The organism is Oxalobacteraceae bacterium OTU3CAMAD1 (assembly GCA_024123915.1).
Classification (GTDB): domain Bacteria; phylum Pseudomonadota; class Gammaproteobacteria; order Burkholderiales; family Burkholderiaceae_D; genus Rugamonas.
Window position 1 is genome coordinate 1,037,000 of record CP099650.1, and the last position, 922,746, is coordinate 1,959,745.

At 63.1% G+C, this 922,746-nt stretch carries 762 protein-coding genes, 11 tRNA genes, 6 rRNA genes, 1 other RNA gene, 11 pseudogenes and 1 riboswitch; of the genes and pseudogenes, 424 read left to right on the top strand and 367 right to left on the bottom strand.

Going from position 1 to position 922,746, the window contains the following annotated elements:
* Nucleotides 1-2: 2 nt before the first annotated feature.
* The 6 genes from lptC to NHH88_04430 all read left to right on the top strand — a co-directional run bounded on the left by lptC (nt 3) and on the right by NHH88_04430 (nt 5,224).
* The gene (gene lptC, locus NHH88_04405) at nt 3-596 is read left to right on the top strand and encodes an LPS export ABC transporter periplasmic protein LptC (GenBank protein ID USX15046.1); all 594 of its coding nucleotides are present in this window, start codon (nt 3-5) and stop codon (nt 594-596) included.
* A 23-nt stretch (nt 597-619) separates the two neighbouring features.
* Entirely contained in the window at nt 620-1,198 is a 579-nt protein-coding gene (gene lptA / locus NHH88_04410; protein USX15047.1) for a lipopolysaccharide transport periplasmic protein LptA, read from the top strand.
* Nucleotides 1,199-1,200: 2 nt separating this feature from the next.
* Complete coding sequence (gene lptB, locus NHH88_04415; GenBank protein ID USX15048.1) at nt 1,201-1,953, top strand: LPS export ABC transporter ATP-binding protein; 753 nt, start codon at nt 1,201-1,203, stop codon at nt 1,951-1,953.
* Between the two features lie 9 nt (nt 1,954-1,962).
* Complete coding sequence (locus NHH88_04420; GenBank protein USX15049.1) at nt 1,963-3,444, top strand: RNA polymerase factor sigma-54; 1,482 nt, start codon at nt 1,963-1,965, stop codon at nt 3,442-3,444.
* 75 nt (nt 3,445-3,519) lie between these two features.
* Nucleotides 3,520-3,879 (top strand): ribosome-associated translation inhibitor RaiA, encoded by a 360-nt coding sequence (gene raiA, locus NHH88_04425; protein USX15050.1) that lies wholly within the window; start codon nt 3,520-3,522, stop codon nt 3,877-3,879.
* Nucleotides 3,880-4,138: 259 nt separating this feature from the next.
* Nucleotides 4,139-5,224, top strand: coding sequence for an enoyl-CoA hydratase/isomerase family protein (locus NHH88_04430; GenBank protein USX15051.1), 1,086 nt, complete (start codon nt 4,139-4,141; stop codon nt 5,222-5,224).
* On the opposite strand, the gene NHH88_04435 is transcribed toward NHH88_04430, so the two are convergent.
* From NHH88_04435 to ilvA, 6 genes are all read right to left on the bottom strand, one after another.
* Nucleotides 5,135-6,328 carry a chemotaxis response regulator protein-glutamate methylesterase gene (locus NHH88_04435; GenBank protein USX15052.1) on the bottom strand — a complete coding sequence of 398 codons (1,194 nt, stop codon included), beginning with the start codon at nt 6,326-6,328 and terminating at the stop codon, nt 5,135-5,137. The genes NHH88_04430 and NHH88_04435 overlap by 90 nt on opposite strands.
* Before the next feature lie 176 nt (nt 6,329-6,504).
* Nucleotides 6,505-7,365, bottom strand: coding sequence for an RNase adapter RapZ (rapZ, locus tag NHH88_04440; protein ID USX15053.1), 861 nt, complete (start codon nt 7,363-7,365; stop codon nt 6,505-6,507).
* 7 nt (nt 7,366-7,372) lie between these two features.
* Complete coding sequence (hprK, locus tag NHH88_04445; GenBank protein USX15054.1) at nt 7,373-8,308, bottom strand: HPr(Ser) kinase/phosphatase; 936 nt, start codon at nt 8,306-8,308, stop codon at nt 7,373-7,375.
* Nucleotides 8,309-8,413: 105 nt separating this feature from the next.
* Nucleotides 8,414-8,896, bottom strand: coding sequence for a PTS sugar transporter subunit IIA (locus tag NHH88_04450; GenBank protein ID USX15055.1), 483 nt, complete (start codon nt 8,894-8,896; stop codon nt 8,414-8,416).
* Between the two features lie 306 nt (nt 8,897-9,202).
* The gene (gene queF, locus NHH88_04455; GenBank protein ID USX15056.1) at nt 9,203-10,036 is read right to left on the bottom strand and encodes an NADPH-dependent 7-cyano-7-deazaguanine reductase QueF; all 834 of its coding nucleotides are present in this window, start codon (nt 10,034-10,036) and stop codon (nt 9,203-9,205) included.
* A gap of 190 nt (nt 10,037-10,226) precedes the next feature.
* Nucleotides 10,227-11,762, bottom strand: coding sequence for a threonine ammonia-lyase, biosynthetic (ilvA, locus tag NHH88_04460; GenBank protein ID USX15057.1), 1,536 nt, complete (start codon nt 11,760-11,762; stop codon nt 10,227-10,229).
* 291 nt (nt 11,763-12,053) lie between these two features.
* On the opposite strand from ilvA, the gene NHH88_04465 reads away from it, so the two are divergent.
* The 4 genes from NHH88_04465 to NHH88_04480 all read left to right on the top strand — a co-directional run bounded on the left by NHH88_04465 (nt 12,054) and on the right by NHH88_04480 (nt 17,670).
* Nucleotides 12,054-12,545: a DedA family protein gene (locus NHH88_04465; protein USX15058.1), complete on the top strand. Its 492-nt coding sequence runs from the start codon at nt 12,054-12,056 to the stop codon at nt 12,543-12,545.
* Between the two features lie 225 nt (nt 12,546-12,770).
* The gene (locus NHH88_04470; protein USX15059.1) at nt 12,771-16,784 is read left to right on the top strand and encodes an FAD/FMN-binding oxidoreductase; all 4,014 of its coding nucleotides are present in this window, start codon (nt 12,771-12,773) and stop codon (nt 16,782-16,784) included.
* The gene (locus NHH88_04475; protein ID USX15060.1) at nt 16,784-17,224 is read left to right on the top strand and encodes an HIT family protein; all 441 of its coding nucleotides are present in this window, start codon (nt 16,784-16,786) and stop codon (nt 17,222-17,224) included. Before NHH88_04470 ends, NHH88_04475 begins: the two co-directional genes overlap by 1 nt.
* Before the next feature lie 20 nt (nt 17,225-17,244).
* Nucleotides 17,245-17,670 carry a DUF971 domain-containing protein gene (locus NHH88_04480; GenBank protein ID USX15061.1) on the top strand — a complete coding sequence of 142 codons (426 nt, stop codon included), beginning with the start codon at nt 17,245-17,247 and terminating at the stop codon, nt 17,668-17,670.
* 124 nt (nt 17,671-17,794) lie between these two features.
* On the opposite strand, the gene NHH88_04485 is transcribed toward NHH88_04480, so the two are convergent.
* Both NHH88_04485 and NHH88_04490 read right to left on the bottom strand, forming a co-directional pair.
* Nucleotides 17,795-18,724, bottom strand: a complete 930-nt coding sequence (locus NHH88_04485) for a sulfonate ABC transporter substrate-binding protein (protein USX15062.1) — start codon at nt 18,722-18,724, stop codon at nt 17,795-17,797.
* Between the two features lie 9 nt (nt 18,725-18,733).
* On the bottom strand, nt 18,734-19,789 hold the full coding sequence (locus NHH88_04490) for a LacI family DNA-binding transcriptional regulator (GenBank protein USX15063.1): 1,056 nt from the start codon (nt 19,787-19,789) through the stop codon (nt 18,734-18,736).
* Between the two features lie 210 nt (nt 19,790-19,999).
* Here NHH88_04490 and NHH88_04495 point away from each other — a divergent pair, with 210 nt between their 5' ends.
* The 3 genes from NHH88_04495 to NHH88_04505 all read left to right on the top strand — a co-directional run bounded on the left by NHH88_04495 (nt 20,000) and on the right by NHH88_04505 (nt 24,966).
* Nucleotides 20,000-22,246, top strand: coding sequence for a TonB-dependent receptor (locus tag NHH88_04495; protein USX15064.1), 2,247 nt, complete (start codon nt 20,000-20,002; stop codon nt 22,244-22,246).
* Nucleotides 22,246-23,553 carry an LLM class flavin-dependent oxidoreductase gene (locus tag NHH88_04500; GenBank protein ID USX15065.1) on the top strand — a complete coding sequence of 436 codons (1,308 nt, stop codon included), beginning with the start codon at nt 22,246-22,248 and terminating at the stop codon, nt 23,551-23,553. Before NHH88_04495 ends, NHH88_04500 begins: the two co-directional genes overlap by 1 nt.
* Nucleotides 23,554-23,703: 150 nt before the next feature.
* Nucleotides 23,704-24,966 (top strand): dienelactone hydrolase, encoded by a 1,263-nt coding sequence (locus NHH88_04505; GenBank protein ID USX15066.1) that lies wholly within the window; start codon nt 23,704-23,706, stop codon nt 24,964-24,966.
* Between the two features lie 12 nt (nt 24,967-24,978).
* On the opposite strand, the gene NHH88_04510 is transcribed toward NHH88_04505, so the two are convergent.
* On the bottom strand, nt 24,979-25,356 hold the full coding sequence (locus tag NHH88_04510; protein ID USX15067.1) for a lysozyme inhibitor LprI family protein: 378 nt from the start codon (nt 25,354-25,356) through the stop codon (nt 24,979-24,981).
* 103 nt (nt 25,357-25,459) lie between these two features.
* Here NHH88_04510 and ubiE point away from each other — a divergent pair, with 103 nt between their 5' ends.
* From ubiE to NHH88_04535, 5 genes are all read left to right on the top strand, one after another.
* Nucleotides 25,460-26,194 (top strand): bifunctional demethylmenaquinone methyltransferase/2-methoxy-6-polyprenyl-1,4-benzoquinol methylase UbiE, encoded by a 735-nt coding sequence (gene ubiE / locus NHH88_04515; GenBank protein USX15068.1) that lies wholly within the window; start codon nt 25,460-25,462, stop codon nt 26,192-26,194.
* Between the two features lie 17 nt (nt 26,195-26,211).
* Complete coding sequence (locus tag NHH88_04520) at nt 26,212-27,180, top strand: Tim44-like domain-containing protein (protein USX15069.1); 969 nt, start codon at nt 26,212-26,214, stop codon at nt 27,178-27,180.
* 101 nt (nt 27,181-27,281) lie between these two features.
* A complete protein-coding gene (locus tag NHH88_04525) occupies nt 27,282-27,905 on the top strand; it encodes an SCP2 sterol-binding domain-containing protein (protein USX15070.1) in 624 nt (207 codons plus the stop codon).
* Nucleotides 27,902-29,470 (top strand): ubiquinone biosynthesis regulatory protein kinase UbiB, encoded by a 1,569-nt coding sequence (ubiB, locus tag NHH88_04530; GenBank protein USX15071.1) that lies wholly within the window; start codon nt 27,902-27,904, stop codon nt 29,468-29,470. Before NHH88_04525 ends, ubiB begins: the two co-directional genes overlap by 4 nt.
* 2 nt (nt 29,471-29,472) lie before the next feature.
* Nucleotides 29,473-30,075 carry a TPMT family class I SAM-dependent methyltransferase gene (locus NHH88_04535; GenBank protein ID USX15072.1) on the top strand — a complete coding sequence of 201 codons (603 nt, stop codon included), beginning with the start codon at nt 29,473-29,475 and terminating at the stop codon, nt 30,073-30,075.
* A 136-nt stretch (nt 30,076-30,211) separates the two neighbouring features.
* Here NHH88_04535 and NHH88_04540 read toward each other — a convergent pair whose 3' ends face one another.
* The gene (locus NHH88_04540) at nt 30,212-30,412 is read right to left on the bottom strand and encodes a hypothetical protein (GenBank protein ID USX15073.1); all 201 of its coding nucleotides are present in this window, start codon (nt 30,410-30,412) and stop codon (nt 30,212-30,214) included.
* 253 nt (nt 30,413-30,665) lie between these two features.
* On the opposite strand from NHH88_04540, the gene NHH88_04545 reads away from it, so the two are divergent.
* The 17 genes from NHH88_04545 (at nt 30,666) to NHH88_04625 (ending at nt 47,893) form a co-directional block, all read left to right on the top strand.
* A complete protein-coding gene (locus tag NHH88_04545) occupies nt 30,666-30,971 on the top strand; it encodes a zinc ribbon domain-containing protein (protein USX15074.1) in 306 nt (101 codons plus the stop codon).
* Nucleotides 30,972-31,040: 69 nt separating this feature from the next.
* Entirely contained in the window at nt 31,041-31,661 is a 621-nt protein-coding gene (locus tag NHH88_04550; GenBank protein USX15075.1) for a DUF502 domain-containing protein, read from the top strand.
* Nucleotides 31,662-31,740: 79 nt separating this feature from the next.
* On the top strand, nt 31,741-33,540 hold the full coding sequence (aspS, locus tag NHH88_04555; protein USX17266.1) for an aspartate--tRNA ligase: 1,800 nt from the start codon (nt 31,741-31,743) through the stop codon (nt 33,538-33,540).
* A gap of 65 nt (nt 33,541-33,605) precedes the next feature.
* Complete coding sequence (gene nudB / locus NHH88_04560; protein ID USX15076.1) at nt 33,606-34,067, top strand: dihydroneopterin triphosphate diphosphatase; 462 nt, start codon at nt 33,606-33,608, stop codon at nt 34,065-34,067.
* A gap of 85 nt (nt 34,068-34,152) precedes the next feature.
* On the top strand, nt 34,153-34,380 hold the full coding sequence (locus NHH88_04565) for a DUF4160 domain-containing protein (GenBank protein USX15077.1): 228 nt from the start codon (nt 34,153-34,155) through the stop codon (nt 34,378-34,380).
* A complete protein-coding gene (locus tag NHH88_04570) occupies nt 34,358-34,636 on the top strand; it encodes a DUF2442 domain-containing protein (protein ID USX15078.1) in 279 nt (92 codons plus the stop codon). The genes NHH88_04565 and NHH88_04570 overlap by 23 nt, the downstream gene beginning before the upstream one ends.
* Nucleotides 34,637-34,703: 67 nt before the next feature.
* A complete protein-coding gene (locus tag NHH88_04575; protein ID USX15079.1) occupies nt 34,704-35,531 on the top strand; it encodes an endonuclease/exonuclease/phosphatase family protein in 828 nt (275 codons plus the stop codon).
* Between the two features lie 8 nt (nt 35,532-35,539).
* Nucleotides 35,540-36,703 (top strand): cardiolipin synthase ClsB, encoded by a 1,164-nt coding sequence (gene clsB / locus NHH88_04580; protein USX15080.1) that lies wholly within the window; start codon nt 35,540-35,542, stop codon nt 36,701-36,703.
* Nucleotides 36,700-37,083 (top strand): S4 domain-containing protein, encoded by a 384-nt coding sequence (locus tag NHH88_04585; protein USX15081.1) that lies wholly within the window; start codon nt 36,700-36,702, stop codon nt 37,081-37,083. Before clsB ends, NHH88_04585 begins: the two co-directional genes overlap by 4 nt.
* 301 nt (nt 37,084-37,384) lie before the next feature.
* Nucleotides 37,385-37,987, top strand: coding sequence for a TetR/AcrR family transcriptional regulator (locus NHH88_04590; GenBank protein ID USX15082.1), 603 nt, complete (start codon nt 37,385-37,387; stop codon nt 37,985-37,987).
* Nucleotides 37,988-38,089: 102 nt separating this feature from the next.
* Nucleotides 38,090-39,880: an acyl-CoA dehydrogenase C-terminal domain-containing protein gene (locus tag NHH88_04595; GenBank protein USX15083.1), complete on the top strand. Its 1,791-nt coding sequence runs from the start codon at nt 38,090-38,092 to the stop codon at nt 39,878-39,880.
* Nucleotides 39,881-39,896: 16 nt separating this feature from the next.
* Nucleotides 39,897-42,296, top strand: a complete 2,400-nt coding sequence (locus NHH88_04600) for a 3-hydroxyacyl-CoA dehydrogenase/enoyl-CoA hydratase family protein (GenBank protein USX15084.1) — start codon at nt 39,897-39,899, stop codon at nt 42,294-42,296.
* 36 nt (nt 42,297-42,332) lie between these two features.
* Nucleotides 42,333-43,529, top strand: a complete 1,197-nt coding sequence (locus tag NHH88_04605; protein USX15085.1) for an acetyl-CoA C-acyltransferase — start codon at nt 42,333-42,335, stop codon at nt 43,527-43,529.
* 124 nt (nt 43,530-43,653) lie between these two features.
* The gene (locus NHH88_04610) at nt 43,654-44,427 is read left to right on the top strand and encodes an enoyl-CoA hydratase (GenBank protein ID USX15086.1); all 774 of its coding nucleotides are present in this window, start codon (nt 43,654-43,656) and stop codon (nt 44,425-44,427) included.
* A gap of 111 nt (nt 44,428-44,538) precedes the next feature.
* Nucleotides 44,539-46,146, top strand: coding sequence for an alkaline phosphatase D family protein (locus NHH88_04615; protein ID USX15087.1), 1,608 nt, complete (start codon nt 44,539-44,541; stop codon nt 46,144-46,146).
* A 470-nt stretch (nt 46,147-46,616) separates the two neighbouring features.
* Nucleotides 46,617-47,327: a hypothetical protein gene (locus NHH88_04620; protein USX15088.1), complete on the top strand. Its 711-nt coding sequence runs from the start codon at nt 46,617-46,619 to the stop codon at nt 47,325-47,327.
* The gene (locus NHH88_04625) at nt 47,324-47,893 is read left to right on the top strand and encodes a hypothetical protein (GenBank protein USX15089.1); all 570 of its coding nucleotides are present in this window, start codon (nt 47,324-47,326) and stop codon (nt 47,891-47,893) included. The genes NHH88_04620 and NHH88_04625 overlap by 4 nt, the downstream gene beginning before the upstream one ends.
* 112 nt (nt 47,894-48,005) lie before the next feature.
* Here the strand turns inward: NHH88_04625 and NHH88_04630 are convergent, their stop codons facing one another.
* Nucleotides 48,006-49,178, bottom strand: a complete 1,173-nt coding sequence (locus tag NHH88_04630; protein USX15090.1) for a phosphoribosyltransferase — start codon at nt 49,176-49,178, stop codon at nt 48,006-48,008.
* 281 nt (nt 49,179-49,459) lie between these two features.
* Between NHH88_04630 and NHH88_04635 the strand changes: the two genes are divergently transcribed.
* The 4 genes from NHH88_04635 (at nt 49,460) to NHH88_04650 (ending at nt 57,226) form a co-directional block, all read left to right on the top strand.
* The gene (locus NHH88_04635; GenBank protein USX15091.1) at nt 49,460-52,816 is read left to right on the top strand and encodes a transglutaminase family protein; all 3,357 of its coding nucleotides are present in this window, start codon (nt 49,460-49,462) and stop codon (nt 52,814-52,816) included.
* A 44-nt stretch (nt 52,817-52,860) separates the two neighbouring features.
* Nucleotides 52,861-55,596 carry a circularly permuted type 2 ATP-grasp protein gene (locus NHH88_04640; protein ID USX15092.1) on the top strand — a complete coding sequence of 912 codons (2,736 nt, stop codon included), beginning with the start codon at nt 52,861-52,863 and terminating at the stop codon, nt 55,594-55,596.
* Nucleotides 55,593-56,570 (top strand): transglutaminase family protein, encoded by a 978-nt coding sequence (locus NHH88_04645; protein USX15093.1) that lies wholly within the window; start codon nt 55,593-55,595, stop codon nt 56,568-56,570. Before NHH88_04640 ends, NHH88_04645 begins: the two co-directional genes overlap by 4 nt.
* 146 nt (nt 56,571-56,716) lie before the next feature.
* The gene (locus NHH88_04650; GenBank protein ID USX15094.1) at nt 56,717-57,226 is read left to right on the top strand and encodes a DUF3885 domain-containing protein; all 510 of its coding nucleotides are present in this window, start codon (nt 56,717-56,719) and stop codon (nt 57,224-57,226) included.
* Nucleotides 57,227-57,332: 106 nt separating this feature from the next.
* Here the strand turns inward: NHH88_04650 and NHH88_04655 are convergent, their stop codons facing one another.
* Nucleotides 57,333-57,956, bottom strand: a complete 624-nt coding sequence (locus NHH88_04655) for a hypothetical protein (protein USX15095.1) — start codon at nt 57,954-57,956, stop codon at nt 57,333-57,335.
* Between the two features lie 193 nt (nt 57,957-58,149).
* Between NHH88_04655 and NHH88_04660 the strand changes: the two genes are divergently transcribed.
* Nucleotides 58,150-58,479, top strand: coding sequence for a hypothetical protein (locus tag NHH88_04660; GenBank protein USX15096.1), 330 nt, complete (start codon nt 58,150-58,152; stop codon nt 58,477-58,479).
* A gap of 316 nt (nt 58,480-58,795) precedes the next feature.
* Nucleotides 58,796-59,932, top strand: coding sequence for a putative zinc-binding peptidase (locus tag NHH88_04665; GenBank protein ID USX17267.1), 1,137 nt, complete (start codon nt 58,796-58,798; stop codon nt 59,930-59,932).
* 19 nt (nt 59,933-59,951) lie between these two features.
* Here the strand turns inward: NHH88_04665 and NHH88_04670 are convergent, their stop codons facing one another.
* The 3 genes from NHH88_04670 to NHH88_04680 form a co-directional block, all read right to left on the bottom strand.
* Nucleotides 59,952-60,659, bottom strand: a complete 708-nt coding sequence (locus NHH88_04670) for a transporter substrate-binding domain-containing protein (GenBank protein ID USX15097.1) — start codon at nt 60,657-60,659, stop codon at nt 59,952-59,954.
* Nucleotides 60,660-60,889: 230 nt separating this feature from the next.
* Nucleotides 60,890-63,067 (bottom strand): TonB-dependent siderophore receptor, encoded by a 2,178-nt coding sequence (locus NHH88_04675; GenBank protein USX15098.1) that lies wholly within the window; start codon nt 63,065-63,067, stop codon nt 60,890-60,892.
* Between the two features lie 105 nt (nt 63,068-63,172).
* A complete protein-coding gene (locus tag NHH88_04680) occupies nt 63,173-64,537 on the bottom strand; it encodes a S41 family peptidase (GenBank protein ID USX15099.1) in 1,365 nt (454 codons plus the stop codon).
* A 201-nt stretch (nt 64,538-64,738) separates the two neighbouring features.
* Between NHH88_04680 and NHH88_04685 the strand changes: the two genes are divergently transcribed.
* Nucleotides 64,739-65,845: a catalase family protein gene (locus NHH88_04685; protein ID USX15100.1), complete on the top strand. Its 1,107-nt coding sequence runs from the start codon at nt 64,739-64,741 to the stop codon at nt 65,843-65,845.
* Between the two features lie 157 nt (nt 65,846-66,002).
* On the opposite strand, the gene NHH88_04690 is transcribed toward NHH88_04685, so the two are convergent.
* The gene (locus tag NHH88_04690) at nt 66,003-68,996 is read right to left on the bottom strand and encodes a TonB-dependent receptor (protein USX15101.1); all 2,994 of its coding nucleotides are present in this window, start codon (nt 68,994-68,996) and stop codon (nt 66,003-66,005) included.
* A gap of 261 nt (nt 68,997-69,257) precedes the next feature.
* On the opposite strand from NHH88_04690, the gene NHH88_04695 reads away from it, so the two are divergent.
* Together NHH88_04695 and NHH88_04700 are read left to right on the top strand one after the other, a co-directional pair.
* Nucleotides 69,258-71,273 carry a hybrid sensor histidine kinase/response regulator gene (locus NHH88_04695; GenBank protein USX15102.1) on the top strand — a complete coding sequence of 672 codons (2,016 nt, stop codon included), beginning with the start codon at nt 69,258-69,260 and terminating at the stop codon, nt 71,271-71,273.
* A 164-nt stretch (nt 71,274-71,437) separates the two neighbouring features.
* Nucleotides 71,438-71,731, top strand: a pseudogene (locus NHH88_04700) (peptidase M48 family protein).
* A 349-nt stretch (nt 71,732-72,080) separates the two neighbouring features.
* Here the strand turns inward: NHH88_04700 and NHH88_04705 are convergent.
* Nucleotides 72,081-72,206: pseudogene (locus NHH88_04705) on the bottom strand (polymer-forming cytoskeletal protein).
* Nucleotides 72,207-72,244: 38 nt separating this feature from the next.
* Between NHH88_04705 and NHH88_04710 the strand changes: the two are divergent.
* The 3 genes from NHH88_04710 to NHH88_04720 all read left to right on the top strand — a co-directional run bounded on the left by NHH88_04710 (nt 72,245) and on the right by NHH88_04720 (nt 74,838).
* Nucleotides 72,245-72,550: a pilin gene (locus NHH88_04710; protein ID USX17268.1), complete on the top strand. Its 306-nt coding sequence runs from the start codon at nt 72,245-72,247 to the stop codon at nt 72,548-72,550.
* A 71-nt stretch (nt 72,551-72,621) separates the two neighbouring features.
* The gene (pnuC, locus tag NHH88_04715) at nt 72,622-73,212 is read left to right on the top strand and encodes a nicotinamide riboside transporter PnuC (GenBank protein ID USX15103.1); all 591 of its coding nucleotides are present in this window, start codon (nt 72,622-72,624) and stop codon (nt 73,210-73,212) included.
* Nucleotides 73,213-73,290: 78 nt separating this feature from the next.
* A complete protein-coding gene (locus NHH88_04720) occupies nt 73,291-74,838 on the top strand; it encodes a methyl-accepting chemotaxis protein (GenBank protein ID USX15104.1) in 1,548 nt (515 codons plus the stop codon).
* Between the two features lie 36 nt (nt 74,839-74,874).
* On the opposite strand, the gene NHH88_04725 is transcribed toward NHH88_04720, so the two are convergent.
* On the bottom strand, nt 74,875-75,711 hold the full coding sequence (locus tag NHH88_04725; protein ID USX15105.1) for a response regulator: 837 nt from the start codon (nt 75,709-75,711) through the stop codon (nt 74,875-74,877).
* Nucleotides 75,712-75,934: 223 nt separating this feature from the next.
* Between NHH88_04725 and NHH88_04730 the strand changes: the two genes are divergently transcribed.
* From NHH88_04730 to NHH88_04745, 4 genes are read left to right on the top strand one after another with little or no spacing between them, the layout of a single operon-like run.
* Nucleotides 75,935-76,465 (top strand): spore coat U domain-containing protein, encoded by a 531-nt coding sequence (locus NHH88_04730; protein ID USX15106.1) that lies wholly within the window; start codon nt 75,935-75,937, stop codon nt 76,463-76,465.
* A gap of 3 nt (nt 76,466-76,468) precedes the next feature.
* Nucleotides 76,469-77,203: a molecular chaperone gene (locus NHH88_04735; protein USX15107.1), complete on the top strand. Its 735-nt coding sequence runs from the start codon at nt 76,469-76,471 to the stop codon at nt 77,201-77,203.
* Between the two features lie 11 nt (nt 77,204-77,214).
* Nucleotides 77,215-79,521: a fimbria/pilus outer membrane usher protein gene (locus tag NHH88_04740; protein ID USX15108.1), complete on the top strand. Its 2,307-nt coding sequence runs from the start codon at nt 77,215-77,217 to the stop codon at nt 79,519-79,521.
* Entirely contained in the window at nt 79,518-80,555 is a 1,038-nt protein-coding gene (locus tag NHH88_04745; protein USX15109.1) for a spore coat U domain-containing protein, read from the top strand. Before NHH88_04740 ends, NHH88_04745 begins: the two co-directional genes overlap by 4 nt.
* A gap of 40 nt (nt 80,556-80,595) precedes the next feature.
* Here NHH88_04745 and NHH88_04750 read toward each other — a convergent pair whose 3' ends face one another.
* The gene (locus tag NHH88_04750; GenBank protein ID USX15110.1) at nt 80,596-80,949 is read right to left on the bottom strand and encodes a hypothetical protein; all 354 of its coding nucleotides are present in this window, start codon (nt 80,947-80,949) and stop codon (nt 80,596-80,598) included.
* 379 nt (nt 80,950-81,328) lie between these two features.
* On the opposite strand from NHH88_04750, the gene NHH88_04755 reads away from it, so the two are divergent.
* The 3 genes from NHH88_04755 to NHH88_04765 all read left to right on the top strand — a co-directional run bounded on the left by NHH88_04755 (nt 81,329) and on the right by NHH88_04765 (nt 85,521).
* Nucleotides 81,329-81,823: a helix-turn-helix transcriptional regulator gene (locus tag NHH88_04755; protein ID USX15111.1), complete on the top strand. Its 495-nt coding sequence runs from the start codon at nt 81,329-81,331 to the stop codon at nt 81,821-81,823.
* 143 nt (nt 81,824-81,966) lie between these two features.
* Nucleotides 81,967-82,497: a DUF4142 domain-containing protein gene (locus tag NHH88_04760; GenBank protein ID USX15112.1), complete on the top strand. Its 531-nt coding sequence runs from the start codon at nt 81,967-81,969 to the stop codon at nt 82,495-82,497.
* A 153-nt stretch (nt 82,498-82,650) separates the two neighbouring features.
* Nucleotides 82,651-85,521, top strand: coding sequence for a diguanylate cyclase (locus tag NHH88_04765; GenBank protein ID USX15113.1), 2,871 nt, complete (start codon nt 82,651-82,653; stop codon nt 85,519-85,521).
* Nucleotides 85,522-85,531: 10 nt separating this feature from the next.
* Here the strand turns inward: NHH88_04765 and NHH88_04770 are convergent, their stop codons facing one another.
* A complete protein-coding gene (locus NHH88_04770; GenBank protein USX15114.1) occupies nt 85,532-85,996 on the bottom strand; it encodes an OsmC family protein in 465 nt (154 codons plus the stop codon).
* Between the two features lie 109 nt (nt 85,997-86,105).
* On the opposite strand from NHH88_04770, the gene NHH88_04775 reads away from it, so the two are divergent.
* The 5 genes from NHH88_04775 (at nt 86,106) to NHH88_04795 (ending at nt 91,269) form a co-directional block, all read left to right on the top strand.
* The gene (locus NHH88_04775) at nt 86,106-86,666 is read left to right on the top strand and encodes a DNA-3-methyladenine glycosylase I (protein ID USX15115.1); all 561 of its coding nucleotides are present in this window, start codon (nt 86,106-86,108) and stop codon (nt 86,664-86,666) included.
* On the top strand, nt 86,639-88,378 hold the full coding sequence (mnmC, locus tag NHH88_04780; protein USX15116.1) for an FAD-dependent 5-carboxymethylaminomethyl-2-thiouridine(34) oxidoreductase MnmC: 1,740 nt from the start codon (nt 86,639-86,641) through the stop codon (nt 88,376-88,378). The genes NHH88_04775 and mnmC overlap by 28 nt, the downstream gene beginning before the upstream one ends.
* 123 nt (nt 88,379-88,501) lie before the next feature.
* Nucleotides 88,502-89,251, top strand: a complete 750-nt coding sequence (locus tag NHH88_04785; GenBank protein ID USX15117.1) for a HAMP domain-containing histidine kinase — start codon at nt 88,502-88,504, stop codon at nt 89,249-89,251.
* Nucleotides 89,248-90,945, top strand: coding sequence for a response regulator (locus NHH88_04790; protein USX15118.1), 1,698 nt, complete (start codon nt 89,248-89,250; stop codon nt 90,943-90,945). The genes NHH88_04785 and NHH88_04790 overlap by 4 nt, the downstream gene beginning before the upstream one ends.
* A 108-nt stretch (nt 90,946-91,053) precedes the next feature.
* Complete coding sequence (locus NHH88_04795) at nt 91,054-91,269, top strand: hypothetical protein (protein USX15119.1); 216 nt, start codon at nt 91,054-91,056, stop codon at nt 91,267-91,269.
* A 35-nt stretch (nt 91,270-91,304) separates the two neighbouring features.
* Here NHH88_04795 and NHH88_04800 read toward each other — a convergent pair whose 3' ends face one another.
* Nucleotides 91,305-92,075 (bottom strand): hypothetical protein, encoded by a 771-nt coding sequence (locus tag NHH88_04800; protein USX15120.1) that lies wholly within the window; start codon nt 92,073-92,075, stop codon nt 91,305-91,307.
* 172 nt (nt 92,076-92,247) lie between these two features.
* Between NHH88_04800 and NHH88_04805 the strand changes: the two genes are divergently transcribed.
* The 5 genes from NHH88_04805 (at nt 92,248) to NHH88_04825 (ending at nt 99,371) form a co-directional block, all read left to right on the top strand.
* Nucleotides 92,248-93,438 (top strand): DUF3108 domain-containing protein, encoded by a 1,191-nt coding sequence (locus NHH88_04805; protein ID USX15121.1) that lies wholly within the window; start codon nt 92,248-92,250, stop codon nt 93,436-93,438.
* 1 nt (nt 93,439) lies between these two features.
* On the top strand, nt 93,440-94,213 hold the full coding sequence (locus NHH88_04810) for a DUF3108 domain-containing protein (protein USX15122.1): 774 nt from the start codon (nt 93,440-93,442) through the stop codon (nt 94,211-94,213).
* 138 nt (nt 94,214-94,351) lie between these two features.
* Entirely contained in the window at nt 94,352-95,728 is a 1,377-nt protein-coding gene (locus NHH88_04815) for a hypothetical protein (protein USX15123.1), read from the top strand.
* Nucleotides 95,721-96,536: a hypothetical protein gene (locus tag NHH88_04820; GenBank protein ID USX15124.1), complete on the top strand. Its 816-nt coding sequence runs from the start codon at nt 95,721-95,723 to the stop codon at nt 96,534-96,536. The genes NHH88_04815 and NHH88_04820 overlap by 8 nt, the downstream gene beginning before the upstream one ends.
* Before the next feature lie 3 nt (nt 96,537-96,539).
* The gene (locus NHH88_04825) at nt 96,540-99,371 is read left to right on the top strand and encodes a chromosome segregation protein SMC (GenBank protein USX15125.1); all 2,832 of its coding nucleotides are present in this window, start codon (nt 96,540-96,542) and stop codon (nt 99,369-99,371) included.
* Here NHH88_04825 and NHH88_04830 read toward each other — a convergent pair.
* The 4 genes from NHH88_04830 to NHH88_04845 form a co-directional block, all read right to left on the bottom strand.
* Nucleotides 99,368-99,910 (bottom strand): hypothetical protein, encoded by a 543-nt coding sequence (locus NHH88_04830; protein ID USX15126.1) that lies wholly within the window; start codon nt 99,908-99,910, stop codon nt 99,368-99,370. The genes NHH88_04825 and NHH88_04830 overlap by 4 nt on opposite strands.
* Before the next feature lie 101 nt (nt 99,911-100,011).
* A complete protein-coding gene (locus NHH88_04835) occupies nt 100,012-100,254 on the bottom strand; it encodes a helix-turn-helix transcriptional regulator (GenBank protein USX15127.1) in 243 nt (80 codons plus the stop codon).
* Nucleotides 100,254-100,775 (bottom strand): DUF2975 domain-containing protein, encoded by a 522-nt coding sequence (locus NHH88_04840; protein ID USX15128.1) that lies wholly within the window; start codon nt 100,773-100,775, stop codon nt 100,254-100,256. Before NHH88_04840 ends, NHH88_04835 begins: the two co-directional genes overlap by 1 nt.
* 85 nt (nt 100,776-100,860) lie before the next feature.
* Nucleotides 100,861-101,394: a hypothetical protein gene (locus tag NHH88_04845; protein USX15129.1), complete on the bottom strand. Its 534-nt coding sequence runs from the start codon at nt 101,392-101,394 to the stop codon at nt 100,861-100,863.
* A 244-nt stretch (nt 101,395-101,638) separates the two neighbouring features.
* On the opposite strand from NHH88_04845, the gene NHH88_04850 reads away from it, so the two are divergent.
* Nucleotides 101,639-104,098 carry a prolyl oligopeptidase family serine peptidase gene (locus NHH88_04850; GenBank protein ID USX15130.1) on the top strand — a complete coding sequence of 820 codons (2,460 nt, stop codon included), beginning with the start codon at nt 101,639-101,641 and terminating at the stop codon, nt 104,096-104,098.
* Between the two features lie 305 nt (nt 104,099-104,403).
* On the opposite strand, the gene NHH88_04855 is transcribed toward NHH88_04850, so the two are convergent.
* Both NHH88_04855 and NHH88_04860 read right to left on the bottom strand, forming a co-directional pair.
* Nucleotides 104,404-108,987: a translocation/assembly module TamB domain-containing protein gene (locus NHH88_04855; GenBank protein USX15131.1), complete on the bottom strand. Its 4,584-nt coding sequence runs from the start codon at nt 108,985-108,987 to the stop codon at nt 104,404-104,406.
* Entirely contained in the window at nt 108,987-110,927 is a 1,941-nt protein-coding gene (locus NHH88_04860; GenBank protein USX15132.1) for an autotransporter assembly complex protein TamA, read from the bottom strand. Before NHH88_04860 ends, NHH88_04855 begins: the two co-directional genes overlap by 1 nt.
* 219 nt (nt 110,928-111,146) lie before the next feature.
* Between NHH88_04860 and queC the strand changes: the two genes are divergently transcribed.
* A complete protein-coding gene (gene queC, locus NHH88_04865; GenBank protein USX15133.1) occupies nt 111,147-111,854 on the top strand; it encodes a 7-cyano-7-deazaguanine synthase QueC in 708 nt (235 codons plus the stop codon).
* An 18-nt stretch (nt 111,855-111,872) separates the two neighbouring features.
* Here queC and NHH88_04870 read toward each other — a convergent pair whose 3' ends face one another.
* Nucleotides 111,873-112,160, bottom strand: a complete 288-nt coding sequence (locus tag NHH88_04870) for a DUF1330 domain-containing protein (protein USX15134.1) — start codon at nt 112,158-112,160, stop codon at nt 111,873-111,875.
* A 277-nt stretch (nt 112,161-112,437) separates the two neighbouring features.
* On the opposite strand from NHH88_04870, the gene NHH88_04875 reads away from it, so the two are divergent.
* A complete protein-coding gene (locus NHH88_04875) occupies nt 112,438-115,485 on the top strand; it encodes a CHASE domain-containing protein (protein ID USX15135.1) in 3,048 nt (1,015 codons plus the stop codon).
* Nucleotides 115,486-115,632: 147 nt separating this feature from the next.
* On the opposite strand, the gene NHH88_04880 is transcribed toward NHH88_04875, so the two are convergent.
* Entirely contained in the window at nt 115,633-116,043 is a 411-nt protein-coding gene (locus NHH88_04880) for a hypothetical protein (protein USX15136.1), read from the bottom strand.
* A 700-nt stretch (nt 116,044-116,743) separates the two neighbouring features.
* Here NHH88_04880 and NHH88_04885 point away from each other — a divergent pair.
* The 5 genes from NHH88_04885 (at nt 116,744) to NHH88_04905 (ending at nt 121,505) form a co-directional block, all read left to right on the top strand.
* On the top strand, nt 116,744-117,244 hold the full coding sequence (locus tag NHH88_04885; GenBank protein ID USX15137.1) for a hypothetical protein: 501 nt from the start codon (nt 116,744-116,746) through the stop codon (nt 117,242-117,244).
* 109 nt (nt 117,245-117,353) lie between these two features.
* On the top strand, nt 117,354-119,297 hold the full coding sequence (locus tag NHH88_04890) for a GAF domain-containing protein (GenBank protein ID USX15138.1): 1,944 nt from the start codon (nt 117,354-117,356) through the stop codon (nt 119,295-119,297).
* 10 nt (nt 119,298-119,307) lie between these two features.
* A complete protein-coding gene (locus tag NHH88_04895; protein USX15139.1) occupies nt 119,308-119,802 on the top strand; it encodes a nuclear transport factor 2 family protein in 495 nt (164 codons plus the stop codon).
* Nucleotides 119,803-119,913: 111 nt separating this feature from the next.
* A complete protein-coding gene (locus tag NHH88_04900; GenBank protein ID USX15140.1) occupies nt 119,914-121,104 on the top strand; it encodes a cytochrome P450 in 1,191 nt (396 codons plus the stop codon).
* Nucleotides 121,101-121,505, top strand: a complete 405-nt coding sequence (locus NHH88_04905; protein USX15141.1) for an antibiotic biosynthesis monooxygenase — start codon at nt 121,101-121,103, stop codon at nt 121,503-121,505. Before NHH88_04900 ends, NHH88_04905 begins: the two co-directional genes overlap by 4 nt.
* On the opposite strand, the gene NHH88_04910 is transcribed toward NHH88_04905, so the two are convergent.
* From NHH88_04910 to NHH88_04925, 4 genes are all read right to left on the bottom strand, one after another.
* Nucleotides 121,502-122,596, bottom strand: a complete 1,095-nt coding sequence (locus NHH88_04910; GenBank protein USX15142.1) for a S41 family peptidase — start codon at nt 122,594-122,596, stop codon at nt 121,502-121,504. The two genes, NHH88_04905 and NHH88_04910, sit on opposite strands and share 4 nt — an antisense overlap.
* 18 nt (nt 122,597-122,614) lie before the next feature.
* Nucleotides 122,615-123,367 carry a LytTR family DNA-binding domain-containing protein gene (locus NHH88_04915; GenBank protein USX15143.1) on the bottom strand — a complete coding sequence of 251 codons (753 nt, stop codon included), beginning with the start codon at nt 123,365-123,367 and terminating at the stop codon, nt 122,615-122,617.
* Nucleotides 123,364-124,224 carry a histidine kinase gene (locus tag NHH88_04920; GenBank protein ID USX15144.1) on the bottom strand — a complete coding sequence of 287 codons (861 nt, stop codon included), beginning with the start codon at nt 124,222-124,224 and terminating at the stop codon, nt 123,364-123,366. Before NHH88_04920 ends, NHH88_04915 begins: the two co-directional genes overlap by 4 nt.
* Nucleotides 124,225-124,587: 363 nt before the next feature.
* On the bottom strand, nt 124,588-126,057 hold the full coding sequence (locus tag NHH88_04925) for a S41 family peptidase (GenBank protein USX15145.1): 1,470 nt from the start codon (nt 126,055-126,057) through the stop codon (nt 124,588-124,590).
* 174 nt (nt 126,058-126,231) lie between these two features.
* On the opposite strand from NHH88_04925, the gene NHH88_04930 reads away from it, so the two are divergent.
* The gene (locus tag NHH88_04930; protein USX15146.1) at nt 126,232-126,642 is read left to right on the top strand and encodes a RusA family crossover junction endodeoxyribonuclease; all 411 of its coding nucleotides are present in this window, start codon (nt 126,232-126,234) and stop codon (nt 126,640-126,642) included.
* On the top strand, nt 126,639-127,328 hold the full coding sequence (locus NHH88_04935) for a hypothetical protein (protein USX15147.1): 690 nt from the start codon (nt 126,639-126,641) through the stop codon (nt 127,326-127,328). The genes NHH88_04930 and NHH88_04935 overlap by 4 nt, the downstream gene beginning before the upstream one ends.
* A 21-nt stretch (nt 127,329-127,349) precedes the next feature.
* On the opposite strand, the gene NHH88_04940 is transcribed toward NHH88_04935, so the two are convergent.
* From NHH88_04940 to NHH88_04960, 5 genes are all read right to left on the bottom strand, one after another.
* Complete coding sequence (locus NHH88_04940; protein USX15148.1) at nt 127,350-127,805, bottom strand: nuclear transport factor 2 family protein; 456 nt, start codon at nt 127,803-127,805, stop codon at nt 127,350-127,352.
* Nucleotides 127,802-128,722: an S-adenosyl-l-methionine hydroxide adenosyltransferase family protein gene (locus tag NHH88_04945; GenBank protein ID USX15149.1), complete on the bottom strand. Its 921-nt coding sequence runs from the start codon at nt 128,720-128,722 to the stop codon at nt 127,802-127,804. Before NHH88_04945 ends, NHH88_04940 begins: the two co-directional genes overlap by 4 nt.
* A 24-nt stretch (nt 128,723-128,746) precedes the next feature.
* On the bottom strand, nt 128,747-131,221 hold the full coding sequence (locus tag NHH88_04950) for a TonB-dependent receptor (protein ID USX15150.1): 2,475 nt from the start codon (nt 131,219-131,221) through the stop codon (nt 128,747-128,749).
* 179 nt (nt 131,222-131,400) lie between these two features.
* Nucleotides 131,401-132,906, bottom strand: coding sequence for a DUF3369 domain-containing protein (locus NHH88_04955; GenBank protein USX15151.1), 1,506 nt, complete (start codon nt 132,904-132,906; stop codon nt 131,401-131,403).
* Between the two features lie 330 nt (nt 132,907-133,236).
* Complete coding sequence (locus tag NHH88_04960; protein USX15152.1) at nt 133,237-135,153, bottom strand: PhoX family protein; 1,917 nt, start codon at nt 135,151-135,153, stop codon at nt 133,237-133,239.
* Nucleotides 135,154-135,419: 266 nt separating this feature from the next.
* Between NHH88_04960 and NHH88_04965 the strand changes: the two genes are divergently transcribed.
* On the top strand, nt 135,420-135,914 hold the full coding sequence (locus NHH88_04965) for a DUF3016 domain-containing protein (protein ID USX15153.1): 495 nt from the start codon (nt 135,420-135,422) through the stop codon (nt 135,912-135,914).
* A 52-nt stretch (nt 135,915-135,966) separates the two neighbouring features.
* On the opposite strand, the gene NHH88_04970 is transcribed toward NHH88_04965, so the two are convergent.
* The 4 genes from NHH88_04970 to NHH88_04985 form a co-directional block, all read right to left on the bottom strand.
* Nucleotides 135,967-136,410 carry a thioesterase family protein gene (locus NHH88_04970; protein ID USX15154.1) on the bottom strand — a complete coding sequence of 148 codons (444 nt, stop codon included), beginning with the start codon at nt 136,408-136,410 and terminating at the stop codon, nt 135,967-135,969.
* Between the two features lie 8 nt (nt 136,411-136,418).
* Nucleotides 136,419-137,120 (bottom strand): dienelactone hydrolase family protein, encoded by a 702-nt coding sequence (locus NHH88_04975; protein ID USX15155.1) that lies wholly within the window; start codon nt 137,118-137,120, stop codon nt 136,419-136,421.
* An 85-nt stretch (nt 137,121-137,205) separates the two neighbouring features.
* Nucleotides 137,206-140,598, bottom strand: a complete 3,393-nt coding sequence (locus NHH88_04980; GenBank protein ID USX15156.1) for a polymer-forming cytoskeletal protein — start codon at nt 140,596-140,598, stop codon at nt 137,206-137,208.
* Nucleotides 140,599-140,725: 127 nt separating this feature from the next.
* Entirely contained in the window at nt 140,726-142,348 is a 1,623-nt protein-coding gene (locus NHH88_04985) for a M28 family peptidase (GenBank protein ID USX15157.1), read from the bottom strand.
* Nucleotides 142,349-142,649: 301 nt separating this feature from the next.
* Between NHH88_04985 and NHH88_04990 the strand changes: the two genes are divergently transcribed.
* Both NHH88_04990 and NHH88_04995 read left to right on the top strand, forming a co-directional pair.
* Nucleotides 142,650-142,928, top strand: a complete 279-nt coding sequence (locus NHH88_04990; protein USX15158.1) for a hypothetical protein — start codon at nt 142,650-142,652, stop codon at nt 142,926-142,928.
* A 64-nt stretch (nt 142,929-142,992) separates the two neighbouring features.
* Nucleotides 142,993-143,280: a hypothetical protein gene (locus NHH88_04995; GenBank protein ID USX15159.1), complete on the top strand. Its 288-nt coding sequence runs from the start codon at nt 142,993-142,995 to the stop codon at nt 143,278-143,280.
* 119 nt (nt 143,281-143,399) lie between these two features.
* On the opposite strand, the gene NHH88_05000 is transcribed toward NHH88_04995, so the two are convergent.
* Nucleotides 143,400-144,422 carry an alpha/beta hydrolase gene (locus NHH88_05000; protein ID USX15160.1) on the bottom strand — a complete coding sequence of 341 codons (1,023 nt, stop codon included), beginning with the start codon at nt 144,420-144,422 and terminating at the stop codon, nt 143,400-143,402.
* Nucleotides 144,423-144,632: 210 nt separating this feature from the next.
* On the opposite strand from NHH88_05000, the gene NHH88_05005 reads away from it, so the two are divergent.
* From NHH88_05005 to NHH88_05035, 7 genes are all read left to right on the top strand, one after another.
* Nucleotides 144,633-146,903: a DEAD/DEAH box helicase gene (locus NHH88_05005; GenBank protein USX15161.1), complete on the top strand. Its 2,271-nt coding sequence runs from the start codon at nt 144,633-144,635 to the stop codon at nt 146,901-146,903.
* Between the two features lie 447 nt (nt 146,904-147,350).
* Nucleotides 147,351-149,237, top strand: coding sequence for a Mu transposase C-terminal domain-containing protein (locus NHH88_05010; protein USX15162.1), 1,887 nt, complete (start codon nt 147,351-147,353; stop codon nt 149,235-149,237).
* A 378-nt stretch (nt 149,238-149,615) separates the two neighbouring features.
* Nucleotides 149,616-151,223, top strand: a complete 1,608-nt coding sequence (locus tag NHH88_05015; protein USX15163.1) for a flavin monoamine oxidase family protein — start codon at nt 149,616-149,618, stop codon at nt 151,221-151,223.
* Nucleotides 151,220-151,639, top strand: a complete 420-nt coding sequence (locus tag NHH88_05020; GenBank protein ID USX15164.1) for a cytochrome c — start codon at nt 151,220-151,222, stop codon at nt 151,637-151,639. The genes NHH88_05015 and NHH88_05020 overlap by 4 nt, the downstream gene beginning before the upstream one ends.
* A 34-nt stretch (nt 151,640-151,673) precedes the next feature.
* The gene (locus NHH88_05025; GenBank protein USX15165.1) at nt 151,674-152,234 is read left to right on the top strand and encodes a RidA family protein; all 561 of its coding nucleotides are present in this window, start codon (nt 151,674-151,676) and stop codon (nt 152,232-152,234) included.
* 72 nt (nt 152,235-152,306) lie between these two features.
* Nucleotides 152,307-154,778, top strand: coding sequence for a TonB-dependent receptor (locus NHH88_05030; protein ID USX15166.1), 2,472 nt, complete (start codon nt 152,307-152,309; stop codon nt 154,776-154,778).
* 134 nt (nt 154,779-154,912) lie between these two features.
* Nucleotides 154,913-155,830, top strand: a complete 918-nt coding sequence (locus NHH88_05035; GenBank protein ID USX15167.1) for an alpha/beta hydrolase — start codon at nt 154,913-154,915, stop codon at nt 155,828-155,830.
* A gap of 12 nt (nt 155,831-155,842) precedes the next feature.
* Here the strand turns inward: NHH88_05035 and NHH88_05040 are convergent, their stop codons facing one another.
* Nucleotides 155,843-156,217, bottom strand: a complete 375-nt coding sequence (locus tag NHH88_05040; GenBank protein USX15168.1) for a nucleotide pyrophosphohydrolase — start codon at nt 156,215-156,217, stop codon at nt 155,843-155,845.
* 130 nt (nt 156,218-156,347) lie between these two features.
* Between NHH88_05040 and NHH88_05045 the strand changes: the two genes are divergently transcribed.
* Entirely contained in the window at nt 156,348-157,238 is an 891-nt protein-coding gene (locus tag NHH88_05045; GenBank protein USX15169.1) for a DUF2807 domain-containing protein, read from the top strand.
* A 14-nt stretch (nt 157,239-157,252) separates the two neighbouring features.
* On the opposite strand, the gene NHH88_05050 is transcribed toward NHH88_05045, so the two are convergent.
* From NHH88_05050 to NHH88_05060, 3 genes are all read right to left on the bottom strand, one after another.
* Nucleotides 157,253-159,133 (bottom strand): EAL domain-containing protein, encoded by a 1,881-nt coding sequence (locus tag NHH88_05050; GenBank protein ID USX15170.1) that lies wholly within the window; start codon nt 159,131-159,133, stop codon nt 157,253-157,255.
* Between the two features lie 102 nt (nt 159,134-159,235).
* The gene (locus NHH88_05055) at nt 159,236-159,892 is read right to left on the bottom strand and encodes a DUF2807 domain-containing protein (protein ID USX15171.1); all 657 of its coding nucleotides are present in this window, start codon (nt 159,890-159,892) and stop codon (nt 159,236-159,238) included.
* A gap of 125 nt (nt 159,893-160,017) precedes the next feature.
* The gene (locus tag NHH88_05060; protein ID USX15172.1) at nt 160,018-160,953 is read right to left on the bottom strand and encodes a LysR family transcriptional regulator; all 936 of its coding nucleotides are present in this window, start codon (nt 160,951-160,953) and stop codon (nt 160,018-160,020) included.
* A 128-nt stretch (nt 160,954-161,081) separates the two neighbouring features.
* On the opposite strand from NHH88_05060, the gene NHH88_05065 reads away from it, so the two are divergent.
* Entirely contained in the window at nt 161,082-161,822 is a 741-nt protein-coding gene (locus NHH88_05065; GenBank protein USX17269.1) for a substrate-binding domain-containing protein, read from the top strand.
* Nucleotides 161,823-161,843: 21 nt separating this feature from the next.
* Complete coding sequence (locus tag NHH88_05070; protein USX15173.1) at nt 161,844-163,157, top strand: MFS transporter; 1,314 nt, start codon at nt 161,844-161,846, stop codon at nt 163,155-163,157.
* A gap of 22 nt (nt 163,158-163,179) precedes the next feature.
* Here the strand turns inward: NHH88_05070 and NHH88_05075 are convergent, their stop codons facing one another.
* The 7 genes from NHH88_05075 to NHH88_05105 all read right to left on the bottom strand — a co-directional run bounded on the left by NHH88_05075 (nt 163,180) and on the right by NHH88_05105 (nt 174,326).
* Nucleotides 163,180-165,750 carry a chemotaxis protein CheW gene (locus NHH88_05075; GenBank protein USX15174.1) on the bottom strand — a complete coding sequence of 857 codons (2,571 nt, stop codon included), beginning with the start codon at nt 165,748-165,750 and terminating at the stop codon, nt 163,180-163,182.
* A 110-nt stretch (nt 165,751-165,860) separates the two neighbouring features.
* On the bottom strand, nt 165,861-166,151 hold the full coding sequence (locus tag NHH88_05080) for a PsiF family protein (protein ID USX15175.1): 291 nt from the start codon (nt 166,149-166,151) through the stop codon (nt 165,861-165,863).
* Nucleotides 166,152-166,279: 128 nt separating this feature from the next.
* Complete coding sequence (locus NHH88_05085) at nt 166,280-167,815, bottom strand: tryptophan 7-halogenase (protein ID USX15176.1); 1,536 nt, start codon at nt 167,813-167,815, stop codon at nt 166,280-166,282.
* A gap of 12 nt (nt 167,816-167,827) precedes the next feature.
* A complete protein-coding gene (locus NHH88_05090) occupies nt 167,828-168,844 on the bottom strand; it encodes a cupin-like domain-containing protein (protein ID USX15177.1) in 1,017 nt (338 codons plus the stop codon).
* Entirely contained in the window at nt 168,837-169,547 is a 711-nt protein-coding gene (locus NHH88_05095; GenBank protein USX15178.1) for a SapC family protein, read from the bottom strand. Before NHH88_05095 ends, NHH88_05090 begins: the two co-directional genes overlap by 8 nt.
* A 19-nt stretch (nt 169,548-169,566) precedes the next feature.
* Complete coding sequence (locus NHH88_05100; GenBank protein USX15179.1) at nt 169,567-171,114, bottom strand: tryptophan 7-halogenase; 1,548 nt, start codon at nt 171,112-171,114, stop codon at nt 169,567-169,569.
* Nucleotides 171,115-171,311: 197 nt separating this feature from the next.
* Entirely contained in the window at nt 171,312-174,326 is a 3,015-nt protein-coding gene (locus NHH88_05105) for a TonB-dependent receptor (protein USX15180.1), read from the bottom strand.
* 245 nt (nt 174,327-174,571) lie between these two features.
* Between NHH88_05105 and NHH88_05110 the strand changes: the two genes are divergently transcribed.
* From NHH88_05110 to NHH88_05120, 3 genes are all read left to right on the top strand, one after another.
* Complete coding sequence (locus tag NHH88_05110; protein ID USX15181.1) at nt 174,572-175,396, top strand: polysaccharide deacetylase family protein; 825 nt, start codon at nt 174,572-174,574, stop codon at nt 175,394-175,396.
* A gap of 7 nt (nt 175,397-175,403) precedes the next feature.
* Nucleotides 175,404-176,414, top strand: coding sequence for a LacI family DNA-binding transcriptional regulator (locus tag NHH88_05115; protein ID USX15182.1), 1,011 nt, complete (start codon nt 175,404-175,406; stop codon nt 176,412-176,414).
* 387 nt (nt 176,415-176,801) lie between these two features.
* Nucleotides 176,802-178,022, top strand: coding sequence for an IS110 family transposase (locus tag NHH88_05120; protein USX15183.1), 1,221 nt, complete (start codon nt 176,802-176,804; stop codon nt 178,020-178,022).
* A gap of 97 nt (nt 178,023-178,119) precedes the next feature.
* Here NHH88_05120 and NHH88_05125 read toward each other — a convergent pair whose 3' ends face one another.
* Together NHH88_05125 and NHH88_05130 are read right to left on the bottom strand one after the other, a co-directional pair.
* Nucleotides 178,120-178,725 carry a hypothetical protein gene (locus NHH88_05125; protein ID USX15184.1) on the bottom strand — a complete coding sequence of 202 codons (606 nt, stop codon included), beginning with the start codon at nt 178,723-178,725 and terminating at the stop codon, nt 178,120-178,122.
* 100 nt (nt 178,726-178,825) lie between these two features.
* Complete coding sequence (locus NHH88_05130; protein USX15185.1) at nt 178,826-180,148, bottom strand: S8 family serine peptidase; 1,323 nt, start codon at nt 180,146-180,148, stop codon at nt 178,826-178,828.
* A gap of 118 nt (nt 180,149-180,266) precedes the next feature.
* Between NHH88_05130 and NHH88_05135 the strand changes: the two genes are divergently transcribed.
* Nucleotides 180,267-180,770 (top strand): RNA polymerase sigma factor, encoded by a 504-nt coding sequence (locus NHH88_05135; protein USX15186.1) that lies wholly within the window; start codon nt 180,267-180,269, stop codon nt 180,768-180,770.
* Nucleotides 180,767-181,552: a hypothetical protein gene (locus NHH88_05140; protein USX15187.1), complete on the top strand. Its 786-nt coding sequence runs from the start codon at nt 180,767-180,769 to the stop codon at nt 181,550-181,552. The genes NHH88_05135 and NHH88_05140 overlap by 4 nt, the downstream gene beginning before the upstream one ends.
* 22 nt (nt 181,553-181,574) lie before the next feature.
* Here the strand turns inward: NHH88_05140 and NHH88_05145 are convergent, their stop codons facing one another.
* Genes NHH88_05145 through NHH88_05155 form a run of 3 tightly spaced genes read right to left on the bottom strand, consistent with a single transcriptional unit; the run spans nt 181,575 to nt 183,564 of the window.
* On the bottom strand, nt 181,575-182,003 hold the full coding sequence (locus NHH88_05145) for a DUF2177 family protein (protein USX15188.1): 429 nt from the start codon (nt 182,001-182,003) through the stop codon (nt 181,575-181,577).
* A gap of 28 nt (nt 182,004-182,031) precedes the next feature.
* Nucleotides 182,032-182,709 (bottom strand): type 1 glutamine amidotransferase domain-containing protein, encoded by a 678-nt coding sequence (locus NHH88_05150; protein ID USX15189.1) that lies wholly within the window; start codon nt 182,707-182,709, stop codon nt 182,032-182,034.
* A gap of 18 nt (nt 182,710-182,727) precedes the next feature.
* Nucleotides 182,728-183,564 carry a metal-dependent hydrolase gene (locus tag NHH88_05155; GenBank protein USX15190.1) on the bottom strand — a complete coding sequence of 279 codons (837 nt, stop codon included), beginning with the start codon at nt 183,562-183,564 and terminating at the stop codon, nt 182,728-182,730.
* A gap of 114 nt (nt 183,565-183,678) precedes the next feature.
* Here NHH88_05155 and NHH88_05160 point away from each other — a divergent pair, with 114 nt between their 5' ends.
* On the top strand, nt 183,679-184,254 hold the full coding sequence (locus NHH88_05160; protein USX15191.1) for a histidine phosphatase family protein: 576 nt from the start codon (nt 183,679-183,681) through the stop codon (nt 184,252-184,254).
* 54 nt (nt 184,255-184,308) lie between these two features.
* Here NHH88_05160 and NHH88_05165 read toward each other — a convergent pair whose 3' ends face one another.
* The 3 genes from NHH88_05165 to NHH88_05175 are packed head-to-tail and all read right to left on the bottom strand — an operon-like array spanning nt 184,309 to nt 186,102.
* Nucleotides 184,309-184,731 (bottom strand): TerB family tellurite resistance protein, encoded by a 423-nt coding sequence (locus NHH88_05165; GenBank protein ID USX15192.1) that lies wholly within the window; start codon nt 184,729-184,731, stop codon nt 184,309-184,311.
* A gap of 24 nt (nt 184,732-184,755) precedes the next feature.
* Complete coding sequence (locus NHH88_05170) at nt 184,756-185,712, bottom strand: TerC family protein (GenBank protein USX15193.1); 957 nt, start codon at nt 185,710-185,712, stop codon at nt 184,756-184,758.
* 24 nt (nt 185,713-185,736) lie between these two features.
* Nucleotides 185,737-186,102, bottom strand: a complete 366-nt coding sequence (locus tag NHH88_05175) for an HPF/RaiA family ribosome-associated protein (GenBank protein USX15194.1) — start codon at nt 186,100-186,102, stop codon at nt 185,737-185,739.
* A 116-nt stretch (nt 186,103-186,218) separates the two neighbouring features.
* On the opposite strand from NHH88_05175, the gene nhaR reads away from it, so the two are divergent.
* A complete protein-coding gene (gene nhaR, locus NHH88_05180; GenBank protein ID USX15195.1) occupies nt 186,219-187,118 on the top strand; it encodes a transcriptional activator NhaR in 900 nt (299 codons plus the stop codon).
* An 88-nt stretch (nt 187,119-187,206) separates the two neighbouring features.
* Complete coding sequence (locus tag NHH88_05185; protein USX15196.1) at nt 187,207-188,532, top strand: OmpA family protein; 1,326 nt, start codon at nt 187,207-187,209, stop codon at nt 188,530-188,532.
* Between the two features lie 58 nt (nt 188,533-188,590).
* Here NHH88_05185 and NHH88_05190 read toward each other — a convergent pair whose 3' ends face one another.
* The 4 genes from NHH88_05190 to NHH88_05205 all read right to left on the bottom strand — a co-directional run bounded on the left by NHH88_05190 (nt 188,591) and on the right by NHH88_05205 (nt 191,039).
* Nucleotides 188,591-189,046, bottom strand: coding sequence for a fasciclin domain-containing protein (locus NHH88_05190; GenBank protein ID USX15197.1), 456 nt, complete (start codon nt 189,044-189,046; stop codon nt 188,591-188,593).
* 137 nt (nt 189,047-189,183) lie between these two features.
* A complete protein-coding gene (locus tag NHH88_05195; GenBank protein USX15198.1) occupies nt 189,184-189,654 on the bottom strand; it encodes a nuclear transport factor 2 family protein in 471 nt (156 codons plus the stop codon).
* 154 nt (nt 189,655-189,808) lie between these two features.
* Entirely contained in the window at nt 189,809-190,453 is a 645-nt protein-coding gene (locus NHH88_05200; protein USX15199.1) for an NADPH-dependent F420 reductase, read from the bottom strand.
* Nucleotides 190,454-190,592: 139 nt separating this feature from the next.
* On the bottom strand, nt 190,593-191,039 hold the full coding sequence (locus NHH88_05205; GenBank protein ID USX15200.1) for an Rrf2 family transcriptional regulator: 447 nt from the start codon (nt 191,037-191,039) through the stop codon (nt 190,593-190,595).
* Nucleotides 191,040-191,153: 114 nt separating this feature from the next.
* Between NHH88_05205 and NHH88_05210 the strand changes: the two genes are divergently transcribed.
* The 3 genes from NHH88_05210 to NHH88_05220 all read left to right on the top strand — a co-directional run bounded on the left by NHH88_05210 (nt 191,154) and on the right by NHH88_05220 (nt 193,465).
* On the top strand, nt 191,154-191,342 hold the full coding sequence (locus NHH88_05210) for a hypothetical protein (protein ID USX15201.1): 189 nt from the start codon (nt 191,154-191,156) through the stop codon (nt 191,340-191,342).
* A gap of 91 nt (nt 191,343-191,433) precedes the next feature.
* Nucleotides 191,434-192,099, top strand: coding sequence for a response regulator transcription factor (locus tag NHH88_05215; protein ID USX15202.1), 666 nt, complete (start codon nt 191,434-191,436; stop codon nt 192,097-192,099).
* Nucleotides 192,089-193,465, top strand: coding sequence for an ATP-binding protein (locus tag NHH88_05220; protein ID USX15203.1), 1,377 nt, complete (start codon nt 192,089-192,091; stop codon nt 193,463-193,465). Before NHH88_05215 ends, NHH88_05220 begins: the two co-directional genes overlap by 11 nt.
* Before the next feature lie 38 nt (nt 193,466-193,503).
* Here the strand turns inward: NHH88_05220 and NHH88_05225 are convergent, their stop codons facing one another.
* On the bottom strand, nt 193,504-193,968 hold the full coding sequence (locus tag NHH88_05225; protein USX15204.1) for a hypothetical protein: 465 nt from the start codon (nt 193,966-193,968) through the stop codon (nt 193,504-193,506).
* 202 nt (nt 193,969-194,170) lie between these two features.
* Here NHH88_05225 and NHH88_05230 point away from each other — a divergent pair, with 202 nt between their 5' ends.
* From NHH88_05230 to NHH88_05255, 6 genes are all read left to right on the top strand, one after another.
* Nucleotides 194,171-194,575 (top strand): NirD/YgiW/YdeI family stress tolerance protein, encoded by a 405-nt coding sequence (locus NHH88_05230; protein ID USX15205.1) that lies wholly within the window; start codon nt 194,171-194,173, stop codon nt 194,573-194,575.
* Between the two features lie 108 nt (nt 194,576-194,683).
* On the top strand, nt 194,684-195,376 hold the full coding sequence (locus tag NHH88_05235; protein USX15206.1) for a DNA-binding protein: 693 nt from the start codon (nt 194,684-194,686) through the stop codon (nt 195,374-195,376).
* Between the two features lie 413 nt (nt 195,377-195,789).
* Entirely contained in the window at nt 195,790-198,672 is a 2,883-nt protein-coding gene (locus NHH88_05240; GenBank protein ID USX15207.1) for a TonB-dependent receptor, read from the top strand.
* A 197-nt stretch (nt 198,673-198,869) separates the two neighbouring features.
* Nucleotides 198,870-200,408: a carboxylesterase family protein gene (locus tag NHH88_05245; protein ID USX15208.1), complete on the top strand. Its 1,539-nt coding sequence runs from the start codon at nt 198,870-198,872 to the stop codon at nt 200,406-200,408.
* A gap of 119 nt (nt 200,409-200,527) precedes the next feature.
* A complete protein-coding gene (locus tag NHH88_05250) occupies nt 200,528-201,478 on the top strand; it encodes an AraC family transcriptional regulator (protein USX15209.1) in 951 nt (316 codons plus the stop codon).
* Between the two features lie 156 nt (nt 201,479-201,634).
* The gene (locus tag NHH88_05255; GenBank protein USX15210.1) at nt 201,635-203,353 is read left to right on the top strand and encodes a methyl-accepting chemotaxis protein; all 1,719 of its coding nucleotides are present in this window, start codon (nt 201,635-201,637) and stop codon (nt 203,351-203,353) included.
* A gap of 59 nt (nt 203,354-203,412) precedes the next feature.
* On the opposite strand, the gene NHH88_05260 is transcribed toward NHH88_05255, so the two are convergent.
* Both NHH88_05260 and NHH88_05265 read right to left on the bottom strand, forming a co-directional pair.
* Nucleotides 203,413-203,991, bottom strand: a complete 579-nt coding sequence (locus NHH88_05260) for a porin family protein (protein USX15211.1) — start codon at nt 203,989-203,991, stop codon at nt 203,413-203,415.
* A 186-nt stretch (nt 203,992-204,177) separates the two neighbouring features.
* Entirely contained in the window at nt 204,178-204,678 is a 501-nt protein-coding gene (locus NHH88_05265) for a type VI secretion system amidase effector protein Tae4 (GenBank protein ID USX15212.1), read from the bottom strand.
* Between the two features lie 232 nt (nt 204,679-204,910).
* On the opposite strand from NHH88_05265, the pseudogene NHH88_05270 reads away from it, so the two are divergent.
* Nucleotides 204,911-205,405, top strand: a pseudogene (locus NHH88_05270) (MCP four helix bundle domain-containing protein).
* A 171-nt stretch (nt 205,406-205,576) separates the two neighbouring features.
* Nucleotides 205,577-206,530 (top strand): annotated as a pseudogene (locus NHH88_05275) (methyl-accepting chemotaxis protein).
* Nucleotides 206,531-206,618: 88 nt separating this feature from the next.
* Here the strand turns inward: NHH88_05275 and NHH88_05280 are convergent.
* Nucleotides 206,619-208,199, bottom strand: coding sequence for an isocitrate lyase (locus tag NHH88_05280; protein ID USX15213.1), 1,581 nt, complete (start codon nt 208,197-208,199; stop codon nt 206,619-206,621).
* A gap of 487 nt (nt 208,200-208,686) precedes the next feature.
* Between NHH88_05280 and NHH88_05285 the strand changes: the two genes are divergently transcribed.
* Complete coding sequence (locus NHH88_05285) at nt 208,687-210,204, top strand: family 43 glycosylhydrolase (GenBank protein USX15214.1); 1,518 nt, start codon at nt 208,687-208,689, stop codon at nt 210,202-210,204.
* A gap of 195 nt (nt 210,205-210,399) precedes the next feature.
* Here the strand turns inward: NHH88_05285 and NHH88_05290 are convergent, their stop codons facing one another.
* The gene (locus tag NHH88_05290) at nt 210,400-212,091 is read right to left on the bottom strand and encodes a hypothetical protein (GenBank protein USX15215.1); all 1,692 of its coding nucleotides are present in this window, start codon (nt 212,089-212,091) and stop codon (nt 210,400-210,402) included.
* Nucleotides 212,092-212,278: 187 nt separating this feature from the next.
* On the opposite strand from NHH88_05290, the gene NHH88_05295 reads away from it, so the two are divergent.
* Entirely contained in the window at nt 212,279-213,118 is an 840-nt protein-coding gene (locus tag NHH88_05295) for a class I SAM-dependent methyltransferase (protein USX15216.1), read from the top strand.
* Between the two features lie 6 nt (nt 213,119-213,124).
* On the opposite strand, the gene NHH88_05300 is transcribed toward NHH88_05295, so the two are convergent.
* Entirely contained in the window at nt 213,125-213,799 is a 675-nt protein-coding gene (locus tag NHH88_05300; GenBank protein USX15217.1) for a pyridoxamine 5'-phosphate oxidase family protein, read from the bottom strand.
* A gap of 92 nt (nt 213,800-213,891) precedes the next feature.
* Here NHH88_05300 and NHH88_05305 point away from each other — a divergent pair, with 92 nt between their 5' ends.
* Nucleotides 213,892-214,668, top strand: coding sequence for a helix-turn-helix transcriptional regulator (locus tag NHH88_05305; protein USX15218.1), 777 nt, complete (start codon nt 213,892-213,894; stop codon nt 214,666-214,668).
* Between the two features lie 57 nt (nt 214,669-214,725).
* Here NHH88_05305 and NHH88_05310 read toward each other — a convergent pair whose 3' ends face one another.
* Nucleotides 214,726-215,754 carry an SDR family oxidoreductase gene (locus NHH88_05310; GenBank protein ID USX15219.1) on the bottom strand — a complete coding sequence of 343 codons (1,029 nt, stop codon included), beginning with the start codon at nt 215,752-215,754 and terminating at the stop codon, nt 214,726-214,728.
* Between the two features lie 111 nt (nt 215,755-215,865).
* On the opposite strand from NHH88_05310, the gene NHH88_05315 reads away from it, so the two are divergent.
* Nucleotides 215,866-216,501 carry a TetR/AcrR family transcriptional regulator gene (locus tag NHH88_05315; GenBank protein ID USX15220.1) on the top strand — a complete coding sequence of 212 codons (636 nt, stop codon included), beginning with the start codon at nt 215,866-215,868 and terminating at the stop codon, nt 216,499-216,501.
* A gap of 34 nt (nt 216,502-216,535) precedes the next feature.
* On the opposite strand, the gene NHH88_05320 is transcribed toward NHH88_05315, so the two are convergent.
* Nucleotides 216,536-217,042, bottom strand: coding sequence for a host attachment protein (locus NHH88_05320; protein USX15221.1), 507 nt, complete (start codon nt 217,040-217,042; stop codon nt 216,536-216,538).
* Nucleotides 217,043-217,148: 106 nt separating this feature from the next.
* Nucleotides 217,149-217,919 (bottom strand): ParA family protein, encoded by a 771-nt coding sequence (locus NHH88_05325; protein ID USX15222.1) that lies wholly within the window; start codon nt 217,917-217,919, stop codon nt 217,149-217,151.
* Between the two features lie 137 nt (nt 217,920-218,056).
* On the opposite strand from NHH88_05325, the gene NHH88_05330 reads away from it, so the two are divergent.
* On the top strand, nt 218,057-219,190 hold the full coding sequence (locus tag NHH88_05330; protein ID USX15223.1) for a branched-chain amino acid ABC transporter substrate-binding protein: 1,134 nt from the start codon (nt 218,057-218,059) through the stop codon (nt 219,188-219,190).
* Nucleotides 219,191-219,248: 58 nt separating this feature from the next.
* On the opposite strand, the gene NHH88_05335 is transcribed toward NHH88_05330, so the two are convergent.
* Nucleotides 219,249-219,713, bottom strand: coding sequence for a DUF2846 domain-containing protein (locus NHH88_05335; GenBank protein USX15224.1), 465 nt, complete (start codon nt 219,711-219,713; stop codon nt 219,249-219,251).
* Between the two features lie 212 nt (nt 219,714-219,925).
* Between NHH88_05335 and NHH88_05340 the strand changes: the two genes are divergently transcribed.
* The 3 genes from NHH88_05340 to NHH88_05350 all read left to right on the top strand — a co-directional run bounded on the left by NHH88_05340 (nt 219,926) and on the right by NHH88_05350 (nt 222,421).
* Nucleotides 219,926-220,801, top strand: a complete 876-nt coding sequence (locus NHH88_05340; protein ID USX15225.1) for a bile acid:sodium symporter family protein — start codon at nt 219,926-219,928, stop codon at nt 220,799-220,801.
* Between the two features lie 70 nt (nt 220,802-220,871).
* Nucleotides 220,872-221,228, top strand: a complete 357-nt coding sequence (locus NHH88_05345; GenBank protein ID USX15226.1) for a type II toxin-antitoxin system CcdA family antitoxin — start codon at nt 220,872-220,874, stop codon at nt 221,226-221,228.
* Between the two features lie 293 nt (nt 221,229-221,521).
* Nucleotides 221,522-222,421: a LysR family transcriptional regulator gene (locus NHH88_05350; GenBank protein ID USX15227.1), complete on the top strand. Its 900-nt coding sequence runs from the start codon at nt 221,522-221,524 to the stop codon at nt 222,419-222,421.
* An 82-nt stretch (nt 222,422-222,503) separates the two neighbouring features.
* Here the strand turns inward: NHH88_05350 and NHH88_05355 are convergent, their stop codons facing one another.
* The 3 genes from NHH88_05355 to NHH88_05365 form a co-directional block, all read right to left on the bottom strand.
* Nucleotides 222,504-223,229, bottom strand: coding sequence for a hypothetical protein (locus NHH88_05355; GenBank protein USX15228.1), 726 nt, complete (start codon nt 223,227-223,229; stop codon nt 222,504-222,506).
* Between the two features lie 62 nt (nt 223,230-223,291).
* Nucleotides 223,292-223,367 (bottom strand) — tRNA-Phe (locus NHH88_05360).
* Nucleotides 223,333-225,594 carry a sugar nucleotide-binding protein gene (locus tag NHH88_05365; GenBank protein ID USX15229.1) on the bottom strand — a complete coding sequence of 754 codons (2,262 nt, stop codon included), beginning with the start codon at nt 225,592-225,594 and terminating at the stop codon, nt 223,333-223,335. The genes NHH88_05360 and NHH88_05365 overlap by 35 nt, the downstream gene beginning before the upstream one ends.
* Before the next feature lie 157 nt (nt 225,595-225,751).
* On the opposite strand from NHH88_05365, the gene NHH88_05370 reads away from it, so the two are divergent.
* Entirely contained in the window at nt 225,752-227,155 is a 1,404-nt protein-coding gene (locus NHH88_05370; GenBank protein USX15230.1) for a M20/M25/M40 family metallo-hydrolase, read from the top strand.
* A gap of 104 nt (nt 227,156-227,259) precedes the next feature.
* Here NHH88_05370 and NHH88_05375 read toward each other — a convergent pair whose 3' ends face one another.
* Complete coding sequence (locus tag NHH88_05375) at nt 227,260-228,252, bottom strand: DUF3616 domain-containing protein (protein USX15231.1); 993 nt, start codon at nt 228,250-228,252, stop codon at nt 227,260-227,262.
* 133 nt (nt 228,253-228,385) lie between these two features.
* On the opposite strand from NHH88_05375, the gene NHH88_05380 reads away from it, so the two are divergent.
* Nucleotides 228,386-228,922, top strand: coding sequence for a DUF2058 domain-containing protein (locus tag NHH88_05380; GenBank protein USX15232.1), 537 nt, complete (start codon nt 228,386-228,388; stop codon nt 228,920-228,922).
* A gap of 46 nt (nt 228,923-228,968) precedes the next feature.
* Here the strand turns inward: NHH88_05380 and NHH88_05385 are convergent, their stop codons facing one another.
* The 6 genes from NHH88_05385 to NHH88_05410 form a co-directional block, all read right to left on the bottom strand.
* Nucleotides 228,969-230,303 carry an alpha-amylase family glycosyl hydrolase gene (locus NHH88_05385; protein ID USX15233.1) on the bottom strand — a complete coding sequence of 445 codons (1,335 nt, stop codon included), beginning with the start codon at nt 230,301-230,303 and terminating at the stop codon, nt 228,969-228,971.
* Nucleotides 230,304-230,305: 2 nt separating this feature from the next.
* Nucleotides 230,306-232,591: a S9 family peptidase gene (locus NHH88_05390; GenBank protein USX17270.1), complete on the bottom strand. Its 2,286-nt coding sequence runs from the start codon at nt 232,589-232,591 to the stop codon at nt 230,306-230,308.
* A 191-nt stretch (nt 232,592-232,782) separates the two neighbouring features.
* Entirely contained in the window at nt 232,783-234,141 is a 1,359-nt protein-coding gene (locus tag NHH88_05395) for an MFS transporter (protein USX15234.1), read from the bottom strand.
* Nucleotides 234,142-234,441: 300 nt separating this feature from the next.
* Entirely contained in the window at nt 234,442-235,032 is a 591-nt protein-coding gene (locus NHH88_05400) for a hypothetical protein (GenBank protein USX15235.1), read from the bottom strand.
* A gap of 382 nt (nt 235,033-235,414) precedes the next feature.
* Entirely contained in the window at nt 235,415-236,125 is a 711-nt protein-coding gene (locus NHH88_05405; protein USX15236.1) for an SDR family oxidoreductase, read from the bottom strand.
* 83 nt (nt 236,126-236,208) lie between these two features.
* A complete protein-coding gene (locus tag NHH88_05410) occupies nt 236,209-236,787 on the bottom strand; it encodes a TetR/AcrR family transcriptional regulator (protein USX15237.1) in 579 nt (192 codons plus the stop codon).
* Between the two features lie 130 nt (nt 236,788-236,917).
* On the opposite strand from NHH88_05410, the gene NHH88_05415 reads away from it, so the two are divergent.
* The 5 genes from NHH88_05415 to NHH88_05435 all read left to right on the top strand — a co-directional run bounded on the left by NHH88_05415 (nt 236,918) and on the right by NHH88_05435 (nt 247,081).
* A complete protein-coding gene (locus NHH88_05415) occupies nt 236,918-237,706 on the top strand; it encodes a transporter substrate-binding domain-containing protein (protein ID USX15238.1) in 789 nt (262 codons plus the stop codon).
* Nucleotides 237,707-237,838: 132 nt separating this feature from the next.
* Nucleotides 237,839-239,896, top strand: a complete 2,058-nt coding sequence (locus NHH88_05420; protein ID USX15239.1) for a S9 family peptidase — start codon at nt 237,839-237,841, stop codon at nt 239,894-239,896.
* Nucleotides 239,897-240,037: 141 nt separating this feature from the next.
* Nucleotides 240,038-242,686, top strand: coding sequence for an aminopeptidase N (gene pepN / locus NHH88_05425; GenBank protein ID USX15240.1), 2,649 nt, complete (start codon nt 240,038-240,040; stop codon nt 242,684-242,686).
* A 425-nt stretch (nt 242,687-243,111) separates the two neighbouring features.
* On the top strand, nt 243,112-243,906 hold the full coding sequence (locus NHH88_05430; GenBank protein USX15241.1) for an NF038120 family PEP-CTERM protein: 795 nt from the start codon (nt 243,112-243,114) through the stop codon (nt 243,904-243,906).
* A 16-nt stretch (nt 243,907-243,922) separates the two neighbouring features.
* Nucleotides 243,923-247,081, top strand: a complete 3,159-nt coding sequence (locus NHH88_05435; GenBank protein USX15242.1) for a S8 family serine peptidase — start codon at nt 243,923-243,925, stop codon at nt 247,079-247,081.
* A 109-nt stretch (nt 247,082-247,190) separates the two neighbouring features.
* Here the strand turns inward: NHH88_05435 and NHH88_05440 are convergent, their stop codons facing one another.
* From NHH88_05440 to NHH88_05450, 3 genes are all read right to left on the bottom strand, one after another.
* Nucleotides 247,191-247,646, bottom strand: a complete 456-nt coding sequence (locus NHH88_05440) for a hypothetical protein (GenBank protein ID USX15243.1) — start codon at nt 247,644-247,646, stop codon at nt 247,191-247,193.
* Between the two features lie 26 nt (nt 247,647-247,672).
* Nucleotides 247,673-248,698, bottom strand: a complete 1,026-nt coding sequence (locus NHH88_05445; protein ID USX15244.1) for a hypothetical protein — start codon at nt 248,696-248,698, stop codon at nt 247,673-247,675.
* Between the two features lie 61 nt (nt 248,699-248,759).
* Nucleotides 248,760-249,920, bottom strand: a complete 1,161-nt coding sequence (locus tag NHH88_05450) for a TIGR04552 family protein (protein ID USX15245.1) — start codon at nt 249,918-249,920, stop codon at nt 248,760-248,762.
* A 178-nt stretch (nt 249,921-250,098) separates the two neighbouring features.
* Here NHH88_05450 and NHH88_05455 point away from each other — a divergent pair, with 178 nt between their 5' ends.
* The 3 genes from NHH88_05455 to NHH88_05465 all read left to right on the top strand — a co-directional run bounded on the left by NHH88_05455 (nt 250,099) and on the right by NHH88_05465 (nt 254,411).
* Nucleotides 250,099-251,049 carry a glycosyltransferase gene (locus NHH88_05455; GenBank protein ID USX15246.1) on the top strand — a complete coding sequence of 317 codons (951 nt, stop codon included), beginning with the start codon at nt 250,099-250,101 and terminating at the stop codon, nt 251,047-251,049.
* Nucleotides 251,046-252,893 (top strand): hypothetical protein, encoded by a 1,848-nt coding sequence (locus NHH88_05460; GenBank protein ID USX15247.1) that lies wholly within the window; start codon nt 251,046-251,048, stop codon nt 252,891-252,893. Before NHH88_05455 ends, NHH88_05460 begins: the two co-directional genes overlap by 4 nt.
* A 108-nt stretch (nt 252,894-253,001) precedes the next feature.
* On the top strand, nt 253,002-254,411 hold the full coding sequence (locus tag NHH88_05465; protein ID USX15248.1) for a GntP family permease: 1,410 nt from the start codon (nt 253,002-253,004) through the stop codon (nt 254,409-254,411).
* Here the strand turns inward: NHH88_05465 and NHH88_05470 are convergent.
* Nucleotides 254,353-255,177, bottom strand: coding sequence for an endonuclease (locus NHH88_05470; GenBank protein ID USX15249.1), 825 nt, complete (start codon nt 255,175-255,177; stop codon nt 254,353-254,355). The genes NHH88_05465 and NHH88_05470 overlap by 59 nt on opposite strands.
* Nucleotides 255,178-255,375: 198 nt before the next feature.
* On the opposite strand from NHH88_05470, the gene NHH88_05475 reads away from it, so the two are divergent.
* Together NHH88_05475 and NHH88_05480 are read left to right on the top strand one after the other, a co-directional pair.
* Entirely contained in the window at nt 255,376-257,034 is a 1,659-nt protein-coding gene (locus NHH88_05475; protein ID USX15250.1) for a M28 family metallopeptidase, read from the top strand.
* A 94-nt stretch (nt 257,035-257,128) separates the two neighbouring features.
* Entirely contained in the window at nt 257,129-259,921 is a 2,793-nt protein-coding gene (locus NHH88_05480; GenBank protein ID USX15251.1) for an insulinase family protein, read from the top strand.
* Nucleotides 259,922-260,075: 154 nt separating this feature from the next.
* On the opposite strand, the gene rnk is transcribed toward NHH88_05480, so the two are convergent.
* The 8 genes from rnk to NHH88_05520 all read right to left on the bottom strand — a co-directional run bounded on the left by rnk (nt 260,076) and on the right by NHH88_05520 (nt 266,397).
* A complete protein-coding gene (gene rnk, locus NHH88_05485) occupies nt 260,076-260,483 on the bottom strand; it encodes a nucleoside diphosphate kinase regulator (protein ID USX15252.1) in 408 nt (135 codons plus the stop codon).
* 329 nt (nt 260,484-260,812) lie between these two features.
* Nucleotides 260,813-261,712: a UV DNA damage repair endonuclease UvsE gene (uvsE, locus tag NHH88_05490; protein USX15253.1), complete on the bottom strand. Its 900-nt coding sequence runs from the start codon at nt 261,710-261,712 to the stop codon at nt 260,813-260,815.
* Between the two features lie 74 nt (nt 261,713-261,786).
* Nucleotides 261,787-263,817 carry a S9 family peptidase gene (locus tag NHH88_05495; GenBank protein ID USX15254.1) on the bottom strand — a complete coding sequence of 677 codons (2,031 nt, stop codon included), beginning with the start codon at nt 263,815-263,817 and terminating at the stop codon, nt 261,787-261,789.
* A 148-nt stretch (nt 263,818-263,965) separates the two neighbouring features.
* Nucleotides 263,966-264,073, bottom strand: coding sequence for a DUF2384 domain-containing protein (locus NHH88_05500; protein ID USX17271.1), 108 nt, complete (start codon nt 264,071-264,073; stop codon nt 263,966-263,968).
* A 131-nt stretch (nt 264,074-264,204) separates the two neighbouring features.
* On the bottom strand, nt 264,205-264,621 hold the full coding sequence (locus NHH88_05505; GenBank protein USX15255.1) for a YidB family protein: 417 nt from the start codon (nt 264,619-264,621) through the stop codon (nt 264,205-264,207).
* A gap of 84 nt (nt 264,622-264,705) precedes the next feature.
* A complete protein-coding gene (locus NHH88_05510; protein ID USX15256.1) occupies nt 264,706-265,260 on the bottom strand; it encodes a hypothetical protein in 555 nt (184 codons plus the stop codon).
* The gene (locus tag NHH88_05515) at nt 265,257-265,859 is read right to left on the bottom strand and encodes a paar repeat-containing protein (GenBank protein USX15257.1); all 603 of its coding nucleotides are present in this window, start codon (nt 265,857-265,859) and stop codon (nt 265,257-265,259) included. The genes NHH88_05510 and NHH88_05515 overlap by 4 nt, the downstream gene beginning before the upstream one ends.
* Before the next feature lie 7 nt (nt 265,860-265,866).
* Complete coding sequence (locus NHH88_05520; protein ID USX15258.1) at nt 265,867-266,397, bottom strand: PAAR domain-containing protein; 531 nt, start codon at nt 266,395-266,397, stop codon at nt 265,867-265,869.
* Nucleotides 266,398-266,777: 380 nt separating this feature from the next.
* On the opposite strand from NHH88_05520, the gene NHH88_05525 reads away from it, so the two are divergent.
* On the top strand, nt 266,778-267,197 hold the full coding sequence (locus NHH88_05525) for a hypothetical protein (protein ID USX15259.1): 420 nt from the start codon (nt 266,778-266,780) through the stop codon (nt 267,195-267,197).
* 51 nt (nt 267,198-267,248) lie between these two features.
* On the opposite strand, the gene NHH88_05530 is transcribed toward NHH88_05525, so the two are convergent.
* Nucleotides 267,249-267,324 (bottom strand) — tRNA-Phe (locus tag NHH88_05530).
* 77 nt (nt 267,325-267,401) lie between these two features.
* Here NHH88_05530 and NHH88_05535 point away from each other — a divergent pair.
* From NHH88_05535 to NHH88_05565, 7 genes are all read left to right on the top strand, one after another.
* Nucleotides 267,402-268,631 carry an FAD-dependent monooxygenase gene (locus NHH88_05535; GenBank protein USX15260.1) on the top strand — a complete coding sequence of 410 codons (1,230 nt, stop codon included), beginning with the start codon at nt 267,402-267,404 and terminating at the stop codon, nt 268,629-268,631.
* A gap of 48 nt (nt 268,632-268,679) precedes the next feature.
* The gene (locus NHH88_05540) at nt 268,680-269,408 is read left to right on the top strand and encodes a DsbC family protein (protein ID USX15261.1); all 729 of its coding nucleotides are present in this window, start codon (nt 268,680-268,682) and stop codon (nt 269,406-269,408) included.
* 79 nt (nt 269,409-269,487) lie between these two features.
* Entirely contained in the window at nt 269,488-269,946 is a 459-nt protein-coding gene (locus tag NHH88_05545; protein USX15262.1) for a (2Fe-2S)-binding protein, read from the top strand.
* 11 nt (nt 269,947-269,957) lie between these two features.
* Nucleotides 269,958-272,216: a xanthine dehydrogenase family protein molybdopterin-binding subunit gene (locus tag NHH88_05550; protein ID USX15263.1), complete on the top strand. Its 2,259-nt coding sequence runs from the start codon at nt 269,958-269,960 to the stop codon at nt 272,214-272,216.
* A gap of 5 nt (nt 272,217-272,221) precedes the next feature.
* Nucleotides 272,222-272,806 (top strand): nucleotidyltransferase family protein, encoded by a 585-nt coding sequence (locus NHH88_05555; protein USX15264.1) that lies wholly within the window; start codon nt 272,222-272,224, stop codon nt 272,804-272,806.
* Nucleotides 272,807-272,833: 27 nt separating this feature from the next.
* Nucleotides 272,834-274,663: a PDZ domain-containing protein gene (locus tag NHH88_05560; protein ID USX15265.1), complete on the top strand. Its 1,830-nt coding sequence runs from the start codon at nt 272,834-272,836 to the stop codon at nt 274,661-274,663.
* Between the two features lie 239 nt (nt 274,664-274,902).
* Complete coding sequence (locus tag NHH88_05565) at nt 274,903-276,111, top strand: GGDEF domain-containing protein (protein USX15266.1); 1,209 nt, start codon at nt 274,903-274,905, stop codon at nt 276,109-276,111.
* Between the two features lie 7 nt (nt 276,112-276,118).
* On the opposite strand, the gene trpC is transcribed toward NHH88_05565, so the two are convergent.
* The 7 genes from trpC to rpe all read right to left on the bottom strand — a co-directional run bounded on the left by trpC (nt 276,119) and on the right by rpe (nt 282,387).
* Nucleotides 276,119-276,919, bottom strand: a complete 801-nt coding sequence (trpC, locus tag NHH88_05570) for an indole-3-glycerol phosphate synthase TrpC (GenBank protein ID USX15267.1) — start codon at nt 276,917-276,919, stop codon at nt 276,119-276,121.
* 7 nt (nt 276,920-276,926) lie between these two features.
* Nucleotides 276,927-277,592 (bottom strand): LysE family translocator, encoded by a 666-nt coding sequence (locus NHH88_05575; protein USX15268.1) that lies wholly within the window; start codon nt 277,590-277,592, stop codon nt 276,927-276,929.
* A 12-nt stretch (nt 277,593-277,604) separates the two neighbouring features.
* Entirely contained in the window at nt 277,605-278,642 is a 1,038-nt protein-coding gene (gene trpD / locus NHH88_05580) for an anthranilate phosphoribosyltransferase (GenBank protein ID USX15269.1), read from the bottom strand.
* A gap of 120 nt (nt 278,643-278,762) precedes the next feature.
* Nucleotides 278,763-279,326 (bottom strand): aminodeoxychorismate/anthranilate synthase component II, encoded by a 564-nt coding sequence (locus NHH88_05585; protein ID USX15270.1) that lies wholly within the window; start codon nt 279,324-279,326, stop codon nt 278,763-278,765.
* 1 nt (nt 279,327) lies between these two features.
* Nucleotides 279,328-280,824 carry an anthranilate synthase component I gene (gene trpE / locus NHH88_05590; protein ID USX15271.1) on the bottom strand — a complete coding sequence of 499 codons (1,497 nt, stop codon included), beginning with the start codon at nt 280,822-280,824 and terminating at the stop codon, nt 279,328-279,330.
* 212 nt (nt 280,825-281,036) lie between these two features.
* Nucleotides 281,037-281,720: a phosphoglycolate phosphatase gene (locus tag NHH88_05595; GenBank protein USX15272.1), complete on the bottom strand. Its 684-nt coding sequence runs from the start codon at nt 281,718-281,720 to the stop codon at nt 281,037-281,039.
* A 1-nt stretch (nt 281,721) separates the two neighbouring features.
* Nucleotides 281,722-282,387, bottom strand: coding sequence for a ribulose-phosphate 3-epimerase (gene rpe / locus NHH88_05600; protein USX15273.1), 666 nt, complete (start codon nt 282,385-282,387; stop codon nt 281,722-281,724).
* A 174-nt stretch (nt 282,388-282,561) separates the two neighbouring features.
* Between rpe and apaG the strand changes: the two genes are divergently transcribed.
* The gene (gene apaG / locus NHH88_05605; protein ID USX15274.1) at nt 282,562-282,936 is read left to right on the top strand and encodes a Co2+/Mg2+ efflux protein ApaG; all 375 of its coding nucleotides are present in this window, start codon (nt 282,562-282,564) and stop codon (nt 282,934-282,936) included.
* Between the two features lie 175 nt (nt 282,937-283,111).
* Nucleotides 283,112-284,335: a murein transglycosylase A gene (locus tag NHH88_05610; GenBank protein USX15275.1), complete on the top strand. Its 1,224-nt coding sequence runs from the start codon at nt 283,112-283,114 to the stop codon at nt 284,333-284,335.
* Between the two features lie 9 nt (nt 284,336-284,344).
* On the opposite strand, the gene NHH88_05615 is transcribed toward NHH88_05610, so the two are convergent.
* Nucleotides 284,345-284,782, bottom strand: coding sequence for a universal stress protein (locus tag NHH88_05615; protein USX15276.1), 438 nt, complete (start codon nt 284,780-284,782; stop codon nt 284,345-284,347).
* A gap of 92 nt (nt 284,783-284,874) precedes the next feature.
* On the bottom strand, nt 284,875-286,191 hold the full coding sequence (locus tag NHH88_05620; protein USX15277.1) for an MFS transporter: 1,317 nt from the start codon (nt 286,189-286,191) through the stop codon (nt 284,875-284,877).
* A 72-nt stretch (nt 286,192-286,263) separates the two neighbouring features.
* Here NHH88_05620 and NHH88_05625 point away from each other — a divergent pair, with 72 nt between their 5' ends.
* The 15 genes from NHH88_05625 to NHH88_05695 all read left to right on the top strand — a co-directional run bounded on the left by NHH88_05625 (nt 286,264) and on the right by NHH88_05695 (nt 305,241).
* Nucleotides 286,264-287,040: an enoyl-CoA hydratase gene (locus tag NHH88_05625; GenBank protein ID USX15278.1), complete on the top strand. Its 777-nt coding sequence runs from the start codon at nt 286,264-286,266 to the stop codon at nt 287,038-287,040.
* Between the two features lie 20 nt (nt 287,041-287,060).
* Nucleotides 287,061-287,750: a response regulator transcription factor gene (locus tag NHH88_05630; GenBank protein ID USX15279.1), complete on the top strand. Its 690-nt coding sequence runs from the start codon at nt 287,061-287,063 to the stop codon at nt 287,748-287,750.
* Complete coding sequence (locus NHH88_05635; GenBank protein ID USX15280.1) at nt 287,737-288,963, top strand: ATP-binding protein; 1,227 nt, start codon at nt 287,737-287,739, stop codon at nt 288,961-288,963. The genes NHH88_05630 and NHH88_05635 overlap by 14 nt, the downstream gene beginning before the upstream one ends.
* 85 nt (nt 288,964-289,048) lie before the next feature.
* Nucleotides 289,049-290,761, top strand: coding sequence for a phosphoethanolamine--lipid A transferase (locus NHH88_05640; GenBank protein USX15281.1), 1,713 nt, complete (start codon nt 289,049-289,051; stop codon nt 290,759-290,761).
* Complete coding sequence (locus NHH88_05645) at nt 290,733-291,461, top strand: phosphatase PAP2 family protein (GenBank protein ID USX15282.1); 729 nt, start codon at nt 290,733-290,735, stop codon at nt 291,459-291,461. The genes NHH88_05640 and NHH88_05645 overlap by 29 nt, the downstream gene beginning before the upstream one ends.
* Nucleotides 291,462-291,519: 58 nt before the next feature.
* Nucleotides 291,520-292,992, top strand: a complete 1,473-nt coding sequence (locus NHH88_05650; GenBank protein ID USX15283.1) for a DUF2868 domain-containing protein — start codon at nt 291,520-291,522, stop codon at nt 292,990-292,992.
* On the top strand, nt 292,989-294,467 hold the full coding sequence (locus tag NHH88_05655; GenBank protein USX15284.1) for a GTPase domain-containing protein: 1,479 nt from the start codon (nt 292,989-292,991) through the stop codon (nt 294,465-294,467). Before NHH88_05650 ends, NHH88_05655 begins: the two co-directional genes overlap by 4 nt.
* A gap of 403 nt (nt 294,468-294,870) precedes the next feature.
* Nucleotides 294,871-296,401 (top strand): 16S ribosomal RNA (locus NHH88_05660).
* A gap of 80 nt (nt 296,402-296,481) precedes the next feature.
* A tRNA-Ile gene (locus NHH88_05665) sits at nt 296,482-296,558 on the top strand.
* A 24-nt stretch (nt 296,559-296,582) separates the two neighbouring features.
* Nucleotides 296,583-296,658, top strand: a tRNA-Ala gene (locus tag NHH88_05670).
* Between the two features lie 229 nt (nt 296,659-296,887).
* Nucleotides 296,888-299,760 (top strand): 23S ribosomal RNA (locus NHH88_05675).
* 133 nt (nt 299,761-299,893) lie between these two features.
* Nucleotides 299,894-300,006: ribosomal RNA gene (rrf, locus tag NHH88_05680) — 5S ribosomal RNA — on the top strand.
* Together the 16S, 23S and 5S rRNA genes with 2 tRNA genes alongside form the textbook arrangement of a ribosomal RNA operon.
* Before the next feature lie 124 nt (nt 300,007-300,130).
* Entirely contained in the window at nt 300,131-302,155 is a 2,025-nt protein-coding gene (locus NHH88_05685) for an esterase-like activity of phytase family protein (GenBank protein USX15285.1), read from the top strand.
* 60 nt (nt 302,156-302,215) lie between these two features.
* Entirely contained in the window at nt 302,216-304,261 is a 2,046-nt protein-coding gene (locus NHH88_05690; GenBank protein ID USX15286.1) for a PEPxxWA-CTERM sorting domain-containing protein, read from the top strand.
* A 68-nt stretch (nt 304,262-304,329) separates the two neighbouring features.
* The gene (locus NHH88_05695) at nt 304,330-305,241 is read left to right on the top strand and encodes a phytanoyl-CoA dioxygenase family protein (GenBank protein USX15287.1); all 912 of its coding nucleotides are present in this window, start codon (nt 304,330-304,332) and stop codon (nt 305,239-305,241) included.
* Here NHH88_05695 and NHH88_05700 read toward each other — a convergent pair.
* From NHH88_05700 to NHH88_05755, 12 genes are all read right to left on the bottom strand, one after another.
* Nucleotides 305,225-306,637: a DHA2 family efflux MFS transporter permease subunit gene (locus tag NHH88_05700; protein ID USX15288.1), complete on the bottom strand. Its 1,413-nt coding sequence runs from the start codon at nt 306,635-306,637 to the stop codon at nt 305,225-305,227. The two genes, NHH88_05695 and NHH88_05700, sit on opposite strands and share 17 nt — an antisense overlap.
* 36 nt (nt 306,638-306,673) lie before the next feature.
* Complete coding sequence (bluB, locus tag NHH88_05705; GenBank protein ID USX15289.1) at nt 306,674-307,357, bottom strand: 5,6-dimethylbenzimidazole synthase; 684 nt, start codon at nt 307,355-307,357, stop codon at nt 306,674-306,676.
* A complete protein-coding gene (locus tag NHH88_05710; protein ID USX17272.1) occupies nt 307,354-308,787 on the bottom strand; it encodes a cobyric acid synthase in 1,434 nt (477 codons plus the stop codon). The genes bluB and NHH88_05710 overlap by 4 nt, the downstream gene beginning before the upstream one ends.
* Nucleotides 308,788-308,812: 25 nt before the next feature.
* Nucleotides 308,813-309,685, bottom strand: coding sequence for a cobalamin-binding protein (locus NHH88_05715; GenBank protein ID USX17273.1), 873 nt, complete (start codon nt 309,683-309,685; stop codon nt 308,813-308,815).
* 29 nt (nt 309,686-309,714) lie between these two features.
* Nucleotides 309,715-310,695, bottom strand: a complete 981-nt coding sequence (cobD, locus tag NHH88_05720) for a threonine-phosphate decarboxylase CobD (protein ID USX15290.1) — start codon at nt 310,693-310,695, stop codon at nt 309,715-309,717.
* Complete coding sequence (gene cbiB / locus NHH88_05725; GenBank protein USX15291.1) at nt 310,688-311,653, bottom strand: adenosylcobinamide-phosphate synthase CbiB; 966 nt, start codon at nt 311,651-311,653, stop codon at nt 310,688-310,690. Before cbiB ends, cobD begins: the two co-directional genes overlap by 8 nt.
* A 2-nt stretch (nt 311,654-311,655) precedes the next feature.
* Nucleotides 311,656-312,204 carry a bifunctional adenosylcobinamide kinase/adenosylcobinamide-phosphate guanylyltransferase gene (gene cobU, locus NHH88_05730; protein USX15292.1) on the bottom strand — a complete coding sequence of 183 codons (549 nt, stop codon included), beginning with the start codon at nt 312,202-312,204 and terminating at the stop codon, nt 311,656-311,658.
* Entirely contained in the window at nt 312,201-313,499 is a 1,299-nt protein-coding gene (locus tag NHH88_05735; protein USX15293.1) for a cobyrinate a,c-diamide synthase, read from the bottom strand. The genes cobU and NHH88_05735 overlap by 4 nt, the downstream gene beginning before the upstream one ends.
* Nucleotides 313,499-314,146: a cob(I)yrinic acid a,c-diamide adenosyltransferase gene (gene cobO / locus NHH88_05740; GenBank protein ID USX15294.1), complete on the bottom strand. Its 648-nt coding sequence runs from the start codon at nt 314,144-314,146 to the stop codon at nt 313,499-313,501. The genes NHH88_05735 and cobO overlap by 1 nt, the downstream gene beginning before the upstream one ends.
* A complete protein-coding gene (locus tag NHH88_05745; GenBank protein ID USX15295.1) occupies nt 314,143-314,916 on the bottom strand; it encodes an ABC transporter ATP-binding protein in 774 nt (257 codons plus the stop codon). The genes cobO and NHH88_05745 overlap by 4 nt, the downstream gene beginning before the upstream one ends.
* Before the next feature lies 1 nt (nt 314,917).
* Nucleotides 314,918-315,940 carry an iron ABC transporter permease gene (locus tag NHH88_05750; protein USX15296.1) on the bottom strand — a complete coding sequence of 341 codons (1,023 nt, stop codon included), beginning with the start codon at nt 315,938-315,940 and terminating at the stop codon, nt 314,918-314,920.
* Nucleotides 315,941-316,041: 101 nt separating this feature from the next.
* Complete coding sequence (locus NHH88_05755) at nt 316,042-317,925, bottom strand: TonB-dependent receptor (protein USX15297.1); 1,884 nt, start codon at nt 317,923-317,925, stop codon at nt 316,042-316,044.
* Between the two features lie 96 nt (nt 317,926-318,021).
* A riboswitch (cobalamin riboswitch) is annotated at nt 318,022-318,241 on the bottom strand.
* 115 nt (nt 318,242-318,356) lie between these two features.
* Between NHH88_05755 and NHH88_05760 the strand changes: the two genes are divergently transcribed.
* Nucleotides 318,357-319,115 (top strand): DUF6445 family protein, encoded by a 759-nt coding sequence (locus tag NHH88_05760; protein USX15298.1) that lies wholly within the window; start codon nt 318,357-318,359, stop codon nt 319,113-319,115.
* 13 nt (nt 319,116-319,128) lie between these two features.
* On the opposite strand, the gene NHH88_05765 is transcribed toward NHH88_05760, so the two are convergent.
* Genes NHH88_05765 through cobT form a run of 3 tightly spaced genes read right to left on the bottom strand, consistent with a single transcriptional unit; the run spans nt 319,129 to nt 321,512 of the window.
* Nucleotides 319,129-319,671 carry a histidine phosphatase family protein gene (locus tag NHH88_05765; protein USX15299.1) on the bottom strand — a complete coding sequence of 181 codons (543 nt, stop codon included), beginning with the start codon at nt 319,669-319,671 and terminating at the stop codon, nt 319,129-319,131.
* Nucleotides 319,672-319,674: 3 nt separating this feature from the next.
* Complete coding sequence (locus NHH88_05770; GenBank protein ID USX15300.1) at nt 319,675-320,463, bottom strand: adenosylcobinamide-GDP ribazoletransferase; 789 nt, start codon at nt 320,461-320,463, stop codon at nt 319,675-319,677.
* 11 nt (nt 320,464-320,474) lie between these two features.
* The gene (cobT, locus tag NHH88_05775) at nt 320,475-321,512 is read right to left on the bottom strand and encodes a nicotinate-nucleotide--dimethylbenzimidazole phosphoribosyltransferase (protein ID USX15301.1); all 1,038 of its coding nucleotides are present in this window, start codon (nt 321,510-321,512) and stop codon (nt 320,475-320,477) included.
* A 425-nt stretch (nt 321,513-321,937) separates the two neighbouring features.
* Here cobT and NHH88_05780 point away from each other — a divergent pair.
* The 5 genes from NHH88_05780 (at nt 321,938) to rrf (NHH88_05800) (ending at nt 327,086) form a co-directional block, all read left to right on the top strand.
* Nucleotides 321,938-323,468 (top strand): 16S ribosomal RNA (locus NHH88_05780).
* A gap of 80 nt (nt 323,469-323,548) precedes the next feature.
* A tRNA-Ile gene (locus tag NHH88_05785) sits at nt 323,549-323,625 on the top strand.
* Between the two features lie 24 nt (nt 323,626-323,649).
* A tRNA-Ala gene (locus NHH88_05790) sits at nt 323,650-323,725 on the top strand.
* 229 nt (nt 323,726-323,954) lie between these two features.
* Nucleotides 323,955-326,827, top strand: a 23S ribosomal RNA gene (locus tag NHH88_05795).
* 146 nt (nt 326,828-326,973) lie between these two features.
* Nucleotides 326,974-327,086, top strand: a 5S ribosomal RNA gene (rrf, locus tag NHH88_05800).
* A 65-nt stretch (nt 327,087-327,151) separates the two neighbouring features.
* Here the strand turns inward: rrf (NHH88_05800) and NHH88_05805 are convergent.
* Nucleotides 327,152-328,261 carry an alpha/beta hydrolase gene (locus NHH88_05805; GenBank protein USX15302.1) on the bottom strand — a complete coding sequence of 370 codons (1,110 nt, stop codon included), beginning with the start codon at nt 328,259-328,261 and terminating at the stop codon, nt 327,152-327,154.
* Nucleotides 328,262-328,416: 155 nt separating this feature from the next.
* Here NHH88_05805 and NHH88_05810 point away from each other — a divergent pair, with 155 nt between their 5' ends.
* On the top strand, nt 328,417-332,328 hold the full coding sequence (locus tag NHH88_05810) for an ATP-binding protein (protein USX15303.1): 3,912 nt from the start codon (nt 328,417-328,419) through the stop codon (nt 332,326-332,328).
* Between the two features lie 167 nt (nt 332,329-332,495).
* Here the strand turns inward: NHH88_05810 and NHH88_05815 are convergent, their stop codons facing one another.
* The 3 genes from NHH88_05815 to NHH88_05825 form a co-directional block, all read right to left on the bottom strand.
* Nucleotides 332,496-332,837: a DUF1840 domain-containing protein gene (locus NHH88_05815; protein ID USX15304.1), complete on the bottom strand. Its 342-nt coding sequence runs from the start codon at nt 332,835-332,837 to the stop codon at nt 332,496-332,498.
* Between the two features lie 177 nt (nt 332,838-333,014).
* A complete protein-coding gene (locus NHH88_05820; GenBank protein USX15305.1) occupies nt 333,015-333,521 on the bottom strand; it encodes a hypothetical protein in 507 nt (168 codons plus the stop codon).
* Entirely contained in the window at nt 333,518-335,263 is a 1,746-nt protein-coding gene (locus NHH88_05825; protein ID USX15306.1) for a M1 family metallopeptidase, read from the bottom strand. The genes NHH88_05820 and NHH88_05825 overlap by 4 nt, the downstream gene beginning before the upstream one ends.
* A 185-nt stretch (nt 335,264-335,448) precedes the next feature.
* On the opposite strand from NHH88_05825, the pseudogene NHH88_05830 reads away from it, so the two are divergent.
* Nucleotides 335,449-336,171, top strand: a pseudogene (locus NHH88_05830) (MCP four helix bundle domain-containing protein).
* A 36-nt stretch (nt 336,172-336,207) separates the two neighbouring features.
* Nucleotides 336,208-337,044 (top strand): annotated as a pseudogene (locus NHH88_05835) (methyl-accepting chemotaxis protein).
* A 121-nt stretch (nt 337,045-337,165) separates the two neighbouring features.
* Here the strand turns inward: NHH88_05835 and NHH88_05840 are convergent.
* From NHH88_05840 to NHH88_05865, 6 genes are all read right to left on the bottom strand, one after another.
* Nucleotides 337,166-339,013, bottom strand: coding sequence for a glycoside hydrolase family 28 protein (locus NHH88_05840; GenBank protein USX15307.1), 1,848 nt, complete (start codon nt 339,011-339,013; stop codon nt 337,166-337,168).
* A 13-nt stretch (nt 339,014-339,026) separates the two neighbouring features.
* Complete coding sequence (locus tag NHH88_05845) at nt 339,027-340,844, bottom strand: glycoside hydrolase family 28 protein (protein ID USX15308.1); 1,818 nt, start codon at nt 340,842-340,844, stop codon at nt 339,027-339,029.
* A 14-nt stretch (nt 340,845-340,858) separates the two neighbouring features.
* Nucleotides 340,859-342,517: a glycoside hydrolase 43 family protein gene (locus NHH88_05850; GenBank protein USX15309.1), complete on the bottom strand. Its 1,659-nt coding sequence runs from the start codon at nt 342,515-342,517 to the stop codon at nt 340,859-340,861.
* Nucleotides 342,518-342,527: 10 nt separating this feature from the next.
* A complete protein-coding gene (locus tag NHH88_05855; protein ID USX15310.1) occupies nt 342,528-345,338 on the bottom strand; it encodes a TonB-dependent receptor in 2,811 nt (936 codons plus the stop codon).
* A 182-nt stretch (nt 345,339-345,520) separates the two neighbouring features.
* Complete coding sequence (locus NHH88_05860; protein ID USX15311.1) at nt 345,521-346,975, bottom strand: pectinesterase family protein; 1,455 nt, start codon at nt 346,973-346,975, stop codon at nt 345,521-345,523.
* A 38-nt stretch (nt 346,976-347,013) separates the two neighbouring features.
* Nucleotides 347,014-348,312, bottom strand: a complete 1,299-nt coding sequence (locus tag NHH88_05865) for a glycoside hydrolase family 28 protein (protein USX15312.1) — start codon at nt 348,310-348,312, stop codon at nt 347,014-347,016.
* Between the two features lie 468 nt (nt 348,313-348,780).
* Between NHH88_05865 and NHH88_05870 the strand changes: the two genes are divergently transcribed.
* The 3 genes from NHH88_05870 (at nt 348,781) to NHH88_05880 (ending at nt 353,967) form a co-directional block, all read left to right on the top strand.
* Nucleotides 348,781-351,057 (top strand): hypothetical protein, encoded by a 2,277-nt coding sequence (locus tag NHH88_05870; protein USX15313.1) that lies wholly within the window; start codon nt 348,781-348,783, stop codon nt 351,055-351,057.
* Between the two features lie 131 nt (nt 351,058-351,188).
* Nucleotides 351,189-352,895: a phospholipase D-like domain-containing protein gene (locus NHH88_05875; GenBank protein USX15314.1), complete on the top strand. Its 1,707-nt coding sequence runs from the start codon at nt 351,189-351,191 to the stop codon at nt 352,893-352,895.
* Nucleotides 352,896-352,995: 100 nt separating this feature from the next.
* Nucleotides 352,996-353,967 (top strand): hypothetical protein, encoded by a 972-nt coding sequence (locus tag NHH88_05880; GenBank protein USX15315.1) that lies wholly within the window; start codon nt 352,996-352,998, stop codon nt 353,965-353,967.
* Nucleotides 353,968-353,998: 31 nt separating this feature from the next.
* Here the strand turns inward: NHH88_05880 and NHH88_05885 are convergent, their stop codons facing one another.
* A complete protein-coding gene (locus tag NHH88_05885) occupies nt 353,999-354,352 on the bottom strand; it encodes a hypothetical protein (protein ID USX15316.1) in 354 nt (117 codons plus the stop codon).
* A 1,340-nt stretch (nt 354,353-355,692) separates the two neighbouring features.
* Here NHH88_05885 and NHH88_05890 point away from each other — a divergent pair.
* From NHH88_05890 to NHH88_05905, 4 genes are all read left to right on the top strand, one after another.
* Nucleotides 355,693-357,216 carry a hypothetical protein gene (locus tag NHH88_05890; GenBank protein ID USX15317.1) on the top strand — a complete coding sequence of 508 codons (1,524 nt, stop codon included), beginning with the start codon at nt 355,693-355,695 and terminating at the stop codon, nt 357,214-357,216.
* Nucleotides 357,216-357,779 (top strand): hypothetical protein, encoded by a 564-nt coding sequence (locus NHH88_05895; protein ID USX15318.1) that lies wholly within the window; start codon nt 357,216-357,218, stop codon nt 357,777-357,779. Before NHH88_05890 ends, NHH88_05895 begins: the two co-directional genes overlap by 1 nt.
* 90 nt (nt 357,780-357,869) lie before the next feature.
* Nucleotides 357,870-358,250, top strand: a complete 381-nt coding sequence (locus NHH88_05900) for a hypothetical protein (protein USX15319.1) — start codon at nt 357,870-357,872, stop codon at nt 358,248-358,250.
* Between the two features lie 203 nt (nt 358,251-358,453).
* Nucleotides 358,454-359,500: a hypothetical protein gene (locus NHH88_05905; GenBank protein USX15320.1), complete on the top strand. Its 1,047-nt coding sequence runs from the start codon at nt 358,454-358,456 to the stop codon at nt 359,498-359,500.
* 659 nt (nt 359,501-360,159) lie between these two features.
* On the opposite strand, the gene NHH88_05910 is transcribed toward NHH88_05905, so the two are convergent.
* Complete coding sequence (locus tag NHH88_05910) at nt 360,160-360,342, bottom strand: ATP-binding protein (protein ID USX15321.1); 183 nt, start codon at nt 360,340-360,342, stop codon at nt 360,160-360,162.
* Between the two features lie 623 nt (nt 360,343-360,965).
* Between NHH88_05910 and NHH88_05915 the strand changes: the two genes are divergently transcribed.
* Nucleotides 360,966-361,604, top strand: coding sequence for a hypothetical protein (locus NHH88_05915; protein USX15322.1), 639 nt, complete (start codon nt 360,966-360,968; stop codon nt 361,602-361,604).
* Nucleotides 361,559-362,374, top strand: a complete 816-nt coding sequence (locus NHH88_05920) for a hypothetical protein (GenBank protein ID USX15323.1) — start codon at nt 361,559-361,561, stop codon at nt 362,372-362,374. The genes NHH88_05915 and NHH88_05920 overlap by 46 nt, the downstream gene beginning before the upstream one ends.
* Before the next feature lie 1,062 nt (nt 362,375-363,436).
* Here the strand turns inward: NHH88_05920 and NHH88_05925 are convergent.
* The 3 genes from NHH88_05925 to NHH88_05935 all read right to left on the bottom strand — a co-directional run bounded on the left by NHH88_05925 (nt 363,437) and on the right by NHH88_05935 (nt 365,985).
* The gene (locus NHH88_05925) at nt 363,437-363,775 is read right to left on the bottom strand and encodes a hypothetical protein (GenBank protein ID USX15324.1); all 339 of its coding nucleotides are present in this window, start codon (nt 363,773-363,775) and stop codon (nt 363,437-363,439) included.
* A gap of 143 nt (nt 363,776-363,918) precedes the next feature.
* The gene (locus tag NHH88_05930; GenBank protein ID USX15325.1) at nt 363,919-364,317 is read right to left on the bottom strand and encodes a hypothetical protein; all 399 of its coding nucleotides are present in this window, start codon (nt 364,315-364,317) and stop codon (nt 363,919-363,921) included.
* A gap of 123 nt (nt 364,318-364,440) precedes the next feature.
* The gene (locus NHH88_05935; GenBank protein USX15326.1) at nt 364,441-365,985 is read right to left on the bottom strand and encodes a recombinase family protein; all 1,545 of its coding nucleotides are present in this window, start codon (nt 365,983-365,985) and stop codon (nt 364,441-364,443) included.
* Between NHH88_05935 and NHH88_05940 the strand changes: the two genes are divergently transcribed.
* The 3 genes from NHH88_05940 (at nt 365,975) to NHH88_05950 (ending at nt 369,458) form a co-directional block, all read left to right on the top strand.
* A complete protein-coding gene (locus NHH88_05940; GenBank protein ID USX15327.1) occupies nt 365,975-366,205 on the top strand; it encodes a hypothetical protein in 231 nt (76 codons plus the stop codon). The genes NHH88_05935 and NHH88_05940 overlap by 11 nt on opposite strands.
* 487 nt (nt 366,206-366,692) lie before the next feature.
* Nucleotides 366,693-368,090, top strand: coding sequence for a restriction endonuclease (locus NHH88_05945; protein USX15328.1), 1,398 nt, complete (start codon nt 366,693-366,695; stop codon nt 368,088-368,090).
* An 828-nt stretch (nt 368,091-368,918) separates the two neighbouring features.
* Complete coding sequence (locus tag NHH88_05950) at nt 368,919-369,458, top strand: hypothetical protein (protein USX15329.1); 540 nt, start codon at nt 368,919-368,921, stop codon at nt 369,456-369,458.
* A gap of 34 nt (nt 369,459-369,492) precedes the next feature.
* On the opposite strand, the gene NHH88_05955 is transcribed toward NHH88_05950, so the two are convergent.
* Nucleotides 369,493-369,642, bottom strand: coding sequence for a hypothetical protein (locus NHH88_05955; GenBank protein ID USX15330.1), 150 nt, complete (start codon nt 369,640-369,642; stop codon nt 369,493-369,495).
* 1,074 nt (nt 369,643-370,716) lie between these two features.
* Here NHH88_05955 and NHH88_05960 point away from each other — a divergent pair.
* Nucleotides 370,717-371,037, top strand: a complete 321-nt coding sequence (locus NHH88_05960; GenBank protein ID USX15331.1) for a hypothetical protein — start codon at nt 370,717-370,719, stop codon at nt 371,035-371,037.
* Nucleotides 371,038-371,074: 37 nt separating this feature from the next.
* On the top strand, nt 371,075-373,561 hold the full coding sequence (locus tag NHH88_05965; protein USX15332.1) for a hypothetical protein: 2,487 nt from the start codon (nt 371,075-371,077) through the stop codon (nt 373,559-373,561).
* Nucleotides 373,562-373,894: 333 nt separating this feature from the next.
* Here the strand turns inward: NHH88_05965 and NHH88_05970 are convergent, their stop codons facing one another.
* Nucleotides 373,895-374,071 (bottom strand): hypothetical protein, encoded by a 177-nt coding sequence (locus NHH88_05970; GenBank protein ID USX15333.1) that lies wholly within the window; start codon nt 374,069-374,071, stop codon nt 373,895-373,897.
* A gap of 2,054 nt (nt 374,072-376,125) precedes the next feature.
* On the opposite strand from NHH88_05970, the gene NHH88_05975 reads away from it, so the two are divergent.
* The 4 genes from NHH88_05975 to NHH88_05990 are packed head-to-tail and all read left to right on the top strand — an operon-like array spanning nt 376,126 to nt 381,929.
* Nucleotides 376,126-377,715 (top strand): hypothetical protein, encoded by a 1,590-nt coding sequence (locus tag NHH88_05975; protein USX15334.1) that lies wholly within the window; start codon nt 376,126-376,128, stop codon nt 377,713-377,715.
* Entirely contained in the window at nt 377,712-379,895 is a 2,184-nt protein-coding gene (locus tag NHH88_05980; GenBank protein USX15335.1) for a hypothetical protein, read from the top strand. Before NHH88_05975 ends, NHH88_05980 begins: the two co-directional genes overlap by 4 nt.
* Nucleotides 379,879-380,481 carry a hypothetical protein gene (locus NHH88_05985; GenBank protein ID USX15336.1) on the top strand — a complete coding sequence of 201 codons (603 nt, stop codon included), beginning with the start codon at nt 379,879-379,881 and terminating at the stop codon, nt 380,479-380,481. Before NHH88_05980 ends, NHH88_05985 begins: the two co-directional genes overlap by 17 nt.
* Before the next feature lie 2 nt (nt 380,482-380,483).
* The gene (locus NHH88_05990) at nt 380,484-381,929 is read left to right on the top strand and encodes a hypothetical protein (protein ID USX15337.1); all 1,446 of its coding nucleotides are present in this window, start codon (nt 380,484-380,486) and stop codon (nt 381,927-381,929) included.
* 277 nt (nt 381,930-382,206) lie between these two features.
* Here NHH88_05990 and NHH88_05995 read toward each other — a convergent pair whose 3' ends face one another.
* The 5 genes and pseudogenes from NHH88_05995 to NHH88_06015 form a co-directional block, all read right to left on the bottom strand.
* Nucleotides 382,207-383,367: a hypothetical protein gene (locus NHH88_05995; protein ID USX15338.1), complete on the bottom strand. Its 1,161-nt coding sequence runs from the start codon at nt 383,365-383,367 to the stop codon at nt 382,207-382,209.
* A complete protein-coding gene (locus tag NHH88_06000) occupies nt 383,367-383,813 on the bottom strand; it encodes a hypothetical protein (GenBank protein USX15339.1) in 447 nt (148 codons plus the stop codon). The genes NHH88_05995 and NHH88_06000 overlap by 1 nt, the downstream gene beginning before the upstream one ends.
* On the bottom strand, nt 383,810-386,647 hold the full coding sequence (locus tag NHH88_06005) for a hypothetical protein (protein USX15340.1): 2,838 nt from the start codon (nt 386,645-386,647) through the stop codon (nt 383,810-383,812). The genes NHH88_06000 and NHH88_06005 overlap by 4 nt, the downstream gene beginning before the upstream one ends.
* Nucleotides 386,648-387,016: 369 nt before the next feature.
* Nucleotides 387,017-388,069 (bottom strand): annotated as a pseudogene (locus NHH88_06010) (YifB family Mg chelatase-like AAA ATPase).
* A gap of 216 nt (nt 388,070-388,285) precedes the next feature.
* On the bottom strand, nt 388,286-389,077 hold the full coding sequence (locus tag NHH88_06015) for a hypothetical protein (GenBank protein ID USX15341.1): 792 nt from the start codon (nt 389,075-389,077) through the stop codon (nt 388,286-388,288).
* Nucleotides 389,078-389,553: 476 nt separating this feature from the next.
* Between NHH88_06015 and NHH88_06020 the strand changes: the two genes are divergently transcribed.
* The 3 genes from NHH88_06020 (at nt 389,554) to NHH88_06030 (ending at nt 397,011) form a co-directional block, all read left to right on the top strand.
* Entirely contained in the window at nt 389,554-392,514 is a 2,961-nt protein-coding gene (locus NHH88_06020; GenBank protein USX15342.1) for a TonB-dependent receptor, read from the top strand.
* An 89-nt stretch (nt 392,515-392,603) separates the two neighbouring features.
* Nucleotides 392,604-395,756, top strand: coding sequence for a DUF4981 domain-containing protein (locus NHH88_06025; protein ID USX15343.1), 3,153 nt, complete (start codon nt 392,604-392,606; stop codon nt 395,754-395,756).
* A 202-nt stretch (nt 395,757-395,958) separates the two neighbouring features.
* Complete coding sequence (locus NHH88_06030) at nt 395,959-397,011, top strand: LacI family DNA-binding transcriptional regulator (GenBank protein USX15344.1); 1,053 nt, start codon at nt 395,959-395,961, stop codon at nt 397,009-397,011.
* 80 nt (nt 397,012-397,091) lie between these two features.
* Here NHH88_06030 and NHH88_06035 read toward each other — a convergent pair whose 3' ends face one another.
* Nucleotides 397,092-397,490 carry an SWIB/MDM2 domain-containing protein gene (locus tag NHH88_06035; protein USX15345.1) on the bottom strand — a complete coding sequence of 133 codons (399 nt, stop codon included), beginning with the start codon at nt 397,488-397,490 and terminating at the stop codon, nt 397,092-397,094.
* A gap of 212 nt (nt 397,491-397,702) precedes the next feature.
* A complete protein-coding gene (gene ffh, locus NHH88_06040; protein USX15346.1) occupies nt 397,703-399,070 on the bottom strand; it encodes a signal recognition particle protein in 1,368 nt (455 codons plus the stop codon).
* A gap of 205 nt (nt 399,071-399,275) precedes the next feature.
* On the opposite strand from ffh, the gene NHH88_06045 reads away from it, so the two are divergent.
* The 12 genes from NHH88_06045 (at nt 399,276) to NHH88_06100 (ending at nt 413,568) form a co-directional block, all read left to right on the top strand.
* A complete protein-coding gene (locus NHH88_06045) occupies nt 399,276-400,328 on the top strand; it encodes a YjgN family protein (GenBank protein ID USX15347.1) in 1,053 nt (350 codons plus the stop codon).
* 8 nt (nt 400,329-400,336) lie between these two features.
* The gene (locus NHH88_06050) at nt 400,337-401,362 is read left to right on the top strand and encodes a M48 family metallopeptidase (protein ID USX15348.1); all 1,026 of its coding nucleotides are present in this window, start codon (nt 400,337-400,339) and stop codon (nt 401,360-401,362) included.
* Between the two features lie 205 nt (nt 401,363-401,567).
* Nucleotides 401,568-402,530 carry an ABC transporter substrate-binding protein gene (locus NHH88_06055; GenBank protein USX17274.1) on the top strand — a complete coding sequence of 321 codons (963 nt, stop codon included), beginning with the start codon at nt 401,568-401,570 and terminating at the stop codon, nt 402,528-402,530.
* Entirely contained in the window at nt 402,531-403,361 is an 831-nt protein-coding gene (locus tag NHH88_06060) for an ABC transporter permease (protein ID USX15349.1), read from the top strand.
* Nucleotides 403,361-404,158, top strand: coding sequence for an ABC transporter ATP-binding protein (locus NHH88_06065; GenBank protein USX15350.1), 798 nt, complete (start codon nt 403,361-403,363; stop codon nt 404,156-404,158). The genes NHH88_06060 and NHH88_06065 overlap by 1 nt, the downstream gene beginning before the upstream one ends.
* Before the next feature lie 22 nt (nt 404,159-404,180).
* On the top strand, nt 404,181-404,984 hold the full coding sequence (gene ccsA, locus NHH88_06070; GenBank protein ID USX15351.1) for a cytochrome c biogenesis protein CcsA: 804 nt from the start codon (nt 404,181-404,183) through the stop codon (nt 404,982-404,984).
* Nucleotides 404,981-405,313 carry a hypothetical protein gene (locus tag NHH88_06075; protein USX15352.1) on the top strand — a complete coding sequence of 111 codons (333 nt, stop codon included), beginning with the start codon at nt 404,981-404,983 and terminating at the stop codon, nt 405,311-405,313. The genes ccsA and NHH88_06075 overlap by 4 nt, the downstream gene beginning before the upstream one ends.
* 9 nt (nt 405,314-405,322) lie before the next feature.
* On the top strand, nt 405,323-407,020 hold the full coding sequence (locus NHH88_06080; protein ID USX15353.1) for an ATP-binding protein: 1,698 nt from the start codon (nt 405,323-405,325) through the stop codon (nt 407,018-407,020).
* Nucleotides 407,021-407,034: 14 nt separating this feature from the next.
* Nucleotides 407,035-408,501 carry a sigma-54 dependent transcriptional regulator gene (locus NHH88_06085; protein ID USX15354.1) on the top strand — a complete coding sequence of 489 codons (1,467 nt, stop codon included), beginning with the start codon at nt 407,035-407,037 and terminating at the stop codon, nt 408,499-408,501.
* Nucleotides 408,498-409,127, top strand: coding sequence for a 1,6-anhydro-N-acetylmuramyl-L-alanine amidase AmpD (gene ampD / locus NHH88_06090; GenBank protein ID USX15355.1), 630 nt, complete (start codon nt 408,498-408,500; stop codon nt 409,125-409,127). Before NHH88_06085 ends, ampD begins: the two co-directional genes overlap by 4 nt.
* A 274-nt stretch (nt 409,128-409,401) precedes the next feature.
* Nucleotides 409,402-412,344 (top strand): ribonucleoside-diphosphate reductase subunit alpha, encoded by a 2,943-nt coding sequence (locus NHH88_06095; GenBank protein USX15356.1) that lies wholly within the window; start codon nt 409,402-409,404, stop codon nt 412,342-412,344.
* A gap of 96 nt (nt 412,345-412,440) precedes the next feature.
* The gene (locus NHH88_06100; protein ID USX15357.1) at nt 412,441-413,568 is read left to right on the top strand and encodes a ribonucleotide-diphosphate reductase subunit beta; all 1,128 of its coding nucleotides are present in this window, start codon (nt 412,441-412,443) and stop codon (nt 413,566-413,568) included.
* 52 nt (nt 413,569-413,620) lie between these two features.
* Here NHH88_06100 and NHH88_06105 read toward each other — a convergent pair whose 3' ends face one another.
* Nucleotides 413,621-415,105, bottom strand: coding sequence for an FAD-dependent oxidoreductase (locus tag NHH88_06105; GenBank protein USX15358.1), 1,485 nt, complete (start codon nt 415,103-415,105; stop codon nt 413,621-413,623).
* Between the two features lie 81 nt (nt 415,106-415,186).
* Here NHH88_06105 and NHH88_06110 point away from each other — a divergent pair, with 81 nt between their 5' ends.
* The 3 genes from NHH88_06110 to NHH88_06120 all read left to right on the top strand — a co-directional run bounded on the left by NHH88_06110 (nt 415,187) and on the right by NHH88_06120 (nt 418,243).
* On the top strand, nt 415,187-415,669 hold the full coding sequence (locus NHH88_06110) for a MarR family transcriptional regulator (GenBank protein ID USX15359.1): 483 nt from the start codon (nt 415,187-415,189) through the stop codon (nt 415,667-415,669).
* Nucleotides 415,670-416,617: 948 nt separating this feature from the next.
* Complete coding sequence (locus NHH88_06115) at nt 416,618-417,634, top strand: hypothetical protein (GenBank protein ID USX15360.1); 1,017 nt, start codon at nt 416,618-416,620, stop codon at nt 417,632-417,634.
* Between the two features lie 93 nt (nt 417,635-417,727).
* Nucleotides 417,728-418,243, top strand: coding sequence for a YggT family protein (locus NHH88_06120; protein USX17275.1), 516 nt, complete (start codon nt 417,728-417,730; stop codon nt 418,241-418,243).
* Between the two features lie 196 nt (nt 418,244-418,439).
* On the opposite strand, the gene NHH88_06125 is transcribed toward NHH88_06120, so the two are convergent.
* From NHH88_06125 to NHH88_06160, 8 genes are all read right to left on the bottom strand, one after another.
* Nucleotides 418,440-419,378 (bottom strand): carbohydrate kinase family protein, encoded by a 939-nt coding sequence (locus NHH88_06125; GenBank protein ID USX15361.1) that lies wholly within the window; start codon nt 419,376-419,378, stop codon nt 418,440-418,442.
* A gap of 11 nt (nt 419,379-419,389) precedes the next feature.
* On the bottom strand, nt 419,390-420,883 hold the full coding sequence (locus tag NHH88_06130; protein ID USX15362.1) for a DUF3426 domain-containing protein: 1,494 nt from the start codon (nt 420,881-420,883) through the stop codon (nt 419,390-419,392).
* A gap of 8 nt (nt 420,884-420,891) precedes the next feature.
* Nucleotides 420,892-421,824, bottom strand: coding sequence for a 50S ribosomal protein L11 methyltransferase (prmA, locus tag NHH88_06135; protein USX15363.1), 933 nt, complete (start codon nt 421,822-421,824; stop codon nt 420,892-420,894).
* On the bottom strand, nt 421,824-423,200 hold the full coding sequence (accC, locus tag NHH88_06140; protein ID USX15364.1) for an acetyl-CoA carboxylase biotin carboxylase subunit: 1,377 nt from the start codon (nt 423,198-423,200) through the stop codon (nt 421,824-421,826). Before accC ends, prmA begins: the two co-directional genes overlap by 1 nt.
* Before the next feature lie 112 nt (nt 423,201-423,312).
* Nucleotides 423,313-423,780: an acetyl-CoA carboxylase biotin carboxyl carrier protein gene (gene accB / locus NHH88_06145; protein ID USX15365.1), complete on the bottom strand. Its 468-nt coding sequence runs from the start codon at nt 423,778-423,780 to the stop codon at nt 423,313-423,315.
* A gap of 97 nt (nt 423,781-423,877) precedes the next feature.
* Nucleotides 423,878-424,270, bottom strand: coding sequence for a type II 3-dehydroquinate dehydratase (gene aroQ, locus NHH88_06150; protein ID USX17276.1), 393 nt, complete (start codon nt 424,268-424,270; stop codon nt 423,878-423,880).
* Nucleotides 424,271-424,403: 133 nt separating this feature from the next.
* Complete coding sequence (locus NHH88_06155; GenBank protein ID USX15366.1) at nt 424,404-424,949, bottom strand: TlpA family protein disulfide reductase; 546 nt, start codon at nt 424,947-424,949, stop codon at nt 424,404-424,406.
* Nucleotides 424,942-425,589 (bottom strand): hypothetical protein, encoded by a 648-nt coding sequence (locus tag NHH88_06160; protein USX15367.1) that lies wholly within the window; start codon nt 425,587-425,589, stop codon nt 424,942-424,944. The genes NHH88_06155 and NHH88_06160 overlap by 8 nt, the downstream gene beginning before the upstream one ends.
* Nucleotides 425,590-425,713: 124 nt before the next feature.
* Here NHH88_06160 and mpl point away from each other — a divergent pair, with 124 nt between their 5' ends.
* From mpl to corA, 10 genes are all read left to right on the top strand, one after another.
* Complete coding sequence (gene mpl / locus NHH88_06165) at nt 425,714-427,045, top strand: UDP-N-acetylmuramate:L-alanyl-gamma-D-glutamyl-meso-diaminopimelate ligase (protein ID USX17277.1); 1,332 nt, start codon at nt 425,714-425,716, stop codon at nt 427,043-427,045.
* Nucleotides 427,042-427,620, top strand: coding sequence for an esterase (locus NHH88_06170; protein ID USX15368.1), 579 nt, complete (start codon nt 427,042-427,044; stop codon nt 427,618-427,620). The genes mpl and NHH88_06170 overlap by 4 nt, the downstream gene beginning before the upstream one ends.
* 68 nt (nt 427,621-427,688) lie before the next feature.
* Complete coding sequence (locus NHH88_06175; protein ID USX15369.1) at nt 427,689-428,237, top strand: chorismate lyase; 549 nt, start codon at nt 427,689-427,691, stop codon at nt 428,235-428,237.
* A 20-nt stretch (nt 428,238-428,257) separates the two neighbouring features.
* Entirely contained in the window at nt 428,258-430,312 is a 2,055-nt protein-coding gene (locus tag NHH88_06180) for an RNB domain-containing ribonuclease (GenBank protein USX15370.1), read from the top strand.
* Nucleotides 430,309-431,019, top strand: coding sequence for a DUF6445 family protein (locus NHH88_06185; protein ID USX15371.1), 711 nt, complete (start codon nt 430,309-430,311; stop codon nt 431,017-431,019). The genes NHH88_06180 and NHH88_06185 overlap by 4 nt, the downstream gene beginning before the upstream one ends.
* Nucleotides 431,020-431,095: 76 nt before the next feature.
* A complete protein-coding gene (locus NHH88_06190) occupies nt 431,096-431,983 on the top strand; it encodes a TonB family protein (GenBank protein USX15372.1) in 888 nt (295 codons plus the stop codon).
* Nucleotides 431,984-431,985: 2 nt separating this feature from the next.
* A complete protein-coding gene (gene aroE / locus NHH88_06195) occupies nt 431,986-432,804 on the top strand; it encodes a shikimate dehydrogenase (protein ID USX17278.1) in 819 nt (272 codons plus the stop codon).
* Nucleotides 432,801-433,511: a monofunctional biosynthetic peptidoglycan transglycosylase gene (gene mtgA, locus NHH88_06200; GenBank protein ID USX15373.1), complete on the top strand. Its 711-nt coding sequence runs from the start codon at nt 432,801-432,803 to the stop codon at nt 433,509-433,511. Before aroE ends, mtgA begins: the two co-directional genes overlap by 4 nt.
* A 154-nt stretch (nt 433,512-433,665) precedes the next feature.
* On the top strand, nt 433,666-434,046 hold the full coding sequence (locus tag NHH88_06205; protein ID USX15374.1) for a DUF4124 domain-containing protein: 381 nt from the start codon (nt 433,666-433,668) through the stop codon (nt 434,044-434,046).
* An 81-nt stretch (nt 434,047-434,127) separates the two neighbouring features.
* The gene (gene corA, locus NHH88_06210) at nt 434,128-435,093 is read left to right on the top strand and encodes a magnesium/cobalt transporter CorA (GenBank protein ID USX15375.1); all 966 of its coding nucleotides are present in this window, start codon (nt 434,128-434,130) and stop codon (nt 435,091-435,093) included.
* Between the two features lie 75 nt (nt 435,094-435,168).
* Here the strand turns inward: corA and NHH88_06215 are convergent, their stop codons facing one another.
* Complete coding sequence (locus NHH88_06215) at nt 435,169-436,803, bottom strand: methyl-accepting chemotaxis protein (protein USX15376.1); 1,635 nt, start codon at nt 436,801-436,803, stop codon at nt 435,169-435,171.
* A 209-nt stretch (nt 436,804-437,012) separates the two neighbouring features.
* Nucleotides 437,013-437,753 (bottom strand): GAF domain-containing protein, encoded by a 741-nt coding sequence (locus NHH88_06220; GenBank protein USX15377.1) that lies wholly within the window; start codon nt 437,751-437,753, stop codon nt 437,013-437,015.
* Between the two features lie 288 nt (nt 437,754-438,041).
* Between NHH88_06220 and NHH88_06225 the strand changes: the two genes are divergently transcribed.
* A complete protein-coding gene (locus NHH88_06225; GenBank protein ID USX15378.1) occupies nt 438,042-439,772 on the top strand; it encodes an ABC transporter permease subunit in 1,731 nt (576 codons plus the stop codon).
* A 24-nt stretch (nt 439,773-439,796) separates the two neighbouring features.
* The gene (locus NHH88_06230) at nt 439,797-441,080 is read left to right on the top strand and encodes a nitrate/sulfonate/bicarbonate ABC transporter ATP-binding protein (GenBank protein ID USX15379.1); all 1,284 of its coding nucleotides are present in this window, start codon (nt 439,797-439,799) and stop codon (nt 441,078-441,080) included.
* 85 nt (nt 441,081-441,165) lie between these two features.
* On the opposite strand, the gene hemL is transcribed toward NHH88_06230, so the two are convergent.
* A complete protein-coding gene (hemL, locus tag NHH88_06235) occupies nt 441,166-442,458 on the bottom strand; it encodes a glutamate-1-semialdehyde 2,1-aminomutase (GenBank protein USX15380.1) in 1,293 nt (430 codons plus the stop codon).
* 43 nt (nt 442,459-442,501) lie between these two features.
* Nucleotides 442,502-443,353: a hydroxymethylpyrimidine/phosphomethylpyrimidine kinase gene (locus NHH88_06240; GenBank protein ID USX15381.1), complete on the bottom strand. Its 852-nt coding sequence runs from the start codon at nt 443,351-443,353 to the stop codon at nt 442,502-442,504.
* Between the two features lie 96 nt (nt 443,354-443,449).
* Here NHH88_06240 and NHH88_06245 point away from each other — a divergent pair, with 96 nt between their 5' ends.
* The 6 genes from NHH88_06245 (at nt 443,450) to NHH88_06270 (ending at nt 453,142) form a co-directional block, all read left to right on the top strand.
* Nucleotides 443,450-443,602 carry a rubredoxin gene (locus NHH88_06245; GenBank protein ID USX17279.1) on the top strand — a complete coding sequence of 51 codons (153 nt, stop codon included), beginning with the start codon at nt 443,450-443,452 and terminating at the stop codon, nt 443,600-443,602.
* Between the two features lie 109 nt (nt 443,603-443,711).
* Nucleotides 443,712-444,134 carry a response regulator gene (locus NHH88_06250; protein ID USX15382.1) on the top strand — a complete coding sequence of 141 codons (423 nt, stop codon included), beginning with the start codon at nt 443,712-443,714 and terminating at the stop codon, nt 444,132-444,134.
* Nucleotides 444,135-444,153: 19 nt separating this feature from the next.
* Nucleotides 444,154-444,519: a response regulator gene (locus NHH88_06255; protein USX15383.1), complete on the top strand. Its 366-nt coding sequence runs from the start codon at nt 444,154-444,156 to the stop codon at nt 444,517-444,519.
* A 3-nt stretch (nt 444,520-444,522) separates the two neighbouring features.
* On the top strand, nt 444,523-445,098 hold the full coding sequence (locus NHH88_06260) for a chemotaxis protein CheW (protein ID USX15384.1): 576 nt from the start codon (nt 444,523-444,525) through the stop codon (nt 445,096-445,098).
* Between the two features lie 86 nt (nt 445,099-445,184).
* On the top strand, nt 445,185-447,500 hold the full coding sequence (locus NHH88_06265; GenBank protein USX15385.1) for a methyl-accepting chemotaxis protein: 2,316 nt from the start codon (nt 445,185-445,187) through the stop codon (nt 447,498-447,500).
* 38 nt (nt 447,501-447,538) lie between these two features.
* Nucleotides 447,539-453,142, top strand: a complete 5,604-nt coding sequence (locus tag NHH88_06270) for an Hpt domain-containing protein (GenBank protein ID USX15386.1) — start codon at nt 447,539-447,541, stop codon at nt 453,140-453,142.
* Nucleotides 453,143-453,325: 183 nt separating this feature from the next.
* Here NHH88_06270 and NHH88_06275 read toward each other — a convergent pair whose 3' ends face one another.
* Nucleotides 453,326-454,771: a DNA photolyase family protein gene (locus tag NHH88_06275; protein ID USX15387.1), complete on the bottom strand. Its 1,446-nt coding sequence runs from the start codon at nt 454,769-454,771 to the stop codon at nt 453,326-453,328.
* Nucleotides 454,772-455,043: 272 nt separating this feature from the next.
* Between NHH88_06275 and NHH88_06280 the strand changes: the two genes are divergently transcribed.
* The 6 genes from NHH88_06280 to NHH88_06305 all read left to right on the top strand — a co-directional run bounded on the left by NHH88_06280 (nt 455,044) and on the right by NHH88_06305 (nt 459,658).
* Complete coding sequence (locus NHH88_06280) at nt 455,044-455,649, top strand: YqgE/AlgH family protein (GenBank protein ID USX15388.1); 606 nt, start codon at nt 455,044-455,046, stop codon at nt 455,647-455,649.
* Between the two features lie 69 nt (nt 455,650-455,718).
* Nucleotides 455,719-456,048, top strand: coding sequence for a Holliday junction resolvase RuvX (gene ruvX / locus NHH88_06285; protein ID USX17280.1), 330 nt, complete (start codon nt 455,719-455,721; stop codon nt 456,046-456,048).
* A 9-nt stretch (nt 456,049-456,057) separates the two neighbouring features.
* Entirely contained in the window at nt 456,058-456,573 is a 516-nt protein-coding gene (gene pyrR, locus NHH88_06290; protein USX15389.1) for a bifunctional pyr operon transcriptional regulator/uracil phosphoribosyltransferase PyrR, read from the top strand.
* 21 nt (nt 456,574-456,594) lie between these two features.
* Entirely contained in the window at nt 456,595-457,560 is a 966-nt protein-coding gene (locus NHH88_06295) for an aspartate carbamoyltransferase catalytic subunit (protein USX15390.1), read from the top strand.
* Between the two features lie 8 nt (nt 457,561-457,568).
* Nucleotides 457,569-458,894 (top strand): dihydroorotase, encoded by a 1,326-nt coding sequence (locus NHH88_06300; protein USX15391.1) that lies wholly within the window; start codon nt 457,569-457,571, stop codon nt 458,892-458,894.
* Nucleotides 458,895-458,902: 8 nt separating this feature from the next.
* The gene (locus NHH88_06305) at nt 458,903-459,658 is read left to right on the top strand and encodes a 1-acyl-sn-glycerol-3-phosphate acyltransferase (protein USX15392.1); all 756 of its coding nucleotides are present in this window, start codon (nt 458,903-458,905) and stop codon (nt 459,656-459,658) included.
* 61 nt (nt 459,659-459,719) lie between these two features.
* Here the strand turns inward: NHH88_06305 and NHH88_06310 are convergent, their stop codons facing one another.
* A complete protein-coding gene (locus NHH88_06310; GenBank protein ID USX15393.1) occupies nt 459,720-460,592 on the bottom strand; it encodes a symmetrical bis(5'-nucleosyl)-tetraphosphatase in 873 nt (290 codons plus the stop codon).
* Nucleotides 460,593-460,732: 140 nt separating this feature from the next.
* Between NHH88_06310 and rfbB the strand changes: the two genes are divergently transcribed.
* The 9 genes from rfbB to waaA all read left to right on the top strand — a co-directional run bounded on the left by rfbB (nt 460,733) and on the right by waaA (nt 469,837).
* Nucleotides 460,733-461,806 (top strand): dTDP-glucose 4,6-dehydratase, encoded by a 1,074-nt coding sequence (gene rfbB, locus NHH88_06315; protein ID USX15394.1) that lies wholly within the window; start codon nt 460,733-460,735, stop codon nt 461,804-461,806.
* The gene (rfbA, locus tag NHH88_06320; GenBank protein ID USX15395.1) at nt 461,806-462,720 is read left to right on the top strand and encodes a glucose-1-phosphate thymidylyltransferase RfbA; all 915 of its coding nucleotides are present in this window, start codon (nt 461,806-461,808) and stop codon (nt 462,718-462,720) included. The genes rfbB and rfbA overlap by 1 nt, the downstream gene beginning before the upstream one ends.
* The gene (gene rfbC / locus NHH88_06325; protein USX15396.1) at nt 462,717-463,262 is read left to right on the top strand and encodes a dTDP-4-dehydrorhamnose 3,5-epimerase; all 546 of its coding nucleotides are present in this window, start codon (nt 462,717-462,719) and stop codon (nt 463,260-463,262) included. Before rfbA ends, rfbC begins: the two co-directional genes overlap by 4 nt.
* Complete coding sequence (rfbD, locus tag NHH88_06330) at nt 463,259-464,116, top strand: dTDP-4-dehydrorhamnose reductase (protein USX15397.1); 858 nt, start codon at nt 463,259-463,261, stop codon at nt 464,114-464,116. The genes rfbC and rfbD overlap by 4 nt, the downstream gene beginning before the upstream one ends.
* A 335-nt stretch (nt 464,117-464,451) precedes the next feature.
* Nucleotides 464,452-465,546, top strand: coding sequence for a glycosyltransferase (locus tag NHH88_06335; GenBank protein USX15398.1), 1,095 nt, complete (start codon nt 464,452-464,454; stop codon nt 465,544-465,546).
* A 66-nt stretch (nt 465,547-465,612) separates the two neighbouring features.
* Nucleotides 465,613-465,939 carry an H-NS histone family protein gene (locus NHH88_06340; protein USX15399.1) on the top strand — a complete coding sequence of 109 codons (327 nt, stop codon included), beginning with the start codon at nt 465,613-465,615 and terminating at the stop codon, nt 465,937-465,939.
* Between the two features lie 179 nt (nt 465,940-466,118).
* Entirely contained in the window at nt 466,119-467,501 is a 1,383-nt protein-coding gene (locus NHH88_06345; GenBank protein ID USX15400.1) for a phosphomannomutase/phosphoglucomutase, read from the top strand.
* Between the two features lie 3 nt (nt 467,502-467,504).
* The gene (gene waaC, locus NHH88_06350; GenBank protein USX15401.1) at nt 467,505-468,530 is read left to right on the top strand and encodes a lipopolysaccharide heptosyltransferase I; all 1,026 of its coding nucleotides are present in this window, start codon (nt 467,505-467,507) and stop codon (nt 468,528-468,530) included.
* Nucleotides 468,531-468,535: 5 nt separating this feature from the next.
* Entirely contained in the window at nt 468,536-469,837 is a 1,302-nt protein-coding gene (gene waaA / locus NHH88_06355; GenBank protein ID USX15402.1) for a lipid IV(A) 3-deoxy-D-manno-octulosonic acid transferase, read from the top strand.
* 22 nt (nt 469,838-469,859) lie between these two features.
* On the opposite strand, the gene NHH88_06360 is transcribed toward waaA, so the two are convergent.
* From NHH88_06360 to NHH88_06410, 11 genes are all read right to left on the bottom strand, one after another.
* The gene (locus NHH88_06360; protein USX15403.1) at nt 469,860-470,039 is read right to left on the bottom strand and encodes a hypothetical protein; all 180 of its coding nucleotides are present in this window, start codon (nt 470,037-470,039) and stop codon (nt 469,860-469,862) included.
* Between the two features lie 251 nt (nt 470,040-470,290).
* Nucleotides 470,291-471,340 (bottom strand): patatin-like phospholipase family protein, encoded by a 1,050-nt coding sequence (locus NHH88_06365; GenBank protein USX15404.1) that lies wholly within the window; start codon nt 471,338-471,340, stop codon nt 470,291-470,293.
* 213 nt (nt 471,341-471,553) lie between these two features.
* Nucleotides 471,554-472,546: a M48 family metallopeptidase gene (locus NHH88_06370; protein ID USX15405.1), complete on the bottom strand. Its 993-nt coding sequence runs from the start codon at nt 472,544-472,546 to the stop codon at nt 471,554-471,556.
* 14 nt (nt 472,547-472,560) lie between these two features.
* A complete protein-coding gene (locus tag NHH88_06375) occupies nt 472,561-473,301 on the bottom strand; it encodes a 1-acyl-sn-glycerol-3-phosphate acyltransferase (protein USX15406.1) in 741 nt (246 codons plus the stop codon).
* A gap of 19 nt (nt 473,302-473,320) precedes the next feature.
* Nucleotides 473,321-473,902 carry a D-glycero-beta-D-manno-heptose 1,7-bisphosphate 7-phosphatase gene (gene gmhB / locus NHH88_06380; GenBank protein USX15407.1) on the bottom strand — a complete coding sequence of 194 codons (582 nt, stop codon included), beginning with the start codon at nt 473,900-473,902 and terminating at the stop codon, nt 473,321-473,323.
* Nucleotides 473,903-476,011: a glycine--tRNA ligase subunit beta gene (glyS, locus tag NHH88_06385; protein ID USX15408.1), complete on the bottom strand. Its 2,109-nt coding sequence runs from the start codon at nt 476,009-476,011 to the stop codon at nt 473,903-473,905.
* 5 nt (nt 476,012-476,016) lie between these two features.
* A complete protein-coding gene (glyQ, locus tag NHH88_06390; GenBank protein ID USX15409.1) occupies nt 476,017-476,937 on the bottom strand; it encodes a glycine--tRNA ligase subunit alpha in 921 nt (306 codons plus the stop codon).
* Nucleotides 476,938-477,036: 99 nt separating this feature from the next.
* Complete coding sequence (lnt, locus tag NHH88_06395; protein USX15410.1) at nt 477,037-478,608, bottom strand: apolipoprotein N-acyltransferase; 1,572 nt, start codon at nt 478,606-478,608, stop codon at nt 477,037-477,039.
* Nucleotides 478,608-479,498: a CBS domain-containing protein gene (locus NHH88_06400; protein USX15411.1), complete on the bottom strand. Its 891-nt coding sequence runs from the start codon at nt 479,496-479,498 to the stop codon at nt 478,608-478,610. The genes lnt and NHH88_06400 overlap by 1 nt, the downstream gene beginning before the upstream one ends.
* A gap of 103 nt (nt 479,499-479,601) precedes the next feature.
* Nucleotides 479,602-480,078: an rRNA maturation RNase YbeY gene (gene ybeY / locus NHH88_06405; GenBank protein ID USX15412.1), complete on the bottom strand. Its 477-nt coding sequence runs from the start codon at nt 480,076-480,078 to the stop codon at nt 479,602-479,604.
* Nucleotides 480,062-481,159, bottom strand: a complete 1,098-nt coding sequence (locus NHH88_06410) for a PhoH family protein (protein USX15413.1) — start codon at nt 481,157-481,159, stop codon at nt 480,062-480,064. The genes ybeY and NHH88_06410 overlap by 17 nt, the downstream gene beginning before the upstream one ends.
* A gap of 533 nt (nt 481,160-481,692) precedes the next feature.
* Between NHH88_06410 and NHH88_06415 the strand changes: the two genes are divergently transcribed.
* Entirely contained in the window at nt 481,693-482,025 is a 333-nt protein-coding gene (locus NHH88_06415; GenBank protein USX15414.1) for a hypothetical protein, read from the top strand.
* Nucleotides 482,026-482,146: 121 nt separating this feature from the next.
* Here the strand turns inward: NHH88_06415 and NHH88_06420 are convergent, their stop codons facing one another.
* Together NHH88_06420 and NHH88_06425 are read right to left on the bottom strand one after the other, a co-directional pair.
* A complete protein-coding gene (locus NHH88_06420) occupies nt 482,147-482,992 on the bottom strand; it encodes an HDOD domain-containing protein (protein ID USX15415.1) in 846 nt (281 codons plus the stop codon).
* Nucleotides 482,985-483,350 carry a hypothetical protein gene (locus NHH88_06425; GenBank protein ID USX15416.1) on the bottom strand — a complete coding sequence of 122 codons (366 nt, stop codon included), beginning with the start codon at nt 483,348-483,350 and terminating at the stop codon, nt 482,985-482,987. Before NHH88_06425 ends, NHH88_06420 begins: the two co-directional genes overlap by 8 nt.
* A 208-nt stretch (nt 483,351-483,558) precedes the next feature.
* Here NHH88_06425 and NHH88_06430 point away from each other — a divergent pair, with 208 nt between their 5' ends.
* The 3 genes from NHH88_06430 to NHH88_06440 are packed head-to-tail and all read left to right on the top strand — an operon-like array spanning nt 483,559 to nt 485,775.
* On the top strand, nt 483,559-485,139 hold the full coding sequence (locus tag NHH88_06430) for a HAMP domain-containing histidine kinase (GenBank protein USX15417.1): 1,581 nt from the start codon (nt 483,559-483,561) through the stop codon (nt 485,137-485,139).
* A gap of 13 nt (nt 485,140-485,152) precedes the next feature.
* Nucleotides 485,153-485,554, top strand: a complete 402-nt coding sequence (locus NHH88_06435; GenBank protein ID USX15418.1) for a DUF3224 domain-containing protein — start codon at nt 485,153-485,155, stop codon at nt 485,552-485,554.
* A 53-nt stretch (nt 485,555-485,607) separates the two neighbouring features.
* The gene (locus NHH88_06440; protein USX15419.1) at nt 485,608-485,775 is read left to right on the top strand and encodes a hypothetical protein; all 168 of its coding nucleotides are present in this window, start codon (nt 485,608-485,610) and stop codon (nt 485,773-485,775) included.
* Between the two features lie 58 nt (nt 485,776-485,833).
* On the opposite strand, the gene NHH88_06445 is transcribed toward NHH88_06440, so the two are convergent.
* The gene (locus NHH88_06445; protein ID USX15420.1) at nt 485,834-486,184 is read right to left on the bottom strand and encodes a PEP-CTERM sorting domain-containing protein; all 351 of its coding nucleotides are present in this window, start codon (nt 486,182-486,184) and stop codon (nt 485,834-485,836) included.
* Nucleotides 486,185-486,472: 288 nt separating this feature from the next.
* Here NHH88_06445 and NHH88_06450 point away from each other — a divergent pair, with 288 nt between their 5' ends.
* The 5 genes from NHH88_06450 to NHH88_06470 all read left to right on the top strand — a co-directional run bounded on the left by NHH88_06450 (nt 486,473) and on the right by NHH88_06470 (nt 491,711).
* A complete protein-coding gene (locus NHH88_06450) occupies nt 486,473-487,300 on the top strand; it encodes a ChaN family lipoprotein (GenBank protein USX15421.1) in 828 nt (275 codons plus the stop codon).
* Nucleotides 487,301-487,311: 11 nt separating this feature from the next.
* A complete protein-coding gene (locus NHH88_06455; GenBank protein ID USX15422.1) occupies nt 487,312-487,632 on the top strand; it encodes a thioredoxin family protein in 321 nt (106 codons plus the stop codon).
* A gap of 90 nt (nt 487,633-487,722) precedes the next feature.
* On the top strand, nt 487,723-489,021 hold the full coding sequence (locus NHH88_06460) for an MHS family MFS transporter (GenBank protein USX15423.1): 1,299 nt from the start codon (nt 487,723-487,725) through the stop codon (nt 489,019-489,021).
* 184 nt (nt 489,022-489,205) lie between these two features.
* A complete protein-coding gene (locus tag NHH88_06465; protein ID USX15424.1) occupies nt 489,206-490,609 on the top strand; it encodes an MFS transporter in 1,404 nt (467 codons plus the stop codon).
* Nucleotides 490,610-490,718: 109 nt separating this feature from the next.
* Entirely contained in the window at nt 490,719-491,711 is a 993-nt protein-coding gene (locus NHH88_06470; GenBank protein USX15425.1) for a LacI family transcriptional regulator, read from the top strand.
* A 5-nt stretch (nt 491,712-491,716) separates the two neighbouring features.
* On the opposite strand, the gene NHH88_06475 is transcribed toward NHH88_06470, so the two are convergent.
* From NHH88_06475 to NHH88_06490, 4 genes are read right to left on the bottom strand one after another with little or no spacing between them, the layout of a single operon-like run.
* A complete protein-coding gene (locus NHH88_06475) occupies nt 491,717-492,985 on the bottom strand; it encodes an FAD-dependent oxidoreductase (GenBank protein ID USX15426.1) in 1,269 nt (422 codons plus the stop codon).
* Nucleotides 492,982-493,296 (bottom strand): (2Fe-2S)-binding protein, encoded by a 315-nt coding sequence (locus NHH88_06480; GenBank protein ID USX15427.1) that lies wholly within the window; start codon nt 493,294-493,296, stop codon nt 492,982-492,984. Before NHH88_06480 ends, NHH88_06475 begins: the two co-directional genes overlap by 4 nt.
* Nucleotides 493,289-494,407 carry an FAD-binding oxidoreductase gene (locus NHH88_06485; GenBank protein USX15428.1) on the bottom strand — a complete coding sequence of 373 codons (1,119 nt, stop codon included), beginning with the start codon at nt 494,405-494,407 and terminating at the stop codon, nt 493,289-493,291. The genes NHH88_06480 and NHH88_06485 overlap by 8 nt, the downstream gene beginning before the upstream one ends.
* Nucleotides 494,392-495,324 carry a 4-hydroxyproline epimerase gene (locus NHH88_06490; GenBank protein USX15429.1) on the bottom strand — a complete coding sequence of 311 codons (933 nt, stop codon included), beginning with the start codon at nt 495,322-495,324 and terminating at the stop codon, nt 494,392-494,394. Before NHH88_06490 ends, NHH88_06485 begins: the two co-directional genes overlap by 16 nt.
* Nucleotides 495,325-495,447: 123 nt before the next feature.
* On the opposite strand from NHH88_06490, the gene NHH88_06495 reads away from it, so the two are divergent.
* Nucleotides 495,448-496,260, top strand: a complete 813-nt coding sequence (locus tag NHH88_06495; GenBank protein ID USX15430.1) for an AraC family transcriptional regulator — start codon at nt 495,448-495,450, stop codon at nt 496,258-496,260.
* Here NHH88_06495 and NHH88_06500 read toward each other — a convergent pair.
* The 5 genes from NHH88_06500 to NHH88_06520 all read right to left on the bottom strand — a co-directional run bounded on the left by NHH88_06500 (nt 496,253) and on the right by NHH88_06520 (nt 505,598).
* Nucleotides 496,253-497,740: a diguanylate cyclase gene (locus tag NHH88_06500; GenBank protein ID USX15431.1), complete on the bottom strand. Its 1,488-nt coding sequence runs from the start codon at nt 497,738-497,740 to the stop codon at nt 496,253-496,255. The genes NHH88_06495 and NHH88_06500 overlap by 8 nt on opposite strands.
* A gap of 171 nt (nt 497,741-497,911) precedes the next feature.
* A complete protein-coding gene (locus tag NHH88_06505) occupies nt 497,912-500,266 on the bottom strand; it encodes a beta-galactosidase (protein ID USX15432.1) in 2,355 nt (784 codons plus the stop codon).
* A gap of 4 nt (nt 500,267-500,270) precedes the next feature.
* Nucleotides 500,271-501,557 carry a DUF2264 domain-containing protein gene (locus NHH88_06510; GenBank protein ID USX15433.1) on the bottom strand — a complete coding sequence of 429 codons (1,287 nt, stop codon included), beginning with the start codon at nt 501,555-501,557 and terminating at the stop codon, nt 500,271-500,273.
* A gap of 13 nt (nt 501,558-501,570) precedes the next feature.
* Nucleotides 501,571-502,707, bottom strand: coding sequence for a glycoside hydrolase family 88 protein (locus NHH88_06515; protein ID USX15434.1), 1,137 nt, complete (start codon nt 502,705-502,707; stop codon nt 501,571-501,573).
* Between the two features lie 17 nt (nt 502,708-502,724).
* Nucleotides 502,725-505,598, bottom strand: a complete 2,874-nt coding sequence (locus NHH88_06520) for a TonB-dependent receptor (protein USX15435.1) — start codon at nt 505,596-505,598, stop codon at nt 502,725-502,727.
* 465 nt (nt 505,599-506,063) lie between these two features.
* Between NHH88_06520 and NHH88_06525 the strand changes: the two genes are divergently transcribed.
* The 4 genes from NHH88_06525 to NHH88_06540 all read left to right on the top strand — a co-directional run bounded on the left by NHH88_06525 (nt 506,064) and on the right by NHH88_06540 (nt 510,571).
* Nucleotides 506,064-508,394 (top strand): glycoside hydrolase family 31 protein, encoded by a 2,331-nt coding sequence (locus NHH88_06525; GenBank protein ID USX15436.1) that lies wholly within the window; start codon nt 506,064-506,066, stop codon nt 508,392-508,394.
* Nucleotides 508,395-508,673: 279 nt separating this feature from the next.
* Nucleotides 508,674-509,750 (top strand): poly(3-hydroxybutyrate) depolymerase, encoded by a 1,077-nt coding sequence (locus NHH88_06530; protein USX15437.1) that lies wholly within the window; start codon nt 508,674-508,676, stop codon nt 509,748-509,750.
* An 18-nt stretch (nt 509,751-509,768) separates the two neighbouring features.
* Complete coding sequence (locus tag NHH88_06535) at nt 509,769-510,257, top strand: hypothetical protein (protein USX15438.1); 489 nt, start codon at nt 509,769-509,771, stop codon at nt 510,255-510,257.
* Nucleotides 510,258-510,364: 107 nt separating this feature from the next.
* Entirely contained in the window at nt 510,365-510,571 is a 207-nt protein-coding gene (locus tag NHH88_06540; GenBank protein ID USX15439.1) for a hypothetical protein, read from the top strand.
* 86 nt (nt 510,572-510,657) lie between these two features.
* On the opposite strand, the gene NHH88_06545 is transcribed toward NHH88_06540, so the two are convergent.
* From NHH88_06545 to NHH88_06555, 3 genes are all read right to left on the bottom strand, one after another.
* Nucleotides 510,658-511,065: a PIN domain-containing protein gene (locus NHH88_06545; GenBank protein ID USX15440.1), complete on the bottom strand. Its 408-nt coding sequence runs from the start codon at nt 511,063-511,065 to the stop codon at nt 510,658-510,660.
* Nucleotides 511,059-511,460, bottom strand: a complete 402-nt coding sequence (locus NHH88_06550) for a hypothetical protein (protein USX15441.1) — start codon at nt 511,458-511,460, stop codon at nt 511,059-511,061. Before NHH88_06550 ends, NHH88_06545 begins: the two co-directional genes overlap by 7 nt.
* Nucleotides 511,461-511,582: 122 nt before the next feature.
* A tRNA-Met gene (locus NHH88_06555) sits at nt 511,583-511,659 on the bottom strand.
* A gap of 158 nt (nt 511,660-511,817) precedes the next feature.
* Between NHH88_06555 and NHH88_06560 the strand changes: the two genes are divergently transcribed.
* Nucleotides 511,818-512,222 (top strand): VOC family protein, encoded by a 405-nt coding sequence (locus NHH88_06560; protein ID USX15442.1) that lies wholly within the window; start codon nt 511,818-511,820, stop codon nt 512,220-512,222.
* A 13-nt stretch (nt 512,223-512,235) separates the two neighbouring features.
* Here NHH88_06560 and miaA read toward each other — a convergent pair whose 3' ends face one another.
* From miaA to NHH88_06575, 3 genes are read right to left on the bottom strand one after another with little or no spacing between them, the layout of a single operon-like run.
* Entirely contained in the window at nt 512,236-513,192 is a 957-nt protein-coding gene (gene miaA, locus NHH88_06565; protein ID USX15443.1) for a tRNA (adenosine(37)-N6)-dimethylallyltransferase MiaA, read from the bottom strand.
* 1 nt (nt 513,193) lies between these two features.
* Nucleotides 513,194-515,203 carry a DNA mismatch repair endonuclease MutL gene (gene mutL, locus NHH88_06570; GenBank protein ID USX15444.1) on the bottom strand — a complete coding sequence of 670 codons (2,010 nt, stop codon included), beginning with the start codon at nt 515,201-515,203 and terminating at the stop codon, nt 513,194-513,196.
* An 8-nt stretch (nt 515,204-515,211) separates the two neighbouring features.
* Entirely contained in the window at nt 515,212-516,135 is a 924-nt protein-coding gene (locus NHH88_06575; protein USX15445.1) for a peptidylprolyl isomerase, read from the bottom strand.
* Between the two features lie 136 nt (nt 516,136-516,271).
* Here NHH88_06575 and NHH88_06580 point away from each other — a divergent pair, with 136 nt between their 5' ends.
* Entirely contained in the window at nt 516,272-516,916 is a 645-nt protein-coding gene (locus NHH88_06580; GenBank protein USX15446.1) for a VTT domain-containing protein, read from the top strand.
* A gap of 169 nt (nt 516,917-517,085) precedes the next feature.
* Nucleotides 517,086-518,141 (top strand): carbonic anhydrase family protein, encoded by a 1,056-nt coding sequence (locus tag NHH88_06585; protein USX15447.1) that lies wholly within the window; start codon nt 517,086-517,088, stop codon nt 518,139-518,141.
* Nucleotide 518,142: 1 nt separating this feature from the next.
* Here the strand turns inward: NHH88_06585 and NHH88_06590 are convergent, their stop codons facing one another.
* The 3 genes from NHH88_06590 to tsaE are packed head-to-tail and all read right to left on the bottom strand — an operon-like array spanning nt 518,143 to nt 520,964.
* Complete coding sequence (locus NHH88_06590) at nt 518,143-518,985, bottom strand: D-hexose-6-phosphate mutarotase (GenBank protein ID USX15448.1); 843 nt, start codon at nt 518,983-518,985, stop codon at nt 518,143-518,145.
* A gap of 45 nt (nt 518,986-519,030) precedes the next feature.
* Complete coding sequence (locus tag NHH88_06595; GenBank protein ID USX15449.1) at nt 519,031-520,515, bottom strand: N-acetylmuramoyl-L-alanine amidase; 1,485 nt, start codon at nt 520,513-520,515, stop codon at nt 519,031-519,033.
* Nucleotides 520,479-520,964, bottom strand: a complete 486-nt coding sequence (gene tsaE, locus NHH88_06600; GenBank protein ID USX17281.1) for a tRNA (adenosine(37)-N6)-threonylcarbamoyltransferase complex ATPase subunit type 1 TsaE — start codon at nt 520,962-520,964, stop codon at nt 520,479-520,481. Before tsaE ends, NHH88_06595 begins: the two co-directional genes overlap by 37 nt.
* 81 nt (nt 520,965-521,045) lie before the next feature.
* Between tsaE and queG the strand changes: the two genes are divergently transcribed.
* Entirely contained in the window at nt 521,046-522,191 is a 1,146-nt protein-coding gene (queG, locus tag NHH88_06605) for a tRNA epoxyqueuosine(34) reductase QueG (GenBank protein ID USX15450.1), read from the top strand.
* Nucleotides 522,192-522,258: 67 nt separating this feature from the next.
* Nucleotides 522,259-524,016 carry a DUF885 domain-containing protein gene (locus NHH88_06610; GenBank protein ID USX15451.1) on the top strand — a complete coding sequence of 586 codons (1,758 nt, stop codon included), beginning with the start codon at nt 522,259-522,261 and terminating at the stop codon, nt 524,014-524,016.
* A gap of 174 nt (nt 524,017-524,190) precedes the next feature.
* Here NHH88_06610 and NHH88_06615 read toward each other — a convergent pair whose 3' ends face one another.
* Nucleotides 524,191-524,778 (bottom strand): response regulator, encoded by a 588-nt coding sequence (locus tag NHH88_06615; protein USX15452.1) that lies wholly within the window; start codon nt 524,776-524,778, stop codon nt 524,191-524,193.
* A 4-nt stretch (nt 524,779-524,782) separates the two neighbouring features.
* Nucleotides 524,783-526,810, bottom strand: coding sequence for a PAS domain S-box protein (locus tag NHH88_06620; GenBank protein ID USX15453.1), 2,028 nt, complete (start codon nt 526,808-526,810; stop codon nt 524,783-524,785).
* 128 nt (nt 526,811-526,938) lie between these two features.
* Here NHH88_06620 and NHH88_06625 point away from each other — a divergent pair, with 128 nt between their 5' ends.
* The 3 genes from NHH88_06625 (at nt 526,939) to NHH88_06635 (ending at nt 529,859) form a co-directional block, all read left to right on the top strand.
* Nucleotides 526,939-527,925 carry a TRAP transporter substrate-binding protein gene (locus tag NHH88_06625; protein ID USX15454.1) on the top strand — a complete coding sequence of 329 codons (987 nt, stop codon included), beginning with the start codon at nt 526,939-526,941 and terminating at the stop codon, nt 527,923-527,925.
* Nucleotides 527,926-528,012: 87 nt separating this feature from the next.
* Nucleotides 528,013-528,582 carry a TRAP transporter small permease gene (locus NHH88_06630; protein ID USX15455.1) on the top strand — a complete coding sequence of 190 codons (570 nt, stop codon included), beginning with the start codon at nt 528,013-528,015 and terminating at the stop codon, nt 528,580-528,582.
* On the top strand, nt 528,579-529,859 hold the full coding sequence (locus tag NHH88_06635; GenBank protein ID USX15456.1) for a TRAP transporter large permease subunit: 1,281 nt from the start codon (nt 528,579-528,581) through the stop codon (nt 529,857-529,859). The genes NHH88_06630 and NHH88_06635 overlap by 4 nt, the downstream gene beginning before the upstream one ends.
* Nucleotides 529,860-530,127: 268 nt before the next feature.
* Here the strand turns inward: NHH88_06635 and NHH88_06640 are convergent, their stop codons facing one another.
* Nucleotides 530,128-530,361: a hypothetical protein gene (locus tag NHH88_06640; protein USX15457.1), complete on the bottom strand. Its 234-nt coding sequence runs from the start codon at nt 530,359-530,361 to the stop codon at nt 530,128-530,130.
* 28 nt (nt 530,362-530,389) lie between these two features.
* Here NHH88_06640 and NHH88_06645 point away from each other — a divergent pair, with 28 nt between their 5' ends.
* The 3 genes from NHH88_06645 (at nt 530,390) to NHH88_06655 (ending at nt 531,976) form a co-directional block, all read left to right on the top strand.
* On the top strand, nt 530,390-530,845 hold the full coding sequence (locus tag NHH88_06645) for a methylated-DNA--[protein]-cysteine S-methyltransferase (GenBank protein ID USX15458.1): 456 nt from the start codon (nt 530,390-530,392) through the stop codon (nt 530,843-530,845).
* A complete protein-coding gene (xerD, locus tag NHH88_06650) occupies nt 530,821-531,726 on the top strand; it encodes a site-specific tyrosine recombinase XerD (protein USX15459.1) in 906 nt (301 codons plus the stop codon). The genes NHH88_06645 and xerD overlap by 25 nt, the downstream gene beginning before the upstream one ends.
* Nucleotides 531,727-531,796: 70 nt before the next feature.
* Nucleotides 531,797-531,976 carry a hypothetical protein gene (locus NHH88_06655; GenBank protein USX15460.1) on the top strand — a complete coding sequence of 60 codons (180 nt, stop codon included), beginning with the start codon at nt 531,797-531,799 and terminating at the stop codon, nt 531,974-531,976.
* 125 nt (nt 531,977-532,101) lie between these two features.
* Here NHH88_06655 and NHH88_06660 read toward each other — a convergent pair whose 3' ends face one another.
* Together NHH88_06660 and NHH88_06665 are read right to left on the bottom strand one after the other, a co-directional pair.
* Nucleotides 532,102-535,227, bottom strand: a complete 3,126-nt coding sequence (locus NHH88_06660; GenBank protein USX15461.1) for an efflux RND transporter permease subunit — start codon at nt 535,225-535,227, stop codon at nt 532,102-532,104.
* A 2-nt stretch (nt 535,228-535,229) separates the two neighbouring features.
* Complete coding sequence (locus NHH88_06665) at nt 535,230-536,456, bottom strand: efflux RND transporter periplasmic adaptor subunit (GenBank protein ID USX15462.1); 1,227 nt, start codon at nt 536,454-536,456, stop codon at nt 535,230-535,232.
* A gap of 243 nt (nt 536,457-536,699) precedes the next feature.
* Here NHH88_06665 and NHH88_06670 point away from each other — a divergent pair.
* The 3 genes and pseudogenes from NHH88_06670 (at nt 536,700) to NHH88_06680 (ending at nt 538,418) form a co-directional block, all read left to right on the top strand.
* Nucleotides 536,700-536,981: pseudogene (locus NHH88_06670) on the top strand (PAS domain-containing protein).
* 90 nt (nt 536,982-537,071) lie between these two features.
* Nucleotides 537,072-537,542, top strand: a pseudogene (locus NHH88_06675) (GGDEF domain-containing protein).
* Nucleotides 537,543-537,617: 75 nt separating this feature from the next.
* Nucleotides 537,618-538,418 carry an EAL domain-containing protein gene (locus NHH88_06680; GenBank protein ID USX17282.1) on the top strand — a complete coding sequence of 267 codons (801 nt, stop codon included), beginning with the start codon at nt 537,618-537,620 and terminating at the stop codon, nt 538,416-538,418.
* A 162-nt stretch (nt 538,419-538,580) separates the two neighbouring features.
* Here the strand turns inward: NHH88_06680 and NHH88_06685 are convergent, their stop codons facing one another.
* Entirely contained in the window at nt 538,581-539,588 is a 1,008-nt protein-coding gene (locus tag NHH88_06685; protein ID USX15463.1) for an endonuclease/exonuclease/phosphatase family protein, read from the bottom strand.
* A gap of 48 nt (nt 539,589-539,636) precedes the next feature.
* Between NHH88_06685 and NHH88_06690 the strand changes: the two genes are divergently transcribed.
* The 8 genes from NHH88_06690 (at nt 539,637) to NHH88_06725 (ending at nt 545,634) form a co-directional block, all read left to right on the top strand.
* On the top strand, nt 539,637-540,128 hold the full coding sequence (locus NHH88_06690; GenBank protein USX15464.1) for an aminoacyl-tRNA deacylase: 492 nt from the start codon (nt 539,637-539,639) through the stop codon (nt 540,126-540,128).
* Between the two features lie 204 nt (nt 540,129-540,332).
* Entirely contained in the window at nt 540,333-540,959 is a 627-nt protein-coding gene (plsY, locus tag NHH88_06695; protein ID USX15465.1) for a glycerol-3-phosphate 1-O-acyltransferase PlsY, read from the top strand.
* Between the two features lie 78 nt (nt 540,960-541,037).
* Nucleotides 541,038-541,691: a DsbA family oxidoreductase gene (locus NHH88_06700; GenBank protein ID USX15466.1), complete on the top strand. Its 654-nt coding sequence runs from the start codon at nt 541,038-541,040 to the stop codon at nt 541,689-541,691.
* A 108-nt stretch (nt 541,692-541,799) separates the two neighbouring features.
* Nucleotides 541,800-542,861 carry a sensor domain-containing diguanylate cyclase gene (locus NHH88_06705; GenBank protein ID USX15467.1) on the top strand — a complete coding sequence of 354 codons (1,062 nt, stop codon included), beginning with the start codon at nt 541,800-541,802 and terminating at the stop codon, nt 542,859-542,861.
* Nucleotides 542,862-542,874: 13 nt separating this feature from the next.
* Complete coding sequence (locus NHH88_06710; GenBank protein ID USX15468.1) at nt 542,875-543,165, top strand: DUF427 domain-containing protein; 291 nt, start codon at nt 542,875-542,877, stop codon at nt 543,163-543,165.
* Nucleotides 543,166-543,168: 3 nt separating this feature from the next.
* A complete protein-coding gene (locus NHH88_06715) occupies nt 543,169-543,900 on the top strand; it encodes an AAA family ATPase (GenBank protein ID USX15469.1) in 732 nt (243 codons plus the stop codon).
* A 4-nt stretch (nt 543,901-543,904) separates the two neighbouring features.
* On the top strand, nt 543,905-545,140 hold the full coding sequence (locus NHH88_06720; protein ID USX15470.1) for a metal-dependent hydrolase: 1,236 nt from the start codon (nt 543,905-543,907) through the stop codon (nt 545,138-545,140).
* A gap of 311 nt (nt 545,141-545,451) precedes the next feature.
* Complete coding sequence (locus NHH88_06725; GenBank protein USX15471.1) at nt 545,452-545,634, top strand: hypothetical protein; 183 nt, start codon at nt 545,452-545,454, stop codon at nt 545,632-545,634.
* 16 nt (nt 545,635-545,650) lie between these two features.
* Here the strand turns inward: NHH88_06725 and tsaD are convergent, their stop codons facing one another.
* Entirely contained in the window at nt 545,651-546,691 is a 1,041-nt protein-coding gene (gene tsaD, locus NHH88_06730; protein ID USX15472.1) for a tRNA (adenosine(37)-N6)-threonylcarbamoyltransferase complex transferase subunit TsaD, read from the bottom strand.
* Between the two features lie 211 nt (nt 546,692-546,902).
* On the opposite strand from tsaD, the gene NHH88_06735 reads away from it, so the two are divergent.
* Nucleotides 546,903-547,217: a hypothetical protein gene (locus tag NHH88_06735; GenBank protein ID USX15473.1), complete on the top strand. Its 315-nt coding sequence runs from the start codon at nt 546,903-546,905 to the stop codon at nt 547,215-547,217.
* A 163-nt stretch (nt 547,218-547,380) separates the two neighbouring features.
* On the opposite strand, the gene NHH88_06740 is transcribed toward NHH88_06735, so the two are convergent.
* Entirely contained in the window at nt 547,381-548,439 is a 1,059-nt protein-coding gene (locus NHH88_06740) for a 3-deoxy-7-phosphoheptulonate synthase (GenBank protein USX15474.1), read from the bottom strand.
* A 112-nt stretch (nt 548,440-548,551) separates the two neighbouring features.
* Here NHH88_06740 and ybiB point away from each other — a divergent pair, with 112 nt between their 5' ends.
* From ybiB to NHH88_06780, 8 genes are all read left to right on the top strand, one after another.
* Complete coding sequence (gene ybiB / locus NHH88_06745) at nt 548,552-549,541, top strand: DNA-binding protein YbiB (GenBank protein ID USX15475.1); 990 nt, start codon at nt 548,552-548,554, stop codon at nt 549,539-549,541.
* Nucleotides 549,542-549,609: 68 nt separating this feature from the next.
* The gene (locus NHH88_06750; protein USX15476.1) at nt 549,610-550,815 is read left to right on the top strand and encodes an NAD(P)/FAD-dependent oxidoreductase; all 1,206 of its coding nucleotides are present in this window, start codon (nt 549,610-549,612) and stop codon (nt 550,813-550,815) included.
* Between the two features lie 205 nt (nt 550,816-551,020).
* Nucleotides 551,021-551,233: a 30S ribosomal protein S21 gene (gene rpsU / locus NHH88_06755; GenBank protein USX15477.1), complete on the top strand. Its 213-nt coding sequence runs from the start codon at nt 551,021-551,023 to the stop codon at nt 551,231-551,233.
* A 131-nt stretch (nt 551,234-551,364) separates the two neighbouring features.
* Nucleotides 551,365-551,814: a GatB/YqeY domain-containing protein gene (locus tag NHH88_06760; GenBank protein USX15478.1), complete on the top strand. Its 450-nt coding sequence runs from the start codon at nt 551,365-551,367 to the stop codon at nt 551,812-551,814.
* A 142-nt stretch (nt 551,815-551,956) separates the two neighbouring features.
* Nucleotides 551,957-553,753 (top strand): DNA primase, encoded by a 1,797-nt coding sequence (gene dnaG / locus NHH88_06765; GenBank protein ID USX15479.1) that lies wholly within the window; start codon nt 551,957-551,959, stop codon nt 553,751-553,753.
* Between the two features lie 561 nt (nt 553,754-554,314).
* Complete coding sequence (gene rpoD / locus NHH88_06770) at nt 554,315-556,513, top strand: RNA polymerase sigma factor RpoD (protein ID USX15480.1); 2,199 nt, start codon at nt 554,315-554,317, stop codon at nt 556,511-556,513.
* A 103-nt stretch (nt 556,514-556,616) separates the two neighbouring features.
* A tRNA-Ile gene (locus NHH88_06775) sits at nt 556,617-556,695 on the top strand.
* Nucleotides 556,696-556,876: 181 nt separating this feature from the next.
* On the top strand, nt 556,877-557,152 hold the full coding sequence (locus NHH88_06780) for a hypothetical protein (protein USX15481.1): 276 nt from the start codon (nt 556,877-556,879) through the stop codon (nt 557,150-557,152).
* Here the strand turns inward: NHH88_06780 and NHH88_06785 are convergent.
* Entirely contained in the window at nt 557,136-557,615 is a 480-nt protein-coding gene (locus tag NHH88_06785) for a DUF3016 domain-containing protein (GenBank protein USX15482.1), read from the bottom strand. The genes NHH88_06780 and NHH88_06785 overlap by 17 nt on opposite strands.
* Before the next feature lie 151 nt (nt 557,616-557,766).
* Here NHH88_06785 and NHH88_06790 point away from each other — a divergent pair, with 151 nt between their 5' ends.
* Both NHH88_06790 and NHH88_06795 read left to right on the top strand, forming a co-directional pair.
* Entirely contained in the window at nt 557,767-558,393 is a 627-nt protein-coding gene (locus tag NHH88_06790) for a LysE family transporter (protein ID USX15483.1), read from the top strand.
* Nucleotides 558,394-558,509: 116 nt separating this feature from the next.
* Nucleotides 558,510-559,613, top strand: coding sequence for a Gfo/Idh/MocA family oxidoreductase (locus NHH88_06795; protein USX15484.1), 1,104 nt, complete (start codon nt 558,510-558,512; stop codon nt 559,611-559,613).
* 1 nt (nt 559,614) lies between these two features.
* Here NHH88_06795 and NHH88_06800 read toward each other — a convergent pair whose 3' ends face one another.
* Nucleotides 559,615-560,271: a hypothetical protein gene (locus tag NHH88_06800; GenBank protein USX15485.1), complete on the bottom strand. Its 657-nt coding sequence runs from the start codon at nt 560,269-560,271 to the stop codon at nt 559,615-559,617.
* Between the two features lie 198 nt (nt 560,272-560,469).
* Between NHH88_06800 and NHH88_06805 the strand changes: the two genes are divergently transcribed.
* Nucleotides 560,470-561,957 (top strand): tryptophan 7-halogenase, encoded by a 1,488-nt coding sequence (locus NHH88_06805; protein USX15486.1) that lies wholly within the window; start codon nt 560,470-560,472, stop codon nt 561,955-561,957.
* Nucleotides 561,958-561,970: 13 nt separating this feature from the next.
* Here NHH88_06805 and NHH88_06810 read toward each other — a convergent pair whose 3' ends face one another.
* Nucleotides 561,971-562,864 carry a helix-turn-helix domain-containing GNAT family N-acetyltransferase gene (locus NHH88_06810; protein USX15487.1) on the bottom strand — a complete coding sequence of 298 codons (894 nt, stop codon included), beginning with the start codon at nt 562,862-562,864 and terminating at the stop codon, nt 561,971-561,973.
* A gap of 133 nt (nt 562,865-562,997) precedes the next feature.
* Here NHH88_06810 and NHH88_06815 point away from each other — a divergent pair, with 133 nt between their 5' ends.
* Together NHH88_06815 and NHH88_06820 are read left to right on the top strand one after the other, a co-directional pair.
* Nucleotides 562,998-563,360: a DUF5710 domain-containing protein gene (locus tag NHH88_06815; GenBank protein USX15488.1), complete on the top strand. Its 363-nt coding sequence runs from the start codon at nt 562,998-563,000 to the stop codon at nt 563,358-563,360.
* A gap of 79 nt (nt 563,361-563,439) precedes the next feature.
* Nucleotides 563,440-564,564, top strand: a complete 1,125-nt coding sequence (locus NHH88_06820) for a histone methylation protein DOT1-like protein (GenBank protein ID USX15489.1) — start codon at nt 563,440-563,442, stop codon at nt 564,562-564,564.
* Here NHH88_06820 and NHH88_06825 read toward each other — a convergent pair.
* Nucleotides 564,561-565,463, bottom strand: coding sequence for a LysR family transcriptional regulator ArgP (locus NHH88_06825; GenBank protein USX15490.1), 903 nt, complete (start codon nt 565,461-565,463; stop codon nt 564,561-564,563). The genes NHH88_06820 and NHH88_06825 overlap by 4 nt on opposite strands.
* Nucleotides 565,464-565,551: 88 nt before the next feature.
* Between NHH88_06825 and NHH88_06830 the strand changes: the two genes are divergently transcribed.
* The gene (locus NHH88_06830; protein ID USX15491.1) at nt 565,552-566,157 is read left to right on the top strand and encodes a LysE/ArgO family amino acid transporter; all 606 of its coding nucleotides are present in this window, start codon (nt 565,552-565,554) and stop codon (nt 566,155-566,157) included.
* A 211-nt stretch (nt 566,158-566,368) separates the two neighbouring features.
* Complete coding sequence (locus tag NHH88_06835; GenBank protein ID USX15492.1) at nt 566,369-568,660, top strand: EAL domain-containing protein; 2,292 nt, start codon at nt 566,369-566,371, stop codon at nt 568,658-568,660.
* On the opposite strand, the gene NHH88_06840 is transcribed toward NHH88_06835, so the two are convergent.
* The gene (locus NHH88_06840; protein ID USX15493.1) at nt 568,646-569,020 is read right to left on the bottom strand and encodes a hypothetical protein; all 375 of its coding nucleotides are present in this window, start codon (nt 569,018-569,020) and stop codon (nt 568,646-568,648) included. The genes NHH88_06835 and NHH88_06840 overlap by 15 nt on opposite strands.
* A 161-nt stretch (nt 569,021-569,181) precedes the next feature.
* Here NHH88_06840 and NHH88_06845 point away from each other — a divergent pair, with 161 nt between their 5' ends.
* Together NHH88_06845 and NHH88_06850 are read left to right on the top strand one after the other, a co-directional pair.
* Nucleotides 569,182-571,434, top strand: a complete 2,253-nt coding sequence (locus NHH88_06845) for a TonB-dependent receptor (protein ID USX15494.1) — start codon at nt 569,182-569,184, stop codon at nt 571,432-571,434.
* A 184-nt stretch (nt 571,435-571,618) separates the two neighbouring features.
* Nucleotides 571,619-573,316, top strand: a complete 1,698-nt coding sequence (locus tag NHH88_06850) for a methyl-accepting chemotaxis protein (protein USX15495.1) — start codon at nt 571,619-571,621, stop codon at nt 573,314-573,316.
* A gap of 122 nt (nt 573,317-573,438) precedes the next feature.
* Here NHH88_06850 and NHH88_06855 read toward each other — a convergent pair whose 3' ends face one another.
* The gene (locus NHH88_06855; protein ID USX17283.1) at nt 573,439-573,624 is read right to left on the bottom strand and encodes an oxidoreductase-like domain-containing protein; all 186 of its coding nucleotides are present in this window, start codon (nt 573,622-573,624) and stop codon (nt 573,439-573,441) included.
* Entirely contained in the window at nt 573,624-576,719 is a 3,096-nt protein-coding gene (locus NHH88_06860; protein ID USX15496.1) for a diguanylate cyclase, read from the bottom strand. Before NHH88_06860 ends, NHH88_06855 begins: the two co-directional genes overlap by 1 nt.
* 384 nt (nt 576,720-577,103) lie before the next feature.
* Here NHH88_06860 and NHH88_06865 point away from each other — a divergent pair, with 384 nt between their 5' ends.
* Complete coding sequence (locus tag NHH88_06865) at nt 577,104-578,696, top strand: DEAD/DEAH box helicase (GenBank protein ID USX15497.1); 1,593 nt, start codon at nt 577,104-577,106, stop codon at nt 578,694-578,696.
* Between the two features lie 62 nt (nt 578,697-578,758).
* On the opposite strand, the gene NHH88_06870 is transcribed toward NHH88_06865, so the two are convergent.
* The 3 genes from NHH88_06870 to NHH88_06880 all read right to left on the bottom strand — a co-directional run bounded on the left by NHH88_06870 (nt 578,759) and on the right by NHH88_06880 (nt 582,545).
* On the bottom strand, nt 578,759-579,919 hold the full coding sequence (locus NHH88_06870; GenBank protein ID USX15498.1) for an acyltransferase: 1,161 nt from the start codon (nt 579,917-579,919) through the stop codon (nt 578,759-578,761).
* A 108-nt stretch (nt 579,920-580,027) separates the two neighbouring features.
* Nucleotides 580,028-580,885 (bottom strand): methyltransferase domain-containing protein, encoded by an 858-nt coding sequence (locus NHH88_06875; GenBank protein USX15499.1) that lies wholly within the window; start codon nt 580,883-580,885, stop codon nt 580,028-580,030.
* Nucleotides 580,886-581,021: 136 nt separating this feature from the next.
* On the bottom strand, nt 581,022-582,545 hold the full coding sequence (locus NHH88_06880) for a hypothetical protein (GenBank protein ID USX15500.1): 1,524 nt from the start codon (nt 582,543-582,545) through the stop codon (nt 581,022-581,024).
* A gap of 137 nt (nt 582,546-582,682) precedes the next feature.
* On the opposite strand from NHH88_06880, the gene NHH88_06885 reads away from it, so the two are divergent.
* The gene (locus NHH88_06885) at nt 582,683-584,725 is read left to right on the top strand and encodes an acyltransferase (GenBank protein ID USX15501.1); all 2,043 of its coding nucleotides are present in this window, start codon (nt 582,683-582,685) and stop codon (nt 584,723-584,725) included.
* Between the two features lie 100 nt (nt 584,726-584,825).
* Here the strand turns inward: NHH88_06885 and NHH88_06890 are convergent, their stop codons facing one another.
* The 13 genes from NHH88_06890 to NHH88_06950 form a co-directional block, all read right to left on the bottom strand.
* Nucleotides 584,826-586,919 (bottom strand): glycosyltransferase family 39 protein, encoded by a 2,094-nt coding sequence (locus NHH88_06890; protein ID USX15502.1) that lies wholly within the window; start codon nt 586,917-586,919, stop codon nt 584,826-584,828.
* Between the two features lie 20 nt (nt 586,920-586,939).
* On the bottom strand, nt 586,940-589,084 hold the full coding sequence (locus NHH88_06895) for a hypothetical protein (GenBank protein USX15503.1): 2,145 nt from the start codon (nt 589,082-589,084) through the stop codon (nt 586,940-586,942).
* Nucleotides 589,085-589,167: 83 nt separating this feature from the next.
* Nucleotides 589,168-589,581, bottom strand: coding sequence for a GtrA family protein (locus NHH88_06900; GenBank protein ID USX15504.1), 414 nt, complete (start codon nt 589,579-589,581; stop codon nt 589,168-589,170).
* The gene (locus NHH88_06905; protein ID USX15505.1) at nt 589,574-590,575 is read right to left on the bottom strand and encodes a glycosyltransferase family 2 protein; all 1,002 of its coding nucleotides are present in this window, start codon (nt 590,573-590,575) and stop codon (nt 589,574-589,576) included. The genes NHH88_06900 and NHH88_06905 overlap by 8 nt, the downstream gene beginning before the upstream one ends.
* 18 nt (nt 590,576-590,593) lie before the next feature.
* Complete coding sequence (locus NHH88_06910) at nt 590,594-590,935, bottom strand: SMR family transporter (protein USX15506.1); 342 nt, start codon at nt 590,933-590,935, stop codon at nt 590,594-590,596.
* A gap of 47 nt (nt 590,936-590,982) precedes the next feature.
* On the bottom strand, nt 590,983-592,476 hold the full coding sequence (locus NHH88_06915) for a UbiA family prenyltransferase (GenBank protein ID USX15507.1): 1,494 nt from the start codon (nt 592,474-592,476) through the stop codon (nt 590,983-590,985).
* Between the two features lie 3 nt (nt 592,477-592,479).
* Nucleotides 592,480-596,826, bottom strand: a complete 4,347-nt coding sequence (locus NHH88_06920) for a glycosyltransferase (GenBank protein USX15508.1) — start codon at nt 596,824-596,826, stop codon at nt 592,480-592,482.
* Between the two features lie 2 nt (nt 596,827-596,828).
* Nucleotides 596,829-598,163, bottom strand: coding sequence for an FkbM family methyltransferase (locus NHH88_06925; GenBank protein USX15509.1), 1,335 nt, complete (start codon nt 598,161-598,163; stop codon nt 596,829-596,831).
* Nucleotides 598,160-599,389 carry an ABC transporter ATP-binding protein gene (locus NHH88_06930; GenBank protein USX15510.1) on the bottom strand — a complete coding sequence of 410 codons (1,230 nt, stop codon included), beginning with the start codon at nt 599,387-599,389 and terminating at the stop codon, nt 598,160-598,162. The genes NHH88_06925 and NHH88_06930 overlap by 4 nt, the downstream gene beginning before the upstream one ends.
* Nucleotides 599,389-600,174: an ABC transporter permease gene (locus tag NHH88_06935; GenBank protein USX17284.1), complete on the bottom strand. Its 786-nt coding sequence runs from the start codon at nt 600,172-600,174 to the stop codon at nt 599,389-599,391. The genes NHH88_06930 and NHH88_06935 overlap by 1 nt, the downstream gene beginning before the upstream one ends.
* Nucleotides 600,175-600,345: 171 nt before the next feature.
* Complete coding sequence (locus NHH88_06940; GenBank protein USX15511.1) at nt 600,346-601,080, bottom strand: Crp/Fnr family transcriptional regulator; 735 nt, start codon at nt 601,078-601,080, stop codon at nt 600,346-600,348.
* An 87-nt stretch (nt 601,081-601,167) separates the two neighbouring features.
* Entirely contained in the window at nt 601,168-602,496 is a 1,329-nt protein-coding gene (locus tag NHH88_06945) for a tetratricopeptide repeat protein (GenBank protein ID USX15512.1), read from the bottom strand.
* Nucleotides 602,493-604,364: an adenylate/guanylate cyclase domain-containing protein gene (locus tag NHH88_06950; GenBank protein ID USX15513.1), complete on the bottom strand. Its 1,872-nt coding sequence runs from the start codon at nt 604,362-604,364 to the stop codon at nt 602,493-602,495. The genes NHH88_06945 and NHH88_06950 overlap by 4 nt, the downstream gene beginning before the upstream one ends.
* 214 nt (nt 604,365-604,578) lie before the next feature.
* On the opposite strand from NHH88_06950, the gene NHH88_06955 reads away from it, so the two are divergent.
* The 5 genes from NHH88_06955 to NHH88_06975 all read left to right on the top strand — a co-directional run bounded on the left by NHH88_06955 (nt 604,579) and on the right by NHH88_06975 (nt 613,102).
* Nucleotides 604,579-605,949, top strand: a complete 1,371-nt coding sequence (locus NHH88_06955) for a FecR family protein (protein ID USX15514.1) — start codon at nt 604,579-604,581, stop codon at nt 605,947-605,949.
* A gap of 394 nt (nt 605,950-606,343) precedes the next feature.
* A complete protein-coding gene (locus NHH88_06960; GenBank protein USX15515.1) occupies nt 606,344-608,287 on the top strand; it encodes a DUF4214 domain-containing protein in 1,944 nt (647 codons plus the stop codon).
* Between the two features lie 294 nt (nt 608,288-608,581).
* The gene (locus NHH88_06965; GenBank protein ID USX15516.1) at nt 608,582-610,414 is read left to right on the top strand and encodes a type I secretion system permease/ATPase; all 1,833 of its coding nucleotides are present in this window, start codon (nt 608,582-608,584) and stop codon (nt 610,412-610,414) included.
* Entirely contained in the window at nt 610,415-611,776 is a 1,362-nt protein-coding gene (locus tag NHH88_06970; GenBank protein USX15517.1) for an HlyD family type I secretion periplasmic adaptor subunit, read from the top strand. It begins immediately after the preceding gene.
* A gap of 3 nt (nt 611,777-611,779) precedes the next feature.
* Nucleotides 611,780-613,102 (top strand): TolC family outer membrane protein, encoded by a 1,323-nt coding sequence (locus NHH88_06975; protein ID USX15518.1) that lies wholly within the window; start codon nt 611,780-611,782, stop codon nt 613,100-613,102.
* A 106-nt stretch (nt 613,103-613,208) separates the two neighbouring features.
* Here NHH88_06975 and NHH88_06980 read toward each other — a convergent pair whose 3' ends face one another.
* Nucleotides 613,209-614,108, bottom strand: coding sequence for a sulfurtransferase (locus NHH88_06980; GenBank protein ID USX15519.1), 900 nt, complete (start codon nt 614,106-614,108; stop codon nt 613,209-613,211).
* Nucleotides 614,109-614,230: 122 nt separating this feature from the next.
* Here NHH88_06980 and NHH88_06985 point away from each other — a divergent pair, with 122 nt between their 5' ends.
* Together NHH88_06985 and dnaE are read left to right on the top strand one after the other, a co-directional pair.
* On the top strand, nt 614,231-614,467 hold the full coding sequence (locus NHH88_06985; GenBank protein USX15520.1) for a ParD-like family protein: 237 nt from the start codon (nt 614,231-614,233) through the stop codon (nt 614,465-614,467).
* Between the two features lie 195 nt (nt 614,468-614,662).
* Nucleotides 614,663-618,214: a DNA polymerase III subunit alpha gene (gene dnaE, locus NHH88_06990; protein ID USX15521.1), complete on the top strand. Its 3,552-nt coding sequence runs from the start codon at nt 614,663-614,665 to the stop codon at nt 618,212-618,214.
* Between the two features lie 84 nt (nt 618,215-618,298).
* Here the strand turns inward: dnaE and NHH88_06995 are convergent, their stop codons facing one another.
* The 3 genes from NHH88_06995 to NHH88_07005 all read right to left on the bottom strand — a co-directional run bounded on the left by NHH88_06995 (nt 618,299) and on the right by NHH88_07005 (nt 621,563).
* Nucleotides 618,299-618,532, bottom strand: a complete 234-nt coding sequence (locus NHH88_06995; GenBank protein USX15522.1) for a DUF6139 family protein — start codon at nt 618,530-618,532, stop codon at nt 618,299-618,301.
* A gap of 64 nt (nt 618,533-618,596) precedes the next feature.
* Nucleotides 618,597-620,642, bottom strand: a complete 2,046-nt coding sequence (locus tag NHH88_07000) for a glycosyltransferase family 9 protein (protein USX15523.1) — start codon at nt 620,640-620,642, stop codon at nt 618,597-618,599.
* A 63-nt stretch (nt 620,643-620,705) separates the two neighbouring features.
* Nucleotides 620,706-621,563, bottom strand: coding sequence for a glycosyltransferase family 2 protein (locus NHH88_07005; protein USX15524.1), 858 nt, complete (start codon nt 621,561-621,563; stop codon nt 620,706-620,708).
* 242 nt (nt 621,564-621,805) lie between these two features.
* Between NHH88_07005 and NHH88_07010 the strand changes: the two genes are divergently transcribed.
* Together NHH88_07010 and waaF are read left to right on the top strand one after the other, a co-directional pair.
* Nucleotides 621,806-622,852: an O-antigen ligase family protein gene (locus NHH88_07010; protein USX15525.1), complete on the top strand. Its 1,047-nt coding sequence runs from the start codon at nt 621,806-621,808 to the stop codon at nt 622,850-622,852.
* Nucleotides 622,849-623,895: a lipopolysaccharide heptosyltransferase II gene (gene waaF / locus NHH88_07015; protein ID USX15526.1), complete on the top strand. Its 1,047-nt coding sequence runs from the start codon at nt 622,849-622,851 to the stop codon at nt 623,893-623,895. The genes NHH88_07010 and waaF overlap by 4 nt, the downstream gene beginning before the upstream one ends.
* A gap of 95 nt (nt 623,896-623,990) precedes the next feature.
* Here waaF and NHH88_07020 read toward each other — a convergent pair whose 3' ends face one another.
* The 15 genes from NHH88_07020 to NHH88_07090 form a co-directional block, all read right to left on the bottom strand.
* Nucleotides 623,991-625,826 (bottom strand): Ig-like domain-containing protein, encoded by a 1,836-nt coding sequence (locus NHH88_07020; protein USX17285.1) that lies wholly within the window; start codon nt 625,824-625,826, stop codon nt 623,991-623,993.
* Between the two features lie 431 nt (nt 625,827-626,257).
* Nucleotides 626,258-627,337, bottom strand: a complete 1,080-nt coding sequence (locus NHH88_07025; protein USX15527.1) for a tetratricopeptide repeat protein — start codon at nt 627,335-627,337, stop codon at nt 626,258-626,260.
* Nucleotides 627,337-628,272, bottom strand: coding sequence for a type II secretion system F family protein (locus NHH88_07030; GenBank protein ID USX15528.1), 936 nt, complete (start codon nt 628,270-628,272; stop codon nt 627,337-627,339). The genes NHH88_07025 and NHH88_07030 overlap by 1 nt, the downstream gene beginning before the upstream one ends.
* 9 nt (nt 628,273-628,281) lie before the next feature.
* Nucleotides 628,282-629,256 carry a type II secretion system F family protein gene (locus NHH88_07035; protein ID USX15529.1) on the bottom strand — a complete coding sequence of 325 codons (975 nt, stop codon included), beginning with the start codon at nt 629,254-629,256 and terminating at the stop codon, nt 628,282-628,284.
* 8 nt (nt 629,257-629,264) lie between these two features.
* Nucleotides 629,265-630,617, bottom strand: coding sequence for a CpaF family protein (locus NHH88_07040; GenBank protein ID USX15530.1), 1,353 nt, complete (start codon nt 630,615-630,617; stop codon nt 629,265-629,267).
* Between the two features lie 31 nt (nt 630,618-630,648).
* Nucleotides 630,649-631,821: an AAA family ATPase gene (locus NHH88_07045; GenBank protein USX15531.1), complete on the bottom strand. Its 1,173-nt coding sequence runs from the start codon at nt 631,819-631,821 to the stop codon at nt 630,649-630,651.
* Nucleotides 631,822-631,855: 34 nt separating this feature from the next.
* Entirely contained in the window at nt 631,856-632,152 is a 297-nt protein-coding gene (locus NHH88_07050; protein USX15532.1) for a hypothetical protein, read from the bottom strand.
* An 8-nt stretch (nt 632,153-632,160) separates the two neighbouring features.
* Nucleotides 632,161-633,714, bottom strand: a complete 1,554-nt coding sequence (locus tag NHH88_07055) for a type II and III secretion system protein family protein (GenBank protein ID USX17286.1) — start codon at nt 633,712-633,714, stop codon at nt 632,161-632,163.
* Nucleotides 633,715-633,746: 32 nt separating this feature from the next.
* Nucleotides 633,747-634,607 (bottom strand): Flp pilus assembly protein CpaB, encoded by an 861-nt coding sequence (gene cpaB / locus NHH88_07060; protein ID USX15533.1) that lies wholly within the window; start codon nt 634,605-634,607, stop codon nt 633,747-633,749.
* 54 nt (nt 634,608-634,661) lie between these two features.
* Nucleotides 634,662-636,056, bottom strand: a complete 1,395-nt coding sequence (locus tag NHH88_07065; GenBank protein ID USX15534.1) for an ATP-binding protein — start codon at nt 636,054-636,056, stop codon at nt 634,662-634,664.
* Between the two features lie 107 nt (nt 636,057-636,163).
* On the bottom strand, nt 636,164-636,739 hold the full coding sequence (locus tag NHH88_07070; protein USX15535.1) for an A24 family peptidase: 576 nt from the start codon (nt 636,737-636,739) through the stop codon (nt 636,164-636,166).
* 108 nt (nt 636,740-636,847) lie between these two features.
* Entirely contained in the window at nt 636,848-637,024 is a 177-nt protein-coding gene (locus NHH88_07075; protein ID USX15536.1) for a Flp family type IVb pilin, read from the bottom strand.
* 71 nt (nt 637,025-637,095) lie between these two features.
* Nucleotides 637,096-637,239, bottom strand: coding sequence for a hypothetical protein (locus NHH88_07080; GenBank protein ID USX15537.1), 144 nt, complete (start codon nt 637,237-637,239; stop codon nt 637,096-637,098).
* Nucleotides 637,240-637,447: 208 nt separating this feature from the next.
* The gene (locus NHH88_07085) at nt 637,448-638,122 is read right to left on the bottom strand and encodes a response regulator transcription factor (GenBank protein USX15538.1); all 675 of its coding nucleotides are present in this window, start codon (nt 638,120-638,122) and stop codon (nt 637,448-637,450) included.
* A 14-nt stretch (nt 638,123-638,136) separates the two neighbouring features.
* Nucleotides 638,137-639,810 (bottom strand): histidine kinase, encoded by a 1,674-nt coding sequence (locus NHH88_07090; protein ID USX15539.1) that lies wholly within the window; start codon nt 639,808-639,810, stop codon nt 638,137-638,139.
* 380 nt (nt 639,811-640,190) lie between these two features.
* Between NHH88_07090 and NHH88_07095 the strand changes: the two genes are divergently transcribed.
* The 3 genes from NHH88_07095 to NHH88_07105 are packed head-to-tail and all read left to right on the top strand — an operon-like array spanning nt 640,191 to nt 642,690.
* Nucleotides 640,191-640,670: a pilus assembly protein gene (locus NHH88_07095; GenBank protein ID USX15540.1), complete on the top strand. Its 480-nt coding sequence runs from the start codon at nt 640,191-640,193 to the stop codon at nt 640,668-640,670.
* Nucleotides 640,671-640,702: 32 nt separating this feature from the next.
* Entirely contained in the window at nt 640,703-641,314 is a 612-nt protein-coding gene (locus tag NHH88_07100; protein USX15541.1) for a pilus assembly protein, read from the top strand.
* Nucleotides 641,314-642,690, top strand: a complete 1,377-nt coding sequence (locus NHH88_07105; GenBank protein ID USX15542.1) for a VWA domain-containing protein — start codon at nt 641,314-641,316, stop codon at nt 642,688-642,690. Before NHH88_07100 ends, NHH88_07105 begins: the two co-directional genes overlap by 1 nt.
* Nucleotides 642,691-642,694: 4 nt before the next feature.
* Here the strand turns inward: NHH88_07105 and NHH88_07110 are convergent, their stop codons facing one another.
* From NHH88_07110 to NHH88_07120, 3 genes are all read right to left on the bottom strand, one after another.
* Nucleotides 642,695-643,429, bottom strand: a complete 735-nt coding sequence (locus NHH88_07110; GenBank protein ID USX15543.1) for a thioesterase — start codon at nt 643,427-643,429, stop codon at nt 642,695-642,697.
* A 17-nt stretch (nt 643,430-643,446) separates the two neighbouring features.
* The gene (locus NHH88_07115) at nt 643,447-644,112 is read right to left on the bottom strand and encodes a DUF3108 domain-containing protein (GenBank protein USX15544.1); all 666 of its coding nucleotides are present in this window, start codon (nt 644,110-644,112) and stop codon (nt 643,447-643,449) included.
* Between the two features lie 66 nt (nt 644,113-644,178).
* Nucleotides 644,179-645,096 carry a LysR family transcriptional regulator gene (locus tag NHH88_07120; GenBank protein USX15545.1) on the bottom strand — a complete coding sequence of 306 codons (918 nt, stop codon included), beginning with the start codon at nt 645,094-645,096 and terminating at the stop codon, nt 644,179-644,181.
* A gap of 120 nt (nt 645,097-645,216) precedes the next feature.
* Between NHH88_07120 and NHH88_07125 the strand changes: the two genes are divergently transcribed.
* Entirely contained in the window at nt 645,217-645,612 is a 396-nt protein-coding gene (locus NHH88_07125) for a RidA family protein (GenBank protein ID USX15546.1), read from the top strand.
* A 29-nt stretch (nt 645,613-645,641) separates the two neighbouring features.
* On the opposite strand, the gene NHH88_07130 is transcribed toward NHH88_07125, so the two are convergent.
* On the bottom strand, nt 645,642-645,929 hold the full coding sequence (locus NHH88_07130) for a hypothetical protein (GenBank protein USX15547.1): 288 nt from the start codon (nt 645,927-645,929) through the stop codon (nt 645,642-645,644).
* Between the two features lie 51 nt (nt 645,930-645,980).
* Nucleotides 645,981-646,772 carry a transporter substrate-binding domain-containing protein gene (locus tag NHH88_07135; GenBank protein USX15548.1) on the bottom strand — a complete coding sequence of 264 codons (792 nt, stop codon included), beginning with the start codon at nt 646,770-646,772 and terminating at the stop codon, nt 645,981-645,983.
* Nucleotides 646,773-647,042: 270 nt separating this feature from the next.
* Between NHH88_07135 and NHH88_07140 the strand changes: the two genes are divergently transcribed.
* Together NHH88_07140 and NHH88_07145 are read left to right on the top strand one after the other, a co-directional pair.
* Nucleotides 647,043-649,220, top strand: coding sequence for a phospholipase C, phosphocholine-specific (locus NHH88_07140; protein USX15549.1), 2,178 nt, complete (start codon nt 647,043-647,045; stop codon nt 649,218-649,220).
* A 19-nt stretch (nt 649,221-649,239) separates the two neighbouring features.
* Nucleotides 649,240-649,920 carry a PEP-CTERM sorting domain-containing protein gene (locus NHH88_07145; GenBank protein USX15550.1) on the top strand — a complete coding sequence of 227 codons (681 nt, stop codon included), beginning with the start codon at nt 649,240-649,242 and terminating at the stop codon, nt 649,918-649,920.
* A gap of 61 nt (nt 649,921-649,981) precedes the next feature.
* On the opposite strand, the gene NHH88_07150 is transcribed toward NHH88_07145, so the two are convergent.
* Entirely contained in the window at nt 649,982-650,809 is an 828-nt protein-coding gene (locus NHH88_07150; GenBank protein USX15551.1) for a DUF1080 domain-containing protein, read from the bottom strand.
* A 213-nt stretch (nt 650,810-651,022) separates the two neighbouring features.
* On the opposite strand from NHH88_07150, the gene NHH88_07155 reads away from it, so the two are divergent.
* Nucleotides 651,023-652,327 (top strand): tyrosine-type recombinase/integrase, encoded by a 1,305-nt coding sequence (locus tag NHH88_07155; protein ID USX15552.1) that lies wholly within the window; start codon nt 651,023-651,025, stop codon nt 652,325-652,327.
* A 523-nt stretch (nt 652,328-652,850) separates the two neighbouring features.
* The gene (locus tag NHH88_07160; protein USX15553.1) at nt 652,851-653,261 is read left to right on the top strand and encodes a hypothetical protein; all 411 of its coding nucleotides are present in this window, start codon (nt 652,851-652,853) and stop codon (nt 653,259-653,261) included.
* Nucleotides 653,262-653,282: 21 nt separating this feature from the next.
* On the opposite strand, the gene NHH88_07165 is transcribed toward NHH88_07160, so the two are convergent.
* On the bottom strand, nt 653,283-653,561 hold the full coding sequence (locus tag NHH88_07165; GenBank protein ID USX15554.1) for a helix-turn-helix domain-containing protein: 279 nt from the start codon (nt 653,559-653,561) through the stop codon (nt 653,283-653,285).
* Nucleotides 653,562-653,658: 97 nt separating this feature from the next.
* Here NHH88_07165 and NHH88_07170 point away from each other — a divergent pair, with 97 nt between their 5' ends.
* The 5 genes from NHH88_07170 (at nt 653,659) to NHH88_07190 (ending at nt 657,769) form a co-directional block, all read left to right on the top strand.
* On the top strand, nt 653,659-654,795 hold the full coding sequence (locus NHH88_07170; protein ID USX15555.1) for a hypothetical protein: 1,137 nt from the start codon (nt 653,659-653,661) through the stop codon (nt 654,793-654,795).
* 255 nt (nt 654,796-655,050) lie between these two features.
* The gene (locus NHH88_07175; GenBank protein USX15556.1) at nt 655,051-655,698 is read left to right on the top strand and encodes a hypothetical protein; all 648 of its coding nucleotides are present in this window, start codon (nt 655,051-655,053) and stop codon (nt 655,696-655,698) included.
* Nucleotides 655,699-655,954: 256 nt separating this feature from the next.
* A complete protein-coding gene (locus tag NHH88_07180; GenBank protein USX15557.1) occupies nt 655,955-656,290 on the top strand; it encodes a hypothetical protein in 336 nt (111 codons plus the stop codon).
* Between the two features lie 2 nt (nt 656,291-656,292).
* Nucleotides 656,293-656,700, top strand: coding sequence for a hypothetical protein (locus tag NHH88_07185; protein ID USX15558.1), 408 nt, complete (start codon nt 656,293-656,295; stop codon nt 656,698-656,700).
* A 91-nt stretch (nt 656,701-656,791) separates the two neighbouring features.
* Entirely contained in the window at nt 656,792-657,769 is a 978-nt protein-coding gene (locus tag NHH88_07190) for a site-specific integrase (protein ID USX15559.1), read from the top strand.
* Nucleotides 657,770-657,861: 92 nt separating this feature from the next.
* On the opposite strand, the gene NHH88_07195 is transcribed toward NHH88_07190, so the two are convergent.
* The 21 genes from NHH88_07195 to NHH88_07295 all read right to left on the bottom strand — a co-directional run bounded on the left by NHH88_07195 (nt 657,862) and on the right by NHH88_07295 (nt 686,537).
* Complete coding sequence (locus NHH88_07195) at nt 657,862-658,758, bottom strand: GIY-YIG nuclease family protein (GenBank protein ID USX15560.1); 897 nt, start codon at nt 658,756-658,758, stop codon at nt 657,862-657,864.
* A 10-nt stretch (nt 658,759-658,768) separates the two neighbouring features.
* Nucleotides 658,769-661,504 carry a DEAD/DEAH box helicase family protein gene (locus NHH88_07200; GenBank protein USX15561.1) on the bottom strand — a complete coding sequence of 912 codons (2,736 nt, stop codon included), beginning with the start codon at nt 661,502-661,504 and terminating at the stop codon, nt 658,769-658,771.
* Nucleotides 661,501-663,195: a site-specific DNA-methyltransferase gene (locus NHH88_07205; GenBank protein ID USX15562.1), complete on the bottom strand. Its 1,695-nt coding sequence runs from the start codon at nt 663,193-663,195 to the stop codon at nt 661,501-661,503. Before NHH88_07205 ends, NHH88_07200 begins: the two co-directional genes overlap by 4 nt.
* Before the next feature lie 9 nt (nt 663,196-663,204).
* Nucleotides 663,205-664,980 carry an AIPR family protein gene (locus NHH88_07210; GenBank protein ID USX15563.1) on the bottom strand — a complete coding sequence of 592 codons (1,776 nt, stop codon included), beginning with the start codon at nt 664,978-664,980 and terminating at the stop codon, nt 663,205-663,207.
* Between the two features lie 23 nt (nt 664,981-665,003).
* Nucleotides 665,004-667,796 carry an SNF2-related protein gene (locus tag NHH88_07215; GenBank protein USX17287.1) on the bottom strand — a complete coding sequence of 931 codons (2,793 nt, stop codon included), beginning with the start codon at nt 667,794-667,796 and terminating at the stop codon, nt 665,004-665,006.
* A gap of 503 nt (nt 667,797-668,299) precedes the next feature.
* Nucleotides 668,300-669,280, bottom strand: a complete 981-nt coding sequence (locus tag NHH88_07220) for a DUF4268 domain-containing protein (protein USX15564.1) — start codon at nt 669,278-669,280, stop codon at nt 668,300-668,302.
* Between the two features lie 73 nt (nt 669,281-669,353).
* The gene (locus NHH88_07225; GenBank protein USX15565.1) at nt 669,354-671,255 is read right to left on the bottom strand and encodes an AAA family ATPase; all 1,902 of its coding nucleotides are present in this window, start codon (nt 671,253-671,255) and stop codon (nt 669,354-669,356) included.
* Nucleotides 671,252-673,588: an ATP-dependent endonuclease gene (locus NHH88_07230; GenBank protein USX15566.1), complete on the bottom strand. Its 2,337-nt coding sequence runs from the start codon at nt 673,586-673,588 to the stop codon at nt 671,252-671,254. Before NHH88_07230 ends, NHH88_07225 begins: the two co-directional genes overlap by 4 nt.
* A gap of 714 nt (nt 673,589-674,302) precedes the next feature.
* Nucleotides 674,303-675,331, bottom strand: a complete 1,029-nt coding sequence (locus tag NHH88_07235; protein USX15567.1) for a hypothetical protein — start codon at nt 675,329-675,331, stop codon at nt 674,303-674,305.
* A gap of 111 nt (nt 675,332-675,442) precedes the next feature.
* The gene (locus NHH88_07240) at nt 675,443-676,615 is read right to left on the bottom strand and encodes a hypothetical protein (GenBank protein USX15568.1); all 1,173 of its coding nucleotides are present in this window, start codon (nt 676,613-676,615) and stop codon (nt 675,443-675,445) included.
* Between the two features lie 221 nt (nt 676,616-676,836).
* Entirely contained in the window at nt 676,837-677,859 is a 1,023-nt protein-coding gene (locus NHH88_07245; GenBank protein USX15569.1) for a trp operon repressor, read from the bottom strand.
* Complete coding sequence (locus NHH88_07250) at nt 677,856-678,242, bottom strand: AlpA family phage regulatory protein (protein USX15570.1); 387 nt, start codon at nt 678,240-678,242, stop codon at nt 677,856-677,858. The genes NHH88_07245 and NHH88_07250 overlap by 4 nt, the downstream gene beginning before the upstream one ends.
* A 158-nt stretch (nt 678,243-678,400) precedes the next feature.
* On the bottom strand, nt 678,401-679,378 hold the full coding sequence (locus NHH88_07255) for a hypothetical protein (protein USX15571.1): 978 nt from the start codon (nt 679,376-679,378) through the stop codon (nt 678,401-678,403).
* Nucleotides 679,379-679,523: 145 nt separating this feature from the next.
* On the bottom strand, nt 679,524-680,990 hold the full coding sequence (rng, locus tag NHH88_07260; protein USX15572.1) for a ribonuclease G: 1,467 nt from the start codon (nt 680,988-680,990) through the stop codon (nt 679,524-679,526).
* A gap of 142 nt (nt 680,991-681,132) precedes the next feature.
* The gene (locus NHH88_07265; protein USX15573.1) at nt 681,133-681,753 is read right to left on the bottom strand and encodes a Maf family nucleotide pyrophosphatase; all 621 of its coding nucleotides are present in this window, start codon (nt 681,751-681,753) and stop codon (nt 681,133-681,135) included.
* Between the two features lie 11 nt (nt 681,754-681,764).
* Nucleotides 681,765-682,235 (bottom strand): 23S rRNA (pseudouridine(1915)-N(3))-methyltransferase RlmH, encoded by a 471-nt coding sequence (gene rlmH, locus NHH88_07270; protein ID USX15574.1) that lies wholly within the window; start codon nt 682,233-682,235, stop codon nt 681,765-681,767.
* Nucleotides 682,236-682,241: 6 nt separating this feature from the next.
* On the bottom strand, nt 682,242-682,934 hold the full coding sequence (rsfS, locus tag NHH88_07275) for a ribosome silencing factor (GenBank protein ID USX15575.1): 693 nt from the start codon (nt 682,932-682,934) through the stop codon (nt 682,242-682,244).
* A complete protein-coding gene (locus NHH88_07280) occupies nt 682,935-683,594 on the bottom strand; it encodes a nicotinate-nucleotide adenylyltransferase (protein ID USX15576.1) in 660 nt (219 codons plus the stop codon). It lies immediately after the preceding gene.
* 8 nt (nt 683,595-683,602) lie between these two features.
* Nucleotides 683,603-684,517 (bottom strand): oxygen-dependent coproporphyrinogen oxidase, encoded by a 915-nt coding sequence (hemF, locus tag NHH88_07285; GenBank protein USX15577.1) that lies wholly within the window; start codon nt 684,515-684,517, stop codon nt 683,603-683,605.
* A 19-nt stretch (nt 684,518-684,536) separates the two neighbouring features.
* Nucleotides 684,537-685,805, bottom strand: coding sequence for a phosphoribosylamine--glycine ligase (gene purD / locus NHH88_07290; protein ID USX15578.1), 1,269 nt, complete (start codon nt 685,803-685,805; stop codon nt 684,537-684,539).
* A 6-nt stretch (nt 685,806-685,811) separates the two neighbouring features.
* Nucleotides 685,812-686,537, bottom strand: coding sequence for a YebC/PmpR family DNA-binding transcriptional regulator (locus NHH88_07295; GenBank protein USX15579.1), 726 nt, complete (start codon nt 686,535-686,537; stop codon nt 685,812-685,814).
* A 233-nt stretch (nt 686,538-686,770) separates the two neighbouring features.
* Here NHH88_07295 and NHH88_07300 point away from each other — a divergent pair, with 233 nt between their 5' ends.
* Genes NHH88_07300 through NHH88_07315 form a run of 4 tightly spaced genes read left to right on the top strand, consistent with a single transcriptional unit; the run spans nt 686,771 to nt 689,611 of the window.
* Complete coding sequence (locus NHH88_07300; protein USX15580.1) at nt 686,771-687,685, top strand: DMT family transporter; 915 nt, start codon at nt 686,771-686,773, stop codon at nt 687,683-687,685.
* A gap of 31 nt (nt 687,686-687,716) precedes the next feature.
* A complete protein-coding gene (locus NHH88_07305) occupies nt 687,717-688,103 on the top strand; it encodes a methylglyoxal synthase (GenBank protein ID USX15581.1) in 387 nt (128 codons plus the stop codon).
* Nucleotides 688,104-688,142: 39 nt separating this feature from the next.
* A complete protein-coding gene (locus NHH88_07310) occupies nt 688,143-689,117 on the top strand; it encodes a quinone oxidoreductase (GenBank protein USX15582.1) in 975 nt (324 codons plus the stop codon).
* Nucleotides 689,114-689,611, top strand: a complete 498-nt coding sequence (locus tag NHH88_07315; protein ID USX15583.1) for a DUF6328 family protein — start codon at nt 689,114-689,116, stop codon at nt 689,609-689,611. Before NHH88_07310 ends, NHH88_07315 begins: the two co-directional genes overlap by 4 nt.
* Before the next feature lie 94 nt (nt 689,612-689,705).
* On the opposite strand, the gene NHH88_07320 is transcribed toward NHH88_07315, so the two are convergent.
* On the bottom strand, nt 689,706-692,486 hold the full coding sequence (locus tag NHH88_07320) for a response regulator (GenBank protein ID USX15584.1): 2,781 nt from the start codon (nt 692,484-692,486) through the stop codon (nt 689,706-689,708).
* 233 nt (nt 692,487-692,719) lie between these two features.
* Here NHH88_07320 and NHH88_07325 point away from each other — a divergent pair, with 233 nt between their 5' ends.
* The gene (locus NHH88_07325) at nt 692,720-692,899 is read left to right on the top strand and encodes a CsbD family protein (GenBank protein ID USX15585.1); all 180 of its coding nucleotides are present in this window, start codon (nt 692,720-692,722) and stop codon (nt 692,897-692,899) included.
* Between the two features lie 142 nt (nt 692,900-693,041).
* Here NHH88_07325 and NHH88_07330 read toward each other — a convergent pair whose 3' ends face one another.
* Nucleotides 693,042-693,734 (bottom strand): DUF4136 domain-containing protein, encoded by a 693-nt coding sequence (locus tag NHH88_07330; GenBank protein ID USX15586.1) that lies wholly within the window; start codon nt 693,732-693,734, stop codon nt 693,042-693,044.
* Nucleotides 693,735-693,964: 230 nt separating this feature from the next.
* Between NHH88_07330 and pepN (NHH88_07335) the strand changes: the two genes are divergently transcribed.
* The 3 genes from pepN (NHH88_07335) to NHH88_07345 all read left to right on the top strand — a co-directional run bounded on the left by pepN (NHH88_07335) (nt 693,965) and on the right by NHH88_07345 (nt 697,867).
* Nucleotides 693,965-696,631 carry an aminopeptidase N gene (gene pepN, locus NHH88_07335; protein USX15587.1) on the top strand — a complete coding sequence of 889 codons (2,667 nt, stop codon included), beginning with the start codon at nt 693,965-693,967 and terminating at the stop codon, nt 696,629-696,631.
* A gap of 41 nt (nt 696,632-696,672) precedes the next feature.
* On the top strand, nt 696,673-697,674 hold the full coding sequence (locus NHH88_07340) for a class 1 fructose-bisphosphatase (protein USX15588.1): 1,002 nt from the start codon (nt 696,673-696,675) through the stop codon (nt 697,672-697,674).
* A 117-nt stretch (nt 697,675-697,791) separates the two neighbouring features.
* Nucleotides 697,792-697,867: transfer RNA gene (locus NHH88_07345), tRNA-Thr, on the top strand.
* 290 nt (nt 697,868-698,157) lie between these two features.
* On the opposite strand, the gene NHH88_07350 is transcribed toward NHH88_07345, so the two are convergent.
* A complete protein-coding gene (locus NHH88_07350) occupies nt 698,158-698,358 on the bottom strand; it encodes a hypothetical protein (protein ID USX15589.1) in 201 nt (66 codons plus the stop codon).
* 177 nt (nt 698,359-698,535) lie between these two features.
* Here NHH88_07350 and NHH88_07355 point away from each other — a divergent pair, with 177 nt between their 5' ends.
* Together NHH88_07355 and NHH88_07360 are read left to right on the top strand one after the other, a co-directional pair.
* Nucleotides 698,536-698,946 (top strand): BPSL0067 family protein, encoded by a 411-nt coding sequence (locus NHH88_07355; protein ID USX15590.1) that lies wholly within the window; start codon nt 698,536-698,538, stop codon nt 698,944-698,946.
* Nucleotides 698,918-699,355: a hypothetical protein gene (locus NHH88_07360; GenBank protein USX15591.1), complete on the top strand. Its 438-nt coding sequence runs from the start codon at nt 698,918-698,920 to the stop codon at nt 699,353-699,355. Before NHH88_07355 ends, NHH88_07360 begins: the two co-directional genes overlap by 29 nt.
* Before the next feature lie 69 nt (nt 699,356-699,424).
* Here the strand turns inward: NHH88_07360 and NHH88_07365 are convergent, their stop codons facing one another.
* The 5 genes and pseudogenes from NHH88_07365 to NHH88_07385 form a co-directional block, all read right to left on the bottom strand.
* The gene (locus tag NHH88_07365; protein ID USX17288.1) at nt 699,425-699,736 is read right to left on the bottom strand and encodes a DUF1311 domain-containing protein; all 312 of its coding nucleotides are present in this window, start codon (nt 699,734-699,736) and stop codon (nt 699,425-699,427) included.
* A gap of 189 nt (nt 699,737-699,925) precedes the next feature.
* Nucleotides 699,926-700,453: pseudogene (locus tag NHH88_07370) on the bottom strand (hypothetical protein).
* Nucleotides 700,454-700,465: 12 nt separating this feature from the next.
* Nucleotides 700,466-701,224 carry a DUF899 domain-containing protein gene (locus NHH88_07375; protein USX15592.1) on the bottom strand — a complete coding sequence of 253 codons (759 nt, stop codon included), beginning with the start codon at nt 701,222-701,224 and terminating at the stop codon, nt 700,466-700,468.
* 22 nt (nt 701,225-701,246) lie between these two features.
* On the bottom strand, nt 701,247-701,918 hold the full coding sequence (locus tag NHH88_07380) for a hypothetical protein (GenBank protein ID USX15593.1): 672 nt from the start codon (nt 701,916-701,918) through the stop codon (nt 701,247-701,249).
* Nucleotides 701,919-701,964: 46 nt separating this feature from the next.
* Complete coding sequence (locus NHH88_07385) at nt 701,965-703,185, bottom strand: helix-turn-helix domain-containing protein (GenBank protein USX15594.1); 1,221 nt, start codon at nt 703,183-703,185, stop codon at nt 701,965-701,967.
* 103 nt (nt 703,186-703,288) lie between these two features.
* On the opposite strand from NHH88_07385, the gene NHH88_07390 reads away from it, so the two are divergent.
* Nucleotides 703,289-703,681 (top strand): VOC family protein, encoded by a 393-nt coding sequence (locus NHH88_07390; protein ID USX15595.1) that lies wholly within the window; start codon nt 703,289-703,291, stop codon nt 703,679-703,681.
* 726 nt (nt 703,682-704,407) lie between these two features.
* Here the strand turns inward: NHH88_07390 and NHH88_07395 are convergent.
* A complete protein-coding gene (locus NHH88_07395) occupies nt 704,408-705,052 on the bottom strand; it encodes a hypothetical protein (protein ID USX15596.1) in 645 nt (214 codons plus the stop codon).
* A gap of 207 nt (nt 705,053-705,259) precedes the next feature.
* On the opposite strand from NHH88_07395, the gene NHH88_07400 reads away from it, so the two are divergent.
* A complete protein-coding gene (locus NHH88_07400; protein USX15597.1) occupies nt 705,260-705,949 on the top strand; it encodes a hypothetical protein in 690 nt (229 codons plus the stop codon).
* 180 nt (nt 705,950-706,129) lie between these two features.
* Here NHH88_07400 and NHH88_07405 read toward each other — a convergent pair whose 3' ends face one another.
* Both NHH88_07405 and NHH88_07410 read right to left on the bottom strand, forming a co-directional pair.
* A complete protein-coding gene (locus NHH88_07405) occupies nt 706,130-706,318 on the bottom strand; it encodes a hypothetical protein (protein ID USX15598.1) in 189 nt (62 codons plus the stop codon).
* Nucleotides 706,319-706,411: 93 nt separating this feature from the next.
* Nucleotides 706,412-706,822, bottom strand: a complete 411-nt coding sequence (locus NHH88_07410; protein USX15599.1) for a response regulator — start codon at nt 706,820-706,822, stop codon at nt 706,412-706,414.
* Between the two features lie 250 nt (nt 706,823-707,072).
* Between NHH88_07410 and msrA the strand changes: the two genes are divergently transcribed.
* The 9 genes and pseudogenes from msrA (at nt 707,073) to NHH88_07455 (ending at nt 715,256) form a co-directional block, all read left to right on the top strand.
* On the top strand, nt 707,073-707,576 hold the full coding sequence (gene msrA / locus NHH88_07415; GenBank protein ID USX15600.1) for a peptide-methionine (S)-S-oxide reductase MsrA: 504 nt from the start codon (nt 707,073-707,075) through the stop codon (nt 707,574-707,576).
* A gap of 138 nt (nt 707,577-707,714) precedes the next feature.
* Nucleotides 707,715-708,110: a DUF1842 domain-containing protein gene (locus NHH88_07420; GenBank protein USX15601.1), complete on the top strand. Its 396-nt coding sequence runs from the start codon at nt 707,715-707,717 to the stop codon at nt 708,108-708,110.
* Between the two features lie 466 nt (nt 708,111-708,576).
* Nucleotides 708,577-708,675 (top strand): annotated as a pseudogene (locus NHH88_07425) (carbohydrate-binding protein).
* A complete protein-coding gene (locus NHH88_07430) occupies nt 708,670-710,112 on the top strand; it encodes a glycoside hydrolase family 18 protein (GenBank protein ID USX17289.1) in 1,443 nt (480 codons plus the stop codon). Before NHH88_07425 ends, NHH88_07430 begins: the two are co-directional and overlap by 6 nt.
* A gap of 3 nt (nt 710,113-710,115) precedes the next feature.
* The gene (locus tag NHH88_07435; protein USX15602.1) at nt 710,116-711,132 is read left to right on the top strand and encodes a cupin-like domain-containing protein; all 1,017 of its coding nucleotides are present in this window, start codon (nt 710,116-710,118) and stop codon (nt 711,130-711,132) included.
* Between the two features lie 60 nt (nt 711,133-711,192).
* The gene (locus NHH88_07440) at nt 711,193-711,942 is read left to right on the top strand and encodes a DUF1275 domain-containing protein (protein USX15603.1); all 750 of its coding nucleotides are present in this window, start codon (nt 711,193-711,195) and stop codon (nt 711,940-711,942) included.
* 7 nt (nt 711,943-711,949) lie between these two features.
* A complete protein-coding gene (locus tag NHH88_07445) occupies nt 711,950-712,435 on the top strand; it encodes a GNAT family N-acetyltransferase (protein USX15604.1) in 486 nt (161 codons plus the stop codon).
* A 115-nt stretch (nt 712,436-712,550) separates the two neighbouring features.
* Nucleotides 712,551-714,791, top strand: coding sequence for an ATP-binding protein (locus NHH88_07450; GenBank protein ID USX15605.1), 2,241 nt, complete (start codon nt 712,551-712,553; stop codon nt 714,789-714,791).
* Between the two features lie 9 nt (nt 714,792-714,800).
* Entirely contained in the window at nt 714,801-715,256 is a 456-nt protein-coding gene (locus tag NHH88_07455) for a response regulator (GenBank protein ID USX15606.1), read from the top strand.
* A gap of 14 nt (nt 715,257-715,270) precedes the next feature.
* Here the strand turns inward: NHH88_07455 and NHH88_07460 are convergent, their stop codons facing one another.
* Nucleotides 715,271-716,890, bottom strand: a complete 1,620-nt coding sequence (locus tag NHH88_07460) for a response regulator (GenBank protein ID USX15607.1) — start codon at nt 716,888-716,890, stop codon at nt 715,271-715,273.
* A 139-nt stretch (nt 716,891-717,029) separates the two neighbouring features.
* On the opposite strand from NHH88_07460, the gene NHH88_07465 reads away from it, so the two are divergent.
* Complete coding sequence (locus tag NHH88_07465; GenBank protein USX17290.1) at nt 717,030-717,617, top strand: biliverdin-producing heme oxygenase; 588 nt, start codon at nt 717,030-717,032, stop codon at nt 717,615-717,617.
* Nucleotides 717,618-717,624: 7 nt separating this feature from the next.
* Here NHH88_07465 and NHH88_07470 read toward each other — a convergent pair whose 3' ends face one another.
* Nucleotides 717,625-718,758, bottom strand: a complete 1,134-nt coding sequence (locus NHH88_07470; GenBank protein USX15608.1) for a branched-chain amino acid ABC transporter substrate-binding protein — start codon at nt 718,756-718,758, stop codon at nt 717,625-717,627.
* A gap of 251 nt (nt 718,759-719,009) precedes the next feature.
* Nucleotides 719,010-720,857, bottom strand: coding sequence for a hypothetical protein (locus tag NHH88_07475; protein ID USX15609.1), 1,848 nt, complete (start codon nt 720,855-720,857; stop codon nt 719,010-719,012).
* 205 nt (nt 720,858-721,062) lie between these two features.
* Between NHH88_07475 and NHH88_07480 the strand changes: the two genes are divergently transcribed.
* The 6 genes from NHH88_07480 to NHH88_07505 all read left to right on the top strand — a co-directional run bounded on the left by NHH88_07480 (nt 721,063) and on the right by NHH88_07505 (nt 728,888).
* On the top strand, nt 721,063-721,470 hold the full coding sequence (locus NHH88_07480; GenBank protein USX15610.1) for a hypothetical protein: 408 nt from the start codon (nt 721,063-721,065) through the stop codon (nt 721,468-721,470).
* Nucleotides 721,471-721,545: 75 nt separating this feature from the next.
* Nucleotides 721,546-723,966, top strand: a complete 2,421-nt coding sequence (locus NHH88_07485) for a catalase (protein USX15611.1) — start codon at nt 721,546-721,548, stop codon at nt 723,964-723,966.
* A 325-nt stretch (nt 723,967-724,291) separates the two neighbouring features.
* On the top strand, nt 724,292-725,872 hold the full coding sequence (locus NHH88_07490) for an MFS transporter (protein USX15612.1): 1,581 nt from the start codon (nt 724,292-724,294) through the stop codon (nt 725,870-725,872).
* 5 nt (nt 725,873-725,877) lie between these two features.
* Nucleotides 725,878-727,050 carry an HlyD family secretion protein gene (locus tag NHH88_07495; GenBank protein USX15613.1) on the top strand — a complete coding sequence of 391 codons (1,173 nt, stop codon included), beginning with the start codon at nt 725,878-725,880 and terminating at the stop codon, nt 727,048-727,050.
* Nucleotides 727,047-728,471: an efflux transporter outer membrane subunit gene (locus tag NHH88_07500; GenBank protein USX15614.1), complete on the top strand. Its 1,425-nt coding sequence runs from the start codon at nt 727,047-727,049 to the stop codon at nt 728,469-728,471. The genes NHH88_07495 and NHH88_07500 overlap by 4 nt, the downstream gene beginning before the upstream one ends.
* Nucleotides 728,472-728,492: 21 nt before the next feature.
* The gene (locus tag NHH88_07505) at nt 728,493-728,888 is read left to right on the top strand and encodes a lysozyme inhibitor LprI family protein (protein ID USX15615.1); all 396 of its coding nucleotides are present in this window, start codon (nt 728,493-728,495) and stop codon (nt 728,886-728,888) included.
* Between the two features lie 156 nt (nt 728,889-729,044).
* On the opposite strand, the gene NHH88_07510 is transcribed toward NHH88_07505, so the two are convergent.
* The 8 genes from NHH88_07510 to NHH88_07545 form a co-directional block, all read right to left on the bottom strand.
* On the bottom strand, nt 729,045-729,503 hold the full coding sequence (locus NHH88_07510) for a GyrI-like domain-containing protein (GenBank protein USX15616.1): 459 nt from the start codon (nt 729,501-729,503) through the stop codon (nt 729,045-729,047).
* An 18-nt stretch (nt 729,504-729,521) separates the two neighbouring features.
* On the bottom strand, nt 729,522-732,650 hold the full coding sequence (locus NHH88_07515; protein USX15617.1) for an efflux RND transporter permease subunit: 3,129 nt from the start codon (nt 732,648-732,650) through the stop codon (nt 729,522-729,524).
* A 9-nt stretch (nt 732,651-732,659) separates the two neighbouring features.
* A complete protein-coding gene (locus NHH88_07520) occupies nt 732,660-733,838 on the bottom strand; it encodes an efflux RND transporter periplasmic adaptor subunit (GenBank protein USX15618.1) in 1,179 nt (392 codons plus the stop codon).
* A 21-nt stretch (nt 733,839-733,859) separates the two neighbouring features.
* The gene (locus tag NHH88_07525; protein ID USX15619.1) at nt 733,860-735,341 is read right to left on the bottom strand and encodes an efflux transporter outer membrane subunit; all 1,482 of its coding nucleotides are present in this window, start codon (nt 735,339-735,341) and stop codon (nt 733,860-733,862) included.
* On the bottom strand, nt 735,338-736,051 hold the full coding sequence (locus NHH88_07530; protein USX15620.1) for a CerR family C-terminal domain-containing protein: 714 nt from the start codon (nt 736,049-736,051) through the stop codon (nt 735,338-735,340). Before NHH88_07530 ends, NHH88_07525 begins: the two co-directional genes overlap by 4 nt.
* 275 nt (nt 736,052-736,326) lie before the next feature.
* Nucleotides 736,327-737,679, bottom strand: a complete 1,353-nt coding sequence (locus NHH88_07535; GenBank protein USX15621.1) for a response regulator — start codon at nt 737,677-737,679, stop codon at nt 736,327-736,329.
* Nucleotides 737,680-737,727: 48 nt separating this feature from the next.
* On the bottom strand, nt 737,728-738,492 hold the full coding sequence (locus tag NHH88_07540) for a 2OG-Fe dioxygenase family protein (protein ID USX15622.1): 765 nt from the start codon (nt 738,490-738,492) through the stop codon (nt 737,728-737,730).
* A gap of 3 nt (nt 738,493-738,495) precedes the next feature.
* Nucleotides 738,496-738,966 carry a MarR family transcriptional regulator gene (locus NHH88_07545; GenBank protein ID USX15623.1) on the bottom strand — a complete coding sequence of 157 codons (471 nt, stop codon included), beginning with the start codon at nt 738,964-738,966 and terminating at the stop codon, nt 738,496-738,498.
* Between the two features lie 172 nt (nt 738,967-739,138).
* Here NHH88_07545 and NHH88_07550 point away from each other — a divergent pair, with 172 nt between their 5' ends.
* Both NHH88_07550 and NHH88_07555 read left to right on the top strand, forming a co-directional pair.
* Entirely contained in the window at nt 739,139-740,266 is a 1,128-nt protein-coding gene (locus tag NHH88_07550; protein ID USX15624.1) for a response regulator, read from the top strand.
* Between the two features lie 54 nt (nt 740,267-740,320).
* Entirely contained in the window at nt 740,321-742,183 is a 1,863-nt protein-coding gene (locus NHH88_07555; protein USX15625.1) for a CHASE domain-containing protein, read from the top strand.
* Nucleotides 742,184-742,205: 22 nt separating this feature from the next.
* Here NHH88_07555 and NHH88_07560 read toward each other — a convergent pair whose 3' ends face one another.
* A complete protein-coding gene (locus tag NHH88_07560) occupies nt 742,206-743,018 on the bottom strand; it encodes a sugar phosphate isomerase/epimerase (protein ID USX15626.1) in 813 nt (270 codons plus the stop codon).
* Complete coding sequence (locus NHH88_07565; protein USX15627.1) at nt 743,015-743,851, bottom strand: phytanoyl-CoA dioxygenase family protein; 837 nt, start codon at nt 743,849-743,851, stop codon at nt 743,015-743,017. The genes NHH88_07560 and NHH88_07565 overlap by 4 nt, the downstream gene beginning before the upstream one ends.
* A 107-nt stretch (nt 743,852-743,958) precedes the next feature.
* Here NHH88_07565 and NHH88_07570 point away from each other — a divergent pair, with 107 nt between their 5' ends.
* Entirely contained in the window at nt 743,959-744,894 is a 936-nt protein-coding gene (locus tag NHH88_07570) for a LysR family transcriptional regulator (GenBank protein USX15628.1), read from the top strand.
* A 94-nt stretch (nt 744,895-744,988) separates the two neighbouring features.
* Here the strand turns inward: NHH88_07570 and NHH88_07575 are convergent, their stop codons facing one another.
* Together NHH88_07575 and NHH88_07580 are read right to left on the bottom strand one after the other, a co-directional pair.
* A complete protein-coding gene (locus NHH88_07575) occupies nt 744,989-746,698 on the bottom strand; it encodes an Ig-like domain-containing protein (GenBank protein ID USX15629.1) in 1,710 nt (569 codons plus the stop codon).
* A 92-nt stretch (nt 746,699-746,790) separates the two neighbouring features.
* Entirely contained in the window at nt 746,791-747,846 is a 1,056-nt protein-coding gene (locus tag NHH88_07580; protein USX15630.1) for a hypothetical protein, read from the bottom strand.
* A 168-nt stretch (nt 747,847-748,014) separates the two neighbouring features.
* Between NHH88_07580 and NHH88_07585 the strand changes: the two genes are divergently transcribed.
* Both NHH88_07585 and NHH88_07590 read left to right on the top strand, forming a co-directional pair.
* On the top strand, nt 748,015-748,461 hold the full coding sequence (locus NHH88_07585) for a hypothetical protein (GenBank protein ID USX17291.1): 447 nt from the start codon (nt 748,015-748,017) through the stop codon (nt 748,459-748,461).
* Between the two features lie 93 nt (nt 748,462-748,554).
* On the top strand, nt 748,555-748,983 hold the full coding sequence (locus tag NHH88_07590; GenBank protein USX15631.1) for an apolipophorin: 429 nt from the start codon (nt 748,555-748,557) through the stop codon (nt 748,981-748,983).
* An 18-nt stretch (nt 748,984-749,001) separates the two neighbouring features.
* On the opposite strand, the gene NHH88_07595 is transcribed toward NHH88_07590, so the two are convergent.
* The 4 genes from NHH88_07595 to NHH88_07610 form a co-directional block, all read right to left on the bottom strand.
* Nucleotides 749,002-751,095 (bottom strand): diguanylate cyclase, encoded by a 2,094-nt coding sequence (locus NHH88_07595; protein USX15632.1) that lies wholly within the window; start codon nt 751,093-751,095, stop codon nt 749,002-749,004.
* Nucleotides 751,096-751,255: 160 nt separating this feature from the next.
* Nucleotides 751,256-753,067, bottom strand: a complete 1,812-nt coding sequence (locus NHH88_07600) for an ATP-binding cassette domain-containing protein (GenBank protein USX15633.1) — start codon at nt 753,065-753,067, stop codon at nt 751,256-751,258.
* Entirely contained in the window at nt 753,057-754,811 is a 1,755-nt protein-coding gene (locus NHH88_07605) for an ABC transporter transmembrane domain-containing protein (GenBank protein USX15634.1), read from the bottom strand. Before NHH88_07605 ends, NHH88_07600 begins: the two co-directional genes overlap by 11 nt.
* Nucleotides 754,812-754,937: 126 nt before the next feature.
* Nucleotides 754,938-755,798: a phasin family protein gene (locus NHH88_07610; GenBank protein ID USX15635.1), complete on the bottom strand. Its 861-nt coding sequence runs from the start codon at nt 755,796-755,798 to the stop codon at nt 754,938-754,940.
* A 269-nt stretch (nt 755,799-756,067) separates the two neighbouring features.
* Here NHH88_07610 and NHH88_07615 point away from each other — a divergent pair, with 269 nt between their 5' ends.
* The 7 genes from NHH88_07615 to NHH88_07645 all read left to right on the top strand — a co-directional run bounded on the left by NHH88_07615 (nt 756,068) and on the right by NHH88_07645 (nt 763,493).
* Nucleotides 756,068-757,342 carry an amidohydrolase family protein gene (locus NHH88_07615; GenBank protein USX15636.1) on the top strand — a complete coding sequence of 425 codons (1,275 nt, stop codon included), beginning with the start codon at nt 756,068-756,070 and terminating at the stop codon, nt 757,340-757,342.
* 66 nt (nt 757,343-757,408) lie between these two features.
* Complete coding sequence (locus NHH88_07620; GenBank protein ID USX15637.1) at nt 757,409-757,930, top strand: GNAT family N-acetyltransferase; 522 nt, start codon at nt 757,409-757,411, stop codon at nt 757,928-757,930.
* A 3-nt stretch (nt 757,931-757,933) separates the two neighbouring features.
* Entirely contained in the window at nt 757,934-758,458 is a 525-nt protein-coding gene (locus NHH88_07625; GenBank protein USX15638.1) for a GNAT family N-acetyltransferase, read from the top strand.
* A gap of 103 nt (nt 758,459-758,561) precedes the next feature.
* Complete coding sequence (locus tag NHH88_07630; GenBank protein ID USX15639.1) at nt 758,562-760,199, top strand: methyl-accepting chemotaxis protein; 1,638 nt, start codon at nt 758,562-758,564, stop codon at nt 760,197-760,199.
* 115 nt (nt 760,200-760,314) lie between these two features.
* Nucleotides 760,315-761,817, top strand: a complete 1,503-nt coding sequence (locus NHH88_07635) for an EAL domain-containing protein (GenBank protein ID USX15640.1) — start codon at nt 760,315-760,317, stop codon at nt 761,815-761,817.
* A gap of 239 nt (nt 761,818-762,056) precedes the next feature.
* Nucleotides 762,057-762,971, top strand: coding sequence for a hypothetical protein (locus NHH88_07640; protein USX15641.1), 915 nt, complete (start codon nt 762,057-762,059; stop codon nt 762,969-762,971).
* A gap of 24 nt (nt 762,972-762,995) precedes the next feature.
* Nucleotides 762,996-763,493: a DUF3919 family protein gene (locus NHH88_07645; protein USX15642.1), complete on the top strand. Its 498-nt coding sequence runs from the start codon at nt 762,996-762,998 to the stop codon at nt 763,491-763,493.
* Nucleotides 763,494-763,528: 35 nt separating this feature from the next.
* Here the strand turns inward: NHH88_07645 and NHH88_07650 are convergent, their stop codons facing one another.
* Complete coding sequence (locus NHH88_07650) at nt 763,529-766,873, bottom strand: alpha/beta hydrolase-fold protein (GenBank protein ID USX15643.1); 3,345 nt, start codon at nt 766,871-766,873, stop codon at nt 763,529-763,531.
* A 577-nt stretch (nt 766,874-767,450) separates the two neighbouring features.
* Between NHH88_07650 and NHH88_07655 the strand changes: the two genes are divergently transcribed.
* Nucleotides 767,451-770,192, top strand: a complete 2,742-nt coding sequence (locus tag NHH88_07655; protein ID USX15644.1) for a TonB-dependent receptor — start codon at nt 767,451-767,453, stop codon at nt 770,190-770,192.
* Between the two features lie 257 nt (nt 770,193-770,449).
* On the opposite strand, the gene NHH88_07660 is transcribed toward NHH88_07655, so the two are convergent.
* The gene (locus tag NHH88_07660) at nt 770,450-772,279 is read right to left on the bottom strand and encodes a M2 family metallopeptidase (protein USX15645.1); all 1,830 of its coding nucleotides are present in this window, start codon (nt 772,277-772,279) and stop codon (nt 770,450-770,452) included.
* A gap of 64 nt (nt 772,280-772,343) precedes the next feature.
* Nucleotides 772,344-774,773, bottom strand: coding sequence for a DUF5110 domain-containing protein (locus tag NHH88_07665; protein USX15646.1), 2,430 nt, complete (start codon nt 774,771-774,773; stop codon nt 772,344-772,346).
* A gap of 204 nt (nt 774,774-774,977) precedes the next feature.
* Here NHH88_07665 and NHH88_07670 point away from each other — a divergent pair, with 204 nt between their 5' ends.
* The 3 genes from NHH88_07670 to NHH88_07680 all read left to right on the top strand — a co-directional run bounded on the left by NHH88_07670 (nt 774,978) and on the right by NHH88_07680 (nt 779,830).
* Nucleotides 774,978-776,303, top strand: a complete 1,326-nt coding sequence (locus NHH88_07670) for an MFS transporter (protein ID USX15647.1) — start codon at nt 774,978-774,980, stop codon at nt 776,301-776,303.
* 158 nt (nt 776,304-776,461) lie between these two features.
* Nucleotides 776,462-778,093, top strand: coding sequence for an alpha-D-glucose phosphate-specific phosphoglucomutase (locus tag NHH88_07675; protein USX15648.1), 1,632 nt, complete (start codon nt 776,462-776,464; stop codon nt 778,091-778,093).
* Between the two features lie 57 nt (nt 778,094-778,150).
* On the top strand, nt 778,151-779,830 hold the full coding sequence (locus tag NHH88_07680) for an alpha-amylase family glycosyl hydrolase (GenBank protein ID USX15649.1): 1,680 nt from the start codon (nt 778,151-778,153) through the stop codon (nt 779,828-779,830).
* Nucleotides 779,831-779,997: 167 nt separating this feature from the next.
* Here NHH88_07680 and NHH88_07685 read toward each other — a convergent pair whose 3' ends face one another.
* From NHH88_07685 to pulA, 5 genes are all read right to left on the bottom strand, one after another.
* Nucleotides 779,998-781,872: an EAL domain-containing protein gene (locus tag NHH88_07685; GenBank protein ID USX15650.1), complete on the bottom strand. Its 1,875-nt coding sequence runs from the start codon at nt 781,870-781,872 to the stop codon at nt 779,998-780,000.
* Between the two features lie 285 nt (nt 781,873-782,157).
* Nucleotides 782,158-784,467, bottom strand: a complete 2,310-nt coding sequence (locus NHH88_07690) for a GH92 family glycosyl hydrolase (protein USX15651.1) — start codon at nt 784,465-784,467, stop codon at nt 782,158-782,160.
* A 121-nt stretch (nt 784,468-784,588) separates the two neighbouring features.
* A complete protein-coding gene (locus tag NHH88_07695; GenBank protein ID USX15652.1) occupies nt 784,589-784,957 on the bottom strand; it encodes a DUF3325 domain-containing protein in 369 nt (122 codons plus the stop codon).
* Nucleotides 784,954-786,849, bottom strand: a complete 1,896-nt coding sequence (locus tag NHH88_07700; protein ID USX15653.1) for a PepSY domain-containing protein — start codon at nt 786,847-786,849, stop codon at nt 784,954-784,956. Before NHH88_07700 ends, NHH88_07695 begins: the two co-directional genes overlap by 4 nt.
* Before the next feature lie 264 nt (nt 786,850-787,113).
* Nucleotides 787,114-789,831, bottom strand: a complete 2,718-nt coding sequence (gene pulA / locus NHH88_07705; protein ID USX15654.1) for a pullulanase-type alpha-1,6-glucosidase — start codon at nt 789,829-789,831, stop codon at nt 787,114-787,116.
* A gap of 293 nt (nt 789,832-790,124) precedes the next feature.
* On the opposite strand from pulA, the gene cysC (NHH88_07710) reads away from it, so the two are divergent.
* Together cysC (NHH88_07710) and NHH88_07715 are read left to right on the top strand one after the other, a co-directional pair.
* Nucleotides 790,125-790,682, top strand: a complete 558-nt coding sequence (gene cysC / locus NHH88_07710; protein ID USX15655.1) for an adenylyl-sulfate kinase — start codon at nt 790,125-790,127, stop codon at nt 790,680-790,682.
* A complete protein-coding gene (locus tag NHH88_07715) occupies nt 790,672-791,556 on the top strand; it encodes a sulfotransferase (protein ID USX15656.1) in 885 nt (294 codons plus the stop codon). Before cysC (NHH88_07710) ends, NHH88_07715 begins: the two co-directional genes overlap by 11 nt.
* Here NHH88_07715 and NHH88_07720 read toward each other — a convergent pair.
* Nucleotides 791,522-791,917, bottom strand: coding sequence for a hypothetical protein (locus NHH88_07720; GenBank protein ID USX15657.1), 396 nt, complete (start codon nt 791,915-791,917; stop codon nt 791,522-791,524). The genes NHH88_07715 and NHH88_07720 overlap by 35 nt on opposite strands.
* Before the next feature lie 109 nt (nt 791,918-792,026).
* A complete protein-coding gene (locus NHH88_07725) occupies nt 792,027-793,577 on the bottom strand; it encodes an oligopeptide:H+ symporter (protein USX17292.1) in 1,551 nt (516 codons plus the stop codon).
* 241 nt (nt 793,578-793,818) lie between these two features.
* Here NHH88_07725 and NHH88_07730 point away from each other — a divergent pair, with 241 nt between their 5' ends.
* From NHH88_07730 to NHH88_07745, 4 genes are all read left to right on the top strand, one after another.
* Entirely contained in the window at nt 793,819-795,459 is a 1,641-nt protein-coding gene (locus NHH88_07730) for an alpha-glucosidase family protein (protein USX15658.1), read from the top strand.
* Between the two features lie 152 nt (nt 795,460-795,611).
* Nucleotides 795,612-797,486, top strand: coding sequence for a glucokinase (locus NHH88_07735; protein ID USX15659.1), 1,875 nt, complete (start codon nt 795,612-795,614; stop codon nt 797,484-797,486).
* A gap of 153 nt (nt 797,487-797,639) precedes the next feature.
* Complete coding sequence (locus tag NHH88_07740; GenBank protein ID USX15660.1) at nt 797,640-798,167, top strand: PadR family transcriptional regulator; 528 nt, start codon at nt 797,640-797,642, stop codon at nt 798,165-798,167.
* Complete coding sequence (locus NHH88_07745; GenBank protein ID USX15661.1) at nt 798,164-799,432, top strand: MFS transporter; 1,269 nt, start codon at nt 798,164-798,166, stop codon at nt 799,430-799,432. Before NHH88_07740 ends, NHH88_07745 begins: the two co-directional genes overlap by 4 nt.
* Nucleotides 799,433-799,435: 3 nt before the next feature.
* Here the strand turns inward: NHH88_07745 and NHH88_07750 are convergent, their stop codons facing one another.
* Complete coding sequence (locus NHH88_07750; GenBank protein USX15662.1) at nt 799,436-800,005, bottom strand: hypothetical protein; 570 nt, start codon at nt 800,003-800,005, stop codon at nt 799,436-799,438.
* Between the two features lie 81 nt (nt 800,006-800,086).
* The gene (locus tag NHH88_07755) at nt 800,087-800,887 is read right to left on the bottom strand and encodes a class I SAM-dependent methyltransferase (protein USX15663.1); all 801 of its coding nucleotides are present in this window, start codon (nt 800,885-800,887) and stop codon (nt 800,087-800,089) included.
* Between the two features lie 275 nt (nt 800,888-801,162).
* On the opposite strand from NHH88_07755, the gene NHH88_07760 reads away from it, so the two are divergent.
* The 4 genes from NHH88_07760 to NHH88_07775 all read left to right on the top strand — a co-directional run bounded on the left by NHH88_07760 (nt 801,163) and on the right by NHH88_07775 (nt 804,748).
* Entirely contained in the window at nt 801,163-802,071 is a 909-nt protein-coding gene (locus NHH88_07760; protein ID USX15664.1) for a 2-dehydro-3-deoxygalactonokinase, read from the top strand.
* Nucleotides 802,072-802,073: 2 nt separating this feature from the next.
* Nucleotides 802,074-802,694, top strand: coding sequence for a 2-dehydro-3-deoxy-6-phosphogalactonate aldolase (locus tag NHH88_07765; protein USX15665.1), 621 nt, complete (start codon nt 802,074-802,076; stop codon nt 802,692-802,694).
* A gap of 27 nt (nt 802,695-802,721) precedes the next feature.
* Nucleotides 802,722-803,606: an SMP-30/gluconolactonase/LRE family protein gene (locus tag NHH88_07770; GenBank protein ID USX15666.1), complete on the top strand. Its 885-nt coding sequence runs from the start codon at nt 802,722-802,724 to the stop codon at nt 803,604-803,606.
* A 152-nt stretch (nt 803,607-803,758) separates the two neighbouring features.
* On the top strand, nt 803,759-804,748 hold the full coding sequence (locus NHH88_07775) for an arabinogalactan endo-1,4-beta-galactosidase (GenBank protein USX15667.1): 990 nt from the start codon (nt 803,759-803,761) through the stop codon (nt 804,746-804,748).
* Nucleotides 804,749-804,766: 18 nt separating this feature from the next.
* Here NHH88_07775 and NHH88_07780 read toward each other — a convergent pair whose 3' ends face one another.
* Nucleotides 804,767-805,201, bottom strand: coding sequence for a VOC family protein (locus tag NHH88_07780; protein ID USX15668.1), 435 nt, complete (start codon nt 805,199-805,201; stop codon nt 804,767-804,769).
* Between the two features lie 142 nt (nt 805,202-805,343).
* Here NHH88_07780 and NHH88_07785 point away from each other — a divergent pair, with 142 nt between their 5' ends.
* The 3 genes from NHH88_07785 to NHH88_07795 all read left to right on the top strand — a co-directional run bounded on the left by NHH88_07785 (nt 805,344) and on the right by NHH88_07795 (nt 806,739).
* Nucleotides 805,344-805,769, top strand: coding sequence for a hypothetical protein (locus NHH88_07785; protein USX15669.1), 426 nt, complete (start codon nt 805,344-805,346; stop codon nt 805,767-805,769).
* 118 nt (nt 805,770-805,887) lie between these two features.
* Complete coding sequence (locus NHH88_07790; protein ID USX15670.1) at nt 805,888-806,373, top strand: hypothetical protein; 486 nt, start codon at nt 805,888-805,890, stop codon at nt 806,371-806,373.
* A 12-nt stretch (nt 806,374-806,385) separates the two neighbouring features.
* On the top strand, nt 806,386-806,739 hold the full coding sequence (locus tag NHH88_07795; GenBank protein ID USX15671.1) for a hypothetical protein: 354 nt from the start codon (nt 806,386-806,388) through the stop codon (nt 806,737-806,739).
* Nucleotides 806,740-806,751: 12 nt separating this feature from the next.
* On the opposite strand, the gene NHH88_07800 is transcribed toward NHH88_07795, so the two are convergent.
* The 3 genes from NHH88_07800 to groES all read right to left on the bottom strand — a co-directional run bounded on the left by NHH88_07800 (nt 806,752) and on the right by groES (nt 809,367).
* Nucleotides 806,752-807,243 (bottom strand): hypothetical protein, encoded by a 492-nt coding sequence (locus NHH88_07800; GenBank protein ID USX15672.1) that lies wholly within the window; start codon nt 807,241-807,243, stop codon nt 806,752-806,754.
* A gap of 134 nt (nt 807,244-807,377) precedes the next feature.
* Complete coding sequence (gene groL / locus NHH88_07805; protein ID USX15673.1) at nt 807,378-809,027, bottom strand: chaperonin GroEL; 1,650 nt, start codon at nt 809,025-809,027, stop codon at nt 807,378-807,380.
* Nucleotides 809,028-809,076: 49 nt separating this feature from the next.
* Nucleotides 809,077-809,367: a co-chaperone GroES gene (gene groES / locus NHH88_07810; protein ID USX15674.1), complete on the bottom strand. Its 291-nt coding sequence runs from the start codon at nt 809,365-809,367 to the stop codon at nt 809,077-809,079.
* Between the two features lie 197 nt (nt 809,368-809,564).
* Here groES and NHH88_07815 point away from each other — a divergent pair, with 197 nt between their 5' ends.
* Together NHH88_07815 and NHH88_07820 are read left to right on the top strand one after the other, a co-directional pair.
* A complete protein-coding gene (locus NHH88_07815; protein USX15675.1) occupies nt 809,565-810,347 on the top strand; it encodes a helix-turn-helix domain-containing protein in 783 nt (260 codons plus the stop codon).
* Nucleotides 810,348-810,412: 65 nt separating this feature from the next.
* Nucleotides 810,413-811,882, top strand: coding sequence for an FAD-dependent monooxygenase (locus NHH88_07820; GenBank protein USX15676.1), 1,470 nt, complete (start codon nt 810,413-810,415; stop codon nt 811,880-811,882).
* 148 nt (nt 811,883-812,030) lie between these two features.
* On the opposite strand, the gene NHH88_07825 is transcribed toward NHH88_07820, so the two are convergent.
* The 6 genes from NHH88_07825 to dgoD form a co-directional block, all read right to left on the bottom strand.
* Nucleotides 812,031-812,648, bottom strand: a complete 618-nt coding sequence (locus NHH88_07825) for a helix-turn-helix domain-containing protein (protein USX15677.1) — start codon at nt 812,646-812,648, stop codon at nt 812,031-812,033.
* A 126-nt stretch (nt 812,649-812,774) separates the two neighbouring features.
* Nucleotides 812,775-813,548, bottom strand: a complete 774-nt coding sequence (locus tag NHH88_07830; protein USX15678.1) for an SDR family oxidoreductase — start codon at nt 813,546-813,548, stop codon at nt 812,775-812,777.
* Nucleotides 813,549-813,799: 251 nt separating this feature from the next.
* Nucleotides 813,800-814,783 (bottom strand): L-arabinose ABC transporter permease AraH, encoded by a 984-nt coding sequence (gene araH, locus NHH88_07835; protein ID USX15679.1) that lies wholly within the window; start codon nt 814,781-814,783, stop codon nt 813,800-813,802.
* Entirely contained in the window at nt 814,780-816,333 is a 1,554-nt protein-coding gene (gene araG, locus NHH88_07840) for an L-arabinose ABC transporter ATP-binding protein AraG (protein USX15680.1), read from the bottom strand. Before araG ends, araH begins: the two co-directional genes overlap by 4 nt.
* Before the next feature lie 3 nt (nt 816,334-816,336).
* Complete coding sequence (locus NHH88_07845) at nt 816,337-817,326, bottom strand: arabinose ABC transporter substrate-binding protein (GenBank protein ID USX15681.1); 990 nt, start codon at nt 817,324-817,326, stop codon at nt 816,337-816,339.
* A 185-nt stretch (nt 817,327-817,511) separates the two neighbouring features.
* On the bottom strand, nt 817,512-818,660 hold the full coding sequence (dgoD, locus tag NHH88_07850; protein ID USX15682.1) for a galactonate dehydratase: 1,149 nt from the start codon (nt 818,658-818,660) through the stop codon (nt 817,512-817,514).
* Between the two features lie 219 nt (nt 818,661-818,879).
* Between dgoD and NHH88_07855 the strand changes: the two genes are divergently transcribed.
* The 8 genes from NHH88_07855 (at nt 818,880) to NHH88_07890 (ending at nt 828,191) form a co-directional block, all read left to right on the top strand.
* The gene (locus NHH88_07855; protein USX15683.1) at nt 818,880-819,836 is read left to right on the top strand and encodes an SMP-30/gluconolactonase/LRE family protein; all 957 of its coding nucleotides are present in this window, start codon (nt 818,880-818,882) and stop codon (nt 819,834-819,836) included.
* 49 nt (nt 819,837-819,885) lie between these two features.
* Nucleotides 819,886-820,848: a LysR substrate-binding domain-containing protein gene (locus NHH88_07860; protein USX15684.1), complete on the top strand. Its 963-nt coding sequence runs from the start codon at nt 819,886-819,888 to the stop codon at nt 820,846-820,848.
* A 189-nt stretch (nt 820,849-821,037) separates the two neighbouring features.
* The gene (locus NHH88_07865) at nt 821,038-823,671 is read left to right on the top strand and encodes a TonB-dependent receptor (protein USX15685.1); all 2,634 of its coding nucleotides are present in this window, start codon (nt 821,038-821,040) and stop codon (nt 823,669-823,671) included.
* Between the two features lie 151 nt (nt 823,672-823,822).
* Nucleotides 823,823-826,699: a DUF4982 domain-containing protein gene (locus NHH88_07870; protein USX15686.1), complete on the top strand. Its 2,877-nt coding sequence runs from the start codon at nt 823,823-823,825 to the stop codon at nt 826,697-826,699.
* Between the two features lie 144 nt (nt 826,700-826,843).
* Complete coding sequence (locus NHH88_07875) at nt 826,844-827,134, top strand: hypothetical protein (GenBank protein ID USX15687.1); 291 nt, start codon at nt 826,844-826,846, stop codon at nt 827,132-827,134.
* Nucleotides 827,131-827,442 carry a cell division protein ZapA gene (locus NHH88_07880; GenBank protein USX15688.1) on the top strand — a complete coding sequence of 104 codons (312 nt, stop codon included), beginning with the start codon at nt 827,131-827,133 and terminating at the stop codon, nt 827,440-827,442. Before NHH88_07875 ends, NHH88_07880 begins: the two co-directional genes overlap by 4 nt.
* A gap of 46 nt (nt 827,443-827,488) precedes the next feature.
* Nucleotides 827,489-827,669, top strand: a non-coding RNA gene (gene ssrS / locus NHH88_07885) — 6S RNA.
* A gap of 63 nt (nt 827,670-827,732) precedes the next feature.
* Nucleotides 827,733-828,191: an EVE domain-containing protein gene (locus NHH88_07890; protein ID USX15689.1), complete on the top strand. Its 459-nt coding sequence runs from the start codon at nt 827,733-827,735 to the stop codon at nt 828,189-828,191.
* Between the two features lie 88 nt (nt 828,192-828,279).
* On the opposite strand, the gene lgt is transcribed toward NHH88_07890, so the two are convergent.
* A complete protein-coding gene (gene lgt, locus NHH88_07895) occupies nt 828,280-829,140 on the bottom strand; it encodes a prolipoprotein diacylglyceryl transferase (GenBank protein ID USX15690.1) in 861 nt (286 codons plus the stop codon).
* A complete protein-coding gene (locus NHH88_07900; GenBank protein USX15691.1) occupies nt 829,134-830,042 on the bottom strand; it encodes a LysR family transcriptional regulator in 909 nt (302 codons plus the stop codon). Before NHH88_07900 ends, lgt begins: the two co-directional genes overlap by 7 nt.
* A gap of 145 nt (nt 830,043-830,187) precedes the next feature.
* Here NHH88_07900 and ilvD point away from each other — a divergent pair, with 145 nt between their 5' ends.
* Nucleotides 830,188-832,050 carry a dihydroxy-acid dehydratase gene (gene ilvD / locus NHH88_07905; protein USX15692.1) on the top strand — a complete coding sequence of 621 codons (1,863 nt, stop codon included), beginning with the start codon at nt 830,188-830,190 and terminating at the stop codon, nt 832,048-832,050.
* Nucleotides 832,051-832,218: 168 nt separating this feature from the next.
* Here the strand turns inward: ilvD and NHH88_07910 are convergent, their stop codons facing one another.
* The 5 genes from NHH88_07910 to NHH88_07930 all read right to left on the bottom strand — a co-directional run bounded on the left by NHH88_07910 (nt 832,219) and on the right by NHH88_07930 (nt 837,189).
* Complete coding sequence (locus tag NHH88_07910; protein USX15693.1) at nt 832,219-833,352, bottom strand: sulfotransferase; 1,134 nt, start codon at nt 833,350-833,352, stop codon at nt 832,219-832,221.
* Nucleotides 833,327-834,322 carry a hypothetical protein gene (locus NHH88_07915; GenBank protein USX15694.1) on the bottom strand — a complete coding sequence of 332 codons (996 nt, stop codon included), beginning with the start codon at nt 834,320-834,322 and terminating at the stop codon, nt 833,327-833,329. The genes NHH88_07910 and NHH88_07915 overlap by 26 nt, the downstream gene beginning before the upstream one ends.
* Nucleotides 834,322-834,954 carry an adenylyl-sulfate kinase gene (cysC, locus tag NHH88_07920; GenBank protein USX15695.1) on the bottom strand — a complete coding sequence of 211 codons (633 nt, stop codon included), beginning with the start codon at nt 834,952-834,954 and terminating at the stop codon, nt 834,322-834,324. Before cysC (NHH88_07920) ends, NHH88_07915 begins: the two co-directional genes overlap by 1 nt.
* A 21-nt stretch (nt 834,955-834,975) precedes the next feature.
* Nucleotides 834,976-836,688: a methyl-accepting chemotaxis protein gene (locus tag NHH88_07925; GenBank protein ID USX15696.1), complete on the bottom strand. Its 1,713-nt coding sequence runs from the start codon at nt 836,686-836,688 to the stop codon at nt 834,976-834,978.
* Between the two features lie 276 nt (nt 836,689-836,964).
* Nucleotides 836,965-837,189 carry a TIGR04438 family Trp-rich protein gene (locus NHH88_07930; GenBank protein ID USX15697.1) on the bottom strand — a complete coding sequence of 75 codons (225 nt, stop codon included), beginning with the start codon at nt 837,187-837,189 and terminating at the stop codon, nt 836,965-836,967.
* A 200-nt stretch (nt 837,190-837,389) separates the two neighbouring features.
* On the opposite strand from NHH88_07930, the gene NHH88_07935 reads away from it, so the two are divergent.
* On the top strand, nt 837,390-837,683 hold the full coding sequence (locus NHH88_07935; GenBank protein ID USX17293.1) for a c-type cytochrome: 294 nt from the start codon (nt 837,390-837,392) through the stop codon (nt 837,681-837,683).
* Between the two features lie 65 nt (nt 837,684-837,748).
* On the opposite strand, the gene NHH88_07940 is transcribed toward NHH88_07935, so the two are convergent.
* From NHH88_07940 to folD, 5 genes are all read right to left on the bottom strand, one after another.
* Complete coding sequence (locus NHH88_07940; protein USX15698.1) at nt 837,749-838,891, bottom strand: branched-chain amino acid ABC transporter substrate-binding protein; 1,143 nt, start codon at nt 838,889-838,891, stop codon at nt 837,749-837,751.
* A gap of 255 nt (nt 838,892-839,146) precedes the next feature.
* Complete coding sequence (locus NHH88_07945) at nt 839,147-839,557, bottom strand: hypothetical protein (GenBank protein ID USX15699.1); 411 nt, start codon at nt 839,555-839,557, stop codon at nt 839,147-839,149.
* Nucleotides 839,554-839,979, bottom strand: coding sequence for a DNA polymerase III subunit chi (locus NHH88_07950; protein USX17294.1), 426 nt, complete (start codon nt 839,977-839,979; stop codon nt 839,554-839,556). Before NHH88_07950 ends, NHH88_07945 begins: the two co-directional genes overlap by 4 nt.
* A 189-nt stretch (nt 839,980-840,168) precedes the next feature.
* A complete protein-coding gene (locus tag NHH88_07955) occupies nt 840,169-842,247 on the bottom strand; it encodes a M3 family metallopeptidase (GenBank protein USX15700.1) in 2,079 nt (692 codons plus the stop codon).
* A gap of 121 nt (nt 842,248-842,368) precedes the next feature.
* Entirely contained in the window at nt 842,369-843,214 is an 846-nt protein-coding gene (gene folD / locus NHH88_07960; GenBank protein ID USX15701.1) for a bifunctional methylenetetrahydrofolate dehydrogenase/methenyltetrahydrofolate cyclohydrolase FolD, read from the bottom strand.
* A 268-nt stretch (nt 843,215-843,482) separates the two neighbouring features.
* On the opposite strand from folD, the gene aceE reads away from it, so the two are divergent.
* Genes aceE through NHH88_07980 form a run of 4 tightly spaced genes read left to right on the top strand, consistent with a single transcriptional unit; the run spans nt 843,483 to nt 850,108 of the window.
* On the top strand, nt 843,483-846,173 hold the full coding sequence (gene aceE, locus NHH88_07965; GenBank protein ID USX15702.1) for a pyruvate dehydrogenase (acetyl-transferring), homodimeric type: 2,691 nt from the start codon (nt 843,483-843,485) through the stop codon (nt 846,171-846,173).
* Between the two features lie 21 nt (nt 846,174-846,194).
* A complete protein-coding gene (gene aceF / locus NHH88_07970) occupies nt 846,195-847,862 on the top strand; it encodes a dihydrolipoyllysine-residue acetyltransferase (protein USX15703.1) in 1,668 nt (555 codons plus the stop codon).
* A gap of 9 nt (nt 847,863-847,871) precedes the next feature.
* The gene (gene lpdA, locus NHH88_07975; GenBank protein ID USX15704.1) at nt 847,872-849,662 is read left to right on the top strand and encodes a dihydrolipoyl dehydrogenase; all 1,791 of its coding nucleotides are present in this window, start codon (nt 847,872-847,874) and stop codon (nt 849,660-849,662) included.
* A 59-nt stretch (nt 849,663-849,721) separates the two neighbouring features.
* Nucleotides 849,722-850,108, top strand: a complete 387-nt coding sequence (locus NHH88_07980) for a hypothetical protein (GenBank protein USX15705.1) — start codon at nt 849,722-849,724, stop codon at nt 850,106-850,108.
* 278 nt (nt 850,109-850,386) lie between these two features.
* Here the strand turns inward: NHH88_07980 and NHH88_07985 are convergent, their stop codons facing one another.
* A complete protein-coding gene (locus NHH88_07985) occupies nt 850,387-850,815 on the bottom strand; it encodes a PACE efflux transporter (protein ID USX15706.1) in 429 nt (142 codons plus the stop codon).
* A 92-nt stretch (nt 850,816-850,907) separates the two neighbouring features.
* On the opposite strand from NHH88_07985, the gene NHH88_07990 reads away from it, so the two are divergent.
* A complete protein-coding gene (locus NHH88_07990; GenBank protein USX15707.1) occupies nt 850,908-851,819 on the top strand; it encodes a LysR family transcriptional regulator in 912 nt (303 codons plus the stop codon).
* A 120-nt stretch (nt 851,820-851,939) separates the two neighbouring features.
* Here NHH88_07990 and NHH88_07995 read toward each other — a convergent pair whose 3' ends face one another.
* Nucleotides 851,940-853,247, bottom strand: coding sequence for a M20/M25/M40 family metallo-hydrolase (locus NHH88_07995; GenBank protein ID USX15708.1), 1,308 nt, complete (start codon nt 853,245-853,247; stop codon nt 851,940-851,942).
* Nucleotides 853,248-853,378: 131 nt separating this feature from the next.
* On the opposite strand from NHH88_07995, the gene NHH88_08000 reads away from it, so the two are divergent.
* Nucleotides 853,379-854,038: a thiol:disulfide interchange protein DsbA/DsbL gene (locus NHH88_08000; protein USX15709.1), complete on the top strand. Its 660-nt coding sequence runs from the start codon at nt 853,379-853,381 to the stop codon at nt 854,036-854,038.
* A 2-nt stretch (nt 854,039-854,040) separates the two neighbouring features.
* Entirely contained in the window at nt 854,041-854,367 is a 327-nt protein-coding gene (locus NHH88_08005) for a TfoX/Sxy family protein (GenBank protein USX15710.1), read from the top strand.
* 159 nt (nt 854,368-854,526) lie between these two features.
* On the opposite strand, the gene NHH88_08010 is transcribed toward NHH88_08005, so the two are convergent.
* Together NHH88_08010 and NHH88_08015 are read right to left on the bottom strand one after the other, a co-directional pair.
* Nucleotides 854,527-854,709 carry a hypothetical protein gene (locus NHH88_08010; protein ID USX15711.1) on the bottom strand — a complete coding sequence of 61 codons (183 nt, stop codon included), beginning with the start codon at nt 854,707-854,709 and terminating at the stop codon, nt 854,527-854,529.
* A 54-nt stretch (nt 854,710-854,763) separates the two neighbouring features.
* Nucleotides 854,764-855,477, bottom strand: a complete 714-nt coding sequence (locus NHH88_08015; protein USX15712.1) for a TetR/AcrR family transcriptional regulator — start codon at nt 855,475-855,477, stop codon at nt 854,764-854,766.
* Between the two features lie 130 nt (nt 855,478-855,607).
* Here NHH88_08015 and NHH88_08020 point away from each other — a divergent pair, with 130 nt between their 5' ends.
* The 3 genes from NHH88_08020 to NHH88_08030 are packed head-to-tail and all read left to right on the top strand — an operon-like array spanning nt 855,608 to nt 859,930.
* Entirely contained in the window at nt 855,608-856,795 is a 1,188-nt protein-coding gene (locus tag NHH88_08020; protein ID USX15713.1) for an HlyD family secretion protein, read from the top strand.
* 11 nt (nt 856,796-856,806) lie between these two features.
* Nucleotides 856,807-858,432, top strand: a complete 1,626-nt coding sequence (locus tag NHH88_08025; protein USX15714.1) for a DHA2 family efflux MFS transporter permease subunit — start codon at nt 856,807-856,809, stop codon at nt 858,430-858,432.
* Nucleotides 858,433-858,475: 43 nt separating this feature from the next.
* Nucleotides 858,476-859,930, top strand: coding sequence for an efflux transporter outer membrane subunit (locus NHH88_08030; GenBank protein ID USX15715.1), 1,455 nt, complete (start codon nt 858,476-858,478; stop codon nt 859,928-859,930).
* A 117-nt stretch (nt 859,931-860,047) separates the two neighbouring features.
* Here NHH88_08030 and NHH88_08035 read toward each other — a convergent pair whose 3' ends face one another.
* Nucleotides 860,048-860,983 (bottom strand): LysR family transcriptional regulator, encoded by a 936-nt coding sequence (locus NHH88_08035; GenBank protein USX15716.1) that lies wholly within the window; start codon nt 860,981-860,983, stop codon nt 860,048-860,050.
* 101 nt (nt 860,984-861,084) lie between these two features.
* Here NHH88_08035 and NHH88_08040 point away from each other — a divergent pair, with 101 nt between their 5' ends.
* The 8 genes from NHH88_08040 to NHH88_08075 all read left to right on the top strand — a co-directional run bounded on the left by NHH88_08040 (nt 861,085) and on the right by NHH88_08075 (nt 870,748).
* Nucleotides 861,085-861,684: a short chain dehydrogenase gene (locus tag NHH88_08040; GenBank protein ID USX15717.1), complete on the top strand. Its 600-nt coding sequence runs from the start codon at nt 861,085-861,087 to the stop codon at nt 861,682-861,684.
* A 10-nt stretch (nt 861,685-861,694) separates the two neighbouring features.
* Entirely contained in the window at nt 861,695-862,294 is a 600-nt protein-coding gene (locus NHH88_08045) for a short chain dehydrogenase (GenBank protein ID USX15718.1), read from the top strand.
* Between the two features lie 45 nt (nt 862,295-862,339).
* Nucleotides 862,340-864,040: a hypothetical protein gene (locus tag NHH88_08050; protein USX15719.1), complete on the top strand. Its 1,701-nt coding sequence runs from the start codon at nt 862,340-862,342 to the stop codon at nt 864,038-864,040.
* Nucleotides 864,041-864,204: 164 nt separating this feature from the next.
* Nucleotides 864,205-864,951, top strand: coding sequence for a hypothetical protein (locus tag NHH88_08055; GenBank protein ID USX15720.1), 747 nt, complete (start codon nt 864,205-864,207; stop codon nt 864,949-864,951).
* Between the two features lie 134 nt (nt 864,952-865,085).
* On the top strand, nt 865,086-865,796 hold the full coding sequence (locus tag NHH88_08060; GenBank protein USX15721.1) for a BON domain-containing protein: 711 nt from the start codon (nt 865,086-865,088) through the stop codon (nt 865,794-865,796).
* A 144-nt stretch (nt 865,797-865,940) separates the two neighbouring features.
* Entirely contained in the window at nt 865,941-867,227 is a 1,287-nt protein-coding gene (locus tag NHH88_08065) for an MFS transporter (protein USX15722.1), read from the top strand.
* A 152-nt stretch (nt 867,228-867,379) separates the two neighbouring features.
* Nucleotides 867,380-868,471: a trypsin-like serine protease gene (locus NHH88_08070; GenBank protein ID USX15723.1), complete on the top strand. Its 1,092-nt coding sequence runs from the start codon at nt 867,380-867,382 to the stop codon at nt 868,469-868,471.
* Between the two features lie 117 nt (nt 868,472-868,588).
* Entirely contained in the window at nt 868,589-870,748 is a 2,160-nt protein-coding gene (locus tag NHH88_08075; GenBank protein USX15724.1) for a metallophosphoesterase, read from the top strand.
* A gap of 86 nt (nt 870,749-870,834) precedes the next feature.
* On the opposite strand, the gene NHH88_08080 is transcribed toward NHH88_08075, so the two are convergent.
* The 3 genes from NHH88_08080 to NHH88_08090 form a co-directional block, all read right to left on the bottom strand.
* Complete coding sequence (locus NHH88_08080; GenBank protein ID USX15725.1) at nt 870,835-872,943, bottom strand: S9 family peptidase; 2,109 nt, start codon at nt 872,941-872,943, stop codon at nt 870,835-870,837.
* A 98-nt stretch (nt 872,944-873,041) separates the two neighbouring features.
* Entirely contained in the window at nt 873,042-873,827 is a 786-nt protein-coding gene (locus tag NHH88_08085; protein USX15726.1) for an ABC transporter substrate-binding protein, read from the bottom strand.
* Nucleotides 873,828-873,938: 111 nt separating this feature from the next.
* The gene (locus NHH88_08090) at nt 873,939-874,697 is read right to left on the bottom strand and encodes an MGMT family protein (GenBank protein ID USX15727.1); all 759 of its coding nucleotides are present in this window, start codon (nt 874,695-874,697) and stop codon (nt 873,939-873,941) included.
* A 157-nt stretch (nt 874,698-874,854) separates the two neighbouring features.
* Between NHH88_08090 and NHH88_08095 the strand changes: the two genes are divergently transcribed.
* The 4 genes from NHH88_08095 to NHH88_08110 all read left to right on the top strand — a co-directional run bounded on the left by NHH88_08095 (nt 874,855) and on the right by NHH88_08110 (nt 879,443).
* Nucleotides 874,855-876,402, top strand: coding sequence for an MBOAT family protein (locus NHH88_08095; GenBank protein ID USX15728.1), 1,548 nt, complete (start codon nt 874,855-874,857; stop codon nt 876,400-876,402).
* A gap of 9 nt (nt 876,403-876,411) precedes the next feature.
* Nucleotides 876,412-877,662 carry a hypothetical protein gene (locus NHH88_08100; protein ID USX15729.1) on the top strand — a complete coding sequence of 417 codons (1,251 nt, stop codon included), beginning with the start codon at nt 876,412-876,414 and terminating at the stop codon, nt 877,660-877,662.
* Nucleotides 877,663-877,843: 181 nt separating this feature from the next.
* Entirely contained in the window at nt 877,844-878,665 is an 822-nt protein-coding gene (locus tag NHH88_08105; protein USX15730.1) for a dienelactone hydrolase family protein, read from the top strand.
* A gap of 67 nt (nt 878,666-878,732) precedes the next feature.
* Nucleotides 878,733-879,443 (top strand): hypothetical protein, encoded by a 711-nt coding sequence (locus NHH88_08110; GenBank protein ID USX15731.1) that lies wholly within the window; start codon nt 878,733-878,735, stop codon nt 879,441-879,443.
* A 19-nt stretch (nt 879,444-879,462) separates the two neighbouring features.
* On the opposite strand, the gene NHH88_08115 is transcribed toward NHH88_08110, so the two are convergent.
* Entirely contained in the window at nt 879,463-880,473 is a 1,011-nt protein-coding gene (locus NHH88_08115; GenBank protein ID USX15732.1) for an AraC family transcriptional regulator, read from the bottom strand.
* A 308-nt stretch (nt 880,474-880,781) separates the two neighbouring features.
* On the opposite strand from NHH88_08115, the gene NHH88_08120 reads away from it, so the two are divergent.
* The gene (locus tag NHH88_08120; protein ID USX15733.1) at nt 880,782-882,242 is read left to right on the top strand and encodes a hypothetical protein; all 1,461 of its coding nucleotides are present in this window, start codon (nt 880,782-880,784) and stop codon (nt 882,240-882,242) included.
* 193 nt (nt 882,243-882,435) lie between these two features.
* Here the strand turns inward: NHH88_08120 and NHH88_08125 are convergent.
* The 4 genes from NHH88_08125 to NHH88_08140 form a co-directional block, all read right to left on the bottom strand.
* Nucleotides 882,436-882,511 (bottom strand) — tRNA-Lys (locus NHH88_08125).
* Nucleotides 882,512-882,567: 56 nt separating this feature from the next.
* Complete coding sequence (locus NHH88_08130; GenBank protein USX15734.1) at nt 882,568-884,379, bottom strand: GspE/PulE family protein; 1,812 nt, start codon at nt 884,377-884,379, stop codon at nt 882,568-882,570.
* Nucleotides 884,380-884,563: 184 nt separating this feature from the next.
* Entirely contained in the window at nt 884,564-885,352 is a 789-nt protein-coding gene (locus NHH88_08135; protein ID USX15735.1) for a spermidine synthase, read from the bottom strand.
* A gap of 128 nt (nt 885,353-885,480) precedes the next feature.
* The gene (locus NHH88_08140; GenBank protein ID USX15736.1) at nt 885,481-885,996 is read right to left on the bottom strand and encodes a glycine zipper 2TM domain-containing protein; all 516 of its coding nucleotides are present in this window, start codon (nt 885,994-885,996) and stop codon (nt 885,481-885,483) included.
* Between the two features lie 460 nt (nt 885,997-886,456).
* Between NHH88_08140 and NHH88_08145 the strand changes: the two genes are divergently transcribed.
* From NHH88_08145 to NHH88_08165, 5 genes are all read left to right on the top strand, one after another.
* On the top strand, nt 886,457-886,843 hold the full coding sequence (locus tag NHH88_08145) for a barstar family protein (GenBank protein ID USX17295.1): 387 nt from the start codon (nt 886,457-886,459) through the stop codon (nt 886,841-886,843).
* A 113-nt stretch (nt 886,844-886,956) separates the two neighbouring features.
* On the top strand, nt 886,957-887,580 hold the full coding sequence (gene purN, locus NHH88_08150) for a phosphoribosylglycinamide formyltransferase (protein USX15737.1): 624 nt from the start codon (nt 886,957-886,959) through the stop codon (nt 887,578-887,580).
* Between the two features lie 17 nt (nt 887,581-887,597).
* A complete protein-coding gene (locus tag NHH88_08155; protein ID USX15738.1) occupies nt 887,598-888,908 on the top strand; it encodes an RsmB/NOP family class I SAM-dependent RNA methyltransferase in 1,311 nt (436 codons plus the stop codon).
* 123 nt (nt 888,909-889,031) lie between these two features.
* Entirely contained in the window at nt 889,032-890,411 is a 1,380-nt protein-coding gene (locus tag NHH88_08160; GenBank protein USX15739.1) for a mechanosensitive ion channel, read from the top strand.
* Between the two features lie 112 nt (nt 890,412-890,523).
* The gene (locus NHH88_08165) at nt 890,524-891,726 is read left to right on the top strand and encodes a fatty acid desaturase (GenBank protein USX15740.1); all 1,203 of its coding nucleotides are present in this window, start codon (nt 890,524-890,526) and stop codon (nt 891,724-891,726) included.
* Nucleotides 891,727-891,937: 211 nt separating this feature from the next.
* Here NHH88_08165 and rpmG read toward each other — a convergent pair whose 3' ends face one another.
* The 5 genes from rpmG to NHH88_08190 all read right to left on the bottom strand — a co-directional run bounded on the left by rpmG (nt 891,938) and on the right by NHH88_08190 (nt 893,856).
* Nucleotides 891,938-892,105 carry a 50S ribosomal protein L33 gene (gene rpmG, locus NHH88_08170; GenBank protein USX15741.1) on the bottom strand — a complete coding sequence of 56 codons (168 nt, stop codon included), beginning with the start codon at nt 892,103-892,105 and terminating at the stop codon, nt 891,938-891,940.
* Between the two features lie 12 nt (nt 892,106-892,117).
* Entirely contained in the window at nt 892,118-892,354 is a 237-nt protein-coding gene (gene rpmB / locus NHH88_08175; protein USX15742.1) for a 50S ribosomal protein L28, read from the bottom strand.
* 182 nt (nt 892,355-892,536) lie between these two features.
* Nucleotides 892,537-893,211 (bottom strand): DNA repair protein RadC, encoded by a 675-nt coding sequence (gene radC, locus NHH88_08180; protein ID USX15743.1) that lies wholly within the window; start codon nt 893,209-893,211, stop codon nt 892,537-892,539.
* An 89-nt stretch (nt 893,212-893,300) separates the two neighbouring features.
* Complete coding sequence (locus tag NHH88_08185) at nt 893,301-893,576, bottom strand: type II toxin-antitoxin system RelE/ParE family toxin (protein ID USX15744.1); 276 nt, start codon at nt 893,574-893,576, stop codon at nt 893,301-893,303.
* Nucleotides 893,551-893,856, bottom strand: a complete 306-nt coding sequence (locus NHH88_08190) for a type II toxin-antitoxin system prevent-host-death family antitoxin (GenBank protein ID USX15745.1) — start codon at nt 893,854-893,856, stop codon at nt 893,551-893,553. Before NHH88_08190 ends, NHH88_08185 begins: the two co-directional genes overlap by 26 nt.
* Before the next feature lie 148 nt (nt 893,857-894,004).
* On the opposite strand from NHH88_08190, the gene NHH88_08195 reads away from it, so the two are divergent.
* From NHH88_08195 to NHH88_08220, 6 genes are all read left to right on the top strand, one after another.
* Nucleotides 894,005-894,457: an FKBP-type peptidyl-prolyl cis-trans isomerase gene (locus NHH88_08195; protein ID USX15746.1), complete on the top strand. Its 453-nt coding sequence runs from the start codon at nt 894,005-894,007 to the stop codon at nt 894,455-894,457.
* Between the two features lie 7 nt (nt 894,458-894,464).
* The gene (ispH, locus tag NHH88_08200) at nt 894,465-895,427 is read left to right on the top strand and encodes a 4-hydroxy-3-methylbut-2-enyl diphosphate reductase (GenBank protein ID USX15747.1); all 963 of its coding nucleotides are present in this window, start codon (nt 894,465-894,467) and stop codon (nt 895,425-895,427) included.
* 281 nt (nt 895,428-895,708) lie between these two features.
* Nucleotides 895,709-896,638 (top strand): branched-chain amino acid ABC transporter permease, encoded by a 930-nt coding sequence (locus tag NHH88_08205; GenBank protein USX15748.1) that lies wholly within the window; start codon nt 895,709-895,711, stop codon nt 896,636-896,638.
* 12 nt (nt 896,639-896,650) lie between these two features.
* Nucleotides 896,651-897,868: an ABC transporter ATP-binding protein gene (locus NHH88_08210; GenBank protein USX15749.1), complete on the top strand. Its 1,218-nt coding sequence runs from the start codon at nt 896,651-896,653 to the stop codon at nt 897,866-897,868.
* A gap of 11 nt (nt 897,869-897,879) precedes the next feature.
* Nucleotides 897,880-898,650: an ABC transporter ATP-binding protein gene (locus NHH88_08215; GenBank protein USX15750.1), complete on the top strand. Its 771-nt coding sequence runs from the start codon at nt 897,880-897,882 to the stop codon at nt 898,648-898,650.
* Complete coding sequence (locus tag NHH88_08220; GenBank protein ID USX15751.1) at nt 898,650-899,372, top strand: ABC transporter ATP-binding protein; 723 nt, start codon at nt 898,650-898,652, stop codon at nt 899,370-899,372. Before NHH88_08215 ends, NHH88_08220 begins: the two co-directional genes overlap by 1 nt.
* Nucleotides 899,373-899,603: 231 nt before the next feature.
* Here the strand turns inward: NHH88_08220 and NHH88_08225 are convergent, their stop codons facing one another.
* A complete protein-coding gene (locus NHH88_08225; protein ID USX15752.1) occupies nt 899,604-900,164 on the bottom strand; it encodes a phasin family protein in 561 nt (186 codons plus the stop codon).
* 349 nt (nt 900,165-900,513) lie between these two features.
* Between NHH88_08225 and NHH88_08230 the strand changes: the two genes are divergently transcribed.
* From NHH88_08230 to pbpG, 3 genes are all read left to right on the top strand, one after another.
* Entirely contained in the window at nt 900,514-901,449 is a 936-nt protein-coding gene (locus NHH88_08230) for a DMT family transporter (GenBank protein USX15753.1), read from the top strand.
* Between the two features lie 9 nt (nt 901,450-901,458).
* A complete protein-coding gene (locus NHH88_08235; protein ID USX15754.1) occupies nt 901,459-902,160 on the top strand; it encodes a nitroreductase in 702 nt (233 codons plus the stop codon).
* A 145-nt stretch (nt 902,161-902,305) separates the two neighbouring features.
* Nucleotides 902,306-903,382 (top strand): D-alanyl-D-alanine endopeptidase, encoded by a 1,077-nt coding sequence (gene pbpG / locus NHH88_08240; GenBank protein ID USX15755.1) that lies wholly within the window; start codon nt 902,306-902,308, stop codon nt 903,380-903,382.
* Here the strand turns inward: pbpG and NHH88_08245 are convergent.
* The gene (locus tag NHH88_08245) at nt 903,364-904,143 is read right to left on the bottom strand and encodes an IclR family transcriptional regulator (protein ID USX15756.1); all 780 of its coding nucleotides are present in this window, start codon (nt 904,141-904,143) and stop codon (nt 903,364-903,366) included. The genes pbpG and NHH88_08245 overlap by 19 nt on opposite strands.
* A gap of 104 nt (nt 904,144-904,247) precedes the next feature.
* Between NHH88_08245 and NHH88_08250 the strand changes: the two genes are divergently transcribed.
* The 9 genes from NHH88_08250 to NHH88_08290 all read left to right on the top strand — a co-directional run bounded on the left by NHH88_08250 (nt 904,248) and on the right by NHH88_08290 (nt 911,739).
* Nucleotides 904,248-904,631, top strand: a complete 384-nt coding sequence (locus NHH88_08250) for a diacylglycerol kinase (GenBank protein USX17296.1) — start codon at nt 904,248-904,250, stop codon at nt 904,629-904,631.
* A 97-nt stretch (nt 904,632-904,728) separates the two neighbouring features.
* The gene (locus NHH88_08255) at nt 904,729-905,730 is read left to right on the top strand and encodes a sulfate ABC transporter substrate-binding protein (protein ID USX15757.1); all 1,002 of its coding nucleotides are present in this window, start codon (nt 904,729-904,731) and stop codon (nt 905,728-905,730) included.
* Nucleotides 905,731-905,735: 5 nt separating this feature from the next.
* Nucleotides 905,736-906,314 (top strand): alpha/beta hydrolase, encoded by a 579-nt coding sequence (locus tag NHH88_08260; protein ID USX15758.1) that lies wholly within the window; start codon nt 905,736-905,738, stop codon nt 906,312-906,314.
* A 39-nt stretch (nt 906,315-906,353) separates the two neighbouring features.
* Nucleotides 906,354-906,992, top strand: a complete 639-nt coding sequence (locus NHH88_08265; protein ID USX15759.1) for a peroxiredoxin — start codon at nt 906,354-906,356, stop codon at nt 906,990-906,992.
* A gap of 91 nt (nt 906,993-907,083) precedes the next feature.
* Nucleotides 907,084-907,857 (top strand): sulfite exporter TauE/SafE family protein, encoded by a 774-nt coding sequence (locus NHH88_08270; GenBank protein ID USX15760.1) that lies wholly within the window; start codon nt 907,084-907,086, stop codon nt 907,855-907,857.
* A gap of 113 nt (nt 907,858-907,970) precedes the next feature.
* Complete coding sequence (gene cysT, locus NHH88_08275) at nt 907,971-908,843, top strand: sulfate ABC transporter permease subunit CysT (protein ID USX15761.1); 873 nt, start codon at nt 907,971-907,973, stop codon at nt 908,841-908,843.
* Nucleotide 908,844: 1 nt separating this feature from the next.
* Nucleotides 908,845-909,738 (top strand): sulfate ABC transporter permease subunit CysW, encoded by an 894-nt coding sequence (gene cysW, locus NHH88_08280; GenBank protein USX15762.1) that lies wholly within the window; start codon nt 908,845-908,847, stop codon nt 909,736-909,738.
* A gap of 1 nt (nt 909,739) precedes the next feature.
* On the top strand, nt 909,740-910,810 hold the full coding sequence (locus NHH88_08285; GenBank protein ID USX15763.1) for a sulfate ABC transporter ATP-binding protein: 1,071 nt from the start codon (nt 909,740-909,742) through the stop codon (nt 910,808-910,810).
* Nucleotides 910,807-911,739, top strand: coding sequence for a CysB family HTH-type transcriptional regulator (locus NHH88_08290; protein ID USX15764.1), 933 nt, complete (start codon nt 910,807-910,809; stop codon nt 911,737-911,739). Before NHH88_08285 ends, NHH88_08290 begins: the two co-directional genes overlap by 4 nt.
* A gap of 194 nt (nt 911,740-911,933) precedes the next feature.
* Here the strand turns inward: NHH88_08290 and NHH88_08295 are convergent, their stop codons facing one another.
* The 6 genes from NHH88_08295 to NHH88_08320 form a co-directional block, all read right to left on the bottom strand.
* A complete protein-coding gene (locus NHH88_08295; GenBank protein ID USX15765.1) occupies nt 911,934-914,291 on the bottom strand; it encodes a TonB-dependent receptor in 2,358 nt (785 codons plus the stop codon).
* 132 nt (nt 914,292-914,423) lie between these two features.
* Complete coding sequence (locus NHH88_08300; GenBank protein USX15766.1) at nt 914,424-915,470, bottom strand: aldo/keto reductase; 1,047 nt, start codon at nt 915,468-915,470, stop codon at nt 914,424-914,426.
* A 13-nt stretch (nt 915,471-915,483) separates the two neighbouring features.
* Nucleotides 915,484-916,524 (bottom strand): quinone-dependent dihydroorotate dehydrogenase, encoded by a 1,041-nt coding sequence (locus NHH88_08305; GenBank protein ID USX15767.1) that lies wholly within the window; start codon nt 916,522-916,524, stop codon nt 915,484-915,486.
* A gap of 33 nt (nt 916,525-916,557) precedes the next feature.
* Nucleotides 916,558-917,286, bottom strand: coding sequence for an arginyltransferase (locus NHH88_08310; protein USX15768.1), 729 nt, complete (start codon nt 917,284-917,286; stop codon nt 916,558-916,560).
* A 73-nt stretch (nt 917,287-917,359) separates the two neighbouring features.
* Nucleotides 917,360-918,088, bottom strand: coding sequence for a leucyl/phenylalanyl-tRNA--protein transferase (gene aat, locus NHH88_08315; GenBank protein USX15769.1), 729 nt, complete (start codon nt 918,086-918,088; stop codon nt 917,360-917,362).
* The gene (locus NHH88_08320; protein ID USX15770.1) at nt 918,085-918,672 is read right to left on the bottom strand and encodes an NUDIX hydrolase; all 588 of its coding nucleotides are present in this window, start codon (nt 918,670-918,672) and stop codon (nt 918,085-918,087) included. Before NHH88_08320 ends, aat begins: the two co-directional genes overlap by 4 nt.
* A 174-nt stretch (nt 918,673-918,846) precedes the next feature.
* Between NHH88_08320 and NHH88_08325 the strand changes: the two genes are divergently transcribed.
* A tRNA-Met gene (locus tag NHH88_08325) sits at nt 918,847-918,923 on the top strand.
* 65 nt (nt 918,924-918,988) lie between these two features.
* Here NHH88_08325 and NHH88_08330 read toward each other — a convergent pair.
* Both NHH88_08330 and NHH88_08335 read right to left on the bottom strand, forming a co-directional pair.
* A complete protein-coding gene (locus tag NHH88_08330; GenBank protein USX15771.1) occupies nt 918,989-919,447 on the bottom strand; it encodes a hypothetical protein in 459 nt (152 codons plus the stop codon).
* A gap of 16 nt (nt 919,448-919,463) precedes the next feature.
* Entirely contained in the window at nt 919,464-919,985 is a 522-nt protein-coding gene (locus NHH88_08335) for a lysozyme (protein ID USX15772.1), read from the bottom strand.
* Between the two features lie 163 nt (nt 919,986-920,148).
* Here NHH88_08335 and NHH88_08340 point away from each other — a divergent pair, with 163 nt between their 5' ends.
* Entirely contained in the window at nt 920,149-920,640 is a 492-nt protein-coding gene (locus tag NHH88_08340) for a type VI secretion system tube protein Hcp (GenBank protein ID USX15773.1), read from the top strand.
* 20 nt (nt 920,641-920,660) lie between these two features.
* On the opposite strand, the gene NHH88_08345 is transcribed toward NHH88_08340, so the two are convergent.
* From NHH88_08345 to NHH88_08355, 3 genes are all read right to left on the bottom strand, one after another.
* Nucleotides 920,661-921,101, bottom strand: coding sequence for a DUF29 domain-containing protein (locus NHH88_08345; protein ID USX15774.1), 441 nt, complete (start codon nt 921,099-921,101; stop codon nt 920,661-920,663).
* 13 nt (nt 921,102-921,114) lie between these two features.
* Nucleotides 921,115-921,555, bottom strand: coding sequence for a DUF29 domain-containing protein (locus NHH88_08350; GenBank protein USX15775.1), 441 nt, complete (start codon nt 921,553-921,555; stop codon nt 921,115-921,117).
* A gap of 69 nt (nt 921,556-921,624) precedes the next feature.
* Nucleotides 921,625-922,671, bottom strand: coding sequence for a MerR family transcriptional regulator (locus tag NHH88_08355; GenBank protein USX15776.1), 1,047 nt, complete (start codon nt 922,669-922,671; stop codon nt 921,625-921,627).
* Between the last annotated feature and the right edge of the window lie 75 nt (nt 922,672-922,746).

Genomic DNA, 922,746 nt, shown 5'->3' on the forward strand with positions numbered 1-922,746 from the left:
TCATGCGTAAAAGAACAGCACATCGCTGGCAGCTGACGCTGACCATGATCATCGGCGTGTTTGTCGCCGTCGGCAGCTTTTGGCTGGTGCAGGTGGTCAACCAGTCCGGCCAGGAGCAGCAGGCCGACCAGTTCCTCAACGAACCGGACTACATCATCGACCGCTTCAGCCTGGTGCGCATGACCAAGGAGGGCAAGCCGGCCTACATCATCTCCGGCGACAAGCTGACCCACCGGCCGATCGACGACTCGTCCGACATCGACAAGCCGTTCCTGAACAGCCTGTCGGGCCAGCAGCCGCCGATGACGATCCACGCCGACACCGCGCGGGTCGACCAGAACAACACGCGGGTCACGCTCAACGGCAATGTCGACGTGGTGCGGCCGGCTTCGCCGAAGGCCGAGGCGATGCGCCTGCAGACCAGCACGCTGACGGTGTTCCCGGACGAAGAGCGGATGGAAACCAAGGCGCCGGTGCAGATGAAGCTGGGCAGCACGACCTCCAGCGGCACCGGCATGAAAACCAATAACGCCACGCGCCAGTTGCAACTGGGCGGGCGCGGAACGATCACGATGCCGCCGAAGGCGCCACGTTAAAAACAGATATGAAGGACACGACGATGAAAAAACTGATACTGTCGGCCGCCTTGCTGCTGGCCGCCCTGGGCGCGGCCCATGCCGAAAAAGCCGACTCCAACAAGCCGACCGAGATTTCCTTCGACAACCTCGACGCCGACGACGTCAAGCAGATCAAGACCTTCACCGGCAACGTCGTGCTGACGCGCGGCACTTTGCTGATGAAGTCGCCCAAGGCGGTGGTCACCGAAGATCCGGAAGGCTACTCCTTCGTGGTGCTGACGGCCGGCGGCGGCACGCAGGCGACATTCCGCCAAAAGCTCGACGGCGCCGGCGACCAGTGGGTCGAGGGTCGCGCCGACCGCATCGAGTACGACAGCAAGACCGAGCTGGTCAAGCTGTTCTCGAAGGCGCAGATCAAGAAGCTGGAAGGCAGCAAGACCGCCAGCCAGGTCGACGGCGAGTTCATCTCGTATGACAGCCGGCGCGAATTCTTCGCCGTGAAGAACACCCCGACCGGCGAAAGCAAGCCGGGCGCCGGCCGCAGCACGATGGTGATCCAGCCGTCGGTCAAGCAGGCGCCAGCGCCGGCACCCGCGACCAACCCAGCGGCGGGGAAATAAGCATGGAGCCAACATGCGGTAGCACCCTGATCGTGCGCGGCCTGCAAAAGACCTACGGCAAGCGCCAGGTCGTGCATGACGTCTCGCTGCAAGTCGAATGCGGCGAAGTGGTCGGCCTGCTCGGCCCCAACGGCGCCGGCAAGACCACTTCGTTCTATATGATCGTCGGCCTGGTGCCGTCGGACGCCGGCACCATCGACATCAGCGGCGTCGACATCTCCTCGCTGCCGATCCACCGCCGCGCTTCGCTCGGCCTGTCCTACCTGCCACAGGAGGCTTCGGTGTTCCGCAAGCTGACCGTGGAAGAGAATATCCGCGCCGTCCTCGAAATCCAGAAAGTGGACGGCAAGCCTTTATCCAAGGCTGCCATCGATGAACGGCTCAATACCCTGCTGGCCGATCTGCAAATCGAAAAGCTGCGCGAAAACCAGGCGCTGTCGCTGTCCGGCGGCGAACGCCGCCGCGTGGAGATCGCCCGCGCGCTGGCCACCAACCCGCGCTTCGTGCTGCTGGACGAACCTTTCGCCGGGGTCGACCCGATTGCCGTCATTGAGATCCAGCGCATCGTGCGCTTCCTCAAGGAACGCAATATCGGCGTCCTCATTACCGATCACAATGTGCGCGAGACGCTGGGCATCTGCGACCGCGCATATATCATCAACCAGGGCTCGGTTCTGGCTTCAGGCCGGCCGGACGACATCATCGCCGACGAGTCGGTCCGCCGCGTGTACCTGGGTGAACACTTCAGAATGTAATCGCGCCCCATGAAACAGTCATTGCAACTGCGCACGTCGCAGCACCTCGCGCTGACACCCCAGCTGCAGCAGTCGATCCGTCTGCTGCAGCTGTCCACGCTGGAGCTGCACCAGGAGCTCGAGCAGCTACTCACCGACAATCCCTTGCTCGAGCGCCTGGACGACCCGCTCGACCGTTCGCTGCGGCTGCTGTCCGACGGCGCCATCAGCCAGCAGGCGCCGTCCGGCGAGGCCCCGCCCGAAGGCCCGCCGAACCAGCAGGACGCGCCGGCCCCCGCCGACGCCGACAACTACGACGGCCCGGCCGCCGATACCGAAAGTACCAGCAGCGAGGCCGATGTCGACTGGAGCGACGCCGGCCGCAGCAAGGCGCCCGACGACGAGGACGCGCGTCCGCAACTGGAGGCGAACCACTGCACCCTGCGCGAGCACCTGATGGAGCAGATGCGCGTGACCGTGCTGGAGATGCGCGACCGCGCGCTGGTCGAGCTGATCATCGACGCGCTCGACGAGAACGGCTACCTGGAGGAGCCGCTGGAAGAGATCCACGCGCGCCTGCCGGAGGAACTGGAAGTCGACATCGACGAACTGCGCACCGCCTTGTCGATGCTGCAAAGTTTCGATCCGATGGGCGTGGGCGCGCGCAACGCCTCCGAATGCCTGGCGCTGCAGATCAAGCGCCTGCCCGGCATCGCGCTGGTGACGCGGCGCATGGCGCTGACCATCGTCGAGAACCATTTGACCTGGTTCGCCCAGCGCGATTTCAACAAGCTGAAAAAGGCGCTGGTGTGCGACGACGAGGATCTGCGCGAGGCGCAGGCCGTCATCCGCCTCTGCAATCCGCATCCGGGCTCGGCCTTCGCGTCGGACGTGTCGGACTACGTGGTGCCGGACGTGATCGTCAAGAAGTCGCGCACCGGCTGGCAGGTCAGCCTCAACAACGACGTCATGCCGCGCCTGCGGGTCAACGCCATGTACGCCAACCTGCTCAAGCAGGGCAAGGGCGAGGGCGCGATGGGCGCCCAGCTGCAGGAAGCCAAGTGGCTGATCAAGAATATGCGCCAGCGCTTCGACACCATCCTGCGCGTGGCGCAAGCGATAGTAGAAAGACAAAAGAACTTTTTCTCGCACGGCGCCGTTGCCATGCGCCCCCTTGTGCTTCGCGAAATTGCTGATACACTGGGTTTACACGAGAGCACTATTTCTCGGGTGACGACTCAAAAGTACATGCTGACGCCGCACGGCATGTTTGAGTTGAAATATTTCTTTGGTAGCCACGTCGCCACCGAAGCGGGCGGTGAAGCAAGTTCGACGGCGATACGGGCACTCATTGTGCAATTGACAGGAGCTGAAGACCCTAAAAATCCTTTATCCGACAGTAAGATTGCGGACATGCTGGGAGAACAAGGCATGGTGATTGCGCGACGGACTGTTGCCAAATATCGCGAAGCGTTGAAAATCCCTCCCGTCAGTCTCCGCAAGTCTTTGTAGTTACTTGGTCACTGTGCGCCCGGCCGCAATGGGCGCGGCACTGACCGTAAGCGACATTTATCTTTAGGAGCGTGTATGAATCTGACCATCAGTGGACATCATCTCGAAGTGACCGCGGCCATCCGCGAATACGTACAGAACAAACTGGAACGTGTCACTCGTCACTTCGATCAAGTTATTGATATTGCTGTCATCCTGACTGTAGATAACCTTAAAGAGAAATCCAAGCGCCAAAAGGCTGAAATCAATCTGCGTCTGTCGGGTAAAACCGTGTACGTGGAAAGCCTGTCCCAAGACCTGTACGCCGCGATCGACACCCTGGTCGACAAGCTTGACCGGCAGGTCATGAAATACAAATCCAAAGTTCAGCAGCACGGCCACGATGCGATCAAGCATCTCCCGGATAGCTACGAACCCGCTGCCGCCGCCCTATAACAACGGCCTCCGGCACCATCCAACAAAGGGCGCAAGGGCGCCCTTTTTTGTGCCCGCGTTTTTGTCCGCTTCCGTGTCCGCTTCCGTGTCCGCTTCCGATTCGATGAAAATAATTTATCCCGTTTCGGCGGTAGAATAGGCGCTTAACCCGCACGGCCAGGCGGGGTCGTACCCGACGGGTACGACCCCTAAGCGGTACGGCGAGCGTCCCGCTGCAAGCATGCGGGTTTGATAGATTTTCACGTAAGGCGGCGGCATCATGAGCGAATTGGTCCACACCAGCATCGTCAACGGCACCGGCTTCATCACACTGGACCGGCCCAAGGCGTTGAACTCGCTGTCCCTGGAGATGCTGCGCGCCATCACGACGGCGCTGCTGGCGTGGCGCGACGATTCCGCCGTCGCCGCCGTCGTTATCCGCTCCAGCAGCGGTAAGGCCTTCTGCGCCGGCGGCGATATCCGTTTCTTCTACGAGGCCGGGCGCGCCACGCCGCAGGCCGGCAGCGCGCTGCTCGAGGATTTCTTCACCGAGGAGTACTCCCTCAACCACCTGGTCCACAGCTATCCGAAGCCGTACATCGCGCTGATGGACGGCGTGGTCATGGGCGGCGGCATGGGCATCGCGCAGAGCGGCCCGGACAGCCGGGTGCGCATCGTCACCGAGCGCACGAAGATGGCGATGCCGGAGGTGAACATCGGCCTGTTCCCGGATGTGGGCGGCAGCTATTTCCTGTCGCGCGCGCCGGGCGGGCTGGGGCGCTATCTGGGCGTGACCGGCGTGACGATAGGCGCGGCCGACGCGCTGTATGCCGGCCTGTCCGACCACTATGTGCCGGCGGACGCACTGGAGCTGCTGCATGCGATCCTGGAATCGACCCCGGGCGCGGAACTGGTCGAGGCGATCGCGGCCTTCGCGGAGCCGTTCACGGGCGCGGTCGGGCCGGGCAGGCTGGAGGCCGAGCGCGCGGCCATCGACCGCCACTTCGGCGCCGGCTCGGTGGCGGCCATCGTCGCCTCGCTGCAGGCGGACGCGAGTCCGTTCGCCAGCGGAACGATGGCGACGATGGCGAGCCGCTCGCCGTCGATGATGTGCGTGACGCACGAGCTGATACGGCGCGGCGCGGCGCTGGATATGGCCGGCTGCCTGCGCATGGAGCGCGCGCTGGTGCGCCGCGTCTTCGAGAACGGCGAGGTGATCGAAGGCGTGCGCGCGCTTGTCATCGACAAGGACAACGCGCCGCAATGGCGCCCGCCGTCAATCGCGGAGGTCGGCGAGGAGCAGGTGGCGCGCTGGTTCGCGCCGGTCTGGCCCGAGCACGCCCACCCGCTGCGCCACCTGGCCTAGCCGGCCCTCCGCCTGGATTGCCGCCGCGATCCCGCCCAGCGGCAGCACGGCGCACGCGGCGTCCATCCTGACAGCTTGCTTGGGCATGCCGTACACCACGCAGCTGGCCTCGTCCTGGGCGATGGTGTGGGCGCCGGCGTCGCGCATCGCGCGCAGGCCGCGCGCGCCGTCGTCGCCCATGCCGGTCATGATCACCCCCAGCGCGTTGGGGCCGGCGCACCGCGCGAGCGAGCCGAACAGGACATCGACCGCCGGCCGGTGGCGGTTGACGTGCGGGTCTTCCGTGATCTCGACGAAGTATCCGGTGCCGCTGCGCTGTACTCGCATGTGCCGCCCGCCCGGGGCGATCAGGGCCGTGCCCGGCAGGACGCGGTCGCCGTGCCGCGCCTCGCGCACCGCGATCCGGCATACGCGGTCGAGGCCACGGGCGAAGCCGTCGGTGAATTTTTCCGGCATGTGCTGGACGATGACGATGCCGGGACAGCTCACCGGCAGGGCGGAGAGCACCAGTTCCAGCGCGCGGGTGCCGCCAAGGGAGGCGCCGAGGGCCACGATCGTGTCGGTGGCGGCCGCGTGGCGGACGACGGGCGGGGCGGATGGCGTGGCGGCATTGGAGCGGGATATAGGCCCGCTTGCCCGCGCCAGGCCGGCGGCGGCGGCGGGGGCGGCGCGCGCGGCAGCCTTGACGACACGCAGCAGATCCAGGGCCCTGGCGAACGAGACCTGCTCGAGCCCGGGCCGGGGCTTGGCGACCACGGCGACCGCGCCGGCCGCCAATGCCATCCGCGTGGTCTCGATGCCGCGCTCGGTGAGCGTGGAACAGATCACCACCGGCGTCGGCCGCTCGCGCATCAAGCGCCGCAGGAAGCCCATGCCGTCCATGCGCGGCATCTCCACGTCCAGCAGGATTACGTCCGGCCAGTCGCCGGCCATGGCGTCCATCGCGTGAAGCGGATCGCCGGCGGCGCCGATGACGGCGACGGCGGGGTCGCCGGCCAGCAGCGCCGCGAGGGTCCGGCGCACCGGCGCCGAATCGTCGACGATCATCACCTTGATCGCGGGGCGGTCAGGCGTCGGGCTTGCGGAGGAGTGGCGGCCTGACATTTTGTCTTTTAGGAATTAGTGTTGCGATGTTGAAATCATCGCAGCACTCTTCCTCCGCGCCCATAGGGCGGGGACGGTTCTTCCGTCGGGAAGATGGAAGTTGCCTGGTAGGGAATTCCTTACGCACGGCCCGGGGAAGGCCGCCGGCCATGCGTGGCAGGTGCCAGGTTAATGGGTTATTGCTCGCGGTGGCGCAGGACCACGCGTTCGTTGGGGTGGAAATAGGCGGCCAGTTTTTCGGCCATGTAGACCGAGCGGTGCTGGCCGCCGGTGCAGCCCAGCGCCACCGTCAGGTAGCTGCGGTTGTCGGTCTTGAAGAACGGCAGCCACTTTTCAACAAACGCACGGATATCGCCCATCATCTCGATGGCGCTGGGCTGGGCGTCGAGAAAATCGATCACCGGCGCGTCGCGGCCCGTCAGCGGGCGCAACGTCAGGTCGTAATACGGGTTCGGCAGGGCGCGCACATCGAACACGAAATCGGCGTCCATCGGCACGCCCAGCTTGAAGGCGAACGATTCGAAGAACAAGGTCAGCGGCGCGCCCTCGCTGGCGACCAGGTCCTTGACCCAGGCGCGCAGTTTGTTGGCGCTTAGTTCCGACGTATCGACCACGTGGCCCAACTGCTCGATGGCCGACAGCCGCTCGCGCTCCTCCATAATGCATTCGATCAAGGTGCGGCGCGCGGCCGGATTCTGGCCCGGACGCAACTCGTGCGACAGCGGATGGCTGCGGCGCGTCTCCGAGAAGCGCGCCACCAGCGAGTGCGTGTTCGCGGTCAGGAACATGACCTTGACGTCGTGTCCCTCTTCGCGCAGGCGCTTGACGTCGGCCGGCAGCGAAGCGAGCGATTCGGCGCTGCGGGCGTCGACGGCCACCGCCAGCGCCTGCAAGCCTTCCTCGGCCAGGGTCGCGACCAGGTTCGACAGCAATGCCGGCGGCAGGTTGTCGACACAGTAGTGGCCGGTGTCTTCCAGCACGTTCAGGGCCACCGATTTGCCGGAGCCGGATATACCTGTGATGAGGACGATACGCATGATGGCTTTAATCTCCGCTCATGGCTTGTCTCTGACGCTCCATGAACTCTTGTAAGGTGTCGATGCCGCGCAATTGCAGTATCGTGTTGCGGACGGCGGCTTCCAGCAGCACCGCGATGTTGCGGCCGGCCGCCACCGGGATGACGACCTTGCGGATCGGCAGGCCCAGCACGTCCTCGGTCGGGAACTGGAACGGCAGCCGCTCCACTTCCTCTTCCGCCGCGCCACGGCGCACCAGGTGCACGATCAGCTTCAGGCGCATCTTGCGGCGCACCGCCGTCTCGCCGAAGATCGCCTTGATGTCCAGCAAGCCCAGCCCGCGCACTTCCAGCAGATTCTGCAGCAGGGCCGGGCAGCGGCCCTCGATCATGTTGGGCGCGATGCGCGAAAACTCGACCGCGTCGTCGGCCACCAGGCCGTGCGAGCGCGAAATCAGTTCCAGGCCCAGCTCGCTCTTGCCCAGGCCCGAGTCGCCGGTGATCAGCACGCCCACGCCCAGCACGTCCATGAAGACGCCGTGCATGATGATGCGTTGCGCCAGCTTCTTGGAAAGATACACGCGCAGGAAGTCGATCACCTGTGCGGCAGGTAACGGAGTGGAGAACAGCGGGATGTTTTTTTCGTCGCAGATGGCCAGGATGTCGGGCGGCGTTTCCAGACCCTGGGCGATGATCAGCGCCGGCGGGCCGCCAGCGATCAGCTCGCCAATGACGTGGGCGCGCGTGAGCGCCTTCAAGCGCTGGTAGTAATTGATTTCCTGGTGCCCGAAGACCTGGATGCGGCCCGGGTGGATGGTGTTCAGGTGGCCGACCTGGTCGGCGGCGGAGGCGACGTCGCCGGAGATGAGGCGCTCGCCGCCGGGAAAGCCGGCGAACCAGCCGAGCTGCAAACTCTCGCGATTGTCGTCGTAAAGCCTTTGTATCGTCAGCGGCGTTTGCAGCATGGGTCGTCTTATCTCGAGGTTGAACGGGGGCTACGCCCTAGTTTAACCTATTGTCCGGCACCTCATGCTTGCAAGCCACTTATCAGCCGCTTGGCGACGCGCTTTTTAGCCGGCCGCCTGCAGGCTCGGCATCCAGTTGATGATGCGCGAGTGCACCGATTTCGGGTCCGGGTCGGTGGAGAGCGCGGTGCGGAAGGCGTCGTCGGAGAACATCTCGGCGATCTCCGACAGGATTTCCAGGTGCTGCTGGGTGACGTGGTCCGGGATCAACAGGAAGAACAGCAGGTTGACCGGCTTGCCGTCGGGCGACTCGAACGGAATCGGCTCGGCCAGGCGGACGAACGCCGCCAGCGGCGACTTCAGGCTCTTCATGCCCTTGATGCGGCCGTGCGGCACGGCCACGCCATGACCGAGCCCGGTGGAACCGAGGCGCTCGCGCGCGAACAGGTTGTCCGAGACGGTGGAGCGGGCGATACCGCAATTGTTTTCGAAGATCAGACCAGCTTGCTCGAATGCCCGCTTCTTGCTGGAGACTTCCAGGTCAAGCAGCACATTGTCGAGTGAGAGTATTTTGCTCAGGTTATTCATAAGACGATAAGAATGTTACGACGCACAAGGCGTGCCGCCGAATTATAGGCTTGTTTGTGCGCCATGTAACATGAATTCGCTCGCGCCGGCGTTGCTTTGGTGTCAGGCGGCCGGCGCGTTGGGCCGCCACGGGCGTTATTGAAAATGCACGACAGAAAGCATTTGCTATTTATGCGCAATAAAGCGTGAAAACGCCGGTTTTTCGCCGCAAAGCGACGGGCTTTTCCGATTTTTCGCGTTTTTCAACAGATGGGCTCGTTTCTTGTGAAAATCGCACCATGGCTCACATCATACGCCTGATTTTTGCTATTGACGTGCGCCGCGCAGGTTCGGCGGTTTCTGCGCCGTGCTGAAATTGCTGCGCCATGGATTGATGTCGAGCCCGCCCCGGCGGGTGTAGCGCGCGTACACCGCCAGTTGCTGCGGCGCGCACTGGCGCAGGATGTCGACGAAGATGCGTTCCACGCATTGCTCGTGGAATTCGTTGTGCTCGCGGAAACCGATCAGGTATTTCAATAAACCTTCCTGGTCGATTTGCGGGCCTGCATAATGGATTTGCACGCTGGCCCAGTCGGGCTGGCCGGTGACCAGGCAGTTCGACTTGAGCAGGTGGGACACCAGTTTTTCCTCGACCGGTTCCTCGTCGTGCGCGGCCTTGAGGATTTCCGGCGACGGGCTGTAGTTGTCGACCTCGATGTCGAGGCGGTCCAGCAGCAGGCCGTCGAGTTCGCCCATCGAAATCATGCCGAATTCCTCCGGCTGGGTGATGGTGATGTGGACGTTGGCACCGGCCGCCTCGGTCAGGTCCTGCTGCAGCAGCGACTTGAGCGCCACCACGTTTTCCAGGCGGGTCTGGTTGAACGAGTTCAGGTAGAGCTTGAACGATTTCGATTCGATGATGTTGGGCGAATCGGCCGGGAAGGTCACGCGGGCGATCGCCACCTGCGGTTTGCCGCGCTGGTTGAGCCAGGAGATCTCGTAGGCGTTCCAGATGTCGACGCCGAAGAAGGGCAGGGTGCCGGCCAGGCCCAGCTCGTCGCGCTTGCCCTGGCGCGGGATGGGGAACAGCAGCTCCGGCGCGTAATCGGTGCGGTAGGCGGAGGTTTTTCCCAGCGGGGACAGGTCGACGGAGTTGGTCATGGCGGTGTGCGAAACGGTAAAGGTGAAATGGTAGCCTAATTTCACCGTACCATGTCGCGGCCCGCTCCTGATCACGTAGGGCGGATTAGGCGGGACGCCGTAATCGGCCAATGCGTGCGCCGTCGAAACGCATGCATGGCGGATTACGCTTCGCTAATCCGCCCTACGTGGTTCAGAAGGCGCTGACGCCCTAGCCCAGGAACAGCTTGTAGACCGGATTGGCGCTCTCGTCCCAATAGCGGTAGCCGAGCGTGGTGAGGAACTGCGCGAAGGCCCCCATCTCCTCGGACGGCACCTGCAAACCGATCAGGATGCGGCCGACGTCGCCGCCCTGGCTGCGGTAATGGCACAGCGAGATGTTCCAGTTCGGCGCCATGCTGTCGAGGAAGCGCATCAGCGCGCCCGGGCGCTCCGGAAACTCGAAGCGGTACAGCAGCTCGTCCTTGGCCAGCCCGCTCTTGCCGCCGACCAGGTGGCGGATGTGGGCCTTGGCCAGCTCGTCGTGGGTCAGGTCCAACGTCTTGAAATCGTGCTCCTCGAACTTGCGCGCCAGCGCGCCGGACTCGCCGCGGTCGGCGATCTGCACGCCGACGAACACGTGCGCCTCGTCCTTGTCGCTGATGCGGTAGTTGAACTCGGTCACATTGCGCGGCCCCACCAGCGAGCAGAAGCGCTTGAAGCTGCCGCGCTGCTCCGGCAAGGTGACGGCAAACACCGCCTCGCGCGCCTCGCCCAGTTCGGCGCGCTCGGCGACGAAGCGCAGGCGGTCGAAATTCATGTTGGCGCCGCAGGCGATGGTGATCAGGGTCTCGTTCCTGATCGGGTCCTTGGTCATGGCCGCGCGCTCGATATAGGCCTTGGCGCCGGCGATGGCCAGCGCGCCGGCCGGCTCCAGGATGCTGCGGGTGTCGGTGAACACATCCTTGATGGCGGCGCTGATGGCGTCGGTGTCGACGATGATGATGTCGTCGACCAGTTCGCGCGCGATGCGGAAGGTTTCCTCGCCGACCAGGCGCACGGCGGTGCCGTCGGAGAACAGGCCGACGTCGGCCAGGGTGACGCGCTCTCCCGCCTTGATGCTGCGCGCCATGGCGTCCGAATCGATGGTCTGCACGCCGATGATCTTGATGTCCGGACGGATCGCCTTGACGTACGAGGCCACGCCGGCGATCAGGCCGCCGCCGCCGATGGCCACGAAGATGGCGTGGATCGGACCGGAATGCTGGCGCAGGATTTCCATGCCGATGGTGCCCTGGCCGGCGATGACGTCCGGATCGTCGAACGGATGGACGAAAGTCAGCTTCTGTTCCTGCTCCAGGGTCAGCGCGTGGTTGTAGGCGTCGGTATAGGACTCGCCGTGCAGCACCACCTCGACGTCGGCGCCGCCGCGCGCCTTGACGGCGTCGATCTTCACTTGCGGGGTGGTGGTCGGCATGACGATCAGCGCGCGGCAGCCCAGCTTGGCCGCCGACAGCGCCACGCCCTGGGCGTGGTTACCGGCCGAGGCGCAGATGACGCCGCGCTTGCGCTGGGCGTCGCTCAGGTGGGCCATCTTGTTGTAGGCGCCGCGAATCTTGAAGCTGAACACGCTCTGCATGTCCTCGCGCTTGAAATAAATTCGGTTCTCGTAGCGCTGCGACAGGGTCGGCGCGAGTTCCAGCGGGGTTTCATCAGCGACGTCATAGACGCGCGCGGTCAGGATTTTCTTCAGATAGTCGATAGTCATGGTCTGCAAACAGTGATTCCAGAGGGCCGGAGCCAAAAAAACCTCGGGGGTCAGGTCCGACATTCGGACACGAGCTGTGCCGTAGCCGCAGTTACGGCACAGCTCGTGTCCGAATGTCGGACCTGACCCCGCTGGGGGATTTGGTTCCGCAGTTGTTCGATGCTAACTATCCGGCGGGTGACCGGGTCGGGCAGGGGCGCGGGTCGTGGCCGGTGGGCCAGGACCGAACTGTTCAATCGTGCGGTGTGCGGATCATTATAATGGACACCTTTCGTCCCGCTAAAGAAACCGATGATCGAATCTGCAATCGCCTGGCTGCTCAATGTGCTCGCGGCGCCGGAAGTGGGCCTGACATCGGTCTTCATCATCAGTTTCGTCTCCGCCACCCTGGTGCCGCTGGGCTCGGAACCGGCGGTGTTCGCGGTGATCAAGGCCAATCCCGAGCTGTTCTGGAGCGCCATCGGCGTGGCCACCGTCGGCAACACCCTCGGCGGCGCCGTCGATTACTGGATCGGCTACCAGGCCAAGACCACCTTCGCCAAGGAGCGCAAGAGCCGCTGGTTCCATTGGCTGGAGCGCTATGGCGCCAAGACCATGCTGCTGGCCTGGCTCCCCGGCATCGGCGATCCGCTGTGCACCTTGGGCGGCTGGCTCAAACTGCCTTTCTGGCCCAGCCTGGCCTACATGGCCGTCGGTAAACTGCTGCGCTACCTGACCATGACCACGTTGCTGTTGTATGTGCCGGACGGCGTCTGGCACCGGATCGGGCAAATGCTGGGCTAATCTGGTGCAATGGATCGTATTGCGGGATGCGCAGGATTCGGAATTTCGTTCAGTTTTCAGGCGTAAAGTTGAATTTTATCGCCGGTAAACGAGCTCAACCGCAAATTTATAGCGCATGGCGATGAACCCGAGAACCCCACTGCCATCTAAGGCTGTTCCGACATGGTGCGTCGCAATACGCTAGAATGACCCTCCCGGGTTCCAGTTTACAAGTCCAATCGCATAATGAATGCCCCTGCACAAATCCAAGCTTTGCTGGCGGAAACGCCCCACGGACCGGAGACCCAGCGTCTCCGTGAAATTCCTTACAACTACACGTCGTTTTCCGATCGCGAGATCGTCATCCGGCTGCTGGGCGAGGAATCGTGGAGCTTGCTCGATGCCTTGCGCGGCGCCCGCCAGACCGGCCGCTCGGCCCGCATGCTGTACGAGGTGCTCGGCGATATCTGGGCCGTCCGCCGCAATCCGTACCTGCAGGACGACCTGCTCGACAACCCGAAGCGCCGCCAGGAGCTGATCAACGCGCTGCACCACCGCCTGGCCGAGGTCGACAAGCGCCGCCTGACCATCGACGACGACGGCAGCGAATCGGACGCGTCCAAGCAGCGCAGCGTCAACGTCATCAAGCTGCTGCGCGCGGCCGGCAAGGCCGTGGCCGACTTCGGCGAGGAATTCAAGCAGGTCTACGACCTGCGCAAGCGCACCAACAAGGTGCTGGGCCGCTACACCGACAAGCACAACATCTGCTTCGACGGCATGAAGCGCATCTCGCACGTGACCGACGCCACCGACTGGCGCGTCGAGTATCCGTTCGTCGTGCTCACGCCCGACAGCGAAGAGGAAATGGCCGGCCTGGTCAAGGGTTGTATCGAGCTGGGTCTGACCATCATCCCGCGCGGCGGCGGCACCGGCTACACCGGCGGCGCCATTCCGCTGACGCCGATGTCGGCCGTCATCAACACCGAGAAGCTGCTCAACATGGGCCCGGTCGAGATGAAGGTGCTGCCCGGCCTGGACAAGGAATACGCCACCATCTACACCGGCGCCGGCGTGATCACCAACAAGGTGTCCGAGGCGGCCGAGAAGGCCGGCTTCGTGTTCGCGGTCGATCCGACCTCGGCTCACGCCTCCTGCATCGGCGGCAACATCGCCATGAACGCGGGCGGCAAGAAGGCCGTGCTGTGGGGCACCGCGCTCGACAACCTGGCCTCGTGGCGCATGGTCGACCCGAACGGCGACTGGCTCGAAGTCACGCGCCTGGACCACAACCTGTCGAAGATCCACGATACGCCATTGGCCCGCTTCAAGCTCGAGTGGACCCATCCGACCGCGCGCGGCGAAGCCAAGGGCGCGCCGTTCAAGACCGAGATCCTGGAGATCGCCGGCCGCACCTTCCGCAAGGAAGGCCTGGGTAAGGACGTGACCGACAAGTTCCTGTCCGGCCTGCCGGGCATCCAGAAGGAGGGTACCGACGGCCTGATCACGTCCGGCCGCTGGATCCTGCACAAGATGCCGAAGTTCGCCCGCACCGTCTGCCTGGAGTTCTTCGGCCAGGCGCGCGACGCGATCCCGTCCATCGTTGAAATCAAGGATTACCTCGACGGCCTGCCGGCCAAGGGCGAGCAGTTCGCGACCCTGCGCCTGGCCGGCCTGGAGCACCTGGACGAGCGCTACCTGCGCGCGGTCGGTTACGCCACCAAATCGAAGCGCGGCGTGCTGCCGAAGATGGCGCTGTTCGGGGACATCGTCGGCGACGACGAAAACGCCGTGGCCATGGCCGCGTCGGAAGTGGTGCGCATCGCCAACACCCGCGTGGGCGAGGGCTTTGTCGCCGTCAGCCCGGAGGCGCGCAAGAAGTTCTGGCTCGACCGCGCCCGTACGGCCGCCATCGCCAAGCACACCAACGCCTTCAAGATCAATGAAGACGTCGTGATCCCATTGAACCGCATGGGCGAGTACACCGACGGCATCGAGCGCATCAACATCGAGCTGTCGATCCAGAACAAGCTGCAACTCGTCGACGAGCTGCGCGACTTCTTCGCCGCCGGCAATCTGCCGATCGGCAAGAGCGACGACGCCGACGACGGCGTGGGCGACGCTGAAATGCTGGGCGACCGCGTGCAGCAGGCCGAAGCCCTGCTGTCGCAAGTGCGCGACCGCTGGACCTTCCTGTTGGCCGAGCTCGACAAGCCGCTGAGCACGGTCACCGGCGAGCTCGCCGCGCTGGGCCTGGAGCGCCTGCTGGCCGTGTTCGACGAGCGCCTCAAAACCCAACCGGACGCGACCTTGTTCGACATCGTCCAGGACCGCACCATCCGCGTGACGTGGAAGCAGGAAATCCGCGCCCAGCTGCGCCAGATCTTCAGCGGCGCGGCCTACAAGCTGATCCTCGACGAGGCGACCGCGATCCACAAGCGCGTGCTGCGCGGCCGCGTGTTCGTGGCGCTGCACATGCACGCCGGCGACGGCAACGTCCACACCAACCTGCCGGTCAACTCCGACCACTATGAGATGCTGCAACTGGCGCATTCGGCCGTCGCCCGCATCATGGTGCTGGCCCGTTCGCTCAACGGCGTCATCTCGGGCGAGCACGGCATCGGCATCACCAAGCTGGAGTTCCTGACCGAGGAAGAAATCGGCCCGTTCCGCGACTACAAGCTGCGCGTCGATCCGGAAGGCCGCTTCAACAAGGGCAAGCTGCTGAACCTGCCGGGCATGGAGGCGGACCTGTCCAATGCCTACACGCCGTCGTTCGGCCTGATGGGCCACGAATCGCTGATCATGCAGCAAAGCGATATCGGCGAGATCGCCAACAGCATCAAGGACTGCCTGCGTTGCGGCAAGTGCAAGCCGGTGTGCTCGACCCACGTGCCGCGCGCCAACCTGCTGTACTCGCCGCGCGACAAGATTTTGGCGACGTCGTCGCTGATCGAGGCCTTCCTGTACGAGGAACAAACCCGTCGCGGCATCTCGATCAAGCATTGGGAAGAGTTCGAGGACGTGGCGGACCATTGCACCGTTTGCCACAAATGCGTCACGCCATGCCCGGTCAACATCGACTTCGGCGACGTGTCGATGAACATGCGTAATTTGCTGCGCAAGATGGACAAGAAATCGTTCAATCCGGGCAAATCGGCGGCGATGTTCTTCCTCAACGCCACCGATCCGGCCACCATCAACGCCACCCGCGCGGCGATGGTCGGGATCGGCTACAAGGCGCAGCGCCTGGGGAACGACTTGCTGAAGAAATTCGCCAAGAAGCAGACCAAGGCGCCGCCGCCGACCGTCGGCAAGCCGCCGGTGCGCGAGCAGGTGATTCACTTCATCAACAAGAAAATGCCGGGCGGGTTGCCGAAGAAGACCGCGCGCGCCTTGCTCGACATCGAGGACGACAAGGTCATCCCGATCATCCGCAATCCGAAGAAGACCACGGCCGATACCGAGGCGGTGTTCTACTTCCCGGGCTGCGGCTCGGAGCGGCTGTTCTCGCAGGTCGGCCTGGCCACCCAGGCGATGCTGTGGGAAGTGGGCGTGCAGACCGTGCTGCCGCCGGGCTACCTGTGCTGCGGTTATCCGCAGCGCGGCTCGGGCGAGTACGACAAGGCCGAGAAAATGATGACCGATAACCGCGTGCTGTTCCATCGCATGGCCAACACGCTCAATTACCTGGATATCAAGACGGTGCTGGTGTCGTGCGGCACGTGCTACGACCAGCTGGCGACCTACGAGTTCGACAAGATCTTCCCGGGCTGCCGCATCATGGACATCCACGAGTATCTGCTGGAGAAACAGGTGCGACTGGAAGGCGTGACCGGCACGCGCTATATGTACCACGAGCCGTGCCACACGCCGATGAAGTTGCAGGAGGCGACCAAGACCGTCAACGGCCTGATCGCCACCCACGACAACGTCAAGATCGAGAAGAACGACCGTTGCTGCGGCGACTCTGGCACGCTGATGATCGCGCGTCCGGACATCTCGACGCAGGTGCGCTTCCGCAAGGAAGAGGAAGTCATCAAGGGCGCCGACAAGCTGCGCGCGGACGGCTTCGAGGGCGAGGTCAAGATCCTGACCAGCTGCCCGGCCTGCCTGGGCGGCGTCTCGCGCTACGGCGAGGACGCCGGCACGACGGCCGACTACATCGTCGTCGAGATCGCCAAGCATCTGCTGGGCGAGAACTGGATGGCCGACTACGTCAAGCGCGCCAACGACGGCGGCATCGAGCGGGTGCTGGTGTGATGGCGGGTTTTGTTGATACCTGCGATCTGTGCCGTCTGCTGGCGGCGCCCGCCGAGGGCGTCGTCATCTGGAGCGATCACCAGTTGTCGGTGATCGCCGTCGAGGATGCCGAGTATCCAGGCTTCACGCGCGTGGTGTGGAACGCGCACGTCAAGGAAATGACGGATCTCAGCGCAGCCGAGCGCGGCCATGTGATGGAGGTCGTGTTCGCTGTGGAGGCGGCGCAGCGCGCCGTGATGGCGCCGGAGAAGATCAACCTGGCCAGCTTCGGTAACATGACGCCGCACGTGCACTGGCATGTGATTCCGCGTTACCTGGACGATGCGCATTTTCCCAACTCGAGTTTTTCCACGGCCGCGCGGTCCGGCGCGCCGGAGGTGTTGGCCGCGCGCCGCGCGCTGGTGCCGGCGCTGCACGCCGCGATTATCGAACGTTTGTAAGCCTGATTGAAAGTTCACCTATGACCAAGAATCCGACCGCCATCACCGTCCACAACAAGTCCAAGGTGCTCGACATCGCCTTCGACGACGGCGCCTCGTTCACGATTCCGTTCGAGCTGATGCGCGTGTACTCGCCGTCGGCCGAGGTCATGGGCCACGGCCCCGGCCAGGAAGTGCTGCAAGTCGGCAAGCGCGAAGTAGGCATCGCCGCGATGGACCCGGTCGGCAACTACGCGGTGCAGCCGACGTTTACGGACGGGCACAACACGGGACTGTTCACGTGGGATTACCTGTACAAGCTTGGCAACGAGAAGGACAAGCTGTGGCAGGATTATATGGACCGCCTGCATGCTTCGGGACTCGAAGGCGACAGCGGCCGCGATCCCGCCAATACCCCGACGCCGGCGCCGCACGTGCACGGCCCATCCTGTGGCCACAAACACTAGCGTCACGTGGAGACACGTAGGGCGGATTAGCGAAGCGTAATCGGCCATGCATGCTCCGCCGGGGGCTCAACGATGGCCGATTACGGCGTTCCGCCTAATCCGCCCTACGTGTCTCCGTCAAATTTTACCTGCCGCCGTTCGGTTGCCACGGCCAGACGCTTCCTCCCACATTGATCGCCTTCGGTATCAACTTCTGCTGATAGAACACGTCCGCCACGCGCTGCTGGTTGGCGGCGATGGCGGCGCTGACCGGCACCGCGCCGTAGCGCGTGCGGCGCTGCCAAGTCTCCACGATATCCACGGGCAGGCCCATTTGCGGCGCCAGCATAGCGCTCACTTCCTTGGTGTGCGCGTTGGCCCACTGGCCGGTCAGCGCCACCTGTTCCAATAGCGCCGACAGCACCTTCGGCGCCTGCGTCGCGAACTTGCGCGACGCCAGATAGAACCCATTCGCCTGCGGCAGCCCGGTATAGTCGCTCAGTACCCGCACCTGATACGACTTCTGCGCCGACGCGAAGTACGGGTCCCACACCACCCACGCATCGATGCCGCCGCTGACGAAGGCGGCCCGCGCATCCGATGGCGACAGGTACACCGGCCTGATATCGCTGAGTTTCAAGCCCGCCTTCTGCAACGCTGACGCCAGCAGGAAGTGTGACCCCGATCCCTTCTGGAACGCGACCTTCTTTCCCTTCAAATCCGCCACCGTGCGCGCCGTCGATTCCTTCGGCACGAAGATCGCCTCGCTGTTGACCGGCGCCGGCTCCGCCGCGACGTACAGCAGGTCGATCCCGGCCGCCTGCCCGAACACCGGCGGCGGTGCGCCCGTGCTGCCGAAATCGATGCTGCCGGCGTTGAGCGCCTCCAGCATCTGCGGGCCGGCCGGGAATTCGATCCACTTGATCTGCTGGCCGGCGAAGGCATTCTCCAGCGTTCCCTGATTCTTCAATATGCCCAACAAGCCGCTACTTTTCTGGAAGCCGATGGTGATGGCCGGTGCGCTGTGCGCCAGCAGGGGGAGGGCCAGCAGCAAGCTGGCGACGATGTTCTTCATGGTTTTCCTTTATGCGCTTTCGCGCTCGATAAGTTCGCAGGCCAGCAGGTTAAGGCGCGAGTCCTGGCCGGACGCCGGCAGCACGCCCAATTGTTCGAGGATGCGCAGCGCGGCGATCTCGCCGATCTCGCGTCCCGGCGGCCGGATGGTGGTCAAACTGGGAAGCAGCAGCGGCGAGAACGGATAGTCGCCAAAGCCGACGATGGCGCACTGCTTGGGTATCTCCAGCCCCGCGCGTTGCCCCGCCAGCAAAGCGCCAGCCGCCAGATTGTCGTTGGCGAAGATGACCGCCTCGGCGTGCTGGCCGCTACGCTTTGCAGGCTTGAGCGCCAGCGCCTCGATGGCCTGTTTGCCGGCGTCGAACGGCGCCTCGGCTGTTGGTACGTAGATGTTCGGTTGCAGTCCATGCTCGCGCATCACGGCCGTGTAGCCGTCGCTGCGGTCCACGGCACTGAGGTCGCCCGCCAGGCTGTTTTGCACGAAGGCGATGCGGCGGTAGCCTTTGCCGTACAGATAGCGCGCCGCCTGCTCGCCGACGGCGTGATTGGAGTAGCCGACCTGTATCGGCTTGCGGCGCGGTTCGTAGTCCCACGTTTCGACCACCGGGATGCCGGCGCTGGAGATCAGCTTCTCCGTCGCGCGGTTGTGAAAGCGTCCCGTCACCACCAGTGCAGCCGGCTTCCATCCGAGGAAGGCGCGAACCGCTTTCTCCTCCTGCTTGGCGGAGAAATAGCTTGACGCCAGCAGCAGCTGATAGCCATGGCGACTCAGCGTATCGCTGAAACTCTGGATCGTGCTGGCGAAGATCGGCCCCGAGATATTGGGAATCACCATACCGATGATGCGGCTGTGCGACGACGCCAGGCTGCCCGCCATCAGATTGGGCACATAGCCCAACTGCTTGACGGCGGCCGCGATGCGCGCGCTGCGCGTGGCCGCGACGCGGCCCGGCTCCGTGAAGTAGCGCGACACGGTAATCGAGCCGACTTCCGCCAGCCGCGCCACGTCGTGGATAGTGGCGCGGCCGGAGCCACGGCGTTTGCGTGTGCTTTCCGGTTCGCTCATTTGCTTGGTCCGCGTATATTTAGAAAAGACATATCGATGAGTTTTTTAATTCTTTGACTTCAAATCGGCCCGCACCGACACTAAAAAAAGGGTATCGGTACCATTCAAAGTCTAGCAAACGTCAGCCGGGGAACTAAGTTGGTTCTTCGATGATGAAAGTGGATTTTCCGCATATGGCGCAAAGGGCGCTTTCAAATCAAGGGATCGGCAATGAAGAACAATAGTAAAAAAATCGGTGCGCTGACGTTGGGCGCTTTGCTTGTCAGCTCCGCATGGGCGGGCGGGGTGGACGCGGATGCGCTGGCGGCGAGCGCGCCCATCCTGGACCGCACCGACAGCGCCGCCGTTCCCAGCGTGACGGTTAGCGCGACCCGTCGCAACGCGTCGCTGCAATCGGTGCCGGTGGCCGTGTCGGTGTTGAACGGAGACGATCTGGCGCAGGCCAACCGCACCAGCATCGACACCATCGTCCAGGAAGTGCCGAGCGTAACGTTCCGTCAGCAGGGCGGTAACAAGGATTCGACGATCTTCGTGCGCGGTATCGGTACCATCTCGACCTCCCCCGGCGTGGAACCCACTGTGTCGACTGTGATCGACGGTGTGGTGTATGCGCGCCCAGGGCAGGCGACGCTGGATTTGCTGGACATCGAACACATCGAAATTCTGCGCGGCCCGCAAGGCACCTTGTTCGGCAAGAATGCGTCGTCCGGCGTGCTCAATGTGATCGGTCGCAAGCCCTCGGAGCAGACCAGCGGCTTTGTCGACGCTTCCTGGTACGAGGGCAATGAGAAGCGCGTACGCGCCGGCCTGTCGGGAACGATCCAGCCGGGCGTGGTCACCGCCGCCGTCACCGCGCTGTATGCGGACTACGACGGCAATGTCGACAACGTGCATGCCGGCGGCGGCAAGGTCAATGGTTACGACCGCAAAGGCGTGCGTGCCCGCGTCGACATCACGCCGAACAAGGATCTGGATATCAGCCTGATCGCCGACTATCTGCGTTCGAACGCGTCGCCGTCCTTCGTGGCCTATAAATCCACCAGCGCGCCGTTCTCGCAGGCGATCGCGCCGGTGGTGGCATCGACCGAAAACCGCAGCATCAACACGGATATCCCAAGCGACATCCGCGACACCAACAAGGGCCTGTCCGCGCAGGTGGATTGGCGCAACGGCGGCTACACGCTGACGTCGATCACGGCGGTGCGAGACTGGGACAACCAGCAGAACACCAGCACCTCGGCCATCGGCAACGCGGCGGAGGCGGCGCGCATTACGGCGGCCTATCCGGCCACGCGCGATATCGGCACCGTCGACTTCCGCCAGGTGTCGCAGGAACTTCGACTGGCTTCGCCGAAGGACCAATTCCTCGAATACGTCGTCGGTGCCTTCTACCTGCATGGCAAGGACCGCGAAACGTATCAGCGCATCGTCACCACCACCACGGCGCCCAATTCCGGCCGCGCCGACTACGGCGTAGAGAACGACAGCTACTCGCTGTTCGGCGAGAGCACGCTCAATCTGACGCCGGAATGGCGCGCCATCGCCGGCGCGCGCTGGACCAAGGATGCACTGTCCTACGACCATGTGCGTACGTCGACATCGACGGCGGCGTTCCCCGGCGTGCAGCCGGGCGTCAGCAACAGCGGGTCCACCAGCGAAGACGGCTACTCCGGGCGTCTCGGCCTGCAGTACCAGCTGTCGCGCGACGTGAACGCTTACGCGACCTACTCGCGCGGCTACAAGGGACCGGCTTACAACGTCTTCTTCAACATGCTTGGCCGCGACACCTTGGCGCTCAAGCCCGAGACATCCGATTCGTTCGAACTGGGACTGAAGGCGAGCGCCTTCGACCGCCGCCTGACCGCTAACGTCGCCGTCTTCAACACCAAGTACTCGAACTACCAGGCCAACTTCTTCGACACCGTCGCAGGCACCGTGATCACTCGACTGATCAACGCCGGCGATGTCTCGACCAAGGGCGTCGAGTTGGATGTCAACGCGCGGCCGACCCGCCAGCTGACGTTGACCGCCTCGCTGGCCTACACCGACGCGAGCATCGACAGCTTCAACTGCCCGCCGGCCGCCACTGCGTCGTGCAACCTGAATGGCCAGCCATTGCCGTTCTCGCCGAAGTGGAAGTCCTTCACCCGCGCCAACTACGCGCTGCCGCTGCAAAACGGCTTGATCGTCGACTTCTCGGCCGACTATACGTATCAGGCCAAGACGCAGTTCGACCTGTTCCAGTCGCCGGACGCGATTCAGGGCGCGTATGGCGTCATCAACGCCGGCATCGCCTTGTCGTCGACGCCGGGCGGCTGGCGCGTCGCGCTGGTGGGTAAAAACCTCGCCAACAAATCCTACGCCACCAATCTGGTCACCTCGACCGGTTACGTCACGCGCGCGGTGCCACGCGACGACGAGCGTTACTTCGGCATCACCGCGCGCAAGGAGTTCTGATGACGCGCGCACCAAGTAAGCAGCTTAGTATCGCCGCCTTCATGATGCGTCACGGGCACCACGTGGCCGCGTGGCGGCATCCGCAAACGGACCTGGAGTCGAATCCCTTCAAGGTATTCCGGCAGCAGGTGCAAAGTGCGGAACGGGCCTGCCTGGACGCGGTGTTCTTCGCCGACAGCCTGGCGCTGACCGGCGGCATGCCGGCGCTGGAGCCGTTGACGTTGTTGTCGGCGCTGGCCGCGTCGACCGAAAAGATCGGTTTGATCGGCACCGCCACCACGACCTACAACGAACCGTACACGGTGGCGCGCCAATTCGCGTCGCTCGATCAGATATCGGAGGGCAGGGCGGGCTGGAACCTGGTGACGTCCGATAATGCGGCGGAGGCGGCCAATTTCGGCCGCGACCAGCATGTGGCGCACGCGGCGCGTTATGAGCGCGCGCGAGAATTTCATCAGGTTGTCACGGGATTGTGGGATAGTTGGGAAGATGGGGCGCTTATTAACGACAAGGATGGCGGCCGGTTGATCGATCCGGCCAGGCTGCGCAAGCTGAATCATCGTGGTCCGCATTTCGCCGTCGCCGGGCCGCTGAACGTGTCGCGCAGCCCGCAGGGACGGCCGGTGGTGGTGCAGGCCGGCGGCTCGGAGGCGGGGCGTGAGCTGGCCGCCGCCACGGCGGAGGTGGTGTTCACGGCGCAGCCGTCGCTGGCGAAGGCGCAGGATTTTTACCGCGACATGAAGCGGCGGCTGGTGGCGCATGGCCGCGCGCCGGAGTCGCTGAAAGTGATGCCCGGCTTGTTCGCGGTGGTGGGGCGCTCTCAGGGCGAGGCAGACGACAAGTTCGGTGAGTTGCAGCGTTTGATCGAGCCGAAGGCCGGCCTGGCGCTGTTGGGCCGCATGATCGGTAACTTCGATTTGTCGGAATATCCGCTGGACGGTCCGTTGCCGGAGCTACCGCAGACGCAGGACGGCCAGCGCAGCCGCCAGCAGTTGTTGATCGATCTGGCCCAAGGCGAGAATTTGACGATACGCCAGCTGTACGAGCGTATTGCCGGCGGGCGCGGGCACTTCACGGTCGTCGGCACGGCGCAGACGGTGGCCGATCAGATGCAGGCGTGGTTCGAGCAGGAGGCGGCCGACGGTTTCAATTTCATGGCGCCGGCGCTGCCGGGCGGATTGGACGATTTTCTGTCGCTGGTGGTGCCGGAATTGCAGCGGCGCGGCTTGTTCCGCACCGAGTACCGTGGCACGACGTTGCGGGAGCATTTGGGGCTCGATGCCTCAAATAATCTGGGTAACACGTAGGGCGGATTAGGCGGAACGCCGTAATCGGCCATGCATGCGCAATCGGCGGCGCATGCATGGCCGATTACGCTTCGCTAATCCGCCCTACGTGTCTCCGTGTTTAAGTTCTGTTCAGAATAGGATGCGAATATGAAGGCAGTTAGCAGAATAATGATCGCGGCGATAGCCGTATCGGCATTGGTCGCCCCACTGCACGCGCAAGAGTACTTCGGCGACTTCCGTCCCGACGCGCCGGAGCTGGCCGCGCGCGGGTCGTTGCCGGTCGGCGTGCGCACCTTGGTCGCCGAGCATGCGGACCAGCTGGACGTGCTCCGTTACAGCGACGCCAATTCGAATCCGCGCTACACCCGCAAGCTCACCTTGGAAGTCTGGTATCCCGCCACCCTGGCGGCCGGACAAAAGGAGCATACGGTTTATAACGATGTTCTCGGTTCCGGCCCCAACGATCCCGCCCGCCCCAACACGCCGTTCCAGTTCAACGGCCGCGCGGCGCGCGACGCGGCGCCGGTCGCCGGACGCTATCCGCTGGTGATCGTCTCGCACGGTTATCCCGGTTCGCGCCTGCAAATGAGCTACCTGACCGAGAACCTGGCGTCGAAGGGCTACGTCGTGGTGGCGATCGACCATCCCGAATCGACGCGCGCGGACAAGGCCGGCTTCGCCAGCACCTTGCTAAACCGCCGCCTGGACGACCTGTTTGTGCTCGACAGCGTGGCTGCCTGGGCCAAGCCGGGCAGCGGCCACTTCCTCGCCGGCGTAACCGACGCCGGCAACACGGCATTGATCGGCTACTCGATGGGCGCCTATGGCGCGCTGAACACCGTCGGCGCGGGCGTGAGTGCGGCCGCTGCCGCGTTTGTCCCAGGCGGCAAGCTGGCCGTGAACCAGCAGGGCAACGCGGACTACGAAGCGCGCCGCGACGGCCGCATCAGGGCGGTGGTGGCGTTCGCGCCATGGGGCGGCGCGCACAAGGTGTGGGATGCCGAAGGGCTGGCCGGCGTGCGCACGCCGACCTTGTTCATCAGCGGCGACCAGGACGACGTGGCCGGCTACAAGGATGGCGTGGTGCGCATCTTCGAGGGCGCCGTCAATGCGGACCGCTACCTGCTGACCTACCAGGGCGGCCGCCACAACTCGGCGCCGAATCCGCCTTCACCGGCGATGTGGTCCAGCTTTGACGATTTCATGTCCTATTCCGAGCCGGTGTGGGATAGCCGCCGCATCAACAACATCAACCAGCATTTCGTGACGGCCTTCCTCGGCATCCACCTCAAGGCGCAGCCGTTGCAAGCGTATCTGGAGTTGCCGCCGCTGACCGCCGACGGCACCATCAAGCCCGATCCGGGCCTGTGGAAGGGCTTCCGCAAGCGCGCCGCGCTCGGACTGGAGTGGCGCCACCTGCCCGCGCGCTAGACGCGGAAGCGTTTAGTCCTTCAGCTTGCTGTTCTGGCAGCCGGCGCTGGCGCACTCGCGCACGCGGTCCTGCAGGAACTGGGCGCGCTTGATGGTGGTGTTGGTCGCGCAGTCGAGATTGACATAGAAGCCGGTCGATTCGCGCTTCGAGCAACTGCTGTTGCGGCTTTGAATCCAAGCCAATTGGCCGGTCTTCAGCGATTTCTTGCCATCGGCGTCCAGCTTGGCGCTCAGGGCCTGGTAATTGGTGTTGAGCTCCTTGTCGGCCTCCTGATAGACCTTGTTCAGGCAATACAGGCCGTCGAAATCGTTCTTCGGCACGTCGCACGCCGAATTGGCGAACGCGGCGCCGGAGGCGCAAAACAGCAATGTTGCGATGATTTTTTTCATTTTGAGAATCTCGGTTGAAAGGGTTGTCGATTCTGACATGGTTCCGCAGCGCCCTCAAGACAGGCAGCTTGTATAATGCAGGCAAACTAACAGGCCTGCCACCATGACAAATACCACTCATTTCGGTTACAAAACCGTCGCGGAAGACGACAAAGTCCGCGAAGTTGCGAAGGTTTTCCATTCCGTCGCCGCCAAGTACGACATCATGAACGACGTCATGTCGGGTGGCCTGCACCGTCTGTGGAAGACGTTCACCATCGCCCACGCGGCCGTGCGCCCCGGTTTCAAGTGCCTCGACATCGCCGGCGGCACGGGCGACCTGGCCAAGGTGTTCGCCAAGCAGGCCGGCCCGACCGGCGAGGTCTGGCTGACCGACATCAACGAGTCGATGTTGCGCGTTGGCCGCGACCGCCTCTTGAATCGCGGCCTGTTGACCCCCACCTTGTTGTGTGACGCCGAGAAATTGCCCTTCCCGGACAACTATTTCGACCGCGTCAGCGTCGCTTTTGGGCTGCGCAACATGACCCACAAGGATCAGGCGCTGGCGGAAATGCGCCGCGTATTGAAGCCCGGCGGCAAGCTGCTGGTGCTGGAGTTTTCCAAGGTGGCGACGCCTTTGCAAAAACCGTACGATATTTACTCGTTCAAGGTGCTGCCTTGGATGGGCCAAAAGATCGCCGGCGACGCCGAAAGCTATCGCTACCTGGCCGAGTCGATCCGCATGCACCCGGATCAGGACACGCTCAAAACCATGATGGAAGATGCGGGTCTGGAACGGGTAACGTATTACAACTTGACGGCAGGTGTGGCCGCTTTACACACTGGTATCAAACTGTAAATACTGTAGGAATGACCATGAACATGAAAAAACTGATGATCAGCGCGGTTGTCGCGCTGTCCGCCTTCACGATGCTGGCCGAGGCGACCGCGCGTCCCGCCGGCGGCAACCGTTCGATCGGCCGCCAGTCGCAAAACGTCAACCGCATGCCGCCGGCCGCCGCGCCGACCCCGGCACCGCGCCAGGCCGCCCCCGCGCCGGCGCCAAACGCACAAAATGCGCCTAACGCCATGCCGGCGAAGCGCCCAAGCATGTGGAAAGGTATCCTCGGCGGCGCGCTGCTGGGCCTGGGCCTGGGCGCCCTGTTCTCGCACCTTGGTATCGGCGGTGCGATGGCCAGCATCCTGAGCACGATGTTGATGCTGGCGTTGCTGGCCGGCGCCGCATACTTCATTTTCCGCATGTTCCGCCGCAAGTCGCAGCCGACCGTGGCGCCGGCGGCAGGTGGCAATTTCGGCGGCAACTTCAACGGCAACAACAACGCCTACGATAACAGCTACAACAAGGCCTACGCGCCGCAAGCCGGCGGCACGCCGGAAATCGGTTCGCGCCTGCCTGAACAGCAATACCAGCCGGCGCAAGCCGCGCCGGTGCCGCACACCCCTTGGGGCGTGCCGGGCGACTTCGACGCCGTGTCGTTCCTGCGCGTTGCCAAGAGCAACTTCATCCGCCTGCAAGCGGCCTGGGACAAGGGTGACACCGCCGACATCCGCGAGTTCACCACGCCTGAAGTGTTTGCTGAAATGAAAATGCAAATCAACGAGCGCGGCGCGCAGAAGGACTACACCGACGTCGTCAGCATCGACGCCGAGCTGCTGGGCATCGAGACGACCGAGACCGAGTACCTGGCCAGCGTCAAGTTCACCGGCATGATCAAGCCCGCGCCGGACGCGCTGGCCGAGCCGTTCAACGAGGTGTGGAACCTGACCAAGCCGGTCTCCGGCGCTTCGGGCTGGTTGCTTGCTGGTATTCAACAGTTGGCGTAATCACCGGGAAATCCCGGCGAACTGGTAAGATCAAGACCGCCCGCTTTCCGGGCGGTTTTGTTTTTCTGGCGTAAAGAACTTGTTTGAGCGACGACCTACCGATGATCCCACCGAATTTCAGTCACTTGTCCGCCCTGTTATCCGCCGCCGCGCCGGCCAGCGCGGCCATCAACCATTTGCTGGCGCAGGAACCGTGGGCGCGCCAGCAGTTGCTGCGCCACGCGGGCAAGGTCGCCTGCATCGACGCCGGCACCGTCGCGCTGCGCCTGCGCGTGACGGCCGACGGTATGTTCGAACCCGCACCGGCGGATGAGCCGGCCCGGGTTACCATCAAGGTCAAATTGTCGGATCTGCCGCTGATCGCGCAAAACCGCGAACGCGCGTTTTCGTATGTACGCATCGAGGGCGATGCCGATTTCGCCAACGCCATCTCCAACCTGAGCACGTCGCTGCGCTGGGAAGCGGAGGCCGACCTGGAAAAAGTCGTCGGCCCGGTGGCGGCGGTGCGCATGGTGTCGGGCGCCAAGGCCGCGTTCGAGGCGGTCAAGGCGGGCCACCAGAAGCTGGCCGAGAACGTCGCCGAGTTCCTGCTCGACGAAAAACAGGTGCTGATACGCCCGCAGGCGGTGGAGGAATTCTCGGCCGACGTGGTGCGCCTGCGCGATGACGTGGAACGGGCCGCCAAGCGCCTGGCCAAACTGGAACAGAAATTGGGAACCCAATGATTTTGAAATTTTTACGCCTGCTGAAGATCCTGCGGGTCGCCATTCGTTACGGTCTCGACGAAATCGCCATCTCCGGCCTCAAAGTGCCGCGCACCGCCAAACTCATCGACACGGTCATTTTCTGGCGCGACATCTCCGCCCCGCGCGGCGTGCGCCTGCGCATGGCGCTGGAGGACCTGGGGCCGATCTTCGTCAAGTTCGGCCAGGTGCTGTCGACCCGCAGCGACCTGATACCGGCCGATCTGGTGATCGAGCTGTCGCGCCTGCAGGACCGGGTGCCGCCGTTCGATTCCGACCTGGCCATCGCGCAGATCCGCAAATCGCTGGGCGCCCATCCGGACCAGCTGTTCGCCTCGTTCGAGCGCGTCCCGGTGGCGTCGGCGTCGATCGCGCAGGTGCACTTCGCCACCTTGAAGGATGGCAAACAGGTGGCGGTCAAGGTGCTGCGCCCGGGCATGAAGAAGTCCATCGACGAGGACGTGGCGCTGATGCACATCGCCGCCGAGTGGGTCGGCCGCGTGTGGGCCGACAGCAAGCGGCTGAAGCCGAAGGAAGTCGTCGCCGAGTTCGACAAATACCTGCATGACGAGCTGGACCTGATGCGCGAGGCGGCCAACGCCAGCCAGCTGCGCCGCAACTTCGCCGACTCCAAGCTGTTGATGGTGCCGGAAATGTACTGGGACTATTGTTCCAACAGCGTGATCGTCATGGAGCGCATGCACGGCCTGCCGGTGTCGCAGATCGACAAGCTGGAAGCGGCCGGCGTGGACCTGAAAAAACTGTCCAGCGACGGCGTCGAGATTTTCTTCACGCAAGTGTTCCGTGACGGCTTTTTCCACGCCGATATGCACCCGGGGAATATCCTGGTGTCGATCGAGCCGGAAACCTTGGGCCGCTACATCGCGCTCGACTTCGGCATCGTCGGCACGCTCAACGACTACGACAAGGATTACCTGTCGCAGAACTTCCTGGCCTTCTTCCGCCGCGACTACAAGCGTGTGGCTGAAGCGCACATCGAATCGGGCTGGGCGCCGAAGGAAACCCGCGTCGACGAGCTCGAATCGGCCGTGCGCGCCTGTTGCGAGCCGATCTTCGACCGTCCGCTGAAGGATATTTCCTTCGGTCAGATCTTGCTGCGGCTGTTCCAGACCTCGCGCCGCTTCAATGTCGAAGTGCAGCCGCAACTGGTGCTGCTGCAAAAGACGCTGCTCAACATCGAAGGCCTGGGCCGCCAGCTCGACCCGGACCTGGACCTGTGGAAGACCGCCAAGCCGTATCTGGAAAACTGGATGGCCGAGCAGGTCGGCTGGCAGGGCCTGTTGCAGCGCTTGAAGGCCGAGGCGCCGCGCTACACGCAGATCCTGCCGCAACTGCCGCGCCTGGTGCACCGGGCGCTGGAGCAGCAGGGCGAAAAACCCGCCGACAACGGCGAGCTGATCAAAGTCTTGATCCACGAACAGCAGCGCACCAACCGCCTGCTCAGCCTGGTGATTTATGTTGGCGGCGCGTTCGGGCTGGGCGTGGCCGGCTTCCAGCTGTATTTGCGCTGGCACCACCTGCTCTGATCATGGCCGACTTCCAGCAACGCGATCCGATGTCGCCGGCGTTCTGGGATGAACGCTTTGAGCGCAACTTCATGCCGTGGGATCGCGGCGGCGTGCCGCTGGCGCTGCGCGACCTTGTCGCCGCCAACGCGCCGATGGTCACCTTGATACCGGGTTGCGGCTCGGCCTATGAACTGGCGCTGTTGGCCGGGGCGGGGTGGGATGCAACGGCCATCGACTTTTCGCCGCAGGCGGTGCAGGCCGGTAAGCTTGCCGCTGGCGGGCATGCGGATCGTGTGGTCGAGGCGGATTTCTTCGCCTGGCAGCCCGCGCTGCCGTTGCAGCTGATTTACGAGCGCGCCTTCCTGTGCGCCATGCCGCGCGCGATGTGGCCCAAAGTGGCGACGCGCTGGGCGGAGCTATTGCCCGTCGGGGCGCTGCTGGCCGGCTACTTCTTCTTCGACGATGCGCTCAAGGGGCCGCCGTTCGGCATCGCCCGCGAGCAGCTGGAAGCGTTGTTGCAGCAAGATTTCGAATGCATCGCAGACCAGGCCGTCAGCGATTCCATCCCCGTATTCGAAGGCAAGGAGCGCTGGATGATCTGGCGCCGACGGCCACATGGCTAAAAAAGCTATGGAGACACGTAGGGCGGATTAGCGAAGCGTAGTCCGCCATGCATGCTCCGCCGGCGGCTCAAAGATGGCGGATTACGGCGTTCCGCCTAATCCGCCCTACGTGTTTTAGATGAATTTGCCGGTGTCGTCAGGCATCCGCGCGACGGGGCGTCGACGGTCTGGCCAGACGCGGCTTGGCCAAGCCCAGCACAACGAGCAACGCCATGCTGGCGACAACGGTGCGGCGATGAATGGGTTGTTCCGGCGATTCGGCGACAAACTTGCTTTGCGCGAAAGCGGGTGTGAACAGCGTGGTGGCCAGCAGGCCGGCGAACAGATACTTCTTCATTAATAATTCCCAATCATGGAGGTCGGTTTTCGGTGCGTCGGCAGTGCGGACAGCGTCGAGGCGGCGATTCGGGGATTGGGAAATCAGCGCTAGAGCCCGCTATTAAATCACGCTTATTAAAATTTTACGAGCGGATTTTGCCAAGGCAATCGATAGCATTCCGCCCGTCGCCGGGCTTAACCACAGGAAACAGGCTAGCGAACGGTAAAAAGCTTTATAATTCAGGGTTTTGATGATTTTTGCGGAGTAATAGATGCCGATCTACGCTTACCGCTGCGAGGCATGTGGTTTTGCCAAGGATGTCTTGCAGAAGATTTCCGACCCGCAGCTGACTGTTTGCCTGTCGTGCGGCAAGGAGTCGTTTAAGAAACAATTAACCGCCGCTGGCTTCCAGCTGAAGGGTACCGGCTGGTACGCGACCGATTTCCGTGGCGGCACGCCGCCGGCGACGGGCGTATCCACCGGTCCGGTGGATGGTGCGGCCAAGGCCGACGCGCCCAAGGCGGACGCGGCTGCAAGCACGCCCGCCAAGCCGGCGAGCGGCACGGGAACGGCCTGAACGACGGCAGCGGCCCGGCCGCTGCCAACCTTCATTCCACCCACATGAGCACCCATATAAGAGTCTTCGATGCGTAAATATTTCATTACCGGTCTGCTGATCCTGGTGCCGCTGGCGATTACCGCCTGGGTGCTGAGCCTGGTCATCAACACGATGGACCAGTCGCTGCTGTTCGTGCCGGAGCGCTGGCAGCCGCATACGCTGATCGGCTTCGACATCCCCGGCCTGGGCACGCTGCTGACGATCGTGATCGTGTTCCTGACCGGCTTGCTGACCAATAACCTGGTCGGCAACTACGTGGTGCGCATGTGGGAAAAGCTGCTCAAGCGCATTCCGCTGGTGAACTCGCTCTATTCGAGCGTCAAGCAAGTGTCGGACACCCTGTTCTCGTCGTCCGGCAACGCCTTCCGCAAGGCCGTGCTGATTCCGTATCCGCACCAGAACTCGTACACCATCGCCTTCCTGACCGGCACGCCCGGCGGCGACGTCAAGAACCATCTGGTCGGAGACTATGTCAGCGTCTATGTGCCGACCACGCCGAATCCGACGTCGGGCTTTTTCCTGATGCTGGCGCGCAAGGATGTGGTCGAACTCGACATGACGGTCGACGCGGCCCTGAAGTACATCGTCTCGATGGGCGTGGTGGCGCCGGATAGCGTGCCCCAAGCCATCGAAGTCGTTAGCAAGTAAAAACAGCATCACCCAAGAACACGCATCACACCGAATTCACGAGCAATCTAACCTGAACCGAGAAATAAACATGTCCTCAATGCGTACTCACTACTGCGGCCTCACCACTGAAGCGCTGCTTGGCCAAACCGTCAGCCTGTGCGGCTGGGTACATCGTCGCCGCGACCACGGCGGCGTGATCTTCATCGACCTGCGCGACCGCGAAGGCCTGGTGCAGATCGTTTGCAATCCGGAACAGGCCGAGGTCTTCAAGGCCGCCGAAGCCGTGCGTAACGAGTTCTGCCTGCGCGTGACCGGCGTGGTCAAGGATCGCCTGGCCGGCACCGTCAACACCAACCTGAAGTCGGGCAAGATCGAAGTCGTGTGCTCGCAACTGGAAGTGCTGAACCCTTCCGTTGCCGTGCCGTTCCAGCTGGACGACGACAACCTGTCCGAAACCACCCGCCTGACCCACCGCGTGCTGGACCTGCGCCGTCCGCAGATGCAGAACAACCTGCGCCTGCGCTACAAGGTGACGATGGAAGTGCGCAAGTACCTGGACAACCTGGGCTTCATCGATATCGAAACGCCGATGCTGACCAAGTCGACCCCGGAAGGCGCACGCGACTACCTGGTGCCGTCGCGCGTCAACGCCGGCAGCTTCTTCGCGCTGCCGCAGTCGCCGCAGCTGTTCAAGCAGTTGCTGATGGTCGCCAACTTCGACCGTTACTACCAGATCACCAAGTGCTTCCGCGACGAAGACTTGCGCGCCGACCGCCAGCCTGAATTCACCCAGATCGACTGCGAAACCTCGTTCCTGACCGAACAGGAAATCCGCGACCTGTTCGAGGAAATGATCCGCATCGTCTTCAAGAACACGATGGACGTCGACCTGCCGAACCCGTTCCCGGTGATGGACTTCTCCGAAGCCATGGGCAAATACGGTTCGGACAAACCGGACATGCGCGTCAAGCTGTCGTTCACCGACCTGACCGAAGTGATGAAGGACGTCGACTTCAAGGTCTTCTCGGGCGCCGCCAACATGCCTAACGGCCGCGTGGTCGGCCTGCGCGTGCCGAAGGGCGCCGAAATGCCGCGTTCGGAAATCGATGCCTACACGCAGTTCGTCGCCATCTACGGCGCGCGCGGCCTGGCGTACATCAAGGTCAACGAGAAGGCCAAGGGCCGCGACGGCCTGCAATCGCCGATCGTCAAGAACCTGCACGACGCCGCCCTGGCCAAAGTGATCGAAATGACCGGCGCCGAAGACGGCGACCTGATCTTCTTCGGCGCCGACAAGGCCAAGGTCGTCAACGACGCCATCGGCGCGCTGCGCGTGAAGATCGGTCACAGCGAATTCGGCAAGAACGCCGGCCTGTTCGACGACGTCTGGTCGCCGCTGTGGGTGGTGGACTTCCCGATGTTCGAACACGACGAAGAGAACGATCGCTGGACCGCGACCCACCATCCGTTCACCGCGCCAAAAGACGGCCACGAAGACATGCTGGAAACCAATCCGGGCGCCTGCATCGCCAAGGCCTACGACATGGTCCTGAACGGTTGGGAACTGGGTGGCGGTTCGATCCGTATCCACCGCGAGGAAGTGCAGTCGAAAGTGTTCCGCGCGTTGAAGATCGACGCCGACGAAGCGCGCCTGAAGTTCGGCTTCCTGCTCGACGCGCTGCAGTACGGCGCGCCGCCGCACGGTGGCCTGGCCTTCGGCCTGGATCGTATCGTGACCTTGATGACCAAGTCCGATTCGATCCGCGACGTGATCGCCTTCCCGAAAACCCAGCGCGCGCAGGATCTGCTGACCCAGGCGCCGTCGGAAGTGGACGAGAAGCAGTTGAAGGAACTGCACATCCGTCTGCGCGCCGTCGAGCCGAAAGTCGTAAGCTAATTAGTCTGGCATAATGAAAAGGCGCCAACGTTCACACGTGGCGCCTTTTCTTTTGTCTGAAGCTTATGCCATACAAGATACCCGAATCCGTGCTGGTAGTAATCCACACCGCCGACCTGCAAGTGCTGCTGATCGAACGCGCCGACAAGCCCGGCTACTGGCAATCGGTGACCGGTTCGCTCGACGCCGTCGATGAGCCCTTGCTGCAGACGGCCGCGCGCGAACTGTTCGAGGAAACCGGCATCGTCGCCGACGGCGAGCGCATCGTGCTGCGCGACTGGCACTTGTCCAACATCTACACCATCTACCCGGTCTGGCGCCACCGCTACGCGCCGGGTGTGACGGAAAACACCGAGCATGTGTTCAGCGTGGAAGTGCCGCGCGATATCGCCATCACGCTTAGCCCGCGCGAGCATCTGAACCACGCGTGGATGCCGAATCTGGAAGCGGCCGATAAGTGTTTTTCTTTCTCCAATGCGGAAGCGATTCTGCAACTGCCCCAGCAGCTTCTGAAGCAACTTAGCTAGATTGTGCCGCATCAAATAGCGGCAGACTGTGCCGCGCATACTTTGGAATTCGGAGCAAGTTCCGGGGGATGTTGTGGCGACGCTGTTGCGGCTTAGAGGTTACCGTTTTTATTTTCACAGCCAGGTCACGGGCGAGCCGCCGCACCTGCATGTGGACAAGGACCGCAAGTCCGCCAAGCTCTGGATCGAGAGCACGACGGTGGTGCGCAACGTAGGCTTCAGTCCGCTTGAACTGCGCGAGATCACCCGCATCATCATCGAGTACCGGCTCGATTTTCTGAGGATCTGGAATGACTACTTCGAAGACGCCTGACGAGCGTATCAAGACCGTGGTGTTCGAGGAACAGTCGCTGGTGATCGGACTGATGGATGGGCGGCGCATCAGCACGCCGTTGGCATGGTATCCACGTTTGGCAGGCGCCAGCTCCGTGCAGCTGGACGAATGGGAAATCGTCGGCGCCGGCGACGCGCTGCACTGGGCGCAGTTCGACGAAGACCTCAGCGTGACCGGTATGCTGCGCGGTTTTGCCGCGAACGACAAGGGGGGTGATGAGGACGACTCGGACTGAGTGCTGCGAATCGATATGTGCGTAGGCGAACACACATGGAGGCGCACTCGGGGTTAGAATGTTCTGTATGAAAATCCGAGTCGCCACCTACAATATTCACAAGGGAGTGTCCTCCATCCGCGCCGAGCCGCGTGTGTTGGCGCTAAAACAGGCGATTGGCCTGTTCAATGCCGATGTGGTTTTTTTGCAAGAGGTACAAGGCAAGCATGACCTCAAGGCCGCCAAGTACGGCGCCGAACAATTGGGCCAGAAGCATTGGCCCGCTGCGGCGCAGCATGAATATTTCGCGGGCGAGTCGCGCCACCTGCATGCCGCCTACGGCATGAACGCGGTCTACGATCATGGCCACCACGGCAACGCGCTGCTGAGCGCTTTCCCCATCGCCAACATGGCCAACCACGACGTCTCCGACCACGCCTACGAACAGCGCGGCATCCTGCATTGCGTGCTGAATACCGAGCACGGCCTGGTGCATTGCTACGTGGTCCACCTGGGTCTGTTCGAGGCGGGCCGCCGCCGGCAGACGCAGGCGCTGATCTCGGCCGTGCGCGAATCGGCGCCGGACGGCGAACCGGTCATCATCGCTGGCGATTTCAACGACTGGCGCAACACCCTCAGCGGCGAGCTGCGCAACGCGCTGGGCGTGGTCGAGGCCTTTGACGAGCTCGGCACGAACGCGTCGCTGGACGGCATCATGCGCACCCTGCGCCGCAAGGCCAGCATGAAGGCCACCATCAGCCCGGCGCGCACTTTCCCGGCGGCGCTGCCGTTTTTCCGGCTCGACCGCATCTATGTGCGCGGCTTCAAGGTGGAATCAGCCGAGGTCATGCATGGCAGCCTGTGGGCCAAGCTGTCCGACCACGCGCCCATCGTGGCGTCGTTGTCGCTGGGGTAGGGGACGCCATGGGCTCCGTCAAACTGCTTGCCGATAACGAAGTCACGCTGCTGTACACCGGCACCGAGTATTTCCCCGCGCTGATAGGCGCGATCGACGCGGCGCAGTACGAAGTCTATTTCGAGACCTACATTTTTGCCGACGACGAGACCGGCGGGAAAGTCTTGGGCGCATTGTCCGCCGCCGCCCAACGCGGCGTCGACGTGCGCATGATCACCGACTGGTGGGGCACCGGCCGCCGCAAAATCAACTACATGCACGAGAAGCTGGAGGCCGCAGGCGTCCACCACCGCGTCTTCAATCCGTGGTTCAAGCGCGGCATCACCCGTACCCACCGCAAGATCTGTGTGGTCGACCGCGAGGTGGCGCTGGTCGGCGGCATCAACATCAACGACGACATGTTCTGCGACTACAACCACGCGATCAGCCTGTCGGCGCCGCGCTGGGACTTCGCGGTGCAGGTGCGCGGCCCGCTGGTGGCGTCCATCCATCTGGAAGCGCAGACCCAGTGGCAACGCCTGGGCAAGATGGGCCTGATGAAGCGTATCAGCCTGTACCGCGACGCGCGCAAGGTCAATAAGGTCGCCGCCGCCAATATGGTGCACGCCGGCTTCGTGGTGCGCGACAACCTGCGCAACCGCAGGACGATACAGCGCGCCTACCTGCAGGCGCTAGGGCGCGCGCGCAAGAGCGTGATGCTGGCCAATCCGTATTTCGCGCCGGGTCGTAAATTCCGCCACGCGCTGGCCGCCGCCGCCGAGCGCGGCGTCGAGGTGGTGCTGCTGATCGGCGTGGGCGAGATCTGGCTGCAGGACGCCGTGGCGCACTCGTTCTACCCGAAGCTGCTTGCGGCCGGCGTCAAAGTGGTGGAATATCACAAAACCCAGTTGCACGCCAAGGTGGCCGTCATCGACGACGACTGGGCGACCGTGGGTTCGAGCAATGTGGACGGCTTGAGCCTGTTTTTGAATCAGGAAGCGAACGTGATCATCAAGGATGCGGCCTTCGCGCAGAACCTGCGCAAGCACATCGAGGCGGCCGTCGCCGACGGCGTGGTCATCAGTTATGCCGACTTCGAGCACGTCGGGCGCTTCCGCCGCATCGGTTACGAGATCGCGTTCGTGTTTTACCGGACCGTGATGCGGTTGTTCTCCGTGGGGAAATACGCTTGAGCGATAGTGTCAGACTGGATAAATGGCTGTGGGCGGCGCGCTTTTTCAAGACGCGCTCGCTGGCCACGGACGCGGTGGACGCGGGCAAGGTCAAGGTCAACGGCGACAAGGTCAAGCCGGCGCGCACCGTGCGCATCGGCGACAAGCTGGACATCGACAACGGCTCGGACCGCTGGGAGATCGATGTGATGAACCTGTCCGACGTGCGGCAGGCGGCGCCGATCGCCCGCAATTTGTATGAAGAAACCGACGAGAGCGTCGAGCGGCGCGCCAACGTGGCCGAGAACCGCAAGATGTTCCGCGAGCCCAGCGCCGATTTCAAAGGCCGTCCCACCAAGCGCGACCGTCGGCAGATGGGCAAGTTCGGCGGCGCCGAATAGGTTTTGTCGTTGCGTACCGCCGGCGTTTAACCCGCCACCGAAAGAGGGGTCGTACCCGTTCGGGTACGACCCTGCGACGGATCGCCGTGCGGGTTTGACGCGCGCATCCCGTTCACTTCATTGCTGCGCCGCAGCAATAGACCCCCACCTCTAAATGTACTGTTTGACTTTTATCCCCCAGTGGATAATAGTACGAGCGTTCGCAATTTTTTCACACGGAGTAAACGAAGTGGAGCAAAATGTTCTTTTCTCCATGTAACTACACCTTGGGATGCAAGTTATTAATACCTCAACTAAATTTATGCGCAAGGGCGAGCTGACTCGCGCGGCGATCCTGGATGTGGCGCTGGACCTGGCCAGCCGGGACGGCCTCGAAGGCCTGACCATTGGATTGCTCGCGGATAAGATGAACATGAGCAAATCCGGTGTGTTCGCGCACTTCGGATCGCGTGAAGATTTGCAGTTGGAAGTGCTGAAGCTGTATCACCACCGTTTTGAGCAGGAAGTGTTTTTCCCCAGCGTTAAGGAACCGCGCGGTTTGCAGCGTCTCCGCTCGATGTTCGCGCGCTGGGTCAAGCGTGTCAGTGTGGAAGTGGCCTCGGGCTGCATCTACATCAGCGGCGCCGTCGAGTACGACGACCGCCCGGGTCCGATCCGCGAGGAGTTGATGGCGATGGTCGGGGCCTGGCAGGGCGCGTTGCTGCGCTGCGTGAAACAGGCCATCGACTGCGGCGACCTGCAAGCGGACACCGATCCGCAGCAGCTGGTCTACGAGATGTACGGCCTGATCCTGGCCCTGCACCACGATGCGCGTTTCCTGCGTATTCCGGGCAGCCTGGAGCGCGCCGGCGTCGGCTTCGAACGCTTGATCGTTTCCTACCGTAATGCAGAAGTACCTCATTAAGTAAGCCGCTAAGCAAGTCACTAAACAAGTCACTAAGCAAGTCACTAAGCAAGTCACTAAGCAACTCATTAAACCAATTAAGTAGTCATCAGGAGAATAAACATGGGTCAATACGTCGCGCCAATCCGGGATATGCAATTCGTGCTGCACGAGCTGCTCAATGTGCAAGAAGAACTGAAGGCACTGCCGGACTACGCCGAAATCGATGCCGACATCATCAACCAGGTGCTGGAAGAAGGTGGCAAGTTCACGTCGGAAGTGCTGTTCCCGCTGAACCATTCGGGCGACCGCGAAGGCTGCAAGCTGGACGTGGCGACCAACTCCGTGACGACGCCTAAGGGCTTCAAGGAAGCGTACAAGCAATACGTCGACGGCGGCTGGGCCGCGCTGGCGTGCGATCCTGAATACGGCGGCCAAGGCCTGCCGGTGCTGCTGAACAACTCGTTCTACGAAATGCTGAACTCGGCCAACCAGGCCTGGACCATGTACCCGGGCCTGTCGCACGGCGCCTACGAGTGCCTGAAGGAACACGGCACCGACGAACAAAAGAAAACCTACCTGCCGAAGCTGGTCTCGGGCGAATGGACCGGGACCATGTGCCTGACCGAGCCGCACTGCGGCACCGACCTGGGCATGCTGCGCTCGAAGGCGCTGCCGCAGGCCGACGGCTCGTGGCTGATCACCGGCAACAAGATCTTCATCTCGGCCGGCGAGCACGACATGGCTGAAAACATCCTGCACCTGGTGCTGGCCCGCGTGCCGGACGCGCCGGAAGGCTCGAAAGGCATCTCGCTGTTCCTGGTGCCGAAGTTCCTGCCGAAGGAAGACGGCTCGGTCGGCGAACGCAATCCGATCACCTGCGGCGCCATCGAAGAAAAAATGGGCATTCACGGCAACTCGACCTGCCAGATGAACCTGGACGGCGCCAAGGGCTGGATCATCGGCCAGCCGAACAAGGGCCTCAACGCCATGTTCGTGTTCATGAACGCGGCCCGCCTGGGCGTCGGCATGCAGTCGCTGGGCCTGACCGAAGTGGCGTACCAGAACGCCCTGATCTACGCCAAGGACCGCATCCAGATGCGCTCGCTGTCGGGTGTGAAGGCACCGGACAAGCCAGCCGATCCGATCATCGTGCACCCGGACGTGCGCCGCATGCTGCTGACCGCCAAGGCCTACGCCGAAGGCGCGCGCGCCTTCACGTCGTACGTCGCGCTGCAGATCGACCGCGAACTGCACCACCCGGACGAAGAAGTGCGCAAGGAAGCGGCCGACGAAGTCGCGCTGCTGACCCCGATCGTCAAGGCCTTCATCACCGACAACGGCTGGATCGCCACCTCGGAAGCGATGCAAGTGTTCGGCGGCCACGGCTACATCTCCGAGTGGGGCATGGAGCAGTACGTGCGCGACGCCCGCATCAACCTGATCTACGAAGGCACCAACACCATCCAGTCGCTCGACCTGCTGGGTCGTAAGATTCTGGGCGACAACGGCGCCAAGCTGCGCAAGTTCGGCGAGAAGATCAAGGCGTTTGTCGAAGACAACGGCACCGACGAGGCGATGAGCGAATTCATCACCCCGCTGGGCGACCTGGGCGACAAAGTCACCAAGCTGACCATGGAAATCGGCATGAAAGCCTTCCAGAATCCGGACGAAGTCGGCGCCGCCTGCGTACCGTACCTGCGTGTTGTCGGCCATATGGTATACAGCTATTTCTTCGCGCAGATGGCGAAGATCGCGCTGGCGAAGGAAGACAGCGGCGACAATTTCTACAAGGCCAAGCTGGCGACCGCGCGCTTCTACTTCGCCCGCCTGCAGCCTGAAACCGCAACCTTGATCCGCCAGGCACGTTCGGGCTCCGCCAACCTGATGGCACTCGACGCCGACCTGTTCTAAGACTAGAGGAAACGACATGACCAATTTCATCGTTAAAAAAGTAGCCGTGCTGGGCGCCGGCGTGATGGGCGCGCAAATCGCCGCCCACTGCGTCAACGCCAAAGTACCCGTCGTCCTGTTCGACCTGCCGGCCAAGGAAGGCCCGAAGAACGGCATCGTTCTGAAAGCCATCGAGAACCTGAAGAAGCTGTCGCCGGCGCCGCTGGGCAACAAGGACCACGCCGCGCTGATCGAAGTGGCCAACTACGAGGACGACCTGGCCAAGCTGGCCGAGTGCGACCTGATCATCGAAGCGATCGCCGAGCGCATGGACTGGAAGCACGACCTGTACAAGAAGGTCGCCCCGCACATCGGCGCCAACGCCATCTTCGCCTCGAACACCTCGGGCCTGTCGATCACCAAGCTGTCCGAAGGCTTCGACGCCGACTTGAAATCGCGCTACTGCGGCGTGCACTTCTTCAACCCGCCGCGTTACATGCACTTGGTCGAGATCATCCCGACCGAAGCGACCAAGCCGGAAATCGCCGACCAGCTGGAAGGCTTCCTGACCACCACGCTGGGCAAGGGCGTTGTGCGCGCAAAAGATACACCTAACTTCATCGCCAACCGCGTCGGCGTGTTCGGCATCCTGGCGATCGTGCACGAAGCCGAAAAGTTCGGCCTGTCCGTCGACGTGGTCGACGACCTGACCGGCGCCAAGCTGGGCCGCGCCAAATCGGGCACCTTCCGCACCGCCGACGTCGTCGGTCTGGACACGATGGGCCATGTGATCAAAACAATGCAGGACAACCTGCCGAACGACCCCTTCGCCGCCGTCTACAAGACGCCGGAAGTACTGGCGAAACTGGTTGAAAAAGGCGCCCTGGGCCAAAAGTCCGGCGCCGGTTTCTATAAAAAGGTCGGCAAGGACATCCAGCGTCTGGATTTCGCCACCGGTGAATACGTCGCCGGCGGCGGCAAGGCCGCCGACATCATCGCCCGCATCCTGAAGGAAAAAGATCCGGTCAAGAAAATGAAAGCGCTGCGCGAATCGACCAATCCACAGGGCCAGTTCCTGTGGGCGATCTTCCGCGACGCCTTCCACTACATCGCCGTGCACCTCGACACCGTGGCCGACAACGCGCGCGACATCGACTTCGCCATGCGCTGGGGCTTCGGCTGGACCACCGGTCCGTTCGAAACGTGGCAGGCGGCCGGCTGGACGCAAGTCGCCCAGTGGGTCAAGGAAGACATCGACGCCGGCCAGGCACTGTGCAGCGCACCGCTGCCGGCCTGGGTGTTCGAAGGCCCGGTCGCTGAAAAGGGCGGCGTGCACACGCCGGAAGGTTCGTACTCGGCCGTGTCGAAATCGTTCGTGCCACGCTCGACCCTGTCGGTCTACGACCGCCAGGTGTTCCGCGCGCCGGTGTTCGGCAGCGGCGAGATCGACGGCAAGAAAGCCGGCACCACCGTGCATGAAGACGACGACGTGCGCCTGTGGCACACCGGCGACGACGTGCTGATCATCTCGCTTAAGACCAAGATGCACGTGATCAGCCCTGGTGTTATCGCCGGCTATCGCAAGGCGTTGGCTGAAGCCGAGAAGAACTTCAAGGGCCTGGTCATCTGGAACTCGGACGCAGCCGAAGGCGGCGCGTTCTCGGCCGGCGCTGACCTGCAATCGGCGTTGCCTGCGTTTATGCAGGGCGGCGCCAAGGCGGTCGACCCGATCATCAGCGAGCTGCAAAACACGTTCATGGCGATGAAATACTCGAACGTGCCGGTGGTGGCCGCTGTGGCCGGGCTGGCGCTGGGCGGCGGCTGCGAAATGGCGCTGCACGCGTCCAAGCGCGTGGCCTCGATCGAGTCGTACATCGGTCTGGTCGAAGTGGGCGTCGGCCTGATCCCTGCCGGCGGCGGCCTGAAGGAAGCGGCACTGCGCGCCTTCAAGGAAGCCAAGGGCAACGACATCCTGCAATTCCTGAAAACCGGTTTCACCAACGCGGCCACGGCCAATGTATCGAAGTCGGCGCTCGAAGCGCAGGCGATGGGTTACCTGAAGGAAGACGACGTCATCGTCTTCAACCCGTACGAGTTGCTGCACGTTGCGAAAGTTGAAGCGCGCGCCATGTTCGACAAGGGTTATCGTCCGCCGCTGAAGACGCCGATCCAGGTCACCGGCCGCTACGGCTGGGGCACCATCAAGGCGCAACTGGTCAACATGCGCGACGGCGGCTTCATCTCCGCGCACGACTTCAAGCTGGGCGACATGATCGCCGAGATCGTCTCGGGCGGCGACATCGACCAGGGTTCGTTCGTCAGCGAGCAGTGGATTCTGGACATGGAGCGTAAAGCCTTCCTGGAACTGCTGAACCATCCGAAGACGCAAGAGCGGATCATGGGCATGATGCAAACCGGTAAGCCGGTCCGCAACTAACTGTTGCACGATCCGACACTGAACAGGAAGAACATAATGAGCAAACAAATTCAAGACGCATACATCGTCTCCGCCACCCGCACCCCGATCGGCAAGGCGCCGCGCGGCATGTTCAACAAGACCCGCCCGGACGACCTGCTGGTGCGCGTGCTGCAATCGGCGCTGGCCCAGGCGCCAGGGCTGGACCCGGCGCTGATCACCGACGCCATCATCGGCTGCTCGTTCCCGGAAGCGGAGCAGGGCTTCAACATCGCCCGTCAAGCGGTGCTGCTGGCCGGCCTGCCGAAGACCGTCGGCGGCGTCACCATCAACCGTTATTGTGCATCGGGCATCACGGCGCTGGCCATGGCCGCCGACCGCATCCGCGTCGGTGAAGCGGACGCCATGATCGCCGGCGGCGTCGAATCGATGTCGATGGTGCCGATGATGGGCCACCACCCATCGATGAACCTGAACATGTTCACCGACGAAAACGTCGGCATGGCTTACGGCATGGGTCTGACCGCCGAAAAAGTAGCGACGCAGTGGAAAGTGTCGCGCGAGGCGCAGGACGCGTTCGCCGTCGAATCACACCGCCGCGCCATCGCCGCGCAGCAAGCCGGTTTCTTCAAGGACGAGACCACGCCGGTCGAGATCATCACCCGCACGCCTGATTTGGCAACCGGCGAGATCAAGGTCAAGACCCGCACCGTCGACACCGACGAAGGCGCCCGCGCCGACTCGACGATGGAATCGCTGGCCAAGCTGAAGCCTGTCTTCGCCGCCAAGGGTTCGGTCACGGCCGCCAACAGCTCGCAGATGTCCGACGGCGCCGGCGCGCTGCTGGTCGTGTCGGAGAAATTCCTGCGCGAGCACAACCTGACGCCGCTGGCCAAGTTCTCGTCGTTCGCCGTCAAGGGCGTGCCGCCGGAAATCATGGGCATCGGTCCGAAGTTCGCGATTCCGGACGCCTGCAAGGCCGCCGGCATCACCCAGGACCAGTTGGACTGGATCGAGCTGAACGAAGCGTTCGCCGCCCAAGCGCTGGCCGTTATCGGCGACCTGGGCCTCGACCCGGCGAAAGTGAACCCGATGGGCGGCGCGATCGCCCTGGGCCACCCGCTGGGCGCGACCGGCGCCATCCGCGCCGCGACGGTGGTGCACGCGCTGCGCCGTAACAATCTGAAGTACGGCATGGTGACGATGTGCGTCGGCGCCGGCATGGGCGCGGCAGGCATCATCGAGCGCGTTTAACCCGGCAAGCCCTTAGCGATACGCAAGCATCCCAGCTAAGGGGTCGTACCCCAAGGGGTACGACCCCGGTTGGCAGTGCGGGTTAAAAAAGGGCGCTACGGCGCCCTACTTATTTGGAGACAAAATGGACATCCTGAGCAGCAAGGAAAACGGCATCCTCACCCTGGAATTCAACCGTCCGGAACGCAAGAACGCGATCACCGCCGCGATGTACCAGACCATGGCCGACGCCATCAACGAAGCGGAGCAAGACACCGCCGTGCGCGCCATCCTGATCGTCGGCAAGCCGGAGATCTTCACCGCCGGCAACGACCTGGAAGACTTCATGAAGACCGCGCCATCGACCGGCGCCATCGAAGACCGTTCGGTGTACAAGTTCATGATGGCACTAAGCGGCACGACCAAGCCGGTGGTCGCCGCCGTGGCCGGCGCCGCCGTCGGCATCGGCACCACCTTGCTGATGCATTGCGACCTGGTCTACGCCGCCGACACGGCCAAGTTCTCGATGCCGTTCTCGCAGCTGGGCCTGTGCCCGGAGTTCGCCTCCAGCGTGCTGCTGACGCAAATCGCCGGCTATCCGCGCGCCGCCGAAAAGTTGATGCTGGGCGAAGCATTCCTCGCTCAAGAGGCATTGGAAATGGGGCTGGTGTCGCGCGTGCTGCCGGCCGCAGAGTTGCTGGCGTTCGCGCAAGGACAGGCGGCCAAGCTGGTGGCGTTGCCGGCCAGCTCGATCCGCGCCACCAAGCAACTGATGAAGGCCAGCCGCAACGCGCTGGTCAGCGAAACCATCACCGCCGAGAACAAGCTGTTCAGCGCGATGCTGACGGCGCCGGAGGCCAAGGAGGCGTTCACGGCGTTCTTCCAGAAGCGCAAGCCGGATTTCAGCCAGTTCGCATGATTTCATGTGGCGGGTTGCCGGAACGCTCTTACCTCGCGTTCCGTTGACGATTTCATCGTCATGTCATATTAAAAACCTAAGCTTGTCCGCTCTTAAATGATCGGAGCAAGCATGACTTCATCGATTTCGCGTCGCAGTTTCCTGGCCCAGGGTGGGGCATTGGTGGGCAGTTCAGCCTTGGGCGGCCCGCTGTTGCTCGGGGGCTGCGGCGGCAGCACCACCCCTATCGCCATCGGTGTCAGTGAGAACGAACGGCCCAAGATGCCGTCGGGAATACAGTTCGGCGACATTACGGATAACCGGGCGATCATCTGGAGCAGGAGCGACCGCAACGCGCAGATGATTGTCGAATACGATACCAGCGACCGTTTCAGCAACGCCAGCCGCATCGTCGGCCCCACTGCCAGCGACGCCACCGATTTCACGACCCGTGTCGACCTGGGCGGCTTGCCCGCCGACCAAACGGTGTTCGTGCGCGTGCGCTATGTGGACCCCAATAATTCCAAAATCGAAAGCGAAACTATTTCGGGTCAATTCCGGACCACGCCCTCTGCCGATGGCGCCAAGGCCGTGCGTTTTCACTGGAGCGGCGACCAGTGCGGCCAGGGCTGGGGCATCAACACCGAGTTTGGCGGCATGAAAATCTACGAAGCGATGCGTTTGCGCGACCCGGATTTTTTCATCCACAACGGCGACACGATTTATGCCGACGGCCCGATCCTGGCCCAGGTAACGGCGGAGAACGGCCAGGTCTGGCGTAATCTGGTCACGGAAGAAGTCAGCAAGGTGGCGGAAACGCTGAAGGAATTCCGTGGCCGCCATGCCTACAATATGATGGACGCGAACTTTCGCAAGTTCGCCGCCCAGGTGCCGCAGGTCTGGCAATGGGACGATCACGAAGTGACCAATAACTACAGCGCCGCCAAAGATTTATCGGCCGATGCGCGTTACACCGAAAAAAGCATTGCAACCCTCACCACCCGTGGCCGTCGCGCCTTCCTCGAATATGCGCCCATGCGGTATTACAAGCAAAGCGAACCGCAGCGCATTTATCGCACCATCTCGCACGGCCCGCTGCTGGACGTGTTCGTCGTGGACATGCGCACCTACCGTGGCCCGAACAGCACCAACCTGCAAACGGCGGAAGACGCCAGTTCGGCATTCCTGGGCCGTGATCAGGTGGAGTGGCTGATCGCCGGCCTGAAGGCCTCGACCGCGACCTGGAAAGTCATCTCCGCCGACATGCCCATCGGCCTGAACGTCGGCGACGGCAAGAACGCGCAAGGTGAAGCTTTATGGGAAGCACTCGCCAATGGCAACGACGGCGTTCCACTCGGCCGCGAACTCGAAATGGCCCGCCTGCTCAGTAGTATCAAGGCAGTCCCCAACGTGGTCTGGATCACCACCGACGTCCACTATTGCGCCGCCCACTATTACGATCCCGCCCAAGCCCGGTTTACCAACTTTTCCCCATTCTGGGAATTCGTCGCCGGCCCGATGAATGCCGGCACCTTCGGCCCGGGCGTGCTCGACAAAACCTTCGGTCCCACTGCGGTATTCTCGAAAAGCCCGCTGATCCAGAACTCCTCGCCGTTTGCCGGCTACCAGTTCTTTGGTGAAGTTAATATCGACCCGCAGACCAAGGCGATGAAGGTCGAGCTGTTCAACCTCGACGGCGTCTCGCAGTTTGCACAGACGCTGCCGGCGGCGGGTGTTTAAAGCGTAGAGGGGTTGCGGGCAGGCCGGCTGCGGGCGTCGGACTATGGTGTGGTCTGGTGCCTGTCAGGGAAGCCATCGGACTTGACAAGGTCACGCGTGAACGGCTTGCCGGCTACTTGGACAGCGAGGACCAGCATCTCGGCTGTCCTCCGTTGGCATCTTCTTCAGAATCATTAAGGACCGGGGTTTCCAGCATGTGCCAAAGCACCACATCGGTCAGACACTGAGGGTCAGGTTAGACATTCGGAAAAATCGGGGAATAGTGCAACTCTTGAGCTTACGCTTGCGCACAAGGCATTTGATGACGGTCATCGGCAGCGCCTCGGGTAGCGATACAATCTCGCCGAGAGCAAGCTGTGTGGCGTAATGCTAGCGTCGCCGCAAGGGAACGGGACGTTCAGCGGCATGTGAGAGGCGCCTGCCGATCTCAGCAAGTCCAATTGAAATTTAGTTCAGCAGGGGAGCCCGACGTGGATATTTACGAGAACATTATCATCGGAAATTTCCTCTATGGCGCGGGTATTGCTATGGGACGAAGCGCCCATGCGGAGGGCGTGCCATTGTCAGTGAATCTACTGCAGCAAACCCCGTTGGATCATGGTGCTGCGGATGTACTTGTCCGTGGATCGCGTGTTATGCGGCTACTCGAGTTCAAGCGGTTCAGGAGCAATAACATCAAAGAGGCAAGCAAACTCTTACACCTCAAACGCGCGCTGAGTGTTCCGGTTATCGACCATCTCGAAGAGTTGTCTCGCGAAGTGCACTGGTATCTGGAGTCGGAATCGAGCTCAAGCGTGCTGAATTTGCGTATCGTCCCCTATCTGGATTTCACCAACCGAGCGCTGCCGGGACCAAGTCTGCAGCAATTCATCGACGAGATGGTCGCTGAGGCGATCAGCGTTGGGCAAGATAAGTCGGAACTGTATTCCGAATATCTCGATGTGGTCGCGAAATGCCAGGGGGCTCCCAAGGGCGGATCCGGTGCGTTGATCGTTTCGGTGGACGGCGGGGGACGTCTTAATTACGCCGTTGTCGAGAACTTGCGCGAGCTTGGCTTGTCGCTCTCCAGATATCATCAACTTAATCAGGACCGTCAGATCTCGTTGCAGCCTCAGCAAGAACTTCAGAAACATAATGTCAGAGGCCGAGAGAGCCCTGAACGTGGAGGCCACAGCCTATGAGTACCGACAAGCATCACGAAATAATTGGCGCGCTCCTTGAGGCCGCGACAAGGGATCAAATCGGAATCCAGCGTGCCATTGAAGGCATGAAGGTTGCCACCACTGCGCAACATACCGCAGCGCATGAACTTCCGGGAAAAATTGCTAAGTCGGTCAGTGACGCTATTGAACCAGCTGTTGATATTGCTGCGAATAGGGTTGTGAAGCGTTTCATCGAGGCGAATCGCGATGCCGACCGTGCCGCTTTGGCTTATCAACAGGCCGCTAAGTTTAGTATGGTCCGGATAGTGGGAGCGGCGCTTGGCTTAGTTTGTGTTGGTGCGGCGGCGATAGTCGCAGTCGCCTGGATGACGGCACCTACCTCGGCTGAAATTCAAGCTTTACGAGACGAGCGGGCGCAGCTTCAGCGAGAGATCGCCGTGCTCGAAGAGCGAGGCGCTAGAACCGATTTCACTCGGTGCAAACTTCCTCCTAACGAACGTCAGACGCGCTTATGTGCGAGGTTGGATCCTGCGTTTGAAAAAGACACTTGGGAAGGTGGCTATCGAATTCTCAAGAATAAGTAGTGCGATATGCTCAGCGGACGGGGCTGAGATTCTTGAAATCGGGTATGGTCGGCCCAACTGACTTGGGTTACTTATACTTCCCTGTCGTGGTCGCCATTGTTCTGGTCGACCGTCAAAAGGTCAGGGCCGTCGGCGGCCAATGCCCCGCTTCGCAGCGCTGTTTGAACCACTTTTTCATTCCCGCATCATCCAACGCGTATTCGCCCTTCGCGGATTTCCAGATGAGTGACGGTGTCTGCATCCGCAATGATTCGATCGCGTTTTGCGCTTTTTGGGCGGTGATCTTCTCTCCGGTTTTCTCGCGATAAAACACGAGCGCGTCCGCATCGTAGGGGCGGAACCGGTCGCCTTGTTCAAGCATGCGCCATAGCACCGCTTGCTCAAGCGGACGCAGTGCCAGGTACGCGGATTCCATTGCGCGCTCGTCGTCGGCCCGTTGCACATCCGCCATCTCAAGCACTTGCTGCTCGAATCCCCGTTCCGGCGGATGGAGGGGATTGAGGATCTGGCCCAGCGTTCTTACGAATGGTTGTGGTCTGTGCGCGAGTCGTTGAAACGCCTCCCACAACTGCGGAATGTCGATCGGCGCGAGTTGCTGGTAGGTGCGGGTAATCATGTCCGCGACATGCCCGATGAAGTCGACGCCCAACTGGGGCATCAAAGAGATGGCCGAACCGAAAAAGGGTGCGGCGTTTGTGTTGAGAAGCCGCAGTAGTTTATCCCGGTCAGAGCCCGACATGATGAGCAGCAGGTTCGCCGCATCTGGCGTGTTAAGTTGATCGCGAGCCGATTTCAGCGCCGTCATCGCGCTCTCGCCCTGCACGCTGGTCAGCGCATGTTGCGCCTCGTCGATGATCAGGGCAACCGCTTTTCCCGACGTTTCGCGTAGCGCGCGTACCGCCTCGGCCAGCGTCAGACCGTCAGTCTTGCCGATTTTTGCCGGATCCGCTTTCAGCCAGTTGCCCAGACCGACGTGCTCGATTCCCGCCGCTTTCGCTGTTTTTGCGACGATGCCCAAGTGTTTCCCAAGCTCCTTGCCTATGGCTTCTGCGATCAGCGCCCCCGGGTCTCGATTTTTATCACTCCAGAGATCGACGTACACCACCACGCGGCCGGTGTTTTCCAGGGCAGGCTGAAGCTCATTTCGAAGGAACGTGGATTTGCCCGTCCGGCGCGGCGCGGCGAGGAAGAGGCCATTGGCGGCATCGCTGAACAAGTTCCCACCAGTCAAGTCGCGCACGAGGGCATCGGTCAGTGCAGGCCTCGCAAAGTAGAAAGGATTCATGTTTATCCCCCTTTATCCTGACTTCAATAACGTTATCACAAACGCGATAAAGGTCAATAAAGGCCTGTTTCATGTCGGGTGCCGGGATTTCAGGCGTTTTCAGCTACTATGACTAACCTTACGCAAGTGAACTCCTTGCCAACATCTCCCGGACCGATCCGCTGAACGCCTGCGCTGCGGGTACGGATCCTGCTTTATCAGCAAGACAACAGAATATCCCCGGCGCCTCGGCAGTGTTGCTGCCTTCGTCCCGTGCAATACTTACCGAAAGGCACTACCGAATGGCCATCCGCGTCGCCCTGCACCATAAAACCAGCTACAAATTCGACCGTTTGGTCACGCTTTCGCCGCATGAAGTGCGCTTGCGCCCGGCGCCGCACGCGCGCACGCCGATCCTGTCGTATTCGCTGAGCATCACCCCGGCACAGCACTTCCTCAACTGGCAGCAAGATCCATACGGCAACTACATCGGCCGCGCGGTGTTCCCGGAGGCCACCAAGGAACTCGACTTCACGGTCGACCTGATCGCCGACATGACGGTCATCAACCCGTTCGACTTCTTCCTTGAGGATTACGCCCAGCACTTCCCGTTCGCCTATCCGGAAGCGCTCAAGCTTGAATTGGCCGGCTATCTGCACTTCGAGGAAGATCCCGAGGTGGCCGAGTGGATCGCCATGGCGCGCCGCGACATCCTGAAAAAAGACTTGATGACGAACGACTTCCTGGTCGCCATCAATCAGCGCCTGCAGGGCGACATCGGCTATCTGGTGCGCATGGAGCCGGGCGTGCAAACCCCGGCCGAAACGCTGGAAAAACGCTCCGGTTCCTGCCGCGACAGCGGCTGGCTGCTGGTGCAGATCCTGCGCGGCATGGGGCTGGCGGCGCGATTCGTGTCCGGCTACCTGATTCAATTGAAGGCCGACCAGCAGGCACTCGACGGTCCAAGCGGCACCGAAGTCGACTTCACCGACCTGCACGCGTGGGCCGAGGTCTATATCCCTGGCGCCGGCTGGATCGGCCTCGACCCGACCTCCGGCATGCTGGCCGGCGAGGGTCACATTCCGCTCGCTTGCACCGCGATCCCGTCGTCGGCCGCGCCGGTGAGCGGCTTCACCGACGTCGCCGAGGTCGAATTCCATCACGTGATGACCGTGACGCGCATCCACGAAGACCCGCGCGTGACCAAGCCCTACGCCGACGCCGACTGGCACAAGATCGACGCCCTCGGCCAGCAAGTCGACCACGACCTGCAAGCGATGGACGTGCGCCTGACCCAGGGCGGCGAGCCGACCTTCGTGTCGATCGACGACATGGACGGCGCCGAATGGAACACCCTCGCGCACGGCGACAAGAAGCGCGAACTGGCCGGCGAATTGATGCTGCGCCTGAAAAACCACTTCGCCCCCGGCGGCATGCTGCACTACGGCCAGGGCAAATGGTATCCGGGCGAACCGCTGCCGCGCTGGGCGCTCAACATTTTCTGGCGCACCGACGGCCAGCCGATCTGGCGCAACAAGGCGCTGTTCTCCGACGAGAAGAAGGCCGACGGCTACGGCGCCGAACACGCCAAGCGCTTCACCGAGGCGCTGGTCAGCACCCTCGGCCTGCCGTCCAACAGCCCGATCCCGGCCTACGAGGACGTGCTGGTGCAAGCCCGCCGCGAGGAGGGCCTGCCGGTCAACCTCGATCCGCTGAAGGCCGACCTGAAGGCGCCGGAAGAACGCCGCCGTCTCGCGCGCCTGCTGGAAAACGGCCTGGGCGAAGTGGCCGGCTACGTGCTGCCGCTCAAACCCGAGGAACTGACCGACGACGCCAAGGCGCGCCTGTCGATCGCCTTGCCGACCACTTGGCGCACGTCGGCCTGGCCGCTCAAGCGCGAGCACCTGTATTTGATCGAGGGCGAATCGCCGCTCGGCCTGCGCCTACCGCTCAACGCGCTGCCATGGGTCCAGCCGGAGGACGAGGAGCCTGAATTCGACCGCGATCCGTTCGAACCGCGCGGCCCGCTGGCGCCTGCGGCCAAGGGCGATGGCGTGCCTTCCCACGCGGAGATCGACCTGGCCGCCCGCAAATCGGCCGCCAAGAAAGTCGATCCGGCCCCGGCGCCGCGCGAAGTGATCCACACCGCGCTGTGCGTCGAGGTGCGCGGCGGCCGCCTGCATGTGTTCATGCCCCCGCTCAAACGCATCGAAGACTACCTGGCGCTGGTGACGGCCATCGAAACCACCGCCGCCCACCTGAACATGAAGCTGTGGCTCGAAGGCTACCAGCCGCCGCGCGACCCGAGGGTCAAGCTGCTGAGCGTGACCCCGGACCCCGGCGTCATCGAAGTGAACGTGCAGCCGGCGGGCAGCTGGAAAGAGCTGGTCCACAACATGACCACCTTGTATGAGGAGGCGCGCAAGACCCGCCTCGGCACCGAAAAATTCATGAACGACGGCCGCCACACCGGCACCGGCGGCGGCAACCACGCCACCCTGGGCGGCGCTACGGTCGCCGACAGCCCGATGCTGCGCCGTCCGGACCTGCTCAAAAGCCTGATCACCTACTGGCAAAACCACCCGGCGCTGTCGTACCTGTTCTCCGGCACCTTCATCGGTCCGACCAGCCAGGCGCCGCGCGTGGACGAGGCACGCGACGATAATCTGTACGAACTGGCGATCGCCTTCCAGCAGATGGACAAGGTGCTGCCGACCCTGCACGAGGGCGACAAACCGTGGATGGTCGACCGCCTGCTGCGCAATCTGCTGGTCGATTTGACCGGCAATACGCACCGCTCCGAGTTCTCGATCGATAAGCTGTATTCCCCCGACGGGCCGACCGGCCGTCTCGGTCTGGTAGAATTCCGTGCTTTCGAGATGCCGCCGCACGAGCGTATGAGTCTTTTGCAGATGCTCTTGCTGCGGGCCCTGGTGGCGCGTTTCTGGCGCCAGCCCTACCAAGCCAAGTTGGTCCACTGGGGCACGGCGCTGCACGACCGCTGGATGCTGCCGCACTTCGTGGCGCAGGATATCCGCGATGTTGCGCGCGATTTGCGCGCCGCCGGCTACCAGTTCGAGGAGCACTGGTTCGATCCGTTCATCGAATTCCGCTTCCCGCGCTTCGGCACCGTGGTGTACGAGGGCGTGGAGATGGAGCTGCGTCAGGCGATCGAGCCATGGAACGTCCTGGGCGAGGAAATGACCGGCGGCGGCACCGCACGCTACGTCGATTCGTCGGTCGAGCGCATGCAGCTGCTGGTGCGCGGCCTGACGGACGGGCGCCACGTGGTCGCCTGCAACGGCCGCATGCTGCCGCTGCATCCTACCGGCGTGCCGGGAGAATATGTGGCCGGCGTGCGCTTCCGCGCGTGGAGCCCGTGGTCGGCGCTGCACCCGAGCATCAAGGTGCAGGCGCCGCTGGTGTTCGACCTGGTCGACACCTGGAGCGGGCGCGCCATTGGCGGCTGCACCTACCACGTGGTGCACCCGGGCGGGCGCAGCGAGGACAGTTCGCCGATCAACGCCAACGCCGCCGAGGCGCGCCGCTTCGCCCGTTTCTGGGCGCACGGCCACACGCCGGGGCAGATGTATGTGTACAAGGAAGCACTGAATCCGAGCCTGCCGATGACGCTCGATTTGCGCTGGCAGCCCGATTGAGCGCACTATAGAAGAAAAACTAGAAGAAAAACCGATCGACCGCGATGCCTAAGCAACTACTATCCAAATATCTGGCTGCATCGGATAGTTTCGACGAAATGCTGGACGCCTCGAAAGAGCCGCGTCCGCATTGGCGCGCCATGTTGGACGGACTGCGCGCCGAAACGCCCGATTTGATGCGCCAGCGCCTCGAAACGGTGCAGCGCGAGGTGCGCCAGAACGGCGTCACCTACACCGTCTACGGCGACACCAAGGGCACGCACCGGCCGTGGGACCTGAACCTGCTGCCGCTGATCCTGCCGCGCCAGGAGTGGGAGGGCATCGAGGCGGCCGTGATCCAACGCGCCACCCTGCTGAACCGCGTGCTGGGCGACGTCTACGGCCCGCAGAACATGCTGAAGGAAGGTTTGCTGCCGCCGGCGCTGATCCACGGCCACGCCGGCTTCCTGCGCGCCGCCTACGGCATGCGCCACCCGGACGACATCGCCCTGCATTTCTACGCGGTCGATCTGGCGCGCGCGCCCAACGGCCGCTGGTGGGCCACCGCCGACCGCACGCAGTCGCCTTCGGGCGCCGGCTACGCACTGGAGAACCGCTCCATCGTCGGGCGCAGTTTCCCGTCGCTGCTGCGCGACATGAAGGTGCGCCCGCTCGAAGGTTTTTTCGGCACCATGCGCGACAGCCTGGCGCATTGGGGCCGCCGCTGCGCCGCCAACGGCGACGCCCATCCGCTGCGCGCCGGCGAGGCGCCGCTGATCGTACTGCTCACGCCCGGCCCCTACAACGAAACCTATTACGAACAAGCCTACCTGTCGCGCTACCTCGGCCTGCCGCTGGTGGAGGCGGGCGACCTGACGGTACGCGGCGGCATCGTGTTCATGAAGACCCTGTCCGGACTGCGGCGGGTGCACGTGATCATGCGCCGCGTCGACGACGACTTCTGCGACCCGCTGGAACTGCGCTCGGACTCCGCGCTGGGCGTGGCCGGCCTGACCGAGGCGGCGCGGCGCGGCAACGTCCTGGTCACCAACAGCCTGGGCTCGAACCTGCTCGAATCGGGCGCCTTGCTCGGCTTCCTGCCGGCGCTCAGCGAACGCCTGCTCGGCCAGCCGCTGCGCATGCCGTCGGTGGCCACCTGGTGGTGCGGCGAGCCGGCCGCGCTGGAGGAAGCGATCGAAAAGCTGGACCAGCTGGTGATCATGCCGGCCTTCCCGCAGCTCCGCCAGGCGCCGGTGTATGGACGCGACCTGAAGGACGCCGCCCGCGCCGCCCTGATCGCCCAGATGCGGGCCAACCCGAACAACTACGTCGCGCACGAGCTGGTGCGGCTGTCGCAAGGGCCGGTGTACCAGCCGGAGACCGGGCGCCTGAGCGCGCACTCGATCGGCCTGCGCGTGTTCGCCTGCGCCACGCCGGACGGCTACGTCGTCATGCCGGGCGGGCTGACCCGGGTGGCCACCGGGCCGGACGCGCGCGTCATCACCATGCAGCACGGCGGTGGCAGCAAGGATACGTGGGTGCAGGCCAGTTCGCAGGCGCGCCACCAGCAACCCGTCCCGCGCAGCATGACAGCGCAGGACCTGGTGCGCGACGACACCCAGCTGTCGAGCCGCATGGCGGAGAACCTATTCTGGCTGGGCCGCCACACGGAGCGCTGCGACGACATCGCGCGTTTGCTGCGGGTGGCGCTCAATATCGTTTTCAACGTGCGGGCCGGCTATCCGGGCGCCGAATGGCCCACCGTCGAATCGCTGTGTGCCTGGTTCCAGCTGACGCCCATGCCTGAACCGGAGCCCGCGCAGCGACAGAGCCAGCAGAGCCAGAGCGCGGATCAGCAAACCCAAAGCCAGGACCAGCAGACCCAGACCCAAAGTCAGGATCAAGGCCAAAGTCAGAGCCAGGGGCAAAGCCAAAGCCAAAGCCAAAGCCAAAGCCAAAGCCAAAGCCAAAGCCAAAGCCAGGGTGGGGCGCCGGAACCCGAGCCCGAGCCGGCGCCGGCCCGCATCGCGCACGACGCCCAGATCGAAGCGGCGCTGCTGCTGGCGGTGGTCTCGCCGGACGTGCCGGGACTGGCGCGCCAGCAGCAACAGCTCTACAACACCGCCAGCCAGTTGCGCGAGCGGCTGTCGGTCGACAACTGGCGCGCGCTGAACCGGCTGGTCGAACGCGCCGGCGGCGCCACGCTGCCGTCGCAATCGGAGGCGATGACGATCCTTGACGACGCCGCCGCATCTTTGATGACCCTGACCGGTTTCGGCCTGGACGGCATGACGCGCGACATGGGCTGGCGCTTCCTGTCGCTGGGGCGGCGCCTGGAGCGCCTGCAATTCCAGAGCATGGTGCTGCGGGCGGCGCTGGGCATGGACCCGGAGGGCAACCTGGACTGGGTGTTGGAGCTTTCCGACAGCATCGTCACCTACCGTGCGCGTTATCGCGCCCAGCCCGAGTGGCTGCCGGTGCTCGACCTGCTGATCCTCGACGACAGCAATCCGCGCTCGATCAGCCATCAACTGCATGGCGTGCTTGAAGGCTTGCGAAAGATCGCCAAGGTGTACGGTCCGTGCGGCGAGCATAATCTCGCCCCGTTGGAGACCGAACTGCTGTCGCTGTCGCCGGAGGCTGACCTGTACGGCGGCAATCCACGGTTGGTCGACCTGCTGGCGCGCGTGCAGAATGCCAGCGAGGTCATGGCCGAGCAGATCGGCCTGCAGTTCTTCAGCTACACGGGCAGCCTGCATAACAAGTTCGAAACGCCGTGCGCGCGGGGGTACGCGCGATGACGCAATCCCAAACCCAGCAAACTGCCAGCCCGCTGCCGAACACCGCCAGCGATACGCCGCCGCCCGGGCAATCCGCGCCGACCGCCTGCGCGCGCTACCTGGTGGTGCACCAGACCCGCTACAGCTATCAAAGCGCGGTGTCGCTGTCGCAGCAGTATCTGCACATGACGCCGCGTTCGTTCGACTATCAGCGCACCGAGTCGCACCGGATCGTGACCGACCCGCCGGCCGAGGACATCACCGACGGCGCCGATTACTTCGGCAACCTGACGCGCCATTTCAGCGTCACCGCGCCGCACAGCGCGCTGCTGGTGCATGTTGAATCGACCTTGGCGCTGTACCCGCGCCGCACCCTGGACCAGATCGCCGACAGCGCGCCGTGGGAACTGGTGCGCGACCTGATGCTGACCGACCGCAGCGACGCCACGCTGGAGGCATGCCAATACCTGTACGCGTCGCCGCATGTGACCTTGAGCGCGGAGCTGGCCGACTACGCGCGCGACAGCTTCAGCGCCGGCCGGCCGCTGCTCGACGCCGCGCTCGACCTGACGCAACGGATTTTCGACGACTTCGACTTCGACAGCACCGCCACCGACATCTCGACGCCGCTCGAGCAGGTGCTGAGCGGACGGCGCGGCGTGTGCCAGGACTTCGCGCAACTGATGATCGGCGGCCTGCGCGGCCTGGGCCTGCCGGCGCGCTACATGAGCGGTTATCTGCTGACGCACCCGCCGGAAGGGCAGCCGCGCATGATCGGCGCCGACGCCTCGCACGCCTGGGTATCGGTGTACGACCCGGCGCTGGGCTGGATCGACTTCGACCCGACCAACCGCTGCCTGGTGCAGCACGAGCACATCGTCACCGGCTGGGGGCGCGACTTCAGCGACGTCACGCCGATGCGCGGCATCGTGCTGGGCGGCGGCGAGCAGGCGTTGCAAGTCAATGTCACGGTGACGCCGTTGGAACTTGGCTGATTCGCCGAATTAGATAGGTCACGCAGAAACCCTACATGAGTCTCCAAAGAAAAATCCAGACGATCGTCTAGCGGCCCTATCGATTCGCATTGTTTTATAACTTCCCCCGAGGGCTGCGGTTTAAGTTGTCGGAAGGAGGCAGTCCCTTGGATCAAGCGTTAACCGCCCTGCGTAAAGCAACCGCAATTTGCAATGACGTTTTTGACCGTGAAGAAAACATACTCGTCCACTTACAGGCGTTTGCTTCGACATCTCGCTTCGGGTTGCGTCAGCTGTTACGTGATTTACAGGTTGCAGGAATTATTGTCCCTGAGAGACGAGAGTTCTGGCTGGAAGGGGCAGATCCAGTCGAAGAGCCTGAAGATGGCGAGGGGAATTGCTGGGTCAACTGTGCTTTTGAAGTAGCAGTTTCCAAACTACAGAATCTGCTCTGGTGTGCCGTTGCTACCGACTTCGGTTCGTCATTGGCGCCGAATCCGCGCTGTCGGGTATATTTGCTTAACTTGAATAGAGAAATAGTCGTTCATCCCTACGATGACAGAGGGATGGACGTGATTAGTTTGCACACATCAGCGTTGGCGGAATTGTATGAACGGCACATCGGTCTGTTGCTCGATTACGATATGGAAGCCATGCAGCAGACCTTTGGTCGCTAATAGCATCCATTCCAAGCGCTGCGCTGCGTCGTCGTCGGTGGAGAGCGGGGCAATCAATGAAGTTCGGTTAAGTCAGATTGCCCCCATGCTGGCGAATTTGACGACGTCAGTTCGCCGCCAGCGGGTGTCCGTTCTCTTCATGCCAGCTTTGCAGACCAATTCGCTCAAGGCGATAAAGTGGGTCGGGCGCCGGGAGCAGCAGCGCCGGCTTTGGCTTGGCGCCGAACAGTCTGGCGATAAACCCCGGCTGTGTCGGCTCGCCCACAGTCATCCGTCCAAGCGGCTCGTGCAACCATGCGAGTTGCCCTTCGATGGCGGAATCAAGGTCCATGATTTCATTCATGAGTTTGTTAATCTGCGTTTTATACGGTTCGTCCGAATTGAATACGTCCAGCGGATCGAGCAGGAAAAACCTCGCGTCATGTTGCGGTCTGTTCAGGAACGCGATGGTATCGTCGATGAGCGGCTGCGCGTGCGGCAGTTCGATACGCCTCAGGAATGCAAGCAGGCGTGAAACCCCGGCCTGGCGATCTCCCATCACGTGAAAGCACTTTCGAGGCCCGCGCTGGGGGGCCGTGATCGCTTTCGGGTCGCCCGACAGGAGGAGCTTAAATGCGAAGGCCACGGCGTGGCGTGAAGTGGCAATGTGGCGCATAGACGGGGGGCGTTGCGTATTCCCTCCGCGCCATGGTTCGACATCGCTGATGAACAGATAACTGAAGTCCGCCATAATGTGCAGTCATATAAGCCCGGAAGCAAATGATAAACCATCCAGCCGTTAGGGGGGCAACGGGCCCCGAATCGCCCGACGTGTTATAAAAGAAGAGAATTGTTTTCGTCCTTATCCTTTAAACTTGGCGCTAAATCCGGGCAATGGTTGCTTTGGATCGCCGGTCGTAAAACCAAATGCATGTAGGAGATAAATGAGCTATTTTAATTGGGTCAATTTACAGTACATGGGTGATGTCGAACTTGATTTTAAGGTGCTGGAAAGCGCTTTAAAGTCTTATCTTGATGAGAACGGCATTCATCAAAACGCACTAAAAGATCTCGCCACGCTTCTTGAGGACCATGCTGCAACGTTCACGTTATACACGTCAATGATCGAAGAAATGCTTCTTCTCGCTTCGAGATCGCAGCCGGATGCAGTGTTCGGTGTGCAAGGCCGGGGGGAAGAGCTGCGGGACGTTTGGCTAAGGGAATATGGCGGGGGCGAGATCACGTTTTCCCAAGGCCCATTCCATTATGATTGACGACATTCATACGTTCCACTTCCGGGCGATAAAACGCGCGTGATCGAATGATCTTGTGTGGATGTACTTGGACGCACCCTTCGTCCGCGAAGTTTCTCATTGCAGAGCATCTCGCTGTCGACCAAAGTGCCAGCGCAGTCGAAGAACTGGCAGCCAAAGGGGAATACCTTCATAAGGTGAAATGAGTCGCGGACCAACGATCAATGGTAAAGCAAATGGCGCAATGCGCGCTGCCTAACTGAGCGCTAGCCGGTACATGGGTATGATGCTGGCAAGCGTGCCTTTCGGCGTCGCACCAACCTACCTTCCAAACCAGATGAAAACCTTCCACTGCGACAAGTGCGCCCAACAAGTCTTCTTCGAAAACACGCTGTGCTTCAATTGCGACAGCATGCTCGGCTACCAGCCGGAGCAACGCGTCGTCAGCAGCTTCGAGGCGGCGGAGGACGGCACGTGGCGCAGCCTGAACAAGAATGACGCCGGACGCCTCTACAAGCAATGCAGCAACTACGTCAACCATCAGGTCTGCAATTGGATGCTTGACGCCGACGATCCGAACGAACTGTGCGCCTCGTGTCAGCTGACCGTCGTCATTCCTACCCTGAGCACCGATAAGAACCACCTGTTTTGGCAGCGTTTGGAATCGGCCAAGCGCCGCTTGCTGTATTCGCTGTATTCGTTGCACCTGACCCCGGTCTCCAAGGAGGAGGACGAGGAAACCGGCCTGGCCTTCCAGTTCCTGGAGGATGGCCCGGGCGACGACGAGAAGGTGATGACCGGCCACGACAACGGCTTGATCACCCTCAACATTGCCGAGGCCGATCCGGCCCAGCGCGAGCGCACCCGCGAGCAGATGCACGAACACTACCGCACCCTGCTGGGCCATTTCCGCCACGAGAGCGGACATTACTACTTTGATCGCCTGATCGCCGACAGCGAGTGGATCGACGGCTACCGCGACCTGTTCGGCGACGAGCGCCAGGATTACAGCGAGAGCCTGAAGAAACACTATGAGAACGGCGCGCCGGCCGACTGGGAACAGCACTACATCAGCACCTACGCCAGCTCCCACCCGTGGGAAGACTGGGCCGAGACCTGGGCGCACTATCTGCACATGATCGATACGCTGGAGACGGCGCACGCGTGCGGCCTGTCGCTCAAGCCGCGTAAAAAGGAAGAGCCGGAGATGGTGATCACGGCGCCGCCGCTGAAGATCGATTCCTTCGACGAAATCATCTCGGACTGGTTCGCGCTGACCTATGTGCTCAACAGCTTGAACCGCAGCGTCGGCACGCCGGACTCGTATCCGTTCAAGCTGCCAACACCGGTGCAGGAAAAACTGCATTTCATCCACAAGGTGGTGTTGGAGCAGGTAGGGAAGAAGAAAGCCAGGCCGGCGCCGAAGGCCATCGTCACGCAAGATAAAAAAGCGCCGGCGGCGGCAACCGCCTGACGAGCGGGCCACCACCGCCTCATGGTTTGGCCGGTGGCACGCCCGGAGTCTGCAGCATGTCGCGCCAGTAGTCGCGCTCGATCCTGGTCAAATCCACGTCCCGCGCGGCCTGGTCGAACGCCCGCTGCTGCTGCAAACCCTGCGCCGTATGCTGGAAACACACGTGCACGGTGCGCGTGGTGAACAGGTGGTCGACGGTTTCAACGCGGTCGCGCTCGGCTTGCGTGTAGCGGTCGGCCGTCAGCAGGTAGCGCAGCATGCGTTTTTCGATGACGATGGCGACGAAGCGGCGCGCCAGCAGCTTGCGCACATTGATCTCGTCGCTGATGGCCGGTTCGACCGCCAGCACCCCGGACCGGGCGAGCCCGTCGAACTGTTCGCCGTAGGAGTAGCCGCCGACGGTGCCGATGCGCACCGCGTGCAGGTCCTTCAACGCGCCGGCCTTTACCGGCTTGTCCTTCAGGTAGGCCAACACCGTCTGCCGGCTGCCGACGGCGCTGGAGAAATAGCAGATATTTTCCCGGTCAGGATTGCGTACCATCGCCACCGCGCCGGCGTAGTCCGGGTCGTGCAGGCCGATTTCCATCGCGCGCTTCCACGGAAAATAGTCGATCTGCGCGGCGTAGCCCATGCGGGCGGCCACCGCGCCGACCAGCGTGCCCGTCAGCCCGTTGCCCGGCAGCGCGCGACTGAAAAACGGCGGCCATTCCTCTGTCGCGAAGCGCATGACGGGCGGCTCGGCGGCGAGCGCCGGCATACTTAGCAACAAACCTATGCAAAATTTCAATAGCCGTAACAGCTTCAAGCAGCCCCCAATCCCGCCGCGGTGGCGGCGATCGTGTCGACTATGCTCCCACAGTTTTTAGGCAGCCGCAAAATTTTGTTGCCGGAAGAGGATTTCCTCCGGAGACGCCGCATGCATCGTGCAAGCGATGGCTGGGCAGGCGGCGTTGCGGATTAGAACACGTAGCGCAGCGTTCCCGAGACGTTGCGCGGCGCGCCGTACAGCAGGTTCTGGAACACGTCGAGCTGGTTGCTGTAGTACTTCTTGTCGAAGGCGTTGTTCAGATTGACCTGCAGCGCCAGTTGCGGGCTGATCTCGTAGCGCGCCATCAGGCTGGCGATCGCGTACGCCGGCTGCTCGACCTCGAAGCTGGCGCCCGAGCGCGGATCGGTCAAGGTCGTGTAGCTGCGGTCCTCCCAGTTGACGCCGCCCCCTACGCTGAGCTTGCTCCAATCGCCGGGCAGGCGGTACTTGGTGTACAACTTGAGCATCCGGTGCGGATGAACCGTGTTGACCTTCTTGCCGTCGGCGTCCTCGGCGCGGAACTGGGTCCAGCCGATGCTGGCGCTCCAGCCGCGCGCCAGTTCGCCGCTCAGTTCGATCTCGTAGCCGGTGGTCTTGGCGCCGTCGATGGCGTTGTAGGCCTGCACGCGCGTGCCGGGTACCAGTTGGCCGGCGTCGGCGACGGCGAAGTTGTCCTGCTTGACGCGGAATACGGCGAAGCTGGCGTTGAGCTTGCCATTGAGCAGTTCGCTCTTGGCGCCAGCCTCCAGGCTTTTGCCCAGCAGCGGGTCCAGATAGTTGCCGCGACGGTCGCGCGCGTCCTGCGGGTCGAAGATGTCGGTGTAGCTGGCGTACAACGACGTGTGGGCGCTGACGTCGGCCACCGCGCCCAAGTAGGGCGTGACCACGCCGCGATGGCGCAGGGTGTAGGCCTCGGCCGTCCAGGCGGCCTGGTCGCCGTCGCGCCGCCAGTTGGTGACGCGGGCGCCGGCGATCAGCTTGAACTTGTCGGCCAGTTTCAGCCGCGCCGCGCCATAGGCGCTTGTCTCTTTCTGATTGAAGTTCGAGCCGGTGTAGTAGGCGCCCCACTCGGGTTCCGGATAGTCGCCGGTCCAGGCGCGGAAGTCGCCGATCTCCGGCTGGATGCTGGCGTCGCTGATCATCCACAGTTCGTTGCGCTTGGCGCGCAGCACGCCGAACGTCAGTTCATGCTCGCGCCCCAGCAGGGAGAACGGGCCGCTGGCGCGCAGCGCGTAGTCGGTTTGCTTGTCGCGTCCGCCGTAGCCGACCACCCACGGTTGCAGGCCGAGGCCGGTGTTGCGGTCGACCAGGCCGTCCATCCAGTTCAGGCGCTGGTCGCCGTCGTTCTCGCGCCGGGTCGCCACCGCGTTCAGTTTCCACTGGTTGGACAGGGTGTGTTCGAGCGAGACGAAGCCGGTGCGCTGTTGCGTGTCCCACCTATTCCACTTGGCGGCGGCGGTGGTCGAGCGGGCCCAGTCGGTGCGGGTGCCGTCGGTGTAGAAGAACGGCAGGCCGGCCCACTGGTTGCCGCGCCGCTTGTCGCGCTGCTCGCTGAAGCCGGCGCTGAGCCTGGTGCTGGCGCCGAGGTCGGCGTCGATGACTCCATAGACGGTGCGCTTGCGGGTGTTCTCGAGGCGGATGAAGGAATCCTTGCGCTCGGCGTTGACGACCACACGGCCGCGCACCGAACCGTCGGCGGTGAGCGGCGCGGTCAGGTCGAGTTCGGCCTCGGCCTGGTCCCAGGAGCCCAGGCCGGCGCTGGCGCTGCCGGTGAAGGTCTTGCTGTCGGCGTGCTTGCGCACCAGGTTGATCGAGGCCGACGGGCTACCGGTGCCGTTGAGCAGGCCGGTGGCGCCGCGCACGATCTCGACATGGTCGTAGATGGCCAGGTCGCCCTTGGTCTGGCCGGAGCTGGTGCCACCCATCGGCGTGCCGTCGATCTGCAGCGATTTGATCTCGAAGCCGCGCGCGAAGAAGTAGCCGCGCACGCTGTCGATTTCCTTGGCCGATACGCCGGTGGCGTTGTTGGCGATGTCGAACACGGTCTGCAGCGCCTGGTCGTCCATGCGCTCGCGGGTGATCACGCTGACCGATTGCGGGGTGTCGCGGATCGACAGATCGAGGCCGGTGGCGGTGCTGCTCGAGCGCGCCGTGTACGAGCCGTCGGCAGCGCTGCCGGTGACCGTGACGGTGGGGAGGGTGGGGGACGGCGCGTCGGCGCGCTCTTCGGCGCGTGCCGCGCCCGATAGCACCAGGCCCGCCAAGGCGAGCTGCAGTGCCAGGGGGAGGGGAGCGCGGCGGCGCCCGGCGGTCGGGGGGATGCTCATGGATTTCTTCTCGGCTGGGAGCGGCGGAATGCCGCTGTCAGCTTGGTGACGAACGGCGGGCCGATTTGTTTAGCCCCCCCCCGCGTCGGCGGCGACAGTTCTCCTTTAACGGCTCGCCCTGTCCAGCACGGCGTTGACCAGTTGCCGGCTGTCGTATGGACTGTCCGGCAGCAGCAGATCGGGCCGCACCAGCATCGGGGTGTCGGCGCCGGAGGGACGCTGGAAGATCAGGCGCGGCACGCTGAATCCCAGCCCGCTGGCGGGCAGCACGAAGTTCTGCGTGCCGCCGCTTTGCCGCGCGCGCGCCGAACCCGGCGCACCGGCCACCCTGGCGAAGCCGAAATCCTGCACCACGTTGCTGAACAGGATGGCCGACGAATAGGTGTTGCGTCCCACCAGCACGTAGGTGGCGCCGCCGAAACGCAGCGGGTCGTCGGCTTGCGGCGGCAGCCATTTTTCGATCGTGCCGTCGATCACGTCGCCCAGCTTTTCGGTGGCGCTCTCGCGGCCCTTGATCACCTTCTTCTTGTACGTCGACGCCCAGCGGTACGGCTTGTCGGCGATGTAGCGCAGAATGCCGTCCATCCACATGTCGTCGTTGCCGCCGCCGTTGGCGCGCACGTCGATCAGCAGCGTCTTGACCTTTACGTCGCGCAATTGAGTGAAGGCGCGCTCGGTGAAATCGGTGAACTGCTTTTTGTCCGGCCAGTAAAAGGTGTTAATGGTCATCAGCGCGGCGCCGCCGGGCAGCAGCTCGACACGGAATTGCCGGTCGAATTGCGATCGTCCGTCCAGGTAGGCAGGCAATTTGCCGGCGGCCTTGGCGCGCAGTGTCCGGCCATCGGCGGTCAGCAAATCGAAACCGGCAGCGTCGCCGTACATCTTCCAGTACAAGAAGGGCCAGCGGGTCGACAGCAGGTCGGCGCGGAAGGCGGGCGTGTCCCCATGGCAGCGTTCCAGCAGCTCGGCGACGAGGCGCCGCGCCGGCACGCCGTCGATCTGCTCGATGCGCACGCCGGCCAGCGGCGAGGCGCCGCCGCCCAGTTCGGCGCGGATGGTCAGGCCGCCTTGTGTGTCCACCACAACTTCATAGGGGAAGAATCCGCCGCCGCCCGCGATGAAGGCCTCGCTCTGGCCGCCGGCGTCGGGTTGCGTCACGACCATATGGGCGTCGGCGAACACGGGGTTGAGCGTGGCCATCAGCCGCCAGGCCTGGTCGCGCGTCATCGGTTGGTCCAGCTGGGCATCGATGCGCCGGTAGGTTTGCCGCAACTGTTCGGCGTCGACCGAGAATCCGGGATAGGGGTGGGTGCTGGCGATGGTGTCCTGGACGAACCGCAGGTCGGCCCGTAATTGTTCCGGCGTGAAGACGGGCGCCGTTTGCGCACGGGCGCAGTGTGCGGCCAGCAGCGCGACGGCGGCGATCAGGGCCAGCAGGGCCGGCGGGGCGAAACGGGAAGCGGGCGTCATTGTTATCCGTGGGTGAACATCATGGGATGACTGTAGTGCTTGCGGGGAGCGTTGACCAGCGGCGGGCGACGAACCGACGGTTTAACGGAATGGAATGCGTTATTGCCGCCGTGGCACAGTTTTGAGTGTGTCACGCCACAGACATCGGAGGCCGATGGCGGCATCATCGGCGGGTCAGCCAACTAGCCCGCAGGACGCAAAATGGATTTTCCCACCCGCCATCTGAACCAACCGTTGCCCTACGATCCCTCCTACGAAATCGAGGAAGAGGACGAGGCCAAGACCATCGCCGGCCTGCAGGATGCCATGCGCAGCGTTGCCGACACCGTCCACAAGGACAGCGGCCACGCCCCGCGCGGGGTGCACGCCAAGAGCCACGGCTTGCTGCGCGGCCAGTTACGGGTGCTGGACCGCATTCCGCCGGATTATTCCCAAGGCTTGTTCGCCACCGCCGGCCAGTATCCGGTGGTGATGCGGCTCTCGACCACGCCCGGCGACCTGCTGGACGACAAGGTGTCCACGCCGCGCGGCATGGCGATCAAGATCGTCGGCGTGCCCGGCGAGCGCTTGCCGGACGGCGAGGGCGACACCACCCAGGACTTCGTCATGGTCAACGGGCCGGTGTTCCTGTCGCCGACGGCCAAGCAGTTCTTGAACAGTGCCAAGCTGCTGGCAGCGACCACCGACAAGGTGCCGGCGTTGAAGAAGGCGTTTTCGGCGGCGCTGCAGGGCGCGGAAAAGGCGATCGAGGCGGTCGGCGGCGAGAGCGTTGCGCTCAAGGGCCTCGGCGGCCATCCGCAAACCCACATCCTCGGGGAGACCTTTTACACGCAGGTGCCGGTGCTGTTCGGGCGCTACATGGCCAAGCTGTCGCTGGTGCCGGTGTCGCCCGAGCTGGTGGCGTTGAAGGACCAGCCGGTCGACCTGGACAACAAGCCCAACGGCCTGCGCGGCGCGGTGGTCGATTTCATGACCGAGCACGCGGCCGAGTGGGAGTTGCGGGTGCAGCTATGCACCGACCTCGAGACGATGCCGATCGAGGATGCGACGGTCGAGTGGACCAGCCCGTGGGTAGCGGTGGCGCGCATCAGCGCCGCGCCGCAGGCGGGATGGACGCATGGGCTGTCGGTGCTGGTGGACGACGGCATGCAGTTTAATCCGTGGCATTGCGTCGCCGCGCATCGTCCGCTCGGTTCCATCATGCGCGTGCGGCGCGCCGTGTACGCGGCGTCGGCGCGTTTCCGCGCCGAGCGCAACGGCACGCCGATCGCCGAGCCGGTGAATTTGGATCACTGGCGGGAGCATTGATCGACGCCTTCGACGGCGCATAGATGGCGGATTACGGCGTTCCGCCTAATCCGCCCTACGTGTTTCCGAGGTCATTCGTCGTGTGCGTCCACGGGAGACACGTAGGGCGGATTAGCGTAGCGTAATCCGCCATGCACGCGCCGTCGACGGCCGGCGATCAATACTTGTAATTCAACCCCACCACAAACGTGCGGCCCGAATGCACGTACAACAAGGTGTCGTTGCGCTGGCTGTCACGCCCGTAACGCAGCGGCGTATCGTTCAGGTTCTGCCCCTCCAGACTGACGCGCAACTGCGGCGTGATGTTGTACGACATGCTGAAGTCGATATTGGTCGACCCATCGACAATGGTGAAGTCGTGCCCCTGCACGTCGCCCAGCACGCTGAGCAGATACGACGAACGATGCGCCGCCGACACCCTTGCGCTGAACTTCTTGTCCTCGTAGAACAACGTCAGGTTGTGCGCCTTCGGCGACAGGCCGGTGAAGTTGGCGCGCCGCGTCAGCAGCTCGTTGGCGGCCGTGTTCGGATTGTCCACCCGCGTGATGTAGGTGATCTTCGAGTCGACATGCGTATAGTTGGCCAGCAGGCCGAAATTGGCCCAGATCCCCGGCAGGAAGCTGAACGGCGCCTGCAGGTTGAACTCGTACCCCGTCAGCGGACCGCCCGGCGTGTTGACCTGGCGGTTGACCACCACGGTGGTGTTGGGCAGGGTGGCGCAGGCCGGCGTGCCGCCGGTGATGCTGCAGCCGCCGCCCAGCAGGATCGATTCCGGCAAGCCCAGCGACGAGAACACCGCCCGCTCCGACACGCCTTGGATGAAGGTGCCGATGTCCTTGTGGAAGGCGCCCACCGACACCATCGCGTTCTTGGCGTAGTACCACTCGGCTTGCACATCGTAGGTCTTGGCGCGGATCGGCGCCAGGTTGGGGTTGCCGATGGTGACCGTCTGCACCTGCGTGCTCAGCGTGGTCGACGGCGCCAGGTCGGTGTACTCCGGACGCGCCAGCGTTTTGCCGGCCGAGAAGCGCAGCATCACGTCGTGCGGCAAGGTCGCCGAGATATTGAGCGCAGGCAGGTTGTCGCGGTAGCTGTTTTTAAAGCGCGCCGGCTCCAGCACGCCGTTGGCGTTGAGCATGGCGAAGCTGTTGACCTCCGTGCGGGCGTGGCGCACGCCGACATTGCCGCGCAGCGGAATCGAGAACAGGTCGTACTTGAAGTCGGCCGCCAGGAACAGCGCCTTGATCGATTCGTCGACGCCCCGGTTGGCCTGGTTAAGGTAGTTGTAGCTCGAACCCGGCACCTCGGTGCAATGGCACTCGATGTTGTAGACCTTGAGGAATTTGTCGAGGTCGACGGCGGCCCACGAGTTCGGCACGCCGCCGGCGCCCAGGCCCTTGCCGAAGCCGCTGATCTGGCGCGTGATGTCGCCCATGCCCACGCCGGCCGGCAAGGTCAAACCGTTGCCGCCCGAGCCGATCTCGACATTGGTCCAGGTGTTGTCGCGCTTGGAGAAGCCGGTGCGCAAGGTCAGGTTGTCGTTGAGCTCGTAGCTGGCGTTGACCTGGTTGGTCTTGAGCGTGTTGCGGGTGTGCAGGTAGCGGCCGACGAACTGGCCGTGGAAGGTGCCGTCCGCCTCCTGCGGCGCGAAGCTGAAGCTGTTCGGGTTGGTGACGTCGATGCCGAAGTTCATCGTCGGCACGTTGCGGTTGTTGCGGAAGTCGAAGGAGTAGCCGTTGGCGTTGGGCGAGTCGAACTGCACCGTCGTGCGTTGCGGCTCGTCCAGGTCCGAGCGCGACTGGCCGGTCAGGAAGTCGATCTTCAGGCGGTCGGTGACATCGTGGCGGCCCGACAACACGTGCTGTCGGAACAGGGTCGAGTACACGTCGAGCAGGCCTTCGCTGCGGATGTCGACCGCGTTGAACTTGCCGTAGTCCCAGCTGCCGGCGTCGTTGAAGTGGGTTTCCAGGATCGACGTCTGCGGCTTGCCGTTCGATTGCCCGAGGCTGCGGCCGAACGAGATGGCCGAGATGTAGTTGTCGTAGCGCTTGTTGTTGAACTTGCCGCCCAGCAGATCGAGATTGAGCTCGGTGCTGGCGTTCGGGCGCCATTGCAGCGAGCCGGTTACCCCGGAGCGCTCGTACTGCGTCATCGAGCGGCGGTAGCGCGGAATGCGCGGCGCGAACGCGCCCGAGCCGGCCAGCGGGTTGGCGACGGTGCCGCCGTAGTTGTCGGTGCGCGACATGACGTCGTTGTAGGCGGCCAGGTTGGACGTGCGCGGCACGCCGAAGCCGCAGTTGGCCGCGTCGATGCCCTTGACGGCATTGTTGGCCGGGTTCTGCGGGGCGTAGCCGGCCGGCGCGCAAAAGCCGCCGTCGTTGCTTGCGCTGAGCAGCTCGACCGCCTCGTAGCCTTCCTCCTGCACGGTGCGCTTCGAGTACGCGGCCGAGATCAGCGCGCCAAACTGGCCGTACGGGGTCTTCCACCGGTCCGACAGCAGCGCCGTCACGCGCGGACTGTATTTTTTCGACAGCGAATTGTGCATTTCCTGCGCGCCCAGGCTGAAGGTGCGGCCCTTGAAGTCGAACGGGCGCGCGGTGCGCAGGTCGACGGTGGCGCCGAGCGAGCCTTCCTCGACGCTGGCCTCGGAGGTCTTGCGCACCTCCAGGCTATTGAACAGCTCGGAGGCGAACACGGAGAAGTCGAAGCCGCGCCCACGGTTGGTGCTGCCGTTGATGTCGGAGGCGCCGGTGGCCGTCACGCCCTCGATGCCGTTGATGCGCACCCGCGTGAAGCCGGCGTTGAGGCCGCGCACGGTGATCTGCTTGCCCTCGCCGCCGTCGCCGCGCGTGAGCGACACGCCCGGCACCCGCTGCAGGGATTCGGCCAGGTTGGCGTCGGGGAACTTGGCGATGTCCTCGGCCTTGATGACGTCGATGATGCCGTCGCTGGCGCGCTTGGTGTTCAGCGCACTGTTGAGGCTGGCGCGGAAGCCGGTCACGACTACGACTGAGTCGGCAGGCTGTGCGGCTGCGGCTGCGGTTTCGGTTGTCGCGGCGGTTTGCGCCTGCGAGGGTGTGGCCATCGTGGCCAACACGCCGATGACGGCGAGCACCGATGGTTTGAGCGGACTTGCGTTCCGGTTCTTCATGCGTATCCTTTTGGTTTTTTTTGTTGCCGTGTGGATGTCTCTCCCTGCTTGGGAAAATCGATCATATGCGACTTCAACGCGCGAAAAATCGGCGGCGCGGAAACGATCAGTGAGTTGATTCATTAAGGGATTTTGGCGGTGTTGGCGTTGCTTGCTAACTACAATGCGCGCCGCCGGGCCAGCTCCAGCGCGGGGCGCGCCTATTGTGCGCCGCCGTACACTGCTCTTGTTACACTTTGGCTTTCGGCACATAAAGTCATCATGGCGGCCCACTCCGTTACAACCCTGTCCTTCCCTGCCGTCGGCGAACGGTCGTACCGCTTCATCGGCGACGGCACGCCGATGCGCGACATGGTGCGTGACTTTCCGTGGCAAAACACGGCGCTGGGCGCCATCGCCGATTGGTCCGCCGCGCTGCGCACCAGCGTCGGCATCGTCATGCATTCGGTGCATCCGATGTTCCTGTGGTGGGGCGACGAGCTGACCCAGGTCTACAACGACGCCTACGTGCCGTGCTTCGGCGAGGGCAAGCACCCGGCCGCGCTCGGTCAGGGTGGACGCGCATGCTGGGCCGAGATCTGGCCCATCATCGGGCCGCAAATCGACGAGGTGCGCGCCGGCGGCGAACCGCGCTGGTATGCCGACAACCTGGTGCCGATCTGGCGCAACGGCCGCATTGAGGATGTTTACTGGAGCTACACTTACACGCCGGTGTTCGGCGGGGACGACCGCATCGCCGGCGTACTGGTGGTGTGCACCGAGACCACCACCCAGGTGCTGGCCGAGCGCCGCCGCCACGCGCTCGACCTGCTGGCGCGCCGGCTGCTGGCCTGCCACGGCGAGGCCGATGTGCGCGCCGGCATCGCGCTGAGCGTCGGCGACGATCCGGGCGACCTGCTGTCGGTGGACCTGCTGCGCCGGCCGGGCGCGGACGCCGCCAATGGCGCCGACCTTGCCGTCGGCGACCCCGCCGTCGTCGTCATCCGTGGCGCCGACCTGCAACTGTGCGACGAGCTGGCGCTGGCGTTCCGCATCTCGCCGCGGCTGCCGCTGGACGCCGCGTTCCGCCAGTTCCTGGAACAGTACACCGCCACCGTATGCGCCACCCTGAGCCGCCTCGACAGCGACCGCGCGCTGGCGCAGGCGATGGCCGAGAGCGAGCGCCTCAACGCCGACCTGAACGCGTCGGCGCGCACCAAGGACGAATTCCTGGCCATGCTGGGCCACGAACTGCGCAACCCGCTGGCGCCCATCGTCACCGCGCTCAAGCTGATGAAGCTGCGCGGTGGCGAGCACAGCGAGACCATCCACGAGCAGGAGGTGATCCAGCGCCAGGTCGACCATCTGGTGCGGCTGGTGGACGACCTGCTCGACGTCTCGCGCATCGCCAGCGGCAAGGTCGAGCTGCGCAAGGAGACGGTGGCGCTGCCGGACGTGCTCAACAAGGCGATCGAAATGGCCAGCCCGCTGCTCGAGCAGAAGCAGCACCGGTTGCTGGTCGACGTGGCGCCGGTGCGCTGGCACGGCGACCCGGCGCGGCTGGCGCAGGTGGTGTCCAACCTGCTGAGCAACGCGGCGCGCTACACGCCGGCCGGTGGCCATGTGACCCTGGCCACCCGGGTCCAGGAGCGCGCGCTGACGATCCAGGTGACCGACGACGGTTCGGGCATCTCGCCCACCCTGTTGCCGCACATCTTCGACTTGTTCGTGCAGGGCAACCGCCTGGTCGACCGCGCCAAGGGCGGGCTGGGCATCGGGCTGGCGCTGGTGCGCAATCTGGTGCAGATGCATGGCGGCGAGGTGGCCGCCTATAGCGCCGGCGAAGGGCGCGGCAGCACCTTCACGCTCACCTTGCCCGAATCGGTGGTGGAGGAGGCCGAGCCGGGTAACGGGGCGGCGTCCGCCGCCGCGCCGGCGCAGGGCGGCGGCACCCGCGTGCTGGTGGTCGACGACAACCAGGACGCCGCCGATTCGCTGGCCGACCTGCTCGGCGCGCTCGGCTACAGCGCCAGCGTGGCCTACGATCCGGCCCACGCCATCGCCGAGGCCGCCAAGGCGATGCCGCAGGTCGCCATTCTCGACATCGGCCTGCCCGGCATGGACGGCTTCGAGCTGGCCGCCCATCTGCGCCGCCTGCCGCGCGGCGACGGCTTGAAACTGATCGCGCTGTCCGGCTACGGCCAGGAAAACGACAAGCACCGCAGCCGCGAGGCCGGTTTCGCGGCCCATCTCGTCAAGCCGATCAATATCGCTGAACTGCAGACAACGTTATCATAAAGAGTTGTATTTTTCTTAAATAAACCGCTAGAATAGCTCCCGGGAAACTTTGCGAGGCCGGGAGCCGTATGGAATTGGTTTACAAGAACGAAAAAGCGCTGTTCGGCATCATGCTGGCCGTCTCGCTGGCCGTTTGGACCGGCCTGCTGGCGGCGACCATGGGCATGGCGCTGGTGTATTTACTGCTGTTCTTCATTACCTACTGCTTCGCGCAATCGGCGCTGGTGTCCTGGCTCAAGGGGACCGGCGTGCGCATCACCGCCGAGCAATTCCCCGACCTGCGCGAGCGCATCGACGCCTGCTGCCGGCGCCTCGGCCTGGAACAGGCGCCGGAGGCGTATCTGCTGCAAATGGGCGGCAGCTTCAACGCCTTCGCCACGCGCTTTCTCGGCAATAACTTCATCGTGCTGTATTCGGATGTCGTCGACGCGCTGGAGGAGCGCCCGGACGCGATCAACTTCTACATCGGCCACGAGATCGGCCACCTCAAACGCCAGCACCTGCGCTGGTCGGCGCTGCTGGCGCCGGCTTCGTTCGTTCCGCTGCTGGGCGCGGCCTACGCCCGCGCGCGCGAGTACACGTGCGACCGCCACGGCTTCCACGCCTGTGACGACCTCGACAGCGCGCAGGTGGGCCTGTCGGCGCTGGCGGCCGGCGGCAAGCGCTGGCGCCAGCTCAGCACGGCCGGCTATGCCGCGCAGGCGCAGCAGTCGTCCGGCTTCTGGATGTCGTTCCACGAGCTGGTCGGCGACTATCCGTGGTTGGTCAAGCGCATGGCGGTGATGCGCGGGCTGGCCGGCGGCAGCGAGGTCGAGCAGCCCGGCCGCCACGGCCTGGCCTATCTGATGGCGCTGTTCGTGCCGCGCCTGGGCGTCGGCGGCGCCGGTTCGCTGCTGGCGGTGCTGGCATTGATCGGCGTGCTGGCGGCGGTGGCCATTCCCGCCTACCAGGACTACACGACGCGCGCGCGCATGGCGCAGGTGGTCGGCGTCGGCCAGGACGCGACGGCGGCGGTGGAGCGCTATTTCTACGCCCATGGCAGCGCTCCGGCCACCCTGGAGCAGGCCGGCTACGCGATGGCCGATCCGAACCACGTGGTGCAGAACATCACGGTCGATGCCGCCAACGGCGCGGTGCACGTGTTCCCGGCCGACCTGAACTATCGCGGCAAGGCTATTGCGTTCACGCCGAGCCTGGACGAGAATAAGCGCGTGGCCTGGCGCTGCGGCAGCGACGGCATCCCGGCCCGGCTGCTGCCGGCCGACTGCCGCGAGTAGCCGGCCGACCTTCGCTGCCGGCCCTCCGAACTTCGGCGCCAGCCAGGCGCCACCCACCGAAGGACGCCGTTTTGACCACACCGCTGGAAGTCGCCGCCAATGCCGTCATGGCGCTGTCCATCGTGCTCGCCGGACGCAACAATGTGCATTCGTGGTGGCTGGGCGTGATCGGCTGTTCGATGTTCGCCGCGCTGTTCTACACCTCCAAACTCTACGCCGACGTCGCCCTGCAAGGCTTCTTCATCGTCACCTGCCTGATCGGCTGGCGCCAATGGATGGTTGGGGGCAGCGGCGGCGGCGGGGCGCTGCCGATTTCCAGGGCGCGGCCGTTGCTGGTGGGCTCGATGGCGGTGGCCGGCCTGGCGGCCACCGCCGCCTACGGCTTGATGCTGCAAGTGTATACCGACGCCTACGCGCCATTCATCGATTCGGCCGTGCTGATGTTCAGCATCATCGCGCAGTTGCTGTTGATGGGGCGGCGCTTGCAGACCTGGCCGTTCTGGCTGCTGGTCAACACCGTCTCCGTTCCGCTGTACGCCAGCCGCGGCTTGTACCTGACGGCCGCGCTGTACGCTGCCTATTGGCTCAATGCGCTGGCGTCGTGGTTCTTCTGGCGCCGGCAGATGCGCGGCCAAGAGGCAAAGCTACAACTCGGCGCCTAGAAAACACGACAAAAAATCGACATTGTCCTGGGCACGCTCTATCATTCATTTCCAAGTGGAAAAAATATGGAGCATAAAATGCAATGGTTCTATGATCTCAAGATAGGCAAGAAGTTAATCCTGGCGTTCGCGGTGGTGATCGCGCTGACCTGCTTCCTCGGCCTGTTCTCGATCAACCAGCTGGTCAAGGTCAACCAGGCATCGACCGACATCGCCACCAACTGGATGCCGGCGGTGCGCTACCTGGGCCAGATGCAGACGTCGATGTCGCGCTACCGCATCTCCGAATCGACTCACATCCTGCTGTCCGAGGAGGCCGACATGGCGGCCACCGAAAAATCGATGGCGACCCGCCTCGAGACCCTGGGCAAGCAGCAGGCCTCGTACGCGCCGCTGGTGTCGGAGCCGGACGAGATCCGCATCTACGCCGAGTTCCAGAAAACCATGGAAGCCTACCTGGCCGAAAGCAAAAAGCTGATGGCGCTGTCGCGCGCCGGCCAGAAAGAGGAGGCGCGGGTGCTGTTCCGTGGCGCCTCCAACAAGGTGTTCCGCCAGATTAACGAACAGCTCGACGCGCTGGCCAAGATCAACGACGACGGCAGCGCCGCGTCCGACACGTCGGCCGAGCAGACGTTCTCGCTGGCGCGCAAGCTGATCCTGGGCGCGCTGGCGGCGCTGATCGTCATCAGTCTGTTGCTGGCGACGACGGTGTCGCGCGCCGTCGCCGCGCCGCTGCAGGAGGCGGTGGTGATCGCCCGCCGCGTGGCCGAGGGCGACTTGACCGGCCACATCGCCAGCACCAGCAAGGACGAGACGGGACAATTGATGTTGTCGCTCAAAGCCATGAACGACAGCCTGCTGCGGGTGGTGGGCGAAGTGCGCGGCGGCACCGACACCATCGCCACCGCGTCGGCGGAGATCGCCAGCGGCAACCTCGACCTGTCGAGCCGCACCGAGGAGCAGGCCAGTTCGCTGGAGGAGACCGCCTCGGCGATGGAGGAGCTGACCTCGACCGTCAAGCAGAACGCCGACAACGCCCGCCAGGCCAACCAGCTGGCGCAATCGGCGTCCGGCACGGCCACCGACGGCGGCCAGGTGGTGGGCGAGGTGATCGCCACGATGGAGGCGATCAGCGCGGCCTCGCGCAAGATCGTTGACATCATCAGCGTGATCGACGGCATCGCCTTCCAAACCAACATCCTGGCGCTCAACGCCGCCGTCGAGGCGGCGCGCGCCGGCGAGCAGGGGCGCGGCTTCGCCGTGGTCGCCAGCGAGGTGCGCAACCTGGCCCAGCGCAGCGCGGCGGCGGCCAAGGAGATCAAGCAGTTGATCGACGATTCGGTGACCCAGGTCGACAGCGGCACGGCGCTGGTGCAGCGCGCCGGCACGACGATGGCCGAGGTGGTCTCAAGCGTGCGCCGCGTCAGCGACGTGGTGGCCGAGATCTCGGCCGCCAGCCACGAGCAGAGCACCGGCATCGAGGAAGTCAACCGCGCCATCACGCAGATGGACGAGGTGACGCAGCAAAACGCCGCGCTGGTCGAGGAGGCGGCCGCCGCCGCCGGTTCGTTGCAGGAGCAGGCCGCCAACCTGGCGGCGGTGGTCAGCGTGTTCCGGCTGCGCTAAGCCCGCCGGGCACGCTCCGGACAACGCCGCACGCCGTCAGGCCTGCGGCGTTTTTCTTTGCTGGTGGTGGTTGGAGCTGCGGAAGGCGCTCGGCGTGATGCCGGTGCGCTCGCGGAAGGCGGTGGCGAAATTGCCCGCATTGTTAAATCCGATCAAGAGCGCGATGTCCTGTACATCCATGTCCGTTTCGCGCAGCAATTCCTCGCCGCGCTTGATGCGGGCTTCGCGGATGAAGGCGAACACCGTCATGCCGGTTTGCTCGCGGAAGATTTGCGACAACTTTTCCCGGTAGGTGCCGACGCTGCGGGCGATCTCCGCCAGCCCCGGCAAAGTGGCCAGGTTGTCGGCGATCAGGCGTTTGACGGCGGCCACGATGACCGCGTCCGGATCGCTGTCGGCGCCGCTCGAGGCGGCGCCGCCACTGCCGCCATGATCGGCCTCGGGGTCGTTGGAGGCCTGCAAGCCGCGGTCGCTGACCCGGCGCGCCAGGTTCAGGTGGACCTGGATGCGGGCGGCCAGCTCGCCCGGCGAAAACGGCTTGGAGACATAGTCGACGCCACCGATCGACAGGCCCATGATGCGCTCCTCGTCGGCGTCGGCGCCGCTCAGGAAAATCACCGGGATGTCCTGCGTCACAGGGTTGGCTTTGAGCAACCTGCACGCGGTGTAGCCGTCCATATTGGGCATGCGCACGTCGAGCAGGATCAGGTCCGGCTGATTAGCCAGCGCCAGCTGGTAGCCCTGCAGGCCGTTGAAGGCCACCGACACCTTGTACGGCAGCTCGCTGAGGAGATCGACCAGCACGCGCTGCTCGAACGCGGAGTCGTCCACGATGAGTATTTTGCGCTGCGTACTGTCACTGGCCGTCGGCATGGTTCACCTTGCTTGGTTGATAAATTCTTCACGCCCTGTTGCGTATTATGCCTATCTTTTAAAAATTTTTAATAGTTTTCTACGCTCCCAAAACCGTAGTCACTTGCAGCAAAAGCAGGGTTTTTTTAGATCATCAATAATTGGTTCAAGTGTTGAGCGATGGCAATTGTCCTGAACAACGCCTCTCGGCACCGTCGCTCAATTGTTAATTATGGGGGTAGAAATGAAAAACAGGCGCACATCCCGCCTTGCGGCGGCCACCGTTGCGGTGTCGGCCATGCTGGCCGCCACGTTGCCCGGCGCCGACGCGGCCGTCTATGTCAACGGCAGCAAGACCAACACCTTCGACGTCACCTTGAAAATCGTTGCCGACTGCACCATCGCGGCCAATCCGCTCGACTTCGGCCAGTCACAGGGCGTGCTGGCGACGGCGGTGTCGATCAACACCACGCTCAGCGTCACCTGCACCAATACCACGCTGTACAACGTCGGCTTGAACGCCGGCACCGGCACCGGCTCGACGGTGGCGGCGCGCGTGCTCAGCGGTACCGGCGCCAACACCGGCACCGTCGCCTTCAACCTGTACCAGACCGCCGGCGCCACCAACTGGGGCAACACGCAGGGCACTGACACGCTGTCGGGCACCGGCACCGGCAACTCGCAAACCTTGACCGTATACGGCGTCGTGCCGGCCCAGGCCACGCCGCAGCCGGACACGTACAAGTCGACCATCACCGCCACGGTGTACTTCTAAACGATGAAAAGACCGGCGCGGTTCCTGTGCTGGGTGTTGTATGGCGTCCTCGCGATGCCGGGGGTACAGGCGGGCGCGGCCAACCTGCAGATTTCCCCGGTGATGATAGTTTTGCGTGCCGGCCAGGGGGCCACGGGCATCTCGATGCAAAACCTGGGGGAGACCCCGGTGTATGGCCAGGTCAGGGTGTACCAGTGGGAGCAGAACGAGGGCGACGACGTCCTGACGCCGACACAGGAAGTGGTGGCGAGTCCGCCAATACTGCAGATCGGGCCCAAAAGCAGCCAGGTCATTCGTCTTGTACGACGTAGCCAGCAACTCCCGAGCAACGAGTTGACCTACCGGATTTTGATTGACGAGATTCCGCGCGAGGACGGCGGCCCGGCGGCCGGCGTCGACATCCGCCTGCGGTATTCGGTGCCGATGTTCGTGCTGCCGGCCGACGAGCGCGCCGTGCCGGTATTGGCGTGGTCGGTGTACAAAAAAGAGGGCAGCTGGATGCTGCGCGTGCGCAATACCGGCAACCAGCGCGCGCAGATCGGCGCGCTCGAACTGCGCAACGCCGCCGGCGAGCAGTTCGTCATCGCCGCCGGCCTGTTCGGCTACGTGCTGGCCGGACGCCAGCGCGAGTGGCGCTTGCCGACGCCGGCCGAGAACGACCTGAGCGGGACGCTGGCGGTCAGCGCCAATATTAATTCGCGGCCCGCGCGCGCCAGCACGGCGAGCCGGCTGGAATAGGGCCGGGGCCCATGTGGGGGCGGCTGATCTGCCTGTCGGTGCTGTCCTGCGCGGCGGCGATGGCGGCCGTGGTGGCAAACGGGCAAACGCCGCCGGCGGTGGCCGAAGACGAGCTTTTTTTGGAGGTAGAGTTGAACGGTGAACAGACCGGTTTGATCCAGCGCTACACCCGGGGTACAACCTCGGGGTTGCGCAGCAGCGTGCGCAATTTGCGCGAGCTCGAGCTGGACCCGGAACGTTTTGGCGTGGCGGGGCGGGAGGAGTTCGACCTCGACGACATCGCCGGCCTGAGCTACACCTACGACGCGGCGCGCCAGGCCATCGCGCTGCGCGTGGCCGACGCCCTGCGCGCGCCGGTGGCGCTGTCGGTGCGCACCGTGCGCCAGGCCGGCGCGGCCACGGTCACGCCGGGCGCGGTGCTCACCTATGACGCCTTCAGCCGCCTCGGCCGCGACCGCAGCCTGTCGCTGGCCCATGAGCTGCGCTACTTCAACGACAGAGGCGTGCTCAGCAGCACTGGCACGTACAACCACAGCGGCGACCTGCGCCAATACATCCGCTTCGACACCTCGTGGGTGCATGCCGACCCGGACACCCTGGCGGTGTGGCAGGTGGGCGACCTGATCTCGTCGTCGCTGCCGTGGAGCCGTTCGCTGCGCATGGGCGGCATGCAATGGCGCAAGAGCTTCGACCTGCGGCCGGACCTGCTGACCTTCCCGGTCGCCACGTTGGCCGGCTCGGCGGTGGTGCCCAGCGCCGTCAGCCTGTATGTCAACGGCGTGCGCCAGGTCGAGACGGCCGTGCCGTCGGGGCCGTTCGTGATCAACCAGGTCGCCGGCATCAACGGCGCCGGCCAAGCCACGCTGGTCACGCGCGATACGGCCGGGCGCGCCGTCTCGACCACGGTGCCGCTGTATGTCGATACGCGCCTGCTGGCCGCCGGCCTGAGCGACTACTCGGTCGAAGTCGGCGTGCTGCGGCGCGACTACGCCAGAAGGTCTTTCGGCTACGCCCGCACGCCGGCTGTCAGCGGTTCGCTGCGGCACGGCCTGAGCGACAGCCTGACCCTGGAGGCGCACGGCGAGGCCGGCCGCAGTGTCGTCAACGGCGGGCTCGGCGCCATGCTGCGGCTCGGCCAGGCCGGCGTGGTGCGCGGTTCCATCGCCGGCAGCGGCGGCCGTGGCGCCGGCGCCCAGGCCGGCGTGGGCTACCAATATTTGAGCGGACGCTTCAGCATCGACGCCGAAACCCTGCGCGCCAGCGCCGGCTACAGCGACCTGGCCACCGCCGACAGCGGCGCCGGCGCGCGCGCCAACGACCGGATCAATGTGAACCTGGCCTTGTTCCCTGGCCACAGCGTCGGCGCCAGCCTGGTCGCCCTGCGCGCGCCGCTGGTGCCGCCGGCGCGGGTGGCCGCGCTGTCGTACTCGGCCACCCTGGGCGCCGGCCTGTTCCTGAGCGTGAGCGCCTTCCGCGACACCCGCGACGCCCAGACGCGCGGCGTGTTCTTCAGCCTGAGCGCCTCGTTCGGCGACCGTATCGCCGTCAACGCCAGCCGGGGCCGCCAGAACGGCGTGCGCAGCACCGTGCTGACCGCCGGCCGCGCGGCCGATTACGACGGCGGCTTCGGCTGGGGCGTGCAATCGATCGGCAACAACGGCGCGGCGCTGCGCCAGGCCCAGCTCAATTATCTGGGCGGCTACGGCCAGGTCGGCGCGCTGGTGCAGCAAACCGGCGACAACCGCAACACCTCGCTCAACGCCGCCGGCTCGCTGGTGCTGATGGACGGCAGCGTGCACGCGGCGCGCCAGGTCGGCGCCGGCTTCGCGCTGGTGTCGACCGACGGTGTCGGCGGCGTGCCGGTGCTGCAGGAAAACCGGCCGCTGGGACGCACCGGCGCCGACGGCTATCTGCTGGTGCCCAACCTGAATCCTTACCTGGTCAACCAGATCGGCATCGACACCAGCGCGCTGCCGCTGCACGCGCGGGTGGCCAACACCAGCCGTAGCGTGGTGCCGGCGCGCATGTCCGGCATGCTGGCGCGCTTCCCTGTCGAGACCTATGCGGCCGCCAGCGTGATCCTGCACGGCGCCGATGGAAAGCCGCTGGCGGCCGGCGCCGAGGTGTTGCATGTCGAGAGCGGCGCCACCACGCTGGTCGGTTTCGACGGCGTCGCCTTCATCGACAACCTGGCCCCGCTCAACCACCTGCGCCTGCGCGCCGGCGGCGTCGATTGCATCGTCGAGTTTCCCTATGTTGCGGTCAAGGGCAACGCCTTGCCGGCCATCGGCCCCTTCATTTGCCGGGGCGTGCAATGACGGGCGCCGTGGCCGCCCTGCTGCGCCGCCTGCCCGTGGCGGCGCCGCGCACGCTGGCGCCGGCTTTACTGCTGACCTTGCTCGGCGGGCACGCGCGCGCCGACAGTTGCGCGATCACGCCGCAGAACTTCGTGTTCCCCAGCGTCAGCTCGATTTCCAGCGTGGACGTGTATGCGTCGGCCAGCTTCAAGGTCACCTGCACCTGGACCAATTTCCTCGGCAACCTGTTGACGCCGAACGTGACGGTCTGCCTGTACCTCGGCGCCGGCACCAATTCCTCGGCCACGGTGACCAGCACGCGGCAGATCGGCAACGGCGCGCTGCGCGCCAACTACAACATCTATACCGACGCCACCTACACGCCGGCCAAGGTGTGGGGTGGCTGGGTGGGCACCAACACGCCGACGCCGATCATCTTTTCGATGACCAAGGGCGGCGGCGTCGGCTCGCTGGAACAGAACATCAGCCTGTTCGGCAAGCTGTCGGCCGACGCCACCCTGTCCGGCCTGACGCTCGGGCCGGACGACCTGACCTTCACGTCGGACTTCGGCGCCGGCAGCGGGCTGATGCAGTACGTCTTTTTCCTGACGGGCACCCCGGCCTGCGCGCTCGGGCCGACCATGCCGATCGCGTTCCGGGTCAGCGCCGCCGTCATCAACGATTGCAACATCAATGTCGGCAACCTGGTCTTCCCGAACAGCAAATTGCTGACGAGCGCGGTGCGCACGACGTCGAGCATGTCGGTGGTGTGCAGCAAGAACACGGCTTACCGCGTGGCCCTGTCGGGCGGTGCCAACGGCACCTCGACCGCCCGCAGGATGCGCAAAGTGGCGGGCGCGGAGCTGGTGGCATATCAGATCTCGACCACACTGGACGGCAGCAGCTGGGGCGACGGCAGCGGCGGTACGGTAATTATTTCGGGGACGGGCAACGGCGGCGCGCAGACGCAGACTTTATATGGCTTGGTGCCCGCGCAGGGTACGCCATCGCCGGGGGATTACAAGGATACGGTGACGGCCACGGTGTCGTTTTGAGCCGGGCCGGGCTGGCGCGCGCGGGTGGCGGCCGGTGGCATCAGAAGTAGACGACCCAGTTCTGCGCGCCCGATTCGGTGCGGATGGGCGCGGCGGGGCGGTCAGTGGTGGTATTGGCGGTATTGGCGGGGGCGGGCTGGTCGCCACGCGTGAGCAGGTAAGGGGTTTTCAGTTCGCAGACGACCGCCGGTGCGGGGGCGGTCGTGGCGGGCATGGCGGCGCGGGCGGTGGCGCGGGGCTGGCTGGTCGCGCTCTGCACGGTGCAAGCCTCCTTGACCACGAAGCTCACCTGCATGCCGCTGGTGGCGGCCTTGTTGCCCGCGACGGCGGACAGCGGCGAGCCGAAGAGGACGGCGGCAAGTGCGAGGGTCAGCGGGGCGGCAAGGATTTTCATGACGATCAATTCGAAAGGCAGTGGTTAGTAAGTTGCATCCATAGAACGAATTTTACCGTGAATCAACATTCTATCCAATGTTCACATTTCACGCTGAAATTCACTTCACGAAACGGTGGAATTTGGAGAGTTTTGAGGGTCGTTTTTTGGCCTATTTTGGTCACTGAAAAAGGGCTGAAAAATATTGTTTTTCACAGGGAAAGTACTTAAACCGCAGGGCAAAAAAGGGAGGCAAAATTGACACTAGAAAAATCACACATAGTCACAGGGGTTTGCTCGCATAAAAGTCACACATTGTTACGGCAGCCATGCAAGTAAGTCGCATCGCACGCCACGTTTTCAACCAATTTTCCTGTTCACCTGAACCAAGGAGTTACACATGAAACATACCGATTTCGGCCGCATGCCTTGCCCTATCGCCCGCAGCCTGGGTAAAGTTGGCGAATGGTGGAGCATTTTGATCCTGCGCGACGCCTTCTACGGCCTGTCGCGCTTCGACGAATTTGAAAAGAGCCTGAAGATCGCCCCCAACATGCTGACCCGCCGGCTGGCCGGGCTGGTCGAGGGCGGCCTGATGGAGCGGCGCCAGTACAGCGCCCGTCCACCGCGCTATGAATACCTGCTGACCAAGGCCGGCCGCGACTTCAAGCCTGTGCTGCTGGCGTTCATCGCCTGGGGCAACGACCATCTGGCACCGGAAGGCGCCAGCCTGCTGGTGGTGAGCCGCGAAACCGGCAAACCGGCCGATCAGGTGCTGGTCGACGCCAACAGCGGCCTGGCCATCAACGACGAAGACTATATGTTCGCACCGGGGCCCGCCGCCAGCGACACCATGCGGACCCGTTTGATCGAGATCAGCAAGCACGCTTCCTGAGCGTTGTCTCAGCTACACAAGAAGGCGCCGCTTGCGGCGCTTTTTTTCGTTCCGGCCACCCTCTTGCATAGCCGTAAGGTGCGTCCGGCATTGTCCAGGCTTTGTAAAATTAATTCCTCGTCATTCTTTTGGGAGAACCCATCATGAACAACAAGATCAGGATCGCGGTCGCCGCGTGTCTGGGCCTGCTGGCCGCCGGCGCGGCCATTGCCCAAAATCTGAGCAAGGGCGACCAGCGTATCCTCACCAGCCTGGCTCAGGCCAATGTCAACGAGGTTGCCGCCGGCAATATCGCGCTGCAAAAAGCCACCTCGCCGGAGGTCAAGTCCTTCGCCCAGAAGATGGTCGACGACCACACCAAGGGCTTGCAGGAGGTGCAGCAAGTGGCGCAGGCCAAGAACGTGACCCTGCCCACCGAGCCTGATGCCAAGCACAAGAAGATGGCCGACCGGCTCAACGCGCTCAGCGGCGAGCAGTTCGACAAGACCTATATCGCCAACGCCGGCGTCAACGACCACAAGGCCGCCCACAAACTGGTCACCGACGCCCAGCAAAAGGCCAAGGACCCGGACATCAAGGCCTTGGCGGCCAAGCTGGAGCCAACCATCACCCAGCACATGAAGTCCGTGCCGCAGATGGCGGCGGGCAAAACCGACGCGCCCAAAATACAGTAAAATTGCTTCGAGGAACTGAATTTGCTTTGCATTCAGGCACTTGGAGCGGGGCTGCGAGGGCTCCTGAAAACTGTGGAATAATGCGGTAACAGCGTTTAAATGCGTTCGGGCAACTACGCCCGGCACACAGTCAAAGGACGTCACTTGGTGGACATGTTTGCCCTCGATGAGGAGCTGGCGCGGTGGGAGGCGGTGTTGCCGGAGATTTCCGGCACGGCGCGCTTGCCGTTGCTGGTGGCGCTCGCCTGGCATTTGCGCCAGCGCGCGCCGGCACGTGCTCGTGCCCTGTCCGCCGATATCGTTCCCCTGACGGGCGCGTTGCCACCGGCCGACGCGCTGGTGGTGCGCGGCCGCCTGCTGCTGATCGCCGCCGAATCGGAATGGCTCAACGGCCAGCTCGACACCGCCCAGTACCAGGCGGAGCAGGCGCTGTCGCTGTTCGAGCAGGCCGCCGCCCTCACTCCCGATGCGTCCGTCGCGCCGGCGCTGGCCCGCGCCGATGCGTGCTGGGTGCTGGGCTGGATATCGAACGACCGGGGCGACAGCGCGGCCGGCGACCGCTGGCTGGCCCAGGCCGGCGCGGCCGCCCGCGCCGGCGGCGATCCGGTGCGCGTGGACGTGATCGACGCCGCCGCCGGCATTTGCGCCGCCTTCGGCGACTGGCAGGCCGCGCAGCGGCAATGGGGCGGCCGTTTCGACGCCGATCCGGGCGGCCTGCCGCCCATCGCCGCCGGCTGGGTCAGCGACTACTTCGGCACCTGCGCCTTCCAGCGCAGCGAGTACGGTCGCGCCATCGGCCACCTGATGCTCAGCTTCGAGATGGCGCTGGTGAGCGGCCAGGTGCGCCGCGCCATCATCATCGCCACGAATATCGGCAATGGCTTCACCAGTCTCAACGCGCACGAGGCGGCGCTGGAATGGATGCAGCGCGGGCTCGACCTGGCGCGTCCGGCCGGCTGGCCGTTGTCGATCGGCATGTGCCTGATGCAGACCGCCGAAACCTTGCGCCAGCTGGGCCAGCGCGAGGCCGCCCAAGCCCTGCTGCGCGAGGCGCTGGCCGTGCTGGCGCCGCTGTCCGGTTCGCGCGCCTACGCGGTGGCGCTGGAATACCAGGGCGACCTGGCGCTCGACCTGGGCAACCACGCGGCCGCGCTCGACAGTTTCACGCGGCTGGCCGCGCGCGGCGACGCGCTGGCGCAAAACGATTTCCAGAGCAGCGCGCGGCGCGGCCAGGCGCATGCGCTGTCGCACCTGGACCGTCCGGACGAGGCGCTGGCCGCCGTGCGCGGCGCGCTGGCGCTGGCGCGCGAGCACGGCGACGCCCTGGGCCAGATCGCCGCCCTCAACGTGCTGGCCGATATCCACGCCCACCACGCGCTGCCCGAGCCGGATCTGATGATGGCGCCCAACCCGGTGCTGCACTACCTGCTGCTGGCGCTGGAGATCGCCGCGACCATCGACGGCTACACGGTGCCCGGCGCGCTGCTCGACGCCACCGCGCGCGAATACGCCGCCATCGGCGACCACGCGCGCGCCTACGCGATCGCGCTGCAGGCCGGCGCCGCGCGCGACCAGACCCACAGCCAGCAGGCCACCAACCGCGCCATCGCCATGCAGGTGCAGTACCAGACCGAGCGCGCGCAGACCGAGGCCGAGCACCATCGCCAGCTGGCGGCGGCCGAGGCGCAGCGCGCCGAGGTGCTGCAGCAAACCAGCGCCACCTTGGCGCACCTGAGCGCGGTCGGCCAGGAAATCACCGCCCACCTGGACGCGGCGGCGGTGTTCCGCGCGCTGGACCGCCACGTGCACGGCCTGCTCGACGCCACGCATTTCTCGATTTTCCTGCTGGAGCCGAACGGCGTGTGGCTGTCGTGCGCTTTCGGCGTCGAGGCCGGCAATCCGCTGCCGGAGGTGCGCTATTCGCTGGCGGACCCGCGCGCCAATACCTCGCGCTGCGTGCGCGAGCGGCGCGAGATCCTGATCGAACTGGGCGAGGCGGATGTGACGCCGAACCTGATCCCGGGCACGCTGCCGACCCTGACGTTGTTGTTCGCGCCGCTGCGCGTGGGCGAGCGCGTGCTGGGCGCGATGACGGTGCAGTCGCTGCACGCCAACGCCTACGGCGAGCGCGAGCGGCTGATCTTCCGCACCCTGTGCGCGTACGGCGCCATCGCGCTCGACAATGCCAGCGCCTACCGCCAGGTGGCGGCGACCCTGAAGACCTTGAGCGCCACCCAGGAGCAACTGGTGGAAAAAAACCTGGAGCTCGAACGCGCCTACCAGGCGCTCGAGGAGGTCAGCCTGACCGACCAGTTGACCGGCCTGCGCAACCGCCGCTTCTTCCTGCGCAATGTCGACGCCGATGTGGCGATGAGTTTGCGCGGCTACGACGGCGGCCAGCAGCGCGGCCACCAGATGACCGAATGGGAACAGCACGCGGCCAACGACCTGGTGTTCTTCATGGTCGATATCGACCACTTCAAGGAAGTCAACGACCGCTACGGCCACGCCGCCGGCGACGCCATCCTGGTGCAGATGACCGAGCGCCTGCGCGAAGTGTTCCGCGAATCGGACTATGTGATCCGCTGGGGCGGCGAGGAGTTCCTGGTGCTGGCGCGCGCCACCCACCGCGACGACGCGCGCGTGGTGGCCGAGCGCATGCGCCGTGTCGTCGCCGAGCGCGAGTTCGTGCTGCCGGACGGCGTGCGGCTGTCGAAGACCTGCTCGATCGGCTTTGCCTGCTTCCCCTTCCTGCCGGCGCAACCGCGCCTGCTGTCGTGGTCGCAAGTGGTGGAGCTGGCCGACCAGGGCCTGTACATCGCCAAGCGTTCCGGCCGCAACGCCTGGGCGGCGCTGTACGGCACCGAGCGCGCCCGTGCCGACGGCCTGTTCACGCGATTGATGCATCAAGTCGACGAGGCGCTGTCCGCAGGCGAGGTGCGGCTGGTCAGCAACCTGGAAGGACCGCTGTCGCTGGGCGGCGAGCGGCGCCGCGTCGGCCTGTCGAGCGACCTGGAAACCTGATCCGGTTCGATCAGGCGGCCGGCGGCTCGACCACTACCTCGAAGTTAAGCGAATTGGCGATGTAGCACTTTTCGTGCGCCTCGTGGTGGATGGCGTGCAGCTCATCTTCGCCCGGCGGCGCGGTGCCGGCGAACACGATGGCCGGGCGCAGCGCAATGCGCGTCATCGCCATTTTCCCCTGGGCGTTCTTGCCGAGCGTGCCGATCGCGTGGTCGGTGTAGCTGTCGACCGTGTGCCCCCGTTTGGCGGCGATCGACAGGAAGAACAGCATGTGGCAGCTCGACGCTGCGGCCACCAGCGCCTCCTCGGGGTCGACAGCGGCGGCGTCGGACATCGGCAGCGGCACCGACAGCGGCGACGACGACGCCGGCACGACGGCGCCGCCGTCGAAGCGCCAGGTGTGCGCGCGGCTGTAGCGCTGTCCGAGAAAATCCTGTCCGTCGCGTTTCCATTCCAGTGTTGCCTCGAATTGCATGCAAAGCTCCTGTCGCCATGGTCGATGAAGACCCCCATTCTAACCCGCTCGCCCGCGATGCCTTCCGGTTGCTATACTTCCCCTCCCGACGACCTTCGATCTCGATGCGATGACCAAAATCCGCTGCGGCTGGGCCAACCCTGTCAATCCCCTTTACCTGCACTACCACGACACGGAATGGGGCGTGCCTTGCCATGACGAGACGCGCCTGTTCGAGATGCTCAATCTGGAGGGCGCGCAGGCGGGCCTGAGCTGGGAGACCATCCTCAATAAACGCGAGACCTACCGCGCCGCCTTCGACCAGTGGGACGCGGAGAAGATCGCCGCCTACGACGCCGACAAGGTGGCGGCGCTGCTGGCCGATCCCGGCATCGTGCGCAACAAGCTGAAGGTGGCGGCGGCGATCACCAACGCGCAGGCGTACCTGCGCTTGCGCGCCGGCGGCGGCAGCCTCGATCAACTGCTGTGGGCTTATGTGGGCGGCAAGCCCATCGTGTCCGGCGACGGCCCGCGCGCCAGCAAGACGGAGCTGTCGGACCGCATCTCCAAGGACCTGGCCAAGCTGGGATTCAAGTTCGTCGGCTCCACCATCGTCTACGCCTACATGCAGGGCATCGGCATGGTCGACGATCATGATCCCGCGTGCTTCTGCAGGAAGCGGCGCAAGTGACGACGGCGAACGCACCACGGCGCGTCGTCCTCGATACGGACTTCGCCGATGGCGCGCGCTTCCTGGCCGCATGGGCGCGGGCCGCTACGCCGGGGGGCGCAACGCTGCACTATCTGGCCGTCACGCCGCAGCTGCAGGACGCCGCGCGCATTGCCGATGCGCGGCTGCGCGCCAACTGGCCGCTGAACCTGCCGGGCTTCCACCGCATCGTGCTCGATGACGGCCGCGTCACGCTCGATCTGCTGGTCGGCGCGCTCGACGCCGTGCTGCCGCAAATCGAAGCACGGGTCGACGAATTCCAGGTTTCCCCTTGCGAGCCGGCTTTTATCTCCAGCTTCGCGCGCGGCCTGGCAAAGCTGGCCGCGCCGGGAGCGGCGCTACACGCGCACGCGCCGGACGAGCCGCTGGTGTGGGCGCTAACGGCGGCCGGTTTCGCCTGTCACGCCGTCGCCGACTCGCGCGATGTCGGCGCGGTCTATCGAAGCCGCAAGCCGCAGCCCCCCGCACCGCCGCAACCGGAGCGGCGCGCGATCGTCATCGGCGCCGGCCTGGCAGGGTCCTCGGCGTGCCATCGCCTGTGCGCCAAAGGTTGGGAAGTCACGCTGATCGAACGGCACGCGCTGCCGGCACAGGAAGCATCGGGCAACCTGGCCGGCATCTTCATGCCGCTGCTGTCGAAGGACGACAATATCCCGACCCGCTTGAGCCGCGCCGCCTATCTGTTCGCGCTGCGCGAGTGGCGGCGACTCGGCGGGATAGGCAAGGCCTTCGACGGCGCCGATTGCGGCGTGCTGCAACTGGCGCGCGACGCCGCGCATGCGAAGGTGCAGCAAGACGTTCTGGCGGCGTGGGACTATCCGCCGGCGTATGCGCGCTGGCTGGCGGCCGAAGACGCCGGCCGCGTGCTGGACGGCGAGACGCCGCACGGCGGTTGGTTGTTCGAGCAGGGCGGCTGGGCGCGTCCGGCGTCGCTGTGCGAAGCCATGTTGAACGCTTGCGGCGAACGCTTGCGCCGCGTGTTCCACACGCAGGCGCTGGCGTTGCGCAGGATCGACGGCGAGTGGCACGTGATCGGCGCGGACGGCGTGTCGATTGCTCAGGCGCCCACGCTGATCCTGGCCAACGGCACCGGCGCCGCCGACATCGCGCAGGCGTCGCTGCTGCCGTTGTCGGCGCTGCGCGGCCAGGTCACCCACCTGGCGCTCGACGCACCCGGTTCGCAGGGCGCGCCCCGGCTGCCGCTGGTGGTCTGCCGCGAGGCGTATGTGACGCCGGCCGCCAACGGCATCGTCTGCGCCGGCGCGACTTACGACAACGATGACGATCCGTTCCTGCGCACCAGCAGCCAACTGGAAAATCTCACCCGGCTGGCGGAGATCGTCCCGGGCGGGGCGGTGGCGGCGCTGGCGGCGAGCGCGCCGCTGGCCGGGCGGGTCGGATTCCGCTGCGCCGCGCCGGACCGCCTGCCGCTGTGCGGCGCCTTGCCCGACCACGGCGCCGCCGGGCGCCTGGAGCGCCTGCGTGACGTGCCGCGCCATCCCGGCCTGTATGGACTGCTCGGCTACGCCTCGCGCGGCTTGATCTGGGCGCCGTTGATGGCCGAGTTGCTGGTCAGTCAACTGGAGAACGGGCCGCCTCCGCTGGAGGCGAGCCTGGTGGCCGCGCTCGATCCGGGCCGCTTCCTGCTCAAGGAACGCCGTCGCAGCCAGTGATCCCGCCGCCACACCGGCGTTGCGTTGGCGCAAATTTCCTGCGCACACAAGCCATCCCGGCGTTGGCTTGGCTATATCCCGCAGGATATAATCACCCTTTGAACCGGGCGCGAGCACCGCACAATGGACGAAGACCAAGCGCAGCACTACGAGGGATCGCCAGAGTTGTTGATGTTCCTGGCGTCGACGGTGCACGACATGAAGAACTCGATCAGCGTCCTCAGCGGCACGCTGGAGAACCTGATCGCCGCCTCTGCCCCGGCCTCCGCGCCGCCTCCTTCCGCCGTCGCGGATCAGCCCCAATACGGGCAGCTGGGCCAGATGCTGTACCAGACCCGCCGCCTCAACGACAACCTGATCCAGTTGCTAGCGTTGTACAAGGAGGTGGGCAAACCCGGTTATCCGTTCGATCCCGCCGCCCACCGCGTCAGCGAGTTGGTCGACCAGGTCAAGGGCCAGGCGCGCATCCTGCTGCAATCGCGCGGCGTCACGCTCGATGTCGATTTTCCGGCGGACGCCATCTGGACCTTCGACGAGGACCTGATCATCGGTGTGCTGGTCCACGCCATCAACAACGCCATCCGCTACACGCGCGACCGCATCCGTCTGGCCGTCAAAATCGATGGCGACTACCTGGAGCTGCGCGTGGAGGACAACGGCGACGGCTTCCCGCCGGCGATCCTGGAGACCGGCGCCGAAGCCATGAAGTCCGGCGGCAGCAAGGTCAACTTCCTCAGCAACAGCAGCGGCCTCGGTCTGTACTTTTCCAGCGAAGTGGCGAAGATGCACAAGCATCGCCAGCGCCATGGCGGCATCGCCCTGGAAAACGGCGGCGCGCTTGGCGGCGGCTGCTTCGTCCTGCGGCTTCCATGAACGCGGAAACCCCAACCAGCGGCGACATCGATTGGGCCGAGAAGCGCTATCTGCTGGTCGACGATTTTGTCGGCATCCGCCAGTTGCTGCGCGAATCGCTGCGCAACCTCGGCGCCAAGCATATCGACCAGGCGGCCAGCGGCGGCGAGGCGATCGTGCTCCTGTCGAAGACGCGCTATGACGTCGTCATGTGCGACTACAACCTCGGCGACGGCAAGAACGGCCAGCAGGTGCTGGAGGAGGCGCGCCTGCGCAACCTGATGCTGCCCAGCAGCGTGTGGCTGATGGTCTCGGCCGAGAAAAGCGTGGAGTCGGTGATGGGCGCGGCCGAGCACCAACCGGACGCCTACATCATCAAGCCGATCACCGAGGGCGTTTTGTTGACGCGCCTGAACCGCGTGTGGAACAAGAAGCAGATCTTCCGCGAGATCGACCAGGCTTTCGCCGACAAGGACTACCTGCGCGCGGCGCGCCTGTGCGAGGAACAGATCGCGCTCTATCCACTGCACGAGATCGACCTGCAGCGGATGAAGGCCACCTTGCTGCTCAAAAGCGGCGTGCCGGAACAGGCGCGCGCCGTGTACGAGAAGGTGCTCGAGGAGCGCGACTACAACTGGGCGCGCTGCGGCCTGGGGAAGATCCGCATGAGCGCCGGCGAGCTGGAAGCGGCGCAGCAGATGTTCCAGGCGGTGATCGCCGACAACCGCTTTTACATCGACGCCTTCGACCAGCTGGCGCTGACGTACCAGCAGCAGGGCAAGCACGAGGAAGCCTTCGGCGTGCTGGAAAAAGCCGCCAAGCTGTCGCCCAATTCGGTGCCGCGCCAGCGCGCGTTCGGCCAGACGGCGCTCAAGCTGGGAAATATCCCGGTGGCGGAAAAAGCCTTCCGCAAATGCATAGAGATGGGCGAGTACTCGGTGGCCAAGACGGTCGACGCGTATTTCGGCCTGGCGCGCGTGTGCGGCCAGAAGAACGACACCAAGGAAGCGATACGGTTGCTGAACGCGGCGGTCCATCAATTCGGCGGCGACCAGGTCACCTTGCGCGCCAAGATCACCGAGGGCCTGGTCTACCACGAGAGCGGCGACTATCGTCGCGCGCGCAAATCCGGCGACGAACTGGAGGCGATGCTGGCCGACGACACCAAGCAGCGCCCGGACAGCACCACCTGCCTCGATATGGCGACGTTGCTGTTCGCCGTCGGCGTCAAGGACGCGCCGGTGACCTTGCTGTGCTACGTGGCGCGCAACAACCATGACAACGCGCCGCTGCTCGAGGATGTGCAGAAGATCTTCGACAAGGCGCGCATGGGCGACGAGGGCATCGAGTTGATCAAGGCCTCGCGCCAGGAGGCGGCCGACATGATGAACAAGGGCGTGCTGCTGTGGAAGACCGGTAAGTTGATCGAGGCGGTCGAATGGATGCGCGTGGCGCGCAAGGCGCTGCCGCACAATATGCGCATTCTGTTTAATTCGGCGCAGATCCTGATCTCGCAACTGCACCAAACTGGCTATGTGCGCGAGCTGGCGGAGGAGGCGATCGGGGTGTTGATGCATGTTGACGCGATCGCCCCGGGCCAGTTGCGGTTCGCGCAGCTGATGGAGCAGCTGGCGATGCTGGCGCCGGTGTCCGGCGTCGTGGCGGCGGCAGCGGCGAGCGAGTACGAGGCCGCCAACGGCGCGGTTCCCGACTGATGCCGGTGACGGATGGGCGCAACACCCAACTTGTTTATGGGTCACCTAATGATTACACTGAATCGCGGCGCAGCCCTGTCTGCGCCTTGAAATAAAGGGCAAAACAATATGCGTGATATCGCAAAAGAAGTGTATACGAAGATGAAAGTGGGCAGCGTGGCCTGGATACGGCCGGTCGCAGCCAAGGGAGATACCCTCGACAGTTTTCAGTCCGCCCACGACAGCGCCAAGCTGCTCGAGGAAGAGGGCTTGATCGATATCGAAAAAGTGCAGCGCCAGGAAGACGGCATGATCGACGCCATCCGCATCCAGCGCCTGGCCTGAGGCCGGGCGCCGAACGCGGGCTCGCCGTGGTCTGATTAAGGTTTTTCGGCGCCGGGCTTGCCGGCCTTCGGCGATGCGGTTTTGGCCGGTGCCTTTTTCGGGGCCGGCTTGACGGCAGCAGGGTCGGCGGCCGGTGCGGCGCTGGCGGTTTTCGTGGTGCTGGCGCCAGCGTCCGCAGCGGCGGGCTTGCCGGCGGCCGTGGCGGCGGTGGCGAATTTGACCGCCGTATCGGTGGCGCGCGCGGCGGCATCGGCCATCATCGACTCGGACGCCATCGCCGTCGATACGGCCTGCTTGAATTGATCCTGCAGCAGATTCCACCACACGGCCGGATTGGGCATCTGGGCGGCGGCGTCCGGGACCGGCTTGGACGGCGGCGCGGCGTCCGGCGCCTTGGGCGCGGCTTGCTGCGCCGTAGCGGGAGCGGGAGCCGATGCCGGGGCGGCCGATGGCGCCGGCGGCCATGACGGCGTGCTGGCGGGCGCCTTGTCGGCCTCGCGGGCGTGGTGGAAGAAGGCCGACGCGTACGGGTTGGCGTCGAAGATCGACTTGTCGTTGGCGCCCGTGTTGACGGCGGCGGCCAGGCTGGCGCCGACGGATTTGAGCGTGGCGATGGTCCCGCGCTGCACTTCGAGCGCCTGGATGCTACCGCGCAGCATGCTCATATTGAGGTTCAACCAGGCCTCGACGGCCTTCAGATCGTTGATCTTCTTATCCAGTTCCTCGACCGACAGCGTCGGCGCCGTCAAACCGGGCACGCTCATGCTGCCCCACAGGTTTTTGACAAAATCTAAAGTATCCGTCATCACTCCGGCGCCTGGGATGTGCGGCATCTGCGTATTGGCCATAACTGTCTCCTGTGGTTTTAGCATTCAGCGTAGCAGATATCCGGGCCGCATTCAAAAAGATTTTGACAACATTTCCATCGGCGCGAGGCGGCGAAGCGATGGCTTTGTCCGAACACGTTAAACTAGCGGCATGACGATTGTTTCCTACCTCTTTCAACGCCGACGCCTGCTGGTCGTATGCGCGGCCACCCTGGCACTGCATTTCGCGGCGATCGACTGGGCGGGCAATCACCTCGGCTCCTCCGCGCCGCGTACTTCGCCCCATCCACCGTCGGTGATGACGGCGCAATTGCGACTGACCTTGCCCAAGCGCGTCGAGAGCGCGCCGCTGGTCGACGTCAAGCCGCTCACGCCGCAGGATGCGCCGCGTCCCCGCGTCAAGCGCGCGCCGCCGCCCAGGGCACTGCCGCCACCGCCGGAATCGGCGCCGGCCAACGACGCGCTGACCGCCATCGCCGCCACTCCGGTGCTGGCCGACGCTCCTTCGACCGAAAGCGGCGGTGACGGCGCGCCGGCCGGCGGCAAGGATGGGAAGGCCCAGGCCGGGGCGGCGCAGGCGCAAACCGGCACGCCGCCGGCACCCGCCGAGGCGCCGACGCCGGCGCCGGCCGTGCCGGCCGAGGCCGCGCCGCAGGGCGGGCGGCGTTACAAAGTGCATCTGCCGCCGTCGGCCAAGTTCGACATGGCGGTGGCGCGGGTGGACGCCGACGGCACCAAATGGACGGGCTCCGCGTCGATGACGTGGCATACTGACGGCAGCCGTTACGACGCCTCGCTCGAAGCCGGCGTCAGCCTGTTGGTGACGCGCGTCAACTTGTTGGTGCTGCGCAGCGAAGGCGTCATCGACGACTACGGCATCGCCCCCGTCAGGGTCACCGAAAAGCGCACGCGCAGGGCGGAGACCGCGACCCACTTCAACCGCGACCAGGGCACGATCACGTTCTCGGCGTCCGAGCGCAGCTATCCGCTGCTGACCGGCGCGCAGGACAAGGCGACGGTGCCGTTCCAACTGGGCGGCATCGGCCGCGCCGACGTCAACCAGCTAGGCGGCGACATCGACCTGCAGGTGGGCGACGAGAAGGAGGCGACGATCTTCCGCTTCCAGCTGGTCGGCGAGGAAGAATTGAACACCAAGATGGGCAAGCTGGTCACCTGGCACCTGACGCGCCCGCCCAAGCCGGGCACGTATTCGTCGCGGCTGGACATATGGCTGGCGCCGGGCATGAACTGGTACCCGGTCCAGATGCGCAACACTGAAGCGAGCGGCGCGCTGACCACGCAGACCGTCTCCAATATTACGATGACAGACCCCGGAAAATAACATGCAAAAAACCCTAACCATTCGCCTGCTGGGCGCCGCCGTGCTGCTGGCATTGTCCGCCGGCGCCATGAGCGCCCGCGCGGCCGGCGACGCCCCCGGCGCCCATCCGAGCGCCAAGCGGGCGCACAGCGAACCGCCGTCGGCGGACCTGAACTACAACATCACGGCCAAACAGCACGGGCTGACGATCAACGGCACGGCGGTCGTGCAATGGCGCGTCGGCGACGGCAAGTACTCGCTGGCGGTGGAAAGCCGCGCCGCCATCTTCGGCAAGATCCTCGAAACGCGCAGCGAAGGGCTGATCGACGACTACGGCCTGGCGCCGGTAGCGTTCTATGAAAAGCGCTTCCGCAAGGAGGCCAACACCACCAGCTTCAAGCGCGACACCAAGACCATCAGCTTCAGCGTCGGCGACGAGACCTACCCGATCAAGGGCGGCGAGCAGGATCGCGCCAGCATCCAGTGGCAGATCGCCTCGCAGGCGCGGGCCGCGCCGGACAAGTTCAAGCCGGGCAGCGAGTGGGCTTACTTTGTCGCCGGCCGCCGCAATGCCGAGCAGTGGAGCTTCAAGGTCGCCAACGTCGAGCCGGTGCAGACCGGCGGCGGCGAGGTCAGCGCCGTCCACCTGGTGCGCCAGCCGCTCGACGACGACAAGGGCTCGCAGGTCGACCTGTGGCTGGCGCCGTCGATGGACTGGTACCCGGTGCGGGTGGTGTTCAAGGACGCCGACGGCGACTTCGTCGACCAGACCCTGGATAAAGTTGCCAAGAAATAATTATGTGTGTGGCCCCGTGTGCCCGGGGCCGTATACAAATGGCGGACCCGACCCCGCCCGCCTGCTATACTGACGCCCCCGCGATGATGATGCTTTGTTGCACGATTTGCAATCGCGTTGCGACCAGAATGGCAGAGAATGATTGAACCTATAACAAGTGAGTCCGCGTCCGATCCGGCGCTGGACCAGCAAGACACGCAAAACAGCCTCCAGGCGCACTTCAAGCCGAACATCTCGGCCGACGAAATCGAGCAGGTCTACCACCTGAAACGCGCGCAGCCGCTGCTGCAGGTGTTTACGGCGCTGTTCCATGGCGGTTTCGACGGCGTGCTGGTGCGCCTGCTGGTGCTGCGTGAGCTGGCCTCCGACACCGCGTCGGCCAGCTTCAGCCGCGCCGACATCAACACCCGCCTGGCCTATCTGCTCCCCGAGAGCCTGGAGACGGTGCTGATGCGCCTGCGTACCAACCAGCTGCTGGCCTGGGACGCGCAGCACGCCGTCTACCGCGTCACGCCGATGGCGCGCAACGTGCTGTCGGCGATCGACGCGCTGCTGGCCATGGGCAAGGAAGAAGATCCGGCCGACATGGGCTACCTGCTGTCGCAGGTGGCCGGCGCCCAGGTGATGGGCGGCGTCACCGTCGACCAGCTGCAGCATTTGCTGGGCCGCCTGGTCGAACTGACCGAGGAATTCTCCGACGCCATCGCCTCCGGCTCCGAGTTCCGCCTGCGCGCCTCGCAGGCCAAGTGGCACATGGCCTGCGACTGGGTCGAGAAGGGCTCCGAGATCCTGCGCGCCATCCTGTCCGACGAAAACGCCGACAGCGCCACCCACCGCGCGGCGCAGGCCATCGGCCGCGCGCAATCGGCGCTGCTCAACATGCAGGGCATGTTCTCGCGCGCCCTGAACCAGATCGAGCGCCAGCGCGTTCACCTGGGCCAGTCCGGCCTGTCGACCACCGACATCAAGCGCTGGCTGCTGCTGCACGAAGACCTGGCCTCGCTGGCCGAAGGCGCCATCGACCAGCCGGTCGTGCCGCTGTTTATCACCCCGGCCGAAATGATCGACGTCGCCGAGACCGAGCTGCTGGCCGACCGCGCCGTTAGCGCCGTTTCCGGCGGCCTGCCGTCCGGCGAGGACGCGCCGACCACCATCAGCGACGGCCCGGCGATGCAGCAGGAGCTCGACGAATGGCTCTCGCGCCTGTCCGACTTCGCCACCCTGGCCAAGTTGCCGGCGCCCGCCGCCGGCGAGCCCGCGCCATCGATCCCGGTGCAGGATTCGCTGCTGCCGGCGACCTTCGCCGTGGCGTCCTACCGCGCCTCGCTGCTGCCGCTGCTGGGCGACGCCGACGAAGCGCGCCTGCAGGGCGCCACCGGCGACCTGGCACGCCTGCCGGTCACCTTCAACCCCTGCGACGAAATGGTGCAGCTGCCCGATTTGCACGTGGCGGCGATGTCCCTGGCCTCCCTCTCACTTTCTTTGAAACCGGAAGGCGACAAGTCCGATGAATGACGATTCCCAAATCCTGATCGCGCGCCTGCTGACGCATCAACACCTGCGCCGCGACGACAAACTGGTCAAGCGCGTGCTGTCGGACGAGTTGTTCCGCGCCGAAGTGGACGCGCGCCTGCTGGCGACCGGCCTCAAACTGCTCGACAACGTCTACGCCGACCACGTGACCCTGGCGCTGCACCGTGCCATCGAACCGAAGATCTTCGGCGCGCGCGACGTCTGGCAAAACAATAACTTCGGCCTGTCGCGCGATGGCGTGGCCCTGCTGGTCGTGCTGTGGGCGCAGATCATCCTGCCCAAGCGCGAACGCCAGGAGACCCACCAGCACGCGGACGACGAACAGAACGACATGTTCGGCATCGAGAAGCCGCTGCCCCGCGCCGAGGACACCTCGATCGGCATCGCCTACAAGGCGCTGCTGGCCGACTTCGGCGACAAGTTGGGCAAGAAGACCCGCCTCGATATGAACCTCGGCATCCTCGCCAAGTTGGGTTTCATCGAGCGTCGCGGCGACGTCATCGTCGAAGGCCCGCTGCTGGACCTGATGATGGACACCGACCAGCTGAAGGAGCGCATCATCAACGGTGCGCTGGCCGACGTCTTTAAACGCTCGCCGGCACAGGTCATTCCGGTGCCCCGCCGCACGCCGCCGATCGCCGTCGACGACGACGAACCGGCAGCGGAGCAGGCGGCCGAAGAAGTTGAAGACGACATCGTGCCGGCGTTCGACATCCCGGCCGACAGCCTGCCCGACGCTTCGCCTTCCGACGCGCCAGCCGACGACACCGACCTGCCCACCAAGGACTAAACCATGTTTCACATCAAATCGTTAGAACTGGTCCACTGGGATTACTGGCAGCGCATCAAGAACATCCCGCTGGACGCCAAGATCATCACCATCGCCGGCCAGAACGGCTCCGGCAAGACCACCTTGCTCGACGCGCTGCGCACCTTGTTCGGCCTCGATTGCTCGATGGGCCGCACCTACAAGCACTACGCGCGCCACAGCGGCCAGCAGACCGCCTGGCTGCGCGCCGTGGTCGACAACAAGAACGTCGGCAAGCAGCTGTCGAACCGTCCGTTCCGCAGCTCCGGCTTTTTCAGCGACGACGAAGTCACGCTGTTCTGCCAGATCCAGAAGAACGGCGGCGACTGGAAGCGCCAGTACCTTATGCGTCCCGGTAACGTGCAGATCGAAGACATCGGCGAAGCCGGCAACGACTGGCTCGGCGTCGAGAACTACCGCAAGCGCCTGGCCAACGCCGGCCTGTCGCCGGCGATGGCCAAAGTGCTGGCGCTCGAGCAGGGCGAAACCGACAAGCTGTGCGAATACGCGCCGCGCCAGTTGCTCGACCTGGTGTTCCAGGTCTTCGGCGACAAGGAAGTGCTGGACGCGTACGACGAAGCCAAGCGCCACCAGCGCGACACCGAAGTCGAACTGAAACGCTTCGAAACCGAACTGGAAGCTTCCAAGACCAACCTGGAAGGCCTGCGCCTGCGCGTGGCCAATTACCACCAGTGGGAAGACCTGAACAAGGAACGCCGCAACCTGCAGGAAGAAGTGCTGCCCACGCTGGAATACCACGAGGCGCGCGAAAAGCACGGCAACGTGAGCCGCCAGCTGCGCGAGGCGCGCAAGCCGCTGATGCAGGCAGACCAGCAGATCACCGACAAGCGCAACCAGCTGGCCGCGCAGGCGAAAGCCCTGACCGACGCGCAGCAGCACGAGACGGTGCTGGAGCAGGAATCGACGTCGCTGCAAACGCGCCTGACGCACATCAACGGCAAACTGAAACCGCTCGACAGCCTGCTGGAACAGAAGGTGCGCCTGCAAAAGCTGGCCGCCGATTCCGGCGCCGATTTGGCCGAAGTGGCGCAGCAGCTGCAGGAAAAGGAAATCGAGCTGGCGCGCCAGCGCAACGCGCGCGACGCCATCGCGTCGAAGATCGCCGGCGAGCTGTCGACCATCTCGGCGTTGCAGGGCAAGACCGCGATGCCGGAGCCGGAAGCCCAGCGCACCATGCGCCGCGCGCTGAACGACGCCGGCATCGGCCACGCCATGCTGTCCGACATCGTCGAGGTGACGGATGCGCGCTGGCAGGGCGCGATCGAGGGCGTCCTTGGCGGCTATGCCTCGGTGGTGCTGCTGGATAAATCCAGCGACGCCTCGGCGGCCTACCGCCTGGCGGAGAAAGAACGCTATCGCCACTTCATCGTGCCGGACCTGGTCAATGCGCCGACCGTCAAGGACGACAGCCTGATGTCGGTGGTGAAGTTCTCGGCCAAGGTTCCGGCCTGGCTGGTGGAACAGCTGTCGCGCATCACGCGCGTGGACACCGTCGATGCCGGTGCCAAGTTGGGCAACCACGAAGAGTGGATCACGCCTGACGCCTACCACCGCGAACGCCGCGGCGGCCGCTCGCTGTTCGTGGAAGTCTCGCGCTACCGCTTCGGTTCCGCCGGCCGCACGCAGCGTATGGAAGCGATCCAACGATCGCTGCCGGCGCTGGAGGCGCAGGAGGATGCGCTGACGTTGATCGTCTCGAAGCTGGCGTCGGAAATCAGCGCGCTGAAAACCCGCCTGGCCGGCGTCGACGCCGCCAAGGAACTGGCCGCGCGCCAGGACGAATTCGACGAGGCCGCGCGCAACGCCGTGCCGTTGAAGGAAGAACGCACCGAAGTCGGCACACGCCTGGGCGAGCTGCAAAACCTGATCAAGAACGCCGTCGTCACGCGCACCCGCGCCGACACGACGTGGCAGAACGCGCGCTTCGCCCTGTCGGAAGCGGAAGCCGGCATGCGCCTCAACAACAAGCGTCAGATCGAGCAGCGCGCCGATCACGCGCGCGCCTTGCTGGCGTTGCGCAAGTCGTGGCGCCATCTGCCGAAAAGCTGGCGCCGTCCGGAACGCCGCCTGCGCCTGGTCAAAGACCACCAGAATGCGCACCAGGTCAACCTGCGCATCCACAGCCTGGAGGCCAGCCTGGCGCGCAGCGACTGGGAACTGGATGCGACGGTCATCGACCAGTACCAGCGCCTGAACGACCAGCTCAGCGGCCGCCAGTCCGAGACCGAGGAGCGCCGCTACCAGAACAACCGCGCCATCGAGGCCACCGGCAACGCCCGGGGCGCCTACATGGAGCGGCTGCGCTACACCATCAAGACCTACTCCAAGAACATCAAGGAGCTGGGCGAGCTGGCGGGCATCGAGGTGCACTCCGATCCGGTGCGCCTGGAGAACGACGACGTGCAGCTGGCGCAGGCCGGCCTGCACGTGCGCTTCAAGTTCGACGGCAAGGGCATCATCGGCATGAACGACGGCGAAGCGTCCGGCGGCCAGCAGGTGATGAAATCGCTGGTGCTGCTGATTGGTTTGCTGAAGTCGGAAGACGGCTCCGGCGGCTTCGTGTTCATCGACGAACCGTTCGCCCACCTGGATATCCGTAACATCCAGCTGGTCGGTGAGTTCCTGAAGAATACCGACGCCCAGTACCTGATGACGACCCCGCTGACGCACAACACGGACGTCTACGATCCTTCCGAACTGACGCTCATCACGAGTAAAAAGAAGAAGGATACTGAGTGGGCGCAGCCGATCTTCGTGCTGCAGCGCCGGACCGACGGCGCCGCCAAGGTGGCTTAAGTGGTCGTAATGCCCAACAGCTGATCGAGCTGGCGGGCGAGGGCGGCGGCGGTTTCGCTGCCGCGCGCCTTCTGCACCGCCTCGATATAGGGGTGGCGCAGTTCGCGCAGCTCGGCCACGCTGCTGGCTTTTTCCACCTTCAACTGCAAGGTGAAGCCGCGCAGGCCGATGGTGTTCTTGATGGTCTTGTTGTAGAAATCATAAATCGACTGGAACTGCGCGATCTGCGCCGTTTGCGCAAACTGCTGGGCCTGCGACTGCGCCGCCGGTGCCGGTTCGGCCAATGACAATTCGGCCAGCGCGGGTTCTTCGGCCAGCGCCACGTAGCTGGTCGCCACCACGATGTAGCCATGCTCCAGCAATTCCGCCAGCGCGCTCGCGCCCAGGCCCAGCCCCGCGACGTTGCGCAGCAGTTCTTCCTCCGTGCGCCGGCCATCGATCAGGACCAGCAAGGTGCGCAGACGCGGCGCAAGCTGATACTTGCGCGTGGCGATCTCCTCCTTGCCCTTGGCGGTCTTGTCGTAGATGGACGTGTTCATAGCTATGCGAATTATTGCTGTGCGGATACTTCAGGATATCACCCTTTGCATCCCGCCCCGCAGCATAACGATAGCACTGTCGTTTAAAAGGCGTGGCATTTTTATACGCTTTCATCGCCGTCATCACCGGCCGCGCCATCGTCCGGCGTCCACTCGAGGATGTCGCCGGGCTGGCATTCGAGCCGTTCGCAGATCTTCTCCAGCGTGGCGAAACGGATGCCCTTGACCTTGCCCGACTTGAGCAGCGACAGGTTCTGTTCCGTGATGCCGACATAGGCCGCCAGCTCGCGCGATTTGATCTTGCGCCGCGCCAGCATCAGGTCGAGATTGATCAGTATCGCCATCAGATGAAGCTTTCGTTTTCCTCCGCCAGACGGCGGCCTTCCTGCATCAGCCGCGTGATCAGGTAGAACAGAGCGCACACCAGCATCATCATCAGCTGCTCGGAATTGAACTTCATCACAACCTCGCATTGGCCGCTTTGCATCGCGCATAAGGCCAGCGCGCGGACCGGCAGTTCGAGGATGGACAGGCCGGTCGCCAGCAAGGTGGCGCCGGCGAACATGCGCAGGTGGCCGATGGACTCGGCGGTGAACAGGTCGAGCCGGTGGAAATTGAGCAGCAGGCGGTCCAGGCGCCACAATCCATACGTGAGCACCACGAGCGCGGGCAGCCCGACCGCCGCGCCGACCGCCCGCTGCGCCGGCGTCATCGCCAGCTTGGCGGCGGTGCTGATGCCGGTGTCGGTCAGCTGTACGGCAATCGCGCCCAGGGCTGATTCGAAATCCGTCCACGCCAGCACGAACATCACCGCTTGCACGCCTATGCACGCCCACAGCAGGGCCCGGGCAAAACCTGTCTTCATCATCGCCTCCGTTAAAAATTATCGTTTTACAGCAAATAATTGCTGCTGCATAGTTAATTTTTGCCGCGATGAGACGATTGCGTGCCTATTTGATATCGAAGATGTCGATCGGGCGTGGCAGCGGCTTCTGGCTTTTATGCCAACGCACCAGCAGCAGGCTGTAGGTGGCGTAGTAGCCGGCCAGCAGGCCGACCAGCACCGCCGTGATGGGGTTGCCCAGGAAGTCCGGGTCCAGCGGCAGGCCGTCGTGCATGTGCAGGTACGCTTCGAACAGGCGGAAGATCAGGCGGCTGACGAACAGCATCGTCACCAGCAGCGGAATGCGGCGGTCCGGCGTGTAGAAGAAGCCGTCCGGCTTGTTCTCCAGGCGCGTCAGGCGCAGGTTGCGGTAGCCGAGCAGCACGCCGACGACGGCGCCGGCGACCAGCGCGCCGAGGGCGATCCACTTGCCGATCAGCAGGCCCAACATTACTAGAAGCACCACGGACATCGCGCTCGCCATCGCGTAATGGCGCCACAGTTCGGACTTGGTGCGCACCATCATTTTTTTCAGCCGGGAGTAAATACGCCACACCGCCAGTGGTACCAGCAGTAGCAACGTCAGCGTCGTCATTTCCATAATCTATCCAACCGCGTGATTCGAAGAACTGCGATTGTACGCGAGAGCGGGAAGGGAGAGCAGAGCAGGTCCCAGCGCAGCGCCGCACTTCAATCTTCTGTGCGGCGTTGCAGCATGACGTTACAGATTGTCACGACTGATTGTCACCACATTGCTGCGCGCATTGACATTCGCGTTGAGCATAAGCACACTGAACTACAGCAATACCGCAGCAGCCCCGCGATTCTGGACCGAAAGGACATCCATGAACAAACAGATTCCCATGCTGCCCCTGAATTTAGGTTTGATGGCCGCCTCGCCGCAGGCCGGCGCGCAGGAAGGCGGCTACCGTTTGCCGCCAGCCGCCCTGCAGGCCATCGTCGATGCGCCGCGCGCCCCGGCGCTCAGTCTCAGTCCCCAACGCGACCTCGCCGCCGTGGTTCAAACACCGCCCTTGCCGGGCATCGCCGAAGTGGCGCAGCCTGAGCTCAAACTGGCCGGCCTGCGCATCAATCCGCGCACATGCTCGTCCTCGCGCTTCTCGTTCGGCACCGATCTGGCGCTGCTCGATATCGCCACGCAGAAGGAAACCCGCATCCGCGGCCTGCCGCGCGGCCTGCGCCTGTCGGACCTGGCCTGGTCGCCGGACCAGCGCTACCTGGCCTTCACGCACATGGCCTTCAAGGGCGAGCGCGGCGCGGTCGAACTGTGGCTGGTCGATATCGCCGCCCGCAAGGCCGGCCGGCTGTCGGCGCAGCCGCTGTCGGCGGTGCTCACGCGCGGCTTCAACTGGCTGCCCGACAGCAGCGGCCTGCTGGTGCACTGGCGTCCCACCGGCATGGGCAAGGCGCCGCAATCGACCGGCATTCCGTCCGGTCCGATCCAGCAGGACAGCGAGGCCGATGGCGCCATGCGCCAGCTGCGCACCTATCAGGACTTGCTCAAGAACGAGGACGACGCCCGCCTGTTCGAGCACTATGTCACGGTGCAGATGGTGCTGCTCGACCTGCACGGCAAGGGACGCATGATCGGCGCGCCCGGCCAGTATTCGCGCACCTCGATCGCGCCGGGCGGCGAGTATCTGCTCACGCAGAGCATCACGCGGCCATACTCGTACATCGTGCCGGCCAACAGCTTCGGCGAGCGTGTCGATGTGCGCAACCTCGATGGCGAATTGCTGCACACGGTGGCCACCCTGCCGCTGGAGGAGGGCCTGCCGCCGGGGAACGACGCCGTGTCCGATGGCGTGCGCCACGTGTCGTGGCGGGCCGACGCGCCCGCGTCGCTGGTGTGGGCCGAGGCGCAGGACGGCGGCGATCCGGCGCGTGCGGTGGTCGACGGCATCCGCGACCTGGTGTACCTGCATGCGGCGCCGTTCGCCGAACCGCCCAAGGTGCTGGCGCGGCTGACGATGCGCTACGCCGGCATCGCCTGGGGCAGGGAGGATGTCGCGCTGATCAACGAGCGCTGGCACAAGGCGCGCGACTACAAGCAGTGGATGATCGCGCCCGGCCATTTGTCGACACCGCCGGAACTGATTTACGCCGGCTCCTACGAGGACCGCTACAGCAGTCCCGGCTCGCCGGTCATGCGCGCCGACGCCACCGGTTTTCCGCGTCTGCTGATCGGGCCTGGCACCACCATCCTGCTAGATGGCGCCGGGGCCACGCCGGAAGGCGACCGGCCCTTCATCGACCGCCTAAGCCTGACGACCAAGCAGAAAACGCGGTTGTTCCAGAGCGAGGCGCCGTACTTCGAAAACGTGGCGGCGGTGCTCAACGACGACGGCACCTTGTTGATGACGACGCGCGAGTCGCCTACCGAGCGACCCAATTACTATCTGCGCGACCTGACCAAGCCGGCCGACAAGCAGCTGCGCGCGCTGACCGACTATCCGCATCCGACGCCGCAGTTGAAGGATGTGCGCAAGGAGCAGATCCGCTATCCGCGCAACGACGGCGTCGAGCTGACGGCCACCCTGATGCTGCCGCCGGGTTATGAGCAGGAGCGCGACGGCCCGCTGCCGCTGCTGATGTGGGCCTACCCGCAGGAGTTCAAGTCGGCCGGCGCGGCCAGCCAGACCACCGGTTCGCCATACCGTTTCAATTCGGTCAGTTACTGGGGGCCGGCGGCGTTCCTGGCGATGGGGTATGCGGTGCTGGACAATCCGTCGTTCCCGATCATCGGCAGCGGCGAGGAGGAGCCCAACGACACCTATCTGCCGCAGCTGGTGGCGGACGCGCAGGCAGCGGTGGACGAGGTGGTGCGGCGCGGCGTGGCCGACCGCCATCGCATCGCCATCGGCGGGCATTCGTATGGGGCCTTCATGACCGGTAACCTGCTGGCGCATACGCGCTTGTTCCGGGCCGGGATTGCGCGCAGCGGCGCTTACAACCGCACCTTGACGCCATTCGGCTTCCAGTCGGAGGAGCGGCCGTTCTGGCAGGCGCCGGACGTGTACCAGGCGATGTCGCCGTTTAATAACGCCGACAAGATCAAGGATGCGATGCTGTTGATCCACGGCGAGGAGGACAGCAATTCCGGCACCTTCCCATTACAGAGCGAGCGCATGTTCCAGGCGATCAAAGGACTGGGCGGGACGGCGCGGCTGGTGATGCTGCCTAAGGAGTCGCACGCCTATCGGGCGCGCGAATCGATCCTGCATATGCTGTATGAGACCAACGCCTGGCTGGATAAGTACGTGCGCCAGGCGAAACCGGTGTAATCGGCGGGCGTCGTAGAATGGACGCCCGCCCTTTTATCTGGAGTGAAGATCATGGAATTCGTCACCTCACACCGCGCCCCCGATCCGTTGCCGGACGATGACACGGCGCCGCCGTCACCGCCCCATGTGCCGCACCCGGTGCCGCAGGACGACCCGGTGCCGGACCACAATCCCAGCTGACGCAACGGGCATCATGTTATGCCGGAAATCACGTAGGGCGGATTAGCGCAGCGTAATCGGCCATGTGTGAGCCGCCGATGGCGCATACATGGCCGATTACGGCGTTCCGCCTAATCCGCCCTACGTTAATCGAACGCCCAGGTGTACAACACGTCCAAGGCGTTATTGGTCCCGGTCTGGAACTGTAAGGTGATGCGCGGATTGAGCTTGTAGCGCAGCTTGACCAGACTGGTGGCCGTCCCCGCGCCCTGCTCGAAACTGAGGTAGGCGCGCGACGAGATGCGTTTGCCGATGGTGACCACGGTGTTCTGCAACCCGGTCGCCGCGCCGGCCGACGATGTGCCCGACGCCTGTCCCACACCCAGTTCGTCCAATCCGAGCTTGCCCGCCAGTTTGCCCGTGCCGCCACCGCCGCTGCCGCCGAACAGCGCGCCGGCGGCGGTGCTGAGCAGCGCCATGTCGTTGCCGGCCGTGTTCTCGATGCCGTGGCCCAGCACCAGCCATGACAGCTTGTCGCTGTCCGGCACCGTCGGCGTTGATACCAGCTTGGCCGCCGGCGCCAGCGCCGTGCCGCGCACCTCCACGCCCGCTTCCACATTGCTCTCGCTGAGCTGCTCGCCCTCCGGCCGGCGGCGCACCGCCAGGATGTTCAGGCCCGGATTGTCGTAGGCGCCGGTGAAGTTGATCACGCCACGCTCGATCGCCAGCTTTTGGCCGTACGCGGCATAGGTGCCGTCGACCACGCGGATGCTGCCGTTGACCCGTGGCGGTCGGCGGTCGGCGATGCGGATGCGCACCGCGCCCGCCAGCCGCGCGTCCAGCCCTTTGCCTTGCAGCTTGAACGAGTCGCCAAGATCGGCTTCGACGTCGACATTGAGCGGCATGCCTTGCGCGGGCTTGGTCTGCGGCGCGCTCTTGCCGACGATGACCACGTCGTTGCTGATGGTCGGTCCGCCTTCGCCGGCCAGCTCGATGTTGGCGCGGTCGGCGCGGAATTTGCCGTCAAGCTGGAAGCGTTTGGCGTCGCGCGTCAGCGAGCTTTGGCCGCTGACGACCAGGATGCGGTCCGGCCGCGAAAGGATCTCCAGCTTGTCGGCGGTGAGCTTGAGCGCCATCGTCGCCTCGTTGCCGGCGTAACGTATCCAGCCGTCGGCCAGCGCGCGGCCCTCGGCGCCGTCAAAGCTGAGCTTTTGCAGTTGCAGCTGGTCGCCCGCCAGGCGCGCCTGCAGCACGCCGTTGCGCAGCTTGATGCCTTCGTCGGGCAGGTTGACCACCAGCTTGTCGCCGTTGATGTCGCCGTTCAGTTGCGGCGCGCCCAGGGTGCCGCTGCCGGAAATGGCCAGCTTCAGGGTGCCGTCGATTTCCAGTCCCGGCTGGCCGGCCAGCGGCGCGAGCCAGGCCAGCGAACCCATATTGGCGTTGCCCTCCAGCGTGAACGGGCTGGCGTCGGCCAGCCGGCCTTCGCGCAGCTGCGCGCTGCCATCGATGCGGGCCTGGCCCACACGGGTGCCGTCCACATCGAGTTGGGTGCGCAGGGTGCCGTTGTTGACGTCGACGCGCGCATCGAGCTTGGTCAGCCCCAGCGCCTGCGACAGGTCGGCGCCGATGATGGTCAGGTCACCCTGTTCGCGGAACACGTGGAACGAGCCGCCCAGTACCGGGGCGCTGTTCTTGGTGCCTGCTTGCAGATTGAGGCCCCAATCGGCGCCGATGGTCAGGTTGCCGCGCACGTTCTCGCGCCATGCATCGGACAGCTGGCCCAGGTAGTTGACCGGCACGGCGTTCGCCTGGCCCTTGCTGCGCCAGGCGCCGCCGTTTTTCTCGACGCTGTCGATGCGGATCGCGCCGTCGCGGATCTTGATGGTGGCGTTGGTCAGCGAGATTTTCTCGGGACGCGACAAACCTGCGACGCCGCTGCCATCCGGCGCCACCAGGCGCAGTGGTGCCGGCGCGACGAGGTTGAGTGCGAAGCGGCCCTTGTTTTGCAGCGAGTCGATGGTGCCGGTCCAGGCGTCGTCGGCCCAGGCGCCCTTGACCCGCAGCGAGGCGTCGAAGCGCGGATTGCTGGCGCTGACCTCGATCGTGTGGCCGCTGCGGGAGCCGCTGGTTTGCAGTCGCGCCTTGTCGATCTTGATCGATGGCGATTCGTAGAGCGTGATTTCGATGTCGCTCACCAGCGGCACGTCGGCCATGGGGTCTCTATTGCCTTCGCGGTTGGCCGCGCGGCGGGCGCCGGTGGACGCGGGCGCGGAGGCCGCCATCGCCACCGTGTTACCCAAGGTCGCGCTGCCACGGATGGCGGCGATCTGCTGCTGGCCCGGCAGGCGCAGGGCGCTGGCGTCGAGCGTGAGCGAGATCGCCGGACGGGCGCTGGTGCCCGACAGGGTGCCGTTGGCGCGCAGCGCGCCGCCGAACGGCGGTCCGAGCGCGGCCAGTTGCGGCGCTTCGAGCTTCCACTCCAGCTTATCGAGCGCGCTGCCGAAACTGCCCTTGGCCAGCAAGCGGTTGGTCGCCAGGCGCAGGTCGATGTCGGCGTCGCGGATTTCGTCTTTGCGGGCCGTCAGTTTGGCGTAGCCGGACAGCGGCGCGCTGGCCAGCGTGGACTGTTGCAAGGTCAGGTTCAGCCCCGCGCGCCAGTCGTCCGACAGTTGCGCGTCGGCGGTGAAGGTGGCGTTAATGGCGCCGCTCTGTGCCGTGCCGAAGGCGGCCGGGTTGAGGCGCTGCACGGTGCCGGTCATTTTGACTTCGGGGATTTTCTTCGCGCCGGCCAGCGCCACGTTGCCGCTGGCGTGGATCAGGCTATCGGGCGCGGGGCGCTTGGCAGAAGCCAGTCCCAGTCCCTTGGCGTCGGCCTCGAAACTGCTGCGCGGCGCCTGCATGGTGCCGGTGACGACGCCGCTGGCCTGAATGGCGCCCAGCAGGTCGCTGCTGACGGCCGACAGCTGGCGGGCGTCGACCTTCCACCGCAACTGCTCGCCCGGCGCGCCAAAGCTGCCGGTGATCTCGGCGTTATTCTGCGCCATCGTCACCTTGGCGTTGACGCCGCTGATATGTTTGGCGTCGGCGTTGAGTTTGCCGTTGCCGGTCAGCGGTTGCCCGAGTAGTTTGCTCGGCTTGATCTGGAAGTCGGCCGCCACCTGCCATGCCGGCGCGATGGCGCCGCTGGCGTTGACGTCGGCGTTCAGGTCGGCGACCGGGAGGCCGGCGCCCAGCGCGGATGGATCGAAATGGTCGGCGCGCAGCTTGGCGCTGAACGCTTGCTTATCCTTCAGGCTCAATTGGCCGGTGGCGCTGATCGTGCCTTTTTTCGCTTGCAGGCGCGCTTGTTGCAGTTGCAGCAGTGCGTCGGCCAGGGTGGCCTGCACGTCCAGCTTCAGGCCGGCCTGCGCCAGGTTGGCGTTCAGGGTTTGCTTGGTCGGCGTGCTGGAAAGCGCGATGTCGCCAGCCACCGTCGTCTTGTTGGCGCTGGTGTGCAGGTGGCTCAGATCGAGGCGGTCGGTGTGCAGCTTGAAGTTGGCGACATCGATGCCCGCGTCCGGCCCCTTGCGCTGGACGTCGCCGCCTCCGGTGAAGTGGCCGGCCGCGCCCAGGTCGAGCAGCACGTTTTCCAGCAGCGAGGCGGTCAGGGTGCCGCCCAGGCGGCCGCTGAAGATTTGCAGCGGCAGCGCCTCGCGGTCGATCGGGCCTGCCTTGTCCTGGTTCACCAGCGCGAACTGGCCGGACAGCTTCTGGTCCGGCGTGATGGCCGCCGTCACCTTGAGGTTGAACTTCGCCGGCGGCAGGCCGGCCTCGAAGCCGGCCGGATTGACGTCGCGCGCGGTCAGGTCGATGGCGCGCAGGATGATCGGGTCGAACGGTGCGAGCGACAGCGTGGCGTCGCCGCTGGCCGGTCCGGCTTCGCCCTGCGCCTTGAGGTTGAGCAGCGCCAGGCTGCCGGCGGCGGTCACGTTCAATTGGGCGGGGATGGCCGCGGTGGCGCTGTCGGCGGCAGCGATGGAATGGGCGGCAGGGGCGGAGGTGGTCCCGGCGGACGGCTTGGCGGCGGGGACGATGGTCTGGGTCAGCGACGCCTTGCCCTGCAGCGCGAACGGCTTGTCGGCGGCGATGGTCAGGTCGGCCTTTGCGTTGCCGAACGGCGTCTTGGCCGATGCCTCCTGAAGGTGCCAGCTGGTCTTGTCGCCATACAGCTCGAAGCGCACGTTTTCGATGACGTTGGTGCCGGTCTCGCTGACCAGGGTCAGTTTGTCGAGGCGGGCGTCGGAAAGACTGAGGCGGAACGGCGCTGCCAAGGATTCGGGCATCTTGGCCGGCTCGGACGGTCCCAGGCTCTGCACCGTCAGCGCGGCGACATGCAGTTCGCTGATGGCCAGGCCTTCGGAGAAGTACTGCAACGGCGACCAGTTGATGTCGATGCTCTGCGCGGTGATGACGCTGTCCTTGCCGCGATAGGCCAGCTTACCGATGTGCATGCGGTGGTACAGCGATCCGCTGACGTCGGTGACGGCGATGCTGCCGCCGCTGGCCTTGGAGACGCGCGCGACCAGCTGCTGCAAGGTCGATTCGCGGCCCAGCAGCCAGAAGGCGCCGGCCAGCAGCACGACCAGCACCGCCAGTGAAATCAGGACGCGGCGCGGCCAGCGGCGCGGGCGGGGGGAAGCGACAGCGGAATCGGGACCGCCCGGCTGCTCGGTGTTGTTATGGTCGGCCATCAGAAGGTGAATCCCAGCGAGAAGTGCAAACGATATTTTTGAACCGCGTGTCCGTACGCGACATCGACGTTGATCGGACCCACAGGACTTTTCCAGCGCGCGCCGATGCCATAGCCGGACTTGGGATGCAGGGCGCTGAAGCTGTCGCCGGCGTTACCGGCGTCGTAGAACACCGCCGCGCCGTACTGCGGCTTGAACCAGTACTGGTATTCGGCGCTGGCGGTGGCCAGATAGCGCCCGCCGACGGTGGCGTCGCCCTGTTTGACGCCCAGTTCCTGGTAGGCGTAGCCGCGCACCGACTGGTCGCCGCCGGCGCGGAACAGGTACACGGCCGGCACGCCGACCTTGCTGCGCGAACCGAGCGCGCCGACTTCCGCGCGCAGGATGATGTTGGAGGTGGTGTTCAACGGCAGGTAGTAGATGCCGCGCGTGTAGGCGCGCACGAAGGCCTCGTCGGTCAGGATCGGCAGCAGCGCGCCGCCCACCTGGGCGTTGAGCGCGTAGCCCTTGGTCGGCATCAGCAGGTTGTCGACCTTGCGCCAGGTGGTGGCGTACGTCAGCGGCAAGCTTTTGCTGGTCACCGATTCCTGGCCCTGCACGGTCTTGGTCTCGGACAGCAGCTCGAGCGAGATGCTGCGTTCGAGCAGCGGCGTGCCCCACGCGCGCTTGGCGGCGACGCTGGTCACGGCGGTGACTTCGCCCTCGATGTCGCTGCGTTCGTAGGAAGCGCCGATGCTATGGTTGTAGCCATCAGACGTGACGGGGAAGTAGAAGTCGCCGCGCGCGGTCTGGCGCTTGGTTTCCAGGGTCAGCGCGCTTTTCAGGCGCAGGCCGAAGATAGCCAGGTCGTCATAGGTCAGCGACGCGCGGTTGCCGGTGTTGGTACTGTAACCGAGACCGGCGCTGACGTTCTTGCGCTTGTTCTCGGTCACGCGCACCAGCAGCGGCAGCGGCGCCATCGACGCCGCGTTGTCCGAGCGGGGCATAGGAACGGCTGCTGCTGCGGCGGCGGCGGGGTCGGCGCCCGGCGGCGGGGCGGTCGCGGCGGCGGCCTCCAGCTGCTCGTTGAGGATCGCGCTCATGTCGGCGCTTACTTCCACGCTGCTGAAATAGCCGGTGTCCTGCAGGCGCGATTGGTACGACTGCAGCGCCGCCTCGCTGTAATAGTCGCCCGGATCGATCGGGTTCAAATTGGTGATCACCGATTCCGGGTAGCGCTTCAAACCTTCGATGCGCAGTTCGCCGAAGCGCAGTTCGGGGCCGCTGTCGAGCACCACCCGCAGATTGGCCTGGCGGCTTTCCGGATCGATGGTGGCCTGGCTCTCCAGCAGCTGGGCGCGCGGATAGCGGGTCTGCACCACCTGGCGCAGCAGGGCACGCTTGGAGGCTTCCCAGTCGTCCTGGCGGAAGATTTCACCGCGTTTCAGCGCCCAGGTCCCCCTCAGCGCGTCGGGGTTGAACTGGTTGCTGGCGCGCTGTTCCGGGTTGGGCGGGAAACCTTGCAGAACGATCTCGACCTCGCCCACGCGCACCGGCTCGCCTGCGGCGACCGTGACCTGCACCACCAGCGGCGTCGCATCACGGTCGAGTTTGACGCTGACCTCGGGCGAGTAATAGCCGGCGGTGGCGACCAGGGTGCGGATCTGTTCCGGCGTCGTGCGTACCAGTCTGAACAGCTGCTCGCGGGTCATGCGGGCATTGCCGCGAAAACGCATCAGATCGAGGTTTTTCTCCAGCAGCTCTTCGAGCTCATCGGGCGCGTCGATGTTGACCGTGTACTTGATGCCGGTCGAGACCAGCGGGGCGGGGGAGGCTGGTTTCGCCTCCGGTTGCGGTGCGGCCTGGACCTCCGCCGGAGCGGCGGCGGGTGCCGGCGCTTGATCGGACGTTTGGTCCGTGGATTGCCCGGTGGTTTGTCCAAAAACGGGGCCGGCAGTCATCACGGCGCCCGTCGCGAAGGCCAGTAACAGTGTAAATGCTGCGTGGCGGCAAGATACTTTTGGCGCGAGTTGTGCCAAAATTCGTGATCTTGCCGATTTTTTTGCTGGCGATGCCGGTAACATGAGACTCCATCAGGGTGTGCGCTATGCGCCATGTTACCGGATTGCCCTTAAAGATGGCGTACATATAACATCGTGTCACCCCTGAAAGAAAATGTCATGTTGCCTACCGATTCCGCTCTGGTGCTTTTTAGCGGTGGACAAGATTCCACCACCTGCCTGGCCTGGGCGTTGAAACATTACGCCCGCGTCGAAACCATCGGTTTCGACTATGGCCAGCGGCACGCCGTGGAGCTCACCGTCCGTCCCGACGTCATCGCGCGCCTGCGCGCCCAGAACCCCGAGTGGGACGCCAAACTGGGCGAAGACCACATGATCGACCTGTCGCTGATCTCCAGGATTTCGCAGACGGCGATGACCCACGATATCGCCATCGAAACCCAAGCCAACGGCCTGCCCAACACCTTCGTCCCGGGCCGCAACCTGCTGTTCATGACGGTGGCCGCCACCGTGGCCTACCGGCGCGGCCTGACGGTGCTGGTCGGCGGCATGTGCGAGACCGATTTCTCCGGCTATCCCGACTGCCGCGACGACACCATGAAGGCGCTGCAGGTGGCGCTCAACCTCGGCATGGACACCCGCATCAAGCTGGAGACGCCGCTGATGTGGCGCGACAAGCGCCAGACCTGGGAGCTGGCGCAAGAGCTGGGCGGCCAGTCGCTGGTCGACCTGATCCGCGACGGCACCCACACCTGCTACCTCGGCGAGCGCGGCGCGCTGCACGACTGGGGCTACGGCTGCGGCACCTGCCCGGCGTGCGAGCTGCGCGCGCGCGGGTATCGGCAGTTCGCCGGCGCCGAAGGGTAAAACCGGCCCGCTTTGGGGTTACACCCCGTTCACCAGCGCCAAATCGAAATTGGCGCCGCTGCTGCGCAGCTTCCTGAGCGGGATGTGCTCGGGGTCGTCGTTCCAGTCCTTGGCATGCTGCTCGGAAGGGAACTCGATCAGCACCGCGATGCCGGGAAACACCGGCTGGCCCTCCAAGGTCTGTGTCGGCGCCTTGGCCAATATCTTGCCGCCGTGTTTTTGGATCAGCGCCGGCATCCGGGTGCCATATTCCTGTTGCCAGTCCGTGTTGTGCAGCGTTAAAGAACCGATCGCGTATGCAGCCATGGTGGTACTCCTCAGTGCCTGGTCGACAAACCCGCGCCGGCCCCGTGGCCGCCGCGCTTGTCGCGCCATCATTATTGAGTGAAAACCATCTTGGTATAAACGATTTTATGGTTTTTTCACCACTAAACACGTGTTATGAATCGGCACAGCGCTTTGATTGTCATTTTGGGCTGGACCCTGTTAGGATAAGGACGAGTTCGTTAGCGGATGCAACTTAGCCAGGGACATATCCTTGATGTCGTACTTATACCAGTTGCAGGTCACGGGTTAACCGGACATGGCCGATATCCAGGCACAGCTGCGCCGGGTGGTGCAGGCCCTGTTGTCGCAGCGCGTGCTGCCGGCGCTGGTGCTGGCCGGCAGCCTCGGGGTCACCGCCGTGCTGTGGCACGGCGCGCGCGCCGATGCCGAGCAGGAGGCCCAGGCCGACTTCGACGGCCGCGTGCGCGAACTGGTCAACCAGCTCGACCAGCGCATGCAAACCTATGTGCAGGTGCTGTACGGCGTCCAGGGACTGTTCTACAGCTCGCTCGACGTCGACCGCGCCGAATTCCACACCTATCTGGCTGGGCAGGAGCTGGGCGGCCATTTCCCCGGCGTGCAGGCGATCGGCTACATCCGCCTGATCGGCGCCGACCAGCGCGAGGCGCACGAGGCGCTCGTGCGCCGCATCGACTACCCGCACTACCGCCTGGTCCCGCCGGGCGCGCGCCCGTGGTACGCGCCCACCGTGTACATGGAACCTTTCAATGAAAGCAACCGCCGCGCGATCGGCTTCGACTCCGCTTCCGATCCGGTGCGCCGCGCCGCGCTGGAGCAGGCGCGCGATTCCGGTCTGCCGGCGATGACCGGCCGCGTCGGCCTGGTGCAGGACCACGGCAAGCCGCCGCAGGCCGGCTTTCTGATCATGCTGCCCTTGTATAGCGCCGGCCAGCCGGTGCGCAGCTGGAGCGAGCGCCGCGCCGCCATCAAGGGCTGGGTGTTCGCGCCGTTCCGGGTCGGCGATCTGATGGCCGGGCTGGGCAACGCCCGCACCGCCGCGCTGGACGTGGAAATCTACGACGGCGACCGCGTGACGCCGGAGGCGCGCATGTACGACAGCGCGCCGGCCGCCAGCGCCACCTTGCGCTCGAGCGTGCAGCAGATGGCCATCGCCGGCCATCGCTGGACCTTGCGCATCTCGCTGCTGCCGGGGAAGTCGGCGCGCGTGGACCGGGCGACGAGAATCGCCGGCTTCGGCGTGCCGATCGGCGCCCTGGCCGCGTGGGTCGCGTGGATGCTGACGCGGGCGCGGGTGCGCGCGCACCGGGCGTTGGCCCGCAGCCGCATCCTGGCCGGGGAGCTCAAGGACGGCCAGGCGGCGCTGATGGTGCTGGCCGACAGCGCCCAGAGCAGCCAGGCGATGTTGCGCAGCATTCTGGATTCGACCATCGACGGGATCCTGGTCGACAACCTGAAGGGCTCGGTGCTCAATTCGAACCGGCGCTTCCGCGAACTGTGGAACGTGCCCGAATGCCTCGACTGGCAAAGCGACGGCGCCGTGCTGATGCAGCACATGCGCGAGCAGCTGTATCATCCGGACGGCGGCCTGCGGCTCGACGACGCGCAGCAAATGCTGCTGCCGGGCGTGCAGCGCGGCCTGCCGGTGGAGGCACAGCACGAGCTGCTGCGCCTGAAGGACGGGCGGGTGATCGAACAGCACACGCGCGGCCTGCGGCTGGGCAGCGAGCCGGCGCGCATCTGGTCGTTCCGCGACATCACCGAGCGCACCCACACCGAGCGGCGCGAAAAAACCCGGCGCCACGTGCTCGAACTGCTGGCCACCGGCGCGCCGCTGCACACCATCCTCGAGAGCGTGGTCAAGGGCGTCGAGACCGACAACGAGGACTTGATGTGCTGCGTGCTGCTGCTCGACGAGCCGGGCGAGCACCTGCTGGTGACCGCCGCGCCGAGCCTGCCGGCCTTCTTCATCGCCGCCGTGCACGGCATGTCGGTGCACGCGCTGCACAGCGCCTGCGGCGAGTCGGTGCGCACGCGCGGGCGCGTGATCATCGAGGATATCCGCAACGCGCCGTCGTGGATGGAGCACCGCGACCTGGCCGTGCAGGCGCGGCTCGGGTCGTGCTGGTCCGATCCGATCTTCGGCGCCGGCGGCAACGTGCTGGGCAGCTTCGCCGTGTTCCACCCGGAGGCGCGCCTGCCCAGCATCGCCAACATCGCGCTGATCGAACAGGCCGCGCGGCTGGCCGGCATCGCCGTCGAGCAGGCACAGGCGGCCGAGGCGGTGCGCGCCGGCGAGGCGCGCTTCCGCAGCCTGTACGACCACGCGCCGGTGGCGCTGTGGGAGCAGGACTGGTCGGCCGTGCGCGCCGCGCTGGCCGAGCTGGCGCAGTGTGGCGTCGATGACATGGAGCGCTACCTGAGCGCCAATCCGAGCCAGGTGCGGCGGCTGGCGTCGCTGGTGCGCATCCTCGACGTCAACGCCTCGGCGCTGCGGCAGATCGGCGTCGAGCCGTGCCGCAAGGACATGTCGCTGATCACCCTGGCGCAGAACTTCGACGCCGAGGCCATGCCCGGCTTCGCGCGCGCGGTGACGGCGCTGGTGCGCGGCGAGCGCTTCTTCTCGTGCGAGGGCAGCTTCGAGCGGCTCGACGGCGTCACCCGCCTCAACGAGCTGACCTTGCTGGTGATGCCGGGCCACACGGACAGCCTGGACTTCGTCATCGTCTCGACCTTGGACACCACCGAAAAGCGCCGTATGCACGACGAGCTGCGGGTGCTGGCGACCACCGATTTCCTGACCGGACTGCCGAACCGGCGCGAGTTCATGAACCGGCTGGCCGAGGAGCAGGAGCGGCTGCAGCGCGACATCGGCGCCTGCACGGCGGTGCTGTTGCTGGATCTGGACCACTTCAAGCGCATCAACGATGAGTACGGCCACGCGGCCGGGGACGCCGTGCTGCGCCAGTTGAGCGAGTTGATGCGGCAGGATCAGCGCAAGATCGATATGCGCGGGCGCATCGGCGGCGAGGAGTTCGCGATCCTGCTGCCGGGGGCGACGCTGGGCAAGGCGGCGGTGTTCGCGGACCGCCTGCGCCAGCGCATCGCCGATACGCCGATGTGCCTGGGCGATGGCTTGCAGTTGACGGTGACGGTCAGCATCGGGATCGCGGTCATGGGCGGCAAGCAGCCGGGCGGGGATGCGGCCTTGGTGCGGGCCGATCAGGCGTTGTACACGGCCAAGCGTGGCGGGCGTAACCGGGTGGTGCTGATCGATGTCGAGGCGGATCGGCCGGGAGTTCAGGTCCCGGCCGCTTCCGGTTGAAAGGGGTAAAGCGGAGCTGCAAAGTCACTGGGCAACGGTGTTACGTAGGGCGGATTAGCGTAGCGTAATCGGCCATATATGAGCCGCCGACGGAGCGTGGCGGATTACGGCGTGCCGCCTAATCCGCCCTACGTGTCTCCGTGTGACTCAGACCGCGTGTTCCATCGTGGCGCGCAGGCGCTGCTTGCGGGAGCGGCTGGTGAAGTACCAGTACAGGCCGATCGGGATCAGCAGCGGCAGCAGCAGGGGCGAGATCGCCGCCGCCAGAAGCACGCCCGCCAGCACCAGCGCGCTGACCATGACGATGCCGACCCCGGCGAACACCAGGCCGACGAACACCGCCGCGCAGGTCATCGCCAGCGCCGCGATCAGCAGGCCGCCGGCGCCCAGCACGATGCCGAGCAAGGCGCCGAACGGACCGCCCACTTCATCGCCATCGAGGTTGACGGTCATGCCGTCGCCGAAGACCGCCTGGCACACCGACACCGCCAGCAGCAGGACGAAGAGGCCGAGTACGATTTTTTTGGTTTTGCTGGTTTTGCCGAGTTTGCTGTCCATGATCGATCCCTTGGTTGTTTGTTGTTCGTTTGCCGTTTTGCTTTGGCATGGTCGAACTGTATCGGCGCGCGCCTTTGCCGGCCATCGGATTGCGACAGACCGGCGGATTTGCGGGATGGAATGACGCCGGGTGGCGACGAGCGGAATGGGTGAGCGATGTGCAGCCGAGGTGGAAACCGCTGGTACTCGGGAACAAAACACTGATTGTTCCTTGATTTAAAGATATCCCCGCCTATACTGATAACCTGACTTGCGCAGGGAGGGTTTTACCATGGCATGGCTTGCAATAAGCGAGGGTCAATCGCTACCTTCGATACTCAATCGGACCACGCGCCAACGCAGCGCACGGCAACGCTCCGGCGGAGGCCCGAAAGGTCCGCCATCGGCACCGCCGACCATACCGCCTATCATCATCACACCGTTCAGCTATCACAAGCCCGATCCGGCGATCGATCCGCGCGTCACGCCGCCCAAGCCGCCGATCGCGCCGCCGCACCGGCCTTGCATGTCTTGCATGGCCGTTTGCTGAACCGTTTCTGACGTCATCGACCGCGCGACCAGCGTCCGGCGCCGCCCCGTTCGAGGGCGGCGCCGGCATGTCGACGCGGCAGATCGCTCATCGATATCGAGTTGCTATTGTTGTTCGGGTGCTGTCCGCTTATGATTCCACCCCGACCCCAATTCAACACGAGCCCCAAGCATGAGCAACGACTACCCAGACGATTTCGACGAACAGCCCGACGACGCCCCGATCCAGGAGGCGCGCGTGTGGCAAGGCAATGGCTGGACCGCGCGCGTGATCAAGAACGACGACGACGAGGGCTGGGCCGTGGCGATGATCAAGGACGGCGAGCCGGAGCCGGCGCTGGTCGGTCCCTGGACCATGGGCCGCGACAAGAAAAACCCCAAGCCGCTCGACGTCAACGCCTTCAACACACTGGTCAAGACCGCCAACGAGGTGATCCGCCGCCACGAGCAGCAATTGCACGCCCAGCTGCACAAGAACGTGTTCGTCAGCACCGACGACGGCCAGGTCAAGGTCGCGCTCGACATCGTGCCGGACGAGGACGACGCCTACGCCACCCTGACCGCGTTCGACCCCTACGGCGAGCAGATCGCCCAGGTGCGCGTGCCGCCGACTTTCAAGTTGAGCGTGACGAGCGCGGAGGCGTGGATCGAAAAAGGCTACAAAAAGCCCTGATCGCCCATAAACGACGGCCAGAGCGTTGCTTTCTGCGACAAGCGCTGGCCTCTTGGCGCATTGACCTGATAGTATTTCCTATGTGCATCAATCCCACTTAGGAAATTCGATGGAAAGTCGTCTTACCCGTCTCGAAGCCGTTCAGACAATGTTGCTCGAAATCGGACAGAAATCGAGCACCTGCACCGATATCAGCGAGTTCTTGCAATCCGTGCACGCGGCGCTGGGCCGCATCATGTACGCGGCCAACTTCTTCGTCGCGCTGAGCGACCACGACGGACCGGCCAACCAGGTGCGCTTCGTCTATTACGTCGACGAGGTCGACGAGCCGCCCGATCCCGGCGAGTTGAGCGAACTGGTGGCCGGCAAGTCGCCCACGGCGGCGGTGATCCTCAGCGGCAAGCCGCTGGTCATGACGGCGGCCGAACACGTCGCCAGGCTCGAGGCCGACGCCGGCTTCGGCATCGGCACCATCGCCGAGCACTGGATGGGCTGCCCGCTGCTGGACCAGAACCACCAGGTGCTGGGCGCGATCGTGATTCAAAGCTACGACAAGCAACACACCTTCAGCCAGGAGGACCAGGCGCTGTTCTCCTTGATCGCCAACCACGTCTCGAGCGCGCTGCGCGGCCTGCAAAGCATGGACCGGCTGGAACGCGCGGTGCAGGAGCGCACCGCGCTGCTGGCGCACGAGGTGGCCGAGCGGCGCCGCGCCGAGAGCATCCAGCGCGCGCTGTACGAGCTGGCCAACCTGTCGGCGACGACCACCGGCGGCAATGCGCTCAACACGCGGCTGCATGAAATCATCAGCGAGCTGGTGCCGGCGCAGAACTTCCTGATCGCGATCTATCATCCGGACACCGAGGAAGTCAGCATTCCGTATTTTGTCGATGAAAAGGACGACCAGGCGCCGGTCAAGCGCTTCGATTTCGGCATCGGCATGTCGTCGTATATTTTGCGGTGCAAGCAGGCGGCGCTGCTCGACAAGGCCGGCCTGAACGCGCTGGTGGCCGCCGGCGAGATCGCCCGGCCGCTGGGCAACGTCGAGATCGCCAGCTGGATGGGCGCGCCAATGCTGCTGGGCGACCAGGCCTATGGCGTGATCATCGTGCAGAGCTACGACGCCGCCGTCACCTACAGCCAGGGCGACCTGGACATCCTGGCCTTCATGGCCAGCCACGTCGCGGTGGCGATCGCGCGCATGCAGGCCGAGCGCGAGATTCGCCGCGCCAAGGACGCGCTCGAAGAGCAGAACGCGGCGCTGGAGAGCGCGCTGACGTCGCTCAAGGACGCGCAAGGCGAGCTGGTAAGGCAGGAGAAGCTGGCCTCGCTAGGGCGCCTGGTGGCCGGCGTGGCGCACGAGATCAACACCCCGCTGGGCATCTGCGTGACGGCCACCAGCCATCTGGTGGAGGAGCTCAAGCTCACGCGCGAGGACATGGCGGCGGGCGTGCTCGACGAGGACGGCCTGAACCAGTTCTTCGACATCATCGACCAGTCGCTGCGCATCATGACGACCAACACGCAGCGGGCGGCGGCGCTGGTGCGCAGCTTCAAGCAGGTGGCGGTGGACCAGTCGTCCGACGATATCCGCAGCTTCAACCTGCGCAAGTATCTCGACGAGGTGCTGCTGTCGCTGCAGCCCAAGCTCAAGGGCAAGCCGATCGCCATCGAGATCGATTGCGAGGAGCGCATCGAGATGGCCAGCTTCCCCGGCGCGGTGTCGCAGATCGTCACCAACATGGTGATGAACTCGCTGGTGCACGGCTACGAGGAGGGGCAGTCGGGCAAGATCAAAATCACCGGCAAGCTCGATGGCGATTTCGTCGTCTTCGAATACAGCGACGACGGCGTCGGCATGGACACGGGCACCCTGGCACAGTTGTTCGATCCGTTCTTCACCACCAAGCGCGGCTCGGGCGGCAGCGGCCTGGGCGCGCATATCCTGTTCAACCTGGTGACGGGCGCGCTGGGCGGCACCGTCAAAGTGGCCAGCGCGCCGGGCATGGGCTTGCACTACAAGCTGCGCTTCCCCAAGATCAAACGCAAATAAGGAGCCGGAAATGATGGGTTTACGTTCGATTCTTTTGGCATCGATATTCTTTGCGGCGCAGGCGCATGCCGTGGCCGCCGAGCCGAAACCGGCCGACGCGGAGGCGGCCGTCCGGCAAGCCGACGACGCTTACTGGGCCGCCTACAACCGCGCCGACCCGGTCGCCATGAACGCGTTCCTGGCCGACGATGTCGAGTTCTACCATGACCGTGGCGGCAGCTTGATCGGCAAGAAACTGCTGGCGGCCGCCAACAACGGCATGGCCACCAGCGAACACAAACTGCGCCGCGAAGTGATTCCCGGCACCGTGAAATTTTTCCCGATGCGCAAGGACGACGTCGTCTACGGCTATCTGTCGACCGGCGAACACCAGTTCATCGTCCTGCCCAAGGACAAGCCGGAGTTCCTGGCCGGCCGCGCGCTATTCACGCAACTGTGGGTATTGCAGGGTAAGGAGTGGAAAGTCTCGCGCATCTTCAGCTACGAGCACGCGGACGCCAAATAACGTAGCACGGTGGCGACGATTCGGCGCGGAGCGAAGTGTCCGCCGCCGGCAATCCCTAAGATGGGCGTTCCAGGGCGGCATTCGCGCTGCCCTCGTTATCAGAAAACGCCCATGCACCCCTCCAACGCCGTTGCCGCCGCCAGTCATTCCGATCCCTATCCTTATTACCGCCAATTGCTGGCGGGTCCTCCGCTGTATTTCGACGCCGGGTTGCGACTGTGGATCGCCAGCAGGGCCGAAGTCATCCAAGAGGTATTCGACAATCCGCATTGTCTGGTGCGGCCTGCCGCCGAGCCTGTTCCCCGGGCCATCGTCGGTTGCGACGCGCGGGCCATCTTCGCAAGTTTGATACGCATGAACGACGGCGCCGCGCATGCCGGCCCCAAGCGCGCCATTGGACAGGCGCTGGCCGGGGTGGACCTTGCCGTCGTTACCGAGAAAACCCGCCGTTTGGCGGCCCTGCTGGAGGAGCGGCATGTTCCCGCCGATGGCGCCGCCCTCACGCGCTGGCTGTTCGACCTGCCCACCTGTGTCGTGGCCGATCTGCTCGGCGTTGGCCATGCGGAACTGGCGCCGGTGGCGCGGTGGGTGGCGGAGTTCGTGCGCTGTTTGTCGCCGTTGTCGACGCCGGAACAACTGGCCGGGGCGGAGACCGCCGCGCGGTCGTTGAATCGACGCTTCGCCGAGCTGGTGCGATCGGGTTCGGCGGTGCCGGGCACACTGCTGGGCGAGGTATGCCGGCACGCTGCCGAGATCGGCTGGGATGAGCGGGAGGCGATTATCGCCAATCTTGTTGGTCTGTTGTCGCAAACCCATGAAGCTACCGCCGGGCTGATCGGGAATTGTGTCGTGGTTTTGCTTAGTCAGCCCGGATTGGAGCGGCGCCTGCGCGCCGAGCCGGGACTGGCGGCGGCGGTGGTGCGGGAGGTGGCGCGTTTCGATCCTCCGGTGCAAAACACGCGGCGGTTCGTGGCGCAGGCGACCAGCGTGGCGGGCGTGACCTTACAGCCGGGTGACGTTGTCTTGCTGTCGTTGGCCGCCGCCGGACGCGATGAGCGAGTACATGCGCAGCCGGATGTGTTTATGCTGGAGCGGGAGAGTCGCCCATTGCCTGGCTTCGGACATGGGCGTCATGCTTGTCCGGGGCAGAGTTTGGCCTTGGCTATCGCTACGGCGGCCCTTCAATATTTGTTGGCGCGGCCGGTAGCGCTCGGGCCGGCGGGATTTGGCTGGGACTATCGGCCGTCGGCCAATGCGCGCTTGCCGGAGTTTTTTAATGCAGGTTCGGAGGGGTGGTCATGATTGCCGTCATTTTTGAGGTTGTGCCGCATAGCCACGCGCGGCAGCAGTATCTGGCGCTGGCGGCGGATCTGGCGCCGCTGCTGGCCGGGATCGATGGCTTTGTGTCCATTGAACGCTTTCAGAGTTTGAGCCAGCCCGACAAGATTCTGTCGTTGTCGTTCTGGCGGGATGAGGAGTCGGTGCGGCTGTGGCGCAATACCGAGGAGCATCGCGCCGCGCAATCGCAGGGCAGGGCGGGGGTGTTTGCCGACTATCGGCTGCGCATCGCGGGCGTGATACGTGATTATGGGTTGGTGGAGCGCGCGCAGGCCCCGCTGGATAGTCGTGCTGCGCACAAAGAAAAAATCGCCTCGGAAACCGTCGTTCACGACGGCTCGAAGATGGCAAGGCCGATCGATTAACGCTTGCCCGCGAGGGTATAGACCGGCTTCTCGGTTTCTCCCTTCTCCACCATGACGAGAAGGCGTTGCAGTTCCGTTCGCTCGTCGCCCTCCTTTGCGGATGCCACCAGGTTGCGCAGGATGGCGATATGCGCCGCCTGCAGCGCTTGCGCTGCGGGCACGGCGACGTCCGGTTTCACGCCGACACGCTCCCAGTTGGTTTTAGTGACGAAATTGATCATGCGCGACGTCGGGATCGAGACCGCGATGTCGTATCCCAAGCTGTACCAGGTCATGGGATTGGAAGCGCCGATGGTGGTTTCGCCGACCAGGGTGCCACGCTTGAGCACCTGGAAGTTATAGGCGAAGTCCTCGGCGGCGGAACCCGTCCGGGCCGAGGTCAGCACATATACCGGCTTGTCGTAACGCGGCGAGAACGTCGGCACCGTCCAGATCTGCTGCGTCGTGTCGGTCGGGCGATCGTAGATATCGATCAGGTGGTGCGGTTGGCCCGCCGGGAGGAAGTGACTCATCAGATACGCCACGCTGGCCGAGTGGCCGCCGCCGTTGCGGCGCAGGTCGACGATCAGCGCATCCGTGCCCGCTAAAAGCGACATCGCCGCCGCGTAAGCCGCGCCGACCGATTCCACGCCGGCAAAGCGGCGCAACTCGATGTAACCGACGTTGCCGGGAAGGCGTTCGATCTTCTCGATGTCATAGCCGCGCCGCGCGGCCGCGTTACGCCATTCGTCTAGCTTGGCGCGGCTTGGAGGCTCCTCGGTAGCGCTGGGCTCACTGAAGCCCTCGTAACGCCCGACAATGAAATGCAGGTCGCCGCTCAATTCGCGCAAGTCCTTCTTCAGCGCCGCGCTGAACGCCGTTGCGCCGGCGGCGGCCGCATAGCCTCCTTCGGCATTTTTCCTGATGATCGCACTGCCGATCTGTTCGGCCCGCGTTGGATCGATGTAATTCGCGTTCATTTTCGCCGCCAGCGTTTGCACGATCGCGGCGCGATCGGACGCGCTCAACGCGGTGTCCTGCGCGGCCAAGGCGGACAACGACCACAGCGCGCCCAAGACGACCGCTGAAACAAGCTTCTTGCTACCTAACATACATTTCTCCAGGATGGACTACGAATCGTTTTTTGCGTTGAGGTATTGCAGCGCCTCCGTCAACGCCGGCATGTAGGAGCGGCTGGCGCGCAGCACACTGCCGTCGCGCAGGCGCAGCATGGCGTCGCGGTTGGTCAGCGAACGCAGTTCGGCGATCATGTCGAGCCGTACGATGGACGAGCGGTGCACGCGGTGGAACTGACGCGGATCGAGCTGCATGGCCAGGTTCTGCAGGCGTTCCCGCACCAGCCAGGTCTTGCCGTTCGCATGCAGGCAGGCATAATCGCCGTCGGCCTCGATGCGCTCGACGTCGGCCACCGGCACCAGCACCGTGCGCGATCCCACACGCACGCTGAAGCTGCAAATTGCCGTTGCCGCCGGTGCTGCGGCGCGACTTTGGCGGCGGTAGGGGAAGGCCTGCTGCGCGCGCTCCAGGGCTTCGTCGAAGCGCTCGTCATCGACCGGCTTGAGCAGGTAATCGAGGACGGCCAGTTCGAACGCTTGCAGGGCGAAGCCTTCGTAGGCGGTGAGCAGGATCGTCATCGGCCGCTGCGCCGGCGGCAGTGCGGCCAGCACGTCGAGTCCGCTCTTGCCCGGCATCTCGACGTCGACGAACGCCAGGTCGGGCTTCAGTGCCACAATCCCTTGGTAAGCGCTGTCGCCGTCAGCGAATTCTCCCACCAGCTCAAAGGCGCCGCGCTGCGCCAGCCTGACCTTGACCGCCAGCCTGGCCAGCGGTTCGTCGTCGACGATCACCACCCTGATGTTCACGCCGCCGCCTCGATGCCGCGCAGCGGCATGGAAATCCGCACATGGAAGCGGCCGTCCGGACGCCAGCCTGCATCCACCGCTTGCTCGGCGCCGTATAGGTGGCGCAGACGTTCCCGGACGTTGGCCAGGCCGATGCTGCTCCCCTTTTGCGCCGACGGCTGGCCGTCGTTCTGCACGCCGATGAGCAGGCGCGTGCCGACGCGCTCGACCAGAATATCGAGCTGGCCGGGCACGGCCAGCGGCGCGATGCCGTGGCGGATCGCATTCTCGACCAGCGGCTGCAGCATGAGGTAAGGCACGACGCTGTCCAGAAGGTCGGGGCCGCTTTTCATCGTCAGGCGCAGGCGCTCGCCGAGTCGCGCTTTTTCGATGGAGAGGTAGGCGTCGAGCAGGGCCAGTTCATCGGCCAGCGTATGCTCGTGGCTGCCATCATGGGCCAGCGTGGCGCGCAGGAAGTCGGCCAGGCACGCGAGCATGCGGTTGGCCTCCCGGTTGGACTGGGCCGACACCAGCGCCGAGATCGCGTTAAGCGAGTTGAACAGGAAGTGCGGATTGACCTGCAGGCGCAGCGCGCGCAACTCGGCGTCGCGGGCCGCGCTTTGCGCCTGGGCCAGATGCAGCCGGACCTGTTGCAGCGACAAGTAATAGGCCGCCACCGCATGGACCGCGCAGAACGCGATCAGCGCCAGCCAGCAGCTATCCAGGCCCCGTGCCAGATATTTCCATTGGTAGCCCGTCTCCCGTCCGATCGCGATCCCAAAGCTTTGTCCCAGAAAGGCGTTCGTCATTGCCATGGCATAGGTGGTCGCCAGCAATATCGATCCCATGCGCAGCCAGGACCAATCGCGACGCCACATGGCCCGCTGAAGCAGCGTCAGCGGAATAAGCCATAGCAGGCAGGCGACCAGGAACAGCGTACGAAAGGCTACGATATAGTGGTCACTGACGGCGGGTAGGCCTAGTATGACCATGCAGGCTGATACCGGCAGTGCGGCCAGCATGGGAACGAGCAAAGGGGTTTCGACTTTCACGCGAGGTTTCCAAAAATGCAATTTCGCAATTGTAGCGTTTCAATCACCCAACGAATAGAAAGCAATACACGCATGGAAGGCCCGGAAGTAGGAAGCCTTGACCTTAGGTGATGGCCTGGCGTCGGTCGAGTCAAATGCGGCGACCCGTGCATAGATTGCGGCGAGTCGGTCGGCGATTGGGGGCGTGGGTTAGTTCGTTTTGCTGGACTTCATGCGCGTCAGTGTGGCGTTCACCCATGTCATCAGCTTGTCGTCGTCGGCCATGTTGCCGTCGTAGCGTATCGTTGGTGCGAACGGTTCGCGCGTGGCCTGGAAGGCGGTGTAGATCGCCGACGGCACGAAGATTGCACCTTGTCCGCTGGGCAGCTCGTACCGGCCGATTTCGCCATACGGCGAGTAGCCGATCGTCGGTTCGCCCAGCAGCACCGTGTCGGACATGGACGAGATCTGCTGCACGAAATTCATGCAGGAGCTGAAGCAGCCGCGATCGATGATAGCGGCCACGCGCGGGCCGCCCGGCCGCCGGCGGACCTTGGCGGCGAGGGCTGTGGCGTCCTCCTTGCTGGTGTCGTCGACCCGCGCCATTGGTTCGCCTCTGGCGAGCGACGCCTCCAGTTTCAAGATGGCCTCTTCAAATGCAGCTTTCGAGGCGGCGAATTCCTTCTTGCTGGCAAATTGCCGATATTGGTCGATCGTGGCCTGGTCGGCGATCAGCGATTTGACGTAGGAGGCGGTGTTGCCCAGTTGCTCGCCGTATGCCTCGCCGTACAGCGCCTGCAAGGCGCGGTTGCCCCAGCTGGAGTCGCCGCCGCCGTTGCCGCGCAGGTCGAAGACGATCCAGCCGGTGGGCTTGAGCGCTGCCAGTTGTGGATACAGTGCGGTGTAGGCATCACCGGAAATGGCGCCGTTGAAGGTCGGCATGCCGACCCATTGCTTGTCGGCCGCCAGGCGGTACAGACCGACAGGCCGCGCTTTGGCCTTGTAGCTCTTGCGCACCGCGTCGATGCGCGCGTCGCCGATGCCGTTGGCCACCGCGCGCAGCGGCAACTCGTATTGGTGGGTGGAGCCGTCGGCTTGTTCTACCGCGCATTGCTTAGGCGTCCAGCCGAGGCCGGTGTCGAACATCGCCACGCGCGCCAGTTCGCTGGGCGTGGTCGCGTACTCGAGGCTGTGGTTGCTGAAGGGCGCGACATTGCTTTTGAGGTAGGTGCCGATCCAGACGTTGTCGCAGCTTTGCACGATGGCGCCGCGCGGCGGCAGCGCTTGCGGCCAGTTCGGCTCCGACCAGACGACGCGGAATTTGCCGTCGACGTGATCGAGCACGATGCCGGTCCAGGCTTTGGTCGTCAGATCGAGCCGGATGCCGGTATGCGGATCGCCGAAGCCGGCGATGAAGCGCACCAGCGCGCGCTTGTAGTCCTGCTCGGTTTTGGCGGCGGCCGCTTCCAGCATGCCGCTGCGCGCGCCGGCCTCCAGCGGCGCTGTGACGTCGATCTGGCCGCTGATGCTGCCCGCATGGCTGCTGCGTACCTTGTCGATGGCGAATTTCATGTCGGCCCGGGCGATGGCATTCCAGTCGGTGGCGCCGAAGCACGGCGCCGCGAACGCGGCGAACGCCAGGGGGAGGAGGCTGAGCTGGTGCTTCTTATGGACGGTCATGAATAGTGGCATCGAAAAATTTGAGTTGACAGGATAGTAACCTATGTCCAGCCGTTCGGTGCCAAGTGGGCTGTTCTGGGTGGGGCGCGATTCGCTTTGATGTGCATCAGTCGCGCTGTGTCTGGCGATGACAGACTATCAGTCCTGCCCAAGCGACCCAGTAAGGTAAGCAGCATGCCGCTCATCGTGGACTTTGTTTTGCCCAGCCGTCCGTTTTCATACCAGACGAAAGATGCGTCGCATCGAAGGGGGTGGAACGACTATATCTATGGCCGTGCGAGGCTTGCACGGCCGGCGCGCCCGTTGGTAAATTATCCGCTAAAATTCACCATGGTTTATCTGTACGAAGGTGCGCGGCCCGGCGACATCAATAATTTCGTCAAACCCGTGCAGGATGCGTTACGCGCCTTAATCTATGCCGACGATTCCATGATACGGGACGTATCGGCTCATATGCGGGTTGTCGATGTAAATGGCGCGAAGGATGGTTTGCCAGCTAAGTTGGCACATGCTATCGATACGGGACAAGTCTGTGTTTATGTGGCGATTTCCGACTCGCGCGAACTTGCCGAGGAGGTGAGATGAAAACTGTTCAAGAACTTCAAGCGTTGCGAGATCTTGCCGAGGAATATCAGCGGCTTGGCTACACCGTCGTAATCGAGCCGTCAGCAACTTTGATTCCGCCGTTCCTCGGTACCTACAAACCTGAGCTCCTGGCCACAAAAGATGATGAGCATATGCTCTTCGACGTAAAGTTGGAAGGTGCAAGGGACGTTGCAGAATTCTGGCGGATGGTAGCCGAGGTCAAACGACACGCCGGTTGGAAATTGACGGGCATCACCGTGCCGAACTTGGACCTGGAAGTGAATACCTCCGGCGTGTTAAGCGATCTCGACGTTGAAGGGCTGCGCCAACAGTTGCGCGAGATCGATCTGTTGTCTCGTGATCCCAAACTCCGTTCGGTTATTCTGCCCAAGCTCTGGGTGGTCTACATCGCCGCCTTAAGGTTGCTAGCGATTCAGGAAGGGTTTGATCGGGATGGTGACGCTGACTATAGCCGTCTGGTCCGAGCGCAAAGCAACGGTTTGATTTCCAACGCGGAATGTGAGGAAGGTCGCGCGTTGATGATCCTTCGCAATAGAGTTGTGACTGGCAGCGACGCGGTGGTCGCGCCCGAAGATTGTCTACAGCTACGTCAGATGATTCAGCGGGTGATCGATCAAATCGCGCCGGTCGAGGCGTCAGAGACCGTGCAACACGCCGAGGCTTGACGCCGCCGCATTACCCGGCGATCAGCCGTCAGCCGGGCTCGACCACACCTTCATCGTTTGCACCGCCAGCAGCTTGCACTGGCCGCCGACGTTGATGTAAGTACGCATGAACTGGTAGCGGTTGCTGCGCCAGGTCTTGCCGTCCGCGTTCCATTGCTCGACCGTGCTCAGGCCGCGCAGCACGACCGTGTCGCCGCCGACGTGGGCGTGGACGTCGCTGGTGGTACGCGACTTGTGCACGACGGCCGGTTTCTTCGAGCGCTCCAGTACCACCGCCTTGCCTTCGGTCTGCGACGCCAGGTTGTGCACCCAGACGTAGTCGTCCGCCAGCCACTGGTCGAGGAAGGCGACGTCGCCGACGCGCAGCGCTTCCTCGTACTGCCGGTCGCGCTCGATCAGCTCGGCGGTCGGCAGGCAGGGCGCGGCCGCCGCGCTCAACGACAGCGCCCAGGCCAGCGCCGGCAGGACCGTTTTCATTTCGACGGCACTTTGGTGATTTCCACTTCCCAGTCCACGCCCGATTCGATCTTGTGCTTGGCGGCGTAGTTGCCCTGGCTAATGGCGATGGCAACGTCCAGCAGGCTGTTGAGGTAGACCAGCGGCTTGCCCTTGGCGACGCCGCCGAAGGTGCGCTCGAACGGCGCGATCACCTTGTCGATCTGTTTGCCGTTGTGCAGGATGCGCACCTGCACTTGCTCATGCACGCCGACCTTCAATTCGTCGAACAGCGATTTCGGGATGTTGGTCCAGACGTTGCCGTATTTGACGTCGAGCACCGGGATGATGCCGCGAATGGTGTTGCCCTTGCGGACGGCCTTCTGGTACGGGATCTTGACCACCGATTCGCTCGGCAGCACCGGGCCGACCTGCTCGTAGGTGATGGCGCCCGAGGCCAGGCGCGCGCCGACGAAGGCGTAGACGTCGCGGCCGTGGAAGGTGTACGACTCGGCCGAGCCGGCCAGGCGGTTGACCTTTTCGTCGATCTCGCGCAGTTCGGCCACGCCGTCGCGCTCGGCGATCAGGGTGAACAGGCCGTTGTCGGGGCCGACGAAGTAGCGGCCTTCCTTGGTCTTCAACACCACCGACTTGCGGGCGGTGCCGACGCCGGGATCGATCACCGAAACGAACACGCTGCCCTTGGGCCAGTAGTTGGCGGTCTGGTACAGGCGGTAGGCGCCGAGCCAGATGTCGTAGTCGGGGATGTTGTGGGTCAGGTCGGACACCTGCAGGGTCGGGTCGACGCCGTAGGCAACGCCGTGCATCGCCGAGACGGCGCCGTCGGAGGTGCCGAAGTCGGTCATCAGCACCAGCGCGTTCTTGGCATCCGCCGCGTAGGCTTGCGCCGTGAGTAAAGCGCCGAGGCAGGCGGTGGCGAGCAGTTTGGAGAGCTTCATGTTTTTCCTGATTTAATTTTGAGCTTAGAAAGTGTAGCGCAGGCGGCCGTAGAAATAGGCGCCGTTGAGACCGATCGGATTAATAAAATTGTACGGCAGCGCGCCGCCATAGGTGGCGTTGTTGGTCTGGCGCACACGCTGCGGGTAGCGGTCGAGGATGTTGTCGCCGCCGACGGCCACCGTCAGCTGCTTGGTCAGCTTGTATTGCGCCTCCAGGTCCAGGGTCCAGACGGCGCCGAAGCGCTGGGCGTTGACGCCGTCGATGACTTCGGCGTCCTGGTCGTAGGAGAAGTCCTTGAGCGGGCCGAAACGCGTGGCCTTGGCTTGCAGGCTCCATTGCGCCGCCTGCCAGTCGGCGCTCAGCACCAGCTTGTTCTTGGGCGAGGCGTTGCGGATGCGGAACAGGCTCATGTCGGTCAACAAGGTCAGGTCCGGGTCGATCTGCGACAGCGCGGCGGAGCTTTGACGGGCCTTGTCGATGCGCGTCTTGTTCAGGTTGAGCGCCGCGTTCAGGTCGAGCTTGCCGCCCGCGAACGGCAGGTCGTGGTTGACGACCGCGTCGAAGCCGGTGGTGGTGGTGTCGAGCAGGTTGGCCAGGTAGGCCACCGACTGGATGTCGGTGCGGCCGATGCCGGCCAGGTAGGCGGTGGCGGCGTCGCTTTGCAGGTCGCTGGTGCGGGTGATGCGGTCGCGGATCTTGATGCGGTAGGCGTCCAGCGTGACACTGGTGTTGCGCCGTGGACGCCAGGCGGCGCCGATCGACAGGTTGGTGGACTTCTCCGGCTTGAGCGCCTCGGCGCCGAAGGCGCGCGCCAGCGGATCGCTGGCCGGCAGCAGCGAGGCTGTTTGCAGCGCGCTGCCGTCCTCGTTGAAGTTCAAGGTCGAGAAGCGGAAGCCGGTCTGCACCAGCGCCGGCGCGCGGAAGCTGTTCGACAGCGAGCCGCGCAGCAGGAAGCCGTCGCTCAGTTTGTAGCGCGCCGACAGCTTGCCGGTGCTGGCGGTGCCGAAGTCGCTGTAGTCCGAGTAGCGGGCGGCCGCGCCCAGCAGCAGGCGGCTGGTGATGTCGCTTTCGATGTCGGCGTAGACCGAGCGGATCGAGCGGCTGCCGTCGAACGCGTCCTGCGGGCGCAGGCCCGGGCCGGCTTGTGCGCCCGGCGGCGCGAAAGGCACTGTGCCGGCGGCGTACGAGGCCGGGTCGCCCGGCGAGCTTTGATAGCTCTCGCGCATGTACTCGACGCCCAGCGCCAGGTTGACCGGCGCGCCGATGCCCAGGTCCAGTTCGCGCGTGACGTCGGCGTTGACGGCGTTTTGCTTGAAGTCGAAGGTCGCCAGGTGGAAGCTGGTCGGGCTGGCCTCGCCCAGCGAGGCGTTGACCGAGTTGGACAGGTCGTAGTCGAACTTGTTGCCGCCGTGGCGGGCGCTCAGGTCCCAGTTCCAGGCGCCGCTGGCCAGGCGCAGGCCGGCGACGACGCTGGTGTCGGTCATGTCGCCGTTGGTGCTGGGACGGTAGCCGTTGGGGTAGATCGCCGGCACGTTGGACGGGTCGCCCGGATAGCGGAAGTAGGCGCTGCCGTCGGACTTGCGCTTGTTGACGGTGGCGAACGAATAGGCGTCGACGCCGGCGCCCAGCGGCACCAGCGCGTTGTAGAACAGGTAGTGGTTTTTCTGCTGCGAGTCACCGGATTTGAACACCACCTGGCCGTCGAGCGCCAGGTCTTGCGGCGTCGAGTTCCACGAGGTCCAGCCGGCGTCGCTGCGGCCGGCGCGGTTGGTCGGGTTGCGGTCGCGCGTTTCGGCGCCGAAGCGCACGAAGCCGGCGTCGCCGACGGGCACGCCGTAGTCGGCGCTGACGATCTTGGTCTGGCCGTCGGTCTTGGTGTCGTTGGTCGGTTTGAAGTCGGTGTGGTTGGCGCCGTAGCTGACCGAGGCCGAGCCGCCGCTGCGGGCTTTCTTCAGCACGATGTTGATGACGCCGGCGACGGCGTCGCTGCCGTACTGGGCGCCGGCGCCGTCGCGCAGGATTTCGATGTGGTCGATGGCGGCGGGCGGAATGGCGTTGACGTCGACCGGCACGGTGCCGGCGAAGCTGCTTTCGGTGTCGAGCACGGCGCTGGCGTGGCGGCGTTTGCCGTTGATCAGCACCAGCACCTGGTCGGGGGCGAGGCCGCGCAGCTGGATGCCACGCACGGAGTCGGAGGCGCCGCTCGATTCGATGCGCGGGAAGTTGATCGACGGCGACAGGTTTTGCAGGGCCGCGCCAAGGTCGCCGCTGGCGAGGGCGTTCTCCACCTCGCGCTGGCCGAAGCGGTCGATCGGGACGGCGCTGTCGAACACGGTGCGGTTGCGGGCGCGCGAGCCGACCACGGTGACCTGGTCGATGGCGGCGGTTTCGCCGGTGGTCGTTTGCTGCGCCTGGGCGGCGGGCAGCGACGACAGCAACAGCGCGCAGGCGATGACGCTGCGGCGCAGGGGCAATTGGGGGAGGGTGTGGCGCGGCATGACGGATTCCTTGCTTGGTCTGGACCAGTATCTTACGAGCAAGGAATTCCTTCTAACAACAACCGATTGCAAATATGCTTATGTTGAAACCCGCACGGCCATGCGGGGTCGTACCCCGTACGGGGTACGACCCCTAAGCGGTGACGCATGCGTATCGCCAAAAGCGGGCGGGGTTGGGTTTAGTCGGGGAAGCGTTCGTTGATGGCGACGGCTTTGTCGATGTTTTGCACCAGCAGGTCGACATACACCGGGTCGAGGTGCTGGCCGGCCACCTCGCGCAGGTGCTCGACCACCTTGTCGATCGGCCAGGCGTCCTTGTAGCAGCGCTTGTGCATCAGCGCGTCGAAGACGTCGGCGACGGCGACGATGCGCGCGTACAGGTGGATGTCGTGTCCCTTGAGGCCCTGCGGATAGCCGCTGCCGTCGAATTTCTCGTGGTGCTGGTGGGCGATGACCGCCGCCGCCTTGAGGATCGGACGCTGCGAGCCGTCCAGGATCGACAGGCCGACCGTCGGGTGCTGCTTCATGATTTCCCATTCGGCCGCGTCGAGCTTGCCCGGCTTGAGCAGCACCGCGTCCGGCGTGGCGATCTTGCCGATGTCGTGCATCGGCGCGGCGTGGCGCAGCACGGCCGTCTCGTCCTCCGGCATGCCGGCGGCGGTGGCCAGCAGGTGGCACACCTCGGCCATGCGGCGCACGTGGTTGCCGGCCTCGTTGGAGCGCGATTCGACGACGTCGCCCAGGCGCAGGATCAGTTCGGCCTGGGTGTCGGTGATCTCCTGCGTCAGCAGGATGTTGTCGAAGGCGATGGCGACGCCGGAGCAGAACACCTCCAGCAGTTTGGTGTCGATCTCGGAGATTTCCTCCACACCCTTGAGGATCAGCAGCGAGGCTTTGCCGCTGTTGTTGGGGAAGTAACCGATATACGTGTCGCCCTCGACGCGCGAGATCTTGTTGCTTTTGGCCTCGTCGAGCTGGGCCAGCACCTCGGCGCTGAGCAGGGTGCCCTCGTCGTCGCCGATCTGGGCCAGCACCTCATATTCCTGTTCGCCGCCGAAGGCGGTGGCGCCCCGCAGGCGCAGCAGCATGCTGTGTTCGAGGCGCAACAACGCGACCACTTGCTGCAGCAGGCCGTTGGCAAAGTCCTTGAGGTTGCGTTGCTGGAAGATGTGGGCCGAGGCGGCGATCACCCGTTCCAGGCCTTCGCGGTAGTTGGCTTGCGAGCGGCGGGCTTCCTCGACCTTCATGATGTCGCGGTAGGCGCGCAACGCGGCGAAGGTGGTGGTGAACAGCTTCGTGCGGTCGAGCTCGGTTTTTTCTTTGTAGTCGTTGATGTCGTAGTTGACGATCACCCGTTCCTCGGGCGCCTGGCCGGGCTGGCCGGTGCGCAGCACGATGCGGGTGAACTGGTTGTCGAGGTCCTGGCGCATCCAGCGCGCCACTTCAAGGCCGCTGTCCTCCTTTTCCATCACCACGTCGAGGAACACCAGCGCGATGTCGGTTTCGCGCGACAGCACTTCCTTGGCTTCGGCGCCGCTGTAGGCGTGTACGAAGCTCAGCGCGCGGCCGTCGAGGCGGAAGCGGCTCAAGGTCAGCTTGGTGATGTCGTGGATGTCCGGTTCGTCATCGACCAACAGAACTTTCCACGGTGCTAACTTGGGCGAAGCAGATGACAAAAAGGACATAGGGGAACGTTCCGCTAAATGACGTATGGATTAATTTTCGATTGTAGTCGTGTCCAACGCCATTAACAACAAGCAATAAAATTTCCTGTTGCTTTGCACAACACTATGGGGCCGGACGGGTGTGGTGTTAGTTTTACGTAACACTACGTATGAGCTAAACAATACTTTGAATCGGGCAATATTGCTATCCCGAAGTGAAATATTTTGATGGGGAGGGAGAGTTGGACCCGCGTGCGTTGCCAAGACGCTTGCGTCGCCACAATGGGGTCGTACCCGTTGGGTACGACGGGGACGCCGAGTCCCCGCCTGGCCGTGCGGGTCGGGCGGCGATCAGCCCAGGGTCGGCAAACCGGTCAGGTAACCGACCGCCGCGCCGAAACGGTCGCGGTAATTGGCGCGGATCAGCGGGTCCAACGTGGCCTGCACCTTGCCGTGCAGCGCCGCTTCCCAGTCGCCCGGGTGCTGGAAGTTGCTCATGATATAGGCGAAACCGTTGATGTCGTCCACCGCGTGCAAGCCGGTCGACTCCGCCCCCGACGGCGCCGACAACAGCCGCGTCAAGGCCTTGGTGTCGACGTTGTACGCCCACAGGAAGTTGTTGACGTGCAGGCCGCTGTCCTCGCCGATGAACAAGGTGCGCAGCTTTTCCGAGAACTTGATGTTGTCCGGGTTGGCGATCTTGTCCGGATCTGCCAGGTTGCCCAGCGCGTCGGCGGACGGCAAATCCTCTCCCACCAGCATGGCGGCCATGTCGACCGGCACCCAGGCGCTGTCGATGGCGGCGCCGGTGTCGTCGACCTGGCCGGCCTTGAGATTGAGCGCGTAGACCGCGCCGGCGTTCGGCCCTTTGACCGCGATGCCGCCCGAGCCGTTTTTCATCGCGGCCTGGATGTAGCTCATCGCGCTGTAGGCGATCTTGTCCTTGACGTTGACGGTGGTGCCCTCCAGCTTGGTGAAGCCCAGGCTGCCGCCCTTGAAGGCGGCGTAGCGGTGGGTCTCGAGGAAGGCGGCCGCCTTGTCCATGCCGGGCGCGAGCTTGATCCAGTTGGTCTTGCCGCTGTACGGGATTTTTGTATAGCCGGCGTCGGCCGGGTCGGTGGTTTTGACGGTGAGGATGTCGGCCGCCTTGAGCCTGTCGGCCAGCGCCTTGATCTCGGCGCTGGTGGCATGGCCCAGCTTGATCCATTGGAGGTCGGCCGAGCCGCCGTTGTCGGCGGTTTTCTGCAGCCACTTGGCGACGTACAGGGTGCCGCTCGACAGGTCGCGCGCGCGGTCGGCGACGAACATGAACAGGCCGCCGTTGGTGGCGTCGTCGCCCATCAGCGCGGTGCGCTCGTCGGGCATGACCTGCACCAGCTCGTGCGAGATGCGGCCCATGCAGTAGTGCTTCTTGACGCTGCCCGTGCCGTCCGGATTGACGGTGACCTCCGGCATGTGGCCGTAGTGGTAGGGATTGGCCTTGCCGGCGTCGCCGTACAGGTTGGCGCTGAAGCTGGCGAACTGGCCGTTGCCGACGATGGCGGCGGCGTCCGGCTCGTATTCCTCGCTCGACAGGTGGGTGTTCCACGGCGAGCGGCTGGCGCCGCAGGTGATCCACAGGCCGTGGACGCCGCTGGTGTCGACGTTGTGGTATTTCACCAGGGTCAGCGCGCCGGTGCGCTGGTCCTGGTCGAGGGTCAGCACCGCGATAGGCGACGGCAGCATGCCGTACATTGTCTCGCCCTTGACGTTGCGGGTCGTGTATTCGAACTGGACGACGGCGAACACGGTGTTGCCCTTGACGCCGGCAACGGTCGGCGCGTCGAGCTTGAGCAGCGAGGTGCCGTCCGGGCAGTCGGAGAAGAAGTGGCGCCGGCCGGCGTCGCTGTTGTCGAGGATGGGCCGGTTGTGGATGTCGTAGTAGCCGCCGGCCAGCACGGTGCCGCCATTGCCGTCGGCGACCATGGCGCCGGTGATGAAGAAGGGCTGGTAGGCCAGCTTGTAGGTTTGCGTCTTGCCGTCCGCGTAGGTCGCGCTGAGCGAGGAGGCGACCGTGGTGGCGGCCATCCGGGCCGGGTCGGCCAGGGTGGGCGCGGCCATGCCGGTGAAGGTGACCGACATCAGCTTGGGCGCGGCGGTGGCCGTCCCGTTGGCCGCGCAGGCGGTCAGCAGGGTGGCGGCCAGGCTGCCGGTGGCCAGCGGCAGCAGCGGCGCGCCGGCCAGCAGTTGCACCAGGCGGCGGCGGGATGGGTCAGGGGACGCGGTCATAGTAATCCTGTTTCTATTGGGGGCCGTTCCATGCGCCGGCGGCGGCGCGGCGGCATGCGAGGCGGCGGCGTTGCCTCGACGGCGGCCATCTTAGCGGCCGCTTGTGACAGGGGCGTGACAGGGGCGTGACCGGCAAGTCACGGGCATGTTGCGCCGAAAGACGGCATTGGTAACAAATCGATTCAGGCCGGGCGGGGGCGCGTAAAAAGGACTATATTATTTAGCATTGGAAGTATCCCGCATGAACCCCGTGAAGGAGTAGCAAAATGCGCCTGATGACCAAACCCTTGCTGGCCGCCGCCGTAGCGCTGCTGGCCAGCGGCGCCGCGTGGGCGGACGTGAGCGTCACCTTCGTCAAGCCGGAGGAATTTATCGACATGCCGCGCAGCCCGATCGAGCGCGAGCGCCTGCAAAAGGATTTCGCCCAGTATTTCGCCTCGCTCAACAAGCAATTGCCGGCCGGCCAGAACCTCAAGATCGAGGTGCTCGACATCGACCTGGCCGGACAGCTGTGGCCGCGCCGCAGCGGCGGCGAGGATATCCGCATCATGCGGGGCGGCGCCGACTGGCCGCGCATGCACCTGCGCTACACGCTGGAGGAGAACGGCCAGGTGCTGCGCAGCGGCGACGACGAGCTGTCGAACATGATGTACCAGCAGCGCATGAGCCGCCATTCGGACAGCGACCCGCTGCGCTACGAGAAGCAGATGATCGACGAGTGGTTCGGCAAGACCATCGTGCCGAAGGTGGCCAGCCGCTGATCGGCTGAACCACGGCTGAACCGCGGCCGATCCACAGCCGAACCACCGCCCGTCAGCCCGGTTGGGCGGCCTTGGGGAAGTGGGCCAGGAAAGCCTTCGGCATCGTCGCGACCTGGCCGCTCTGGAAGTTGAAGAACACGAAGCCGTACTTGGCCATGGCGATCAGCTTGCCGTCGGCCGGACGTGTGACGCGGAAGATCAGGTCGCCGCCGTAGCGGTTGAAGTCCATCACCCCCACCTCGAACAACAGCAGGTCGCGCGCGTGCGCCTCGGCCTTGAACATCGTCGCCAGGTCGGTGACGATGGTGCCCAGGCCGTCGGCGTCGATCTCCGGCGCGCCGTAGTGCGCCAGGAACAGCGCGCGCGCCTCGGACAGCATCGAGACCATCGAATCGTTGCCCAGGTGGTTGGCGGCGTTGATGTCGGTGCTGCGCACCGTCATCCGGGTCTCGAAATAATACTGGTCGTCGGGGAAGTCCAGGGTCAGGCGTGCCATGGCGCCCCTTACAGTTGTTCGCCGAGGAACACCAGCGTGTGGCCGTGCGCCTGGGCGGCGGCGCGCTGCTGGTAGCTGTCGCGGTGGTTGCAGTTAAAGCCGTGTTCGGCGCCCTCGTAGACGTGGATCTCGACCTGGTCGTTGCTGTCGAAGCGCTCGGCGATGCTTTTGACGGCCTCGGCCGGGATGTGGCTGTCGGCGCCGCCGAAGTGCATCAGCATGGGCGCGGTGATCTGGTCGGCGCGTTCGAGCGAATTCTGGATGCCGCCGCCGTAGTAGCACACGCCGGCGTCGACCAGGCCGTTGGCCAGGGTGTGGTAGGACAGCTTGCCGCCGAAGCAAAAGCCCATCGAGGCGACCTTCTGGGCGCCGACGGCGTCGAGCGCGCGCAGCACCTTGACGGTGGCGGCGATGTCGGCCTGGGCCTTGTCGACGTCGGTGGCGTTCATCAGTTCGACGGCGCGCTTCCAGCCGTCGCCGTCGTAGGCCAGTTCGATGTGGGCGCCCTCGCGCCAGAACAGGTCCGGCGCCAGCACAACGTAGCCGTCTGCGGCGTACTGGTCGGCGACGTTGCGGATGTGCTGGTTGACGCCGAAGATTTCCTGCAGCAACACGATGCCGGGTCCCTTGCCGGAGCGCGGCAGTGAGAGGTAGGCTTCAAACTTGCCGTCGGCGGTGGCGACGTCGATCCACTTCGAATTGGTTTCCATGGCGTTCCTTGTAGGGGCAGAAAGCGGCCATCGTACCTTGTTTCGCGCGCGCTTGCAGCGCGCGTCCGGCCGTAGCGGGTTGCCTCTAGTACACCTCGCGCCGGTAGACCACCGGGCCGGAACGGTAGATGCCGAAGGTGGCGCGGCCGACGCTGCTGGGAAGGTAGTAGATCAGCGATCCCAGCGAGACGTCCGCGGAGCCGATCGCCGTCGGCGCCGGCACCGGCGGCGCCACGCGGAAGGTGCCCTTGCCGTTCTTGAGTTCGAGTGTGGCCGGCGCGGCGGCCTTCATCGCCGGGCAGCGGCCGACCATGCCCGCGAGGCAATTGTCGAATTTGATGGCGCTGCCGATCGCCATGCTGGCAACCTGCACCTGCGGATTGAACACGTAGCCGACCGGCATGTAGTACTGGGCGGTGGCGTCGACCGGCACGGTGCCGGTGGGAGAGCCGTAGGTGTTGGCGATCAGCAGGCGGCCACTTACCACGGTCAGCGGCGCCTCGGTCGAGACGATCTGGGGGGCGGGGAGCGGCGGCGAGGGGCGTTTGGAGCTGACGCCGTCGGCGTCCACGGCGCGAATATACGTCGTCACCGGTAATACGTCCTTGGTACTGAAGATGAAGCGGGGCATGTTGTCGACCGGCGCGGTCAGTTTGCCGACACCCTTGTCAAAAAAGAAATTGGAGGCGATGGCGCCGGGCAGCTCGCCGTTGGCCTTGATCCATTCGAGCTGGCCGCCCGGTGTGGCGTCGATACCGCCGGCCTTCGTCAGCGCCGACAGCGCCACCGCGCCGGCGTAGGCGCCGGTGTGGTTGAGCGTGAGCGCCTTTGGCGTCGCGCCGTTGTAGGCCAGCACCTTGACGAAGAACGGCTGGCCGGAATGGACGAAGCTGGTCGTGGCGGGGCCGCAGGGGCGGGTGGCGTCGCTCAGGCCGGCGCAGCTCATGCTGCGGCCTTCGGCCGGGATGGCCGGCAAGGCGGGGGACGCGGCGACCTCCGCGTTGGTCATCAGCACGGTGTCGAAATGGTCGGGGACGAAGCGGGTCACGTTCTGCGCGCCGCCGGTTTTGAAGGCCGGATCGACATGTCCCATGTAATAGCCGGTGGGGTTGAACAAGGTCACGCCCAGCTTGATCGCGCCGGTGTCGCTGAAGCTCCACAGGCCGCCCGCGGCGGCGTCCTCACTGGCGTACACGCCGCCGCTGACGGGCTTGAACTTGCCGGCTGTGATGGCGCCGTATTGGCGCGCGGGGTCCGGGTCGCCCTTGCCGTCCAGATTGTTGATGCCGGAGGTGATCGTGATGCCCTCGGCCGCGGTCTCCTTGCCGAAGTTGGTGGTCACCCTCGGCGGCGTTTCGGCGTTGACGGCGCTGATCTTGACGGTAAAGCCCTCGCTGGCCCGGGCGAACACGGCGCCGGCCGCCAGATTGTTGGTGCTGACCTTGGTGACCGTGCCGACCGCCTCGATCAGGAAGGCCTTGGGCGCGGCGATGAAGCTGTCGCTGCCGATGGCGTTGAAGCCGGCGCCGCCGCCGGTGTAGCTGGCCTTGAGGTTGACCTTGCCCACCTCGGCGTACTGCAGCGGCGCGACGGCGACGCCGTCCTTGTCGAACGTAAGCGGCACGGCGACGGCGGCCTTGCGGCAGTCGAGGCTGGAATTGCCGACCTTGACGTTGACGTCGGCGGCCTTGTCGGCGACCGGGCTGTCGAACTCGCAAGACAGGTCGATGTTGACCGTCTGGCTGGCCACCAGCGGCACGCAGTTCTGGTTTTGCGCGGTGGCCTTGAGCGCCTGGATGGTGACGGTGGCGCCGCTGGCCATCGACACGTGGTCGCTGGCGACGAGCTGCAGGCCGGTGGTGCCGAAATTCATGTCGCACTGGCGATTCGGGTCGCTCGTGCTGGTGTTGACGCAGGTATGGGCGTTGAGCGCGCCGGTGGCCGACAAGGTGGCGGTGCCGGCCTTGGTCTGCTCGACGGTGGCGCTGGTGGTCTCGCCGCCGCTGAAGTTGAACGACTTGCCGCCGGGCTGCAGGGTGACGGTGGCGGTGCCGTTGTAGTGGGGGAGGGTGCAGGCGGTGTTGGCGCAGGCGGTGACGGTGACCGGCTGCGGCTGGCACGTCAGGGCGTTGCCGGGTTGGGTGATGCGGAAATGGTGCACGCCCGACGGCGGCGGGGCGGCGCCGCAGACGGGCTGGTAGTTGGGATCGGCCTTGGTGACGCAGCTGCACTTGACGGCGCCGGGGCCGGTGCAGGTGATGGTCTTGCTGACGGTGGCGCCCCAGTCGAGGAAGATGGCGTTGACGGCGACGTTGCCGTTGAGATTGTCGCCCGAGGCGTGGGTGGTGACGTTGCGCGCGACGATGTCGCCGTTGACGGTGGCGCCCGAGCCGATGTCGATGTCGCCCTTCATCGTGACGTTGCCGTTGACGACGACGTTGGACGCGGCGATCGTCAGGGTGGTGCCGGTGATATTGCCGTTGACGGTGTTGCCGCTGCTGATGGTGAGCGAGGTGCTGGCGTTGATGTCGCCCTTGATGGTGACGCCGGAGGCGTTGAGCTCGACCTTGGGCGAGTCGATCTTGCCTGTGACGCTGCCGCCGCTGCCGACCACCAGCGAGGTGGTGGCGGTGATGTTGCCAGTGACGACCGCGTTGGCGGCGCTGAGTTCGACCGTGGCGGCGTTGATGTCGCCGACCAGCGTGCCGCCCGAGGCCAGGGTGAAGGACGAGGCGACGATGTTGCCGGTGATGCTGGAGCCGGAGCCGGTGGTGACGGCGCCGCTGCGCCCGCCGTTGACGCCGGCGATGCCGGTGATGCCGCCCTTGATGATGTTGTTCGAGCCCAGGCTGACGGTGCCGCTGGCGGTGATGCCGCCGTCGATCCGCAGGCTGGGGCCGGCCGTCACCGTCGCCGCCGACAGCGTGCCGGTGATGGTGGTGCTCGAGCCTAGGTCGGCCTGGCCGCTGACGGTGACGTCGCCGTTGATGCGGGTCGACGGCCCGCCGGTGGCGATGGCGACGGCGACGACGTCGGCGCTCACGGTCTGGTCGTTCGAGCCGAGGCGGAAGGTGCCGCCGGTGGACAGGGTGCCGCCGGCCACCTGCGTGTTATTGGTCTGCAGGCCGCGCAGATCGAGGTCGCCGCTGGCGCGCAGCACGGCGCTGCCGCTCATCTTGAGCACCTGGAAATAGGTGAAGGAGACGGCGCTGGAGACCTGCACCGTGTAGCCGTTGCCGATGGTGATGTCGTTGGCCTGCGACAAGGTGGGGCAGGTGTAGGTGTTGCCCGCGCGCGTGCAGCCGGCCACGTTGCCGCCGTTGAAGTGGTCCTGGGCGGCGTGGGCCGGGCCGGCCGGCAGCCACAGCAGGAAGATCAATAGCGGGGCCAACAGCGGCGCCATGGCGGCGGCGGCGCCAGCGCGCCGGAGCGCGGGCGTCGTGAGTAAAACGACAAGCCTGAAGAAATTGAAAGTCATACGCCACCCGAACATGCCTGTCAGCATTATAGGCCGTTTCGGGTGTTGCTCTGTGGCATATATCAGACGCCGGCCGGGTGGATCGGCCTGCTGGCCGGCGTCGTGGCGCGCCCTCGTTAGCGCATGGTTAACGCTTGACCTTGCCGAACGCGTCGCCGGCCTTCCAGGTCTGCATGGCCGGGGCGTTGGCCACCGCGTAGCCCAGGTTGAGCGTGAATTGCGCCTGCTGCACCATGCCCGACAAATCCCACTCTGGGCGGTACTCGTCGGTGACCTGGTGGTAGTCCTTCTTGAAAGCGACCAGTTTGGCGCGCGACGGCTCGAGGTCCTTGACGAAGGTGAAGTGGCCGTCGCCGGAGAACACCGCCGAGCCGACGTTGAAGGCCGGCACGCCGGCCTTGGCGAAATTGAAATGGTCGGCGCGGAAGAAGGCGCCCGACAGGTCGGGGATGGCCGGCGCCAGGGTCAGGCCCATCTTTTTGGCGACGGCGCCGGCAGCATCGTACAGGCTGCTGCGTTCGGCGCCGGCGACGCCGATGTCGCTGGTCTTGCCGACGAAATTCATGCTGTCGAGGTTGAGGTCGGCGGTGGTCTTGTCGAGCGGCCAGGCCGGGTTTTGCACGTAGGCGGCGCTGCCCAGCAGGCCCTGCTCCTCGGCAGCCGGCCACAGGAAGATCTGCGTGCGCTTGGCCGGATGCTTGACCGCCTCGGCGGCCATCACCAGCAGCGCGGCGGTGCCGGACGCGTTGTCGATGGCGCCGTTGTAGGTGTGGTCGGTCTTGTCGTCGCGGCGCACGCCCTCGTCCATGCCCATGTGGTCCCAGTGGGCCGAGTAGATCACCGCCTGTTCCTTCAGTTTGGCGTCGGTGCCGGGCACGATGCCGGCCACGTTGAACTGTTCGATCTGGCGCACGGCGCTGCGCACCTCGGCGTGGACCTTGATTTTCAGGTCGACCGGCGTGAAGTCGCGCCGTTCGGCCTTGGCGCGCAGGTCGTCCAGATCGAAGCCGGCGGCGGCGAACAGCGCGCGCGCGGTGTCCTCCTGCAGCCAGCCTTCGACCGGGTTGCCCTTGCCGGCCAGGTGGAAGCGCTCGTGGCTAAAGCCGTTGGCCGGCACGCTCCATGGGTAGGAAGCCGACGGCGTGGTGTGGATCAGCAGCGCGCCGGCCGCGCCGCGCCGCACCGCCTCTTCGAACTTGTACAGCCAGCGGCCGTAGTAGGTGTAGGCCTTGCCGGCGAAGCGGTTGGGCTCCTCGGCCGTCGGCTGCGGGTCGTTGACCATCATGACGAGGATCTTGCCCTTCATGTCGACGCCCTTGTAGTCGTCCCAGTTCTCTTCCGGCGCGCTGGCGCCGTAGCCGACGAACACCAGCGGCGCGTCGACGGTGACGTCCTGTTTGCCGCTCATGGTGCCGAAGACGATCTCGGTGCCGGTCTTGGGGGCGATGGTCTTGCCGCCGGCGTCGAAGCGCACCAGGCTCCCGGGCAGCAGCTTGGTGCCCTCGATCTTGACGGACTGCCGGTAGCCGCCGCCGGCCAGCGGTTTGAGGCCTATGATGGCGGCCTGCGTCTCCAGATAGCGCACCGTCAGGTCGCCGCCGCGCTGGCCGGTGCCGCGCCCTTCGAACAGGTCGTCGGCCAGGAAGGACAGGTGGGCGCGCAGCGGCGCCTCGGCGATGACGGGCGGTTGGGTTTGGGCTTGGGCCTGAAAGGCGATACCGGCGGCTAGCGCTAACACTGTAAGACGCATGTTGACTCCATAGATGTCTGAATCACGTAGGGCGGATTAGCGCGCAGCGCGTAATCCGCCATGCATGCGTTTCGACGGCGCGTGCATTGGCGGATTACGGCGTTCCACCTAATCCGCCCTACGTGGAAATAAGGTTTTTTGCGGACGCGGGCCATCTTACTGGATTTTCGACCGTTTGTAAGCGAGTGTAAGAGTCGGTAAGAGGTTGTAAGGGCGGTCAACTCATCGGTCGTGCGGCCCGTTTTCTGCTCATGCGACACGGGATGGTCCCGCTGCCCAAACCAGAAAAAGGAAACACATCATGACCAAAATTATCGCTTCCCTGATCGCCGGCCTGTTCGCCACCGCAGCATTCGCCCAAACGCCAGCCGCCGCGCCAGCCACGCCTGAGACCAAACCAGCCGTCGCCGCCGAAGCGAAGACCACGACCAAGACCGAAGTGAAGAGCGAAGTCAAAACCGACAAGCACGGCGCCCACAAGGTCAAGACGGTCAAGGAAACCAAAGAATCCAAAGTCGCAGCCCCCGCCACCGAGACGGTGACGAAGGTTGAAACGAAAGAAGTAGCAGTGAAGAAGTAAAAAAAAGGGTCAGTTTTACTAAAATAATTTAAATAATTTATACCGTTTTAAAAGGACTTATATCATGAAGAAGATTATCGCTACCTTGGCCGTCACCTTGTTCGCCGGCGCTGCTTTCGCCCAGGCCCCTGCAACGCCGGCAACCCCGGCGACGCCGGCGGCACCTGCAACGGCAACCGCCGCGACGCCGGCCGCACCAGCGGCGCCGCATGAGCACACCGCCGCGAAGAAAACGCATCACAAGAAGGCCAAGGCTGAAAAAGAAGCCAAGCCTGCAGCTGCGGAGCCGGCGACACCAGCAACCCCGGCAACTCCGGCAACCCCGGCAACCCCGGCAACGCCAGCCAAGTAATCAAGTCGTAGGCTTCACCAGCTAGCGCATGACGTGCCGCCCCGGACCTTTGGCCTGGGCGGCGCAAGAAAAAAGAGAGACGGGATACGCCCCGCCTCTCTTTTTTTCGTGGGTGGTTCTTAACGGTTCAACTCTTCGAGCAGGGCGCGGTGGAACGCGGCCGGATCTTCCATTTGCGGCGCGTGGCCCATGCCCTTGAATTCGACCAGATGGCCGTTCGGGATTTGCTTGACCGCCTGCTTGCCCAATACCTCGTACTTGCCGATTTTGGCCTTGACGGCCGGCGGCGCGATGTCGCTGCCGATGGCGGTGGTGTCGGCGTCGCCGATGATCAGCGATGTCGGCACCTTCAGCAGCGGAAATTCGTAGACCACCGGCTGCGTGTAGATCATGTCGTAGATCAGCGCCGAGTTCCAGGCCACGATCTTCTTGCCCGGTCCCGCGTTCATCCCGGCCAGCATATCGACCCAGCGCTCGTACTCCGGCTTCCAGCGGCCGACGTAGTAGGTCGATTTCTCGTAGGCGCGCACGCTGTCGGCCGTCATCTTCAATTCGCGCTCGTACCACTGGTCGACGCTGCGCGCCGGCACGCCCAGCGCCTTCCAGTCTTCCAGCCCGATCGGATTGACCATCACCAGCCGCGACACCGCCTCCGGATACATCAGCGCATAGCGCGTGGCCAGCATGCCGCCGGTCGAGTGGCCGATGATGGCGGCCTGTTTGACGCCGATGCTCTTTAGCAGCGCCTCGGTGTTGGCGGCCAGCTGCTGGAAGGTGTATTGATAGTGTTCCGGCTTGGTCGAGGCGCAGAATCCGATCTGGTCGGGCGCCACCACGCGGTAGCCGGCCGCGCTCAGGGCGGTGATGGTCTGCTCCCAGGTCGCGCCGCAGAAGTTCTTGCCGTGCAAGAGGACCGCCGTCTTGCCGTTGGCCTTGGCCGTGGGCGCCACGTCCATGTACGCCATTTGCAGCTCTTTGCCTTGCGAAGTGAAAGCGTAGTACTGCAGCTTGTGCGGATAGGCGAAGCCTTCGAGCTGCGGCCCGTAGGTGGCGGCGAGGGCCGGGGCGCAGACGGCGGCGGTGGCGGCGGTGGCGGCAAAAGCGGCGGCGGCCAGGGTAGGGACGAAGCGGGTGGACGGCATGGCATTCTCCAGGGTCGGGGGAGCGGTCAATATAGGGTCGGCACGATAGGACGGCAATCGGGAACGCGGGTATTACCCTTAATTTGCCCTTAATTTGCCTCGAAAGCACCCCGTTTCACGCAAAAAAAGGCTGAAACCGGCGAGACAGAGTAAACTACGCCCAAATTTCTTTCGCAATTAGGCGATTCGAACATACTTGTGAGTGACGCCATGTCTGACACCCCAACCTCCCCCATCACCCTTTTCACCGATCTGAATCTGAGCGCGCCGCTGATCAAGGCCCTCAAGGACGTCGGCTACGAGTCGCCTTCGCCGATCCAGGCCGCCACCATTCCTTCGCTGCTCGATAACCTCGACGTGCTGGGCCAGGCGCAGACCGGCACCGGCAAGACCGCCGCCTTCGCGCTGCCGATCCTGTCGCGCATCGACATCAAGCAAACCACGCCGCAGGCGCTGGTGCTGGCGCCGACCCGCGAGCTGGCGATCCAGGTGGCCGAGGCCTTCCAGACCTATGCCGCGCACATCCCCGGCTTCCACGTGCTGCCGATCTACGGCGGCCAAAGCTACGGTCCGCAGCTGTCGGCGCTGCGCCGCGGCGTGCACGTCGTCGTCGGCACCCCGGGCCGCGTCATCGATCACCTGGACAAGGGTTCGCTCGACCTGTCGAAGCTGAAAACGCTGGTGCTCGACGAGGCCGACGAGATGCTGCGCATGGGCTTTATCGACGACGTCGAGCGCATCCTGCAGGAGACGCCCGACAGCCGCCAGACCGCGCTGTTCTCGGCGACGATGCCATCGGCGATCCGCCGCATCGCCAACACCTATCTGCGCAGCCCCAAGGAAATCACCGTCGCCGCCAAGACCGGCACCGCCGAAAACATCCGCCAGCGCTATTGGCTGGTGTCGGGCATGCACAAGCTCGACGCGCTGACCCGCATCCTGGAAGCTGAAAACTTCGACGGCATGATCATCTTCTCGCGCACCAAGCTCGGTACCGAGGAACTGGCCAGCAAGCTGCAGGCGCGCGGCTTCTCGGCCGCCGCCATCAACGGCGACGTCCAGCAGCAGCAGCGCGAGCGCACGATCCAGCAGCTCAAGGACGGCAAGATCGACATCCTGGTCGCCACCGACGTCGCCGCGCGCGGCCTGGACGTCGAGCGCATCAGCCACGTGGTCAACTACGACGTGCCGCACGATCCGGAAAGCTACACCCACCGCATCGGCCGCACCGGCCGCGCCGGCCGCAGCGGCGAGGCGATCCTGTTCATCACGCCGCGCGAGAAGAACCTGCTCAAATCGATCGAGCGCGCCACGCGCCAGCCGATCGGCATGCTCGAGCTGCCGACCATCCAGGCGGTCAACGACGTGCGCATCGCCAAATTCAAGTCGCAGATCAGCGAAACCCTGGCCCAGGGCGAGCTGGAACAGTTCCAGTCGCTGATCGAGGACTTCGAGCGCGAACAGAACATCCCGGCGATCGAGATCGCCGCCGCGCTGGCCAAGATGGCGCGCGGCGACGTGCCGCTGCTGCTCGATAAGAAGCAGCAGACCGCCGCCGCCACCTGGGACGAGCGGCCGGGCCGCCAGGTCGGCTTCGAGCGCCATGACCGTGGCGACCGTCCCGATCGCGGCGACCGTGGTGACCGGTTCGAGCGTGGCGACCGCGCCGAGCGTCCCGACCGCAGCGACAAATTCCCGAAAAAGGAGCGCGTGGTGCGCGCCGCCGATCCGGGCATGCAGACCTTCCGCATCGAAGTCGGTTACCAGCACGGCGTCAAGCCGGGTAACATCGTCGGCGCCATCGCCAACGAGGGCGGCATCGACTCCAAGCATATCGGCCGCATCGAGATCTACGACGACTACAGCGTGCTCGATATGCCCGACAACCTGACCGGCGACGTGCTCGATCACCTGGCCGGCATCAAGGTCGCCGGCCAGCAGCTGCGCATCGGCCGCGATAACGGCGACGCCGCCCCTGCGGCATCGGCGCCAGCTTCGGCCCCGGCTCCGGCCCGTCCGGCGCCGGCCAAAGCCGCCGCCCCGGCCAGGGCGCCCGCCGCCGACAAGCCGGTCGCCGACAAGCCGGCCGCCTCGCCGCTGGCGCGCGCCGCCCGCGTCGACGCCGCTGAACTGGACGACGCCGCGCCGAAGAAGAAAAAGGAAAAGCCGGGCAAGGTCACCCTGCCGATGAGCGCCTTCCGCATCGAAGTGGGCAGCAACAACGCCGCCACCCCGTCCAACATCGTCGGCGCCATCGCCAACGAGGCCGGACTGGAAGCCAAGCACATCGGCCGCATCGAGATCTTCGACACCTACAGCATGGTTGAGTTGCCTGACGGCATGCCAGACGAGTTGTTCAAGCACCTCGGCAAGGTCTGGGTCGGCGGCGCGCAGCTGAAAATCAGTCATGCGGACCGTATGCCGCCGGAATCGGGCAAGTCCACGCCGCCGAAGAAAAAACCGGCCGGCAAGAAATACTAAGGCGGCGCGGGTAGCATACCCGCCGCTTGTGTCACATCCAAACGGGGCCGCGAGGCCCCGTTTTCCGTTGGCGCAGGCCGTCCATGTTGTTGCACGGACAAGGTGCGCGCATCTGTTGCGTTGCACCAAAACAAAGCTTGACTTGGCGCAAAGATATCTTTTCCCATACCCCATATGAACGACTCTCATAGGAGAAGCTGCTTGACGGCAAGGCTGGCCCGCTTATTGCATATGTGATAGCACATCCCTATAAAAGGCGTGCCGGCCGAGGCGCCTCAACCTGGAGACAAGTCGTTTAGATCGGAGCATTGAGATGACATCATTCAGGAAGCTGTGGAACACCTTTGTCGATTCGCTCAAGCCGCAGATTCTGCGCGAGCATAATCAGGCCGGCCCGTACGCGATCATCGTCGATAGCCGGCCATTCACCGTCTCGAAGGGGCGCTAATGCTACTGCGGAACGACCTGCTGCACTATACGCATCCGTCTCCGCGCACCGTCCGCATCTTGTGGATCGCTCCCGAGCAGAGCCACGCCTATGTCTTCGACGTGGCGGCCCGCTCGGCCGATGTAGAACTTGTCCAACTGTCGGTGCTGCACGCCGACATCCGGGCCGGCCGCGCCAGCGTGCTGCCGGCCGACCCTTATTTAATGGTCGTCAGCCAGGACCTGCTGCCGCCCAAACACCTGCAACTGCGCGCGCGCGCCTGGGAGATCATCGAGCCGCTGGTGGCGCTGGAGCCGGGCATCTACGAGGCCCGCCAGCGCGGCCAGCTGATCGCCCGCGCCACCGGCGCCCACGGCGTCTCGCACCCGACCATCTACCGCTACCTGCGCCGCTACTGGCAGCGCGGCCAGACCCCCAACGCGCTGCTGCCCGATTACTGCAACTCGGGCGGCAAGGGCAAGGTGCGCCAGGCCTCGGCCGGCGTCAAGCGCGGACGCCCGCGCAAGAACGGCGCCGACGCCGGCCCCGGGCTGAACGCCGACGAGGAGATCCGCCGCACCTTCCGCGTCGCCATCGCGCGCTACGCGGCGGGCCACGCCAAGTTCTCGCGCCTGGGCGCCTATGAACAGATGCTCGACGAATTCTTCGTCGAGCGCCGCATCGACGAGGAATCGGGCCGCGTGCTGACCACGCCGGCCGGCCGCAGCGCCGTGCTGCCGACCTTCGGCCAGTTCAACTACTGGCTCGACCACGACGACGACCGTCCGCCCGAGGTGGCGCGCCGCGGCGACGGCGCCGCCGCGTTCTGGCCGCCCGCAGCCACCGCTCCCGTGTCCAACGCGCCCGCCGCCGTGATCGGCCAGCCGGCCGCGCTAACGCCGCAGGCGCTGCCGCCCGGCCGCCCCGGCGCCGGCTTCTATCTCGACGCCGTCTGCGCCGAGGTGCGGCTGGTCTCGCGCGCCGACCGCCGGCAATCGATCGGCCGCCCGCGCATCTACCTGGCGATCGATTCGTTCAGCCGCCTGGTCACCGGCGTCTACATCGGCCTGGGGCCGGCCAGCTGGCCGCAGGCGATGCTGGCGCTGGCCAACTGCGGCGCCGACAAGCAGCGCTACAGCCAGCAGTTCGGCCGCCGCATCGAGGCGGCGCAGTGGCCGTGCCGCCACCTGCCCGAAACCCTGTTCGCCAACGCCGCGTTGACGGCCGGCCTGGAGCGCGGCGAAGGCGGCATGGCCCCGGCCCTGCTCAACAACTTCAACCTGCGCTGCGTCGCCGTCGACGACGGCCCGGGCGACTGGAAGGCGGTGCTGGAAAAGCGTTTCCGCCTGCTCGCGCCGGACGACGAGGGCGCGCCGTGCCGGCTCGACGGCGTGCTCGATCTGGAGCAGTTCACCCGCATCGTCATCGACTGCGTCCTCTATTACAACAACCGCCACCCGCTGCGCCACGCCGGCAACGCCACCCCGCGCCAGTTGTGGGACTGGGGCGTGGCCCATCGCGGCGGCAGCCTCAAAACCTATCCCGAGCACCTGATCCGCTGCAGCCTGATGCCTGTGGCGGCGGCGCAGGTCGGCGCCGACGGCATCCGCCTGTTCGAAAGTACTTACACCTGCGCGCGCGCCATCAACGAGCGCTGGTTCGACCGCGCGCGCTTGCGCGGACACTGGAGCGTCAAGGTCGCCTACGATCCGTCCAACCTGGACATGATCTACCTGCTCGATCCGGCCGCGCCGATGCAGTTCCACGCCTGCCACCTGGACGACGCCTGCGGCGCCCAGCGCCACCTGTCGGCCGAGGAAATCGCCCGCCTGCCACGCGGGGCGGCGTCCGCGCCGGTGCTGCCTGCGCGCAGCGGCGCGCCGGCCCTGGTCAGCTTCGCGGGCTGATTTCCCGCGCGGTCCCCGCCGGCGCGGTCCAGCGTCGTGCATCCTTCAATTTCCCTTTTCGGTGCCTGCCACTTGCTGGTGCGCGGCGCCGCCGCCGGCCCGCCTTGTCCGCGCGCGCACGCCGCGCCGCGCCGCGAATAAAGTCCGTTTCGCGCAAATAAAGTTTGTCGCCAACAGCGATTTTCAGCGTGCTTCCGGAGTGCTGTCGGCGTCCATGTAAAAACATTGTTCGATGAAGGGAGACCTTATGCCATAAGGCTTTCCGGCGCTGCGAAGCATGTTTGTTTTGGTTGTTTAGCGTGGCACGAGCCTTGCTAGATTGGAACTATGGGTAAGCAAGTCACCCAAGTTATTTCAGGCAGACTGGTGAGGAAACCGATGGAAAGCAAAACAGTAAAACCGTTTAAACCGTTTAGTTCATTTACCCGTAGGGACTTTCTGTACCGGGCCGCCGCCGTCGGCGGCACCGGCCTGCTGTTAAACACCATGAACGCCTGGGGCATGGGCATCGGCTCGACGTCCTCGGCGCCGCCGGTCCTCAGCGGCAGCGGCAAGGGCAAGAAGGTGGTGATCCTCGGCGCCGGCCTGGCCGGACTGACCGCCGCCTACGAGTTGGGCAAGCTCGGTTACCAGTGCCAGATACTCGAGGCGCGCGCGTTCGCCGGCGGCCGTTGCCAGACCGCCCGCAAGGGCTTCAGTCTGACCGAGTTGGGCGGCGACAAACAGACCTGCGCCTTCGACGAGGGCCAATACATCAACCACGGCCCGTGGCGCATCCCGCTGCACCACCAGTCGACCCTGCATTACACGCGCCTGTTCGAGGTGCCGCTGGAGGTGATGGTCAACGAGAACGACCACTCCTATGTGTACTCCGAAAACGCCGGCCCCTTCGCCGGCAAGCGCATGCGCATCAAGGAGATCAAGGCCGACATGCGCGGCCACGTCGACGAGATGCTGGCCAAGTCGATCAAGAACAACCAGCTCGACGCCGAGCTGACCGCCGACGACAAGCGCCTGCTGCTGGACTACCTGGCGCACGAGGGCCAACTGGCCGGCGCCGACCTGAAATACAAGGGACGCACCGGACGCGGTTTCGCCGTCTATCCGGGCGCCGGCACGGAGCCGGGTCCGGGCAAGCAGTCCGACCCGCTGGGCTTCAAAGACCTGCTGGCGTCCAAGCTGGGCAACGTCTACAGCGCCGTGCAGGACTTCCCGATGCAGGCGACCATGTTCCAGCCGGTCGGCGGCATGGACGCGATCCCGAAGGCGTTTGAAAAGCGCGTCGGCAAAACCATCCGCTACCGCGCCGAGGTGCAGACCATCCGCCAGAACGACAAGGGCGTGACCATCGCCTTCAAGGACACGGCCACCGGCAAGGCCTCCAGCGTGACGGCCGACTACTGCCTGTGCACCATCCCGCTGTCGGTGCTGCGCCAGATCGACACCGATTTCTCCGACACGTTCAAGAAGGCCGTCGCCACGGTGGCCTACGCGCCGGTCGGCAAGATCGGCCTGCAGATGAAGCGCCGCTTCTGGGAGGAGGACGACCATATCTACGGCGGCCACGTGCTCACCGACATCAAGGGCATCAACACCATCTCGATGCCGTCGTACGGCTGGCAGAAGAAGAAGGGCGTGCTGCTCGGCTATTACCAGTACCAGACGGCCGCCATCGAGGTCAGCGCGCTGACGCCCACCGAGCGCGCCGAATTTGCCGTCGCCGCCGGCCAGAAAATCTTCCCGCAGTACCGCGACGAATACGAGAACGCGTTCTCGGTGGCGTGGCACCGCGTGCAGTACAACCTGGGCGGCTGGGCCGAGTGGACCGAGAAGACCCGCGCCGCCGCCTATCCGACCCTGCTCGAGGGCGAGGGCAGGATCATGCTCGCCGGCGAGCACCTGAGCTACCTGACCGGCTGGCAGGCCGGCGCCATCGAATCGGCCTGGCAGCAGATCGCCAAGATCCATGCGAGGGCCAGCGCATGAGGGACACCTTACTGAAGGCCGCGATGGTGATCGTGGCGGCATTCGCGGCCGCCGCCAGCGCGCCGTCGGGGGCGCAGACCACTGCGCCGGACGGCAAGGCGCTGTTCCTGAAAAACTGCGCGGCCTGCCACCAGGCCAGCGGCAAGGGAATACCCGGCGCATTCCCGCCACTGGCCGGCAGCAAGTTCGTCACCGGCGACCACGCGGAGGTGGCCACGGTGCTGCTCAAGGGCCGTGGCGGCATGCCGGACTTCAGCGAGACCATCAGCGACGCCGACATGGCCGCCATCCTGACCTACGTGCGCGCCAGCTGGGGTAACAAGGCCGACGCGCTGACCGAGGCCGAGGTGCTCAAGCTGCGCGATGCGCTGGGCGTGGCCCAATTCGGCAGCGCCGAAATGTCGAACAAACACTGATTACCGCTATATACAACCCAAGGAAGACGAGACCATGACCAAAGCATCTAGCAACGCATTGACCAAATCCTTCGCCGCATTGTTGATCCCCGCCGCCATCGGCCTGCTGTCGGCATCGCCGGCGATGGCCGCCGCCAAGGCCAAGGTGGAGAAGGTGGAGGAAAAGGCCGACATCGTCCGCCACAAGATTCCAAACTCCGACTTCCCGATCGCGCTCGCGGTGACGATCCCGCCGACGGCCACCATCCACTTCATCAGCGGCCAGGTGCCGGCGGTGATCGACAAGACCGCCGCGCCGGATTCGCTGGCCGCCTTCGGCGACACCAAGGCGCAGACCGAGACGGTGCTCAAGAAGATCAAGGAGATCCTCGAGGGCATGAAGCTGGAGATGTCCGACGTCGTCAAGATGCAGGTGTTCCTGGTCGGCGATCCGGCCAAGGGCGGCAAGGGCGACACCAAGGGCTTCATGGAAGCCTACACCCAATACTTCGGCGGCGCCCAGCCCAACCTGCCGGCGCGCGCCGTGGTGCAGGTGGCCGGCTTGAGCAACCCGGGCTGGCTGGTCGAGATCGAGGTGGTCGCCGCCAAAAAATAAGCGGCATCGGAATGAGGTTCGGGTTCGGGTTCAGGTCTTACTTTTCTAATTATTCAACTGGGGATTTAAAATATGCATAAGGCCACACTCAAGATCGGCGTCGCAGCCGTGTTGTCCACCCTGGCGATCGGCGCCGCATATGCGGCCAATCCGGCCGATGCCGCCGTCGACGCCGCCGTCGACGCCGCTGCCGCGCCGGCCGATGCCGCGTCGGCCGGTTCGGTGATCGTCACCGGCACCCGCTCGAGCGGCATGAAGGCCGAGAACAGCGCCTCGCCGATCCAGGTGCTCGACTCGGCCTCGCTGATGCGCACCGGCCAGCCGGACCTGATCCAGGCGCTGGCGCAGAACCTGCCGTCGTTCACCGCGCAAGCCTTCGGCGGCGACACCGCCAACCTGACCCTGTCGGCCCGCCTGCGCGGCCTGAGCCCGAACAACACGCTGGTGCTGATCAACGGCAAACGCCGCCACGGCACCGCCAACCTGGCCGTGCTGGGCGGCCCTTACCAGGGCGGCGCGGCGGCCGACCTGAACTTCATCCCGGTGTCGGCCATCGACCATATCGAGGTGCTGCAGGACGGCGCGGCCGCCCAATACGGCTCCGACGCCATCGCCGGCGTGATCAACATCATCCTCAAATCGAACGACCATGGCGGCACCGCCTCGGCCACCGGCGGCGGCTACTGGGACGGCGGCGGCAAGACCGTCGGCGGCTCGGCCAACATCGGCTTCGAACCGTTCAAGGACGCCTTCCTGAGCGTGACGGCCGAATCCAAATACCACGACTACAGCGACCGTGGCGGCATCGACCCGCGCCTGCTCGACGCCGGCAACATCGCCGCCGCGCCGGGCATGACGTCGATCCCCGGCTACCCGTACCTGAACAAGATCCAGGGCGACGCCCAGTACCACCTGCAGGTGTTGGCGGCCAACTTTGGCTGGGACGTGACCAAGGACGTCCAGATTTACAGCATCGCCACCTACGGCGAGAAGGTCGCGCGCGCCTACGAGAACTATCGTCTGCCGACCCGCATTCCGAAGATGTACCCGCAGGGCTTCTCGCCGAAAGAGAAGATCAACCAGAAGGACTTCGGCTGGACCGGCGGCGTCAAGGGCAAGCTGGCCGAGTGGAACCTGGACCTGAGCACCACCTACGGGCGTGACAAGTCCGAGATCGGCGTCGAGGACTCGGCCAATGCCTCGCTGTTCGCCGACACCGGCTTCTCGCCGACGACGTTCAAGGCCGGCGCCTTCATCGCCAGCCAGCTCACCACCACGCTCGAGTCGAGCCGCGAATTCGACGTCGGCTGGAGCAAGCCGCTCACCTTCGCCGCCGGCGTCGAGCACCGCATCGACAAGTACGAGATCCAGGCCGGCGATCCGGCGTCGCGCTACAAGGAAGGCTCGCAGTCGTATCCGGGCTTCTCGCTGACCGACGCGGGCAGCCACCGCCGCACCAACAAGGCCGCCTACATCAACTTCGCCGGCAATCCGATCAAGGACCTGACGGTCGACTTGGCTGGGCGCTACGAGCACTTCTCCGACTTCGGCGCGGCCCGCGTCGGCAAGCTGACCTCGCGCTACGAACTGACGCCGACGGCGGCCGTGCGCGGCACGTTCAGCAACGGCTTCCGCGCGCCGACCCTGGCCGAATCGTACTACTCGGCCACCAACGTCGGCCCGACCAGCGCCTTCGTGCAGCTGGCGCCCAATTCGCCGGGCGCGCGCCTGGTCGGCGTCGACGGCCTCAAACCGGAAGCGTCCACCAACCTCAGTCTGGGCATGGTGCTCAACCCGGCCAGCAATTTGAATATCACGTTCGATGTCTACCAGATCAAGATCCGGGACCGCATCGTCGGTTCGGGCGCCTTGTACGGTTCCGGCGGCGCGGTCAACTCGCCGGCCGTCACGGCGGCGATCCTGGCCAACGGCAACGTGCTCGATAGCACCGTCAGCCAGACCGGCATCAACATCTTCTCGAACGCGGTCAACACCCGCAGCCGGGGGCTGGAGTTCGTCACCACCCTGAACGAGAACTACGGCGCATACGGCCGCGTGGACTGGTCGATCGCGGCCAACTACAACAAGGTCGAAGTCACCAAGATCAACCAGGCGCCGACGCAGCTGCTGCCGCAAACCTTGCTCGACAAGACCGCCATCTCGAACCTGGAGACGGCCTCGCCGAAGATGCGCGTGAACCTGGGCGCGCTGTGGAAGATCGGCGACTGGACCATCAACCTGCGCGAGGCGATCTACGGCAAGTCGAACGACTACGGCAGCGAGGACGGCTCGGTCTATCACAAGACCGAGATCAAGGCCAAGGCGATCACCGATCTGGAGGTGGGATACAAGGTCAATCCGGCGTGGTCGGTGGCGGTGGGCGCCAATAATCTGTTCAACACCTACCCGAACGGCGTCAATCCGGCGCTGCTGGCCGACCAGCGCGCCGCGCTGGACAACGCGGCGGTGACGGTGCTGCCGTCGTTCTCGCCGTTCGGTATCAACGGTGGTTACTACTACGTGCGGGCCAACTATAAGTGGTAAGCCGTTGACGCGGTAACCCGCACCCCCGCCAGAGGGGTCGTACCCCAAGGGGTACGACCCCGGTGGTGCGCGTCGTGCGGGTTTAGCTTTCGCATGTTGGTGTAGCATGGCGGCTTCACACCACGGAGCGTCGCATGTTGAAAATGATGGGCAGAACCCTGCTGGCCGCAGCCATCGCCGGTAACGCGGGCGGCGCGGCCGCCGCGCCGATGACCTTACAGCACTACCTGGCCCTGAACGGTCCCGCCCCCAGCCTGCACGTGGCATACGGCGCCGCGCCGTCCCAGTTCGCCGAACTGTTTGCGCCGACCGGCGACGGCCCGTTCCCGGTCGCGGTGGTCATCCATGGCGGCTGCTGGACAAAGGAATTCGGCGGCATCACGCAAATGCGCAATATCGCCGGCGACCTGCTGCGCCAGGGCGTGGCGGTGTGGAACGTCGAATACCGCCGCTTCGACGAGGAGGGCGGAGGCTACCCGGGCATGTACCACGACGTCGCCACCGCGATGGACCGCCTGCGCGCGCTGGCCCCAGCCCACCGGCTCGACCTGTCGCGCATCGTGCTGGTCGGGCACTCGGCCGGCGGCCACCTGGCCCAATGGGCCGGCTCGCGCGCGCGCCTGCCGCGCACCAGCCCCCTGTACGTGGCCGATCCGTTGCCGGTGCCGACCGTGATCAGCCTGGGCGGACTGGCCGACCTGCGCAACGAGGCGGCCCTGATCAAGACCAGCTGCGAGCGCGACACCGCGCAACTGGCCGGCACGCCGAGCGCCGAGCGGCCCGACGTCTTCGCCGACACCTCGCCGGCCGAGATGCTGCCGTCCGGCGTGCGCACGGTGCTGATCCACGGCGAATTCGACACCGTCTCGCCGATCAGGGCCGGCCACGATTACGCGCGCCGCGCCATCGCCGCCGGCGACGCGGCGGAAGTGGTCGTGCTGCCGGGTGGGAGCCATTACGACGAGGTGGCGGCGACATCGCCGTCGTGGTCCATCGTCTCGGCGCAGATCCGCAAGGCGCTGGGCATCGGCGAGCAGCCGGCGGCGCGCTAGGGCGGCGGCCAGTTAGTATTCGGTGGATTTGCGGGCGTCGCCGCGCACCCGGTCGGCCGGGTACTTGGCCGCGTTGAGGGCCATTTTCTCCAGCGCCGCCGCGCGCAGGTCGACGCCGGTCTTGTCGGCCAGCTGGACCAGGTACAGCAGCACGTCGGCCAGCTCGTGGCGGATGCCGGCGCGTTTGGCGTCATCGAGTTCGGCGTCGGCGCCGGTGTGCAGCCACTGGAAATGCTCGGCCAGCTCCGCCACCTCGACCGAGAGCGCCATCGCCAGGTTTTTCGGGGTGTGGAACTGTTCCCAGTCGCGCTCACGGGCGAAGGCGCGCGTCCGCTCGCGCAGTTCGGTCAGGGTGTCGGAGGAAGGGGAGGAGGGTTTGGTATCCATGGCCGCAATGGTAGCACCATCCGTTTTTGCGCTTCATTCCCCGTTTTCGACGGTTTGTCGCATGCCGAGGGCGGGGAGCGGAGCCGCTGGCTATAGTGACAACACTATATAACTCCACGGATAACCGATCATGCGCCGCTCCGCCATCGCCTTCGCCACCATCGCCGCCTTCTCCACCCTGGCCACCATCGCCGGCTGCGCCGTCATCGTCATCCCGGAAGACGGCAACATGCAGTACAAGACCTCCTTCGGCGGCAACGCGGTCGAGGGCAACGGCCAGGGCGCCGTCGAACGGCGCGACGCCCTCGTCGCCGCCAATGTCGACGGCATCGACATCAACGGCCCTTTGCAGGTCGAGGTGCGCGTCGGCGAGGCGGCCTCGCTGCGGGTCGAAGGCGACAGCAACCTGCTGCCGCTGCTGCGCACCGACGCCAGCGGCGGCACCCTGCGCGTCTGGGTCGAGGGCAGCGTGCGCGCCTCCAATCCGCTGCGGGTCGTCTACACCACCACGCAACTGCGCCGCATCCAATCGAACGGTTCCGGGCGCCTGTCGGTCACCGGGCTGAATGGCGGCACCTTGAACCTGAGCCAGAACGGTTCGCGCGCGGTGCAGTTGGCCGGCAATGTGAGCCGGCTGGAGGCGCGGTTGAACGGTTCGGGCAGTGTCGATGCGAACGGCCTGCAAAGCGGCTCCACCGTGGCCAGCTTGAACGGCTCCGGGCGGCTCAACCTGGGCAACCTGCAGGGCGAGATGCTCAACCTGGACCTGCACGGCTCCGGCGGCGTCAACGCCAGCGGCAGCGTGCGCAGCATGATCGTGCGCCTGTACGGCTCCGGCAGCGCAGACCTGGCCGGCCTGGCCAGCCAGAGCGCGGAACTGAGCGCGCACGGCTCGGGCAGCATCTCGGCCGCCGTCAGCCAATCGCTGGTGGCCGACGCCAACGGTTCCGGAAGGGTCACCGTGTACGGCAACCCGGCGCAGCGCAGCGTCAGCGGCAAGCGCGTGAGCGTGTTGCAGTAAAAGACGCGCGCGATTTACGCGGCGGCGGCATTGTTGGTCAATTGTTCGATCATCGCCGCCAGCGGCATCGGCCGCCCGTACAGATAACCCTGTAAACACGGGCAGCCATGGCCGATCAGGAAATCGGCCTGCGCCCGTGTCTCCACGCCTTCGGCCACCACGTGCAGCCCCAGATGGCCGGCCATCGCCAGGATCGATTGCACCAGCGCCGCGCTGCTGCCGTCGTCCGGCGCGTCGATGATGAAGCTGCGGTCTATCTTGAGCTCATACAGCGGCATTTTTTTCAGGTAGGCCAGGCTGGAATAGCCGGTGCCGAAATCGTCGATCGAAAAGCGCAGTCCCAGCGCCGCCAGTTGATGCATGCGCGCGACGGTGTCATCCAGCTTATCGATCAACAGCCCTTCCGTCACCTCCAGTATCAGTCGCTCGGCGGGCGCCCCGGTCTCGGCCAGGGTGCGCTGCACCAGCGCGACGAAATCCGGTTGGCGGAACTGGCTGGGACTGACGTTGACCGACAGCGGTATCGACACGCCGGCGCGCTCCAGCAGCAGCACCGCCTCGCAGGCCTGGCGCAGCGCCCAGGCGCCCAGCGCCAGGATCAGTCCCGACTCCTCGGCCACCGGGATGAAGACGGACGGCGGCACCATCGCGCCGCCGGCCAGCGGCCAGCGCATCAGCAGCTCGCCGCCGATGGCGCGGCCGTCGCGGTCGACCTGCGGCTGCACGTGCATGCGCAGGTCGCCCCCGGCCAGCGCGGCGGCCAGGTCGCGCTCCATCGACAGGCGGTGTTCGACCGCGGTCTGCATCGCCATCTCGAAGAAGGCGATGCCGTTGCGGCCCTCGGCCTTGGCGCGGTACATCGCCGTATCGGCCTCGCGCAGCAGGTCGTGCGCGTTCTGTTCCTGCCCGCCGTTGAGGGATTTGGGCAGCATCGTCACGCCGATGCTGGCGGTCGACGTGTATCGCTGGCCCTCGATCTCGAACTCCTCGCCGATGGTGACGCGGACCTTTTCGGCCACCGTGCGCGCGGCGTGGGTGGCGCTCTCAAGGTCATCGGCCAGGTGCGCCAGCACCACGACGAATTCGTCGCCGCCGATGCGCGCCACGGTGTCGGCCTTGCGCACCAACTGGCTCAGGCGACCGGCCGCCTTGCACAGCAGCGCGTCGCCGATGGCGTGACCGCGCGCGTCGTTGATGGTTTTGAAGCGATCGAGATCGACGAACATCACCGCGCTGAAGGTGGCGCTGCGCGCGGAGCTGGCCAGCAGCGTGTCGATGCGGTCCATCAGCAGACGGCGGTTGGGCAGGCCGGTGAGCACGTCGAAGAAGGCCAGCCGCTCCAGCGAATCGGCGCCGGCGCGCAGTTCGTCGAACGAGCGCGCCAGTTGCTGCAGCAGCACCGCGCACGACAGCGTCAGCACCGCCGCGATGAACATGAAATTGATCGAGATGATGGCCGACTTGAGGAAGGCGTGGTCGGGCATGCCCTCGATCTCCACCTTGGCGTTCTCCTCGTAACCGAGCACCATCACCGCCAGTCCGGCCAGCAGCAGCATCCACAGCGCCGGGCGCAGTCCGAGCAGCAGCGCGGCGAGCACCGGGATGGCCAACAGGTAGATCTGGCTGACCGGTCCGATCTTGAGCAGCAGGCCGACGCCGACCACGAAGGCGACGGCCAGGAAGTTATACACCCGGATGTTGTAGGCCACCTCGCGCAGCAGCAGGACGGCGCCGATCCACGACAGCGCGATGACGTCGACGACGACGATGGACCACATGCCCTCGCTGGCGGCGAGCAGCATGCTGGGGACGGCCGTGGCCAGTCCAAGCAGGAACACGATCAGCAGCAGCCTGGCGAAAATCCGCGCGCGCCAGTGCGCTATGTCGTTCGGCACGGCCACGTTTCCCCCGGTGCGTTGCGTTGATGGCGACCCTGTTATTGTTCTTCTGATAGTACCCGCAATCGCCACCCGTGTCACCGGGCCGGCCGGCCCGGTTTAGTCCCTGGAGTTGACGCTGCCGATGCCCGACACCGACTTGTTGACCGTTTTCGGCTTGCCGTAGTAGTTCAGGGAGCCCATGCCCTTGGCCACGGCGTTGAGCAGGTCGCTGGCGTAGACGCTGACGCTGCCCACGCCTTCGAAGTTGACATCGACCCGTTCCGCGTGCAGCGCCTTGGTGTCGACCTGGCCCACACCCTTGGCGTTCAGGCGCAGGTATTTGACCTTGCCGCTGGCGACCAGTTGGCCGGCACCCAGGTAGCCGATGTCCAGGCGGTCGGTATTGACCTTGCTGATGATGGTTTCGCCGGCGCCTTCGACCTTCACCCGGCTCAGGGTCGGCACGGTGATGACGATGCGCGGATTGCCGTTGGAGCCCTCGTAGCTCTTATCGGGCATGGAGATCTGCAGTTCGTTGTCGACCACCGTTGTCTTGAGGTCGGCGACGAACTTGTCGTCGCCGCGCACCACCACCGACTGCGTCTTGCCCGCTTCGACCGTCATCGCAAACGCGCCCTTGGCGTTGACGGCGATGAACGGCGGCAGCGCGCGGGTCGATTCCGCCGCCAGCGCCGGGGCGCTCACCGCGTACAAGGTGGAGGTCAGGGCGCCGAGGAGGGCGGTGGTCAGGACGGCGGAAGCGGTGCGGCGCATGGTGAATCCTTGATGGTTTGTTCAATGGTTACTTATTTTGATAACGTTGATTTTACTGAACTTCGCCACCGTGGCCGACAACTTTGCGACGAACTGCAAAAAAGTGGCGATGTGTTGCGCTGCGGCTACGTTTTGCCCTGGCTGGCCGCCGCCCGGCCGCCGGCGGGGCGCTTCGACAGCGATTGCTTGAGCAGTTCCACCAGCCGCTGGGCGCCCGGCGACAGCACATGGCCGCCGCGCCGGATGACGCCCAGGGTGCGGTTCAAGTCCTGGTTTTTCAGCGGCACGGCGCGCAGGCCGTCGCCGTCGCGCATCGCCAGTCGCGGCACCACGGCCACGCCCAGACCCGCCTTGACCATCTCCAGCAACGTCGACACGTGCTGCACTTCGATGAAGCCGGGCACGCGCTGGTCGGCCGGGCGCCGCGCGCGGTCCAGCAGCAGGCGGTTGCCGCTGGTCTGCGCCACCGTCATGTAGGGATGGCCGCCGATGTCGTCCCAGTCCACCGCGCGCTTGCGCGCCAGCGGATGGTCGGGCGGGCAGGCCAGCACGAAGCGCTCCTGCAATATGGGCTCGAAGACGATACCCGGCTCCTGGGCGCCGAGGAAGTTGACGCCGAAATCGCAGCCGCCGCGCACCACGTGGCTAAGCACCTCGGCCGAACCCTCGTCGATCACGCGGATGCGGATCTTCGGGAATTCGGCGTGGAAGCGCCGCAGCACCGGCGGCAGCATGTGGTGCGCCACCGACGGCACGCAGGCCACCGCCACCTCGCCGTAGTGGCGCAGCGAGATGCCGCTGATATTGTGCAGCGACGCCTCGACGCCGTTGAGGATCTCTACCGCCTTGTCGAAAAACTCGCGTCCCACCAGGGTCAGGCTCACGCGCCGCGTGGTGCGCTCGAACAGCCGTGCGTCGAGCGCCTGTTCCAGCTTGGCGACGCGGCGCGACAGCGCCGGCTGCGACAGGTTGAGCGATTGCGCCGCCGCCCGGAAGCCGCCTTGTTCGACCACCGCCACCATCGCCTGCAGGTCGGACAAGTCGAATCGCAGCTGGTTCATGATTGATGCCTCAGAGTGATCAATGGATAGGAAATGAACATTTTACTTTATCAATCGCGCTTCCGATAATGAGCGCAAATCCTTAAAAGAATGGAGACGGCACCGTGTTCACCCGCTTTTTATCGGCCCTGCTACTGGGCTGCGCGCTGTTCTCCGGCGCGGCCGGCGCCGAGCAGCTCGACGTCATGAATTCCGGCGGTTTCACCGCCGCCTACAAAGCGTTACAAAAAAAATTCGAAGCCGCCTCCGGCCACACGCTCAATACCGCATGGGGCCCGTCGATGGGCAAGTCCCCGCAGGCGATCCCCAACCGCCTGGCGAGCGGCGAGCCAGCCGATGTCGTCATCATGGTGGCCTACGCGCTGGACGACTTGATCGAGCAGGGCGTGGTCGACCCGGCCAGCCGCACCGAGCTGGCCGATTCGCGCATCGGCATGGTGGTGCGCGCCGGCGCGCAGCTGCCCGATATCTCCACGCCGGAAAAACTCAAACAGGTGATGCTCGCGGCGCGCTCGATCGGCTACTCCGACAGCGCCAGCGGCGTTTATATCGAACGTGAGCTGTTCGACAAGCTCGGTATCGTCAAGCAAGTCAAATCCAAAGCGCGTATGATCGAGAAGACACCGGTGGCCGCCCTGGTGGCCAGCGGCGAGATCGAGATCGGCTTCCAGCAGGTCAGCGAACTGCTGCCCGTTCCCGGCGTCGTGCTGGCCGGACGCCTGCCCGAATCGCTGCAAAAGGTCACCGTGTTTGCCGCCGGCGTTCCGGTCAAGGCGCGCCATCCCGGCGGGGGCCGGGAGCTGATCGCCTATCTGGCTTCCGCCGCCGCCCGTGACGAGGTCCGCGCCAGCGGACTCGATCCAAAGTAACCGCACCGCATCGAGGACCACATGACATCCACCGCTTTAGAAAAAAACGCGCAATCCCGTCCCGGCACCGTTTTCCGCGTCGTCAGCGGAAATTTCATGGAGATGTTCGACTTCTTCCTGTTCGGGTTCTACGCCACCGCCATCGCCAACGCCTTCTTCCCGGCCGGCGACGAGCTGGCGTCGTTGATGATGACCTTCATGACCTTCGGTGCCGGCTTCCTGATGCGGCCACTGGGCGCCATCTTCCTCGGCGCCTATGTCGACCGCGTCGGCCGCCGCAAGGGCTTGATCGTCACCCTGGCGTTGATGGCGATGGGCACCTTGCTGATCGCGTTGGTGCCGGGCTACGCCACCATCGGTTATGCGGCGCCGCTGCTGGTACTCACAGGCCGCCTGCTGCAGGGCTTCTCGGCCGGCGTGGAACTGGGCGGCGTGTCCGTTTACCTGGCCGAGATGGCGACGCCGGGTCGCAAGGGCTTCTTCGTCAGCTGGCAGTCGGCCAGCCAGCAGGTCGCCGTGGTGGCCGCCGCCGCGCTGGGCTACGGCTTGAACAAGTGGCTGACACCAGCCCAGGTGGGCGAGTGGGGCTGGCGCATTCCGTTCTTCGTCGGCTGCATGATCGTGCCCGTGTTGTTCGCGATCCGCCGCTCGTTGCAGGAAACCGAGGAGTTCAAGGCCCGCAAGCACCGCCCCGAGGTCAAGGAGATCTTCCGCTCGATGATGAACAACTGGGCGCTGGTCATTTCCGGCATGATGCTGGTGGCGATGACCACCGTGTCGTTCTACCTGATCACCGTCTACACGCCGACCTTCGGCAAGAGCGTGCTGCACCTGACCACCAGCGCGGCGTTGATCGTCACCCTGTGCGTCGGAGTGTCCAACTTCATTTGGCTGCCGGTGATGGGCGCCTTGTCGGACCGCGTCGGCCGCCGTCCGCTGTTGCTGTGCTTCTCGGCGCTGGCGATATTGACCGCGTATCCGGCGCTGCACTGGCTGGTGAATTCCCCAAGCTTCGCCCACATGCTGGAAGTGGAACTGTGGCTGTCCTTCCTGTACGCCAGCTACAACGGCGCCATGGTGGTGGCGCTGACCGAGGTGATGCCGGTCGAAGTACGCACGGTCGGCTTCTCGCTGGCCTACAGCCTGGCGACGGCGGTGTTCGGCGGCTTCACGCCGGCGATCGCCACGGGCTTGATCGAATACACCGGCGACAAGAGCGCGCCGGGTTGGTGGATGACGTTCGCCGCCGCCTGCGGCCTGTGCGCGACGTTGATCCTGTACCGTCGCCAGCGCCTGCAGGGCGCCGACGCCCCGGCCCGAAGCATGGCCGCGTAAAAAGAGGCAGCGCCTGCCGCCGTCAGGTGCGCAGGCGCGCGAACAGGCGCTCGATATCGATCTCCTGTATCAGCAGATTGCCCTGGTTGGCCTTGATCAGGCGCGGCGCCAAGGTCGACTCGCCAGCCCCCAGCGGCAACTCGGTCATGTCGGCGGCGTCGAACTGCTGCACCGAATGCAGATCGTCGACCAGCAGGCCGATGGTGCTGTCGCCAAGGTGCACCAGCATCACCTGGCTGTTGTCGGTGACGACACCGGCTTTGCCGGTCGCCAGCAACGCCAGATCGAACACCCACACAAAATGTTTTTGACCGCCGGCCAGCGGCACGTCCAGCATGCCGAGGCGCGCCGGGTTGTTGCCCGCCGCCTTATTCACTTTGGCGAAGGGTACGGCTTCCTGTATCCGCGCCGCCTTCAGCGCCATCAAGGTGCGCCCGACATGGAAGATGGCGAAGTCCGGGCCGGTGTCGCTGCGGCGCTCGATCCGCGCGGGCGGTACAGGCATCGCCGATTTGTCGCGCACGGGGCCGAACGACTCGATCAGCACCGACAGCACCGGTTGCTCGATGTCCGCATTCGGGCCGGCACGGAACTCGCGATATCCCGAGGCGCGCGTGCACGCGGCGATCACATATTGGCCGCCATGCAGCATGATCCGCGCGACGCTGGCGCCGTCGCCGTTCTCGGCCGCCGCCAGCAGGCCGGCGTCCAGCGCCAGGGTATCGCCGGGCGCGCAGGCCGGGTCGGTGGACGACAGGATGCGGCGTTCCGGCGTGATGAAGAAGGCGTGCATGTTCCGGCGTCCGGCGACGCCGCTATGCAGCATGTTGAGCAGCTCGGGACGCGAATCGAACACGATGCCGATGCCGCCGACCACCGTGGACGTCTGCTCCGGGTGGCGGATCGCCGCGTGATAAATGAAGGTTGGCTCTCCGCCGTACAAGGCCGATGGCGCGAACGGCTCGGCATAGTGATCAAGTTCGCTGCGCAGCGCGCAAACGCGGCCCAGGGTGGCGCCATCGATATGGGTGCCGATGCTGGTTGGGACGTCTTGGCTTTCGCCGGTGCTGGCGACGATGCGGCCGGCGCGATCGTAGACGAACAGGCGCGCGTAGACGGTGTACAGGCTGTTGATGTAGGCGAGGACTTCGCTCATCGCGGTGGTTTGTTCCGCCGACGGATAGGCCAGGCCGCGCCGCAGTTGCGGCGTCAGCGCCCACCAGCGGCAATCGTTGGCGCGTTCGTACAGATTGCGGTCCAACATATCGACCAATAGCCGCGAGGTCAGTTCGGCCTCGCTGATGCTGGCGGTGAGCACGGTCTGGTACAGGTCCTGGATCGAGCGGGAAAAGATCGCGTCGCTGCGGCCTCCCGTCTCGGTGATCTGATCGAGCACGGTATTGAGCCTGTTGACGTTGCCGCCGTGTTGTCCGTGGCTGTCCACCAGATCGTTGGCGGCGCTGGTGACCTTGCCGTTCCAGACGATGCGTTCGATCGTGCGGGTGGTGCGCGTCACCGCAGTCATTAAATCATGGAGGGTTGGGCTGAAGGCCTGCGCGTGCGACAGCAGGCCTTCGATCAACTCCGGATCGACGCCGCCCAGCGCATCGGCGCCAGTGTTTCGGAAGGCCAGATCGACGGGCATCATCAACTGTCCTTTCCAGCCGGACGGGCCGGGATAGCCCTGGTAGCCGTCGGAGCGGAAGGTGCGCACCAGGTATTCGCGGCCGCCGAACATCAGCAGGTGGGGCAGGCCGTCGACGTTGGTCGGCACCTTGACGCCGGCCGGTATCCACAGCGGATCGGCGCTGCTGATGACGCGGTCTTGCGCGTCGAGCAGCAGCATGTTGGCGCGCTGCGACGGATCGCGGTAGGACGCGAAGATGGCATCCATCTCCTGGTCGAAATTGAAGCACAGGCACAGCACGCCGGCCGGCTCGCCGCTGTCCGGGTGCGACATGCGGTGCGAATACACCAGCGCGCGCGCTTTGCCGGGCCGCAGGTCGGTGGCGCGGAAGGTCTCCACATAGCCGGAAGCGGCCAGCGTTTCGGCCAGCAGCGGATCGCGGCTGTGGGTTACCGGGGTGGCGGGATCGGCCTGCACCAGCACGCGCCCGTCCAGGTCCAGCAGCACGATCTCGTCGTAGACGGTGTATTTGTCGCGGTAGTCGGACAGGCGCTGGCGGGCCGCTTCGAGGCCGCCGTCACCCTCATCATCGTCATCGATGCCGGCGACGAAGCGGCACAGATCGACGTCGGTGGCCAGGAATCCGACATCGGCGGTGCGTTCGAACAGGTTGCGGACCAGGATATCGATCGCGTAGCGCGCCTGGGTACCCAGGTCGGCCAGCACGTGGCGCACCTTTTCCTGCACCAGATTGGCGATCAGCGCCCGTTCCAGCTGCGCGAAACCGGTGCGCGTGGCCACCATCGCCGGCAGCAGCAAGCGCGCCTCGGCCGGGCAGTTCATCTTGGCCGACGACTCGATCAGCTGCCACATTTGATTCAGCTCGCGCAGCGACAGCTCGCAGCGGGCGACGTCCGGCATATAGGGCAAAAAGGTGTCGGAGCTGGCGGCGGGTGGCGTTTTCATATCTTGGGTTCGACACAAAAAAAGTATTTCCGCAGCAATTTTTATGCCAGATAGGCAAGAGTAAGCACAAAAAAAACGCCATCCGGTGTGGATGGCGTTTGATATGACTATCAGGCCTTGTTACTGAGGCATGTTTTCATGAATGCCTTGCGCTCGTCGCCTTTTTTCCCGGTGGCGTCGGCATTACATTTTTTCATCTTGTCTTGCTGCGTGAGCTTTGCTTCCGGCGCTGCGGGCTTGGCGCTCAGGCATTCCTTCATGAATGCCTTGCGCTCATCGCCTTTTTTTCCGGTCGCATCGGCGTTACAGGTTTTCATCTTGCTTTGCTGGGCTGTCGGCTCGGCGGCAAACACCGCGCCGCTCAGCGACAGGATCAGGCTGGCAACGAACAGTTTTTTCATCATGGTTTCCTCTGCGGTCGAAATGCGAATGGTCGGGCCCGTGGCCACATGAGGACTATAACTGAAGTTGCTGGCGCCAGGACAGTTTCCTGGCGCCAGTCAGATTACGGCTCGGTAATCTCCAGCTTTTAGGCGGCTTTGGGCGATTCGGCGCGGCCGCAGTAGCGTTGGACGTAGGCCTGGTGCGTCGGCAACTGCACCACCGTGCGGTCGACCTGGGATTTGATGTTGCCGAGGAATTGCTTGAGCTCTTCGTCGCCCATCAGGTCCGCCGTTTGATGGTGCGACCGGGGCATGATGCCCTGGCCTAGCATCACCTGGATCCACGAGTTTTCGGCGAACAGTTCGTTCGGGACTCGGAATACGCGGCCCGTTTCGCGGAACAGGTCGAGACGGTGCTTGAGCGAGTTCGGAATGCTCATCTCGCGGCAGTCGATCCAGAACTGCGAGTCGGTGCGGTTGTTGACGTGGTAGTGCAGGATGATGAAGTCGCGAATGTGCTCGATCTCGTGGTTGCACTGGGCGTTGTATTCGGCGATGTCGGTTTCGCGCACGCCGTCCGACGGGAACATCTGCATCAACCGCACCACGCTGCGCTGGATCAGGTGGATGCTGGTCGATTCGATCGGTTCGAGGAAGCCGCTCGATAAGCCGATGGCGACCACGTTGCCTTTCCAGGTTTGCTTGCGCTGGCACGGCTTGAACTTGATCACGCGCGGTTCAATCAAGGTGCGGCCTTCGACGTTGGCCAGCAGCTGCTTGCGCGCCGTGTCGTCGTCCAGGTAGCGGCTCGAATAGACAATGCCGTTGCCGACGCGGTGCTGCAGCGGGATGCGCCACTGCCAGCCCGCCTGGTGCGCCATGGAGCGCGTCAGCGGAATGGCGTCGTCGACCGACTCGGTTTGCACGGCGATGGCGCGGTCGCAGAACAGCCATTGCGACCAGTCCTCCATCGGTTCCTCCATCGCGTCGCCGATCAGCAGCCCGCGGAAGCCGGTGCAGTCGATGAACAAGTCGCCTTCGATCTCCTGACCCGATTCGAGCACAATGGAGCGCACGTCGCCACGCCTTTCGCCTTCCTCATGTTTGGTGTAGCGGACGATCTTGCCCTCGATGCGCTGCACGCCGCGCGGTTCGCTCAGGCGGCGCAGGTATTTGGCGTAGCGGCTCGCGTCCAGGTGGTAGGCGTAGTTCATGCCGTTGTTGGGCAGGTGCGCGAAGCGGTGCTCCAGCGAGGCTTTGAGTTCCAGGCAGTAGTCGCCGTAGTCGCTGGCCAGCCCGCGCTCGACACCCTTGTGCCAGAAGTGCTGGAAGCCCGCAGTCCAGTGGTCCACGCCGGTGAAGCCGAAGGAGTGGATGTAGTTCTCCTTGACGTTGCGCCATTCCTCGAAGGAGATGCCCAGCTTGAAGGTGGCCTGGGTCTCGGCCATGAATTCCTGCTCGTTGATCTCGAGCAGGTTGTGGAAGTTCATCAGCGTCGGGATGGTGGCCTCGCCCACGCCGACCGTGCCGATTTCATCGGACTCGATCAGTTTGATGTCGAGGCGCTTGCCCAGCACCTTGGCGATGCCGGCGGCGACCATCCAGCCGGCGGTGCCGCCGCCGCAGATGACGACGCGGCGCACCGCTTGTCGATTGTTCGACTCTTTGTTTTGGTCTTGCATTTGCCGGTCTCCTTAGCGGTTCAGCTTTTTTAGTATTTGGGCGCGCAACGCGCGCGCGCCGTCTGCCGTCAGCGGCGCCAGCACGTGGCGGGCCGCTTCGGGAATGTGTTCTGCCGTTTCTTCGTCGGCTTCGAATATGTAGTGGCGGAAGACTTCCTGCCACGCCTTGCGTTGTTCCGGCGGCAGCCCGCGCATCGTCAGGAAGGCCGTCATCAGGGCGTTGGTCGGCGTGTCCATGAATTCCGGCGTGCGCTGCCACCAGTAGTTGACCAGCACATTGAAGGCGTCCAGCGCTTCGATGTGGTGCCACCACATGCTGGGGATGAAGATCGCGTCGCCCGGTCCGAGCACCGCGCTTTGCGCATGCTCCAGCGCCTCGGCGTAGCGCGGGAATTTGCCGAAGTCCGGCTTCAGCATGTCCACCAGGCTGATGGCCTGGCCGGCCGGCGTGAAGTCGAGCGGGCCGATATACAGGTTCTTCAACTGCTCCGGCGGGAACAGCATGAAGCGCCGGTGCCCCGCCGCCACCACCGCCAGGTTATCCGGCACGTCGTAGTGCGCGGCGATGCGGGTGCGGTTGCCGATCCAGATGCTCATCAAGGCGTCGCGGCCACCCAGATCGAGGTCGTTGTGTTCGCGGAAGCCGGGCAGGCAGGTCTCGACGCTGGTCGAGCCCACGTACACGGTCGGCGGCCGTTCCATGTCGCGCTTGACGCGGATTTCATCGAGCACGCCGGTCAGCTTGGCGTGCACCGGGTAGAAATTGAAGCCGCTCATATCCTCGTTGTAGAAGAAGCGGCCCTCGGCCTCCGGTGGGCCCAGCATCGCGCCGACGGTGGCGCCGGTGGCGGCGTCGCCGTAGAAACGGCGAAGGTAGGCGTCGCCCTGGTCGTGCGATTCGCGCGCCGCCCGCACCATCGGCCAGCCGGCGGCGACGCCGCGCAGCACGATGGGCTGCGTGGCGGTCAGGATGTCGTCGGTCAGCTCTTTCGGGCCGATGCCGGCGATCTCGCGTATCGCTTTAGGCATGGAGCGCGTTCTTGCGGTCGATCAGCGCGCGGAAGTTCGACAGCGATGCGAGCACCATGTAGATGGCGTGCAGGTGGCCGCCCGCGTGCAGCTTGGCGATGACGTCTCCGCTCAAGCCGGCCAGGCGGTCCTCGTTGATCGTGTAGAAGCCGGCCAGGCGGTTTTGCGAACCGTCGTCCAGGCCCACATCGAGCACGAAGCTTTCCAGCAGTTCGTGCTCCACCAGGGTGGCCAGGAACAGCGGCATGTCCTGCATGCCGTTGTGGATCGCCGCCAGCAGCGAGTTGACGCGCTCCAGGTAATCGGTGGTGCCGCCGTGTGGCTTGAAGACTTCCTCGCCCTCACTGTCGCTGACGCGCGGGTTCTCGATATCGATGTGTATCGACATGTCCTGGCCATCGGGGCCGCCCATGCCGATCAGGAAGGGCTGGCGCTCGACCAGCATCGGGATGTAGACCGCGTCCCAGCGGTCGCCCTGCAGGAACAGGTTCTCGCCCTCCTGGAAGCCGAGCAGCGCGATCGGCTCGAAGCCCGCGCCGTCGGTGGTCTGACGGAAGACGATCGGGTAGCACGCCTGGATGTTGCGGAATTCGGCGGGGAAGGTGGGCGCCGCCATCTGCGCGTCGCCGAAGCGCGCGCCGCGCCGGGTGATCACGCGCAGGTTTTTGTGTTCGACGTTGTTGAGTAATACTGGTTTGGGCATGACTTGTCTCGAATGATAATTATGTGCGGAGGCCGTGGCGTTTGATGTGCTCTATCAGCTCGCGGTTGGTGGGAAGTGCGTCCAGCATCTTCTGTGTCAGGTTGGCCGCTTCGCGGAAATAGCCGTCGGCCATCGCCGCTTCGTGCGGATGTTGCTTGGTGAATTCGGTGCTGCCACCCATGCCGTACAAGATGTACTGGTAGCTGGCCGACGGGAACACTTCCTCGATGCGGTTGAAGTCGCTGCGCGACGGCGCGCGGTGGCGCCACAAGGTCAGCAGCTCGCCCAGCCGCTCCGGCACACGTTCGGCTTCCGTGTTATCGCGCCAGTAGGCGCTGTCGCGGCGCTTGCTCAGCACGTAGTGCAGCTTGAGGAAATCGATCACCCGCTCCCAGCGGTAGGTGAAGTGTTCGTTGAAGCGTTTGGCGACGATGTCCATCTCCGCGCGCGTGGCCGGCATGTCGTCGCTGACCATGGCGGCCGACATTTCCACCAGCGCCAGGGCAGACGCCTCCAGCGGTTCGATGAAGCCGGCCGACAGGCCGATGGCGACGCAGTTGCGATGCCAGAATTTGGCGCGGTAGCCGGGGTCGAAGGTCAGCTTGCGCGGCGACGGGATGTCCGCCGGGCCGCAGGTGGCCGCGATATAGGCGCGCAATTCCGCTTCGGCCTGGTCGTCGCCGATGTGCGCGCCCGAGTAGACGTGGCCGACGCCGCGCCGGGTCGGCAGGCCGATGTCCCAGATCCAGCCGGCGCTTTGCGCGGTCGACGAGGTTTGCGAGGAGATCGGATAATTGTCGGCGGGGTAGGGGATTTGCACCGCCAGCGCCGAGTCGTTGTACAGCACGTGCTTTTGCGAGATGAACTCGATGTCGTAGTGCTTGCCCAGCAGCAGCGATTGCATGCCGGTGCAGTCGATGAACAGGTCGCCTTCAAGGGCGCCATGGCGCTGCGTTTGCAAGGAGGCGATGTCGCCGTTGGCAGCGGAATGGATGCTGGTCACGTGGTCCGGCACGTAGCGCACGCCCAGGTTTTCCAGGCAGTGCTTGCGCAGGAACAGGCCGAACTTGCCGGCGTCCAGGTGGTAGCCGTAATTGGCGACGGCGGCGAATTCCGGCGTGGCGGCCTGCTTGGGCGCCTTGCCGCGCGCACACAGGTGCGGCTGGTAGCTGACCAGGTCGGCGAACGGTACATCGGGATGCTGGGCCAGCCAGTGTTCCGGCATGTTCGCTTCGCCGTAGCCTTGCGGCAACACGAACGGGTGGAAGTAATAGTCGTCGTCGGCGCCGGTGCACCAGCGGTTGAAGCGCGAGCCCTGCTTGAACGAGGCGTCGCATTCGCGGAAAAAGTCGGATTCGGACACGCCGATGCGGCGCAAGGTGTCGCGCATGCTCGGCCAGGTGCCTTCGCCGACGCCGATCGGTGCGACGTCGGGCGATTCGATCAGGGTGACCTGCAGCCCCGAAGGGGAGGTCGCGCGGTGTTCGGCCGCGATCAGGCCGGCGGTCAGCCAACCGGCCGAGCCACCTCCCACTATCACTATCCGGCGGATCAAGTCATTGGCCATTGGAACGTCCCAGATCATTGCAGAAAGTATAACCGACAAGGCCGCTGACGGGCAGCGGCCTTTTCCTTCCAAGGTTGTAATTACACTACATCATAGGCAAACCCGCACCCCCATGCGGGGTCGTACCCAACCGGGTACGACCCCTAAGCGGCGGCGCTGGCGTATCGCTGAGGCATGCGGGGTGGAAGGTGCGGTACTTAGAACTTGTAGCGGGCTCCCAGCATGTAGCGTGGCCCGGCCTGGGTGACCGATTCCACCGCCTGTTTGGTGCGCCCGTGCACCCGCTGGATCGAGTTGCCGGCGTTGATCACCTCGAATTGCAGGCTGATGTTTTTGTTGTAGTTATAGCCAACACTCAGGTCGATCTGGCCGTACGACTCGGTGTACTGCGGGTTCGGTCCGTAGGAGTCGAAGGTCGACGACAGGAACTCGCCGCGCCAGTTGTAGGCCAGGCGCGCGGTCCACTTGTCGTTTTCGAAAATGCCGACGACGTTGGACGAGTTGCTCAGCCCCACCAGCGCGAACTGTTCGCCCAGCCTGGCGTTGTCGTACTTCAGCCCCGAATTCACATAGGTGTAGTTGGTCGAGATGCCGAAGCCGCTGCTGCCGAACATGTGCTGCAGGTTCACCTCGATGCCGTCCAGGCTGGCCTTCTTCTGGTTGGCGAAGGAGTTGATCTTGAAGTTGGCGATCGGATCGCTCGGCTGGCCGACGATGGTGCCGGTGGCGTTGCCGGTGCCGGCGTCGTCCGGTCCGCGCGTCACGCCGGGGGCGGTCGGGTGGTTGCGGAAGATGTAGTTGCGGATGCAGGTGGTGTCGGCCGTCGCGCAACCGTTGGCCAGCGCCTGGTTCCACAGCGCGCCGCCGACCGGCGTATGCAGGTTGAACGGCGTGGCGTTGAAGGTCGACTGGCCGGCGTAGTTGGTCAAGTCCTTGCGGAAGTAGCCCAGCGAGAAGAAGTTCTGCTGGCCGTAGTACCACTCGTAGGACAGGTCCAGGTTCTTCGACTTGACCGGTTTCAGCGCCGGATTGCCCTGGTTGCCGGTGCCGCCGTCGACCCGCGCCAATGAGTTGAGGGTGGTGCCGCCCTGGATCTGGTCGTAGCGCGGGCGGCCGATGCTGTGGCCGTAGCTCAGGCGCAGCTTCTGGGTCGGCGTCAGCTCGATGTCGGAGTCCAGGCTCGGCAGGATGTTGTGGTACTTGCCGGTCAGGGTGGTGAAGGTCGGCGCGCCGAAGGCGACCGGCAATTCGTTCTGCGACACCCAGCTGATGCTGGTGGCGGCCGGCACCAGCGCGGTCGAGACCACGTCGGTCTTCTCGTAGCGCACGCCGAGCGCGGTGCGGATCGGCATCGGCGTGTCCCAGTCGGTGTTGAACTGGATGTAGGCCGACTTCGATTTTTCCTCGACGCGCGAGTCGTTGTCGAAGGTGGTCTTCGGCAGGTACAGCGCCGGCAGGCCGGAGGCGGTGGCCGCCAACTGGCGCACCTGGGCGAAGTTGAAGGTGTAGAACTGGTTGAACAGCGCCGGATTGTCGCTGCCGTCGATCTTGTCGAAGTACTGGCGGATCGTGTCCTTGTGCCAGACGCTGCTCGGATAGTCGGCCGGCTTGGTGGCGCCGCCCCAGGTGTCGCGCTGGTTGTTGGAGAAGGCCGAGCGGTTGTCGACCTTGGTGGCGCCGGCGCCGAATTTCAGTTCGGAGGCGTCGAACACTTTCCACGCGCCCTTGACCTGGGTCTGCTCGACCTCGCCGCGCATGTACGAATTGGTGAAGTTCGAGCCGGTGACCTGCTGGCCGGCCTTGGCGAAGTCCACGCCTTCCATGCTCAGCACCGGGAAGTCCTGGCTGAAGTCGGCCGTGGTGGTGCCGCGGCTGAAGCTGGCCGTGCCGAGCGTGTTGCTCGAACCGAAGGGGCTGTCGGCGCCGGAGGTGGCCGACGAGCGGTGCGCGTCGAGCTCGAGGCGCAGGTCGGTGGTCGGCTTCCAGACGGCGTTGAAGCCGAGCGATTTGTTTTGCGTCCTGGTGGCGAAGTCGGCGCCGCCCATGGCCACGTCCGAGGTGCCGATGGACGGATCGTTGGCGTTGCGCGGAATGATCTCGGTGTAGCTCAGCGGGCTCGACACCGGACCCTTGGTCCACGAGCTGGCCGACGGGCCGAAGTTGAACCAGGCGCTGATGTCGTTGCGCTTGGTCTGTATCTTGTTTTCCGAGTAGGTGTAGTCCAAGGTCGTGACCAGTTCCTTGACCGGCTTGAATTGCAGCGTCAATTGGCCGTTGGTGCGCTGGCGTTTGACGCCGTTGAAGTTGTAGTTCAGGTTCTGCGGCACCATGTAGACGTCGTTGGGGCCGGGACGGTTGGTGATGTTCTCCGAGCCGGCGGCGCCCGGTTGCGGGATCGAACCCCAGCTGTTCTCGTCGCCGCGCACCGGGCCGTGCCAGCCGCTGGAGACGGCGGCCGAGTTGTAGCCGAGGTTGCGTTCCTGGTAGCTGCCGGTGATCGCGATGCCGAACTTGCCGTCGGCGAAGGTATTGCTGTAGATGCCGGACAGCTCGGGCGTGGTCGAGTTGCTGGCCTTGACGTCGGCCGGCAGGTTGTCGTTCGAGGTGTCGTAGACGCCCTTGACGCCGAAGCTGGCATGCAGGCCGGGGCGGTCGAGCGGGCGCGCCGTCATCACGTTGACGGTGGCGCCGATGCCGCCGGTCGGGGTGTCGGCGCGGCTGGTTTTATACACTTGCAGCTGCGAGATCGCCTCCGACGCCAGGTTGGCGAAGTCGAAGGCGCGCCCGTTCAGGTCGCCCAGGTTGGAGGTCGGCATCTGGCGGCCGTTGAGCAGCACCATGTTGAAGTCGGGGCCGACGCCGCGCACGGTGATCTTCGAGCCTTCGCCGATTGAGCGGTCGATCGAGACCCCGGAGATGCGCTGCAGCGACTCGGCCAGGTTGGTGTCGGGGAACTTGCCGATGTCCTCGGCGACGATGCCGTCGACCACGCCGTCGGAATTGCGCTTCAGGTTCATCGACGAGATCAGCGCCTGGCGCATGCCCGTCACCACCACGCTTTGCACCACCGGCGCCTCGCCGGCCATCTCGACCGGCGCCGCCTGGACGGCCGCCTGGGTTTGCGCGAAGGCCGGCAGGGCCGTGGCTGTGGCCATGAACGCGCCGGCCACGGCCAGGGTCATGAGTTTTTGTCGTGTCTTTGGATAATGCATGTTGTCTCCTCTGTTTTTATAAACCGCTCTCGCGTTGCCCTGCTGCCTACCATCGCCAACCTTCGCCACGATTCCAACCAATATTCCAACAATCTTGGAAAGGTTTCCATTCGATGCTGGCAAATATAGCATCGTTCGTTTTTTAAAGTCAATTTGGTATCGCGGGTAAACGCCGGAGGTTTTCGTTGACAGGGCAAATCAAGGCGTGCACCATATGGGAACGTTTCCAAAATGAGACACTTTGCATGACGATACGGATATTTTCAGCGTTGGCGGCGGCGCTTTTGCTGGCCCAGCCGGCGGCGCAGGCGCAGGGAGCTGCGGAGGCGGCATTCCGCTGGCCCCACGGCGCCCGCGCCGCCGTCAGCCTGTCCTACGACGACTCGCTCGACTCGCAGCTCGACACCGCCTTGCCGACTTTGGACAAGTATGGCCTGAAGGCCAGCTTCTACCTGGAGTTGTCCGCCGGGTCGGTCGGGCGGCGCATGGCGGCGTGGCGGGCTGCGGCGGCACGTGGCCACGAGCTGGGCAACCACAGCCTGTTCCACCAGTGCTCGGGCAAGGCGCCCGGGCATGAGTGGGTACGGCCGGAGCGCGATCTCGACACCATGAGCGTGGCGCAGATGGCCGCGCAAGTCCTGGTGGGCAATACGATGCTGGCCGCCATCGACGGCCGGCGCGAGCGCACCTACACGGTGCCCTGCGGCGATACCATGGCGCTCGCCCCGGGAGGCCGCGCCAGCTACCTGCCGGCCATCGCAGGCGAGTTCGTCGCCATGAAGACCACCGGCGGGCAGGCGGTGACGCCGTCGATGGGCGGCCTCGATCCGTACGCGGTGACGGTGCTGGCGCCGGAGGGTTTGAGCGGCAAGGAGTTGATCGCGCTGGTGCGCGAGGCGGCCGAGCGGGGGACGATGGTCAACTTCACCTTCCACGGCATCGGCGGCGACTATCTGGTGACCACGGCCGAGGCGCACGAGGAGTTGGTGCGCTACCTGGCCGAGAACCGGAAGACCTATTGGACCGACACCTTCCTGAACATCATGACTTACGTAAAAAAGAAAAAGTGACGAAGCCGTGGCCACCATCAAAGACGTAGCCCGGCTCGCCGGCGTGGGACTGGGGACCGCTTCGCGGGTGGTCAGCGGCAAGGGGTCGGTATCGCCGGCGACCGTGGCCAAGGTGCGGGCGGCGATCGAGGAGCTCGGCTTCCGGCCGTCGCACGCGGCGCGCTCGCTGCTGTCGGGCAGCAGCCGCATGATCGGCGTCTACATCCCCGTGCTGAGCGGGACGTTCTACACGCCCATCCTGCAGATCATCGACACCGAGTTGCGCACGGCCGGGCTGCACATGGTGGTGGCGTTCGGCGTCGGCCTGGGCGGCGCGCGCCAGCAGGCGATCGAAGGCATCGAGTTCCTCATCGAGCGCGGTTGCGACGGCTTGATCCTGATGACCAATGTGCTGCTGGAGGAGGACATCGCCGCGCTCGGCGCCAAGCAGCATCAGGTGGTGCTGCTCAATCATTATTTCGACAGCATCGCCGGGCAGTGTTTCACGGTCGACCATCAGCTGGGCGGCAAGATGGCGGCGCGCACCTTGCTCGAGCATGGGCATCGCCGGATCGCCGTGGTGTCCGGGCCGTCGAGCTTGCCGGATAACGTGGTGCGTATCGACGCTTTCATGTACGAGCTGGCGGCCCATGGCATCGACACCGGCAAGGTGTGGCTGGTCGAGCGCGATTTTTCGCCGGCCGGCGGGTGGTCGGCGGCCAAGGAGCTGATGGAGTCGGGCCATGCCTGCACGGCGATGTTCTGCGCCAATGACGAGATGGCGGTCGGAGCGCTGTCGTATTTCCAGGAGGCGGGCATTCATGTGCCGAGCGAGCTGTCGGTGATCGGGTATGACGATACGCCGAGCGCGGAGTTCTCGGCGCCGCGCCTGACGACGGTACACATGCCGTGGCGCGAGATGACGCAGAACGGGATCAATGCGCTGCTGAACGGTTGTTATGATTTGGAGCGGCCGGTGACGCATCAGTATCCGGTGACGATGACTTTGCGGGCTTCGCTGGCGAAGGCGGGCGGCTAGTCAGTGTTGTGGGAGGGATGCGTTTTCTGGAGACACGTAGGGCGGATTAGGCGGAACGCCGTAATCGGCCATCGATGAGCCGACGACGGCGCATGCATGGCCGATTACGCTTCGCTAATCCGCCCTAACGGGCATGTCGTGGGTCGTCGCCCCGGATGATGAAAGAAGGCAAAATCTTGGGTGGAAGGCAGCGCAACGAGATCGAGAAATTTCGCGGCGGCCTAGCGGACCCCGACCCTAACGTGATCGGTCGAACTGACTCGTACCCCGGATTGCCTCCCCGAGAGCGCATGTTAAGCAGGCCGTTGGCAACGTACCGCCTTCAGGCAAATTCAGTTCGGCAAGCGCCGCCTTCCATTTTTCAGTCTATCTCAATGGAAGGAAAAAATGGAGCTTGTCCCTATCTATAAGCGTGTTATTGGGCTGGACGTGCATCAAGCCCAGATCACGGCATGCGCCGTCATCGAGGAAACGGACGGGAATACACGCGTTGAATTTCGACAGTTCGGCACCTTTAAAAAGGACCGGCGCGCACTGGCCGAATGGGCCGTCTCACTGCAACCGGAACTGGTGGTCATGGAGAGCACCGGTATCTACTGGAAAAGCCCATTCGCGGCACTGGAGGTAGCCGGACTGCTGCCGCTGGTGGTCAATTCCAAGCATGTGAAAAACGTTCCTGGACGCAAAACCGATATTGGCGATGCGCAATGGCTGGCGATCCTGGCCCGTGCTGGGTTGCTGCGCAATTCGTTTGTGCCTCCGGCGCAATTGCGGGAACTGCGGCTCATTTCGCGGCAACGGCAAAAGCTGGTCGGCCTGCTCGCTTCGGAGAAGAATCGGCTGCACAAGGTGCTCACCGACGGCGGCATACGGCTGGGCGTGGTTGTCAGCGATGTGCATGGGCAATCGGCACGCGCCATGGTCAAAGCCCTGATCGACAACCGGCCGACACAAGACGTGCTGAGCCACGCCAGCCGCCGGCTTAAAGCCAGCCGCGAAGAATTGTTCGACGCATTGCAGGGCGAACTGACTGACAGCCACCGCTTCGTGCTGGCCGAATTGATGGCGCACATCGAGGAAACGGAGGCGCGCATCGCGCGCTTCGACAAGCGATTGCTCGCCGGCCTTACGCTACACCAGCATCAATTGGCGCTGCTGCAAACCATTCCAGGCGTTGACCTGATCGGCGCCGCCATGCTGCTGGTGGAAATCGGCACCGATATGGATGCCTTCGGCAGCGCCGAACGACTCGCCTCGTGGACCGGACTTTGTCCGGGCAATAACGAATCAGCAGGCAAGCGCAAATCGGGAAAAATCCGGCGCGGCAACCCTTACGTCCGCCGCTTGTTCTGTGAGTTCGCCCAGGCCGCCAGTCGCAGCACTTCCGTCTTCAAACTCAAGTTTCAGGCCCTGGTGATCCGGCGCGGACACAAACGGTCCATCATCGCCATCGCGCACAAAATGCTGCGCACCATCTTCGTCATGCTCAAACGGAACGAGTACTACCGGGATAGTTCCGTCGACTACGAAGCGCTATCGGTAAAACGCAACATGCCCCGCTGGATCAAGGCCATGGCGAAGTTCGGGATGACGCCCGCTTCTCTCTGACTTGATCCAGCAGCCAAACAACAATGGTCTTCAGCGGCCAGGTATTGTCACGTCTTCAACACCAGTTCTTTCATGTTACGTGTCTCCGCGAGGGAGCTTAATTCGTCGATGATTCATTGGCCGCCGTTGCCGAACCGTTGGAGGACCCGCTCGTGGAACCGCTGGCGCTCACCGTTGGCTTGGCCGCCATGGCCGCAGCGCCGCTATTCCCGGCGCCTTCGGCTGCAGCCTGGCGGCCGCCGTTGACGGCGCCCGAGACATTCGCCGCGCTCGACTGCGCGTAGCCACGGGTATTCTCCGCCTGCGTCCCGGCCGCGTCGCGCAACGGGCTGGCAGCGCCGCGTGCGCCTTGCACGGCGCTGCTGGCGATCATGCCGGCGCCACCACTGTCCGCGCCGAACGCGCCTTGCGCGCCGCCGCTGGCGTTGCCGCCGCCCTGGCTGGCCGTATTGCTGGCTTTGTTGGCGTTGGCGGTCTCCCCGGCGCCGGCGCCATTGCGCGTCTGCCGCAACTGGTCTGCGTTGATCGTCCCGGCCGCCGAGCGCGTGAACGAACCCATGCCGCTCATTTGTCCGCCTATGCTGCCGGCGCCTCCGACCATGCCGCCCACGCCTCCGCGCCCCAGCAATTGCGCATGCGCCGAGCAGGCGACGCCGATGGACAGGACGATGATCAGTTGTTTTGCGATGGTGACGTTTTTCATGATGTTCTCCTTGTTGGCGCCACGGACTATCCGCAGCTTTCATAAGGAAAACGCCCGGGCTCGGCCGTTTAATCCATCGCGATGAAAATATTTTTGAAAATTATCGGAATGCCGACGGATCGGTGCGAAACGCCGCGCCCACCACGCCGTAGCCGGTTTCGTTGCTGATGGTGCCGGCGGCGACGCCGGACGCGGTTTTCGCGACGGCGGCAAGGGCCTGCCTGGCCGTGTCCGCGCCCGGCCGATCCAGCGCGCCGGCCAGCAGGGCGGCGACGATGGGCGACGCGAACGATGTGCCGCGCACGGTCCGGTAGGGCGGGGCGCCGACGGCGGCGCTCACCATTTGATTGCCGGGCGCGGCGAACATCACCTGCGGCCCGCGCGCGGCCTCGGGCAGCGGCCGGCCTTTGGCATCGACGCCGCTCACGCCGACCACGCCCGGATAACTGGCCGGATACAGCGGCGGCGCGGCGGGACCGTCGTTGCCGACCGCCGCCACCAGCAGATGGCCGCGCTGCACCAGGCGCCTGACGACCTGCTCGAGTATCCGGTTGGGCGGTCCGACCAGGCTGATGTTGATCACCGCGATCTGTTCCCTGGCCAGCCAGGCCAGCGCGCCGGCGATCCGCGACGCCGAGCCGCCCGTGGCGCTGTCGCAATAGATGTCGGCCGCGTACAGGGTGGCGTCCGGCGCCACGCCCGTGAACCGGGGTGAATGCCCGATCATCAGCGCGGCCACCGCCGTGCCGTGCGGATTGGGATGGCTGGCGCCGTCGCAGCCCCAGGTGACGATGGCGGCGTCGCGAAACACCTCGTGTTCGCGGGCCACGCCGCCGTCGACGAGGCCGACACGGACGGCGCCGGGCGTGCCGGCCGTCCCCGCGTTCCGGTCTTTTCGTTGCTGGGCCTGGGCCTGGGCTTGGGGTTCCGGCGCGCCGGCGCTGCCCGTATAGATATGATTGAAGTCGTAGACGCCGTCGGGATCGGCCGCGCGCAGACGTTCCAGCATGGCGGCCGTGTCGGCGCCATCGGGTACGCGCAGCACGGTGACGGCGTCTTCGCCGCCATCATCGACGACGATCAAGCCGGCCGACCGGGCCGCCGCGATGCCGGCCGGGCTGGGCGACCAGGCCAGGATTTCGCGGCGCACCACCGGTTCGCCGCGCGGGTCGGCCTCCAGCGCGTCGCGGTGGCGCTGGAGCAGGTCGCCGATCTGGTTCAGGCGCAGCGCCCGCAGATCGACGATGTCGGCGCGCTGCAGCAGGCGCCGGCCCGGTTCGCGCAGCACGTTGCCGTCGAGGCCGTCCTGCAGCGGCACTTGCGGCAATTGCGGCAGCTGCACCTGCGGCAGGCGCAGCTGCGCTGCGGCGGCGCCGGCGGCCAGGGAACACGCCAGCGCGACAAGCAGTCGCAGCCGTCGCACTTTAAGTAGCGATCTGTTTAGCATAATGGACGGATGATAGTATAAGCATAGCGCTTCTAATGAATAAACGAACGGGACAGGGATTAAAATCCCTGCCCCCGACGTTTACCTGGTATCCATGACCGCAAACGCCACCATCAACAACGATATCGCCGCCCTGCTGCCGCGCTTGCGCCGGTTCGCCCGCACCATCGTCTACAACCGCGAGGACGCGGACGACCTGGTGCAGATCGCCGTCGAGCGGGCGCTGGCGCGCAGCGCGCAGTGGCAGCCGGAAACGCGCCTGGACAGCTGGATCTTCAGGATCATGAAAAACGCCTGGATCGACGAGGTGCGCTCGCGCATCCGGCGCGACAACCTGTTCGCGCCGGAAGAGGCGGGCGAGCACGTCGGCGACCAGGCGGCCGAAGCGCAGCAGCAACGGATGGCGATCGAGAAGGCGGTCGGCATGCTGTCCGAGGAGCACCGCATGGTGGTGGCGCTGGTGCTGGTCGACGGCATGCCGTACAAAGAGGCTTCCGAGGTGCTGGAGATTCCGATGGGCACCCTGACCAGCCGGCTGGTGCGTGCCCGCACGGCATTGCAGGAAATATTATCCGATCAAAAGAGGACCGCGACATGAGCTTTTCCGACGAAACCCTGATGGCCTACGCCGATGGCGAGCTGGCCGAGCCGGCGCTCGGCGAGGTCGAACGCGCGGTGCGCATCGATCCGGCCGTCGCCGCGAGGGTGGCGCAGCACCGGGCGCTGCGGGCCGATGTGTTTGCCGCCTTCGCCCCCGTCGCCGACGAGCCGGTTCCGCCCAGGCTGGTGGCGGCGGCCTTGCCGGGCAAGGTGGCCGATCTGAGCGCGGTGCGCGCCGCCCGCGCCGGTGGGGCACATCACGCGGCGTCGTCGGCGTCCCACGCGGCCGAGCACGGGGAGCGCGGTCGCTGGTCGTGGCGGGAGTGGGGCGGCGTGGCCGCCTCGCTGGCGGTCGGGGTGCTGGTCGGGAGCCTGGTGCTGGGCGGCGGCGCGCGCGAAGGGGCGGGCGGGACGGCCATCGCCGTGGCCGGGGCCGACGGCGCGCTGGTGGCGCGTGGGCCGCTGTCGAATGCGCTGTCGCAGCAGTTGGCCGAGACGCGCGGCGGGGCGGTCGATATCGGCGTCAGCTTCGCGGCCAAGGATGGCGCGCTGTGCCGCAGCTTTACGATGCGCCAGTCTGCCGGCCTTGCCTGCCGCAGCGGCGAGCAATGGAAGCTGGTGATGATGACCGAGGCGATAAAGGAAGAGGCGGGCGGGTATCGTCAGGCCGGCAGCGCGATGCCGCCGGCGGTGCTGGAGGCGATCGACGCCCGCATCGGCGGCACGACCCTGGATGCGCAAGGCGAGCAGGCGGCCAAGCTGCGCGGCTGGAAGCGGTGATCCGCCCGTTTCGTTTCGCGGATCAGCCGAAGCGGTTGGCGGCCGCGTAGCCGGCAACGGCAGCCGCAGCCGACAACAGGCCGCCCCAGACGATATCGATCAAGGTCAGTCCGAGCGGCCAGGCTTTCAGGACGGAGTAGTTGGTCAGGTCGTAGGTGCCGTAGGCGACCAGGCCGAGCAGGCCACCGAGCATGGCGGCGGTTTGCCAGCTGTCGGCGCGCAGCGCCGGGGCAACCGCGAAGACGACCACGCCGACGGCGAACAGCAGGTAGAAGGCGGCGGCCGACGCCAGTCGGGGCTGGGCCAGCAGCAGGTCTCCGACGGCCTCTTTGTAGGCCGGCCCCATGTAGAACGTCAGCCACAGCGCATCGATCGCCAGCAGTGCCAACAGCGCGGCGCCGTAGCCGAACGCCCATTGCTGCGCGCCGAGGGAAGTGACGGTGTTGTCCATGGGGCGGGTCCTTATTTAATTTTAACGGTTACTTCAGCAGTTTAAGCAATTCTTCGGCGGCGACTTCAGACGACGCCGGATTTTGCCCCGTGACCAGCAGGCCGTCGGTGACCGCGTACGGCTGCCAGTCGCCCAGCTTGGAATACATGCCGCCCCGCTCGCGCAGCATGTCCTCGACCAGGAACGGCACCACCTTGGTCAGGCCGACCGCCTCTTCCTCGGTGTTGGTGAAGCCGGTCACCTTCTTGCTGTTGACCAGCGGCTTGCCGTCCGGGCCGTTCACGTGGCGCAGCACGCCCGGCGCGTGGCAGACGGCGGCGACCGGCTTGCCGGCCGCGATCATCGCTTCGATCAGCGCGATCGAGTCGCGGTCCTCGGCCAGGTCCCACAGCGGACCATGCCCGCCCGGATAGAAGACGGCGTCGAAATCGGCCGCCGACACATCGGACAATTTGCCGGTATTGGCCAGGGCCGCTTGCGCCTCCGGATCGGACTTGAAGCGTTTGGTCGCTTCGGTCTGCGCGTCGGCCTCGTCGCTTTTCGGATCGAGCGGCGGCTGGCCGCCCTTCGGCGACACCACGGTCAGGTTCGCGCCAGCTTCCTTGAGCTTGTAGTACGGCGCGGCGAATTCCTCCAGCCAGAAGCCGGTTTTCTTGCCGGTGTCGCCGAGTTGGTCGTGCGAGGTCAGTACCATAAGAATGTTCATGTGTGTCCTTTGTGTGGATTAGAAGTCCAGCTTGTCGCCGGGATTGATGGCCATGACCTTGATCTTGCTGTGGCCCAGCGCCGCGCTGTATTCGGCCGGCGTGCCTTTGAGCTGTGGCGTGGTGCCGTAGTGCATGGGGATGACGTAGCGCGGGTGCAGCCATTCGCGCGTCGCCATCGCGGCGTCCTTGGGGCTCATGACGAAGTGGCCGCCGATCGGCATCAGCGCCAGGTCCGGCTTGTAGTAGTCGCCGATGAATTTCATGTCGCCGAACAGGCCGGTGTCGCCCATGTGATAAATCTTGAAGCCGTTTTCCAGCTCGATGATGTAGCCGACCGGTTCGCCGCCGACGTGCACTTCGTCCTTGCCGGTGGCCGGATTCTTCCAGCCCAACTCCGAGCTGTGCTCGGCGTGGACGGCGGTGATCTTGATGTCCGGGCCGAGCGGGGTGACGGTGCCGCTCTTGCCGAAGCGTACCGCCTGCGTGGCCGGCAGGATGTCCAGTGCCACCACCGATTGCATCAGTCCCGCCGGGCCGTAGACGGGCACGTTGTTCAACTTCGCCAGCGCCGGGGCGTCGGCGAAGTGGTCGTTGTGCCCGTGCGTGACCAGGATCAGGTCGACCTTGCCCAGGGCTTCCAGATTTTTATAGGCAGGCGGCGTCTTCGGATTGGAGGTCAGCCATGGATCGACGACGATGACCTTGCCGCCCGGCGTGGTGATCTTGAATGTTGCTTGTCCCAGCCACTGCACTTCTGTCCTGTTGCTCTTGCTGTCCTGGGCCGAGGCGGCGAAGGTGGTGGCGAACAGCAAGGTTGCCGCGATGGCGCGCAAGGTCTTCGGTGTGCCTGACATGGAGTGCTCCTTGAGTGGCTGGGTTGAACGTTGAGCATACGCCACATGCGAAGAGCGCGTCACACGGTCGAGCTGTGCCGCATACTGTCAACATTAGCTTATACAGGAGGCGCCATGTTGCGTCGTTCATTTATGGGAATGCTGGCGCTGCTGGGCGCAAGCCCCGCCGGTGCTGGCGATACGGATAGTGAAGGTCTTTGGCGCCGCTTGCGCGAAGGCGGCCATGTGGTGTTGATACGCCACGCGGCGACCGTTCCGGGTGTCGGCGACCCGGAAAATTTTAAGCTCGGAGCGTGCGCTACCCAACGCAATTTGTCGGATGGCGGACGGGAGGATGCGCGCCGCATCGGCGCGGCCTTCCGCGAGCGCGCGGTGCCGGTGTCGCAGGTTCTGTCGAGCCGGTGGTGCCGTTGCATCGATACGGCGCGGCTGGCGTTCGGCCGGGTGCGGCCGGAGACGATGGTCGATTCGATGTTCAACGATGACGACGCGGCGCGCCAGGGCAAAGTGCGCGCGCTGCGGGCCTATCTGTCCACGCACAAGGAGCCGGGCAACCTGGTGCTGGTGACCCACGACATCAACATCCGCGTGCTGGTCGGCGAGAGTCTGGCGCAGGGCGAGATGGTGGTGGCGCTGGCGCAGCCGGACGGCACGCTGAAATCCGTTGGCGTGCTGCCGCTCCCAAAATGAGAAAAGCCGCCACCGCGTTTCGGCGGTGGCGGCTCCTTGGTCTGTCAATTCAGCTTAGCGGACCGCCAGCTGCCTGACTTCCTCCTTGACGAAGTGCGACTCCGCCGACCAGATGACGCAAGCACGGGAGAGCAGCTTGGCCTCGGCGTCGGCCAGCACGCCGTCGGCGTCGGCGATGTTCCACATGGCGCGCAGCAGCTGGCGGCGCAGCGCCGGGTCGTGGATCTCGCCGAGCAGGGCGTCGATGGTCGCCTCGTCCAGCACCACGTGCTCGTGCTTGACAGAGGTGCTCAGCATGTCCTTGCACAGGTCGTCGACCAGGTCGTGGAAGTTGTCGATATCGATATCGATGTACTCCAGCAGCCGCGAACGTTGCAGGGCCTGCAGCTCGGACGGCGCCATGTTGCCGTCCACCACCATGCACAGGGCCACGAGTCGGCCAGCGGCGCTGGGGCTATCGGTTTCGTAATGTCGCATTGCGTTACTCCTTCTTGATTTAACTTATTTCTTACGCGTCACATACAAGCTGGCGACGACGCTACCAGCGATCAGCAAGGCCACCACCGACAGCGAGATGTGGACCGGGATATGTATCCACGGCAGCAACAGCATCTTCAAGCCGATGAAGCACAGCACCAGCGCGAGGCCATATTTGAGCAGGTGGAACCGGTCTGCGATATCGGCCAGCAGGAAGTACAGCGCCCGCAAACCAAGAATCGCGAACATGTTCGACGTGAACACGATGAACGGGTCCGACGTGATCGCGAAGATGGCCGGGATCGAATCGACCGCGAACACCAGGTCGGTCACCTCGATCAGGATCAGCACCAGGAACAGCGTGGTCACAAAGAACTTGCCATCTTTCTTCACGAAGAATTTCTCGCCGTGATCGCCTTCCGACACCGGCAAATGGCGCCGGGCGAACTTCAGCGCCGGGTTGTTCTTGACATCCGGCTCGTCGTCGACCGCCCGGATCATCTGGACGCCGGTGTACAGCAGGAACGCGCCGAACAGGTACAGCACCCAGCTGAATTCCTTCACCACCCACGCGCCGGCCAAAATCATCACCGCGCGCATGACGATCGCGCCCAGCACACCGTAGATCAGCACGCGCCGCTGGTACTCGGCCTTGACCTGGAACGCCGTGAAGATCAGCAGGAAGACGAAGACGTTGTCGACCGACAGGGCCTTCTCGATCAGGTAGCCGGACAGAAACTCCAGCGATTTTTGTTCCGCGATCTCCGGGCCGACGGTGCCGTTCAAATACCACCACAGGCCGCCGTTAAACGCCAACGCCAGGCTGAACCAGCCCAGCGACCATGCGCCCGCCTCGCGCAGCGTGACCTTGTGTGCCTTGTTGCCGCCGAAGACCCACAGGTCGACAGCCAGCATCAGCAGCACAAAGGCCACGAAGCCCGCCCACATGGGGGCGGTGGCGATGTTCTCGATTCCAGTCATATACCGCTCTCCGCTTGAGTTACGTTATCGCTCGTCTTTGCCGTCGGACGCTTCGTCCGCCGGCGCCAGGGTGGCCACTTTGTCGTGGGTGAATTCGCGGCTGCGGGACAGTTGGCGCGCCAGCGCGCGGTCGGCGCGTTCGGCGGCGCGGTCGATCGCGGCGTACATGTCTTCCTCGGTGTCCTCGATGACGACGGTCTTGCCGTTGTCGAGGCTGATCTGAATCTTGCAGCGCTTGTCGCGGCCGCCGCGCGGACCGTTGATGTCCGACAGCCACACGGCCAGGCGGCGGGTCAGCGCCCAGCCCAGCGACGTTTCCAGGCGACGATACACGTAGGCGCGCAGGCTTTCGGTAAGGACCGGGCCGTTCGATTGGATTGCGATGTTCATGATCAGTTCCTTTCTTGGTGGATGACAAGACTCATGATAGGGGCGCTCAATCATTCGTACAATTCGAATATACTTGGTTAATTCATCGATTAAACCGATGTGTTGAAGGATTGATAATGGCCACTCTGAACTACAAACACCTGCGTTACTTCTGGATGGTCGCCCGCAGCGGCAGCATCGCCAAGGCCGCAGAACAGCTGCATCTGACGCCGCAATCAATCTCCGGCCAGCTCACCGAATTTGCCGACACACTGGGCGTGGAGCTGTTCCGGCGGGTCGGGCGGCGCCTGGAGTTGACCGAGACCGGCAACCGCGTGCTGCGCCACGCCGAGGACATCTTCAGCGCCGGCGATGCCTTGCTGGAAGTCGTTAAGGACCAGTCCGCTACACAAGCTACCACGTTCCGGGTGGGGGTTTCCGATTCGGTGTCCAAGGCGGTGGCGTGCCGGCTGGTGGCGCCGGCGCTGTCGCTGGCCGAGCCGACCCGGCTGATCTGCAGGGAAGGGCGGCTGGCGGCGTTGCTGGCGGACATGGCCGTCCACAAACTCGACCTGATCATCACCGACCGCGCCATGCCCAGCCACCTGAGCGTGCGCGGCTACAACCACTTGCTGGGCGAGAGCGAGCTTGGCGTGTTCGGGGCGCCGACCCTGGTGGAGACGTTGAACGGGGCGTTTCCGGAATGTCTGAATAACGCGCCGCTGCTGTTGCCGGGAGAGGATTTCGCCGTGCACGCCAGGCTGATGCAGTGGCTGCACACGCACGTGCCGCGTTTGCACGTGATCGGCGAGTTCGACGACAGCGCCATGATCAAGGCCTTCGGGCAATCTGGGGCCGGGCTGTTCTTCGCGCCGGCGGCGATCGCCGACACCATCTGCTCGCAATATGGCGTGGTGATGGTCGGCACCATTCCTTCGCTGCGCGAACAGGTCTACGCGATCACGACCGAACGGCGCATCAGCCATCCGGCCACGCAGGCGATTCGGCAGGCGGCGCTGGAGACGTTGTCGGCTTGATATTGCGCAATAAATGCACAAGTAGCATAGATGCACCAAGGCAATGTTATAGTATTGATATTTTACTTTTGCATTGGCTTGCGCAACCATGAAAACGTCACCCCTATTGCATGTAGTCCGTCTTGCGCGGCGGATGAATGCTGCCGCTGAGGCGAATGACAAACAGAAATCTCTAGTCGTCGAGATAGTCGACGAACTCAGATTTTTTTTTGAGGTTGGGTATAAAGTTGTTTTGCTAGCGGGGATATTGCCCACAGTCGGCTACCTGATCGTTTCAATTAAGTTCTATCCGACTGGACTGACTATTGGTGACAGCTTCTTTTTTCTCATGGTTGGCCTCGCATTCGGTGTGGTTTATCTGTTTTTCTTGTTGTATTTCGCTGTACTTGCGCTAGTTCTGGAGAGCGTGTTTTCGGCCCCATCCACTTTCGAGAAATGGTTTTTTCGGATATTAGTCTTCGGCATATTTTTGGCCATAGGTGTCACCCTTTTCATCTTCCGCGATACAGAGTCAGCATCCGCGATCGCTTCGGGGTTAATTGGGTTCAGTGTGTCGGGTATTTGTTTTGTCATACTTAAGCGGCGCCTGAGGGCGCCTGCTACTGTTTTGTCGTCATCGGCCTCTCCGCCAATCTTGTCGCCTGCGTCACAGAAAGCTGTGAATATTGGGTTAGGGGGTATGGTCTTGTTTGCGCCAGTGCTGATAGCCTCAGTTTTTTTGCAGCGCATGAACGAGAATATGACAATGAAAAACGTAGGAATGCGCGCTACTAACATCACGCTCAAGCTGAGTGAAGAAAACTACAACATCCTCACCAGTGCCGCAAGCGGGCAATATCTTGCCGCGCTGGGCTGCACCACGTCTTCAGGCGCGCCTGAACGCGTGGTCCACGGTGTTAATTTGCTGTGGCACGGTATTGGCGAACGTAGCCTCGTCGAGATACCAGCCGGTGAAGGCAAGCCATTGGTGGTCGAATTGAAGCGTGATGGGGTTTTCTTCTTTCGCAACTACAGCGGAGTGGTCACTCGTTGCATTGAAATGAGCAGCGACATTTTCTTCAAGTCCGGATCTTCGGAACTAGCCGAAGACGACAGCGGTGACTTGGATGAAATGATGAAAGTGATCCATAAGAACAGTGCCAGCATTGAAGAAATCCAAGTGGTCGGACATGCGGATGCCTTTGGCTACAAGGGCGGAGCAAAACTCAATAACGAACTCGCACTGGCAAGGGCCGTGAAGACTCGGGATCAGATCGTCGAGCGGGCGTGCTTCAAAAATGTGAAGGCGGAAGGGCACGGTGCGAGGGAACCCAAAACGCTGTGCAAGGACTGGCCAGTGAAGGAAACGCTCTCCGAGTGTCTGGCGGTGAATCGCCGGGTCGAGATACGCATGAAGTTCAAGCCAGCCAAATAAAGCGGCCGGATCCCGCGCATGCGGGACCCGGCCGACGGCTGCGGAAACTGAGCGGAGCTTACTTAGGCATTACCACCGTGTCGATGACGTGGATCACGCCGTTGTCGGCGGCGATGTCGGTCTTGGTGACGTGGGCCTTGTCCACCATTACCTTGCCGTCTTTGGCGGTCACGGTCAGCGACTCACCTTGCACGGTCTTGACCTTGCCCGGCTTGACGTCGGCGGCCATCACTTTGCCTGGCACCACGTGGTAGGTCAGGACCTTGGTCAGTGCGGCTTTGTCCTTCAGCAGGGCGTCGAGCTTGGCCTTTGGAATCTTCGCGAAGGCTTCGTCGGTGGGCGCGAAGACGGTGAACGGACCCGGGCCTTTGAGCGTGTCGACCAGGCCAGCCGCCTGGACGGCCGTGACCAGCGTGTTGAACGAACCGGCCGATTTGGCGGTATCGACGATGTCCGCTGCGCTTGCTGCGCCGAAAGCCATGGTGAACGCTGCTGCCATCAAGATCTTCTTCATGTAAATCTCCTTTGAGTGAACCGTTTATGGAACGGCATGTGCGTAATTTATAGGCCAACATGATAGTTGTCCTCTAATTGTCGTACTGTGTGACCATACTCACGGTTCAATATCGGTTCACTCATGGTTGGAGACGGTCAATGCCCGTAGCTCAGCACGCGCAGCAGCTTCCATGCGCCGGCTTCTTTTTCCCAGACCATCGAGAAGCGATACACGCCGCAGCCTTCCTGCGTGCCCGGCGCGTCCGACGAGCAGAAGCGGTGGCTGCCGATGTGCATCGCCCGTCCCGGCCCGGCCGGAAAAACCTCGGCCGTGTCGTTCATCGCCTCGCGGCGCAGCGTGCCGGGTTCCTTGAATTTGTTTTCGAAGATGCGGATGTTGTCGGCGTAGCCCGTCAAGCCGGTGCGGTCGTGATAGAACTCCAGCCGGGAGCTGAAGCCTGTTTTCATTGTCGCGATATCGCGCTGGTTGATGGCGCCGAACAGGCGGGCGTCCGCCGCCAGGATCTCGGCGCGCAGGTCGGGCTGTTCGGCGGCCAGAACAGGCGAGGCCGGAACGGCGGCAAGCATCGCGGTAAGCACATAAGCGGTGGCGGTCGGTAATTTCATCGGAGCTCCCCTGAGTTGAATAATGGGGACAGCGTACGCTGTTGCCATCGGTTCGGCGATGCCGATCCGATGAACGGTCGATCCTGTAGGACCGATGGTCGCCAGGCGGATTGATCGCGGCCGGCATCGGACGAGGATGCCGGCCGCGTCGCCCTTAGACCTTGGCGAAGTTACTCATCGCCAGGGCGCCGAACGGCAGCTGAATCAGCGGGCCGCCAACGTCGAGCGAGCCCAGGTCGACCGGGAAGTAGCCGATGGTGTCGAGCAGTTTGCGCACTTCGGCTTTGGCGGCGGCATCGTCGCCGGCGTAGAACATGGTGCGCTGGCCGCCGGCCACCTCTGGCTGGGGGATCACGTTGGCGTCGACGTGGTTGAAGGCCTTGACCACGCGCGCGCCCGGCACCAGCTTGGTGAAGATGGCGCTGGCGTGCTGGTCGCCCAGGTCGATCGCCTTGATGCCGTAGGCGGCCAGCGGATTGTTCGGGTCGTTGCGGTCGGGGGAGTCGGGGGCGAGGAACAGCACTGGATTGGTGGCGTCGATGACGATGCGGTTGTTCCAGGCCGGCAGGTTTTTGACCAGGGTTTCGAGCGCTTCCCAAGGCACGGCGACGATCACGATATCCGCGCTGGCGGCCTGTTCGATGGTGCCCGCGGTGATGTTCGAGCCGAGTTCGGCCGTCAACTTGGCCAGCGATGCCGGGCCGGATTTGTTGGCGATGGTTGCCGAGATGCCTTTGGCGGCGAATGCGCGAGCGACGTTGGAGCCCAGGGCGCCAGAACCAATGATACCGATATTCATATTAACTCCAAAAAGAAACGGGGCGGATTGTTCCGGACCTCAGCGCCCCTTAGGCTGCGGTCCTTGCCTTGCCGGTGCTGGCTTGGCGGTTAAGGTATTTATGTAACTGACACAGTCACATTTAAGGTCAAAAAAAACGCTACCAGACCAGCGGGATCGTAAATTTTCCCAATCTTGCGGTCTCCGCCGCGATATCCGCGATGGTGACTTTCGCTAATTCGTTCTCCAGGGCCGACTGCGCCTTGTCCAGGGTGGGCCGGATGGCTTCCTGGATGTTGCTGCCGACGATGCAATCCTTGAACGGGGAGACACGGTGCAGCGTGAAAATATCCGTATCCTCCACCGCCCGGTACACGTCCAGCAGCCGGATCTGGTCGCTGGGCTTGGCCAGGATGGCGCCGCCGCCGGCGCCCAGTTGCGATGTCGTCAGACCCGCCTCGCTCAGCAGGGACAGCAGTCGGCGGATCACCACCGGGCCGGTCGCCGCCGAGTGGGCGATATCCTCCGAACGCACCGGCTTTCCATCCATAACGACGATGGAGACGAGGGCGTGAACGGCAACGACAAAGCGTGAACTGGTTGGCATGATTTTCTAAGAAACTGTGTTACAGCCACTATTACACACTGCGTGGGGCGTGTCAACACGGTTTTTTCAAACTTTGGACTAGAATTGAATCGTGAAACAGTTCGGGAGATGAATATGAGAAGCGACGAGGCGCAGGCAGCGGCCATGTTGACGCTTCTCGCGTTGGGCAGGCGCGAAATCGAGCGCAAGCAATTCCGAGACATCGAGGACGTCTTTGCAGAACTCGATCAGTTGACGGTGGCTGAGCACGAGGAACGCGGGGGCGGTTCTTTAGTAGCGGGGCGTTCGTCAAATGGCACATAGTCTTTCCTTAAGATTCATTTCATCATGCCGCGCCAAACTCGGCTGCGTTTTTCCGCCATACTGGCGGCAATTTCCCGCTCGAGTCCCCCTTATGCGCATTCTGTTAGTCGAAGACGACACCTCCCTAGGCGAAACCATCCTCGCGTGGTTGCGGCTCGACCAGCACGCGGTCGATTGGGTGCAACGCGGCGATTCGGCCCAGACCGCGCTGATGACCCACCGCTACGATTGCGTCCTGCTCGACCGTGGCTTGCCTGGCCTGTCCGGCGACGCCTTGCTGGCCGAGCTGCGCGCCACCGGCAACGCCGTGCCGGTCATCCTGATCACCGCATTCAACGCGCTGGCCGACCGGGTCGAGGGACTGGACCTGGGAGCCGACGATTACCTGGTTAAACCGTTTGAGTTGGAAGAAATGTCGGCGCGCATCCGGGCGGCGGTGCGGCGCGGCGCCGACCAGGTGAGCAATGACTTGGCGCACGGCGACATCACGCTCAATCTCGAAACCAAGCAGGCCAGCCTGGGCGGCCAGCCGGTGGCGCTGACCGCGCGCGAATACCACGTGCTGTACGCGCTGCTGCTGCGCAAGAACAGCATCGTCACCCGCGCCCAGATCGAGGAAACCCTGTACGGCTGGGGCGATGAGGTGGAAAGCAACGCCATCGAGGTGTACATCCACAACCTGCGCAAAAAGCTGGGCGCGGACAGCATCGTTACCGTGCGCGGCCTCGGCTACCGGCTGAAAAACAATGACGACTAAACCGGCCGACGCCCACCGCGCGCCGTGGTCGCTTCGGCGGCGCCTGCTGGCGGTGATTGTGGCCGCCAGCACCGTGCTGTGGCTGGCCAGCCTCGGCATCGTGACCGTGATCGCCTGGCACGAGACCAACGAGGTGTTCGACGACGCGCTGGAGGAATCTGGCTACATGATCATGGCCGCGACCACCGAATGGAACGAGCGCGGCCTGCTGGCGTCGGCGCGGCCCGGCGGCGCGAACGGCCGCAAGGTCGACATGCAATACCAGATCGTGGTCGACGGCCGGGTGATCCAGCGCACCAGCGGCGCGCCGGTGCGGCCGTTTGTCACTGGCTTCGACGACAGCCACGGCTTCGCCGATCCCGAGATCGACGAGCGCCGCTGGCGCGTGTTCGTGGTGCGCGACGACGCGCGCCGCTTCGAGGTGCAGGTCGGCCAAAAACACAAGAAACGCTTCGATATCCTGGAGGAGCTGGCCGAGTCGCTGTGGCTGCCGGTGCTGGGGTTTCTGGCGCTGCTGGCGCTGGTGTGCTGGGCGTTGACCGGGCGCGTGCTCAAGCCTTTGCACCGCACCGCGTCGGCCATCGCCGCCAAGACGCCCGATGATCTGGCGCTGGTGCCGACCGCCGGGCAGCCGCGCGAGCTGTTGCCGATCGTGCTGGCGCTGAACGGCGTGCTGGGCCGCCTCGACGCCGCGCTGCAAGCCGAGCGCCGCTTTACCGCCGACGCCGCGCACGAACTGCGCACGCCGCTGGCCGGGCTGCACATGCACGTGCAACTGCTGCAACGGCAGCATCCGGATCTGGCCGCGTCGTTCCAAAAGCTGCGCCAGGATATCGCGCGCATGACCGGGCTGGTCGACAGCCTGCTGGCGTTGGCGCGGCTGGACCCGCTGGCGCGCGAGCAATTGGTGCGCCAGCCGGTGGCGCTGGCGCCGCTGTTGGAGCGGCTGGTTGCGGCGCATGCGGGCGAGGCCGAGCAGCGCGGCATCACGCTGACCGCGCGCTGCGATCTGGACCACGTGGACGCCAATCCGCAGATGCTGGAGATCATGCTGCGCAACCTGATCGACAACGCGCTGCGCTATTGCCCGGCCGGCAGCCGGGTGGAGATCGCGGCGGACCGCATCGCCGGCAGCGGCCGCATCGTCGTCCGTGACGACGGCCCCGGCGTCGATGATGCCAGCCGGCAGCGGCTGACGGAGCGGTTCTTCCGCGTGTTGGGGCAGGGGCAGGGTGGCAGCGGGCTCGGTCTGTCGATCGTCAAACGCATCGCCGACCTGCACGGGATCGATATCGTGTTCGGCACAGGCCTTGACGGCAGGGGCCTAGGCGTCACGCTGAACCTGCCGCCCGATCCTGGCCACTAACGATTCACGAATGCTGAACGGCTGTTCTGTAGGTGGTTTTAGCGGGGGGCTTGGCCGGAGTCGCGGACCAGATGGCACGACATTGTGTCGGGAGTAGCGGCCTTGTAGCCAGCGCTCTTATCGCGCAGGTAACTTTGCTCGCTGCCATATCCCGTGACGTTCCAACCGATGTCTTGATCGGGGCCGCCGTCATGCGTGAGCGAAATGATCTGGTAGCGGCAGGCAGGCGTGCTCCGGGTGAAGCGCCAGGTGATGCGCAAATGCCCGTCGCCGTCTATTTGTTCCGCCAACTCATAAGGCAGCGCTTGGCACTGACTGAATGAGGTCAGCCACGATATGGTCTGGGTACGCACTGCGAGCATGCCATAGCACGCCCGACCGGTACCCACGAAACGACCGGTGAATGGCGCTTCGCCGGCCTGTGCAGTCAGTACTACCGCCATGCATAAAGCAAGCGTGTGCCGGATCTTGGGGCGTAACGAGGCTTTTTGTGTCGTCGTCATAGTGAACCTTTTGTATCGAAACCTGATTGGCGCGACGCGGTTGGCACCGTTTGATCGCGTAGCTCTTTGAGCGTAAACCCCAATCGCTGTCCGCGATTTAAGATTCTTTAAGATCGGGTTAATGTCCAATCGGTGTAATGCGTCTGTGCCTGCAATGAACAGCAGGTCCCGATAACGACTCACCACCACAAAGGACAACACCATGAAACGCATACTCAAAATCTCCTGCATCACCGCTCTGCTGGCCGGTTCGGCCTTCGCCGTCGCCCAGACCGGCGGTTACGCCGGACCGTCCACCAACGCCGCGCCGGCCGGCTACTCGGGGCCGTCGACCGTGCCGCTGATGACCGCCAAGGATTTGCTGGCCAAGGGCAAGGACGACCAGTACGTCAAGCTCAAGGGCAAGCTGGTCAACCACAAGGGCGGCGAGGAATACGAGTTCGCCGACCAGAGCGGCAAGATGACGGTCGAGATCGACGCCAAGCGCTTCCCGGACAACGCCAAGATCGACCAGAACACCTTGGTGGAGCTGACCGGCGAATTCGACAAGGAAACCCTGGGCGAGTCGACCCTCGACGTCAAGCAAATCAAGGTTGTGACCAACTAAGCAAGCTGTGTGCGCGGCGTGCACGGTCGCCGGAATATTCTTGCCGTCGCGTAACAATATCTGTATCTTGTGGGGAGAGTATTTGTTAAATTTCCACTGGAGCATGCAATGTCACGTCAAGAAGTCACAGCCGAACAGGTCGCCTCGGCGGCCGATGGGATACAGCGCGACGGCCAGCGGGTGACGATCGAGGCGGTGTGCGCGGTGCTCGACGGCGCCTCCGTCAACGCCGTGCACAAGCATCTGACGGCGTGGCGCGTGCGCCATGCCAAGCCGGCCGAGGCGCCCAAGCTGGATATCCCCGAGCCGATCGCCATCGCGCTGGGCAAGTGGGCGCAGCAGTTGGCCGAGGAGGCCGGCGTCGGCGCGCGCGACGCGCTGGCGCAGTCCGAGGAGGACATGCAGGCGCTGCTCAAGTCCGGCGGGCAGTTCGAGGCCGAGCGCGAGGAACTGCTGGCGCAGGTGGCCAGCCTGACGGTCGCGCGCGACGAGGCGCTGGCCACCGTGGCAGAGCGTGGCGAGGAGATCGACCAGTTGCAGGCCGAGCTGCGCAACGCGCGCCATATCGCCACCGACGCGCTGGTGGGCAAGGCGAAGGACCAGTTGGCCATCGAGGGCAAGGATAGCCAGCTGGTCGATCTGCGCGCGCAGATCGAGCGCAACGTGGCGGCGGCGGCCGCCTTGTCCGACGCGCGGCTCAACGCCGAGATGGAATTGGTCGGGGCCGTCACGGCGCGGGACAATTTCGCGGCGGAGATCAAGGAGTTGCGCGCGCGGCTGGCGTCGCGGCGGGCGGAATAAGGTCGCGCCAGCCGCAAACCGGCCCCGGCGGCTTTGCCGGGGCCGCCTCGCTTTCACCCCCGAAATCGTCCCGGTGCGGCTTTCACGCAACGTTTTGCCCCATGGCCGGCAGTTTTTTTCATGTCGCCCGACACGTGGCGAGCTCTTCCCTTGGCAATCGCCGCGGCGGCCGGCAAGCGGCGCCGTATCGGCCCCTTTTCCCGCCCCCACGCCCGGTGCGCGCCATTATCGGCCGTGCGCGCCCGCGACCAAAATAATGACTTCCAGCATGTTGTCATAACATTTTCGGTATCGGAACAAGGAAAAATTTGATTGGTTTGCTCTTGGTTCGCTCCTTAAGATTAGTTTCGCAGCACAAGGAAAAGTGCTTGCGCACCAAATCATTTACAAAAATTATAATTACGGAGACAAACATGAGCGTACCTGGCACCGGGAACCACGCGGCACCCCAATACCATCTGAAAATCAAGCTGTCGGTCGCCGTCCTGGCCGGCGCCGGCATCCTGAGCAGCGCCTCGGTGTGGGCGCAAGCTCCCGCTGAAAAAACCGAGCCGCCGATCGACACCGTGGTCGTCACCGGTGTCAAGGCATCGCTGATCAAGAGCCTCGCGATCAAGCGCACCAACGACCAGGTCGTGGAATCGATCGTTGCCGAAGACATCGGCAAGCTGCCCGATAACAACGTCGTCGAAGCGCTGCAGCGCGTGACGGGGATCCAGGTCACCAACCGCGCCGGCGGCGAAGTCGGCGCCTTGTCGATCCGTGGCCTGCCCGACGTCCAAACCACCTGGAACGGGCGCACGATTTTTACCGCGTCCGGCACGCAGGTCGCACTGCAGGACATTCCCTCGACCCTGGTGCGCCAGATCGACGTCTACAAGACGCGCGACGCCAGCCAGTTGGAGACCGGTATTGCCGGCCAGGTCGACGTCAAGTCGCTGCGGCCGTTCGATTTCAAGGGGCCGAAAGTGTCGGTGCTGGCGCGTGAAACCTATCTCGATCCCGCGAAAACGTACAATCCCCAAGCCAGCGCCATGTTCAGCAACCGCTGGGAAACCGGCATCGGCGAAGTCGGCGCCCTGGTCAATCTGTCTGCGAGCCGGACGAAGTACCGCAACGAAAGCGTGACGCCGGGTGCGATGGTGCCGTTTGTCAGCCCCAACGCCGCAGAAGTCCCGGCCGGTTACACGCCCTTGCAGCGCATCACCGACACCAGCATCTGGACGCCCGGCACCCGTACCGGCTTGCCGACGGCGGCCGGTTCAACGCTCGATTTCAACGGCAAAGCGCATCCTTACTACCTGGCGCGCGACGCCGTTTTCCAAAGCGACCTGCAGGGCAAGCGCGAGCGTCCCGCCGCCAATCTCGCGTTGCAGTGGAAGCCGAACAGCAGTTCGGTCTACACCTTCGAATCGATGTACAGCGGTTATCGCGACAAGGCCTTCAACCAGTTGCTGTTCAGCTTTGCCGACTGGTGGGGCGATCTCGGCAGCAACCCTGCGGGGACGATTACGACGTTCCCGGGAACGAACATCATCAAGAGCCGCAATGTCGGTAGCGTCTATGCCTTCAACAGCGGCGACTACACCACTTCGGCGACCGATTCCCGCGTGTATGCCCTGAACGGCAAGTGGGATATCGGCGACAAACTGAGGCTGGACGGCGATCTGTCGTACCAATCCAGCAGCTTTCACTCGGAATTCACCGCCACCCGGATCGATCGCGTCGCACCTTCGATCAACGTCGACTTCAATGCCGGCGGCGGCAACACGGCGTTCGGTTTCAATAACAACAATGCCGACCTGACCGACCCGACCAAGTGGAATGTCGCGCAGTTCTACGACAACGCCAACCGCAACAAGGGCAGCGCCGCCACGGCCAATCTGTCGGGCGTCTACGATGCCGACTGGGGTCCGCTGCAGACGATCCAGTTCGGCGCGCGCTTGGACGACCGCAAGGCGTCGGAGGCCAACCGGAACCAATCGGGCACCCTGAACCGCAACCTCGCCTCGCTCGGTCCGGAGTATTCCTCCACCAACTCGGGCTTCGGCACGGACATCTCAAACGTCCCGCGCGCATGGGTGGAGCCCAACGCCTACTACATCCGCGACCATATCGACGACTGGCGCAAGATGTTCAACTCGACCGATCCGAACTTCCTGACGACGGACCAGCTGCGCTTGCAGAAGACGTTCAAGGTCGACGAAAAGACGAGCAACCTGTTCCTGATGGGGAATACCCAAAACGAGCTGTTCGGCAATCGCCTGCGCGGCAATTTCGGCGTGCGCTACGTCAAGGTCGATACCGACATGACCTTCTATAAGGTCGATGCCACCACCAAGGCGGTCACGCCATCCACTGCCAGCAAGTCGACCAGCAAATTCCTGCCCAGCGCGACCTTGATTTACGATGCAGCCAAGGACGTCGTGCTGCGCGGTAACTATGGTCAAACCCTGCGCCGCCCGAACTTCGGTAGTTTGAATCCTGTCCTGCAACTCGGTGACGACGTGACCCGGGTGGGTTATGGCAATGGCAGCGGCGGCAATCCGGACCTGGAACCGACGCGCTCCAAGAACCTGGATCTGACGGCCGAGTGGTATTTCCAGAAGGACAGCGCACTCTACGGTACTGCGTTCAAGCGCAAGATCGAGGGTCTGGTCGTCGACTTGCGCCGCAGGGTGCACGTCGATCCGGCGAACGACCCGTTCCGCAACTCGACCTCGGGCGGCGACCATACGAACGGCTATGACTACGTCATCAACTCGCCGGTCAACGCTTCCGACGGCACGATCAAAGGCGTTGAGCTCGGGCTGGTCTACTTCCCGAAATGGCTGCCTAGCGTGCTCGACGGCTTGGGGGTCCAGGGCAGCTTTACGAAACTGTCGTCGTCGCAGAACGTGCCCGAGGTCAATGATGCCGGCGACGTCGTCGCCCAGCTCGAGACACCGTTCTTTGGCGTGTCCAACCGGTCCTACAATGCCACTTTGGCCTACGAAAAGGGCCCGGTCAGCGCGCGCTTGTCCTATGTGTGGCGCTCCGGCTTCCTGTCCACCAACGAAGCCGCGCAGTTTGCCAATCCGCTCGGTATCTGGCGTCGTCCGGAAAAGAGCGTGGACATGCAAGTGTCCTACAAGATCAACGACAACATGTCGGTCGATATCAGTGGCGTCAACCTGACCAACGAAATGCAGCAGCAGTACTACCACTTTGGCAATGCGGGCACCCCGCAGACGACCAATTTCGGTACGCTCCAGATCGGCCGTTCGGTCGCGGTTGGCTTGCGCTGGAAGATGTAAGCGTCAAGATGTAGTTGTAAGTTGTATTAATCGCCGCAAGGGGGCGATTTCATTTGCGCGTCGCGGGCTTCGGTCCCCGACGCGTTTTTTTTTGCGGCAAAGCCGTTGGTGAATTTCGAAAACGTGGCTGCGCAAATTCACACTATTGCCAAGGAATAAAGGGAGTAGGATTCCGACCATAATCGGAGAACATAAGAATGAGACATTTACGTGCGGCCGCCCTGGTCGCGTTGCACCTCGGGGGCCTGACGGCCGGCGCGGCCCATGCGGCCCAGGCGACCGCCGCCGTCAAGGTGACCGGCGGCGAGATTGCCGGCACGCGCGCCGGCGCGATGCGCAGCTACCTGGGCGTGCCGTTCGCCGCGCCGCCGGTCGGTGCGCTGCGCTGGCGGGCGCCGCAGGCCGTGTTGCCGTGGCAGGGCGTCAAGCAGGCCAACAGCTTTTCCGCCGCGTGCGCGCAGACCGCCGTGTGGGTGACGAATCCGAAAAGCGAGGACTGCCTTTACCTCAACATCTGGGCGCCCGAGAAAGCCGCCAAGCTGCCGGTGATCGTCTGGATCCACGGCGGCGGCTACTACGGCGGCACCGCCGCGCAGGGCGGCTTCGACGGCGGCAACCTGGCCGCGCACGGCGCCATCGTCGTCACCATCAACTACCGCCTCGGCATCTTCGGCTTTTTCGCCCACCCGGAACTGTCGGCCGAGTCGCCGGACCGCGCCTCCGGCAACCAGGGCTTGCTGGACCAGATCGCGGCACTGCGCTGGGTCAAGAGCAACATCGCGGCCTTCGGCGGCGATCCGCAGCGCGTGGCGATCGCCGGCGAATCGGCCGGCGGCACGTCGGTCGGGGCGATGGTGGTGTCGCCGCTGGCGAAGGGGCTGTTCCAGCGCGCCATCGCCGAGAGCGGCTATGCGGCCGTGCCGCGCGACGCCGACGATACCACCCAGGTCGACCGCCGGCGCGCCGAGGCGCAGGGCCTCGCGTTCGCGCAAGGGCTGGGCGCGCGCGATCTGGCGCGGCTGCGCGCGATGAGCGTCGAGGATTTGCACAAACCTGCCTGGTCGCCGCGCGCGATCGTCGACGGGCATGTGCTGCGCGAAGACTTGACCACCACCTACCGCCATCGCCGGCACAACGACGTGCCGCTGCTGGTGGGCTGGAACGCCGAGGAGGGCAAGGACCTGGCGCCGGAGATCCTGGGCACCGGCGATTTCACGGCGGCCCGGCACCGCGAGCTGGTGACGAAGCTGCTCGGCCACGCGCCGTCCGACGCGTTGATGGCGCGCTATCCCGGCGCCACCGATGCGCAGGCCAAGGCCTCCATCGACCAGCTCACCACCGACTGGTGGGGCTGGGGCAGCCTGTACTGGGCCAGCCTGCAGGCGAAGCATGGCCGCGCCAAATCGTACGCCTACTTCTTCGCGCACCAGCCGGCCGAGCCATCGACGCTTTGCGGCTATGGCTGCGGCGCCGGGCATGGCGCCGAGATCCCGTACGTGTTCGACAATCTCGACAAGGATGGACGCGCGTGGACCCGGTCGGACCGCCAACTGGCCGCGCGGCTGGCGCGGACCTGGGTCAATTTCGCCGCCACGGGCAGCCCGGAGGGGAAGGGTTTGCCGGCCTGGCCCGCCTACGATGGCACCAACGCGTCGGTGCTGCGCATCGGCGGCGCGGCCGACGTGAAACGCCATCCGCTGCCGGACCTGTCCGTGTTTCCGCCGATGGCCAAGTAGCGCCGAAGGTAGTCCGATCCTGCCTGACTATTGCCCAATCCTGTCGACGGAAGATAATTTGCTGGCGAAGTCGGCACGGGGGAGGCTAGACTGGGCGGATGGGATTTTCGGGAGCGCCAGTGAAAGCATTCGAGTTGGGGAACGGTCGGGCCGGTGAGCACACCTTGCCTGTGCGGGCGCGCATCGCGGCCGATTGCGACCGCCTGGACTGGCGGGGGCCGGCCTTTGAGACCGGCATTCCGGGACTGACCTTGTACCGGGTCAGCGAGCCGACGCCGCCGTTTTCCAGCATCTACGAGCCCAGCTTGTCCTTGATCATTCGTGGCCGCAAGCGCGTGACCGTCGGCGCGGCGATCCTCGACTATGGCGAGTCGAACTTCCTGCTGACCGCGATCGATCTGCCGACCACGGTGCAGATACTGGAGGCCAGCGAGGCCGAACCTTATTACGCGGCCTTGTTGCGGCTCGACCTGGAACGCTTGCGCGGCATCATCGTGCAACACGATGTACCGGCCGCCGCACCGCCGGGGGCGATGGGCATGGCGGTGGGCACGGCGAGCGCCGAGCTGTTCGACGCGCTGGCGCGCTTGATCGCGTTGATGGACGCGCCGCAGGACATTCCCTTTCTCGCCGCGCACATCCATGAGGAGATCCTGTACCGACTGCTCAGCGGGGAACAGGGCGACTATCTGCGGCGCATCGCGCTGTCCGGCTCGCAGACCAACCGGGTGGCGAAGGCGATCGCCTGGCTCAAGCAGAACTATATGGCGCCGCTGCGCGTCGAGCAGCTGGCCGAGATCGCCAGAATGGGCGTGTCGACCTTGCACCATCACTTCCGCGCCATGACTGCGATGAGCCCGCTGCAGTATCAAAAGCACTTGCGCCTGCATCACGCGCGGGAGTTGATGCTCAGCGAGGCGGCCGACGCGGCGACCGCCGCCTTCCGCGTGGGCTATGAAAGCCCCACCCAGTTCAACCGCGAATACCGCCGCATGTTCGGCGCGCCGCCGATGCGGCACATCAAGGCCATCCAGCAGCTCGGCGCCGACCAACGCGAGCCGGCGCGGTAACGTTGTATTTTCGAACCAAAACGGTGCGAAATTTTACAAATTTACAGAGGTTTTAACCTTTAGCCATCGGAAACGCACCAAATTGGACATAGTATCTTGCTGTAGCGAAATGCCAGTCTTCGCTGACCACGTCCATAATTTCCGCAAGGGTGACTCATGAAAATCTCTAATCTCAACATCGGCAAGCGGCTCGCGCTGGCCTTCGGCGCCATCTGTTTGATGCTGGTGGTGGTGACGGCGCTCAGCGTGACAATGATAGGCAAGGTCAATGAAAGCACCCATTTTATCGCCAACGATCGCATGCCCAAAATTGAAACGGCCAACGCGCTCAATCGCAACATCAGCGACATCGCCATCGCCTTGCGCAACATGATGCTGACGGAGGAGGCGGCCGACCGCCAACGCCAGGCCGAGCTGATCGCCGGCCTGCGCCAGGACTCGCAAAAGAACCTGGAGCAGCTGGACCGCACCTTGCAGATTCCGCAGGCGCGCACCCTGCTTGCTTCGATGCTCGAGTCCAATGCCAAGTACGTCAAGGGCCAGGAGGATTTGCTCAAGTTGATCGCCGACAATAGATCGGAAGCGTCGCGCGCCTACCTGTCCAACGAGCTCAGGCCGGTGCTGGGCGCGTACAAGAAGGCGATCGCCGAACAGATCGCCCTGCAGACGCAGGCTGCCAACCATGCGGCGACCGATGCGCAGGCGGCCTATGTCAGCACGCGCAACATCATGATCGGCCTGAGCGCGGCGATCCTGGCGTTGGCGGGCTTGCTCGGCTATGTGATCACCGTCTCGATCACGCGTCCGGTGGCGCAGGCGCTGCGCGTGGCCAACACCGTCGCCGCCGGCGACCTCACCAGCCGGATCGAGGTCGACCGGGGCGATGAGTTGGGCCAGCTGCTAAAGGCGCTCAAGGCCATGAACGACAGCCTGGTCGACACCGTGAGCACGGTGCGCAGCGGCACGGAAACCATCGCGTCCGCGTCGGCCCAGGTCGCCGCCGGTAGCCAGGACCTGTCGTCGCGCACCGAGCAGCAGGCCAGCTCGCTCGAGGAGACCGCCTCGTCGATGGAGGAGTTGACCTCGACCGTCAAGCAGAACGCCGACAACGCGCGCCAGGCCAATGCCCTGGCCGAGGCGGCATCGACCGTGGCCCGGCGTGGCGGCGACGTCATCGGCCAGGTGGTCGACACCATGGGCGAGATCGATAATTCGTCGAGCAAGATCTCTGACATCATCGGCGTCATCGACGGCATTGCTTTCCAGACCAATATCCTGGCGTTGAACGCCGCCGTGGAGGCCGCCCGCGCGGGCGAGCAGGGGCGCGGTTTCGCGGTCGTGGCCACCGAGGTGCGCAACCTGGCGCAGCGCTCGGCCGGCGCGGCCAAGGAGATCAAGGCGCTGATCGACGATTCGAGCCTGAAGGTCAGCGCCGGCAGCGCGCTGGTGCGCCAGGCCGGCGGCACCATGACCGAGCTGGTGGAGAGCGTGCGGCGCGTCACCGACATCATGGCCGAGATCACTTCGGCCAGCGCCGAGCAGACCTCCGGCATCGAGCAGATCAACCAGGCGATCGTGCAGATGGACGACGTGACCCAGCAAAACGCCGCCTTGGTGGAGGAGGCCGCCGCCGCGTCGGAAGCCATGCAGGATCAGGCGGCACGGCTGGCGGATGTGGTCAGCGTGTTCAAGCTGGCGGCCAGCGCGGCGCGGCCGGCGGTCCCGGCCCCCGCCGGCGCGCCAGTGCTCCGGGCGGCGCAGGCGCGCAAGGTCGCCGCGCCGGCGCCGCGCAGGGCCGCCCGCACCGTCGAGCCGGCCAAGAAGATCGCCGCGCCGTCCACGGCCGGCAAGAACGATGAGTGGGAAGAGTTTTAAACGGGTGGGCGCGGGATGGCTGGCATGCCGCGCCGGGCGATACGGACTGAGAAGTAGTCTTAGAAGTAGTAGTTCGCCGAGATGCCGACGTGGTTGGCTTTGACGTCTTCGTAGCCGTCGGCCTTGAATGTTTCCTTCACAAAGCGCAGCTTGGTGCCGAAGCTCGGGGTCCAGAAGTATTCCGCTTCCAGTACGCCGCTGACGGTGTTGTCGAACTTGGTTTCGATGCCGGCGGCGACGCCGCTGCTGCTCAGTTTAGCGCCGCTGATATAGCGCAGGCCGCCGCCGACGCGCCAGGCGTCGCTCGGGTGGTAGTAGCCCAGCACTTCGATCGGGAAACGCTTGAACCTGATGCTGCCGTTTTTGGCGTTGGTGTCGTCGACGTGGAAATTGACCGTGCCCTGCAGCGAGAACGCCTGGCTCAGACGGTAGGTGGCGCCGGCCGTGAAGTACACGCCGCCGCCGGCCTTGATGTTGTCCGATTTGCCGTTGGTGTAATGCGCGGTGGCGAGGTCGTCGCCGCCGCCGCTCACGCCCAGGCCGGCGAGGAAATGCAGCGGTGGGGAGGCGGGGCCTTGGGCCTGGGCGGCGCCCATCGTTGCGAACAGGGTCGTCAGGGCGAATGCGATTTTTTTCATGAGATACCAGTTTTAGAGGAAGAGGTGCGCCTGAGGCGGGGGCGTGGCCGCCAGCCTGGCGCTTATTTTGATTGCGACACGTCCCGGTGCCTTGTGAGCCCGGGAGGCGTAGTCGGCGCACTGAAGTGGGTGCGCCGGCATTATATCAAAAGAAACTAAAATTGATAACTGGAAATTATCGTCCTCTTACTGAAGGCTCCAGAAATTGGCGCGGTCCGTGCGGTATTTCGCCCCTGGTTCGTTGAAATAGCAGTTGTCGTAGCAGACGCCGCCGTCATAGAGGGTGGCGTGTCCCTGCGCGTCCGTCCATCCGGACACCTCGAACAGGATCAGGCCTCGCCGGCCGGCCAGGATGCCGCCGCCGGAGGCCGGCTGGTCGACGACCTCGGGTTTGCCCCATTGCCGCGTCAGGAAAGCGATCAGGTCGCGCACGCGGAAAAAGTACTGCCGCTTGTCCGCCCCGGACACGGTCTTGCCCCGGATGGCCGGCAGCACCATGCCCGCCTCGCCCAAGATGTAACTCATGCGCACGGCGCAGGTGTTTTCCCAGCGCTGGCCGGGATTGGGGTTGTTGATGTTCTTCGCCACATAGCCGCCGATCACCTCCGCCACTTTGGCGGCGGAATTGTCGCGGTCGTAAATCCGTTGCGAAGCTGCCCATGCGGCGCTGAAAGAGGGGCGGGCCATGGTGTCATCCTTGTCGAAGGTGGATCGGTGGGTTGCCGCGTGCCGCGCGGGCGCGCCGCGCTGGGCTGCCAGGCCATTTTACCCACGACGCCGTCGCGGTAGGGATTTCCTGATCAAGGTTCAGGCGATCCCGATATTTTTCAAAGCGGCATTCCCGTAACATCATTGTTACTTGCTTTGCATAAACATCCGCCCCGGCCCGCCGCGTTCCCCACCTATTCAGAAAGAAGACATGAAATTCGCCAACCTCAAGATCGGAACCCGGCTCGCGGGCGCTTTCGCGGCGCTGTTGCTGCTGTTACTCGTTGTGGCGTATATCGGATGGTCTTCGCTGGCCGGCACCAAGCGGAATATCGATGTCATCATCAATGAAAATATTCAAAAGGTTGACGCCGCCACCGACATTCAGCGCGAACTGAACATGTGTGCGCGCGCGGTGCGTAATTACATCCTGTTTACCGACGGCGAGAGTAAAAAGCAGATGCTGGGCCGCTTGAACCAGGCCGGCCAAAACATGGCGGAACCGGTCGAGCGCCTGCAGCGGCTGGTGAGCATGGACAAGGGGCAGCAACTCGCGGCCGAGATCGTCCGCAGCCGCGCCGCCGTGATCCCGCTGTTCCATAACGTGGTCGCGCTGGTCGATGCCGGAAAAACCGAGGAGGCGGTGCAGTTCCTGAAGACGGCGGTGCAAAATCCGCAGGACCGGCTGTTCGCGGCCGTCGCCGAGATGATCGCGCTGCAGGAGCGGTTCACCGGCGAGGCGAAGGAGTTGATGAACCAGCAGTACGATTTTGCCGTGCGGGCGTTGCTGGCCGCGGCCATCGTGGCGATCGCCGCCGGCGCCGTCTTGGCTTGGTCGATCACCCGCTCGATCACCGTGCCCATCGGGCGCGCGGTCGATGTGGCGCGCACCGTCGCCGCCGGCGATTTGACCAGCGTCATCGAGGTCGGGGCGCAGGACGAGACCGGGCAGTTGCTCGACGCGCTCAGGACCATGAACGCCAACCTGGTCAATATCGTCACCGAGGTGCGCACCGGCACCGACACCATCGCCACCGCGTCGGCCCAGATCAGCAGCGGCAATCTCGACCTGTCCTCGCGCACCGAGGAACAAGCCAGTTCGCTGGAGGAAACGGCCTCGTCCATGGAGGAATTGACGTCCACGGTCAACCAGAACGCCGACAACGCGCGGCAGGCCAACCAGTTGGCGGCGTCGGCCTCCGAGGTGGCGACCGAGGGCGGCGCCGTGATGGCGCAGGTGGTGGACACGATGGGCTCCATCCACGGCTCGGCCAGCAAGATCGTCGACATCATCGCCGTCATCGACGGCATCGCCTTCCAGACCAATATCCTGGCGCTGAACGCGGCGGTCGAGGCGGCCCGCGCCGGCGAGCAGGGCAGAGGCTTCGCCGTGGTCGCCACCGAGGTGCGCAACCTGGCCCAGCGCTCGACCTTGGCCGCCAAGGAAATCAAGGCCTTGATCGGCGACTCGGTGGAAAAGGTCGAGCTGGGCACGAGGCTGGTCGACAAGGCCGGCACGACCATGAAAGCCATCGTCGCGAGCATCCGCAGCGTCACCGACATCATGGGCGAGATCACCGCCGCCAGCCAGGAGCAGGCCGCCGGCATCGAACAGATCAACCAGGCCATCACGCAGATGGACGACGTCACCCAGCAAAACGCATCGCTGGTGGAAGAGGCCGCCGCGGCGTCGCAGTCGTTGCAGGACCAGGCCGGCAGTCTGTCGAGGGCGGTCAGCGTGTTCAAGACCGGCGCGGCGCGGATGGAGGGCGCGCCGTCGTGGACGGCCCCGGCGGCCAAAGCGCCGGCGCCGGCATTACGCTACGCATAAAAAACGCAAAAAAAACGCCAACCCGGCGAGGGTTGGCGTTTCGCCGCCGGCGTGTGCTGCGCGCCGGCCTTTACACGTGAACCGGATCTCAGAACTGGTTCATGGTGTTGTCCTTGCCGGCCGCCTTCAGCGCGGCCTCGCCGCTGAAGTAATCCTTGTGGTCGTCGCCGATGTCCGAGCCGGACATGTTCTGGTGCTTGACGCAGGCGATGCCCTGGCGGATTTCCTTGCGCTGCACGCCGGCCACGTAACCGAGCATGCCTTGCTCGCCGAAGTATTCCTTGGCCAGGTTGTCGGTCGACAGCGCGGCGGTGTGGTAGGTCGGCAACGTGATCAGGTGGTGGAAGATACCAGCTTCGCGGGCCGCGTCGGCCTGGAAGGTGCGGATCTTTTCGTCGGCCGTGATGGCCAGTTCGCTCTGGTCGTATTCCACGCTCATCAGCTTGCTGCGCTCGTAGGACGACACGTCCTTGCCCGCTTCCTTCATCGCGTCGTACACCTGCTGGCGGAAGTTCAGGGTCCAGTTGAACGATGGGCTGTTGTTGTAGACCAGCTTGGCGTTCGGGATCACCTTGCGGATTTCGCTGACCATGCCGCCGATCTGCGAGATGTGTGGTTTTTCGGTTTCGATCCACAGCAGGTCGGCGCCGTTCTGCAGCGAGGTGATGCAGTCGAGCACGCAACGCGCCTCGCCGGTGCCGGCGCGGAACTGGAACAGGTTGCTCGGCAGGCGCTTAGGACGCAGCAGCTTGCCGTCGCGCTTGATGATGACGTCGCCGTTGCCCAGCGCGTCGGCCGACACTTCCTCGCAATCGAGGAAGGCGTTGTACTGGTCGCCCAGGTCGCCCGGCTTGGCGGTGACGGCGATCTGCTTGGTCAGGCCGGCGCCCAGCGAGTCGGTGCGGGCGACGATGACGCCGTCGTCCACGCCCAGCTCGAGGAAGGCGTAGCGGATGGCGCGGATCTTGGCCAGGAAGTCCTCGTGCGGCACGGTGACCTTGCCGTCCTGGTGGCCGCATTGCTTCTCGTCGGAGACCTGGTTTTCGATCTGGATGCAGCAGGCGCCCGCCTCGATGAATTGCTTGGCCAGCAGATAGGTCGCCTCGGCGTTGCCGAAGCCGGCGTCGATGTCGGCGATGATTGGCACCACGTGGGTGATATGGTTGTCGATCTTGTCCTGGATGGCGGCCTTGGCCGGGCCTTCGGCGGCGTCCAGTTCACGGAACAGACCGCCCAATTCGCGGGCGTCGGCCTGGCGCAGGAAGGTGTAGAGCTCCTTGATCAGCGCGGTGACGGCGGTTTTCTCGTGCATCGACTGGTCCGGCAGCGGGCCGAACTCGGAGCGCAGCGCGGCCACCATCCAGCCCGACAGGTAGAGGTAGCGGCGGTCGGTGCTGTTGAAGTGCTTCTTGATCGAGATCATCTTCTGCTGACCGATGAAGCCGTGCCAGCAACCCAGCGACTGGGTGTACTTGGACGAGTCGGCGTCGTAGGCGGCCATGTCGGCGCGCATGATCTTGGCGGTGTACTTGGCGATGTCCAGGCCGGTCTTGAACTTGTTCTGCGCGCGCATGCGGGCGGCCGACTCCGGATTGATGGCGTTCCAGGCGCTGCCTTGTTGTTCTTTTAAACCTGCAACTGCCTTGATGTCGTCTTGGTATTGGGACATGTGTATCTCCTGAGAAAAAAAGCGCGTTTGGGGAAATCGTCGAGTTCCGCTGGGTTTTCAATCGCGAACTCCATGACTAAATAGTAGGGCATTTTGGTGCGTTGCATCAAGGTCTTATATAAGACATAGGACATAAATTAATCCGTTTAATTTCAATGACTTGGTTTGTAAATTTTGGCATGTGAAACAAACTTTCAAAAAATGATATGGCTGGGTCCGCCCAAATTGCGGCGCGATCCCGCGATATGAAACGAGGTTTCAGCTGTTGAGTGAAAAGGGGTTGCCGGGCGCAACACCTCGTTGGTTTTCATACCGAAACCCGTATCGGCGCCGTTGAAAATGTGATTGGAGGGATAGTCGGGCGGCCAGTAGCATGGGCTGGCAATAATAAAAAATCGACATGCGCGGTTCGGAGCCGGGGTCCTCCCGATGAGAACGGTTTCATGCATTGCTCCGGACTACCTGATGACATCCTTTGGAGACAATAATGAAACGCATATTTTTATGGCTGACCCTGCTCGCCGGTTTGGTCGGCTCGGCATTTTCCGCGCACGCCGCGATCACGATCAACACCAGCGTGCAATACAAGATCAAGAACGCCGCCAGCGGCCTGGTCCTGGGCATCGACGGCGCCAGCCAGGCCGCCGGCGCCAAGGTGGTCCAGTGGGCCGACAACGGCACCACCGACCACCTGTGGCATTTCATGCCGATGGGGAACGGCGAGTACAACATCGAGAACATGTTGACGCACCAGGTGCTGGGCGTGTCGAGCGCCTCCACCGCGGACGGCGCGCAAATCATCCAGTGGGCCGACAGCGGCACGCGCGACCACCTGTGGACCGTCACCCAGGCCGCCAGCGGCAACTTCCTGATCCAGAACGTCAACAGCGGCAAGTATCTCGAGGTGTTCCAGGCCAGTAACCTGAACACCGCCACCATCGACCAGTGGGGCTTGACCGGCTGCGCCTGCCAGGAATGGCAGCTGGTGAACACGCAGGTGCGCCCGTATCCGTTGCCGCGCGCCGTCAGCGGCAACGGCCGCTTCGTCCACGATCCCTACATGCTGAGGGATGCGGGCGGGACCTACTGGCTCTATGGCAGCCACCAGACCTTGGCCACTTCGACCGACCTCAACACCTTCACCTCGTACACCAACTGCACCACCGCGCAGAAGGGCGGCTATGCGACTTGCCCGTCGATCGGGCCGGATTTCCCGTCCTGGAGCGGCCTGCAGACGCCGAAGGGCTGGAACAACGGCGCCAACACCGACATCTGGGCGCCGAGCCTGATGGTGGTGAACGGCACGTATTATCAGTATTACTCGATTCCGTATCTGCCGAGCACGGAAGCCAAGGCGCTGATCGGCGTCGCCACCAGTTCCGCGCCGCAAGGACCATGGACCGACAAGGGCGTCGTCACCAGATCGTGGACCAGCAACGACACGCCGCCGGCCGGTTTCAAGAAGACCACCGACAACGCGATCGATCCGGCGCCGTTCCGCGACGCCAGCGGCAACTGGTGGATGACGTGGGGCTCGTGGACCGACGGCCTGCATCTGATGCAACTCAATCCGGCCACCGGCCTGCAGTCGACCACCAACACCACCGTCTATACGATCGCGCGGCGCGGGTCGCCGACGTCTGCCGTCGAAGGGCCGTTCATCTATTACTACAACGGCTATTACTACTTCTTCGCGCCGATCAACCCCTGCTGCAGGGCCGACTCGCTGTACCGCACGATCGTGGGCCGCTCGACCAGCGTGACCGGACCGTATGTCGATCGCGGCGGTGTGCCGCTGACCTCGGGCGGGGGCACGATTCTGCTCAGCACCCACGGCAATGTGATCGGTCCCGGCGGCGGCAGCGTGTTCACCGATGCGGGCAACAACAACCGGCCGACCTTCGTTTATCACTATTACGATGGCAATAACGGCGGCGCGGCGACCTTGGGTATCAATCCGCTCGGCTTCACTGCGGATGGGTGGCCGTTCGTGATCGCGAACTAGGTCGCCGGTTTCGTGTGGACGCATGCGCCGTCGGCGGCGCATGCATGGCGGATTACGGCGTGCGTAGGCATTCGTCTAAATCACGTAGGGCGGATTAGCGAAGCGTAATCGGCCAATGCATGCGCCGTCAACGACGCACGCATGGCCGATTACGGCGTACCGCCTAATCCGCCCTACGTGGTTCCGTGGAAGATGTCACTTGTAACTGAGGATGACCAGGGATACGGCCTGGCGCGGCAGTTGCATCTTTACCAGGGCGCTACCGTTTTGCGTTTTTACCGTCGACGTGGCGCCTACTTGCGCCAGTTCGCTGGCTTTCTGGAGCTCGGCGATTTGCGCCGGTGTCGGATTGGCCGGCTTGCCCATGCGCTTCCATGCGGTGTAGGAATTGCTGGTGTCGTTGTCGACGCGGAAATGGCGCAGCCGCACCTGCTTGGCGGGAATGCCGGCGATGCGCAGTTCCACCGGCGAGCCGGCGTCGATGACGTCGTCGTCGTGGTAGTTCCACACCATCACCGCGATGCTGTTTTTGTCCCGGGTCGCCAGCGCGTTGATGTCGGTGCGCGGGCCGCGCACGCCGTCGGCCATGATGCGCGCCGCGTCGTAGGCCCGGTCGCCGCCGACCGCCACCCGCTCGCCCTTCATCATGCCGAACATGCGGAACACATTCAGCACCGGCTTGTTGACGCCGTTGGTGGCGAGGTCGCGGAAACCGGCGAACCAGGGCTGGTCTTCGAACTCGAACGACCAGTTGACGGCGCCGATCAGATTGACGCCGCGCCTGGCCGCCAGATCGAACTCGCGCGCGATCGAGGCCGCCGTATAGCTCGAATACAGGGTGCCGTTGCGGTAGGCGTTTTCCGGATTGGTCTGCATGCCGCAGGCGGCGCAGCCTTCGGGATCGGATTCGCCGATGATCACTGGAACGCCTTTGAGCTCGGGATATTTCTCCACCAGCGCGAAGCCCTCGTCGAGGCGCTTGAAATGCATGTTCATGCCCATGCGCACCATGCCGTCGACCAGCTTGGGCGAGCCCTTGGCGTGGAAGGCGACGAAGTCCAGCGGCGAGCCGGTCTTGCCGGTCGCGTAGTTCTTGCCGCGCAGGGCGTGCTCCAGGAAATCGTCCATGAAGCGTCCCGCGCCGGCCGTGTGCGGTCCGCCCATGCGCGCCGTCGGCAGCGCGCGCTTGACGGCGTCGGCGGCGTAGTCGTACATCTTGAAGTATTCGAGCTTGGTGTCCGGCGCGATCAGGTAGTGCCCGTCCGGCTCGTTCCACACTTCCCAGTACCAGCTCTCCACTTCCTTCTGCCCGTAGCGCGCCACGCTGTGCTTGACCCATTGGTAGATCAGCTCGGACCACTTGTCGTAGTCGTTGGGCGGCGTGGCCCAGCCGGTCATGATTTCCTCATAGCGCGTGCCCGGCTTCCACTGGTGCTGATAAGGGTGCGGACGCTGCGACAGCGCCTGCGGCATGAAGCCGATCTGCGCCAGCGGCTTCATGCCGCGCTCGATATAGGTATCGAAGATCTGGTCGACGATGGTCCAGTTGTAGACCGGCTTGCCGTCCTTGTCCTCGCTGTACATATCGGTGGAACCCCACTTGAGCGCGTAACTGCCGTCGCCCGAGGTCATCAGGTTGTGGGCGCGCACATACACCGGGACCGGGCTCAGCGCGGCGATATCGCTGAGCAGCTTCTTGCCGTTGGGCGCGGTGGTGTAGTTGGGTTCGTCGTAGCCGAACCAGGCCCAGATCGGCGTCATCGGCCCCTGGACCTTGGCCGCGTCGACGGTCAGCTTGACCGGGGCCGGGGTGGACGGGGAAAGCGTGGCGGCAACGCACAGCTGCGCGCCGGCCGCGAGGCTCAGGGCGGTAAGTAGTCTCTTCATATTATTCTCTCGTCGGAACGGGGTTGTTGGGCGACGGTAGGCCGATCCGGCGCGCCGGTCCAATGAAATTTCCACCAGCTGACATATCGAATCGGATATCGGCGCGGCGGAATTTGGCATTGTGTCGGCGCGCACGGAACGCGCCCGGCCGCCCCGTGTCAAACAGGATTTACGCAGGGAGGCCACGATGAGCGCATCCAATTCCACCACCACGCCGGACCTCGCCGCCGTCAAGCAGCGGCAGCAGGCGACCTGGGCCAGCGGCGATTTCGCCGTGGTCGGCGTCACGCTGCAGATCGTCGGCGAGTCGCTGGCCGAGGCGGTCGATCTGCGCGCCGGCGAAAAGGTGATTGACATCGCCGCCGGCAACGGCAACGCCACCCTGGCGGCGGCGCGCCGCTTCGCCAGGGTGACGTCCACCGATTATGTGCCGGCCTTGCTGGAGAAGGGGCGGGTGCGCGCCGCCGCCGAGGGGCTGGAGGTCGAGTTCCGCGAGGCCGACGCCGAAGACCTGCCGTTCGCCGATGGCGCGTTCGATGTCGCGCTGTCGACGTTCGGCGCCATGTTCGCCCCCGACCATGCGCGCACCGCCGGCGAGATGCTGCGCGTGGTGCGCGGCGGCGGCCGCATCGGGCTGGCCAACTGGACGCCGGCCGGCGTCATCGGCCAGCTCTTCAAGGTGGTCGGCGCGCATGTGCCGCCGCCGGCCGGCGTGCAGTCGCCGCTGCTGTGGGGGACGGAGGCGCACCTGCGCGACTTGTTCGGCGACCAGGCCGAACGCATCGACATCGCGTCCAGGAGGTTCAACTTCCGCTACGCTTCCCCGCAGCATTGGTTGCAGGTCTTCCGCGACTACTACGGCCCGACGTACAAGGCCTTCGCCGCGCTCGACCCGCCAGGCCGGCAGGCGCTCGAACGCGATCTGCTCGACCTGCTGGAGCGGGTGAACATCGCCGGGCCGTCGTCGCTGGTCGCGCCGGCCGAGTATCTGGAGGTGGTCATCACCAGGAAGGGCGCGGCGAGCTAAGTACGGCTAGTACAGATCGTGCCGTACCGAATGATCGTAGTGCTGGTTGATCTGTTCGATCTGCGCGTCGTCCATAGTCGCTTGGGCATGATCGCGTTTGCCGAGCGCGGCGATTATCTTGCCAATACTCGGCAATGCGGCGGGAGCAAGCTGCGAATCGGCGCGCCATAGTTTCGCGCGGTTGACGGCCTTGCCGCAGTGGAGCAGCACTTGATCGATGCGGACCACGGTCGCGGTCTTCGGCAGGCGCTCGCCTTCGGACAGCCGCGCCAGCAATGCCGGATCTGTCGACAGCTCCCCCCTGCCGTTTATGCGCATAAAAATCTCCAGTCCCGGGAAGATGAACAACATGCCGAGGCGGCCGTCCTGTTGGAGGTTGCGCAGCGACTCGATGCGGTTGTTGCCCGGCCAATCGGCGAAGGCCACCGTGTGCGCATCGAGCGCATGCACGAATCCGGCGGGCCCGCCGCGCGGCGACGCGTCCAGCCCTTGTTCGCTGCCCGTGGCCAGGCAAAAGAACGTCGCCGCGTTCAGATACTCCAGGTGGAAATCGACCAGGTGGTCCAGTACCGCTTTCTGGATCATCTCCGAGGGCGGGGCGTACAGGGCCTCGAGGTCGACGGTCGCGTGGTTGATGGCTGTCTTGTCTGTGGTTTCTGGTAAATCGCCGGCTGTGCTCATGGTCTGGCTCCCTGGTTACTCAAGGCTCCAGATTAAAACGATTTTAGTGGCGGCTGTACACCATTGGTGCCATTCAATGTCAAAATGCGGCCATGCCCAAGATATCCATCAATCGCCATGCCAGCAATTCCTCGGAAGGCCCGGTGCTGTTCGTCGCCGAGGGGAGCCAGGAGGAAGAACTGGTCACCGAGGCGCACCGGCATTCCCGGGGCCAGTTGTTCGCGTCGATGCAGGGGCTGTTGTCCGTCGGAGTGGAGACCGGTGTCTGGATCGTGCCGGCGATCCACGCGGTGTGGCTGCCGCCGCATCATCTCCACTCGGGGCGGTCGCATGGGCCGTTTCACGGCTGGAGCGCGTACATCGCGGAGGAAGCGTGTCATGATTTACCCCGGCAACCTTGCACGATCCGCACCTCGGGCCTGCTGAGGGAAGCGGTGCTGCGCGCTAGCACTTGGCCGGAAGGGGCGTGGAGCGAGCAAAAGCGGCGCATCGCGGAAGTCATCCTCGACGAGATCAGGACCCTGCCGGTCGAGCCCTTCGGCCTGCCGCTGCCCACGGATGCGCGGCTACAAAAAATCGCCCAGGCACTGATCAAGGACCCGGCCGACGATCGCGACCTGGACAGCTGGGCCGCTTGGGCGGCCATCGGCGCGCGCACCTTGAGCCGGCGTTTCGTCGCCGAGACCGGATTTAATTTTACCGCCTGGCGGCAGCGGGCCAGATTGATGCGGTCGCTGGAGATGCTTGCCGAGGGTATGCCGGTGCAGGCTGTCGCCTTCGACCTGGGCTATTCCAGCGCGAGCGCCTTCATCAGCGTGTTCAAGCGGACCTTCGGCCAAACGCCCACTGCTTACGGGCGCGGACGCTGACACTCGCCGTTTTTAGTGTCGGTATCTATAGGACAGCGGCGGTCGGCCGCGCCCGCGTCAGCACCAGCCGTTGTTGCGATACCAATTCACGGTGTCGGCGACGGTTTGTTCAAGCGGCCTGAACTTCAGTGCCAGTTCGCGCTCGCTCTTGCTGTGGTTGAAATGGGTGCGCCCGGCTTCCTTGACCATCAGCCGCACGGTGGCCATGCTGAGCAGGACGGGCCGGCCGCTGATCCGTGCGTACATTTCCTGCACCGCCGCCAGCGCGTACAACAGCGGCAAAGGCAAGGCGCGCGTAGGCGTTTTGACGTTGGCGATCTTGCCCAGCAACGGCACCAGTTGGCGCATCGTCATGTGGCGTCCCGCCGCCAGATAGCGCTCTCCGCGCTGCCCTTGCAGCGCCGCCGCGAGATGCGCCTGCGCCACGTCGCGCGCGTCGACCACCGAAAAACTGCCGGGCACCAGACCCGGCAATTTACCGCGCACGACGTCGTTGACGAATTGTCCGGAGGAGGTCGGGCCGATGTCGGCCGGCCCCCACATCCAGCCGGGCAGCACGAGGCTGGCATGCATGTCCGGGTGGCGCGTCAGGAAACGCAGCACGGCGTGATCGGCCAGGATCTTGCTGCGGTAATAATCGTCGGCGTCGCCCAGCGCGCGCAGGCAGGTTTCGTCGATGGGTGCGCCCGGCTCGCCATTGAGCACGCCGATCGACGAGGTCTGGACGAAACGCCGGACGCCGGCGGCATAGGCCTGTTCGATCAGCGCTTCGGTGCCATCGACATTGATGCGTTTGAGTTCCTGCCAGTGGCTGCCGCCCTTGTAGTTGTCCCGAAAGAAGGCCGCTGTGTGAAACACGACGTCGCATCCTTGCAGCTTGGCGGCGAAGGCGGGCACATCGGCCATGTCGCCCACCACCAGCTCGACTCCCGCCAGCTCCGCGAATTGTTGCCGGCCCTTGTCGAACGAACGCACCAGCGCCTTGACGGCGACGCCGCGCCAGACCAGTTCGCGTACCAGGTTGTTGCCGAGCAGTCCGGTGGCGCCGGTGACGAAGGCGGTTTTCAGTGTGGGGCTATTTTTCATGTCGAATAGATTTCAAAGTTCAGTTGAAATCTAGTTTGACGGATGGAAATCCAGATGTCAATTGATATCTGGATTTTGCGCTATCTGGAGTTCGTGTGATATCGTGCCGCCATGACTGAATCGACACCGAGAAAGCGGTTGAGCCGCGAGGAAAGCCAGGCACAGACCCGCGCGCGTCTGATCGAGACCGCGCGCCAGCTGTTTGTCGAGCGCGGCTATGGCGGAACCTCGATCCGCGATATCGCCGATGGCGCCGGCTACTCGCAGGGCGCGTTCTACTCGAACTTCGCCAGCAAGGAGGACGTGCTGTTGGAATTGCTGAAAGGGCATATGGAGGCCGAGGGCGCGCAGCTTTCCGCAGTCATGGAAAGCGACGGGCGCGCGCCCGAACAGCTATTCGCGGAGCTGGAATCGTGGGCGGCCACCCTCAACCGCGACGCCAGCTGGTCCATGCTGTCGATCGAATTGCAGCTGCACGCCAACCGCAGCCCGACGTTCGCGGCCAAGTACCAGACGGTGTGGGATGCGCACCGGGCCAGGCTCGGCGGCGTGGTCGGCAAGCTGTTCGCGACCCTGGGACGCACGCCGCCGGCCGAACCGGAGGAGCTGGCCGCCGCCTTCATGGCGCTGGCGCACGGGCTGGCGCTACAGGCCGGGGGAACCCGGCCCGATCCGGCGGGACGGTTGATCCTGATGTTTCTGCGCGGGTTGATCGATAGCGCGGAAGAGCGCGGCGCGGCGCGTTAGCGGTCGCCGTCCGTACGGTCGCCATCGCGGCGGCTTATCCCGTGTCGGCCTGCCGTGCTTGCAGCTGCTCGCGCAGCTGGTGCGCGCTCGAATGGGTGTAATCCTTGTGGAATTCGTTCTTAATCAGCGCCTTGACGTGCGGATCCATAAATGACCGCAGCGCGCCGAGGAACTGCGGTGAGGCGGAGACGACCAGTTGGTCGAAGCGCCCTTCCTGATGCCCTTTCAACAGGTAGTTGGAAATATCCTTGGCAAATTGCTCGGCCTCCTGCTCGGCGGGTGTGTGCGCCGGCTGGTAGGCCTTGTTGGGGGCGCCGACCTTGCCGTTGTGCGCGAATCCGACACCCTGGGTCCCTCCGATGTTGTGGCCGCTGTTGGTCGCGGCGGTCGGGCCGATTTTGTCCGACTCCGTCTCCAGCACGCGCAGACGCACGGCCGGATTGATCATGTCTTCGATTTCCTGTAATGGCTTGGCCGGGTCGGACTCGGCGAACAACCTTGCCCTGCCCGCATTGGCGGCGAGAATCCATGTGGTTTGCATGCTGGCTCCTTTCAATAATATCTATCGTCAGTTGATGCGTGGCGCTGCGAAACCAGTATAGACGCGGCTAAAAAATGGTGGCGCTCGTCCCGCGCGCGGACGCGGCTCAGGCGGACCGCAACTCGCCGTACAGCGCCAGGTACTCCTGGCTGAGCTTGTGGTTGCGGTCGAGGTGGATCATGGGCAGGTTGCGCTCGTGCGATTCGCGGATGCGGATCGAGCTCGACAGCTTGTTGTCGAATACCGGCAAGCCTTCCTCCTTCAGCTGTTCGACCATGCGCTGCGGCAGCAATGCCCGGGGTTGAAATTGGTTGACCACGATGCCCTCGATGTCCAGGTCGGCGTTGTGGTCGGCCTTGATCTCCTTGATGTTATTGATCAGCGTGTACAGGGCCTGGCGTGAGAAATCGTCGCAGTCGAACGGGATCAGGCAGCTGTCGGCGGCGATCAGGGCGGACTGGCTGAAGAAGTTGTAGGCGGGCGGCGTGTCGACAAAGATTTCGTCGTACTCCTTGCCCAGTTCGCGCAGCAGATCGCGCAGCTTGTAGATCTTGTTGCGTGATTCCAGCTTCGATTGCAGGTCGCCCAGTTCGGGGTGGGCCACGATCACCGACAGGTTGTCGAACGGCGTCGGGTGGACATAATGGCCCGGCGGCTGGGCGAACTGGCTGAAGCTGAGCACTTGTTCGAAGTAGGCGCCCAAGGTCGGCGACACGTCGCGCGCCGCAGCGCCCAGCACGTAGCGGCTGGAATTGCATTGCGGGTCGATATCGATCAGTAGCGTCCGCTTTCCCTGGCTGGCCGCGATGGCCGCGAGGTTCACCGCGATCGTCGACTTGCCCACACCACCTTTTTGATTGAAGATCACCCGTTTCATAGCTCGCCCGTATAGTGATGGAAATGTCATCATTCTAGAGCAAAGACCAAGCCGGGGAATAACTTCGGTCGGACACGATGGGCCTGATGGTTGCCGGGTTGCTAGAATGCGTGCTTCACTCATCCTCTGGAGCCGCAATGACGCGCATTCTTTCCCTTATGCTTGCCGGCCTGTGGAGCTGCGCCGTCATGGCGCAGGATGTGGTCAAGATCGGCGTGGCGGGGCCGCTGTCTGGCGAGATCGCGCATCTGGGCAAGGCGATGGAAAATGGCGTGGCGCTGGCAATCGAGGATTTGAACGCCCGTGGCGTCACCATCGGCGGCCGCAAGGCGGTCTTCGTCATGCAAAGCGAGGATGACGCGGCCGATCCGAAACAGGGTACGGCCGTGGCGCAGAAACTGGTCGACGCTGGCGTGAAGGCGGTCGTCGGCCACGCCAACTCCGGCACCACCGTGCCCGCCTCGCGCATCTACAACGCCGCCGGCGTCGTGCAGATCTCGCCTTCCGCCACCACCCCCGCGTACACCCGGCAGAAATTCGCCGGCGCGTTTCGCGTGGTGGCCAACGACAACATGCTGGGACGCTCGCTGGGCCGCTACGCGGTCAACGAACTGGGCGCGCGCCGGATTGCCGTCATCGACGACCGCTCCGCCTACGGACAGGGCGTGGCGGACGAGTTCATCAAAAGCGCCGAGGCTAGTGTGCCGGGTCTGAAAATCATCGGCCGCGAATTCACCACCGCCAAGGCCAGCGATTTCAGCGCCATTCTGACCCGCATCCGCGCCAGGAAACCGGATCTGGTGTTCTTCGGCGGCATGGACGCCACCGCCGGGGGCGTGTTGCGCCAGATGAAGGCGCTCGGCATGTCACTGCCTTTCATGGGCGGTGATGGCATCTGCACCGAAGCGCTGCCCACGCTCGCAGGCGGGAACTTGCGCGACGACGCCGTCTACTGCGCCGAGGCCGGCGGCATCGATGCCGCGCACGAAAAAGCCGTGGCCGATTTCGTGGCCCGCTTTCACGCGCGCTTCCGCAGCGATATCCAGACCTATGCCCCGCACGCCTACGACGCCACGATGACGGTGGCGGCGGCCATGAGGCAAGCCGGCTCGACGGACCCGGTCAAGTTCCTGCCGGTGCTGCGCCAGATCCAGTATCCCGGCCTGACCGGCACCATTCGCTTCGATGCCAACGGCGATATACGGGATGGCGCGCTGACCGTTTCCACCTACCGCGCCGGCAAAAAAACCAAGCTGGTCGTGCTTCGGTAGTCGAGCGCGCAGTGCGCGCCCGACGAGGGTGGCGCAGTGTAAAGGCTCACACCGCCTGTTACTTGGCACCGCTGCAATTGCCGGCTTTAGCCATTTCAAGCTTCGCAACGTCGGTCTTGCCTTGCTGCTCAGGAATCAGTTCAACGCCCGCGCCGCCGACGAAAGCGCCCATCTTGATGTATTGACGGACGAAGTAGTTTTTGCCGGAATCGACGTTCAGCACCAGGTCGTTCGGCGAGAATTCGGATTCGGTGGACACCTTGATGCTCTTACCGCCTGCTACCTCGGTGTAGAAGAACACGTCCGGCGCGCTTTCGCCGAGGCACTTGCCATCGACCCAGATATCCTTCTTCAGTACTTTTCCGACAAAGCTGTTGCGGTAGACGTAGAGACCGGCATTGTTCGCGCTGGGCGGGTTGAACTGTTTTGCTTTGGCGGATTCTTCTTTCGGCGCCATGTTCACCGAAGCACATCCGGTGACGAGGAACGATGCGGCGATAACGAGGAATGGAACGATTTTCATTGTTGAGTTACCCAAGTGATGGTGAATATGTAGGCGACTCGAAATCGAGCGCCGGTTTCTAGTGGAGTTGCCCCTCTTTGAGGGCTTATCTATTTTACAGTAATTTTCCTCTCAGGAAACTAAAATTGCCTGTAATAATACTGAGATTGCAACACTAAAACGCAGTATGATGTCGCTCCGTTATCGTCATTCAACCTTTACTGGAGAAACGCGTGCAAGGAGATCTGTTCTCATCGTTGCTGCTGCCGCTATCGCTGGCTCTCATCATGTTTTCGCTGGGACTGGGCCTGACACCCGCCGACTTCGGCCGCATCGTGCGCCAGCCGCGCGCCCTGCTGGTCGGGGTGGTCTGCCATTTCATCCTGCTGCCGCTGGTCTGCTTCGCCATGATCAAGGTCAGCGGCATGGCCGGCGTGTTCGCGGTCGGGTTCATGATCCTCGCGGCAAGTCCGACCGGCACCACCTCCAATCTGCTAACCTACCTGGCGCGCGGCGACGTGGCCCTGGCGCTGAGCTTCACCGCCGTCGCGAGCGTGTTGACCATCTTCACCTTGCCGCTGATCGTGGCGTTCGCGCTGGACCACTTCGCCGGGTCGGCGCAGACGGTGCGCGCGCCGGCGGGGATGATGATGGCGCAAATCTTCATCATGCTGGGCCTGCCGGTGGCGATCGGCATGTTCGTGCGCCATCAATGGACGGCGCGAGCCTTGCGCATCGAGCCGGTCGCGACCAGGATCGCCACGGTGCTGTTCATCATCATCGTGCTGGGCGCGGTGTCGAAGAACTGGGCGGCGCTGCGCGACAACTTCGGCACCCTGGCGCCGTTCGCCATTTCGCTGAACTTGCTGATGCTGGCGATCGGTTTCGGCGTGGCCCGGCTCGCGCGCCTGTCGCGACAGCAGTCGGTCACGCTCGGCATCGAGACGTCGGTCCAGAACGCGACCTTGGCCATGGTGATCGCCAGCACCGTCCTGAAGCAGGACCAGATGGCGGTGCCCGGCGCGCTGTACGGCGTGCTGATGTATGCGGGCGGTTTGCTGTTCGCCTGGCTGATGCGGCGCCAGGCGCTGAAGGCGACGGCCCAATAGGGCGTGGACGCGCAGGCATGACCCTCGCCAGGTTCATGTGGCATCATGACATGAACATTTGGAGACCTATATGTTGAAGGAAGTCGGCGCCAGCGGCCTGATATCGTTGGGCAAGAAATACGCGGGAAGGACGTTTGACGTCATCGCCCATCCAGGGGGGCGATTGGAACTGATTCCGGTTCCCGTAGAGGCGTCTGTTTCCCCCGTATCGTCACAAATCGTGCAGTCGCCGGATGGATGGGTGCCGCCAGGCGGGTATGATGACTGCACTCGTTGGACGCTGGATAATCGCGAAGCGCTGGAACAATATGCGCGTCGGGTCGAGGAAGAGGGAACCGCTGCCGAGCAACTACAGCGATTTTTGAATGCATCCGATCACGATGGCGATGACCATGGCAAGTTGGATATTTATATCAATCCTAGTTAAGACTGGGGACTGGCTCCCGCGAATCGCTTCCTTCCTGGCGCGCATCACACCGCTAACGCAGCGTCACCCAACGCGGCGCACGGCGACCTGACCTGTGCTGGTCCAGCAGCTCGGCCGGATCGCTCTGTGACGGGCCGAGAACCCGGCGGAGCCACTTGGCGATACGTTTTGCGATCTTCATCTTCATCTCCCCGGTCTAAAAGCTGTCAATAAGTTAATGGTAGAATCATTCTCCGCCGGTAACAATTGGCCTGCGCGTGCATAGACTAGTTCCTGGGAATCACTAATAATCGATGAAACTGCTTCCTGAAATGGTGGTATTCGCCAAGGTGGTCGACCACAGCGGCTTTGCCGCCGCCGGGCGCCAATTGGGCATGACCGCGTCGGCGGTGAGCCGCTCCGTGGGCCGGTTGGAAGAGCACCTGGGGCAACGCCTGCTCAACCGCACCACGCGCTCGCTGTCCTTGACCGAAATGGGGGCCGAGGTGTATGCCGATTGCGCCCGCATCGCCAGCGCCGCGCGTGACGTCGAAGCGCAGGCGGGACGCTACGCCACCCATCCGACGGGAACCTTGCGCATCAGCGCCCCGACGGTGTATGGCGATATCTGGCTGGCCCGCCAGTTGCCCGCCTTTTTGAGCCGGTGGCCGGACGTCAAGGTGGAAATTGAATTGACCGATCGGGTGGTCGATCTGGCCGAGGAGGGCGTCGACCTGGGCATTCGGGTGGCGATCCCGGCCACCCTGGCGCCGGGCGTGGTGGCGCGGCCGATTTGCCAGGTGGCCTACGTGATCGTTGCGTCGCCATCGTATTTGACAGCGCACGGCACGCCCGGCGAACCGGCGCACCTGTCACAGCATCGGTGTATTCAACTCGGTTTCGGCGCGCAGCGCAATCAACTCGGCATGGCGCGTGGCGATGAAGCGCTGACGGTGGTGATCGACGGGCCGGTCAAGGTCAAGAGCAGCATGGCCCGGCTCTCCCTGGTCGAGGGCGGTGCCGGCATCGGCATCCTTCCCGACTTCATCGCCGCCCCGGCCATTGGGTCCGGCGCCCTGGTGCGCCTGTTCTCCGACTGGCGCCTGACCGGCACCTATGCCGACCGCACGGTGAACGCGGTCTATTCGCCCACCCGTCACTTGCCCCAAAAGGTGCGCGCGCTGATCGATCATCTGGTCGAGCAGAACCCGTGACGGCTGCGCCGTGCTCACGCCCGCCGTTTTCGGCCGCATCTCGCGCAAGCCGCTTACTTAGCTTGCGGTATGTCTGAACTTGCTATGGCTGGTACTCTTCGCGGATTTTCTCGTAGGCGCCGCTGGCGTCCTCAAACCGTTTACCGTTCCAGACGAAAACAATAGTTCGCTCCGGTCCCTCGCCCGCCGTGACACGATAGATAAAGGCGGATTGTCCATCCTGCGTGGCCGGCTCGATACGGGCATCCAGCTTTTGTGCTGGAGGGCCGTTGCCTTCCTCTCGATCGCGCCGCGTGATCACACTCATCAGTTCCTGCAGACGGTCGCCATCGATTCGGTACACGGTATAGGTATCCAACAACCCTTCGCCGCGACTGAGGTATGCACTGCCCTCGCAGACGATCTGCTCGCGGTCATCGCCGGGAATTAGTTTGACGAGCTTGAAGTGATCGTTGGGGCTGAACGTGGTGTTCTCCAATTTTCCGGTCTGGTCGTCGAGCGTTCCCAGCAAATTGACCGGCTGGCCGTCATCCATGCTGACTTCCACGTTGCGATAGCTGTCGTTACCATTGACGCTGACACGAAGGAGAAAATCGCGTCCCCTCAGCGTCTGTATATAAGTCGTTTCTACTTCGTCTGCCCTCTCGGCTGACGGCTTGGCCGGAGCCTGGGCCGCAGCGGCCGGCTGTGGCGCCGGTAACGCGGTCGCCGGCGGCGGGTCGATTTTCTCGTGTCGGAGGACCATGGCGGCAACCAGCAGGGCGACGATGGCAAGCGCGACGCCAATGAGCTTTTTACGCGAGGGCATAGGCTATCCGGGAGTTGTAAAAACAAAAACGCCACCCGAAGGTGGCGTTTCTGTTGAATTCTTGGTGGCCCGGGGCGGAATCGAACCACCGACACAAGGATTTTCAATCCTCTGCTCTACCAACTGAGCTACCAGGCCAAGGCGCGCTATTGTAGCAGTCCTGTCTGGATTCGCCAAGTCCCCCCTCCAGCGCCGCCAGATAGCGCCCCAGCGCGTCGTCCAGCGGCGGCATCAGCTGGCCCCGTTCGCTGCCCAGCGCGCTGAAAACGGGGTGGGCGGCGCCCATGTCCAGCGTGGTGGCCGGACGCGCCAGCAGCCGGGCCGTCGGCACCCCGGCCAGGTCTGCCGCGCGCCGCGCCAGCTCCGCCCAGCTCAGCGCGCTGCCGCTGCTCAGGTGCCAGATGCCGGCCTCGCCGTCGATCAGCAGGTCGAGGCAGGTGTCGACCAGGTCCGGCACGTACGTCGGCGAGACGATCAGGTCGCTCGCGGCGGTGAACGGCTGGCCGGCCGCCAACGTCCTCAGCGCCCGCGTGACGAAATTGTGCTTGTCCCACGGTCCGAAGAAGGCGCTGGTGCGCACCATCAGCGCGCGCGGGTGGACCGCCAGCACGCGCTGCTCGGCCTCGGCCTTGCTCTGGCCGTAGACGTTGAGCGGGGCCACCGGGTCGCTTTCCAGATACGGGCCGCCCTTGCTGCCGTCGAATACCAGGTCGCTGGAAAAGCTCAGCAGCTCGATCGCGTGGCGGGCGCAGGCGGTCGCCAGGACCACCGGCCCCTGGGCGTTTTCGCGCAGGCAGCGTTCGGCGTCCTGCTCGGCCCGCTGCACGCGGACATAGCCGCCGGCGTTGACGATGGCCCACGGCCGGTAGCGGCGGATGGCGGCGTCCACCGAGGCGGGGTCGGCGATGTCCATTTCCTGCCGCGTCAGCACGTGGCAGGCCAGGTGGCGCTCGGCGCACAGGCGGGCGAAGGCGCCGCCCAGGGTGCCGCTGGCGCCGCTGATCAGGATGGGCCGCCCCGGCTCGGCGGGCGCGACGATCTCGGGCACCAGCGCCGGCCCGAACGGCATCGGCGGACACACCAGGCGCTGCGGCCGGCGCCACCACCCCAGCCCTTGCAGTACCGGGCTCGACGGTGTGCGGCCGGTCGCCAGCTCGCGCATCAGGGTGGCCAGCGCGGTCGGCCTCGGCTCGGGACCGCGCAGGTCGTAGGGGCCGTTTTCGTAATAGCCCTTGCGCTCGGTGACCAGGCAGTTCCAGTCGAACGAGCCGAGCAGCGACCATACGGTGACGGCGCGCATGTCGACGCCGTCCCGCCGCACTTGCTGCGCGGCCTGCCAGATTTCCAGCAGCCAGCGCAGCTGGTCTTCGCGGTTGGCGTCGATGTGGGCCTCGGTGACGGCCAGCGGCAGGCCGTAGCGGTCCCAGGCCTCTTGCAGCAGCGGGCCGATGCCGGGGCGCGGGGTGGCCAGCGCACGGGCGGCGACCACGTCGGCGTAGCCGTCCGGGCCGACGTCCTGAGGCGGGTAGTGCTCGGCCCGATGGTCGAGCCAGCGCTCGCTGGTGATGTAGTAATTGATGCCGATGACGTCCGGCGGGCACTGGTTGTCGCGGAACCACTGCAGCTCGTCGGCGGAGGCGCCGCTGTCGCGCAGATAGCGCCACAGCGCGTGGTCCGGCCCGACCATGCCGCACAGCAGGTCCCACGGCAGCCAGCGGCGGTCGTTGTAGAACTGCGCCTGCGCCGCCATCTCCGGCGTGCTGTAGGTTTTGCCGAGGTCGTCCGTCTGGATCAGCCGGGCGCGCGGGTTGACGGCGCGGATCGCCTGCATGGCCAGCACCGTGCCCTTGCACTGGTTGAGCAGCGCGCGCACGAAGGCGCGGTCGCTGCGTTCGTGCGGATACCACAGCCCGTACAGCGCGCAAAAGCGCGCGGTGGTGCACGGTTCGTTGACGGGCGTGTAGTGTTCCAGCCACGGATAGCGGCGGGCGACGGCGCCGGCGTAGGCGGCCAGCTTGTCGGGGAAGGCCGGATCGAGCAGGCTGGTGTCGCGCGGGCCGCTGCCGTGGTGGACCAGGCCGGCGATGGGGGCGATGCCGAGACTGCGCAAGGCCGGCAGGCGCTCGTCCGGCCACGACCAGTCGGCCTTGTCGAGGCCGTCCGGCGCGACCAGTTCCCACAGCACGGGGTAGCGCAGCGCGGTGATGCCGAGCGATGCGAAGCGGTCCATATCGCTGATCCGGTCGGCGTGGCCGTTCTGGTCCATCTGGCTGAAGAAGTCGTCGCGCACCCGGTTGACGGTGGCCTCCAGGCCTCCCCAGAGCTCCAGGGGCGCGGACCGATGCACGTCGTTGTTCGTAGTCATAGCGTGGAAGGGTAGTCGAACTTACAACAAGTATGGACAAGAAAATCGCACCCCGGCGCAGCCTTGACTATCGGATACTTTCCTTGACACCAATAATGTCGCGGTATAAATTTGATCGCTGTGCTATCTATTTTGCAATCCACTGGACGGGAGCGGTATGAGACGAGCGGCATGGATGTTGGCGGCGGGTTTGACGGTGGCGGGCGCGGCCCATGGCGCGGCGTTGACGCCGGTGCAAAAGCAACTGCGCGAGATTTATCAGGAGCTGGTCGAGACCAACACCACCGACTCGGTCGGCTCGTGCACGGTGGCCGTGACGAAGATGGCCAAGCGCCTCAAGGCGGCCGGCTACAAGGACACCGACCTGCGTATCGTAGTGCCGCCGGGCGGGCCGGCCAAGGGCAACCTGGTGGCGCGCCTGAAGGGCGACGGCAGCGCCAAGCCGCTGCTGTTGCTGGCCCACGTCGACGTGGTAGAGGCAAAGCGCGAGGACTGGACCCGCGATCCGTTCAAGCTAATTGAGGAGGACGGGACGTTCTACGCGCGTGGCGCCTCGGACGACAAGGCGATGGCGGCGGCTTTCGTCGCCAACATGATCCGCTATAAAAAGGAAAAGCCGGCCCTCAAGCGCGACCTGGTGATGGCGCTGACCTGCGACGAGGAAAAGGTGCCGAGCAAATTCGACGGCGTCGAATACCTGCTCAAGCACCACCGCCCACTGATCGACGCCGAGCTGGCGCTCAACGAGGGCGGCGGCGGCATGCTGGACAAGGACGGCAAGCCGGTCCGCCACGGCATCCAGGCCGGCGAGAAGGTCTATCAGAGCTTTCAGCTGGAGGTGACCAATCCGGGCGGCCACAGCTCGGCGCCGTATCGCGACAACGCCATCTACCACCTGGCCGACGGCTTGTCGCGCCTGGGCCAATTCTCGTTCCCGTTCAAGCTGTCCGACGTCACGCGCGCTTATTACGAGCGCATGTCGACCATCGAGAAGGGGCAAGTTGCCGCCGACATGAAGGCGATCCTCGGCGATACGCCGGACCAGGCGGCGCTGGAGCGCTTGTACGAGGTACATCCGAGCCACAACTCCACCGTGCGCACCACTTGCGTGGCGACCAAGGTCGACGCCGGACACGCCGACAACGCCTTGCCGCAGCGCGCCCGCGCCACCGTCAATTGCCGCATCCTGCCGGGCGAACCGATCGACGAGGTACAGTCGACCTTGCAGCGCGTGCTGGCCGACGACCAGATCAAGATCACCCGCATCGGCGAGGGCGTGACCAGCCCGATGCCGCCGCTGACGCCGGCCCTGATGAAGGCAGTGGAGGAGATCAGCAACGCCATGTGGCCTGGTGTGCCGGTGGTGCCGACGATGGCGACGGGCGGCACCGACGGCCGCTTCCTCAACAACGCCGGCATTTGGACCTATGGCATCAGCGGCATGTTCCACGGGCCCGAAGGCTCGGGCGCGCATGGCCTCAATGAACATATCCGCGTGAAGTCGCTTTACGACGGCCAGGAGTACCTGTACCGCCTGGCCAGGCGGCTGGCCACGGAGTAGGGTGTCGGCCCGTTAACCCGCACTGCCAGGCGGGGTCGGACCCTGCGGGTCCGACCCCTAAGTGGTACGGCATGCGTATAGGGGACCGCATGCGGGTTCAGGGCTTAAAGAGTGACGGTGACGCTGCGGAATTTGCGCTGCTCTGGCGGCGCTTCCTTGCACGGCACGCCGCCGGTTTTTTCGTCGCCGTCGTCGCTCAACAGCTGGAACGATTTGCCGTCGGCCAGCGAGAACAGGCCTTCCGGACGCAGGCCTTTGCCGATGCTGGTCGCCAGCGCGGTCGGCACCTCGTTGCTCGACGGCGACCACTTGTATAGCTTGAAGACGCCTTCGGAATCCTGCGGCCCGGCGACGATCAGGAACGCCTTCAGCTTGTCGGCGTAGTCGATGCTGCGGATGCCCAGGCCGTCGAGCGGCAGTTCCATCGGTGGTCCGAACACCGGCGCCTTGGCCGCCGCACCGATCGCCAGCACCTCGTTTGGATTTTTCAAGGTCAGCACCAGCGCCTTGCCGTTAACCACGGGGCTGCGCAGGCCGATCAGCAGGTGGCCCTCGGGCGTGGCCGCCAGGCCTTCGATATTCAGCCCGCCTTCATCCTCGGGCGAGATTTGCGCCGCCTCGTGCAGCCGGTATTTCTGGAACGGCGGGTACTCGGCGATGGCGTCGAGCAGGCCGGTGAAGGGTGTGCCGGCGATCGTCAGGGTCAGGTCGTCGCCCTTGCCGCCGATGTCGGTGGCGAAGAGCTGGCGCCGTTCCGGCCGCGCGCGCGCCTTCTTGTTGGCGCCGTGCGAGGCGATCCAGTAGATGCGGCGGCCGATCAGGGCCGCACCCTCGATGTCGGCCTCGCGCAGCTTTTCGCCGGTGATGCGCAGCTGGTCCGACAGGTCGAAGGTTTGCACCGGCGCGCCCGATCGGTCGCTGCGGTAGATGCGCAGGATATTGTCCTCGTCGTTGGCGACGACGAAATGTTCGTCGTCGACGGCGATGCCGGCCGAGGCATCGCACATGCCGTAGTGCTCCAGCGGCGCCTTGGCCGACGCCCCGGGCAGGGCCAGCAGGCCGGCAAGCGCGAAGGCGACTTTTTTGGGGTTGACCATCTTATTCTCCTGAATGTCGGTATTGGGCCGGTGGCGAAAAGGTCGGTGGCCGCGCCATATTTGCTATGCTAGCGTCTTTCCGCGTTCCGGTGCCGCAGCGCTGGCGGCGGAGCCTATTTACGGAGTAGCCGATATGGTCTCGTTACAAGAGCAGTTTTTGAAAGCCGGCCTGGTCGACAAGACCAAGGTCAAACTGGCCAACCAGGAAAAGAGCAAGCAAAAGAAGGTGGAGCGCCGCACCGGCGAGCAGACCGTCGATGAAGCGCGCATCGCCGCGCTGGAAGTGCAGCGCAAGAACGCCGAGCGCGCGCGCGAAGCGAACGCCCAGCGCGACGCCGCCGCCAACCAGAAGGCCATCGTCGCGCAGATCGCGCAGATGGTGCGGCAGAACCGCCAGGACAAGGGCAAGGGCGACATCCCGTACAACTTCACGCATGGCACCAAGATCGAACGGATCTTCGTCTCGCCGGCGGTGCGCGAGCACCTGGTCGCGGGCCGGCTGGTGATCGTGGTGATGAACGGTGTGGTGGAATTGGTGCCGCGCGTGATCGCCGACAAGATCGCCGAGCGCGACGCCTCGCTGGTGGTACGGGTGAACAAATCCAGCACCCAGGTCGACGAGGACGACCCATACGCCGCGTTCCAGATCCCCGACGATTTGATGTGGTAAAAAAGAAGCCGCCAGTTTGACTTGGCGGCTTTGCTTTGTTTCCGATTTACTCCGAGACGATGATGCGCCAGCGCCAGGGCTTGATGACGGCCTGGCCTTCGTCGCCGGCCAGCTTGTACTTCTGCAGCACGCCGGTCGGATTGACGATGACCCGCACAGTATTCTTGCCCTGCTGGCGGCGGAACGCGAACAGCTGGTCGTTGATCACGTCGAGCACCTGCATCGTGCCGCCGGCCTTGCCGTTCCATAGCGCCGGATTCTGCTTCTTCAGCTGATTCAGGCCGGCGTAGAAGCCTTCCAGCTCGATCGTCTTCCAGTCGATGGCGTCCTTCTCGAAGAATGCCAGCTTCTTCTCCAGCTTCGCTTCCTGGCCGTTGTACACCAGCGGTACGCCGGGCAGGGTGTAGCTCAGCACCGCCATCGCGCCGGCTGCGGGGCCGTACAAATCCTTGTCCGCGCCTTGCCACGAGTTGATGTCGTGGTTGCTGGTGAACTGCAATCGGTAGGCGTCGCGCGCGTAGCTTTTCGCCGGGTTGGCGACATACGCTTTGAGCTCGGCGGCGCCGGCCTGGCCCTTGCCGATCTTCTGCATGATGCCGTTCAGCTGCCAGTCGTAGCTGGCGTCGAACGCGCGCCCGTGCAGCGCCGGGTCGTCCGCCTCCGCCAGCATGAACACCGGTTTGATCTTGTCCAGTTTCGCGCGCGCCTGCTCCCAGAACTCGGCCGGTACCATGCCGGCGGCGTCGGCGCGGAAGCCGTCGACGCCCGCTTCGCGCACCCAGAACGCCATCGCGTCCGTCATGGCCGTCCACAGCGCCTTGTTGCCGTAGTCCAGGCCGACGACGTCCGCCCATTCCTCGGTGGCGCCGCTGTCGTTCTTGAAGCTGACGGCGTGGATCTCGCCCTTGTCGTTCTTCTTGTACCAGTCCGCGTGCTCAGTGGTCCAAGGATGGTCCCACGCGGTGTGGTTGCCCACCCAGTCCAGGATCACGTGCATGCCCAGGCCGTGCGCCTGTTTGACCATGCGCCGCAGGTCGTCCATGCTGCCGAACTCCGGGCTGACGGCCTGGTAGTCCTTCACCGCGTAGTAGCTTCCCAGCGCGCCCTTGCGGTTCTTTTCGCCGATCGGGTGGATCGGCATCAGCCAGATCACGTCCACGCCCATTTGCCTGAGGCGCGGCAGCGTGGCGGCGAAGGCGTTCAACGTGCCTTCCTTGCTGTACTGGCGAAGATTGACTTCGTAGATGTTCGCACTCCGCGTCCACGCCGGATGCTTGACGGTGGCGGCGGACGGTGCGATTTTCTGCGCGCTCGCGTGCAGCGGTGCCCCGAGGGTGCAAACCAGCGCTGCCAGCGGCAGCAAGGTGGCAAGTCGTTTCAATGTCACTCCTTTTTGAGCGTGCGTTCAAACAGCTGATAGATGCGGCGGTATTGGTCGTACCAGCTTTCGGCATGCACGTAGGCGTGGCGCTCCAGCGGGTAGGAAGCCAGTTCCCAGTTGTCCTTCTTCAGTTCGATGAAGCGCTGCGCCATGCGCACCGAGTCCTGGTAAAAGACGTTATCGTCGATCATGCCATGCGCGATCAGGATGTGGCCTTTGAGCTTGTCGGCGTATTCGATCGGCGACGACACCTTGTACGCTTCCGGGTCCAGCTCCGGCGTGTTGAGGATGTTGGCGGTGTACTCGTGGTTGTAGGTGGTCCAGTCGGTGACGGGACGCAGCGCGGCGCCGGCCTTGAACTGGTCGGGCGCCCGCAGCAGCGCCATGAAGGTCATGAACCCGCCGTAGCTGCCGCCGTAGATGCCGACATTCTTCGCGTCGCCCTGGTGGTTGGCCACCATCCAGTTCAAGCCGTCGATGTAGTCCTCAAGCTCCGGATGGCCCATCTGGCGGTAGATCGCGGTGCGCCAGTTGCGGCCGTAGCCGAGCGATGCGCGGTAGTCCATGTCCAGCACGATGTAGCCCTTTTCCACCAGCAGGTTGTGGAACATCTGCTCGCGGAAGTAGACCGGGAAGCGCTGGGTGACATTTTGCAGATAGCCGGCGCCGTGCACGAACATCACGACCGGATATTTTTTGCCCGGTTCCAGGGTGGCCGGACGATACAGCTTGGCCCATACCGGATCGGCGCCGTGGGTCGACGGCACCGCGACGATTTGCGGCGTGATCCACTCGCGCGCCTTGTAGTCGGCGCTGCGGGTGTCGGTCAGTTGTTTGGCGGCGCCGCCGCTGCTGTCGACGGTGGCGATTTGCGCCGGCATGTAGGCGGTCGAGTAGCGCACCAGCAGCTTGCGGCCGTCCGGCGACAAGGTAAAGCTTTCAACGCCGCCCAGCGACGTCAGTTCCTTCAGCGTGCCGTTGCTCGTGGAGCTGGAGCATACCTCGTAGGTGCCCGGCAGTTTGGGGTTGCACAGGAAGTAGGCGGTCTTGCCGTCGGCCGACCATTCGACGTTGCTGGCCTCCCATTTGCCCGAGGTCAGCGCGCGCGCCGCCATCCCTGTGCCTGCGGTGGCGGGTTGCAGGTAGATGTGGGCGTAGCCGCTTTCCTCCGACTGGTACCACAAGGTGCTGTTGTCCGGTTGCCAGCCGAAGCCGTTGCCACGGTTGTTGACCCAGGCGGCGTCGGTCAACCGATGTACCGGTTGCAGCTTGGCGCCGGCCAGGTCGACGGTGGCGATCCAGCGGTCCTTGTTGTCGATCGCCTGCGTCATGATGGCCACCTGCTTGCCGTTGTCGCTCCAGCGGATCGATTCGTCGCCGCTTTCAAACCGCACGCTGCGATTGCCCTTGAGCGGATCGAGCTTGCGCGCTGCGCGCATCTCGGCCAGCGGATCGACATTGATGCCGGGCAGGGCGTCGAACGACAGCTCGGTCACCTTGCGCGTCGCCAGTTCGACCAGCTTCAGTTGCTGCGGCTGCGGGCCTTCGTCGCTGACCCTTTTGCGCTCGTCGTCGGTTTCCTCGTAGCCCGATTCGGTCACGTACTTCGGCATTTTGCCGACGCGGCGCTTGTCGCCGTCCTTGGCGCTGGTGACCACCAGCAGATAACGGCCGTCCGGCGACAGCGCGCTGGTGTCGATGACGACCTTCTCGCCCAGGTAGACCGGCTGCGGGGCGCGGGTGGCGTCGGCGCCGCGTTCATGGTTGCGGCGCTCGCGCAGGGCGTCGCGCTCTTCCTTCTGGCGCGCCAGGGTCGAGAGCAGGCGCAGTTGCAGGTCGCGGCGCGCGCTGGCGTCCGGCGCGGCGTCCGGGTCCTTGGCGGTGCGCAGCACGGCCACCGGCGACACCAGGCGCTCGGCGCGGCTCCAGCTGAACCAGTCGCTGCCCACGCGGAACTGCACGCCGGCGCCGTCGGCGGTGTATTGCGGATCGAAGGCCGGGGTGGTGCCGCGCACGATTTGTGTCAGCGCGCCGCTTTTCAAGTCACGTTCGAACAGGTCGCCGTTGCGCACCAAAATCGCGCGCGTGTGGTCGCGGTTGTAGACCGGGTCGGCGCTGTCGAGGTTTGCCAGCTGCTTGTCGTCCACCAGCTTCGGAGCGCCGGCGGCGATCTGGAACGTGTCGCGCAGCGGCGAGCCGGCGCGCTTTTGCTTGAAGTAGACCTGGCGGCTGTCCCAGCCCCACCATGCCGATTCGACCGGGTTGCCGATCCAGTCGGGATGGGCCATCGCCTGGTCCAGCGTGATCGGTGTGGGAGCGGCCGCATTGGCCGCGCAGGTGGTGAGTGTCGTGAGTGTCGCAGCCAGGGTGGCGGCCAGCGTGGTGGAGAAGGGCAGGACAAAACGCATTGATAGTTCGCTTTGAGGTTGGGTGAACGGGAGCGCCGGATTGCGACGCGTCCACGATTCTAGCCGAACACTCAGTTACGGGCTATCTTGTCGCTGAGGCCGGCCTTGGCGTCCGGGCCGCCGCGACGCGGCGCCATGCGCAGCGCCAGCATCAGGATCAGTCCCGCCGCCAGGTACATGCCGATCAGCGCGGCGAGCATGGCGGCGCTGTCGCCCCAGGCCAGAACGCGCGCACTCAACGCCGGGCCGACGGCGCCCCCCATCATGGCCAGGCCGCCCACCAGCGCGATGCCGGTGGCGGCGCGCTGGCGGTTGAGCAGGTCGGTGAGGATGGCCACCAGCAGCGGCAGCGCCGACGAGATGCCCAGCGACGCCAGCGACAGGCCGGCCAGCGACCACGCCAGGCCGTTGTCGGCGGCGATGGCCAGACCGAGGCCGCCGGCGGCCAGCACCATGCAAGCGATGAAGTGGCCGCGCCGTTCGCGCCGGCGGTCCGAGTCGTAGCCGATGGCGATCATGCCGACGATGCCGACGATGCCGGGTATCGCCGCCAGCAGGCCCGGTTGCAGCGGGCCGCCCGCGCCCCAGCGCTGCATCAGCGCCGGTACCCAGTGCGCCAGCGCGTAGCTGGCGCCGGCCAACATCAGGTTGGCGAGGGCCAGCAGGCAGATGGCCGGATCGCGCAGCAGCGACCAGATGATGGCGAAGGTCGACGGCGGTTCGTCCTCGTCCTCGTCATCCTCGTCGATGCCGGCGGCCTTGGCCAGCGCGGTTTCATCGCGGTTCAAATCCTGCCTGACCATCTGCTGTTCGAAACCGGATAACCATTTGGCATCGTCGGGATGGTCGTCGAGATAGAAGTAGGCGGCGATGCCGAGCAGCGCGGCCGGCAAGCCTTGCGCCAGTAGCAGCCATTGCCAGCCCTGCATGCCGCTGTGCAGATGTAGCGCCTGCTGCATGGCGCCCGACAGCGGCCCGGCAACGATGCCGCCGATCAGCGTGGCCGAGGCGAAGACGGCGAACACGCGCGCGCGCCGCGCGGCCGGATACCAATACGTCAGATACAGGATCACGCCGGGGAAGAAGCCCGCTTCGCACATGCCGAGCAGGAAGCGGATCGTGTAGTACTCGAGCGGCGTGCGCACGAAGGCGCCGGCGGCGGTGGCCGCGCCCCAGCCGAGCATCATGCGCAGCAGGATTTTGCGCGTGCCCAGTTTTTCCAGCAGCAGGTTGCAAGGCACGGCGAACAGCGCGTAGGCGAAGAAGAACACGCCGGCGCCCCAGGCGAAGACCTGGTTGCCGAAGGCGAGGCTGTCCTGGATGTGGCGCTGCGCGAGATCGACGTTGACGCGGTCGATGTAGGCGACCACGCAGCACAGCATCAGCAGCGGCAGCAGGCGCCAGCTGATCTTGCGGTAGATTGCATCCATGCCGGCAGCGCCGCGCAGGTGCAGAAGCGTGGCGCCATGGTTCACGATGCGGGGGCAAGAGTGGTCTGCATGTAGCCGATATTAGCTGTGCCTAAATTCTTAGGCAAGCGTTTGGCGCAATGGGGAACTCAAAACAACAAAGGATGTGCTGGCGCACCATTGTGGCGCGTGGACGGGGTATTGGATGACGCGGGGAGACACGTAGGGCGGATTAGGCGGAACGCCGTAATCGGCCATCGATGCACCGCCGATGACGCATGCATGGCCGATTACGCTGCGCTAATCCGCCCTACGTGTTTGTTAGATCCGCGCCGAGCCAGCCACTGCCGGGCGGGCGTTGTAGTTCATGGTGACCAGGTTGCGACGGGGCCGCAATTCGGGCTTGGTGGCGGCGTCGCCGTCTTCCTGCGCCAGGAATTGGGTGCCGATCTCGAACCACTCGTCGCTGGAGATGACCTTTTGCGCCAGCGGCAGCAGTTCCTGTTCTTCCTTGTCCAGGCGCTTGAGCAGATTCTGGCAATACAGGTCGATCGTGCGGCACAGGAATTTGCCTTGCGACGCGCTGCGGCGCATCGCCCGGCGCAGGCACTTGTGCACGGCGTTGAGCATGGCGCTGCCCAGCCGGCTGAGCGTTTCGAGGTCGTTCATCAACGCGGTGCAATTGGAATCGGCCGCGCGCACGGCGGGCATCAGGCAGGCTTCGACCTTGCGCTGGTGGCGCGCTTCGGCAAAGCTGGTCAGCTCCTTGAGCTGGGACTCGATGAACACAGGGTCGATCTCCTGTGGACGGCGCGCGATCGACTGTACATGCTGCAGCAATCGCGAGATGAAGTGGCGTTCTTTTTTCTGTTCGATGGAGAGTGTCAGTAGGACATAAGTGGCAGTTAGCATAACGTTTCCCGTATTCGTCTGACTTCGGCTGCGCGGCAAGCGAGGAATGCTCTGCGGCCAGCGCGGCCAGTGGGTTTACCTTAGCGCTGAGCCCAGCTCATTCAACGTCGATTTACAATTGTTCACAACTAGTTAAAAAGCAATAATTGTGCTGCAATAATAAGTGCCAAATCTGCTTCCAACTTCGAAGATTACCGGCGGGGAAAACGCGTTATACACCTGCCATGCCGGTGATTACTGATGCGTGCTCTTCCTGACTGAGTGGGAAATTATGCACCCATTTTCCTGAGCCGTGTAGGCGTTTATGAGTCACTATCAAAAAAAGTTTTGTATCAAACCGCGCCTGTTGTGGCGCGGCTTGCTTTGTTGCGATGCGGCGAAATCAGGCCGCCAGCGGCGCGCCCAGATAGATGCCACGTGGCGCGCCCAGGCCTTGCTTGACCTGCCTGGAAATGTCGTCGACGAGCACTTCGTCGTCGCCGTTTTCAAGCGCGGCGACGATGATGCGCGCCACCTCGGCCGGCGCGGTTTTCTCCGCCTCGATGCCGGCCACCATGTCGGTGTCCATGTAACCCATGTGGGCCGCCAGCACCTGTGTTTTTTGTGCCTGCAGTTCGCCGCGCAAGCCGTTGGTCAACGCCCAGGCCGCCGCCTTCGAGACGCTGTAGGTGCCGGTGCCCGGCATGCTGATCCATGCCAGCGCCGACAGCACGTTGACGATGGCGCCTCCGCCGTTGTTCTTTAGCGCCGGCGCGAAGGCCTGGCTCAGCGCCATCGGGCCGAAGAAGTTGGTGTCCAGCTCTTGTTGCATCACCTGCAAGGCGTTGGGCCCGGTCAGGTCCGTGCCGTTGAAGATGCCGGCGTTATTGATCAGAATCGTGAGGTCGGGAATGGCTTGTACGGCGGCGGCGATGTCGGCCGCGCTGGTCACGTCCAGCTTGATCGGCGTGACGCCGGGCAGGGTGACCGATGCCGGGTTGCGCGCGCCGCCGTAGACCTTGCGGGCGCCGGCTTTGAGGGCGGCTTCGGCCAGGGCTTTGCCCAGGCCGCGATTGGCGCCGGTGACGAGGACGACGGAGTCTTTGAAGTTCATGGTGATACCTTTCAATGAGAGTGCGAGTTGATAGTGCAAGTTACAATATGACCGGTCATCTTAAAACCGGAGAAAAAAAACGATCACACAAGAATGCGGTTCAGCAGCATGTCGACGAAACGGTCCAGCGGCGCGCGGTCTTTTTCAGCCTTGGCGCGCAGCACCGCCCCCTGCCAGGCGTCGGCGGTGAAATTGGCCAGTTCCCTGGCCGGCTGCCCACTGGCGATGCTGCCGTCGCGCTGCCCCTGCGCGATGACTTCTTCCAGCATCGCGCACATGGACGCGAACGACTGCCGCGCGGTCTGCCGGATCGCCGGGCTCTGGTTGGACAGCTCGGTGCTGAAATTGCCCAGCATGCAGCCGGCATTGAATTCCGACGCCACGTTGGACTCGACCAGCTTTCCGAAGTAGCCGCGCAGCCATTCCCGCGGCGGCGGCGACGATTCGCCCAGCAGGGCGCCGATTTCGCCGGCCTGTCGGGCATAACGCTGCAATACCTCCACGCCCAGCTCTTCCTTGCTGGTGAAATGGTTGTAGAACGAACCCTTCGGCACCCCGGCCGCCTCGGTGATGTCTTGCACACTGGTGGCGTTGAAACCCTTGTTGTGAAGCAGGGACATTCCGGCGGTGACGATTTGTTCTTTGACGTTAGGTTTGGGCATGTGCGTAATATGACCGGTCGTCTTAAGTAAGTCAAGCGTTGTTTCGCGGGAAGTTACTTATTGTTTGATAGACAATGCTCAATACCAACTATATAGTTAGGGTACCGATGGTGAATATGGGTTATCTACTGTGCGTACCAAATCCAAGGTGTTGACCGGATTGCTAGCGCTATCTTCGATGCTGCCGGGGGCGCCGTCGCTGGCGCAAACCGCGCCACTGGACATGACGCTGTGCGTGTTCGACCAGCCGTTCTCGCCCATGACGTTTCCGGACGGTTGCGGCCAGTCGCTGGAATTGTTGCGGCGCGCCTCGGCGCTGCAGCCGGTGGCGATCCGGCAACTCGTCGCGCCCCGCTCGCAATGCATGAACCGCCTGCGCAACGGCCAGGTCGACGCCATGCTGGCCGCCTTCACGCCCGAGCGCACCGCCTACGGCGCTTATCCGATGAAGGGCGCGCAGCCCGATCCCGGTCGCGGCGTCGGCGAGTTGAACTTCTCCGTCTTCCGCAGGCAAGGCGGGACGGTGGCCTGGGATGGCCAGCGCTTCATCGGCCTGGGGCGACAGCCGGTGGGCGCGCAGCCGGATCTGCTGCACATGCCGATGCTGCGCGAGATGGACATCGTGGTCGACGACAGCGGCTCGAGCGTGGACCAGGTGCTCGCCAAACTGGCGGGCAAGCGGGTGGCGGCGGTCGTGACCGAGCGCGAGGAGGCCGGCGAGCTGGTCGCGCGCAAGTACCGGGGACAGATCGAAATGCTGCCGGCGCCGTTCCAGACGACGCCCATCTACCTGATCGTCAACAAGGTCTTCTACCAAAAGCACCAGCCGCAAATCGAGGCCTACTGGCAAGCCATCGCCCAGGCGCGCCACACGCCCGGCTTCCGCCAGTTCATCTCCGAATTTCCTAAAAACCATTAGCGGAAACATTAGCGGAAACTCTGCCGCTAAAGTTGCGTAAAGTAACAGTTTACTTGCCGTGGCGCGAACTTGGTATGATGCTCGACGACCGGCCACCAGCCGGTATTTTTCTAAAACGTCGGAGATCCCCGAATGAGATTACCCCTGCTGCTGCTTGGGACCGCTGTTGCGGCCTCCAGCGCCATGGCCGCGCCGCGCGGCTTTACCGTGGAAGACCTGGTCAAGATGGAACGGGTCGGAAGCCCCGCGCTGTCGCCGGACGCCACCCGCGTCGTCTACACCGTGCGTTCCACCAATATGGACAAGAATCGCGGCAACACGCAATTGTGGATGCTGGACCTGCGCGCGCCCAAGGCCGCGCCCGTGCGCCTGACCCAGGCCGACGCCAGCAGCACCGATCCCGAATGGTCGCCCAATGGCGATGCCGTCTATTTCCTGTCGGCCCGTTCCGGCTCGTCGCAGGTGTGGCGGCTGCCGCTGGCCGGCGGCGAGGCGGCCAGGGTCACCGACTTGGCGATCGACGTCGACAACTTCCGCCTGTCGCCGCAGGGCGACCGCCTGGCGCTGAGCCTGGCCGTGTTCCGCGATTGCGCCGACCTGGCCTGCACCAAATCGCGTCTGGACGCCAAGGCCAAGGACAAGGCCAGCGGCAAGCTCTACGACAAGCTGTTCGTGCGCCACTGGGATACCTGGGCGGACGGGCGCAACAACGTGCTGTACTCGGCGCCGATTGACGCCAGCGGCAAGGTCAGCGCGCAGCCGGTCAGCCTGAGCGGCGCGCTCGACGGTGATGTGCCGTCCAAGCCGTTCGGCGACCGCGACGAGTACCGCTTCAGCCCCGACGGCAAGACGGTGGTGTTCGCCGCCCGCATCGCCGGCAAGACCGAGGCGTGGTCAACCAACTTCGACGTCTATACGGTGCCGGCCACCGGCGGCGCGCCGACCAATCTGACCGCCGACAACCAGGCCTGGGACACCAAGGCCAGCTACTCGCCCGACGGCAAGACCCTGGCCTACCTGGCGATGGACAAGCCGACCTTCGAGGCGGACCGCTTCCACCTGGTGCTGGTCGATGTGGCCAGCGGCAAGAAGCGCACCGTCGCCGACAGCTGGGATCGCTCGATCGCCGACTACCGCTGGACCCCGGACGGCAAGGCGCTGCTGGCCACCGCCGACGACATCGGCCAGCATCCGCTGTTCCGCATCGACGCCGCCAGCGGCAAGGTCGCCAAGCTGACCGGCAACGGCTACGTCAGCGGCTTCGACGTCGCGCGCGACACCATCGTCATGGCGCAGGCCAGCCTGTCGTCCGGCGCCCAGCTGTACAAATTCAAGCTCGGCGGCAGCGGCGACAAAGCCGCGCAGCTGACCGAGCTGAACGCGGCCGCGCTGGCCGACGTCAAGTTCGGCGAGTTCGAGCAGTTCTCGTTCGCCGGCGCCAACGGCGAGACCGTCTACGGCCACGTCATGAAGCCGTGGGACGCCAAGCCCGGCGTCAAGTATCCGATCGCCTTCCTGGTGCACGGCGGCCCGCAGGGCAGCTTCGGCAACTCGTGGAGCTACCGCTGGAATCCGCAGGTGTACGCCGGCGCCGGCTATGCCACCGTGTTCATCGATTTTCACGGTTCGACCGGCTACGGCCAGAAGTTCACCGATTCGATCAGCGGCGACTGGGGCGGCAAGCCGCTGGAAGACTTGCAAAAGGGCTTGGCGGCGGCGGTGCAAAAGTTCCCGTGGCTGGACCGCGAGCGCAGCTGCGCGCTGGGCGCGTCGTACGGCGGCTTCATGATGAACTGGATCGAAGGCAACTGGTCCGACGGCTTCAAGTGCATCGTCAACCACGACGGCGTATTCGACACGCGCGGCATGGCGTACGCCACCGAGGAGCTGTGGTTCACCGAATGGGAAAACGGCGGTCCGTACTACGACGTGCCGGAAATGCACGAGAAGTTCAACCCGGCATTGCAGGTGAAGAAGTGGAAGACGCCGATGCTGGTGGTGCAGGGCGACCTGGACTTCCGGATTCCGACCTCGCAGGGCCTGGGCACGTTCACGGCGCTGCAGCGCCAGGGCATACCGAGCAAGCTGCTGGTGTTCCCGGATGAGAACCATTGGGTGCTCAAGCCGGCCAACTCGGTGCTGTGGCATCACACGGTGATCGATTGGCTGGATACGTACTTAAAGAAATAAACCCAACCCCGCCCGCCTTTAGCGATACGCGCGCCACGCCACTTAGGGGTCGTACCCGCAGGGTACGACCCCGCCCTGCCGTGCGGGTTATTCCTAACGCCCGCCAACGTCGCGGGCGTTTCCATATTTAAGGAAGCAAAAATGAAAAAAAGTATGATCGTCGCGGCGCTGGTGCTCGCCTATGGCGCTGCCGTGGCCACCGCAGCCAGGGCAGCCACCACCACCGCCCCGCGCGCCGAGAACGCCTATCTGTCGCAAGAGGACGCCGCCGCCCGCTCGGCGCGCGTCGGCAATGTCGACTACACGCTCGAGTTCGCGCTGACCGGCAAGGAAACCTTCTCCGGCACCACCACCTTAACGTTCGACCTGAGCGACGCCACGCAGCCGCTCACCATCGACCTCGACAAGGCGAACATCACCAGCCTGACCGTCAACGGCAAGGCCGTCACGCCGCAATACAACCAATGGTTCATCACCTTGGCGCCGCAGGATCTGAAGGCCGGCCGCAACACCGTCGCCATCGCCTACACGCGCTTGCACAGCACCAACGGCGAGGGACTGCACCGCATGGTCGATCCGGTCGACGGCCGCGTCTACACGTACTCGCACTTCGAGCCGGCCGCCGCGCACCAGATGTTCGCGCTGTTCGACCAGCCCGACCTGAAGGGCACTTTCCAGGTGACCGTCACCACGCCGGCCGACTGGGTGGTGTCGTCGACGATGCGCGAATCCGGCGTCACCGACGTCGACGGCGGCAAGCGCTGGACCTTCCCTCGCAGCAAAAAACTCAGCCCGTACAATTTCTCGATGCACGCCGGCCCGTACAAGGTATGGGAAGACAACAGCGGCCCGTATCCGATGCGCCTGTTCGCGCGCCAGTCGGTGGCGGCCCAGGTCTCGCCCAAGGATTGGTTCGGCTACACCAGCCGCGGCCTGAAATTCTTCGACCAGTACTTCGGCGTGCCCTACCAGTTCGAGAAATACGACCAGCTGCTGGTGCCGGACTTCCTGTACGGCGCGATGGAAAACGCCGCCGCGATCACCTTCGCCGAGCGCGCCTTCCTGCACAAGGATGAGATGACGGCGGCGCAGCGCGAAAGCCTGGCCGGCGTCATCATGCACGAGATGGCGCACCAGTGGTTCGGCGACCTGGTGACGATGAAATGGTGGAACGGCCTGTGGCTCAACGAAAGCTTCGCCTCCTTCATGGGCACCCTGGCAACGGCCGAGGCCACGGAGTTCACGCACGCCTGGCAGAGCTTCTATTCCAACGCCAAGCAGCAAGCCTACACGCAGGATCAGCGCGTCACCACGCACCCGATCGAAACGCCGGTGCCATCGACCGCCAACGCCTTCGACAACATCGACGCGATCACCTATTCGAAGGGCGCCTCGACCTTGAAGCAGTTGCGCCATCTGTTGGGCGAGGAAGTGTTCCGCCAAGGCGTACACAACTACCTGGTCAAGTATTCCTACCAAAACGCCAAGCTCGACGACTTCATCGGTAGCCTGGCCCAGGCCGCCAACCGCGACCTCGGCCCGTGGACGCGCGAATGGTTGTACGAGCCGGGCGTGAACACCATCGCCGCCGAGTTCAGCTGCGCCGGCGGCAAGATCAAATCGTTCAGTCTGCATCAAAGCGCGCCGAGCGCGGCGATGCCGACCTTGCGCGAGCAGCGCGTGCAGATCGGCCTGTTCAACCTGGGCCAGGACGGCATGTCGCTCAGCAAGAACCTGGCGGTGACCTACAAGGGCGGCGCCACCGCCGTGGCGGAACTCAAGGGCGCGGCATGTCCCGACCTGGTGTATCCGAACTACCAGGACTGGGGCTACGCGAAGGTCCGGCTGGATAAGAAGTCGTTCGCCACCGCGCAATCGAGCCTGAACAAGGTCGCCGATCCGTTGCTGCGTTCGATGCTGTGGCAGAGCCTGTGGGACAGCGTGCGCGACGCCAAGCTGCCGCTCAACGCCTTCCTGGGCACCGTGCTGACCCAGGCTCCGGGCGAGAAGGATTACACGCTGCTGGGCAACCTCCTCACCAAGGTGGCGCAGTCCAGGGCCTATCTCGACAATATGGGGCCGCAGGCGGCCGTCTACCGCGCGAAAGTGGGCGGGGAGCTGGAACGGATGGCGTTCAAGGCGACCGCCGCCGCCAGCGCCGACAAGAATTTCCAGCGCCGCTGGTTCGCCACGTTTGTCGACGTCGCCAGCAGCCAGCCGGCACTGACGCAACTGGCCGACATCCTCGGCGGCAAGCTGGTGGTGCCGGGCCTGAACATCAGCCAGGATGTGCGCTGGGATATCGTCGAACGCCTGAACCGGTTCGCCTATCCGGGCAGCGAAGCCTTGCTGGCTGCCGAGCAGGAGCGCGACAAATCCGATAGCGGACAGGCCGCCGCGCTGGCCGCGCGCGTGATCCGGCCGGACGCCAAAGTGAAGGCCGAATGGCTGACCAACATCGGCGACCTGCAAACCAAGTTGCCGTTCTCGAAGATTCGCCAGGCGATGGAGGTCATGTATCCGGCCGGCCAGGGCGCCCTCAGCGAGCTCAGCGCGGAGCAGCGTTTGGCCACGCTGGGGCAGGTCGACAAGGCCGCCGGCCCGGTCTTCATGCGTTCCTACGCGGAGACGATGATACCGGCCACTTGCACGCCGGCCAGCGTCAGCCGCCTGCAGGCGGCAATTGTGAAATTACCTGACTTGTCGACCGGCACCAAACGTTCTCTTTTGGTAAGGCATCAGGAAGATGAGCGGTGTGTTGCCATCAAGAAAGCAATGACAGTATTTTAATCGCCGTTGCCGTTATGGTGAAAAAGCCAGCCCTGCGCTGGCTTTTTTTTTGCCCGCGCGTTTTGCCGGACGATGGCCGTGGCAAGGAGGACGTAAAACGCAAATGCCGGAATTTACTTTGTTTGCGGAGCTTTTTCCGGACTACATGGTTTCAATTTCGGCATGCGGGTTTTGTAAAAGAACAACAGAAAAATGATCAGATCGGCACAATTCCGTGACATAGCCATGACATTGCTTCCATAGCGGAAGCAGTATTTTATTTGGTAATTAATTATGATAAGTAAATAATAATTATTAATCTTAAGTTACTCAAATTGTGTTGTTTGTTTATATTCATTGTTACCTACAAAAAGTAGACAGGGGTTCCAGCGGGCGATCGGTCCGGCGGACCACGGCGCCATTACTTTCATCAAAAGGGCAGTGAAATGAACCACTTGAAGCAAGCGCAGCTGAAAAAATTAACCGGCGCCGCCCTCGGCGCCCTTGCGCTGTTGAGCGCCACGCCGGCCATGGCCGGCGTAATCGATTTCGAATCCATCGGCCCGTCGATCTACGGCGGCACCGAGACCCTGAGTGAGAACGGCTACACGATGACCGTGATCGACACGCCCGCCGCCGGTCCGGACGGCACCGGTCTGGCCGGCGCCATCGGCGACGGCAGCGACCCGTATCTGTGCGTCATCGCGGCCTGCCCGACCGGCAACGCCAGCCATTTTTACATGGGTCTCAATGACGGCAGCCTCAAGGTGGCGCGCGGCGACAACGCCGCCTTCCAGGTGTCGAGCATCGACTACGCCTTCCTGGCCCCGGTTGGCGGCTTGCCCAGCTACTCGTACGGCCAGCTGACCCTGCTGGGCACGCGCGCCGACGGCGGCACCATTTCGGTCGCCTACGATTTCCCGTTACTCGACACGTTGGGCAGCTCGCCGTTCGTCACCAACTCGCTGAGCGCCTTCGGCAACGTCAGCCTGAGCAGCCTGGTCATCAGTTCCTGCCTGTTCGACGGCAGCGGCGGTTGCTACAAGCTGCTTCCCGGCGCGGAAAACCAGGCGCAGTTCGCCTTTGACAACCTCGATATCAGCGCGGTCGGCCCTGTCGCCCCCGTGCCGGAGCCGGAAACCTACGCCATGATGGGCCTCGGCCTGGGCTTGGTGGGCCTGCTGTCGCGCCGCCGCGCCAAGGCGGGAGCCAAAGCCGCCGTCGCCTCGATCAACGCCTGAGCAAGGAACACCCCACATGAAACTCCGTCCTATTTCCGCCGCCGTCCTGCTGCTGGCCGCCGCCCTGACGAGCGCCGGTCCGGCCAGCGCCGAGTCCGTGCGCCGCTCCTACATCGTGCAACTGACCGACAAGCCGGTCGCCACCTACACCGGTCAAGTCGCCGGCCTTGCCGCGACGATGCCCGCCCAGGGCCAGCGCCTCAACGTCGACGCCGCCGCCGTGCAGGCCTACATCAACTACCTCGACACCAAACAGAACGCGGTCATCAACACCATCGGCGCCGCCGAGATCACCCATAAATACGACGTCGTCTTCAACGGCTTCGCCGCCATGCTGACCGACGACGAAGTGCGCGCGCTCAAGAAAAACAGCGGCGTGGCCGCGATCACCGCCGACTCCATGATGCAGCTCGACACGACCTACACGCCAAGCTTCCTCGGCCTGGACAAACCCGGCGGCCTGTGGGAACAGCTCGGCGGCAAGGGCGCCTCGGGCGAGAACATCATCGTCGGCATCGTCGATAGCGGCATCTGGCCGGAGAACCCGAGCTTTGCCGACCGCGTGGACGGCAACGGCAACCCGAGCCACAGCGGCTCGACCGTGGTCTACGACGCGCCGCCGGCCACCTGGAAGGGCACCTGCGACACCGGCGAGGGCTTCAGCGTGGCCAATTGCAACAACAAGCTGATCGGCGCGCGCTACTTCAAGCAGCCCGACCTGCAACTGCACTGGACCGAATTCCTGTCCGCCCGCGATTCGGTGGCCGGCACCGAGGGCCATGGCGGCCACGGCAGCCACACCGCCAGCACGGCGGCGGGCAACGCGGGTGCGACCGCGACGACCAACGGCCTGAACCTGGGCAAGGCCAGCGGCATGGCGCCGCGCGCCCGCATCGCCGCTTACAAGGTGTGCTGGACCGACGCCGCCACCGGCAAGAATGGTTGCGCGCCGTCCAACAGCGTGGCCGCCATCAACCAGGCGGTCAAGGATGGCGTCAACGTCATCAACTTCTCGATCGGTTCGAGCGCCGGCGGCGGCTCGTTCGCCGACGCGACCGAACAGGCCTTCCTGGGCGCGACCGCCGCCGGCGTGTTCGTCTCCACCTCGGCCGGCAACCAGGGGCCCACCGCGACGGCGCCGGCCCCGGTCGGCCACATCAGCCCGTGGCTGGCCTCGGTCGGCAACTCGACCCACAACCGCATCTACCTGGCCGACGCCGTCACCGGCAGCGGCGCGACCTTGACCGGCGCCTCGAGCAACGCCAACACGCCGACCTCGCCGCTGGTGCTGGCCAAGGACGCCGGCCTGCCGGGCGCCGATCCCGTCCAGCTGAACCGTTGCTTCGGCGCGACCGACGCCGTGGAGCCGCTGCTGGACCCGGCCAAGGTCGCCGGCAAGATCCTGGTGTGCGACCGCGGCGGCAACGTTCTGGTCAACAAGAGCGCCAACGCCAAGGTGGCCGGCGCGGTCGGCGTGGTCATCGCCAACGTCGAAGGCGGCGCGACGACCATCATCAACCAGGCGCACACGATCTCGACGGTGCACATCGCCAAGGAAAACACCGCCATCCTGAAGGGCTACATCGCCGCCAATCCGACCACGGCGGTCGCCTCGCTGGGCAACTTGCGCGCCACCTTCGATGCGTCGGTCCAGGCGCCGATCATGTCGGGCCAGTCCTCGCGCGGTCCGAACGTGGCCAACGCCAACATCCTCAAGCCGGACATGGCGGCGCCGGGCACCGACATCCTGGCCGCCGTCACCGCCGACCTGACGCGCGAACAGCGCGACGCCATCGCCGCCGGTTCGCCGTCGCCTGTGTCGGACTGGGCCTTCTACAGCGGTACCTCGATGGCCTCGCCGCACGTGGTCGGCGTGGCCGCGCTGCTCAAGCAGCTGCATCCGAGCTGGACGCCGTCGGCCATCAAGTCGGCGCTGATGACCAGCGCGACCGACACCTTCAGCGACGGGCTGACCAGCAAGGTCGCCTGGGACAGCAGCGCCACCAATGCCGGCAACTTGCCTTGGGGCCAGGGCGCCGGCCACATCGCGCCGAACTCGGCGGCCGATCCCGGCCTGGTGTACGACATCGCGCCGAACGACTACGCGCGCTTCCTGTGCGGCCAGGGCTTGATCTACACCACCGCCCAGTGCACCACGTTGGGCGGCCCCATCGCCGCGTACAACCTGAACCTGGCCTCGCTGACGGCCTCGAACGTGCTCGGCACCCTGACCATGACGCGCACCGTCACCAACGTCGGCAACACCACCGCGACCTACAACGCGACGGCGTCGCTGCCGGGCTTTAACGTCTCGGTGCAGCCGTCCACCCTGGTGCTGGCGGCTGGCGCCAAGGCCAGTTTCACCGTCAAGCTGACCCGCACCAGCGCCCCGCTCGACACCTGGGCCTACGGCGCGCTGACCTGGAAAGACGGCACCCATGTCGTGCGCAGCCCGCTGACGGCGCGCGGCACCGGCCTGTCGGCCCCGGCCAGCGTGGTGAGCGAGGCGGCCACCGGCAGCAAGGTCGTTACGGTCGGCACCGGCTTTGCCGGCGCCATGAGCGCGGTCAAGGGCGGCCTGCAGCCGGCCACCCGCGAGACGCGCTCCATCGCCACCGCCAACACCGGCCTGAGCAACGCGGCCTTGTGCCAGGCGGGCGCCGCGACCGGCGTCAACCTGCATCCGGTGACGATCCCGGCCGGCACGCTGCTGGCGCGCTTCTCGCTGTTCGATTCGGACACGACCGGCGCCGTCCCCGGCGACTCGGACCTGGACCTGATCGTCATGCGCGGCAACACGCCTATCCTCAGCAGCGGCGGCGACACGGCCAACGAGTCCATCCAGATGGTGGCTCCGGCCGCTGGCGACTACAACGTTTGCGTGATCGGTTATCGTCCGAACGGCGGCCAGGCCACTTACGCGTTGTCGAGCTGGGTGGTGCAGCCTTCGACGGGCGGCAACTTCAAGGTGGTTCTGCCGAGCTCGGCCACGGTGGGCGGTACGGCCAGCGTGGGCATGAGCTGGTCCGGTCTGGCGCCTGGCGTGCGCCACGTCGGCGTGGTCAACTATCTGCTGGGCGGCGTCAAGCAGGGAGCGACGGTGATCGACGTCGACACCACCGATCCGTTGCCGTTGTTCAAGGGCTCGCGCAGCAAGGAGGCGCTGGCTTTCTAAGCATGTAGTTTGGATGTGAAAAACCCGCGAGGCCGGTTGGGCTCGCGGGTTTTTTGTTTTTGGTGCTCGATGATTTGTTGGCGGCGCTTACATGGCCGATTACGCTGCGCTAATCCGCCCTACGTGGATCTGTGGTGTTTCCTGGGCTCGTGGCGTTGATGGTGCATTGGCCGGCGCGGCAGCTGGCGCCGGGGTCGCTGACCATCGAGCAGGTCGACATCATCTGCTCGCGCTCGTCGTCGGCACGGCGCGCGGCGGCGTGTTGCTCGATCAATGCCTTGAGCGCGGCGCCGTCGCTGTTTTTGCTCGACCAGGCCATATAGCGCTCGGGGCCGCCGCAGGCCTTCGACCCGAAGCCTATCGTGTGGCATTGGCTTTGCGTGTCGCAGCTGGTGTCGGCGTTGGTGGCCTGGATTTTTTTCCACAGGGCTTCGGTCTTGTTGGCTGTCGGTGTGCCTGGCGCCGGCGAGGCCGGCGGCGCGCTGCCGCAGGCGCTGGCGGCCAGCATCAACAGGCTTGCCGTGGCAAGACGAAGGGTGCGGGAGTGGAGAGAAATTTTCATCATTTCATCATGATCCAATCGCCGTCGCTTTACAAGGGCTCGCTCAATCGTGCTTTGCGCGCCCCGCCATCGGGGCCAAACAGGATAACGAATTCGGCGTGGGTGGGCTTGCCGTCTTCCGGTTTCGCCTTGGGATATTGATAGCGCCAGACCTGGTAGCCGCTGTCGAAACGCACCGTCGTCGCCGGGCCGAGCGCGGCGCGCATTTGCGCCGTGGTGCGGTGGCTGTCGGCCACGGGCACCGTGCCCGCGCCCGACGCGTCGTCCATGTAGTCGAATTCCACCAGGGTATCGTCGGACCAGCGGCGGTCCCACACCGGCGCGTAGTAGCTGCGATCGAGCAAGACCTGGCAATCGCAGAAGGGCAGGGTGTCCGGTGTTTGCGTGCCGCCCGCGTACAGCACGGAAAACGGCAATGTTTCGGTGCGGCCGCCGTCGCGCAGCGTGACGCCGAACAGCGGCCGCTCGGCGAAGAACAGATAGTTGCCGTCGGCGCCAGAGCAGACCCGGTCCGGGTCGGTGAGCAGCTCGCCCAGCCAGGCGAAGACGGTGGCGTTGTTCGACAGTAGGCCCGCCTCGACGCCGACCTGGCATTCGAGCCGCAGGTCGCCCAAGCGCCGCATGCCGGTAGGCACGTTGGGACTGCGCACCTGCGCGCGCCAGGTCAAGGTACTGGTCTTGCTGCTGGCTATCAGCGCCGCGTCTTCGCGCAGCGCCTGGCTGTTGCGGTCGAGGGTGAAGGTGTGGTCGGGCGCGACGGGCACGGGCAGCGCGACGGTGTCGCCGACCACGCGCAGGGTGATGCCGTCGAGCCGCGTGGTGGGCAAGCGCGGCAGCAACTGGAAGCGCAAGCTCGCCTGCGGCGCCAGCGCCCGGTTGCGCTCGAAACGCTCCACGCCGGCGATCATCTTGCGGTAGGACTTGTCGACCGGATCGCGGGTGGCCGTGACGGTGACCCGGGCCGGGGCGTCCTGGCTGGACGCCGGCCAGCAGGCCGCGATCAGCATCGCGGCCGCAAGATAGCGCCCTACGCGGCGTTGCATAAAATTGGACAAGTCGGCTCCTGCTACTGCGGAAACCAATGTTAGGCCAGCGCACGCGTTCGCGGCGCACCGCTCACTGCGGCGATTGCGACTCCACCCAGCGCAGCAGGTCGCGGCCGAACACGCGCGCGCGGGCCGTGTCGATCTGGCGCCGCTTGTAGGCGTCGTGGCTGGCGGGGCCGGCCAGGCTGCGCTCGTAGCTGGCCTGGTCCATCAGCTGGATCTCGTACTCGAAGAAAAAGCCGACGTCGTATTCCTGGTCGGCGACGGCGCCAATGTTGGGATAGTCCGGCTGGACGTGGATCATCTTGCGCACCGTCACCTGGATGCTGTTGAAGCCGCTACCGCTGTGCGGGTTGTCGCAGCGCGTCTGCGGCTCTGCCAGATCGGCCAGTTCGGCGTCCATGGTTTGCAGCAGTTCGTACGGGTAGTCGTCGCTGTGCTCGATCTGGGCGCGGTATTTGTTGAAGATCTGTTTGGCCGCCTCCAGGTCCAGCAAGGTGTTGCGGGTGCGTTCGGCGTCGACATTGGTGACCGACAGCAGATGCGCGCGCTGCAGGCTGCGCAGCGCCAGCAGGCATTCGAAGCGGGTGGCGAACACCAGCCGCACGCCGAGGTGGTCGAAGATGTCGGCGGCCAGGTAGGCGGCCTTTTGCAGCAGCTTGAGCAGGATGCTTTTGCGGCCCTTGTTGTCCTTGCGCTCGTAGTGCAGCATCGGCAGGCAGACCTCGCCGTCGGTGAGGAAGTGGCGGTCGCCGTCGTGCCGGATCACCTCGTCGAGGGTGGCGAACACCTGTTCGCGGATGGCGTGGAAGTGGCGCAGCTTGAGGTTGTTGTCGATGTAAAAGATGCCGTGCATGACCTTGAGCACGGCGCACGACCACATGCGCCGCACGTCGACGTTGTTGCCGCGCAGCGAGGCGTACACCAGCAATTGCAGCGGATCGTCGGGATGGCTGACCTCCTCGGGGATCAAGCCGGCCTGGGCCGGGGCGAGGAAGGTGCAGGCGAGGAAGTCGACCGCCTCGCGGTGGGCGCGGGCGATGATCGCGGGGGCGGCCGGCTGCTCCAGGTCGAAGCCGTACTCGCGCACGAACTGCCGGGCGTCGTGGAGATTGCGCAACGCCAGCGCGCCGAGGTCGATGGCCGACACGCCGTTGGCGATGGCATTCAGATAGCTCCAGTTCAGCGAGAACCTGCCACCGCTCTTGAGCGAGGCTCGTAGTTCAGTCATGGCGTCCTGCATGGGCTGCGATGATCCAGTATTGCAGCCTGTTCCGCGAGCGTCAATCGATACCAATGGTCACCGCCGACAGTGTCTCTTATTGCTCAATAGCAAATAACTAGGGTTTTGTTTTTCGCAAGCTTATAATGGCGGCCTTGATTTCTTTCGCTACCATTCCACCATTCCTATGGACAAACTGAGCAATAAGCGCATCGCCATCCTGGTGCCTTGCTATAACGAGGCGTTGACGATCACCGCCATCGTGCGCGATTTCAACGCCTGCCTGCCGCAGGCGCAGGTCTACGTGTTCGACAACAATTCCACCGACGGCACCGCGCGCATCGCCCGCAAGGCCGGCGCCATCGTGCGCAACGTGCCGGCGCAGGGCAAGGGCAGCGTGGTGCGGCGCATGTTCGCCGACATCGAGGCCGACGCGTACGTGATGGTCGACGGCGACGACACGTATGACGCCAGCGTGGCGCCTCAACTGGTCGAGCAGCTGTTCAGCGAAGGGCTGGACATGGTCGTGGGCAACCGCGTCAGCACCGAGCAGGAGGCCTACCGGCCCGGCCACCGCTTCGGCAACGCCATGCTGACCGGTTGCGTGTCGTTCATTTTCGGCCGCACGTTCACCGACATCCTGTCCGGCTACCGCGTGTTCTCGCAGCGCTATGTCAAATCGTTCGCCGCGCACTCGGCCGGCTTCGAGATCGAGACCGAGCTGACCGTGCACGCGCTGGCGCTGCGCATGCCGGTGGCCGAGGTGTCGACCTCGTATAAATCGCGTCCGGAAGGCTCGGTCAGCAAGCTCAACACCTATCGCGACGGCGTGCGCATCCTGGGCACCATCTTCCGCCTGTTCAAGTCCGAGCGGCCGCTGGCCTTCTACGGCATCGGCACCTTCTTCATCGCGCTGCTGTCGATCATCCTGGCCCAGCCGTTGGTCACCACTTACCTGAAGACCGGCCTGGTGCCGCGCTTGCCGACGGCCACGCTGTGCGCGTCGCTGATGCTGGTGGCGCTGATCCTGCTGGCCTGCGGCATCATGCTCGACGCCGTCACCAAGGGCCGCATCGAGCAAAAGCGCTTCGCCTATCTGTCCAAGCCGGGGCCGTCGTTCGACGAGGGCGCGCCGTGAGCTTCATGAACGCCCGCCTGACGGCGCTGGACGCGTGGTTCGCCCGCCGCACCGCTTTTCTGGGCCATCCGCGCGCCGCCTGGCACGCGGCCTGGATCGTGCCCGTGCTGCTGGGTTTGTGGTCGGTGCTGAACGGCCAGGACGACGGCTGGGACATGCGCAACTATCATTTGTATAACGCGCACGCGCTGATGAACGGGCGCATCGGTGTCGATCTGGCGCCGTCCGGTTTCCAGACCTATTTCAATCCCACCATCGACCTGCCGTATTATTTCCTGAACCGCTGGTTGCCGCCGCAGCTGGTCGGCTTCGTGCTTGGCGCGCTGCACGGGCTGAATTTCGTGCTGCTGGCCGGCATCGCGCGCGAGCTGATCGGCAAGCACCAGCGCCTGGTGCTGCTGCTGGCCGGCGCATGCATGTTCGCCCCCGGTTTCTTGAGCGAGCTCGGCAATACAATGGGCGACAACCTGACGGCGCTGTTCGTGCTCGGCGCGCTGTACATCGTGCTGCGCCATTGGGACGGCCTGCCGCGCTGGCGCGCCGGGACGGTGCTGGCCATGGCCGGCGCCGGCGTGGCCATGGGCATGAGCGCCGGACTGAAGTTGACCAACGCGACCTATGCGGTGGCGCTGTGCCTGGCCTTGCTGACCGTGCCGCTGCCGTGGTGGCAGCGCTTGCGGCTGGCGCTGGTGTTCGGCGTGGGCGTGCTCGGCGGCATCGCGGCGACGGCCGGCTGGTGGTTCGTCAAGATGTGGAACACCTTCGGCAATCCGCTATTTCCGCAATTTAATAACATCTTCCGCAGCCCGCTGGCGACCGAGAACGGCGTCATCGACTTCTATTTCCGTCCGGTCGGCTGGATCGAGAACCTGCTGTGGCCGTTCATCTTCGCGTTCAACACGCGCCGCGTCTCCGAGTTGCCGATGAAGCTGGCGGTGTGGCCGCTGCTGTACGTGCTGCTGGCGGCGTTCGTCGTGGTCTGGTTGCTGCGCCGCCGCGCCCGGGCCGGCCAACACGGCGGCCAACCGCACACCGCGCCGCCGACGCTCGATCCGCGCGCCGCCTTCACCCTGGTGTTTTTTGTCGCCGCCTATGTCGTCTGGATGCGCATGTTCAGCATCTACCGTTATCTGGTGCCGCTCGAACTGCTGGCGCCGCTAATGATCTGGATCGTCTGGCGCTACCTGGCGCCGGCCCGGCAACGGCTGGCCGGCGTGGCGCTGGCGCTGCTGGTGGCGGGTGTATTCCCTATAGCCAACTGGGGCCATCAGGCCTGGGGCGAGCGCGCCTTTAGCGCCGAGGTGCCGGCGTTCGCCACGCCGGCGCAAAGCATCGTCTTCCTCGCCCAGCCCAATCCGCCGGCGGGGTGGATGTCGATCTTCTTCCCGCACGACGTCAAGATCATTTCGCTCGGCACCGGTTTCCCGGAATCGCCGGCCTGGCATGCGCTGCGCGAGAAGGCCGTCGCCGAGCGCGCCGGTCCGCACTATGTGCTGTTCACCGCCAGCAAGAATGACCGCGACGGCTCGCGCCTGCGCAAGCTGGCCGTGGCGCAGGCGCTGGGCCTGACCGACAGCCCGTCCGGCTGCCGCAAGCTGGCGTGGCTGCTCAAGCGCACGGTCGAGGTGCGCAACTTGCCGGACGGCGCTTGCACCTTCGATCTGCCGGCCAAGTACCGTCTCGACCTGGCCGCGCTCGACCGCGCGACCGTCGAAGGGCTGGCGCAAAAGCTGCCGCAATATGGGCTCCAGCTCGATGCCGGCAGTTGCGCGACCCATCAGGCGGCCGTCGGCAAGGAGCCGTATCCGTACCGGATGTGCCGCGTGACGGTGCTGCCGAAATAAGCGCTTCCTGGTCCGATGGGAGGGGCGGGCGAAGATTGGCGCATGCGGGCGGCGGGCTGTTGCATTTAACTCTACAATAGTCGGAAGCCAATATTGCAAGGAGCCGGCATGTCCTTCCTGATCGTCCTCGCCGCACTGTTGTTCCTGATGCTGGCCGCCTATCGCGGCTACAGCGTGATCCTGTTCGCGCCGGTGGCCGCGCTCGGCGCGGTGCTGCTGACCGATCCGGGCGCGGTGGCGCCGGTGTTCAGCGGCATCTTCATGGACAAGATGGTCGGCTTCATCAAGCTGTACTTCCCGGTGTTCCTGCTGGGCGCGGTGTTCGGCAAGCTGATCGAACTGTCCGGCTTTTCGGAATCCATCGTCGTCGCGGCGATCCGCTACATCGGCCGCACGCGCGCCAACGCCGTCATCGTGCTGGTGTGTTCGCTGCTGACCTACGGCGGCGTATCGCTCTTCGTGGTGGTGTTCGCCGTCTATCCGTTCGCCGCCGAGCTTTACCGTCAGAGCAACATCCCCAAGCGGCTGATGCCAGGCGCCATCGCCCTGGGCGCGTTCTCGTTCACCATGGACACCTTGCCGGGCACGCCGCAAATCCAGAACATCATCCCGACCACGTTCTTCAAGACCACCGGCTGGGCCGCGCCGTGGTTGGGCACGATCGGCGGCATCGCCACCCTGGCCGCCGGCCTGGCCTTCCTGGAATGGCGGCGCCGCTCGGTGATGGCCACCGGCGAGGGTTACGGCGTGGAAGACAAGGCCAAGCCGGCGGCGGCCGGCGGCACGCCACAGCGCGGGCTGCCGCATCCGCTGCTGTCGGTGGCGCCGCTGTTGCTGGTGGGCGTGGTCAACTTCGCGCTGACCAAAATGATCCCCGGCTGGTATGGCGAAACCTACGCGCTTACCGCCGACGCCTTGCCCGGCCTGCATGCGACGATCACCACGCCGATCAAGACGCTGGTCGGCATCTGGGCGGTGGAGGGGGCGCTGCTGCTGGGCATCATCTTCGTGGTGGTGACGGCGTTCGGGCGGGTGCGCGACGCCTTTGCCGAGGGCACCAAGGCGGCCGTCGGCGGCGCACTGCTGGCGGCGATGAACACGGCCTCCGAGTATGGCTTCGGCGGCGTCATCGCGGCGCTGCCCGGTTTCGTCGCCGTCAGCCACGCGCTCAAGAGCGTGCCCGATCCGCTGGTCAACGCGGCAGTGTCGGTGACCACCCTGGCCGGCATCACCGGTTCGGCCTCGGGCGGCATGAGCATCGCGCTGGCGGCGATGTCGGACCAGTTCATCCGGGCGGCCGAGGCGGCGCAGATTCCTCTGGAGGTGATGCACCGCGTGGTGGCGATGGCCAGCGGCGGCATGGACACCTTGCCGCACAACGGCGCCGTCATCACGCTGCTGGCGGTGACGGGGCTGACACACAAGCAATCCTACCGCGAGATCTTCGGCATCACCATCATCAAGACGGCGGCGGTGTTCTTTGTGATCGCGGTTTACTATTTGACCGGGCTGGTTTAGCCGGCACCTTCACGGTCACCGTAAGCGGTGGCGGATACTGTTTTTGGCAGTTGGGACAGAAGAAGCTGCGGCGCTTGGTCTTGCCCAGATGGCCTTTGTGGAACGGCAGGTCGCAGCGCGGGCAGACGCGCTTGGTGTGCGCCAGCCAGTGCTGCTTGAGCACGAAGGCTTTCTTCCATTCCAGAAAATCGAAACTGTATTCGCGCGCCTGCGCCACCAGCTCGCGCAGCTTGGCCGCCGGCAGCGCGCCCACCGTCGACAGCGGATGGACGCGGATGCGGAACAGCACTTCGTTCTTGATGATGTTGCCGACGCCGGCGAAGATGTCCTGGTCGAGCAGCGCGTCGCACACGAGGGTGTCCGGCGCGGCGCGCAGCTTCTTCAGCGCGGCGGACGCCGACCAGTCGTCGGACATGACGTCGCCGCGCCAGTCGTAGTGGCTGTCGAGCTCGCCTTCTATCGTCTTGACCGAGCAGGTGTAGAAGTTCAGCTCCTCGCCATCGTCGAACTCCAGGCTCAGGCGCGGCGTCGCGTCCTTGCGCTCGTTGATGCGGTAGCTGCCGAACATCAGCAGGTGGATGCGTAGCGCCATGTGGGGCAGCTGGATCAGGAAGTGCTTGCCCCAGCTGCGCAGGTCCAGCACCGGCTGGCCGCGCAGCGCCGCCATGTCGACACCCTTGGTGTTGCCGCTCGCTTGCACGATGGTTTTACCGATGAAGCCGGCCGTCTGCTCGCGCATGATGACGATCGATGGTCCTTCGGGCATGGAATACTCCGGTCGTGTTGGAAGGATCAGTTTGCGCCGGCCGGTCCTTGCTTACTGTTCGACGGTTCACTTAGCAACCCGCACGGCGCTCAGCCTGGGGTCGTACCCGGTGGGGTACGACCCCGCCGTACCGGGTTTGTTTGCCGTACTTGTGGTTTCATGGCAGTATTGCCGATCTGTTTGCCATGGAGGTTTACCTTGAAACACACGCTGCTCATTACTGCCTTGCTTGCCGCCGGTCTGGCGCAGGCCGCCGCCGGTCCCGAATTCAGCCCGCAGAAATTGTCGCAAGACGTCAAGGTGCTCGCGTCCGACGAATTCGAGGGCCGGGGGCCGAACACCGCCGGCGAAACCAAGACCGTCAACTATCTGATCGAGCAATTCAAGGCGGCCGGCATGCAGCCGGGCGGCGATCCGGTCAAAGGCAAGAAAGGCGAGCGCAGCTGGACGCAGGACGTGCCGCTGGGCCGTTTCGAGATCAAGGGCCCGGTCAAGCTGTCGGTCAAGGACGCCAAGGGCAGCCAGGAACTGAAGCAGGGCGACGACCTGGCCGTGCGCGCCTCGATGAGCGGCGCCAAGATGGTCGACTTCAAGAACGCGCCGCTGGTGTTCGTCGGCTACGGCGTGACCGCGCCGGAGCGCAAGTGGGACGACTTCAAGGGCGTGGACCTGAAGGGCAAGCTGGCGGTGGTGCTGATCAACGATCCCGATTTCGAGACCGGCGAGGGCGAGTTTGGCGGCAAGGCCATGACCTACTATGGCCGCTGGACCTACAAGTATGAGGAGATGGCCAAGCGCGGCGCGCTCGGCACCATCATCGTGCACGAGACGGCGCCGGCGTCGTATGGGTGGCCGACGGTCAAGAATTCCAACACCAACGTGATGTACGACATCGTGCGCAAGAAGCCGTCCGAGGCGCACGCGCCGATGGAGGCCTGGATACAGCGCGATCTGGCGGTCGACCTGTTCAAGCGCGGCGGCCAGGATTTCGAGGCGCTTAAGAAACTGGCGCAGACGCGCGACTTCAAACCGGTGCAGCTGAAGGACGTGACCTTGTCGGCAAACTACGCGGTCGACGCGCAGGTGATCACGTCTAAAAACGTGGCCGCCCGCATGGTCGGCGCCAGCAAGCCAGACGAGACCGTGATCTACAGCGGCCACTGGGACCACCTTGGTGTCGGCTTGCCGAACGCCAAAGGCGACAAGATCTACAACGGCGCGGTCGACAACGGCACCGGCCTGGCCGCGCTGCTGGAACTGGCGCGCGCCTACGGCAAGGCGCCGGCGCCCGCGCGCAGCGTGCTATTCCTGGCCGTGACGGCCGAGGAGAAGGGCTTGCTGGGCTCGGAATACTACGCGCAGAATCCGTTGTACCCGCTGGCGCAGACGGTCGGGGTGATCAATATGGACGCGTTGAGCCCGCAGGGCGTGTCGCGCAACTTCACCATCTCCGGCAGCGCAAAGGTCGAGCTGCTCGACCAGTTGATCGCCAAGGCCAAGGAATGGAACCTGGTCTACTCGGCCGATCCGAAACCGGAGGCGGGCTACTTCTTCCGCTCCGACCACTTCCCGTTCGCCAAGCGCGGCGTGCCGGCCATTTCCTATGGCTCGGGCAATGATTTCGTCGACGGTGGGCTGCGGGCCGGCAAGCAGGCCGAGGAGAGCTACACCACCAACAACTACCACCAGCCGTCGGACGAGTGGAGCGCGGACTGGTCGTTCAAGGGCATGGCGCACGACCTGGGGATGCTGTACTCGCTGGGCCGCGACCTGGCCGAGTCGAAGGCTTGGCCGAACTGGGCGCCGGACGCCGAGTTCCGCGCCGCCCGCGACAAGACGGAGGCGAAGCGTAAATAGTTTTATGTTTAACTAAAATGCAATAAAATGGTTGCGCGCCGGCCAGAGTGCCGGCGCGCTTTTGCAGGTCCATTCCCAACCAGGAGCTCACCGCATGACCATGTCCATCCGCCGTACCACGATCGCGGCGTCCGTCGCCATGTCCGTCGCCCTGCTTGCCGCTAGCGCAGTGCAAGCCGCCGAAGCCGCCAAGCCGGCCGCGACCAAATCGGCCAGGTCCGACATCGCCATTCCCGATATTCCGTACACCAAGTTCGTGCTGAAAAACGGCCTGACCCTGCTGGTCCACGAGGACCACAAGACGCCGGTGGTGGCCGTCAACACCTGGTACCACGTCGGCTCCAAGAACGAGAAGCCCGGCAAGACCGGCTTCGCCCACCTGTTCGAACACCTGATGTTCAGCGGCAGCGATAATTTCAACAAGACCTACATCAACGCCATGCAGCAGATCGGCGCGACCGACCTGAACGGCACCACCAATCCCGACCGCACCAACTACTTCCAGAACGTGCCGACCTCGATGCTGGACTTCGCGCTGTTCGCCGAGAGCGACCGCATGGGCCATCTGCTCGGCGTGCTCGACAAGAAAAAGCTGGACCTGCAGCGCGGCGTCGTGCAAAACGAAAAGCGCCAGGGCGAGAACCAGCCGTACGGCGTGACGCGCCAGCTGCTGACCGAGAACACCTGGCCGGCCGGCCATCCGTATTCGTGGACGACGATCGGTTCGATGTCCGACCTCGACGCGGCCTCGATGACCGACGTGCAGGAATGGTTCAAGGCCAACTACGGTCCGAACAACGTGGTGCTGGTACTGGCCGGCGACATCACGCCGGAACAGGCGCGCGAGAAGGTCGAGAAGTACTACGGCGACATTCCGGCCGGCCCGCCGCTGGCCAAACATAAAGAATGGATCGCCAAGCGCACCGGCACCCATCGCGGAACGGTCGAGGACCGGGTGCCGCAGGGCCGCATCTACCGTGTGTGGAACGTGCCCGGCGCGCACACCGCGACCGAACCGCTGCTCGACCTGGCCGCGCAGGTGCTGGGCGGCGGCAAGACGTCACGCTTCTACAAGCGCCTGGTCTACAAGGACCAGCTGGCGAGCGACGCCAGCGCCGGCAACAACAGCTCCGAAATCGCCGGCCAGTTTTATGCCGTGCTGACCGCGCGCCCCGGCGCCGATGTGGCCAAGATGGAAGCGATCGCCGACGAGGAATTGCGCGCGCTGATGAAGTCCGGCCCGACTGCCGCCGAGCTGGAGATCGCCAAGACGGCCATCCTGGCTTCCTACACCCGCATCGTCGAGCGTGTCGGCGGCTTCGGCGGCAAGAGCGATTTGCTGGCAAGCTGCACCACCTACACCGGCAATCCGGACTGCTACAAGGAATATCTGGCGGCCGTGAAGGCGGCCACGCCGGCGCAGGTCAAGCAGGCGATGAACGCGTGGCTGGACGATGGCGATTACGTGCTCGAAGTCAAACCGTTCGCGACCAATTTCGCCACCACCGCCAAGCTGGACCGCAGCAAGCCGCCCGCGCTGGGCAAGGCCGAATCGCTGAACCTGCCGCCTATGCAAAAGGCCACCTTATCGAACGGCCTGAAGGTGGTCCTGGCCGAACGGCACGCGGCGCCGGTGGTCAACTTCTCGATGATGGTCGATGCCGGTTACGCGTCCGACTCGCAGGAGTTGCCGGGACTGGCGAGCCTGGCGACCAACATGCTCGACGAAGGCACGGCCACGCGCAGCGCGGCCAAGATCAGCGAGGAATTCGAATCGCTGGGCGCCAACTTCTCCGTCAGCACCAATCTGGACGGCGCCTCCGTGCAGCTCAACGCGCTCAAGGCGACGATGCCGAAGGCGCTGGACGTCTACGCCGACGTGCTGTTGCGTCCGGCCTTCGCGCAGAACGAGCTGGACCGCTTGAAGAAGGATCAGCTGGCCGCGATCCAGCGTGAAAAAGCCAATCCGTCGACGATGGCCTTGCGCGTGATTCCGTCGCTGGTGTACGGCAAGGGCCACGCCTATTCGCTGCCGCTGACCGGCAGCGGCACGGAGGCGTCCGTCGCCCGCATCGGCCGCGACGACCTGGCCAAATATCACCAGGCCTGGTTCAAGCCGAACAACGCGACCTTGCTGGTGGTGGGCGACACCACCTTGGCCGAGATCACGCCGCTGCTGGAAAAAGCGTTCGGCGGCTGGAAGGCCGGCGAGACGCCGAAAAAGAACATCGCCCAGGTGGCGCCGCTCGACAAGCCGGTGGTCTACCTGATGGACAAGCCGGGCGCGCTGCAAAGCGTGATCTACGGCGTGCAGCTGGCGCCGCCGCGCAACTCGCCGGACGCGGTGCAGCTTGGCGTGGTGAACAACATCTTCGGTGGCAACTTCGGCTCGCGCATCAATATGAACCTGCGCGAGGACAAGCACTGGTCGTACGGCGTGCGCTCCAGCCTGTCGCCGGCGCTGGGCCAGCGTCTGTACATGAGCACGTCGCCGGTGCAGAGCGACAAGACCAAGGAGGCGCTGCAGGAACTGGTGCGCGAATATGGCGATATCGCCGGCGCCAAGCCGATCACCGCCGCCGAACTGGGCGAGGCCAAGAGCAACGAAACCCTCGCGCTGCCGGGCTCGTTTGAAACGGCTGGCCAGCTGGCCGGCGCCTACAGCACCATCCTGCAGTACAAGCTGCCGGAGACCTACTACAACACCTTCACCGACACGGTGCTGGCGATGACGCCGGAGCAAGCCAACGCGCTGGCCGCGCGCACCATCGCGCCGGGCAAGCTGGTGTGGGTGGTGGTGGGCGACATGAGCAAGGTCGAGAGCGGCGTGCGCGAGCTCAAGCTGGGCGAAGTGCGCAAGATCGACGCCGACGGCAATCCATTGTAATCACGCCGGGAGTCGCAAAAATCCCCGCCCGCTTGAAGCCGGCGGGGATTTTTTTTGTCGGGGAGAGATTCCGCCAATAAACCACGTAGGGCGGATTAGCGAAGCGTAATCCGCCATGTATGAGCCGCCACCGCAGCGTTTATCAGCCGCATTGTCAGCGGGCAAGCTCCGCAGCCTGCTCCGGTTGATAGACCACCTCAAGAATGCGCACCCGCACCAGTTGCCCGTCCGGACGCGGCCAATCGATGGCGTCGCCCACGGACAGGCCCAGTAGCGCGCTGCCGATCGGCGTGAGGATCGAGATCGCATCGGCGGTGTTGGCCAAGTCTCGCGGATACACCAAGGTCAGGCGCAGTTCCTCGCGCGGCGCGTCGATCTGGAAGCGCACGGTCGAGTTCATGGTGACGACGCCGGCCGGCATTTCCTGCGGCGCGACGATCTCGGCGCGGCCAAGCTCCTCCAGCAGTCCCTCGTGCGCGGCGGCCTCGGCGGGCGGCAGGGCGTCGAGCAGGATTTCGAGCCGTTCGGCGTCGAGCGATGAAACAATGATTTTTGGTTGCATGATGATAGCTCCAGATAAATGGTCGCAGTAAAGCGGGGGTGCGACGAACATGGCAAAGCCGCGTGCGATCGCGTGTCAGATTGTTACTGTGGGGTGGCTCGGCAGTGCGAAGAAGACCGGGTGGTCTCTCGGGCGCTTACCGAGCCCGGGAAAGGCCGGCTGAGTGTCGCGCCGTTGGGGCGGCCGCAGGCGATACTCCCTCGTTCAGGGACGAACAATGATTCTTCGCGGGAATGCGGAACATGTTCATGAGGAAATCAGTATCGAAGGTGCCTGGAACCAGTATAACCCATGGCCCCGCAGCGCACCGGCCGCCTGGAATCGCCGTCTCAAGGAGCCGTCCCGGCGGTGCCGGATTGCCAGCCGCGCAGCTTGCGGATCGCTTCTTCCTTGAATTTGGCTTCGATCTCGATATACGGCGCGTGGACATAGCAGGCCGGCATCACATCGATCAAATCGGCGTGCTGGCGGTCGTTGAAGCCGTCGCGGCCGTTGGAGATGTGGACCAGTTGCTGCGCCGGGTCGGCCCAGGTGGCGCGCGCCTTCGTCAGCATCTCGGCCACGCTCGGATCGTCGTAGCTGGGCAGCCGTTCGTGCACGATGTGATGATGCGCATCGAACACCATCGGCACGCCGCTGCGCAGGCAAATGTCGTGGATCTCGGCGGCGCTGTATGCGTACTCGTCGTTTTCCAGTCCGAGCCGCAGCCGAATCGCGTCCGGCAGCGCGGCGATGCGCTCGACCAGCGCGTCGGCCCGGCCCGCCTTGCCGCCGTGGATCTCCAGCAGCGCCCACGGCGAGCGCGGCTGTTGCAGCAGATCCATGATGTCCGCGTGCATCTGCAGGATCTTGACGCTGTTGGCGACCACGCCGGCCGAGTCCGAGCTGAGGACGACGAACTGATCGGGATGCATGACCAGCCGGATGCCGCGCTCGGTCGCGTAGCGCCCCGAGGCTGCCAACGCATCGCTCAAAGGGCGTAGTGTTTCGCGCCCGACATCCTCGTCGGCAAAGGGGAAGATCGAGGACAGGATGCGGTAGAGGGAAATCGATTCGCGCTCGCAGTAGCGCAACGCCTTGTCGAAGGTTTGAATGTTGTCCCGGTAAATCTCGTCGAGCAGCTTGCGCTGCCCGTCCGGCGACAATTCCAGCAAGCGCTTGCGCGTGACCATGCGGTAACGTACGTCTTTCGACTGGGTGATGCAGACAAGTCCGAGTTGAGGGCGCATGGTCGTGCTCCTTGGCGCTGGCCGCCAGCGTATCGCGAGTTTAGCAGCGACGCGCCGGCGGCCGCGCCACGTTGCTACTCCAGCGCCTCTTTCAACCCCGGCGCGAACTCGGCGCCGTGCTTGACTTGCGCGGTCGACGTCTTGAGCGCCTTGCCGATCGGCTCGGCGCGCCCGCTCAGGCACTTGGCCAGGAAGTTCTCGGTCACCGCGTTGAAGGCGATGTTGTTGACCGGGCGCGCGAAGCCGTGGCCTTCGTCCGGGAACACCACGTAGGTGACCGGAATGTTCTTGGCCGCCATCGCCTCGACGATCTGGTCCGACTCGGCGATGTTGACGCGCGGATCGTTGGCGCCCTGGCCGATCAGCAGTGGCCGCTGGATATTGGCGGCGAAGTTGAGCGGCGAGCGTTCCTTCAGCAGCGCCTTGCCTTCCTCGGTGGTCGGGTCGCCCATGCGCTTGTAGAATTGCTGTTTGCCCGCTTCCCAGTACGGCGGGATCGTCTTGAGCAAGGTGAACAGGTTGGACGGGCCGACGATGTCGACTCCGCACGCGAACGTGGTGGGCGTGAACGCCAGTCCGGCCAGGGTCGCGTAGCCGCCGTAGGAGCCGCCCATGATGGCGACCTTGTCGGCGGTGGTGACGCCGCTCTTGACGGCCCAGTCGACCGCGTCGATCAGGTCGTCGTGCATCTTGCGGCCCCATTGCAGGTCGCCGGCCGAAATGAATTTCTTGCCGAAGCCTGTCGAGCCGCGGAAGTTCACCGACAGCACCGCGTAGCCGCGGTTGGCGAGCCACTGGTGGTAGCCGTTGTAGCCGTAGCCGTCGCGCGCCCACGGGCCGCCGTGCACCAGCAGCACCATTGGCGCCGGCTTGGCCGGTTTGCCCGCGTCGTTGGCGTTGGCCGATTTCGGCAGGGTCAGGTAGGACACCAGGGTCAGGCCGTCGCGCGACTTGATCTCCTGCGGATACATCTGCGCCAGCGGCGCACCCTCCAGCTCCGGACGCGTCACGTACAACTTGGTCAGGCGCTTGCCCTTGCGCTCGTACAGCCAGGTGGCCGGCGGCGCCGTGACGGAATCGACAGTCACCAGCCATTTGTCGTCGGCCTCGGTGCGCGTGCCCACGGTGAACTGGCCCTTGATGTTCTTCTTCAGGAAGTCGAGATCGGCTTTGAGGGCCGGTGTCAGCGCCACGTATTCCTGCTTGAGGTAGTCGACGCTGTAGGCCTGGGCCGCGCCGGTTTTCGGATCGTACAGGGCGTTGGCGATATCGGCCCTTGCGTCCTGCGCGACGATCGTGGTCTTGCCGGTGGCGACATCCTGCGCCACCAGCGCAGAGGTATTGCGGCCGCGCGAATCGGTCCAGTACAGCGTCTTGCCGTCGGCGGTGAAGGTCAGCGGCGCGGTGGTCTGCGAATCGTCCAGGCCGACATCGGCCAGCGGCTCGCCATCGGGCTTGCCGTCCTTGAGGCGGAGATAGGTGGTGCCGCCGTCCGGGCGCGCTTTCTCGGCCACGCGCAGGTTCAGCTGCTCGTCGGCCAGGAAGCCCGCGTAGCCGTCGTTTTGCAGCAGCAAGGTCAGTTTGCCGGTGGCCAGCTCCAGGCTGTAGACGTCATGCCAGCGCGCATCGCGGTTGTTCAAGCCGATCAGCACGCGGTCCTTGACCTTGTTGCTGTAGGCGATGGGCCGCACGCGGGTCTTTTCGAACGGCGTGAGGCTGGTTTGCTTGCCGCTGACGACATCGACGCCATACAGCAGGAAATTCTCGTCGCCGCCCTTGTCCTGGATGAACATCAATTGCTTGGAATCGGGCGACCAGATGGCGGTGCGGATGGGCCGCGTTTTCTCCTCGGTCAGCGCGCGGGCTTTGGCCGGATCGGCGGCCGGCGCCACCCACACGTTGAGCACGCCGTCGCGCGGCGCCATCCACGACAGCCACTTGCCGTCCGGGCTGAGGCGCCCGCCGGTTTTGCTGGGATTGCCGAAGATCTTGGCGCGCTCGATCAGCGGCACGTCCGGCGCGGGCGCGTCGGATTGTGCCGGGGACTGGGCGTGGACCGGCAGCATGGTGGCGAGCACGGCGGCGGACAGCAGGTAGCGCTTCATATGGACCTCATCGTTGTGGAAAGAATGAAAAAATCACAAGACGATGATAGACCAAGACGGAGTTGCAAGGTTGACCATGCGACAGGCCGCGCGATCCGCGGTATGGATGGGCTTTTGCAGGCGGGGATCGTACCCCTCGTGTTAGCCGCTACGACACGATCCCTTGTTCAATGCGACCCAGCGTATCGAGCACAAGCTCGTCCCCGGCCGGGGTGCCCAGTAGCGAAAGAGGGGTCACCCCGCCCAGAGACCTGATTTCCTGGTTTAGCCAGTATTTGGCCGATTGCTCATCTTCAAATACGGCGAGCGCACGCAGCCATACTTTTCAGCGCGCGACTTCGTCGTGTTTTCAGATAGCTGGTCCATTTTTAAAAGCCGGTCTGGCGATTAGCCAAAAAGTTTGCCCCGCAGTAGACTTAGACCTTGCTCCAGCAATTCGTTCTGCGGTATCTGGCCGCCGGGCGTAAGCTTGTCGATAATTTGCGGCAGCAACTGGGCCAGGCCGGTGGCGGCGTGTTCGGGTTCGATGCCGGCGTGCTGGGCGATCTGGGAGACCTTGTCGGCGCCCAGCGCGTCGGCGATCTGGTTGCCGGACACCGGGACGTTCTCGCCGGTGCCGATCCATGACGCGACCTGATCGGCGATTCCGCTCGATTGCAGCTGCTGCAAAATACCTTGCAGGCCGCCGGCATTGTTAATCAAGCCCATCACACCACCGAGCAGATCGCTTTGGGAGACGGAGTCCTGCTTCTGGGCGCCCAGCGAACCGATGACTTGCCCTGCCAGTTGATCGAGTAATCCCATCATTTGCTCCTAGAGGTGGTGGTTGAAAACGCGCAATACCGCGTAGTTGTCATAACCATTAGAGCACAAGTTTACTCAAGTGGCTTACCAATTCGGACCAGGCCCGATTTCGGCTGATGTCTCGTAAGTGTTAAGGACCCTCATTACCTCGGCATCTTGTGCGTACTTTTTCTTCGCTGCGCGCATATAGGCATCGAAACCATCACACTGCCCGAATTTCTCGCAGTCGCTTTTCCATTGCGCGACATAACGAACGTCGGCTGGTAGCACATGCGTTTGTTCGTCTGCTCGGCGGTCCCGGCAGGCATTGGACCATCGCTCAACTTTCATCTCGCTGATTTGTTCTCCTTGTGTCTGCACACGCAGACATGCTTTTCCCTTGACGTACTGCAGGGTGCAAAAGGACTTTCCGACACTGCAGTAATCGACCTCCGGGTATCCACTCTGGACAAGCAAGCGATCAAGTCCCATGTATTCGCCAGAGGAAGCATGGGAACCCGGATCTGCCCTCCAACCGTCCGCGTGGAGCCGTGTCTGTGCCTCGACGAATTTCTCGCCAACCTGTGGCATAGCCGAATCAGCATGCGCGAGCGAAGCGCAGCCTATAAGGACCGTAAGTGTGATTGCGATCTTAATCACTTGGTCGTTCCTCCTGCAGCTTTATATGCCGCCTCGAAGCGATCGAATTCGACATATGGTTGGTTGTAGCGGCCCGGTTTTCCTCTTCCCTCTGGCAGCGCAGCCCATTGTTTCGATGCTTGAGAGAGGCCAGCCTCGATGTCTCCGTCTTTAATTTTATCAATGACGCTACGCGCTTGAAGCATTGATACTGCGATGAGGTCTTGCGTCTCCGGCGTAAAGTCCGTCAGCCCCATGCGACGTTCACCGTGATCTTGCCACGTGACTTTGTTGATTTGATACATGCCTGAGGCCGTGGTCACGCCACCGCTCCCAGGACCTGGGTGCGTCGAGTAGTCGGTAAAGCGCCAAGGGTCTTTTTTCTTTCCTTTCACCGCACCGTATTTGAAGTCATACCCGCCGCCTTCGGCATCGGCTACCGCCTTGAGAAACGCTTTGATGTTGGGATTCTTCAGGTGTTCCCTCATCTCGGCCAATCGCTGTTCCTTGTTTCGCTTGATACGCACCAACTTTGCTTCGGCATCTTCGCGTGGAGTCGTGTTTCTGGTCGCACGATGATGAAGGGGGCGGCCGGAAGGAGAGGTGATTGTTGTCGTCATTTAGCCCTCACGAATAGATGTCAACGGTTTCTGCTTCCATCGTGGTCGTAAGCAGATGAGTCCTTCCTTCCGCGTCCGTAACGCCGAACTCCAACTGGCCGTTTGCCCGCCGTATCGCATACTCGGTGTTCGGCATGGGCCTATCGGTATCCTCATCAAATAGGACAAATCTGTCGTCGAAAAATTTGTCATCATTCTTCCGTGTCACGGGATCCTGTTGGGAAGATGTCGACGTGTCCCCCTTGCCGGGAGCACTGAGCTGTTGACATCGGAGAGACTGATTCGGCACCAGGCGAGGTAGAGCGGGGCATCCGCAGAGGCAAAGGTCATCTTCCAATGCCACTTTTTTGCCGTTCCAAAGCTCGGGAATACGTGGTTCCATGCAACGTATCTTCCCTTGGGATTTGCAGACAGGGCAGAAAACCAAATCGTTTTCGAGAGCAATCGGGGAACCGTTGATGCTGCCATTACTAGACGCCGAAATGACCTTGCCGCCCGCCGTGGTGGTTGCCCCTAGCGTAATTGTGTAGCGCTTCATACTTTCTCCCCGCATGCACAGTGCATGGCCAATAGGAAATTATTTGGCTGACCGTAAGAACGTGGTTTGCGCAATCGCAGAAAACATGCGGTTGGCAGTCCTGTTTGCAGTTTACGGCTGCGCGATTTGACGTGGCCGAAGCGGCACTCGACCAGGCTGTAGAAGGCCAGCAGATGTAGATGTTTAGCGCTAGACGCGTCACGCCTACGTGCCGGGACCTGCTGGTCAGCTTGCGCGGCGATGTTCCAGAAAGTGCTGTTAGAATTTGCAATCGTCTTCCGCCCCCCCCCCCCCCAATTTGCAGGAGTATACAAATCCTACCCTTTTTAGTCAGAACGGCGATTCGCCTGCCCAAGCTAACGGCCACGGTTGCATTGGTCGTGCTGTTTGCATTGGCCGGGACGATGGCCTATACCGGTTTCCTGGTCGTCGGCGTATTTGCCGATCAACTTGGCACGGGCCGGTTTGTCGCGGGCCTGCTGCTTGGCGCTCTTTTTGCGAGATTTCCCTGGATAAGCAACGGTAAGCCGCGCATTGTCGGCCTGTTACCGAAACCGGTCCGTCGCCCGCTCATCGTGAGCATCCTGGCACTGTGCTTGTTGCACTTTGTCTGGCAAGGCGACTACGTGCCCGCACTGTTCATCGGGGTCACGACGGCGTTTCTTCTGTCCTTCCCGTGGTTGCGGCGCGCTATATTCGATCGCCTGCTGGGCTCCGTCTTCAAATTCACTGGCCGCAACTCTGTCAAGCCCACCGACGACACGGTGATCGATGGCGAATTCAGGGAAAAGAAAGAATAAGGGGGGGGGGAGAAACAAAAAAGCCACCCGAAGGTGGCTTTTTAATATTCTTGGTGGCCCGGGGCGGAATCGAACCACCGACACAAGGATTTTCAATCCTCTGCTCTACCAACTGAGCTACCAGGCCAAGGAGCAGAATTATAGCAGGCCGGAGCGAAATTGCAAGGAACAATTTCTCGCGCACACAAACGCTATAATGGGTGGATGAATAATCCATCGTCCCCGCCGCGCGTTATCGAGAGTGACATTTGCATTGTTGGCAATGGCGCGATTGCAAAGACCACCGCGCTCGGCCTGGCCCAGTCCGGCCTGAGCGTCGCCTTGCTCTGTCCTCCGCCATCGCCGCCGTCCGCGCCGGCCGGCGCCTCCACCGCCGCCGATCCAGGCTGGGACGCCCGGGTCTACGCCCTGAACCACACCGCCCGCGATTTGCTGTCGTCGCTGAAGGTCTGGGACGCGCTCGACGCCGCCCGCGTGGCGCCGGTCGACGCGATGATCATCCAGGGCGACGGCGCCCGCGCCGGCGACCTGGCGTTCGACGCCTACGGCGCCCACACCGGCACCCTGGCCTGGATACTGGAAGACCGCAACCTCGGGCAGGCGCTCGACGCCGCCCTCAAATTCGCCCGCAACGTGACCCTGGTCCATGGCCGGGCGGCGGAGCTGGTGCGCGGCGACGACCACGCCACCGTGCGGCTGGACGACGGCGCCAGCGTCAGGGCGCAGCTGGTGGTGGGCGCCGACGGCGCCGATTCCTGGGTGCGCGGCCAGTGCGACATCGGCCTCGATTACCGCAGCTACGCCCAGCGCGCCGTGGTGACCAACTTCGATTGCGAAAAACCCCACCATGGCGCCGCCTTCCAGTGGTTCACCGGCGCCGAGGGCATCGTGGCGCTGCTGCCGCTGCCCGGCAACCGGGTGTCGCTGGTGTGGTCGGCGCCGGACCTGCTGGCCGACCGGCTGCGCGAGGAATCGGCCGCGCAGATCGCCGAGCGCCTGGCCGTCTACGCCGCCGAAAAACTGGGCGCCCTGACGCCGCTGCAGCCGGAGCTGGTGCGCGATTTCCCACTGCGCCTGCTACGCCCGCACACGATGACGTCGCCGCGCGTGGCGCTGGTCGGCGACGCCGCCCATGTGGTCCATCCGTTGGCCGGCCATGGCATGAACCTGGGCTTCGCCGACGTGGCGCAGCTGATGAAGACCCTGGCCGAGCGCGAACCGCAGCGCGGCGTCGGCGACGACCGCGTGCTGGCCCGCTACGAACGCGCCCGCAAGGAAGACGTGCTGCTGATGCAGCTGACCACCGATGGCCTGGCGCGCCTGTTCGGCGCCGACATAGAACCCTTGCGCGTGGTCCGCAATTTGGGATTAAACTTGTTGGATAAATTACCTGTGCTGAAGCGCCGCTTGATCTCTCACGCCATGGGCAAGTGAGTGGAAAAAAGGCGGCGGCATGGACTGTCAGTAGTCACCGGAGATGTCATGAAAAAAAGTAAGTTCGTTTTGCTGTTGTTGTCTGTGATGATGGCGTCTTGCGGCCAGGCTCAAACCTCGCCGACCGAGGAAGAGATCAAGAAGCTGGTCGAGCCGCGCCTGGGCGAGGGCGTGAAGGTCGATTCGGTCAAGGCCACGCCTTACGCCGGCCTGTACGAAATCCGCATGGGTAACGAGATCCTCTACACCGATAAAACCGGCACCTATGTGTTCAACGGTCATATCTTCAACCTGACCACCGGCACCGATCTGACGCGCGAGCGCATCGACGATATCAACAAGATCAAGTTCTCCGATCTGCCGCTGGACAAGGCCCTCAAGACCGTTAAGGGCGACGGCTCGCGCGTGATCGCCGTGTTCGAGGATCCGAACTGCGGCTACTGCAAGCAGTTCCGCAAGACCACGCTCAAGGACATCGACAACGTCACCGTCTACACCTTCATGTACAACATCCTGCGCGAGGACTCGTTCACCAAGTCGGCAGGCGTGTGGTGCGCGACGGACCGCAACAAGGCCTGGGACGACTGGATGTTGAACGGTAAGGCGCCGGCGACCGCCGCCGAATCCTGCAAAACCCCGAACCAGGACGTGCTGGCGCTGGGCCGCAAACTGGGCGTGTCCGGCACCCCGTCGATCTTCTTCGCCGACGGCTCGCGCATTCCCGGCGCGGTCGACACCAAGGCGCTGGAGGCGAAGTTCGCCAAGCTTAAACAGTAAGCTTCAGCCGATTTGCCAGGGGACCCAAGCGGTCCCCTAAAAATATATCTATAAGCGGTTTCCCTCCAGGAGAATTGAAATGATCACCTTGAATATCAACGGCAAGGACGTGCAGGTCGACGCCGATCCATCGACGCCGATTTTATGGACGCTGCGCGATAACCTGAACATGACTGGCACCAAGTTCGGTTGCGGCGCGGCGCTGTGCGGCGCCTGCACCGTGCACCTGGCCGGTGAACCGATCCGCTCGTGCGTGACGCCGATTTCGGCCGCTGTCGGCCAGAAGATCACCACCATCGAGGCCATGGAGAACGACAAGATCGGCAAGGCCGTGCAGGACGCCTGGGTCAAGCTCGACGTGCCGCAATGCGGCTACTGTCAGAGCGGCCAGATCATGAGCGCGACCGCGCTGCTGCGCACGAACAAAAAGCCGTCGGACGCCGACATCGACAACGCCATGAGCGGCAATATCTGCCGGTGTGGCACCTATCAACGCATACGCGCCGCCATTAAAGACGCCGCCAGTACCATCGCTTAAAGGAGCACCGTATGCGTATCGAATGGATTAATCAGGAAAACATGGCTTCGTTGGCCTCGTTGGCTTCGGGCTCCGCGCCGGTGGCCGCGGATGCCGCCGGCCTTTCGCGCCGCAGTTTCATGAAAGCCGGCGCCGTCGCCGGCGGTGGACTGGTGCTGGGCTTTTTCCTGCCCGGCGCGGGCCGCCTCGCCAACGCGCAGCAGCCGGCCAAGGTCTATGAGCCGAACGCCTTCCTGCGCATCGCGCCGGATAACACGGTGACGGTGCAGGTCAACCGCATCGAAATCGGGCAGGGCGTGCAAACCTCGCTGCCGATGCTGATCGCCGAGGAGCTGGACGCCGACTGGTCGAACATGGTCGGCGCGCTGGCGCCGGCCGGTGAACAATACAAGGACCCGATCTTCGGCATCCAGATCACCGGCGGCTCGGGCAGCATTGCCCACTCGTATATCCAGTACCGCGAAATCGGCGCCAAGGCGCGCGCGATGCTGATCGCGGCGGCGGCCGAGCAGTGGAAGGTGCCACCGGAGCAGGTCAAGACGGCCAAGGGCATCTTGACCGGCCCGGCAGGCCAGACGGCCACCTATGGCGCGATAGCCGATGCGGCCATGAAGCAGCCGGTGCCCGCCAGCGTCAAGCTGAAGGACCCGAAGGACTTCACGATCATCGGCACGCCCGTCAAGCGCCTGGACGCGACGGCGAAATCGAACGGCAAGCAGCAGTTCGGCATCGACTTCAAGGCGCCGAACAGCAAGGTCGCCGTGGTGGCGCGGCCGCCGGTGTTCGGCGCCAAGGTCGCCAAGTTCGACGCCAGCAAGGCCAAGGCCATCAAGGGCGTGATCGAAGTGCTGCAGGTATCGACCGATCGCGGCGGCAGCGGCGTGGTGGTGGTGGCCGACGGCTACTGGCCGGCCAAGATGGGCCGCGAGGCGCTGGTCATCGACTGGGACACCAGCGGCGTCGAAAAAGTCAGCAGCGACAAGCAGTTGGCCGAGTTCAAGACCTTGGCGCGCAAACCCGGTACCCCCGTGCGCAAGGCCGACACCTCCAAGCTGGCCGGCGCGGCGAAGAAGATCTCCGCCGTCTACGAGTTCCCGTATCTGGCGCACGCGCCGATGGAGCCGCTCAATTGCGTGGTCGACCTGCGCGCAGACGGCTGCACCGTGTGGGCCGGCACCCAGTTCCAAACCTTCGACCATGGCGCCATCGCCGCCACCGCCGGCCTGAAGCCGGAGCAGGTGGTGCTGAACACGATGACTGCCGGCGGCGGCTTTGGCCGCCGCGCGGTGCCGAGTTCCGACTATCTGGTCGAAGCGGTCAATATCGCGAAGGCCTGGAAGGCCGCCGGCAAGACCGAACCGGTCAAGGTGGTGTGGAGCCGCGAGGACGACATCAAGGGCGGTTACTATCGGCCGTCGCACGTGCACCGCGCCGACATCGGCATGGATGCCAAGGGCGGCATCGTCGCCTGGGACCACGTCATCGTCGGCCAGTCGATCATCACCGGCACGCCGTTCGAGCATGTGATGATCAAGGACGGCGTCGATTCGACCATGGTCGAGGGCATGGGCGAGCCGTACGAGGTGCCGCTGAACCTGAGCGCGCACGCGGTCAAGGCCAATGTCCCGGTGCTGTGGTGGCGCTCCGTCGGCGCAACCCACACCGCCTACGTGATGGAGACGCTGATCGACGAAGCCGCGCACGCGGCCAAGATGGATCCTGTCGCCTACCGCAAAAAGCTGATGGGCGAGAAGGGCAAGCGCCACGTTGCGGCGCTGGAGCTGGCGGTCGCCAAATCCGGCTATGGCAAGAAGGCTTTGCCCAAAGGCCAGGCGTGGGGCGTGGCGGTGCACGAAGCCTTCGGCACCGTGGTGGCTTATGTCGTGGTGGCGTCGGTGAACAAGGACGGCACGCCCAAGCTGAACAAGGTCACTGCCGGCGTCCACTGCAACACGGCCGTCAATCCGCTGACGATCGAAGCGCAGATCCAGGGCGCGGCGTTGATGGGGCTCGGCATGACCTTGCCCGGCGCCGCGATCACGATCAAGGACGGCGTGGTGGACCAGCAGAACTTCAGCGACTACACGGTGGCGCGCATGACCGACATGCCGGTCATCGACGTGCATATCGTGCCGTCCAACGATCCGCCGACCGGTATCGGCGAACCTGGCTTGCCGCCGCTTGCGCCGGCCTTCGCCAACGCTTTGTTCAAGTTGACCGGCAAGCGCCTGCGCAAGCTGCCGTTCGATTTGAGCACGGCCAAGGCGTAAGGCGCATGGCGCTGACGGGTATTTTGCTGGCGGCCGGACGGGGAAAGCGTTTCGATCCGTCCGGCGTTCAAAACAAGCTGCTGCAAACCGTGGACGGCGCCACTGGCGACCTGGTGGTCGCGGCCAGCGCGAAGAACATGCTGGCCGCGCTGCCGCGCGTGCTGGCTGTGGTGCGGCCCGGTGACGACAAGGTGGCGGCGCTGCTGGGCGCCCTCGGATGCGAGGTGCGCGTATGCGCCGACGCCGATCTGGGTATGGGCGAGTCGCTGACGACGGCGATCGAACACACGAAGGGCGCAGAAGGCTGGGTGATCGCGTTGGGCGACATGCCCTACGTGCAGCCGGAAACCATCCGCGCGCTGTCCGCCACGGTGGAGCGGGGCGCGCGCATCGCGGCGCCCGTGCATGAACGGCGGCGCGGCAACCCGGTCGCCTTCAGCAGCTTTCATTTGCCGCTGCTGCTGGCGCTATCCGGCGACCAGGGCGCGCGCGCGATCCTGAAAAGCCATGCCGTGAGCGAGGTGGTGGTCGACGACGCCGGCGTGGTGCGCGATATCGATACGCCAGGCGATTTGCGCGGCGCTGCATAAACATAGGACCTCAACACAAGGACCGACATGAAAAAACCGAACAAGAACCCCGCCATCGCCTACAGCATCGTCGGTCACGATCTGGCGGCGCACCTGTTCCACGTCACGCTGACGGTGGACGCGCCGGCGCCGGACGGCCAGATATTCGCGCTGCCGGCCTGGATACCGGGCAGTTACATGATCCGTGAGTTTTCACGCAATATTGTGCGCATCCGCGCCGAGTCGAACGGCGAACCGGTCGCGCTGACCAAGCTCGATAAACACTCCTGGCAGGCGGCGCCTCAAACGGACCCGCTGAAAACCGGCCCGTCGCCGCTCACGCTGCACTACGAAGTCTACGCCTGGGATTTGTCGGTGCGGGCCGCGCATCTGGACCAGAACCACGCTTTCTTCAACGGCACCAGCGTGTTCCTGCGCGTGCTGGGGCAGGAAGACCAACCCCACGTGGTTGACATCCAGCGTCCCGCCGACGAGGCGGCGCAGACGTGGCGCGTGGCGACGTCGCTGCCGGAGCTGAAGGCCAAGCGTTATGGTTTTGGCACGTACATCGCCGCCGACTACGATGAATTGATCGACCATCCGGTGGAGCAGGGCGATTTCGCGCTGGCCACCTTCAAGGCCCACGGCATCCCGCACGACATCGTCATCAGCGGCCGGGTGCCGAACCTGGACCTGGCGCGCCTGAGCGCCGACCTGAAAAAGATCTGCGAGACCCAGATCGCCTTCTTCGAGCCGAAATCGAAGCAGGCGCCGATGAACCGTTACGTCTTCATGACCCTGGCGGTCGGCGACGGCTACGGCGGCCTGGAGCACCGTGCCTCGACCGCGCTGATCTGCGCCCGCGCCGATTTGCCGAGCACCACCGCCACCAGCAAGGACATCAGTGACGGCTACCTGCAATACCTGGGCTTGTGCAGCCATGAGTATTTCCATACCTGGAACGTAAAGCGCATCAAGCCGGCGGCCTTCGCGCCTTACAATTTACAAGTCGAAAACTACTCACCGCTACTGTGGCTGTTCGAAGGCTTCACCAGCTATTACGACGACCTGATGCTGGTGCGCGCCGGCGTGATCGCCGAGCCGGCCTATTTCAAGTTACTGGGAAAAACCATAGCCAGCGTGCTGCGCGGTAGCGGCCGCACCAAACAAAGCGTCGCCGAGTCCAGCTTTGATGCATGGGGTAAATATTATCGCCAGGATGAAAATGCGCCCAATGCAATCATTAGTTATTACACGAAAGGTTCGCTGATCGGCCTAGCCCTGGATTTGAGTATCCGTGCTAAAACCGGCGGCAAGAAATCGTTGGACGATGTGATGCGCGCATTATGGCAGCGTTACGGCCGCGACTTTTATAACGGCGGCGGACGCGGTGTAACCCCGGCCGAGGTGGAAGCGCTGTTCGATGAAATCAGCGGTGGGCGTTTCAAACCATTCTTCGATAAATATATACGCGGTACCGAGGATGTGCCGCTGGCTAAAATGCTGGCGCCGTTCGGCGTTAAATATAGCGACGAGCGTAAAACTTCAAAACCGAGCCTGGATGCGAATATCGGCCGCGACGGTAATGATTGCAAATTATCGAGTGTCCATGAAAATGGCGCGGCGCATTTGGCGGGTTTGTCGGCGGGTGATTTATTGGTCGCCATTGATGGTTTGCGCGTGAATGCGACCAATCTGGAAACGCTGCTCTCGCGCTACGGCGTCGGCTCGAACGTGGAGGTGCATGCCTTCCGTCGGGACGAGCTAATGACTTTCAGTATGACGCTGCAGGGTGAACGGGTACCCGGCATCACCTTGGGGTTGGACCCGGTCGCCAAAAAATCGACGGGTCCGCTGCGCCCCAGCGCCGTCCGCTAGGCCCTCAATCGCCGCCACCGCCGCAACGGTTCACCGTTTTGCTGGCGCTGGCGGTTTCTTTTCGCCAATTTCATGCCAAATATTGGCACGTAATAACCAAAATCCGGCATGCGCTGACGCGTCGGTGTCATATTCTTGTGCAATGCAGCGTTTTTGAGGGGCTTAATTTTCCGGCAAGTGTCGAAGTGGTTTAGAATTTAACCATAACTCTCTATTGGTCAGCTACCGATTCGCAAGTTATGCCACTCGATCCCGCCACTATTGTTTTGATGTCGACCGTAATGGCCGTTGCGATGAGTGTCGTCCTCTATTCCGCCCATTCAAGTTTTCCCAGAGAAATCAAAGGCCTGAAGCAATGGGCGATCAGCCTGGTGTTGCTGGCGTTCGGCTCGGGAATTTACGCATCGACCAGCGGACTGCTCGGCAATATATTGTCGCCTCTGTGCGCCAATGCCGTTATTCTGTGGGGGCTTGGTTTCGGGCTGATCGGCACGCAGATGTTTTACAGCCGCGAATGCTCGTGGTGGTTATTCCATTTCGTGTGGGCTTTGGGAATGGTCGCCAGCGGGTATTACGTGATTGTTAATCCTGATTATTCAGGGCGCCTCGCCATCTTTTCCATTCTGGCGTTTGTTTTTTATTCCTATCAGGTCGTGCTGATATGGGGATATGGCGAACGCCATTTCTCGACCGTGTTTTTCGGCTTGCTGATGTTATTCCAGTCGGTGGTGGTGCTGATACGGGGCGTTCTGGCGATGACCCATAGCAGCGACGATATGAATTTATTCGTCAGCGGCCCGAATCAAAACCTGTATCTGCTCACCAGTCATTTCATGACGTTGTTATTAACGGTAGGATTCATGACGGTCGCCACCCGCCGTTTGCAGACGATACTGGAGCGCCGCTCGACCCTGGACCCGCTCACGCAGGTGCTCAATCGGCGTGGTTTTAACGAGGTCTATGCCAAGGAACACGCGCTGATGCGCCGGGAACAGACGGTCATGACGATGCTTAGCATCGATCTGGATTACTTCAAGGCGATCAATGATTGCTATGGACATTCAACGGGTGATCGGGTTTTAACCGACGTGGCGTCGGTGATCGCGAAGGCGCTGCGGGCCTCCGATCATGTCGCCAGGTTCGGTGGCGAGGAGTTCGTCGTGCTGTTGCCGGCCACCGGCCTGGAGCGCGCGCACCATGTCGCCGAGCGTATACAAACAGTGTTGAGGGCGCCGCGTTCCGAAACGGAGAGCGAACAGAGCGCGGCGGCGGCCGCCTTGCCGCCCTATACGGTCAGCATCGGCATCGCCTGCCAGGTCAGTCCGGATGAGGATTTAGACAACATTTTACTGCGTGCCGACCGGGCGCTGTACTGCGCCAAGGAGCGCGGCCGCGACCGCATAGAGATCGCCGCCGAGGCGGTTTTACCGCTGCACGCGTCCGCGTAGCTTCCGCTTAGCTGAACAGGCGGCTCAGCTCGGCGCCCGGATCGGGCGCGCGCATGAAGGCTTCGCCCACCAGGAAGGCGTGGACATTGGCGTCGCGCATCAGCTTGACGTCTTCCGGCACCATGATGCCGGACTCGGTGATTACCAGTTTTTCCGGCGGAATGCGGTCCAGCAGGCCGATGGTGGTCGACAGCGACGTTTCGAAGGTGCGCAGGTTGCGGTTGTTGATGCCCACCATGGCGGTGTTCAGGCGCAGGGCGGCGGTCAGTTCGTCGCCGTCGTGGGTTTCGACCAGCACGCCCATGCCCAATTCGTGGGCGCAGGCTTCCATTTCCGCCATCAGGCCGTGGTCCAGGGCGGAGACGATCAGCAGGATCGCGTCCGCGCCCATCGCGCGCGCTTCGTAGATTTGGTAAACGTCGATCATGAAGTCCTTGCGCAGCACCGGAATCGCGCAGGCGGCGCGCGCCTCCCGCAGATAGGCCTCGGAGCCCTGGAAGAATTGTTCGTCCGTCAGCACCGACAGGCACGCGGCGCCATTGGCCGCGTAGCTGACGGCGATGTCGGCGGGGCGGAAGTCGGCGCGGATCACGCCTTTCGACGGCGAGGCTTTTTTCACTTCGCTGATGATGCCGGCCGAACCGGCGGCGATCTTCTGGCGCAGGCTGGCCTCGAAGCCGCGCAGGTCGGCGCGCAGTTCGGCGTTGCCTTCGACGTCGGCGCGCAGGCTGGCGAAGCCGCGGTGTTTTTTGGCGGCGGCGACTTCGTCGGCTTTGACTGCGAGGATTTTATTCAGAATGTCGGACATGATGGACCTAGGATGATTGTTGTTCCGCCAGCGCCAGGCGCAGGCCAAGTGCGACGAAAAGGCCGCCGGTGACGCGGTTGAGCCAAAGGGCGACCAGCGGCTTGACCTTGAGCCGCGCGCTGGCGAAGGCCGTGAAGACGGCCAGACCGTGACAGCATAGCATGCCGTTGAAATTGAAGATGCAGCCCAGGATGATGAACGCCAGCGGTTTGCTGGCCGAATCGGCCGAGATAAACTGCGGCACGAACGCCAGGAAGAACAAGGCGACCTTGGGGTTCAGCACATTGGTCAGAAAACCCTGGAAGAAGATCTTACGGTACGGCAGACGCGTGGCGGCCGCAGCCGCCGCCCCTGCGTCATCGGTCTGCGCTTCGGCCTCGCCGCGCAGTTTGGCGCGCAGCATGCCGATGCCGACGTAGATGATGTAGGCCGCGCCCACCCACTTGACCACCGTGAAGGCGGCGGCGGACGTCGACAGCAGCGCCGATAAACCCAGCGCGGCGGCGAAAATATGGATCATCGTGCCGGCGCCGATGCCCAGCGCGGCGGCCGAACCGGCGCGCCAGCCCTGGGTCGCGCTGCGCGTCATGATCAGCAGCGAATCGGGGCCGGGCATGATGTTGAGCAGCAGGCCGGAGATGATAAACAGCGTCAGGTCGTGGATGCCGTACATGATCGCCGCCCCTTAGTTGGTGGAGGCGAGGCTTTGCGTGACCTGCACGAACTGCTCGATCTTCTTCAGCGCGTCGCCGGAGTTGATCGCCACGCGCGCGCGCGCCAGGCCGTCCTCGATCGAGCTGGCCACGCCGGCCGCGTACAGCGCGGTGCCGGCGTTGAGCGAGACGATGTCGAACGCCGCGCCAGGTTCGCCGCGCAGCGCTTCCATCATCTTCGCCTTCGATTCGGTGGCGTTGGCCACTTTCAGATTGCGGCTGGCGATCATCGGCAGGCCGAAGTCCTCGGGATGGATTTCGTACTCGCGGATTTCGCCGTCGATCAGTTCACCGACCAGGGTGCCGGCGCCCAGCGACACTTCATCCATGTTATCGCGGCCGTAGACGACGATGGCGTGCTGCGCACCGAGGCGCTGCAACACGCGCACCTGGATGCCCACCAAATCGGCGTGGAAAACGCCCATCAGGATGTTCGGCGCGCCGGCCGGATTGGTCAGCGGTCCCAGGATGTTGAAGATGGTGCGCACGCCCAGTTCCCTGCGCACCGGCGCGGCGTGCTTCATCGCCGCATGGTGGTTGGGCGCGAACATGAAGCCGATGCCGGTCTGCGCGATCGATTGCGCGATCTGCTCGGGCTTCAGGTTGATGTTGGCGCCCAGCGATTCGATCACGTCGGCGCTGCCGGACGACGACGACACGCTGCGCCCGCCGTGCTTGGCCACGCGGGCGCCGGCCGCCGCCGCCACGAACATCGAGGCGGTGGAGATGTTGAAGGTGTGCGCGCCGTCGCCGCCGGTGCCGACGATGTCGAGCAGGCCGGTGGTGTCGGCCATCGGCACCTTGGTGGAGAATTCGCGCATCACTTGCGCGGCGGCGGCGATTTCGCCGATGGTTTCTTTTTTCACGCGCAGGCCCATGGTCAGGGCCGCGATCATCGACGGCGACATTTCGCCGGACATGATCTGGCGGAACAGGTGCAGCATCTCGTCGTGGAAAATCTCGCGGTGTTCGATGCAGCGCAGCAGTGCTTCTTGATGGGTGATAGCCATGGCAATTCCTTCTTTAATTTGTAGAGCGCGAAACCCGCAGCCCGCTTTGGGCGATACGCATGCCGTTCAGTTAGGGGTCTGACCCCAAGGGGTCAGACCCCGCATGGCGGTGCGGGTTTGCTAGCGAACCAGGAAGTTCTTCAGCAGTGCGTGACCGTGTTCCGACAGGATGGACTCGGGATGGAATTGCACCCCCTCGATGTCGTAGTCCTTGTGGCGCACGCCCATGATTTCACCGTCATCGGTCCATGCCGTCACTTCGAGGCAGGACGGCAGCGAGCTGCGTTCGATTGCCAGCGAGTGATAGCGGATCACCGTGAACGGGGAGGGCAGGTCCTTGAAGACGCCCACGCCCGTATGCGCGATTAAAGAAGTTTTGCCATGCATGACCTGCTTGGCGCGTATGACCTTGCCGCCGAACGCTTCGCCGATGGCCTGGTGGCCGAGGCACACGCCCAGGATCGGCTTTTTGCCGGCGAAGTGCTTGAGCACTTCGATCGAGATGCCGGCCTGCGACGGGTCTTTCGGACCCGGCGAAATACAAATATGGTCCGGGTTCAGGGCCTCGATTTCCGCGATCGTGATTTCATCGTTGCGGTACACGCGCACATCCTCACCCAGCTCGCCGAAGTACTGCACGATGTTGTAGGTGAAGGAGTCGTAGTTGTCGATCATTAGCAGCATCTCAGAACTCCCCATCCAGGCCATCTTGCACTTGTTCGGCGGCGCGCAGCACGGCGCGCGCCTTGTTTTCGGTTTCCTGCCATTCCATCTCGGCGATCGAATCGGCGACGATGCCGGCGGCGGCCTGCACATACAGCATGCCGTCCTTGATCACGCCGGTGCGAATCGCGATGGCGACATCCATCTCGCCGCCGAACGACAGGTAGCCGCAGGCGCCGCCGTAGATGCCGCGCTTGGAGATTTCCAGTTCGTCGATCACTTCCATCGCGCGCACTTTCGGCGCGCCGGTCAGGGTGCCGGCCGGGAAAGTGGCGCGCAGCACGTCCAAGTTGGACAGCCCGTCTTTCAGCTTGCCCTCGACGTTGGAGACGATGTGCTGCACATGCGAGTATTTTTCGATGACCAGGCGGTCGGTGACCTTGACGCTGCCGATCTCGGAGATGCGGCCCAAGTCATTGCGCGCCAGGTCGATCAGCATCACGTGTTCGGCGATCTCTTTCGGATCGGCCAGCAGTTCCTTGGCCAGTTCGGCGTCGCGTTCCGGCGTCGAACCGCGCGGACGGGTGCCGGCGATCGGGCGCAAGGTGACTTTTTTCTCACCGTCCGGCAGCGTCTCGTTGCGGACCAAAATCTCCGGCGAGGCGCCGACGATCTGCATGTCGCCGAAATTGTAGAAGTACATATACGGCGACGGATTCAGCGAGCGCAGCGCGCGGTACAGCGTCAGCGGCGAATCGACGTAGGGCTTGCGGATGCGCTGGCCGATCTGCACCTGCATCAAGTCGCCGGCCATCACGTATTCGTGGGCCTTGGCGACCGCCTTCAGGTACTCCTCTTTCGGGAAGTCGCGGATGGTTTCGGTGCGCACCGAAGCGCTGGTCACCGGCGCGTCGACGCCACGGCGCAGCATCATGCGCAGGTCCTTCAGGCGCTGGCGCGCCTTGCTGAAGGACTCGGGCTGGGTGGTGTCGGCATAGACGATCAAATACAGCTTGCCGGACAGGTTGTCGATGACGGCCAGTTCCTCGGTCACCATCAGCTGGATGTCGGGCAGGCCCAGATCGTCCTTCGGCTGCGTGTTGGCCAGGGTTTTTTCGATGTGGCGCACGGTGTCGTAGCCGAAGTAGCCGGCCAGGCCGCCGCAGAAGCGCGGCATGCCCGGACGCAGCGCCACTTTAAAGCGCTTCTGGTAGGCCTCGACGAATTCGAGCGGATTGCCTTCGTGGGTCTCGATCACGGCGCCGTTCTTGACGATTTCGGTGCGGGTGCCGAAGGTGCGCAGCACGGTGGTCGCCGGCAGGCCGATGAACGAGAAGCGGCCGAAGCGCTCGCCGCCGACGACCGATTCGAGCAGGAAGGTGTTCTTACCGGCGTTCTGGGTCTGGGCCAGTTTCAGGTACAGCGTAAGCGGGGTTTCGAGGTCGGCGAAGGCTTCGGCGATCAGTGGGACGCGGTTGTAGCCTTCGTTGGCCAACGATTTGAATTCGAGTTCGGTCATGTCTTCTCTCCATGCCGCCAAAAGATGGGTGTGGGTTGGCGGTGGTTTGTCAAAAAACCTGTCGGGTGCGCGTGCACGTGCGACAGCAATCAGTTCGGCTTAGTTTTGCCAGGATTGCCAGCGTCGCCAAAGCCAGGCCTCAATCGAGCCGGTTTGGTTGACATTGTGTTTTTTGATGGAAGACATTCGGTCAGGTTTGGTTCAGCTAAAGGTTAATTTTGCGAACTTATACGGCTTGCCGCGTCGAGCAGCGTGTCTACTATACCATCGGAATCGATCCCGTGTATAGACTGTCCGTGATTGTAACCGTAAGGCACCGTCAACACCGGACAACCCGCAGCCCGGGCCGCTTGCGCGTCGTTCGAGGAGTCGCCGATGGCCACCACCTGGGCCGGCGGCAGGTCGAAATCGGCGCACACGGTTTGCAGCGGCAGCGGATCGGGCTTCTTGCGCGGCAGCGAATCGCCGCCGTAGACTACGTCGAAAAAGCCGTCCAGACCCTTGAGCTTGAGCAGCGGCGTGGTGAAGGCGATCGGCTTGTTGGTCACGCAGGCCAGGCGCAGGCCGCTGGCTTTCATCGCCGTCAGGCCTTCGATCACGTCCGGGTACAAGGTGCTGTGGTTGCCGTTGATGCCCAGGTAGTGCCGCTGATAGGCGTCCATCGCCGCGTCGAAGCGTTGCTCGACGCCGGCCGCGTCCGCCTGCAAGGCCAGCACGGAGCGGATCAGGTTTTCCGAACCCTTGCCGACCATCAGCGCGATTTGCTCTTGCTCGATGGAATCGAGGCCCAGTTCTTGAAGCATGCCGTTGATCGCCACGTGAAAGTCGGGAATCGTGTCCAGCATGGTGCCGTCGAGGTCGATGATTGCGGCGCGCACGCCTATCAGCACGCTCATCTTAAATCGCCGCGAGGTTGGCGCGCATGGCGTCGATCACCGCCTTGTAGTCCGGCTGGCCGAAGATGGCCGAGCCTGCCACGAAGGTGTCGGCGCCGGCAGCCGCCGCCGCCGCGATGTTGTCGATCTTGATGCCGCCATCGACTTCCAGCATGATGTCGCGGCCCGAATCGTCGATCAGGCGGCGCGCTTCGGCGATCTTCTTGAGCGCCTGCGGAATGAAGGACTGGCCGCCGAAGCCGGGGTTGACCGACATGATGAGGATCATGTCGATCTTGTCCATGACGTGTTCCAGATAGCTCAGCGGGGTGGCGGGGTTGAACACCAGGCCGGCCTTGCAGCCGTGGTCGCGGATCAGTTGCAGCGAGCGGTCGATGTGATCGGACGCTTCCGGGTGGAAGGTGATGATGTTGGCGCCGGCCTTTGCGAAGTCGGGAATGATGCGGTCGACCGGTTTGACCATCAGGTGCACGTCGATCGGCACGTCCACGTGCGGGCGGATCGCCTGGCACACCAGCGGGCCGATGGTCAGGTTCGGAACATAATGGTTGTCCATCACGTCAAAGTGGATGATGTCGGCGCCGGCGGCGACAACGTTGCGTACCTCTTCACCCAGACGGGCGAAGTCGGCGGACAAGATGCTGGGAGCGATACGGAAATTGGGCATGACGTGAGGCCTGCAATAAAAAGATGCGCTATTTTACGCTGCCCGGCCCGGCCGCGCCCGTTTTCAGCCTCGCTCTGCTTGCATGCAGTGCCGATTTGCGGTGCAATGGGGGCCTGACGATATACAATCGCAGTGATCTTTTACGACCCCACGCCTCAGCCTTAAGGAATTTCGATGGCAACTTATGAATTTACTGTGTCGGTCAGAACCCAGTACCTGCCGGATCAATCCGATCCGGAACGCACCAACTTCGTGTTCACCTATTCGATCACGATCAAGAACACCGGCACCGTGGCCGCGCAACTGATTTCGCGCCACTGGGTCATCACCGACGCCAACAACCACATCGAAGAGGTGCGCGGACTGGGCGTGGTCGGCCATCAGCCGTTGCTGCAGCCGGGCGAGCATTTCGAGTACACGAGCGGCACCGCGCTGCAAACCCAGCAGGGTTCGATGGTCGGCGAATATTTCTGCGTGGCCGAGGACGGCCATCAATTCGAGGCCAAGATCCCCGAGTTCGTGCTGTCGCTGCCGCGCACGCTCCACTGAGCCGCCGGGTTTTCGGCCGCGCCGCATCTTTCCCTACTTTGGATCGCCATCCTGTTCAGGCGGGGGCAACTTCTTGGTTTTGCCTTTGCCCTGGTACATCGTCCACCAGACGATGAATACCAGCAGGAAAAACGCCACGCATGCTTCCAATATCACTACCCACATAGCTATCCTTATGTCATTTACACGTCGTAGTCTACTCGTTCCGCTGTCCGTCGTCGCGCTTTCGCTGGCCGCCTGCACCACCACGCCGATCCCGCCGGAAAAACCGGCCGGACAGCCGACGCCGCCCGCCGTGCCCGCCGTTCCTCCGGCGCCGGCCACACCTCCGGCTCCCGCCACGCCGCCCGCCCCGGCGGCGCTGCGGATGGTGCCGACCACTTTCGCGGCGCTGCCCGGCTGGGACCGCGACGACGTGCGCGCCGCCTGGCCGGCCTTCATGTCCTCGTGCACGGTGCTGATCAAGCAGCCGCAGTGGAAGGAATCGTGCTCGATCGCGCGCAGTGTCAACGCCGCCGACGACAAGGCCATCCGCACCTTCTTCGAGGCCTTCATGGTGCCGAACCAGGTGATCGCGCCGGACGGCGCCACCGACGGGCTGGTCACCGGCTATTACGAGCCGCTGCTGCGCGGCGCCCGCAAAAAGGGTGGGCCGTATCAAACCCCGCTGTTCAAGGTGCCGGACGACATGGTCACCGTCGATTTGGCCGGCGTCTATCCGGAGCTCAAGGGCATGCGCCTGCGCGGCAAGCTGGTCGGCAAGAAGGTGGTGCCGTACGCGACCCGCGCCGACATCGAGAAGGCCGACTTCACCGGCAAGGAGTTGATGTGGGTCGACGATCCGGTGGAATCGTTCTTCCTGCAGGTGCAGGGTTCGGGCCGCGTCCAGCTGACCGACACGCAGGAAACCGTGCGCGTGGCGTACGCCGATCAGAACGGTCATCCGTACAAATCGATCGGCAAGTATCTGGTGGAGAAGGGCGAGTTGACGTTGGAACAGGCGTCGGCGCAGGGCATCAAGGCCTGGATCGCCGGCCATCCGACCCGCATGCAGGAACTATTCAATGTGAACCCGAGCTATGTGTTCTTCAAAGAAGAGAAGTTGCCGGACCCGAAAGTCGGTCCGAAAGGCGCGCAGGGCGTGCCGCTGACGCCGCAGCGTTCGGTGGCGATCGATGCGTCGCAGCTGCCGCTGGGCGCGCCGATGTTCCTGGCCACCACGATGCCGAACAGCGATATTCCGCTTCAACGCCTGGTGATGGCGCAGGACACTGGCGGCGCGATCCGTGGCGCGATCCGGGTCGATTACTTCTTTGGCTTCGGCACCGAGGCGGCGGAGAACGCCGGCCGCATGAAGCAGCGCGGCAACGTCTGGGTGTTGTTGCCCAAGCAGCCGTGAGACCTTAGCTTACCTTAACACCAACACCGGCAAGGTCGTGTGCGCCAGCACCTTGTCGGTCTGGCTGCCCAGCAGCAGCTTGTTGATGCCCTTGTGCCCGTGCGACGCCATCATGATGAGGTCGCAGTCGAATTTTTTCGCCGCCTCGACGATCTCCTCGTACGGGGTGTGCGACACCGAAATCACCCCTTCGAACGGAATATCGGCCGCGCGCGCGGCAGCCGCCACCTTGTCGATGTAGCTGCGCGCCGCTTCCTGCATCTTGACGGCGAACTGGCCCGAGTCGATCACGGCGCCGCCGTCGCCCATCGACGACAGGGGCAAAGGCTGGATCACGGTGATGCTGACGATCTTGGCGCGATTCAGTTTGGCGAACTCGACCGCAGTCGCGGTCGCCTTGTCCGACAGGTCCGAGCCGTCGGTCGGTAGCAGTATGGTTTTGAACATGGCGCACTCCCTATCAGGATCGGTTGATACTGGAGTCAGCCTAATAGCTTGGCCGGATTTCCGGCGCACGGTAGGGCGCTTGGCAGGGCCGATTACGAGGCGGCCACCGCCGGCTGTTCGGTCTCGCGCAGCGACGAGGAAACGGCCATGCAGGCGGTCAGCACGATAGCGCCCACCGCCACGCAGGCCAGGCCGGTGCGCACGCTGAAATGCTCGCCGATATAGCCGGCCGTCAGCGCACCCAGCGGCGCCACCGCGATGGTCAGGAAGCGCATCGTCGACACCATGCGGCCGAGGTAGGCATCCGGCGTGACCTTCTGCCGGATGGCCATGTACGGCATGACAAACAGCATCACGCCGCAGTCGAGGAAGAACGACAAGGCCGCGCACGCCGCCGCGCTGGCGGCCGGATAGCCGAACAGATTGGCCGGTATCATCGGCGTCATCGTAAAGGCGAACGCGGTCAGGCCGATGCCGATCAAAATGGTGCCGCTGGCGCCGTAGCGCTGGGTTAGCGGCTTGAGCAGCATCGAGCTGGCCAGCACCCCGAGGCCGCCGACCATCTGCGCCGCGCCCAGCATGCCGGCGCTCATGCCCAGGTCGCGCGTGGCGAACAGCACGGCCAGCGCCGCGTAACCGTAAAACAGCATGTGCCAGGCGCCCACGCTCCAGGCCAGGGTGCGCAGCAGCGGCTGCTTCCAGATGAATTGCAGGCCGTCGCGGATGTCGCGCAGCGGGTGCTTGTCGGACGGCGCCGGTTTGGGATCGTTGGCTTTCAGGTTGCGCAGCAGCAGGATCGACATCACGAAACCCAGGGCGTTGAGCAGCACCGCATAGGGCGCGGTAAGCCATTGGATCAGCACCCCGGCCAGGCCCGGCGCCAGCAGGCGCGACGCGGAGTCGGTGGCGGCGAATTTCGATTGCGCGTCCATCAGGCGCTCGCGGCCGATCAGGTTGGTCAGGAAAACCTGCTCGGCGCCGCCGCCGACGACGTTGCAGGCGCCGGTGGTGAAGGCGACCGCGTACATCCATTCGACCGACAGCACGCCCATCCAGTAAGCGGCGGGGATGCTGAACAGGGCGATGGCCTGGATGGCTTTGCTGGCCAGCAGGATGGGCAGCTTGCGGTTGCGGTCCAGCACCACGCCGGCCGGCAGCGCGAACAGCGCGAACGGCATCGCCGCCGCCGCGCCCAGCATGCCCATTTGCGCCGGCGTGGCCTTGAGCAGCAACACCGCGCACAGGGGCACGGCCAGCGCGCCGATATAGCTGCCGAAGCCGTTGAGGATGGCGCTGAACCAGTAACGCAGAAAATCGCTGTTGCCCAGCAGAGGATCAGCGGCCAGCTTGTCGCGCAGCGGGCGGCGGAGTGAGGTAAAAATGGGAGGCTCGCCGAAGTAAGTTGCCAAGCTTCAATAATACCAGCGGCGGTGATAGGCGCTACAATCGACCCATAAAATTCCACCATGGAGGCAACAACCATGCAATATGAAGACCTGATCGTTGAAGTACACGGCAAAGTCGCGCTGATCCGTCTGAACCGTCCGAAAGCGCTGAACGCGCTCAATGACCGCATGATGAACGAACTTGGCGAGGCCTTGTTCAAGTTTGACGCCGATCCGGCGATCGGCTGCATCGTCCTGACGGGCAGCGAGAAAGCCTTCGCGGCAGGCGCCGACATCGCCGCCATGGTCGACTACACGTATGTGGATACGTATCGAGACAACTACATCGGCCGCAACTGGGAGCACATCCTGCGCGTGCGCAAACCGGTGGTGGGCGCCGTGGCCGGCTATGCGCTGGGCGGCGGCTGCGAGCTGGCGATGATGTGCGACTTCGTGATCGCCGCCGACACCGCCAAATTCGGCCAGCCGGAGATCAAGATCGGCGTCACCCCGGGCGCCGGCGCGTCGCAGCGCCTGCCGCGCGCGATCGGCAAAGCCAAGGCGATGGACATGCTGCTGACCGCCCGCACCATCGATGCGGTCGAGGCCGAGCGTATGGGCCTGGTGTCGCGCATCGTCCCGGCAGACAAGCTGATCGAGGAAGTATTGGCTGCCGCGACCGTGATCGCCGCCATGCCGACCTCGGTGGCGATGATGGTCAAGGATGCCGTCAACCGCGCCTATGAAGTTCCGCTGACCGAGGGCGTGGGCTACGAGCGGCGCCTGTTCCATGCCGCGTTCGGTACGCCTGCTCAAAAAGAAGGCATGAAGGCTTTCCTGGAAAAGCGGCCGCCCAACTTTGACGGCCTGTAAGGCGGACTCGCTCGATTCCCATGCGTATCCTGATTATTGAAGACAATCCCGACATCCTGGCCAATCTGTATGCGTTCCTGGAGGCGAAAGGGCATGTGCTCGATTCGGCGGCGAACGGCTACGCCGGGCTGGCACTGGCGGCGCAGCATGAGTACGACGTCATCGTGCTGGACGTCATGCTGCCCGGCATGACGGGATTGGAACTGTGCCAGAAGCTGCGCAGCGAACTGCGCGACGCCACCCCGGTGCTGATGCTGACGGCGCGCGATACGCTGGAGGACAAGGTCGCCGGCTTCGACAGCGGCGCCGACGATTACCTGGTCAAGCCGTTTTCGCTGGTCGAGCTGGAGGTGCGCCTGAACGCCCTGCTGCGGCGCGCCCGCGGCCAGACCACTGGCGCCGCCGTGCTCAGCGTTGGCGACTTGCGCTTCGATACCGAGAATTTCGAGGTCAAGCGCGCCGGCACCCCGCTGGCGCTGACCAGGACCGGCTACACCATTCTGAAATGCCTGATGACGCAAGCGCCCAGGCTGGTGCCGCGCGAGTTGCTGGAGCAGGAAGTGTGGGGCGAGGACCGTCCGGACAGCGACGCGTTGCGCACCCACATACATGCGCTGCGCCAAGCGCTCGACAAACCTTTTGAATTCGCCATGCTGCGCACCGTCCCGGGCATCGGCTATAAACTGCTAGCCTCCGATGCCACCGTTTAAATCCTTGCGCCGGCGTATCGTCGTCGCCTATCTGACCTTCGCCGCCGCCGGCATCCTGTTTTTCGCCGTCATCGCCGCCGTCGCCATCGAAGGCATCGAGGTCAAACTGGTGGACGAGCGGCTGCAGGAAGTGGCCGCTTGGGCGTCGCCGCGCCATGCCGGTGGCCTGCCGGTGGAAATGCCCGCCGGCCTGAGCTTCCATCACGACGCTGAAATCCCGCTCTCTTTGCGGGACTTGCCCGAAGGTGCGACCGAGATCACGGTCGATGGCGTCGATTTGCATGTCTGGTCCGGTCGGGACGAGAACGGACGGTACGCGGTGGTCGATCACGCCAGCGCGTATGAAAAAATCGAAGTGGTGGTGTACGGCATGTTCGCCATCGGCTTCATCGGCTTTTTGATTTGTTCGATGATGTTCGGCGCGTATATCGGCAACAGCATGGTCGCGCCGATCATGGGCCTGGCGTCGGCGGTGCAGGCGCGCCGTCCGGACTTGCCGTTGCAGGACAGTCCCGACGAACTGGGCATCCTGGCGCGGGCTTTTTCGGCCCGTACCAAGGAGTTGACCGAAGTTCTGGACCGCGAACGCTTCTTCACGGGCGACGTCAGCCATGAATTGCGCACCCCGCTGACCGTCATCACCGGCGCGGCGGAAATCCTGATGACGCAGGCGCACGCCAGCCCTGCCATCCACGCCGCTTCCGAGCGCATCTACCGCGCCGCGCGCGATGCCTCCGACTCGGTCACAGTGCTGCTGCGGCTGGCCCGTTCGCCGGACATGCTGGAGATGACGTCGGTATCAGCTGCCGGACTGGCCAGCGAGGAGGCGTCGCGTTGCCAGACCTTGACGGCCGCTAAACCGTTGGAGGTGAAGTATGCCGGCGGTGAGGATTTCATGATCTACGCGCCGCGCGAACTGTTGATCGCCGCCATCGGCAACCTGGTGCGGAATGCTTGTCTTTATACCATGCAAGGCGAGGTGGTCGTGCGCCTGGCCGGCCGTTCGCTGATCGTCGAGGATACCGGCCCCGGCTTGCCGGCGGCTGCCCGCGCGCGTCTGCTGAACGAGGCCATTCCGGCTGGCGCCAGCGGATCGTCGGGCACCGGCCTGGGTTTGGGACTGGTGCAGCGCATCTGCACATATCTTGGCGCCGATCTGGCCTACAGCGAGCGCCTCGGCGGTGGCAGCATGTTCGAAGTTCGATTTCCTTGAGGAATTTAACGTAAACTTAACGCATCTTTGACGCGGAGTTGACCGACAGTTTAATAAGGTAGAGGCTAGAATTCAGGAGCCTCTGTTGAACGTACATCCGAACTTAACTCTTAGTCATCATCGCGCGCGCTTGCTGCCGCTCTTGCGCGTTAAGCCGTTCTGGCGGGCGCAGCACGTCCATGTCCAGCACCTGACGCTGGCGGCTGCTGCTTTCTTTGTACTTGTGTACAACTTTAGCTTTTGGCAAACGTTCTTTGTCGCCACTGGCGGGTTCCAGTTGGGCAATGTGCCGCTCTATCTCGCGTCGTTCACGCTGCTGGCGCTGGCGTTCAATGCCTTCCTGACCTTTTTCAGCTTTCGCTATGTGATCAAGCCGGTGTTGATCCTGCTGTTTTTCGTCACGGCCTTCAGCAGCTATTTCATGAATCGCTACGGCATCGCCATCGACGCTTCGATGCTGCAGAACGTGATGGAAACAGATGTGCACGAAGCAACCGAATTGTTCAGCTGGAGCCTGGTGCTGACGATTTCGCTGCTCGGCGTATTGCCCTCGGTGCTGGTGTACCGCCTCAAACTGGCGTTTCCGCCGCTGCGCCGCGCGCTGTGGATCAATCCTGCCGTGATCGCCGTGTCCTTGCTGGTCGCCGGCATCCTGATGATGGGGTTCTTCAAGACCCTGGCGCCGGCCGTGCGCGAATATCGCCAGATGCGCTTCCTGCTGACGCCGACCAATGTGATCCAGGCCGGCAACTCGTTCTTCAAGCATAAAATGGCGCGCGCGACGGTGATCGCGCCCCTGGGCAGCGACGCCATGAAGGGTACCCTTTGGGCGCAGCAAAAGCGCCGCACGGTGACCATCATGGTGGTTGGCGAAACCGCGCGCGCGATGAATTTCTCGCTCAATGGTTACAAGCGCGACACCAATCCGCTGCTGTCGCATCAGGCCGGACTGCTCAACTTCAGCAATGTGCAATCGTGCGGCACGGCCACGGCGATTTCCGTCCCCTGCCTGTTTTCCGGCTTCGCCCGCGTCGATTATTCGGAGGACAAGGCGAAGGCGCAGGAGGGCTTGCTTGACGTCCTCAGTCACGCGGGCTTGCAGGTGCTGTGGCGCGACAATAATTCGGGTTGCAAAGGCGTGTGCGACCGCGTGGCGTATGAGGACATGTCGAAGCCGAAGGACGGAGCTCCGTTCTGCAACAACGAGGAGTGCTTCGACGAGCGCATGTTGCAGGGTCTGCCGGAAATCATCCGCAACGCCAAGCAGGATCTGGTCATCGTGCTGCACCAGAAGGGCAGCCACGGGCCGGCGTACTGGAAGCGCTACCCGCCCGCGTTCCAGCGTTTCGGCCCGGTGTGCACCAGCAACGAGCTGGAGAAGTGCTCGCGCGAATCCATCGTGGCCGCCTACGACAACAGCATCGCTTATACCGACTATTTCCTGAGCAAGACCATCGACCTGCTGCGCGCGGCCGGCGCCGCCGACAACGTCGATACCGCCTTCATGTACTTCTCCGACCACGGCGAATCGCTGGGCGAGAAGAATATGTATCTGCACGGCGCGCCGTATTTCATCTCGCCCAACGAGCAGCGCCATGTTCCCTTGATGGTGTGGCTGGACCAAGGCTACCGTGACCGTTTCAGCCTGGACCAGCGCTGCCTGGAGGCGCGGCGTGGCCAGGAGTTCTCCCACGATAACGTGTTCCATTCCTTCCTCGGCATGCTAAATATCAGCACGGCCGTCTACAACCCTCGACTTGATATTTTCCATGCTTGCACGCTCGCTAACCAGTCTTAAGCAAGGAGGCGTACTGCGCACCTTCGATGCAGCCTTGATACTGTCGGGCCTCCTGATCCTCTGGATCGGTAACTACACCAATATCGATCTGACGCTGGCCGACGCCATGTTCGACCGCGCCAGCGGGACGTTCCCCTGGCGCCATGCATGGCTGGCCGAACGGTTCAATCACGACATATTGAAGACCATCTTGCAGGTGTTGGGCGTCATGGTCGTCGCGCTGGCCGCGTGGGATTGGGCGCGGCCGCAGCCGTACTGGGACGCGCCGCGCCGGACCGGCCTGCGCGTGCTGGCGCTGTCGGCCATCCTGGTGCCGACCTGTATTAGCGTGCTGAAGCATTTCAGCGATTCGCATTGCCCTTGGGATTTGCAGCGCTACGGCGGCCGCGAACCGTATGTGCGGATATTGGAGATGTTGCCGGCCGGCGTCTCGCCGGGGCAGTGCATGCCGGGCGGTCATGCGTCGAGCGCGCTGTGGCTGGTGGCGTTGGCCGTGTTCTGGTTACCGCATCGTCCCCGGATGGCGGCCGGGGTGGGTGGCCTGATGCTGGCCTTGGGCATGGCCGTCGGCTGGATGCAGCAGTTGCGCGGCGCACATTTCCTGACGCATACGCTTTGGTCGATGTGGATCGCCGTATTCATCGTAGACGTTCTCTACCGCACGCTCAAACCGGCCCGGCGCCATGCGGAATTGGCCTGATTCGGTAAATTGGGTCACAATCCTGTGAGTTGTCGCTTTGACCAAACACAGGAGCAGTATGAACGAGCAGATTGCCAGGGACGTCGTCCTGGTGCGAGCCATCGAATTGGCCGACCAGAAGAAGGAAGTGCTGAGCGAAGATGATCGCATGTACGCCAGCCGAAGCGCGCGTGAACTGGCGCAATGGCAGGCGTCGGACAAACATGCGGACGTCACGCCCGACGATTTCCTGCAGCAGCGCTCTGAACAAATACTGAAACGCCTCGCCGAGCGCACGCCGGCGTTTGCCGGCTTTGCCAAGCGTTCGACCGGGTTGCGGGCGCTGGCCTGGCTGTTGCCGGTGCTGGCCCTGGCGCTGGGCGCCGCGCTGGACCGCATTACCGATCCGCATCGCGTCGATTTGCTGTCGGCGCCGCTGCTGCTGATCATCGCCTGGAACCTGCTGGTCTATCTGGGCTTGTTCATCGGCCTCTTCATTCCTGCGCGCGCCACCGGCGGGCCGAAGTCGGGCTTGATCCGCCGCCTGAGCGTCGGCAAGCTGGCAGTGCCGCGCAAGGTGCCGCCGGTGCTGGCCACCGGATTGCTGGGCTTTATGGGCGAGTGGTCGCAATTGAGCGCCAAGCTGACGACTGCCCGGCTCAGCCGCACCATCCACCTGAGCGCTGCCATGTTTGCGCTCGGCGCGGTGCTCTCTTTATATGGCCGTGGCCTGCTGTCCCAGTACGCGGCCGGCTGGGAGAGCACCTTCCTCGACGCCACCCAGGTGCACAGCCTGCTGTCCGTGTTGTTTGCACCGGCCATCGCCGTGTTCCAGCTGCAGGGATTCACCTTGGCCGAGATCGAGGCGCTGCGATTCCCGCAGACCACGGCGCCCGAGGGGGGCGCCCGCTGGGTCCACCTGTACGCGGCGACGATCTTCCTGCTGGTCGTGCTGCCGCGCCTGGTGCTGGCGCTGGTGGCCAACTGGCGCGCGGCGCGGCTGGGCCGGCGTTTCCCGCTCGACCTCGATCAGCCATATTTCCGCAAACTCAACGAGACCATCGGCGCCGGGACCGGCGGCATGCTGCGCGTGTTGCCGTTCAGCTTTACCGTCGACGAAGCCCGGCATCGCGGCCTGGGGCAGATCGCCATCATGCTGTTCGGCGAGCAGGGCCGCATGATGCTGCGGCCCTCGACCTCGTACGGGGAGGAGCCCCGAGAGGTGCTGCGCGACGTCGACCTCAACGATCCAAACGTGACCATGACGGCGGTGCTGTTCAACTTGACGGCGACGCCTGAAAAAGAAAACCATGGAGCCTTCCTCGATTATTTGGTGAAAGCGTCGCCGCGAGGCATCGCCGTGCTGCTCGATGAGTCTTCCTATGTGGAGCGCATGGGCCAGGCCGACCAGCGCGGCCTTGGCGAGAGAACCGCGCTATGGCAGGAGTTCTGCCACTTCCACCAGACCACGGCGACGGTCGTGAACCTGCTTGATCCTTCCATCCACCCGCTCGACGCCGGCGTCGGGCTGAAAATGTCGGCTGCCGCATGAGTGTTTCGATTGAAAAAGCCGCCGCGGACGCGGTGCAAATCCAGTTCGCCCTGATTTCGCATACCAATAACGGCAAGACCACCTTGGCGCGCACGCTGGTCGGCATGGATATCGGCGAGGTGCGCGACGCCGCCCACGTCACCATCTTCGCCGAGTCGCATACCTTGCTGACGACGCCGCAAGGCGACAGCCTGCAATTGTGGGATACGCCGGGCTTCGGCGACTCTGTGCGCCTGCTCAAGCGGTTGGGGCAGTCGGGCAACCCGATCGGCTGGTTCCTGCGGGAAGTGCTGGACCGCTACCGCGACCGGCCGTTCTGGCTCAGCCAGAACGCCTTGCGCACCGCAAAGGAATCTGCGGACGTCGTTCTTTATCTGGTCAACTCCTCGGAAAATCCGAAGGATGCCGGCTATGTGCCGTCGGAAATGAAGATACTGGAGTGGATCGGCAAGCCGGTGGTGGTGTTGCTGAACCAGACCGGACGGCCACGGCCCGCTGCGGAAGAGCAGGCCGAGCAGGGCCGTTGGCGCGAGCATCTGGCGCAATATCCGGCGGTGCGCGAGGTGCTGGCGCTGGATGCCTTCGCCCGTTGCTGGGTGCATGAGCGCTTCTTCTATGAAGTGGTCGGCAAATTGCTCGATCCCGTTCAGCAGGCCGGTTATGCCCGTTTGTTCGCGACGTGGGAAGCGGCTAACGTGCGCCGCTACGACCACGCGATACGATTGCTGGCCAAACAACTGGCGGCCGCCGCGCGCGATAGCGAGGCGGTCGACGCCGTGCCTTCGAGCATGCTCAAGTCGGCGCTGAAGGTGGTGGGCATCGGCAAGAACGAGGAGCAGCAGCGCCAGGACCGCGCCATGGGTAATCTGATCGCACGGTTAAACCAGGCGACGGTCGAATCGACCCGCGAATTGTTGATCCTGCACCAGCTCGATCCGACCGACGCCGGCAAGATCAACGAGCGGGTGCGCGAGAACTTCGCCGTGCGCGCGCCTATAGATAAGGCGCAGGCGGGATTGCTGGGCGCGGTGATCTCCGGCGCCGCGACTGGATTGTCCGCCGATGTGATGGCGGGCGGGCTGACCTTGGGCGGCGGCGCCTTGCTGGGCGGCGTGGTCGGTGCCCTGACGTTCGCCGGCGCAGCCTGGGGTTTCAATTCCAGTACCGACCGCAATCAGGCTGCCGTGCAATTTACCGACGCCTTTATGCGCAATTTGGTGGTGGTCGGCATTCTGCGCTATCTGGCGGTGGCGCACTTCGGGCGCGGACGCGGCAACTTCGTCGAGAACGAGGCGCCCGCGTTCTGGCAGGAGGAGGTCGAGCAGGCGGTAGCGCAGCATGACGTTGACCTGGTGACTTTATGGGGCAACCTGCGTCGCGACAAGGCAGACAACGAGGCTGCGACCGTGCTTATCAAGCAAATAGCCACCGCTACTCTGGTACGACTCTATCCAGATGTTGCAAATAGGCTTTAAAAGTCCTTGCGGTAACTGTTGCTCCTTGCTATAGTTCGCCCCCTCGCAGAACGGCGCATACAAATGCGGCGTGAAGCGAAGAAGAGAAAGAAAAAGAAGTGCTTGACGAAATATTCGAAACGCCTCATAATCTTGCCTCTTCGCTGATGAACACAACGCTTCTTCAGCAAGCAGTATCAAGCAGTACCGAATAAGTTCTTTAAAAATTAACAGTCGATAAGTGTGGACGTTTGATGAAAGTGCACGCTGAACAAGGGCAACCGAGTTTCGCGATACTTAAAATATCAAATGTTCACAAGAAGTAATGAAATAGGCGCTACGAAAGTAGTGGCCTGTCAGTATTTTGAGTGAGCGACCTCTTAGCAATAAGAGAGCCGGTAAAACGGCAAAAGTAACAGAGATTAAACTGAAGAGTTTGATCCTGGCTCAGATTGAACGCTGGCGGCATGCCTTACACATGCAAGTCGAACGGCAGCGCGGGGCAACCTGGCGGCGAGTGGCGAACGGGTGAGTAATATATCGGAACGTACCCTGGAGTGGGGGATAACGTAGCGAAAGTTACGCTAATACCGCATACGATCTAAGGATGAAAGTGGGGGATTCGCAAGAACCTCATGCTCCTGGAGCGGCCGATATCTGATTAGCTAGTTGGTAGGGTAAAAGCCTACCAAGGCATCGATCAGTAGCTGGTCTGAGAGGACGACCAGCCACACTGGAACTGAGACACGGTCCAGACTCCTACGGGAGGCAGCAGTGGGGAATTTTGGACAATGGGCGCAAGCCTGATCCAGCAATGCCGCGTGAGTGAAGAAGGCCTTCGGGTTGTAAAGCTCTTTTGTCAGGGAAGAAACGGACCTTTCTAATACAGGGGTCTAATGACGGTACCTGAAGAATAAGCACCGGCTAACTACGTGCCAGCAGCCGCGGTAATACGTAGGGTGCAAGCGTTAATCGGAATTACTGGGCGTAAAGCGTGCGCAGGCGGTTTTGTAAGTCTGTTGTGAAATCCCCGGGCTCAACCTGGGAATGGCAATGGAGACTGCAAGGCTAGAGTTTGGCAGAGGGGGGTAGAATTCCACGTGTAGCAGTGAAATGCGTAGATATGTGGAGGAACACCGATGGCGAAGGCAGCCCCCTGGGTCAAAACTGACGCTCATGCACGAAAGCGTGGGGAGCAAACAGGATTAGATACCCTGGTAGTCCACGCCCTAAACGATGTCTACTAGTTGTCGGGTCTTAATTGACTTGGTAACGCAGCTAACGCGTGAAGTAGACCGCCTGGGGAGTACGGTCGCAAGATTAAAACTCAAAGGAATTGACGGGGACCCGCACAAGCGGTGGATGATGTGGATTAATTCGATGCAACGCGAAAAACCTTACCTACCCTTGACATGGATGGAATCCCGGAGAGATTTGGGAGTGCTCGAAAGAGAACCATCACACAGGTGCTGCATGGCTGTCGTCAGCTCGTGTCGTGAGATGTTGGGTTAAGTCCCGCAACGAGCGCAACCCTTGTCATTAGTTGCTACGAAAGGGCACTCTAATGAGACTGCCGGTGACAAACCGGAGGAAGGTGGGGATGACGTCAAGTCCTCATGGCCCTTATGGGTAGGGCTTCACACGTCATACAATGGTACATACAGAGCGCCGCCAACCCGCGAGGGGGAGCTAATCGCAGAAAGTGTATCGTAGTCCGGATTGTAGTCTGCAACTCGACTGCATGAAGTTGGAATCGCTAGTAATCGCGGATCAGCATGTCGCGGTGAATACGTTCCCGGGTCTTGTACACACCGCCCGTCACACCATGGGAGCGGGTTTTACCAGAAGTAGGTAGCTTAACCGCAAGGAGGGCGCTTACCACGGTAGGATTCGTGACTGGGGTGAAGTCGTAACAAGGTAGCCGTATCGGAAGGTGCGGCTGGATCACCTCCTTTCTAGAGTGGCACGAACCCGTTAAACGGTTCACTCATCAAGCGTTCACACTTATCGACTGTCAATATAAAGAACAGCATTTGGGGCTGTAGCTCAGCTGGTTAGAGCACCGTGTTGATAACGCGGGGGTCGTTGGTTCGAGTCCAACCAGCCCTACCAGTTTTACCCTAGTAGTAAATCTCAGGGGGATTAGCTCAGCTGGGAGAGCACCTGCTTTGCAAGCAGGGGGTCGTCGGTTCGATCCCGTCATCCTCCACCAAAAGTTCAAACGTAAGTCAGCCAGTTTGGTTGCGATTTAGGTTTGATCTTTTAGAGATCAAGTGCTGTACGTTCTTTAACAATCTGGAAGAAGTAAGTAAATTTTTATTGATCGCATCACCGACAGGTGGCGCGATGGGTAATGATTGTATGTATCAACAAACGCAACAACGTAGTACTTCTTATTCCTATAAACGCTCCTTGTTTAGTCGCAGGGGCTAACGTTATAGGGACAAGTGAATAAGTGCACATGGTGGATGCCTTGGCGATTACAGGCGATGAAGGACGTAGTAGCTTGCGATAAGCTGCGGGGAGCTAGCAAACAAGCTTTGATCCGCAGATTTCCGAATGGGGAAACCCGGCCTTTTAGGTCATTGCATACTGAATACATAGGTATGCAAAGCGAACGCGGCGAACTGAAACATCTAAGTAGCTGCAGGAAAATAAATCAACCGAGATTCCCAAAGTAGTGGCGAGCGAAATGGGAAGAGCCTGCACGTTTTAGCATGACGCATAACAGAATCCTCTGGAAATAGGAGCCATAGCGGGTGATAGCCCCGTATGTGAAATGCGATGTGTGGAACTAAGCGTGCGACAAGTAGGGCGGGACACGAGAAATCCTGTCTGAATATGGGGGGACCATCCTCCAAGGCTAAATACTCGTAATCGACCGATAGTGAACCAGTACCGTGAGGGAAAGGCGAAAAGAACCCCGGGAGGGGAGTGAAATAGATCCTGAAACCGTGTGCATACAAACAGTAGGAGCGGACTTGTTCCGTGACTGCGTACCTTTTGTATAATGGGTCAGCGACTTACATTCAGTGGCAAGGTTAACCATATAGGGAAGCCGTAGAGAAATCGAGTCCGAACAGGGCGATAGTCGCTGGGTGTAGACCCGAAACCAAGTGATCTACTCATGGCCAGGATGAAGGTGCGGTAACACGCACTGGAGGTCCGAACCCACTAATGTTGAAAAATTAGGGGATGAGCTGTGGGTAGGGGTGAAAGGCTAAACAAACTTGGAAATAGCTGGTTCTCTCCGAAAACTATTTAGGTAGTGCCTCAAGTATCACCATCGGGGGTAGAGCACTGTTATGGCTAGGGGGTCATCGCGACTTACCAAACCATTGCAAACTCCGAATACCGATGAGTGCGAGCTTGGGAGACAGACGTCGGGTGCTAACGTCCGGCGTCAAGAGGGAAACAACCCAGACCGCCAGCTAAGGTCCCAAAGATTGGCTAAGTGGAAAACGAAGTGGGAAGGCTAAAACAGTCAGGATGTTGGCTTAGAAGCAGCCATCATTTAAAGAAAGCGTAATAGCTCACTGATCGAGTCGTCCTGCGCGGAAGATGTAACGGGGCTAAGCCAGTCACCGAAGCTGCGGATATGCGTAAGCATATGGTAGGAGAGCGTTCTGTAAGCCTGCGAAGGTGTCTTGTAAAGGATGCTGGAGGTATCAGAAGTGCGAATGCTGACATGAGTAGCGATAATGGGGGTGAAAAGCCCCCACGCCGTAAGCCCAAGGTTTCCTGTTCAACGTTCATCGGAGCAGGGTGAGTCGGCCCCTAAGGCGAGGCAGAGATGCGTAGCTGATGGGAAGCAGGTTAATATTCCTGCACCGTCGTATGATGCGATGGGGGGACGGATCGCGGAAGGTTGTCCAACTGTTGGAATAGTTGGTTGCTGCTTCATAGAAGGCGCTTAGGCAAATCCGGGCGCGTAATTCAAGGGAGCGGGACGAGAGACTTAGGTCTCGAAGCAATCGGAAGTGGTTCCAAGAAAAGCCTCTAAGCTTCAGTCATACGAGACCGTACCGCAAACCGACACAGGTGGGCGAGATGAGTATTCTAAGGCGCTTGAGAGAACTCGGGAGAAGGAACTCGGCAAATTGGTACCGTAACTTCGGGAAAAGGTACGCCCTTGTAGCTTGGCTGATTTACTTCAGTAGGGTGAACGGGTTGCAATAAACTGGTGGCTGCGACTGTTTAATAAAAACACAGCACTCTGCAAACACGAAAGTGGACGTATAGGGTGTGACGCCTGCCCGGTGCTGGAAGATTAAATGATGGGGTGCAAGCTCTTGATTGAAGTCCCAGTAAACGGCGGCCGTAACTATAACGGTCCTAAGGTAGCGAAATTCCTTGTCGGGTAAGTTCCGACCTGCACGAATGGCGTAACGATGGCCACACTGTCTCCTCCCGAGACTCAGCGAAGTTGAAGTGTTTGTGATGATGCAATCTACCCGCGGCTAGACGGAAAGACCCCATGAACCTTTACTGTAGCTTTGCATTGGACTTTGAATCAATCTGTGTAGGATAGGTGGGAGGCTTTGAAGCGGGGACGCCAGTTCTCGTGGAGCCAACCTTGAAATACCACCCTGGTTCATTTGAGGTTCTAACCTTGGCCCGTTATCCGGGTCGGGGACAGTGCATGGTAGGCAGTTTGACTGGGGCGGTCTCCTCCTAAAGTGTAACGGAGGAGTTCGAAGGTACGCTAGGTACGGTCGGACATCGTGCTAATAGTGCAATGGCATAAGCGTGCTTAACTGCGAGACTGACAAGTCGAGCAGGTACGAAAGTAGGACATAGTGATCCGGTGGTTCTGTATGGAAGGGCCATCGCTCAACGGATAAAAGGTACTCTGGGGATAACAGGCTGATTCCTCCCAAGAGTTCATATCGACGGGGGAGTTTGGCACCTCGATGTCGGCTCATCACATCCTGGGGCTGTAGCCGGTCCCAAGGGTATGGCTGTTCGCCATTTAAAGTGGTACGTGAGCTGGGTTTAAAACGTCGTGAGACAGTTTGGTCCCTATCTGCCGTGGGCGTTGGAAATTTGAAGGGGGCTGCTCCTAGTACGAGAGGACCGGAGTGGACAGACCTCTGGTGTACCGGTTGTCACGCCAGTGGCATTGCCGGGTAGCTAAGTCTGGAAGAGATAACCGCTGAAAGCATCTAAGCGGGAAACTTGCCTTAAGATGAGATTTCCCAGAGCCTTGAGCTCTTTGAAGGGTCGTTCGAGACCAGGACGTTGATAGGTCAGGTGTGGAAGTGCAGTAATGCATTAAGCTAACTGATACTAATTGCCCGTACGGCTTGTCCCTATAACCTTAGCAGGTTATGGTTGAATAAGAAGTGCGTTGAAACGTTCGTTGATACACAACTTCATTACCCCATTTACTTACTTCTCCAGATTCTGAGCAACGTTCACAAGAACGCGGCTCGTACAAGTCAATGCCTGATGACCATAGCAAGTTGGTCCCACCCCTTCCCATCCCGAACAGGACCGTGAAACAACTCTGCGCCGATGATAGTGCTGCAACCAGTGTGAAAGTAGGTTATCGTCAGGCTAGTTATATTAAAAAGCCCCTTCCAGTGATCTGGTCGGGGCTTTTTTTCGTCCATATCTTTCGTCACACCCACGTCATATCCCCTCGCTAGACTTGCCTCTTTTTCAATTTGAGGCCCGCTAGCATGAAAACTCTTTCCTTATTGTCGCTCGCTGTCTTCTCCGTCCTGGCCGGCTGCGGTGGCAGCGACAACGAGGCGCCCGCGCGCCCCTCGATGACCGGTGTGTTCCTCGATGGCGCGGTGGAAAATCTGGACTATGTCGCCGGCACCTCCGCCAAAGCCAGCACGACTTCCAAAGGCGAGTTCACGTGTTACGCTGGCGATACCGTCAGCTTCAATATCGGCGGTATTGCCCTGGGCAGCGCACCGTGCGCGGCCACCATCACGCCGCTGCAACTGGCTGGCGTTACCGACATCAAGGACGTCAAAGTGATCAACCGCTTGCTGGCCCTGCAGCTGCTGGATGAAGACAGCGATCCGTCGAACGGCATCAAACTCGCCGCCGACGTGAAAACCGCGCTCGCCTCCAAAAGCGCGGACTTCGGCGCGTCCGCCACCACTTTTAATACCGCCATGACCGAAAACCTGAAAGCCGCCGGCGCCAAGTACGCCGCCCGCACCGTCGATGACAACCGTCGCGGCCTCGTACGTGAACACTTTGAAGACACGCTGGCCTCCAAGGTCGGCTCACCGGTCACTGAGTCCCTCACGCAGAAGACCCAACTCGGCGATGTGGCCGTCAGCGTGACCCGCTATCAAATTCAGGCGGCCAACAATTTCTATATCCCTTACGAAGGTAGCAACGCCAAGGTCAAGGAAGATTTCCCGCTCGGCTTCCTGCCGTCCTATGGTTCGTCGATCGCGTTCAAAGGCATCGCCGCCAATGGCGACCTGGAGTTCTACGGCCTGACCGATCGCGGCCCCAACGGCGACGGTCCGAACCTGCCGTCGCTGAGCGGCACCGGCGTCACCGGCGCCAAGATCTTCCCGTCGCCTAGCTTTACGCCCGCGTTTGGCCTGATCACCGTCGGAAAGTCAGGCGCCGTGCTGACCTCGTCGACGCCGATCAAGGTCTCGGCCAGCGTCAATGCTTCCGGGCTTCCGGTCGCGCCCGGTTCGGTCGGCAATTCGGCCGAGCTGCCGGTGATGGACGTGATGAAGTACGACCCCGCCAGCAAGGCCACCTTCAACGCGGGCGGCCTGGATTCGGAAGCGATCGTGGTCGACAAGAAGCGCAATGTCTTGTGGGTGTCGGACGAATACGGTCCGTTCATCGTCAAGATCGATCCGGCCACCGGCATCATCCAGAACAAATATGGCCCCGGCAACGGCTTGCCGGAAATCTTCCTCAAGCGCCGCGCCAATCGCGGCATGGAAGGCATGGCGCTGGACACGACCACCGACAAGTTGCACGCCTTCCTGCAAAGTCCGCTCACCGACGGCAACGCGCCTTACTCGGTTACCGGCAAGAACGAGGCGGTCGAACGCTATGCGCGCTTCACCCGTTGGGTCGAGTTCGATCCGACCACCGGCAAGTCCGGCAAGATGTACGCCTATCCGCTCGACGCCGCCGATTACCAGGATGGCCGCACCGGTAACGCCAAGCTGGGCGATGTGGTCGCGCTGGGCAACGGCAAGTTCATCGTGATCGAGCAGGGCGCCGCGCCGGGCGGCAAGGTATTCAACAAGCTGATGCTGGTGGAGATCGGGGCGGCGACCGACATCGCGGCGGCCGCCTTCAACGTGACGACGTCGGACCTGGAGAAGAGCAGCATGAGTGGCGCGGCCGTCAACGGCGCCGACTGGAAATCGGTGGTCGCGCTGAAGAAAACCCAGTTGCTCGACCTGAACGCGATCGGCTGGCTGGCGGAGAAGGCCGAAGGCTTGACCATCGTCGACGGCAACACGCTTGCGCTGGTCAATGACAATGACTTCGGCCTCAAGACCAAGGTCTACGACGCGGCCGGCGTGGCGGTGGACGATGCCGATGTCACTAAGTGCAATGTCGATGCGAACGGCGTCATCATCACCAGCAGCGCCGCTGGATGTAACGCGGCCAACACGATTCGCGTTGCACGGGGCGACGACCGAGAGCGTCCAAGCCGGCTGTGGCTGATCAAGTTCACCAAGGCGTTGACGGCGTTCTAACGCGAGGATGGGGCGGGCCAGCGTCACGATCTTGTCATAATTTTATGGGATATTGAAAGTTTGCTCACTACAATATTCCGGGACACCATGCAGATCACCTTGCCGAAAGCTTCCTCCGCCATCCAGGCTTTGCTGGTCGCGGCGACCTTGCCGCTGACCATGCAATCGGCCTTCGCCGCCGATTTCACCATCACCGGCGCCAACAGCACGGTCCGTACCCTCGGCAAGGACGACACCGGCACCGTGACGGCCAGCGGCTCGCTGACGGTCGGCGGCGGCGCGGTGGCGGTGACCATCACCGGTAACAACGCGACCCTCAACAATCAGGGCGGCATCCGCCAGACCGGCAGCGGCCGCGCGATCCGCGACAACACCAGCGCCACCGGCCTGCTCATCATCAACGGCAGCGCCGCCAACGGTGCAGCTTTGATGCAGACAGCCGACGCCGACGTGATCCAGATGAACAAGGCCAACGCCAGCGTCACCCTGAACAACTACGGCTCGATGATCTCGCTCAACGCCAGCGCCGGTGGCGCCCAGGCGGTCGACTTCAGCTCCATCACCAACGGCGCCAACGTCGTCAACAACTTCAGCGGCGGCCTGCTGCAAGCGACCGAGGCCGACGCGGTGCGCGCCGGCGTCAACGGCGTGGTCAACAACAACGGCACCATCCGGTCCACCACCACCACCGGCGCCAGCAGCGACGGCGTCGACGCCCAGGGCAATACCGGCATCAAGATTTTCAACGGCACTACCGGCCTGATCGAGGGTGGACGCCACGGTATCACCGGCGGACAGGACAAGGCCGGCGACAGCTTTGTCATCGACCTGACCAATCTTGCCGGCGGCGTGGTTCGCGGTAGCAACGGCTCGGGCATCAATCTGGACGGTTTCAACAAGAACCAGACCGCCAACATCATCAATCACGGCAGCATCATCGGCCATGGCATCAGCGGCGATGGCGATGGCCTGGACGTGGACGGCCTGGCCACCATCACCAACACCGGCATCATCCGCTCGGTCAACGCCTTCAGCGCGCCGGCCGATGGCTTGGCTTACAGCGAAGGCATCAGCTTCGGCGGCGGCGCCGTCACCAACAGCGGCACGATCGAAGGACTGGTCTCGACGGGCAACACCAACGCGGTCGGTCGCGGCATCACCCTCGCCGGTAACGATCTGAGCAATGGCACCCGCGAAGGCATTTATGGCAACGCGACGATCACCAATCAATCCGGCGGCCTGATACGCGGGCAGAGCGATTCGGCCATCGTCGCCGTCGGCGCCGCCAGCGGATATACCGTCACCATCCTCAACCAGGCCGGCGCCACGATCCAGGGCGGCGGCGCGGCCAACGCCGCGATCAAGACCGGCGCCGACAATACCGTCATCGTCAGCGGCGGCAACATCAATGGCGCCAGCAGTGGCAAGGCCATCGAAATGGGCAGCGGCAATAATAGCCTGACCATCACCGGCGGCAGTATCAGCGGCGGCATCAATGGCGGTGTCGGCGGCACCAACACGATGGTGGTCCAGGCCGGCGGCAGCTTCGCCTACGCAGGATCGATTTCGAACTTCAACCGGGTCGAATTCAAAAGCGGCGACGTGGTTCTGTCGGGTGTAAGCACCTACTCCGGCGACACGGTGCTGAGTGGCGGCACCTTGACCCTGGACGGCGCCAACCGCATCGCCGCCGGCAGCCAGCTGGTCCTGAATGGCGGCGCACTGCGCCTGACCAACGCCGGCGCGGACGGCCAAACCTTCGCCAGCCTGTCCCTGCTCGACAACGCCTCCGTGCAGCTCGGCTCCTCCTCGCTGACCTTCAACGGCTTGGGCGCCGTGGTCAGCGGCAAGACGCTGTCCTTTACCGAAGCCGCGACGGGCGGTTACGCCTTCCGCCTGCTGGGCGACTACTCGGCCGACGCCAGCTTCCAGGCGTTGATCGGCATGACCAGTATCAACGGCCAGCGGGCGATGTTCAACTTCAACGGCGCCTACACCGACGTGACCGCCGCCGCCGCCGTGCCGGAACCGGCCACTTACGCCATGCTGCTGGGCGGGCTGGGCCTAATCGGCGCCATGGTTCGCCGTCGCAAGCAAGGGGTTTAGCCGATATCAAAGCGTCCGGGGCGGCGGGTTGTTACCTTCTTAGGGATGAACCTGGAAGGAATTTCCCAATGGAATATGCGCAGCTGACCCCCGGCCGCCGTTTCGCCCCTCTCCACAGCCTGTTGTATTACAGCCAACGCATCGTCACGCGGCCCGCCTTGCGCCGCATGGTGGTGCGCGCGCTGAGCGGCGCCTTGCGCGTGCGAGAGGGATCGGGAAAAGAGTTGTACGGGAATAGCCCGCAGGAGGAAGCCGCGCTCGCAGACCTGAGCGACAGCGGCTACGCGCCGCTGGGAAACTTGCTCGACAACGCGCAATGCGACGAGATCAAGGATTATCTAAAAAACAAACTCCTGTTCGACCGCGATCGTGACCGCGAGACATTCACCTTGATGCAGGCGCCCACCGGCGTGCGCGTGGCCGACTATCATTTGCGCGACGTCATCGCCTGCCCGCACATCCTGGCATTGGCCAACAGCCCGCCGCTGCTGGGCCTGGCCGCCCGCTACATGGACTGCAAGCCGACGATTTCCGCGCTCGGGCTGCGCTGGTCGTTTCCGGTGGAAGGGGATTGCAGCGCGCTGCAGGCCTTCCACCGCGACTCGGAAGACTGGCGTTATCTGAAGGTGCTGGTCTACCTGACCGACGTCGATCTCGACGCCGGACCGCATGTGTATTTGCATGGGAGCCATCTGACCCAGGCGCCGATGCGCCTGCGCTTTTATACCGACACCGAGATCTCCAGCGCCTATGGCGCCGACATGTTGTTAACGGCCGTCGGCTCGCGGGGATTCTGTTTCGCCGTCGATACCGCCGGCATCCATAAAGGCACGGCGCCGGCACGGCAACCGCGCCTGATGCTGCAGATCCAGTACTCGCTGTTGCCCAGCTACGCCTACCAGTACTCGCCCGAGGTTTATCAGGGCCCGCTGGTCCTCGATCCTTATGTGAACCGCCTGATCGTCAAGCCGCGCGGCTAGCCGTGCCCTTGCTGAGGCTTTCGCCATCCTCCTTGCGCAGCGACCGGAAGGTCAGCGATGACAGCATCGTCAGCACCGCCAGCGTGATGAAGGCGTAATGCAGCGCGGACGTCAGCGCCAGGCGGTTCGACTGCGGCAGGTCGCCGAGGAACCAGCCGGTGATCAGCGAGCCCGCGGCCAAGCCGAAACTCATCGACAGCTGCTGCATCGAACTGGCGATGGTGCTGGCCATGCTCGAATCGGCGTTGTCGACATCGGCGTAGGCGATGCTGTTCATGCTGGAGAACTGCAGCGAATTGAAAAAGCCCAGGCAAAGACTGATCATCACGATCACATACAGCGGTGTGCCCTGATGGACCAGGGCGTACATGGCGATGGTCACGCCGATCAGCAGTGTGTTCACGGTGAGCACCTGGCGGTAGCCGAACCTGGCCAGCACGCGCGCCGAAATGAACTTCATGCCCATCGCGGCGGCGGCGGACGGCATCATCAGCAGGCCCGATTGCCATGCCGGCAGGCCGAGGCCCAGCTGGTACAACAGCGGCAGCAGGAACGGCAGTCCGCCCACGCCGATGCGCGTGACGAAGCCGCCGGCCACCGATACGCGGAAGGTGCGGATCTTGAACAGCGCCAGCCGCAGCAGCGGGAACTTGGCGTCCCGCGCATGCCACACATAGGCGGCCAGCAGGCTGCAGGCGATCAGCAGCAGCACCGTCGCCGACGTCGCATCGAGTTTGTGCTCACCGAAGACCTCCAGCAGCCATGACAGCAGGGCCACCCCGGTGCCAAAGAGGACAAGGCCGATCAGGTCCAGCGGCCGGGCGCCGTCGCCGCGATAGTCCGGCATGTAGCGGTGGGCGAGGAAGATGGCCGCCAGGCCGACCGGCACGTTGACGAAGAAGATGTCGCGCCAGGTCAGCCAGTGCACGATCAAGCCGCCGACGGTGGGGCCGAGCAGGGGGCCGATCAGCGCCGGGATGATCACGAAATTCATCGCCGCCAGCAGTTCGGCCTTGGGGAAGGTGCGGATGATGGCCAGCCGTCCGACCGGCATCATCATCGCCGCGCCCAGGCCTTGCAGCAGCCGCGCCGCCACCAGCATCGGCGAATTGACGGACAGCCCGCACAGTATCGACGCCACCGTGAAAATCGCCACCGCCGACATGAAGACGCGGCGCGTGCCGAAGCGGTCGGCCATCCAGCCGCTGATCGGGATCGCCACCGCCAGACTGAGAATGTAGCTCGTGACGACCGCTTTTAAGCTCAGCGGCGTGACCTGCAGGCTCACCGCCATGCTGGGAATCGCCGTGTTGACGATGGTCGAGTCCAACTGCTCCATGAAGAGCGCGGTGGCGACGACCCAAGGCAGATAGCGTTTGGCGGCGGAAGTATCCATGCCTTCAATTGTCACATAAAAGGCAAGGTCGGGTCATTAGGCCGGATTGTATGGGGCGCCGGGTTTTTCTTCGACAACCGCTCCCCAGTGGTCCTCGAACATGATCTCGCTCAGCGGGCGTCGCTGGTCCCAGCGTTCCAGCTCCAGCATCGGCGCGGTGTAGAACTCCTCCACCTGGCCCACGCACAGCACCGCGATCGGCTGGCTGCCATCCGGCATGCCGCAAATCTCGCGCAACCTTTGCGGATCGAACATCGACACCCAACCCGCGCCGATCCCCTCGGCGCGCGCCGCCAGCCAGAAGTTCTGCAGCGCGCACGACGCCGACGCCAGGTCCATCTCTGGCATGGTCCGGCGGCCGAACACATAGTTGTCACGCTTGTCGACCAAGCCGACCACCAGCACCTCGGCGCAGGCCAGTATGCCTTCCACTTTCAGCTGCATGAACTCCTCCGCGCGCTTGCCCAGCGCCTCCGCAGTCTTGATGCGCTCCTCGTTCACGTGCTGGTGGATGCTGGCGCGCAACTCGGCGCTGGCGATGCGGATGAAGCGCCACGGCTGCATCAAGCCGACGCTAGGCCCGTTATGCGCGGCGGCGATGAAGCGCAGCAGTTGCCCGTCCTCCAACGGCCCGGGCTTGAAGTGGCGCACATCGCGCCGCTCGCGTATCGCGCGGTAGACGCCCTCGATTTCGGCGGCGGAAAAAGCGTGTCGATTCATGGCGCCTTCTTCAGCGCGACCAGCGCATCCAGCAAAGGCTGCGTGGCGTCGGCGATGCGTTCCAGGCTGGCCTCGCGCAGCGCCGAGGTATCGACCGTGCGGTCCGAATGCAGACCGGCCCAGCGCAGCAGCGCGCCGCTGGCTTCGCGCGTATCGAACAGGCCATGCAGATAGGTGCCTAGTATCTGGTCGTCGGCCGAGCGCGCGCCCTCCGGGCGGCCGTCGATCAGGAAGGCGGGAGATTCCAGCGCGCCGCCGGTCGAGGTGCCCATGTGGATTTCATAGCCTGCCACCGTCGCGCCATCGGTGTCGAAGGCGCACGTGCCACGGACTTGCTCCAGCCGTTTGTCGGCTGTCATTTCGGTGACCATGTCGAGCAGGCCGAGCGCCTCCGAGTCGCCGGCCTTGCCCTCGATGCCGAGGGGATCTGTGACGCTGCGTCCCAACATCTGGAAGCCGCCGCACACGCCGATGACTTTACCGCCGTAGCGCAGGTGGCGGGCGATCTCCTTCGGCCAGCCTTGCGCGCGCAGCCATTCCAGATCGCCGCGCGTGTTCTTGCTGCCGGGGAGGATGATCAGGTCCGCCTTGGGTATCGGCTCGCCCTGGCGAACGAAATGCAGATCGACGTCGGGATGCGCGCGCAGCGCATCGAAGTCGGTGTGGTTGCTCATGCGCGGAAGGCTGGGCACCACCACGCGGAAAGCGCCCTTGGACGCCTGCACCGGCTGCACAGCGTCCTCGGCGTCGAGGAACAGGCCGTGAAGATACGGCAGCACGGCGAGCACCGGCTTGCCGGTCTGCTGTTCCAGCCATTCCAGGCCGGGTTCCAGCAGCTTGATATCGCCCCGGAAGCGGTTGATGACGAAGCCGATGGTGCGTGCGCGCTCGCTCTCCGACAGGCAGGACAAGGTGCCGACGATGTGCGCGAACACGCCGCCGCGATCGATGTCCGCCACCAGCACCACCGGGCAGTCGACTTTTTCGGCGAAGCCCATGTTGGCGATGTCGCGGTCGCGCAGATTGATCTCCGCCGGGCTGCCGGCGCCTTCGACGATCACGCTGTCGTACTGCGTGAGCAGGCGGTCGTGCGATTCCAGCACCGCCTGCATGGCCACGGTTTTGTATTGGTGGTAGTCGCGCGCGTTCATCTCGGCGCGGACCTTGCCATGGATGACGACCTGCGCGCCGATGTCGCTCGATGGTTTTAGCAGGACCGGGTTCATGTCCGTGTGCGGCGCCAGGCCGGCGGCGATCGCTTGTAGCGCCTGCGCGCGGCCGATCTCGCCGCCGTCGGCGGTGACCGCGCTGTTGAGCGCCATGTTCTGCGGCTTGAACGGCACCACCCGCACGCCCTGGCGCTTGAGCAGCCGGCACAGGGCGGCGACCACGGTGCTTTTGCCGGCGTCGGAGGTGGTGCCCTGTACCATCAGGGTCGAATAGGGAAAACTCACTTTAATTCTTCCTGTGCTGGCGCGCCAGTTCGAGTTTTTCGCACATGACGGTGGTGCCGGCGACCATGCGCGGGCCGGCGCGGTTCAGCAGCTCGCCGTCCAGGGTGAAGAGGTTGTCGTTGCGAACCGCCTTCATCGTGGTATACGGCTTCCAGAGTGTGACGCCGCCGTAGTCCTTTTCTGCCGTGCCGAAGACCGCCTCCGGGTCCGCCTGCAGCACCGCTTCCACGCTGACCACGGGCGCCGTGGTTTTGAGGTCGGCGAAGATATTGACGCCACCGCACAGGCGCATGGCGTCGCTGACGATGGACACGCCGTTGAGCGTGTAGAGCGGCTTGTCCCATACCTGGTAGAACATGCGCACCGGCGGACGGTTGGAGTACTGTTTGGCCAGTGCCGCGAACTGCTTGCGGATGTCGGCGGCGGCGGGCTGCGCGACGCTTTCGGTACCCATCAACTGGCCGAGGCGCAGCAGGTTGTCGGGGATGCCGTCCAGCTTCAAAGGCTCGCTATGGAAAATCGGAATGCCCAATTGGCGCAGCGTTTCGATCTGACGCTCGGAGCTGCCGTGCATCCAGGCGACGATCAGGTCCGGCTTCATGGCGATCACACGTTCCATGTCGATCTGGCGGTTGGTGCCGATGCGCGGAATCTTCTTTGCCGCTTCCGGGAAATCGCTGTAGGTGACTGCGCCGACGATCCTGTCTCCGCCGCCGGCCGCATACAGCAGCTCCGTCACATGCGGCGCCATGGCGATGATGCGCTGGGCCGGTTTTTGCAGCGTGATCACGTTGCCGTCGTCGTCGCGCACGCTGATGGCGGCGGCACTGGCGTCAGTGGTGTAGACAGCGGCGGTGATGGCGGCCGTGCACATGCAGAGTGTCGCGGCGAGTTGGTTCTTCTTCATTGGTTGGTCCATTCGTTCAATGCTTTTTGTAGGCGATTCCATCCCGCTTCGTCGGGCGGCAGGCCAAGGCGGATGCCGCGCGCGGCGTGCTTGAACAACCGCACCCAGATGCCGCGTTCCGCCATGTGTTGCCAGAACGCCTCCGGCCGCGCCTCGCTCCACCACTGGAACAACGGTGTGCCGTTCGATGCGATGCCGTGCGCGGCCAGCAGCTGGCGCAAACGTTCGCCGCTGGCGTCCAGTTGTTCGCGCGTGCCGGCCTGCCATTGTTTGTCGCGCAGCGCGGCGATGGCGATGTGCTGGGCCGGACCGCTGACGGTCCACGGGCCGAGCAAGTCCGCCAGGCCGCGCAACAGGTCCGGGTGGGCGGCGACGAAGCCCAGGCGTATGCCGGCCAGCCCGAAGAATTTCCCGACCGAGCGCAGTACGATCAACCCCGTTCTGCCGCTGTGGGCGGCGACGCTATTTTGCTCAGACGTGTCGCCGAAGGCTTCATCGACGACCAGCCAGCCGCCGCGCGCCGCCAGTTGGCCCGCCCAGTCCAGCAGCCGCGTGGCCGGCACCGTGGCGCCTGTGGGATTGTTGGGATTGACGATGACCACGACGTCGCTGACAGCGACGGCCGCATCCAGTTCGGCGTAAGACGTTTGGGTCAGCGTGTGACCGTGATCGCTCCAGTGATGCGCGTGCTCCGCGTACGACGGCGCGGTGACGGTTACGCGCGACGGTTTGCGCAACCGGGGAAGCGCTTGTATCGCCGCCTGCGTGCCCGCCACCGGCAGCATCAATGGCGCGCGATAGTAGGTCTCCGCCGCGCGCGCCAGTTCAGGATCGGCTTCGGGCAGGCGGTGCCACGCATTGTCCGGTAGCTGCGGCGCCGGGTACCAGCGCGGATTGATGCCGGTCGACAGATCGAGCCAGTCGTCGCGGCCGAAGCGCAGCGCGGCGTCGCGCAGGTTGCCGCCGTGTTCAAGCATGTACGTACTCCAGGATAAAAGCCGCGACCAGCGCGCAGGATAGCCACAGCCCCGTGGTGCGGACCACGAGATGCCATGCGCGGGCGATATCGGCGCCGGTGGCCGGTGCTCCCTGGCCCAGCGGCGGACGTTCTTCAACCTCGCCGTCGTAGATGGCCGCGCCACCCAGTTGCACGCCAAGCGCGCCGGCGCCGCTGGCCATGACCGGACCGGCGTTCGGACTGCTCCACGCCGGCGCTTGTGCGCGCCAGCATGCCCAGGCGCGCCGTTTTCCATGCAGTCCCGGCGCCAGTAGCACGTAGGACAGCGCGGTCAGGCGCGCGGGCAGGTAATTGAGCGCGTCGTCGAGACGCGCGGCGGCGCAGCCGAATTGCAAAAGGCGGGGAGTGCGGTAGCCCCACATCGCGTCGAGCGTGTTCGCCATGCGGAACATGACCGCGCCCGGGCCGCCGGCGACGATGAACCAGAACAGCGTGCCGAAGACGGCGTCGTTGCCGTTTTCAAGCAGGGATTCGGCGCTGGCCTTGGTCAATTCGATCTCGCTAGCGCTGGTGGTGTCGCGGCTGACGATGCGGGCCGTCAGCAAGCGGGCGTTGGGCAAATCCTTCCGCGCCAGTGCCTCGGCGATCGGCAGGTTGTGGTCGCGCAGGCTGCGCAGGCCAAGCGCGAAGTAGAGCATGATGACGTGCAGCGCATACACCAACCACGCGCTCAGTGGAGCGGCCATCCAAACCAACAGGCTGGCGACGGCGGTCAGCGGCAGCACCGCCAGCATCCAGGCCAGCACACCGCGCCAGAAGCGCAAGCCGCCGCGATTGAGGCGGCGTTCCAGCGCCATCGCCAGATTGCCGAATCCGACCAGCGGATGCCAGCGGCGCGCCTCGCCGAGTAAAAAGTCCAGCAGTACGCCGGCCACCATCAACAACGCAACGGCGTAAAAGCTCAACCCTGACAGCACGGCTATCCTTTTAATACCAGCGGCAGGCCGGCGGCGACGAACACCGCGCGGTCGCAGATCGCCGCCACCGATTGATTCAGACGCCCCTGCTCGTCGAGGAAGCAGCGCGAAATGGCGCCGGATGGCATGATGCCCAATCCCACCTCGTTCGATACCAGCACCACGTCGCTGGTGCATTTGATCAGCGCACTGGCCAACATGTCCTGCTGCTCGTGGAACAGCGCCGGTAGCGTGATCTCGCCAACTTCCGGATACTCTTCGCCGCTGCTGAATAGCAGGTTGCTGAGCCAAAGCGTCAGGCAATCGACCATGATCAGGCGGTCCGGGGACGACCAGCGCAGCAACTGGTTACCGAGTGCCAGCGGCTCCTCGACGGTGGTCCATTCGCCTGGGCGGGTGGCGCGGTGGTGTGCGATGCGGGCCGCCATTTCGGCGTCGCCGGCGGTGGCGGTGGCGATGTAGACGACTTCCTTGCCTGATTCTACGGCCAGGCGCTCGGCGTAGGCGCTTTTACCGGAGCGTGCGCCGCCCAGAACGAGTGTACGTGTCATACCGGACTCCTTGAAAACAGGGCGGCGACTGCCGCCGGGTTGGATGGGAAGTAAGCGTGAAAATACGAAGCGGTGAGCGATCCTGCGCGATACCAGGCTTCGCCTTGTATTGCGGAGGGATGTTTAATAGTATGCGCCGCCGGCTGCACAGTTGTCGCCAATTTGGAGTAATGGAACGTGTGACCGCGCAGGATTCCGTGCTCCGTGGGGAGAGCCTGCGGCCCGAGACCGGCCAGGCGTGGCTGCATTGCCACACTGCCGGTCAGTAAGCCGGCCATCGGCCAAATCGTGCCGGATTGGTCGGCCAGCGTATCGGCCAGCGCCATCATGCCGCCGCATTCGGCGACAATGGGGATGCCCGCCGCGTGGATGGCGCGTATCGACGATTTCCACGCGTCCGCGCCCGACAACGCCTCGGCGTGCAGTTCAGGGTAGCCGCCGGGAAGATAGACCGCGTCGGCGCCGTCGGGCACCGGTTCGTCGGCCAGCGGCGAGAAGAATGTCAGTGTCGCGCCAAGGGCTTTCAGGGTGTCCAGGTTGGCGGGGTAGAGGAACATGAAGGCCGGATCGCGCGCGATGGCGATGGTTTTCCCCGCCAGTGCGGGCACGGGCTCCGGATCTATCGCCACGGGAGTCGTTATGTCGATGTTGCGCAACTGGTCCCACGCCGCCTCGTCGAACACCAGCTGGTCGGCCAACGTGTCGAGCAATCCGTCGATGTCGCTCACTTCACCGGGCAGCACGAGGCCCAGATGGCGTTCCGGCAGCGATCTTGTCTGGCGCGGCATGGTGCCGAACAGCGGAATATCGCGCAGCGACGCCGCCACCATTTTGGCGTGGTTTTCGCTGGCGACGCGGTTCGCGATCACGCCCGCCATGTCGACCGGGCCGTAGTCCCGCAGGCCATGCACCAGGGCGCCGGCGGTTTGCGCCATCGAGGAGGCGTCGATCACCGCCATCACCGGCACGCCGAATTCGCGCGCCAGGTCGGCGGACGACGGCGTGCCGTCGTACAGGCCCATGACGCCTTCGATCAAGATCACATCCGCGTCGGCGGCCGCCTGCGCCAACTGGGCGCGGCACTGCTCCGGGCCGACCATCCACAGATCCAGCGTGCGCACCGGCGCGCCGCTGGCGCGCTCCAGCAGCATCGGGTCGATGAAATCGGGACCGCATTTGAACACGCGCACGCGTTTGCCCAGCCGCGCCAGCTTGCGCGCCAGCGCCGCCGTCACGGTGGTTTTGCCCTGGCCGGAGGCCACGGCGGCGATCAATAGCGCCTTGACCGTTGCCATTACCACTCGGTCCCGAGTTGCGCGCCGATGCCGGCCTTGAAGGCGTGTTTGACGACCTCCATTTCGGTGACGGTATCGGCGATGGCGATCAGCTCCGGCGGCGCGCCACGGCCGGTGATGACGACGTGCTGCATCGGCGGACGCGCCAGCAGATCGTTGATCACCATTTCAACGTCCAGGTAGCGGTACTTCAGCGCGATATTGAGTTCGTCGAACACCACCAGGCCAATGGCCGGATCGGCCAGGAATTTCTTCGCCTGCTCCCACGCGAGCAGCGCTTTTTCGGTGTCGCGTTCGCGGTTTTGCGTCTCCCAGGTATAGCCTTCCCCCATCGTGTGGAAGCTCACCTCATCGGGGAAGCGGCGCAGGAAGGCTTCCTCGCCTGTCTGCATCGCGCCTTTGATGAACTGCACCACGCCGACCTTCATGCCGTGGCCCAGCGCGCGGATCACCATGCCGAAGCCGCTCGAGCTCTTGCCCTTGCCATTGCCGGTGTTGACGATGATGATGCCGATCTGCTTGTCGGCGGCGGCGATCTGCGCGTCGATGATCGCCTTCTTGCGCTCCATGCGTACGCGATGGCGCTCGTTGAGCGCCGCTGTTTCGGCGCTGATGGCTGCGCTGTTGTCTTTATTCTGGTCGGTCATTCTTGGTCCTCGGTGGGAATGAAGATGCTGCGTGTTCCGTGCTGGATGATGTCGATCGGGTGGCCCAGGTAGTCGCTCAGGAGATCGGCCCGCATCACGTCGGCGGTGGTGCCGGCCAGCCAGCGGCCGTCGCCCATCAGCAGCAGAGCGTGGGTTGAGACGCTGTGCGCCAGGGTCAGGTCGTGGCCAATCATGACAGCGGTTTTTCCTTGTTCGCGGCAAAGCTGCGATAGCAGCTTCATGACGCTGACCTGGTGCGCGAGATCGAGCGCGTTGGCCGGTTCGTCCAGCAGCAGCAGCGGCGTGTCCTGCGCCAGCATGGCGGCGATGGCCACGCGCTGGCGTTCGCCGCCGGACAAGGTGCGCACGTCGCGCGCGGCCAGTTCGGCCACCTCCATCGCTTCCAGCGATTTCATGGCGATGGCCTGGTCCTCGCCGCCTTCCCAATAGCGGTTGTCGTGGTACGGATGGCGCGCCGACAGCACCGTTTCGATCACGGTGTAGGCGAAGGCGTCGCTGCGGCTCTGCGCCAGGAAGGCGCGCTGGCGCGCCAGTTCGGCCAATGGCCAGTCCTTCAGCGCGCGGCCGCCGATGACCACGTGGCCGCCATCCGGCGGGCGCAGGCCGGCAAGGGTACGCAGCAGGGTGCTTTTGCCGGCGCCGTTGCGGCCGATAACGCTCCAGCATTCGCCGTCCTGGACGAGCCAGTTCAAGTCCGCGATCAGCTGGCGCTGACCGATTTTCAGGGAGAGGTTGTGGGTGCTGATCATATTATTTACGCAGCCGGTGCAGCTGGTACAGGAACACCGGCGCGCCGATCAAGGCCGTGACCACGCCCACCGGCAGCTGCTGCGGCGCGATGATGGTGCGGGCCAGCGTGTCTGCCAGCAGCAGGTAGCTGCCGCCGGCCAGCGCCGCCGCAGGTATCAGCAGGCGGTGGTCGGGACCGACGGCGAAGCGGCAGGCGTGCGGCACGATCAGGCCGACGAAGCCGATGCTGCCGGCGCTGGTCACGGCGCTGGCCGTCAGCAGGCCGGAGGTGAAAAAAAGGCCCTTGCGCAAGGCGCCGACGCGGATGCCCAGGGTGGCTGCGGCTTCCGCGTGCAGCGCCATCACGTTCATGGCGCGTGCGTTGCGCAGCGCGAAGATCAGCGCCCCGGCCAGCACCACCCACGGCATCCAGCGCAGCGGGGCGCCGGACAGGTCGCCGATCATCCAGAACACCATCGTGCGCAGGCGGCTCTCCGGTGCGATCGACAGCATCAGCGTGACCAGCGCCATGCAGGCGGACGACAGAATCACGCCGGTCAGCAGCAGCAGGGCGGTGCCGCCTTCGGCCGCCGCACCGCCGCGCATGTCGCGCCGCGCCAGCGTATAGAGCATCATCGACACGACAACCGCGCCGGCGAAGGCCGCCGCGTCGACCATCCACGCGGCGCACATGAACATCAGCGCGGCCAGCGCGCCGACCGAGGCGCCGGAGGAGATGCCCAGGACATAAGGGTCGGCCAGCGGGTTGCGCAACAGCGCCTGCATCATGACGCCGGCCAGCGACAGCGCGGCGCCGGTGACGAAGGCGGTGATGGCGCGGCTCAGGCGCAGGTCGAGCAGGGTGGCGGACAAAGAGGTGGTCTGGCCGTGCAGCAGATCGTTGACGGCTGCGGGAATATCGGAAAGGGGAATCGCGACCGAGCCGGTCATGCCCGAGAAAACCAGGCTGGCAAACGCGAACAGGGCCAGGCCGGTCAGGGTGACGGCGGCGCGCTGCTGCAGATTGCGTGAGAAAGAATGCATGCACTACTTTCAGAGAGTGGGAAGCACTGGCAGATTACAGTATTACAAGCTTAAGCAAGACTTAGCGATAACCCCGTAATCCGCCCCACGTGTTCTCGTGTCTATTTATAACCGTATCGGATGCCCGCGAACACATTGGACCCTGGGGTGGTGTAATTGCGCGCCAGATCGTACTGCTTGTCGCCGATGTTATTCCAGCGGACCAGCGCCGACCAGTCGCGCGAGAAGGCGTAGGTCACGTACAGGTTCACCAGTCCGTAACCGCCCAGGCGATTGCGATTGGCCGCGTCGTCATAGCGGTCGCCGGACACTTCCAGTTCCACGCCGGCCTTTAACGCGCCGATGCCATAGTCGGCGGTCACGTTGCCGTGCTTCTTGGCGCGGCGCAGCAGGCGTTTGCCGGTTGTTTCATCCTTCGGGTCCTGCAGATCGATGTTGGCGGCGAGGTTGATGCCGGCCAGCCTGGTGGCGGCCGACAGCGTGATCCCCTCCAGCATCGCGCGATTGACGTTGTAGGCGCAGCCGCTCGGATAACCGGTGCGGCCGAACGGGCACGGATTGATGTTGACCAGCATGTCCGTCAGGCGGTTGCGGTAATAGCCGGCGCTCAGCGCGTTGACACCGTCGTCGTAACGCAAGCCCACTTCGGCGTTGCGGCCTTCCTCCGGCTTGTTGGCCGGATTGCCGTAGCCTGGGAAGTACAACTCGTTGTAGGTCGGCGCGCGGAAGCTGGTGCCGTAACTGGCGGTGGCGCGCAACGCCTGCGTGATGTTGTAGCCATAGCCCAGCGAGCCGGTATTCTGTGAGCCGTAGATCGTGTTGTCGCGGCGGACGCTCGCGCTGAGAAGATTGGCGCCGCGACGGGCGTTGTACGAGGCGGCGAACGAGTTGGTGGTGCGCTCGGGGTTGCGCAGATCGAAGCCGTTGGTCTGGACTTCCTCCTTGCGGTGCTCGTACAGCAGTTGCAGCACGTCGGCGCCGATCCGCAGATCGTTCTGCCAGGTGATGAAGCTTTGCTTGGTGGTGATGCGCGCGTAACCGCCGGCGGTGGCGTTGGTGTAGTTTTCGCCCTTGTCCTTGGTCTCCGAGTACTGCAGCAGACTGTCCCAGATCGGCAGCAGCCTCCCCTTGGCGTACACGCTGGCGGTGTCGATCACGTTTTTGCTGCGCACGTCGTAGGCCGACAGGCCGCTGTCGTACTGCGAATCGAGTTTGCTATGCAGGAAAAGCGCCCCAGCCTCGTACCCCTTGGCCAGTTGCAGGCTGAATTGACCGGAGACGTTTTCCTTGTCGTAGCCGTCGTCGTCCGGATTGTACGAGGACAGGCCTGGACGGGCGGTCGAAAAGCCGTCCGACTTTTCCTTGCCGGCGCTGACCGCGTAGCCGAAGCTGTGCTCACCGCCGGTGGCGCCCGAAACCGTCACATCGGCTTCGCGCGTCTTGTCGCTGCCATAGCCGGCGAAGGCCGTCACCGCCGGGGCGCCCTGGCCTTTTTTGGTGAAGATCTGGATCACGCCGCCGATGGCGTCGGCGCCGTACAGGGAGCTCAGTGAACCGTAGACGATCTCGATACGGTCGATCGCGGTCAGCGGAATGGCGCTCCAGTTGGCGGCGCCGGTGGTGGACGAGCCGATACGCACGCCGTCGACCAGTACGATGCTCTGGTTGCTGTTGGCGCCACGGATGTAGACGTTGGACGAGCTGCCCGCGCCGCCGTTGCGCGTCACCTCGATGCCGCGCTGGCGCTTGAGCAGGTCGACCACGGAGCCGGCGCCGGCTTCGGCGATTTGTTCGGCCTTGATGGTGACGGTGTCGCTGATGATGTCGGCCAGCGGTTGCGGCGTGCGGGTGGCGGTCACCACGACGGTATCGGCCGGCGCCTCGTCGGCGTAGGCGCCGGGGTGCGAGAAAGCGGCGGCCATCGCCAGTGCCAGCGAGGTCAGTGCCACCGGGCGGCGTGCCAGGCGGGAGATCGGAAAGGACATGATTTATTTTTCTGTTAGAAGCAACCGGCCTACTTCCCCGTGGGCCAGATTGAACAGAAGCGGATAACCGAGAGATGCGCGCGCATAGTCGGTTCGCCCACTTCCACCTGCTTTGGCCGGTATCCGGGCTGGCAAGTTAGACCATCTCACCTTCCCATGCGAAGCACAGTGGTTGTCAGAGCTGGTTTGTCGCGCGCCGCGCGACACTTGCTTACCGTTGCGGGGGCAGCACACGTGGGCCGCTGGGCGGCTTCGTGTTTCCCGTTTAACTGCGCATCCGGACGGACGCGCGGGCACCAAAGCCGGTCATTATACGGCTTTGATGTGTGACTTGATAACTAGTGAAAAATAATTGAGCGAATGGCGGCCGGTCCTTGTTATCATTTGCGCTATCTTGCCAGGTAATTCACTTGCTGTCGTTGGAGCACCCCATGTTCGACCTCCGTCCTGTCCCGTCATCCGCCCCTCCGGCTTTGCGTCCCATGGTCAATCCGCGTCCGGTCGTGAGTGTGGTTCCGCTGTTCGACGGCCATCAGTGCGTCATCGTCGATAACTTCCTGGCCGAGCCGGAGACGATGGTGGAATATGCGGCGCTCCAGCGCGGAGAATTCCTCGACTCGGTCGGCAATTACTATCCGGGACCGGAACTGCCGTTGACGGGACGCTTCGTCTCCAGCGTCCAGGAGGCGTTTCTACTGCATGCGCGCGCACCGCTGAAGGCGCGCCGGGTGCTCGGTACCGTCTGCCGACTCTCGTTGGCGACGAAGCTCCCGGAGCAGCTGTTGCCGGGCCAGCGCATGCCGCACCGCGATTCCTACGATCTGGATCCGATGGAGGGTGTCGGAGCGATGGTGCTGTATCTGTTCGAGGATCAGCGGCTCGGCGGCACCAATTTTTTCAAGCCCAAGGTGCCTCCGGCGGAAATCATGGCGCTGCTGCGCGATTTTAAGCGCATGGAGCAGGCGGGGGAATCACCCCTGCCGACAAAGCCGCCGACATTCGCCATCGCGTCGGATGACCATTTCGAAAAGGTGCTCACCGTTGAGCCCAAGTTCAACCGCGCGATTTTTTATAACGGCCAATTGTTCCACTCCGGGCATCTCGCGGCACCCGAGCTGTTGGTCGAAGATCCGGCTGTCGGCAGGCTGACGGTCAATGCCTTTTTCAAGCTGCGCATGGCCGCGACCTGAGTCGGGCCTGGATTCATTCTAAAACCAATGTGGCGCCGTAGGCGATATGGTGGGGAGCGCGGGCGGCTTGCAGGGCCATCTCCTGTGGGGGAAGGCCGGCGTGGCAGGCTGACAGCAAACGCATGGCGCCCGCGTGGCAGATGACGATCGCCTCGCCGTCGTCGCCCAGCTGGCGCTGGAGGTCGGCGTGGAAGGCCGCGATGCGCATGGCCATTCGCAGCACGCTCTCGCCGCCGCCGGGTTGGTAGTTGGCCAGATCGGCGGCCCAGGCGTCGACGTCTGCGCGTGCAATGTCGTCCCAGGCTCGCATCTCCCAACCGCCGAAATGCATTTCGACCAGACGGGCATCGAAAATCGGCGTCGCCGACAGGCTGGCGGCGAGTCCTGCGCAGCGGCGCAATGGACTGGAATATACGGGCAAACCCGCCGGCAGTCGCGGCGCCAGCGCGGCGAGCGTGCGCGCCAGCTCCCCGGGCGCGACTTCCAGATCGGTGCTGCCATAGCAGACGCCCGCCGCGACCACCGGTTGGGGATGACGGACCAATATCAGTCGCATGGCTTAGAAAAACTGAGACTGCGCGCTGGTGTGCAGCCCGGCGAGCATGCACAGGTAGAAGATCGCTTCGGTCACTTGCTGTACCGCGCCCAGGCAATCGCCGGTGTAGCCGCCGATGCGCCGCACGAATTTTCGCGCCAGCCAAAAGGTCGCCACCAGCGCCAGGGCGAAGCCGCTGATCAGCATTGTCCACGACAGCCAGCCCAGATGGATAAGTATCAACGCCGGCAGCAAGGCGGTGACGGCGGCGATGGAAAATTCAATGGTGCGCATCTTCTGCGCCAGCGGCTTGGCCTTGCCTTCGGCGCGCGCGTAGTCCAGCCGCCAGATCAGCGAAACCGCCATCAGCCGCGACATAGGATGCGCCACCAACAGGGCCGCCAGCACCCCGAAGGGCGGTATATGGGTCAAGATCGCGCACTTCAGCAACAGCAGGCAGAAAATGCCGATCGCACCGTAGGCGCCGATGCGCGAATCCTTCATGATCTCCAGCACGCGCTCCTGCGTCATGCCGCCGCCGAAACCGTCGCACATGTCGGCAAAGCCGTCTTCATGGAAGGCGCCGGTGACGTAGATGCCGGCGGCGACCGACAGGATGACGGCGATCACGGGAGGGACGAACTTGAAGGCGACAACGTAGACCGCGCCGGCGATCAGCGCGACGACCACACCGACCAGCGGAAAATAGCGTGACGCCTGGTTGAGCCAAGCGGGATCGAAGCCCACCCAGCGCGGGATCGGCAAGCGCGTGAAGAACTGCAGCGCGGTGAAGAACAGTCGGAGCTGGTGCACTGAGCGTGTCCTTACTCGGACTTTTCGCTGACCTGGGCCGATTCAAACGTGGCCATCTGGTTCAGGAAATTGACCGCCGCGTGCAGCAGCGGCAGCGCCAGCGCGCAGCCGGTGCCTTCGCCCAGCCGCAAGCCGAGATTGAGCAGGGGTTTGGCGTCCAGCGCGGCGAGCATTTGTTGATGGCCGTTTTCGTCGGAGCAGTGCGCGAAGACGCAGTAATCGAGAATGGCCGGCTGCAGGCGGGCGGCGACCAGCAGCGCGCTGGTGACGATGAAGCCGTCGATCAGCAGCACCTTGCGCAGTTCGGCCGCCTTCAGCATGGCGCCCGCCATCATGGCGATTTCCAATCCGCCGAAGGTGGCCAGCACGTCGAGCGGCTCGGTGACGGCTTCATGGCGGGCGATCGCCGCTTCGATGATGCGCTGCTTGTGCAGGATGCCGTCGGCGGAGAGGCCGGTACCGGCGCCCACGCAATTGGCGACCGGGATGTCCGTCAGCTTATGCATCAGCGCGGCGGCGGCGGTGGTGTTACCGATGCCCATTTCGCCGAAGCCGACGACATTGCCGTCCAACTCGGCGGCCAGCACCATGCCGGCGGCCAGCGCCGCCTCGCAGGTGGCGTGGGTCATCGCCGGTTCCTCCGCGAAGTTGTGGGTGCCGTGGGCCAGCTTGCGGTCGGTCAGGCCGTCGCGCGGGCCAAAGTCGTGATTGACGCCGGCGTCGATGACGCGCAATTCGCAGTTGTTTTGCGCCGCGAAGACGTTGATGGCCGCGCCGCGCGCCAGGAAGTTCTCCACCATTTGCCAGGTAACGTCCTGGGGATAGGCGGAGATGCCTTCGGCGACGACGCCGTGATCGGCCGCAAAGACCAGGATGGCCTGCTGCGTGAGCGCGACTTCGCGGCTGTTCTGTATCAGGCCAATTTGCCTTGCCAGCGATTCCAGCACTCCCAGACTGCCAAGCGGTTTGGTCTTGTTGTTGATGGCCTTGTCGAGCAAGGCGCCTAGCGCATCGTTATGAGTAGGGGAGATAGTTGGAAGAATGAACATGGCCTGCCTGGCAATCGATGAATTTGTTATTTTACCCTTGCCAGCGACTGCGGCCCTTGCTATAGTTCGCCCCCTCGCAGAACGGCGCATACAAATGCGGCGTGAAGCGAAGAAGAGAAAGAAAAAGAAGTGCTTGACGAAATATTCGAAACGCCTCATAATCTTGCCTCTTCGCTGATGAACACAACGCTTCTTCAGCAAGCAGTACCGAATAAAGTTCTTTAAAAATTAACAGTCGATAAGTGTGGACGTTTGATGAAAGTGCACGCGGAGCAGGGGTAACCCAGTTCCGCGATACTTAAAATATCAAATGTTCACAAGAAGTAATGAAATAGGCGCTACGAAAGTAGTGGCCTGTCAGTATTTTGAGTGAGCGACCTCTTAGCAATAAGAGAGCCGGTAAAACGGCAAAAGTAACAGAGATTAAACTGAAGAGTTTGATCCTGGCTCAGATTGAACGCTGGCGGCATGCCTTACACATGCAAGTCGAACGGCAGCGCGGGGCAACCTGGCGGCGAGTGGCGAACGGGTGAGTAATATATCGGAACGTACCCTGGAGTGGGGGATAACGTAGCGAAAGTTACGCTAATACCGCATACGATCTAAGGATGAAAGTGGGGGATTCGCAAGAACCTCATGCTCCTGGAGCGGCCGATATCTGATTAGCTAGTTGGTAGGGTAAAAGCCTACCAAGGCATCGATCAGTAGCTGGTCTGAGAGGACGACCAGCCACACTGGAACTGAGACACGGTCCAGACTCCTACGGGAGGCAGCAGTGGGGAATTTTGGACAATGGGCGCAAGCCTGATCCAGCAATGCCGCGTGAGTGAAGAAGGCCTTCGGGTTGTAAAGCTCTTTTGTCAGGGAAGAAACGGACCTTTCTAATACAGGGGTCTAATGACGGTACCTGAAGAATAAGCACCGGCTAACTACGTGCCAGCAGCCGCGGTAATACGTAGGGTGCAAGCGTTAATCGGAATTACTGGGCGTAAAGCGTGCGCAGGCGGTTTTGTAAGTCTGTTGTGAAATCCCCGGGCTCAACCTGGGAATGGCAATGGAGACTGCAAGGCTAGAGTTTGGCAGAGGGGGGTAGAATTCCACGTGTAGCAGTGAAATGCGTAGATATGTGGAGGAACACCGATGGCGAAGGCAGCCCCCTGGGTCAAAACTGACGCTCATGCACGAAAGCGTGGGGAGCAAACAGGATTAGATACCCTGGTAGTCCACGCCCTAAACGATGTCTACTAGTTGTCGGGTCTTAATTGACTTGGTAACGCAGCTAACGCGTGAAGTAGACCGCCTGGGGAGTACGGTCGCAAGATTAAAACTCAAAGGAATTGACGGGGACCCGCACAAGCGGTGGATGATGTGGATTAATTCGATGCAACGCGAAAAACCTTACCTACCCTTGACATGGATGGAATCCCGGAGAGATTTGGGAGTGCTCGAAAGAGAACCATCACACAGGTGCTGCATGGCTGTCGTCAGCTCGTGTCGTGAGATGTTGGGTTAAGTCCCGCAACGAGCGCAACCCTTGTCATTAGTTGCTACGAAAGGGCACTCTAATGAGACTGCCGGTGACAAACCGGAGGAAGGTGGGGATGACGTCAAGTCCTCATGGCCCTTATGGGTAGGGCTTCACACGTCATACAATGGTACATACAGAGCGCCGCCAACCCGCGAGGGGGAGCTAATCGCAGAAAGTGTATCGTAGTCCGGATTGTAGTCTGCAACTCGACTGCATGAAGTTGGAATCGCTAGTAATCGCGGATCAGCATGTCGCGGTGAATACGTTCCCGGGTCTTGTACACACCGCCCGTCACACCATGGGAGCGGGTTTTACCAGAAGTAGGTAGCTTAACCGCAAGGAGGGCGCTTACCACGGTAGGATTCGTGACTGGGGTGAAGTCGTAACAAGGTAGCCGTATCGGAAGGTGCGGCTGGATCACCTCCTTTCTAGAGTGGCACGAACCCGTTAAACGGTTCACTCATCAAGCGTTCACACTTATCGACTGTCAATATAAAGAACAGCATTTGGGGCTGTAGCTCAGCTGGTTAGAGCACCGTGTTGATAACGCGGGGGTCGTTGGTTCGAGTCCAACCAGCCCTACCAGTTTTACCCTAGTAGTAAATCTCAGGGGGATTAGCTCAGCTGGGAGAGCACCTGCTTTGCAAGCAGGGGGTCGTCGGTTCGATCCCGTCATCCTCCACCAAAAGTTCAAACGTAAGTCAGCCAGTTTGGTTGCGATTTAGGTTTGATCTTTTAGAGATCAAGTGCTGTACGTTCTTTAACAATCTGGAAGAAGTAAGTAAATTTTTATTGATCGCATCACCGACAGGTGGCGCGATGGGTAATGATTGTATGTATCAACAAACGCAACAACGTAGTACTTCTTATTCCTATAAACGCTCCTTGTTTAGTCGCAGGGGCTAACGTTATAGGGACAAGTGAATAAGTGCACATGGTGGATGCCTTGGCGATTACAGGCGATGAAGGACGTAGTAGCTTGCGATAAGCTGCGGGGAGCTAGCAAACAAGCTTTGATCCGCAGATTTCCGAATGGGGAAACCCGGCCTTTTAGGTCATTGCATACTGAATACATAGGTATGCAAAGCGAACGCGGCGAACTGAAACATCTAAGTAGCTGCAGGAAAATAAATCAACCGAGATTCCCAAAGTAGTGGCGAGCGAAATGGGAAGAGCCTGCACGTTTTAGCATGACGCATAACAGAATCCTCTGGAAATAGGAGCCATAGCGGGTGATAGCCCCGTATGTGAAATGCGATGTGTGGAACTAAGCGTGCGACAAGTAGGGCGGGACACGAGAAATCCTGTCTGAATATGGGGGGACCATCCTCCAAGGCTAAATACTCGTAATCGACCGATAGTGAACCAGTACCGTGAGGGAAAGGCGAAAAGAACCCCGGGAGGGGAGTGAAATAGATCCTGAAACCGTGTGCATACAAACAGTAGGAGCGGACTTGTTCCGTGACTGCGTACCTTTTGTATAATGGGTCAGCGACTTACATTCAGTGGCAAGGTTAACCATATAGGGAAGCCGTAGAGAAATCGAGTCCGAACAGGGCGATAGTCGCTGGGTGTAGACCCGAAACCAAGTGATCTACTCATGGCCAGGATGAAGGTGCGGTAACACGCACTGGAGGTCCGAACCCACTAATGTTGAAAAATTAGGGGATGAGCTGTGGGTAGGGGTGAAAGGCTAAACAAACTTGGAAATAGCTGGTTCTCTCCGAAAACTATTTAGGTAGTGCCTCAAGTATCACCATCGGGGGTAGAGCACTGTTATGGCTAGGGGGTCATCGCGACTTACCAAACCATTGCAAACTCCGAATACCGATGAGTGCGAGCTTGGGAGACAGACGTCGGGTGCTAACGTCCGGCGTCAAGAGGGAAACAACCCAGACCGCCAGCTAAGGTCCCAAAGATTGGCTAAGTGGAAAACGAAGTGGGAAGGCTAAAACAGTCAGGATGTTGGCTTAGAAGCAGCCATCATTTAAAGAAAGCGTAATAGCTCACTGATCGAGTCGTCCTGCGCGGAAGATGTAACGGGGCTAAGCCAGTCACCGAAGCTGCGGATATGCGTAAGCATATGGTAGGAGAGCGTTCTGTAAGCCTGCGAAGGTGTCTTGTAAAGGATGCTGGAGGTATCAGAAGTGCGAATGCTGACATGAGTAGCGATAATGGGGGTGAAAAGCCCCCACGCCGTAAGCCCAAGGTTTCCTGTTCAACGTTCATCGGAGCAGGGTGAGTCGGCCCCTAAGGCGAGGCAGAGATGCGTAGCTGATGGGAAGCAGGTTAATATTCCTGCACCGTCGTATGATGCGATGGGGGGACGGATCGCGGAAGGTTGTCCAACTGTTGGAATAGTTGGTTGCTGCTTCATAGAAGGCGCTTAGGCAAATCCGGGCGCGTAATTCAAGGGAGTGGGACGAGAGATTTAGGTCTCGAAGCAATCGGAAGTGGTTCCAAGAAAAGCCTCTAAGCTTCAGTCATACGAGACCGTACCGCAAACCGACACAGGTGGGCGAGATGAGTATTCTAAGGCGCTTGAGAGAACTCGGGAGAAGGAACTCGGCAAATTGGTACCGTAACTTCGGGAAAAGGTACGCCCTTGTAGCTTGGCTGATTTACTTCAGTAGGGTGAACGGGTTGCAATAAACTGGTGGCTGCGACTGTTTAATAAAAACACAGCACTCTGCAAACACGAAAGTGGACGTATAGGGTGTGACGCCTGCCCGGTGCTGGAAGATTAAATGATGGGGTGCAAGCTCTTGATTGAAGTCCCAGTAAACGGCGGCCGTAACTATAACGGTCCTAAGGTAGCGAAATTCCTTGTCGGGTAAGTTCCGACCTGCACGAATGGCGTAACGATGGCCACACTGTCTCCTCCCGAGACTCAGCGAAGTTGAAGTGTTTGTGATGATGCAATCTACCCGCGGCTAGACGGAAAGACCCCATGAACCTTTACTGTAGCTTTGCATTGGACTTTGAATCAATCTGTGTAGGATAGGTGGGAGGCTTTGAAGCGGGGACGCCAGTTCTCGTGGAGCCAACCTTGAAATACCACCCTGGTTCATTTGAGGTTCTAACCTTGGCCCGTTATCCGGGTCGGGGACAGTGCATGGTAGGCAGTTTGACTGGGGCGGTCTCCTCCTAAAGTGTAACGGAGGAGTTCGAAGGTACGCTAGGTACGGTCGGACATCGTGCTAATAGTGCAATGGCATAAGCGTGCTTAACTGCGAGACTGACAAGTCGAGCAGGTACGAAAGTAGGACATAGTGATCCGGTGGTTCTGTATGGAAGGGCCATCGCTCAACGGATAAAAGGTACTCTGGGGATAACAGGCTGATTCCTCCCAAGAGTTCATATCGACGGGGGAGTTTGGCACCTCGATGTCGGCTCATCACATCCTGGGGCTGTAGCCGGTCCCAAGGGTATGGCTGTTCGCCATTTAAAGTGGTACGTGAGCTGGGTTTAAAACGTCGTGAGACAGTTTGGTCCCTATCTGCCGTGGGCGTTGGAAATTTGAAGGGGGCTGCTCCTAGTACGAGAGGACCGGAGTGGACAGACCTCTGGTGTACCGGTTGTCACGCCAGTGGCATTGCCGGGTAGCTAAGTCTGGAAGAGATAACCGCTGAAAGCATCTAAGCGGGAAACTTGCCTTAAGATGAGATTTCCCAGAGCCTTGAGCTCTTTGAAGGGTCGTTCGAGACCAGGACGTTGATAGGTCAGGTGTGGAAGTGCAGTAATGCATTAAGCTAACTGATACTAATTGCCCGTACGGCTTGTCCCTATAACCTTAGCAGGTTATGGTTGAATAAGAAGTACGTTGAGGCGTTCGTTGATACACAACTTCATTACCCAGTATTGAGATACTGATTACTTACTTCTCCAGATTCTGAGCAACGTTCATATGAACGCGGCTCGTACAAGTCAATGCCTGATGACCATAGCAAGTTGGTCCCACCCCTTCCCATCCCGAACAGGACCGTGAAACAACTCTGCGCCGATGATAGTGCTGCAACCAGTGTGAAAGTAGGTTATCGTCAGGCTAGTTATATTAAAAAAGCCCCTTCCAATGATTTGGTCGGGGCTTTTTTTCGTCTGTATTTCCCATTTACTTGCGTTTGGGCGGCGTCACGGCCAGCGGCCGCACCGTCTCGAGCAGGCTGACCAGTGTCTTGCCCGGCTCCTCCCACGGGATCATGTGGGCGGAGTGCTCGAACCACACGCCGCGTTTGTACGGCGCCTTGACGCGCTTGAGCCACTCGTCGGTCGGGGCCGATGGCGTGGTGTAGTCGTGGCGGCCCATGAACATCACCACCGGGATCGGGAAGCTGCGCACGTTGCGATAGTCGACGCCGAGGAACTCCGGCAGCAAGCGGCCCAGCGAGAACATGTTGCCGGCGTCGATGGCGCGCACGTCGCAGTCGTTATACTCCGGCGAGAGCTTGCCCGCGTTATGGAAGTAGTCCGAACTGTCGCGATAGGCGCTCAGGCCGCCATAGTGCTGCGCCCAGGTACGTGCCGTGACGATGCGCTCGCGCGTGATCGGCTGGTCGCCCGGATACGGCGCGATCGACGCCAGCTCCCTGATGGCCTTCTCGTTGTTGTGCGCCTTCGATTGCTCAACCGCGTAGTCATAGCTGATGCGTTCATTCTCGCGGGTGTCGATCACCTGGCCGATGCCGACGTAAGCGTGGAACAGGTCCGGCCGCTTCAGCGCCGCGCCCATGCCAACCACCGTGCCCCAGCTATGGCCCATCAGGATCACCTTGTCCTTGCGGTAGCGGGTCTTGATGTACTCGGCGACCTCGATCGCATCGTCGATGTAGCGCGGAATGTGGATGCTGTCGCTGATCGAATCCGGCGCGGTTTCATTGAATGTCTTCCCGGCGCCGCGCTGGTCGTAATTAACGATAGTGAAATACTCTTCCAGCGGGCGCTGGAACTGCCAGATAGTGGGGATCAGCGGCGAGGCCGGACCGCCGTGCACGAACAGGATCACGGGATTGTTCTTGTCCTGGCCGCGCACGTTGATCCACTGGTCGATGCCGCCGATGTTGGTCTTGTAGGCTTCCTGCACGCCGGCCGGCGCGACGATGCGGCCCAAGTCCTTGATCACTTCCCGCGCCTTGGCATATTCCTGCAGGCTTTTGCACTCCTGCGCACCCGCGCCGGCACCCAGCGACGCCAACAGCACACACCCCGTCAGAATTTTTTTCATCGATTCAAACCCTGAATGAATAAAAATGTCATTCTAGCCGGATGTTTCGTCAGTGTGCCAAACCAGCGGTGTCGCTTTCCCAGCCGCCTCCGCCATCCCTTTTCGCCGCTGCGTATTTCTGCATTACAATATAGTTAATATTGGAGTGCAACCTTATGTCAGTTTTCGCCATGCGTACGGCGCGGTTTTGCGGCCTGCTTCTGCTGGCGTTCTGTTCGTTCGTCCACAGCGCCCCGCTCAGCCTGCGCTTCGAACACCTCGGCGTCGAGCAGGGCTTGACGCAGGAGTCCATCACGCGCGTGATCCAGGACCGCCAGGGCTTCATCTGGATCGGCACGCAGGCCGGCCTGAACCGCTTTGACGGCTACCGTGTCACCGTCTTCAAGAACGATCCCGGCAACCCGCACAGCCTGCTCGACAATTACGTGCAGGCGCTTTACGAGGATGCCGGCGGCCGGCTGTGGGTCGGCAGTAAAGGCGGACTGGACCGTTACGACCCGTCCACCGGCGGCTTTGTCCACCAAGCCGTCAAGACCGGCAATCTTGCCGTCACCAACATCATCGGCGACGGCAAGGACGGGCTGTGGTTGACCACCAGCGAGGGCTTGCAGCATCTCGACATCAAGAGCGGTAAGGTGCGCACCTTGCGGCATGCGCCGGCCGACCCGGACAGCATCTCCGACGACCGGGTCAACGCGGTGGCGCGCGACAAGTCCGGCAATCTGTGGATCGCCACCGCCAGCGGGCTGGAAATGCTGCCGCCGGGCGCCGCCAAATTCCTGCACCTGACGCCGCGGCAAGGGTCCGCGCCAGCGAACAACATCACCTCGCTGTCGGTGGGACCGGACGGGGTGGTGTGGGCCGGCGCCATGGCCGGCCTGCAGGCCTGGCGGCTCGATGGCGCCACGCCCAAGCCTTTGTCACCGGCGCTGTCCCGGCCGTTCGGCGATGTGCGCGTCACCGTCCTGATGCACGACAGCGACGGCACCTTGTGGGTCGGCACCCAGGAGGACGGCCTGAAGCGGCGCGATCCCACCAGCGGCGAGTTCCACAGTTACCGTTGGGATAGCCTGAACCGCCACGGCATCGGCGACAACCAGATCACCGCCTTGTACCAGGACCGCACTGGCACGCTGTGGGTGGGCAACTGGTACACCGGTTTGGACTGGGTCGATCTCGACAGCGGCGGTTTCGAGCGCTACACCGAGTCGTCCGGCGTGCTGCCCGGCGTGACCAACAGCAAAGTGCGCGCGATCGCCGGCGCCGGCGACAACAAACTCTGGCTCGGCTCGGGGGAGGGCCTGACCAGGCTGGACGTAACCAAGCGCACGGTCGAGTCGTGGCACCGCGACGAGCGCGATCCCGCCGGCCTGCCGGGCGACGTGGTGATCGCGCTGGCCACCGATCTCAAGGGCCGGCTGTGGGTCGGCACTTCCACCGGGCTGGCCCGGCGCGATCCCGCCACCGGCCGCTACACGCGGGTGCCGTTCGACGCCGACCCAAACTCGCTGTCGATCCAGCGGCTGCTGGTCGACCGGGCCGGCGTCATCTGGGCCGGCACGCGCAGCGGGCTGCACCGCGTCGATCCGGACACCGACGCCGTCACCACCTATCGCGCCGATCCGGACAATCCGGACAGCGTCGACGGCCGCGTCTACGCGCTGCTGGAGGACCGGCACGGCATCCTGTGGATCGGCACGGAAAACGGCTTGAACCGCTTCGACCGCGCCACCGGCAAGTTCCGCCACTACCGTCACGATCCGAACCGGCCGGACAGCCTGAGCCACAAAAGGGTGCCGTTCATCTTCGAGGATAAAAGCGGCGTGCTGTGGGTCGGCACCGCAGCCGGCTTGTGCAAGGCCCTGCCGCAGCCGGACGGCGACCTGCTCTTCCGCTACTACCCGGGGCAGAACGGCGGCGCGGTCGATCCGATCGGCGCCATCCTGGAGGACGGCAACGGCCGGCTATGGATCAGCAGCACCGCCGGCATCGCGATGTTCAATCCCGAGAGCGGATTCTTCAAGCACTACACGGCCAAGGACGGCTTGATCGACGGTTCGTACTTCATCGGCGCGGCCCACAAGGCGCCGGACGGCACGCTGTACTTCGGCGGCCTGGCGGGCATGACCGCGTTCAAGCCGGCCGACATCCATGACAACACCCGTGCGCCGCAGATCGCCATCACCGATTTCTTCATCTTCAACGAGTCGATCCTCAGCGACGTGCGGCGTCCCGACGTGCTGCCGAAGGGCTCGCTGAGCGGGGCCAAAACGCTGACCTTGAGCCATCGCGACGTCATGTTCTCGATCGAGTTCGCGGCCCTGCATTTCGCCGACCCGCAACGCAACCGCTACGCCTACCAGCTCGAGGGCTTCGATCCCCAGTGGGTGACGACGGACGCCGGCAAGCGCTTCGCCACCTATACCAACCTGGACCCGGGCCGCTACGTGTTTCGCGTGCGGGCCGCCAACAAGGACGGCGTCTGGAGTTTGCAACCGGCGGTGCTGGAGTTGATCGTCACGCCGCCGGTGTGGAAGATGTGGTGGTTCCGCCTGCTGATGGTCGGCCTGGCGGTCGGTGCCGCGTATCTGCTGTTCCGCATCCGCATCCGCATGTTGATGCGGCAGAAGCAGGCACTCGAGGAGGAGGTCGGCAGCCGCACGCGCGAGCTGGTGCAGCAGAAGGAGTCGATCGAACGCCAGAAGCAGGAGGCCGAACTGCAGAAGGAAAGCGTGGAGCTGGCGCACCGCAATATCTCCCTGCTGTCCGACATCGGCCGCCGCATCACGGCCAACCTCGACAGCGAAGCCATCATGACCATGCTGTATCAGCAGGTGCACGCGCTGATGGACGCGAGCGTGTTCGGCATCGGCATTTACCGGCCGGAGCAGGAGTTGATCGAGTATCCGTTCGCGATGGAGAAGGGCAAGCGCTACACGCCGTACACGCGCAGCATGCGCGAGCCCAACCAGCTGGCGGTATGGTGCATCAACCATGCCGAGGAAGTGTTCATCAACGACCTGGAACAGGAATATGCGCGCTATATCGCCAGCCTGGCGCTGGTGTCCGGCGTCGACAACATGGGCACGCTCGAAGACGGTTCGCTGCCGACCGAGCCGCGCTCGCTGATTTATGTGCCGATTTCCGTCAACGGCCAGGTGCGCGGCATCATCACCGTCCACAGCTACCGCGCGCGCGCCTACCAGCGCATCGATGTCGACATGCTGACCACCTTGGCGTCATATGTGGCGGTGGCGTTCGCCAACGCCGATTCCTACCGGCAGCTACAGGACACACAGCAGCAGCTGGTCGAGCGCGAGAAGCTGGCCGCGCTGGGCTCGCTGGTAGCCGGCGTCGCGCACGAGCTCAACACGCCGATCGGCAACAGCCTGGTGATCGCCAGCACGCTCGAGGACAAGACCACGGAGATCGAGCTGCGCCAGAACAGCAACGTGCTGCGCCGTTCCGACCTGGCGCAATTCATCGACGCCGCGCGCGAGGCGTCGACCTTGCTGATGCGCAGCCTGCGCAACGCGGCCGAGCTGGTCAACAGTTTCAAGCAGGTGGCGGTGGACCAGGCCAGCGCCAAACGGCGCCATTTCGACCTGCACCAGGCCAGCCAGGAAATCGTCACCACGATGAAGAACCAGATACGCAAGGCGGGCCATCAGGTCGATCTGGAGATGCCGGACGATATCGAGATGGACAGTTTCCCCGGGCCTTACGGCCAGGTCATCATCAACCTGATCAACAACGCCCTGCTGCACGCCTTCGACGGGCGCAGTGGCGGCGTGATACGGCTGTGGGCAGTGCGGCTGGGGCCGGACCGGGTGCGGATCGTGTTCCAGGACGACGGCGCGGGCATCGCCATCGAGCACCAGGCGCGCATTTTCGATCCGTTCTTCACGACCAAGCTGGGGCAGGGGGGCAACGGGCTGGGGTTGAGCATCACGTACAACATCGTGACGTCGCTGCTCGATGGCAGCATCCGGGTCGACAGCGTGGTCGGGGTCGGGACGCGGTTCACGATCGATTTGCCGTTAAAAGCCAGTCTCGCCGGGGATTGACGGGTCAAATCGGCTTGGGCCGTGATTAACTTCGGAGACACGTAGGGCGGATTAGCGCAGCGTAATCGGCCATGGATGCGCCGTCGACGACCCATGCATGGCCGATTACGGCGTGCCGCCTAATCCGCCCTACGTGTCTCCGCGTGTTATCACATTCCCGGGACTGGCTACACGCCCCAGATAATGCTCTCGTTTTCCTGCTTGGCCGATCGCAGCATCTCCAGCAGCGGATACGCGCGCGCGTGGAATCCCACGCGTTGCATGACGGCATGCTCCACCGTCTCGTTCTCTTCCTTCTCGTGCGCGTGGATGTCGTGCTCGATATCGTTTTCAGGATGGAGTTTGCTTTCGGCCACTTCATGTTCGAGCACCGACAGCGCCTGCTCGGCCTCGGCGGCGGTGATCACGCCGCGCGTGGGGTTTTTATGCAGCAAGTCGAGAATGCGTTGGGCGTGTTCCTGATACATCAGGACTTCGGGGCTGGATTTGGATTTGAAGGCAATTAACATGATGCGCGCTTTCTTAGTATTATTAATCAAGAGGTCTGACGGTGCGCCGAATGACGAAGCAGCGGCGTGCCGTTGCTGTTCACATTAGGTCGTCACGGAAACTTTACAAGAGACGAACCCATCTGTATGGACGTTAGCGCACGTCAGTTAAGCATCTTCTAAGCCAAGCGCCCGGTTTCAGTTCAATTTGAAGGAGCTGAACCAGGTTTCCACGGTGTCTTGCACGATATTTTTCTCGCGCCCCATGACGACGACCTGGTAGATGCGCGTGTCCTTGGCGATAAAACGCCCGATCAGCACCATGGACTCACCATTTTGGCTGCCTTTCGCCTCGACATCGAGCACGGTCTGCCCCGCTGTCGCCGACGCTGCGCTCTTGGTCACCGTGGCGCCGATGTTCTTGACCAGCGCCGTCTTCATGGCCTCCAGGGCCGCCGGCGTCCGCGCCGCGTCCGCCAGTTGCGCGCTGCCGACCGCGAACACCACGCCGTCCACTTCGGCCGCCGTCATCGTCATGTTCACGTCCAGGTCGTCCAGCTTGATGGCGCGGGTCTGGCTGGCCGGCTTGCCGGGGAACAGCACGGCGTACGGCGCGTCATTGCTGCGGTAATCGCGCCAGTCGTATTGCGGGCTGCAGGCGGACAGCGCGGCCGCCATCAGCAGCGCCAGCGAGATCTTTTTCATGAGGCCTTCTCTTTCTTCTTTTTACGTTCGTCTTCGTCGCGTTTCCATTCGTCGATATGCGCCTCCTGGCGCAGCACGCGGGACGCCGGATCCACAGTATAGTGCGCGCCGGCGGCCAGGGGCAGTTCGCCGACGCCGCCGGTCATCGGCAGCTGGACGATGCGCTCGCCCTGGCCGTCGACGATGCGCACTTCCAGCGGCATCGGGAACGGGCCGCCGTCCTTCAGCTTCCATTCCAGGCGCAGCTGGCCGCCGTTGCGCGTCTCGACCAGCTCAGGCAGCGCCGCGTGGTACAGGTAGGCGTCGAAGAACCAGCCCAGATCGCGGCCGGCCACCTCGTTGGCGATGGCGATGAACTCCCTGGTGCTGCTCCAGCGCGGCTGGAAGTTGCCGGGTGCCGGCGTGTCGGTGCCGTAGACCATGCGGCGCGTGGCGCGGAAGAAGGCGTCGTCGCCGATCAGGTTGCGCAGCGTGTGCAGGATCAGCGAGCCCTTGGTGTAGATGTCGTTGCCCGGGCCGCCGCGCTTATCGTCGTAGACGTCCTCGATGCGTTGCGGCTTTCCGCCGACTACCGGTACCTTGTTGCGCAGCGACTTGCGGTGGTTGAACAGCTCGGTCTGGAATTCCATCTCGCCGCGCAGCCATTGCAGGTACAGCGGCTGCATGTAGCTGCCGAAGCCCTCGTGCAGCCACATGTCGTCCCAATCGGCGTTGGTCATCTGGTTGCCGAACCATTCGTGCGACAGCTCATGGTGCAACAGCCAGTCGTAACCGTAAGGCGACTTCAGGTAGCCGTTGCCGTAGGCGTTGATGGTCTGGTGTTCCATGCCCAGATGCGGTGTCTCGACCACGCCCATTTTCTCGTCGCCGAACGGGTAGGGGCCGATGCGGCGCTCGAAGAAATCGAGCATCGGCCCGAACTCGGCGAACAGGCCCTTGGCCTGCCGCTCGTGTCCTTTCAGATACCACATGCGCAGCGGAATGGTGTTGCCGTAGCGGCTGGCGTAGTCGCCCGACAGCATCTCGTAGGGCCCGATGTTGAGCGCGATGCCGTAGGTGCTGGGATTCTTGGCGCGCCAGTGGTAGGTGCGCCAGCCGTCCTTCTCATCCATGCCGACGGCCACGCCGTTGCCGGCGACCACCAGCGGCGCCGGCACGCTGATGTGCAGGTCGATCAGTTTGGCCTTGCCCATCGGATGGTCGATGCAGGGCCAGAACAGGTCGCAGCCTTCGCCCTCGACGGTGGTGGCGATCCACGGCTGGCCGTCCTCCGTCTTGCTCCACGTGAAGGCGCCATCCCACGGCGCGCGCTTGGCCACGTGCGGCACGCCGTGATAGCGGATGCGCACGGTGGTGCTGGCCCCGGCCGGTAGTGGCGTCGGCAACGTCAGGTAGAGGCGGCCGTCCGGATTGCTGATCGCCGCGCGCGCCAATTCCACGCCGTCGACGCTGGCGCCGTCGACCGGCAGGTTGCGGTCCAGCTCGACGGCGATGCGGGTCAGCGGCGTCGTCGCCAGCGCGTTGGCGGTGAAGGTCAGCGCGGCGTCGCCACGGATGCTTTGCGTGGCGGGATCGACACGCAGCGCCAGGTCGGCTTTGTCGAACGTGACGGCCAGCTGCTCCGGCGCGCGCGGGCCGCCGGAGCCGGCGGTGAAGTCCGTCAGCGGCGCTTGGGTGGCGCAGCCGGCCAACAGGGCGCTGGCGGCGAGGGTCGTCAGGAGAGGCAGGGACAGGCGTGTCATGCGGGTACATACCGGTGAATGTTGATAAAGCAATATAGCAGCAAGAACGGCCGATACGCTATCAACAAGCATGCTGACGCTCTACAACAACATGCAGTCGCATGGCTTGCCGTGACGCAATATGTCGTGTCGCCGTTGAGCCAACATCGACCTGTTGCAGTCATTGAACCCAAACGGAAACTATCATGAACCTCTCTAACTTAAAAATCGCAACGCGCCTCGGCCTGGGTTTCGGCGTGGTGGTGCTGTTATTGGCCGCCGTGGCGCTGGTCGCCATCACCCGAATCAACCTGATCAACCAGGCGACGGAGCGGATTTTGAGCGACAGCTTCGTCAAGTTGACCTTGGCCCGGCAAATCCAGACCGAGGTCAATGTGCAATCGCGCTTGCTGCGCAACGCCGTCATCGGCGCGGCCGACCCGGCCGAAGTGCGGGAGCAGTTGGGGAAGCTGGATGTGTCGCTGAAGGCGAACGAGGAATATATCGTCAAGCTCGACACCATGCTGACGCTTCCCAAGGGTAAGGAGCTGTTCAAGACCCTGAGCGAGCGGCGCGACGCCTACACGGCGGCACGCAACGTCCTCGTCAAGCTGATCAGGGATGGACAGTCCGAGCAGGCCGGCAAATACGTCAGCAAGGAGCTGCGCGCAGTGCAAACCCCGTATTTCAACGCCATCAACGCAATGGAGGATTTTCAGGAATCGCTGATGAAGAAGGACGGCGAGGAAATCGCGGCCGGCGGCGCGTTGGCGGTGCGACTGACGGTCATCCTGTCGGTGACGGCCGCGATCGCGGCGGTGCTGATCGGCTGGTTCATCACGCGTTCGATCACCGTGCCGGTGAACCGGGCCGTGGCGTTGGCGCAGACCGTCGCCGCCGGCGACTTGAGCGGCCAAGTCGAGGTGCGAAGTAAGGACGAGATCGGATTGCTGTTGCAGGCGCTCAATGACATGACACGCAGCCTGAACAATATCGTCGGCCAGGTGCGCGCCGGCAGCGACGAGATCACGACCGCGACGGTGGAAGTGGCCAGCGGCAACCTGGACCTGTCGTCGCGCACCGAACAGCAAGCAAGCGCGTTGGAAGAGACGGCGTCGTCGTTGGAGGAACTGACCTCCACCGTCAGGCAAAACAGCGACAACGCGCGCCAAGCCAACCAGTTGGCCGTGTCCGCCGTCGACGTGGCGCGCCAAGGCGGCGCGGTGGTGACGGAAGTGGTGACGACGATGGGCCACATCCACGCCTCGGCCGGCAAGATCGCCGACATCATCGGCGTCATCGACGGCATCGCCTTCCAGACCAACATCCTGGCCTTGAACGCGGCAGTGGAGGCGGCGCGCGCCGGCGAGCAGGGCCGGGGCTTCGCGGTGGTGGCGTCGGAGGTGCGCAACCTGGCGCAGCGCTCGGCGAGCGCTGCGAGGGAAATCAAAACCTTGATCAACGACTCCGTCGAGCAAGTCAACGCGGGCAATCAGCTGGTGGCCAAGGCCGGCACCACGATGACCGAGGTGGTCGCCAGCATCCAGCGGGTCACCGACATCATGAGCGAAATCACGGCGGCCAGCCGGGAGCAGGAGGTCGGCATCGAGCAGATCAACCAGGCCGTCAACGAAATGGACGCCGTGACGCAGCAGAACGCCGCGCTGGTGGAGCAAGCGGCCGCCGCGACGGCCGCGCTGGAAGGCCAGGCGTCGCACCTGACGCAGGTGGTCAGCGTGTTCAAGCTGGAGCAGGGGCGTGCCGCGCCGAAGGCCCACCAGCCGCAAAACCGGCCGGCACCTCAACTGTCGCTGGCGACAGTGTAAGGTCACCCGCGTGGGCCACAGGATTCAACAATCCCGTTGAAACACGTAGGGCGGATTAGCGAAGCGTAATCCGCCATGCATGCGCCGCCGCCGACGCCTACGACGACAACCGCTGGTTATGCACCTTCCCGGCGATAGTCACATTCCTCAGCACCAGATCCTTAACGTTATAAAGATACGCCGGTTGTTTAAGCACCGGCGTCCCGAAGTCGCAATCGCTGACGGTGACATTACTCACCGGCAGAATCTGCGGCTTACCCGGCCCGTTATAGTTCACCGCCACCGGGCCCAGCACCACAATCGGCTGGTAGCACGAGAACTTGCCATCCTTGGTCTGCACATTGCCGACCGTAATACCCGAGATGTGCACATTGGTCACCAGCGGCGGCCGCGTGCGGATGGTATCGTCGAGCGGGCTGTAGTCGCAATCGAAGGTGATCACGCCACCTGCGCCCGCAGCCACGGTCTTCTCCGGAATCCCCGACCCCGGCGTCGGCTTGTAAAAAGCCGGCGTGGTACGGATGCCGTTAGGGATCTGCACATTGCGCACATAGAAATTACGCAGAAAACCACCGCGCGCCATATTGGTCTTCAGCCGTATGGCGATGTTGAGTGGATCGGTCTTCCAGTTGGCATTCTCAAACACCAGGTTCTGCGCATACACATTCTGTATGCCGCCGGACATGATGCTGCCCAAGGTCAGCGCGCCATGGCCGCTGTGCATGCGGCAATTCTGCACCACCACGTTCTCGCACGGACCGAACTGCGTATCCGTGCCCTTGCCGGAATCGATGGCGATGCAGTCGTCGCCGGTGTTGAACTGGCAGCCCTCGATCAGCACGTAACGGCACGATTCCGGATCGAAACCGTCGTTGTTGGCGCCCATGCTGTTGGCGTAAATGCCTTTCACGTGCACGTTGGCGCAGTCCACCGGGTTGTGCTGCCAGAACGGCGTGTTGGTGGTCTGGTAGCCGGCCAGCAGCACGTCGGTGCAACTGATGAACTGCACCATGTGCGGCCGCAGGAAGTGGCCGATGCCGAAGATGCGTTGCCTGGCCGGCACGCGCGCCTCGCTCAGCGCGCGCAGGTAGTGCGAGTCCGACAGGAACCACGGGTCGTCGCCCTTGATCTTCGCGGCGTCCTCGGCGGATAGATGCGGCGCGATCTCGGTCAGCGGGCGGTTGCGCGGGTTCGGCCGTTCCTGCACCTTGCCGACCGTGAACGGCACATGCACCTCGCCCTTGCGCTCGCGGCCTTTCCAGGACCACCAGCAATCCGCATCGCCGGGGAAGGGCACGCCGGCCTGGCCGTCGAGGATGGAGGTCCAGTCCTCGCCGGTCAGGGCGATGTTGCGCTGGCCGTGGGCGTACACCAGTGACGAATAGTTCAGGCAATCGTTGCCTTCCCAGCGGGTCAGCGACAGTTTGCCATTGGCGCCACAATCGAACTCGCCATGGCGCGCATAGTCGAGCGGATTGGCGGAGAAGTAGACGTGCGCGCCCTTGGCCAGGTGCACGTGAACGTTCGACAACAGCACGATAGGCCCGGCGCACAGCCAATTGCCGGTCGGGATCAAGACGCGGCCGCCGCCGGCCTTGTGGCAGGCGGCGATGGCGGCGCTGATGGCCGGGTAGCAATCGGTCGATCCCGGCGCCGGCGTGTGGATATCGGCGCGGTCGCTGGAGCCGACCCAGGCGTTGATCGGCACCACCTCGCACGCCTTGCCGCCGAACGCGGTGATGACGAAATCCTCCTTGCGGAAGGTGAGCGGTTTCGATACGCGGTCGATGATGGCCTGCGCCTGGCGCCAAGGGTCGGTGGATGCGGCCGAGGTGGCGGAAGCAGCCATCAGCTGCGCCGGCAGACCGCCGGCCAGCGCCAGGGTGCCGCCGGCCAGGGTCTGCATGAAGTTGCGGCGGGCGGCGTGGGTGGTTGAAGTGCTCATCGCGATCCCCGCATCAGGTGTCCAAAACCGTCGAGATGGTCTTGCCGGCGATGCGCACATTCTTCAAGACCAGGCCCTTGACGTTGTGGGTGAACCAAGGCTGCTCGGCGTTGCGCGGCGTGCCGAAGTCGCAGTCGGTGATGGTGATGTCGGTCAACGGTAATACCGGCGTGCCGGGCTTGCCGTTGAAGCTGGTCGCCACCGGTCCCAGGATCACCATGGCCTGGTAGCACGACACCTCGGCGCCGCCGACCTTGATGTTGCCGGCCTTGACATTGGAGATGTGCACGTGCGACACCGACGGCGGCCGGATGCGCACGTCGTCGTCGGCCGGCGCGTAGTCGCAGTCTATGGTGATCAGGCCGCCGCCGCTGGTCGACACCGTCTTCGGCTTGATGACCGAGCCGGGCAGCGGATTGTAAAAACCCGGGGTGGTCTTGACGCCGTTGGGCACGGTCACGTCGCGCACGTAGAAGTGGCGCAGGAAGCCGCCGCGATTCATATTGGTCTTCATGCGGATCGCCGTGCCGAGCGGGTCGCTGTCCCAGTGGATGTTGCGGAACTCGATGCGTTGCGCATACACGTGCTCGATGCCGGCAGCCATCTCGCTGCCCAGGGTGACGCCGCCGTGGCCGCTGTTCATGATGGTGTCCTGGATCACCATATTGCGCGTCGGACCTTCGGCGATGTCGCGGTTCTTGCCGGACTTGATGGCGATGCAGTCGTCGCCGGTGTTGAACAGGCAGCCCTCGACCAGGATGGTGTCGCACGACTCCGGATCGAAACCGTCGCTGTTGGCGCCCTTGCTTTCCATCCGCACTTTGCTGAAGTGAACGTTGCGGCAGTTGACCGGGTGGTGCAGCCAGAACGGCGAATCGAGCAACTGGTAGCCCTGCATCAGCACGTCGGTGCAGCCGACGAATTCGACCATGCACGGGCGCAGGTAGTGGCCGATGCCGAAGATGCGCTTGGCCACCGGCACGCCGGCCTCGGACAGCGCCGGGAGATAGCGCGAGTCGGTGCGCCAGTCGGGACGGGTGCCCTGGATCAGCGCGCGCTCGGCATCCGACAGCGACGGCGCAACCGTCGCCAGCGACTCGGGATTAGCCGGGTTGATCTTGCGTCCGTGCATGGGCGCTTGCTTGTTCTTGCCGCTCCAGTCCCACCAGGAACCGCCGCCTCCGGTTTCGAACGGTACGCCGGCCTGGCCGTTGAGGATGCTGGTCCAGTCCTCGCCGGTCAGCGCGATGTTGCGCTGGTTGTAGGCGTAGATCATCGGCGAGTAGTTCAGCACGTCGTTGCCCTGCCAGCGCGAGATCACCAGCTTGCCGTTCTTGCCGCAATCGATGTCGCCGTACTTGGCGTAGTCGTTCGGGTTGGCGCTGAAGTAGACCTCGGCACCGGCGGCGAGATGGACGTTGACGTTTGACAGCAGCACGATCGGGCCGGCGCAGTACCAGGCGCCGGCGGGAACCAGCACGCGGCCGCCGCCGGCCTTGTTGCAAGCGGCGATAGCGGCGGTGATGGCGGGGTAGCAGTCCGGCGATTTGGCGACCGGCGACATGCGCTTAAGCGGCTCGTCGCCGCCGGTGGTGGTGATCTCGGCCAGTTTGCACGGCTTGGCGCCGAACTTGGTGATCGGAAAATCTTCTTTGCGGAACACGAGCGGCTTGGCGAAGCGGTCGATGATGCGTTGCGCCGTGGCCCAAGGGTCGGCGGAGGCGGCGGGCGCGGTTTGGCCGAACGCGAGCGGCGCGGCGCCACCCAGCATGGCGCCGGCCGAGGCCGCGCGCAGGACGTTGCGGCGTTGCGGGTTCATTACTTGATTCATTTTATTCATCTCCATCATTGCGCGCTGACGCGGAAGTAATCGACATCCAGGCTTGAGGCCTTGGCTTTGCCGGCGGCACCGTCGCCGACGCTGAACACGCCGATCTGCGCGCCCACCCAGCGGCCCTTGCTGATCTTGAGCGGCTGGCCCACGGTCTGGAAGGTCACGTTGTCGGTGCTGTAGGCGAAGCTCGCCATCGCACCCGGCGCCATGGTCATGCGCAGGTACAGCGACGAGGGCGCCGACGGCAGCACCACGGTCGCCGCCTCCTTGCAGCGCACCACGGCCGGGCCGCAGGTGGTGTAGACCAACTGCGTCGCGTCGGCCGTCTTGCGCAGGCCCAGCCACGCATATTGCATGGCGTTGACGATCAGGCCGGCGCGGTCGCCGTTGTTGGCGTCGTTGAGCTGGACGCGGGTGTTGACGACGAACTCCGGCGTCGGCAGCTTTTGCGCCAGGATGGAGGGCGCCGCGCGCACATAATCGGCCGCGTCCGGCGCCGCTTGGGTGAACAGGCGCAACTGGCCGGGACGCTCGCCGAGCGAATACCATTTGGCATTGCTGTTGGCGTTCCACTGCCATTGCAGGCCAAGCCGCGAGCCATCGAATTCATCGGAGGTCGGCGGCGTTTTGATCGCCGCGCCGGCCACCGGTTTGGCGTGGGTGAGCACCGGTTGCCCGGCGCCCGCGTTGGGACCGGCTTCGCCCATGATGGGCCAGTCGTCGACCCAACGCATCGGTTGCAGATGGACCACGCGGCCGTAGGCGTTCTTGTCCTGGAAGTGGATGAACCAGTCCTTGCCGTCCTGCGCGCGCACCCATGCGCCCTGGTGCGGGCCGTTGATCTCGGTCTTGCCTTGCTCGAGCACGGTGCGCACTTCGTACGGCCCGTTCAGGCTGCGCGAGCGGAACACCGACTGCCAGCCTTCCTCGACGCCGCCGGCCGGCGCGAACACGTAGTAATAGCCGTTGGCCTTGTAGAACTTCGGCCCTTCCAGCGTCTTGTAACCCTTGATCGCGTTACCGTCGATGAGCGTGGTGCCTTTGGTGTCGAGCAGCTTGCTGGCGTCCGGCGCCATGCTGCGCAAGGTCAGGATGTTGTTGAAACCGGCCCGGCTCTTGGCCCAGCCGTGCAGCAGATAGGCCTTGCCGTCGTCGTCCCACAGCGGGGTCGGGTCGATGATGCCTTTGCCCGGCAGGATCAGCTTGGGCGCGCTCCACTGGCCGTCGAAACGGTCGGCCGTGATGACGAAGATGCCGTGATCCGGGTCCGGGTAGAAGATCCAGAACTTGCCGTCGTGATAGCGCAGGCACGGCGCCCAGACGCCCTCGCCATGGCGCGGCACGGCGAAGCGCTCGGACGGCACCAGGGCCGGCAGCGCGTGGCCGATCAGCTCCCAGTTGACCATGTCCTTGGAGGTCAGCAGCGGCAGGCCCGGTGAACTATTGAAGCTCGACGAAGTCATATAGTAGGTGTCGCCGACGCGGATCGCGTCCGGGTCGGAATAGTCGGCGTGCAGGACGGGATTCTTGTACTGGCCGTTGCCGAGGTCCGGGGCCCAGGGGGCGGCGGCCGGCTTGGCCGGCGCGTCGACCTGGGCGGTCTGGCACGCGGCCAGCGCGAGCGGCAGCAGCACGGCGCCGGCGATTTTGTAGCGATTCATTGTTGTCATGATCATGGCATCAGAAGGTGTACTCGGCGCGCAAGGTGTAGGCGCGGCCGATCGGTTTGGCGATGTTTTGCGCAAATACCACGCGCGAGCTCAAACGCTGGTTCGACAGCGGCGGTTCCTCGTTCAGCAAGTTGTTGACGCCAAAGGTTACTTTCAAATTATCCGAGAACTTGTAGTTCGTGCTCAGGTTGTACAAGATGTAGTGGTCGATGACATTGTAGAACGGCTGGCCCGGCTTCTGCGTCGGCAGCGCGTTGGTGTCCTGGTAGCTGGAGGTGTAGGACTGCGTCAGCTGCGCACCGAACTTGGCGTAGTTCCACGAGAAGCGCAGGTTGTGCTTCCACTTGAAGATATAGGTGTTGGCCGAGGTCGAACCGGTCGCCAGCGCGCCCGGACGGCCGACGCTGTCGACCCAGGCGCCGCCGGCGTCGTTCTGGCCTTCGTACTGGTCGACATAGGTGCCGTCCAGGTTGACGCCGAACTTGCCCCACTGCTTGGTCGGCACGACGTAGCGGAAGCTGACGTCGACGCCGCGCGTGTGCAGGCCGCCCATGTTCATGCGGGTGACGACGATGTAATCCAGTGTGCCGTCCGGGTTGCGCGTGAACAGGTTGTTGTAGCGGTTGACGTCCGAGAAGATGGTGTCCTCGGTGATCTGCGCGATGGTGCCCTTCATCTTGATGTCCCAGACATCGAACGATAGCATCATGTTCTTGACCGGCTCGAGCACGATGCCGGCGGTGTAGGTGCGCGATTCTTCCGGTTGCAGGTCCGGGTTGGCGCCGGTCAGGGTGGTCAGCTGGGTGTTGCAGACGCGCGCCGGATCGAGGTTCAGGCCGGCGTAGCGCGGGTCGGTGGTCAAGGTGCCGGTGTTCGGCTGCGACGGCGTCGGGCTCGGGCACAGCAGCGGGTCGTCCCAGCGGTTGACCGACGGCGTCCGGGTGCGGGCCGCGCCGTACAGCTCCGGCAGGGTGGGTGCCCGGAAGCCGGTGCTGGCCGTGCCGCGCAGCATGACGGCGGTGTGCGGTTCCCAGCGCACGCTGGCCTTGGGATTGAAGGTCGAGCCGAAATCGCTGAAGTGGTCGGCGCGCGCCGCCAGGGTGAGGTCGAGCTGCTTGGTCAGCGGAGCGTCCAGCTCCATGTACAGGCCGCCGATGGTGCGCGCGCCCTTGGGATTGGTGCCCGGCGCGCCGGACGTTTTGTAGGTTACCGCGTTGGCCAGCATGCTGGTGCGGTCGCTGTACATTTCGCGATGCAGGTCGCCGCCGACGGCGATCGCCAGCGAGCCGCCTTCGAGCGGCATCAGCTCGCGCGACAGGTTGAAGTCCGGACCGAAATATTTGACGCGGGCGGTGCGGTAGTTTTCGCCGTCGACGCTGATGCTGTCGAGATAGGCGCGGCCCTCGGCGTCCTGCTTGCCGAAGGGATTGAGCGTGCCGTTGGCCACGCCGGCGTACAGTTCCGGCGTGGTGACGAAGCCGCTCTTGTAGCCGACCCGGCGCTCGCTCATGGCGGCGTTGAAGCCGACACGGTAATCCCAGCCCACGACCGCGCCCTCGTCGGCGACGACGATGCGGTTGGTGTTCTGGCGGTCATGGGTGCCGGCCGTGCCCAGTTCGTCCAGGCTCCAGGTCAGCGCCAGGTCCTGGCCGGTGACGCCGGCCACGGCCGGCACGCCGCCGCTGCCGCCCGGATACCACTTGCTGCTCCGGTTGATGAACAGCGGCTTGCGCACGCCGGGGTTGAGCCGGTCGTAATCGGTTTGCGCGCCGAACACCTGCGGCGGATTGAGCGCGTCGATATAGGACTCGGTGTTGAGCATTTCCACCGTGAACAGCTTGTCGTCGCCATGGCGGATCGAGGCCTTGGTGAACAGGGTGGTTTGCTTGTTGTCCGGCAGCAGTTGCGGGTAAATGGTCGGGTCCAGGATACAGGTCTTGGCGCCCGCGCCGGAAGCCTTGGTCGAGGCCAGGCTGTACGGCGCGTCGTAGTTGCTGCCGCAGCCGGTGGCCCAATACGGGTTGCCGGTGGTGGTGGTCGGCCGGCCGTTGTTGTACACGGTGAAGTTGGCCGGCGAAGACGACGAGCCGGAGGTGTTGCTGGTGAAGACGGTGCCGCCCAGTTGCGCGATGCGTTCCGGGTCCCAGATTTCCGGACGGCTCTTTTGCATCAGCGACGTGCGGCGCTGCATGTCGAACGAGGCGAAGACGTTCCAGCCGTCCTTTTTCAGGTCGCCGGTGCCGCCGGTGATGGACACGCGCTGCTGCTCGCCGCCGCCGGAGCGTTGCGGCTTGACAATACCGGCGCTCAAGCTGACTTTGTTGACGGTGCGCTTGGTGATGAAGTTGATCACGCCGGCGATGGCGTCCGTGCCGTAGATGGCCGAGGCGCCGTCGCGCAGCACCTCGACCCGCTCGACCGCGCTCATCGGCACCACATCGACGTTGACCGAGCTGGCGCCGATCGCCTCGTTGGGCAGGCGGCGGCCGTTGAGCAGCACCAGGGTACGGTTGGTGTTCAGGCCACGCATATTGATCATGGTGCCGCCGCCCCCGCCCCCGACCGGCTCGTTGGTGGCGCCGGTGACCAGCGAGGTGGCCACTTCGGACATCGTGGTCAAGCCCTGGGCTTCCAGCTCTTCGGCCTTGTAGGTGGTCAGGGGTAGGGCGTTTTCGGTGGCGATGCGCTTGATCGACGAGCCGGTCACTTCGACGCGGGTCATGTTGTCGTCGGCTTGTTGAGCTTGTACTTGATTGGTGAGTGCCAGCACCGCGAGGGCGGTGGCGGTGAGGGCGAGCCGGGGTTTGATAGTGGTTGTCATGTTCAGTCTCCTATTTTTTTATAATTAAACGTCTGTGGTGAAACGGTAAAACGGTAAAGCCCGGTGGGGCGGTGAAACTCGGTGGTGCAATATGAAACTCGTGGAGGCACGTAGGGCGGATTAGCGCAGCGTAATCCGCCAAGCTCCGTCGACGGCTCATGCATGGCGGATTACGGCTTCGCCTAATCCGCCCTACGTGTTTGCGTGGATTTTTGCGTGGCAGTTTCCTCCGCAGGGTTCCAGCCCTTGCCGTCATCGAAGCTGTTGAATATTTGCTGTCTGCCGCCGAAGCGGGCTTTCACCTGCTCCGCCGTCAGCACGTGGCCCGGCGTACGTTGGCTCAAATCCAGCGGCCGGCCCGCTAGGTCCATGCTGCCGAACTCGCCCCAGCCGGCGCCCGGTTTGGCCTCCGGCGTCCGTGGCTTTTTCGGCGCCCAGCCTTGGGCTGCGATATGACTGTCCATGCGGCAGTTGATAAAGCTGACGTTGTCCCACGTGGCCGGCGGCCCCTGACGCGCAAGATAGGCTTTCCCCGCCGGCACGTCGTTGCCCAACGGGCCGGGACCATGCGTCAGCCGACTGTTGAGGAACACAAACCCCGGTTCGCCCGCCGCGACGGTGCGCGCCTGCACGATGTAGCCGCCGCCTCCGGCATGGGCGCTGTCGCCGACGGTGCGGATTTCGCTGTCCTCGAACAGCGCCGCCCGGTTGCCGCCCCAGATAAAATCGACATTGCCGGCGATCAGCGTGCGGTGGAACCACGAGTAGCCCTTGACCTGGATGGTGTCCTGCTCGCTGAAGAAGCTCGCATCGCGCGCCACCAGGCGCCCACGGTCGCTGCTGAAGACCAGCGTTTCCGCCTGGCCGCCCTTGCTGTGCGCGCGCACGGTGTTATTGACCAGAGTGAGATTGTCGAGCGTCACCATGTCGGCGTCCTCGATCAGGAACACCGAGCGGCCGCCGTTGGCGGCTGGTGTCAGCGGTCCACGGCCGGCGCCGGTGCCCGGATTGATGCCATCATTGTTGGTCGCTTCCAGGATGACGCCGTCGCGGCTTTCGCCATGCAAAGTGATATTGTCCTTGCCGCGCAGGTACAGCAACTGGTCGTAGCGGCCGTTGGCGATGCGGATCGACACCGGCGCCGCGCGTGACGTCTGGCGCATCGCGTGGTTGAGCGCGCCCTGTACCGTGCGGAAGTCGGCCGGGCCGTCATCGTCAACGCTGAGGCTGTTGCCGGTCGGCGCCGCCGCGCGGGTACGGAAAGTCCACGGCGCGATGCTGGCGCTGGTGAACACGCCGGCGTCGATGACGACCTCGTACTCGGTGCCGTAGTCCAGTTTGGCGCTGTGCGGGCGTATCGTCGCAGTCATGCCTTGCACGGTGATCGGGCTGTAGCGCACCACGCGCTTATATTCCTGTTGCGCGTTGCCGATGGCATCGACGTCTTCGCCTGGGCGCAGCTCGTCGACCAGCGCGCGGTCGGCCACGCGGTAAATGCGGACCGCGCCTTCGGTGCCGAGCACCGGCGGCTTATCGAAGGCGATCCGCAATGGCGTATCGACCTGCACGTCGGCGGCGCGCGCGGCGGGCGACAGTATCCAGTGCGTCGGATCGGCGGCGAGACCATGCAGCGGCAACGCCGCTCCGAGGAGGACGGAAAAAAGAACTCGCACGATCATTGCCGGGCGACTTTGACCGGCCAGGCGTCAGGGCCCCCGGGGAAGGGAACGAAGCGCTTGCCGCAATCGACCGCGCGAGCGTCCGGCGCGTTGAGCTGGCCGTCGAGCTTGATGGACGAGGTCTTGACCGGCGGGTTGCCGTCCACCACCACATCCTTCAGCGCCAGCCGCAGTGGATGGGCGTCGTCGTAGCCTTGCAGGATCACCTGGCCCGGCGTCAGGCTGTGCACGCTTTCCATGCGCACGCCGGTGTACGACGGAATCAATTGGCCGGCAGGGCCTGGCTCGTAGTTGGTGTCGATATACAGCGGCCAGCGGTTGTTGCGCAGGCAGACGTTGCGGTAGACGATGCCGCTGACCACGCCGCCGCGCCGGTAGTTGCTCTTGATGCGCAGGCCGGAGGTGGTGCCGTCCATGTCCAGGTCGTCCACCAGCACGTTGCGCACGCCGCCGTTGGTCTCGCTGCCGATCGACATGCCGTGGCCGCTGTAGAAATGGTTGTGCAGGATCGAGATGTTCTCGCTCATGCCGTTGTTGCCGGCCTTGATGGCGACGTTGTCGTCGCCGGTGCGGATGTAGCTGTGGGCGATGGTCACGTTGCGCGAGGCGCCGGGATCGATGCCGTCGCTGTTGCGCGCGTCATGCGGGGTATCGATGCGCACGGCCCAGGCGGTAAAGCCGTCCACCCTGTTCAGCGCGACATGGAAGTTGGGCGAGTTGCGCAAGGTGATGCGGTACATCGTGAAGTCGCGCGCGTTGTCGATCTGGATCAGGCGCGGCACGTTCTGGCGCAGCTTTTCTTTTTGAGCGCGGCGGGCGATCTGCCACCAGGTCTCGGGTTTGCCGTCGATCAGTTGGCCGCCCTGGCCGTCGATGGCGCCGTCGCCCATGATGCCCGCGCCCTTTGCGCCATTGACGGTAATAAACGGACGGCAACCCTTGCCGGCCGCGTCGAGCGTACCGCAGGTTTTTTCGCCTTTGTCGAACAGCATGGGATTGGTGCTGGCGTACAGCGTGACGCCGGCGTCCACCACCAGGGTGACGCCGTTGCCGATGGTCAGCGGGCCGGCGGTGAAGCTGACGTTGGCCTTGTTGTCGCCGCCCGCCGCCAGGTGGACCGCGCCGCCCTGTGTGCACTGGTCGATGGCTTTCTGGATGCGCGCGGCGTCGTCGCGGCCGGATGTCGCGGCTTCGGCGGTCACGGTCGCGCAGGACTTCGGCAGGGTCGGTTCGCGCACGTCGCGTGTGTCTTGCGCTTGCGCCAGCGGCTGCACGCACAGCAGCGCGGCGGCCATGGCTGACACGAGGAGGGACGATGGAGGAAATACTTCAACAGGCCGTTTTTTCGGGCCTACATTGGCGATGCGCATGACATGTCTCCAGTTATAGGCGCTGCTTGGGCAGCGCTCACTGGAGTACCTCGCGTACTCCGCGCCGATAAGACGAGGGCCACGCCGATATGGTGGCCGAGGTCGCTCGGTCGGTTGTTTGTTTCGGAAAAAAGATTAGCAGATAAGAATGAGCGAAACCATGCTTCCAGGTTCAGATGGCAAGAATCATTACGCGGATTGGTGGATTTCACAATGCCGGTCATGTCGAAGCCGCGAGCGATGCCCGTTCAAAAAAGTTCTCAAAAAGATATTTCTTTAGTTTAAACTACCGCCCGCGCAGCGCGCTTGGCTGCGGTTGATTTGAAGGCGGCGGTGGATCATTTAATCAAAGTTTTGAGCAGAGTTTCGAGCAATGTCCGGAGCGGTGTCGGCATGCTGTTTCTTTCCGGTCTGGCCGCGACCTGCGAGGTCCACGCGCTGGAGGCCGAGCAACGCAAGGTCTTGCCATTGCCGGCGCGCCTGATCGATCACACTTCGCCCGTGAAGATCGACGGCGCGTTGAACGAGGACGCCTGGCAAAACGCCCAGGAGTTCGACACCTTCCACGAGTTTCTGCCCAACAGCGGCAACGCCGCGCCGGCTGCGCTGCGCACGGCCGTGCGCCTGCTGATCGACGACGGCGCGCTGGTGTTCGGCATCCGCGCCTGGGACCCCGCGCCGGAGAACCTGCGCGGCTCGCTGGCGCGGCGCGACAAGGTCGGCACGGACCAGGACTTTATCGGCATCTGGCTCGATCCGACCGGCCACGGCCGCGCCGCCCAGTTCGTGCGCGTTAACACGGCCGGCGTGCTGAACGACGGCATGTACCGCGTTGACGAGGACGAGTCCGATCTCGGTCCCGATTTCCCGATCGACGCCGCCGTCGAGCGCCTGCCCGACGGCTACAGCATGGAAGTGCGCTGGCCGCTGTCGAACCTGCGCTTTCCGTACGCCGATGGCAAGGCCTGGCGCGTGATGATCGAACGCAACGTGCCGCACGCCGGCGGCCTGCTGCTGACCAGCACCCCGTTGACCACCGACACCATCGGCCATATCGGCGTGATGCAGGACATCGACGGCATGGGCGGCACGGTGGCCGCCGTGCGCGACCGCAGCTTCCTCGACATCAAGCCGGAGCTGACCTTGCGCGCGAACAGCGACACGGACAGCGCCGGCCGGCAACGCGCCAACAAGGGCAGCCTGGGCCTGGAGATCAACGCCCGCCCGCGCGCGGACATGGTCTTCAACGCTACTTTGAACCCGGACTTCTCGCAGGTCGAGATCGACGAACCGACATCGTCGGGCGCCAGCCGTATTGCGCTGAGTCTGCCGGAGAAACGTGGCTTCTTTCTGGAAAGCGCCGACGTGCTGGGGTTGCCGCTGGCGGCCTTCTACTCGCGCACGGTGGCCGATCCCGAATGGGGTCTGCGCGGCACCTGGCGCGCGGCGCAGGCCGACGCCACGGCGATGAGCCTGCGCGACCAGGAGGGCGGCGTCGTGCTGCGCGGCGGGCCCTACGAGACATCCGAGTACGATCAGACGCGGCGCACCCTGACCAGCCTGCTGCGCGCGCGCTGGCATGCCGACGGCGTGCTGCTGGGCGCCTTCGTCTCGCAGCGCGACTATGGCGACGCCGGCAGCAACCAGGTGTTCGGCTTCGACGGCCAATGGCGCGGCGACGGCAACCAGGCGACCTGGCTGATGATGCACTCGCAGACCAGCGCCGGCTTCGTCACCGAACCGGTGGCGGACGTGGTGCGGGTGCGCTCGCGCAACGGCGCCTATTTGTCGGGCAAGTACACGCACCTGTCCGAGGGCTGGTGGAACGAATTGAAGCTGGAGGCCGTCGGCCCCGGTTTCGTCAACGACAACGGTTTCGTGCCGCAAACGGGCATCGTCAAGACCGACATCAACCTCAACCGGCGGCTGGGTCCGCAGCGGTTGGACGTCGCTGACACGGCGTTCGAGGCGTACGAGATGGAAGCCCACCTGGGACTGCACGAGATCCGCACGGTGTCCAATGCGTTCTCGGGCCAGCAGGCCAACCAGATCGTCGAGCGCAAGCTGCAACCGGGCATCTGGTTCCGCGCGGCACGCCAGACGGATTTCTGGGCCAACCTCGGCTTCGACCAGCAGCGCGGGCGCCGCGAAGGACGGCTGCACGACGTGCCGGCGCTGCACTTCGGCATGGAAACGTCGCCGCTGCCGTGGATCACCAAGCTCAAGTCGGAAGTGACCTTGGGCAAACAGCTCGACGTCGACGCCGACCGCGTCGGCCGGGGCGGCAACGCGCTGGTCGAACTGGGGCTGCGCTTCGCCTTGCCACGCGGCTGGGCGGTGGAACTGGACCAGCGCGTCAACCGCGCCTGGGTGCAGGGCACGCTGGGGCGGCCGGCCTTCGTCGACAACGGCTGGCGCTGGTTGGGCATGCTGCACTTCACGCCGGCCGATTCGCTGCGGCTGCTGGCGCAGAACACCTCGGCGGCGCGGCGTGACGACGGCGTCTCCGGCCTGGAGCCGTGGGCCGAGCGGCAGGTGCACCGCTCGCTGCTGTATCGCCACTTGTGGCGTCACGGCCGCTCGCTGTCGGTCGGCTATTCGCGCGACAAGACGCGCGCGCCCGATACGGTAAGCAAGTCGCTGACGATGAAGTTTCAGTGGGAGATGTAATGCGCCCCCGTCCTTGACGACAATTGATAGCAAAAATTTATGTCGTTTTGACATGTTCAGGTCATCCTCCGCTGCTACTGTCATTGTGTCGTTCCCGCCACTTTCCCGCTTTCTAACGCACGGAGGATCAGATGGACCAAGTCCAACTCAATGTGTATTGCAATACCGACGATGCCTTTCTGATCTGGAAGGCCGGGGATCTGCAAAACTGCATAGGCTTCGCCATCGAGCGGGTATGGCTGGAAAGCGATGACGAGAACCGGCCGCTGCATCAAGCCGAGTTCTTGCTGAACCGCGTCGGCTTCGCCAAGGATGTCGGCGGCGGGCCCGATCAGCGGCAGCCTTCGGATGTCTGGCCGTTTCAGCGTTACAGCTGGACGGACCACGAGGTGAGCTTCAATGACCGTGCCAAATATCGCGTGGTACCGATGGTCGGCAAACCCGGCGCGCTGGAGCCACGGGAGGAGTGGGCCAGTGCTTGGGTCGAGGTCCATGCCGTCCAGCCGGCCGGCGGGCGGCTGAGCTGCTTCTTCAACCGCCCCATGGCCGCCTCGCGCTGGATGGCCAAGGTTGCCGCCGAGATGGAGATCGAGACCGGGACCGAATTGGTCGAGCGGATCTCCGATGTCTCCAGCGAATTCCTGCGCGATTTCTGCGGCGGATCGCTGATCCTGGCGCTGCGCCAATTGTTCGACGATGCCGACCGCAACCCCAACATCAGCTTGCACGCGGCCCTCTTCGAGTTGGAGGACGAGGAGGTCGTCCAGCGGTTTTGCGACCTCGGAGCGCGCGCCAACATCGTGCTGGCCAATGGCAGCACCAAGGTCTCGGAGCCGGATGCCAACGCCGAGGGTAGGGCGAGGGTGCATGAGGCGGGCTGCGTCGTCATCGATCGCATGACCGCCGCTCCCGACAAGGTGGGGGCGCTGGGGCACAACAAGTTCATCGTCGTACTGGATAGCGGGCAGCCGGTGGCGGTGTGGACCGGGTCCACCAATCTGACGCCGACCGGCCTTTTCACGCAAATCAACAATGCGGTGCTGATCGAGAGCGCCGCGCTGGCCACGCAATACCTGGCGCAGTGGCATCGTCTTGCCGACGCGGGAAGCGAGGCGCCATCGACCCTGAAGACAAGCAATGCGGCGCCGGATGCCGGCACCACGGTACCGGCGAAGATCGAGCCGTGGTTCACGCCGACGGTCAGGAACGCGGACCTCAAACGTCTTCAAGCGCTGGTCGAGGGCGCGCAGGACGGCATCTTGTTCCTTTCCTTCATGCCCGGGCCCAACGGCCCGGTATTGGATATTCTGGAGGAGCGTGCGCAGGGCCAATTCGTGCGCGGCGTGTTGAACCGGTTCGTCGGCGGCGCGGACGGGGCGCTGATGGTGGAGCTGGTCGGCGGCAGCAAATCAGATCCGATGAACCTGGACGTGTTCACGCCTTCCGGCATCAAGCAGCAGTTTGCGTTCTGGGCCAAGGAGTTCATGCGGGGCGGGAAGATCTCGGTCCTCGTGCATAGCAAGGTCATGTGTATCGACCCGTTCGGCGCGCACCCCGTCGTCGTCACCGGTTCGCACAATTTTTCGCAGATGGCGTCGGAGAGCAATGACGAGAATTTCCTGGTCATCGAGGGTGACCGGGCCGTGGCGGAGTCGTATGCGGCGCATATCATTTCGGTCTACGACCATTATCGCTGGCGGCAGTACGTGGCCTCAACGACCGCCGCAGGCAAGCAGCCTTGGCAGAAACTGGACGACAAGGCGAGCTGGCAAAAGTCGCGTTTGAACTCGGCAAAGCAACAGGCCGAATGGAAGTTCTGGATGGGCGGCTCGGACTGAATTGGCGGCCTGTTCGATGTATCGCTGCGTGGCCTGATCGCTGTCAAATTTGAAGCGAGGGCGGCTTCTATACTCGAGAGCATAACCTCGGGAGAAGATCATGAAAACCACCTTGTCCGCAGCCGCGCTGGCTGCATCTTTTATCGTGTCGTTGACGTACAGCCAGGCTGGTCTGGCGCAGCTGAACAAAGCGACGTTGACGCAAACCGGCGCCAACAACAGCGCGGGGATCGATCAGGAAGCGGCGCAGCGCACCGAGGCCACGATCACGCAAACCGGCAACGACAATATCGCCGGCGGTGCGGCGGTGGAGGGCGGCATCGTGCAGAGGTCGTCACGAGCCGCGGCCACCATCACGCAAGATGGCAACCGCAACCTTGCCGGTATCTTGCAGCAGCAGACGGGCATACGTGCCACCGCGACCGTCAACCAGTCCGGCAACGACAACCTGGTGTTGATCAGCCAGGTGAACAATTTCTTACCGGATGTCGACGCGCTGCAGACAGGATCGCGCAATACGGCCTATATCAATCAATCCAACGTGGATAATCTGGTCCGGACACGGCAGAGCGGCTCCGACAATGTCATCACCGTCGATCAGAACGGCGCCGCGTATGGCGGCCCCGTCATCACGCAAGACGGCATCGGCAACACGGCAACGCTTACCCAGTATTCGGACGCTTGGACTGGCGGTATCACAGTGTCGCAGACCGGCACGCGTAACAGTGCCACGGTGACCCGGAGCAGCAGCTCTTTCGGTGATGGCACCTCGATTGTGCAAAACGGCACCGACAACCGGGCCACGCACAACGGCATCGGCGGTCGCAGCCCCTCGTCGATTACGCAGAACGGCGACGCCAATACGGCGAGTGTCACCAAGAGTTTGAACTATAACGATTCGAGCATCATGCAGACCGGAAATCTCAATGCCGCGACGGTCGTGCAGAATGGGGTGGCGCCGTTGGGATTACGGCCGGCAAATGTCGCAACGATTATCCAGGTGGGAGAAGGCTTCGTCGCCAGCATCACCCAGGCTGGCAGCGGCAATGTGGGGACGATCTATCAGCATTGAATTATCTATTCCCGTCTCGGCTAAGAGCAGACTAGCGATCGCGCAGCGCCCGCCGGTACTGCACCGCCTCGCTGACGTGCGCCTCGCCGATGCGCTCGGCGTGCGCCAGGTCGGCGATGGTGCGCGCCACGCGCAGGATGCGGTGGTAGGCGCGGCCCGACCATTGGAACTGTTCCATCGACGCCTTCAGGCGCGCCTTGCCGGGTTTGTCCGGTTTGCAGAACTGGTCGATCTCGCGCGTAGTCAGGTACTGGTTGCGCTTGCCCTGGCGTTGCAACTGCACTTCGGCGGCGGCCTGAACGCGGGCGCAAATGACGGCGGAGCGCTCGCCGTTGGCGTCCTCGCTGAGCACGTCAGGTTCGACGGCGGCCACTTCCATCTGCATGTCGATGCGATCGAGCAGCGGGCCGGAGACGCGGCCCTGATAGCGCTTGATCAGATCCGGCGAACAGTTGCAGACGCCGCTGATATGGCCGTTGTAGCCGCACGGAGCCTGTTTTGTAGAGTTCTACATCTGTTCATGCACGCCCCGCGCGCTGCAAATGCCTGATATTGAAGCCGAAAAGCGCTGCGCAGAAGTTTGTGGTTGAACAAAGTGACGTGAACAGATTGCCGAGGCGGGACTGCCGAGCCTTAAAATATCTTCGAGAAAAAAGTGTGGAGACAGAATTGAGTAGCCTTGGTGTAGCAAACTGTTGTAGAACAAGGGTTGAGCGGCTGCGAGCCCGAGTTCTTCAAGGCGACCGCTAATAACGCGCACTTGAAGAGGTAAAGTGTTACGTAGGCCACCCATGACAAATTTCGGCGGTCGTATCGAGCAAGGCTCGACAAGGAAATGACATGGCGCAGCCATGAACCTGGCGTTCTGCGCGCCGTTGATGCCGTCATGGATCGTTTCCGAACGGTGCCAATCCGCCTTCCTTCAAAACACCAGTCGCTTCAGGCAGTAGCTTGCCGCCATGAGCCGCAAGGCCCATCGTGCTATGCAGGCTGTCACAGTAATTGCCGGAGGACTTTGCTCGAAGATCTGGGGCGCGCCCGTCTTTGCCAAGCGGTCCTGGAACAGCCGGATAGGCTTGACATAGGGAATACTGCTGCTTTAGTCGACTCAAGAAATTACAAGGACCACGGCAGTCGAGCAGCCGATATTCCTGCGTAGTCCGCCAAGTGTACAGCTGTGGAAGCCCCAGCACCTTTATCTCACCACCTCCGCATACGGACGGCGGCAACCTAGGCGCGCGCTGGCACCGGAGTGGCCATGTCGACGCTGGCCGTCACCACCTCGAGTTCCACATGTTTGGTCAAGCCGACCAACGTTCGCTGATCTTCGTTCGCCATTCTTCGCGTTCACTCGGCAAAGAGCCTGATTTGGCGTTACTCATTGTGGTACTCGTTGACTCCGGGCTGGTGCCAGAATTTGCCGGACCACCGAAACACCGAAACACCGAAACACCGAAACACCGAAACACCGAAACACCGAAACACCGAACCACTGAACCACCAAACCACAAAATCACCGAACCGCAGGCTAGGCTTTTGGAGGTACCCTTTAGACCCAAAACGGGTCCGCTGTCGTTTTTACAATACTCGTTTGCGAAAAATCATGAATTAGCTTTGCTACCCATAGACTTGTCAAAATAATTGAGTTATATTTTTAAAAATAAGTTAAATTTCTGATATCAATTCTAGGGGCTGGATATGAGGATATATGCTAGCGGGAACGTCATGCTATTGGTGATCTGTTTCAGCCTGACAGGTTGCGGCAATTTGCGTCTGTATAGCGATGTCCGGGATAAGCAAGGACAAGAGGCGAAGAAGGCATGGGATGCTGTCGATTTCGATACCACTGTAAAGACCGAGCGCGAGAACCTCAAAAAATTGTTAGTGGCTGAACGTAACTTGAACGCGAAGTTGCAAATCGCCATTCGCGATCAAAGGCTGCGTTTTATGGTTGCGTCGAACCTTAAGGATGGCCTAGTTGACCAGATCAATAGCTTACATGAAACTTTGTCCGGTATTGATGATGCTTCTAATAGCGTCAAGCTTTTTATCGATACCGCCAATCGTCCGCCTGATTTTTCATCACTTCAAGACGAGTTTAAGCAGTTTAATCTTGGAGAAGCGTCTTGCAGATATGCACCTCCCGCAAAGGCTTCGGAGGAAATGGCGGATGAGTTAGCGAATGTAGACGAAAAAAAAAGCGCTCAAGCAAAAGCTCTTTATGAACGGTTAAAAAAACTGTGCAGCATTAATTCATCGAAATTCGAAGTTTCCCTGAAGCCCAAAGGTTTGCTTCTACAGTATATTAAGGACCGCGATAAAGCGGCGGATAGCCTCAATAGTTTTAAAAATAACGTAAATGAACTGAAAGAAAATTATACAACTGCTAGAAAAGTTTTCGATAGCCAAGAAAAGGCTTCACCAATCGAAAAGGTTAAGAAGGTAAAGGCGGCTGCCGAGAAGCTCTTGGCTGCAGCGCAGGCACTCAACGCATCTCCGTCCCCGGTAGCGCAACAATTTATCGCTAGCGAAAATATCGCCGCAATTTCTGATTTCGCGAAAGCTGTTTCTGAAACGCCAAGTGACCCGGGCAAAATCACTGCGGATGCAAAAAGCGCTGCCGTCGCCTTGGTCATTATTCCTGGTTTATTAGATGAGGCGACTAAGGCGGCAGACGACAAGCGTGCCATGCGTGCACTTCCTCTCCAGATGCGCGCTGATTATGAGCAATTAAGACTCGCCGCAGCAAGTCGAGACATTGTCTCTCGCGAACAAGTCGTTCAACTACATAAAGATTTAGTTCAGGCCACACTTAAAGAAGTTCTGCAGCTGTCCTTAGCATATCGCGAACTGAATCTCGCTCCGGCGCGAGAGACGAAGCTAGCAAAGCCCGATGCCAAGTCCGTTGGCGAACCATTAGTCAAATGGCTGGCACTCCCAGTTACTGATCTTATATCTAAGGCCACCCCAATTGAAAAGCAACGTTTCTATACCTCTGCCGGACTCTATTTAGATGTGCTATCCCGATTGGAGGCTGAGCGCTTCTTTATTTTGGCCCAGATCGATAATGCGAAATACGAAAGGGGGCTGGCCTATGCGGAAATTAATGCCAAGCAGTGGACAAGTCTTATTGGGCTTTCAGTTCGGCAAGTGTCTGACTCAACTGCCGATGGAATCAAGACGGAGCGTGTTGTAAGTATCCTTAACACGCTCGGTCTATGGTCAACAGCATATGGGGTGAATAAGTGATGAACTCTATCTCGCAGGTGTTGATGGATAAGTGCAGCCGGGCTTATCTGCTATCTTTCTTGGTGCTTTCTGGTTGTGCGCAGGCCCCGAAGGAAGAGTTAAACCAAGCGAACCAGACAGCATTCTTGATCGCGAATTTTCAAACTGAGGCAGAGGAGTTCAAACGCGTGCAGTCGCTAATTGCTAAACAGCGCGTCGCTTCAATCAAAATGATGCAAGCCGAGCTGGAAAAATTTAGCAGCGACGCCAAGTTTGATGACCGTGCGGCAAAGCTAGCCGGCCAAGATTCACAGTTTAAACTTTTTAACGAATTGCAAGCGTTAGGAGATAGTCGCGCTAAGGATACTCAGGATCTTATTATCGCACTTGCAGAGATGGACGCGCAGTTGGCTGGCATAGTTTCACCTTTGCCGGATCTTTCCCCCGCACTATCTAGCTCGCGGAAGGCCCTGGCTATCCTTGGCAGCAATCTATCTGTAAAAGATCAAATATACGTCACTGCCACTTTCGCTAAAGAAGTAAAAGATGCCGTAGACCGGAGCCGGGCCCCTCCGTCGAAATAAAAGCTCAACCGATAGCGTAGCCATAGCGACATTCTAATGCAGTAGATTAATGTGAATTAAACAACTTTCATCAATGCAAGGAGAGAATTAATGACTAAGCTTCGAAGTGAATGCTCGGCTGATGAAATTGTTCTTTACACCGACCACTATTTTGCGACGATAGACAGTGTAAATGATTCTGCCTTCAAGTTCGGCATTCTGGCCACGTTCGCCGACAACCCCGCTGATCGCAGTCTATACCGCGCAAAGACGTTAGAGGCCCAGCGGGACGCTGAGGTACTTCGCGGTCAGCGCCGCGCATTTAACGTCGATAGTGGGCCAATCAACCCTCCGACTGCAGACGAAGTCACAGCGGCAATTTTCCGTTCTGAGAAATTAGCTGAGGTTCGGGCTGACGGCGCAAACGCCAACTTAATATTGAAACTGTTTGATGATTCAGTTTCAGCTTTTAGTAAAATTGTGGGTGTTTAACGACAGTCACCGGGCCGATAAATCTCAAGTCGTTTAAGTGGCCCAACACATCGGTCAATGAAAATCGCTGGGGCCAGATAACCCGAAGCTTAAGGCAATAATTCTTTGGCTTATAAGTCACGAACCACATTTCGTCTAAATTATCATGTCCTGGCAATAAATCTTTAAATATTTTTAAAAATTGTTACATTTCGGGAGCGATAATGAGCAAACTAAGTGTAGCTTTTTTATCTGGTATCTTTTTTTTCGTATGCCATGCAGATGCACAGCAGGATCTGCCGAAGTCGAAACCTCTCTTGGAACGTCGCGTCGTTGAGCTTGCAGATGAAGCGCGTCAAAAAGAGGCATCTAAATTGGACTTGGTTCAATTCGCTACTAAAATAAAACAAGCTCAACAGTGTACTGACCAATTTAAAAATCCGACTAAAGATCAAACAGCACCTATCATTGCTAAATTGCGTACTGCCTGGACGGCCGTAGTTAACGCCAAGCCCACCGCGATCATTGATGCCGGCCGCTCAGAGTACGATGAGTTAAGCCGTAGTTTTGAAGAGTTTTCAAGAATCACAAAAGGTTTAAGCGAACGGTGTTTTCAGGTTTTTGGTATGCGCCACCGGCCGTTTGGCATTGTAACAGAGCCCACGACAATTTCTGAGCAGCTATTGATTCAGTATAGGCCTCAGCTTCGAGGGGGAAGAGTAATTTCAGGGGGGGTTGAGAACTTCATCATGCTTCACTCAAACGAGGGGCATACTCGTGCGTCAATATCAGTGAGTGAGATAAATTCGGTTACTAGAGATGTCGAAGCTCAGATTCAGCAATTAGAGAAGCAAGATGAAGCGGTAGAAGCAGCCAAGAATACGTTGCAGCAATTAGCGGATGCCTCAGTTCGTGAGGCTACTATTGTTCGACAACGCATTGAGGAGATCGATAAGTTGATCGGGGAATTGGACACTAAGTTGAGTACGGGAACTGCAGCTACAGATAAGCAACTGATATTTGCCGTGTATTTAATGATTGTGGCATTATTAATTTTATTTCTTGGTATAAGGTTTTTGGACAAGGAGCTCGCCACAACGGTAATTGAAAATAGGTCGTTGGTTGAGGTAATTAGCATGGCGTTCTTGTTGCTCACGGTTATTATTCTTGGGACGGGTGAAAAAATGCCTAGAGAAGCGATTGGGACTCTGTTAGGATCAATCGCTGGTTATATATTTGGTCGTAAAATGTCCGACGAAAGGGCTAAATGATGAATTATCGTTTCAGTATTAAACAGCATCCGCATTTTTTCACTTAAGGCTAACCTGTAAAAACTATAGCGCGCCAGCCTCTTTGCAAAATTCTGGCACGAACCACGACCAATGATTACTCGTGAAAGTGAAACCTCAGATCGGCTTTTTTCAAAACATGAGTGCAAAGATCTTCGCTCCAGAATCGATGGTCCTCTGGTCCAGATCCCGAACGTGCGCTAAAAAGACATCGACGCCCGCTGGACAAAAAACACGAAAAATTGCACTTCGGCTACAAGATGCGTACCAAGGTTGATAGGCGCTACAAGCTCATCCGCAAAATCGCGGTCACCAACGCCGCACTGGCCGACACGAACGTCGTCGAGGCCCTGCTGAATCCGAGCAACTTCAGCAAAGCGAATGCCGGCCGGGCTGCCACAGCGCTAATCTCGAAAGGGCTCATAAACAGACTTGCTGGCAGGTCCAGGGCCGGGGCCACGCAGCCGAAGGTATTCCGGCCGCGCAGAAACGGCGCAACCGCCGTATCGTCACCCTGTGCGCGTCCGTCAAAGATGCGGTGGGCGCGTTTGGCAGGTGAGCGGAAAACTCGCGCACCTGGACATCGTGCGCAACCCTTCGCGTTGTACTGAAAGCGGCCGTTGCAATTTGAAGAGATTCTTCTAATTGAGAGAACCCTGGCTGGCAGCAGCGCTGTGCGCGGAGACCTCGCCGCCATGCAACGCAACCAGGCCCTTCACCAGCGATAGGCCGTTCCCCAAGCCGCCCTGTGCGCGGTCGAGCGCCGGCGTCAGCTGCGACAACATGCCGAAAATGTTGTCGAGCTGGTTAGGCGGGGTGCCCATACCGTCGTCGATCACCACGGTTCTAACAGCGATTGGACGGCTAGAAGAGGCCGTTTTTCCAACGTTTGACCCGGCTTCGCGATCATTAAGGATTATTCCGATCAGTCGCGCGATTCGTTCTTGTTACCTAGCCGGCTGATCCGCGTTGTCTCAACCCAATGAGCGCGAGCCGGCCCAGATCGGCAAACAGCTTCCGCAACAGCTCGCTGCCGTATGCGGCCGCCATCGCGCGCTTGAGGTTCTTGGCAATTGGACGAGGCGTTCTTCCGGCTCGAGCAACGGCCTTCCAGAGCAGATCTCGTGACTCACTCCGCAGGCCATGACACAGCATATCGCCCTAAATTTGTCTGCGATAAACCGCATAATGTCATGAGTTCGGAAAATGCTGACATCTCTAAACTCGGACGGAGTGACGTTCGTCCGAGCACCCACTCAGCTCGGCTGGGAAAATATTTGCGTCCTGTGACAATGTGCGTATATTTGAGTTTTGAATACGTATATAGTATTTAACATTATTTCGACGCTGACAACGCTTTTGTCTGTCAGTCCAGCTGCTACAAGCCCTCTTAGACGGTCGTTGCCAAACGGGGTCGAGGCTGATCTCATCATGTTCGGGAGGAAAAATGAAATTTCAGTTTAAATTATTCCTGGCGCTTTTCTTATTTTGCATATTTACATCATCCAAAGCTGAGGAAAGTACGGCGTCGCTGCGAGCGCATGTCGATAGATATGTTATCGAGAAATCTCTTAAGAAACCAGCGTCAAAGAAGTATCGTCATCAAGTTGCAAGTCAAATGGTACGTATGTTGGATCTGGCAAAGACGCCGACGAAAATGACTCTTGCAAACATGGCCGACAAAGAATATGGGAATTTTAACAATACTCGGTGCGAGGAAAATAGTTCTGGAATCAAAGTTTGCGTGCATAACGATGAGAAGTACCCGTACAATCCGATACGCCTGACGCGACTTGAAACTCATTCTATCAAAGAAGAATCAGATTACGGTGCGACTGTTACCTGGGGCTTAAACCCGGAATACGGATGTTTTCCAGAATCTACTTTCCTCGCTATTTTTAAAGATCCGCCCATTAGGGTGCAATCCCCGATGCTTGATCCTTTCGTAGCAAAAGAATATGTTCCGATCAAAGTAGTTGAATTCAGAAGCTTTAATCCTCAAGTCTCATCTGTGTTTGTTCGTATGCAATCATCAAACGCTTGCGTATTTTCGATTACGTTGTCTTCAATCCCTTCCACGAACTGAAAGTTATTATGACGATTAGAACTCCATCTGTTTTACCAGATATCAAAGCTCGGATTCGGGCGTATAGAACCGCAAACACGGCATCGTGGAACGATAACTTCTCTGCAGCTGTCGAGGTTGAATATTTGACTCAAATTGGCCACAGCTATTATGCACCCAAGCCATTTCAGAATACCATTTCACCGCCGGGAAAAATGTACATCAGTCCCAATGATGCAACCGCGCTTGCAAATGTCCTCGGAGGTATCCCATGGGGAAAAGCCAACGACGCAATTATCCAGCACGAAATGGGACATGGCTTCTACGCGACCTTAGTGGGGTTGGATTACACTACTGATCCGGCGAAAATGTTGGAGTGGTGTTTTCAAAGGGAAGCTTATGCCTCCATGTTTGTTTTCGACATAGGGCAGGAGCGAGGAGTGGGTGAATCAACTATCGTTCCGGGTGTCGATGGAACTCCCAATCTATACGAAACCATGGTTGCGGCGGTGCGAGGGTTGACTGTGGGTTCGGTGGCGTATAAAAATGCCCTGTTGGCGGCTGCAAAAGCGAAATTTGCTGGATCGAAACAGTATCGTGATGCCTGCACGGCATTTGCCAACGGGGGCGGTCTTCCCCCTACCTATTACCCACCCGCAATTCCAATGCCGCCGAACACCGGCGGTTCCTCAACACCGGCCCCGATCCCAGCAAACACAAATGGCGAAGGCAGACCGAAGATTCCTGGGGGCTATTGGAAAGAGATGCCGCCAGCAAATCCGAGCGATTAATCATACAAGTCTTTGGTGTTCCTTGCCATAAAGCTTAGACTTTTGCCCAACGATCTTTTAGCTCGCTAGGGTGTCGGTGGCTTTGTTTGGACCGAGACCCTGTTCCTTGTGGCAAGACTAACGCTGACCTAACTTGCCGGGACAGCAATGGAAGAATGGGCATGACTGCGGCGCTGCGCCGGTATGGTTTGCTGACCGAGGCCTAACGATCAATTTTCGGAGTCGCTTCGTTAACTCGTTGTTTCCCGCTCGGTCGCCGTTTGGCGTCACACTTCGAACGTCTTCGATTTAGTCGGGCTGGAAGCAGACCGCGTTGCCCAGCTGCTTGAAAAAAATGCGGGTCTATGGCCACCCATCCTATAAATCAGTTGAGGAAGACAACGATTACCCGTCGCCAGTGGTTTGGCGACGCCACCTAGCGCACCAACCGAACGTGGCCCGATGAGGCATTGAACGGACGGCCGGTTATCGCAACCGGGCTGATCCGTCACTCCGAGCTTAGAGATAGACTCAACTTCACGGTACTCGAGAAACGTCTCGAGATCGGGCATGATGATGGCGGACCGTTTCTGCGTTTATCCCTAGATCCAGACCGGTCTGCTTGCTGCCCAAGAACTCGAAGCAAAGCGGAATGAGCATAGTCGTCTTTCCCAAGCCAATCAGCACGACCGAAAGAGTAAGTACGCGGCGGGGGCACTGTTCTCGGTATTGAGCTGCACGGCGATGACGAAGTCCACCTGCGCGTTAGTCATATCGACATGCCAGCGTAGCGGCCCTCCTGTGTGATACCGCCGACTGCGGGCGACGATTAGCTTGACGATGATGCTGTTGTTGATGGATATCGTATTTTTCGCTTGCGTGGCGAACGCTGGTGGAGCCTGCCTGTTAGATCAGGCGCGCCAGACTGGCCATGGTTGCATTTCGCATCGTTTCGATCCGCCGCCAAGAGTCGACGTATTTTGCAGCCCGTGTGGTCGGCGGGAAGCCGGCCGGCGTGTAGGCGTTCGTCAAAGATAGAAAGCCGCAACACCGCCGGCAGTATCCGCCGTTACTTCCGGCGGTTCATCGCCCCTGATCGCCGCCGCCTGGCGGCCCCGCGTTTCTCCACAGCCACTTGCACAGCGCGTAGGCGGCGAGAAAGGCGTAGTAAGGCCACACCAGGGCCATTACTGCGACCATCATCACGGCCCCGCTAGCGCCGCCTGTTGGGCGGTGGTTGCCTCGGTCAATCCACAAAGGCATGCCGCCACGCCATAGCACCACGCCCCACACCAGGCCGGCGGCGGCCATCATGCACACGCCCAACGCATACACCTCCATACCTTCTCCCCGTTCAGCTTTCCCATAGACGGCCCGCATGACGAAATATACAACATCCAAAAAATGGAAAAAGACAAACATCAAATAGTTTGAACGCTTTAATCATGGCCTCGTCGCTCGCCTATATGGAGTGTCGTGACGACCTAATTGGCCGGACGTTTTTCGGAAATCCCACCAGAGGAAACGGCGGGGTGATCCGGGGTCCAATGTGGTCTGTAACCTTTCTAATTCGGAGTATCTGATGAACAGTAAATTGAACAATGTGGGGCGCCTGCTGCGCCGGTGGCTCCCGATCGGCGCGGCGGCCGCCGCGATCGCATACAACTTGGTGAGTCTGGCGCTGAAGCTGATGGGGTGAGCGATGGCTGGTAAATCGTGTCCAGTTCAGCCATGCGGGCGTTGCCGACATCCATTGTATAGACTTGCGCGCCCGCCGCTTCCGGCATGCCCAGCGCTAGAAGGTGTCGCTTTACCTTCACTTTCGCTTGACCATCATCGGCGGCCACCACCACCAGGAACTCGCCCAGCTGGTCGGTTTCCATTTCCTTCCGGTGGACGGTGGCGTGGTAGCGGTGCGCCAGCATGTTGCGTGCTTTCAGGTGCTCGCGCAGCGCCTCGTTCATGTGGTTTCCCAGCCTTCGCCAGTGGTCTTGAACGAGTCCAGCCACGTCACTACCGAGATTAGGGGCGGTCTGGCGGCGATATGAATGGCTCGACGTAGCCGAAGCGTCTATTTGCCGTACAGGCTAGATGGTACTTTGCGACAGCCCGAACATCGACTCTAAGTTTGCATGTCGATAGGCTTCCACACGCTGGGGCGACTCCTCGCATATAGTCAATTTTTCCAAACCAATCAGCGCGGCAGGAAAGAGAAAGTACGCGGCTGGAGTGTTGTTTTCTGCGTCGAGCTGCACAGCGATGACGAAGTCCACTTTTTGCGTGCTGGTCATATCAACCTGCCAGCGTAGTGGCCGTCCAGCATGATAGCGGCGGCTGCGGGCGACGATCAGCTTGACGATAACGCTGCCGTTGATGGAAATCGTGTTCTTCCCTTGCGCGGCTGAGCTCGTGGAGCCCGCTTGCAGAATTAGGCTGGCGAGGCTTGCCATGGCCGCATTCCGCATCGTCTCTATCCGCCTCCATGAATCGACGTATTTTTCAGCCCGCGTGGTCGGCCGGACGCCAGCCAACGCATACGCGTTAGTCAGCGTTCCGAAGCGAGTGACGAAGACTTTGTGCGGCGGCAGGCCTGGAGTGAGGTCGATCAATCGTGTACTCACCTCGCCGTGCATCTGGTGCACTAGGCGCAGCATCTCAAGCAGTTCTTGCGTAGCAATCCGCTGCCCACGCGTTTGGCGTTCCTGCTGGGCCGCCTGAAACGTGGAAAATGGGACCAGCGCCTCAAAGGCGTCGCGCTTTAACACCCAAGTCTCCGGTGGATTCTGGCTCGGCGGTGTGTGCATGGCGTAACTGGTGCGGTTGTAGACGACGGAGCCGGCATATTTTTCATGAGTGAGTATCGTGTGCACAACAGGAGCAGTCCAAGGGCGTCCCGACTCGCTTGGAATTTGTTCGTTGTTCAGAAGGCTGGCAATCGCCGCGTCGCCCATGCGATGATGCAGGTACAGGTCGTAGATGCGCCGCAGTACTGCGACCTCATGTGCTGGCCCTGGCACAAACACCACACGGTTTGTAAGAGCGCCCTTTCGTTCGCCCGCCCGCAGCAACCGCCGCACGCGCCCATCTTTGTCGACCACTGCACGACGCAGCGCGTAGCCGGCCGATCCGCCTTGCTTGAACCCCATGAGTGCGAACCGGCTCTGAGCGGAAAACACCTTCCGAGATAGCTCGCGGCTGTATTCCGCCGCCATCGTGCGCTTGAGGTTCTTCAGTATCGATGACATTGCAGAGCCGTCATTTTGAAATGATTCGGCGCAATAGACGATATCGATCCCAGCCCGGCGGCAAAGAAACTCGTAGTGAGCGCTTTCGTCCACGTCCTGAAAACGCCCCCAACGGCTGACGTCGTAAACTAGTATTGTGTTGAAATCTGCCATACCGCCCAAGACGTCGTCGAGAAGATTTTTCATTCCGTCGCGTCCATTAATTCGAAGGCCGCTCTTGCCCGCGTCCGCATACATGGCGACGATCTGCATGCCGTGAGCAGCGGCGTACTCGTTTAGCTTTTCACACTGGTGCTGGATCGAGTAATTTTGCGGGTCGGTAGACATGCGGACGTACATTGCCGCGCGCAGAACTGGTGCGTCGACTGCAATCGATTTGGAAGCCATTACCGGCCTCCTAGGCCTTGAGTGCGCGGTTGGCAAGGGCGGCAGCCAAGTCGAACCTTTGCGCCACCGTCCGGCCGCGAAGTCGCTCACGAACTGCGTACTGGATAGCCTCAGCGTGCTCTTCAGCGAAGTAAAGAGCAAATCGGGTTCCATGGACTTTAGCGAGCGACTCGCGTATGACTATTTCGGCAGCGCGGGTGTAGAGGTCGACTGGATCTAACGTGACGTTTTTCCGCTGCATGATCGTTCCCATTTGAATGGATTATTCACACAGTAGCACTAGCAACTGATGAGCAGTTGAGCAAAATCAAGCATCGGCACGCACGCCGTCATTGTTGTAGCCAACTTGGGCTAGACGCTAGGCGCTAGGCCTGGACTTGCGTAATCACCCGACGTGGCATTGCTTCGCACTTTTCGACGCTGGCACATTCTTGACTAAGCCCCACCGAGAGAAATCGCCAGATGCATTGGCATCTCAAGAGAGATATTCCGGCCCTGTCAAAGCTCGGGATCATAGAGCCGTCCTATAGTACAAGCGTCCGCCCAGCGCATCGGCATGTACGCATTCCCGCTTTCTGGGATTGTTGAAGACGAAACGTAAGAACTGGGGGAGTTGGGCTTTGAAGGGTCTTAACGCTGGGTCGCGTCGTTTTTGTTCTTAGTATATATTGGTTGCTCTACATAAATTTATTGCTCTAAGGATGCACATGCTTGATTTCAGCGAGATCACCTCAGCCCAACCTACCTCTAGTGACCCCGAAGCATTTGAGAAGTTTTCCAAACAATTCTTGGAGGTCGTGTACGGAGCGAAGGTGACAATGCTTGCGGGGCACGGCGGGGACGACGGTATTGATCTTCTCGCGGAGGTCGGACAAGAGCGATGGCTTGTGAGTTGTAAGCACTACAAGAAAGGGATGGTGGGAATTGACGACGAAGTGAACCCGGTTGGACGTCTTCGACGGCATCGTTGCGACGTCTTTGTTACGATATATTCGTGTCGGCGCAGCGCTGCACACAATCGTTCTCTGGAAACGCTTAAGCAAAACGACCCCGAATTCCGATACTTGCAGCTATTCGACTCAGACATCGCGTCAAAGTTGCTGGGCTCTCAAAATTTCGCGACTTGGCAGCTGGCATTGCAGTGGTTTCCAAAAAGCTTTGCGCAAGGCTTTGCGCAATTAGTGCACCCGCTTCAGCAGTTCACGCTCGATGACATTGAACACTCCGACAGAGGATTCAGACTTGATGCAGGTGTATTAGGAACTTTTTCGCATAGCCCAAGAAATGACGCTGCCGCGAAACACATGGTGTCCATCGCGAACGAGTTTGCGACGATGAAAACTCACGAGGCAACGTTCTTTTCGCGTATTTCAGAATTCGCAGGAACGTTCCCAGGCACGTTCAAGAAGACGATATTCGACTTTCCGACGATCGATACGGTCTTTCCGAATTGGTCAATGGATGCGCTAGTTACTTGCATGCTCGAAACTCAGGGACTAAGAGGCCCCCATGCTATTTGCCTTATATGGTCACTTTGGGATTATGACCTTGCGAAACAGTACATGGCCGCCACACAGCAACTCTGGGGCCTCTGCCATAGTTGCGATGTCCGTTCGGTTAAAACCAAGGAACATGCCTTCGAGATGTACAAGGCTCACCACAAGATGGCAGCGTCAGAGACTGAGCGCACCTACAACGACGGCTTCAACAATCTCTCGCTCGCTGATGCTGCGTATAGTGGGACGACGCTTGAGCGAGGGTACCTTGCAGGGCTGGTGGCGTTCCATCCTGGGAAAATGATGTCCGCGCCTAGTGAGCGATACATGGTCGTAAAACTTGCAGAGCAATTGGGCGAAACGGAAAAGCTGAGGGAGGCGCTTAACCGATTGCGGTCGCGTTGTAATAGATATGATAGGGAATATGTCGATGCCAAATCGCCCAACCTAGCCGAGAAGATCCAGTCCCTACGATTGAGTCAGCTATCAAAGGCTGATTGGGCACAATACACTGCAGGGTTAAAGTGTTTTGAGGCAGTCTACTTAGAAGATTGGAGGCCTGCGGAACGTCTTCACCCTGCTCTAGCTGAAATGTGGGGACGAGCGTAGTAGAGAGACAGTTAGATTGTGCTACTCATAGCGCAGGCGGGACACTCGGAAAGTACTGACGCGCGATCATCGGACTGCTCTGCCTTATCGCGCCGAACAGTACCACAGGGCCTTACTACTCACTTAAGCACCTCAACGTGTCTCTCGCGATTTGACCGAAGAAAGGAATTTTAGTGACGAACAGGACATCAAGAGATAGGGAAGCACGTATGCTTGAGAGATGCGTAGCTCTGGCTTATGAGCGGGAGGCGCTGTCTTTGCCGTTTGATGATCGGGAGGCCAATGTGTTTCGTGTAGCGGCGATGGTAACGCGGTCACGGTTTCCAGCCGAGTCAAGACGATTGATGGATGCCGCAGAACGCTACTATCACCAGCACCCGTCCGCTAGAGCCCCCGCAGTAGATGTCATTCGCCATGGTGATGTTATCAGCCTTCCTCGCTTGCGGGACATGTTGACCCGCCTTCTGCGTGCCAAGCCGGGTGCTACTGACTTGAGCTCCCCAATGCGTCGCTAGTGGCTACCTTGTTGCAAATGTGGCCTTAAATCACCACCAACTCAGGTCCTTAGTGAAATCTTCACGGCTTACACCTAAGGCTGATAACCAGTCTACGAGCTCTACAAGATCGATCCGACGGTCCAAGTTCTCGATCTTGGCTACAAAAGATTGGGGCTTGGAGAGGCGTCTGGCAAGTTCTTGCTGCGTAACCTCTGCGTAGACCCGCGTTCTTGTCAAGAGATTAATGAACTGTATGTAACGCGGATCGTGGATAGATTTCATCCACGGATAGAATCATTTCCCCAGAATTATCCCAAAATGGGATAATTCGATGCTTCGGGAAATTCTTCAACCGTTGTTAGCTAAGGATTGCGATTTGGAAATGCTTCTATATGTTGCGGCGGCGGTAGCGCTTGCTGCCTGGGGTCTCATAGCGATTCATAGGAAAGGCGTCGCCAATTTTTGGCGCTACCTCGCAGAGACGAACAAGACACACGGCACCGATTTCGGCACATCGCCGGCCTTCATGGCGACAGTGGTTGGAGTCGATTTGAACAAAGGCGGGGTACTCGCTTTTGATCAAAAAAATAGAAAAATTGCTTATCTCACAAGAGGTGGAAAATCCGTGGAGGTGTTGCCGTATGACTTTGTTCGTTCCTGGACGGTAGAATGGCGTGAGCAGTCGAGTGCGGGAGGCGCTAGGTTTGGGATGGTTGCCGTTGGGGCGGCGGATACCCGACAAAATGACGTGGTGCTACACATCGAGACAAACGATTTGCAGCGCCCGGTTTTACGAATGCCGATGTCCTCGGTACGCTACGCGCGCGAGACCTCGACCCGACTCAGTACGCTACTCAACATCAAGAGATGAACGGCATATGCAGACGAAACCCAGCATGCATCGGTTAGGATGCCAAGAACTCCGCCAGCATTTCCAAAATTACTTTGAGCTTTTGCTCGGCGTTGAGCGCAGCAAACTGCAGCGTTCGATCGATAGTAGCGTCGCCCAATCGGGACAGCACGAACTTCTTATCGAGATTGACTGCCGCATTCACTATCTTCGAGGTGCGGTGAGTATGGGGAAGCTGCTGTGTCTCATCGACCCAGAGGAGGCCAAATCAAATTGGAATGTTCTCGACGCGGAACGTGATCGTTTGAGAGCAGTTGCACTTGGTAGCAATGCAGACCCTGAAGACTTTCCGAGGCCAACATCAAACGCCATGCGGCTAGCGGAAATCGCTAGGTCGATTCGATGAAAGACGGTAGATCGTAAATCACGAATCAGACTACCTTAATAGTCGGGTAGTGATCACTACAATGACTTCAACCAACTCATCCGTTTCTCTAACATCGATCCGGTGCGCGGCACGAGGTCGAGGAAGAATGACCTTACTCAATTCTTCCACGCCGATTTGACGAGAGTATCGGGAAACTCATCGAGCTTGACGTTGGTCCGAATCGACGCACCTCCCACAGTACTTAATTGTTAGCCGGCGACATCGGTTTTGATGCGAGCTGCATTTCACCAGATCCGTGGCATCCATACCGTAAATCCGTCTCCACATCACAACGCCATACAAACGCATGAAGTGGAGTAGACGGCGCTTGTGCACTTATCTCCCTCTGCTTAATTAGCTTCAACAGGAACGGTCGGGTCGACATGCCTATGCTCACCTCCTCAACATTAGTACGGCGACGCACGCCTAGCGCGGCTGCGGCTTGGTCACGGTGTGCCAGCGTCCGGGAACAGCAATGGTACGGTGTTGGTCCCGCTTGAGGACAAAACGGGCAATGTCAGGGTGATCGTATGTTCGTCGCTGGTGGAGCAACAGAGACTCGAAGTGATTGGGGGCGCAACCCTTCGCCGTGTACTGCCATTGGTAAAGAACCGGGGTGAGCCACCTGGTTGGAAAGCGGGCGGTCGAGCTGACTCACGTGCTCGGCGAGCTAAGAAACAAAGTAGAAACTTATTGAAGAGAAGCGCAGGCCCCCCACTCTTCTGCCTCAGAAGAAGTTTCAAATTACTATACTATTATTGATAATATATGGTTATACTGGATCGCGAATCGTCGCGATTTCCATCATCGTGGTGGCGGGGGCGCGTTTCGTTTTACCCAAGAGGATTAGCCATGACAAATGAAAATGACATTGTGACCTCGGCGGGCGCTATCGATCCGCCGCCGCTTGTGCCGATGACTGCAGCCATCAAGGTCTCTGTGACGGTGGATAACAAGAAATATGAGCTCGCGGTAGGAATACCGACCTCCACAAATGGTGTATACACGTTTCATCTTACGGAAGAAGCTTCCGGTGGCTCCACCCCAGCAATCCTTGCCGATTTTAAGTTCAAGGACAACGACAATTTCCTCGTCAACGTAGATATGCCGCCAATAACAGGTGGCGGCGTTTCGTTGACGGCCGGCTTTCATCTTTCAGAAGGCATTATCTGATCAGGGGATGGGGGCGGGCCGTCATTGGACAACCTACATGAGTGACCAATGCGGGGGCATAAGCCTCGGTACATCAGGATGGGGGGATTGGACGATTGTCCGATCGCCCTTCCATGTCGAGGTGCAGGAATTCAGCCTGAATGTTTGTTATTTTAGAGGCATGACGGGGGATATTTCTTGCAAGCTCGCGATCGTCAACCTTCAGCCGATCTCGCTCAAACTCACTCTTCCTAGCACCGTTTTAGAAGGCGAATTGCCGCAGGGAGAAATTGACTTAGACGGCCTGTTGGAATATTTGCTGCCGGGCCATAAACCTTTGCCAGCGTTTTTACCCAATCTGCCTTTGCCGGCAATTAAAGTGAAGGCTAACTTCGCGCGATCGATCTACACGCTCGAGGCTTATATCGGTGAGATTGACATGAAGTACGCGGGCACGATCGAGAAAACGATCCTGCTGGCTACGGTGGAGGAAGGAAAGAAGCCGACTGTGTGCTTTATAGGCACCTATCATCCGCCGCTTCCGGCAAAAAGCTTTCCTTGCCGATACTGCTACCCGTTCGACGAAATCTGCGACGACATCGGCCAAACCTGCAGGCCGATTCCGCCGCCGCCTCCTCCGCCACCGCCAACACCGCCTCCATCTCCGCCGCCGCCTCATTTACCACCCGATCCAACGACGAGGGAAATCATCGATTGGGTCGCGAGGATAATAACCGGCGGTGCCTCGGTTCTGGCGGCTGTTTGGGCCAGCTCAAAACTTTTCTTAAATCCTGTCGCCGTCACCAGCGGCGTTTTCGCCGGATGGGCCGCAAGTCCGTCGGCGGTAGAGCTCACCCAGCTGACTGAAGCGCTCGAAACAGCATACTCTGAGACCTATCAGGGCGAAGCGGGAGAGCTCGTTGCAGATATCTACTCAGCCAGCATTGCTCAATTGCATAGTCCGGTCACGCTTGACGCGATGGCTATAGCTCTCTCTGGTGGAAGCCTTTTCACCGCTAATCAAGTCATTGAAGCCCTAGACGCGAGCTACAGTCCATCAATACAGAAGATGGCGTCTGCCCTGGCCGCGTCTTCGTTTTCCAGCGGTCAAATTGCCAGGGCCCTCAGGTTCAAATACCCCGACCAAACGATGAAGGCGACCGACATGTACGATTATCTCGCCCAGGCCTATTATTCTTCTGCACTAACCGCACAACAGATGGCCAATGCGCTCGCCTACGCGTACGGCCCCATCGAAGTTGCACCGGTACTCCGCAATCACTACCCAGCAGAGACGATTACTGCCTCAGAGATGGCGGCGCTGCTGCTAACGGCTTACGCCGACGCTGGCTCTCCTGTTGACTTGACCAGTCTCGCTAGCGCGCTAGCGGCCACGCCTTACCAGGCAGCGCAAGTCGCTCTTGTACTCAAGGCGCAATATCCCACCGAAGCCGGCTCGGCACACCAACTGGTTGCGTTGCTATGCCTGGCCTATGTCGAACCGCCTATCTCTCTAGGCGACACTCTAGATGCATTGGTTGTCTGCGGCTTTAACGCCTACGACATGGCACCTGCTGTGCAACCTCCCTTCCTGCCGACCTCGCAGGCATTGGGCCTCGCCCTCAAGAATGCGATGCGCACAATCCCGCCATCGGCGACGCAGATGGGGGCGGCCTTGAACGCAGCGGGCTACAACTCCGGCCTCACCGCCCAAGGTGTCTTGGCCGCAGTCCCAAGCACCTCCGTTGGCGTCATGGCCGCAGTGCTGTTACTGTTATCCGACGCGACCATGGTGCCGGCGCTATCTGTGGCAGGCGCTTGCAAGGTGGCTGGAGATGGTCTGGACGCTACCGCGATAAAGGTGGTGTCCACGGTCCCAAGTGTGCCGGAAGATGTACTCGCAGTGGCGTTAGACGCCGTGTTTACCCCACCCAACCTTTCGCTGGGCGACGTGCTTGCTCCTCTACCCAAAGTGTACGCGCAGCCAAACGCAACACTTATAGCGCAGGGCTCCCTGGCCGCGTTCCCCGAGACGTCCGAAAGCGGCTTGGTCGCGGCGCTGACCAATGCCTTCCAAACCTCAGCCAAACCTATCGACTCCCAAATTGCGTTGACCGCCGTCAGAGATGCGTTCAACTTTATCGGCAAGCCGCTCACCTTACCTCCGCCACTCAATCCGAAATCAGGCTTTTTCATTGATTCGGTCAGGCATGAATCGTGGTCAAGTAAAAGCCCGTTATCTATGCCGGCGTTTAGCGCGACAGGAGGTGTTGGGCCTCTGTTGTGGCTATTGGATGGAACCCAACGTTTTCCCCGGGTACTTCGTTTATCGTTGTCGACCAGCGGCGTTCTTACAATAGCTGTCTCAGGCGATTCGACTGTAGCCTGCTTTTTTAATGTAGTCGTGCTGGATGCCAATAATTACACAGCGGTACAAAGGATGCGTTTGAGAGTTTACCCCGATGTTAGAGATTCAGTGACGGGAGTGTTAGCCATGATCGTTAGTGTCCCAGAAGTTCCAGTCGGAGTGAACACCGCTGGTTAAATTTTGGGATACTAATAGGCAGGATAGGGAGTTTCATTGACCGTTAAAGTCTAATTGGGTTACCTGATCATCCGGTCAACCTACGTGATCCATTCTGATTCGTGCTCGCTGCCTGCTTCTTGGACCATGCGCACCGCGCGCTCGATCACTCCAGGGGAATATCGGATGATTTCTTCATGGTGGTTCCATTTTCTCAAACGTTGGCGCCTCCTTCAAACCCGGGGCGACTCACCGGTTCGTAGCGCGACGATTTTCACACATCGCTCCGCAGGTTGTCGGGTACCCACAGCTCGGCGCAGCTGCCGAAGCAGGTGAGCACCCGCACGTGGTTGCCTATACATCCGGTAGTTGCTGGCTCCAGGTCGTCTCGAGGTAGGTGTATTTCGACGCTCCCAGCACGGCCACGAACACCCAGGCGCTGCGGATTTTGCTGCCGCCGTCGGTCACGCGGAAGGTCTGGCCGGCGTAGTCCATGCGCAGGCACTCATCCGGCGATTGGGTTTGTCGCATCGACGTCGCCAGTTGCTGGCACCAGCAGCGGTAGTAGTCGCAGAGCGCGCTTTACCGGTAGCCTTCCGGTTGCTTGGCGCTGTACTCCTGCCCCAGCAACTCCAGCGTCAAGCCCTTGCGGCGCAGTTCGTTATGCACGGTCGCCAGGCCGGCGCGGGACGCTGCACCGAGGAAGGGTCGCTCGCTGGAAACAGCAGTCGTTCCAGGGCCGGTCGTCGCAATCGGATCGCAACGGCGACGACGGCCAGCTTGGCGCGAGCCACATAGTTGGACATGGTGGAAGGAGAAACGTTGATGACGGGGGGATTTCCTGCTCGGCGCGGTCGTGCTCTAATGCAGCGCCGGACTTCGTGGACTGTGCGCATGGATAACCTTTATTTGTCAAGCAACGCTCCGGATAAAAGTCCGGCAGGTTTGCCACAGTTATCCCCTTGCCGTTGGCCCACTTCAGGCCCCTTCAAACGGTCCAGTTCGGAGCGGGACCAGTGTCAAGTTTGCCGTGGAACTGGTTGTCCAGTTTGGCGCGGAAAACGCACTATCCCTGAATCTTGCAGTGTTGTGTCTCGTTTTAGGTACAAACATCTGACGGACATTCTTGATCAAGAAAAAACGCCGTGAGCCATTTACCTAGTTGACGTCAATGTGTGCTCAGCTTCTTTCTGTAATTGGATTTTCGCTAGACAGGATGCGTAGAGCAGTTATTTAGGTATTTCGAATGGTTTTGGATAAGTTTTTTTATTTTATTTTTATGATTTGTTCGGACTAAGTATTTGATTTTTAAAAGAAAAAAATTCCACAAAAATTAGAGTATCGACTACATTAGAGTGTGAATAAATTGTGGGGCCATGATGCCATTAAGCGCAGTTAGGGAACCGCCAGGCCGCATGCTCAGAGCACATCGACGCAGGCTGGATCTGACACTACGTGAGGTGGCAGAAGAGATTGGCTGTAGCTTGAGTTATCTCTCCAAGTTGGAGAGTGGCCAAGCATTCCCGAAGCGAACAGCGATGCTTCTGAAGATGGCTGATGTACTGAGGCTGGATGGGCGTGAGCGTGAGGCATTGGCCGAAGCAGCGCGGTACGCGGAGGGAGCGCTGCATGTTCCTAGTGGAGTCGACCCACGACGATATGAGCTTGCTCATCGGATGATATCGGCGCTTCCAGATTTGTCAGAGCAAACCCTTGACTCGATTGAACAACTATTACTGGAGGAAAAATGATGCCCTAACTGACTGTCCCAATCAGAAATTTCTAGGGCAAAAACACAAAAGGCCACGTTTCCAGACGTGGCCTTCTGATAGCGCACAATGTGCACAGTGAATCTCTCTTTGAATCACTGTACGACTACCAACGAGGGCTGTCAAGTCGCTTGGTAGTGCGCCTATGTTTTTGCCTCCAATTCGTCTCTTTTTTCAACGACTGCAAGCCGCCAAGGTCCAGCTACGTCTAGTGCTTTCTCGCTACGCGAAGAAGCAGCTTGCCACGGTGAACTAACGTCGTTGCCCAAATCGAATTCTACTGGAGGAGTGATGCGTCTCGAATTTTTGCCGCAGAAAATATCTGCTTATTTGGTAAATCCTAATCGAAAACATGAGCACGTCGTAGATCTCAACTCGTACCTTTTCCTGCCACCCATCCAAGCCAGACCATTGTTAGAGGTCACGAAAGATAGGATAGAAGGCAAGCGATACAAAACCCAGGCAGGCTACTTACGTTGCTCTGTAGGAGTCTTCGGGCACTATATCGTGGCGAGGAAGATTACTAGCCTTCCCGTCCATTTCCAAGAGTGGCAGCACCTCGTTATTGATCTGCACATCTGGTACCTCAGCACCGCTCGTTACACAGCAACACTAGTGACGCGTACGCGGTCATGGGACCAAACAATGTCTTGCTGGCTCGCCTTCCTCGGGGACGAGGGGCTCTTGCCGTCTGGTCTGACGATTCCAAAATCGGGGTTGCCAAGGCGAGTCGTGGATCATGGCTCGCCTAGGTGGCCCCGAAGTTTGGGGGATGCTCCGGCTACGACAACTCAGAGCACGCCAATAGGTCGAACGATGTACGGACCTATTTTTTGGACCACGGACGGCGACGCTTTAGAAAAAATTCAACAGATAATGGCTAGTCGTGACGAAACGCTTGCGAAGCTACTCCACGATTATCTGGTTCGATCCGTGCGTGACTACCGCACCGGTCGAAACCTGATTCGCGGCAAGCAAGCATGGATAAAAAATTGCGAGTCGATGCAAGCCTGGAAGCCTGAAGACGATGAAATAGGAAGCATCGGAGGATATCGTCCTGAGCTGGTCACACACCCATCTGTTCCAGGCAGCGTTGCCAACACTGTCGCAGTTCTGTCGCTGATCTTGAAGACATCGGCGGACGTTGACTGCCTGTCTGCGAAAGCGCTGCAAGTCCACCCCGCCTTTCATACCCGGTTTGCTCACAAACGAAGTGCGATAGCGCTACAGCAAATACGCTCAATGAGCGCACTCACCGACCACCAGTTTGAAGCGCAGACAGCGTTGACATTGTTCATGCGATTTGTGGGAGTGCTGAGTCCCCTAGATATCGCTGTGGCTTGCGCAATTCTCATCAGAGAGCATCCAAATTTTAATCCCGAGTCGCTTATTACTGCACGAATTTTGAACGCAAGAGGAAGGTCATACTTGCACACAACAGATCACGGGCGCGGACAGATCTTCAGCGTGGACAAACCTCGTGCCGGGTGTCGAAAATATGCAGTGCTCTCACCGTTGTCGGTAAAAGTGCTAAAGCACGTTCTACGTTGTACAGACCCTGTGCGCAACTTACTCAAAGCGAGTGGTTCCAAATTCTGGCGGCATCTATTTGTAGGCAGCGCTGGGCGTGAGCTGGGGCATCTCGAAGTAAGCGCGAAACAGCTGAACGGCAGTACTAAGTACTCGCTGTGCCGTTATTATCCGGAGCTCGAAGAAAGTGGTCTCGTGCAGGGGACGCTAGACTTCGCAAAACTTCGGGCCACGGTCGGCATGCTGACATGGTTTGAGACAGGTTCGTTAACGCTCGTTTCGCGTAAGCTCGGGAACTCCTACCGAGTAGCACTGGAAAACTATATACCCAAGGAGATTCGTCGGCTGTGGAACGAGCGAGTCATACGCCGCTTTCAAAACATTTTGATTCTGCTGGCCAGCGCCGATCGCGAACACAACATTCGCTTAAGTGACATCGCCACGATACAGGACTTGAACAGCTTCCTTGCTCAGCTAACGTACGATTTTGCTCCTGGAAGCTCCGTAATCGCTGATGAGATCGAGCGGAAGTACGGCGGGCGTTTCCGTATATCTTTGGACGCAACCTCATCTGAGATCAAGACCAATAATGAAATCCTCTCTGTCGTCATTAGTGAGGAAACGCTGAGCTATCTATACCTGAAGCGACTGAACTGGGAGCTTGGGAACGATGGGGGTGGAGTACCCGACTGCTTGGTTGACTTAGCCAAGCTTCTGAACTTCATCGCATTGAGGCCTGACGTCGCGGAAAGGATGCTCGGGGTTATCTGCGGTGCCCAGCTACGGCACGCCCATATCTCGACGGTTGAGAAAATGACGGTAGATCGGAGTTCCTCACTCGCGCAGGAAGTTATTGCGGCATGGAGCAAGCCATGAAGTTCGCTGACAAAAAACTCACTCAAATTCATCCCGAAATAAACACAACGCTAACTCAGCATGAGTTGGCAGCGATCAGGCATATAGCAGCAGGCTACGTACGTCTAGTTCAGCCGTTTGATGAAGAGCAGAAGCCGAGCTGGTTGATAGTAGAGTGGGATGAAGCGAACTGGAAAACTACAGATGGAAAGCGAACGCGGTATGTGGGAGGGTGTTGGATAGGGACGCTCGATATTTGTTGGCAATATACGCTGCCTAACGGCTCGTGTTTGACCGATCCTGCCAACAAGCTTATGTTGGAAACTTGTAAAAAAGCAGCGGCGCGTCATCGTGACGGTTTTGGTGGAAATAAGCTGCCAGCGCTCACAACTTGGAGGCACTTTTGCTACACACTGAAATCGCTCGCTGGGTGGTTGTTTCTACAAGAGACCCGATTCTCTCCGAAAACGTCCGCCTTTTCGTTACTTGATCAATCGAGTTTGCGAGAGTTGTTCGTGCAGATAGGGAAAGGAGGATGGACTGAAGCGAATAGGCTGATCGAGCGGTGCATGGAGCAGTTCTATATCAACACGTTTAGAGAACCCTATTCGAATACATGGGACTTAACCAAGCCCTTGCCTGACGATGTAGTAGAGCCAATATGTGCTTGGCTTAAGCATCAGGACGCTTACGGCCGTAAGTCACGCGGCCTCATCTCGCGAGGATTTTTGTCCAAACTAATTGGGGCGGATAGGGAAGCGCTCGGAGGGGCGTCAGACAAATTTTCGGCATTTCTGCGTCAGTTCGAGCCGCAGGTTCGGTCGTCCAGACGCCTTTTGACAAATTCCTCGACACGGCGAGAGTTTCCTAGCCACCGGACGAAGACAATCGACATGGCATTGTCGAGAGCAGTATCGTTTGGTGGAGCCAAATTTCTAGCTCGCGAAATCGGTGTTCTTCAGAGGCTTCACCATCTGCTACCCGACCAGATCTTCAAACCGAGTTCAATAAAGATTGGAGAGTTGAAGAGTTTGGCGAAGATATACTCGGAGGATGTCAAACGCACACCATTCATGCCTGTTGATATTGGAATGCGCTATCTTGATGAAGCCCTTTTTTGGGTCGACAAATATGGTGATGCTCTGATCGATCACTTCCTCCTTGCCATGGAAACGGTGATTAACGCGTGCGAACCGTACTCAGTCAAAAAGTCGGCGAGAGGGGCGAAGGTAGAAACGTTGATGAGTCAACTCCATATCCCCGAGGAGCTTGCGAATGTTTCCTCCGGCTTCAGCCGGATATCTTCCAATCAACGTTCCTTCGATTTCGATCGGCGACGAAAAAGTCCGACGCTGCACGAGGCTCTGGAGACTCTGATAGGGGCGATTGTCGTGGTGATTTCGACGCTCAAGCCTACCAGGATTTCCGAGATTACTAGCCTCGACCGCGATTGTCTTAGCTTCAATGGTCACTACTTCGTAAACTTTGGTTTAGCTAAGCGCACAGCGGTCGGTTTGCGTGCCACGCATGGTGCACCTATTCCAGCAATCGCAGCGAAGGCGATCAAGCAGCTGCAGAAGCTCAGTATTGGCTTGGACAGACAATGTAATGAGCGAGACGATTACTATCGCACAAAGCTGTTTGTCCTTCCAAGCAGGTATTTTGGCGAACGAAAAGTGATCCATCCACGTCTTCTTGATCGCTATTTGGATATTTTTTGTGACCATGTAAATTTGGATCCGGATGAGCGGGGGAGAAGATGGTATGTCCGCGTTCACGAGTTGCGTAAGTGGACTTTGCTACTACTTTTTTGGAGTGGACAGGAGGCCGTACTGGACGCGGCTAGTGAGCTCGCTGGGCACACCAATCACGAGCATCTTAAAGCCTACATCGCTCTAGAATTCCCAGGTGAGACAAGGTCGAGCTTGGAAGCTTTGTATGTGGCCGATAGGTTGCTTACTCGGACAGGATTTGATGATGGCGAAGAAGTGTTCCACGAGTTACATCGGAGGGTGCTTGAAAATTTCAATGTTGGTTTTATCGATTTAATTCCTGAAAGAGAGCTGCAGACTTACGTACGGGCCCTCGCGCAGCAGGCAGAATTTCACGTCGAGCCCTTTTACGTTGACGTCGAACATGGGCGTCGCAAACTGCAAATCGCCCTTCGGAAAGGAGCTGGGAAAAATGAATCTCTCAAATAGTGATGTGTCTGGCATGAGCCAATGGCAGCGAGCGGTGTACATGCGTCACAAGGCCCTGGAAAAAGCCGGAAAGGATCTGTCCAGAGTTCCTCAGGGCTTCCTTCAGTCGTGCGAGTCAGCTCAGGCTTTTTCCCTCTACAAAAGCATCGAACTTGAGATAGAACCCCTCGGATCTCGAAACACTCTTTTCAAGCATGCCGATGTTCTTTTTTGCGATCGCGGCGACTCCGCTACTGAGCATGGCCGGCACTATCTGGAGTCGATGCGGCGAGCGATTTATCAACAATTCAAATTGGCCGGGCGGCAGTCCCGACGCAGCGCTTCTTCCGAAGGCACGCGACTCCGCAATGAGGTGCGATTGATGAAGGAGCTCTTGAGCGAAACGCAGAAATCCATGCTCGCTCAGAGCACTGCATACGTCAAACTTCTGCAGGAGCTCGGCTGCATTACCAAGGAATCTCAAATTGGCGAGCCCGGGACACGGCGGCTGTTGAATTTGCTAAACAGCCACGACGAGATGTTCTCGCATATTTTCGACCCGACCGCTTTTGATGGGGTCCGCCCCAACAACGTAAGAGGAATGTAGGTATGAATATAGCGCCACGCGCCCGCTGCTATCGGCTCCATGAGATCGCAATTCCAGAAGCTGTTATTCAGCAGGTTGGACGCCGATCTGTCGTAACAAGCTCAGTTCCCTATGGGGCATTTGTATATTGGCCGAATGGTAAGCCCTGCATAGCAGTGAACCAATACTTGCTTGAAAATACCTTGCAATGGACAGGAGCCACGCCCCAAACGTTCGCCTTTTCGCTCTGTCATTTGGTTACCTACTGCGGCAACAACAACAAGGGATTCGGCGAGCTTTCTGACGGGGACATCAAGACCCTTATAAAGGAACTAAGAACGGAACCGGCGGAAGTTTTCCCTGGGAGAGCACGAAATCACAACACCGTTAGAAACATCGTCCATCAGTGTCTCTGCTTTCTGCGGTGGTTCCAAGATACGCTCTATCGTGGCGCTGCACCTTTGATTGGGAAGTCTGGCACTGGGGCATCAATAGTCGTAACTGAACATTGGAATCCTCACAAGCAAAGAACGACTTGGGGGCACAGGTTTTCGCCGGAACCGGTAAGTACCGAGCGGAAGCAACCAATTTCTCGTAAGGCGATAGATGCTCTAGAAGATGCAATCGAATCGAAGGCTGTGTACGAAAAGATGCATGATCGAATACGTCGGACGCATGGACTCGATGATGAGTTTTCGAAACAATGTGTTGACTATCTTTGGCGAAGACGCCGGTTCGTTCTGTGGCTACTGCAGATCACTGGTCTACGGCCTGGCGAAATGATACTGCTGAAAGCGCAAGATCTAGGAGCTGCGATTTGTAGTGAGAAAAAATCCGTTGGGATTTTATCTTTACCTACGTTGAAGCGTCGACGCATCGACCCGCCGAGGAGACCCTTTGTACTTTTTGCCCCTCAGATCGAGCAGCTGAGACGATACCTTGCGGGGCGACGGGACTGGATGGAAGCATGTGCTCAGCATTCGGGCCGGCCGTGTATAACGGATGCTCTCTTCCTGGGGACCAAGCCCGGAGGATATGGTGCGGGAATCTCACTATCGGCGTTGGAGAAGGATTTTGCTGAGCTGTGTGTAGATGCTGGACTAAGTGAGCAGCAAACTTGTTTCTCGATGTTCCGACACCGCTTCATCACCCAGGAGGTGCGCTTATTGTTGAAGGAATTCAAGCTTAAAAATACTAAGGTCATTGCTGACTCGGATTATCGAGCTATATTGGAGCGCGTGAGGGCCAAAACTGGCCATGCTGATGTTCGATCGCTTTGGCACTATATTGAACTTGCCGAAAAGGAGGACGGGCTATTCACAGATATTGTTTGTATCGAGGAGTCGCGAGCAAATACACACCTAGTCAAAGTCTCGCTTGAGGAACTCCGGCGCGATTTTGCTCTTGGCCGGCTTGATCAAGACAGGTTATTGGTCAGGCTCGCTGAGATCTCCGTGGCGTTGGGGTGATCCGGAAGTTCGAGTTCCCTGCCTTCAGCCAAAAAAATGGGCTTATGCTGGGGGACGCCTTGATGCCATCAAAGACTCGCTGCGACGATCCTAAATTCCCCCCCCCCGCGCTGTAGTTGGAGTGATACTAATTTTCAGGTTAAAATCCTCAAAGCGGTTATTGGGCATCTATAACGTCGAAATTTAAGCTTAAACTGCGAGTGCCGTGCTCTTGAATGTCTTTTACCTGTCGATATCCAAACCGAACCTTAAGGTTCTGATTTAATGCCAGATCGAACTATCGACCCGGTGTACCAACGTATTTCGGTAGGAACTTCCGCAAAATCTCGGTAACGAATCTTGCGGACAAGATACATGCGCTAGTGTGAAGGGCATCACCTTTCGCCGAATCACCCATATCGACTACAGACTTGGCACCAAAATAAACTGGCCTACTCAGCGATTGTGCTGCCGCTTCATAGAACGCGTACATTTCCATCTCTAAAGCCGCCCACTTTCTATGTTGCATACTTATTTCATTCATCTTCGAGATGTCCGCAACAACAGCCGATCCAGACGATATTGGGCCAAGCCTTAGTCTTGAGTCTTTTAATTCACTGTCATAAAGCCCCTTTTTTAGCAACTCAAGAAACTCACTATCTTCTACAATTTGCTCGAGGGGAACTTTCAGGTCATTTGAGACCGAGGCTTGATAAGGTTCTTGCAGAAATTTGTTATCCTTAAATTTACCTGTTTGATATTCCCAACAAAATTCCCCAATTACTATATCTAACAGCTTCGCCTCCCCATCTACTCCCGCACAGATGCCGCTCATAGCAACCATCTTCGGCTGGAAAATTTCAATAGACTTCGCCACCGTTATCGCCATATTGACCAACCCCATTCTCTGGGGCGTTATGCAGTATCCCTTGTAGTCATCAATTACTAACTCTTGACAATTCAGCCCGGCTATCGGAGTTAAGTTACCCAACTTTGCGTCTGTTTTTTGAAACGCGGCCCGCTCTTTTCCAAGAGCACAAAAAACTAAAAAATCACTTCTAGGCTTGGCTGCTAACCGATCTATCTTTTGCTTTAGGCTGTCTTTCCAGCGAGCATCATCATCAAAAGAAACAACGGTGATCCCGTGGCCATTAAATTTCGATAGAGGTAAGTCATTGTCAGCGAACATCGTCAAAGCGATACTTTCACAATGATAATTTTTACTACGGGCGAAGACGTTAATCAAATCGTCTGAAATATCTTGCTCTTCCTTATCGTTTTTTCTGGCCGGAAGATAGATATCAAAAACTATTAAATCGTAAAGATTTGTAAGTATTAAAACACGAGCATCGTCAAGATTATCTGCAGATTCTATTATCGCGTCAACGTCTAAAATTTTAATTTCATTTTCAACGACTTTTCGCTTTTCATCTCGATCTTCAATCACCAAATATTTCATTACTTCTCCAAGAATTCTTTTATTGAAATAGCCCATTCAGAGCTACCATGTTCATATAAAACGGCAATTATGTTTTTTAACCCATATAATCTCTCAAGCGCTTCAGGAGCGTCCTCCAGTGCATAATAATCATCTTCAATCTCGAAATTCTCGTATTGTGTAAGTATGGCAACAGGCAAGTTAAACTGTTTTTTGCTTCGTAAAGCAAGTAGTATCTCCACACCTCCAGATCCGAGCGATACGGGATTGCCTTCGCCGCCGACCGAGGGGTGCGTTGGCAGTGACATATCTAATATTATTTTATGAGGAGTTGTCTCTCGCAAATATTTCCTTGCCCCGTGGACACTATTAAAGTTGGCTATATGCGCATCTGGTAGAAGGGACGCTACCAGGCTATTGATCTGATTATATTTGTATTGATCATCCTCTACAATTAGAATGTTCATGATTGATAATCTAATAGAAATTCAAAAGATGCAGTGACCTTGTTTTCGGAAAATTTATAATCCACATTCCTGATTTGAAGATCTTGTTCCATTTTTTTGAGTTTTTTAATCCCACTTCTATTTTCAAAGATTAATGCGTTCTCGAAATCGCCCTGAAGTGCCAAAAATATCGATTTTTTCACGTCGGCAAAATCTTCATGAGGTTCTATTTCTGACGATATTATTATTTTAAAATTCACGCCGCCTGATTTTTCTTCTATTGTTATTCCGAAATGCAGCTCTCCATCTTTTTTTCCGTACTTTGCCGCATTATATATTATGATGGATAACGCGTCATATATAACAAAATATGTACCCCCGCGAATGACGTATTCGATATCATCAAAAATCACAATTGGTTGAAAGTCTGGAAAGAACCCTTTTATCTCTGAAAGCACTGCCTTAAATAGGAGAGATAATTCCGCTGAAGGTGATGCGATCGATGGCTTGTTAAACCAGGATTCGATAAGACGGAATTTTTCCGCGACCATAGTATTCAATTCTTGGACAAGATCTTGGATGTCTCGTGATCTAAGGGTTGAGTCTTGTGATGGCTCAAAGCGGAATACGCCATATTTGGATTTTTGATCCATAATAAAAGCTCGGATAATAGCCAAATCCTCTTCTACCAGACGCCAGCAATACTCAGTGATTATATAGGGTAGTTCTTGGCTATTTTTGTTGTTATTAAATGATTTTAGAACCTCGAAAAGCATATGGTTAGCGGTGATTTTCTTCCCTGCAGTGCGGAACTCTTTGGATATCAGGCCCTCTGGCTTTCTCTTATCGTTTATTTGTACGTGCTTATCTCGAAGATTTACTAAACATGTTTCATACTGACGAAGCCAAGCACTGAAGCACGAATCGAATTCGTCGCTCGAAAAGAGTTTGGAGAAGCATTGCCTTGCCGGAAATAGTTTTATATCGTTAAATCCGGTTTCTTTTAATGTCCCATGCCGAATCCTGCGGCCGATATAGGAGGCTATACCAAATTTGTTATTTGAGCAAAACTCCTCGTATGCCGTGACTAGTATGGCCGAGACCTGTTCAGTATTGGAAATTCCAGATTTTACTTTATCCCAAGATACTGATACCAAGCTGGGCTCTCCTTTTAGGCATATGTCAGACGCAAGTATCGATAACTTGTCAAGTAGGTTATCGGTTACCCATTGCGTGAATTTTACTGGATCAACGTAGATCCTTGAATCGTCTATGGTTCCCTTAGTCTTGTTAATTTGAACATCGATACGTAGGTTTTTTGCTCGATCTAAATACGAGGCGTCGACGATTTTTTCCCCATACCACTCAAGTATTGAAGCCCGGTGCTCAATAGCCGCATTAGGGCGATCAATCATTTCAAATAATTTTGTAAGGAAGGTTTCGTCTAGAATTTGAATTAAATGTTCGGTTACAGCAGGTGATTTCTCGTAGAGATGTTCCAGCAAACGAACTAGATCCGAGTCGAACTCGGAAATTGCTATATCCTGAATCACTTCTCTTAATTCATGCTCATTTAGCTGCGTACGCGACTTGACATATGCTAGACATGCAGCGACAAGCCGAAACTCATTCGTTTTTCCGTCTTGATTCATTGATATCAAATATCTTTTCGGGCAAATTATTCCTATATCGCGAGTACATGACATCAATTCTACAAAGGCTACCTCATCATCAATCATTCCGTCTTTGAGTTCCAAGAAATAGACCAAAGCATTCGATTTTTCGAACCAAGCTGCGGCGCCTTCCAAATCGGAGGTCAAGCTCATATCCTGAAACTCTTTCACGTCATGAAGATTTTCTACTCGTGAAAAGTAATCATGAAGGATTTCGTTCTCAAAAGGGGTTCTCGAAAACAACTTGTCCTCTAAGTTGTTATATAATGTAGCGTGACTCGTTTTGTAAATGAAGCATTCGTCCAACTCTATTAGCAAAGTGGAGTCTTTGAAAAAGTCCATGCCTGGGTCGTCTGAATCAGAGTAGCTCCTTGTTAATTTTTGTACGCTTAGATTATTAAATGATCGATGTAAATCAACGTCTAATAGGTGCGATGTCGAGAACAGATGGCAGCGTGCGGAGGAACAGATATATAGAAATGCGTCTAATAAGGAAACACTGAAATAAGCATTTAAGATGTTTGTGTACTGCTCTAAAGAGCGAGGGACATGATCAATGAGATTTTTGGCTATTAGTGCCATTGGTGTTTCATCGGAACTCGCAATCTTTTCGCGAATGTTAAGGTACTCTGTATTGGGATTGCTTAATTCTCGAATAGCTAGCTGCGGGTATCGTATATTCCCGATTTGAATACGTTCCAAGAGTAAGTCAATTCGATGTGACAGATCTGCATTATCACATCGGTTTTTTAGAAAATAGCTTAGACGAGCTAAAAATATCGAGACTCCCCCTTGCTTGGCTAATTGGTCCAAAGTTAAAAATGCAGCCTCGTAATTTTTTTGTGTAATCGAGAATACGCAGTCCGTCGCCAACGCCATAAGAGTTAAAATTCGAGACTTGTTTTCATTAATTCGCTCGGTGATTTCAGTGATATTGTAAATTGGCAGCTCCAAAGGTCGAGAAAATTTCTTTATAAAATATCTACTTAAATCATTGGCACGAAAAAGCTCACTTTGCCTTAGAACCTCCACCGCACACTTAAAATCGCTCAGCGTTCCCTCGTTCGCGATCCTTTGAAGTCCATTCATCATGTCAGAAGGGCTAGTGTTTGCCATCATTCCGCGGACAATATTTCGTACATTGAGCGAGTTGATTTCAGCCAAAGTTATTTTTTTATTCATTTTCGAAATTTTAAGTTGTACAGACTGGCGTTGCTGACTTAGCTGCGGGAATTCTACTAGCACTGATTGGCGTACTGAGTCCAGTGATTTGCGAATAATTTTCTACACTCAGTGATAAGAAAGAATTCATTTTACTGAGTTGCCCAGGGAGAATTCTCACAAATTATCACCTTTTACATTCATTGATTGAGAATTTTTGCCAATTGACTATTTTATGAGCAAGGGTGTTGCTCTCGACGACCGGAATCGATCCTATGACTGCAGCAGGTGGCGCTGTCAGACAGGTCATCCACGGCGACTATCAGTCCTGGCTTCTTCTGGTTTGATTGGTTTTAGGCAGTTGAACAGTTGTCCTGTAACTCTGGAAAAACAGGGGTTCATCGCCGCGATCAGCTGGAAGTGTGCGGGAAAGTCGGCCTGCCGCGCGGCACGCGAGATGGTGATGTGGCCTGACTCCATCGGCTGGCGCAGCACGTCGAGCACGCGGCGGTCGAACTCCGGAAGTTCATCGAGGAACAGCACGCCGCGATGCGCGAGCGAAATCTCGCCGGGACGCGGCACGCTGCCGCCGCCGACCAAGGCCACGCCCGACGACGTGTGGTGCGGCGAGCGGAACGGCCGGCGTTTCCAGTGTTCGATGCGAAAGCCGCCCGTCAGCGATTGTACGGCGGCCGCTTCCAGCGCTTCCTCGTCCGTCATCGCGGGCAACAGGCCGGCGAAGCGCGAGGCCAGCATGGTCTTGCCCGCGCCGGGCGGGCCAACCAGCAGGATGCTGTGGTTGCCGGCCGCCGCCACCTCCAGCGCGCGCTTGACGAAGATCTGGCCTTTGACGTCGGCGAAGTCGGGATACTCGGCCGGTACGATCAGCGGCGACGATTCGTGGCGCGACAACATGGACTCGGCCGATTTGGCGGCGAAGTGCGCGCACACCTGCAGCAGCGATTTGGCCGGATAGATGGCGGCGTCGGCCACCAGCGCGGCCTCGTCGGCGTTCGCGTCCGGCAGGATGAAGGCCAGGCGGCCGCCGTCGCGCCGGGTGGCGAGCGACATCGCCAGCGCGCCGCGTATCGGCCGCAGCTCTCCCGACAGCGACAGTTCGCCGGCGAACTCGTACTGGTGCAGGCGCGAGGAGGGGATTTGCTTGGAGGCGGCGAGGATGCCGAGCGCGATGGGCAGGTCGAAGCGGCCGGATTCCTTGGGCAGATCGGCCGGCGCCAGATTGACGGTGATGCGCTTGGCCGGAAACTCGAAGCCGCCGTTCTGGATGGCGGCGCGCACGCGGTCCTTGGCTTCCTTGACTTCGGTGTCGACCAGCCCGACGATGGTGAAGCCGGGCAATCCGTTGGCCAGATGCACTTCGACGTTGACTTCCTGCGCGTCCATGCCGGCAAGGGCTCGGCTTTTCAACACGGCTAGACTCATCGGTTTCCCCTGGCTGGTGGCGCGGATCAAACCAGTATAGGAAGCGGCGCGGAGGACGGCTTGCGGGCGAGCAGACGTGCGCGCATTGGGGCGGTTCAACCCCCGGGGTCAGGTCCGACATTCGGACAAATGGCGAAAAATGCGAACTTTTCTGGTGCTTAAAAGTTCCCCAATGTCCGAATGTCGGACCTGACCCCGAGGGTTGGGGCTGCCGCGTCAGTCGGGGAATTTCAGCAGGTCGGCGATATTCGGGGAGTTGCCATGCGTGTTTAAGGTGGCGAGCGAACCGGGCGTCGGTGCGCCATCCCCGGCGGAGTGCGTAAAGTAGTTGAAGTCCAGTTTGATTTTATCGGCCAATCCGCTCGCATAATCTTCCGGATAAAGGGCCTGCTCCATCTTGGGCAGATCCATGAAGTGCGCTAACGATTCCTTGAAGAACTCCGTCAGTTTTCCCGAGCCTTCGTATTCTTGGATCGCTTTGGCAATCACCTGCATGCGCCACGCCTCTTCTTCACTATAGGCCTGGCGGTAAGCGGCCCTCTTTTCATTCACCGTGAAGGAACCGCTGTCATCATTGGCGATGGTGGAAAGCTGTTCGCGGGATAGCCCGGCAAAGGGATTGGAGCCGCTCCCTTCAAGATAGGCCGTGGCGGCGGAGGCGGACTGTATCGCGGCCGCGTCGCTGGGTTGCGGCAGCTGTTTTGCCGCCGCCGCTTTTTGTTCGCCCTCGAAGGGGTAGAGGATGGTCTGGATATTTTTTTCGGCTTTGGCATTCAGGGCCTTGTGATCCAGGCCATTCGTGCTCTCCGTTATCGATGTCGATGCCTTGGACAGTCGTGCCGCCAGCGTCGAGATCGAGGCGCCGCCGGACACGGCGCCGACATTCGCCGGCTGGGCCGCCGGAGAAGCCGTGTTGCCGGGCGATTTCTTCACTTCTGTCGCCAAGCCCGAAGGTACCTTGCTCTCTACTACCCTGGCCTGGTTTCCAGTGTTGGTGATATTTACCATGGTGTCGCCTCGTTAACGATGCTCGTGATTGGTTAACGACCGATTCGACATTAACTTTATCTCTGCGTCTGGGCGCGACAGATGTTGCCGATAGCAATTGCCATTTGTAACGCCATCGCGCGCAAGAAAAAAATAATCGAAAAATAATTCGGGTAGCTAAAAAGATGTGCTACGATCGGAACTGTTATCGATAACACGTCGTCGATACGCCCCCGGTCCCGCCGGGTCTTGTTTTCTCAGTGTTTGTCGCGGCATCGCAGGATAACGCTTTGCCTCCAGTGGAGCTTTGTCCCCGTCGCTCTTGGCCGGCGGCCTTACAACCGCCGGTTTTTTTTACTGTTAGAAAAAAGAGACATGCCGATCCTCAAGTATCGAACTGTCGTACAATGTAGTTGAAACCTGTTATCGATATCATTTCGGCAGAGTTTCGAAAAACGGGCACCAAGCCCGTACAAAACAATAATGGAGATCAGTCAATGAACAAGCAAGTCACTGTCGCGTTACAGGTGTCGGCGCTCGCGCTCGCCGTAGGGCAGGGGTTACTGGTGGCGCCGTGCGCGCTGGCCCAGGAGCCCGAAGTTGTCGTCGTCACCGGTATGCGCGCCAGCGCCCGTTCCTCCCTCGCCCTCAAGCGCGATGCGATGGAGATCGTCGATTCCATCACCGCCGAGGATATCGGCAAGCTGCCCGATCCCAACGTCGTCGATACCCTGACCCGGGTCCCCGGCGTGCAGGGCTACCGCTACGGCGGCGAGGGCGCTTCGCCGGTCGGCACCGGCTCGGGCCTGGTGATCCGGGGCTTGTCGGGACAGACCGCGTCGCAGGTCAACGGCCGCGCCTACTTTACTGCCGGCAGCCGCGAATACAATCTGGAAGGCGCGATTCCGGCCATGATCGCCGGCGTCGACGTGTTCAAGAATCCAAGCGCCGAGCATATCGAGGGCGGTATCGGCGGGCTGGTCAATGTGCGTACCCGCAACCCGAGCGACTTCAAGGGCCTGACGGTGTCGATGGGCATCGCCGGCAAGTACAACGACCTGGCCAAGGAAACCGAGCCGGAAGTGTTCGGCCTGGTGGCCAACCGCTGGAACCTGTCGGGCGGCGCCAAGATCGGCCTGATGGCGGCCGGCGTCTATCAAAAGAGCACCGGCCGCTCCGATAACAACCCGGCCAACGGCGGCGCCAACCTCAAGCGCGCGATCCGCGCCGACAGCCAGGAATACGCCAACCTGGCCGCTGCCAACACCACCAACAACCGCGGCCAGGCCAATCCCGCCTACGTGGGCCGCACGGATGTGCACCTGCTGACCGGCGTGCCCACTTTGGCGCCTTCGGCCACCGTCGGCGCCAACACGCCCGATCTGCGCGGGCTGACGGCCGAACAGGCGAGCAATGTGATGACCGCGCCCACGCTGACCAACAACGTGTTCCAGGAAACCATCATGCGCGAGCGCAAGGGACTGAACCTGGCGGCCGACTACCGCGCCGACAACACCTTGCGCGTGTTCACCGAATTCAATTACACCTTCTACGAATACCACCAGCACTACCGTGGCCTGAATTCGGTCGACGGCGCCAATGTGCAGAACCTGCAGACCACGCCGTTCGCCTTCACCGAGGGGCTGGCCAACCGCAACAGCAACGGCGGTAGCGACGATGTGTTGGTGGGCCAGCGCGTGCGCGGCGGCACCTTCCTCAATTCCGGCGTCAACACCATCGGCGGCGACGAGCGCCGGCCGTACACGACGTGGATCGCCGCCGGCGGCGTGGACTGGAATCCGACCGAGAACCTGGCGCTGAAATGGGACGTGAACTACGTCAAGGCCACGCAGAAGCAGGACAACCGCTCCGTCAATCTCGATTCGGCGCCGGGCCTGGGCTGGTCCACCAGCCGCGTCGCCGACGGCTCGCCGCACCAGTTGAACTTCGCCGGTCCGAGCCTGACCGATCCGGCCAACTTCGTCTACCGCGACTACAACAACGGCACCAACGTGAAGTACGACGACAGCGGTTACGCCAGCGCCCTCAGCGCCGCCTACATCGTTGGCGACGGATTCCTGCGCCGCGTCAAGTTTGGCGGCCGCTACGCGCATCAGGAAAGCACCTTCAACAACTACACCTTCAACGGCCGGCCGCTGACCACCGACGGCGCGCCGCTCACCGCCAACCGCTCGAACGCCATTTCGGTGGCTACCGTCGGCCAGGTCGAGCAGTCGCCGACCAACTTCATGAAGGGCGAAACGGGTTATTCGGGCGGCTATCTGGTGTATTCGCCGGACCGCTTGACGGGCAACCAGGTGGCCACGCAGTTCCCCAACGCCGGCATCCGCCAGGAGGGCAACTACGTCGAGAACCTCGACGCGCGCCGCGTGATCAGCGAGAACACGCTGGCCGGCTACATGATGGGCGAGTTCTCCGCCTTCGACGACCGCATCGTCGGTAACGTCGGCGTGCGGGTGGTGCGCACCAAGGGCAAGGCCACCGCGCGCACCATCAACAACCAGACCACGCCGACCAGCTATCCGGAGATTTTCCGCGAGACGTCGTACACCAACGCGCTGCCGTCGCTGAACGTGACCGGCTACATCACGCAGGATTTCCTGGCCCGCTTCGGGTACGGCAAGGGCATGACGCGCGCCGGCCTCGATCAACTCAATCCGAGCATCTCCGTCAATCCGGTCACCGGCACCGGCAACATCGGCAATCCGGAGCTGCGGCCGCAAACGGCCAACAGTTTCGACTTCTCGCTGGAGCGCTATTTCAGCAAGTCGAACTATGTGTCGGCGGCGATCTTCGACAAGGAGATCAGCGGCTTCTTCAACGGCATCACGCAGTGCCAGGCGGTCGCCACCGCCGTGCCGTACAGCGGCTCGGCCGACAACGGTTGCACCGGCGGGCAGTATTCGGTGACCAAGTCGGTCAACTCGGAAAAAGGCTATGTGCGCGGCGTCGAGATCGGCGGCCAGTACTTCCTCGACGCCTTCGACGGCATCTGGAAGAACTTCGGCGTTGCCGGTTCCTATACCCACGTCAAAACGTCGAATCCGGTCAACTTCGGCACCGCGTCGGCGCCGCGCATCGTGGCCACGCCGCAGCCGATGCAGTCGAAGAACAGCTACAGCATCTCCGGCTTGTACGAGGACCAGAAGCTGTCGGCGCGCCTGGTCTACACCTGGCGCTCGGAGGCGATCCTGTTCGGCGTCTCGGCCAATCCGATCGACGCACGATACATGGATTCCAACGGCGTTCTCGACGGTTCGATAAACTACCAGCTCACCGATGAGTTTACCTTGTCGTTGAACGCGTCGAATATACTCGACAAGGCAATTTACCGTAATGTCGGCGAACCGGGCACGTATCAGACCAGCCTGGAACGCCAGCACTACGGCAATGGACGGACCTTCAGCCTGGCATTGCGCTACAAATTCGGTAAATAAACCGGGGCGCTGTCATGGACAAGACGGAAGGTCACACCTTCCGTCTTTTTTCGTTTTTGGAACAAAAACAATAAAGGAGATACAGACACATGGCAAAACCGATGGCAGCACAGATGACACTCCGCCTTTCCGTCCACGCATGCCTGCTGGCGCTGGCCAGCTTGTCCATGGGGGCGGCCCACGCCGCGCCTCCCACCGAGTGGGAACAGCCCGAAGTGGTCGCCGTCAACCGCGAGCCGATGAAGGCGACCTTCTTCAATTTCGAGAGCAGGGAAAAGGCGATCGCCGCCGATCCGGCCGCGTCGAAGTATTATCTGTCGCTCGACGGCACCTGGTCGTTCGCGTACTCCGAGCGGCCCGAGACCCGGCCCAAGGACTTCTACCGCGACGGCTTCGACCTCGCCGGCTGGAAGACGATCCAGGTGCCCGGCATGATCCAGGCGCAGGGCTTCGGCAAGCCCATCTTCACCAATATCGATTATCCGTTCCCGATGGCCGAGCCCTTCATTCCGCCCGCGCTCAACGAGGTCGGCTCCTACCGCCGCGACTTCGTCGTGCCCGCCGATTGGGACGGGCGCGATGTGTTCCTGCATGTCGGCGCGGCCGGCGCCGCTTATTACATCTGGGTCAATGGCGAGAAGGTCGGCTATTCGGAGGATTCCAAGCTGCCGTCGGAATTTAATCTGAGCAAGTACGTCAAGCCGGGCAAGAACAGCATCTCGATCGAGGTCTACCGCTGGGCCGACGCCTCGTATCTGGAGGACCAGGACTTCTGGCGCCTGTCCGGCATCGAGCGCAGCGTCTATGTCTACGCGGAGCCGAAGTCGCGCCTGCGCGACTACACGGTCACGGCGCTGCTGGACAAGAAGACTTACAAGGACGGCCTGTTCTCGCTGAACGCCGAGCTGGCCGGCGCGCCGTCGGCGGGCGAGATCGCCGTCACCGTCTATGACGGCGACAAGGCGGTGCTGAACACCGCCGGCCGCGTGCAAGGCGACAAGCTGGCGCTGGACGGCGTGATCCGCAACGTCAAGCCGTGGTCGGCCGAGACGCCTAACCTGTACCGCATGGTCGTCGAATACAAGGACGCGGACGGCAAGCTGCTGTCGGCGACGTCGCGTCGGATCGGCTTCCGCACGGTGGAGGTGGCCGGCGGGGAGGTTCGTGTAAACGGCAAGCGCGTGATGATCAAGGGCACCAACCGCCACGAGCACGATCCGGTCACCTACCGCGTGATGTCGATGGACCTGATGCGCAAGGACATCGAGATGATGAAGCAGGCCAACGTCAACGCCGTGCGCACCTCGCATTATCCGAATGATCCGCGCTGGTACGAGCTCACCGACGAGTACGGCCTGTACGTGATGGACGAGGCCAACATCGAATCGCACGGCTACATGCAGGCCGGCGACCAGGCCATGGAAAAAGGCCTGACGGGCGAACGCGAGAAGATCCAGCTCGGCTACAAACCGCACTGGAAGGCGGCCCACCTGGACCGCGTCTCGCGCATGGTCCAGCGCGACAGGAACCATCCGTCGATCATTTTCTGGTCGCTGGGCAACGAGGCCGGCACCGGCCCCAATTTCGACAACGCCGCCCAGTGGATACGCGACAACGACCCGACCCGCCTGATCAGCTATCTGGGCCACGGCACCATCGGCGAGGAGCACCTGCCCAACACGTACACGGACATCTACGCGCCGATGTACGACGATATCGAGAAGATGGCCGATTACGCGGCCGATTCGCGCTACAAGCAGCCGATGATCCAGTGCGAATATGCGCACGCGATGGGCAACTCGCTGGGCAACTTCGAGGATTATTGGCAGGTCATCCGCGCCAACAAGAAGCTGCAGGGCGGCTTCATCTGGGATTGGGTCGACCAGACCGTCTACATGAACGATGACAAGGGGCGCCGCTTCTGGGCCTCCGGTTTCGACGTCAATCCCAAGAACGGCGACAACAGCGTGGTCGGCGACGGCGTGCTGCGCGCCGACCGCACGCCCGATCCCGAGTATTACGAGGTGCAGAAGGTGTACTCGCCGCTGGTGTTCGAGGGCAAGCCGGCCTCCGGCAACATCACCGTGGTCAACCGCTACGACTTCCGGGACACCTCCGGCCTGGACTTCGACTGGGTGCTCACCAACGACGGCGTCGAGGCGGCCAAGGGCGTGCTGAAGGTGCCGGCGGTGGCCGCCGCCGGCAAGCGCGAGGTTCCACTGCGCCTGCCACGGATCGGCAATGGCGGCGGCGAGCAGGTGCTGACGGTGCGCGCCAAGGCCAGGGACTCGTCCACGATGGGCGTGGCCGCCGGCAGCGTGGTCGGTTGGTCGCAGTTCGTGTTGACGCCGGCGCCGAAGGTGGCGAAGGCGGTCCGTATGGTCAAGCCGTCGCGCAATGGCGACGATATCCGTATCGAGGCCGGCAAGGCCGCGCTACGGATGGACGCGAAGACCGGCTTGATCAACTATATCGTCGACGGCAAGGTCCTGCTCAAGGGCGGCACGCCGAACTTCTGGCGCGGCCTGAACGACAACGACGAGGGCACCGGCGTCGAGAAGACGCACAAGGTCTGGAGGACCTTCACCGAGCAGCGCAATGTCCGCTCGGTGGAGACGGGCGCCAACAGCGTCAAGGTGCTGTACAGCTTTGGCGCCGGCGCGGCCCACTGGGAAACCGTCTACACCCTGAACGCCGACGGCGTGCTGGGCGTGGCATCCACCTTCACGCCGCTGCGCGACGACCTGCCCGATCCGCTGCGCCTCGGCCTGCGCTTCGACAACGACAACTCGCTCGACGGCGTGCGCTGGTATGGCCGTGGACCGCAGGAATCGTACGCCGACCGCAACACCGGCTACGCCATCGGCCGCTACACCGGCAAGGTGGCGGACCAGTATTACGATTACAGCCGTCCGCAGGAAAGCGGCAACAAGACCGACGTGCGCTGGCTGTCGCTGTTCGACGCGGGCGGCGCCGGGATCACCGTCAGGGGCGCGGCGCCGCTGTCGGTCAACGCGCTGGCCTTCCCGTACGAGGACTTGTACCTGCGTCCGCGCGGCACGTGGAAGAGTTCGGAGATCGCGCCGCACGGCGACGGCTCGCTGCTGATCGACCTGGCGCAGGCCGGTGTCGGCGGCGACACCGGCTGGAGCCTGGATGGGCGTCCGCACGCCAAGTACCGCGTCAAGTTGCAGCCGGCCAGCTACAGCTTCACCGTGGCGCCGTCGGCGGTGCGGCAGTAAAACGTCAGCCCCGCCCGCGTTGACCGCGACGCGCGCACTGTGGCTTAGGGGACGTACCCGCAGGGACTCGGCGTCCCCGTACGTCCCCGCATGGCCGTGCGGGTTGGCGGCCGGCGTCAACGCCACGGAAAGCCGGGCGCAATCGCATATAATCAACACTTGAACAACCAAGGAAGCGCTGACCAGCCAGCAAGGGAACCACGTGCCTGTAAAACAAACTGATCGTAGCCAGAGCGGCGCCACCATTTACGACGTGGCGCGCGTTGCCGGAGTATCGGCCATGACGGTGTCGCGGGTCATGAACGGCAACTCGCACGTCTCCGACGCCACGCGCGACAAGGTGACGGCGGCTATCGCATCCCTGAACTACCAGGTCAACTTCGCAGCCCGCGCGGCCCGCGTCGGCACCCTGGGCGTCGGCCTGCTCTACAGCAACCCCAGCTCGGCCTACATGAGCGCCTTCCTGGTCGGCGCGATGGACCAGTGCAGCCAGAGCGGCGGGCAGTTGATCCTGGAGCGCTGCGACGACTTGCGCAGCCAGCGCAGCGCCATCGCCCGCCTGATCGCCAATGGCGCCGACGGCATCCTGGTGCCGCCGCCGTTGTGCGATTCCAAATCCGCGTTGAAGCAGCTCGACCAGATCGGCATGCCGACCGTGGCGATCGCCACCGGCCGGCCGGTGGCGGGCGTGTCGGCCGTGCGCATCGACGATTACGAAGGCGCGATGGCGATGATGCGCTACCTGCTGGGACGCGGCCACAAGGACATCGCCTTCATCCAGGGCGATCCGCTGCACACGCCGGCGCTGCTGCGCTACAAGGCCTACCAGGACGCCATGGCCGAAGCCGGCCTGGCCGTCTTGCCGGAGCGCGTCGCGCCCGGCCTGTTCACGTACCGCTCGGGCCTGACGGCCGCGCGCCAGCTGCTGGCGCACAAGACCCGGCCGAGCGCCATCTTCGCCGCCAACGACGACATGGCCGCCGCCGTGGTGGCGGTGGCGCACGGCCTGCATCTGCAGGTGCCGGAGGACCTGGTGGTGTGCGGCTTCGACGACACGCCGGTCGCCACCACGGTCTGGCCGGAGCTGACAACTATCCACCAGCCGATCAGCGACATGGCGCGCGCCGCCGTCGACCTGCTGATCGACCAGATCCGGCGCCGCCGCGCGGGCGACCCCGCCCCCGTGCAACACAAGCTGCTGCCGTTCACCCTGATCACGCGCGAATCGTCCGACGCCTCGCTGGCCGGCACCTGACCCCGGAGTTGCGGCAAAAAAAATGCCTCCGTCGCGTGGGCGAGGGAGGCATCTCCGGCGCGGCCTTGCGGCCGCTGCGCTTATTTCAGGTGGTCGGAAATGAGCTTGGTCATTTCGAACATGGACACTTGGGCTTTGCCGCCGAATACAGCCTTCAGCTTGTCGTCGGCGTTGATCATGCGGCGGTTGGCCGGATCTTGCAGGTCGAGCTTCTTGATGTAGTCCCAGACTTTTTTGGTCACTTCGGTACGTGGCAGCGGGGTGGCGCCCACGACGGCTGCGAGCACGGTCGACGGGGTCATCGCTTTCATGAATGCGGCATTCGGTTTGCGTGCGGCGGCCGGTGCCGCGGCTTTTTTCACTGCGGCTGGTTTGGCTGCTGCTTCTTTTGCTGGTGCTGCTTTTTTCGCGGCTGCCGGTTTAGCGGCCGCGGCCTTCTTAGCTGGTGCTGCTGCTGGGGTTTTTTTGGCTGTTGCCATTCTCGAGCCTCCTTAACGAACACATGGAAAATTGCGCAATTGATCGCACCGGCTAATATTGGTGGGGTTTTAAGCCTTATGCAAGTCTTTTTCGCGTTTTTGCCCGGAAACACCACGTAAATACCTGCCTACGTGGGCCACTGCACCGTCCAAGGGCGCAAACCCGCTTATTTCCCCGTGTCCGCGCCGCTTTGGCGCACCAATTGTCCGCCTTAGCGCATGCCCGGCATCATGCCCTTCATCGAGCGCATCATCTTCATCATGCCGCCGCCGGAGAGCTTTTTCATCATCGATTGCATCTGTTCGAACTGGGTCAGCATGCGGTTCACTTCCTGCACCTGGACGCCGGCGCCGGCGGCGATGCGGCGCTTGCGGGTGGCCTTGATCAGTTCCGGCTTGGCCCGTTCCTGCGGCGTCATCGAATCGATGATGCCGACCATGCGCCGCACCTGCTTGTCGGCCTGGTCCATGTTGGCGCCGCCGGCGGCCTGCTGGAACTGCGCCGGCAGCTTGTCGACCAGGCTGGCCATGCCGCCCATTTTCTTCATCTGGCCCAGTTGCGCCTTGAAGTCGTTCATGTCGAACTTGCCGCCGACCTTCATCTTCTGCGCCAGGTCGGCCGCCGCCTTGCTGTCGACGCCTTTGCGGGCCTCTTCCACCAGCGCCATGATGTCGCCCATGCCCAGCACGCGGTTGGCCATGCGGGCCGGGTCGAACGCTTCCAGGCCGTCGAGTTTTTCGGACACGCCGGCGAACTTGATCGGCTTGCCGGTGATGTGGCGCACCGACAGCGCCGCGCCGCCGCGCGAATCGCCGTCGAGCTTGGTCAGCACGATGCCGGTCAGCGGCAGCGCGTCGTTGAAGGCCTTGGCGGTGTTGATGGCGTCCTGGCCGAGCATGGCGTCGACCACGAACAGGGTTTCGATCGGCTTGACGGCCGCGTGCACGGCGGCGATCTCGGTCATCATCGCCTCGTCGATGCCAAGGCGGCCGGCGGTGTCGATGATCAGCACGTCGTGGTAGTGCTTCTTGGCCCAGTCGAGCGCGGCGAGCGCGATGTCGACCGGCTTGTCCTGCACGGTGGACGGGAAGAAGTCGGCGCCGACCTGGGCGGTGACCGATTGCAGCTGGGCGATCGCGGCCGGACGGTAGACGTCGGCCGACACCGTCAGCACCTTCTTCTTCTTTTCTTCCTTCAGGTACTTGGCCAGCTTGCCGACGGTGGTGGTTTTACCGACACCCTGCAGACCGGCCATCAGGATGATCGCCGGCGGCTGCTGGGCAAAGCTCAGCTGCGTGGCCTCCGGGCCGAGGTCGGCGCCCATCAAGGTGGCCAACTCGCGCTGCACCACGCCCACCAGCGCCTGGCCCGGCGTGAGCGACGAGATCACTTCCTCGCCCAGGGCTTTTTCCTTGACCCGGGCGATGAATTCGCGCACGGCCGGCAGGGCGACGTCGGCCTCGAGCAGCGCCATGCGTACTTCGCGCAGCATCTCGGCGGTGTTGGCTTCGGTCAGGCGGGCCTCGCCGCGCATCGTTTTGACGACCTTGGCAAGGCGTTGGGTAAGATTATCTAGCATGTGGGGACCTGCAAAACGGTAGGGTGGGCCGGCGGAGGCCGGACAATGGCCGTCATTTTACCGCATCGCGCGGCGGCGGCAGGCATGACGGACCGTTATCAAAAAGTATAATTTCTCATTGACAACACCGTGACTTGAAGGCATCGTCTTGCTTTGCGCGTGCCCAAGCGTTGGCGCGCTTATTCTAATTAGAGGATGTCCCCCCATGAAGCAGTTTCAGACGGAGCCCGATGCGCAGCCGGAGCGCCTGCGTTTTCACGCCACCGGCGGCGAGTACTTCCGCATCTGGATCGTCAACCTGTTGCTGACCATCGTCACGCTGGGCATTTATTCCGCCTGGGCCAAGGTGCGCCGCAACCAGTATTTTTATTCGAGCACGCAGCTGGCCGGCAGCAGCTTCGAATACCACGGCAATCCGGTCGCCATCCTCAAGGGCCGCATCGTGGCGGCGGTGGTGTTCGCGATCTACTTTTTCGGCGCCCAGGTGTCGCCGGTGCTGTCGCTGATCGCGCTGGTGGTCATGGCCGGCGCGGCGCCCTGGTTCGTCTGGCGCAGCTTCCAGTTCCGGCTGTATAACTCGGCCTATCGCGGCATCCGCTTCCGCTTTGTCGCGGATGTGCGCGACGCCTACGTCAACTACCTGGTGCGCCCTTGGCTCAACGCCGTGAGCGCCGGCCTGGCCGCGCCGTTCGTGCACCAGCGCGCCAAGGCCTGGCAGGTCGATGAAAGCCGTTTCGGCCAGGCGCGCTTTTCGTTCGACGCCGGCGTCGGCGACTTTTATAAACTGTATGGCTGCTTCGTGCTGGCCGGCGGCGCCGGCATCGGCCTGACGATCTGGCTGATCCTGTCCGGCGGGCCGCTGTCGCCCGACGCGCCCGGCTACGCCGCGAACCGCCAGATGGAAACCGGCTTTGTGATCATGGCGATCTACGCCTGGCTGTTGCTGCTCGCGCCGCTGTTCATCAACATGGTGCAGAACATGGTGTGGAACCACACCAGCCTTGAGCAGCACCGCTTCCAGTCCGACGTCAAATGGGGCCGCATGCTGTTCATCACCGTGACCAATTACCTGGCCGTGATCTGCACGCTGGGCCTGTTCCTGCCGTTCGCCCGCGTGCGCTCGATGCGCTACCGGATCGAGTCGCTGATGCTGGTGCCGAGCGGCAGCCTGGACGACGTGCTGGCCGGCGCAGACGGCGACGTCAGCGCCACCGGCGAAGGCATGGCCGAGTTCATGGACTTCGATTTTTCGCTGTGAGCGGCGGGATGGAAGCGCCGCCGCCCGGGCCGGTGCCGGCCCGCTATTTCGACGGCAAGAGCTCGCGCCTGCACCGGGTGACGCTGGAGGTGCGCGACGGCGTGGCGCGGCTGGCCGGCGACGTCGAGCGCGAGGCCCCGCTGGCCGCCTTGCGGGTGTCGGAGCGCAGCCGCCACGCCGCGCGCAAGGTCACGTTCGCCGACGGCGCCTGGCTGGAGGTCGACGACGCGGACGCGTTCGCGCGGCTGCTGGCGCAAACCGGCCACCGGGACGGCGCGGTGGTGCGCTGGCAAAACAGCTGGCGCGCCGCGCTGGGGGCGCTGGCCACCACCGTGGTGGTGCTGGTGGCCGGCTATGTGTACGTGCTGCCGGCGGCGGCCGGCTGGATCGCGCAAGCGGTGCCGCAGCGCGTCGAGCGCCAGCTGGGGCAGGGCGTGTTGCAGATACTCGATGGCCGGATGCTGGGGCCGACGCGGCTGACGGCGGCGCGCCAGGAGCAGTTGCGGCGGCAGTTCGCGGCGATGACCGCGCCCGAGGCGGAGGCGCCGTCGTGGCGGCTGGTGTTTCGCAGCAGCCGCGTCGGCCCGAACGCCTTCGCGCTGCCGTCCGGCGACATCGTCATGACCGACGAGCTGGTCGCGCTGCTGGGCGACGACCAGGCGGTGATGGGCGTGCTGGCGCATGAGCTGGGTCATTTGCACCGGCGCCACCTGACGCGGCGCATCGTCCAAAGCTCGGCCGTCGCGGCCACCACCTGGCTGGTGTTCGGCGACATCTCCTCGATCATGACGACCCTGCCCACGCTTGTGCTGGACATGAAGTACTCGCGCGACGCCGAGTACGAGGCCGACGATTACGCGGTGGCCATGTTGCGCCATAACCGCATCGACCCGTCGCATCTGGCGGCGGCGTTCGCCAAGCTGGACAAGGAGGACGGCGACGCCGCCGCCACGCCTTCCCCCTATCTGTCCAGCCATCCCGCCAGCGCCGAACGCATCGCGCGCATCCGCGCGTCCCGGGCCGGCGCACCGTAAAGCATGATTTCGCGCAATGCCGGCCTAGTTTCCCCAAGGTATATATTACCGTTGGTGTAGACGTCGCCGGCATCGCGGCCAGGGCCGCCGCAAGGCGATAGGCAAGCGAACCGTAGCTTGGTATGATCGAAACACCATAACGCGGCCGCCGGCCAGGACACTATCTATATAGGAGAAACGGATGAAACGGAAATCGATCAACGGGATGTTGGCGGCAGGCGTGGCGGTGGGCTTACTGATGGGCGCCGGCGTCGCCCGCGCGCAGGACGTGGTCCGGCTGGGCAACCTGAAGTTCGCCCACTACGGCGCCGTCTCCTATATAAAAGAGATCGCGCCCAAGTGCGGCATCAAGGTCGAGGAGCATATCTTCGCCAAGGGGCTGGACGTGATGCAGGCCATCATCGCCGGCGAGCTCGACATCGGCACCACGGCCTCGGAGGCGGCCATCTCCGGCCGCGCCGGCGGCGCGCCGATCTACGTGGTGGCCGGCTTCGCCAAGGGCGGGGCGCGGCTGGTCGGGCGCACCGACCTGAACCTGAAAACCGTCAAGGACCTCAAGGGCAAGCGGGTCGGCGTCACGCGCGGCGGCATCCAGGAGGTGCTGCTGCTGGCCGAGCTGCAAAAGAACGGCATGACGTTCGCCGACCAGCCGGGCAAGGACGTGCAACTGGTGTTCCTGGCTTACGCCGACCTGAATCAGGCCCTCTTGGGTAAGAACATCGACGCCATGATGCAGTCCGAGCCGCAATCCTCGCAGGCCATCAACAAGGGCTTCGGCACCGAGATGATCAAGCCCTACGACACGCCGATCGGCGAGCCGGTGCGCACCATGGTCATGACCGAGAAGTTCTACAAGGAGCGCCGGCCGGTGGCCGAGAAGTTCATGAACTGCTTCGTGCAGGCGACCAAGAGCTTCATCGAGAACAAGGCGCTGGCCGAGAAGTACGTGCGCGAGGTGGTGTTCAAGGGCCAGATCACCAAGGACGATTTCGACGACGCCATCGGCAATTCGCCGTACAGCTACGACATCACGCCCGAGCATATCCAGATCACCACCGACGTCATGGTCAAGACGGGCGTCGGCCGCATGAGCAAACCGCCGCTGGCCAAGGAATGGGTCAAGACCGACCTGCTCGACGCGGCCAAGAAGAACCTGGGCGTGAAGTAAATGGCCGCCGGCTCGAAGTCCTCGTGGCGGCAGGCCGCCGTCGGCATGGTGGTGCCGGCCCTGGTCATCGCGCTGTGGCAGGCGGTGGCGATGCTTGGATGGGTCAATCCGCAGGTGCTGCCGTCGCCGCTGGCGGTGGTGGAAAAGTGGATCGCCTACCTGCTGCCGCTGCAGCCCTACGACCCGGCCGCCGAGAGCTGGCTGTCGTGGGCCGTCTCCGGCGAACTGATCACCGATTCGATCGGCAGCCTGTATCGGGTGGTGGTGGGTTTCGTCATCGGCGCCGGGCTGGCGCTGCCGATCGGACTGGCCATGGGCGCCAACCCGCGCGTGTACGACTGGCTCAATCCCCTGGTGCAGCTGCTGCGGCCCATCCCGCCGATCGCCTACATCCCGCTGTCGATCCTGTGGTTCGGGCTCGGTAATCCGCCGGCCGTGTTCCTGATCGCGCTGGGCGCCTTCTTCCCGGTGCTGATGAACACCATCGCCGGCGTGCGCCAGGTCGACGGCATCTACCTGCGCGCGGCGCGCAACCTGGGCGCCACCGGCGGCACCATGTTCCTGCGCGTGATCCTGCCGGCCGCGGTGCCATATATATTGTCCGGCGTGCGGATCGGCATCGGCACCGCCTTCATCGTGGTGATCGTCTCCGAGATGATCGCCGTGAACAACGGCCTCGGTTTCCGCATCCTCGAGGCGCGCGAGTACTTCTGGTCCGACAAAATCATCGCCGGCATGATCAGCATCGGCTTGATCGGCCTGGCCATCGACGTCGGCATGAACAAGCTGAATAACCACCTGCTGCGCTGGCACCGCGGATTGGAGAACTAATGAGCGCTACCCATATCGTGGTATCGAATGTCAGCAAGGTGTTCCAGACCGCCGACCGCGAACTGGTGGCGCTCAAGGACATCAACCTGGAGATCCCGCAGGGGCAGTTCGTGTGCCTGCTGGGGCCTTCCGGCTGCGGCAAATCCACCTTGCTCAACGCGGTGGCGGGCTTCGCGCCGCCGACGTCGGGCACCATCACCGCCGACGGCAAGCTGGTGACCGGTCCGGGACCGGAGCGTGGCATGGTGTTCCAGGAGTACGCGCTGTTCCCGTGGATGACGGTGGCCGACAACGTCGCCTTCGGCCTGGAGATCAAGGGCATGGCCAAGGGCGAGATCAACGCCGTCGTCGACAAGCTGCTCGGCATGCTGTCCTTGCAGGACTTCCGCAGCCGCTTTCCCAAGGACCTGTCGGGCGGCATGCGCCAGCGCGTCGCCATCGCCCGCGTGCTGGCGCTGGACTCGCCGATCATGCTGATGGACGAGCCGTTCGGCGCCCTGGACGCGCTGACCCGCCGCAACCTGCAGGACGAGCTGCTGCGCATCTGGTCCGAACTGAAAAAGACCATCATCTTCGTCACCCACAGTATCGAAGAGGCGATCTACCTGGCCGACCGCATCGTCGTCATGACCTACCGGCCCGGCACCGTCAAGCGCGACCTGATCGTCGACCTGCCGCGCATGCGCGATCCGGCCGCCGCCGAATTCAACGCCCTGAAGCGCGAACTGGGGCAGCTGGTCATGGAGGAACAGCAGCGCCACCACAACGACGAATTGCGGATGGCAGCCGTCGACTGAGCGATGGTGTAAACTGCGGACCATGCAGACCTACTTGTTCATCGCAGCCATCGCGCTGTACATCCTGTGCGCCGCCCTGCCATCGCGCCGCGCCGGCCTGATTTCGGCCGTGACGGTGGCCGCCTGGACGCTGCACGGCGCCGGCCTGTGGCTGGAGGTGGCGGCCGCCGGCTCGCTGCGGATCGGTTTCGCGGCCATGCTGTCGTCGGCCTTGTGGGTATCGGTGGCGGCCTACTGGCTGGAAAACCGCAATTTCAGCCTGGACGGCATGCGCCGCCTGGTCATGCCCAGCGCCGCCGTCGCCGCCGCGCTGCAGGCCGTCTTCCCCGGCAACCTGATCCCGCTGGAGGGCAAAACCTCGCTGTTCGGCTGGCATATCGCCATCGCCACCATGGCCTACAGCACCCTGACCATCGCCGCCTTCCACGCCGTGCTGATGGCGTTGCAGGAGGCGCGGCTGCACGCCGCCACCGACCGCAAAAGCTTCCTGTCCGGCGCGCTGGACCAATTGCCGGCGCTGCTGACGATGGAGAAGCTGCTGTTCCGCATGATAGGCTTCGGCTTCGCGCTATTGAGTTTGACGGTGTTGTCGGGCATCGTGTTTTCGGAACAATTGTTCGGCCAGGCGCTCAAATGGGACCACAAGTCGGCGTTTACGCTACTGTCATGGATGTTGTTCGCCGCGCTGCTGGCCGGCCGGCGCTTCCGCGGCTGGCGCGGCAAGACGGCGCTGAGCTTCACCCTGGCCGGATTTGCGACGTTGTTGCTGGCGTATGTCGGCAGCCGTTTTGTGTTTGAAGTGGTTTTGCATAAAGGATGGGCATGAGCCGTATTTTGTTTTGGCTGGGACTGATTTTCCTGGTGATCTTCGCGATCCGCAGCAAAATCCGCAGCGCGCAAAAGCGCAACCAGCAGCAGTTCCGCCAACCGCCGCCGAACCAGGAGGTGCCGCCGGGCGCACCTGGCGCGGGTCAAACCGGCGGTCAGACCGGCGGTCAGACTATATATAAAGCGCGCACCGAAAAAGCGCTGGCCGACGCCGAGACGATGCTCGAATGCGCCAAGTGCGGCATTTTCTTCCCCGCCTCGGAGGCGGTCCACGCCAACGGCCGCGATTACTGCTGCGCGGCGCACGCCGCCGCGCCGGCCGCCTAAGGCCACCGGGTGGTCGCGCGCCTGCAAGCCCTGTCGGCTGAATCGCGCGCCACCTTCTGGCGGTCGCTGCAAACGCTCAACGCCACGCGCGTGGTCATCGCGCTGGTGCTGCTGGTCTACCTGAGTTTCGACAGCCGGGGCCTGCGCGCCGCCGGCGAATATCCCTACCTGCCGATTTGCCTGGCCTATCTGGGCCTGGCGATCGCCTTCGCGCTGACGGCCGTATATTGGCGCCGCCGCTTCCTGCTGCAACTGCTGTCGCAGATCGCCTGCGACCTGGCCATCATCTCGCTGCTGTACCTCGCCGGCGGCGGGGTGCGCAGCGGCCTGGCCATCCTGTATCTGTTCCCGCTGGCCGGTTCGGCCATCCTCTCGCCGCTGGTGCTGGCGCTGTTCTGCACCGCGCTGGTGGCGCTGTTCATGCTGGGCGAGAGCGTGTGGCAGCTGCTGGCGATGGAAAGCCAGCACGGCCTGCTGCAATCGGGCCTGTACGGCGCCGCCTTCTTCGCCGCCGTGCTGGTGGTCAACCGCATGGCCGGAAAATTGATCGGCCAGGAGGAGCTGGCGATCCAGCGCGGTGTCGAAATCAACGTGCAGCAGGCGGTCAACCGCCTGGTGATGGCCAACATCGGCGACGGCATCCTGGTGGTCGATCCGGACGGGCGGGTTTCGGCCGGCAATCCGGCGGCGCGGCAGATGCTCGGACTCGTGGGCCCGGACCTGAACTTCAAGCTGTCGGCGGCCGCGCCGCTGGCGCCGTTGGCGCAGGCGTACGCCGAATGGCGCGACGATCCCGCGCGCAGCACCGTGTTCGTCACCATCAAGCCATTCAGCGACGCCGCGCTGCAAGGGGTGACCGCCGCCTGGAGCGCGCGCCGCGACCTGTCGGCGCACCTCAAGGTGCGCTTCGCGGCGGTCGACACCTCTTCCTCCTCCGGCGTGGGCTTCGAGCGCAGCGTAATTTTTTTGCAGGACGTGACGGGCATCGAAAATCAGGCGCAGCAACTGAAGCTGGCGTCGATGGGGCGCCTGACGGCCAGCATCGCCCACGAGGTGCGCAATCCGCTGTCGGCCATCGGCCACGCCACCGCGCTGCTGGGGGAGGACCTGGACAGCACCGTGCATCTGCGGCTGCTCAAGATCGTCGGCGACAACGTGGCGCGCGTCAACCGCATGGTCGAGGACATCCTGCAGCTGTCGCGCAAGGTGCAGCCGAATAACGAGCCGCTGGCGCTGGACGGCTTCCTGGCCGAATTGCGGTCGGAATTCATCAACAACCACGGCCTGCCGTCGGACATCGTCGGCCTGTCGGTGGCGCCGCGGACGATGGTGCGCTTCGATCCGCTGCACCTGCGCGAGGTGGTGCTTAATCTTTTAAACAACGCCGTGCGCTATGCCAGCGGCGGGCCGCAATCGATCCGCGTCGACCTGCTCACGCATCCGCACCACGCCCAGCGCATGGAACTGCATGTGCAGGACGACGGTCCCGGCATCTCGCCGGAGGTGCGGGCCCACCTGTTCGAGCCGTTTTACACCACATCGAGCAAAGGCACGGGCCTGGGGCTGTATCTGGCGCGCGAATTGTGTTTGAATAACGAGGCCCGGCTCGATTACGAATACCGTTTCGATAGCCGCGACAGCGCCGATGGCGGCCGCCGCTCCAGCGGACGCTTTGTGATCACCTTCGCCCAACCGGCGCAAAAATAAGAAGAGGCAGTGCCATGAGCGAGCGTTCTCCCCGCGTGCTGGTGGTCGACGATGAAGCCGACCTGCGCGAATTGCTGGAACTGACCTTGGTGAAAATGGGACTGGACGTCGACAGCGCCGCCACCCTGGCGGAGGCGCGCGCGCTGCTGGCGGGCGCCGAGCGCGAATATCAGCTGGTGCTGACCGACATGCGCCTGCCCGACGGCCTGGGTCTGGAGCTGGTGCGCGAAGTGAGCGCCGCCCACAAGAACACGCCGATCGCGGTGGTGACGGCCTTCGGCAGCGCCGACAACGCGGTCGTCGCGCTCAAGGCCGGCGCCTTCGATTACATCTCCAAGCCGGTGGCGCTGGACCAATTGCGCCTGATGGTGCGCTCGGCCTTGCGCCTGAACGTGCCGCCGCCGGCCGGGCTGACGGCCAGCGAGGCGCCGATAGCCAGCCGCCTGAAGGGCGATTCGGCGGTGATCCAGTCGTTGCGCGCGCAGATCGCCAGGCTGGCGCGGTCGATGGCGCCGATCGCCATCCACGGCGAATCGGGCAGCGGCAAGGAGCTGGCGGCGCGCGAAATCCACGCGCAAAGCTCGCGCGCGAGCAAACCCTTCATCGCCGTCAACTGCGGCGCCATTCCGGAGGCGCTGATGGAGGCCGAGTTTTTCGGCTACCGCAAGGGCGCCTTCACCGGCGCCGCCGATGACCGGGACGGCTTTTTCCAGGCGGCCAACGGCGGCACCCTGATGCTCGACGAGGTGGCGGACCTGCCGCTGGCGATGCAGGTCAAGCTGCTGCGGGCGATCCAGGAGCGGCGCGTGCGCAAGATTGGCGCAACCGCCGAGGAGCCGGTCGATGTGCGTATTATTAGTGCGACCCATAAGGACCTGGCGCAGTGCGTGGAGCAGGGCAGTTTTCGCCAGGATCTGTTTTACCGCCTGAACGTGATCGAACTGGGTCTGCCGCCGCTGCGCGAGCGGCTCGACGATCTGGGCGTGCTGACCGGCGCGATACTCGAGCGGCTCGGCACATCCGAGCACAGGGCGGCGCTGGGGGAGGGCGTGCTCGATGCGCTGCGCGGCTATTCCTTCCCCGGCAATGTGCGCGAGCTGGAAAACATCCTGGAACGGGCGCTGGCCTTCGCCAACGACGGCGTGATCGAGGTGGCCGACTTGGCGCTCAAGGGCGCGCGGAGCGCCGAGTTGGCGGGACCGATGCCGTCGCCGACGCCGGCGCCGATGTGGATACCGCTGCCGAATATCCCGGCGCAGTCGGACGCCGTGGCGCCGCCGCCCATGCCGGCGCCGCCGCTGCCGGAGCCGCTGCCCGCCAGCCTGCCCGACTACCTGAACCAGATCGAACGCGACATTATCCTGCGCGCGCTGACGCAAACGCAGTTCAACCGCACGCAGGCCGCGCAGCTGCTGGGCATCAGCTTTCGCCAGTTGCGTTATCAAATGCAGAAGCTGAACATCCAGGAGCCGGAGGCGTGAAGGACAGCATTCGCATCGGCGCGGACGGCTGGTGGCCGGCGGCGATCCGCTACGACAGCCCGAACTTCGACTGCCGTCCCGACCCGGCCGACATCACGCTGCTGGTGATCCACAATATCAGCCTGCCGGGCGGCTGTTTCGGCGGTCCCCACGTCTCCGACCTGTTTACCGGCCGGGTGGACTATAATGCTGACCCTTCGTTCGCGGACCTGCGCGGGCTGAAGGTGTCGAGCCATTTTTTTGTCCGCCGCGACGGCCGGGTGATCCAGTACGTCTCGGCCAACGACCGCGCGTGGCACGCCGGCACGTCGTCGTTTCGCGGCCGCGAAAAATGTAACGACTACTCGGTCGGCATCGAGCTCGAAGGCAGCGACGACACGCCGTTCGAGCCGGCGCAGTACGCGGCGCTGGCGGCGCTGACCGAGGCGCTGGCGCAGCGCTATCCGCTGACCGACGTGCAGGGCCACGAGGACATCGCGCCGGGCCGCAAAACGGACCCCGGACCGTTGTTCGATTGGAACTTTTATGTTAAAAGTTGCCGGAAATTCTGTGAAGAAATCCGGATCTCGGAAGCCGGGTTAGTGGGCGCTAGCGCTGTATTGCGCTTTGTAAAAGGCGTTCTGTAAAGTCAACTGAAAAAATGGCGGAAACGTAAAAATTTCCCCTTGTATTAGCCCCATCGGAACACTACAATCAGTGGATCGGTTCTTCGCAATCACTAGATATAGTAGTTCACATGGCACTGGTTAATCAAATCACAGCAAGTCCCTGGACCAACTCACCACCCTTATTAAAGTAGTTTAACCAGCCAGGCAGGTGTGGCTGATCGCTTTTTTTTGGACTTTTTTTTACAAACATAGCCGCGCAGCTCTGACTGCACGCCGTTATCGGGGAGCTTAAATGCAATCTACACAAGACATCACCATCAATCCAGCGCTGGTACCAGCAGCCGCTGCGAGCACCGCCAGCAGCCCGTCCACGGCAGCGGGCGACCTCGGTGACTACCGCATCATCCGCCGTAACGGCGCGGTCGTCGCGTTTGAACCGTCGAAAATCGCGATCGCCGTCACCAAGGCCTTCCTGGCCGTGAACGGCGGCCAGGGCGCCGCCTCCGCGCGCGTTCGCGAGCTCGTAGAACAGCTGACCGCCAGCGTCGTGACGGCACTGGTGCGCCGCCAGCCATCGGGCGGCACCTTCCACATCGAAGACGTGCAAGACCAGGTCGAGCTGGCGCTGATGCGCTCCGGCGAGCACGATGTCGCCCGCGCCTATGTCCTGTACCGCGCCAAGCACATGGAAGAGCGCCGCGCGCTCAAGGAAGCGCAAGGCGCCACCGCCAAGATCGCCGCGCCGCAAATCCACGTGCTGGAAAACGGCGAGCGCAAGCCGCTGGAAATGGACCGCGTCACCGGCCTGATTAACGCCGCCTGCATCGGCCTGGAAAAGCACGTCGACGCCGACGCGATCGTCGCCGAGACGCTGAAAAACCTGTACGACGGCGTGCCGGTCGAAGAGCTGCACAAGTCCGCCATCCTGGCCGCCCGCGCGCTGATGGAAAAGGACCCGGCCTACTCGCAAGTGACGGCCCGCATCCTGCTGCACACGATCCGTAAGGAAGTCTTCGGCAAGGAAGTCGCGCAGGGCGCGGCCGCCGCCGAGTACATCACCTACTTCCCGCAATACATCGCCAAGGGTATCGAAAACGAGCTGCTGGACACCAAGCTGGCCGAATTCGACCTGGCCCGCTTGGCCAAGGCGCTGGTCGCCGACCGCGATCTGCAGTTCGGCTACATCGGCCTGCAAACCCTGTACGACCGCTACTTCCTGCACGTGCGCGACGTGCGCATCGAAATGCCGCAGGCGTTCTACATGCGCGTGGCGATGGGCCTGGCCCTGAACGAAAGCGACCGCGAAGCGCGCGCCATCGAGTTCTACAACCTGCTGTCGTCGTTCGACTTCATGTCGTCGACCCCGACCCTGTTCAACGCCGGCACCCTGCGTTCGCAGCTGTCGTCGTGCTACCTGACCACCGTCTCGGACGACCTGGAAGGCATCTACGACGCCATCAAGGAAAACGCGCTGCTGGCCAAGTTCGCCGGCGGCCTGGGTAACGACTGGACCCCGGTGCGCGCCTTGGGCGCCCACATCAAGGGCACCAACGGCAAGTCGCAAGGCGTGGTGCCGTTCCTGAAAGTGGTCAACGACACCGCCGTCGCGGTCAACCAGGGCGGCAAGCGCAAGGGCGCGGTCTGCGCCTACCTGGAAACCTGGCACATGGACATCGAAGAGTTCCTGGACCTGCGCAAGAACACCGGCGACGACCGCCGCCGCACCCACGACATGAACACCGCCAACTGGATTCCGGACATGTTCATGAAGCGCGTGATGGAAAAGGGCGACTGGACCCTCTTCTCGCCGTCGGATTGCCCGGACCTGCACGACCTGGTCGGCAAGGCCTTCGAAAAAGCCTACCTGGGCTACGAAGCCAAGGCCGCCGCCGGCGAAATCCGCGTGTTCAAGAAGATCGCCGCGCTGGACCTGTGGCGCAAGATGCTGTCGATGCTGTTCGAAACCGGCCACCCATGGATCACGTTCAAGGACCCATGCAACATCCGTTCGCCGCAGTCGCACGTGGGCATGGTTCACAGCTCGAACCTGTGCACCGAGATCACGCTGAACACCGGCCCTGACGAAATCGCCGTCTGCAACCTGGGTTCGGTCAACATGCCGGCCCATATGAAAGAGGGCAAGCTCGATCACGTCAAGCTGCAAAAGACCATCCGCACCGCGATGCGCATGCTCGACAACGTCATCGACATCAACTACTACGCCGTCGACAAGGCCCGCAACGCCAACATGCGCCACCGTCCGGTGGGCCTGGGCGTGATGGGCTTCCAGGACTGCCTGCACATGATGCGCGTGCCGTTCTCGTCGCCGGAGTGCGTGGCCTTCGCCGACACCTCGATGGAAGCGGTGTGCTACTACGCCTACCTGGCCTCGACCGAGCTGGCGGAAGAACGCGGCCATTACCAGTCGTACAAAGGTTCGCTGTGGGACCGCGGCATCCTGCCACAGGACTCCGTCAAGCTGCTGGCCGAAGAGCGCGGCGGCTACCTGGAGCAGGACCTGTCGTCGGCGATGGACTGGACCCCGGTGCGCGACCGCATCAAGAAGTTCGGCATGCGTAACTCGAACTGCGTGGCGATCGCCCCGACCGCGACGATTTCGAACATCATCGGCGTGTCGGCTTGCATCGAACCGACCTTCCAGAACCTGTACGTGAAGTCCAACCTGTCGGGCGAGTTCACCGAGATCAACTCCTACCTGGTGCGCGACCTGAAGGCGCGCGACCTTTGGGACGAGGTCATGATCGCCGACTTGAAGTACTTCGACGGCTCGCTGGCCAAGATCGACCGCATTCCGAACGACCTGCGTGACATTTATGCAACCGCGTTCGAAGTATCGCCGACCTGGCTGGTGGAAGCGGCATCGCGTCGCCAGAAGTGGATCGACCAGGCCCAATCGCTGAACATCTACATGGCCGGCGCCTCGGGCAAGAAGCTGGACGAGACCTACAAGCTGGCATGGCTGCGCGGCCTGAAGACCACCTACTACCTGCGCACCACCTCGGCCACCCATACCGAGAAGTCGACCTCGAAGACCGGCGCGCTGAACGCGGTGTCGGTGGACGGCGGCATGTCGGCCAGCGCGATCGCCTCGGCGGCTGCCGCTGCCCCTGTCGCTGCGGCGTCGGCTCCTGCCGTCAGCGCCGAAGCGGACGGCGAAGCCTGCTACCTGCGTCCGGGCGACGACGGGTTCGAGGAATGCGAAGCTTGCCAATAAGCTTGGGCTGACTAATATATATATAGAGAGATCCGTCCCGGCCTGTCCGGGCGGTTCTTTTTAGACCGAATAGACGAATTCAGAAGGAAACACACTATGTCGCTGTCCTGGGACGAAGAAGCCGCACCAGCGGTACCACAAGCAGCCGTTAATCAAGCTGCGGAAGCCGCACTGGCCTCCGGCGAAGCCAACGCCGAACAAGTCGCGCTGCGCGTCAACGCCGACGACAAGCGCATTATCAATGGCAAAACCGACGTCAATCAGCTGGTGCCGTTCAAGTACAAGTGGGCATGGGACAAATACCTGGCCGGCTGCGCCAACCACTGGATGCCGCAGGAAGTGAACATGCAGCGCGATATCGAGCTGTGGAAGAACCCGAACGGCCTGACCGACGACGAGCGTCGCCTGGTCAAGCGCAACCTCGGCTTCTTCGTCACCGCCGACTCGCTGGCCGCCAACAACATCGTGCTGGGCACCTACCGCCACATCACGGCGCCGGAATGCCGCCAGTACCTGCTGCGCCAGGCGTTCGAGGAAGCGATCCACACCCACGCCTACCAGTACATCGTCGAGTCGCTGGGCCTGGACGAGTCGGAGATCTTCAACGCCTATAACGAAGTGAAATCGATCCGCGACAAGGACGAGTTCCTGATCCCATTCATCGACACGCTGACCGATCCGGCCTTCACCACCGGCACCGTGGAAAACGACCAGAAGCTGCTCAAGTCCCTGATCGTCTTCGCTTGCTTGATGGAAGGCCTGTTCTTCTACGTCGGCTTCACCCAGATCCTGGCGCTGGGCCGCCAGAACAAGATGATGGGCGCGGCGGAGCAGTATCAGTACATCCTGCGCGACGAATCGATGCATTGCAATTTCGGTATCGATCTGATCAACACGATCAAGATGGAAAACCCGCTGCTGTGGACCCCGGCGTTCAAGGAAGAGATCAAGCAGCTGTTCCTGAAGGCCGTGGACCTGGAGTACGCGTACGCCGAAGACACCATGCCGCGCGGCGTGCTCGGTCTGAACGCGACCATGTTCAAGGGTTACCTGCGCTTCATCGCCAACCGTCGCGCCACGCAGATCGGTTTGGAGACCTTGTTCGACCAGGAAGAGAATCCATTCCCATGGATGAGCGAGATGATCGACTTGAAGAAAGAGCGTAACTTCTTCGAGACCCGCGTCATCGAGTACCAGACCGGCGGCGCGTTGAACTGGGATTGATGGCGGTTTGAGTTGCATGGCAAAAGCCCGGCTTCGCGCCGGGCTTTTTCTTTTATACGAACCGCTCGATGTACTCCGCCAGGCCCGCGTCACCATTCGCCAGCGCTCCGATATACCCGTCCGGCCGGATCAGGGCCACATCCCCCGGCGCGAAGCCGTACGCCGCGCGCAGATGCCCGCCATCGTCGCGCAGCTCGCCGTTCATTCCAACCGTCACTATTCTCAAACCCTTGCGCGGCGCGATCGCGCCGGCGCCGGCCGGCTCGTAGCGCAGCAAGGTCCACGCGCCGCCACCCAGCAGCGTAAATAAACGTAAAGGCTGTCCCGCCGCACCGCGACACGGCGCGTCCGGCGCGCGGTCGCCGGCGCGCACGACGGCGTCGTCCCCGCGCGCGCCGTGCGCCAGCGGCGACGTCCGATACCCCAGGTCGAGCTGGCGCGTCTCGCGTCCGCGCCGCAGATCGCCGCGTGTGCGCGCCGCCTCCAGCAGCTTGCTCGACAGCCCCAGCACGCCGGCCGCCACCTCCCGCCGTTCCGTCTCGTAGGTGTCGAGCAGCGCGTCCGGCGCGCCGCCCACCACCGCCGCCGCCAGCTTCCATCCCAGGTTCCACGCATCCTGCACGCTGGTGTTCAAACCCTGGCCGCCGGTCGGCGGGTGGATGTGCGCGGCGTCGCCGGCGATGAACACGCGGCCGACCCGGTAGCGGTCCGCCAGCCGGGAACTCATCTCGTACACCGAACGCCAATGCACCGCGTGCAGCGCGATGTCGGCGCGGCCGGTGCGGGCGGCGATGACGGCGGCCAGCGCCGCGTCCGAGGTGTCGATGTCGCCGTCGAGCGGCACCGGCATTTGCAGCTGGAACAGATCTGTGCCCATCAGCGGACACAGACCGAGTTGTCCGGCGCCTTCGCCCCATCGGTGCCAGGCGTCGCGACCCAGGCCGGTCAGCGACAGGTCGGCCACCATCGCCCGCATCTTCATCGACTCGCCGGGGAAATCGATCGCCAGCGCCTTGCGCACGAAGCTGCGGCCGCCGTCGGCGCCGACCAGGTAGCGCGCCCGCACCGTCGCCGTCGTGCCGTCGGCGTTCGCCAGCCGCGCGGTGACGCCGTCGCCATCCTGTTCGAAGCCGGTCAGCTCGTGGCCGAAGCGCGGCGCGTGTCCGAGTTCGGCGAGCCTGTCGCGTAGGACGCCCTCCGTCAGATACTGCGGCAGCATCAGCGGCAGGTTGTACGGTTCGGCGGGCGAGGGCGCCATGCCTTCGGTCGACGACTGCTCGTCGTAGCCGCCGTCGGCGCGGTATTTGCGCTGCGGCGGATAGAGCCCGCCGGCCGCCACCATGCGATCGGCCACGCCCAGCGCTTCGAAGATTTCCAGGGTGCGCGGCTGGATGCCTTTGCCGCGCGAGCCGCTGAACGGTCCTTCAATTTTGTCGACCAGCACAAAGTCGATGTGGCGGCGCGCGAGGTCAATCGCCAATGTGAGACCGGCGGCACCGGCGCCGCAAATCAAAATGTCGGTGTTGATAGTGTTCATGGGGTTGTCCTTGATATGTGTATTCCGCACATATTATTCCGGCCTCGGAAAGCTGTCAATAACTATGTGTATAATGCACATATGAACAAAGACCTCTTCGATACCCACAACGCGCTGCTCGACATCATCGGTTTCATGAGCAGGCCGGAACCCGACATCGCCCTGATGTCGGAGATGGACATGCCGCTCGAGCGCGCGCTGCTGCCGCTGCTGATACGCATCGAAAGGCGCGGTCCGATCGGCGTGGTGGAATTGGCCGACCTGGTCGGCCGCGACTACACCACGGTGAGCCGGCAGGTGGCGCGGCTCGACGAACTTGGACTGGTGGCGCGCCGCGCCGGCGCGCGCGACAAACGCGTGCGCGAGGCGGAGGTGACGAAGGCCGGCAGTGAGGTCGTCGCCGTCATCGACGAAACGCGCGAGAAGCAGGTCAGTGAATTGATGGCCGATTGGACCGCCGCCGAGCGGCGCGATCTGGCGCGGATGATGAAGCGTCTCGCCGCCGACATGAACGCCTGGGTGCTGCGCCACATGAGTCCCGACCCCGACGAGGATTCCGAATAGGCTGACGCGCGATCGCCGCGCGACGCGTCGAGCGCTCGGCGATCGCGCAACGACGACAGCGAGAGCACCTCGCCGAACACGCTTCGAACACTCGACGACACATATCCTTACACGCCGACGCGCGCACTGAACGCATGCGCGCCGCCGCGCATCGCAGTATTCCGCTTGCCATTCCCCGCACTCTGTCTCATAATCGCGACGAATTTAAAAACAGTGAGCAGCGACGGCGCGCATGCGATGCGCAAGCGCTCTCGAATTCGGAAGATGGTGGCGAGGGACGCGCGGAGATGCCGGCGACATCGCAGACACCCAGGCGGCAATTGGCTCGCTTTGAAGCGCGTTTTTTTGGCGCGGCGCGGCAAGCGCATTTTCGAACTCGATTGAGCGCGCACATCGCACCACGATGTCGCAAGCGAGCAAGCGCGAACTGCCACGCGTATGTGAAATGGCGAGCATAAGACGAAAAAAAGCGAGCGAATACTTCTCGTGCCGGTTGCGTACCGACAAGGTTTTCGTGTACTTTACGAGATTGAAAATGTGTGTTTATAAAGGTGCGGTTTTTTTGAAGTGCGCACACCGCAGAAATGATCGCGATCACGGGATACAGATTCACAAAGATATGCACAAGACCAAACCGTTTTTGTTCAACCGTCTTTCCTGATTCGGTTCAGGTTGGGCGGTTTTTTGTTTGAAAACAAAAACGGTAGATGGCTGCGACGTAGGTCCCTGGAGCTGAGCACACGCCCGACCACCCGCAAAACGTCGCAACAAGATTTGTATCTGCACGCCGCGCCGGCCACGGACGGCGGACAGATAGATGGCTGAAGTGCTGCACTCGTGAGGGGTTGCAGCAGTTCAGCTGGTGCCGAATTCATTAGCGCAAACGTATTCTGTTTGTGCCGATGAATAATTCGCCTGGCCCAATCCGGGGCCGGACGGGTTTAAATCTTGTATGTGAATTTTCCCATCCCCGATGAAGGAGAACTAAAAATGGCAACTGCCGCAAAGAAACCAGCAGCAAAAAAGCCGGCCGCTACTAAAGCCGCCGCCCCAGCGAAAAAGCCTGTCGCAGCGAAAGCAGCCGCCAAGCCAGCAGCGAAAGCTGCCGCCAAACCAGCCGCTAAACCAGCTGTCAAAGCCGCTGCCAAGCCAGCTGCAAAACCAGCCGTGAAAAAAGCAGCCGCCAAACCAGCAGCGAAGCCAGCAGCGAAAGCAGCAGCCAAGCCAGCAGCTAAGCCAGCAGTGAAAAAAGCAGCTGCCAAGCCAGTCGCTAAAAAAGCCGCAGCAAAGCCAGCAGCAAAGCCAGCCGCGAAAGCAGCAGCCAAGCCAGCAGTGAAAAAAGCGGCAGCAAAGCCAGCAGCTAAAAAAGCAGCAGCCAAGCCAGCAGCAAAGCCAGCCGCTAAAAAAGCAGCTGCCAAGCCAGCAGCGAAAGCAGCAGCCAAGCCAGCGGCAAAAAAAGTAGCGGCCAAACCGGCAGCGAAAAAAGCGGCCGCCAAGCCAGCCGCTAAACCTGCCGCGAAAGCAGCAGCTAAACCAGCAGCCAAAAAAGCTGTCGCCGCTAAACCAGCCGCCAAGGCAAAAACAGCAGCCAAGCCAGCTGCAAAGGCAGCGGCTAAGCCAGCAGCAAAAAAGCCGGTTAAGGCAGCCGCCAAGCCGGCAGCTGCCAAGAAGCCAGCCGTCAAGGCTGCCGCCAAGCCAGCTGCTAAACCAGCGGCTAAACCTGCAGCAGCCAAGCCAGCAGCAGCCAAGCCGGCCGCCGCTCCAGCACCGGCAGCTGCTCCAGTTGCCGCGGCAGCACCTGCTCCGGCAGCCAAGCCAGCTGTGAAAAAAGCCGCCTCTAAAGCGGCCGCACCGAAGAAGGAAGCTGTCGCCAAGCCAGCCGCGCCTGCTGCCGCGCCTGCGGCAAAGACCGTGTTGGCACCGGCGGCCGCATGGCCGTTCCCAACCAGCACGCGTCCTTCCTAAGCTAAATACTTAGGTGCCTGCTGAGGCAACCGGCCGCTGTGTGAGACAATCACACAGCGGCTTTTTTTTGGAGGGACCGTGCTTAGTATTGTTATGTTGATTGTCGACGCCATCGCCACCCTGTTGGGCGGGGCCTTGCTGTTGCGCTTCTGGATGCAGGCGATCCGCGTTCGTCCGCCGCAATCGGTGGCCCAATTCACGTTCCAGTTATCGGACTGGCTGGTGCGGCCGTTGCGGCGCATCGTGCCGGGCATGGGCGGCTACGACTGGGCCAGCCTGATCGGCGCCTTCCTGATCGTGCTGCTGGCGACATCGGTGCTGTTCTTTGCCGGCTGGCCGGCGCAGGCGGTGCTGCTGGCCGCGCTCGAGCGCTTCCTCAAATGGATACTGTACGGCTTCATGGCGCTGCTGGTGGTCGAAGCGATCTTCAGCTGGGTCAATCCGCACGCGCCACTGGCGCCGTTCGTGCGCGCGCTCAACGAGCCGCTGCTCAAACCGATCCGCCGCGTTGTGCCGCTGGTGGGCAATCTTGATTTGTCGCTGCTGGTGGCGCTGATCGCGCTGCAGATCGCCCAGATTCTGCTGGGCATGGCTTTCAACGGGCGTTGAGTTAAGCCGTTGGCGGCGCTTGGCGGATTACGGCGTGCCGCCTAATCCGCCCTACGTGTCTCCGTGGTCCGCAGCCGAGCCTGGCCTTGGATACATGTCGCCCGGGGACACGCACTTCGAATGACCTCGGAGGCACGTAGGGCGGATTAGCGTAGCGTAATCCGCCATCTCTGCGCCGCCTACATCATTCCTACTTTTAGAAGCGGTAGCCGAAGGCGGCTTCGAAGCGGTCGGCGATCTCGGCGGCGGTGAGCTTGTGGTTCTGGCCGCCCTTGCTGGCGATCTTGATCGCACCCATCAGGCTGGCCAGGCGGCCGGTCGTTTCCCATTTCCAGCCTTGCGTGATGCCGAACAGCAGGCCGGCGCGGTAGGCGTCGCCGCATCCGGTCGGGTCCAGCACGTCGGCGACCTTGACGGCCGGAATCTCGATCCGTTGCCCTTTGGTGTAGATCTCCGAGCCCTGCTCGCCGCGCGTGACGATCAGCGCTTCCAGGCGGCTGGCGATTTCCGGCAAGGTCAGGCCGGTGCGGTCCATCAGCAATTCGATTTCGTAGTCGTTGGCGGTGACGTAGGTGGCCTTGTCGATGAAGGCGATCAGTTCGGCGCCGTTGAACATCGGCAGCTGCTGGCCCGGGTCGAAGATGAACGGGATCTGCAGCTTGGTCAGGTCGGCGGCGTGCTTTTGCATGCCCAGGTGGCCGTCCGGCGAGATGATGGCCACCGCAGCCGCGCCCGCCTTGGCGACGTCGTTCTCGTGCGCGTACGACATGGCGCCCGGGTGGAAGGCGTTGATCTGGTTGTTGTCCTCGTCGGCGGTGACGAAGCATTGGGCGTTGTAGGCCTCCTGCTTGATCAGAATGTTGTCGGTCGAGATGTCGAGCTTGTGCAGGCGCTCGATGTAGGCGGCGTTGTCCTGGCCCATGACGCCGACGATGCGCGGCTCGCCGCCTAGCATCTTGAGGTTGTAGGCGATGTTGCCGGCGCAGCCGCCGTATTCCGTGCGCATCGTCGGCGCCAGGAACGAGACGTTCACTTTGTGCAGCTGGTCGGCCAGCAGGATGCTGTCGAAGCGGCCGGGAAATTGCAGGATGGTGTCGATCGCGAGCGAGCCGCAGATGATGGAGGTCTGAGTCATGTGATAGTTCTTTATGGATAGAAGACTGCGATGTGATAGCCGGATGCTTTCAGCTGTTTCAATTCAAAGTACAGTTTGACAGATTGCTCGCTGCGCGGGGCGAATCCTTTTTCCAGCGCGGCGTCGGCGCCGAGATAATCGCGCGGCGTGAACACGCGGCGCAAAATGGCCTTGTCGTTGGCGTCGTCGAGCACCAGTTCGATGTGCGGCCACTGTTGCGCGGTCGTGCTTTGGTTGCGCAGCAAGGTGGTGAACGAGAAGGTGGTTTCGCTCAGGGTTTGCAGTTCGCCTTGCTCGATGACGAGCTCGTCGATCTGTGTCGGCAGTTCGATCTTGCAACCCAAGGTGGCGCAGATGTCCTGCAAGGTCGGCTTGAGGCCGGGGTAGCTGGCGGCCAGCTGGTTGCGGAAGGTGGTCAAGCCTTGCGCCGCCAGCGCGCCTACCAGCAGCAGCGAGCCGACACCCATGGCGATGTTGATGGTTTTGCCGTAGCGCTCGCGGCGGCGGTCTCGCTTGAGGAAGCCGGGCTCATTCGGGTCGTCGACTTCCTCTTCGGCCGCTTCCGGTTCCGGCGGCTGGACGCTGTGGACTTCCGCCCGGGGTTCGAAGTGGTCTTGCGACGGCGCCGAGGCGGCGCGCAGCAGCGTGTGCAGCTGGGGCGCGGTGTCGCGCTCCCTGGCGGCGGCGAGCTGGACCAGCGCTTCCTCGTCGGCCTCGTCGAGGTCGTAGCGGGAGTCGGGGTCGAGGGTTGGCTCCTGGCGGTCGAAGGCGGGCATCGACGGCGCGGCCTTGGCCTCCTGTTCGGCGGCCTCGGCCGCGATGCTTTGCTCCATCAGCGCCAGTTCGGCCGCCAACGCCGCTTCCAGCTCCTCGTGCGTCATCGGCTTGATGTCGAGCGGGTCTTCCGGCGGCGGTTCGATGTCGGTTGGCTGCCCGTCTTCGGCGGCTTGGAATTCCGGTTCCGGGGCGGGCTCGGGTTCAGGCTCGACCGCAGGTTCGGGTTCAGGCTCGGGCTCGGGCTCGAGCCAATGTTCGGGTTCAGGCTGGAAATCTGGCGCGGGTTCCTGCGCCACAGCGGTCTCGGATTCCGGCTCGGGCTGCCATTCAGGCGCGGGCTGGCAGGAGCCCGACCCCAATTCCGGCTCGGCCGTGAAGGCTTGCTCCTGAACGGACTCGGCCACGGGTTGGTCGAACCGTCCGTCATCGGTCTGGTCCACCGCGCTGTCGAGCTGCAAGGTGTAGATCGGCTCATCGCTGGCGCGAATATCCTGCTCGGCCACAACCTCGTCGAAGGGCGCGAATGTCTGGGGAGGGGAGTAGGGTGCTTCGGACACAACCGGCGCGAACACCGGCTGCGGGATGGCGAGCGGCTCAAGCAGCGCCGCGTTGCCGTCGAAAACTTCATTGCAGGAGCCACAGCGCACTATGCCCCCACGTAATTTCAACTGGTCATGAGCGACCCGAAATGTCGTGCTGCAGTGGGGGCATTTAGTGGCGAGCGCCATCGCTGCCGTTAGCGGGGAGCGGGTACCGCATCACTGCCGAGCCGGCCATGCAGGGCGACCCAGCCGTCTTGTTCCGCCCAAACGCCGAGCTTGATGAACGGGGCGTAGGCGGCAGCCACTTCCTCGGCCTGGCGCGCCAGCACGCCCGACAGGATCAGCGCGCCACCGGGGGCGACGCGGCCCGACAGCATCGGCGCCATCAGTTTGAGCGGGCTCGACAGGATATTGGCGACCACGATGTCGAACTTCTGTTCGGCGTGCTTCGATTGCGCGAAGGTGTCCGGCAGGAAGTATTCGATCTCGCACTTGTTGCGTTCGGCGTTGTCGGCCGCCGATTCGATCGCTTGCGGATCGATGTCGACGCCCACCACTTCGCCGGCGCCGACCTTCTTGGCGACCATCGCCAGGATGCCGGAACCGCAACCGTAGTCGAGCACGGTTTTGCCGGGCGCCGGGTTCGCTTCCAGCCACTCCATGCACAGGCGGGTAGTCGGATGGCTGCCGGTGCCGAAGGCCAGGCCCGGGTCCAGCTCCAGGATCAGGCCGTCAGGGTCGGGCGCCTCGTGCCAGCTCGGCACGACCCAGATGTTTTTGCCGATGTGAATCGGCGCGAACTGCGATTGCGTCAAACGTACCCAGTCCTGCTCCTCGACCTTGCGCGTGGTGAACTTCGGCAGGGTCGCCAGCTTGATCTGTTCGGCGGCGGCGGCCACGATGGCGGTCTGGTCGTCATCCTCGTTGGTCAGGGCGACGACGCGGCTGTGATCCCATGCCGCTTCGGTCGGTTCCATGCCCGGTTCGCCGAACAGCGGGCGCTCCTGGTCGGTGCCTTCGTCGGCGTCTTCCACGGACACCGACAGCGCGCCGACTTCCATCAATGCGTCCGACAGGGCTTCGGCGTGGTCGCGCGCGATTTCGATGACGATTTCAGTCCAGCTCATTATTGCGCCTTCAAACTCAGTTTATGCAGGTCCGGCATGTCGGCCAGCTTCTGTTCCAGGTAATGGATGTTGGTGCCGCCTTCGATGAAGCGGGCGTCGATCATCAGTTCGCGGTGCAGCGGAATGTTGGTCGAAATACCTTCGACGACCATTTCCGACAGCGCGATCTGCATGCGGCGGATCGCCTGCTCGCGGGTGGCGCCGTACGAGATGACCTTGCCGATCATCGAATCGTAGTGCGGCGGCACGTAGTAGCCGGCGTAGGCGTGCGAATCGACGCGCACACCAGGACCGCCCGGCACGTGCCACGAGGTGATGCGGCCCGGCGACGGCGTGAACTTGAACGCGTCCTCGGCGTTGATGCGGCACTCGATGGCGTGGCCGGAGAGCATGACGTCGCGCTGGCGGAAGCGCAGCTTTTCGCCGGCGGCGATGCGGATCTGCTCTTGCACGATGTCGATGCCGGTGATCATTTCGGTCACCGGATGCTCGACCTGCACGCGGGTGTTCATCTCGATGAAGTAGAACTCGCCGTTTTCATACAGGAATTCGAAGGTGCCGGCGCCACGGTAGCCGATCTTGCGGCAGGCCTCGGCGCAGCGGTCGCCGATCTTTTCGATCAGCTTGCGCGGGATGCCCGGCGCCGGCGCTTCCTCGATGACCTTCTGGTGGCGGCGCTGCATCGAGCAGTCGCGTTCGCCCAGCCAGACGGCGTTTTTGTGTTCGTCGGCCAGGATCTGGATTTCCACGTGACGCGGATTTTCCAGATACTTCTCCATATACACTTCCGGATTGCCGAAGGCGGTGCCCGCTTCGGTCTTGGTCATCGCCACGGCGTTGATCAGCGCGGCCTCGGTGTGCACCACGCGCATGCCGCGCCCGCCGCCGCCGCCGGCCGCCTTGATGATGACCGGATAGCCGACCTTGCGGGCGATCTGCACGATCGCTTTCGGATCGTCCGGCAGCGCGCCGTCGGAACCTGGCACGCAAGGCACGCCGGCCTTGATCATGGTTTGCTTGGCCGAGACCTTGTCGCCCATCATGCGGATCGATTCGGAGCGCGGGCCGATGAAGACGAAGCCCGATTTTTCCACGCGCTCGGCGAAGTCGGCGTTCTCCGACAGGAAGCCGTAGCCCGGGTGGATCGCTTCGGCGTCGGTCACTTCGGCGGCGCTGATGATGGCCGGCATGTTCAGATAGCTCAGCGACGAGGGCGCCGGGCCGATACACACCGATTCATCCGCCAGCTTCACGTATTTGGCGTCTTTGTCCGCTTCCGAGTGGACCACAACCGTCTTGATGCCCATTTCGCGGCAGGCGCGCTGGATGCGGAGGGCGATTTCGCCACGGTTGGCAATGAGGATTTTTTCAAACATGATAGGTTCGCGTATGTCTGTGAGCGCCGAATATCCGGCAACGTCAGGTAGAGGAGGGAATGCGGAACAAAGCCGGCGCGCCCGTCACCGACGGGGAGGGCGCGAACCGGACTTAGCCTATCACAAACAGCGGTTGGCCGAATTCGACCGGTTGGCCGTTCTCGACCAGAATCTGGGTGATCGTGCCGGATTTGTCGGCATCGATTTCATTCAACAGTTTCATTGCTTCGATAATGCACAGGGTGTCGCCTTCCTTGACGACGGCGCCCACTTCGACATACGCGGCCGAACCCGGCGCCGACGAACGGTAGAAGGTGCCGACCATCGGCGATTTGACGATGTGGCCGGTTGGCTCGGCGGCGACGGCCGGGGCCGCTGCGGCGGCGGGCGCTGCGGCAGGCGCGGGGGCTGCGTGGTACTGCGGCTGCATGCCTTGCGGCTGCATCATCACCATCTGGTTTTGCGGCATGGCCGACGATTTGACGATGCGGACTTTGCTTTCGCCTTCGGTCACTTCGAGCTCGGCGATGTCCGACTCCGCGACCAAATCAATCAAGGTCTTCAGCTTGCGTAGATCCATGTAACCCCCGGAATATCTTGTTATGTAAAGTGTGAACGGCTGCGCCTCGTGGGCGAAACCGCGCTAAGTTGCTTGAGTTGCGCGCAGATCGCGTAGATTAACGCCTTTTAAGGGCGAAGTCGATGGCAAACCGATATCCTTCGATACCCAGTCCGCAGATCGTGCCTAGTGCTATCGCGCTCAGGAATGAGTGGTGGCGAAACGACTCGCGCTGGTAAATATTGGAAATGTGCACTTCCACAAACGGAATGGACACCCCTGCCAAGGCGTCGCGCAGGGCCACGCTGGTGTGGGTCAGGCCACCCGGGTTGATGATGATGGCGTCCACGCCTTCCGTCCTGGCTGCGTGGATGCGGTCGATCAGCGCGCCTTCATGGTTGCTCTGAAAGCAAGACAGCGTTGCGCCGGCCGCCTGGGCCTGGGCCTGGGCGGCTTGTTCTACGTCGGCCAAAGTGCTGGCGCCGTAGACCTCTGGCTCCCGGGTACCCAGTAAATTGAGGTTGGGACCGTTGAGCAGTAGGAGGTTTTTTTTTTTGCCATGGTTCTAGACCGTTTTCCGCGAAAGTTCCGCATTTTGCCGCCAACTGCGGGCATTGGCAAGAGAAAAAAACTTCTGAATTCAGTTAAAGAGTTGCAAGGTCTTTGCGCAACTCGTCGAACTTAAGGCGCCCCAGATAGGTCTTTTTGACTTGGCCGTCGGCGCCGATCAGCACCGTGTACGGCAGGCCGCCGCCAGTGTTGCCGAACTGCCGCGACAGGTCGGTGCCGCTCATGCCGGCCACCAGCACCGGGTAGGTGATTTTGTATTTGTCGCTAAAAGCGGCGATATTTGACGGGGAATCAATACCGATGCCGATAACTTGCAGCTTCTTACCTTCTTCTCCGGCGGCCAGCTCGGACAGCTCAGGCATCTCCTGTACGCACGGCGCGCACCACGGCGCCCAGAAATTGACCAGCATCGCCTTGCCTTTATATTGGGCCAGAGCGGTCGGCGCGCCCTTGGCGTCCGGCAGCGTTTGCGCGTACAGCGCGCCCACCGGACCGGTCACGCCGGCCGGCGCGGTGGTGGTGATCGGCGCGGCATTTTGTTTGTTGAAGCCGACCCAGGCGCCGGAAGCGGCGAACAGGAGGGCGACGCCGACGTAGGCGGCTAGATGTTTTTTATTCATGATCGGGGTTTTGGTTGGGATTTTCTTCGTGGCTACTACTAACTAGTAGCGCGCGCACGGCGGCGATATCGGCGCGCACCAGCTTGTCGCCACGGGCTTTGACCGCGCCGCGCAAATCGTCCAGCTCATATAAAGCGGCGTGGACGCCTTCCTTGTGCCACATGAAGCTGACCGTCTCGACCGGATCGTAGCGCGGGCCTTTGAAATGCGGCGTTTCGGAGATGTCGATTTGTAAATTACGGTTCAGCAGGAAGATTTCCACTTCCTTGGCGCTGTCGGCGAACAGTTGCAGGTGGATGTCGTCGTGTGGACCGGCGGTGCCGTTCAGGACGGCGCCGGTCAGGAACGGGTGGAACGCGGCCAGGCCTTCCATGATGTCCACCGCCAGCGTGCGCAGCCGGAACAGGCGGGCCGGCTGGCTGTCAGCGTGGAACAGCGACTGGTAGATGCGTACCTCCGCTTCGATCTGGGCGTTGTCGGGCAGCAGGTTCGGCGGCGGTTGCGTGTCGCCGAGGATTTGTTTGGCGGCCTTGCGCTTGGCGGCGTTGTAGTCGGCGCCGTCCTGGGCGATCAGGCGCGCGGCCGCAGCGGCGATCTCGGCGCGGAGCAGCAGGACTTCTTCGATAACATTCGGCGTCATGGACGAGATAATACTCTGAACCGGGAAATCGGCGTCGGCTCAGGTAAAATCGCGTATTCACTTGTGCGGATCGATCCTGTTACACACTATGCATATTCATATTCTCGGTATTTGCGGCACCTTCATGGGCGGCCTGGCGGTCCTGGCGAAAGAGGCGGGCCACCGCGTGACCGGCTGCGACGCCAACGTTTATCCGCCGATGAGCACCCAGCTGGAATCGCAGGGCATAGAACTGATACAGGGCTTCGGCACGGAGCAGACCGCGCTCAATCCCGACTTGTACGTGATCGGCAACGTGGTCTCGCGCGGCAATCCGCTGATCGAAGAAATCCTGAATCGCGGCTTGCCGTACGTTTCCGGCCCGCAGTGGATGGGCGAACATATATTAAGGGATCGCTGGGTGCTGGCCGTGGCCGGCACGCACGGCAAGACCACCACCTCGGCCATGCTGACGTGGATACTGGAAGACGCCGGCTACGCGCCCGGCTTCCTGATCGGCGGCGTGCCGCTGAACTTCGGCGTCTCGGCGCGCATACAAGGCGACAAGGACTCGATCTTCTTCGTCATCGAGGCCGACGAGTACGACACCGCCTTCTTCGACAAGCGCAGCAAGTTCGTCCACTACCACGCCAAGACCGCGATCCTGAACAACCTCGAATACGATCACGCCGACATCTTCCCCGACCTGGGCGCCATCGAGACGCAATTCCATCATCTCGTGCGCACGGTGCCCGGCATCGGCCGCGTCATCTACAACGGCGACGAGGCGTCGCTGCAGCGCGTGCTCAAGCGCGGCTGCTGGAGCGAGAAGGAAAGCTTCGGTAGTGGCGGGGGCGCCGAATGGGCGATGAACGAATACGATGACGGCAGTTTCGACGTCATTTTCGGCGGCGAAACCGTCGGCAAGGTCGAGTGGAACCTGACCGGCAAGCACAACCGCGCCAATGCGCTGGCCGCCATCGCCGCCGCCCGCCACGTCGGCGTGCCGGTGGCGCAGGCCGCCAGATCGCTGGCCACGTTCGAGAACGTCAAGCGCCGCATGGAAGTGCGCGGCACCGTCAACGACATCACCGTGTTCGACGACTTCGCCCACCACCCGACCGCGATCGCCACCACCGTTGGCGGACTGCGCCAAAAAGTTGGAAAGACCGCCCGCATTCTGGCCGTGCTCGAGCCGCGCTCGAACACGATGAAGCTGGGCGCGATGAAGGATGCGTTGCCGGGTAGCCTTGGCGACGCCGATCTGGTGTTCGGCTTTGGCAGCCAGCAGGCGCTGGGCTGGAGCCTGGGCGACGCGCTCGCGCCGCTGGGCAATATCGCCAGCGCCTACGAGGACATCGACGCGCTGGTCGCGGCCATCGTCAAGGCGGCCCGGCCGGGCGACCAGATCATCGTGATGAGCAACGGCGGCTTCGGCGGCGTGCACAACAAAATCCTGGAAGCGCTGGCGCGATGATTCTTTATCTGCACGGATTCCGCTCGTCGCCGAAGTCGATGAAGGGGCGCGTGATCAGCGAGCGCATGGCCGAACTGGGTCTGTCCGACCAGCTGGTCTGCCCGCAGCTGCCGGCGTCGCCAAAGCTGGCGATGGAATTGGCGCTCTCTTTAATAGAGGGCGTGCCGGCGCAGGAGTTGAGCATTATCGGCTCGTCGCTGGGCGGCTACTACGCCACCTGGCTGGCAGAGCGCATCGGCTGCCGCGCCGTCTTGCTGAATCCGGCCATTGTGCCGCTGCAGGATCTGGACAAGCATGTCGGCGTGACAACGCAATTCCACTCCGACGAGCCGTTCGAGTTCAAACGTGAATATATCGACGAGTTGCGCGCGCTGGCGGTCGATCCGATCACCCGCCCCGAACGCTACTTCCTGATCGCCGCCACCGGCGACGAAGTGCTGGACTATCGCGACATGGTCAAGCATTATGCGGGCGCGCGCCAGCAAGTGATCGACGGCAGCGACCATGGCATTTCCGAGTTTCCCGAGTATGTGGATGCGGTGCTGGGGTTCTGCGGCATCGAGGCCGGCCGTTGAGGGTGCCGTTTTTGCCGGCGTCGCCCACCCGTGGCGCTTCCCTGCGACAGACCCAATGGCAACCGCATGTGCTGGCCCTGAACGCGCCGCCGTCCCTGCGGCCGTGGCTGACGGCCGGCGGTTCGCTGACCGAGAGACTGAAGGACCACAGCCAGACTTTCCGCGTGCAGTGCCTGCACCAACGGGTCGCGCGCTGCCTGTCCGACGAGGCTGCCGCGATCGGCCTGCACCGGCCTGGCCGCGTGTGGGAGAGGGAAGTGCTGCTGCGGTGTGATAATACGCCGGTTGTGTTCGCGCACACGGTGGTGCCGATGTCGGCCACGGCCGCCGATTGGCCTTTATTTAGCGCGCTGGGCGAGCGCTCGCTGGGGACGACCTTGTTTGGCGACCCGCAAGTGCGGCGCGGCGTTTTGGAATTTGCAAGATTGCGGGAAGGGCATCCGTTGGCGCAGCGCGCGGCGGCGGCCCTGGACATCGAAAATGAAGCGTCCCCGCAAGAGCGCATACTATATGCACGGCGCTGTTTATATCGGCGCCGTCAGGGTACCCTGCTGGTCACTGAAGTGTTTCTGCCTTCCGTGCTGGACCTGAAACAACAGCACAGTCATAACGAATAAACAACGAACAGAAGCGAGCAATGAATCTATTTTTCGAAGAATCCGGCGATTTCAAGGTCGGGACCATGATGTCGCAAGCGGGCGAGGCCTATCAGGTGGAGATGGCCAGCGGCAAGCGCAGCAAGGTCAAGATCAAGGACGTGCTGCTGCAGTACGAGAAGCCGTCGCCGACGGATTTGATGGAACAGGCCAAGGCCGTTGCCGCCGAGATCGACCTGGACTTCCTGTGGGAAGTGGCGGGCGAGGAGGAGTTCGGCTTCGCCGAGCTGGGCGCCGAGTACTTCGGCCACGCGCCGCTGCCGGCCGAAGCGGCCGGACTGATCCTGAGCCTGCATTCCGCGCCGATCTATTTCTACAAGAAGGGCCGTGGCCGCTACAAGGCCGCGCCGGAGCAATCCTTGCGCGCGGCGCAGGCCGGTATCGAGAAAAAGAAACAGCAGGCGCTGATCCAGGCCCAGTACGTCGAAGAGCTGAAAGCCAACAAGTTGCCGGATTCGATGAAAAACATCGTCATGCAACTGCTGTTCAAGCCGGACAAGAATTCGATCGAATACAAGGCGATGGAAGCGGCTTGCAATGAGTTGCACACCAATCCGCAGCGTTTGATGCTCGCGGCCGGTGGCGTGGAGTCGCCGAAGGCGCTGCACATGGCTAAGTTCTTGTTCGAGAGCTTCCCGCGCGGCGCCGGTTTCCCGGACGTGGCGGTGCCGGTGGCGCCGACCAATCTTCCGCTGGCCGACGTCAAGGCGTTCTCGATCGACGACGTCACCACCACCGAGATCGACGACGCCTTCTCCGTCACCAAGCTGGCCGACGGCAACGTCAAGATCGGTATCCACATCGCCGCGCCGGGCCTGGGCATCAAGCCGGACGACGCGGTCGACAAGATGGCGCGCGCGCGCATGTCCACCGTGTATATGCCTGGCGATAAGATCACCATGCTGCCGGACTCCATCGTCGAAGCGTTCACCCTGGCCGAAGGCAAGACCTGCCCGGCGCTGTCGCTGTACGCGACCCTGAATCCGGCCGACTGGTCGGTGATCGCCACCGAAACCCGCGCCGAAATGGTGCCGATCGAAAGCAATCTGCGCCACAACGACCTGGACGATCTGGTCAACGAGGAAACCCTGGCCAGCGGCGAAGGCGACTACGCCCACAAGGAAGAGCTGGGCCTGATCTGGAAATGGGCGCAGGTGCTGGAGGCGGCGCGCATGGTCAAGCGCGAAGGCTTCGGCCTCAAGCCGGAACAAAACAACCGCGTCGATTTCAACTTCTACGTCGAAAACGATATCGTCACCGTCAGCCGCCGCAAGCGCGGGGCGCCGCTGGACAAGATCGTCGCCGAGCTGATGATCTTCGCCAACAGCACCTGGGGCAAGCTGATGCACGACCACGGCGTGCCGGGCATTTACCGCAGCCAGGGCCAGGGCGTCGGCGGCTGGGCCGCCAAGATGCAGGTGCGCATGGTGACGCACGCCGCGCCGCACCAGGGCCTGGGTGTCGACCAATACGCGTGGAGCACCTCGCCGTTGCGCCGCTACACCGATCTGGTCAACCAGTGGCAAATCCTTGCATGCGCCGAGCATGGCGTGACGGCGCCGCTGGTCGCGCCGTTCAAACCGAAGGATTCGGAACTGTTCGCCATCGTGTCGCAGTTCGACGCGGCCTACGCGGCCTATGGCGACCACCAGTCGAACATGGAACGCTACTGGTGCCTGCGTTGGCTGGGCCAGGAAAACGCCCGCCAGGTCGAAGCGGTCGTGCTCAAGGACGAGGTGTTGCGCCTGGTCGATATTCCGCTGATCATCCGCCTGCCGGGCATGCCGTCGGTGGCGCGTGGCGCCCAGGTCAAGATCGACATTCTGCGTTGGGACGAGGTCGACCTGTCGATCGAAGCGCGCATCCTGGAAATTCCGGCGACCGAGGCGGTCGCGGCCGACGCCGAGCTGGACTACGAGGAAGAGGAGTCAATTCCCGCCGGCGACGCCAACGATCCCGAAGCTGCCGAGGAAAACACGGCCGAAGCAAGCGCGGCAGCGGAAGAAGCGACAGCGGGCGAGCCGCCGGCCGCATGATGTTCAATCCGCGCGCCAAGATCAGCGTCTTGCCCCTGTACGGCGAAGAAAACCTGGTCATCGTCGACGACTTGCTGCTGGAACCGCGCAAAATGATCGAACTGGCCAGCCGCTCGCGCGCGGAATTTAGCGATGCCGACCACAACTACTTTCCCGGCCCGGAACTGAACCTGACGCCGGAGATGACCCAGGCCTTCGACCAGTTCGTGGTCCAGCATGTGCGCAAGCCGCTCGGCGCGCGCCGCACCACGATGCTGGCGACGCGGCTGGCATTGGCCACGCTGCAGCCGCCGCAGCTGCGCAATTTGCAGCGTGTCTGTCACTTCGACACCGTGCCCCAGCCCAACCGGGAAGGCACCGGCGCCATGGTGCTGTATCTGTTCGAGGACCCGCGCCTGGGCGGCACCGGCTTCTTCCGGCAAACCTGTTCGGCGTCCGAGTTCGAGCACATGGTGTTGCAATCGAGCGTGCTGGATCGCCAGGCGTTTACCGAGCTGACCGGCGCCGGCGACGGCTACGCGGTGGCCTCTGACCGCTACTTTGAAAAAGTCTACACCGCGCAGCCGGCTTTCAACCGGGCCATCTTCTACCACGGCACGGTGCTGCACAGCGCCGACATCCACAGCCCCGCGCTGCTGCGCGACGACGTGCATACGGGGCGGCTGACCGTCAACGCCTTCTTTAACTTGCGCCGCAACGCCGCCTGATGAGGGTGGTAAATCGGTTAAAATCAGCCACCGCCTTGGCGCACCGCCTTGAACCGACGAAACTGAAGCCCGCCGCGTGAAATCTTTCAAAGAAAACCGCTTCCTCTACATCGCCATCGGCATCTCGGTGGTTGCGCACGCCGCCATGCTCGCGGTGCGCTTTGTCGCTCCGACGCCGGCGCCGGTCAAACCCACCGATCCCGGCCTGGAAGTCATCCTCGTCAACGCCAAGCACAGCAAAGCACCGCTGAAGGCCGAGGCGCTGGCCCAGGCCAATCTGGACGGCGGCGGCAACGTCGACAAGGGCCGCTCCAAGTCGCCGCTGCCGGACATGCGCAAAACGGAGGACGGCGAAAGCATCAAAGCCTCCAAGCGCCGCATCGCCGAGCTCGAGGAACGCCAGCGCAACTTGCTGACCCGCGTGGCCAAGCCCGATCCGTTCAACGCGCCGCCGGTGACCGAAAAGACCGCGCCCGATCCGCTGCCAAGCGGAGCCGACCTGCTTGATTCGAGCAAGGCGATCGCCCGCCGCGCCGCCGAGATCAGCGAAACCATCGAAGACCAGAACAAGCGCCCGAAGAAGACCTTCATCACGCCGAGCACGCGCGGGGTTGGCTACGCGATGTACTACAAATCGCTGCAAAAGCGGATCGAAGATATCGGTACGCTGAACTTCCCCCAGAAAAACGGCCGCAAGCTGTACGGTCAGCTGGTGTTGTCGATCCCGGTTTTCCAGGACGGCACGATCTACGAGAAAGAAGGTGGCATCAAGATTGACCGCAGCTCCGGCAACGCCGCGCTGGACGATGCCGCCGTCAACATCGTGCGCCGCGCGGCGCCGTTCGGCAAGTTCCCGCCGAACATGCTGTCGGCCGACAAGGACGATCTGTGGGTGATCGTCACGACATTCAAATTTACCCGCGATGACAAACTACAAGCCGACATGAGCGGCGGAGGACGATGACGATGGATCGCTACTGCGTGTTCGGCAACCCGATTGCCCATAGCAAATCGCCCGAGATACATGCCGCCTACGCGGCCCAGACCGGCCAGGAACTGCACTACGAAAAACGGCTGGCGCCGCTGGACGGCTTTGCCGCCGCCGTGCACGCCTTCATCGCCGAAGGCGGCCTTGGGGCCAACGTCACCTTGCCGTTCAAGCTGGAGGCGGTCAAGGTCGCCAACGCGCTGACGATACGCGCGCAGGCCGCCGGCGCCGTCAACACCTTGCACTTCACCGAGGACGGCATCATCGGCGACAACACCGACGGCGCCGGCCTGGTGGCGGACATCGTCGGCAACGCCGGCGTGGCCATCACCGGCAAGCGCGTGCTGCTGCTGGGCGCCGGCGGGGCGGCGCGCGGCGCCGTGCTGCCGATCCTGGAGCATCGCCCGGCGCAGCTGGTCATCGCCAACCGCACCGTGGCCACGGCCGTGGTGCTGGCGGAACAGTTTGCGGCGTTGGGCGGCGAGGGCGTGGTGTCGGGCTGTGGTTTCGCCGACATCGAGGGCGGCTTCGACATCGTCATCAACGCCACCGCCGCCAGCCTGAGCGCCGAGGTGCCGCCGGTGTCGCCTTCGGTGTTCGCGCCCGGCGCGCTTGCTTTCGACATGATGTATGCAAAGTCCCCCACCGTATTTTTGCAGTTTGCCGACCAACACGGCGCACGGCTGCGCGACGGCCTGGGCATGCTGGTGGAGCAGGCGGCCGAGGCGTTCAGCGTCTGGCGCGGCGTGCATCCGGCCACCGGCGACGTGCTGCAACGCCTGCGCGACCAGCTATGAGCGCCGCCAAAGGTGGTAGCAAGTTCGCTTGGGTGAAGTGGATCTTCATCTTGCCGGTGCTGCTGTTCGCGGCGGTGCAGCTGTATTTCTTCTTGCAGATCTGGTGGTGGATCGACCATAACCCGTCGCGCACCAGTTTCATGCGTCAGCAGGAGTCGGCGTTGCGCGAGAAAAATCCCAAGGCCGAGATCAAGCAGGTCTGGGTGCCGTACAACCGCATCTCGAAGAATCTTAAGCGCGCCATCATCGCCTCGGAAGACGCCAACTTCTCCGAGCATCAAGGCGTGGATTGGGAGGCGCTGCAAAAAGCCTACGAGAAGAACACCAAGAAGAGCAAGGTGGTCTCGGGCGGCTCGACCATCACGCAGCAGCTGGCGAAGAATCTGTTCCTGTCCGGTTCGCGCAGTTATCTGCGCAAGGGCCAGGAGCTGATCATCACCTATATGCTGGAAACCTTGATGGAAAAAGAGCGCATCTTCGAGATCTACCTGAACGTGGTGGAGTTCGGCAGGGGGATCTTCGGCGCCGAGGCGGCGGCGCAGCATTATTACCGCGTGAGCGCGGCCAACCTGGGCGCGTCGCAGGCGGCCAAGCTGGCGGTGATGCTGCCCAATCCGCGCTTCTACGACACGCACCGCGACTCCGGCTATCTGGCGCGGCGTACCGGCGTCATCCTGCGCCGCATGGGGTCGGCCGAATTACCGTAGGGACCGATGCGGCGAACCGTACCGGTGAAATGACTGCGTATACACGTAGGGGGGATTAGCGCAGCGTAATCCGCCAAGCTCCGTCGGCGGCTCATGGCGGATTACGCTGCGCTAATCCGCCCTACGAAAACCGGGTTTAAGCGAGGAGATGACTATGCAGCGGCAAAGCGGTTTCGGGTTGATCCAGGTGGCCATCATCATGGCCTCGCTGGCGGCGGTGGCGATGGCGTTCCTGATGTCGGCGCGGCACGAGCGTAATTTCTTCACCGAGGGCTTGGCCCGGCTTACCGGCAAGCCGCCGGCGGCGCCGGGTTCGGCCAACGCGGGCGTTGCGCCGCCCGCGCCGGCCGGCGTGCTGCGCAAATGCGTCATCGACGGCAAAACCGTGCTGTCCGATGTCGACTGCAAGGATGGCAAGGTGGTCAAAGCCATCGATACGCGCGGCATCGAGGCGCCGAAACCGCCCAAGCCGGACCCGGCCGAGTCCGCCCCGCGGTCGGCAACCGATAAAATGATTGAAAAAGCGACCCAGTAGGGCGAAAAACCGCGTGGCAGGCTGGCCTCGGCAGGGGCTTTGCGGGTACACTTGCGCTGTTTCCAGAAGGCTCGCGTACCCATGATTAATGTTTTCGTTCTCCAGAATGGCCGGCTCAACCAGGTGCCCATCGACAGCCGCTCGGACCTGGAACAGGTTGAGCCGGTATGGGTCGACCTGACCGACCCGACGGACGACGAACGCGCATGGGTCAAAGCCATCTACGGCGTGACGTTGCCGGGCGAGGATGAAGTCAAGGATATCGAAGCGTCGGCCCGTTATTACGAAGCGGAAAACGGCGACTTGCACCTGCGCACCGACTTCCTGCTGGAAGAGGAGGATGGCCCGTCGCGCATCGTCACGGTCGCCTTCATCCTGGCGCGCAAGATGCTGTTCTCTGTCCACACCGACGACCTGCCGGTGTTCCGCCTGGTGCGCATGCGGGCCCGCTCGCGGCCCGGTTCGATCGCCGACTACATGGACGTGCTGCTGGACTTGTACGCCACCGACGCCGAATACTCGGCCGACGCGCTTGAGGGCATCTATCAGAATCTGGAAGAGGTCAGCGGTCGCGTGTTGCAGGAACAGTTCACCGACCAGGACGCGGCCGCCGCGCTGAACTCCATCGCCCACGAGGAAGACTTGAACGGCCGTATCCGCCGCAACATGATGGATACGCGACGCGCCGTCAGTTTTTTGATGCGCGGACGCTTGCTCAATTCCGAGCAGTTCGAAGAGGCGCGCCAGATTCTGCGCGACATCGAATCGCTGGACGGCCACACGTCCTTCCTGTTCGACAAGATCAACTTCCTGATGGACGCCACGGTCGGTTTCATCAACATTAACCAGAACAAGATCATCAAGATCTTCTCCGTGGCCAGCGTGGCCTTCCTGCCGCCGACCTTGATCGCCTCGATCTACGGCATGAACTTCAAGTGGCTGCCGGAGCTGGAATGGTCGTTCGGCTACCCGTTCGCCATCGCGCTGATGGTCACCAGCGCCATCGCGCCGTTCTGGTACTTCCGCCGGCGCGGCTGGCTGAAGTAAATCATCGAGGCGCGCGCCGTCATGTTGACGGCGCTACCGCTCACCTCGTGTCCGAATGTCAGCCTTGACCCCGACTTAGCCGCGCGCCAGGCGCAGGCTCGGACGGGCGCTTGCCTTGCCGGGCTTGGCGCGCGGCTGGGCCACGGCGACATGACCGCGATCGCCTTCGAGCTTGAACTGGCCGACCAGGCCGGCCAGGCCCGACGCCTGCGCCTGCAATTCCTGGGCGGCCGCCGACGCTTCCTCCACCAGCGCGGTGTTTTGCTGCGTCATGCCGTCCATCTCGCCGATGGCGCTGCTCACTTCGCCGATGCCCTGGCTTTGCTCGGCGCTGGCGATGCTGATCTCACCCATGATCTCGGTCACGCGCTTGACGCTGTCGACCACCGCGTGCATCGTCGTGCCGGCCTTGAGCACCAGTTCCGAACCGGTGCCGACCTTGGTGACGGAGTCGTCGATGAGCGCCTTGATTTCCTTGGCGGCGGCGGCCGAGCGCTGCGCCAGGTTGCGCACCTCTGTGGCGACCACGGCGAAGCCGCGGCCCTGTTCGCCGGCGCGGGCCGCTTCGACGGCGGCGTTCAGCGCCAGGATGTTGGTCTGGAAGGCGATGCCGTCGATGACGGAAATGATGTCGACGATCTTCTTCGACGATTCGTTGATCGAGGCCATGGTGTCGGTCACTTGCTGCATCACTTCGCCGCCTTCCTCCGACACCGACGAGGCGGTCTGGGCGAGGCTGTTGGCTTGCTGGGCGTTGCTGGCGTTCTGTTTCACGGTCGAGGTCAACTCCTCCATCGCGGTGGCGACTTTTTCCAGCGACGACGCTTGCGTGGCGGTGCGGGACGACAGGTCTTCATTGCCGGTGGCGATTTCGGACGAGGCGCTGGCGATCGCGTCCGTGCCCTGGCGCACCTGGCCGACGATGGACGCCAGGCTGTCACGCATGGTCTTGATGGCGAACAACAGGCTGTTGTCGTCGCCGGCCTTGACGTCGACGGCGATGGCCAGGTCGCCCTGGGCGATCTTGTTGGCGATGTCGGCCGCGTAGGCCGGCTCGCCGCCCAGTTGCTTGAGCAGCAAGCGCTTGATCAGGCTGGCGATCAGCACGCTCAGGATGAAGGCGGCGATCGTCAGCCCGATGGTCCAGCTGCGCGCGGTGGCGGCGCTGGCTTCGGACAGGTCGCTGGCTGCGGCCGCTTCTTTCTGTTCCTGGGTCATCAGCACCGCCATGTCGGCGACGATCTGGCGGCGCAGCGGGCTGCAATCGTTGACCAGGAAGGTGCCGAATTCCTCCATCTGCTTGGCTTCGCGCAGTTTGCGCGGCTGCTTCAGCGCGTCGGCCATCGTCAGCAGGCCGGCCTTGACCTTGTTGAACTGGGCGTCGCCGCCGAAGCTCGGCGTCATTTTTTCCACGGCGGCCAGATAAATCGCTTTTTGTTCGTCGACGATGGCCAGTTCCTTGGCCGCCTGCGCGTCGTCGTTGAAGATATAGGCGTTGCGCGCGGCCAGGCCGGTTTGCGCCAGCGCCTCGCGGGCGACGTACAGCGGCGCCAGGCGGTCGTCGTTGATATGGTCAAGTTTCTTAAAGGCGGCGCCGATCGACGACACGCCGAGGATGGAGACGGCGGCGAGGATCAGCATGAAGGCGGTCAGCATGCCAAATCCCAAGCTCAATTGGGTACCAATTTTGAGTTTCTTAAATGCGTTCATAATATTTTTCCCGGACACGTTGAGTGTTTCCCCAAATGCCTGCGGCAGGCCGGCCAGGGGAAACGGAACCGCAAAGCGGCGACAATGTTTTATTGGCTGTCGCAAGAGTTGGGCGAGGCCGGATGGATGCTTCTATCGATACATAACTGCTATTGCTAAACTTTTGAACGCGCCGGCGAAGGTGGAGGCGGCGCGTGGTGTTGCGATCCTTAGCGCGGAACGCGGCGCTGAATTTCTTCCGATGCCAACGCCGCCAGTTCGCGCAGGGAGCGCACTTCGCGGTCCCTGAGTTTGCGCGGTTCCCGGTCCAGGATGCACAAGGTGCCCAGTGGATGGTTGCCGCCGTCGAGCAGCGGAAACGCGGCGTAAAAACGAATATGTGGTTCGCCGATGACCAGCGGATTGTCCTGGAAGCGTGGATCGCGGGCCGCGTCCTCCACCACGAACAGGCCATCTTGCAGGATCGCGTGGCTGCAGAAAGCCCACTCGCGCGGCGTCTCGCCCGCTTCGATGCCGATGCGCGACTTGAACCATTGGCGGCGCGAGGTTAACAAACTGATCAATGCCATCGGCGAGTCCGTGACCTGGCTCGCCAGCCACGTCAGGCGGTCGAACACCGACTCCGGTGGTGTGTCGACCAGCCGCGCCGCGTCGAGCGCCAGCAGGCGCTGGGCTTCGTCGTGCGCGACCGGATACGGCGGTGTGGCCGCCGGCAGGAATTCAACGCCGCTGGCGGCCCGGGGCCTGGTCGCGCCCGCCACTGCGGCCTCGCTGCTGCGCTGTTCCATCAGGCAGCGGACCGCGCTCAGGCGAACACGGCGGTGGCCGCCGGGCGTTTTCCACGAGGGGATCGCGCCGTTTTCTATCCATAGCTGGGCCGTGCTGACGGCGACGCCGAGCAACTCGGCGGTTGCGCGCGTGGTCAGGACGGAGTCTTTGCTATGGGGCATCGGGTTGCTTTCTATCGGGTGGGGCGATCAACACATCTTGGACGTGATTGTACTTAATTCCTCCACGGAAATATCCAAATCTGACGAAAATGATGATTTAGTTGTTGATTGGCAACGAAATGATGGTTGTTTGTAATGATTGACGCTGGCGGATGGGAAGTATCCTCAAAATCGTCATTTATGAAGTATCCGTGTCCTGACGATCATGCAGCGGCTTTCATAACCGTAATAAAGGCGACACTTGTTTCCTTTAGAATGGCCGCCAGTCTTACTCTCCGGCCATAAGTCATGAACAAGAAACGCCAATTTTTCCCCCGCCAGGTGGTCGAGGCCGGCGGCAACCGCTGGGATTGGGCGCTGCTGCCCGTCGTGCTGGCCGTGTTCGTGCTGCTGGCCTACGGGGGGCAGCAGATGGCGCGGCCCTACGAGCTCGGCCAAGCGCTGCCGCTGTCGCTCGATCCGGTCAACCTGCCTTACTACCTGCTGCGCACCACCCTGCGCATGTTCATCGCGCTGGGCGCGTCGGTGGTCTTCGCCTGCGTGTTCGCCGCGCTGACCACCGAATACAAGCTGGCCGAAAAAGTGCTGGTGCCGTTGCTCGACATCCTGCAGTCGATCCCCATCCTCGGCTTCCTGTCGATCACGGTGACGGCCTTCATCGCGCTTTTCCCCGGCAACCTGCTGGGCGTGGAGTGCGCGGCGATCTTCGCCATCTTCACGTCGCAGGCGTGGAACATGGCCTTCTCCGCCTACCAGGGTTTCCGCAACGTGCCGGCCGAATTGTCGGAGGCGGCCAGCGTGTTCCAGCTCTCGGGCTGGCAGCGCTTCTGGCGCCTGGAACTGCCATTCGCCATGCCCGGCCTGTTGTGGAACATGATGATGTCGATGTCCGGCGGCTGGTTCTTCGTGGTGGCGTCGGAGGCGATCTCGGTCTCCAACCAGAACATCAAGCTGCCCGGCATCGGCTCGTACATCGCGCTGGCGATCGAGCGCAGCGACCTGGGGGCGATGGGCTGGGCGGTGTTCGCCATGCTGATCGCGGTGCTGATGTACGACCAGCTGTTCTTCCGGCCCTTGCTGGCGTGGGCCGACAAGTTCCGCTTCGAGGAAACCGGCGGCGACACGGCCCAGCAATCGTGGCTGCTCACATGGCTGCGCCGCACCGAGCGCACGCAGGCGCTGGTGGCGTGGTGCGGCGACCTGCTGTCGCGCTCCATCGCGCTGTTCCGCCTGGGGCACGACGGCACCTCGATCCGCGCGCGCCGCCACACGCAGGCGCGCGGCGCGCAGCGGGTGTGGGACGCGATCATCGCCGCCGTGGTGTTCTACGCCTTGTGGACGCTGGGCCATTTCATCAGTACGGAAGTCGGCTGGAGCGAGGTCGGACATGTGTTCGTGCTGGGGCTTTACACCTTGCTGCGCGTGGTGCTGCTGCTGGCGCTGGCGGCGGTGATCTGGGTGCCGGTCGGCGTCTGGATCGGCATGAATCCGCGCTGGGCCTCGCGCACGCAGGCGGTGGCGCAGTTCCTGGCCGCGTTCCCGGCCAACCTGGTGTTCCCGGTGGCGGTGATCCTGATCATGCGCTTCAATCTGAACCCGGACATCTGGCTGTCGCCGCTGATGATCCTCGGCACCCAGTGGTATCTGCTGTTTAACGTGATCGCCGGCGCCTCGACGATACCGACCGAGCTGCGTCACGCCGCGCAGAACTTCGGCTTGACCGGCTGGCTCAAATGGCGGCGCTATCTGCTGCCGGCCATCTTCCCCAGCTTCGTCACCGGCGCCATCACCGCGTCGGGCGGCTCGTGGAACGCCAGCATCGTGGCCGAATACGTCAGCTGGGGCAGCACCACCGTCAAGGCGCATGGACTGGGCAGCTATATCGCCGAGATGACCGCCACCGGCGACTTCCCGCGCATCGCGCTGGGCATCGGCGTGATGTGCATCTTCGTCATGGGCTTCAACCACTTCGTCTGGCGCCGCCTGTACACGCTGGCCGAGAGCCGGCTGCATTTCTAGTCGCATTTTTGTATTGGGACCATCATGAGCACACCTATCGTCGAATTGAAATCGGTCGGCAAACACTTCCGCGCCGCCGACGGCTCCGCGCGCGCGGTGCTGCAGGGCGTGGACTTCACGCTGCACGAGGGCGAGATCGTCGCGTTGCTTGGCCAGTCCGGGTCGGGTAAATCGACCATGCTGCGCATCATGGCGGGGCTGATCCCGGCCGACGACGGCCAGGTGCTGTATCGCGGCATGCCGCTGTACGGCACGGCGCGCGGCATCCGCATGGTGTTCCAGTCGTTCGCGCTGTTTCCGTGGCTGACGGTGCAGAAGAATATCGAGCTGGGTCTGGAGGCGCAGGGCATGCCGGCGGCGGAACGGGCGCAGCGCGCCGGGAAGGTGATCGATTTGATCGGCCTGTCGGGCTTCGAGGGTGCGCTGCCGCGCGAGCTGTCGGGCGGCATGCGCCAGCGCGTCGGCATCGCCCGCGCGCTGGTGATGGAGCCAGAGGTGCTGCTGATGGACGAGGCGTTTTCCGCGCTGGACGTGCTGACCGGCGAGCGCCTGCGGGAGGAGATCCTGGAGCTATGGCAGTCGGGTCGGATTCCGACCAAGGCGATCCTGGTCGTCTCGCACAACATCGAGGAGGCGGTGATGATGGCGGACCGGGTGCTGATTTTCGCCAGCGATCCGGGTCGGGTGCGCGCCGAGTTGCCGATATCGCTGCCGCAGCCGCGCAAGGCGGAGGGGCCCGAGGTGCGCCACCTGATCGACCAGGTGTACGAGTTGATGACGGCGGGGGCGGGGCGGCGCGGCTTGATCAGCGAGAAGGAGGTCAAGCTGCAGCTGGGCGACCGTCTGCCGCAGGCTAACATCGCGCACATGGAGGGGATACTGCAATTGCTGGCCGAGGAGCCGTTCTCGGGGCGGGCGGATTTGCCGCAGTTGGCCGAGGAGACGGAGCTGACCGACGCCGAGCTGCTGGAGGTGCTCAACGCGCTCATTTTGCTGGGGTTCGCTTATCTGACCAACGGCGATATTTTGTTGACGGAGCTGGGCGGGCGCTACGCGGCGGCGGCCAACGCCGAGCGGCAGGCGATGTTCGGGGCGCAGTTATTGGAGCATGTGCCGCTGGTGGCGTATATCTGCCATGGGCTCAAGCAGGACAAGTCGGGGGATTTGCCGGAGGAGTTGTTCCTCAAGCTGCTGCGGTTCACGCTCAGCGACGAGGAGGCCGAGCGCGCGCTGCGCGTGGCCATCGAGTGGGGGCGGTACGGGGATCTGTTCGAGTACAACTTCAATACGGGCGTCATAGAAACTTGACGGCACCGCAGCAACCCGCACCCCGTTGGCGCGGGGTCGTACCCTGATGGGTACGACCCCTTCGTCTTGGGGTTACGGCCGGGAATCACCCCGCGAGCTTTTTGAACACCCGGCCCGCCGCCGCGATGGTCTCGTCGATCACCGCGTCGCTATGCTGCGCCGAGACGAAACCCGCCTCGAACGCGGCCGGCGCGAAATACACGCCCTCGTCGAGCATCGCGTGGAAGAAGGCGTTGAAGCGGGCGCGGTCGCCGGCCATCATCTCGGCGTAATTGTTCGGTGGCGTCTCGCTGAAATACAAACCGAACATGCCACCCACGGAATCGGCGCAGAACACCACGCCGGCCGCCTTGGCCGCCTCGGTCAACCCCGCCGCCAGGCGCGACGCCGTGGCGCTCAGTTTCTCGTAGAACCCCGGCTCCTGGATGAGCTTCAACGTCGTCATGCCGGCCGCCACCGCCACCGGATTGCCCGACAACGTGCCCGCCTGGTAGACGGCGCCCAGCGGCGCCATATTGCCCATCAACTCCGCGCTGCCGCCGAAGGCCGCCACCGGCAAGCCGCCGCCGATCACCTTGCCCAGCGCCGTCAGATCTGGTTTGATGCCGTACAGTTCCTGCGCGCCGCCCAGCGCCACGCGGAAGCCGCACATCACCTCGTCGAAGATCAACACCGCGCCGTGCTTGGTGCACAGCGCCCGCATCGCCCGCAGGAAGGCCTCGCTGGCCTTGATCAGGTTCATATTGCCGGCCACCGGTTCGACGATGACGCAGGCGATGTCGTCGCCGAACGAGGCGAACGCCTCTTCCAGCTGTTCGACGTTGTTATAGTCCAGCACCAATGTGTGCTTGACGAAGTCCTCCGGCACGCCGGCCGACGTCGGATTGCCGAAGGTGAGCAGGCCGCTGCCCGCCTTGACCAGCAGCGAATCGGCGTGGCCGTGGTAGCAGCCCTCGAACTTGACGATCTTGTCGCGGCCCGTTGCGCCGCGCGCCAGGCGCAGCGCGCTCATGGTCGCCTCGGTGCCCGACGATACCAGGCGCACCTGCTCGATCGACGGCACCAGGCGGCAGATCTCCTCGGCCATTAGCACTTCGCCCTCGGTCGGCGCGCCGAACGACAGGCCGCGCGCGGCCGCTTCCTGCACCGCCTTGACCACCAGTGGATGCGCGTGGCCGACGATGGCCGGACCCCAGGAGCCGATGTAGTCGATATAGCGCTTGTCGTCGGCGTCCCAGAAGTACGGCCCTTCGGCGCGGGTGATGAAGCGCGGCGTGCCGCCGACCGAACGGAAGGCGCGCACCGGCGAGTTGACGCCGCCCGGCGTGGTTTTCTGGGCGCGTTCGAACAGGGTGTCGTTTTTGGAGATCGTGGTCATGTTGGCATCTTCAATATCAGGGGTGTGGACGGCGTGTGCCTGACTACTGCATGTCGGCGGCCGTGGTCAGCAAATGGAAAAAGCGGTTGGGCACGAACTTGCCCATGCCGTAGCGCTGCGCGTGCGCCAGCGCGCCGACGGTGTATTCCTGCGCCGCCGCCACCGCCTCGGGCACGTCGGCGCCACGCGCCATGAACGCGGTGATCGCCGCCGACAAGGTGCCGCCGGCGCCGAGGAAGGGCCCCGGCAGGTGCTGCCAGGCGTCGTGGCTGATCATGCCCTCGGCGCCGAACAGGGTATTGGCCAGGATGTTGGGCGATGTCGCGTCGCCTTGCGGCGTGCCGGCGGCGGTGCCGGTGACGAGCACGAACTCGCAGCCCAACGCCAGCAGGTGTTCGACGTCCGATTCGAGCGTGTCCTCGGCGCCTTCGCGCCAGGTCTCGGCCAGCCGGCCCAGTTCCACCAGCGACAGCATCAGCAAGGTCGCCTGCGGCACCAGCAGCTGGCGCACGGCGGTGAGCAGCTCCTCGGCGTCGTCGTCGGGCAGGTCGGGCAGGCGGCTGCTGAATGGATCGAGGATCAGCGGCGCGTCCGGATAGTCGGACAGGATCTCGGCGATCGCCGCCACCTGCTCGACATTGGTCAGCGCGCCGACCTTGAAGGCCGCCATGGTCATGTCCTCCAGGACCACGCGGGCCTGGTCGGAGACCCAGTCGGGATCGATTTCCTGCACGTCCTCGACACGCGCACTGTCGCCGATCAGCAACGCGGTGGTGACCGCCAGTCCGGTGCAGGAGAGGGCCGAAAAAGCCGCCAGGTCGGCCTGGACGCCCATCGCGCCGGCCGGATCGGCAGCGCCGAAGCTTAATATGAGAGGAGAAGTTTGGTTTTGCACGGCTGGTAGATTAAGATACCTAATTCAGCATTTTACTTGATTGAAGGGTGGCAGAACGTGAGTAGCAATGAAACAACGCAGGAGTTCCAGACCTGGATGTGCCTGATCTGTGGCTGGATCTACGACGAGCAGGCCGGACTCCCGGACGAAGGCATCGCCCCCGGCACCCGCTGGGCCGACGTGCCAATGAACTGGAGCTGCCCGGAATGCGGCGCCCGCAAGGACGATTTCGAGATGGTCTCCATCTGACACAAGCCGGCGCGTGTTGATTTTATCCGGCCAAGGGCGGCCGGCGCCAGCAAGGCGCGCCGGCCGCTCCGCCTATGCTATCGTGTAGCATCATCCCAGCGATTCGATTATGACGACCACGCCGCAAGCTAATGTGCCCGATTCGGCCCTGAAAATCATGGTGATCGACGATAGCAGCACGATACGTCGATCGGCCGAGATATTCCTGAGCCAGGCCGGCTACCAGGTGGTGCTGGCCGAAGACGGCTTCGACGCCCTGGCCAAGATCAACGACCACCACCCGGCGCTGGTGTTTTGCGACATCCTGATGCCGCGCCTGGACGGGTACCAGACCTGCGCCCTGATCAAGAAAAGCGCGAAATTCCATGCCACGCCGGTGCTGATGCTGTCCTCCAAGGACGGCCTGTTCGACCGCGCGCGCGGCGCGATGGTCGGCTCGGCCGCCTATCTGACCAAACCTTTTACCAAGGACAGCCTGCTGGCCGCCGTGCGCGAGCACACCGGCGGCGCGTCCGTCCCGTCACCAGAATAAGAAAACCACAGAGGGAATTATGGCCATACACCGCATTTTGATCGTCGACGACTCGCCCACCGAACGTTACTATCTGACCGATATCCTGGTGCGCAACGGCTTTTCGGTGTCCGTGGCCGAAAACGGCGAGGAGGCGCTGGCCAAGATCAAGGCCGACAAGCCGGAGCTGATCCTGATGGACGTGGTCATGCCCGGCGCGAACGGCTTCCAGGTCACCCGCTCGATCGCCCGCGACCCGGAGCTGCAGGATGTGCCGGTGATTATCTGTTCCAGCAAAAACCAGGAGACCGACCGCATTTGGGGCCTGCGCCAGGGCGCGCGCGATTACCTGGTCAAGCCGGTCGACGCGGCCGATCTGCTGGCCAAAATCGCCGCCCTGGGCTAGGCGATGAATAGCCGCACGCCAGATGGCGCCACCCCGCCGGCCGGCACGGAACGCCGCAGCCGCCTGCGCCAGTACCAGGTGCAGCTGCTCGAGCGCATGCAGGCCGCCAAGACCGGCGCCAATGTCGGCGGGCGCGAACTGGGTGTGCTGATCGGCGGCCGTCTGTGCCTGCTGGACCTGACCCAGATCGGCGAGATCGTGCCGCCGCAGCCGGTGACGCCGGTGCCGCTGACGCGGGACTGGTACCAGGGCCTGGCCAATATACGCGGCAACCTGACCGGCGTGATCGACCTGGCGCGCTACCAGGGGCAGGACACCGGCGCCGACGACATCGCCGTGTCGGAGCGCCGCTTCATCACCTTCGCGCCGGGGCTGGGCTTTAACTGCGCGTTGCTGGCCGGCCGCGTGCTGGGCCTGCGCAAGCTGGCCGACATGCGGGCCGTGACCGACGCGCAGGCGGCCGAACCGGCGCGCGCGTGGTGCGGCCAGCATTTCGACGACGCCGAAGGCCAGCGCTGGACCCGGATCGACCTGGCGCAGCTGGTGCGCGAGCCCGGTTTTCTGCAGGTTGGCTTGTGATGCACGTACACTGCGGGTGACGGGGACCAAACGGGCGGAGGGCAGGCCGCATCGCGGTCGCATAAAATTAATCCGGAGAGGGTGGAATGGCTTTCAAGATGGGTAGTTTCTCGAATGGCAACCGGAATGCCGACCAGGATGGGACCGCGAATTCGGAATTTGGGGAGGCCGGCGATTCGCAGTTCATGCATGCCGCCGCCGATACCGCCGATACCGCCGACACCAGCGCCGAGGGCGGCGCCCCGCTGCGCTTGCGCGACGCGCTGGGCCGCCTGGGCACGCGCGGGACTTCCTCCGAAACCGGCGCAGGCCTTAAACTGCCGCTGATCGGCCATCTGCCGGCGCAGCGCCAATTGAGCATTTTGTCGACCGCGCTGGCCGTCAGCCTTGGCGCGAGCGCGGTGTTCGTCGCGCTTAACACCATCCACAGTAACAACCGCTCGACGCAGACCCAGATCGCCAGCGACGCGCTGATGCACTCCCAGCGCATCGGCAAGGCGGCGCCGAACGCCGTGCAGGGCAGCGCCGAGGGCTTCCGCCAGCTCGAGGAAAGCCGCAAGGAACTCAATAACGACATCAAGCTGATGACGCGCGGCGGCACGTATCAGGGCCGCGACATCGGCGAGCCGCGCGCCGATCTGGCGCCCGTCGTGCTGGCCGCGAGCAAGCAATGGAGCGCGACCGACATCGCCGCCGACACCATCCTGACCCTCAAGGCGGACCTGAGCGGCGTCGACAAGACGCTGCAAAGACTGAACACGATGTCGCCCGACCTGCTGGCGCGCACGGAGGAAATCACCGCCATCAAGCTGCAGCGCGGCGGCACGGGGCGCGAGCTGGCCGCGCTGGGCGGGCTGTCCATGCTGACCCAGCGCATGAGCCGTGGCGCCAGCGAATTCCTGACCGCCGGCGGCATCAGTTCGGAGACGGCGTTCCAGCTGGGCCGCGACACGACGGTGTTCCGCAACACGGTCGACGGTTTCCTCAACGGCAGCGCGCCGCTGGGGATCGCCGCCGTGCGTGATCCGGACCTGCGCGAGAAATTCACCTCCCTCAAAGGCGACTTCGAGGAATATCAAAAGCTGGTGACGGCGATCCTCAACAAACTGGATAAATTCAGCGCCGCCAAAACCGCCGAGCAGCTGATCTTCAACGACAACGAAGCGCTGCGCCAACGCCTGTCGGTGCTGCAGCAGGCCTACCGCGAAGACCAGGATTCGCTCGGCCTGACGTTCTGGCTGATGGTGGCCGGCGGCTTGCTGACCCTGGTCATGGCGGCGGCCATCGGCCGCGTGCTGTTGATGGACTCCCACAACCGCACGCGCGGCGCCGACCGCCGCCGCCAGGAGGCGGAAGCGATGCGCCAGCAGTCGCAGCGCAAGGAGGAGGAAGCCAAGGCCATGAACGATCAAAACCAGGCGGCGATCCTGCGCCTGATGAACGAGCTGCAGGAAGTGGCCGACGGCGACCTGACGGTGCAGGCCACCGTGTCCGAGGACATCACCGGCGCGATCGCCGACTCGGTCAACTACACGGTCGAGGAGTTGCGCGGGCTGGTGGGGCGCGTGACGGTGACGGCGGAGCAGGTGACCAAGGCGTCCACGCACGCGCAAAACATCGCCAGCAACCTGTTGCAGGCGTCGCAACGGCAGTCGCGCGAGATCCAGGACGCCAGCGCCACCGTGGCCAAGATGGCCAACGAGATCACCGACGTGTCGCGCTCGGCCAGCGAATCGGCCGACGTCGCGCGCCAGTCGGTGGCGGCGGCGCAGCAGGGGTCGACGGCGGTGGAAAACGCCATCAAGGGCATGCACGAGATCCGCGACCAGATCCAGGACACCTCCAAGCGCATCAAGCGGCTGGGCGAGTCGTCGCAGGAGATCGGCGAGATCACCGAGCTCATTTCCGACATCACCGAACAGACCAACGTGCTGGCGCTGAACGCGGCGATCCAGGCCGCGTCGGCCGGCGAGGCGGGGCGCGGCTTCTCGGTCGTGGCGGAGGAAGTGCAGCGGCTGGCGGAGCGCTCGGCCGAAGCGGCCAAGCAGATCGGCGCGCTGGTGCGCACCATTCAGACCGATACCCACGACGCGGTGGCGGCGATGGAGAAATCGACGCAGGGCGTGGTCGAGGGCGCGCGCCTGTCCGACGCGGCCGGCGCGGCGCTGAACGACATTTCGCAGGTGTCGAACCGGCTGGCCGAACTGATTTCCGGGATCTCGCTCGCCACCGGCCAGCAGGCGACATCGGCCAACGGCGTGGCGCACAATATCCAGCACATCTTGACGGTGACCGAGCAGACGCAGGACGGCACGCAGCAAACCGCGCAATCGATCCATAAACTGTCGGTGCTGGCGCAGGAATTGAAAAACTCGGTGGCGCGATTCCGCATCGCGTCCTGAACGCACGCCGCGCACCTCATTGAAAGGCCTAGGCAAGCATGACCACAACTGATTTTTCGACACCACCACAACCGCAATTGGATACCGGCCCCCTGTCCTGGGTGATGGTCGAGATCCGGGAGTCGCTGGCGCGCTCCAGGACCGCGCTGGTCGAGGCGGGCGGCAGGGCGGCGGAAGATCAGGCGACGCAGCTGCAGCATGCGAAATCGCATTTGCACCAGGCCCATGGCGCGCTGCAGATGGTCGACATCGACGGCGTAAGCCAGATGACGGAGTTGGCCGAGGCGGCGCTGGACCGGTTCAAGGCCGGCACGGTCAAGTGCAGCACCGACAATGTGGAGGCGGTGTCGCAGCTGTATCAGGCGCTGGTCGAGTATCTGGAGGAGCTGCTGGAGGGCGCGCCGTCGCAGCCGGCCAGGCTTTTCCCTTACTACCGCGCGGTGCAGGAGATGATAGGCGCCGACCGGATACACCCGGCGGACCTGTTCTTCCCCGATTTGTCCGGCGCGCCGGGCGCCGATGACGCCGAAAGCGGCGAGGGCGCCGAGGCGGCGGCCGACGGGTTGGTCGACTATTCCGCGTATCGCCAGCGTTTCGAACGCGCGCTGCTGCCTTATATGAAAAGCACGGAACCGGCGCAGCAGCGGGAACACGCCGCCGCGCTGCTCGACGCCGTGAAGCTGGTGGCCGATGCGCAGCGCGACCACAAGGCCCGCACCTTCTGGCTGGCGATGCAGGGCTTCGCCGAGTTGGTGGCCGGCGGCGAACTGGCGGGCGGCCTGTATGTGAAGCAGCTGTTCGGGTTGATCAATCTGCAAATCCGCCGTCTGAGCCAGGGCACCGTGGCGCAGCCGGACACGATGTTGCGCGACGCGCTGTTCTTCATCGCGGCGGCCGGCGCGGACACCGAATCGCCGACGGCGAGGAAGATGCGCGCGGTGTTCGCGCTCGACGGCCTGGCGCCGGCCGATTACGAGACCCGCCGCTACGGCCAGATCGACAACGAGGCGCTGGAGCGCGCCAGGACCGGCATGGCGCAGGCCAAGGCCAGTTGGGACAGGCTTGCCGAGGCGGAGATCGATCCCGGTCTGGACGCGGCGTTCGACACCGCGCTGGCTGACGTCGCGGGCGAATGCGACAAGCTCAATATTCCGGCCCTCAGCGCGCTGATGCGCCAGTTGGCCGATGTGGCGCGCACCGCCGTCTCGGCCGGGCGCAGCGAGGAGCTGGCGCTGGAGATGGCGACCGCGCTGCTGTTCGCCGAGCATGGCCTTGAGCAGATCCGCCACCTGCCGGCCGATTTCGCGGCGAACGCCGATACGATAGGCGCCCGGCTGCTGGCGCTGGTGTCCGGCGATACGCCGCCGGAGCCGGCGCAGTGGCAGAGCGGCCTGGCGCGGCAGATGCGGCAGGACGACACCGCGATCGCGCTGGCGCTGGAAATGAAGACCGGCTTGCGCCAGGTGGAGAAGGTGCTCGACGAGTACTACATCGATCCGTCCAAGCGCCCGTCGCTGGCGGAACTCGATCCGGTGCTGCACCAGTTGCAGGGCGCGCTGGCGATGCTCGATCAGGAAGATGCGATGAAGGCGGCGCAGCACGTCAAGGCCGGGGTGCTGTCGCTGGCCGCCGGCGGCGGCGATTCCGCGCAGGAGCAGAAGGCGCTGGATGACATCGCGCAGAATGTTGGCGCGCTGGGATTTTTTGTCGACATGCTGGCGCAGAACGCGGCCGGCGCGCGCGAGCGTTTTGCCTTCGACGCGCAGCAGGGGACCTTCCGTTCGGTGCCGTTCAAGAAGATGGCGGAGTCGGAGTCGATACCGGTGCTGGATCAGGAGGTTGTGGCACCGGCGCCGGCATCGATGCCGGCCGAAGCGCCGCCGCCCGCCGCCAGCGACGCGGCGGTGGAGGCGGAGCTGCTCGAGATCTTCATCGCCGAGGCGCGCGAGGTGCTGGACTTTGTCGATGAAACGCTGGCCAAGCCACGTTCTGAATCCGGCGGCGAGCAGTCCCTGATCATGTTGCGCCGCTCCTTCCACACGCTCAAGGGCAGCGGGCGGATGGTGGGGCTGAACCAGTTCGCCGACGCCGCGCATGCGGTCGAGCGGGTGATGAATACCTGGCTGGCCGAGGAGCGGCCTTCGTCCGATGCGCTGTTCGCGCTGCTGGCGGCCGCCGCGCGCGAGCTGGGTGCCTGGGTGGCGGAGTTGGCGTCCGCCGGCGTATCGGCCCGCAACGCCGACGCGTTGGTGGCCGCCGCCGCGCGTGTTCAGGAGGGGGGCGAATTCTTCATCGAGGAAGCCGCTCCGGCGGCGGAGGAAGCGCCCGGGGCGCCGGAGGCCTTCGTAGCACCGGAGGTCGCCGAGCCGCTGGAGATCGCCGAGCCGGCGCCGCCAGCGGCGGCGCCTTCCACCACCGGCAACGTCATCGAGTTCCCCACCGTGACGGCGCCGCTGGCGCCGCGCGACGACAACGTCAAGCATATCGGCGGGTTGGACATCCCCCTGCCGCTGTACAACATCTATCTGCACGAGACGGACGAACTGGTTCGCCTGTTGAAGCAGGACTTCGGCGAGTGGCGCCATGAACCGCGCCGCCCGGTCAATCCCGAGGCCTTGCAGGCGTCCCACACGCTGGCCGGCACTTCGGGCACGGTCGGCTTCAAGGTCTTGCGCGAAGTGGCGCTGGCGCTGGAGGCGACGCTGCAATCGCTGCTGCCACCGGCTCCGCATCTGGACCAGGCGCAGCACGATCTGCTGGACTTCGCGATAGAGCGCATCCGCCAGATGCTACAGAGTTTTGCGCAGGGCGAGATGCCCGCCGCGCAGCCGGAGCTGATCGCCGCCTTGCAGCAGTTGAGCGAGGAACTGGCCGCCACGCCGCCCGGCGCCGGCCAGGATATCGAGGCGCGTCTGGATGACCTGGTGGCAGAGACGATGGAAAACATCGCGTCGCCGCCGCAGCCGCCGGAGGCGGAGGAGACGCAGCTGGACCGCTTGTTCAGGGATGCCTACGAAGTGCTTAGCGGGAGCGTGCCGGAATCGGATGCCCCCGTGGCCGCGCCGGAACCGAAAAAGGTCGAAGCGCGCGCCGACGACAGCATCGACGACTTGTTCAACGCGGCCTTCGACGACGCCTTCGCCGACCCGCCGCTGAACATGGCCGCGCCGTCGGAACCGGAACTGGAACCAGAATCGGAACTGGTACCGGAATTGGAACCGGAACCGGAACCGGAATTGGAACCGGAACCGGCTCCGGCGCTGGACGCCGAGATCATCGAACTGGCTCCGGCCGAACCGGAGATACTGGCCGCCGCGCCGGCGCTCTTCAACGACGAGCTGGACGCCGACCTGCTGCCGGTTTTCCTCGAAGAGGGCGCGGACCTGCTGCCGCAGGTAGGCGAAGCACTGCGCGCCTGGCAGCACAATCCCGCCGACACGTCGCACGCGCAAGGTCTGCTGCGCCTGCTGCACACGGTCAAGGGCAGCGCGCGCATGGCCGGCGCGATGCGGCTGGGCCAGCACGCGCATGAAATCGAAACCCATATCGAGAACATGGTGCACGCCGGTTTCGCCACGCCGCAAGCGTTTGACGAGCTGCTCGCGCACTACGACCACGCCTTGCTGCTGTTCGAACAATTGCAGCATCCGGATGCGCTCAAATCCATCCCGGCCGAAGCCGGTGTCGCCGGTCTCGCCGCCGACGTCGAAAGCATGGAGGCCGGCGCGCCGGCGATGGCTGGCGGCGATGCCGCGCCCGGCGCCGATATCGCGGCCGCCGACGACGCGGCCGGCATTGCGCACGTGGTACCGCCCGGCGGGGAGCCACCGGCCGGCGCCAAATCGCCGTTGGTGCGCGTGCGCGCCGACATCCTGGATCGCCTGGTCAACCAGGCCGGCGAGGTATCGATCTCGCGCTCCAAGCTGGAGAACGAAGTCGCCACCTTGCGCTCGTCGCTGCTGGACTTCTCCGAGAACCTCGGCCGGCTGCGCCGCCAGTTGCGCGAGGTGGAAATGCAGGCCGAATCGCAGATCGCCTCGCGCATGTCGGTGTCGAGCGACCGCGAATTCGATCCGCTCGAGTTCGACCGCTTCACCCGGCTGCAGGAGTTGACCCGCATGATGGCGGAAAGCGTCAACGACGTCGCCTCGTTCCACGAGAGCTTGACCCGTGGCGTCGATACCGCCAGCAACGACCTGGTGCTGCAGGCGCGCCTGACGCGCGATCTTCAGCGTGACCTGATGCGCGTGCGCATGGTGCCGTTCGCCAGCATCTCGGAGCGGCTGTTCCGCGTGGCCCGTCAAAGCGCCAAGGAAGTGGACAAGCGCGTCAATCTGGACATTCGCGGCAGCGCCGTGGAGATCGACCGCAGCGTGTTGGAACGCATGGCCGCGCCGTTCGAGCACCTGCTGCGCAACGCCATCGCCCACGGCGTGGAGTCGCGCGCCGCCCGGGCCGAGGCGGGCAAGAACGAAACCGGCGAACTGCTGGTGCAGGTGACGCAGCAGGGGAACGAGGTTGTCATCGAATTTAGCGACGACGGCGCCGGCCTCGATCTGGAACGCATCCGCGCGAAAGCGATCGGCAGCGGCCTGCTGCTGGAAGGGGACGAGGCCACCGAGGCGCAAATCGCCGACCTGATTTTCGAGCCGGGCTTCTCCACCGCCGAATCGCTGACCGAGCTGTCGGGGCGCGGCGTCGGCATGGACATCGTGCAGTCGGAGGCGCAATCGCTGGGCGGGCGCGTCGACATGTTTTCCGAACGAGGCAAGGGTACGCGCTTCACCATCCGCCTGCCGTTGACCCTGGCCGTCACGCAGGTCGTGCTGCTCGACGCTGGCGGCAAGACCTATGCCTTCCCGTCGATTTTGGTCGAACAGGTGCTGCAGATGAAGGACGCGGCGCTGGCCGAGGCGCATCAAAGCGGTTTCGTGCCGATCCAAGGGCACCAGGCGGCGCTGCATTATCTGCCAGCCTTGCTGGGCGAGGCGGATGCGCCCGTGCCGGTGCAGCGCTCGGCGCCGGTGATGATGCTCAAGAACGGCAACGAGCGGCTGGCAGTGCAGGTCGACGAGGTGCTGGGCAACCGCGAGGTGGTCATCAAGAATATCGGTCCGCAGTTGTCGCGCATGGCCGGTATCGCCGGGGCGACGGTGCTGGGGACGGGGGATATCGTGCTGATTCTGAATCCGGTGGCGCTGGTGCAGCATCTGGCGCATCAGCCGGAGGCCCGGCGGCAGTACGCACAGGCGGCCAATCCGGCGCAGGCGCGCTCCAATGCGCGTTCCATCATGGTGGTGGACGATTCGATGACGGTGCGGCGCGTGACCCAGCGCTTGCTCGAGCGCGAAGGCTACAATGTCTTGCTGGCCAAGGATGGCGTGGACGCGCTGGAGCAGTTGCAGGACATGACGCCGGATTTGATGCTGGTCGATATCGAAATGCCGCGCATGGACGGTTTCGACCTGACCCGCAATGTGCGCGGCGATGACCGGACCAAGGAAATTCCTATCATCATGATCACGTCGCGCAGCGCGGACAAGCACCGCAATTACGCCTTGCAGCTGGGCGTGAACGCGTATTTCGGCAAACCGTTCCAGGAACCGGTGCTGCTGGAGGCGATTACCGCGTTGTTGAAATAGGCGATGCTCAACGCGACAAATTTACGGGACCGTTGATTGACTTTGGATCCACGTAGGGCGGATTAGCGTAGCGTAATCGGCCATGCATGCTCCGCAGGCGGCGCAACCATGGCCGATTACGGCGTTCCGCCTAATCCGCCCTACGTGTCTCCACGATTTTTGAGGTCCCGTATCGCCGGCCCGTTATGCAGGTTGCGCGGTTTTTTTTACGACCTCGTAGCGCTCCAGCGTGCGTTTGCGCGCCTCGTCGTGCATGACCACCGGTGCCGGATAATCGAGCGGCAGCATGCGCGGGGTTTGCCACGGCGCGTGAATCTCTTTGTCGCCCAGGTCCTTCAACTGCGGCAGATAGCGCCGGATGAATTTACCGCCGCCGTCGAATTTCTCCGACTGGGTGATCGGGTTGAAAATCCGGAAATACGGCTGCGCGTCGCATCCCGACGACGACGCCCATTGCCAGCCGCCGTTATTCGACGCCAGGTCGAAGTCGTTCAACTGCAGCGCGAAATATGCCTCGCCGCGCCGCCAGTCGATGCCCAGGTCCTTGATCAGGAAGCACGCCGCCACCATGCGCAGGCGATTGTGCATATAGCCGGTCTGGTTCAGTTGCGCCATCGCCGCGTCGACCAGTGGATAGCCGGTGCGGCCTTCGCACCAGGCGGCGAACAATTTGTCCGCCTCCGGCCCCGTCTCCCACTGGATGGCGTCGTAGGCCGGCTTGTAGGCGCCGCCCACCACGTGCGGATTGTGGAACAAGATCATCGCGTAGAACTCGCGCCAGATCAGCTCGGCCAGCCAGACCGGCGCGCCTTCGCCGCCGGCGCCGCGCGCCATCAGGTCCACCACCGTGCGCACCAGATGGCGCACCGATAGCGTGCCGAAACGGAAATGCAGCGACAGGTAGGACGGCCCTTTGACCGCCGGATAGTCGCGCGCCGTCTTGTAGTCGGCGATGCGCGGCAGGAAATCGTCGAACAGCGCCGCCGCGCCGGACATGCCGGTCGGAATATTGAGCTCGGCCAGGTTGCTCGGCTCGAAGCCCAGCTCGGCCAGGGTCGGCAGGGCGGGGGCCGGCGATGGAGGCGGCGCCAGCCGCGCCGCATGCGGCTCGATGTGGTAAGGCGCCAGCACCGACGGATCGGCCGTCATCTTTTTCAGCCACGCATTCTTGTAGGGCGTAAATACCGAGAACACGCCGCCGGTCTGCGACAGCACCTCGCTCTTTTCAAAGATCACCTGGTCCTTGTAGCTAAAGAACTGGCGGCCGGCCTCCTGCAACGCCTCGGCCACGGCGGCGTCGCGGGCGATCGCTTGCGGTTCATAATCGTGGTTGCAGAACACGGCGTCGACGCCCAGCTCGGCCGCCAGCGCCGGGATGTCGGCGGCCGGATCGGCATGGCGCACGATCAGGTGGCCGCCCAGCTGCCGCAGCTCGTCGGCCACCTCCGCCAGGCTGGCGTGGATGAAGTCGACGCGGCGGTCGCGGCGCGGCAGGGCGTCCAGGATGGTTGTATCGTAGACAAAAACGCAATACACGGTGGCGCTGTCCTGCAGCGCCTGATTCAGGGCGACATGGTCGAACACGCGCAAATCACGGCGCAGCCATACCAGGGACGATTTCAGTTTCATTCGGTCTGTGTCAATCTCGTGGGGGAACGCAATCATGGCCGCACCCTCAATTCAGTGTAAACTATCGGTGAGAGAGACAGCTGCTAGCGGCGCGATGTTACAGCATTTGTCCAGGACAGAGTGCAAGACATAGCCAAGACCCGGCGGCCGCACGGTAAGATCACGCATTCAGCACAGAGAGAGCAACGCGTATGAAGAAGAGCAAAATCGGCAAAACTCTACCTGTATCCGGCCTCAGGAAAGGCGAACCCCAGGACGAGCCACAGGATGAGATGGACGAATTGGGCCCCATCGGCGCCAACGCCGCCCCATCCCTGAACCTGGCGAATCATTTCCTCATTGCAATGCCTTCCATGCAAGATCCGGTCTTCGGCGGCACCGTCGTCTACGTCTGCGAGCACAACGAAAACGGCGTATTGGGCGTGGTGATCAACAAACCCACCGATATGACCATGCAAGTGTTGTTCGAACGCATAGACCTGAAGCTGGAAGAGGGCCCCGGCCTGGAGTCCCACGTGGACGAGCCCATCATGTTCGGCGGCCCGGTGCAGGACGACCGCGGCTTCGTGCTGCACACGCCGGGCAACCGCTACTCGTCGTCGCTGACGGTGACCAAGGATATCGCCTTCACGACGTCGATCGACGTGCTCGAGGCCGTCGCCGCCGGCGAGGGCCCGCCGCAGATGCTGGTGTCGATCGGCTACTCGGGCTGGAGCCCGGGCCAGCTGGAGGAGGAGATCGGCCGCAACGGCTGGCTCACGGTCGGCGCCGATCCCGAGATCCTGTTCAACCTGCCCATCGAGGAACGCTACACGGCCGCCATGCGCCTGCTGGGCATCGATCCGCTGATGCTCACGTCCGAGGCCGGCCATGCATGAGTTCGGTCAACCGTGAGCGTCGACACCATCTTCGCTTTCGATTTCGGCGTCAAACGTATCGGCGTGGCCATGGGTAACACCATGATTCGCCAGGCCCAGCCAGTCAAAGTCATCTCCGCCATCGACAACGCCACGCGCTTTGCCGATATCCAGGCCTTGCTCGACGAATGGAAACCCGCCCGCCTCGTGGTCGGCCTGCCCATGCATCCCGATGGCGCCGAACACGAGATGACGGCGCGCGCGCGCAAGTTCGCCAACCAGCTCCATGGCCGCTTCAACCTGCCGGTCGAGCTGGTCGACGAGCGCTATTCGTCGGCGGTCATTTCCGCCAAGCGCGGCGAGGTCATCGACGACCGCGCCGCCGCCATCATCCTGCAACAATATTTCGACGCCACCTAGCGAACAACCATGTCCACACTGAACCCCAATCAACTCGATGCCGAGGCGCTGTACGCGGCCCTGCTGGCCGACGTCAAGGCCGGCCTCGAAGGCGTGTCCGACGTCGCCATCGTCGGCATCCACTCCGGCGGCGCCTGGATCGCCGAGCGCCTCGCGGCCGACCTCGGCCTGTCGGCCCGCTGCGGCGTGCTCGACGTTTCCTTCTACCGCGACGACTACGCCAAGAAGGGCTTGCCGGCCGAGGTCAAGCCGACCAACATCACCTTCGACGTGGCCGCCGCCAACATCCTGCTGGTCGACGACGTGCTCTACACCGGCCGCACCACGCGCGCCGCGATCAACGAGCTGTTCGACTATGGCCGCCCGGCGCGCATCATGCTTGCCGCGCTGGTCGACCGCGGCGAGCGCCAGTTGCCGGTGGCCGCCGATTTCGTCGCCGCGCATGTGGCCGTGCCGCAAGGGCAGGCGCTGGTGCTCAAGCGCGCCGACGATGGAAAATTCACGCTCACCATAGACCACGCTTAATTTAACGCGACCCACCACACCATGCTCAATCCGCAACTGAATAAAAACGGCGAACTCCAGCACCTGCTGTCGATCGAGGGACTGCCCAAATCCATCCTCAATCACATCCTGGACACCGCCTCGTCGTTCGTCGGCATCTCGGACCGCGACGTCAAGAAAGTGCCGCTGATGCGCGGCAAGTCGGTGTTCAACCTGTTCTTCGAGAACTCGACCCGCACCCGCACCACCTTCGAGATCGCCTCCAAGCGCCTGTCGGCCGACGTCATCAACCTGAACATCCAGGCCTCGTCGGCCAGCAAGGGCGAATCGCTGCTCGACACCATCGACAACCTGTCGGCCATGCACGCCGATATGTTCGTCGTGCGCCACGCGCAGTCGGGCGCGCCCTACCTGATCGCCAAGCACCTGCACGACACCAAGCAGTCGCACGTGCACGTGGTCAACGCCGGCGACGGCCGCCACGCGCACCCGACCCAGGGTCTGCTGGACATGTACACGATCCGCCACTACAAGAAGGACTTCACCAACCTGACGGTGGCCATCGTCGGCGACATCCTGCACAGCCGCGTGGCCCGTTCGGACATCCACGCGCTGACCACCCTGGGCGTGCCGGAAGTGCGCGCGATCGGCCCGCACACGCTGCTGCCGGGCGGCCTGGAGCAGATGGGCGTGCGCACCTTCACCAACATGGAAGAGGGCTTGAAGGGCGTCGACGTGATCATCATGCTGCGCCTGCAAAACGAGCGCATGAGCGGCGCGCTGCTGCCGTCGGCGCAGGAATACTTCAAGAGCTACGGCCTGACGCCGGAGCGCCTGGCGCTGGCCAAGCCGGACGCGATCGTCATGCACCCGGGGCCGATGAACCGTGGCGTGGAAATCGATTCGGCGGTGGCGGACGGTCCGCAGGCGGTAATTCTGCCGCAGGTGACGTTCGGCATCGCGGTACGGATGGCGGTGATGAGCATTGTGGCGGGAACGCAAGGATGAAAGCAGGAATGAACTCGAATAAAAAACTCCATATCAAGAACGGCCACCTGGTCGACCCGGCCAACGGCATCGACGCCAAGCAAGACCTGTACATCGCCGACGGCAAGGTGCTGGCGATCGGCGACGCGCCAGCAGGCTTTGCGGCGGACCAGACCATCGACGCCGCCGGCATGATCGTCTCGCCGGGCTTCGTCGATTTGTCGGCGCGCCTGCGCGAGCCGGGCTACGAATACAAGGCCACGCTGGAATCGGAAATGCAGGCGGCGATGCAGGGCGGCGTGACCAGCTTGATCTGCCCACCGGACACCGACCCCGTGCTCGACGAGCCGGGCCTGGTGGAGATGCTCAAATACCGCGCCAAAACGCTGAACCAGGCCCACGTGCACCCGCTGGGCGCGCTGACCGTCGGCCTCAAAGGCAAGGCGCTGACCGAGATGGCCGAGCTGACCGAAGCCGGCTGCATCGGCTTCGCGCAGGCCGAAGAGCCGATCGAAGACACCAACGTGCTGCTGCGCGCGATGCAGTACGCAAAAACCTTCAACTACACCGTCTGGCTGCGCCCGCAGGACGCGCACATCGGCCGGGGCGGCATTGCCGCCAGCGGTCCGCTGGCTTCGCGCCTGGGCCTGTCCGGCGTGCCGGTGATGTCGGAAACGATCGCGCTGCACACCATCTTCGAGCTGATGCGTTCGAGCGGCGCCCGCGTGCACCTGTGCCGCCTGTCGTCGGCCGCCGGCATCGAGCTGGTGCGCCAGGCCAAGAAGGAAGGCTTGCCGGTCACCTGCGACGTCGGCGCCCACCACGTCCACATGACCGACGCCGACATCGGCTTCTTCGACTCCAATGCGCGCCTGACGCCGCCGCTGCGCAGCCAGCGCGACCGCGACGCCATCCGCCTCGGCCTGCTCGATGGCACCATCGACGCGCTGTGCTCGGACCATACGCCGGTCGACGACGATGAAAAACTGCTGCCGTTCGGCGAAGCCTCACCCGGCGCCACCGGACTGGAGCTGCTGCTGTCGCTGACCCTGAAATGGGCCGACGACTACGCCGCCGGCCAGCACAACGGCGCCGACAAGGCCGCCATGCGTCCGCTGGTGCGGGCGATCTCGCGCATCACGGCCGACGCCGCCCGCGTGGCCGGCTTGGCCGCCGGCACCCTGTCGGTCGGCGCGGTCGCGGATGTTTGCGTCTTCGATCCGCAGGCGACGTGGACCGTCGAGGCGTCGGCGCTGGCCAGCCAGGGCAAGCACACGCCTTTCGTCGGCTACAACCTGACCGGGCAGGTGCAAACCACCATCGTGGCTGGCCACGTTGCCTATCAACGCGGCTGATTTTCTGAATGAAAATTTCCATGATCTTCCGCCTGGTGCGGGTGATGTTGCACGTGCTGCTCGGGATGGGAATCTGCGCCACGGTGTTTCCGTGGATTAGCCAGGACAAGCGTAACGGCCACATCCGCCGCTGGTCGACCCGCTTGCTGAAGATGTGCAACGTCAAGGTCGAGCAGCAGGCGGCCACGCCCATGTTGGAGCGGGCGGTGGTGGTGGCCAACCACGTGTCGTGGCTGGACATTTTCGTCGTCCACAGCCTGCACCCGAGCCACTTCGTCGCCAAGGCCGAGATCCGCTCGTGGCCGCTGGCCGGCTGGCTGGCGGAGAAGGCCGGCACCGTGTTCATTTCGCGCGGCAACCGGCGCGACCTGCGGCATATCTTCAAGGGGCTGGTGACAACGTTGGAGCGCGGCGAGCGCGTGGCGTTCTTCCCCGAAGGCACCACTTCGTCGCAGGGCAACTTGCTGCCGTTCCACGCCAATTTGTTCGAGGCGGCGATCGACGCCAAGGTGCCGGTGCAACCGGTGGCCTTGTCGTATGTCGATCCGAAGGGCGCGCGGCATCCGTCGGTCGATTTCATCGGCGACATGACCTTCGCCGAGAGCATCATCGCCATCCTCGACGGCCCGCCGGTGATGGCGAAGCTGATGGTGCTGCCGCCGATCGACACGATAGGCGCGCACCGGCGCGAGCTGGCCGAGGTGACGCACCAGGCCGTCGCCGCCGCCTTGGGTGTAAAAGCCGAGAGCCACCCCCAGGCGTGATGCACACGCGGGGTCGGACCCCGTTGGGTCCGACCCCTTTCCGTGCGTTGCGGGTCCGCGGTTACGCCGCCTTTTTCTTGCTGCTCGGCTCCTGGAACTCCGGGCATTGCACCTGCAGCACGCTGCGGTCCTCCAGGCACACGGCCGACAACTGCCCGCCCCACACGCAGCCACTGTCGAGGCCGATCAGGTTGGGCTTCAACGTCAGCCCCAACGCCGACCAGTGCCCGAACACCACGGTGTCGCGCGCCGTGCGCCGGCCCGGCACTTCGAACCACGGCATCAGGCCTGACGCCGGGTCGGCCGTGCCGCTTTCCTTCATCTTGAAATCCATCACGCCGTCGGCGGTGCAGAAGCGCAGCCGCGTCATGGCGTTGATGATGCAGCGCAGCCGGTCGGCGCCGCGCAAGTCGTCCGACCATTGATCGGGCAGGTTGCCGTACATCTCCGCCAGGAATTCGGCGAAGCTTTCGTCCGGCCCGCGCAGCATTTCCTGCACCTCGCCGGCCAGCGCGATGGCCTCGTCGGCGCTCCACTGCGGCAGCAGGCCCGCGTGCACCAGCACATGACCTTGCACCTGGATCGCCAGCGGACGGCGCCGCACCCAATCGATCAGCTCGTCACGGTCGGGCGCGTGCAGGATGTCGGCCAGGGTGTCGGATTTGTGCTCCGGACGGATGCCGTAGGCCACGGCCAGCAGGTGCAGGTCGTGGTTGCCCAGCACGCTGTCGATGAGGCCGCCGCTAGCCATGCACAGTTTGCGCACGTGGCGCAGCGTGGCCAGCGAGTCCGGGCCGCGGTTGATCAGGTCGCCGGCGAACAGGATGGCGGGTTCGGCCACGCCGACCTCGGCCGCGTGCGCGCGTATGCGGTCGAGCATGGACAAGGCCTGCTCGTGGCAGCCTTGCAAATCCCCGATTACATAGGTTTTCATATGGAAGCTCTCTGGTTCGTTGCTTTGGAATCTGAATTACCCTGAAATCAGAGTGCGAGTGTTGATTTTTGCCCGTGGGCAGCGCAGTTTCACATAAAATCACTCTTACGACTGTTTTGACTCTTGCTGCGGGATACTAAATGATTTTTGTTACGGGCGGTGCCGGTTTTATCGGTTCAAACTTTGTCCTCGACTGGCTGGCCCAGTCCGACGAGCCTGTTGTCAATTATGACAAGCTGACCTACGCCGGCAATCTGAACAACCTGGCGTCGCTGAAAAACGATCCGCGCCACATCTTCGTGCGCGGCGACATCTGCGACCAGGCCCAGGTGCTGGCGCTGTTCGAGCTGCACAAGCCGCGCGCCGTGGTCCACTTCGCGGCCGAAAGTCACGTCGACCGCTCCATCCTCGGCCCCGGCGAATTCATCAACACCAACATCAACGGCACCTTCAGCCTGCTCGAAGCCACGCGCGCCTACTGGTCGGCGCTGCCGGACTCCGAAAAAGCCGCGTTCCGCTTCCTGCACGTGTCGACCGACGAGGTCTACGGCACGCTCGGCCCGGACGACGCGCCGTTCAGCGAAACCACCGCGTTCGCGCCGAACAGCCCGTACTCGGCGTCGAAGGCCGCGTCCGACCACCTGGTGCGTTCCTATCATCATACCTACGGCCTGCCGACGGTGACGACCAACTGCTCGAACAATTACGGCCCGTATCACTTCCCGGAAAAGCTGATCCCCTTGATCATCGCCAACGCGCAGGCCGGCAAGCCGCTGCCGATCTACGGCGACGGCCAGCAGGTGCGCGACTGGTTGTATGTGAGCGACCATTGCGCCGCCATCCGCCGCGTGCTGGAGGCGGGCCGCCTGGGCGAGACCTACAACGTCGGCGGCTGGAACGAGATGGCCAACCTGGACGTGGTGCACACCTTGTGCGACATGCTCGACCGGCTGCAACCGAAGGCGGACGGCGCCAGTTACCGCGCCCAGATTACTTATGTCAAGGACCGTCCCGGCCACGACCGCCGCTATGCCATCGACGCCCGCAAGCTCGAGCGCGAACTGGGCTGGAAACCGGCCGAGACCTTCCAGACCGGCATCGCCAAGACCGTGCGCTGGTATCTGGACAACCAGGCCTGGGTCGGCGATGTGCAATCGGGCAGCTACGCCAAATGGGTGGAAACCAACTACTTTAATCGCGAAGGCCAAGCATAATGGGCACGACGGGCACAATCCACGGCAACGGCCGCAAGGGCATCATCCTGGCCGGCGGTTCCGGCACACGGTTGTATCCGGTGACGATGAGCGTGTCGAAGCAATTGCTGCCGATCTACGACAAGCCGATGATCTATCATCCGCTGACGGTGCTGATGCTCGCCGGTATGACCGAGATCCTGCTGATCTCGACGCCGCAGGACACGCCGCGCTTCCAGGACCTGCTGGGCGACGGCAGCCAGTGGGGCATCCAGATCAGCTACGCGGTGCAGCCGTCGCCGGACGGCCTGGCGCAAGCGTTCATCATCGGCAAGGAATTTGTCGGCGACTCGCCGTCCGCGCTGATCCTGGGCGATAACATTTATTACGGCAACGATCTCGACGCGCTGCTCAACCACGCCAGCGAACAGGTCGACGGCGCCACCGTGTTCGCCTACCACGTGCAGGACCCGGAGCGCTACGGCGTGGTCGAATTCGACGGCGACCGCCAGGCCGTGTCGATCGAGGAAAAACCCAAGCAGCCCAAGTCCAATTACGCCGTCACCGGCCTGTATTTCTACGATAACCAGGTGTGCGACATCGCCGCCGCCATCAAGCCGTCGGCGCGCGGCGAGCTCGAGATCACCGACGTCAACCGTGTCTACCTCGAGAAGCAACAGTTGAATGTCGAAGTGATGGGGCGCGGCATGGCCTGGCTCGACACCGGCACCCACGAGTCGCTGCTGGAGGCGGGCCAGTTCATCGCCACCATCGAGAAACGCCAGGGCTTGAAGGTGGCGTGTCCGGAAGAGATCGCCTATCGCAAGGGCTATATCGACGCGGCCCAGTTGCGCAAGCTGGCCGAGCCGCTCAAGAAGAATAATTACGGCCAGTATCTGCTGCAGATTCTGGAAGATAAGGTTGTGCCACGATGAAGGTCATTACTACGCCGTTGGAAGGCTTGCTGGTGCTCGAGCCGCGCGTGTTCGGCGACGAGCGCGGCTTTTTCTACGAGAGCTACAACGCGCGCCAGTTCGCCGAGGCCACTGGAGTGGCCGCCAGCTTCGTGCAAGACAACCACTCGCGCTCGCGCCGGGGCGTGCTGCGCGGGCTGCATTACCAGATCCAGCAGCCGCAGGGCAAGCTGGTGCGTGTGACGGCGGGGGCGGTGTACGACGTCGCCGTCGACATCCGCAAGGGATCGGCGACATTCGGTCAGTGGTATGGCGTCGAGCTCAGCGCTGAAAACATGCGCCAGATGTGGATACCGGCCGGCTTCGCGCACGGCTTCGTGGTCACCAGCGAGCACGCCGAGTTCCTCTATAAAACCACCGATTACTGGGCGCCCGAGCACGAGCGCGCCATCCTGTGGAACGACCCGGCCATCGGCATCGGTTGGCCGCTGGATGTGACGCCGACCTTGTCGCCCAAGGACCAGGCCGCCGTGCCGCTGGCCGCCGCCGAGGTGTTCGCGTGAAGATTTTGCTGACGGGCAGCACCGGCCAGGTGGGGTACGAACTGGCGCGCAGCCTGCAGGGCGTGGGCGAGGTGGTGGCGGTGGACCGGCAAGTCATGGATCTGTCCGATCTCGACCAGGTGCGCGACGTGATCCGCCAGGTCAGGCCGGGGCTGATCGTCAATCCGGCCGCCTACACGGCGGTCGACAAGGCCGAGAGCGAGCCGGCGCTGGCCCACCGGATCAATGCCGAGGCGCCTGGTGTGATGGCGCGCGAGGCCAAGCTGCTGGGCGCGGCCATGGTGCACTATTCGACCGACTATGTGTTCGACGGCACGCAGCCGACGGCGCGGGTGGAGGGCGATTCGACCGGCCCGCTCAACGTCTACGGCGCCAGCAAGCTGGCCGGGGAGCTGGCAATTGCCGAGGCCGGCATTCCGCACCTGATCTTCCGCACCAGCTGGGTGTATGGCATGCGCGGCAAGAATTTTCTGTTGACCATGCTGCGTCTGGCCAGGGAGCGCGACGAGTTGCGCGTGGTGGCCGACCAGCACGGCGCGCCGACCTGGAGCCGCACCATCGCCGACACCTCGGCGCTGGTGCTGTCGCAGGCCCGCGCGGGCGGCGCCGACTGGTGGACGCGCAACAGCGGCGTCTACCATTTGAGCGCGCAGGGCCGTACCACCTGGTTCGAGTTCACGCAGGCGATCGTCGAGGCGGACGGGCTGGAATGCCGCGTGCTGCCGATCGCCAGCGCCGAGTATCCGACGCCGGCACAGCGGCCGCAATACTCGGTGATGTCGTCGGAGCTGCTGATGACGCGCTTTTGCCATTTGCCGGATTGGAAAGAGGCGCTGCGCCTTTGCATGGATTGAGCGCCGGCCGGGATTCAACAGTCCAGCTTGTGTAGCAATGGCGGACCTGACCCCGGAGTTGCCGTCATTTGTATCGATTGGTAAGCAATTGCGCCCGACCAATTTTCTGCTGTTATGATGCCGGCGCATCGTCGACAACCGGCTCTCCGCTCCCTTTACTGCTTCCCTGGTTGCCAACGCGGCCGATGTTTGACGCGGATGCGACTACCCCCGTTATCAATTCAGGATTGCCGCGACCAATCCGGTACAATCGCGGGTTAGCGTGCTGATAACCTGGCGGACCAAGACCAGCCTTGTACCGGTAAGCGCATCCGGTAATTTTGTATAGATAAAATATGTTTTCTTTTTTACTGAGCTTTGTCGCTTCCGCGCTCCTCACCCTGCTGGTCATAAAAGAATCAAGATTGCACGGGCCAGCCCTGGATTCGGACTTCCTCGGCGTCCAGAAAGTGCACGCGCACCAAGTCGCCCGGATCGGCGGCTTGTCGATCTTTTTGTCGGTCGCGCTCAGTTCGGCCATTTCGATCTGGCGCGTGCCGGCGATGGGCAACTGGTTGTTTTCGCTGCTGGCTTGCGCGTCGATCGCCTTCGTCGGCGGCATCGTCGAGGATTACACGGGCCGCGTCAGCGCCACGCGCCGCTTGCTGCTGACCATGGCCGCCGCCGCGCTGGGCTACCTGCTGCTCGACGCCCGTATCGACCGCATCGACTTTCCCTTCGCCGCCTGGCCCATCCAATATGTGTGGATCACCTTGCCGTTGACGGTATTGGCGGTGGCCGGCGTGGCCAATGCCGTCAATATCATCGATGGTTTCAACGGCCTTGCCAGCGTGGTCTGCATTTGCATGCTGCTGTCGCTCGGGTATGTGGCCTTGCAAGTCAACGATATGTTCGTGCTGATCGCCGCGCTGATGGTGGCGGGCGCCACCGCCGGCTTCCTGATCTGGAATTACCCGGTCGGCATGATATTCCTGGGCGACGGCGGCGCTTATTTCATCGGCTTTATGTTGGGCGAGTTGGCATTGCTGCTGGTAATGCGCAATCCGCAAGTTTCTACCTGGTACGCCGCGTTGTTATTAATATATCCGACGTTTGAAACCTTGTTTTCCGTTTATCGAAGAATGTTTGTTCGGGGCAAGTCTCCGGCCATGCCCGACGGTATCCACTTGCATAGCCTGATCTTCCGCCGCGTTGTCCAATGGGCGGTAGGCCGCAAGGAAGCGCGCGCGCTGATCCGCCGCAATTCGCTGACGTCCCCGTATTTATGGATGTTTTCGCTGATGGCGGTGATACCGGCCACGGTATTCTGGCGCCACACCTGGGTATTAATGGTGTTTTGCATTTTGTTTATCAGCAGTTACATCTGGATTTATGTGCGCATCGTCCGTTTTAAGGCGCCGCGCTGGATGATACGCCATAAGAAACTGTGATTTTCCGGGATTGATGTAATATATTCGCGCAGCGCTTTATATTGTCATCACTTAAAGGAAAGCCCAATGGACCTGTCGAATATGTCTTCCGCGGATTTGCGCAATCTGCAAGAGCAAGTAAAACGCGAGTTAAAACAGCGCGAGGGCCAGGACCTGGCCAAGGCGCGCGAACAAATACTGGCCATCGCCCAAAGCGTCGGTGTGCCGCTCAAGGATCTGGTCGGCAACGTCGGCGCCGGCGCCGGTCGTGGCGGCAGGAAAACCGGCTCGGTGGCGCCGCGCTATCGCAATCCGGCCGACGAATCCCAGCAGTGGACCGGCCGCGGCCGCCAGCCGAAATGGGTCAAGGAATGGCTGGACGCCGGCAAAGACATCGCCGGCCTGAAGGTTTAAGCGTTTTTACCCCGGGCGACGGGCCGGCGGGGCTTGCCTGCCGCTGGCATCGCACTTACACTATGATGTTGTGTCTGCTACAACGCAGGCGGCACCTACTTTTTCCTCTAATCCGCGTCCACGGCAAGGCAGTCCGCTCCGCCACTGCATGGCCTTGACACGCACATCCAGAATCCAATATGGTCTCCTTATCCAAAACGATCTTCAAAGCTTACGACATTCGCGGCATCATCGATAAAACCCTGGATGCGGGCGTCGCGCGTTCGATCGGGCAGGCGTTCGGCCAGGCCGCGCTGGCCAAGGGCGAGACCAAGGTGGTGATCGGCCGTGACGGCCGCCTGTCCGGACCGTCGCTGACGGCGGCGCTGGCCGAGGGCTTGCAGCTGGCAGGCGTCGACGTGATCGATCTGGGTGTGGTGGCCACGCCGATGGTCTATTTCGGCACCAATGTGCTGGGCGCGGCGTCGGGCATCATGGTCACCGGCAGCCACAATCCGCCGGACTACAACGGCTTCAAGATGGTGCTGGCCGGCGAAGCGATCCACGGCGAGGCCATCACCTCCCTGTACCAGCGCATCGTCGACCATGACGGCTCGTCGGCCGCGAAAAAGGGCGCGTACAGCACCCACGATATCCGCGCCCAGTACCTCGAGCGCATCATCGGCGACGTCAAACTGGCGCGTCCGATCAAGATCGCCGTCGACTGCGGCAACGGCGTGGCCGGCGCCTTCGCCGGCGACCTGTATCGCGGCATGGGTTGCGAAGTGGTCGAGCTGTTCTGCGAAGTGGACGGCAACTTCCCCAACCACCACCCGGACCCGGCGCACCCTGAAAACCTGCAGGACCTGATCCGCGCGCTGCAGGAGACCGACGCCGAAATCGGCATCGCCTTCGACGGCGACGGCGACCGCCTGGGCGTGGTGACCAAGGATGGCCAGATCATTTATCCGGACCGCCAGATGATGCTGTTCGCGGAAGACGTGCTGACCCGCCATCCGGGCGCGCAGATTCTGTACGACGTCAAATGCACCCGCCACCTGGCGCCGTACATCACCAAAAGCGGCGGCGTGCCGCTGATGTACAAGACCGGCCACTCGCTGGTCAAGGCCAAGCTGCGCGAAACGGGCGCCCCGCTGGGCGGCGAAATGAGCGGCCATATCTTCTTCAAGGACCGCTGGTACGGTTTCGATGACGGCCTGTACTCGGGCGCGCGCCTGCTGGAGATCCTGACCCGCGAAGCCGATCCGTCGGCGCTGCTCAATTCCCTGCCGCAGTCGGACAGCACCCCCGAGCTGCACCTGCACCTGAGCGAAGGCGAGAACGTCATCGTCATGGACAAGCTGCGCGCGGACGCCGAATTCCCGGGCAATGTGCAGATCATCACCATCGACGGCCTGCGCGTGGAATACGAGGACGGCTTCGGCCTGGCGCGTTCGTCCAACACCACGCCGGTGATCGTGATGCGCTTCGAAGCGGAAACGCCGGAGGCGCTGGCGCGCATCCAGGGCCAGTTCAAGAGCGTGATCCTGGCCGCCAAGCCGGACGCGGAACTGCCTTTCTAAGCGATGTCGCCGCACCCGGGCGCGGGCCAGCCCAACACCGAGCCTAAGCCGCTCAACATCTTGCTGGTGCGCGTCTCCTCGCTGGGGGACGTGCTGCACAACCTGCCGATGGTGGCCGACATCGCCCGCCGCTTCCCCGACGCAAACATCGATTGGGTGGTGGAGGAGGGCTACGTCAGCCTGGTGCGCCTCAACGCCCGTGTGCGGACCATCATTCCGTTCGCGCTGCGGCGCTGGCGCAAAAGCCTGGGCAAGCCGGAGACCCGGGCCGAGATCAAGGCTTTCTTCCGCACCCTGCGCCAGCAGCGCTACGACTACGTGTTCGACACCCAGGGGCTGCTCAAGACCGGCATCATCATGGGCGCCGCGCGGGTGGTCAAGGGCGGCCGCAAGGTCGGCCTGGCCAACGGCAGCGAGGGCTCGGGCTACGAGGGCGTCTCCCGCATTTTCCATAACCTGAGTATTCCGACCGACCCGCGCACGCACGCGGTGGCGCGCGGCCGCCTGGTGGCCGCCGCCGCGCTGGGCTACCAGGTCGACACGCCGGCCGATTTCGGCCTGCCGGAGGTATCGGCAAGCGAGCCGCGTCCGGCGTGGATGCCGGCCGAACCATACGTGGTGTACTTCCACGGCACCGCGCGCGATCCGAAGAAGTGGGCGCCGGAGAACTGGATCGCGCTGGGGCGCGAACTGGCGCCGATGCCTATCCTGCTGCCCTGGGGCTCGCAGAAGGAACAGGCCGAGGCCGGGCATCTGGCGGCCAACCTGCCGAACGCGCGCGTGCTGCCCAAGCTGTCGATGGCCGACGCCATGCTGTTGGCGCGCCATGCGGGCCTGGTGATCGGCGTCGATACCGGCTTGACGCACATCGCCGCCGCCTTCGTGCGGCCGACGGTGGAAATCTACGCCGATTCGCCGCGCTGGAAGACCGAGGGCAACTGGTCGCCGCGCATCATCAATCTGGGCGATCGCGGCGCGCCGCCTTCCGTGTCCGAAGTACTGGCTGCGGCCAGGAGTTTGCTGGGCTGAGTTTCATGCGTATTTTCTATTCCGTGATGTGGTGGCTGGCCATGCCGCTGGTGCTGGCGCGTTTGTGGCTGCGCGGCCGCAAGGAGCCCGGCTATCGTGGACATTGGGGCGAGCGGCTGGGGTTTTACGGCGCCGCTTCGGCTTCTTCCAGCGCCGCGCCGGTGCTGTGGGTGCACGCGGTGTCCGTCGGCGAAACCCGCGCGGCCGAGCCGTTGATCGACGCCCTGCTGGCCGAGTATCCAAACGGCCGCATCATCCTGACCCATATGACGCCGACCGGGCGCGCCACCGGCAAGTCGCTGTTCGCCAAACATGGCGCGCGGCTGGTCCAGTCGTATCTGCCGTATGACACCGGCACCATGGTGGGCCGCTTCATCAAGCATTTCAAACCTGCTGTCTGCATTCTGATGGAGACCGAGGTGTGGCCGAACCTGATCGCCACCTGCGGCGCGCGCGGCGTGCCGGTGGTGCTGGCCAACGCGCGCCTGTCCGAGCGCTCGCTGCGCAAGGCGGGGCGTCTCGGCTCGCTGATCCTGGACGCGGCGCACGGCATCTCGCTGGTCGCGGCGCAGACCGAGGCCGACGCGCAGCGGGTGCGCTCGCTCGGCGTCAAGCAAGTGGAAGTCACCGGCAGCATCAAGTTCGACGTGGTGGTGCCGGATGCGGCGCTGGCCATCGGCGCGGCGCTGCGCAAGGCCATCGGCGCGCGTCCGGTGCTGCTGTTCGCCAGCACGCGCGAAGGCGAGGAGGCGCTGATATTGCCGGCGGTGCGCGAGGCGCGTTCCGAGCTGCCGGTCAATGTGCTGCTGTTGATCGTGCCGCGCCATCCGCAGCGTTTCGACGAAGTGGCGAAGATGGTTGGCGAGGCGGGGCTCAATGTGCAGCGACGTAGCCAGCTGGCGCTGGACGGTGCGGCCGAGGGTTCCATTCCAGCTTACATCGACGTGCTGCTGGGCGATTCGATGGGCGAGATGTTCGCCTATTACGCGGCGTGCGATTGCACCTTTGTCGGCGGCAGCCTGTTGCCGCTGGGCGGGCAGAATTTGATCGAGCCGGCAGCCCTGGGCAAGCCGGTGCTGGTCGGGCCGCATACCTTCAATTTCGCCGAATCGACCGAGGACGCGCTGGCCGCCGGCGGCGCCCAGCGCGTGGCCGACGCGGCCGGACTGGTGACCGCGGCCGCAGGCTTGCTGCGCGACGACGCGGCGCGCGCCACGATGGGGCGGGGCGCGCTGGCGTTCGCCAACCAGTACCGTGGCGCCACCCGCCGCACCCTGGCGCTGTTGGCGCCGCTGCTCAGGCGCTGATCCGGCGGTCGTCGGACCACGCTTAGCCGCCGCCGATCCCTTCGGTAATGATGCCGGTCCCGCCGCAGTTGCTGCACGGGATGGTGTCGTCCTCGTCCAGAATGCGGCCGGTGCCGTGACAGATCGGGCAGACGTCGTCGCCGGTGCCGGGCGTACCGGCGGCCGCTTCGTCGCCTGGATTGATGGGTGGGTTTTCGCTCATGATCGCCTCCGAGAAATGGTGGTCGAATCATTGTAGACCGGCCTGCACGAGACCCCGATCCGATTGAACTTAAGCAAGGAATACGAACTTTGGACGGGCCGCTGGGGGCTCGCGGCGGATTACGCTGCGCTAATCCGCCCTACGTGTTTTAGAGGTAAGCAGAGTTCGCGTAAGTAAGATTTACTTCGGAGACACGTAGGGCGGATTAGGCGGCACGCCGTAATCCGCCATGAGCCGCCAGTTGCGCGTGCTTAAGCAGCCAGCTCCGTATCTTCCGCGAAGCGCAACACGTCGGCGTTCTGACGGCAGAAGCGCGTCGCCGCCTTGTAGCCGACATCGAACAATAATTGCATATTCGACATCGACCAATCCATCGTGTACGGAATGTGCTGATCCGGCACGGCGGCCATCAATTCCAGTTTGAGCATGTGGCGCTTCGGCTCACCGGTTTTGTGATCGGTGTTGTGCTCCAGCTCGAACAAGCGCAGCTGCTGCTTCGAAATGTTGACCAACGGCGTGATCATCGAACCGACCCACGAGTCGTACAGGTCGCGCGGCTTGCGCAGCAGGCGTTCGTCGCCCAGGATGTCGAGCACCACCAGCACGTCCGTATCCACATGGTCGCCCTTGCCTTCGATGAACGGGTCGAAATTCAAGGTTTCCAGCGCCGCGCCCTCGATATAGTCCTCGCCGTCGATCGTGGTCGGCGCGTACAGGAACGGGAACGACAGCGCCGCGCGCACGTGCTCGACCTGGATCTCGCGCTTGTCCCAGATCTTCATGCTGTGCTGGTTCAGGTTGTAGGCGTTGATGTAGAACTCCGGCTTCATCCCCGAGATGGCCGAGAAATCGATCGTGCCTTCCAGGAATGGCGCGTGGGCGCACAAACCGAGGCTTTTCGACGACAGGTTCGACGGTGACATCGTCGACATCATCAGCTGGGTCCAGTCGGCCCATGGCACCGAACCGCCCAGCACGCTTTGCAGGCCCGGGAACATCGAATTGCCGGCCTGGGGCGAGAACGCGCCACGGAAGGCGTCCGCTTCCTTGCCCGGTTTATGGAACAGCTTGTAATTGACTGGCATCATTTTGTAGATGGTGTCGGCCACGCCGGTGTCGGCCCAGCGCTTGAGCGCCTCGCGCGGCGAACCTTCCAGCGGCGCCGTGTAGAGCAGGCCCATCAGCACGCCCGCGCCCGAGGCGGAAATCACGTCAAACTCGACCTCCTGGTCGAGGAATGCAGCCAGTGCACCCGCTATCAATGGTGAATTTGGCGCACCGCCACCCAGTACCAAACCCATCTTTTTGGTTGCACTTGCCTGACCCATATAACCCCCGTGTAGTGACACAATTTGCCGTTTTTTTGACTCGAATCAAGTCAAACATGAGACAAAATACCACAGGTAATTCCGTAGGGCAATAAAATTGTGCAGTGCAATATGAAAGTAACAAACTAGAGCGAACTCAGCAGTAAGCTGGAAGATCGCGTTGGAAGAGGGGTAAATAGAGTTATTTCAGGCGAACAGCACGGGCAACTCTTGCGCCCGTTTGCGCAGCAGGTTCTTCGCTTCGTCGTACTCGGGGTAAATGCGGCCGACGGTGTTCCAGAAGTCGGCGCTATGGTTCATTTCCAGCGTATGGGCCAGTTCGTGGGCGACCACGTAGTCGATCAGCGGCAGCGAGAAGTGGATCAGTTTCCAGTTCAGGCGGATCTTGCGGTCGACCGTGCACGAGCCCCAACGTGTGCCGGCCGACGACAGGCCGAACGAGTGGTAGCTGACGCCCAGGCGGCCCGCATACAGGTCCAGGCGCTGCTCGAACAGCACCTTGGCCTCCTGCTGATACCATGATTTGACGCGCTCCTTGAGCAGCGTTTCGGTGGCGCCGGGTACCAGCACCATCGACAGCTCGCGCGTGGCCGGATTGTAGCTGGTGCGATTGCGCCCGCCCACCAGCAGGCGCAGGGTAATGTCGGCGCCCAGATACGGAATCTGCGCGCCGTCGATCCATTCCACCGGCGGCTTTTGCAACCGCGCGGCGCGGCGCTCGCGGCGCTCTTTGAGTTTGCTCAGTATCCAGTGCTGTTTGGTGCGGATGGCGTTGTCGATTTCGGCGATGGTGATGCGCTTGGGCGCCGTCACGCGCAGGCCGTCGTCGTCGATCATGAAGCCGATCGAGCGGCGCGTCGAGCGGCGCAGTTCATACTCGAGGATGAATTCACCGACCATCAACTGGCGCTTGGCCGTCGGCGGCTGCTCGGACGGCGGTGGCGCCACGCGCGGCTTGACCGGGACCGCCGTGGTCGGGGGAACAACAACTGGCGCTACCGGCGGTGCTATATAAGGGGAAATCGGAGGAGGCTTGCTGGAAGTAGGAGGCACCGACCAAACCGGCGACGTATAGACAGGCTTGGTGGAGGAAGGCTGGCCCTGGCCCTGCGCCAGCGCCTCCCGTGCGAACAGGTCAAGTTGGCTGGCGTCGTCTTGCGGCGACGCCGGCTTTACCAACGTGGCGAGATCGTCTAGCCAGCGTTGTAGGCGTGGGGCGAAATGACGCGCATTTCTGATTCTATCCAAGTTTCCACCTGTTGCATCATGCCGTCCGGAGTTTGTCCTTCTGGCGAAATTGGCTTACCTATCGATACTGTAACAAGGCCGGGCCGTTTGATGAAAGAGTTTTTTGGCCAGCACTCGCCGGAGTTGTGCGCGATCGGCACCACCACGGCGCCGGTCGCGATGGCGAGGCGCGTACCGCCGCTTTTGTACTTGCCGGCCTGGCCGACGGGAATCCGCGTCCCCTCGGGGAACATGATAATCCATTGGCCGTCGGCGAGCCGGCGCTTGCCGTGGCGGACCACGTGCTTGAACGCGTTCTTGCCTTGCTTGCGGTCGATCGGGATCATGCGCAGCAGCGCCATCGCCCAGCCGAAGAAGGGAATGTAGAGGATTTCCTTCTTGAACACGAACACCAGGGGACGCGGCAGGTTAGGCAGCAGGAAGATGGTTTCCCACGCCGACTGGTGCTTCGACAGCACCACCGCCGGCGCGTCAGGGAAATTCTCGGCGCCCTTGATTTCGTAGCGGATGCCGCAGATAACCTTGGCGCACCAGACGATGAACACGTTCCAGCGGGCGGTGACCCAGAAGCGCTTGTTATACGGCAGCGGCGCGGCCAGGAAGCACACCAGCGCCCAGACCACGGTCGATATCACCATGATGATGGTGAAGATCAGGGAACGCAAAAACAATACGGGATGACCCAATGCAGACTCCAAATACTTGTTAGCTAACGACGTGCAGCGCCGGCGGCACGCTGGTTTTGAGCAGGTGGGCCACCATCGCCGCCAGGTCGGGGAACACCAGGGTGCCGGGCGGCAGGCCGCCGGTTTGCTGGGTTTTCTCGCCCTTGCCGGTCAGGACCAGGTAGGGCACGCAGCCGGTGACATAGCCGGCCTGCAGGTCGCGCAGCGAGTCGCCCACCACCGGCACGCCTTTGAGACTGACCTTGTAGCGCTGCGAGATCTCGTTGAACATGCCCGGTTTCGGCTTGCGGCAATCGCAGTTGTCGGCCGCCGCGTGGGGGCAGAAGAACACGGCGTCGATGTCGGCGCCGACCTGCTGCGCCAGATGGTGCATCTTGGCGTGGATGGCGTTGAGGATCGTCATGTCGAAGAACTCGCGCGCGATGCCCGACTGGTTCGACGCGATCACCACGCGATAGCCGGCCTGGTTCAGGCGGGCGATCGCTTCCAGCGAGCCGGGGATGGGGATCCACTCGGCCGGCGACTTGATGAAATCGGGCGAATCATGGTTGATGACGCCGTCGCGATCGAGGATGATCAGTTTCAAGGACGGCGCACCCATTTAGGCCGCCAGCTTCGAAATGTCGGCCACGCGGTTCATCATGCCATGCAGCGATGACAGCAGTGTCAGACGGTTGTTGCGCAGGGCGACGTCTTCGGCCATGACCATGACGTCGTTGAAGAACGCGTCGACTTCGTCGCGCAGCTGCGCCAGGGTTTTGAGCGCGTCGGCGAAATCGCCCCGGATAAAGGCGGCGTCGATGTCCGGCTGCACGCGGGTGACGGCGGCGGCCAGGTTTTTCTCGGCTTCGTCCTGCAGCAGCGCCGGGTCGACGGCGCTGGTGCCGGCAGCGGTCAGCGCCTCTTCGTTCTTCTTCAGGATGTTGGTGATGCGCTTATTGGCGGCGGCCAGCGAGGCCGCCTCCGGCAGCGCGGCGAAGGCCTTGACGGCTTCCAGGCGCTGCACGATGTCGTCCAGGCGGTCCGGGTTCTGGGCCACCACCGCTTCGATCTCGTTCGGCGAGAAGCCGCGCTCGCGCAGGATGCCGCGCAGGCGGTCCAGCATGAAGGCGGTGACTTCGAGGACCGGGTCCTTGAAGCCGGCGATGCCGGTGAACTGCTGCGCGGCCGAATCGAGCAGGCCGCGGATCGACAGCATCAGGCGTTTTTCGATCAGCATGCGCAGCACGCCCAGCGCGTGGCGGCGCAGCGCGAATGGATCTTTATCGCCGGTCGGCTGCAGGCCGATCGACCAGATGCCGACCAGGGTTTCCAGCTTGTCGGCCAGCGCCACGGCGGTGCCGGTGACGGTCGACGGCAGCGCGTCGCCGGCGAAGCGCGGCTGATAGTGTTCGGAGGCGGCCAGCGCCACGTCTTCCGGCTCGCCGTCGTTGCGGGCGTAGTAGGTGCCCATGATGCCTTGCAGCTCGGGGAACTCGCCGACCATGTCGGTCAGCAGGTCGGCCTTGGACAGCTTGGCGGCGCGGGTAGCCAGCGCGGAGTCGCCACCGACCTGGGTGGCGATGAAGCCGGCCAGCGCGCTGACACGCTCGCTGCGCTCGGCCTGGGTGCCAAGTTTGTTGTGGTAGACGACGTTCTTGAGCAGCGGCAGGCGCGATTCCAGGGTCTTCTTTTTGTCCTGCTCGAAGAAGAACTTGGCGTCCGACAGGCGCGGACGCACCACGCGCTCGTTGCCGCCGATGATGGCGGCCGGCGTGTCGGTGGCGATGTTGGAAACGATCAGGAAGCGCGAACGCAGCTTGCCGTCGGCGTCCGTCAGCGCGAAGTATTTCTGGTTGGTCTGCATGGTCAGGATCAGGCATTCCTGCGGCACGGCCAGGAATTCCTCTTCGAACTTGCATTCGTAGACCACCGGCCATTCGACCAGCGCGGTCACTTCGTCGAGCAGCGATTCGGGCATCAGCACCTGGTCGGCGCCGGCCTTGGCCAGCAGGTCGGCGCGGATCTGTTCCTTGCGCTGTTCGACGCTGGCCAGCACCTTGCCTTGGGATTTCAGGGTTTCGGCGTAGCTGTCGGCGTCGGCGATGGTGACTGCGCGTTGGCCCGGCGCGGTCAGGAAGCGATGGCCTTCGGTGACGTTCGACGCGGTCAGTCCCAGCAAGGTGAGTGGCAGCACGGTCGCGCCGTGCAGCGCGATCAGGCTGTGGGCCGGACGCACGAATTGCACGGTGGCGCCGTCCGGACGCTGGTAGCTCATCACTTTAGGGATCGGCAGCTTGGCGACCGATTCCTCCAGCGCCGATTGCAGGCCCGATTGCAGCGCACTACCGGCCGCCGTGTAGGTGTAGAAGAAGCTCTCGGCCTTGCCGTCTTGCGCGCGTTCCAGGTCGGCCACGGTCAGGTTGGGGAAGCCCAGCGCGGCGAGTTTCTTGGCCAGCGGCGGCGTGCCGTTGCCGGCGGCGTCCAGCGCTACCGACACCGGCAGCACTTTTTCGCGGATCGATTTGTCGGGCGAGGTGGCGCGCACCTTGGTGATGGAAACGGCCAAACGGCGCGGCGAGGCAAACGAGGTGGCGATGCTGTCGGCTTCGAGGAAGTCGCGTGCTTTCAGGCCGTTGACGATGCCGGCGGCGAAGGCCGCGCCCAGTTTGGCGAGCGCCTTCGGCGGCAGTTCTTCGGTCAGCAGTTCGATGAGGAGGGTCTGGGTCATATTATTTAAACAGTTTGTTCAGCAACGGCGGAGGCGGGGGCCATCGGGAAGCCCAGGCGCTCGCGCGAATCGTAGTAGGCCTGCGCCACAAGGCGCGACAGGGCGCGCACGCGGCCGATGTAGGCGGCGCGTTCGGTCACCGAGATGGCGCCGCGCGCGTCCAGCAGGTTGAAGCTGTGCGAGGCCTTCATGATCTGCTCATAGGCCGGCAACGTCAGTTGCGCTTCGATCAGGCGCTTGGCTTCCGATTCGTGGTTGTTGAATTGGGCGAACAGCAGTTCGGCGTTCGAATGCTCGAAGTTGTAGGCCGATTGTTCGACCTCGTTCTGGTGGAACACGTCGCCGTACTTCAGCGTCTTTGTCACACCGTTTTCCTCCCACGTCGTCCACACCAGGTCGTACATGTTCTCGACGCCCTGCAGGTACATTGCCAGACGCTCGATACCATAGGTGATCTCGCCCAGCACCGGTTTGCAATCGAGGCCGCCGACCTGCTGGAAGTAGGTGAACTGCGTCACCTCCATCCCGTTCAGCCACACTTCCCAGCCGAGGCCCCAGGCGCCCAGCGTCGGCGATTCCCAGTCGTCTTCGACGAAGCGCACGTCATTCTGTTTCAGGTCCAGGCCCAATGCCTCCAGCGAACCGAGATACAGGTCGAGGATGTTTTCCGGTGCCGGCTTCATCACCACCTGGTACTGGTAGTAGTGCTGGCCGCGGTTCGGGTTCTCGCCGTAGCGGCCATCCTTCGGGCGGCGCGACGGCTGCACGTAGGCCGCGCGCCACGGCTCCGGGCCGATGGCGCGCAGGAAGGTCCCGGTGTGGAAGGTGCCGGCGCCGACTTCCATGTCGTAGGGCTGGAGCAGGGCGCAGCCTTGCTTGTCCCAGTAGGTTTGCAAGGTCAGAATGATTTGTTGAAATGTCAGCATCTTGTGTGGTCGATGGCACGCCTCGCGGGGCGAGGGACGTGCGGTTGCGGTTATGCTAAAGGGGCAATTTTAGCGGGTTTTGCCGGGAGCCTGTAGAGATTAAGCGGCTTTGGCCTGGTTTTTTGCGCGGCGCGCCCAAAACCAGGCGCCACCCAATGCCAGCGCCGCCAGCAGCAAGAACAGCTTGTTCCCCCAGATGATGAAGGGGGTGCTGCCCGCCATGCCCTGGACATTGGCGGCCAGGGTGCCGAAGGTGTTGACCTTCAACTGGTGCCGGACCACGCCATGGCCGTCGACGATGGCGGTGGCGCCGGTATTGGTCGCCCGCAGCATTGGACGGCCCGTCTCCAGCGTGCGCATTTGCGAGATCTGCAAATGCTGCGGAATGGCGATGGTGTCGCCGAACCAGGCCAGATTCGAGACGTTGAGCAGCATCGTGGCCGGCTTCTGGCCCTGCGCCGGGTGGTTCAGTTGCGCGGCGATCTCCTCGCCGAACAAGTCCTCGTAGCAGATGTTGGGCAGCACGCGCTGGTCCTTGATCGGGAAGGCCGGCTGGATGTCGGCGCCGCTGGTCTGGTCGCCGAGCGGGATCGACATCAGGTTGACGAACCAGCGGAAGCCGAGCGGAATGAATTCGCCGAACGGCACTAGGTGGTGCTTGTCGTAGCGGTAGTAAGCGCTGCCCTGGCGCGGCGTCAGGCCGATCACGCTGTTGAAATAGGCGGTCTGGCTGTCGGCCATCGGGATGCCGAGTATCAGGTTGCTGTTGGTCTTGGTCAGGAACTGGGCGATGCCGGGCAGGTAGTCCAGCGGCAGCTGCTGCGGCAGCATGACGATGGCCGTCTCCGGCGTGGCGATCAAATCGGCCGGCGCGGCGGTGATGGCGTCGTGGTACAGCTTCATCGTCTCGATGACGCGGGCGCCGTCGAATTTTTCGCTTTGCGGGATGTTCCCTTGCAGCAGACGCACCGAAATCGGTTTGCCTTCCGGGTAGGTCCATTGCAGGTAGGTCAGGCCGACGCCGACGGCGCAGATGGCGACGGTCAGCACCGCCGCCTTGATGCGGGTGCGGTGCAGCAGCAGCAGCAGGGCGCCGGCGATGATCGCCGCCAGCCATCCTAGGCCGTAGACGCCGATGACCGGCGCGTAGCCTGCGAGGGGACTGTGATTGTGGGCGTAGCCGGACGACATCCACGGGAAGCCGGTGAACAGCCAGGCGCGTACCCATTCGAACAGCGCCCACATGGCCGGCAGCACCAGCAGGTTGGCGGCCGGCAGCGGCAGCGACCAGCGCTTGCGCAGCCAGGCCGCGCCGCCCATCGCCAGGGCGACGTAGAAGCCCATGCCCCAGGCCAGCAGCAGCACGGCGGCGACGGCGATCGGCGCGGCCATGGCGCCGAAGTCGTGCAGCGACACGTATAGCCAGTGGGTGCCGGCGGCGGTCCAGCCGAAGCCGAAGGCCCAGCCGATCAGGCCCGCGCTTTTGACGTCGGCGCTGCGCAGCACTTGATAGAAGAGGGTCGCCAGGCCGAGGATCTCGAGCGGCCACCAGCCGAACGGCGCGAAGGCGAACACGCACATCGCGCCGGCCAGCATGGTGATGATCATCCGACCTTTGGTGCTGCGTTGCGGCTTGGGCGGATCGTTCGGATTGGCGCGGCGAAAGCGCATTATTGCGAGGCGCCCGGGCCGGCGTCGGGGGCGGCCGGCAGTTTTTCCACCAGCAGCACGTGGATCTGGCGGGCGTCGGCGCGCAAGACTTCAAAGCGCATGCCCTGGTAGTCGAAGATGTCGCCCTTGTGCGGCATGCGCGCCAAGTGCTTGGCGACCAGGCCGCCGATGGTGTCGACGTCGTCGTCCGGCAGCGAGGTGTCCAGCTCCTCGTTGAACTGTTCGATCTCGGTCAGCGCCTTGATGCGCCAGCGCGGTCCGTGCACGCCTTCCTTGATCGAGAGGATGTTGTCCTCTTCCTCGTCGAAGTCGTATTCGTCCTCGATGTCGCCGACGATTTGCTCCAGCACGTCCTCGATGGTGATCAAGCCGGCCACGCCGCTGTACTCGTCGACCACGATCGCCATGTGATTGTGGTTGGCGCGGAAATCCCGCAGCAGCACGTTCAGGCGTTTGGACTCGGGGATGAAGATGGCCGGGCGCAGCATGTCGCGCACGTCGAAGGATTCTTCGGCGTAGTAGCGCAGCAGGTCCTTGGCCAGCAGGATGCCGATCACCTTGTCGCGCTCGCCCTCGATGGCGGGGAAGCGCGAGTGGGCGGTCGCCAGCACCTGCGGCATCCATTCCTCGATCGGCTTGGAGATGTCGATGACATCCATCTGCGAGCGGGGAATCATGATGTCACGGGCGGACAAGTCGGAGACCTGGAACACGCCTTCGATCATCGACAAGGCGTCGGCGTCGATCAGGTTGCGTTCGTGGGCGTCGTGCAGAACTTCGAGCAGTTCCGCGCGATTCTCTGGCTCGGGGGAAATCAGTGCGGTCAGGCGTTCAAACAGTGACCGATGGGGTTTGGCGTCAGTCTTGACGCCACTAGAGTGCTCTTGCATAGTAGGCGTGAGCCATTGTTTTGAAGGGGTATAGGATACACCAAAAGGTCGGGCAGGGCCGTTTTTGTCAAAAAAACCATGCGTTTTAACCGACGATGGGCGCTTAGGCGGCTTTCTCGGCGGCATACGGATCCGCGTAACCGAGTTCGGCCAGCAGCTCCGTCTCGATGCCTTCCATCTCCGCCGCCTCCTCGTCGTCCTCGTGGTCGTAGCCTTGCGCGTGCAGCACGCCGTGCACGATCAGGTGGGCGGTGTGCTCCTCCACCGATTTCTTTTGCTCGGCCGCTTCCTTCTCCAGCACGTCGGTGCACAGGATGATGTCGGCCCGGGTCGGCGCGTCCTCGTCGAGTTCCTCGCCTTCGTTGTAGGCGAAGGTCAGCACGTTGGTGGCGTAGTCCTTGCCCCGGTATTGCTTGTTGAGCTCGCGGCCTTCCTCGGCGTCGACGAAGCGGATGGTCAGCTCGGCCGGCGCGAACAGCGCCGCCTGTATCCACTTGCGGATGGCCGCGCGGGTGATCACTTCCTTCAGGCGGGTGTCGGGATACTGCACCGACAAGGTCAATTTATTTTTTACGGACATTTTTAAGAGCGGTGGCTTTGAGTAGGGGGGCGATCTCGGCTTCGTGGTTGTGGGCCGTCTCGTAGGCGTCGACGATGCGCGCCACCAACGGATGGCGCACCACGTCCTCGCTGTTGAAGTGGCTGAAGGCGATGCCGCGCACGTCCTTCAACACCTGGACCGCGTCGACCAGGCCGCTTTTCTGGCTCTTGTGCAAGTCCACCTGCGTGACGTCGCCGGTGATGACGGCCTTGCTGCCGAACCCTATGCGCGTCAGGAACATTTTCATCTGCTCGACGGTGGTGTTCTGCGCTTCGTCGAGGATCACGAACGCGTGGTTCAGGGTGCGCCCGCGCATGTAGGCCAGCGGCGCGATCTCGATGACTTGTTTCTCGAACATTTTCTGCGTGCGGTCGAAACCCAGCAGGTCGTACAGCGCGTCGTAGAGCGGACGCAGATACGGATCGACCTTTTGCGCCAGGTCGCCCGGCAGGAAGCCCAGGCGTTCGCCGGCCTCGACGGCGGGACGGGTCAGGATGATGCGCTTGACGGCGTCGCGCTCGAGCGCGTCGACCGCGCAGGCCACGGCCAGGTAGGTCTTGCCGGTGCCGGCCGGGCCGACGCCGAAGCTGATGTCGTGTTCGAGGATGTTGCGCAGGTAACGGATCTGGTGCGGCGTGCGTCCGCGCAGGTCGGCGCGGCGCGTCTTCAGCACCGGGCTGTTGATTTCCGGCTCGACGAACGGGGCCTCGGCCACGGCGTGCGGCTTGCTGTCGCCGCCCGCGCCGGAGGTGCTGCCGGCGACGGCGGCGGTGGCTGCGGCGGCCAGGCCGGCGCGCTGTTCCACCAGCGCAAGTTGCACTTCTTCAATTGGTACGACTTTGTTGGCGACCGCGTAGAACTGTTCGAGGATCTGCACCGCGCGTTCGGCATTGTGGCCGCTGACGATGAATTTTTCGCCGCGACGGAAAATGGTGACGTCCAGCGCTGCGGAAATCTGCCGCAGGTTTTCGTCGAGGGGACCGCACAAATGGGCCAGGCGCGAGTTGTCGAGCGGCTCTGGAACAAAGTAATGCGGCTGAACGGGTGTTTTGGTTTTCAATGGAATGCTTTTAAGAGATGAAGCGGGATGGGGCGCACTGCTGCGCACAGGCGCTAGTTTAGCGTAATTTACCGATGCAAACCGCCTCCGCGCCGCATTTTGAAGCGTGGGCCGGACCCTGTTCGCGCCGGGCCGGCGCCGCCCCGACTTCGTTCAATGTTGCTCTGCCGATGACACAGTTGCCGAGCGGTAGCAAAGCCACCGTCACTCTGCATGAACTTGCTTCATGTAACAATTTCCTACAAGTTCTTGCGTGCGACACCCTCCGGCCCCATGTGATGAAATAGCATAGTTGCTAAGTTTTCTAGCCGGCGGTTGATGTCAAACAATCTTCACGCACCGCGCGCCGGCTGGAGCAGTCCCTTTAAGCATAGAATTCTCTTGCACGAAAGGCAATTCAGGCAAATCGGACCTGCTGGTTAATTTAGTTGCTCTGTTAGCTGCTTATCCAACGGCGCAGTTAATTGATAAATTCTAAGTTGTCCTTAAGTTCCGACCAGCACTATCTCTTCACCCAACCAACGAGGAAAATCATGGCACACCACGCTCTTGCTTCCCAAGAAAGCTACAACCCCAACCATCTGCTCGATATCCTGCTGGGCAAGATGCAACTGAAAAACGACGCCGCGCTGTCGCGCTTGCTGGAAGTGGCTCCGCCAGTGATCAGCAAGATCCGTCACCACCGTCTGCCGGTCGGCGCCTCGCTGCTGATCCGCATGCACGAAGTGACCGGCATGAGCATCCGCGACCTGCGCGATTTGATGGGCGACCGCCGCACCAAATACCGCCTGTCCGATGCCCAGGGCCGTCCGAAGCCTGAAGAGCGTCCAGAAAAGGCCGAGGCCGGAAACTACGCGCGTCACTAATGCGCCCGCAGCTTCCGCACCTGCCGCGCCGTGGCTGACGTTACGTCCAACCCGGCCGGCAGGTGGCGTTTGTTTGTTTTTCGTGCGTCTTGTGCAGTAGGCAGTCCGTCAGCGTAGTCGGTTAGCTCAGCAGCACCATCGAAATTTCTTCATACTGCAGCTCGGTTTCCCGGAACAGCTGCAGATAGATTTCCTCATCGAGGCCCAGCGCGGTCCACGCCACCGTGGACACGGGCGGGACCAGATCGTCCCGCACCTGCGCCAGATCGAGCGCGTGGACGATGGCGTCGGCCACATGAATGATGGCCGCCAGGAAGCCCGCGCCCGGCGCTTCCGGATCGTGGTGGCCGCCGATGGCCAGCCGCATCGTGTCGGAAAAATTCCAGTGTTCTGCCAGCGCCATGCCGGCGTCGACGTGATCGACGCCCAGCACCTTGCGTTCGGCGTCCAGCAAATAACAGTCGTGCTCCTCGCGGTAGGCCAGGGTGATCGAATATTGATTCGGGAAGCAGGACACCAGCACCAGCCTGCCGATATCGTGCAGCAAGCCGGCCGTGAAGGCGTAATCCTGATTGAAGCGCATCTGCCGCGCCAGCACCTTGGCGCAGGCGGCGGTGGCGATCGAGTGGCGCCAGAACGCCTTGTGGTCGAAACCGGGGCAATGGCCCTCGGCGAAGCAGCCGGTGACGGCCGCCGCCGTGATCAGGTTGCGGGTGGTCTGGAAACCGAGGTAGGTGATCGCCTGCTGGATGGTGGTGACCTTGACCTGCAGCCCGTACAGCGACGAATTGGCCAAGCGCAACGTCTTGGCGGTCAGCGCCTGGTCGTACGACACCTTCTTGGCCAGCACGGAGATGTCGACATCGTCCTGGTCTATGCTGTTGAGCAATTCCATCACCACCGCCGGCAGCGAGGGCAGGTCGTCGAGGTTGCGCACCACGTCGTCGTAGCTGAGGGTGTTACTCATGTCCGGGGCGCTCCTCGGCGTGCTCTTGCTCCGGTTTGCCCAGCCGGAAATCGGTGACGAAACGGCGCAGCAGCGCCGTGGCCCAGTCGTTGTCGCTGTCGGCGTCGTTTTTGCGGAACAGATGGTCGATGCGCGCCTGGTGGCGGGTCAGCGCCGCCTGCGCCACTTCCGGCGCCACTTCCTCGCGCACGATGGGCAGCACGGCGATGCCGTGGCGCGGCATCAGCGCCAGCATGGCCTCGGTCAGCACGGTGCCCTGCGGCAGCAGCACATGGCCCTGGACGTCGAGCAGCACGTCGGACAGGACCATGCCCGGCCGCACCTCGGCCATCGCCAGTTGATGATAATTGCCCGTCATGATGCCTCCGGTAATGTCGGGTTGTTCGCCGGCGTCGGAGCCGGCCCACATGTTGCACGATATTACCATTGCGCGCGGGCGAAGTCTGCCGGCCGGGGTCGCCGTTGCCGGGCGATGGCTCCACGATGGTTCCAAATTCTTGCCAAGATGCAGCCCATACCGTACATTGGGACGTTGCCGTCAAATACGTGGTCGGGGAGGTTGTTCGATGTCTGGTATTCAAGGCCGTTTGACGCTGCTCTTCGTGGTCATCGTGACCCTGGTGCTGGGCATTTCCGGCACCTACGCGCAATACAGCCTCGGTCACGAACTCGAAGTGAGCAGCCAGCGCCTGCGCCAGGGCGTGTTGACCCGGTTGCAAACCAGCCTGCCGTCGGCGTTGTGGGACCTCGACAAGGCCAAGGTCGACAACATCGTCGCCGCCGAGATGATGCCGCCCGAACTGGTGTCGATCCGCGTCTACGATACCTCGGTCGGCCTGTTTTCCGGCCGCCTGCGCCACGAGGACGGCAAAATCAGCTCGATCGAGAACGACGCCGCCGTCGCCGGCACGCCGGTGGTGGCCGACCTGGCCTACCGCGATTCCGGCGCCGCCGGGGCCGCGCTCAAGCCGGTCATCGTCGGGCGCGTGGTGGTCAACTTCAGCCGCGCCCAGATCGACGCCACCCTGGCGGCCGAGGTGCGCCGCAAGGTGATCGAAGTGCTGTTGCTCGACCTGATCCTGGTGGCGGCGCTGGCCCTGTCGCTGCGCATCGTGTTCGACCCGCTCAAGCGCCTGCGCGACGGCCTGTTCGACCTGGCCACGCGCGGCAGCGACGAGGTCGAGGAGCTGGCCGACAGCCGCCACGACGAGCTCGGCGAGGTCATCCGCGGCTTCAACGCCATCCAGCGCAAGGTCAAATCGAACATCCAGCGCATCCGCGAGGCCGAGGACGAGGCCCGCAAGTCGGCCCAGGCCACCGCCAAGGCCATGGCCGACCTGCGCCGCACGCAGGAATCGCTGCTGCAGGCCGAGCGGCTGGCCTCGCTGGGCGGCCTGGTGGCCGGCGTCGCCCACGAGATCAACACGCCGGTCGGCATCGCCCTGACCAGCGCCTCGGTGCTGATGGAGGCGACCGAGAAGGTGCAACTCGCCGTCGAAGGCGGCAACATCAAGAAATCCGACATCATGCGCTACCTGGACACGGCGGCCGAGAGCACGCGCCTGATCATGAACAACGCCTACCGCGCCGCCCACCTGATCCACAGCTTCAAGCAGATCGCCGTCGACCAGGTCAGCGAGGCGCGCCGCCGCTTCGAATTGCGCGATTATATAAACGAGGTGGTGTCCAGCCTCCAGCCCAAGCTGAAGAAGACGCATATCGCGGTCGGCATCGATTGCCCGCCCGATATCATGCTCGACAGCTATCCGGGCGCGCTGGCGCAGGTGATCACGAACTTGACGCTCAACTGCGTCGACCACGCGTTCGAGCCGGACGACGAGGGCCGCATCACCATCGACGTGGTGCGCCAGGGCGACTGGATCGAGATGCGGGTGAGCGACAACGGCAAGGGCATCGCGCCGGAAATGCTGGACAAGGTGTTCGATCCGTTCGTGACCACGCGGCGCGGACAGGGCGGCACCGGGCTCGGGCTGAACATCGTGTTCAACCTGATGGCCAAACAATTCGGCGGCACGGTCACGGTCGCCAGCGTGCTGGGCCACGGCGCCAGCTTCACGCTGCGCATGCCGTGCGTGACGCCGGTCGACGACACCAGCGGCCAGGCCGAAACGCGCCTGCCCGCCTAGAAAGGAGCAAACGATGAACAGGATCACAGGGGAATTCAGCGTCAAGATGCGGCCGGAATCGACGTCGGAGGTGGCCGCCGACACCGGCGTTGGCCGCATGTCGCTCGACAAGCAATACCACGGCGCGCTGGCCGCCACCGGCAAGGGCGAGATGCTGGCCTATATGGACAGCGCGCTGGGCTCGGGCGTATACGTGGCGATCGAACGGGTCGAGGGCAGTCTCGACGGCAAACGCGGCAACTTTCTGCTGCACCATCGCGGCATCATGGAGCGCGGCGCGCCCAGCCTGGCGGTGGCGGTGGTGCCCGATTCGGGCCGCGACGGGCTCGAAGGGCTCACCGGCACCTTGAATATCCGCATCGAAGGCGGCAAGCACTACTACGATTTCGACTACACACTGGCGGACGCCGCCTAACGCGGCGCTTGACGCTGAACGATGCCGTCCACGCCGCGCCAACCGGGGTCAGCATGAATAAGGACGCCATCAAAGGTTTGCTGATCGTGCTGGCCGTCGCGCTGGCGCTGGCGCTGGGCGCGGTGATGCTCACCGACGACGGCTGGCGCAAGCTCGGCTGCGTGTTCCGCGCCGTCGCCCAGGGCGTCGCCATCAGCAATATACGATCGCTTTGTTACTAAAGAGCAAAAAAAATCCCGCACCGGGCGGGATTTTTGTCGTGCCGCGGACGGGCGACGCTTAGTTCTCGAACTTGTCCGACGGCTTGCGGCGACGCGAGGAGAAACCCAGCAGCGCCAAACCCAGCGCCATCATGGCGAAGGTTTGCGGTTCCGGCACCGCCGAGGCTGCGGCGTCGATCTGCTGCGCCGGATTGGTTTTCGGCAGCGTGGCGAGATCGACATTGTCGTCGTCCCTGGCTGCCGCGTCGTCCGCGCCCAGGCAGGAAGAGGCCGCGTTCGGCACGCATTTTTCAGCTTCGATTGTTGCAGGTGCGATAGGCGCTGCCGGGGCGGCGTCGACCTTTGCGTGCGCCGCGCCGGTCAGGCTCAGCGCGAATAGCAGGGATGTTAAAAGCGGTGTTATTTTCATAATTTACTCCTAGGGCAATACTGCGGGGGCGGGTCTTAACAGCAATTTAATGCAGACACCTTAGACTCGCTGCCGCAATGCGTTGGACATTTATTGCACAAAGACTATTAAACCACAATTCATAACATATTGCTATCTGTGTTTATGCCAAAGAAATTTAATATTGCGTTGCAACAACAGGCGGACTCGTCCGGTTTGCGCCGCGCGTTTCTTGCGGACTCAGACGTGAGGAGCGGAATGATATCCACATATAAAAAAAGGTGGCGGACAATTGGATTTACGGCAATATTGGCAGGGACGCTGACACTGGCCGGTTGCGCCGGCGGCGGTGCCCGTCCCGGCCCGGTGCCTGAGGCCGGGGAGGCCGCCGCCATCCCCGTCGGCCCCAATCCGCAAGTGTTGTTGCTGGGCGAAGTGCATGACAACACCCAGGGGCACCGGCTGCGCTACGACCTGCTGCGCCAACGGGTGGAGGGCGGGTGGCGGCCGGCCATCGTCATGGAACAATTCGACCGCGAAGACCAGGATCTGCTGAACAAGGCGCAAAAAGGCTGCCTCGACGCGCAATGCGTGATCCGCGTCGTCAACGGCGCCCGCTGGGACTGGCAATTGTATTACCCGGTGATCCAGCTGGCGCTGACCTACCACCTGCCGCTGGTGGCCGGCAACCTGTCGCGCGCCGACGCCTCGCGCGCGGTGCGTGACGGCGTCACCGCCACGTTCGACCCGCAGAGCATCAAGGACTACCGGCTTGACCAGCCGCTGCCGGCGGATGTGCGGGCCGCCCAGCAAAAGGAGATCGCCATCGGCCACTGCAATATGACCCCGGAGATGATGATCGAGGGCATGGTCAACGCCCAGGTCGCCCGCGACATCTGGATGGCCAAGATCGTGCGCGACCAGCGGCCGCGCGACGTGGTGCTGATCGCCGGCAACGGCCACGTGCGCAAGGACATCGGTGTCGCGCGCTGGCTCAATCGGATTGAGCCTATACTGACGGTGCGCAGCGAGGGCTTCGTCGAGGGCGGCAACAAGGATGGCGGCCTGTACGACGTGGTCCACCAGCTCAAACCGCAACAGCGCACCGATCCATGTGCCAAGTTCAAGACCAAATGAAAACTGTTTAAATGAAAACTGTTTACATCGCCGAGGCGCCGCAGCGCGCCGACATCGACGCCATGCCCGGCGCCACGTTGCTGGAGTTCGGCGCCAACTGGTGCGGCCACTGCATGGCCGCCCAGCCGCCGCTGCAACAGGCGATGGCCGGCCGCGGCGCCGTCACCCACTACAAGGTCGAGGACGGTCCGGGCCGTCCGCTGGGCCGCTCCTACAAGGTCAAGCTGTGGCCGACCCTGATCTTCCTGCGCGACGGCCAGGAAGTGGCGCGCGTGGTGCGTCCGCTCAAGAGCGACGAGATCGCCGCCGGACTGTCGCAAATCGATCACTAAGCCGTTGTCGAGAGCAATCATATCTGCTTGGCAAGCTGCGGACCGGGTGTGTATGATGAGGCGCACCACCCATCCGCAGGAGCCTCACGCATGAGCAAGTCTCAACCGGGATCGTCCAAGACCAACAAGCCGTCCACGGTGTTGTTCGCCAGCTTGATCGGCACCACCATCGAATTCTTCGATTTCTACATCTACGCCACCGCCGCCGTGCTGGTGTTCCCCAAGCTGTTCTTCCCCGCCAGCGATCCGGCCGCCGCCACCTTGCAGTCGCTGGCCACGTTTGCCATCGCCTTCTTCGCGCGTCCGGTCGGCTCGGCCGTGTTCGGTCACTTCGGCGACCGCGTCGGCCGCAAGGCGACCCTGGTCGCGGCGCTATTGATGATGGGGATCTCGACCGTCGTGATCGGCATGCTGCCGACCTACGCGCAGATCGGCACGCTGGCGCCGGCGCTGCTGGCGCTGTGCCGCTTCGGCCAGGGCCTCGGCCTGGGCGGCGAGTGGGGCGGCGCGGTGCTGCTGGCGACCGAGAACGCGCCGCCGGGCAAGCGCGCCTGGTACGGCATGTTCCCGCAGCTGGGCGCGCCGATCGGCTTCTTCCTGTCGGGCGGCATTTTCCTGTTGCTGAGCGAAGTGCTGACCGACGCCGAGTTCTTCAGCTACGGCTGGCGCATCCCGTTCCTGGCCAGCTCGCTGCTGGTGATTGTCGGCCTGTATATCCGCCTGAAAATCCATGAAACGCCGGACTTCCAGAAGGTGCTCGACAAGAACGAGCGCGTCAAGGTGCCGGTGGTGACCGTGTTCCGCGACCATACCCGCGTGCTGGTGCTGGGCACCTTGATCGCGCTGGCCACCTTCGTGCTGTTCTACCTGATGACGGTGTTCGCGCTCAGCTGGGGCACCACCGCGCTCAAATTCACGCGCAAGGACTTCCTGATCCAGCAATTGATCGCCGTGCTGTTCTTCGGCTTGACGATCCCGGTCGCCGCGCTATGGGCCGACCGCTACGGCCGCCGCACGACCCTGATCTGGGTCTCGGCCGCGATCGCCGTGTTCGGACTGGCGCTGGCGCCGCTGTTCGGCTCCGGCAGCCTGGTCCAGATCACCGTGTTCCTGTCGCTCGGCCTGGCGCTGATGGGCATGACCTATGGCCCGCTGGGCACCATCCTGTCCGAACTGTTCCCGCCGGAGGTGCGCTACACCGGCGCCTCGCTGACGTTCAACCTGGCCGGCATCCTCGGCGCCTCGCTGGCGCCGTACATCGCCACCTGGCTGGCGACCAATTACGGCTTGCAGTACGTCGGCTATTATTTGTCGGGCGCGGCGGTGATCAGCCTGGTCGCGCTGCTGCTGGTCAAAACCGGAGACGCACGCACCGCGCAGGCGGCCTGAGGTCGTCCTACAACGCTGCCCTGCCGGGGCAGCGTGAATCAATCATCTTCCTGCGCGTTGCCGTGTCAAACGGCTTATCTTTGTGCTTGCTTATCAAGTTTTATAGTTGTACGATGACATACGACTAAGGTGATCTCGTGGAGACCGAGAGATCATCACCAAAAACCAAAACATAAGTGATGCCATGAACCTGAGCGAGCCAGTAACTCCGCATGCGGTGGGCCAATCCGTCGGTAAATACCGATGGACCATCTGTGCACTGTTGTTTTTTGCCACCACCGTCAACTACCTGGACCGCCAGGTACTGAGCCTGCTGGCCCCGGACCTGTCCAAGGAATTCGGCTGGACCAACACCGACTACGCCAACATCGCCGCCGCCTTCCAGTTCGTCTACGCGATCTCGATGCTGTTCGCCGGCCGCGTGGTCGACAAGATCGGCACCAAGGCCGCCTACGTGCTGGCCATCGTCATCTGGTCGCTGGGCGCCATCCTGCACGCGTTCTCGGTGCCGATGGGCGAGGGCGCGGCCGTCATCGGCGCCGCCTTCGGCGTGGTGCTGGTGCCGTCGATCATCGGCTTCATGATCTCGCGCGCGGTGCTGGCGGTCGGCGAGGCCGGCAACTTCCCGGCCGCGATCAAGGCCACCGCCGAATACTTCCCGAAGAAGGAACGCTCCTTCGCCACCGGCATCTTCAACTCCGGCGCCAACGTCGGCGCCATCCTGGCGCCGATCACGGTGCCGCTGATCGCCGCCGCGTGGGGCTGGCAGTCGGCCTTCGTCATCATCGGCGCGCTGGGCTTCCTGTGGATGGCGGTGTGGCTGTGGCTGTATGAAAAGCCGGAGCAGCAAAAGCGCCTGTCCAAGGCCGAGCTGGCCTACATCCGCAGCGATTCGGTGCAGCCGGTCGAGAAAACCGAAGAAGCGTCGGCCGCCGCCGCCAAAAAAGTATCGTGGTTCCAGCTGCTCAAATACCGCCAGACCTGGGCCTTCGCCTTCGGTAAATTCATGACCGACGGCGTCTGGTGGTTCTTCCTGTTCTGGCTGCCGACCTACCTGTCGGCGCAATACGGCATGAAGGGCGACGCCATCATCGTGCCGCTGGCCGTGTTGTACAGCATGACGATGATCGGCTCGATCGGCGGCGGCTGGTTCCCCAGCTACTTCATGTCGCGCGGCTACGCGCCGTACGACGGCCGCATGAAAGCCATGCTGGTGATCGCCTTCTTCCCGCTGGTGGTGCTGCTGGCGCAACCGCTCGGCGCGATCAGCTTCTGGGTGCCGGTGCTGCTGATCGGCGTGGGCGCCTCGGCGCACCAGGCCTGGTCGGCCAACATCTTCACCACCGTGTCGGACATGTTCCCGCAAAAATCGGTGGCCTCGGTGATCGGCATCGGCGGCATGGCCGGCGGCATCGGCGGCGTGGCGCTGACCAAGTTGGGAGGCTGGGTGTTCGACTACTACAAATCGGTCAACGACATCCGCACCGGCTACATGATCATGTTCGGCATCTGCGCGCTGGCCTACCTGGTGGCGTGGTGCGTGATGAAGGCGCTGGTGCCGCGCCACAAGGAAATCACCGACCTGTAAGCGGGCCGGACAGGACTGCGCCGGCTCCCCGCCGGCGCCGTTGATCGGGAGGGCGGGGGCGCGTGCTAATATCCCCGCTTTGGCGCCGCGCCAACCCCACAGCCCGATCATGAAAAAAAATGTAGCAACCATCCGCGACGTCGCGGCGGCGGCCGGTGTCTCGACGGCCACCGTCTCCAAGTTCGTCAACGGCGCGCAGCGCTTCTCGCCGGCGGTGGAGGCGACCATCAAGGAAGTCATCGCGCGGCTGGGCTACCGTTCCAATCCATTGGCGCAATCGATGATCACCGGCCGCACCAAGAGCATCGGCCTGTCGGTGCTGGACGTCGGCAATCCCCATTTCACCAGCATCGTCAAGGGCGCCAACCGGGTCGCGCTGGCGCACGGCTACACCCTGCTGCTGGTCGACACCGAGGAAAATCCCGACCGCGAGCGGCCGTTGCTGGAAGCGCTGAGCCGCCGCGTGGACGGCCTGATCATCTTTTCGCGCATGCTCGAATCGGAAATGGACTGGGTCATGGACCTGGGCAAGCCGCTGGTGTATTTCGGCCGGCCGGCGCGGCTGAACCTGCCGTGGGTCGGCAGCGACGACCATCGCGGCGCCGGCATGCTGGTGCGCCACCTGGTCTCGCTGGGGCATAAGCGCATCGCCTACCTGAGTTTCCCGCGCTCGCGCCGCGATGAGGACCGGCTGGGCGCGATCCGCGAATGCCTGAAGGGCTACGGGCAGGAATTGACGGTCTACGAAGGCAGCGCGCCGACGTCGGCGGAAGGCGAGCGGCTGTGCTCGGCCATCATGCTGGGAGCCGAGCACCCGGACGCCTTGATCTGCTACAACGACCTGATCGCGCTCGGCTTCATGAAGGCCGCGCAAACGCTGGGCTTCAACCTGCCGGCCGACATCTCGGTGGCCGGCTTCGACAACATCCAGTACGGGCAATACACGTCGCCGGCGCTGACGACGGTCGACCTGCAGAGCGAGCGCATGGGCGTCGCCGCGATGGAAAAGCTGATCGCCGCCATCGACGGCAAGCCGCTGTCGGACACCACGATGATCGAACCGCAACTGGTGCTGCGCACCTCGGTCGCCAAGCGCAATTAACTGTGTCAGGCGATGATGGTGTCGATGCGCGCCGGCGAGATCGGCATGCGCACCGCGTCGGGACGCCAGCCGTACAGCACTTCGGTGGCGCCGCCGCAGATGCGGCCCTGGCACGGCCCCATGCCGCAGCGCGTTTGCAGCTTGGCGCAGCGCCAGGTGGTGTGCGTGCGCAGTTCCCCGTGGCAGACGTCCTCGCAGCGGCAGACGATGGTGTCGTCGCCGGCCAGGGTGGCCAGTTCCGGCCGCAGCGCGAAGGCGCGCGCCAGCCCGGCGGCGAATTTGCGCCAGCGCGCGCGTTGGCCGAAATCGGCGTGTGTCGGCACGATCTGGCCGGTGGCCGACAGGCCGGCGATGCGGCCCTCCACCAGCGCCAGGTCGACTCCGCCCACGCCCGTGCCTTCGCCGGCGCAGTAGATGCCGGGCACCGAGGTTTGCTGCCAGTGGTCCGCTTCGACCACCGTCGCCGTCCCGGCACCGCCGCTGGCGGTGGCGCAGCCGAGCGCCTGCGCCAGTTCCACGTTCGGTATCAGCCCGTAGCCGCAGGCCAGGTAGTCGCATTGCAGCGTCTCCAGTCCGCGGCCCTTGCCGCGCTGGACCAGCACCGATTGCAGCGTGCCGTCGCCGTGCGCCGCGCGCACGTAGCTGTCGCGCAGATAGGGCACGTCCTTGAGTTGCGCGGCCAGCCGCAGCGCCTGCGCGATCTTGGACGGCGTCGCCAGCAGGCCGGCGGCAAAGCGCGCCATCGCCGGCGTCGCCGCCTGCTCGATGATGGCGACGATGTGCGCGCCCTTGAGCTTGAGCGTGGCCGCCACCGCCAGCAGCAGCGGGCCGCTGCCGGCCACCACCACCCGCTTGCCGCGCAGCGGATAGCCGCCCTTGGCCAGCGCCTGCAGGCCGCCGGCGCCGGTCACGCCGGGCAGGGTCCAGCCGGGAAAGGGCAGCAGCAGTTCGCGCGCGCCCGTCGCCAGGATCAGATGCCCGAAGCGCAGCGTGTCCGACGCCGCCGCCGTTTGCACCCGCAGTTGTCCGGGCTCCGGCGAATACAGCACCCGCGTTTGCGGCAGGAAGGTGACGTTGGGCGCGTCGCGCAGCGTGTTCCACAGCGATTGCGCGCGCGGGTCTGTTTGTTGATCGGGGCCGCCGCGCCAGATCTGGCCTCCGGCCAGCGGATTGTCGTCGACGATGCCGACCTTCACGCCGCCGGCGCAGGCGGCATGCGCCGCCGCCAGTCCGGCCGGGCCGGCGCCGATCACGAGGACGTCGTAGTAGCTCATGCCGCGCGCTCCAGCGCGCCGGTCTGCACATGCATGCCGTCGGCGCACAGGGTCTGGCACGAGAGCTGGTGCGGCCTGCCGTCGATGGTCACGCGGCATTCCTGGCACACGCCCATGCCGCACAACGGGGCGCGCGCGGCGCCGCCGACCGAGCGCCGCGTGACGATGCTGCCGGCCATGGCGATGGCGGCGGCCACGCTGACGCCGGGCGCCACGGTGATGGCGCGGGCATTGATGCTGAGGGTGAGGCTATCGCCCTTGTCGCCGTTGGCGCGGTTGTTGGCAAAAGTGTGGGCGGCGAATTCAAACATGGAAGCGGCGGGGCAGGTAGGGATTGATGGAAATGCGCGTGCTCTCGCCCTGCATCTGGCCGGCCAGCAGCTGCGCCGTCGCCAGCGAGGTGGTGATGCCCAGGCCTTCGTGGCCGGTGGCGAGCCACAGGCCGCGCCGCGCCGGGTGCGGTCCGATCAAGGGCAGGCCGTCGGGCGTGGCGGCGCGCAGGCCGGTCCAGCAGCGCAGCACGTTGAGCTGCGCCAGCGCCGGGGTGAAGGTGGTGGCGTGCCTGAGCATCCGTTGCAGCATGGCCGGCTCCACCGCCGTATCGATTGTGTCGAACTGGCGGGAGGAGCCGATCAAGACTTGTCCGGTGGGACGGGGCTGCAAATTGAACGCGACCGAATCGCCGCTGGCGGCATGGGCGCTTTTGATATAACCCAGCTCCACCAGCTGATGCCGGACAAAGCCGGGATAGCGGTCGGTGATGGCGATGTGTCCTTTTTTCGGCTGCACCGGCAGCTCCGGCAGCAGCGCCGACGAGCGCGAACCGGCGGCCAGCACGATGTGCTGCGCCTGGTGGCGCGTGCCGTCGGCCAGCACCACGCCGTGGTCCTCGATGGCGGTGACGGCGGCGCGCTTGGTGATGGCGCCGCGCCGCATCGCGCGGTCGAGCAGGATGCGGGCGCTCTTGGGCGGGTAGACCAGGCCGTCGCCCTTGACCAGCAGGCCGCCGGCCAGGCCGGCGCGCAGCTGCGGCTCGCGCGCGTACAGCGCCGCCGGCGACAGCAGCTCGCAGGTGACGCCGTAGGCCGACAGCGTCTGCGCCTTGACGCGCGCGGCGTCCATTTCCTCTTCATCGGCGGCGACCCAGATGGTGCCGCAGCCGCTGTATTCGTGGCGCTGCGGGCGCTCGCCCACCAGATCGTTCCACAACGCGACCGAATACGCCGACAGCGCCAGTTCGGCCGCGTTGTCGTCCATGACCACCAGGTGGCCCATGCCGGCCGCCGTGGCGCCGCCGCCGGCGATATCCTGCTCGATGACCGCCACCCGCAGTCCGCGCTCGCTGAGCGCGTCCGCACAGGCGGCGCCGACGATGCCGGCGCCGACGACGATCACGTCGGTGTTGTTCACCTGATGCCCCATTGGAAGGGATCGGTCGGGTCGAGGATCAGCCATGCCTGGGCGTTGACCCACGCCTTGCCGCGGATGCTGGGGACCAGCTGCTCGCCGCGATAGCGGTAGGACGCCTCGAACACGCTGCCGATGACGCTTTCCTGCTTCCACAGCGCGCCCTCGGCCAGTTTGCCGTCGGCCGCCAGGCAGGCCAGCTTGGCGCTGGTGCCGGTCCCGCACGGCGAGCGGTCGTAGGCCTTGCCCGGGCATAGCACGAAGCTTTGGCTGTCGGCGCCGGTGCGCGATGGCGCGAACAATTCGATGTGGTCGATCAGCGCGCCGCCGTCGCCGGTGACGCCGTCCCGCTGCAGCGCCGCGCCGACGGCAACGCTGTAGGTGGTCAGCGCCTCGACGTTGGCGACGTTCAGTTCCAGCCCATGGTCGGCGACCAGGAAGAACCAGTTGCCGCCGTAGGCGACGTCGCCGGTGACCGCGCCGTAGCCCGGCACGTCCACGCTGACTTGTGCGCGGCTGCGGTAGGAGGCGACATTGTCGACGGTGACGCTGCCATCTTCATGCAGCTCGGCCTCCACCACGCCGACCGGGGTGTCGATGCGGTGGCGGCCCGGCCCGATGCGGCCCATGAAGGCCAGCGAGGCCACCAGGCCGATGGTGCCGTGGCCGCACATGCCCAGGTAGCCGACGTTGTTGAAGAAGATGACGCCGGCCGCGCAATCGGCGGCGTGCGGCTCGCACAACAACGCGCCGACCAGGACGTCGGAGCCGCGCGGCTCGCACACGACGGCCGAGCGGAAGGTGTCGTGTTCGCGTTTGAGCAGCGCCAGGCGCTCGTCCAGGGGACCTTTGCCCAGATCCGGGCCGCCCTCGGTGACCAGCCGGGTAGGCTCGCCGCCGGTATGGGAGTCGATGATGGTGATGGTTTTCATGCTCGAATCTTAGTCTTCCCGGGGTGAGCTGTCTTGCACCGCCTGCGCACGTTAAATGACGAAATCGGCACAATCTCAAAAAAACAGCAGACTGCGGAACGGACCGCTGGCACAATCGCAAACATGGACAATTCCTCCCTCCCCGACGACCCCGCCCGCCGCGCGCTGGGCGCAGGCATAGCCGATCCGTTCTTCGCCGAGGCGCTTTTCGACGCGCTGCCGGACGTGGTTTTTTTTGTCAAGGATGTGCAGGGAAGGTATGTGGTGGTCAATCAGACCTTGGTGCAGCGATGCGGCCGCCGGCACAAATCGGCGCTGATCGGACGCACTCCGGCCGAGGTGTTCGCCCATCCCTTCGGCCAGTCCTATGTGGCGCAGGACATGGCGGTGCTCGCCGGGGGCCACGACATCGAGGACCAGCTGGAGCTGCATTTGTATCCCAGCCGCGATCCCGGCTGGTGCCTGACGCGCAAGACGGCGCTGCGCGACGGCGACGGCCGCATCGTCGGCCTGACCGGCGTCTCGCGCGACCTGGCGATGGCGGACAAGAAGAATCCCGCCTACCGCAAGGTGGCGGCGGCGGTGAACCTGATACAGGAGCAGTTCGGCCAGCCGCTGCATCTGGCCGAATTGGCGCGCACGGCGAATATGTCGGTGGCGCAGATCGAGCGCTATTTCCTGCGCATCTTCCACCTGACGCCGAGGCAGATGATCATCCAGACCCGCGTCGAGGCGGCGTCGCGCATGCTGGGCGGAGGCGCCAGCGTGGCCGAAATCGCCCAGGCCTGCGGCTACGGCGACCATTCGGCCTTCACGCGCCAGTTCAAGGCCACCACCGGCGTCACCCCGTCCCAGTACCGCCAGCTGGCGGGCAAAGCCCCCGGCCAACCAGCCGTCCATCCGGCCGGCCCGCCGGCGGCGGCGGCGTTCAGGTGACCGTGACCATCTCCGCGTCGGCGATTTCGACCCGGTTGCGGCCCTGCTGCTTGGCGCGGTAAAGCGCGGCATCGGCCAGTTTCATCAGGTCGACCGGCTGGTCGTCCTCGCACGGAACGATCAGCGCCACGCCGACGCTCGCCGTCAGCACCTGGAAGGGCGAGCGGTCGTGCGGAATTCCGAGCGAGGAGATGGACTGGCAGATCATGTCGGCCATCGCCAGCGCGTGCGCCAGGTCCGGCGCCTCGGCGATGATGGCGAATTCCTCGCCGCCGTAGCGGGCCACGAAGTCGCTGTTGCGGCGGATATGCGTGGTCAGCTCGTCCGCGACGGCGCACAGCGCGTCGTCGCCGGCCTGGTGGCCGTAATGGTCGTTGTACTGCTTGAACAGGTCGACGTCCAGCATCGCCAGCATCAGCATCCGGTTGCCACGGCGGCAGCGGTTCCATTCGCTGGCCAGCATCTCGTCGAAGCGGCGCCGGTTGGCGATGCCGGTCAGGCCGTCGGTGGCGCTCATGGCCGCCAGCAGGCTGTTCGACTTTTCCAGTTCCCGGGTGCGCGCGCGCACGCGGTTTTCCAGGTCGCGCTCGCGTGCATGCAGCTCGTCCAGGAGGACGGCGAAGCCGATGCCGACGATGCAAAGCGTCAGGATGAACTCCTGCGCGCGCACGGTCTCCAGGTGTACCGGCACGTCGCCGAACGGTTTGAGCCCGGTGGTCATCATCATCGCTGTCGACAGGGAAATCAGCGCCACCGTCAGGGTGGTGAGGCGGATGCCGCAGCGGAAGGCGATCAGCGCCACCGCCGGCAGCAGCAAGGTTGGCGTGACGGAGACACCGTCGATTTCACCGCCGTGCGCGGACAGCACGGCCGTCGCCAGCAGCAGGGTGAAGATCAGCAGGGCGTCGTCGAGCCGCGTCAGGCGCCGTTCGCGGCGTGCCGGCTGCGACAGCGATAGCAGCAGCGGCGTGTAGATCAGCAGCCCGAGACCGTCGCCGAACCACCACAGGCGCGTCAGCGTGAAGTACGAAGGCGGGGCATGAAACAGAAAATGCAGCACGGCCGCCGCCATGAAGGCCGCCAGCAACGCGCCGACCACGGGGCCGGCCAGGATGAAGATCATCAGATCCTTCAGGCGCTGGAGGCTGAACGACGCGCCGCTGCGGCGCATCAAAGCGTAGGTGACGAGGACTTCCGTCAAATTGCAGACGCTGAACAGGAACGCGCCCGTCCAGCCGAAGGCGTTGACGTTGCCCAGCACATCGGAGGTGAAGGTGAGGGCGGCCAGCAGCGGCGCGCGGCGCCCCTCGAAGCGCAGCAGCGCCGCCAGCAGCACCGCGTTGGGCAGCCAGACGACGACCACGTTTTCAGGCGTGACGGCGCAGAAGAAGGTCAGTTTGACGCTGGCGAAGTGGAACAACGGCAGCAGCAGGCAAAACAGCCAGCCGGGATGGTGCCAAAAATTCTCGCGGTTGTTCATCGCCGGCTGCCCTTGTCACGCCATCATCCCGGCCACCGTGGCCGTTGTTGAGATGATTGCGCGACAAGATAGTTGATGTCAATGCTTGCATGCGTGTAGGGTGCATTCGCGTCGCGGAATCGGTCGTGTATGTGTCGGGACGCATACACGACCGATCGGCCGGTTGGCTGGTCAGCCGGTTTTGACCAGCTGCTCGCCGACGTAGACCCGGTAGTGGCGTATGCGGCCGGTTACCCCGTCGGCGCCCTGGCGCGGCGTGTAGCGCAAGCCGGCCACCGTGTCCGATTGTCCCAGGTCGAGGATGATGCGGTGCGGGTGGGCCGGATGCGGCGCCTTGCCGCTGTAGGCGCTATGCCAGAAGTCCGTGGCCTGGCCGTTGATGGCGTTGAGCGCCGAGCCGTCCTCCTTGGTGCGCTCCTCGCTGCTGACGTAGGCGATGGTCCAGTTGGACTGGTTCAGCGTCTTGCCGTCCGTGCCAAGCAACGCCAGTTCGGCGATGGCGGCGAACTGCTTGCCGTCGAAGGCGTCGAGCGATTCCAGGCACACCTGGCGGCCTTTGACGGCCTGTGCGAACTTGACATCCTGGGTCGCGGCGCCGTTCTGGAATTCGCCTTCGTGCGCCGGCTTGACCCCGTCCAGCGCCGGTTTGTCGTTGTTCGGCGGCCGGGCAAGATCGAGTTCGGGGCGCAGCTTGTCGAGGATAGGCGCCTTCAGGCCGGCGATGCGCGCGCTTTGGGGCCCGGTCAGGTCCAGCACCACCACCTCGTTGCGGCCACGCTTGATCCACGGGCCGGGCAGGTACATGGTCTGCGTCGGTCCGATGTTCCAGTAGCGTCCCAGGCAGCGGCCGTTGACCCATACCACGCCCTGGCCCCAGCTCGACATGTCGAGGAAGGTGTCGCCGGTTTGCGGCGCGTCGAAGCTGCCGCGCCAGAAGGCCGGGCCCTTGGCGCGGCCGGCTTTCCACGTCAGCGGCGGCAGCACGCCGTCGGCGTCGAAGTCGATGGCGCGGATTTCCCAATTTTCCAGCGGCTGGCCGGCGAAACGCACGGGCCCGTGCATGCCCTTGCGGTCGTGGATCTCGACGCCGAAGTTGACGCGGGCGATGGTGTACAACAGGATTTCAAGAGTCACGGGACGGCTGCGCGCCGGCAGGTCGACCTTGAAGCGGCGGTAGCGGGTGTCCATCGTGCCGACCTCCTTGCCGTCGACGTAGACCCAGGCCAGGTCGCGCACCTTGGCCGCCTCCAAGGTGCCGGCCGGACCGGCGGGCAGGGTAACCCTGTAGGACACCAGGCCCCGGCTGATGTCGTACTTCTCTATCGGCTCGGGGGATACGACCTTGATGGCGTTGGCCGGCAGCGCCGACGACACCGGCGCCGACTGCTTCATCGTGAACGGCGCGATGGCGATCAGCGGATTTTGCGGCGGTGGCGGCGGCAGCGTTTCGCCGGCCATCAGGTAGGGCTTCATGCCGTCGCGGTAGGCCTGGAATTTTTCGCCCATCCATCCGGCTTCGCTGATCGGGGCGTCGTAGTCGTAGCTGCTGGTGTCCGGACGGAAGGGCCGGTCGCAGCCGCCCCACAGGCCGAAGGTGGTGCCGCCATGCGCCATGTACAGGCTGAAGGAGCCGTTCGCCTTGAGCATGGTCTGGATGTCGGCCACCGCGCCGGCGGCCGAGCCCCGGCGGTGCGGCGCGCCCCAGGTGTCGAACCAGCCGGAGTAGTATTCGCCGCACATGCGCGGCCCTTTCTGCACCTGGTCCAGCACCTTGAAGCCGGCGGCCGGATCGCTGCCGAAGTTCGCCACCGAGAACAGCTCCTTCAGGTGGGTCTTGGCGACGGCGTTGGTCGGATTGCATTGGAACAGCGGGACGTCGAAACCGGCGTCCAGCAGCCCCTGGCGCATCTCGCGCATGTAGTCGAGGTCTTCGCCGAAGAAGCCGTATTCGTTCTCGACCTGCACCATCAGGATCGGACCGCCCTTGGTGATCTGTTGCGGGCCGAGGGCGCGGCCGACTTCCTTCATCCAGCGCTTGGCCGGCGTCATGTAGTTGGCGTGGCGCGTGCGCAGGAAGCTGTCGCCGGGGCTTTTCAGCAGCCACCATGGCAGGCCGCCCATTTCCCACTCGGCGCAGGCGTAGGGGCCGGGACGCAGGATCACCCATAAGCCCTCGGCCTGGGCCAGGCGGCAGAATTCGGCCGCGTCGCGCTGGCCGGCCCAGTCGTATTTACCCTCGCGCCATTCGTGGTAGTTCCAGAACAGGTAGGCGCAGACGGTGTTGAGGCCCATGGCTTTGATGGCCTTCAGGCGGTGCGTCCAATATTCGCGCGGCACGCGGGCGAAGTGCATCTCGCCGCAGCGGATCTGCAGGCGCTTGCCGTCGAGGAGGAAGTCGCTGTCGCCGATGGCGAAGCGCGCGGAGGCGGCGGCGTGTACCTGGGCGGCCACCGGCAGCAGCAGGCTGCCCATGGCGGCGCTGGCGCCGCGCAGCACGCCGCGGCGTGAAATCGAGTATGTGGTCATGGAATCAGTAGTTGACTGGGTAATCTTTAGGGAAACGGGCGCCGGCGAAGGCCTTCTTCTGGGTCCAGTCCTGCGGCGCCGAGGTCCAGTAGCTGTCGCTCTCGGGCAGGCCAAGCGGCAGCAGGCTGGCCGAGGCGATGTACATGCTGCCGTTGTTGGAGTACCAGTCGCCCAGCTCCGGCTGGTGGCCGACGAAGCCGATGGTCAGGTAGCCGTCCTTGGTGAAGTTGCCGGGAGCGGTCCACACGGCCTTGTGTACCGCCTGCAGCGCTGCGCGGATCTGGCCCTCGGGCAGGCTGGCCGGCAGCTGCTTGCGCAGCGCCAGCAGCGCAAGCGGCTGGAAGGCCGCCGTGCGGTAGGTGAGCGAGCGGCCGATCGGCGGGAAGCTGCCGTCGGTGGAGATGAAGCGCTCCAGGTGCTCGCTGTAGCGCTGCATGCGCTTGACCGCCTGCGCGCGCAGCTCCTCTGGTTTGCCGTTCCAGAACGCGCCTTTCTTCTGATCGAGCACGTCGAGTATCTCCACCAGCATCGGGTGCATGACGAAGGCGTTGTAGTAGTCGAAGTGGAAGGCGTCGCCGTCCTTGATCCAGCCGTCGCCCACGTACCATTCGTTGATCTTGCGGATCGCGACGTTCATGCGCAGCGGGTCGAACTCCTCGCCGATCGACATCAGCCACGCTTCGTTCATCGCCGCGAACAGCATCCAGTTGATGTAGGGCGGCTCGATGCGGCGCAGCGCCTTGATCTCGGCGATGATGCGCTGCTTGGTCTTGGCGTCGAGCGGCTCCCACAGCGCTTTGGGCGCGCGGATCAGGGCGTTGGTGAAGTAGGCCGAATCGACCAGCGTCTGGCCCGGGCCTTTCCACAGCAGGTAGTCGGGATTGGCCGGATCGACCGAGTTGGTATAGCTTTGCAGCGCCAGTTGATGCAGGCGCTTGCGGGTGCGGCCCTCCGGCGTGCCGTCGTCCGCCAACGCCAGCCACGGCGCGACGCCGGCGATCAGCCGGCCGAAGCACTCCAGATAGGCGACGCCCTTGTCGCGGCCATCCCAGGTCGGGCTGACTTCCAGCGCGAAGTTCTTCTTCAGCGTGCCGGCCGCCATATTGACCAGCACCGGTTCCGTCATCTTCTGCGCCAGCGCGGCCAGTTGCGCGCGCGCTGTTTTGCCGTCGGCGCCCGCCACCGAAGCCGACCCTGCGGCGGGCGTGGCGGCGATCGCGCTTTGCGCGCCCAAAGTGGCGCCGGCGGCCGAACCGGCCATCACGGCCTGTATGAAATTACGTCGTTCCATCGTGTCTCCGTTCTTATTTTTTCAGCAGCCGCACCATTTCGGAGGACGCCAGCAGATACGCGCCCACCCCGAAAGGCGTGGTCGAATTTTGATCGACCACCTGTCCCGGAATCGCGCGCTCGCCGATCGGCTGCACATAGCCGATCCTGCCGTCCGGTTGCAGCGCCGTCTTGCTCAGGAATTTCCAGCCCTTGCGCACCGTTGGCAGGTACTCGTCGCGATCGAGCACGCCATTGTTGATGCCCCACAGGTAGCCGTAGACGAAGAAGGCGGTGCCGCTGGTTTCCGGCCCCGGCGCGTGCGCGGGATCGAGCAGGCTGCGGGTCCAGTAGCCGTCGTCCGATTGCGCCTTCTTCAGCGCCTGCGCCATGCCCTTGAACTTGGCCACGTAGTCGGCGCGGTGCGGATCGTCCTTGGGCAGGTCGGCGAGCACCTTGGCCAGGCCGGCGAACACCCAGCCGTCGCCGCGCGACCAGAAGTCCTTCTTGCCGTTGACGCTTTTGTGCTTGGGATAGACGTAGCGCGCGTCGCGGTAGTAGAGCCGCTCCTCGCTGTCGTACATGATGCTGTTCGAATAGTCGAAATACTCGTGCAGCTTGTCGAGGTACTTGCGCTCTCCCGTGACGTTGGCGAGCTTGGTCATCACCGGCATCACCATGTACAAACCGTCCGACCACCACCAGTAGTCCTTCTGCGCGGTGCTCATCTGGTATTCCATCACCTCGCGCGCGCGGGCGATCTTGCGCGGGTCCTTGACCTTGTCGAGCTCATAGAGATCGATGTAGGTCTGGAAGCAGATCTGCCAGTCGCCGAACAGCACATGCTCGTCGGTCTCGCCGTACTGGTACTTCCACTTGGTCTTGTCGGTGGACTTCGCGCCCTGCCACTGGTTGTGGATGGCCCAGTCCTCGGAATACTGGCGGTAGCGCGGATTGCCGGTGATCTTGTAGGCCTCCATATTGCCGGTGTGGTAGGCGGCGATATCCCAGAACGCCCACTTTTGCGGCGTTTCGCGCTGCTGCCAGTAGTCGTTGACCTTGTTGATAATGGCGACGACCTCCTGTTCGGAGGTGTCGACCGCCGGCGGCGCGGTAGCGCAGCCGGCCAAACCGAGCGCGATCGCACCGGTTGCGAAGAGTCGTTTCATCATAGGTTGGTGATGGTCCCTTAGAGTTTTCCGCGGATGCCGAATTTGATGGTGCGGCCATCATACTTCGCGTAGTCCATCCGTGTCTTCTTGCCGCTGCCGTACTGGCCGCTCGCGTCCTCGAAATAATCCTGGGCCAGCGTGTTGCTCAGGTTGAGCGCGTCGATGCGGAACTCCAGCTTCTCGCTGATCTTGTAGCTGATGTTGGCGTCGAGGTAGCCGCGGCCGGCGCGCCAGCGTATCAAGTCGTCGCCCAGGTTGCGCGGGTTATCGCCGTGCAGCGACTTGCCCTTGTAGTTATAGGACATGCGCATCGCGATCGGACCGTTCTCGAAGTACAGCGTGGTGCTGTAGGCGTACTTCGGCACCGAGTTGACCTCGATCTCCTTGCCGGCGTTGGTGATCCACTTGGCGCTGTTGAACGGATCGATGTGCGTGTAGCTGGCCAGCGCGCCCATGCCGTTGAACGGCGCAGGCAGGAAGCTGAACGCCTGCTGGTAGGCCAGCTCGTAGCCTTTGAGCGTTTGCTGGCCGGCGTTGGTGTAGCTGCGCAGGGTCATCGCCAGGTTCGGGTCGACACGTCCGCTGGCGTCCTGGAACAGGGGGCCGAGCGCGGTGTCGGGTAGGCCGAGGGAGCCGAAGGTGACCAGCTGGGTGTTGGCGACGGTGGCGTCGGTCAGCTCCTTCTTGAAGTAGGCCGCCGACAGCAGGCTGCCCGGCGAGAAGTACCATTCCAGGCTGGTGTCCAGGTTCTTCGACTGCTGCGGGCGCAGGTTGGGATTGCCCGAGGTGGCGGTGTTGTCAAACTGGTTGGGGATCACGGTTTGCGCGGCGATCACCGACAGCGAGGCGCGCGTGATGGTCTTGCCCCACGAGGCGCGCCACATCAGGTTCTCGGTCAGGTCGAAGGCGCCGCTGACGGCCGGCAGGACATTGCTGTACGAGCCTTGCTCATGGTTCGGCGAGTACGCCAGGCTGGCGCCCTGCTGCTTGAAGTTGTCGATCTTGGTGTCGGTGCCGGAGAAGCGTACACCGGCGTTCAGGCGCAGTTCGCGCTCGCCGATCTTGCCCCGGAAGTCGGACTGCACGAACGCGGTCTTGACATCCTCCTGCGCGGTGAAGCTTTGCGACGGCGTGAAGGCCGATTCGGGATTGTAGGTGTTCGGATCGAACTGCGAGTAGAAGTAGTTGCTGTCCCAGGTGCTCCACGAATGCGGCCAGCCGGCGCCGAAGTCCAGGTTATCGATCGGCAGGTTGCTGGTCATGCCGTTGCGCATGCCGGCCGGGCCGATGCTGTTCAACTTCGCCGTCGCCAGCGAGGTCCCGTTACGTTTGTTGACGCCCTTGGTGGTCGAGACGAAGGTCAGGCCGGCTTTCAGGTGGCCGGTCCATTCGCCGGGCAGGTCGTAGTCCCAGTCGGCGACCACGCGCGCCTGCTTGCCCTTGTCGGTTTCCTTGGTCCAGCCGGTGCTGACGGCGAAACCGCTCCAGTTGTTTGGATCGGTGTAGCTGGTCGGCGACGAGATCGAAGGATAGACATGGTCGCTGCCGTAGTCGATGGTCGATTGCGCGCCGTAGATAAAGCCCGACAACTGGCCGGTCGCGCTGGTGGCGCTGCTCTGGTTCAAACTGGCCTGGCCGGTCAGGGTCAGTTTGTCGCTGACCTTCCAGCTGCCGTTCAAGGCGCCGTAACCGAATTCGGTTTCGTCCTTGGTGTAGCCGGCGCCGGCGTTATAGGTGGTGTTGGCGAAGGTGCCGGTCAACAGATTGGTGGCCGGATCGATTTTCACGTCGACCGGAATCAGGCCGTTGTTGCCGTTGGAACCGGCGGGCAAGGTGCGGTTGGTGGTCCTGGTGCTGCGCACCAGGATGCCGAACAGGGTTTCCTCGCGGGTGTTCTCCAGCTTCGAGTACATCGTGTCGAGACTGAGGTTGAGGGTCGGCGTCTTCCACTGCAGCGACGACACCAGGCCGTCGCGGGTGCGCTCGTTCTGCGAGCCGTAGAAACGGTAGATACGCGGCAGCAGGGCCTTGTCGATCTGGTCGCGGGTATAGCCGGACAGGTTGGCGCGCGGATCGTCATAGTCCAGGGCCAGTGCGAAATTGCCTTTCACGGGACTCTGGCTGCCGTTGAAGGAGCTGTTGTAGCCGCCCGTCGCCTCGAAGCCGGAGCGGGTGTTGACGCTGCCCGAGTGCGAGGCGCCGATCAGGAAGCCCAGCTTGTCCCAGGTGTTCGAGTACAGCACGAAGCCGTTCGGATCATGGTGCTTGGAGGCGGTGTTGTAGGTGTCGGTCAGGCCGTAGCGGATGGTGCGCTTCGGATTGTCGAACGGGCGCGGGGTCTGCAGGTCGACCACGCCACCGAGTCCGCCCTCGGTCAGCTCGGCCAGCGGCGATTTGTAGAAGTCGACGCGGCCGAACAGCTCGGACGCGAACACGTCGTAGTTGAAGCCGCGCGCGGCGCTGCCGATGGTCGATGTCGACGTGGTGTTGACCGGCGCGCCGTTCAGGGTGGTGACCGAGTAGTCGGTCGGCAGGCCGCGGATCGAGATGCGCTGGCCTTCGCCGGACGACTCGTCGCGGTTCAGGATCACGCCCGGCACGCGCTGTAGCGATTCGGCGACGTTCGCCTCGGGGAATTTGCCTATGTCCTCGGCGACGATGGAGTCGCGCACGCCGATGGCCTGGGCCTTGAGGTTGAGCGCCTTCTGGAGGCTGGAGCGGAAACCGGTGACGACCACGGTTTCGACTTTGTCCTGGGCGGGGGCGGCGGGGGCGGCCGCAGGGGGAGCTGCTTCGCCGGCGGTGGCCGGGGTTTCCTGTGCAATTACCCCCGGGGTGTACATGGCGGCCAGCGCCAATGCCACCATCGTCTCCAATGTCTTCTTTTTCATTTTTTATCCTCAGTGTTTGATTTCTGGGTCGCCTAAGCCGTCTCTCGCCTGGCAGAGTCAAGACTAGTCATTTAGTAATTACTGAGCAACCTGCGGTGAGAGTTTCATCGACCGCTGGTTAAACGGTTTCCGCAGGGGAAGAATCCCGTGCTTTCCCTCTCAGCGGCGGGATCGGCGGGGAACGGGTGGCTTGACGGACGAGGAGGGAATTGTCATAAAAGTCACAAACAATCACCAAGATGATCATTTCGGCCTGGTGCTATTCCCACTTCGTATAGACGGACGCAATTTTTCTATACGAACTTGTGGAAAAAAACTGACGATTCGGTCACCGCGCTGATTCCGCCCAGATGCCGACGGTGCGCCTGGCCTTAAATTTCAGTCGGCTGTTTGGTGATTTTCACACTTGCGACATTGTTGTGACCACGACAAAATTATCGGCCTGTAATCACAGGAACCGCCCCCATGAAACTGCTTTCAACCCGCTCCGCGTTGACGGTGCTCGCCTTCACCTCATTCTTCACCTTCGCCGCCCATGCCGCGCCCCTCGTCACGCTCGATCGCAGCGGCGCCTGGGTATCGGTGCAGGCGTACGGTCCGAACATCGTCCACGTCTCCATCGCCGCCGACAAGGCCGAGGCGCTCAAGGCGCCCGGCTACGGCATCATCGCCGAACACGCGGACGCCAGCGCCTTCAAGCACACGGCCGGCGCCGACGGCGACACCTTCTCCTCTTCGGCGCTGACGTTGCATGTCAACGCCGCGCCGCCTCCGCGCGTGCCGAGCACCGGCGAGAAGTACTTCGCGCCGCAACTGGCGCCGGTGGGCCTGCAAGTCAAGAACGCCAAGGGCGAGACCATCCTCAGCATGAACGGCTGGGAGATGTCGCCGCAAACGGTCAACACCGAAAAGACCTACCAGGTGGGCGCCTCCTTCGCCGCGCCGGCCGACGAGCATTATTACGGCATGGGCCAGAACCAGGAATCGACCGGCGCGCTGGACCTGCGCGGCCGCACCATCGACTGCGCCCACTGGTACGACGCGCCAGCCGGCGAGACGGTCTGCGTGCCGTTCATGGTCAGCTCCAAGTCTTATGGCATCGTCTGGGACAACCCGTCGGCCACGCGCTTCGTCGCCGGCATCAACGGCCGCACGGTGTTTCAGTCCAAGGTGGGGGAGCGCGTCAGCTTCTTCGTCATCACCGGCGACAAGCCGGAGACGCTGTATTCGGGCTATGCGCGGCTCACCGGTAAAACGCCGATTCCCCCCAAGGCGGCCTTTGGCCTGATTCAGTCCAAGGCGCGGTACGACAGCCAGGACCTGATGCTGAAGGTGGCCAAGACCTACCGCGAGAAGAAGTATCCGCTCGACGTGATGGTGTTGGACTGGTTCTACTGGACCCGCATGGGCCAGATGGACATCAACCCGGCCGAGTTCCCCGACCCGGACGGCATGAACAAGCAACTGCACGACATGGGCATGCAGTCGATCATCTCGATCTGGCCGCGCTACGAGACGTCGGGCCGCTATTTCAACGAGCTCGATGCCAAGGGCTATCTGCTCAAGGACAAGGACGGCAAGACCGTCGACGGCCTGCCGTTCCGCTCCGACCGCACCGGCGGTTTGATCGACGCGACCAATCCGGCGGCGCGCGCGTGGTTCTGGCAAAAGGCGCGCGACAATATCCTCGCGCGCGGCTTCGACTACCCATGGCTGGACGAGACCGAGCCGGACCTGGTGCCGGACGGCTTCTTCTATTCGATCGGATCGGGCGACCGTTACCGCAACCTGTTCCCGCTGCTGCACGTGGAAGGTGTGGCGCAAAACATGCGCGCATGGAAGCCGAACAAGCGTGTGCTGATCCTGTCGCGCGCCGCGTATCTCGGTTCGCAGCGCACCGGCGCGCTGTTCTGGTCATCGGACATCCATCCGAGCTGGGAGGCGCTGGCGCGCCAGATCCCGGCCGGTTTGAATATGACCGCCTCCGGCATCGCCTACTGGGGCAACGACATCGGCGGCTGGCAAGGACTGCCGCCGACCACCACGGCCACCAAGGCGCCGTTGCTCGACCCGTCCGACGCGCGCGAAGTGGTCGGCCAGTATCACGACTATCCGGAGCTGTTCACGCGCTGGTTCCAGTACGGGACCTTCCTGCCGACGTTGCGCGTGCACGGCGACCGCAAAGGCAATGAATTGTGGTCGTTCGGGCGCGCCGCCGAGACCATACTGGCCGACTACGACCGTCTGCGTTATCGCCTGATCCCGTATCTGTACTCGAGCGCCAAGACCACCTACGACACCGGCGCGCCTTTCATGCGGCCGTTGTGGATGGACTTCGCCGGCGACCCGAATGTCGCCAACATCGGCACCGAATACATGTTCGGCCCCGCCTTCCTGGTGGCGCCGGTGACGGAGCAGGGACAGACGCAAAAGGATGTGTATCTGCCGGCGGGCGCCGATTGGTACGACTACTGGACCAACCAGAAATTCAGCGGCGGCCAGTGGGTCAAGGTGGCCGCGCCGATCGAGCGGATACCGGTGTTCGTCAAGGCTGGATCGATCGTGCCGGTTGGCGCGGACATCCAGTCGACGGCGACCAGGCAGGCGATCGCCGCCATCCATGTCTATCCGGGCAAGGACGGGGAGTTCAAGCTGTATGATGACGATGGCGCCAGCTACGACTACGAGAAAGGCAAGGGCGCGACCACCACCACTTTGCGCTGGAACGACGCCGCGCAGAGTTTGAGCGCCAGCGACAAGGCGTTGGCCAAGCTGATGAAGGTCATCGGCAAATAAAATCACGCGCCGGTTTTCTAAAACACGTAGGGCGGATTAGGCGGAACGCCGTAATCGGCCATGGGTGAGCCGTCGACGGCGCATGCATGGCCGATTACGCTACGCTAATCCGCCCTACGTGTTTTATCGAACCGCTTCCGTCCGGATCATCATGTGCAGTCAAGTGCGCAGTCCGGGTAAAACTTGATAAACCTCAAGAGCCAGCCCCGCATAGATCAATACTATTTCTACGCGGCTAGAACATCGATGCCGACCCATCCATAAAACAGGAGGCGTACGATGGTCGCGAGCGCGGGCGAAAAAATAGTTCAACTGGGATCGTATGCGGCGTCGAAGCGGGACAATTCGATCTCCGGCCTGTCGTCGGGCGCCTTCATGACCGTGCAGTTGCACCTGGCCCGTTCGGCCAGTTTTTCGGGCGCGGGCATCATCGCCGGCGGACCGTTCCGCTGCGCCCAGACCTACCGGTCGCGCGAGGTGGTGGCGGCGGAAGACGCCTACATCGAGAACTCGCTGTACATCTGCATGAGTCCGCTCATTCCGCAAACCGCCCCGGACCCGCGACAATTGGCCGACATGACCCGGGACACGGCCAAGGCGGGCCTGATCGACGATGTGGCCAATCTGGCCGACGACCGGCTCTACATTTTCACCGGCAGCCGGGACGAGGTGGTGTATTCCGACGTGGTGGCGAAAACACGCAAGTTCTACGAAATGCTGGGCGTAAAACCGGAGAATATCGCCTACCACGACAATGTGCCGGCGGGCCATTCCATCATCACCAACAACCCGGAGGATTCGGCACTGGCGACCAACCAGCCGCCGTACATCAACAACGGCGGATTCATGCAGTCCCACGATATTCTGCGCCATATTTATGAAGGCCTGGAGCCCCCCGCCGAGCGCCTTGCCGGACAGTTGGTCCGTTTCGACCAGACGGAATTCCTGGGCACGGACGCGCAGTGGACCAGCATGAGCCGTTTCGGCTATGCCTACATCCCGTCGCGGGTCCTGGCCGGCGCCGTGGCCGCGCCGCGCGTGCATATCGCACTGCATGGCTGCAAACAGGGCTACAACTACACCGACTACGTCAACGGCCGTGCGGACACCGCCAACCAGCCGCCGTACGGCAACCGTTACATCGCCAGCACCGGCTACAACCAGATCGCCGAAAGTAACGACATCATCGTGCTCTATCCGCAAGCGGAGGGCACGGACAACGGTGAGATCCAGAATCCCGATGGCTGCTGGGATTGGTGGGGATACAGCAGCAAGGATGCCAAGTCGCTTTACTATTCGCGTGACGCGGTGCAGATCAAGGCCATTCACGCCATGCTCGACCGTTTGTGCGCTTGATGCCACCAGGAGGATGTCATGACCAAATTTCCCGTTTCTGTCGGCTCCAAAACCAGCACCACGCCGGACGTCGCCGCCGAATCGGACGCGCTCGCGTCGGGTGCGCTGACGTCCATTGCCCATGCGCTGACCACGCAAAAGCTGGCGAAGAAATATGCGACGAGCATGGCCAACAACGGCGCCTTGTCGCTGAGCCTGGCGACGCGGTTGTGGGATCCCGAGGTCTGGAGCGAGTCGATGCAATTGCAGGCGGCCATCCTGCGCCGCTTGCAGGCGCAGGGCCAGAATTGGCGCACGGGTTGCACGGTGCTGCTGCAGGACTATGGGCAGCTGCGGCAGGCCAACACCATGTCCAAGCTGCTGGAGAAGCAGTGCAATCTGTCGTCGCAATTCGCCCAGCTGCTGGGCAACCAGGCCACGAATTTCGTCGCGCTGCTGGAAAATATCGATGTCGATTATGGTTATTGGGCGAGCCAGAAGACTTCCGCTCCGCCGGCGGCTTCGTGAGCCACCTGCGCCGGGATCGAGTGCACGAGCCGTGACAAAAACGCCGACTTTGCGTCCTGCTTAAATGTTATACACTAGCCTTAGTGTTTTCCGAGGAGGAGGCAATCATGGGGCTTTCCTTAAAAAAATCAGGTGGGAAAGACAGGCGGGAGGCGCGGGTATCGACGCCCAAAACCGAGGTGGCTCTGCCTTTGGACAGCCGCGCCGTTCGCCGTGCCGCATTAATGAAAATGCGCGACCTTTGGAACGATACAGGCGCCAAATCGGCTGATGGTGTTGAGTATCAAAAAACGATGCGCGCCGAATGGCGATAGTACTTTTTGGCACAAATACAGGGCACTTCAAGTGCTAGCTTCGGATGTGGGAGGACTTCGGCAAGTAGCTGCGCGCGCGGCCCTATTTACTCCAGGGGCGGTTTGACGTTGACGACTTTGCCGTCCTTCATCTCATATGGAATGTGACATTCCCCGGCGCCGCCAAAGTCTTCGGGATTGCGCGTGATTACGACGCGACCCTCGGACAGTGCCGTCGCTCGTATGATGCAGTCAGGCAGTTTTTTGCCTGATGTCTTGCGCAACTGGGACGCGAGCCGCATGATCGCATCATTCGTATGGATGATCTTGACTCTCATTAACAGCAGCCGTAGGTCGAAGAGGGCGATAGCTGGGACGTCGAGCTTTACGGTTGCCTCCATCCAGGTGATGACGCTGATCGCGGCGTCGTCATAGGCGGCCAGCTCCGCAGTTGCTTCGTCAATGCCGAGCGTCTGGTCGATTACGATATTGCTATCAAAAAGTACGCTTACCATTCCGCGCGCAGTTGCTGCTCGTAGACTAAGCCGTCCTTCGGCTTTCCTTCCTCGCCGGCCCAGAGCGGCCCGCCCTGATTCAGTATGGCGAGACGCGCTGCGCGGCGCTCCTCTAGGGTGCCCTCGATCGGGAGGAGCTTCGACAATGCGGCATCCAGATGGTCTGTTCGAGTGGCCCACGCCGTCAGAGAGTTCCAGGCGGAGATCTCCCTCAATATTTTGTCCGCAGATGATTGCTCCAACACGCCGGTCGCCTGTTTGACCATCTCAAGAAGGCGGGCCGTTTGTTTCAGCTGCGTGTTGATAATCTCGAGCGGGTCGACGTTTTTCACACGCGCCATCGCTTCGAACGCGGCGAAGTGGCTGTCCTCTATATCCAACGTGATTTTTCGCATGACATACCTCGTGTCGCTATTTCACATAAACGAGTGTAGCGCATATTAGCTGGAAGACCATCATAACCGCAGCGGCAAAGAAAAAGCCGCTGACCCTTTCGGGGCAACGGCTTTCGGAATCTTGGTGGTGATAGGTGGACTTGAACCACCGACCCCAGCATTATGAATGCTGTGCTCTAACCAACTGAGCTATATCACCTGCAACGCCCAGCATTATCGGGGTTGGGCTTTGGACTGTCAAGGGTGGTCCAAAGATTTTTCTAAAAAAGTGCGTGCAAGCGCGTGGCTGTCGCTAAAACGTTAGCATATTGGTATCCTGACGCTAGGACTATCAGCATATAACGGAATGGAGATGGTATGGCCACCAATATTTTTGTGAATTTGCCTGTGCGCGACTTGCCGAAATCGGTGCAGTTCTTTACCCACCTGGGCTATTCGTTCAACCAGCATTACACGGACGAGGGCGCCACTTGCATGATCGTCGCCGAGAATATCTTCGTCATGCTGCTGACCGAGGAGCGCTTCAAGACTTTCACGCCGAAGCCGCTGAGCGACGCGCGCACCTCGACCGAGGTGCTGGTGTGCCTGCAGGTCGAGTCGCGCGAGCAGGTGACGGCGCTGGTCAACAAGGCGATCGAGGCCGGCGGCAGTGCGTACAAGGACCCGCAGGATCACGGTTTCATGTACGGCCACGGCTTCCAGGACCTCGATGGCCATCTGTGGGAAATCATTTATATGGATTCGGCGCCGCCGACCACCTGAAAGGCCTGATGGCCTATCCCAGCTTTTCGGCGATCCGCGCCAGCATGGCGCCGGCCGGATCGGGCGCCAGGCAGTCCAGCGCCACGCGCTCCGGCATGGAGCGCAACCACGTCAACTGGCGCTTGGCCAGCTGGCGGGTGGCGATGATGCCCGTCTCGCGCATGCTCGCGTAGTCGATTGTCCCGTCCAGATACTCCCACGCTTGCCGGTAGCCGACACAGCGCATCGACGGCAGTCCCGGATGCAGGTCGCCGCGCCGCCGCAGTACTTCAACTTCCGTGATCAGATTACCGTCTTCCGATTCTTCCAGCATGATGTCGAAGCGGCGCGCGATGCGCTGATGGAGCACCGCGCGGTCCGACGGCTCCAGCGCGAACGACAGCAGCTCGAACGGCAGTTCCGTCTTCTCCCGCAGCGCCAGCAGCTCGGACATCGGTTTGCCGCTCAGGGCGCAGATCTCCAGCGCGCGCTGGATGCGCTGGGCGTCGTTGGGCGCCAGCCGCGCCGCCGTCTCCGGGTCGAGTATCGCCAACTTCGCATGCATCGCCGGCCAGCCGATGCGCGCGGCTTCTTCTTCCAGTTCCACGCGCAGGGCCGGATCGGCGCCAGGCAGGTCGTCCAGGCCATCGGCCAGCCCTTTGAAGTACAGCATGGTGCCGCCGACCAGCAAGGGCAGGTTGCCGCGTGCGACGATCTGGTCGACCAGCCGCAGGGTATCGGTGCGGAACTGCGCCACCGAATACGAATCGAGCGGGTCGAGGATGTCGATGAGGTGATGCGGCGCGGCCGCGCGCTCCTCGCGCGTGGGCTTGGCGGTGCCGATGTCCATGCCGCGATACACCAGCGCCGAATCGACGGAGATGATCTCGGACGGGATGCGCTGCGCGATCGCCAGCGCCGACGCGGTTTTGCCGGACGCCGTCGGTCCCATGATGGCCACCGCCAGCGGCTTTGAAACAGGTGCGTTCATGTTATTGGCCGCGCAGGAAAAGCTTGTCGAGCGCGCCGATTTCCACCTGCACCCAGGTCGGGCGGCCGTGGTTGCACTGGTCGGCGCGTTCGGTGGTCTCCATCTGGCGCAGCAGGGCGTTCATTTCCTGCGTCGACAGGATGCGGTTGGCGCGCACCGCCGTGTGGCAGGCGAGGGTGCCGAGCAGTTCGTTCTGGCGCTCGATCAGCACTCGCGAGCCGCCGAATTCGCGCACGTCGCGCAGCACGTCGCGCGCCAGGGTCTGGGCATCGGCATTCTTCAGCAGCACCGGCACCGAGCGCACCGCCAGCGTGGTCGGCGACAGCGCGGCGATGTCGAAGCCCAGCGCCTGCAAAGTCTCCTGGTGTTCCTGGGCGGTGCCCACTTCCACCGCGTCGGCGTAGAAGGTGACGGGGATCAGCAGGGGCTGCACCTGCATCTCCTCGCCGGCGACGCGGCTTTCCAGCGCGGTCTTCAACTGTTCGTACAGGATGCGTTCGTGCGCGGCGTGCATGTCGACCAGCACCAGGCCCTTGGTGTTCTGCGCCAGGATGTAAATGCCGTGCAGCTGCGCCAGTGCGAAGCCGAGCGGGAACTCCTCCTGCGCCATCGCGGCGGCAGACACGGTGAACGGGCTGGCCTGCGGCAGCGCCATATCCGCTTCGGCGCGGTAGCCGTCGATGCGGCCGGCGCCGCCGAACAACGCGCCGTACTTTTCGGTGCTCTGGGCGACGCCGCCGTCGTTGCCGCCGAAGCGCGGCGCGCCGAAGCCGCCGCCGGCGCTGAAACCACCGGAACCGTTGCCGCCGATGCCGCCGGCATCACCGTTGCGCGATCCGAACGGCGACGGCGAGAACGTCGGCGAATAATTCGGATCCAGAAGCGCGGGCCCCAGCAGTGGTCCGAACGAGGTTTGCTCGCCGCGCCAGGTCGCACTGCCCAGACTTTCGGCGGCGGGCAGCGGTGACGGCACGCTGCCGTGCGACGTCGCCGATGTCGACGCCAGCGCGCGCTGCACCGCGTGGAAGACGAATTGGTGCACCGCGCGGCTGTCGCGGAAGCGCACCTCGATCTTGGACGGGTGGACGTTGACGTCGACCAGCGCCGGATCGAGTTCGAGCGCCAGCACATACGAGGGGAAGCGGTCGCCGTGCAGCACGTCCTGGTAGGCGGCTTTGACCGCGTGCACCAAGACCTTGTCGCGTACGAAGCGCCCGTTCACGTAGAAGAACTGGCCGTCGGCGCGCGCCTTGGAGGCGGTCGGCAGGCCGGCGTAGCCGTGCAGGCGCAGCGCGCCGCCCCTCTCGTCGATCGGCAGGCGCGCCTCGGCGAAGCCGTCGCCGAGGATATGGGCGCTGCGCTTGGCCATTTCGCTGACGTTCCAGTGGTCGATGGTGCGGCCGTTGTGACTGAGCGAGAACGACACGTCGGGCCGCGCCAGCGCGATGCGGCGCACGACTTCGGCGCAGTGGCCGAATTCGGTCTGTTCGGATTTGAGGAACTTGCGGCGCGCGGGCGTGTTGAAGTACAGGTCCTGCACGTCGATGGTGGTGCCCAGGGCGCCGGACGACGGCGACACGGTGCCGTTGTGCGAGCCGACGATTTCCCACGCGTGCGCGGCGTCGGCGGTGCGCGAAGTCAGGGTGACGGCGGCCACCGAGGCGATCGAGGCTAGAGCCTCGCCCCGGAAGCCCAGCGTGCCCACGTTTTCCAGGTCGTTCAGGGAGGCGATCTTCGAGGTCGCGTGCCGGGCCAGCGCCAGCGGCATCTGCTCGGGCGGGATGCCGCGCCCATTGTCGGTGATGGCGATGCGTTTGACGCCGCCTTCCTCCAGCCGCACGGTGATCTGCGTGGCGCCGGCGTCGAGCGCGTTTTCCAGCAGCTCCTTGACGACGGCGGACGGCCGCTCGACCACCTCGCCGGCGGCGATTTGCGAAATCAGCTGGTCGGGCAGGGCCTGGATCGGGCGGGGAGCTGCGGGGGAGAGGGTTTGGGTGTCTGGCGCGTTCATCGCAGGGATTATAACGCCGGGCGCTCGCGCACCGGTATCGGCGCGTTGCACAGCTCAACGTAGTTGGGCGAGAACTTGTTCCATGGCCCGCCGCGATTGCGCTGCGCCTCGATCACCCGCTTGTAGATCGGCGCCTCGCTGCGCATCACTTCCAGGTTGCTGCGCTCCGCCTCCGGCACGTCGGCCGCCAGACGCACCGATTTGATCGGCGTTCTGGCCTCGTTCGCACCATAGAAGCCCATCGCCTCGCCGCCGCGCGGCTGCGTCGCCAGCAGCGCCATGCCCGATACGACCCGTCCGATGACCGTCACGTTGCGGTCCAGGTGACGCGGTGCGTGGCCGTTGACCGCGTACAGCTCGGCGCCCGTGCCGCTGTCGGTGTCGTTGTCGCGGCCGATGCCGACCATGCCGTAGCAGTGCGCGAGCCAGGTGGTTTTGGTCTTCGGATCGCGTCCGACCGGGAAGCCGTTGGAGTGGCCGATTTGCGGCGCGTAGCCGTCAAAGTCCATCTGGCGCACAAAATGCTTATCGTTGGACATGGGGACGGTGAACTCCGCCGTCACCTTGGCTTTGGCGCTGCCGAGCGGCTTGGGTTTGGTTTCGGCGTCCGGATCGCCCCACTGGGCCACATAGTTGTCCTGCGAGCGCAGCACGGCCAAGCCGTCGAAGTACTTTTCGTTGACCAGGGTCTTGAGGTTGGCGATGCTCTGGGGCGCGAAGTCGGGCGCCAGTTCGATCACTACGCGTCCGGCCGGCAGTTCCATGTACAGCGTGTTGTTCGGGTCCAGCGGACGCCAGTCGGCCGGTTGGGATTGTTTGACCAGATCGCCGGCGCTTGGCCGGACCGGCAGGTCGGCGGCCGAGGCCGCGGCGGCAAGCGCGCTGAGCGGGACTATATAAGTACAACTACGTAGAAAATCGGTCAGGGACATCCGTAATCTCCTTGGTTGGACGTATCCGCTTGCTGCGGGTACGCGGACGATTGTAAACTGGTTAAGATGACCTGGAAACTTCGAGTTTTCAAGGCATTGTGGTGTATGATTCCGGCGCACACTTTATGGGAAGAATATGGATTTTATGCAATTCTTCGACATGATCCTTCATGTCGACAAAACATTGGAAGTGATCATTCAACAATACGGCACCTTGGTTTACGCGGTGCTGTTTGCCATTATTTTCTGCGAAACCGGGCTGGTGGTGCTGTTTTTCTTCCCAGGTGACACGCTGTTGTTTATCGCCGGCGCGCTGTGCGCGGTGGGCGAGATGCATCTCGGGCTGTTGATGTTCCTGCTGATCACAGCGGCGATCACCGGCAACACGCTCAACTACTGGATAGGCGAGGCCATCGGTCAGAAAGTCTTCACCCACGATTACCGCTGGCTCAACAAGGATGCCTTGCACAAGACGCACGAGTTCTTCGAAAAGCACGGCGGCAAGACCATCGTGCTGGCGCGTTTCGTGCCCGTGGTGCGCACCTTTGCGCCGTTCGTGGCCGGCGTGTCCGACATGACGCATACGCGCTTCCAGCTGTACAACATCACCGGCGCGGTGCTGTGGGTGGTGCTGCTGACCACCGCCGGCTACTTCTTCGGCAACATCCCGCTGGTGCGCGACCATCTGACCGAGATCGTCATGGTCGGCGTCGGCGTGGCCGTGGTGCCGATGTTGCTGGGCGGCGCCTGGAAGCTGGGCCGCCGCGTGATGGGCCGCTAAGCCGCATCCAGCCTCGCTCCTGGCCTGTATCAAGCACGCCGCGCCATTCGCGCGGCGTGTTGCTTTAGAAACTCCTCCGAAATATTTCTCCCTGCCATCGTCGGCACGTCTCAAGTTTTGCCCAAAAGCATCCGTAAACCAGTATGTAATTCTTTTACTCTGAAAACTCATGCGTACCGTGCCCTCCCTGCTCACCCTGATTGCCTGCTGCTGCGTCGTCACGACCGCCGGCGCCGCAACCGATCCGCTCATTTCGCCGTCGGCGAAATCCCCGATCGCCGGTGTGGCAGGCGTGCGCGCCGGCGCGGCCGGTGCCGTCGGTTCGTCCGCCGCCGCAGGGGTATCCAACGCGTCCAGCGCTTCCAGCACGTCGTCGCCGGTCCGCAAGCCGACCGAGGCCGACGCCGAGGCCGAGCTGTCGGCCAAGATCGCTGCCCGCCTGGCCATCATGCGCGCCAATCAGCAGGCCCGGGCCGCTGCGGCGGCCAAGGCCAAGAAGGCGGCCGTGGTGGCCGCCGCCGCGCCACCGCCGGCGGCGCCCAAGTTTTTCAGCAACACCTGGTCATACGAGGGTGAGACCGGTCCCGCCAATTGGGGCAAGATCAATCCCGCGTGGGCCAAGTGCGGCAACGGCAACCGCCAGTCGCCGATCGATATCCGCGACGGCATGAAGGTCGAACTGGAGCAGATCACCTTCGACTACCATCCGTCGACGTTCAACGTGACCGACAACGGCCACACGGTGCAGGTGATGGTCGGCGGCGGCAATTTCCTCACGGTGCAGAACCGCATGTATGAATTGATCCAGTTCCATTTCCACCGGCCGTCGGAGGAGCGCATCAACGGCAAGGGCTACGAGATGGTGGTGCACCTGGTGCACAAGGACGTCGAAGGGCGCATCGCCATGCTGGCGCTGCTGCTGGAGCGCGGCAAGCAGCAGCCGGTGATCCAGACGGTGTGGAACAACCTGCCGCTGGAAAAGCTGGAGACCCTGGCGCCGTCGGTGGTGCTCGATCCGATGGACCTGCTGCCGGCGCGGCGCGACTACTTCACCTTCATGGGATCGATGACGACGCCGCCCTGCCAGGAGGGCGTGCTATGGCTGGTGATGAAGGAGCCGGTCCAGGCCTCGCCGGCCCAGCTGGCGCTGTTCAGCCGCCTCTATCCGTTGAATTCGCGGCCGATCCAGCAGGGCTCCGGCCGCATCATCAAAGAATCGAACTGACTTAATCGGCGCAGATGCGGTGCTTGCCGGTCCAGGCGGCGCCGGCTTCCAGCGGCCGCTGGTCCACGCGCGCCGGCTCGATGCAGACGAAGCGCAGGTACTCGTCGTCGGCCAGGTCCACCAGCGCGGCCGCATCGGCCTGACCCGGATTCCACACCACCCATTCGCTGAAACCCTGCTGGTCCAGCCGCAGCGTGGCGTTGGCCGTGTTCAGGGTGAGCGACGGCGTCGATTGGTACAGGCGGTCGTGCTTCTCGGTGAAGTGCAGCGCCGGATGCTCCTGCGTGGCCGTATTCAGATGATGGTCGGTGTACCGCTGGTGTTGCAGGCCGCTGATGCTGGTCGCGCTCAGGTGGCCGACGTCGTAATAGGTGTGCAGCGCCACGCCGAACGGGAAGGCCTGCGCGCCACTGTTGCGGACCGTGAATTCGGCGTCGAGCGCGTCGCCGTGCAGGGTGAAACGCAAGGTCAGCTCGAAGGCGTGCGGCCAGGCTTGCGCGTGTTCCGCTGCCAGGTCGTCCTGATTGAGGCTGAACTCCAGGAAGGACTGGCCGCCGTCGCCGCCGCTGTCCGTCAGGCGCCAGGTGCTCACGCGGGCGAAGCCGTGGCGCAGGCCGGGGCCGCGCACATTAAACTGCGGGAAGATGACCGGCACGCCGCCGCGTATCGCCTTGCTGCCGTCGAGCGGCGTTTGCGAACTGACGAACAGGCGCTCCTTGCCGTCGCCGGTTTTCCAGGACAGCAGGTGGGCGCCGAACAGCGACACCGTCGCTTGCGCGCCATCGGCGGCGGTGAGTCGCACTGCCGGCAGCGCGCCGAATTCTGTCATCGTAACTACAGCCATGGTTCTTCCGTTAATTAAATGAGTTGATCAGGTGATGGGGCGGGTTCAGGTCAGCCGGTTCTTCGCCAGCGGCGGATTCTTGGCGAAATAGCGCCGTATGCCTTTGACGATGGCGTTGGCCATCTGGTTCTGGTAGCCGTCGTCGAGCAGCTTGGCCTCCTCCTCCGGGTTGGAGATGAAGGCCGTCTCGATCAGGATGGACGGAATGTCGGGCGCCTTGAGCACCGCGAAGCCGGCCTGCTCGACCGATCCTTTGTGCAGGCGGTTGATGCCGCCGATCTCGCCCAGCACCGATTTGCCCAGCTTCAGGCTGTCGTTGATCTGCGCCGTGGTGGACAGGTCGAACAGCACGCTGGCCAGCTGGCGGTCGTGGTTCTTGACGTTGACGCCGCCGATGGTGTCGGCCTGGTTTTCCTTGTCCGCCAGCCAGCGCGCGGCGGTTGAACTGGCGCCTTTTTCCGACAGCACGAACACCGACGAGCCGCGCGCGGACGGCTGCACGAAGGCGTCTGCGTGGATCGACACGAACAGGTCGGCCTGCACCTTGCGCGCTTTTTCCACGCGTTTGCCCAGCGGGACGAAGTAGTCGCCATCGCGGGTCAGCATCACGCGCATGTTGGGCGCCTCTTCCAGCTTGGCCTTGAGGCGCTTGGCGATGGACAGTACGATGTCCTTTTCCTTGCTGCCGTTCTTGCCGGAGGCGCCGGGGTCTTCGCCGCCGTGGCCCGGATCGAGCGCGATGGTGATCATCCGCACGACGTTGTTCTTGTCCGCTTTGTCGGCCTTTTCGGCGGCTTTGGCCTGCGCCTCGGCGGTCCTGACCTGGTCGCGCAGTTCGGCGCGCGGCTCGGCCTTCATGTCCGGCTTGAGCGCTTCGAGCTGCTCGCGCGGCGTTGGCGCGTTGGCGGCCATCTCCGCCTCTCCCGGTTTGAGCGGCGGCATGTCGCCTTTCGGCGTGCTGCCGGCGGCCGCCGACGACGATTCCGGCGGCGGCTTGCCGTCGCTGGACCAGTTGCCCTTTTCGATCATCGCGGCGATCGGGTCGACTTCCTTGACGGGATACAGATCGAAGATCAGGCGGTCCTTGTAGTTACCGGCCGGCGGCAGCGTGAAGACCTGCGGCCGCACTTCCTCCTTCAGGTCGAACACCAGGCGCACCACGTTGGGCCGGTTCTGGCCCACGCGCACCTGCTTGATATACGGGTCGTTGGACTGGATCTTGGCGACCAGGCTTTTGAGCGTCGGATTGAGCTCCAGCCCTTCGATGTCGACGACCATGCGTTCCGGGTCCTTGACGATGAAGTGGGTGGCCTTGAGGACGGCGTCGTTCTCCAGGGTGACGCGGGTGTAGTCGTCGGCCGGCCACACGCGCACGGCGAGGATTTGCGCGGCGCTGGCGCGCAACGGCGTCGCGAGCGCTGTCACGGACAGCATCAGGGTGGCGCCGGCCTTCAGGACGGTGCGCCGCGAGACGGCGGGAGTGGACTCCGCGCTCACATGTTGGGGGCGAATTTGAGGCTTTGAAGGCATGAGTTACCCAGGGCGGTGGACGCCTGCAATTCTACATCACGGCCGTTGCCGGCCACGGTCAGGTACAGGTCGATATCGGGCGGAGGCAGCACGCGGTCGGCCTTTTCGGGCCATTCGACGATGCAGATGTTGTCCCCGTTGAAGTCTTCGCGGAAGCCGGCGTCGAGGAATTCCTCCGGGCTGCCCATGCGATACAGGTCGAAATGGATGACGTTCACGGCGCGGCCGCCGAGTTCAATTCGATATGGTTCCGACAAGGTGTATGTCGGGCTTTTGACGGTGCCGGCGTGGCCCGCCGCGTGCAGCAGGGCGCGGGTGAGGGCGGTTTTGCCCGCCCCCAGGTCGCCGTGCAGGTAGATCGTCAGGCCCGGAGCAATCGCGCGCGCCAGGGCCGAGCCCAGGGCGGCGGTCGCGGTTTCGTCGTGGAGATGGGCTGTGAAGTGCTGCATCGAATAGAATGTCATGTTGGTGGAATCGCCAGCCATTGTAACCGCCCGCGTCCTTCCAGGGTGTACCCTCATAAGCCACTGATGTCCTTGCCTGAATCCAATTTAGCCGAACTCGCCCTCAGCATCAAGCGCTGGGGTGTGGAGCTGGGCTTCGCCGAAATCCGCATCACCGACATCGACCTCAGTCACGCCGAGGCGGGCCTGCGGGCGTGGCTGGACGCCGGCATGCATGGTGAAATGGACTACATGGCCGCCCACGGCATGATGCGCGCCCGCCCGGCCGAACTGGTGCCCGGCACGGTGCGCGTGATCAGCGCGCGCATGAACTACCTGCCGAGGGAGGTGGAAACGGACACCGAAGCGGGCCCGGAGGCGGGCCAAGGGGACGACTGGCGCGAGCAAGAGCGGCGCCGGCTGGCCGATCCTGGCGCCGCCGTCATCTCGGTCTACGCGCGCGGCAGGGATTATCACAAGGTGCTGCGCGCCCGATTGCAGCAGCTGGCCGACAAGGTCAAGGCGGAAATCGGCGACTTCGGCTACCGCGTGTTCACCGATTCGGCGCCGCTGATGGAGCTGCCGCTGGCCGAGAAGGCGGGGCTGGGCTGGCGCGGCAAGCATACCTTGCTGCTTAGCCGCACCGCCGGCTCGATGTTCTTCATGGGCGAATTCCTGGTCGATTTGCCGCTGCCGGTGGACCCGCCCACCGGCGCCCATTGCGGCCAGTGCTCGGCGTGCATCGACATTTGCCCGACGCAGGCGATCCTGGGGCCGGGCCGGCTCGACGCCCGGCGCTGCGTGTCCTACCTGACGATTGAACTGAAAAGCGCGATCCCTGTGGAGCTGCGGCCCCTGATCGGCAATCGCGTCTACGGCTGCGACGACTGCCAGACCGCCTGCCCGTGGAACAAGTTCGCGCAGCGCGCGGTGCTGCCCGATTTCGACGAGCGCCATGGTTTCGGCAGCGCCTCGATGGTCGAGCTGTTCTCCTGGAGCGAGGAGGAGTTCAACCGCAAGATGGAAGGCAGTCCGATACGCCGCATCGGCCATGAGCGCTGGCTGCGCAACCTGGCGGTCGGCCTGGGTAACGCGGCGGCGGCCGGCGCCGCGGGCGACGCGGCCATCGTCGGCGCGCTCACGGCGCGCCTGGAGCACCCGTCGGCGCTGGTGCGCGAGCATGTCGAATGGGCGCTCGCCCGTCATGCCGAAGGCTCCGCGACACTAGCCTGAGCGCTGGTTTGCGTGGCCCGATTGGGCTACACTCATGCGGTTATCCTCCTTACAAGGCCCGTGTCCCATGCAAACTTCAACCAGGTTCATAGCGCTGCTCGCAGGCGCTTCCTTCTCCCTCGCCGCACAGGCGGTCAGCTTCGACGCATGGGCCGACAAGGTGGCCGACGCCAAGGTGCGCAGCGATCCGGAGCAGGCTACGCAGAAGCAGTACTTCAGCGGCAAGGAGCAGGACGCTCTGGACCGGGCGCTGACGCCGAACACGCCGGAATACCGCAAGGCGGAAGTGGCCAAGGCCAAGGTCTCGCTCAAGCAGCTGGCGGCGATCGATCAGAAGGCGTTGACGCCGCAGCAGCGCGCCAGCGCCGCCGCCATCGCGTGGAATCTGCAGGGCGCGGTCGACGCGGTGGAGTTCGAGGACCACCAGTTCGTGTTCAACCAGTTCACCGGCCTGCATGTGCAGATCGTGAACTTCCTGTCGCAGCAGCACCCGATCCGCAACCAACGCGACATCGAAAACTATCTGGCGCGCCTGAAATCCGTCGCCGGCAAGATCGACACCGGCATCGCCCGCGCGCAGGGCGCCGCCGGCCGTGGCTTCCTGATGCCGACCTTTATCACGCAATCGTCGATCGGCCAGTTGGACCGCTTCCTCGACGGCGGCGCGGAGAAGAACGTGCTGGTCGCCTCGCTGGCGCAGCGCATGGCGGCGTTGAAGGATGTCTCGTCGGAGCAGCAGGCCAAGTTCACGGCGGAGGCCTCGGCGACAGTCAAGCAGACTATCCTGCCGGCGTTCGAGCGCACCCGCACACTGCTGAAGGAACAGCTGCCGCGCACCACCGCCGACGCCGGCCTGTGGCGCCTGCCGAACGGCGACAAGGCCTACGCGCTGGCGCTGCGCCGCATGACCACCACGGACTACACGCCGCAGCAGATACACGATATCGGCCTGAAGGAAGTGGCGCGCATCGAGAAGGAGATGGATGGTTTGCTGGCATCGCTGGGCTACAAGGAGGGCGGCATCAAGGAGCGCATGGTCAAGCTGGAAGCCGATTCGCAGCCGAAGGAGGCCGACCCGCGCCCGGCGATGCTGGCGCGCTACGACGCTTTGATGCGCGACGCCGAGGCGCGCGCGAAGGAGTTGTTCGATATCACGCCGAAGGCGCCGGTGGTGGTCAAGCGCGAGCCGGCGTTCACGGAGAAGACGGCGGCCGCGCATTATTCGGCACCGGCCAAGGACGGCACCTTGCCGGGCATTTTCTGGGCGCCGATGCCGGGGCCGGACTTCCGTATCGTCGGCATGCGCACGTTGGTGTACCACGAGGCGGTGCCGGGCCATCACTTCCAGATCGCGCTGCAGCAGGAGAATACGGGATTGCCGCGCTATCGCCGCGACCGCGTGTTCGCATCGGGATCGGCGTATGTCGAGGGCTGGGCGCTGTATGCGGAGCAGCTGGCGTCGGAGAATAAATGGTATGACGGCGATACCGTTGGACGTTTGGGGCAGCTCGACGCGGAGCTGTTCCGCGCCAAGCGTCTGGTGGTGGACACCGGCCTGCACGCGATGAAGTGGACGCGCCAGCAGGGCATCGATTACGGTATTCCGGCGTCGGAGGTGGAGCGTTATGTGGTGATGCCGGGGCAGGCGTGCGCGTACAAGATCGGCATGATCCGCATCCTGGATCTGCGCGCGAAGGCGGAGAAGGCGCTGGGCGACAAGTTCTCGATCAAGGGCTTCCACAACACTGTGCTGCAGACGGGCGATGTGCCGCTGTCGGTGCTGGAAAAGGTAGTGGACGAGTGGATCGCCACGCAGAAGGGCTGATAGCGGCTCGTCAATGGCGGATTACGGCCTTCGGCCTAATCCGCCCTACGTGTATCCGAGGTATGCATGGGTTTTGGCCGTCGGCCACTGAACTACGTTTCAATCTGGAGCCACGTAGGGCGGATTAGCGTAGCGTAATCCGCCATGCCAGCGCCGCCGATGGCTTAAGCAGCATTATTTCAGCAAGCCCGCCAGCTCGACCGCCGTCTTAACCTGCATCTTGTCGAAGATGTGCGCGCGGTGAACCTCCACCGTGCGCATGCTGATGCCCAGCTGGTCGGCCACCACCTTGTTCATTTTTCCGGCCAGGATCAGGTCCAGCACTTCGCGCTCGCGCACCGACAGCGTCGCCACGCGCGCGTGCACGGCCGCCATCTCGCCGGCCTTGCGCGAGCCGGCCAGGCCTTCCTGCACCCGGTCCATCAACTGGTTGTCGTTGAACGGCTTCTCGAAGAAATCGAAGGCGCCACGTTTTAGCGTGTCGACCGCCATCGGCACGTCGCCGTGACCCGTCAGGAAAATCACCGGCATGCGCTGCGTCAGCCCGCGCGCGGCCAGCTGGTCGAACACCGCCACGCCGTTCATGTCCGGCATGCGCACGTCGAGCAGCAGGCAGTCGCCGTCGGCGTCGAATTCGCCCATCTCCACTTGCTGCAGGAATTGCAGCGCGCCCTCGTAGGCGCGCGACGAGATCCCGCGCGAAGTGGCCAGCCAGGTCAGCGAGTCGCGTACGACCGCTTCGTCATCGACGATATGCAGCATTTTTTTATGTCTCCTGTTCCGTGGCCACCGTCACCGCCGGCAGCACGAACGTAAATATGGTTCCGCCTTGCGGATTGGGGCTGTAAGTGAGCGAACCGCCGTGGAATTCTATCGCAGTCCGGCAGATGTTCAATCCCATGCCCATCCCCTCGGCCTTGGTCGAGAAGAAGGGCGAGAACAAACGCTGCGCCACTTCGTCCGGAATGCCGTGCCCCTGGTCGATCACCGCCACGCTCACCTGCGCGGTGGTCGCATCATACTCCGCCACCACGTTGAGTATGCGCCGCTGCGGCGGAATGTGCTGCATCGCCTCGATGGCGTTGCGGGTCAGGTTCAGCAGCACCTGCTCGATCATCACGCGGTCGGCCAGCACCGCCGGCAGATCCTCGGGGATGTTGGTTTGATAGGAGACGTAGCTTTGGCGCGCCTGCAGCTCGATCAGCGCCTGGATGCCGTCGAGCAGCGACTGGATGCCCACGGACTGGCGCAGCGGCTCGCGCTTCTTGACGAATTCGTGCACGCTGCGGATGATCTGGCCGGCCCGCTGCGCCTGCGCGCTGGCCTGCTCCAGCGCGGGTTTCAGCAGTCCGGCGTCGACCGTGTCGCCCTTGTCCTGGGCGCGTCCCAGCACATTGAGCGCGCCGGTGGTGTAGCTGGAGATCGCGGCCAGCGGCTGGTTCAGTTCATGCGCCAGCATCGAGGCGATTTCGCCCATCGTCGCCAGGCGCGCGCTGGCTTGCAGCTTTTCCTCCTGCTGGCGGTTCAGTTCCTCCACGCGCTTGCGGTCGGAGATGTCGAGGATGGAGCCCATCCAGCCGGTCTGCTTGCCGTGGTTGTCCACCAGCGGCGCCTCGAACACCAGGACCGGCACGCGCTGGCCGTCCGGGCGCTGGAAGAAGGTCTCGAACTGCGGCGTGACCCTGCCCGCCAGGACGGAGGCGAAGCGGCTCTGGTATTCCTCCATCGCTTCCGGCGCCCAGTAGGGCATGGGCGGCAGGCGGCCGACGATGTCCTCGGCCGGATAGCCGACGATCTGGCAGAACGCCGGATTGACGTAGGTGATGCGGCCTTCCAGGTCGCGCGCGCGCAGGCCGGTCACCAGCGAGTTCTCCATCGCGGTGCGGAACGACATTTGCTGGCGCAGCGCGCCTTCGGCCGCCAGGCGCCGCGAGATGTGGCCCCACAGCGCCACCAGGCTCCATAACAATCCGAGCGAGAGCACGATGACCGAGCCGACCAGCAAATTGGGCAGCAGCTTGGGCGCGCTCTTGACGCTGTCCGTCACCAGCCGCACCGAGGCGCCGGGCAGGTCGAGCGCGCGCTTGTGGGTGTAGACGCCGTGGCCCGGACCGGCCGCCGCGCGCCGCGCCAGCACCTTGTCGTCGCGGTCGACCAGGGTGACCTGGTTGTCCTGCGCGAACCACCACGGCACCATCTCTTCGAGCAGGGCGCTGGTTTTATAGGTGGCGACCAGGTCGCCCAGGTAGTCGGCGCCGCTGAACAGCGGCACGTGATAGTCCATCAGCACCTCGGAAGGCGCGGCCGAGGGATTGGCCGCTTGCACCTCCGGCTGCGTGTACATGGCGTTGCGGGTCTTGCGGGTCAGCTCCATGGTCGCGCGCGAGGCCGCCGTCAGCACAATGGGAGTGGTTTGCGGGTCGCTGGTGGCCACCAGCGAGCCGTCCGGCCGCAGCCAGACCACCCGCAGCAGCTCCTTGCCGTTCTTGAGAACCCGGCTCAGCCGGTCGTGGCCCTGTGACGGCGTCAGGCGGCCGAGGCCGATTTCCTGCGCCAGCGCGGCCAGGCTTTCCTCGTCCCGGCCCAGCTGAAAACGTATCGTTTGCTCAACCCACAGCGTGTCGGCGATCAGTTGTTCCTGCCGTTCGTTGCTTTCCATCTGACGAGCTTGCCACGGAAGCCAGATCAAAATCGCTAGAAAAAACAACACCAGCACGATGGGCAAAACCCAGCGCAGCGTCGAGTTTGCGCTGGGTCGTCGGGCTGGGAGCGGCTGGGAATGCGGGTTTGTCATGGGCGCTCAGGGTATAGCGTTGGCGGGAAACGGGCATTGTGGTTTTCCACAATTGAAAGATGCGACGTTGTCCTGAAGAATCTATCAAACTACAATAATAGTGTACTTTCAAACCCTCAGGAGACCGTATGAAACTGAAACACGCCTTGCTCGTGCTGAGCGCCGCATTGAGCTTTAACGCCTATGCGCAAGCTCCTATCGTCATTAAATTCAGCCACGTCGTGGCGACCGACACCCCGAAGGGCCAGGCGGCAGAGCGTTTTAAACAACTTGCCGAAAAGGCCACCAACGGCCGCGTCAAGGTCGAGGTCTATCCGAACAGCCAGCTGTACAAGGACAAGGAAGAACTCGAGGCGCTGCAGCTGGGCGCCGTGCAAATGCTGGCGCCATCGCTGGCCAAGTTCGGCCCGCTGGGCGTGAAGGAATTCGAAGCCTTCGACCTGCCGTTCATCTTCCCGTCCAAAACCGCGCTGTACAACGTCACCGAAGGCGAAATCGGCAAGGGCCTGATGAAGAAGCTGGAGCCGAAGGGCATCACTGGCCTGGCGTTCTGGGATAACGGCTTCAAGGTCATGTCGGCCAACAAGCCGCTGCGCGTGCCGGCCGACTTCAAAGGCCTGAAGCTGCGTATCCAGTCGTCCAAAGTGCTGGACGCGCAGATGCGCGCGCTGGGCGCGAACCCGCAGGTGCTGGCGTTCTCGGAAGTGTATCAAGCGCTGCAGACCGGCGTGGTCGATGGCACGGAGAATCCGCCGTCGAACATGTACACGCAGAAGATGCACGAAGTGCAGAAGTACGTGACCGTGTCCAACCACGGCTACCTGGGCTACGCGGTCATCGTCAACAAGAAGTTCTGGGACGGCCTGCCGCCGGACATCCGCACCGCGCTCGACAAGGCGATGAAGGAAGCGACCACGTTCGAGAAAGCCATCGCCCAGCGCGACAACGATCTGGCGCTCGAAGCCATCAAGAAGACCGGCAAGACCGAGATCTACACCTTGAGCGTGAAAGAACAGGCGGAGTGGCGCAAGGCCCTGCTGCCGGTACAGCAATCGATGGAAAGCCGAATCGGTAAAGACCTGATCTCGGCCATCAACAAAGAAGCGGCGAAGTAAGCTTTACAGCACAGCTTTAAAGCACAGCCTGCCAGACGGGGCGGCGCTCGCCGCCCCGTCCACAATTCCTCACTGAAGGATCCCTCCATGAAATTCCTCGATAAACTCGAAGAATGGCTGATCGCGACCCTAATGGGCGCGGCCACCGTTCTGATCTTCGTATCGGTGGTCCACCGCTACATGTCCGGGCTGCCTATTCCCGGCCTGCAGGACTACCTGATTCAACTCAATACCAGCTGGGCGCAGGAAGCCTGTATCTATATGTTCGTCTGGATGGCCAAGTTCGGCGCGGCCTACGGCGTGCGCACCGGCATCCACGTCGGCGTCGACGTCATTATCAACCGCATGAGCACCCCGTGGCGCGCCAAGTTCGTCGTCTTCGGCCTGCTGGCGGGTGCGCTGTTCACGGGCATCATCGGCACCCTGGGCGCCAACTTCGTGCACCACATGTCGCAGACCGACCAGGTCTCGGCCGACCTGGAAATGCCGATGTGGATCGTCTACCTGGCCGTGCCGCTGGGCTCCTACCTGATGTGCTTCCGCTTCCTGCAGGTGCTGGTGTCGTTCGTCAAGACCGGCGACCTGCCAAAACACGACCACTCGCACGTCGAGGGACTGGAAGAAGAACTGTCGAATGACAAGGGAGCCAAAGCATGAACGCCATGATTATCTTCGTGCTGCTGCTGGCGCTGATGTTGACCGGCATGCCGATCTCCATCTCGCTCGGCCTGACGGTGCTGACCTTCCTGTTCACCATGACCGAGGTGCCGATCGATACGGTGGCCCTCAAGCTGTTCACCGGCATCGAGAAATTCGAGATCATGGCCATCCCGTTCTTTATCCTGGCGGGTAACTTCCTCACGCACGGCGGCGTCGCGCGGCGCATGATCAACTTCGCCACGTCGATGGTCGGCCACTGGCACGGCGGTTTGGCGCTGGGCGGCGTGCTCGCTTGCGCGCTGTTCGCGGCCGTCTCCGGCTCGTCGCCGGCCACCGTGGTGGCGATCGGCTCGATCATCCTGCCGGCCATGGTGCGCCAGGGCTATCCGAAATCGTTCGGCGCCGGCGTCATCACCACCTCCGGCGCGCTGGGCATCCTGATTCCGCCGTCGATCGTCATGGTGATGTACTCGGTCACCACCAACACCTCGGTCGGCAAACTGTTCATGGCCGGCGTGGTGCCGGGCATTATGCTGGCGTTCTTCCTCGGCCTGACGACCTGGCATCTGGCGCGCAAGAACAACTATCCGCGCATGCCCAAGGCCGGCTGGGGCGAGCGCTGGGCGACCTTCCGCAAGAGCGCCTGGGGCCTGCTGCTGATCGTCATTGTCATGGGCGGCATCTACAGCGGCGCGTTCACGCCGACCGAGGCTGCTGCGATGGCGGCGGTGTACGCGTTCATCATCGCGGTGTTCGTCTACAAGGATTTGAAGCTCAAGCAGGTGGGCAAGGTGCTGCTCGATTCGGCGGCGATGTCGGCGATGCTGCTCTACATCATCACCAACGCCATCCTGTTCTCGTTCCTGATGACCAGCGAAAATATCCCGCAGGCGATGGCGGAATGGATCACCGGCCAGGGCCTGGGCGTGATCACCTTCCTGCTGGTGGTGAACGTGTTGCTGCTGTTGGCCGGCAACGTGATGGAACCGTCGTCGATCGTGCTGATCATGGCGCCGATCCTGTTCCCGGTGGCGATGAAGTTGGGCATCGATCCTGTGCACTTCGGAATCTTGATCGTGGTCAACATGGAGGTGGGAATGTGCCATCCGCCGGTCGGCCTGAACCTGTACGTGGCGTCGGGGATTACCAAGATGGGCATAACAGAATTGACTGTTGCCGTGTGGCCATGGCTGCTGACAATGCTGGGCTTCTTGATCTTGGTCACATATGTACCACAAATTTCTTTGTGGCTCCCGAATTTAATTTACTCTTAAAGTAACGCTGCGCTGCAACCTGAAAAAAACGGGAAAAACCGAAAAAGATGCGTTATGATGGCGTCGCTCTCAGGGGTTCCCGAATAAGCAAATTTGGTTCGGTAGCAAGAGCAAGGAATTGTAGGTGGGGAGTGTGATAGAAACGGTAATTAATACCGGCAATCGATCGAGGAGACACACGTTTTACAGAATGTCGTTGTGATAGTCGCTGCAGGCCGCCACAAGCGCGCTACGGGGACACGCAAACGACCGGGAACGTGAAGCAGGTTTAAAAACGCACCTTCAGGTGCGTTTTTTTTTCGCCTGGCGTTTTACAATGCGGGCGTGGCGCGAAAACCTTCCCGCCGCCGCCGGACCACTTTCGCGACTTCCACAACAAAAGGTTGTCGCGGGCACGCAACATGATGGTGCGTTGCGAAAAACGGCTGGGATCAACGAAGACCTTTTTTGGTGCATCAACTGTGACGAATATACAACAGCAGCGTGAAATTTTTTCTGCCATCGTGGAATTGCCATTCGGAAAAATCGGAGTGCGCACCGCAAGTGGTCTGATCACTGAGCTGTGTTACCTGCCGCCCCATTTTGATGCAAAGGACGCGCAAGGCCCGATTGCCCAGGCAGCGGTGGTTCAGCTGCAGGCGTACTGCGAGGATGCCGATTACCGCTTCGACCTGCCGCTCAAGCAGGCCGGCACCGACTTCCAGAAGACGGTGTGGGGCGCCATCAGTTCCATCCCGCGCGGCAGCGTGCGCACCTATGGCGAGCTGGCCAAGCACATCGGTTCGGCGCCGCGCGCGGTGGGGCAGGCCTGCGGCGCCAACTGGTTCCCGATCGTGGTGCCATGCCACCGCGTCACCTCCGCCGCCGGCCTGGGCGGCTTTGCCAACAGCGACGATCCCAACGGCTACCTGCTGGGCATCAAGCGCTGGCTGCTGGCCCACGAAGGTTCGAGCGAGTACGCATGGCAACAGACAACGCTGCTCTGATCGACGAGTTCTGCGACAGCCTGTGGCTGGAGGACGGCCTGTCGAAAAACACGCTGGAAGCGTACCGGCGCGACATGCGCCTGTTCGCCCGCTGGCTGGAGTCGCAGCGGCCGAACGTGGCCGGGCTGGCGGCCGTGGCCACGCACGACATCCAGGGCTATATCGCCGCGCGGCACGAGGACAGCGGCAAGGCCACCTCGTCCAACCGGCGGCTGTCGGTGATCAAGCGCTTCTACCAGCTGCTGCTGCGCCAGCGGCGCATTACGGACGATCCCAGCCTTAAATTGGTATCGGCCAAGCAGCCGCACCGCTTCGTTCACACCTTGAGCGAAATTCAAGTTGAGGCCTTGCTGGCGGCGCCTGACGTCAACACGCCGCTGGGCCTGCGCGAGCGCACCATGCTGGAGCTGATGTACGCCAGCGGCCTGCGCGTGTCGGAGCTGGTGGACCTGAAGATGCTCGAGCTGAGCTTGAATGACGGGGTGCTCAGGATCACCGGCAAGGGCGCCAAAACGCGGCTGGTGCCGTTCGGCCAGCAGGCCAGGGTGTGGATCGAGCGCTACGTCAAGGACGCGCGCGGCGTGATCCTGAACGGCCAGGTCGACGACGCGCTGTTCGTCACCGGACGCGGCGGTCCGATGACGCGGCAGATGTTCTGGGTCGTGATCAAAAAACATGCGTTGAAGGCCGGCATCACCGCGCCGTTGTCGCCGCACACCTTGCGTCACGCTTTCGCCACGCATTTGCTCAACCATGGCGCCGACCTGCGCGTGGTGCAGTTATTGCTTGGTCATTCGGACATCTCCACGACGCAAATCTATACCCATGTCGCACGGGAACGCCTGAAACATCTGCATGCGCAACATCATCCCCGAGGCTGAAAAACTTGCATCGGCCGTATCTGCGTCATAATGTGAGCAGGTAATCAACCGGATAGAGAAGAGGTAGCAAATGGCGAAGACAAACTTCCAGTACGAAAAACGTCAGCGCGAGCTGGAAAAGAAGAAAAAAGCGGATGAAAAAGCCCGGCGCAAGGCCGAGCTGAAGGCCAACCCGGGCCTGGCCCAGGAGGGCGAAGTGGTCGAGGACGACGAAGAGGGCGGCGAGTCCGCCGAAGCACCCACAGAGTAATGAAATCGGCGGCCGCGGAATGAGCCGCGCGGCAACCCGAAAAGGCTGGGGTCGTACCCCGTACGGGGTACGACCCCCGTTCGCCGCCGTGCGGGTTGAACGGTTTCCGCCGCCGCCGCGGTCGATCAGGCCGCGTCGGCTTCGCGCAGGTGCTCGACGGCTTCCTCGTGCTCCTCATGCTGCCTGCGCTTGAAATACCGCACGCAGCGCTTGCCAAGGTTGTCCAGATACGTGTACGCCACCGGCACCACCACCAACGTCAAAATGGTCGACGTGATCACCCCGCCGATCACCGCGCGGCCCATCGGCGCCTGCGTCTCGCCACCTTCGCCCAGGCCTATCGCCATCGGCAACATGCCGAAAACCATCGCCAACGTCGTCATCAGAATCGGACGCAGCCGCACCTGGCCCGCGCTCATGATGGCCTCGAACTGCCCCGCGCCCTCGCGCTGCGCCTGATTGGTGAAGTCCACCAGCAAGATCGCGTTCTTGGTCACCAGCCCCATCAGCATGATGAAACCGATCACCGAGAAGATGTTCAAGGTGCTGCCGGTCGCCAGCAGCGCCACCAGCACGCCGATCAGCGACAGCGGCAAGGACATCATGATCGCCACCGGCTGCAGGAAGCTGCCGAACTGCGACGCGAGCACCAGGTAGATGAAGATCACCGCGATGCCGAGCGCGATCATGGCCGAGGTCATGCTTTCTTCCATTTCCTGCGCGTTGCCGCCGACGTCGAAGCGCACGCCGTCCGGCAACTCGATTTCCTTCATCGCCTTGCGCACGTCGCCGTCGACGTCGCCGCCGGGACGGCCCTCGGTGTTGGCATAGATCGCCACCCGGCGCTGCAACGCCTGGCGCTTGAGCACCTGCGGGCTGAACGACGGCACGAAGTCGACCACCTGGCGCAGCGGCACCATCACCGGACGGCCGTCCGGCCCCAGCTTGCTCGACGCCAGCGACAGGTCGGCCAGGTCGGCCACCTTTTGCCGGCCCGACTTGGGCAGTTGCACGTTGACGTCGTAGTTCTGGCCGTCGGAGGCGAGGAAGTGGCTGGTGGTGTCGCCGGCCACGAACGGCCGCAGCGCGGTGCCGATCTGCTGCACCGTCAGGCCCAGGTCGCTGGCCAGCTCGTTGTTGATTTTGACCGTGGTCGACGGGTTGGCGCCTTCCTGGCTGTACTCCAGGTCGACCAGCCCCTTTATCGGACGCATCTTGTCCATCAGGCGGTGCGCCACGGCGTCGAGCTTGCCTTCGTCGGTGCCGAGGATGGCGATGAAGATCGGCTTCCAGCCGACCGACATCGTGATGCCGGCGATCTTGCCCAGACGCGCGCGGATCTTGCCTTCCATGACTTTTTGCGACGGCCGTTTGTGGAACTTGCGGTCGACCAGTTTCATGTCGATGCGGGCGGTGTTGCGGCCGTCCTCGGTGCCGACCACGGCGATGACGCTGGCGATCTCCGGAAACTCCTTGAGCGCCGCCTCCACCTGTCGCACCTTGTTGTCGTTGTATTCCAGGCTGGAGCCGACCGGCGTCTTCATCTGCAGGTTGACCCAGCCGTTGTCCTGCTCCGGCATCATCTCGCCGCCGATCATCGGCACCAGCATCAGGCTGCCGGCGAACAGCGCGAAGGCGAACGCCAGGGTCAGCTTGCGCCAGCGCAGCGCAAGTCCCAGGACTTTTCCATACACCACGTGCAGCCTGTCGACGCCGCCCTCGAGCCAGTGCATCAGGCGGCCCAGCCACGGCACGTACTTGAAGCGGTCCTTGACCGGATCGGGCCACACCGACGACAGCATCGGATCGAGCGTGAAGCTGACGAACAGCGACACCATCACCGCCACCGCGACCGTGATGCCGAACTGCAGGAAGAAGCGGCCGATGATGCCCTGCATGAAGGCCACCGGGATGAACACGGCGACGATGGCGAAGGTGGTGGCCATGACGGCCAGGCCGATCTCGTTGGTGCCGTCCTCGGCCGCCTTGCGGTGGTTCTTGCCCATGCCCAGGTGGCGCACGATGTTCTCGCGCACCACGATGGCGTCGTCGATCAGCAGGCCGATGCACAGGGACAGGGCCATCAGGGTCAGGAAGTTCAGGGTGAAGCCGAACACCTTCATCGCAATGAAGCTGGCCATGACCGAGATCGGCAACGTCAGGCCCGTGATGATGGTCGAACGCCACGAGTGCAGGAAGAAGAACACGATGACCATGGTCAGAACGGCGCCTTCGATGATCGTGCGCTTGACGTTGTCGAGCTGGCTTTGCACCTTGACCGATTCGTCGTTGAGCAGGGTCAGCGTGATGTCCGACGGCAGCGACTTCTGCAGCTCGGCGACCACCTTCTGGATGCGCGTGCCGACTTCGACCACGTTGGCGTCCTGCACCTTGGTGATGTCGATGGTGACGGCGCGCTGGCCGCTCAGGCGCGAGATCGACATCTCCTCCTGGGCGCCGTCGATCACCGTGGCGACCTGTTCCAGGTAGACCGGGCCGTTGGCGCGGCGGGCGACGATGATCTTGTTGAAGTCGCGCGCCTCCTTCATCTTGTTCTCGACGCGCACCAGTTGCTCGTTGCCGGCGAAGCTGATCGAGCCGGCCGGCAGGTTGGTGTTGGTGGCCTGGATCGCGGCGATGACCTCGTCGACGCCGATGGCTTGCGCGGTCAGGTCGTTGGGACGCAGGCTGATCAGGATCTGGCGCGCGGCCATGCCGTTCAGGCGCACCTGGCCGACGCCGGCCACGCCCTGGAAGCGCTTGCCGATGACCTGGTCGGCCATGGTCGACAGTTCGCGCAGGCTGTGGGCGGTGGCGGTCAGGCCGATCTGGGCGATGGGGCGGCTGTTCTCGCCTTCGAAGCGGACGATGAACGGGTCCTTGGCTTCCTTCGGGAAGCGCGGCCGGACCTGCGCGATCTTGTCGCGGATGTCCTGCATGGCCTTGTCCATATTGGTCGACAGCTCGAAGTCGACGTAGACGGCGCCGCGGCCCTCCCACGAGTTGGCGCGCAAGGTCTTGATGCCGCTGACGGTGTTGACCACTTCTTCGATCGGCCGCGTGATGTCGTTCTCGACCGCCTCCGGCGACGCGCCCGGATAGTTGACTTCGATCAGCGCGCCGGGGATATCGACGTTGGGCATCGCTTCCATGCCCAGCTCGCGGTAGGAGAACATGCCCAGCACCACGAGCGCCACCATCACCATGGTGGCGAACACCGGGTTCTGGATACTGGTTTTAGTGATCCACATGATCAGCCCTTCGCCAGCATGGCCGCTTTGGCTGGAGCGGAAGGTATCGTGGAGGCGGGCAGCTTGACCTGCGCGCCCGGTTTGACGGCGTTGAGCTTGGAGACGATGACGTTGGCGCCCTTGTCGAGGCCGTCGGTGACCTCGGCGTAGCCCTCGTCGTCGTTGCGCAAGCCCAGGGTGACGGGTTGCGCCACCACCTTGCCGTTCTCAATCTTGTAGACCACCTGTTTGCCCTGGTCGTCGCGCAGCGCCGTCATCGGCACGATAGGCGCGACGCCGGAGCGGTCTGTGACGATGGTGCCCTTGGCGAACATGCCGGCGCGCAGCGCGCTGTCGTCGTTGCGCACGGCGATGTAGACCAGCATCGAGCGCGAACCGGCCTCGGTGGCCGGATTGATGCGCGCGACCTTGCCGTCGAACTCGCGCTTCTGGAAACCGTCAACCTTGAAGCGCACGTCCTGGCCGACCTTCACGCGCGGGATTTCCGACGCCGGCACCTGTGCCTCCAGGGTCAGCTCCGACAGGTTGACGATGCTGTAGACCGCCATGTCCGGCGCCAGCTTCTCGCCGGCCTGCACGTGGCGCTTGCTGACAATGCCGCTGATGGGCGCCTTGATGATGCCGTCGTTGAGCGCGATACGGGCGATCTCGACCATCGCGGCGGCCGATTTGACGTTGGCGCGCGCCAGCGCCACGGTGTTCTGCGTGGAATCGAAGGCGTTTTGCGAGATGTATTTTTGCGACAGCAGCGCCTGGCTGTTGGCTTCGTTCTTGGTCGCCATCGACAGCTTGGCCTGGGCTTCGTCGAGCATGGCCTGCTGCTGTTGCAGGCGCGCGCGCAGGTCGGCCTGGTCGATGCGCGCCAGCACCTGGCCGGCGCTGACGGCCATGCCTTCCTGCACCGTGGTGGCCTCCACCACGCCCGAGATCTTGGACTTGATGGTGGCCGAACTCAGGGGCGCCAGCGAGCCGGATAAGGGCAAGCTGACCGCCAATGATCTGGCATCGATGGCCGCGATGTCGCCGCTGGCCAGTTCGAAGACTTCCTGTTTCTGCTCTTTCTTGCCCTCGGCCTGCGCCACTGGTGGCGTCGGCGCGGCCTGGTTGCCGCGCATGACGGTCCAGCCGCCGGCCGCCAGGCCCAGCACGATCAGGACAGCCAACGGTTTGCGCCAGTTCTTGTTGCTTACCGTGGGCATGGAGGTGAGGGGCAAGGTTTCAATTTTCATATCGTTCTTCTGCGAATGTTGTGGCGCCGGAGGGACCGCGCATGTTGGCACTTTATGAATTTGCAAGGACGATCGCCATCGAAATGCGACGAGTGGCGCAAAAGCGCGGCTGAAATGCATAAAACCGGCATCAAGCGTGTTTGAGGCAAGTCAATGGGGCTTCCGCCGCAGGCGCAAGAATGGCGAAGGCCTGCGAGGGCGCGATCGCCAAGAGAGGGCCATGTGTCTGTCGACTTCCAAGTGATGTACGAAAACACCAGTGACGCCATCGTGCTGGTGCGGGACGGGCGCGTCGTCGGCGCCAATCCGGCCGCGCTCGCCATGTTCGAATGCGACGACGCGGCGGACATGCTCGGCCAGGAGCTGGCCGACTTCTCGCCGCTGCAGCAGGCCGAAGGCGCGCTGTCGGCGCCGTTGCTGCGCCAACTGGCGGCGCGCGCCCAGGGCGACGGCAACCACCGTTTCGAGTGGTGCTGCGTCGGCCGCCGGGGCCGCCAGTTCTGGGCCGAGATACTGATGACGACGGTCGCCCAGGAGGATGGCGCGCTGCTGTACACGGCGATCCGCGACATCTCCGCGCGCCGCAACGAGCAAATGACGATGTACCTGGCGCTGATGAACGATCTGGCCGACCGCCGCCGCACCGAGGCGCGCACCCGCCACCTTGCCGAGCACGATTTTCTGACCGACCTGCCGAACCGCGTGCTGCTGCTCGACCGCATGAGCCTGGCGCTGGCGGCGGCCCGGCGCAACCAGCGCATGGCCGCCATCCTGTTCCTCGACCTGGACCGCTTCAAGTACATCAACGATACGCTCGGCCACCACGTCGGCGACCTGCTGCTCAAGGAGGTGGCGGCGCGGCTGGTCAAATGCGTGCGCGGGGTCGACACGGTCAGCCGCCAGGGCGGCGACGAGTTCGTCGTCATCCTGGCCGATATCGGCAGCATCGCCCAGGCCGCCCACGTGGCGGCCACCATCCAGCAAGCCATCGCCCAGGAGTTCGTGCTGGAGCCGCACCGGCTGCACGTGAGCACGTCCATCGGCGTCAGTATTTTTCCCGACGACGGCGCCGACATCGAGACCCTGATGAAAAACGCCGACCTGGCGATGTACCACGTCAAGGAAAGCGGCAGGAACGGCTACCAGTTCTTCAGCCCGGAGATGAACGCGCAGATCGTCGAGCGCGTGGCGTTCGAGAACGAGCTGCGGCGCGCGTTGACGAACCGGCAATTTATCCTGGAGTACGAGGCCGAGGTCGACATCGCCAGCGGGCAGCCGCTCGCGGCCGAGGCGCTGATACGCTGGCGCCATCCGACCCTGGGCCTGCTGCGGCCCGAGCGCTTCATCGGCGTGGCCGAGGACAGCGGGCTGATGGTGCGGATCGGCGATTGGGTGCTGGAGCAGGCCTGCCTGGAGGCGCGGCGCTGGCGCGACGCCGGCCATCCGCTGGTGGTGGGCGTCAACCTGTCGCAGACGCAGTTCCTGCAAAAGAACCTGGTCGACAAGGTGCGCGCGGCGCTGGAGGCGTCCGGCCTGCCGCCGGCGCTGCTGCAGCTGGAGTTGACCGAGGCCATGCTGATGAAGCACAGCGCCGGCGCGGCCGCCACCCTGGGCGCGTTGCGGGCACTGGGCGTGCGGCTGGCGCTGGACGACTTCGGCACCGGCTACACGCGCGTGGGGCATTTGAAGGAGTATCCGCTGGACAAGGTGAAGATCGACCTGTCGTTCGTCAGCGGCATCGGCGAAGGGGAGGGCGGCGGTGGCGACGCCGTGGTGCACGCCCCGGTGGTCAACGCCATCATCGCGATGGCGCACAGCCTGGGGCTGACGGTGCTGGCCGAGGGCGTGCAGACCGAGGCGCAGTTGCGCTTTCTGCGTGAGCATGGTTGCGACCAGTACCAGGGACGCTATGCGCGCGTAAGTGGAAGCCTCGACGGTTTAGGCGGTCTGTTAGACGCCTGATGGTTCCCTTGCGCTGTGGCCTCGGACGATTGAAACAATCTAAAACACGTAGGGCGGATTAGCGCAGCGTAATCGGCCAATGCATGCGTTTCGACGGCACTCGGATTGGCCGATTACGGCGTGCCGCCTAATCCGCCCTACGTGTCACCACGTTAACGCCAGCTACATCTCAGTGGCCCGCTCACGGCCCCTGCGCTCGTCATACATCCGCACCCGCACCAGCACCTGCCCGTGGTCGGACGCCTCCGGCTTGGCCTGCAGCAGATGGTCGTTCAGATACGTCACGTCCATCACCTCGCCGACCGCGAAGCGCGACGCCGGGTTGAATTCCTCCGACACCAGCACGTGGTCGATGGTCATGTAATGGCCCTCGTGGATGTTGGTGTAGCCGACATGGCGCAGACGGTCGCGGCCGCGCTGGATCTGGTTGCTGTCGAACAGCCGCCCGCTCAGCTCTTCGTCCGCCAGCCCCACGCAGCCCGAGCCCATGACGATGGTGGTGGTCACCGCGTCGGCGGTGTCGTTGAAGTCGCCGAGCACGATGCGCGGGCGGCGGCCGTCGCGGTCCATTTGGCTCAGCAGCGCGCGCAGCGCCACCGCCTCGGTGCCGCGCCGTATCAGCGAGCGCAGGTTGGCTTGCGCGTACAGCATGGCCTCGTCGCCGGGGTCGCCATGGCGGTAGTCGGGACGCTTGGATTTGAGATGAATCACCAGCACGTCGATGACGCGCTCGTCCGGCAGCAACACCTGCGCGTGCAGCGGCGCGCGGGCGAAGCGGTCGGCGTCGCGGTTGCCCTCGGGCATGGCCACACCGTCGGGGAACAGCTGGTAGGCGTGGGCCGGCGCGGCCAGCGGCAGGCGCGAGATCAGCGCCACCTGCGGCGTCAGGCGCGGTTCGCCGGTCAACGGATCGGGCGCCGGGTCGAAGCCGGACAGCGACGCTTCGCGGTAGCGGCGGCTGGCGGCCAGCACGTCGCGCAGCGCCGCCATCGAAAACACCTCCTGCAAACCGACGACGTCGGCGTCGAGCTGGTCGAGCTGCTGGGCCGTCCACAGCACCTTGGCCTGGTATTGGTCCGGCGTGAGCGGCGCCAAGTTGTCGTACAATTTCGCCCCAGGCTGGGAAAGATTGCAAACATTGAAAGTGGCAAAGCGAATTTCCTGCTGCATAATGAGAAACTCCTGTAGACGACAACCTTCACGAACAGCGTATCACGCATGGCCAAAAAAGAGCACATCTCCGAGACCCCGGCGACGCAGTTTCTGCGCAAGCACAAGGTCGTTTTCACCGAGCATCCCTACGACTACGAGGAGCACGGCGGCACCAGCGTGTCCTCGCGCGAGCTGGGCGTGGACGAACACCACGTCGTCAAGACCCTGGTCATGCAGGACGAGGCCGCCAAACCCTTGATCGTGCTGATGCACGGCGATTGCAAGGTATCGACCAAGAACCTGGCGCGCGGCATCGGCTGCAAGTCGGTCGAGCCCTGCAAACCGGACGTGGCCACGCGCCACAGCGGCTACCAGATCGGCGGTACGTCGCCGTTCGGCACCCGCAAGGCGCTGCCGGTGTACGTCGAGGATAGCATCCTTGCGCTGGAAACCATTTATATCAATGGCGGCAGGAAGGGCTATCTGGTCGGCATCGCGCCGCAAGTGCTGGTCGACCTGCTGGGGGCCAAGCCCGTCCACTGCGCTCTGGCCGACTGAGCCTTGGCAGTGTATATTCACCATCCCCGCCGGATGACCACTGATCCACGTAGGGCGGATTAGCGCAGCGTAATCGGCCAATGCGTGCGTTTCGACGGCGCATGCATTGGCGGATTACGGCGTTCCGCCTAATCCGCCCTACGTGTTTTAATGGTATTTCCGGCGTCGGCGTTCATCCGGGACGTCACATTTTTTGAGGAAACAATGAATACAGTTTGGATGACCGTAGCCGCCTATCTGCTCGGTTCGATCTCGTTTGCCGTGATCACGAGCAAGTTGTTCGGCATCGCCGATCCCCGCACCTACGGTTCCAAAAACCCCGGCGCCACCAATGTCTTGCGCAGCGGTAACAAGGCGGCCGCCATCGTCACCTTGATCGGCGACGGCGCCAAGGGCTGGCTGGCGGTGTGGCTGGCCATGCGCTACGAGCAGCAGTTGCAGATCGGCGACGCCACCATCGCGCTGGTGGCGATCGCCGTGTTCCTGGGCCATCTGTGGCCGGTGTTCTTCCGCTTTGTCGGCGGCAAGGGCGTGGCGACCGCGCTGGGCGTGCTGCTGGGCCTGAATCCATGGCTGGGCCTGGCGACCTTCGTCACCTGGCTGGCGGTGGCGTTCGCGTTCCGCTACTCGTCGCTGGCGGCGCTGATCGCGGCGCTGTTCGCGCCGTTCTACTACGGCTTGCTGTTCGGCTTCGATCCGCAGCTGGCTGCCGTGTTCATCATGTGCGTGCTGTTGATTTTCCGTCATCGTAACAACATCTCGAACTTGATCGCCGGCAAGGAAAGCCGCATCGGCAGCAAGAGCAAAGACGCTGTCAAAGCCAAAAAATAAAGTCTTCAAGGGGCCGGCGCTTGAATTTGAGACGAGCGCCGCTATATGCTGGCTTATCACTTTCAGCAAAGGCCCCGCATGAGCACTCCTGTCAAAATCGATTTCGTCTCCGATGTTTCCTGCCCGTGGTGCGCGATCGGCCTCAAGTCGCTGGAACAAGCGCTGGACAACATCGGTGGCGAGGCCGATGTCAGCCTGCATTTCCAGCCGTTCGAACTCAATCCCCAGATGGCCCCCGAAGGCCAGAACATCGACGAACACCTGACCGAGAAATACGGTTCCACGCCGGAACAGCAGGACCAGGCGCGCAACATGATCCGCGCGCGCGGCGCCGAGGTGGGCTTCGATTTTGCCATGCACAAGCGTAGCCGTATCTACAACACCTTCGACGCCCACCGCCTGCTGCATTGGGCCGACACCGAGGACGCGGGCAAGCAGCGCGCCCTGAAGGAGGCGCTGTTCGCCGCCTACTTCACCTTGGGCGACGATCCCAGCTCGCACGAGGTGCTGCTGCGCGTGGCCGGCGAGGTGGGCCTGGACACCGCCGTCGCCGCCGAGGTGCTGCAATCGGACCGCTATGCGGCCGAGGTGCGCGAGCGCGAGCAGTTCTTCCAGCGCCACGGCATCAACTCGGTGCCGGCCGTGATCATCAACGAACGCCATCTGATCTCCGGGGGGCAGCCGGCCGCCGTGTTTGAAAAGGCGCTGCGCGAGATCATGGCGCAAGCGTAAAAATATGCGGGTCAGCGGCGCGGCTGCCCGCCGTGACTCCTGGTTTTGTTATAAAATTAACTGGCAGCATCCTTTTATAATAAAACCACGTCGTTACCCGGGAACCCTATGCTGGCCGCAGACAACGTACACACGCTGAGCACCTCCCGCCCGCCAGCCGACCAGTTCCGGCTGGCCGCGCTGCACCGCTACGACATCCTCGACACCCCCGCCTGCGAAGACTTCAGCTTCCTCACCGAGCTGGCGGCGCGCATCTGCAACGTCCCCTATGCCTTCGTGTCGCTGGTCGACGCCGACCGCGTGTGGATCAAATCCTGCGCGGGCATGCACATGGGCGAGCTGCCGCGCGGCGAGAGCTATTGCTCGCTGGCGGTGCTGGGCGAGGCCGCCACCGAGATTCCCGACCTGACCGAGGACTACCGCACCGCGCGGATGCCGCTGACCGTCAAGGCCCCGCACATGCGCATGTACAGCAGCGTGGCGCTGACGTCGTCGGACGGCTTCGCCATCGGCACCTTGTGCGTGATGGACACCAAGCCTGGCGGCCTGGACGAGGAGCAGCGCTCGATCCTGTCGCGGCTGGGGCGCCAGGTGATGGCGCTGATCGAATTGCGGGCCAGCGAGCGCACCCTGGGCGACGCCGTGCGCGAGCTCGAAATGCTGGCCACCACCGACGAGCTGACCGGCCTGCACAACCGCCGCTCGCTGCTGCAGCGGCTGCGCTTCGAGGCGGCGCGCGCCAAGCGCTTCCGTTCGCCGCTGTCGGCGGTGATGATCGATCTGGACCACTTCAAGCGCATCAACGATGAACACGGGCACTCCGCCGGCGACCAGGTGCTGGCCGGCGTCGGCCGCCTGTTGCGCGAGAGCGTGCGCGTGATCGACATCGCCGGCCGCTACGGCGGCGAGGAACTGTGCGTGATCTTGCCGAATACGCCGCTGGAAGGGGCGCTGAAGTTCGCCGAGACCCTGCGCGTCAAGATCGAGGCGCAGCTGCATTACGCCGGCGCGCGGCCGCTGCCGGTGACGGCCAGCTTCGGCGTGGGCGCGTTCGACCATATGGAAATCGCCGACGCCGAAAGCCTGCTGCGCCAGGCCGACGACGCGCTCTACCGCGCCAAGCATGCCGGCCGCAACCGCGTCGAAGGCGCGGTCCTTGAACGACACTGAAAGGAATTCCCTGATGCCCACCGCCACCTGGAACGGCGCCGTCATCGCGCAAGCGAGCGACGACGAAGTCGAGATCGTCGAGAACAATGTCTATTTTCCGCCATCGGCGGTCAAATCCGAGTACCTGAAGCCCAGCGACCATACCAGCCGCTGCCCGTGGAAGGGACTGGCCAGCTACTACACCGTCAGCGTCGACGGCAAGGACAACGAGAACGCGGCCTGGTACTACCCGCAGCCGTTGGAAAAGGCGGCACAGATCAAGGACCACATCGCGTTCTGGCGCGGCGTGGACGTGCAGCGCTAGCCGATGGCGTTGTCGGCCAAGCCGTATCTGCAACGGATCACGGCGCAGTTTGGCGACGATGTCGATTGGGAGCGGCATCCGTACAACGTGCCGTCGGTGCGGGAGCTGGAATCGATCAGCTTCCATCCGGACGTGACGTTTTTCATTGGTGAGAACGGCGCCGGCAAGTCGACCGTGCTCGAATCGATCGCGCTGGCGCTGGGGTTCAGCATGGAAGGCGGCACGAAGAGTGTGCGCTTGAACAGCGCCGGGGAAGCGGCTCCACTGCATGAATCGTTGCGGCTTTCGAAAAGTTTCCGCAAGCCACGTGACGAGTATTTTTTTCGGGCGGAGAGCTTTCACAATGTCGCCACCTATATGGAAACGCTGCCTTATATCGCCAGCTATGGCGGTTCGCTGCATGCGCGCTCGCACGGCGAGGCGTTCATGGCGGTGTTGCTGAACAAGTTCAAAGGCAACGGCCTGTATTTGCTGGACGAACCGGAGGCGGCGCTGTCGCCCAATCGCCAACTGGCGGCGCTGAGCGCGATCCATCAACTGGTGCGGGACGATTCGCAATTCGTCATCGCCACGCACTCGCCCATCCTGCTGGCCTATCCGAACGCGAAGATTTTGCTGTTCGACGGCACCGGCATCACCGAAGTGGCTTACGAGGACACCGAGCATTTCGCCATCACGCGCGACTTCCTCAACCACTACCCGCGCCGTTTGCAGCAATTGCTCGATCAAGACTAGGTACATGGACAATATTACTCATAGCATCATCGGTTTCGGCGTTGGAGAACTGGTACACCGCAGCCTGCCGCGCGAAGCGGACGACAGCGCTCAGCGCGTGCGGCACCGGCTGTTGCTGGTCTCCTGCGCGCTGGCCAGCAATTTCCCCGACCTGGACCTGTTCCTGACCCGGCTGTTGCCCGACCCGTTGGGCTATCTGCTGCACCATCGCGGCCATACGCACACAGCGTTGCTGGCGCTGCCGCAGGCCTTGCTGCTGGCGGCGCTGCTATGGCTATGCTGGCCGTCGGCGCGGGCGCTGCTCAAGTCAAGCCGCACGGCGCGCTGGGGCTTGGCGGCGAGCATCACGACAGGCTTCGCGCTGCATTTGTTGATGGATTACACCAACTCGTACGGTGTGCATCCCTGGTATCCGTTCAGCGGCCGCTGGTTCTTCGGTGACATGGTGTTTATCATCGAACCGCTGTTCTGGGTGGCGATCGGCACGCCGATGGCGCTGATCATGCGCTGGCGTTTCGCGCGCTGGCTCGGGTTGGCGGGGCTGTTCGCGGCGTTGATGTTCTTTGCCTCAAGGCAGTATCTAGGTTGGCCGTCGGTGAGCGTACTGGTGCTGATCGCGCTTGCGTGCGGGGCGGCGCAGTGGCGGGCCGGCGCCAACGGCAGGGCGGGCTTGCTGCTGGCGCTGGGGATCAGCGTCGGCTTTATCGCGGTGCAGGGCGCCGCTTCTCAACTGGGCAGGCGGTTGATCGTCTCGGCGCTGCACCATGCCGATTCGTCGTCGCGCGTGCTCGACGTGGTGATGACCGCGTACCCGTCGCAGCCGTTGTGCTGGAGTTATATCAGTGTCGAAAGCCACGAGGCGGCGGGCAGTTACCGCTTGCGGCGCGGGGTGGCGAGCATTGCTCCGACCTGGCTGGCGCCGCTTTCGTGTCCGGCCGGGCTGGTGGAATCGCCGTCGGCGCGGGCGCTGTCGCCGTCGGTGATGCAGTTCGAGACGAAGGACGGCAGTCTCGCCGGGCTGCGTGCGTTGAAAAACGGCAATTGCCAGGTAGACGCCTGGCTGCGTTTCGGGCGCGCGCCTTGGCTGGACATGACCAAGGGCGATTTGTCGGACTATCGGTTCGCGTTGACGCCGCGCGGCAATTTCACCACGTTGCATATCGTGCCGGCAGGAGCCTGTCCGCAAGGCGTGCCCGGCTGGGGCTATCCGCGCGAGGACTTGCTTTCACCACAGCATTAAAATTACCACTGTTCCACGTAGGGCGGATTAGGCGGAACGCCGTAATCGGCCGATGCATGAGCCGTCGAAACGCCGCATGGCCGATTACGCTGCGCTAATCCGCCCTACGTATTTGCTCGATTCCTCGGCTTTCAGTCCACAATATTGGTGCGGCCGCACAGTTTTAGTGCTTGCCCAGCCGTATCGTGTGGTGTCTTTGAGACAAAAATCTCTAGAATAGGTCGATTAGGACAAACTTTGTCCAATCTTCTTGGCACGACAATTGCATTGCTATTGAGAAAGGAAGAAGATCGAATCTTAAGGAGGACGTTATGAACGCAACTGAAGACAAAGCAAAATCGAATCTGTTCCACGAATCGGCAGCCGACGAACACCGTCTGCGCAGCGAGCGTATCGCCGCACGTGGTGTGTCCCTCGGTAAGGTCAAGGGAAAATACCTGATTCCGCTGGTTGGCTTGGCCGTGCTCGCCTCGATGGCCTTCGCCCAGGGCTAAAAACCCAGGACCTGTCCTAGACAACCTTGATTTCGTCCAGCGGCCAGCGCGGTCGCACGTTGAACGAATAATCGCGTTTGGCCGCGTCAGGGTTGATCATCAGCCGCATCGCGCCCGCGAAGGCGATCATCGCGCCGTTATCGGTGCAAAACTCCAGTTCAGGGTAGTACACCTTGAATTTCTTCTTGGCCGCGGCGTCGTTCAGCGATGCCCGCAGCTGGGAGTTGGCCCCAACCCCGCCGGCAATCACCAACCGCTTCAACCCCGTGTGCTTGAGCGCCGACACGCACTTGGCCGTCAGCACTTCCACGATCGCATCGACGAAACCGCGCGCGATGTTGGCCTTGTCCTGCTCGCAGATATTGGCGATGACCTTCTCGTCGTGATTCTTCACGACCGTCAGCACCGCCGTCTTCAGGCCGGAGAAGCTGAAATTGAAATCCTTGGTGTGCAGCATCGGGCGCGGCAGCTTGTAGGCCGTCGGATCGCCGAACTCGGCCAGACGGGAGATCGCCGGTCCGCCCGGATACCCCAGGCCCAGCAGCTTGGCCGACTTGTCGAACGCCTCGCCGGCGGCGTCATCCAGGGTCTCGCCCAGCAGGGTGTACTGGCCGACGCCGTCCACCCGCATCAGCTGCGTGTGGCCGCCCGACACCAGCAGCGCGATGAACGGGAACTCCGGCGGCTGCGACGCCAGCAGCGGCGACAGCAGATGGCCTTCCAGGTGGTGCACGCCCAGCACCGGCTTGTCCAACGCCAGGCCGAGGCTGCACGCGACCGACGAACCGACCAGCAGCGCGCCGGCCAGGCCGGGGCCTTGCGTGTAGGCGATGGCGTCGATGTCGGCCAGCGACTTGCCGGCGCCTTCCAGGGTTTGCGTCAGCAGCGGAATGGCGCGGCGGATGTGGTCGCGCGAGGCCAGTTCCGGCACCACGCCGCCGTATTCCTCATGCATCGTCACCTGCGAATACAGGGCGTGGGAAAGCAGGCCGTGTTGCGTGTCGTACAGCGCAAGGCCGGTTTCGTCACAGGAGGATTCGACGCCGAGAACGATCATGAAAGGGCTGCAAGGTGAAAGTGTAATCCGCCATTGTAATGGAAAGCGCGCCCGTTGACCTTGCATCGCCGCACCACCCGATGCCGGCACCGCACCGGCCGGGTGCGCAATTTTGCCAATAGGACAGGGTTTGACCCGGATTTAACGTATTTGCCGTGTGGCACCAGTTTTGCTTAGGGAAGGGCAAGTAAGTTGACAGCCGGAGGGCGCTATGTCGGAACAATGGAAGCTGATTTGCAAAGTGAAGGATGTGCCGCTGAGCGGCGCGCGCCTTGTGCCGCGTGGACTGGCTTGGCAGGAGTTGCCGGGCGTGGCGCTGTACCGCACCGACGAGGAAAGCGTGTTCGCGGTGCTGCAGACGGTGGACGTCGAGCCGCGCGCGAGCGAGGCGCGGCGCTACTCCGTCAAGGTCGAGGATTGCAAGGTCTATCTGGACCTGGAGGAGTTGAGCGCCCCGGCCAGCAAGGCCGAGGCGGCGCTGGCCGGCTCGTTCGGTGTTGCTACGCGGGTGATGGCGTTCGGTTAATGGTGCAGAATGAGCCGCCGGCGGCGCTGTGGCGGATTACGCTGCGCTAATCCGCCCTACGTGCCTCCGCGTGGGAGCGACATGTCGTGACCACGGAGACACGTAGGGCGGATTAGGCGGAACGCCGTAATCCGCCACCGAGCCGCCAACGGCCTGCGCTAAATTACGGGCGTTTCGACAACTGCTGATGCGCGTCGCGCAGCATCTTTTCGGTGGTTTCCCAATCGATGCAGCCGTCGGTCACCGAGCAGCCGTATTTCAGCTGGCTCAGATCGGCCGGGATCTTCTGGTTGCCGCCGACGATGTTCGATTCGATCATCACGCCCACCAGCGACTGGTTGCCCTGCACGATTTGATGGATGACGTCACCCATCACCAGCGGTTGCAGTTCCGGTTTTTTGTAGCTGTTGGCGTGCGAGCAATCGACCACCAGATTGGCCGGCAGCTTGGCCTTGGCCAGCGCCTGCTCGGCGATCGCGATCGACACCGAATCGTAGTTCGGACGGCCGTCGCCGCCGCGCAGCACCACGTGGCCGTAGGCGTTGCCGCGCGTGCGCACGATCGAGACGTTGCCTTGCGCATTGATACCGAGGAAGGAGTGCGGATGCGCCGACGACAGGATGGCGTTGATGGCGATGCTGATGTCGCCGTCGGTGCCGTTCTTGAAGCCGACCGGCGTCGACAGGCCCGACGACATTTCGCGGTGGGTCTGCGATTCGGTGGTGCGCGCGCCGATCGCGGTCCAGGCGATCAGGTCGCCCAGGTATTGCGGCGAGATCGGGTCCAGCGCTTCGGTCGCGGTCGGCAGGCCCATCTCGCAGACGTCCAGCAGGAACTGGCGCGCCTTTTCCATGCCGACGTTGACGCGGAACGAGTCGTCCATGTCCGGATCGTTGATATAGCCCTTCCAGCCGGTGGTGGTGCGCGGCTTTTCGAAATACACGCGCATCACCAGCAGCATGGTGTCGGCCACTTCGGCCTGCAGCGCCTTCAGGCGGCGGGCGTAGTCCAGACCGGCGACCGGGTCGTGGATCGAGCACGGGCCGACCACCACGAACAGGCGCTTGTCCTTGCGGTCGATGATGCTGCGCAGGGCTTCGCGGCCCTTCATGACGGTCTCGGACGCGCTGTCGGTCAGCGGCAGCTTGCCGTGCAAGGCCTCGGGCGACGGCATCGGCGCGAACGAGGTGACGTTGATATTTTCGATGTCTGGGGAAATCATGATTGGACTGTATTTCTTTTCGAGGGGATACATAGTGTAGCCGAATTAGCTAATACCGGTTCCGGCAGTAAGGTTTTTTCACATTTCGGCAAAATCGTATAAGCTTGATGTCATGACGATATCGAACACTGAACCCTTCCTCGCCGCCCGACTCATCAAGGAGATCGGCCGCGGTAAAAACGGCGCCCGCAGCATGACGCGTGATGACGCCCACGACCTCTATCAAGCCATGCTGGACGGACGCGTGTCCGATCTGGAACTGGGCGGTATTTTGTTGTCAATGCGCATCAAGGGCGAGTCGGTGGAGGAGATCGCCGGCTTCCTCGACGCCGCCGAGGGGGCGTTCGAGCCGCTGACCGCGCCGCCCGGGCAATTCGCGCCGGTGTGTATTCCAAGCTATAACGGCGCCCGCAAGATGGCCAACCTGACGCCGCTGCTGGCCATGCTGCTGGCGCGCGAAGGCGTGCCGGTGCTGGTACACGGCGTGGCCCATGACCTGGGCCGCGTCGCCAGCGCCGAGGTATTCGAGGCGCTGGGCGTGACGGCGGTGCGGCATCGCGCCGAGGCCGAGGAGGAGATGGCCAAGGGCCACGTTGCCTTCATCACCATCGACGCGCTGGCGCCGAAGCTGGCGTACATGCTGTCGCTGCGGCGCCGCCTGGGCGTGCGCAATTCGACCCACACCCTCGTGAAGATCATGCAGCCGTTCGCCGGACCGGCGCTGCGGCTGGTGTCCTACACCCACCCTGAATACCTGGAAATGCTGGGCGAATACTTCACCACGTCGGCGCTGCACGAGCGCGGCGACGCCTTCCTGATGCGCGGCACGGAGGGCGAAACGGTGGCCAACGCCAACAAGGCGCAGCAGATCGACTGGTTCCACGGCGGCCTGCGCACGACGCTGGTGCCCAAGCAAACCCAGGTTGGCGAGCTGCCGGTGCTGCCGGAGGATAAGAGCGCTGCGGCCACCGCCGAGTGGATCTCGTCGGTGCTGCGCGGCGAGGTGCCGGTGCCGCCTTCGATCGCCGAGCAGGTGGCGCAATGCCTGCTGGTGTCGCGCACCTTGCAGTCGCGCCAGCGGGTCAGCGAGCCGATCGAGTAAGGTCGCCAAGTAGGGGCGGCCGGCGCGACTCGCGTACAATACCGCCCCTTATCTGATGGGAATCCAAAATGGCAAAGTTTGATGTGGCAGTAATCGGCGCGGGCGCGGCCGGCATGATGTGCGCGGCAACGGCGGCCCAGCGCGGCAAGCGCGTGGTGCTGGTCGACCATGCCACCAAGCTGGCCGAGAAAATCCGCATCTCCGGCGGCGGGCGCTGCAACTTCACCAACATCAACGCCGGTCCGGCCAACTTCCTGTCCGAGAATCCCCACTTCTGCAAGAGCGCCTTGTCGCGCTACACGGCGGCCGACTTCGTCGCGCTGGTCAAGAAGCACCGCATCGGCTACCACGAGAAGCATCGCGGCCAGCTGTTCTGCGACGACTCGGCCGAACAGATCATCGAGATGCTCAAGGACGAATGCGCCGCCGGTGACGTCCACTGGTGGATGCCGTGCAAGGTCGAGAGCGTGGAGCAGGGCGAAGGCGGCTTTGTGCTGCAAACCGATAGCGGCACGATCGAAGCCGATAGCGTGGTGATCGCCACCGGCGGCCTGTCGATCCCGAAAATCGGCGCGACCGACTTCGGCTACCGCATTGCCCAGCAGTTCGAACTGCGCATGGTCGAGCCGCGCCCGGCGCTGGTGCCGCTGACCTTCGACCCGCAAGCCTGGGCGCCGTTCGTCGAAATGGCCGGCATCGCGCTGGAAGTCGATGTCGAGACCGGTTCCTTCAAGGGCCGCAACCCGACCGGCGGACGCTTCCGCGAGGACTTGCTGTTTACGCACCGTGGCCTGTCCGGTCCGGCGATCCTGCAAATTTCCAGCTACTGGACGCCGGGCACGCCCATCGTCATCAACCTGATCCCGGAAATGGACCTGGCCGCTACGCTGATCGAGGGCAAGGGCACCATCAAGAAGCAGCTGGGCAATGTATTGTCTCAATGGCTGCCGGCGCGCCTGGCCGAAGGCTTGCTGCTGGCGCACGGTTTCGCGCTGGACGCGCGCCTGGCCGACATGCCCGACGCGCAACTGCGCAAGCTGGGCGCGGCCATCAACCAGTGGACGCTGACGCCGAACGGTTCGGAAGGCTATAAAAAGGCCGAAGTGACGCGCGGCGGCGTCGACACCCGCGAGCTGTCGCAGCAGACCATGATGGTCACCAAGGTGCCTGGCCTGTACTTCATCGGCGAGGCGGTGGACGTCACCGGCTGGCTGGGCGGCTACAATTTCCAGTGGGCGTGGGCATCGGGTGTGGCGGCGGGCCAGTCCGTCTGATATACTCGTCGTTCCTGCTGTAGCGGCGCTTGTGCAATCGTTGAAGTTATAGAAAGATTGCCTCAGGTTGTGTCACTGATGCCGCATTGTTTTTGCAGGGAAAACCACATGACGGGCCGTCCACGCGGCCTGTGGGGTTCCATTTTGCTGCAAAAGCTGCTATAGTCTCTTTCTCCCTATAACCTCAAACGGTTTGAATTTTTACATGACCACTATTCGCCTTAAAGAAAACGAGCCGTTCGAAGTCGCAATGCGTCGCTTCAAACGCACCATCGAAAAAACCGGTCTGCTGACCGAACTGCGCGCACGCGAGTTCTACGAAAAGCCAACGGCTGAGCGTAAGCGCAAGCTGGCAGCTGCAGTGAAGCGTCACTACAAGCGCATCCGCAGCCAGCAACTGCCGAAAAAACTGTTCTAATTCTGCTTTACGCAGACCCAACCCGGCAACATGGCGCTTGCGCCGCGGGTTGAGTTTTAGAAGATACCCGCTCCGGTCATCCGCAGCGGGTTTTCGCATTTATACACCATCATTTACCGAGGGAAATCCACATGGGCCTGAGAGAACAAATCACCGAAGACATGAAAAACGCGATGCGCGCCAAGGAAGCGTCGCGCCTGGCCACCATCCGCCTGATCCTCGCTGAGATCAAGCGCAAGGAAGTCGACGAGCGTATCGAGGTCAACGACGACCAGACCGTCGCCATCGTGGAAAAAATGATCAAGCAGCGCAAGGATTCGATCACCCAGTTCGAAGCCGGCAACCGCCAGGACCTGGCCGATATCGAAAAAGCCGAGCTGGTCGTGCTGACCGCCTACATGCCCGCCGGCCTGTCGGACGAGGAAATCGCCGCCGAAGTGGCCGCCGCCGTCGCCGCCTCGGGCGCCGCCGGTCCGCAGGACATGGGCAAGGTCATGGCCATCGTCAAGCCGAAGCTGGCCGGCCGCGCCGACATGACTGTCGTGTCGGCACTGGTCAAGAAGGCGTTGTCCCCGGCATAATCAGCGTGCCGCCGGTTGGCGGCATGTTGGCGCCCGGGTGTTGTGCCTGGCGCCGTTTTTACCTCCGCCGTGCCTTGATTCGCATCAAAACCGGATCGGCGCGGCGGTATAGTCTGAAAAATTACCAAGACCGCTCAGCCCTGTGATCCCACAATCATTCATCTCCGATTTGCTGAACCGCGTCGATATCGTCGACGTTGTCGGACGCTACGTGCAGCTGAAAAAAGGCGGTGCGAACTTCATGGGCCTGTGCCCGTTCCACAGCGAAAAGTCGCCCAGCTTCACGGTCAGCCCGACCAAACAGTTTTACCATTGCTTCGGCTGCGGCGCCCACGGCACCTCGATCGGCTTCCTGATCGAATACTCCGGCATGGGCTTTGTCGACGCCGTCAAAGACCTGGCGCAGAACGTCGGCATGGTGGTGCCCGAGCAGGATGACAAGATTCCGCCGGCGCAACGCGCGCAGATGCAGGCGCAAAGCATGGCCTTGTCCGACGCGATGACGCAGGCCTGCGACTTTTACCGCGCCCAGCTGCGCGGCGCCACCGACGCCATCGCCTACCTGAAAAATCGCGGCCTGACCGGCGAAATCGCCGCCCGCTTCGGCCTGGGCTACGCGCCGGCCGGCTGGGACGGCCTGAAAAGCATCTTCCCCGACTACGAGGCGGTGGCGCTGGCCGAGGCCGGCCTGGTCATCGACAAGGTCGACGAAGATGGCGGCAACCGCAAACGCTACGACCGCTTCCGCGAGCGGATCATGTTTCCTATTAAGAACACCAAAGGCCAGGTCATCGCCTTCGGTGGCCGGGTCCTGGACCACGGCGAACCAAAGTACTTGAATTCTCCCGAAACGCCTTTATTTTCAAAGGGATTCGAGCTGTATGGCTTGTTCGAAGCGCGCCAGGCGATCCGCGACGCGGGTTACGTGCTGGTGACGGAAGGCTATATGGATGTGGTGGCGCTGGCCCAGATGGGGTTCCCGCAAGCGGTGGCGACCCTGGGCACGGCTTGCACCACCCATCATGTACAGAAATTGTTGCGTCAGACCGACATGGTGATCTTCAGTTTCGATGGCGACAAGGCCGGCCGCCGCGCCGCACGGCGCGCGCTGGAAGCCTGCCTGCCGCACGTGACGGACAACAAGACCATCAAGTTCCTGTTCTTGCCGACCGAGCACGACCCGGACAGCTATGTCCGCGCGCATGGCAAGGAAGCGTTCGAGCAGGAAATACACGAAGCGATGCCGCTGTCGCAGTTCCTGATCAAGGAAGTGGTTGGCGAGCATGATTTGCAAAGTCCGGAGGGGAGGGCGCGCGCGCAGTTCGACGCCAAGCCGCTGCTGCAGTCGATGACGCCGACGGCGTTGCGCCTGCAGATCGTGCGCGGCCTGGCGCAGCTGACGCAGACCACGCCGTCCGAGATCGAGGTGCTGTTCGAACTGGCCAAGCCGGTCGCGGTGGCCCGCAAGGCGCCGCCCCGCAGCGGCCGTCCGGTGCCGGTCGGGCTGGAATTGCAGATCGTGCGGCTGCTGGTGGCGCATCCGCCGTTGTCGCTCGATATCGATGCGGCGGCGTTGAAAGCGTTCGAGTTCTTCGGCGCCGAGCCGGCCGAGCGGCTGGCGCAACTGGTGGGCGCGGCGCAGGCGATGGGGCCGAACGGCAGTTTTGCGGCGTTCGCGCAACATTTGAAGTCGCAGGGCGACGAGTACGACGGCATCATCGCCGAAGTGGTCAAGGAGTCCGAGTCCGATTTTGATGCAGTGCGGGCGTTCCTGCGCGGGGCGATCCGCCAGGTCAAGAACGACGCCTTGAAGCAGGAATTGAGTCAGTTGTTCGCCGCCGGCCTGTCGTCCGACGAGATCGGGGTGCGCTATCGGGAGTTGACTTCGCAGCAGGACCAACTGTTGCGCGAGGCGCAGGCGGAGTTGGCGAACCGATAATGTTGCGGTGCGGCGAGTTGAGGTTGCCGCGCGTTTTTGGAAGTAATGTTTCTGTCATGTTTCTGGAGGGGGAAGTGGGGCTCTTCCCTCTGGATATTGAAAAGTGGCGTGCTATAATAAAACGCTAAGTGTTGTATCTTTTGGCATCGTTTTTTGTTCAGAGTGTGTTTGTTTTCAGTAAGTTAGGCTCTTGATCGACATGGAAAGACGCAGTGTCGGCGGCCAGGGCCAGCTTTGGTTTAGTCGGCGAACCTTTAGTGGGACGCTATCAGCGGACCTTCTGTTTGCTGTCTAACCTAGTCATGGTTTCTTGCCCCCACGCACGTGTCCGGATGCAGTAGAATTTTGCCGACAGCGGTGGAGTTCTGTTGACGTCGATCGGTCTGACCGGGTGTAAGTAAGTCGTAGTATTGTCGAACTGCTCGGCAAGTTCGAAGACGTAGGTTCCAAGAAAATTGAACCGCAAGAAACTTTATCCTAAATAAGCAAGTCGTTGTGTAATCGAAAGCGCCTGTGCCAATCAAGAAACCTGAATCCAAAGCGGCTGCAAAGCCGAGCAAAGTGACCGCTCAATCCGCCAAAACCGCGGACAAGTCGGAAACGCGCGTCGCCAGCGGCAATCCGCCCGTGGTCAGCCAGACCACGGACGCCGCCACCCTCGCGGCCATCGATACCTCGGGCTACGTGCTGCCATCGGTCAAAGTGCCGGGCCGGCGCGGGCGCAAGCCGAAAGAATTCCAGCCAGAAAACGACGAAGTCGCCGCGCTGAACGCGGTCGAACGCGCCGAGCTCAAGGCCGTGGACAAGGCCAAGGCCAAGGACCGCAAGGCCAAGGAGAAGGCGCTGCTCAAGGACGCCTTCTCGTCGGACACCGAAGCGACCGAGGAAGAGCTCGAACGCCGCCGCCAGAAACTCAAGACCCTGATCAAATTCGGCAAGGAACGCGGCTTCCTCACGTACGCCGAGATCAATGACCACCTGCCAGAGAATATCGTCGATCCGGAAGCGATCGAGGGCATTATCGGCACCTTCAACGACATGGGCATCGCCGTCTACGAGCACGCGCCGGACGCCGAGACCCTGCTGCTGTCGGACAACGTGGCCACCGTCACCAGCGACGACGAAGCCGAGGCCGCCGCCGAGGCCGCACTGTCGACCGTCGACTCCGACTTCGGCCGCACCACCGACCCGGTCCGCATGTACATGCGCGAGATGGGCTCGGTCGAGCTGCTGACGCGCGAGGGCGAGATCGAAATCGCCAAGCGCATCGAAGACGGCCTCAAGGACATGATCCAGGCCATCTCCGCCTGTCCGGTGACGATCGCCGAGATCATCGCCGCCTCCGACCGCATCCGCGCCGACGAGATCAAGATCGACGAGATCGTCGACGGCCTGGTCGATGACAGCGACGAGGTCGCCGCCGCGCCGGTCGTGGCCGCGCCGGCCGAAGAGGAAGACGAGGAAGAGGAAGAGGAAGAAGAGGAAGAAGAGGAAGAGGAAGAAGCGAGCGCCTCCGGTGCCGCCGGTTTCTCTGCCGAACAGCTCGAAGCGCTGAAGAACGCCGCGCTCGACAAGTTCGACGTCATCTCCACCCAATTCGACAAGATGCGCCGCGCCTTCGAGAAGGAAGGCTACAACTCCAAGGCCTACATCAAGGCCCAGGAAGCGATCTCGTTCGAGCTGCTGGGCATCCGCTTCACCGCCAAGGTCGTCGAAAAGCTGTGCGACACCTTGCGCGGCCAGGTCGACGAAGTGCGCCACATCGAGAAGCAGATCCTCGACGTCGCCGTCAACAAGTGCGGCATGCCGCGCGCCCACTTCATCAAGGTCTTCCCGGGCAATGAAACCAATCTGGACTGGGTCGACGGCGAAGTCAACGCCGGCCACGCCTACAGCGCCATCCTCGGACGCAATATTCCGACGATCAAGGAACTGCAGCAACGCCTGATCGACCTGCAAGCGCGCGTCGTGCTGCCGCTGCCGGACCTGCGCAACATCAACCGCCAGATGGCGGCCGGTGAAATGAAGGCGCGCAAGGCCAAGCGCGAAATGACCGAGGCCAACTTGCGTCTGGTGATCTCGATCGCCAAGAAGTACACCAACCGCGGCCTGCAATTCCTCGACCTGATCCAGGAAGGCAATATCGGCCTGATGAAGGCGGTCGACAAGTTCGAATACCGTCGCGGCTATAAGTTCTCGACCTATGCGACGTGGTGGATCCGTCAGGCCATTACCCGTTCGATCGCCGACCAGGCGCGCACCATCCGTATTCCGGTGCACATGATCGAAACCATCAACAAGATGAACCGCATTTCCCGCCAGATTCTGCAGGAAACCGGCGCCGAGCCCGATCCGGCGACGTTGGCCATCAAGATGGAAATGCCGGAAGACAAGATCCGCAAGATCATGAAGATCGCCAAGGAACCGATTTCGATGGAGACGCCGATCGGCGACGACGACGATTCGCATCTGGGCGACTTCATCGAGGACAACAACACGCTGGCGCCGTCCGACGCGGCGCTGCACGCCTCGATGCGCGGCGTCGTCAAGGATGTGCTCGACTCGCTGACGCCACGCGAAGCCAAGGTGCTGCGCATGCGCTTCGGCATCGAAATGTCGACCGACCACACGCTGGAAGAGGTCGGCAAGCAGTTCGACGTCACCCGCGAGCGCATCCGTCAGATCGAAGCAAAGGCCCTGCGCAAGCTGCGTCATCCTAGCCGTTCCGACAAGCTGAAAAGCTTCTTAGAAGGCAACTAAGGCTTGACTAGCGCCGGTGCTAGCCCTTATGCTCGCGAGTTCGTTTTAAAAGCGAGCGCGCGTCAGAGGGGCTAGCCGGTTCCCAGCGCATCAGTAATACCCTGGGCCTCTAGCTCATGCTTGGTTAGAGCAGCGGACTCATAATCCGTTGGTGCCGTGTTCGACTCACGGGAGGCCCACCAAATTCGGTAGTGACATAAGGCAGGGACACAAAGGGTTGGCGATCGCGCTAACCCTTTTTTATTTGGGTCTGCGAAGCCTCGGCGGGGCGGGTGGTACCCATAAAATCTGAAGTTGGAACTGACGTCATGGCAGAAACGCCAGTACGTTGACAGGGCATCAGACAGCGCGGATGATGGGCAGATGGAAAAGCGTATCGAAAAACTTGAACGCAGGCTTGCCGCGATCGAGTTGGATCTGGGAATCCTCAAGGCCACTTCCGACCAAGTCGGACCTCGCCGAGGCCAAGGCAACCATTATTTTGTGGGTTGTAACCGCCGTAATACTGGCGCAGATGCTGCCTGGCCTATTGAAGAAGTTTGGACTTACGTAAGAAACCAGCCCGCTCCAGCGGGCTTTTTCATATATCAACATTTAGCCATCCGCAGCCGGGTGCGGCGCCTTAATGTGCCGGCATGACCTCTTTCCTGAACCAGTCATCGAGCATTTGTTTGTCGTGCCCGTACAGGTCCTGGTTATAGCTGCGCGAACCCATCAGATAGTTCGGATCGGACAATTCGCGGTCGCCGCTGCGCAGCACTTTGCCGTCCTGCTCGATGCTGTAGCGCAGGTGCATCCTGGGCCAGTCCGCCTGGCCCTTCATCACGCGGACATCCCGCACCGGCACCCTCGGAAACACATCGCCGGCCAAATCGATATCGATAAATTCGACCTTCAACTCCTGTCCCGCCGGCAGCTTCGACGCCAGCAGATTCAAGTGCTCACGGAAAATCATTTCCATCGATTCGCGGTCCGAAGCAAAGCGCGGCACATCGGTCATTTTTTCGGGATTGATATAGGTGACCGTCGCCGCCGCCGAGGCGCTGGCGCTGGCCAGCAGAAACACGGCAACCATTCCGACGTTGCGGATGAACTTACTCATGAATGACATATCCTTTGCGATGACCTGATTCGTGAGCTGTCAATATACGCTCATTCCAGCGGCAATTCATCCAGCGCATATTTTGCTGGGCATCCAGTTGCATACATGCCAAAATTACCGCCGCAAGCGCTTCCACAAAAAGGATAACCGAATGAATTTGCCTTCCCTGTCGCAACTGGCTCCGCACGGCACCACCTTGATGGCGCTGACCATCGCCGCTGTGTTGCTGACGCCAGGCCCCACCAACACGCTGCTGTTCCTGGCGGGAAGCCGCGATGGATTCCGCCGTTCGCTGCGTCTGATCGCTGCGGAGTGGGGCGGATACATGATCGCCATCAGCATCTGGTGCGCCTTCCTGGCGCTGGCCGCCGCCGTCGCGCCCTGGGCGCCGACTGTGGCGCGTGCCTGCGCGGCGACCTACATCGCGTACTCGGCCATCAAATTGTGGCGCACCGCGCCCCAGGCCGGCGCCGCCGGCAGCGCGGCCATCGGTCCGCGTGAGTTGTTCTTCGTGACCTTGCTGAATCCGAAGGCGTTCTTCTTCGCCACCGTGGTGTTCCCTCCGCTGGCCGATGGCGTCGCCGCGCTGTCGCAGGCTTACTTGCTGTTCAGTAGCCTGTTGCTGCCAATCGCCGCGCTGTGGATCGCGATGGGCTCGGCCGTGCTGGCCTACCCGAGCGCGACGCCGCGCCAGCCGCTGGTGCATCGCATCGCGGCAGGCGTGCTGCTGGCATTTTCGGGGTCGATGTTCGTTTCGCTGCTGGCATCCGCGCGCTGAGAACCACGCCGGACCAACCGGAATTTTTGCGCGCCCATCCAATCGCGCGCGTTGCTTCTATACTAAAATTGCCGTTCAAAACAAACGCCAATTAACGCTCAATGAGGAGAAACGGGATGATAGATCTGGATCGGCGTAGTCTTGTTCTTGCCGCTGGCGGCGCCTTGGCGGCGACAGCGGTCGGCGCTCCGGTGTGGGCAGCGACGCCCGAACGTAAAGTCGGTTATGCGATAGTCGGCCTGGGTGGTTACGGCCTTGGCGTCATCATTCCGCAGTTCAAAAACTGCCAGCACAGCAAGCTGGTCGCGCTGGTCAGCGGCGATGCTGCCAAGGCCAAGCGCGTAGCGGCCGAGTACGGCGTGCCGGAGTCCGGCATCTACGATTACAAGAGCTACGACAAGCTCAAGGACAATCCCGAGGTCGATGTCATCTACATCTGCCTGCCTGTTTTCATGCACAAGGAATACACGGTCCGTGGCGCCGCCGCCGGCAAACACATCCTGTGCGAGAAGCCGATGGCCTTGTCCGCCGCCGAGTGCGAGGAGATGATCGCGGCGTGCAAAAAAGCGGGCAAGAAATTGATGATCGGCTACCGCAGCCACTTCGAGCCGCATAACCTGGAGGCGATCCGCCGCGCCCGCGCCGGCGAGATCGGCAAGCTGCGTTATTTCCGTTCCGAGCACGGTTTCATGCAGGGCGGCACCTCGTCGTGGCGCTTGAAGAAGGCGATGTCGGGCGGCGGTTCGCTGATGGATATCGGTATCTATGCGCTGCAGGCGGCGCGCTATATGACGGGCGAGGAGCCGATCGCCGTGTACGCCAAGGAAACCACGGATCGCTCCGATCCACGCTTCCGCGAGGTCGAGGACATGATCGAGTTCCAGTTGGAGTTTCCGTCCGGCGTGATCGGTTCGTGCATGTCGATGTACAGCGCGAATCAAAACCATATCTTGCTGATGGGCGAGAAGGGCCGTATCGAGCTGGAGCCGGGAACCCCTTATAACGGACATCGTTTATGGGTCGGGAACGGGCGCAGCAACGAGATCACGCCGCCGCCGGGGCCGGGCAAGACCCAGTTTGCGGGCCAGCTCGACCATATGTCGACCTGCGTGATCGACAACCGCGAGCCTATCGTTCCCGGCGAGGAAGGGCTGCGCGACATGCGCATCATCGAGGCGATTTACAAGTCCGCCCGCGAGCAGAAGCGGATCGTGCTGTAATTTAACCTTCGGCTTTGCGGGCTTCCTCGGCGATCTTGATGTCCAGCATCGAGATCACGAGGTCGTCCTCGGTCAGCAGTTCCTTCAGCGGGAAGCCGTCCTCCATCGCGATCACGGCGCCGGCGGTGACCTTTTCCTCCACCTCGCCGCCCGGCGGGGTGTGCGGCATGAAGGCGAATTGCGGGAACCTCGTTTTGCCGTGCTCGGCGATTTCGTGCAAGGTCCTCGGCGCGGCGCGCAGCAGGCCGTTGCGCACATGATTCTGGCGGTCCTCGCCGCGTTGCTTGAGCATCGCCGTCAGCCGGACGATCTCTTCCGTCAGGCGGTCGGACTCCGCCTGTTGATGGCTGAGCTCGTCATCGCTGAGCGCTTCTTCCCACTGGGTCAGTTTCAGCAGGCCGCGTTTGTGCAAGGTCTGCCGTTGCAGGTCGATCTCGATGGCGGCGGCGCGGCTCTGGTGCGAGTCCAGGTCTTGGGCGATGCTGGCGTCGCCGTTGGCGCGGTGCCATTTGTCGCCGAAGTTGAATACCAGGCCGTCGAAGTAAAAGTACATCGGCAATCCGTTTGCCGGGCCGTATTCCAGAACTTGTTTTGCCGTCATATTCCAGCGGGCAGCCAGTTCCGCCAAAGTCAGTGTCAGGGGTTCTATCGTGGGCATGATGGGCGCTAGTCGAATCGTCAATTATTGGGCGCCATTTTCTCACAGTCGCTTGCATCCCGCGCCAACTTGTTGTGCCGGCGATTACGATTTTGACGTTTTGCCCCGCTGATTTTGCCCAGTCCGGCTATTGTCGACGAAGTCGTTGTTATACTTTCCTGAGAGACAGCGTACGACTGTCCAGACCCAGGAGACGATATGACGGACAGAAGGTTGAAGAAGATAGTGATTGTTGGCGGCGGCACCGCCGGTTGGATGGCGGCCGCGCCCCTTGCCCAGCGGCTGGGCAAGGATTGCGAGATCGTGCTGATCGAGTCGCCCGACATCGCCACCGTCGGCGTCGGCGAGGCGACCCTGCCGACCATCCGCTATTTCAACGCCGCGCTGGGCCTGGACCACGCCGAATTCCTCCGCAAAACCCAGGCCTCGTTCAAGCTGGGGATCGAATTCAAGGATTGGGGCTATATCGGCAACCGTTTCTTCCACGGCTTCGGCGACTTCGGGCCGAAGATAGGGGGCCGTTCGCCGCACATGCACTGGCTGCATCTGGCGCGCGTCGACAAGAACATTCCATCGTATGAGAACTGGTCGATCTCGACGGTGATGTCGCGCAACCACCGCTTCGCGCCGGCCAATCCCGACGATCCGTATTCCTACGGCTTCCACTTCGACGCCGCCCTGTACGCGATCCATCTGCGCGAGTACGCCATCGAGCGCGGCGTGACGCGCATCGAGGCCACCATCAACGACGTCGAGCTGCGCCCCGAGGACGGTTTTATCGCCGCCGTGAAGTTGAAGGACGGCCGCCGCATCGATGGTGATTTCTTCATCGATTGCTCGGGCTTCCGCGGCTTGCTGATCGAGGGCGCGCTCAAGGCCGGCTATGACGACTGGAGCGACCAGCTGCCGTGCAACAGTGCGCTGGCGATGCTGTGCGCCAAGGCCGAGAAGCTGGAACCGTTCACCACCGCCACCGCCAAGGCCGCCGGCTGGCAGTGGCGCATTCCGTTGCAGCACCGCACCGGCAACGGCCACGTCTACAGTAACGCGTTCACCACGGACGAGGAGGCGGCCCGCGTGCTGATCGACGGCCTCGACGGCGCGCCGCTCGACGAGCCACGGCAACTGCGTTTCGTCACCGGGCGGCGCCGCAAATCGTGGATCAAAAACTGCGTGGCCCTCGGCCTGGCGGCCGGCTTCATCGAGCCGCTGGAATCGACCAGCATCAACCTGATCGAGAACGCGGTGGGCAAGCTGATCGAGTGTTTCCCCGATCGCGATTTCCTGCCCGAATCTACCGCCGAGTTCAACCGCTACATGGCGTATCGCTACGAGTCCGTACGCGACTTCATCATCATGCATTACAAGCTGACCCAGCGCACCGATACCGAGTTCTGGCGTTACTGCGCCAACATGCCGATCCCGGACAGCGTGCGGCACCAGATCGAGCTGTTTCGCGAAACCGGCAGGGTGGTCATCTACGATCACGACGGTTTCGGCGATCCGTCGTTCATCTCGATGTTGCTGGGACTGGGCGTGGTGCCGAAGGCCGACGATCCGTTTGTTGCCGCCATCGACAGGGATGCTTTGCAAGCCCATATGGCGGGCGTGCGCGCGGACATCATTAAAAAGGTGTCCGCCATGCCGTACGTCGGCGATTACCTCGCGCGCGCCGTCGCCAAGTAAAGCCGGCCGATGTTCAACGCAGCGGCTTGCGCATGAAGATGGTCGCCTGCGGATTGTCGTTGTAGCGTTCGCAGCGTTCATAGCCCAGCTGGTCGTACAGCCTGATCGCCGCGTGCAGGTCGTCCTTGGTGTCGAGATACACGGCGGTGTGGCCGGCTTGCGCGGCGTGGTCTTCCAGCGCACGCATCAGCGCCTGAGACAGGCCGCGCCGGCGGTAGCGGTCGGAAACATAGAGGCGTTTGCATTCGACCGCGCCGCCACCGGCGATATCGGCAAGCGGCCGCATCGCCACGCAGCCTGCCGGGGCGCCGTCGACATACGCGATCCACATCGCCGAATTAGCGTCGTCGAGGAAGGCGCGGATGGCGTCGTCGTCGTCGCGCAGCACCACGCCGATGACGTCGAAGTATTCGTACAACAAGTGGCGTGCGTCGTTCAGTTGCGCGGCCGTGGCGCGCACAAGGTGCGTGGCCGGCGGCGACAGGATTTCCCGCACCTTGCTCATCGCCGCCAGCAACTCGGCGCGCTGCGCCTCGCCCAGCTGGTCCAGCATGCGCACCGTTTCCGACGAGACGCGGTGATTGATGTCGGCGATCACGGCCTGGCCGTTGGCGGTCAGGCTCAGCAAGGTAGCGCGCTTGTCCTGCGCCGACCGCACCCCCTCGACCAGTCCGCGTTCGGTCAGCGAGCGCACCATGCGGCTCATGTAGCCGGCGTCCAGGCCGAGCTTGGTGCGCAGATGGTTGGCGGTGCAGCCCGGACTTTGCGACAGTTCGTACATCATCCGGCTTTCGCTGAGCGAGTAGTCGGTGTCGAGGTAGCGCCCGCGCAGCAATCCCAGATGCACCGTGTAAAACCGATTGAATTGCCTTACCACCTCGGCCTGTTGCTGCATGTGCTGATCCATACCACTCCGTTCGGTTGATTTGGTTGCCTTTGGCAAGTACTTCGAGAGACTATAGCGCCGTTGTGCCGTGCGGTCAACATGGCGCGCGGGGCAGGCGGTAAAATGGCGCCTTCCCCATAGCGGAGTAGCGAAGATGATGTTTCTTAAAGTTCCGTTTGCGGAAAAAGACGAGGCCAAGGCGCTGGGCGCGCGTTGGAACGGCGAACGCAAATCCTGGTACGTGCCGGACGGTAAGCCGACCGAGGCGTTCGAACGCTGGCTGCCGCCGGGCGGCGCCGACTTCGTGCCGGCCAAGGCCGCCGCGGCCCCCAAGGCCAAGCCGGCCTCGGTGGACTCCTATGTCGGCAAATCGGTGATCGGCAAGCTGTATCAGGAATTGCCGCACGACTGCAATCCGTTCGAGGTGTGCCCGGTCTGCGCGCCGGCCCTGGCCACGTCCGGCTGGCAGGCCGCGCACGAGGATGTGGCGAAGTTGTTGGTCGGTTTGCGCGGCTGATACCGTTTTCATTTCAATGGTTAAGCTGAAACTGTTGAGATAGTGACCACACGCGGGATCGATCTGTTCTAGAATACTGATGAGATTCACCCACCTGAAGCCGCCGATGAACAGTCACACGATGCCGCCAGTTTTTCGCACTGAAGACGGGCCGGTCACACCGGTCGCCAGCTTCAAGCAACCCGCCGATATCTTTGAAGCGCTGTTTCAAAGCATACAAGGCGGTGAAAAGCATGTGCGGCCGCTGCTGGACCTGGTGCCCGATTCCCGCTTTCTCGGTTTTATCGAGGTCGGTTACGCGCTGCGCGCCTGCCTGGAAGATAAATCACGCCGCGATTACCTGCTGAAGCGCCTGCGCCCCCATCTGGGCGTGATGATCGGCACTTTGCCGGCGAGCATACAGCCGCACGGCATGCTGCCCAAACAACCGGCGCCGCCCGGCTTCCGCGATCTGCAACAGATCAGCGACGACGAAATCCGCGCCTGGCTGATCGAAGACGGCGGCCTGATCTACGGCGAATTCGCCCGTTACGAGCTCGATAACCTGTTCGACGCGATCGCGCCGTCGATACGCCCCGGCGGCGTCATGGTCGATCTCGGTAGCGGCCTGGGCAAAGTGGTGATGTCGGCGGCGCTGGCGTTTCCCTTCCAGCGCTGCATCGGTGTCGAATGCATGGGCTACCGCCATCGGATGGCCCAGCAGCGCCTGCACAATCTGCTGGTGCTGGCCGAGCGCGGCGTGGCGCACCTGCCGGCGCCGCTCACTCCCGACGCCCCGTTGACCCTGCCTTTCGGCGAGGCGACCACCGGCAACCACCTGCTCGACCTCGCATCGCGGATCGCCTTTGTCGAAAGCGACATGTTCAAGGTGGACGTGCGCGGCGCCAGCCTGGTGTTCTTGTACAGCACCTGTTTCGGTCCGCTGATGGACGCCCTTGCCGACAAACTGGCGCGCGAGCTGCAAGAGGGCGCGCTGGTGACGACCACCACCTACGCGCTCAAGCATCCCGCTTTCACACTGCTGCATTACTTCCCGGCCGGCACGGTCGCCTGGACCAACGTGATGCTCTATAAGCGCACCGGCACCCTGGAGTCGCTGCCGCCGGCGGACATCACGCACCCGCACCAGCCCGACCCGGCCGAGTGGGAAGCGCGCGCGCGCCAGGACCTGGACGCCATGGACGCGCGGGCGGGCATAGCTTAGGCCCCCTGAAGCAACCATTTGCGCGCGGTCGCGACGATATTGTCCGACAGCGTGCGGGTGAATGGCGTCTGGATATCCCAGATGTGCCACGTCAGCGGCACGTCCAGCACGTGGCCAGGCGCCAAATCCACCAGTGCTCCGGCCTTGAGCTGCGCCTCGCACTGCAACAGCGGCAGCATGCCATAAGCGAATCCCGCTTCGAGGAAGCGCACAAAACCTTCCGAACTGGACAAAGAGTGATGCGGCACCCGCCCCGTATAGCCGGTGCACTGCGCGATAAAGCGTGTTTGCAACGCGTCCTTGCGGTCGAAATGCAAACTTGGCGCGTGCCGCACCGCCTCGGCCGTAAATCCGTCCGGGAACCAGCGCGCTGCGAAGGCTGGACTGCCGACGCACAGATACCGCATCGCTCCCAGCGGCGTGGCCGAAGTGCCGGCTACTTGTGCGGTTTCGCTCGTAACGCAGCCGAAAACACGCCCTTCGCGCAGCATCGTCATCGTGTGGTCCTGGTCGTCCAAGCGGATCTGCAACATGCAATCACCCGTACTCATCAACGGAGCCACCGCTTCCTGCAGCCAGGTGGCGGCGCTATCGGCGTTGATGGCGATCGCGATCTCCGGCCGGGCCGGAGCGCCGGGGCCTGCGTGCGGAAACTCAGTCAGGGCCGCCTCCAGCAGTTGCACTTGGCGGTAGTGGGCGATCAGCCGTTGGCCGGCCTCGGTCGCCACCGGCGGCTGGCTGCGCACGATCAGCAATTCGCCGGCGCTGTTTTCCAGCATGCGGATGCGCTGGGACACGGCCGATTGGGTGATCGACAAAGCTGCTGCGGCCTTGTCAAAACTTCCATAGTCGATCACGGCGTCGAGCGCCGCCAATCCGCGATAGTCGATCCGGCTCATTAGCGTTCCTAATATTTGGTCAGTAATATTAATTATACTTATCTTTTGGCGCGGTCTAAGCTGACGTCCTTGAACAGGGGGAGGAAGCATGGAAGTGACCGCATTTTTAAAGGGCATGGGGCTGGGCGGGGGATTGATCGTCGCCATCGGATCGCAAAACGCTTATCTGTTGCGACAGGCTTTGAAGAAGGAATACGTACTGACGTGCATAGCCATTTGCATTATCTGCGATGTGATGCTGATCGGCGCCGGCGTCGCCGGCATGGGCCAATTGATTGTCGAGGCGCCCGCGTTGCTGTTTTGGATTAAATTAGCCGGCGCCGGTTTTTTATTCTGGTACGGGGTAAGGGCTGCGCGTTCCGCATTGAATCCGGTTGCGATGAAAACCGATAACGATAAACCCGCGACCAGCCGATACGCGGTGATCGCTGCAATGCTGGCCTTCAGTTTATTGAATCCGCATGTTTATCTCGATACGGTGGTGCTGCTCGGATCGATAGGTGGCCAGCAACCAGGCGATGGCCGGACTTATTTTGCGCTGGGAGCGATGCTGGCGTCGGTTATATGGTTTTGCAGTTTGGGTTTGGGCGCTCGGTTCTTGATACCGGTATTCGCACGTCCGCGCGCCTGGCAGATATTGGACGGCGTGATCGCGGTGGTGATGTGGATATTGGCGGTCACGTTGTTTCTATAGAGTTCAATCGGAGACAAGCTGAAAAATGGCGGGATCATGCTTATTTTTGGCATGAAAACCACATCGAATTGCCTGGATCGTTAGATTTTTAGGTAGTTAAGTTAATCTAGTTGTAAATTTATTTCCATCGAGAACGTCCCTGGCCGCATTTCGCATACAATGCTGAAAGTCGCCAGGATATTCGGGCGCCGATCAGTGGGAATAAATACGTATGGAACCCGGCAATTACCTGAGCGAATCGACAATGGCGGCGGCCCTGGCGTCGGATGCCATTTTGAGCGGCTTGCTTATCTTTCTCTGGTTGACGCAGCGCAAAGAGAAACACGCCTTATTCTGGGGGGCTGGCCAGTTGGCGATGATGGCCGGTGTCATGGCCTGGTTTATCGGTGAGGATGTGCTGCCACATCAAATCCGCCTGTTTGTATGCGCATTGATGCTGACCTTCGGGCTGGTCGGTTATTGGGGCGGAACGCAGTATTTTCTGGGCCATTTGAACCGGCGCCATTTGCGCGCGATATCGACCGCCGTTATCGTATTAACCGGTTTATTTTATCTGCTGTGGAATCTATTCTATGAAATAGTGGTGCCCGCCACTGCGTCGGTGATGGGCGTCGTCATGTTGTGGATGGGCGTGCGATTGGTTCGCGCGCAAAAGCGTTACCGGTGGCTGGGATATACACTGGTCGCCCGCGGCATATTCAATATCATCTCTTCCATCACCTTGGAACCGGAACTGTATTTGCTCTGGTTCGCCGGTACCTCCATCCTCAAAACGCTGTCGATGCTCGGCCTGATCTATTCGGTGCAGGACGAGATCCAGCAACGCTACGTGCGCACCATCGACAGCCTGAGCCATGGTTTTTTGATACGGGACCGGGGCGGCTATGTCCATGTCGCCAATGAACGCTGCGCCCGCCTTCTGGGCTTCGACAGCGCATCCGACCTGATCGGCAAGCACGTGTGCCAGCTGCTGCCGGACCTCAGCCGGGAGATGGCCGACGAGTATTTCCAGCGCTTCGATGCCAAGGGCGTCCAGTACCCGATGACCGAAACGGCAACGTTTAGATTGCACAATGGCACCCGGCTGCCGGTCGAGATGATGGGTTCGCCCTACATCGAGCGCGGCCGCCTGTATTGCCTGGTCCAGCTGCTCGACATCAGCGAGCGCAAGAAAAAAGACGACATGTTGTACCAGGCCGCCCGCGTCGACCCGGTGACCGGCTTTTTCAACCGCCATGCGCTGTCGACTTCGCTGGCGCAGGAGGTCGCGCGCGCGGCGGCGGCCGGACGGGAGTGCGCGGTGCTGTTCCTCGACCTGGACAAGTTCAAGCGGATCAACGACTCCTTCGGGCACGCCATCGGCGACGAACTGCTGCGCCAGACCGCCCACCGCCTATATGGCGTGCTGCGCCCGAACGACGTGCTGGCCCGTTTCGGCGGCGACGAGTTCATCATCGTCATTCCCGACCTGGCGCCGGGCACGGCCGCGCTGATGGCCACGCAGTGCGCCGAGCGCGTCATCGGCGCCATGGCCAGCCGTTTCGACCTGTCCCACCACGCGATCGCCGTCTCGGCCAGCGTCGGCGTGGCGTGCTATCCGTTGCACGGAAGCGATAGCGATATGCTGATACGCAACGCCGACATCGCCATGTACGAGGCCAAGAAGGCCGGGCGGGGCGAACTGCGCTTCTTCAACGACGCCATGAACGCCGCCGCCAAGGATGCGCTGGTGATCGACGGCGCCTTGCGCGGCGCCATCGAAGCCGGCGAGTTCAATCTGCTGTACCAGGCCATCGTCGACGCCCGGACCGGCAAGCTGGGCAAGGTGGAGGCGCTGCTGCGCTGGCACAGCGCCGGGCTGGGGTGGATAGCGCCGGACCGCTTCATTCCGGTCGCCGAGGACAGCGGCATGATCGTCGCCATCGGCAGCTGGGTGCTCGACGAGGCATGCCGGCAGATGGCGCGATGGCGCGGCGGGCCGCTGGACGGCGTGACCATCAGCATCAACGTCTCGGCCTGGCAACTGGCGGACCCGGCCTTTGTGACCCTGGTGGAGCAGGCGCTCGCCAGCAACGGCCTGGACGGCCGCCAGCTGGAGCTGGAATTGACCGAGCGCGTGCTGATCGACGACGGCGGCCAGGTGCGCGCGGTGCTGCGGCGGCTGCGCGCCTTGGGCGTGAGCATTTCACTGGACGACTTCGGCACCGGCTATTCCTCGCTCAGCTACCTGACCCGTTTCCAGTTGAACACCTTGAAGATCGACCGCGCCTTCGTCATGGATATCGAGCATAGCGAGCGCATCACCAGTCTGGTGAACGCCATCATCGCCATGGGACACAGCCTGGGGCTGCAACTGGTGGCCGAGGGCGTCGAGACCGCCGGCCAGGCGGCGATCCTGGAAAAGATGGGGTGCCACTATCTGCAGGGCTATCATTTCTCCCGGCCGATCCCGCCGGACGAACTGCTGCGCTTTGCCGGCGAGCGGCGGCTACCGGCTTCCTGACTTGGCGGCGGCGGCGGCCTCGGCCGCCGTCGGCACTTTCCGCGCCGCCTCGTCGCGGGTCAGTATCCAGATCCGGTCGATATCGCCCATGGCGTCGACGGTGTAGTTGACCACGATGTCCTTGCCGCGCAGGGAGCTCGGCATGTCGATCGTGTTCTCCTCATTGAAAATGCGCGCGGAAGGCGACAGCTTGCGCGCCTTGCCGTCGATGCTCAGGTCGGGAAAATAGCCCGGGGTCATCTTGCCGCGCAGCGCGTTGGGCGGGAAGGGGCGCTCGAAGGCCAGTGCCGGCGGCGACAGCGACGCGGTCAGCAAGGCGACAAAAATCGTCGCCATCAGCAACATGATCATCCGCAACATGGCAGCCTCCGCGTCCCCGCAAAATAGCAGCTTACCCGATTCCCCTTGCAAATTGTTGTCATGTCATCCAGATGTCATGTCGCCGTCATCGCAACGTCACATGCTGTTCCTACAATCTTGCGAGTTGATCATTCCACTAACCGCAAGAAAGAAGAACACTCATGCAACAGCGCTTCCCTCTGAAACCTTTGTGCCTGGTGGTCCTGCAAGCACTGGCCTTCCAGGCGTATGCAGCCGACACGGCCGATGCCGCCGACGCCGCCGATAGCGCGGCCGTCGCGGGCGCCCTGGCCGGTCCGATGCAAACGGTGGAAATCACCGGCCGTGGCCAGTCGCGCCAGGTACAGAACATCAACAAGGCCGATCTGGCCGAGGCGCTGCCGGGCACCAGCCCGCTGAAGGTGCTCGACAAGCTGCCGGGCGTGAACTTCCAGTCCGCCGATCCGTTCGGCGCCTACGAGTGGTCGACCTCGTTCAGCATCCGCGGCTTCAACCAGAGCCAGCTGGGTTTCACCCTGGACGGCGTGCCGCTGGGCGACATGAGCTACGGTAACAACAACGGCCTGCACATCAGCCGCGCCATCTCGTCGGAAAACATCGGCAGCGTGCAGGTGTCGCAGGGCGCCGGCTCGCTGGGCACCGCCTCCACCAGCAACCTGGGCGGCACGGTGCAGTTCTTCACCCTGGCCCCGACCGACGAGTTCGGCCTGACCGCCTCGCAAACCCTGGGCAGCGATTCGACCTCGCGCACCTTCGTCCGCGTCGATACCGGCCTCATCAACGGCGCCGTCAAGGCCTTCATCAGCGGCACCCGCCAGCGCACCGACAAGACCAAGGGCGAGGGCGCCCAGGACCAGGACCAGATCAATTCGCGCTTCGTGTTCAACTTCGGCGAGAACAGCCTGACCGGCTTCCTGAACCATTCGGACCGCAAGGAAGTCGACTATCAGGACATGTCGAAGGAAATGATCAACCGCCTCGGCTACGAGTGGGACAACTACGAGCCGGACTTCCAGCGCGCGGTCAACGCCGCCAAGGGCCAGTTCAGCGGCGCCGTTAACAGCCTCGACGACGCTTACTATTCGGCCGGCGGCCTGCGCAAGGACACCCTGGGCGGCCTGACCCTGGACCTGAACTTCACGCCGACCTTCCAGCTGAAGACCACCGTCTACAACCATGAGAACGAAGGCCAGGGCCACTGGTACACGCCTTACGTCGCCACCAACGCCGCCAACCCGATCTCGCTGCGCACCACCGAGTACGAGATCAAGCGCCACGGCGTGACCACCGACCTGACCTGGGACCTGGGCAACCACACGATCACCGCCGGCGCCTGGGGCGAGCGGAACGACCACACCGGCAGCCGCAACTACTACGGCGTCACCGGCCCGGCTGACACGATGGTCTACCTGCGCAACCCGTTCCGCACCGACTGGGCGCAGAACTTCATCACCACCACCGCCCAGTACTACGTGCAGGACAGCCTGAGCCTGATGGACGGCAAGCTCAAGATCAACGCCGGCTTCAAGAGCATGAGCGTGGACATCGCCGCCCGCAACATCGTCGGCACCCGCGCCGCCGGCAAGCTGTCGGCCGAGAAGAACTTCCTGCCGCAGGCCGGCGTCAACTACGCCATCAGCGCCGACGACGAGGTGTTCGCCTCGGCGTCGAAAAACATGCGCGCGCACCAGCCAGGCGTGGGCGGTCCGTTCTCCCAAACCCAGGCCGCCTATGACGCCGGCGTCGCCAACCTGAAGCCGGAAACCTCGACCAACGTCGACCTCGGCTACCGCTTCAAGCGCGCCGGCATCCAGGGTTCGCTGGCCGTCTACAACGCCCGCTTCGACGACCGCCAGCTGAGCGTGGCCACCTGCGCCGGCATCGTCGGTTGCCCGTCGACCTTCGTCAACGTCGGCAAGGTCGACACCAAGGGCGTGGAAGCGATCGCCGTGTGGAAACTGAACCGCGAAATCAGCTGGTTCAACTCGTACACCTTCAACGATTCGAAATACAAGTCGGACTACATGGACGGCAGCACCCTGGTGCCGGTCAGCGGCAAGACCGTGGTCAACGCGCCGCGCAACCTGTTCAGCACCGAAGCCTCGTACGAGACCGGCAGCTGGTTCGCCCGCCTGGGCGGCAAGCTCACCGGCAAGCGCTACTACACCTACATGAACGACAACGGCGTGCCGTCGTTCTGGCTGGCCAACCTGTCGGCCGGCTACAAGATGAAGTCGCTGGGCATGCTCAAGGAACTGTCGCTGCAGGTGAACGTGACCAACCTGCTCGACAAGGAATACATCAGCACGATCGGCACCAACGGCTTCCAGGCCCGCGATCCGAACGGCACCGCGCAAACCTTGCTGACCGGCGCGCCGCGCCAGATCTTCGTCACCCTGAACGGCAAGCTGTAAGCTAAACCTGGGGCCTCCGCCGACGGCGGAGCAAGGCGTTCCAATCGATAAATTTTGCGCATCACGCAAGGTTTAGAGACTGGAACGCCTTTGTTGCTTATGGGCTACAACTGCGGTGTGGCGCTGGCAGCGGCCCGCGCATCGCCTCATACTGATCGGTCTGTTCAGCTATGAGGAGTACTCCGTGAAATGGTTTTATGACCTGAAAATCGCTACCAAATTAATAGTCTCTTTTGGTGTCGTCCTGTTGCTGACTTTGGTGATGGGCGTGGCCGCGATGTTGTCGACGTCACGGGTCAACCAGGCCTCGAGCGACTTGGCGGAAAACTGGATGCCGAGCGTGCGCATGGCGATGGAATTGCGCGCCGATATCGGCGAAATGCGCCGCTGGGAGTTGGCGCACCTAATCAATGACAAGCCGGACGGATACGCCACGTACGAAAAGCGCATGGCCGACACCCTGGCCACGATGAAGTCCCACCGCGAAGCCTATGACAAGCTGATCAACAGTGCCGAGGAAAAAGCGCTGGTGGCCGAGTTCGACCAGGGCTGGAGCGCATTCATGGTCGACCACGACAAGATCGTGAAATTCTCGGCCGGCGACCAGAAGGAGGAGGCGCGGGCGCTGTCGCGCGGCTCCTCGGCCAAGACCATGGCCGCGCTGACCGAATCGATCAACAAGCTCGTCAAGCTGAACGTCGACGGTGGCGATGCCGCCAGCGACGCCGCCACCGCCACCTACGAACACGCGCGCATGACGTCGATCATTTTATTGGTGGTCAACATCGGCATCGGCATCGCGCTGGCGCTGTGGATCGCCCGGGTCGTGTCGGCGCCGCTGCGGCAAGCCGTGTCGGTGGCGACCGCCGTCGCCGGCGGCGACCTGACCCGCACCATCACGGTGGAAAGCGCCTGCGAAACGGGGCAACTGATGGGCGCGCTGCGGGACATGACCAATAATCTGCAGCGCCTGGTCAGCCAGGTGCGCGGCGGCACCGACACCATCGCCACAGCGTCGGCGCAGATCGCCGCCGGCAACCAGGACTTGTCGTCGCGCACTGAGGAGCAGGCGTCGAGCCTGGAGGAGACGGCGTCGTCGATGGAGGAGCTGACCAGCACCGTTAAGCAGAACGCCGACAACGCGCGCCAGGCCAACCAGCTGGCGCAGTCGGCCTCCGGCATCGCCGTCAAGGGCGGCGAGGTGGTGGGGCAGGTGGTCGGCACGATGTCGTCCATCAACGAATCGTCGCGCAAGATCGTCGATATCATTTCCGTGATCGACGGCATCGCCTTCCAGACCAACATCCTGGCGCTCAACGCCGCTGTGGAAGCGGCGCGCGCCGGCGAGCAGGGACGCGGCTTCGCCGTCGTCGCCAGCGAGGTGCGCAACCTGGCGCAGCGTTCGGCGGCGGCGGCCAAGGACATCAAATTGCTCATCAGCGATTCGGTGGAGAAGGTCGAGGCCGGTTCTCAACTGGTCGACCAGGCCGGCACGACGATGAACGAGATCGTCTCGAGCATCACGCGGGTCACCGACATCATGAGCGAGATCACCTCGGCCAGCGCCGAGCAGAGCGACGGTATCGAGCAGGTCAACGTGGCGATCACGCAAATGGACCAGGTGACGCAGCAGAACGCGGCGCTGGTGGAGCAGGCCGCGGCGGCCGCCGAGTCGATGCAGGAGCAGGCGGCGCGCTTGAGCGAGGTGGTGGGTATCTTCAAGCTGGGCGGGACGGCCGCGATGGCGGCGCCGGTGGCGCTGGCCAGTGCGCCGCGCAAGCCGCTGCCGGCGCCCGCCCGTGAGCGGGTGGCGCTGGCGCCGAAGAAGCCGGCCAAGCCGGTCAAGCAGGTCGCCAATGGCGATGAATGGGAAACCTTTTAACCACGGTTCCACGTAGGGCGGATTAGGCGGCACGCCGTAATCGGCCATGCCGGCGTTGTCGGCCGCTCACAAATGGCCGATTACGGCTTCGCCTAATCCGCCCTACCTGTCTCCCGTGTTTTTCATGTGGTTCCGTCGGGGTTCCGGCGCGCCAGCCACGCTTTGTGCGCCGCGCGATACTTCTCCAACTCGTCCTGGTACATATCGTCGACGCACCACGTGCAGCCGCTGTGGCAGCAGTCGCGCGGGTCCGGCGGCTGCGGCGCCACCGGCTCGGGATCGTCCGCCTTCATCGCCTTTACCTCCATCACAACGGCGGCATCGCCAGCAGCGCCATGTTGCGGCCTTTTTCCTTGGCGCGGTACAGCGCCCTGTCGGCCATCTCCACCAGCACCTCGGGCGAGGTGTCCTCGGTCGGCACGATCACGGCCACGCCGATGCTGATGGTCATGATGCCGAACGGCGACTGCTCGTGCGGCATCCGCGCCAGCACCAGTTGCGCGCAAATCTCCTCGGCCGCGCCGAAGGCGTCGGTGGCGTCGGTGGCGGCCGCCAGCAGCGCGAACTCCTCGCCGCCGTAGCGCGCCACGATGTCGGTGGTGCGCCGTCCGTGCGAGGTGATCAGCTCGGCCACGCTGCGCAGCGCGGCGTCGCCGGCCTGGTGGCCGTAGTGGTCGTTGTACTTCTTGAAGTAGTCGACGTCGAGCATCGACAGCGCCAGGGTCTGGCCGGTGCGGGCGGCGCGCCGCCATTCGGCCTCCAGCGCCAGGTCGAAGCCCCGGCGGTTGCTCACGCCGGTCAGGCCGTCGGTGGTGCTGAGCGCGGCGAGCTTGCGGTTCGATTCCTCCAGCTCGCCGGTGCGCGCGGCCACCAGCGCCTCCAGCTCCAGCTGGTGCCGGGTCAGCCGGTGGATGCGGATCTTGTAGGCAAGCACCAGCGAGCCGACGATCAGCACCGCCATGCCCAGCCGGAACCACCAGCGCTGCCAGAACGGCGGCGTGATGGTGATCTTCAACGTGGCCGGCTCCTCGTTCCACACGCCCAGGTGGTTGGCCGCCTTGACCCGGAACAGGTAGTGGCCCGGATTGAGGTTGGTGTAGCTGGCGCTGCGGTGCGCGGCGTCGGTGTGCACCCACTCGCGGTCGAAGCCCTGCAGCTGGTAGGCGTAGCGGTTCTCGGACGGCTCGGTGTAGTGCAGCGCCGAGAACTCGAGCGAGAACACCGACGCCTGCGACGACAGGGTCAGCGCCGTCGGCGACGTCACCGGCCCCTCGGCCTTGACGTCGGCCCTCGGCTTGCCGTTTTGCAGCGAGTGGTTGAAGACGGTGATGTCGGTGATCGCGACCTGCGGCGGCACCGAGCGGGTGCGCACGTTGGCCGGCGTCACCGCCGTCATGCCGTGCACGCCGCCGAAATACAGCACGCCGTCGGCCGACGTGGCCGACGAGTTGACGGTGAAGCCCTCGGTCAGGCCGTCCGACGAGGTGTAGTGGCTGACCTTGCCCGTCTCCGGATCGAGGCGGTACAGGCCGGCGATGGTGCTGCACCAGATATTGCCGCCGAGGTCGTGCTCGATGGCGAGGATCTTGTGCGCCTTCATCGCCGACGCGTACGACTTGAAGCTGATCTTGCCGTCGGCCCGGGTCTGCATCAGGTTCAGGCCCTTGCTGGTGCCGACCCAGATGCGGCCCTTGGCGTCCTCGTGCAGGCTGACGATGTTGTCGTCGGACAGGCTGGCCGTGTCGGCGTTGGCGTGGCGGAAGTGGGTGAACTTGCCGCTGGCCTGGTCGAGCAGGTCGAGCCCGCCGCCATTCCATTCGGAGCCGGCCCACACGCGCCCGCTGCTGTCCTCCAGCACCGCCGAGGTGCCGTTGACGCTGCGGCTGCTGATGTTCTGCGGATCGTTGTAATAGATCTTGCGGGCGTCGGTCTTCGGGTCGTAGCGGATCAGGCTGTTGCCGGTGGCCAGCCACAGCGCGCCGCCGCTGGCCGGCGCGATGGCGTTGATGTAGTCGCTGGCCGTGTTGCCGAAGTGGATGGCCTGGAACGGGCTGTCGGGCGTGTCGAGGCGGTTCAAGCCGTTCGAGGTGCCCAGCCACAGCGGCTTCTTGCCGTCCTTGTCGGCGCGCGTGTCCTGGAACATGCTGTAGACGATGGAGTGCGACAGCTTGCCCGGGGTCTTGTCGTCGGCGTGGTAGCTCTTGACGACGGTGCTGGTGGCCGGATCGTACAAGCTCATGCCGACATTGCCGCCCATCCACAGGCGCCCGTCCGGCGCCCGCGCCAGGCTCAGCAAGGCGTTGCTGGCCGGCGCCGAGCGGCGGTCGATGCGGAACGGCACGTGGCGCGTGAAGCCTTCGCTCGACAGGTTGGCCAGGGCGATGCCGTCGGTGAACGAGGCGATCCACAGCATGCCGCCACGGTCCTGCATCACCGCGCGCAGGTTGTCGCCGGGCAGGCTGTACGGATCGTCGGCCGCGTGCACGAACTGGTCGAACTTGCCGTTGGCCTCGTTCCAGCGCAGCAGGCCGGCCGACAGGGTGGTGCACCAGAGGACACCCTTGTCGTCGACGTCGAAGTTGGTGATGCGGCTGTACGGCGAGTCGATCGCCTTGCGCGTGTTCCAGTCGCTCTTGCCGTCCCAGCGGATCACGCCCGACTCGGTGCCGATCCACAACGCGCCGGAGCGGTCGAACTGCAGCGCGCGCACGATGTTCACGCGCGCGTCGGGCACCGGCGCCGGATCGACCTGGTGGTGGCGGAACACCTTGCCGCCCGGCGCCAGGTAGTCCAGGCCGCCGGGCCAGGTGCCGATCCACACGCCGCCCTTGTCGTCCAGCGCCAGCGCGTTGAGGTCGTTGCTGGCCAGGCTGTCGGGATCGTTGTCGTCGTGCGCGTAGACGGTGAACTTGCCGGTGTTGGGGTTGAAGTGCTGCAAGCCGCCCCAGCTGCCGATCCACATGCCGTCCTTGCCGTCGGAAATGATGTTCTTGACGATGCGGTGGTTCTTCGGCGCCTTGGGCGGGGCCACCACGGTGAAGTTGTTGCTCTCCGGATTGAAGCGGGCCAGCCCGGCCTGGGTGCCGGCCCAGATGCGGCCCTGCTTGTCCTCGTAGATGGCCGAGACGCGGTCGTGCGGCAGGCTGGTCGGGTCGTTGGGGATGTTGGTGTACTTGACGGCGTGGTAGCCGTTGTAGCGGTACAGGCCGTTGGTGTGGGTGCCGACCCACACGTAACCTTTGCGGTCCTGCATCATCGACAGCATCGACGGCTCGTCGCCGCCCAGCGGCCCCAGCTTCTTGAAACGCAGCGACGGCGCCGGCGCCGATTGGGCCTGCGCGGCCGGGGCGGCCAGCGAGACGGCCAGCAGCGCGGCCAGCAGCGCGGGGGAAATTGACAGCAATAGGCGATAGCCGCGGCGTAAGGCCGTTAATAGCACAAACATGGTGGAGTATCCGATGGCGTAACGAAGTGCACGTCAGCGAGCGGTGTTAGGCTCGACTAAGATAGATTCTGAATAGAAACCGTATTATACATGCCAATGATGCAATGGTTTCGATATAAAAGCTGGCATTTTTAGCGTGTTTGCCGTATTTAGGGTATAGTTTACGGCGCTTATTGTCTCCTGCTCGTTGTATTTGCTGCCATAGCGCTGCCACCGCATCATCCTTTTCGCACTTCCCCGGTTCCGCCTCCGTCGTGGGGCGCGCCGCCGGGGCGGGCAGCGCAGAATTTGTCGTTAATTGAAGAAAGCTTGGCTGTCCGCCGCAGGACCGCCGCATACACTATGTCCGAAACCGAGATCACCACCCCGTCCGCCATCGAACCGGCCGCCGCCGAAGCCGCCACGCCAGAGGTGCAAGTGGCGCCAGAAGCGCAACAGTCCGCGCCGGCGCCGCTGGAAGTCCCGCAAGTGCAACAAGTCCGCTTCGCCGATTTCGGCCTGTCGCCGCACATCCTGCGCGCGCTCAACGACCAGGGCTATGTGCACCCGACGCCGATCCAGGCCGAAGCCATTCCCGTGCTGCTCAAGGGGCGCGACGTCATGGGCGCGGCCCAGACCGGCACCGGCAAGACCGCCGGCTTCGCGCTGCCGATCATCCAGATGCTGCTGGCCCACGCCAGCACCAGCACCTCGCCGGCGCGCCACCCGGTGCGCGCGCTGATTCTGACGCCGACCCGCGAACTGGCGGTGCAGGTGGCCGAGAATGTCAAGGCCTACGCCCAGCACACGCCGCTGCGCTCGACCGTCGTGTTCGGCGGCATGGACATGAAGGGCCAGACCATCATCCTCAAGGCCGGCGTCGAGATCGTCATCGCCACCCCGGGCCGCCTGCTGGACCACATCGAACAAAAGAACATCAGCCTCGGCCAGGTGCAGATGCTGGTCATGGACGAAGCCGACCGCATGCTCGACATGGGCTTCCTGCCGGACCTGCAGCGCATCATCAACCTGCTGCCGAAGCAGCGCCAGAACCTGATGTTCTCGGCCACGTTCTCGCCGGAAATCAAAAAGCTGGCCAACACCTTCCTGACCGACCCGGTCACGATCGAGGTGGCGCGCAGCAACCAGACCGCCGACAAGGTCACCCAGGTCGTCTATAAAGTGCCGGAAAACCAGAAGCACGCGCTGACCGCGCACTTGCTGCGTCAGCGCGACCTCAAACAGGTGATTATCTTCTCCAACACCAAGATCGGCGCCTCGCGCCTGGCCAAGGGGCTGGAGCAGGAGGGCATGAGCGCGGTCGCCATCCACGGCGATAAGACGCAGCAGGAACGCATGGCCGCGCTCGAGTCGTTCAAGAAGGGCGAGATCGACATCCTGGTCGCCACCGACGTCGCCGCGCGCGGCCTCGACATCACCGACCTGCCGTGCGTGATCAACTACGACCTGCCGTACAACGCCGAGGATTATGTGCACCGCATCGGCCGTACCGGCCGCGCCGGCGCCTCCGGCGACGCGCTGTCGATCTACTCGGACAAGGACGAGCGCCTGCTGGCCGACATCGAAAAACTGATCAAGCAAACCATCCGCCGCGGCGAGTTGACCGGCTTTAACCCGGCGCCTTCCTACGGCGACGGCGCCGAGCGCCGTCCGCGCCGCGACGACAGCGCCGGCCGCGCGCCGGCCGGCCGTCCGTCCGAGCGTTCGGACCGGGGCGACCGGAGCGACCGCGGTGACCGGGGTGACCGTGCTCCGCGCAGCGCCGGTTCGTCGCCGTACAGCTCGGGCGGCCGCCGCGACAAGGTCGATCCATGGTTCCTCAAGCCGTACGAGCCGGCCAAGTCGGCCGCGCCGGCGCCGAGCGCCACCCTGGGCGCCACCACGGCCAAGCCGAAGCAAAAGCTGGCCTTCCTGCTGGGCGGCGCGCCGAAGTAAACGTCGCGCTGCACTAGCCGACATTGCGGGCCGCCTCGGCGGCCCGTCGCGCATCGCGCCAATTAGCGGTTCGCCACCTTCAATTCCACTCCCGGCTTCACACCATCCTCCACCGCGCGCGGGCGCCGCTCCGGCACCAGCTTGAGCAGCCACTTGCGGCACCAGGTCGCCAACCCCTGTTCCAGATAATGGTGCGACAGCGCCGCCACCGACAGCGCCAGCGCGGTCGACAGGAAGATATACGACCACGTTTTCGCGAACGGCCCCATGCCGTGGGCGGTGAGCGCGTCGCGCAGCAGCACCTGCGTGAGCAGATGCGTCAGGTACAGCGAATACGAGATCGATCCCAGCCACATCAGCAGGCGCGGCACGCGGATATGGACGGTCTTGCTGGCCAGCGCCATGGCCAGCACCATCGCCGCCAGCGGCCAGCCGAAGCCGGCCGGGCCGTGCGTGTCCACCACGCGGCCATAGATCGCCCAGGCCGCCAGCGCCGTTCCCAGCCACAGCACGTGCCAGGCGACATAGGCGCTGCGGATGCGCGCCCAGGGCTGCTGATACAGCCAGCCGATCGCCGCGCCCGCCAGGAACTCGAGCACGAAGGGGCTGGCGACGATGCTCATGTAGCCGAACTGGTAGCCCAGGTCGCGGCTGACGTTCATGTCCAGTCCGGTACGCCCCAGCGGCAGCAGGATCACCGTCAGCAGCACCCAGCTGGCCAGCACGAACCAGCGCAGGCGCCGGAACAGCAGGCTGACGGCGAACACCAGGTAGAAGTACATCTCGAATTCCAGGGTCCAGGCGATCGGCAACGTCAGCGAGAAGTACGGCGGCGCGTGCGGATTGGCCGGCAGCATGCCCAGCGTGTGCCAGAACGTGACGCGGTTGACCGCCTGGTGGAAGTAGGCGACGCCGCTTTGGATCACGAACACGGACAGGAAGGTGATGACGGCGTACACCGGCCACACCCGCGCGAAGCGCTTGATCAGGAAGCGGGCGACCTCGGCCGGGCTGCCGTCGTTGCCGGCGGTGGCGTAGCACATGATGAAGCCGCTGATCAGGAAGAACAGGTCGACCCCCATGGCGCCGGGGAACAGGATCTGGTCCGCGAAGGGGTAGCCGGGGGTGTCGAGCAGCGCGTAACGGGCGTGGGTGAGGACGACCAGCAACGCGGCCACACCGCGCAGCAACTGGACCCAGTCCAGGTTTTTGGTGTGATTCATGCGATGGAGAGCTTTCCTCCGCGCGTTGTTTGGGCGCGGGTCCGCAATTTTAACCGGACTCGGCCCTCGAAGGCTCTCCAATTCCCACCGGGACGCCCCTCCGGCCGCTCAGACCGGGCGCTTGCGGTAGGCGCACACCACGATATCGCTGGGGAAGGCGCGCAGCACCGGCAGCGCCAGCATGACCGCCGCGTAGTTGGCGTACAGCGCGGCGGCGCTGGTTTTGCCGGCGCAGCGCAGGCGCGCCATCAAGCCGGTGGCGCGCACCGCCGGCAGTTCCTCGTTCAATTGCAGGGTGAAGCCGGCGCTCTCGGCCAGCTTGGTCAGATTACCTGGCCGGAAATAATGCACGTGCGGCGACGGCAAGCCCTTTTGCCACAGCCGCTCGAACGGCCCGCGCCAGCCGACCCGCGCGAACAATTTCGACAGGCGGTAGAACAGGCCGCTGCTGCTGGGCAGGTTGAGGATCAGGATGCCGTCCGGGTTGAGCCGGTCGTGGCAGGCGGCCAGCGCGGCGCGGATGTCGGGGATGTGCTCGATGACGTCGTTGAACACGATCACGTCGAAACGCTCGCCGGCGTGCAGCGCGTCGGGGAAGTAGCCGTTGCGCACCGGCAGGCCCTTGGCCTCTGTGCCGGCCGCGACCGTGGTGTCGGGCTCGAGGCCGAGCACCTGGAAGCGGCTGGCGGCCGCCTCGAGGAACCAGCCGTGGGCGCTGCCGACGTCGAGCAGGGTGGCGGCTGCCGGCGGCGCCAGTTTGGCCGCGTAGCCGACGATGGTCTGGAAATTTTCTTGTCGTATCGCCTTGAGGCCCGCTTCGCGGTCGGCCTCGTTGAGCTGGGTGTGGGCGGCGGCGTCGTTGATGGTCGGCTCCAGGGCCGCGCTTTCATAGCCGCAGGCCGGGCACGTCCGGTGCCAGTCGGTCAAGCCGGGGAGGGTGGGGGTGCCGCACACTACACATGCCATGACTGCTCCTGGTCTTTGCCACTATGAAGCGTTTAAATTTATGGCAAGATGAAGCGAAAGACAAGCTGTTTCTTTCAATTGTTGCACTAAAGCGTGCCGGACCGACAATAGCGCCGGCGCCCGGCGCCCCCTCGCGCTATTTTGGCGCCGCCGGCACGCATTTGACCGGACCGTTGACATAGCGCCAGCCGCGCGAGGCGTCGACCAGGGCGTTGTCCGCAGCCAGCGCGCTGCCCGGGCCGCACAAGGCGGCGGCCACGCCGGGATTGCTGATGTGATACAGCGCCTTGGTGACCACGCCCTTGTAGCGGTAGAGATAGATCTCCGGCTCCTTGAAGTACTCGTCGACGTGGGTGGTGCGCTCGGCGAACAGTTCCGGGTCCGGATTGTAGAGGCCCGGCGCGTGCTCCATCACCCGCTTGGCCAGCGGACTGAACTCGACGTAGCGGAAGGCGCCCAGCGCCCGCGTCACGCCGGCCTGCAGGCCCAGCACCACCAGCACCGGCACCAGCCAACGCCAGCCCCGGCGGCCGTGCATTTGCCACACCAGCGCGAACAGCAGCGGCATCGCCGCCCACACGGCGTAGCGCATGATGCCCTGGGCGCCGGAATTCCAGTTGATCACCGGCAGCGCCGGCAGCACCAGCGCCAGCGTCATGGCCGCGCACGCCCCCAGCAGGCGCCAGGCGGCGCCGCCGCCGTCGCGGCGGCCGGCCCAGCCCCACGCCAGCAGCAGCGCGGCGATGGCCGGGATGCCGATCAGCATGCCTTGGCTCAGGTCGAAGAACAGCGAGTGCAGCCGCGCCCAGGTGAACAGGTAGGAGCGGGTGAAAATCTTGCCGATGATGCTCGGCGTGCCGAACTGGATCTGGTTCCACAGCGGCGCCGACAGCGCCAGCAAGGTGCCGGCCGCCATGCCGGCGGCGCCGCGCCAGCCCTGCACGGCGTCGGCCAGCCGCGCGCGCCATGGCTGGCCCGGCGTGTGGCGCAGCGCCAGCCGCAGCAGCGGCATGAAGCCGAAGGCCAGCACGATCGACGGATTCTGCATCGCCCCGATCGACGCCAGCAGGCCCGCGCGCAGCGGCGCGCCGGTGCAGAACAGGATCAGCGCGGACAGCAGCGCGGCCGCGCTCATCACTTCCGGGCTGCTCCAGCGCAGATACCACCACACGCCGGCGCCCAGGAACAGCCCCAGCGCGCAGACCGCCTTCAGATTGTCGCCAAGCAGACGGCGCAGGGCCAGGCCCAGCATCGCGATGCACGCCAGGTTGACCGCCAGATAACATTTGAACGGATCGATGCCGGCCAGCGGCAGCAGCTTGAACGGCACCGCCGCCAGCGCCGAATAGGCGAAGAAATGGATCGCGTAGACGCGCCCGCCAAGGCCCCGGGCGAACGGCATGTTCAGCTCGCCGCTCTGGCTGTTCATATCCCGCTCGAGGTTGGCGTACAGCGGCGCCAGCTCCGGCAGCCGCCGCCGGCCGTCCTCGATGTCGGACGGCCGGATGTCCGGCGTGCCGTGGTTGGCGATGGCCAGGGTGGTCAGGGTGTACTCGGCGACGTCGCCGTTGTGGATCGGTACCCAGGAGTGCAGCAGATAAGTGGCCAGCGCAAACAGCGCCGCGGCGAAAAAGCCGCTGGAACGTAGAACACGAAGCATGGTGACGGGGCCGGAAAAGCGTTGCTGGAGGGATCGAAAAGGTGGGCAATTGATTATATGGTAATTGCTTTTGGACTACAATATCGATTCTCCGCATGTTTTGACGCCCCTCAACGGTGCGCACCCAGTTTTGATATATGAAATTAGAGAATCCCGCCTCGCTTGCTTCCCCCGTAACCCCGGCATTGCCGTCCCACCCCGCTTACCGACGTGATATCGACGGCCTGCGCGCCCTGGCCGTGTTGTCGGTGGTCTTATATCACGCCTTCCCGAACTGGCTGCGCGGCGGTTTCGCCGGCGTCGACATTTTCTTCGTCATCTCCGGCTTCCTGATCGGCAGCATCCTCATCGCGGGCATCGAACAGGGCACGTTCAGCTTTGCCGATTTCTACGCGCGCCGCATCCGCCGCATCTTCCCGGCGCTGATCCTGGTGATGGGCTCGTGCCTGGTGTTCGGCTGGTTCGCCTTGTTCCCCGACGAGTACAAGATGCTCGGCAAGCATGTGGTGGGCGGCGCCGGTTTCCTGTCCAACTTCTTCCTGTGGAAGGAGGTGGGCTATTTCGACACGGCCGCCGAGACCAAGCCGCTGTTGCATCTGTGGTCGCTGGGTATCGAGGAGCAGTTCTATATTTTCTGGCCGGTGCTGATGATCCTGGCGTGGCGCATGCGCGTAAGCCTGCTCAAGCTGGCCGTCGGGGTGCTGTTGCTGTCGCTGCTGATCAACGTCGCCGGCGTGCACAAGTTCGCCAGCGCGACGTTCTATTCGCCGGCCAGCCGCGTGTGGGAAATGCTGATCGGCTCGGTGCTGGCGTATTTGTCGCTCAAGGGCGTGACCTTGTTCGCCGGCGTGCGCCGTGGCGTCGGCGCCGAGACCGTGATCGACCTGGACTCGCCGCGCGCGCGCAACGTCGTCTCCGCGCTGGGCATCGCGATGCTGGTGGCGACAGTCACCCTGCTGCGCGCCGACAAGCATTTCCCCGGCTGGTGGGCGCTGTTGCCGACCGTGGGCGCGATGCTGGTCATCGCCGCCGGCCCGCAGGCATGGGCCAACCGCGTGCTGCTGTCGAACCGGATCATGGTGTGGGTCGGCCTGATCAGCTATCCACTGTACCTGTGGCACTGGCCGCTGCTGTCGTTCGCCCGCATCATCGAATCGGGCACGCCGTCGCGCGGCATCCGCGCCGCCGCCGTGGTGGTGGCCATCGCGCTGGCGTGGCTGACCTACCGCTTGCTGGAAAGGCCGCTGCGCGGCACCCGCCACGGCCGCGCCAAGGTGATCGTGCTGTCGGTTGCGATGCTGGCGCTGGCCGGTACCGCCGGCTGGTTGTACAAGCGCGACGGCCTGCCGCATCGCGCCAGCGTGACCGACAACGCGCTGCAGCAAAAAGACCTGATCCTGGTCGAGGATGTCGCCAACGCCGCCGCCTGCAAAAAACGCTACGGCTTCGACAGCCTGTACGAGTACTGCCTGATGAACGATCCGAGCCGCGACCCGACCGTGGTGATGGTCGGCGACAGCCACGCCTACCACATCAGCGCCGGCTTGCTGAAGTACTACCACAGCCAGGGCGAGAACCTGCTCTACATGGGCACCCGCATTCCCTACGTCGGCCTGCCGGTCGGCGACGATCCGTACCAGAAGGCCACGCCGCTGATGATGAAACTGGCGCTGACCCTGCCGGGCATCAAGACCATGATCATCTCGACCGCGTCCAAGCTGGCCACCGGCGGCGTCCAGGACCCTCAAATGATCGCCGCGTTGCGAGACACGCTGCGCCAGGCGCTGGCCGACGGCCGCCAGGTCATCCTGGTGTACGACGTGCCGATGCTGGACTTCGAACCGCGCGCCTGCATCGGCCGCGCCGGCGTGCCCAATTCCAAAACCAGCACCGGTTGCTCGATGGACCGCAAGGTCTTCGACAAGGCCGTCGCGCAGCACAATATCGCGCTGCAGGCACTGCTCAAGGAATTCCCGCAGGTGCAGCTGTTCGACACGGCCGCGCCGCTGTGCGACGCCAACCGTTGCAACGCGATGAAGGGCAATATGATGATGTACCGCGACACCCATCATCTGAGCTATCGCGGCGATCTGTATATGGGGGAGTTGTTCGCCAAACAGCAGGCGGCGCTGAAGGCCAGCCGCGTGACGCCGCCGGTGTTGCCGGCGCTGGCGCGCTAACATTAAGTCAATGCGGCGCCTCGGCGCTTTCGCTTGAACACCGGCCGGACCCGGCCGGTGTTATTTCAAACTACTACACCGTCACAACCGCACCGCCGCTTCAGCGGGGAGCGGCGTCGTCGTCGGTGATGGTCATGTGGCCGAAGCCGATGCCCAGCGGACGGGTGTCGTTGTCGATGCCCAGCGCCTTCGGCGAGACCGGCTGCGGAATCTTGAAGCTGATCTGGCGCGCCTGGCCGTCGGTATCGAAGCGCAGCACCGCCTCGCCGTCGGCGGCGGCCATCCGCATCACCTGCTGCTGCGCGCCGACCGTCACCACCACGTCCTTGCCGGCGTTGGGGCCGAAGGCGCGGCCTTCGAACTTGAGCGTGAAGCGCTTGGGCAGCGGGCGGGCGAACTCGATGATCACCTGCGGCTCCTGCGACCAGGCGCCCCAGGTGTCGTAGGCGGCCAGGCCGTCGATGCGGCCGTAGTCGGTGATCGGTTCGTTGAAGTTGAAGCGCTTGCCCACCGGGTCGAGCGCCGGCGTCTGGAACAGCAGCAGATCATCCTTGCTGGCGACCACGCGCGCATCCTTCGGCGCCTGCAATTGGCCGATCGCCATCACCCACTGCCGTCCCGCCGGCACCAGGTCCCAGGTCAGCGCCTGGCCCGGCTGCAGCATCAGGATCTCGCTGTTGGGGTTCTCGATGAAGAAGCGGCTGCGGTGCAGCACCGCGATGTCGGTGGCGACGATCAGCAGCCGGTCGGTCTGCGCGCGCGTCAGGTAGTGGCGCGCGAACAGCCCGGCCTTGGAGGCAGGATCGGGCCAGATCGACAGGCGCACCTCGCGCGCCGTGCCCCAGGCGCACATCAAGGTGGTGGCAGGCAGCACCAGCACGAAGAACAGCCGCAGCCCGGCCTTCTGGCTCACCGTCCACAGCAGCAGCGACAGCAGCGCCAGCGCCGTGAGCGCGTTGAACATCCATTTCTCCATCGACACCACGCGCAATTCCGGCGTGTCGATCAGGATAGGCGCGAACCAGTGCAGCAGGTGGGCGCGCGCGTGCCACAGCAACAGCAGCAGCAGCGCGCCGATCAGCGCGCGCGCCAGCGGCTTGAGCGGGCGCGACGGCGCGTACGCCGCCGCCGCCGCGCACAGCAGCAGCAGCGGCAGCGCGAAATCGTAGTAGCGGGTATGGATGCGGGCAGTGCTGTCGCTGGCGGCCAGGCCGGTGATCGAGGCCGTGAACATGATCGTCACCGCCAGCAAGGTGCCCAGCGCGAGCACGGTGTATACCGCCACCGCCTGCAATCCCCGCTCCGGCGCGCCGGCCGGACGCAGCATGTTGAACGCGCCGAGCAGCGCCGCCAGCGGCACCGCGAACAGCAGCGCCAGCAGCATCAGATGGCCCTGCAGGTTGTGCCAGGCGAAGAAGATCAGTTGCGCCACCGGGTAGTGGCTTTTCGCGGTGTAGGCGACCTGGCCGGTGTACAGGCTGCCGAACAGGCTCAGGCCGCTCTTGCCGGCCAGCAGATAACCCAGTCCCAGCCGCACCGCCATCGCCGTGCCCAGCGCCAGCGCCGCCCACAGCGCGCCGCGCGCCAGCCAGCGGCCGCCGTCGCCGCGTTGCTCGGCGTGGGCCGCATACAGCACGAACAGCGCGATCGCCGGGCCCAGGAACAGCACATGCATCTTGACCAGCACTGCCAGCCCGAGCAGCGCGCCCAGCGGCAGCGCGCGGCGCGCCGACGGCCGGTCGTGGAAATAAAACGCGGCCCAGCTCACGCACCAGAAGGCGAAGTAGTGCATGGCCTCGGGCATGAAGAACGGCGTGTAGGCGTTGTTGGGCGCCAGCGCGGCGACGATCGCCACCAGCACCGCCGGCCAGGCCGGCGCCACGCGGCGCGCGATCAGGTAGATGAACGGCGAGGCCAGCACGTAGAACAGGCCGTTGAGCAGGCGGTTGCAATCGAGGTAGCTGTCGCCGCAGAACCGGGTCAGCCGGAAGAACTTGAAATACAGGTAGGACGGCACCTGGGCGTCGGCCAGCGGCAGCATGCGCGTGGCGCTGCTGTAGACCCATTCGTCGATGAACACCACCGGATAGATGCCGGCGTTGCGGAAGAACAGGAACAGGAAGATGACCGCCAGCGCCACCGCCAGGAAGGCGGGGGCGCGGCGCGGGTCGAACAGGGAGGTGGGGGATGTCATGGTCGGGTGCTCACGGACGGTTATTGCGCGGCCGGCGCTGCGGCGGCCGGTGCGCGCGGCGCCGACAGGGCTTCGCCGATCTCCAGGCTGATCAGGCCGACGCCGAGGCGGCGCAGGTCGTTGCCGGCGCCGATCTCCTTGGGCGTGGTCGGGCGCGGCACGCCGATGCGCAGCTCGTGCTGGGCGCCGTCGGTCTGCAGCCGCAGCGACAGTTCCTGCGGCGTGGCCGGCAGCTTGAAGCGGGTGCTGGCCTCGCCCACGCTCAGCACGAACGGCTGGCCGACGTTGGGGCCGAAGGCGCGGCCGTTGAGCAGCACCGTCAGGTTGCGCGGCAGCGCCTGCTTAAAGCGCAGCACCACCGTGTCGCTGTTGGACCAGCTGCCCCAGTCCTCGGGGTCGGCCAGGCCGTCGACGCCCTCGAGCGCGCCGGCCGACATCGGGCGCGTCATCGGGATCTGCACCAGCGAGCGGCCGCCGGTGGACGGGCGCATCAGTGCGTAGTCGGTGGTGGCCAGCACCGGCTGCCATTCGGTCGGCAGGCGGTGCGGGCCGACCACCAGCAGCCAGCGCTGGCGCGCCGGCATCTGGCTGGCCTCGACCGGCGCGTTCGCCTGCAGTTCGATGATGGCCGTTTGCGCGTGGTCGACGTGGAACTGGGCGCGCATCATGCCGGCCAGGTCGGCGCCGGCGATGCTCAGCTTGGCGCGCTGGTCGGCGTCGAGGTAGTCGTGGGCGAAGCGGCCGGCCTTGTCGTAGGCGCTGGGCTCATGCAGTCGCTGCAGGCGGTAGCTGTTGATCATCTCGCCGCTGAGCGACACCAGCGGCAGCAGCGCCGCCAGGTAGACCAGGCCGGCGCGGGGCGGCTGCGCCACCCACAGCGCGATGACCACCAGCTCGAGCGCGACGATGCCGAGGAACAGCGGGCGGTAGGTCGTCATGCTGAACAGCTCGGGGCTGTCGATGGGCGAGGTCAGGAAGGCCGGCAGCAGCGCGGCGGTGGCCAGCACCAGCAGCAGCGCGGCCGGGCCGGCCAGCACCGCGCGCAGGCGCAGGCTGGTCCGGGCGCCGGCGGCGGCCACGGCCACGCCGGCGATCATCAGCAGCGGGAAGGTGAAGTCATAGTAGCGCAGGTGCAGCCGGATGATCTCGTTGGGGCCGGCGTCGGCGATCGAGGCGGTGTAGGCCACCGTCATGCCGAGCGCGCCGCCGAGCATCAGCAGCGTCCACAGCAGCAGCGCGCGGCCCTGCGGGCCGATGGCCTGCCGCACGGCGCCGCTGGCGGCGGCGCTGGCGAGCATCAGCAGCGGGAAGACGAACAGCAGTATCAGCGCCATCGAATGGCCCAGCAGGTTGTGGGCGAACGGCGCCAGCAGGCGCCCCAGGCCGTGGCCGCTGTTGTTGACGTGGCCGCCGTAGAAGCTGCCGAACAGGCTCAGGCCGACCGGGCCGGCCAGCGCGTACGCCAGCGCGGCCTTGACCGCGAAGGTGGTGACCACGGCCAGCAACGCGGCGGCGGCGCCTGCGACCAGCCAATTATCGGTGGTGGTGCCCGTGCCGGCGCCGGCGGCGCGGCGGGCGCAGACGATGTAGACGCACAGCGGCGGCAGCAGGAACAGCGCGTGGACCTTGATCAGCGCGAGCAGGCCGAGCAGCACGCCGGCCAGCAGGCCGTAGCCCAGGGTGGCGGACATCGGCGCGCGCAGCGCTCCCGGACGCAGCAGCAGGTAGGTCACCACCCAGAAGCCGAAGTAGTACATCGCCTCGGGCATGAAGTAGGCGGTGTAGCTGCTCACCGGCGAGAGCATGGCCAGTGCGGCGATGACGGCCGCCGCCCGCGCGCCCGTCAGCGGCCGCGCCACCAGGTAGATGAATGGCGCCGAGGCGACGAACAGCACCGCGTTGAGCACCCGCGCGCACTGCAGGAAGCCCTCGCCGCAGGCGTTGCTCATGCCGAACAGCCACAGGTACAGATACGACGGCAGTTGCGATTCGCTCAGCGGCTGCAGGCGCGCCGACTTGCTATAAAGCCATTCGTCGGCGAACACCACCGGATAGGCCCCCGTGTTGCGCAAAATCAGATACAGCACGATAGCGATCAACGCCAGCGGCAGGCCGTGGCGGGCCACCGCCGCGCGCCACGACGGGGAAAGGGGGGATACATTCATCTGGAGAAAACTTTCAAAAACAACACAAGCCGATGATAGCGCCCATTTATTAAATCTTCAATATTTCATAGCGTTAACTTGGGTCAACGCGGCGCGCGCGGCGCGCGGAAGATCCAGTAGCGCCCCAGCAGGTAGCCGTTGACGGCCACCAGCGGCAGCGACACCAGCTTGCCGGCCAGCGCGCTGCCCAGCAGCTGGTGGGCGGCGCCGACCAGGCCGACCGTGAGCAGGTAGTTGAGCGCCACCACGCACAGGTAGCGCCCCAGGCTGCGCCCGCCGGTGACGGTGCTGAAGGTGACCTTGGCGTGGAACGCGTAGTTGACCGCCAGGCCGGCGCCGAAGCCGGCCGAGCTGGCCGTGAAGGCGCTGTGGCCGCGCGCCAGCAGCCATTGCATCAGGCCGATGTCGATCAGCGCGCACAGCACGCCGCCGGCCACGTAGATGGCGAACTGGCGGTTGCGCAGCGCCGCCCAGGCGATATCGGCCAGCCTACGCACGGACCGGCGGACGCGCCAGCGCGCGCGACATGCGGTGGATCGGACGGCGCGGCACTGAGGCGATGTCGTGCGCCAGGAAGGCCAGCACCAGCTGCATGCCCATCAGCACCGGCAGCGCCGACAGCATGACCGTGCCCGGCGCCGTGGCCATGCCGGCGCTGGCCGACTGCAGCCAGTGGATGACGCCGTAGGTGCCGCCGCCGAGCAGCATCGCCAGGCCCAGCGGCAACTCGATCGACGCCAGCGACATATTGCGCAGGTAGTAGTTATAGAAGATGCGCTTGCCGAAGTTGCGCAGGTGCTTGGCCATGAACTCGGTGACGATCTTCGACACCTTCAGGTTGCTCACCTCGTCGCCGTAGCTGGCGTCCATCGGCACGTCGACCACGACCGCGTTGATGGTGTTGAGGCGGAACAGCATGTCGGTCTCGAAGAAGTAGCGCTTGCTGATGCGGTGCAGCGGCAGGTGGCGCGCGGCGTTGACGTGGATCGCCGTGTAGCCGTTGGTCGGGTCGAACAGGTCCCAGTAGCCCGACGACAGCTTGGTCAGCAAGGACAGCACGGCGTTGCCGAACAGGCGCACCGGCGGCATCGCGCTGATCTGCTCGAGGTCGAAGAAGCGGTTGCCCTTGGTGTAGTCGGCCTCGCCGCTGAGGATGGGGCCGATGAAGTCGGGGATCAGGCGCGCATCCATCTGGCCGTCGCCGTCGACCTTGACGATGATGTCGACGCCCTCGGCGATGGCGGCCTGGTAGCCGGTCATCACGGCGCCGCCGACGCCCTGGTTCTCCGCGTGCTCGAGCACGACCACGCGCGGGTCGGTGCAGTGCTCGCGCACGTACGCGCCGGACTGGTCCGGGCACTTGTCGTCGACCACATAGATGCGGTCCACTTCCGGGCCGATGCCGGCGATCACGCCGATGATGTGGCGCGTCACCTTGTAGCTGGGGATGACGACGGCGACGCGGGGGAGGTTTTGGGCGGAGATAAGCATGGTGGTGTCAAATAAAAATTAGCGCGACAGCGCGAAAGCACCGGCGGCGATTAGCGCCAGTCCGGTCAGTTTGGATGGGGTCAGCGCCTCCTGCAGCACGACATAGCCGAGCACCGTCACCAGCACCAGGGTGAAGGCGGTCATGACCGGGTAGGCCAGGCTGATCTGTAGCCTTTGCAGCGCCAGCGCGTAGCACACGAAGCCGGCGCCATAGGTGGCGCAGGCGCCGGCCAGCCAGGCCAGGCGCACCAGTGTCCAGCCGGCGCTGCCGTCGCCGGACAATTTAATGAGCAGGGTGGCGCCGGCGCTGGCCACGGAGGCCACCAGGCACCACAGGCAGCCGGTCAGGACGGGACTCATGGGCGGACTCTTTTCATCGGGGCGGTTGTTTTCATGGCGGGCTCATATTAATAGGTGGCGGCCAGCGCCAGCAGCAGGCACAGCGCCAGCACCGCCAGGCTGACCCGGTCCTTGCTGACGTACAGTACCGGATCTTCGTTGACCTGGCCGCGCGCGGCCAATATCCACAGCCGGCCCAGCCAGAACACCAGCAGCGGCACGATGCCGAGCAGGAAATAGGGATGGCGGTACATCGTCAGCACCGTCTGCGAATTGAAGTACAGCATGAAGATCAGCACCGACAGGAAGGCGCTGTTGACGCCCATGACGCCGATCGGCGTCTTGTCGGCGGTGGTGTAGCCGCGTCCGCTGGTCTTGTCCTTGCCCTGGCGCAGCAGGTTGAACAGCTCGCTGTAGCGCTTGAGCAGGGCCAGGCTGAGGAAGATGAAGAACGAGAACGCCAGCAGCCAGAACGACGGCGCGATGGCGGTGGCGGCGCTGCCGCCGAGGATGCGCAAGGTGTACAGGATGGCCAGCGCGACGATGTCGATCATCACCAGCCGCTTGAGCAGCAGCGAGTAGGCCAGGGTGCAGGCGAAATAGATCAGCACCACGCCGGCCAGCAGCGGCACGCCGCCGGAGATCGCGCTGGCCGCCCACGCCAGCCCCAGCCCCAGCGCGGCCAGCAGCGCGCTGGCGGCGATGGCCACCGGCAGCGGCAGGGCGCCGGTGGCGATCGGGCGGCCGCGCTTGACGGGATGGCGGCGGTCGTCGCCGGCGTCGAGCGCGTCGTTGAGCAGGTAGGCGCTCGAGGCACACAGCGAAAAGGCAACGAAGGCAGCCAGCGACTGCAGCAAGGTGGTGGCGCCGACGGCGTGCCCGGCCAGCATCGGCACGAACACCAGCAGGTTCTTGAGCCACTGGCGCGGGCGCATGGCGCGCAGCAGCGCCGGCGCGACGGCGGCCCGCGCGCCGCCCATCGACTCGGTCAGGCGCCCGCCGGGCAGGCGGAAAGGCGCGCGCGTGACCGCGTAGGCGTGGCGGCTGACGGCCCACACGGCCAGGTCGGCGCGCGAGTTGCCGACATAGTCGAAGCCGCGCTCGCCGTACAGCCGGCACAGCGCGGCCGCCTTGTTCGACGAGGTCAGGTTGACGCCGTCCCCGGTGGCCAGCACGCTGTCGAACAGGCCGGTGTGGGCCGCCACCGCGTCGGCGTTGCGGCGCTCGGCGCCGGTGGCCAGCACGATATGGCGCCCGCCGTCGCGCGCGCCGGCGATCTGCTCCATCAGCACGCGGTCGTAGGGCAGCCCGGCCGGATCGACGGCGACCCGCGCGGCCAGGCGCGACTTGAAGCCGGCCTTGCCCTTAAGCAGCCACAGCGGCAGTAGCCACAGTTGCCAGAAGTGCCGCTTGATGAACAACAGCAAACCCTCCCACAGCAGATCCGAATAGATCAGCGTGCCGTCCAGGTCGACGACCAGCGGCGGCTGCGCCGGGTCGATGCGGCGCGCCGCGCCGGCGGGCGCGCCGGGAACTCGGACGTGGGGCGGGGTGGCGGACATTGGTCAGGTCCGGGCTGGGAACAGGATGGCCGTCAACTCGGCGGCGTTGTCGGCCCAGGTGCGCCAGGCCATGCCGGCCGAAGCCGGGGCTTGGCCGGCCGCGTCCAGGCGCAGCCAGTCGCGCACGGCGGCGGCCAGCTCGGCGCCGGTGGCGCCGTCGAAGTAGCTGGCGTGCGCGCCGGCCACCTCGCGGAACACCGGCAGGCCGCGCGCCAGCAGCGGCAGGCCGTGGCGGGCCGCCTCGATCAGCGGCAGGCCGAAGCCCTCGCCCTCGCTGGCGAACAGCAGGCAGGCGCTGTCCTGGTACAGGCGGTCGAGGTACTCGTCGCTGATGCCGTGCAGCCAGTGCAGCCGGCGGCCCAGCTCGGGATGGTTGCGCAGGCGGGCGATGGTTTTCGGGATCGTGCGGCGGGCGCCGTCGGGCAAGCCCTTCCAGCCTTCGCCGCCGACGATCACCAGCCGGGCGTCGACGCCCTCGGCCCACAATTGCTCGAAGGCGTCGAGCGCTTGCAGATAACCTTTGCGCGGCTCGATGGTGCCGACCATCAGGAAGCTGGGCGCGGCGGCGATATCGGCCAGCACCGCGCCGGCGCCGGCAGGCATGCCGCTGCTCGGCAGCGAGGCGTTGATATCGGCTCCATGGTGCAGCACGGCGAATTGCGGTAGCGCGCGCGCCGGGGCGTCGGCCGCCAGCCAGGCGCGCGTCTCGTCGGCGACGGCGGCGCTGATGCACACCAGGCCGTCGGCCTCGGCGGCGATGGCGCGCAGCCAGTCGGCGAAATCGCGCTCGGTGCCGGGCGGGAAGAACTCCGGCCGCAGCACAGGCAGCAGGTCGTGGATCAGGAAGTGCACGCGAACGCCGGCCTCGCGCCAGCGGCGGTACAGGCCCAGGCGGCAGGCCTCGATCACCGCCTTCGGGAAGAAGTCGGGGCTGTAGAAGACGTCGCCGGCGGCCACGTGCACTTCCTCGTCGAGCACGCCGTCACCGTTGGTGCCGAGCAGCTCGTGGTGGTAGCGGCGCGCGTAGCGGTAATGCCAGTAGCCGCCGACGTCGCTCAGGTACACCGGCAGCACCTGGTAGTGGCGGCCTTCGCTGCGCAGCAGCTCGAGCAACTGGGCCCGCACCACGCGCTGGATGCCGGTCTTGAGGTCCTCGCGCACGACGGCCGAGACGTCCACCAGCAGTTGCGGCGCAACCTGGTCGGCGGCCACGCTGGCATGGCTCAGGCCGTGCACGGTGACGTCCATCAGCTGGCGCGCGCTTTGCTCCCACGTCAGCCACGGCATGCCGGACGACGCCGGCGCCTGGCCGGCCGCGTGCAGCGCCAGCCAGGCCTCGATGGCGGCGGCCAGGTCCTCCGGCGCGCCGCCGTCGAAGTAATAGGCGTGCTCGCCGGCGACCTCGCGGAACACCGGGATGCCGCGCGCGATGATCGGCAAGCCCTTTTGCGCCGCCTCGATCAGCGGCAGGCCGAAGCCCTCGCCCTCGGAGGCGGCCAGCAGCGCGGCGCAATTTTCATACAGCTTGACCAGCATCTCGTCGGACAGACCGTTGAACCAGAACAGGCGCTGTTCGCGCTGCGGGTGCGACTGCAGGCGCTCGGCCAGCGCGTCGACCAGCCAGCCGTTCTTGCCGACGATGACCAGGTTGACAGCCACGCCCTTGGCCCACAGCTGCTCGCAGGCGGCCAGCGCCTGGGCCTGGCCCTTGCGCGGCTCCAGCGTGCCGACCATCAGCAAGGTCGGCGCCTCGGTCAGCGCCTGCAGCGTGCGCTCGGCGTTGGGCGGCATGCCGTTGGTCGGCGCGCTGGCGTCGATGTCGGCGCCCAGGTGGAAGTGGCTCAGCTTGAGCGGCGTCAGGCGGCGGTTCGGGCGTTGCGCCAGCCAGCCGGCCAGCTCGTCGGAGACGGCGCGCGAGATCGTCACGATGCCGTCCGAGGCCAGCGCGATGGTGTCGATGAAGTCGCCGTAGTATTTCTCGGCGCCGAACGGGAAGCAGTCCGGCCGCAGCAGCGGCAGCAGGTCGTAGACGACGAACCAGACGGCCACGCCGCCACGGCGCAGCGCCAGCAATTGCGGCTGGTTCTGGGTGGTCATGTTGGTGGCCAGGTCCAGGCCCAGGAACAGGTCGCCGGCGCGCGCCTCGATCGGCGCGTCCTCCAGCGGCAGCGCCGGGGCGTCGATCATGTTCAGGCTGAACTGGCGGGCGTAGCGGTAGCAGCGGTTGCCGCCGTCGCTGTAGACGGGCTCGATCCGGTAGCCGGCCGGCGGCGCCTTGATCAGCGCCAGCAGGATGCTGCGCACCACGCGCTGGATGCCGGTCTTGTGGTCGGCCTGGATCAGCGCGGAGATGTCGACCAGCAGCTGGCGCGGCGCGGCCGGCAGCTGGTTCTGGTTGGCCGCCAGCATGGCGGCGGTCTCGGTCAGGGCCGTGTCGTCGGTCGGGCGCGGCGTGCCGCGCGCGCTCAGCGCGCCGATCAGGCGGCGGCGCCGGGCCTTGGCGCTGTCGCGCGCGAACGCCTCGATCGCCGCGTGGTACAGCGCGCCGACGGCGGCCGGCGCATGCTGGCGCGCCACGTAGCCGCGGCCTTGTTGTCCCAGCGCGGCGCGCGCGGCCGGATCGGCGTGCAGCGCGGCCAGCGCGTCGCGCAGCGCGGCGTCGTCGAACAGGTCCGGCAGCATGCACAGCACGTTGTCCGGCAGGTCGGCGGCGCCGCCGTGGGCGTTGACGATGGTCGGCAAGCCGTGCATCAGGCAATCGAGCACCGAGGCCGAGGTCTCGCCTCGCGTCTGCGTGCGCAGTTGCACCGCGCAGTCGCTGGCGGCCAGCCAGTCCTGGTAGCCGGCGGCGCTGACGAAGCCGGTGATCCGGATGCGGCCGGCGGCCGGGCTGGCGGCGATCTTTTGCAGCAGTTCGACGCCGTACGGGCCGCCGTCGTTGGCGCCGGCAAACACCAGCCGGCAGCGCGGGTCGGCCGCCAGCGGCGAGGCCAGGAAGGCGTCCAGCAGGCGGTGATTGAGCTTGGTCGCGCCCAGCATGCCGAAGCTGCTGACGAGGTAGTCGTCCGGCGCCACGCCGAGCCGCTGGCGGGCCGACGCGCGCGCGGCCGCGTGGTCGACGCCGGCGCCGACCTGGCCGCGCAGCAGCGGGATGGTGCGCCAGTCGTCGGCGCTGCCGGGGCCGTACCATTGCTCGGCCAGGCGGCGCGAGAAGTCGCCGTGGACGATCACACCGGCGGCCTGTTCCAGCACCGCCTTGTTGCACGGGTAGGCCCAGATGGTCGGGTTGCGGCCGTGCTCGCGGTGGTGGCGCAGGCCGGTGTAGCCGTGCGATTCGTACAAGGCCAGCATGAAGGCGTCGGCGACGTCGCCGTCGCGCTCCATGTTGTCGAGCACGCCGCTGAGGAAGAAGTCGTGCAGCACCACGGTGCCCGGGTGGCGGCGCAGCAGCGCGAACATGTGCTTGTGCACGTTCGAATTACCGAAGTGGTAGAGCACGCGGTCGTAGCCGGCGCCGTGCTCTTCGAAGTAGGCGACGTCGCGCACCGGGAAGCGTTGCAGCGCGGCCTCCGGGGCGGCGCCCGGCGTGACCACCAGTTCGACCGTGTAGTGGCGTTCCAGCTCCAGCAGCAGTTCGGCGCTGTAGTCGGCGATGCCGGAATGCTCCGGCGGCAGCGGCGACACCAGCGCCAGGGTCGGCTTGGTCGCGCCTTTGTCATCCGCTTTGTCGGCGGCTTGGACGTCGGCCGGCGCTTGCGGCGCGGCCGTGGCGGCCAGCGCCTGTTCCAGCGCGCGCCAGACGGCGCCGGCGGCGTCGGCGGCATTGCTGTCGATGACCGGCACCGGGGCGAACACCGCGTCGAGCTGGCGCGCCTCGGCCTCGCTGGCGGCCAACAGCAGCGCGGCGTCGCGCAGCGGCGCCTGTTGCGGGCGCGGCGCGGCCAGCAGGGCCGGGGCCGAGCCGACCAGGCGGGCGCGCAAGGTGGCCGCTGGCACCAGTTTGGCGTCGATATCGGCGTCGGCGTCGTCGGCGCGCCACAGGTCCAGGATCGCGTCCGGCGCCAGCGCGGCCAGGAAGCCGGCGCGTAGGGTGGCGGCGCTATGGCGGCGCCAGGCGTCGCCGGCGGGCGGCTGCGCGTACACATGGAAGCGGCCGGCCGGCAGCACGCCGTCGAAGGCGTGGCGCAGCACGTCGATGTCGACCGGCTGCAGGCCGCTGACGGCCACGTGCACCGCGTGTTCGCCATGTTCACCATGTTCGCGCAACATGCCAATGGCCAGCGCGCGCAGCAGGGCCGTGTCGTGCGCGGAGGCGCCGTGCGGGGAGTGGAAATCGATAATCAGGCGCATGGTCAGTGTTTATTCTGTTCAAGGGCGCGGCGCAGGTCGTCGAGCGCGTCGCGCGCCGACTGCGGCAGTTCGCGCAGGGAGTACGGGACGTCGCGGCCCGGGGCGGCGCCGTTGGCCGTGGCCTGCTTGGCGGCGGCCAGCGTGCGCGCCACCCAGGCTTGCAGGGCGGGCGAGCGCATCACCAGCGGCAGCACGGTGCGGCGCAGCGATTCGCGCGAGGTGACCCAGCGCAGCGCGCGGCGCGCGGCGCCCTTGGCCTTGCGCTTGGCGATGCCGGCCATGCTGTTGGGGCCGCGACGCGTGATGAAGCGCAGCGGCGCCGTGATGCGCCACGAGGTGCTCGAGAGCATGGCCAGCAAGCGGCTTTCCATGTCCTGGCCCCAGGCGGCGCTTTGGTGCAGCTGGGCTTCGAGCGTCTGGCTTTGCAGTTCGGCCGTGCGCAGCGCCAGTTCGACCTGGCGCGCGTGCGTTTCGCTGTCGCGCAACTGCTGGCGCAGCAAGTCGCCCTGTTGCGCCAGCAGGTCGGCGTGGCGCGCCGCCTGGTCGTGCTGTTCACGGGCGTCGAGCGCGGCGCGTTCCATCTCGGCCGCGCGCTCCCAGCCCTGCGTGGTTTGCGCCTGCAGGTCGCCGATCTGGCGCCAGGCCTTGTCCAGGTGGTGCGGGATGAAGTCGTCGAAGACGTTGGCCTGCACCGTCAGCCGTTGCATCAGTTCGGCGTGCTCGCGCGCCACGTAGTAGCGGTTCAGGCCGTCGAAATAGGCGAACTCGTAGTCGAACGGCGTGATCAGGTGTTCCCAGCTGCCGTGGTTGGTCTCGGTGCTGCCGGGCAGGGTGGCCTCGACCACCAGCACCCACGGGCGCCAGCGCTTGAAGTCCATGCCTTTCAGGACTTCGCCCTCGAAGCCTTCGACGTCGATCTTGAGGAAGTGGATCTCGCCGCTGACATGCTCGGCGCAGATGTCGGCCAGGGTGCGCAGCGGCACGGCCGTCTCGACCACGTCGTAGCCCTCGGCGCGGTGGGCGGTGGCCACCGCGCTGTCGGTCGAGGCCCAGCCGTTCATGGTGGGCACGTCGAACAGCGTGATCTCGCCGGCGGCGGCGCCGGCCGCGCACGACAGGTTGATGTCGCGCGGGCGCTGCGCCAGGAACGGCTGCAGGTAGGACGGCATCGGTTCGATGTTGATGCCGTGCCAGCCGGCGTCGTAGAACAGCTTGGTGACCGAGTGCAGCTCGGGATCGTTGGCGCCGACGTCGATGTAGAAGCCGGCCGGGACGTCGCGCAGCGCGCGCCACAGCAGCACGTCCTCGAAATTTTGCGAATAGGAGAGCAGGGTCATAGACGGGAACGGGAGATATCGATGGTCGGATCGAGCCAGGCCGATCCCTCAAAATGCGGCCGCCGCATGTTCATCACCGTAAACACCAGCGCCAGGTCGCGCCACTCGTAGTTGTTGACCAGGTGGGTGGCGGTGCTGACGATGGCGGTGGCGACGGAATAGGTGCCGGGGCCGAGGTTGACGTCGAAGCCGAAGCGGTAGACCACGGTCTCGCCGGCGCCGATGTCGTCCAGCGGCAGTTCCTTCAAATGGGTGTTGGTGCCGTACATCGGCTGGCCCAGGCGGTCCTTGATCATATAGCCGAGCACCATACGCGGGATCTCCGCCTTGGCGCGCACGGTCACCTCCAGCACCACGTGCTGGCCGACGTCGACCACTTCGACCCGCTGGCCCTGCTCGTCGAGCAGGGCGATGTCGGCCACCGTGGCCTCGCCGGTGCCGGAGACGGTTTGGACCTTGCCGTCGTCGCGCGCGTTCAGCACCAGCATGCTGTTTTCGCGGTCGGCGATCATGGCGTTGTAGTAGTCCATGATCTCCTCCGGCTTGCCCTGGCGCGACAGGCGCCCGGCGTCGAGCAGGATGGCGCGGTCGCACACCGACTGGATCGCCTGCTTGTCGTGCGACACCAGCAGCAGGGTGGTGCCCTCGCGGCGGAACTGGCGGATGCGCTCGAAGCTCTTGTGCTGGAAATAGGTGTCGCCGACCGACAGCGCCTCGTCGATGATGAGGATGTCCGGGCGGCGCGCCGTGGCCACGCTGAAGGCCACGCGCATCTGCATGCCGCTCGAGTAGACCCGCACCGGCTGGTCGATGTAGTCGCCGATCTCGGCGAAGGCGATAATCTGCGGCATCAGCGCGTCGATCTCGGCCACGCTCATGCCCAGCAGCTGGCCGGCCATGTAGACGTTCTGGCGGCCGGTGAAGTCGGGGTGGAAGCCCATGCCCAGTTCGAGCAGCGCGGCGACCCGGCCCTCGAGGTGGACGGCGCCGGTGCTCGGCTGCGAGGTGCCGGTGATCAGTTTCAACAAGGTGCTCTTGCCGGCGCCGTTGATGCCGATCAGGCCGACGGCCTCGCCCGGCTCGACGCGGAAGCTGACGTCCTGCAGTATCCACTTGAGCGCGTGGCGCGGGCCGCGCGACGGCAGCAGCCATTCGCCCAGCCGCGACCAGCGCGTCGGATATTGTTTGTAGGCCTTGCCCAGGTTGGTGACGGTGATGGCGCCCATTACAGTTCGTCCACCATTTCGCCGGCGCGCTTGCGGAACAGGCGCATGCCCAGCGCGCACAGCAGCAAGGCCAGCACGGCCGGGCCGACCAGGCGTTGCCAGTCGGGCGCCTGGCCGCTCACCAGCACCTGCTGGTAGGATTGGATGATCGGGGTCATGGGATTCCAGGCGAGGTAGCCGCGCACGCTTTCCGGGATGATGCTGGCCGGGTAGACCACCGGCGTGAGCCAGAACCAGAACTGCGTGAAGATGGTGAAGAACTGGCCGACGTCGCGGAAGAACACGTTGAGCACGCCCAGCACCATGGCCAGGCCGATCGCCAGCAGGATCTGCAGCAGCAGCACCGGCAGCAAGGTGACGAACACGGCGCCGGGGAACTGGCCGCTGATGACCAGGAAGACGATGAACAGCGCGAAGATGATGGCGAAATTGACCAGCGCGTTGGCGACCACGATGATCGGCAGGCAGATGCGCGGGAAGCTGATTTTCTTGAGCAGGTTGGCGTGCTCGATGAACATGGCCTGGCCGCGCGAGGTGATCTCGGCGAACAGGCCCCAGGTCAGGATGCCGGCGCACAGGTAGATGCTGTAGGCGAACTCGGAGCTCGCGCCCGGCAGCTTGCTGTGCATGACCTGCGAGAAGATCATCGTGTAGACGAGGATCATCGCCAGCGGGCTGAGCACGGTCCAGGCCGCGCCCAGCATGGTGTTGCGATATTTCGCCTGGAATTCCCGCTTGACGCTGCCAAGGATGAAGCCGCGATAGGCGACGATCGCGCGCAGCATGGCGCGCGAGATCATCGCGTTCCCCCTGCGGGGACGGGCGGCGTTACTAGGAAGAAAATCGTCATGGCGTGGGCGCAAAAGCGTGCCGGATGGCAAGCCGGGTGGAATTTGGAAAGCGGATATTATACCGCAGCGCACTTGCCCAAGATGTAACGAGTTGTCACGAAGTAATTACGGGCTTTGCGTCAGTTTTTGCAGCGCTTCGAGGTCCTGGATCACCAGGCGGTGGGCGTCCTTGCGCACGATGCCCTGCTGCGCCAGCGCCAGCAGCGCGCGGGTGACGGTCTCGCGGCTGGTGTTGATCATGTTGGCGATGTCCTGGTGGGTCGGCAGGTTGTCCAGGGCGCCGCCGTCGGGCGCGCTTTTCTGCATCAGCAACAGATAGGTGTAGATGCGGCGCGAGGTGTTGTTGATGCTCAACAGCGAGCGGAATTCCGAGTCGCGCTGGATTTTCTGCGCCAGGTAGCGCAGCATCTGGTTGGCCACCGACGGCGCGTGCGAGAACAGGTGCAGCGCCGTGCCGGCCGGCAGGAAAGCGACCACGGCGTCGCTCATGGCCACCACCGAGGCCGAGCGGGTGGTATTGTTGATCAGCGCGATCTCGCCGAAGAAGTCGCCCGGCGCCAGCATGCGCAGGCCGACGGCGCGCCCGTCCTCGGTGATGTCGACCACCTGCAACTGGCCGCCGAGCAGGAACAGCAGGCCGTCGCCGCTGCCGCCCTTGTGCAGCACCACTTCGCGTTTGGTGTACTGGCGGAAACGGATATCGCTCTTGACGCGCCCCATCTCCAGCTCCGACAACTCGGCCAGCAGGGGGATTTTGCGCAGGTGGACGTTGAACTGCCGCTGTTCCGGCGTTTGTTCCGCCGCCGCGTCCGGCGCCGGGTCCTGGTCGTTCGACATCATTGTTATTTCCTAAAACTAATCAAGGCGGTGCAATACGCTTGCTGCACAGTATGCCACGTTCATCACGCGGGGCGGCGGGCAGGGCGGTTAAGGTAACTGCCACTGCCAGCTCAATTGTAACTGCCGGTCATTGTATCGAAACAACGCGATGTTTTCCTTGTTCTGCACCACGCGGGCGTCGAGGATGATCGCCTGGCGCGCCGACAGCGGATAGCTCAGCGAACCGCGCCAGACCTGGGTCGCCTGGTCGCGCACGATGTCGATGAAGCCCGGCGAATACGGTTGATCGCCGTTCCAGTTCTGGCGCGAGTAGGCCAGCTCGCCGATGGCGTTGGCCGGCAGGTTGCGCCGCCAGCTCAGGTTGGTGAGCCAGCCGCGGCGGTCGCCGCCGGGGCGCTCGCCGCTGGCCTTGTCCACCAGGTAGCCGGCGCTGCCGCTGATGTAGTTGTTGCCCGCGCGGTAAGTCAACTGGCCGCGCAGCTCGCCGGTGTCGGAGTCGAAGTTGCTCAGCGTGCGGTAATCGGCGCGGGTGACGGCCGTGCTCAGGTTGAATTTGACGCCGCTCGGCAGCGGCAACGGCGGTTCGACCCGCAGCTGCAGCTGGACCTGCTCCTGGTACAGGTGCCCGCCCAGCGAGATCACGCCGACCAGCGCGCTGGTGCGCCAGGTCCAGTCGCCCGAGCGCCACGGGCTGTCGACGCCGGCGAACAGGTAGGCGCTGTCGTAGTCGTTGAGGCGGTCGTGGCGGCGCGCCTGGACCTGCAAGGTGCCGACGGTGCCGTTGGGGCTGAGGTCGCGCCAGTAGTCGGCCGACACGCTCAGGTAGCTGTCGCGCATCGGCCGGAACTCGTCGGTGACCGGCAGGTCGACCGGCAGTCCGGCGGTCGCGCCGGTGGCGTTGGTGCCCTGGTTGACGTTGCTGCTGGTGCCGCGCGCGCTGGTGATCGAGAACTGGCTCAGCGCCTGCCACTCGTTGCACTTGCTGGCGCGCGCCTCGGCGATCAATTCGAGGATGGACGGCGGCGGCGCGAAGACGCGCTCGATGTGGCGGAACATGCGCTCGGCCTCGGCCTGGTTGCCCAGGCCGCACTGGATCAGCGCCAGGTCGAGCCAGGCGCCGGCGTGCAGCGCCTCGCGGCTGACCACGCGCTCGAGCGTCTCCTTGGCGTCCTGCTTGCGGCCCTCGGCGATCGATTGCAGCGCTTCGCGGTACAGCAGCTGGGTTTCGTCGGGGTCCGGCGCCGCTTCGGCCCCGATGGGCGTGGACGCGGCCGGTTCCGTCGCCGCTGCGTCGGCCGGCGCGGCCTGGGGCGCCACGGGCGCGCCTTCCTGGGCGGCGGCAGCCGTGGCCGTGGCGGCCAAGGCCAGCAGCAGCGCCAGCGCCGGCGCGCGCAGCAGGGAACGAACGGCCGTCATGCGGCCGATCCGGCCCGGTCCAGCGGCGGCGAGGGGTGCGTCGGGGCGGTCTTGATTGCTACATCCATGTCCGGTTCGAACGTAAAAAGTGTGGTCGGTTTTTCCTTGCCACGCAAATAACGCTCACCCAGCAGGACGAATTGGTGGCGGCGCGCGCGCTCGACCGTGCCCGTGCCGATGATCACATCGTGCGGAAAGTCCCGCGCCGCGCTCTCGAGCCGCGACGCCGTGTTGACGCTGTCGCCGACCGCAGTATATATGCTTCGGAACGAAGTGCCAAAATCGCCCGCCATCGCCGGTCCGCTCTCGATGCCGATGCGCACCCGCAGCGGACGCCCGCCCGCGCCCGCCCGCCGCGCGCTCAGGGCCGCGACCCGCGCCACGATGCCGCGCGCCGCCTCCAGCGCCAGATCGGCGTGGTCGGCGTTGGGCAGCGGCGCGCCCCAGAACGCCACCAGCCCGTCGCCGGTGTATTTGTCCAGGGTGCCGCCGAGGGCGATGACGGGGCCGGTCAGGCAATCGAGGAAGTCGCGCGTGAGCGCGGCCGCCTCTTCGACCGGCAAGCTTTCGACGTGGTTGGTGTAGCCCTCCATGTCGGCGATCAGCGTGGTCACCTCGAGCAGGCGCGGCTTGAGCGGGTCGTCTATGTCGCTGCGCAACAACTCGGCGACCACCTCGGGCGCCACGTACTGGCGCAGGGTGTCGAGCAGGCGGCGCGAGTTGCGCTGCGACTGTTGCCACTGGTAGGGCACGGCCACGGCCAGCAGGAACAGGTTGGTCGCCAGCGGCGCGGTGGCCACCAGTTGCGGGTCGTGGCCGATGGCGACGTAGGCGAACGCCAGCCAGCCCAGCGACAGCGCCGCCAGCAGCGCCACGCTGGAGACGGCCGACAGGCGCGGAAACGCCAGCGCGCCCAGCAGCGCGGCGGCGGCCGCGAACACGCAGGCGACGGCCGTGCCCGGCCACGGCGCCGGCGCCGTGCCGGCCTGGATATCCAATAAGGTCGACAGCATGGCCGCCTGGACGCCCAGTCCCGGACGGCTGCCGCCGAGCGGGGTGGCGACGCGGTCGCCCTGGCCCAGCGAACTGGAGCCGACGATGACGAGGCGGCCGCGGAAGGCGTCGGACGCGTATTGCTGCTTGAGGATTTCGGCGGCGGTGGCGACCGTGTAGGCGCTCCAGTCGCGCGTGTAGCCGACCCGCATCTGCGCCGGCAGCGGGCGCGGCAAGGCCGGCGCGCCGGCGCAGCAGTCGATCAGCGCCAGGGTCAGCGCCGGGTAGTACTTGCCTTCGAAGCTGGTCATCAGCGGCACCCGGCGCAGCACGCCGTCGGCGTCGGGAATGAAACCGATGTTGCCGGTCTTGGCGGCGCCGGCCAGGCCGGCGTGGATGCCGATGTAGCCGGTTGCGGGCACGGCCGCAGGGGCGGGGACGACGGTTTTACTCAGCGCGCCGCCCAGTTCGCCCTCGCGCAACGGCGCCGGGCGGTTGCGCTGGAAGTCGAACGCCTGCGCCAGCACCACCGGGCCGTGCTGCGAGAGCATGGCCAGGCGGGCGTCGCCGCCGGCGTCGGCCGGGTCGGGGAACACGATGTCGAGCGCCACCCCGCGCGCGCCGTAGTGGCCGAGCAAGGTTTCCACCAATTCGGCGATGCGCGCGCGCGGCCACGGCCATGGTCCCAGCTCGGCCGTGCTGCTTTCGTCGATGTCCACCACCAGCACGCGCGGCTCCGGAGTGTGGCGCTGTTGCAACGTGAGGAAGGTATCCCGCAGCCATTCGTTGCCGAAATACGACACTGTCTGGCTGGGCGCCCACGCCGTGACCAGCGTTAGCAGGAAGGCAAGGCAGGCGATCAGGGAACGGATCAAGGGGGAAGTCCTAAAAACGGCGCCCGGCACCGGGGGAAATGTGGCAATACGTGATACTGGGCAACGATTATAGCGTGTGGACGGAGCGGGGAGCCATATTGCTACAAAATGTAAGGCCCCGATGTTGCCTAGTTGATTCCGCTAGAATGTGACTGTCGTCACTGCAACTTCGTTGCCGAGGGCGATAATCGGGGTCAGTTACCAGGAGTAAGTCATGTTGCGTAGTGTCTGTGTTTTCGCCGCCTTGTTGGCCGCACAATTTGCCCATGCCGGGGAAGCCGGCAAGGTCATTTTTGTCGCGGGCAAGGCCCAGATCGTCGATCGTCCCGCCACCTTGGGCCTGGGCGTGCAGGAGGGCGAGCTGATGAAAACCGGGGCTGACGGCTTCATCTATATAAAGACGGTCGACAACGGCCTGTTCATCCTGCGTCCGAACTCGTCGGCGCGCATCGCCACCTACCAGGTCGACAGCGCCAATCCCGAAAAGACCCAGGTCAAGCTTGAGTTGCTCAGCGGCGTGGCCCGCGCCAAGTCGGGCGACGCGGTCAAGGCCGCGCGCCAGAACTTCCGCTTCAACACGCCGGTGGCCGCGATCGGCGTGCGCGGCACCGATTTCACCGTCTTCACCGACCAGAACGAAACGCGCGTCGCCGTCATCAGCGGCGGCGTGGTGGTCAGCGGCTTCGGCGCCGGCTGCACGCCGGACGGCGGCGGGCCGTGCGAGGGCAAGGCCAGTGTCGAACTGTTCGCCGCCCAGCGTGGCAAGTTGCTGCAGGTGCAACGCGGCAGCGCGACGCCGACCCTGGTGCCGGCCGGACTGTTGTCGCCCGACAACGTTTCGCCGGGCCGCCCGGACGAGCCCACGGCCAAGGCCGGCGGCATCGGCGTGCTGCCGCTAGTGCTCAATCTGGATGCGCAAAAAGGTAACACGCTCAAGGTCGTTGCCGAACAGAACGCGGCCGAGGTGCCCACTGTCACCGCGCCGGCCGAGCCGCCGGTGGTGAATCCCGAATTGCCCGTGACGCCGCCGCCGCTGGTGGTGGTGCCGCCGGTCGTGACGCCGGAAGTTGCTCCAAGCGGTATTGTGTGGGGGCGCTGGCAGGCACTGGCGAGCACCCCGGCCAAATTCAGTTTGATTAATCAAAAAGCCAAATCGGAGTTAATCGCTGTAAACGGCAATTACGCGTTGTTCCGCACGCCGGGCAGCGACTACGTGGCGGCGGAAAAGGGGAATATCGCTTTTAAGCTGCAAGAGAGCGAGGCCTTTGTCACCACCACCGGTGCAGCGGGCATCAAAACGTTTAGCCAGGCGGCGATATTGGGTGGTAAGCTCGCGGTCGATTTCGGTACCCGTACCTACGCCACTAATTTGGACATGACGAGCAATGCCGATAAATTCACCATGCGCTCGAACGGCCTGGTTACTTCCGATGGCCGCATATTCGGTAATGGCGTCACAGGCGCTGGCGTCATGAACGTACAGGGATTGCTCAGCAATGAGAATGGCGGCTCTGCAGCGTATATTTTCGACGGCAGGTTGGATGACAAGCGCACTGTCAACGGCGCCGCTTATTGGCGCAAATAGCTGATACTTTTATCTGATAACCCACGCCGCGTGAATAAGCACGGTGTCGAAAAATGCCATCAAGTTAAGCCTTGGTGGCATTTTTGCATTATGGCCGGTCCATGCTGCGCATATGGTTATTCGATATCTGACTGATAGCCAAGGGGCATGCTGCTGAATAAAAAGGCAGTAAGGCTTGTGGATTTTACAAACTGGCGCTTATGTACCATAATTCATCGCCTTTAATTTTCGCTAATAACATCTTTGATTGAAAGAATTGTGCTTTTTGTGACGCCCGTCACATTTTTCAACAATTCGTTCTGTCATGATTCGGAACGTTGGGCTGCAGGACACATACCGTGTAGCTGCATAACAGATGATTAACTGATCACTACGATCTTTTCAGGAGCAATAAATGGCAACTACCTTCACCACCGAACTGCAAAAGCTGTACGTCGCGTACTTCAACCGTCCTGCAGATCCAGCTGGTTTGGAATTCTGGAACACCGCCGTGACCAACGCTGGTGGTAGCACCGCAGCCGCTTCGGCCGCCTTCGCTGCTTCGGCTGAGTACAAAGCCATCTACAGCGGCATGTCGAACACCCAGATCATCACCCAGGTGTACCAGAACCTGTTCGGCCACGCTCCTGATCCAGTCGGCCGTACCTTCTGGGTCAAAGCCCTGGACGACAAGATTTTCACCATCGACCAAATCGTTGCTGAAGTCGCAAACGGCGCCCAAGGCACCGACAAAACCGCGTTCGCCAACAAAACCACCGCTGCTGCCGCTTTCACCGCCGCAGTTGACACCGACGCTGAAAAAGCCGCCTACACCGGTACCGACGCTAACAACGCCGCTAAAGCCTTTATCGCCAAAATCACGACCGACGCATCGCTGGCTACCGAACTGACCCCAGCTGCCCTGGACGCAACCGTTGCTAGCGTTGTTAAAGCTGGCACCGCATTCACCCTGGCCGGCGGCCTGGCCGATCTGGACGCAGCTAACGCAGCTGTTACCACCTACCTGAAAAATCTGGACCTGGACGACGACGCAACCACCCCAGCTACCCGTGCAGAAATCATCACCGAACTGAGCGATGCAACTGCCGCTGTTGTTGCTCTGGTTCCAGATTATGCCACCGGTACCGCAGGTGTTAAAGCAGCTGTTCTGGCCGACGCACAAGTTGACGCTGATAAAGCTGTTACCGACAAGCAAGTTGCTTACAACGATGCAGTGAAGGCTGCTGGTGCAGCTGCTGGCCTGACCAGCGCGATCACCGCTGAAACCGCAGCCGCTGCGACCGTTACCGCTGCGACCAAGGCCGAAGTGGTCACCCTCGCCGCTCAGAACGCTGCTGAAATTTCGTACGAGACGCTGAATTCGACCGTGGCCGTTCCTGTCACCATCACCATCGCGTCCGACGGCACCGTAGCTGGCTTGCTGAAACTGAACACTGCCGGCACCCTGGTGCTGGAAACCGGCGTCACCGAAGCTAAAAACCCAGGCGTGACCGCTCTGCTGGCCGCTGTTAAGGCTGAGCTGACCGCAACTAAAGTTGTGACCGCTGCTACCGATGCACACGCTATCGCCCAACTGGATGTCAACATCCGTGACAGCGCTGGCGGTGCTGAAGTAACGGCCCTGGGTACCCTGGGTGCCGCATTTGACGCAGCTCGCAAGCCAGCAATCCCTGCTGCTCCGACCGCTGCTGAAGTTCAGACCGAAATCCTGACCCTGAAAGGCCTGCTGGCTGCTGCTGCTCCAGCTGACCAAGCTGCCGCCCAGACCAAACTGACCGACTTTGAAGCCGCAGTGGCGACCTTCAACACCGCCAACGCCAACCCACTGGCTACTGCTGTGAAGACCGCACAAACCGATCTGGACGCCGCAATCAAAGGCGTGAACGATCTGGCAGAAGCTGTTATCGATCTGAACACCGCTAACACCCACACCAACACGCTGGCTACCCTGGACGCAGCTGTTGTTGCTGCTCAAGGCGCGTTCGCAGACCACGACTTCAAAGCACCAGTAACCCTGACCGCCTTTGCTGCTGGCACCGCTGGTTCGGACATCTTCCTGGTAGGCGATGCAGTTTCGACCATCGCTAACTTCGCTCTGCAAGGTGATGACGTTCTGTACGTTGGTAAAGACTTCACCTACAACAACGGCGCGCTGAACACCGGCAACAACGCAGTTCTGGAAGTCTTCATGATCCAGAACGGCGCTAACACTGTTGTTCACCTGGAAACCAAAGCGTTCGGTTCGAACTCGGCCGCTGAAGCTGAAATCCAAATCACCCTGACCGGCGTGAACGCTGCCGATCTGGTCTTCACCAACGGCATCATCTCCCACGTTTAATTACCTGGTGATGTAGCCTCCATCTGGCCGGATCTTCGGCCAGACTGGCGAAACCCCTCTGCCTTAGGTAGAGGGGTTTTTTTTTGAGGCGGAAATGGTCATAGGGAACTTTAATTTCTCCCCAAGACTTATTGTCCTGCTTATTTTTTGTGCGAATAGGCAAAATTTTGTGATGGGGATCACATTTTTTGGTGTTTATGAGAGATAATGTTGCATATTCTGAGAAGCCGCAGCTATGGCGCTCCAGACAACATGCCCAGCCAGGCGGCTGGCATTACCTCCATGAATAGCCAAATGAAAAACAAATTGCAAAAAGTCCGCAACGAGATTGAACTAGCGCTTGCCAGCTTTAAGAGTGTCTTCATCACGATAGGCGTGTTCAGCGCGATCACCAACATGCTGATGCTGGTGCCGTCGATCTACATGCTGCAGGTGTACGACCGCGTCCTTGGCAGCAAGAACGAAATCACCCTGCTGATGCTGACCCTGATGATGCTGGGTGCCTACCTGGTCATGTCGTCACTTGAACTGATGCGTAGTTTCGTGCTGGTGCGTGTGGGCGCCAAGTTCGACATGCAGCTCAACAAGCGCGTCTACACTGCCGCGTTTCAGCAAAACCTGACGCTCGCCGGCGGCAACGCCGGCCAGTCGCTCAATGACCTGACCACCGTACGCCAGTTCCTCACCGGCAATGCGCTGTTCGCCTTCTTCGACGCGCCGTGGTTTCCCGTCTACCTGATCGTCATTTTCCTGTTCGAGCCAACCTTGGGCCTGTTCGCTCTGGGGGGGACCTCCATCCTGATCGTGCTCGCATATGTCAACGAGCGTGTGTCGCACAAGCCATTGGCCGAGGCGAATGCCATGGCGATTTCCGCATCGACGTTGGCCACCAACAACCTGCGCAACGCCGAAGTGATCGAATCGATGGGTATGCTGCCTAACCTGATGGGGCGTTGGTTCAAGCTGCACACCAAATTCCTGTCGTTGCAGGCAGAGGCTAGCCAGAAGGCCGGCACGGTGGGTGCCATCACCAAGTTTGTGCAAGTATCGCAACAGTCGCTGGTGCTCGGTTTCGGCGCCTTGCTGGTATTGGACAACAAGATCTCCCCGGGCATGATGATTGCCGCCTCGATTCTTGTGGGCCGCGCGTTGGCGCCGGTGCAGCAGGTGATCGGCGTTTGGAAGACCTGGAGTACCACCCGTAGCGCCTATGAACGGCTAACCGGCTTGCTGGAAAACAACCCTGCCCGTGACATGGGCATGCGCTTGCCCGCGCCGTTGGGGGCGATTCAGGTCGAGAACGTCACGGCGGCGCCACCCGGCGTCAAGATGCCGGTCGTCAAAGGTTTGAGTTTTAGCATAGTGCCTGGCGACGTGCTGGGGATTCTGGGCGCCAGCGGCTCTGGCAAATCCACGCTGGCCCGTCTGCTGGTCGGCGTGTGGCCGACTATCAACGGCAAGGTGCGCCTGGATGGCGCGGACATCCACCAGTGGGACAAGGCCGAGTTGGGGCCGTACGTGGGCTATCTGCCGCAAGACATCGAACTGTTCGCCGGCACCGTCAGTGAGAACATTGCCCGCTTCGGCCAGATCGATGCGGAAAAAGTGGTGCTGGCGGCGATGCGAGCTGGCGTGCACGAGATGATCCTGCGGCTTCCGCAAGGGTACGATACGATGCTGGGCGACGCCGGCGCGGGATTGTCCGGTGGACAGAAGCAGCGTCTCGGCTTGGCGCGCGCGATGTACGGCGACCCGTCGCTGATCGTACTCGACGAACCGAACTCGAACCTCGATGACGGCGGCGAAGCGGCACTGATGCAGGCGATTCTGGACCTGCGCAAGCGCGGCAAGACCATCATCATCATCACACACCGCACGACGGCAATCGGCATCACCAATAAATTGCTGTTGATGCGCGACGGCGTCGGCCAGATGTTCGGCCCGAGCGAGCAGGTGATCGCGGCGCTGAAAGAGGCCAACGAGAAAGCGGCAAAGGCCCAACTGCAAACGCAGGCGGCACAGAACACGGCAGCTGCGGCGCCGCAGGCGACGTTGGCGCAAGGCCCGGCTGCCGCTGCCGCTGCGGAGCAGGAAACCATCGCAGCAACGACTGAGCAAGGCAAGTAAATGACGAACGCGATAACGAAAAAAGAAGAAGTCTCCGACGTGGTGGTGCGTGACATCGAGCCCATGTTGGTCAATACCGATGCCCGCGTGTACGCGCGCATCGGCTGGCTCATCGTCCTGCTCGGCATGGGCGGGTTCCTGCTGTGGGCTTTCCTGGCGCCGCTCGACAAAGGTGTGCCAATGTCGGGCACGGTGGCCAAGGCGTCGAACCGTCAGGCGGTCCAGCACCAAATGGGCGGCACCGTGCGCGAGTTGTTGGTGCGCGACGGCGATGTGGTGAAGGCCGGCCAGGTTTTGCTGCGGATGGACAGTGTGCTGGCCAAGTCGCAGTCCGACATCTCGCGTGCCCAGTATCTGACGGCACGTGCTACCGAAGCGCGGTTGATGGCCGAGCGCGACGGCAAGAGCGCGGTGACGTTTTCGGAGGAGTTGCTGGCGCTGAAGAACGAGCCACGCGCGGCCGAGATCATGAACCTGCAGAGCCAGCTGTTCTCCTCGCGTACGACGTCTTTACGCAACGAGCTGTCGGCGATCGACCAGAACATTGCCGGCCTTAAGGCACTGGTAGCGGGTACCAAGGAATCGCGCGACAGCAAGAAACAGCAGATGAACCTGTTGAAGGAGCAGCTTGACGGGATGCGCGACTTGGCCAAAGAAGGCTACGTCGCCCGCAACCGCCTGCTCGACCTGGAGCGTACCTACGCCCAGATCGGCGGCTCGGTGTCCGAGGATATCGGCATGATCGGTCGCTCGCAGAGCCAGATCATGGAACTGACGCTGCGCCGCAGCCAGCGGCAACAGGATTACCAAAAAGAAGTGCGCACCAGTTTGAGCGACGTACAGAAAGAAGCCGAGTCGCTTGCAGCTCGTCTGACGGCGCAAGACTATGAGCTGGCTAACGTCGAGGTCAAGGCGCCTGTCAGCGGCACCGTCGTCGGCTCGGCCGTATTTACTCAGGGCGCCGTCGTAGCGCCGGGCTACAAACTGATGGACATCGTCCCGAGCGACGATCCGCTGGTGGTCGAAGGCCAATTGCCGGTGCATCTGGTGGACAAGGTCCACGCCGGCTTGCCGGTGGAACTCATGTTCTCGGCATTTAACTCGAACCGCACGCCGCATATTCCCGGTCAGGTGGAACGAGTTTCGGCCGATCGCTTCGTTGACGAGCGCACCGGCGTGCCGACCTATCACGTGCGGGTCAAGGTCACGCCTGAAGGCGCCAAGCTCATCGCCAGCCACAAGCTGGTGATCCAATCCGGTATGCCGGTGGAAGTTTTCGTCAAGACCGGCGAGCGCTCGATGATGAGCTACCTGTTGAAACCGCTGGCCGACCGCGCCAAGTCGTCCCTGAGCGAGGAATAATTGATGAAGTTGAAACCACTGGCTTTGGCCGCGCTGCTGGGGCTGATGGCCTCGGCCGCGCAGGCGTTGACCTTGCAGGAAGCCTATCAGGCGGCGTTGCAGAACGACCCGCAGTACCGTATGAGTTTTTACGATAATGAGAACGGCAAAGAGTACGCCAACGTTGGTCGGTCTAATCTGTTACCGCAGTTATCCGCCAGCTATAGCGCGAGCCGCAACATCGTCGATCAGACCCAGCACACCGGTGGCAGGGATTTCTTTAGCCAACCGCGCTATATCAGCCGCTCGGCCGCCGTGCAGGTGCGCCAGACGCTGTTCAACCTGGACGCGTACGCGCGCTACCGCCAGGGTCTGGCGCAGACCAAGGAATCGGCCGCGCGCTTCGAGTACAACTCGGCGGACGTGATCGTGCGGGTTGTCAGCGCCTATGCAGACGCGCTGTACGCCAGCGATCAGCTCAAACTGATCGAGGCGCAGCGCGACGCCTATCTGGAGCACATGCGCGTCAATAAACGCCTGTTTGAAAAAGGCGAGGGCACAAAAACCGACATGCTGGAAGTACAAGCGCGTTTAGACCTTGCCGAGGCGCAGGTGATCGAGGGGCGTGACGCCGTCAAGGCGTCGCTGGAAACGCTTCAAGGCGTGGTCGGCATGCCGGTCGATCGGTTGACCGAGCTGTCGCCGAATTTCCGCGTGCTGCCGCTGGAACCGGCCAGTTTCGAGGATTGGCGCAGGGTGGCGCTGGAATCGAATCCGGAGCTTAAGTCGGCCCGGGCCACGATCGAAGTGCAGCAGCAGGAAGTGCGCAAGGCCTATGCGGGCCACGCGCCGCGCGTCGATGTGGTCGGCACCTACAGCAGGGACGATGCGGCCTCGATCAGCACCTACCAGCAGGATACGGTCAATCGCGCCGTCGGTATCCAGATTAACATTCCGCTGTACTCGGGCGGCCAGGTCAGCGCGGTCGCGCGCCAGGCCGTGGCCACGCGCGAGCGCGCCCGTTCGGACCTCGATGCGCGCACCAACAAGGTGCTCGTGGAATTGCGCAAGGCGCACAGCATCGTGCTGAGCAGCGTTGCCAAGGTCGATGCGCTGGAAAAAGCGGTGGCCTCCGGGACGCTGCTGGTGAAGGCGACCGAGCAAAGCATCAAGGGCGGCGTGCGCATCAATCTCGACTTGCTTAACGCCCAGCAGCAGCTGGTGACGAGCCAGCGCGATCTGGCGCAGGCGCGCTACAGCTATCTGATCGGGTTGATGCGGGTGAAGGCGGCGTCGGGCACTTTGACGGCGGCCGACATTTACGATTTATCCCGTTACTTCCAATAAGCGGGCAGGGCGGGCATTTCGCGGATAGGACATCGGCGAAATGCCGCGCAAACACGTAGGGCGGATTAGCGCAGCGTAATCCGCCAATGCGTGCGCCGCCGGAAGTTCAAGCGGTTACGTGCTTGCCGTAGCAATGCGGGCACGACTTCTCGTACACATACTCCGGCGACAACTGCTGGCGCGGCGTGACCACGGCGCGGCAGACGAAGCACTGCACCGTCTCGGTCGGCTCCAGCTTGGGGTTGAGCGCGGTGCGGTAGTCGAACACGAAGCAGTCGCCCGTGTAGTGGGCGCCGCCGACCTCCTCGAAGTACTTCAGGATGCCGCCCTCGAGCTGGTAGACGCTGTCGTAGCCGATGTTCTGCATGTGGATCGCCGCTTTTTCGCAGCGGATGCCGCCGGTGCAGAAGGTCACCACGGTCTTGCCGTCGAAGTCGGGCTTGTGCGCGGCGATCACTTCCGGGAACTCGGTGAACTTGGTGATGCGGTAGTCGACCGTGTTGTCGAAGGTGCCGACGTCGACCTCGAAGTCGTTGCGGGTGTCGACCATGACCACCGGCTTGCCGTTGTCGTCGACGCCGGTGTCGAGCCAGCGCTTGAGCGTGTGGGCGTCGACGAACGGCGCGCGGCCTTCCTCGGGCTTGATCAGCGGCATGCGCATGGTGATGATTTCTTTTTTGATCTTGACCAGCATGCGCTTGTGCGACTGCTCGACCGAGTAGCTTTCCTTCACTTCGAGGTCGGCGAAGCGGGCGTCGGCGCGCACCCAGGCCAGATACTCGTCGATGTGCGAGCGCGGGCCGGAGAGGAACATATTGATGCCCTCCGGCGTGAGCAGGATGGTGCCCTTGAGGCCGAGCCGCTTGCAGATGTCCTGGTACAGCGGACGCATCTCTTCGGTGTTGTCGAAGGTGACGAACTTGTAGGCGGCGATATTGACGTGGGCGGCAGCGGCTGCGATGGCGGCGGCATGCGCTTCAGCTTGTAAAGCGGTATTAGCGAGCATGATGGATGGGATCAAAAAAACGGAAGAGCCGATATTATACGCGTTTTCTTTTGCTTATTAAATAGGCAGGCGGTCCGTCGAAAATGCTAAGATGGTTACTACAAATGTAGCAAGGAGGCATTATGGCGAACAGTACATCGATTCGTATTGATCAGGAGTTATACGAGCAGGCGAAGCAGGATGCCGCCGCTGAGCATCGGTCGATCTCGGGGCAGATCGAATTTTGGGCGCGGGTTGGCAGAGCGGCGCTGGACAACCCCGACTTGCCCGTCGGCTTCATCGCCGAGTCCTTGGCATCGCTGGCCGAACCTCGTGAATTGGCGCAGCCGTTCGTGCCGCGTGCCGACCGGGTTAAGTAATGTGGCAAGTTCGGCAGACCAGACGATTTGGCCGACAATATAAAAAATTGCAAGCCAACGTCGCGGCTGATGTGGACGCTGCCATTGCCTCGGTGCAGGCCGATCCGCACGCTGTCGTAATCCAGCAATCAGATTCCTCGCTCCAGCCGCGTGCGCTGTAAAATAGCCGGTTATTGAACCAGCGGTGGGCAGCATATGAACATGGTAGCAAACGAACAAGTAGTGGCGCCGGATGAAGGCGTCGTGGCCCCGGTCGGCCCGGCCTTCGTCCACCTGCGGGTGCACTCGGAGTATTCGATCGTCGACGGCCTGGTGCGCATCGACGACCTGGTCGGCGCCGCCGCCAAGGACAAGCAGGCGGCGCTGGCCGTCACCGACCTGTCCAACATGTTCGGCATGGTCAAGTTCTACAAGAGCGCGCGCGGCAAGGGCATCAAGCCGGTCATCGGCGTCGACGTCTGGATCACCAACGACGACAACCGCGACAAGCCGTCGCGCCTGATGCTGTTCGCCAAAAACCGCATGGGCTACCTGCAGCTGTGCGAACTGCTGTCGACCGCCTGGCTGACCAACCAGTACAAGGGCCGCGCCGAGATCCGCACCGAGTGGCTGGCCGAGCTGGCGTCGAAAACCTACGAGCTGCTGCCCGAGGATAATCCGGCCAACGGCCTGATCGCGCTGTCCGGCGCCCACTTCGGCGACGTCGGCATCGCCATCGAAAACGGCAACCCGGCGCTGGCCGAAAAGAACGCGCAGAAGTGGGCGGCGATCTTCCCCGGCCATTTCTACATCGAGATCCAGCGCGCCGGCCAGGCCAACCAGGAAACGCAGGTGCGCCATTCGGTGGCGCTGGCGGCCAAACTGGGCCTGCCGGTGGTGGCCACGCACCCGGTGCAGTTCATCTCCGGCGACGAGTACATCGCCCACGAGGCGCGCACCTGTATCGCCGAAGGCGAGATGCTGGCCAATAACAAGCGCGTGCGCCGGTTCAACGAGAACATGCGCTTCCTGTCGCAGGCCGAGATGCGCGAGCTGTTCGCCGACCTGCCGGCGGCGCTGCAAAACTCGGTGGAAATCGCCAAGCGCTGCAACCTGACCCTGGTGCTGGGCAAGCCGCAGCTGCCGAACTTCCCGACCCCGCCGGGCATGACGATCGACGAGTTCCTGGTGGCCGAATCGAAGGCCGGCCTGGAAAAGCGCCTGATCCACCTGTACCCGGACCCGGAGCGGCGCGAGAAGGAGCGGCCGCGCTACGAGGCGCGCCTGAAGTTCGAGACCGATACCATCTGCAACATGAAGTTCCCCGGCTACTTCCTGATCGTGGCGGAGTTCATCCAGTGGGCCAAGGAGAACGGCGTGCCGGTCGGCCCTGGCCGCGGTTCGGGCGCGGGTTCGCTGGTCGCCTATTCGCTGCTGATCACCGATCTGGACCCGCTGAAATACAACCTGCTGTTCGAGCGCTTCCTGAATCCAGAACGTGTCTCGATGCCCGACTTCGACATCGACTTTTGCCAGGAGGGGCGCGACCGCGTCATCCAGCACGTCAAGGATTTGTACGGCAAGGAGGCGGTCTCGCAGATCGCCACCTTCGGTACCATGGCGGCCAAGGGCGCGATCCGCGACGTCGGCCGCGTGATGGACTTCGGTTATAACTTCTGCGACGGCGTCTCCAAGCTGATTCCGTTCAAGCCGGGCAAGCCGGTGTCGATCGCCGAGGCGATCGAGGAGGAGCCGATGCTCAAGGAGCGCCAGCAGAACGAGGAGGAGGTGGCGCAGCTGCTCGATCTGGCGCAGCAGGTCGAGGGCATCACCCGCAACATCGGCATGCACGCCGGTGGCGTGTTGATCGCGCCGGGCAAGCTGACCGACTTCTGCCCGCTGTATACGCAGGGCGGCGACGGCGGCGTGGTGTCGCAGTACGACAAGGACGACGTGGAGGCCGTGGGCCTGGTCAAGTTCGACTTTTTGGGCTTGACCACGTTGACGATCCTGGACCGCGCGGTGCGCTACATCAAGGCGCTCGATCCGAAGGAGGCCGAGTTCGACCTGGCGCGCCTGCCGCTGAACGACCGGCCGTCCTACGAGCTGCTGACCAAGGCCAAGACGGTCGCCGTCTTCCAGCTGGAGTCGCGCGGCATGCAGGGCATGTTGAAGGACGCGCGTCCCGACCGTTTCGAGGACATCATCGCGCTGGTGGCGTTGTACCGTCCGGGCCCGATGGACCTGATCCCCGACTTCTGCAAACGTAAGCACGGCGAAAAGTTCGACTATCCCGATCCGCGCACCGAATCCATTCTGTCCGAAACCTACGGCATCATGGTGTATCAGGAGCAGGTGATGCAGATGGCGCAGATCGTCGGCGGCTACTCGCTGGGCGGCGCCGACATGCTGCGCCGTGCGATGGGTAAGAAGAAGGCCGAGGAGATGGCCGAGCACCGCGAGATCTTCCGCGCCGGCGCCGCCAAGGACGGCCTGACCGCGCAGAAGGCCGACGAGATCTTCGACTTGATGGAGAAGTTCGCGGGCTACGGCTTCAACAAGTCGCACGCCGCCGCCTACGCGCTGCTGTCCTACCACACCGCCTATCTGAAGGCGCACCACCCGGCCGCGTTCATGGCGGCCAACATGTCGCTGGCGATGGACGACACCGAGAAGGTCAAGATCCTGGTCGAGGATTCGATCGACATCTGCGGGCTGACCATCCTCCCGCCGGACATCAACAAGTCCGACTACCGCTTCATGCCCGACGGCCCGCCGCCGTCGGTGACCGGCAAGAAGGTCACGCAGATCCGCTACGGCCTGGGCGCCGTCAAGGGTTCGGGCCAGAGCGCGATCGAGGCGATCATCGCCGCGCGCACCGCCGGCGGACCGTTCACCAGCCTGTTCGACTTCTGCAAGCGGGTCGACAAGAAGCAGATCAACCGCCGCACCATCGAATCGCTGATCCGTTCGGGCGCCTTCGATTGCCTCAACATCGACCGCGCGATTTTGCTGGCGTCGGTCGGCTTCGCGATGGAGTGCGCCGACCAGGAAGCCAAGGCGGCCAACCAGGTCAGCCTGTTCGGCGGCGACGACAGCGATCTGGTGGCGCCACCGGAGTATGTGAAGTGTGCGCCGTTCACCGACCGCCAGAAGCTGGCCGAGGAAAAGATCGCGCTGGGCTTCTATTTGTCGGGCCACATGTTCGATTCGTTCGCGCCGGAGGCGCGGCGCTTCGCCCGCACCAAGCTGGCCGAGTTGGAGCCGTCGCGCGAGCCGCGCATGCTGTGCGGCGTGATCACCGGCATTCGGCCGCAGATGACGCAGCGCGGCAAGATACTGATCGTCACCCTGGACGACAAGACGGCGGTGGTCGAAGTGACCGTGTATTCCGAGGTGTTCGAAGAGAACAAGCGCATGTTCAAGGACGACGAATTCCTGGCCGTCGTCGGCAAGGTGTCCGAGGACCGCTTCTCCGGCGGGCTGCGGATTTCGGCCGAGCGGGTGTTCGACATCGTCACCGCGCGGATCAATTACGGCAAGCAGCTGGCGTTGTCGTTGCCGACCACTGTCGACGCCAAGAAGATGGCCGAGTTGCTGGCGCCGCACCGCATGGCCGATGGCCTGCCGGTGGCGATGAAAGTCGCGCCGCAGGGCGTCAAGTGCGTGTTGCAGCTGGGGGAGGGCTGGCGCGTGGCGCCGTCGGACGATTTGCAGCTGGCGCTCAAGCAGGGCCTGGGCGCGAGCGAAGTGGAAATCGAGTATTAAGAAGCTCAACCCGCAAACCCGACCCGATGGGGTCTGACCCCACGGGGTCAGACCCCGGTGTGCCCGGGGTGCGGGTTAAAAATATCAGAGTTGTTCGTTCAAGCTGGTGATCGCGTAGCCCTTGGCGCCGATCTGCTCCAGCGGGTGCACGATGTGATAGCGCGGCAAATCGTCGCTGTCGTCGTCGACCTCCACCTTCTGCGCCTCGGGCTGCCAGTCGGTATTGGTCGCTTCCTCGGGAATCGGCTTTCCTTCCGGCACGGCTAGATAGCTGTGCTTCCCTTGTGCTTCATCTCGGCAATAAATATCCACACGCATGACATTTCCTCCTCGGACGAAAAAGTCATAGTACCGGATTTTGATTTGCCGGCGCGCACGCCGTTCAGGCGGCGGCCTGGGCCGCCTCTTCGCGCCATCCCTGGACGATGTCGAACACCTGCTGCGGCGCGATCGCCAGCATGCAGGTGCAGCGCGCCGGGTCGGCGCAATGGCCGCAGGCCTGCGCCGTGACCAGGTTGTGCGCGCGCGGACCGATGGCGGCCCAGCGCGACGGGTCGATGGGTTTCAGCGGCGGGAACAGGCCCACCACCGGGCGGCCCAGCGCGGCGGCCAGGTGCAGCGGCCCGGTGCCGCTGGCGATCAGGCCGTCGCAACCGCCGATCAGCGCCGTGAAGCCCTCCAGGTCGAGGCGGCCGCACATGTTTTCCACGTTGGGCAGCGCCAGCAACGCCGGCGCCTGCTTGGCCAGCAGTTCGCCCTCGGCGGCGCTGCCGGTGACCAGCACCCGCACGCCGTGCCCGGCCGCGCCCAGCATGCGCGCCAGCGTGGTGTAGTGTTCGAGCGGCCATTCGCGGCCGTTGCCGTTGGATTTGGGATGCAGGATCAGCTTGAAGCCGGGGCCGGCCAGCACGGCGTCGGCGGCCGGGTGGCGCGGCGTCGCCAGGCCGTACAGCTTCCACACCTGTTCCAGGGTCGGCACGTAGTCGATGCCCAGCGGCAGCAGCAGCTTGAAGCTGAGCTGGGCCTCGTGCAGCGGCGTTTTCTTGGCGCTGATGTTGATCAGGCGGTTGGCCGTGAACCAGTGGTAGACGCGGCGGCTGCTGCCGACGCGGCGCTCGATGCCGGCGCGCAGCGCGGCGATGGCCAGGTGGCGGCGCGGGAAGGCGAACAGCACGGTGTCGCACTCGGCGCGCGCCATGGCGCCGGCCTGGTCGTCGCCGAGCTCCTCGAGCGTGAGCACGCGGTCGACGTGGCGGCACTGGGCGACGACGGCGGCGGCGTAGCGGCGGCACAGGAAGACGATTTCGGCCTGCGGGTAAATTTGTTTGAGGTAGCCGGCCAGCGACAAGGTCAGCACCACGTCGCCGATGTTGTCGGTGCGCGTGATCATGATGCGGCGCGGCGGCGTATTGTGCCGCGCCGCCAGGCACAGGCCGCTCAGGCTGCCCACCAGCATCACGTAGAACGGTTCGGGCGCCAGCGCCAGCGGCATCGCGCCGTCCAGGCTGAAGCCGACGAAGGCGGCCACCAGCACCAGGCCGGCCAGCGCCAGCGGATGCTGGCCGCGGTCCGGGCGGCGCAATTGAACGATGAAGTGGCATAGCGGCGCCAGGTACAACAGCAGCAGCACGGCGCTGTCGAGCACGGTGCCGGCGGCCAGGTAGCGCTGCACTTCCTCGAAGGCGGCGCCGATGCGCCCGGCCATGCCGACGGCCGGCATCACGCAGGCGATCACCAGCGCCAGGCCGCACAGCGCCAACAGGCGGCGGTCGGCCAGGGAGCGCGCGTACACGAGCAAGGGAATCAGCGCCAGCGCCAGTGCCAGCCAGCCGTGGGCGCCCCCCAGCAGTGACGCGGCCATGCCGAACAGCATCGCCAGCACGGGCAGCCAGGCCAGGCGCGTGTCGCGCAGCGCGCCCAGGCCGCACAAGCCCATCAGGCCGCAGGCCAATGCCAGGTCGCCGTAGTTCAGTGCGTGGAGGGGCAGGCCCGCGCCCCGCTCCGGCAGGTGGTAAAACGCCAGCAGCGCGGCCAGCACGCCGGCCGCGCACAGGCCGGTCCAAAGCTGGCGCGCGCGGGGGCGCAGGTGGTAGGTGATGCCGATGCTGGCCAGCCCGAGCAGCGCGAGCGCCGGCGCGCCCGTTGCCGTCCAGGCTTGCCCCGGCGCCGCGCGCAGCACCGAGACGGCGAACCAGGCGTAGAAGGCGACAAGCAGGCCGGCGAGCTCGACGCCATGGCGCCGGTAGACCGGCAGGATTGGACGCGCGCGCAGCAGGAAGATTGCCATGGAGACCAGCACCAGCGTCACGTGCGCCGCGCCGACGCCGACGCCGGCCGCCAGCGCCAGCGCGGGCAGCGCGAACAACAATGCGGAAGCGAACGGGCTGCCTGTCTCGGGTAGCGGCAGCGAGTTACTGGCAGTATTCATGGGCGCGAGGGTGGGTGGCGGCGGGCCGGGACGGTATCAGCGGAACAGTTCGATTATAACAGTTCATTGCGGCATTATCTGGCCTGCGGCGAGGGGCGCCGGCTCCTGTTGTTCCCGCAATCCGCGCACCGCCCAGGTGCAGCGTTCGGCCGCGCGCTGGAGCACCAGCGCGCGGTTGCTGCGGGCCTGGTCGCGGGCGTTCTCGCGATGCCACAGGTGGAACACTTCGGTGGCGAAGGCGCCGTCTTTGCGCATCACGCCGGCGTTGAACAGGCGCATCACCAGATCGGCGTCCTCGTGGCCCCAGCCGAGGAAGCTCTCGTCGAAGCCGTTGACCAGCTCAAGGTCGGCGCGCCAGACGCCCAGGTTGCAGCTCTTGATGCGGCGCCAGGTGAAGCGCTTGCTGGTGCGCTGCCAGTCGGGCAAGGTCACCATCAGCTGCACCACCTTATTGAGGTCGCCGCCCAGGCGCCAGCGCAGCTTCTGGGCCACGCCCAGGCGCTGCAGGTCGAGGTGCTGTTCCAGCGTGCGGCGGGTGGCCGCCTCGCTCAGCAGGACGCGGCTGCCCGAGACCAGGTGCCCACGTTGCGCCAGCTTTCTGTGTTGGCTGATAAAATTTCGCTGCGGTACGCAGTCGCCGTCGAGAAAGATGATGTAATTGCCCTTGGCGGCCAGCGTGCCGAGGTTGCGGGCGCGGGCGGCGCGAAATCCCTTGTCCTCCTGCCACACGTGGCGCAGCGGCAGCGGCGCGCGCGCCTGCAGCGCGGCCACGGCCTGGCGTGTGTTGTGGCCCGAGCCGTCATCAGCGATAATGATTTCGTACCCCAGGTCGGACTGCGCGAAGCACGCGTCGACCACGGCCGTGAGCGCATCGGGCCGGTTGTAGGTGGTGATGATGAGTGAAATATTGACGGCTGACATGTAATGAGCGCTACGAAATGCCCTGTAGTAATAATATCTAAAAATGAATGAATAATACCTTAACCAAGTTCTCCGTCGGCACTGTCTTTATCCACAGCCTGGTCTTTTGTTTGCCTTTTCTGGTCTTGATCACCAACTTTGGCGTGGGCTTGTGCAGCGTCGGGTTTTTGGTCGTGGCACTCTACCACTGGCGCCGGGCGACGCCAGCCTTGTTACCTCATGTTACTGAGATTCGTGGTGTTTTGATAGCGTTCGGTGTCTTCCTGTTGCTGGCGGCGGTGGCCGCCGCCGGGGTCGACGGCCGCACCCGCAACCTGGAAAAACCGTTGCGCATGCTCATCGCGGCCAGCGCCATGCTGACCGTGCTGGTGTGCCGCCCCAGCCGCAAGGCGCTGTGGTGGGGACTGATCGCCGGCGCGTTCGCCGGCGCCGCGTTCATCGCCTACCAGCGCTGGGGCCTGGGGATGGAACGCCCGGGCGGCTTGATCAACGCCATCACCTTCGGCGACCTGATGCTGTGCATGGGCTTGCTGTGCCTGGCCGGCACCCTCGATTTCGCCGGCCGCAGCGCCATCTGGCCCGGCCTGGGCGCGCTGGCCGGCCTGCTCGGGTCGGTCGCCACCGGCACGCGCGGCGGCTGGGTCGCCATCCTGTTCTCGATGCTGCTGTTTGCGCGCTACGGCCACGTGCTGCGCGGACGCCTGCGCAAGGGCCTGGCGCTGGTGGGATTGGGATTGCTGGTGAGCACCTATTTTATTCCGCAAACGGGCGCACGCGACCGCCTCGACCAGGGCATCAGCGACGTGCGCCAGTATGTCGACGGCGAGCAGCGCTACACCAACGTCGGCGTGCGGCTCGAGCTGTGGCGCACGGCGCTGCGCGTGATCGAGCGCAACCCGCTGATGGGCGCGAGCGAGCGCGATGTCAGGCAGCAGCTCGAGCACATGGTCGAGACCGGCCAGAGCCGGGCTTTCGTGCTGGAGTTCGAGCATTTCCATAACGATATTCTGCAGCAAACGGTCTACGGCGGCGTCATCGGCTTGCTGGCGTGGCTGGCCACCTTGTTCGTGCCCTTCCTGTTCTTTCTGCGGCAGATGCGCCATCCCGGCGTGGCGGCGCCGGCGCTGGCCGGCATGCTGCTGACGCTCTGTTATTTCAGCTTCGGCCTGACGGAGGTGATCTTCTGGTCGACGCGCGCCGCGATGTTCTACGCGCTGATGCTGTTCGTGCTGATCGGCTTTTGCCTGGGCGGCAGGCCGGTGGCGCCATCGGCGCGGACGGCGCCATGAGCGCGCCGCGCATCCTGGTCATCTCCCCCAACTGGATCGGCGACGCGGTGATGGCGCAGCCCTTGCTGCAATTGCTGCGCGCGGCCTACCCCGGATTGCCCATCGATGTGCTGGCGCCGCCGGCGGTGTCGCCGGTGTGGCGGCAGATGGCAGAGGTCGACGAGGTGCTGGAGACGCCGTTCCGCCACGGCGCGCTGCAGCTGCGCGAGCGCTGGAAGTACGCGCGGCTGCTGCGCCGGCGCGGCTACGAGCAAGCCTATGTGCTGCCCAATACCATTAAATATGCGCTGATCCCGTGGCTGGCCGGCATCAAGCGGCGGGTCGGCTACAAGGGCGAGAGCCGGCACGGCCTGATCAACGTCATGCACCATGACGAGACGCCGCCGCGCCCGATGGTGGCGTTCTACGCGGCGCTGGCCGGCGCCCCGCTGGCGCAGGGTGCGGTCCAGGGCGAGGCGTTCCGCGCCGCGCTGCCGCGTCCGCGCCTGGTGGCCAGCCCCGCGCAGATCGCCGCCGTCTGCGCGCGCACCGGCATCGATCCGGCGCGGCCGCTGGTGGCGTTCGCGCCGGGCGCCGAATTTGGCGGCGCCAAGCGCTGGCCGGCGCGCCATTTCGCCGGCCTGGGCCAGGCCATCCTGATCAACGACCCGTCCACTCAGATCGCCTTGCTCGGTTCGCCGAAGGACAAGGAGGCGTGCGCCGAGGTGGCGGCCGCCATGCCCGCCGGCGCGGCCGTGTTCAACCTGGCCGGCGCCACCAGCCTGGCCGAGGCGATCGCGCTGATCGCGCGCGCGTCGGCGGTGGTGGCCAACGATTCGGGCCTGCTGCATATCGCCTCGGCGCTGAACCGGCCGGTGGTGGCCTTGTACGGCCCGACCGATCCGGACCACGCGCCGCCGTTCTCGGACATGGCCGCGTCGATCTCGCTGCGGTTGGATTGTTCGCCGTGCAAGCAGCGCGAGTGTCCGCTCGGGCACCAGAACTGCATGGTGCAGATGGCGCCGGAGCTGGTGTGGAATAGCTTGCGGCCCATGCTGGGGTGAGCCTGGAGGCAACCGTTAACCCGCACGGCGGCAAAAAGGGGTCGTACCCTTCCGGGTACGACCCCGGCGTCAGGGGTGCGGGTTGAACCGCTTGCTCAATCCGTGACCGGATAATTGAACCGGCTGACCACGCCGCTCGGGGTGGTGACGGTGATGGTCAGCGCGCCCGAGCGCACCGGGTTCGTGCACAGCAGGCTGGAAGCGTCCTGGCCGGCATCGCTGATCAACGAGACGCTGTAGGTCCACGCCGCCGAGTCGGCCGAATTCGTGTTTTGCACCGTGTAGCTGGGGATGCCCGTCACCAGGCCGTTGCTGGCGGCGAAGGTGATCACGGTGCCGGCCGGCAGCGGATTGCCCGGGCGGTCGAACAACCACAGGGGATCGCCCGCGTGCGCAGAGCGCTGGTTGCCGGCGAACACGGTCGGATTGTCGTCGCGGATGGCGAACTGGTAGCTGCGCGGCACGTTGTCGAATCTGGTGCCGGTCACGCACTGCGCCAGCGCCAAAGTGCCGATGGTCGGCGCGCCGTTGGCCGCCTCGTTCAGCAGCGAGACATTGGCCGTGCTGTTGGACAACACCATCACCATCCCTTGTCGCACGTTCACCGTGTTGGCGCCGCCGGTGTTGACGTTCGGTGTGGCCTGCAGCACGCCGTTGTAGGCGCCGTTGCCGGCCTGGTTCCAGCCGCCGTTGCCGTTCGAATCGATGTATTGCTCGCCGGTGGCGCGCACCGCGTTGCCGCTCTTCCAGATGTCGTCGCCGAAGTTGGCGTTCGCGTCGGTCACGGCGCGGTCGTTGCGGAACGGCTCGCCCAGATCCGTATAGCTTTCGCCGCTGTCGAACAGGTTGTTGCCGTTGGCGTCGATGAAGCTTTCCTCGCCCAGCGCGTAGGCCAGGATGGTGACGCGGCCGTCGGCCGGACGCGGGTTGCCGGCGCAGTAGCGCACCGTGCATTCGCCTGGCGTGCCCTTTTGCGTGATGACGGTGCCGTCGGTCAAAGTGGTGCTGGTCAGGCCGGTCAGGCAGGAGGCGTCGATGGAGCCGCCCTCGGCGGTGAAGCTGACGGCCGTGCCGTCCGGCGCCGGATTGCGGAAATGATCGGCCAAGCGGGCGGTGACGAGCGTGCCGGCCGGCGCCGGGCAACCGTTGAACTGGCCGCCTTCGAGGTTCTTGACCACGGCGCTGAGGCTGAAGCTGTTTTGTTCCGGCACGCCGGTCGACACCACCAGCTGGTCCGACAGCGTGCTCAGGCTGGTGCCCGGCAGGCTGGCCGTCACCCGCACCGGCGTGTTGACGGTGCCGGCGGCCACCGTGGTGGTCACCAGGCCGTTGGCGCCGGTCGTGCCGCTGGCTGGATTGAGCGTCAGGCCGCCGGCGGTGGTGTTGAGCGAGAAGTTGACCGCCTGGCCGGCCACCGGGTTGCCGCTGCGGTCGAGCACCTTGAAGGTGATGGTCGCGCTTTCCTGGCGGCCGGCGCCGCCGCTGCCCTTGAGCGCGATGTTCTGGGGCAGCGCCGACACGAACGCCAACTGGCCGGCGCTGGCCGGTTGCACCGTCAGGCTGGCGCTGCTGCTGATCGGGTTGCCGTTGAAGGTGAAGCTGGCGGTGACCACGTCCACGCCGCCGCAGCCGAGGTCGGTGTAGGAGGTGCTGGCCACGCCGTTGACTGTGGTCACCGGCGAAGCGATGCGCGCCTTGCCGTTGGTCACGCATGGCGACGTGAACGCGACCGACTGCGCCGGCGCGTACGGCGTGCCGCCGTTGAGCACGGTGGCCGTCAGGCTGGCGGTGCCGCCGGCGGCCAGGGTGGTGGGAGCGGCCACCGGCGCGCCCAGGGTCAGCTGCGGCACCTGCACGGAATAGGCGGCGTTGCCGGTCACGGTCGCGTTGGCCACGGTGGCGGTGGCGCTGACGCCGAAGGCGCCGGACACGCTGCCGGCCGCCAGGGTGATGCTGGCTTTGCCGCTGGCGTCGGTGATGGCGCTGCCGCTGGCCGGCGTGAACACGCCGGTCTTGTCGGTGCTGGTGAAGGTGACCAGCGCGTTGGGGACGGCCAGGCCGGCGGCGTTCCTGAGCGTGGCGGTGACGGTGGCGCCGCGCTCGGGCGTGACGCTGGCGACGGCGGCCCCTGAGCTGTCGGTCAATGCCAGCGTGACGGCGGCCGCGCCGGTGGCCGGCGAGCCGGGAGTGGTGCCGCAGCCGGGCAGGCTGCTGGGCCGGCTCGGATCGATGGTGGTGCAGCCGCCGTTGGCGCCGCCGGAGCCGCCGCCGCAGGCGCTCAGCGCGACAGCGACCAGCACGGTGGCGCAAGCGGCCACTAGTTTATTGGCCCAGCGCGGGGACGGTATTGTTCTGAGCATGGTTACTCCTGATTGAAATGGGGGGCGGCGGTGCTGTTCATCGTCAGCAGCGCAGCGTCGGGCAAGCGTTTGGGCGTAGCGGTTCTTTCTGCGCGGGCAACGCGCGTGGCGCGCACCTTGTCCGGCTGGGCGTGGTCGCGGCCCAGCACCAGGCGCAGCCCCAGGCCGTCGGGCAGGACGCGCACGGGCACCAGCGTGGCGCGGCCCGTGAGCGCGGCGCGCACCAGGCCGGCGCGCTCGCGCTGGGCGGGGAGGTATTCGATGATAGTGTCGCGCTGGTGGTGGCCGCGCTGGTTGACGACGTCGGCATCGGCCGCCGCGTCCAGCGCGCCGTTGGCCGCCAGCAGGCGGCGGGTGCGCTCGCCCAGCCCGCGCGCGCCGTTGCCGTTGACGATCTGGATCGCGGCGCCGCCATGGTCCTGGCTGGCGTCGGACACCTCGGCTGTTGTTGGGGCCCGGGGCGCGGCGACCGCCTGCAGGCTGAATTCGTTCGGCGCCAGCGGCACCAGTTGCCAGCGCGCGCGCGCCAACCCATCGTCCGCGACCGGGTCGGCCGGTGCCGGCGTGGGGGCCGGCGTCGCGGCGGGCACCGTTGCGCTTGCGCTGTCGGCGACCACCGGCATCAGGCGCGCCAGATTGGCGCGCGCCTGCGCGTGCAGCGGATCGATGCGCAGCGCCTGCTCGATGGCCGCGCGTGCGGGTCCGGTCCGGCCCTGCAGATAGTACAGGTAGCCCAGGTTGTTGAGCGGCTGGGCCGCTTGCGGGAAGTCCGCCGCCAGCTGGCGCAGCAGGTCGATGGCCTCCGCCTGCCGGCCTGCGCCGGCCAGCAGCACGGCGCGGGCGTTGCGGGCGTCGAGCCGCTCGGGCCGCAGCGCGATCGCGCGGACGAAGGCGTCGTCGGCGGCGGCAAGCTCGCCGCGCTGCTGGTGATGGCGGCCCACGCGGTACAGCGCGTCGGCTTCGTCGCCGGCGTGCTCGACGCGCATGAGCGGCTGCACCGTCCATGGCGGCCGGGTCGGCGCCGCGCCGCAGCCGGCCAGCAAGGCGCCCAGCGCCAGCAACGGTATCAGCCGCGCCGCCATCAGTTGGTTCCCGTCAGCGACGGCATCAGGTTGCGGTAGATATTCAGCATCGCCGGCCCGAGCAGCACCACGAACAGGCTGGGGAAGATGAAGAAGATCAGCGGGAACAGCAGTTTCAGCGAGATCTTGGCGGCCTGCTCCTCGGCGCGCTGGCGCCGTTTGGTGCGCAGCAGTTCCGACTGCACCCGCAGCGAATCGGCGATGCTGGTGCCGAAGCGGTCGGCCTGGATCAGCAGCGTCACCAGCGCGTCGACATCCTCGACACCGGTGCGCAGCGCCAGGTTGCGCAGCGCCTTTTCCTTGGCGCTGCCGGCGCGCAGCTCCAGCGTCACCAGTTGCAGCTCCTCGGCCAGCACCAGGCTTTTGAGGCCGATCTCGTTGGCCACGCGCGCCAGCGCCGCGTCCATCGCCAGGCCGGCCTCGACGCACACCGTCATCAGGTCGAGCGCGTCGGGAAAACTTTCGAAGATGTCGCGCTGGCGTTTTTTCAACACGTGGTTGAGCACGACGTTGGGCAGGTAGTAGCCCAGGCCCGCAGCCGATACCAGCCACAGCATCTTGAAGTCGCCGGGGCCGGCGGCGCGGCTGCTCAGGTACAGGAACACCAGCAGCGGCAAGGCCACGGCCAAGCCGGTCTTGCCCGCATAGAACAGGCCCGGCGTCGACGGCGTGCGCCAGCCGGCGTTGATAAAGCGGGTGCGCACCGGCGAGTTTTCCCAGCCTTCGGCCGGCACCGACAGCTTGGCCAGCGGCGCGGCCAGGTTGATGGCCGTCTCGAGCCAGCGCGCGCTGCGGCGCGTAACCTGGCTGCGCTCCTGCAGCGCCTCGAGCCGGTCCTTGACCGGGTTGACCGTCAGCAGGCGCACCGCCAGCAGCACGCCGCCGAAGACGAACACGAACAGCACGGCCAGGAACAGGATCTGGATCAGCGTCATCAAAGCTCCTCAGACCCGGATATGGGTGATTTTGCGGATCGCGAACACGCCGAGCAGCATCATGCCGGCCGCGCCGTAGAGCATCTTGCGCCCCAGCGGGTCGGTGAACAGCGGATCGAGCGAGCCGGGGTTGGCCAGGGTGGCCAGGCCGCCGACGGCGAACGGCAGCAGCCCCAGCACCCAGGCCGACATGCGGCCCTCGGCCGACATCACGCGCACCTGGCCGAGCAGCTTGAGGCGGTCGCGGATGATGGCGCTGATCGAGGTCAGCAGGTCGGTCAGGTTGCCGCCCGTCTCGCGCTGGATCAACACGGCGATGACGAAGTAGCGCAAATCGGTGCTGGGCACGCGCGTGGCCAGGTTCATCAGCGCGTCCGGCATCGCCACGCCGAAGTTGACCTCGTCGAAGACGACGCGGAACTCGGCGCCGACGACGTCGTGCATCTCCTCGCCGACCATCTTGAGCGCGGTGGGGAAGGCGTGGCCGGCGCGCATGGCGCGGCTCATCATGTCGAGCGCCTCGGGCAGCAGGCGCTCGATGGTGGTGATGCGCAGGCGGCGCGCCCGCATCGCTTCGAGCACCGGCAGCCAGCCGCACAGGCCGGCCAGCACCAGGCGTCCCACCCACGGCAGGCCCATGCTGGAGAACACGATGAAGCCGATCAGCGCGCAGCCGCCCATCAGCGCGCACAGCTGCGCGGTGCTCATGGTGCGCCCGGCCTGCAGCAGCAGGCGGTCGAGTTTGGCGATGCCGGGCATTGCCGCCAGCAGGCGGTTCAGCGATGGATCGCGGCTGTAGGTGCGTTCCTTGGTGATCGACACGGCCAGTTCGGTGCCGCTGTCGCCGATGGCCGCGCGCAGGCGCCGCGCGACGCGCTCGGCCTCGGGGCTGCGGGTCTTGTTCCAGCCGGTGAACACGCCCCACACCAGCAGGCCGACGGCGCCGAACACGAGCGCGCCGAACAGGATCAGACGAAGGTCCATGGCGGGTCCTATTTGGTCACCGGGTCGAACGCGCCGGTCGAGACGTTGATGCCGAAATTGCGCAGGCGCTCGATGAAGCGCGGACGCACGCCGCTGGCGGTGTGGTGGCCGTGCACCGCGCCGTCGTCGCCCAGGCCGGTCTGCTTGAAGGTGAAGATCTCCTGCATCGTGATCATCTCGCCCTCCATGCCGGTGACCTCCTGGATCGACATGACCTTGCGCTTGCCGTCGGTCATGCGCGAGACCTGCACCACCACGCCCACGGCGCTGCTGATCTGCTGGCGCATGGCCTTGGTCGGCAGGTTGGCCGCCGCCATGCTGATCATGTTTTCCAGCCGGGTCAGGGCGTCGCGCGGGGTGTTGGCGTGGATGGTCGCCATCGAGCCTTCGTGGCCGGTGTTCATGGCGCCGAGCATGTCGAGCGCCTCGGCGCCGCGCACCTCGCCCAGGATGATGCGGTCGGGCCGCATGCGCAGCGCATTGCGCACCAGCGCCCGCTGGCTCACTTCGCCCTTGCCCTCGATGTTCGGCGGGCGCGTTTCAAGCCGCACCACGTGCGGCTGCTGCAGTTGCAGCTCGGCCGCGTCTTCCACGGTGACGATGCGCTCGGTGCGGCCGATGAAGCCGGAGATCACGTTGAGCATGGTGGTCTTGCCCGAGCCGGTGCCGCCGGAGATCAGGATGTTGACCTTGGCCTTGCCCAGCCCCTGCAGCACCTCGGCCATGTCGGCCGTCATGCTGCCGTAGGCGACCAGGTCGGCCAGGCGCAGCGGGTCGGCCGAAAAGCGCCGGATCGACATGATCGGGCCGTCGATGGCCAGCGGCGGGATGATGGCGTTCACGCGCGAACCGTCGGGCAGGCGGGCGTCGACCATCGGGCTGGACTCGTCGATGCGCCGGCCCACGCGCGAGACGATCTTGTCGATGATCTTCATCAGGTGGGCGTCGTCGCTGAAGGTGACGTCGGTCAGCTCGAGCTTGCCGCGCCGCTCGACATAGATCTGGCGGTGGGTGTTGACCAGGATGTCGGAGACGGTGGGGTCCTCCAGCAGCGGCTCGAGCGGGCCGAAGCCGAGCATTTCGTTCTGGATGTCGCGCGTGAGCGTCTTGCGCTCGGCGTCGTTGATGACGACGGCATCCTCCTCGAGCAGCTTTTCTACCAGGTTGCGCAACTCGACGCGGATCTGGTCCTGGCTCAGGCGCTGCATGCTTTCGAGGTCGACGCGGTCGAGCAGTTGCGCGTGCAGGCGCTGCTTGAGCTTTTGGTAGGCGCGGTTGTCGATGGCGACGGCGCGCTGGCCGGCCACGCGCGTTTCGCCGCTTTCAAGCCGTTCGCGCAGGGAGATGGGAGGTGTGGACATGGTCGTTTAGCCTTGGTGAGGGAGCGCGGGGTCAGGCTTTGCGCGGACGCAGTTTGGACAGCCAGCCGCCGCCCTGCTGCTCGGGCGCGGCCTCGCCGCTGAGCTTGCGCGCCAGTTCGACCAGCGCCACGCTCAGCGGACTGGCCGGCGCCAGCTGGATCACCGGCACGCCCTGGTTGACCGAGCGGGCGGCGGCGTCGTAGTGGTTCGGCATGGTGATGCTCACGTCGGTGTCGAACGCGCCTTCCAGGTCTTTGAGCTTGATTTCGCCGCCCTTGTCGTGGCGGTTGACGATGACGTGGATCTTGTCCTTGCCGTATTCGAGCGAGCGGAACACGTTGAGCATGCGCTTGCCGTCGCGGATGTAGGGCAGGGTGGTTTGCAGCACCGGGTAGATCTGGTCGGTGTGGTCGAGCGCGCGGATGGTGACCGCGTCGAGGCTGCGGCCGACGTCGAGCAGCACGAAGTCGTAGTGGCGCCGCGCCAGCTTGAGGATGGCGTCGATGTGGTCGGGCTTGACGTCGTTGGCGTGGGTCGGATCCGACGGCGCGGCCAGCACCCCGTAGTTGGGCGTGACGTTGAGCATGCTCGAGGCCAGGAACGAGGGGTCGAGCCGGTGGATTTGCTGGGCCACGTCGCTCAAGGTCGCCAGCGGCTTGTGGTCGGAGACGAACAGCGAGGCGTCGCCGAACTGCAGGTTCATGTCGATCAGCGCGACCTTGTACTTGCCGCTGGCCGCCAGCGCGTAGCCGAGGTTGGTGGCCAGGAAGGTGGCGCCGCTGCCGCCCTTGCACGAGATGAAGGCGAGCACCTTGCCGTTGGCCTGGCTGCGCCGCTCCAGTTTTTCGCCGATGCGTTCGATGGCCGTGTTCAGCGTGGCGCTGGTGGCCGGCGACGGCAGCACCTCGCGCACGCCGGCGCGCATGGCCTGCATCAGGAACTCGGGGTCGCGCGCTTCGCACAGGGCCACGCAGGCGATGCGCGGGTGCTGCGCCGAGAAGCGTTCGAGCAGGTCGAGGTCGCCGTCTTCGACCGATGGACGGTCGATCACCAGCACGTCCGGCAACTGTTCGTCGCCCAGCATCGACAGGCGCGCCACGCCGCCGCTCAGGTGGTCGACCTCGTCGGAGGGCGAGCGCGCGCGCAGCATGCGCATCACGTCGGCCAGGTGCCGCTCATCGCGGGAAATGACAGCTATCTTCAATTTGGTTCGTGCTCGCTGGTGGGTGGAACGCCGGTCACTTGAGGCCGGAACCGATGGTAAAGCCGCTTTGCTGCTGCTGGTCCTGCGACGAATAGGAGCGCTGGTAGTTTTCGTAGGCGGCCGCCGCCGCTTGCGCGTCGAGGCCGTTGACGGGACGGCGGTCGTCGACGGCGCGCGGGTCCAGCGTTTGCTGGGCCACGGCGGCGCGCACGCTGGCGCCGAACTGGCGGTCGATGTTGGGCGAGTTGGCGCAGGCCGACAGCGCGCAGGCGGCCGCCAGGGCCAGCAGGCGGGCGCCGAAGTGGCGCAGCGAAGTGGGGTTGACTGGCATGGGGCGTCCTATTTCACGTCGAAGCCGGCGGCGTCTTGCGGCGGGGGAGGCGCGTTGCCTTCTAGCTTGCCGCGCAAGAAGAAGTCGGTGCGGCTCGGCTCGCTGTAGGCGTCGGTCGGCAGTTTCGAGTTGGGCGGCAGCGGCTTGGCCAGGTGCGGCGTGACGATGAACACCAGCTCGGTGCGGTCGCTCTGGAAGTCGCTGCTGCGGAACAGCGCGCCCAGGACGGGGATCTCGCCCAGTCCCGGGAAGGCCTTGATGTTGGTGGTGACGTTGTTCTTGATCAGGCCGCCGATGGCGAAGCTCTGGCCGTCGAACAGCTGCACCGTGGTGCTGGCGCGGCGCGTGGTGAACGACGGCAGCACCGACGTCGCCGAGCTGTTGCCGCTGGTGATGCCGATGCCTTCGCGGTTCAGTTCGGAGACCTCGGGCGACACCTTCAGGTTGATGCGTCCGCCCTCGAGCACGGTCGGGGTGAACTTGACGGCTACGCCGTATTCCTTTTCCTCCAGCGTGACGCGGGGAAAGCCGGCGCCGCTATCCTGCGACACCGGGATGTAGATCTTGCCGCCGGCCAGGAAGCTGGCCTCCTGGCCGCTGATGGCCATCACCGTCGGCTCGGCCAGGATCTTGACCAGGCCGTCGTTTTTTTGCGCGTCGAAGGTGAGGAACTTGCCGTTCTTGCCGTTGAAGGCGTCGAGCTTGCCGGGATTGCCGCTGAGCAGATTGCTCAGCAGGGTATAGGTCCAGCTGCCGCTGTTGCCCACCAGGCCGACGCTGGCGCCGAGCTGGTCGACCAGGGTTTTCGAGATCTCGGCGATGCGCACCTCCAGCATCACCTGTTGTGGCGCGGCCACGGCCAGCATGTTGATCACGCGCCCGCCGGCGCCGCCGGCCCCGCTCGGTGAGGACGCGGATGCCGCGCTGGTGGCCGGCGTGGCCGCCGACAGCAGCGACGCCGGATCGGCGCCGCCTGCGGCCGGTGCCGGGGCCGGAGTAGAGGCGCCGGAGCGGCTGTTGCGCTGCAGGTAGGCGCCGGCCACGGACACGATCTGGGCCGCCTTGACCGAGTCGCTCACCACGCCCGACAGGATCAGCGCGCCGCCGGAGACGGTGATGCGGATGTCTTTTTCGGTCGGGAACAGCTGGTCGAACTGCTGGCGCAGCGCGGTGCTGTCGAGGCCGACGACGATGTCGATGATGGTGGCCTGGTTGGCCTTGTTCCACAGGATCAGGTTGGTCGAACCGGTCGACTTGCCCAGCATATAGACTTCACGCGGGTTGATCAGGATGACGTCGGCCACCTTGGTGTCGCCGACGGCCAGGCGCGTCACCGGGTAGGGCAGGTGCATCAGCGTCGACTTGCCCTCGGACAAGGTCATCAGCGCGGCCAGTTCGGTGCTGCGCGCGCTGGCTGCGGGGGAAGGCGCGGCGGCGGCGGCGGCGGCCGCCGCAGCCGCGTTCGCCAATACCGGCAGCGCGCACAGCACGGCCAGGGCGGCGCGTGCCAGCAGCGGGGGACGGGAGGGCGCCGGCCGGGCCGCGCGCGTGGTTGCAGTCATCAAGGCTATCTCTCTGGTGAGGGCTGTATCGTTTAGAACTGCTGGGAACTGCGGTCGAGGCCTTTGATCATTTCCACCTTGTCGCCGGCCGGCGCCGGGCGCGCTGCCGGCGGTCGCGGCGCAACGGCGGCGGGGGCTGCGGCCGGCGTCGGCGCCGGGGCATGCGCCACCGGTTGCGGCTTGCCGTCGTCGAGCAGGCTGCTCTTGGTGGCGCCCTCGGTGTTGGCCGACAGCGGATCGATCTGGTTGCGCAGCACCAGCGACAGGGTGCCGACGCTGCGCGCCAGGTCGAGCTTTTCGACCTGCTCGGGCGTCAGTTCCAAGGTCACGGCGTTGACCACCTTGGGTTTGGTGTCGTCGCGGTTCGATTCCTGCGCGATGGCCAGCACCAGGATGCGTTCCAGTACGATCTTCGAGATCGCCTGCTCGCGCACACCGGTGTCGCCGCCGCTGTCGCTCTGGGTGTTGACCAGGATGTCGACGAAGTTGCCCGGCAGCGCGAAGCCGGCCACGCCGACGACGTCGTTGACGCGCACCGTCATGGCGCGCTTGCCGGCCGCCACCACGGCCGACAGGCCGCCGCTGGTGCCGGCCGGGGCCAGCTTGCTTTCCATCAGCGGCTCGCCGCGCAGGATGTTGGTGCGCGTGATGCGGCCCTCGAGCGTCTTGGCGTCGACGATGGCGCCGGGCGGCATCGAGTTGACCGGCCAATCGACCATGTGGATCAGCTCGGGCGCGACGCGCGTGCCCATGCCGATGTCGAGCAGCGCCACGGCGACCTTGTTGCTGTTGCTGGCCGACTGGCCGGCGATCCATTGCGCGGCCAGCACCACCGCCGCCAGCGCCATCACCAGCGCCACCGCTATCATCGTCAAGGCCCGCGTATTTCTCATGCTGTGCTTTCGTGGTTATTCGTCGTTGTTGCGTGCCGGGCGGCCAGCGGCCGGCTAGGCCGGTGGCGACTGGTCGCGGCGGTCGCGTTCTTTTTTCTGCTGTTCGTTGACCCGGCGCGCGCCGGCGCCGGCGAAATAATTGTTCCACGCCCAGTCGAGCGCGCGCCGGTCGACGCGCGCGGGCGTGCCCTCGTAGCGTGCCAGGTCGCGCACCTGACGGATCAGGTCGCGCGGATAGCAGGCCAGCAGCGGGGTGTCTTCTTTCGCGTGGTGTTCGCTGAGCAGGTAGGCGAAGGCGTCGGCGTCGAACTCCATGCCGTATTGCGTGCACGCCTGTCTGAAAAGCAGCTCATATTCCGCCTGGGTTTGGGGCGGCACTTCGATCTTGTAGGCCAGCCGGCGCAGAAAGGCGCCGTCGGATAATCGCTCTGGCAAGAAGTTCGAGGAGAATACCACGACCACATCAAAAGGTACCTGGAAAATGTGGCCTGTATGCAACGAAAGATAATCCACGCCACGATCCATCGGCACGATCCAGCGGTTCATCAGCTCCAGCGGCGAGCAGCGCTGGCGCCCCAGGTCGTCGATGATGAAGATGCCGTTGTTGGCCTTCAGGTGCGGCGGCGCCTGGTAGAGGCGGGTGTTGGGGTCGAAGCGCAGGTCCAGCATCTCGAGCGTGAGCTCGCCGCCGGTGAGGGCGGCCGGACGCTGCACGCCGCGCACCCAGCGGGCGTCGAGCTGGCGCAGCAGCTCGCCGCCCTCGGCCGGCTCGGGCGCCTCGCCGCCGGGGGCCATGCGGTGCTGGACCGGGTCGTAGAACGGCACCACCTCGCCGTCGATCATGATGGCGTGGGGCACGGCGATGACGCCGTGCAGCAGGCTGCACAGGCGCTCGGCCAGGAAGGTCTTGCCGCTGCCGGCCAGGCCGTAGATGAACATCGCGCGGCCCGAGTTCATCGCCGCGCCCATCTGGTCGAGCACGGCCTGGTTGGCGACCACGTCGTGGAAGCCCGCGCGTACGTGTTCGCGCGTGACGTGCAGGTGGCGCACGCTTTGCGCGGCCACCTGGGCCACATAAGCGGCCAGGGTGACGGGCGCCGGACCGGCGTAGGCGTTGCGGTTGAGGCAAGCGACGGCGCGCTGGGCGCCCGCCTCGGTGAGGTTGTAGGTCAGGTCGGCGTCGGTGCCGCTGTGGCCGCTGCGCGTGACCTCGACCAGTTTTTCGGTCTTCAGGAACGTCACCAGCGGCGTGATGGCGCTGATGCTCAGTTTCAGATGGCTAGCCAGTTCGGGCAGCCGCACCTGTCCGCGCTGGAACAAGACCTTGGCCACCAGTTCGGTCAGGAACAGGAATGGCAGTCCAGTTTCCTCGATGCTGCGTGGCGCGCGGGCGTTGGCCGGCGCGTCGCGCTCGGCTGTGGCGGCCATGAGGTCCGGCTCGGCGTGCATGAAATCCTTGAAGTGATACGGATATGAAGATTGTCGGTAGATAATTGACCTAGGTCAACATCATGCGTTGTTCATGTGTGTCGCGTGGCAAAAAAAAGACACACTTCTCAGGAAAACAACGCTTCGCCGCGCCAAGCGCCCCATACCAGGTAGGGCAGGGTGCCGGCGGCGATGGCCAGCGCGTACGGCAGGCGGCCGCTGGCTTCGGCCGGCGCCTCGATCTTGATCGCCTCGCCGCCGAGTCGGCGCATCAGCGCGTACACGCCCATGTGGTAGGTGTTGCGCACCATCGCGCGCAGGCGCCCGTTCCAGGCCGCGACCGCCAGCGCCAGCACGCCGCCGGCCAGCAAGGTCAGCAGCACGCTGACGACCGTGCCCCACGGGCCGACGAAGGCGCCCACCATGGCCATGAGCTTGACGTCGCCGGCGCCGAGCGCGCGCATGGCGTACATCGGCACCAGCAGCGCGAGCCCGGTCGCCAGGCCGGCCAGCGACCATACAAAGCCGATGCCGCCCTGCGGCGCGACGAACAGGCCGGCGCCTTCCGGGTACAGGCAGTTGAGCGCGATGCCCAGCACGGCGCCGCCGAACACCAGCGCGTTGGGAATGCGGCGCGTGCGCAGGTCGTTCCACACAGCCAGCGCCAGCAGGGCGCACAGCAAAATCAGGGGCAGCTTGTTCATGACGCGTTCGACCGGAAAGGGGAGGTGTTGCGATAGTAGCGCGGTGTGTTTGCGCTGGGCAAAAAAAAGACCGGCGCGCGGGCCGGTCCTTGTTGCTGCTGACAGCGATTACGCTACCTTGGTGCCGCCCAGTGCTTCGATCACGGCGTTGAACTTGGTCTTGAGCGCAGGGCCCATGGCGGTGGCGGCGGCGCCTGCGACGACGGCGATACCGGCGGCGATCAGGGCGTATTCGATGGCGGTGACACCGGCTTCGTCATTGATGAAATTTTTGATGGCGTTCATGGTCGTTTCCTTAGAGGTAAGTGAGATTGCGAAATGGTGTTACGGCATTCCACTAAAACGGGGGTCAGGTTTTAGGTCCTAAAAACTGCTAGCAGCGTAATGATGACCACCACTGAAACGAGTGCGCCGATCAATGCATATTCGATCAGGCTGGCACCGCCGGCATCGCCGATGAACCGGCCGATGTCGCGTTGCTTGCCTTTTGATCCTTGCATCCCGCACTCCTGTTGGTCGTTACTGGCTGGTTTCTCTCAGCTGTTTCAAGTTCGCTGCTGATGTAATGAATTCTACGGAAGCCCGTCTTGATCCACATCAGACGGATGTCACTTTGTCGGGGGAGGATTGTCACGATGTGTGGCGGCCGCGCCGTGACAAATGTCACGGGGGCGGCCGTTGGCGCGGTGTTGCGGGGAGGGAGGGCGCCTAGGAGGCGTTCAAGCCGTGCCGGTTGGCGTAGACGTACAGTTCGAGGCGGTTGGCCACGCCGAGCTTTTGATAAATCGTCGTCAGGTTGTTGCGCAAGGTCGGCTCGGCGATGAACAGCCTGGCGGCCAGCTCCTTGTTGGGCGCGCCGTTGCTGTCGGCGACGACGGCGACGATCTTGCGCTCCTTGGGGGTGAGCGTGGCGATGCGCGGGGCCTCCGGATCGGCCGGCGCCGCCGTGACCATCTTGTTGAGCAGCGCGTGGGTCAGCGCCGGGTCCAGGCACAGCTCGCCGCGATGGACTTGCCGGATCGCCGCCAGCACCACCTCGGCCGGCGCCTCCTTGCCGACCACGCCGCGCGCGCCCAGGCGCACCGCCTCGCCCAGCAGCGCCTGGTCGCGGTTGCCGCTGAGGATCAGCACGCGCGCGCCGCTGTCGGCCAGCAGCGCCGGCAGGATCTCGATCGAGCTGCGGCCCTCGAGATCGAGGTCGAGCACGATCAGGTCCGGGCGCAGGCGGCGCGCCTCCAGCAGCGCGCTGTCGTTGTTGTGGGCGGTGCCGACCAGTTGCAGTTCGGCGCCGGCGCTCTCGACCAGTTTCTCGAGGCCCCACAGCATGGTTTTGTGGTCGTCCACCAACAGCAGGCGGATCGGGGTGGCGGTGGTAGTGCTCATGAGGTAGTTCCAGGTTAGACCGGAATGGCAACGCTGACCACGGTGGCGCCGCGCGCCAGGTGTTCGATCGCTATCGTACCGCCGAGCGCGGCGGTGCGCTCGGCGATCGAACCGGGCAGGAATGGGGCCGCTGGCGGTTCCGGACTGTCGTTTTCGATGCGGATCAGCAGCTGGCCGTCGACATTGCTCAGGTCGACCAGCCCGCCGCGCGCCCGCGTGTGCTTGCGGATATTGCTCATGCCTTCATTAACGATCTGGAACACCTCGGCGGCCAGGCGGTCGCTCACGCTCAGGTCGTCCGCCGCCCGCACCTCGATTGTGATGCCGTAAAAGGCGCGTACCTGGCCCGCCTGGCGGCGCAGCGCCACCAGCAGTTCGGCCTCCTGACGCGCCGCGCCCTGGCGCACGGTCTTGGCGAAGGCGCGCATGTCGGCGATGACCTGGCCGGTCATGTCGAGCAAGCGGTCCAGTTCGGCGGCGGCCGCGTGCTCGGCTTCCAGGCTCTGGCGCACCGCGCTGATGCCGTGGCGCAGGCCGATGTAGGGCTGGATGGTGCTGTCGTGCAGGTCGCGGGCGATCTTTTGCCGTTCGCGGAAGGCGGCGTCGGACGCCAGGCGGTCGAGCAGCATGATGTTTTCGATGACCGGGAATACCTGCGCCGCGAGTTGTTGCAGGAACACGGCGTCGCCACGGTTGAGGCGCTGCTGGTCCGACACCAGATAGATGCGGCCCTCGCCCTTGCGCAGCGGCAGCGGCGCGCTGACGAAGGAGGCGGCGTCGAGCAGGTCGGCCAGCGGCTCGACGGCGTCGGCGCCGAGCCGCTGCCAGGCTGCCGCGCCACGGCCGCGCTGCCCCGCCTCGAGCGTGCGCGGCAGGCGCGGGTGCAGCGCACGCGCGTAATGCACCAGCGCGTCGTCGTTGAAGGCAAGCAGCGGCGCGGCGGCCGCTTCGCCGAGCATCGATTGGGTGCCCTGGCGCGCCTGGCCGCGCGCACTGGTCGAATGCAAACGCCACAGCTCGTCCGGCCCGTCGCGCATCAATAGCAGGCATTGGCTGGCATGATGGAAGTCGCGCGTCTGGTGCAGGATCGAGGCGATGGTCTGGTCGACGCCGAAGCGCGGGTTGGACAGCTGGCTGACCTCGCGCAGCAACGCCAGGCGGCGCCGCTGGATCAGGCCGAGCCCGCCCCAGTAGGCAATCATGTAGCCAAGCGCGAGCACGAAGGTGGTGCGCAACCACAGCTGGCCCTGGTTGGTGCTGTTGTTGGCCAGCCACGTTGCCACCGTCAGCGCCACCGCCGCCGCCAGCGTAATGCGCGCGCCCTCGTCGAAACCCCATTGGAACGACGAGGTCAGGATCACGAAGAAGAAAAATGGGTAGAAATAGCTGCTTCCGCCGCCGGTGCAGTAAATCATCAGGCAGTACCAGCCCAGGTCGAGCCAATAGACGACTTTGCCATGCCAGAACGGATTGCCGTGGTAGCGCACCGCCACCAGCAAGGTGACGCTGTGCAGCAGATAGCCGATGAAGATCAGCCAGGTCAGTGCGCCCTGGCGCTCGTAGGCGCCCATGTCGTCGGGCGCGATGAACAAGGTCAGCAGCGCCGAGACGGCCAGCACCAGGCGCATGATGAAAATCATCGAGGCGCCGGCGACGTCGTTGTTGCGCGGTTGTGCTGCTATTTGCATGAAAGTTGTGGCTAAGCTGTCCAATGTGTGGCTCTCTCCCGGCCCATGGAGCTTATACGGTTGCCCGACAGCATTGGTTTCACTATAGTGAACATACATTAAAAGATCGTCAAAATAGTTGCGCTAGCGACACGTCGGAGTCTACGCACAGATGTCTGTCCTGTCTAGCCGGATCTAGCAGATCGCGCGGACATGATGTTGAGGAAAAACATTAAATGTCTACGCGAAACAAAATAAGCGCGCTACAATGTCCCTACCGCCACCCCGATCCAGTGGCGTCGGCGCCGGCGCGCAAGCCCCCGGAATCGCCTCCACCGCAGTGCCGCGCCGCGTGCGCTCTTGCCTGTCCCCCCTGCTGTCCGCCTCACGGAAGCCTTGTTATGAATGTATCCAGATTCCCGCGCGCACGCCAAAAGGGCTCTGCCGCGGTCGAAATGGCGTTTATCGCGCCGGTGTTGTTTTTGCTGCTCATGGCCGTGTTCGAGTTCGCGATCATCTTCTTCACGTCGCTGACGATGCAATATGCCGTGCGCGAGGGTTCGCGCTACGCCATCACCGGCCAGAGCGACCGCGATCCCGCCGCCAGCAACCGCCAGCGCTACCTGGCCATCATCCAGTCGATCAAGGACAATTCGGTGGGGATGTACGATTCGGTCAACCCGGTCATCACGGTCAACAACACGACGTACGCCACCGCCAACGCCTATTCGGCGACGATGTTCGGCGGCCCGGACGACGTGGTCGTCATCCGTCTCGATTGCAGCTGGAAGATCGTCACGCCGATCATCGGCGCGATGTTCCAGGGCGGGGTATTGCATTTTTCCGTGGCGACGACGATGCGCAACGAGACCTACCAATGAGCCGCAGTATGCCACCCCACATGACACCCCGCATGTCCCGCCGCCGCGCCGGCGGACTGGCCGCCGTTGAGTTCGCGCTGTGGCTGCCGCTGCTGCTGCTGCTGATCGTCGCGCTGGTCGACATCGCGCGTGGCGTGCAGGCCAACATGATCTTGATTAATCTGAGCCGGGAGGGCGCCAACCTGGCCTCGCGCGGCAAGCTGCAATTGTCGGAGAACGCGCAGGTCATCATCGGCCAGGTCGCCGCCTCGGGCTCGCCGCTGGAGATGAACGAGCGCGGCATGATTTACGTGACCCGCATCATGGGGCTGGCCAGCGGCAGCACCACGCGCAGCATCGTGCTCGAGCAGTACCGCTGGGACGACTCGGTCAACAACCGCGGCTTCCGCGTCAGCGGCTACGGGCCCGCCAGCAAGATCTGGACGTGCGGCAGCTGGGCCGGCGCCGTGGCAGGCACCTGCGTGGTGCCGACCGGCGCCAACGCGCCGGCGGTGGCGCTGATGAGCGGCTCGCTGGCCGACGGCGAGGTGATCTATGTCGTCGAGACGTTCTACAAATTCAACATGGTGTTCGCGCCATTTTCCCTCGGCTCGGTGTCGACCTCGACCATCGGCCCCGATCTTTACTCGATGACGGTGTTCTGATGAGACGCTTTTCCAAACCCCAACAACGCGGCATGGTGACGGTGCTGCTGGCGATCTGCGTGACGGTGCTGATCGCCGCTGTCGGACTGGTCCTCAGCGCCGGCCTGAGCTATATGATCAAGTCCAAGCTCAACGCGGCGACCGACGCCGCCAGCCTGGCCGCCGCGCGCGCCACCAGCATCGGCGGCGACCAGGCCACGCAGACGGCCAACGCGCGGGCGGCGGCGACGCGGTTTTTCAACGCCAACTTCCCGGCCAACTATTTGCTGTCCACCCCCACGCTCAACGAGACCCAGGTGAGCTTCAACGGCGGCGAGGTGACGATCAACGTCAGCGCCTCGGCCACCATGCCGAGCGTGTTGATGGGCGGTGTAGTGTCCGGGCCGCTGTCGCCCAGCGTGCTGACAGAGACCAAGCGCAAGGACCTCGACATGGTCATCACGCTCGACACCTCCGGTTCGCTCAGCGGCCAGGCGGCCACCGTGCGCAGCTCGGCGATCACCTTCCTCAAGCAATTCAATTCGGAGCGCGACCGGGTCGGCCTGCTGCATTTTTCCTACGGCGCCGTGCTGGACGATCCGATCCGTCCGATCTTGCGCGGTTTTGACCGCACCAGCATGACCAACCACATCAAGGGGTACTCGTTCACCGGTTCGACCGCTTCGCCGGAGGGCATGTATATGGCGCGGCAGCAGATTAACAGCGTGCCGACGGCTAACCTGAACCGTTCCAATCTGCGCGTGATCGTTTTCTTCTCCGACGGCGCGCCCAACTCGTTCGGCACCTATCTGACGTGGAACAACGGTGTGAACTGTAAGACAGCCGGCACGGTGACCACTGACGACGATGGTAGCGGCGAGCCGGGGGGGCTGTTCAAACTCGACCAGCAGTCCGACGATGTAGGCGGCGGCTGCACCCCGGAAACCGAGAACAACCCCACCTACCTGAAGAACCGCGCCTCCGCGCTGCCGGCCTTCTACAACGCGCATGTCACGTATGACCAGTACATCGACCCGAAGACAACCTACGAGTATCCGATCGTGACCAACTCGCCGCGCGTGGTGACCAACGCCATCACTTATCGCAACGTTAACCGCGCCGCGCGCAACCTGGTCGAAGCGATGGCGGCGAAGTCGCGCGACGAAGGCATCTTCGTCTTCACGCTCGGACTGGGCTCGGCGCTGAAGGCCGGCAGCGGCGCCGATGGCGAAAAGGGCGAGGACACACTCAAGTGCATGGCCAACTCCACCGACGCGCCGAGCCGCTGCTTCAACGCCGCCAAGCCGGTCGGGGTCTACTGCTATGCCGCCACCCAGGCCGACCTGACGCCATGCTTCTCCAAGCTGGCCAGCGCCATCCTGCGCATTTCGAAGTAAGCTTTCACCGCCCGGGGATCCGGCGCAGCGCTTCGCGCGCGACCGGCGCCGGCACCACATGGGCGCCGTCGAATTCCGTGTATTGAACCTCGTAGTCCTCGCGCGCCAGCTGGTTCGCGATGGCGCGTCCCTGCGTGACCGGCAGCACCTCGTCGCCGCTGCCGTGGGCGACGAACACACGCGGCCGCCCGACGCGCCGCATCGGCTTCATGAAGCCCGGTGAAAACGCCACGATATCGCTGAACAAATCCCCGTTCATCAAGCCCACCGACAGCGCGTAGGAAGCGCCGTCGGAAAAGCCGCCGATCACCAGCGCGTCCGGGTCGACGCTGTAGCGCCGCATGGTCCACGCCAGCACGCGGTCGAGGAAGGCCAGGTCGGGACCGTAGCCGCCGCGTATCACGTCCCAGCTGTCGGTCAGCGAGCGCGGTATCAGCAGCAGCGCGCCATGGCGTTGCGCGTGGGCGATGGCGCTGTCGTCGGCGCCGCCGAGCAGCTGGCGCACGCCGTGCAGCAGCACGATCAATTGCAGCGGGCGAGCGGGCGCGCCGTCGATGGGCGCCGGCACGTGCAGGATGGCCTGGCGGCCGTTGGCGAAGGCCAGGGTGTGGCGGCCGGGCGGCAGTTGCAGCGGCGGCGGGTGCTCGAGCAGTGCCAGCGGCCGCAAAGCCGGACGGGCGCGCAGCCGGCCGTCGCTATGCGGGTCGGGCGGTGTCGGGGACGGGGACTGCGTGGCCACGGTGCGTCCCCATGCCGCTACTTGTTGCGGACGTAGGAGGTCAGCTCCCAGCTGTCGCGGTTGAAAGTGCGGCCCTGCCAGTCGGTGTCGCGGTAATCGAGCTTGACGAAGTTGTTCAGTTCCGGGGCGAACCAGACCGTCTCCGTCAGCTGGCCGTTGCCGCCGTTGCTGTTGGTTTCGTCGCCGCGGTAGAGCGCTTCGACCACCACCTTGATGGCGTCGAACTCGCCGGCCGGCGTCTTGATTTTTTCCCAGTCCAGCACCTTGCCCTTGATGGTGTAGCGCCAGTGTTTGCCTTGTTTCGGGTTGTCGCCGGTGACCTCGGTGTTCCATTCCTTGCCGGGCGTGAGCGGGAACGCGTAGCGCGCGAACGACGGCGAGAAGTGCATCGCGCCACGCTCGACCGGGTTCATTTCCGCGCTGAAGAGCTGCTTGGTCACCAGCGCGTTGCTGGACGCCCGCCGCACCTCGACATGCACGCCGGCGTCGTCGATGGCGGTCACCTCCATCTTGTTGACGTTGCCTTTGACGCCTTTCCAGACGTCGGTGTATTGGTAGGTCCAGGAGTCGCCGACGGCGGGTGTGGGCGCCGGCGCGGGCAAGCGCGCCTCAGCCAGTGCGAACGGTCCGGCCAGGACCAGGCAAAAGGCGATACAACTTTTCAGGGTGATGCTGTTGCGCATACTGTCTCCTTTAATTGTAATTTGTTCGACAACGTTATCACAATCCGAGACGCTCTCATCGGCTTTTCATCGACCTTCGATGGGCGCGTGTTCCTTCATCAGCTCGGCCACCCAGTCGATGAACACGCGCAGCCGGGTGCTGACGTAGCGGTTCTGCGGATACGCCACATGCAGCGGCATGGGGGGCAGGCGCCAGTCCTCCAAGAGCGGCAGCAGCTCGCCGCTGGCGACATGGGGCTTGGCCATATAGCGCGGCAGCCACAGCACGCCCATGCCGGCCAGGCCGGCCGCCAGGTAGGCGTTGCCGTCATCGACGGCGACCACGTATTGGCCGTCGATGGTGAGCGTCTCGTCGTCGCGGCGCAACACCACCGGGTAGGTCTTGCCGGTGCGGCCCCATAAAAAACCAACCACGCGGTGGGCGCCGTGTTCCAGCTCGCGCGGATGGGCGGGCGCGGCGTTGCGCGCGAGATACGCGGGCGCCGCATACACGCCCAATTGCAGGTCGCCCACGTGCCGCGCCTTCAGCGACAGGTCGCGCAGTTCGCCGCCGCGTATCACGCAATCGACACTTTCGCCGACCAGGTCGATGGTGCGGTCGCTGACGCCCATGTCGATTTGCAGGTCGGGATAGCGGGCGTGGAACGCCGGCAGCGCCGGCATCAGGATCATGCGCGCCAGCGGACTGGGGACGTCGACCTTGAGCTTGCCCTTGGGCTGGGCCGACGCGTGGGACAGGACCGATTCGGTATCGTCGAGGTCGGCAAGCAGGCGCACCACGCGGTCGTAATACGCCGCGCCGTCCGCCGTCACGTTGACCTTGCGCGTGGTGCGGTTGAGCAGCTTGACGCGCAGGCGCGCCTCGAGTTGCTGCACCAGTTGGGTGGCGCTGGTGCGACTGATGTGGAGCGTCTCGGCCGCCCGCGTGAAGCTGCCGGTCTCTACCACCCGTACGAACGCCGTCATCGCATCGAACCTGTCCATATCGCCTCCCGATCAAGTAATTGTTCGGATTATACAAACAGTGATGGGCTAACTCCGGCGTTTATCTTCGGTTTGATTGCAATTAGACTGGGTTCTTCTAAACAGTTTAAGGAGTTAAGCATGGCAACCCGTGACGTCGTATCCCCACCTGGCCGCCACGCGCTGTATGAAAAGCACCGCTACTCGCCGGCCGTGCGCGCCGACGGCCTGCTGTTCGTGTCCGGACAGGTCGGCAGCCGCGAGGACGGCTCACCGGAGCCGGATCTGAAAGCGCAAGTCCGGCTGGCGTTCCAGAACCTGAACGCGATCCTGGCCGCCGCCGACTGCACGTTTGACGACGTGGTCGACGTAACCATCTTCATGATTAATCCGGACCAAATCTTCGAAATGGTTTGGGACGAGGTGGCGCCCGAGTACTGGGGCCAGGCGCCGTTTCCAACCGCGACCGTCGTCGGCGTGACATGGCTGGCCGGCTTCCAGTTCGAGATCAAGGTCGTGGCGAAGCTGCCGAAGTAATGCGGGTGGCCGCTATGGCCGCCTCACCATCACTCGCCGGCTTTGAGCCGGCGACGCGTGGCGGCGCGTTTGGCGGCGAACTTGGTCTCAACTTCCGCAGCCGGGATCAAGTTGCCGACGTTGGCCGAGTCCAGACCCGCCTGCACTTGGCGACGAAACCAGGCGTCGTGTTCCGCCGTTTCCTGCTGCTGTCGAACGAAGTCGCGCATGAATTCGCGCAGCAACTGGGCGCCGGTGCGGTCGCGGTCTTTGGCCGCTGTCGTGAATTGGTCTTTCAAGCTCGCGTCGACCCGGAAAGTAAAAGTTGCTTCACTCATGGCTCTGCTCCAATGTGTTACAGCGTAATTACATCGTAGCACACTAGGGATTTAGCCGCATTTCGGCGGGGGTGGCGTGAGCAGCGCCGCTGGCGCGAGCACGCCGTGCCTTGCCGCCATGCGGGCGAATTCGCCCGAGCGCACCATCTCGGTGAACAGCGCGCTGTACTGGTCGCGCGCGGCCGCGAACGCGGCGCCGCGCGGGAAGGCGAGATAGCCGTCCAGTTGCGCGATGGCGGGACACAGGGCGACCAGGTGCCCGCTGGTGCGCAGCGCGCCGATCAGCGCGGCGTTGTTGCGCTCATTGGTCGCCAAGAGGTCGACCCGGCCGTGCATCAGCATTTGCACGCCGTTTTCCAATTGATTGACTTCGCTGATGTCCAGCCGTGGCCGGGCTTGATCGAAGCGCGCGCCGTAATGCCAGCCGCGCACGGCGGCGATGCGCGTGGCGTTGAGCGGGCCGAACTCGCCGCGCCATGGCGGGTTGTCGCCGCTGCGCGCGTAGAAGACCATGCGGTCGCGGTAGAACGGCAGGTCGACGAAGGCGAACAGCTTGTCCCGCTCGGGCGATTTGTAGGGGCCGATCAGGATGTCGGCCTGGGCCCGTTGCACCATGGCCTGCGCGCGCGCCCAAGGATAGATACCGAATCGAACCGTGTCGCCCGCGCGTGCCGCCAAGGTGCGCAAGACTTCGACGCTCAGGCCCTGCCATTGGCCGTCGGCGCTCTGGTCGAAAATCAGGTCGAAGCGCGCTCCCACGGCTAGGCGCTCGGCGGCCGTGGTGTACTGCGCCGCGCCGAGCAGCGGCAAACAGGCGAACAACAGGTGTTTAAGCGCGCTCATGAACAGGTTTCCCGGGCCGGTCGATGGCCCCTAGTCTAGCATGCGTGCCGAAAAGCAAGTTACTTGCTCTTCCGATCCGGAGGCGCCAAGCCAGGATTGTTATCGAAATAAGTTAAATGCGATAAATGCATGGCATGTCATCAACTTTTCATCGTTGGTGCGTAAGCTGCTGCCCTGCATGACCTCAGTTTTCGTGTTTCCCCGACAATCGACCTGGATCAATCAAATGCATACTTTCAAATTCGCGCTCGCACGCACGCAGGTGCGTGCATGAGCCGCCGTGACTTCCTCCGCAAAATGGGCAAGTCGGCCGGCGCCAGCGCCGTGCTTGCGACCTTTCCACCATCAATCCAAAAGGCGCTGGCCCTCCCTGCCAACCAGCGCACCCGTAGCCTGCAGGATGTCGAGCATATCGTCGTGCTGACGCAGGAGAACCGCAGTTTCGACCATTACTTCGGGACCCTGGAAGGAGTAAGGGGATTCGGCGATCCGTTCCCGATTCCGGTGATGGACCGGCAAAATCTCTTCAATCGCAAATCGGTCTTCGTGCAGCGCTCTGCCGGAGGCGCGCCGGTGCCTGGCCGGCCCAATTGGCCCCAGGGCCGCGCCATCGCGCCGTTCCGGCTCAACACGGTGCAGGACTTTCCAGTCATGCGCGTGGCAGGGACGCCGCATAGCTGGCTCGACGCCCAGCTGGCGTGGGATCACGGACGGATGAACGACTGGTGCGCTGTCAAGCAGAACCACTCGATGGGCTATTACGCCGACGCCGACATTCCCTTCCAGTTCGCGCTGGCGCGTGCCTTTACCATCTGCGACCACTATCACTGCGCAACCCAGACCGGTACCAACACCAACCGGCTGTTCTTGTTTACCGGTCACAACGATCCCCTGGCGGCCGCAGGCGGCCCGTCGACCGACAACAGCCGCGACGACTTCAATCCGGACATGTCCACCGACTACCTGTGGACCACCTATCCGGAGCGGCTCGAAGCGGCGGGTATCAGCTGGCAGGTTTACCAGAACATGGCGGACAACTTCACCGATAACTCGCTGGCGGGATTCCGCTCTTTCCGCAACGCGTGGTATCGCCGGCCGGGCTATTCGCAATCCCTGCGCGATCGCGGCACCACCACGCGCGACCTCGACCTGCTCAAGGCCGACGTGCTGGCCAACCGCCTGCCTCAGGTCAGCTGGGTCGTCGCGACCGCCGAAGGCTCGGAACACCCGGGTCCCTCGAGTCCCGCGTCGGGCGCCGACTACATCGCGCGCGTGCTGGACGCCCTGACCGCCAATCCGGAGAGCTGGAGCAAGACGGTCCTGCTCATCAATTTCGACGAGAATGACGGCTTCTTCGACCACATGCCGCCGCCGGCCGTCCCGGCGTACACGAGCTACAGCAGCAATCCGGCGCAGTCGCAGCTCGCCGGTGCGTCGACCGTCGACACGACCGGCGAATACCATCACGTGCTCAATGGCGCCGATGCGCGGACGCACCATCGCCCCTACGGTCTCGGGCCGCGCGTGCCGATGTATGTCATCTCGCCGTGGACCAAGGGCGGCTGGGTCAATTCGCAGGTCTTCGACCACACCTCGGTGGTGCGGTTCATCGAGGCGCGTTTCGGTGTGCGCGAGCCGTTGATCAGCCCATGGCGCCGCGCGGTGAGCGGCAACCTGTTGTCCTGTTTCGACTTCGCCAACCCGAACGACAACGGGTTCAAGCAACTGCTGCCGGAAACGGCCGCGCGGCGTTCGATGTCGCTGAGCCTGCCAAACACCAAGGTACCGGCAACGCCAACCACGCTGGCGGCGCCCGTCCAGGCTGCCGGCGTGCGTCCGGCACGCGCGCTGCCCTACGAACTCCAGGTGCAGGCGCAGGTGCCAGCGGGCGGCGGCCAGGTGGAGCTCAGCTTCGACAACCTGGGCGAAGCCGGGGCGGTGTTCCATGTGTACGACCGCCTGGCGTTGGAGCAGGTCCCGCGCCGCTATACGGTCGAACCCGGCAAACAGCTCAAAGGCCGCTGGAACACCGCAGCCGCCTACGATCTGTGGGTACTGGGACCGAACGGCTTCCATCGCCACATCGTCGGCGACGTGCGTGGTGCAGGCAACGCTGCATGGCCGGAAATCAGCATCCGCGCCGACCGCAAAGCCGGCGAGCTGCTCATCGACCTGGTCAACAACGGCGCCCAGCCATGCACCTTCGAACTCACCGCCAACAAGTATTACGCGAACAAGCCGCTGGAAGTGCGCGTCGTCGCACGCTCGAGGAGCACCGTCCGGCTCCCCCTGGTAACCAGCTCCAACTGGTACGACTACAGCCTGCGCGTGGCTGGCTTGCCGGGCTGGTTGCGCCGCTTCGCCGGCCATCTGGAAAACGGCTTGCCGTCGATCAGTGACCCTGCGATGAGCGGGGCAGCGCAACTTGACCAGTACCGCGTCGTTTGACTTTTATAGGGAGCTTTTCATGAAGTGTCGATTTCTCGTTGCCGCGGCGTTGTTCGCCGTGGCGTGTAGCGGTAATGCTGCCGTCACCTACGGTCAGAACCTGATTGTCAACGGCGATGCCGAAGCAGGCCTGAGCGGCTGGACCGGCTATTCGGATTACAACAATTTCCAAGCGGTGGACTATGGCAACAACTGGGTGCTGCCCAGCCAGCCTGGCCCTGTCGATCGCGGAAACAAGATGTTTGCGGGCTCCGGGCAGTATGCGGTGGGCGTTCAGACCCTCGACTTCGGCGCGCCGACGGCCCAGAACAGTTCCTATTCCCTGAGCGGATGGCTCGGCGGCTGGACCGACCAGGGCGATAACGCCCTGTTCTATGTGCAGTTTCTCGATGCGGGGAACAATGAGATAGGAAGCGCCGCGATCGGTCCCGTCACGCCGCAAGATCGCGGCAACCAGACCGGCCTGTTCTACAGGGAATCGTCGGGAATCATGCCTGCCGGCACCAGCAAGCTATCGTTCTGGCTGTCGATGGAGCGTCTCGTTTCGGGCGACAACGATGGCTATGCGGATAACCTGTCCTTCATCGCGCGGAATACTGCCAGCGTGGTACCGGAACCGGGCATGGCGACGATGTACTTGCTGGGCTTGGGCATGTTGGGCGGGGTGGTGCGCCGTAACCGGCGCGCGCGCATGTCGTAATTGCGGCCATACGGCGTCGCGCAACAGCGCGAACGCCGTTGTTGCCCAGGCTTTGCTGTGCCTAAAGCTTTTCGTCGAGTGGCAGGATTTCGATCCGGCGAAATTCCGTCGGATGCGTTTCCGCCTGGATGGCGATGTAGCCGCTTTCCAGCATCTGAGGGAAGCCTTTCGCCATCAGTTCCCGACTGTGCGGATCGCGCGGGTCGAGCTGAGGCTGGCTGTAGCTGATCACGGTCTCGCCATCAAGGATATGCTTGATTAATTTCCCACCGCGAACTTCAACCTCGATTGTTACCCATTCGTCTCCCATATACACCTTCGATTTGGCCGAAGTGCGGTGGGTAGTCGTGAGCTGTCCGTTGAAGACCGCTCTGGTATGGGGGGTACAGAACGATCCGTTGTTCTGGTCACCAGGCCCGCCTCCACCAAGCATCTGCACCTCAATCGACGCGGGAAAGTCCTGGTCGAGTTCCATGGTATCGGGCGGTTCACTAAAGATCATGATGCCGTTGTTGCGAAAGCCCCAGCCCGGAGCGCCCGCAAGCTGTTTGCCGACGAAACGGTATTCCGCCCGAATGCGGTAGTGGGACAGCTTCTGTTTCCAGAACAGGTGGCCGAATTCGCCGTTGAATTTGTCGTACTCGCTGTAGTCGACTTTGAGGATGCCGTTTTCAACCTTGAATGTGTTTTTGTAGTTGACGCCGGCCTGATGGCCTTTGAACTTCGGGGTCCATCCGGATAAGTCTTTTCCGTTGAATAGCTGAATCCACGTGGCTTGGTCAGGCTGTGGCGCGTTGACGCTCTTTGATTCAAGCGAGTTGCCGTGGACGCCAACACACCCCGTCAACGCAAACGCGCAATAAAGGGCTGCCAGTTTTATTTTCGTCATTGCCAATCTCCAGATGGCGGTTGCTGATCAAACTACATCAAAATCACGTCGTAGCGTAATTCGATGCTCTAACGCAATCCATTAGCGTCTACGATTTAATGTAAGTATTTGATTTAATAGATTTTTATTGTCTATTGCCGTACATTGACGCCCCGTAAAGTCGCCGCTAATATGCGTAGCCATGTGTGTAGCTAACGACAAAAAGGACCGGCAATGACAGGAAAAACTAACGCGGCGGAGGGTCTGCAAACCCTCCAGCTGCAACACTGGATACGGGCAGTGAAGGGCGGTGGCAAGCCAACCACCAAAGATCCTCAAACGGGCGAGGTAAGGGAGTTACCGTTGCCCCTGGCGCGGTCGGATGGTGGCGGACTAACGTTCACGCTGTCCACTGCTGGAACTGCGAGTTGGATTTTACGCTATCGGAGTGCCGGCAGGGCGAAGGAGCTCACCATCGGCAACTTCCCCGACATCGGGTTGTCTGATGCCCGCAAGATTGCCCGCGAAAAGCGTGCGCACGTCGACAAGGCAGGCGACCCTGCCATTGACAAGCGGCGCGCGAAAGCGCTGGCGGTGAAGGACTGGACCGTGCGGGAGCTGATTGACGATTACCGCGACAAGATCATGGTTGGCTTGGGAGTGAGTACGCAAAAGGGCTATGGCCGCAACCTGATTCGCATAGAGTCCCGTTTAGGCGCGTATATGGTGACGCAGGTATCCTCATTGGATATCGTGGAGATGATCGAATACGTTGGTGCGCCCTGGATCGAGTCGCGCACGCTGCTGACCACGGCACGGATGCTGTTCAGGCATGCCGCTGGCCGCAAGCTAGTAGCGTCCAACCCATGCATCGGTATCGACCTGACAGCGTTACTGGGCAAGCGTCCGGCAACTAAGCGGCGCCTGATGTTGAGCAGGGATGAACTACTGCTCCTGATGCGGGCTGACATGAACCGAGAGAATGCGCTTGCCGTTCGCCTGCTGTTGGCGACAGCTGTACGTACCTGCGAATTGAGAACCGCTAAGTGGTCACACGTCGATTTCAAGCGCGATATATGGACCATTCCTGAATCGAAGACGGGGCCGGGCATCCAGATACCGTTGACTGAGCCGGTCAAAGGTTGGCTGGACGAACTGAAACAGCGGGCCGGGAGTTCAGCGTTCGTTCTGCCGATGCGTGGCGACTACAAAAACGCATCTTCGACAGGCGACAGGCCGATTAATCCGAACACGATAGGGGCGGCGATTGAATTCTGGTTGAGCGAGTACAGGCCAGAGGTGCGCCGGTTCACGCCGCATGATTTGCGGTCAACCGCGAAAAGCCAGATGCGGGCGCTTGGCGTGCAGCGGGACATCACAGAAATGTGCCTGAACCACAAGCTGCCCGGCATCGAAGGCATCTATGACGTGCACAACTATTTTGAGGAGCGGAAGCAAGCGCTCATGACTTGGTCTGATTTTTTAGTTGCTGTTGAGGGCGAGAGTCTTGCTCTTAGTGCTTCAAAAACGGCTGATTGATTTCCCCGCGTTTTGCGGCGTTTAAAAACGGCACGGTATGCATCGGTATCAGCTAACCGATTTTGACGGCTTGTCCGGCCGTTTAAGTGGCTTCTCTGCCATCGTGGTTTGCCGAACATGCTGACGTTCGGCATAGCTCACAGGTTTTTGCGGCTCTAACGGCTGTTTGCGGCAAAGTTATTTTGTTATCAAAATACCCATTGTCTATGAGATAATATTGGTGCAACGCTTGTTCGAGTCGGCACCGCACAGTACCGGCAGAGTGAGCTTGCTCATCGCGACATTACCTACCCAAACCCAGCTCCTCGAAATCGAAGTGCTTCGGGACAAGTAGCTCACTACACTCCATTCCATCACATCACCTTGCAGCCGTTTCAGGCAGGTATTGTCGCGCCCATTCATTTTCATATTGGAGTATTTCATGGTCACGATACCTACCACCGTAGCCTCCTCGGCAGCCGGATTTCAGCCAGCATTTAAGCCTGTGGCTACCAGAGACCGTCACGCATGCGCATTAGCGTCAGTGGCGATCATCGCAGGAACCACACTTGAGGAGGTGTGGAAGAGGGCGGAAGAACTCGGCCTGCCAAAGACCGGGCCATACAACCACGTCATCGATGGCGATTTTCTGGCCGCACTGTTCGCCAAGTACTCCCTGGTCGCGACCGTCTGGAAGGAGTGCACGAAGGTGGCGCAGCTTCCTGATTTGTGTATTGCCCTTGTCGACTATGACGCTGACTGGGAAGTAGGTCGGCATGTCGTGATTCACCGTGCCAAAGCAAGTCACGACGCGAAGATGGTCATCTATGCGATTGACCCAATGGCAGCTAAACCTGAACAGCAGGTTCGTACTGATCTGGAGGCACTGGCGCCGGCCTGGTACATCGGGGTTCATTCGATGGGGAAAGCACCGACCACATCCGCGAAGAAGTAGCGATAAGCCCTGTCGAGGCGCTCAGAAATTTTCGCCGTCTGGAATTGGTTGTGGGCTCAGCAAATCTGGCATTGAAACACCGAGGCCGCGAGCGATCCTCTCAATGTTACAGATCGAGATGTTACGTTCGCCGCGCTCAACGGACGAGATGTAGTTCGTGTGTAGTCCTGCATACTCAGCCAGTTTTTCCTGAGATATCGATTGGGCCTTGCGGAACCTTCTGACATTCGCAGCAAACAGCAGCTGAGCTTCACACTTTTGGGTTGGGGTGGGCACACCCGAAGCATCGGGTTTTTCCACGCTCAGCACCACACACTTTGAGTTTGATTTCCATGAGACAATAATCAAACTTAAAGTGTGTTTTTATTGTAACTAGTTTTCTCTAGGAGCCTAAGCCATGGATCACATGGATCAAACGACGGTCGGCCGGACAGCCGACCTCTCGAAACGGAATTATTCCAAACTTTCCATCATCGCTGTCACAGCCCTTTCCATTGGCGTGAGTGGGTGTAGTTCCAAACCGGGAGAGTCAGACATCAAGACGAGCCTCGCCACTGAGTTCCAATGTCCGATTTTGGAAATCAACGATGTCAAGAAAACTGACGGCGCTGAACTTGGCAATCACAGCTATGAGGTTAGCTACACGTTTAAGGTCGCACTCAAAGGCGGCAGCACCGCTGCCCAAAAACTGCTGCCCGAAATTAACGTGCTTAATGAACGTTGGGAGCGCGGACGTTCGCAGCATGAGCGAGCAGCCAACGCCGTTGCCATGTCAGACAACCCAGCGCCACTTGAAGGAGCTGTCAGTCGAGCCAAGGACGAAGTCCTGGCAGTGCGGAAACGCCTTGCTGAAATACAGCCTTGCGAGTTGCCTAATGCGCATTTTGCTATTGAGAGAATGCGCGCGGCATCGCTACCAAAAGCGGACTTTCCTGACGATGGAATTCCTGTTGGCCTCGTAATGCGTGGCACCAGTGCGATGGTTAAAGCAGAGAGCGGCTGGCGTTTCGCGGAGCCGCCTCGATTTGATGTCAACGCTGAAAAGGTTAGCCGAGACAGTAGCGTGCATCTGCCTCGTCCGAATGTGCTTTGGACTGAGTTCTCTCAGAAAGAAGGCGCGTTCGTCGCCAGCGTACCGTCGCAGGGCCAGTGCAGCTTTGCGGAGAAGGACGCGAAAACTGGACAGGAGTGGTGGCAGTGTTCATACGGAACTCCGGATACGGACATGATCATCTGGTTCGGCAAGCTTGCCAGTCCTCAAGCGCACGGAAGCGATGATCTTAACGCCAAGATCAAGAGTATGACCGAGCAGCGTAACGAGCAGATTACTGAGGTCACGCCAAGTGCGTTAGGGAATGTCTCTGTTGCCGATTTTTCCGCCAAGTCGGCGGACAGCGTTCGGAGGGGCCGCATCTTCTACACCGGCAGATACGAAATCCAAGCGATTGCTGCTCCAGTGGCTGGGCGTACCGCCAACCTAGCCGAGATGAAGAAGTTCACCGATGGGGTGCTGCCCCCGCTCATCGAAAACTGACCCGCTAGCGCAGCAATCCAACTCAGCAACCAGTCGAAAGTCTATCCAATGCAAACCACTCAACGAATAATCGTTGCAATCACTTCTGCGATACTTCCCGCATGTGGCAGCGGAGGCGCATCTTCAACGCCGGTGACGACCACTCCGCCCACAACACCAACTGGCCCTACTACTCCAGTAGCTCCGATGCCGCCAGTCGTAACTCCACCTACGGTTGCAACTTGCCCCGCGGCGGCGACTGCTCAGTCGCAGGTTATGTTCGACAAAACGCCTATGCTCGCCATTTGTGACGGCGTATATGTTGAGCCTACAGCTACAGCAGATGATCAATTGGCGCTGCGCCAAGGCGTTGCAGCTGCCTATACTGCGGTCACGAACTTCTACGGCACGTTCAATGCACCGCATCCGCAGATGATCTTCTGCCAAACGCAGACCTGCCGCGCATACTTCATGGGCAGCTATGCCGGTGTGTATTCGCCGCTGGGCTTCCAGCTGCCCAGCGCAAGCTACACATCTGGGAAGCCAACCATCTTCATTACGTACACCAGTTTCGTGGGGCAGGCTCATAGCAATACCGTTGCACACGAATTGACCCACACGGAAACGCTTTACCGCTATGGCGGCGGAGGTGTTCCATCATGGTTTAATGAAGGCATTGCGACTTTGGTTGGCAACTATCCTGACTGCACTAACCAGACAGTCAACTGGGTCACCGACCTGCGCACGATGGATGCTGCTATTGCTGCCACCTCATCTAAAGGTGATGCCTTGTACTGCCAATCTAGCCGAGAAATTTCAGCATGGGTCGGCATCAATGGCAAGCAGAAGCTGTTCGACCTGCTGGCTGGAGTCAAAGCGGGACAACAGTTCTACAACCTGTACGGCAACTTCATCAACCACTAAGCATACGACGTCAGACGGGATTTTTCCGTCATCAATCTCGTCTGACGGCAAGCCTCATCGCGTCAAAACAGCACACCCCTCGGCGGCATCAGATCGTGAACATTTAGCACGATCCTTGCTGCACAAGGACAGGTCAGAAATTCTACTGACCTCCACCATATTTCATCCCCATCGTCTTGCACGTTACGCCGGCCCGGCTTAGTTGCCGTTGGCTGGCGCGCGCCCGTGCGCTTGGCGACATATCAAAGGAATCATCATGGACAAAGACACTCAAGGCAAAAGCAATTCCACCAGCCGGACGCCCACCGCCACGCTCAGGACCACGCGACTGTTTCCGCTTGGCGCTGTGGTTGCGACACCTGGCGCTCTTGATCTACTGGACCGCAACGGGATCAACGCAACAACTTATCTGACACGGCACCAGTGCGGCGACTTCGGGACAATATGTCCAGACGACGTGCAAGAGAATATGACTGCGATCAAATACCGGTTACGTGTCCTTTCGGCATATGACGTCGGCACCGAGCGGCTGTGGATCATCACAGAAGCAGACAGGTCGTCGACGACACTGCTGCTGCCATCGGAGTACTGAGCATGGATACCTTGACACCAGGGACGGAAGTTCAATCAGCATCCGACAGCTCTGCATTTTCCCTCTACAACTTGACGCTACTGATGCCGCATCTATCTGTGGCACAAACAGGCGAAATCGACTATGCCGGCGCCGATCCAGCCCTGTTGATACAGCTTGCAGATGCCGCCGACTCCGTGCTTCTGATTATCCACATTGGAACGTCTGCTGTCGGCCGTTTGCTAGCCCAAGCGGAGATTGAGCCACTCGGCGGAGCAACGGTAGCTGACTCCATCGAAGCGCTGGGATGGCTGGTGGCAGAGCTCAACGACATGGCTGGCGCGGTGCATAGGATATCGGCGGCGTGTAGGCGGCACACCTACGATTACGCGCCGGATGCCGTCACGACCATTCCCCTCGCCAAGCCATAAGAAGCAATATTCTTTCAACTCGGCGGCCTAGTGCTGCCGTTTTTACGTGTGGCCTATCGAAGCCGCATTACCGGCACCAACGAGAGAAATCATGAAGACACTCAAAAAACCTTCCACGCACTTGCCGCAAGCTGTGAACACCAAGACGCCGCTTAAATCACCGCAGACTGCACCGTCAGCGCTTGTCGCTAGTTACTCGGCGGCGGCACAGTCGAGCGCCACCACGCGGTCATATGCGACGGACATCCAGCATTTCCTGCGGCATGGCGGCACGATTCCCGCGACAGCGGCCATGGTGGCCGAATACCTAGCCACCATGGCCGGAACCCTCGCGGTAGCCACGCTTCAGCATCGCTTGATTGCAATTCACCGGGCACATACCGATCGCGGCCTGCTATCGCCGATCATGGATCAAATCGTCAAACGGACCATGCAAGGCATCCGGCGCACGCTGGGTGCCAACCAACGGCGCGTGAAAGCCTTGGTAAAAGATGACCTGCTTGAAATGATGGTCTACATCGAACAGCAGTTACCCGTGAAGGCAGCGCGCGACAAGGCTCTGTTGTTGATTGGCTTCGCCGGGGCATTCCGGCGCTCGGAATTGGTGGCATTGAGATACGAGGATATAAGCCCTTACGACAATGGTTTGGAACTATTGATTCGACGGTCCAAGACTGACCAGGAAGGCGTGGGACGAACTGTATTCATTCCGCATGCACGCGGCAACCGCTGTCCGGTGAAGGCACTAAGGGACTGGCTTGAGTTGGCAGGAATCGTGTCGGGTCCACTGTTTAGGCCCATAAATCGGCACGATCAAGTGGTAGGGAGCAAGGCATTAACGCCGCAGAGCATCGCCCTCATTGTGAAATCTTCTGTGAGGATGATGTCGGGTGACGCGGGAGCGAAGATGGTTGCGGGTCATAGTCTACGAGCCGGATACTGTACGGAAGCGGCGATGACCGGACTGCAGCCATATCAAATCCGGGAACAAACTGGCCATAGATCGGATGTGACCTTGGCTCGTTACATCCGCCCGGTCGCGAAGAGGAAGATTCCTAGTTTACTGTGAAGTAAGGGTTGACCTCTGGTCCATACCTCGTTAAGTATTAAAATCCCATCGGCCAACGGTGCCGATGGGGGGCGACTCGCCATAGATGGGACCTAGTTTGATGCCCATACCATATCTAAATTTTTTGCAGCCAACAGCTTGTCCCGAAGTGCGTAGCGGGAAGATTGCATATTAATTTCGCTGCCATCCGTGCGCGGGATGGGAACAATCGCCGTTGCGGCGGCCTTGAACCTGAGCATATATTTTCCAGTATCGTTGTACGGAACGATGGCATCGATCTCAGCGATATGAGTAATGGCTCCAACTGGGGCGACTTGATATGCAGCGATGAACTTCAGCTTTGAGAGGTGCTTTGCATTGATCCGCACTGCAAACCAACAGTGCTCGTTAAGGAAGCGTTGCTTGAACCCTTCCTCGCGGGCCGGTACCACGATCGTGTCAAACTTGTCGCTTTCAGTTCCGACGGGCTGCACCTGATCGCTGGGGTCGTCGTGCTTTGGCGGAGTGAAGGCATTAATTCCGAGCATCGGCAGGATCAGCAACATATCGGCCAAGAATGCCTGGGCCGTTGCCCTGGCAGCAGGAGCCATTGTCGGCGCGGTAGGGCTGTTCTTGTTAAGTAGGATCGCACGGTCGTGCTTCTTGGCTATGGCAACCAGCGCCGACTCTAGATATTGAACTTCGGTTTTCCCAATCTTGTGGTTTCGGTCGAAGAAGTAGACTCCCCATTCCCAACCCTCCTTGTTCGATACATGATTCTTCAAGCGGTCTCCGACAGGATCGGCCTCGCCAATATATATAGTCTCCTCAGCGGCGTTGCCTACAAGGATGTAGATGCCCGCTTGTGAAAAGCCAGGCTCATGCTTTAACAGGTGGAAGAGCTCTTTATTGAAGACGACACCGTATCCCGACCAGTTCGACTTGTCGAGGTGGCGTATTCCTTCTGGATCACCGGTGGTTGCGAAGAGCGTGATGGAAAATGGTTGCATATTCACCCCGTCAGATCTTAACTTCGAAGCGCATGTAGTCTGTGAGGCGCTTGGATTCGGCGATCTCGTCGTGCGGCACAAGCAAGTAACGCCAAGGCTTTGTGCTGACACTTGCTGCGTGATCCGAAGCGTGTTTGCACCAACTTGCTGCGGCAGCAGCTTTGGCCTGAACCTCTTGGGTATTGATATCGGCTTTCGCCTTGGTTTCCACCATGAAGATCGTCGAATCCGTTTCTGCCACAAAGTCAGGGATGTACTCTGGCTGCTCAGTGCCCAGCTTGTAGTAAATCTGAAACTGCCCCTTGGCCGGCTTCAACCACTTCGACGCGTCGCGTTCAAGTATGACTGCGAAGCGCCGCTCTGTATCTGAATCGAATTTCTGCAATGGGTAAAGACAGCGCACGAACCCACCGAACAGCATCTGTTTAATCCGGCCCAGCTCGGTGACAGTTTCACGGAAGTGGTGAGCCGTCTGACCTGCGGTAGCCGTGTAGTTACAGGGTTTGAGTTCAGTGAAGCCACGGCTTACTTGCACCTCGTACTCAGTCGCCTCCTCCCAGAAATGCACCATCATTTGAGCGTGAATTTCACGAGCGATTAGGCGGCGATCCCGATCCAGCACGCCTCTGGTTTCTACCTCCGATAGGTAACCCAGAAGATGTTGCACCATCTGCCCAGAAAGGTCGTAGAGCAGATCGGCGTGAGTGAAGTAGTCAATGTCATCGAAGTCCACAAGCGCGTGGACGATGTAGTCTTCCAGCCGCTGCTCCTTGAGGCCGAGTTCTGATGCCAGCGTGTCTTGTCCGTTAGTATGCAGGTTGTGAATGATGATCTCGCGCTCGCCTGGTTGAAGATGCAACTGAGCGATATCGAGCTTGAATGGGTGAAAACCTGTTGTGACTTCGCCGGTTGGCACAACCGCGATTCGAGGAATGTCAATAGTCTGCTGGACGACGATTTCTGTGGTCTTGGCTACAACCACGGAAAGTTCCAGAGCAAGGATATTTTCTTCTGCATCTAACAGCAAATCACTCTGCGATGGTTTCAGCCGTTCGGTCACTTCTGCCAAGATGGCAGCCTGCACGTCTGGGTTGAGAAGCGCGCTGCTGGTTGGAACGAGTTCGCGCTTGACTTCGTATTTTCCGATCACCTCCATTACAACGCGGGCGGCATGGCGCTCGCGTTCCGTCGCAAAAACCGGCGCAGGGGCTGGTTCAGTTGGTGCCGTGCCTGCAATCGTCGGGGCACTGGCAATGGATGGCGCATCGACGAGCCCAAGGCGCGTCATCAAACCTGAACCGACCTGTACGCTAACCTTCTTGTCATCTGCGCTTGGCGCGTCGAGGATTACCTGTTTCAGCCTTATCGGTGAGTCGCCCCGGTTGGCGTCATCAATGATTTCCTGAAACTTGTCGTGCGCGATGATGTTTAGGCGATCAACCGCTGCAACCCCTGTACGTTTGCCATATGGCAGACGCAGTCCTCGACCAATGGACTGCTCGATCAGTGTGCGCGCATTAGCAGCACGCAACGGCACAATAGTATAGAGGTTGGTCACGTCCCAGCCCTCCTTGAGCATATTGACGTGAATGACGATTTCGGTCGGCTCGTCCACACTCTCTACCGTGAGGAGGCGCGTGATCATCTCTTCTTCTTCCGCGCCGGTGCGACTGGAGTCAACCTGAATCACCTTACCCTGATAGCGCCCCTCATAGAAAGCATTTGACTCTAAGAGTGACAAAAGTTGCCCCGCGTGAGTGGTATCGCGGGCGATGACAAGAATGAAAGGCTTCACGACTTTGACACCATTCTCGCGGGCGTAGGTCAGCAGCTCCACCTTGGTGGTTTCGTGCAAACGAACGCCATCCTCCAGTTTTGTCTTTTCTATTTCCTCAGATGTGTGAGCCTTGGCATCGAAGTTGCGTTGGGTCACAGCGGCAGGCTCTTTGACGAATCCGTCTCCCATTGCTCGGGCTAATGGATAGTCCATCACCACGTTCTTGAACGGTATAGGGCCGCGCGTGGACTCCACGAACGGAGTCGCCGTCACTTCTAGGCCGAATAGGGGCTTTAGCTCATTGATCGAGCGAACTCCAGCGCTGGCGCGATAACGGTGCGACTCGTCCATCAGTAGCACGAGATCAGGCAAGTTGGACAAATGGTTGAAGTAGCTGTCCCCAAGCACCTCTTTCATTCGCTTGATGCGTGGCTCTTTGCCACCACGTACTTCGGAGTTAATCTTCGATATGTTGAAGATATTGATACGGACGTCGTGAGCAAAGCCAACTGACTGATCCTGCACAACTGCTCCCGTCTGGTCGTAGTTGTCGCCAGTGATAATAAGCGGGGGCTGCTGCGCGAACTCCGCAATCCCCTTAAAAACGTACTTAGGCGTGTTGCGGGTGAAGTCCGCGATCAATTTGTTGTAGATCGTCAGGTTCGGGGCCAACACGAAGAAGTTATTGATACCGTGGGCTAAGTGGAGGTACGCGATGAATGCACCCATCAGGCGGGTTTTGCCAACGCCGGTGGCAAGCGCAAAGCACAATGAAGGAAAATCCCGCTCGAAGTCCACTAAAGTGGGAAACTCTGCCTTCAAGGTGGAGAGAATAGCCTCGACGTCTTGATTGTGTCCCAATAAGCTTGGCGCAGCATCAAGCGCACTAACTAATTTCGAGAGAGACTCTGCCTGGGGAGGGCGAAGAGACAATCGGCCTGTGACGGCATTCTGGACACGTGCATTCATTCTTCATTCTCCCCAAAGAGCCCGCTCTGTCCAGAAGCAGCTTTTTTGTTTCTAGATGTTTTTACGGCGCTGGTAATAACTGGTTCAGATTGATCAATCTGCGCGATTGGAAGATTGGAGACGTTCAGGCTGTAGTCATCTTGCCCCCACTCGCAGCGAGCTAATACCATCTTGGGAATCCTTTTCAGGGTGAGGTTCGGCCAGCGCTCTGAGGTCTTGCTGGCGGTAACGCCATGAAAGGCAGCACAGCATACGAGCAGGTTTTGCTCCTTGCCCACTTCATCGGATAGAGCTTGCAGTTGCTCTGCTGAGAGATTCTGGGTGGTGACATAAATGAAGTCTAGTTCACTAGAGTGGCCATGTTGCCACCACCTGGTCTCAGATGGAGCATAGGTAAAGCCTTCAAGCTTAGCGATGGCTTCAGCCAATTGAGCAGCGTTGTAATCCGGATTAATTATCGAATTACCCCAACGATCATTAACGATCAATGTCGGCGCGATACGGAAATAGCGGAAACCACCGCCGCCCTTCCATTTAGCGCTCTCGGAAATTCCACCAACATCTTCCCCTGCAATCACTCGGCGCATTCGAGGAATAATGTGAGTATGGCAGTGCTCGCCAAGCTCGATCATGATCCATCGACGTCCCATTTTGTGAGCGACGGCACCAGTAGTGCCGGAGCCGGCAAACGAGTCCAGTATTAAATCCCCTGGGCGGCTCGCAATTTCGATGATGCGGGCCATGAGTCTTTCTGGCTTCGGCGTCGCAAATACGTCCTTTGAATTGAACGCGAGCGCTTCCTTCTTTGCATCTTGCGTATGGCCAACTTCATCGAAGAACCAAATAGTTTGCGGGGCTTTAGTCAACTCTCCCTGTTCAGATAAGTACATTTTGCGTCGAGGAATCCCGTTTCGATCCTTCCCCCACCATATCTCCCCCTTGCTATCAAGATCCCAGAATTTTTCCTCTGAAACTCGCCAGTATGACCCTGCCGGCGGCCCCTCGATCAATCGACCTCCAGGCGTGCGAATCCCATAGAGTCCCTTGCTGTAAGGGTTTCTAGCGGATAACGAGATCGACTGCCACGGCCCAAGTGGATCGTTGTCGGGATTCTTGTATGACGCATGTTGTTTGTCTGAAGCTGCGACTTGGTTCGGCACCCACCGCTCAGCATCGCGTGCATAGACAAGAATATAGTCATGGTCTACAGAGAAGTGTTTCGTCGAATTTTTGACTGACATAGTCTTTTGCCAGATAGCCGAGGCAATGTAGTTTGCTCGGCCAAAGACCTCATCGCAAAGTACCTTGAGATAGTGGGCTTCATTGTCGTCAATGGTGATCCAAAGAGAGCCGTCATCCGAGAGTAGATTCCTTAGGATCTCCAGTCGATCCCTCATGAGCCCCAACCAGATAGAATGCTCTAGACCATCATCGTATTGAGCGAATGCGCTTCCTGTGTTGTATGGCGGATCAATGAAGACACACTTTACCTTGCCTGTGAACTGTTGCTCCAAGGCTTTCAATGCAAGCAAGTTGTCGCCAAAGATCAATCGGTTGTCGAATATGTCGTTGTCCGTGAATTGATGCGTGGCGTGGAAGGATTGCTCGGGGTTTTCCAACAAGATGCGCGGCTCGAGTTTGGGCCGCTTTTCCTTGCCTATCCAAGTGAGTTCTAGTTTTTGTTTGTTCATGAAATGCTCTCATAGTTGTGGCGCGCGGCCCGACAAGTAGTCGAGCAGGCGCTTGCGCGGATACGCGTCCGCTGCAGTCTGGATATTGCGCAATGGGACAATCGCAGGATCGGTGGAAAGAGCGAAATGTATCTCCATCAGATCGGCGAAAAAGGCCGCGACGCTTCCCTGGTTGCGGAAGTAAGCCAGTGGCCCTTCGAAGGTCAGGCGTTGTTGACCTAGGCCGAAGGTTTGTTGCCGAAGTTGGTCCAGTGTGTCAGGCCGGCTGAGCAGTGCAGAAATAGCAGCGGTATCAACAACCGCTGCTGCGCTGATACGGTTGTGCAAGCGCTTCATCATGACTGCCGTGCTCACGTGAATGCTATGCCGGTAGATTAGGCGCTCTTGACTGCGCGCCGGTGCTCTTGTCTCGTAGTCTACGATAAGGGTCCGAATGGCTCTGTGGCAAAGGACGGCGTTGATCAGTTTCGCCCCTGGTAGCGTTGTAGTGAATAGCGCCTGATATTCAGCAGAGTCGGGGTTGGAGAGCCGCGCCGGTTCAGTCTTTAGCCACACGGCGTAGCGAGGGTCGTGCTGTTGTGAGGCCAAAGCTCGCAACGCCTCTTCGAGGGTGATGGCTTGGAGGCCGGTCGCGAGGACTTCGGGGCGATAATGATAGTCGAAGCCGAGGTGCGCGATTTCCTGCCGCAGTCGCTCTTGGTTTTCGTCGAGCGAAGCGAAGTTGGCAGTTTGGACTGGATTTTGGTGGTTGCGGGCTTTGGTTACGCGTTTTCCAAATGGCCCGTCTGCGGGGGCCTTGATCAAGGTGAACATGACCTTTGCGTCGTCGATGCTCTTGGCCGGATACATACGCACGAACTCGGCGGCCGATGCCACAGTCTGCGCGCCATTGATGATGGATAGCCCGCGTACCTTGAACTTTTTGACTCCGTTCTTGGTGGCCTTCGGTTCTATCAGGTCGCAAACGGCCGTGACACCATTATTGAGGTAAAAGAAGTCCCCAGGTGCGTCGTACAACGTGGCTTTAATTGCCTTGTTGACATCGGATTTGCCACTGCCGAGAAAGTATCGAATATTCCTTTCGTACAGAGCTTTGCCATGAGTTTGGTGAAGCGCCACCAAATCCAGTAGTCGTGCAACACCGTAATACGTGCTTCGCGGGTTTTCGATCTTCTCATGCTTTTGCAGCCCGATCTCCGTATGCACGGGTTGATAGGATTGTTCCGCTAGCAGGTCGCGGGCGATCTCGACGGCAGAGTAGTACGTCACCTGCTTGTCTAACCGTTCCTCGTCCAGATCTTCATCGTCTATTAGAGCCTTCAGGGCATCACTGGCGGTTTTGGAAATCCCATCGCCCGTGAACGGCACAACCAGTTTGATGTGGCTACATGAGTCAAGCGCGCTTTCAATCTCGGCCTTACGATTCTGAACGTTTGTGTTAAAGGCCGTGAATTCCTGCTTGAGCAACAAACGGATACCTTCGCAGAATGGAAGCGCATCCTCTTGTTTGAACTGCTCTGATTCCTTTAGCTTGGTTTGCAGCAAGTAGAGCGTTTCAGAGGTCGCATGGTAGTGGATGGCGTCGATTCCCTTGTCATTAAAATCGTCGACGACAGAGCCGGCAGCAGCCTGCGGCGTAATGTCGAGTAACTTGTGCAGCGCGAAGGCACTGAACGCACGCGAGAGTTGCTTGGCCTGCTGATCTGCTACTGGCTTCGTTTGATCTAGCAGCGGGGGAAGTGACGGCACAAAGCGTTCAGCCAGCACCTTCTTCAGGATAACCATGTACCGAGGTTCAAGCGCAGCCATTAAACTAGTTCCCATTCGATGGTAAACAGCGTCTGTTCAACAACTTTTTGTTGTAATTGGACTTCCAATTGCGCAATGAGCTCGTTGCGCTGAGTCTCGACCTCATCTTGCCGGGCGAAAAGCTCTCGCCTCAGCTTTGTACGTTTGGATTCCAGTTCACGCTGCTGCTTCTGATGTGCCAACTTTTCCTCAAGCGTTGGTGAAGTTGCAGCTGTCCGACGTACTTCTTTGATCTCGGCATCGATGGCCTTGATTTCTTGCTCAAGACCTAGTTTTAAGTCATCAGCCCAGGCGTCCAATTTCTGCACTTCTTGGTCAAAGTAGCCGAGGTTGCGCTGATTGATTTCGCGAAGCAGGCCGATCTTGCGGGATTCAACGTCGGCTATCAGGGTGGCGTCCAGCGAGGCAAAAATTCCTGCTGACTGCGATCGCGCTGGAAGGCGCAGCAGCTTCTCTGGATCGTCCTCTGCAAAGGCGTGTCCATCTGTGGTACTAGCTGCCACAATCAAGTGTTGTTCTTGGTTCCCCAAGGTTTCCACCGACACCAACTTCACGGTCAACCAGCCAGTTTTACCACGATAAGTTTTTAAGGTGCTGATTTGCGTGCCATAGGCGTCATAATCGAAGATGAGCCGGGTATCGGCGAGCTCTCGGTCTTTTGCATGACCGATTGCCCAAACGGCAAGTGGGTGCCCGATTCGGTAGAGATGTGCGTCACCGGAGCGTCGGGGAAGCTCGTAGCGTCCTAATTCAATTCCCTCCAGGGCAGTTTCCGGAGAACTCTGAAGGACGAATCCCCCTTCGTCGAAAGTAGCGTAGTCGGTCAACTCTGCTTTGGTTAGATCCATCAGCATTCGTTCATACCTGCTGCGTGTGGCGCGACTATCTTCCGCGCGGACGCGCAGCTTGTCTTGCACTTCCTCGTCGAAGTTTTCCAGCAAGATTTGGCGTGTCTTGACCATCGCCTCGCTAATCTCGCTAGACAGGTCAAGTTGCAGTTGCTCAAAGCTGGCCTTGATAGCTTCTGGGTCGCGGCAGTTCTGATAGATGTCGGCAATACGCCGTTCGAAGTCCACTCCCGAGCCGATAGCACCGAGCACCTCGTCGCTGGCTCCGAAGACACCCTCAAAGAGCTGGAACTTCTGCGCTAGCAGTTCGTAGACTCTCGCGTCTGCCTCGTTACTGCGGTCGACAAAGTTTACCACGACCACGTCGAATTTTTGACCGTATCGATGGCAGCGTCCGATGCGCTGTTCAATACGCTGCGGATTCCAAGGCAGGTCATAGTTTATTACCAAGGAGCAGAACTGCAGATTGATGCCTTCTGCACCCGCTTCGGTGGCAATCATTACGGTACCGCGCTCCTTGAAATGCTCCACCAGTGCTGCTCGCGTGTCTGCTGTTTTGGAGCCGCTGACGCGATCCGTTCCATCGTGGCGCTTGATCCAGTCTTTATAGACGGTTTGTGCTCGGACGTCGCTGTTGGTGCCGTTGAACAGCACTATGCCTTGCCCGTATGAGGTGTCCTCCAACAGGGATAAAAGGTATTCCTGTGTGCGTTTTGACTCGGTGAAGATAATGGCCTTCTTGGGTGCGCCGAGACGCTCCAGCTCTAAAAAAGCTCGATCTAACGCAGTCAACAACGCATTGCCTTTAGCGTTGTCGCGAATATTGGTAGCAAGAGTTTTAAAGTGTAGAAGCTCGGCGATTTCCTGAGCCAAAGCATCGCGCTCGTTTGACGTCGATGGTGCGGTGCTGGGGGCTTGCTCATTCCATTCGTCGGCGGTTTCATCGAGCGACTCATAGTCTTGGTCCAGCGCCTCCGCAAGATCAGGAATGTCCGAGGATTCGTCGAGCTCTCCTTGCAGACGCTTTGCCATAGTCGCCAGTGCCCCGGCAATGGCGTGAGTCGACGATGCGAGCAGTTTCCAGAGAACCAGGGAAATCAGCTGTCGCTGGCCCTCAGGTAGAGCCTTGAGGTTAGGCCGCCGCAGATAATCTGCGACCAGGTTAGACAATTCGCGTTCCTCGGCCGAAGGCGTGAACTCCTCAACGATTGCTCTGCGAGCTGTGTACGGGACGTACTGCTGAACTTGGCGACGCAAAGTACGCTTGCAGACTGGAGCCAGCCTGGTACGTAGCCCGGCGAATGCCTGCTCTTTGGGCTGCCCAGTGAATTGGGCGCGAAAGCTATCGATGTCACCGAAAACTCGGTCATCGATTATGCTGACCAGTCCATAGAGCTCTAGCAGTGAGTTTTGCAACGGCGTAGCTGTCAGCAGCACCTTTGAGTGGACGTGGGCCAGTGCTTCTTTCAGCGTTTTTGCGATGACATTACTGGTCTTATAAACATTGCGTAGACGATGAGCTTCGTCCAAGACGACTAAGTCCCAATCGATGGCCTTGATGACCTCTGCTTTCGACTTCGCAAATTGGTAGGAGCAGATGATAGGACCTGATGCCATCAGGAACGGGTTCATGCCGTTCTGCTTGCGGATGGTATTGTAGTTCTTGGCCTCTAGTATTAGCCCGTGCAGGCTAAACTTGTCCTGCAACTCTTGGTGCCATTGCTTGCGCAAGTTAGCGGGGACTATGATCAGGATGCGGCGACGGCGCTCGGCCCAACGCTGCGAAATAACGAGCCCCGCTTCGATGGTCTTTCCGAGTCCGACCTCGTCGGCAAGGATGACGCCACGCGAGAGTGGGTTGCTACAGGCAAAGAGCGCTGCCTCTACCTGGTGGGGGTTAAGGTCAACTTGGGAATCAACAAGGGTAGATGCTAGCGACTCCACGGTGTCGCCCGCCGCGCGCCGCGTCAAGAGCCATGCATAGTACTGGCTTTGATGGGGCGTCAAAAGTTGCTGCGTTATCAATGGCATCCTCTCAGTGTGTTCGCTAGGTATCATTCGGTAGCAGACTTGCCGCTGACCACTCCAGATGCGAACTCTTTACGTGGAGGATTCTGTCGTCTGTATCGTAGGACTATCTAGAAATTGACCTGCATGAAATATGCTCGCCAATCTGGTCAATTCTACCATTTCCATGCGTCATTAATTACTCCTTTATTCCCCGAAACGCCAAGCAGGGTCAATCTGGCCATTCGACAAAAAGGAACTTCTGACCTTAATCCTGATAGTCCAAGGAGAAACAAATCGCTAAGTATCGAAAAGTAAACATTGTCAATATAGACACAGTCAAGGTGTTTGTGTCAATACGATCGCGATCAATACAACCAGCGACAGACCTTAGCGTGGGGAGCAGTAAGGTTAGCGCTCAGCTTAGCTCGATTACACGGTCATTCCAAAGGGACGTCAACCGGTGGTGTAGCCACTGAGGCTAGTGCCGGGCGTAGCTTGGGTCCTAGCACTTCTTTGAGCTTGAGAAGGCGATGTACCGCCCAAGCGCGTACAGCATCTCCACTAGACTGAGCATCGTCAATTCTTGTATTAGGTCTCACCAAGCCAACTCGGGATGCGCGGCGTTCAGGCAGAGGATCCCAAACCGCAGACTCCTCCAACTGCTGTTCGATCTGTACGCGTAGGGCATAGAGTGTATTGAATAGTGCTTTATTGCGAAGCGCGTCCCCCACGTCAATGTACAACTCAGCTCGCAACTCGCCCTTGGCCGTGAATGAGAGGCTGTAGGTGATGCCAGTCACGCCGCTGCCAAAGGCATACCAGGACTGGGCCTGTGCTATCCGCGCGTTAGTGAAATGGTGGCGATCACGCAGCTCGTCCATCAAAGGCTGAAAGAATGCTCGGTACGCATTCATTCGGTTTGATACCTCCGGCCGTACTGCCGCATTTTTGGCCCACGCGTTGGGCGATGCGGCAAGGCGAAACACTACCGCTGGCGATGACGAATCGATCCGTACCAGTTCAAGGGCTATAGCAAAGAAGTCGACAGCCTCACGCGTGTGGCGGTTAAGGAAGTCGATAGCCTCACGGTGCTCCTCTCTTACCCCGGTCGAAATCCATACGATAACTGCTGCATCTAACCCAGCCGCGTACGTTAGCAGCTGCCCCAGGTGGGTATGGTCTGTGGATTCCAGCTGATTTTCGATTATCACACGGCGTCCGCTGCCATTTTCTTTAGCCTCGATATCGCAGGCGTAATTTCCGACGGGCGCTTCCATCTGCACTAGCTCCAGATCCAGCCCAAGCGCCTCGCCGAGCAATCCAAGGTTTTGGGCGAGCCACGGCGTGAAATCCCGGGCCTCAGATAACCATATGGTTCGAGCATCAACATGCTCAAGCTTTCCTAGTGAAATTGCCATTAGATCCTTTGAGTGAGTGAGAGGTAGGCATTTGCCCGAGCGAACAAGATTCTGTGCGCTGCAGAAAGCGATCTCAAGCTATGGCGGCTTCTAGAGTGGCTTCATCCACAATGTCCTCAGGTGCGAACAGGCCAGCATTCTCGACACTTATCCTTGCTGCGGCAATATTTTGAACGAACATAACTACAGCGAGGTCGCGTGTGGCACGTGAGCAGCAGACATAAAAAAGGCGTCTAGTGCGATCAATTACGTTGTCCAGACCAGCAGCAATGTTTTCATCATCTGTATCTGACAGTGGCGCTATACCGAAGTATTTTTCGTAGGAGAACAGCCGTTGACTTTGGCCTTCCGCATCATCGATTATGACTAGCACCCGCTCGAACTCTGCCCCCTTCACGCCTTGCTGGGTGGCATATGGCGACAGATCTTCCAGGTAATGATGGTAAGCGCTCAATTCGCCGATATGGCAGTTTAGAAATGCCGTTACGGCTGGGACCTCAGGGTCATCATCGGCTGCGAGGGCCGCAGGATCAGCCTCCAAATATTTGGTCCATGATTCGTCGAGCAACGTTAACCCGGTGCGCCACGCAAAGAAGAGCACATCCCTGAATGTCACATCACCCGACAGTACGAGGCGGGCAATTTCCTCTGTGGAGGTTTGCAGTGCCCTTAAAACATCGGGAGCGTTGCCACCCGCTAGTCCAGCCGAACTCAACTGGTGGCATTCAGCACGCAGTAAGGTCATCACCTCGAAGCCTTGATTATTCCTTACCGCCTTTGCCAAAGGTAGCAAGTAGGCCAGGAAAGGCTTTAGTGGCCATGAAGTACCATCCTTAAGCCCCTCCTTGATGCTGGAGGGTGCTCTGTCGTTTAACGCTGCGTATAAGTTGGGAAAGCCGAGTCGAATCGCGGCCATGCGATGCACGACCACCAATGCTCGGACGTCTGCCTCGCGATCTCCGCTCTCCCAACGCTCGTCATGGTTGGTCAGTCGCAGCCATTTCCGAACCTTTGCAATCTTCGCTGAGCGGTCCTCGTTGGCAGCAAGCAGGAAGATTCTCGCCGAACCTTCTAATGGAACCTGTACTCCATCGACGGACATCATCCGACCACGAGTCTGCACCAATCCATCACCTAATTGGCGCACTGCGTTCACGACGCCGAGCACGCGTTGCGGGCATCTAAAGTTCTCCGGTTTCGTAATCCTTCGCCAATGAACGGGCGCATCAATCACGCCGGCACCATCCGCGTATATTTTCTGCATCGGATCGCCAAAAAATCCCAGGGAGAACTCGACCGGGGTGGTCTCAGCTATACCACGCAAGGCGGCGACGATTTCCGGCCGGGTATCCTGGCTCTCGTCGACGAACAGCACGGGGTACCGACTTGCGATTATGTCGCGTAGCAGCTGGCTTTGGTCGATTAGCTTAACTGCTGCGGCAATGACGTCAGAGTGACCAAGAACGCCACGTCCGAAGTCGCTGCCCGCACCATACTTGAAGTGTGTTTGGTGTTCTATAGTCTGAAGATGGCTCTGATAGCGGGCGATCTCCGCAACTAGTTGAACGCGCGTCGCCGGACGAGTCCTAGGCTTGTCGTGATGTTCTTGTGCTTCGGCGATTTTTTCATGGATACGTGCTATTACCCAGATTTTCAAGTCGCTCTGAAAAGGTCGCACTACCGACCACAAGAAACTGTGAATCGTCGACACGTGGAATAGCGGATCGTTCCCTACGTCGCCCCAAATTTCATTGACTGCAACTTCCGTATAGGTGATACAAGCGATCCGCTGGCCGTGCGTCTTGAGTTCTTTTCTTCGCGTTTGCCCCAAGTGGTCAAGTGCCTTCACAAGAGAGGTAGTCTTCCCTGAACCGGCACCAGCAACCATCACGAAGCTATGCGGGGGGCGCTCGTCCAGACAGGCGCGCAGATCCAGATCTGCCTGCGTATCAGGCTGTCCGATACGCCGAGTCATGCTGCGGCATCCACACCGCCGGGGGCAGCTTCTACCGCGACAGGCGGTGAGGGTGCTACTTGTGCCTCAAGCCATACCAGACCCTCAGAGATGTAGCTCGGCACTTTCCATGCAGCGGGATCGTGGGCCAGCAACGCGAGCGCAAAGTCAGTTTTATGGAAGTTCGCATTCTTGACCTTACGATACAGGCTCTCTGCGACTGCCTCGATGTTCAGCCGGTTGCAACCTTTGACACGTAACCCAAGGTCTTTGCGGTCGGCATCCTGGCACCAGGCCAAGTTTTCCAATGCAAAGGCTTCCTCTAAAGTTCTGCCGGTCCTGTTCTCTGTTGTCCCTTGCCAAGTTACCTCCACCGGTGTTTGGTAAGAGACGCGAACTAGTGCGTCACCGCCTTCAGCCCTTGGCTGGATACGCTGATCGATAGTCGCCGCGAGCAAGTCGGCGATAGTGCGGCATCCTGGAAGCCATTTGACCAGCGTTTGATTCGACGTGAGCGCTCCGACTTCATGGACCATGCAAGCCTTGCGCCCACGCCGAACCGATTCGGCTTCTTCGGCCTCTTCTGTTGCGTCAGGATCTGCGTCGGCGGCATCCACATCAGCCGGCGCCTCGTCTGGTGGCTGTGGAGCATCTGCGCTTGGAGGAAACACGCTATCGATATCGGTCACAATCAGGGAGGTTAGGCCTAGAAAATCGATGAGGCCTTTGAACCTATGGCCAAATGCGCCGCCAACCTCAAGAATGCTCAGGTAGGTCGACTGGAGCTGCGGTGCTGCCTTAGCAATCATCTGAGGCATCAGAATCCGCTCTACATTCCCTTCCACCAGAATGGCGGCATCTGCGAAAAATATGTCGCAATGCGTTAGTCTTAAATAGCGCTCAAGGAAGTCCCTGGTGCGATCAACAGGATCGGCTGGATCATTAGCTGTCTCGTAGAAGGCTGCCATGCTGAGGACCTGAGATCGCTGCACGCCAGCATCGGCAGCGCGGCGGAAATACCGAATGGGCCGAAAGCCCCGCTCGAAGAGCACGTGCGGTGAATGTGTCGAAACGACCAACTGACTCGTGCAGTACGGGGCATCTTCCTCTGGCACTGCGAGTATATCCAGTACCTTCCGAATGAAAACCTGCTGTAGCTGAGCGTGCAGGTGTGCCTCCGGCTCCTCAATAAAGATCAGATGCAGAGGCGGACGGTTTTCCTCGATGTCCAACCATCTAGCATGAACGTCGAGCAGTTCGACGACCATATAGATCAGATTCTTGAAGCCAAGGCCGTTGTACCGATCCGGCAAGGTGGCTGTATTCACAGCTCCACCCAACGCTCCCATAGCGTAGTGGACACGAGCACCTTCATGACTGCTGAGGATCGTTGCGGGATTCAGCGCGGTCTTGATAAGAAGTCGTGGATTGTTGACGCCTGGATAGCCAAGGTGGGCAAGTCGTTCGAGCGTGGGACCAAAGACTCGCTCCAAGTGATCGTTGAGCAAAGTCTCGGACTGGTACAGCGCACGTTGGGCTTCATGGTCCTCACCACTCTTCTCAAGGTTTCGCTCGTAGAAACGACTCAAGCAACGGGATAGGTCTTCGGATCTGGCCCCACCATTGGAATCGGACAGGTGACGTTGGGCATGCAGGCAGTCTACCTTCACTAGGCTGGCCACGATGTCTTTACCGCTGCGCCCTTTGTCTGGCATCAAGCGCAGGGGAGTGTAGCCTTCAGCGGAATGGAGATTGTCGTCAAACTGCGCACGGTCAAGAACGTAATAGCGTAACTCGAAATCTCGCCAAAGGCGATCGCCTGTAGCATCTGACAGGAAGTCGCAAAGCGTGCGAGGTTGCGGGTCGTATCCAACTTCGTTCCGAGCAGGTGCCGCCTCAGCTGGTTCTTGAACTTGTCCTACAGGTTGCGCATTAGCGAGCCTGGCGCTCGCTCGCGTCTCTTGGAAGCCGGCTCTTAAAGCTGGCGCGTCTGATGCGACGAGTTCGACTCGAACTCCAACTTGGCTACCGTGCCACGCTAAGTTCGGTAACAGGTCAACAACCCGGTGAAGATCGGCTGCCTGGACGCCAAACCAAATATCGATGGAAATGGTTGGCAATTCGACGCCGTCGGCTCCCTCACCAAATGCATTGATGGCATCCCAGCATTCGGAGCTGAAGTCATGAAGTGAGAATCGACTCCGAGAGGCGGCAGTGAACAATTGCAGGGCATGTGCCGCTGAAGTCTTGCCGCTATTGTTGGCTCCCACGAAGATGGAAATGTCAGATGCTAGGTCGATGCGGGCGTCTTTAAGGCGCCGGAAGTTTCGAATCCAGACGGTCTCGATGTGCATAGTCTCGCTTTTCTCTGAGAGGAACGGCTAGGTCAACGATCTCTATTGATTTCAACGGTTGGTGGGCAGCGAAAGCCTGCGGATGGCATCCGGCTGATCACAAAATTGATTGGAGATACGTCAACGTCTACTCCTAGCCGTACGTGGCCAAGAGTGTAAGCATAACATCTTGCCCACACGAAAAACTCACGAAATGTCACCCTCAGCAATTCGACAAAGGAATGTCTTATGCGCCGTAGCGATAGCGGATCAAGGACGGCTTTCGTCACCTAATAGTCGGCATCAGGCTGGGACAGAGTTGCTATACATTGCCATCGACTAAATTCATTGCGCCCGTTCTCCTTTTCTAGCTCCTGAGGTGATGAATCTTCTCACCATTTCACATCTGACCGACTAAGCGCCAACGGCATCACGTGACCTTCCGAAACGTCTATGCGGCCCTTGCGCGGCGTCAGCAAGACCGTCCCATTGTCAAGAAGGCGGCAGCCAATCTCATCCCCTACCCGCAGTCCTGCCGCCTCTAAGATGGCCTTGGGTATCCGGAGCCCTCCGTCAGAATTACCCCAGCGCGTCAGCCGTGCCATAGTCGTCTCCCAGTGAAAGTATATACAAACCGTACACTGCGAAATTGGTTCGGCCTAACGGCGGCTGGCTTGCTGAAATGAGTCCCAAGCGCGGTAACACTCATTCAAGCGCATGTTGAGGTGGCAAGCGTCAGTGTTGGCCAAGCAGTCGACGTGGCGCAGACGCCCATGGCCATATCGAATCCTTGCCGCGCCGCTCCTGCCGCTTTGTGACGATGACAGCGGACAAGCTGTCGTCTATCCGGTCCATCAGCTCGGTTTTACGTCTAACGATCTCTACGCGCTTGCCACCATCGGATTCCCACAACAAGGCTTCCTGGCACTCCAGGATCGCAGCGCGTTCAGCCAGCACCTTCGGATGGTTAAATAGCCAGCGGGTGAAGGCAAAGCTGTCTGGCTGGCTGTGCCAGAGAGGGCCGTACATCTGCATGTAATCGTGCGCGATCTCAGATTCCGCAAGGTTGCTGCCATGCCAGATGGCCAGCGGCGCTGGATTCGGATTCCCACCGAGGATTTCCGCGATGTAGGGATTGGCTGCAAACCCGCCCCGGAGAGCGGTGGCTGCGGCTATCCAGTCGTCACGCAGCATGTGGCAGAGTGCAAGCTCGTAGAAGTACGGCGGATAGCTATGCGCGTCGGCTTCAAACGCAGCCAGTGCACGATCATGGTCCCCGGCCCGTAGCGCTTCCGAGCCAAGCAGGTAGCGCACGCCCTGATTGTCGTTTGGGTTCCTAGCCAGCATTAGTTCTATGAGCGTGACGGCATCCTTGTGACGGCGTAGGCGGATGTACGACAGCAGCGCAACGTGCATGGCTCGCAGGTACGGCCGGTTGTCGAGGTGCCCCCACTCAATGCGACCAGTGAAGCCCTCAGGGATCAGCCGGTTTGAAACGCGCAGTCCCAGCAGTGCTGCATCTAGCGCTTTCTTCGGCTTGCCTTGTTGATGCCAGTGCGACGCGATGTGCGCGTACACGTCAACGAAGTCCGGTGCTTCGGCCAGCAGCCGATCTAACGCAGCCAGATAGGCCTTATCGCCAAGCTGGCCGGCCCCATGGTCATCGAGTAGACCATCGAACTCAGCTAGCAGGCCATCGTAGATATCGTCAGTGTAAATGAACCTGCCGGACTCGGCGCCAAGGACTTCAAATTGTAGAGGCATGCAGCAGCGTTCCGGTGTTAGTTGTGGTGCGCCATGCCGCAATCTGCCAGCATGGCGCTAGAGGCGCAATCGTACACGGTTTAGAACAGCATCTTGGCTGTCGTTTCAGTTTCAGATGACATAAGGCTCTCCATCCAGCATGATGACCTCATCGACCGCATCCGGGGGAATCGGAATATACGCAAGTCCCGGTGGTCTCAGCCGGGTTTGTCCAGGCGCAAAATAGCATTCCGTACCTCTAGCCCAGTCCGGCACAGGTAGCACGTTTTCTGGCACGAAAACGGCGGCCATATCGATCTCTGGAAGCGCCTCTGGTCGCCGGCTCCCGCTGATGTCAATCCCAGTCTTTTTGAGAATGTTCTTGGCGTACTTCCAAGCGGTGGTGCGCGAGAACTGTTCTGCAATCGGCATTCCCGTCAGCCAGAGTTGATAGGCCTTGCGTTCGGTGTTGGACAGCATGTTCATCTCGTCTTTGGTTAGCAAACGCTTGATTGCATATCCCAGCTTATACTTGGCAAGACACTCGAAGAACAGGGCGGCCACATCAACGTCCTTCCAGCGAGAGACCGAATGTAGTTCCCGATGCCTCAGACCTTGTGAATACAACTTCACTTCCGCGCGGATGCCCTTCGCCGCTTCTGCGATAAGCATGCGCTGATAATGCCCTGGCGTTTTCCATTGACTCTCCAGTTCCAGCTTCTTGTCGTAGACGGTCACCATGTCGAAAGTGGATCGGCGCCTAGGGCTGTATCCGAGAGTTATGCTGCTAGCGATGGTCCGCTGCTTTGCATCGGGGCTGTTGTCATCGATGGCCTGTATGATCGGCAGCACATCTCCACGAGGACAACCGAAGTTTGCAGTGAGGTGGATTTCCGTAAGCCGAATGCCCCCGCGCCGCCACTCATCCCGCTCAAAGGAATTGACGTTAATGCCTAGTCGCTTAGTAACCAAATCCATGATTTGATAGGCGTATCGCAGCAGATCCCCGTGACCGAACAGATTATGCCTTTGCAAGACGAGCGGTGGGCAGCAATGTACCTCCATCATGGTTGCCTTGCCAGTGCTGGAGTCAATGTCCTTTGAACGGACGTAGGCCTTTTCACCACCGTCCTTAAGGACAAGCTGATTAGCCGTAGCTCCCACGGGAACCAGTTCAGCGAGGCTTTCTTCATCCAAGAACAACGTCTTGCCGGTGGGGGTGTGGGTGCATGGCGCTAGGATACGTATCCGGTCTATATGGACATTGGCAGTCTGATGGGTTGAATTGTGTAAGGTTGGTTTCATGGCGTTGGCCTGTGTAAGGGGACTGCTTGTCGCTGGTGTGTATAAATTACGAACATATTTGAGCTACTATAGCTATGAGCGTGTAGCGCCCCTCCACGCCTTCTAGGTTTGCGCCTTCAATTCCAGAAAGTCGAGCACGCGCGCATGCATGCAATTTGCAATCGCTATACCTAGATCGCTGTAGTTGTTCAACGTAGCAATTGAACTGTGCCGCGAGGCCGTTATGACGACTGATTGCCATTGGCTGCAATGCTGCTCGCTGATTTAGGGGGACTGCTTGGTTCTGTGGGGCGATGAGGTGTCAGGGCATCTATGCTCACATCTTTCTGTTTTAGGGCTGCTGCGTCTCTCGATATTGTTGCGGCATCAACCTCTAATTGAATCGCTATTTCGCGCTGACTCATTCCTTCGGAAAGCAGCTGGTCAACCTTCATTTGGCGTTCCATGATCTGAACTCTTTTTGCTGCTTTGGGGTCTAGTTGATCTCGGAACTCCCAGCCGAAATCCAGATTGCCGCTGACGACCTTCCACCAGAATTGAATTGTCGTTGGGGCTGAATCTTCATCGTCACGCTTCTGTCGGACGATGTTAAAGCCACCGCCGTACTCACGTGGAGCGCCGGGGTCAGGAGTTAGCCAAATTACGTTGGCCGGCTCGCTGAGCGCTACGGTTTCTGCGATGAGGCTGTTTCTTTTTGGCTTAGAGTCCAGGGCGACCACAGCGATGCCTCTTGCATTTAGCTTTTTAAAGAACGCAAGCACATCGCCACTCTCGGTGGCGTCAAGTGTTCGCCCGTACTTTAACCAGGACGCGAGATCGTCGATGATGATCAATTCCACGGAGTGTGGAATCGCTTTGATAAACTCCCCTTGATCGTGAACCGAATTTAAGAAGATAGGGGCCTCGGCCCTACGCCGATATATATGCAGGTTCTTACGTGCTCTTTCCTGCGATGATGGATAGGGATCTCGCATACCAATTAGGGCGAACCTTTTTGTGTCAGGCAGATCATTGTTGCGGCTTGTGCAGTAGCAAACCCTCGTTTCCTTTGCTTGGCCAAACGACATAAACGTCTTGCCGCCCGCTGCACCGTAGGCAAGCAGTTGACCAAGTAACCTGCCATCGAGATCTGGCGCGATGTTGATCAGGACGGTTGTGGCGGCAGGTATGAGCTGAGGAACGATGAATTTCTGCTGCACTTGCTCCGATGCCAGCATTTCAGCTAACGTTCGAACCCGATTCATGCCGCGCTCCCTTGCGCACTTACCTGCTCTCGGGATTGAACCAACAGGGTTACGAAAGCCTTCATGTCAACAGGTGTCTTACTACGAGAGGCGAATAGGTGTGCCGCAATCCATGCGTCAATCTCGTTTGCGCTATAGCCAGTCGCCCTAACACCAATTGAAAATCCAGGCGGGAACACACCTTTGACAATGTCTGCGTGGATGGTGGAATTCGCTCGACCACATTTGCCTTTGAGTTGACTGTGGCGAAGAATGCTGTCGCTAGTCCGTGCGCGAATCTGTTGAATGATTTGGTGCAGTTCTAGCTGTACATCTGCCTGCGCATCCGGTTCGGAAGTGGAGGCGGCTGTGGCCGGTTTGGTATTGCTTCTATAGGTGTTCATTACTGCATCCTTTCGTCTAAAGAATGATGAAAGGATAGCGTGGCATGACTGCAAAATCGATGACCCCACCGTACGTTGGGGGTGGTGAATTTTTGCGGATTAAATCTGATGGTTGGCCGGAGAGTGCAAGCAGTTGCTGCTCAGCGCCGGCTGTAGCTTCAACCCCTGCTGCTGGCTTTGGTGGGGTAAAGTGCTAGAGCATCCCATTGGTAGGGTTCAAGCGCATTAGGTACTTCTGTGGGGAGAAGAAGGTTTGCTTGATCAATCTCGCGCCAGGAAAGGCCCTGCTTCAAATACATGGGCATTGCTGAGACCTTTGGAGGAACCACGCGTACCCTGAAATCGAAGAACGTATCTGCGAGCCGCTTGAATTGATCAACGTCCACGTTGCACACGAAGTCAAAAAGCAGATCTTCGTTGAACCGTAATGGTGATTTGATTGTGGCCGCCACAGCAGCCCAGTAATGAGAGGATGAGAAGTGATCTTTCCATTGTTCTTGTATCCGTTGCCATTTACTGCGGGGAATAAGCTTTTCTGAAATTGGCTTTCGTAAAGGAGCGTTTTTAAGTAACCATGCAGCCCTACTTAGCGCGGGTGCTGCGCATAGCTTTCGATCATACATCTGCTGGTAAAGATACAGGGATGATCCGACGTCATGTGGCACCTCGGCTCTTTTAAAGCCCTGTCTTAGTACATCAATTGCATGGGCTCCTAAGAGAGCCTTGGCGGCTGTCTGATCGTATCGACGCATTCCCGATTGACTGGTTCGGACGGTATCGATAAAGCGCATAAGTGCAATAGAAAACGCTCTCCGATCTAGCTGAAAGCTTGTGTACGCAGAAGTTTCATGACCATCCGAGTCATAAGCCAGTGGCTTGCTTGAATTTCGCTCCGTTGAAGTCGTGCGGTGAGTCACGATAGGGGTGCGTGGAGCAGGTATAGCAAAGGCCACGTGTTCGTCGTACAGCAAATCGAGCAATAGATGACGGAGCCAAGTTTGATCCTCTAGATGCTTTTGGTATTCTGGAGTCGTATTCAGGCGAGCCTGTTTCAACTTGTTTTGCGCATCCGATGCTGCGTCCCCAACCTCATTTTCACCCCAGCCGGTAAGTGGAGGATACTTTGCGATCATCATGCGTTTTCCTCTGGATGCAAACCTGCGCCTTGTGTCGTTATATATCCCAACGCCAACTGCGACTTTGTGTGTAGCTAGTTGTGTAGCTAGCGTTGATTTTCAATGCACCGATTGGTTAAGTCTTTGAATTTAAAGTGAATTTATATTACATTAAAATCACGTCGTACTGCTCCTGGTGGTACGCCGTCTCCACCTGTAGCGAGATCTTTTTGCCGATGAAGTCCCCCAGCATCGCCAGGTGCTGCGACTCCTCTTCGAGGAACATGTCGACCACCTCCTGCGAGGCGAGGATGCGGAATTCGCGCGGATTGAATTGCTTCGCTTCGCGCAGCAGCTCGCGCAGGATTTCGTAGCAGATGGTGCGCGAGGTCTTGACCTGGCCCTTGCCGGCGCAGGCCGGGCAGGGTTCGCACAGGATGTGCGCCAGCGATTCGCGCGTGCGCTTCCTTGTCATCTCCACCAGGCCAAGCGCCGAGAAGTTCGACACCGACACCTTGGTGCGGTCGCGCGACAGCGTCTTTTTCAGCTCCTGCAAGACGGCGTTGCGGTGCTCGTTGTTCTCCATGTCGATGAAGTCGAGGATGATGATGCCGCCCAGATTGCGCAGGCGCAGCTGGCGCGCGATCGCGTGCGCCGCCTCCAGGTTGGTCTTGAAGATCGTGTCGGCGAAATTGCGCCCGCCGACAAAGCCGCCGGTGTTGACGTCGATGGTGGTCATCGCCTCGGTCTGGTCGACGATCAGGTAGCCGCCGGATTTGAGGTCGACGCGGCGACCCAGCGCGCGCAGGATTTCCTCCTCCACGCCATACAGGTCGAACAGCGGCCGCTCGCCGGTGTAGTGCTGCAAGCGTGGCAGCACGCCGGGCGTGTAGGCCTTGCCGAATTCGACCAGGTTCAAATAGTTTTCGCGCGAGTCGACCTGGATGGTGGCCGTGTCGTCGTGGACGAAGTCGCGCAGCACGCGCTGCGCCAGGCTCAAATCCTGGTGCAGCAGGGTGGTGGCGGGACGGGTCTTGGCGCCGTGGACGATGGCGCCCCAGGTCTTGCGCAGGTATTCAACGTCGGCGGCGATGTCGGAGTCCGACGCGTCCTCGGCCTGCGTGCGTACGATGTAGCCGCCTTTTTCGTCGGCCGGCAGCAGGCTTTGAAGCCGCGTGCGCAGCGCTTCGCGTTCCGCTTCCTTTTCGATCTTTTGCGAGATGCCGATGTGGGCGTCCTGCGGCAGGTACACCAGCATGCGGCCGGCGATGGAGATTTGCGTCGACAGGCGCGCGCCCTTGGTGCCGATCGGGTCCTTGATGACCTGCACCGTCAGCACCTGGCCGTCGAACAGGATTTTTTCAATCGGGGTGGGGGCGGCGTTCTGGCCGCCGTCGTGCGGGCGCGCCTCCCAGATGTCGGCCACGTGCAGGAAAGCGGCGCGTTCGAGGCCGATGTCGATGAAGGCCGATTGCATGCCGGGCAGCACCCGCACCACCTTGCCGGAGTAGACGTTGCCGGCCAGGCCGCGCGTGAGCGTGCGTTCGATGTGCAGCTCTTGCACGGCGCCTTGCAAAATCAGGGCGACCCGCGTTTCCTGCGGGGTGATGTTGATCAGGATGTCTTCGTTCATGTGTCTCGGCGGCCGGCTGGCGCGGCTTCTGTGGCTATGTGAAGACTGATCATACACGAACCCGCACTGCGGCAAAAAGGGGTCGTACCCCTTGGGGTACGACCCCGGCGTCCGGGGGGCGGGTCAACACTCAATCGGAGAGTTACGGCAGCGGCAGTCCGGCCTGCCGCAGCAGCTGCGCGGTCTCGTACAGCGGCAGGCCCATGATGCCGGAATGGCTGCCGGCGATATGTTCGATGAATTGCGCGGCGGGGCCCTGGATGCCGTAGCCGCCGGCCTTGTCGTAGGGTTCGAGCGTGGCGCAGTAGGCGGTGATGGCGGCCGGCGACAGCACGCCGAAACGCACTTCCGATACCTGCGTGATTTGCCCGGTGAAGTCGGCCGAATGCACGGCGATGGCCGTCAGCACCTGGTGGGTGCGGCCGGACAGCTGCGTGAGCATGGCGTTGGCTTCGACGCGGTCGGCCGGCTTGCCGAGGATCTGGCCGTCGATGGTGACGGTGGTGTCGGCGGTGAGCACGGCGCGCGGCTTGAGGTGGCGGCGTTGCACCAGGTTGTAGCCGAAGGCGGCTTTTTCCTGCGCCACGCGGGCCACGTACTCGAGCGGCGCTTCGCCTTCGATCACGTCTTCGGTGACGTCGGCGCCGCGCGGACCGTCGGCGCGCAGCAGCAGCAGTTCAAAATCGATGCCGATCTGGCGCAGCAGTTCGCGCCGGCGCGGGCTTTTGGAGGCAAGATAGATCTTTTTTTCGACCAGTTTCATTTTCCGACGCGTCAAACTCTATGGTAAGGGTGGTTCTGGGTGATCGACCAGGCGCGATACAGTTGTTCGGCCAACAATACCCGTACCATACCATGAGGGAGCGTCATACTGGAAATCCGGATCAGGCCTTCGGCGCGCGCCTTGAGCTCCGGATCGAGGCCGTCGGCCCCGCCGATCAGGAAGGCGGTGTCGCGCCCGTCCTGCTGCCAGGCTTCCAGCTGCTGCGACAAACCGACCGAAGTCAGGTCCTTGCCACGCTCGTCGAGGGCGATGATGCGCACCGATTTGGGCAGCGCCGCCTCGATGCGCTCGCGTTCGAGCGCCATCGCGGTGGCCGCTGTCTTGCTGCCCGAACGGTCGACCGGCTTGATTTCCTTGAGCACGATCTTCAGTTCCGGCGGCATGCGCTTCGCGTATTCGGCGAAGCCCGCTTCGATCCAGGACGGCATTTTATGGCCGACCGCAGCGATGATCAGCTGCATCGTGGATTATTCCGCGACTTTTTTGATACGCTTGATGACCGTCTTGGCCGGCGCTTCGTCGGCTTTCGGCTTGGCGGCCTTCGGCGCTTTCGGCTTCGGTGGCAGGGCTTTCAGCGCTTCGGCCGAGGCGACGGCGCTCTTGGTCTTGCCGACCTTGATGGTTTTGCCGACCGGGATCGCGGCCTTCTTGGCGGCCGGTTTCTTCTCGGCGGCCGGTTTGGCGGCGGCGGCTTTGCGGGCCGGGGTCTTCTTCTCGATCACCGGCGAGGCGTCGACGGCTTTTTTGCCGGCGGCCAGGTGGCTGGAGATTTTCTTCGGCTCGTCGGCTTCCTCGCCTTCCTTGGTCGACTTGCGCTTGGCGGCGCCCAGCTTGACCGGCTTGTCGCCCCAGATTTCTTCCAGGCGGTAGTAGGCGCGGATTGGCGCTTGCATGATGTGGACGATCATGTCGCCCAGGTCGACCAGCACCCATTCACCGGTGTCCTCGCCTTCCATGCCGTAGACGTCGCCGCCGGCGGCTTTGACCTTGTCGCGCACCGAGGCGGCCAGCGCCTTGGTTTGGCGGTTGGAGGTACCGGAGGCGATAGCGATACGGTCGAAAAGGCTGGTCAGGTGGGTGGTGTCGAACAGCGTGATGTCTTGTGCCTTGACGTCTTCGAGGGCGTCAACGACGAGGGATTGCAGTTTTTTGATGTCCATTTAGCTTTTGTATAGATTGTGTTGTTCAATATAGTCTAGCACTAGCGGCGGGATAAGCGAGTTTGCCTGTTCCCCCCGTTGTAATGCCGCACGTATTTCGGTGGCGGAGATATCCACCGCGAAGTCTTGTGCCAGATAAGTCAGACCGTGCGGCGTGTTGCGGATTTGTTCAGGCGTTCCCATACGACTGGAGAACGCCGCGGCGACCGCCGGCGGAAGGCCGGCGGCGCCTATGTCGAAGCCAGGGCGGGCCGCTACGCAGATATGGGCGTAGTCGAACAGCGCCTGCCATTCATTCCAGGTGTCGAGCCGCTGGAGCTGGTCGGCGCCCATCACGAAAGCGATGCAGGCGCCCGGTCCCAGTTCGGCGCGCACCAGGCGCAGCGTCTCGATGGTGTACGTTGGCAGGCCCTTGGCGGCGCGCTCGATTTCCTGCATGTCGATGGCGACGTCGAACGGCTGGCCCTTGAAGCCGATGGCCACCATCTCGGCGCGCTGTTCCGGCGTCGCCTTGAGCATGGCTTTTTGCCATGGCAGGCCGGCCGGGATCACGCGCAGCTGGTCCACTTGCAGCAGTTGCGCGAAATAGGCGCCGAGGGCGATATGACCGTGGTGGACCGGATCGTAGCTGCCGCCCAGCAGTGCAACCCGCTGTGCCATGGCCTTTGTCACGCGGCCAGCCAGTCGCGGTGCGGCAGGAAGTCGGTGTACAGCGCCGCTTCCGGCGTGCCGTCCTCGGGTTCCCAGCGATAGCGCCATTTGACGATCGGCGGCATCGACATCAGGATCGCCTCGGTGCGGCCGCCCGACTGCAGGCCGAACAGGGTACCGCGGTCGAAGACGAGATTGAATTCGACGTAGCGGCCGCGCCGGTAAGCCTGGAAATCGCGTTCGCGCTCGCCGTACGGCGTGTCCTTGCGGCGTTCCAGGATCGGCAGGTAGGCCGTCAGGAACGAATTGCCCACGCTTTGCATCAGCGCGAAGCTCTGGTCGAAACCTTCTTCATTCAAATCGTCGAAGAAGATGCCGCCGACGCCGCGCGCCTCCTTGCGGTGTTTCAGGTAGAAATAATCGTCGCACCACTTCTTGTAGCGCGCGTGCAGGTCGTCGCCGAACGGCGCCAACGCGTCGTGGCAGCTTTGGTGGAAGTGTTTAACGTCTTCCTTGTCGCCGTAATAGGGCGTCAAATCCATGCCGCCGCCGAACCACCATGCCGGTTCGCCGCTGATGGTGGTCGTGGTGAAGAAGCGCACGTTCATGTGCACCGTCGGCGCGTACGGATTGCGCGGATGGATCACCAGCGACACGCCCATCGCTTCCCATGGGTTGCCGCCCAAATCGGGACGCGCGGCCGACGCCGACGGCGGCAGTTTGGCGCCCATCACGTGCGAGAAGTTGACGCCACCGCGTTCGATGACATTGCCTTCCTCGACCAGGCGCGAAATCCCGCCGCCGCCTTCCGGACGTTCCCACTCGTCGCGCAGGAAGGCCTTGCCATCGAGCGCTTCGAGCGCGTCGATGATGCGGGCCTGCAGATCGAGCAGGAAGGCCTTGACGGCCGCTGGATTCGGGGCGGAGAGCATGCGTATTATGGCTTCAGTCTTAGTGCTTCAAACCGCGCCAGCCGATGTCGCGGCGGCACTGCATGCCTTCGAAGGAGATCTGGTCGACCACCTCGTAGGCCTGCTTTTGCGCCAGCTTGACGCTGTCGGCCAGGCCAACCACGCACAGCACGCGGCCACCGGTCACTTGCAACTGGCCGCCCACTTCGGCGGTGCCGGCGTGGAAGGTCACCGATTCCGGCGTTTCGGCCGGGATGCCTTCGATCACGGCGCCCTTGAGCGGCGCGTCCGGGTAGCCGGCGGCTGCCAGCACCACGCCAACGGCGGTGCGGCGGTCCCATTCCAGTTCGACCGTGTCCAGGGTGCCGTTGACGGCGTGTTCCATCACCGTCACCAGGTCGGTCTTCAGGCGCGACATGATCGGCTGCGTTTCCGGGTCGCCCATGCGGCAGTTGAATTCCAGCGTGCGCGGATTGCCGGCGGCGTCGATCATCAGGCCGGCGTACAGGAAGCCGGTGAAGACGATGCCGTCCTTCGCCATGCCGGCGATGGTCGGATTGATAATCTCGCGCATCACACGGGCGTGCATCGCAGGCGTGACGATCGGGGCCGGGGAGTACGCACCCATGCCGCCGGTGTTCGGGCCTTCGTCGTTGTCCTTGAGGCGCTTGTGATCCTGGCTGGTGGCCAGCGGCAGCACGTTTTTGCCGTCGCACATGACGATGAAGCTCGCTTCCTCGCCGGCCAGGAATTCCTCGATGACGATGCGGGCGCCGGCGTCGCCGAAGCGGTTATCGGCCAGCATGTCGTCGACCGCCTGATGCGCTTCTTCCAGCGACATCGCCACCACCACGCCTTTGCCGGCGGCCAGGCCGTCGGCCTTGATGACGATCGGCGCGCCGTTGGCGTCGATGTAGGCGTGCGCTTGCGCCACGTCCGAGAAGGTCTGGTATTTGGCGGTCGGGATGCCGTGACGCTGCATGAACGCCTTGGCGAAGTCCTTCGACGACTCCAGCTGCGCCGCTTCCTTGGTCGGGCCGAAGACCTTCAGGCCACGGGCGCGGAACAGGTTGACGATGCCGCCGGCCAGCGGGGTTTCCGGGCCGACGACGGTCAGGCCGATGTGCTCCTGCTCGACGAAGGTCGCCAGTTCGTGCAGATCGGTGATGTTGACGTTGACCAGGCGCGAATCGCGCGCGGTGCCGCCGTTGCCGGGGGCGACGTAGACCATCTGGATGCGTTCCGATTGCGCCAATTTCCATGCCAGCGCGTGTTCACGGCCGCCGGAGCCGACTACCAATATTTTCATAAATCCTCAGTCTTCGATCAGCGTGTTGGAATAGACTTCCTGGACATCGTCCAGCGCTTCCAACGCGTCCAGCAGTTTTTGCATCTTGACGGCGTTGTCGCCGGTGATGACGGTTTCGGTGGCCGGCTTCATGATGATCTCGGCCACTTCGGCCTTGAAACCGGCCGCTTCCAGCGCATCCTTGACGGTCGCGAAGTCGTGCGGGCCGCACAGCACTTCGAAGCCGCCTTCTTCATCGGCCACCACGTCCTCGGCGCCCGCTTCCAGCGCCACTTCCATCAGCGCGTCCTCGTTGGTGCCGGGCGCGAACAGGAACTGGCCGCAATGCTTGAACATGAAGGCCACCGAGCCCTCGTTGCCCATGTTGCCGCCGTTTTTGTTGAAGGCGTTGCGAACTTCGGCCACGGTGCGCACGCGGTTGTCGGTCATGCAGTCGACGATGATGGCCGCGCCGCCGATGCCGTAGCCCTCGTAGCGTACTTCCTCGTAGGCCGCGCCGTCCTCGCCGCCGGTGCCGCGCGTGATCGCGCGTTGCACGTTATCCTTCGGCATATTGGCGTCGGCCGCCTTGTCCACAGCCAGGCGCAGGCGCGGGTTGGTCTGGATGTCGCCGCCGCCCATGCGCGCGGCCACGGTGATTTCCTTGATCAGACGTGTCCAGATCTTGCCACGTTTGGCGTCGGTAGCGGCCTTTTTGTGCTTGATATTGGCCCATTTGCTGTGTCCAGCCATGTTCAGTCTTCCTTCGGCGCGGTTTTGTTCGGGGTTGGCGATAGTCGTTGCTATGCGGTGAGGGCGGTATTTTACCATAGTCGGGGGCGGCAAAACCGGGCGGCAACCCCCGGCGCCCGCGTGGCCGCCGCCGTTGGTGGTGTTGGGGTCGGACCCCTCGGGGTCCGACCCCGCCGTGGCTTAGGGGTTGGCAGCCTTTTACCGCCAAAGCGGGTTTGCCGTACAATCGAGGGATGGACAAAAGCATAACGAATGTGAGCCCGGCCCGGACGGCCTATCTGGGCGGCCTGGGAATCGCCATCGGCGGCGCGGTGCTGTTCTCGACCAAGGCCATCGTCGCCAAGCTGCTCTACCGTTATGACCTCGACGCCGTCACCGTGCTGGCGTTCAGGATGATCTTTTCGCTGCCGGTGTTCGCCGCCGTCGCCGTCTGGAAGATGCGCAGCGAGGCGCCGCTGTCGAAAGCCGACCGCTGGCGCCTGATCGGCCTGGGGCTGGTCGGCTACTATTTGTCCAGTTTCCTCGATTTTCTCGGGCTGCAGTACATCACGGTCGGTCTCGAGCGGCTGATTTTGTTCCTGACGCCGACCTTTGTGCTGCTGATCAGCTCCACCCTGCTCAAGCAGCACATCAGCGGCAAGCAGTGGCTGGCGCTGCTGACCTCCTATTGCGGCATCGTGTTCGTGTTCCTGCATGATTTGGACAACGGCGGCAGCAATGTGGCGCTGGGCGCGACCCTGGTCACCGGATCGGCCGCCGCCTACGCCGTCTATCTGCTGCTGTCGGGGGAAATGGTCAAGCGGCTCGGGGCGCTGCGGCTGGTGTCGTATGCGATGTGCGTTTCCAGCGTGGCTTGTATCGCCCAGTTTTTCATCCTGCGGCCGGTGTCGGCGCTGGTGCAACCGATGGGCGTGTACGGCCTGTCACTGGTCAACGGCATCCTGTGCACGGTGATGCCGGTGTTTATGACGATGGCCGCCGTAGAGCGCATCGGCGCCGGCGCCGCCTCGCAGGCGGGCATGATCGGTCCCGTGTCAACCTTGTTTCTGGGCGCGCTGCTGTTGGGCGAGCCTGTCACGTCCTGGCAACTGGCCGGCACCGCGCTGGTGATCGCCGGGATTTATCTGCTGTCCAAGAGTAAAAAATAAAACTGGATAAACCGTATACATGGATAACGTTATGAAAACCCGCATCGCCCTGATTGCCCACGACAAGAAAAAAGACGACATGATCCTGCTGGCCGGCGAGTACCGCGCCTTCCTGTCGACTTGCACCCTGGTTGCCACCGGCACCACGGGCGGGCGCTTGATCAACGAGTTGGGGCTGGAGGTGGACCGCAAGCATTCCGGGCCGTTCGGCGGGGATTTGCAGATTGGGTCGATGCTGGTGCAGGGTGAGATCGATTGCGTGATCTTCCTGCGCGATCCGATGACGCCGCAGCCGCACGAGCCGGACATCAACGCGCTGGTGCGGGCCTGCGACGTGCACAACACGCCGTGCGCGACGAACGTGTCGTCGGCGCACCTCGTGTTGTCGCAGTTGCAGTTGCGCGCTGCGGCCGCCTGAGGCGCGCTACACTCTGACACTCATGTAACGGAGGCAGTGATGACCAAGGCAATTCGTATCAACCGCGTGGGCGGTCCGGAGGTGATGGAGCTGGTGGACGTGGACCTGCCGCCGCCCGGCCCCGGCGAGGCACAAGTGCGCCACGGCGCCATCGGCCTCAATTTCATCGATGTGTACTTCCGCACCGGCCTGTATCCGCAGCCGCTGCCGGGCGGCCTGGGCATGGAAGGCGCCGGCACCGTCGAGGCGGTAGGCGAGGGCGTGACCGAAGTGAAGGTCGGCGACCGCGTTGCCTATGCCGGACGGCCGAATGGCGCCTATGCCGAGGCGCGCAACATGCCGGCGTCGCAGTTGCTGGTGCTGCCGGAGAAGATCGGCTTCGATATCGCCGCCGCCATGATGCTGCAAGGCTTGACGGTGCAGTACCTGCTGCACCGCACCGTGCACCTGAAGGCGGGCGACACCATCCTGTTCCACGCGGCGGCCGGCGGCGTCGGCCTGATCGCCTGCCAGTGGGCCAAGGTGCTGGGCGTGACCCTGATCGGCACGGTCGGCTCCGACGAGAAGGCGGCGCTGGCGACCGAGAACGGCGCCGACCACGTGATCAACTACAACCGCGAGAACTTCACCGAGCGGGTGCGCGAGATCACCGGCGGCAAGGGCGTATGCGCGGTGTACGACTCGATCGGCAAGGACACTTTCATCGGTTCGCTGGATTGCCTGGCGCCGCTCGGCACCATGGTCAGTTTCGGCAACGCGTCCGGACCGGTGCCGCCGATGGCGCTGAGCGAGCTGGCCAACCGTGGCTCGCTGTTTGTCACGCGGCCGTCGCTGGGGGCGTACATGGCCACGCGCGAGGATCTGGAGGCGGCGGCCAAGTCGCTGTTCGGCGTGGTCAACAGTGGCGCAGTGAAGATCGACGTGCGTCAGCGCTATAACCTGGCCGACGTCGCGCAGGCGCACATCGATCTCGAGGGGCGCAAAACGACCGGCTCGACGATCATACTGCCATGAACGGCAGCTTTTTCGAGGAGGACAAGGTCAAGGGCAAGCAGCGTCGCGACGAGGAAGAGGACGACGACGGCGATTTCTCCGACATGCTGAGCGAAATGCGCATCCTGCTGCCTGGGGCGCAGATGCTGTCCGCCTTCCTGATCATCCTGCCGTTCAACACCGGTTTCGCGCACATCGACCATACGGAAAAGCTGCTGTTCCTGGCGACGTTTTTCCTGGCGCTGACCAGCCTCGTGCTGTTGAGCGCGCCGGCGATCCAGCATCGTTTGATGCGGCCGTTGAAGGACAGGGCGCGCTTCAAGCGTGTGGCGACGAAGCAGATCGTGGCCGGCTCGTTCGCGCTGGCGATCGCGCTGGTGCTGGGGACGGATCTGGTGATCTCCGAGGTGTTCGGCTCCACGGTGGGCATGGTCATGGCCGGCATCATGGCGGCGTTGATCGCCATCGCATGGTGGTTGATGCCGATGTATTTGAAGCGGCATTCGGGCGTTTAATTGCGGGCGCTCGCGTGCCGTTAACCCGCAACCCGGATACAGGGGTCGGACCCATCGGGTCCGACCCCACGGGCCGCATTGCGGGTTGGACGTGTCAGCAGGTCAGCGCAAGGTCCAGTTGCGCGAGGTTAAACGGCTTGAGCAAAAACTTGGCCGACGCATCCGACAGCCCGGCATTGTCCTTGTCATGCCCGCTGACAAACACAATGTCGAGCTCGGGCTGCCCGGCCCGCGCCTGCGCCGCCAGATCGATGCCCGACATGCGCGGCAGGCTGATATCGGTCAGCAGCACATCGATATCGCCCCGTTCCATGCGCTGCAGCGCCTCTTCGGCCGTCCCTACCGCGTCGACCATGTGTCCAAGCGACTCCAGCAGCTCCGCCGTCAGCATGCGCGCGTCCTCGTTGTCCTCGACCAGCAGGATATTGCGCCGGCGTCCGCCGTCCGGCTGCGCCGGCGCCGTCTTCATGCTCGACCGTTCCCGGTGCAGCGATTCCACGTGCTGGCGGTTGGCGAACATGAAACGGATTTTGCGCGCCAAATCCTCGCGCCGGTAGGGCTTGCTCAGCAACTCCACCCCGGCGTCGAGCCGGCCGCCATGCACGATGGCGTTTTGCGTGTACCCGGACGTGAACAGGATCTCCAGCCCCGGCAGGATGGCCTTGGCCTTGCGCGCCAGGTCCGGGCTGCGCAGCTCGCCCGGCATGACCACGTCGGTGAACAGCAGATCGATCGGCAGGCCGCTGTCGATGATCGACAGCGCGCTTTGGCCGTCGGCCGCCTTGAGCACCGTGTAGCCGAGGCCCTTGAGGATTTCCACCACCGTTTCCTGCACCTGCAGGTCGTCCTCGACCACCAGCACGGTTTCGTTGCCGCCGACCACCGGACCGTTGAGCGCCGCCGGCAAGGCATCCAACTCGGCCATCGAACGCGGCAGATACAGCTTGAACGTGGTGCCGTGGCCGACTTCGCTGTAGACCTTGATATGGCCGCCGCTTTGCTTGATGAAGCCGTAGGCCATGCTCAGCCCCAGGCCGGTGCCTTCGCCCTCGCGCTTGGTGGTGAAGAAGGGCTCGAAGATCTTGTCGGCCAGATCGGACGGGATGCCGCAGCCGGTGTCGGAGACGGCCAGCATGACGTATTGGCCGGCGCAAACCTCGGGATGGCCGGCGCAATAGGCGGTGTCCAGCTCGGCGTTGCGCAGCTCGATCGTCAGCTTGCCTTGGCCATCCATGGCGTCGCGGGCGTTGATCGCCAGGTTGAGCAGCACGTTTTCCAACTGGTTGGGGTCGATCAGCGTGTGCCACAGGTCGTCGTCGACCTTCAGTTCGACCGCGACCGATTCGCCGATCGCCCGTTGCAGCAGGTCGTCCATCGCGCCCAGCAGTTCGCGCAGGTCGGCCACCACCGGTTTGAGCGGATGGCGGCGGGCGAAGGACAGCAACTGCGAGGCCAGCCGCGCGCCGCGTTCGACCGCGATCATCGCCGTCGTCAGCCGCTTCAGGGTCGCCTCGTTGGCGCCGGCCGACAATTGCAGCAGCTGCAAATTGCCGGAAATGATTTGCAGCACATTGTTGAAGTCATGCGCGACGCCGCCCGTCAGCTTGCCGATCGATTCGAGCTTTTGCGCCTGCAGCAGCGCCGATTCGGTTTCCCGCAGCGCCTCGGCGGCGCGTCTTTCGTCGGTGATGTCGCGCCCGACCGCGTGGATCAGGTCGACGTCCGGCACGGCCGTCCACGAAATGTCGCGCCACGAACCGTCCGCGTGGCGGTAGCGGTTTTCAAAGCGCAGGGTCGTCAGGCCGCTGGCCAGCCGGCCGATCTCGTTCACCGTGGCGGCCTGGTCGTCCTGATGGATCAGGGTCATGAAGTTGCGGCCGATGATCGCCGGCGCTTCGTAGCCGAGGATCGTCGTCCAGGCCGGATTGATGGAGACGATCTCCGCGTTGAAATTAGCCACCAGCATCAAATCGGTGGACAGGCGCCACATGCGGTCGCGGTCGGCCGCCTGCTGGTTGATGCGGCGCTCCAGCACCGAAACCGATTCGTGTTGCTTGCGGTAGGCGTCGCGCAGCGCCTCGGTGTCGAGCGCGCGGCCGGTGACGTCCGAAATGAGGCCTGTCAGGTGGTTGCTGTAGCCCGGTTGCAAATAGCGGCTGCCGCGCATGTGCACCCAGTGGATGCTGGTGTCGGGCCAGACGACGCGGAACTCCAGGTCCAATCCGTCGGGGCCGGTCTGCGCCGATCGCATGGCCGTGGAAACGGTCTTGCGGTCGGCCGCGTGCACGCGCGACAGCAGGTGCTCGAGACGCCAGGCGGTGGTGCCGTCGTTGAGGCCGAAGCATTGTTCGAAGTGGGAGTTGAAGGTGATGCGGCCGGAGATGACGTCCAGGTCCCATTCGCCGTAGCGCGCCACCTCCAGCGCGAAGCGCAGCTTGGTGGCGAGCTTGCGTTCGCGCTCTTCCGCCTCGCGTTGCTGGGTGATGTCGCGCGAGATCGACAGCAGGCCTTGCAGCGAACCGTCGCTGCCGAGCAGGGGGCTGACGACCACGTCCCACCACTTGGGCGTGCCTTTGGCAGTGGGGCAGAACGCCTCGAAGTGGCCGATGCTGCCGTTGCGGGCGGCGGCCAGCGCATGGTGGACTTGCTCGCGGGTCGCTTCGGGCCACAGGCTGGGCCACATCTCGCCACACACCGCGCCAAAGTTATCGATCTCCATCACGCACTGGCCGTTGACGTTCATCGCCAGCAGGCTGCCGTCGACGCCAAGGATCTTGACGCAGTCGGGGCTGTTTTCGAAGATGGACAGGTGGGCTTGCCGGCGCAAGGCGTCGGTGCCCGCCGTTGTCGGCGCGCTGTGATCGTGTGTTTCCATATAGCTCCAAAGACCGGGGACGGATTTCGCAGTAAAAGTTGTGCGGTCTCGCGGGGGCTGGGCTAGTGGCACGCTCGCAGTGTACATCAGCGAACACAACGGTTCGCGTCTTGTTGAGCAAAAAAATCAAGGATGCCAGTTTGGTACGCAAGCGTACAGATGAGTTAGCTCAGCTTGGCTATTCTGTGTCTCAAGCCAAGCCATTCCGGTTTGCACCAATCAGGAGCAACATCATGAACAAAGACCAAATCGAAGGTAAGCTGAAAAACATCGGCGGCAAGATTCAGGAAGAAGTCGGCGATCTGATCGACTCGCCAGAGCAAGAAGCCAAGGGCCTGGGCAAGCAAGCCGAAGGTAAAGTACAAGAGAAAGTCGGCGACCTGAAAGAAGCCGCCCGCATCGCCACCAAGTAAATTGGTCGCGGTAAGAAAAAGCCCCTGTGTGCCGATGCACACGGGGGCTTTTTGCATTAACCCGCCCGCCTTTAGCGATACGCATGCGGTTCCACTTAGGGGTCGTACCCGTTCGGGTACGACCCCGCATGGCGGTGCGGGTTTAATTGGTCCGGGCCGGCGCGGCCTGTCCGGCCACGGCCGCCGGCGCCTGCACCGCTTGGGTGGTTGGATCGATCTTGAGGTCGACCCGGCGCGGCACGCCGCTCTGGCCGGGGAAGCCGGTGAACGCGCTTTGCACCAGCGCCGGCATCACATACGGCGTGGCCTGGATCAGGCTGGTGTTTTGCACCGTCACGTCGTACAGCTTGCGGCCGGTCGTGGTGTTGATGGTCACGCGCAGCTGGCGCTGGTACTGGTGCTTGATGCGTTCTTCCATGCGCATCGAGTGGAAGCGGAACGGATCATAGAAATACGGACGGTAGCCCCAGCGCGAATAACCCCAGCCGTAACGGCCGTAGCCCGGACCCCAGTACGGGCCCATGAACGGATCGTCGGCTTCCAGTACGCGCACCGGATGGTCGATGGTCACGTATTTCATGCCCACCAGCAATTTTGGCTGCTGGCCGTCGGCGGCCTGGCGGAAGCCCAGCTTGGCCAATTCATTGCTCACGAGAACTTGGTAGCTGCGGTATTCCAGCGTGTCGTCGGCCCCTTGCGGCGCTTCGAAGGCATAGGTTTTGTCCGGCAGGTCGGTCGGCCAGTCGTTGAAGGCGGTGACGTTGCTGCGGATGGTGGTGGCGCAGCCGGTCAACAGCATGACGGCGGCAGTCGCCAGAATGGCGAGATATTTCATGATGGTGCCCTCTCAGATAAGACGGTATGTTCCAGTGCTAAGTTTACGACGCGCACCCGGACCTTGCACGATTATTACAGATTGTTACGGCAGCGTGGAGACAAGCAACTTATTTAGTGCAACTTATTTGGCTAACCCGGCCACGCGTTGGTCGGCTGCGGGCGATTCACACGTCCGCTGGCGCTGGTATTGGTAAAATAGGCTTTTGCCTACGTCCACCCAGAGCCCCCATGCGCACAGATAGCAGCCCAACGACGATATATCGCAAAGATTACACCCCGCCAGCCTTCCTGGTCGATACGGTTGAACTGGGATTCGATCTCGACCCCGACCGCACCGTCGTGGCCAACCGCATTACCATGCGGCACAACCCGGCGAGCCAGAGCCGGGACATCGTTTTGCACGGCGAGGAGATCGAACTGGTGCAGCTGCGCATGAACGGCAAGGCGCTGGCGCCGACCGAATACAAGCTCGACGGCTCGACCCTGACGATCAAAAAAGCCCCGGCCGAGGTGGTGCTGGAGATCGAAACGCTGTGCGCGCCGGTGCAAAACACCACGCTGTCGGGGCTGTACGTCTCGAACGGCAACTTCTTCACGCAGTGCGAGGCCGAAGGCTTCCGCCGCATTACCTATTTCCCGGACCGTCCGGACGTGATGGCCAAGTACACCGTCATGCTGCGCGCCGACAAGGCCGCCTATCCGGTGCTGCTGTCGAACGGCAACCTGGTCGAAGAGGGCGACCTCGACGACGGCCGCCACTACGCCAAATGGGAAGACCCGTTCAAGAAGCCGTCCTACCTGTTCGCGCTGGTGGCCGCGCGCCTGGTATGCCAGGAGGAGAAGTACACGCTCAACTCCGGCCGCGAAGTGCTGCTGCAGGTGTGGGTGGAGGAGGGCAACCTCGATAAGACCGACTACGCGATGCAGTCGCTGAAAAACTCGATCCGCTGGGACGAGGAGCGCTTCGGCCTGGAGCTGGACCTGGACCGCTTCATGATCGTCGCCGTCGGCGACTTCAATATGGGCGCGATGGAGAACAAGGGCCTCAACATCTTTAACACCAAGTTCGTGCTGGCCAATCCGCGCGTCGCGACCGATGTGGACTACGCCGGCATCGAGGCGGTGGTGGGCCACGAGTACTTCCACAACTGGACCGGCAACCGCGTCACGTGCCGCGACTGGTTCCAGCTGTCGCTGAAGGAAGGCCTGACCGTGTTCCGCGACCAGGAATTCAGCGCCGACATGATCGGCACCGACAGCGGCCGCGCCGTCACCCGCATCGACCAGGTGCGCACCTTGCGCCAGGCGCAGTTTCCCGAGGATGCAGGTCCGATGGCGCACCCGGTGCGTCCGGACTCCTTCGTCGAGATCAACAACTTCTACACGGTGACCGTGTACGAAAAGGGCGCCGAAGTGGTGCGCATGTATCAAACCCTGTTGGGCCGCGAAGGCTTCCGCAAGGGGATGGACCTGTACTTCGAGCGGCACGACGGCCAGGCCGTCACCTGCGACGACTTCCGTGCTGCCATGGCCGATTCGAGCGGCCGCGATCTGCGCCAGTTCGAGCGCTGGTACAGCCAGGCCGGCACGCCGGTGGTCACCGCGCGCACGCGCTACGACGCCGTCAAGCGCAACTTCGACATCATCCTGAGCCAGCGCAGCGCCGCATCGGCCGGCCAGCCGGACAAGCTGCCGTTCCATATTCCGGTGGCGGTCGGCCTGCTGTCGGCCAGCGGCAAGGACCTGCCTTTGACTTTAGAGGGCGGCAAGCACGCCAAGGGCGCCACCACGGTGGTGCTGGAATTGACCGAGCAAGAGCAGATTTTCCGCTTCCGCAATGTCGACGAACGTCCGACGCCGTCGATCCTGCGCGACTTCTCGGCGCCGGTGGTGTTGGAATACGATTACACCGACGCCGAACTGCTGCATTTGTTCAGCCATGACAGCGACCCTGTCAACCGTTGGGAAGCGGGCCAGCGCCTGGCGATGGCGCGTTTGCTCAAGCTGACCGCGCAAGTGGCGGCTGCAGGCGGCAGCGACGCCGGCCTGAAACTGGACGCCACCTTCATTACCGCCCAGCGCACCTTGCTGACCGACGACACGCTCGATCCGGCGTTCCGTGAGCTAGCCTTGATCCTGCCGTCGGAAACCATCATCGCCGAGCAGATGGACGTGGTCGACCCGCAAGCGATCCACACCGCGCGCCAGTTCATGCGCCGCACCATCGGCGCCGCGCTCAAGACCGAGCTGCTGTCGCAGTACCACGCCAACCAGACGCCGGGCGACTACAGCCCGGACGCGCTGTCGGCCGGCAAGCGCGCGTTGAAGAACCTGTGCCTGTCGTACCTGATGGTGGCGCCGGACATGGCGGAGCTCAAGCTCGCGCAGCAGCAGTTCGAAAAGGCCGGCAACATGACCGACCGCTCGGCCGCGCTGGTGGCGATGATCCACAGCGGCGCCGAAGCCGGCCCGTATCTGAAGAACTTCTACGAAGACTTCGAAAGCGAGGCGCTGGTCATCGACAAATGGTTCGCCATGCAGGCGTCGGCGCCGACCACCAACGTCGCCGGCGTGCGCAAGTTGATGCAGCACCCGGCCTTCACGCTGAAGAATCCGAACCGCGCGCGCAGCTTGATCTTCAATTTCACCAGCGGCAATCCGTCGCAGTTCCACGCCGCCGACGGCAGCGCCTATGAATTCTGGGCCGAGCACGTGATCAAGCTCGACGCCATCAACCCGCAGGTCGCCGCGCGGCTGGCGCGCGGCATGGACCGCTGGCGCCGATACGCCCCGGCGCTGCAGGCCAAGATGAAGCGCGCGCTGGAAAAGGTCGCGGCCCGCGCCAAGCTCTCGAACGACGTGCTTGAAGTGGTGACCAAGGCACTCGCGAACTAACAAACGATTTAAACGATTTATATTTCACAACAAGGGAAACCATGAAACGCATCAGCCTCACTCAATACCTGGTCGAAGAACAGCGCCAGAACAACTCGATCCCGGCCGAACTGCGTCTGCTTATCGAAGTGGTCGCGCGCGCGTGCAAGACCATCAGCCACGCCGTGGGCAAGGGCGCGCTGGGCGAAGTGCTCGGCACCGCCGACACCGAAAACGTCCAGGGCGAAGTGCAGAAAAAGCTCGACATCATCTCCAACGAGATCCTGCTCGAAGCGAACGAATGGGGCGGCCACCTGGCGGCGATGGCGTCGGAAGAGATGGAAACCATCCACCCGATCCCGAACCGTTATCCAAAGGGCGAGTACATGCTGACCTTCGACCCGCTGGACGGCTCGTCGAACATCGACGTCAATGTCTCGATCGGCACCATCTTCTCGGTGCTGAAGGCGCCGGAAGGCATGGGCGAACCGACCGAGGAAGCGTTCATGCAGGCCGGCACCAAGCAGGTCGCCGCCGGCTACGCCGTCTACGGCCCGCAGACCATGCTGGTGCTCACCACCGGTAATGGCGTCAACTGCTTCACCCTGGACCGCGAAATGGGTTCGTGGGTACTGACGCAGCGCGACATGAAGATCCCGGCCAAGACCAAGGAATTCGCCATCAACATGTCGAACGCGCGCCACTGGCACGCGCCGGTCAAGCGTTACGTCGACGAGCTGCTGGAAGGCGAAAACGGCCCGCGCGGCACCAACTTCAACATGCGCTGGGTGGCGTCGATGGTCGCCGACGTGCACCGCATCCTGAATCGTGGCGGCATCTTCATGTACCCGGCCGATACGCGCGACACGTCGATGCCGGGCAAGCTGCGTTTGATGTACGAAGCGAACCCGATGGCCTTCATCGTCGAGCAGGCGGGCGGCTCGGCCACCGACGGCACTCAGCGTATCATGGAGATCCAGCCGCACAAGCTGCACCAGCGCGTGCCGGTGTTCCTGGGATCGCGCGATGAGGTGGCGGTGGTGACGGGCTACCATCAGGGCTGATTAGGCCGTTTCTAGCCTGTTTCACGCACAAAGCAATGACATTTTTGCAGCATGGCTAAAATTTATCGGTTTAGGGCTAGCGTGCAGTAAGAAATATTTGTTAGAATGTGCGACTTCGCCGCTTTAGCTCAGTTGGTAGAGCAGTTCATTCGTAATGAAAAGGTCGCCAGTTCGATTCCGGCAAGCGGCACCAGAACACAGTAGTTTGCTGTACCAGAAGTCTAAAAACCCGCGTTCTCCTCAGGAGGCGCGGGTTTTTTGTCGTTTACGGTCGTTTGGCTGGATATCGCCGGCGGGAATGCAGTACCGACACTATTTCGATTACGTTCGGCAAAACCCGATAGACGATCACGTAGTTGTGGTGCACAACGATCTCTTACTCGATGATCGCGGCCAAGTTGACCCTAGCCTTTGGAAGCCACCGAACCAGAAGCATCCATCCTCCAGAAAATACAGTTTAGCGAACCTGTATTCATTCTGGCTTCACGAGGCATCGCTCGGTTTGTTCTTTCTCCGTTTGGACGCGATTAGCGCGCGCATTTCAGCCATGACCTGATCATGCGGAATGCTGGGACTCGGGTCGTCGAGGGCTGCCTGCACTTGCTCTCGGAACCAGCGATCATAAGCTGCCGCTTCTTCCGCAGTTCCAAACTCAGATTCTATGGGGGAAAGGGGCGTTTTCATAGGTGAAGGTTACACCAGATCGTGGCACTGTGCCTTCGAATTTCTCGCGTCAAGTACAGCGCTGGCGCTAGCGTGCTGTGATTGCCTGCAATTGCTTAGTCCTATCACTTTGATTCAGTTCAAGTCATCCAAGAGGGATGCATTCAACAATCGGGTTTTCGTCTACCCGGAGGGACCATGCCACATTCTTACGAAAAAGCTCCGTTGTTGGAGGGGGAGGCGGTCGTTGACGGCGCCAATTGCGTCAGGCTGGTGCAGAGTTATACGAAAGTTGGACTAGTGGCGCATTGGCGGCCGGGTGTGCGGGTGCTCGATAGTCGCGGCCTTAGAATCGGCACGGTGATCGCAACTTTCGATAAATTTGGGAGGTATCCGAACCAGCATCGCGGCAACCACGCGGCCTTTTTTGTCGGCTTAGGCGTCACCGATCCGAAGACTGGGAAGCCGGGGAGCATCATCGTCATCGAACAATTTAAGGGGCTTCATCGCATCCAGCGGCGCGCGATCCGGGCCAGGGTAAAAACCAAGGCCGAAGGCGGTCTCTATAGTGATTCAGATAATGCGACTACTTTCTATGTTGTCGAATAGAGTGCTTGCGCTCGGTCTTCTCGTCGCGCTGACCGCGTCCGCCGAGCCGATTAGCTTGCAGTGTCCGGCGCGTTATCTTGCTGATCGGCACGTAATTGACCGAGCTCCCGCTGGGTGGGACGGTTTCGTTTCTATCGAGAAGGGCTCACTGCTCCGGGCTGCTGGTGCCTATACAGCGGAAGCAAAGGATATTTTTGAGTTACGGGGGGCGGACCTGCCACGAGGAGCGGGCCGCGAATTCGGATTCGAAGGCACCGCAGAAGACGGTGAGAAATTCGTCTACTGCGGCTATGGCGACGGCACGGATATTCGCTTGGTGCACCGATTGCCTGTGGCGATCAAGCGCTGTGAAATAAGAGAGCAAAGATCACGGCAGCGACTGGTAGCAGCAAAGATCCGGTGCGAATGATTGCACTCTGGCCAGGACTCTCTATTGTGAATTCGGCGTTATGCATGCTCATGCAGTTACGTCGGCGTCCTACTTTGCCGACAGCGCAGACATGTCGGTGTTGAGTTGTTTGATGCGCCCGATATCCAGATCGATGCGGCAGGTAAGGCGTCGCATCTCAAGCGCGTTACCGATTGCGCCGCCGCCAAGAGAATAGGCGAAGGCGCATTGCGCATCTCGATATTGCTCGTACGCTTTGTTCGAAGCTCTGAGCTTTTTCTTCGCAAGGTCGATGAATCTCGCATCCTCGTCCCATTTTGAGATCGCGGCAGCAGTTTGCTCTTCGGCGCGCTTCAGTGCTGCGTTACTCGCGCGAGATTCCTTCTCTAGACATTCCCGCATTCCTGCTTGCGAATAGGCACCGCATTGTTCGAGCGCCGTAGGCTTGCTATGGAGTTCGGCTGACCAGACTTCGCCGGAAAAGACCGACAACGCAAATGCGCAGACCAGAACGATGAGATTTGAAATTCGCATGAGGATTTCCTTCATTTGCTGGAGCGGGGGCGTGGCGTTCCGCCACCTTGGACTGATGCCGCGACAGGCTACCACGGCGATCACGCCCGTGACCGTGAGCATGGCAGCTGTGTGCACGCTGACGGCGGCAAGCGCCATGACTATGGAGCCGGTCGCGGTGATTTCGCGCGCTGGAGTGTCGGACAGGCACAGCGGGATCAGCGCCGGCACCAGCATCAGGCCGGAGCCATGCGCCGTCGATATCATCAGCGACCATAACGCCAGCGCCGCCGGGCCGACCGGCGCGCGTCGATGCCGGCGCGCGAAGCGCCACAGTTGATGCGCAACGATGCCGGCGAACAGCGCGGCCGCCAGCCACCACAGCATCGCGCGATCCGTCACCAGCCCCGACACCACCGCAGCCGCCACCAGCGCCACCGATGCCGCATGTCCGACCGCGATCGGCACCAACGCGCGCAGCGCCTGTCCGCTGTCGCGCGCCCGCACTCCGCGCGCGACGGCGAACATCCAGCCGGTGGCAGGGTTCAGCCCGTGCAGGGCGCCGACCCCGGCCACCGCCAGCCATGGAAGCCAGTCGGACACGATCCGCGCTCCCGCTCAGGCGCCCGCCGCGCAGCACGAGGCTGCCGATGCGGCCGCCGGCGCCGTCTCGTAACGGTCATGGTGGCGCACCCATTCCATCGGATACGACAGTCCGTCCTCGTTGCGTCCCAGCGGCGTCAAGTCGAGGAAGTTATAGGTATGCATCATCACTTCCACGCCGCGTCCGTAGGTCGAGTAGGTCAGGTAGACCTGTCCCGCATCGTCCTTGTAGAACACGCTAATGCCCGGCGCGTCCGGATGCGGGAACGGCTGCTGGACATAGTTGTAATAGACCGCACCGCCGGCCATTTCCTCCGGCGTGAAGCTGACATGGAAGTCGTAGTTGAATTCGCTCTCGCCCGACGACACCCACTGGAACTGCCAACCCATCCGCTTGCGCATGCGCTCCAGATCGGCCAGCGGCGCGCGCGAGACCGCGACTATCGTTGTGTCGCGCTGCGCCAGATGCGCCAGCGCGCCATCCGTATGGTCGGCCATGTACGAGCAGCTCTTGCAGCCCTGTTCGGCGCCCGGCGTGTACATGAAGTGTTGCACCCCCAGTTGGCGGCGGCCTTCGAATAGTTCGGCCAAGGTGCGCCGGCCGGACGGCGTGTCGAACATGTAGTCCTTGTCGATGCGCACCCACGGCAACGCGCGGCGTTCGCGGGCGACCTGGTCCTTCAAATGCGTCAATTCCTTTTCGCGCGCCAGCAGTGCCTTGCGTGGTGCTAGCCATTGGTCCGCCGAGACGACGGGATGATGTGGTGTGTTCATGATCTGCTCCTTTCGAACTTGGTCAAACTGATGATTGCGGACGGCGCACGGCGCGCACCTTGCCGCCGGGGCCGCCGCCGGCGTAGAACAGGTTGCTGCCATCGGATTCGAGCCCGCTGACGCCGGTGCCGGCCGGCATGCCCAGCCGCTCCAGCACTGCGCCGCTGGCCGGGTCGATGTGCACCAGTTCGCTCTCGTCGCCTTCCCAGGTGCCGTGCCACAGCTGGCCGTCGACCCAGGTCACGCCGGTGACGAAGCGGTTCGATTCGATCGTGCGCAGGATCTTGCCGGTGGCCGGGTCGATTTGGTGGATCTTGCGGTCGCGGTACTGGCCCACCCATAGGCTGCCTTCGGCCCAGGCCATGCCGGAGTCGTTGCCGTCGCCGGGCGCCGGGATCGATGCCACCACCTTGCCGCTGGCGGGATCGATCTTGTCGATGCGACGCTCGGCGATCTGGTACAGGTGGGTGCCGTCGAAGGCGGTGCCGGCGTCGCAGGGGCAGGGCAGCGAGTCGGTCGGGTCGCCGCTGGCCGGGTCGAAGGCGATCAGGCGCTTGCCGGTGGCGGCCCAGACGCGCTTGCCGTCGTGGGTGACGCCTGCGACGGTGTCGGTGTCGGGGAAGGGGCCGTATTCGCGCACGATCTCGGCCGGGCGCAGCGCCGGTTCGGCGGGTTTGCTGGTTTTGCTGGTCATGGTGGTCTCCTGTGGATGCGCCGATGATCGGCGCCGCAAGAGCACTTTATGCCATCTGTGACGTGGCGGGGAGTAACAAGATTGTCGTGTATCCGGCCAGCGGCGGCGCCAGCCAGCGCTGGGTGCGGGCGCGGCCGATGGAGCGCACCCGGCCGTCGGCCGCCAGATCGGCCAGCGCGCGCTGCACGGTGCGCTGGCTGGCGTTCAGGGCCAATGCGAGGGCCGAGGTCGACCAGGCGGCGCCGTCGGACAGCAGCGCGAGCAGCGCGCCCTGTTCGCCGTCGATGGGCGGCGCCAGCAGCGCCACTTCGCGTCCGTCCAGCGGACGCAGCACGAAACCGCCCGCCGTCGCTTCGATCCTTGCCAGCGGCGTGATCAGGGCGCGCAGGCGGCCGATCTCGACCCGCAGGCGGGCGCGGTGGGTCTCGTCCGGTTGGCGGGTGTTGAAGGCGCTGTCGATCAGCGCCTCGCGGTCGACGGCGGCAGGCCAGGCTTCGGCCAGCGCGCGGGCCAGCGCGAACAGCACGGGACGGCGGGCCAGCGGCCGCCAGTGCGGGCCGGTGCCGATGCCACGGCGGCAGGCGTCGACCACCAGTGCTCCGGAGTCGAGCAGGTCGGCCACTTGCTCCAGCCGCAGTGGGCGCGAATGGCCGGCCGACAGGCGACGCGCCGCCGGATGCTCCAGCGCGTCGCGCGCTTCCTCCACTTCGGCCAGTAGCGCCGGCAGGCGGGCGCGTTCGGCCGCTGCCTGCGCGCGGGCTAGCGCGGCGCGGGCGGGGGCGACGTCGAGGGAGCGCAGGCCAAGTTCCGCCGACGCCAGCTCGGCGACGGCCGCCAGGGCCGGCGGTAGCGGGTGGCCGTCCAGATGAGACAGTTGCGCTTGCGCTTCGTCGAGCCGACCTAGCAGCAGCAACTTGCGCACGGCGATGAGCCGCGCCTGCATGGCGTTGGCGTGATCGGCATGGGCTTCCAGTACGGCCAGCGCGGCCGTCAGCGCGCGCGGCGTGCCGCTGAAATCGCGCACGGCCAGCGCCACTTCCGCCTCGGCCACCACGCAGCGGGCCCGTGCCAGTTGCTCGTGCGCGCCGAAGCCACGGGCGGCGCGCTTGAGCAGTTCGCGCGCGCGCGGGTGCTCGCCGAGCTGGGCCATGGCGATGCCGCGCAAGGCCAACGCCGGCGGGTCGTCGCGCAAGGCGACGTGCTTGAGGGCGCCGAGGGCGTCGCCGGCGGCAAGGGCGCGCGCGGAGGCGGCAATCAGGGAATCCATGGCGAGAGCATACACGTGCCGTGATTGATTTCGCCGAATCGATGGGGTTACACTAACTGCGGCGTACAGCCACTCGAATTCAATAGATTAGAGGACTAGAAAAATGTTCAGTCATGTGATGATCGGTTCGAATGATATCGAACGTTCCAAACGGTTTTATGATGCGGTGCTGGGCGTGCTGGGCGCTGGTGAGCCGTTCCGCAATACGGCGACTGCCGGCCATGAGCGGCTTTTTTATCGACATGAAGGAAACACCTTCGCCGTGACCCAGCCGCTCAATGGCGAAGAAGCCAGTTGCGCGAATGGTGGCACCATCGGTTTCAAGTGCAACTCTCCCGAGCAGGTGCGGGAGTTTCACGACGTGGCGGTCGCGCATGGCGGTAAGTCGTGCGAGGAGCCGCCCGGCCTGCGTGACGGCAGCTTGGGGGCGATGCACTTGGCTTATGTCCGCGATCCGGATGGGAACAAGCTGTGTGCGCTGTATCGCGTCAAATGAAACCTGGTCAGGCGTAAGCTTATGATTGGGGGCGTCGTATCGTTTACGGCGGGTCAGTTCGACAGCGATCGTCTACCAATAATTTAAAGTCTGGGCTTGCGCCGAATATCGCATGCGTGTTCGACATGCCTTTTGAGAGAGCACGCATGACCCTGGAGGAAATAGCATAAGCGCGATGACCGGGATGTCGGCGCGAAGGGTAGCGGACACCGTGTACCCTCCCGTTTTGTCCAACGATGAGCTGATCCAACTGCCAGCCAAACCATTGGCACCATGCGTGGTCTGGGCTGTGTAAGTTGTCGTAAATGCCTAGCTTGCTTGCCGCCGGGCCGGCGACATCAAACAAGCTGATAGGTTGACTAAAACTTATTGTGCAGATAATGGCCTTTTGCGCTCCAGGCCTGATGAAAAATGTCCCTGGACGGGTGACGTCGTTGACGCATAGTTGGGCCTCCCAAGCGGCCGTGAACACGTTATCCGCCGCATACACCCAGTGGTATGGATAGCCGCGCTTGCCTGCCAATGATTCCGGAGGACCGAAACGATATGTGCGCGTCACTTTGCGAGGCCACACCGAGGCGGCATTCCATACCGCGCGCACAAAGGGCTGGCCGGCAGGCGCCACCACAAGATTATTTAGCAGCACGTCTTTAAGCAGATCCAGCGGCGGAAGGAACGGCGCTACCTCGGGTGGGACTACAGTGTGGGCAGGGCGAGGAGCCATGGCTAGCCTATCGTTTCGGCCATACCCCTGTGGTGCCATTCGGCTGAAGCTAGGACTTTACGAACCCTTTCGCTTGCAGGCAGATCCATAAACGCTTGCTGACTTGGGTGGACTTTTCTTCTTGTTTCGAAAGGTTTTCCGGCTAGTACTTCCGCAGGAGAGAGTTCGTTCAACTCATCGACAGCGCTTACCCAGAACGCATGAATCTCGCTGCTCGGCTGGTCAGCCAGAAGAGCAAGAACCGGGGCGATCAATTCTGGCACCGGTTGGACAAATTGCCATGATGGGAATTCTTTTCCGATACTGCGACCCTTGGGAGTCGTGCAATAAAAGCGGTTATTCTCAACAGCGCGATATAACGAAGCCTGTGAGATATCTACCCGACGTTCTGCGACGACCTCAGAGGCTTTGAGTTTTGACACGGGAAGCTGGTCAGGAGTAGCCGGCGAATCGATGCCGAGTGACGCGCGTGCTTCACTCACGGCTCGTTTCGCAAGATCGACTAGACGCCTGCGATCCGGCCCCTGCACTAGAAGCTCGATGTGTTTAGTTACAAGGCGGGAGAATTGTTCGACAACCAGCCGATCGCTTCTGGTTAGTCCTGTTTCTTCACGCGAAGATGCGTGGTCTTCGGAAGCGTGTGACATATGCGTTCCTCGGTAGGTTTGATCTTAGAGCCACGTTAGCGCAATTTCTCATCTCTCGCAAGAAATGCACGATTCTCACTTCAGAAATCGTTCCGGGTAGCTAGGTGCGTAGTCTCCGCTTCCAAGCAGCTAGTGTTAAGTGCGCTCCAAACCGCCCAAATAATGTAAGATCATTTTGATAACTTACTTCACTAGGGAGAATACCGGATGAAACGCAATGCCTTCATAGGCGCCATAATCGTGGCCGCAGCGCTCGCGGCTTGCAAAAAGCAAGAGAAGGTCGAGGAGGCGCCGGTCGTCGCCGCGCCCGTTCCCGTCACCGCGCCAGACCCCGCCAACGCTGGCAAGGTGCCGGCCGCCGAGCAGACCGATGAACAGCGCGAGATGGCTAAGAAGCAGGCGCTGTTGGCCTACGGCGTGATGGAGGATAAATACATTAACGATCCGCGCGCGCAATGGGCAACCGAGGCCAAGGCCAGCTCGGTCTTCGGGGATCAGGATGGCAAGACGCCTGCCGATTCGAATCTGGCCAAGAACGCGGTCGGTCCTAGCGATGGCAACACCTGGACCAACAACCATATCGATCAGGGTTTCGATTGGCTGGAGACCACGTTCGCGACGCCGGTCAATGCGACCGAGGTGCGCTTCGTGCTGCCGAGCGGGCAGGGCGTGGAGGCGGTCAATAAGGTGGAGCTGCAGGATACCGACGGCAAGTGGAACACCGTGTGGGAAGGTGTGAGCGATGTGAAGAAGGACGATCGTGGTAACCGTACATGGTTCGTGAAGACTTTTAATAAGACCGCGTACAAGGCGAAGGCTGTGAAGGTGACTTACGCTAATAACCTGCAGCATGACTATAAGGTTATCGATGCGGTGCAGTTGGTGGGGGATAAGTAATCGCGTGGTCTTGCATGAGCCATTGGCGGCGCATGCATGGCGGATTACGCTTCGCTAATCCGCCCTACGTGGTTCAGATTGGCTCGTTAGCCGAGAGCCATGCTTGAGGTCTGCGGCGCGGCGGCCAATCCTCCCGACGTGGTTTGAATTGGCTCGTCGGTCGTCGGTCAGCGGCCGGGATTATAGGTTGTCGGCGGCGCGGCGCTTGTCGGGCTCGTTGAGCACGCGGGCGATGACCGGTAGCGGGACGCCGGCGTCTTCCAGGAAGAGGGCTGCGGCTTCGCGGCCGTCGGTATCGAGCATGGCGATGCCTGCATGGACGGCGATGGCCTTGGCGCGGTCTGGTCGGGAACGTCGTTCTATCATCATGTGGCCTCCTGTCGTTAAGAAGACAGTATCACAAAAGCAATGGCATTGCGCGCACCGGCCGCGTGCCCGGAACCGGGCTGCGCGGCGCCGCCGTTACGCGATCTTGCGGGCGAAGCTGGCGCGCATGTCGCAGGCGCTGCCGATGGCGCGCAGGATTTCTTCCATGCCGGCCGGTTTGGTGATGTGCTGGTCGAAGCCGGCAGCGTGCGTGCGCTGGCGCGTGCCCTTGTCGCCCCAGGCCGTGAAAGCGACCAGCGCGAGATCGCTAAATTCCGGCTGCGCGCGCAAGGCGGCGGCGACCTGGAAGCCGTCCATGACCGGCATGCCCAGGTCCAGCAGGATGACGTCGGGCGCGAAGTCTTTTGCGCTCTGTAATCCGTCGGCGCCGCTGTAGGCGACGGCGGTCTGGTAGCCGTACAGGCTGAGCAATTCCGCCGCGACGTCGGCCGCCTGGCTGTTGTCGTCGATGATGAGTATGCGTTTGGTTGAGTTGGACTGGTCCATGATATCGATCGAAAAAGTGGGCAACTGAAGCGTTGCGTCTTTCGGCTGGGGCCAGGCCGGGTTTGGTTGCGCGTGCGGTGAATCTGGGCACGGCGGGCAGGAAAAGAATTGCCTTCCTGAATCAAATTATAAAGCGAAACCAGTATGTAAAGGCAAGGTATTTAACATTTCTGTGCGGATAAGCCGCTCTATTTCTTGAATAATTGCATAGGCGTCACCAACTTAGGTTCAGATCCAATATCGAAAAGGAATGATGATGACGATTGAGAAAGCAATTCTGGCCGGCGGCTGTTTTTGGGGCATGCAGGATTTGATCCGCAAAATGCCGGGTGTCGAAAGCACGCGCGTCGGTTATAGCGGCGGCGATGTGCCCAATGCGACTTATCGCAATCACGGCACGCATGCCGAGGCGATCGAGATTAATTTTGATCCATCGGTCATCAGCTATCGCAAAATCCTGGAGTTCTTTTTCCAGATTCACGATCCAAGCACCGCCAACCGCCAGGGCAACGATGTGGGCATGAGTTATCGTTCCGCCATTTTCTATGTCGACGATCAACAAAAAGCGACAGCCGAGGACACCATCGCGGATGTCAACGCGTCCGGTTTGTGGCCCGGCAAAGTGGTGACGGAGCTGGCGCCGGCAGGTCCGTTCTGGGAGGCGGAACCGGAGCATCAGGATTATCTGGAGCGCATTCCCAACGGTTACACCTGCCATTACATTCGTCCGGACTGGCGACTGCCGAAGCGCTGAAACGGTCTGAACTTCGTTACGCGCACGTAAAAGTTATTTGTAAACAACGGCTTGGAAATCGGAAGGTATACGGAAGGCGGCGTTCTCGACTGGTGGATACAGTGCACTCATGCACTTGCGTCCACCAGGAGAATACATATGAGTCAATTATTTACCGCCGTTTATGAAGTCAACAGCGCCGTCGATGGCGGCCCGACCCTGCGGCTGAATCTGGTCGTCGATGGTCGCAACGACAGCGTCGTGGGCCACGTCCAGCTTGATGATTTTTCCGGCGCGGGCAAGGCGATCTCGGTGCGTGGCCATCACGTGGAAATCGACGGCGAGCAGCCCATGCAGGCTATTGTGCTGGCCGGTACGCCGACGATTTTTCCATGCACCGACGAAGACCCCAGCGCTTTCCAATTGCTGATGGTATTGCCGACCGCCTGGAAGGATGGTCAGGTTTGTTACAAAATGAGTTTCGGTAAAAACTCGCCCCGCGTTCTGGAAATCCACGACGGTATTGCGCGTGCGGTTTTGCAAGTCGCGAATTAAGCCGGTTTATATTTATACCCGCTTCACTACCACTTTTTTATCGTGCCAAATTGGTACTCGCCGAATAACAAAATCGTTATTGACGGGTACTCTATTGCCAGTTTCATGCCCCAATAAAGAAGCGCGCCGCCGGTGTTAGCGTGCGCTCACTATCCATGGCCCGGTTGCCATGTTTCATTCCCCTAAGATTGTTTTCTATGCGTAACTGGTATTGGAGTGGATGCAATTTTCAAAACCACTTGACTACCAATTCTTTCAGTTTCATCCTGAAAAAAACAAGAAAAGCATAGATCACCCACCCGAAGGAGAGATGATGGAACATGCAGTGAAGGGGAATGCGGCCGTGATGGGCCTGATCGCCGGCATGCTGGCGGCTTGTGGCGGGGGCAGCGATACCCCCGCTTCCGATACATCCAACAAGTTACTGGCGGCGGTGCAGACCGCGGCGGCGGTAGCCGATACTTGTCCGGCCTGGTCCTCCACGGCGATCTACACGGTCGACATGTGCGTGACCTACAACGGCGCCGTCTACAAGGCCAAGTGGTGGACGCAGAATAACGTGCCCGGCACGGAACAGTGGGGGCCTTGGGCTTTGCAAACCACCACGCCAACGCCGACGCCTACTCCGACGCCCACTCCGACGCCGACACCCACTCCCACTCCCACGCCAACACCTACTCCTACGCCGACACCCACCCCTATTCCGGGCGGCCGGGAAATCGGCTCCTACTTCGCACAGTGGGGCGTCTATGGCCGCAATTACGAGGTGGCCGACATCCACACCACCAAAACGCCGGTCAACGGCGTGCAGACCAGCGTCGCCGACCAGCTCACGTTCATTAACTACGCTTTCGCCAATACCTACGCCAAGAACGGCGGCTATGAATGCGACATGGTGACCAAGGCCGAAACCGGCGGGTCGAATCCCAGCTCGCCGGACGCCGGAACCGGCGGCGATGCCTACGCCGATTATCAGCGCTCGCCGGCGCGCACCGTCAACGGCCAGGCCGTGCCATGGGATGCCCCGTTGAGCGGCAACTTCCTGCAACTGAAACTGCTCAAGGCCGCGCACCCGAACCTGAAGATCTTCATCTCGCTGGGCGGCTGGAGCTGGTCGAAGAACTTCTCGGCGGCCGCCAAGACCGACGCGCTGCGCAAGCAGCTGGCCAAGTCCTGCGTGAAGATGTTTATCGCCGGCGACTTGCCGGTCCAGGATGGACGCGGCGGCGCGGGCGCTGCCAAGGGCGTGTTCGACGGCATAGACATCGACTGGGAATACCCGGGCGGCGGCGGTCAGACCTACAACACCGTCGACACGGTCAACGACAAGCGCAACTTCACCTTGCTCATGGCGGAATTCCGCGCGCAGCTCGACGCGCAGGGCGCCATCGACGGCAAGCGCTATGCGCTGACGGCGGCCATCGGCGCGGGCGGCGAGAAAATCGCGCAGACCGAACCGGCGCTGTACGGGCAGTACATGGACTGGGTCAATCTGATGACCTACGACTTCCACGGCGGATGGGAAGCGACCACCAACTTCCACGCGCCGCTGTACCACGATCCGGCCGATCCATCGACCGGCAATCTGGCCAAGTACAACAGCCACGATTCGATCACCGCGCTGGTGGCCGCCGGTATGCCGCGCAATAAGATCCTGCTCGGCGTGCCGTTCTACGGACGCGGATGGAAAGGTGTGGCGGCGGGCCCGAACGGCAACGGCCTGTATCAAAGCACAGGCGGCCCCGCGACCGGCGCCTATGAGGCCGGGATCGACGACTACAAGGTGTTGATTAACAAAACCGGATCGCGCTGGTATCATCCGGTGACGAAACAGCTGTACCTCTACACCGGCAGCGGTGAGTGGTGGAGCTATGACGACCCCACCGTGATCGCGACCAAGATGCAGTACGTTCGCGATCAAAACCTGCGCGGCGCCTTCTCCTGGGAATTGGACGGCGACGCCAACGGCGCCCTGACCAACGCCGTCTGGATAGGAAGATAAGCGATGACGCGCCATGCCACCGTTGCACCTGTAGCTGTCAACGACGCATGGCGCACCTGGATCGCCGAGAACCTGATGCTGGGCGGCCGGCCGGAAGGCCTGGTCGGTGTTTTGATCCAGTCCGGCATCAGCGAGCAGGATGCGCTGGCGGAGGTCGATGCCGCGCTGCGCAGCCCTTACCTCAAGGGGGCGTCGCGCTTGCACAACCGGCTGGCGAAGCGCGACTGGGTGCTGGGCATCCAGTCGCGATTGAACCGTCTGGCGCCGACCGAGGTGCCGCGCCGCGAGCGCCTGTCCGGCGATGCCTTCCTCGAAGAGCATTACCGCCGCAACCAGCCGGTGATCATCACCGGCATGCTGGACGACTGCGTCGCCCGCACCAAGTGGACCCTGGATTATTTGAGCGATCATCTGGGCGAGCGCGAAGTCGAGGTGCAGTTCGGCCGCGAGGCCGATCCGAACTACGAACTGAACAGCCAGGCGCACAAGCGCCGCATGCCTTTTGGCGAGTACGTGGAACTGGTGCGCGCCGGCGGCCGCACCAACGATTTCTACATGACCGCCAATAACGACGAGAGCAACCGCGAGGCGCTGCGCGGGCTGATGGACGATCTGCCGCCGTTGGCCGAGTATTTGAACGAGGAGCGGCGCGGCTTTTTCTGGTTTGGGCCGGCCGGCACGCTGACGCCGTTTCATCACGACCTGACCAACAACTTCATGATGCAGATCGCGGGCCGCAAGCGCGTACGCCTGATCGCGCCCTGCGATATTCCCTATCTCTACAACCAGCGGCACTGCTTCACGCCGATCGACGGGCGGGACATCGACGTGCGCCGCTTCCCCATGATGGCGAATGTGCCGGTGATCGACTGCGTGCTGGAACCGGGAGAGATCCTGTTCCTGCCGGTCGGCTGGTGGCATTTTGTCGAGGCGCTCGATATCACCATCACCATCTCCACCACCCATTTCAGGTGGGATAACGACTTCTATTCGGACTACCCGGGCAATCACGACTTCTGATCCGAACATCGGGATCGATTACAATCGTGTGGCCGACAGTAGACCGCAAGCGAGGCCGCCATGCCCATGCACTACCTGCGGGCCTTGACCGGTCCGCACCGCACCGATATCAGCAACCGCCGCCTTGGCCGCGCGCTGGCCTTCGTGGCCGGCGCGGTCAACGCCGGCGGTTTCTTCGCGGTGGGGCAATACACCTCCCACATGTCGGGCATCGTCTCGGCGCTGGCCGACAACGCCGCGCTGGGCGACATGGCGCTGCTGCTGGCGGGGACGATATCGCTGTTCTCCTTCTTCCTTGGCGCGGCCACCTCCGCGATCCTGATCAACTGGGGCCGCCGCCGGGGCGCGCATAGCCGCTACGCGCTGCCGCTGATGCTGGAGGCGGCGTTGCTGCTGGCCTTTGGCCTGCTGGGCAGCAGGCTGGCGGAGCACGGCCATCTCACCGCCATCGTGGCACTGCTTTGTTTTGTGATGGGACTGCAGAATGCCATCGTCACCAAGGTGTCGCGCGCCGAGATCCGCACCACCCACGTCACCGGGCTGGTGACCGATATCGGCATCGAACTGGGTAAACTGTTTTACTGGAACCTGGGGCAGGTTGGCGGAGATGGCGCTGCGCCGGACAAGGTGGTGGCGGATCGCAATCGGTTATCCTTGCTATGTTCCTTGCTGGGCGCTTTCCTGCTTGGCGGCCTGCTTGGTGCGTTCGGCTTCAAATTATTGGGCTTCCTCGCCACCGTCCCGCTGGCGCTGGCGGTGCTGTCGTTCGCCATCATTCCTATTTTCGACGACTTTTACAACACGTATTGACTTAAAGATGATCAGACCCGCGACACCGGACGATGCTTCCGCCATCGTCGATATCTACAACCATTACGTCGCCACCACCGTGATCAGTTTTGAAGAGCGCCCGGTTACTCCGGACGAAATGGCCGGCCGCATCCGCGACGTGACAGCGGCCTTGCCCTGGCTGGTGTACGAGTCCGAGGGCGCTGTGGTGGGCTATGCCTACGCGACCAAATGGCGCGTGCGCAGCGCCTACCGCTATTCGGCGGAGACCAGCGTGTACGTGGCGCCGGGGCAGGGCGGCAAGGGCATCGGATCGGCGTTGTACAAAACCCTGTTGGAGGAACTGCGCGCGCGCGAAATCCACATGGCCATCGGCGGTATCGCGCAGCCCAATCCCGCCAGCGTGGCCTTGCACGAGCGCCTCGGCTTCGAGAAAGTGGCCCATTTCAAGCAGGTGGGCCGCAAATTCGACCGCTGGATCGACATGGGTTACTGGGAGCTGCAACTGGGCTAGGCATAGTTTGGATGCCCCCGGCGTTGACCCGCTGTTGGCGGCGCATCGTGCGTCGGGCCCGTCCAAAAGTTGATATGATGTGGCTTTGTTAATACCGGGTTCGCCCGCAGCCATCATGCCACAGGCCAGCACCGACACCGACTTGACGACATGTGACAGCGAGCCGATACGCACGCCCGGCAGCATTCAGCCGCACGGCTTTCTGCTGGCGCTCTCGCCGCAGCTCGAGGTGCTGCAGGTCAGCGACAATCTCGCCGATTTCACCGGCATTCCTCCCGAGAAGGCGCTCGGCCGCCCGCTGACGGACGTCATCGGCGCCCGCAGCGCGCAGGCGCTGCAGCAAAGCCTGAGCGGCGGCCAGTTGCGCGAGCGTCCGGCCTATATCGCCACGGTCGGCCTGGAGGGGGAGCCGTTCGACGTGTTGGCCCACGCCTACGACAATTTGCTGGTGCTCGAATTCGAGCGCGCGCGCGGCACCATCGACGCCGGCATCCAGCAGTTGTATCCACTGGTCGGGGATTTCCTCAACAAGATCAGCGACGCCGATACCATCGTCGAATTGTGCCAGCTGGCCGCCAGCGAGATCAGCGCGCTGACCGGTTTCGGCCGGGTGCTGGTTTACAGCTTCGACGAGGAAGGCCACGGCAACGTGCTGGCCGAATCCATCGGCGAGGGTTACGACGGCTATCTTGGCCAGCGCTTCCCCGCTAGCGACATTCCGCGCCAGGCGCGTGAGCTGTATCTGGCCAACCGCATCCGCCTGATCCAGGATGCCGACTACCAGCCGGCGCGGCTGGTGCCTCCCGAGAACCCGCTGACCGGCAAACCCAACGACCTGTCGTTCGCGTCGCTGCGCAGCGTCTCGCCGATTCACCTGCAATACATGCGCAACATGGGAACGTTGGCGTCGATGTCGGTGTCGCTGATCGTCAAGGACAAGCTGTGGGGCCTGATTTCCTGCCACCATGAGCAACCGCGCCACCTTAGTTTCCACCAGCGCAGCGTGTGCGAGCAGTTGGGCCAAATCCTGGCGCTGCGCATCCGCAACCGCGCGGACGCCGACCAGCTGCAGTTCCGGCTGGAGGTGCGGCGCGTGATGGTCAATCTGCTGGGCGGGCTGACGCAGGGGGCGGACTTCATCGAAAACCTGCGCAGCGTGCTGCCCGAGCTGCTGCGCTTCGCGCGCGCCGGCGGGGTCGCCATCGTGGTCGACGACCGCTTGATCAGCTACGGCCACACCCCGGACGACGAGCAGATACGCGGCCTGGTGGACTGGCTCAGCGCCAATGTGCACGAGGACCTGTTCCACAGCGACCGCCTGGGCACCGTCTATCCGGCGGCGGCGGCCTACACCGCCTCCGCCAGCGGTTTGATGGCGATGCCGATCTCGCGCATCCACCAGCACTACCTGCTGTGGTTCCGTCCCGAGGTGGTGTATTCGATCGACTGGGCCGGCCGCCCGGAAAAAATGGAAAAAACCCCAGGCATGCTGTCGCCGCGCACCAGCTTCGCCAGCTGGCGCGAGGCGATCCACGGCACCTCCGCGCCGTGGCACGAGGGCGAACTGGAACTGGCGCTGGAATTTCGCACCGCGCTGCTGGGTATCGCGCTCGAACGCGCCGAGCAGATGGCCGATCTGGCTGAGGAACTGGGCCGCGCCAACAAGGAGTTGGAGGCGTTCTCGTATTCGGTGTCGCACGACTTGCGCGCGCCGCTGCGCCACATCGTCGGCTTTTCCGATCTGCTGATGGAGACCGCCGGCAGCGACAATCCGGAACGGCGCCAGCGCTTCCTGGTCAACATCAAGGAATCGGCGCGGCTGGCCGGCAAGCTGGTGGACGATCTGCTCAGTTTTTCGCAGATGGGCCGCGCCGCCTTGCGGCCCGTGCGCGTGCGCATGGACGATCTGGTACGTGGTTGCATCGACAAGCTGGCCCCGGACACGCCGGCGCGCCGCATCGATTGGCAAGTGTCGCAACTGCCGGTGATCGTCGCCGATCCGTCGTTCCTGCAGCTGGCGTTGTACAATCTGCTTTCCAACGCCGTCAAGTTCACCGCGCAGAGCGATCCGGCCGTCATACGCATCACCAGCGAGCAGCTACCCGAGGAAACCGTGTTTCACGTCGCCGACAATGGCGTCGGCTTCAACATGGATTACGCGCACAAGCTGTTTGGCGTCTTCCAGCGGCTGCACCGCATGGAGGACTTCCAGGGAACGGGCATCGGCCTGGCGAATGTACGGCGTATCGTTGAGCGCCATGGGGGCCGCGTTTGGGCGCGGTCGGCGCCGGGCGAGGGAGCGACGTTCTCCTTTGCCATACCGACGAATACCAATACAAATACCGATAAAGTTTGAGGCATGCCTATGTTAAAGCCTATCCTGCTGGTTGAAGACAACCCTCATGATCTGGAGCTGACGCTGATTGCGCTGGAACGCAGCCAATTGGCCAATGAAGTGATCGTCGTGCGCGATGGCGCCGATGCACTCGATTATCTGCATGCGCGCGGCAGCTTCGCCAACCGCGAGCAGGGCAACCCCGCCGTGGTGCTGCTGGACCTGAAACTGCCCAAGGTCGACGGCCTGGAAGTGCTGGCCGAGATCCGTGGCATCGCCACGCTGAAAAGCATCCCCGTGGTGATGTTGACGTCCTCCCGCGAAGAGCAGGACCTGATCCGCAGCTATGAGCTGGGCGTGAACGCCTATGTGGTCAAGCCGGTCGATTTCCAGGAATTCGTGCGGGCGATCGCCGACCTGGGGATATTCTGGGCAGTGCTCAACGAGCCGCCGCCGGGGTCGCACCGCTACGTCAAGCCGCAGTAGTTAAGCTGCGGTAGTTAAGCCGCAGTAGTCGCGCCGCGCCTGCGCAGCAGGTGGCGGATGCGCGAGCTGAGGGTTTCGACGGTATAAGGTTTTTGCAGCAGGTTGACCCCCGGCGGCAGTTTGCCATCGTGCGAGAGCACCCCTTCCGCATAGCCCGACGTGAACAGGATCTGCGCCTGCGGCAGTTTTTCGCGTACCAGTTCACTCAATTCCAGGCTGCTTATGCGGCCCGGCATCATCACGTCCGTGAACAGCAGGTCGACCTCTACGCCGCCATTGATCAGGTGCGTCGCCTGTTCGGCATCGGCGCTGCTCAGTACTTTGTAGCCCAAGGTCGACAGCATGTCGACGGTTGCCGCCCGTACCGCCTCCTCGTCCTCGACCACCAGTATGGTTTCCACGCCTCCGGTCAACGCCGGCAGCGCGGTGTTGTGTTCCGGCTCCGCCAGCGCTTCGCTGCGGCGCAGGTAGATCTGCACGCAGGTGCCGGTCCCCAGGGTGCTTTGCAGGGCGATCTCGCCGCCCGATTGCTTGACGAAACCGTAGGCCATGCTCAGGCCCAGTCCCGTGCCCTGGCCGGTCGGCTTGGTGGTGAAGAATGGTTCGAACGCGCGTTGCATCACCTCCGACGACATGCCCGAGCCGGTGTCGGCGATCTCAATCAACACGTAGTCGCCCTGGCCGTCGCCGATCTTGGACAGCTGCTCCGAGCCGGATGGCAGGTTGCGGGCGCGGATGGTCAAGGTGCCGTCGCCGCCCATGGCGTCGCGCGCGTTGATGGCCAGGTTCAGGATCACGTTATTGAGCTGGCTGACATCGACGTCGGTGTTCCACAAGCGCGTGGCGATATCGGCGATGACCACCGCGCGCGGACCGAGCACGCGGCGCAGCATGTCGTCCATATCGGCCAGCACCGGCGTCAGGTCGACCACCGCGCTTTGCAGCGGCTGGCGGCGCGCGAACGCGAGCAGGTGCGCTGCCAGCCGCGCGCCGCGCTCGACGCCATTGAGCGCGTTCTCGATGCGCGCCATGCCTTGCGGATTGACGTCGCCGACCATCTGCAGCAGATGCAGGTTGCCGCTGATGATCTGCAGGACATTGTTGAAATCGTGGGCCACGCCGCCGGTCAGTTGGCCGATCGCTTCCATTTTCTGCGCCTGGTGCAGGGCGGCCTGGCTGACGCGCAGTTCCTCTTCGCGCTGGCGCAATTCGAGGAAGGCGGCGTCGCGCTGCTGGCGCGCCTGGTAGGCGGCGCAGTGGTAGCGGATGCGCGCTTCCAGCTCGCGCGCCTCCGGCCACTTGACCAGATAGTCGTTGGCGCCGAGCGCGAACGCCTGCGCCTTGATGTCCGCATCGTCCTCGGACGACAGCAGTATCACCGGCAGATGCTCGGTATATGGATCGGCGCGCAGCATGCGGATCACGTCGAAGCCGTCGGCGCCGGGCATCCGCAGGTCGACCAGCAGGACGGTGGCGTCGATCTCCTTGCACAGCTGGACGGCCAGTTCGGCGCGGTTGTCATAGCGCAGCGTGATGCCTTGTTGGCGCGCCATGTGATAGCCGATTAAGTCTTCGGCCATCGCCTCGTCGTCGATCAGCAGGACGGAGCAGTTCTGGGATTGGTTTTGGTTCATAGGCAGTATGCTGGTAGTCCATAAATTTTACCTGAGCTCCATTTTTTCAGATGTTGCCGGCGCCTACTGTGCGCGCGCTAGCATTGCGCTGTGTAAAATCTTGTCATCGATAAAAAACTTAGGAAATATCTTGGAGGAAATTTCCTTCGTGGAACAAGATGTGCTGACCGCCTTACGGCAGGCAACGGCGCAGCGACATGCCGAACTCGACTCCAGCACGCCTTTGGCGGCGGGCGAGGTCGATCTGCGCGCGTATCACGATCATTTGCGCCTGCTGGAGCAGTGGCTTGCGCCGATCCAGGACTGGATGGCGCAATTCGATGAGGGGCCGGAGCTGCCGCCTTATCTGGATGCGATCAGGCAGGATCTGGCGCATCCGGCATTGGCTGGAATGCCGCCGCCAGCGCGCGGCGGCACAGCCGTGGAATGGCCCGTCCGGTGTGGGGCGGCGTGGCGCTGGGGCGTTTGTTATGTGATCGAAGGGTCGCAGCTGGGCGGGGCGGTGCTGTACAAAAGGCTGGCGGACCGGCTGGCGCCCCATCCGCTCGATTATTTGCGCGGCTCCGGTTCACCAGGGCCGCGCTGGCAGCAATTCATCGCGGCGCTGCGCGAACATCTGGTGGACGCGCGGGAAATCGCCGAAGCCTGCGAAGGCGCCCGGCAGGCTTTCGACAGCCTGATCGCATTCAACCGTGCGCGATCGACCACCGGGTCGATCGCAAAATAAAAGCGGGTCAGTAGCTGGTCAACGGTACCGGCTGGCCACCTTTGAAGGTGAAGATCGTCACCGGCGACTGTTTCATGTCGCCGCGCTCGTCAAATGCGTAGGTGCCGGCGATGCCCTTGTATGAACCGGAGCCGATGACCGCCGCCACTTTCTGCGGATCGATCGAATTCGCCTTCTGCATCGCTTGCGCGTACAGCATGGTGGCATCGTAGTAGGACGCCGCGTAGACGTCGGCGTCCTGCTTGTAGCGCGCTTTGTACTTCGCCTTGAAGGCGGGGCCGCTGGAGGCCTTGTCCAGGATCGCGCCACCCTGCGAGCACAGGACGTTGTCGGCCACCGCATCGCCACCGAGCTTGCCCATCTCGCCGGTGCAGATGGTGTCGCCGCCCAGCAGTTTGGCGGTAATGCCCAGCTGCTTCATCTGGCGGACCATCGGCGCCGCCTGCGGCGCGTAGCCGCCGAAGAAGATCGCCTCGACCTTCTTGTTTTTCAGCTTGGTCAGGATGGCGTTGAAGTCGAACGCCTTGTCGGTGGTGAATTCGTGGCCGGCCACGGTCATGCCGGAGGCCTTCGCCTGCTTCTTGAATTCCTCGGCCACGCCCTGGCCGAAGGCGGTGCGGTCGTCGATCACGGCGACGTTCTTGAACTTGAGTTCATTGGCCGCGTACAGCGCCATCTTGGAACCGAGCTGGGAGTCGCTGGCATTGACCCGGAACAGGCCCTTGTAGCCTTGCATCGTGATCTTCGGATTGGTGGCGATGGTGGCGACCAGCACGCCGGCATCGTTGTACGCGCGCGAGGACGGTATCGCCACGCCGGAGTTGTATGGGCCGACCACGTATTTGACGCCGTTGTCGATCAGTTTTTGCGCGGCGGCGACGCCAGCTTTCGGGTCGCCCTGGTCGTCCTCCGACATCAGTTCGAATTTGAGCTTCTTGCCGGCCACGGTGATCGGCTTGGCGTTGAGTTCCTCCACCGCCAGACGGGCGCCGTTCTCGTTGTCCTTGCCCGAAAAAGCCTGCGCGCCGGAGAGCGGGCCGCTATGGCCGATCTTGACCACGGTGTCCTGGGCGTAGGCGCCGGTGGCGGCCAGTAGCGCCGTGGCGGCGGCGATGTGCTTTACGCTGTGCTTTAAAGTCATGCGAACTCCCGATGTCGTTGTTATGAAATGCAATCCGTGATTATCGCTAAAAACGAATCGTATTATCGTGTGACTTTGGCGCGGGATCGGGAATTATTTGGCGTGATCGGCCTTTAAAGGCAGGGCGGTCGAAATTTAATTCGGTGGGACGGAAGCGGCCATGCGTGGCGGTGGCGGGATGGCGCGCCCTCGACGCGCCATCCTTGTGCCGATTTCCGCATGCGGCCCGCTGCGTGCTCGCTGCGTTATTGTTACTGGCCCGGCCCGATGCCGCGAGTCCTGGCCGGCGCCGTGACGGCCGACACACGCGGCGTGGCGCTGACGGCCGTCTGGGTGGCGCGCGCATTGGCGCCCAGAAGCGCCGGGTCCGTGATGTTGTACGCGGCGATGGCCGCCGCCAGCGCGGGATTGCCCTGTAGCGGATTGGTTTGCACCGTGGACGCCTGCACGGCGGCGACTTGGGCGGCGCGCGCCTGCTGCGCCGCATCCGCCGCCGCCGCGTTGGCGGCGGCCAGGTTGCTGGCGGTGGTTTGCGCGGCAGCTGCCTGTTGGGCGGCGATGGCGCCGGCGGCGTTGACCGCCTCCGGCGTCGTCGCAGCTGCCAGTGCGGCGCGTGCCTGCGCGGCGGCGGCGCTGGCCTCGGCGCTCTGCGCCGCCAGTGCGTCGGCCGCGCTTTGCGCAGCCAGTGCCTGCGCCTGTGCCGATGCCGCGGCGGCGGTGGCCGCCGCCAGATTGGTGGCCGCGTTTTGCGCCGCGACGGCTTGCTGCTCGGCGGTCGCGTTGGCGGAATTGGCGGCTGCCGCCGCAGCGGCCGCGTTCTGCGCGGCGTTTGCCTGCGCCGCCGCCTGCGCGCTGGCGGCGCTTGCCGCGCTTAATCCCGATGCAGCCTGCTGCCGTGCCGCCTGTGCCGCCGCCGTGGCCTGCGCGGCGTCGGACGCCGCCTGCGCCGCACTGCGCTCGGCATTGGCATTGGCCGCAGCCTGGTTCTCTTCCGCTGTATCGGCTGCGGTCGCCTGGTTTCGCTCCGCCTGTTCGGCCGCTTGCAGCGATTGCGCGGTCTGGGTTTGCTGGGATGGCAGGGCGTTGATGTTGGCTTCCTGTGTGTCGGCTTCCTGTGCGTTGGCTACCCGCGCGTTCGCGCGTGCCTCGGCGTTCTGCGCGGCGATGACTTCGGCGGTGGACGCCTGCAGCGGATTGACGATCGGCGAATCCGGCGCCGTCGCCCGTGGCGTGAGCGGCTGCTCCAGTTCCGCGCGCTGCGCCGCCAGCCGGGCGGCGCCGGTGTCCGGCAATGGAATCTGCCGCAGCAGATCGAGTTCGGCGCGCGCCATATCCAGCCGCGCGTTGGCCACCAGGTCTTCCGGCGTCAACGCGTCCTGCTGCGCGCTGGCCAGCGCGGGCAGGGCGCCGCTGCCGGCCGCGCTTAACTGCTCGGCAAAGCGCGTCGCCAGCTCGCTAAAGGTGTCGAGCGTGTTTTGCAGCGTGTTGGTGGTCGACTGGTTGTCGGTGTTGAAGGAGGCGCGCAAAATCTCGTTGTCGAGCGACAGGCCGGCGGCGGCGTCCGACAACAGCGGTGGCTGCAAGGTGACACCGATTCGGGAGAGGCTCTGGGCCAGGCTTTGGGCTGCGCTTTGTTGATTCGGTTGGTTAGCTTGGTTTAGCTGGTTAGCCTGGTTCAGCTGCTGGGCCGTATTCGCGCCGAAGGTCTGCCGGTTCAAGCTTTCCACCAGGTTGTTGAGCAGCGAAGGTCCTTGCGGTTGGGCTTGGTTAAAATCGACGCTGGGCAATAAGTTGAAGGCATTCACTACATTTTGCGTCGCGTCATTTAATGTTGCCGCGCGGGCGGCGGCCTCCTGCGGATCGGCGCCATCCGCTGTTTGCAGTTGGGCGATCTGCTCGCGGGACTGCGATACCGTCAGCAAAAAGTTGGCCACCGGCGACAAGTCGACTTGGACCGATGATTGCGCGGGAGCATCAAGTGCGGAGCCGACCGGGGCGATCGTCGCCGAGTTGACAGAGTCGACCGCCGCCGTGGGCGACACCAGCGGAAAGTTCGCCGGGTTGGGCCCGCTCAGCGTTGTGGATGAGATGGGAAACATGGCGCTCTCCTCGAATCGGTTTGACCGTATGTTATCCCAGAATCCTCCTGACCGGCGGCCGCGTCCGTGTGGCAACTCACATACTGGAACAACTTCGCCCGAGGTCGTCTTTTTGTTAGATTGCGCACGGTAGCGTTTGACCAACAGGCCTATCTTGGTTCCTGCAGTGTTGAAAACAAACGACCAACAACCGAGAGGAACCATCATGGAAAACAGCATCGATACTAAAATCAACGGTACCACTGGTAATAACACCGGCAACAACGCCGGCAACAGCACCCGCGACGGCGTGACCCAAATTGGCAAGGACCTGCGCGCCGATGCGCACGCCGCCATCGACCGCGTCGCCGACAAGGTTCCACCAACCGCCGACCGTCTGGCAACCCGCGCCCACACCGGCGTCGATAAAGTCGCCGACGGCGTCGCCAGCGTTTCCGGCACCGTGGACAGCGTCTCCGAGCGTCTGGCTGTCCGCAGCAAGCAAGTCACCGAAAGCTACAAGAAACTGGCCGAATCGGGCCGCAGCCACGTGCGCTCCAGCCCTGCGATTTCGGTGTTGATCGCCGCCGCCGCAGGCTATGGCATCTCCAAGCTGCTTAACTCGCGCAAGTAATCCAGGCTGCCCGACCGGTATCGCTGCTGGTGCGACCGGCGGCCCGTGCGGGCGCCGATCACCAAGGGAAACCCAATGGCAACTAGCAAAAAGACGCCGGCCTCCGTAATGGGGGCTGGCTCCGTATTGAGCACCGTCGCAGGACCATCAACGTCTACGCCCCCGACCAGTTTGGGCGGCGTGCCCCAGGAAGCCGCCTTGCTGGCGAAAGTGGGCGGTACCCAGGCGGTCGCCGAGGGCATGCCCTTCAACGTCAATAAGCCGGGCGAACATGGCGACGCATCGCGCACGCCGCAGCCCGGCCAGACCGTCGCACCACCGCATCCCATCGCCGGCGCCAGCACCACCGGCGAAACCACCGCTTCGCCCAAAGTCGGCAGCGGCGTGCCGCCGCACAGCGTCAACGCCACCATTGAGCCGCTGGACCGCGTGCGTGTCGATTCCGCCGACCAGCGCTTGACCACCAACCAGGGCGTGCCGGTCGCCGACAACCAGAATTCGCTCAAGGTCGGCCTGCGCGGCCCGACCGCGATGGAAGACTTCATCCTGCGCGAAAAGATCACCCATTTCGACCATGAGCGCATTCCGGAACGCGTGGTGCACGCGCGCGGCTCCGCCGCCCACGGCTACTTCGAAAGCTATGGCGATTTGAGCGCCGTCACGCGCGCCGCGCCGTTCGCCGCCGCAGGCAAACGCACGCCGGTGTTCGTGCGCTTCTCCACCGTCGCCGGCGAACGCGGTTCGGCCGACACCGTGCGCGATGTGCGCGGCTTCGCCGTCAAGTTCTACACCGACGAAGGCAACTGGGATTTGGTCGGCAATAACATGCCCGTCTTCTTCATCCAGGACGCGATGAAGTTCCCGGACCTGGTCCACGCCGTCAAGCCCGAGCCGCACCACGCGATGCCGCAGGCCTCCAGCGCGCACGACACCTTCTGGGATTTCGTCTCGCTGATGCCGGAATCGACCCACATGCTGCTGTGGCAGATGTCGGACCGCGCCATCCCGCGCAGCTACCGCACCATGCAGGGCTTCGGCGTGCACACCTTCCGCCTGGTGAATGCGCAGGGCGTTTCGGTGTTCTGCAAGTTCCACTGGAACCCGGTGCCGGGCACGCATTCGCTGGTGTGGGACGAAGCGGCCAAGATCATCGGCGCCGATCCGGACTACCATCGCCGCGACCTGTGGGAAGCGATCGAGGCGGGCGCCTATCCGGAATGGGAACTGGGCCTGCAGATCTTCACCGAGGAACAGGCGGAGGAATTCCCGTTCGACGTGCTCGATTCGACCAAGATCGTGCCGGAGGAACTGGTGCCGGTGCAGATCGTCGGAAAAATGACACTGAACCGCAATCCGGATAACTTCTTCGCCGAGACCGAACAGGTGGCCTTCTGCACCGCGCACATTGTGCCGGGCATCGACTTCACCAACGACCCGCTGCTGCAAGGCCGTATCCACTCGTATCTGGACACGCAGATCAGCCGTCTCGGTGGCGCCAACTTCCACGAGATTCCGATCAACACGCCGGTGGCGCAGGTGCACAACAACCAGCGCGACGGCATGCATCGCCAGGCGATCGCGCGCGGCCGCGTGGCCTACGAACCAAACTCGCTGGCCGGCGGTAATCCGTTCCAGGCCGGGATGGCCGGCTTCCAGACAGCCTTCAGCAGCGTGAAGCAGGCGCCCGAGGACAAGGTGCGCGGCAAGCCGGAGCTGTTCGCCGACCACTACTCGCAGGCGCGCCTGTTCTGGATCAGCCAGACGCCGTCGGAGCAAACCCACATTGTCAACGCCTTCAGCTTCGAGTTGGGTCGCGTGCAGACGCCTGCGATTCGTGTGCGCCTGCTGTCGATGCTGGCCAACGTCGATCCGGTGCTGGCCGAAGGCGTGGCGCAGGGCCTGGGCCTGGAGGTACCGGCACCGATGCCATTGGCGACCACCGCGCCGCAGCCCCACTATGCACCGTCGCCGGCGCTGTCGCTGCTGGCGCGTCCTGGCGCCGTGGGCGTTCAGGCGCGCAAGGTCGCCATCCTGGCGGCGCATGGCGTCGATGCCGCCGGCGTCAAGGCGATCTACGCCGATTTGCTGGCCGCCGGCGCGGTGCCGCGCCTGGTGGCGCCGCACCTGGGTCAACTGGTCGCCGCCGACGGCAGCGCGCTGGATGTGGAAATCACTATCCAGGGCGGTCCGCCGGTGCTGTACGACGCAGTGATCGTGGCCGACGGCGAAGCCAGCGCCAAGATGCTGATGGGCGATGCGGACGCACTCGATTTCGTGCGCCAGCAGTTCCGTCACTGCAAGCCGATTCTGGCCGTGGGCGCGGGCGCCGATTTGCTGCGCAAGGCCGGCGTGCCGGAGAAGCTGGAAAACGGTACGGCCGATCCATCGCTGTGGTGCGTGCCGGCTGGCGGCGTGCTGCCGGCGCTGACGGAGTTCAAAGCCGCCCTGGGCGCGCATCGCAACTTCCAGCGCGAGGTTGACGCGGCTGCGCTGTAAAGGCAACTGGAACCGGGGTTCACGCGAACCACGGTTCCACGTAGGGCGGATTAGCGCAGCGTAATCGGCCATGTATGCGCCGTCGGTGGCCCACGCATGGCCGATTACGGCGTTCCGCCTAATCCGCCCTACGTGTCTCCCTTCCTTTTGGAACTTCAACAATGACGTGCATAGTGATATGCTCGTCCCCAGCAACTTCTCTCCTATAAAAGACCCATAAGAACTGGCATCGATGGACGTGTACGCCCCTCAAGTCTGGCTTCCGCACGAGCGACCGACACTACCCGGATCGCCATCGAGTCCTATTCACACGACCGAGCGTCGTGTGGCGTTCTTCATCATCGGCTTCATCGTCGCCATCACCGGTGGCTTGGGCAATGCGCTGGTGCTGGTCAACCTGCCTTATCTCCAAGGCTCGCTCGGCGTCTATTCGGCCGAGATCCAGTGGCTGCCGGCCGCCTACGTGATGGCCAACGTCTCGATGAACCTCTTGCTGGTCAAATTCCGCCAGCAGTACGGGCTGCGGCTATTCACCGAATTATTCCTCGTGCTTTACGCGGTGGCCACCGTCGCGCACTTGTTCGTGCACGGCCTGGCGTCGGCCATCGCGGTGCGCGCCGCCCATGGCATGAGCGGCGCCGCGCTGTCCACCCTGGGCCTCTACTACGTGCTGCAAGCGTTCCCCGCCCAGCACCGCATCAAGGCGGTGGTGCTGGGCATCGGCTTCTCGCAACTGGCGCTGCCGATGGCGCGCCTGTTCTCGTCGGACCTGATGGAGTTCGGCGAATGGCGCGGCCTGTACTTCTTCGAGCTGGGACTGGCCCTGGTGTCGCTGGCCGGCGTGTTGTTCCTCAAGCTGCCGCCGGGGGACCGCATCAAGGCCTTCGAAAAAATGGACTTCGTCACTTTCGCGCTGTTCGCTCCCGGCGTGGCGCTGCTGTCAGCGGTGCTGGCGCTGGGGCGCACGGTATGGTGGTTCGAGTCGCGCTGGCTGGGTCTTTGCCTGGCCGGCGCCATCGTGCTGATCGCCGCCGCGCTGCTGATCGAGCATAACCGCGCACGCCCGCTGATTAATACTCGTTGGCTCAGTACCGCCAATATCGCGCGGCTGGCGTTGTCGGTGCTGTTGATCCGCATCGTACAGTCGGAGGCCAGCGGCACGGTGGGCTTTCTGCAGGCGCTGGGTTTGAACAATGACCAGATGCAAACGCTGTGGATCATCGTCATGATCGGCACCCTGGCCGGCCTGCTGGCGAGCGCGTTGACGATCACGCCGGCGCGCATTCCCGCGCAGTTGATGCTGTCGCTGGTCGTGATGGCGATCGGCGCCTATATGGATTCCAACGCCACCAATCTAACCCGCCCGGCCGACCTGTATGTGAGCCAGTTCCTGCTCGGATTTGGCGGCGCCTTGTTCATCGGGCCGACGTTCGTCTCCGGCTTTGGCGCCGTGATCGCGGCGCCGAGCAATCTGGTTAGCTTCTCCGTGATGTTCTCGATCACGCAAACCTTGGGCAGTTTGCTCGGCTCGGCGATCGTCGGCACCTTCCAGGTGGTGCGCGAGAAGTACCACTCCAGCATCCTGGTCGAACATCTGACCCTGCTCGATCCACAGGTAGCCGCGCGGATTCAAAACGGCGGCGCCGCGCTTGGCGCGACCCTGGCCGATCCATCGATGCGCAACGCGCAAGGCGTGGCTTCGCTCGGCGCCGCCGCCACGCGCGAAGCCAACATCCTCGCCTACAACGATGTCTTCCTGATGATTACACTGGTGGCGGTGCTCACCCTCGCATGGATGCTGGCGCGCTACCTCTGGTCGATCTGTGTTGTGTGTCAGCCCAGTCCCGCGCAGAACGCGCAGACCGGCATGGCCAACGTCTCTCTTAACAATTCCGGATCACGCTGAACGACATGGCTACCAATACTCCCGATACGTCCACTCCTACTTCCGCACCGGCCGCACCGGCCGTACCCGCCGCCGCGCCGCCGGCGCCGAGCCGTCGCGGTCAGATTGTCTCCACCATCGTGTTTTCGCTGGTGGCCTTGATCGGTGTGCTGATCGTACTGTACGCGTGGCGGTTGCCGCCTTTCAGCAGCGCGATTGTCTCAACCGAGAACGCGCTGGTGCGTGGACAGGTCACCTTGATTGGCACGCAGTTGTCGGGCTATGTCGTCGACGTCAAGGTGCAGGACTTCCAGCAGGTGAAACAGGGCGATTTGCTGGTGCAGATCGACGACCGCATCTACCAGCAGCGCTATGAACAGGCGCAGGCGCAACTGGCGGCGCAAAAAGCGGCGCTGGCCAACTGGGATCAGTCGCGCAAGACGGCGGCGGCGGGCGTACTGCTCAACCAGGCCACCCTCGCCAACGCGCAGGCGCAGGCGGCCAGGTCGCAGGCCGATCTTGGTCGCGTCAACGCGCTGGCGGCCGATGGTTCGCTGTCGTTGCGCGAGCAGGACGCGTCCAAGGCTGCCCAGGCGCAGACGGTGGCCGCCGTGGCGCAGGCGCGCGCCAATCTGGATATCGCCAAACAGCAGGTACAGTCGGTGACCGTCAACAAGCTGTCGCTGGAGGCGGCGGTGGCCAACGCGGAAGCCGCGTTGAAGGCGGCCCGGGTGGACCTGGAAAACACCCGCATCATCGCGCCGGAGGACGGCCAGCTTGGGCAGGTCACCGTACGCAAGGGCGCCTATGTGAACACCGGCGCCAACCTGATGGGATTGGTGCCGCGCCAGCTGTGGGTGATCGCCAATCTGAAAGAGACGCAGATGAACAATGTGCAGGTGGGGCAGAGCGCCACCTTCAAGGTCGATGCGCTGGACGGCGCGGTGCTGACCGGGCAGGTGGAGCGCATCTCGCCAGCCACCGGTTCGGAGTTCAGCGTGCTGCCGGCCGATAACGCGACCGGCAACTTCGTCAAGATCGCCCAGCGCATACCGGTGCGGATACGCATCGACCCGGGACAGGCCAAGGCCGCGCGGCTGGCGCCGGGCATGTCGGTGATCGTCAGCATCGACACGTCGGCCGTGCTGGATGATTCGGATGGCAAGCGCGCCACTGCAGCCGCCGGAGCTGGTCGATGAAGTGCCGTCTACGGCTACAAGGCCGGCATGGAGCACTGCGCGCCGTCTCGATCGCGGCCATGCTGGTGCTGGCAGGTTGCGCGGCCAAGGTTGGCCCGCCACCGGCGTCGACGCTGGAGACGCCCGCCGCCTGGCGCACCGCGCCCGACATCGGCGCAGGCCAAAGCGCCGCACCGGTCGAGCGGCAATGGTGGCAGGCCTTCGGCGATCCGGTGTTGAGCGCACTGGTGGACAAGGCGCTCGAACACAATGGCGACTTGCGCATTGCGCGCGCGAGGGTGGCGCAGTACCGCGCGCTGGTGGGCGTCGCGGCGGCGGGGCAGAAGCCGAACATCGTCGTCGATACGACGCCGACCCGAACGCGCCAGTTGGCGTCAAACGGCCAGCCGTATGTCACCAACGTCTATCAGGCCGAGATCCAGGCCAGTTACGAAGTGGATGTGTGGGGCCGGCTGGCCGCCGCGACCGATGCCGCCACCGCCACCTTTCAATCGGAGCAGGCCAACGCGGACGCTGTGGCCTTGTCGATCGCCGCCAGCGTCGCCTCGGGCTATCTGAACCTGCGCGGCCTGGACGCCCAGCTGGCGCTGACCGAGCAGACGCTCAAGCTGCGTGGAGAATCGCGCGATCTCGCCAAGCGCCAGTTCGACGTCGGCTACAGCTCGCGGCTGGAGTGGCTGCAGGCGCAAGCCGAGTACCAGACCACCGCCGAGCAGGTGCCGCAGTTGAAGCGGTCGATCTTCGAGCAGGAGAACGCGCTGGCCATCCTCACTGGCGGCAATCCCGGACCGATTCCGCGCGGTGCGGAACTGGCGCAATTGGAGCCGCCCCCGGTGCCCGAGGGGCTGCCGTCGGAGCTGCTGCGCCGGCGCCCGGATATCGCGCGGGCGGAATACAACCTGGTCGCCGTCAACGCCAATCTGCGGGCGACGCGCGACCAGTTGCTGCCGTCGTTTAAGCTGACGGCCGTTGGCGGCATTCAAAGCCTGAAGATGCACGATTTCCTGAATTCGCCGACGGCGTTGTGGCGGCTGACCGGCGCCATCGCCGCGCCGGTGTTCGAGGGCGACCGCGTGCAGTCGCAGACCGACTCGGTGGCGGCCCAGCGCGACCAGCTTACCTTCGCGTACGAGAACGCCGTGCGCACGGCGTTTGCGGAGACCGATAACAGTCTCGGGGCGATCCATCAATTGAAGGACCAGGCGGTGCAGAACGACGCGCGCCGCGCGACGGCGGCCGAGACGCTGCGCATCGCGCATAATCGCTATCGCAACGGCTACGCCTCGTATCTGGAGGAGCTGGATGCGCAGCGCACCTTGTACAGCGCCGATGTCGGACGGCTGCAATTAAGGACGCGGATACTGGTGGCGTCGGTCGATCTATATCGCGCCATGGGCGGTGGCTGGGTGGCGCAACCGTAGTTTTATTTGAGGGGATTTCTTATGATGATATCTAAATTGGTTTTGCCGGGGTTGGCGCTGTCGTTGCTTTCCGCGAGCGCATGGGCTGATTGCAGTGCGCCCTCGACCCAGTCCGAGATGACGCAGTGCGCCGGGCAGGCATATTCCGCAGCCGATAAGAAGTTGAACCTTGCCTATAACGAGTACCGCACGCGCCTGAGCGCCGAGCAAAAGAAGAAGCTGACGCAGGCGCAGCTTGCGTGGGTCAAGTTCAGGGACCTGTCGTGCGCGTTCGAGAGCTCGGGGGCGGAAGGAGGCAGTGCCTATCCTATGGTGCGTAGCGGCTGTCTCGCCGCGAAAACCGAAAGCCGGTTGAAGGAGATCAAAGCACTGCAGGATTGCCAGGAAGGGGATATGAGTTGCCCCGCTCATAAATAAACGCACAGAGACACGTAGGGCGGATTAGGCGGAACGCCGTAATCCGCCATCTATGAGCCGCCGACGAAGCATGCATTGGCGGATTACGCATCGCTAATCCGCCCTACGTGGATCCGTGGTGTGCATGTGTCCGTGGTGTGGCTGTCGTCGTGGCTTCTATTTGACTGGGATGCAGATTTCAGCGGAGAACACGCCGGTCTCCGGGTCCATCGCATAGTCGGCAGGATAGCGCTCCAGGCACAGGCCCGGGGCGAATATGCCCTCGGCGTGGATCTGGCCGAAGAACTCTCCCCATGCCGTCGGCATCTGGTCTGCCGTGCCTTTGAATTTGGCGACCGCGTAGCGGCCGGCCGGAAGCGTCGCTTCCTTGGCCGGTTCGGCGATCGGATAATCGGCCGCCACGCCGACGCAAGCGTCGTAGCGGCATTCGTTCGGCGGGGTGGTGCTCGGGTCGTCCTGCGCCACGCCATACGTCACGCGGTCGTGCAAGCCAAAGGCTTTCTGCCAAGGCGTGAACACTTCCTTCCAGAACTCGCCGATGCCCGCGCCGTAAGGGCCCTTGTAGCGCAGATACGCTACGCGGACCGCTGGCAATTCCCTGATTTCGTATTCCATGCCGGTCTCCTTGTTTGATTAATGTCCGCCTGCGGCTTTGCGCAGCGGCTGGTCTTTTTCGCCGGCCGGTGCCGGATGGCGGCGCAGTTTGCCCATCAGGCGCCCAAGCAGATGTTCCAGATCGTCGATGTAGGTGAACACGGCCGGCACCACCAGCAGGCTCAACAGCGTCGATGTAATCAGGCCGCCGATCACCGTGATCGCCATCGGCGAACGGAAGCTCGGGTCGGCGCCCCAGCCCAGCGCCAGCGGCATCATGCCGGCGCCCATGGCGATGGTGGTCATCAGAATCGGGCGGCTCCGCTTGTGGCAGGCGTCGACCAACGCGTCGAAGCGGTTCATGCCTTCCTGGCGCGCCAGAATAGCATAGTCTACCAACAAGATTGAATTTTTCGTAACGATCCCCATCAGCATGATCAACCCGATCATCGACGGCATCGACAAGGCGCTGTTGGTGATCAGCAGCGCGACGAAGGCGCCGCCGATCGACAGCGGCAGCGCCGCCAGAATCGTCACCGGCTGCATGAAGTCCTTGAACAGCAGGACCAGCACGCAGTAGATGCACAACACGCCGATCAGCATCGCCAGGCCGAAGCTGGCGAACAACGCCGCCATCTCTTGCGTGTCGCCCAGTTCCGCGATCTTGACCGACGGCGGCAGGTTTTTCAGCGTTGGCAGCGCGCGCGCCTCCGCGTCCACTTCGCCCAGCGCGCGCCGGCCCAGTTCCACTTCGAACGTGACGTTGCGGCTGCGGTTGAGGCGATTGATCTGCGCCGGACCGCTTTCCATCGTGATGGTGGCGACGGTGGCCAGCAGCACCGGACCGTTTTTGCCCGGCACCGTCAGGCGCCCGATGGCATCGAGGTCGGCACGCACCGAATCGGGCAGCTTGACGCGGATCGGCACCTGGCGCTCCGGCAGATTCATTTTGGTCAGGTCGGTGTCGTAGTCGCCGGCGGTGGCAACGCGCACGGTCTGGCCGATGGCGTTGGCGGTCACGCCCAAGTCCGCAGCCTTGGCGAAGTCCGGCGTGACGATGATCTCCGGGCGCACCAGCGAGGCGCTGGACCGCACGTTGCCCACGCCTTGCAGCGTGCGCATTTCGCGCTCGACCTTTTGCGCCGTGGCTTGCAGCACGACCGGGTCGTCGCTGCGCAGCACCAGCTGCAGCTTGACGCCGTTGTCCGGCGGGCCGACCTTGAAACGGGCGCCCGGAATGGTGTCGAGACGGCTGCGAATCTGGTCGTCGATATCGGTCATCGATTCCTTGCGGTCGGTGCGGTGCACCGTGGTGATGGTCAGCACGGCGCTGCGCGCCTCGGCCGCCGCGCCAGGCGCGAAGGCGTCGCCGCTGGAGCCGCCGCCGATGGAACTGAACACCCCTGTGACGCCGGGGACTTCCATCGCGGCCAGGCGCGCCCGTTCGGCGATCACGCTGGTCTCCGCCAGTGTGGAACCGGGCGGCAGCTCCAGGTTGATCTGGGTCTGCGCGCGGTCGGCGGCCGGCACGAAGCCGGTCGGCAGCATGCCCACCAGCGAGATCGAGCCGACGAAGAATGCGGCGGCGGCCAGCGCCGTGATGCCGCGATGCTTCAGGCACCAGCGCATCACGCGCAGGTAACGAATCATCATCCAGCTGTCTTTTTCCTCGGCATGCGCGATGGGCTTGAGCAGGTAGGCCGCCATCATCGGCGTCAGCAAACGCGCCACCACCAGCGACGCCAGCACCGCGATCACCGCCGTCCAGCCGAACTGCTTGAAGAACAGGCCGGCGACGCCGCTCATGAAGGCGGTCGGCAGGAACACCGCCACCAGCGCGAAGGTGGTCGCAATGACCGCCATGCCGATTTCGTCGGCCGCTTCCATCGCCGCCTCCATCGGGCTTTTACCCATGCGCAGGTGGCGCGCGATGTTTTCGATTTCGACGATGGCGTCGTCGACCAGCACGCCGACCACCAGCGCCAGCGACAGCAGGGTGACGGTGTTGAGCGTGTAGCCGAACAGGTAGATGCCCAGGAAGGCCGGCATCACCGACAGCGGCAGCGCGGCGGCGGCCACCAGTGTCGCGCGCCAGTCGCGCAGGAACCACCACACCACCAGCACCGCCAGCAGCGCGCCTTCATACAGCAGCTCCATCGAGCCGTCGAAGTTTTCCTCGACCGGCATGGCGTTGTCGATGACCTGTTTCAGCACCACTTTCGGGTTGTTCGCCTCCAGCTCCTTGACCGCCTCGCGCGCGCCCTTGGCGACGGCCAGTTCGCTGGCGCCCTTGTTGCGGAAGATCTCGAAGCCGATCACCTGCTTGCCGTCCTGCAGCGCGATGGCGCGCGGCTCGGAGACGGTGTCGGTGATCGTGGCCACCTGGTCGAGCCGCACGCGGCGACCGTCCGGCAACGGCAGGTCGATGGCAGCCAGTTCGGCCGCGCTCTTGACGGTGCCGATGGTGCGCACCGACTGCTCGGCGCCGCTGACGTCACCACGTCCGCCCGGCGCTTCCTTCTGCACCAACCGCAGTTGGCGCGATACGTCCAGCGCCGACACGCGCAACGCCGCCATGCGGGCCTCGTCCAGTTCCACGCGGATTTCGCGGTACACGCCGCCCACGCGCTTGACCGACCCGATGCCGGGCACCGCCAGCAGGCGCTTGGCGACGACGTTGTCGACGAACCAGCTCAGTTCCTGCTGGTCCATTTTCTCGCCGGGCACCTGCGCGGCGGCGGCGGTGAAGGTCAGCACCACGCGGCCGGCGGTGGAGGCCTTGGTCACGGTCGGGTCGCGCAATTCGGCCGGCATGTCGGCCTTGATGCGGGCCACGGCGTCGCGCACGTCGTTGACGGCGTCCGAGATCTGCTTCTCCAGCACGAATTCGATGGTGGTGGTCGAGACGCCGTCCAGCACCGTGGTGTGGATGTTCTTCACACCCTGCAGGGTGGCGACGGCGTCCTCGATCTTGCGCGCCACCTCGGTTTCCAGTTGCGCCGGGGCGCTGCCGTCCAGGGTGGCCGTGACGGTGACGATCGGCAGTTCGATGTCGGGGAAGTCCTGCACCGGATTGGCCTTGTAGGCCATCAACCCCGCCAGGGTAAGCAGGACGAACAGCATGATCGCCGGGATCGGGTTTTTGATCGATAAGGAGGAAAAATTCATGGCGTGTCCTTATTTGGCCACTGCTGCTGCAGCACCGGCGGCACGCGCCGGTGCGCCCTCGGCGACGACGTGTACCAGGTCGCCGTCGTTGAGGAAGCCCGCGCCGCGCAGCACCACCTGCATGTCGGCCGTCAGGCCGCCCTTGACCTCGATGCGGTCGCCCAGGCGGCGGCCCGGCTGTACCTTGATCTGACTGACCTTGTTGTCCGTGTTCAGGCGAAACACGAAGCTGAAGCCGTCGCGCACCACGATCGATTGCTGCGGCACCGTCAGCGCGTCGGATTTACCCAGCTCGAACTGGCCGCTGGCGAACATGCCGGCCTTGAACGGCGCCTCGCCGGCGCCCGCGTTCAGCGGCAAATCGACATACACCAGCGCGGAGCGGGTTTGCAGGTCGACGGTCGGCGCGATCATGCGCACCTTGCCGGTCACTTCGCTGCCGTTGGCGGCCTTGACGACGGCCGGGGTGCCCGGCTTGAGGCTGCGCAGGTCGTTGGCGACCACCTCGGCGCGCCATTCCAGGCGGCCCTGGCGGATCATGCGGAACAACTCCGTGCCCGGCGCGGACACCGAACCGACGGTGGCGTTGGCGGTCCTGGCGGAGATGATGCCGCTGTCCGGCGCCACCACCTTGGTGTATTTAAGGCGCAGCTGCTGGTTCGCCAGCGCCGCCTTGGCCGAAGCGATGCGGGCGTTGGCGGTTTGCTCGGTGGTGTTGTACTGGCTGATTTGCTGCGCGCTCAGGGCGCCGGAGTTTTGCAAGGTGCGCGCGCGGGCCGCATTGGCCACGGCGTCTGCGGCGTTGGCCTCGGCCTCCTGCAGCGCGGCTTTCGACTGGGCGATGTCGGCGTTGATGGTCTCGGCCGAGAACACGGCCAGCACATCGCCGGCCTTGACGACGTCGCCGACGTTGACGCGAACCTCGGTCAGGCGCAGGCCGTTCGATTCGCTGCTGACGCTCGCCTCCTGCCAGGCGGCGACGTTGCCGTTGGCGGAAAGCTTGATCGGCGCGCTGGCTGTCGATGGCTTGGTGGTGGTCACGGTCAACGCGGCCTTGGGCGCCGTGGTTTTCTTTTCATCGGCGGCCTGCGTGGCCGGCGAGTACACGGCCATGCCGATGCCGCCGGCGACGAAGACTGCCAGCACGGCGATGGCGAGCGGTTTCAGATTGGTTTTCAAAGTTTTCATGATTGGACGAATAGGTTGTTTTTATTGGACGTTGGCGCCGTTGGCGTTGGCGGTGGCAATGGCGGGGGCGCCGTCGGCCGGCGCGCTCCAGCCGCCGCCCGCGGCGCGGTACAGCGATACCCAGGCGGCGCTGCGTTCGCGCTGCAGGTTGATGACGGTTTGCTCGGCGGCCAGGCGGGTGCGGCGCGCGTCCTCCAGTTCGAACAGGCTCGCCATGCCGTTCTTGTAGCGGTCTTCGACGGCGGTGAAATTGACGCGGTAGCCGTCCAGCGCCGTCTGGGCGTCGGTGGCGCGCGCGGCGGTGCCGTCCAGGTTGACCAGCGCCTGTTCCAGTTCGCTGACGGCCTGGCGCACCGTGGAGCGATAGCTGGCGACGGCGTAGTCGTAGCGGGCGCCGGCCGCGTCGACGTTGGCGCGGCGCCGGCCTGCATCGAAGATCGGCACCGAGACCGACAACGGGCCGATGGTCCAGGTGTCGGTCTTGGTGTTGTCGCCGCCGGAGCGGAAGTTGGCGATGCCGACAGAACCGGATAGGGTCAGGCGCGGGTAACGCTGCGCCTGGGCGTTGCCCACCTCCGCGCTGGCGGCAGTCACTTCGCGTTCGGCGGTAAACACGTCCGGGCGCTGGTTCAGCGTATTGGCAGGCAGCGCGGCGATCGCCATGGCCGGCGCCACCGCGTCGGCGGCGGCCACGCCGGAGGAAAGTTTCTGGCGCAGTTCCGCTTCCGGCAGCGCCGTCAGCGCCACCAGCACCTTGACGTTGACGTCGCAGGTGGCGCGCTGGGTCAGGTAGCGGTTGCTGCCTTCGGCGGCGCTGGCGCGCGCCAGCGCCAGGTTGGCGGGCGATTCGAAGCCGGCGGTAGCGCTCAGCTCCGTCAGGCGCGCGGTGTCGGCGCGCGAGGCGGCGTCCTGTTTGGCGACGGCCAGCAATTGTTCGCAGGCGCGCAGCGCGTAGTATTGGTTGGCCACTTCGGCGGCGACGGAGACGCGGGCGTCATGCCAGCCGGCGTGCGCGCTGTCGAGGCGCGCCTGCGCGGCGTCGCGGGTGGCGCGGTTGGCGCCGAAAACGTCGATCTCCCAGGATGTTTGCAGCGCCGCCTGCGAGGTGGTCCCCATCGGCAAGGTCGATTGCTGGTTGGCGCGGCTGATGCTGCCCGTGCCGTCGAGCGTAGGCACCAGCGCGGCGCCGGCGGTCACGCGGTCGGCGCGCGACTGCGCGATGCGCGAGGCGGCCGACGCCACCGTCGGGCTGACCCCCTGCGCCGATTCGATCAGTTGCACCAGCAGCGCGTCGGCCTGGTGACGCCACCAGGTGGCCAGGTCGGCCTGATTGCCGTTGTGGGGCAACTGCGAGGGCAACTGCGGCGGCAACTGCGCGGGCAGCGGTGCCTGCCATTGTTGCGGCGCCCGGGCGTCGACGTGCGGCGCGGGTGGCGTCAGGGCGCAGGCGCTAAGCGCCGTGGCGACGGCCAGTGCCGCCGTCGCGCGTACAATAATCTTCATGCTTTCCTTTGGAGTCTAAGTTTTTCGGCATTGAACAGCGCTTCTGCATAGTCGACCAGCCGTTCGCCCCACTCGGTTATCGCCTCCGGCGCAGACAACATGTGTGGGGTGATCGCATTGATGACGTCTTGGGAGATCAATAATTGTATGCAGAGCGCGGGAATTGAAAAAGCCAGCCGGTGGACGTCGTCGGTCGCTTCGGCCAGGCCCAGATGGCGGCACAGCACCCCGACCAATGCCAGGTGCTCGGGCTTGATGTTGTTTTCCACTTCCATCGCCCACAGCCCGGTGGGCTCGAGCATCTCGCGGAAGAACAGGCGCAACATCACATCCGCCTCCTTGTTTTCCTTCAGCAGCGGGGCGATCATCTGACCGTAATAGCCTTCCAGCGATTCGCGCAGCGTGAAATGGGGCTGGTCAAACGCGGCGACATTTCCTCCCGCTTCGGCGCACATAAAGCTGAAGCAGGCCTGGTACAGGCCCGCCTTGTCGCCGAAGTAGTAGCTGATGGCGGCGACGTTGGTGCCGGCCGCCTGGGCGATCTCGCGCGTGGAGGTTTTGGAAAATCCCTGCTGGCCGAACAGCCGCATCGCCGAGACAAGCAGGCGCTCGCGCGACTGCTCGCCATCGGAGCGTGGCTTGCGGACGTCGTCCGCTGGCTGGCTGGAGGCCGTGGTGGTGGCGTTGGGGGAGGTGACTTTAGCGTTCATGGCGGGATTACATCACATAACTCAAACAAATGATATAACTAAATCGTTTGTTTAATTTAGTGATGAAGTATCGCAGTGCAGCAGAGCTAACTCATCGACAACTCTGCCGTAAACATCAAAAAACAGGCAAAAAAAAGCCCGCGACCGTGAGGTTGCGGGCTCAATTCCAATGTTCAGCGAACGGTTGGAGGAGACAGTTCCAATATATCCCGATTTATGTTGCGGTGCAATACGGTAAAACTACTGTATTTTTGTTGCCACACTGAATTATCTGGCTAGCCACGCCGTGGCAACGCCAGGGTGAACGTGCTGCCGTGGCCGAAATCGCTCTTGAAGAACAGCGAGCCGCCGATCAGGTTGGCCAGGTTCTGGCACAGGTACAGTCCCAGTCCGGCGCCTTCCGCGTGCCGGGTCGACGTCGAATCGAGCTGCGAGAACGCCTGGAACAGTTTGCTCTGGTCTTCCTCGCGGATGCCGGCGCCGCTGTCGGCCACCGAGAACTCGATGATGTTCTGGCCTTCGCCCGGACGCAGCGCCAGTGTCACGCGCACGGTGCCCGTTTCGGTGAACTTGATGGCGTTGTTGCCAAGGTTGAGCAGGATCTGCGTCAGCGCGCGGCGGTCTGTCTCCAGCACGACGGCGCCCGGCGCCAGGTCGATCTCCAGCGCCAGCCCTTTTTGCAGCGCCAGCGGACGCAGGGTGTCGACGACGTCGGTGACCAGCTCCTGGCACTGCACCGTCTCCAGTTCCAGGGTCACCTTGCCGGCTTCGATCTTGGCCACGTCGAGGATGTCGTTGATCAGCGAGAGCAGATGGCGCGCGCTGGTGCGGATGGTGTTGAGCTGCTTGTCCTGTTCCGTCGTCAGCGGGCCGGGGAGCTTCATCAACAGCGCGCCGGTGAAGCCGATGATGGCGTTGAGCGGCGTGCGCAACTCGTGCGACATGTTGGCGATGAAGGCCGACTTCATGCGGCTGGCCTCTGCCAGCTCCAGGTTTTTCAGCGCGATCTCGCGGTTGATGGTTTCCAGCTCGCCGGCGTGGTGGGCCAGGCGCATATTGAGCTCGATCACCTGGCGCTCGCGCGCCTGCAATTCGCTGTTGACCTGCACCGCCTGTTCGTAGGTGGAGATCAGCAGGTCGAGGATTTGCTGGCGTTCGGCGTTGATGAAGTGCTTTTGATCGCCCAGGTAGAGGGCGATGCCGACCTCCATGTTCTGGTTCTTGCGCAGCTTCTGGTTCATCAGCATATGGCCGATGCGGTTGAGCAGATAGTCTTCCGCGTACGGTTTGCGGATGAAGTTATCGGAGCCGCATTCGATGCCGCGGATGATGTCCTTCGGGTCCATCAGCGACGTCACCAGGATCACCGGGATGTCGCGCAGGGCCGGATCGGTCTTGATGGCGCGGCACAAGGTGTAGCCGTCCATTTCCGGCATCACGATGTCGGACAATACCAGGTGCGGCTTGCGTTCGCGGATCGCTTCCAGCGCCAGCCGGCCGTTGCCGGCCACGCGGGCCTTGTAGCGCATCGACTGGATCAGGCGGCGCAGTCTTTCGGCCTGGGTAGGGCTGTCTTCGACGATCAGAATTTCGATTTCGTCGGGCTGTATCTCGTAGCTGGCGTCCACAGACGGCCCTCCTGATTGCGGTATTTAGCTGATGTGACTATATCGGATTTAGCCCGGAAGCAGGGGATTTTCCTGTCCCTGGAAACCGCCCGCGCGCCAGGTCAGCACCAGCGTGTCGCGGTGGCCATGCCCGGATAGCGGCTGGATCGGCGTCGATTCGTGGATCACGGTGGCGTCGTCGAGCAGCAGCATGGTCCACGGCGCGGTCATCGTGAAGCGTTTGCCGTTCGGTCCATCGGCTTCAAAGATGCGAGTCTCCCCGCCTTTGATATCGGCGCGCGCGATCAGGATCACGGCGACGAAATCGACGCCGTCGCGGTGCGCGCCCTCCGGCGTCGGGCGGCCGATGCCGTCGGTGGTGTCGATGCGGAACTGGTGCGCCTCCACGTACCACGGCTTGCCGGCATGGGCGTCGCCGCGCGCGGCGGCGCACACCTGCCCGATGGCGCCCACCAGCGCATGCCAGGCCGGTTGCGCCACGGTCTCCGGCAGCATCGGCTCGAACAGCCGGTTCATGCCGCCGTGCAGGGCGTTGTATTCGAGCGGCTGCCAGTGGGCCCGGTGCGCCGTCTGCGTCAGTTGGCTGCCGTCTTGCACGAAGCACGAGTGGCGGCGGCGCCGATAGCGCCCGCCGTCCTTCAGATAGTTATCCAGCGCCAGCGCGTCCCAGCCTGGAATGAGCGCGTTAAGCTCGGCCAGCGGCACGCCGGCCAGCGCGGCCACGTCGTCCGGGGCCAGCAGGGCGTAGCCGGCGCCGCGCAGCGCCGCCACCGTGTCGCCCGGCGGCGTGAAAATGGGGGTGGAGGTCGTCATCGCTCAGCCGGCCGAGGCCATCAGGCTGGCGCGCAGCGCGTCGAGCTGTTGTTTCATGCCCACCACTTCGTCCAGGGTGCACTTGGTCGCTTGCAGGATGGCAGGCGGCAGCTTGGCCGCCTCGTGGCGCAGCGCGTCGCCCTGCGGCGTGAGCGTGATGATGACCTGGCGCTCGTCGCTGGCGGCGCGGGTGCGGGTCAGCAATTCGGCCTGCTCCATGCGCTTGAGCAGCGGCGTCAAGGTGGCCGAGTCGAGGAACAGGCGTTCGCCCACTTCCGAGACCGTCAGCTCGTTTTTCTCCCACAGCACCATCATGACGAGGTACTGCGAATAGGTCAGGCCCAGGCCGCGCAACAGCTTGCGATAGATTTTACTCATCGCCAGCGATGTCGAATACAGCGCAAAGCACAGCTGCCCGTCCAGCTGCGGTACGGCGGCTGCCGTGGTGTCGTCGGGTTGTTTTTTCGTGTTCATGCTTCCATTATGGGTAGTGCGCTATACAATTGCAAGCGATGGCGTGTAAAAAATATTCGGCGGCAGATTAGGCTGATCATCCGGCCCCACTCAGTTATGATTGGGTTGAGATGCTGCGCGGACCAGCAAGCGACAGCTGTTGTATAGGACTAATCCGGGGGAGTAGCGGTACATGAACGTCAAAAAAGCCATCGTACTCATCGTCGACGAGGCTTCGGACAATCTGATCGAGATGAATCGACTGTTGCAGAAACAGTACGAAATCCGCTTGGCCAACAGCGGCCGGGCGGCGCTGTCGGTGATGCAGCAGGTGCCGCGCCCGCATCTGGTTGTACTGGACACGGCGCTGCCCGACATCGACGGCTACGCCGTCTGCCAGCAGCTCAAATCGAACCCCGATACCGCCGACATCCCGGTGATCTTCCTGCAAGCCGGTGAAGAGCGTGACGAGGAGCGCGCCCTGATGGAGGGCGGCGCCGACGTCGTCGCCAAGCCGGTGGTCGGCGACGTGCTGCGCGCGCGCGTCGACACCCACCTGCAGCTGCGCCACTCGCGCGAGCTGCTCAAGCAGCAGCGCAACCTGCTCGAACACGTCGTCGAGGAGGTCACGCTGGAGCTGGGCCAGATGCTCGACGCGATGATCTGGGCGCTGGCGTCGCTGGCCGAGACGCGCGAATACGAGACCCCCAACCACCTGCGCCGGGTGCAGCACTACGTGGTCGCGCTGGCGCGCCAGCTGCAAGGGCACAAGCGTTTTTCCGAGGAGCTCAGCGACGCCAACATCAAGTCGCTGTACAAGGCCGCGCCGCTGCACGACATCGGCAAGGTGTCGATTCCCGACGCCATCCTGCTCAAGCCGGACCGCCTGACCGAGGCCGAATTCTCCGTCATGAAAATGCACACGGTGTACGGGCGCGACGCCATCGTCAACGTCGAAAACCACCTCGGCTACACCAATACATTCCTGCGCTACGCGCGCGAGATCACCTACTCGCACCAGGAGAAGTACGACGGCTCCGGCTATCCCGAGGGCCTGGCCGGCGAGGCGATCCCGATGTCGGCGCGGCTGATGGCGGTGGCCGACGTCTACGACGCCCTCATTTCCAAGCGGGTCTACAAGCCGGCCTTCACCCACGAGACGGCGATGGAAATGATACGCCAGGCCAGCGGCGAGCATTTCGATCCCGACGTGGTGGACGCGATGCTGACGGCCGAGGAGGAATTCATGGCCATCGCCGAGCGCTATAGCGACAGCCACGGCGACGAAGTCGGCGACTGCCTGCCGTTCGTCGCGACCTGACCCGGTACCGAGATGCGCTCGCGCGGCTTACTGGCTTTCGCCATCGGCATCTGCGTGACAGTCGGCACTTGCTATGTGGTGGCCACCGAGCAGCGCGCGCAGGTGCGGGCCAACTTCCAGCGCGACGCCGACAAGGTCACGCGCGACACCGAGGTGCGGTTGCAGACCTACTTCGACATGCTACTCAGTATCAAGGGCATGTACGCGCTGGATGACCGCATCGACCGCGCCAGTTTCAACCGCTTCATCCGCGAGCTCAGGCTGGACCGGCGCTATCCCGGCTTCCAGGCGATCCAGTTCGTGCGGGTGGTGCCGGAGGAGCGGCTGGCCGCGTTCACCGAGTCGGTGCGTCGCGACACCAGCGTCGATCCGCGCGGTTATCCGGAGTTCCACGTCCATCCGGCCACACGCCGGCCGGTGCACTACATCATCGAATACACCGAGCCGTTGAAGGGCAACGAGAATGCCTTCGGCCTCGATCTGGCGATGCTGGCGCCGCATTTGAAGTCGCTGGAGATGGCGCGCGACAGCGGCGACATCGTCGCCACCGAGCGCATCACGCTGGTGCAGGACAACAGCGGCGAACCGGGTTTCGTGGCGCGCGCGGCGGTCTTTCGCAACGGCATGCCGACCCGGACGGCCGAGCAGCGCGCCGAGGCGCTGGTGGGATTCGTCGCCATCGTCTTCCGCGTCAACGCCCTGATGCGCGAGGTGATCGACGCCCCCTTGCTCGAGCACCTGCACGTGCGGATCGAGGACAGCGGCTACGGCGGCACGGCCATGCCGCCCGCGTCGAGCGACACGCTGTTGTACGACAGCGATGGCAAGGTCGACGCCATCGAACCGGCCAAATTGCTGCCGCTCGATTTAACCTCGCTCAAGGTGCTGCCGGTGGGGCACCGGCGCTGGCTGCTGCGCTTCCACGGCCACGAGGGATCGCGCTACGGCAGTTCGTCGATGCCGGTGCTGCTGATCGGCGTGGCGGGATTCATCATCAGCGCCTTGATCGCCGCGCTGCTGGTGTCGGGGCGGCGCCTGACCGACGCCAAGCACGGACTGGAACACAGCCTGGCGGAGCTGGAGCGGCAAAAGAGCAACGTCGAGCAGGCGCGCAGCGATCTGGCGTCGGTGGTGCAGACGCTCAAGCTGGCGCAGACCAATCTGGTGACGTCGGAAAAAATGGCGGCGCTGGGCGCGCTGGTGGCCGGCGTGGCGCACGAATTGAATACGCCGATCGGCAACAGCCTGCTGACGGCCAGCGCGCTGAGCGACATGGTGCGCGACTTCGAGCGGCGCCTGGCGGCCGACGGCGGCCTGAAACGCTCGGCGCTGGAGGCGCACCTGGCCGAGGCGCGCAAGGCCTGCGACATCATGAACACCTCGCTGACGCGCGCCGCCGATCTGATCACGTCGTTCAAGCAGGTGGCGGTGGACCAGGCCAGCGGCCAGCGGCGCAAGTTCCATCTGGAGGATGTGGTGCGCGACACGCTGGCGACCTACGCGACGCAGCTGCGGCGGCGCGTATGCGAGGTCAGTGTCGATGTGCCGCATGACCTGGAGTTCGATTCCTATCCGGGCAGTATGAGCCAGGTGCTGAGCAACTTGATCGGTAACGCGCTGCTGCATGGCTTCGACGGTCGCGACAGCGGCGCCATCAACATCAGGGCGCGGCGCAGCGCCGAGGGCTCGGCGACCCTGGAATTCCGCGACGACGGCGTCGGCATGACGTCCGGCACGCTGCACAAGATCTTCGATCCGTTCTTCACCACCAAGCTGGGGCAGGGCGGCTCGGGGCTGGGGATGAATATCGTTTATAACATCGTGACCGGCGTGTTGCGGGGGACGATCAGGGTGGAGGCGGAACCGGGGAAAGGCACGTGCGTGACGTTGGATTTACCTCTCGATCCACCACGGTGACACGCGGGCGACCCCTCAATTTTTAATACCGCTCGCGCAGGAGCGCCAGCATCGCCACGTTCAGCTCCCACGCGTTCGACACTTCCTTTTGCGTGTAGGGCAGCGTTTGCGTGTACGGCACCGGGCCGAACTCCGGCGTCAGCGTCAGGCGCTCGGCGCCGGCCGCGCGCCGCAGGCGCACCACCTCGTCCCACCACGACAGATGCGCTTCGAGCGCGGCCTGCGATTCCGGCGCGCGGAAGTCCGCCACCTGCGGGCCCTGCGGATGGCCGACGCGCGCGTGGATGTGGCGCACATGCGGCAAGGTCGCTGCCAGGGTTTGCGGCTGGTCGTCGAGCAGCGATTCGCAGGCGCAGCACCAGTGCGACAGATCGGCCGTCAACCGCAACTCCGGCATCCGCCGCAGATATGGCAGCAACAGCATCGGATGCGCGCTGAAACGGCTGCGGTGGATCTCGTGGTAAATCGGCACGCCGTGCCGGCGCGAGATGGCGTCCGCCAACTCCAGCAGCTCGCCGTTTTGCTCAGGCGTGAAGTAGTCCTTGCCGGTCTGCGAGTTCACATGCAACGGCCGGGCGGCACAGGCGTTGTTCAACAACTCGTCCAGCGCCGCACGCTGCGCGTCGAAGGCCGGCACAAGCGCCGTCTCCCACTGCGACGCGATCAGTCCCAGCCCGGCGGCGGCGATGCGGCCGGTCCAGTCATCGCGCGCGGCGGCGTCCAGCGGCAGCGACATTTCGATGCCGTCGAAACCGGCCGCCTTGACGCGGTCGACGAACACCTGCGGCGCCAGCTCGTTGTTGCCCCAATGGGCGGCGAAGATTTGTACGATCAAAGGAAGCCCCGCACCGGGAAGCTGGCGTCGCGCTGGATCCAGTTAAGCGGCGAGTATTCGGTGGCGGCGTCGGTGACGTGCAGCGTATAGGCGTGGCGCGAAAAGGCCGAGCGGTTCGGCGCGCTGTAGTGCGGCAGCAGGCCGTGGAAGCATACCAGGCTGCCGGCCTTGCATTCGAGCGGCACGGCGGTGCTGTCGTCCGGCCACGGCATGTCGCTCAGTTTTTCCATGCGCACGTGGTCACCCGTGCGCAGGAAGCGTTCGCGCATCGGGCCGCGATGGCCGCCCGGCTCGGCCCACATGCAGCCGTTTTCCAGGGTCGCGTCTTCCAGCGCGAACCAGAACGTGGTCACGCTCACCGGATCGGTGTCGAAGTAGGTGGCGTCCTGGTGCCAGCGCACCTCGCCGCCGATGCCGGGCTGCTTGAAGATGTACATCGACTGCCACACCTGGGCGTCGTTCAGGCCCAGGTCGCGGGCGACGGCGACCAGGCGCGCGTCGGCCGAGAAGGTGCGGAACACCGGATCGAGATCGTGCATCGCGTGGCCGATCTTATTGATCGACAGCGACTTGTCCTGTTTCAGCTCGCCGTCCGGGCCGAAGGCCTCCTCTTCGAAGAAGCAGCGTATGGTGTTGTCGGAGCGCAGGAAGTAGTCGTCGGTGGTTTTTTCCTGTTCGACGGTGCTGAAGATGCCGGCGCCTTTCGGGTCGAATTCGTTGACAATCTGCGCCGCGCGGGCGCGCAGCGCGGCGATCTCTGCGGCGCTTTTGAAGTCCGGCAGCACGATGTAGCCATCGCGTTGATATTGTTGTTTTTGCGCGTCTGTCAGCATGCCCGGCTCCGGAATGATAGTAGTGATCAGGCATTGTACGGCGCGGCGCCGGGCCGAACAATCTGCAAAAGGTTGACACATTGTCGTCAAAATGGAGACAATCCAGCATGGATCAGTTACGCGCAATGGAGATATTCGTCGAGGTGGCAAGGCTGCGCAGCTTCAGCGAGGCGGGCCGCCGGCTGGGGCTGACGCGGGCGATGGTCAGCAAGCATATCCTGCAGCTGGAGGACCGGCTGCAGGCGCGCCTGCTGCACCGATCGACGCGGGAGGTGAGCCTGACCGACGCCGGCCAGGCCTATCTGGCGCCCTGCATGGCGACGCTGGAGCAGGCGCGCGAGGCGGCGCGCGTGGTCGCCCACAGCGGCGCGGAGCTGGCTGGACCGCTGCGGATACAGGCGCCGTCCAGCTTTGGCAGCGAATGGCTGGCCGGGGCGGTGGCGCGTTTCAACCTGCTGCACCCGCAGCTGTCGCCGATGCTGTACCTGGACGACGCGCTGCTCGATCCGATCGAGCACGGCTTCGACCTGACGATACGGGTGGGCGGCATCCCGGACGTGCACGCGCTGGCCATGCGCCCGCTGGCGCCGTGCCGGGGCGTGTTGTGCGCGTCGCCGGATTACCTGGTGCGGCATGGCGTGCCGCACACGCCGGAGGATTTGCATGACCACCGCTGCCTGCACTTCAGCCATCTGACCGACGGCACGGCGTGGCACTTCAGCAAAGGGGAGGAGCGGCGCACGGTGCGCGTGCAGGCCGCTTTCACGGCCAACAATGGGCTGGTGCTGCAGCAGGCCGCGCAGCAGGGGCTGGGCATCGTCTACAACACGACGTTCCTGGCCTGGCGCGCGCTGAGGGAGGGGAGCCTGGTGCCGGTGCTGGCCGACTGGGAGCTGCCGCTCAATTATCTGAGCGCGCTGTATCCGGCCAGCCGCCAGCCGTCGCCCAAGGTGCGGGCGCTGATCGATTTCCTGGTGGCGGAGTACCAGCCGGTGCCGCCTTGGGACAGCAAGTTGAACGTGATGGACCACGGATCCACGTAGGGCGGATTAGCGTAGCGTAATCGGCCAATGCATGCGCCGTCGGCGGCTTAAAAATGGCCGATTACGGCGTTCCGCCTAATCCGCCCTACGTGTCCTAGCGGCCGCCCAGACGGTTGTAGTGGATATGCGCGACGCTATCGTGGCCGCCCACATGCTGCGGCCATTGCAGCAAGGCTTGGCCGCTCTGGTCGATCGTCAGCGCCGGTTCGCGCATCGCGTTCACGCTTTCGGCGATCAGCGTCGGAGCATCCCATTTACCGGATGTGGCGCCGTAGCGCATGGCGTACATCTGATACTTGCTGCCCGTATAGCTCAACCATGACGCGACAAGGTTGCCGGCCGGGTCGGCCACAAGGGGCGGGCTCGAGACGGCGTAGCTGTTTACGCTCGGCAGCTTGCTCCAGGCGCCGGTCGACGACTGGTAGCGGCGACCTTCGATCGTCGCCATGGCAAGCACGGTGTTGAATTCGCCCCACACCAGCGTGGCGTTGCCGGCAGGGTCGAAGACCAGCTGGCCGCGTCCCGCGTCGCCGGTGCCGAGCGGCTCGGGCTTGCCCCAGCTATTGCCGGCGGCGTTGTAGCGCACGGCGCTCAGTTCGCCGTCGACGCTGGAGTCTTTCTTCAGGATGCCGACCGCATCGCCCGCCGGGTCGAAGCCGACGTTCATCGCATAGGAAATCTCCGTGGCGTTGGCCGCCACGATGGTGGCGCTTCCCCAGGACTTGGCGGCCGCGTCGTAGCGGGCCGCATGCGCGACCAGCGGTGCGAGCCAAACGCCGGCTTGCGACCACAGCACCATGGCGTTGCCGCCGGCGTCGATGGCGACTTGCGGAAAATAGAGATTGACCTGCACGGCCTGCAGTGGGCGCGCCGGCGTCCATTGCTTGGCCGCCGCGTCATAGTAGGCGGTGTCGATTGTGCCCAGGCTGGTGGTGTCGCCTTGATGCTGGATCCAGGCCACAACGATATTGCCGTTCGGAGCCTGCGCGACACGGGACGCGCCAAAGCGCGAGGAAGGACCGTTGGTGTTGGAAATCGTTGTCGGCGCGGACCAGCTGCCGCCGGCGGCGTCATAGCGCGCCGCCCTGATGACGAATTTGCCGCTTTCCTGGCGTTCCTCCCATATCGCACAGGCGTTGCCGTTGGCGTCGACGCTCAGCTCCGGGGAATACGCTTGCGCGCTATTGCCGTGGATATCGATCGAGGCGCCCCAGCGCTGGGTGGCCGCCGAATAATGGCGGGCCACCACGTGGCTGGTGTCCGATGTCGTGCTCATCAGCCACAGGCTGATGGTGTCGCCGTTCAGGGCGCCGCCGGTGGGCAGCGGGTTGCCGCCTCCGGAGAACGCGACCGATGGCGCGTCGGCGTCGATCACCGCCGTCGTGCCCCAGGTCGGCATGCGGGTATCGAAGCCGGTCTTCGACGGGGTGGCCAGCTTGCCGCCGGCGGCGCCGGCCACCGCGTCGGTGACGTTGAACTGGTAGTGGCTGCCCCAGACCAGCGGCCGGGCCGGCGTCAGCGTGGCGCTATTGCCGCTGACGCTGGCGCGAGCGTCGACCGCGCCGATAGCGCTGCTGAGCGAGAAAGATGTGGACGTCAGCGTCGCGAGGGCGGGCGCGGCGTCGAAGCTGGCGGTGGGGGCGGCGTCGACGCCGGCGAGGGCGCCGTCCGCAGGGGTGACGGCCGTCAGCTTCAGCGGCGCGGTGGCCGGCTTGTCGCCGCTTGGTGAAGCGCCGCCACCGCCTCCGCAGGCGGACAACAGTAAAGACAAGGCGCAGGCCAGCGCGCGGGATGGGTTACGCAATTGCTTTTCTCCAGTTGGGGGGGGGCGAAGATGGCGCACCGCCTGATGGAGGGAATTATAATATTAAAAAAGCACATGTGCTTTTTTGAAAATTATCTAGAGGAAGTGCCCAGGCACCAGGCGCCGTCGCGGTAGACCCGCTCGTCGTCCAGATACACCGCCTCCGTCACCGCGAACACGTCGACGTGATAGCGCGCCTCCTTGCGCTTGAACTGCGGCTTGGCGTACACCCCGTGCTTGGCGCCCAGCGACAGGTGGATGCCGCACATGCGCTCGAAGGTGCCGATGTCGTCGACCATGCAGTCGCGCGAAAACGCCCGGTTCATGCCGAAACCGAGCTCGCGCAGCCACACCTCGCCCTCGTGCGCGCGGATGATGGCGAGCATGTTGTCGAATTCCGGCGTGGCGTTTTCGGCGCCCACCACGCGGCCTTTTTCAACGATCAGGGTCACCGGCGTGGCCGGCTTGTTGACCAAAAACGCGGTGTCGCCGAAGACGAAGATGCGTACCCGCCCGTTGACCGCCTCCAGGTCGCGCGCCTCGGTGAACACCTCGCCCAGCGGGAACTGGCCGCCGACGTTGTTCATCCCGCTGTAGTCGCCGATATTGAGCTTGGCCGATTCGAACGGCGAGCCGAACACCAGCCGCTCGCCATCGCCGCTGTCGACCACGCCGTGTTGCGCGGCGTCGATGCGGGCCTTGAGCGCGTGGCCGACGCCCCGGTAGTAGGCCGGGTCGTAGGCCAGCGAAGCGATGTAGTGCAGCCCCTGTTCGCCCGGCATGCGCGACAGGTGCACGTGTTCGATCACCTTCAGGCCGCGCTTGAACAATTCGATACGGATGCGGAAGGCCTCGAGCCGGAAGCTGGTCGACTGGATCAGCACCACCAGATCGCCCGCCGCCATGCCGGCGAAGGCGGCCAGCACGTCGTCCGGCGAGACGGTGTCGAAGTCGACGAAATGCGCGTCCGGCACCACGCGGCGGTAGGCCTCGGTCAGCGCCCGGTTGAGGTCGGTGCGGGTGTCGTGGACGATCAGCGCGGCGCGCGGCGTGGCGTGTTCGATGGCCAGCGCCAGGGTGTCGCGCACGTTGCGCTCGGCCGTGTCGACCGCGTGTTCGGGAATGTCGCCGAAGCGGGAGGTAGTCATTGAGGAAACAGGGTCTGCCGTGGGGAAGGCGCCATTATAAGTGCTTTCATATGGGCATTCGCGCCGCCGCCACGCCGCAGCGCATTCTCCTTGTAATGACCAAGGGAGCGATATAGAATCAGGAATATAGCCTAGCAGCAACTCCTCGGCATAACAACAGGAAGCATGATGACGGTAATAATGGGACAGGATTTGCCGCTGGAGCGCCCGGACGCGAACGGACGCGCCGCGTTGTTCGTGCCGACGGCCAGCATCAAGGATGACGTGCTGGAGACGGTGCGCAAGGGGTCGGCCATTGTCGGTTTCGGCAACCATGACCGGACGTTAACCATCTATTACGAGAGCAACCGCTTCAACGAACCTAATCTGGTCAAGTGGGAGCAGAAGGCGCGCAAGGCCTTCGAGCGCCTGGCCGACAACCTGCCGACCGTGTCCAAGATGGTCAGCAAGCCGGAGAACTTCGAGCAGGTCGGCTACATCAGCAGCAAGGGCATCCTGATCCGGCGCATGGAGAAGCTGCTGAACTGGCTGGAGACGTCGGAGGCCGGCGAGACCGCTCCGACGTCGGAAAACATCGTCTTCACTCCGCCGCCGCCGCCCAAAAAGATCGACTGAAGCGCTTGTCTTCCTGTCATGACATGCCGTGCGCTGCATCCTCGCGCAATGTTGTATGTTAATGACAATATGTAATTCTTGAGGGAGACGATGATGGCTACTAATACAAGCACGACCATTCGCGGCGCCGGCGCCTTGCTGTTGGCAATGGCGGCGCTGCTGGGCGGTTGCCAGAAGGACGATCCGAGCGAGGCCGGTCCGGCCGAGCGCGCGGGCCGCAAGGTCGACGAGGCCACGGCCAAGGCCGGCAGCGAGTTGAGCCAGGTGCGCGACACCGCCGGCCAGCAGATGAGCGAAGCGGCCAGGGACACCAGCCAGAAGATCGACCGGGCCGCCGAGACGGCCGGCGAAAAACTGGACCGCGCCACCGATACGGCGGGACAAAGGATCGACAGCGCCGCCACCACGGCCGGGCAAAAGCTCAACGAGGCCAGCGAGGCGGCCGGCCGCAAACTGGAGCGGGCCGGCGAGAAAATGCAGGAAAAGGCGCAGGAGCGCGAAGCCGCTACGCCGGCAAAGTAACGGCGAAGAGCTGGATGCTCAGGCGGCGGCCGGGGTCAGCCCCCGCGCCGCCGTGTCGCCCGACACCACGCTTAAATCGACGAACCCGTCGCGCCACGCGCATTCCAGGTCCTGTTCGATCGCCTCCATCGACGTGTGCTCGAGGTTGGCGAAGCCGCGCACCCCATACGCGCGGTTGCGGCCGTGCGACTTGGCCAGGTATAGCGCCATGTCGACCAGGTTGACGGCCCGCTCCCACGGCAGCGGCACGCCGCCCGGCGTGAGCGGGAACGGCGAAAACCCGACTGATACGTTCACCGAAATCTCGTGCCCCTGATAGCGGATCGTCTGCGACGAGATCCCCGTTAGAATCCGCTGCGCGATGTCGTCCAGGCCGTGGCGCGGGCTGGCGGGCAGGAAGGCCAGGAATTCCTCGCCGCCCCAGCGCACGATCATGTCGGTCTCGCGCAGCGCGATGCGCAAATTCTCGGAAATCATTTTGAGCACCGCGTCGCCGGCGGCGTGGCCGTAGGTGTCGTTGACGTTCTTGAAGTGGTCGACGTCGAGCAGGAACAGTGCGCCGACGATGTCGTTGCGGTGCTCGGCGCGCTTTTCCATTTCCGGCGGCAGCTTCTCTTGCGGCTTGAGGCCGCGCATGTACTCCTGGAAGTGGCGCCGGTTGTACAGCGACGTCAACGGATCGAGCGTCGATTGCGCCTTGAGCTCGAGGTTTTTCTCCTCCAGTTGCGCGTTGGCGTTGCGTACCTTGCGGTACAACATGCCGATCATCACCGAGGCCAGTCCGAACACCAGCGCCAGCAGCCACCAGATGCGCTGCTGCAGGCGGCGATTGTCGATCTCCGCGCCCTTGAGCTGGTTCTCGCGGCTGAGCAACTCGATCTGGCGCTGCTTCTTCTCGGCCTCGTATTTTTCCTGCAGCTCCAGCATCGACTTCTGGCGCTGCTTTTCGAACAGTTCGTTCGATAGCTGCCGTTCGCGGTGGTAGGCCGACAACGCGCCGGCCAGGTCGCCCGAGCGCTCCAGCGCCTCGCCGTATTCATGCAGGACGGCTTGCAGGTCGGGCTTGTTGTTTTCCTGCTCGTAGCGCGCCATGCCCGCCTCGTACTGCTGTTTTCCCTCGGCGATGCGCCCCATGGACAGATAGGCCTGGCCCAGGTTCACGCGCGCCGTCGCCGCCGTCGACGGATCGTTGGTGCGCTCCGTCGAGCGCAGCGATTCGAGCGCGTATTGCGCCGCGCGCGGATAGTCCTTCTCCTTGAGATAGCTGTCGGACAGGTTCACCAGGGTGACGCCGACCATGCGTTCGGCGCCCAGCTTGCGTTCCAGTTCCAGGCTGAACAGCAGCGCCCGCAAGGCGCGCTTGGGCTGGCCGGAATCGATCGCCAGGCCGTATTCGGTGTTCTTGGCCATCGCCATGCGGCCCGGCGACTTGAGCTTTTCGGTTTCGGCCAGCAGCTCCTCCAGGGTCTCGGAGGCCTGCTCGTATTCCTTCATCTGCGTGTACAGCTTGGCCAGCGCGTTGAGCGCGGCGGCCGGCATCGCCGGGTCGTCGCGCACCGTGCGCGACAGGTCGACCGCCTGTTGCAGCTTGATCAGCGCCTGCGGGAAGTTGCCCTGCTCGGCGTAGCTCTGGCCCGCCGTGATGGTCGCCTGGGTGCGCAGCGCGGCGTTGTCGGTGCTCATGGCCAGTTTTTCGGCGTCGAAGGCGAGGGCGTGGGCGGCGTCGACCTCGGCCTTGGCGGACAGCACGTAGACCTTGTTGAGCAGGCCCTTGGCGACGATAACGTTGTCTTTGAGGCTCTTGCCGTAGGCGATGACCTGTTCGGCGCCGGCCATCGCCTCGGTGTTGTCGCCCATGCGCATGCGCGATGCGCTGATCTGGACCAGCAGTTCGGCACGGGTGTACGGGGATTTGTCGGCCGCCTCCGGCTGCAGCTTCAGCAGCTCGGCCAGCGCCTTGTCGGGGACGAAGCGGCTTTGCTCGCGGATGTCGAACAGGCGGCTGTTGAGGGTGGCCTCGTCCATTTGGGCGAAGGCCGCCAAGGGGCACAGCGTGAGAGCCGCCGCCAGTGCCCCGGTACGGGCCTGGATCAACCACCAGCTGTTTCTCATCACCGCCAACGCCAAGTCCCCTGAAAGCATTCCGCCACTGCGAAATAGTCCGGGTAATTATATTCTTGTTGCAACTGCGAAAGACGTGGCGCGCGTATTTTTCATCGAAAAGCGCACATGTTGACAAATGAAGATAGCCAGGATGGCAAGCCCGTGGCGCTTACGCGGCCAGCTGCTGCAACAGGTACAGCCGCTGATACAGTCCGCCGTCGATCTGCATCAGCTGCTCGTGCGGCCCGGTTTCGGCGATGCGGCCGTGATTGAGCACGATGATGCGGTCGGCGTCGCGGATCGTCGACAGCCGGTGCGCGATGGCGATCACCGTCACCTTGCCGCGCAATTCGTCCATCGCCACCTGCACGATCTGCTCCGTTTGCGAGTCGATGTGCGAGGTCGCCTCGTCCAGCAATAGGATGCGCGGTTGTCCGGCCAGCGCGCGGGCGATGGCGATCAGCTGCTTCTGGCCGACCGACAGGCGCGAGCCGCCTTCGCCCAGCGAGGTGTCGTAGCCCTGGTCGAGCGCCGTGATGAAGTCGTGCGCGTGCGCCGCGCGCGCCGCCGTCTCGATCTGCGCTTGCGTCAGGCCGCGTCCCATGTCGATGTTCTCGCGCGCGGAGGCGGCCAGCAGGAACGGGTCCTGCGGCACCAGCCCGACCTCTGCGCGGAAGCGTTCGTTGTCGATCTCGTCGAGCGGCACGCCGTGGATGGCGATGCTGCCGTGGCGCGCCGGGTAAAAGCGCAGCAGCAGCGACAGCAGGGTCGATTTGCCGCTGCCGGTGTGGCCGACGATGCCGAAGAACGCCCCCTGCGGGATTTCCAGCGACAGGTCGTGCAGCACCGTCTGGCCTTCGTTGTAGGCGAAGTTCAGGTGCTTGATCGCCACCGCCGGCTGGGCAACGTCGTTGTTGCCTGCCTTGCGGAGGTCGGCGCGACCGGTGCCGCCGTTGCCCGGCGACGCGGCGCTATGCTCGTCGGCCGCCGCCTCGTCCAGCAAAATCGCCACGCGGGCGCTGGCCACCACCGCCTGCTGCAGTTGGCTGAACTGCATGGTGATCTGGATCAGCGGCTCGATCACGCGCGCCAGGTAGCTGATGAAGGCGTACAGCACCCCCACCTCGGTGGCCGTCATCTCGCGGTTGCCGAACATGAAGATCACGGCGGCCAGCAGGATGATGTTGAACAGGTCCAGCGCGGGGCGCAGCAGCCAGGCGTTGGCGCGCAGCTCGGCCAGGCGCGCCGTGTAGTGGTCGTGGTTGGTGGCGGCGAAGCGGGCGCCGAAGCGGGCCTCGGCGTTGTTCGCCTGTAGCACGCTCATGCCGCCGATCGACTCGGCCATCTGGCCGTTGATGTCGCTGCGCAGCGCGCGGGCGCGGGTGACGGCCGGCGCGCTCCAGCGCTGGTACAGCCAGACGATCACCAGCACCGCCGGCAGCAGCGCCAGCACCATCGACATCAGGCGCCAGTCCAGCCACGCCATCGCGGCGATGGTGCCGACCAGGACGATCGTGCTGTCGAGCATGACGAACAGCACCTGGATGTACAGGTTCTTGACCGCCTCGGTGTCGTTGGTCACGCGCGAGACCAGCTGGCCGGTGATGGCGCGGTCGAAGAACGACATCGGCAACAGCAGCACATGGCTGTAGACCATCTGCCGCAGCCGCATCACCGAGCGCATCGCCAGGCCGGACAGGCGCACCAGTTGCAGGTAACGCAGGCCGCTGGCGATCCAGCCGGTCAGCAGCAGGCCGGCCAGCAGCGCGGCCATGCGCGGCCAGTCCAGGTGGCGCGGCAGCAGGTGTTCGTCGATCAGCGCCTTGCCCATGATCGGGCCGAGCACCTCCAGCAGCGCGGCCAGCATCAGCCACATCACGGCCCAGCCCAGGTGGTGCTGGTCGGGGCGGGCGGCGCGGTGCAGCAGCGCGAACGCCTGGCGCGTCTGGCTGCCGTTTTTTTCTTCGGTATTAGAGGGCATCGAGACTGGCTTCCAATTGTTGATAGCGCCACTGGCTGGCATACCAGCCGTCCTGCTCCAGCAGTTGTTCGTGGCTGCCGGTTTCGCTGATGCGGCCGTCACGCAGCACGACGATCAGATCGGCGTTGACGACGGCGCTCAGGCGGTGGCTGGCGATGACGGCGCTGCGGCCCGGGCGCGCCTGGCGCAGTTCCTCCAGGTGCTTGAGGATGCGCGTCTCGGTGCCGGTGTCGACCGCCGACAGCGCGTCGTCGAGCAACAGCAGGTCGTTATCGGCCAGCAGCGCGCGGGCGATGGCCACGCGCTGGCGCTGGCCGCCGGACAAGGTGATGCCTTTTTCGCCGACCTCGGTTTCATAGCCGTTCGGGAAGTTGAGGATGTCGTCGTGGATGGCGGCCAGGTTGGCGGCGTGTTCGACCTGCGCGCGCGTGGCGCCGGGGCGGGCCAGCGCGATGTTGTCGGCGATCGACGACGAGAACAGGAACGACTCCTGCGGCACCCAGCTGATGGCCGCGCGCAGCGCGTGCAGCCGGTACTGGTCGAGCGGATGGCCGCTCCAGCGCACGCTGCCCGATTGCGGCGTGAGCTGGCGCATCAGCACGCGCAGCAAGGTCGATTTGCCGCAGCCGGTGGGGCCGACCAGGCCCAGGGTCTGGCCGGGCTTGAGTTCGAGCGTGATGCCGCTCAGCGCGGGCGCCGATTGTTCCGGGTAGGAGTAGCCGACATTATCCAGCGCCAGCGGGCCGGGTTCCACCTTGGTCAGGCTGCCGTGGTCGTCGATGGCCAGCGGCGCGTCGAGCATCGGTTGCAGGCGCGCCCATGCGGCGCGTCCGCGCTCGATCAGCGACAGCACCCAGCCGGCGGCAAACATCGGCCAGATCAACTGGCCCAGGTACATGGTGAAGGCGGTCAGCGAGCCGATGGTCAGCTGGTTTTGCCACACCAGATAGCCGCCGACACCGATGGTCAGCGCGCTGGCGGCGGTCAGGGTCAGGCCGACGGCCGGCTCGTACGCCGCTTCCCACACTTGCGCGCGCAGGCTGGCGTCGGACGCGTGCTGCGCCAGCTCGCCGAATTGCTTGGCGCTGCGCTGTTCGAGGCCGAGCGCGCGCAGGGTGCGCACGCCGGACAGGGTTTCCTGCACATGGTCGTTGAGGTCGCTGAAGCGCTTGAGCGAGTCGGTCGAGGCGGTGTGGATATGGCCGGAGATGTACCAGAAGGCCCAGCCCATCAGCGGGAACGGCAGCAGGGCCACGCAGGCCAGGCGCCAGTCGACGCCGAGCAGCATCACGCCGAGCACCAGCACCAGGGTCAGCGCGCCGTCGAAGCCGGCCAGCATGGCCTCGCCGGCGGCCATCTCGATGGCGTCGATATCGTTGGTGGCCAGCGCCATCAGGTCGCCGGTGCGCTGGCGCTGGTAGAAGCCGGCGCCCTGCAGCGACATGCGCGCGTACAGGCGGGTACGCAGCGACACGCCCAGCTTGTAGGCGGCGCCGTACAGGATCTGGCGCCACGCCACGCGCAGGAAGTAGATGGACAGGCCGATCAGCAGCAGGCCGCCGATTTCCATCAGCAAGGCGTTGCCGGACAGGGTGTGGGCGGCCAGGCCGTCGATCATGTAGCCGACCTTGCGCGGCACCCAAACGGTGAGCGTCGCCACGCCGGCCAGCATCAGGCCGGAGACGGCATAGGCGCGGCTGTGCTGGCGTACGAAGCCGCCAATCAGCGCTGAGAGTGTAGACATGTTGCCTCGGAATAGCGTGGGGCCGGCGGAACGTTGCCGGCGCGTAGTCCGTTAGGATACAGCAAGGCAAAGAAAAGCGGGCCGGAGCCCGCTGGTTTGATGCTGGTGCTGGTGCGCGCTTGCCGGTTATTTCTTGCCTTTGCCGCCGCTGATCATGTCGAGCGGCTTGCCGGGAGCCGGTTTGCCTTTCGGCGCCACTTCCTTCAGCTTGGACGGCTTGGTCTCCGGCGCCAGCGCGATCGGCTTTGGCGACGGCACGGGGAAGGACGACTTGGCCGGGTCGGGTTTGACCTCGGCCTTGACTTCGATCGGCGCAGGCGGCTCGATCGGGGCGGCGGCCGGCTTCGGCTTGGCCGGGGCCTTGGCCGATTTCTGTGCAGGCGAGGCGACCGGTTCGTTGGCCGAGGCGGTCGATGCTTCCGCGATCACGGGCGCGTTGTCCGGCGTCGCGACGGCGGCCGAGACGGCGGCGGCCAGCGTCGGGGGCGGGGCGGCCGGTTCGGGAGCCGGTGCTGTTTCGACGAGCGGCGCCACGACCGGGTCGACAGAGGCCAGTGGCGCCGGCTTGGCGGCGGGCACCGAGGCCGCCGCCGGGGCCGGCTTGACCACGGCGGCCAGCGGCGATGCCTTGGCCAGCTGCTGTGCCTGCTCCTGCGCCTGTTTAATGCCGCTCTGCGCGCTTTGCAGCAGCTCGCTCTGAGCGGCGGTGGCGATGCTGACCAACTGGCGGCCATAGGCCAGCAGATTGTCGAAGCCGGTCGGCTGCGCCGCGTTCAGGCTGAAGAGTTCCTGGGCATCCTTGGCCTCCAGCAGCTTCCTGGCGGCGGCCGACGATTTCTCGACCGAGGCCTTGGTGGTGCTGAGGTTCAGCGCAATGACTTTTTCGGCGCTGTCGACAGCCGTGCTGGCGAAGGTGTTGAAGATTTTAAACTGGGCTTCCAACTGCGATTTCGTGACGGCGGAAAACTGTTCGGTAAGCGAAGACATGGTTTCTCCTGGACGACGGTGGACGTCTGTTGCGATGCAATATAAGAACATTCTAGCGACGAACAACTGGCTTGGAAAGTTATTTTTTGTGCCATTGAAGAAAGAGTGCTGCTAGGAAAAATGCGGAGTAGACACTATCTCACCGAAGTTTGATTCAGCGCAAAATGCCCCGGTAAAAATTGCGTCGATTGCTGCGACGCAACAAGTGGTGTATTTCAGTGAAACTGACTACAATCGACTTACTGTAAAACAACGCCGGGAGCGTCCCCATGGATGTGGTCATCCGCAATGCCAATCTGGCCGACGGCCGGCAAGGCGTCGATATCGCCATCGAACACGGGCGCATCGCCGCCATCGGCCCCGCGCTGCCGGTCACGGCCGCGCGCGAGATCGACGCCGGCGGCGATCTGGTCAGCGCGCCGTTCGTCGACGCCCACTTCCACATGGACGCCACGCTCAGCTACGGCCTGCCGCGGGTCAATGCTTCCGGGACTCTGCTCGAAGGCATCGCGCTGTGGGGCGAGTTGAAGCCTGACCTGACGCAGCAGGCGCTGATCGACCGGGCGTTGCAGTATTGCGACTGGGCCGTGGCGCGCGGGCTGCTGGCGATCCGCTCGCATGTCGACGTGTGCGACGACCGCCTGCTGGCGGTCGAGGCGCTGCTGGAGGTCAAGCGGCGGGTGGCGCCGTATCTGGATTTGCAGCTGGTGGCGTTTCCGCAGGACGGCGTGCTGCGCAGTCCGACGGCGCTGGCCAATCTCAAGCGCGCCATCGCCATGGGCGTCGACGTGGTGGGCGGCATTCCGCATTTCGAGCGCACCATGGCCGACGGCGCCGAATCGGTGCGCATCCTGTGCGAGTTCGCCGCCGACCAAGGCTTGCGTGTCGATATGCACTGCGACGAATCGGATGATCCGCATTCGCGCCATATCGAAACCCTGGCGTATGAAAGCAACCGGCTCGGGCTGCACGGCCGGGTGACCGGTTCGCACCTGACGTCGATGCATTCGATGGACAATTATTATGTCAGCAAGCTGCTGCCGCTGATCCGCGAGGGCGGCGTGGCGGCCATCGCCAATCCGCTGATCAACATCACCTTGCAGGGCCGCCACGACAGCTATCCGAAGCGGCGCGGCATGACGCGCGTGCCGGAGATGCTGGCGGCCGGCATCGACGTCGCCTTCGGCCACGATTGCGTGATGGACCCGTGGTACAGCCTGGGCTCGGGCGATATGCTGGAGGTGGCGCAGATGGGCCTGCATGTGGCGCAGATGACGGGGCAGGACGCAATGCGCGCCTGCTTCGAGGCGGTGACGACGACGCCGGCGCGCATCCTCGGGCTGGAGCATTACGGCATCGCGGTCGGCAACCACGCCGACCTGGTGCTGCTGGACGCGGCCGATCCGGTGGAGGCGATCCGGCTGCGCGCGGCGCGGCGCCTGGTGATGCGGCGCGGCGCGGTGATCGCCGAATCGCCGCGCGCGCATGCGCGGCTCAATTTGCCGGGGCGGGCCGACAGCGTCAATTTCCGCCTGAACCGGTAGCGGCTGGACTTGCCGGCGGAAATCCATGACAATTGAATATGGTTTTATAACCCGCCTGGAGCCCACTTGAAAGAAATCGCCATCCGCGCCGCCACGGAAGCCGACTTCGGCGCCATGTGGGAGATTTTCCAGCAGCTCATCGCCAGCGGCGACACCTATTACTTTGCCGCCGACACCAGCCGCGAGGACTGCCACGCCTACTGGTTCGGCCCCGGCGTGCAATCGTATGTCGCGCTGCTCAACGGCGAACGCCTGGTCGGCATGTACCGCCTGATCCCCAACCAGCGCGACCGGGGAGCCCACGTGGCCAACGCTTCGTTCATGGTCAGCCCGGCGGCGCAGGGCGTCGGCGTCGGCAAGCTGCTCGGCGGCGACTGCCTGGACCGCGCCCGCGCCCAGGGCTACCTGGCGATGCAGTTCAACTACGTGGTCAGCTCCAACGTGGCGGCCGTGCTGCTGTGGAAAAAACTCGGCTTTTCCATCGTCGGCACCTTGCCGCGCGCCTATTACCACCAGTATCTGGGCTACGTCGACGTCTACGTCATGTACCAGTTGCTGGACGATCCCTCCCATTGGCCCGACGCCTGACTCATGAACATACTGGACACCGAACGCCTGCGCCTGCGCACCATCGAAGTCGACGACGCCGCGTTTTATTATGAACTGGTCAACGACCCGACCTGGCTGGAATTCATCGGCGACAAGGGCATCCGCAGCCTCGACGACGCGCGCGCCGCCATCATCGACGGCCCGCGCGCGATGCAGCAGCGCTGCGGCCATTCGCTGTGGGTGATGGAGCGCAAGAGCGATGGCCGGGCGCTCGGGCTGTGCGGCCTGATCCAGCGCGATACGTTGCCCGGGCCCGATATCGGCTACGCCATCCGCCCCGAGTTCTTCGGCCGGGGCTATACCCATGAGGCGGCTGTCGCCGTGCTGGCTTACGCGCGCGGTCCGCTGGGCATGAAGCGCGTGCTGGGCTTGACCGATCCGGGCAACGCCAATTCGATCGGCCTGTTGCACAAGCTGGGCCTGAGCTTTGTCGAGAACCGGCCGCTGCCGCCCAATGATCGTCCTACCAATATTTACTGCATCGAGTTTCCACCAACACCAGTCTGATCTGTTGCAATGGAGCGAATCCGCCGGATTTCTGGCGTGCCGGTCTTGGCATCCTTGCGCTGCAAGCGCATGATGAAAGTCAATTCTTGCCACTGGAAAAACTATGAAACTCGGCGATCTGAAGATAGGTGTTCGACTGGGGCTGTTGGGAGCGTTCTTTTTCGTCGCACTGGCGATCGTCGCCACCGGCGGCTGGCGCGCGCTCGACAATAGCACCGCGCACAGCGCGCAAGCCTTGCAGCGCTCGCTGGGCCTGAGCCAGGCCATCGACACCGCGCGCAGCGCCCAGGTCGAGTTCAAGATCCAGGTGCAGGAATGGAAGAACATCCTGATACGCGGCAATGATCCGGCGCTGCTGGACCGCTACACCAAGGCTTTCGTCAAAACCGGCGAGGCCACCCGCGCCGACCTGAAAAAATTGGACGGGCAACTCGACGCGCTCAAGCTCGGTACGCCGCTGGTCGACGACGCCATCAAGACGCAAACCGAGCTGGGCGCGCGCTATCTCGAGGCGCTCAAACAGTACGACCCCGCCAATCCGGAGAGCGCTAAAGTGGTCGACAACCTGGTCAAGGGCATGGACCGCGAGCCGACCAAGAAGATCGACGATATCGTCGTCTACATCGGCAAGGAATCGAACCGCCTGATGCAGCAGATGGAAGAGGAAAGCCGGGCCGCGCACGCCGAGGCCATGCTGGTCATGGGCATCACCCTGGCGGTGACCCTGGTGGTCGGCTGCGTGACGGTGTTCTGGCTGATCAAGAGCATCACCGTGCCCTTGTACGCCGCCGTGGGCGTGGCGCAAACGGTCGCCGGCGGCGACCTGCGCAGCGAGGTGCGGGTCGATAGCAAGGATGAGATCGGCGAGCTGCTGGGCGCGCTCAAGACCATGCAGACCAATCTGAGCGGCATCGTCGGCAAGGTGCGCGCCGGCACCGAGACCATCCACGGCGCGACGGTGGAGATCGCCGCCGGCAACCTGGACCTGTCCGGCCGCACCGAGCAGCAGGCCAGCTCGCTCGAGGAGACGGCGGCGGCGATGGTGGAACTGACCACCACCGTCCAGCAGAACAACGCCAACGCCAACGAGGCCAGCAAGCTGGCCGACGTGGCCTCGCGGGTGGCCGAGCGCGGCGGCGACGCGGTCGAGCAGATGGTGCAAACGATGGGCTCGATCAACGAGTCCTCGCGCAAGATCGTCGACATCATCGGCGTGATCGACGGCATCGCTTTCCAGACCAATATCCTGGCGCTCAACGCGGCGGTGGAGGCGGCGCGCGCCGGCGAGCAGGGGCGCGGTTTCGCCGTGGTGGCGTCCGAGGTGCGCAACCTGGCCCACCGCTCGGCGTCGGCCGCCAAGGAGATCAAGGAATTGATCGGCGACTCGGTCAGCCGCGTCGAGGCCGGCAGCCGGCTGGCCGGGCAGGCCGGCGAGACGATGGGCGAGGTGGTCAGCAGCGTGCAGCGGGTGACGGCCATCATCGGCGAGATTTCGGTGGCCAGCGGCGAGCAGCGCGACGGCATCGAGCAGATCAGCATCGCCATCAGCCACATGGACAGCGTGACGCAGCAGAACGCCGCGCTGGTGGAACAGGCCGCCGCCGCGGCCGATGCATTGACGCAGCAGGCGGCCAGCCTGTCGGAGGCGGTCAGTATCTTCAAGCTGGAGGAGCACGGCCAAGGGCAGGGCGGGAGCGCGCGTTTGGCGCCACCGAAACGGCGTCCGCTATTGCCCGCTTGAGGGCCATGTGAATCGGGTTTGACGCCCGTCAACCGCCCCGCCGAACGCGCATTGCTGACGGGCAGTCTCCATTATGATTCCCTCTTCATCGCTGCACCAAAAGAAGAGGGATCCCATGGAGCTCCTGTGGCCGGCATTGATAGGCATCGCACCTTGTCTGTTGGCGCTTTGGTATGGCGAAACGCGCGCGCGCGTGCTGCGCCGCCGCTGCGTCCATTTGCAGAGCGCGCTCGAAGCCCAGCGCGACACCGAGATGCGGCTCGACTTCATCGCCCACCACGACTGCCTGACGGGCTTGCCCAACCGCCTGCAGTTCCAGCTGCGGCTTGAGCACGGCGTGGCCTACGCGCGGCGCCACAAAAGCCTGCTGGCGGTGCTGTTCGTCGACATCGACCACTTCAAGCACATCAACGACACGCTCGGCCACGACGCCGGCGACCAAGTACTGGTGCAGTTCTCGCAGCGGCTGCGCCAGTGCGTGCGCGAGGTCGACACCGTGGCGCGGCAGGGCGGCGACGAGTTCATCCTGTTGCTGACGGAGCTGCGCGACGCCGACGACGCGCGCCAGGTGGCCGAGAAGATCATCGCCGCCATCGGCGCGCCGTTCACCATCCATGGCGCGTCGCTGCGGGTGGCCGCCAGCGTCGGCGTGGCGGTCTATCCGGACGACGACGAAAGCCTGGAAGACCTGGTCGAGAAAGCCGACCTGGCGATGTACGCGGCCAAGCAGCGCGGCAAGGGCACCAGCGTGCGCTTCCTGCCGAGCATGCAGGTCAAGGCGTACTCGCGCCTGATCCTGGAGACGGCGCTCAGGCACGCGCTCGACCACAAGGAATTCGTCCTTGCCTACCAGCCCAGGCTCGACCTGCGCGAACAGCGCGTCACCGGCGTCAAGGCGCTGCTGCGCTGGAACCATCCGGAGCTCGGGCTGGTGATGCCGCTCGATTTTCTGCCGGTGCTGGAGGAGAGCGCGCTGATACTGCCGGTCGGCGCGTGGGTGCTGGCGACCGCGGCGGCGCAGGCGCGGCTGTGGATGGAGCGGGGACTGCCGCTGACGGTGTCGGTGCACCTGTCGCCGCGCCAGTTCTACCAGAAGGACATCGCCCAGACCTTCGCCATGATACTGGAGCAGGCCGGCGTGCCGGGCTACTGCATCGAGCTGGAAATCACCGAGGGCATGCTGATCGACCGCAACCAGAACTGCGAGGCGACCTTGCGGCAGCTGAAGGGCCTTGGCGTGCGGATCTCGATCAGCGATTTCGGCACCGGCTACGCCTCGCTCAATTATCTGCGGCGCTTCCCGGTGGACGTGGTCAAGATCGACAAGAGCTTCATCGACGAATTGCACGGCGCGCGCCAGCCAGCCGATACGCAGGACGCCCCCGGCGCCAAGGGCGCGGCCGACGGCGCCATGGTGCGCGCCATCATCGCGATGGCCCACACGCTGAACATGCGGGTGATCGCCGGCGGCGTCGAAACCGGCGACCAGTTGGCGCGCTTGATGGCGATGGACTGCGACGAGGCATTCGGCTTTTGCCTCAGCCCGGCCGTGTCGCCCGCCGAAGTGGAAACCTTGCTGGCCAATCGCGATTTGCGCAAAGAATTGATTATTTCGTAGCGTTCCTTGTCGCCATGAGTTTATATCCCCCCATTCAACATGGGTATTATCAGCGGATAGAAACTTACTTTCATCTTGGTATTAACAAATAATAAACGTTTACATAAATAGAATCTAAACATATAATTTTTTCGCTCGGGCTCGCTTTAACGGAGACCGGGCGGTAGTCGATTAGCCCGAGCGCAAAGACGGTAATGCGCCTTGTCCGAAAATTTGCTTTTTAAAATAAAAGGAAAATAATGGCAACTGCACTATTTGAAACTTTTAAGACGCGACATGTGATTGCAGCCCTGATTTCATGCGCGGTTTCATATCAAGCTTTGGCGGCGCATGCCCTCCCTGATCGGCTACGTGGCGGCGAAACCCTGACGTCCGGCGAAACCCTGGTGTCGCCCAACGGCGCGGTGCGTCTGGAGATGAAAAGCACCGGCAATCTGGTGTTGACCCGGTTGGCCGACAACGCGACGCTCTGGCAGTCGGGTACCGTGCAAGCCGGCTCCTACGCCTTGATGCAAACCAGTGGCAACTTCGTCGTCGTGAGCCCGAGTTCCCAGATATTGTTCCAGTCGGGCTCGGCCAACTCCACCGCGTATGTGATGCTGCAATCCGACCACAATCTGGTCGTTTACACGGCGACCCGCTCGCCGTTGTGGCACACGGTGACCGGCATTCCCAATCCGCCGCCATACAGCACGCCCGCCTACATGCCCGCCTATTGGAACGACGGCGCGATCCGGCCCTATAATAATTGCTACAACTACGCGAACAACAGGCGTACCGACCGGTTCTCCCAGCCGGGCTGGGCACATGGCTATAGCGGCTATGACATCACCGTAGCGCAGCTGCGCGCCGCCGCCATCGCCGATGGCCTGGAGCCGACCGATAGTTCGTCCGTCTCCCCGGTGGGCAAAACCAAGGTCGCGCTGGTGGTCGGCACGGTGGGCGGTTCGCCGGACTATCATTGGTACCGGAAGGACATCAATGGTCTTTGGACGCATAAACCGGGCGGCACCTCGGCCACCAACCTGGACAACAGTGGCGTGGCCATCACTAATCCGGAAACGGCCAACCGGGGCGGCTACATCCACTTTGGCGGTTACTTCTTCACATCGTCTTCTGATTCCCAAGGACACGGGCACCAGGTAATTTACTAACCCATTCGAGAGGAATAGAATAAGATGAAACAATATTTGACAGCGGTCGCATTCGCCCTGGTAGGAACTTTTACTATGACGGCTCAAGCACAAACGCCAACGCTCAAGAAGGAAGCGCTTAAAGTCGAGTTGATGGTCTTTTCGGGCCGTGCCAACCCGACCTTTACCATCACCGACGAGAGTGAAATTCAGGAGATTCTCAATCTCGTGAAAAACCTGCCCCAGAAAAAGCTGAAGGAAGGCGAAACCGGCCTGCCGCCGGCTAAACTGGGTTATCAAGGCTTTATTGTCACCAATAATACGAAGACGTCGCCGGAAATTAAATCGTTCGTGGTGAACGGTTCGGCCGTGTTACTCGATTCGCCTTCGACCGCCGGCACCCTGGCGGCTCGGGGCGGCGTGGCTGAATTTGCGGCGCGCGCCGATTCGAGCGCATCCCTGGAAAGCAAGTTGCTGTCTCATGCAAAAGAGACCGGCATTGCCAGCGAGGAAATGCTTGAAGCCATCCAGGACGCGAAGTAAGCCGGGTTGCTTGACTGTTCGCCGTTACGAAGTGCCTACTTCGTAGCGGCGAAGAACCAGGTCAACGGCAGGTGTACCCGCGCCGCCCACGATTTCTCGTTGTGGACGCCGTCCGGCGACTGGTAAAAATACAAATCCTCATCCAGCTTGTAGCCTTGCGCCAGCATGGCGTCGCGCATCTTCAGCGTGTGCTCGATGCCGTCTTTTTTCGACCCGGCGTCGATGTAGAACTTGACCGGCTGCCGCGCAGGCACGTTCTTCATGAACGCACCGTCATTCCACCAGAACGAACCCGATACGCCGCCGGCCTTGGAGAAGATCTCCGGATGCCGCTGGGCGATGTACACCGAGGCCAGGCCGCCCAGCGAGGAACCCATGATGGCCGTGTGCTCGCGGCCGGGCAGGGTGCGCAGGTTGGCGTCGGCCCACGGTTTGACGGTATCGACGATAAAGGCCATGTAGGCGTCGATCTTTCCGCCGCCGTGTTTCGGGTCGCAGCAGGGCGTGTATTCGTCCATGCGGTCCTTGGTGTTGTCGATGCCGACCACGATGGCCGGTTCGATGGCGCCGCCGGCGATCAGGTGGTCCATCGTGGCGCCGATGTCCCACGCGACGCCGAAGGCGGCGGTCCTGGCGTCGAACAGGTTCTGGCCGTCGTGCATGTAGAGCACCGGATAGCGGCGCCGAGGGTTGTTCTCGTAATCCGGCGGCAGGTAGATGCGCAGATTGCGGCTGTTGCCGAGCTGCGGCGACGCGAAATTTTCGACGATGCGGATGGCGCCTGCGGGCGCGGGGAATGCGTCGGCGCTGGAGTCGGCGGCGGCCTGCGGCGCTACCGGCATCACGCGCACGCCGTGGATGTCGAACTTGTTCGACGGTCCCTTCACGCCACCGGCATCGCTGTAGGTGGTGTTACTTTTCAGGTAGGTCATGTTGTAGTGGTCCTCCAGTTCCAGGCGGTAGCTGCCGGCTTTGAGCGCGGCGCGGATCGGCGTCGAATACGACGGGCCGGCCTGCTCCGGCGAGTGTGGCAACTGCACCACGCCGCCGGCGACGGCCTTGCCGCTGTCGTCCTTCAACGACAACCATTTTACGCCGCCGCTGATGCCCAGGTTGATCTGGTGCGCGGTGTTGCGGTACCTGATCTGCAGCGCGTAGCTGCCGTCGCGCGCCACCTTGATGTCGCGCACCGCGAACTTGTCGGCCGGCGCGCCCCAGCCGGCGATTTGTCCGCCGCTGGCGGCAATGCCGGACTCGATGCGGGCGTCGCCGGCGCCGATCTCGGTGCCTGTCTCGAGGCAGACCGGCGCGCTGTGGTGGCTGCGGTTGCCGGAGCCGGTGACCATCGCCTCCACCGCGTAGCACAGGTTTCCGCCGTCGCCCTTGTCGAGGCGCGGCGCGCGGCGGTCGGCCCACTTGTTCGCCGTGACGCGCTGGGTCGCCAGTTCGCCGTTGCGATAGATGTTGTAGACCACGCCCTTGCTGGCGCCCTGATACGCGATATGCAAAGTAGGGAAGCCGTAGGCGCCGCGTTCCAGCTTGACGATACGCGGCTCGGAGGGCGCGTAAACCGCCCGATCTTCGACCAGCGGCTTGGCGCCGACGTCGCGCTTTTCCTGCCGCCCTGGCAGCAGCCCGCCCAGCCGGATGTCGATCGTGTTGTCGTCGCTCAGAGCCGACCAATCCAGAGATTGTGCGGCGGCCTTGCCGTTGACCGTCACGCTGTCGACCGCGTAGTAGCCGTTTTTGTCCGATGGCGCGGCGATGGGCAACAGCAGGCGTACCCTCATGCGTTTGCCGCGCACCGTCAGGTTGTTCAGCGTCGCCACGTCGCTGCCGGCGAAAGCTTCGCGGCGCAGCTTGGCCGTGACGAAAGGCCGCAGCGCGATGCCGCTGTCCGTCGTACGCACCCCAAACACCTCGCCCACCACCATGCCCAGGTAGGCCCCCACGGACCACAGCTGCCGGCGCGAGTTGACCACCGGTCCGCTCAGGTCGACCTGCTTGCCGGCCACCGTGCGCTTATCCTCCAGCATCGGCTGGCCGGAGATCCATTCCAGGTTCTCCATGTTGGACAGGTTCAGCGCAGCGCCGCGCATCAGCGTGTCGTAGGCCGCATCGGCCACCGCCACGTTGCCATGCATCGCCGCAGCCTTGAGGCCATACGCCGTGACGAAAGGCCACATGGCGCGGTTGTGATAGACGGCCATGCCGGCCTGCTGCGGGAAGATCACCGGCGCGCCGAGCGGACCATGCGGATAGCGCGCCAGGATGCTTTGCGCCTGCCGTTCGTCGGCGATGCCGGTGACGATGGCCAGCGATTGTCCCAGCCAGTCGTACTTGTACAGCGGCGCGCCGTCGAAGTGGCCGGCGGTCAGGCTGCTGTACATGCCGGTGTCGGCCTGCCAGAAGCGCTGGTTGATGGCGCGCTTCAGATCCGTCGCCCATGCGGCGTATTTGTCGGCCAACGCCTTGTCGCCCTGTTCCGCCGCCAATTGCGCGGCCAGCGTCAGCGCCTTGTAATGACCGGCATTGGTCGACAGCGCCTTCGACGTCGCCATGCCGGCCAGGTCGCCCGGTATCCATGCCGCGTAGCTTTGCTCGCGCCAGTCGAGGAAGGATTCTTCGCCGTTGTAAAGACCATCAACGCGGTCGTAGACGGCGATCCTGTCGTTTTCCAGCGTATTGGTGAGCGCCTTCAGCGCGGTGGCGGCGAACGCGCGGCGCTCCTCCGGCGCCAGCGCCTTGAGCGCCTCGTCCGCGCCGAAGGCCCAGCTGACACGGTCGGTGCTGACCGGCCAGCTGCCGCCGCTGCCGGTGTCCTGGATGATCTGCAGGCCGTCCGCGCTGCCGGCGGCGTGCGCGCCCGGCTTGACGCCATCGCGGTAGCCGGAGAGCTTGAACAGCAGCGAGTTGCGCACGCGTTGCGGGTCCAGCATGCCAAGGCCTAGCGACGCGGCGTAGGATAGGTCGCGGGTCCACACGTAGTGCCATAACTCGCCGGTTTCGAAGCACTCGCAGGGGATGGCGTTGCCGCCGTTGTAGCTGCCGTCGCGGATCTCGTTGACGGAATCCTGCTTCATTTCGACTCCGGCCAGCGCGAACAGCGCGTCGAAGGCCAGGCTGCCGCCGCGGACCGTCGGCAACGTCGCCGATTCCTGATAGCCGATTTGCTGTTTGCCGCCTTCGCGCACGCGCATCGTGGTCGCCTGCGTGTAGCTGCGCAGCGTGGCGCCGGCATCCGGCGTCGCGTAGCGGACGGTTTCCTGCTTGCCGTCCCAGGTTGGATAGTTGGCGGTGGCTGTCGTTGCGGCCGACGCGAAAGGAGCGAGAGAGGCGAGGGACATGGCGGCGCACAGCGCGGTCGGGCGAAAACTCATTGTTCTATCTCCAGTGTCATGTTTTAGACGGTTTTCCCGGATGCCCTCTAAGTAGTCGTACTACAAGACTGATTTTAAGTCTTGAGTTCGGCTTATTCTTGGCTGGGCCAGAGAATACTCTCAATGTGGGACGTCATCAAACCGTCGGTCAAAGCGAAATTTACTCGAAATACAAAAAACTTGTGGTTTTTCGGCAGCATGACCGGATCGCGTGCTTTTCTGCGGCCTGCCATGGCCTGCGGAGGTCCGCAACTCAGCAGTAAACTGACATTTGCTTTCAAAAACACGTCTTTTTTTCGGAAATTATGTAGTTCTACTACATATGATTTGGCCGGTCCCTGTAGTGGAAATACAACGGCGGAGTTGATCTCATAGGGAGGCCGCTTGCAGCCGAGCCCCGCAATCCGTAGGTAAACAGAAGTTCAATTGACATTGAATCTAGTTTTAGTACAAAATTCCTGCCAGAACGTCTTGAGAACGTCAGCTTTCCTTGGATCCCGTGTAGTTGTGACGCCCCGAATGCGGTGCGCCTGATGTTGCGGGAGATTAATTTATGTCGTGTATGAGGGGACATTGAATGAGTAATTTCGCAAATAAGCGCAGCAAGACCGCTGCATTTCCATTAAAGCCGGTCGCAGCGGGGTGTGCTTTGTTTGTGGCGGCGTTCGCCAGCCCGGCATACGCGCAAACCACCGCCGATGCGCCGGCGGCGACCGAGGCGCCGATCGCGTCCGTCGTCGTGTCCGGTATCCGTCGCGGTATCGAGGGCGCCATCTCGGTCAAGAAGGATTCCAGTTCCATCGTTGAGGCCATCTCGGCCGAAGACATCGGCAAACTGCCGGACGTTTCCATCGCCGAGTCGATCTCGCGCCTGCCAGGCCTGGCCGCCCAGCGCGTCGCCGGCCGTGCCCAGGTCATCAGCGTTCGCGGCCTGTCGCCCGACTTCTCGACCACCTTGTTGAACGGCCGCGAGCAGGTCAGCACCGGCGACAACCGCAGCGTCGAATTCGATCAATACCCGTCCGAGCTGATGAGCGGCGTGACCGTGTACAAAACGCCTGACGCCGGCCTCGTCGGCCAGGGCCTGTCCGGCACCATCGACATGCAAACCGTGCGTCCGCTGAACTTCTCCAACCGCACCGTGGCGTTCAACGCCCGTGGCGAAAAGAATTCGCTGGGCAAGATCGGCAACGCCAAGGACACCGGCAGCCGCTTCAGCGCCAGCTACATCGACCAGTTCGCCAACCGCACGATCGGTATCGCGCTCGGCTACGCGCGCCTGGAAACCCCGATCCTGTCCAATGAAACCGGCCTGTACGAGCCATGGAAACGCGACGCGCGCAACGGCCTGCCGGCCGGCACCTTCGCATCGAACGGCATCAAGGCCGTGGCCCGCAGCGGCGAGAACCAGCGCGACGGCGTGATGGGGGTACTGCAATACCGTCCTAATAAACAATGGACCAGTATCCTGGACGTGTACGCGTCGCGCTTCAAGGCCGAGGAAACCGCCAACCAGCTGGAAATCTCGCTGGAGCAGGGCGAGTCGAACTACAACCCGGTCCAGGTCAACAACGGCACCATCGCCGGCGGCACGCTCAACAACGTGCGCCCGCTGGTGCGCGGCATGTACAACAAGCGTAAGGATGACATCCGCGCGCTGGGTTGGAGCAACGAATTCCGCAACAGCGACTTCACTATCTTCGCCGACCTGAACTACTCGAAAGCCAAGCGCAACGAAACCGGCCTGGAAAACAATCTGCAGTACAGCAATGGCGGCGCCTCGGCCCTGCTCGACAAGGTCAGCCTTGGCTACGGCAACGGCGGCTACTCGCGCCTGACCACTGGCCTCGATTACAGCAACCCGGCCAACCTGTTCGTCGGCAACACCATCTACGGCTCCGGCTACGGCAAGGTGCCAAGCGTGGAAGACGAGCTGAAGGGCGCCAAGCTGACCGCCAACGTGCGTGCCGGCGGCGATCTGGAAAAAGTGTTCTCCAGCTTCGACTTCGGTGTCAACTACGCCGACCGCAGCAAGAGCAAGCGACAGGCGGAAGGCGCCATCAACCTGGTCGGCGCGCCGATCGCGGTGCCGGGCAGCCTGCAATATGGCAATGTGGACCTCGGCTTCGCCGGCGCCGGTTCGATTCCGACCTGGAACGTGCCGGGCATGGTTAGCCAGTTCATGTCGTTCCAGCCGAGCGAAGACCTGACCTACCTGATCCCGAAAGCATGGACGGTCAACGAGAAAGTCGTGACCAGCTTCGCCAAGGCCAACATCGAGACGGAATTGAGCCCGACGGTGAGCCTGCGCGGTAACGTTGGCGTGCAGATGCAGAACACCACGCAGTCGTCCGACTCGCGTTACGTCGACAACAGCGCCCCGGCCGGCAGCCAGATCAAGCCTGTGCATGACGGCAAGAGCTACACCGACTTCCTGCCGAGCCTGAACCTGGCGTTCGGTTTCGAACACGACCAGACCGTGCGTTTCGGCCTGGCCAAGCAACTGGCGCGCCCGCGGGTGGACCAGCTGCGTTCGGCGCTGGAAATCAACGTCGACACCGCCAAGCGCGAGCCTAGCGCCAGCGGCGGCAACGCCCGACTGGACCCATGGCGCGCCAAGGCGGTCGACATTTCGTACGAGAAGTATTTCGCCAAGAAGGCGTATGTCGCCGCCGCCGCGTTCTTCAAGAAGCTGGATACCTACATCTTCACGCAGACCAAGGAATACGATTTCTCCAACTACTTCCCGGCAGGTTTCGTGACGGCGGATGGTCTGCCGCTGGCCCGCCGCACCGGTAACTACACCGCCGCCTACAATGGCAACGGTGGCATCCTGAAGGGTGTTGAGTTGTCCGGTTCGATGCCGCTGAACATGCTGACCCCGGTGCTCGACGGCTTCGGTGTGAGCGCCAGCGCCACCTACACCGATAGCAAGATCGCCATTGAAGATCCAAGCGGCAGCATTGGTTCGAATATCCCGCTGCCGGGCCTGTCGAAGCGCACCACCAACCTGACCGCTTACTACGAGAAGAATGGTTTCGAAACCCGCATCAGCCAGCGTCGTCGTTCCGATTTCGTCGGCGAGATCGGCAATTTCTCGAACGACCGCGCGCTGCGCTACGTCGTCGGTGAGAACGTCGTCGACTTCCAGATCGGCTACACGTTCAACAGCGGCGCCATGAAGGGTGTTGGCTTGGTTCTGCAGGTCAACAACCTGCGCAACGCCGCGTATGAAACGTATAACGGCGATCGCGCCCAGCAGCTGGAATACGCGAAGTATGGCCGCACCGTGATCGCAGGCATGAACTACAAGTTCTAAACCGGTTGTATCTGAGCTCTTCAACCCTCGCCAGCGCAAGCCGGCGAGGGTTTTTTTATGGCGGGGACCGGGACTGGGAACGGGAATATGGATGACTTCTAAACCACGTAGGGCGGATTAGCCGAAGGCGTAATCCGCCATCTGTGAGCCGCTGGCGGCGCATGGCGGATTACGCTGCGCTAATCCGCCCTACGTGTCTCCGAGGTTTTTCACGTTTCCGTGTACCCGGTTTTAGAGATATAACGCGTACTTGGCTTTTACTGCTTTTGGGCGGCGGCGAATGCCGCGTTCTGCTGGTCCAGCCACGTCTTCAGCGGCGCGAAGTACTCCAGCAGCGCGCCGCCGTCGATCTTGTCTTCGCCCGATATCGCCTTCAGCGCTTCCGGCCATGGCTTGCTGGCGCCCATCGCCAGCATCTGCTGCAGCTTGGCGCCGGCCTTGGCGTTGTCGTACACCGAGCAGCGGTTCAGCGGACCGGTATAACCGGCCTCGCGGCACAACGCGCGGTGGAACTGGAACTGCAGCATGTGCGCCAGGAAGTAGCGCGCATACGGCACGTCGGCCGCCACGTGGTACTTGGCGCCGGCGTCGAATCCACCCGGCGCGATCGCCGCCGGACGCTTCACGCCCATGTACTGCTCGCGCAGCTGCCACCAGGTTTTATCGAAGTCCTCCGGCTTGGTCTTGCCGGCATAAACGTCCCAACGCCATTTGTCCACCGAATAGGCGAACGGCAGGAACGCGACCTTGGCCAGCGCGCGGTTCAACAGGTCGCCGATGTCGGCGTCCGCTGGCGGCGCCTGGTCCATCAGGCTGACCTTCTTCAGGTAATCGGGCGTGATCGACAGCGCGACGGTGTCGCCGATGGCTTCATGGAAGCCGTCGTTGGCGCCATTGCGGAACATGAAGGGCTGCTTGTTATACGCCAGGAAGTAGTACACGTGACCCAGCTCGTGGTGGATAACGGTGAAGTCCTCGGCCGTCGGCGTGATGCACATCTTGATGCGCACATCGTCCTTTTCGTTCAACGGCCAGGCGGAGGCGTGGCAGACGACGTCGCGGTCGCGCGGCTTGGTCAGCAGCGAACGTTCCCAGAACGTGGCCGGCAGCTTCTGCATGCCCAGCGACGTGTAGAAACGCTCGGCGTACTGCGTCATCTGCTTGGCGTCGGTCTTGCGCGCTTCCAGCACCTTGGTCAGGTCGTAGCCGCTGGCGCCGGTTTTCGGTTTGAGGATCGGGTATAGATTGTCCCAGCTCTGGCTCCACATATTGCCGAACAGGTGGGACGGGATGGGACCGGTCAGCGGCACCACGTCCGGGCCGTAGGTTTCGCGCAGCTTGTAGCGGGTGTAGGTGTGCAGCGACTCGTACAGCGGTTTGACCTGCTGCCACAGGCGCTCCATCTCGGCGGCGAAGGCTTCCGGCGGCATGTCGTACTGCGCGCGCCACATGGCGCCCGTGTCGGCAAAGCCCATCTGCTTGGCGCCCTTGTTCGACAGCGCGATGTATTCAGTGTACTTGTCCTTGTACGACGGCGATTGCGCGTGCCAGCCCAGCCACATCTCTTTGAGCTTGGGCTCATCGCGGCTGTTGGCCAGTACCTTTTCCATCTCGCCCAGCGCCATGCAGGCGTCGCCGGTGCCGTCGTCCTTCTTGACGCAGTATTTGGCTTTGCCGTAGGCGCCGTTCAGTGCCGCCTGCAATTGGGCGTATTGTTCGCGTTCCTTCGGATCGGCGAAGACCAGCGTTTGCTGCAGCAGCATCAGCTTGCGCGCCGATTCCGCCGGCAGTTTCAGGCCGTTGAAACGGCGCGCGCCGATCGCCGCCTCGCCGGACGCCGTCAAATAGCGTTCGGCGAAGTAGGAGGTGATCGCTTCCGTGTCGTCGGTGATGAAGTTGGAACCGACCCAGGCGCCGCGCGCCTGTTCGTTGTTCAGTTTATTGAGGCGTTCTTCCGTGTCGGCCAAAAAGCGTTCCGCTTCGGCGACGGTCGGTTTTTTTGCGGGGGCGGCCAGCGCGGTAACGCTGACGGCTGTCATGGCGGAAGCCGCCAGCAGCGTGCTGATAATTTTTGGTGTCAAGTGCATCTCCCTGGGTAGTCTTGTCGGCCATCGAACCGGCTTTGATTCGATGGCAAACAATCATACACGCTTACAGGGCGATGGAGACGGTCCTCGAAGGCATGGCGTTGGGTGGCAGCACCAGTGTCAGCAGCTTGCTGCCGGCATCCCAGGCGAACGTCGTCACCTTGCCGTCGACACGCACCGACGCCGGCTTGGCGCCGACGTTATGCACCGTCAGATCGACGCTGCGTTCCGGCCGGCGGTAGTTGTCGCCGATGGCCGAGTCGATGCTGATCGACAGGCCGCGTCGAGCCACCTTGCTGGTGAAGGTCACCAGCTCGTACTTGCCATGCTCGAACGCCTGCGCGGTCAGGCCGTCGTCGTCATACAGTTTGCCGGTGGCGGTTTTCACCGAGGCGTCGTGGTAGTAGTGCAGCTCGATGTTCTTGGTGGTGTAGTCGCGCGTCGTCTGCACCACGCGCGTCATCGGGATGAAGGCGCCGGCGCGCACGTACACCGGCACGTGGTCCGGGCTCAGTTTCACCGACCGGGTGGCGCCGCCGGCCTGCCGCTCGCCGGTATAGAAATCGAACCACGCGGCGGTTGCGGGGAAGTAGACATCGGCCTTGGTGGCGCCGGCCTTCATCACCGGCGTGACCAGGAAGTCCTTGCCCCACAGGTAGGTCGACGACATCGCCCGCACCTTGGCGTTGCCCGGTTCCTCGTAGACCATGGGGCGCATCAGCGGCAGCCCTTTCTGGTTGTTGTCGAAGGCGAGCGTGTAGTTATAAGGCAGCAGGCGATAACGCATGCGGATGGCGTCGCGCGCCAGCGCCTTGGTTTTGTCGTCGCGGAAGATCGGCTCCGACGGCACTTCCTCCTGCGCGTGCGGACGGAACACCGGCTGGAACACGCCGTACTGCAGCCAGCGCGCATACAGTTCGTTGTCCAGCACCGGGTTGGCGAAGCCGCCCAGGTCCGAGTGCATATAGCCTGCGCCCTGCATCCCCATTTGCAGCGAGATCTCCGGCTGCGATTGCAGTCCGGCCCAGCTGCGATCGACGTCGCCGGACCACGGGATGATGCCGTAGCGCTGCGTGCCCGAATACCCGGCGCGCATCAGGATGAACGGGCGCTCCGTGGGGAAGTCCTTCTCGTAGCCCTCGGCCACCAGCTTGGCCCACTGGTGGCCGTAGATGTTGTGGACCTCGTCGGCGCTGCCGGTGGCGTGGCGCATCTCGGTCGGATGCAGTTCCGGCTCGCCCAGGTCGCCCCAGACGCCGGTCACGCCCTGCAGGCGCAGGTCCCTGTAGATATTCCACAGCCAGTCCTTGCCGGGCTGGCCGAAGATGTCGATCAGGCCCGTATGGCCGAAGAAGAAATCGTAGGCCAGCGGCTTTCCGCTGGCGTCGGTGCCGAGGATCTTCTTGTCGACCGCTTCCTTCCAGCGGCTGGACGTGTCGACGATGAACGGTTCGCTGATGACCACCGTCTGCACGCCTTTTTGCTTGAAGTCCGAGATCATGCCGATCGGGTTGGGGAAGTTGTCCGCGTCCCAGGCCAGGTTGCCCATCGTGCCCTTGACGTCTTTGCCGAACCAGTACAGATCGAAGACGATGGCGTCGAGCGGGATGTCGTCGGCGATGAATTTATCGACCACCGCGCGCGCTTCCGTTTCGCTGTGGTAGCCGAAGCGCATGGCGAAGTTACCGAAGGCCCAGCGCGGCGGTATCGGCTGCTTGCCGGTCAGGTAGGTGTAGTTGTCGACCACGTCCTCCCATTTGTCGCCGGCGACGATTTGATAGGTCTTGCGGCCGCCGATGGTTTCCCAGCGCAGGCTGTTGTCCTTCTTGCTGTCGAAATCGAGGTAACCGGTGCGGGTGTTGTCGAAGTGGAGCGCATAGAGTTTCGACGACAGCGCGATCGGCATGCCGTAGTTAAGCTGCTTCGATGTCGCGCCGTAGCCGTAGTCCGCCTTGTTATACAGCGTGAAGCGGTTGCCGCGCCGGTTCATGCCGACCGCGCGCGCGCCGGCGCCGTACAAGGCTTCGTCCTTATCGAGCGCGAATTCGATCGCCTCTAACACGCGCGGCTCGCCCTTGTTGATATCCTTGCTGCCGGTCGCGACATCGTCGGTGACCTTCATGTAGCCCTTCTTTTCTGCGACCAGTTGCTTGCCCTTGTACGCGTAAGAGATCTGGAAGGGCGACTTGGTGACCGTGACCACCAGGCCGGGTGTCGCGTATTCGATCTTGTTGCCCTTGTCCGAGAACGAGGTGGTCACCGCCGCCGGCGCCAGCACCACCGCGTGCGAATCCGGATCGGCCGTTTCGCCCTCGGGGATGAAGGTGGTTTCGATGATGCTGCGGGTGTAGGGCTTGATCAGGTACACGCCGTCACTGGCGCGCACTTCCATAAAGCCGCCATGGAGTTTGGCGCTGGCGAAAATGCGGCCGGCGTTTTGCGCCAGCGCGGACGGGACGTGGGCGGCAAACAGGGTGAACAGGGCTAATGGCAAAACGGCAAGTTTTACGATGGGATTGCTTCGCATGTCGGGTAAGAGTCTCGTGATGTGTAGTGTTCTGTTGTTTGGCTACATTTGACTATAAAATTCGGTCCAAGGTACGCCGTTTAGCGTTATTTTACCTTGGTATCCTTTCAATTGACACACATGGGGTGTCGTGTTATTTTGCTACAAATTTCAATAATCGGGACGCGTCGCATGAAATCTTCCAGCAGCAAGCCCATACTGTCGTTCTGGCAGCTATGGAATATGAGCTTTGGCTTTTTCGGTATCCAGTTCGGCTTCGCGCTGCAGAATGCTAACACCAGCCGGATTTTCTCCACGCTCGGCGCCAATCCCGACGATTTGTCCCTGTATTGGCTGGCGGCGCCGGTCACCGGCCTGCTGGTGCAGCCGATTATCGGCTACCTGAGCGACAACACCTGGCACCCCCAGTGGGGCCGCCGCCGTCCGTTCTTCTTCGTCGGCGCCGTGCTGGCGTCCCTGGCGCTGTTCCTGATGCCGAATTCCTCTGCGCTGTGGATGGCGGTGATCGTGCTGTGGATGCTCGACGCCGCGATCAACGTGTCGATGGAACCGTTCCGCGCTTTCGTGGGCGACAAGCTCGGACCGTCGCAGCAGACCGCCGGCTTCGCGATGCAAACCTTCTTCATCGGCTGGGGCGCGGTGATCGCGTCGCTGCTGCCGACCATCTTCGCCGACTATCTGGGCGTGAGCAATGTGCCGGTCAACGGCGCCATCCCGGACACCGTGCGCTATTCGTTCTACGCGGGCGGCGCGATCTATATGACCGCCGTGATGTGGACCGTGCTGACCGCGAAGGAAGAACCGCCGAGCGACCTGGAAGCGTTCCGCGCCGAGCAGCAGCGCACGCGGGGCTTGGGCCGCGCGCTGACGGAGATCTTCAGCGGCTTTGGCAAAATGCCGAAGACGATGGTGCAGCTGGCGGCAGTGCAGTTCTTCACCTGGATCGGCCTGTTCGCGATGTGGATCTACACCACCAACGCCATCGGCGAAAACGTCTACGGCACCACCGATGCGCAATCGGCCGCCTTCCAGCAGGCCGGCAACCACGTCGGCGTGATGTTCGCCGTCTACAGCGGCGTGTCCGCGCTGGCCGCGTTCATCCTGCCGGTCTTCGCGCGCCACACCAGCCGCAAGTTCGTGCACATGACCTGCCTGGCCATCGGCGGCGCGAGCCTGATCAGCCTTTTCGCGATCCGCGATCCGAACATGGCCTTCGTGCCGATGATCGGCGTGGGCATCGCGTGGGCCAGCATCCTGACCATGCCGTACGCGATCCTGGCCGGCGCGCTGCCCGCAAACCGCATGGGCTACTACATGGGAGTGTTCAATTTCTTCATCGTGATTCCGCAGATCGTCAGCGGCCTGCTGCTCGGCTTTATGACCAAGAACGTGTTCGACGGCCACGCCGTCAAGACCCTGATGCTGGGCGGCGTGTGCATGCTGGTGGCGGCGATTCTGACCCTGTCCGTCCAGGATAACGCGGACCCGGAGGGTTGATGCTGTAATATTGTTCGTGAGACAAGTATGTTGTGCGACGCGATTTGGCCGGAACAGGTACAACCGTCGCAGCGCGGTGACACGCGATTTGGCGTAACTGTCACGTCGTTGTCACCCGGATTTCACCGATTTGTCATTCTTATCCACCCGGAGCGAACATGAGCATTCAGACAGTCACCACCACACCTTTCCCTGGCCAGCGGCCGGGGACTTCCGGCCTGCGGAAAAAAGTCACCGTCTTCCAGCAGCCGTCCTATCTCGAGAATTTTGTGCAAAGCGTGTTCGATACGCTGGGCGACGTCGCCGGTAAAACACTGGTGGTCGGCGGCGATGGCCGCTTCCACAACCGCGAGGCGGTGCAGGTCATCCTGCGCATGGCGGCGGCGCACGGCTTTGCCAAGGTGCTGGTGGGCCAGGGCGGCATCCTGTCGACACCAGCCGTGAGCTGTGTGATCCGCAAGCACGCCGCGCTGGGTGGCATTGTGCTGTCGGCCAGCCACAATCCGGGCGGACCGGATGGCGACTTCGGCATCAAGTACAACATCGCCAACGGCGGCCCCGCGCCGGAAAGCCTGACCGAGGCGATCTACCAGCGCACCGAATCGCTCGCCGCCTATCGCATCAGCGACGCAGCCGCCATCGACCTGAATAAAATCGGCGCCTCGCGCATCGAGCAGATGGACGTCGAAGTGATCGACTCCGTGGCCGACTACGCGGAACTGATGCAGGAACTGTTCGATTTCGACGCCATCAAAAAACTGTTCGGGGGCGGCTTCCGCATGTGCTTTGACGGCATGTCGGCCGTCTCCGGCCCTTACGCGAAAGCGATCCTGGAAGGGATGCTGGGCGCGCCGGCCGGCACCGTCATCAACGGCGAGCCGCTGGAGGACTTCGGCGGCCACCACCCGGACCCGAACCCCGTCAATGCGGCCCAGTTGATCGAGCTGATGGCCGCCGACGACGCGCCGGACTTCGGCGCCGCGTCCGACGGTGACGGCGACCGCAACATGATCGTCGGCCGCAAGTTCGACGTCACGCCGTCGGACAGCCTGGCCGTGCTGGCCGCGAATGCGACCCTGGCGCCGGGCTATAAGGCCGGCCTGAAAGGCATCGCCCGTTCGATGCCGACGTCACAGGCGTCCGACCGCGTGGCCGCCGCGCTGGGCATCCCGAGCTTCGAGACTCCGACCGGCTGGAAGTTCTTCGGCAACCTGCTCGACGCCGGCCAGGCGACGCTGTGCGGCGAGGAGAGCTACGGCACCGGCTCGGACCATATCCGCGAAAAGGACGGCCTGTGGGCCGTGCTGTTCTGGCTTAACCTGCTGGCCGTCACCGGCAAGTCGGTCGAGCAGCTGGTGGGCGAGCACTGGGCGCGCTTCGGCCGCAACTACTATTCGCGCCACGACTACGAGGGCGTGCCGGTCGAAGGCGCCAATGAGCTGATGGATTCGCTGCGCATCAAGCTGGCGACCCTGAAGGGTCAGGACCTGGGCCATTACGTGGTCGATTTCGCCGACGATTTCGAGTACACCGATCCGATCGACGGTTCGGTGTCGAAGAAGCAGGGTATCCGCATCGTCATGACCAACGGCTCGCGCATCGTGTTCCGTTTGTCGGGCACCGGTACGGAAGGCGCGACCTTGCGCGTTTATCTGGAACGCTACGAGGACGATCCGGCCATGCACCACCTGCCTACCCAGCAGGCGCTTTCCGCATTGATCTTGATCGCCGAGCAGGTTGGCGGCATTGAAGGATGGACCGGACGCGCGCGTCCGACCGTCACCACATAACACTATAAGGACGACAGCATGGAATGGACGAAGTGGAGTACACGTACGACTCTTGCAATGGCTTTGGCGCTGGCCTTCGGCGCACCGGCAATGGCCGCCGAAGCGGTGGCAAAATCGGTGGCAAAATCGGCGGCAACGCCGGCGGCCGCAAAGAAGCCATTCTTGTGGGAGAACGCCACAGTCTATTTCCTGCTGACGGACCGTTTCAACAACGCCTTCACCGGCAATGACCTGGCCTATGGCCGCAACGCCGACGCCGCGCCGCTGCGCGGCTACATGGGCGGCGACCTGGCCGGCATCACCAACAAGATCAACGAGGGTTATTTCGACAGCCTGGGCGTGAACGCGATCTGGCTCACGCCGCCGGTGGAGCAGATCCACGAAGGCACCGACGAAGGCACCGGCAAGTCCTACGGCTTCCACGGCTATTGGGCGAAGGACTTCACCGCCGTCGACGCCAATCTGGGCACCGAAACCGATTTCCGCAATTTCGTCGAAGCCGCGCACGCGCGCGGCATCCGCGTCATCCTCGACGTGGTGATGAACCACATCGGTCCGGAGACGACGATCGACAAGGCATGGCCGCAGCAGTGGGTGCGCACCGAACCGGCGTGCACGCACAAGGATGCGAAGACCACCATCGAATGCACCCTGGTGAAGAACCTGCCGGACGTCCGCACCGACAGTAATGAGGAAGTCGAGTTGCCGCCGCAGCTGGTGGAGAAGTGGCGCCGCGAAGGCCGCTACACGCAGGAGGTCAAGGAGCTCGACGAATTCTTCAAGCGCACCGGCTATCCACGCGCGCCGCGCTACTATCTGATGAAGTGGCACGCCGACTGGATACGCAAGTTCGGCGTGGACGGCTTCCGCGCGGACACCGTCAAGCACGTGGAGGCTGGGGTGTGGAAGGAATTGCGCACCGTCGCCGATGCGGCGTTCGAGGACTGGAAGCGCGCCAATCCGGACAAGAAGCTCGGCGACGACAAGTTCTACATGACGGCGGAAGTCTATAACTACGACATCGCCCACGGCCAGAATTACGACCTGGGTGGGCAGACCGCCAATTACTATCAAAACGGCTTCGATAGCGTGATCAATTTCGGCCTGGTGCGCGATGCGAACAAGGATTACGAGTCGCTGTTCAGCAGTTATTCGAACACGCTGCATGGCGGCGGGCTGAACGGCTACTCGGTGCTGAACTATCTCGATTCGCACGACTACGACCAGCCGTTCGACCGCGAGCGCAAAAGGCCGTTCGAGAGCGCGACCAAATTGCTGTTGGCGCCCGGCGCCGCGCAGATCTACTACGGTGATGAAACCGCGCGCAAGCTCGATCAGGCCGATGCGGTGGGCGACGCCAAGCTGCGCACCTTCATGAACTGGGATGAGCTGGAGCAGAACACGGCGCGCGACGGCTACAAGATTGCCGATGTGCGCGCGCACTGGAGCAAGTTAGGTTTGTTCCGCCAGGCGCATGTGGCGGTGGGAGCGGGAGTGCACCAGCAGCTGCAGGCCAAGCCGTATGTGTTCAAGCGGACTTACGACAAGGGCGGGCTGCGCGACAAGGTTGTCGTCGCGCTGGAGCAGCCGACCGATAAGGCCAGCACGATCAATGTGCGCGGCGTGTTCGCCAATGGCCAGAAGGTCAAGGACTACTACTCGGGCAAGACGGCTGTGGTCAAAGGCGGCAAGGTCAGTTTCGGCACGCGCAACGCGATAGTGCTGATCGGGCAGTAGGGCTCCGTCTAAACCACGTAGGGCGGATTAGGCGGAACGCCGTAATCGGCCATTTATGAGCCGCCGGCGGCGCATGCATGGCCGATTACGCTTCGCTAATCCGCCCTACGTATATCCTTGGTGTCGCCGATATCCGCGGTGTCGGCACAATCAGCCGACACCATCTCTTAACGCGCCTGATGGCGGCGGCGGGACGCCGCCGTGTTGACCTTCGGCCGCGCCAGCGAGCACAAAGCGCGCGCCTCGCGTCGTGGAGCGGTGGCTATCACCGCGTCATCCCACGCGCTGCTTTCGCGGCACCACGCCGCGAAGGCTTCCACCTCCAGCGGACGCGCGAACAAATAACCCTGCGCCTCGTCGCAGCCGGCCGAGCGCAGGAACGCCAGCACGTCGCCGCGCTCCACGCCTTCCGCCACCACACGGTGTCCCAAATCCTGCGACATCGTGATCATCGTCCTGACCAGGCCCTGTTGACGATAGTCGTCCTCCAACCCCAGGATGAACGACTGGTCGATCTTGACCACGTTGGCCGGCATGCGCTGCAGGTACGACAGGCTGCTGTAGCCGGTGCCGAAGTCGTCGATCGCCAGGTGCACGCCGGTGCCGGCCAGCGCTTCAAGCATGGCGTTGGCCTTGACCGGCTGCTCCATGATGGCGCTTTCGGTGATCTCCAGCTCCAGGCACTCCGGCGGCAAGCCGTATTGTTCCAATCCGGCGACCACGCGGTCGGCCAGGTCCGGCTCCAGCAAATTTGAGGCCGAGACGTTGAGCGACAGCTGCAGCTCCAGGCCGGCCTTGCGCCATGCCTGCTGCTGGCGCAAAGCGCGGTTCAGCACCCACGCCGTCGTCGCCTGGGCCAGGCCGGAGCGCTCGATGATGGGAATGAATTCGCCGGGGCCGATCGGGCCGAGCGTCGGATGGTTCCAGCGCAGCAGCGCCTCCGCGCCGATGCACTCGCCGCTGGCGATGTCGACGCGCGGCTGATAGACCAGGCGCAGTTGATCGCGGCTGATCAGGGCCGTCGCGAAGTCGTTGAGCAGGTTGAAACGGCGCCGATACAGACGGTCCTCCACCGCCGAGTACACGGCGACGTGGGTGGCGCTGTCGATGGCGTCGTGCGCGGCGCTTTGCGCCTGGCGCAGCACGTTCAAGCCGTCGGCCGTGCCCACTTCGAACGGCGCGACGCCGATCGACGGCGTGGTGACAAACCGCATCTTGCTGATGCTGACGCCCATTTCCAGCTTCTCTTCCAGGACCCGTATGTAGTCGTCCAGCGCCATGTTCGGCTCGGACAGCAGCGCGAACTGCATGGCCGCGACGTGGTAGACCTTGCGGCGTGGTCCCGTCTCGGCGCGTATCCAGGCCGCCGAATCGACCACCAGCTCGTCGAGGAAGGAGGGATCCAGCGCGCGCACGGCGTGCGACATCTGGTCGGGCGTGGCGAGGTTGATCAGCACCGCCAGACGCTGCTCGTCGGCGGGGCGCTCGCGCTGCATGTCCTGGAAGTCTTCGATGAACTGGTTGCGGTTCGGCAGGCCGCTGAGCGGGTCCACGCGGCCCAGCGCGTGATGCATCTCGATCTGCGACATGACCATCGCGGCGAGGTCGGACAGGATGGCGAGTTCCGCCTTGGTGGTCTCGCGCGGCTCGGTGCCGAGCACGCACATCGCGCCCAGGCAGTAGCCGTCGATGGTGGTCAGCGGCGCGCCGGCGTAATAGCGGATGCCGCTGGCGGCCAGCGGGCTGTCGCGGAAGGCCGCATCGCTGAGCAGATCGGGAATCACCAGCACCCGGCTGCTGTCGGCCACTTCGCCGCAAGGTGCGTGCAGGCGAGGGATCGACGTGTGCTCGACGCCGACGCGCGACTTGAACCATTGACGGTCGGCGTCCGTCAGCGACACCGCCGCAATCGGCAGGTCGAACAGGCGCGCGGCCATGCGGGTGATGCGGTCGAATGCGTCGCTGGGCGGCGTATCGAGCAGATTGAGTTTATTGAGCGCCTCCAGCCGGCGCGCTTCATTGAGTTGGCAAGAAATAGTCATGATCCGGTCATTCGTTAATTGTTGACAAGGTGCTATTCAATGCGGGGTGAGGCACTGGCGGGCGCGTTATGACATGAGGGTCACAGGCGTCTCTTGAACGGCGAGAGGTGAGCGTGTTTAGGGCTCTGCGGCTCTAAGTTTGTTTGCAACAAGGAAAACATTGTTGCGTTGATGGAATAAATGATAGCACGATTTTTTTATCGATGCATGCGATGCGCATAAAACTTGCGGTGGGGCAAGTCGGCAAGGGCTGGCCAGAGGCTGGACCGAGCCCGTCCTGTGGTTTTATTGATACTGCGGATCGGTGGAGAGGGAGTAGGGCGCGTCCGCCGGGGCGGTCGCGCGCCGTGTATCGGGCCGCTCCGCCATGTCGAAGTCCAGCCTTGCGCCGCGCACCAAGTCCGCGTGACCGAGCCAGTTCTTCGAGGTGACCTTGCCGTCGATCTTCAGCGAGCGCACGTAGCGCCTGGTGTCGCTGTTGGCGGCTGCGTTGATGACGATGGTTTTGCCGTTCTCCAGCTTCAGCGTGGCCTTTTTGAACAGCGGCGCGCCGACCACGTATTGCGGCACCGCAGGCGTGACCGGGTAGAAGCCGAGCGCGGAGAAGACATACCAGGCGGAGGTCTGGCCGTTGTCCTCGTCGCCGCAGTAGCCGTCCGGCGTGGGCTTGTACATGCGGTTCATCGTCTCGCGCACCCAGTACTGGGTTTTCCACGGGGCGCCGGCATAGCCGTACAGGTAGATCATGTGCTGGATCGGCTGGTTGCCATGCGCGTACTGGCCCATGTTCGCGATCTGCATTTCGCGGATCTCGTGGATCACCGCCTTGTAGTAGCTCTCGTCGTAAATCGGCGGCAGCGTGAAGACTTCATCGAGCTTGGCGACGAATTTTTCGCGTCCGCCCATCAGGTCTATCAGCCCGTTCACGTCCTGGAACACCGACCAGGTGTAATGCCAGCTATTCCCTTCGGTGAAGGCGTCGCCCCATTTGAAGGGATTGAACGGCGACTGGAAGGTGCCGTCCTTGTTCTTGCCCCGCATCAGACCGGTCTCCGTATCGAACAGTTTTTTGTAGTTCAGCGCGCGCTGGCCGTAGATGGCGATCTCGGAGCGCGGCTTGCCCAGCGCCTTGCCCAGTTGGTAGATGGCGAAATCGTCGTACGCGTATTCGAGCGTGCGCGCGGCATTCTCGTTGATCTTGACGTCGTACGGCACGTAGCCCAGTTCATTGTAGTAGCCGACGCCGGCGCGGCCGACGGCGCTCATCGGACCTTCATTGTTGGCGCCGTGCTTGAGCGCCTGCCACAGCGTTTCGATATCGTAGCCGCGCAGGCCCTTGATGTACGCCTCCGCCACAACGGAAGCGGAGTTATTCCCGATCATGACGTTGGCGTAGCCGGGGCTGGACCACTCGGGCAGCCAGCCGCCCTCCTTGAAATCGTTGACCAGGCCCGCCTGCATTTCGCGGTTGATCGACGGGTACATCAGATTGAGGAACGGGTAGAGCGCGCGGAAGGTATCCCAGAAGCCGGTGCCGGCGAACATATAGCCCGGCAGGACCTGGCCGTTGTACGGACTCCAATGGACGATCTGGTTGTCGGCGTCGATCTCGTAGAGTTTATTCGGGAAGAACAAGGTGCGATACAGGCTGGAATAGAAGGTGCGCGTCTGCTCCTCGCTGCCGCCTTCTACGTTGATGCGGCCCAGCGTCTTGTTCCAGATAGCCCGGCCTTTTTGCGCGGTCGTGTCGAAGCCGTCGTTGGCCAGTTCGCGCCTGAGGTTCAGCTCCGCCTGTTCCTCGCTGATGAAGGAGGACGCCACCTTCATGCCGACCTTTTCGCCTTTCGCGGTCTTGAAGCCGACCAGCGCGCCGGCATGGTCGGCCGCCAGTTCCAGCACGTCGCCGGCCAGTTGGTCGCCGTTCCACAGCCTGGTGGAGGCGAACGGCTTGTCGAAGTAGATCACGAAATAGTTCTTGAAGTTCTTGGGCAGCGGACCGCGCGCGTGGCGGGTGCTGAAGCCGACGATCTTCCGTTCGGCCGGAATAACCTTGATGTACGAGCCTTTGTCGTAGGCGTCCACCACCACGTAGGCTTCGTCGGTTTGCGGGAAGGTGAAGCGGAACTGCGCGGCGCGCTCGGTCGGTGTGATCTCGGTCGTCACGTCGGCGTCGGCCAGGTAGACGCTGTAGTAGTAAGGCTTGGCCACTTCGGCCTTGTGCGAGAACCAGCTGGCGCGGTCGTCCTGCGTGAATTTGGGTTTGCCGCCCGCCTGGCCGACCACCGGCATGATGGCGAACTGGCCGTAGTCGTTCATCCACGGCGACGGCTGGTGCGTTTGTTTGAAGCCGCGGATCTTGTCGGCGTCGTAGGTGTAGGTCCAGCCGTTGCCCATCTTGCCGGTTTGCGGCGTCCAGAAATTCATCCCCCACGGCAGGGCGATGGTCGGGTAGGTATTGCCGTTGGAGAGTTCGGGCTTGCTGGCAGTCCCCATCAGCGGATTGACCCAATCGACCGGTTCAACCACGGGCGCCGCCGAGGCCAATCCGGCCAGCGCGAACAACACAGCCGGCAAATAAAGTGCGTTCAGTTTCATGATCTGATCGGACGTTGGAGAAGCCGAAAAGATACCACGGTTACAAGGACTCTTCTACACCACGTAGGGCGGATTAGCGAAGCGTAATCCGCCATGCACGCGCCGCCAGCGGCATGGGATGCTACCGCATCAGAAAGCCTACCCCAGCCCCCAGCAACGCCAGAGAACCAGCCGCCATACCGCTGCGCGGCAGTCGCCCCACCGCATACGTCATCGCCAACACCGCCATCCATCCAGCCGCCGTCAGCGCCCCCAGCCACAACACCCAGCCCTGCGTGCTGCCACGCAGCGCCAGACAAGCGAGCAGCGACAGCAACAGCTGCCCACACCCAAACCACTGCAATCGGCGGCGCTGCTCTGGCGACGGTTCCGTTCCGCGTCCGTGCACGTCGGCCCAATGGCGATCCATCGCCAGGCCCAGAAAAGCGAATCCCGAAAAGGCCCCGGCCACCGCCGCGCATCCCGTCATTACCGCGTAGATCGAAGTCATGCAGCATTTCCCGCAAGTCGAGTTTTTGTCACCGGCGCACGTCCCAGTCGCGCCGAAGCATAGAGCAGCAGGCCGCCGACCAGCAAGGTCACGCCATCGAATCCGGCCAGCGCCCATAAGCCATTCGGGATGCTCACCAGCAGATGGGCGCCGCCGGTCGCGCCGTTCAGCACCGGCAGCAGCGCGAACAGCATACCGCCGACCAGCAGCTGCAAGCGCCACATCGGGCGCGATGGCCAGGCCAGTCCCGCCACCATGGAAACCGCCCAGGCGGTAAAGAACCAGCTGACCTCCGCCGCCGGACGTTCGGCCAGTCCCACCGGCAGCAGACGGTTGGCCCAGAAGTACGCCGCCATGGCCACCGGCAGGCCGGCGATCGCGCCGATATTGAGGCCTTCCACCAGCCGCAGGCCAAAGCCGATGCGGCCAGCCTTCAGATGCTTTGGTTTTTCCTTGACTGCCCACAGCAGCAGGCCGGTGGCGACCATCGCGCTGCCTGCCAAGCCGGAGATGAAGAACAGCGCGCGCAGCAGCGGATCGGCGAAGCGGCCGATGTGCAGCCCGTACATGACGCCGCGTGTCGCCACGGCGGCCCCGCGTCCCGCGTCCGGCGACGGCAGCGGCCTGCCGGTTGCGCCGTCGTAGATCAGCGTTGGCAGGTCCGAGCTGACGCCGCGCCCCTCCTGCTGGGTGACGGCGATGGTGGCCGCCGCGTCGTTGGGGAAGTTGACCGTTATCCGTCCGGCTGGCGCGCCGCCCCAGGCCTGGCTGGCGTGGGCTATCACGGGGCCGAGCGGTGTCAATGGCGCGGCCACGCCGGAGGCCTTGGCGCCCTGCGGCGGGCCGGGGAACAGCTCGGCGAAGAACGCTTTGTCGTTGTTGTTGTAGGCGACCTTCACGCCCCACGGCATGTACATGAACATCAACGTCACCAGGCCGGTGTAGGTGATCATCAGATGGAAGGGTAGCGCCAGCACCGCGCTGACGTTGTGAAAATCGAGCCACGAACGCTGGCCCTTGCGCGGACGGAAGGTGAAGAAATCCTTGAAGATGCGCTTGTGGGTGACGATGCCGGACAGGATGGCAACCAGCATCGACATGGCGCAGATGCCGACGATCCAGCGCGCCACTGGCACCGGCATGTAGTGCAGGTCGAAGTGCAGGCGGTAGAAAAAGTCGCCGCCGCGCGTGGAACGGGCTTCGGCCAGTTCGGCGCCGGTGGCCGGGTCCAGCAGGGCCTCCTCGAAACGGCGGCGGCCCTTGCCCTTGCCTTTGGCCTTGCCTTCGCCGGCCGGCGGCGCCCACATGGTTTGGATCGCCGGTTCGCGGCCGCTGGGCAGGGACACGAACCAGCGCTCGCTGTTGGGCGCGCGCTTTTGCAGCATGCGCGCGGCTTGATCGGCCGCAATCGCCTGCGTCACCGGTGCGATAGCTGCCTGGTGCAGTTCGGGTTTCATCCACAGCGTGATCTCATCGCGGTAGTAGCTGGAGGTACCGGCCATGAAGATCAGCATCAGCACCCAGCCCACCAGCAAGCCTGACCAGGTGTGCAGCCAGGCCATCGATTGACGGAAGCCTTCCTTCATGCCGCCGCTCCCTGCGTGCCCAGCGCGAGCAGCAGCGCAAACGGCAGCGCCGCCAGCAGCAGGCCGCCCAGCGCGCAGAGGCGTGCGCGCGGCGAAGCACCACATGATCGCGCACGGATAAATAATCAGGCCTGTCATGGTGGCGGTCAGCGCGGCTTCGACGCGGGCGATGGGCAGCCACATGGCCAGCGTCGCCGCGATCGCCGCCGCCACCGCGTAGCCGCCGAAGATGGCGATCAGCGCGCGCAGCGCGACACCGGCGCGGTAGCGCAATTGGGGCGCTTTCTGGGACTGCGACACAGTCATAGGGGTCTTTCAAGGGAGAAGGGAGGTTTCTCTCTTTGATGGCGGTGACGTGGCTGGTGCGGGGACGGGCTGCGGGCGCAAACGCAAATGAGAATTATTCCATTATCGCGGGATCGGGCCGATTTTGCAAGCGTGGGGCTGACGGTCGCTGCGGAATCACGTAGGGCGGATTAGCGTAGCGTAATCGGCCATGTATGCTCCGCCGGCGGCGCATACATGGCCGATTACGGCGTTCCGCCTAATCCGCCCTACGTGGAACGGCTCTTATTCCACGAACACCACTGCGCTGCGTGCTGGCAGCGTGAACGTGCCTGAGGCGGCGTCGTATCGCGCTTCTTGCGCTACACGCTTGTCCGCCGCGCCGGCACGCAGGTGCACCGGATGCAGCTGGTAGCGGCGGTTCCTCTCCTCGTCGACGGTGACGCGCTGCGCGACTTTGTCGACATTGATCAGATACGTGATCGACTTGAAGTTGGCGCCGGCGTAGCCCGCGCCGTCCAGGTGCGCGACGATCACCGTCGGCACCTGCGTCGATCCCGTGTTGTGGAAGCGCAGGCGTTGCTGGATGTCGGCCGAGGTCCGCATGCGGAATAGCGTGCTGCTCGAGCGGATCGCCAGCAAATCGCGGAAGGCGTCGCGCGACCAGGCGATGTCCGCCGGCGCGGGCTTGATCGCGGCGTTGGCCAGCAGGGGCTTCATCAGCGCGTAGTCCTTGCCGTTGTCCTCTTCGCGCGGCAGGCCGGTGCCGTAGTAGTTGTCCCGGTAGGTCCAGTCCAGGCGATTGAACCAGTCGCCCGATTCGAAGCTGTTGCGGTCCAGGGATTTGGAGCGCAGGATGTCGAAGCCGGCGTGGAAGTAGGCCACGCCCTGGCTAAAGGCGTTGATGGCGGCGCCCAGCATCTGTACCTGTGCGCGCTCGGCGCCGGTGGTTTCCAGCGGCAGCTTGTAGACGTTGATGTCGAACAGCGTCTGGTTGTCGTGGTTCTCGACGTAGTTGACGGTTTCCGACGGCTGGCTGGCGTAACCGGCCGGCTGGTTGCCGCCGTAGACCATCGCCTTCAATTGCGTGGTCTCGTCCTGCCAGGTGCGCATCGTGTAGTCGCGCAGCGATCCGGCCAGGCCGACCTTGACCATGTCCGACGCTTGCAGCAGATCGCCTGCTGGCCGCGCGGGCGCTTGCGCGTTGGGCGCGTAGACCAGGCCATTGATGTAGCCCTGCTGCGCGATGATTTGCGCGCTGCCGTCGCTGGCTCCACCGCCGCGCATGGCGTCGCGCGCGCGGTCGCTGAAGGTGCCGATGCCGCTGCCGTTCAGCGACAGCTGCGACGCCTGCACGAAACGGGCGCCGTCGGCCACTTCGCCGAAGTTCCAGCCTTCGCCGATCAAGTCGATGCGGCGGCCGGTGGCGCGGTTGACGCGCGCCTGCAACTCTTCCATCGCCGCGCGCGGTTGGTGTCCCATCAGGTCGAAGCGGAAGGAGTCGATCTTGTACTGCACCGCCCAGGTCTCGACCGAGTCGATCATCAGCTTGGCCATCATCAGGTTTTCGGTGGCGGTGTTGTCGCAGCAGGTCGAGCGTTCGATGCCGCCGGTCGCGTTCAGGCGGTGGTAGTAGCCGGGCACCACGCGGTCCAGCACCGATTTTTCATTCTGGCCGGCGATGAAGGTATGGTTGTACACCACGTCCATGCCCACGCGCAGGCCGGCCTTGTGCAGCGCCTGCACCATCTGGCGGAATTCGACGATGCGTTTTGCGCCGTCGGCCGGATCGGTGGCGTAGCTGCCTTCGGGCGCGGTGTAGTGATACGGGTCGTAGCCCCAGTTGTAGCAGTCGGTGAATTTGACCTTGGTGACTTCCGCCTGTTGTTCCAGGCCGTCCGGCGCGAGGCCGGGCAGGGCGGCGATGTCCGGCGACACGCAACCCTGTTCCGGCACGGTGGCGATGTCGTAGACCGGCAGCAGGTGGATGTCGGTCATGCCGGCGCGGCTCAGCGCGGCCAGGTGCTTCATGCCGTTGGAGCCCGTCTCGGTGAAGGCGGTGTACTTGCCCCGGTTGGCCGCGCTGACGGTGCCGTCGTTGATCGAGAAGTCGCGCACGTGCAGTTCGTAGATGGTCATGTCGGTCGGCGCGGCGACCTTTTTCGGCGACGGCGTCCCGTCCCACCCCGCAGGTTTGAGCCTGGCGGCGTTCAGGTTGGCGATGTAGCTGCGTTTGGAGTCGGTGGTCAGGCTGATCGAGTAGGGATCGGTGACCAGGTTGCGCACGATGCCGGCGGTGGGCGTCATGACGTCGACAAGATATTGGTAGTACGCGCCATTGGCCCGCGCCGACCAGACGCCGGTGGCGTCGTCGCGGGTCATCGGTGTGATGGCGCTTGCCTTGGACGAGCCGGTGGCGTAGGTGCACACGGCCACATTCTGCGCGGTGGGCGCCCATAGCTTGAAGGCCGCGCCGCGCGCACCGGCGGTCACGCCCAGGTCCTTGACCTTGGCGGCGCCGGCATACAGGTCGTCCAGCGCGCCGGCGATTTGCAGCGACGTCACATCGCGCACCACGCCGTCCTCGCCTTCCCGGACCAGCAGCACTTGCTGCGTCAGCAGCCGCGCCGCGTCTGGAACGCTCAGCACCGCGCCGTCGCCGACAAACTTGAAGCGCCGCGCGACATCGGACGGCACCTCGCCATCGAAGCGCGACAGCGTCAGCTCGCCGTCCGCGCCGGTGACGCGCGCTCCCGGCGCGGCGCGCAGCAGGGCGTTGGCGGAATAATAGAGTTTGAACGCGCCCTTGCCGGCATCGGCGCCCGGCCATTTGATCAACTGGCGGTTGAGCCAGTACGCGCGGGCGTCGGTGGCGGGCGCCGCATGCAGCGGCGTCGCAAACGCTCCGTCGCAATCCGCCAGGACGGGGTCCGCCGATGCCGCTAAACATGCCAGCGCGAGCGCGCCCCCAACCGAACCCGCCATCAAACGCTTACCAGCCATATTCCGTCTCCAAACCGTTAGTTTGAGTAGTGCGGCTACAAAACCACCGCATCGCCCTTAAATTTCGCGGATATGGTACTCCAGAATCTGTAGTTTCGATACGAATCACCCTGCGTCCGCATCTACTTCTGATCAAAAATTAACATAAAGCCGCAGGGTGTAGGGTTTTCCTTGCCGGTTCGTTTACACCTTGTTCCGCACTGTACACCCTGTATCAATCGGTAATTGTCGGCTAAACGAGGGCCGGCCACTGCTAGCCTTGGCCGCGTCGTTTCCAATTCACAAGGGCTATCATGATATTGCTATTTTGCGGCCTGTCGGGCGCCGGTAAGTCTACACTTGCCAACAGCGTTAAAGACCGCCTTGGCCGGCAGTTCGTGCCGGTTGAAGTCATCGATGGCGATGCGTATCGCGCAAGCTTATTTTCCGACCTGGGTTTTTCGCGCCGGGACCGCAGCGAGAATTTGCGCCGCCTTGGCTACCTCGCCGATAAATTCGCTGCGCACGGCATCGTCACGATCATCAGCGCCATCTGTCCCTACGACGAGGTGCGCAAGGAGCTGGTCGCGCTCTATCCCGACGTGAAAGTGGTGTTCATCGACTGCGCGCTCGACGAACTGCGGCGGCGCGACACCAAGGGCTTGTATCGGCGCGCCGGCCTGCCCGACGATGCGCCAGACAAGTTGAAGTGCCTGACCGGCGTTAACGATCCGTTCGAGCCACCGTCCGAACCCGATCTGTACTTCAACACCCGCGACAGCAGCGCCGCCGAGTGCACCGCGCGGATCTGCGAGTATGTGCTGGGCCAGACCGATTTCGCCAAGCGCAGGAGGGCGCGGCATGGCCAATGACGTCCTGGTCATCGCCGGGATGCACCGCTCCGGCACATCGCTGATCACGCACTGGCTGCATGATTGCGGCCTGCAGGTCGGCGAACGCCTGGTTGGCGTGGGCACGGGCAATGTCGAAGGCCATTTCGAGGACGAGGACTTCTTCCAGCTGCACCAGCAAATCCTGATCGACAAAGGCGTGCATCCCGACGGCCTGCACCCGCCCGAGGCGATGACGCCGACCGCGCGGGAGCAGGCCGAGATGCGGTCCCTCATCGCGGCGAAGAATGCCAGCTTCCCCCAATGGGGCTGGAAGGAGCCGCGTACCTGCCTGTTGCTGGACACGTATTCGGCCTTGCTGCCTCAGGCGAAATATCTGGTGCTGCTGCGCGATTTCGAGGAGGTCGTGCATTCGCTGCTCAAACGGGACTTCGGCCTGCTCGACAACAGATACCGGGCAAAAAGCTGGCCTTATCGCCTGGCGTGGAAGTGTTTTTACCGGTCGATGCGGCTGGCGCGGCATCGCCGCAAGCATCGCGAGCGTTACCTGAAAGCCTGGGTGGTGTACAACCGGAAGATACTGCAGACGTTGGACAAGCTGCCCAAGCATCGCTATCTCGTGGTGAACTACAAGTCGATGCAAAGCCAGTGCGCCCAGGTGTTCGGGTTTCTATCGTCGCACTGGTCGTTCCGGCTGCGTTACAAAAAATTCGCCAGCGTGTACCGCGATGAATTGATCAGCCGCCAGGCCGACGTCGCGCCGCTGCAGGTCGATCCCGTTCTGCTGGCGGAGGCGCGGCAAATCGGCACGAACCTGCAGCTTTACCTTGATTGCAGCCAGCAGCGCCTGGCCGCCGTACCTATTTGCCGCCGGCCTTCTTCGCGGGCTGATTAGTGCAGGTGGTATTGTCCTTGTGCGCGGTGGCGATGTTTTCGCCGCCGCTGGCATCGACGCCGCCTTGAGGGCGTTTGCAATCGGCCTTGGCGCCCTTGGGCGGTTTGTTGTCGAAGCCTGGCTTGCCGGTCGGCTGCTGCATGCCGGCGTTGCCGTTCTGCGCGCCGGTATTGGCCTCGGCCTCACCCTTGGCCGCGCCATTGGGCTGGAAGGCCGTCGCGCCGGTGCTGCCGGTGGGCTGGGCGACATCCTTGTCGGACACCGGTTTGCTTTGCGCGTGCGCCGCCCCGCCAAAGGCGGCGGACAGGCAGAAAGCCGCGACGCCGATCGCGGTTTTGGCCTTGGTGAATTGGGTGGACATGATCGTCTCCTTGAGTACGCTAATAACTCGACGATTGTTTCACACCCAACACACCTTCCAAGTAGGATACCTGCCCGTGTGCAAGTCGGATTCGGCCCGGCCCGCTAGATTACTTGGCCGCCACGCGGTAGTTATCCACCATCTTGTAGCGCATCGCGTACAGCGCGAACACGCCGGCCGTGAGCAGCGCGAAGCCCGCGAAGAAGAACATCTGGAACGCGATCGAGCTCATACCGCTGGTGGCGATGTGCGCGCTGACCGCGTCGTTCTTCACGCCCGAATTGACGATCAACACCCACAGATTGCCGACCGTGACGGCCAGATACCAGAAGCTCAGGATGATGCCCTTCATCGGCGCGGGCGCCTGACTGTAGGCGAATTCCAGGCCGGTGGCCGACACCAGCACCTCGCCCAGTGTCAGCAGCGCATACGGCAGCAACTGCCACAGGATGGAGACCTTGTCGCCGCCGTCCATCTGCAGCTGGATGGCGCCGATCGCAATCCACGCCGCGCCGGACAGCGCGATGCCCATGCCCATGCGGCGCAGCGGCGTCGGCGTGATGCCGATGGCGCGCATCAGCGGGAACAGCGCGATGTTATTCAATGGGATCAGCAACATCACCAGGATTGGATTGATGGCCTGCATCTGCGCCGGCAGCAGGGTGAATTCCCAGCCGAAGATCGACAGCAGCGGGCTGTCCATGGCGTTGGCCTGCACGATCCAGGTCGACGCCTTCTGGTCGAACAGAGACCAGAACGGGGTGATCATCGCGAACACGATCAGGATGCGCAGCACGGCGCGCACGCCTTCCACCGCTTCGTCGGTGTGCAGGCCGCGCGCGCGTTCCAGCTGCATCGACACGCCGATGCCGCCGAAGGCCAGCAACAGCACCAGCGCGGTACAGGCGGCGATGACGAAGCCCCATTGCGGCGACATGCACAGCGACAGCACCGCGCCGGCCGCGCCGACGCCTGCGACGATCAGGCCCGGACGCGATTTGCCTGGCGCCTTGGCGAACAACGCGGTGCGCGCGACGCTGCTGAAGGAGTCCGGATTGGGCGCGGCCGGCGGCACGTGCACGTATTTTTTGCGGCCGATCCAGAAAATCAAGGTGGCGATGGCCATCAGGATGCCGGGGATGCCGAAGGCCACGGCCGGGCCGTAGTCGCGCAACATCACCGGCATCAGCAGCGACGCGAAGAAGGAGCCGAAGTTGATGATCCAGTAGAAGGCGTCGAACACCAGCTTGGCGCGGTTCTTGTTGGTCTGGTCGAACTGGTCGCCGACGAAGGCCACCACCAGCGGCTTGATGCCGCCCGACCCGAAGGCGATCAGCGCCAGGCCGAAATAGAAGCCTTTGAGATTGTCCTCGAAGATCGCCAGGCAGGCGTGTCCCGCCACATAGATCAGGCTAAACCAGAACACGGTCTTGTATTTGCCGAAGAAGCGGTCGGCCAGCCAGCCGCCCAGCAGCGGGAAGAAGTACACGCCGATGACGAAGGTATGGAAGACGTGCTTGGCCTCGGCGGTGCGGTCTTCCATCGGAATGAACAGCAAAAGCGTGCTCAGAAGAAACGGCGTGAGGATGTTACGCATGCCATAGAAGCTGAAACGTTCGCAGCCTTCGTTGGCGATGATGTAGGGAATTTGTCGGGGCATCGGCCCGTTGCCGTTTGCGATAGCGCTGCTAGTCACTGGTTTCTCCTAAAATTTGTGTAGTTTGACTACTCATTTTTGTTTTATGAATTCCGATAAAAACTCATAACTGTTTGATTTGTATGAATTAATTGTGATAATTCCAAATCTTGTACACGATTGAAAAAAACAATATCGTGATGTATATTCTCTACAAACTCATCCGCGCGCCTTCCACGACACGCAGCCAACCCCGGATTCTCTTATGACTAAGCAACTAACTCAAGTTTCCCCGCACATTAAAGACTGGTATCGCGAGGCCATCATCTATCAGGTTTACCCGCGCAGCTTCCTTGACACCAACGGCGACGGCATCGGCGATATGCCCGGGATTACGGCAAAGCTGGACTATATCGCATCGCTGGGCGTGGACATCGTCTGGATTTCACCATTTTTCAAGTCGCCGATGAAGGACTTCGGCTACGACATTTCCGACTATTGCGACGTCGATCCGATGTTCGGCACCCTGGCCGACTTCGACGTCATGATCGCCAAGGCGCATAGCCTCGGCCTGAAGATCATGATCGACCAAGTGATGGCGCACACCGCCGAGGAGCATCCGTGGTTCAAGGAGAGCCGATCGAGTCGCGACAATCCGAAATCCGACTGGTACGTGTGGTCCGATCCGGCGCCGGACGGCAATCCGCCGAATAACTGGATGTCGGTTTTCGGCGGCTCGTCGTGGCAGTGGGATACGCGCCGTCGTCAATACTATTTACACAATTTCCTCGTCAGCCAGCCGCAGCTCAACTTCCACAACCCGCAAGTGCAGCAGGCGCACCTGGACGCGCTGCGCTTCTGGCTCGAGCGCGGCGTCGACGGCATCCGCCTGGACGCGTCCAACTTCCACTTCCACGATCCTGAGCTGCGCAGCAATCCGCCGGCCGTCAACCGCGACACCGCCACCGTCTCGGACGTGAACCCGTACGGCATGCAGGCCCACGTCTACGACAAGAGCCGTCCGGAGAACCTGCCGTTCCTGCAAAAGCTGCGCACCCTGCTGAACGAATACCAGGCCGTGTCGATCGGCGAAGTGGGCGCCGACGATTCGCTGGCCGTCATGGCGGAATACACCGCCGGCGGAGACAAGCTGCACATGGCCTACAGCTTCAACCTGCTGGTGCCTGTGTGCTCGTCGCACTACATCCGCAAACAGGTGGAGCAGTTCGAAGCGCGCGTCAAAGGAGGCTGGGCGTCGTGGTCGGTCGGTAACCACGACGTGCAGCGCGTCGCCACGCGCTGGGGCGGACCGGACGCGCCGAAGGCGTTCGCCAAGATGATCCTGGCGATGCAGCTGTCGCTCAAAGGCACGCCGTGCCTGTACCAGGGCGACGAGCTGGCGTTCGCCGAGGCGGACGTGCCGTTCGAACTGCTGCAGGACCCGTACGGCATCACCTTCTGGCCGGAGTTCAAGGGCCGCGACGGTTGCCGCACGCCGATGGCGTGGACCGGCGGGGCCGATGGCGGCTTCACCACCGGCAAGCCATGGTTGCCGGTGTCGCCGGACCATATTTCCAAGGCTGCGGCGTTGCAGGAGTCGGATGCCGAATCGTCGCTGGCGTTCACGCGCAAGTTCATCGCCTGGCGCCGCAAGCTGCCGCAGCTCACGCGCGGCGACATCCAGTTCTTCGACACGCCGGAGCCGGTGCTGGCGCTGCGCCGCGATGCCGATGGCGAGCGCGGGATCATCGCCGTGTTCAATCTGGGCGGGGAGCCGGTCAGTTTCACGTTACCGCAAGTAGCGGGCGCGGAGCAGATGGAAGGTTACGACCTGCCTGGAACGGTGGACGGCAGCCAGGTGCAGTTGCCGGCCTTCGGCGCCTGGTTCGGGTACGCGCGCGATTAACCCGCAGAGCCATGCGGGGTCGGACCCATTGGGTCCGACCCCTAAGTGGCGACGCATGCGTATCGCAAAACGCGGCTGGGTTTCACGCCTTTACTTCTTAACACCACATATTTCGGGTATGCTTCCGCCAACTGTTTTGACTGAATCGAACGATGAAACAAGCTGAAGTAGACCAAAAACTCAACCGCACGGCGTTCGCCGACGGCCCGCGCCTGCTGGCCGACATCGGCGCGACGCACGCGCGCTTCGCTTTGCAAACGGCCCCCGGCGAATTCCGCGCCGTGCGGGTGCTCAAGTGCGACGACTTTAGCGACATCGTCGCCATGCTGCGATCGTACCTGTCCGACCACGCCGACATCACCTTGAACCACGCCGCGCTGGCGGTGGCCAATCCGGTCAGCGGCGACCATGTCCGCATGACCAATCGCGACTGGGAATTCTCCACCGACGAAGTGCGCCGCGCGCTCGGCCTCCATACGCTGCTCGTGGTGAACGACTTCACCGCGCTGGCGATGTCGCTGCCGGGCCTTAAGCCGGCGGACCTGATGCAGGTCGGTGGCGGCAAGCCGGCGTCGAACTCCGTCATCGGCGTGCTGGGGCCGGGCACCGGCCTTGGCGTGTCCGGCGTGATCCCCACTGTCGACGGTTTCGTCACGCTCGGCTCCGAGGGAGGCCACACCAACTTCGCCCCGGCCGACGAGCGCGAATACTCGATCCTGCAGTACGCGTGGCAGACCTGGTCGCACGTCTCGACCGAGCGCCTGATCTCCGGCCCCGGCATGGAGATCATTTACCGCGCCATCGCCAAGCGCAATGGCCGCCAGGTGCGCGACCTGACCTCGCAGGAGATCATGGCCGGCGCGCTGACCGACAAGGACCCGCTGTGCCTCGAAGTGCTGGAATGCTTCTGCGCGATGCTGGGCGGCGCCACCGCCAACCTGGCCGTTACGCTGGGCGCGTTCGGCGGCATGTTCATCGGCGGCGGCATCGTGCCGCGCATGGGGGAGTGGTTCGCCTCTTCTCCTTTCCGTTCGCGCTTCGAAGCAAAGGGACGCTTCACCAGCTACCTGTCGGAGATCCCGACGTACGTGATCACGACGCCGAATCCGGCCTTCTACGGTGTGGCGACGATTTTGTCGGAGCACCTGCGCGGCCGCAGCGGCGCCAACACCTTGATGGAGCGCGTGCAGCATCTGCAGCACGAGCTGACGCCGGCCGAGCAGCGCGTGGCGCAACTGGTGCTGGAGCAGCCCCGCCTGGTGCTCAACGAACCGATCGCCGACATCGCGCGCCTGGCGGAGGTGAGCCAGCCGACGGTGATCCGCTTCTGCCGCTCGCTCGGTTTCCTCGGCCTGGCCGATTTCAAACTGAAGTTCGCCAGCAGCCTGACGGGCGCGATTCCGGTGCGTCACAGCCAGGTGCGCGTCAGCGACAGCACGCACGACTTGAGCGCCAAGGTAATCGACAATACTGTTTCCGCGATTTTGAAATTCCGCGACCAGTTGGACGTGCGCTCGCTGGACAAGGCGATCGCGCTGGTGGCGAAGGCCAAGCGGGTGGAGTTTTACGCGATGGGCAATTCGCGCGTGGTGGCGCTGGATGGCCAACACAAGTTCTTCCGCTTCCGCATTCCTACGTCGGCGTACGGCGATTCGCATTTGCTGACGTTGGCGGCGGAGCTGCTCAACCCGGGCGACGTGGTGATCGCCATTTCCAACTCCGGCAAGCTGCCGGACCTGCTGGAAGCGGTCGACGCGGCGCGCGCGGCGGGTGCCGACGTCATCGCCATCACGGCCAGCAACTCGCCGTTGGCGAAGAAGGCCAGCGTGTGCCTGGCGGTCGACCACACGGAAGACAGCACGACCTTCCTGTCGATGATCTCGCGCATCTTGCAGCTGCTGCTGATCGACATCCTGTCGGTCGGCATTTCGCTCGACACGCAAAACTCGCGCGTAGTGGTGCAGCAAAAAGCCAAGAGCGGCGAGACCGACAACCGGCGCCTGCTGATCTCCCACCTCGACAGCTGACTGCCAAAAAAAGGGCAACCCTAAAGGCAGGCCTTGATGGTCTGCTTTTTTTTCGTCTGTTACAAATCGAAACTTGAAGTCCTCCAAAAATACGCTAAGATATATCTTAATAAGTTATATCTTAACTTGTTATATCTGAAGAAGGAGTTCCAAATGTTTCGATTCTCACATCATTCACACCATCCGCGCGCCGCGCACGGTCCGCACCACGGCGGTGGCGGCGGTCGCGGTCGCGGTCCGAAAATGTTCGATGCCGGCGCCATGCGCTACATTGTGTTGCAGCTGATTTCGGAGAAGCCGCGCCATGGCTACGAGATCATCAAGGAGCTGGAACAGCGCTCCGGCGGCGGTTATACGCCCAGCCCCGGCGCGATTTATCCGCTGTTGTCGATGCTGCTCGATATGGGCCATGTCGTCGCCGCGCCCGATGGCAACAAGAAGCTGCACGCGATCACGCCGGAAGGCGAGGCTTTCCTGGCCGAGAACCGCCAGTTCGTCGACGCCATCGTCGCGCGCATGAGCGATCCGGCCGAGTCGCGCGACGACCTGCGCACGATCATGCATGAGCTCAAGCACGCGGTTATCGCGCAGGGCCAGGAAAACCATCCGAGTGCCGCCAAGCTGGAGCACATCCGGGCGATCTTGCGCCGCACGACGGCCGAGATCCTGGCGCTCGAATGAGCATGACCGTTCCTCCCGCGCTCACCCTGACCCCGGCCCGCGAGCGCCTGGTGCTGTGGCTGCTGGCGCTGACCCAATTCACCGTCATCATGGACTTCATGGTGATGATGCCGCTGGCGCCGCAGCTGATGCAGGCGTTCGCCATCACGCCGGCGGCCGTTTCCGGCGCGGTGTCGGCCTATGCCTGGTGCGCCGGCCTGTCCGGCCTGCTGGCGGCGATGTATATCGACCGCTTCGACCGCAAACAATTGCTGCTGTGGATGTTCGCGCTGTTCACCTTGTCCAACCTGGCGTGCGCCGTCGCCCCCAATTTCCACGTGCTGGTGCTGTCGCGGGCCTTCGCCGGCGTGACCGGCGGCGTGCTCGGCGCGATCGTCATGGCCATCATCGGCGACCTGATTCCGGCGCACCGGCGCGGCGCGGCCACCGGCATCGTGATGACCTCGTTCAGCCTGGCGGCGGTGGTCGGCGTGCCCGCCGGCGTGATGCTGGCCGCGCACTTCGGCTGGGCGTCGCCGTTCTATCTGCTAGTGCTGTTTTCGCTGGTGATCTGGGCGCTGGGCGCGCGGACGTTGCCGTCCATTACGGGCCATTTGACGCAGCGCGTGCCGCTGTCGGCCGTGCTGCCGAATCTGATCGGCCTGTACCGTGTGCCCAACCACCTCAAGGCGTTCGCGCTGTCCTTCGTCAACATGATGACGGGCATGCTGGTAATTCCGTTCATCTCGCCGGTGCTGGTGAACAACCTTGGCGTCAAGCCGGCGGAGATCACCTATGTGTATCTGGCTGGCGGCCTGGCCACCCTGGTCAGCGCGCGCATGGTGGGCAAATGGTCGGACCGCGCCGGCGCGCACAAGGTGTACCGGTATTTGGCGTTGTTGTCGGTACTGCCCATGATGTTCGTGACGCACATGCCGGCGATGCCGCTGGTGGCGATCATCCTGTTCTTCCCGTTCTTCATGACAGCGGTGTCCGGACGCACGATTCCCTTGCAGGCATTGATGACGACTGTGCCCGACCCGTCCAAACGCGGCGCCTTCCTCAGCGCCAATTCGGCGATCCAGCAGCTGGGCAGCGGCGTGGGCGCCTTGCTGGGCGGCCTGACGCTGCATACGGACGCGGCCGGCCACATCCTCGGCTACGGCTGGAACGGCTGGATCGCGGCCGGACTGACGGTGTTCTCGGTGCTGTGGGTGGGGAAGGTGGCAAGCGCAGTGGAGGCGACCCCGGCGACACCGGCGCCGCAAGAGCAGAAGGTTGCCTAAGCGCTAGCCGTCGATGTTGATGCGCTTTTCCGGGTGCTTTTCGCGGCGCCAGCGGGCGAGGCTGATGACCTCGTCGTTGGTGGCGTCTTCGACCAGGATCTCGTCGTCGCTCGACGAGACCAGGAAGCTTTCCCAGCGCTGGGCCGATTCGGCGCTGTTTTCGACAAAGCTGAACTGCCAGTAGCTTTTGCCGTTGAGCTTGCGCGGGGTCGGATCGTATTCGATCAGGGCGCCGCGCACTTTGCCGCCGGAGCTTTTCTCCAGCATCGACGACCACTGTTGCAGTTCCGGCAGCGCCATCAGCGCGGCGGACGCTTGTTCCTTGGTGCGGGTGGCCTTGGGCTCAGCCGGCGCGGACGGTTCGCTGGCCGCCGGACGCGGCGCGGAAGCGCGCGGCGGCGCGCTGGCCGGCGGCGCCTTGCTGGCGACGACCGGCTCGGCTGGCTTGACCGGCGCCGGCGGCGTCGCCACCGGCGTGGTGTTGTTAATATAAACACCCACGCCGATGGCCAACGCGACGGCGGCTGCGCCGGCGATGGCCAAGGTGCGGGGGGACGGAGAGCGAGATGCCATAAGGGGATAGCCTGGACTATTTTGTTGACGGCCATACTAAACCAAAGGCATCCATCGGGCAACTTCAACCCTCCAGTTCGCCTATGAAAGCGCGTGTTTTTGCAGGAAACAGCAGATATTGGGCGTGAGCATGCCCGGGCCGATGCCCAGCCGGCGCGCCAGCCACAGCACCGGCTGCAGGCTGCGGATGTCGGCGCCGCCGCGCAAACGCGAGCGCAGCAGGAAATTGTCGGGGTGCGCGGTGTCCAGATTGTCGTAGTGGGGGCCGAAGCCGCGCCGCATCGCCCACGGCCAGACGCCGCGCGGCAAGGGCTTGCCGAGCAGGCGGTCTATCCAGCGCGGCAAGTAATTCACTAGCCAGCGCCCGCTGTGGGCCTCGCGCGGCCAGAGCCGGTTGCTGGAGCCGGTCAGCAAGATCAGCCCGCCCGGCGCGAGCACGCGGTCGAGCTCGCGCTGCACGGCCGGCAACTCGGCCGGCGATACGTATTCGAGCACGCTGTTGCAGGCGATCAGGCTGAACTGGCCGTCGGCGAAGGGCAGGCGGCGCGAGTCGGCCACGTGGGCGAAGTCGATGTTGTCGATGCCGTAGCGCTCGGCGTTCAGGCGCGCCAGCGCTACCCAGTCGGCCGAATCGTCGGTGGCGCAGACCTTGGCGCCCAGATAGGAAAACAGGATGGCCGAGGCGCCGATGTTGCAGCCGAACTCGAGGATGTGCATGTCCGGCAGGCGCAATGGCATCACGTCCAATACCATGCGCAACTGATCCCATTCATAATCGACCCGGCCGCCGATCCAGGGATCGCGCGGCTTGAGCCCGAGCTGGCGCGCCAGCGTGTCGAAATCTTGCTGTTTGGTATGTTGATGGACGTCGACTGTGCTCATGGAACCTCCCGAAGGTGAATGCGTCTCAACTATAGGAGGCTCGTTGCCGGGGCTGCTTGTCGTAGCGCAAACGGGCCGGTTTCCATGCAGACGCCGCCGAAGCGCATGCATGGCGGATTACGCTGCGCTAATCCACCTTACGTATTTCCGGAGAAGGTTTAAACTTTCGTTGGGGTGTCTATATTATTTTGGTATCAGTTGCGCGAGATAATTCATTGGCGGCACTATAGCCATTTTTGTACCATCTTCGCAGTATAAGAAAAGGACTCTGACTAGTGGATAAGACAATTCTGGGCGTCGACTGGGGCACCAGCAACCGGCGCGCCTATCTGATCGACCAACAAGGCAAGTGCCTGGCGGAACATGAGGACGGCCAGGGCATGCTGGCGGTCGGCGGACGCGAACGTTTCAGCGCCTCGCTGGACGGCTTGCTCGATGCCATGCACCTCGATGGCGACGTGCCGGTGATCATGTCCGGCATGGTCGGCAGCGCCTCCGGCTGGCAGGAAGTCAACTATCTGGACGCCTCCGTGCCGCTGACCGAGCTGCCGCAACACCTGGCGCCCGTCACCGATCCGGCCTGGGCCGGCCGCTGCCATATCGTTCCCGGCTATTGCTACCGCAACGGCGCCGCCGTCGATGTGATGCGCGGCGAAGAAACCCAACTGCTGGGCGCCGTGGCGCTGGGCAAGCGCGATGGCTGGCTGGTGTTGCCCGGCACCCATAGCAAATGGGTGCTGCTGCGCGACGGCGTGATCCAGTCCTTCGCCACCTACATGACCGGCGAGCTGTTCGCCATGTTGTCTGCCGGCGGCACCCTGTCGTCGATGATGGCCGGCGACACCACCGACGCCGAAGGCTTCGCTGTCGGCCTGAACCAGGCCGCGCGCAACGAGCCGCTGTCGAACACCTTGTTCCGCGTGCGCGCCGGCGTCGTCTCGCGCACCTGGCCGCAGCAGCAGGCCGCCGCCGTCGTCAGCGGTTTGCTGATCGGCGCCGAGTTCGCCGCCGCTGCCCGCGAAGTGCCGGCCGACGGCAACGGCGCCGGCATCACCGTTATCGGCTCGCCGGCGCTGGCCGCCCGCTACGCCGCCGCCGCCGCCCACTTCGGCCTGAAGTGCGAAGTGCTCGATCCCCATCACGTGTATTGCACGGCGATCTCTCAATTCATCAAGCAGGGCTGATCATGACTATTTCCCACCCAACAACTCCGTTGGTCGCCATTTTGCGCGGCCTGCAACCGAGCGAGGCCGTCGCCGTCGCCCAGACGCTGTACGACGCCGGCTTCCGCGCGCTGGAAGTGCCGCTGAACCGTCCGGGCGCGCTTGAGTGCATCGCCTCGATGGTCGCGCTGAATCTGCCTGGCACCATGGTCGGCGGCGGCACCATGCTCAGCGTCGAGCACGTCGAAGCCGTGTACGAGGCGGGCGGCCGCCTGCTGGTGTCCCCGAATTGCAATCCGGCCGCGATCCGCCGCGCCGCCGACCTGGGCATGTACTGCGCCCCTGGCGTGGCCACGCCGACCGAGGCGTTCGCCGCGCTCGACGCCGGCGCCCACGCGCTCAAACTGTTCCCGGCCGAGATGATCGGCCACGGCGGCCTGAAGGCCATGCTCAGCGTGGTGCCGGCCGGCACCCCGATGTGGCCGGTGGGCGGCGTCACGCCCGAGACGATGCCGGGCTGGGTCAAAGCCGGCGCCACCGGCTTCGGCATCGGCGGCGCGCTCTACACGCCCGGCGTGACCATCGAGCAGCTCGGCGAACGCGCGGCGGCCTTCGTCAACACCTGGCGCGGCCTGGCCGCCTGATTCTTTCCATCCTGGGGATAAAAACGAATGAGCAAGCATGACGTGCAATGTCTGTGGGAACTGGGCGCGCAACTGGGCGAGGGCCCGTTGTGGGTGGCGGAGCAAAACCGCCTGTATTTCGTTGACCTGAAGAATCAAAAACTGCACGCGCTGGACACCGTCAGCGGTGAGCGCCACAGCTGGACCATGCCGGACTACATCTGCTGGCTGATCGCCCGCCGCGACGGCGACGGCTTCATGGCCGGCCTGCGTGACGGCATCGCCCGCGTCTGGCTCGAACCCGAGCTGCGCATCGAATACCTGGCGCGTCCGTTCCCCGAAGGCAGCGGCCTGCGCATGAACGACGCCAAGGTCGACGGTGCCGGCCGCATCTGGGCCGGTTCGATGCACAACACCGATTACGCGCAGGCGATCGGCATGTTGTTCCGCCTCGACAAGGACTTGAGCTTGACCGTGGCCGACAACGAATATCACATCTGCAACGGCCCGGCGTTCAGCAACGACGGCGCCACGATGTACCACACCGACAGCTTCGAGGGCCGCACCTACGCCTATCCGTTGGCCGCCGACGGCACCTTGGGCGAGCCGCGCGTGTGGCGCCAGTTCGAATTCGACAAAGAAGGCGCGCCGGACGGCATGACGGTCGACAGCGAAAACTGCGTCTGGGTCGCGCAATGGGGTGGTTCGCGCGTCTGCCGCTACTCGCCGCAAGGCGAGCTGCTGGAAACTATCAGCGTGCCGGTGCGCAACCCGGCCTCGTGCACCTTCGGCGGCCCGGACCTGAAAACCTTGTTCATCACCACCGCCAGTGAGGACAACACGCCGGAGGAGCTGGCAAAGTTCCCGTTGACGGGTTCGTTGTTCTCGGTGCGGGTGGAAGTGGCCGGCGTTCCCGCCGCGCGCTTCGGTTAATCAGCGGTTTCGACGACAGCGCCGGCTGAACGCCGGCGCGGTATCCCGAATGTAAAAATGTGCTGCGCGACGCGGCAGGGGGAGGTGCGCACAGGTGGCAGGCAACACAGCGTAGTACACACTATAAAAATCAATAAGACACTGGAGACACAATGAAATTCAAGAATTTGCTCGCCGCGATCTGCGGCGTGGCGATGGGCCTTGCAGCGTCCGTCGGTTTCGCACAAACGTTCGCCAACGGCGCCGACGTCGGCTGGGTCAGCCAGCAGGAAGCCAGCGGCTACTCGTTCTATAACAGCAGCGGCGTCAAGACCGACCCCTTCGTGCTGCTGAAGAATCTGCAGATCAACTCGATCCGCCTGCGCGTGTGGGTCAATCCCAACGGTGGCTGGAACGACGGCGCCGACGTGCTCTACAAAGCCAAGCGCGCCGCCGCGCAAGGCCAGCGCATCATGATCGACTTCCACTATAGCGACAGCTGGGCCGATCCGGGGCAGCAGACCAAGCCGGCCGCTTGGGCCAACCACACCCTGGCCCAGCTCAATAACGACGTCTACAGCCACACCCAGGGCATCCTGAACTATTTGAAGACCAACGGCATCAATGTCGAGTGGGTACAGGTCGGCAACGAGATCAACAGCGGCATGCTGTGGCCGGAAGGACGCACCACCAACTTCGGCAACCTGGCCGGTCTGATCAACAGCGGCTACAACGCCACCAAGGCCGTCTACCCGAACGCCAAAGTGATCCTGCACCTGGCCAACGGCCACGACAACGCCGTGTTCCGCTGGTTCTTCGACGGCGTCAAGGGCGCCGGCGCCAAGTGGGACGTGATCGGCATGTCGCACTATCCGCCGGCTTCCGACTGGGCCAACTACAACAACCGCATCTCCACCAATATGTGGGACATGGTGTCGCGTTACACCAAGCCGGTGATGGTGACCGAGGTGGGCATGGACTGGACCCAGGCGGCGACCTCCAAGGCCATGATCGCCGACCTGTTGAACAAAACCAAGGCGCTCGGTTCCAACGGCCTGGGCGTGTTCTACTGGGAGCCGCAGGGTTATCCTGGCTGGCAGGGCTACACCATGGGCGCGATCGACGCCAGCGGCAAGTTCACCATCGCGCTGGACCCGTTCTAAGTCACGCCCTCCCGGGAGTTACGTCGCGGCTTGTTGAGCCGCGACGCTCAACGTCCAGTTGATGCCGAAGCGGTCCTTCAGCATGCCGAACAGCGGCGTCCATTGCGCCGACTGCAGCTCCGCCGTGACCGTGGCGCCGGCGGACAGTTTGTCCCAATATGCGCGGACCTCGTCCTGCGTTGTCATTTCCACCGCGACCAGGAAGGCGTTCTCGCCCGGGTTCCATGGCGTGTGCGACGGCGCGTCGTAGGCCATCACGCGGAAACCGCTATCGGCCGCCACCTGGCCCCACATCAGCTGGTCCGCTTCCGCTTCGTTGGTCACCTGGTTGAAGTCCTTGTACGTGATGGCGTTGACCTGTCCACCGAACACGGATTGGTAGAAGGCGAGTGCATCGCGCGCCTGGCCGCGAAAGTTTAAGTGGATAACGGCGCTGACGGTTGCTGGTTTCATGTTGAACTCCGGTTGAAAAAGGAAGTTCATTCTAGCCAGCGCCCCCGTCAGTTTCTGTCAGGAGTCCTTGTCTTGTGCCGCCGTTGCGGTATCGGCGAAATCGGGTGAGAATGCGTCGCTTGAACATTACAGCGGCGCCATCATGCAAAAACCATCGATCAGATATTTACACCTCGCTCCGGAAAACGACTTGCCGGTACTGGAAGGCTTGACCGCCTTTAAAGCCATCGTCATGGTCGAGGCGGAAGTGCCCGAGATGACGCGCTGGGACGTCAGCCGCTGGCTCGTCGAGTCCGGCTGCAGGTACGCGCTCGCGTGGGGCGATCAATGCGAGGCATGGCGCGAATCGATCGACGACGCCAGCCTTGAAGCGACGGACTACGAGGACGTGCCGGAAGACCAGCAATTGCTGGCCACCGCGCACGAGGACGAGGACTTGAGCGAAGTCTTCTGGTTCGCCAAACACCGCGCCTCGCATCCGGCGCTGGAACTGCCCGAGACGTTGATCCTGCATATCGCCGACGAGCCCCGCCGCGAAGCGATCGAAGCGGAGTTCCGCGACGCCTGAGTCTTCGACTCCTTCATGATGACGATCAAACGCTGACCGTGCCCGGCAAAAGGATGGAGGAGCGCAGGCTTATCATCAAAGCCCGCGTTCCCGCTGCAACGGGTCGGAGGCTGGCACCATGAATCACAAGCGCATCTACTATTCTTGCTGCACGACGCTCGCCTACTTCATCTGTGAGCGTTATTACGGCAAGCACCATTACGTCTGGTGCACGCCATATTTCGATGCATCTTCGCGTCTGAGCCAGAACAATTGCGTGCCAACGACGTCTAACCCGAGGGATATCTACTGGAATCTTAAAAAAGAGGTTGATGGCGGCGATTTGCATTCTTTGAAGATAGCTCGGAACAGAATGAAAATACAGCACGGTGCCGACGCCAAGCTCGCCGCCAGAGTCATTGGTGTGCAAGCGCATACGGAGATTCTGGAGATCGTCATGCTAGCGCAGCTACATGAGTTCAAGCCGCTGTTGCTGGTGATCCCTGGCTTACCAGTCTCCCGGTTGCTAAAACCGGTCAGTATCAGGGACCGTGCAAGTGTTCTGTCCGAGGAATTTATCATCGAAAGCCTGCCCCGAAAGCTTTTTGATGCCATTGAACTGTAGCGGGAGAGAATGATGAACTGGCTTCCCCTTCTTGAATCGGTCCCGCGCATGGTGGCGACTGAAGCAATTTATTATTGCATGCGTGCGCTGGAACAGGTCAGTGTGCCGATGCTGCTAAAGCATGATCATTTTCGCGATACGCTCATGAGCAAACCGACCCCGGAAGCCGTTGAGCTCGCTAAGACGATACTCGGGAAAATCGAAGAAGTCGAAGGGACGGACCTCGATCATCTTGATCAGAACAAGGCCGATAGATACACGTGCGAGCTCGGCGCCGCCGGCGATGAACTGATCCTGCGCATGGAAGGCTTCAATCGGGAGCGCGGGGCCGAGCTGGTGCGGCAGCTGTTCCATAGCGAACAATAGTACAGTCGGCGGTCACACCGCAATACGCCGCTGTAAGTCCAACCCCAGCGCAGCCTTGCGCAGGCGGCCGTTGCGGCGCACGTAGTCGAAAGCGCCGCGAGTGTCGTACATCAGCTGATAGTGGTAGTAGTTGATGTGCTCCAGCACCGCGAATGCCAGCAAGCCGCACGACCACCACAGGTCCGCAGACCCGCCACCGGCAAGGCCGATAAACACCGCCACACTGGCGATCGCCACGACGTTCGAATATTTAAAGAAGCGGTACAGCGGCTGGAAATACGCGGGCAAGGCCTGGCGCGTGACTGTCGACTGCAACTTCAGCTGCCAGTACAGCATCCCCTGCAACAGGATATAGACGACCGTCGCCATGGCCGCGCTCCGCATTCCCCATGCCACCGGATCGTCCGATGTTTCCCATACCATCGAAAAGACGACGGGCAAGGCGATGGCGGCGAACGCCTCGCCATTGCGCAAGTAAGTCATCCGGGCGCGTATCGTCTGCATGGGTTCTGCCTGCTGTTGCGGAATTGCCAACTCTATCACAGCAACAAAACCAAGGCATAAAAAAAGCCAGCTTCCGAAGAAGCTGGCTTTTCCATGCAGTGAGGCGGCTCGGCCGTGGCCGAGCCGGCCGGCAATTACATCATGCCGTCCATACCGCCCATGCCGCCCATGCCGCCCATACCGCCCATGCCGCCGCCGGCTGCCTTGTCGTCGGAGACTTCGGCGACCATGCAATCGGTGGTCAGCATCAGGCCGGCGATCGACGCTGCGTTTTGCAGTGCCGAACGGGTGACCTTGGCTGGATCCAGCACGCCCATTTCAACCATGTCGCCATAGGTGCCGTTGGCGGCGTTGTAACCGTAGTTACCCGTGCCGGCCAGAACCGCAGCAACGACGACCGAAGCTTCTTCGCCGGCGTTTTGCACGATCATGCGCAGTGGCTCTTCCATGGCGCGCAGAACGATCTTGATACCTGCGTCCTGGTCCGGGTTGTCGCCTTTGACGGTGATCGAAGCGCGGGCGCGCAGCAGGGCTACGCCGCCGCCTGGCACGATGCCTTCTTCCACTGCGGCGCGGGTGGCGTGCAGTGCATCTTCAACGCGGGCTTTCTTTTCTTTCATTTCAACTTCGGTGGCGGCACCGACTTTGATCACTGCAACGCCGCCGGCCAGCTTGGCCACGCGCTCTTGCAGTTTTTCACGGTCGTAGTCCGAGGTCGCTTCTTCGATCTGCACGCGGATTTGCTTGACGCGGCCTTCGATGCCTTCAGCCTGGCCAGCACCGTCGATGACGATGGTGTTTTCCTTGCCGACTTCGATACGCTTGGCTTGGCCCAGCTCTTCCAGCGTGATTTTTTCCAGGGTCAGGCCGACTTCTTCCGCAACCACTTGACCGCCGGTCAGGATCGCGATGTCTTCCAGCATCGCCTTGCGACGGTCGCCGAAGCCCGGGGCCTTGACGGCGCAGGTTTTCAGGATGCCGCGGATGTTGTTGACAACCAGGGTCGCCAGTGCTTCGCCTTCGATGTCTTCGGCGATGATCAGCAGTGGACGACCGGCTTTAGCGACTTGTTCCAGTACCGGCAGCAGATCGCGGATGTTCGAGATTTTCTTGTCGCACAGCAGGACGAACGGATTGTCCAGGATCGCGACTTGCTTCTCTGGGTTGTTGATGAAGTATGGCGACAGGTAGCCGCGGTCGAACTGCATACCTTCAACGATGTCCAGCTCGTCGTTCAGCGACTTGCCGTCTTCGACGGTGATGACGCCTTCCTTGCCGACTTTTTCCATCGCTTCAGCGATGCGCTCGCCGATCGATGCATCCGAGTTGGCCGAAATCGAACCGACTTGGGCGATTTCCTTGGTGGTGGTGCATGGACGGGCGATCGCGGCGATCTGCTCGACGGTGGCGGCGACGGCCTTGTCGATGCCGCGCTTCAGGTCCATTGGGTTCATGCCGGCGGCAACGAACTTCATGCCTTCGCGCACGATGGCCTGGGCCAGCACGGTGGCGGTGGTGGTGCCGTCACCGGCGTTGTCGCTGGTGCGGGAAGCAACTTCCTTGACCATTTGCGCGCCCATGTTCTGCAGCTTGTCTTTCAGTTCGATTTCTTTCGCGACCGACACGCCGTCCTTGGTGACGGTAGGGGCGCCGAACGAACGTTCGAGCACGACGTTGCGGCCTTTAGGGCCCAGGGTGACTTTAACGGCGTTGGCCAGGATGTTGACGCCTTCGACCATTTTGGCGCGCGCTGCGTCGCCGAAGATTACTTCTTTAGCTGCCATGTTGTTTCTCCAGAATTAGGTGATGAGTGGAACCGTTTGCCAAGTGAATTTACTTGACGACGATTGCCATGATGTCTTCTTCGCGCATGACCATCAGTTCTTGACCGTCAACTTTGACGGTTTGGCCGGCGTATTTGCCGAACAGAACGCGGTCGCCTACTTTGACATCCAGCGGACGGACTTTACCGTCTTCGAGAATCTTGCCATTGCCGACGGCGAGCACTTCGCCTTGATCCGGTTTTTCAGCGGCCGCATCAGGGATGATCAGGCCGGACGCAGTTTTGGTTTCCTGGTCGAGGCGTTTGACGATTACGCGATCGTTCAAAGGGCGAAGGTTCATACAAAACTCCTTAATTAGCATTGGTACAGTTTGTTGTTGTGCCAAACTTGCCTAAATAACTAGATTGCCACAACGGAAAGTTGTCGAGGGCGCTGTTAGCACTCTCTCGGAACGAGTGCCAATTATAGGGACGACCATGTCGCTTTTCAAGGCGTGGAAGCTTGCGAATCATCAAAAAGGTAAGAAAAGCTGTAAATATGACTACAATGAAGGCCATGCATCAGGAATTTGAACCGCCGGAAGCGCTGCGCACCACCATCAAGTGCTTTTGGCACAACGTGCGGGAATTCGACGGCCCCAGCTTCGAGGTCGTCCCCGACGGCTACGCGGAGATTATTTTCACCTTCGGCGGTGATTGTGGCGTTTCTTGTAACGGCCTCGTGCGTGCCTTGCCTTCGCCCTTCCTGATGGGGCTGCTCAATCAGCCGGTGGTGTTCAGCACGCAAAGCCGGCTGCAAGTGATCGGCGTCAGATGCTATCCATGGACCGTGTTCGACTTGCTCGGCCTGCCGCCCGGCAAGGACGGCTTGCGCGTCTTCGAGCATCCTGTCGCCCAGCTTCAGTCCACGCTCGATGTATTCATGACGGCCGGTCGCGTCGACCGTGCGGTGGCTGCGCTGGCCGCCTATTTTCTGGCCGCCCGGCCGCCCAAGCCCGTCGACGCGACGCTGTTCAAGGCGGGCGCCGCCATGCTGGAGGCCAACGGGGCGATGCCGGTCAGCGAGGTCGCCGCAGCTGCCCACGCGACGGTGCGCACGCTCGAACGCAAGTTCAAGCATTCGTCCGGTCACACGGTAAAGGATGTATCCGGCCTGATGCGTTTCGAGCAAGCGCGCAACCGTCTGTGGACCGAGCCGGACGTCAGCCTCGCCGCGCTGGCGCAGGCGCTAGGCTACACCGACCAGTCCCACCTGAGCCGCGAATTCAAGCGTTACTGCGGCGTGACGCCATCGGCTTTCGCGCGCAAGCGCAAGCGCTAGGAATCGCCAGTTTTTGTCGCGTTTATACAAGCCGGGCCGGCGCCGCGAAATCTACACTGCCGGTCATGAAAACTTACGATGTCATTATTTCAGGCGCCGGTCCGGTAGGCCTGTTCCTCGCGTCTGAACTGGCCTTGGCCAAATGTTCCGTCCTCATGCTGGAGAAGGCGGAGAGTCCGAATTCGCCGTTGAAGCAGATGCCTTTCGGCATACGCGGCCTGTCGGCGCCCAGTGTCGAAGCGCTGCACCGCCGGGGCTTGCTCGATCAGCTTGAGGTGCCCAAGCGCGTCAAGAATCCGTTTGGCCATGTCGCTGCGGTCCAGGCCGGGCACTTCGCCGGCATTCCATTTTTCTACCACAACATCGATATGTCGCAGTGGCGGAACCGCTTGCCAAGCTCGCCCCCGCCCAGCCTGCTGTCCGAAATGGCGGAGACCGAAACGGTGCTGACGCGGCGTGCCGAAATGCTCGGTGTGGAAATCAGGCGCGGACATGCGGTCACCGGCGTCGATCAGACAGATCATGGCGTAACGGCGAGCGCCGGCAATCAGGCGTTCCATGGGCTGTGGCTGGTGGGGTGCGATGGTAGCCGCAGCGTGGTGCGCAAGGCCGGCGGTTTCGAATTCGCCGGCACCGAGCCGGAATTTACCGGCTACACGGTGAAGGTCGATATCGCCGATCCCCGCAAGCTCAAGGCGGGCCGCAACGTTACTCCGGAAGGCATGTACTTCCAGTCCCAGCCCGGTTATCTGGCCATGCAGGATTTTGATGGCGGAGCGTTCCATCAAACCGGTGAACCGGTCACGCCCGAACGCGTGCAGCATGTCTTGCGCCGCATCTCGGACACCGACGTGACGATCAGCAAGCTGCATGTCGGCACGACGTGGACCGACCGTGCGCGGCAGGCCACCAGCTATCGGCAGGGACGCCTTCTGCTAGCTGGCGATGCCGCGCACATTCACTCGCCGCTGGGCGGGCAGGGGTTGAACCTTGGACTGGGCGACGCCATGAACCTTGGCTGGAAGCTGGCTGCGACGATACACGGCCAGGCGCCGGATCGTCTGCTGGACAGCTATCACGCCGAGCGGCATCCGGTTGGGGAAAAGGTGCTGGACTGGTCGCGCGCGCAGGTCGCCATCATGCGGCCCAACCCGGAGGCGCGAGCGCTGCATGCGATTTTCAGCGATCTGGTGAAGACGCGCGACGGCGCCACCTATGTCGCCGGAAGAGTATGGGGGATTTCCACCAACAGCGCGCCGAACTTCGCGTTTGAAGACGGCACGACGCTGGGCGATCTGATGCACGACGGCCGGGGAATGCTGCTGGATTTCGACGCCAGCGCCGCGCTGGAAGCTTGGGCGAACGAGGCTGGCATCAAGTACGTTTCCCGCAGCGCGAAAGAGCGCCTCGGCTTCAGCGCGTTGCTGATACGCCCGGACGGCGTCGTCGCCTGGAAGTCGGGCGACGACGCGAACGACGGCGACATCCGGCAAGCCGCCGCACACTGGTTCGGCGGCGCTTGCCGGGCATCTTGAACTGCCTGCCGCCTGCATCTCCACCGCCTCCACGCAGCGCGTGCCCTTCGGGTGCATGGTGGCGCCGCTGAAGATGATGAAGGGCGCCTCGCCGTCGGCAAAGCGCTTGGCGGCCAGCGACGGGTCATTCTGAAAGCCGGCGGCGCGCCTAACGGCCGCGCGAAAAATACCAGTCGAAGGCATGGCGGATGGCGCACGCGAACAGCATCATTTGCAGGTAGGCGGTGGCCGTGGCCCTTGGCGAGGCGCTCAAGCTGGAAAACAGCAGCACCAGCGCGCAGGTGATGAAGCCGAATTGCACCGTCCTGCGCGCCGGGGTGGAAGGCTGCGTTCGTCCAGAGAAGTACCAGCCGAAGCCGGCATACAAGCCGCCGGCGATGGCGGTCATGGGCGCCAGGGTGGTGAAAATCCATGGCATCGCCTCCGACGAAAAATACGATGCGCCCACCGACAGGACTGCCGCCAGCAAGGCGATCATGCCGACCACCCGATACTGCTTGGGCGTCGCGTGGATAGTCGAAGGCACCGGCGATGGCGATGGCGGTTCGGGCGTGGCGCTTTCCGGTTCGGCCAGATCGCGGAGATCGATGTCGAAGGCGGCGGCGAGCGCCATCCTGGTTTCCCGCGAGGCGCTGCCGTCGGCCTCGGCCCGCTGGATCGTGCGCAGGCTGACGTCGGCGATCTCCGCCAGTTGCTCTTGCGACCATGCGCGTTCGGTGCGCAGGCGTTTGATGGTTTTCGCGCTTAACTTCATATCATCGTCCATTGTAGGCTCCAGTTGTCAGGAATGAAACTGGAGGATGGGCCAATTATGCCCTAAACGCTACGACAGTTTGCCGCCAACCAGGCGACACCGGGCCGCCAGTCACGTGATGACGGCGGTGTCGGGCATTTATTCGTGGTACAGCTGCGAACGGCCGCCGTCGATCAGGATGTCGGTGGCGTTGATGAAAGGCGCTTCGTCGCTGGCGAGGAACAGCGCGGTGGCGGCGACTTCCTCGGGTGTGCCCAGGCGCCTGCAAGGGAGCAGCGCGGCCTGGCGGGTGCGTTCGGCCTCCGGGTCCGGGAAGCCGGCGAAGTGGCGTTCGACCATGTCGGTGACGATCAGTCCCGGCGAGATCGAGTTGACGCGGATGCCGCGCGCGGCGTATTCCAGGCCGAGCGCGCGCGTGAGGCCGATCAGCGCGTGCTTGGCGATCGGGTAGGGGAAGCAGCCGGGGATGATCTTGTGGCCGTGGACCGAGGCGATGTTGACGATGCTGCCGCCGCCTTGCGCCAGCATGGCCGGCAGCACGGCGCGCGCGGCGTTCCAGGCGCCCTCCAGATCGACGGCGAAGCAGCGCTTCCAGTCCTCGTCGCTCAGGGCCAGCGGATCGCCGAAGACGTTCATGCCGGCGTTGTTGATCAGGATGTCGACTTTGCCGAAGCGCTGCACGGTGCGCGCGACCAGTGTTTCCATCGCGGCGCGGTCGGAAACGTCGGCTTCGATGAAGATGGCGCGTTCAGGGCCGAGTTCTTCGGCGATGGCGCGGGCGTCGTCGTCGTCGCGGTGGCTGTTGAGGGTGACCATCGCGCCTTCGGCGACAAAACGGCGGGCGATGGCCGCGCCGATGCCTTGCGTCGAGCCGGTGACGATGGCGACTTTGTTCGATAAACGGTTGGCCATTTTTTTGCTCCGGAAGGATGCGTTGTCGGCGGCTCGACGATGGCGGATTACGGCGTTCCGCCTAATCCGCCCTACGTGGTTGAACGGTTTGCAAAGGTCCCGGTGCTTGGACCGTTTGCAAAGGTCCCGGTGCTTGAACGGTTTGCAAGGGGCCCGGGGCTTGGATGGTCATGCGGAGACACGTAGGGCGGATTAGCGCAGCGTAATCCGCCATGCATGCATGCCAGCGGCGCCTGCATGGCACCACGTGTTTAGTGCCGGTCGCCGCGCGTTTTCAACTGGTCCAGCAGCACCGCCACCAGCAGGATCACGCCGCGCATCAGATACTGGTAAAACGCGTCGACGTCCATCAGGTTCATGACGTTTTCCACCGTGCCCATGATCAGCACGCCGATCAGCACGCCGAAGATGCGCGCCTTGCCACCCTGGAGCGAGACGCCACCGAGCACACACGCCGAGATCACATCCAGCTCGAAACCTTGCGCCGCATTGGGCTGGCCGCTGGTGATGCGCGAGGCCAGGATCAGGCCCGCCATCGCGGTGACCAGGCCTTGCAGCAGGAAGATCCACACGCGCAGCCGTTCGACGCGCACACCGGCCAGCCGCGCCGCTTCCGGGTTGCCGCCGATGGCCAGGGTGTTGCGACCGAAGACCGTCTGGTTCAGCAAAATGCCGAACACCACGAAGCAGCAGGCGCAGATCAGCACCGGCAGCGGCATGCCGAAGATGCGGGTGTCGCCGAAGTCGATGAAGGCGTCGCTGTTGATGCCGACCGCCTGGCCCTGCGAGACGATGAAGGCCAGCCCGCGCACCATCAGCATCGTCGCCAGGGTGGCGATCAAGGCGTTCACGCGCAGGTAGGCGATCAACACGCCATTGAGCGCGCCGATCAGGGCGCCCGCCGCGAGGCCAGCACCGACGGCCAACGTGACGCTGCCGCTATGTTCCAACACGATCGCGCCCAGCACGCCGGCGAAGGCGATGGTCGAGCCGACCGACAGATCGAAGTCGCGCGAGGCGAGGCACAGCATCATGGTGCAGGCGACCATGCCGATCTGCGCCACCGACAGCATCAGGCCGACGACGTTGGTCACCGAGAAGAAGTTTTCGACGGTGACGGCCAGCACCGCGAACAGCACGACATATGCCAGCGGCATGCTGTATTCGATCAGCCATTGACGCGAGACCAGGGGCGCCGCCGGCTTGGCGGCGGGATTGATGGATGAGACGTTCATGCGATGCTCCGGGTATGAAGTGCGGGAGTTTCAATATGGGCGGGGGCGGCGGGCACGGTGGAATCGGGCAGCGCCAGGCGCAGCACCTCGGTTTCGCTGGCGTCGGCGCGCGACAATTCGCCGCAGATGGCGCCTTCGCGCATGACGATCACGCGGTCCGAGATGCCCAACACCTCCGGCAGTTCGCTCGAGACGACGATCACGCAGCAACCGCGTTCGGCAACTTCGTGGATGATGCGGTAGATGTCGTTCTTGGCGCCGACGTCGATGCCGCGCGTCGGCTCGTCCAGGATCAGCACCTTCAGCCCGGGTTCGGCCAGCCAGCGCGCCAGGATCACCTTTTGCTGGTTGCCGCCGGAGAGCAGGCGGATCTCCTGCTGGCGGTTGGGCGTCTTGATGCGCAGCCGGGCGATGAATTCGTCGGCCAGCGCCGCCTCTTTTTTATGGCGCAGGAACAGGCCGGCGCGCAGGTCGATGCGCCGCACGCTGATGTTGATGTTCTCCGCCACCGAGGCCGTGGCCAGGATGCCTTGCTCCTTGCGGTCCTCGGGGCACAGCACGATGCCGGCGGCGATGGCGTCGGTCGGCGCGCCCGTCGGCACGGTCGCGCCATCGAGCAGCACCTGGCCGGCGCTGCGCGGATCGGCGTTGTACAGCAAGCGCATCAACTCGCTGCGGCCGGCGCCCACCAAGCCGAAAAAGCCCAGCACCTCGCCGCCGCGCACGGAAAAGCTTTGCGGACCTTTCATGTGGTGGCCGTCGAGGCCCTGTATCTTCAGGCGCTCCTCGCCGAGCGCGCGCGGACGGTAGTCGTAGATGTCGCTCAGCTCACGTCCCACCATGTCGCTGATCAGGCGGTCGCGCGGCACCTCGGCCATGATGTTGTGCGTGACGATCTTGCGGCCATCGCGGAAGATGGTGCAGGCGTCGCACAGCGCGTACAACTCCTCCAGCCGGTGCGAGATGTAGATCAGGGTGCGGCCGTCGGCGCGCAGCTCGCGCACGAGGCGGAACAGGATTTCGGTCTCGCGGTGCGACAGGCTGCTGGTCGGTTCGTCGAAGGCGATGACCTGTGCGTCCTGCATGATGGCCTTGCAGATCTCCACCATCTGGCGCTGCGCGATCGACAGGTCGGCCAGCTTGGCGTCCGGCGCCAGGTCGACGCCGATGGCGGCCAGCTTCTCGGACACCATGCGGTAAGCCTTCGGCTTGTCCAGCAGGCCAAAACGGGTCGGCATGCGGCCCAGCAGCACGTTCTCGGCCACCGTCAGCTCCGGGACGTATTGCAGCTCCTGGTGGATCACGGCGATGCCGGCGCCGATGGCATCCTTGGCGCTGGTGAAGCGGCACTCGGCGCCGTTGACCATCAGGCGGCCGCCGTCGGGTTTATATTGGCCGCCCAGTATTTTGAGCAAGGTCGACTTGCCCGCGCCGTTCTCGCCCAGCAGGCCATGCACCTGGCCGGCGTGCGCATCGAAGCTCACGCCGTTCAGGGCTTTCACGCCGGGGAAGAATTTGCAGACCTCGTCGAATTGGAGGTAAGCCGCCATGGCTTACATGCCCATTTGCTTGCGGACGTCGGCCTGGTTGGCGCGCGTCATCAGCATTCCCTTGGTCAGCACTTCGGCCGGCGGGGTTCCTTTTCCGGTGATCCAGTTGTACATATTGACCGAGGTCTCGTAGCCGTGCTGCTTGGCGCTGATCATCACCGAGCCATAGAAGCCGGTCGGCGCAGGTTTGTTCAATTCATTTTCGGCGGCCTTGGCGCCGCCGATGCCGACGCCCACCATCGAATCGGCCTTGATGCCGCGTCCTTCGGCGGCGCGCACGGCGCCCAGCACCGCTTCATCGTTCAGGCCCACGGCCACCCAATGCTTGAAGCGCGCGTTCTTGGTCAGCGCGATGTTGGCGGCGTTGAAGGCGCTTTCGGTGTCGGTCTTCGCCTGCGGCGCGTCGACGATGTTCGCGGCCGGGAAACCGGCGGCTTTGAGCGCGTCTATGGCGCCGGTGGTGCGTTCCTTGGCGGTCGGCAGCTGGTCGTAGGCGACGCGGATCACGCCCACTTCGGCGATGTTCCATTTGCGGTTTTTGACTTCGGCGGCGATGCCTTCGCCGACCTGCTTGCCGATGGCGTAACCGGAGATGCCCATGTGCGGGATCGAGGCGATCGGCTTGCCGGTGCCGTCGACCAGGCGGTCGTCGACCGAGATCACTTTGAGGTTGTTACGCTTGGCGGAACGCTCGATGGCCTTGCCCAGCTTGACGTCCGGCGCGCAGATGACGAAGCCCTGCGCTTTTTGCGCGGCCAGGTTGTCGATCGCGGCGATCATTTTTTCGCCGTTGGGGATGCCGATCTTGACCAGGGTGAAGCCCTTGTCCTTGGCCGCCTGCTCGGCGTAGCGCCATTCGTCCTGGAACCACGGCTCCTCGGCCTGTTTGACGAGGAAGCCGATCTTGACCGGATCGGCCGCGTGGGCGACGCTGGTGAATTGGGTCGCGGCCATCAGGCACAGCGATGCTGCGGCGAGCAAGGTACGTTTCATGGTAAGTCTCCGTTTTGTTTTAAATTTTTAACCCGCAATTCCATGCGGGGTCGTACCCCTTGGGGTACGACCCCTACGTGGTAGCGCAAGCGTATCGCTAAAAGCGTGCCGGGTTTGGTCTAAGCGCCTCTTCCCGACGGGCAGAAAAAAGCCGGCGTCGAAGCGCCGGCTCGTTCACTACCGCATCACCATTCGGCGACGCTGCCATCCGCATGGCGCCATACAGGGTTGCGCCAGTCGGGTGCGTTTTTGCTCGCCGCGATCACGCGCTCCTCGTCCACTTCCACGCCCAAACCTGGTTTAGGCAACGGCTTGCAGTAGCCGTCGGTGATCGTGAAGTCTTCCTTGTTGATCACGTAGTCGAGCAGCTCGCCGCCCTTGTTGTAGTGGATGCCCATGCTTTGTTCCTGCAGCACGGCGTTGTACGACACGAAGTCGACCGCCAGGCACGAGGCCAGCGCCACCGGACCCAGAGGGCAGTGCGGCGCCAGGGTGACGTCGTAGGCTTCGGCCATCGAGGCAATCTTCAGGCACTCGGTGATGCCGCCGGCGTGCGACAGATCCGGCTGCACGATAGCCAAGCCGCCGGCCGCGAACACGTTCTTGAATTCGAAGCGCGAGTACATGCGCTCGCCGGCCGCCAGCGGGATCGACGTCATTTCGGCCAGGCGTGGATAGTACTCGGCCTGCTCGGCCAGCACCGGCTCTTCGACGAACAATGGACGGAACTGCTCCAGTTCGCGCAACAGGGTCTTGGCCATCGGCGCGGCCACGCGGCCGTGGAAGTCCAGGCCGAATTCGATGGTGTTGCCGAACGCTTCGCGGATTTCCGCCACGCGCTGCACGGCCTTGTCGACGGCGGCCGAGGTGTCCAGCAGGCCCAGTTCCTCGGTGCCGTTCATCTTGAACGTATCGAAGCCGCCGGCCTTGAGTTTGGTGATCTGTTCGATGATGTCGGCCGGACGGTCGCCGCCCACCCAGCTGTACATTTTCATGCGGTCGCGCACCAGGCCGCCCAGCAGTTCATAGACCGGCTTGCCCATCACTTTGCCCTTGATGTCCCACAGCGCCTGGTCGATACCGGCGATGGCGCTCATCAGGATGGCGCCGCCGCGATAGAAGCCGGCGCGGTACATGGTCTGCCACAGGTCGTTGATGCGGGCCGGGTCGGCGCCGATCAGATACGATTCCAGTTCCTGGACGGCGGTCTCCACGGTGCGCGCGCGGCCTTCGATGACCGGTTCGCCCCAGCCGACGACGCCTTCATCGGTCTCGATTTTCAGCAGCATCCAGCGCGGTGGAACACGGTAGGTCGTCAGTTTGGTGATTTTCATAGGAGAAGAAGAATAAGTTCAGGGAACAGCCTTCAGTCTAAGCTTCCCGCCTAGACGGGAAATATGATTAATTCAACACAAGCCATATCATTATCGAATAGCAGAAATAGGCCCCGTTGCTATCTGATATCAGCATAGCTGATAGTGGTAAATTCATATCAATTGTATTCCTTCGCCCTTTAGACTGGCAGCACTCAATATTCCGGGAGCGCGGCCAGCATGATCGATACCAGTACGCATGTCGCGTCGACCCCCGGCATCATGCTGCTGCGCGTCGGCCAGGCCGGCAGCGCCCTGCGCTGGGACCCCGCCGGGCGCTGCTGGCGCTGGCCGGACCCGCAAGGGGGCCAGTTATACGCCTGGCCGGCCCCGGCCGGCATGCCCAGCGGCCTGCGCCTGCAGGAAAACGCTTGCGTAATGGCCTGCTGCAGCTCCGGCCGCGTGCTGCTGGGGCAGGGCAAGCGCCTGGGCATGGTCGATTTGCCGCCGCCGGGCCAGGCCAGCCGTCCGCTGCAAAGCCAGGTTCTGCTGACCGTCGACGCGGCCGAGCCGCGCACCAGCATCAGCGACGGCTGCACCGACCGGGGCGGCAATTTCGTTTTCGGCACCGCCAACACGGCCACCGACCAGCGTCCCATCGGCAGCTTTTACCAGTATTCGCAGCGCCACGGTTTGCGCCGGCTGGCGCTGCCGGTCGTGGTCAAGGCCGGCGGCATCGCCTTCAGCACCGACGGCCGCCGCATGTACTTCGCCGACACGGCCCAGGGCGACATCATGCAATGCGAATATGATTCGGAGCGCGCCAAGGTGTCCAACGTGAAAACGTTTGCAACGGTACTGGCGCCCGGGGCCGGCGCGGCCGTGGTCGACAGCGCCGACCGCTTGTGGAGCGTGCAGGGCGGTGCCTTGGTGCAATACGCGCCACACGGCGGCGCCCTGCGGCGCATCGGCATGGCGCGCGAGGCGGCCGCCGGCGTGGCCTTCGGCGGCGAGGGCTTGCGCCAGCTACTGGTGCTGGGCGCGAACGGCGGCCTGTACGGCCTGCCGCCCGACCTGGCGCCCGATTTGCCGGCGGACCTGGCGCGCCAGCCGCCGAAGGGCGTGCCGGATGTCCCGTTCGCCGATGGCGGTCCCGGCCGTTCCGCCACGCCGCCCGCACCCTCCATCGGTGATTGACGCTGGACCAGCCCGCCATATATGATGGGCGATCAAAATAATCACCCATATGACCGATACCCGCTCAGATCGCTTTGTTCGTTCCCACCTGAAAACCCGCCATCTGGTCTTGCTGGTAGAACTGGGCCGTCACGGCTCCATCGCACACGCGGCGCAAGCCGCCAACCTGACTCAACCTGGTGCGTCCAAATTGCTGGGCGAGCTTGAACACGCGCTCGGCGTTCAGCTGTTCGAGCGGCTCTCGCGCGGCGTGTCGCCGACCTGGTACGGGAAAGTACTTATCCGGCGCGCCGGCGCGGCATTGGCGGAAATGGACGCGGCCCACCAGGAGGTGATGGAACTGTTGTCCGGCCTGCGCGGCCGCGTGGGCATCGGCACCGTGCTGGCGCCCGCCACGAGCCTGGTGCCGAAGGCAATCAACCTGCTCAAGTCGCGCCATGCGCGCGTGCATGTCGCCGTCAAGATGTCGACCAGCAAAGTGCTGGTGGAGCGCCTGCGCAGCGGCGAGCTCGATCTGGTGGTCGGCCGCATCCTCGATACGGCCGCCGCCGACGAACTCAATTTCGAACCGCTGACCGACGAGCCGCACCTGCTGATCGCGCGCAGCGGCCATCCGCTGGCCAGCCGCACCGACCTGCAGCTGGAAGAGCTGATGCATCAATGCTGGGTGCTGCCGCCGGCCGGCAGCATCCTGCGCGACCGCCTGACCGCGCTGTTTTTATCGCACGGCCTGGAGCAACCCGGCGAGACGGTGGAGACGCAGGACCTGCCGGTGGTCGCCAGTCTGTTGATGAGCAGCGACATGGTGGTAGCGCTTCCGGCGGACGCCGTGCAAGCGTATCTGCAAGCCGGCCTGATGACCGTGCTGCCGTTCGATCTGGGCGTGAGCATGGATTCGTTCGGCATCGTCACGCGCAAACGGCACCAGCTCTCGCCTGGCGCGGATGCAATGTTGTTGGCTTTGCGCGACGCCGCCGCCAGCATGTACCCACATTATCATCCTCCGTCTTAATCTTCTTTCTATTCCTGTTGTCATAGCGGAGCTATTGCTCTTTTCGTCATTGTGTATGTCTGATATACGAACTTGATATGGACAGAATGCAATTAGCTATTGGCTTATGAACTAGTGTTTCGCTTAGCATCCAGTCTATCCGTCCGCTCTGTATCAGAGACGGAACTCATACAAACACTGGAGATGCACATGAAACACAAGAAAATGAGCTTGCTCATCGCCGCGCTTTTCACGACCCCGTTGATGGCGCAGCAAGCCCTCGCACAAGAAGCCGCACCGGCCGCCGCAGCCCCGGCCGCACCGGCCGCCGGCGAGATCCAGCAAGTGAACGTGACCGGCATCCGCGCCTCCGTGCGCAACGCGCTGGCGGCCAAGGAAGCCAGCAACAGCATGGTGGAAGTCGTATCGTCGGAAGACATCGGCAAGCTGCCTGACACCACCATCGCCGAATCGCTGGCGCGCCTGCCAGGCCTGTCGTCCGGCCTCGATCGCGGCAACGCGTCGCAGATCGTCGCGCGCGGCATGGGTCCACGCTTCATTGGCGCCACCCTGAACGGCCGCGAACTGGCGTCGTCGGAGCCTAACCGCGCCGTGCGTTTCGAGCAGTTCCCGTCGGAGTCCGTGAGCGGCGCCACCGTCTACAAAACGCAGATGGCGGAAGTCACCGAAGGCGGCATCGCCACCACCATCGATCTGCAAACCGTCTCGCCGCTGAAGTACAGCGGCCGCCAGCTGTCGCTCAAAGCCGATGCGCTGTACTACGCGCTGGCCAAGGACATCGCCGGCGCCGACAAGGTCGCGCCACGCGTGGGCGGCATCTATGTCGACCAGTTCCTGAACAAGACCCTGGGCGCGGCCATCGCGTTCAGCTACCAGGACCAGCCATCGGTGCAGAAGAACGTGCGCCACTGGGGCTTCAACGAGAACAACTCGGCCGACATCAACGGCGACGGCAAGATCGACAAGACCCCATGGGGCTTCCAGGACGACGTGCGCCGTGGCAGCAACAAGCGCAGCAGCGTGCTGGGTAAAGTCGAATGGAAACCGAACAACGACGTCCTGATCACCGCCGACACCTACTACGCCAAGACCGCCATCGACGAAGCCCAGATGCAGCACTGGACCGGCGACATGGGCAACTGGGACGGCGGCAACTCGGGTAACTTCAGCAACCTGGATGTCCGCAACGGCTACGTCGCCGGCGGCACCTTGAACTGGTCGCGTGTGATCAACAACGACGCGCACTGGATCCAGGACAGCAGCGTGTCGGCCAGCGGCTTGAACGCCAAGGTCAATCTCGGCGACTGGAAAGTCGAAACCGATCTGTCGACCTCCCACGCGCTGCGCAGCAGCCAGTGGCGCGACCTGCGTCAGAATTCGCTGGGCAGCATTCCAGTGCAGATCAACTGGTCGTTCACCGGCGACGAACGCCAAAGCTACAACTTCGGCGGCATCGACACCGGCAATCCTGCCAACTTCGAAGCACCGACCCTGTATGTCGACACCGACGGCCATATCAAGGATTTGCTGAACGCCGCGTCGGTCACGGCCGCGCGTCCGATCGAAAACAGCATCTTCAGCCGTCTCAAGGTCGGCGTGCGCGCCACCGATCGCGAGAAGAGCTATCGCCAGACCACCTGGCAGCTGTCGCAGACTTCGGCGATCCCGGCTTCGGATTACGAGACCGTCACCGTTGCCGGCTTCCCTTCGTACATCGTGCTGAAGGACTTCGGCGCCAGCACCTCGGCCGCCTTCGGTCCGAACGCTTTCAATCCGGACGGCCGTCCGCAGACCCAGAACGATCTGCTGTCGGGCTGGAAGGTCAAGGAGCGCAGCACCTCGGCCTTCATCCAGGGCGACCTCGATGGCGAAGCCTTCGGCAAGACCTATCGCGGCAACGTCGGCGTGCGCGTGGTGCACACCAAGCAAACCGGCTACGGCATGCAGTCGGTCAACGGCGCGGCGCCAACCGATGTCGAAGGCGGCACCTCGTACACCGAGATCCTGCCTAGCATGAACGCCATCTTCAACCTGGACGAGAAGCAGGAACACCAGATCCGTTTCAGCCTGGCCCGCGCCATGTCGCGCGCGCCGATGGATGAAATGCGCGCCTCGCGTAACCTGAACGTGGTTGCCGATTCGTCGCAGCCGACCACCGGCAGCGCTGGTAACCCCGAGCTGAAGCCGATGATGGCCAACCAGGTCGATCTGGCTTACCAGTGGTACTTCTCGAAAGGTTCGCTGCTGTCGGCCGGCGCGTTCTACAAGAAGGTCCAGCGCTACATCGCCCTGACCAGCGACACCACCGTCATCAACGGCCGCCCGGCGACCGTGACGCGTTCGATCAACGGCGACGGCGGCGATATTCGCGGTCTGGAGCTGGTGTACCAGCAAGCGTTCACCGGTCTGCCTGCACCGTTCGACGGCCTGGGCGTCGCCAGCAACTACGCTTACACGACCAGTAACATCCGCGAAGCCACGCCATCGGTCAATCCTTACCCGATCGAAGGCCTGATGAAGCACAACGGCGGCGTGACCCTGTGGTACGAAAAAGCCGGTTACGAAGCGCGCCTGTCGGCCAACTACAAGAGCGCCTTCGTGCGCAACCCGACCTGGAACGCGGGTCAGTTGATCGAGAACGAAGCCGAGACCTACCTGACCCTGAACCTGGCCAAGCAATTGACGCCTAACATCCAGCTGCGCTTCGGTATCGACAACCTGACCAACCAGAAGGCCGTCTACACCAGCGCGAACATCCCTGTGCAGCAGGAAGTGACCGAGTTCGGTCGCCGCTTCAACCTGGGTCTGTCGTTCAAGCTGTAATGTCCTAGTCTCTTGTAACTTTTTTATCGTGGTTTTACGGAGCGGTGCGTGAGAGCGCTGCTCCGTTTTTTTTTAACCCGCACGGCCAGGCGGGGTCGTACCCATCGGGTACGACCCCAGGTTTGCGGGTTTAGCCTACCGGGAGTCCAATTTGAATTCCAACATCTTCAATTGGCGGCGCTTTGGCGCCGCCGTTATGCTGCTCGCGGCCTGCGTTTCCGCCGATGCGGTCACCACTTCCAACACTTCCACCAAGCCCGACGTCAAAGCGGGGCGCGAGCGCCTCTCGCTCGATCGCGGCTGGCTGTTCCATCTGGGCGACGTCGTCCAGCCGCCCATCGTCGGCCACGAGGAATCGTATAGCAACGCCAAGGCCGGCAACGCGCCCGGCGCGGCCGGCACCGAATTCGACGACTCCGACTGGCGCCGCCTCGACCTGCCGCACGATTGGGCCGTCGAAGGTCCGTTCGATCCCAAGGCCAATATCTCGCAGGGCTACCGTCCGCGCGGCATCGGCTGGTATCGCCGTTACCTGAAGGTCGATCCGGCCGATCGCGGCCGCCATTTCGAGCTGCAATTCGACGCCATCGCCACCCACGCCACGGTTTGGGTGAACGGCAATGTGGTCAACCGCAACTGGTCCGGCTACAACGCCAGCAACATCGACATCACGCCATATCTGAACTACGGCGACTCGCTCAACACCATCTCGATCCGCGCCGACGCCGAGGCGATGGAGGGCTGGTGGTATGAAGGCGCCGGCATGTACCGCCACGCGTGGCTGGTCAAGCGCGCGCCGGTGCACGTGGCGACCGACGGCGTGTACGCGGTGCCGCGCGCGGGCAAGGGCAAGCTGTGGAGCTTGCCGGTGGAAGTCACCGTCAACAACAGCGGCAAGAAGGTCTCCGACGTCACCGTCGAAGTCACGCTGTTCGACCCGGCCGGCAAGCAGGTCGGCCGCCAGACCGCCAAGGCATCCGTCGGCGTGTTGAAGGACGCCGTCGTCAAGCTGCCGTTCTCCATCAACGATCCGGCCCTGTGGTCGATCGAGAAAACCAATCTGTACCGCGTCACCACTCGGGTCATCCAGGACGGCAAGGCGCAGGATGAAGTCTCGCTGCACACCGGCTTCCGCACCATTCGCTTCGACGCCCAGCAAGGCTTCTTCCTGAACGGCCAACACCTCAAGCTGCAAGGCGTGTGCATCCACCAGGACCATGCCGGCGTCGGCGTGGCGATTCCGGATTCGGTGTGGGAATACCGCCTGCGCCGTTTGAAGGAACTGGGCGTGAACGCGATCCGCTTCTCGCACAACGCGCCGGCGGCCGAAGTGCTGGACATGGTCGACCGCATGGGCTTTGTCGTCATGGACGAGAACCGCAACTTCAATCCGTCGCCGGACTACATGAAGCAGCTGGAGTGGATGGTCAAGCGCGACCGCCACCATCCGGGCATCATCCTGTGGTCGGTGTTTAACGAGGAGCCGGTGCAGGGTTCCGAAGTGGGCTACGAGATGGTGCGCCGCATGGCGGCCGTGGTCAAATCGCTGGACGACACCCGTCCGGTGACGGCGGCGATGAACGGTGGCTTCTTCAGCGACCTCAATGTCTCGCACGCGGTGGACGTGGTCGGCGCCAACTACCAGGTGCCGGACTACGACCGCTATCACAAGGCCTATCCGAACAAGCCTTTCACCAGCTCGGAGGACACCTCGGCCTTCATGACGCGCGGCGAGTTCAAGACCGTCAAGGAAAAGGGCATCATCGCCAGCTACGATGACCTGAGCGACGCGGCCCAGTGGGGCAATACCCACCGCGACGCGTGGGAGGCGATCGCCACCCGTCCCTACGTGGCCGGCGGCTTCGTCTGGACCGGCTTCGATTATCGCGGCGAACCGACGCCGAACGATTGGCCGGCCGTCAGCTCGGTGTTCGGCATCATGGACTTGAACGGCTTCCCGAAGAACGCCTACTACATCCACCAGGTCCAGTGGATCAAGGACCGTCCGCTGATCCACATCGCGCCGCACTGGAACTGGAGCGGCAGCGAGGGCAAGGACATCCGCGTGATGGTGATGGCCAACGTCGAGAAGGTGCAGCTGCTGTTGAACGGCAAAGCGCTGGGCGAGCAGCAGGTCGATCCGTTCCGCATGAACTTCTTCAACGTCGCCTACGCGCCGGGCAAGCTGGAGGCGGTCGGTTATCGCGGCGGCAAGGAAGTCGCGCGCACGTCGGTGGAGACCACCGGCGCCGCCGTCGCGCTGGAACTGGTGCCGGACCGCGCGCAGCTGGCCGGCGATGGCCGCGACGCCATGCCGATCACCGTGCGCGCACTCGATGCGCAGGGCCGCGCGGTGCCGCTGGCCGATGCCAACGTCACCTTCGCGGTGACGGGCGGCGGCCGCTCCATCGGGCACGGCAACGGCGATCCGACCTCGCACGAGGATGAGAAGGGCGCCACGCGCCGCCTGTTCAACGGCCTGGCGCAGCTGATCGTGCAGACCAACTGGGACAGCAAGGAGGCCGTCAACGTGGTCGCCACGGCGCCGGGCCTGAGCGCGGCGAAGATCTCGATTCCCGTCAAGGCGGTGGCGGCGGAGCCGTTCGTCACCAGCGCCGACGCGCCGACGACTTTTGTGCGCAGCTGGCGCGTGGCGCCGGTCAGCGACCAGCGTCCGGACCCGAACCAGAAACTGGCAGGCTTCGACATGAACACCTGGGGCTGGGGTTCGCCGCCGCTGTGGGCGGACGCTGGCGCCAAGTATCATCTGTACCGCTCCAGCTTCACGCCGCGCAAGAACCTCGCCAACGGCAACGGCTTGATCCGCTTCGGCGGCATCCGTGGCAAGGCCGAGGTGTGGGTCAACGGCAAGCTGGTCGGCAAGAAGGACAGCTACGCGCCCGCGCCGCTGGACCTGCCGTTGCCCGCTGGCACTGGCAAACGTGAGATTAATGTGATCGTCGAAGCCGAGCCAGGTCAGGGCAGCGGTATCGAAGGGCACGTCACGATCGAGCCGCAGGTAAAGTAATGAGGCTGGTAAAGTAATAAGATTGTGTCTTGTATTCTTAGCCATTAATTAAATCGAGCGTAATTCGCGTGCCGCAGCCCCAAAATGGGGTTGCGGGCGCCTGATTCGGTTGACGGCGCCCCGCGCGCTGCCTATAGTGGCGGGATGATTTCCGAATTCGAAGAACTATCCGACAAGATCGACCAGTTGGCCGAGATGACCAACGCCTTGCGCCGCGAGAATGCCCAGTTGCGCCAAGCCAATGCCGCACTCGTGGTCGAGAACATGGGCTATCAGCGCCGCCTCAGCGAAGCGTCCGGCAGGATCGTGGCGCTGCTGGAAAAAGTGCCGTCGCTGGAGGACGAGTCCAAGTCCGAGTCCAACGCCGAGTCCGATCAGGACGAAGATGAGCAACCCGCAACCGACCATCTGCCTGAAAAAGAGGATGTACGATGATTCAGCTGGATGTGTCCATCATGGGCCAGCCATACCGTCTGGTGTGCAAACCCGAGGAAGAGCGCGCGCTGCGCGAAGCGGCCGCTTTGCTGGACAAGAAGATGACCAGCATCCGCGACGGCGGCAAAATCAAGGGCAATGACCGCATCGCCGTGATGGCCGCGCTGGGCATGGCGGCGGAATTCCTGTCGGTGAAATCGCCGCAAGGTCCGTTGTCTGACATGTCGATTCTGGAAGTGCAGACCAAGATCGGCGCCATGCACAAAGTGCTCGATAGCGCACTGACTCCACAAGAAACCCTGTTTTAATTCGCTAAACTCCTTCCTTTGCGGCGGACAAGAGAGTAAACTTCTTCGTACCCTGCGGTGTTCGCGATTGCCATATATTCCTTGAACCATTTATGTGCACCGGTTGCGGAATTTTGTTCGATGGGCGTGAGCGTCGCTAGACCGATGAACCCGAAATTGAACTAACTGTGACCACCTTGAACCGTTTGGTTCGGGATGCCGGCAAAGACGGCACAGGCGGGGCCTTATATCTAGAAAGCGGTTGTTAGCATGTGAATGCGCAGCCGCTTTTTTTCGTCTGGAGAAAAGCGATGCAATACTGGTTGATGAAGTCCGAGCCCGATGAAGTCAGTATCGACGACGTGATGGCGTCGAAGGATCAGACCACGCCATGGTTCGGCGTGCGTAACTACCAGGCGCGCAATTTCATGCGCGACCAGATGCAGGACGGCGACGGCGTGCTGTTCTATCACTCCAGCTGCCCGGAGCCCGGCATCGCCGGCTTGGCGGTGGTAGTGGGCGGGCCGTATCCCGACGCCACGCAATTCGACAAGAAGAGCAAGTACTACGACGCCAAGGCGACGCCGGAGCAGCCGCGCTGGATTTCGGTCGATGTGAAGGGCACGGAGAAAACCCGTTTGCTGTCGCTGGCCGAGATGCGGACCATCCCTGCGCTGGAGGATATGGTGGTGCTGCAGAAGGGCAGCCGCCTGTCCATCACGCCCGTCACGGCGGCGCAATGGAAGGCGATCGTCAAGCTAATAAAGTAGGTCAAACCCGGCAAGCGTTTAGCGATACGCCCGCATCCCAACTTAGGGGTCGGACCCATTGGGGTCCGACCCCGCATGGCCGTGCGGGTTAGCTGGCTCGGGGAAGGATAGGCGCGCGGCCTTTCTGTTTGACCTTGTAGGCCCACACCAGCATGGCGATGGCGCCGACGATCATCGGCAGCGACAACACCTGGCCGGAGGTGATCGGCATGCCCAGGACGGCGGTCTCCCAGTCGGGCGTGCGGAAGTACTCGGTGAAGAAGCGCGCGCACCCGTACAGCAGCGTATAGAAGGCGCCAACCGCCAGGCGCGGACGCTCCTTGCGCGCGTACAGCCACAGGATGACGAACACCAGCAGGCCGTCGATCAGCATTTGATACAGCGGCGATGGATGGCGCAGCCCTTGCAGGAACACTGGATTGGGGAACAGCGGATACGAAATGTCCGGCCACATCATCGCCCATGGCAGCGACGGATCGGACACCACGCGGCCCGGCAGTTCGGAGTTGATGAAGTTACCGAGGCGTCCCGCTGCGTACCCCAGCGGCACCAGCGGGGCGATGAAGTCGTAGACGTCGAGCAGGTTGCGTCCCGCGCGGCGCGCCCACACCGCCATCGCGATCAACACGCCAATGAAGCCGCCGTGGAAGGACATCCCGCCGTGCCAGATCTTGAAAATCTCGATCGGGTTGGAGAAGTATTTGACCGGCTCATAAAACAGCACCTCGCCGAGGCGGCCGCCGATGACGACACCGAGCATCCCGTAGAACAGCATGTCGTCGAGGTCCTCCTTGCGCCAGCCCTGCGCGGCGATATGCGGCTGCTTGATGCGCACCCGGCCCAGGGTGATGAACAGGGCGAAGGCCAGCACGTACATCAGGCCATACCAGTGGATCGCGACCGGCCCCAGATGAATGGCGACCGGATCGGGCATCGGATGTATCAGCATAGAGCGTTCTTTCCCAGGTTCTTATTCAGTAATTCCAAAAAGCCGCGCAGCACCGGCGACGTATTGTCGCGGCGCCAGGCCAGGCCGGTTTCGACCAGCGGGCCGGTGTCGGCCAAGGCCCGGTATTCTACCCCGGGCCGCATCAGGTTGGAGACCGACTGCGGCACCAGCGCCATGCCCATGCCGGCCGAGACCAGGCTGACGATGGTCTGCATCTGAATCGCCTGCTGGCCGATCTCCGGCGTGATGCCGGCGTCGCGGAACACCGAGAGGATGGCGTCGTACAGCGCCGGCGAAATCGCGCGCGGGAACACGATCAGCGGCAGCCGTGGCATGGCGGCCAGCGCCACCTTGCCCTTTTTCGCCAGCAGCCCGGCCGGCACGGCCAGCACCAGCGGCTCGTTCAGCACCGGCAGGTAGTCCAGTTCCAGTTTGGCCTTGTCGGGCAGCGGTGGGATCAGCAGGCCGGCGTCGATGCGGTTGTGCAGCAGGTCGTCGAGCTGCAGGTCGGAGGTGGCTTCCTGCAGCGTGATCTGCACCTGCGGATAGGCGGCGCGGTAGGCGCGCAGGAAGGGCGGCAGCACGCTGTAGTCGGCCGAGGAGACAAAGGCCAGGGTCAGGCGCCCCACCTCGCCGGCGGCGGCCCGCTGGACCAGCTGCGGCAGCTCCTGGGCCTGCGCCAGCAGCCGCCTGGCCTCCGGCAGCAGCGCGATGCCGGCCGGCGTCAGCGCCACGCCACGGCGGCTACGCTCGAACAGCGCCGCGCCCAACAACTGCTCCAGCGCCTGGATCGTCTGCGACAGCGGCGGCTGCGTCATGTGCAGGCGCAGCGCGGCCTTGCCGAAGTGGAGTTCCTCGGCCACGGTGACGAAATAACGCAGTTGCCTCAGTTCCAGATTCATATGTGTTTGTATTGATATTTACTCTGGTGATATTTTATACGACTCACAGAGTCGAAAATCATATATTTGACACCGGGGCAGGGGCAAGGCAATCTGTCAGGCTACGCTCAAAGCCTTAGAGCCGCCTTATCACTGGAGAAACATCATGCCTGTATATCGTTCCCGCACCACCACCCACGGCCGCAACATGGCCGGCGCCCGCGCCCTGTGGCGCGCCACCGGCATGAAGGATGGCGATTTCGACAAGCCTATCGTCGCCGTGGTTAACTCCTTCACGCAGTTCGTGCCCGGCCACGTGCACCTGAAGGACCTGGGACAACTGGTGGCGCGCGAGATCGAGAAGGCCGGCGGCGTCGCCAAGGAATTCAACACCATCGCCGTCGATGACGGCATCGCCATGGGCCACGGCGGCATGCTGTATTCGCTGCCGTCGCGCGACCTGATCGCCGACTCGGTCGAGTACATGGTCAACGCCCACTGCGCCGACGCCATGGTCTGCATCTCCAACTGCGACAAGATCACGCCGGGCATGCTGATGGCCGCCATGCGCATTAACATTCCGGTGGTGTTCATCTCCGGCGGCCCGATGGAAGCCGGCAAGGTGGTCAAGGTCGTCAACGGCACGCAGAAGATCATCAAGCTCGATCTGGTCGACGCCATGATCAAGGCCGGCGACCAAACCGTCAGCGACGCCGACGTCGCCGAGATCGAGCGTTCCGCCTGTCCGACCTGCGGTTCGTGCTCGGGCATGTTCACCGCGAACTCGATGAACTGTCTGACCGAGGCGCTGGGCCTGGCCCTGCCGGGCAACGGCACCATCCTGGCCACGCACTCGGACCGCGAACAGCTGTTCCTGCGCGCCGGCCGCCTGGTGGTCGAACTGGCCAAGCGCCACTACGAGCAGGACGACTACTCGGTGCTGCCGCGCTCCATCGCCACCAAGGCCGCGTTTGAAAACGCCATGGCGCTCGACGTCTCGATGGGCGGCTCCACCAACACCGTGCTGCACCTGCTGGCGGCCGCGCACGAGGCGGGCGTCGACTTCAACATGGCCGACATCGACCGCATCTCGCGCAAGGTGCCATGCCTGTGCAAGGTCGCTCCGATGACCGACAAGTACCACATCGAGGACGTGCACCGCGCCGGCGGCATTATCGGCATCCTGGGCGAACTGGCGCGCGGCGGTCTGCTCGACACCTCGCTGCCGACCATCCACGCGGCGACCATGGCCGAGGCGATCGAACGCAATGACGTCAAACGCAGCGACGATCCGGCGGTGCACCAGCTGTTCCGGGCCGCGCCGGGTGGCGTGCCGACGCAGACGGCGTTCTCGCAGTCGGAGCGTTTCGCGACGCTGGACCTGGACCGCAGCACCGGCTGCATCCGCGACAAGGCGCACGCCTATTCGCAGGACGGCGGCCTGGCCGTGTTGTACGGTAACCTGGCCGAGAAGGGTTGCATCGTCAAGACGGCCGGCGTCGACGAGAGCATTCTGAAATTCAGCGGCAAGGCGCGCGTGTTCGAAAGCCAGGATGCGGCGGTCGAGGCGATCCTGGGCGATACGGTGCACGAGGGCGACGTCGTCGTCATCCGCTACGAAGGCCCTAAAGGCGGTCCGGGCATGCAGGAGATGCTGTATCCGACTTCGTACATCAAGTCCAAGGGCTTGGGCAAGGCGTGCGCGCTGTTCACCGATGGCCGCTTCTCCGGCGGTTCGTCGGGGCTGGTGATTGGCCACGCTTCGCCGGAGGCGGCCGAGGGTGGCGCAATCGGTTTGGTGGAAGAGGGCGACATGATCGACATCGACATCCCGAACCGCACCATCAACCTGCGCATCAGCGACGCCGATTTGGCGGCGCGCCGCCAGGTGATGGAAGCGAAGGGCGGCGACGCCTGGCAGCCGGTCAACCGCGAGCGTTATGTGTCGCAGGCGTTGCAGGCGTATGCTGCGTTGACCACCTCCGCCGACCGTGGCGCCGTGCGCGATTTGTCGCAGTTGAAGCGTTAAGCGAGGCCGGTAACAACGACAAACCGTGGAAACACGTAGGGCGGATTAGGCGGAACGCCGTAATCGGCCATGCATGCGCCGCCGAGACGCATGCATGGCCGATTACGCTGCGCTAATCCGCCCTACGTGGTTTATCGTTTGTCATGGTACGCGGTGTGTGGCGCCCACTCAATCCGTCACCTCGAACGCCGCGGGGTCCAACTCGTCCAACGTGACGATGGTATTGCGTCCCGGATGCGCGGCCTGCTGCGTCAACCTTGCCGCCAACTGCGCCAGATAATCGGCGCGGCAGCGGCGCAGCACATAATCCCTGAAATTATCCAGTTCCAGATCGCGCCAAGCGCGCTCGCGGCCCTCGTCCGAGCGCACGCGTGCCTGCGCGCGTAATTCGGGCGTGATCTCGGCATCCCCGGCCGTCAAGCGCGTGTAGCCGTAGCGGTCCATGAATTCGCCCGTCACCGTCTCGATGGCATTGATCTCCGGCGTCGTCAGCTGCTGCTTGAACTTGTCGATATTGGCGGCGATCGGCGGATAGCAATTCGACGACCACAACGCCGACAATTGCGAGAGCTGCTTGGCCTCCTGCGAGCCCGCCACGTCCAGCATCTGCGGCAAAAAGTCGATGCCGAGGAAGACGCACACCTGCCGCAGCGTGGTTTCCTGCTGCGACAGGAAATCCTCGTAGCGTATCGTCAGCACCCGGTCCGGCCAGCGCAGCCGCACATGGTCGGCTGCGCGGTGCGCGGCCAGCCAGGTCTGCGCGTTGAGCAGGCTATCGAAGTCGTGGATGATGGCGCGGTTCATCGACGCCACCTGCGCGCGCGGATCGCGCACCACGTTGACGAACAACATATCCGGATACAGCTCCATCTGCTGGTCGGCGTAGTGCACGCTGTCGAGCGACTTGTCCATCACCACGCTGGCGTGCTGGCGCTCGCCGGCGCGCAGCAGCAGCTCCCACACCACGCGGTGGATGCTGCGCGGCTGGTTGCGGATGGTTTCGAAGATCTCGACTGGATCGAACACCGCGCCCGGCCACTTGACCATGCTGACCGCCTGCAGCCCGACCACGTCGGTCACCATGCGGAAGTAGCTGCGGTCGTCGCGCAGGTCGCCGTACAGCGGCACCAGCGGCATCAGGTCGACGATGTGCAGCGGGTAGGGCGAATAGAACTGCGGCGACATGTTCAGCCGCAGGCGCAGCGCGTGGCTGCCGCAGCGGCGCAGCGGTATCATCATCACGGGGCGCGGGCGGACGCCCTGGGCCGCCGGGAGCTTAGGAGTTTTGGGGGCGATAGTCATTCCATGTTCCTTTCAATTCAAAGTACTCGCAAAAGCGTTTCATGAAGCTGGCCAGTTCCTGGCGCGGCAAGCGGTTGATGCCGGCGGCGGCGACCCTGCCGCCGCCGCTGTCGAATTGCTGGCATAGTCCACAGGCGCTGTGCAGCGATGGCGCGCCGGAGCGCACGCTGACCAGATAGGAGCCGTCGGCGCGTTCATTGAGCACGGCGAAGGAGGCGCCGTCGCGCCGCGCCGCCAGCCGGTTGGCCAGCACGCCGCTGACGCGGCGCGACCAGGGTGTCGCCGGCAGCAGGTAGATGGCGCCGCCCGGCTGTTCCAGGTACGGTTGCAGCTCGTGCAGGCGTGCGCAGTCCTCGCGGTAGCCTTCGCGCAGGTCGCGGTAGACGGCGCTGGCGGCGATGAAGTCGAACGGGTTTTCGTAACCGCTCAGTTCCCGGTACAGCGCCTCGGGGGCGATGTGCAGGTCTTCCGTGCATTCGCCGTAGGCGTTGTAGTTGATGGTCTGGCCTAGCTGCGCCAGGTCGGCGATGGCGTCGTCGCGCAGGCCCATCTCCCGCGCCATGGCTTGCCCGACCTGTTCCAGGTTGTCGCCGAAGGCCGCCGTCACTGCCCACAGCCGGTGGCGGCCACCGAGTTGGCGGTCGACCAGGATGCTGGTGCAGACGTCGGCCGAACCGTCGCAGTGCAGGCGCAGGTTGGCATGCTCGAAGGCGCAATCGGCCGAGTGGTGGTCGTAGTAGTCGACTCGCGCGCCGCCGTCCAGCAGGCGCCGCAGCTCGCCGGCGTTGGCGTCGAGCGAGATGTCGAGCACCACCACCTCGGCCGCGCCTTGCGGTACGCGCCGCAGCAGTTCGATATCGCGCTTGACGCCGGTGATCAATGCGGCCTCGGCCGGCGCGTGCAGGCGTAGCTGGTGCAGCGCGCAGATGCCGTCGGCGTCGCCGTTGAAGACGTCATACTTCATAGGCATTACAGAAATCGGTATGACAGGTGATCGAGCAGCTGTTCGCAAGACTGTTCCAGCGACAGTTCGCCGGTGTCGAGCGACATGGCCGGTTCGAGCGGCACTTCGTACGGCGCCGAGACGCCGGTGAATTCCGGTATCAGGCCGGCGCGGGCTTTCGCGTACAGGCCCTTGGGGTCGCGCTCCTCACACACCGCGCAGGGCGTGCTGACGTAGGTCTCGACAAAATTGCCGCTGCCGATGATGTCGCGGGCGATCTCCCGGTCGCTGCGCAAAGGCGAGATGAAGGCGCAGATCACGATCAGGCCCGCGTCGTTCATCAGCCGCGCCACCTCGGCGCTGCGGCGGATGTTCTCCCGGCGGTCGGCCGGCGAGAAGCCCAGGTCGCGGTTCAGGTGGTGGCGCAGATTGTCGCCATCGAGGACGTAGGCCATGTGGCCGGCGGCCATCAGTTTTTTCTCCAGCGCGCACGCCAGGGTGGATTTGCCGGCGCCGCTCAAGCCGGTGAGCCACACGGTGGCCGCCTGCTGGCCCGCCTGGTGCGTGCGCGCCTGCGCCGTCACCTGGCTGGCGTGCCAGAAAAGATGGGGTACGTTGCCGGCCGCGCCGGTGGGTTCGAGTTTGTCCAGTTTGCCCATGATCGTTTCTCCGGTGGCGACTTAGAATTGTTCCCAGCTGTCCGTGGCCAGCGCTTGCGCTTTGGCTTTGGCCTTGGCCGGCGGGCGCGCCGGCGTGTGCGCCAGCCGCTGCACCGGCGCCGCCTTGGCCAGCGCCTTCATGGGCGGGCGCAGCGCGCCGGCCTGCGCCTCGACGCGGAAGATGCCGACCACCTGATTGAGGCTGTTGACCTGGTCCTGCATCGCCTGCGCGGCAGCCGCCGCCTCCTCGACCAGCGCGGCGTTCTGCTGCGTCACGTCGTCCATCTGGGTGACGGCGGTGTTGATTTGCTCGATGCCGTTCGATTGCTCCTGGCTGGCCGACATGATCTCGGACATGATGTCGGTCACGCGCTTGACGCTGGCGACCACCTCGTGCATCGTCGTTCCGGCCTGTTCGACCAGACGGTTGCCCGCTTCGACCTTGTCGACCGAATCGCCGATCAGGTCCTTGATCTCCTTGGCCGCCGCCGCCGAGCGCTGCGCCAGGTTGCGCACCTCGGTCGCGACGACGGCGAAGCCGCGTCCCTGCTCGCCGGCGCGCGCCGCTTCGACGGCCGCGTTGAGCGCCAGGATATTGGTCTGGAAGGCGATGCCGTCGATGACGCCGATGATGTCGACGATCTTGCGCGCCGAGATGTTGATGGCGGCCATCGTGTCGACCACTTGCGCCACCACGGCGCCGCCCTTGACGGCGACGCTGGAGGCCGATTCGGCCAGGCCGTTGGCCTGGCGCGCGTGGTCGGTGTTCAGGCGCACCGTGCTGGTCAACTCCTCCATCGACGAAGCGGTTTCCTCCAGGGTGCTGGCCTGCTGCTCGGTGCGCGAGGACAGGTCGAGGTTGCCGGAGGCGATCTGGCTGGCGGCGGTGGAGATGGTCTCGGTGCTGGCGTGCACCTGGGTGACGATCTGCGCCAGGCTGTCGCGCATGGAGCGCATCGCGAACAGCAGGCTGTGGTTGTCGCCCGGCTTGGTGTCGATCTGCACGGCCAGGTTGCCGGCGGCGATCTGGCCGGCGATCTCGGCGGCGTGTTCCGGTTCGCAGCCCAGTTCGCGCACCACGCCACGCGTGATCAGCACGGCCGCGACCAAGCTGGTCAGCAGGGCCAGCGAGCCGATAATCAGCATCACCGTGCGCGCGCGTTCATAGGCCGCCGCAGCGGCCTGGGTGGCGTCCAGGTTCTGTTTTTCCTCGACGGCGATCAGCTTGCGTATCATGTCCCACCAGGCACGCTGCACCGGGCGGAATTCGTAGCGCAGCAGTTTGTACGCCTCGTCCTGTTTTTGCTCCAGCGCCAACGCGGCCGCGCGCTGGATGAAGGGGGCGGCCATCACGGCCTGCTTCTTGATCTGGTCCAGCAGCTGCTTTTCCTCGGCCGAGGTTTCATCCAGACTGCCGAACATCTGGGACAGTTTGTCCTGGGCAGCGGCGTACTTTTTTTCCTGCTCGGCGATGCGTTTAATCTCGATCTGGATTTCTTTATCTTCTTTTAACAAAATCAGATTGCGCATCGCCAGCGCGCGCTCGGTGACGGTCAAATCCATGGTTTGGGCGAGCCGGGTTTCGACGCCGTTGACGTTGATGATCTCGTCCATGCGGCCCTGAATTTGGCGCATGCTGACCAATCCGAGCGCTATCACTACTATGAGAAACACCGAAACGAGGCCAAATCCCATGCCCAGCCGTTTCGCAATTGTCATGTTACGCGCTTTCATACTTCCTCCTGAGGTCCATCGTGATCCGCATATGCAAATGAGAATTCCGCATATCGGACGATTAATCTTAGTGAGTGCTTTGCGTCAAAAAGTCTCCAATAATCACTTTTGGTTGAGACGCAACAACGCGCGCCGGCATTGACGTGAGGTAAGAGAAGGCATAGCTTTATGCGCCCACAGGCAAGAAGGCGAGCGCGGCGCTACCGGCGCGGGCGGGCGGCTTGCATGGTGCAACAGAAGATGAATGTGGCGGGCTTTGCGGCCACTGTTGCGGTATTACGACTTCTTGTCGAAGTTTTGTTTAACGCGGTCCTTGCGGCGGCGTTCGTCTTCGTTATGCGCTTTTCGTTTGTCCAGGCCAAACAGGGGTTCCAGGAATTCGAACCAGACGAAGGCGAACACGCTCAACGCGACGATCCACCACCAGGAGAGCTGGGCGAACTTCCACACTTCAAAATAACGCAGCCCGGACAGCGCCACGATCAGCAAAATGATAGGCATGTTGGATTTCCTCCTGCCGTCATCTTACAAAGATTCTAGCTTTACTGGGAGCAATATTCTGATTCTGGGTCAACCCTTGGGCGGTTTATGCGTTAAATGCACAATAGTAAAACGCGGTAGAATGATCGACGGATCGATAGCAGGGAACTGATAGCATTAACTTGGAGAGCACAATGAAACGCAATTTGATGATGGTTGGTATGGTAGTGGCCACGGCTTTCGCATCGTCGTCGGCGATGGCGGACGCCGGCACGGATCTGGCGAAGGCGAAAAACTGCATGGCTTGCCACGCTGTCGCGACCAAGCTGGTCGGCCCAGCCTATAAAGATGTGGCCGCGAAATACGCCGGTCAAAAGGACGCCGAAGCCAAGCTGGTCACCAAAGTGATCAAGGGCGGCTCGGGCACCTGGGGCGCGATCCCGATGCCGGCCAACCCGCAGGTGAGCGAGGCGGAAGCCAAGACCTTGGTGAAATGGGTACTGGCGCAGAAGTGATCCACTTCTGGCCGGCATAAAAAAAACGCATCCCACGGGATGCGTTTTTTGTTGGGCCGCGTGGTTTATTTGACCACTTCGACCTTGGTTTTCTTGCCGTCGGTGTAGGTGTACAAGGTCAGCGCGCCGTCCTTGATGTCGCCTTTCGGGTCGAACGAGATCAGGCCGGTCACGCCCTGGTACTTGATCTTGTGCAGGAACGGCAAGTACTTGGCCGGCTGCGACGATTTGGCGTCGGCCATCGCGGTGGCCATCGTCATGATGGCGTCGTAGACGTACGGCGCGTAGATCTGCACGTCGGCGTTGTATTTCTTCTTGTAGCGGGCGACGAAGTCGTCCATGTTCTTTTGCTGATCCGGCGACACGCCGCCGGCTTCGGCGCAGATCACCGTGCCGTTGGTGGCGGCGTCGCCGGCCAGCTTGGCGAACGGTTCGGTGCAGATGCCGTCGCCGCCCATGTATTTGGCCTTGATGCCCAGCGCCTTCATCTGGCGCAGCAGCGGGCCGCCGACCGAGTCCATGCCGCCGAAGAACACCAGGTCCGGGTTCTTGCCCTTGATGGTGGTCAGGATGGCGTTGAAGTCGGTGGCCTTGTCGTTGGTGAATTCCTTGCCGACGATTTGCACGCCCGGCAGCGCTTTCTTGGCGCCCTTGATGAATTCGTCGGCGACGCCCTGGCCGTAGGCGGTGCGGTCGTCGATGACGGCGATCTTCTTGGCGCCCATCTTGCCGACGGCGTAGGCACCCAGCGTGCCGCCCAGCTTGGCGTCGTTGGCGACCACGCGGAACGTCGAGTTGAAGCCTTGCTGCGTGTACTTGGTCTGGGTGGTCGCAGGCGAAATCTGTGGAATGCCGGCGTCGTAGTAGATCTTCGAGGCCGGGATGCTGGTGCCCGAGTTCAGGTGGCCGATCACGCCGTTGACCTTGGCGTCGACCAGCTTCTGCGCGACCGCCGTGCCTTGTTTTGGATCGCTGGCGTCGTCTTCCAGTTGCAGCACGAACTTGACCGGCTTGCCGTCGATCTTGAAGCCTTTGGCGTTCAATTCCTCGACTGCCATCTTGGCGCCGTTTTCATTGTCCTTGCCCAAGTGAGCCGATGGACCCGAGACCGGGCCGACGTGGCCGATCTTGATCACTTCTTGCGCACTGGCGCTGCCGGCGAAAGCCAGGGCGATGGCGAGTGGAATGAATTTAGATTTGAACAGCATATATATTCTCCAATGGTTGAATAGTCGACGGCTGTCTTGTGAACGCCGCAGTTTTTTTCTGCAAGGCCAAAAGGTACAACAAATTATTGCCCGCGCAAAGGAGGAAAGACGAAAGAAGTGCGAAAGTTTTGCGCTTTTATGATGCAGCTCCAGAATTGGTATGGCTATGTGTGATGCATTACCAGAATTGGTGCGGCGCTGCGCGCAAACGGGGCGGTCCGCGCACCGTTCGGGCGCGGACCGGGAGGGGGAGGATTATTTCTTTTGCGCCTGCAGATGCGTCAGCTCCTGCGACACGGCGCGGGCGACGATTTTCTCGATGGTGTCGTGCAGGCCGATGCGGATCTCGTTGGTCAGGCCGTGCAGCGCGTGCGTCAGCACCTCGGCCATGCTGTCCTTGATGCGCTGCTCGAGCACGAAGTCGACGCGCGATTGCAGCTTGCCCATGATGCGCTCGGACAGGCGATGTTCCAGCATCGCCCACTCGGCGTCGCTCCAGCCGTCGACGGCTTCGGCTTCGAGCTGGGCCGCCATTTCGGCCCGGGTGGAGGTAGCGTGCGGCGGGTTGGCCGTTTCGCCGGGCAGCAGGTCCCCGCCCAGCGGCTCGGCTTTGAGGACTTCCGTCAATACAGGGATACTGGCGTCAAACGATTGGGCTTGGCTCATGATTTTCCTGTGACAAAGTGGGTAAGTGGGTAGTCTTGCTGCTTGTACGCGACATAGCGCTTGCGGCCGGCAGCCGCATCATCCTCGTCGGAGGAAATCACTTCTATCATGCGCTCGAACTCGGCAACCCTGGCCGAGGAGCGGCGCGACAAATTCACTAATAATTCGGTGTGTGGTAATTCCGCCTCATCGTTGTCGGCGAGCACGATCGGCGTGTGCGGCGCGAGCGGATCGCCGGCCAGCACGTGCGGCAGAAAGTCGGTCGCCGAAAATGCCCACATCGCCGCGTTAAGTTCCGTCAGTTGTGCCTCATCTTCCGCCATCAGCACCACACGATGGTTGGCCGCCCAGGCCTTGCGCACGAGGCGGCAGGCGTAGGCGATCTTGTCCGGCACGTTGGTGTGGAAATCGATGCGTGTCATAGCTGTTGTTCTGTTCTGTAGAGGGGAATGGCGCGCGGCGCTGGCCGTGTGATTCCAGTTTATGCGAAAACCGTTTTTGCCGCTGGCATCGATGTTGCTATCGACGGCGCTTGCGACACGGCGTAAAACAAAAATGCCGCGCGACATCCTGCGATGCGCGCGGCGGTATATCGATTAAGAGATATTAATTCAGGCAGCCATACCGCTGTGACGCAGCAGCGCGTCGATGCTCGGCTCGCGGCCGCGGAAGGCGGTGAACGATTCGAGCGCCGGACGCGAGCCGCCGACCGACAGGATCTCTTGCAGATAGCGCTTGCCGGTCTCCGTGGTGGCCGCCGGTCCCAGCGCCTTGGCTTCCTCGAAGGCCGCGTAGGCGTCGGCGGACAACACCTCGGCCCACTTGTAGCTGTAGTAGCCGGCCGCGTAGCCACCGGCGAAAATGTGGCCGAAGGAGTTCTGGAAGCGGTTGAACGCCGGCGGAATGATCAGCGCGAACTTGGCGCGCACTTCGTCGATTAACTGCTGCACGGTCTTGCCGGTGCTGGCGTCGTAGTCGTAGTGCAGGTGCATGTCCAGCAGCGAGAACTCGACCTGGCGCAGGGTCTGCAAACCGGACTGGAAATTTTTAGCGGCCAGCATCTTGTCGTACAGCGCGCGTGGCAGCGGTTTGCCGGTGACGGCGTGCGCGGTCATGTGCTCCAGCACTTCCCATTCCCAGCAGAAGTTTTCCATGAACTGCGACGGCAGTTCGACCGCGTCCCACTCGACGCCGGAGATGCCAGACACGCCCAGCTCGTCGACGGCCGTCAGCATGTGGTGCAAGCCGTGGCCGAACTCGTGGAACAGGGTGATCACTTCATCGTGCGTGAACAGCGACGGCTGCGCCTTGCCGTCAACCACGGCCGGTTCGGTGAAGTTGCAGGTCAGGTAGGCGATCGGCGTTTGCACGGTCTGCTTGTCGGCGCGGCGGCCACGGGCGTCGTCCATCCAGGCGCCGCCGCTCTTGCCGGCGCGCGCGTACAGGTCCAGGTAGAACTGGCCGATCAGTTTGCCGTCGCGTTCGATGCGGAAGAAGCGCACGTCCTTGTGCCAGACCGGCGCGTCGTCCGGTTTGATCTCGACCGTGAACAGGTTCTGGATCAGGCGGAACAGGCCGTCCACCACTTTGTGTTCAGGGAAGTATTGCTTCACTTCCTGCGCGGAAAACGCATAGCGTTGTTCCTGTAGTTTCTCGGATGCGTACGGAATGTCCCACGCCTTCAGGTCGTCGATGCCCAGCTCGGCCTTGGCGAACTGGCGCAGCTCTTCCAGGTCCTTCTCGGCGAACGGACGGGCGCGCTTGGCCAGGTCTTCCAGGAAGTTGACCACCTCGTCCGGCGACTTGGCCATCTTCGGCACCAGCGACACCTCGGCGAAGTTGTTGTAGCCGAGCAGCTTGGCTTCCTCGTCGCGCAGCTTGAGCAGGGTGACGATGTTTTGCGTGTTGTCCCACTCGTCCTTTTTGCTGAAGACCTCGCCTTGCTCGGACGCCTTGGTGGCGTTGGCGCGGTAGACGGTCTCGCGCAGCTCGCGCTTGTGGGCGAATTGCAGGATCGGGTAGTAGGACGGGAAGTGCAGCGAGAACTGATAGCCTTGCTTGCCGTCTTTTTCGGCGGCGGCGCGGGCGGCGGCCTTGACGTCGTCCGGCAGCCCGGCCAGGTCGGCCTCGTCGGTCACCAGCAGCTTGTAATCGTTGGTGGCGTCGAGCACGTTTTCGGAGAAGCGGGTCGACACCGACGCGTGCTCTTCCTGGATAGCGGCGAAGCGTTCCTTCTTATCGGCCGGCAGTTCGGCGCCGCCCATGCGGAAATCGCGGATGGCGTTGTCGACGATGCGCTTGCGCGCCGGCGACAGGGTGGCGAACTCGGGCGAGGCGCGCAGCGCCTTGTATTTGTCGAACAGCGCCTCGTTCTGCGCCAGCGCGGTCCAGAACTCGGTGACCTTGGGCTGGTTCTCGTTGAAGGTCGCGCGCAGCTCTGGCGTGTCGACGACGTTGTTCAGATGGCTGACGATGCCCCAGGCGCGCCCCAGCAGCTCGGTGGCGTTCTCCAGCGGCGTGACGAAGTTCTCCCACGTCACTTGTTCCGAAGGCGATTGCAACTGCTCGACGACGGCGCGGCTCTTGGCCAGCAGGTCCTCGATGGCCGGGGTGACATGCTCGGGCTTGATCGCGTCGAAACGCGCCAGGCCGGAAAAATCGAGAAGGGGGTTCTGTGCGTCTGTGGTCATGTCAGCTTCCATATGTTTGGTTACGTGCGTACGCGGGAACCGTTCAACCCGCCCTGCGGCACACCGGGGTCGTACCCGTTCGGGTACGACCCCGACCTTTACGGGTTAGTGCGCCGCTCAATCAAGCGCGCTCGGCCGCCTCTACGGTATTCATCAACAGCATCGTGATCGTCATCGGACCGACGCCACCCGGCACCGGCGTGATGTGCGACGCCACTTCCTTAACACCGGCAAAATCCACGTCGCCGCACAGCTTGCCAGCGTCGTCGCGGTTCATGCCGACGTCGATGACGATGGCGCCCGGCTTGACCATGTCGGCGGTCAGCGTGTTGCGGCGGCCGACGGCGGCCACCACCACATCGGCCTGGCGGGTGTACAGGCCCAGATCCGGGGTCGCACTATGGCAGATGGTGACGGTGGCGTTGGCTTGCAAGAGCAGCAGCGCCATCGGTTTGCCGACGGTGTTGCTGCGGCCGATGACGACCGCGTGTTTGCCGCGCAGGTCGACGCCGGTGCTTTCGATCAGTTTCATGCAGCCGTACGGGGTGCAAGGGCGGAAGCCTTCCAGGCCCGTCATCAGTTCGCCGGCGCTGAGCACCGAGTAGCCGTCGACGTCCTTGGTGGTCGAGATCGCCTCGATGACCTTGTGCGGGTTGATGTGTTTAGGCAGCGGCATTTGCACCAGGATGCCGTGGATGGACGGATCGGCGTTCAGGGCGGCGATGCGCTCGAGCAGCGCGGCCTCGGTCAGGTCGGCCGGGTATTGCTCCTTCAACGAGGTGAAACCGGCGTCCTCGCAACCCTTGACCTTGTTGCGCACGTAAACGTGGCTGGCCGGGTCGTCGCCGACCAGGATCACGGCCAGGCCGGGTTTCTTGCCTTTGGCGGTCAGGGCGGCAGCACGTGCAGCAATTTCCGCGCGCAGTTTTTGGGAGAGGGCGATTCCGTCGATCAGTTGAGCAGGCATGATTTAACCAGGTTGGAGAGGAAAGCAGGATTATAAAGCGCCAGGCCCCGCCGCGCCTTGTTTCCGGGTGTTTTGCTATGCTGCGGCGCACAAGATTTTCATAGGGCAATTTCATAATGCGAAATGTCGTATCATAGTTTGAAAAAGCAAAAAATCACTGTTAGAATCCCCACACGTCATTGAAGTAATAGTAAATAATTCATTAAAGACAGCGTTCCAACGGCCCAGAACGGTATAAAACGGGCACTTAACTCAGGAGACTTAATACATGTCAGCTCAACTTGACCAGGTAACGGCAAACACCGACCCTGATTCGCAAGAAACCAAAGAATGGTTGGATGCTCTGGCCGCGGTGCTGGAACAAGAAGGGCCTGAACGTGCTCATTACCTGATGGAACGCCTGATCGACCTGGCCCGCCAAAGCGGCTCGGACATCCCGTTCTCGGCCAATACGGCCTACGTCAACACCATCCCGACCAGCATGGAAGTGCATTGCCCGGGCAATCTGGAATACGAAGAGAAGCTGCGCTCGTGGATGCGCTGGAACGCCATGGCGATGGTCGTCAAGGCCAACCGCGTCGACGGCGACCTCGGTGGCCACCTGTCCTCGTTCGCCTCGCTGGCCAACATGCTGGGCATCGGCTTCAACCACTTCTGGAAAGCGCCGAGCGAAAGCCACGGCGGCGACCTGCTGTACATCCAGGGCCACTCGTCGCCAGGCGTCTACGCCCGCGCGTTCCTGGAAGGCCGCCTGACCGAAGAACAACTGACCCATTACCGTCGCGAAGTCGACGGCAAGGGTCTGTCGTCGTATCCGCACCCGAAACTGATGCCGGACTTTTGGCAGTTCCCGACCGTGTCGATGGGCCTGGGCCCGTTGATGGCGATTTACCAGGCGCGCTTCCTGAAGTACCTGCACGCGCGCTCGATCGCCGACACCACCGACCGCAAGGTCTGGGCCTTCTGCGGCGACGGCGAGATGGACGAGCCGGAATCGCTGGGCGCGATCGGCATGGCCGCGCGTGAAAAGCTGGACAATCTGGTCATCGTCGTCAACTGCAACCTGCAGCGTCTGGACGGCCCGGTGCGCGGCAACGGCAAGATCATCCAAGAGCTGGAAGCGGACTTCCGCGGCGCCGGCTGGAACGTCGTCAAAGTCATCTGGGGTCCGGGTTGGGACGCGCTGCTGCAGAAGGATAAAGAAGGCATCCTGCGCAAGGTGATGATGGAAACGCTGGACGGCGAATACCAGAACTACAAAGCCAAAGACGGCGCCTACGTGCGCAAGCACTTCTTCGGCAAGCATCCGAAGCTGCTGGAGATGGTCGCCAACATGACCGACGACGACATCTGGCGCCTGACCCGTGGCGGCCACGATCCGCACAAGATCTACGCCGCCTTCAAGGTCGCGCAAGAGCACAAAGGCCAACCGACCGTCCTGCTGGTGAAAACCATCAAGGGCTTCGGCATGGGCAAGCACGGCGAAGCGCGCAACACCGCGCACAACACCAAGAAGCTGACCGACGAAGCCGTGCGCGAAATGCGCGACCGCTACTCGATCCCGATCCCGGACGACAAGCTGGCCGACATCCCGTTCTACAAGCCTGCCGACGATGCGCCGGAAATCAAGTACCTGCACGAGCGCCGCGCCGCGCTGGGCGGCTACCTGCCGGCCCGCCGCCAGCAAGCCGACGAAAAACTGACCGTGCCGCCACTGAGCGCGTTCCAGAACGTGCTGGATGCGACCGCCGAAGGCCGCGAAGTATCGAGCACCCAGACCTTCGTGCGTATCCTGACCACGCTGCTGAAAGACCCTAGCGTCGGTTCGCGCATCGTCCCGATCCTGGTCGACGAATCGCGCACCTTCGGTATGGAAGGCCTGTTCCGTCAAGTAGGTATCTTCAACCAGCAAGGCCAGTTGTACGAGCCGGTCGACAAAGACCAGGTCATGTACTACCGCGAAGACAAGGCCGGCCAGATCCTGCAAGAGGGGATCAACGAAGCCGGTGGTATGAGCTCGTGGATCGCCGCTGCGACGTCGTACTCGACCAACAACCGCGTGATGATCCCGTTCTACACCTACTACTCGATGTTCGGTATGCAGCGTATCGGCGATCTGGTGTGGGCAGCGGCCGACATGCGCTCGCGCGGCTTCCTGATGGGCGGCACCGCCGGCCGTACGACCCTGAACGGCGAAGGCCTGCAGCACGAAGACGGCCATAGCCACCTGTTCGCAGCGGCTGTACCGAACTGCATGCCGTACGATCCGACCTTCGGCCACGAAGTCGCCGTGATCATCCAGGACGGTATGCGCCGCATGGTGGAAGAACAGGAAGACGTGTTCTACTACATCACCATCATGAACGAGAACTACCCGCACCCAGGCATCAAGCCAGGCCAGGAAGAGGGCATCCTGAAAGGTATGTATCTGCTGCAGGAAGGCGACAAGGACGCCAAGCAGCGCGTGCAGCTGATCGGCTCCGGCACCATCTTGCGTGAATCGATCTTCGCGGCCGAACTGCTGAAGAACGACTGGAACATCGCCGCCGACGTCTGGTCCGCTCCTTCGCTGACGCTGGTGGCCCGCGACGGCCAGGACGCCGAGCGCTGGAACCTGGTCAACCCGACCAAGGAAGCACGTGTTCCTTACGTGACGCAGCTGATGTCGAAGACCTCCGGTCCTATCGTTGCGACGACCGACTACATGCGCGCCTTTGCTGAACAGATCCGCGCCTTCATTCCGAAGGACCGCACCTACCGCGTGCTGGGCACCGATGGTTTCGGCCGTTCGGACACCCGCGCCGCGCTGCGTGAATTCTTCGAGGTGAACCGTTACTACATCACGGTCGCCGCGCTGAAATCGCTGGCCGAAGAAGGCAAGATCGACGTCAAGGTGGTTGAGGAAGCAGTCGTCAAGTACGGCCTGAATCCGAACAAGCCAAATCCGGTGACCCAATAAATAGAATACGGAGCAAACGCTATGAGCATTGTGGAAGTTAAAGTCCCGGATATCGGCGATTTCAAGGAAGTTGAAATCATTGAGTTGATGATCAAGGTCGGCGACACGATCAAGGTCGATCAGTCGCTGATCACCGTTGAATCGGATAAGGCCAGCATGGAGATTCCATCCTCCGCCGCCGGCGTGGTCAAGGAAATCAAGGTCAAGGTCGGCGACAAGGTCGCCGAGGGTTCGCTGCTGTTGCTGCTGGAAGCCGAGGGAGCCGCCGCTGCTCCGGCGGCCGCCGCGCCGGCTGCTGCCGCTCCTGCGCCGGCGCCAGCCGCCGCCGCTGCGCCAGCTCCGGCGCCTGCCGCCGCGCCAGCCGCTTCGGCCGGCCCGGTCGAAGTCAAAGTACCGGACATCGGCGACTTCAAGGAAGTGGAAGTCATCGAAGTGATGGTCAAAGTCGGCGACACGATCAAGGTCGATCAGTCGCTGCTGACCGTCGAATCGGACAAGGCCAGCATGGAAATCCCTTCGTCGCACGCAGGTGTGGTGAAGGAAGTGAAGATCAAGGTCGGCGACAAGGTCGCCATGGGCTCGATCGTGCTGGTGGTTGAAGCCACTGGCGGTGCTGCCGCTCCTGCAGCTTCGGCGCCTGCTCCCGCAGCTGCCGCCGCTCCAGCCGCCGCAGCTCCAGCGCCTTCGGCTGCTCCTGCCGCAGCCGCCGCGCCGGCAGCTTCGCAAGGCTCGGTCCAAACCGGCAAGCTGGCACACGCATCGCCGTCGATCCGCAAGTTCGCCCGCGAACTCGGTGTCGACCTGCTCAAGGTGCCGGGCTCCGGTCCTAAAGGCCGCATCACCCAGATCGACGTGCAGAATTACGTCAAGGGTGTGATCGCTGGCACCGTGGCCGCTCCTTCGGGCGCCGCCAGCGGTGGTTCCGGTGTTGGTGGCGGCGGCAACTTCAGCGTGCTGCCATGGCCGTCGCTGGACTTCAGCAAATTCGGTCCGACCGAACTGCTGCCGCTGTCGCGCATCAAGAAAATCAGTGGCCCTAACCTGCACCGCAACTGGGTGCAGATCCCGCACGTCACGCAGTTCGACGAAGCCGACATCACCGATCTGGAAGCATTCCGCGTCGAGACCAACAACGCCAACGCCAAGAACAAGGACGCGGCCAAGTTGACCATGCTGGCCTTCGTCATCAAGGCATCGGTCGCCGCGCTGAAGAAATTCCCGTCGTTTAACGCCTCGCTCGACGAGAAGGGTGAAAACCTGATCCTCAAGCAGTACTACAACGTCGGCTTCGCGGCCGATACGCCGAACGGCCTGGTGGTCCCGGTGATCAAGAACGCGGACCAGAAATCGGTCTCGCAGATCGCCAAGGAAATGACCGACCTGTCGCTGCAAGCGCGCGAAGGCAAGCTGAAACCGACCGATATGCAAGGCGCCAGCTTCACCATCTCGTCGCTGGGCGGCATCGGCGGCACGCACTTCACGCCTATCGTCAACGCGCCGGAAGTGGCGATCCTTGGTTTGTCCAAGGCGTCGATCAAGCCGGTGTGGGACGGCAAGGCCTTCCAGCCTCGCCTGATGATGGGTACCTCGCTGTCCTACGACCACCGCGTGGTCGACGGCGCGATGGGTGCTCGCTTCTCCGTGTACCTGAGCGAAGTGCTCGGCGACATGCGCAAAATTCTGCTGTAAGGAGCGACTATGACCACAGAAGTGAAAGTGCCGAACATCGGCGACTTCGCAGAAGTTGAAGTGATCGAGGTGATGGTCAAGGTTGGCGACACGATCAAGGTCGATCAGTCGCTGGTGACCGTCGAATCGGACAAGGCGAGCATGGAAGTCCCTTCGTCGCACGCAGGTGTGGTGAAGGAAGTCAAAGTCAAGGTTGGCGACAAGGTCAAGGAAGGCGTGTTGTTGCTGGTGGTCGAGGAGGCGGCTGGTGCCGCCGCGGCTCCGGCGGCTGCCGCCCCGGCACCTGCTGCCGCCGCCGCTGCGCCAGCTCCCGCTGCCGCTCCGGCAGCAGCAGCGCCGATCGCCGCGCCGGCCGGTGGCAGCTACACCGGCCAGGTCGACATCGACTGCGACATGATGGTACTGGGTGGCGGTCCTGGCGGTTACTCCGCCGCGTTCCGCGCCGCCGATCTGGGCCTGAACACGGTCATCGTCGAGCGTTACGAAACGCTTGGCGGCGTGTGCCTGAACGTCGGTTGCATTCCGTCGAAAGCGCTGCTGCACGTGGCATCGGTGATCGACGAAACCGCGCACATGTCCAACACCGGCGTCACCTTCGCCAAGCCGACCATCGACATCGACCAGGTACGCAAGTACAAGGAAGGCGTCATCAAGAACATGACCGGCGGTCTGGCCGGCATGGCCAAGGCCCGCAAGACGCAAGTCGTCACCGGCGTCGGCCAGTTCCTGAGCGCGAACCATATCGAAGTGACCGCCGGCGACGGCAGCAAGAAGGTCGTGCAGTTCAAGCAGGCCATCATCGCCGCCGGTTCGGCGGTCGTGAAGCTGCCGTTCGTGCCTGAAGATCCACGCATCGTCGATTCGACGGGCGCGCTGGAACTGCGTCAGATTCCGAAACGCATGCTGGTCATTGGCGGCGGCATCATCGGCCTGGAAATGGCCACCGTGTACTCGACCTTCGGCGCGCGCATCGACGTCGTCGAAATGATGGACGGCTTGATGCAAGGCGCCGACCGCGACGCTGTCAAGGTCTGGCAGAAGTTCAACGAAAAGCGCTTCGACAACATCATGACCAAGACCAAGACCGTCGGCGTTGAAGCACTGCCGGAGGGGATCAAAGTCACGTTCGAAGCCGCCGAAGCCGGCGCAACCGCGCCAGCGCCGCAGATCTACGATCTGGTGCTGGTCGCTGTCGGCCGCAGCCCGAACGGCAAGAAGATCGCCGCCGACAAGGCCGGCGTGATTGTCAGCGACCGTGGCTTCATCCCGGTCGATAGCCAGATGCGCACCAACGTGCCGAACATCTTCGCCATCGGCGACCTGGTGGGCCAGCCTATGCTGGCGCACAAGGCGGTGCACGAAGGCCACGTCGCGGCGGAAGCCGCAGCCGGCCAGAAGTCGCACTTCGACGTGAAGGTCATTCCATCGGTGGCCTACACCGATCCGGAAGTGGCATGGGCCGGCATCACCGAGGACGAAGCGAAAGCCAAGGGCATCAAGGTCGAGAAGGGCCACTTCCCTTGGGCAGCCAGCGGCCGCGCCGTGGCCAACGGCCGCGCAGAGGGCTTCACCAAGCTGCTGTTCGACGCTGAAACACACCGCATCATCGGCGGCACCATGGTCGGCACGCACGCCGGCGACATGATCGGCGAGATCGCCCTGGCGATCGAGATGGGTTGCGACGGCACCGACATCGGCAAGACGATCCATCCTCACCCGACCCTGGGCGAGTCGATCGGCATGGCCGCCGAAGTGTACGAAGGCGTCTGCACCGACCTGCCGCCGCCGCGCAAGCGCTAAGTTATCGCATCATCACAAAACCGGGACGAGTTCCCGGTTTTTTTATTGTCAGGTTCCGCATGTCTTCCTTCCCTTCCGTTGTCCCGCTGCTGGTGTCGGTCGTGCTTTACACGAGCATCAACAAGCTGGCCGCTTTCCTGTACAAACGCGCGCGCCTGAGCTGGCGCGACGCCTGTATTTTTAGTTTGATTTTGTTGATGGTGCTGGGGTTAGGTACGCTGCTTAACCGCCTGTCTGGTAACGCCGTGCCGCTGGCCCTTCTTGTGGTTGCCGGACTGGTGATACAGGTCGGTCTTGGCGCCTGGTTTCTGGCCTCCCGCGCGTTCGGTATCGACGGCGCGCCTTTGGGCAGTAGGGGCGGGGCGATTCTGGCGCTGATCGCCTACGCTTTGGTGGTCAGCTTGGGCGTGTTGGCGGGGACTGCTTTGACGGCGCTTCATCCGTAGTAACAGGGTGGGCCGTTTAGAAAGGTTGCCGAACATTTTGGCTAAAAACGACTCGACACTTCGGATCTTCTTAAGTTGCGCATCGTTTCTGATCAAAAGTATGACCAGCAGAATCAAATTGGCGAGGCTTAACAAAAGTACGTCGACTAAATCTTGCATTTCTCTCTCCCGAATAGGTAGGTGGCAGCCTGATGCGCCTATCTATTCATGATGAGCCAGCAGATCGATATCGTACTTGTAGTTACGCAATAAAAAGTGATGAAAGTAAATGCCTATGCTCAGCCAAGTGCCTGTGCCGAGGCGGGCAGGCCGAACACGCGGTCGAAGGCCAGGCTGAAAAGGAAGGTGTAGATCATGAAGAACACCACCAGGCCGACGTCGAGCACCAGCGCCTCCCACAGCGTGATGTTGAGCCACCACGCGAACAGCGGCACCAGTATCACGACCAGCCCACCCTCGAAACCGATGGCGTGCGCGACCCGGCGCGCGACGCTGCGTCCGCGCGTGGCCTGACGCGCCTCCCACGCCTCGAACATACCGTTGTAGATGAAATTCCACACCACCGCGACGGTGGACGAGGCGATGGCGGCGACGCCGGAGTGGGTCGCGTCATGTCCCGCCAGCAGCATCAGGAAGCTACTGGTGAGCGCGACGGCGAACAACTCGAACAGCGAGACGTAGATAACTTTTCGTTTTAATCCTTGCATGTTATTTCCTCTAAAAACTATTGCATGCATGGTACTTGAGTATTTCTGATCGAAAAAGTCGACAGCTATCAGTTTTTCTGACAGCATTGCATATGGCTTTTTCCAGCGATAACGTTTTGATCTTCCTTGCCGTGATCGATCACGGTTCATTTTCGGCCGCCGCGCGGGCGCTGGGACGGGTGCCGTCGGCCGTCAGCATGGCGATCGCGCATCTGGAGGCGGAACTCGATCTGCAGTTGTTCGAGCGCACTTCGCGCGATGTGCGGCCGACCGAGATGGCGCGCGCGCTGGAGGCGGAGGCGCGGCAGATGGCCGGGCAGCTACGCCGACTGAAGGCACATGCGCTTTCGCTGCATCAGGGGTTGGAGCGGCGTCTGACCCTGGCCATAGCGCCGGAGCTGCTGTCGGCCGCGTGGAGCGATCCGCTGGCTCGGCTGGCCGACGAATTCCCATCGCTGGAAGTGGAGGTGCTGTCGGCGCCGCAGGCCGACGCGCGGCGCATGCTGCACGACGGCTCGGCGCAATTGGCACTGCTCTATGAGCGTCCGCAGGTCGATGAGCATGAGAGCTTCCAGGAGTTGGGCAGCGAGGTGCTGGTGGCGGTGATCTCGCCGCGTCATCCGCTGGCGCGGGAGCGTAATGGGCACTTTCGGCTTGAGGATTTAGTCGATATCCGTCAGATCGCGATCGTTAGCCGCGAGGCGCATGAGGAGGATATGCGGGTGCTGGTGTCGCGCAAGTTGTGGCGTACCGATAGTCATCTGGCCATGCTGGGGATGGTGCAGGCGGGGTTAGGGTGGGCTTTTCTGCCCAGGCGGCTGGTGGCGCCGTTGATGGAGGACGGGGAGTTGATTGGCATTGACTTCGCCACCATGAGCAATCAACTGCGGTTGTGGGTGGATGTGGTGTGGCTTAACGACCGGCCGCTGGGGCTTGGCGCCAAGCGCCTGATCGCGTTGATGAAGGATATCGAGGGACTTGAGGCGCGGCCTGGGCATACCTAGGAATCACGTAGGGCGGATTAGCGGGAACCGCGTAATCGGCCATGCATGCGCCGTCGGCGGCGCGTAGATGGCCGATTACGGCGTTCCGCCTAATCCGCCCTACGTGGTTTAGAAGATTGGTTACCGCGTTAGCCGATATAGAAGGATCGCCGTGCGGATCGTGGCGCGTTCGACTGACGCGATCTCCAGATCCTCATCCGGCGAGTGGGCGCCGTTGCCGGTCCCGCCCAGTCCATCGAGGCTGTCGATCAGCGGCGCGATGAACTGTACGTCTCCGGCGCCGCGCTGGCCCGGCGGCAGCGCGGGAATCTCGCCCAGGCCGGCATCGCTGCTGGCCTGCGAGTACGTCTTGAGGATGGCGATGTTGCCGGCGGTCGGCGCCATCGGCGGATACGCGTCGTGGAAGACGATGCTGGCGCTGGTGCCCGGCAGATTCTGGCCGACGATGGCGCGCATCTTGGCGCGCGCGCGGTCGCGCTGTTCGTAGCTCAGGTAGCGCAGATCGCCCTTGACCGTGGCGACGCGGGAGATCACGTTGGTCTTGCCGGCCGCCTGGCCTTTGTCGCCAGTGCCGTCGACGTCGACGTCGGTGCCGCCCAAGATCAGGCCCGGGCTGAAGGTCAGATCCGGCTCGATCACCTGCTGGCGGAAGCTGTCGAGGATGCGCGCGGCTTCGTACACCGCGCCGTAGCCGGCTTTCTCGCTGAAGATGCCGCTGGTGTGGCCTTGCTTGCCCTTGACTTCCAGCTCCCAAGACGACGACGCGCGGCGGCCGATGGTGCCGGTGTCCTTGCCGTCCTTGTCGCGCACCGTGCCCTCGAAGGCGAGCGCGATGTCGCTGCGTTTGGCGGCGGCCACCATGTCGCCGCGCGAGACGTCGATTGGCTCGCCCGCGTTCTCCTCGTCGCCGGTGAACATGATGGTGATGGTGGTGTCGTCCAGCGCGCCGACCTTGTGCAGCGCCCGCAGCGCTTCGATGATGACGACGTCGCCGCCCTTCATGTCGTTGACGCCCTGGCCGCGCACGCGGTCTCCTTCGCGCTTCCACAGCTGCACAGGGCTGTCTTTTTCGAACACCGTGTCGAGATGCCCGATCAGCAGCAGGCGCTTGCCCCGCTTGCCCTCGCGCGTGGCGACCAGGTGGCCGGCGCGCCGCACCGCCGGCGGCATGTCGATCCAGCGCGTGGCAAAGCCCAGTTGGTCGAACTGTTCGCGAAACAGCTTGCCCACCTCGCGCACGCCTTCGTGGTTCATCGTGCCGCTGTTGATGTTGACCGAACGCTCCAGCAGTTGCAGCCCTTGGGGCGCGTGGGCTTTGACCTCGGCGATGATTTTCTGCTCGGTGGGGGAGAGCGCGGCGGCATGGGCGAGACCCGGAGCGGCCAGCGACAAGGTCAATGCGGCAAGGGCGAACGGTGTTATTTTCATCGGGGTTCCGGGTGGGGCGATCGGTATCAGTTGTTAGTAATTGTAGCCGAGGGCGGTTTTGGGCGGCCACGGTCGCCGCGCGGCGCGGGAAGCTGGTATATTCCCATTGCAGATTTTTTTAAAGGATAACCATGTTTCGCTTGAAATTCGTTGTTGCCGCAGCCGCCCTGATGGCCGGCGCCGCCTTTGCTTCGCCGACCGCGCCGAAAAACGGCGCCGAGTACACCACCCTGAAGGCGCCGCAGCCGGTGCAGGCCGAAGGCAAAAAAGTCGAGGTCATTGAGTTCTTTATGTACCACTGCCCGGCGTGCTATGCGCTGGAACCGGCCATGAACGAATGGGTGAAGAAGCAGGGTGACAACATCGTGTTCCGCCGCATCCACCTGCCGCTGACGGGCGCCAACGATCCGGAGGCGCATTTGTTCCTGACGCTGGAGGCGATGAAGCTGGAAGAGTCGATGCACGCCAAAGTGCTGAGCACCTGGCACGTCGAACGTCAGCGTCTGAAGAGCGACGAGGACAACATCAATTGGGCCGTCAAGAACGGCATCGACAAGCAGAAGTTCTTGGCCGTGTATAACTCGTTCGCGATCATCACGCGCTTGAAAAACGCAGGTCGCGTGGCCGCCACGTATGAGGTCAACAGCACGCCGACCTTGATCGTCAATGGCCGCTACCTGACCAATCCGACCATGGTCGATAGCAGCAATCCTGGTCAGATTCCGCGTCAGCAGCTGAACCAGGCGACCTTGCAGGTGCTGGACGCGCTGGTGGCGATGTCGCGCAAATAAGAATGGCGGCGAGCGCCGAATTCGTCGCCCATATGCGCGAGCAGTTCGCGCCTTTGGGCGGCGCGACCGATGCGGTGTTTTTCGGCGGGCGGGCGTTTAGCTGGCGCGGCAAGCAGTTCGCCTGGGTGATGGGTAGCACGTTGTATCTGCGTGCAGGCGATGCGACGCGCGCCGAGTTCGAGAAACACGGGGCGGAGCCGTTTTCTTATTCGACCAAAAAGGGAGTTGTCCTGGTGCGCAAGTTTTATACGGCGCCGGAGTTTTTGATGGACGATGCGGAGCAGATGCTTGCCTGGGCACGGAAAGCCATTGTCGCCGCGTCGACGTGATCGATCATGCGCCGCCGGCGGCGCATACATGGCGGATTACGCTTCGCTAATCCGCCCTACGTGTTTCCGCGTTTTTCGGCCGTCCCTGGTCCAATCGTCCCATTTCCAATAGTCCATGTCCGGCCGTTACGTCGATGGCCGGCCCGTGCTTTTCTTGGCTTAGTTGACCGTGAAGCGGGTCGGGATTTCGATGCCGCCCGTGCGCGCGGCTTCGGCGTAGACCTTCAATTCCTGGATCACGGCGTCCAGTTGCTCCTGTCCAGGATTGGCCTGGAAATTCTTGATGCGCTCGTTCATGAGCGTTACTTGTTTGCTCCAGTCCAGTCGATTCAATTTGCTCATGTGTGCTCCAATTTAAAAATCAAGTATAGAACAAACCGCAAAGTTGCACAGCTTCTAACGTAGCACGCTGCGCAGGAACAGATCGAGTCCCTCCGCCGCGCGCTGGCGCAACTCATCCGTAGTCGGCGGCGCCTGGTTCGGGTACAGCAGGCGCGTCATGTGGTCGCCGAGCAGGCAGTTGGTCAGGTGCACTGCCAGCATTTCCAAACCCAGTTCCGGCCGCAACCTGGCAAGGATCTCCGGCCGCACGAACAGGCGCTTCAATTGTTCGCGCGATTGTCGCGGCCCCGCCTGATAAAACGTGTCCGCCAGCTCCGGCGTGCTGAGCGCCTCGGCCACCACCATGCGGTGCAGGCTGACGAACGACGGCAACGACACCAACTCCAGGAAGCGCAGCGAAAAGTCGCCGAGAATCTCCTCCAGCGGACGCGGGTCCGTTTCCATGCTCGCCATATCGGCAAAAAAGTGCGCACGGCCCTCGCTGATGATGGCGCTCAACAGCCCGGCCTTGCCGCCGAACTTGACGTAGATCGTCCGTACCGCCACATGGGCCTCGCGGGCGATCATTTCAAGACTGACCTTGCTATAGCCTTTTTCCAGGAACAAATGCTTCGCCGTGTGCAACAGGGCCAGATGGCGCGCCTCCTTGTCGGCCGCGCGCGGGCGTCCCGCAGCCTTGCCGAAGCAAGGCGAGGTGGGATCGGCGACGGCCTCGTCGGGGCAGTCCGGCTCCGCTGGCGCGGTGGTTTGTAGGTCGGAAATTTTCATGGCGGCTAATGATAACGAATGCGGCCATGCTAGTCCAAATAAAAATGAAATGCAATCGTTTCATTTCTTGACTTTGGAATTGAACAGGCGAATAATGACCTTATTCCATTTCATTTATGCGGAGCAACACATGTCCAATCCACAAGAACAACAAAAAGTGCTCAGCGCCGTGCCACCAGCACAGGCCGCTGGCGCTCCCGGCGCCCCGACTGCGGCGGCGCCCGCCGGTCCGGCCAAGCCGAACCGCAAGGTGCTGGTTATCGCCGGCCTGATCGCCATCGCCGCCCTGGCCGCCGGCGGACGCATGTGGTACCGCAGCCATTATTTCGTCGAGACGGAAAACGCCTACGTCGCCGGCCACGTCACCCCGGTGTCGTCGCGCATTTCCGGCGTGGTCACCAAGGTGCTGATCGACGATAACCAGATCGTGCGCGAGGGCGACGTAATCGCCGAACTCGATCCGTTCGACCAGGGCGTGCGAGTGGAGCAAATCCGGGCGCAGATCGCCAGCGCCGAGCAGCAGGTGGTGCAAGCCGAAGCGCAGATCGTCCAGACCCAGGCCCAGGCCAGCGCCTCGGCCGCGCAGGTGGCGCAGTCGCAGGCGCAGTTGGTGCGCGCCAACCAGGACGCCGAGCGTTACGGCCAGCTGTATAACAGCCAGATGAAGGCCGTCTCGAAATCGGAGCTCGACACCGCCGTCGCCGGCCGCGCCAGCGCCATCGCCGACCTGGCCGCCCGCAAGGACAGCGCTTCGGCCGCCAAGGCGCAGATCTCGGCGGCCCGTTCGGCGCGCGACGTGCTCAAGGCGCAGGTGGACGTGCTGCGCGTGCAGCTCAAGGACGCGCAGCAGCAGCTGGCCTACAACCAGATCCTGGCGCCGGTCGGCGGCCGTATCGGCAAGCGCACCATCGAGGTGGGCCAGCGCCTGCAACCGGGTCAGCAGATCGCCGCCATCGTGCAGGACAACGTTTGGCTGACCGCGAACTTCAAGGAAACCCAGTTGGCCGAGCTGCAAAAGGGCCAGGAAGTCAACGTCAGCATCGACGCGATGCCGGGCAAGGAATTGATCGGCACCGTCGAGAGCTTCGCGCCGGCGTCGGGCGCGCAGTTCGCGCTGCTGCCGGCCGATAACGCGACCGGTAACTTCACCAAGATCGTCCAGCGCGTGCCGGTCAAGATCGTGTTCAAGCCGGAGGACATCAAGGCCTTGAACGGCCGCCTGGTGCCGGGCATGTCGGCGATCGCCGAAGTGTCGTTGAAGCAGAAGGATGACGCCAAGGCGCACGCCGCGGCACCGTCCAAAGTCGCGGCGCACTAAGGAGCCACTTCATGGCCAGCACCACGATCGATACGCCGGGCGGCGGGAGTAAGGCCGCCCCTCCACAAGCACCGGTCATGCCGAGCGAGAAGGTCTCCGCCCGCACCTGGATGGCCGTCGCCGCCGGCATGATGGGCGCCTTCATGGCGGTGCTCGACATCCAGATCACCAATTCTTCGCTCAAGGATATTCTCGGCGCGCTGTCGGCCACGCAGGAAGAGGGCTCGTGGATCGCCACCGCCTACCTGGTGGCGGAGATCATCATCATTCCGATGACCGGCCTGTTGACGCGCGTTTTCGGCCTGCGTAACTACATGATGGGAACTACCGCGCTGTTCCTGGTGTTCTCCACGTTGTGCGGCTTCGCGTGGAACCTCGAGAGCATGATCGCCTTCCGCATGCTGCAAGGCTTCACAGGCGGCGCGCTCATCCCGATGGCGATGACCATCGTGATGACGTTGCTGCCGCCATCGAAGCGCGCCACCGGCATGGCCATCTTCGGCCTGACCGCCACCCTGGCGCCGTCGATGGGCCCGACCCTGGGCGGCTATCTGAGCGAAATCTACGGCTGGCCGTCGATCTTCTTCATCAACTGGGTGCCAGGCCTGCTGCTGATCGCCGGTATCGGGCTTGGCCTGGAAAAGGAAAAGTCGCAACCGTCGTTGTTGCTCACCGCCGACTGGCTGGGCATCGCCTTCATGGCCGTGGGTCTGGGCAGCCTGACGATCTTCCTGGAAGAGGGCAACAGCAAGGACTGGTTCGATTCGTCCTTCATCATCACCTTCGCAGCGATGTCCATCGTCGGCCTGCTTGGCTGGGTGGTCAACAGCACGTTGCGCCCGCGGCCTTTCGTCAACCTGGGGCTGTACGGCAAGCGCAATTTCGCCGCCGCCACCGCGCTGTCGATGGCGATGGGTATGGGCCTTTACGGCTCGTCGTTCCTGCTGCCGCTGTACCTGGGGCAGATCGCCGGCTACTCGCCGATGCAGATCGGTGAAGTGATCATGTGGTCAGGACTGCCGCAGCTGTTCATCATGCCGTTCGTGGCCAAGCTGTCGTCCAAGATCGACAACCGCATCCTGTGCAGTTTCGGGCTGCTGCTGTTCGGCGGTTCGTGCCTGATGAACGCCTATATGGACGCCAGCACCGGTTACGACCAGTTACTGTGGTCGCAGGTGGTGCGCGCGCTGGGCCAGCCTTTCGTGATGCTGACGTTGTCGAACTTCGCCATGAACGGCATCCAGCCGAAGGACATGCCGTCGGCATCGAGCCTGATCAACATGACCCGCAACCTGGGTGGCTCGATCGGCATCGCCCTGCTGGCGACGGCGCTGACGACGCGCGAGCATTTCCATTCGCAGCGCATCGGCGAGTCGGTGACCAACTTCGCGTTGGCGACGCAGGAGCGTCTGGCGGCGCTGACGCAATCGTTCATCGGCCAGGGCATGGACCCCAGCACGGCGTCGGACATGGCGCTCAAGGCGGTCGACGGCATCGTGCGGCGCGAGTCCTTTGTGATGGCCTACAACGACGGCTTCTTCCTGGTGGCGATGGTGCTGTTCGCCTGCATCGGCGTGCTGTGGTTCTCGGATAAAGTCAAAGCCCCTTCGGGCGGTGGCGGCGGCGGCGCGCACTAAATCGATGCGCGCGCTAACACTAACTAATTTGTGAGGTAACACCATGTTCAATTCAGCTTTGAAGCGCCTGACGCTCGCTGTCTCCGTCACCCTGGCCATCAGCGGCTGCGCCACCGTCGGCAGCGATTTCTCCGCGCCGAAAAACGTCGCCGACGCATCGTTCCGCCATCTTCCGCAGTCCGGCGCCAGCGAGGCGCATCTGCCGGCCCAGTGGTGGACGGTCTTCAACGACGAGACCTTGAACGGTCTGGAACAAACCGCGCTGCGCGACAACCCGAGCGTGAAGGCGGCCGCGCAGCGGTTGGTGCAGGCGCTGGAGCAGGCCGGCGTGAGCCGCGCCAGCCAGCAGCCGTCGCTGAGCGTGAACACGTCGGTGGCCAACTCGCGCACCTCGGCAGAAACCTCGCAGGGGCTGGCGCTGGGCGGGCGTTCGATCAAGGGTAACAACTACACGGTCGGCGCGTCGATGTCGTACGAGCTCGATCTGTTGGGCCGCGTGCGCCGTCTGGTCGAGGCGTCCGACGCGCAGGCGCTGGTGGCCGAGGCGGACCGCGATGGCGTGCTGCTGGTGCTGTCGTCGCAGTTGGCGACGACCTATTGGCAGCTGCGCGGGCTGGATGCCGAGATCGCGATCCTGAAGGGCGCGCTCGATACGCGCCGCGAGAGCGAGGAGCTGGTGACGGCGCGCTTCGATGCCGGCCTGTCGAACGAGCTGGATGTATCGCGCGCGCGCATCGAGTATGCGAACGCTAAATCCGATCTGCAGGAAGTGCAGCGTCAGCGCAACCTGCTGGAACATAGCCTGGCGACCCTGGTCGGCGCTTCGCCGTCGGCGATGCTGACGGCGGCCAATACGAATCCGGCCGCGCTGCCGCAGCCACCGGCGATTCCGGTCGGCCTGCCGGCCAGCCTGCTGGCGCAGCGTCCTGATTTGGCGGGTAGCGTGGCGAACCTGCGCGCGACCAACGCGCAGATCGGCGTGGCCGAAGGCGCGTTCTATCCGACGCTGACATTGACCGGCAATTTCGGTTACGCGTCGGAGAGCCTGCGCAAGCTGGGCGAGGGCAGTGCGCGCCAGTTCAGCGCCGGTCCGCTGGCATTGTCGCTGCCGATCTTCGACGGTGGCCGCAACAAGGCCAACCTGGCCATCGCCAAGGCGCGCTACGAGGAGGCGCTGGCCAATCACCAGACCACGTTGCTGACGGCCTTGCGCGAAGTGGAGGATGCACTGTCGGATGTGCAGCAGCGCCAGTTGCAGGGCGAGGCGCAGTCGGCATCGCAGGTGGCGGCGGCGCGCGGGTATCTGGTGGCGCGTGCGCGCTACGAGCGTGGCGTGTCGACCTATCTGGATGTGACGGATGCGCAGCGCAGCGCGCTGACGGCCGACCGGGCGGCGGTGCAGATCAATACGCAGCGTTTGCTGGCGGCGGTGTCGGTGGCGCGCGCGCTGGGCGCGGGCTGGCAGCCGTCGGAGCGGCTGGCGGCGGTGGCTAACTAGTTCTAAGGTTACGCGATGAGGCCAGCGGCGGTGCGCCGCTGGTCCTGAGCGTTTGGGAACAGACTACGGTGCTATGCATGCGTCGTCGGCGGCTCTTGGCGGATTACGGCGTTCCGCCTAATCCGCCCTACGTGTCTCCGTTGGATTTTTTGGTGCGGTGGCCGGGGTCCAGGTTGGGCCGAATCGTTCGACGATGAAGTCGATGAACGTCGTCAGCTTCGGCGTGGCTTGCCGGTCGCGCGCGTACACCAGATTCATCGGACGCGGCGTCGGCATGTAGTCGCATAGCACCGGCACCAGCCGGCCGGCGGCGATGTCCTGCGCCAGCAGCACCTCCGCCTGCATCACCAATCCAAAATCCTGTAGCGCGGCCATGCGCAAAGCCTGGCCATTGTTGGCGCGGAAGCGGCTGGCCTCGATATTGCGGTTGGCGTTTTGCCCCTGCAGGCGCCAGCGCATATTGAGCGACCACGCCATGAAATCCAGGCACTCGTGCCGCGCAAGGTCGTCCGGCGTTTGCGGCGTCCCGTGTTTTTCCAGGTATGCGGGGCTGGCGCAAATCGCCATCGCGTAGTCGAACAGCGGCCGCGCCACCATCGTCGAATCCTCCAGCCGGCCGATGCGGATGGCGGCGTCATATCCTTCCTCCACCAGATCGACCGTGCGGTCGCTCAGGCTTAAATCCAAACTCACCTCGGGATGCCGGCGCAGATAGTCCGTCATCGCCGGCGCGATCCATTCGGTGCCGAAGGAAACCGGCGCGGTGACCTTGAGCCGTCCGCGCGGCACGCTGCGCATCGCTTCGGCGCCGGTTTCGGCGGCGGCGATCTGCGCCAGGATGGCCCGGCATCGCTCGACATACTGCGCGCCGATCTCGGTCAGGCTTTGGCGCCGCGTGGTGCGGGTGAGCAGGCGCGCCCCGAGCGTTGCTTCCAGCTGCGCGATGTGCTTGCCGACCATGACAGGGGAGATCTTGAAGTTGTCGGCGGCGGCCGTGAAATTGCCGGCATCGACCACCGCGACAAAAATCTCCATGCTGCGCAGCTTGTCCATGATTGCTAACCATATGTTTGTAATGAACTTAATCTTAGCTCATTTATTCATGGCGCGATCGCCGCGATACTGGTTGTACTTAACCAGACAAGGAGTGGATCATGAAAGTCGTCGTTATCGGTGCCTCGGGCACGGTGGGCAAATCGGTGGTGGAGGAATTGGGCAAGCGTCACGAGATCGTGACGGTGGGCGCGGGCAGCGGCCAGTATCGGGCCGATTTCACGGACATCGCCCAGGTGCGGGCGGCGTTCGAACAAATCGGCAAGGTCGACGCGGTGGTGGTGGCCGCCGGCTCGCTGCATTTCGGCCCGCTGGCCGACTTCACGCCCGAGCAGTTCCACGTGGGCCTGAACAGCAAGTTGATGGGGCAGGTGAATGTGGCGCTGGTGGCGCGCGAGTATCTGAACGGCGGCGGGTCGATCACGCTCACCAGCGGTATCGTGGCCGAGCAGCCGATCCGCAACGGCGCCAGCGCGACGATGGTCAACGCGGCGGTGGAGGGCTTCGTGCGCGCCGCCGCCATCGAGCTGCCGCGCGGCCTGCGCATCAACGCCGTCAGTCCCACGGTGCTGGAGGAATCGATGGACAGCTATGGCCCGTTCTTCATCGGCTTCGAGCCTGCGGCAGGCAAGCGCGTGGCGCTGTCGTACGCGCGTAGCGTCGACGGCGCCCAGACCGGCCAAGTCTATCGTGCCTGGTAAAGGGGCGGCCATGAAAGTGATCGTGATCGGTGCGGTGGGCACCATCGGTTCCGCAGTCGTCGAACAACTGGGACAGCGGCATGACATCGTCGGCGTGGGCACGCGCAGCGGCCGATATCAGGCCGACATCGCGGACATCGCCCAGGTGCGGGCGATGTTCGCGCGGGTCGGCAAGGTCGGCGCGGTGGTGGTGGCCGCCGGCGCGCTGCACGTCGGGCCGTTCGACCAGCTCACGCCGGAGCATTTCAACGTGGGCCTGAACAGCAAGTTGATGGGGCAGGTGAACGTGACGATGGTGGCGCGGGACTATCTGGACGACGGCGGTTCGATCACGTTGACCAGCGGCGTCGATACCGATCATCCGATACGCGGCGCGGTGGCGGCCAGCACGGCCAATGCGGCGGTGGTGGGCTTCGTGCGCGGCGCGGCGATCGAGCTGCCGCGCGGGCTGCGCATCAACGTCGTCAGCCCGACGGTGCTGCAGGAGTCGATGCCGGTGTTCGGTCCCCTGTTTATCGGCTTCGAGCCGATCGCCGGCAAGCGCGCCGCGCTGGCGTACGCGCGCAGTGTCGACGGCGCGCAAACGGGGCAGGTGTACCGGGCCTGGTAGGGGCGAGTGGATTACAATGTGACCCTCACTCCACCCGAGGTTCGAATGAAAAAAATCCTGCTCCCATTGGCGTTGGCGCTCGCCTGCGCCGCCGCCTGCGCCGCGCCGGCCGACGTTGCCGACCTGAACAAAATGAGCAAGCGGTACGCGCCGATCGCGCTGACCGCCGACACCAGCAAACTCTCCGCCGGTGACAAGAAGGCCATCGTCAAACTGATCGAAGCGGCCAAGATCATCGATGTGCTGCAACTGCGCCAGCGCTGGGCCGGCAACGAGGCGCTGTGGGCGGCGCTGAAGAAGGACAAGACGCCGCTGGGCCAGGCGCGTCTGAGCTACTTCTGGCTCAACAAGGGACCGTGGTCGATCCTCGACAGCCATGAATCGTTCCTGCCGGCCGAGATCGACGGCATCAAGATTCCGGCCAAGAAGCCCGAGGGCGGCAATTTTTATCCGGCCGACGCCAGCAAGGCCCAGCTGGAGACGTGGATGAACGCCTTGCCGGCGATCGACAAGGAACAGGCGCAGTGGTTCTTCACGACGATACGCCGCAACGCCGACGGCCAGTTCACCACCGTCAAATACTCCGACGAATACAAGGCCGAATTGCAGCAGGCCGCCGCGCTGCTCAAGCAAGCGGCCGCCGCGACCGACAACGCGTCGCTGAAGAAGTTCCTCGAGCTGCGCGCCGACGCTTTCCTGAGCAATGATTACCTGGCCTCCGACTTCGCCTGGATGGATTTGGATGCGCCGGTCGACGTCACCATCGGCCCGTACGAGACGTATAACGACGAGCTGTTCGGCTACAAGGCCGCGTTCGAGGCTTACGTCAATATCCGCGACCAGAAGGAGACGCAAAAGCTCGACTTCTTCGCCAAGCACATGCAGGAGCTGGAAGACAACCTGCCGCTCGACGCGCAGTACCGCAATCCCAAGGTCGGCGCCATCGCGCCGATGGTGGTGGTCAACCAGGTGTACGGCGCCGGCGACGGCAACATGGGCGTGCAGACGGCCGCCTACAATCTGCCCAACGACGAGCGCATCATCAGCCAGCGCGGCTCCAAGCGTGTGATGCTCAAAAATGTGCAGCAAGCCAAGTTCAAATCCACGTTGACGCCGATTTCCAAGCTGGTGCTCAAGCCGGCCGATCAGAAGGATGTCGATTTCGACTCGTTCTTCACGCACATCCTTGCGCATGAAATCACCCACGGCCTGGGACCGCACGTTACCAAGGTGGACGGCAAGGAATCGACGCCGCGCCAGGACCTGAAGGAAGCCTATTCGACCATCGAGGAAGCCAAGGCCGACATCACCGGCCTGTACGTGCTGGCCTACATGATGGACAAGGGCCAGTTGGCCGGCACCCTGGGGCAGGGCGAGGCGGCCGAACGCAAGCTGTACACCACCTTCCTGGCGTCGGCCTTCCGCACCTTGCACTTTGGCCTGACCGATTCGCATGCGCGCGGCATGGCGATCCAGGTGAATTATCTTCTCGACAAGGGTGGTTTCGTGTCGCACGGCGACGGCACCTTCGCCGTTGACTTCAAAAAGATCAAGTCCGCCGTCACCGATCTCGACCGCGAATTCCTCACCATCGAGGCCACCGGCGACTATGCGCGCGCCAAGGAGATGATGACCAAGTATGTCGTCATCCGTCCCGATGTGCAAAAAGCGTTGGATAAAATGAAATCCGTGCCGAACGATATCCGTCCGGAGTTCAAGACGGCGCAAGGCCTGCTGGCGAAGTAAGTCCTTACCTTCCTCAAACGGGGACCGTTCGGCCCCCGTTGCAATAACGCTTACACAATGGCGTTTCAAACAAATAGTTACACTTCGTCTACGTAGAAAAATACTTCCGTACGGCAATAAAAGTTTCCGTGGTCGTGATAAAGTTGGTTTAAGGAAACCAAATCATGATCACTCGCCTACTCATCTCCCTGCTGTTGTTGTCTTCCAGCTTCGCTTCCGCAGCGTCGCTGACCGACATGGAAATCCGCTGGCTCACCGCCGGATCGGCCATGCTGAAGTACGCCAAGGCAGAACTCAAACTGCCGATCGACATCATCGTCCAGCCTACGGGCAAGCCGACCGACGTGCCGCTGGCGCTGGGCTTTCAAGATGGACGTTGCAAGCTGGTGCTGACGATGCGCGACCGGACCAACGTCGAGGATGTCCTGGCGAGCGTGCCGGCCGAGCAACGGCCGCTGATGATCGAGGCGATGTTCGCGCACGAAGTGGGCCATTGCTGGCGCTACGTGCAGGGCCAGTGGCACGAGATGCCGGCCGGTTTCGAGGAACACGCCGAGCACAGCCACAACGCGCCGAACGACCAGGCGCAGGCGCAGGAACTGGAGCAGACCCGCCGCGAGGAAGGCTTCGCCGACCTGGCCGCGCTCGCATGGATACAACAGCGCCATCCGGAACAGTACGGCGCCGTCGCCGCATGGATGCGCCAGGTGCGTCAACCGTCTTCGGCCAGCCCGGTTGTCGGTTCGCACACCACCATGGAGTGGCTGCAACTGGCGCCGACCGGCGATGCCTTCGCCGCCGAGCTGCCCCTGTTCGAGCAGGCGAGCAGCCTGTGGCAAAAAGGTTTGCTGAACCAGGACGCGCGCCAGGATGCACGCCAAGGCCTGCGCCAGGCGTCGTTGCAGCGCTAGCGACATCGAAGTCACGCCGGTGTTGTTCATAGTCACGAAATAGCAATTCCCCAACTCTGTTCGTTCCCGCACAGAGCTTTCTCTGCTGTCGGCGTTTAATGTGTCCATCAACCACCACAACAAAGGGACACATCATGAACAAGCTCCTCTTCCTGGTCATGGCCGGTGCGGCCAGCGCCAGTTTCGCCGCCACCCCCGCCAACGACACGGTGGCCTACAAGGCAGCCACCAACAAAGCTGCCAACGATTACAAGACCGCCAAGTCCGCCTGCGACGCGCAGTCCGGCAACGCCAAGGACGTGTGCGAAGAGCAGGCCAAAGTGGCCCGCGCGACGGCCGAAGCCAACGCCACGATGCAGTACAAGAACGATAAAAAATCGATCGAAAAAGCCCGCATCGAACTGGCCGACGCCCAGTACGGCCTGGCCAAGGAAAAGTGCGACACGCTGGACGGCAACGCCAAGGATAGCTGCGTGAGCACCGCCAAGTCGCAGCAGGTCGCGGCCGTCAACGCCGCCAAGGCCGGCAAGGATGCCGCCGACGTCGCCCAGACCGGCATCGACTGTAGCGCCATGACCGGCACCGACAAGGCATCGTGCGAAGCCAAATCGAAAACCGAGCTGGCCAAGGACGCTGTCGCCGACACCGTGATCACCACCAAGGTCAAAACCGAACTGATGGCCGAACCAGCGCTCAAATCGCTGGACGTCAAAGTTGAAACCAACAACGGCGCCGTGGTGCTGAGCGGCTTCGTGCCATCGCAGACCGAAGCGGACAAAGCTGTCGACGTGGCACGTAATGTCAAAGGCGTCACCGACGTGAAGAGCTCGCTGCGCATCAAATAAGCTGTAGCTGGCTGTAACTTCCCCTGATCGGGGCCTCCGAGGAGGCCCCTTTCTTTTCCTTGCATTCATTATGACCATAATTTAAAATGCGCCGACAGCGCGGGCTTGCCGCTTCGTCGCCTCATAGTCATTGCAAGGAGCATCATGTTCGCACTATCGCTTTCCAACTGGCTGCGGCGGCGCGGCCTGCATTACTCGTGGGTGATCGTCGCCGTCACCTTTCTGACGGGGCTGACCTCGTCGGCGGCGCTCGGCCTGCCGGGCGCGCTGCTGCAACCGCTGGCCACGGAGTTCGGCTGGAATGTCGAGCAGATCTCGTCCGCCCTGGCCGTGCGCTTCGTGTTGTTCGGTTTGATGGGACCGTTCGCCGCCATCCTGATGGAACGCTTCGGCCTGCGCCACGTGGTCGTCACAGCGCTGACCCTGGTGGCCGCCGGCATGGCGATGGCCACGCAAATGACGCAGTTCTGGCACCTGGTGCTGTTCTGGGGGATCATGCTCGGCATCGGTTCGGGCATGACCGCCCTGGTGCTCAGCGCCATCGTCTCCAACCGCTGGTTCGACAGCCACCGGGGCTTGGTGGTGGGCATGCTCACCGCCAGTTCGGCCACCGGCCAGCTGGTCTTCCTGCCGGTGGGCGCCTGGCTGATCGAACGCTTCGGCTGGCGCATGGCCGTCATTCCCGTGTTCGCCGCCTGCGCCCTGGCCGCCGTGCTGGTGCTGCTGTTGATGCGCAACCGGCCGAATGAACTCGGCCTCACTCCCTACGGCGCCGCGCCGGGGACGGAAGTCGCGCCGCCGACGCCGACTATGCACATCACGTTCGCGACGCCGTTCAAGGTGCTCGCCAGCGTCGCCGGCAATCGGGTGTTCTGGATATTGTTCGGCACCTTCTTCATTTGCGGGCTCAGCACCAACGGCCTGATCCAGACGCACTTCATTTCGCTGTGCGGCGACGCCGGACTGGCCGCAGTGCCGGCCGCGTCGGTGCTGGCGATGATGGGGGCGTTCGATCTGGTTGGCACCATCGGCTCCGGCTGGCTGTCGGACCGCTACGACAACCGCAAGCTGCTGTTCATGTATTACGGCCTGCGCGGGTTGTCCTTGTTCTGGTTGCCGTATTCGGAGTTTACGTTTTATGGCTTGTCGTTGTTCGCGATGTTTTACGGGCTGGACTGGATCGCCACAGTGCCGCCGACGGTGCGGCTGGTGGCTTCCACCTTCGGCAGGGAGCGGGCGGGGATGGTGTTCGGTTGGGTGTTCGCGGGGCATCAGTTGGGCGCTGCGGTGGCGGCGTGGGGCGCGGGCAGGGTGCGCACCATGATGCTGACGTATAACCCGGCGCTGTTCGCGGCGGGCGCGGCCTGTCTGGTGGCCGCCGGCGTCATTTTGCTGATCCGGCGGACGGCGCCGCGCCCAGTCGAAGCGTAAATATTTTCATAACAATGTTGCGCCGCAATAGTGCATTATGATATTGTCATTTGTGCCACTTTGCCGGGACGCGCGGGTATGCCAAGGCCGGTCCGGGAAGGGTGAAATACAGGGAGAGGCACTTTAAAAATACCTATTGCGGAAGGATCGATATGAATTTCATGCAGTCCAAACACTTCAAGCTGATGGCCATCGCCGCCGCGTTGAGCGCCGGCGCTGCCCAAGCCGCTCCGACGCCGCAGACCGGTAATACTTCGGACCCCAGCAATTGGCGCTTCACCCCGGGCATGACCTTCAATGGCGTGGCCGGCGCGCTGGACGGCGTCGCAAAACTGAGCTTCACCACGCCCGATGGCAACTATGCCTGCTCCGGCTCGCTGCTGGCCGGCGGCCAGTACGTGGTCACCGCCGCCCATTGCGCCGACGACTTCAGCAAGATGACCGTGCAGTTCGGCTATGCCAACGGCAGCGCGGCCGTCACCCGCAATGTTTCCGTTGGCAACGCCATCGTCCACAAGGCCTGGAACGGCTCGCTCGACACCGGCGCCGACATCGCCATCCTTAAACTCGACAGCGTCGTCACCGGCATCAAGGGCTACAAGCTCAGCACCACCAACGACGTCGGCAAGGACTTCCTGATGGCTGGCTACGGTACGACCAACAGCGCCGACGTCAACACCCCCACCAACTGGAACGATGCCGCCTGGGGGCACTACGGCTACAACACCTTCGACGTCGTCAGCCAGGAATTCAACGCGGCCTACTACCCGGCTGCCGGCTACGGCCCCGACGATCCCAGCTACTACGCACCCGGCGCCACCTACATGAGCGATTTCGACAACGGCAGCGCCGCCCTGAACACCATCGGGCGCATCGGCGATGCCATCGGCGGCGCCTGGACCAGCGGCACCGGCCTGGGCACCATCGAGTCGTTGATCGCCGGTGGCGACTCCGGCGGCGGCGATTTCGTCTGGAACGGCTCGGAATGGCTATTGTCGGGCGTTCACTCGTGGGGCTGGGGCGGCGACAGCGCCTGCGCCGATCTCGGCCTGAGCGGCTGCGACAACGCGCCTAAAAACGGGTCCAGCTATGGCGACCTGTCCGGCTCCACCGCCATCTACTCGCACGTGGCGTGGATCAACGCGGTGACGGCGGTGCCGGAACCGGAAACCTACGCCATGCTGCTGGCCGGCCTGGCGATGGTGGGCGTGGCGCGCCGCCGCAAGTTGACGTCGCAGGCTTGACGACACCACGGACGGCGGCCACGGCCGCCGTCCGTCTTCCTCGCGTTGTCATGTAATCAGCCTGTCACACCGGGGTGCCACAATGCGCACCACCCAAAACAGACTGATGGAGATTGCATGCGCAATGCCTTGAACGCCCGGCGGCCGCTGATCGCGGCCGCCGCCATGATGTCGCTGTTATCCGCATGCGGCAGCGACAGCGTACCCGCCACCGACCCGATCCCGGCCGACGGCTACACCTCCACCCCCGTCGCCTTCATGAGCGACGTGCACTTCGAGAACATCTATGGCGACTTCAAAAGCAGCCAGTTCTCCGGCATCCCCACCAAGGACGGCAGGAACGCCACCATCCGCACGATGTACGCGCAGCTGACGTCCACCCGTTTGTTCAACGAAAACTATTTCGCCTTCCGCGCCGCGCTCGACGACGCATACGGCAAGAACATCCGCCTGGTCGCGCTGCCCGGCGATATCTCCGACGATGCCCAGCCGATCAACATCGACGGCCTGGCCGACATCCTGCGCGAGTACCAGGCCAAGGGCATGCGCTTCTTCATCGCACCGGGCAATCACGACCCTAACGAGCCGTATGACGACGATGAGGCCGGCAAGAACGACTTCCTCACGCGCGACGGCAAGGAACAAAAGATCTACGCGCCCAACAACGCCGCCTGCAAGGCCAAGGACCCGACCGTGGTCTGCACCGCCCAGCTGACCGAGCAGGGCTACGAGCGCCTGCTCACCAAGCTCGGCGACTTCGGCTACATGCCGAACAGGTCAGACGTCTATTGGGAGACGCCGTTCAGCAAATACGCCGACGGCAAATACAGCTTCGACGCTGCGTCGGCCTCGTCCGCGCTGAACAAGCGCCAGTTCGAGATCTGCGCGGAAGGCGAGGGCGGCAGCTACAAGGCCGCCGGTGAAACCAAGCTGGGTAAATCCTACACGCGCTGCACCAACATTATCGACGCCAGCTACCTGGTCGAACCGGTCAAGGGCTTGTGGCTGCTGGCGGTCGACGCGAACGTCCACGTCCCCAATGGCAAGTTCGACCCGGCCAATCCGACCGCCTTCGCCGGCTTCGACAATGCCGGCAACGCCGGTTGGAACAAGGTGACCACGCACAAGATCCATCAGATGGAGTGGATCAAGTCGGTGGCCGCGCGCGCCAAGGCGCAGGGCAAGCAGCTGATGGCGTTCTCGCACTATCCGACGATGGACTTCTACGCCAACCAGACCGACGCGATGAAGGCGGTGTTCAAGCCGGGCGCCTTCCAGACCGCGCGCGTGCCCGACGCGGCCACCACCAAGGCGCTGGCCGCGACCGGCCTGCCGCTGCACATGGGCGGCCACATGCACTTCAACGGCACCAACGATTACCAGGATGCCGCCGGCAACTACCTGGTCAACGTGCAGTCGCCGTCGTTGGCGGTGTTTGGCGCCGCCTACAAGATCGTCAGCTACCAGAGCAAGGAGCTGGTCGATGTGCAGACGGTTGGCCTCAACAACGTGGCGCGCTATAACGAGCTGTTCCCGTTGTACCAGACCGAGTACGACTACCTGCAGGGCAGCGTGCTGGCCGGCGACGTCGCCAAGCGCTGGAACCGCAATATTCTCGACACCCGCTCGTATGGCGAATTCACCCGCACCTACTTCGGCGAGTTGTCGCGCCTGCGGTTCATGGACGAGTACTGGCCGTGCGAAATGAAGCAGGCGGCGACTTCGCTGGACGCGCGCCAAATGCTGATTTTGTCGCAGTTGCAGACCAAGGTGACCTTGGCGCAGCTGAAGGACAATCCGGGTGTGCTGCCTTTGACGGCTGCCTGTGCCGCCAAGGGGACTGCGGCCGAGGGCGGCGTGGCGGCGAGTCAGTTGACGGCGGACTGGGCGGCGGCTACGGCCAAGGCCGAGCAGCTGGCGTCGGCGGCGAATTTGAAGCTGGATGATTTCGCCAAGATCAGCGCGTACGAGTTCTATGGCGACTTCCACCGCACGGTGTATGCGGGTGAGCTGGCGTTGCGCGACATGGGCGCGCAGCGGGTGGCGCAGTACAAGGTGCTGATGGCGGCGTTCCCGGCATCGCCGGCGGCCATTGTGAAGATCGGCGATTTGCCGTCGGATCAAAACCCGGTGAACGTGCTGTTCCAGTATCAGTTCAAGCAGGTGTTCGGGATTCTGAAGGGGCTGGGGTCGGGCAAGCCGAGCGACAGCTTCCGTATCGACCTGAAGGCCAAGACATTGACCAATACCAGTGCCACGGGGTTGAGTTTCAATTAAGGAACCCGCACCCCCATGCGGGGTCGTACCCAACGGGTACGACCCCTAAGCGGCGAAGCTGGCGTCGCGGCAAAAGCGTGCGGGTTTTATTTCAAATACTTCGCCAGCCAGCCGTGTACTTCACTGTAGAAGTACCGGCTGTTATCCCCCTTCAAAATCCAGTGGTTCTCGTCCGGGAACACCAGCAGCTTGCTCGGCACATTCAAGCGTTGCTGCGTCGCGAAATTCATCAACGCATTATTGGCCGGCACGCGATAGTCCAGCTCGCCCACCGAGATCAAAATCGGCGTTTTGAACCCCGTACCTTTCTCATGATTCCCCGCCTGCATCACCGGGCTTTGCTCGCGCCACACCGGCAAATTGCCCCACACCGGCCCGCCGCTGTTGACCTCGCGCCCGAAGATGCTGTCGCTGGTGCCCCATTGCATCACCAGATCCATTTCGCCCGCGTGCGACACGATCGCCTTGTAGCGCGTGGTGGTCGCCTGCAGCCAGTTGGCCAAATGGCCGCCGTAGCTGGCGCCGCCCGCCGCCAGCCTGGCGCCATCGACGAAGCTGTACTTGCGCACCGCCTCGTCGACCGCCTCGTTGACTTCGTCGCCCGGCCCCTTCAGCGGATCGCCCTGGATCGCGCGCGCGAATTCCTCGCCGTAGCCGGTCGAACCCTTGTAGTCGGTCAGCAGCACCACATAGCCCGGCTGTGCCAGCAGGTGGTAGTTCCAGCGCAGCACGAACTGGTCGCGCCACATATTGGCCGCGCCGCCGTGGATCACCGCGAACAGCGGATATTTTTTCGCCGGATCGAAGCCGGCCGGCTTGACGATCATGTTGTGGATCATGCGTCCGTCGCTGGCCTTGAACCAGAAATGCTCGGGCGCCTGCCAGTCGATGGCGGCCGCGCGCTCGGTGTTGAACGCGGTCAGACGCTTGGGCGCGCCGTTGCCGAAGGCGTACACCTCGGGCGGGTTGATGGCCGATTCCCACACGCCGACCACGGCCTTGCCGCCGGCGTTCAGCGAGCCGATCGAACCGGTCGGCAGCGACGGCTCGGCGCGCAGGTCGCCGCCCGAATAGTTAGTCGAATGCAGTTGCTCAAGGCCCGCGTGCTCGAAGCTGAACACCACGCGGTTGCTGCCGTCCGGCAGCACGAAGCGCGAGATCGAACGGTCCAGCGACGCCGTGAGTATCTTCGGCGCCGGATCGGCGATCGGCCAGGCGAAGCTGGCGATGCGGGTGACGTCGTAGACCTTGCCCGGCTCCTCGGCCTCGGTCAGGCTGAACAAGGTCTTGCCGTCCTTGCTGAACTTGAGCGCGCGGTAGCTGTGCTTGTCGCGCGTCAGCTGTTGCGCTTCGCCGCCGGCGGCGGGTATCGAGAAGATTTGCGTGTAGCCTGCCGCGCGCGCCGCCTCGTCGCGATTGGTCGACGCGGGGAAAACAACCTCCTTGCCGTCCTGCGACCAGATCGCGTCGAGCGACTGGCCCTCGTCGCCCTGGCCGCCGCCGAAGCCCGGCAGCGCGGCCAGCTTGGTGCCCGACAGCAGGTCGCGCGGCTTGGCACCAACCGCCGCCTCCATCACGAACAGGCGCACCTGCTTGTCGTCGAGCCACTTGTCGAAGAAGCGCGGCGGGAAGCTCTCGTAAGCCCGCACGTTGTATTTGCGGTCCTTGCGTTCCTTGGCGATTTTCTTGATGTCGTCCTCGCCGGTCGCGCCGGGGAAGATATCGCTGACGAACAACAGCTGCTTGCCGTCCGGGCTGAACTTCGGCTGGCGCGCGCCCAGGGTGAGGGTGGTCAGGCGCTGGGCCTCGCCGCCGGCCGCCACGTCGATGCGGTAGATCTGGCCGGTGTCGTCGCCGTCGCGCTTGGCCACGAAGACCAGTTGGCGGCTGTCCGGCGACCAGTTCAGCGCGCCTTCGCCGCCTTTGCTGAAGGTCAGGCGGCGCGCCGGCGTGTCGTCGGTCAGCGATTTGATCCACAGGTCCGACCATTGCTCCTTGCTGTCGTAAGCGGGATCGGTGACGGCGAACACGGCCCACTTGCCGTCCGGGCTGGCGGTCGGCGCGCCGACCCGCTTCATCAGCCACACGTCCTCGTGGGTGATCGCGCGTTTAGCGGGCGTGTCGGCAGCCAGGGCGTGGCCGGCGAGCGCGGCGGAAAGGAGCAGGGCAAGTAGAGAGAGGCGCGGTCGGGTCATGGCGTGGTCGTTAAAAAGACAAAACGACGATAGTCGCCAAAACTGCGGTTGCTGTCAATCAAGTTTCTGCGGGCCTTGCGTTTGGCTCGCGTTATCGTTCAATCCCATTTCTTCAGCAGGCGCGCCAGTTCGCCGGTTCTTTCCATCTGCTCGACGGCGCGCCGCACGCGCGCCACCACCGCCGGATCGACGTGGGTGCCCATCGCCATGTAGGTCTCGGTCTGGTACATCACCTGGGGCAGGATCTTGACCTTGGCGCCATAGCCGGAGCGCTGCACGAAACTCCTCAGTCCCGGCCCCCGGTGCAGGAAGAACCGGCCCCGGCGCGCAACGAGCTTTTGCAAATTGTTCAGGGGGTCGGCCGCGCTGGCGCTGAAGCGCAGGTTGCCGATGCGTTCCAGCGCCTCGGTGGTGCCGAAACCGCGATTGGTCAGGATCACGCCGTTCGCCCCCAGTTTGCGCACGTCGTCCCAGCTGTGGATGACGACGGGATCGTCGGCGCGCGCGAGCAAATGGAAGCGCAGCGGCAGCAGCGGCAGGTCGATATAGTTGTACTGCACTTCGCGCTCGGGCGTGCGCTGGATCGCGCACAGCGCGTCGTGCTGGTGGTTCACCACCTCGGCGTGGGCGCGCACCAGCGGCAGCCACTGCTGGTCGCCGACGAACACCAGGCCCGGATCAATGCGTTCGATGGTGCGCAGGATATCGATGCACACGCCGATGACGCGGCCGTCTCCGGCGTCGATGAACTTGGGATCGGTGCCGGCCTGCGCCGCCACCCGCAGGGTGGCGACCGGCCCGGCCGCCGCAGCGTCCACGGCCGGGGCGGCCGCGAGCAGCAGCCAGCAGGCCAGCAGTGGCATGTGCAGCCGCCTCAGCAGCATGTTTTCTTTCGATGAAGTCGTCGCATTTTTATTGCCATTCCGATATTTCTGAGGCGCTTAATTTTTAACTACCGGAAAGTATAGCAGTGCGGGCATGTTCCAAGATACGCGTCATTGCACAGGTCGCGGTGCAGCGCACGAGTACTCACCATGCCAAAGAAATTTTTCGAGTTCGACGGTGCCGTTCGACAGCACGCCTTCGGCCATCAGCCTCTCGGCCTGGTCGGGGATGGTGGCGAGCAACTGGCCGCGCGCGCTGACGATGCGATGCAGCGGCACGCCGGCGTCGGCGCTGCGTTTGATGTAACCGGGAATGGCGCGGACAAAACTGTTGTCGGCGCCGATCGCCAGCGCCACATCGCTGTAACGCACGACCCTTCCGCGCGGGATCGTCGGTACGAAATCGAGGAATTTTTGGTAGACCGATTCCGGCAGCGCGGGATAGCGGCCGGGGATCAGCTCGAGGACGTCGCCGCGCCGCAGTTGGCCGCCGCCGACGACCACGCCAAGGATGCCGCGCCGGCCGATCATGCCGGCCAGGTCGGCGGCCAGCGGCAGCAACTGCTTGCAGGGTTCGCAGTACATCGTCAGCCGGATCTCGACGCCGCAGGCGCTGGTGAGCGCGCTGCCGGGGTGGAAGTCCCAGGGGGAGTCGGTTGATATCACGAGGTTTTCGCGCAGCGCGCCGGGAGGCAGGGCCAGGGCATCGAGCTCCGACGTGGCGGTCACCAGGATTTGGCGAGGGCTGAGCCGGTGGGCGTTGATGTCGTCCTTGATGCCAAGCCCGGCGACCAGCGTCAGGCTATCGGCGACGGCCATGGGCTTGCCGTGGCGGGCTTTGACGAAGAGATGTTCTGCCTTGGCGGTCATGGGGCCAGTATAGCGTGGCGGGTCCCGTCGCGATTGCACGCATTGAATTACCCCAAGGAAAGGTGATATTTTTTGATAGACAATTAAATAATTTAACTTTAGCATGGCCTCACTGCCGCGCCGCGCGCGTCTTTCTCTCCAGCCATGCCGGGCCGATATGCTTTTCAATTCGTTCAGCTTCATTCTGCTGTTTCTGCCGATAACAGCGCTGGGCTACTTTACGTTGGCGCGGCGCAGCCAGGTGCTGGCCGCCGGTTGGCTGGCGGCGGCCTCGCTGTTTTTCTACGGCTGGTGGAGCGTCGAATACATCCCCTTGCTGCTGGCTTCCATTGGTTTCAATTACCTGGCGGGACGGCGCATCGGCCACAGCGACGGCCCGGCGAAGTTGCGCTGGCTGGCGCTGGCCGTCAGCGCCAATCTGCTGTTGCTATGCTACTTCAAGTACGCCGACTTTTTCATTTCCGGCGTCAACGCCATCGGCGGCACCGGCTGGCCGCTGTGGCATGTGGTGCTGCCGATCGGGATCTCGTTTTACACCTTCACCCAGATCGCTTTCCTTGTCGACACCTACCAGGGCAAGGTGAAGGAATACCGCTTCGTCCACTACCTGCTGTTCATCACCTATTTCCCGCACCTGATCGCCGGTCCGGTGTTGCACCACGCCGAGATGATGCCGCAGTTCGAACGCAAGGAGAGTTACCGGCTATCGGCCGCTAACGTCGCGGTCGGCCTGAGCATCTTCGCCATCGGCCTGGCCAAGAAGGTGCTGATCGCCGACAACCTGTCGCCGCACGCCAATTTCTTCTTCAACCAGTCCGACCCCCAGGGCATGCTGGTCGCGTGGGGCGGGGTGCTGGCCTACGCCTTCCAGCTGTACTTTGATTTTTCCGGCTACTCGGACATGGCGATCGGCATCTCGCGCATCTTCGGCATCCGTCTGCCGCTCAATTTCGATTCACCCTACAAGTCGGTCAACATCATCGAGTTCTGGCGGCGCTGGCACATGACGCTGTCGCGTTTCCTGCGCGACTACCTCTACATTCCGCTGGGCGGTGGCCGCAGGGGCACGGTGCGCCGCTACCTGAACCTGATGCTGACCATGCTGCTGGGCGGTTTGTGGCATGGCGCCGGCTGGAATTTCGCCGTGTGGGGCATGCTGCATGGCGCCTATCTGATGATCAACCACGCCTGGGCGGCGCTGGTGGCGGGCCTGCGTCTGCCCACCGGCGCGCTGCCGTGGCGGCTGGCGAGTGTGGCGCTGACCTTCGCCGCCGTTTGCGTTGCGTGGGTTTTTTTCCGGGCCACGGATATGTCGCGGGCGCTGACGATTATCGGCGCCATGTACGGAAACGACGGTATCGCGCTGCCGGAATCGCTGGCCGCCCATCTGCAAGTGCTGCAACCCTTGCTGGACAAGCTGGGCGTCACCTTTTACGTCGGCGGCGGCACACGCTTCGTGCAGACGTGGTTGTGGGTGCTGGTGGCGGCGGCGATTTGCTTCACGATGCCGAACACGCAGCAGATCATGCGGCGCTACGAGCCCGCGCTGGATTTTCACGCCGAGGCGGGCGGCGCGCGGACATTGCCGGCGGTGCCACTGGCATGGCTGCCGAACCGGCGCTGGGCGGTGGTGGTCAGCGTGCTGATGCTGGCCTGCTTGCTGTCGTTGGGGCGCCCGGCCGAGTTCTTGTATTTCCAATTCTAGGAAGCGCGCATGGCAGAGGACCGCAGCTACGCCGGATTTATCAAATGGATGGCCGCCTCGTTGCTGGCCGGCGTGCTGCTGACCGTGCTGTTTGTCGTGGTGGTCGATCCTTATCGGCTGTTCGGCGTGGTCGATATCGCAGGCTTCAACGCCGTCAAGCCACGCCCCGATCACTATCAGTCGGAGATCAAGCTGGCCGGCGCGCGGGCGCTGCGGCCGGCCATCGTTTTGATGGGCAATTCGCGCGTCGATGTCGGCATCGATCCGGACAGCAAACAACTCGGCGCGGCAAGCCGCCCGGCCTATAACCTGGCGATACCGGGAACCGGCGTTGGCACATCGCGCGAACAATTCGACGGCTTGCTGGCGGCCGGCGCGGCTCCCGCGACCATGCTGCTGGGCGTGGAGTTTTTTGATTTCCTGCGAGATCCGGACGGCATCGACGCGCCGGACAAGCCGCCGCCGACGGGCTTGACCAGCTATCGCTGGAAGGTCGACACGGTGTTTTCGCTGGACGCGCTGCTCGACGCCGTGAAGACGTTGAGAATACAGAACGATGCGAATGCCGGCACCATGACGGCGCGCGGCTTCAATCCGCTGTTCGACTATTTGCGTATCGCGCGCGAGGAGGGCTACCACGCCATTTTCCTTCAACGGGCGCGGGAGAGCGCGCGCAGCTTTTCGCTGGCGCCGCACGGCATTGTCCGAACGCGCAGCGACAGTTCCGCCGACTGGCGCGACCTGGGCGGATTGCTGGACGCCGCCGCGCGCGAGAAGACCGAGATCCATCTGATCATTTATCCGTATCACGCGCAATTGATGGCGATGCTGGAGCAGACCGGATTATGGCCCGTGTTCGAACAATGGAAGCTGCGGCTGTTGCGCGAAGTTGCCCGGCTCAACGCGGCCCATCCCGGAGCGCGGGTCGTGCTGTGGGACTTCAGCGGTTACGGTGCGCTGCAATGCGAGTCCATCCCGGCCAAGGGCGACCTCGCGCACGGCACCCGCTGGTATTGGGAGTCGGGACACTTCAAGGCGGCGCTCGGCGAGCGGATGCTGGAGACGGTGTTCGGCGCGGCGGCCACGCAGGCCGAGCCTGCGGAATTCGGCTTCCGGCTGAACGCGGCCAACTGGAACGGTAACCGCGACCGCATCGCGCGCGAACGCCTGGCCTGTCTGGCCGCCGAGCCGGCGATGTTCCGTGACGCCGCTGCCATGGTTGCGGATTTCCAGGCGCGATTGGCCGCCCAAAGCCACTAGTTTGTCCCGGTGCGCCAGTAGTCCTTCGCGTTGATCATTGACAATTCACTACGTAAAAAACGCTGGACCGAACGACGCAACCGTCGTTCAAACAGGCCCAGACCTGTGCTTCGGCGTCTTTACCGAAAAGAGCAAATGGGCAGGAAAGAGACAGCCATCAACTATCTATCAGGAGCATTCAATGCAACGATTCAATATGACGCGATCCGGCATTGCCGCCTTGCTGCTGGCGTGCGCAGCCAGCCAGGCCGTCGCCGTCGAAAACGGTCCCGCGCCGACCTTCAGCAGCGTCCAGGCCGAGGGGCCGTTCGCGGTGTCCACCCAGACAGTGCGCGGCAGCGGTTTCGGTGGCGGTACCGTGTATTCGCCCAATACCGCCGGGAAGTATGCGGTCGTCGCGGTCTGTCCTGGATTCACCGCCACGCAGTCGTCGATTGCCCTGATCAGTCGGCGCCTGGCGACCCACGGCTTCGTGGTGGTGACGATTAGCACCAACAGCGTGTACGATTATCCGGCCAGCCGCGCCAACCAACTGCTGGCGGCATTGCGCACTGTAACGGCGCTGACGACGGGTCCCGTGGCGGGCAAGATGGATATCAGCCGGCAGGGCGTGGCCGGATGGTCGATGGGCGGCGGCGGCGCGATGCTGGCGGCCGGCATGACCCCGGGCCTCAAGGCCGGCGTTGCCTTCGCGCCATGGTCGCTGACCAACAACGTGGGCAGCTCGTCGGTGCCGATGGCGTACCTGGCCGGCACCGCCGACACGGTCGCGCCGGCATCTTCGCATTCGACCGTGTTCTACAACGCCATGCCGGCAACAACGAACAAATTGATCGGCGTGATCCAGGGCGCCAACCATTATTTCCCGGGCACCGCCAGTCAACCGGCAAGCTACACGCAGGTGGCGTGGATGAAGCGCTTTCTTGATGGCGACACGCGCTATAGCCAGTTCCTGAATGGCGATTCGCGCTTCGCCACCTTCCGCTCCACCGGACCGTTTTGATTAAGTAAAATCAGGGGCTGCCGTATGGCCCCTTTAGCGCCCGCGAAGGGGCGCACAGGAGCACGAAATGAAAAAGTGGATGGTCGTTACGCTCGCCTCGGCTTCCGCGCTGGGAATATTTTTGGTGGCTTCCGCCTATACCGACCAGCCGGCCGATCGCGCTAGCCGCTCCGATACCCACGCGGTGTCGGCTGCGGCGCAAGGCCAGACCGGCGCGACGGGGCAGGTCCAGCCTGGTGCACCGAACGCCTGGGCCGATATCGCTTCATCTGCCAACACGGTTGCCATGGGCTCGCCCTTGAATACCATGTCGCCGCCTGTTTTTGCCGCCGACAGCCGTGGCAAGCTGCTTCTCAACGCCGATACCCATGCGAATGTCGAGAAACTATTACTCGAAGAAAATCCGGCGGCACTGCTGGCCAATCTGGACAAGGCGTCAAAGGCTTTGCCACCGCAGGCGGCGGCGGAGTTGAAGGTGCTGGCGGGGCAGTTTCAGCAATACGCGAAGGCGCTCACCCATACCATTCCGCCCGAGACCGCCCCGGAGACGGAGCCGGAGCGTTTGAAACTGCTCGACGATTTGCACGCCCTGCGGGTTTCCTATCTGGGGGCGGAGGCGGCGCAGGCCATGTTCGGCGAAGAGGAAGCGATGACGCGCAAGCTCATCGGGTTGATGGCCGCGCAGGACGATCCCAATCTGACGTCGGGGCAAAAGGCCGAGCGTGCGCAGGAAATGATGAACAGCTTGCGCCAGCCGAAGGCGCCGCCGGCAAGTTGATCGCAGCAGGCCGGCGATATCATCGCGCGCCGCAGCGCGCTTGATACTGTTTAGGTGAAACACCAAACCAGCGGCGGCTGGCGCGGAACAGCGTGCCCTGGTCGGTGAACCCAAGCATATAGGCGATTTCTCCCGCCGAATAACGCTGCAGCGCGAAGTATTGTTGCGCCAAATCGCGTCGCGTGTCGTCCAGTATCTTCTGGAACGTTGTCCCTTCTTCCTCCAGGCGGCGCCGCAATGTGCGATCGCCAAGACAGAGCAGGCGCGCGACTTCTTCGCGCCGTGGCTCCCTCCCGTGCAACTTCTGGGCGATCAAGTCTCCCACCTTGCGGCTGACGCGATGATTGTCCAGGCGCGCCAGGCGTTGGCGCGCAAACTGCGCATGGAACTTTTCCAGCGGGGGATTATGGGTGGGCAGCGGCACCGTCAGGTCGGGCTCGGACAACACCACGCGGTTCGCGGCGGCGTTGAAGCGGACCGGGCCTTGGAATGCCTCCTGGTATAGCCGCGGGTGCGCCGGTTCCGGGTAACTGAACTCGACGAACAGTGGGGCGATCGGCCGTCCGGATATCCAGCGCAGGAAAGACAGCAAAGTGAGGAAACTGTACTCGCTGCGCTGCCGGGGCACGGCCAGCTCGCCACCGAACAAGGTCAGTTCGATCGAATATCGGCCCACCTCCGGTCGCAACACCAGCGACGCCGCCTCGCTCACCACACGCACATATCGCACCAGGCACTCCAGGCTGGCCAGCAAATTGGAACACGACATCATTGCGTAGCCAACCACGTCGAAGTTGGGTACGGAGGCGTTACAGCGTTGTGCGATGCCGAGCATGGCGTTGGGAGAGTGCTGTACCACCAGATCCCACAAGCGGCTCACCTTTTCGGTTGGATAGCGCATATCCGGATTGCCCAACTGGGACATATCCAGTCCCGCATGGCTAAACAGCGATTGCACGTCGAGCCCTTCATCCTGCAACACTTTACAGATCCCCTTGACCCAGGCGGCCGACGTAGTCCGGTTGCTCATGTCTCGGTATCCAGTCAATGTGGGGCGTTGGCTCGTCGCGCTCGCCAAGATGCCATCCCCCCCACGGGAAAATGATGATTGGTATAAATGTTATCAAATATATCGTTGGATTAGGCAATCATTAGCGAGATTATTACTCTCAACCGCCATTGCAAACTGGAAATCTATAGCAGGGTTTACCCGGCGCTGACTCGGCGGAAAATTATCGTTATAGATGCACTTACGGTTGTAAAATAGTAAATACGTGCACATGGGAAATTTTAGTTACCGTTTGTATTTTCATCGACACCCTCACTTCGGAGCATTGGATGCATTTATCAACGCAGCAACTATTTAAGAAAATTCATACTTGGTTTTTGCTCAGCACTACAGGAACCCACCAACGCATCCGAAACCACCGGACCGGAGTTCTCTTCTCGCTGGCTATCTTGCCACTGCTTGGAATGACTCCGGCTCAAGCCGGAACATTCATCGACGTATTTGCCAAGAACGCTCAAGGTTCAGGCTATGCCACACGTGCGGCGGCCTCTACCACTGATGCATTCGGCAACACCTATGTGACCGGAAATTTCAGCAAGCTCGGCGGTAACATGGTCATGGGAGGGGTTACGTTATCGGCCATCGGCCCACAAGATGCGTTTGTCGCTAAGCTTGACCCTACAGGTGCGGTGCTGTGGGCACGCAATTATGGCGGCACTGCAGCGTCGACCCTCGGCAAAACGATAGGATTGGATTCGTCAGGAAACGTCGTCGTCGGCGGCGACTTCTCGGGCGGAAACGTCACCACGCCATATATGTTGAAGATCGGCAATTCGGACGCCTTCCTGATGAAGATGGACGCCAACGGCAACATGATTTGGGCCAGAAACTATGGCGGCAGCCTGGCGAATGCCTCGATCCTTCAGTTGGCTCAAGACAGCGCCGGCAATACGGTGGCCGTGGGGCAGTTCAACCGAGCCAATCTCACCAATCCTTCATTGGCGATGCTCAACAGTGCGCCAGCGGCATATAACTCGTTTGCGATAAAGGTTGATGTCTCAGGCTATACGCTATGGGCACAGCGATTTGGCGGCGCCACTACAGCCGCCGTTGCGAATGGTGTCGCCATCGACTCGGCGCAGAATATCGTCATCGTCGGCGGTTACTGGGGTGGCGTGATGACCACGCCCGCACTGCCTTCCCCTGCCGGGACCAACTGCTACGTGATCAAACTCACTAGCGTTGGCGGCCTGGTTTGGGCAAAAAATTTCGGCAGTTACAGCGGCGGGATGCAATGCGTATCGGTAGCCACGGATGCCGCCGGCAATATCGGCGTGGGAGGAAACTATGGCGGTAGCCCGACCAATCCTGTACTGCCGCCGTTCGGGTCCAACGAGAGTAATACGTTTGGCTTAAAACTCAATAGCGCCGGTACGCTGCTGTTTGCCAGCGGGTTTGGTGGCGCTGCGAGTTTGGGTCAAAACACGGGCGTTGCGCTCGACGCCAACGGCAATATGCTGCTGAGCGGATGGAGCCAGGGTCCGATGACGTCACCGGCCTTATCGCCTGTATCGGCATCGTTTGTCTACTCGGTCCTGTTGGGACCTACGGGCGCGATTCGATGGACCTGGAGCCTGGGAAGCGGAGATGCTTCATATGGCGTCTCCGCAAATTCGGCAAATACGTTTGCTGCCGATGGTTCCCACAATATGACCTACGCCGGCTTTTTGTATAACTACAACTACTCTGTTTCAAATCCGGTTATCGCCAGGGTCGCCATTCCTTTGTGATGGCGCATCGGGAGAGACTTTTACTTTCCCGCTGAAGGGGCGGTACGTATTGATTTCAAACTCAATGCGACTGCCCCTTGCAACCGGACGACGCTGATGCAAAGCAGGATGCGGGCCCTATGAGGCCCGCATCGGGACGCAAAAAAAGCTTACGCGCCGAAGCGGGTAAGCTTGATCTGTACTGCGAATTCGGTGGTAGGCCGTGCGGGATTCGAACCTGCGACCAACGGATTAAAAGTCCGCTGCTCTACCAGCTGAGCTAACGACCCCCGAAAGAGGCCGTATTATATACAGCCCTCCGCGAAGTGCAAAGGGTTTTCTGAAATCATTTTATTGTTTCTTTCATCCCCAGCGCGGCCGTGACCTTGAGCACTTCGTCGGCGGTGGTCGCGCCCTCCTGGATTTTCATCGCGCCGGCGATGCGCAACGGCTTCATGCCGTCGGCCACGCTTTGGCGCCGCAGCGCGTGGATGTCGGTTTCTTCGCGCACCTGCTCGCTGAACGCCTGGGTGACCGTCAGCAGTTCGTAGAGGCCGGTACGGCCCCGGTAGCCGGTCTGGCGGCATTCCGGGCAGCCGACCGGGCGGTAGACCGTGGCGGGCTTCGGCAACGCCCAGTCGCCGACGATGCTGTGCCAGATTTCGTCGCCCAGCTCGCCGTCGGCGGCCTTGCAGTCGGCGCACAGGGTGCGCACCAGGCGCTGCGCCATGATGCCGATCACCGTCGCCTCCAGCAGGTAGTAGGGCACGCCCAGTTCCAGCAGCCGCATCACGGCCGACGGGGCGTCGTTGGTGTGCAGGGTCGACAGCACCAGGTGGCCGGTCAGCGCGGCCTGGATCGCCATCTCGGCCGTGGCCAGGTCGCGGATCTCGCCGACCATGATGATGTCCGGGTCTTGCCGCATCAGCGCGCGCACGCCGTCGGCGAACGACAGGTCGATGCCCGGCTGCACCTGCATCTGGTTGAACGCCGCCTCGACCATCTCGATCGGGTCTTCCACCGTGCAGACGTTGACCTCCGACGTCGCCAGCGCTTTCAAGGTCGTGTACAAGGTGGTGGTCTTGCCCGAGCCGGTCGGCCCCGTCACCAGGATGATGCCGTGCGGGCGCTTGGTCAGCGCGTCCCAGCGCTCGGCGTCGTCGAGCGGGAAGCCCAGCTCCGGCAGGGTCTTGACCACCACGTCCGGATCGAAGATGCGCATGACCAGTTTTTCGCCGAAGGCCGTCGGCAGGGTCGACAGGCGCAGCTCGACCTCCTGGCCGCCGGCGGTGCGGGTCTTGATGCGGCCGTCCTGCGGGCGGCGCTTTTCGATCACGTCCATGCGCCCGAGCAGCTTGATGCGCGCGGTCATGGCGATCATCACCACCGCCGGCACCTGGTACACCTGGTGCAGCACGCCGTCGATGCGGAAGCGGATCGCCGCCATCTCGCGCTTCGGTTCCAGGTGGATGTCCGAGGCGCGCTGTTCGAACGCGTACTGCCATAGCCAGTCGACGATGTTGATGACGTGCTGGTCGTTGGCGTCGACCTGCTTGTTGATCTTGCCCAGCTCGACCAGTTGCTCGAAGTTGTTGCGCAGCGAGAGGTCGTTGCCGTTGGATTTGTTGGCCTTCTTGATCGACTTGGCCAGGCTGAAGAATTGGGTGGTGTACTGGGCGATGTCGAGCGGGTTGGCGATCACGCGGCGGATCGCGCGGCGCGAGACCTTGGAGATTTCTGCTTCCCATTCGATCGAGCAGGGATCGGCGGTGGCCACCACCAGGGTGTCGTGCGTGAGCTCGACGGGCAGGATGTTGAAGCGCGCGGCGTAGCTGGCCGACATGACGTCGGCCACTTTGGTGAAGTCGATCTTGAGCGGGTCGATGCGGATGAACTGCAGGCCGGTGCGCTGAGCCAGCCATTCGCACAGCGCGTCGAGGGTGAGCATTTTGTGTGGCGGCTGCGCCGACAGCAGCTTGGCGTGGGCCACCGCGCACAGCGGGTGCATCGGGCCGACCGTGTTTTTGAGGATGGCCTGGCTTTGCGCGTACAGTTCCTTGACCTCGGTCTTGCGGATCATGCCGTCGGTTAGCAGCCAGGAGTAGATCTGCTGCAGATCGAGCGGGGCCGGTTTTGTGGCGGGCTGGGCGGAAGGCATCGTTGCGGTCACTTTCTAAAGTTGGGCGGAACGGTCCTGCAACTGCGGCTGCTTAATTCGATTCCTTCTAAAACACGTAGGGCAGATTAGGCGGAACGCCGTAATCGGCCATGTGTGAGCCGCAGGCCGCGCATGCATGGCCGATTACGCTGCGCTAATCCGCCCTACGTGTTTCAGACAACTCTCATCCTTCGGCCAGGCTTTGCGCCAATCCTTTGACCCACGTTTTGGCCGGGAGTTTGGTCTCGGCGACGATTTGCGTGGCGCGCTCGGCCAGCGCGTCCACGTCGATCGCGCGCTTGCGCTTGAACGCGATGGCGACGACGTTGCCATCATGGACTTCCGGCAGGCACACCACCTGTTCGAACGCGAACTTGATGGCCTTGATGTTGCGCGCGTAGCTCGGGTGGTCGCCGAACAGGTTGACCGTCATGATGCCGTCGTCTTTCAAACAGGCGTTGCAGGACTGGTAGAACTCGGCGCTGTCGAGCACCGGACCGCGCGCGGTGGCGTCGTACAAGTCGACCTGCAACACGTCGAGCGCGCCGGCGTTGGCTTCGTCGTTGACGTAGTCGAGCGCGTCCATCTCCACCACGCGCAGCCGGGCGTCGTTCGGCGGCAGCTTGAACATCGAGGCGCAGATGGCGATCACCGACGGGTTCAGCTCCACCGCCGTGACCGACGCCGACGGGAAGGTCGCGTAACAAAACTTGGTCAGGGTGGCCGTGCCCAGGCCCAGCTGGGCGATGGCCGCCGGTTCCTTCAGCCACAGCATCCACGCCATCATTTGCTGCGCGTATTCGAGCTCCGGCCAGTTGGGCTTGCGCATGCGCATGGCGCCCTGCACCCATTCCGTGCCGAAGTGCAGATAGCGCACGCCATCCTGCTCCGACAAGGTCACCGGCGCGTATTTGGCCTTGCGCGCCGGACGGGAGGATTCTTCTTTTTCGATGGATTTACGTTTGATCAGCATGGAATGGCGTCGGGGAGGGGAGCGGGAGGTCTGTGTGCATTATCCCGCGTTGGCTTACTTCAAGGCAAGCCAAAAACGGCAATGCCGGTCGATGGACCGGCATTGTGGGCATTAAAGCGGCTGGTGGATCACTGCTGCATCGGCTCGACCACCACGCGCAGGCGCACGCGCTCGCCCGGGTCGTACGACATCACGCTGGTGTAGTTGCGGCCGCGATAGTCGTAGGTGACCTCGTAGCCGGAGGTGCGCGATTCCCAATGGTCGACGGTGCGGCACTGCTTGACTTGCTGTTCCTGCACGCCGCCGCTGTTGGGCAGGTTCTGGTTGTCGACGCGGTCGCCGACGACGGCGCCGGCGATGGCGCCGGCGGCGGTGGCCACCGAGCGGCCGCTGCCGCCGCCGACCTGGTTACCGGCCAGACCGCCGATCAGGCCGCCGAGAATGGCGCCGCCCACGCCGCGCTGCGGCGCCGGCTGCTGGACCTGGACGTATTCGGTGCGGCATTCCTGGCGCGGGCGGTTGATTTGTTCCACTTGCGGGGTGACGCGCACCACCTTGCCGAAATCTTCAAAGTCGGCAGCCTGGGCGAAAGGCAGGGCGCTAACGCAAAGTACGGATGCGATCAATTTGGCTTGCAAGTTCATTTGGTACCTCGTTGTCTGTCAGGGGTGTCTTATCAGGGATTCTGATATTGCATGCGTACTATGGTATTCCCGTTGGCGGGCCGGGACCAGTGGCTAATCGGTATCTGTGGCAACAAATTGTAACAGCGGCCAAGGCATCCTTCCGGCGGCAGCGTCGCTATTCCGCGCCGAAATTGTGCGGATTTGGGGCCAAAACAGGCTGAAATTGTTCTATTTCTGACAAATATTGCGTGGGCAATCACATTCGTGTTGATCTGGAAGGAACAACACGTTACCCTAATATGCGTATGGGATTCGAGAAAGATGTTGAATCAACCACGGCACGCTTAGACCAGCGGACCGTGTAAAGTGGACAGGTGCTCAAATTATTTACTCATTAATCAACAAGTTAGGCACTCACGACAGCAAAGTGGACACACCGTACATACCAGGTCAAATGGAGGAAAACGAGACGCTGCTGATGACCGTGCCGCCCAACCTCGTGCAGTCGATCCGCGCCTTCCGCGTCGTCGAGTTGCAGGAGGAAGCCGCCCGTCTGGGCCACCACTTCCTGTACGCGCACTGCAACGCCGGCGCGACCAAGCAGCAAGTTCTGGGCATCATCGCGGAATCGTTTCTGTTTCCTAAAGGTATAGGCAAGAATTTTGACGGGCTGCGCGAGACGCTGACCGACACCATGGCCAAGGCCGGCACGCAGGAAGGTTTCCTGGTGGTGCTGGAGCAATTGCCCAATACCCAGAAATTTGACAAGGAAGCGCGGGAAACCCTATTGGACGTCTTCCGCGACGCTGCCGATTATTGGGCCGAAAAGAAAGTTCCGTTCCGGGTGTTTTACTCCTTCGAGTAAGCCGGGATCCCCCTCCGCATCCCGCTTCGAACCAGGGGCGGATGTCTGCTGCGCCGCAGCAATTCTCGGCATTTTCTGGTCCGGTCCGTGTGGACAAGGTACAATGTCGGCCTATGAAAAACATCGTCATCCTTATTTCGGGTCGCGGCAGCAACATGGAAGCGATAGTCCGCGCGGCGCAAGCCGAGCGCTGGCCCGCCCGTATTGCCGCCGTCATCAGCAACCGCGCCGACGCCTCCGGGCTGGCGTTCGCTGCTGAACACGGAATCGAGACGGCTGTTGTTGCCAACAAAGACTATGCCAGCCGCGCCGAGTTCGACGCCGCTTTGCAGACCGTGATCGACGGCTTTTCGCCCGATCTGGTGGTGCTGGCCGGTTTCATGCGGATTTTGACGGAGCCTTTTGTCGCGCATTACGCCGGCCGCATGCTCAACATCCATCCATCGCTGCTGCCGTTGTTCCCCGGCCTGGCGACGCATGCGCAGGCGCTGGCCGCCGGCGTGGCCGAGCATGGCGCGACGGTGCATTTCGTGACGGCCGAACTCGACCACGGGCCGATGGTGGCGCAAGCCGCCGTGCCGGTGCTGCCCGGCGACACGGTGGAAACCCTGTCGGCGCGCGTGCTGGAACAAGAGCACGTGATTTATCCGCGCGCGGTGCGCTGGTTTGTCGAGGACAGGTTGACGATAGAGCAGGGCCAGGTCCATGTGGACGAGCATGTGACCACCACAAAATAATTTAACCAAGGAATTCCATGAGATTGCCACCAGCGATACTCGCCAACGCCGAAGAAGTGTTGCGCGAGATTTTGCGCTTTGCCGCGCCCGCCGACACGACGTTGTCGCGCTATTTTAAAGACCACCCGCGCCTGGGCGGCCGCGAACGCGGCGGCATCGCCGAGTGCATCTACAACGTGCTGCGCAACAAATCGTTTTATACCGATTTCTCCGAAGCCGGCGGTGGCGCCACGATGCGCCGCCTGACCCTGCTGGGCATGGCCGACGCCGTCGGCCTCGATTCGATGGGCGGGCTGACCGAAGACGAGATCGCGTGGGTCGAGCGCATCCTGCTGATCGACCGCAAGGTGATGCACAAGTCGAGCCGCTCGAACATGCCTAAGTGGTTGTTCGACAAGCTGGTCGAGCAGATGGGCGAAGAGGAAACGCTGGCGCTGGCCGACGGCATGAACCAGCCAGCGCCGCTGGACCTGCGCGTCAACGCCATGAAGGGCACGCGCGAGGAAGTCGCCGCCGGCCTGGCCGAAGCGCCGATCCGCAGCACGCCGACGCCGTATTCGCCGCTGGGCCTGCGCGTGCTGCAAAAGCCCGCGCTGCAAAACCTGCCGCTGTTTAAGAGCGGCCATATCGAGGTGCAGGACGAGGGTAGCCAGATCCTGTCGGCCATCGTCGGCGCCAAGCGCGGCGAGATGGTGGTGGACTTCTGCGCCGGCGCCGGCGGCAAGACCCTGGCGCTGGGCGCGACGATGCGCAACACCGGCCGCCTGTACGCGTTCGACGTGTCCGAAAAGCGCTTGGCCAAGCTGAAGCCGCGCTTGGCGCGCAGCGGCCTGTCGAACGTGCATCCGGTGCAGATCGCGCACGAGCGCGACGCCAAGATTAAGCGTCTGGCCGGCAAGATCGACCGCGTGCTGGTCGACGCGCCATGCTCGGGCCTGGGCACCCTGCGCCGCAATCCGGACGTCAAATGGCGCCAGCAGCCGAGCGCGATCGGCGAACTGCAGGTCAAGCAGGCGGCGATTTTGGACGGCGCGGCGCGCCTGCTCAAGGGCGGCGGCCGCCTGGTGTACGCCACCTGCAGCTTCCTGGAAGACGAGAACGACTTCATCGCCAAGCAATTCCTGGAAACCCATCCAGACTTTGAACTGGTGCCGATGAGCAAAGTGCTGGCCGAGCAAAAGATCGACCTGGAAATGGGCGACTACCTCAAGCTGCTGCCGCACAAGCACCAGACCGACGGCTTCTTCGCCGCCGTGTTCGAACGCAAGCCGATGCCGAAGAAAGTGGTGCCGGTGAAGGAAGAAGAGGAAGCGGCCGACGAAGAGTAATCTTCGTTTGCAGTAATAAGTGAAAGACCGGGAGATCGACCTTGCCCGGTCTTTTTTAACATCCAGACGACCGGGCCGCGCGTTTACGCTACGCTACGGCCTCCAGCCACACTCAGCACATATATGCCCAAACAACAGCCGCTTTTCAATCTGATCGAAGACCTTTCCGGTGACCTGCGCGACCCGGCCCTGCTATGGCAGATCGCCGCGATCGTCGTGTCGGTGGCGTTGGGATGGACCTTGGCGCGGCTGTTGCGCAAGTACACGGGACGCGATGAAAATCGCAACGACATCATGCGCTTTGGCGTGGAGAGCGTCGGGCGCGTGGTGCCGCCGATGCTGGTCGTCGGCCTGCTGACCTTGTCGCGCATCGCGCTGCTCGAGTTTTACAAGCACCCCAACAACTTGCTGAAGGTGGCGATACCGATCTTCGGGTCGCTGGCGGTGATCCGCTTCACCGTCTACCTGCTGCGCCGCGTGTTCGCGCGCCGGGGCGAGATCAGCCCGACCATGCTGGCGTTCGAGAAGATCTTCCAGTTGCTGGTGTGGCTGGCGTTTGTGGTCTACATCACCGGCCTGTGGGATGACGTGTTCCTCTACATGGACAACACCATCCTGCCGATGGGTAAATACAAGGTGTCGATCGCCGACGTGCTGCAAGCGATCGTGTCGGTGATCGTGATGTTGATGCTGGCGCTGTGGGCCGGCACCGCGCTCGAGGAATGGTTGATGCGCCTGCAGGGTATGCACACCAGCCTGCGTGTTGTGTTGTCGCGCACGGTGCGCGCCGTGCTGATCCTGGCGGCCGTGCTGGTGAGCCTGTCGCTGGTTGGTATCGACCTGACCGTGCTGTCGGTGTTCGGCGGCGCGCTGGGCGTCGGCCTCGGTCTGGGCTTGCAGAAGATCGCCAGCAACTACGTGTCCGGTTTCATCATCCTGCTCGACCGCAGCCTGACCATCGGCGACATGATCACGGTCGACCGCTACAGCGGCAAGGTTACCCAGATCAACACCCGCTACACGGTGCTGCAGGCGCTGGACGGCATGGAATCGATCATCCCGAACGAAATGCTGGTGTCGGGCGCGGTGCAGAATTCGTCGCTGTCCAGCAGCCTGGTCAATATTTCCACCAAGGTATCGGTGGCCTACGATACCGATGTCGACATGGTGCTCAAGCTGCTGGAGGACGCCGCGCTGAGCGTCGAGCGGGTCAACAAGGAGCGCCTGCCGTCGGCCACCTTGCTCAATTTCGGCGCAGATGGTCTCGAATTGCAAGTCGGTTTCTGGATCGACGACCCGGAAAACGGTCGTGGCGGCGTTACATCCGACGTCAACCGTGCGATCTGGCGCGCATTAAAGGAACACGACATTGCCGTGCCGTTCCCGCAGAGGGAAATGCGTATCCTGGGGGCGTTGCCGCCGGTATTGGGCGGCCAGGAAAGCACGACCGTGCCAAAGGAAAACCCTGTGACCGCTGGAAATCCTTCCTCAAATCAGCTTTGATTCAGCGTACAATTGCAGGTTGTTAGCACGACTAATGGACTTCCTGCGCCTGTCGAAAACGCAATATTTGCGGAGCCACCGCGATGCGTGACACGCCCACTTTGGAGTATTAATGAGCTTTAGTTTAAATGCGGTCTTGGATTTTCTGTCTAACGGGGTCACCCGATTTAGCGCCTGGGAAGTGTTTTTCTACACCCTGGCCGTTACGCACATCACCATTGCCAGCGTTACCATCTATCTGCACCGTCACCAGGCGCACCGCGCGCTCGAGCTGCACGCGATCCCAAGCCACTTCTTCCGTTTCTGGCTGTGGCTGACGACCGGCCAGGTCACCAAGGAATGGGCGGCGATCCACCGCAAGCACCATGCCAAATGCGACACCGAGGAAGATCCGCACAGCCCGGTCACTCGTGGCATCAAGAAAGTGTTCTGGGAAGGCGCCGAACTGTATCGCGCCGAATCGAAGAACATGGAAACCATGGAAAAGTATGGCCATGGCACGCCGACCGACTGGATGGAGCGCAATGTGTACACCCGCTACAGCTGGGCGGGTGTGGTGGCGCTGCTGTTCATTAACTTCGCGCTGTTCGGCGTCATCGGTATTTCCGTGTGGGCCGTGCAGATGATGTGGATACCGGTGACGGCAGCCGGCATCATCAACGGCATCGGCCACTACTGGGGCTACCGCAATTACGACTGCTCCGACGCGGCCACCAACATCATCCCGTTCGGCATCCTGATCGGCGGCGAGGAATTGCACAACAATCACCACACGTTCGCGACGTCGGCCAAGCTGTCGTCGAAGTGGTACGAGTTCGACATCGGCTGGGCGTACATCCGCGCGCTGGAAATCATGGGCCTGGCCAAGGTCAAGAAACTCGCGCCGGAGCCGAAGTTTGCCAAAGGCAAGGTGGAAGCCGACTTCGACACCCTGCAATCGGTCATCGCCAACCGTTACGACGTGATGGCCAAGTACGCCAAATCGATCAAGGCCGCCTGGCACGAAGAGGTCGAGCACCTGAAAACCAAGGCCGAGCTGGAGTCGCGCTTCCTGAAGTCGTCGCGCAAGTTGTTGCAGCGCGAGCCGGGCAAGCTGGAAGCGCCGCAGCAGCAGCAACTGGTTGAATTGTTCCAGCACAGCAAGGCGCTGGAAACCATGCACAACATGCGCGTGGAACTGGGCGTGATCTGGGAACGGTCGCACTTCACGCGCGACCAGCTGCTGCACAAGCTGCAAGACTGGTGCAACCGCGCCGAAGCGTCGGGCATCAAGTCGCTGCAAGAATTCTCGTTCCGCCTGCGCAGCTACGCTTGATTTGACCGCTGTCGCACAATGAACCCCGGCCGTGCCCTGGGTTTTTTTACGCCTGTCGATTGAGCGTTTGCCTAACCCGCAAGGCCGGGCGGGGTCGGACCCAGCCGGGTCCGACCCCTGCATGCCGCCGTACGGGTTGAAGTCAACGTCTAAGGGACGTAAAAAAACCGCCGGGCTTGCGCTGGGCGGTTTTTTCGGAAGCGAAGATCGATTACTTGATCTTGGTTTCTTTGAACATGACGTGCTTGCGTGCTTTAGGATCGAACTTCATGATCTCCATTTTAGCAGGCGTGGTGCGCTTGTTCTTGGTGGTGGTGTAGAAGAAACCCGTGCCTGCGGTCGATTCCAGTTTGATTTTGTCGCGGCCAGTTTTTGCCATGGTAGCTCCTAATTAGACTTTTTCGCCACGGGCGCGCATGTCGGTCAGGACGGCATCGATGCCGACCTTGTCGATGACGCGCAGACCAGCGTTGGACAGACGCAGGGAAACCCAGCGGTTTTCAGATTCAACAAAAATACGACGGTTCTGCAGGTTAGGCAGGAAACGACGTTTGGTTTTGTTGTTTGCGTGGGAAACATTGTTGCCGACCATCGGCTTCTTCCCAGTAACTTGGCAAACACGTGCCATAACGCACTCCTTAAAAGACATTCCACAATTGGAAAAACGAGAGTATATCCAAAAAACTCAGCTTTTTCAATGACTTGTGAAAAACAATTGTGTCTTGATAATATCAAAAAATTTAACAATTGTGACTTCCTGAGGTATTTTGCAACTTCTCCTATGAAAAACCCTTCGCGCCAAGCCGAAATTTACATCTGTCCATGCTCGGCAAACGAATGCACCTGATGGCCGGCCACCACAAAATGGTCGAGGATGCGGATATCGACCAGGGCCAGCGCCTGCATTAATGCCCGCGTCAGCAGCAAATCGGATTCGCTGGGATCGGGCGTGCCGGACGGATGGTTGTGCGCGAGCATGACGCTGGCGGCATTGCGCGCCAACGCCTCCTTGACCACCTCGCGCGGGTAGACGCTGGTGTGGGTCAATGTGCCGCGAAACAATTCCTTGCTGTCGATCAGACGATTTTTAACATCCAGGAACAGCACATGAAACGATTCAAAGGATTTACCGCTGAACAGGAGCAGCAGATATTCCTTCACCGCGCGCGGCGAACCCAACATGGCTCCTGATCGCACTTCCTCCAGCATCGCGCGCCGCGCCAGTTCCATCACCGCCTGCAGTTGGGCGAACTTTGCCGGTCCGAGGCCGTGGATCGCAGAGAACTCTTTCAGGCTGGCGCTGAAGAGTCGTTGCAGTGATCCAAAATGGTGCACCATGTGCTGGGCGAGTTGTACCGCGTCCCGTCCCGGGACACCGATGCGCAGGAACACCGCCAGTAATTCCGCATCCGACAGCGCGCTCGCGCCTTCGCGGATCAGTCGTTCGCGCGGACGGCGTTCTGCCGGCCAGTCATTGATCGTCATGGATATCCTCCGAGCAGAAGTACCCATTGTGGTCAAAACGCAAATTGAAATACTGATGGGAGTCTGATGAAGGACGATTTAAGCGCCGGTCACTTGATTCTTTCCCATTGCTTGTAGACGTCCGAGTCGTTGCGTTTGCCAATTACCAGCACTTCGATCGTGTCGTTGGTCACTGCGTACACAATGCGGTACTCCCCGGAATCGACCCTTCGCTCGCGATTTTTCCCGCCTTTGAGGAGCGAGCTATCATGGGGCTCGGGATTGCGCAAAAGTCCAAGCACCGCACGGCCAATCTGCTTGTAGAGTTTGGGGTCAAGCCCGGACCAAAACTTCTCGGCGCTATGAGTTAGAGCCAGCTTCCTCATTTTTGCTGTCCCCTAGAGCGCCAAGAATAGCTTTTACCCGTTCGGACCCGACGAACCCTTCCTCGCGAGCCAAGTCAGCTTTTGCCAACCATAGTTGATCTTCCAGTTCTTGAATGCGGGACACCATGGCGTCGAAATCGCGCCGTGAGAGGATGTAAGCGGCAACCCGACCTTGCTTGGTAATGCCAACAGGCTTGCGTGACGCCTCATTCAGCACTTCCCCGAACTGGGTCTCCGCATCCTTGGCGTTGTATATCTTGAGGGTCGCTGCGGTAGTCATATCCATTCCTAAAAATCATGCGCTACGGGCCAAATCAATATACACCCATGCGCCGCGCAGTCAATTGATCCCAAATCATCACAGGCGGCGGGCGCGAGGGGCAAGGTGGCTTACAATATAGCCTTTGCTAGCTCACCGAACCCCAGTCATGTCTAACGCGCAACCTGTCGTCACCAAATCGGCTTATCTCACCCTGCATTATCGTCTCGCCTCCCTGGACGGTACTGATATCGTCACTACCTTCAGTGGAAATCCCGCGACCCTGATGCTGGGCCAGGGCCAGCTGGCGCCGGTGCTCGAGGAGTTGCTGATCGGCCTGCCCGAAGGCACGCACAAGACGTTCGAGCTGGAACCCGGTGTCGGCTTCGGCCCGCGCAACCCGGAACTGGTGCGCGAAGTGACGCGCGCGACCCTGGACGAGAATTCCGTACCCGGCGCCGACTACAAAGTGGGCGACCTGGTCGATTTCGCCGCGCCGGGCGGCGGCCGCTTCGCCGGCATCCTGCGCGAGCTGGGCGACGACACCTGCTTATTCGACTTCAATCATCCGCTGGCCGGCCAGCCGCTGAAGTTCGAAGTCAACCTAATTTCCGTTCTGTGAGGCACTGATGAGCGATAAAGAACTCCTGTTGGCCCAGCCGCGCGGCTTTTGCGCCGGCGTCGACCGCGCGATCGAGATCGTCGAGCGCGCGCTGCTGCAGTTCGGCGCGCCGATCTATGTGCGCCACGAAATCGTCCACAACGCCTATGTGGTGGAAGACTTGCGCAACAAGGGCGCGATCTTCATCGAGGACCTGGACGATGTGCCTGCCGGTAATACCCTGGTGTTTTCGGCCCATGGGGTGTCCAAGGCGGTGCGCGCCGAGGCGGAATCGCGCGGCCTGAGCATCTTCGACGCGACCTGTCCGCTGGTGACCAAGGTGCACGTGGAAGTGGCCAAGATGCGCAAGCAAGGCTGCGAAATCATCATGATCGGCCACGACGGCCACCCCGAGGTCGAGGGTACGATGGGCCAGACCGAAGAGGGCATGTATCTGGTGGAAACCGTGGCCGACGTCGAGCGTCTGGAGGTGAAGAAGCCGGAGCATCTGGCCTATGTCTCCCAGACAACGTTGTCGGTTGACGACACCGCCGAGATCATCGAGGCGCTCAAACGCAAGTTCCCGGCCATTATCGAGCCGAAAAAAGGCGACATTTGCTACGCCACCACCAACCGCCAGGAGGCCGTGAAGTTCATGGCGCCGCAGGTGGAACTGGTGATCGTTGTCGGCAGCCCGAACAGCTCCAATTCCAACCGCCTGCGCGAAGTGGCCGAGAAGATGGGCACGCCCGCCTACATGGTCGACAACGCCACGCAGATCAACCCGGCCTGGCTGGAGGGCAAGCTGCGGGTGGGCGTGACCGCCGGCGCTTCGGCGCCCGAGGTGCTGGTGCAGGCCGTCATCGACCGTCTGAAAGAGTGCGGCGTGCGCAGCGTTCGCCCGCTCGACGGCGTGCAGGAAGCGGTGACCTTTCCGCTGCCGAAGGGCCTGGACGGCCAGAAAGCGGCTCCGGTCGGCGGCCCGGTCTGAGCAAGCGGCGAGGCGTGCAAAACTTAATTCAGCACTTTTGACGTTATTCCGCAGTTAGTTTTTCGGGAATCTCGCTATCATTGCCTCGCTCGCAAAAACTTGTCGATTAGGCCCTTAAGCGGGCCAGCGACACCCAGCCAGTTCGCAGGGTTTCATGTCGTTCAGGCATGAAACTTGCATGATTATCGTGTAGTCAACCGCGGCACTACGGGGACATCTAGCCCCCGGGTGCCGTTTTTGTTACTTGGACCGTCTGTGCAACACCAATTTAAAGGCTCTTAATGGATACTTTTATCCAACAAATCATAAATGGACTGGTGCTGGGCAGCATGTACGCCCTGGTCGCGCTGGGGTACACCATGGTGTACGGCGTGCTCAACCTCATTAACTTCGCCCACGGCGACGTACTGATGGTCGGCGCCATGACCGGCCTGACCATCCTGAAATACCTCAACGAGTACGCGCCGGACCTGCCCGGCTACGTCAAGCTGGCCATCGCCATCGGCGGCGCCATTCCGGTTTGTATCATCGTCAACATCCTGATCGAACGCGTCGCCTACCGCCGCCTGCGCAACGCGCCGCGCCTGGCGCCCCTGATCACGGCGATCGGCGTGTCCATCCTGCTGCAAACCTTCGCCATGATGATCTGGACCCGCAACCCGCTGCCGTTCCCGCAGTTGCTGTCGTCCGAGCCGGTGGTGGTCGGTGGCGCGCTCATCTCGCAGACGCAGATCCTGCTGCTGGTGCTGGCCGCCGTGTCGATGACCGGGCTGGTGCTGCTGGTGGAAAAAACCAAGATGGGCCGCGCCATGCGCGCCACGGCGGAAAATCCCCGGGTCGCCGGCCTGATGGGCGTCGACTCGAACAAGGTCATCGTCGCCACCTTCGCGCTCGGCGCGGCGCTGGCCGCCGTGGCCGGCGTGATGTGGGGCGCCAACTACGCCTCGATCCAGTTCGCGATGGGCTTCGTGCCGGGCCTGAAGGCCTTCTCGGCGGCGGTGCTGGGCGGCATTGGCAATATCTACGGCGCGATGATCGGCGGTATCGTGCTCGGCATTATCGAGAGCCTGGGCGCCGGCTACATCGGCGACCTGACCGGCGGCTTCCTCGGCAGCCACTATCAGGACATTTTCGCTTTCGTCGTGCTGATCCTTGTGCTGACGGTGCGTCCGTCCGGCATCATGGGCGAGCGCGTCGCCGACCGAGCGTAACAGGGGGACATCATGGCTATTCTCAATTTCGACGTTTCCCGCAATCCACGCAAGGCCTACAGCAGCATGGCTGTGGTCTTCATCGGCTTGCTGATCTTCCCGTTCTTTGCCGCGCAGTTCGGCAATTCGTGGGTCCGCATCATCGACATGGCGCTGCTGTACATCATGCTGGCGCTGGGCCTGAACATCGTGGTCGGCTTCGCCGGCCTGCTCGATCTGGGCTACATCGCGTTCTACGCGGTGGGCGCCTACATGACCGGCCTGCTGGCCTCGCCGCAATTCGCGGCGCTGCTCGAATCGGTCATCAACCAGTATCCGGTGCTGGGCGAGTCGCTGGTCTCCCTCTTCGGACCGGAGATCCAGCAAAACGGCATCCACCTGTCGGTGTGGGTGATCGTGCCGCTGGCGGCCGCCACGGCCGGCCTGTTCGGCGCGCTGCTCGGCGCCCCGACCCTCAAGCTGCGCGGCGACTACCTGGCCATCGTGACCCTGGGCTTCGGCGAGATCATCCGCATCTTCATGAACAACCTGAACGAGCCGATCAACTTCACCAACGGTCCGCAGGGTATCAACCTGATCGATCCGATCCGGGTGTTCGGCGTCAATCTGGCGGGGGAGGCCGGTTCGCGCGCAACCGTCGTCTTCGGCGGCTTCTCCATGCCTTCCGTGAACGCCTACTACTTCCTGTTTTTGTTCCTGTGCATCGCCATCGTGTTCGTCACGTCGCGCTTGCAGCACTCGCGCCTGGGCCGCGCCTGGGTCGCGATCCGCGAGGACGAGATCGCTGCCAAGGCGATGGGCATCAACACCCGCAACGTCAAGCTGTTGGCGTTCACGATGGGCGCGTCGTTCGGCGGCATCGCCGGCGCGCTGTTCGCGTCGTTCCAGGGCTTCGTGTCGCCGGAATCGTTCTCGCTGACCGAGTCGATCGCCGTGCTGGCAATGGTGGTGCTGGGCGGTATCGGCCATATCCCCGGCGTGATCATGGGCGGCGTGCTGCTGGCGGCCTTGCCGGAAGTGTTGCGCCACGTCGTGGAACCGTTGCAGCAAAAGCTGTTCGGCCACATCCTGATCGAGGCCGAAGTGCTGCGCCAGCTGCTATACGGCCTGGCCATGGTGCTGATCATGCTCAACCGTCCGGCCGGCCTGTGGCCAGCGCCCAAGCATGAAGACCGTCCCGACAGCGATTCGGATACCAAAGATCAATCGTCCGGCACTGTGGCGGCCTGAGGAAAGCAGACATGAGCGAACAAGTAATTCTCAACATCGCCGGCGTCAACAAGCGCTTCGGCGGCCTGCAGGCGCTGACCGATGTCGGCATCAAGATCCTGAAGGGCCAGATCTACGGCCTGATCGGCCCCAACGGCGCCGGCAAGACCACGTTCTTCAACGTTATCACCGGCCTGTACCAGCCGGACACCGGCACCTTCGAGCTGGCCGGCAAGCCGTACTCGCCGTCCGCGCCGCATGAGGTTGCCAAGGCGGGCATCGCCCGCACCTTTCAGAACATCCGCCTGTTCGGCGAGATGACCGCGCTGGAAAACGTCATGGTCGGGCGCCACGTGCGCTCGCACCAGGGCGTGTTCGGCGCCGTGTTCCGCCACAAGGCGGCGCGCGAGGAGGAGGCGAGCATCCGCAAGCGCGCGCAGGAGTTGCTGGACTTCGTCGGCATCGGCCAGTTCGCCAACCGCACCTCGCGCTTCCTGTCGTACGGCGACCAGCGCCGTCTGGAAATCGCCCGCGCGCTGGCCACCGATCCGCAACTGCTGGCGCTGGACGAACCGGCCGCCGGCATGAACGCCACCGAGAAACTGGCGCTGCGCGAGTTGCTGGTCAAGATCAAGAACGAGGGCAAGACCGTGTTGCTGATCGAGCACGACGTCAAAATGATGATGGGCCTGTGCGACCGGCTGATGGTGCTGGAATACGGCAAGCCGATCGCCGAGGGTCTGCCGGCGGAAATACAGAGCAATCAGGCGGTCATCGAAGCCTATCTGGGAGGATCGCACTAATGAGCGAAAATGTTCTGAAGGTATCGGGACTGAAAGTCGCGTACGGCGGCATCAAGGCCGTCAAGGGTATCGACCTGGAAGTGAACAAGGGCGAGCTGGTCGCGCTGATCGGCGCCAACGGCGCGGGCAAGACCACGACCCTGAAAGCCATCACGGGAACCTTGCCGGCTTGTAAAGTCGAAGGCACGATCAGCTATGAAGGTGAGTCGCTGAAAGGCAGCAAGTCCTTCCATCTGGTGCAGAAAAAACTGGCGATGGTGCCGGAAGGGCGCGGCGTGTTCACCCGCATGTCGATCCAGGAAAACCTGATGATGGGCGCGTTCACCCGCAACGACAAGGCCGGCATCGAGGCCGACATCGCCAAGTGGTTCGACGTGTTCCCGCGCCTGAAGGAGCGGGCGGCGCAGATGGCCGGCACCCTGTCGGGCGGCGAACAGCAGATGCTGGCGATGGCGCGCGCGCTGATGTCGCATCCGAACCTGCTGCTGCTGGACGAGCCGTCGATGGGGCTGTCGCCGATCATGGTCGAGAAGATTTTCGAAGTGATCCGCAACGTCTCGAAAGAAGGCATCACCGTTTTGCTGGTCGAACAGAACGCCAAGCTGGCGCTGCAGGCGGCGCACCGTGGCTACGTCATGGATTCGGGCAACATCACCATGACCGGCAACGCCCGCGACATGCTGGACGATCCGCGCGTCAAAGCCGCGTACCTCGGCGAATAAACCCGGCAACCGTTTAGCGATACGCGTGCGTTACCACTTAGGGGTCGTACCCCAAGGAGTACGACGGGGACGCCGAGTCCCCGGTAGGCAGTGCGGGTTTGCCGGCGCACAGGCAAAAAAAAGCCCCGGCACGGGCCGAGGCTTTTAAGGACATCCGTCAGGAGGAAACCACGGATGCCGAGGAGACCGCAGAACGGGCACCGGCGCCTGGGCGCCGGCCACTATTGCTGATTACTTGCGTGCCGGAGCGACCTTGGCGGCGGCTGCGGAGAACTGGTTCACGGCCTGGGCAACGTTGCTTTCGATCGACTCGGCAGCTTGCTTGGCGGTTTTGCTGAACTGCTCGTAGCCGGCGTTGGCGTTGCCAATGGCCGATTTGAACAGGGCGACGGCGTTTTCGCTGCCGGCCGGGGCGTTCTTGCTCACTTCTTCCACCAGCGAGATGACTTTGCGGTTGGTTTCGGCGATTTGGGTTTCAGCGGCTTTGCTGAACTCGGCGCTGGTGCTCTGGGCGATGTTCGCCAGGTGACGACCGTAAGCGATGGTTTTTTCAGCGGTCGGCTGGGCCTGAGCGGATGCCAGCGAGAAGAATTCTTGCGGATCTTTTGCCGACAACAGCTGCTTGGTGGTGATCGACGACTCTTCCAGCGACGCCTTGGCGGCGGTCAGGTTCAGGTCGACAAACTTCTCCACGCCTTCGAAGGCCTTGTTGGTCAGGGCCGAAAAGATAGCGAACTGCGCTTCAAAGTTGGCTTTGGTCGCATTGGAAAATTGCTCAGGGATTGAAAACATTTAACTCTCCAGGAAAATAGTCATTAATTGGATACTGCCGTTCTACTCGGCGAGAAACAGAACATCCATGTTTCAAACCGATCAAATTGTGCAACGCAACAAAGACGATTTTACGGCGTTGGGAAATTAAGTCAAGCGATTTTTTGTGCGTTGCATCAAGGCATGAAACATCGTTTTGAGGAAGCATTTCCCAGCTAAAACTTATTGCGGTGCACACCAAGACATGGCGTGGCTGCTTGCTGTGGAGCCCCGGCCGATGCGCAAACGCCCGCCGTGATAGACTCGGCGGACCCTGAATCGGTGCCGTTTTCCGGCCTCCGGTTTCCTTTCAGTCAGCTAGTCAGTTTTCATGCCCGATACCCCGACCGCCGTTTCAGCCGCAAAACAGCCTCCCGCGACCGCCGCGCACGCGACTTTTCTGTCGCCGATGCCGTTGTTTTTTGTACTCTTATGGAGCAGCGGCTTCATCGTGGCGAAGTTTGGACTGCCGTATGCGCCGCCGCTGACCTTCCTGTTGATGCGTTTTGTCGGCGTGCTGGTGCTACTGGTGCCGATCGTCCTGCTGCTGCGCGCCCCTTGGCCGCGCGGCAAGATCTGGCAGGTCGGGCTGGCCGGGGTACTGGTGCAGGCCGGTTACCTGATCGGGGTCTGGTGCGCCATCAAGCTGGGCATGCCGGCCGGCTTGTCGGCTTTGATCGTCGGCATGCAGCCCATCCTGACCGCCTTCGCCGCGCCGCTGATCGGCGAGAAGGTGCTGCCCCGTCAATGGCTCGGGCTGCTGTTCGGTATCGGCGGCGTCGCCTTGGTGGTGGCCGCCAAGATCAAGCTGACCGGATTGTCGGTCGAGGCGATTGCGCTGTGCGTGCTGGCGCTGGTGTCGATCACGGTGGGCACCATGTATCAGAAACGCCATTGCCCGCAGTTCGACTTGCGCACCGGCACCGTGATCCAGTTCGCCGCGTCGACTGTTGTAGTGTTGCCGTTGGCTATCATATTCGAAGGCTGGACGCCGGCGTTTGCTGCGGTGCAGTGGACGTCCGAGTTTATCGGCGCGCTGCTGTGGTCGGTTTTGGGCTTGTCGATCGGCGCCATCTTCCTGCTGTTCGCGCTGATACGGCGCAGCGACGCCACCCAGGTCACCAGTTTGATGTATCTGACGCCGCCCACCACGGCCGTGATGGCCTGGTTGATGTTCGGCGAAGTGTTCAATCTCCTCGGCGTGGCGGGCATGGCGCTGGCGGTCACCGGGGTGTTTTTCGTGGTCAGCAAGAGCAAACCCAAATAGCGAGGACACATGATTTCTACTCCCGAACAGCAGGCGGTGGATGCCGCGATCACGTCGCGCCGCTCGATCCGCGCCTATACGCCACAAGCCGTGGCGCGCGAGGACATATTGCAGATCCTTCAGGTGGCGGGCAGGGCGCCGTCCGGCACCAACACCCAGCCGTGGAAAGTGTATGTGCTGGAAGGCGAGCGCAAGCGGGAGTTGTCTTCGGCGATTCTGGCCATACATAACGATCCGGAGCAAGCGAAGCTGCACACAGAGGAGTATGCGTATTACCCAAAGGAATGGGTCTCGCCGTATATCGACCGCCGCCGCAAGGTCGGCTGGGATTTGTATGCCTTGCTCGGGCTTACCCGTGACAACAAGGCCGGCATGGCGGCCCAGCATGGCCGCAATTACGAGTTCTTCGGCGCACCGGTGGGGCTGATCTTTACGATCGACCGCATCATGGAGCAGGGTTCCTGGCTCGACTACGGGATGTTCTTGCAGAGCGTGATGGTCGCTGCGCGCGGGCGTGGACTAGATACTTGTCCGCAAGCCGCTTTTACGCAGTATCATCGGGTCATCGGTTCTGTCCTGAACATCCCTGAAAACGAGACCGTGGTGTGCGGCATGGCCCTCGGTTACGCCGACACGACAAAAATCGAAAATTCTTTGATCACCGAGCGCATGCGCGTCGAAGAATTTGTTAAATTTGTCGTTATGGACTAGCTTGCATAAAAGGGTAGTTAAATGCGTATTGCAGATCCGCAACCAAAGATGCTGCGAGGGATAATTTAGCTTGCGCTCCCTCACCATTTTGCTACACTGCAACAGTCGATTGTGAAATCCGGCTTTTCTTCTTTTGGGGATACGAATGTATAAACTAGCGTTAAGTGCGCTCATTTCGCTGATGTTTGCATCCGCCGGCATGACTGCCGCCCAGGCTGCGACCGCCAACACCGCCGCGCCGAAAAAAGCCGTGGTTAAAAAGGCCAAGGCCCGCCAGACCGTGCGCCTCGCCGCAGTGGATTCCGGCGACCGCATGATCAAGCGCGTGACCAAGGTCAACGGCCGCCGCAAGGTGGTCTACCAGCGCATGATTACCGCCGCGCCGGCCATGCCGACCATGGGCGACCTGGCCGGGTTGAACTCGACGCACGATCCGCTGGACCTCAAGTCCAACGTGGCGCTGGTGCTGGACCAGGCCAATTCCGAAGTATTGTTTGAAAAGAATTCCAACGTCGCCTTGCCGATCGCTTCGATCACCAAGATGATGACCGGCCTGGTTGTGGTGGAAGCCAACCAGGACATGGACGAAGTGCTGACCGTGACCGACGCCGATGTCGACCGCGAAAAATTCAGCAGCTCGCGCCTGCGCGTCGGCGCCCAGCTGACCCGCGCCAACATGTTGCATATCGCCCTGATGAGTTCGGAAAACCGCGCCGCTTCGGCCCTCGGCCGCAACTACCCGGGTGGCAAGCCAGCGTTTGTCGAGGCGATGAACGCCAAGGCCCGCGAACTGGGCATGACCGACACGCATTATGTCGATTCCAGCGGCTTGTCGAAAATGAATGTTGCCAGCGCGCGTGACCTGGCCAAGCTGGCGATGGCGGCTTATCAGCATCCGATGCTGCGCCAGTTCTCCACCGATTCCAAAGCCATCGTCGAAGCCAACGGCCGTCCGATGCAGTTCGGCACCACCAATCACCTGGTGGCCAGCCCCGACTGGGCGATCGGCCTGCAAAAGACCGGGTTCATCAACGAAGCCGGTCGCTGCCTGCTGATGCAAGCCGTCATCGAAGGCCGTTCCGTGATCATGGTGTTCCTCGATTCCAAGGGCAAGCAGTCGCGTACCGCCGATGCTGGCCGCATGCGCACCTGGCTGCAGGCGCTCAAGCCCGCGGCGCTGACCACCAACACCAGCTCGCCGGTTTATTCGACCGGCATGTAACCGAGCGTGGCGGAGATCTGGTTGGCGGTCGTGACCAGATCTTCCAGCCAGTCTTCCTGCAGACGGTCGGCCGGCGCCGAGATCGACAGCCCGGCAATCAGCTTGCCGCTGTCGTCGTGAATGCCGGCGGCCATGCAACGCACCCCCAGCTCCAATTCCTCGTTATCGCGCGCATAGCCGCGTGACTTCACCAAGCTGAGCTCGCGCTCGAGCTTGGACAAATCCGTGATCGAATTCTTGTTGTGCCCGGCAAGCCCGGTGCGCGTGGCGTAGGCGCGGATGGCTTTCGGCTCGTCCACCGACAGGAACAGCTTGCCGGTCGAGGTCAGGTGCAGCGGACCGCGTCCGCCGATCGCGCGCACCACCTGCATGCCCGAGCGTTCCGAGAAGGCGCGGTCGATATAGACGATCTCGTCGCCCTGGCGCACCGACAGGTTGATGGTCTGCTGGGTCTTCTTGTGCAATGCACGCATGAAATCCAGCGCCGCCTCGCGCACCGACAGCCGGCTCTTGACCACGTTGCCCAGTTCCAGCAGCCGCATGCCCAGGCGATAGGTGCCCGGTTCGATGCGGTCGACAAAGCGCGTGAGCACCATGTCGTTGAGGATGCGGTGCGCGGTGGAGGGGTGTAGCCCGGAAACCTTGGACAATTCCTTCAGGCTGACGGGATCGGGGTATTTGGCGAGAGCGTCTAGTAACGCCACCATGCGTTCGATCACCTGAATAGTGGTCTTTTGCTCAGGAACGGTTTCGATTTTCATGATGTGGTTGGTGCGGTGCAGTATTCGGTAACTACGTTATACCATAATGTGAAAAAAATGGGAATTGATGCATAATGCGTCATCTTTATCTCGTCTTATCGTTCATGGAACCTGTCAGCGAATTCAAAAGCAAAAGCGGCCTGAAACGGATCTTTTCGGCCTTTTTCTACTCGATCGACGGCTTGAAGGCCGCCTGGAAGCATGAGCACGCGTTCCGTCAGGAGCTGGGTCTGTTCGTCGCCGGGACGCTTGTCGCGCTGGTGCTGAAGGTGTCGGCGTTCGAGAAGCTGGTGCTGATCGCGGTGCTGGTACTGATCCTGATCGTCGAACTGATTAACTCGGCGATCGAGGCGGTGGTTGACCGGATTTCGCTGGAACGCCACCCGCTGTCCAAAAATGCCAAAGACTTCGGCAGCGCTGCCGTGCTGTTGGCTTGCCTGCTGGCGGCGGCAACGTGGGCTGTGGTGCTGTTCAACCGCTTCTACTAGTCCTTATGCGTTTACTGCATATAGAACTGATAAAAGCTTAGTTCTCATTTATAAGGGGCAGCATTACTCTTTGGTCTAACATAACTAGGGGAATCAAATGCTGTCCAAAAAAATCATCGCCGCAGCCATTTTTGCCGCTACGGCCGCTTCATCCGTCATTGCAGCCGAAATTTCTTTGCTTAACGTATCGTACGACCCGACGCGCGAGCTGTACCAGGACGTTAACGCCGCCTTCGCCAAGGACTGGAAAGCCAAGACCGGCGATACCGTCAAGATCAAGCAATCGCACGGCGGTTCCGGCAAGCAGGGCCGCGCCGTCATCGACGGCCTGGAAGCGGACGTGGTCTCGCTGGCGCTGGCCTACGACATCGACGCCATCGCCGAACGCAAGATCCTGGCCCCGGACTGGCAGAAGAAACTGCCGCACAACAGCACCCCGTACACCTCGACCATCGTGTTCCTGGTCCGCAAGGGCAACCCGAAGGGCATCAAGGACTGGAACGATCTGGTTAAGCCTGGCGTGGCCGTCATCACCCCGAATCCGAAAACCTCCGGCGGCGCCCGCTGGAACCACCTGGCCGCTTACGGCTACGCACTGCGCCAGCCGGGCGGCACCGAAGCGAGCGCCAAGGAATTCCTCGGCAAACTGTATAAGAACGTGCCGGTGCTCGATTCCGGCGCGCGCGGCGCCACCACCACCTTCGTCGAGCGCGGCATCGGCGACGTGCTGATCGCGTGGGAAAACGAGGCGCTGCTGGCCATCAAGGAACTGGGACCGAGCAAGTTCGACATCGTCGCCCCATCGGTCTCGATCCTGGCCGAGCCGCCGGTGGCCGTGGTCGACAAGGTGGTCGACAAGCGCGGCACCCGCAAGGTGGCCGAGGCTTACCTGAACTTCCTCTACACGGATGCGGCGCAGGAAATCATCGCCAAGAACTACTACCGTCCTGCCGTCGAGAAAGAGGCGAAGAAATACGCCGCCCAATTCCCGGCCGTCAAACTGTTCACGATCGCCGACATCGCCGGCGACTGGTCCAAGGCGCAGAAGACCCACTTCGCCGACGGTGGCGTGTTCGACCAGATCTACCAGCCGAAGTAAGCACCATGTCCGGCCCCATCACAGCGGATTTCCGTGGTTTCCGTGTCCTGATCGCGCCGGGCTTGCACAACAGCGGACCGGATCACTGGCAAAGCCGCTGGCAGCGCCTGTTTCCCGCTTTCGAGCGAGTCGAGCAGGACGATTGGGAGGCGCCGGATCTGGCGCGCTGGTCGGCCCGAGTCGACCAGCTGCGCCGAACCAAGCCTGACGACCCGCGTCCAACACTGATCGTCGCGCACAGCTTCGGCAGCCTGGCGAGCGTGCACAGCGTGGCGCGCGATCCGTCCGGCGTGGCCGGCCTGCTGCTGGTGGCGCCGGCCGATCCGGACAAGTTCAATGTCGCCGATCAACTGCCCAAGCAGGCGTTGCCGGTCCCGTCGATCGTGATCGGCAGCACCGATGACCCGTGGATGGCGGCGCCTCGCGCGGCCTTGTGGGCCGACCGCTGGCACAGCCAATTCGTCAACGGCGGACCGCTGGGGCATATCAATGCCGAGTCCGGCCTGGGCGATTGGCCCGAAGGACTGGAAATCTTGTATTTTTTAATAGATAAGGTGCAGAATGGAGCCCTCGCGGCGCATTGACGCCCTTGCCATTCAACCTGCTAACCTCTGGAGACCACCATGACACTGCGACTCGGCGATACCGCCCCCGATTTTGAACAAGACTCCTCCATCGGCAAGCTGAAGTTCCACGAGTGGGCTGGCGATTCCTGGGTGGTGCTGTTCTCCCATCCGGCCGACTTCACGCCCGTCTGCACCACCGAGCTGGGCCTGACCGCCAAGCTGAAACCGGAATTCGACAAGCGCAATGTCAAGGCGATCGCGCTGTCGGTCGACCCGGCCGAATCGCACAAGGGCTGGATCGCCGACATCGAATCGACCCAGGACACCGTGGTCGGCTTCCCGATCATCGCCGACGAAGACCGCAAGGTCGCCGCCCTGTACGACATGATCCACCCGAACGCCTCGACCACGGCCACCGTGCGCACCCTGTTCGTCATCGATCCGAACAAAAAGGTCCGCCTGAGCCTGACCTATCCGATGAGCACCGGCCGCAACTTCGACGAAGTGCTGCGCGTCATCGACGCCCTGCAACTGACCGACGCCTACACCGTGGCCACGCCGGGCAACTGGAAAGATGGCGACGACGTCATCATTCCGCTGACCGTGCAAGACCCGGAAGTGCTGAAGCAAAAGTACCCGAAAGGCTTTACCGCCGCTAAACCTTACCTGCGCGTCACGCCTCAGCCAAACAAGTGATCGGAATAAAAAGCGCATAAGCAAATAAGGATTGCGTTGTTTGGAAATTTCCCTAGAGTAGGTACCCTGCTGCCTACTCTTGGGGAATTGCATGGATGTATCGTTTGTCATTTCAGGTTTCGCGGTAGGCTTATTGGTGGGCATGACCGGTGTCGGCGGCGGATCGCTGATGACGCCGCTGCTGACCTTGCTGTTCGGCGTCTCGCCGGCCGTCGCCGTCGGCACCGACCTGGCCTTCGCCTCCCTCACCAAGGGCGTCGGCACCTTCACCCACCGCCTGCGCGGCACGGTCCACTGGGACATCGTGCGGCGCCTGTGCATCGGCGCCTTGCCGGCCGCCGTGGTCGCCAGCCTCGGCCTCAAGTACTTCGGCACCCTCAGCCCGGAACTGGGCCAGATCATCCGCTATTCCATCGCCGGCTCGGTGATGCTGACTGTCTGCGCGTTGCTGTTCCGCCGCAAGATGCTGGCGTGGATCAACGCCCGTCCGGAGCGCCAGTTGCAGGGCGCCAAACTGACCAGCGCGACCATTTTTGCCGGCGCCGTGCTCGGCACCCTGGTCACCATTTCGTCGATCGGCGCCGGCGCCGTCGGCGCGACCGTGCTGGTGATGCTGTATCCGAAGCTGACTCCGGCCGAAGTGGCCGGTACCGACATCGCCTACGCCGTGCCGCTGACGGCCATCGCCGCCGTCGGCCACTGGTGGCTGGGCTCGATCAACTGGATGCTGCTGCTGACATTGCTGGTGGGCTCGCTGCCGGGCATTACCATCGGCTCCTACTTCGCCAAATCGGTGCCGGAGCGGCTGCTGCGCGGCCTGCTGGCTTTCATTTTGGTAGCGGTCGCCGCCAAACTCATAATGTGAGTAGCTATATAGCGGAATCGTCTAACTAAATGAAAAATGCTTCGTTTGTAATATGACGCACAGATGAGATTATGCAGCCCTTATAGAAGAATTTGTAATAAGGGAGCAAGTCCATGTCTGCAGTTCTCGCAGCGCCCGCCACGGCCCCCGTGGCCGCCAGGGGTGCGCCATTCCGCGTGATGCCGGGCTTCCGGCTATCGCTGGGATTCACGATTTTCTACCTGACCCTGATCGTGCTGATCCCGTTATCGGCCGTCTTCCTCAAGACGTTCACGATGACATGGGAGGGCTTCTGGGCCGCCGTCACCTCCGATCGCGTGATGGCCTCGTACCGGCTGACCTTTGGCGCTTCGCTGATCGGCGCATTTATTAATGTGATTTTCGGCGGCATCGTCGCCTGGGTGCTGGTGCGCTACGAGTTTCCCGGCAAGCGCATCATCGACGCCCTGGTCGACCTGCCGTTCGCGCTGCCGACCGCTGTCGCCGGCATCACCTTGACGGCGCTGTATTCGGCCAACGGCTGGTTCGGCCAGTTCATCGAAGGCGTGCTGGGCATCAAGGTGGCGTTCACGCCGCTCGGCGTGGTCGTCGCGCTGACCTTCATCGGCTTGCCGTTCGTGGTGCGCACGGTGCAGCCGGTGCTGGAGGACGCCGAACGCGAACTGGAGGAGGCCGCCGCCAGCCTGGGCGCCAACGCTTTCCAGACCTTCACCCGCGTGGTGTTCCCGACCATCATGCCGTCGTTGATGACGGGCTTCGCGCTGGCCTTCGCCCGCGCCACCGGCGAATTCGGCTCGGTAATTTTCATCGCCGGCAACATGCCGATGATTTCCGAGATCACGCCGCTGTTCATCATCACCAAACTCGAGCAGTACGACTACGCCGGCGCCACCGCGATCGCGGTGGTGATGCTGGTGGTGTCGTTCATCATGCTGCTGACCATCAACCTGTTGCAAGCCTGGGCTCGCGGAAAGTCGGGTAAATAATATGAGCGGACTGCCTCCCGTCCCGGTGCGTCGCGGCGAACTGCCGTCGGCGCCGCAAATCCTGGAACCGATGTGGGTGCGCGGCGTGCTGATCGCCATCGCGCTGACCTTCCTGACCGTGTTCCTGTTCGTGCCACTCGTGGCCGTGTTCGCGGAAGCCTTCCGCAAGGGCTGGGAAGCCTACGTGGCCGCCATCGTCGAGGAAGACGCGATCTCGGCCATCAAGCTGACCCTCATCACGGCCGTCATCGCCGTGCCGCTGAACCTGGTGTTCGGCGTGGCCGCCTCGTGGTGTATCGCCAAGTTCGAGTTCCGGGGCAAAAGCTTTTTGCTGACCCTGATCGACCTGCCGTTCTCGGTGTCGCCGGTGATCTCCGGCCTGATCTACGTGCTGCTGTTCGGCGCGCAGGGCTGGATGGGGCCGTGGCTGCAGGAGCACGACATCAAGATCCTGTTTGCCGTACCCGGCATCGTGCTGGCGACCATCTTCGTCACCTTCCCGTTCGTGGCGCGCGAGCTGATCCCGCTGATGCAGGCGCAAGGCAGCGAAGAAGAAGAGGCCGCCATCGTGCTGGGCGCCTCCGGCTGGGACACCTTCCGTCGCGTGACTTTGCCGAACATTAAGTGGGGCCTGCTGTACGGCGTGATCCTGTGTAACGCCCGCGCGATGGGCGAGTTCGGCGCGGTGTCGGTGGTGTCCGGCCACATCCGTGGCGAGACCAACACCGTGCCGCTGCAGGTGGAGATTCTGTACAACGAGTACAACTTCGCCGCCGCCTTCGCCGTGGCGTCCCTGCTGGCATTGCTGGCGCTGGTGACGCTGGCCCTGAAATCCTTTATCTCTTGGCGCTTGAACGAATCGATCGCCGATGACGCACGTTCCAAGGAGCACTGACATGACGATCGAAGTTAAAAACATCAACAAGCGTTTCGGCGATTTCGTCGCCCTCAACAATGTCTCGCTGGACTTTCCTGCGGGCGAGCTGACCGCGCTGCTGGGACCTTCCGGCTGCGGCAAGACGACGCTGCTGCGCATCATCGCCGGCCTCGAGCATCCGGATTCGGGCCAGGTGCTGTTGGACTCGAATGACGCCTCCCATCGCCATGTGCGCGAGCGCCAGGTCGGCTTCGTGTTCCAGCACTACGCGCTGTTCAAGCATATGACCGTGTTCGAGAACGTCGCCTTCGGCCTGCGCGTGAAACCGCGCGCCGAGCGGCCGTCGGAAGACCAGATCCGCCGCAAGGTCAAGGAACTGCTGGAGCTGGTGCAGCTGGACTGGCTGGCCGACCGCTATCCGCCGCAACTGTCGGGCGGGCAGCGCCAGCGTATCGCGCTCGCACGCGCGCTGGCCGTCGAGCCGCGCGTGCTGCTGCTGGACGAACCGTTCGGCGCGCTCGACGCCAAGGTCCGCAAGGAACTGCGCCGCTGGCTGCGCCGCCTGCACGACGATCTGCACGTGACGTCGATCTTCGTCACCCACGACCAGGAGGAGGCGCTGGAAGTGGCCGACCAGGTGGTGCTGATGAACAAGGGTAACGTCGAGCAGATCGGCGCGCCGGACCAGGTCTACAACCATCCGGCCTCGCCGTTCGTCTACGGCTTCCTGGGCAACGTCAACATGTTCCACGGCCGCGTGCAGGATGGCGTGCTGGCCAGTGGCGGCGCGACCTTCCAGGTGCCGGGTCAGCCGGACGCCGACGGCAAGGGCACGGCCTATGTGCGTCCGCACGACCTGGATATCGAACGCTACACGCCCGGCGCCGAGGGCATCGTCGTCAAGCTGCGCCGCGCGCACGCGATCGGCCCGCTGGCGCAGCTGGACCTGGAGCGCGACGACACGTCCGAGCTGATCGAGGCGGTGATGTCGAATGAGCGTTTCAGCCATCTGCAACTGAAAGAGGGTGAGACTTTGGTGGTGCGTCCCAAGCGCCTGCATGTGTTTGTTGACGCTGGAGCTTCCATATGAATTTTCAACAATTGCGGTCGATCCGCGAAGCCGCCCGGCGCGGCTACAATTTGACCGAAGTGGCGAATGCCTTGTTCACCTCGCAGCCTGGCGTGAGCCGCCAGATCCGCGAGCTGGAAGACGAACTGGGCGTGGTGATTTTCGAACGCAACGGCAAGCGCCTGACCGGCATGACCGAGCCGGGCAAGGGCATCCTCAAGATCATCGACCGTCTGCTGATCGAGGCGGAAAACCTGCAGCAGGCCAGCCTCGAGTACACGGGCCAGCAAAGCGGCACGCTTAGCGTCGCCGCCACGCACACGCAGGCGCGCTACGCGCTGCCGAAGGTGGTGCAGAGTTTTCGCACCGCGTATCCGGACGTGCGCATCGCCTTGCAGCAGAGCGCGCCGGAGCATATCGCCGAATGGATTTTGTCAGGCAAGACCGATATCGGCATCGCCACCGAGGGCTTGTCGCAGTTCCCGGACCTGGTGTCTTTCCCTTGCTACCGATGGAGCCATTTGATCGTGGTGCCCGACGGTCATCCCTTGCTGGGCCGCTCGCCGATCAAGCTGGAGGATCTGGCCGAGTTCCCGTTGATTACCTACGACGTCGGCTTCACCGGACGCGGGCATATCGACGCGGCGTTTTCGCAGGCCGGCGTCAAGCCCGACATCGTCTTGACGGCGATGGATTCGGACGTCATCAAGCAGTATGTCGCGCTCGGTCTGGGCGTGGGCATCGTCGCCTCGATGGCCTTCGACCACGGCCGCGACAAGGGCATGCGCGCGGTCGAGGCGTCGCATCTGTTCGCGCCGAATACGACGCGGCTGGCGGTGCGCAAGGGCGCCTATCTGCGCTCGTACGCTTACCACTTCATCCAGCAATTCGCGCCCGATCTGACGCGCGAGGAAATCGACGCCGCCTTGAACGGCGGCGACATCGCCTGACGTAAAAATGGCCGCTGAAAAGCGGCCATTTTTTTGGTCAAATCCCATTTGAGGAATTCTGAATCACGTAGGGCGGATTAGGCGGGACGCCGTAATCGGCCATCTATGAGCCGTCGACGGCGCATGCATGGCCGATTACGCTTCGCTAATCCGCCCTACGTGTCTCCGTGGATATCATCCGACCCAGGGCGCGATCACCAGCTGTAACCGGCCTTGGCGTAGTAATACCGGCCGTTGAAGCCGTTCGGTGCCCAGCCGCTATAAAGGTTGATGCCGTTGAGGTTGAGGTTGGCTACCGACGTGATCGTGTCCGGATACTTGTCGGTCACGTTGTCCACGCCCACGCTCAAGCGCCAGTTCTTGCTCAGCTTGACGCTGGCCGACAGGTCCAGCACCCATTGCGGATCGTACACCTGATCCTGCGCCGGATTGTTCTGCGGCACGGTGAAGCTGCCATAGCGGGTGATCACGCCGCGCGCGTTCCAGGCGCCCAGGGTGTAGTCCGTCGCCAGGCTGAACTTGTCCTTCGGCGAGCCGACCGTCAGGCGGTTGATGGTCTGGCGGTCGATCAGGGTCAGGCCGTTGGCGGTCAGGATGGCCGGGTTGTCGTTGACATGCTGCACCGAATTCTTGTTGCGGTTGTACGCCAGCGTGAAGTCGTAGCGGCCGGCGCCGGCCAGATCCCAGCGGTACGTGCTGACCACGTCGACGCCGGTGGTGCGGGTATCGATGGCGTTGGTGAAGTAGCGGGCCGCGCCGACCGGCAGGCCTTGGGCGGCCAGCGTCGCGCGCAAGGTCGGCGACAGGTTCATGCTGGTCGACAGCGCGATGCGGTCGTCGATGTCGATGCGGTAGGCGTCGACGCTGGCGCTCCAGTTGCGGGTCGGCTGCACTTGCAGGCCGATGCTGTAGTTGCGGGCTTTCTCGGCCTTCAACTGTTGCGCGCCGAGCGCGTCGGCGGCGGCGCTGCCGACGGCGAACGTGCCCGTTTCGATCGGCGTGTTCTGGCCGTTGATGATCGAGAAATTGGTGGTCGTGATGGTGTAGAACTGCTGTGCCAGCGACGGCGCGCGGAAGCCGGACGAGGCCGTGCCACGCAGCGACACCTGGGGATTGAACGCGTAGCGTGCCGAGCCCTTCACCGAGGTCGTGTTGCCGAAGTCGCTGTAGCGCTCGTGGCGCACGGCGGCCGAGGCCGAGAACTGCCTGGTGATGTCGGCTTCGAAGTTGGCGTAGATCGATTTGTTGTTGCGGCTGTTGCTACCGGCGTTGACCGGACGGAAACCGGAGAATCCCTGCGCGCCGCCGCCGATATAGGACGGCTCGTCGCCGGCGCCGATCTCGTATTCCTCGTGCCGCGCTTCGACGCCCAGCGCCACCGTCAGCGGACCGCTGAAGGCGGCGACAGGAAATTCCTTGGCGATATCGAAATTGAACAGGCCTTGCGTGTTTTGCAGTTTGCCGGCGTAGAAGTGGGTCGGGCTGCTGGCGCCCAGGTCGAGGTTGACGGTGTTGTCGAGGTCGAGCTCGAATTTGTTCCTGCCGTAGTTGAGACTGGCGTCCCAACGCCAGCCGGACAGTTCTCCGCGCAGGCCGGTCACCAGCGACTGGTCGGTCGAGGTGCTGTTTTGCAGCGGCAGGAAGCCTTGCGGGTAAAGCGTGGGCGAGCGGTCCGGCGTGCGCCAGGTGGCCGCCGCCGAGGTCTTGCGCTCGCCGTAGCTGGCGAAGGCGTACCAGTCGATATCGTCGGTCACGCGGTACTGGCTGTTGGCGAAGATCGTGCGCGGCTTGCTGTCGGGGTCGCCGTAACGCTGGTTGACCTTGCCGATCTGGGAGCCGGCGATCGGACGCGTATCGACGCCGGCGCGGTTGGTCGGATCGCGGTCCGCCGCCTCGATGGCCACGCGCACCCAGCCCTGGTCGCCGAGGCTGAAACCGGTCGAGCCGCGCACGGTTTTCTGCTTGCCGTCGCCTTCCTTGTACTCGCCGTAGCCGACTTCGACATCGCCGCCGGTGGCGCCTTTTTTGAGGATGATGTTGATCACGCCGGCGATCGCGTCTGAGCCGTATTGGGCCGCCGCGCCGTCGCGCAGCACCTCGATGCGTTCGATCGCCGCCAGCGGGATCGCGTTCAGGTCGACCGGCGCCGAGCCGCGCCCTTGCGTGCCGTTGACGTTGACCACGGCCGAGGTGTAACGGCGCTTGCCGTTGACCAGCACCAGGGTCTGGTCTGGCGACAGGCCGCGCAGCTGCGCCGGACGCACGGCGTCGCTGGTGTCGGCGCCGGACGGGCGCGGGAAGTTCATCGACGGCACCAGTCGGCCCAGCACGGTGGCCAGTTCGCTCGATCCGCTGGCCTGCAGTTCGCGCGCGCTGATGATGTCGACGGGCGACTCGGAATCGATGGTGCGGCGGTTCTTGGCGTAGGTGCCGGTGACGACCACCGACTGCAGCTCGCCGTCGGCGGGCGCGTCCTGGGCAAAGGCGGGGATGACGATGGTGGCGATCAGCGTGCTCAGCAAAAGCGGTGTGGCGATGTGGCGTGAAGTCATGTGGCGGTCTCGTGTGCGAAGGTAGTGGCACAGGATAGCAGCCGCACAATTGAACACCAACGAACCATTGCGTCTAACCATATATCCAAACAACACCCGGACACGTTGATTCCGCGCGGGTGTGATCGCGCTTTACTGGCCGGGGTTGGGCAGGCTGGCGTGGATGGCGTCGATTTGCGCGATGATTTCCGGCGTGAGCGTGACGTCGTAGGCGTCGATGTTTTCCTTCAGCTGCGCCAGGCTGGTGGCGCCGATGATGGTCGAGGCGACGTTCCAGCGGCCGTAGCACCATGCCAGCGCCAGTTGCGTCGGCGTCAGGCCGTTGTCGCGCGCGAGCTCGGTGTATTGCGCGACCGCCGCCAGCACCGTCGGCCGCAGGTAGCGCGGGCTCCACGTCGGCGGAAAGATCGTCAGCCGGCCGCGCGTGTTCGGGTCGTCGTGGTATTTGCCTGTCAGTTGGCCGAAGGCCAGCGGGCTGTACGCCAGCAGGCCGACGTTTTCGCGGAAGCAGGTCTCGTCGAGGAAACTGGTCTCGTAGTGGCGCGCCGTCAGGTTGTACAGGTTCTGGATGGAGGCAATGCGCGGCAGGCCCTTCATCTCCGACTGCTTGATGAACTCGCTCACGCCCCAGCACGATTCGTTGGAGACGCCGATCGCGCCGATCTTGCCTTCCTTGATCAGCTCGCCAAGCGCGGCCAGCGTTTCCTCCACGGCCACGCATTCGCGTTCGAGCTGCGGATTGAAGACGCTCGCGCCGAAGATCGGCACGTTGCGGCTGGGCCAGTGCAATTGGTATAAATCGATATGGTCGGTTTGCAGGCGCTGCAGGCTGGTGTCGACCGCCGCGCGCAGGTTGGCGGCGTCGAAGTTCTGCTTGCCGCCGCGTACCCAGCCGATGTTGGGGTTCGGACCGGCCGCCTTGGTCGCCAGCACCACCTTGTCGCGCATGCCCGACTTCTTCAGCCAACTGCCGATGAAGCGCTCGGTCGCGCCCTGCGTTTCGGCGCGCGGCATGACCGGATACATCTCGGCGGTGTCGATGAAGTTGACGCCGCGTTCGACCGCGTAGTCGAGCTGGCTGTGGGCGTCCGCCTCGGTGTTCTGTTCGCCGAACGTCATCGTGCCCAGGCAAATCTTCGTGACCTGCAGATCGCTGGAACCAAGTTGTATCTTCCGCATGCCCGCTCCTAAATTAATGTCCGCGCACGGCCCGCGCGCAATCGTTGACCAGTGCCGGGCCAGCGTAGATCAGGCCGCTGTACAACTGCACCAGTTGCGCGCCGCAGTCCATTTTGACCTTGGCGTCCGCACCGCGCATGATACCGCCAACGCCGATAATCGGCAGGGCGTCGCCCAGTTCGGCCTTGAGCAGGCGAATGACGGTGTTGGACAGCTCGAACACCGGCGCGCCCGACAGCCCGCCCGCCTCGGCGCCGTGGCGCATGCCGGCCACGGCGTCGCGGCTCAGGGTGGTGTTGGTGGCGATGACGCCGTCGATTTTGTGGCGCAGCAGCGCGTCGGCGATGTTCTTGACCTGGTCGCCGTCCATGTCCGGCGCGATTTTCAGGGCCAGCGGCACGTAGCGCTTGTGCTGGTCGGCCAGGCGTGACTGCGCGTCCTTCAGTTGCGCCAGCAGGCCGTCGAGCTCGGAGCCGCCTTGCAGCTGGCGCAGGTTCTTGGTGTTGGGCGAGGAGATGTTGACCGTCACATAGCTGGCGTAGGGATAGACTTTTTCCAGGCAGTGCAGGTAGTCGTCTGCCGCGCGCTCGATCGGCGTGTCGGCGTTCTTGCCGATGTTCAGGCCCAGCACGCCGGCCTTGTCCTGGTAGAAGCGCGATGCTTGCACATTGGCGACGAAGGCGTCGACGCCGCCGTTGTTAAAGCCCATGCGGTTGATGATGGCGTGCGCGGCCGGCAGGCGGAACATGCGCGGCTTGGGATTGCCCGCCTGCCCGCGCGGGGTCACGGTGCCCACCTCGATCGAGCCGAAGCCCAGGTCCGCCAGTGCGTCGATGAAGGCGCCGTCCTTGTCCAGCCCGGCGGCGAGGCCGACCGGATTCTTGAACGTGACACCCATCACGGTGCGCGGGTCGGCCGCCGGTTGCTTGACCAGCTTGGTCAAGCCCAGCGCGGCGGCGCGTTTGAGCGCGGGAAGGGTGAAGTGGTGCGCGGCTTCGGCGTCCATCGAGAACAGCATCGGACGGGCCAGGGAATACAGGAATTTTTCGGACATGAGGGGGCTCTGGTTGTTGGCCCCGGTATTTTATCAGGCCTCCAGCACGCTCCACACGCCCTTGATGCGCGCTTCCAGCGGCTTGAAGTTGGTTTTATAGGACATTTTCGGGCTTTCCCTGATCCAGTAGCCCAGGTAGATGTAGGGCAGGCTCAGCTCGCGCGCCTGGGCGATCTGCCACAGCACGTTGAAGGTGCCGTAGGAGGCGCCTTCGACATCGGGATCGAAGAAGGTGTACACCGACGACAGGCCGTCCGACAGCACGTCGATGATGCTGACCATGCGCAGGGTGCCGCCGGGCTCGCGGAACTCCACCAGCCGCGTGTTGACCCGGCTTTGCAGCAGGAATTGCGCGTACTGGTCGCGGCTGTCCTGGTCCATGCCGCCGCCGGCGTGGCGCTTGCTCTGGTAGCGCAGGTACAGTTCGTAGTGTTCGTCGGAGAATTGCAGGGTGGCGACGCCGGCGCGCAGGTCGCCGTGCTTTGCCCAGGCGCGGCGCTGGCCGCGGTTGGGGGCGAACTGGTCGACCACCACGCGCACCGGGATGCAGGCCTGGCAACCGTCGCAATATGGTCGATATGTAAAGATGCCGCTGCGCCGGAAGCCGTTCTTGACGAGTTCCGAATAGACGTCGGCGTTGATCAGGTGTGAAGGCGTAGCCACCTGCGAGCGCGCCTGGCGCGCGTCCAGATAGCTGCAAGGGTAGGGCGCCGTGGTGTAAAACTGCAGCGTCGCGAAAGGCAGATCGTTCAGGTGCGTCATGCACGTCCTATCGATGGCGAGGTTCTATTCCTTATGATAGCGCCTAGTTGCGTATGGCGCTGTCACCTTCAGCTTAACTGGCCGGGGCCAGCGGTGCAATGGGTTCCCACACGGTGATTTGCGGCAATTCAATATTGTTGCGTAGATGCGCCAGGAATTGCGCGCGCGGAATCGGCGCCGCGCCCAGCGAGGCCAGGTGGCCGGTCTCCTGTTGGCAATCGATCATCTTGACGCCGTGCCGGCGCAGGAAGCCCACCAGGTAGGCCAGCGCGATCTTGGAGCCGTCGGTCACGCGCGCGAACATCGACTCGCCGTAGAACATGCGGCCGATCGAAACGCCGTAGGCACCGCCGACCAGCTCGCCTTCCAGCCACACCTCGGCCGAGTGCGCGTAGCCGAGCCGGTGCAGGCCCGTGTAGCCGTCGATGATGTCCTCCGAGATCCACGTGCCGGGACCGTCCCGGCGCGGCGCGGCGCAGGCGCGCATGACGTCCTCGAAGGCGCTGTCGAAGCGCACCTGCCAGCGGCCGCCGGCGGCCATCTCGCGCTCGACCTTACGCAGCGTCTTCTTCAGGCTGTCGGAGATGCGGAAGCGCTCGGTCATCAGCACCATGCGCGGATCGGTGCTCCACCACAGGATGGGCTGGCCTTCCGAGAACCACGGGAAGATGCCGTGCCGGTAGGCCATCAGCAAACGCTGCGGCGACAGGTCGGCGCCGGCGGCCAGCAGGCCGGGCGCCTCGGACGTCAGCGCCTGCGAGACGTCGGGGAATGGCGTGTCGCGTTCGAGCCAGGGGATCACGTCGGTTCCGCGTCCGAGCGCATCGTGCGGGTGATGTCCTGGGCGTGGAAGCCGTAGCCGGTGCTCTTGTTTTCCCGCATGCGCGCGCGGTCGGCGAAGAACAATTCCAGGGTGGTGCGGATGGTGGGGAAGGCCAGATCGTCCCAGGGGATCTCCGCCTCGCTGAACATTTGCACGTCCAGGCTTTCCTCGCCGGGAGCGAAGTCGAGGTCGAGCAGGGTGGCCAGGTAGAACATATGGACCTGGTGCACACGCGAGACGTTCAACAGTGAAAACAGTTTACCCAGTTCGATGTTGGCGCCGGCTTCCTCCTGCGTTTCGCGCATCGCCGCCTCGGCCGTGGTCTCATTGTTTTCCATGAAACCGGCCGGCAGCGTCCAGTAGCCGTAGCGCGGTTCGATCGCGCGCTTGCACAGCAGGACTTTCAGCTCGCCATCGCGTTCCCACACGGGGATCGTGCCCAACACCATTTTCGGGTTTTGGTAGTGGATGGTGGAGCAGCTTTCGCAAACGTAGCGGGGACGGTTGTCGCCTGCTGGTATCAGCAGGCTGACGGGGGAGGCGCATTCGGAACAGAATTTCATAGGGGAAGGTGCTTAGGGGCGGATATTTTTGTTCATATTGGTTACTTTACACCGATTGCGCCGCGCACGGCATTGGCTACGGTGGGTAGGGAATGCATTTATTCGGACTATCGCGCGCGATTTCAGGATTAACATTGCCTAAATTGCTGAACTGCCCTATAATGATTGCACAGACGCGGGGTGGAGCAGTCTGGCAGCTCGTCGGGCTCATAACCCGAAGGTCACAGGTTCAAATCCTGTCCCCGCAACCAAATTCGAAAGCCGTTGATTCTTTTACAGGGATCAGCGGCTTTTTCTCATTTGTACTGGCGTTATCTCAGCGCTTCCGCCTCACTGCGTCGAAATAGAATCCATCCCAATGGATGACGATCCGATCTTTGCTCTTCAAGAAAATGTAAGTGCACCCGGCGTCGATCGCCGTCATTTGCTCGGGCAAGCCCATGTTCACCGAGCTGACATGCCCCTGTTCACGCATGCTGCGTGCCGTGTCCTCGACGGTGCGCTCGTAGCTTGGCGCGTCGCATTGCTGGTCATTAAAGACTAACTTGTCTTTGGCGACAATGATGGTCTTTCCGATCAGTTTTTTGGCCTCTAAGTCCGATAGTGCGGTTATGTGCGCCGAGTCGAGAATTTTGGTGATTTTCCAGCGACCGTAGATATCTGCGTTCACGTTCTTGCCGGGCGCGCTGTCGGCCCACGCGGGCATAGACGATAAAAATAGAGTTGCGGTCAGCGTGGCTGTGAGTAGCCAGCGAATTCTCGTGAAGATTGTCATGATTCTTCTCCAGGACTTATTTTGCTGTGGTCCGAAATGGCGCACTTTCCTCTTCACGTCGTTGTATCAGGCCTCTAGCGAGCACCAGTTTCGACCCATGCTTGGTTTTGATCCACATCTTGTTGGACTGAGCGATGCCCATGGCCGCCGCTTGGAAGTCTCCCGCGTCCACGCGTTTGAAGGTCGCTTTCGCGCCGTGCGCGCCGACGTTATAGACGAAGCTGACTAGCGCGTCGAACTGGTTCTGATTAAGGATTTGACGCGAGACGTTGCGCCGTACCGCATGTTCCGCGTCTGCGATCCTGGACGCGAAAGCTGCTTCGACTTCCGCTGCTCCCACCTTCGTTTTTAGTTCCTCATCCGTACAAGGGCCTTTGTGGGCGAGCGTGCCAATCCCCCAGGTGCAATTTCCGCGTCCCGGGCGGCCTCCATCGTCGTAGTAGCTGTACACCACTTTCTCGTGCGATCGAATTCTGGCGCGCGCGGCGTTGCTCATGCTCATCGTCGCATTGCCTTTCGTTGCTTCTTCTGCCTGCATTGCGTTCTCCTTGGTCGGTCAAACCGCATTGGGTGGCCAAGTTAAGAATTTACGCTGGCCCATCAAACTCCTTAATGACATCCCGCAATTGCCACGATGCTGGACGAGCAAATAATGGGCAGATGCGCCTGGCATTCAATGCGTACCACCATTCGGAGGAAGTATGGCTATAGACGTTTATCTTCAGATTGAGGGCATCAAAGGCGAGTCGACGGATGACCGACACCGCGACTGGATCGAATGCAAATCAGTGTCGTGCGAACTTCGTCAACCTCGGTCCGCGACGGCATCGACTGGCGGTGGGCACACCGCAGAACGGTGCGAGCATGGCGAAATTGTAGTGGCAAAGCTGGCCGATCTCGCTTCTCCGCTCTTGTTGCAAAACTGTTCGACGGGACGTACGCTTCCGAAGGCGCGTATTGAATTCATGCGCGCCGATGGCTTGGGCGAACGGGTCAAATACTTCGAGATCGAGCTGGAGAATGTGTTGATCGGTGGAGTTTCGCCGAGCATACGCGAGGGGGAAATCCTGAGCGAATACGTCGCGCTGAAATATTCGCGAATCAAATGGAAGTACACCCAGCAAAAGGTCGCAGGTGGTTCCGCAGGCAATGTCGCCGGCGGCTGGGACCTCTCCGCAAACAAAATCTGCTGAGAATGCTTACGCTGCGCGTTTCACGGTAAATAATCCTCGTCAAGCAATTGATCTTTGGTGAACGGTGTCGAGGCTGGAAATGCCGACTTGGGTAAGCCTGTTTCGCACGCGGCCAGGGCTGCGGCATGGACGTAGGATTCTTCGATAACGTCCTCCAGTGTTGGCTTGAGGCTTGGCATGTCTTCCAAAAAGTCCGTGATGCGGTAACGGTGTTCCCTTATCGTACCCAACCAGATGCCGGAAATGACTTCAGGTTGCAGTTTGCATTTCAACAAATGCATCATCAACTGCTCGATGCGACGTTCGAACTCACGCTTTTCTGCGCGCGCCAAACTCTCGAGCTCCTCGATGATGTTTTCCAGGTCGAGCCGGTCGAACTGTTTGGCGCGCAGCAGTTCTATCTGGGCGCTGGTCCAGACGAGAAAGTCGGCTTCGTGGTCGGTGTTGATGTGATCGTCCATGTTGCACCCTCGCTTACGGTAGATAGTCGGGATCGAATATTTGCTGGCGTGTGAACGGATTGGCTTTTGGGAATGTCGCCTTCGGCAGGCCGGTCTCTGCCGTCGCGCCATCGACGGCGTCCGGGTAAACATCCAATAGATACTCACCAATCAAATTAGCCAGGCTTGGCATTTCCTTCAGCAGACGTTTGATGCGGCGACGTTGCTCGCTGACGGTGCCGCGCCAGCCGTTGGACGCGCGTGCCGGTTGGTACTTGAGCTTGAGCAGATGGATCAGCAGGATTTCAAGGCGGTGCGCGAGTTCGCGTTTCTGCTGTCCGGCCATGGCTTCGATTTCCTCGATCAAATGTTCCAGGTCCAGTCGGTCGAATTGCTTGGCGCGCAGTAGCTCGGCCTGGTTTTGCAGCCAGACGAGAAAGTCCCTGTCGTAATCGGTTTTGATGTGATCGTCCATGGGGCACCTCCGCCAGCGTAATGCGGTCGTCGGAGCTTTACTTTACGCCCGCTCAAAGGGGCGGGCAAGTCAGGCCGGCGGCAACGTGGCGCAGGATGTGCGGATGAAATCGAGCATGGCTGGGGTGACCCATGTGCCAGTGAGCAATCGCGGTTCTTGCGTGTGGGCGTGGCGAATTTTTTCCAGCGTCGCCGGGTTGTCGCCGATGCGGGCGCTAAATAGGGTCATCCATTCGCGGGCCAGCGCTTGCGATGCCGGAGCGGCGGGATCGGCGCCGGCTTCGAGCTGTTGGTGGACCGCCGCGATCAGCGCCATCCACTCCGCGCCATGCTGGCTGGCGCCGACACGCATGCGGTGCAATTCATCCTCGTCGAGATAGTCGGCGTAGAGCGCCAGCTTGTGTTCGCCGAACGCTTCGATCACGTACTGCTTCAGTTGCTGCGTGATCCCCGTGTGCAGTTGGGCGGCCGGCTCCATCTCCATCATCACCGTGACGCGGCGCGCGAAGTCGGGATTGGCGGCGGTGTCGCGTTCAAGCATCTGCATCCAGCGCTCGGCCAGTTGACGCGGCTCGGCGTCGGCGGGCGGGACGCCTTGCCGCATCAGGTCCTGTATCTGCGCCACCAGCGTGGCCCAGCCGCTGTTGCGGCGCGCGTCCTGCTGCCAGAAGGGCAGGCGGTGCAATTCGTCCTTGGTGAAGTATTTGTCGTAGAGGTTCATCAGCTCCAGCGTGGACAGCCAGTCGGCCAGTTCCGGCTCGGCGCCGCCGGCCATCTGCCGGTGCAGGTGCGAGAGCTGTTCGCGCAGCGCGCTTGCTTGCGCGATTTGCTGGTCGAGGGTGGCGATCTGCTGCGCGACGACGTCGGCGAACGGCGCGTCGGGACTGGCGAGGAAGGTGCCGATGTCCGCCAGCGACATGCCGAAGCGGCGCAGCGCCTGGATCTGGTGCAGACGGGCGATGTCGGCGCGGTTGTAGAGTCGATAGCCGGAATCGGTGTGCGCCGATGGCGTCAGCAGGTCGATGCTGTCGTAGTGGTGGAGGGCGCGCACCGTGAGTCCGGAGCGGGTGGCCAGCTCGCCGATCTTTAACACGGCTTGATTGCGATGTTCTTTCATGCGCGATAGTGTACGCGAGACCGGAGTGACACGTAGGGCGGATTAGGCGGTACGCCGTAATCCGCCATGAGCCGC

Bases quoted from the DNA above. Each gene is read 5' to 3' on its own strand.
- NHH88_05350 (USX15227.1), top strand. From the start codon at position 221,522: ATGAAACTGCTTCCTGAAATGGTGGTATTCGCCAAGGTGGTCGACCAC.
- NHH88_08135 (USX15735.1), bottom strand. From the start codon at position 885,352: ATGCTGATCAAACGTAAATCCATCGAAAAAGAAGAATCCTCCCGTCCG.
- NHH88_08070 (USX15723.1), top strand. From the start codon at position 867,380: ATGAATTTCATGCAGTCCAAACACTTCAAGCTGATGGCCATCGCCGCC.
- NHH88_08050 (USX15719.1), top strand. From the start codon at position 862,340: ATGAAAAAAATCCTGCTCCCATTGGCGTTGGCGCTCGCCTGCGCCGCC.
- NHH88_04825 (USX15125.1), top strand. From the start codon at position 96,540: ATGTTTCACATCAAATCGTTAGAACTGGTCCACTGGGATTACTGGCAG.
- NHH88_05750 (USX15296.1), bottom strand. From the start codon at position 315,940: ATGCATTCTTTCTCACGCAATCTGCAGCAGCGCGCCGCCGTCACCCTG.
- NHH88_04750 (USX15110.1), bottom strand. From the start codon at position 80,949: ATGAAAATCCTTGCCGCCCCGCTGACCCTCGCACTTGCCGCCGTCCTC.
- NHH88_06500 (USX15431.1), bottom strand. From the start codon at position 497,740: ATGAACAACCGCGAGAATTTTTGGCACCATCCCGGCTGGCTGTTTTGC.
- NHH88_05410 (USX15237.1), bottom strand. From the start codon at position 236,787: ATGCCCAAACCTAACGTCAAAGAACAAATCGTCACCGCCGGAATGTCC.
- NHH88_04950 (USX15150.1), bottom strand. From the start codon at position 131,221: ATGCCGCGCCACACCCTCCCCCAATTGCCCCTGCGCCGCAGCGTCATC.
- NHH88_08020 (USX15713.1), top strand. From the start codon at position 855,608: ATGTCCAATCCACAAGAACAACAAAAAGTGCTCAGCGCCGTGCCACCA.
- NHH88_07055 (USX17286.1), bottom strand. From the start codon at position 633,714: ATGACTGCAACCACGCGCGCGGCCCGGCCGGCGCCCTCCCGTCCCCCG.
- NHH88_06295 (USX15390.1), top strand. From the start codon at position 456,595: ATGCTCAATCCGCAACTGAATAAAAACGGCGAACTCCAGCACCTGCTG.
- NHH88_06170 (USX15368.1), top strand. From the start codon at position 427,042: ATGATTCTTTATCTGCACGGATTCCGCTCGTCGCCGAAGTCGATGAAG.
- NHH88_04510 (USX15067.1), bottom strand. From the start codon at position 25,356: ATGAAAAAAATCATCGCAACATTGCTGTTTTGCGCCTCCGGCGCCGCG.
- NHH88_04965 (USX15153.1), top strand. From the start codon at position 135,420: ATGCGCCTGATGACCAAACCCTTGCTGGCCGCCGCCGTAGCGCTGCTG.
- NHH88_07765 (USX15665.1), top strand. From the start codon at position 802,074: ATGACTATTTCCCACCCAACAACTCCGTTGGTCGCCATTTTGCGCGGC.
- NHH88_08330 (USX15771.1), bottom strand. From the start codon at position 919,447: ATGACAATCTTCACGAGAATTCGCTGGCTACTCACAGCCACGCTGACC.
- NHH88_06685 (USX15463.1), bottom strand. From the start codon at position 539,588: ATGCAGCAGGAAATTCGCTTTGCCACTTTCAATGTTTGCAATCTTTCC.
- NHH88_07515 (USX15617.1), bottom strand. From the start codon at position 732,650: ATGAATTTTTCCTCCTTATCGATCAAAAACCCGATCCCGGCGATCATG.
- NHH88_05155 (USX15190.1), bottom strand. From the start codon at position 183,564: ATGTCAGGCACACCGAAGACCTTGCGCGCCATCGCGGCAACCTTGCTG.
- NHH88_08225 (USX15752.1), bottom strand. From the start codon at position 900,164: ATGTTTTCAATCCCTGAGCAATTTTCCAATGCGACCAAAGCCAACTTT.
- NHH88_07175 (USX15556.1), top strand. From the start codon at position 655,051: ATGTTCGACAAAACGCCTATGCTCGCCATTTGTGACGGCGTATATGTT.
- NHH88_06020 (USX15342.1), top strand. From the start codon at position 389,554: ATGAACAAGCAAGTCACTGTCGCGTTACAGGTGTCGGCGCTCGCGCTC.
- NHH88_08335 (USX15772.1), bottom strand. From the start codon at position 919,985: ATGCAGGCAGAAGAAGCAACGAAAGGCAATGCGACGATGAGCATGAGC.
- NHH88_07615 (USX15636.1), top strand. From the start codon at position 756,068: ATGGATGTGGTCATCCGCAATGCCAATCTGGCCGACGGCCGGCAAGGC.
- NHH88_08075 (USX15724.1), top strand. From the start codon at position 868,589: ATGCGCAATGCCTTGAACGCCCGGCGGCCGCTGATCGCGGCCGCCGCC.
- NHH88_07630 (USX15639.1), top strand. From the start codon at position 758,562: ATGAAACTCGGCGATCTGAAGATAGGTGTTCGACTGGGGCTGTTGGGA.
- NHH88_07740 (USX15660.1), top strand. From the start codon at position 797,640: ATGTTTCGATTCTCACATCATTCACACCATCCGCGCGCCGCGCACGGT.
- NHH88_05085 (USX15176.1), bottom strand. From the start codon at position 167,815: ATGCAAGACCAAAACAAAGAGTCGAACAATCGACAAGCGGTGCGCCGC.
- NHH88_05760 (USX15298.1), top strand. From the start codon at position 318,357: ATGTTCGACCTCCGTCCTGTCCCGTCATCCGCCCCTCCGGCTTTGCGT.
- NHH88_05625 (USX15278.1), top strand. From the start codon at position 286,264: ATGCAATATGAAGACCTGATCGTTGAAGTACACGGCAAAGTCGCGCTG.
- NHH88_08290 (USX15764.1), top strand. From the start codon at position 910,807: ATGAATTTTCAACAATTGCGGTCGATCCGCGAAGCCGCCCGGCGCGGC.
- NHH88_05520 (USX15258.1), bottom strand. From the start codon at position 266,397: ATGAAGCGCTACACAATTACGCTAGGGGCAACCACCACGGCGGGCGGC.
- lnt (USX15410.1), bottom strand. From the start codon at position 478,608: ATGCGCTTTCGCCGCGCCAATCCGAACGATCCGCCCAAGCCGCAACGC.
- NHH88_06840 (USX15493.1), bottom strand. From the start codon at position 569,020: ATGTTGCGGATGATCATGTTGCTGATGGCGACGATTTTTGTCGCCTTG.
- NHH88_05000 (USX15160.1), bottom strand. From the start codon at position 144,422: ATGCCGTCCACCCGCTTCGTCCCTACCCTGGCCGCCGCCGCTTTTGCC.
- NHH88_04710 (USX17268.1), top strand. From the start codon at position 72,245: ATGGCGCAGGTGGTCGGCGTCGGCCAGGACGCGACGGCGGCGGTGGAG.
- NHH88_07590 (USX15631.1), top strand. From the start codon at position 748,555: ATGGCTACTAATACAAGCACGACCATTCGCGGCGCCGGCGCCTTGCTG.
- NHH88_04850 (USX15130.1), top strand. From the start codon at position 101,639: ATGAACAAACAGATTCCCATGCTGCCCCTGAATTTAGGTTTGATGGCC.
- NHH88_05390 (USX17270.1), bottom strand. From the start codon at position 232,591: ATGGCCCATCCCGACTGGATCGGCAACCCGGTCGAATCGGCATGGTGG.
- NHH88_07380 (USX15593.1), bottom strand. From the start codon at position 701,918: ATGACCAGCAAAACCAGCAAACCCGCCGAACCGGCGCTGCGCCCGGCC.
- NHH88_05655 (USX15284.1), top strand. From the start codon at position 292,989: ATGAGTGTTTCGATTGAAAAAGCCGCCGCGGACGCGGTGCAAATCCAG.
- NHH88_05535 (USX15260.1), top strand. From the start codon at position 267,402: ATGAATAATCCATCGTCCCCGCCGCGCGTTATCGAGAGTGACATTTGC.
- NHH88_07385 (USX15594.1), bottom strand. From the start codon at position 703,185: ATGGATTCCCTGATTGCCGCCTCCGCGCGCGCCCTTGCCGCCGGCGAC.
- NHH88_06960 (USX15515.1), top strand. From the start codon at position 606,344: ATGGCAACTACCTTCACCACCGAACTGCAAAAGCTGTACGTCGCGTAC.
- NHH88_05915 (USX15322.1), top strand. From the start codon at position 360,966: ATGAAATTTCAGTTTAAATTATTCCTGGCGCTTTTCTTATTTTGCATA.
- msrA (USX15600.1), top strand. From the start codon at position 707,073: ATGATGATGACGATTGAGAAAGCAATTCTGGCCGGCGGCTGTTTTTGG.
- NHH88_04525 (USX15070.1), top strand. From the start codon at position 27,282: ATGATCCCACCGAATTTCAGTCACTTGTCCGCCCTGTTATCCGCCGCC.
- NHH88_05950 (USX15329.1), top strand. From the start codon at position 368,919: ATGCTTCGGGAAATTCTTCAACCGTTGTTAGCTAAGGATTGCGATTTG.
- NHH88_07155 (USX15552.1), top strand. From the start codon at position 651,023: ATGACAGGAAAAACTAACGCGGCGGAGGGTCTGCAAACCCTCCAGCTG.
- NHH88_05025 (USX15165.1), top strand. From the start codon at position 151,674: ATGACCAAAGCATCTAGCAACGCATTGACCAAATCCTTCGCCGCATTG.
- NHH88_05400 (USX15235.1), bottom strand. From the start codon at position 235,032: ATGCTAACTGCCACTTATGTCCTACTGACACTCTCCATCGAACAGAAA.
- NHH88_04605 (USX15085.1), top strand. From the start codon at position 42,333: ATGAGCAAACAAATTCAAGACGCATACATCGTCTCCGCCACCCGCACC.
- NHH88_07950 (USX17294.1), bottom strand. From the start codon at position 839,979: ATGACACGCATCGATTTCCACACCAACGTGCCGGACAAGATCGCCTAC.
- NHH88_04505 (USX15066.1), top strand. From the start codon at position 23,704: ATGATCGCGGCGATAGCCGTATCGGCATTGGTCGCCCCACTGCACGCG.
- NHH88_05825 (USX15306.1), bottom strand. From the start codon at position 335,263: ATGACACGCCTGTCCCTGCCTCTCCTGACGACCCTCGCCGCCAGCGCC.
- NHH88_06810 (USX15487.1), bottom strand. From the start codon at position 562,864: ATGGATCAGCACATGCAGCAACAGGCCGAGGTGGTAAGGCAATTCAAT.
- NHH88_05230 (USX15205.1), top strand. From the start codon at position 194,171: ATGAAACGCATACTCAAAATCTCCTGCATCACCGCTCTGCTGGCCGGT.
- NHH88_06495 (USX15430.1), top strand. From the start codon at position 495,448: ATGGACAATTCCTCCCTCCCCGACGACCCCGCCCGCCGCGCGCTGGGC.
- NHH88_07075 (USX15536.1), bottom strand. From the start codon at position 637,024: ATGAACGCCATCAAAAATTTCATCAATGACGAAGCCGGTGTCACCGCC.
- NHH88_06985 (USX15520.1), top strand. From the start codon at position 614,231: ATGGCGAACAGTACATCGATTCGTATTGATCAGGAGTTATACGAGCAG.
- NHH88_05260 (USX15211.1), bottom strand. From the start codon at position 203,991: ATGAAAAAAATCGCATTCGCCCTGACGACCCTGTTCGCAACGATGGGC.
- NHH88_07860 (USX15684.1), top strand. From the start codon at position 819,886: ATGACCGATACCCGCTCAGATCGCTTTGTTCGTTCCCACCTGAAAACC.
- NHH88_07985 (USX15706.1), bottom strand. From the start codon at position 850,815: ATGCAAGGATTAAAACGAAAAGTTATCTACGTCTCGCTGTTCGAGTTG.
- rsfS (USX15575.1), bottom strand. From the start codon at position 682,934: ATGGACATCAAAAAACTGCAATCCCTCGTCGTTGACGCCCTCGAAGAC.
- NHH88_05685 (USX15285.1), top strand. From the start codon at position 300,131: ATGAAAACTCTTTCCTTATTGTCGCTCGCTGTCTTCTCCGTCCTGGCC.
- rpsU (USX15477.1), top strand. From the start codon at position 551,021: ATGACCACTATTCGCCTTAAAGAAAACGAGCCGTTCGAAGTCGCAATG.
- NHH88_04895 (USX15139.1), top strand. From the start codon at position 119,308: ATGATGGGTTTACGTTCGATTCTTTTGGCATCGATATTCTTTGCGGCG.
- NHH88_05010 (USX15162.1), top strand. From the start codon at position 147,351: ATGCTACTGCGGAACGACCTGCTGCACTATACGCATCCGTCTCCGCGC.
- NHH88_04725 (USX15105.1), bottom strand. From the start codon at position 75,711: ATGCCGACGGCCAGTGACAGTACGCAGCGCAAAATACTCATCGTGGAC.
- NHH88_04495 (USX15064.1), top strand. From the start codon at position 20,000: ATGAAGAACAATAGTAAAAAAATCGGTGCGCTGACGTTGGGCGCTTTG.
- ilvD (USX15692.1), top strand. From the start codon at position 830,188: ATGCCTGTATATCGTTCCCGCACCACCACCCACGGCCGCAACATGGCC.
- NHH88_07200 (USX15561.1), bottom strand. From the start codon at position 661,504: ATGAATGCACGTGTCCAGAATGCCGTCACAGGCCGATTGTCTCTTCGC.
- NHH88_05885 (USX15316.1), bottom strand. From the start codon at position 354,352: ATGCAGATGGAAGTGGCCGCCGTCGAACCTGACGTGCTCAGCGAGGAC.
- NHH88_07025 (USX15527.1), bottom strand. From the start codon at position 627,337: ATGGCGGCGCGGCTGATACCGTTGCTGGCGCTGGGCGCCTTGCTGGCC.
- NHH88_05930 (USX15325.1), bottom strand. From the start codon at position 364,317: ATGAACGAGGCGCTGCGCGAGCACCTGAAAGCACGCAACATGCTGGCG.
- NHH88_07105 (USX15542.1), top strand. From the start codon at position 641,314: ATGAGACGCTTTTCCAAACCCCAACAACGCGGCATGGTGACGGTGCTG.
- NHH88_07375 (USX15592.1), bottom strand. From the start codon at position 701,224: ATGAACACACCACATCATCCCGTCGTCTCGGCGGACCAATGGCTAGCA.
- NHH88_06720 (USX15470.1), top strand. From the start codon at position 543,905: ATGGACAATATTACTCATAGCATCATCGGTTTCGGCGTTGGAGAACTG.
- NHH88_05815 (USX15304.1), bottom strand. From the start codon at position 332,837: ATGTTAATTGCCTTCAAATCCAAATCCAGCCCCGAAGTCCTGATGTAT.
- NHH88_05300 (USX15217.1), bottom strand. From the start codon at position 213,799: ATGAGCACAGCCGGCGATTTACCAGAAACCACAGACAAGACAGCCATC.
- NHH88_06615 (USX15452.1), bottom strand. From the start codon at position 524,778: ATGCTGCATATCGTCGATGACGAAGCGGTCGTACGCGACTCGCTGACC.
- NHH88_04770 (USX15114.1), bottom strand. From the start codon at position 85,996: ATGCAATTCGAGGCAACACTGGAATGGAAACGCGACGGACAGGATTTT.
- NHH88_06530 (USX15437.1), top strand. From the start codon at position 508,674: ATGGTCGCGAGCGCGGGCGAAAAAATAGTTCAACTGGGATCGTATGCG.
- NHH88_08295 (USX15765.1), bottom strand. From the start codon at position 914,291: ATGACTTCACGCCACATCGCCACACCGCTTTTGCTGAGCACGCTGATC.
- NHH88_06055 (USX17274.1), top strand. From the start codon at position 401,568: ATGTTGGCGGCAGGCGTGGCGGTGGGCTTACTGATGGGCGCCGGCGTC.
- NHH88_07040 (USX15530.1), bottom strand. From the start codon at position 630,617: ATGTCCACACCTCCCATCTCCCTGCGCGAACGGCTTGAAAGCGGCGAA.
- NHH88_07945 (USX15699.1), bottom strand. From the start codon at position 839,557: ATGAGCCAAGCCCAATCGTTTGACGCCAGTATCCCTGTATTGACGGAA.
- NHH88_04485 (USX15062.1), bottom strand. From the start codon at position 18,724: ATGAAGAACATCGTCGCCAGCTTGCTGCTGGCCCTCCCCCTGCTGGCG.
- NHH88_05545 (USX15262.1), top strand. From the start codon at position 269,488: ATGATCACCTTGAATATCAACGGCAAGGACGTGCAGGTCGACGCCGAT.
- NHH88_06905 (USX15505.1), bottom strand. From the start codon at position 590,575: ATGCTTATCTCCGCCCAAAACCTCCCCCGCGTCGCCGTCGTCATCCCC.
- NHH88_06865 (USX15497.1), top strand. From the start codon at position 577,104: ATGTCCGAAACCGAGATCACCACCCCGTCCGCCATCGAACCGGCCGCC.
- NHH88_04435 (USX15052.1), bottom strand. From the start codon at position 6,328: ATGTCAGGCCGCCACTCCTCCGCAAGCCCGACGCCTGACCGCCCCGCG.
- NHH88_04480 (USX15061.1), top strand. From the start codon at position 17,245: ATGACCAAGAATCCGACCGCCATCACCGTCCACAACAAGTCCAAGGTG.
- pyrR (USX15389.1), top strand. From the start codon at position 456,058: ATGTCCACACTGAACCCCAATCAACTCGATGCCGAGGCGCTGTACGCG.
- NHH88_04885 (USX15137.1), top strand. From the start codon at position 116,744: ATGAGCAACGACTACCCAGACGATTTCGACGAACAGCCCGACGACGCC.
- NHH88_07770 (USX15666.1), top strand. From the start codon at position 802,722: ATGAGCAAGCATGACGTGCAATGTCTGTGGGAACTGGGCGCGCAACTG.
- NHH88_08220 (USX15751.1), top strand. From the start codon at position 898,650: ATGAGCGAAAATGTTCTGAAGGTATCGGGACTGAAAGTCGCGTACGGC.
- NHH88_08045 (USX15718.1), top strand. From the start codon at position 861,695: ATGAAAGTGATCGTGATCGGTGCGGTGGGCACCATCGGTTCCGCAGTC.
- NHH88_06130 (USX15362.1), bottom strand. From the start codon at position 420,883: ATGGCGCTCGCCACTAAATGCCCCCACTGCAGCACGACATTTCGGGTC.
- NHH88_06595 (USX15449.1), bottom strand. From the start codon at position 520,515: ATGCCTTCAAAGCCTCAAATTCGCCCCCAACATGTGAGCGCGGAGTCC.
- NHH88_04450 (USX15055.1), bottom strand. From the start codon at position 8,896: ATGAATAACCTGAGCAAAATACTCTCACTCGACAATGTGCTGCTTGAC.
- groL (USX15673.1), bottom strand. From the start codon at position 809,027: ATGGCAGCTAAAGAAGTAATCTTCGGCGACGCAGCGCGCGCCAAAATG.
- NHH88_07350 (USX15589.1), bottom strand. From the start codon at position 698,358: ATGAAAACGCCCCTTTCCCCCATAGAATCTGAGTTTGGAACTGCGGAA.
- NHH88_06510 (USX15433.1), bottom strand. From the start codon at position 501,557: ATGGAACGACGTAATTTCATACAGGCCGTGATGGCCGGTTCGGCCGCC.
- NHH88_04685 (USX15100.1), top strand. From the start codon at position 64,739: ATGGATTTTCCCACCCGCCATCTGAACCAACCGTTGCCCTACGATCCC.
- NHH88_06700 (USX15466.1), top strand. From the start codon at position 541,038: ATGAGCACTCCTGTCAAAATCGATTTCGTCTCCGATGTTTCCTGCCCG.
- NHH88_08235 (USX15754.1), top strand. From the start codon at position 901,459: ATGATTTCTACTCCCGAACAGCAGGCGGTGGATGCCGCGATCACGTCG.
- NHH88_07115 (USX15544.1), bottom strand. From the start codon at position 644,112: ATGCGCAACAGCATCACCCTGAAAAGTTGTATCGCCTTTTGCCTGGTC.
- NHH88_06160 (USX15367.1), bottom strand. From the start codon at position 425,589: ATGACGCCGAATGTTATCGAAGAAGTCCTGCTGCTCCGCGCCGAGATC.
- folD (USX15701.1), bottom strand. From the start codon at position 843,214: ATGCCTGCTCAACTGATCGACGGAATCGCCCTCTCCCAAAAACTGCGC.
- cobD (USX15290.1), bottom strand. From the start codon at position 310,695: ATGCTTGAACACGGCGGCAACCTGCGCGACGCCGCGCTGCGCTTCGGC.
- pbpG (USX15755.1), top strand. From the start codon at position 902,306: ATGTATAAACTAGCGTTAAGTGCGCTCATTTCGCTGATGTTTGCATCC.
- NHH88_05845 (USX15308.1), bottom strand. From the start codon at position 340,844: ATGAATCAAGTAATGAACCCGCAACGCCGCAACGTCCTGCGCGCGGCC.
- NHH88_07675 (USX15648.1), top strand. From the start codon at position 776,462: ATGAGCATTCAGACAGTCACCACCACACCTTTCCCTGGCCAGCGGCCG.
- trpE (USX15271.1), bottom strand. From the start codon at position 280,824: ATGACCGAACTCGAATTCAAATCGTTGGCCAACGAAGGCTACAACCGC.
- NHH88_05265 (USX15212.1), bottom strand. From the start codon at position 204,678: ATGGCCCGCCCCTCTTTCAGCGCCGCATGGGCAGCTTCGCAACGGATT.
- aspS (USX17266.1), top strand. From the start codon at position 31,741: ATGCGTACTCACTACTGCGGCCTCACCACTGAAGCGCTGCTTGGCCAA.
- NHH88_06065 (USX15350.1), top strand. From the start codon at position 403,361: ATGAGCGCTACCCATATCGTGGTATCGAATGTCAGCAAGGTGTTCCAG.
- NHH88_05630 (USX15279.1), top strand. From the start codon at position 287,061: ATGCGTATCCTGATTATTGAAGACAATCCCGACATCCTGGCCAATCTG.
- NHH88_07360 (USX15591.1), top strand. From the start codon at position 698,918: ATGCGACTACTTTCTATGTTGTCGAATAGAGTGCTTGCGCTCGGTCTT.
- NHH88_04745 (USX15109.1), top strand. From the start codon at position 79,518: ATGACGGGCGCCGTGGCCGCCCTGCTGCGCCGCCTGCCCGTGGCGGCG.
- NHH88_08115 (USX15732.1), bottom strand. From the start codon at position 880,473: ATGAGCAACCGGACTACGTCGGCCGCCTGGGTCAAGGGGATCTGTAAA.
- NHH88_06345 (USX15400.1), top strand. From the start codon at position 466,119: ATGGTCTCCTTATCCAAAACGATCTTCAAAGCTTACGACATTCGCGGC.
- NHH88_05550 (USX15263.1), top strand. From the start codon at position 269,958: ATGCGTATCGAATGGATTAATCAGGAAAACATGGCTTCGTTGGCCTCG.
- NHH88_07315 (USX15583.1), top strand. From the start codon at position 689,114: ATGAACGGCAGCTTTTTCGAGGAGGACAAGGTCAAGGGCAAGCAGCGT.
- NHH88_06045 (USX15347.1), top strand. From the start codon at position 399,276: ATGAAGCAGTTTCAGACGGAGCCCGATGCGCAGCCGGAGCGCCTGCGT.
- NHH88_05420 (USX15239.1), top strand. From the start codon at position 237,839: ATGAGATTACCCCTGCTGCTGCTTGGGACCGCTGTTGCGGCCTCCAGC.
- NHH88_07000 (USX15523.1), bottom strand. From the start codon at position 620,642: ATGAATACTGCCAGTAACTCGCTGCCGCTACCCGAGACAGGCAGCCCG.
- rng (USX15572.1), bottom strand. From the start codon at position 680,990: ATGAACGAAGACATCCTGATCAACATCACCCCGCAGGAAACGCGGGTC.
- NHH88_06155 (USX15366.1), bottom strand. From the start codon at position 424,949: ATGAATAAAAAACATCTAGCCGCCTACGTCGGCGTCGCCCTCCTGTTC.
- purD (USX15578.1), bottom strand. From the start codon at position 685,805: ATGAAAATATTGGTAGTCGGCTCCGGCGGCCGTGAACACGCGCTGGCA.
- NHH88_08030 (USX15715.1), top strand. From the start codon at position 858,476: ATGTTCAATTCAGCTTTGAAGCGCCTGACGCTCGCTGTCTCCGTCACC.
- NHH88_05205 (USX15200.1), bottom strand. From the start codon at position 191,039: ATGCCAACCAGTTCACGCTTTGTCGTTGCCGTTCACGCCCTCGTCTCC.
- NHH88_06940 (USX15511.1), bottom strand. From the start codon at position 601,080: ATGATGTCGAACGACCAGGACCCGGCGCCGGACGCGGCGGCGGAACAA.
- NHH88_06415 (USX15414.1), top strand. From the start codon at position 481,693: ATGGCACACCACGCTCTTGCTTCCCAAGAAAGCTACAACCCCAACCAT.
- NHH88_06945 (USX15512.1), bottom strand. From the start codon at position 602,496: ATGACGGCCGTTCGTTCCCTGCTGCGCGCGCCGGCGCTGGCGCTGCTG.
- NHH88_07460 (USX15607.1), bottom strand. From the start codon at position 716,890: ATGAACCAAAACCAATCCCAGAACTGCTCCGTCCTGCTGATCGACGAC.
- NHH88_08085 (USX15726.1), bottom strand. From the start codon at position 873,827: ATGCTGCTGAGGCGGCTGCACATGCCACTGCTGGCCTGCTGGCTGCTG.
- NHH88_07195 (USX15560.1), bottom strand. From the start codon at position 658,758: ATGCAACCATTTTCCATCACGCTCTTCGCAACCACCGGTGATCCAGAA.
- NHH88_06880 (USX15500.1), bottom strand. From the start codon at position 582,545: ATGCTTCGTGTTCTACGTTCCAGCGGCTTTTTCGCCGCGGCGCTGTTT.
- ybiB (USX15475.1), top strand. From the start codon at position 548,552: ATGACGATATCGAACACTGAACCCTTCCTCGCCGCCCGACTCATCAAG.
- prmA (USX15363.1), bottom strand. From the start codon at position 421,824: ATGAGCTGGACTGAAATCGTCATCGAAATCGCGCGCGACCACGCCGAA.
- NHH88_05185 (USX15196.1), top strand. From the start codon at position 187,207: ATGAAAACGTCACCCCTATTGCATGTAGTCCGTCTTGCGCGGCGGATG.
- NHH88_05905 (USX15320.1), top strand. From the start codon at position 358,454: ATGAGCAAACTAAGTGTAGCTTTTTTATCTGGTATCTTTTTTTTCGTA.
- ubiE (USX15068.1), top strand. From the start codon at position 25,460: ATGACAAATACCACTCATTTCGGTTACAAAACCGTCGCGGAAGACGAC.
- cobT (USX15301.1), bottom strand. From the start codon at position 321,512: ATGTTCATTCTTCCAACTATCTCCCCTACTCATAACGATGCGCTAGGC.
- NHH88_04815 (USX15123.1), top strand. From the start codon at position 94,352: ATGATTGAACCTATAACAAGTGAGTCCGCGTCCGATCCGGCGCTGGAC.
- NHH88_07625 (USX15638.1), top strand. From the start codon at position 757,934: ATGAACATACTGGACACCGAACGCCTGCGCCTGCGCACCATCGAAGTC.
- NHH88_06310 (USX15393.1), bottom strand. From the start codon at position 460,592: ATGAAAACCTATGTAATCGGGGATTTGCAAGGCTGCCACGAGCAGGCC.
- NHH88_04645 (USX15093.1), top strand. From the start codon at position 55,593: ATGACGCAATCCCAAACCCAGCAAACTGCCAGCCCGCTGCCGAACACC.
- NHH88_05295 (USX15216.1), top strand. From the start codon at position 212,279: ATGAGCGCATCCAATTCCACCACCACGCCGGACCTCGCCGCCGTCAAG.
- NHH88_07545 (USX15623.1), bottom strand. From the start codon at position 738,966: ATGAACACGAAAAAACAACCCGACGACACCACGGCAGCCGCCGTACCG.
- NHH88_07955 (USX15700.1), bottom strand. From the start codon at position 842,247: ATGACCACAGACGCACAGAACCCCCTTCTCGATTTTTCCGGCCTGGCG.
- NHH88_07120 (USX15545.1), bottom strand. From the start codon at position 645,096: ATGGACAGGTTCGATGCGATGACGGCGTTCGTACGGGTGGTAGAGACC.
- waaA (USX15402.1), top strand. From the start codon at position 468,536: ATGCGTATTTTCTATTCCGTGATGTGGTGGCTGGCCATGCCGCTGGTG.
- NHH88_06485 (USX15428.1), bottom strand. From the start codon at position 494,407: ATGGGGCATCAGGTGAACAACACCGACGTGATCGTCGTCGGCGCCGGC.
- NHH88_05480 (USX15251.1), top strand. From the start codon at position 257,129: ATGACCATGTCCATCCGCCGTACCACGATCGCGGCGTCCGTCGCCATG.
- NHH88_05935 (USX15326.1), bottom strand. From the start codon at position 365,985: ATGGCTTCCAAATCGATTGCAGTCGACGCACCAGTTCTGCGCGCGGCA.
- NHH88_05195 (USX15198.1), bottom strand. From the start codon at position 189,654: ATGAAATTACCGACCGCCACCGCTTATGTGCTTACCGCGATGCTTGCC.
- NHH88_05310 (USX15219.1), bottom strand. From the start codon at position 215,754: ATGAAAAATAGCCCCACACTGAAAACCGCCTTCGTCACCGGCGCCACC.
- NHH88_08025 (USX15714.1), top strand. From the start codon at position 856,807: ATGGCCAGCACCACGATCGATACGCCGGGCGGCGGGAGTAAGGCCGCC.
- NHH88_05095 (USX15178.1), bottom strand. From the start codon at position 169,547: ATGCCCAAACCAGTATTACTCAACAACGTCGAACACAAAAACCTGCGC.
- NHH88_06220 (USX15377.1), bottom strand. From the start codon at position 437,753: ATGCCCCATAGCAAAGACTCCGTCCTGACCACGCGCGCAACCGCCGAG.
- NHH88_07680 (USX15649.1), top strand. From the start codon at position 778,151: ATGGCTTTGGCGCTGGCCTTCGGCGCACCGGCAATGGCCGCCGAAGCG.
- NHH88_08015 (USX15712.1), bottom strand. From the start codon at position 855,477: ATGAAAATTTCCGACCTACAAACCACCGCGCCAGCGGAGCCGGACTGC.
- NHH88_06015 (USX15341.1), bottom strand. From the start codon at position 389,077: ATGGTAAATATCACCAACACTGGAAACCAGGCCAGGGTAGTAGAGAGC.
- NHH88_06920 (USX15508.1), bottom strand. From the start codon at position 596,826: ATGCGCCTGATTATCGATTTCCACTCCCCGCACGGCGCCTCCGCGCAC.
- NHH88_05965 (USX15332.1), top strand. From the start codon at position 371,075: ATGAGTGACCAATGCGGGGGCATAAGCCTCGGTACATCAGGATGGGGG.
- NHH88_05975 (USX15334.1), top strand. From the start codon at position 376,126: ATGTACGGACCTATTTTTTGGACCACGGACGGCGACGCTTTAGAAAAA.
- raiA (USX15050.1), top strand. From the start codon at position 3,520: ATGAATCTGACCATCAGTGGACATCATCTCGAAGTGACCGCGGCCATC.
- queC (USX15133.1), top strand. From the start codon at position 111,147: ATGTTGCCTACCGATTCCGCTCTGGTGCTTTTTAGCGGTGGACAAGAT.
- NHH88_06815 (USX15488.1), top strand. From the start codon at position 562,998: ATGATGTTTCTTAAAGTTCCGTTTGCGGAAAAAGACGAGGCCAAGGCG.
- NHH88_08110 (USX15731.1), top strand. From the start codon at position 878,733: ATGAAAAAGTGGATGGTCGTTACGCTCGCCTCGGCTTCCGCGCTGGGA.
- waaC (USX15401.1), top strand. From the start codon at position 467,505: ATGTCGCCGCACCCGGGCGCGGGCCAGCCCAACACCGAGCCTAAGCCG.
- NHH88_05345 (USX15226.1), top strand. From the start codon at position 220,872: ATGTTGAAGGAAGTCGGCGCCAGCGGCCTGATATCGTTGGGCAAGAAA.
- NHH88_06275 (USX15387.1), bottom strand. From the start codon at position 454,771: ATGAAACTGAAATCGTCCCTGGTATGGCTGCGCCGTGATTTGCGCGTG.
- NHH88_05695 (USX15287.1), top strand. From the start codon at position 304,330: ATGGAATATGCGCAGCTGACCCCCGGCCGCCGTTTCGCCCCTCTCCAC.
- NHH88_07410 (USX15599.1), bottom strand. From the start codon at position 706,822: ATGGACCAGTCCAACTCAACCAAACGCATACTCATCATCGACGACAAC.
- NHH88_06000 (USX15339.1), bottom strand. From the start codon at position 383,813: ATGAACATTCTAATTGTAGAGGATGATCAATACAAATATAATCAGATC.
- NHH88_04675 (USX15098.1), bottom strand. From the start codon at position 63,067: ATGAGCATCCCCCCGACCGCCGGGCGCCGCCGCGCTCCCCTCCCCCTG.
- NHH88_07855 (USX15683.1), top strand. From the start codon at position 818,880: ATGATCGATACCAGTACGCATGTCGCGTCGACCCCCGGCATCATGCTG.
- NHH88_05215 (USX15202.1), top strand. From the start codon at position 191,434: ATGCGCATTCTGTTAGTCGAAGACGACACCTCCCTAGGCGAAACCATC.
- NHH88_07930 (USX15697.1), bottom strand. From the start codon at position 837,189: ATGCCTATCATTTTGCTGATCGTGGCGCTGTCCGGGCTGCGTTATTTT.
- NHH88_07475 (USX15609.1), bottom strand. From the start codon at position 720,857: ATGTTTCCCATCTCATCCACAACGCTGAGCGGGCCCAACCCGGCGAAC.
- aceE (USX15702.1), top strand. From the start codon at position 843,483: ATGTCAGCTCAACTTGACCAGGTAACGGCAAACACCGACCCTGATTCG.
- nhaR (USX15195.1), top strand. From the start codon at position 186,219: ATGGCCACTCTGAACTACAAACACCTGCGTTACTTCTGGATGGTCGCC.
- NHH88_04655 (USX15095.1), bottom strand. From the start codon at position 57,956: ATGGCGGACTTCAGTTATCTGTTCATCAGCGATGTCGAACCATGGCGC.
- cobU (USX15292.1), bottom strand. From the start codon at position 312,204: ATGACACGTACACTCGTTCTGGGCGGCGCACGCTCCGGTAAAAGCGCC.
- NHH88_07655 (USX15644.1), top strand. From the start codon at position 767,451: ATGAGTAATTTCGCAAATAAGCGCAGCAAGACCGCTGCATTTCCATTA.
- NHH88_05005 (USX15161.1), top strand. From the start codon at position 144,633: ATGTCTGACACCCCAACCTCCCCCATCACCCTTTTCACCGATCTGAAT.
- NHH88_05175 (USX15194.1), bottom strand. From the start codon at position 186,102: ATGAACATCGCAATCCAATCGAACGGCCCGGTCCTTACCGAAAGCCTG.
- NHH88_05150 (USX15189.1), bottom strand. From the start codon at position 182,709: ATGAACATTCTTATGGTACTGACCTCGCACGACCAACTCGGCGACACC.
- rnk (USX15252.1), bottom strand. From the start codon at position 260,483: ATGCAACCAAAAATCATTGTTTCATCGCTCGACGCCGAACGGCTCGAA.
- NHH88_04690 (USX15101.1), bottom strand. From the start codon at position 68,996: ATGAAGAACCGGAACGCAAGTCCGCTCAAACCATCGGTGCTCGCCGTC.
- NHH88_04740 (USX15108.1), top strand. From the start codon at position 77,215: ATGTGGGGGCGGCTGATCTGCCTGTCGGTGCTGTCCTGCGCGGCGGCG.
- NHH88_06590 (USX15448.1), bottom strand. From the start codon at position 518,985: ATGGCTGTAGTTACGATGACAGAATTCGGCGCGCTGCCGGCAGTGCGA.
- ybeY (USX15412.1), bottom strand. From the start codon at position 480,078: ATGTCCGTAAAAAATAAATTGACCTTGTCGGTGCAGTATCCCGACACC.
- NHH88_07565 (USX15627.1), bottom strand. From the start codon at position 743,851: ATGCTGACAGACGCGCAAAAACAACAATATCAACGCGATGGCTACATC.
- NHH88_06085 (USX15354.1), top strand. From the start codon at position 407,035: ATGAGCGAGCGTTCTCCCCGCGTGCTGGTGGTCGACGATGAAGCCGAC.
- NHH88_06470 (USX15425.1), top strand. From the start codon at position 490,719: ATGAAAAAAAATGTAGCAACCATCCGCGACGTCGCGGCGGCGGCCGGT.
- rfbB (USX15394.1), top strand. From the start codon at position 460,733: ATGATTTTTGTTACGGGCGGTGCCGGTTTTATCGGTTCAAACTTTGTC.
- NHH88_04970 (USX15154.1), bottom strand. From the start codon at position 136,410: ATGGCACGCCTGACCCTGGACTTCCCCGACGACCAGTATTATTTCGAG.
- NHH88_04680 (USX15099.1), bottom strand. From the start codon at position 64,537: ATGACGCCCGCTTCCCGTTTCGCCCCGCCGGCCCTGCTGGCCCTGATC.
- NHH88_05080 (USX15175.1), bottom strand. From the start codon at position 166,151: ATGAAAAAACTGTTCGTTGCCAGCCTGATCCTGTCGCTGAGCGGCGCG.
- NHH88_07550 (USX15624.1), top strand. From the start codon at position 739,139: ATGAACGTCAAAAAAGCCATCGTACTCATCGTCGACGAGGCTTCGGAC.
- cysW (USX15762.1), top strand. From the start codon at position 908,845: ATGAGCGGACTGCCTCCCGTCCCGGTGCGTCGCGGCGAACTGCCGTCG.
- NHH88_05585 (USX15270.1), bottom strand. From the start codon at position 279,326: ATGCTGCTAATGATCGACAACTACGACTCCTTCACCTACAACATCGTG.
- NHH88_06260 (USX15384.1), top strand. From the start codon at position 444,523: ATGAATAGCCGCACGCCAGATGGCGCCACCCCGCCGGCCGGCACGGAA.
- NHH88_06125 (USX15361.1), bottom strand. From the start codon at position 419,378: ATGACTCAGACCTCCATCATCTGCGGCTCGCTCGCGATCGACACCATC.
- NHH88_07065 (USX15534.1), bottom strand. From the start codon at position 636,056: ATGCACGCCGAGCCGGACCTCATGGCCGCCACAGCCGAGCGCGACGCG.
- NHH88_05375 (USX15231.1), bottom strand. From the start codon at position 228,252: ATGGTCAACCCCAAAAAAGTCGCCTTCGCGCTTGCCGGCCTGCTGGCC.
- NHH88_07800 (USX15672.1), bottom strand. From the start codon at position 807,243: ATGCAGACGATACGCGCCCGGATGACTTACTTGCGCAATGGCGAGGCG.
- NHH88_07715 (USX15656.1), top strand. From the start codon at position 790,672: ATGGCCAATGACGTCCTGGTCATCGCCGGGATGCACCGCTCCGGCACA.
- NHH88_05470 (USX15249.1), bottom strand. From the start codon at position 255,177: ATGCCCGAAGGACCATCGATCGTCATCATGCGCGAGCAGACGGCCGGC.
- NHH88_08350 (USX15775.1), bottom strand. From the start codon at position 921,555: ATGGACGATCACATCAAAACCGATTACGACAGGGACTTTCTCGTCTGG.
- NHH88_08250 (USX17296.1), top strand. From the start codon at position 904,248: ATGGAACCTGTCAGCGAATTCAAAAGCAAAAGCGGCCTGAAACGGATC.
- NHH88_06540 (USX15439.1), top strand. From the start codon at position 510,365: ATGGGGCTTTCCTTAAAAAAATCAGGTGGGAAAGACAGGCGGGAGGCG.
- NHH88_08165 (USX15740.1), top strand. From the start codon at position 890,524: ATGAGCTTTAGTTTAAATGCGGTCTTGGATTTTCTGTCTAACGGGGTC.
- rpmB (USX15742.1), bottom strand. From the start codon at position 892,354: ATGGCACGTGTTTGCCAAGTTACTGGGAAGAAGCCGATGGTCGGCAAC.
- mtgA (USX15373.1), top strand. From the start codon at position 432,801: ATGAGCGCCGCCAAAGGTGGTAGCAAGTTCGCTTGGGTGAAGTGGATC.
- NHH88_06490 (USX15429.1), bottom strand. From the start codon at position 495,324: ATGAAAACCATCACCATCATCGACTCCCATACCGGCGGCGAGCCTACC.
- rpe (USX15273.1), bottom strand. From the start codon at position 282,387: ATGCCCAATTTCCGTATCGCTCCCAGCATCTTGTCCGCCGACTTCGCC.
- NHH88_06635 (USX15456.1), top strand. From the start codon at position 528,579: ATGAACGCCATGATTATCTTCGTGCTGCTGCTGGCGCTGATGTTGACC.
- NHH88_08245 (USX15756.1), bottom strand. From the start codon at position 904,143: ATGAAAATCGAAACCGTTCCTGAGCAAAAGACCACTATTCAGGTGATC.
- NHH88_07280 (USX15576.1), bottom strand. From the start codon at position 683,594: ATGGCACAGCGGGTTGCACTGCTGGGCGGCAGCTACGATCCGGTCCAC.
- NHH88_05880 (USX15315.1), top strand. From the start codon at position 352,996: ATGAAAACCACCTTGTCCGCAGCCGCGCTGGCTGCATCTTTTATCGTG.
- NHH88_08190 (USX15745.1), bottom strand. From the start codon at position 893,856: ATGACTACCGCAGCGACCCTCAAGATATACAACGCCAAGGATGCGGAG.
- cysC (USX15695.1), bottom strand. From the start codon at position 834,954: ATGGGCAAACTGGACAAACTCGAACCCACCGGCGCGGCCGGCAACGTA.
- NHH88_07825 (USX15677.1), bottom strand. From the start codon at position 812,648: ATGGACGATGATATGAAGTTAAGCGCGAAAACCATCAAACGCCTGCGC.
- NHH88_06025 (USX15343.1), top strand. From the start codon at position 392,604: ATGGCAAAACCGATGGCAGCACAGATGACACTCCGCCTTTCCGTCCAC.
- NHH88_04590 (USX15082.1), top strand. From the start codon at position 37,385: ATGCGCAAGGGCGAGCTGACTCGCGCGGCGATCCTGGATGTGGCGCTG.
- NHH88_05200 (USX15199.1), bottom strand. From the start codon at position 190,453: ATGAATATCGGTATCATTGGTTCTGGCGCCCTGGGCTCCAACGTCGCT.
- NHH88_06915 (USX15507.1), bottom strand. From the start codon at position 592,476: ATGTCCGCCACCCCGCCCCACGTCCGAGTTCCCGGCGCGCCCGCCGGC.
- NHH88_04805 (USX15121.1), top strand. From the start codon at position 92,248: ATGACGATTGTTTCCTACCTCTTTCAACGCCGACGCCTGCTGGTCGTA.
- NHH88_04640 (USX15092.1), top strand. From the start codon at position 52,861: ATGCCTAAGCAACTACTATCCAAATATCTGGCTGCATCGGATAGTTTC.
- NHH88_07085 (USX15538.1), bottom strand. From the start codon at position 638,122: ATGAGCACTACCACCGCCACCCCGATCCGCCTGCTGTTGGTGGACGAC.
- NHH88_05335 (USX15224.1), bottom strand. From the start codon at position 219,713: ATGAAAATCGTTCCATTCCTCGTTATCGCCGCATCGTTCCTCGTCACC.
- queF (USX15056.1), bottom strand. From the start codon at position 10,036: ATGACCAACTCCGTCGACCTGTCCCCGCTGGGAAAAACCTCCGCCTAC.
- NHH88_06610 (USX15451.1), top strand. From the start codon at position 522,259: ATGCAAACTTCAACCAGGTTCATAGCGCTGCTCGCAGGCGCTTCCTTC.
- glyQ (USX15409.1), bottom strand. From the start codon at position 476,937: ATGCTGACATTTCAACAAATCATTCTGACCTTGCAAACCTACTGGGAC.
- NHH88_07265 (USX15573.1), bottom strand. From the start codon at position 681,753: ATGAAACTGGTCGAAAAAAAGATCTATCTTGCCTCCAAAAGCCCGCGC.
- araH (USX15679.1), bottom strand. From the start codon at position 814,783: ATGAACGTCTCATCCATCAATCCCGCCGCCAAGCCGGCGGCGCCCCTG.
- ispH (USX15747.1), top strand. From the start codon at position 894,465: ATGAGCGATAAAGAACTCCTGTTGGCCCAGCCGCGCGGCTTTTGCGCC.
- NHH88_05105 (USX15180.1), bottom strand. From the start codon at position 174,326: ATGCATTATCCAAAGACACGACAAAAACTCATGACCCTGGCCGTGGCC.
- NHH88_05320 (USX15221.1), bottom strand. From the start codon at position 217,042: ATGCAAACCACATGGATTCTCGCCGCCAATGCGGGCAGGGCAAGGTTG.
- NHH88_06965 (USX15516.1), top strand. From the start codon at position 608,582: ATGAAAAACAAATTGCAAAAAGTCCGCAACGAGATTGAACTAGCGCTT.
- NHH88_04635 (USX15091.1), top strand. From the start codon at position 49,460: ATGGCCATCCGCGTCGCCCTGCACCATAAAACCAGCTACAAATTCGAC.
- NHH88_06690 (USX15464.1), top strand. From the start codon at position 539,637: ATGGCCAAAAAAGAGCACATCTCCGAGACCCCGGCGACGCAGTTTCTG.
- NHH88_08140 (USX15736.1), bottom strand. From the start codon at position 885,996: ATGAACTTGCAAGCCAAATTGATCGCATCCGTACTTTGCGTTAGCGCC.
- NHH88_06585 (USX15447.1), top strand. From the start codon at position 517,086: ATGCGTACCGTGCCCTCCCTGCTCACCCTGATTGCCTGCTGCTGCGTC.
- NHH88_06550 (USX15441.1), bottom strand. From the start codon at position 511,460: ATGCGAAAAATCACGTTGGATATAGAGGACAGCCACTTCGCCGCGTTC.
- NHH88_08060 (USX15721.1), top strand. From the start codon at position 865,086: ATGAACAAGCTCCTCTTCCTGGTCATGGCCGGTGCGGCCAGCGCCAGT.
- NHH88_05540 (USX15261.1), top strand. From the start codon at position 268,680: ATGAAAAAAAGTAAGTTCGTTTTGCTGTTGTTGTCTGTGATGATGGCG.
- aceF (USX15703.1), top strand. From the start codon at position 846,195: ATGAGCATTGTGGAAGTTAAAGTCCCGGATATCGGCGATTTCAAGGAA.
- NHH88_07035 (USX15529.1), bottom strand. From the start codon at position 629,256: ATGGACCTTCGTCTGATCCTGTTCGGCGCGCTCGTGTTCGGCGCCGTC.
- NHH88_05135 (USX15186.1), top strand. From the start codon at position 180,267: ATGACCGCAAACGCCACCATCAACAACGATATCGCCGCCCTGCTGCCG.
- NHH88_06430 (USX15417.1), top strand. From the start codon at position 483,559: ATGTCTGGTATTCAAGGCCGTTTGACGCTGCTCTTCGTGGTCATCGTG.
- NHH88_06805 (USX15486.1), top strand. From the start codon at position 560,470: ATGACGGACAGAAGGTTGAAGAAGATAGTGATTGTTGGCGGCGGCACC.
- NHH88_07935 (USX17293.1), top strand. From the start codon at position 837,390: ATGGTAGTGGCCACGGCTTTCGCATCGTCGTCGGCGATGGCGGACGCC.
- NHH88_04720 (USX15104.1), top strand. From the start codon at position 73,291: ATGCAATGGTTCTATGATCTCAAGATAGGCAAGAAGTTAATCCTGGCG.
- NHH88_06780 (USX15481.1), top strand. From the start codon at position 556,877: ATGGAAAAGCGTATCGAAAAACTTGAACGCAGGCTTGCCGCGATCGAG.
- NHH88_07530 (USX15620.1), bottom strand. From the start codon at position 736,051: ATGAACGCTAAAGTCACCTCCCCCAACGCCACCACCACGGCCTCCAGC.
- accB (USX15365.1), bottom strand. From the start codon at position 423,780: ATGGATCTACGCAAGCTGAAGACCTTGATTGATTTGGTCGCGGAGTCG.
- NHH88_05595 (USX15272.1), bottom strand. From the start codon at position 281,720: ATGAGCGTGCTGATAGGCGTGCGCGCCGCAATCATCGACCTCGACGGC.
- NHH88_05870 (USX15313.1), top strand. From the start codon at position 348,781: ATGCTGTTTCTTTCCGGTCTGGCCGCGACCTGCGAGGTCCACGCGCTG.
- NHH88_07445 (USX15604.1), top strand. From the start codon at position 711,950: ATGATCAGACCCGCGACACCGGACGATGCTTCCGCCATCGTCGATATC.
- NHH88_07685 (USX15650.1), bottom strand. From the start codon at position 781,872: ATGACTATTTCTTGCCAACTCAATGAAGCGCGCCGGCTGGAGGCGCTC.
- NHH88_06060 (USX15349.1), top strand. From the start codon at position 402,531: ATGGCCGCCGGCTCGAAGTCCTCGTGGCGGCAGGCCGCCGTCGGCATG.
- NHH88_06885 (USX15501.1), top strand. From the start codon at position 582,683: ATGAAATTAGAGAATCCCGCCTCGCTTGCTTCCCCCGTAACCCCGGCA.
- xerD (USX15459.1), top strand. From the start codon at position 530,821: ATGGCAACAGACAACGCTGCTCTGATCGACGAGTTCTGCGACAGCCTG.
- NHH88_05030 (USX15166.1), top strand. From the start codon at position 152,307: ATGCATAAGGCCACACTCAAGATCGGCGTCGCAGCCGTGTTGTCCACC.
- NHH88_08185 (USX15744.1), bottom strand. From the start codon at position 893,576: ATGAGGAAGCTGGCTCTAACTCATAGCGCCGAGAAGTTTTGGTCCGGG.
- NHH88_08120 (USX15733.1), top strand. From the start codon at position 880,782: ATGCATTTATCAACGCAGCAACTATTTAAGAAAATTCATACTTGGTTT.
- NHH88_06120 (USX17275.1), top strand. From the start codon at position 417,728: ATGTTGATTGTCGACGCCATCGCCACCCTGTTGGGCGGGGCCTTGCTG.
- NHH88_07185 (USX15558.1), top strand. From the start codon at position 656,293: ATGGATACCTTGACACCAGGGACGGAAGTTCAATCAGCATCCGACAGC.
- NHH88_07355 (USX15590.1), top strand. From the start codon at position 698,536: ATGCCACATTCTTACGAAAAAGCTCCGTTGTTGGAGGGGGAGGCGGTC.
- NHH88_07915 (USX15694.1), bottom strand. From the start codon at position 834,322: ATGCCTATGAAGTATGACGTCTTCAACGGCGACGCCGACGGCATCTGC.
- NHH88_07745 (USX15661.1), top strand. From the start codon at position 798,164: ATGAGCATGACCGTTCCTCCCGCGCTCACCCTGACCCCGGCCCGCGAG.
- NHH88_08285 (USX15763.1), top strand. From the start codon at position 909,740: ATGACGATCGAAGTTAAAAACATCAACAAGCGTTTCGGCGATTTCGTC.
- NHH88_06785 (USX15482.1), bottom strand. From the start codon at position 557,615: ATGAGTAAGTTCATCCGCAACGTCGGAATGGTTGCCGTGTTTCTGCTG.
- trpC (USX15267.1), bottom strand. From the start codon at position 276,919: ATGTCCGACATTCTGAATAAAATCCTCGCAGTCAAAGCCGACGAAGTC.
- NHH88_05635 (USX15280.1), top strand. From the start codon at position 287,737: ATGCCACCGTTTAAATCCTTGCGCCGGCGTATCGTCGTCGCCTATCTG.
- NHH88_06795 (USX15484.1), top strand. From the start codon at position 558,510: ATGATAGATCTGGATCGGCGTAGTCTTGTTCTTGCCGCTGGCGGCGCC.
- NHH88_04630 (USX15090.1), bottom strand. From the start codon at position 49,178: ATGAATCCTTTCTACTTTGCGAGGCCTGCACTGACCGATGCCCTCGTG.
- NHH88_07295 (USX15579.1), bottom strand. From the start codon at position 686,537: ATGGCTGGACACAGCAAATGGGCCAATATCAAGCACAAAAAGGCCGCT.
- NHH88_05430 (USX15241.1), top strand. From the start codon at position 243,112: ATGAACCACTTGAAGCAAGCGCAGCTGAAAAAATTAACCGGCGCCGCC.
- NHH88_06705 (USX15467.1), top strand. From the start codon at position 541,800: ATGCTGGCCGCAGACAACGTACACACGCTGAGCACCTCCCGCCCGCCA.
- NHH88_06180 (USX15370.1), top strand. From the start codon at position 428,258: ATGAATCTATTTTTCGAAGAATCCGGCGATTTCAAGGTCGGGACCATG.
- NHH88_06820 (USX15489.1), top strand. From the start codon at position 563,440: ATGAGATTCACCCACCTGAAGCCGCCGATGAACAGTCACACGATGCCG.
- NHH88_04545 (USX15074.1), top strand. From the start codon at position 30,666: ATGCCGATCTACGCTTACCGCTGCGAGGCATGTGGTTTTGCCAAGGAT.
- NHH88_06630 (USX15455.1), top strand. From the start codon at position 528,013: ATGAAATTCCTCGATAAACTCGAAGAATGGCTGATCGCGACCCTAATG.
- NHH88_07865 (USX15685.1), top strand. From the start codon at position 821,038: ATGAAACACAAGAAAATGAGCTTGCTCATCGCCGCGCTTTTCACGACC.
- NHH88_07525 (USX15619.1), bottom strand. From the start codon at position 735,341: ATGAAGATTATTGTACGCGCGACGGCGGCACTGGCCGTCGCCACGGCG.
- NHH88_06910 (USX15506.1), bottom strand. From the start codon at position 590,935: ATGAGTCCCGTCCTGACCGGCTGCCTGTGGTGCCTGGTGGCCTCCGTG.
- NHH88_06575 (USX15445.1), bottom strand. From the start codon at position 516,135: ATGTCCCTGACCGATTTTCTACGTAGTTGTACTTATATAGTCCCGCTC.
- rlmH (USX15574.1), bottom strand. From the start codon at position 682,235: ATGCAGCTGATCATCGCTGCGGTCGGCCATAAAATGCCGTCCTGGATC.
- NHH88_05615 (USX15276.1), bottom strand. From the start codon at position 284,782: ATGTTCAAAACCATACTGCTACCGACCGACGGCTCGGACCTGTCGGAC.
- NHH88_06855 (USX17283.1), bottom strand. From the start codon at position 573,624: ATGGAGGTAAAGGCGATGAAGGCGGACGATCCCGAGCCGGTGGCGCCG.
- NHH88_07900 (USX15691.1), bottom strand. From the start codon at position 830,042: ATGAATCTGGAACTGAGGCAACTGCGTTATTTCGTCACCGTGGCCGAG.
- NHH88_06790 (USX15483.1), top strand. From the start codon at position 557,767: ATGAATTTGCCTTCCCTGTCGCAACTGGCTCCGCACGGCACCACCTTG.
- NHH88_07505 (USX15615.1), top strand. From the start codon at position 728,493: ATGATGATATCTAAATTGGTTTTGCCGGGGTTGGCGCTGTCGTTGCTT.
- NHH88_06105 (USX15358.1), bottom strand. From the start codon at position 415,105: ATGAACACTATCAACACCGACATTTTGATTTGCGGCGCCGGTGCCGCC.
- NHH88_04765 (USX15113.1), top strand. From the start codon at position 82,651: ATGTTTGCCCTCGATGAGGAGCTGGCGCGGTGGGAGGCGGTGTTGCCG.
- NHH88_04910 (USX15142.1), bottom strand. From the start codon at position 122,596: ATGTTAGGTAGCAAGAAGCTTGTTTCAGCGGTCGTCTTGGGCGCGCTG.
- NHH88_08040 (USX15717.1), top strand. From the start codon at position 861,085: ATGAAAGTCGTCGTTATCGGTGCCTCGGGCACGGTGGGCAAATCGGTG.
- NHH88_05060 (USX15172.1), bottom strand. From the start codon at position 160,953: ATGAACCAGCTGCGATTCGACTTGTCCGACCTGCAGGCGATGGTGGCG.
- NHH88_07890 (USX15689.1), top strand. From the start codon at position 827,733: ATGCAATACTGGTTGATGAAGTCCGAGCCCGATGAAGTCAGTATCGAC.
- NHH88_04475 (USX15060.1), top strand. From the start codon at position 16,784: ATGGCGGGTTTTGTTGATACCTGCGATCTGTGCCGTCTGCTGGCGGCG.
- NHH88_05040 (USX15168.1), bottom strand. From the start codon at position 156,217: ATGGATACCAAACCCTCCTCCCCTTCCTCCGACACCCTGACCGAACTG.
- NHH88_05395 (USX15234.1), bottom strand. From the start codon at position 234,141: ATGGATGCAATCTACCGCAAGATCAGCTGGCGCCTGCTGCCGCTGCTG.
- NHH88_05045 (USX15169.1), top strand. From the start codon at position 156,348: ATGCGCCGCTCCGCCATCGCCTTCGCCACCATCGCCGCCTTCTCCACC.
- NHH88_05370 (USX15230.1), top strand. From the start codon at position 225,752: ATGAGACGAGCGGCATGGATGTTGGCGGCGGGTTTGACGGTGGCGGGC.
- purN (USX15737.1), top strand. From the start codon at position 886,957: ATGAAAAACATCGTCATCCTTATTTCGGGTCGCGGCAGCAACATGGAA.
- NHH88_06400 (USX15411.1), bottom strand. From the start codon at position 479,498: ATGCAAGAGCACTCTAGTGGCGTCAAGACTGACGCCAAACCCCATCGG.
- NHH88_05710 (USX17272.1), bottom strand. From the start codon at position 308,787: ATGGTACAGGGCACCACCTCCGACGCCGGCAAAAGCACCGTGGTCGCC.
- NHH88_04995 (USX15159.1), top strand. From the start codon at position 142,993: ATGAAGAAGATTATCGCTACCTTGGCCGTCACCTTGTTCGCCGGCGCT.
- NHH88_04840 (USX15128.1), bottom strand. From the start codon at position 100,775: ATGAAGACAGGTTTTGCCCGGGCCCTGCTGTGGGCGTGCATAGGCGTG.
- NHH88_05855 (USX15310.1), bottom strand. From the start codon at position 345,338: ATGACAACCACTATCAAACCCCGGCTCGCCCTCACCGCCACCGCCCTC.
- NHH88_05440 (USX15243.1), bottom strand. From the start codon at position 247,646: ATGATGAAAATTTCTCTCCACTCCCGCACCCTTCGTCTTGCCACGGCA.
- NHH88_05035 (USX15167.1), top strand. From the start codon at position 154,913: ATGTTGAAAATGATGGGCAGAACCCTGCTGGCCGCAGCCATCGCCGGT.
- NHH88_08065 (USX15722.1), top strand. From the start codon at position 865,941: ATGTTCGCACTATCGCTTTCCAACTGGCTGCGGCGGCGCGGCCTGCAT.
- NHH88_05235 (USX15206.1), top strand. From the start codon at position 194,684: ATGTCACGTCAAGAAGTCACAGCCGAACAGGTCGCCTCGGCGGCCGAT.
- NHH88_06715 (USX15469.1), top strand. From the start codon at position 543,169: ATGGCGTTGTCGGCCAAGCCGTATCTGCAACGGATCACGGCGCAGTTT.
- NHH88_06420 (USX15415.1), bottom strand. From the start codon at position 482,992: ATGAGTAACACCCTCAGCTACGACGACGTGGTGCGCAACCTCGACGAC.
- NHH88_04775 (USX15115.1), top strand. From the start codon at position 86,106: ATGACCAAAATCCGCTGCGGCTGGGCCAACCCTGTCAATCCCCTTTAC.
- waaF (USX15526.1), top strand. From the start codon at position 622,849: ATGAGCGCGCCGCGCATCCTGGTCATCTCCCCCAACTGGATCGGCGAC.
- hprK (USX15054.1), bottom strand. From the start codon at position 8,308: ATGCTGCAAACGCCGCTGACGATACAAAGGCTTTACGACGACAATCGC.
- ccsA (USX15351.1), top strand. From the start codon at position 404,181: ATGCAGACCTACTTGTTCATCGCAGCCATCGCGCTGTACATCCTGTGC.
- NHH88_06535 (USX15438.1), top strand. From the start codon at position 509,769: ATGACCAAATTTCCCGTTTCTGTCGGCTCCAAAACCAGCACCACGCCG.
- NHH88_04845 (USX15129.1), bottom strand. From the start codon at position 101,394: ATGGAAATGACGACGCTGACGTTGCTACTGCTGGTACCACTGGCGGTG.
- NHH88_07125 (USX15546.1), top strand. From the start codon at position 645,217: ATGGCAACCCGTGACGTCGTATCCCCACCTGGCCGCCACGCGCTGTAT.
- NHH88_05820 (USX15305.1), bottom strand. From the start codon at position 333,521: ATGAAAAAGATCTCGCTGGCGCTGCTGATGGCGGCCGCGCTGTCCGCC.
- NHH88_05435 (USX15242.1), top strand. From the start codon at position 243,923: ATGAAACTCCGTCCTATTTCCGCCGCCGTCCTGCTGCTGGCCGCCGCC.
- NHH88_08005 (USX15710.1), top strand. From the start codon at position 854,041: ATGGCGGCGAGCGCCGAATTCGTCGCCCATATGCGCGAGCAGTTCGCG.
- NHH88_06445 (USX15420.1), bottom strand. From the start codon at position 486,184: ATGAAAATAACACCGCTTTTAACATCCCTGCTATTCGCGCTGAGCCTG.
- NHH88_07940 (USX15698.1), bottom strand. From the start codon at position 838,891: ATGCTGTTCAAATCTAAATTCATTCCACTCGCCATCGCCCTGGCTTTC.
- NHH88_04465 (USX15058.1), top strand. From the start codon at position 12,054: ATGATCGAATCTGCAATCGCCTGGCTGCTCAATGTGCTCGCGGCGCCG.
- NHH88_04795 (USX15119.1), top strand. From the start codon at position 91,054: ATGCGTGATATCGCAAAAGAAGTGTATACGAAGATGAAAGTGGGCAGC.
- ubiB (USX15071.1), top strand. From the start codon at position 27,902: ATGATTTTGAAATTTTTACGCCTGCTGAAGATCCTGCGGGTCGCCATT.
- NHH88_04985 (USX15157.1), bottom strand. From the start codon at position 142,348: ATGCGTCTTACAGTGTTAGCGCTAGCCGCCGGTATCGCCTTTCAGGCC.
- NHH88_07005 (USX15524.1), bottom strand. From the start codon at position 621,563: ATGTCAGCCGTCAATATTTCACTCATCATCACCACCTACAACCGGCCC.
- NHH88_07135 (USX15548.1), bottom strand. From the start codon at position 646,772: ATGAGCGCGCTTAAACACCTGTTGTTCGCCTGTTTGCCGCTGCTCGGC.
- NHH88_05850 (USX15309.1), bottom strand. From the start codon at position 342,517: ATGACAACAATGAATCGCTACAAAATCGCCGGCGCCGTGCTGCTGCCG.
- NHH88_05225 (USX15204.1), bottom strand. From the start codon at position 193,968: ATGACGACGACACAAAAAGCCTCGTTACGCCCCAAGATCCGGCACACG.
- NHH88_06640 (USX15457.1), bottom strand. From the start codon at position 530,361: ATGGCAGAAAAAATTTCACGCTGCTGTTGTATATTCGTCACAGTTGAT.
- ffh (USX15346.1), bottom strand. From the start codon at position 399,070: ATGCTAGATAATCTTACCCAACGCCTTGCCAAGGTCGTCAAAACGATG.
- NHH88_06830 (USX15491.1), top strand. From the start codon at position 565,552: ATGGAAGTGACCGCATTTTTAAAGGGCATGGGGCTGGGCGGGGGATTG.
- NHH88_07990 (USX15707.1), top strand. From the start codon at position 850,908: ATGGCTTTTTCCAGCGATAACGTTTTGATCTTCCTTGCCGTGATCGAT.
- NHH88_04540 (USX15073.1), bottom strand. From the start codon at position 30,412: ATGAAGAAGTATCTGTTCGCCGGCCTGCTGGCCACCACGCTGTTCACA.
- NHH88_07235 (USX15567.1), bottom strand. From the start codon at position 675,331: ATGCCTCTACAATTTGAAGTCCTTGGCGCCGAGTCCGGCAGGTTCATT.
- NHH88_06620 (USX15453.1), bottom strand. From the start codon at position 526,810: ATGACAAACCCGCATTCCCAGCCGCTCCCAGCCCGACGACCCAGCGCA.
- NHH88_08155 (USX15738.1), top strand. From the start codon at position 887,598: ATGAGATTGCCACCAGCGATACTCGCCAACGCCGAAGAAGTGTTGCGC.
- NHH88_07095 (USX15540.1), top strand. From the start codon at position 640,191: ATGAATGTATCCAGATTCCCGCGCGCACGCCAAAAGGGCTCTGCCGCG.
- NHH88_05165 (USX15192.1), bottom strand. From the start codon at position 184,731: ATGCGACATTACGAAACCGATAGCCCCAGCGCCGCTGGCCGACTCGTG.
- NHH88_08255 (USX15757.1), top strand. From the start codon at position 904,729: ATGCTGTCCAAAAAAATCATCGCCGCAGCCATTTTTGCCGCTACGGCC.
- NHH88_05465 (USX15248.1), top strand. From the start codon at position 253,002: ATGTCCTTCCTGATCGTCCTCGCCGCACTGTTGTTCCTGATGCTGGCC.
- NHH88_04830 (USX15126.1), bottom strand. From the start codon at position 99,910: ATGAACACGTCCATCTACGACAAGACCGCCAAGGGCAAGGAGGAGATC.
- NHH88_06440 (USX15419.1), top strand. From the start codon at position 485,608: ATGAATAAGGACGCCATCAAAGGTTTGCTGATCGTGCTGGCCGTCGCG.
- NHH88_04820 (USX15124.1), top strand. From the start codon at position 95,721: ATGAATGACGATTCCCAAATCCTGATCGCGCGCCTGCTGACGCATCAA.
- NHH88_05715 (USX17273.1), bottom strand. From the start codon at position 309,685: ATGTGCACGGCCGCCATCACCGCCGCTGTCTACACCACTGACGCCAGT.
- NHH88_06870 (USX15498.1), bottom strand. From the start codon at position 579,919: ATGAATCACACCAAAAACCTGGACTGGGTCCAGTTGCTGCGCGGTGTG.
- NHH88_05055 (USX15171.1), bottom strand. From the start codon at position 159,892: ATGCGCCGCACCGCTTCCGCCGTCCTGACCACCGCCCTCCTCGGCGCC.
- NHH88_04880 (USX15136.1), bottom strand. From the start codon at position 116,043: ATGGACAGCAAACTCGGCAAAACCAGCAAAACCAAAAAAATCGTACTC.
- NHH88_04935 (USX15147.1), top strand. From the start codon at position 126,639: ATGAAAACTGTTCAAGAACTTCAAGCGTTGCGAGATCTTGCCGAGGAA.
- NHH88_04490 (USX15063.1), bottom strand. From the start codon at position 19,789: ATGAGCGAACCGGAAAGCACACGCAAACGCCGTGGCTCCGGCCGCGCC.
- NHH88_04905 (USX15141.1), top strand. From the start codon at position 121,101: ATGATTGCCGTCATTTTTGAGGTTGTGCCGCATAGCCACGCGCGGCAG.
- NHH88_05255 (USX15210.1), top strand. From the start codon at position 201,635: ATGAAAATCTCTAATCTCAACATCGGCAAGCGGCTCGCGCTGGCCTTC.
- NHH88_08195 (USX15746.1), top strand. From the start codon at position 894,005: ATGTCTAACGCGCAACCTGTCGTCACCAAATCGGCTTATCTCACCCTG.
- NHH88_07730 (USX15658.1), top strand. From the start codon at position 793,819: ATGACTAAGCAACTAACTCAAGTTTCCCCGCACATTAAAGACTGGTAT.
- aroE (USX17278.1), top strand. From the start codon at position 431,986: ATGGATCGCTACTGCGTGTTCGGCAACCCGATTGCCCATAGCAAATCG.
- NHH88_06455 (USX15422.1), top strand. From the start codon at position 487,312: ATGAAAACTGTTTACATCGCCGAGGCGCCGCAGCGCGCCGACATCGAC.
- NHH88_05575 (USX15268.1), bottom strand. From the start codon at position 277,592: ATGTACGGCATCCACGACCTGACGCTGTTTATCATCTCCGGCCTGCTG.
- NHH88_07795 (USX15671.1), top strand. From the start codon at position 806,386: ATGAACTGGCTTCCCCTTCTTGAATCGGTCCCGCGCATGGTGGCGACT.
- NHH88_06580 (USX15446.1), top strand. From the start codon at position 516,272: ATGGATTTTATGCAATTCTTCGACATGATCCTTCATGTCGACAAAACA.
- rapZ (USX15053.1), bottom strand. From the start codon at position 7,365: ATGCGTATCGTCCTCATCACAGGTATATCCGGCTCCGGCAAATCGGTG.
- NHH88_05890 (USX15317.1), top strand. From the start codon at position 355,693: ATGCTATTGGTGATCTGTTTCAGCCTGACAGGTTGCGGCAATTTGCGT.
- NHH88_07300 (USX15580.1), top strand. From the start codon at position 686,771: ATGGACAAAAGCATAACGAATGTGAGCCCGGCCCGGACGGCCTATCTG.
- araG (USX15680.1), bottom strand. From the start codon at position 816,333: ATGGCGGCTTACCTCCAATTCGACGAGGTCTGCAAATTCTTCCCCGGC.
- NHH88_08340 (USX15773.1), top strand. From the start codon at position 920,149: ATGGCTATAGACGTTTATCTTCAGATTGAGGGCATCAAAGGCGAGTCG.
- NHH88_06185 (USX15371.1), top strand. From the start codon at position 430,309: ATGATGTTCAATCCGCGCGCCAAGATCAGCGTCTTGCCCCTGTACGGC.
- NHH88_06270 (USX15386.1), top strand. From the start codon at position 447,539: ATGACCACAACTGATTTTTCGACACCACCACAACCGCAATTGGATACC.
- NHH88_06655 (USX15460.1), top strand. From the start codon at position 531,797: ATGGCGAAGACAAACTTCCAGTACGAAAAACGTCAGCGCGAGCTGGAA.
- NHH88_04945 (USX15149.1), bottom strand. From the start codon at position 128,722: ATGAAGCTCTCCAAACTGCTCGCCACCGCCTGCCTCGGCGCTTTACTC.
- NHH88_06265 (USX15385.1), top strand. From the start codon at position 445,185: ATGGCTTTCAAGATGGGTAGTTTCTCGAATGGCAACCGGAATGCCGAC.
- NHH88_08090 (USX15727.1), bottom strand. From the start codon at position 874,697: ATGACCGCCAAGGCAGAACATCTCTTCGTCAAAGCCCGCCACGGCAAG.
- NHH88_08000 (USX15709.1), top strand. From the start codon at position 853,379: ATGTTTCGCTTGAAATTCGTTGTTGCCGCAGCCGCCCTGATGGCCGGC.
- NHH88_05565 (USX15266.1), top strand. From the start codon at position 274,903: ATGCCACTCGATCCCGCCACTATTGTTTTGATGTCGACCGTAATGGCC.
- NHH88_07910 (USX15693.1), bottom strand. From the start codon at position 833,352: ATGACTATCGCCCCCAAAACTCCTAAGCTCCCGGCGGCCCAGGGCGTC.
- NHH88_07600 (USX15633.1), bottom strand. From the start codon at position 753,067: ATGCCCTCTAATACCGAAGAAAAAAACGGCAGCCAGACGCGCCAGGCG.
- cobO (USX15294.1), bottom strand. From the start codon at position 314,146: ATGACCGACCAGAATAAAGACAACAGCGCAGCCATCAGCGCCGAAACA.
- NHH88_07725 (USX17292.1), bottom strand. From the start codon at position 793,577: ATGCCCCGACAAATTCCCTACATCATCGCCAACGAAGGCTGCGAACGT.
- NHH88_05070 (USX15173.1), top strand. From the start codon at position 161,844: ATGACATCCACCGCTTTAGAAAAAAACGCGCAATCCCGTCCCGGCACC.
- NHH88_04735 (USX15107.1), top strand. From the start codon at position 76,469: ATGAAAAGACCGGCGCGGTTCCTGTGCTGGGTGTTGTATGGCGTCCTC.
- NHH88_04790 (USX15118.1), top strand. From the start codon at position 89,248: ATGAACGCGGAAACCCCAACCAGCGGCGACATCGATTGGGCCGAGAAG.
- cysT (USX15761.1), top strand. From the start codon at position 907,971: ATGTCTGCAGTTCTCGCAGCGCCCGCCACGGCCCCCGTGGCCGCCAGG.
- groES (USX15674.1), bottom strand. From the start codon at position 809,367: ATGAACCTTCGCCCTTTGAACGATCGCGTAATCGTCAAACGCCTCGAC.
- NHH88_05515 (USX15257.1), bottom strand. From the start codon at position 265,859: ATGACGACAACAATCACCTCTCCTTCCGGCCGCCCCCTTCATCATCGT.
- NHH88_05645 (USX15282.1), top strand. From the start codon at position 290,733: ATGCTTGCACGCTCGCTAACCAGTCTTAAGCAAGGAGGCGTACTGCGC.
- NHH88_06515 (USX15434.1), bottom strand. From the start codon at position 502,707: ATGATGAAACGACTCTTCGCAACCGGTGCGATCGCGCTCGGTTTGGCC.
- NHH88_05945 (USX15328.1), top strand. From the start codon at position 366,693: ATGCTTGATTTCAGCGAGATCACCTCAGCCCAACCTACCTCTAGTGAC.
- cysC (USX15655.1), top strand. From the start codon at position 790,125: ATGATATTGCTATTTTGCGGCCTGTCGGGCGCCGGTAAGTCTACACTT.
- NHH88_05125 (USX15184.1), bottom strand. From the start codon at position 178,725: ATGAAAAACGTCACCATCGCAAAACAACTGATCATCGTCCTGTCCATC.
- plsY (USX15465.1), top strand. From the start codon at position 540,333: ATGAATACAGTTTGGATGACCGTAGCCGCCTATCTGCTCGGTTCGATC.
- NHH88_04940 (USX15148.1), bottom strand. From the start codon at position 127,805: ATGAAAACGGTCCTGCCGGCGCTGGCCTGGGCGCTGTCGTTGAGCGCG.
- NHH88_05120 (USX15183.1), top strand. From the start codon at position 176,802: ATGGAGCTTGTCCCTATCTATAAGCGTGTTATTGGGCTGGACGTGCAT.
- NHH88_06475 (USX15426.1), bottom strand. From the start codon at position 492,985: ATGAGCTACTACGACGTCCTCGTGATCGGCGCCGGCCCGGCCGGACTG.
- NHH88_06740 (USX15474.1), bottom strand. From the start codon at position 548,439: ATGATTTCCCCAGACATCGAAAATATCAACGTCACCTCGTTCGCGCCG.
- NHH88_07305 (USX15581.1), top strand. From the start codon at position 687,717: ATGAAAACCCGCATCGCCCTGATTGCCCACGACAAGAAAAAAGACGAC.
- NHH88_05160 (USX15191.1), top strand. From the start codon at position 183,679: ATGTTGCGTCGTTCATTTATGGGAATGCTGGCGCTGCTGGGCGCAAGC.
- NHH88_07190 (USX15559.1), top strand. From the start codon at position 656,792: ATGAAGACACTCAAAAAACCTTCCACGCACTTGCCGCAAGCTGTGAAC.
- NHH88_06845 (USX15494.1), top strand. From the start codon at position 569,182: ATGCAACAGCGCTTCCCTCTGAAACCTTTGTGCCTGGTGGTCCTGCAA.
- NHH88_05875 (USX15314.1), top strand. From the start codon at position 351,189: ATGGACCAAGTCCAACTCAATGTGTATTGCAATACCGACGATGCCTTT.
- NHH88_08130 (USX15734.1), bottom strand. From the start codon at position 884,379: ATGCCTTCCGCCCAGCCCGCCACAAAACCGGCCCCGCTCGATCTGCAG.
- NHH88_06895 (USX15503.1), bottom strand. From the start codon at position 589,084: ATGAATGTATCCCCCCTTTCCCCGTCGTGGCGCGCGGCGGTGGCCCGC.
- NHH88_07580 (USX15630.1), bottom strand. From the start codon at position 747,846: ATGACTACCTCCCGCTTCGGCGACATTCCCGAACACGCGGTCGACACG.
- NHH88_05555 (USX15264.1), top strand. From the start codon at position 272,222: ATGGCGCTGACGGGTATTTTGCTGGCGGCCGGACGGGGAAAGCGTTTC.
- NHH88_06935 (USX17284.1), bottom strand. From the start codon at position 600,174: ATGCTGCGCGCGATCGTCGCCTATCGCGGCTTCATCCTTGGCAGCGTC.
- NHH88_05970 (USX15333.1), bottom strand. From the start codon at position 374,071: ATGCGACAAACCCAATCGCCGGATGAGTGCCTGCGCATGGACTACGCC.
- lgt (USX15690.1), bottom strand. From the start codon at position 829,140: ATGCTGATACATCCGATGCCCGATCCGGTCGCCATTCATCTGGGGCCG.
- NHH88_06800 (USX15485.1), bottom strand. From the start codon at position 560,271: ATGCCCACGATAGAACCCCTGACACTGACTTTGGCGGAACTGGCTGCC.
- accC (USX15364.1), bottom strand. From the start codon at position 423,200: ATGTTTGAAAAAATCCTCATTGCCAACCGTGGCGAAATCGCCCTCCGC.
- NHH88_07205 (USX15562.1), bottom strand. From the start codon at position 663,195: ATGAACAAACAAAAACTAGAACTCACTTGGATAGGCAAGGAAAAGCGG.
- NHH88_05900 (USX15319.1), top strand. From the start codon at position 357,870: ATGACTAAGCTTCGAAGTGAATGCTCGGCTGATGAAATTGTTCTTTAC.
- NHH88_07925 (USX15696.1), bottom strand. From the start codon at position 836,688: ATGAAAGCGCGTAACATGACAATTGCGAAACGGCTGGGCATGGGATTT.
- NHH88_07240 (USX15568.1), bottom strand. From the start codon at position 676,615: ATGAAACCAACCTTACACAATTCAACCCATCAGACTGCCAATGTCCAT.
- queG (USX15450.1), top strand. From the start codon at position 521,046: ATGTCCTTGCCTGAATCCAATTTAGCCGAACTCGCCCTCAGCATCAAG.
- NHH88_07145 (USX15550.1), top strand. From the start codon at position 649,240: ATGAAGTGTCGATTTCTCGTTGCCGCGGCGTTGTTCGCCGTGGCGTGT.
- NHH88_06035 (USX15345.1), bottom strand. From the start codon at position 397,490: ATGGCAACAGCCAAAAAAACCCCAGCAGCAGCACCAGCTAAGAAGGCC.
- NHH88_06215 (USX15376.1), bottom strand. From the start codon at position 436,803: ATGAACGCATTTAAGAAACTCAAAATTGGTACCCAATTGAGCTTGGGA.
- NHH88_08105 (USX15730.1), top strand. From the start codon at position 877,844: ATGCAACGATTCAATATGACGCGATCCGGCATTGCCGCCTTGCTGCTG.
- NHH88_08345 (USX15774.1), bottom strand. From the start codon at position 921,101: ATGGACGATCACATCAACACCGACCACGAAGCCGACTTTCTCGTCTGG.
- NHH88_06970 (USX15517.1), top strand. From the start codon at position 610,415: ATGACGAACGCGATAACGAAAAAAGAAGAAGTCTCCGACGTGGTGGTG.
- NHH88_08160 (USX15739.1), top strand. From the start codon at position 889,032: ATGCCCAAACAACAGCCGCTTTTCAATCTGATCGAAGACCTTTCCGGT.
- NHH88_04665 (USX17267.1), top strand. From the start codon at position 58,796: ATGAAAACCTTCCACTGCGACAAGTGCGCCCAACAAGTCTTCTTCGAA.
- NHH88_06435 (USX15418.1), top strand. From the start codon at position 485,153: ATGAACAGGATCACAGGGGAATTCAGCGTCAAGATGCGGCCGGAATCG.
- NHH88_07980 (USX15705.1), top strand. From the start codon at position 849,722: ATGTCTTCCTTCCCTTCCGTTGTCCCGCTGCTGGTGTCGGTCGTGCTT.
- NHH88_07570 (USX15628.1), top strand. From the start codon at position 743,959: ATGGATCAGTTACGCGCAATGGAGATATTCGTCGAGGTGGCAAGGCTG.
- NHH88_07080 (USX15537.1), bottom strand. From the start codon at position 637,239: ATGCAAGGATCAAAAGGCAAGCAACGCGACATCGGCCGGTTCATCGGC.
- NHH88_04670 (USX15097.1), bottom strand. From the start codon at position 60,659: ATGCGCTTCGCGACAGAGGAATGGCCGCCGTTTTTCAGTCGCGCGCTG.
- NHH88_06300 (USX15391.1), top strand. From the start codon at position 457,569: ATGAACTCGAATAAAAAACTCCATATCAAGAACGGCCACCTGGTCGAC.
- NHH88_07815 (USX15675.1), top strand. From the start codon at position 809,565: ATGACTACAATGAAGGCCATGCATCAGGAATTTGAACCGCCGGAAGCG.
- NHH88_06955 (USX15514.1), top strand. From the start codon at position 604,579: ATGTTGCGTAGTGTCTGTGTTTTCGCCGCCTTGTTGGCCGCACAATTT.
- NHH88_06110 (USX15359.1), top strand. From the start codon at position 415,187: ATGAACAAAGACCTCTTCGATACCCACAACGCGCTGCTCGACATCATC.
- NHH88_05190 (USX15197.1), bottom strand. From the start codon at position 189,046: ATGAAGAAGATCTTGATGGCAGCAGCGTTCACCATGGCTTTCGGCGCA.
- NHH88_07735 (USX15659.1), top strand. From the start codon at position 795,612: ATGAAACAAGCTGAAGTAGACCAAAAACTCAACCGCACGGCGTTCGCC.
- corA (USX15375.1), top strand. From the start codon at position 434,128: ATGATTAATGTTTTCGTTCTCCAGAATGGCCGGCTCAACCAGGTGCCC.
- glyS (USX15408.1), bottom strand. From the start codon at position 476,011: ATGACCCAGACCCTCCTCATCGAACTGCTGACCGAAGAACTGCCGCCG.
- NHH88_05495 (USX15254.1), bottom strand. From the start codon at position 263,817: ATGAAGCGCTACCTGCTGTCCGCCGCCGTGCTCGCCACCATGCTGCCG.
- NHH88_07510 (USX15616.1), bottom strand. From the start codon at position 729,503: ATGGAATACGAAATCAGGGAATTGCCAGCGGTCCGCGTAGCGTATCTG.
- NHH88_07140 (USX15549.1), top strand. From the start codon at position 647,043: ATGAGCCGCCGTGACTTCCTCCGCAAAATGGGCAAGTCGGCCGGCGCC.
- NHH88_05210 (USX15201.1), top strand. From the start codon at position 191,154: ATGAGAAGCGACGAGGCGCAGGCAGCGGCCATGTTGACGCTTCTCGCG.
- NHH88_05925 (USX15324.1), bottom strand. From the start codon at position 363,775: ATGTTTGTCTTTTTCCATTTTTTGGATGTTGTATATTTCGTCATGCGG.
- NHH88_05985 (USX15336.1), top strand. From the start codon at position 379,879: ATGAATCTCTCAAATAGTGATGTGTCTGGCATGAGCCAATGGCAGCGA.
- NHH88_07030 (USX15528.1), bottom strand. From the start codon at position 628,272: ATGACGCTGATCCAGATCCTGTTCCTGGCCGTGCTGTTCGTGTTCGTC.
- NHH88_06995 (USX15522.1), bottom strand. From the start codon at position 618,532: ATGCGTGTGGATATTTATTGCCGAGATGAAGCACAAGGGAAGCACAGC.
- NHH88_04920 (USX15144.1), bottom strand. From the start codon at position 124,224: ATGTGGCGTCGCGATTGGTCCTGGCTGCGCATGGGATCGATATTGCTG.
- NHH88_04860 (USX15132.1), bottom strand. From the start codon at position 110,927: ATGACTGCCGGCCCCGTTTTTGGACAAACCACCGGGCAATCCACGGAC.
- NHH88_07470 (USX15608.1), bottom strand. From the start codon at position 718,758: ATGACTTTAAAGCACAGCGTAAAGCACATCGCCGCCGCCACGGCGCTA.
- NHH88_08080 (USX15725.1), bottom strand. From the start codon at position 872,943: ATGACCCGACCGCGCCTCTCTCTACTTGCCCTGCTCCTTTCCGCCGCG.
- NHH88_06710 (USX15468.1), top strand. From the start codon at position 542,875: ATGCCCACCGCCACCTGGAACGGCGCCGTCATCGCGCAAGCGAGCGAC.
- NHH88_06225 (USX15378.1), top strand. From the start codon at position 438,042: ATGAACAAGAAACGCCAATTTTTCCCCCGCCAGGTGGTCGAGGCCGGC.
- NHH88_04615 (USX15087.1), top strand. From the start codon at position 44,539: ATGACTTCATCGATTTCGCGTCGCAGTTTCCTGGCCCAGGGTGGGGCA.
- NHH88_06735 (USX15473.1), top strand. From the start codon at position 546,903: ATGTCGGAACAATGGAAGCTGATTTGCAAAGTGAAGGATGTGCCGCTG.
- NHH88_06875 (USX15499.1), bottom strand. From the start codon at position 580,885: ATGGCATGTGTAGTGTGCGGCACCCCCACCCTCCCCGGCTTGACCGAC.
- NHH88_08100 (USX15729.1), top strand. From the start codon at position 876,412: ATGGCAGAGGACCGCAGCTACGCCGGATTTATCAAATGGATGGCCGCC.
- NHH88_06560 (USX15442.1), top strand. From the start codon at position 511,818: ATGGCCACCAATATTTTTGTGAATTTGCCTGTGCGCGACTTGCCGAAA.
- NHH88_04990 (USX15158.1), top strand. From the start codon at position 142,650: ATGACCAAAATTATCGCTTCCCTGATCGCCGGCCTGTTCGCCACCGCA.
- ilvA (USX15057.1), bottom strand. From the start codon at position 11,762: ATGACTATCGACTATCTGAAGAAAATCCTGACCGCGCGCGTCTATGAC.
- NHH88_06525 (USX15436.1), top strand. From the start codon at position 506,064: ATGAAACTGCTTTCAACCCGCTCCGCGTTGACGGTGCTCGCCTTCACC.
- NHH88_07435 (USX15602.1), top strand. From the start codon at position 710,116: ATGACGCGCCATGCCACCGTTGCACCTGTAGCTGTCAACGACGCATGG.
- NHH88_05895 (USX15318.1), top strand. From the start codon at position 357,216: ATGAACTCTATCTCGCAGGTGTTGATGGATAAGTGCAGCCGGGCTTAT.
- NHH88_06050 (USX15348.1), top strand. From the start codon at position 400,337: ATGGAAGCGCCGCCGCCCGGGCCGGTGCCGGCCCGCTATTTCGACGGC.
- NHH88_04660 (USX15096.1), top strand. From the start codon at position 58,150: ATGAGCTATTTTAATTGGGTCAATTTACAGTACATGGGTGATGTCGAA.
- mutL (USX15444.1), bottom strand. From the start codon at position 515,203: ATGAACGCGCCAGACACCCAAACCCTCTCCCCCGCAGCTCCCCGCCCG.
- NHH88_05140 (USX15187.1), top strand. From the start codon at position 180,767: ATGAGCTTTTCCGACGAAACCCTGATGGCCTACGCCGATGGCGAGCTG.
- miaA (USX15443.1), bottom strand. From the start codon at position 513,192: ATGAACGCACCTGTTTCAAAGCCGCTGGCGGTGGCCATCATGGGACCG.
- NHH88_07660 (USX15645.1), bottom strand. From the start codon at position 772,279: ATGCACTTGACACCAAAAATTATCAGCACGCTGCTGGCGGCTTCCGCC.
- NHH88_04900 (USX15140.1), top strand. From the start codon at position 119,914: ATGCACCCCTCCAACGCCGTTGCCGCCGCCAGTCATTCCGATCCCTAT.
- NHH88_06750 (USX15476.1), top strand. From the start codon at position 549,610: ATGGCAAAGTTTGATGTGGCAGTAATCGGCGCGGGCGCGGCCGGCATG.
- NHH88_04810 (USX15122.1), top strand. From the start codon at position 93,440: ATGCAAAAAACCCTAACCATTCGCCTGCTGGGCGCCGCCGTGCTGCTG.
- NHH88_06465 (USX15424.1), top strand. From the start codon at position 489,206: ATGAACCTGAGCGAGCCAGTAACTCCGCATGCGGTGGGCCAATCCGTC.
- NHH88_06925 (USX15509.1), bottom strand. From the start codon at position 598,163: ATGACCCTGCTCTCCTATTCGCAAAATTTCGAGGACGTGCTGCTGTGG.
- NHH88_07720 (USX15657.1), bottom strand. From the start codon at position 791,917: ATGTCCACCCAATTCACCAAGGCCAAAACCGCGATCGGCGTCGCGGCT.
- NHH88_07790 (USX15670.1), top strand. From the start codon at position 805,888: ATGAATCACAAGCGCATCTACTATTCTTGCTGCACGACGCTCGCCTAC.
- tsaD (USX15472.1), bottom strand. From the start codon at position 546,691: ATGATCGTTCTCGGCGTCGAATCCTCCTGTGACGAAACCGGCCTTGCG.
- NHH88_04955 (USX15151.1), bottom strand. From the start codon at position 132,906: ATGTCCTTTTTGTCATCTGCTTCGCCCAAGTTAGCACCGTGGAAAGTT.
- NHH88_07650 (USX15643.1), bottom strand. From the start codon at position 766,873: ATGAGTTTTCGCCCGACCGCGCTGTGCGCCGCCATGTCCCTCGCCTCT.
- rfbA (USX15395.1), top strand. From the start codon at position 461,806: ATGGGCACGACGGGCACAATCCACGGCAACGGCCGCAAGGGCATCATC.
- NHH88_06930 (USX15510.1), bottom strand. From the start codon at position 599,389: ATGGGCGCCATCACCGTCACCAACCTGGGCAAGGCCTACAAACAATAT.
- NHH88_04535 (USX15072.1), top strand. From the start codon at position 29,473: ATGGCCGACTTCCAGCAACGCGATCCGATGTCGCCGGCGTTCTGGGAT.
- NHH88_05380 (USX15232.1), top strand. From the start codon at position 228,386: ATGGTCTCGTTACAAGAGCAGTTTTTGAAAGCCGGCCTGGTCGACAAG.
- NHH88_04855 (USX15131.1), bottom strand. From the start codon at position 108,987: ATGGCCGACCATAACAACACCGAGCAGCCGGGCGGTCCCGATTCCGCT.
- NHH88_07150 (USX15551.1), bottom strand. From the start codon at position 650,809: ATGACGAAAATAAAACTGGCAGCCCTTTATTGCGCGTTTGCGTTGACG.
- NHH88_04755 (USX15111.1), top strand. From the start codon at position 81,329: ATGAAACATACCGATTTCGGCCGCATGCCTTGCCCTATCGCCCGCAGC.
- NHH88_05285 (USX15214.1), top strand. From the start codon at position 208,687: ATGAAACGCATATTTTTATGGCTGACCCTGCTCGCCGGTTTGGTCGGC.
- NHH88_05560 (USX15265.1), top strand. From the start codon at position 272,834: ATGAAAAAACCGAACAAGAACCCCGCCATCGCCTACAGCATCGTCGGT.
- NHH88_06625 (USX15454.1), top strand. From the start codon at position 526,939: ATGAAACTGAAACACGCCTTGCTCGTGCTGAGCGCCGCATTGAGCTTT.
- NHH88_07845 (USX15681.1), bottom strand. From the start codon at position 817,326: ATGAAACGTACCTTGCTCGCCGCAGCATCGCTGTGCCTGATGGCCGCG.
- NHH88_07995 (USX15708.1), bottom strand. From the start codon at position 853,247: ATGAAAATAACACCGTTCGCCCTTGCCGCATTGACCTTGTCGCTGGCC.
- NHH88_06340 (USX15399.1), top strand. From the start codon at position 465,613: ATGGACCTGTCGAATATGTCTTCCGCGGATTTGCGCAATCTGCAAGAG.
- NHH88_07610 (USX15635.1), bottom strand. From the start codon at position 755,798: ATGTCTTCGCTTACCGAACAGTTTTCCGCCGTCACGAAATCGCAGTTG.
- NHH88_07875 (USX15687.1), top strand. From the start codon at position 826,844: ATGATTTCCGAATTCGAAGAACTATCCGACAAGATCGACCAGTTGGCC.
- NHH88_05455 (USX15246.1), top strand. From the start codon at position 250,099: ATGGACAAACTGAGCAATAAGCGCATCGCCATCCTGGTGCCTTGCTAT.
- mpl (USX17277.1), top strand. From the start codon at position 425,714: ATGGGCGGCCTGGCGGTCCTGGCGAAAGAGGCGGGCCACCGCGTGACC.
- NHH88_06680 (USX17282.1), top strand. From the start codon at position 537,618: ATGAACGCGCAGATCGTCGAGCGCGTGGCGTTCGAGAACGAGCTGCGG.
- NHH88_06760 (USX15478.1), top strand. From the start codon at position 551,365: ATGGGCCTGAGAGAACAAATCACCGAAGACATGAAAAACGCGATGCGC.
- NHH88_06825 (USX15490.1), bottom strand. From the start codon at position 565,463: ATGAGCCGGATCGACTATCGCGGATTGGCGGCGCTCGACGCCGTGATC.
- NHH88_07440 (USX15603.1), top strand. From the start codon at position 711,193: ATGCCCATGCACTACCTGCGGGCCTTGACCGGTCCGCACCGCACCGAT.
- NHH88_05015 (USX15163.1), top strand. From the start codon at position 149,616: ATGGAAAGCAAAACAGTAAAACCGTTTAAACCGTTTAGTTCATTTACC.
- NHH88_06545 (USX15440.1), bottom strand. From the start codon at position 511,065: ATGGTAAGCGTACTTTTTGATAGCAATATCGTAATCGACCAGACGCTC.
- trpD (USX15269.1), bottom strand. From the start codon at position 278,642: ATGGCTATCACCCATCAAGAAGCACTGCTGCGCTGCATCGAACACCGC.
- NHH88_06305 (USX15392.1), top strand. From the start codon at position 458,903: ATGAAAATTTCCATGATCTTCCGCCTGGTGCGGGTGATGTTGCACGTG.
- NHH88_05960 (USX15331.1), top strand. From the start codon at position 370,717: ATGACAAATGAAAATGACATTGTGACCTCGGCGGGCGCTATCGATCCG.
- NHH88_05100 (USX15179.1), bottom strand. From the start codon at position 171,114: ATGGCCAATGACTTGATCCGCCGGATAGTGATAGTGGGAGGTGGCTCG.
- NHH88_07695 (USX15652.1), bottom strand. From the start codon at position 784,957: ATGACTTCGATCTACGCGGTAATGACGGGATGCGCGGCGGTGGCCGGG.
- NHH88_07320 (USX15584.1), bottom strand. From the start codon at position 692,486: ATGGAAACACACGATCACAGCGCGCCGACAACGGCGGGCACCGACGCC.
- NHH88_06230 (USX15379.1), top strand. From the start codon at position 439,797: ATGAGCACACCTATCGTCGAATTGAAATCGGTCGGCAAACACTTCCGC.
- NHH88_07400 (USX15597.1), top strand. From the start codon at position 705,260: ATGAAACGCAATGCCTTCATAGGCGCCATAATCGTGGCCGCAGCGCTC.
- NHH88_05315 (USX15220.1), top strand. From the start codon at position 215,866: ATGACTGAATCGACACCGAGAAAGCGGTTGAGCCGCGAGGAAAGCCAG.
- NHH88_07485 (USX15611.1), top strand. From the start codon at position 721,546: ATGGCAACTAGCAAAAAGACGCCGGCCTCCGTAATGGGGGCTGGCTCC.
- NHH88_04420 (USX15049.1), top strand. From the start codon at position 1,963: ATGAAACAGTCATTGCAACTGCGCACGTCGCAGCACCTCGCGCTGACA.
- NHH88_05145 (USX15188.1), bottom strand. From the start codon at position 182,003: ATGGACAACACCGTCACTTCCCTCGGCGCGCAGCAATGGGCGTTCGGC.
- NHH88_07540 (USX15622.1), bottom strand. From the start codon at position 738,492: ATGACGACCTCCACCCCCATTTTCACGCCGCCGGGCGACACGGTGGCG.
- dnaE (USX15521.1), top strand. From the start codon at position 614,663: ATGAACATGGTAGCAAACGAACAAGTAGTGGCGCCGGATGAAGGCGTC.
- NHH88_07390 (USX15595.1), top strand. From the start codon at position 703,289: ATGTTCAGTCATGTGATGATCGGTTCGAATGATATCGAACGTTCCAAA.
- NHH88_04595 (USX15083.1), top strand. From the start codon at position 38,090: ATGGGTCAATACGTCGCGCCAATCCGGGATATGCAATTCGTGCTGCAC.
- hemF (USX15577.1), bottom strand. From the start codon at position 684,517: ATGCTCTCCGCCCCGAATCCAGCGGCCGTCAAGGCCTTCCTGCTCGAT.
- NHH88_07455 (USX15606.1), top strand. From the start codon at position 714,801: ATGTTAAAGCCTATCCTGCTGGTTGAAGACAACCCTCATGATCTGGAG.
- NHH88_06725 (USX15471.1), top strand. From the start codon at position 545,452: ATGAACGCAACTGAAGACAAAGCAAAATCGAATCTGTTCCACGAATCG.
- NHH88_06250 (USX15382.1), top strand. From the start codon at position 443,712: ATGACGACCACGCCGCAAGCTAATGTGCCCGATTCGGCCCTGAAAATC.
- ruvX (USX17280.1), top strand. From the start codon at position 455,719: ATGGGTAACACCATGATTCGCCAGGCCCAGCCAGTCAAAGTCATCTCC.
- NHH88_04890 (USX15138.1), top strand. From the start codon at position 117,354: ATGGAAAGTCGTCTTACCCGTCTCGAAGCCGTTCAGACAATGTTGCTC.
- NHH88_04570 (USX15078.1), top strand. From the start codon at position 34,358: ATGACTACTTCGAAGACGCCTGACGAGCGTATCAAGACCGTGGTGTTC.
- NHH88_06975 (USX15518.1), top strand. From the start codon at position 611,780: ATGAAGTTGAAACCACTGGCTTTGGCCGCGCTGCTGGGGCTGATGGCC.
- NHH88_04925 (USX15145.1), bottom strand. From the start codon at position 126,057: ATGACCGTCCATAAGAAGCACCAGCTCAGCCTCCTCCCCCTGGCGTTC.
- NHH88_07635 (USX15640.1), top strand. From the start codon at position 760,315: ATGGAGCTCCTGTGGCCGGCATTGATAGGCATCGCACCTTGTCTGTTG.
- NHH88_04870 (USX15134.1), bottom strand. From the start codon at position 112,160: ATGGCTGCATACGCGATCGGTTCTTTAACGCTGCACAACACGGACTGG.
- NHH88_07310 (USX15582.1), top strand. From the start codon at position 688,143: ATGACCAAGGCAATTCGTATCAACCGCGTGGGCGGTCCGGAGGTGATG.
- NHH88_06075 (USX15352.1), top strand. From the start codon at position 404,981: ATGAGCCGTATTTTGTTTTGGCTGGGACTGATTTTCCTGGTGATCTTC.
- NHH88_05840 (USX15307.1), bottom strand. From the start codon at position 339,013: ATGAGCACTTCAACCACCCACGCCGCCCGCCGCAACTTCATGCAGACC.
- NHH88_07880 (USX15688.1), top strand. From the start codon at position 827,131: ATGATTCAGCTGGATGTGTCCATCATGGGCCAGCCATACCGTCTGGTG.
- NHH88_05735 (USX15293.1), bottom strand. From the start codon at position 313,499: ATGGCAACGGTCAAGGCGCTATTGATCGCCGCCGTGGCCTCCGGCCAG.
- NHH88_07180 (USX15557.1), top strand. From the start codon at position 655,955: ATGGACAAAGACACTCAAGGCAAAAGCAATTCCACCAGCCGGACGCCC.
- NHH88_05405 (USX15236.1), bottom strand. From the start codon at position 236,125: ATGAACTTCAAAGACTCCGTCGTCCTCGTCACCGGCGCCAATCGCGGC.
- NHH88_08300 (USX15766.1), bottom strand. From the start codon at position 915,470: ATGCGGAAGATACAACTTGGTTCCAGCGATCTGCAGGTCACGAAGATT.
- NHH88_06480 (USX15427.1), bottom strand. From the start codon at position 493,296: ATGTTTGAATTCGCCGCCCACACTTTTGCCAACAACCGCGCCAACGGC.
- NHH88_07090 (USX15539.1), bottom strand. From the start codon at position 639,810: ATGCAAATAGCAGCACAACCGCGCAACAACGACGTCGCCGGCGCCTCG.
- dgoD (USX15682.1), bottom strand. From the start codon at position 818,660: ATGAAAATCACCAAACTGACGACCTACCGTGTTCCACCGCGCTGGATG.
- NHH88_05245 (USX15208.1), top strand. From the start codon at position 198,870: ATGAGACATTTACGTGCGGCCGCCCTGGTCGCGTTGCACCTCGGGGGC.
- NHH88_06980 (USX15519.1), bottom strand. From the start codon at position 614,108: ATGCTCGCTAATACCGCTTTACAAGCTGAAGCGCATGCCGCCGCCATC.
- NHH88_07775 (USX15667.1), top strand. From the start codon at position 803,759: ATGAAATTCAAGAATTTGCTCGCCGCGATCTGCGGCGTGGCGATGGGC.
- NHH88_07365 (USX17288.1), bottom strand. From the start codon at position 699,736: ATGCGGGAATGTCTAGAGAAGGAATCTCGCGCGAGTAACGCAGCACTG.
- NHH88_05700 (USX15288.1), bottom strand. From the start codon at position 306,637: ATGGATACTTCCGCCGCCAAACGCTATCTGCCTTGGGTCGTCGCCACC.
- NHH88_08055 (USX15720.1), top strand. From the start codon at position 864,205: ATGATCACTCGCCTACTCATCTCCCTGCTGTTGTTGTCTTCCAGCTTC.
- NHH88_07230 (USX15566.1), bottom strand. From the start codon at position 673,588: ATGCACATCGAGACCGTCTGGATTCGAAACTTCCGGCGCCTTAAAGAC.
- nudB (USX15076.1), top strand. From the start codon at position 33,606: ATGCCATACAAGATACCCGAATCCGTGCTGGTAGTAATCCACACCGCC.
- NHH88_08205 (USX15748.1), top strand. From the start codon at position 895,709: ATGGATACTTTTATCCAACAAATCATAAATGGACTGGTGCTGGGCAGC.
- NHH88_06100 (USX15357.1), top strand. From the start codon at position 412,441: ATGTCGCTGTCCTGGGACGAAGAAGCCGCACCAGCGGTACCACAAGCA.
- NHH88_04760 (USX15112.1), top strand. From the start codon at position 81,967: ATGAACAACAAGATCAGGATCGCGGTCGCCGCGTGTCTGGGCCTGCTG.
- NHH88_07645 (USX15642.1), top strand. From the start codon at position 762,996: ATGAAACAATATTTGACAGCGGTCGCATTCGCCCTGGTAGGAACTTTT.
- NHH88_08095 (USX15728.1), top strand. From the start codon at position 874,855: ATGCTTTTCAATTCGTTCAGCTTCATTCTGCTGTTTCTGCCGATAACA.
- NHH88_07670 (USX15647.1), top strand. From the start codon at position 774,978: ATGAAATCTTCCAGCAGCAAGCCCATACTGTCGTTCTGGCAGCTATGG.
- NHH88_08010 (USX15711.1), bottom strand. From the start codon at position 854,709: ATGAGCAAATTGAATCGACTGGACTGGAGCAAACAAGTAACGCTCATG.
- hemL (USX15380.1), bottom strand. From the start codon at position 442,458: ATGACCACGATCTCCAAAAACGACACCCTGTTCGAACGCGCCCAGAAA.
- NHH88_07170 (USX15555.1), top strand. From the start codon at position 653,659: ATGGATCACATGGATCAAACGACGGTCGGCCGGACAGCCGACCTCTCG.
- NHH88_07245 (USX15569.1), bottom strand. From the start codon at position 677,859: ATGAATCGGGTTCGAACGTTAGCTGAAATGCTGGCATCGGAGCAAGTG.
- NHH88_08210 (USX15749.1), top strand. From the start codon at position 896,651: ATGGCTATTCTCAATTTCGACGTTTCCCGCAATCCACGCAAGGCCTAC.
- NHH88_08260 (USX15758.1), top strand. From the start codon at position 905,736: ATGTCCGGCCCCATCACAGCGGATTTCCGTGGTTTCCGTGTCCTGATC.
- uvsE (USX15253.1), bottom strand. From the start codon at position 261,712: ATGCGCCCTCAACTCGGACTTGTCTGCATCACCCAGTCGAAAGACGTA.
- NHH88_04975 (USX15155.1), bottom strand. From the start codon at position 137,120: ATGGAAACCAATTCGAAGTGGATCGACGTCGCCACCGCCGACGGCAAG.
- NHH88_06365 (USX15404.1), bottom strand. From the start codon at position 471,340: ATGGGTTTGGTACTGGGTGGCGGTGCGCCAAATTCACCATTGATAGCG.
- NHH88_06460 (USX15423.1), top strand. From the start codon at position 487,723: ATGAGCAAGTCTCAACCGGGATCGTCCAAGACCAACAAGCCGTCCACG.
- NHH88_06205 (USX15374.1), top strand. From the start codon at position 433,666: ATGCAGCGGCAAAGCGGTTTCGGGTTGATCCAGGTGGCCATCATCATG.
- NHH88_05280 (USX15213.1), bottom strand. From the start codon at position 208,199: ATGTCCCAATACCAAGACGACATCAAGGCAGTTGCAGGTTTAAAAGAA.
- NHH88_08355 (USX15776.1), bottom strand. From the start codon at position 922,671: ATGAAAGAACATCGCAATCAAGCCGTGTTAAAGATCGGCGAGCTGGCC.
- NHH88_07640 (USX15641.1), top strand. From the start codon at position 762,057: ATGGCAACTGCACTATTTGAAACTTTTAAGACGCGACATGTGATTGCA.
- gmhB (USX15407.1), bottom strand. From the start codon at position 473,902: ATGGGTGCGCCGTCCTTGAAACTGATCATCCTCGATCGCGACGGCGTC.
- tsaE (USX17281.1), bottom strand. From the start codon at position 520,964: ATGCAGCACTTCACAGCCCATCTCCACGACGAAACCGCGACCGCCGCC.
- NHH88_06425 (USX15416.1), bottom strand. From the start codon at position 483,350: ATGACGGGCAATTATCATCAACTGGCGATGGCCGAGGTGCGGCCGGGC.
- NHH88_05810 (USX15303.1), top strand. From the start codon at position 328,417: ATGTCAGTTTTCGCCATGCGTACGGCGCGGTTTTGCGGCCTGCTTCTG.
- lpdA (USX15704.1), top strand. From the start codon at position 847,872: ATGACCACAGAAGTGAAAGTGCCGAACATCGGCGACTTCGCAGAAGTT.
- cpaB (USX15533.1), bottom strand. From the start codon at position 634,607: ATGAGAAATACGCGGGCCTTGACGATGATAGCGGTGGCGCTGGTGATG.
- NHH88_07325 (USX15585.1), top strand. From the start codon at position 692,720: ATGAACAAAGACCAAATCGAAGGTAAGCTGAAAAACATCGGCGGCAAG.
- NHH88_08265 (USX15759.1), top strand. From the start codon at position 906,354: ATGACACTGCGACTCGGCGATACCGCCCCCGATTTTGAACAAGACTCC.
- NHH88_04875 (USX15135.1), top strand. From the start codon at position 112,438: ATGGCCGATATCCAGGCACAGCTGCGCCGGGTGGTGCAGGCCCTGTTG.
- NHH88_06505 (USX15432.1), bottom strand. From the start codon at position 500,266: ATGACCACATACTCGATTTCACGCCGCGGCGTGCTGCGCGGCGCCAGC.
- NHH88_07585 (USX17291.1), top strand. From the start codon at position 748,015: ATGACGGTAATAATGGGACAGGATTTGCCGCTGGAGCGCCCGGACGCG.
- NHH88_05365 (USX15229.1), bottom strand. From the start codon at position 225,594: ATGACTACGAACAACGACGTGCATCGGTCCGCGCCCCTGGAGCTCTGG.
- NHH88_07050 (USX15532.1), bottom strand. From the start codon at position 632,152: ATGCCAGTCAACCCCACTTCGCTGCGCCACTTCGGCGCCCGCCTGCTG.
- NHH88_04625 (USX15089.1), top strand. From the start codon at position 47,324: ATGAGTACCGACAAGCATCACGAAATAATTGGCGCGCTCCTTGAGGCC.
- NHH88_04800 (USX15120.1), bottom strand. From the start codon at position 92,075: ATGACGGATACTTTAGATTTTGTCAAAAACCTGTGGGGCAGCATGAGC.
- NHH88_07250 (USX15570.1), bottom strand. From the start codon at position 678,242: ATGAACACCTATAGAAGCAATACCAAACCGGCCACAGCCGCCTCCACT.
- NHH88_05650 (USX15283.1), top strand. From the start codon at position 291,520: ATGAACGAGCAGATTGCCAGGGACGTCGTCCTGGTGCGAGCCATCGAA.
- NHH88_07225 (USX15565.1), bottom strand. From the start codon at position 671,255: ATGACTCGGCGTATCGGACAGCCTGATACGCAGGCAGATCTGGATCTG.
- NHH88_07210 (USX15563.1), bottom strand. From the start codon at position 664,980: ATGGTTATCCTGAAGAAGGTGCTGGCTGAACGCTTTGTGCCGTCACTT.
- NHH88_07495 (USX15613.1), top strand. From the start codon at position 725,878: ATGGCTACCAATACTCCCGATACGTCCACTCCTACTTCCGCACCGGCC.
- bluB (USX15289.1), bottom strand. From the start codon at position 307,357: ATGAATCGACACGCTTTTTCCGCCGCCGAAATCGAGGGCGTCTACCGC.
- NHH88_06255 (USX15383.1), top strand. From the start codon at position 444,154: ATGGCCATACACCGCATTTTGATCGTCGACGACTCGCCCACCGAACGT.
- NHH88_05865 (USX15312.1), bottom strand. From the start codon at position 348,312: ATGGCCGCCGCGCTGCTGTGCGTGCAGCCGCTGGCGCAAGCGCAAGAC.
- NHH88_07500 (USX15614.1), top strand. From the start codon at position 727,047: ATGAAGTGCCGTCTACGGCTACAAGGCCGGCATGGAGCACTGCGCGCC.
- lptA (USX15047.1), top strand. From the start codon at position 620: ATGAAAAAACTGATACTGTCGGCCGCCTTGCTGCTGGCCGCCCTGGGC.
- NHH88_05505 (USX15255.1), bottom strand. From the start codon at position 264,621: ATGGGATTACTCGATCAACTGGCAGGGCAAGTCATCGGTTCGCTGGGC.
- NHH88_05355 (USX15228.1), bottom strand. From the start codon at position 223,229: ATGCCCTCGCGTAAAAAGCTCATTGGCGTCGCGCTTGCCATCGTCGCC.
- NHH88_05170 (USX15193.1), bottom strand. From the start codon at position 185,712: ATGACTGGAATCGAGAACATCGCCACCGCCCCCATGTGGGCGGGCTTC.
- NHH88_06665 (USX15462.1), bottom strand. From the start codon at position 536,456: ATGAAAATTGAAACCTTGCCCCTCACCTCCATGCCCACGGTAAGCAAC.
- NHH88_07780 (USX15668.1), bottom strand. From the start codon at position 805,201: ATGAAACCAGCAACCGTCAGCGCCGTTATCCACTTAAACTTTCGCGGC.
- NHH88_08215 (USX15750.1), top strand. From the start codon at position 897,880: ATGAGCGAACAAGTAATTCTCAACATCGCCGGCGTCAACAAGCGCTTC.
- NHH88_07330 (USX15586.1), bottom strand. From the start codon at position 693,734: ATGAAATATCTCGCCATTCTGGCGACTGCCGCCGTCATGCTGTTGACC.
- NHH88_05075 (USX15174.1), bottom strand. From the start codon at position 165,750: ATGAAAACGCCACCCGCCGCCAGCTCCGACACCTTTTTGCCCTATATG.
- NHH88_08035 (USX15716.1), bottom strand. From the start codon at position 860,983: ATGGACAAGCTGCGCAGCATGGAGATTTTTGTCGCGGTGGTCGATGCC.
- NHH88_05290 (USX15215.1), bottom strand. From the start codon at position 212,091: ATGAAGAGACTACTTACCGCCCTGAGCCTCGCGGCCGGCGCGCAGCTG.
- NHH88_07395 (USX15596.1), bottom strand. From the start codon at position 705,052: ATGTCACACGCTTCCGAAGACCACGCATCTTCGCGTGAAGAAACAGGA.
- NHH88_05110 (USX15181.1), top strand. From the start codon at position 174,572: ATGACGATACGGATATTTTCAGCGTTGGCGGCGGCGCTTTTGCTGGCC.
- NHH88_04610 (USX15086.1), top strand. From the start codon at position 43,654: ATGGACATCCTGAGCAGCAAGGAAAACGGCATCCTCACCCTGGAATTC.
- NHH88_04785 (USX15117.1), top strand. From the start codon at position 88,502: ATGGACGAAGACCAAGCGCAGCACTACGAGGGATCGCCAGAGTTGTTG.
- NHH88_07820 (USX15676.1), top strand. From the start codon at position 810,413: ATGAAAACTTACGATGTCATTATTTCAGGCGCCGGTCCGGTAGGCCTG.
- NHH88_07070 (USX15535.1), bottom strand. From the start codon at position 636,739: ATGAACAAGCTGCCCCTGATTTTGCTGTGCGCCCTGCTGGCGCTGGCT.
- NHH88_07750 (USX15662.1), bottom strand. From the start codon at position 800,005: ATGGCATCTCGCTCTCCGTCCCCCCGCACCTTGGCCATCGCCGGCGCA.
- NHH88_05220 (USX15203.1), top strand. From the start codon at position 192,089: ATGACGACTAAACCGGCCGACGCCCACCGCGCGCCGTGGTCGCTTCGG.
- NHH88_08305 (USX15767.1), bottom strand. From the start codon at position 916,524: ATGTCCGAAAAATTCCTGTATTCCCTGGCCCGTCCGATGCTGTTCTCG.
- NHH88_07605 (USX15634.1), bottom strand. From the start codon at position 754,811: ATGTCTACACTCTCAGCGCTGATTGGCGGCTTCGTACGCCAGCACAGC.
- NHH88_08230 (USX15753.1), top strand. From the start codon at position 900,514: ATGCCCGATACCCCGACCGCCGTTTCAGCCGCAAAACAGCCTCCCGCG.
- NHH88_07755 (USX15663.1), bottom strand. From the start codon at position 800,887: ATGAGCACAGTCGACGTCCATCAACATACCAAACAGCAAGATTTCGAC.
- NHH88_08270 (USX15760.1), top strand. From the start codon at position 907,084: ATGGATGTATCGTTTGTCATTTCAGGTTTCGCGGTAGGCTTATTGGTG.
- NHH88_07420 (USX15601.1), top strand. From the start codon at position 707,715: ATGAGTCAATTATTTACCGCCGTTTATGAAGTCAACAGCGCCGTCGAT.
- NHH88_06280 (USX15388.1), top strand. From the start codon at position 455,044: ATGGACGAATTGGGCCCCATCGGCGCCAACGCCGCCCCATCCCTGAAC.
- NHH88_04600 (USX15084.1), top strand. From the start codon at position 39,897: ATGACCAATTTCATCGTTAAAAAAGTAGCCGTGCTGGGCGCCGGCGTG.
- NHH88_08145 (USX17295.1), top strand. From the start codon at position 886,457: ATGACCGTGCCGCCCAACCTCGTGCAGTCGATCCGCGCCTTCCGCGTC.
- NHH88_07595 (USX15632.1), bottom strand. From the start codon at position 751,095: ATGAGAAACAGCTGGTGGTTGATCCAGGCCCGTACCGGGGCACTGGCG.
- NHH88_07220 (USX15564.1), bottom strand. From the start codon at position 669,280: ATGGCAATTTCACTAGGAAAGCTTGAGCATGTTGATGCTCGAACCATA.
- NHH88_05995 (USX15338.1), bottom strand. From the start codon at position 383,367: ATGAAATATTTGGTGATTGAAGATCGAGATGAAAAGCGAAAAGTCGTT.
- NHH88_05020 (USX15164.1), top strand. From the start codon at position 151,220: ATGAGGGACACCTTACTGAAGGCCGCGATGGTGATCGTGGCGGCATTC.
- NHH88_05910 (USX15321.1), bottom strand. From the start codon at position 360,342: ATGGGCACCCCGCCTAACCAGCTCGACAACATTTTCGGCATGTTGTCG.
- pepN (USX15240.1), top strand. From the start codon at position 240,038: ATGAAAAAAAGTATGATCGTCGCGGCGCTGGTGCTCGCCTATGGCGCT.
- NHH88_05450 (USX15245.1), bottom strand. From the start codon at position 249,920: ATGACTGAACTACGAGCCTCGCTCAAGAGCGGTGGCAGGTTCTCGCTG.
- radC (USX15743.1), bottom strand. From the start codon at position 893,211: ATGACGATCAATGACTGGCCGGCAGAACGCCGTCCGCGCGAACGACTG.
- NHH88_06005 (USX15340.1), bottom strand. From the start codon at position 386,647: ATGAATAAAAAAATAACTTTGGCTGAAATCAACTCGCTCAATGTACGA.
- NHH88_07255 (USX15571.1), bottom strand. From the start codon at position 679,378: ATGATGATCGCAAAGTATCCTCCACTTACCGGCTGGGGTGAAAATGAG.
- NHH88_04500 (USX15065.1), top strand. From the start codon at position 22,246: ATGACGCGCGCACCAAGTAAGCAGCTTAGTATCGCCGCCTTCATGATG.
- NHH88_06660 (USX15461.1), bottom strand. From the start codon at position 535,227: ATGTGGATCACTAAAACCAGTATCCAGAACCCGGTGTTCGCCACCATG.
- NHH88_04980 (USX15156.1), bottom strand. From the start codon at position 140,598: ATGACTTTCAATTTCTTCAGGCTTGTCGTTTTACTCACGACGCCCGCG.
- NHH88_06835 (USX15492.1), top strand. From the start codon at position 566,369: ATGGAACCCGGCAATTACCTGAGCGAATCGACAATGGCGGCGGCCCTG.
- NHH88_04695 (USX15102.1), top strand. From the start codon at position 69,258: ATGGCGGCCCACTCCGTTACAACCCTGTCCTTCCCTGCCGTCGGCGAA.
- NHH88_04930 (USX15146.1), top strand. From the start codon at position 126,232: ATGCCGCTCATCGTGGACTTTGTTTTGCCCAGCCGTCCGTTTTCATAC.
- NHH88_05090 (USX15177.1), bottom strand. From the start codon at position 168,844: ATGCCTAAAGCGATACGCGAGATCGCCGGCATCGGCCCGAAAGAGCTG.
- NHH88_04470 (USX15059.1), top strand. From the start codon at position 12,771: ATGAATGCCCCTGCACAAATCCAAGCTTTGCTGGCGGAAACGCCCCAC.
- clsB (USX15080.1), top strand. From the start codon at position 35,540: ATGGGCTCCGTCAAACTGCTTGCCGATAACGAAGTCACGCTGCTGTAC.
- NHH88_07700 (USX15653.1), bottom strand. From the start codon at position 786,849: ATGACTGTGTCGCAGTCCCAGAAAGCGCCCCAATTGCGCTACCGCGCC.
- NHH88_08320 (USX15770.1), bottom strand. From the start codon at position 918,672: ATGAAATTCTGTTCCGAATGCGCCTCCCCCGTCAGCCTGCTGATACCA.
- NHH88_08310 (USX15768.1), bottom strand. From the start codon at position 917,286: ATGACGCACCTGAACGATCTGCCTTTCGCGACGCTGCAGTTTTACACC.
- NHH88_07785 (USX15669.1), top strand. From the start codon at position 805,344: ATGCAAAAACCATCGATCAGATATTTACACCTCGCTCCGGAAAACGAC.
- NHH88_04835 (USX15127.1), bottom strand. From the start codon at position 100,254: ATGGCGATACTGATCAATCTCGACCTGATGCTGGCGCGGCGCAAGATC.
- NHH88_05990 (USX15337.1), top strand. From the start codon at position 380,484: ATGAATATAGCGCCACGCGCCCGCTGCTATCGGCTCCATGAGATCGCA.
- NHH88_04520 (USX15069.1), top strand. From the start codon at position 26,212: ATGAACATGAAAAAACTGATGATCAGCGCGGTTGTCGCGCTGTCCGCC.
- rfbC (USX15396.1), top strand. From the start codon at position 462,717: ATGAAGGTCATTACTACGCCGTTGGAAGGCTTGCTGGTGCTCGAGCCG.
- pepN (USX15587.1), top strand. From the start codon at position 693,965: ATGCGCACAGATAGCAGCCCAACGACGATATATCGCAAAGATTACACC.
- NHH88_06095 (USX15356.1), top strand. From the start codon at position 409,402: ATGCAATCTACACAAGACATCACCATCAATCCAGCGCTGGTACCAGCA.
- NHH88_05745 (USX15295.1), bottom strand. From the start codon at position 314,916: ATGATCAGCACCCACAACCTCTCCCTGAAAATCGGTCAGCGCCAGCTG.
- rpmG (USX15741.1), bottom strand. From the start codon at position 892,105: ATGGCAAAAACTGGCCGCGACAAAATCAAACTGGAATCGACCGCAGGC.
- NHH88_06335 (USX15398.1), top strand. From the start codon at position 464,452: ATGTTTTCTTTTTTACTGAGCTTTGTCGCTTCCGCGCTCCTCACCCTG.
- apaG (USX15274.1), top strand. From the start codon at position 282,562: ATGGCAACTTATGAATTTACTGTGTCGGTCAGAACCCAGTACCTGCCG.
- NHH88_07690 (USX15651.1), bottom strand. From the start codon at position 784,467: ATGAAACTGAACGCACTTTATTTGCCGGCTGTGTTGTTCGCGCTGGCC.
- NHH88_05330 (USX15223.1), top strand. From the start codon at position 218,057: ATGACGCGCATTCTTTCCCTTATGCTTGCCGGCCTGTGGAGCTGCGCC.
- NHH88_06245 (USX17279.1), top strand. From the start codon at position 443,450: ATGTGCCTGATCTGTGGCTGGATCTACGACGAGCAGGCCGGACTCCCG.
- lptB (USX15048.1), top strand. From the start codon at position 1,201: ATGGAGCCAACATGCGGTAGCACCCTGATCGTGCGCGGCCTGCAAAAG.
- pulA (USX15654.1), bottom strand. From the start codon at position 789,831: ATGGCTGGTAAGCGTTTGATGGCGGGTTCGGTTGGGGGCGCGCTCGCG.
- NHH88_07480 (USX15610.1), top strand. From the start codon at position 721,063: ATGGAAAACAGCATCGATACTAAAATCAACGGTACCACTGGTAATAAC.
- NHH88_05980 (USX15335.1), top strand. From the start codon at position 377,712: ATGAAGTTCGCTGACAAAAAACTCACTCAAATTCATCCCGAAATAAAC.
- NHH88_05610 (USX15275.1), top strand. From the start codon at position 283,112: ATGTCATTTACACGTCGTAGTCTACTCGTTCCGCTGTCCGTCGTCGCG.
- NHH88_07520 (USX15618.1), bottom strand. From the start codon at position 733,838: ATGAAAACTTTGAAAACCAATCTGAAACCGCTCGCCATCGCCGTGCTG.
- NHH88_04960 (USX15152.1), bottom strand. From the start codon at position 135,153: ATGACCGCGTCCCCTGACCCATCCCGCCGCCGCCTGGTGCAACTGCTG.
- NHH88_06890 (USX15502.1), bottom strand. From the start codon at position 586,919: ATGACATCCCCCACCTCCCTGTTCGACCCGCGCCGCGCCCCCGCCTTC.
- NHH88_05240 (USX15207.1), top strand. From the start codon at position 195,790: ATGAGCGTACCTGGCACCGGGAACCACGCGGCACCCCAATACCATCTG.
- lptC (USX15046.1), top strand. From the start codon at position 3: ATGCGTAAAAGAACAGCACATCGCTGGCAGCTGACGCTGACCATGATC.
- NHH88_05305 (USX15218.1), top strand. From the start codon at position 213,892: ATGCCCAAGATATCCATCAATCGCCATGCCAGCAATTCCTCGGAAGGC.
- NHH88_07340 (USX15588.1), top strand. From the start codon at position 696,673: ATGAAACGCATCAGCCTCACTCAATACCTGGTCGAAGAACAGCGCCAG.
- NHH88_05755 (USX15297.1), bottom strand. From the start codon at position 317,925: ATGTCCTTTCCGATCTCCCGCCTGGCACGCCGCCCGGTGGCACTGACC.
- NHH88_05325 (USX15222.1), bottom strand. From the start codon at position 217,919: ATGAAACGGGTGATCTTCAATCAAAAAGGTGGTGTGGGCAAGTCGACG.
- NHH88_07405 (USX15598.1), bottom strand. From the start codon at position 706,318: ATGATGATAGAACGACGTTCCCGACCAGACCGCGCCAAGGCCATCGCC.
- NHH88_05805 (USX15302.1), bottom strand. From the start codon at position 328,261: ATGAAAAAAATTCTGACGGGGTGTGTGCTGTTGGCGTCGCTGGGTGCC.
- NHH88_04550 (USX15075.1), top strand. From the start codon at position 31,041: ATGCGTAAATATTTCATTACCGGTCTGCTGATCCTGGTGCCGCTGGCG.
- NHH88_04575 (USX15079.1), top strand. From the start codon at position 34,704: ATGAAAATCCGAGTCGCCACCTACAATATTCACAAGGGAGTGTCCTCC.
- NHH88_07830 (USX15678.1), bottom strand. From the start codon at position 813,548: ATGGCCAACCGTTTATCGAACAAAGTCGCCATCGTCACCGGCTCGACG.
- NHH88_05765 (USX15299.1), bottom strand. From the start codon at position 319,671: ATGCGACTGATATTGGTCCGTCATCCCCAACCGGTGGTCGCGGCGGGC.
- NHH88_07450 (USX15605.1), top strand. From the start codon at position 712,551: ATGCCACAGGCCAGCACCGACACCGACTTGACGACATGTGACAGCGAG.
- NHH88_04730 (USX15106.1), top strand. From the start codon at position 75,935: ATGAAAAACAGGCGCACATCCCGCCTTGCGGCGGCCACCGTTGCGGTG.
- NHH88_04430 (USX15051.1), top strand. From the start codon at position 4,139: ATGAGCGAATTGGTCCACACCAGCATCGTCAACGGCACCGGCTTCATC.
- NHH88_06520 (USX15435.1), bottom strand. From the start codon at position 505,598: ATGAAAAAGAAGACATTGGAGACGATGGTGGCATTGGCGCTGGCCGCC.
- NHH88_07130 (USX15547.1), bottom strand. From the start codon at position 645,929: ATGAGTGAAGCAACTTTTACTTTCCGGGTCGACGCGAGCTTGAAAGAC.
- NHH88_06360 (USX15403.1), bottom strand. From the start codon at position 470,039: ATGAGCGAAAACCCACCCATCAATCCAGGCGACGAAGCGGCCGCCGGT.
- NHH88_07100 (USX15541.1), top strand. From the start codon at position 640,703: ATGTCCCGCCGCCGCGCCGGCGGACTGGCCGCCGTTGAGTTCGCGCTG.